This window comes from Spirosoma pollinicola, assembly GCF_002831565.1.
GTDB lineage: Bacteria > Bacteroidota > Bacteroidia > Cytophagales > Spirosomataceae > Spirosoma > Spirosoma pollinicola.
In genome coordinates, this window is the sequence record NZ_CP025096.1 from 7,696,799 (window position 1) to 8,619,544 (window position 922,746).

Here is a 922,746-nt window from a genome sequence, read left to right on the forward strand (position 1 = left end):
AGCCGATTGAACATCCGCGTTCATAAGGAAATAATGATTAGGGGATTTACATACTTAAGATGAGTGGCGAATCCTCGATCCGGCGGCTAAGTCGTTCCAGATAGGTATCCAGAGCGGCATCATCAACGGGTTGACTTTGCGTCAGATAGAGCCGGGCTAATTCGAGGCGATTCCGGGCCGTAAGGACCAAGGCTTCAAATTGCAATTCCTGGGCGAACCAGGCCGAGGATTTGTTCAATCGACAAGCTTGCTCGAAGAGCTGCTCAAAAATGATTTCGGTCTGACGACTATCCTGCGTGATTACCTGAACATGGTTGAGCACGTTCAAGCAATCCACGAAGGTAAGCTCTTCATTGGGCAGCTTACTTTGAATCCACTCCAAAGCCAGTTGACGAACGATGCGCTGCCCGATCAATTGGGCATACCCATCAATAGCAGTCGTTTGTTGATCCATTCTAAAGCGTTATATTCGAACAAATATAACACTTTAAAAAACGGTAGCCTACTTCTATTCCAATGGATGCTCGCGTGACTATCGAATGGTCGGCAGCGGCTCGCTTGACCTGGCGAAGAATACCTGAACTTGCTACATTTGACTGGAGACTTTTTTTAGGCAGATTTGAGGCCAAACTTCAATTTGACCATGGTTAAACGACGTGTGTTTGACGAAGCATTCAAGGAAATGGCTGTCGAGCTGTCTTATGTAAAAGGATCAATTCAAGAAGCCGCCCGCGAATTGGACATCGATCCAGGACGAATCAGCAAATGGAGACAACGCCACAAAAAAAACGATCAAACGTTGCCTGCCAATACCACACTTACTGACGAACAGCAACAGATCAGAAGGTTGCAACGAGAGCTTCGAGAAGCTCAGATGGAGCGCGATATTCTAAAAAAGGCGGTCAGCATCTTCTCCAAGGGAGACGGGAAATATTCCGATTTATAAAGGAAAACGCCAAGCTATTTCCCGTTGAGAAGATGTGTAAAGTGTTGAATGTGAGCAGCAGTGGTTATTATTATTGGCGTAAGCATCCCGTCGGGGCCAGACAACGAAACCAGGATCAGTTGGTGAACCACATCCCGTAACCGCATTGCCAGACTGATGAAGAAGGCAGGTCTTCGCAGTATAATGTATAAAAAGTATCGGATACAGACTACGGAGTCAAATCACGACTACCCCGTGGCTAAAAACGTGCTGAATAGAGAGTTCACGGCCGATAAGCCAGGGCAAAAGTGGGTCTCAGACCTCACCTATATCGCCACGGGTCAGGGTTGGCTTTACCTAACCGTGATTTTGGATCTGGCCGATCGAAAAGTGGTTGGCTGGGCCATGAGCGATAACATGAAAGCGTTGGAGACGAGTATAACCGCTTGGCGTATGGCCCTCAAGAACAGACCTATAGCGAACCAGCTTGTCTTTCATTCGGACCGGGGTATCCAATATGCCTGTACTGAGTTTAGGGATGAACTAAAGGACTTACCGGTGGCGCAAAGTATGAGCCGCAAGGGAAATTGCTGGGATAATGCGGTTGCTGAGAGTTTTTTTAAGACCCTCAAGTGCGAGATGGTCAATCATACTTATTTTGCCACGCGGGCAGCGGCTCGGTTGGCTACTTTCGAGTATATCGAGGGATGGTACAACCGCCGACGGAAGCATTCAGTATTGAATTACCGCACGCCCAGTCAACAGGAATCTTATTTTTACACTTCCTCAATGGCCGCCTAAAAAATCTCCACTATACTGTTGCAAGTCCATGATATTATTCTAAGATACAGTTATTCGAAGTTCTATCTTAGATAACTCAAAAATGTGAGCTATCGCACTGCCTCGGCAGGCCCCGTCGAGATGCCTTAACTCGTATGCCAGGTAAGATCGCTCCGATTTCTATGGTCTATGCAAAGGGAATAAACTTTGTCATATTTTTCACCCCCTATCACCAACGCCTTGACCAGTCACCAGCCAAATTGGCTCCCGGCTTTTGGCATGAATTCGGAGCGAAGCGTCGAAATGTTGCTGGGCTTCGGCCTTCTTACGGCCTAATCAGCTTGGCAAGCCTTCCGCCTAGGCGATAGCCCCTCTTACCATGTCCATAGGATAGGTTCCCAAATCGACTCGCCCCATAACGACCTAGACGGTAGCCAGCTTCACGTTCCCGATTTTTTGAGGGGTTAGCACCGGAGTTTAGGACAAAAACAATTCTCTATTTAACTTCCAGCGTACAATTATTCAGAAAATACGTAAATATACTTAAGCAGAATACGTACTCTTTATATGAATACCTGTATATTCGTTTCTATAATTACGTATCCTTAAGGAGATGACTAGCCAAATCAAACACAGCGTTTTCATTGCCGACGACGATGAAGATGATCGCTTATTGTTAAAACTCGCCTTTGCGCAACACAGTCCCGAATGTAATCTGATTTTTGCCGAAGACGGGTTGACCCTGCTGGAGGCCCTGGCTCAGGAATCGACAGCGCCCTGTTTGATTATCCTGGATTTGAATATGCCCCGCCTGAACGGATTTGAGGCCCTTCAGCAGGTACGTCACTCACTCGCACACGCTTCGGTTCCCGTGGTCATTCTGACTACCTCAAACGAGGCGTCTGATCGGAAACGGGCGTATGCGTTAGGGGCCAATGAGTTTTTGACCAAGCCTTTAAACCTGATCTCACTGGGCCAGTTGGTTAGCCATCTTCGGCAACAATGGCATCTGGAGCTCTGTATATATACGATCAGCGGCTAAGGGGCACGGGGCTGTGCTAGCCGTTACCCAGCCGACGGGGATGCTGTATGACTAGCAGGCAATCAAAATAATAATCATCATTAGTAGGGGTCACCCTCTTATCGTAACAGGAGCCTGCCATTCGTGGCATCGGCTAAACCCAGTACGGGCTAAACTGATGAGATTAACGGACAAATGACCGATAAAGGACCATTTCCATGGCTACCCAGGACGGATCGGGATGATTTGCCGCCTAGGTTGATCCCGCTTGGTAGGCTACCGCTTAACGTGTATAGTAAACCTTCACGCCTTTTCAGCTTATGTTCTCCTCTTTAGTAATTCCTACCCTTGACCTGCTGCAGGCCTTATGGGAAAAGTCACCCAGCGGGCTAATCCTTTACCAGGTCGTCCGCAATGCCTTCCAGGAGCCCATCGATTTTCAGTATGTACTGGTGAATCAAACAGCCGCTACCTTACTGGGGGCCAGGCCCGAAGCCATCGTCGGTCAAAGTTGTCAGCTGGTCTTTCCTCAGGGAGAGGTCTTGCGGGCTCACTACCGGCAAGTTGCCCGGACGGGCCAGCCCTGTCAGGTAGATTATGAACTGGCCGCGGAGGGCCGATGGTTCGAGGTGCTGATCACCTACCCCCAGCCCGACAGCCTGCTTTGTTTCTTCTCCGACATTACAGCCCGTCATCGCGTCCAAACTGATCTACTGGAGGAAAATCGTCGGCTCAAGGAAGCCCAGACCATTGGCCAGATGGGCAGCTTTGAGTGGAATCTGGGCGACACGGGTGTCAACTGGTCGGACGAGATGTACCGGATCCATGGCCTTTCGCCCCAGGCCATGTCCATTACCATCGACATGACCAGCCAGTTTTTTCACCCCGATGATCGGCTCGCGCTGGAGGACCTCCAGCAGCAGTGCTTTCGTTGTCCTGGCTCGTATGGCTTGATTCACCGCAGTCAGCGCATGGATGGGGGGATCGTCTGGGTGAATCACCAGTTTGAAAGCCTGGCCGACCCGGCCGGGCGGGTGGTTCGTGTTCATGGTACGGTTCAGGACATCACCGCGTATCGACAGACCCAACAGCAACTCCAGGAAAGTGAACGACGGTTTCGGGACATTGCCGAAACCGTCGATGAAATCTTCTGGATTCGGGATTTGCAGTAACCAGCATTTCTGTACATGAATCCGGCCTATCAAACCTATAGCGGCCGCAGTCCACAGGCCTTATATGAGGATCCACTTTCGTTTTTAGACTGTATCCAGGAGGAAGACCGACCCCTGGTCCGGGAAGCCTTTATGAGTCCCCAGCCCCACCGGAGCTTTCGCTTCAGGATCCGCCATCTGGATGGACGTCTATTCTGGCTGCACGCCCGGATCGTTTTGGCCCTCGATCAGGCAGGCACGCCAGTCCGCCGAATCGGCGTCGCCACCGATATCACCGCTGCCATTGAAAAAGAGCATATTCTGGAAGAGTCACTGGCCATCGAGCGCAGACTCAACCGGCTGAAGTCCCAGTTTATTGAGACGGCCTCCCATGAGTTTCTAACGCCTCTGACGGTCATCCAGTCCAGTGTTGAGTTGATCCAACAGTATGTGGATCGGGAGGCCGCTACGCCTTCGTCGGCTCACATTGCCCGGCACCTGGCGGTTATTTTTGAGCGCCTATCGGCCCTCAATAGCTTGCTGGGGGATACGCTGGCGCTGAGCCAAATCGAAGCGGGCCGCCTCCAGCTGCAGCTGGAATGGACAAATGTCGTCTCGTTGAGTGAAGCCCTGATGGCGTCTACTTTCGGCGGCGAACTGGCGGCTCAGCGACCGGTGCACCTGGTGGTGAAGGGGCCCGTAGCTGAGGTGCCAGTGGACAGAAAGCTACTGAGTCACGTCATAGCCAATCTACTGAGCAATGCGCTAAAATTTTCCACCCAACCTCCGCGGTTGACCATTCTGTTTCAGCCAGGCGTGGTCAGTATGGCGGTCAGCGATACGGGGATTGGCATACCCGCCAGCGAACAAGCTCATTTATTTGATAAATTTTATCGGGCCAGCAACGCCAGACATATTCAGGGGACAGGCCTTGGTCTGGCCATCTGTCAGGACTATGTGAGGTTACTGCAGGGCCGAATAGAGGTGGGCAGTATTGAAGGGGAGGGCACCACCTTCACCGTTTTTCTTCCCCTGCGTGAGCGGATGTCATCCGGCCAGCCGGCTCCATAAATTTTTTTGACCTGTCCAGGATCAGTTCAGCCCTTACCGGTGGGAACCAATACGTCAGGCAATGATGAGCGGTTGCCACCCGGGCATCCCACCTGACGGCTGGGAAACCGCAGGGTGATCACTTGTTGGCTTAAAACCAGACAAATCTACCGGCTTGTTGGTAAAGTATATACTCGCCTCCTTTGTCGATTCTGTTTCGTTTAACCCTGGCCTTCCGCAAAATTGGCGTTTAGTTTCGTCAAAAAACGCCGATGGCGAACGTCTTTTTATCACCGGATTGACAGCGTGGCTTCTGCGCAGGCTAGCCCCTCTGCCGTAACATGTACGAAGAAGGCAGCAAATAATAAATTGTGATGACTAAAGATATCCAGCATCATCTTAATATCCAGCGTAGCGGTCGCGGTTGACACCTGAAACGTATGGCGATGGTCGTCCCTGATGATATTACGAACATTGGTATAATAAGTCGTTAGATCAGTGAATGCCTTCATGTAAGTATCCATGATAAATAAGCCCTTAAAAGCGACAACAGGTTGAGAAACAAGGAAAATACTTAATCGGTAGTGTAATTCTGTGGTTAACTACCTGTTTTAGTTGATTGTTTAGCTTATGTAGAGACTTATTTTGACAGCTAGTATACCATATTGGCTAAAACATATGAGCCGTATTTATACTTACTAATAGGGAGGTAGGCTGGGTAAGGTGATGTTGGCTAATTTATGTATACACTACTGGGTCAGCTTGGCAAGTAGTCAACTAGGGTTGCAGCTACCCGATCAGAACAAGTTTCGACTGATCATTCTTTAAAAGCTAAACATATACAAATTAATTAACAGATGATACCGCCCGTTTTATCCTTAAATCTAGTTGACGGTAGACTGACCAAAAGCAGGCAGGAAGAGAGGGGTTTACCAGTAAATAACTGTTCATGATAAAGCAAATTCTAAACTATAAAAAATTAAGAATCAGCTCATTTAGTCTGACAACCTACTACCTACTTGCCTAAGAGCCAATATTTATAAAAGCAGGGTTGATTCCTAGTGTTTCTTAAAGGTTAGTTTGGCGGCTTTCAGTACTTTTGATGCTTTAACTCATCTTCCCATTATTAAGCATAGACTGACGCTGACGGCCAACGAACGGCCCAAGTTGCTGACCGAAATCGACAGTGGTGGATTTACCAGCATAAGCCTTGGTTGGGTCCTTCGGCATAAATCTTAATTGATGGTTACCCCGAGACTTTAGCCGGTAGGTTATACTACTTGTTGCCTGATTATGATTTATTTAAGCTAGGACAGCTATAGCCAACTGGAACGGTTTAAACGAGATTTGACCGTGACCAGTGGTCATGTCAAGCCGTAACGAACGCGCATAGCATTGCTCGCTAAAACCGATGAACGCATTTTTTATCCCTGTAAAGGCCCGCTCTTGCAATCGATTCCGTTTACTGACTTTCCAACGCAACCAAAAAGCCAATGGCTCTGCTGCCTTAATAGACGATTAAATGCCAACCATCAACTAAACGGTATCCCTATAATTAACCTTACCAATTGACACGTCTATGAACTATGGCATGTGCTTCGACGGCAGCGTCGTGCGGGGATGGGGGAATGACGGGCGCTGGCTCCATTTTTCCAACACGTGGGCCACCGGCCATAAAGACCAGATGGAGGACAACTACCGGCGGGCCCGGCAGATGGGTCTTACCCTTTTCCGCGATACGGTGCTCTGGGACGATACAAAACGCTGTCCGGATTATGCCTGGCTAGACCGCCTGCAAACCATCAGCCACGGTCAGATTGAAGTAGCCCTGAATCACTACGGCTTACCTGAATGGATCGATGCGGCCATGTTCTGGAATGGGCAAGCCGCTGAGGCCATGTTCGAGCTGGCTTACCAGATTGCTCACCACTATCGGGGCGCTTTTCGCAGTTACAACATCGGCGTGGAACTGGGTATCTGGACCGATTGGATCGCGGCGCCCAACAACCGGCAATGGCCATTCGGCGGACGGCCCTGGTGGGAGGTCTACCAGCAGACCAGTGCCATTACTATTGCGATTGCGAAAGGGCTCAAAGCTGCAGATCCCGCTTGTCTGACGTCCATGAGCGAACCCTGGGGCTGGGGCGCTATGCCATACCCCGATCAGGCCCGGCCCTTTGCGACGGTCTTAGGGCAAGCCGATGAAGTTGCTCGGCAAAACAACTGTTTAACCTTCCAGCAAGGCCAGACGCAGCTTCTTGACGTTATTGGGCTAAACATCTATTTTGATAACGATATTGCCCACATGTTGCGAGCGGCTCGGGATTTGTTTCCCGGGAAGAAAGTCGTTGTCGCAGAAACGGCCAACATTTACCGCCCCGACTGCCACCCGCCCACCCTGTGGTGGGCTAAGTTCGAAGCGCTCCGGGAAGCTACACTAGACGTGAGCTGGAATCCAGGGTTCCCCATGCTGACTCATGAACTGGGGGAAGCCATGGCCGGAAATTTGTTGGATGCCGATGGTACCCGGCACTGGCAGAAGACAGAATCCGTCGTTATCAATCAAGACTTTTAACTTACCAAGGAAGTCCATCGGTATGCGAGTGGACTTATAGAAGAAGGAGTTCAAGCCAATTGTATGTGACTAAGTTAGTTGGACCGATATAACAGTAAGCATCCCCTTACAGAAAGCTTTTAGGATTGGAATTAAATTGACTTAGCTGGTCAGTAAGCTGGAATTGTCGTTCTCTAATCGAAGCCTTTTCTTGGACGAATATAGATGAACGGCTATTTGCATTAAAGCAATAAACAAAGCTGAATTAATTATCAAGATTTTTTCAAACAAAATAATAAATTACTAAGAATGGACTTACCACCCTTTAATGGACTCTACAAAGAACGATCTTAATGTAATGTCTAGTAAAGGTAGCCAGTCCACTCTCAGACTTAGGTCATTCCGCTGAGCCATTGTATCCTTACCCCCTTTGGTGAGCCAGTTTTAACTGGAGTCTAAGCCACTTGCCGGTATTCGGCTGGTGTCCAAAACGCCAATGCTTGATGAGGTCGCTCGGTATTATATTCGCCTAACCACACATCCACCGTTCGGCGCACCTGCGCCAGACTCCTAAATACATTGGCATTCAGTACTTCCCGGCGAAAGGTGCCATTGAATCGCTCAATATAAGCATTCTGCGTCGGCTTACCCGGCTCAATCCAATGCAAGATAACTTTCTGATCTGCACACCACTCCTGCAACGCCTGGCTAATAAACTCAGGCCCGTTATCGCTTCGTAATCGCTCGGGTTTACCCTGTTGTTCCATCAACCGATCCAGTAGCCGAATCACCCGTTGACTAGGTAAGGAGTAATCGATTTCGATACCCAATGCTTCCCGCCGGGTGGCCGGTGCCATTGTAATCATCCAGTACATTCAACGTCCGAAACTTACGACCATCCGCTAGGCTATCTGACGTAAAATCCAGGGACCAGCAGTTATTACAAGCCGTTGCTTTGGGCAGGGGCTGGCGAACCGCTTCGGGCAATCGCTTCTTCACCTTACGAGGTAGTGTCAGACCAGCTAGCCTATACAAGCGCCTGATACGCTTATGATTAGCTGTTTCTCCTTGCTTGCGCAGTTTATAATGAATTTTCAAAAGGCCCCAATGTTTGTAGCGTTTAGCTACCTGCCTGATACGCTCCTGTAAGCCCTTATCTTTATCTTTAACGGCTACTGGGGCAGTCATGGCATTACGGCTAAGACCTGTCCAACGGCAGGCTTTGCGCTGACTTAGCTTCTTTTCTGAAATCATCCACTTGGTCAACGCTCTGCGCTCGACAGGCCCTACCGCTGGTACTGTCGTGAAAACCAAATTTTTGATTAGGATTTTTTTAATATATTTGACTCATCCAAAGGACAACTCCGCTACGGTGGATTGATCCCGTGTAGTCCCGCTAGTCGGGACTATTTTTTTGTCACTCTGATCTGGCTGGCTAGTTAACGGAGCTTCCATTTCCGCCGGAGTCGACTGTTTTGGGACATACTTAGTCTGATGACGCCATAATGCGTAAGCTAGTAGGAGTAACTTTTTCTGAACAGCTACATAGGCTTTCATTTTGGTATTAGTCTTTTGATAGACTCGTTCGTAAAGTGCTTGACAAGTTGGCTCCCCAAAGCGAACCGCATTGAAGGCGGGTAAATGCAGAATACGGCGAATACGACCGCTCGGGCGGCCCCGTGTTCCCTTTTTTAGAGATCCGAGTTTTACCAGAACGATTACCCGATTGATTCTCAATCACATCATAGCCCGCATAACTCACTAATTGTCGTTGGTTAGCGAAGCCCTCAAATCCGTTGGTTTCAGCAATCAAAACTGCTACCGATAGAAGGGCTAACCCCTTGATGGCGGTCAAGCGTTCGACCTGTTCTTTCAGAGTAGCATCCTGCTCAATGAGTTGGTGAATGGCTGTCTCTAAAGAGTCTAGCTGTTGATCATAGACGGCTAATAATTTGGCGTTCTGTTTTGTGATAAAATCATCGCCTATTGCGCTGTAATCCAGGGCATGTTGCTGGTTACGACACTGGGTTTTCCATTCCTGAAGCCGCTGATGCTGTCGGGTTAGCAAGCGTAAATTGTAGATGTTCTTGGATAAGGGTTTCCACAGAGTAAGTTGTTGTTCCAGACCCATTCGAGCCAACCCCTGGGCATCAATTTTATCATTCTTGGACTTGTAGCCTAAGCTTTTCAGGTAATGCTTTGCCTTGTTAGGCAATAGAATACAGACCGACTGATCCGTTTGATAGAGGTGCCAGGCTACAGCCTCATGGTAGACGCCTGTCGACTCCATCACATAGCGGAGTGGCAAGCCGTCCGTTTTTTTACAATGCTTACTAACTCAGTGCTCTAACTGAGCAAAAGCAGGCGGTTTGTTGGCCACTTTAGTCGACCCTTTGACGACGACTCGGCCATCAGTGTCGATCACTGACAGACAGACTTGAAGCGACTCTTTACTAATGTCCAATCCGACACAATAGCGTAGCAGTGGCATAGAAAAGGGGATAAAGAATGAATACGTTGGTTGACCGACGGCCTTCTCCCGCTGTTGCACACGGATGCCAGATCATAACCAGAGGTTACGACTATGGGTACTGTTGGAGCTACAGGGAAAAGACAAGCTAGCCAGAGCAACCAGCGGTGCAGTATCGTTGTGACGTACTATCGGCGGAACTCAGGGTGCTGGCTAGCTTTGTCAGACCTTACTCAAAAATTGTACTTTTTCTGATAAGATCAACTGAAAACAAAGATATGAACGGCGGACCGTCACTTTTTTGTGAGGGCTTCTTTGAAAATGTCGTTTTGTAAACTTAGCTCGGCGTACATCTTTTTCAACCGCCGATTTTCTTCTTCTAACTCTTTCAACCGTTTTACCTCGGCTAGTTGCATACCACCATATTTTGCCTTCCAGTTGTAAAATGTGGCTTCGCTGACACCGTGTTCGCGGGTAATTTGGGCGACGGTTTGGCCGCTATCCTGTTGTTTGAGAATCGCTACGATTTGCGATTCGGTGAATCGTGTTGCCTTCATTTCCCTTTCCAATTGCTAGTGAAATTTAAGTTTTTTTACTCTACTTTTCACTGGCTCATTTTTAAGGGCTCAGGACAGTTCAATGTCGATACGAATCGTATTTTCCTGAACAGGGCTATTTTGAAACGTTCGTCTGATGACTGAGTTATAGCCCGAAGTAGGATTACCAGAAATGAATGACTTCGCCTTTTGATAAGCTGACTTCTCTCCTCTTTTTGTCTAGTAGTTAGACTATTATATAAAACGTATGCTAGGGGTAGTACCGCGGTGGCGGGCCACTTGACAGTTATTAAAACAGGCCATTTCACAAATCGCCCCATTTACAAAGCAGATCTATGACAGTTCCTTCGTCTCACGAATGAGCGTATAAAGAGACGGTTATTTTTTATTATCTGTCTAACGCAATCAGTTGCATACGTTCAGATCTAAACTTGTTGCACTTCTAGCAATATCACAAGTATCAAAGCCGCACCAAACTCACTAATCGGCTGTTTTGGTTAAGTTTGTATATCAGTTTATCTATTCTCGCTATCGTTATGGTTGTCTCGCCACGATTAACCAATGCTCAATTGGCCTTACTAGAAATGTTCAGCTTCGAGATGAGCGAAGCCGAAGTGTTGGCCATGCGACAAACGCTTATGCAGCATTTCCGTACACGGCTCGAAGAAGAGGTCCAAAAGGCCACTCAGCTAAAAGGACTGACCACTGCTCAACTCGAAGAGCAAATGAACTTTGAGAACCGTACGGAACGGCTTGACCAAATTCGAGCTGCTCAGTGAAAGTAGTTATCGATACCAATGGTCTACTCCGGTCGATTCCCCGGGACGGATCGTACCGCTGGCTTTATGATGCGTTTGCGGCCAATCAGTTCACGTGGGTTGTCAGTACTGAAATCTTGCTCGACTAGCTAGCTAGTTCAAAACCGATTGTCATTGTATTGGATAATGGTCCAATTCATCGCTGTCAGGCTGTTTACGACCAACAGGCCAACTGGGAAGAGCAGGACATGTACCTATTCTTTTTGCCGACTTACAGTCCGCACCTGAATCCGATCGAAATTCTGTGGCGGTTCCTAAAGTATCGGTGGTTGCAGAAGCTCCATTACAGTTCATGGAGTCGTCTGAAAAAGGCCGTTTTTGCTATCATTCGTTTATTTGGTCAAGAATATCGGATCTGTTTTGACGGGTTAGTGAATCGAAATAAAGTGAAGTTTAATTCTGCGTGATTACTTAAGTATATACTTATTATTTAAACGCCATGTCATCAACCCGACGCCGTTTTTTAACGTCTGCCACGGCGCTTGCCGGAGCTGCATTTCTTCAGGATGATCAACCTGTTCAGGCGAAACCCGCGCTCAAATCGTTCCCGATTGCCTGTAATTCCTATTCTTGGTTAACCTTTTATGCCCGTCAGGGAAAAACCTGGATGGCCGACCCCGATGCGTCGCTGGCAGAACTGGTACAGTCAGGTATGACGGCATACGAACCGGGCCTTAGCTCGGTAGATGAAGTGACTAAATTGCTACCTCTACTGACAAAGCACAAACTGGCTATGCACTCGTTGTACGTAAACAGTACGCTGCATAAAGCCGATGAAGCGCAGAAATCTATTGATTCGGTATTGGCAATTGCCGAGGCTTCCCGTCCTGCCGGAACATCTATTTTCGTAACCAATCCCAGCCCCATCAGTTGGGGAACCAACGACGACAAAACCGATGCTGAACTCGCGGAGCAAGCCCGCAACCTCGACCGACTGGGTGGTGAGCTACGCAAACGTGGCATTACCCTCGCCTACCACACCCACACCCCTGAGCACCGACAGGCAGCCCGCGAGTTTCACCATATGCTACTCGCCACCGATCCCAAAAATGTGTCCCTTTGCCTGGATGCTCATTGGGTGTACCGGGGCTCTGGAAATTCACAAATTGCCCTGTTCGACGTCGTAAAATTATACGGTAAGCGAATCGTTGAGGTGCATATCCGACAATCAAAAAATAAGATCTGGCAGGAAACGTTCGGCGAAGGGGATATTGATTATCAACATCTTTCCAGCGAATTAAGCACACTAGGTATCCGTCCAAATCTGGTACTGGAACAGTGTCTGGAAAAGGAAACACCCAATACGATGGGACCGATAGAAGCTCATAAACAGGATTTGGCAAGTGTTAAACGTATGTTTGCCGGGTTGATAGGTTCATAAAACAAACACCATGCTTGTGGGTTATTATCTGTGATTGGCGCAGTGCTTTTCACAACCTTATAAACTCACGTTAGTATCATGCAACCCAACATTGGCCTCGAGAAAGACGTCCTCAAACAGGACAACATACTTTTAAACGATTTCCTGTCCGACCTTCATGTACTCTATATTAAAACCCGTAAATACCATTGGAACGTAGCGGGTCCAAACTTCATGGAGTACCATAAATTCTTCGAGAAGCAGTACAATGCCATTGAGGAAGAAATTGATGCCGTTGCTGAGCGCATTCGGCAATTAGGTGGCAAACCCCTGGCTACAATGGGTGAGTTCTTGCATAACACCAGCCTGAAAGAAGATACCGGCACCCCAAAAGATACGGCCGAAATGTTCAAAAATCTCCTGTCAGATCACGAACAGATCGTTCGTGAACTACGCGAAGACGTAGAAAAGTGTGACGATGAACTGAAAGATGCCGGCACCGCCGATTTTCTTACCGGCCTGATGGAAGCTCACGAAGCCATGGCCTGGATGCTCCGCAAATACTTATCCTAAACGATAATGGTGTCTGGTGAGTTGTAAATGATGAATTGTGCTAGTTTTCGCCTACATTCATCATTTACAACTCACCATTTACTTTTGTGCCCAAATCGCTTTCTATTCGCTCTGGTCTTGGCAGTGTACTATTCTGGTCGGTTATTTCGGCTGCGTTTATTGGTCCCGGTTCAGTTACTGCCTGCGCTATTGCCGGCTCAAAATACGGATTACATCTTCTTTGGGTATTAACCTTTGCTACACTTGGCACCGTCTGGTTGCAGGAAGCAGCCGCCCGAATCACCATTGCGACCGGCAACGACTTAGGCCAGATTATCACCCAAACGTATACAGGGACCCGTGGCCGTCGCATAGCCTGGGCTCTGTTTCTGGCTATTTTTCTGGGTTGTGCCGCCTATCAGGCAGGTAATATTCTCGGCGCTGTAGCCGGGCTTGCTTTACTAACTGGCTTACCCGTACCTCTCTTGACAATTTGTGTTGGTGCCGTCTGTACTCTATTGTTATGGATTGGTTCTACGCAGGGATTGGCCAATATGCTGGGTCTGGTTGTATTCGCGATGGGCGGTGCCTTTTTATATGTCGCTTTTGGTACACCCGTTACCCCCGCGAGTTTGGCCGAAGCACTTGTTGTGCCTTCTATCCCTTCTGGTTCATTGTTACTTATAAATGGACTCATCGGCACAACAATCGTTCCCTATAACCTCTTTTTTGGGTCTAGTATTGTGCCTGCAGGTAACTCGGAAACCGGAGAATCAGTTGGGCAGTCGCTAGGGGAGATGAAATTGGGCATCTGGGTAGCGGTGATTCTGGGAGGTATAATTTCGGTCGTTTTACTGTTGGTGGGTCTACTCATTCCCGGCGATTTCTCATACGCGCACATGGCGCAGGTAATGACCGACCGGCTAGGCCCATGGGCAGGTTCACTCTTTGCTTTTGGTTTGTTTGCCGCTGGGTTTGCCTCCTCGCTGACGGCACCCTTAGCCGCTGCAGTAACTGCCCAAAGCCTACTAGGCATCCGCAAAAACTCCCCTGCTTACCGGGGCATCTGGCTCGTTGTTATTGCAACGGGCTTAACGTTTGGCTTGTTGAACGTAACGCCTATTCCGGTTATCGTAGCTGTGCAGGCAATCAATGGCATCCTTCTACCCTTCGTTACAGTCTTTTTGTTCCTCGCCATTAATAACCGGGCTTTGCTGGGGGATCAATACTGCAACTCATTCTGGCAAAATATAGCTATGGGTTCAGTCGTGCTTGTAACAGCCGTATTGGGCCTTTGGAACGTTTGGTTAGCTATCCAGCCTGGAAAACCCTGACTATCTTAAAATTCTACTTACTCAACTTTATCAATACCTAATAGTCTACTATTCTATATAATTTATATTCTATCTATTAAAATCATAATTATTATTCAATTGGATTCTACAAAAAAATAAAAATAGCCTAGTAAACGATTTGGCATGAATCATGCATTAATATATATCTATTGACGACATCAAACATACAAATCAATACACTCTATTCTTTTTCATTTCAAAGTAAGTAGAACCTCAACAAAAGTTAAAGCTAATCTCTTTTAATTCAACCCATTAACTGTATTAAATTACCAAGATCTAAAACGAAAAGTTTACTAATTTTTATACATTAGATATCTTTTCCGTTACTAAATGGTCTAAACATCGTCTCGAATTGATTAATACATATAAGAAAATCGGCTATGATCTTTATGTTAAAATACCTGGCATAGTAGAAAACAGGCTTCTACATAATGCAGATAATTACCTACCTATTTCACTGTATAAGGCGGGTAATTCTGGGCTATTGCTTACTAATCCGGTCAGCCTGTTTGCCAGTAAAAACACTATTGATCAAGCACTTAGTCTACATTCCTCTTTTATCCAACTATGAATCATATCTCTTACGATTGTACCAGTTTGTCACGTCACCCATACTGGCGAAGCTTCCGTTGCAAAAGCCCCCTTATTACCCTGCTCTTGCTGAGCGTTCTACTCTCGGGGAATGGTTGCGTTTCGCCTAAAAGTATCGTGTATTTCCAGGGGGAGGCAGAAACCGGTAGCGCTGTCCGTATGCCCGAAGCGTATACACCTCTCATCAAAACAGGCGACGTATTATCTATTCAGGTAAGCAGCCTTAATGCCGAAGCCGCTACGTTCTTCAATCCATATACGCCTATGCTTGTGGCAAATGGCCGTACCGTACAACCTTCCAATACCAGTGGCCTGCCCGAAATGTCAGGGTATCTGGTCTCCCCTGATGGCGAAATAGAACTTCCGCTTATTGGCTCAATCAAAGTGAGTGGGTTAACGATCTCACAAACAAAAGAACAGGTTCGGGACAAACTAAAGACCTATCTGAAAGAGCCGACCGTGAACATCCGAAATCTAAATTTTCGTATTTCGGTACTTGGCGAGGTAGTCAGACCCTCGCTTTTCACCGTTCCCAATGACCAGATCACGCTCATTGAAGCCATAAGCTTAGCCGGTGACGCCACTATCTACGGACGTAGAGATAACATACTGGTTGTCAGAGAAGAGAATGGGCAAAAAACGTTTTCACGGTTAGATATTACGAAGCGTAATTTGTTTCGCTCGCCTTATTATTATCTCCACCCAAACGATATAGTTTACGTAGAACCAGGTAAAGTTCGTGTTTCCACAGCCAACCAGTTCTATCAGGTTATTCCCGCGATTTTGAGCGCCTTATCACTTGTAGCCATCATTGTAACCCGTCGCTAGTAAATTGACTATGGCAACAAACTCCTCAAATTATACCTACGCACCTTACCAGGTTATGGACGTTGGTACAACGAACATACGTGCCATTCTGCTGCGCTATCTGCAGCATTGGTATTGGTTTGTTTTATCGGTTGGATTACTACTCGCGGTTGCATTCATCTATTTACGTTACCAGCAGCCCATTTATAAAAGCCAGGCAAGCTTATTAGTGAAAGATGAAAAAAAGGGGCTGGACTCAGAGAGCATGCTTAAAGAACTGGAAATTTTTGCACCAAAAAAAGTCGTTGAAAATGAAATTGAGGTCTTAAAATCATTTACCCTGATGGATCGGGTTGTGAAGCAGCTTCACCTCGATGTAGTCTATTTTCAGGATACCCCTTTTGGCAAGCGGGAAGTGTATACCCAGTCGCCCATTCGCCTGATTGTCGAACAGGCTAAGCCCACTCTTTATTCAACCGAAGAGCCCTTAAAGATCTCCTTCGTCAACGCGACCACCATTCTTCTGAACGAGCAGCAATATCCGATAAACAGCAGCGTTGACACGCCCTATGGCCGGTTAAGGATTTTCCCGCTTCAGGTCATTTCGGCATCTACCGAACCCATTTTTATACGGATTTTCAAGGAGTCAAAAATCGTTAACGAGTATTTGAAAGTACTAAAGGCTGAGCCAACCAGTAAAGCCTCAACAGTCATTATGCTTACGCTCGAAACAGCCTCATCCGATAAAGGGGAAGCTATTCTGAATCGGCTGATTGACGTTTATAACGAAGCCGCTGTGTTGGATAAAAACCGGGTAGCCTCCAACACACTGAACTTTATCGAAGAACGCCTGCAACTGGTGTCCGGCGAACTTCAAACCGTTGAGAAAGGGGTTGAACAGTATAAATCGGCGCAAGGCATTACAGATCTGACCACACAAGCACAAGGCTTTCTGGAGACCGTGCAACGTAACGACGCCGAAATGAGTCAGGTTTCGGTTCAGTTGGGTGCTCTGCATGAAATAGAGGATTATATACGCCAGCAGCCGGGCAACAGGAATGGTGCCCCGGCCACCTTGGGGTTAAGCGACCCCAGGCTGGTTAATTTAATTCAATCGGCGACCAAGTTAGAGGCCCAACGCAATGAATTAGCTCAGACTGTTCCGGATAAAAACCCGATATTGCGAACTGTCGATGCGCAGATCCGAGCGGTAAAATCAGAGATATCCGAGAACGTAGCGACGATGCGGGCTATGCTTACTACGGCGCAGCGTCAGTTTTCACAAACAAACCAAAAGATGGAAGGTACTATTCGGACCATTCCAGCCAAGGAGCGGGCTCTGCTAAATATTACCCGGCAACAGGCGATCAAAAACGACTTGTATACGTATCTACTGCGCAAACGGGAAGAAACCGCCGTGTCTTTTGCCGCAACAATTTCCGACTCGCGCGTAGTCGATGTTGCGCGTAGTGAAGAGAAGCCTACAAAACCAAACCAGTCACTTACCTATTTGCTGTTTACGCTGGTTGGCCTGATAATTCCTGTTGCTGCCATGGCGACTCGGGATGTCGTTAATAACCGGGTCATTCGGCGAGCCGACGTAGAAGAGCAAACAAATACACCAATATTAGGCGAGATTGTTCGCAAAAGAACGCCAGAGGCTATGGTTGTATCCTCAAGAGCGCATTCGGTCATTGCCGAGCAGATTCGGGCGCTTCGTACCAACCTCAGTTTCTTACGCGAAAACCGCACCGGTAGCCAGGTATTGTTATTCACATCCAGTATCAATGGTGAAGGAAAATCCTTCCTTTCCCTAAATCTGGGCGCCAGTCTTGCGCTGGTTGGATCACGAACTGTAATTCTGGAAATGGATCTACGCAAACCTCAGCTCCGTAACTCATTGAATCTGGATGATGGCCCCGGATTGAGTAACTACCTGATCGGCGAAACGAATGTCGACGAAATAATTCATCCGGTCCTTGATAACGAAAATTATTACATCATCCGCAGTGGCCCATTACCACCCAATCCCTCTGAGTTATTAAGCAGTACGCGACTGGAGAAACTAATTCTTGAATTGAGAGATCGATTTAACTATGTAATTATCGACGCACCGCCGATTGGACTAGTTACTGATGCTCAACTAATTGCGCCTTATGTGGATGCAACCCTGTACATTGTTCGTCATGATGTAACACCGAGAAATTACCTTAAAATGATCGATATGCTGCATCGTGAAAAGCGATTCAATAAACTTAACATTGTACTCAACGGGGTTGGCGACGGGGAACCGAATTATTATAGCTATGGACAGAAAGGTAATGCATACGGCTATAATAATATCAAGAAAAAAACGCTGTTGAGCCGCTTAACATCCAACAATTAACGTGTCTTCCTTATGGTCTCCAATGTCCTGGACCCCCATCATGTCAAGGCTCGCGTCAAGCCACCTTTTCTTGTTGGGCCAATACATTATAGCGGCAAACGTATATTCGATTTGGTAATCGCCGGTTTGGTTACGGTGTTTATCTTAAGCTGGCTTATCCCGCTGGTGGGCCTCGTGATCATGCTTACCTCCCGGGGTCCTGCTATTTTTATACAGACTCGATCCGGCCTTCATGGACGGCATTTTGCGTGTTATAAATTCAGAACAATGCACTGGTCATCCAGCCAGGGGCCATTCCATCAGGCATCGAAAAACGATACGCGGGTAACGCCGGTAGGTCGGTTTCTGCGTCGTACAAATCTCGATGAAATGCCTCAGTTCCTAAATGTTCTACTGGGTCAGATGAGCATCGTTGGCCCACGCCCGCATCCTATTCAGCTTGATGCCCAATTCTGGCATAGTATGCCCGGTTATTCACACCGCTATCAGGTAAGGCCCGGCATTACAGGGCTGGCACAGGCGCAGGGGTGCAGGGGCGAAACAAGCAGCACGCTTAAAATGAAACACCGGTTGATGTACGACCAGTTTTATATTCGCAAAGCCACGCTGGGCCTGGATACCTCAATTTGTTTGCATACGCTGCTGTCGATGCTCAAAGGAAATACGGATGCTTTCTGATGCTAACGAACCTCCGTTTATTCCTCGCTAAACTCAGCTCGCCAGACGGTATTGATGCCCGCAGCCTGATTATTTACCGAAACGTTTTTCAGTCCGTTTTTGTGAAGGGATTTGGTATATTGATTGGATTCCTGACGATCCCGCTTACCCTCACTTACATCAGCGTAAGCGATTTTGGCATCTGGATGACGATCACATTCCTGACCTCCTGGTTCAGTTTGGTTGATGTTAGTTTCGGGAATGGACTGCGAAATAGCTTAGTGTCGTTTTTCACTACCGGCGATACCCAAACCGCACGCCGGTATGTCAGTACCTTATATTTCTTATCGGGTGGGCTGGCACTGCTCCTGGCCATCACCTTCATGGCCGTTGGGCACTATGTAAGCTGGACAGCCCTGTTAAATATTCGCAGTGATAATCCCGAACAGGTAAATGGTATCATTACTTACACACTTGTTGGTTTCAGCGTTCAACTCCTGTTAAAACCAATAAATTCGATTTTACTAGCCGATCAAAAAGCGGCTCTGGTCGGGTGGATTCTGTTACTGATCAATGCCCTTATTATTGGGATCATCTATTTCGGCGCTCCTTACTTCGACAAGTCCCTGCTGCTTATCGCTCATATTTACAATCTGGTGCCTATTGTCATACTAGGTCTGGTTTCACTTTATTTCTTTGCCCGAATCTATGCCAATATAGCGCCCGGTTTTGCCCATATTGATCTATCATTGAGTCAGGAACTGTTTAGTATAGGCGGGCAGTTTTTTGTGCTTCAACTCGTTAGTGTACTTGTGTTTACATCGGGAGGATTATTCATTTCTTACTTCCTTGGCTCCGACAGTGTGGCGCCTTATAGTATTGCCAATAAATATTTCAGCGTAATAACCGTACTCTATGGCATTGTTATTACGCCCTATTGGTCGGCCTTCACGGATGCGTATGTGAAACAGGACAAAGCCTGGATACAACACACCATGCGCCAGTTAAACCGAATCAGTGCAGGTATGGCATTGCTGGCGGTGCTGATGCTTGTAGCTGCAAACACCATCTTTAAAATATGGATCGGCTCGAAAGTTACTGTTTCGTTCGACCTGTCGGTTTCATTACTCCTCTACGTGATCAGCTTTATGTTTTTGAGTAACTACAATTCCTTTATCAACGGAACCGGCAAAATCCGCATACTGGTATACGCATCGCTGCTTGGTGTCATCTTGTACTTACTCCTGACAACCGTACTCTTTCGCTGGGCCGAAGCAGGTCCGGCCAGTGTTGCCATCGCTGGCACCATATGGAACCTGGCGCTGCTGGGAATATGTATGCGGGAATACAAAATGATTCTGCGTCGAATGCCTTCAACGATCCCTGAACATCAAGAGACCTATTGAAAATAGTACTTATAATTTCCACTATTCACCCGTAAACGTATGGCCTTCCCCTTTATTCGACTCAGTTTTAGAGCCATCCGCTTTGGGTGGCGACGTAGTCGTCGGGTTGCGGGGTCTGTGGTTACCCGGCTTGTGTTTTACCTTAATAATGTCAGCTACGGGTCGGATATGAAAAGCTGTGGAATTCCGGTAGTCGATATTAATGACGGTTGCACACTGCGTATAGGTTCATCGTTCAGCTTCAATAGTGGCCGAAATCATAACCGTATTGGCCGTCAACAGCCCTGCTTTTTCATTGCTGACCTTGGTGGTAACATCCAGATTGGTGACCGCGTAGGCATGAGCTGCACCGCGCTGGTTTGTCACAATGCCATTACCATCGGCAACGACGTTACTATTGGCGGCAATACAGTCATCTATGATACAGATTTTCACACGTTAAACACCGACCAACGGGCTAATTTTCAGGATAATAGTCTGGCCAAAACAGCCCCTGTCAATATTCAGAACAGGGTATTTATTGGCTCCCACGTAACGATTCTTAAAGGCGTGACCATTGGCGAAAACGCCGTGATTGCGGCCGGTTCGGTCGTTACGAAAAATGTACCCCCCAATCAGATATGGGGCGGTAACCCCGCTCAGTTTATCCGGCACCTTCAGATGCAATCTGTTTATGAGTAAGAACATTCTTCTGCTTGTCTGTTGTGCATTGGCACAGGTAACCCCATTGATCTACCAGGCGATATTTGGATACGGCGAATACTATATATACCCATCGCTAATGAGCCACTCGCTGCTCATTATCCCGATTGTAATCATATTTCTGCTAAAAAACCGGTATTCAAAAGTTTTCCTACTCGTCTGGATTGCCTGGCTGTATGTGGGTGAGTTGAAAATCCTGACCTATTTCGCCATCAATCCCTACTTTATTTCTATGGATGAAGGGTGTATCGTTTATAACATCTACCTGATATTTTTAAGCATAGGTATGTTACTGCACGATGCCAACACCCAAATGCCAATGGTATCTGAGGAGGATCAGATCGCAGGTCGATTGATCTATAATGACCTTGGAGCTTTCGAGTATGTCTTGCTGGCCTTTCCGCTCATCTGGATACTCGATTTTGTCAGAAATGTGGGTTTTATTCCAATCCTGTCCGGCCATGATGTTACCGACACGATGTATGGATTAAGCTATGGGTATGTCTATAATTTCGGGTTTTTCAACTGCCTGTCGGCGGTCCTACTGTATGATCGTTTTTTGAAAAGCCCCGACAAACGACGCAAAACGTTCTGGCTGGCTATGCTGATTGTGTCCATAGTAATTATGTCAGCCGATAGCAAGCGATTGTATTTACTGGTCTCGTTACTGGCGATTTTCGTTTACGATAAGCTCATGTCAGGATCAATGACTATTAATTCCAAAACAGCCGTGATGGTTGTCAGTGGTATATTTCTGTACGTGATTCTGCAAAACATCCGGCTTGGCAGTACAACCGAATCTCCATTTGCGCGTGACGGACTGCCGCTGGGTGCCGAATTTAGAGAGTACATCCGAGCCGTAAACGAATTTAAACCGGGCGAAATCCCAGGCTATGATCTGGCAGCGAGTACGGTAGGTGCTTTTGTCAATTCGTTTCTTCTAAAAATTGCTGGATTCGATAAATCAGAATTAGTCCATAAAGACAGCGCTTATTCGTTCATGAAGCTATTTGACTCCGAAAATACACTTGGTATTCGTACCGGCCTCACCTCGGAGGTGTATTTTGCCTACGGTTTCTACGGGTTGATCATCATCACTTTCTTCGGGTGGCTTATTAGCCATATTTCCTACCGGCTCGTTTGTGTGACGCAAAAATCCAGCCTGATTTTCCTCAGTACCATCTATGGATTACTCGTACTGACGGCCTTTGGACAAAGCTCGGTAACGGTGGGTTGCCTGTCTGTTTTATCCTATCTGTATCTGTTGATGGCTCTGGTAAAACGCCTGAGCCGTCAACAGGATACGCTCCCTCCCCATTTAGTATGATCTACATTGTTATTCCGGTACACAACCGGAAAGCCTATACGTTGGGCTGTCTGGCCGACCTGAAAAAGCAAACCCTGACAGAAAAACGCGTGATCGTAGTGGATGATGGCTCTACCGATGGCACTACCGAACTGGTTGCCCGGCAATTTCCCGACGTGATTATATTAACCGGTGATGGGTCTTTGTGGTGGGCAGGTGCAATGAACTTCGGTATCCGCTACGTGCTCGACAAATTGACGCCCGACGTTAATGATTTCATCTTGGCGCTGAACGATGATATCCAGGTCAGGCCAGACTATCTTGCCAGTTTGCTTACAGCCTATCAGGCGAATCACCCCTGTATAGTTGGCTCAGTATCAGTCGATGTAAAGCCTCCCCACACATTATTGTATGCCGGTACAGGCATGAATCTGGTATTTCCAAAGATTGACAATTGGGCTATCAGTCGTTTCAAAAACAGCCATGCTTTCTTGATAAAGACGAGCCCGTATCTTCTATCAGACAGTTTGCCGGGCCGGGGAATGTTAATTCCAATGCCTGTTTTTAAAGCCATTGGCCTTTTCGATGAGCAGCGGTTCCAGCACCATATGGCCGATCTTGACTTTTCGATCAGTGCCCGAAAAGCTGGTTTCCCATTGGTGGTTTCGTCAGCAAGTGTAGTTTACGAATATACGGATGCAACGGGTGTAAACATCACGAAGCCCATGTCTGTTCAGGCGTTCTGGGCAGCATTATCGGCCATAAAATCACCTGTCAACAGGCATGTCCGGTATAATTTTGCACTTAAGCACTCGCCTTTGTCTTATCTGTATTTTGGCCTGGATATGCTTCGAATTATAGGGGGATACCTAATCCGGCGAATTAAAGTGATTGCTCCAGTGGCTTACTAATCTTCTGTTTGTCGATCAACGCGTCATATAGGTCCAGGGTTGCCTGTAGAGCTACGTTTTTGGCGTAACGGGTCTGGTACTCGATATAGGCATTTTGTGATAGTATGGATTGCCCACTTTTGTCTAGTCGAAACCTACTGATGGTTTGCCCTAAATCAACACTATCCCCAGTTCGAAATAAAAGTCCGGTCTGGCCATCTTTTACAATTTGATTTAAGTTTTGCTGATCGGAACAAATTACGGGTGTTCCGGATGCAAACGCTTCCAGAATGACGGTAGGCAGGCCCTCATACCAGCGTGAAGGCACAAGTAAGGCCCGACAATGGTTAATTGCCTCCAGCACGGCCTCGCGCGGTTGTTTACCCCGGTATCGGATTGTCGGTACTTGTTCAGACATCTGTTGTACAGCGACCGCCAGCGGGCCATCACCAATAATTTCGAGCGGGAAACCGCATTTTTCAGCCGCCTGAAGCAATACGTCAACGCCTTTCTCAACCGTCAATCGACCAGCGTACAGAAAGAAATCTCCTCTTCCTTCAGGTCCTGTGTACCCGGCATCGGCCACAAAATTGGGTTTAACACACACTTGCTCAGGTTGTAATTTCAGCGAGGAACTAAGGATTTTTTGGTGGGTAAAGTCGGTAAGCACCACAAACCGATCTACCTGTTTCCAAATACCGGTTAACTTATGTAGTAACGTGATGGCCGAAAGGTGCGCTGATTTTGCTTTAGAGTTTTGAAAGCAGGCGTTCCGAATGCCAGCCAGCGGTATCGTCTTTGTCAGGCACACTTCGCACGGTGTTTCTCCGCCACGCATCAACAGGCCATTCACGCACACCAAGCGATAATTATGTAAGGTCATCACAACTGGAATCTGGCGCTTTTTAGCCGTCCGAATCACAGCTGCCGAAGCCGTATAAAACAGATTGTGAATGTGGACGATGTCGGGCAGAAACTGACTTATGACATGATCCAACCGCCTTCCCGACTGGAAATTATATAGCGCCTGAACTGCCGACTGTACATTCCCTACTAGTGTGCCATCAAAACTTTCGTTGTCAAAAGTCAGCGTTTCGACTACAATTCCATACTCCCGCAGTAAATCAACCTCCTGTTTAAAGATGGTGTCTTCGCCCCCACCCTGCTGATAATAATTGTGAATCAGTAATACGCGCATAGTTGGGAGTGGATAAAATGAAAAGGAGCGTGACTCCGTCAGGAGTGACAGGCATGATTGGTGGCGCTTCAGGCAAGACGTTTAATCGGCAAAATTTGCGTGCCGTAGGTCAGCAATTTGTTCCAGATACGAACTGGAACACTAAATTTTCGGAGGAACCACCGGTTATAAGCAGCATGCGTCTGTACTGATTTCGGCAGGGCAAATTGCCGTTGTTGTCCATTGTCCAACAGGGGTTTATAGCGATCATAGATGACTTCGGTAGTCGAATCGGGCGAATCGACACCGATATTGACCGTTTTAGAGACGGCTGGATAAAGCGTGTAACCGCCTACTTTAAATTCGTGGTAACAAAGCCGAATATCCCAGGCATCGATTTCGCGGCTTTTCGCCCGTTGCAACATCCTCAGCCGATCGCTGCCGCCCGCCTTAAACTGCTGCCGGGCCATTGAGTCGTTCATGAAGTCATCGAAATCCGTCAGTGCCCAATCCACCCCTTGCCAACGGTCGGCCCAGATGGCCCATCCCCAGGCACAGGTTCGCGGAAAGAAATAGCCATCATCCGTGTAGCCATTTGGACGTTTAAACGGAAAGGTGTACCCTCCTACCGAAAACACCGTTGGTATATCGGCGTATTGGTCGAGAGACTGATTCATGAAATCCAGAAAATTGGGCGTCGTTACGACATCATCTTCGACCACAATAACTGTCGAATGCCGTTTCAAAACCTGCGAAACACCAGCAATAATGGAGTTGGCACAACCAATATTCAGCTCGCTGTAGGTGCGATGAATCTGTTTGAAACCGCTAATAGCATCAACCAAAGTCTGGACAGCCTCTACTTTCTTAATTTCGTCATCGCGACGCGGGCCGTCGACAAACACATATAATTCGGTATCCTGGGCCAGGTAATTAGCTTGCAGTGCTGTAATGGTTTTCTGCAATTCATCAGTACGTTTAAAGGCAAAGAGGATAACGGGAGCAGTCATGAGTGGTTCTTTAGGCAGGTGAGAGCATAAATAGGTGGATCAGGAGCGGGGTAGAATTCCCTGCCTGATCAGCTGCCGAAAAAAATAATAGATGAACCAAAGGTTGGTGGACACATACCGACCAAGCAGACGGCGAGGCTCCTGAGCAAAGCGAAAAAGCCATTCCAGTCCGTGTTTCTGCATCCAGCGGGGTGCTCGTTTTTGCTCGCCAACCAGCACCGGAAGGGCGCCACCAATGCCAAGCAAAACGGCCGGAATCCGGTCTGAGAGTGCGGCCATCCACTTTTCTTGTTTCGGGCAACCCAAGGCGACGAATACCAGCGCGGCTCCCGAAGAGGTGATATCATTGATGACGTGTGTTTCTTCCTGATCACTGAGCGGCCGAAAAGGGGGCGAATGCATGCCAACCAGACGTAGACCTGGGTAATTCTCGGCACAGAAGGCCTTGCATCGTCTCAATACCTCCGTTGTAGACCCGTATATGTAAACCGGCAGTTGAGTTTGAGCCGCTTCCTGAAGAAGTGTGGGTAACACATCAAGGCCCGTTATGCGCTCCTGCCGCATGCCATGAAAAGCCCGCAATGCCCAAAGTAACGGAACTCCATCGGGCGTTACCCAAGTCGCTTTATTAACCAGGCTGGCAAACGTTTTGTCATGAGCAGCCTCCACCAGCATGTGTACATTAGCGAAGCAAGCATAAGCTGGTTTACGTTGCTGCGCCACCCGAAGCACGTCCTGAATAAACTCCCGATAGGAAAGACCAGTTACTTGTAAACCAATGACTACTTTACCTGTCGAAGCTGGTATTTCCTCGTAAGCTATATCTCTTTGCTGACGATCTTTTAAAGATTGGTGCGTATCGACGTGCATAAAACGACATTGCGAAACGAATAGGCAGCTCGATAAGCAAATCAAATCCCTTGACTTGCTTAAGTGTCTATTCTCCGGTTTGCCGTGTTAGACGAAAGGAAACCAATAAGTAACTAATTATAAAATCTTGTATGTTTACACTACAACGTATTCATGAAACTGAATACGTTATTTATTGACTATAGTTATTTTATTCCTGTAAATTGTATACTAATGTCCGTATTCAATAAGATAATTTAATACTGAGAGACAGTTTAAGTAGGCGTACAAGTGGACTTAAACGCAGAAGCGGCATCAGATAACAAAATCTGATGCCGCTTCTGAAAGCAAGTAATACTATAACTTAATCGGCCGTTACTTTCTTTTCAATCGTTGATTCTGCTGTTCTAATCGCTCAATACGCTTTTGCTGTTCGATAAGATGAAGTGTTAATTCTTCGTTCTTTTTGACCAGTGTGGCTAGTAATGCTGTCAGATCAACACCTTGTTTAACCATTTCGCCTGCGCTTGGCACATCGGGTAAATGTTTGTTTTGTTGTATGTATTTTTCGACTTCCGATAAGGATTGAAGTTTATAGGTAGACGAAAATACATAATCAGCCCACTGGCGTTCTGATGTTGGCTGAACCGTCATTGCCAGCGCCGACAATCGGTCAGATAACAGTACATCGCCTTTGTCACTAACGGTCAGAAATTTAGCAACCGTCGCATCAGCCGTAGGTGAGTTAGCCGTTAAATTAGTCAAGCGTAAACCGCTTCGACCATCCGTACCGGCAGTCAGTTCGAGTCGATTTTGTGGAGTCGATGTGCCAATACCAACGTTGACATTATTACCTAATACCATGGCATTGCTGCTTAACACACGAGCATTGGCACCAATGGCAGTCGCGTTGGATAAACCTACCCCTATTCCGGCTGTATTGAATCCCAGGAGTGTATTGTCCTGACCATCTGTACCATCAAACCCGGCATTAGGCCCTATGATCAAATTACGATGCCCCCGCTGATTGCGCTGCCCGGCATTGTAGCCGATAAAAACATTGTCGCTGCCATCGGTATTTAGTTTGCCCGCTTCATAGCCAATGAAAGTATTATGGTTACCCACCGTATTAGGAGAGCCTGCCTTATACCCAAAATAAGTATTGTAGGAGCCAGTAGTATTAGCTTGTCCTGCCTGACTACCCATAAAGGTGTTGTACGTTCCTCCTATCACGGCACTCGTGCTTTGCCCAATAAACAAATTACTCGTCCCATTAGGCGACTGAAAGCTAACCACCTGATTATCAGGGGTTATTATTTGACTTTGGGCCAATAGATCGGCAGTAAGACAAATGGATATTAAAACGAAACCTAGTGTAAATGTTTTCATGCTTGGAACGGTTATGGATCAACGTTTTAAATTTAGCAATATTCGTTCCTAACTTACTTAATATGACTAAATTTTATTCATAAGATTTTAGCCACCAGCCGTTTATAGCTGGGAGGTTACTTACAATCATAAAAAAAAGTCGTTGTCATCAACTTATTTTATTACCAATCCTCAATAACTTACCTATAATTTCAATACCAATATTTTACACACACTTCCGTCAAATAAACTAAAAGGCTTTTAACACAAGCAAACCAGACACTTACGTATCTTTACACATATCAATAGCGAAACATCCACTACTAATTAGCTACGCATGAAGCCTCTTTCCGTTCTGATCCATACACTTGCCATCGGATTTGCGGCAACGGTCCTATCTAGCTGCGCACCAACGCTAACTACTGCTTATCAACTCGAACCGGTTTCTGGTGATCTAGCAACGATTGATGGTCGGGCAGTCACCAAGGCTGAGCAAAACGGAGTTGGCGTAGTTGCCTCCTTCGAGCGCGAAGACATGGAGTTTATTACGCTCGACATTGAAGTGAAAAATCGCACCGATCATTCTATTGACGTCAACCCGGCCGATTTCCATTTTACAGCGCTTGACGGAGCCCATAACACACTCACAGATCCAAATAACCCAAGTCTGGAACTCACACGCCCGGCCGCCGACCCCACCTACGAAGCGGGCCGCATGAACATGAAGCGGAAGCAGGAAGAGAAACGGCTAAAAACAGCTAAAGTTCTTAATACAGTTCTGATGGTAGCACTCGTTGCCAGCGATATATCATCGTCGTCCAACAGTCACTCCTATCGTGAATACACCACTAATCGTGTAACACATGGACTGGGCTATCAGGGCCTTGCCGTCAAACGAGCTATCGACTACAGCAACTTTGCAAACCGGATGCAGCGCTACGACTATGAGGAGTATCGCTGGCGCGAACTGGCTCTTAAAGCAAATACGCTCGCACCCGGAGAGTCTGTGAGGGGGTTTGTTTATTTCCCCAAAGCATCGGCTGCTCGCTATCTGGCCATTAATTATACCGTGCCCGAGCTAGCAACAGTACCCTTATTGTTTAAACAGGATCTGGTACAGGAGAAAAAAAATCGTCGGCGTCGGTAACTCTTATTGTTTTGGTTTACGAGGGGGCCGATCCCAAAACTCACCACTCGTCATCATCCTCTTCCAACGCCTTGAGGGCACGCTCTAACTCCTGAAGTGTTTTTTGCTTATTCTGAGCCTTAGCCAGTGCTATGCCCTTATTATATAATTCAGTTGCCCGCTCCCGCTCAGCCAGGTCTGCGTAAAGAGCAGCGGCATGGTAATATGCAGGTAAGTAATCCGGGTGTTCAACCAACAGTCGATCAAGGTAAAGCCGCGCCTGCGTAGGCTGGTCATTTATATATTCCATAGCCAGCGCATAAATATTGAATGGCTCGCCGGGTTCCTCCTCTACAAAGCGAGTTAATTGTTGGATGCGTTCATCATTCATACGTGTAATAAAATTAGTATGCATGCATACTTTTATTTAAGACTATTTGTACTTTTGAGTCATAAAAGTAGTGAATAGTCGCAAGTGGCCGATTCATACGTTAGACAATCAGCCATTAGCTGCCATTCACAAACAACAACCACAAAACCTTGATAAGCATGAAAATTTTAGTGTGTGTGACGAGTGTGCCGGACACCACCACCAAAATTGCCTTTACGGACAATAACACCAAACTGAATAAAGCAGGTGTAACATTCATTACCGGGCCTTACGACGACTATGCATTGGCCAGAGCCGTTGAGTTAAAGGAAAAAACGGGGGCTACCATCACCGTATTAAACGTAGGGGAAGCAGATACCGAACCTGTAATCCGCAAATGCCTTGCCATTGGTGCCGACGATGCCATCCGTGTAAACGCGGAGCCAACCGACGCCTATTTCGTAGCAGAGCAGATAGCTGCTATTGCCAAAGCAAATAGCTACGATCTAATCTTAATGGGTCGTGAATCCATCGACTATAACGGTGGACAAGTTCATGGTATCGTTGCTGAAATGCTGGGTATTCCATCAATTTCGCCCGTAATGCTTCTTGACATTGACGGCGACACGGCCAAAATTACACGCGAGATAGAAGGTGGCAAAGAAAGCCTGGAAGCCAAATTACCACTGGTACTGGGCTGTCAGGAGCCAATTGCCGAATGGAAAATCCCGAACATGCGGGGTATTATGACCGCTCGTACCAAGCCACTCAACGTTGTTGAGCCAACCGGCACGGATAAGCTGACAACAGTTGCCAGCTATGAGCTTCCAGCTCCGCGTGGTGCCGTTAAGATGATTCCGGCCGATGCCGCCGAAACACTCATTCAGCTCCTTCATACCGAAGCTAAAGTAATTTAAGTGTATACGGTTTCCGGCAAAAGCCCGCGAACCAAAAGCTGAAAACCATAAACCGAAAATTCATCTATGTCAGTTCTCATATTCGCCGAATTAGACGAAGGTAAAATCAAGAAATCTTCGCAGGAGGCTATTTTTTACGGGTCAAAAGTGGCCGAAATGACGGGCACCTCAGCCACCACAATTATTGTTGGCCCTGCTGACGATACCGAACTGGCTTCGGCCGGTAAGTTTGGCGCGACTAAAGTCCTTCATGCGACTGATGCCAAATTGAGCGAACCTAATGGCATGGCCTATGCAACGGTTGTTGCCGCTGCGGCTCAACAGGAAGGCAGTAATGTCATCGTGCTGGCCAAATCATCGCTGGCTGATGCAATGACTGCCCGTTTGGCGGGAAAATTAAAAGCGGGTCTGGCAGCAAACGTTATCGACTTACCCAATATAAGTAATGGATTCCAGGTTAAAAGCAGTATTTATACAGGCAAAGCCTTCGCTTTTAACGATTTGAAAGCCGACGTGAAGATTCTGGCTATCAAGAAAAACACCATTACGCCCGAAGAGAAAGACGCTAAAGCCTCCGTAGAAGCTTTCACACCCACCCTTAATGACGCCGACTTTGCGATTTCGGTAAAAAGTACGGAGAAATCGTCGGGCGATATTTTATTACCCGAAGCTGATTTTGTTGTATCTGCTGGTAGAGGGCTGAAAGGGCCGGAGAATTGGGGCATTGTCGAAGATTTGGCCAAAGCGCTCCATGCCGCAACAGCCTGTTCGAAACCCGTTTCTGACCTTGACTGGCGACCACACTCCGAGCACGTTGGTCAGACGGGTCTTAAGATCAGTCCAAATCTATATATCGCCTGTGGCATTTCCGGTGCTATTCAACATTTGGCGGGTGTAAACTCATCGAAGGTTATTGTTGTTATTAACAAAGACGCCGATGCACCGTTTTTCAAGTCGGCAGATTATGGAATTGTCGGTGATGTATTCGACGTACTTCCCCGTCTGACAAAAGCAGTGCAGGCATTATAAAAATTGTCGTATAGCGTGTCGGCCTGACGGTAGGTAATTACGAATTACCTGAAAATTGTGGTGCGTATAATTTATTAACCGTCGGGTTGTCTCTTATTACTTACGACTTTTTGTTAATTTCGCATCGTGGATAAGATTAAGCTTGAAATATTAGGACTATCGCCTAGCCAGTCGCAATCAGGTTCGTTTGCTTTGGTGTTGGGGGAAGAATATGGCAACCGACGATTGCCAATCATAATTGGCATGTTTGAGGCACAGGCCATTGCTATCGAGATCGAAAAGATTGTGCCTAATAGGCCAATGACACATGATTTGTTCAAGCAGTTTGCCGAGCAATTCAAATTCACCGTTCGTGAAATAATGATTTCCGATCTGCGCGAAGGTATTTTCTTCGCCAAAATCGTGTGCTTCGATGGTGTCCGTGAATCGGTTATTGATGCTCGACCTTCCGATGCAATCGCCATTGGTATTCGATTCGATGTTCCCATTTATACGAATGAATCTATCCTGTCAGAAGCAGGGATTACGGCTAGTGGTAATGAAGAGGAAGAAGAACAGGAAGAATTGGTTCGTTCCTCCAACCGACCATCGACCCGATCTTTTGGTGATCAGCTGAAAAATGCCAGTTCCGAAGAATTGCAGAAAATGCTTGAAGAGGCTCTCGGTAATGAAGAATATGAGCGGGCAGCCAAGATTCGTGATGAAATGAGCAAACGCAATTAATATTCGTCAACCATATACGAAAAAAGCCATCCTTCGCAGGATGGCTTTTTTCGTTACTTCTTTTTCCGTTTGCGTATGACCAGCTCATGGTAACCAAACGTTGGATCTGGCTCTCTTGAATACGTAAGTTCAGGCATTACACCAACAAGTATTTCAGCCGTTGTGTAAATAATGCAGCCCTGCAATAAATGTCCACCAATAGTTCGGCCGGTTGAATCTGACACGGACAAGTGAATATGGCTCCCACTTGTCGAAAGCGTCCCGACGAGCGAAACAATCTCAAAGTGCCCCCGCCACACACTAGGCCCCTCCTGGTTAGCCAATCGTAGTGTCACATCGGTCAAGCTACCCACACAGGTTATCAATGCGCCTGCCCCTATCCGTTCCTGCTGAACAAGTAAATCCAGCGATTTCTTCAAATCCTGCCCTGGTTTCAATCGGACAGAATACGTTTGCATAATGGACGAAATAGCTGAAGATTGTCCATCAGCAGATTGTGCTTGCGCGTCGAATATGCCCATGATACTTTGGATTAAGATAAACAACAAAAACGTACGCATTATATATACCTATTTTTGAACCGTCTGGACACTGCATGTTTAGAGAAAACTTGCACTCAACCCAACAAAAAAACCGGAAGCGTCGGCTCCCGGTTTTTTTATTTTTTAAGCTGTTCGATTATTCAACACCGAAGATTCCATCCGACCGACGGCCGCTGTTACCAGCACGACCTTTTTTCTTAGCGGGAGCTGGAGGTGCCAATAACTTTGCTTTTTGAGCGTCTGTCAGAGGCTTCAGGTCAGTGATCGAGTAACTATCGTCGCTGATCGTTGTGTTGAAGCTACCCACTGCTTGCTCAGGCTGACCGTTGCATGGCAGTTTAGTAACGGTGAACACAGCGCGGAAGTATTGAACCTGCGGACGTACACGGCGACCTTTGTAACGAATGGCGTTGCCGCTTTCGATTTTAGCTTTCTCAGCCTGCAGTTGCTGTGCTAATCCACCTGGCAGCTCGCGAAGGTTCAGGATAACCGTGTTTGTATCGAACTCAACAGTGCTGTTTGCAAGACTGCGGTTCAGGCCACGGTAGCGAAGACGTGTAACTGTGTCACCAACCGAGGTAACAGTACCGTTACAGTAACAAACGTTAGCCACTTCACGTGTGTATGGCGTGCGGTAGTACACTTCCAAACGTTCCAGTTTATGACGGTACTCACAATCAGGAGGTGGTGGTGGAGTCTGGCGGATGCTGGCGAAACTTGTCGTAGCCACTTCGCTCATGCATGTACCACATTTAGCCACCTGCTTGTTGTGAACTGTTACGTAATAGAAACCACGGTTTATCTGACCATTCGAGAAGTAGGCTGTTGGGAACGTCAGCGTAGTATCGGTCGTGTTTTCCAGTTGAGCGATTACCTGATCCGTTGAACCAGCAACTACAGTGTCTGAACGGTAGTACAGACGAGCCGTAAAGGTTTCGTTTCTTGGATTAGGTGTTGTACTGCGCCAGCTGATAACAGGTGCCGTAGCCGCTGTATTAACAGGAGGAGCTTGTTGAGCATTCGTGCTGTCAACAAAAGCCAGCGATGCACCTTTCAGTGATGCGCCATTGAAACGTACGTTCAACTCAGGAATCTGTTCGCAAGTTGGGCAGGAGACAGGAGCTTTGGGGATAAGTTTCTTTTGAACAAACCCTTTGCGAAGCGCTATACCTGCACTGAAACCACCGTGTTTACGTTTGAATTCGTAAATCTGGTCATCAACCCCGTTGATAATCAAGTAATTCAACTGGGTAATAAAACCCTGTCCCTGAATACCAATGTTCCAGTTGTTGCGTAATGGAAAGAATATTGCCAGATTACCTAATGCCCCTAAGTGATACAGATTGGAACTAGGGTTCACCGAGCGAATCAAGCCACCACCATTAACGAACGAAGGGACACCCGATGGAAGCGTGATCGTTGATGGTGTGAAGGCTGCAATCGTTGCAGCTTCGGTACGGAAAATACCTCCGCGCGCTCCTAATTCGATAAAGGTTGTGGCATCAGGATTGCGACGGCTACGAGCCAGAGTAATGGTCATCACTGGGCCAACTGTCAGGAACATATCTTCTGATGGCCGTTGATTGAATGTTACCTGATCGTTTGTGAAACCGCGTGCGTTAGCTAGGCCGTACACATAATCACGGTAAATGCTACGCGTAATGTAGTTCTGATAACCAAATGCTGCCCCTACACCAAAACGTAGACGCCGGGTAGCCGGTGTCAGGAAATAATCAACGTTGGCTGTAATGTTAAAACCAGCTCCATTGTAAAGGGTCTTATCCCGCTTGTTAGGACCGAAGGTGTTCTCCCAGGTACCGCAATAAGCGAAGTTAGGACCAGCAAAAAGGCCAACTCGCCAAGGAGACAGCCGCCGGACTAAAATAAAGGTTTGAAAAGTAGTATCACAATCGTCCAATTCGGCGACATCACTCGCCTGCGCTTTGAAATCAGTTCGACGCAGGGTATCGGTATAAATACCTTTACCCAGGCGATAGATTTTCTCGCGCTCGTAAGTGCCGCTTGGAGCAGTTGTTGATGGGCTTACTGTAGCCCGGACTGTATCAGCCTGTTGAGCAAGACTGATAGAAGGTATTGCAAAACTTAGCAACACGAGTCCAGCCAGCATCCTCATGGGGTGTTGTTGGATAAATGTTCGCATATTTATTGAGTTAATTTGACGCAATGTTTGTAACTAAACTTATATTCTCCCAAATGTGGCTAAGGAAATTTAGGGAACGGCCTATCATGTGTACAAAATGTTTTCTTACAAACTCATTATGTATTTTATGCCCGGCTTTTTCAGACAAAAATTTTAGTGCTTCACAAGGTTTAATGATTAGCCAACTAAAAAACGTCTTATCCTTAAATATGATCAAACGAATTTGACCAGCCCCATAGGTTACTCACTAATTAATACCAGCGAATAACCCCCTAGATTCACTATTTTCCTGCAATGTTAAGACTGAATTGCAAAAATCACTTCATCTATTTACTTTTTTTTACTCCTCTGTCACAAAAAAAGGCTGAATAAGTGGTTCATATACTATTTTGGCTATTCATAAAGCCATTATATAAGCATTTAAGCGTCCATATAGCTACTACTACTATTCTAAACGGAATGTGTTCAAAACTGCCAGATTTTTTATCGATTGTCAATAATAGAAAGAATATGGTGATAAAAAAATAATTCTCTCTTTCAGTCACAAACAAACGTCAACTTCTCTACTTTTTTTTACTTTTTCCTCAATTAATTCAATTTCTGACTTATTAAGATGCCTCAAGTTAAGGTATTGACTTAATTTTATATATAGATAGAAAATAAAAAAGTGATAACTATACCTGTAAATTCAGACCGATAGAGGTACTATTTGCACGCTTAGGAGACTAAAATTTCTTAGACGATGAAAGACCTTAATTGTAACAAAATAATCGTCAATATTTAATTCACTTATCGTTCAAAGGTGCTCAAAGCGCTAATTTGACTGATGTCTGGATAAGGTTAGTAGCACATTTGGTAATGATTTTACCATTAGCGGCTACGATTCGACCTTCGCAGTGAACGATATTTTTACCCTCACGAATAACTTCTGCTGTTGCTGTTACAACCTCTCCCAAACGGGCCGCATGTAAAAAATCTAGTGTCAGGTTAACGGATGTATAGGCGTACTCGCGACCCAGCGTGAAAACCATGGCCCCAACCAGGTCATCCAGAATGGCGGCTCCAGCTCCACCGTGTAACACGCCTGCCGGGTTAGTCATCTCCTCCCTAATCATGAAATCAGCCACTAGGCGGCCATAATCTGCTACGCGTATGGTTCCGTTAAGCCATCGTCCAAAGGGTGATATACTGCCACTCATAGTTTGACCTACTTGAGAGCGAAAGAAGTCAAGACGTGGGTTTGTGATGTTATTCATAGCGAGCAAAAATAGTATTTAACTAAGTTAAAAGCGCATAACATGCTATTATTTATGTACTTTCTTGGGAGTTTTTCAAGACTTATACTACTTTTGGGCGTTTATAATACGCATACGTAATTTCTCCTCATGAATTATACGCTTACGCAGATACCTGATCGTGCCGAAAAACCTCGCCAAAGCGGGATAACGATGGTAATGGATAAAGGGTTAAGCCTCCGGGAAGTAGAGGATTTTCTATCTGTCTCCGCTGATCACACGGACATTGTTAAACTAGGTTGGGCCACATCGTTTGTTACCCCACGGTTAAAAGAAAAACTAGCCATCTATCGCGAAGCAGGTATTCCTGTTTATTTCGGCGGCACTTTGTTCGAAGCTTTCGTTGTAAGAAAGCAATTCGATGAATACCGTAAGCTGTTGGATCGGTATGAAATGAAGTATGCGGAGGTATCGGATGGGTCAATTGATATGAATCAGGACGACAAATGCGAATACATCCGTAAACTCGCTATGCAGGTCACGGTACTTTCTGAAGTGGGCTCCAAAGATGAGGCAAAGATTATTCCACCTTACAAATGGATTCAATTAATGAAAGCCGAATTAGAGGCCGGTGCCTGGAAAGTTATCGGTGAGGCTCGTGAGGGTGGAACGGTTGGTCTTTTCAGATCAAGTGGTGAAGTTCGGCAAGGGCTAGTTGAGGAAATTTTAACGCAGGTTCCTTTTGAGAAAATTCTGTGGGAAGCCCCTCAAAAAGAACAGCAAGTCTGGTTTGTTAAACTTCTCGGCGCCAACGTTAATCTTGGCAATATTGCACCCCACGAAGTTATTCCTTTGGAAACTATTCGCTTGGGCTTACGGGGCGATACATTTTCGCACTTTTTAGATAAGATGTAAAAAGTAATCCCCTCTTATGGATATTATCAAATCGTTACTCGATTTTTTGCTTCATCTTGATCGTTATCTTGATCTATGGGCAAATGAATATGGTATTTTACTATATGCCATCCTGTTTCTGATCATTTTCACCGAAACAGGATTGATTTTTATGCCTCTGCTGCCCGGCGATTCGCTCCTGTTTGCTGCCGGAGCATTAGCGGCCCGACCTACCAACGACCTAAGTGTATGGGCCATTATTCCGTTGCTCATTGTGGCGGCACTTCTTGGCGATAATGTTAACTACTTTGTTGGCAAGTTCTTAGGCACAAAGATTAAGTCAAGGGAGAGAATCCTGTTCTTTAAGCGAGAATATATTGCAGAGACAGAGAAATTCTATGAAAAATATGGTGGGCGCACAGTAATCATTGCGCGTTTCATTCCAATTGTGCGTACTATCGCGCCCTTTGTGGCAGGAGCTGGCAGCATGAGCTATGGCACTTATATTAAGTTTTGCATATTGGGAGCCCTTTTATGGGTAACCAGTATTTCGCTGTTGGGCTATTTTTTCGGAAATTTCCCAATCGTTCAGAAAAATTTCGAACTAGTTGTATTCGGCATTGTCGGCTTATCTGTACTGCCTATCGTTTTTGAATTTTTCAAGAAGCGGGCCAAATAAGATCTTTACCCACTCTATCCTTTTACAACCTATGCCATTGCACTTAGCAATGGCATAGTGTTTTTAAAACCAATCACTATGAACCGTTACGGCCTTATCGGCTTCCCTCTCACACATTCGTTTTCGCAACGGTACTTTACCGAAAAATTTGCTCGTGAAGGCATTATTGACAGTCGGTATGATTTGTTTGAGATGCCCGATAGTAAAGCCTTACCCGATTTGCTGGCCTTGCCCGACTTACGTGGTTTAAACGTTACGATACCCCACAAACAGGCCGTTATACCCTATTTGGATCGAACTGACCCTGCGGCAGAAAAAATTGGAGCGGTAAATGTGATTAAAGTAGAAGGTGATGGCTCCCGAACAGGCTACAATTCTGACTATTACGGCTTCCGGCAGTCGCTGGTTGACTGGCTGGCCGTGCTTAACCGCACCTCTACAACCATTCGGGCGCTGTTGCTGGGCACGGGTGGTGCTTCGAAAGCCGTTGCCGTTGCCCTGACCGATTTAGGTATCGATTATACGTATGTATCGCGCACAAAAACAACCACGACACTTACGTATGATGAACTGGCTTCTCGCCTAAATGAGTATGAGCTAATCATCAACTGCTCGCCGGTAGGTACCTATCCACGAGTTGACGAAGCCCCTTCTATTCCTTATCAGTTACTTACAGAGCATCATTTACTCTACGACCTGGTTTATAACCCCGCTGAAACAAAGTTTATGCAACTCGGTCTCCAATACGGTGCGGCTGTGCATAATGGTTTGCGGATGCTTGAATTACAAGCCGAAAAAGCGTGGGAAATCTGGCAACGGTAAATTTCGGGGTGTATCGCTTTTACCTGTATAAACGAAAAAACAGATGCCCCTTTTAGTATTTGCCTCGATAACCGCCCGACCCGGTGCCGAAACTAACCTTAAGAATGCTCTCCGCGAATTGGTACAGGATGTGCGAACCGAAGCCGCCTGCCAACTCTATGAATTATATGAGAGCACAGAGCACCCGGAACGCTTTATTATGCATGAACGCTGGGACGATGAAGCAGGGCTGCTTGCCCACAGCCAGATGCCGCACATGAAAACGTTTGGCGCAACGGCAAAAGACTGGTTGGCGGGACCAGCAGAACTAACTAAAGTGACGATATAAGATTATATAAATGAAGGGGTGAATATGCGCTATCCACCCCTTCATTTATATAATCTTATATCGTCAGTCCTATATATTCTTGGCACCTGTATCCTTCCAGCTTTTTGAGTTGGCAGAGTCGATTACGGCTTCGCAAACTTTCTGGGTTTCCAGTGCATCCTGAAACGTTGGTGCACAGGGTTCGCCGGTTTCCAGGCTTTGGAAGAAATCGGCGGCCTGATGAACGAATGTATGCTCATAGCCGATGATGGTTCCGGGTATCCACCATCGTTTCATGTAGGGTTGATCACTGTCTGTTACCAGAATAGAACGCCAGCCCCGAACAACCGACTCATCATTATGATCAAAATATTCCAGCCGGTTCATGTCGTGTAAGTCCCACCGGATAGACGCGTGTTCGCCATTAATTTCGAGCGTGTACAACGCCTTATGGCCCCGCGCATACCGGGTTGCCTCGAACAGCCCCAAAGAACCATTTTCGAAATGGCAGTGGAATATACAGGCGTCGTCGATACCAACTGACTGTACTTTGCCCGTTACCTGGTGCATCCGCTCTTTGATAAACGTCTCCGTAACAGCCGACACATCAGTAATAGCACCATTTATCCACATTGCGGTATCGATACAGTGAGCAAGCAGATCGCCGGTGACGCCCGATCCGGCGGCATCGACATCCATACGCCATGTACCTGTTCCTCCCTGAGGCACATCGGCACTAATGGTCCAGTCCTGCAAGAAGTTGGCCCGGTAGTGAAAAATCTTGCCCAGTTTTCCGGAATCAACAATCTGTTTAGCCAGCGTAACCGCCGGAACCCGCCGATAATTGTACCAAACCGTATTCTTCACCCTTGCTTTCTCAACAGCATCCACCATCTTCTGAGCCTCAGCAACGGTTCGAGCCAATGGTTTTTCGCACAAAATCATTTTTCCGGCTTCAGCAGCGGCAATGGCAATTTCAGCATGCGAATCGTTTGGAGTACAGATGTCGATGGCATCAACGTCATCACGGGCAATAACGGCTCTCCAGTCGGTTTCTACGGATTCGTACCCCCACTGGTCGGCGAATTTTTGCACATTTTCTGCATTGCGCGAACAGACTACTTTTAACACAGGGCGATATTCCAGTTCAGGAAAGAAGTCGCCGATGCGCTTGTAGCCGTTTGTGTGAGTCCGGCCCATCAGACCAGTTCCTATCAAGCCTATTCTTATTTCTTTTTTGGGAGTCATGTGTTTAGGGTTATTTATGCCTCGTACCAGCCGTGTGCATTCCGTACCTTGATCATAGTACCAAGAATGTCGTTCCAGGTCTGCTGATTATTCATCACTGCGTTGGGGAACATGCAGCCATCCCAGCAGATGTGCCGGAATGCCTTGGTAAGTACCCCATTTTCGTCGCGCAGCCAGTAACCTGCATCATGTACAACATCAAGTTTACCATTGGGGTCCAACGCCTGGCAGTGGCGGCCTGTCTTATCATGCGAACCTGATCCAAAGACAGTTCCGTCATTTTGGGCAACGTGGAAGTCGATTGTCCAAGGACGTAACGCTTTGGTTACTGTTTTGAGGGCTTCTTCCAGGGTGGCCCGGTCGCTCCAGTCAAAGTCGGGGGGTAGAATTCGATCCTGCTCGCGGTTGTAACCCATTGTATAGAGCAAGGTGTGGGCCATATCTGCCTGAAAGCCCATATTTGGTCGATCAACAGCTTCCAGCGTTTCGAGCATGGTTTTCCAGCTGTGCATACCGCCCCAGCATATTTCCCCTTCAGCCGCCAGTTTCTCTCCGAAATCGGCGGCAACATCGCAGGCTTCGCGGAAGGTTTGGGCAATGAGTTTAGTATTCCCCGTCGGATCGGCATCCCAGTCGTGGGGCGAACTGGCGGAGTCGATGCGCACCACGCCACTTGGACGAATACCCAGTTCGGTTAGCTTCTGTCCGATATGGCACGATTTACGAACCATCTCCACAAAATTGGCACGGTCTTCTTTACTACCCATAGCCGGTCCACCCCAGATAGGTGCCACCAGCGAGCCAATTTTCAGGTTGTAGCCGCCTACTTTATCGGCCAGTTTCTTTATCTCATCATCCGATATATTGACGTCGATATGCTCGAAGAGGGCCAGATCGACACCGTCAAATTTCACACCGTCTACTTCAGCCCCGGCTGTTAGTTCGAGCATGGTATCGAACGCAATAACGGGTTCAGAATCGGGACCTTTTCCTACAACACCCGGCCACATGGCGTTGTGGAGCTTTGGATAATTATTTTCGTTCATGAGGTTAAAAGTTTCGACACAGAGATACGCGGAGAAAACACAGAGATACACAGAGATAGGTTAAGATAAAAAGATAACTCTGTGCATCTCCTTTAATCTCTGTGTATCTCTGTGTCATAAATTTTTAAAGTATCAAATCAGGATTGCTTGGCCCAAAGTGCTTTAGCATGACGATTGGGTCTGTTGAAGACGCGTTGATAATTTTAACACCTTCCAAAGCCGCCTTTTCACTCACAAAGAACTCGTCGTTTGTCAGTTGACCATACCGGATCATAGTGGGTGTTTCAATGTCCCAATCATTTAATTTGCCATGTCCTTGCATCATGATCAGGCCATAGGCGGCACTGTCCTTAATGGTTACGGTTTGGCCGGGAAATACGGTTAACTCCTTGGCACTAAACGCATCGGATTTATAGCAAACCCATACTTCGCTGTAGCCTTCGGCTTTCATTTCCTCCGTATCCCGAACGGGCATCGGAACCATATACCGATTTGCCATCATCTGCGGGTCAGTATTTAGCTCCCAATCAATGGCTTCCATAAGTTGATCGTAATCGCCGATGCGGTCTTTGGGTGTACCATTCCAGAGCAACTCTTCCGGAATAATAGCTTCGTTCACCAGCGACTGATACATTGCGAATACGTCGGAGGCTTTTTGGGGCTCATACGTACATAGGCTGCCCGGTGCGTGAAGTAATCCCGGCGGTACATCCCAACCTGTTCCGGGTTCGAGTCGGTAGGCTGATGAATAGTTTGTGATCTTATTGTCGCCTTTGGTAAAGTTCTGTAAGCACTCTTTTATCTGTTCTTTCGATGTGCCGGGCGCGATACCAATAAAGGTATACGGGAAATCGCCACCGTGGTTGTTTACCTGGGGTGGGAAGTAGTACGCTTCTGGTTTCCCTAACTGACCAATCAGAGCCGCCTGTTCGTCGTTGTGATGCAGGTGATGCGGTAATGGCCCCATGTTGTCGAAAAACTTGGAGTACATAGGCCATGCACCGTATTCATCCCACAAGCGATCACCGATCAATTCGCCTTTCAACTCGCTCACGGCATCTTTCAGCAAAAATTGTACTTCCTGCCCGTTATCAGTAAAGACAACATGACTCAATCCTTCGTTTTCGCCGGTTAATGGGCCATTTTTTGCGGGTGTTGTAGAGGAAAACCAACGTTCGTCGATACCGCCCCGCTCACCGCCCAACACGTAGTAGTCGTCCGGGTGAAGTTTGATTCGGCGGCCTGGCACGCAAAATGACCGGGGTACCCAGGTTGGCGTCAGTCGCAAAACGCCTTTTCCCTGTTCTAATGCTTTCTCTATTACACTGAGTGTTGAGGTTGTTTCCATAAAGGGTTTGTAGTATTCAGCTTAATAATATTTTTTCAGAAAGTCATTGATCGTGTCTTTCTCATGTAAAATTTCAATTTCCAGATCATAAGACTTTATTTCGCCCGGTGCCAGAAACAAAAGTTCGTTCTGTTCGCGAGCTTTGGCTTGTCCAATCAGCGGATTGGTGGTTGGTTCCAGACCTGTTACATACTCACCTTTGCCCCAGTGTTGCCAGTTTATCAACCACGGCAGTTGCGACTTCTGGAACCGCAAAGCCATAACTATACCCAGTTTGGCATTATGCAAGCCAGCCGTGCATTGCCCGGCACTATCGGGCGTTGCATCAATAGACGCTACGGCTTCGCCAGTGCCACTGTGCGTTGCCAAGGGAGCCGGACAGGTTCGAAAATCATTGCCTTCATGAAAAACATCGGCATTCATACCGCCCTCACGCGCCTGCCAATCGCCCTGCCAGATAATATCGGTTCCTTCATCGACCAGCGGCCAACCGAAATTGAAGTGATAAAGCAGCATATGCGGTGTTGGCGTGTTGGCCCGATTGATCACTTCATCATGAATCCGGAGAAACGATTGCCCAAGGGTGCCCGATATTGTTCGGCGCAGTTCCAGGCTGGGGCCGAATATTTTGGTTTCCTTAATCCGGCCGGTGATGCTCATATCCAGTCGGCCGGTCAACGGGTCAGGCTGGATGATAGACTCGATTTCGGCGGGGCAATTGCTAATCTGGCCATGCAGTCCGCGTTCGCCATACTCGTCTTGCTCGGGGCCGCCCACGTGCGAAAGCCCGCAGGTAGTGAGCAAGCCTCCACCAAATGTTCGAAGCCAGTCGGCGCCCCGATCAGAAAAAGGCTGAGGTGGTGTAATGCCCGTGTAGCTGAGCCAAGCCAGGCTATGTTGATTATAAAAAGCATCGGCAATGTCCATTGCCCGGTCAATGACCACTTTATAGCGAAGACCCGTGCCGGTGTTGATCCAGGCAATGCGAACACCCCGACCGGTTCCATTGTCGAGTATGGATGTTTCGATGCCGCCGATCTGAGCCGGATTTGAGACTTTATCTGTCCAGGATTGTGGAGTCAAGATTGGTAAGGTGTAAAATGGATAATGGGTAATAGATGATGGGTAATGAAAATGATCATAATCGGCGTGGAACGTGCCAGCTTTTCATTAAACATTGTTCATTATACATTAACCATTACTCATTCCCCTAAACTACAATTGCTTTAACATCAAATTACGATACTGCACTTTCATGGGTGGGCCAACGTGTACCTGAACGCCCAGAAGACCTTTTGCTTTACCGTTGACGGTATCTTCGTCCGTTACATCGCTCATTAGTACATCATTGATGTAATGCTGTAACCGGTTTCCTTTAATGACCAGTCGGAATGTGTTCCAGTCCTCACTCTTGATGAATGTTTTAAGCGAATCGGAGCTGCCGAGCGAGCCGGTCACGGTTAAACCGCCCCATGCGTTGTTCTTGACATTGGCCCGCACGGCTTCGGGTGTTGCTGCGCCGGTATAAGGTGGTATTGTGGTTTTTTGCCCTCTATAAGCCAGTGTTGTCCGTTTCCGCTCTTCATAGTTCTGACCCGTGTACCGAATCTTCCCGTCAATATCGGCCTGATAGCCACGCAAAGCAAATGGCACATCAGGTAATTGATCACTCCGGTAGTTGATGCCGGAATTACCCGCTTCTGTAATGTTGAACTCGCCTTTAAACTCAAAGTCACCGGGTTCTCCACCCCGCCAGATAACGAAGTTGTTGGTTTTGAGTAAGGTGGCCGGTGTTATTTCGCCAACCAGATTCCCATTTTCTACCCGCCAGTAAGTTGGATCGCCATCCCAACCTTTGAGCGTTTTGCCATCAAATATCTGAATGAAGCCGTCTTTTTTCTTTTGTGCAACACAGGCAGTGTTGATAGTGGCAGTTGTCATGACCGCCAGTACCAGCCCTAGCTGGATAAAGTTGAGGTTTCTTTTTTTAAGCATGTCTGTTTTACTATTAGTGTAGCGCGGGCATCTTGTCCGCATAGCCGTAGGCTGAGTTGTAGCTCATTTTTTGCCTATGGCTATGCGGACAAGATGCCCGCGCTACTCGTTATTTACCTTTCGAGCTTGCCTTATACACATCATTTCCCTGATTTCCACCCGACTTCAAATAAGCGATCAAGTCTTTCAGCTCATTAGGATTCAAGCTGTTGATCAGGCCGGGAAGCATAATTGAAACGGTTGAGTTTTTCTTTGACACAACGTCCTTCTTAGCCACTTTCCGAAGATCGTCCGGCGCAAACGGGTTTTGAGAAATCGAGTAGTTAGCCTTGTCTTCATTGACTAAGCGACCTAGCACAGACTGTCCATTTTTCAGCGTAAAAATGGACGACACATATTGATCAGAAATGGCTTTATCAGGATTAATGATCGCTTCCAGAATATCCTTGTTGGAGAATCGAGTACCCAACTGTGTCAGATCAGGACCAATATCGCCCCCTGTTCCACCCATTGAATGGCAACGACTGCATAGAATAGCCGAGTAGATTTTTTTGCCGGTCTCAAAATCGCGGCCCGCTAATCCACTATCAACCACCGCTACGGCTTTATCCAGCTCCCATCGGCGACCGGGGCCTTTAGGGGAAAAATCACTGACAAAATCGTTACCGGATTTAGACAATAGCTCAGCTCCCGACATTTTATCGTAGCGATCAAATTGATCTTTTGGAACGTGCGCCAACGCTAGTTTACGAGCCCGATCAATGAAGCCGACATAGCTACGACCACCCTGAAATTTGAACGCATTAGCAAACCAGCTAAAGTATTTATTCCGAAGCTCAGGTGTCCAGCCAGCATCTTCACGACTAAGCATTACAGCATAGAACGTTTGTTGTAATGGCGGTACTTTGGCCAGCATACTGGCGATATCCAGACCGTATTGCGGGTTGCGCAGGATAAGATCCGACGAAGCGGTCGAGGTTTCGAGACCCAGATTTTTGCTACCGGGCTCATCTTTTATATCCATCAGAGCCAGCGTTTTATTCACTACGCCCGGCGCTTCGAGTGAGATAAGCACCCGGCTGAGGCCACGGTTCATCAGGGCTGTTTTTGCCGGATAGTGCGGGTTGAGATACGCCACTACTTTATCCCGATCAGCGCCTTCCGGCATGCCCATCCGCAGGAACGTCAGCTCAAAAGCGCGGCAAAGATCAAACTGCTGCGACTCGGAAAGCTGATCATAATTTATTTTTAGCAACGAGCTGATCAGCTTGCTTTTTTGCGCAGCATCTCCCTGCCGGGCCAGTGCAATACCACCCTGTGTAATGCGTTGCGGATCGGTTTCGGTAAAGACACGATCCTGCCATTGGGCAACGGGCTGGTGTTCGACCGCGATCCGGGCGGCATATCGCACAAACCGATCGGGGTGGCTCAGGTTGGGCCAGGCTGTTGCAACCGCAGCAGGATTAGGTCCCTTATGAAACTCTTCCAACTGAGTTCTTAACTGATGTTCCTTCGTAATAACAGGGGCCTTGGCAACCGGCGTTACCGATTCGGTGCCAGTATAAGTTATCCGGTATAAGTCAGACTCCAGCCGACGACCACCCGTCAGGAAGTAAAGAGCACCATCAGGCCCAATCATGCCATCCGTCAACGGAAGTGGAGACCCGGAGATAAACTCTTCCCGTTCAGCTTCATACGATGCGCCTTTAGGTTTCAGATGAACCGCGTAAATAATACCGAAACTCCAGTCGAATGCCAATAAAGACTGGCGATATCGCTCGGGGAATCTTGCGTTGCCAACATATAAAAGGTTCGTTGGCGATCCCTGACCAATGTTCAAAATTGGCGGCAAATTGTCTGGACTGGCCGGAAGCCACTTGCCATTGCCGGTACGCCAGCCAAACTCAGCACCACTTGGCACGTGGCAAATACGAGTTGGACGGTACCAGGGTAGGCCAAAGTCCCATTCCATGTCTGAGTCATAGGCAAATATATCGCCCGCTTCGTTGAAGGCAATATCAAATGCATTCCGGAAGCCAGCACCCATCAATTCCCAATGCTTTCCTTCGGGATCAATATTGGCTATCCAGCCACCGGGAGCCATCCGGTCATTGGCGTGACCACGCGGATCTTTAATTTGCGGAAACAGATTATCTTCTTTCCAGTTCGATGGCAAGCGATACGCATCCATTTGCGGCACATCGGTATGATTTCCAGCTACAACGTAGATTGACTTGCCGTCGGGAGACAGCTTCATACTGTGCGGTCCATGTTCGCCCTCCTGCCCTTTCAGCTCTTTCAGCAGGGTTATTGTCTCAAATTGATCGTCACCGTCCTTATCCTGAAGGCGATATAATCCCGTTGGTTTATTAAAATTCTTGTTCACTCGGTTGTTCACCATCACGTAGAGGCTATTGAAGGCGTATAATAAGCCCTGCGCGTAGCCTATACCTACCGTAGTGTCGCCCGGTTGAACAATACCAACTTTCAGCTTTTCGATTTTAGGTTGCTGTGCTCCTGATCCAACTGGCGGTATCTCCAGCCGATACAAAAAACCGTATTGATCAGACGTAATCATCCGGCCTTTATCGTCAAAAGCCATCGATACCCAGGAACCCTGTTTATTATCGGAAGGGCTATACAAATGTTCCGCTTTAAAGCCAGGCAACAGTTTTAGCTTGTCAAGTTTCGGGTTGTCTGCTTTGGCCGTTTCGGATGGGACTCCGCGCATGTTGACCCAGGATGTTCCGGCCAGAGCAATGGCCGAAACAATTAGCAGCAACTTGGCTGGTTTGTAGGTGAATAACATAATTGTATTGAGTAGGTATGTAAAAAACAATGCCTTTGTGTCGGCTTATCGACGGGCAATCAGGTTGTATAGTATTGAGTATAAAGCAGGTGAACCTGTCAATATACCGACCTTCAAGAAGTTGATTATAGAAAGAAAAGAAGCAGAGCCGAAACGATTCTGCTTCTATTTATCCATTATTACCAACCTAGATTTAACATAAAATCGATACTGAGGCAAATTTCTGTTCTTGACAGACAGTTGCTCATTGGTCTATAATTTCTATCATCAGGCTAACTGCCTTACAGAAGTCAGCCTGATGCGTAATGCGCTAAAAATTAGGCGTTAATGCTGCCTCAACTGCTGGAAGTCCATAATAATCATCCAGAACAGTGAAGGCATTTGGTGGCGGAACAGCTCCGGCCGGGAAATAATACGCTGCCGGATTGGCTTTCACCTTGGCACCATATGCACCAATAATCTCTTTTACACGACCCGTTCTGGTTAGATCGAACCAGCGTTTATTTTCAAAGGCCAGTTCAACGCGACGTTCTTTGAAGACAGCCTCCCGCATATCGGCCTGCGCCGATGCCGTTGTAGCAGCTAACCCGGCGCGGGCGCGTACCTGATTGATATAGGGAGCCGCTTCACCCGTTTTGCCCTGTTCGTTTAACGACTCCGCCAAAAATAGCAGCACCTCGGCGTAGCGATAAACGGGCCAGTTCTGACCTGTATTTTGATTCAGCGAATGGGGACGGGCGTATTTTTTGATATATGGATACGTTTTGTTTGCCCGCAGACTTCCGCTCAGTGTTATCGTACCAATGGAAATATCTTTCCGCTTATCACCAGCTTCATAAGCAGCAATCAGATCCGGCGTGGGAATATTGTTACTTTCCTGAGACGTAGGCTGCGGGTTCGATGTACCAACAATGGGTGCTATTTCGGTAGCGGAAATCGGCGAGGGTAGAAAGCGGTAAATCTGGTTACCGTTATACCCGGCTGAGCCCTCCATGTACTGAATCTCAAAAATGGATTCCTTATTATTCTTATTGGTGCTCGTGAACGAAAACGCGTCGTTATAATCAGGCATCAATGCATAGCCATCATTGGCTACTACTGCTTTCAGTATTGTTTCTGCCTGTGCCCATTTTTTCTGCGTAATGTACAGATTCGCCAGAAGGGTTTTGGCCGCTCCTGACGTGGCCCGACCCGCTTCCTGAGTAGCTTTATTTGGCAAAGCAGTGCTGGCTGCTAACGCATCTTTCTCGATCTGGGCATAGATAGCATCCGTTGTTGCCAGGGGTAAGGCCGCATCTTCCCGACCCGTAATGGGTACTAAGTGCAGAGGCACTTTACCAAATAACCGCACCAAATCGAAGTAACAAAAGGCTCTAAGAAACAAAGCCTGTCCTTTCAGATTATTTTTTGAAGCCTCTGAAGCGAACGCTATTCCGGCACCGTCTATAAGCGACAAAATCTGGTTGGCCCGGGAAATAATCACATAATTTAAGCGATACTGTACCAGTACGTTATCATTTGCGGTTACACCATTAGCCGTTGGAACGGCAAAATCAGCTACGTTTTCTGTTGGGTCAACAGCTCCGTAGAGCGTGTTTCGGGCATAGTACGTGTTGTCGGAGTGCATTTCCTCCAAAACCCAGGCACGCTCGTTGAATATCTGCCGAAGGGGTTGGTAAGCCCCGTTTACAGCTTGCTGAAAGTCAGCTTCGGTCTTAAAAAACGTTGCTGAGCTCAGCGCGGTTTCGGGAACTACAGTCAGGAAATCTTTGCTGCAACCGGTCAGGGCAATTGCTAAAAGCCAGGTCGCTATATGTTTACGTTTCATATATTCAGTATGAGTTTATTGATTGTTCACTGGTTGTTGAGTTGTTATACGATAGTCATTACCACGAATGAAACTCAAAAACCAGTGAACAACGATGGATTAAAAGTTTAGGTTAACGCCGAGGGTGTACGTACGTGGAACCGGGTAGTTCGAAAAATCAACACCCTGACTCAGGTTATCACCAGGGCCATCGCCCGCACCGTTACCGCTGGTTTCGGGATTCGGTCCACCCCAGTATTTCGTGAATATATAGACCTGTTGAGCCGACGCATATACCCGAGCCGACTTGAAGAGCTTATTAACCGCCCCAATGTTATAGCCCAGCGTTATGTTTTTGATCGTAAAAAATGACGCATCAGCCAGGAACTGCGAACTATGCCAGTCGCGCTCAATACCCGTGTAGTTACCCCCGTTGTTCGTTGCCCCGAATTGGCCTGCTCCCTGGGTAATTACATTGGTTGCGACACCAACACCGTTGATCAAGGTATTTTGAACCCGGAACCGGTCTTTTACACCTTCAACCATGTTGAACACAGCGTCAAGGTTAGCCGTACTATATAAATGGCGTACCCAGAGTTGGTTACCGTAAGAACCAGAACCCGTAATTGAGAAATCGAAGTTGCCGTATTTCAGGTCATTTGTAATCCCGTAGGTGAATTTTGGGAACGGGCTGCCAAGAATGGTTCTGTCGTCGGCATCGCCACCGTTCGTAATAATGCCATCGCCGTTGATATCCTTAAACTTGATTGTGCCAATGGCCGAACGACCCGGAATGATAGGTGACGTTCTGAGTTCTTCAGCACTCGTATAATACCCTTCTTTAACCAATCCATAGAACTGGCCGAAGGGCTTGCCGACCTGTGTAATGTGGAAGCCTGTACCACCATATACCCGGTCGATACCTGGCGCTAACGAGACAACCAGATTACGGTTGAATGAAATATTGGCGTTGGTTGTCCATTTTAGTTTGCCCACTGAGTTCTTGGTTGTCAGCGAGAATTCATGCCCCCAGAACTTGATTTCGCCAATATTGTCGGAGAAGAACCCAAATCCAGACTCCTGTGGAATCTGTACATTGTAGAGCAAGTTCGTCGTACGTTTCGTATAAAAATCGTAGATAAACTGGATACGGTCGTTCAGTAAGCCCAGATCAAGCCCTATATCAAATTGCTTGGTCGTTTCCCATCCTAAATTAGGGTTAGCCAGCGACGTAACGACAGCCCCCGTAGCGACCGTGCTCCCAAATACGGCATTTGTTGTGTTATTAACCAGCGCGTAGGATGTATAGTTACCGATGTTGTTGTTACCAATTACACCATAGCTTGCCCGGACTTTAGCAAACGAAACGGGCAACACTGTTTTCATGAAGTTCTCATCCGAAAGCACCCAACCTACCGAAGCCGATGGGAACGTACCAAACTGGTTATTCGCACCAAATCGAGAGGATCCATCTGTCCGAACAGCCGCTGTAAACAGGTATTTCCCTTTGTAGTTATAGGTCAACCGAGACAGGTAAGATGTTAATGTCCATTGGTTAATGCCATTATTGGTACCGCCCCGGTTTATATTGAGCGCTCCCTGAATGGTAGGAAGCCGATCATCGGCATAGGTATCGGCCTGGATACGATTGAACTCCTGCCGATAGTACTGATTTGTAAAACCAGCCAGCAACTCAAAGTTATGATCATTAAAGCTACGGGTATAGGTAGCCAGGTTTTCGTTTAACCACGATGTATTCTCCAGACCTTGACGAATCGAAACTGCCGTGGTAGGTATCGGCACATTGATAGCATTAGTAGCCGTCGATGGATTAAAGAAGAAGAACTTAGAATTCTGATATTCGATATTCATCGTCGACCGGAGGGTTAACCCAGTGATTGGCCGGTATTGTATGTAGGCATTCGCTAGCAGGTTTGTATTCTTGGTTTCGTTGATCAGTTCGTTAGCAGCTCGCACCCAGTTTGGGTACTGAAAAATATTACCGGTACTGGCAGGAAACTGGTTGAATTTGGTCAGATCTCCATTGGCATCGTAAATGGGCATAACTGGCCAGGTGTGCAGCGCGTTAAACAGAATACCGGTTCCCCGGTCACCATCTGTGCGGGGTGTATTGTCGTACACGTATGAAGGCGCTACGTTGAAGCCAATCGTTACCCGATCTGATATATTGTAATTTGAGTTAAGGCGCAGCGAGTACCGTTTATATTTGTTGTTCAGTACTACTCCTTCCTGATTGAAAATACCGGCTACCAACGATGTATTGGCTTTTCCTGTATTATTGGAAATACTCAGATTATAACTTTGCAGAGGAGCCTGACGCAGTAGCGCATCATACCAGTCGTTGTTTTTCCCTTCATACTGCGAAGGATTCTGGAATTCAGCGGGTACCGCCTGGCCCTGATCTTCGTAATATTCTTTCTTGAACTGCGCGAACTCAACGGCGTTCAGCATTTTCACACGCCCCCGCACAGGTACTTTTTGTACGCCGGCAAATGCGCTGAAGCTGATGTTTGTCTGACCAGGTTTCCCTTTTTTAGTAGTAATCAGCACGACACCGTTAGCCGCCCGCGAACCGTACAGCGATGTAGAAGCAGCATCTTTTAACACCGAAATATCTTCGATCTCATCGGGGTTAAGCTGGGCAATGTTCCCTGTTATCGGGAACCCGTCAATTACATAAAGCGGGTCACTACCAGCCGAAACCGACACCTGACCCCGAATCCGGATGCTAATACCTTGACCAGGCTTACCGGTGGCCTGGTTAATTTGCACACCCGCCAAACGACCCTGCAATTTCTGTCCGATCTGCGATACAGGAATATCTTTAATTTCTGCTGCGCTTACTGTCTGAACAGCACCGGTTATTTCCTTTTTCAGCTGGCTACCATAACCAACCACAACAACTTCGTTCAGGGTTTGATCGTCGGGAGAAAGGGCAACGGTTATAGCTGTTTGATTACCTACTGTAACTTCTTTTTTAGCATAGCCTACAAAACTAAACACCAGTATTGAGTTGGCGTTGGGTACAGCAATCCGAAAACTGCCAACACCATCTGTAGTAGCCCCTTGTGTAGACCCTTTCACTACTACGCTTACTCCCGGGAGTCCATCGCCTTTTTCGTCGGTCACTTTACCCGATACAGTAATATCTGCTGATACTTCCTTTACTCGCAATGGAGTATTCAGGGCTATCAACTCCGGCAATCGTCCATTTTGTTGAATTTCTTTGGGCTGTTGGGCAAAGCTTGTGAGCGAGCCCGCTACCATACTGAGTGTGACTAATTGATAAAGTCTTTTCATGGAAGTAGTTAGATTGGAGATAGGATTTTGATCTAGTTTGGCTTCAGGAAAAAGTCAATTGAATGGCCAAATATTACTAGATGTGCTCCGTCAACTTTCCTATACCTACCCACAATTATCATTATTTGGATAATATTCTTGTTATTTTTAATATCTGTTATACCTATACTGTTTTTTGCCCACTCGTTTACTTAAACTTGGCAACCACAGCAGCCTTACTAGTACTGATTATATAAATGCTCTCTTCTCTCAAAATTCGTAGTGCTTACTAATTGGCAGGTTTGGTAAGTAGCTATAGGGTTTAATTACTTTTTACTGTGTGCTTGCTTTGTTCGGTTCTAAGTCAACCATCAATCCGTTATGCTTTACCACATTAAAATCAACGATTATTCAAACACACCTAAGTACCAACAGATTTACAATTCTATTGTGGAAGGTATTGAGAACCGGGATATTCTGCCGGGTGCCAAGCTTCCTTCCATCCACGAACTTTGTGCAGAATTTGATGTATCCAAAGGCACGATCGAGCGAGCCTACGAACTCCTGAAAGAGAAAGAGATTATTGGGGGCGTTAAGGGAAAAGGATTTTATATCAACTACACGCCCACAGGAAACAACTTAAAAATACTCCTGCTATTCAACAAGTTAAGCGCCCACAAGAAAATCATCTACGACTCTTTTGTTGAACTCCTGGGGCCAGGTGTCGCCATTGATTTTTTTATTTATAACAATGACTTCCGGCTCTTCCGGGACCTAATTCACCGCCAGGCCAGCAACCATACGCATTATGTTATTATCGGTCATTTTTTTGAGGGTGGGGAAAAAGCTGACGAATTGATCAACAACCTGCCCAAGCACAAGCTGGTAATTCTGGATAAGCTGCTGGAAGGAATTACGGGCAAATACGGAGCCGTTTTTCAAAATTTTGAACGAGACCTTTATCAGGCACTGACCGATGCGCTCCCACTGCTTAGAAAATATTCTACCTTGTGTATGTTATTCCCGTCATATAGCTACCACCCGAAAGCCATTCTGAACGGATTCTACAATTTCTGCTACGAGCATGGGTTCAAAACGCGGGTTATCAATACCGTTGAAGATGAAGTCATTCAACCACAACATGCCTACATCAATCTGATGGAAGAGGACTTGGTGGAGTTAATCAAGCGCATAAAAAAGACGCCTTATATTGTTGGTCAGGAGGTAGGTATTCTTTCCTACAATGACACGCCCCTGAAAGAGTTTTTACTGGACGGTATTACGGTAATTTCGACCGATTTCGCCCAGATGGGCCGCACGGCAGCCCGCCTTGTTCTGAACGCCAGTGTAGAACATATAGAAAACCCATTCAACCTTATCGTAAGAAAGTCGCTTTAACGGTTGACATTCCCGATTTACATTAGAGTCAGTTACCTGCTGCGCTTTGCTGGGTAGCTTACCTGTGTTTTATCATGCCTCTAACCATTTCCCTCCTTGGCATTCTGGCCCTGATTGCGCTTATCTCGCTGGTTCGGATTCACGCTTTTCTCGCTTTTCTAGCGGTTTCGCTGGGTGTTGGGCTGGCTTTGGGATTAAAACCACTGGCTCTTCTGGATGCCATTCAGAAAGGCATAGGCGGTACGCTCGGCTCCATCACGGCTATAATAGCCCTAGGAGCGATGTTGGGCAAACTGGTGGCACAAAGTGGTGCTGCCCAACGAATTGCCGTCAGTATCATGTCGCTAGTAGGCACAAAACACGCTCGCTGGGCCTTTCTGGTGACGGGCTTTATTGTGGGTTTACCGCTCTTTTATTCCGTTGGGTTTATGCTGCTGGCTCCACTGGTTATTACAGTTGCCTATCGGTATAAGTTGCCCGCTTTATACATTGGCCTGCCCATGCTGGCGTCCTTGTCCGTCACGCAGGGCTACCTCCCGCCCCACCCGGCTCCGCTGGCAATTCTCAAACAATTCAACGCCGACATGGGCCTGACGCTCTTTTATGGCATCATCGTTTCAATTCCTGCCATTCTCGTCTCGGGTGCTTTGTTTGGTTCTACCGTAAAACGTTACACTACCTTACCAAACCCCGCCTTCATCGCCCCCGACCTGCCCAACGACCAGATGCCCTCTACGCTCGTGAGTTTCCTGACTGTTTTGCTTCCTATTTTATTGATTGGTTTTAGTACGCTGGCCAGCCCATTGTTGCCAGCCGGTTCGGTTAGTCAGCAAGTACTGCTCTTTGTGGGTGAACCCGTGGTGAGTATGTTCTTTGCGGTATTGGTGGCGTCGGTAACGCTGGGCATCTGGCGGGGTAAGTCCATGTCGACTGTAACCGCTATGCTCGGCGAATCCATCAAAGATGTAGCCCTGCTTTTTCTGATTTTTGGCGGGGCGGGGGCCTTGAAACAAGTACTGACAGATGGTGGGGTGAACCAAGCCGTTGCCGATCTGATGCGCGACTCCACATTGCATCCTTACATACTCGCCTGGGGCATGGCGGCCCTCATTCGCGTCTGTGTAGGCTCCTCGACCGTATCAGGAATAACCACCGCCGGATTTGTTAGTCCTCTGCTCGCTTCGTCGGGGGTAGAGCCGAATCTGATGGTGCTCAGTATCGGAGCCGGTAGTATGATGTTCTCGCACGTTAACGACACAGGTTTCTGGCTGTTTCGGGAGTATTTCCAACTTTCGATGGTCGATACGTTAAAGACGTGGTCCATTATGGAAACGCTGGTTTCGGTAAGTGGCCTCGCCGGTGTGATGGCGTTGAACTGGCTATTGGGCTAGTAATCAAACATTACTTTTTGCCGATTACTTATTACTATTTCCTTGAACGGTCGTAAATTTAAGCTTCCAATAACTCAATATATCATTGGAAAGCTCAACGACACCTTATTTGTATACGACAGATGCTGCCCTTTGGGATGATTTCCTAAGCGGCAGTAAACAGGCGTATGCTTATTTGTACCGTACCTACTCCCCTACGCTCTATAACTACGGCTACAAAATTGCCCAGAATCGGGAGCTGACCGAAGATTGCCTGCAAGACCTGTTCCTGACCATTCTGGAAACCCGCGAGCGACTGGGCCGTACCGATTCCATCAAGTTTTATCTCATGCGCTCGCTCCGGCGGGAAATTGTTCGGAAGCTTACCAGCGAGCAGCGATTCGATCATGATGCCGATCACCTCGACTTCGCCATTGAGTTTTATTACGAACCTACCTGGCTCGACCGGCAGATTTCGCTGGAGCAATCGACGCTCTTGCTGTATGAGTTGAACAACCTCCCTGCCCGCCAGAAAGAAGCCCTGTTCCTGAAGTATTTCGACAACCTTAGTTACGAAGAAATAGCCGGCATTATGGGTATCGAGCAGACATCCGTTTACAAAATCGTTTACAAAGCCATCGCGTCCCTTCAAAAACGCATACCCACCAACACCGTTTTTCTCCTTTTGGCATTCATCCGATAAATAGTAGTAAAAAAGTAGGGATAGCGAGGGATAATCTGACGAATAAAGCTCTTTGTTGAGTATACGACAGCCGGTTTCCGTACATGAATACGCCTTTACCCGATTATAGTCAATACTTCCTCAATGAGTTTGTGCTTGATGACTCGTTCCGCCAGTGGGTGCTTCAACCCGATGAGAAGAGTATGACCTTCTGGCACGGCTTTATGCTTCGGCACCCTGAAAAACAGGCTGTTGTCGATGAAGCCGCTTCGTTATTGCTTCACCTGAACGTCCGCTTTAACGACTTGACCAGTGCCAGTCAGGAACGTATCTGGCAGGTGCTTGACCAAGCCTTTGACGAGCAACTAGCCGAAAAAACAAGCGTTCGGCCACTGGCTGGCTGGCAGCATTTTATGGGACAACGGTCCGGTTTTGGCTGGCAGTTAGCAGCTTCCATAACGGGCTTTCTGCTGATAGTCGGTGGCCTGATGTACTATAAGTTGCTTCCTAAAGAACAGCGGATTCATACGGCTTTCGGCGAAAACAAGACGGTTACTCTGCCCGATGGGTCGACGGTGCTCCTGAATGGCAATACTACCCTCACCTACACCGATGGCTGGACCGACGACAAATCGCGCGAGGTCTGGCTTGATGGCGAAGGCTTTTTTACCGTCACCAAAAAGAAGCATTTGGGTAGCCGCATCAAATTCGTGACGCATACGTCCGGGCTGGATATTACGGTGCTGGGCACACAGTTTAATGTGAACACACGCCGGGGCAGCACGGCGGTAACACTGGTAGAAGGCAAGGTCCAGTTGTCCAAACCCGACGAACCAGAAGGCCGGATAATTGAGATGAAGCCCGGTCAGTTTGCCGCTACGAAACCAACCGTCGAAGCGGTCGAGATTCGGGATGAGAAACCAGACGTACACACGTCGTGGGTCGAGCATCAATTTATTTTCGACAATACAGCCCTAAGCGATATTGCGCAGCAACTTCAGGACACCTACGGGCTGAAACTTGTCTTTGAAGACGCCGACCTAGCCAACCGACGCTTTACCGGCAACCTCTCGAACCAGAGCATCGAAACGCTACTGGCTACCCTTTCGCTCACATTCGACCTGACGGCCTACCGTACTGGTGACCGTATCAGTTTACGACATAATCCCTGATTTAGTCAACAACAACTCCCTAGTTCTCCTCGTATGAAAAACCAGTATATTCTCCTTTCTATGCTTCTGGGCGGGGTCTACACTATGCCGCAACCCAGCGTTGCGCAGGTATTGACCCGCGCTCAACCAGCCTACGAAAGCACTGCCAGTAGGCAGCAATCCTCCGCCAACGCATTGGATGGTCAGCGCAATCGCCGGAGTCGTTCGCTCAAAAAAGCCCTGTCAGAACTCGAACGACGATTCAACATCAATTTTGCCTATGATGAACAGCTCGTTACCGGCCGGCAGACCGACGCCGAGCTGGACGGTCTCTCGCTCGAACAGGCGCTAAACCAGCTGATCGAATCGCAGGGGCTGCGCTACCGAAAAGTGAACGACAAGCTATTTGCCATTCAGTCGGCACCCGCAAAAAAGGTTGGGCTGGCCTTCCCTACCGAAGGCACCGCTCCCGCTCTGGCAACGGTCAGCAACGCACTGCCCGATCTGACTGAAGCACCACAGGTCAAACGCATCACGGGGCAGGTCACGGACGAAACCAACCAGGGTCTTCCCGGTGCCAACATCATCGAGAAAGGCACCACAACCGGCGCAACGACCGATGCCAACGGTAACTTTGTCCTGAATGTAAGCGATGCCGCCACTACGCTTACCGTGTCCAGTGTAGGGTATGCCAGTCAGGACGTAACGATTGGCAATAACTCCGTCGTGAATGTGAAGCTTGTGCCCGACGACCGAACGCTCAACGAGGTTGTTGTTATTGGTTATCAGACTGTTCGGAAGCGGGACGTAACCGGGGCCAATGATGTGATCAGCTCTACGCAGGCCAATAAAGTAACGGCCAACTCACTGGCGGAGTCCATTCAGGGCTTGTCGCCGGGGGTTACGGTACGCAACACGGGCGTGCCGGGGCAACAGGCATCGATCCAGATTCGCGGAGTCGCCAGCTTCCTCAATACGGACCCGCTCTACATTATCGACGGCATGATTGCCGATGCCAACCCAACCATCAACAACGACGATATTGAGTCCATTCAGGTACTGAAAGATGCATCGGCAGCCGCAATTTACGGGTCGCGGGCGGCCAACGGCGTGGTTATTATCACCACAAAACAGGGCAAAGAAGGTCCTATTCGGGTGTCGTTTTCGGGCAAATACGGTATTCAGCAAGTGTATAAACGATGGGATGTGATGGACGCCACAAACTTTGCGGCTACCCAGCGCACCCAGTACCAGAACGCCGGGCAAACACCCCCATCCAGCGTAGCAACAGGCACCTTCAACCCAAACATCAACACCAACTGGCAGGATCAGGTGCTGCAAACGGGCAATCTACAAGACTACAACCTGACGCTGTCGGGCGGAACGAAAACGGGTACGTACCTGATCTCGGGTAGCTATTTCAGCAACAAAGGGTATGTCATCGGTAGTGGCTTCGACCGGGCCAGTTTGCGTATTAACACGAAGAGCCAGCTAGGTCGGTTCACCTTCGGCGAAAATGCGCTGCTGACCAACTCGAATATCCAGAATTTTCCGGCAGGAAACCCTATCTACGACATGGCCGGTATGCTCCCCGTTATTCCCGTTCAGGACCCCAGCTATATCGACGCGGGCAATCCGGGCGGCTACGGTATTGGCCGAAATCCTGACGCAGTCACGTATGCCTTCAACCCCGTGGCGGTTCGTAATCTGGCCAGCAACAAGAGCAATTTCGCCAAGTTAGTGGGCAACGCCTATCTCGACGTGAAACTGACGGACTGGTTAACCTACCGCGCCAACGCGGGGCTGGAAGTGAGTTTCGACTACACCCAAAATCTGCGCCGGATTGGTACCTACCAATATAGTGCTTCGCCAGTTGCCAGTTCGGTTGGCGAAGACCGGTCGCGTTACCTGAGTATGTTGTTCGAGCACACATTAAACTTCAACAAAGCGTTCGGGCTACACAGCATCAACGGCGTAGTGGGCATCAGCCAGCAGACGACCCGGCGCGATATTACATCGGGCTCGCGCACTAATCTTGGCTTTGCCGGTGGTCAGTATTTCAACACGATAAATGCTGCCACGGGCATTTCCAACTCGGCGGGGGGCACACCCGACGATTACCGGATTCTGGGGTACATTGGCCGGGTCAACTACACCTATAACGACAAATACCTGCTAACGCTAACGGGCCGGGTCGATCAGGATTCCCGATTTGGGGCCAACTACCGGACGGGTTTCTTTCCATCCATAGCCGGAGCCTGGCGCATCAGTCAGGAGAAGTTTTTCCATGTCGACTGGATTTCTGATCTAAAGCTGAATGCCTCGTATGGTAAGCTGGGTATTGTGGTACCTACGCTGGGCTCATTTCCCTATACAGCATTCATCAACAACAATCCGAGAGCCATTTTCGGGATCGACCAAACAGCGAACGTAGGCGCCTATCAGGCCCAGTTAGCCAACCCGGATTTACGTTGGGAAGAGCGGATTCAACAGAACTACGGCGTATCGGCCTCGTTCCTGAGAAACCGTATTACGACGGAAATCAACGTTTATAACTCCCTCTCGAACGACGCCATCCTAAACCTGGCTGTGCCGGGCTATCTGGGTAACCTGCGGGGAAACCCCTACGTGAATACGGCCTCCATTCGCAACCGGGGCGTTGAGTTTTCGGCGACGTATCGCAACAATGAACATGCCGTCAAGTGGGATGTTTCGGGGAACTTTACGACCATCAAGAATCGGGTCGAAAACGTAGGTAATCAGGGCCAGAACATCAACTATATCCAGAGTGGCAACACGCGCTCGCAGGTTGGGCAGGCTGTCGGTCAGTGGTATGTGCTGAAAACGGCAGGTCTTTTCCAGAACCAAGAAGAGATCAACAATTACAAAGGAACCAACGGGAACCTCATTCAGCCGAATGCCAAACCGGGCGATATCAAATACGTAGACACCAACGGCGACGGGCAGATCACGCAGAATGACGACCGCCAGTTTGTGGGTTCGCCCTGGCCTAAATTGCAGGCAGGTGCTCAGGCCAATGCATCGTACGGACAGTTCTCGCTCAACGTGCAGTTGACAGGTGTATTTGGCTATACGGTGTACAACGATGTACGGCGCGGACTGGACAGCTACCAGCTCACTAACTTCCGCAACGACATCAGTCCGTGGACAACAACAAACACGAACACGAGCGACCCTCGCTTAGGATTAGAAGCTGGCGATCAGGGTATTATCTCGAATAATTTCGCCTACACCGACCGCTGGCTTGAGAATGCCTCTTACGTTCGTGTGCGCAACGTAGAGATTGGCTACACGCTGCCTAAGACGCTACTTAGTACCCTTAAAATTCGTAATGCCCGCGTATATGTGAGTGGACAAAATCTGTTTACGATCACGCAATACACCGGACTCGACCCCGACGTTACGGGCGCGAATATTCAGGAACGTGGCGTCGATAACGGCCACTGGCCTTCCCCACGCGTCGTATCCGTAGGCGTCAACTGTGATTTCTAATTACAAATTATTCTGGAAAGACTTGTTATGAAGCATACTAATGGAGTAACCACTCTTTCGTTCTTTCACTCTTTCGCTCTTTCATAAAGATGAAAAATAGATTCATTTCGCTAACCATTGCCGCAGCGATGTCCCTCGCTGGCTGTGAGCGTAGCCTTGATATTGTGAACCCCAACCAGGTAACGACGGAGTCGTTCTGGAAAACGTCCGACGATGCGCTGGCGGGGGTCAACGCCGTATACAGCACCATGCACCGGGGCGGCATCTCGCGCTGGATGCCGTTCTACTACATCATCCGGTCGGATGAAGGACGTAGTCAAAGCCCGGCGACCGATATTGTCAATAACATGGATCAGTTCCTGGTAACGGATTACAATTATGGCAATGCTTATGCCGTTTGGAACGACAATTACATCGGCATCAACCGGGCGAATCAGGTTGTCGCAAACGTTCCAAACATTCAGATGGATGCTACGCTGAAAGGGCGGTATCTGGGCGAAGCCAAGTTCCTGCGGGCCATGTACTATTTCCATCTGGTTACGCTCTGGGGCAACGTGCCGCTCGTTCTACAACCATCCGTCGTGGGCGATAAACCAAATTCAGCAACCACGGCGCAGGTATGGGCGCAGATCGAGAAAGACCTGACCGAGGCTGCAACGACCCTGCCAACCACCTACGGCAACACCGATCTGGGCCGGGCGACCAAAGGAGCCGCATACGCTTTGCTGGCGAGGGCTCAAATGCAGCAACAGAAATATACTGAAGCCCTCACGCCCCTGCAATGGCTGGCGGATGGCGAGGGTAAAGGCGTCTACTCGCTGATGCCCAACTACCGCGACAACTTTCTGATTACGACTGAAAATAACAAAGAATCCGTCTTTGAGTGGCAATTCCAGATAAACACCGCCGAAAACACCGACGATGATACCGAAACACCGAACCAGAACTACGGCACTTCGCTGGCACAGTTTTTCGGCCCTCCGGGTATTGGCTGGTCGGATGGCGAAGCACAACACTGGCCCACCCGTGAGTTCACAGAGAAAACAACGGCTGGCGCCCGCGACCCGCGTCTGGAAGCATCATACCTCTTTGATTCAACCGACATGCGCGGCCCCGATTTTACCCAGATTTACGGCCAGACGTTCACCCAGCGATACGGCAAGGATAATAAACGGGTGTGGTTCCGGAAGTTCCAGAATGATCACTGGAAAAATGAAGAAGGTTACCGGTCGCCCAACAACTGGCGGTATATACGCTACGCCGATGTGCTGCTGATGTACGCCGAAGCGCTCAATGCAACCGGCAAAACAACACAGGCTTATGCCTATGTCGATCAGGTGCGCCGACGGGCCGGATTACCTACGCTGACGGTTGCCAAACCGGGACTTACGCAGGCGCAGTTTCTGACTCAGTTGAAACACGAGCGATTGCTGGAACTATCGGGCGAAGGCCACCGCTGGAATGACCTCGCCCGTTGGGGTGACCTCGGCCCGCAACTGGCAACGCGTGATGCGGCTTTCTCTACCTTTGTAAAAGGCAAAAGTGAGTTATTGCCCATTCCTCAACTGGATCGAGACTTGAACCCGAACCTGACACAAAACCCGAATTATTGATTTTTTAGTCACAGAGATGCACCAAGACACACGGAGATACACAGAGATTTAAATGATTTTTTCTCTGTGTATCTCCGTGTGTCTTGGTGCATCTCTGTGGCGAAAGTGGCAAAAAACCATCTCAACGATGAAGCATTACCTCTTTATACTCCTGGCGATTGTTATAGCCTGCAAATCGTCGGACAAACCAACCCCCGCCCCTACGCCCCCCGTCACGACGGTAGACACGGTTGGAAAATTTCAAAACCCATTGCTGACAGCCGCCCCCGACCCCTGGGTGACGTATAAAGATGGATTTTACTACGTGATGCACACTACGGGAAATAACCTGCGCATCTACAAAACATCAGCCATGAGCCGCCTGAATTCAGCTCGGCCTGTAACGGTCTGGACACCGCCCGCAACAGGGCCGAACTCCCGCGACATCTGGGCACCCGAACTCCACTTTGTTAACAGCAAGTGGTACATCTACTACGCAGCCGACAACAACGGGAACGATGCTACCCACCGCATGTTCGTCCTCGAAAACGAATCGGCCGACCCAACGCAGGGCACATGGGTCGACCGGGGCCAGCTTGGCCTACCCGAAAACAAATGGGCCATTGACGGCACATTACTTCAGCAGAATGGACAGTTGTATTTTGCCTGGTCGGGATGGGAAACGGATCTGGGCGGGTCGCAGTACATCTACATTTGTCAACTAACAAACCCCTATACAGTTAGCAGCACAACCCGTGTTAAGGTATCCTCGCCCGATTATGCCTGGGAGAAAAACGGCTTTGGGGTTAATGAAGGCCCGGAGTTTCTGGTGCATAACAACAAAGTCTTTCTGATCTATTCGGCCAGTTTCTGCGGCACCGACTTGTATGCGCTAGGTCAACTCACTACCGATGCCAGCGCGGATCTGCTTAACCCGGCATCCTGGACGAAATCAGCCACGCCCGTTTTTGGCCCTAATGCCGGAAACGGTACATTTGGCATTGGGCACAACAGCTTTTTCACCACCCCCGACGGTAAAGAAAACTGGCTCGTCTACCACGCCAATGCCGCGTCGGGACAGGGTTGTGGCGATAATCGCTCCATCCGCATGCAGCCTTTTACGTGGAAAGCCGACGGCTCTCCCGATTTTGGGATTCCAGCACCAATAACGCAGTGGATTAAGCGGCCAAGTGGCGAGTAAACCGGAACGACTACCCCACCCCAACCCCTGCCCCTTGAAAAAAGGGGAGGGGCTAAAAAAAGAGCAACCCATTACCGAGCCCCTCCCCTTTTTTCAAGGGGCAGGGGTTGGGGTGGGGTAGCAGCGACCGTGGGGCGAAATGCCGAAAAATTTACAATGATCGACGTTAGGCTACACGTTCCGCCACATGAACGGCAACTTCAGCCGTATATCTCCGCTGGAAATAAATGAACGACCCGATCACCAGCACGCCATATACCACCGACAAAATATAGGCGCCATCCATGAAGAACTCCCGGTAGCTGATGTTTGCATGGCCAAAATTCTTGTACAGCAACACCCCAACGCTACCCAGATAGCCATACCAGTCAGCCAGCGTGACCATGAACCCAACGGTGCTTACGTATTGGAAAGAGGCAATCAGCCGCTCGAAATAGAGTCCATTGCAGGGTACATAGGCCATATATAGACCCAGACCTGTCAATAGAAACCAGTTGCCTGCGGATAGTGCGCCTGTCGAGTACGCATAGGTGCTCAGACCGACCAGCGCCCCACCCGCCAGCATGAGCCCGTTGAGTAAGGCAAACGCCCGAAAGTTCTGGGTGACCCGCTGAAGCAACGCCATCACAACCAGAATACCAAGCGCAACCAGCGTTTCGGTTTTGGCGAAAATCCCGGGGTTTTCAACGCCCGCATCTTTCAGGATTTCGGGGCCGAAGTTATCGCGAAAATCCCGGAAGGCAGATAGAAATACGTACGATGCAATGAGCAGAACAAGACCCGGTCGGAAGTTGCGCACAAACGCCCGACGTTCAGCACCATCCATAGGTTTGCGCTCGGTACGCAGGGCGCGGTCTTCAGCGGTGGGGGGCGGCAAAAGCGTTAAGGCATACACCGAAATTAACATTGGTACGACAAACAGCATACCTGTCACAAACGGAAGCCAGAATTCCGATACGCCCCAATCGGCCCGAATGGTCAGCGCTACCGTTTTCACAAAACCCGAGGCAAAAATAAAGGAAGCGGTCAGGCCAGCGACCAGCCCATCGGTTTGCTTACGTCCTTCCAAAAAGCCAATCATCGTGCCGTAGACCATGCCCAATGGCAGGCCATTCAGAAACAGAAAGATAATATTATAAGGTGCCGGAACCAGCGCAAAACCAAGCAGTGCCAGCAGGGCAAAGCCAACAAAAAACAGCAAACTTACGGCCCGTCGTCCCGGCGACATTTCCGAAACAACTTTCACGCCAATCCCTTTCGACACGGCATAGCCGAACACCTGAGCCGTCACGAGCCATATTTTGTAGCTAATCCCGGCGAACGCCATCCCCTCGAAGGTTACCGCCGTGATACCTTTGCGAAAGGCATACATGCAGGCGTAGGTGCAAAAGGCGGCTGTGGCCCCAAAGAGCATGAACGCCGTTGGATTACGTAGAAAAGCGGGAGATTTCACGAATAGCTTGCGTTTAGGTTGCTGATGAAGGAATTTTTGCTGGTATCACATAGGATTCACAAGAACGCAAGATAAAACAAAATCGGCCTTGCTGGCCAAAAGAATGACTGGCCAGCAAGTAGTGCCGACCGTCCCGGTCGGGTGTATATGACGTTACTGGTGTCACACCCGACCGGGACGGTCGGCACTACAATTAATACTCGCCATTCTGCTGGCGGTAATGTTCGGCACGTTGGTCGGCGCGGTCGTCCATTTCGGGGCCTTTCTGAATTTTCCGCCAGTCGAAGACTTTTTTGTAGGGTTTCATAGCCGCTTTCGGATCAAATACCCGAACATCGGGAAGTACCGCATTGTAGGGTTTGAAATCGGGTTTATCAGTAAAGAAATCCTGTAAAAGAGAGGCCGTCTGGTCGTACTGGTTGACGTACGGAACACCGAGGATGTTGTACATCGTTTTCAGGATAGAACCGAAGTTGGCGTGGGTATGCGACACATAACCACGCTTGACATACGGCCCGGCCATCAGCAATACCGATCGGTGCGCATCGATGTGGTCGACGCCCCCCTGCGGGTCATCTTCGGTAATAATGACGAGCATGTCTTTCCAGTATTTGGTACGCGACAGAAAATGCAGTACCCGGCCAACCGCCAGATCGTTATCGGCCATGTACGAGTGCAGATACGGATAAGCGAAATCCGGACGAGGACCAGCACCGTGGTCGTTGGGAATCTGCATCGTCACAAATTGCGGCATTTTCTCTTTTCCCTTTATCCATTTGGCGGTAAATTCCCGCTCAAACTGCTCCATCCGGTACTGGTCGGGCACATTGGTATTGTAACCCGCGAAGTCGCGGGAGGTGTGCGGATACACAGCTTTCGGCATGGGAAATACCACCGATTGGGCCGCCCCAAACTGAGTCGTTGTCCACTCTTCTACATTCCCGGCAAACTCATTGACCTGCCCGAAATTGTAGAGCGAAACCTTGTTCCGCTCGAAGGCTTCCCAGAGCCCGCCAAATTCATTATAATCTTCGGGGTCAATGGCGCCCGACGCCTTGGGAAACCGACGCCCCGGTGCTTTTGAATCCATATCGAAGCGGCCCGCCGAGGCTGCATTGGCCTCAACCCACTCATTGGGAATCGTGCCCAGCATCCAGTGGTGACCGTGAATACTAGCGTCAGAATCGCAGTAGAAATTATCGGAAAAAGCGAACTGCCGGGCCACCCGTAAGTGGTTGGGCATAACGTCGGCATTAATAACGCGCACGCTATCTATCGCCTTATCCGTTGTTCGGCCACTGGTCCCACGACTGGTCGAAATCCGGGTTTTAATGGTCACTCCCTCGCCAAACCGCGCTAGTGTCGAATCGCCATTGGCATTCCCGAGTTGACCCAGTACTTCATCGTAGGTCCGGTTTTCTTTGGTAATGTAGACAATGTGTTTTATGGGTGATTGGCGGGTTTTGGGCAATACCGGCAGTGGGTTCCGACCATCGTCGGTGAGGATAACGGTTTCGTAGGTGTTCGCCAAAACCTGCTTTGTGTAGGTTGCCAACTGAGCCGCATCCGGGACGGGAACAGCCTGAAACGTGCCAAGCTGAATATCTCCGATATACGTTCCCTGCGGTGGTTTTACGAACGTAGCTCCCCCGTTTGGTCCCGCCCCGTGTCCCCGCGCTGATACAACGTAAACGGTCTTTTCATCGGGCGACAATGCCACACGAGTCGGCCCCCAGCCTGTTGGAATGAGTCCGGTAACTTTACGTGTTTGAACATTTACAACAGCCACCGCATTGAGCGCCAGCAAGGCAACATACAGCGTTTTCTGATCTTTGGTAAGCGCCATTCCAAAAGGCATCAGGCCCCGGTAGCGGTCCAGTTTCGGGTCAACTTTGAGCGAAATAGTGCCCACCAGTCGTTTGGCCGACCGGCTGGCGGGTTTATAATCCAGAATGGAAATGTTGTCGTTTGTGGCATTCGACACATAAGCGTACCGGCTTCCCACAACTACCGAGTTGGGCGATGAACCACCCACCACTTCGGCTTCTTCGATCATTTCGCCGATTTGCACCCCCGTCTTGGCCTTGTAAACAACTTTGTTTGTCCCTAAATCCACCGTCCAGACGCTCATGGCTTCGTCGGCCAACGGGCTGCCCAGTCCCGGAATCCGTCGCCCTTCCACCTCAACCCCTTCGGCAGACTCTTTGGTATGCGCGGCATAAGGTGGAAATTTTAGTGCCATTGTATCGCCGTTGGTTTTGGTTACGCCCGGCACCTTAGGGTAGGCATACAAACCGACATTGGCCACAAAAGCCAGTTTGCGGTCGGGGCTGATGGCGAGGCCGAAAGGCTGACGGCCGGTAGGAATCGAAGCCGTGATGCGCTTTGTCGCCAGGTCGATGCGTACCATCCGAAAATTGGCTCGATCGAGCGCAAGGAGTTCGTTGCCGTTCAGCAATAAGTCCGACGTAAAGCTGTCGGTGTAGCCATTGCCATCGAGGTTAATGCTGTCGATGGTTCGAAGTTTTCCCGTATCGAAAATAAGTACCCGTCCTTTGTCGCCATTGCTCAGGTAAGCGGTGTGATTATCAGTGGCGAATGCCACACCCAGAAACGAACCGGCTTTCAACGCAGGCGGAATTTCACCGGCATAATCAGGAATGCGGGTAGCCTTTAAGTCAGCTAAATTAAAGACCGTTAGTATGCCATCGTGCAGGGCAACTGCTCGTTGTCCATTGGGCGAGATCGCCAGTCCAAAGGGGTCATTGGCAATCCGAATCGTTTGACCTGCCGGTGTTACGTATCGGCCACTTGGCAGCACAGACTTTCCGTTAACGTCTATTTTGCAAAACTCAGTCCTTCCCGGCACCTGTACCGTTGTGTATGTTTTTGCCTTGGCGAGTACCGCAGGGGTTCGGACGGATTGAGCCGAGACATAAACAGATACCAGAAGAAGTGTAAAAACGGAAAGGTACTTCATATCAAGATTGATGAACAAAATGAAAGGTGATTGGCGATTTTGTACAACGGAGTACCACTCCGTTGTACAAAATCGTAGCCACACGGGGCCGTACAGCACACAACCCTAATCAACCCGATTGGCAGTGCGTTCGACGATGGACATGTAATAATTTATATCCGGCGTTGGCAAGCCGGGGATTTTTGCCTGTTCATCCCAGGTCCGCATTAACAAAATACCCTTGAAATAGGGATTCGTTTCAAATGATAATGCCTCTGCCGCTGTCATCGGCCCACCCTGAAATTCCAGCGTTTTTAAGCTCGCTTCCGACAATCGGGCGAAATAAGCAGGGTTCTTAAAGACCAGATACCGCTTGGCATTCACGTGATTTTCAATCAATTGTGCTACCTTCTCCGAGAACCCCCGCTCCCGTAGGTAATCGGCCGCCAGGCGTTCGTGGTCGACGGTACCGTAGCCATCCATATAGCCCATTGTGGAGCCGCCAACTACCATATCGGGCGGCATCAGGTGGCCAATGTCATGCAGGAAAGCGGCCACGATGGTGTCGTCATCGGCACCCGCTTCTTCGGCTAGTTGGGCGCATTGGAGGGCGTGTTCGAGTTGTGTAATCGGCTCACCGAAATAGGCGTCGTCACCGCCCTGAGCAAAGAGATTGGCAATAGCTTGCATCTGTAGTACCGGGCGTCCCGCCCGGGAGGATATTTGGTAGTGAAAGAATGATCCACTTCTGTCGCCAGTAAGTGCCAGGCAAACAGGCTTAACGGCCGGACGGGACGTCCGGCACTACATGTAGGATAAATACGTTCGTTCCAGACTTCCGTCGTCGTACAAGTCGATGAGGGCATACCCGGCTTTCGTTTGCTGGTAAACATCACTCTTCCACCAGTTACCGCTAACGGCTCCATTGCAAAGGTAGGTAACGCCGTTATAATCAACCCGGTCGAGCAAATGCATGTGACCGCTCAGCGCTGCTTTTACGTTAGGGTACTGATAGAACAACTTCAGTAGGTCGGGGGTGTTGGCAAGTACCAGGCCAGCCGATATGTTCCACATACCTTCTTTTACGTTCGTCTCACTGAAAAAACCCGTCGGGCTGAAGATCGGTATGTGCGACAGAACCAGAATGGGTGTTTTCGGATTGGTTTTGGCCAGATCAGCTTTCAGCCAATCCATTTGCCCGGTATCAATGTAACCCGTATACCACTTGCCATCGGGTTTGGGCTGCACACTATCGAGGATGATAAAGTGCCAGCCATTTTTATCGAAGCTCCGGTAACGGCCACTTATCTGCATCTGGTCAATGGCCCATTTTTTCCCATACTGCAAATCGCTCTTGGCGTTTTCGAATCCCCAGATGTCGTGGTTACCAATGCAATACTCGATGGGCAGAGAATTGTCGGCTTTAACGAGTTTATTCCAGGCGTCCCATTGCTGCTGTACTTTCTGGCGGTCTGCTGCCAGCGCGTCCATGATCACATCCCCACCATGCAGGATAAACGATGGTTTGTCGGCCTGATTCTGCGCATGATGAAAGCATTTGGCGATACTATCGATGGGCTTGACTTCGGGTGTAATGTGTGTATCGCCGAGGTAAGCGAAACGGACGGAACGTTTGCGGGCCAGATTGGGCGCAATCGCTGTTTCAGTAGCGATTGCGGGCAATAAAGCCGCTGATTTGAGGAGGGTTCTGCGGTTCATACGTTCAGGAAAAAGACCTATAAGGTTTTTTATACCCTTATAGGTCTGATTAATCGTTCAACAGCCAGACGGAACGCCCGGTACTACGAATTTACTGTAAAACCCACATGGTGGCGTTTATATCATCATTGCCACCATACTGGCTGGTGAGGGCGGCTTTCAGGTTCACTTCGTTGGTTGTCCGCTCGCTTTGTGGGTATAACCAGCGTTTCGGAATCCGCGCACTATTGCTTGTTCCTACGCCCGTCAGGAAAGTTGGAACACCTGTCCGGCGTTGGTTATAAAATGCTTCCATGCCCGAATTCTGGAAGAACGCGATGTATTTCTGTGTTAAAATCTGACTCAGCCCCGTAGCATTATTTCCCGCATACTTTACCGATGCCTGCGCTAAATAATCAGCAAAGCTCACGTTAACAGTGTAGTTATCGAAGTTAAAAATACCCCCATCCCGCGAGAACGTTACGGTATTAGCTCCATCTTTCAGGCCGTAAAATTCCATTGATGCGGCAATACCTTTCTGGTAATAAGAAGCTGCGTCGCCCGTAGCCCAACCCCGGTTGATTCCCTCAGCAATGTTGAACATCAGTTCAGGATAGCCGATGATAAACACAGGTTCGCCCACGTAGGATGTGTAATAATGCTTCCGGTTCTGGAAAGAATACTCCCCTTTCAGCACTTTGGTGGCCATATCCTGCAAATCTTCTCCCGACGAAGCACCGACGAAAGCAGCAAAATCAGTTGGTTTCAGACCTGCGGCAATCTTCGCTGAAGCAGGTTCGGCAACGACGAAAAGGCGCGGATCCTTACGCTCTACCAATAAATCCACGTACGTTTTGGCCATATTTTCACGAGTAGCATTCTGACCAAAATTATCCTGATTGCGCGGGTATTTACTCTGGGTACTGTTGTGAATAAACTGCAGGTTATCACTCATACCCGTTGGCAGTGGGTACTTGGTCGAATTGCCAACCATCTCGGCAAATTTCTGCTTAATGGCAAGATCGGTATCCCCTTCTTTCTTACTCAGGCTGATCAGCACACGAATCCGGTAGGCATTCACTGTTTTCTGCCACTGCCGCAGATTGTTATTAAAGTAAAAATCGCCCGCCAGTGTGTTGTCACCTTTCGTGATGATAGCCGCCAGATCAGTGTTGGCATCGTCCAGCCATTTCAGTGTCTGGGCATAAACGGCCTTCTGCGAATCGTATTTCGGCGTTAGGTTAGCCAAATCTTTCAGCGCATCGGTGAGCGGAATATCGCCCACGCGCCGGGTCATGTTTTCGTAGAAATACGCCCGAAAGAACTTGCCCAACGCGGAGTATGGGTTTACATCGGCAGCACCAGCCCGCTTGGCTTCCTGCTCCATTTTCACCACATCTTTCAGTGTGAAAAAATTCAGGCTCGTGGTTGTCCAGTTATACTCGTTGGTTGCGTAATAATCATAATTACTGGCATAAAACTGGTTGTACCGCTGTTCTGCGCCCCAGGGAGTATTGGTAACGCCCGAAAAACCGGATGGGCTGTTACCACTATTGTACATATCGTTCAGAATGCCCTTCAGCACGAGTGAAGCTGGCGCATTCACTGGCCTGTTGGGGTCTTTTTCGAGTTCATCGAATGACTTTTCGCAACTGGTTAACAGTAACGTAATTGTCAGTATAGGGAGAATAAATTTGTTCAGTTTCATGATGTAAAGAATGTATAATACAGAATGGACAATGAATAATGATTCGTCATCACATTATCCATTTTGCATTGTTCATTAGTTAAAAAGTCAGATTCAGGTTAAAACCATACCGCCGTGTCGTTGGTGTTTGCAGATCCGAACGACCACCGCTTGTAAACTGGTCGATGTCGATGTCTTTCTTCTCGGCAAAGTAGAGCAGATTCCGGGCAACGAATGAAACCGACGCCTGTTTGACACCCAACCGACTAATGAATGTTTGTGGCAGAGAATAGCCCAGCACAACTTCGCGGAGTTTGACAAACGAACGGCTAATCATATTTCCGCCATCAAATCCGTAGCGCCGGGCAATGTAATCCTGTAAAAAAGCCTTCGTTGTATTTGGCTGAAATTGCAGCTCAGCGTAGTTTGTCACGAACCCATCTGAATTGTAGTTGATGCTGGCGCCGTTACTCACCTGAACACCTTCGCCCAGGTACGATTTAATGCCTTTCGTGTCATTAATACGGGCCACGCCCATATCGCCCTGAACGGTGTTGATGATCCGGCCACCAGCATATGATTTTTGCTGGATGTAGTCAGAAATAACCCCTCCAACACGACCATCGACCTGGAAACTGAACGTCAGGTTTTTGTAGCTAAAGCGGTTGTTCAGGCCAAATACCCAATCTGGATTGATATTGCCTACATATTGGGCAACGGTTGTCCGGATGGGTCTTCCACCCGCATCATTGATAATCTGCCCATCGGGGGCGCGCACAAACGTCGACGTGTAGTACTTATCCGTACGGTCGCCTACTTTAAAGAAGGTGTTCAGCGCCGTTACGCCCGGATAGAAATCTTTGTATACCTCTTTATAGGTCGACCAGTTCGCCAGAACATCCCAGTTGAGACCGTTGGTGCTACGCAGCACCTTACCTGTCAGGGACAGTTCAATCCCTTTTTTCTGGGTTTTGATACCGTTTACCAGCGCCGATGAGTAGCCGGTCGTTTCAGAAATTGGGAGGTTGAAAATACGTGGACCATCGTCGCTGATGTAATAAGCCGCATCGAAAGCAAGGCGGTTATTCAGGAAACGCACATCCAGACCAACCTCTGTTTGGGAGGTGCTGTTCGGTTTGATGTTCGGGTTATTGAGGGCGTTGGTGAAATAAGCCGTTGGGGTGTTGCCAACCGTGTAGGGCGTAGCATACACGGCCGCGTTCTGATACGTTGGCCCATCATACGACGACGCATACTGCTGTCCATAACCCACCGGGAACGACGGCACACCAATGGTCGATTGGGTAAGACCGTCTTTCACATTGGCATACGACGCCCGGAATTTCAGGAACGAGATAGCCTGGGGCAACCGCAGGTAGTCAGACAATACCGTACTGAGCGCTACCGAAGGATAGAAGAACGTATTGTTTCCTTTTGGCAGAGTCGAGAGCTTATCCATCCGGCCCGTTGTCGATACTGTCAGGAAGTCTTTCAGCGTAAAGTCAGCCGAGTAATAGGCCGACAACACGCGCATATCCGAGTTGAAGTTCGACGCAATAACCGGGTTGAGCGAGTTAGCGAAGTTGTATACGCCCGGCACGTTCAGGTAGTTGGTCGACGTGTAGTTTGAGTTGTAGTTATATACGCGAAGGTTACCCCCGGCAATAGCGTTTATATTCAGGAGCGGGCTTACCCGTTTATCATACTTTAACAACAAATCAGTGTTGTTGTCGAGCAGGTTCCGGCGGTCTTCGCGGTAGTCGCCTTTTGTTTCTTCACGTCCGTAGGAGGTGGCAGAATACGGAAACTTCTCCGTCCGAAGCAGGTTCCAGGTCGATACCTGCGTACGCAGTGAAAGATCGAGCCCGGTGGCAATGTTGTATTTAAGCGATGTCTGCCCAACAATATCAGTTTTATAATGCCCCCGCAACCACTCTTTCGCCACAAACCAGGGGTTGTTATAGCGTTGGTACTCAGCGTAAATCTGCTGCGTACCTTCTTTACCCGGCTGCCAGTAATTTTTGAGCTGATCGACGTCCCAGTCGGCACCACCCCAGATTACTATGTTATAAATCATAGAGTTCGGGCCGTAATCGACGTCGGGAATATTGGGCGTATACTGCCGGTTTACCTGCACATCGCCTTCAAAGCGAAGCCGGTTCGAGAAATTATAACCCGTCGATACTTTAAAGGTCGTGCTGTTCAGCTTGGTGTTGGGCACCAGACCGCGCTGGTAGTTGTGCGATACCGAAAAACGAAGGTCATATTTTTCGCCCGACGACGATACCGATATGTTGTTGGTAGAGAGAAGGCCCGGCTGCAGAAACCGCTTGAGGTTGTCTTTACCACGCGCCACCCAGGGCGTACCGGTCCGTTTGCCCGTTACGGGATCAACAGGACTGTCGTATTGCGGAATCAGCTGGCCTTCGAAGCGTGGGCCCCAGATGTCATAGTCACCATCGTTTTTGCCGCCCCCTTTGCCATCCACGAATTCATACACACCGTGGTCGCCGGGGCCATACTCGTCCTGTACTTTAGGAATGGCGAGAAAGCCGTTATCGACCATCTGGCTTGTGTTCACATCAACAGCGAATCCGCGTTTGTCTTTCGTACCGCGCTTGGTGGTGATCAGGATAGCCCCGTTCTTGCCCCGGAAACCATATAACGCCGACGCCGACGCGCCTTTCAGGACGGAGTAGGTTTCGATGTCATCGGCGCTGATATTCCAGGTATCGGAGTTGATAGGCACCCCATCGACCACAAACAGAACATCGGTATTACCACGCAGAACAATATTTGGCCGACGCAGAAGCTCAGACGATGCACCAATAGTCAAACCGGATACTTTACCAACCAGCGAGTTTATCGCATTTGGTTCGCGGGCTTTAAGTAGTTGAGCACCGTCGACAGACTGAATCGAAACGCCCGTTTGCCGAATATCTTTTTTAATACCGAGCGCCGTTACCACCACTTCGGTCAGTGTCCGGTCACCGGCCACCATCGTTACATCCAGTTTAGTACGGTTTGCTACGGCAATTTCTTGGGTGGCATAGCCGATAAACGAGAATGTCAGGGTGCTGGACGATTGTACATTGATCGAGTATGTACCATCAGCGCGCGACGTGGTACCGGCATTGGTTCCTTTCACAACGATCGAAACGCCGGGTAGTGGCTGGTTATCATCACCCGATGTTATCCGTCCGCTGATGGTTTGTGCCAGGGCGGACAGGCTAGTCAGCAGACAAAATAAAAACGCCATGCTCAATCGGTGATAGTCGCGAATTGCGTTCTTCCGTTGGCATAGCGTTGAAGTTAGTAAACAGAGCTTCATACGTGTGACAGGTTAGTTTTCTTAAGTAATTTTCCGCAAAAGTATTGTTTTGATATTGGCTTAATATTAAGTATATATTACCAGTATATAAACAAAAAAGCAGAATATATATTCTGCTTTAATATTGAAATGCCAAATATTTTCATCTGGAAAAATGTTCAGAGCTTCATGCCAGTCGTTGTTGAATGCTGTTTTCAGCGTAGCCAGCCCCAGAACTCATTCCTTTACCACCTATACCTGTCACAATATGAATGTTATCGTCTATTGAGTATTCGAAGATTTCGTCTTTCGTCTGGCTGTAAAAACCCGCCCATGTTTTTTTGATGGTTAACGGAAAGTTAACAATACGCCGAGCTTCGGCCAGCATAAGGTCGTTGATGTAATCCTGTGTATGGTAGCCCAGATCTTCGGCCTGCGTAGCCTCGGCGTATTCATGTGAATCGCCAACGATAATGGACCCATCGGTAGCTTGTTTGAAGAGGATATGAATACCCCATTTTTTGAGTTCGGCCAGATGTTCAGGCGTGTTGGCGGTTATTCGTTCGTAAGAAGGACATTCCTGAAACGATTCGTACCGCCGAATGGTCAATCCTGTCAGGATATTGCCGGGCAAGTCAAGGCCCGCGACCGGCTCGGCCAGCAACATTTGCAATTTACTAACCACCAGACCCGCCTTAGCCAGTACATCAGGGAACAGCAACCGCACCTCGTGGCCACTGCAAATGATCACCTTCTCTGCCCGAAACTGCTGCCGATTACTCAGCGTTACCGTAGCCCCGCCAGCGTTTGACTCGGCGTCGATCACTACCGAACCGGGCCGATAATCAACGGTGTACTTCTGTTGCACGAAGGCAATGAGCTGATGAATCATCTGCTCCGGCTCAACACTCATTTCCTGCGGAAAGAAAATACCTCCCACTACATAATCAGGCTTCAGGGTTGGGTATTTGGCCAGACACTGCGCCTTGGACAATAGCTCGCTGGTGTAGGCTATTTGCTGATAACGATCATGAAGCTCATTGGCCAGCGCCCATTCATCGGCATCGGACGCAATATATATAGTCCCGTTTTGCCGTACGCTTATGTCCGTTTCCTGCTGAATGTCGCGGTATATTTCCAGACTCCGCCGACCATATTCGAACCAGCGCCCCGCCAGACCCGAGGGCACGGCCTGCCCAAAATTACGAACAGTTGCCCCAATGGGATAACGGTCTTTTTCGAGGAGTAGTACTCGTTTTCCGGCTTTGGCGGCATGGTAGGCATGGAACGTGCCAAGCGCCCCGGCACCAATGATAATCAGATCGTAAGAAAGCATAGTCAAGAATGGAAAATGAATAATGTATAACGAATAATTAGTTCACAGACGATTTCGGGAATCGCACTATTCATTTTCCATTATACATTAATCACTGATACCTGCCGGGCGTCTAACAGGGCGGGCAACTCCCGAAGTGAGCCCAGCAACAAATCATGTGGGTGTGAATCTAACTGCTCGCGCGAGTGCGTCCCATTTGTCAGGCCCAGGTTTAATGCCACACCAGCCGCCCGACCCGACAGCAAATCGGAGGGGGTATCGCCAATGTTGACAACGGCTTTGGGATTGGTAATGCCCAGCAACCGCATAGCCCGCTCAATCATTTGGGGGTATGGGCGGCCGCGCTCCACTTCATCACTGGCAATTGACGCTTGTATAAGACTGTTGGCTGTACCTACCCGCTGTCCATTAAGGCCATCAAGCCAGCCGAGTTTTCCCAGAATAATATCGGTAACAACGCGGTAGAAACCTGTTGTCAGGGCAATCGCTATACCCCGCTCATGCAGGTACGCAAACGTTTCTAAACAACCCTCAGTGGGTGTGGCCCCCTTCGTGAGGTAATGCTCTTCCAGAATACGCCGAAAAGCGTCGTAGGAAATATCGACTTTCGACTGAATCTCGGGGCTGTCGTCGCCCAATTGTTCCTTCCAGAGCGTTTCAAAAACGTAGCGCTTGGAAAGACCCTGCATGGCCAGAATCCGCTCATCGGTAACAGACAAACCTGTCTCGACGGCGGCCTCGGCAAAACACCGTTCTACTTCGTGATGATCGGTAACGGTTGTACCGGCCATGTCAAAAACTACAAGTTGAATTGGTTGCATAGATCGGGAATTGAGAGGAAACGCAGGCAAATCAACAGAAAAATTCAGGACAGCCAACTTTTCAGGGATTAAGAAATAAATAAATTGAGTTAATGTATTTATAAGTTCTATTGATCATATCAATTTTATAGCGCTCAAGCCAAAGTGCAGTACCCTATCCTGTTGATTCAATTGAAGAGCCCTCCCAACAGGCTTAGCCAGTTTTTTTAAAGTCCTCTACAGCTTCTATCAAGCTAAATATAAATTTAAAGTGATATGGTTTTTAGTCACTAAAGGCTCAATGAACTTGTCCAGTCGCTTGTATAAAAACTCTTTAATGGAAATTTAACGTTTTAAAGATTAGATTCTTTGTCAACAAAACTATTGCAAACGTTTGCGGTAACGCTTGCAAACAAAAAAGGACTCATATCGCTTACGCACACAATATAAATTGTATTAACCCCATACATTTGTGTGAAATACTGAGTACTTTTTAAAAAAGTATAATTAATGATTTATGGTGGATAGTCATTATTGAATCAGCATCAATTGTACTTTTCAACGATTTCCACCCTTTATGTATCTAGTAAAAACACTCAAATTTTGATTGTTATCCAGCAATCATACACACATGCAAACCGAACAAATTCATCAGACAAATACCCCTACCGCAAGTCAAACAACCTTCGAAAGCCGCTACGCTTCTTCGCCGGGCGAAGTAAAAGGAATGGATACGGCGCAGCTTCGGCAAAATTTCCTCATTGAGACGCTGTTCGTCCCGAACCAATTTCGCTGGGTGTTATCTTTTTTCGATCGTTACCTCACAGGTGGAATTATGCCAGTTGATGGTCCCGTTGCGCTCGACACGCCCGATCAACTCAAAGCCAATTATTTTCTGGAACGGCGTGAGCTGGGTATCATTAATGTAGGCGGTGCTGGTTCTGTAGTGGCCGATGGGGTTACTTATGACCTGAACTACAAAGAAGCACTCTACATTGGACAGGGTACACAGTCTATCCAGTTTATATCCAACGAAGCCAGTTCACCCGCGAAATTTTACCTGAACTCGACTCCAGCCCATACCAATTACCCGACTCGTAAAATAGCACGGGCAGATGCCGAAGTAGTTACACTAGGCAGTATGGAAACAGCTAACCACCGCACAATCAATAAGTTGCTCGTTAACAGTGTACTCCCAACCTGCCAGCTGCAGATGGGTATGACCGAACTGAAAGCGGGTAGCGTTTGGAACACAATGCCCGCCCATACGCACGACCGGCGCATGGAAGTTTATTTTTATTTCGAAGTTCCTGAAGGACAAAGTGTCTGCCATTTTATGGGGCAACCGCAGGAAACGCGCCACATTTTTATGCAGAATGAACAGGCCGTTATTTCGCCCAACTGGTCAATTCATGCCGGGGCTGGCACATCAAATTATACGTTCATCTGGGGTATGGCCGGGGAGAACCTCGACTATAGCGACATGGATTTCTGTGCAATAACCGATCTAAGATAAAGGTATTGCGACACAAAGAAGGTGGCCCAAAAGGAGCAATTTTTTAGTGAGTATAGAGTGATTTTGTCATCCCGACGCAGGAGGGATTTTAAGTTAAGTCAACCTTCAAGATCCCTCCTGCGTCGGGATGACAAAAAATACAATACATGAACACCGTTCTCAATTCATTTTCATTAGCGGGTAAACTGGCTCTGGTAACCGGCTGTAAGCGCGGCATTGGTAAAGCGATGGCCGAAGCACTGGCCGAAGCCGGAGCCGACATTATTGGCGTTTCGGCCAACCTAGAGCTGGAAGGCAGCGCCGTAGCCGTGACTGTTGAGTCGTTGGGCCGGAAGTTTTATGCCTATCAGGCCGACTTTAGCAACCGGGAGTCGCTCTACGCGTTTATTGAACAGGTAAAAAAAGACCATTCAACTATTGATATTCTGATCAATAATGCCGGTACGATCATGCGCAAACCAGCCGCCGAACACCCGGATTCTTATTGGGACGAAGTGATTGCGGTCAATCAGACGGCTCAGTTTATTCTTACCCGCGAAATCGGGAAAGAAATGGTCGCGCGGGGCAGCGGGAAAATAGTTTTCACAGCTTCGCTACTGACTTTTCAGGGGGGTGTTAATGTGCCGGGATATGCCGCCAGCAAAGGGGCTATCGGGAGTTTAGTGAAAGCCTTCGCCAACGAATGGGCCTCGAAAGGTGTGAACGTAAACGCCATTGCTCCCGGCTATATTTCGACGGATAATACAGAAGCGTTGCGCAACGACCCGGTTCGTAGTCAATCCATTCTGGAGCGGATTCCTGCTGCTCGCTGGGGTGAAGCCGAGGATTTTAAAGGCCCTGTCGTCTTTCTCGCATCGGCTGCCGCCAGTTATGTACACGGAACCATATTGACCGTTGACGGTGGATGGATGGGTCGATAATGTACCAAACAGCTTCTAGCTGTTTGAGTCGAAGACTAAGTTTTGTTAACTTAACGTGAATAATGGGTTGTGCACCGCTTTTAGCAGCCTACTTTTTGTCATCCCGACGCAGGACCGGGCCGATTTCTATGGTTCAAACAAGGGTTGGCGTATAATTTTTGTTATATTTTTTACCCCGCTTGACGACTGCATAGACCCGATGGATGAGTTTGTTTCTTAGTGCGTTGATAACTAACATCTTATTCTTGCCTTCTTTAACTTTTCGCTGGTAATACTCCTGTAATTCACCGGGCATTTGAAGAGCCGACATAGCCGCCATATGCAGTAAGGTTTTCAGTGATTTTCGGGCATGATGATTCACGCGAGTCTTACCCCGTACACTACTGCCCGAGGAGTGCTCAAAGGGAGCTACGCCCGCATGGCAAGCTAGTCACGTGTTTTGAACGAGAACATACCCACCGCATCAAGACATTCGTCAGCAATCTGTTTATCTTGGCTAGTCGGGTCTAGCTAGCTAGGGGCCGAGGGACTCACCGGTACGACCTTTGTCCCCATCGCCACCATCAACACCGTCCTGGCCCCCAATGCCGCCGACACGGTCTACATCGACCGGGGATCCTCCACCTCGGCCCTCAACACCACCGCCAACGCCTACCGCTACCGCCTGGAGTTCTACTACACCGATGCCACCTCGGGCCAGCTCACCCGGCTCGATGTGACCGATGCGGCCTCCTCGGTGCGGCTGGCCGTGGCCCCCGCCAACCGGCGGGTCACCCTGAGCTGGCAGGCCAACGTGCCCTGGTCCAACGATGGAAAAGTCCACGATGTGTATCGCAGCCGATCGGGTCCCAACGGCCCCTTCAACAAGATCCGTGAGGTCAGCGTGCAGGCCGCCCCCTACAGCTTCACCGATGACGGGTCCGACACCTTCACCGCCGATGGCAACACCAGCCGGGTGCTCTCGGCCGATTCCAGCTACTGCTACCGGGTGATGACCCGGGGCCAGTACACCGATGCCCAGCTAACCAAACTGGGCATCCTGACCAACTACAGCCAGATCATCTGTGCCACCCCTACCGACACCACCCGCCCCTGCCCGCCGGTGCTGAGTCTGGATAGCCTGGACTGTGCCAGCCTGACACCCGAGAGTCTGTGCGACGTGAGCAGTTTCACCAACCAGCTCAGTTGGACGCCCACCAGCGGGCCAACCTGTGATGCCAACATTGCCTCCTACAAGCTCTATTATGGCCGCTACCGCTCCGACACGCTGGGCCTGTTGACCAGTGTGGCCGTGCCCACCACCCGCTTCGACCATACGAGTCTGACCACCGTGGCGGGCTGTTACTACGTGACGGCCGTCAGCCAGCGGGGGCTGGAGAGTGCGCCCTCCAACACGGTCTGCAACGAGGCCTGCCCCTCGCTGGTGCTGCCTAACGTGTTCACCCCCAACGGGGATGGCAAGAACGATGTGTTTGCGCCCTTGAAGTGTCCGCGGTTTGTGGAGCGAATCGAGTTTGTGGTCTACAACCGGTGGGGGGCCAAGCTCTATGAGGGCAGCGGTCCGACGCTGGCCTGGGACGGGCGGAGTAGTGACGGGGCGGAGCTGCCCACGGGCTTGTACTACTATCAGGCCACGGTGCATTATGCCCTGCTGGACAAAAACGCTCCCCCCCAGATCATTAAAAGCTGGGTGCAAATTCTTAGAGAAGGAATGTCTTTACGCTAAGAATTAATAAAGAATCAGGAAAGAAAAAGGAGAATGGATTGGCGAAACGCTAATTATCTTTCTCCTTTTTTCTTTTTACCCTATCTTACGACCAGATATCAATACATTTTTTACCCAAGGAAGCGTTTTATCAGAAACGCGATAATTCTATGCGGTTCTTTTATATATCTGGGCTCTTGAGCCTTTTTTTGATTGCTGCCCTGTTACCTAACGTTAGTCAGGCGACTCACGTGCGGGCAGGCGAAATAACGACCAAGCTTATTTCCAAAACGTCACTCACGTATAAGATTACATTTACGGCCTACTTTGATGAACAAAAAGGTAAAGCTGCGGCCGATCAGGCAGAAAACTATACGTTCTGTTTTGGTGATGGGTCAACGGCAGATGTTCGGCGAAGTAGCCGGGTGTATATCAACGGGCGCACGTCATCGGTCAATAGCTATACAGTTATTCATACCTATCCTGGTCCAGGCACCTATACAATTGGGGTGACAGTGCCGAATCGGAACGCCGATACAAAAAATCTTCCTCCGGCCGCCAATTCAGACCAGATTCGATTCTTTGTTTCAACGACGATTTACGTTAATGCGGCTCTGCTGACCAACTCCACCCCGGTGATGCTTAACCCGCCCCTGGACTCGGGCCGCGTGGGTCAGAAGTTCTGCCATAACCCAGCCGCCTTCGATGCCGATGGCGATAGTCTGGCTTACCGATTGAGTGTACCCAAGACAAGTTTAACGGATAATGGCTGTGTGGGCCGAGATATACCGGCCTATCAGGACCCTACTCGTTTTGGGAGCGCCAGTGAAACAGGGGGGGCATCGACCTTCTCGATCAACCCCATTACCGGCGATCTTTGCTGGGATGCCCCTGGCGAAGTGGGTCAGTTCAACTTTGCCTTCATCATCGAGGAGTGGCGTAATGGCGTGCTTATCGGCGAGATTACCCGTGACATGCAGATTATTGTCGTCGATAATAAGAACCAGCGGCCACTCATTCAGCCCATCCCCGATTTGTGCGTGGAAGCCGGCACCCTGATCAACCAGCCCGTCACGGCCACCGACCCCGATGGCAACCGGGTCATCATCTCCGGCTTCGGGGGCGTTTTCAATGTAGGTCAGGATGGTGTGGCACTGCCAGCGGGCGAGTTGATTCAGCCCGCTTATGCACGACTGGTGAATGGGGGTATTACCCAGAATCAACCGGCCACGGCGACCTTCACCTGGCAAACCGGCTGCAACCAGATCCGCGTCTCGCCCTACGAGGTCGTCTTCAAGGCCACCGATGTGCCCCCCAAACCCACCCCCGCCCTGGTCTCCTTCCAGTCCTTCCGCATCCAGATCGTGGGGCCATCCGTCAAGGGACTCACCGCCCGACCCACCGCCACCGCCAACGGGCGAGCCATCCTCCTCTCCTGGACACCCTACACCTGCGGAACGGCGGGCACCACCCTGGCCATCTACCGAAAGGAAGGTTGTGATGTGGTTCCCCCAAGACCCTGCGTGACGGGCATCCCGGCGGGCTACACCCTCATCGCCCGCGTGCCCCTCAACACCACCACCTACACCGACACCTCCGCCCTCAAACGGGGCGTTAGCTACTCCTACCGGCTCGTCGCTGTCTACCCCGACGTCAATGGGGGCGCCAACGGGGGCGTCTCCCTGGCCTCCGACCAGGCCTGCCTGGTGCTGCCCCTGCTGGCCCCGGTCATCACCCAGGTCACCGTCGACTCCACCCAAACCACCACCGGACAAATCACCGTCCGATGGACCCGGCCCCTGGGCCTCACCCCCGGCGACCTGGGCGGGCCCTACCAGTACCGGCTCCAGCGGGCCGAGGGACTCACCGGTACGACCTTTGTCCCCATCGCCACCATCAACACCGTCCTGGCCCCCAATGCCGCCGACACGGTCTACATCGACCGGGGATCCTCCACCTCGGCCCTCAACACCACCGCCAACGCCTACCGCTACCGCCTGGAGTTCTACTACACCGATGCCACCTCGGGCCAGCTCACCCGGCTCGATGTGACCGATGCGGCCTCCTCGGTGCGGCTGGCCGTGGCCCCCGCCAACCGGCGGGTCACCCTGAGCTGGCAGGCCAATGTGCCCTGGTCCAACGATGGAAAAGTTCATGATGTCTACCGCAGCCGGAGTGGCCCCAACGGCCCCTTCAACAAGATCTGCGAGGTGAGCGTACAGGCCGCCCCCTACAGCTTCACCGACGATGGGTCCGACACCTTCACCGCCGATGGCAACACCAGCCGGGTGCTCTCGGCCGATTCCAGCTACTGCTACCGGGTGATGACCCGGGGCCAGTACACCGATGCCCAGCTAACCAAACTGGGCATCCTGACCAACTACAGCCAGATCATCTGTGCCACCCCTACCGACACCACCCGCCCCTGCCCGCCGGTGCTGAGTCTGGACAGCCTGGACTGTGCCAGCCTGACGCCCGAGAGCCTGTGCGATGTGAGCAGCTTCACCAACCAGCTCAGCTGGACGCCGACCACTAGCCCCAGCTGCGATGCCAACATTGCCTCCTACAAGCTCTATTATGGCCGCTACCGCTCCGACACGCTGGGCCTGTTGACCAGTGTGGCCGTGCCCACCACCCGGTTTGATCATACGAGTCTGACCACCGTGGCAGGCTGTTACTACGTGACGGCCGTCAGCCAGCGGGGGCTGGAGAGTGCGCCTTCCAACACGGTCTGCAACGAGGCCTGCCCCTCGCTGGTGTTGCCCAACGTGTTCACCCCCAACGGAGACGGCAAGAACGATGTGTTTGCGCCCTTGAAGTGTCCTCGGTTTGTGGAGCGGATCGAGTTTGTGGTCTACAACCGGTGGGGGGCCAAGCTCTATGAGGGCAGCGGTCCGACGCTGGCCTGGGATGGTCGGAGTAGTGACGGGGCGGAGCTGCCCACGGGCTTGTACTACTATCAGGCCACGGTGCATTATGCCCTACTGGACAGAAACGCCCCCCCGCAGATCATCAAAAGCTGGGTCCAGATATTCAGAGAAAATACAGGTTCACGCTAAAAACAAGAAAGGCCGGTTTATCCGGCCTTTCTTGTTTTTAGCGTGATGTGATGGTGTGGTGCCGGATTTCTCCGTGGTGTCGGGTCCTCAGACCCGACACTGATTGCTGACGCGAGTGTGTCGGGTCTGAGGACCCGACACCACAGATTCGTTTGCCTATTTCATATTATGATACACCATTTGAACGTCGTCGTCCTCTTCGATTCGCTCAATGAGCTTTTCAACATCGGCAACTTCGTCGTCGGTTAACTCTTTAAAGTCATTCGGGATACGCTCAAATTCAGCCTGTTTGATTTCGTAGGCTTTTTCTTCAAGAAATTTCTGAATGCTTCCGAAAGCGGTGAACTCACCGTAAATGACGTACTGATTCGTTTCGTCGTCAAGCTCGATGTCATCTCCCCCAACGTCGATCAATTCGAGTTCGAGTTCTTCCTGGTCGATGCCATCAGCCGGAATCCGAAATACTGACTTCCGGTCGAACATAAAGTCGAGCATTCCCTGCGTTCCCAAGCTACCGCCGAGTTTGTTGAGGTAACTGCGAACATTGGCCACCGTGCGGTTGTGGTTATCCGTAGCGGTTTCAATGACCAGGGCAATACCGTGGGGCGCATAGGCTTCGTACACGATTTCTTTGTAATCCTCCTGATCTTTTGACGAGGCTTTTTTGATAGCCCGGTCTACGTTCTCTTTCGGCATATTGGCCGCTTTGGCGTTCTGAATGATAGCCCGCAGACGTCCGTTTACGTCAGGATCGGGACCACCGCTTTTCACAGCCATCACAATGTCTTTACCAATACGGGTGAAGGTCTTGGCCATTTGCCCCCACCGTTTCATTTTCCGGGCTTTCCGGTATTCAAATGCGCGTCCCATTGTAACAGATTGATTAAAACACAGAGAACACAGAGTTTTTACACAGAGGTAACGAAGTTTTTCTGTGTTCTTCGTGTACTCCTCCGTTACCTCTGTGTTTATCTATATTATTTTTTCACTAGTTCTTCTTCAAATTCAATTATCTCCTGCCCGCGCAACAAATCCTCAAAGGTTTCGCGCTGGCGGATCAGGTAGGGTTTGCCTTCATAGACCAGCACTTCGGCTGGCCGAAAGCGGGCGTTGTAGTTCGACGCCATGCTGAAGCCATACGCTCCTGCATTTTCAAAAGACAATACATCGCCGGGTCTAACCTCGGGCAATGAACGATCTGTAGCGAAGGTGTCCGTTTCGCAAATGTAACCGACTACGGTATAGGTCTTTTCGACAGAAGATTCGTCGTCTGCCGGATTCGAGATGTTTTTAATGTCGTGATACGCATCGTACATCATTGGGCGAATCAGGTGATTCAGGCCAGAATCGACAGCCACAAACGTGCGGGTCGGGTTGTCTTTAACAATGTTGGTCTTCACCAGCAAATGCCCGCTTTCGCTCACCAGAAATTTTCCCGGCTCGAACCAGAGCTCAAGGTCACGTCCGTACTGCTGGCAAAAGTTTTGAAACGCGTCGGACACCTGCCGACCCAATTCGGCCACGTTGGTGATATGGTCGCCTTTTTTATAAGCAACTTTAAACCCGCTCCCGAAGTCGATAAACGTCAGATTTGGGTAGTCGGTGGCAAGGTCGAACAGGACGTCGGCTCCCTTTAAAAAGGCGTCGGCATTCTTGAAATCAGAGCCGGTATGAATGTGTAATCCGGCAACTTGAATCTGATATTTGTTTGCCAGTGCCAGAATATCGGCGCGTTGCAGAATCGAAATACCAAACTTGGAATCGGCGTGACCTGTCGAAATCTTTATATTACCCCCCTCACTAATGTGCGGATTGATCCGAATACTAACGGGCACCTGGCTTCCGTAGGTTTGTCCAACCCACTCTAAAAGCGGCAGGCTATCCACATTCAGTTGCAGACCCAGCGCAACAGCTTCGCGAATTTCCTCGAACGACACACCGCTCGGGGTGAACATGATCTGGCCCGGCTCAAAACCAGCCAGGATACCCATACGGGCTTCGTTGACCGATACCGAATCCATCTCAACACCCTGCTGGCGCATTAATTTCAGAATCGATATGTTGGTGAGTGCCTTGGCCGCGTATTTTATTTTTAGATTGACTCCGCTAAATGAGGACCGGAGCAAGCCGATTTTTTCGATAATTTTGTCGGCGTCATAGACGTATAAAGGCAGGCCGAATTCGTCGGCTATATCCAATACCTTGACACCCTGAATCTGGTAAGTACGGTTATTTAGTTGCATGACTTCCTTGAACGAACCGCAAAATTACGCCATCTTTCCCCCATGTACAAAATTCAGTTTCTCTTAGTCCTCATACTAACAGCTCCATTTGCCTTATTCGGTCAATCGATTACGAAACAAAAGGCAATTGGTTCTCGGAACGGGCACAAAACCAGTACGCAAACCAAGGCACTCCAGTCAGGGCCGATGGTTGGGTATTCGGAAATGCGCGAGGTGATGCTTTGGGCGCAAACCAAACAGCCCGCCCGCGTTCAGATTCGGTATCACGAAACGGGCAAATCAACACCCGCCCACCTTACCAATGAAGTACTGACTAACCGGCAAACGGCTTTTACAGCCCACCTGCTCGCCGACCAGGTGGACCCCGGAAAAACGTACGAATACGACGTGTTAATCGAGGGCCAGAAGGTGAGCCTGCCCTACCCGACTCAGTTCCAAACCCAAAACCTGTGGCAATGGCGGACCGACCCTCCGACCTTTCACTTCGGCGTCGGAAGCTGCACCTACGTCAACGAACCTGAGGTAGACCGGCCTGGTACGCCTTACGGTGGGGGCTATGAGATTTTTACAGCCCTGGCTGCTCAAAAACCCGATTTTATGCTTTGGACGGGCGATAACACGTACACCCGCGAGGTGGACTGGAACAGTCGGGCGGGTGTTCTGCGCCGTTATACCCATACCCGTTCCTTGCCCGAAATGCAGCCCCTTCTGGCGTCTACGCACAATTACGCGATCTGGGATGACCACGATTACGGTCCCGACGATTCCGACCGCTCCTACTGGCTTAAGGAAGTGACGCTCGATGCGTTCAAACTGTTCTGGGCCAACCCGAACTTTATCTTCCCCGAAAGTTGCGCCGGTACGTTCGTTTGGAACGACTGTCAGTTTTTTATGCTCGATGACCGGACATTCCGCGCACCCGATCATATGACCGACGGGCCCGGTAAGGCGTATTTCGCGGATAAACAAATTCAATGGCTGCTGGATGCACTGACCTTTAGTAAAGCCACGTTTAAGTTTATCGTGACGGGCGGGCAGATCGTAAACCCAACGAAATCGTTTGAGAACTACGCCATCTACGGCACCGAACGCGACCGGCTCTTTAAAGCCATTGCCGACGCAAAAATTCCCGGTGTACTGTTCATTACGGGCGACCGGCATCACTCTATACTGCATAAGCTTGATCGCGCCGGCACGTATCCACTTTACGACCTGACCATTTCGCCCCTAACCTCCAGTCCGGCAAAACCGCTGGCCGAAGAGCTAAAACTCCCGACTTACGTTGACGGCACGGTAGTAACTGACCGTAATTTTGGCATTCTGACCGTGAGCGGTCCCTTGAAAGATCGAGTACTGACCATCAAAGTATACGACCAAAAAGGTACCGAACGCTGGACAAAAGATATGCGGGCGAATGAGTTGAAGTAGCCTGGACGTCCACGTCCGGAAATAAAATGATAAACACCCGGACGTGGACGTCCAGGCTACACACAACATGACCATCAACGAATTTCCCGACTACGCCACCTTATCGCAGTGTACAGCAGATCATCTGGCTTCGATCATTAATCATAAACCCAACGCAACGCTTTGTCTGGCCTCGGGTGATACGCCTATCGAAACCTACCATCGGTTTGTGGAACTAGCCAAAGACGAACGTGTAGATGTAAGCCAATGCACCTTTGTTGGCCTGGACGAGTGGGTTGGCTTTGGCCCGGATGACTTCGGCAGTTGTTCGTATTACGTATTCCGCGACTTGTTCAGGCCACTGAACTTGCGCCCCGACCAGGTTCACGTTTTCGATGCCAAAGCCACTGATCTCGCGGCCGAATGCGCTCGTATAGATGCCGTTATTCAGGATCGTGGTGGACTGGACGTACTTCTGGTGGGCATGGGCATGAACGGGCATATCGCCCTCAACGAGCCGGGAACACCATTTACATTGGGTTGCCACGTAGTTGAACTGGCCGAAAGCACCAAGACGGTGGGTCAAAAATATTTCAAGACAGAAACAACACTGACACAGGGAATCACGGTTGGCCTGCGCCACCTGACGGAAGCGAAAGAGGTTATTCTTATGGTCAGCGGAGACAGGAAAGCCCCTGTTCTGCGGGATGCGCTGCGGGGGCCTGTTACGGAGCAAGTTCCGGCCAGCATTATGCAAACCCACCCCAACGCCCAAATCTGGATCGATGAAGCCGCTGGAAGTTTACTAACCAATTCTTGAGATTTTGGCTGCGGGATTGTAGTTTGTGATTTCTTACCTGCTTCACGATAAACGACAAGCTCATTGCCAACTACATTTACGTCCCGTCGAACCGAAGTTCTTGCCGGCATTTCTACGTTTCTGGCAACGATGTACATTATTGTTGTCAACCCGGCCATTTTGAGTCAGGCCGGGTTGCCGTTTAGCGGTGTGTTGACGGCTACAATTTTACTCTCATTTTTTTGTAGCCTGATGATGGGTCTTTACGCCCGCAACCCAATTGTCGTGGCGCCGGGAATGGGCATGAACGCCTTCTTTACCTTCACGGCGGTAAAAGGCATGGGCATTCGGCCAGAGGTGGCCCTGGGTGCGGTGTTCTGGGCGGGCGTATTGTTCCTGTTATTATCCATATTCAATGTCCGGTCGGCCATTGTACGGGCCATTCCGCAACCCCTTCGTTATGCGGTTTCGGCAGGAATTGGCCTGTTTATCACGCTCATTGGTTTCGAAAACGCCAAATTCATTGTGGCAAATCCCGCCACGTTGGTGAGCATTGCTCACTTTAACGACCCTGTTGTATTGACATTTATCTTCGGTCTGCTGCTGATGAGTGTGCTGGTTGTACGCGACGTACCGGGAGGCATTATTATTGGTATCATTTTGACAACGCTCGCGGCCTGGCCCATCGGACGATACTGGGGCGATGCATCGGCCGTTAATTTCGGGCAAAAGACGCTGGTCAATTTCCAGGGCATCTGGGCCGCACCCGACTTTTCGCTACTGGGTAAATTAGACCTGATGGGTTCACTGTCTTGGTCGCTCTGGCCCGTCATTTTCGCTTTCGCCTTCACCGATCTTTTTGATAGCCTATCCACCTTTGTTGGCGTTGCCGAAGCGGGTGGTTTACAGGACCAGAGCGCCGGGCCGAACCACGGGCAACCGCGCAACCTGAACCGCTCCCTCCTGACCGATGCCGTTGCCACCACGCTGGCCGGGGTGTTTGGCACGAGTCCGGGAACAGCCTATATTGAGTCGGCGGTGGGAATTGCGCAGGGAGGTCGAACCGGGCTGACAGCTATTGTAGCGGGCTGTTGCTTTCTTCCTTTCCTGTTTCTTTCTCCCTTATTATCGGTCATTCCGGCCATTGCCACGGCTCCGGCACTGGTGCTGGTGGGAGCGTTTATGATGAAGCCCATTACCCGCATTGAGTGGAGCCAGCTAGACGACGCGCTACCCGCTTTCCTGGCACTCGTACTCATTCCGTTCAGCTATTCCATTACGCAGGGGCTGATCTGGGGATTTTTATCCTGGACGGTCATCAAAGTAGCCGTCGGCAAAAACCGGGAGGTCCCGCTGGGTCTTTGGATTGTCGATGCGTTTTGTGTACTTGCCCTGGCGAGTGGACATTGACGATTCGCCCGGCATGGTGGCAGGTATGAGGACCAGCCACCATTGACAGATTTATAACTTAACCTTCGGCTGCGCGGAGTACCACTACACGCTACATAAAATTCAAATGAAAAAACTATACATCCTGACTGCATTCTTTTTCGCTCTTTCATTCTTTCGCTCTTTCGCCGTTGCCCAACGTTACAAACCCCGGCCAGTCACAGGTTTGCTGGGTGCTTTCGGGGCCGAAGTGGCGCTGGTCAACCAATCCCTTAAACACCCGAAAACGGTTATCGTCGATGGCATTTCGTTCACGACGGGGCGGCTTGGCAAACACCGGGTTGTGGTTGCCGAAACGGGGATTGGCAAAGTGAATGCCGCCATGACTACAGCCCTGATGCTGGATCATTTTCGGCCCCAGCGCATTTTATTTACGGGTATAGCGGGCGGCACAAACCCCGACCTTCAACCCGGCGACATTGTCATTGCCGGTCGGACGGCCCACCACGATTATGGCTCCATCACCGAGAAGAACACGCCTACCCGTCAGACCCGTAACGCTATCACAAAACAGTTCAACCCGGTTTATTTCCCCGCCGATTCGACCCTGATGCATCTGGCTGAAACCGTTGTGAAAGGGGTTCAGCTTGAGGGTATTCCACTGGCATCGGGGGGCGTTTCTGACCGATCCGTGAAGGTGATAACAGGCACGGTTGTTACTGGCGATGTGTTTGTGGCCTCGCCCGCCAAGGTAAGCAGCCTGCGGGCCGATTTCGGGGCCGACGCTACCGAAATGGAAGGGGCGGCCATTGCTCAGGTCTGTTACCAACTTCAGGTTCCGCATTTGATCATACGTAGTCTGAGCGACCGGGCCGACGCCGAAGCGCATGTTGCCTACGATAAATTTTACCCTACAGCCGCCCGAAACTCCGCCAAACTGGTTATTGCTATTGTGAAAGCATTGTAGGTGGCGCGGGCGCGGGTACTTCTGGCGCGGGTATTTACCCGTGCCTATTAATAAAGTCAGTATTTACTGACGCAAGCGAACCGGGACGCCGGACCGGCTTGCTATATGAACAGGCACGGGTAAATACCCGCGCCAGAGGGCTAAATACCGTAAAACCTTTTACTCGGAAAAGTCATTATTACTTGATGACAGTCTGCTTTATAGCCATTTTTGGGGGCATCAACTTTTCTTCTCTTGCTAGTTAACTCAACAACTTCTACGCATATAAACCCTTTTCAATCCTTCTGGTGGGCGGGTTATGAATGCACCGATCAGTTAAACTGCTTCGGCAATCGCGTCGATTTACTTCGGGTATCGGGCCATCTTCAGTTACTTAACGAAGATTATGCCCACCTGCATTCCTTTGCTATCCGTACCGTTCGGGAGGGTATTCAGTGGAGTCAGGTAGAAAAAAGGGCTTACCAGTACGACTGGAGCGTGGTGAGCGACATAATGGCCGAAGGTCATCGGCAGGGAATCCAGCAGGTTTGGGATTTGTGCCATTTCGGTTACCCGGATGATCTGACACCCCTTCACCCGATGTTTGCCCGGCGTTTTGCGGCTCTTTGCCGGGCGTTTGTCCACTTCTACCGCGCTCAGTATCCCGACGATACGCTAATTGTAACGCCCATCAATGAGGTCAGTTTCATGTCGTGGCTTGGTGGTGATGCCTGCGGAACATCGCCCTATTGTACAAAGCAGGGGTGGGAGGTAAAAGTCGGACTGATGCGTGCCTACATTGAAGGCGTTGCGGCCATGCGCGAAATCGACCCAACGATTCGTATCCTGACGACCGAGCCGCTGGTACAGATTGTGCCGCCCATGAATGCAACCCGGCAGCAAATTATCAATGCGGCTATTGCCGATGAAAACCAATTTCAGTCGGTTGATATGCTGGCGGGTCGAATCGCACCTGAGCTGGGCGGGTCACCTGAGTACCTGGACATTCTGGGTTTCAATTACTATTACAACAACCAGTGGATTGACGGTACCAGTATATTCCTGGGCTGGAACGACGACACGCCCGATCCTCGTTGGTTGCCGCTTCGTCACTTGTTAATGAAAGCGTACCGACGCTATGGACGACCTATTGCCCTCACCGAAACCAGCCACCCCGGTATCGACCGTCCATTCTGGATAGACATGATTGGCCGCGAGTGTGCCGCTGTTCTACAGGCTGGAGTGCCTCTTTTTGGCGCATGTATCTATCCAATTGTCGACCGCCCCGATTGGGACCACCTTGATCACTGGCATCACTCCGGCCTTTGGGATGCTGATTTATCGCTCGACCCGCCTGGCCGGGTATTGGTAGAGCCGTATGCCAACGCATTTCGGCAAGCACAGGAAGTAGTCGTGGAAGCAGGCTTGCAGATAAGTTAACCTTTTAACGTACAATTAGTTAAGAGGGGAGTTTTTCCATTCACGTCTTTAACCAGTCCTACACATGAAATCAACCCTCACGATTTTTGTACTATTGGTATGTCCATACCTACTCGTTGGTCAAAAACTCAAGCCGGGTTTCGATAAAGCCGAATACATTGAAATGCTCAAAATATCAGCACAGTTTGGCGACTCTACATACGTCAATTCATTTCCGACCCCGCAACAGTTTAAACTGGCCTATCGCTCACCCACTGTCGGTTTGGAAAACAAGTGGGATTTATGGACGAGTCCACAGTCGGTAGCGGTATTGAGCCTTCGCGGAACTACGGCAAACAGTGTAAGCTGGCTGAGTAATTTTTATGCAGCTATGGTACCCGCTAAAGGGTCTATCCAAATTAGCGACAAGGAGAATTTTACGTATGAACTAGCGGCCGATCCGAAAGCCGCTGTGCATGTTGGCTGGCTGGTCAGCATGGCTTTTCTGGCAAAGGATATAGTACCCAAAATTGACTCCTGCTATCGGGCGGGTATCAAAGACATACTGATTATGGGCCATAGCCAGGGAGGAGCAATTGCTTTTCTGTTGACATCACACCTGAAAAACCTGCAAAAACAAGCCAAAATCCCCGCTGATATCCGTTTCAAAACATACTGTAGTGCAGGCCCTAAACCGGGCAATTTGTATTACGCCTATGAGTACGAAGCCGCTACGCAAAATGGCTGGGGTTACAACGTGGTCAATTCTGCCGATTGGGTGCCGGAAGTGCCGTTTTCTATTCAGACGATCAACGACGTGAATACGACCAATCCGTTCAAAGGCGCACCAGCCATGATCAAGAAACAAAAGCTGCCGCAACGGATTGTACTGAAATACATATACAACCAGCTTAGTAAACCCGCCCTGAAAGCGCAGCAGAATTATCAGAAGTACATGGGCAAGCTGGCGGCAAAAACCGTACAGAAAAACCTGAATGGCTATGTAGCACCTGCTTATTACAACAGCAGCGATTATGTCAGAACAGGCACGACTATTGTGCTATTGGCCGATGATGACTATTTCAAAAAATACCCGAATAGTGAGGAGAAGATTTTCGTTCACCACTTTCACCCTCCCTATTTATACCTGACAGAAAAACTCCCCTGATACGGTTGACCGACAGGCATTTTGAGTACGCACTCACCTTGGCGCTATTGCCGTGATATGTCTTCATCTTGTATCAGACAGCAGGATGCTGTCTGGCCGCTAGGCAAAGAGAGATGAGTTATCAATTAAACTTTATCACTTAAAGCTATTCATTGCCTGACGGCCAGACAGCAGGATGCTGTCTGATACTTCACAAATACAACTGCGCCATTTTTTGCCAGTCGCTGGCCTGGTGCGCCCGGCCTTCCCAAAGATGCATTTCGTGAGGAATCTGTTTGGCCTGCAAGGCCGAGTTAAGGGTGATATTGCTATCCAGAAAGGGATCTTCAGTACCAATTGTTAGTATGATCTGGAGCCGACGAAGCGATTCAAGCACACAACAATCGTCCAGATTTGGCAGGAAATGATTGGGACTATGGAAATAAATTTCCTCATCGTAATAATCATCGAACAAGCCGCGAAACTCCCCGGCCGGTTCCGACAAATTGTATCGACCGCTGAAAGCAACCACCTTCCCAAACCACTGCGGATGCCGGAAGGCAATATTTAGGGCGTGATAAGCTCCCAGGCTGCAACCGTGCGAAATCATAAACGGCTGTGGGTTTTTCAGGCGGGAAAGCGGCAGGACTTCATTTATGATATACTGCTCATACTGGTTATGCCTCCGAATACGATCGGCCGGGTGAGCGGAGAAATTGTATACGCTTTCACAATCGATACTGTCAACACAGTATAGTTGCAACCAGCCATTGTCAATTTTTTCGGCTACTGCATCGACCAGACCCAGCGTTTCATACTCATAAAAACGACCACGCCGGGTTGGAAATACCAACATCCGTGCGCCAGCATGGCCATAAATGAGCAACTCCATATCCCGGTTTAGATTCGGACTAAACCATTTATGATATTCCCGGTGCATAACGTTGCATTAAGTACCCGTGAATTTGCGACGTTTGTGGAGAACGACAACGCCACTCGAATAAACAAATCGTTAAGAAATCCGGGCTTGCTGCTGTAATGCCTCTTTCCACACCCGATAACCAGCCGGACTCAGGTGAAGACCGTCGTTTTCGAAGAACTCCCGGCGGGGTCTACCATCGGCGGCTAGCAAAGGGGTTGTCATATCGACATACAAACTGCCCGGCATCTTCTCCAACTCGGCACGAATTAATTTGTTTGTGGCCTGTATCTCCTTGGCGATATTCCAGCGTGAAAGGCTAATCTTGATGGATAAATATGTTAGCGGAACGCCGGGCAACAGTTTACTCAGTTTTTCGGCGAAGGCGCAAAAAAACAGGTAGACTTCTTCAGGATGTCGGCCATCGCCGAGATCATTGTCGCCCGCGTAAAAAATGAGGGACTGGGGCGCTACAGGAACAATTAAGCGCTCAAAAAACCAGGCACATGCCGCCAGCGTTGAGCCGCCAAAGCCTAAATTGAGGGGATTACTTTGCGGGAAATCCTGCGCCAGTGTTGACCATAAACGAATGGACGAACTACCATAAAAAACAACTCTGTTTGCTACCGGGGTCGTGGCGGCTAGTTTACGTTCTACTTCTTGAATGTCGGCTTCGTACCAAACCATACTTAATTATTTAACCGGCTGGCTGCTAGTTCTTAACGAGTTGGTAGCCGATACCACGTCAGCCGAAGCTGCACTCGCCATCCACTTACGGATAATACCCGTCAATGGTCGAAATTCAATTAAAAAACCATCATGTCCATACAGCGAATCAATCTCTTCGTAGATGGCATTAGGAATGTGTCGGGCCAGGAACTGCTGCTCAGAAGGGGGAAACAGCAAATCCGAGCGAATTCCAACTACTAACGTCCGGGCTTTAACTTGGTTCAGTGCGTTCAGAATACTGCCCCGGTTTCGGCCCACGTTATGCGAATCCATCACCTTCGATAGCACCCAGTAGGTAAATGCATTGAAGCGCTCGGCAAGTTTTTCGCCCTGATATCGCTGATAGCCCGCCGATTTATAGCCATCCAGTTGCTCGTTGTTGTCAAGCGCCTGCGTAAACCCATACGTATCGTAGTTCCGGTACGAAATCATGGCCATCGCTCTGGCAGCTTTCATCCCGGCAAGGCCCGCATCATCGCGCTGTTCGGCCCAGGTTGGGTCGGCTTCAATGGCCATACGCTGTGCTTCGTTGAACGCGATGCACCAGGGCGACGCAATGGCGCTGGTCGCAATGATAACCATATTTTCGATCAAACCGGGTTGGAAAATGGCCCATTCAAGCGCCTGCTCCCCCCCTACCGACCCACCGATACAGGTATTGATTCTGTCGATATTTAACTCCTGCCGAAGTAAATCCAGAGCCGCTACCATATCCCGAATAGTAATCATCGGGAAGTCGTGATGAAACGGTTTGCCTGTTGATGGATTTACCGATAGTGGCCCTGTAGAGCCATAACAAGACCCGATCACGTTGGCGCAGATCACGAATCTGTTTTCCGGATCATAGTATTTACCCGGCCCAACCATACCACCCCACCAGTCGCCGGCATCGGCATTTCCGGTCAGGGCATGACATACCCAAACAACGTTTGATTGGTCGCTGTTAAGTGTACCGCGTGTGGTATAGGCCAGCCTGAAACCGGGCAGGCTTTCCCCCGATTCGAGCGGAAACGAATATTTGTAATCGAAGTAGTTAAGATCCAATCGGAAAAAGTTTACGGTTCACGGTTTACGGTTTGTGGTATGCCATCATCGGCAAAACCCATAAACCGTAAACCGTAAACCAAACCTAAAACTATGCTACTACCGGCTCGGCAATACTGGCAAACGCCTGCTCGAAGTCAGCTTTAATATCGTCGATGTGTTCGGTACCCGCCGAAATACGCAGGACGCCTACCGCAACACCGGCACTGGCCTGTTCCAGTTCACTCAGTTGCTGGTGGGTAGTGGCCGCCGGGTGGATAATTAATGTTTTAGAATCACCCACGTTAGCCAGATGGCTTACCAGTTTCAGGCTGTTCATGAACTTGTCGGCAGCAGCTTCGTCACCTCTTACTTTAAATGAAAATACGCCACCGAAACCCCGTTTGAGGTATTTTTTAGCCAGATCATGATACGAACTGCTTTCCAGACCCGGGTAGTTCACGGATTCTACCTGATCGTGCTGTTCGAGCCACTGGGCCAATGCCAGCGCATTCTGCACCGTGCGATCCAACCGCAGCGAAAGCGTTTCCAGTCCTTGCAACAATAGAAACGAGTTGAACGGACTGATGGCCGGCCCCCAGTCACGCAACCCCTCGACACGGGCGCGGATAATAAACTGAATATTGCCGAACGGACCGCCTACACCAAACACATCGCTGAATACCAGTCCATGATAGCCTTCTGATGGTTCGCTGAACTGCGGGTATTTTCCATTTCCCCAGTTGTAATTGCCGCTGTCGATAATGACTCCGCCAATGCTGGTGCCATGCCCGCCAATCCACTTGGTAGCCGATTCGACCACCACGGCGGCCCCATGTTCGATGGGGCGGAAAAGATACCCACCGGCGCCAAATGTATTATCGACAATAAGCGGCAAATCGTGTTCTTTGGCCAGAGCCGCAAACGCATCGAAGTCAGGAATATTGAAACCCGGATTCCCGATTGTTTCCAGATAAATGGCTTTGGTGTTTTCGTCAATCAGTTTGGCAAACGATTCGGGTTTGTCGCCATCGGCGAATCGGGCTTCGATACCCAGCCGTTTAAACGACACTTTGAACTGGTTGTACGTTCCGCCGTACAAAAACGACGTTGTTATAAAGTTATCGCCCGCGCTCAGAATATTGCTCAGCGCAATGAACTGAGCCGCCTGCCCCGACGCCACCGCCAGAGCCGCCACGCCCCCTTCGAGAGCGGCCATGCGCTTCTCAAATACATCGGAGGTAGGGTTCATAATCCGGGTATAGATATTCCCGAATGCTTTCAGTGCGAACAGGTCGGCGCCGTGGGCCGAGTCGTTAAAAACAAAAGACGTAGTTTGGTAAATAGGCACCGCCCGGGCATTTGTCGTTGGATCGACCTCCTGACCCGCGTGTAGTTGAAGGGTATCGAAATGAAGTTCAGACATGGCTTAAAGAATAGTTTGGGGTTTGTAGACTATAGTTTTGTGTTCGCCGTACTACAGTTTGTTTATAGTTGCCTCCCGACAACGTCAAACCATACACATTAAACTAAAATTGACGCACGACAAACCCTCCCGGTTTTCGTGGTGGTAGGAGAAGACTGCTTAGTAAGCCCCCTGGGGCCATTCAGCCCGGGGCATACATTGCTTGTGGTAGAGCATGTGAGTTAACGATTTATAGTCCCTAAATAATTTTAGGCAGGAGTTAGCACCTTGCCATGTGGTAGGTTGCCAGCGGTTTACAGAGCCTGATCTCTCCCCGCTTCTTTATAAATCAATGCGCGTCGAAAGACATAGAGTTGACGCGTCGCAATTGACTTGATAGCGCAAGTATAACAGCCAAACGGCGCGATTCCAAACACCAGCCCGTTTTTCTATGCGATTGGCTCCTTCATTCAACGTCCTGCTGCCAGTTCGATGCTTCTGGCCGAAACGCGCAGAAACGACCTATAGATAATCTTTTTTAATGTGGCTTGACAATCTCCGCCTAATAACTCAATTCATTGTTTACTTTTGCACGCAAGACTCCTGCCGCATGAATCAGCCGAACCAGACGTATCGTTACAACCGTGAAAATGCCACCCGAGTGGCTGGCGTCACGTCCTTGAAAGATGCCATTGGGCAGTTATTAAAAGCCTATCAACTTCAAACCCGTTTCAACGAAACTTACCTCGAAGCCTTTTGGGGCCGCATGATGGGGCCATCCATTGCTTCCCGCACCAACCGGCTCTACGTACGCGACAAGAAGTTGTACATTGAAATTGCCTCGGCACCGCTCCGCAGCGAGCTTGTCAACGCCAAACAGAAGCTCATTCAGTTGGTCAACAAAGACATGGGAACCGACGTAATTGAAGACGTCGTATTCATCTGAGCAACTCACGTATTTATATAGTAAAAAAGGGCACTGCGTCGACGCAGTGCCCTTTTTCTTTGTATGGATGGCCAAAGTAGATCGGATAGTAACCGGGTGCTAGCCATGAAAGTGATGCGGAACCGCTAGTTTCTTTATCGAAACCAAAGTTTATGGGTGAATTGCTGAGTGGTGGTGAGCCGTTCCAGATTGAGCAGCACATACCCGTCAACAGAACTGTTCACCTCGATGACCCGGTCAACCAGACTTTCTACCTTCTCCTCAAACGTGGAGAGTACTCGCCCGGTCAAATTCACTAGCCGTACCCGCACCACCTCGCTGGGGGTAAAGCCCGGAAGGTAAAGCCTGAATTTACCACTCACGCTTGGATTCGGATAGGCCACGACCTGCATAGCTGCATCCTCCACGGCAACTTCCCGAACAGCCAGAATAACCCGTTGGCTATCGATCTGCAAATAGTCGTGCCCCTGATGATCCGACATATAACTCCGGAAATCACCCCCCTGCATACCCTTCTGCTCAGAGCCGGGATCCACCCCAGGGTTGAATAACCGTACATCCGGCACATAGCCCCCCTTCAGCACAAAGTCGAACAGTAAAAACTCGGTACCCGCCTGAAAATCCAGCTTACTTCCCGATGTGGTTATCCCATGAAAGTCGGCCGTGGCAGCCAGGACAGGCCCATACACCACCGAGTTATCACTCCAGGAACCTACGCTCGTACTTCGAATCGAGAGCCGCTCGTTCGCTACGGCTTCCGGCAGAACGACCGAGACCTGCGAGGGACCCCAGATGAAATTTTTGGCCGTAAAGTTAGGGGTGGCAAACACCTCATAGCGACTCTGTTCAGGATTAAACGAAATCCTCAGCGTGACCTGAGGCTGGGCCTCCAGCCGGGACACGCCCCCCAGCAGGCAACAGATACTCCAGAATAGACTATATAGTATTTTCATCTTTATAACAGGAAAGTAGACTACCGTAAACGAGAAATCAAAATGGGTACACAACTGGTTTTGCAACCCCCACACAGGGTTAGGGACAAGCCTGTCGAAACGATGAGACAACTGGCCGTTACCTGACTCAGCGTAGCAGTGCCGTTGGCAACCAGGTTAACAATACTGGCATCGTCGGTGTAGGTCAGACCATAGGCAGAATACGCTCCTGCTACCAGACCCATTGTCGAAAACGATGGCGTTGCGCTTACGCTGATCAGTTTACCCGTGGCATCCGTGAGCACATAGCTGGTTTTAACACCCGCTCCCGTACTGCCCCCGGCCGAGGTCAGCACAATGGTAGCCCCTACCTGATAATCGCAGGTAGGCACGGGGGCGATACAGGCTTTGAAGACCAGCGCATCCGATAAATCCAGGCACGATGCTGATACAGCACTTAACGTACTGCCCACTGATAAATTCGTGACCACCCCATCATACGTAATGGCAACGGCCATATAGGTAGCCGTACCGGTCAAGCCAGTAAAACTCGCCGTTGGGCTAATCTGCAGAATCGTCCCCACATTATTGGCAAGCACATATCGGGTCGTTACCGTACTGCCCGCGCTTCCTCCCGCACTCAGCAGCGTTACCGTCGAGGTGGTGTAATCGCAACTCGACTGTGACAGCGGGCAGCCGTAGGCATTCACGGCCATGCCGACAGGTGTTCCCGGACATAAATCGCTGCCATCGGAGACACCATCTGCGTCAGCATCGGCCAGCCGGGTGGCGGTGAGTATTCCGGTGTCTTTTTGCCCTCGTGGAGCCGCCTGAACACTACCAGACAGGAGCCACAAACAACATCCCAGACAAAATACCCAGCCACAAACAGGTTTCGTATACATCGTCATTGGCCTATTTGCTTAAAGTAGGAGCGGTCAGATTACAGGTGGTACAGACGGTACCCGTATTGGCATAATTCTGCAGGTATAAATTCGTCCCCCCCAGAATATCATTGGCTGAGTACATCGTATTGGCAAAGTCTCCCCCCTGCATACCCGCAGCACTCGAGTTGGGATCACTGCCATTGACAAACAGCCGTAGACCCGGCGTACATACTCCGCCCGGCAGTACGAACGTGAACAACAACGTTTCTTGACCCGACACCAGGTCGACCTTCAGACCATTGGAGCCGACCGCATGAAAGTCCAGGTTCTGTACCCCGTAAATTTGCGAATTATCGACCCAGCCCCCGGCCGCTACACTATTGATAGTGAAGGCCGAGTTGGCCACGGAGGTGGGCGTCACTACCGATACCTGAGCACTGCCCCAGTTATACTGGCTCTGGGTAAAGTTGGGCCTGCCATACGCTTCGTACCGGCTCAGGGCAATATTGTACCGCAGTGTATACTCGACCGTTTGGGCCAAACCGGTTAGGGCCAAACTCAGCAAACTGAAAATAAGCAGAATTTTTTTCATGAGGATAATTGACAACATACGGATAAATGTGATGGGGCACAGGCGTTGCCTGCGCCCCGATTTGACTTACGGAATTTGTTCCAGCATAAAGTCGAAGTTGTACAACTGACCGCTGTTGAGGGTACTGTAGTTGGTGATCACATTGGTAAAGATCAGAGAGGTGTCATTGGCTGTACCCTGATATTTTACTTTACCATCCATGTTTACATCCCCGAAAAAGTACCCCAGTGCGTTATCGTAGTTATATAATGGATTCGTGTTGGTACTCTGGGCCGCAATCACTTCGGAGAAGATCGTAATCAAATCGTTGGCCGATCCCTGGTACTTAACTTTGCCATTGTGGTTGGCATCACCTGCCCACAGCGCCTGCCTGCCACTCACCGTGGTTTGCTCCCAGCCTTCATAATCGAAGGCGCCAACGACCGTATTCCAGCGTTGCGCACTGGTCATGGTGGTGAAATCAACCACTGTGCCGGTAGTCGACAGGGGAATGGCGGTGGCTGTCATAGCACCCAGGTGATTACGGTGTTTGACGCTCACAAAGAAGCTGCTGCCGGTTAGCCCGCTAAAGCTGAGCGGTGACACGCCATCGCTGGCCAGTACCACATCGCCATCGCGCTGCACCATAGCTGAACGGGTAGCCACTACCAGGGATAGATTGCTCGGGTTGCGCAGTTCAACGAATACCCAGTCCACGACCGCATCGCCGGTACCCACATTGAGGGCCGTTACGCTGGCGGGCATGGTTTCTCCTCCACCACCCAGATGGGTGAAGCGGGAACCGCCGATAGCCGTGTAGGGTTCGGTCAGCGGCAGGAATCCTTTACTGCGCAGATCGTCGCGCATCAGATTATTCGTACTGCCAACGAGCGCTCCCTGTAACATGACTTTCAATTGTAACACCACCACCGGTGCCAGAGGAGCCGCTATCGTAAAGCTATTTACGACCGGTGTGCCCGTTACTCCACTTAAACTAGCTACGGCCGTCACCGATGCGGGACCATTCACGAAAGTTAAACTCGTACAGCTCCAACTGCCGTCCGGGGTGGCCGCTACAACTACGCAGCTCTGACCATTGGGGCCGGTAACGGTTACACTGCTGCCCGGCGTGGCCGTACCCGAGATGGCCGGGTTCAAATTCGCCACCGTCGTGCCCGCTGCGGGCCCTGTGATGGCCACCGTAATCGGCGCAGACTGGCAACTGGCCGCAGATCCACTGCTGTTGATAAATTGTTCCAGCGGATCCTGATTACCTCCTACTGGCTGACCCGAGCTGGAATAAAAACTATTGGGCACATTGTAAGAGAACGCCACATAGGAGGCCTCAATAAACGGATCGCCAGGAGGCATGATCTGAATAGGTCCAGAGCAGCCGTTCCCCTTAAAGGTGAACAGGGCCACCGGCGTACCAATCACGAAGGGTCCCAGGTTCGACTCCGAAGGCGCTTTGCCAATCACATAGTAGGCGTAAGCAGGGTCCAGCACCGCCGGACTATAATCCTGGGTAAAAACTGTACCGCTTGTGGATGTCAGGCTCAGGCCGGGGCCCAGCTTGACCGGGTTCTTATCCCAGTTTTGCGTCCCGCTGGCATCGGTGATGTTCTGAATCACAAAGCCCATCGGCACTTTCAGCGTGACCTGGGCTGTAGAGACCAGTTCGTTGGCACCCCCGTTGTTGCTGTTGGGAGTTGCATAATCAGGCACCACCCAGACTGTATAGAGCTGGGTCGATGCATCAAAGGTCACCCGGTATTTGATCGTATTGGTCGATTGCTGGGCGTTCACAGCACTGCTGTTCAACAGCAGCCAGCTTAAACTCAGCAACCAGACCAGGGCTCGATTCAGGAGGTAGTGGTTTTTCATATTCATAACTAATTAACTTAGCTTGGCTCCAGATGAAATAATAAATCAATAGGGGGGAGCCGGTTTGCACCGACTCCCCTGCTATCATCTATCTTAAGGTAACTGTTCGCGGATGACAAAGAAGTTTTGCCCGGCCGCATTACCCGGATGGTTCTTGGTGACGTTCAGGTAGATGTAGTTCACATCGTTGCCCGTCCCCTGGTAGATGGTACGCCCATCCAGATTCACATCCCCCGTATAGTAGCCACTGAGAATATAGCTTGGGTTACCCGCAATGTTCAACGGTCCTTTCACTTGGTTGGCAATGGCCGACACATCGTTGGTCGTGCCCTGATAAATCACCGACTTATCATATACCACATTCCCCCCCCACAAGGCCACCCCCTGGGCCACCGTCACCTGAGACTGATTGATCGCACTCGTGGTGACCCGATACGTCCCCGTGGCAGACGTGCGGAAATCCACACTCGTCCCCGTTACACTCAACGGAACCGCACTGGCCGTCATCACCCCCAGGTGGTTGCGGTGTTTTACACTCACGTAGTAGCTCCCCTGCACCGCACTGAAAGCCACCGCCGACGTACCGTCGATCTCCACAATGTCGCCGTCCCGCTGAACCAGCGCCGGACGTGAATCCACCACCAGTGAAAAATTAGACGGGCTGCGCAGCTCCACAAACACCCAGTCCACAATCGCATCGTTGCCCGTCACCCCGAACACCGTAGCCGTGTTGCTAACCGGACCCACCGTGGTGATGGATGTCCAGCTGCTGTAAGGACTGCTGGCGGGCAGGTATTTCTTCACCCGCAGATCGTCCCGCATCAGCCCCGTTGGCGAAGTGACCCCGAAGAGCGCACCCTGCAGCCAGACGTGAGGCAGCAGCAACGCCTTTGGCGCGGGCAGCACCGTGATGGGCAGAATCACCGTGGTGCACAGACCACCCTGATCACACACCTGTATACACACCGTGGTGTTCAGCGGAGCCGTGCTACCCGGCGTGTAGGTCACACACAAAGCATGGGTCACATTGTTAACCCCTACCTGGGCCACCCCACTGGCGGGCTGACCGCAAAGGGTGGCCGTGTGGGTGTCCCCCACGTTATCGGTAATAGCGGTACAGACCGTAATGGCCTGCCCCGCCGTCACCACAATGGGCGTTGGGGTTACCACCGGAGCCACCGGCGTGGTACCCGGCGGGGTTGGGTCAACAATGGTTACGGGCACGGTCACCTGGGTACACAGACCACTCTGGTCGCACACCAGCAGACACACCGCATCGGGTCCTACGCTGCCCGGTGTGGGTTTGTAGAGCACACACACCTGGTTCGTCGTGTTATTAACTGTAGCTGTAACCGAGCCTTTGGTTGGGCTGCTGCACAGGGTGACACTCTGCACATCACCCATGTTGGGATCGACGATGGTCATACAGACCTGGGCCGTCGAATCTTTGGGCGTCACGATGGGCACCACCACCACCACCGGTGGCTGGGGCAGGGCTATCGTCTGACTCGTTGGTATCACAGTAATCGGAATGATGGTCTGAACGCAATTGCCCTGACTATCACAAACTTGTATGCAGACTGTTGTCGCACCTGTAAACGTGGTTGCCGGTGTGTAGGTCACACAAGCCGTGTTGGCGGTATTATTGACCACCACCGTAGCCGTACCACTGCCGGGCTGGGCACAAATCGAAGCCGTGTGGCTGTCGAGATGATCGGCATCAATGATAGGCAGACATACCGTTATGGGGTTCCCCTGATCTGTAACGATTGGCTGACCAATAATTACGGGAGGATTCGTCACCGTTGAAGGCTGCACGCTCACCGATACCGTCGCCACATCACACTTGCCCGCCGTGTTGCAGGCCGTGTAGGTGAAGCTATCAGGACCGGTGTATCCCGTTGCGGGGATGTAGGCATAGGTTCCATTCGGGCCCATTACTACCGTACCATGGGCAGGCTGACCCGACGTAAAGGTTAGCGGCAACGCCGGACTGTTGGGATCGCTGTCGTTAGCGGCTACTGTGCCGGTGGCCGACGTATTCTTCGTCGTCAGCAGCGCATCGTCCACGGCCACCGGCGACAGTGTCGTACCTACCGGTGGGGTGGGTTGCACATTCACCGTCACCACCGCTGTGGCACAGAGCGCCGGGGTAGCTTTATCACAAATCGAATACGGGAAACTCACTACACCTGTGAAATTAGCCGGTGGCGTGTAGACCACTTTCCCGTTCACCACACTGGCCACTCCCACACTGGGCTGCGACACAATCGTTGGTGCACTCAACTGCCCGTTCAGCGTAGTGGCCGAATCCGGGTCGGTATCGTTGGCCGCCACATTGATGGTCACCGACGTACCTGCCGTAGTCTGGGTGTTATCGTTGTTGGCAATGGGTGCATTGTCCACCGCCGGGTTAGGCGAGGGAACCGGGTTGACGTTCACCGTTACACAGGCGCTGCTGCTCAGCCCCGCCGTGTTGCTCACGCTGTAACAGAAACTCGCTACACCCGTGAAGCCCGAGGGTGGCGTATAGGTGTAAGTCCCGTTGGGATTGAGTACCACCGTACCTGATGTGGGCTGACTCAGCAAGGTAGCTACCAGCGGTTGATTCTGCGGATCACTGTCATTGGTCAGCACGTTGCCCGATACAGGGGTATCGGGATTGGTGTTGGCAATGTCGGGTGTAGCCACGGGAGGCAGCGCCACAGGCACCAATACATCCACATTAACGGTGGCAGCCGCACATTTTCCAGCCGAATTACACACATTATACGTAAAACTCGCTGGCCCTACAAAACCCGGGGCGGGCGTGTAGGTGTACGAACCTGTGGGCGTCATAATCACTGTGCCGGAAGCTGGCTGGCCGGTCGTATAGGTTAGCGGCAACGCCGGACTGTTGGGATCGCTGTCGTTGGCCGCTACCGTACCCGTTTTCGGCGTATTGATAGTGGTGATCAGCGCGTCGTCGCCCGCAATTGGGGATAGAGTCGTACCCACCGGTGGCGTTGGCTGAACGTTGATCGTTATTATGGCCGATGAACAAAGCGGTGGGGTGCCTTTGTCGCATATAGTATATGGGAGCGTGACCACACCTGTGAAGTTGGCCGGAGCTGTGTACTTGACGGTACCATCGGGGTTCAGGCTGGCCGTTCCAACACTGGGTGACCCCAACGTTGGCGTATTCAGTTGTCCGTTCAGGCTGGTGGCACTGTCAGGATCGGTATCGTTGGCGGCTACGTTGATCGTAACCGACTGACCCGATGTCACCTGGCTATTGTCGTTGTTGGCAATAGGCGCGTTATTGTAGATGAGCGACGGACCGGGAACCACCGTAATAGCCGCACAGGCCGAACTACTCAACCCTGCCGTATTCGTTACCGAGTAACAGAAACTCGCCACACCCGTAAAGCCCGTGGGCGGAGTATAGGTGTAACTGCCATTCGGATTCATCGTTACGGTGCCGCTGGTCGGTTGACCAAGCAGACTGGCCGTTAGCGAACCGCCCGCGTTCGGATCGGTGTCGTTGGTCAGCACATTACCCGACACGGGCGTATTGATGTTCGTCGTTGCAATATCCGGCTTGACTACGGGTGGCAGACTAGCCGGACAGACCTTCACGGCTAACTGGTTGGACAACGCCACGCAGGCACCGCCAATAGCCGACAGATTGATACCGGTGCTAATGGTTGGCAGGGGAGTTACCGTGTTGTCGTAGGTAATCTGATACACGAAATAATCGCCCGCAGCGACGCCCGTTAACGAGGGGCTGCCTGGTGCCGAGATGTATTGAATCAGGCCCGACGCATTGATCAGCACCATCATATTCGTATAGTTGCTGCCCGATACGGCTGGTGTAGCACCGAAGACAATAGTACCCGCTGTTTTATCGCAGGTGGGCGATGTACAGGCTCCGGCACTTGTCGTGATCGTTGCCGGATTCGAGTACGCATCCGGGCAACCGGCTCCACCGGTATTCAGTACGGCTCGGTATTGCTGGTTGTTGACGGCATTATAGAAGGTATAGTATTTGTTGGTGGCGCTATTGGGCAGATCGACCCAGGTCGTGCCGCCATCGGTAGAGGTTTGCCACTTGACAACCCCGCCGGTCTGGCCCGTGAGTGTAATGGTACCAGCGTTATTGGTTGGGCAGATGGCCCCGCCGGCATAAGTTGCTGTGCCACCCACTGCCGGGAAAGCGCAACCCACGACCGTAAAGCTGGCTGCTGCTGTATTGCTCACCCCTGCGGTGTTACTTGCAACGGCCGTTACCGTTTGCGAACCCACTGTGAAGGTCAGGCTACTACAGGTCCAGGCTCCGGTAATTGCATCGGCAGTCGTTACGCATTTCTGTCCGTTTTGCCCGTTCACTGTAACAGAAGCGCCCGGTGTGGCGGTGCCGCTAACCGGTGGATTGGTGTTGGTAGTGGTCAAGTTGGCTGGGCCAGTAATCATGAGTGTTGGTGGCACAGTACAATCAATGTCTTTCACCGCTGCGTTCTGGCTGCTGCCAATGGTTTGCCCTGCTCCGGCCTGAGTAGGTACGCCGTAGGTAGCCGTGGCCGACGAGACCGTACCCGTCAGGGCACCGACAGGGGTGATGTTGCCTATTTTAAAAGCCGCTCCGCCTTCAATGGCATCCGGGCAACCATCGCCATCAGAGTCGAGGTCGAGGCTATTGAAAATACCGTCGCCATCGGTGTCTGCTGTACAGACTGATTTAGGATGCAAACTGGGGATATAGCTGGCATCCAGTACAGACGTGATTTCGCCGATGGTATTGCCGGTAGTCAAATTCCCGCCTATCGTGTTACGAATGCGATAATACTGGTACTCACCAATATTACTATTCGCAGTAAATACAACAGGCGAAGTCGATAAGTTAACATCCGCACTGGTCAATTCCAGCCAGGTAACACCATCCTTTGAACCGTCGAGCCGGGCGCGAGTCGCTGTAATGGTTGTGATATTATCCGATACCGAAATCGATGTCAGTTTTACAGCGGTGGGGTATACAATCGTAAAAATCGCATCGCCAACCACCATTGTAGACCCTGTAAAATTGAAAAGTTTAGTGGCCAGGCCATCATACAGCTCCTGAAAAGGTTCGGGAGCCGGGTAAATGGAGCTAATAGCCTGAATGGTGTTGGCTTCAGTAGCCGTGTAATAACAGTCGGGTGCCTCTACGGCATCGAGGATACCATCGTTATCATCGTCCAGATCAGCCAGATCACTTATACCGTCGCCATCCGAATCGGCGCAGGCATTCAGGAACGACGCCAAGGCCAATTGTGTGTAGGTCGGCGTGTAGTTGAGGATGCCATTGTCGGCAACGGTTTCCTTTAAATTAGTCAGGCCATTGGTGCCCACCGATGCTGCCGGAAACTGAAAGTTAGCGATTTTACTGGTCGTTGCACCCGCTTCGTAGGCATCGGAACAGCCATCGTTGTCGCTGTCCGTATCGAGCGAATTAACAATCCCATCGCCATCCGAATCCAGGCTTGCGCAACCGGCAATTAAGCCCGTCGAGGTTGAACTAAAGGCCGATGCAGGCACATTGACCCAGCCGGTGCCATCGACATTCCATTGAATGATGGCCCCGTAATAATCGGCACCATCGGATATGGCGTCGCCAAAACGCACCCACTGTCCGCTTGAGGTAGTGTTAGCGAAGGTGTATTCTGTACTGTTGACGATGTTGCCGTTGAAGTCGACTTTTTGATACGAGACTTCTTTTAAATCTGTGGTATTGAATGTCGGATTTCCCGAGGCATCCAACGCCAGATGCAGGGTGGTGAATGTTTCCCGCACGGTACCGACAGAAGCAGGCGAACCACTGGCCAGCGTTCTTATTTTCAGCGACGTACTATAGCAGGGCAAGCTAATGAACCCTTCGATCTGGGTAAAGTTGCCATCATTGGGATCAGCCCCGCCATTGGGTACATCAACCCATGGCGTTTGCCCGAATACAACAGGAATCGTACCGCTGGTTGTAGCAGCAGAGGCTGTAAAATCCGGAAAATCGCCATATTTAAGCGTACCTGTCGGGCTGTTTCGGTGCAGCGTCGTGCTCGTAAAAAACGCATTACCCGATGCCAGTTCAGCCAGTGTCCAGCTTTTGTAATTCACATTCCCATCACCGCCCACACAGGCAATTCCTGATTCTATCGTGTCGGGAATACCGTCGTTATCGTCGTCGAGGTCATCTACATCAGGAATACCGTCATTATCACTGTCAAGACAGTTCTTAAGCGTAGCTGTTACGGCCGTAGTAGGGCTATAACATTTGCTGACCGAATCGTAGAAAGCCGCATAATAGGTACCTGCTGCTACTGAAGCCGGGTTGCTCACAGCATTGGCACTGGTAGCCGTTGGTGCAGTAAACCATGCCAGCGCGGTGTTAGCCGGTGTGTTGCTGGCCGTAAGGGTTGACAAATCGACCGTGGTAGCCGGGCAGGTATTGGCTTTTGTGCTGGCTGAGAGTATAGGCGCAGTTGTACCGGCGGTACAGGTTATACAGACGCCCGTAACGGAAACAGCAACGGAAGCGGGCGTATAACAGCCACTGGTATTATAAAATCCATAATACGTACCGGCCACAGCTGCCGTTGGGGTGGCATAGGCCGTACCGGTATGGGCATTGTTTGTATACCATAAAATGCCGGTTGCCGTGCTGGTTAACAGGCTGTTGATATTGGCGGTTGCAGCCGGGCAACTAATCGCAATTGATCCCGAACTTAGCGTTGGGGCGCTGGCGGCATTGCCAGTACTCCCAACGTTTTCCAGGCCAAAATCGTCTCCTCCCTGACCATTACCAGTGCCACTGGCCACAGTACCACCAGAACTATTGGAGTAGGGCGAGTTAAACCGGAACGTTAAGGCAGCATTATTCGGGCTGCCGGCAGGCCAGGGAATAACAATGGCTATGCCGGCATCGGTTACGGAGTTACCTGTAGTTCCACCGGGGAACTGAAGGTTATCGAAACCGGAGATACTGGCCCCATTGGCCATGGTTACCGTCACCTTTCCGGTAGCGGCTCCCGTTGCCGTTGGATTATTAAATGTGGCATAGACCACGCCGTTTAACAACACCTGTAAGCTAGCCTGGGTAATAGCCGTTGCATCTTGACCGGCCTGCTGCAAGATCAGGTCGAACGACACAGTTACCTGATGCGCAACAGGGCCTCCATTCAGGCCAGTCAGCGTCTGCGACAGGTCCTGATTGACAGCCCCATCCGTGTTGTTAAACGCACGAACAGCGGGCGACGTTTGAAACTGCCAACCGCCCGATGATGTCCAGCCCGTGCTGGTCCCACCGGCAAACGTTCCATTTGTAACAATGTTACAGGTTTGAGCATAGCTCATTTGCCCCAGTGCCAACAGCCCCATAAACAACATGGCGATTGACTTAAATGCAAGCGAAGACCCGTTGAACCGAACGTAATCCAGCCAACGCCCCGGCCGTGTAGAAAGTAATTTCATAAAGCGTCTGTTTGCCTTGTTACCCTGTAAAAATTCTTCATTATCCAGCCAGATTGGTACAGGCCGCTGGTTCGCCAATTCCAGGCTGGATAGCCCCTGAATTGGGTTTTTTCGTGTATGGTAGTAGTAGTAGTCTTGCTTCATACAGTTAATCCCCCACCCCAACTGCCGATATAATCGGATTGAAGTTTTTCCAGTCCGACAGGGGGCCATCGAACTCGTTTGTTATGGTTTCGCCAGTAGTTCGCAAGCTCCTAACGGTATATTATATACGTTATACCGATTAGGGAATGATGGATTATCGTAACAGCCCGGATCTTCATTTATCTTCTCATTTCACAATCACACTCGGCAGCACATTACAGTCGACCGTACAGGCCACCGAACTGGTCGTAGTCGTAATGGTTGTTGAGTTGGCATCTACGCAGGTGTCTCCCCCGGCTGGATTGCCGCTGTTGACCACCGCCCGGAACTGCTGATTGTTGGCTGCGTTCACGAATCCGTAACTGGTTAGCCCTGCCGTACCGGCAATATCAGTCCAGCTAATACCGCCATTGGTTGACGTTTGCCATTTCACCACCGTACCCGTTTGGCCCGAGAGCGTTACTGCCCCGGCATTGCTTACACTACAGAGGGGGTTGCCGGTAAAGCTGGTTACACCACCAATTGATGGCGTAGTGCAGGGCACAATAGCCGTGAAGGTAATGGGTTGCGAAATGCTCCCACCAGGCCCCGAAGCAGTAACGGTCAGCGTGTTGGGGCCACCAGGCAAGGGGATCGTCAGCGCACAGGCGAATGTGCCCGAGGGACTGGCCGTGGTAGTACAAAGCGTTGTCCCCGACGGATCGGTGATGGCAACGGTGCTGCCCGGTGTAGCCGTACCCGAAATGGTCGGCGTGGTAGTGGTCGTCACATTCACCGGACCCGTTACGGTCAAGCTTGGCGGTGATGCTACAGTGAAGTTGCTCACAGCCGTAGTGATACCATCCGTTGCCGTTACGCTGGTTGGACCAGCCGGGAAGGTGATGCCCGAACAGGTCCAGGTGCCACCCGGCGTGGAGGCTGTAGTAACGCAGGATTGACCATTGGGTGCCGTTACCGTCACGCTGCTGCCCGGCGTGGCCGTACCCGAAATAACCGGGTTCAGTGTTGCCATTGTTGTACCATCCAGCGGGCCAGTGATGGCAACAGGGCTGTTACAAACCTTTATATACAGCGTATTTGAGACACTAAGACAGTTGGCTTGTTGAGTAGTGACATCATACAGCGAATTCCCTACCGATAAAGCCGTGAGCGACCCGGACGCGGGACCGCCCGTGTAATGAACCGACGTGATGGCATAATCGCCCAATGGCACGGCAGCAAACGAAGCCGTATTGCTGACCTGAGCAATCAAATTGGTGGCGGTATTCACCAGCACATAGCTGGTGTTTACGCCCACGGGTACGCTCTGTGCCGTAAAGGTCACGCTGGCCGGAGCTGCCGCATAATCGCAGGTGGGGCTGCAGACTTTAAGCGCAAGCGAGGAGCCATAGGTCAGGCATTGGTCGGTCGAATAGACATCGGAGATCAGCTTGCCTGCCGATGCGTTGTTCAGTGAGCCTGAATAATGAGCAGGTACGGCATAATATAGCCCCCGCGACACGCCGTTGAAAACCGGAGCGGTCTGGTTGGTTTGTACGATCAGACCCGAGGTCATGTTGACCAGCAGATAGATCGTTGAAAAGCCCGCCGGTATGTTTTGCGCCGTGAGCGAGATATTGGCCGGTTCGCTTGTGTAATCACAAGTTGCAGGCAAGGCAGGGAGTGTTGGCTGTTGCGCCTGAGCCGTTGCTGCGAACAGCAACAGACTCAGACACATGAAGGCCAATAGACTAAGACCTGCCCGGAACGATTGGTTTAGATAACTCATCATCTGTTTACGATTGAGTCCGCTGAAGCGGTGGTCCGAACAAGTTATTTAACAAGCGTTGCAGCCGTGACAGGCGTACAGGCCGGGCCAAGGTTCAGCACGGAGGTACTCACTGTTTTAGGCGTTACCAGACTCATATCAGGCGAACAGACACCAGCTCCTGTCACCGTGATAGTCGTTGGCCCAAAGGCGGCCCCGCTGTAGGTGAGCGGTACATAGAACGTCTGTAGTCCCGTACTGGCCGTGTTGATGGTGTAGGGCGACGGACTGGCCGACATACCTGAGCCACTTACCGTTACCGGGAAGGCTCCCGCAACGGTCACGTTAATTGTCAGTTTCAGAACACCGTTGCCCGCCGTACCGGCTACCAGACCTGTAATCTGTGCAGTGGAGCAGTCGAGCGTACCCACGGCTGCCGGCGCTGTTACCGTCAGGGTGTAGGTTTTCGTTACACACGAAGGCGTGGGTGTACTGCTGTCGCATACTTTGATACAGAAGTAATATACACCGGGTGTAGCTGGTGCGATATAGCTGTAGCTGCCCGTACCGCTGGCAACGGTCAGGTTGGCAGGTGGCAACTGCGTGGCGCCCGCTACTGCCGAACAGGATGGGTTACCTGTATCATTGCTGTATACGTACGGTGCTGTACCACCACTCGGCAATATCTCGGTGGCTGCATTTCCGGAATTCGTCGAGCCGGGGGTTGCTGTCAACGCGGGTGGGTTACTGGCCGTGAGGGGTGCAATCGTATTGATAGCTGTAATCTGCGTAGTAGCAGGCGACGACGTACCATTACTATTGCTGGCTACCGCGCTTAGCGTTTGCGGACCTGCGCTCAGCGTAACGGGACAACTCCATGTGCCGCCTGCCGTAGCCGTTGTCGAGCAGAGCGTAGTTCCCGTCGAGCTGGTCAGTACAACCGTACTTCCTGGTGTGGCTGTACCCGAAACCGTTGGGTTCAGAGCCGTAGTGGTACTATTGGCCGGGCTCACAATCGACACCGTTGGTGGCGCTACGATTGTTGTGCTGGCCGCGTTCGAGTTAACCGTTTTAATACGGAAGCCCGAGAGTACATCCGGCGTTACCTGCGCGATGTTGTTGGCAACGGCATTTACTGTATAGCTGTTTGTGCTGGCCTGTACGGTGAATATAAGCGAGCTACCACCCGCTACATTCAGATTCCGGATAGCCAGTACGGCCGAACCACTATAGGGGGAAGCTGTGGCACTGCCAACGCCTGTTAGCGTACCACCAATGTAGGTCAGTTCGCCCGGCAGCACATCCAGAAAGGTCGTCAGAATGGCCGACCCGGCATTGGGATTCGTAATCGTATAGGTATAGGTCAGCGTACTGTTCTGCGGAGCCGTTGCCTTGTTTACCGTTTTCTGAACGGTCAGGTTGGCATCCGGATCGTTGGCAATCAGCGTTAGTGGTGTTGGCTGAGCCGTTGTACCAGCTACCGTCGGATCATCAGAAAGATACGTTGTTCCGGTACCGTTTGTGACCACATAACTGGCCTGGTTGTTATAGACCCCGGCATTCGAGCCCGTCACCGATGCGTACATATAGTGCGTTCCCGGCGGAACTGTAATGTTCGATGCTGTCAGGGTGTTGGTATTGCCATAATTGTTGACCGAGCCAACCGTCAGTGAGGTTGAATACACAAACGTGCTATCCATCCAGCTCAGGCCACCCGGCAGTACGTCGCTCAGGTTGACCGTTTTGGTGGCGCAGTTGGTATTCTGAATCGTGAACTTGTAGGTAGTCCGTTCGTTAGCTTTTTGCGGATTCGGCGATACCTCTTTGTAGATATATACATTGTCGACCAGCGGAGCTTTCGGCGTGGGCGGGCGGCAGGTTACCGTTACGGGTGAAATCCGAATATCGTTGTAGACGTTGAATCCGTAGGTATTGTCTTTGCGGTATTCAACAAACACTTCCTCGACGGGCTGATCAAAGCTGACATAAATGTTGCCCCAAGCACCCAGATCCCACGGAATATTGGAGCCAATAGCCTGCTGAGCGTCACCCTGGTAGTTCAGTTGCAGCGCATCGAAGGGTGTTGGTTTATACTGGCTCAGCTGGGGCGTAATAGTGTTGCTGCCCTGCTTGCCATAAATCTTCACAATGTCGCGTCCACCAATGTAGCCGTCTACATCATAGACCATGAAGTCAACAGTTTGGGCAGCTACGACCGAGGTCGACGTACCCTGCCGGAACTGCATGCGGGTCGTAATCAGATTGTTTTCGGTACTACTGTTGTCGTTCCGGGGAATAAACAGACCGGAGCCGTCGAATACCGGCCACCAATCGACCGATGGGCGATACAACAGCATATTGCTGCCATCGGTAACGCTGACGCTCATGGTCATGGCCGACGTAGCTGACTGCGACGATGGAATGTAGTTGGGCAGCAACACTTTCTGCTTGGTGCCATAGTCCCATCCGTTCCAGTGGAAGGTCTGCTTGGTTGGCGCTACACACATATTGGCCGGAGCCGTGGTGTTGCCCACAAAGCGGATGTAGCTGGTGGCGTTAGCCGGGAAGTCATACAGCGCCGTCGATACACCATTGGTATAGCTCATGGGCACCGAAGCCAGTAAGCTGGTGAAAGCCGCATCGCTGAACACCTGCATATAAATCGGGAAGGTGGTGTTGAAACCGAAGCCCGACACATCTTCCTGAAGTACTACGGCTGATACGCTACCCGTTTCGGTAACTTTATAAGCCAGGTTCGTGTATTTATCAACCAGAGGTGGGGCCGGGCAACCTGTGGCAGCGGCTGCCGAAAGCGCCGAGGTACCCGTGAGGCCGTTATCACCCAAAACAAGAAACGACTTGTCGGCGGTGAAGCTACCGGGGTTGGTTGCGTTGCTGGCTGCTACTGTACCCGATACACTGATCGTCATTTTAGCTCCGCCGTTACCCGATTTCGATTGCAGCTGGTTCAACTGATCGCAATCGTCACGGCCCACACCAGTTACGTTGGCCGAGTAACTCGACACATCATAAATCGTTGTACCAGAACCAGATAAGTAATTATGTTTGAGCGTTGTGCCGTACTTGATAGCCAGATATGATTCAATCTGGTTAATCTGCGTGGTCGTCATGGAGCCGGTACCGTTGTTGTACCAGATCACCTCCTGAATGTCGCCATCAAAGGCACCAGCCGATGACCAGGTACCGTAGCCGATGAGTAATTTCTCACCAACGGTACCCATGTTTGTCAGCGCAAACGTCTGTGGCGAACCATTCAGCGACATGGTCAGGCCATCATAGCCCGAACTTGTACCGGCCTGCCAGCTCAGCACCGAGCTTTGCCCAGCCGTTACGGCTCCTGTATAGAAGTATTCCTGTGCCCCTGCACTGAACTTATACAGATCCATTCGGCCTGCATTCAGCGAGAAAGCGGGTTCACCCCCAAACAGATCGTCGTTATCAATACCGATCACGTGGCCCGTACCGCTGTTGGTGCTGGGTTTCACGGCAGCGAAAACGGAGATGTTCATCGGTATTTGCGAAGCTGCTGCCTGCGATGCCGCTGTGCCGAGCACCGAGTGCTGGTCGTTGAAATAGTTGGTTGATGAGAACCCGGAGAAATACGGCTGGAAGTTGTGAGCCGCATCCGGTGTCTGCACCGTCATGGTGCCTACTGCCGGTACGTTCCTGCCATTTGGCGACAGGTCGGGCCAGGCGGTGGTAGCAGACCCTATGGTAGCTCCGGCCGCATCGGCTTTCACCCACAATGCCAGATTCGGCACGACGCAACCAGGTGCAAACGATGCCCGTCCAAACGTGAAATATTGTCCATTCGTCAGGTCGACCGTAGTTACCAGGTTGCCATTGCCGTCAGAGGTCATGGCGTATTCGGTGGCCGTACCGCCCGAAAGGGAAGCAGGTGAGCTACCAACCAGCAGATAGGTACCCGTTGTGCTACCCGGTACACTCACCATTACGGTACCGACCGTACCGGTTTCCTGCACTTTCCAAATACGGTTCATCAGGTAAACCGGTGCTGCTACCGTAAAGCTGTGTGGCGTATAGTTGGTTGCGTAGCTATCTGATTGGCCATTGTTGCCCCAGATCATGTATGATTTATCAACCTGAAATACGTTGGCGTTGGCCTCGTTTGTCGTAGCAACCGTACTCAGCCCAATTGCAGGCTGGAAGGTAGCATTGACAGATTGAGATTGCTTCTGATTCAGTCCTTCGAAGTTGTCGAGACCGATACCGGCGATGTCGAAGTTATAGCCTGCATTCGTCGAGGTGTTCCAAACAGTCGATCCATCGGTAGCGAGGTAATTGTAACTATTGGCATTACTGCCGACCAATGCCGTACTTGACCCGCCCTGTCCTATAGTGACACCATATTTGATAGCCAGATAGGTGTTCACCTTCTGCATTTCAGCAGCACTCAGTTCACGGGTGTACTGTATAATTTCGTTGATCGAGCCATTCCAGTATTCAGCCCCACCACTCTGACCAACACTAAAGTATGGGGTGCTGGTCCAGGTGGCATAGTTATTATATACTTTAAGGTTGGTTGCTTCTTTCCATCCGTCCACATACGAGTTGATAACCGCCGTTGATTGAGTTCCCGAAGGAGGAGTCAACGTGGCTGACCCCCAGGTAAAGCCAAGTCCAAATATTTGAGACTGTTGATTCTGTATCCTCGTAAGGGCGGAAAGTGGCTGCAGTCCTGTGTTGGTTGCGGCCCCAATGCCACCACTATTATACATTGTAGCCTGCCCGCCAAACCATTCGCCGGTTCCATCCGTCCAGGGGTTCCAGCCGTTGGGAGCGGCCCCATCTTTCTGCAAATCCATAGCCGGGTTATTACCACTAAGGCCATTACCCAAAATACCTCTCAGGTTAGCACTGCCATAATAAGGGGCGCCCAGATTAGTGGGGTCGTTATCCTGCCCTACGGCTATAAACTGGAACGAAGGTGTATCACCTGACAACAGCGCTGATGTATTGTTCACCATGGTCTGGCCGGCAGACCGCTTAAAGTTGAGCGACTGGTTAAAGTTTACCAGTGCCGTTGTGCTGGTTGCCAGTGTGGGCTGCTGACTGGCGGTAGTCTGCGAAACCGAGTACGGGATAGCCAATACACTGCTCTGCCAGTTTGATACATTATCACCGTCATTCCCGGATAGCACGTCAGCTTTTAACCACATATTCAAGCCTGACGCAACTCCTCCCGGAGCTTTTTGAGCGGCACCAAACGTAAAATATTGACCATTGGCAAAGTCAAATGTTGCCGCCATATAGCCGCTTCCATCGGATGCGAGCAGGATTTCCTGTGTGCTGCCCGAAGGGAAACTGGCTGAACTACTAACCAGCATGCGCTCGGCAAATGACGACACCGGTACCCGAACCGTTACAATTCCCACAGTGCCTGTTTCCTGCACCGTCCAGGTTGCGGCCATACGGTAAAAACCTACACCACCCGCCGGCGTAAAGCTGGTGGGCAAGTATACGGCGGAATAGCTTCGCGGCTGGCCGTTGTCGCCCCAGATTTCGTAGCTCTTGTCGGCAGCGAATGTACCGGCGTTGGCGGCATTGGTAGCAGCCACTGTGCCGAGGCCCATCGTAACCAGATCACCGTTGCTGTAATTATGCACACTCCGGGCCTGTTTCTGATTCAGTCCTTCGGCCACGTCTTTACCGATACCGGCAATGTTGTAACTATAGCCTGAGTTGGTCGTAGCGTTCCAGATCACCGTACCGTCGGTGGCCAGATAGTTAACGTTGTTGGCATTTCGCATCACAGCGCCGTTGCCCTGCCCCAGAGTTACGCCCCACTTCAGGGCCATATACGTATTGATCTTCTGCATTTCCACATCGGAAAGCGTCCGGCTATACGCATAAAACTCGTTGATCTGCCCAATAAAATCCTCGGCTTCACCTGCTCCGTTTGGTCCGAAATAATCTGAGCCAACCGCTAATCGCTGGAAAAAGTGCGTACTGGGCCCAAGTTCGCTGGCCGGGCTCCAGGCGGGTGTGTCTTTATAGCCGTCTGTCCAGGTATAGAACGGGTCCGTTTTAGCCCCGTTCGATGCCATCCCGAAAATCTGGGCCTGTGCCCGCTTGGTACGGGGGTCCTGCGTAGTAAAGTTGGACCCGCTGCTGTAGATGGCGTTGTCGAGAGGTCCGTAAATAGTTCCTTTTCCGCTGTAGCCCGCGTCAGGTACGCCATTAATACTATAGGGTATCCAGCCATTGTAATTCAAGGCGCCCAACAGATAGTCCGACTTGTATACGGAGAAGAAATCCCATGCATCCTCAGAGCTGAACATTGTTCGCCAGCCACCGTTGGGATTGGTATCCTGCGCCAGCCAGCCAAATGTATAGGCCGAGTTATAGGGCATCAACGGATTATCATTGCGGATATATTTCGTTCCGCTGAAATCAACGGAAGGGTTAAAGTTGACCAGCTTGTTCGATGCCCGGTAAACGGGTTGATTAGCGGCTGTTGGCTGAATCAGATCGTAGCTGCTGAGTGACTGGTCGGCCCAGGTGGTAACGTTACCGCCATCGGCAGCGGCAATCCCCGCATCCGCTTTTACCCATACTTCCAGATTAGCGACTACCCCACCCGGAGCAAAGGCGGTTGCGCCAAAAGAAAAATAATCGCCGTTGTTAAAGTTGACCGTGGCCGTCAGGTTGCCGTTGCCATCGGCCGTCAGCGCAATTTCCTGCGTGCTTCCCGGCGTAAATGTCCCGTCGCCACTAACCAAAAGGCGTTCGGCTTTGGTGCTGGCTGGTACGCTGATAGTAACGGTGCCTACGATACCGGTTTCCTGTACTTTCCAGGTGCGCCCCATGCGGTAGAATGAACCGGCCACTACGGGCGAAAATGTGGATGGTGCGTAGCTGGTCGAGTAGCTGGCCGGGGCACCATTGTCGCCCACAAGTTCGTAGCTCAGGTTAGCCGGGAAATTAGTAGTGTTGGCCGCATTGGTAGCCGCGATACCCGTGCCGTTACCAATAGTAACGATAGCGCCGGGCTGCTGCGATTTCGACTGTTTTTGGTTCAGCCCCTCCGTATCGTCACGGCCAATGCCGAAGATACTAAAGTTATAGCCTGTGTTGGTGGATGTATTCCAGAGAACCGTTCCGTCGGTAGCTAAATAAGTGTATCCAGCCGAGTTCAGGCCATCTGCAGTACTGCTGGTTTGCCCTAATGTGGATCCGTATTTCACAGCCAGATACGTCTGTACCTTCTGCATATCGGTATCGCTCAACTGCTGGTCATAAACAATGACTTCCGGTATCAACCCGTTATAGTTTTCGCCACCCGATGAACCGACAAACGTCCAGTTACCAATTTCTGATTGCTGGAAAGCATCGAGTGTAGTCGCTTCTTTATGGCCGTTGAGGTAACTAATGATGTTGTTGGCCGAGTAGTTGATCGTAGCCGACGCGTTGTTAGCCGTTACCCCAACAATATTGGCCTGGGTTGTCGACGAGCCGTTAATACCCGCGACACGGCCACTCCCCCCTGACCATTCGGCTGGAGAGCTGCCCGACATCCAGAGATTCCAGCCATTTGCGCTAATACCATCGGTCTGAAAATCCATGGCAGGATAGTTACCATCGACCCCAAGGCCCATAATACCTCGTACCTCGCCGGCACTAGCCTTCCGGTCAACGCCAACACTGATCAGCGAAAAGGGGGACGTACTGGCAAAAAGCCGGGTGGTATTCCGGAGGTTCATTGCCCCGTTGTACGACACCGCCGGGTTGAAGTTAACCAGGTTACTAGCGGTGCTGTTATAAAACACAGGCGGTGTGTAGCCCGTTGAAGACAGGGCATAAGTCCCGACTGCTGAGTTACTCCAGGCCGTTACATTCCCTCCGTTGCTCACGCCGGTTATAGCATCTGCTTTCAGCCATAATTTCAAATTAGTTGACACGCCCCCCGGACTCTGCGCCTGCAGTTGTGTAGCCCCCAGCCAGCCAGCCATGAGCATGAGCGCGGTATTGATCCGAAGCGCAGAAAGTCTGACGGGAATCAGCCGGTTTGGTTTTCCGGAGCGTGCACAGGCTTCAGCGAAATCTTTAGATACTGATAGCCCAGCCAGCCGTGCAGCTATAAGGCTGAAGCGCAACAAACAAACCCCCAATTGGCGGAAGTTGCTAGCTGACTTATTCTGAAGAACGTAAATTTCACTCATACTATATTGGAGGTTTGCAGACTAGTAGGAATAGTGTGAAGATGGACGGTTGGGTATCGCACTGGTAATGAGGATAGTACCAGCCTGGCATGATAAGCCGGGAGGACTCTTATAAACCGGGTAAATCAATTCGAACAGACGGTTTATCAGCAGCTGTATGCCCAGAGAATGAGTAGTGGTAGCAGACCCGGTGGAGCCTGAATTTGACAGGAAATCAATATAGGCACGACTATTGCAGGGGACGGTAGATAGTACTTTATTTTGGATGAATACTCCTAACTGCATAGCCAGCCCCGGCCTATTGGCCACGCCATTTTCCATAAACAGACCGTGGAAAATCCTATTAAACGTATATACTAGTCGTTCCATACCTTTGGATGTTACTACCTGATTGCCACTCTTACCTACAGGAGCTGATAAACAGCTTTGTATAAGAGTGGCATCACGCTTGTAACTTATTTGCTATTTTAATTTACACGAAATGGTTACTTATCAGCCAAAAATCAGATTTGATAAAGAAGTTGTGCCCATAGGAAGCAACCAAGGTTCAGTAACATTAAATAGACATTTTGGATGCCAAGATTAACTCTTTACTATGTAAAATCTGACGTAATAACTATTTACGCTTATCTATCAACACTATATCTATATATATTTATAGTCTATCCCTACGAATGAATTGGTAATAAATAATTTTTTACACACAATTTATTTATATACATAAAATAGCCGTTTATTTACACCAACAGTCGTATTATTAAATAAAATGTCTATTTAGTTAATCCTTTTTTCACCGTTTGTAAGTCACTCTATATAAACTGGTATGAACTTCGCTCTATAGTTTTTCAGTGAAAAACTCACTTTAGATGATTTTATTTACATGCTTGGTTGCTGTTGATTGATTTACCCCGGAAGTGTATCATGCTTAAGAACTACAAAGTCCTCATTGTAGAAGAGGATATGTCAATTGTTGACCAGCTGAATGACTTTCTGCAGGAAACAAAGTTGAATTGGACTGTTTACCACGCGAAGAATTGTTTACAGGCAATGTTAATCCTGCAGCAGGAGTTTATTGATCTATTGCTTCTGGATCTTGTGCTGCCGGGTATGTCTGGGTTCGAACTGCTGGGTATGTTTCCGCTCCATCCGCCAACAATTGTTTTAGCTGAGCACGCAGAGTATGGGGCCGAAAGCTATAACTATGATGTTAAAGATTATCTGCTAAAACCCCTTACCTATACACGTTTCGTTTACGCATTACGTAGAGCGTTAAATCAAACCAGTTCTTTTTTTGCTTCCACCATGGCCCTGCCAACGCCCGTAGCGGTTGTGCAGCCTCAGGCAACTCCTGTATCTAAAACAGGTGCCCCACAGCCTCAAAAACACATCTTCCTTAGAAAAGGGCGTAAAATTGAGCGTTTTACGATTGACGACATTTTCTACATTGAAGCCAATGCATTCCATTCCCATATCGAAACGAAAGATGGAGCAGCCATTGTCAATGAAAAGATTTCGATCCTGGAACAGCAGTTAACGGGCTCCAATTTTCTTCGTGTACACAAATCATTCATGGTTAACATTGAACAAGTCAATAGTTATAACGCATCAAGTTTGTGGTGTGGCCCGCATAAAATTCCCATTGGGGTAACCTTCAGAAAGCGGGTATATGCCCGATTACAATCCCTCAACTATGTGTCAAAAAGCTGATCGGCCACGAAGTAGACTTGCAGATACTGAAAAAAATTAACAGTTGGCCAACCCACCAGCTATCGCAAGCTCAGTTTCTCAGCAAACTCGCCCATTGTACTAAACTCGCCGAGCGGCTTGAGGTAACGCAGTAGATTTTCGACCCGATCCAGCAATTCATCTTTTGAGTGCCGGCGTACATAAGCCGGAATTTTCTCATAGCCCGACAGGTCCGTAAACTCCCAGGGGTGAACGTAGAGGTTCAGGAAACCATCGGCCCGCAGCGTTTGGCGGCAGAGATGTTTGTAATAGGCAAAGGGGAAGTTTTTCAGGCTTAACCAGAACAGCGGCAGGCGAAGCGTGGGCGTTACCGAAGCGGGAATCTGCCAGACACCCAACTCGCGGAATGGGTGACGGGGTTCGCCCCAGTGGTTATAGCGACCGGGGAGCCAGGTCGGATGAAGGGATGAATTATACTGGTAGCCTGCCTGTTGCAGGTCATTTGGGTCGACATACCCCATACGCGCCCGGCGAAAACCCGTTACAGGCCGTTCCAGTAAGGTTTCCAGCGCGAGCCGGGATTTCAGTAAATCGGCGGGTTCGAAGGTGGTATGAAAATAGCCGTGCGACGCGATCTCATGCTTTTGAGCCAGATTCTTGATCAAATCCGGTTCATGAAGGGCGTAATTGGCCGTTGTGAACAGCGTGGTGCGGGCACCAACGGCGGCAAAACGATCGGCTAACCCTATTAATCCACGAGTTGAAACAGCCACTTGTTCGCTTAACGGAATATGGTGACCGAATTCAACGGCGGTATCAAACTCTTCTACGTCAACGGTGAATAAAATACTTCCTGGGTTGGGGCTTGCCATACAGTTACACTCTCCTCGATATCACTTGTGTCGCCGATAATATAAGCAGGGCGGCCTTTGACTTCCACGAACGTTTTGCCCAAATATACGCCGATGATGCCAATCATAATGAACTGCGCACCGCCAATAAGAACCATTAACAACACCAGTGTTGTCCAGCCCGATACAGTGGCATTCGTAAAATAATGTTCATACAAGGCTTCGGCACCAAACAGAGAGGCTAGGAAAAACATACCGAAACCAAGCAGTACCGACATATACAAGGGACGCGTAGAAAAGGACGTAATGCCCATTGCGGCCAGATGAAGCATTTTGCGGAACGAGTATTTTGACCGACCGGCATAGCGGGCGGCAGGTTCATATAGGATACGGCATTGCCGGAAACCTACCCACGAAATAGCTCCCCGCAAAAAGAGATCGTTTTCTTTAAACTGCTTAAGTGTGTTTACCACTTTCCGGTCAAGAAGCCGGAAATCGGCGGCACCATCTTCAATGTCCAGATTAGAAACATGGCGAAGCAGCTTATAAAAATATTTGGACGTTGTGCGTTTGAACAACGACAGTTTAGGATCTGGTTTCCGAACAGTGTACACGACTTCATAGCCTTCACGCCATTTGTCGATCAGGGCTGGAATCAGTTCAGGCGGATGCTGCAAATCGGCATCAAGGCAGATGACTGCGTCGCCAAGGGCATTATCATAACCAGCCCGTAAGGCCATTTGATGCCCAAAATTCCGGGAAAACGAAATAAACCGAACAACAGGATACATCCCGCTCAGTTGCCGAAGTACGTGGCGGGTCTGGTCGGAACTACCGTCGTCAACAATCAGAATTTCGTATGAATTATACTGATTCATAACGGCCATTAGCCGATGAACCAGTACAGACAAATTTTCTTCTTCGTTGAAAGCCGGTACGACTAAACTAATCATACCTGAATGAAATTGCATGTTATGGCTATAGTCAAGGTTCGTTACGGACGAATTCCTCCATTTTGGCCACTAAACTAAGTAGTAATACTTAATATATTGATACTAAATCAGTATATTTTAATTCTATTCTAATCGGAATTTCCTTTTTTTTACTACAAGTGTATATAGTATAAATTTATATATATTAAAACATATAACTAATTTCATTCGACAGGCTGAACCAATGATAGTCGGGCGGCTTCCAGATCCAGTTCCTGTTCAAGTTTGCGAAGTACGTCATCGTCCAGCAAACTATCCCGGCGTTGTTCGTTCAGTACCGTTCGTTCTATTGAAAGCAATTCTAACTGAAGTCGGATTGCCTGTTGATACAGTTCGGCGGGACGCTCGGCTGTTGTATTGGCCCGAATCATTCCATTGAGTTCATTGATCCGCAACTCATACGTATTTTTCACGTAGCTCAGCACATCGTCGTGAACTGTGCCCGCCGAATGATTCGCTTCCAGATGCGTAATGGCCTGTTGCGCCATTTTCCGGCGCAATCGGCGTTCCTCCTGTTTTCCATCAACCACCTCCCGTACCTTTAACTCATCAATTAATACGGGTAATGTCAGGCCTTGCAATACCAGTGTGCAAAAAATAACGCCGAATGTAATGAACAAAATTAAGTCGCGGCCCGGAAACGGCTCGCCGTTTGGTAGCGTGAGCGGCAGAGCAAGCGCACCCGCCAGCGATACCACGCCCCGCATGCCCGCCCAACTTATCACACTCACTTGTTGCCAGGTTGGTTTGGCTTCCCGTTTCCGAATCCCTTTACTTAGCCATCGAGGTACATAAGCGCCCGGAAAAACCCAGACGATCCGGCAAATAATGGCGACCGCACTAATCAACCCGGCATAGGTAACCGCCTGTGGAAGTGTATACCCATTCAATTCCGACACGATGGTTGGCAGTTGAAGGCCAATAAGGATAAATACCAGTCCGTTCAGCAAAAAGACGACGACAGCCCAAACGGAATTGGTTTGTAATCGACTTTGATAGGTAAACACGCTGTTGCTTAGTGCAGAGATATACAGGCCCGCTGTCACGACAACCAACACGCCCGAAATATCAAGCTCTTCGGCAATCAGATAAGACCCATACGGAATCAACAGGGTTAGGGCGGTGTTGGTAACCGTATCTTTACTGATGGCGCGATGTACCCGAAGCATGACCCAGCCAATAACCAATCCCAGGGCCACACTGGCCAGTGCAATACCAACAAACTCAAGACCGGCTTCCCATAACACAAACTGACTGGTTAAAATGGCCACCAGTCCATAGCGATAAATAATCAGGCTGGTGGCGTCGTTTACGAGACTTTCGCCTTCCAGCACAGTGGTTATCCGCTTCGGAATACTCAGCCCCCTGGTAACTGATGACGCAGCGACGGCGTCAGGGGGAGCAATAATAGCGCCCAGCAAATACCCTTGCGACCAGGAGAAGCCCGGAATCCACATATGGGCCACTACGGCCACGACCGTTGAGGTAAACAGCACCAGACCAACCGCCAGAAACGATACCGAACGACTATAGAGCTTTAACTCAACATTATCAATTTGCCAGGCAGAAGCGTATAGTAATGGGGGTAGAAAAATCAGGAAAACAACATCAGGCGACAGGATAACGGGCGGCAAACCGGGTATCCACCCAATCAACAGGCCGGTTATGACCAGTAAGATCGGGTATGAGATACGCAGTCTACGGGCAATGACTGCCAGTAAGGTTGTTACACCAAGCAAACCGGTTATGATTTCGATTGATTGCATAGGCTGAATAGAATTTCAAGTTGAGTAGTGACGTGCCGGTTTTTTTTGCAATAACTTTGTTAACGACCCTCTTCATTAATACTGCTGACTAACGAATCCACAATGAACACCAAAAACCGACGACTTTTCAATCAAACAGCGAAAGAGAGCCAATTAGTTGAGCAGGAAGTACGACGTGATGACATCGGTTTCGGCACCAAGTTAACGGATTCCCATTCCCGACTCATCAATCAGGACGGGAGTTTTAATATTGTTCGTGTTAACGGCACTTTATGGGATCGGCTGAATATTTACAACCGGCTTATTACCATGAGCTGGGTACAGTTTTTGAGCTGGCTCATGATTTTTTATGTGACAGCGAATACCTTATTCGCGGGCATTTACATGCTGGCCGATCCGGGAATGCTTAAAGCCGCCGATGAGAAGGAAATCTACGGCCCCTTCTGGAAATGCTTTTTCTTTAGCTCACAAACGCTCACCACGGTTGGCTATGGCCACATTTCGCCGGATAGCTTTCTCACCAGTTCCATTGCGGCTTTTGAATCCATGATGGGATTGCTGGCTTTTGCGCTGGCAACGGGCTTGCTCTACGGGCGGTTTTCGCGACCTATAGCTCATATCCGTTTTTCGAAACAAGCCGTATTCGCGCCCTATCTTGACGTAAACGCCTGGATGTTCCGCATCATCAACTGCCGCGCCAATCAGCTCATCAATCTGGAAGTCTCTGTATCAATGTCGCGGCTGGAACCCAAACCCGATGGCACATTGTCGCGCAAATATTACGGCCTTACACTCGAACGCAATAAAGTCTCCTTCTTTCCAACAAACTGGACACTAGTTCATCCAATTACCGACAAAAGCCCGCTGTATGGCTGTACACCCGAAGACCTTGAGCAATCGGACACAGAGTTCCTGGTTTCTGTTCAGGCCCTGGATGACACATTCGTGCAGAGTGTCCATAGTCGTTTCTCATACCGATACGACGAAGTGCTCTGGGGCCGGAAATTCCGACCTATGTTTGATGGAAAGCAACAAACACAAGTAGTAAAAATCGACCTGAATCAACTCGACGACACTGAAGATGCCGAGTTAAATTGAGGAACAGGATTCGGTTTACGGTTTTTGGTGTTCGGTTGGCTCAGCCGAGTGACGACGGCGAATACCAAGAACCGTAATCCAAAAACCGTAAACCCGTATAAACCATAAACCAACTACCGTAACGTGATTTTACCCCCTTTTTTATCCCCCGGCGATACGGTCGGTGTGGTGGCTCCGGCCAGTTGGTTTCCGTATGATGAACTGGCCGAAGGGCTGCATATTCTGCGCGACCGCTGGCAGCTTAACGTAATCGAAGGCGATAGTTTACATGCGATCGACGGCCCGTTTGCCGGTTCCGATGATCTTCGTCGGGCCGATATTCAACGCCTTTTGGACGACCCCACTGTACGGGCGATCTTCGCGGCACGGGGCGGCTATGGCTGCTACCGCATTGCCGATGGTCTGGACGTATCAGGCTTGCAGGCCAACCCAAAATGGTTCGTCGGCTTTAGCGATGTTACAGTGTTACTGAGCTTGATGACCAATCATGGACTTGTGAGTCTGCATGGTCTCATGCCAAGACAATTTGGTGATCCCGACCGGGCCGAATCGCTCGAATCGGTACGGCAATGGCTATTTGGCGAGTTGCCCACCGACTATACCGTTCCGGCGCATTACCTTAACCGACAGGGGCAAGCCTTGGGTCAACTGATAGGCGGCAATTTAACCTTACTGATCAACTCCCTCGGCACCCCCACCGACCTTGACTTCAACGGCAAAATCCTGTTCATTGAAGATATTGACGAAACGCTTTTCTCCCTCGACCGGATGATGACGCAACTTCACCGGGCCGGACGGCTGGCCAGCCTGGCGGGTCTGGTGGTGGGGCAGTTTACGGATATGCGAGCCAACCTGTCGCTGCCCTTCGGCAAAGATTCGTACGAGATTATTGCCGATGCTGTTTCTGACTATGATTATCCTGTTTTGTTCAATTTCCCCGCCGGGCATGTCGACTATAACTTAGCCCTGCCTATTGGCAAAGTGGTTAAATTGGTGGTACAAACAGAAGAAGCAAGAATTGACTTTTAATCCCAACTGATCATGTCTGTCCTTTTTTCTGATGCGGTGATTTGGATTACCGGTGCTTCGTCGGGCATTGGCGAAGCCGTTGCGATGGAATTGGCCCAGCATACAGGCGTTCGACTGGTGTTATCGGCCCGACGGGTCGATGAACTGGAGCGAGTGGCCCAACAAACACAACTTCCTGCCGCTCATGTGCTGGTGCTGCCAATGGACATGAGCAATATAGAAAGCCTGCCCGATTGTGTTGAAGCTGTGCGCCAGCGATTTGGGCGTATTGATTACGTATTCCAAAACGCGGGCATCACGCAGCGAAGCGCCGTTGTCGACACCGACTTTTCGGTTTACAAGCGCATCATGGATGTCAATTTCTTTGGTGTTGTTGCCCTCACGAAAGCCATTTTACCCATTATGCTGGCACAACAGAAGGGATATTTTATAGTAACAAGCAGCGTTGCGGGGAAATTAGCTACCAAACAGCGGTCGGGTTATTGTGCCAGCAAGCATGCGCTACACGGCTTTTTCGATTCTCTCCGGGCCGAAACCCACGCTGCCGGTTTGCGGGTGACGCTCGTTTGTCCGGGCTACATTCGCACCGCTATTTCTGTAAATGCTATGGGAGCCGATGGTCAGCCTCATGGCAAAATGGATGCGAATCAGGAAGAAGGCATGACGGCCCGGGCGTTTGCCAAACGGCTTCTGCGGTCCGTGGTTCAGGAAAAAGAGGAAGTGTACATAGGAGGCAAAGAGACCTATGCCATTTACCTCAAGCGATTTTTACCCGGCTTGCTGTCCCGCATTTTGCGAAACCGGGAAGGGGTTTAGTTAATGGGATAAAGCAGCGCGGGTGGAAACCCGCGATCGGTATAGCTTACTATTGCTACCAATCGCGGGTTTCCACCCGCCTTACTGCGCCTAAAGATTACTTCCCGCTAGCCGTAAGCTCTTTAATGGCAACGCCTTTGCTGGCAAACTCCATATAATCGGTTGTCAAGCGGCAAAGTGATTTCATACCCAATACAAAACAGCTTTCGTCGATCTGGAAATCGGGGGTGTGGTGCGGAGCGGCTTCCTCTACTTTTTTACCCTTCGTCATACCACCCAGGAAATAGAAAAAGCCCGGTACTTTTTGCTGGTAGAACGAGAAATCTTCGGCCCCTGTCTGAGCGGGCGTCAGCTTTACATTACCCTTACCGGCTACTGCTTCGAGCGAAGCTTCCATCTGGTCGGTTAGCTTTGGATCGTTGTAGGTAACCGGGTACATAATATTGATCTTCACATCGGCTTTAGCGCCTGCGCTTTCGGCAATGTTCGTCGCGACTTCGTTAATACGCCGATGAATCAGTTGCTGTGTTTCGGGGCTGAACGTACGGATGGTGCCAATCATGTTCGCTTCTTCCGGGATAATATTCTGCCGAATACCACTGTGAAAAGCGCCTACCGTGACAACGGCGGCATTGTCGGTAAGAACGACATTCCGGCTCACGATAGTTTGCAGCCCCATAATTACCTGCGCGGAGGTCACAATTGGATCAACGCCCGACCAGGGAGCTGCGCCGTGTGTTTGCTTCCCTTTAATTTTTATAGCATACTCATCCACGGCGGCCATAGTGGCGCCGGGCCGGTATTTAATTGTCCCTACTTCGGTTTGGGAGTTGATGTGCAAGCCGAAAATGGCATCTACTTTAGGATTTTCGAGAACTCCTTCTTTCACCATTAATTTAGCTCCACCTTCTTCACCAGCCGGTGCGCCTTCTTCGGCAGGCTGAAAGATGAACTTAACGGTGCCGCGCAGGTCACTTTTAACCGACGCCAGTATCTCGGCGGCTCCCATAAGCATAGCTACATGCGTATCGTGTCCGCAGGCATGCATGATACCTGTTTGCTGGCCGTTGTATTCGGTGTGTGCTTCGGATTTAAAGGGCAGGTCAGCACGCTCGGTAACGGGCAGCCCATCCATATCGGCACGAAGGGCAACGACCGGACCCGGTTTTCCGCCTTTCAAAAGGCCAACGACGCCCGTTTTGCCAACGCCTGTTTTAACTTCCATGCCCAGTGACTGCAGATGAGCCGCAATCTTGGCGGCTGTCTGAAACTCGCGGTTACCCAGTTCAGGATGCTGGTGAAAATCCCGGCGCCAGGCAACGACCTTTTTTTCGAGACTTTCGGCGGTTTTGTCCATTCGGGCATTAAGCGTCGATGATTGAGCGAAAATGGCCTGGGAGGCTATTAACCCCATTGCCAACGTGCTGGCGCAGTTAAATAATTTATTCATCAAGGTGGCTACTTTTTGTTCAAAGTGTATTTAGAAGGCAATTTACGAGTTAATCCGTAGAGAATATTGCATCGTCCCACTTCTTAGCCATTTTCAGTAGACCGATTGCCATTTTTACAAAATAATCATAACATTTCCTTGGTTAAGCTTATTGAGTTAAGAAAAGCATACTGACGAAAAATAATGGACAGGTAACTAAGCTGCCACAGGTTATAAGATTCAAAAACCATACGACTGGCCTTACAATATATTATTTGGTTTGAGGAGAAAACATGAAAATGAATTAATTGTGGAATAGACTTAATTAAGTGAGCAAGAAAAAGTTGAATAACGATTTTCGTCTATACGATTAACTAACATAGCTTTTTATCTATAAATTATTTTGATTTCATAAAATCGCTCATCAAAATTCAAAATTTTGTTTTGATATAACTTATTATACATAATAAATATATTTTTAATTATGTATAAATGACAATCAACATAGTAAGCCTCTCAATATTACAAAATACATACTGCTATTTATTTTCCTTTTATATGAACAATTATCATAAACATATAGTTACGAAATTTTCATTAGTAACTAATTGATTTTCAAATACCTAACCTATAGTAAATTATTTTAATAAAATTGAGTATATAAGAAATTCCATCTGAATATGCATTTTATTTTTCAGAACAATATATTGTTTACACAGAATTTCAATTATTCCCTGCAGCACGAAATCAATCAGCCAATTCTTACTTTTTTATAAGTACTGATTAATCATTATGTGTCCTTTATTAAACTAACAGCGAAACCACTTTTTTTTATTTATCCTTGACTTAACTTTGTAGTCCCATTTCAGGGATTTAACAACATCTTCTAACTTCTTCAAACTAATGCGGAAAATTTTATTGGGAAGTTGGTTACTTTCACTGCTATTCTGTTTGCCCCTACTGGCGCAGGATGTAGCTGTTAGCGGCCGCATTACTTCATCAGACGACGGCTCTACCCTACCGGGTGTGAGCGTGCAGGTAAAGGGAACTACCCGTGGGGCAATTACCGATGCCGACGGGAACTATAAAATCAGTGTGCCAGCCGATGCAAGACTAGTTTTTAGTTTCATTGGCTATACAGGACAGGAAGTGGCTGTTGGCAACAAGACCACGATCAATGTATCGCTGGTAGCTGGCTCGCAGAGCCTAGACGAAATTGTGGTTACAGCCCAGGGTATCGAGCGCGACAAGCGGTCGCTGGGGTATGCAACGCAGGAAATTGGTGGTAACATTCTGGCGCAACGCTCAGAACCCAACTTGTTGAACGCCCTTCAGGGGAAACTGGCTGGCGTAAGCATTACGGGTTCCAGCGGAGCACCCGGTGCCTCAACCAACATCAACATTCGGGGTATTACGTCGTTCAACGGCAGTAACCAACCGTTAATCGTTGTGGATGGTATAATTTTCAGCAACGACGTTAATACCACGCAGAACACCCTATTCGGCTCGCAGCCATCCAACCGCCTGGCAGATATCAACCCCGAAAGTATTGAGTCGGTAAACGTGCTGAAAGGACCTGCGGCTGCTGTACTTTACGGTTCACGGGCTTCGGCGGGTGCTATTGTCATCACAACAAAGTCGGGTCGTAATCAGAATAACAAAACGGAAGTAACGGTCAACTCGTCCTACAACGTTCAAAACGTATATGGCATACCCAAATTCCAGAATGATTACGGCCAGGGAGCCAACAACCTGCTTACGCCAACATCGAACAACTCATGGGGGCCTCCGTTTGTGGGTGGTCCAACGTCGGTAACGAACGCGCAAGGGTTGGTTGTACCGTATCAGGCTTACCCAAACAACGTTCGCGATTTCTACAGGCAGGGCAGTATTCTTCAAAACTCGGTCAATATTGCTTCCGGCGATGCGACGCGCAATTATATTATTGCTATTGGTAATACGCTACAGAATGGCGTTGTTCAAAACTCAAAGTTCAACCGGACAAACGTGCAACTCGGCGGTGAATCGAGATTGCAGAATGGCCTGAAAATAAGTGGTACAGGCACCTATGTACAAACCGTATCGCGGGGTATTCCCGGCGGTAACGGAGCCAGTACCTTTGGCCAGATTACCCGTATTCCGCGCAGTTATGACCTTGCTAATGAGGTCTACCAGGATATTAACGGCAAGAGTGTGTATTTTACACCAGCGACCAATAACCCGCAGTGGAGTGTCAATAACGAACGTCTGGATAGCCAGGTTGACCGCTTCTTTGGGAATTTCCAGTTAAGCTATGATGTGGGCAAATGGTTGACTATCGCTTACCGTGTTACAGGCGATACGTATACCGACCGTCGTAAGTTGACGTTACCCATTGGTTCAGGTCGTGCGCCCCTGGGCGAAGTTCAACAGGACAATTTCTTCCGAAATGAATTGAACGGTGACCTGTTGATCACGGCAAAAAAAGACAATATCTTTCTGGATGGTCTGAATGCCAACCTGTTGCTGGGTAATAACATTAACCAACGGAAAACACAGGAGTCTGCTGCCGATGCCGCTTCATTGACGCTGCCCGGTTTCTATAATATCAACAGTGGTACGGTGTTCACGGGTACGTTTGAAAACTCAAGTGTACGTCGTCTGGTGGGTTATTATGGCCAGTTATCGTTGAATTACAACAACTATCTGTTCCTTGAATTATCGGGACGTGCCGACCAATCCTCTACGCTGCCCAAAGCGAACAACACCTATTTCTATCCGGCAGCCTCGGTTAGTTTTGTGCCTACCGACGCGTTTAAAATTAACTCCGACGTACTTTCGTATGCGAAAATACGGGCTAGTATAGCCAAAGTCGGCCGTGATGCCGATCCGTATCTGTTGAGCACTATCTATACAACTACGGCTTATGGCAACAACGTAGCCAGCATTACTTACCCATTAGCACCCAACAATACCCCGGGTTTCAGCATTGGCACCCGGATTGGCAGCAACACGCTCAAGCCTGAGTTTGTCACGTCTTATGAAGCAGGCATTAACCTCGGATTTTTCAAGAATCGTCTGAGCATTGATGCTACTTACTTCGACTCAAAAAGCACGCAGCAAATCTTCAACGTAGCCGTATCGAACTCATCGGGCTTCGATACCCGCACAACGAACGTTGGTGAACTGCAAAACCGGGGCGTCGAACTGGTGTTAAATGCAACGCCAATACGCGTTGGTGGCTTCAAATGGGACGCTACGTTGAATTACACCTTCATTAGAAACAAAGTCGTGTCTATTGCGCCGGGTGTTGTTTCGTCTAACATTGCCGGTAACTCGTTTATTGGTATAGCCCCATCTATTTATGAAGGCTACCCATATGGTGTCATTGTTAGTACAGCCAATAGCCGGGTACAAAACACGAACCCCACTGGTTTGTATTATGATGCAACGGGTCAGTATGCAGGGCAGTATGTTGTGAACGGGTCAACCGGGCAGTTTGCTCCGGGTGTTGCGAACTCGGTTATCTCAAATCCACAGCCTAATTACACCGCCGGTTTGACGAACACGTTCTCCTACAAAGGCCTTGCCTTGTCAGTGTTGGTGGATACCCGTCAGGGTGGACAGCTTTTTTCCTTCAACGCTGTTGATGCCCGCTCCAATGGCTCACTGTATGCAACAACTATCGACCGCGATCAGCCTCGTATTCTACCCGGTGTTATTCAGAATGCCGATGGTTCGTTCCGGCCGAATAACATTCAGTTACCCGCCCAGACGTACTGGGGCGCGTTGGGTGGCTTAGCGTCTGAAGGTGCCGTTTATGATGCAACCGTTTATCGTTTGCGCGAAGTAGCCCTGAACTATACGTTACCGAAGAGCCTGCTGGGCAAAACGCCATTCGGCACTATTTCGGTGGGTGTGAGCGGTCGTAACCTGTTTTTTTACGCACCTAACTTCCCGGCCGATCCTGAAACAAACACCCAGGGTGCCGGCAACATTCAGGGCCTTGACCTGAACGGACCACCAAACACCCGGAACTTCGGTGGAAATATTCGGCTCACGTTCTAATCACTCTCTTCATTCGACTGACTCATGAAATTTATACTTCCAAAAGGCTATCTGCTGATTCCTTTCTTCCTGGGAATGGGGGCATGCAGCAATTATCTAGATGTTAACGTAAGCCCAAATAACCCGATAAGTGTTACCCCTGCGGTACTACTGGCGGGAGCAGAAGGGGGCAGTGCATTTGCAAATGCCAACGAACTGAATCGGTTTGCATCGGTGCTGGTGAACCAACTGGCGGGCGCGGCCAATAGTCCCGCTACCTACGACATTTTCCAGACGAACAGTGCCGATTTTGGCAACCAGTGGACAGGTGAACTTTATAACGGGCCGTTGATCAACTACCAAAAACTGATCGAGTTGGGCGATGCAACGAACTCTAAGGCGTATTCGGGTATTGCCAAGATTATGAAGGCTTATACCTTCAGCATTGCTACCGACGTTTGGGGCGATGTGCCATACTCGCAGGCTTTGCTTGGCGAAGCAAACACAACGCCACGGCTGGATGCACAGGCAGATATCTACAAAGGAAATGCCACGGCAGGCATTCAAAGTCTGTTTGACCTTGTTCGCGAAGGCATCAAAGACCTCGACGCTGCGTCGACACTAAAGCCCGCTGGCGATGACATTATCTATGCGGGTAACCTGACCAAATGGAAACAGGCGGGCAATACGCTGCTGCTGAAATTTGCAGCGACGATCAGCCGGAAGGAACCCGCTCTGGCAACCACTGTCATCAATGAAGTTCTTACTGGTGCGAACTACATCACATCCAACAGTGGTGATATGAATTTCGCTTTCGGTTCGAGTGTAGGCAGCCAGGACCCCCGGTATACCTATACTTTCGTTAGCTCGTTTCAAAACGACCAATTGTTAAGCACTCGGTATCTGAACCTGCTTACGTCATTGAATGACCCGCGCCTGCCTATTTTCTTTACGAAACCAGGCGCTAACTATGTCACAATTGATAATGGTTTCCGGGGTACATTGCCGACACCCGTGGCAAACTGGTCGCGGTATAACAAGTACGTTACGGGTAATTCGGGCGAGGGGCCCGTTCGGTTAGTGACCAATTTCCAGCGGGCATTTATTCTGGCCGAAGCAGCTCTCCGCCTGGGAACACCCGGCGACCCACAGGCCCTGTATACGGAAGGTATTACGGCTTCTATGACGCTAGCGGGTTTAACACCGGCTCAGATAACGGCTTACCTGACGGCAAATCCAGCGGTGGCAACACTAAGCGGAACGAACGAAGAGAAGATCGCGCAGATCATCACGCAGAAATATATTGCCTTCACGGGCAACGGTCTGGAAGCCTGGAATGACTATCGGCGGACAGGTTATCCGGTTTTGCAGCCTTCGCAGAACGCAGCCGGTATCGACGGTACACGGCCGGTTCGGGCGGTTTACGTTAGCAATGAAGTTCAGCGGAACCCAAATTTCCTCAATCCATCTCCTCAATCGAACGTTCGCGTCTGGTGGGATATCGACTAATTTTTAACGGCCTCAAACACGCAATTGCATGAAAAATATACTCATAAATATCCTGTTACTTACCCTGCTTGCCGGGAGTAACTTCTCCTGCAAAGACGATCTGGTTTATAGCGATCTCGTTCGGGATAACCGTCCGGCGGTTCCGGTAACATTTACTGGCGCAACGACTTACGGCTTCAATCCATTTATTGTTACGTCACTGGCAGCGGGGGCACCAATTCAGTTTACGCTGTCGATTCCTGCTTCCAGTGGTCGTACTATCAAGGAGATCACTAAAATTGTTGGGGGCGCTACGGGCATTAACGTGGCTACGCTGAATACGGCTACGGCTGCCACGGCTTTTAATCCGGCTCCCATTGCCGGCAGTGGCACCACCGCTGTTTTCACCACAACGCTGGCCGCGTTCAAAGCAAAGTACCCAAATGTAGCAACGGCACCTGTTGCGCTGCCTAACTACACGGAGATTCAGTTTTTGTTTCTGGTGACGCTCGATGATGGTACGCAAATCGTGCCTACACCTGTTCGGGTACGAATCGTGGCGTAAACGCTGGTATATTTATTAGGTTGACAATAGAAAGCCTCCCGAGCAATTGGGGGGCTTCCTGTTTTTATAGATATAACAAAGTATGTGCTGTAACCTGATCTATCTACCAACCCTTTATAAATTCCAGGCTACCTATTGAGATCCATGCAAAGTGCTTATAGTGAGGTTGACTAAGTTTGCTTCGACGTCAGCAGAACAAACTCATTCAGGATGAGAAAACAAGCAACCATTCAGCCTTTGGCAGTCGCGGTATTTATCCGAATAGCTACTAAGTATTTCCAGGAATTTTACAAATAATGGGTTAAAAATATATTTTGCAGAATATAAAAATAGCCATATAAACTACGGAAAACCTATACAAGAAATTAATTAAATTTTAATAAAAATATAATCTCCCGTATGTACCTATTGATACTATAACGGACACATTTTATTGTCTCTGAGTATTTATTACTAGGTATAAGTTTCCTTCTTTTGTGGTACTAAAATACATTTTATTACAGAATTAAAAGAATAAATCCAACAATATATACTATTTATCCTGCTTTATATGGAGTGAATTGGAAACAGGAATTAACATGAACATACTAAACTAATTACATCTAAATCAATCTCTAGCCATGTATTTCCTCCCTCCAACTCATCTGGAATCGATATTGTTATCATATTTCCCTACTACAGCCTTCATTCGGTTAATGACTAATGCTTAAAAAATAATATTTCATAATGAAAGCAAAATTTTGTGTCCTATTAGAATATTACAAAATTCCTTGCAAAATTATAGTGTCAGTTAATAATCTATAAATTAACTTTGTATCCCTGTTTTCAGGATTTACAATATGTTTTAACTCATTCATTCTTATGCGGAAAATTTTATTGGGAAGCTGGTTGCTTTCACTGCTATTCTGTTTGCCCCTACTGGCGCAGGATATAGCTGTTAGTGGCCGCGTCACTTCATCAGACGACGGGTCGGGTCTTCCAGGCGTGACTGTACAGGTAAAAGGCACTAACCGTGGTACAACCACAGATGCCAACGGTAACTATCGTGTTAGCGCATCAGGCAATAACACACTAGTTTTTAGCTTCATCGGCTATTTAACACAAGAAGCGGCTGTCAATAACCGCACATCAATCAATGTTTCTCTGGCTGGCGACTCTCAGCAATTAAGCGAAGTAGTCGTTATTGGATATGGCACCCAGACCCGTCAGGATGCTACCGGAAGCATTTCATCGGTGAAAGGAGCTGCTATTGCTCAGATGCCTATCCAGAGCTTTGAATCAGGTCTGGCCGGTCGGTCGCCGGGGGTTCAGATCACGGTGCCAAACGGCGTTTTAAACAACCCGCCGGTTTTCCGGATTCGGGGCACAAACTCCATCTCGCTTAGCTCTTATCCATTGATCATTGTGGACGGTGTTCCTACGTTCACTGGTGATCAGGGATCGACGAATGCACCGAGCAACCCACTGGCCAGTATCAATCCAAGTGATATTGAAAGCATGGATGTGGCTAAAGATGCTGCCGCAACAGCCATCTACGGTAGCCGTGCCGCCAATGGTGTCGTTTTCATTACGACCAAACGGGGTAAGTCGGGTAAAGTACGGGTTAATTATGATGGCTGGGTTGGTGTGTCAAGCACCTATCGGTTGCCAGAAATGATGAACGCCAGCCAGTATATTAACTACAAGACGTCGGCCGTTGCTAATAACCCGACAGCGTCTGCGGTGAAGTTTACGCAAACCAACGATGCCAATGGAAACCCTATCGATACCAAATGGTATGACTACATCTACCGTCAGGGGGTTTCGCAGAACCACAACCTGAACGTTTCGGGTGGTAGCGAAAATACGAACTATTACTTCTCGGTTGGCTACACAGGCCAGCAGGGTGTTATCCGCAAGAATGATTTTAACCGGATCAATGCCCTGTTCAATGTTGACAGCAAACTTAGCAAGCTGTTCACCATTGGCGGTAAAATTGCCATCTCGAATGAGCGGAACCTTGCTGCCGGTACATCCGGCTCATTAAACGGCGAAGCTTTCAATACGAGTGGTTTAGGCCGGGTTGGTCTTGTTTTGCCTCCTATCCTGTCGCCCTACAACAACGATGGTACATATAATGTGAACGGTTCGGCTATTGGTGTAGCCAACAACATTGTAGGAACTTCCGTTTCGTATCCTAACCCGGTCCCTACGTTAGACCTGAACAGGTCGAATACGGAGAACAACCATATTCAGTCGAACGCTTATTTACAGTTCAAGCCCCTCGATTGGATTACATTGAAAAGCACCTACGGTATTGATTACCTGCTGATCGACAACGATGTATTCCAGGCGCCAATCACCAGTGATGGCTACAGCTTCAACGGTAACGCCACGAGTAACTTCCGTAAGCTGAAAACCTGGTTGTGGACCAATACAGCCCAGTTTGACCGTTCGTTTGGCGGTGCGCACAATTTCAGCTTACTGGTAGGTCAGGAACAACAGCGGTCAACGACGCTGGGTTATGGCTTAAACCGCCAGACTCTGTCTGATCCAAACTACACGGTGATTCAGGCGGGTTTTGTGACCAGCAACGCATCGACCCTGGCCTATGGTGAAAACTATTTACTGTCGGGTTTCGGTCGGTTGAACTACAACTACAAAGAGAAATATTTCCTGAGCGGCAACTTACGGCAGGATGAATACTCGGCCCTGGGTCAGAAAAAAGGTACATTCTATGGTGTATCGGCTGGTTGGGAAATCACGCAGGAAGGTTTCTGGAAAGCAGCTTCGCTCGACAATATCTTCAGCAGCTTCAAACTCCGTGGTAGCTATGGTAAAGTAGGGAACATTGGCAGCATCAACGATTACTCGCCCTACTCGCTTTATGCTTCCGGCTTATACGGTGGTGCGTCAACGCTGGCGTTCAACGTGGTAGGCAACCCGGCCCTTAAGTGGGAAACCAGTACAAAAACCGATATCGGCTTTAACTTCGGTTTGTTGAACAACCGGATTACGGGCGAGGTAGCGTACTACAGAAACAACATCGACAACCTGATCCTGAACGTAGCCCAATCGCCGTCTACGGGTATTCCGGGTACATTATCGAGTGTTGCTTACCCACCTCAGAACGTGGGAACGATGTACAACAAAGGACTTGAGATTGCGCTTAACGCCCGGGTTGTTAACACGAAGAATTTCCAGTGGAGCTCTAACTTCAACATCACCTTCAATAAGAACGAAGTAACGTCGCTGGCTCCCGGTTTGAATGTACTCCAGACAGGTACGTCAGGCCTGGAAACGGTGAACCAGACACAGCCGGGTTATTCGCTGGGTCAGCTATGGGTTGTTCGGACAAACGGGGTTGATCCGGCAACGGGCAAACGGATTTTCCTAAATTCGGCTGGTCAGAACGTGTATTACCAGTTTTATGCGCCTGCCGGTGAGTTTAACTACTCGACCACAGCCGATGGTAAAACCAGGTACGTAAGCCCAACAGGTGGCACGTCGATCACACAGGCCAATGACGCCGTTATGTATGCCAATGTAAACCCTAAAATTTACGGCGGCTGGGATAACAACATCAAATACAAAAACTTCGACCTGGGCTTACTGCTGACCTATCAATTGGGTTTCTCGGTATACTATGGTACGAATGCCGGTTTGCATGACCAACGTTTCTGGAACAATGCAACCGACGTGCTGACCGATGCGTGGCAGAAAGAAGGCGATGCAGGTAAAAAATATGCAAGACCTGTATTCGGCGATAACACCTCAAATGGCTCGGCCTTCCCGATGGATATCAACGTCTTTAAAGGTGATTTCCTGAAAGTTCGGTCACTTACACTCGGTTACACACTCCCAGCTGCATTGCTCTCGAAAGCTAAAATCAACAGCCTGCGTGTGTACGTAAGCGGTCAGAATTTGGCAGTATTGACGAAATACCCTGGTCCAGATCCGGAAGTATCGTCAAATGGTGCTACCAGTAATGGTGGACAAGGCGTTGACAGAAACACAGTCGGAAACGCCCGGACCTTTACGTTTGGTGTAAGAGCTGGATTTTAATTAAGACACGAAGAAACTCATGAAAAATAAAGTAAACTATTCAGCAGCATTATGCCTGTCGCTGCTGTTAGGAGCCAGTTCCTGTAATAGAGATTTGCTCACCCCGATTCCACAGACATCCGTGTCTGATGCATCGGCCTTCAGCACAACGACCCGTGTGCAAACACAGCTTCTTTCGCTGTACGGAGCCCTGAAAGATGGCAATTTTTACGGCGGACGCTATGTAATCTATGGCGACATCCGGGGCGAGGATTTCATCAACGAAACCTCTAACCTGGTTACCGGGTCGGATGTTTGGGGACTGAACGCTACCAACAGTGCTACGGCAGTTGTGAACCTGTGGTACTTTGCATACCTGACTATCAACCGGTGTAATATCTTTATCGATGGCATGGAAGCTGGTGGTACCACGGTTGTTGGCGCCGAGACTGCGGCTAAATACATTGCAGAAGCCAAGTTGATCCGGGCGTTAAGCTATTACAGCCTGCTGCAATATTATGCCCGGCCTTATGCCGATGGGAACGGTAGCAAACCCGGTCTGCCTTTGCGCCTGAACGGCATTAAAGGTGTTGGCCAATCGAATCTGGCCAGAAGCACAGTTGCCGAAGTATATACACAGGTTCTGAAGGATTTGAACGAAGCCGAAACGGGTTTACCTTCCACATACACGGTTGTTGCTGACAATACGACCCGGGCGCATAAGAACACGGCCATTGCCTTAAAAACGCGCGTGTATTTAAGTATGCAGAATTATGCCAGTGTTATTACGGAGGCTAACAAAATCGTAAGTGCAACGGCTCCGTTCAGTGCACCCACGGGCGTAGCCCACAAGCTGCAACCCGATATCACGACGGTATTCACAACCTATGCCAATGCGGAGTCGATCTTCTCGATGCCGATGACTACGACAACAGGCGATTTTCCAGGTACGCAGAACCAGTTGGCCTATTATTTTTCGCCGAATAAAGCGAATGGTGGTGTTGGTAACGGCGAGTACTCGCTGAACCCAAGAGGTATTATTGCTGAACCGACCTGGTCAGCTACCGATAAACGACGGTCGTTCGTTAAGCAGTCGGGTACAACTACCGTTAAAAACTGGCTGGTGAAATATAAAGCAGATAGTCCTTATACAGACTGGGTACCGGTCATTCGCTACTCGGAAGTATTGCTGAATCTGGCAGAAGCCAAGGTTCGCAGCACAAACACGGTCGATGCTCAGGCCGTTGCCTTGCTTAGCGCGGTTCGTAACCGGTCTGATGCCGCCACAACGTATACGGCAGCCAGCTTCGCTACATCGGCCGACCTGACTAACGCCATTCTGTTGGAACGGCGAATCGAATTTCTGGGTGAAGGCTTACGGAATAACGACCTGATGCGGTTACTCCAAACCATTCCGGCCAAAGGAACGGTGCCAGCAAAAGCACCTACAGAACCGAATTACGTATGGCCAATTTCGGCTTCGGAACTGGCGCTGAATAACCTGGCTACAGACAACTAGTCAACAACAAGTTTCTCGTTTAAAGAAGGCCCTCTAAGCAATTGGGGGCCTTCTTTTATTTGACATAACGTGAATTATGGATAGACTTTTAAATAAGTACCTAAAATTCAATAGGTTGTCTTTGTCATCCCGACGATAGGAGGGATCTTCGGTAGAGAAGGAACTCTTCAGCTCACCGAAGATCCCTCCTATCGTCGGGATGACAAAAGCGCATAGTTTACTTCTTTAAGCATCCATAATTCACGTTAACATAGAGACTGTTTAAATAAAGAATTTTTCAACCACAGAGCCGGTCCGCCGTTGCGGCACAAAGGGCACAGAGGTTTAAAGGGTTACTTTTTACCCCCTTAAACCTCTGTGCCCTTTGTGCCGCAACGGCGGACCGGCTCTGTGGTTGAAAAATTCTTTATAATCATCTGGTTGGCCAAATAATAAATCCGTATAAACTACAATTTAGTCCTTATTTACGTTATTTAAGCGTTAGTTGTGTTCAATATCAGCCATGCATCTACTCAAATCCTACCCGCTTTTCCCACTCTTCATCCTTAGGCTTTTTGCTACGGCACAGGCACAGCAGCCACCCAGCAACTGGCCTTACCTCGACCCTGCTGTCGACTCGGTGGCGGGCATTAGCCTGTATCGGGCTTATGAGTTGTTAAAAGGTAAACCATCAGTGCCGGTCATCGTTGGTGTGCTGGATTCGGGCGTCGACGTCGACCACGAAGACCTGCGCGATGTAATCTGGCAAAACCCAAAGGAGATTCCCGACAATCAAACCGACGATGATAAAAATGGCTATGCCGATGATGTACACGGCTGGAATTTCATGGGCGCGAAAGACGGAACAACCTACGAGTATGACCAGCCGGAGATTACGCAGACGTATGTTGTCCTGAGAAAAAAATACGACCAGATTGAGCCTGACAAGGTTAAACCTGCCGACAAACGACAGTACGATACCTACCAACGAGCGAAAAAACAGTTTCTGACTCGCTATCAAGCCACTCAACCTAAACGCATCGCGTTGAGCGATACTATAAAATTCTGGCAGATAGCCAGCCAGATCGAAGTAAAACTACCCGACACGATTTTATCTCAAGCCATAATTCGGCAGGTCAACCTCGGCACCGACTCGGTGTCCAGGGCTGTTCAAACCATTTTAGCAGATGCTTATTTCCCGCAATACGGCTCCTTTTCGGCCTACTCAACGCTCATTCGTCGGAACTGGACGCGGTTTCAGCAAATTATGGGCAGTGAAGCTATGATTGGTTTTAACCCCGACTATAATCCCCGAACATCGGTTGGCGACGATCCCGGCAACTTAACCGAGCGCTATTATGGAAGTCCGCGAATGTTGATTGGCCGCTCGCAGCAGCTGGCCATGCACGGGAGCCATGTGGCGGGTATCATTGGTGCCAAACGCGGCAATAACCTGGGTATCGACGGCGTTGCCGATAACGTTCGGATTATGCCCGTTTCAGTCGTGCCGGCTAACGGCGACGAGCGCGATAAAGATATAGCCAATGGCATTCGTTATGCGGTCGAAAACGGGGCGAAGGTTATCAATATGAGCTTCGGCAAACGACTGTCGCCGTTCAAGGAGCAAGTCGATGCGGCCATCCGGTTTGCCGAAGAACACGATGTGCTGATTGTTCACGCGGCAGGCAATAACGGCGAAAACTACGATTCCTTACCGGCCTATCCATCGGCTAAGTACGAAAATGGCCAAACAGCTCAGAATGTGTTGGTCGTTGGCAACAGCACCTGGCGCGTTGGCAAAGACCTTCCCAGCCGATCGTCTAATTATGGGGTGCAAACGGTCGATATTTTCGCTCCCGGCACCGATATACTGTCGACGCTCCCTAATAACCAATATGCCAGCTTTTCGGGGACCAGCATGTCAGCCCCCATGACGGCTGGTGTAGCCGCTCTACTCCGCTCCTATTTCCCAAAACTTACCGCCGTTCAGGTTAAAAATATACTACTGAAAAGCAGCTATAAACCCGACGTTCAAGTCCGGAAGCCGGGGCATTCAGGCCAGCAGGTGCCCTTCAAAAACCTGAGTCGTTCGGGCGGATTGTTGAATGCGTATGAAGCCGTGAAGATTCTATCCGAACCGCCGGGCGGCCCCGCGGGATTTTCAGGATTTAAATGATTTTCAGGATTATCCAAAGCACTTAAATATCCTGTAGGATTTGTTTAGTTTCCTTGGTAGTAAGTGTTTCGGATAATCTCGAAAATCATTTAAATCTTGTAAAAATCCCGGTCACCAAACTGTTTCCTGCTTATCGTGCCAGAATTTCCCGGTTTCGGACTGGGGGGCATCGGTAGCCAGCCATACGATTGTTTCGGCGCCTTTTTCAACGGGTCTACTGGCATTGGGGCCGCCCATATCGGTACGAACCCAGCCCGGATCAACGCAGTTTACAGCAATGGCCTGACTTTTCAGGGCCGCTGCAAATTGCTTCGTCACAGCGTTGAGGGCTGTTTTTGAGATACTATAGGCAGGCGCGTAGGTTTGCATATTCGTCAGCGATCCGGCTCCACTCGAGACATTGATAATCCGACCGCCAATATGGCTTTTTTGCAGATGCTCCAGAAAATCCTGAATCACCAGGATTGGCCCGGTCACGTTCGCTTTCAGCGTCCGGTCAAGCATTTCGGCATTTAGGTCGAGGATATCCGCGCCGTGATCTTCGAGAACGCCAGCATTATTGATCAAAACATCCAGATGATCGGCCTTTTGTGAAAGCGTTCCACAAGCCGTTCGGATACTTACCGGATTAGTTACGTCGATTTGAATAAACGTGGCTTCATAACCCGCATGGCAAAGCTCTTCGGCAGCTTCCCGGCCTTTGGCTATGTCGCGGGAACCAATAAATACAGCGAACCCGCGCTGGGCCAGCTGCCGGGCAATTTCTTTACCAATTCCTTTATTTGCCCCTGTAATGAAGGCAGTGCGTTGGTGTTCCGTTTTCATACTTACTTATTTACTACACTCTACTTACTCCGCTTTTGGACAAAATGTTTGCGAAAGTTAACCGTACCCTCAAACGGACCGACCGTTTCCTAAATGCTGTTGTATAAATTAGTAGATTAGCGACTAATCTTACATAATCAATTTGCCAACTCAGTATCCAATGAAATCTTTGTCTTTTCTTCTGACGCTTACTCTCCTGCCGATTGGTCTTTCTGTAGCCCAAACGACACCAGCCAGTACCACAGTAACGTCGACCAGCACAAACCGCCAGCAAGAGCTCTACGATGAGCATCACGGCATTACAAAGAAACCAAAAACAACGCCAGCAGCAACGAAACCAACGACGTCGGCCACCTCGTCAACAGATCGCACGCCAACGACGCCTAGAATCGACGAACCTGCCTCTACTCAACCCACAATAGCTACCGACAAGCCGCAGCAAGTATCCGGCACCAGCAGTACATCCAATGTGAGAATCGGCATTCGGGGGGGCGTTACATCCTCTGTTTTTACGCAGGCAGAGACCGGTGTTAAGCCCGCTCTTGGCTTCGTGGGCGGTATATCCTTCACCTTTGGATCGGGCACCGTTTCGTTTCAGCCAGAGATCAACTACAGCCGGTATGCGCAGAAAGTAACGGACTTTGGTTTTACCGACACTCAGGCTGTTGATGTGCTTGAAGTGCCTTTATTCCTAAAGTTTTCAACGGGAACCTATGCCGGCAGTCGCTTCTTCCTGAACGTAGGTCCCTATGCAGGCTATAGAATGAACATAAGCCAAAACGGCAAGACAATATCACTTGACGGCACCAAAGGGCGTTTTGGCTTCGGTGCGGGAGCGGGTATCGGGACAGCGATAAAAGCCGGACCGGGTCATGTTACCCTTGAAATCCGCGGTCTTTATCCGTTAGGGGATGTAGATAATGGGTTCAATACAGATTCACAGAGAATCTTTGCTCAGGGAACAATTGGCTACATAGTCCAGTTAGGAGGCCGATAATCGAAAATATTTCTCATAGAGTGGGTTTTAAAATGGCGACGACCGGTTGGGCGTCGCCATTTTTGTTTCCATCTTAAGTAATCACGCAAATTTAACTTTCATTTATTAACTTGCAGTATGAGCCGACCAAAACGCTGCATCTCCTTGTCTGACACCGAGAAACTTACTTTACAGGAAGCCATCAAAAACCACCCTAAGTACGAGTTTAGACGGGCTTGTCAAGCATTACTTTGGAGTCATAAAGGCTTCTCGGCCAAAGAGGTAGCAGGCCACACCGAAGTCTCCCAGCATTCGGTTGGCAAGTGGCTTTCTGCCTGGCAAGAACTGGGTTTGGTCGGGCTCATGCGCCAAAAAGGGCAAGGCAGAAAACCCTAGCTAGCTAGTAGGGATGAACTAAAGGACTTACCGGTGGCGCAAAGTATGAGCCGCAAGGGAAATTGCTGGGATAATGCGGTTGCTGAGAGTTTTTTTAAGACCCTCAAGTGCGAGATGGTCAATCATACTTATTTTGCCACGCGGGCAGCGGCTCGGTTGGCTACTTTCGAGTATATCGAGGGATGGTACAACCGCCGACGGAAGCATTCAGTATTGAATTACCGCACGCCCAGTCAACAGGAATCTTATTTTTACACTTCCTCAATGGCCGCCTAAAAAATCTCCACTATACTGTTGCAAGTCCACACTGGAAAATGAACAGATACCGATTGGCTGCCCTGTTGCCGGATCATAACAGACTTCCGCAAAGAAGTTGCTTAGTTTATAGAGCTGGCGGATGCGGTAGACATCTGCTTGCCTGGTTAGGGGCACGCCCCACAAGAGTAAGGCGCCCTGTCGGATGAGGAAAGGTTTAAGGTCGAAGGCCTGACGTGAAATATCCATCTTAGCAACGGGTTAGTTGATGATCAAGTAACGAGTAACCCATTCGTGCTGACCCGCTTACCCCGGATTTCGTGAGGAAAAGGTCTCATCCGTCCCTTTCCACAAGCGGACCATTGGCTTATTCCACTGCTGGCTACCTGAACCATCAACCTACCCTCCCGTTTATCTGACCGGGTAGATCGCTAACCAATCGGGTTTGCCTCTACTTTTCGCCTGATCGCCCTATCGGGACTCACCACTTCTGGAACGAACCGTACAACCGGATGTTGGTCAGTAATTAGCCCTCCATGGCAACCCATACCTCTGATTCTCCTCAGCCCCTGGCTGAGCTGGTTGCTTACTTATTTGCCCGGCGGGAAGCCATTCTCAATCAATGGCGTGCCGCCTGCGAACAGGATTCCGCCCTGGGTAAAGTTCCGGCTCTAAGCCGCGAAGAGTTCAACAACCTGCTGCCCATTATCCTGGATATCCTGGAACAACGCTTACTTAATGAACTCCTGGTAGCGGATCCTGCTACCACCGCTCAGGCGCACGGGCTCCACCGCTGGCATAAAGCCCATGGCCTGATGGATACCTTGCAGGAGTTGCATTTGTTGACTCAGACCCTGTTCGAGGAACTTGCCCTGTTTGGCCAGCTCTTTCCTCACATCGATCGGGACTTACTTTTGAAAGTACCCTGGCAGATAACCCGGCTTATGCAGGAGACTGTCATGGGCAGCGTCCAGAAGTACCATGAGTTGCAGCACTTACAGGTCACCCAACGGGCCAATACACTGCAACAAGCCCTCGATCAGATGACAAAGCTATCCCAACAGCGGGGTGATATTCTACGCACCTCGACCCACGACCTGCGGGGCAGCTTCGGCATTCTTAACTCGGCGGCTTATCTGCTCAAAACCGAAGACTTGAGTGAGGAAGAGCGGGCTCAGTTTATGGACATGTTAAGCCACAATCTGACCAGTGTGCAGGGTATGCTCACCAGTTTGATGGATCTGGCCCGGCTGGAAGCGGGTCAGGAGCCCCTTCAGCTCGAATCGCTGGATGCGGCTAAGCTGCTTCATGAACTGGTGGCTAGTGCCCAGCCCCTGGCGGCTGAACGGGGCATTGTCCTGCGGGCGGATGGCCCTGCTACACTACTGGTCGAAACGGACCGGGTCAAGCTCCACCGGATTGGACAGAATCTGCTACTCAACGCCCTCAAGTACACCCCCTCCAGCCCGGGTCATCCGGGTATCGTCTCGGTTTCCTGGTCGGTTGAAGGCGACTATCGCTGGTCGTTTAGTGTGCAGGATTCGGGCCCGGGCCTGCCTGCTGGCACCGTTGGGCAACTGGGTCAGCAGCTTCGGCCGACGGTCGAACCAACCAGTGTGCTGGGGCCTGATCAGAGCGAACCGGTAGCCGTTTTACCCGAGGGCATACCCGCTGGGGTGACCCCGGCTGAACAGGCCTCCTCCGCTAATTCATCTACCAGGGGAGAAGGCGTTGGTTTACAGATTGTCAAGCGGCTGTGCGAACTGCTGGATGCCAACCTGGATGTGGAAACCAAGGCCGGTCGGGGTACCCTGTTCCGCGTTCGGTTGCCGGTTCATCAGGGCCGTTAAAAGGATCGAACGGGTTATCGGAAGGGTGGGGCCACCGTATATAGCCAGTACTGGCTAAGGGATTCAAAGTAGGTCATCCACTGGGGATAATCAAGGGGTTTAACGATGTAGGAGTTGGCTCCCAGGTGATAGCTGGTCTGGATGTCATCGGAGCTTCCCGAGTGACTCAGCAATGTTACGGGAATTAGTCGAAGGGGTGAGGTAGTTGCTTTCAGGTGTTGTAGGAGTGTCCACCCATCGTCTTTACGGGGCAGGTATAAGTCCAGTAAAATCAGGCGGGGCAGGCGTTCGTGCTGGCTTATCAGCTCGTTGAGCTTGTCTTTGGCTTGTTCACCGGTCGTTGCGATCAACAACTCCACGTTGGGCATACATACCTTCATTACCTTCTGGATGAGGATACAATGCTGCGGGGTATCATCGATCAACAGAATCTTAGTACCCCGGAGACTAGATTGGGATGGGTATGAATCGTTCATGATAAGTGGCACTGGCCTGGATACATCTGGTTAAGCGTTCGATTTTGATAACTGGATCAAAATGAACGGGGCTCAAACGGTGCCTTTTCGTAAGGCAACGGCCAGATAGGGATTGGCTTATGTTGATGTGAAGAGGATGTATCAGCGCTTTTTCTGCACCCGTTAATTTGCGTATATACACGTAATAGCTACGCTTGCGAGCTACTTAAAGTTTAGCTTGAAAAGGGAAGGAAAAATACAACTCGGGCGTAGGTGGTATATGGCTACTGGTTAGCCAGTTTTGAGTCCACCATGTCAACCGTGAAAAAGGGTAATTTTTTAGATAGCAAGATGTGTTTTTGTCACGACAAAAACCTTTTCTTTGCGAGAGCAAAGGAACCTAAATACGGAGCCTCCGAAGTCGGCCCGCAATAAGAGTCATGAAGGAAAAAGACAAATGGTACAAAGGGGGCAGACCTGAGATGAAGCCGGAAGAACGGGCTACCAGAGTGGTTCAGGTTCGCTTCACCCAAGCGGAGTATGATCAGCTTTTAGCTCGAAAGGCTACCGTCAGGACGCTCACCGTATCCACCTACGTACGGGCAGTCTGTCTTAACAAGCCGCTTCGGTTAAAGCCCGAGCGCTCGACTTATCAGAATATTCTTCTATCGCTGATTCAGGAGACCAGGAGCGATGTCTTGCGGATTGGCGTCAACATAAACCAGGCCGCCAGGCGTATCAATAGCACCACCGACTACCAGGACCTGCAACGGGAAGTCAATAAGATGGCCAGTGATATGGCCCGCTTTGACGCTCAATTAAGGGAGGTGATGGGTACCATTTTAAAGGATGGCGGTGAAGTATAGGACTTTTATAAGTGGCTTATTTCTTAGTCTGGCTGCTACTAGAAAGAGCTGTATCAATGGTGGCTATGGACTATGTAATTGACGCGATTTCATTAGGGGCCTCCGTTTGATCTGGTTTAAGCGGCTTTTATTTAGCTCTTAAAGAAACAAAGATTGGCTTATCCAGTTAGTACCCCATGACCACTATTGATACGACGGATTGGCTGCTAGTCGTCAAAGATGAGGAAGTCCAGTATGCTTTTCTGCGCGTAGCCCTGAAAAGCATACTCCCTGAAGTGCACACAGTCCATGCCACTAATGTGATCACAGCCTTGAGCTATCTGCAAGCTTGTTTGATTGAGCAACGACCGCTGCCCCGGTTGATTTTGTCTGATTTGTATTTATCCCTTCAGCCGGAAGGATTTCATCTAGTGGGCACCATCGACAGTACCTCTGCGGGCATGACTCACTTATATCAGCTCTTGACGAGTTCTTTGAGCAATTCGGTTGATCAACCCGCGATCCCTCAAGCCGAGCCCGCTTATATGGATAAGCCGTCTGTATTTACGGAGTGGGAGGAGTTTCTGGTTCACATCCAGACGTATTGGCAACGGGGGGCGACGTCATCTCTAAACAGACATTTTGTTTCTTCGCCCAACTGACCAGCTAGTTGTGACGAACCACTAAGAATTTTTTGGCCCTACGTTATCGAATAAGGACAAGCAATGTTATGCGCTTAACCTGACTATCTCCTAGGGCTCAAGTAACAAATAGCCACACACAGCTAGGAACACGATCGCTAGTAGTAAGGCGATTCCCATCATGACGTCAAGCGTCCGACCGATACTTAGAAATGGCTTTTTCTTCTCCATCTTGCGAGTTACGTGGAAAGCCAGAGACTGACAATACTAATCCGTAAATTCAATACGTACTCCTTGAGCAAAAGCAGGTAGACTGTCAGGCGCTTATCCCTACGGCCAGATCACGGGGAGAGGTTTACTAAAAAAGCCTAACTGGGCTGCAGTCAGGCTTTCCCATTATGACGTTTTATTCACTAAGTCAAAAAGATACGCCCGAAGAATTACCGGGGCAAGCACTCGATACTCTGGCTAACCGTCTGCTTTAGGCGCCGCAGGGCTTTCTGATTACCCTTCTGCGAGTCGAGCAAATTCAATTGGCCTTGGCAGGCAATCAAGTTCCAGCTATGCCCATAAGGTACCGGATCGGGGGCTGATTCAAGCACATCGACCAGCGACTCCTGGATGCTTAAATAAGTGTCCAATACCTCATCAGAAGATGATAAATGAAGAAACGCTTCAGCCGCCCGGCTAAGAGCGGATAGCGAGCTTTCGGAAGGGGCTGTAGACAAGTGGGTCATAGTATATCAAAAAGGCTCTTTAGGCTGTCAACACGAAGATAAATCTAAAGCTGGAATTACTTCGTGTAGGAAGTGCCGGCATAAAACATATTTTTATTTTTGCGCCTGCACGTTTGACCCAACATCCGGTTTAGAGTCATTCAGTTTCCTCCAATAAAACAGCGAAGAGATGCCCCTTAGACTATAAAACGGCAACGTAACGAGTCCGGGGTTATACACTACAGCGTTACGTTGCGTTTCACAAAACGAATGGCAAGGTAGGTATATAAACCAATCGCCGATGTCGCCTCAACAGCTTCCAGATAGTTTTTCTCGTAGATTCCCGTTTTGATGTCTTGCACCCAGTCTACCAGGGCGTAACAATAACCGGTGAAGCCCACAAAGGCGCTTATCAGCAGAAGAATCACGAAGAACGTTTGGCGCATGCTAATGTAGTCGTTCAGGTCAGGCAGGGTACGGAGTAGGTTTGATCAACTTAGATAAAAATAATCAAAGGCCGAAGCAGAGCCCCAGCCTGATTTCCCACTTTTAACCTACATCACCCCTTATTTTTAGATTGGTATCGGGAAATACTCCCTGCATATAGAACCTATGTAGCTATGTATATTGCTATAAGCTAGTTTCACCGTATAATATTCTCTTTCGCTGAAACAAAGAAATACTAATTGAATGTAAACTACAAGTTTACTTTTAGTTTTATATGTAAATTTATTAATAGGACGGATACGTAGTTATTACTAGTATCAAGTTGGCGTTACTGGCACTTTATTTAGGGCTTAGTTTGCAGGGTTGGTTCTGCCGAGCGTGCCATTTTTACTTGCTGCTTTTATAAGCTTATATTTGAACTGGCCGCCCCTGTAAAAGCTTGATGATGGCGGATAAACGCGACTAACAATTTACAAACCTACCGGTTAGAGTAATGTAAATAAACTGAAAGGAATAAAACCCAGGTGCCATGCGTCCGGGGCTTTATTTTAAGGCGTCAGCATCGTAATCACCCCATCAACACGTAGCAGAAAGATGAACACTGCATTTTGGTATTGCGTATCAGCGCCTAAGGCGTAATGCTGAACCATCTTTTGAAAAGCACGCCTGGCGTACTCATCCAGCATGTACCAGGCCTGTACATAGGCAGGATCACGGTTATTGTCTTGTAGCAGCTCAGCGAACAGGGATCGAATTTTGTAAAATGGAGTCGAATGGCTTCTGGGCCGGCATTATGAGGAGAACGGCTTCTTTTGCCCGTTTTGGCTCCAATGGCTTTAACTAAACAAAGCCAAAAAAGGGCAGCCATAGCCACCCCTTTTTACTAGTTTCCCTGATGAAGTTTCTTGCCCGGCCAGTACAAATAGAAGGATCAGGCATGGGATCATTTGATTGATCAATAGTCCAGTCAGAGTAATGGCATCGTTTATGCATTCCCCGACATTGCTTTGCGGGCCTACCACGCACTCGCCATTTCATCGACCGACTTAAGGTCAACCTGAACGGTAGAAGAATCAATGGCCGTTTGAGCGAGGGCTTGATAAATCAGTTTCACGGCCTTCTCGATGCGAAGCCAATTCTCATCCCTACGCAGGTCCAATCCAATGACAGGCCGGTCATAGTGAGACTGTAGCGTCAGATACGACAGGGCTCCCAGCATCACGGCCGAAACAGCCTCATGATCACTTCCCTTAACAAAACTCAACTGGTTAACCAACTGAGTGAGCTCTCCGTCAAGCGTCATGCTTACCGAATCAGATAAGGCACTGTTCTCCTGCACAGTAGCCTTGAGGATCTCCCGGGATGAACGGGAGGCTCGTAGTTGACGAAATACCTGAAGCGCATTCCCCGACCAAATCGACGCTAAGTTTTCAGGATGAGCAGGCTGAATTTGCGCCACCCAGTCTGGACTGTAATGCGGAACCAGACGGCCTATCCGCACGTAATACTCAATCAATCCCGGTAAGTTGCCAAAATACCGGTAAAGAAGGACCTTGCTGATACTAGCCTTTTGTGTAATTAAATTTATGCTGACGCCTTCAATGCCGTGTTCAGCTAATACCTCTTCCAGGGCATTCACCATACGCTTTATGGTGGATGCCCGATTGCGTTTAATTTTCTCCAAGATTAGTTGTATCCAAAGTGTAAGTAGCCACTCCAATGCAGGTCGTTAGTTGCCCCTGAGTGCAATGGGGGCAAATCGAACGAATTAGCCCTTAGTAACTAGATTAAGTAGATTAGAAAGAAAAAAGTTTGTCTCAGCCGATAAAAGCTCATAAAAGAGAGTTGACAAAATGCGCCAGAAATTTAGGCGTGCGTTTGCCTGGCGATATGATTGCTGACGGTTGACACAACTAGCTGTAATTCATCCAGACGTATAGGTTTCTGTAAACGATCACTAGCCCCCAGTCGCAAAAAATCTGCCCGTTGCGGCTCGGCTACTTCCGCTGATAACATAATCAGACAGGCCTGCCGACAGCTGGGATGGAGCAGCAGCGTACTGAGCCACTTCATCTCTTCTCCATCCGGTACTACTCCATCCATTACCAAAGCCACCGGCTTGTCTTTGCCCAGTGAAGTCGCTGACAGAAACTCAGTGACCGAGCTAAACCAATACAGGTCTAAATGCTGCGCCCATTGACGAAAGCCATGCTGCCAGAATATATAGTCATCTTCGTCCTCATCCAGTAAGGCAACCCAGGGTTTCAGTGTGTCCATCGTAAGTGGCGTGTATCCAGTTGTGGAGGATAGTTGTTTACCTTAATTCCATTTATCCCCAATTTGTTAGATACAGGTAAATAATAATCGATGAAAGCAACTTCACTAAAAATGATGTAGTATTGAGTTATTAACAGGATTTTACCTGTTTTTGCAGCCGTAACAACTTGACCATGAATCAAAACACGTACCCTTGCGTCTTCATCGCCGACGATGATGAGGATGACCGTTTCCTGCTAAACCTGGCTTTTGCCCGGCACAGCCCCCAGTGCCGACTGGTCTTTGCCCATGATGGGTTGGCCCTGCTTGACGCCCTGTCCAGTAGTAAAACAACCCCGGAGTTGATCATTCTGGATCTGAACATGCCCCGGCTCAATGGCCTTGAGGCGCTCAAAGTGCTGCGGCATCAACCACTTTATCAAACGACGCCCATTGTTATGCTGACCACCTCGGAAGCGGATCATGACCGGCAGCAGGCTGAGCAGCTGAGGGCTAATGAGTTTATCACCAAGCCCATGAACTCCGAGTTGCTAGGACAAATTGTCACCCAGCTGCGCGTCAACTGGCTGGAAGGCAACTGTTGCTGAGTAGCCGCCTATCCACCATCCGGTGGACCAAACGAAAAGCCCAACTACTTGAGTAGCCGGGCTTGAAAAGTTGATCGTTGAGTAAGTCAGTAAACCATAAACGGCTGGAGGTGCTCGTTGTTTAGAAAGCCCAACGTGTTGACTAATCTGGTTAATGAAATCACAATGTTTTTTTGATTTGCCTTAAATCCATTTAGCGGTGAATTACGTAAAAGCGTATGCTTACTGTTTAGTGCCATACCGTTAGCATGCCTTACTGTTTCTATCCTAGTACTAGTTAAGAACAAATAAGCCCGGTCGCAATGCTGCCGGGCTTACTGCTTCTATCCACACCATAGGCGTACACTCAGGGGTATACCTCCTATTGAGACAAGATAACGACCGCTTAATCAGGATTGTTTCAACGTAAATGTAGGGGAGCTCCATGACACTTCGTTGACAGGAACAGGTTGTAGCAGGTGCCTGCTTCTTAAGCTTGAAGAGATAGCCTAGTCGTATTAAGGGTCGATTGGTTCCCTTATGCTAGGGTGCAATAAGCAGATAAACGCATATAGCCATAAACACGACCGTTAAGAGAAGAGCGATCCCCATCATAATGTCAAGGGCTCGACCAATCTCCAAGAAGGGCTTTTTGTTCTCCATGCTGCGAGTTACGATGAATGGTTAATAAAGCCAATACCGATTAGTAAATCCGCTGATTACTTGTCATTTATAGACAGCCAACGTAAAATAATTAATCATATAAGAGAGTAAATGATTAAATTGAATCTACATAGAAACACTTAGCTCAGTACCATCTTTCGGTGTGCTTGTTTGTCAATTAAGCTTTTTGACGTGAGTGCGTCGAGGTGAGGAATCCTGGCCTTCGTCGTCTCTCACCCTGACTCTCGGTTGGGGAGAAAGCTGAATTACCGTTGCCAGGTAACGGCCGTTAAAAAAGCCGCCTCGCTTGGTCCGGGTGACTTCGACCCGGTCGCCTGGCTTTATGTCAGTATTCATCAGTAGATGGGTGTGATTAAAAAAGGGTACATAAATCGTCACGCCTCAAAAATTCGAGTCTCAAACAAACGAACGTGACTGTTGCACAACTCTTTTAGGAATAAATAGGCGGTTGAAGTAATGCCTTCAATAAAGGCAAAAAAAGAGCCCCCTAGGTGCAAAGCCAACACCTGAGTAACTACTTTAGGCCAGCGCTTGGCCAATAGCCACTTCTTGAGATTGTAAGCCGTTGCCGCCATCACCATCCGCTTATGAGCACCCGTTTTACCTTTGCCTGGAGTCCGACGCAACCCAAAGTAGTTCAGTAAACTACCAAAGACCGGCTCAACCACCGCACTACGTCGCCTTTTGAGTCGCTTCCCTTTCGCACTCGTCAAGCGTGCTTGCATCCGCTCATACTCCCGGTAATACATGGTCACACTGAGTGATTTACGATCCCGTTTACCACAACAACTTTCCTTGATGGGACAGTTTTGACAGGCGCTATAGTTAGCAATGTAGTGGTAGCTACCATACTCACCGGCCATTTTAAGGCCATGATTGCGTAAAATGGCCCCGTGAGTGCAACGGTATTGATCCTTCTCTGGCTCATACGTGAAGGGATCACGGACTGGGATGTAACGCCCAAACAACGGGATGTACGCTTCGATTTGACGATGCTCTAAAGCCGCATAGTTTTCTCCTGAGCTAAACCGCGCCGGCGGACCGGCCTGCATCGGCTAGCACACACCGAAGTGATAGGTTTAACCTTGACAAACGAGTGTGGGTTTGGTCGACTATGTGTAACAAATGGCGTGAATCTTTCTGGCCAGCCGAGTCGGCCTGAATGTGCGTAATCACATGGTGCGCACAATCCACGGCCATACTAGACAAGTAGTAGAGCCGAAAAGCCTTGTTGGGTTTAGTAGCTAAACAGGCCTGCGGATCGTTAGGGCTATAATAGACCCGATTATTGCGAGTCACCTTCTTGGGATTAATATATTGTTTCGTCTTATCAAAAGATACCCGATCCGAAGCCTCAACCTGTAGCTGCTCATTTTTCTCCAATGTCCACTTGGCCAGCGGCTTAGCTTCTAACTTATCTAAGGAAGCATTGGCCTCGACAAAAGCAGCATCAATGGCTTGGGTGTGACCATCAACTAGTCCAAGGTCAATACACTGCGTCAATACATACTCAAAACAAGATTCAAACACGTTTTCGGGCAGGCGCTGCCGGGTGCGTGATAGGGTACTGTGCCAGGGTAAGGCTTGGCCAAACTCGTAGTCTAAGAAGTACAGGATGTCTAATCGGAGTTGGCAACAGCGAATGATCGCTCGATCGGAGGTTAGGTTTTCCAAATGCCCCACCAGCATGAGTTTAACGAATACAATCGGATCAATCGATTGTTGACCGCATTTGCCATAATACGGTTTGACCGTTTCGTACAAAAACGTCAGATCAATGGCCTGTTTTAAGCCCGGGCCGCCGATGCGGTCGATATAGATTCTGCTGAGGAACACACTGGTCAAGTAGCAGACTATGACCTTGTTGGGGAGTGGTATGTTTTTTGCCTACCATACGTCAAGATACGCATCTATCTCAATAGTAGGCTATTAGCGTTGTGCAACAGTCACGTCCCTTAAGAAAAGATATAGTTCTATTTAACAGAAAAAAAATACCATAACTATTGGATTTCTCTTAACAACTCTTATATCTTTGCAAATGTTAACTTAGTGCGTTAAGTAGCATGAAAAAGCGTGTACACTGGTTGGTTATCTTTTTACTTTTTATTGCCACAGGACTCAGCTTTCTAGACCGACAAGTCTTGTCCCTTGCAATCATTAAAATTCAGGAAGAGTTTAAAATTACCGACGTCCAGTACGGTATGATCAACACAAGTTTCTTGATTAGCTACGCCATCATGTTTACGTTGGGCGGCTGGCTAATCGACCGGGTTGGTGGTAAACTGGGGTTGGCAATTTCGGTGGGCATATGGTCTGTGGCTAACAGTCTGCACGCGGTGATGACTAGCTTTTCGCAATTGTTAGCTTTCCGGTTTTTTCTAGGTATGGGCGAAGGCGGTTGCTTTCCAGGTGCGGCCTGGACGGTGTATCGCTGGTTCGATAAAGAAGAGCGAGCCTTAGCAAACGGAATTGCTATTGGCGGCTCGGCCATTGGCGCAGTCGTAGCACCACCGCTAACCATCTGGTTGTCTGCTCATTACGGATGGCGTGGTGGTTTCTTAATTCCAGGCTTAATCGGGATTATCTGGGTGATAGTGTGGTTATTTATTCCCTGGAAGAACGAGAATACGGCCCTTGAAACACCCATCAAATCTGACCCTAAAGCAAGCGTTTCCTTTCTGACATTGCTCAAACTACGGGTTACCTGGGTATTCATTGTCATTCGCTTTTTGCTCGATCCAGTCTTTTATTTTATGATGTTTTGGATACCTAAATACCTCAGCTCAGTTCGGAATGTCTCATTCGAGCAGATTGGCCAGTTGTTCTGGATACCTTTCTTAGCCTTGGGAATTGCTAATGTAATTGGCGGCTGGTTCTCGGGGCAACTTATTGCGCAGAACTACTCGGTCAATAGAGCCCGTAAAACCGTTATGGGGATTGCCGCTTTTCTAACCTTAGCTGCACCGGCTATCGAGTGGGTGTCGTCAGTCAACATAGCGGTTGCACTAATGGCGGTGTTTATGTTTGCGCACGGTTTCTGGATTACTAACTACATCACATCTATCTCCGATATGTTTGGCCAGAAGGCTACTTCCACGGTAGTCGGTCTATCAGGAACGGCGGGAGCTGTGTCAGGCTTATTACTCAATCCATTGATGGGCGTAATTATTCAGCAGTATTCATATCGCCCTCTGTGGATTGCATCGGGCCTTTTATATCCACTGGCCTTTGTCTTACTTATTGTACTGATTCCCAATATTAAAGCGCTAGTATTAACTGATAATCAAGAATTTACCACACCAAGAACTAAAAAGGTACTGACTCGAAGTTAAATCAATAGAAGTGCCAATTGAATTATCAGTCCACGGCTTTAGCTGTGGTATTACGTAAAAACAACGTACCAACACCTACCCGTTTTAACGGTTTCACGCACTACTCATCCATCAAGTACCCACAGCCGAAGCAATGGGCTAATAAAAATAGATCATTGTCATTAAATCAACTTAGTGCACTAACTATATTGAATAAAAGCATAAACTAGATCGTATGGAAAATCAATCAATGAATGGCCTGGCTGTCAAGCAGGCCGAGTTTGCAAAACGAAAGAAAACTCGGCCTCGAATCGGTGTGTTTGGCGTCGGCTATTTTAAGTACTGGGATCAGTTTGAAGGCTTGCTGGATGACATGATGCAGAAACAGGCAGTCTTTATTCAGAAAATTGAAGCGCTCGATTCGGCAGAAATCGTTGATTTTGGGCTAGTTGACGATGTAGCGAAAGCCTATGAGATGGTCCCCAAACTGAACGCGGCCAACCTCGACCTGATTTTCTGCGATATGCTTACCTACGCTACTTCCAGCACGTTCGGCGTCATTATCAAAAGCATGAATGTTCCAATTGTGCTGGTTGCGTTACAGCCCAACAAGGCGATGAACTATGGTCGGGCGTCAACCTACATGCAGTTGTACAACGACGACATTTGCTCCCTACCCGAATTTGCTGGCGTTGCCGTTCGGATGGGCAAGAAGGTACCGCAAATGATTATCGGCACGCTCCACGAAGATCCGGCTGCCGATGCGGAAATCGAGGAGTATTGCCGAATAGCCGCCGTCCTGCACGATCTTAAGTCATCCCGCATCGGTCATATCGGTCATCCCATCGAAGCCATGCTCGATATGCACTCGGATTCAACCATGCTGACGTCGCATTTTGGTGTACACATTGTTCAGTGCGAAGCGCACGAGATTGTCACCCACTACCAGCAGGCAACGGAAGAAGAAGTTGATTCCGTTAAGGAGCGGATTTTGGACTTTTTTGATACGCCTGATCCAGTTTCTGATCCCATTTCGGAGAAGCTCCGCGACTCCGACTTACACATTGCCGCTCAGACCGCTGTTGCGCTGGAGAAGTTCATCAAAGCGAAAAAACTGGACGGCCTTGCTTACTACTACGATGGTCCAGATGGTAGCGATACCCGCGTGGTTATGTCAAACCTGATCGTGGGTAACTCGTTGCTTCAGGGGGCAGGATTCCCAATGTGTGGCGAGTCGGATCTGAAGACCTGTATAGCCATGCTTATCATGGAGCGTTTGGGTATTGGCGGTAGTTTCGCGGAGTTTCATCCCGTTGATTTTGAAGAAGACTTTGTACTCGTAGGGCACGATGGCCCGCATAACATTGCCATTGCTGAAGGCCAGCCCGTTTTGCGTAGCCTGAAAAAATACCACGGCAAACCGGGTTTCGGCGCGGGTGTCGAATTCAAAATCAAAGAAGGCCCGATTACGATGCTGAGCATCAGCTCGACGTTCGAGGGTAAAATGAAATTTGTCATTGCCGAAGGCGAATCCATTGCGGGACCAATTCCACCAACGGGCAACACGAACACGCGCGGTTTCTTCAAGCCCGATGTACGAACATTCCTTAAACGCTGGATCAGTGCTGGACCTACGCACCATTTTGCTTTAGGTGTGGGCCATCATGCCGCTACCATCCAGAAAATAGCTGACTACCTCAAAATCGAATCAGTCATCATTCCAAATGGATAATTGATCATAAATATCTTAAACCTTAATTCGTTAATCATGGATCATTTTTTATTTCATCGACTGCGACTCCTGGTGATTGGCAGTATGTTGAGTATACTAACTACCGTAAACATTGGTTTTGCCCAGTCGAATAAAGTGACGGTCGGCGGAAAGATAACGGCATCGGAAGATGGCGAATCGCTGGTGGGAGCCACCGTGACCGAGAAAGGCACTACTAATGGTACGACGTCGGATGTAAATGGTGCTTTCAAATTAAATGTCAGTCCGAAGGCTACGCTGGTTGTCAGTTTTATTGGCTACGTGCCCCAGGAAATCTCGGTCGGTACCCGCTCGACGATTAACATTTCGCTGAAAACAGATCAGCAGCAATTGCAGGATGTAGTGGTCGTAGGCTACGGTACCCAGCGCAAAAAGGACCTGACGGGCTCCATCGTTAACTTAACAACTAAAGACCTCGTTCCAGTGCCGTCGGCCACCAGTGTCGATCAGATGATGCAGGGCAAAGTAGCCGGGGTGCAGATTACGCAGAACTCCGGTGCACCCGGCGGAAATGTCAACGTCATTGTGCGGGGCATCAGCTCCATTACAGGCGGAAACTCTCCCTTGTACGTCGTAGACGGCTACGCTATCGGTACGGGTGGGGGCGGCTCTGATCTGAGCAATTTTGCCTCCAATTCGTACTCGGCTAGTGGTATTGCGACCAGCAGTTCGACGAATCGGATTAACCCATTGAGCGTGATCAACCCGGCAGATATTGAGTCGATTCAAGTCTTAAAAGATGCCTCAGCTACGGCTATTTACGGATCACGCGGGGCCAATGGCGTGATCATTATTACTACCAAACGCGGTAAGTTAGGTAAGCCGACTATAAACTTTGAATATTCGGTCGGGATGCAGGAGCTGGCTAAAAAATTGAAATTGCTGACCCCGCGTCAGTACGCCGAATTCGTAGCTGAAGGACGCGACAATGCCTGGGTCTACGCGGGCGGAAAAGCTTCCGATCCCAATAGCGTTCGGAGTACGGCTACGCAGGTGAAGCCCGAATTTCGTAACCCTAGTCAATTTGCGGATGAGGGCTACGGCACCGACTGGCAGGATGTTATCTTTCGAAAGGGCATGGTGCAGAATTACCAGCTATCAACCAGCGGAACGGCTAAGGACGTCAGCTACTACGTATCAGGCGGCTTTTTTACCAATAAGGGCATTATCATTGGCTCGGACTTCAACAAGTTTACCCTGCGCACTAACATTGACGCGCACTTAACCGATAAACTCAAAATAGGTGCGTCGTTTTCGGGAGCGCATTCTTATGGCAACTTCGCCCGGGCCGAAGGTCACCTGCAATACCGGGGCCTGATTTCAGCCGCATTAGCCAGCGACCCAACCATACCGGTGTACAATCCGGATGGAACGCCCTACTCCGAATTCTCGAGTCCAACGGGAATTCCGGTCGAAAATCCGGTGGTCATTGCGGCTGAGTTTTCGGATAAGCGGAATAACACCAACGTATTCACAAACAACTATTTACAATATGAATTGATACCGGGTTTAGTACTAAAAACGTCGGTTGGAGTCAACTACTCCAACAATGTTACCCGCCTATGGAAATCCTCAAAAGTGGGGCTGGCTACCAGCCGAACGGGGGCGGCAACAGCAGGGGCTACTGAAATCAAAAGTCTGAACTGGTTGAACGAGAACACGATCAATTATCGGCATAAATTCGGTCAGCACGATGTGGATGCCCTGGTGGGGTACACTATCCAAAAAAATTCGGACGAAGTTTTACAGGCTGGTGCTACGGGTTTTTCGACTGATTATGTCCCTTTTTTAGCCGCCGGTACGGTATCGACGGGCACGAATTACATCAGCGAATGGGCGATCATGTCGTGGCTAGCGCGGGTAAATTATGCGTTTGCCAACAAATACCTGCTCACGGCAACTATTCGGCAGGATGGCAGCACTCGGTTTGGTGCTAAGAACCGCTGGGGCACGTTTCCATCGGTTTCGCTGGCCTACCGGCTGTCGGACGAGCCGTTTATGAAATCCATTACCGCCATCAGCGACCTGAAAATTCGGGCTAGTTATGGTATTGCCGGAAATAACCTGATTCCGAACTATGCCACGCAAGGGTTGCTGGGCGTATCGCGTACGGTGTCGAACGGGCAGATCGTATCGGGCATTGTACCAACTAGCTTGGCGAATGACGAACTGACCTGGGAGCAGTCACAACAAACTAATCTGGGTCTGGACCTTTCGCTGTTTCAGAACCGATTGTCGTTTACGGTTGATGCGTATCAGGCCTATAAAAAGAACCTGCTCCTAAACGTGACACTGCCCTCGGCGTCGGGCTTCGGTAGCTCGGTCCAGAACATCGGCGAAATCGAAAATAAAGGGCTGGAGTTAACTATAAACTCACAAAATATAGTCAAAGGGCCTTTCCAGTGGAATACGGATTTCAATATTAGCTGGAACCGTAATAAAGTATTGGCATTAAATTCCGAATCTGCCCGCATTGTCACGTCCGATTACCAGGTTGCACAAGTCGGTTACCCCATTTCCAGTTTTCGGCTGATGAACATTCTGGGTATTTTTCAGACGCAGGAAGAGATTAGTAAAAGTCCGCTGCAAAACCCAAGAGTACAACCCGGCGATTACAAGTATCAGGATGTGGATGGTAGTGGCGTCATCAACACCTCCGACAAAACCATTGTTGGCAATCCCTGGCCCAAAAACACCTGGGGATTTGGTAATCGGCTCAGCTACCGGAATCTTAGTTTAAGTGTGAGCATTAATGGCACGTATGGCAACCAGATTTATTTTGAGGGGGGCAGTATTTCGCTCAATGATGCCGGCGTGCAAAATCAGCTTTCGGCCATTGCTGATCGCTGGCGTTCAGTTGATAATCCAGGAGCTGGGGTGTACACCCGCGCCATCCGGAACGACTATGCCTTTGGCTTCAGCTCGGGAACGACTAAGTATTTGTTCGATGGATCGTTCACGCGCATTCGGGACGTGAATCTTTCGTATACGTTCCCGGCCGCCGTGCTGAGCAAGATCAAACTTCAGGCACTTTCGGTGTATGCCGACGTAACGAACCTGTACACCTTCACTAAGTATCCGGGTTACGACCCCGAAGGCGGTACGGGTGGCGACAACCTGGCCCGGAGCGGGATTGACTTTTTTGCTTATCCGAATCCACGCACGTATACACTCGGCATACGGATCACCCTTTAGTTAATCAGCTGATTATGAAACTTTTAATTACCATGAAAAACCGACTCCTGGCCTTACTATTCCTGACGGCCAGCTTATCTTCCTGCCACGATTTCCTGAATCTGAAGCCGGAATACCAGATCAGCGACCAGAGTTTTTACCAAAATCAGAACGATTTTGAGACGGCGTTGGTGGGTGTGTACAGCACGACTCGGGGCTTGTACACTACCAGCAATCTACTCTACATGAGCGAATTAACGACTGACAATGCAGAAATCCAATGGTCGTCACCCTCAGCCGATGAGATGCAACTGGATCAGAACGCCGTAACGCCGACCAATGCATACGTGTTAGCTGTCTGGAGAACCTGCCTGTATACCATCTCGCAGAGTAACAATATTCTGAATCGTATCGATGCGGTAAACTTTGACCAGACGACGAAGAACCGAATCAAAGGCGAAGCGCAGTTCTTGCGGGCTTCCAGTTATTTCTACCTGGTGCGGTTGTTCGGCAACGTGCCGATCACCAACCAGACCTTTAGCAGTCCGGCTCAGGTTTCGTCAGCTGATCTGACGTTAAAGCCGCAGGCAGAGGTGTACACACAAATCGTTGCCGATCTGACCAGCGCCGAGAGTTTGCTACCCGCCACATTGAATACCGACAAAACGCGCACTTCCCAAATGACCGTCAAGACATTGTTGGGCAAAGTGTACCTGACTCAGAAGAGTTACGACCTGGCGGCTACGAAGCTGAAAGAAGTCATCGACGCCAAACAGTACTCGCTGATGGCCGACTATAAAACGCTGTCAACGAATGGTAACACGAACCTGGCTGAAACGATTTTAGAAGTTGACTTTCTATCCGGGCAATCGCTGGGCAATAACTATTCGGCGGTGTTTACTCCATCGATCACCAGCATGGCTATTTTCCCCGGTAATGCACAGGGATCAGGACGTATTGTTCCGACCCTGGACTTAATCCGTTCGTACGAAGCGGGTGATGCGCGCAAAGTCATCTCGGTGAATGATTCGATAACGCTGATTGGGGGTAAAAAATCATACAGCCGGTACGGGCTGAAATTCGTAGATTTTAAAGCGGTTGACCCTGGTGACGGTAGTGTTTCGTTCACAATCCTTCGCTATGCCGATGTGCTATTAATGTACGCTGAAGCCCTGAATGAAGGGGGGAAAACGACTGACGCACTACTTTATCTTAATCAGGTGCGGCAACGGGCAAAACTGGCAGCTTTGTCTGGATTGTCGCAGGCCGACCTGCGCCTGGCACTTGAACGCGAACGCCGGGTAGAGTTCCTGTACGAAGGTCAACGCTGGTTTGACTTAGTGCGAACCGGACGGGCGCAAACCGTGCTTAACGCCCACTACGCCAGCCAAAAATTGTCTTTCTCCGTACAGGATTTTGAGTTGTTTTTTCCCATTCCGCAAACGGAAATCGACCTAAATCCAGCCCTGAAGCAGAATATTGGCTATTAATAGTTATAGAGAATAGATTATGAACACTCCGTTGATTCGCTGTCTTTTCATACTAGTTTTGAGCGGATTGTCGAGCTACGCTCCAGCCCAGAATAAGTGGGAAATGGCGGTACAAGCGTTTGAGGAAAACGATCAGCAAACGCCACCGCCCGCTCAACCGATTGTGTTTGTCGGCAGTTCATCCTTTACTATCTGGAACAGCCTGCAAGCTACATTTCCCGATAAAGCGATCATTAACCGGGCATTTGGGGGATCGCAACTGAGCGATGCCCTTCTGTACGCCGACCGAATCATTCTGGCCTATCATCCTAAACAAGTGGTAATTTATGCAGGCGATAATGACTTGGCTGGTGGCAGATCGTCCCGAACGGTGTACAGGCTTTTCGTAACCTTATTTCGCAAACTCCGTCGGGCGCAACCCCAACTAGCGGTGGCCTTCGTTGCGATTAAGCCGAGTCCGGTACGCTGGAAGTTTCAGGCGAACATGACCGTGACGAACCGGCTCATCAGGCGCTACCTTCGGCGGCAGCAAAACACAAATTTTGTCGACGTGGTACCGGCAATGCTTGATTCGAATACTCATCGCCCAATAGGCAAACTCTTTAAGCCTGACAGTCTACACATGAATGCCGAGGGCTATGAACGTTGGGCGACTTTGCTCCGACCGGTACTGCGTTAATTTAAGTCTGAAAATGCTGCAACTTCCAAACGATGTATAATCTCATCAAAACCCTCGTCTTATTCGGCTTGGCGTGCCTGCTAACTAGCGGCTTTGTACCATCTAATGTGCTACGAATCAACGATCCTGATTTCATACGGCTGCGTGGAAAATCATTCAACAACATCACGCTGGAACTGTCTCTCAAGCCGTTTAAGAAGAATGACAAGGCATACCGGCAGCAGGTGGCAACAGAACTGTTCACGCAGTGGTCGGCGCTGCTGCGGCATGCGGATACGGTATCGGTGATGCTCTGGACTTCAGACGGTTCCGAGATTCTGGATTATACCGGTAATATGAATCAGCCTCTCGAATGGGCAAAGTACATGGGTAATCCGAATACGGACCACGAAGTAGGATCGGGACCCAAAGACTTGTCGCTGCACGAACGCGCGTACCTATACATGGATAATCCACCTGCCTACACGTATGGGGATTTAAAAGCGATCATTGATGCCTTAAAAGAAGCGGGGAAGCGGGTTACTGGCAAACCGATTCGCATTGGCGCGACGTTCGATCCGGGTCCCGAGTTTGCCAAGTCGGAATTCAAATATAAAAAGCATCCCGAAATCCTGGGTGGCAATGCCATGGGGCACAAAACCATGGTTAGCTGTTATTCAACGCTCAACGCGGATAATCAGGCGTACGCGGGTTTTCCAAAAGGGATTCCCGCCAGCACGCCGTTCGGCACTTTCCTGGGTCGACAGAGCCAGCATTTTCTGACCGATTTAGGCTATGATTACATCTGGTTCAGCAATGGATTCGGTTTTGGGGTCGAAGGGTGGTCATCGACCGGAGCTATTTTCAATGGCAAAGCGTTTACCCCCGAAAAGCTGGCATATACTCGGGAGTTGATCGCTGATTTTTGGAATCTATTCCGTAAAGAATGTCCTCATTTTCAGATTCAAACCCGGGGAACAAATTTGTCAACGGGTGCCGATTTAGCGCGGGATGGGGTTGATCTGAAGCAAATTTATGGGGGTCACTACAATATACTACCCCCGCCTAATTCGCCCTGGGCTGCCCTTGATGGCGATTTTGGGTTAGAAATGGTTGGCTATATGTCGCGCATGGCTGAGTTACCCGATGAGCGATATTTATTCCGCTATTACACGCATGACCCCTGGTGGGTAAATAGTCCCTGGCTGGATCGTTACGGGCAGGAGCCACACGACATATATTTGCCAATGGCGGTTGCGCGCATTAACGCTAAAGGCGAAATAAAACTGCCTACCCACTTAAATTTACTCACCGCTGACAACACGTACGGTGAAATGCCGGCGCAGGTGCCCAACGAGGTGACGCCCCATATTTTAAAAGCGCGCTATGATTCACCCACGGAACCTGGCCCGCTGGTATGGGTCTATCCGTTCGACGAATACCACAATTGGGCCTACAAACAACCAGCACGAGTGCCGGAGATTTATTATGGTGACTGGCTCATTCGGCAAGCCATTAACAACGGTTTTCCACTGAATACCATTGTGTCGACCAATTCATTTCAGAAAGTGGTAACCGCTAAACCAACCTTCTTCAATGAATCCGTACTCGTCAGTATCGTACCGGAAGCGAATTCATCGCTCGAAAAATCACTGATTGCTTTCGTGCAGAGTGGGGGCAAGCTGCTTATTTATGGGCCAGCCGATCACGCAGGGAAGGCGTTTTTGAGTCTGTTGAATCTTGAAAATACAACCGCCCTGGAAGGAGACTTCGTAGTAAACTCAAAGATCAACCTGGATAAACTTGATAAACCTTATCCCACTAAAATTATACACCGGGCGCTATTTTCGGGTGGTGGTTTATCTACTCATATAAAGACCAGAACGGATGACACCAGAGTACTAGCAACAATGACTCAGGGTAGTAAGTCGCGCGATGTGGTTTGGGTACGCGAACTGCCTGGCTGGAAAGGGGGTAAAGTTGCTTATGTGCGGGGTACGAATTCGAGCAAGTTTACGGGCGGCAAACTTCTGACGCCTGACGATCCTGAACAACTCTTTACCGGTCCGCTGCTGATGCGTTACGTGTTGAAAGAGTTTGGCGTAGACTACCGGATTGACAAACGAAACCCATCGGTGAAAAACCCTGTGCTGACGATTGCTAAAGGTAGCAACGGTTATTTCTTCTCGGGTTATTGTCCTAACACGACCGTTACACACCGATTTAAATTATCTCAGGGCGCCCCAATTTTAACGGGTTACGAAACCGAGTTAGTTGACGGTTATTCAGTTTATAATCTGCCCAAAGCCTGGCACCGGGAAAGTCGATTCTTCATTGATCAGTTGGACGGTATTGTCTCCTGCCAGGAAATGACATCGGGTATGCCACACATGAACCGGTGTGTTCGGTTGACGGGTCTTAAAAATGCAACAGTTCACATTTACCCGGATGAGGGTGTTTCTGATCAGGAACTGCATGTGTATACCAACTCAAGTTATCCGTGGCGAAAAGGAAAGGCCACTGTTAAACCAGGAGATATAAAGTATGGTAATCATTACGTAGTTGAAAACGTAACTGGTGATTTGGTGGCCTTTTGGTGATAACCAATTCTTTTCCTCTCAGGCAATTTGTCGCTTAGCCAGAACAGAAATGCTTAAACTAGTTACTTTTGTTATCACTATTGTGAGCTTGACGATCAATGCGATGGGTCAACCGGCGGACTCCGGTACGTATCTATCCGACGTTAAGAAAGGACTAAACGCCATCTGGCCACAGAACCGAACAATCAATCTTGTCTTTCACGGTCATTCGGTACCCGCGGGTTACTGGCATGATCACGAAGTACACACGCTGGAATCGTACCCGAATCTACTTCTGGAAAGGCTAAAAAAACAGTATCCATACGCTGTAGTCAACGTGATCGTGACGGCAATTGGGGGTGAAAATTCAATTCAAGGGCAAACTCGACTTGAATCGGACGTGCTTGTGCACAAACCGGATGTACTGTTTATCGACTACGCGTTGAATGATCGCCTCGCTGATCTTGCCAATGTTCGCCAAGCGTGGGAAAAAATGATTCAATCGGCGCTATGCCGAAACATCAACGTGATTCTAGTAACCCCATCCCCCGATCAACGACTGGATATTTTAAACGCCAACAACCTGTTAAATCCCTATGTGCAGCAGATTCGACAATTAGCCCAACAATACCACGTTGGCTTAGCCGATCCCTATGTAAAATTTCAACAGATTGCCAGAAAAGGGGAATTGCCCGCGTATATGTCTCATATTAATCACCCCAATAAAGCGGGCCATGAGATTATTGCCAATGAGTTAGTTAAGTGGCTCAAAAAGTAAGCATTTATTTAATTTATTGGGCTTGAACAGGATTGGCGATGACGGCAAATTTGTACTTGTCGCCGTGGTAATAGGATCGCTCTATTTCGACTACTTTGTTATTTGTGCAGATTATGGCACTATCAAGCACAAAAACGGGTGTAGGTTTACCCAGGTCGAAGTTGGTTGTGTTAGGCTCCAGAATCTTCACACTCAGTGTTTGCTGCACTTCCGTGATTTTCAAGTGATAATTGTTTTCGTACACTTTAAAATACGAGACTTCCGTTGGTATCCGATCAATCTTTGGACACATGTTAAGGGAGATGTACTTAACTTCATCCTTGATCAATAACTCGTCTGCATACCGGAGTTGATGAAGTTTTAGCGTTGGACCCTCGATAATGAAATGGCGTCCGTTGATTTCGGTTGAAATACCATCTGGCAAAATGGTCTTTTCCAGGACAATATTTTTAGGTGTAAAGCCCTCCGCAATCAGACTGTCGTGAAACCCACGTCGAGTAGCATAGATTGACCCTAGCGTACGTAAAAAGTGGTGGTCTTCCGTCCGATTTAATACATAGGTCCCTTTACCTTTAACACGCCTTGCCCATCCTTTCGATTCAATTTCTAATAAGACTTTGCGAGCCGTTGTGTTGCTTATAGTAAAGGTTTTTATGAGTTCATTCTCCGACGGTATCTGGTCGCCAGGCTGTAATTCTCCCTGTCTTATCTGGTCAATGATATGTTCGCTTAACGCGATAAATTTCGCCTTCCCTGCCGTAGCTGCTCGGTTTTCCCTGACTGCTTCACGCCCAATTTTCGGCAAGTCACTCATGCGATATCGGTAGAAATTTGCTCCTTTACAAAGTTAAAAGTAGACCGTACAAGGCCTGTAAATATACGATTTTCTCTTTAGAGACCTGCACAACTAGGCGAATTCAGGGCATGTTATTACTAAGTTGTAGCGTTTTAGCCTGAACCCACTCCCGTAGGCTACGGAATATAATTAGGGTGGTCCGGTTTAGCCGGACCACCCTAATTATATTCCGTAATTTACCGATGATTAGGCTGCTATCTTACTAGATAGATAATGGCCGCCCTTAGGCAAAATGACCACAGCCAGAAGCACACTCTCAGAATGAATGTGTAGACATGTCTGAAATGCTATCCTATTTTGCCAAGAATTAGGAGCTTATGAAAGTACAAACAAAAATAATCGTTAAAGCTAATGTCAGAAGTCCAGCTATGAATAAACTGGACTTGCTATACAATTTGGTGCGACAATAACCAGTCTACCAATCGGCTTTAAGATGTATCTTATGTTGGTTGATTTGTATAGATTAGTTCATTTGTTATCGTTCACGAAAAGGTCAATTGTCATCATTAATTGAACGAGTATGGATTAGCTATTAAAACCGTTCAGTTAAACGTCCAATTCATTTTCAGGCTAAGACACTAAGTCGGGGTCACTACCGTCTTTTCCTCTACCTGACCAATTTTTTTTGTTCGTCGGGGTAACTGTTCCGCTAACTGCTTTAGGCTTTTGATGGGCGGCCGCGGTTTTTCAGCTTCACCGATCAGAAAACCGTAGGGTTTTAATGATTCCACCGCATCAAAAATAACCTTGAGAATCGCCGTCAGCGGTAAGGCCAGAATCAATCCCGGCAGCCCCCAAATATTTTCCCATAACAGTAAAACGACAATGGCAGCCAGTGGGTTGATACTGACTTTAGAACCTACTACGTAAGGCGTGATAAAATTTCCTTCCACCATCTGAACCCCCAGGTAAAGCCCTACAACCGCTACTGCTTTCAACGGATTATCCTGCGTCACCAGCGTATAGGCTGCCGGTAGCAGTGAACCCAGCGAAATACCAAAATACGGAATCAGCACCAGACAGGCCCCAAAAAAGCCAAAGAACACCGCGTAGTCAACGCCTAAAAAAAACAGGCCCGCCGTCATGAGTGACCCAATAATCAGAATGACTAGTACCAGTCCGGCCAGGTAATCCTTGACGACGGTATAAATGCCCTGAAAAACCACATCAATGGCTGAGCGTTTTTCATCGGCAAAGGCTTTGTAGAAAAAGGAACGAAAGAAATCCCGGTAGAGCAGAAAGAAAAACGTGAATAACAGGACCAGAAACACATTGGTCAGTGCACTGGTGGTGGCTTCCAGGGTCGACCGTAGAATCGTTCCTCCTTCCGCCAAAAGCTGTTTGGCGTATTTCTGAGCCTGAACGGCCTGTTGTTGCCGGTTGATGTGGAAATACTCTTTAGTCATGCCCTGCAGTTTGTCCACGTATTGACCGGCCCGTTCGGTCAGTTGGGGTAGAACTTCCGAAAAGCTGCTGATTTGTAAAGAAACCGCATAAAACAAACCCACGATGAAAGCCAGTAGAAACACCAAGCAGACAATACTGGCCAGAATTCGGGGCATACGCCACTGCTCGAAGCGGTGGGCCAGGGGAAACAGCAACACCGAAAACAGGATGGCAAACACCAGCGGAATAAGCAGTCCCGATAGGGTGTGTAGTCCATAAATAATAATGACTAGTGAGAGTAATACGCAAACCAGTCGGGCCGGATAAGGCAGGTTAATAGGCGATTGTCGAAGCATCCGTTAAAACGAGAAAATGTGAATTAGTAAACAAGACGTCAGATTGTCGAACGTAAGAGCGGTCCAAATGGCTTATTCAACGAATAAACAATCCGTGTTTTTGGCTAGCCGCAGGAGTCTGAAAAAGCGAGCCCCTAATCGGCTCGATTAGGGGCTCTTTCCTATCGTTGGGCAAATCAGAAAGTAGGGAAGACCAGTAAGTTTAGTTTGGCTGATAAACCAGTTAGCCACCAGCTCTCTCACCAGAATGATGCCAGACGAATTAATCCTTACTAATTCTCTGATTATAAGTAAATTAGACAAAAGTATAGTTGTGGAATTAGGCTAAAAAGCTGATTTGTGAAGAGATTATTCCCCATAACTGCAGGTAATTATACCTAATTTATTTTATTCGCTATTCGCCTAATTTTGAGATATCCGCATCAATTCGATTGGCCTTATCATTCAGTAGTGACATCAATGATTACTGCTTAAATACGTCTTATTCCCATTTTTTGTTGATGTAGAATTTGCCGCCCCGCTCTCCCGTATGCACTACTTCTCCATGTGGGCCTTTCTGCCTTTTATCCACGGGTGTCTGGTAATCGGCCGGGGTCGCCTCCTGCGGCTGAGCTGCTTTTTGGGTCAGCGATGGCATTGGGCTGGCCGATTTTTTTTCTGCTTTGACCGCTCGGGCCTTGGCCAGGCGGTCATTTACAGACATTTTCTGCGCCGGTGGTGTCAACTGCGCCAGCCCGTCAACGGACAGCCATAGACTCGTCAGAACCAGGAGCCAGTATGCGTTTTTTTCATCGGTCATTACAGTTGATGGTTAATTCTATCATTTGGTAGATAAACCGCTACGTCAACCGATGGCCTATCGGCGTCTGCTTAACGTACATTGTCTTCCTTTCCAGGACGATCAGCCTTCTTTGATTACTACTAGACCAAGGCAATTGTTTTCGAGCCGAGTTCTGACCGACTCAAAGGGAACTGCCACTCTTAACCAACGTATTCAAACAGAGCTAACAAGCTGCCCAAACTGGTGATAATGAGTACTTACAGTTTCCTTAACTCATTCATTATCTGCGGATTTAACCGGCTACTAATTCCCCATACTGGGGTCTTATAACCCCGTCCTATCCCAATGCTAACCTGGTCCTGTTGCGGCAATCAATAGACCATTGGCTGCATGGCCCGTTTTTCCTTGATGGCACAGTTTTATCAGTAACCCTCGTATCGTATCAATAACCTCATAAACCCATGAAACGCTTTTTAACGGGACTGATCGCTGGATTAGCCATTAGCTACCTGACCGCTCCACGACCGGGTGTTCAAACCCGCAGCCAGTTGAGTCAGGCGGTTACCGAGCGAGTCAATGGCATCAAAGCCATCAAACAGCAGTGGGACGTAACGAGAGATCAGGTCATCAAGTTAGTGGATATGCTGAAAAGTCAGATGGCTTATTTTCAGTCAGAAACAACCGGGCTGATCGATTAGTCAGGCCCCTATCTATTCCGTACCAGTACGTCCTTTATTGGTTGACTATCAATCGTTTCTAGGCTGTTTCCATGAACAATCCTTTTCCATCCGATGACGTGTCAGCCAGCAATATGCCCTTAAAAAAGGATAAGGTGGTTGAAGAAAGTGTAGTCATTCCGCTTCTGGAAGAACAGCTTCATGTAGAAAAGCAACTCGTCGAAACGGGCCGGGTCCGCATTACTAAAACAGTCCTGGAGGAGCCTCAAACGGTTCAGATCCCCCTGACCAGCGAAACCGTCGAGATCGAACGGGTTAGCCTGAATCAGTACGTCGATGAGCCACCCCTAACGCGTCAGGAAGGGGAGACGACGATCTACCCAGTCCTAAAAGAAGTACTGGTGGTGGAAAAGCGGCTGATGCTGATCGAAGAAATCCGGGTTACCCGACGACAGAGCCAAACCCGGCAAACTCTTTCGGTGCCACTCCGCCGGGAAGACGTCCGCATCGAACGTATCGATGCTACTTCGGAACGACCGGCTCCCCCGGAGTCTTCGTTATAGATATAGTTACATTTTCACCCTTTATCTCGTACCATCATGGCCCAACAAACAGTAGTCGGCATGTTCGCCAATGCCTCCGACGCGCAGAAAGCTGTTGATCAATTAATGAATAGTGGTTTTAGCCGTAGTCAGGTAGACCTGTCGGCTGCCACCCAAACGAGTATGGGCGATTCCGAGGCAATCATCCCGGATCGCCACGTGAACACCTCCGGCACCCGAACCGAAGAGATCGTCGATGATACGAAAGATGTCGGCAGCAGCATTGGTAATTTCTTCAGTAATCTGTTTGGGGACGATGATGCGGACGAAAGGCAGAAATACGCCCGGGTGGCCAGCCAGCATTCGGTCGTAACCGTACACACCGAGACGGACGATGAAGCCGAGCGGGCGGCCGATATTCTGGACGATGTCGGTGCGATCGACGTGAACGAAAAAGCGGCTACCTATGATAGTTTGACTAAAGCCCCGAGCGCATCGATGGGAGCCGCGATTCTTACGCCGGAAGAGATGACCCGTGCCGATAATCGCACCATGCCAACGGATGGCGATCAAACTATCAAGGTGATCGAAGAAAACCTGGAAGTTGGCAAGCGTACGGTTGAAACGGGTGGTGTGCGGTTACGCAGCCGTATCGTGGCCAAGCCCGTTGAAGAAACGGTTCGTCTGCGGGAAGAACGGGTAACGGTCAACCGGACGCCGGTCAGTCGGCCAGCAACGGCCGCTGATCTGAATGCTTTTCAGGATGGCCAGATCGAGATGACCGAACACGCCGAAGTGCCGGTGGTATCGAAAACGGCGAACGTGGTCGAAGAAATCTCAGTGGGCAAAGCCGTCACCGAACGGGATGAAGTCATTCGCGACACGGTACGGAAAACGGAAGTAGATGTCGAGGATATAGGTAGAACGGATCAGCCGGATAACGTAACGTATTCTACTAAGTAAGCTATGGATCGTCAGCCGACATGGGCCACTGTGTCGGTTGACGTTTCTTTTGATGTAGGCAAACTGAATCGGCTCGGTTTCAGAACTGAGTACCCTCCATTCACGACAACACATTCCAGACGCATGAGTACTTTTTTTACCCCCCTCTACAAAAAGCTTTTCGCGGACTCTATTCCAATGCCCGTAAAGTCAGCTAAGGCGCCAACCGGTTTTTGGGCCAATGCCTGGATTATTTTGCGCGAGGCCTTCACGGCGTTTGGGGACGATCACTGCCTCAAGTTAAGTGCCTCACTGGCCTACTATACAGTTTTTTCGCTGGCCCCGCTGCTGGTGCTGGTGATGGCCCTGCTGAGTATTTTTCTTGGCCAGGACGCTATTCAGGGTCAGGTCTTTTCCCAAATCAATGGGCTGATCGGGAACGATGCTGCCCGGCAGGTGCAGGACATGATCAAACACACGACCATCTCTCACCAAACGAATACGGCCCTAGTCATCAGTATTGTTACGTTACTGCTGGGTGCCACCAGCATTTTCGCCGACATTCAGGATTCGATCAACCAGATATGGGGTGTCAAGGCTAAACCAAAAAAAGGCTGGCTCAAGCTGATTAAGGATCGGTTGTTATCCTCCTCGCTGGTTGTCAGTTTGGGCTTTTTGCTGTTGGTGACTTTTATCATCAATGGACTGCTGCTGACGCTGAGCGACGGGTTGACGCGCTACTTTCCGTCGGTGAGTGTGGGGCTCATCAGCGCGCTCAATTTCGGGGTCAGTACGGTGGTCGTGACGCTGCTGTTCAGTGTGATCTTTAAAGTGTTGCCCGATGTCAATATTGCCTGGAAGGATGTCCGCTGGGGCGGCTTTCTGACGGCGATGCTGTTCATGCTGGGTCGGTATCTGATTGGGCTGTACATCGAAACGACCGGTACGGGTTCTGCCTACGGCGCTGCGGGGTCGCTGATCGTGATCCTGACCTGGATTTACTACATGGCGGCTATTCTTTATTTCGGCGCCGAGTTGACCCAGGCCTACGCCAATCAGGTTGGGGTAAAAATCGAACCCTCCGATCAGGCCGTGTACGTAGAGAAGACGGAACGGGAAGTCAGTCATCTGGCTGATGCGCACTGAACGGACGCTTAGTCAGGCAGTACCGGAACAATTCATTCGTTGAGGGGTTACTATTACAGGATTATTGGTTAGCTTTTCCAGTCAACGGGTACCGTATCATTCGCTATAGTCGATCATTCTTTCCTAGCCATACCAGGTAAATAGGCTCGTTAGTATCTGTGTTTTTTCGTTCGCTGACTATCCCCTCGTTAGACCTGCGCTCTTTCTGGATGTGGGTTGTTGGTATGACTTTATGTACGCCAGCGGCTGTTGCTCAGTCGGATACCAGCACTAACCGGCGCCTTCGACTCGATTCAACCCACCTAAAAGTACGAACGCTACGGCAAAAAGCTGTCCAAAACGGTCACATCGATTCGCTATTGGCGCTGAAAATCAATGCCCTGGCTCCATTACGTAGTGAGCGTGACAGTGTATTCTATACCCGCCTGAAAACCCGGATGTACAAACAACGACTAACGCGCCAGTTGTATGATGCTGTTTTTTTAAGACGTTTATATGTACGTCGTCAACCAAAAGTGGACAGATGCGGGTGAAAAAAGAAGAGACGGTTTTACCCACTTTGGACGCGCTGAAAAATATGACTTTTCCGTCGTTTCAACATTGACAACCGCTTGATTTTTTGCCGTTCGACTAAGATCTGATCTTGACGGCCCCAGTAGGCATCGGCTGGGCGGACGTTTTCTAGTGATTCATGATAGCGCTGATGATTATAGTAGTCTACCCATTCCGTCAGGCGACTGATCAGTTCATCGGGGCTGTAATAGTGTTCGAGTAATAACACGTTTTTCATCGACCGATGATACCGCTCAATTTTGCCTTGGGTCATGGGGTGAAACGGAGCACAGCGAATATGCTCCATGCTTTCCCCTTTCAAATACTCCTTCAGATACCGTGACACATAGACCGACCCATTGTCGGACAAAATACGAGGTCGTTGGCCAGTCTTCAAACTACTGGCATGCAAAGCGGCTTGTACCGTCCGCTCCACATCGACCGCTTGCATGCCTGAACACAGTTCCCACGCCAAAATGTAACGCGAGTAGTCATCCAACACTGTCGAGAGATAATACCAACCCCAGTGCTTGATCTTGAAGTACGTAAAATCGGTCTGCCAGAGTTGATTCGGTGCTGTAGTCGGATTATAAAAGTGGTCGGCCGCTTCCATCAATCGATAGGCAGGGGTAGTAATCAACCCTCGGCTCTTTAGAATCCGGTAGACCGTGGACTCCGAGACAAACCACTGTTCATTATCAACAATATGGCAGGCTAGCTCTCGACAGGAAAGATCAGGCCTTTGTAAGGCTAACTCAACAATCCGATCTTTTTCGGCGGCTGGGAGTTGATTCCAGCCACTGGTCCGTCGGTAAGGTTGGTCCATCAAGCCATCATAGCCATTGGTTAAATAGCGTTTGTACCAACCGTAAAAAGTGGATCGGTTAATACCCAGCTCCCGCAAGGTGGCCTTAACACCAAGTGGCGACTGTTCGACTAGCGTTATAATCTCCATCTTTTCTGACTGAGTCATGTGATGATCGGGATTAATCGTCGGCTTTAAGGCTTTTTTTTAATACCCGATTCTCCAGACTCAATTCAGCCACCAGTTGTTTAAGGGCTTCATTTTCGGACTTGATAGATTGTACCTCCGGAGCAGTGGCTTCCCGGGTTGTATCACCGGCTAATCGCTTTTTACCCGCTTCCAGGAACTCTTTACTCCAGCGATAATAAATATTGGTATTTAGACCTTCTCGCCGACAGATCTCGGCTACTGACTGTTCGCCCTGCAAACCTTCCAGGACAATGCGGATTTTTTCTTCAGCGGTGTACTGCCGTCTGGTCTGTCGCTGGATGTCTTTGATAATCGATAAAGCAGGCTTACGCTCGGCAGATGTGGAAGGTGAAAAAGCTGCCGGTTATCCTTTGGATGTTTTGGCTGAATTGGACATTACTAAGGTGATTTAGATGAAACAACCGGGTCGCCGGTGCGATTAATGAATTGTCTCTTCCCATTTTCACCCCATTTGTCCACTTTTACTTGACGACGTACAGTTTAACTCAGATAATCCGCTGCCCGTTGGTGAAGAGGGTACAATCTGGCCAAGTCGGTTTTATGCTGAGTTGTATTTACAGAAAGACCTCCAAGAGTTTCAAGTCTGGCAAAAGGAGCAGAGTCGGTTGAAAGAGCAACAGCAGACACAGCTCCGAATCCAAAAGGGGCAGGCCCGTTAGGAAGCTTCGGACGAGTTTTATCGTAGGCATCCTATTCCGTTCGCTTTCTCGATCGAAATAAAAGAGGCCTTGAGCGGATTAAGTGCCAGCAGTTGGGGCGATGGCCAGAAACGCAATACAGTTTATCACATCTATACCCAGGAAGAAGTAAGATTAGGTCGTTTGTACCGGCCAAAAGGCGAATTTTTGTGTAGTCCTGTTAAAAGCCGTTCAGGAGCCAATTGGAGTGATTCACTGGGTAAAGACAGCCACCGCCTAGACGCTGACGGCATTAAACAAGTACCAACCTGTAAACGCTGTCTGGATATTCTTAAGCGCTTCTCAAAAACTAGTGAGTAATTCATACTACTTTATGAATTCAGATACAGACCAACCAGACCCCAGCATGGAGCCTATACATGTTGCCTGCGAAAAAATGATTTACGACCTATACCTACAAAATCAGCCTGGTTTGGTTGCATCCATTGATCAGTTAATCCGGATGGGACACAGTCCAACCCATATTGCTAATCGTGTTAAATCGATAATTCCGGTAATTAGCCAGGTGGATAATCACGTATTTTTAATAGCTATGTATTTACTCAGACGTCAACTTTCCAGAAACTAAACCTTGGCTGGTGTCAAAAATTTTTGATACCAGCCAAGCGGATTCGTCAGCCAGGTAAGGAGCGAGATTTATTCACTACACAAAACACTACACACCACTAAATGTATACTAAACACAAGGGATTAAGGGGAAAAGAGTGTTTTAGAAGATTTATTTAACCCCTAAAATCGCTTGCAATGGCTATATGATCGTCGTAAATTAGCTAATAATCAAACAGTTAGCAAATTTATGAACGCCTACTTAATTGATCCCACAACCCGTACCATTTCACCAGTCGAAACGGACTTTTCGCTACCAAGCATTTATAATTTGCTCGGTTGCAGCCTGATTAGCAGTGCGGCAGGACAAACGAATGGTGATGTGCTGTTCGTCGATGATAATGTGTCAGATGATGAGCATGAAGCGTTCCGGTTTGGTACCTGGGAAATATACTCGAAAGCTCTGGTGGTTGGTACTGACCGCTCCGGCGAAACGGTCAGCCCAAAAAATCCGATTGAGTTGTATGAAACTCAGATCGATTGGTTAGGAGCAAAAATGTTTGAACCCAACGTTGCGTTCTTATCTTTTCCGGAAAGTGCACGCCTAGAACGTGATGCAGAAGACCGCATGGCTACCAGTTTACAGGAGAATCTTGATTGGTGGGATGCTTTCCTGAAACGAAATAAAATTGATTAAAAATAGCCCCTAACCTCTATGGTTAGGGGTCACCTAAAAAGTAGCTAAACCCATTCAAAAAGTGTCATGCAAACAACAGGAAAACCTTTAGATTTAACAGCCCTGTTAACTGGGAACACAGTTCAGGCGCAGTAGCGACGATCAGCCAGGACACAGCATCAACGTTCGAGTTTTTTACAAAAGAGGGTACTATCCCATCTACGGGCTATGGTCAGATCGAGTGGACCTTCACGGACGATTCACAGCAGCCCCGCATTGAACACATCGGTATCTGGTGGACCAACGATAATCTTGATGATTACGACGGGGTATTTGAGTTGCCTAAACAGGCTATCGAATTTATCCAGAGTTTTGGCCTGCAAGTTGGACCGGATTTTACCCGTTAATTCTTATTTTTGATTGTATTATGAACTCGGTACAGGAAGCCAGGCGCTATATGGACAATGCCCGCGAACTCTAACGGGAGAAAGCCGGGAGACAAAATGGTCAATATCACGATCGTAAATACGTCCGTATGGCGGGTAACACGGCTTACAATGGTATTCTTGTCGCACTGGATAGCCTTTTAGAAGAAAAGAAAAAAGGCCGTAAAGATCCGGGCCCGCAGCGGCGTACCGTGCCGGGCGGTGACGTGGTATAAATCGCAGTTGGCTAAACTGGATAAACGGCTGTTAGATATTTTTGTACTGGCTTATGATACGCTTCATTTAGCGTTAGGGTACGATGGTAATTTAGACGCAGATGTAGCGCAGGCGGGCTTAAAAAGGGCTGACACGATTATCAATTGGGTCGAACAGCGAACGACTACCGTTTAAGTAGAAATCCATTCAGCTTCTACTAAAGACTGAATGGATCTGGATCACTACACGAATGCTACTTAGACACTAAACTTCACTACTTCAGTATGCCAGGAGATTCACGGGCAAAAATGAATTGACCGATCTGGCGTATATCATTAATCGTAATTCCCGAAACATCGTTGATATAAGGTATGTATCGATCAGCGTAGGGTGAAGCCGTTCCATACACGTAACCAATATTAATTCGAAACCGAAAATCCGTTTTCGTTGGATACGCCAACCGTTCAACCATCACACGTACGTTGCCAGGAGCCGAAAATTTGTCCTGAAGGTACCAGACGCCATAGATATACCCAGCCGCATTGTTGCTGTTACCCGAAAAATTGGCGTATGAGAAACTTCCTAAAGGAGTCTTCTGAAACGTAGGTCCGGTACCACTCCCATCAATGTATAATTTAAGCGAATCAGTACCGCTTGGCTCAATAAGGAGTTTATAATTACCCGTAATTGCTTTAGGGTCGGGCGTGAATGCATAATCCTGGCCCTCAATGGTTGGTACATGATTACCTGCCCATTTAATGTAAACAGCCGGAAATTCACCAGACAAATAAACTTTAGGATCGGATGAATTGACTAATACAGTCTCCGAGGTTACGGGATCCTCCCCTCCCCCTTTTTTACAACTTAAGTTAACTGCAATCAGAGTCAGGAAAAGAATAAGTCGGTACGATTTCATGATGCATTTTTCCAGTTGAATGTACAACAGCCCTAAAATTGATATCCAAATGCTTTAGTTACTATAACCTCTGACAAAACACTTATCAAACGGAGCAGTCAGAAGCCCTGTTTAGCGGCTTGACTTGACAAAAACCAAGTCGGTCCCACTCAAATCAGGCTACAAACATACCCAGTCCACCCAGATGAATTTTTGGTGGATAAAAAAAGATGAAGGGGAAGAAGCCGTTTTCTTATATATGATTTCAATTTTTAACTTGCGAAAATTATTCGTATATTAGAGTCACAAACAGGGATGAACGCAAAAGCGTTTTTCGGGCAATTGCTGTACATAAAACATCAGAAAGTAGCTGCCTTGAGCCATCAACATGTGTAATTAAGCAACATCGGACATGAAAGCTACCAGTATCACCCATGAGCAGCTCGAAGCAACCCGGCAGGCGGGTGATTTTAAATTAGTGGCGGTTGCCGGCTCGGGCAAAACTACCACCCTCATCGAGTACGCTGCCTCCAGGCCTGTGCTGAGTTCGGGTCGTTCACCCCGAATCCTCTACCTGGCTTTTAACCGTACCGTACGCCTGGAAGCACAAGCTCGTTTCGCCCGGCGTGGTCTAACAAACGTTACAGTACATACGGCTCACTCATTGGCCTATAGCTATGTGATCGTCCGGCAGAGGTATGTGCTGAGCGCCGGGGGCGACTACTCGATTCAGGACATTGCAGTTCAGCTTGGCTTCACGCAACGAACTATGCTGGCTGGCTGTATGATGGCCAGCCACGTCAAAAAGCTGTTCAGTTACTTCTGCAACTCAAAAGCAGTAACCGTCGAGCAGCTGGACTACCTGGCTATTATTGACCCGGCTGATGCGAAAAGTCGCCGGTTTGCCCGGCAAAACAAGGAAAAGATCTACCGGTATGCGCAGCAGCTCTACACGCAGATGGATACCAACAAATTGCCTTGTACGCATGACTTTTATCTGAAGAAGTTTCAGTTTGTAGCTCCTCCTTTGCCCTACGACTATATCCTCTTTGATGAGGGGCAGGATGCTTCGGAAACGATGCTGGAAGTGTTTATGCAGCAACCGGCAACGAAACTGATTGTCGGCGATCCTCACCAGCAAATCTACGGGTTTCGACATGCTGTAAACTCCCTGGACAAGTTCGATGCGCCAACGCTGTACCTGAGTCAGAGTTTTCGTTTTGGAGACGAGGTTGCTCAACTGGCGAACTACGTACTGGGCTGGAAAAGCAGTTTCGATACGGGCCAGCTCACTACGATTAAAGGAGTAGGAAAGCATCAGCCACCAGTTGCGCCCATACACGCGACGATCGGCCGTACGAACGTAGCGGTTCTGGCCAAGGCCATTGATATGCTATGTATTGAAGAGCAGATTGGGTCCTTATACTTCGAAGGGCGGTTCGAAACCTACACCTACATGGACAGTGGCGGATCGCTTATGGATATCTATTACCTGTATCAGGATAGACTGGATCGGGTCCGCAGTCCATTAATTAAAACCATGGGCCATGTTGGTGAACTGAAGCATTACGTTGATCAGACCGGCGAGGCCTCTATGCGCCTGGCGCTCGAAATTGTTGAGACGTACCAGGACGCCTTACCTGAATATATTGAGCAGATCCGGCAGGCCCATGTCGACGATTCCATGCGACACGTGGCCGACCAGATTTTTTCGACCGTTCACCGATGCAAGGGGATGGAATACGACGGAGTGACGTTGTGCGATGACTTTATTGAAAAGAAGGGAGTGTCCGAAAAACTGGCGGATAAACAGAATCCGGCCAATCTGCAGGCGTTGCACGAAGAAATAAACATGCTATATGTAGCCTTAACCCGCAGTCGTCAGCAAGTAAGAATCCCGGATACGTTACGGGCCAGTTTTAGTTTCGATCGAGCGGCGCTGGCGCCTATTCCAGCTGAGAACCGCACTCAGCAGCGCAGTGAATCCGCACTTACAGGCCAAGGTGAAACGGCAAGTGGACAAGTTACCAAACTCCGGGCTACAGTCTGAATGGATTAATCCGTTGTGTTATGACAGAATCTTCGAAGAAAAAAAACGCCGGTCGCCCTGAGAAACCCGTTGAGCAGCGGCTTATCCACAAAGTTACTGTAGCCTTCACCCAGCAGGAATTTGCCGATTTGAAGTGGACAGCAGAAAATCAGCCGGCACGGGGCTCCAAACCTTCTCCAAAAACCGACAAAGCGACAGCGCATTACATACGCACGTTGGTTCTGCCCGAAGTTGAAACATTTGTTCGGACACACCGGCCTGTACTTCCCGGCGACGACTCAGACGTTCTATAAGGACCAGTCCGGTACTGATAGGGGACTTTGAGAAGAGCATCCGTACCGGTGCCCGCGTTTAGGGCTCAAAAAACGCTTTTTTTCAAAATATCTTATTTGATATTAGATTTACGAAAATAGAAGCTCGGTCTTGTTGATTTAAATAACCTTAGGGCATTCAATTAGGACAATCCAGTTGGGAATTTTTACTTTTAAGGTACAAACGGTTTAAGATATGAAAAAGCAAATCGTGGTTGCGGTAGCCAACAACAAAGGTGGCACGGGAAAGACAACAATAACGCTTAACCTGGCAGCTGGTCTACAACGACTGGGGAATAAGGTATTGATGGTTGATCTGGATGCCCAGGCTAACTTGACGAGCGCGGTGGGTTTTAAAAACCTCAAACGTCACGTGGGTCAGTTGTTGATCGATGAGATGGAATGGGATGAAGTTATCCTCAAGGGAAAGGTAGAGTCTACGGATGAGGCCGAAAGCTGGACGCAGTTAGATTTATTACCGGCCGCCCGGACAATGGTTTCTCATGAATCAGCCCTCAACGCGAGTGGTGCCATGCTGGAGCTCCGTTCTCATCTGGAGGGAAAAGACTACGATTACGTATTGATCGACTGTCCGCCTAGCCTGGCTGCTTTTACAACCAACGCTCTGGCGGCGGCCGATTACTACCTGGTGCCTATGCAGGGTGAGAATTTTGCGTATATCGGCCTGGATGAAATGCTGAAGTATGTAACCAAGCTGAAGCGCAATATGCGGCTCGATATCAAACTGGCTGGTATTGTCAAAAATAAATTTAATTTGACGACCACCTTCGCCCGCCAGATCGAGGAAGCGCTGGCTAATCAGAATGTGCCCGTTTTTAAAACGGCGATCCGCCAGTTCGTTGGACTCATGGAATGTACCGTTGTTCACAAGAGTATATTCGATTATGCGCCTAAGTCGAACGGTGCCGCTGATTTCAGCGCATTAGTCAACGAATTGATTCAGGCCACTCAACTGCAGCAGGAAGGTACTGCTGTCAAACCTCTGTAAACGGTAGTCGACCATGGAAGCCAAAAAAGACAGAAAGAAAAATTTCGCCAACTTCATCACCAATCTGCATGAAGAGGATACGACTGAGGTCGAAACGTTAGAACCGGGCACGCAGGTACTTTCACTTCGATCGGAGCTGGAGGATACGGTACCGGAGCTTTCACCGCTTGAGGAACACGAACAGACGACCAGGCAGGAATTAGAGGCCATCATCCAGGAGGGGTTAGATACGTATCTTACCGTCGGCACCGCGCTGTACCAGATTCGAGACGCAAAATTATACAGGAGCACTCACCTTTCCTTAAAAGCGTACCTGGCTGAACGCTTCGAAATAGGCCGGCAACGGGCCTACCAACTGATGGAAGCGGCACAGGTTGTCAATGCGTTAATGGCAGAGGTGCAAAACACTGATGATGACACGAATGTGGCCATTGTCATGCCTAAAAAAGAATCGCACGCCAGCGCACTGGCTGATGTACCTAAAGAACAACGGAAGCGGGTTTGGGACGAGGTTAAAAAGGACGAGGAGCGTACTGGGAAGGCAATTACAGCGAAAAAAATAAGTGAGAAGGCTGAGGCCATAACCGGTGTCCCACGTAACAGTAAACCGCCCAAAGATCAGAAACCACGCGGGGAGAAGGAAGCCGCCGAGGAGTTTCTGACCGATCAGGCCAGCTTAACAGCGGCCGCTATGGGGCAACCCCGGGAGAAGAATAAGGTACCTGATGCTACCTGGCTACCCTCAGAGAAGCCAACAGAAGAAGTCAATGAGTTGAAAATCGTTGACTTTTCCGGGGGAGAATTGGATGAGACTTCAGTAGATTCAAATACGACGGTAGGAGAGAAGTCATCAGAAACGAATGACCATTTGGAGAGGCTACGTAAAGCTTTCCTGAATGCACAGCCGGCAGATCTGGTAATAAAAATAAGTGCTCGTCTTCTGCAAGACGAACAGGTTGTTGAAGATTGGCAAGTATTGCGGCAGGATAAACAAATCACTGACGAAAATGGCTTCGCTTCATTAACGCTGCAGGAAGCTTTAAGACTTGGTATCCTGAATGATTACCTGTCTCAATTGTCCTAAAATGAATTGGCTATTATCACATCAGGCAGCACGAGCTTCGTGCTGCCTTTTTTTATACTTACGATCAACAGATCAAATCTGCCAAATCACTTCACACTTTCCAGACACAACACTATTTTATTAAAAGGAAGTAGCCATTAGTGAGGTGCTTAACGCACCGGGAAGAAGGGGAAGGGGGGTGGATTATAGTAGTTATAGTGCTGGTTTTCAGCTTGTTATATGTTTATTTATGTGCTATTTTTAGGTAGATAAACAAACAAAAATAGCCAATGAAAACCATCTCAACATTTGCATCTGCCCTGCTGATGCTCACCCTGTCAACCTCGTTTGGGCAAACTCCCAAGCCCACGTCCACCACGCCAAAAGCCGTTACCGCCCTTACTGGTAAACCGGCATCGAGCCCGAAAGCGGTGTCCACTACCGCCCCCGTCGTCACCAAAACCAGTTCGACGACCGCAGCATCCAGTACGCCCAAAGCCAGCACCACCCCTACGACGTTTACCCCGGTTCAATCGACAGGCCCCAACCTTTCATTGAAAAATCTGATCACCCAGGCGTTACAAGACGACAGCACTCGAACGGCAAAAAAAGCGGGTACTATTGGGGTTGGTCTTACGTATTATCTGAACGGGAGTTTACTGGCCGGTGCTATGGTTCGACGGCGTGCGGCCTACTTCACAGCGGGAGTTGGCTTATACGCCAATAAAACCAGCAGCTTTACACCTGTTAACGACGTACTGTTCTATGGGGGTGGTGGCTTGATTACAAGCCGTCAGGTAAGTATTGGCGGCTATTTGTCCATGACGATGGTATCAAGTCCAGCTTATACATCGACGCCGACCGGCTACGAAGCGGTAACGCATAAAACGCCCACCTTTGGTTTAGGAGTATCCGCTGGGTATCAACTCAATCATGTGCTGATTTCTGCCAACATCCATAACCAGTTTGGGCTGGGTCTGGGCGCTACCTATTTCTTCTAATTAACCGGGTCAGGATATACCCTGACCCGATTCTCACCTATAAACGCAATACAATGATTGAGACAATGCTTGCTGTGTACGTTCTGATAATGCACGTATTTACAAAAATTGGAAAGTACATACTTTCACCCCTGGCGCATATAATCGCCTTTACAACGGCTCTCATGATGATTTTAACAGCTATCGGATTCTGGTACGGATTTCGGTTGTTAGTCTGGTTCGCCAAACAGGTTTACAAAGCGTTCAGCAGAAAGCCATCTGTACCATCACCCGAATTAAGGGCCAGTACAGAATAGGCAAATGGGACTATGTTCTATCTGGATCATAGTCCCATTTCAAGCGTCTGCTTCACTACACGGGCCGAGCCACGGTTCAGCTTCCTGCGGTCGCCAACCGCCACTCGACCTTATAATAGCCCACTCTCAAACCCTTCCACTCATCATGACTGGCCTGGTTACACCATTCCGATCATGATTCGATTCAGGATTAGAGAGCCGTCTCTACCAAACCTGACGACAATACACAGGACTACACCTATTCGCGTTTAAGCCGCTTGCGCGGGAGATAAAGGGGAAAGTGGTGGGTTAATTCATTGTATTACAGTTGGTTATGTTTGAAAGTAGCCTATTTTGGACGTATCTTTAGACTATAATTAACCGGCAAAAAGGCATGTGGCAGGCTGATACAGTACTCCAGGTTTTAAAAGGAAAAACGCATTCCCGTTTCTTTCTGGCAACGGACGACTGTAGCGGCTGGCAACTGCCTAATAGAGTTAGAAACAGTAAGGTTGAGGACGAAATCAAGAAAATTCAGGCTGAATATGGATATGGCTACATCATCCATAAAACCTTGCCTTCCAAGCCGAAATCACGACGACAAAGATCATGAAGAATCTATCGGACCACCGAGCGGCTGAATTTAAACGGGCCATCGGGCAAGCCAAACGTCAGGGTATTCTTATCAAGACATCGGTTTTTAGTGATAATCATCCGGGCCCGCAGCGGCGGACCGTGCCGGGCGGTTGCGCTACGGTATGGTGCTTACGCACCCATTCACCGAATTCAAACCAATGCGTTTTCACTGATGCGGGAGTCTGAAAGCTGGGTTCAATTTGGCAGAGCAGATCAGTGGACGTTTTGCTCTGCACAGGAAGTGCAACGGCTTTTGCCAGGTGGTTACATTAAAATAGAATTTTCCCGACCGGTTGAAATGGGTAATCAATCAGAAATGGGAAAACGAATGGCTATTCTGCTTTGTACAAATGTTCCAGTAATGAATAGATTGCTCTAATTCTTTATCTTCACTAACCCTAAATCGTATGAAAAAGATACCTGATTCTCGTTGGCTATTTTACGGATTGAGACTCATGTTAGCCGTCATCTTTCCCCCTTTTTATTTTTTACTGCGCAGACGTTGGAAGGTAGCTATTATTCTTACTATTCTAATGATTGCGCTGGCTAATTGGCATCGATACATCATTGTATTTGCGGTTATACTAGCTTTTGTCGGCGAGATCGTTCAAATTATAACCGACTTAAAGTATGGGGTAGGGCAGGAGGATACTCAACCCACCACCGCCTTGCCCCGTAAACCACTTAAATGACCCTGTGTCTTACTCAAACGACTTTTCACAGCGTGGCGTCACCAGTTGAGTAGAAACTATAGGAACTGGATGGTGTCAAAAATTTTTGACACGTTTAGGCTTCGTTCTACATTTGAGTCAGCGTCAATAACTACTGCAAAAATTGTGCTCTTATGACCGGCACGGAAGTTAAACGGCATGAATACTACCGCAACGTTACTTACTATCGCTCTAACGGGCTTATTGCTGATGTATCTGATTCAAAGCCGAGGTCACTACTCTCGATTTACACGGACCCTGATGGATGTACTCGCAGCGATTACGCTGAGCAGTGGTCTAGTGGTCTTGTTACGTCTGCTGTTCGGAGACTAATTATTTATTAGGTTTATCTCAATCCTATAATCATCACCTTCTTGGAGTCCTGTATGCTATGATTTCAACTCAGAATGGCGAAGCTTTTGGCTCGACCGAACATGGTGTATGGTATGAACGTATTTGTTTGCTGGACGGTAAAACCTACCGGCATGAATTGCCCCTTACGCTGGAATCCTTTCAGCAAAGTTATGAACGTATGCGTAGTGGAGTTGTCATTCAGGATGCTTTTCCAACACTGGCACCACAGGATCGGGACGGGGTCGCCCGAGCGATTTATTCTGTCCGGTATTACACCTCAGCGGTGGGATAAAATGTTTCCACCATTACCGGCCCTGGACGAAACCGTAATTAGCCAGATCCTGCAAGAGCTGAAGCCGGTAATCGTGGATTTATTTGGCAATGACTCCAGCAAGCCGTTTAATCTGGAAGGGTTGACCATCGAAGCCTTACTTGATTACCCGAGAATTGATGATTCACTACGAAGCCAGGCACTGGGTTGGGTAAGAGCCTGGGTTGAAAGAGAAGGATTTCTTAATCCGTCAATGAATTCTGCTTCATAAGCAGGAAACTGCTTTCTACGTTGGCTGGCAATCCTGACGTCAGGATTGTCAGCCATTCGAGTTGATGACCCGCACCGGCTGACTTATATGGATGCGTTTTGGCTACTACACTACACGATTACAACACTTATTTTATTCTGGGAAAAAGGGGAAAGGCGTTTAGTTAACTTCCTGTCTTTCAGCTAGTTGACTTCAAAAAGGGGGCCGTTTTGCGTATCTTTATATAGTTGATACGAGGGCGGCACCGACCTGTAATTTCGGGTAATACAATGAACAAGACGACCAAATTTCCCCAGCAACCGAAAACCGACATTTATCAGGTAATCACGAATCAGATTATTGCCGAACTTGAAAAAGGCAAACTACCATGGCGGAAGCGGTGGGGGGTACTGCCAAACGGGAAAGCCGAAGTAGCCCGTAACTACCTGACCAAACAACCATATACTGGTATCAACAGCGTGCTTCTAGGTTGCCGCTCGGTGGAACGTCCTTACTTTCTAACCTTCAAGCAGGCAGCTCAACTAGGGGGTAGCATCCGCAAAGGGGCCAAAGGCATACCTATCGTTTATTGAAATGTAATCGAAAAAGAAAAGGAGACAACGAACCGGAAGGGGGAAACGAAGACCAAAGCTGTCGGTATACCGTTGTTAAAGCCTTATTATGTTTTCCACGTATCAGACGTTGAAGGCATCGCCATCGAGCTACCAACGTTGTTACCAGTTCAGGAACCAGCGAAGGAGCTCGTTATAGACCAGTGTGAAGCCGTTCTTGCCAGTTACAAAAACGGGCCAGTCCTTGTGCATAATAACCCCAAACGGGCCTGTTACAGTCCGTTATATGATCGGGTGAACATGCCAACTCTACCAGCTTTCGACTGCCCCGAAGCCTATTATTGGACCTTATTTCACGAACTCGTTCATTCTACGGGTCATCGTGATCGGCTGAACCGCGATGAACTGGTTCATTCGGATCGATTCGGGGGAGAAAAATATGCAAAGGAAGAATTAACGGCTGAAATGGGCGCTTGTTTTCTGGCGCTCAGTAGTGGGATTGACATTACTGATAACCGATTGATTACAAATGCTGTTTCGTATCTGCAAAGCTGGTTAGGGGCTTTGAAAAATGACAAGACGCTGATCGTACGTGCAGCTGGTCAGGCTCAGAAAGCGGTTAATTTTATAACAGGCCACTCTATTACCGAGCCAGAACCATTAGCGGCATACGCAGCCTAAAACGATTCCAGAATAACAATGATACATAAAGTAGTTTCCAAGCTACTTTATGTATCAACTACACTTAACTCAACCCATGACCAGAACGGTTTATATTCAGGCGTTAGATCAATTTCCCATTGACAAGCCAGGCGTTGACGCACTATTAGGCTTCAAACAGATGGGCGTAGCAACAAAATTTTACGAAACTATTGACCAGGTACCTCTGCATCCGAGTGTGTTGGTAGTCGGGTTTGCCGATGATGTAAGATATTGGCTTATGGCAATGGGTATACCTATGCCTGGTTCAATAACCTTACCTAAGCAACTTCATTACTATGCAGGAAGAGCAATCCAGCAGACAACACTGGAGCAGGCGTTGATCCAGACGGAATACCCCTATTTTATAAAACCAACGCTGCATAAACTATTTGAAGCCCGTATAATTGAACAGACTTCCGATTTGATAGACATCGTTAATACAGTCCCGTTAAGCATCGAAGCTTTGACATCCATACCGGTGACGTTTACGTCTGAATACCGGGGGTTTATCATTGAAGGAAAATTGGTGGGTCTAAAGCACTATAAAGGCAATTTATGCCTTTTCCCGAGCTGCGAGATTATTAACCGGGCGATCCGCGATTTTACCGAACAACCATTGGCGTTCAGTATTGATTTTGGTCTGGATTCACTAGGTAGAACCTTACTCGTCGAGTGCAATGATTTCTGGAGCCTTGATAGTTTTGGGCTTGATCCCAAGCTGTACGCTGAAGGATTATTACTTCGGTGGAATGAAATCCTTAAGGGGGCCGCATAGCTCTTAAACAGGCACCAATCTGCCTGACTCGCAAACAACACTATACATCACATTAACGAGAAAGGGGAAGATAGGATTTGTTAACTTCTTAAATAACAGATAGTTATAGTAGGGAAGCGGATAAAAAAACGCTATCTTCAATTAGAATCTAACGCTAAGACGGGATGACAAATCAACTGAACAGGTCAGTGTAAGGCAAAGAAAATACTTGCTGCCAGGCAACTCAGTTTGCCCAGCAGGTTGCCGGCATGACGAATGAACAAATTACTGCTTATTTAAGGGGGAAGCCAGTGAACTACGTAGATAATACCGTACTGGACCACAGTGGAGAGTACTTTGACCCCGTAAAATTTTTCTTTACAGATGGGTCTATACTTTTCATTTTTGATTGGAATGAAGAAACGCCGGTTATGAGGGTTTACGAACAACTCCTGACCAATACGCAGTTAATCAGCGCATATAGTGATGAAACCGGTGACTTCGACCATTTCAGTGCTCAACTAATCGACTCCCTACATGATTTAGCCATCAGTGATTTTCCCGGCCAGACGCTACAGGTTGAGGTAAACCTTACGGTCGAAGGCTTACTGCTTCAATTGTCGACCGATACATTTGTATATAATTATACGCTTGTTGCCGGAGAAGATCGATTTAATCCCGGTCAATTAATCGCAGAGGTCAGCGCTGCTTACCAGTTTAAGAAGCTGTCTAATTCACCACCAAACTTGGTCTGATTACAACTGAATTCTTATCTCAATATGCAACGTATATAGATATGCGTTAGTTGAGTTCAAAAGTACCTGAATCGTTCAGGCGAAGAGCCGCAGTCCGTAAACTTTATCCTATAATGACCCCTGCATCAAAGATACTTCGCAATACAGGCAATTATAATCCTGCTTATCGGGGTGAATTGCGTCAGATAGATGAGCATAGGGCTAATCGGGAAGAAATCATTGGTTTAGCCCTATGCAGTTATGGCCATCTAATTCAAATAATGACCACATTTAGATTAGACTATTTGGGTATGCTTATTTACCAGGCGTACGATCAGCAGAATCCCCGTAACTCGTTAGTAGCAAATATCTGTCTATTGAATGGTGATACTTATTGCCCGTTTCAGCGGCTAGCCAATGGTACATTCCAGCAGCTATTAGTTGAAGGGAGTCAATAATAAGCCTCTTATCCATGTCTCCACGACACTAAACACTCCACGATTTCACTAGTAGGAATGCGTATAAACACGGGATGAAGGGGAAAAGGGTGGGCCAATCAGATTAACATAAGGGGCACAAAGGTTGAGGGTTAAATGAATATTTCGTATATTTATAATGTAGATAATCAGTGAGTTAACTATATTTTTTACATGGCAGAGCTAAAAGAATTAAGCGGAGTTTTACACCCAAATACCCGCAAGAACAAGCCCAATAGCCCAGATTTTATAGGTCAGATTCTGATTGACGGACAAAAATATGAACTAGCTGGCTGGAACACGAAGAAAGTCAACCTAGAGGGTAAGTCATTTGTAAACATACGGGCCAACCGTATTATTTCTACGCATCCCGCCCGTGACCCGTTTCAGGAATAAACGTGTTCGTAATGGTAGCCATCGTCTTTTACTTTCAATTGGTAATCTTATGGATTTTTTTCAACGCCTTGCGGCTCTGAATCTTACAGGTGATTTAAAGCTAGTTATCACCAATACGCCAAACGGACAGCGCGTAACCTTACTTTTAGTCAATGACCTATGCGGGGATGAGGCCCGTAAACAGATTGCTCCACTTAATATAACAGGCACCCCTACTGAACTGGATGCTGGATTCTTCAATATTATTGAAAAGCCGATGCAACAGGCATCGGGATTAATGGTCAATCTGGAAGCCTTTCAAAAGAGTCTGGAAAAAACGCAACAGCAATCGGCAAAGGAAAAGCTCGAAGAATCAACTAAGAAAAAAGCAAAAGAGGAGTTGAATAAAGCCTACGACGCGGCCATGAAGAAAGTAGAGGAACTGGAAAAAGAAAAAAGATACCGGGAAGCCTACGCCAAAACGCCTGACCCTGAACAGCACCCCGATCAGGCCGAATCCATTCGTAAAAAACGTGCCGAATTACTGGCAAATTTCTCACAGCCAGGATTGTTCGATGCAATACCTGTCCAGTCAGCCAGTCAGCCCTCTACTGAGGAGAATACGTCAGGCGTAGAAACGTCAACAAACGCAACAATTGAATCTGTGACCGCTTAAATTATTTGCTTATGTTACTTGCAACCCAACTCAAACGTGTCTTTCTGATGGAAGAAAAAGGGCAAACCGTTGAATTATCTGACCCCGACCCCACGCTTAGTCCACAGGCAGTTTTAAACCATTATTCCAACCTATACGCAATTCTGACAACCGCTAAAATCAGTCCCGCTGACATCAGGGATGATGCGGTTCAGTACAGATTTGAATCAGTCATGGGAACTAAAGGTTAGAAAAATGATGGGTAAATCCGCTCGAAAGATACCGTCCATTAAACTCAATGAACCAAAATGGTTGCTCGCCCGAAATCTAATCGACTACATGAACACGCTCGATCAGATGCCCGACGCAAGACAGGCCATAACGGGGCAACAACGGTGTGCGCCCCTCAGCCTACTGCCGATGGTTTTTTAAACCATTGCTTTGCCCCCGTTTATCCTCTAACCGAAGAGCTTTTCGACCAGCAGGGAGTAGAAACCGATTTTTTTAAATCGGTTTCTTACCTGTCTGACCTCTACAATCTGGGCCTTGACGTGCATCAGTTGGAATGGGGGCATAATTACCCGTTTAATATTCAGCACAGTTATCAACTCGTTGTCGAGAAGCTGAAAGCTATTCGGGAGGACGTAGACGTGTTGATACTATCCAACGAGACAACCAAAGGGACTTTAGCGACCGTCCAGCAGTACGATACCGATTACTATTCGTATTTCGTTCCGGTTAAACCCCTTTGGCAGCTTCAAAAATCGGGTAATAATAAACCATTGACGCACCTGCTTGAATCTATTTACGCGTACCTGATGCACATTAGCGGATTGCCATTTCTATCGGACCAGAGTTCTTATGTGTTTTATCAATGCGACATGATGCTGGAAAGTCGTGCTGAGTGGACTGGCCGGGAGGAGCGTAAAGAATACACCGCCTTTAAAAAAATAGTGAAGCAGTCTCGTCGGGGGAGCCGGATAATTCGCAACCGAATCAACCAGACTACCCACTTGAAAAACTTCCACAGGCGTTTTTCTGGGTTCCAGCCTGAGTCAGAAGCCGAAGCTGAATTAAAAGCCGTTGCCAGTACATTTCTCAATTTGTACACCCGGTTTCCAAACCGTTCCATCTGGGATAGTTACCACATTGGTCTGATGACTCCTGACGAGGAATACCGGATTCATCCCGATCAGTTTATTTCGTTCATCTGGGATTTTGACGATGGGATTTACGATGATCTTGTGCAGTCGCTAGATGCTGATTTTAATGGGGGGGGCTATGTTGAATTACCCCAAACAGTACAGATGTTCGACCAGCCACAACCCGTTCAGACGCTAAATCTGGAATTCGAAGAAACCTTCTTTACGACAGTGGGTAATTTGATTTCAGTTCAACATAAACTAAGCTCGGATGCAAAATATAACTGAACAGTTTGAACAGGGCTATTATCCCGTTAAAGCCTTATTGCTGTACCGCTCGAAGTTGGAAACACGTTCGTTTTATTTGGAAGCTTTCGACATCGAGAAGAAAACGGGTAAGCCCATAAATGCCCATCCGTTGGCCGAGAACAAGCTTACTATGTTGTCGAAAGCACTACTCACTAAAGAGAAAAAGCAACAGGATTATCTGATGCCCAAAGGATTATTACCGGCTAATTTACTTAGCTTGAATACGCAGTCCGGTGTTGTATTATGGTACACACCCGCGCAGGAGCAATCTTTGTTTTTTAAAGACTCTCTGACCATTCCATGCGGCAAAGCCCAGGTACCGGCCCTGGTCTGGAAAGCCTCAAAGTGCGAACTACAGCTTTTCGCCTTATCAGACGACGGAAAACCTGACATAAAAACCCCGCTTTATTACGCTCCTTTTTTTAATACGGCTAAATCAGGAAATGTATGTATGGGTACTGTACAGGTAGGAATAACCGAATCAAGTTCGTTGGAGGAATTTATAGGGGCTTGGGAAACGGCTTTTTTTAACAGTTATTTTTCTCACTTGAATGACCAGCATCAACCCGTAAAAGGCAATATTATCCAGCTTTGGCAGTCACTGATGGATTCAGGAAAACCGTTTCCAATAGGGTTATTAACCACAAGTTCATTAACCATCCAGCAGCTATTGTAGTATGGAAACTAAAAAACCACTAATGCATTTTACCGCCGGATATTTAATTAATCCGACCAATCCGGTAACCGTAAATCTGCTGGGCGCGGGCGGGACAGGTTCCCAAATGCTGATGGCACTCGCTAAGATGAATTATGCCCTTAAGCAGTTAGAGCATCCCGGTTTTCAGGTAAATCTTTGGGATGGTGATACGGTGAGTAAAGCAAATTTAGGTCGTCAGCTATTTGCGGAGGTAGAACTAGGTTTTAACAAAGCGGTAGCCTTAGTGAATCGTACTAACCGATTTTTCGGAACGAACTGGAAAGCCGTACCGGAACCCTACTGCATCAACAGTCTGAGAAAAGAATATAATGCACTGGCATCAGCTAACGTATTTATCAGTTGCGTAGACACGGTATCATCGAGAATGGAGTTAGCCAATATTTTACGTCAAATTATTGAAAAACGGGAACACCATCAGGATAGACCCTACTACTGGATGGATTTTGGCAACGGCAGACATACCGGACAAGTAATTCTCTCAACAGTGGGTAAATTGCCACAACCTACCTCAAAAAAGTATCGTACCGTTGAACAGCTACCCTTTGTAACGGATGAGTTTAAAACCTTGCTGGAACAGGCAGATACCTCGGATGATACGCCATCCTGTTCGCTGGCGGAAGCCTTATCCAAACAGGAGTTATTCATTAATCCGACATTAGCCAATATTGGTAGTTCCCTGCTGTGGTCGCTGTTACGAAATGGCATGACTGAACACAGGGGGGTGTTTCTGAACCTGCACGAGTTTCGCACCCAGCCACTAAAACTGAACTAACGTTTAACGAGCTTTTGGACTGGCTGTTTAGCCAGTCGCTAACTACCTCACAACACTGAACTGGACTACACTAATTCTACCTGGGAATAAGGGGAAAGATGCTTTTGTAATTCCTTGTAAATTAGCGAGTTGCCTTGTTTTCTGGTTTCAGAATGCCGATCTTTAAGTTAGTAAAGGAAGGCCAAAAGGCTGAGTGACAACCCCAGAATATTTCCCCATGAAACCCGCTGATGCCTACCGAAGACTGATCGAATCTGGACCTTTCGATGATCCCCTGGTGTCCTGGTGCGCCACGCGCTGGCACTGGGTCGCGCGGGAGGGAAAGCAGGTACTTTGCTGCACACCCTGGCGCTCGGTTAGTAAAGACTACCCTGAATTCATAAAGCCGGTTGTTTAAACCCCGTTCTTACCAACCTCAAAATTCTATGACGATGGATGCGCTCGATCCTTTCACGGAAACTATAATTCAGCGCCTGGCTGAAACACTGGTAGCTGCTAGGGAGGCCAGTCAAACACAGCCCTTAACCGATATGTGTTCGGAAGTCTGGTTTATGTATGACCTAATTGGCAATATAGGGTTTAGCATGATGGGTGCCCATCATGTTCAGTTTGATAATGACCAGTTCAACCTCACCTGGAAAATGGGATCGGGTGCTTTAATAGATACCGTTGAGTTCAGCTATAATCCAGGCAAGGACTTATTTAATCTGCGGTTCAGACGGTACGTTATGGGACAGTCGATCATTATCGAGAAAGAAACCGAATTTCTTGGTATCTACGATGACATGGTTATCCCGCTGATTGAAAAACAGACCGGGTCACGCCAGACCGGGTTTTATCTACGTCTGTAAGAAGAAATTTTTGTTTGTATGGGTAGTATTCAACGCCTGTACTATAGGCGTTGAATCTGAGTAAAAGAATCATTGATGTAAGGATATGTCATCAGATTACTGGCTAATAACTTTAGCCAAGTCCTGGATAACTATAGTTTTATATTTTCAAGTATTAAAATTTAAATAGTTATATTTGAAAATATAAAACTAACTTTAATTCATATTTCCATGGAAACAAACCCCGTCGCTACGCTACAGGAGGTAGAAACATTAAAACAAAAATGGCTTACTGAGCCGACGTTTGACTTAAGTGAGCTCTCCAGCCAGGAAGTAGTGCAAAAATTTGCCCCGTTTCGGGAGGAATTGCGGACATTTCAGGAAAAGATGGAAGTAGCTTGGGCCCAGGCGGCGGCCGTTAACGTGCATAGTCTAAAGGACGGCCTGAAGGAGGAGTCCTCAAGTCAACTACTGAACACTACCAACCAGCACGTGTTGGCCGAAAAAGCCCTTCAGCGGTATCTGCACATCGTTCTTTCACCGGTGCCTGAAGACGTTCGTGATGATCTTGGCGAGTTAATCAAAATCTTCGTTGAAACGTCTGTACGGTTTTACTCTAGTTGAACACGGGAAAACTGCCGTTCCGCCTGTGCCTTACCCGCTTAGTAGTGAATGTGAATCAATGTAAACTTCAGCCCGCTATGAATGGAAGCTGGATAGCCGGAAGCGCTCCCCATGAATTCCAGAGTGAACCCTAAGCTCATTTCATTTTCACCCAAATCGACCAAAATTTATGAATCTTCAACCCCATTCAATTAGTCCGGTTACTCAACAACAAACGAGTAGGTCAGATCAACTAAAACCCGTAACGGCCAAACCAAAATTTATAGTGTCTCTAAGTAATCGGGGTAATCCGGATCTGGGCCAGTCACCGTCTAAACCGCTGCCGTCGAGCCGGTGTTACAAAAAAGCTTGTCGTTCCGTACTGGAGGCCCGCCGGGTCTGTCTGGAATATATCAGTAAGCATCAATTAGGAGGTGGCCACTGGTGCGGAGGCCAGGTAACGAACGCGCTGGGACGACCTGTTGCCCACATCTCTTATAATGGACGGTTGTGGCAGCCCCAGTCAAACGATACCTTCCCTAAAAAACCGTACTTTCCCCTGATTACGTATGACCGCAAGCACTGCCGTCTAGTAGTTTGTTATAGTCATATTTATAAGGAAATAACGATTCGGGCGAAGGAATTATCCGGTGAGTTTCGGTTCATGGATCCTTTTGACGACAACCGGGGGTTTGTGCTTGTCTTTATGCCGGCGACGGTGGAGAATCTGATTATTGTGCAAATATATCCCACGCAGTACCAGGGTCGTCAAGGTTGGATTGCCACTACATCTGAGCCACTTGAGGAGTGCCTGGTTGAATTCCAGGCAGCCTAACTAGTGTGCACGTGTCAAAAATTTTTGACACCACCCGTACTTACCCGAGAATTAGCTCATAGCTGCTTTCCCCAATCAATCAGCGGTCATGACAGTTTTTGACCAGGCAACCGAAGCGTTATGCGCTTTCCTGCCCACCTTATTTAAGTTACAGGCAGTTGTTTTACCATCAACAGATGAGGTTTACTGGCGGTCCCGGTGGAACGAATGGGTTAATCCGCATAGTGGTGATTCTAAAGAGGAGTACGAACAAAAACGCATCCTTCAGCTACGATGGAATGAAGTATGGTATTATTATCAGTACCTGTTTACCCAGTCCTACAAGATTCCCGATAGAGCAAAACTAAAGACTCATTTAATGACCTGCCAACAAACGGCTGAATGGTTTCTGGAATATATTCAGCAACAGAATCAAGTGATTCAGGAACCGCAAAATGAGAAGTTATGGTACGTACGCTATTCGATGTGGAATGAGACGGTACAGTACGGCGGTTTGGCAACGCTCAGCCTTTGGCCAGCCAATTGGCCACTTATTCAGGAAGGATTACAACAACGGTTTGCTGCTCCATTGCCGCCAGTAACGCCTGTTGACAGATACGTTGATACAAGGCAGATGAGTTTGTTTGATGAGCAGACCCATAGGAACCTAAGGGGCCTAAACAAGGCCTAAAGTCTACCATATTTATACAGCTGATGTTACGCCACCTTTTGAGCGGCAGGTTTAACTTTGAATATGCAGACAACTCTTGACCTTTATACCGACTACTTACTCAGTAGCTTTGGCCAGACTACCGCTACTGGTCTGTCACGGCTGACGGATGGAGCTGTAGGCCACGATGCAGTGACCGATCTGCTCAACCGACTGCAAGGTGATAATCGAATGCTGGGGCAACACGTTAAACCCCTGATTCGCCAAATTCAGGAACCCGATGGGGTACTGCTCACCGATGACAGCATCGCTCATAAACCCCACAGTGACGAAAATGGGGTGGTCACCACCCACTATGACCACACTCGTGGTGAATATGTACGGGGCATCAATTTTGTTAGTTTACTCTACCAAACCAGCCAAGGTCAATGTCCTCTCAGTTTTGAGCCGGTTATTAAAGTCCAGCAGTGCGAATTAAAAACCCGCAAAGTGGTTTGGCGTTCGGAGCGTACCAAGCACCAGATGTTTCAGGACATGGTGCGGCAGGCGCATCAGAATGCGGTTCCCTTCCGGTATGTGCTGGCCGATTCTTGGTACACCAATTCGGACAACATTAACTTGATTTTAGGTTTGAAGCATCACTACCTGGGTGCGGTCAAATCCAACCTTGAAGTGGCTCTCTCCAAGCAGGAGCGAGCAAATGGTAAGTTTGTTAAAATCAGTACGCTAAAGCTTCAGCCAGGCACCGTCTTGACGGCTTACATTCGCTCGGTGCCTACACCGGTCGCGATTTGTGGCGACGTTCTTCCCAACAAGGACGGTTCAGTCGGCGAACACAACTCCTAACAACCTACCAAAAACGGTGGGGCATCGAGGAGTACCACAAATCGCTCAAACAGAATGCGTCGTTGGAAAAGTCACCTACGCGCACTCACCGCACTCAAATCAACCATTTGTTTGCCAGCATTTGCGCCTACGTCAAATTAGAGCGTTTGCGGCTGACCGCTCATGTGAACCATTTTGCTTTGAAAGGCCGGTTATACCTCAAAGCTATGCAAGCGGCCTTTGCCGAGCTAAATGTCTTAAAAAATCAACTTAGCCAACAGACAGCGATGGAATTGGCGTAACATCAGCTATTAAGTGAGAGTGTAGAAAGTGGTATTTTAAAGAAAACGATAGTATAAGAATAGAAAGTAGCCAAAGTACAAAATGCCGGTAGTAACGTAGTTGCTACCGGCATTTTTTCAGGATCTGTTTTATATCTAACCTTATGTTGTGAAATCTAAAATAGAAAAGACAACTTTCTATTTTAGATAATTGAACTAAAATAAGACTACTTTGAGATGCACAACAACCCTGTTAGGGCACTAATATTTGATTTAGACGGCACTTTAGCGAACACGCTTCCTTTATGTATCCAAGCCTTCCGCCAAGCGGTTGAGCCGTTGGCTAATCGAGTGCTCACCGACCAAGAAATCATTTCCACTTTTGGTCCTTCCGAGGAGGGAACCATTCAAGCTCTGATTCCAACTCACTACCAAGAAGGAGTTGCTAATTATATTACTCATTACGAGCAGCTACAAGATATGTGTTCGACACCTTTTAATGGAATCGCTGAACTTCTTAATGACCTCAAAAACGAAAGGATTCGCTTAGGCTTAGTGACGGGCAAAGGACCTCAAAGCACGGCTATTTCATTAAATTACTTTAAGCTCAGTCACTATTTTGAGTTTATCGAAACGGGTTGGATTCATGGTCCTAGAAAAGTGGATGGTATAAGATCTATCCTTTCTCAGTGGCCTGATTTAAGCAGAGAACAGGTTTGGTATGTAGGTGATGCGCCTAGTGTTGTTCTCGCTTCAAGACAAGCCGGTATTCCCGTTGTGGGAGCTGCCTGGGCTGAGACGACAAATGTTGAAGAATTAGAAGCTTTACACCCTGACCAACTGTTTATCTCGATTGATAAGTTTGATAAATGGGTACGTAGTGCTGTTGTGTAAGTACGATTATGTTGAGCGTTGCTGCCAATGCTTCATCTCTTCGTCAATAAAGTGAGTAACTAAGGTTCGATAGAGTCCTTCAACTATATCTGGATTCAATCCCTTCTCTTGAGCCCATTCTCGACGCTGGGTCAACATAGCCGCAAAGCGTTCAGGTGCTCGAACTGAGGTTTGGTTGATTTTAAATTTGGCCGCTGCTTTAACATACTCAAATCGCTGAGCCCATAAGTCAATCACTTCTTGATCGAGCGAGTCAATAGCTTGCCTAATGTCGTTCATATCTTGACAATCTTCTGGCGGTTTAAGGTGTTGATTCATGTATATCTTGTTATATGTTAAACTCAGCGAGACCGTCCCCGGCCCCGCTGGTCTTCAAAACCGTGCGAGCCACTTTAGCGGCACACGGCTCCTCAGTGAGTTGGTAGTTGTCACCTACGTCCGGTTTGATACCCTAAGTTCATAGTATTTTGCCAGACTTTGACTATGTGCGTTTGCCGCTCAAAGATCTTTCATTCTTACAGTCCATCATCAGGATTACCCCTGTGGTTTTAGCCGTATACACGGGTGCTGTCTAATTAAAAGCCCCGCTTAAGAAGCAGACATATGAAAAATTCTTCGTCTCAAGTGAGAGCGTATAAAGAGACGGTTATTTTTTATTATCTGTCTAACGCAATCAGTTGCATACGTTCAGATCTAAACTTGTTGCACTTCTAGCAATATCACAAGTATCAAAGCCGCACCAAACTCACTAATCGGCTGTTTTGGTTAAGTTTGTATATCAGTTTATCTATTCTCGCTATCGTTATGGTTGTCTCGCCACGATTAACCAATGCTCAATTGGCCTTACTAGAAATGTTCAGCTTCGAGATGAGCGAAGCCGAAGTGTTGGCCATGCGCCAAACGCTTATGCAGCATTTCCGTACACGGCTCGAAGAAGAGGTCCAAAAGGCCACTCAGCTAAAAGGACTGACCACTGCTCAACTCGAAGAGCAAATGAACTTTGAGAACCGTACGGAACGGCTTGACCAAATTCGAGCTGCTCAGTGAAAGTAGTTATCGATACCAATGGTCTACTCCGGTCGATTCCCCGGGACGGATCGTACCGCTGGCTTTATGATGCGTTTGCGGCCAATCAGTTCACGTGGGTTGTCAGTACTGAAATCTTGCTCGAATATGCTGAAATGACGGGCTACTATTATAGCCCTGTGGCGGCTGAGCTGGTCACCTCACTTTTACTAGCTGCTCCCAATCATGTACGACAGGAACCTTACTTTCGGTTTGGACAGGTTCTTACCGATCCGGACGACAACAAATTTGTAGATTGTGCCATTGCAGCCGGTGTCGATTGGTTGGTATCCGACGATATCCATATTCTGAACCTGCTTCGAGAAACGAATCGGTTTCCTCCTGTACCCATCTGTTCTTTTGCGGATTTCAAGCAAATTCTGAATCGATAGCTGTTCAAGTAGAAACCAGGTTGCGAATTAACTGTCCTTAATCAGAAACGGGTATTTGAGTTAAGAGGCAGTCTGGCTTACATACTTGTTGTTAGTATGCTTTCTAACTTATTCTTCGTCAGGCCAACTAGAGAAAGTAACGTTGCAGGCCTTGATTACCAGAGTTGTTTAAATGAAAATGGGAATTAAAAGGCCATACTCATGGGTGGCCTTTCAATTTAGGGGAGTGGTCAACATTCGTACGAAATGTTCCATGAAGTACTATTCATGAGTTAATAGCTTAACAATGTGAGGCTTACAAAAGCAGTAAAGAAAACGTTCGTTTGTTTTACTATTTATCGGCTCGGTAAATGTTGAATTTACAAGCCATTATCGTGGTAATAAACCCAGTAAAAGAATCAAAGTAAATTATCCATTGTATGTATTCGGGTTGTTTAACTCTTCGGAAGTAGCCAGATGGAACATTTCGTACGAATGTTGGCTCCCCCCTATTAGCGCTAAATTGGCGGAGTCTAACCGCAACCTAACGGGCCAACCCGCTAGGTTTGCAACGAAATAACCCGCTACGAAATGATAACCGACGTTATTGCTTACAAATTTGATCGATCTCATATCCAGGTGGGCATAGTCCATATAGGCGTGGGTAACTTCCACCGCGCCCACCAGGCCTTCTACACGAACCTGCTTCTTGAGGACCCCGATCAACAGCAATGGGGAGTTTGCGGGATTGCTCTGCTACCGGCTGACGAGTCACTCGTACAAAAATTACGGCGGCAAAACAGGGAGTATACGTTAACCGTCTGCGGACGCAGTGGCCAGGATAAGGTCTACCGCATAGGTGCCCTCACCGAACTGATCTGGGGTGTTGAAAACCCGGCTGCCGTAACCGATAAGATCGCCGACCAGGCGGTTAAGGTTATAACCCTAACCATTACCGAAGGCGGTTATAATATAGACAAGGCTTCGGGCACCTTTATGCTGGAGGATAAGCCCGTGCAGCATGATCTGACCCATCCGGACGGGCCTACCACTGTTTTCGGGTTTGTGGCAGAAGGCCTGCGCAAACGCAAAGCCGCTGGCCATGGCGGGTTAACCCTACTGTCCTGCGATAATTTGCAGCACAATGGCAACACGGCCAGGTATGCCTTTATGAGTTTCATCGAGGCTCAGGACCCCGAGTTAGCCGGGTGGGTAGCGACCCACGTAACGTTTCCCAACAGCATGGTCGACCGGATCACCCCGGTAACCAGGCCCCAGGATGTAACATGGCTCAATCAAAAAAGTGGTGTTGACGATCAGGCACCGGTATACTGTGAGGATTTTATCCAGTGGGTCATCGAAGACAACTTCGTAGCTGGCAGGCCCCAGTGGGAACGGGTGGGCGTCGAATTTACCGACGACGTGACTGGCTACGAGAACATGAAACTGAGCCTGTTGAACGCGTCACATACGCTACTAGCTTATCCGGCGACCCTGCTGGGATACCGTAAGGTGGACGAGGCCCTGCAGGATAAGAGTCTGGTACGCTTGTTGCGTAATTTTATGGATCTAGATATAACCCCCTATGTACCGGCACCAGGCGATACGGATCTGGACGTTTACAAGCAGACGCTGATCGAGCGGTTTGCCAACCGATCGGTCAGTGACCAGCTCAGCCGGCTCTGCTCGGACGGCATATCCAAGTTTCCCGTCTATATCCTACCCAACCTTGCCAAAATGATCCGGGACAGAAAAGACCTTACCCGGATGACCTTTCTGATGGCGGCTTACCGGCATTATCTACGGAGTAGAATCGACGATAATGGAACTAGCTATGCTATTACCGAACCTTGGATAACGCCAAAAGACAATGAACTCATTGCGAGTGATAATCCGATTGATTTTTTGGGTATGTCGGCCTTTCAAGGCATTTCTCTGGCGACTGACAAGACGTTTACCGAGTTACTCACCGATTTCGCTAGCTGGATTACCGACAACGGAATGAGATTTGTATTAACATCCATTCTGCAATAAATCTATCCATTCACAGCCTCAACCGGTGAACCTATGACCGCTCAGCTTCGCAATCGTTTACTGCCTTTTGCCACCATTACCTTTATCTATTTTATTGTCGGCTTCTTGACGACGGTGAATGAGCAATTACAAGCCCCCCTGCGGTTTACGTTTCTGGCCCACGCGGGAAATTTGAAGAACACCTTTACGACGTTACTTTCTTTTTTCTTCTTTTTAGGGTATTTGCTTAACGGAACGGTAGGCAGTCGGTGGGTCAATATGTATGGGTACAAAAACACCATATTACGGGGCCTGGCGTTCATTATTGCTGGCCTGTCCACCTACTGGTGTTCGGCCTGGATTGGCTATCAATACCCGGCATTAACGTTTCCCGTAGGCAATGAAGCGACGATCCCTTTTGGGTTTGTAATCTTTGTGCTGGGGTCTTATTTGATGGGCACATCTGCGGCTATCATTCAGGTCGTGGTCAACCCCTATGTAGCGTCGTACGAACTGAGGGGTACGCAGCCGGTACAACGGTTAAACATTACCACGGCGATCAATTCCATTGGGACGACCTCTGCTCCGTTTTTCGTTACCGTAGTGATGTTTAGTGGCATTCCTATCCTAAATATCAAGATTGAACAGCTATTGTTCCCCTTTGCTTTTCTCATCATAGGCGTGGTAGCCGTCACGTTTCTAACCAGCAAACTGCATATTCCGGATATCGCCCATACCAGAGCTTCGATCGGTGAAAAACTGGAACGAAGTATCTGGTCGTTCCGGCATTTTACGCTAGGGGTCATCGCCATCTTTTTCTACGTCGGTACCGAAGTGGCCATTGGGGCTAATATCAACCTGTATGCGTTTGAACGGATGGGATCGGGTCATCCCATCACATTTTTGGGCAAAACAGATATCGTTCTGGGTGGACTCGATCTGGGCATTCATGCCCTGTTGTCGACGCTATACTGGGGCGGCTTTCTGGTAGGGAGAGCCATTTCCAGCTTTTTAGGGAGGATTTCGGCCCGGACGCAGTTGATTACCACAACCACGCTAGCTACGGCGTTTGCGGTTACCGCCATGCTTACCCAGAATTTGTGGTTGTTAGTGGCGATCGGCTTACTGCATTCTTCGATGTGGAGCTGCATTTACTCACTAACGATAAAAGGGCTGAACCAATACACCTCAAAAGCATCCGGCATCTTTATTTCGGCCGTGTTCGGGGGAGCCGTTTTTACGCTGATACAGGGAGGGCTAGCCGATTTATTGGGTTCCTGGCGGTGGACCTGGCTGCTTACCGTTTTTTGTGAAGTGGTGATGTTAACCTTCGCCTTGTACGGATCTCATATTCGAGAGAAAGATTTGATTCATTAGTAGCGATCAACTCTAATTGGGCAAGATTGTAGTGGCATACAGATCAATACAAAAGAGGATTAACAACTATAACGGCCAACGCTTTTCCAGACAGGTCAGGTAGGATAGCGTCTCTTTGAACGCCCCATTATTGAAGCAAATACATGACGGTTCCATCGTATCGGGTAGAAGTGTTATTTAAGAATTCGAAATTTTCCTAACTTAACAACTAGTTCTTGAAAAGATTAACTCATTTGTCATTGTATAGCCAAGAAGAGGAGATTCTCTGCATATTCTTTTGACAAATTAATTGCTTTGAAAATTGTAGTTTTCTCAGTCAGGTTGCATATGAATTCTTATGTTAAGGGAATATTCTCAGAAGCAAGGCTCAGAAAGAAGAAGTAAAACTGCATCAAAGGTACCTTATCGAAGCCGACGATTTTCTCACCAGAACAACAGCAGCGCGTACCCCATCAATGAGATTGACAAACACACTTTGAGCATAACTTATACCTTTGTCTGCTCCAGACTATTGGCCTACGTTTCAGCAGCTTCTTATCGGAACAACATGGAAAAAGTAACAACATTGCTTTTCTGCGCCCTTAGTCCTCAGCGCCGATACGTTGAGTTCAGTTATGTCAATCCGGATTTTGAAATCTGTCTGGATCAAGTCACCTTTCTGGTTAGTTACGGCTGGCAAGTGATCTCCATCAAGTGCCAGTATCAACAGGGGAATTATGTGCCACTTCCTGTTGAGGCCTTTGACGGGGTGCCTTTAGGATCAAGTATAAAGCAACTTCAACACCAATGGGAAGACTTACTACATACACCTATGTAAGTAATCCACTCTGTTCCTATCTAGCTTCACCTCCTATAAACTGGCCCAAGACATAATTTATGGATCGAAAATATGATCTCTCGTATATTGTAGTAGATGATGAAGATGACCGTTACTTTTTGCGTTTGGCCTTGGAACAAGCCCACCGGCCTTTACCGGTTTATGAGTTTACCAATGGACAAGAGTTACTAGACTATTTAACCTACAACGCTAGTATACGACAGGATCTAGATAATCATTGGTTAGTGGTACTTGATGTCAATATGCCTATATTAAATGGCCTAGAGACCTTAAAATGTATCCGGCAAAATCCAGCCTGGCAAATGTTGCCCGTTCTAATACTTTCGACCTCGGATAACCCATCCATGAGGCAACAGGCTCTTGAGGAGGGAGCGAATGGGTATCTGGTAAAACCTACTTCCTTAACAAGTTATGCCAGCCTGTTTGATGATTTTTTTGCGCCCTGGCTGCAAAAAACACGACTGTAGCCCGACTAGGCTTTTCACTATATACAACTAGCTGAATTTCAAGGAATATTGAAAATCTTCCGCCGCTCCGGTAGAGTCTTTAAGTTGATACTTTGAAACCCCCCGAATCCGGTAGGCCTCTGCATTCATAGAATCTAGATTTAGCGCTTCCTGACAATGACCTAAAGCCTGTTGATAATCGCCGTTTTTAAAACTTTGCCTAGCTTCCAATAAGTGCATACTCACTAGTGGATTGGAGACCGTTTCGGCTGACTGACTTATATTTTTCTTGCCTCCAAAAATATTACTAATTAGGTTCATAGTCATCACAGGATTATTTTGTTACTAATATATATTAAGTATAAATATTTAGTATATAAATATATTGGATGGTACGTTTAACTAAAGCATACTTGTAGTAGCAACCTGTCGAAGAATAGTTTCATTTTGACTGACAACTCTGGTTGCGTTTAGAGGCTCAAGACGGCTTGTGGGCATGCTTATATGAAACGCAAACGAATGGGGAATTGGAGCAGCTCTTACGCCAGTTCAAACGGGCCGCTTATGGTCTTTCTCAATCTTGGCATCAAACACATGGTCTGAATTGATTTATCTATTATTTTCTCTACTATGGAGAGTTCTATTCTTGTAGTTGGAAACATTGGTAAACTGTTAACAAAAAAAGGTGTTTGAAAAATACGCATACTATTTTTCGAATAACCCATCAATTAGCCAAATTTTTTATAAAATGGAGCCGTGATTGACATAACATGCCTTATACAACAGGCTTTACAGATTGATAACCCATTTTTTTGCTTTCACTTGGTCCAGTGTCAACGAGTAGACTTTGTCCCACTTCTGGCCTATTCGTATCCCGTCCCAGTCATTAGTTAAAACGGTTTCAGGCTTAAACACGTATACCCATAACTTACCATTACCAATGTGACTCTCCCATTTTCCTGGGCCTAAGTGAGCAGATACAGTATCGCCTGGTAATATATAATTTGGATTGTCTTTTATCAATCCTATTTGATAACCACGAGTGCTATCTGCCTGCTGGATTTCATGAAATGGATTGTAGTCTCCTGACAATCCATTGACATCATGGTTCTTACCTTCTGTGTTGTAAATGATGAGTACAGGTTTGTTCGATGCATTGATGAGTTTCAGCTTTGTATCAGTGGGGGGAGCACAGGCTAATACACCAAATGAAATACAGAGCAACAATAGAAGGAGCTTCATGGTGTTATACCAAGGGGTATTGTGTTTCGGTTACTTATAATAAACCCTGTTACGTGCCTTATGTAGACCAAGCAGAAGAGTCGTAAAGGTGAAAAATCCACCTATTGGTAAGAAGATAATGGCTCCGGTTACACATTTTGGGCCGCTACCATGCATCCCATCAGATAACGCATTCGCACATAGCAAAACGGCCAGTCCAGAACTCAGGAAGCCAATCATCAAGCTCCCTAAGATGGCTAAGCCCAGCAAAGGAGTTGATGCTCGAATGATCCGTAGCCCGCATATACCAAAAAGAACTAGAAGTGGTAGGGAGGCTACTACTAATGGCACAAGTAGTGTTAAAATAATATGCATACAGCTTCTAGTACATTCCTGTAGAATTACCTATTCATTAACTATAGTTAATACTAGCTTTGCTAAGATGTAACCCATTTGCCGGTGTTATATCCACTATCAGTGATGATCCGTCTCAGTAATTGCCCTATTTAAGGAGCATATGAATGAAGATTCTGTCGTTTCAGGAAGTAGCGTTTAATAAGACAACCCTCTTGGTCACTCCTCATTACCCAAAATAGTCTATGATCCTGCCAAATTAATAATGGACTTGCAACAGTATAGTGGAGATTTTCAGGCGGCCATCGAGGAAGTGTAAAAATAAGATTCCTGTTGACTGGGCGTTCGGTAATTCAACACCGAGTGTTTCCGTCGGCGGTTGTACCAACCTTCGATATACTCAAAGGTGGCCAATCGAGCCGCAGACCGCGTCGTAAAGTAAGTATGGTTGACCATCTCGCACTTAAGGGTCTTGAAAAAACTCTCCGCAACCGCATTATCCCAACAATTACCTTTGCGACTCATACTTTGCACCACTGGTAAGTCCTTTAATTCATCTCTGACTAGCTAGCTAGGCAAGGTGTGAATGTAGTACTTGGGTAGCAAGGTGTGAATGTAGTACTTGGGTACGCTGCCAAAGTTAGCCGGGCTGAGCACGGCGGGGTTAGTGAAGGGAATGGCGGGTTCGGCCCGGTAATTATCGACGACCAACTTCTTGGCCGCATCCGAACCATCCTGGATGAATATGGGAGACAGGTTTTCGGGTTTGATATCCAGCAAAGTTTTGTCCGCCGATGGAATCAGAGCAGGTCCGAGCAGGGCATCGGCATCGGTGTTGGCCAGGTCCAGCAGGCTTTGACCGTTGGCGGGCAGGTAGGCCCCGATATAAATAACTTTCTCGATGCGAATGGGCACCTTCTCGGCCGTGACGCTGACGACCATACCCGCCATGCTGTGGCCCACCAGGATGACCTTGCCGGGCAGGGCGTTGATCGCACTGACGACTTTGTCACGGTAGGTATCTAGGGTAAGGGTATGGGGGGGTGTGTTATCCGAGCCGTGGCCGGGCAGTTCAACAATTGTTACTTTGTACCCTTTTTTCTCTAACAATCCTTTGACCGTTTGCCAGGCATAGGGCCCCTGCCAGGAGCCATGAACGAGCACAAACGTCCTTGATGAGGGAGGCTTATTCCCTGCGAAAGTGGCTGCTGTTGTCAGCATCACTGATATGACAGCGATAAAACAGAAATGAATGAATTGTTTCATAGGTAAAACCGAATTAGTGCTAGGTGAACGATTTGAAAAAGGCAGGTCATGTCAATAAAATCAATTTATAACTCTTGTTTTCTGGTTTATCCAAGTTCGTGCCAATGGAGCTTCGGACATTTCTTAACTAGGAAATATTGGTTAATAACTTGATATAAAGGGATTTATATTACAGTCATATTTTTTTTTTAATTGCCTGCAGATTTAATTGCCTTTGCTTTATTTAGGAGATTCTTGTAGTTTTTTTGAGAAGCTTGGAGAATTTTTCAGGCCCTTATTGGGTCATTCGGCAAAAATGATCAGGAGCCTGCACCCGACTAAACCTGGGCAGCCTTAGCCCGCAGGTCAGTAGAGTTCAGTTAATAACAGGATTTACAAACCGTTCAGATGAAATTAAAGCTTCTCCTATAAGCAATTGTCGATTGGCCGTATTTTAAGTAAGGGGTGGCAACTGCTACTCTTAAAGGGTTTCTGTATGTTACAAAAGTGGTTCTAGTTTACCTATCCAGGTTGGATGAGGTGTATATTATTTTAGACTATGTCCGGGCCAGATCCTTTTCGGATATATGATCAGCGTCAACACCAAAATGGACCACTCAGTTAAACACAGCTTTCTTTTTCAATAGCCAGGTATACATATTCATCCAACCGTTAATGCTAGTGGCTCAACTAGTAGTTTGGCTATGAATGCAGAAATTCAGTTATAGAATAAATCGGTGGCTATAAGCTGTTTCGCAAAAAGTTACTTTGATGTTAGGCAAAGACTGGAATTCAGGACGATATTTCAATTGAAGAATAAACCTAGCGAGTTGACTTATTTAGTCGATGCAGGATTGTAAGCAAATGATATATTCCTACCAGATTACTTTTCTGTTGCCAAGTAAAAGCGCTAATGGGTTCTTCCTCGATCCATTCCGTTATCTCTAAATTTGGTCGTGTCTTAACTATGGACATTTAACTTAAAGAACAGATGGTTAATCAATAACCCAATTACCGTATCATGCATCAAAATCGACTTTGAAAAGCAGATCGTGCGACGGGCTAATCGTTTGACTCGAGTTCGTAAATCCAGATGTTTTCGTTCAATACTTTGCGTCTGATCTTTGCCCACCTGATGAATGGCTGAAGGAAGCTCATCGTAGTAAGCCCACCAGTAATCGGTAAACCAACGGCTGACGACAATGCCAGCTTGCTCCAGCAAAGACTGTAAGCGTCGAAAAGTCGCGTTCGTTCGTCGGCCAAACACAAAAGCAACGACCTGTCCAGTGTCGTGGTCTTGTGCCCACCAAAGCCAGCGACGGTTGCGCTTTTTTTGCACATAAGACCACTGTTCATCAGCCTCTACACGAATCACAAGCGTTGTTTGGCTACTGATATACGCTGGATTTACAGAGACGATTGCCTGGGCTTTTTTTTAAGTGTACTCATAACTGTATTCATATTAATCTTCAACACTCTGGCTGTATCTCGGATGCCACTGCCATTTAAAGCCATTTCGATGACTTCCTCTTTGATACCAGGTTCATGCGCCCGATGGGTATAGGCTAATTGAAAACTGCGTTTACAGGCTTCACATTTGTAACGTTGATGTCCGTTGGTGGCTAGCCCTTTACGCCGAACTTGATCTGGATTGCCACAATAGCGGCATGAAACAGTTATAGTTACCATGTATTCCAGACGAAAAGTCCACAATTAAGTCACAACCCTAAATTTCAGTATACAGCTTCGTTCATTTACCCCGCTAGAGGCCAAGACGGAAGTTAAACTATAGTTCTTCAATTTATTCCTTTCACTAAAAACCGATCCACTTACTGAATGCATTTGTTGAGCCTGCATTCAGTAATAAATTATCAAAAAAAATCTAAAAATCTCCAAAATTACCCAAAACGGTATTGTCCATAAACAGCCTTTCAGCCAAAGGGATCTTCATTTTAAAACTAATTAACCCCCTCATTTTTAGTCTACTATCCTATCCGCTGATAAACCGGGACGAAGTTGTCGCAGGATGGCACGACCCTTGTAAGTAAAGTCATACGTAGGAAATTCCTAGCAACTAGATTCCAGTATGAACTCGTTCCCCCAGACCATCCAGTCAATCTACCAGGCCCTTGAGCAAGGTAAACTAGTTAAGGTACTGGTGCTGCTTAATGCGGACATTGTGGTTCATCAGGCCTCTTCGTTACCATATGGTGGTACTTTTTATGGGCGAGAAGGCTTTATCACTTCCTTATCCGGGATTTTGGCAACTTGGGAGATTTATCGGAAAGCGCCAAAAATATTTTTAACCGATGAAACAAATATTGCCGTCCTGGGAGAAGTACAGCTTAAAGGTAAACTTGCTGACGATTTAGTGCTAATGCCCTTTGTCGATCATTGGACCTTTCACGATGAAAAGGTTTCCCAAATAAGGATGTTCGATTGGGATACGGCCCTATTGCGAAAACACCTAAATCTCTACGAGTTATAAATAGTTAAGGGCAAGAATAGGCCCAATACTACTATATAAACCAAGTAAGTCGTGTATCAGAAACACTACCGACTAATAAGAGAGGCGTATTTACTTTATATGGATAGATCTCTTGCTCAAGGCAGGCACGGTCAACCCTAGGCGTTTAGCCATTGTAAAAGGTTCGATGGGAGGCTCTTAACCTATAGGACTAAGCTCAACGGAGTATCCTCGATCATAATGAGTAGGTATATAAATCGACTCCACGGGCAAAGAATCAATTCGTGAATTTTTTATTTATCGCTGTTCATCTATCAATGATTAACTATTTATCTCCCTTATGAAAAACTCAATTCATTTAACCGTCACGCTCATTTTGTGCCTGATTGTTGCGCTCTCTTCGTGCAGCGATCACATCGCACCCACCGCGCCAAAAACATTTGTGCTCGTTCATGGCTCCTGGCAGGGGCCCTATGCCTGGCAATTTGTGAAGACTCAATTGGAACAACAAGGTCAAACGGTAGTGGTGGTGGAACTGCCCGGCCACGGCTCGGATAACACACCCCCCCATACCCTTACCCTAGATACCTACCGTGACAAAGTCGTCAGTGCGATCAACGCCCTGCCCGGCAAGGTCATCCTGGTGGGCCACAGCATGGCGGGTATGGTCGTCAGCGTCACGGCCGAGAAGGTACCCACTCGCATTGAGAAAGTTATTTATATCGGGGCCTACCTGCCCGCCAACGGTCAAAGCCTGCTGGACCTGGCCAACACCGATGCCGATGCCCTGCTCGGACCTGCTCTGATTCCATCGGCGGACAAAACTTTGCTGGATATCAAACCCGAAAACCTGTCTCCCATATTCATCCAGGATGGTTCGGATGCGGCCAAGAAGTTGGTCGTCGATAATTACCGGGCCGAACCCGCCATTCCCTTCACTAACCCCGCCGTGCTCAGCCCGGCTAACTTTGGCAGCGTACCCAAGTACTACATTCACACCTTGCTGGATCATGTGGTTAGCCTGCCTCTGCAAAAGCGAATGGTCAAAGGGGCGGGCATCCTCAAGGAGTATGACATCAACAGCAGTCATCTATCTCACCTGGCCATGCCCGCCGAAGTGACCCGACTTTTCCTGGAAATTAGTCAACTATAAATGAAACCCCAATGACGTATATACATAAAGGGTAGTAATGCATAACCGTTCCAAAGATTATTTTTTGGCAATCGAAGTTAAGCGCGTTTTGTGTCGAAAAATAGGTAGAACGTGCCCTCCTATTGATCTGCTGAAGCTGTACTAAAATTGAAGCGTTTTTAAACCTGTATTTACACTCAAAATTAATAGCCAAACCAATGAGCAAGATCACAGTAAGTGACGGGACCCAGCTTTATTACAAAGATTGGGGAACCGGACAACCCATCGTTTTTCATCACGGCTGGCCATTATCCAGCGATGATTGGGATAGACAAATGATGTTTTTTTTACAGAAAGGATTTCGCGTCATTGCGCATGATCGCCGGGGACATGGTCGATCGTCCCAACCCGAAAGTGGACATGATATGGACACCTATGCCGCGGACGTGTCGGAACTTACAGCATTTCTCGACTTAAAAGATGCGATCCATATTGGCCATTCAACGGGCGGGGGTGAAGTTATTCGCTATGTAGCTAAGTATGGACAGGGACGGGTGGCCAAGGCGGTACTAATCAGTTCGGTTACCCCAACCATGGTCCAAACCGAAACGAATCCGGATGGGGTTCCTATGTCGGTATTCGATGGCATACGGGAAGGTACGTCTTCGCAACGCCCCCAATATTTTGAGGACTTTACCTTTCCATTTTTTGGTTACAATCGGGAAGGAGCCAACATCTCGCAAGGCATCCGGGATAATTGGTGGCGTCAGGGCATGATGGGCAGTATCAAGGCACATTTTGATTGCGTTAAAGCCTTTTCAGAAACCGATTTTACAGAAGATTTAAAGGCAGTAGATGTGCCTGTACTCGTTCTGCATGGCGAAGATGACCAGATCGTTCCGTTCCCTCTTACTGCCCCGAAGGCTGTCAAATTGCTAAAGAATGGGAAGCTTATCTCTTATCCAGGATTTCCTCATGGCATGCCCACCACTGAAGCGGCCACCATTAATGCAGACCTGTTAGCGTTTATTCAATCGTAATGTAGGACAGCTTACCGTAAATAAATCGATATAAATATTAAGCTGAAGGCAATTTATAGCCTTTGTACGCTGTTTCGGGGTCCGTGTTGCCAGATAGATCACTTGCGCTACTGGCAGTACTGACCCCAAGACAGCGTACAAAGGATTTTCTATTGACAATGGCTAATTAAAAATAAATAGAACGAATTGCAGAATACCGATTCGAGAAAATAGACACGACACTCCATAAGAAAGGATTATAGTGGATAGTTGATAGCGAGCTACCAAACTGGCAAAGGTTGCTTAAGAATTAGATTGTTGAGCCAATGAATAGTTAATAGATAACCAAACCAAGCCATGCAGCGATTCATACATAGTTTACTTTTAAGATCTATTCTTTTAGTGTTGGTTACTGCTCTTTCTGGACTAAGTCAGGATCTTAAACAACGGGATGAGCTATTCGCCAGGCTCAAACAAAGTAGGACTGATACAAATCGGGTGAATATATGGCTGAGTTTAGGTAGATATTATCTGGATAAACCGGGAGATTTGCAGGCCGATACCGATAGCGCAACGAACTACGTAAAACAAGCTGAAAAGCTAAGTAATACACTTGTCCATAAAGTAGGCAAGCCAACCTCAAATCACATTAATGTACTGCTGAAATTAAGCGAATTTTACATTTTTAAGCCTTTAGAGTTGGCGAGTGACACCGATTCTGCCATCTACTATGCCAACCAGGCCGGGCAACTAAGTCAATTACTCCACGGTCCATTAGGTATTAAAGCATTACAGTTAGTGGGCAACGCATTTTTTGAAAAACATGATTCTCTTCGTGCACAGAACTATTTTAGTCAAGCCATAAGGCAGTACGAGCAGCGCAACGATACGCTCCAGCTTGCTTTGGCTTGGGAACAATTCGGTGAGCGCACCGTCCATTCACGGAAGAATTTACTTCAAAAAACCGACTGTTACAAAAAGGCTTTGTGGTATTATCACCAATTAAAAAATCAGGAGAGTGAGATGAGAATGGTGGGCTACATGTACTACACGTTCTCTTTGCAACAACGGCTAGACTTGGCATTAGCTGAGTTAAAGACAATTCTTCGAGTTTATAAAACTGAAAAGTGTGCCTTGACGGATATAATTTATTTCGAAATGGCCGAGGCTGAAATAGCACAGGGTAATTTTCAAACAGCTGTGGGCTATGACCTCCAGGCCCTTCAACTAATTCCACACGCTGATCTGGATTCCAGGGCCGGAAGGGTCTATTACCAGCTTGGCAAAATCTATTTTTATATGAATGATGATGATAAACGGCTCGGCTATTATAAGAAAAGTCTTTATTATTATAAAAAAGCAAAGGATCAAGACATGGTGCATATGGTTGCGGGGAGAGTCTGTCAATTACTTATTAAAAAAAGGAAAGGGACCGAAGCGTTTTCATTCTATAAACACATTTTGAAAGAATATCCACCATCTTCAGTGGTATTAAAAATATTATCCTACCAAAATTTGGCGTCGGTTTATGAAGCCATACAGGATTATGACCAAGCTGAATCATATTACCGGGAATTATTTGCTTTATTAGATAAATACGATGATCAAGACCCATTGAAAAGAACTACTTATAATGCGGCTGGAAAATTTTATTTATCTCAAAAGCAATATACCAAAGCAAGATATTATTTTACCCGCTTATTTTCCATAAGTGAACGAACCAGGAACGCTGTAGACAGGCAGGCAAGCCATTATAATTTTTTTTTATTAGATTCTACGCAGGGAAATCTCCAGTCTGCTCTGGCTCACCTTCAGCAGTATATTGCACTAAAAGATTCAACCCTTTCTGCTACCAAAGCGAAACAAATTGAAGAACTTCAGATTCGGTATGATACCCAAAACAAGGTACATCGCATTGACTTATTAACTAGTCAAGCTCGTGAGCAGCAAGCTCGCGTCCAGCAGGCCAATCTCACCCGTAATGTTACCTTTGGGGGGGCAACCATGTTGCTTTTACTGCTGGGACTGGTTTATAACCGCTACCGACTCAAGCAGACCCAGCAAGCAGAGATTCAGGTGAAGAATCAAGCTCTGGAAGAGTTAGTGGGTCAGAAAGAGTGGCTGCTGAAAGAACTCCACCACCGGGTCAAAAATAACCTGCAACTCATCATTAGCCTGTTGCAATCCCAGGGTAAGTATCTGTTGGACAAATCCGCCATTAGCGCCATTGAGCAAAGTGAACACCGGGTACGAGCCATGGCCCTGATTCACCAGAAGCTCTACCGAGACGAAAACATCTCCCAGATCGATATGCGTGCCTATATTCAGGAGGTTGCCGAGCAGCTTAGTCACTCCTTTGATCCCGAACAGCGGATCACATTTCATTATGATCTTGCTCCTCTGGAACTGGACGTATCACAGGCTATACCTTTGGGGCTCATCATTAATGAGGCTATCACGAACGCCTTCAAATACGCGTTCCCCCATAAACAAGCAGGCAGTATTTGGCTGTTCCTCTGCCCGCTAGCAACCGACCAGTATCGGTTGCAGGTAAAAGATGATGGGGTCGGCTTACCAACAGGGGTTGATTTTCAACAGAGTAATTCAATGGGGGCCTATATTATGCGAGGCCTGAGTCAGCAATTAGGTAGTTCGTTAAAGGTCACCAGTGGGCAGGGTCTTGACGTTTCAGTGCTTTTTGAGATATTCAACCCCCAAGCTATTCCTACCCATGCTGTCTACTAAGTCAATGGAGGAGAGTATAGATCAATCAGCTATTCACATTCTGATTGTCAATAATAAATTTTGTTATTCTACTAGTTTACGTAATATCTCTAGCGATGTAAACAAGGCCCCTTTAGATCAATGGGTGGTTCTGGTAAGTAGTGACTACTAAAAAAGTAAAATTTGTACCTTAACTTAAAGCGTTAATACATAGATAGTTATTTGCACATGGATTTGCTGTAGTAGATTGCCCCTATGGAAAGGGAAAACTGATAGCGATGAAGCAATATATACTTATGGCAACTGCGTTTTTTTACAGCTTACCAGCTTTTGGCCAGACATTTATTCATCAGGTCGATAGCCTCCAAAATTTACTGAAAATAAGTAGGCCAGATAGCAGTCGGGTCAACGCCTGTTTAGCCTTAGCCAAATGGTATCAAAAGAATCCTACAAACAGATCGCAGGCGTATCTAGACTCAACGCTGCTCTATGCCAGACAGGCCGAAGTACTGAGTCGCTCATTAGGAAGTCGGTCTTTACTTGGCCAAGCCCTTTTAAGCAAAAGCAAGGCATTAATAGATCCAAGGGCTCGCACAGATAAACAAATTGACGAAGCCAGAAGGGCTCTCAAAGAGGCTTTAACTATATACAGCGCCACCCGCGATAAATTACAGTGGGCAGATGCTACTTATTTGTTTGCGGATAGTTTCTCAAGTCAAGATACTTCTCGGTTACCCTACCTTCAGTTAGCGTTGGGAATGTATAAAAAGATTGGTGCGCGACAGCTAGCGGCCGAAACACTGAGCGAAATAGCGTTGACCTATCAGTTACGGGGAAGAATAGCTGAATCGTTACGAATATACTTAAGAGTACTGGCCATTCAGGTGCCATTTCGAGATAAATCTCCTGTGTTAACCCTTTATCATCTAGCTGCCCTTTACAAGCTTTTGGGAAACTACCCCAAAGCGCTACAGTATGCCTATTGGATGAACCGCGTCTCGTTAAGAATGCGCGATACACCTTATTTAAGTAGCTCTTACGATATTCTGTCCACTTTATATGAAGAATTAGGTAACCATAGAGCTGCCCTTCAATTCAGATATGAGACACTTCGGATTTCCGAACAAGAGAATAATTTACAGGCTATACTAACCACCCGTATTGATATTTCCCGGACACTACTCGCCTTAAATCGAAGTCAGGAAGCACTTAGCCAGGCCAAAGCTACCTTGAAACTAATTGAAGTAAGCCTACCAAAATTCAGACTAATAGCTTCTTTGATCGTAGGTGAATGTTACATGGCAGTAAGAGATTACAAAAGTGCCGAAGTTTATTATAAGTGGACAGAATCGAATGTGCAGCCTATTAATTCTCCCATCCTGACTAATATAAATCAGAATTTAGGAATTTTAAATTTAAAAACGAACCGCTTAGACAAAGCAGCTTTGTACCTGGCCAAAGCTTACGAGAACGAACAGCATTTTAAGCATCCAATACATAAACGGCAAATACTTTTAGCCCTTTATCAACTCGACTCAACAAGGGGAAATACGGCACTAGCACTCAACCATTTCAGGCAATATACTGTACTGAATGATTCATTGGTAAATGAAGCAAAAAACAAACAGATTACGCTTCTACAAATTCAGTTTGATACGGAAAAGAAGGTGAAGGATATAAAGTCGCTCCAGCAACAAAATCAACTCCAGAAAGCCAGTATTAATCAGGAACGATTAGTCCGTAATCTAACGCTGATCGGCATCTTATTGCTGACTTTCTTGTTATGGCTAAGTTACAATCGCTACCGAATTAAGCAACGGACGAACCAGCTCCTTGAGTCTAAACAAATGGAGATCAATCAAAAGAACGAGTCGTTGAGCCACCTGATCGTAGAAAAAGATTGGCTTTTGAAAGAACTCCACCATCGAGTCAAAAATAACCTGCAACTCATCATTAGCCTGTTGCAATCCCAGGGTAAGTATCTGTTGGACAAATCCGCCATTAGCGCCATTGAGCAAAGTGAACACCGGGTACGAGCCATGGCCCTGATTCACCAGAAGCTCTACCGAGACGAAAACATCTCCCAGATCGATATGCGTGCCTATATTCAGGAGGTTGCCGAGCAGCTTAGTGACTCCTTTGATCTTGAGCACCGTATTGCCATTCACTATAATCTTATACCTATGGAGCTGGACGTTTCGCAGGCCATACCCTTAGGGTTGATTATTAATGAGGCTATCACAAACGCCTTTAAATATGCTTTCCCCCATGAGCAATCTGGGAATATATATGCGTCTCTTGCCAAGGCTGAGACTGGTCGCTATTTGTTACAGGTAAAAGATGATGGGGTTGGCTTACCTTCGGGAGTTGATCTTAAACAAAGTAATTCAATGGGGGCCAATATTATGCGAGGCTTAAGCCAACAACTAGGCAGCTCGTTAGAGGTCACTAGCGGGCAGGGGCTGGAAGTTTCAGTACTTTTTGAGGTGTTTAACCCACGAATTATTCCAACCCATGCTGTCTACTAAGTCAACGAAAGAGAGTCAGGACCCATCAGCCGTAAAGGTGCTGATCGTCGAGGACGAATTCCTGATTGCCGACAACCTGCGGGATATTTTACAAGAAGCTGGTTATCAAGTTCTAGACATCGCTTATACCGTCGCCAATGCGCTGGCAATATGTGAACAAGATCTCCCTGATATCGTATTGTTAGATATTTACCTGAAGGGCACTGAAACAAGCCTGGCCTTGGCCCGTTCGTTTCAAGCCCAGCATATTCCGTTTATCTACATATCATCTAATGCCAATGATGGCATTCAGCAGGAAGTGAAAGCCACTCAGCCCTATGGGTATATTGGCAAGCCGTTCGGTAAAAAAGATGTTCTTTATAGCCTGGAAATTGCCCTGCACCGTCATGCCCACAGTTTAGAAAAAAAGTTGTGGAAGGAGAAAGATCTTCAATTATCCCTAACCAATATCCTGTCGAATACTACTCCCTGGGAGGTAAAGCTACGAGCCGTGGTTACGCATCTCCAACCCTTTATACCCTTTGACCTAATCACTTTTAGCTTGGAAAATGGCCAGTCGTCACGTTCCTGTAGCTTTTTTCGCATGGGCGCGGATGAGTATCAGACGATACAACCTGCCGACTTACTGCGCATGAGTGGATTGAGTCAGGAAAAATACGACCAGTTGCGGACTCAGATCCCCCTTGCTGAAGGGCTGTTTTCCTTTAGTGGGGATGAGTTTATTGCCCATAGTCAGCAGTTTCGTTTAATCCAGCTTATAGCCAAAACCTTTTCTTTACAATCTAACCTACGGTTCACCTTAAACAGCAGTCAACGAGGCCTCTTCTCAGTTTCGTTTTACAGTCGTCAGCCTACGATCTACCAGCCCGATCATCTCTCCCTGCTGGCTCGGATGCAGCCATCGATCCTACTGATGTTGGAGCGTTTATTGGCTTATGAAGAAATTACCCGGTTGAGTGAACAACTCGGTCGGGAGAACCGCTACTTGCAGGAAGAAGTCAAAACAACAGCTAATATCGAGGAAGTCATTGGTAAAAGCCCACTGCTGCTAACGGTCTTCAATCAGGTTTCCCAAGTCGCTCCAACCGATGCTACGGTCCTGTTGACGGGCGAGAGTGGCACGGGGAAGGAATTATTTGCCCGTACCGTGCATAAGCTCTCGACCCGAAAAGAAAAAGTACTCATTAAAGTGAACTGTGCAACGCTACCGCCCGGGCTGATCGAATCGGAATTGTTCGGCCACGAAAAAGGGGCGTTTACGGGCGCTTCGGAAAAACGGATTGGCAAATTTGAACTCGCTCATCAAGGGACTATTTTCCTGGATGAAATTGGCGAGATGCCCTTGGAGTTGCAGGCTAAGCTCCTACGGGTGCTACAAGAAAAGGAAATTGAACGATTAGGTGGGAAGGGTCCCATTAAAACGGATGTGCGAGTAATTGCCGCAACGAACCGGCACTTAGAAAAAGAGGTCGCCCAGGGGCGATTCCGACTGGATTTGTATTACCGATTAAGTGTATTTCCTATTTTGTTGCCGGCTTTGCGTGAACGAGTCGAAGATATTCCGATGCTGGCTTATTTTTTTTGTTCAAAAGTTCAGCCGTAAAATGGGAAAAATATGTAAGGAAATAAGTCCGTCAGTGATAGCGGAATTGGTGAGCTATAGCTGGCCGGGGAACATAAGGGAACTAGAAAATGTGATTGAACAAGCCGTTATTGTGTACGATGGCAATGGTGCCCTTACGTTAGGCCGTCCACTAATCAATACCTGGATAAGCCAAAATCTGAATGTGGATGAACCCCATTTGGCCCCTACTCAATTTAATCCACCAGCCGATTCCGATCCCCAAACTCAATCAGCGGTGAAGCATCACCATGATGAAAAGGAACGGGATACCATTTTAGCCGTACTAAAAAAAACCAATGGAAAAATTCGGGAGAAAGGCGGGGCCGCTGAACTCTTAAATATCAAGCCCAATACGCTTGAGTACCGAATGGGTAAGCTGGGCATTAAAAAATAAGGAGCCCTTGACTAGTCAGCGGCTGCGGAATTAACCGCCCACCCGGCTGGTGTCTAGGCCCCTACTAGACGGGACGAGTGACACGAGGAATGAACCAGAGCAGCTTCTATTTTCTCCAATCTATTTTAGATTTTTTTTGAATTAGTTGGAGTTTCATGGAGTGATTAAATCCATTTTTACGGATTTGGTGGGGAAATGTCACCAAGATTTCCCATTATAAATTAACCTAAATCCTTTTTCTGGAAGAAGTGGTCCATCGAGCTATGTTGGCATAGCAATTGAAGAGTGCATGGGTGATCAACCGCCTACCTCCTTTTTAATGCACTTAACTTAAGTTGCCATGAAGTACCTAGCTGTTTTCCTTCGCCTGATCTATGGAAGATCAATTTCCTCTTTAGTTGATGATCTTCATGCCCGATTTATTGGCGATTGGTTAGAGAAGCCTGAATCTAAATATGTGCATCCCCACTGTAGCTGGACGCTGGCAGACGGTCATCCTAGTGCCAACTCGTTTTTTGAAACAGGTTTTTATGCTTGGTACCACGGCCAGTTCGGAAATGAACAAGGAAAGTGGAAACTAGTGGTTTCGGAAGTGATTGGATCACCCATTGGAGCTATTGTTGTAGGACAACTCCATTATCAAGACCCATCTGGAGGTGGTACTGCCTCATTCACCCATTTCTACCGAATTCGACAGGGAAAAATCGTAAACGCTCACTATTTTATTGGTGAAGTGGCAAAATCGTTGAAGCCTTTTCCACAACTGCTCAACCAGTTTCCAACGAACTGTTTACCCTCTCTGAATTAAAATCTCTACTAACAGGCTATGTATTCGTTTAGTGGATTGGTAAATCAGGAAGTATCTGTCAAGTCGGATTAAATGAAGGAAAACTCGGTTAATAGCAAGCGGATGTTGAATGAACAAACCATTATTTTGGTAACAGACGACGATGATGATGATCGCTATTTTCTTCGCCAAGCGATAGAACGTACCGTTAGTGGCGTAACAGTACTAGAAGCCAAAAATGGGGAAGAAGCGCTGAACTTATTGGCGGGACGACTCATCCATTTAGTCATACTGGATATGAACATGCCGGGCCTCAACGGCCTGGAGATCCTCTCCTTTATCCGATTGCATGCTGATTTGTATCTTACCCCAGCCGTCATGTTATCAACGAGTGATCAAGCGTCTTTAGTCGCTGATGCCTATAAAAAGGGAATAAATTGTTACATCAAAAAGCCTGCTGTCATTTGGGAATATGATCAAATCGCGGCTGCCTTGAAAACCTGTTTTCTGACCATTTCACCCTGATTTTTTGTGAGTTTGATTCGTACAGTTTTGCTGTTATCCCTGTGAAGGACCTTAATTGGTGATAAGTCAGATTTACCTAACATTGAGCTTTGATCGTTTTTGTTATCGGGCCTTTCAAGTCTGGATTTGAGACTAGCTTGTAAAAAGTATACTCCCTGTTAAGTGTCTGAATATAAAGGTCACCTTCCCGTTATGGCTACTTTGAGTACTATTCAGGATGTATACTTCATAATTCTGGAAGAAGATGGATGGGAATACATGTGTTGTCTCCATGCCTTCATCTCTCGCAAACGGTCCACTACTGGACATTATCTAGCGCACGTTTTAGAATCCGAAAGTAAGGAAATCATTTTTTTTGACTGCGCCGAAAACTTGGATGTACTCAAGACACAACTCGACTACACAATAAGTAAAGCAGGCGAACTTCTATTTTGCTACCGTGGTGAATCTGTTCCTCTATTCGAGTGGTATCATTCGTGTTAACAACTTTTCCGTCCAATAAATGGCAAGGCAAAAAATTTAATGGATTTTTTATTGGCTATTAATCAGCCATTTGTCTTTAAATATGCCATTTTGGAAATCGTTCACGAAAACCTCCGAATAAAATCAGGACAAGACACGCCTGCGTTCGAGATGATCGAAATTATGACGAAAATTATACGCCCACGCTCTTTTAGATCATGAACTGTGTTCAAATGCAAGCAGTAGAGCGAAATTTTGGTTGATAATTCTTGGACTTGCCTACCCCTTTAGGACGACCCAATTGGACCCCAGACGCTTTCTTGACAGCTAAAGCCTGACGGGTGCGTTTGGCAATCAAGTCCCGCTCAATCTCCGCTGCCATCGCGAAAACCATCGCCATCACTTTACTTTGGATCGTATCGTCCAACTGCCAGGCTCCCTTGACGGTATAAATCCGAATACCCTTCTGCACGGCGACCGAGATAATCTCCATGCACTCCAGAATGCTTCGGCCTAGCCGCGAGAATTCACTCAGTAAAATCGTACCCCCACTACTCAACTCGTCTAGTATGCCCGCGATCTTGCGTTGTCGCCAAGGGACTTTGCCCGACACTTTTTCTTCCACAAAACGCACCTGTCCCAGGTTGCGGTCATTGGCCAGGTGCAAGATTTCCGATTTGTTCTTTTCTAGGTCCTGGTCCAGCGTTGAGACCCGTAAATAGGCGACATTTTGAGCCATAATCAGACGGTCAAATGAAAACCCCTCGAATTGATTTATTTTTTACCTTTTGATCGTCAAATATACCCCTGTTTCGTTTTACTTTTCCGGCTCCTAAAAACCCTCCTTTTTACTTGCCCTTGTGAGCCGATTAAAACTCCTCGATACTGCCGAGATCCGGCGCTTTGACCTGCCGCCTTCATTGACTCCCCAGCAGCAGGCCCACTATTTTACCCTGCCAAGTGACGAATTATGTCCGTTTCGGCAGAACTACCAAAAGATCAAGCCCCTGATCCGTTATATTGGTGAGTTGGAAAGCTACATTCGGCAAAACACACATCTGATCGTTGACTATAGTGAACGCTATCGGTACGGGGAAGCGATCTCGACGGGCTTTGTCGAGTCAACGGTCAATTATGTGGTGGCCAAGCGGTTCACCAAAAAGCCGCGAGACGGTGGCAGCAAATGCAATGGAGTAAAGCGAGGGCCCATCTGCTGTTGGTGGTGCGGACCAAAGTCTTAAATGATGACGGGGAAGATGAGTTTAAAAAGCAGTAACCCTGTTTCGGTCGCAATCAGGTAGGGGAATGCCCATGACCGCTTAACCGGATTAACCCCAGGCTTTTTTCTGCTTTCTAAGCTCACCCATTATCAGTGGTAGAATACCAACACCGACTGCAACAAATCCGTATTGTGATGATTCCGGCACTCGCTTCCCGGTTTCCACCGGCGTTACCGGGGCAGATAGACCACAAACCTCGCTCCCTGATCGGGCTGGCTGTGGGCGGTGATCATTCCGTGATGATTATCCATAACGCGTTTGCAAATGGCCAGCCCCATGCCGGTGCCTTCGTACTGGGTTTTGCCGTGCAACCGCTGAAACATCTGAAACAGCCGGTCGAGGTATTTCTCATCAAAGCCGATGCCGTTGTCAGCAACGGTGATCTCCCAGAACTCAGCGGCCGGTTGCCGACCCACTGCCGTTGCCAGTAAGACGGTCTCCGGGATGGCGGCTCCGCCAATCAGGCGGCTGGTAAGGGTAACCACCGGTGATTGCCCGCTGTGCACGTACTTCAGGGCGTTACCGATCAGATGGCTGAAAAGCTGCTGCATCTGAACGGCGTCGGCCATGACCGTGGGCAGCGCATCGAGGTTGATTCGGGCGTTGCGTTGCTGAATCACCCGTTCCTGATCGTCCAGTACCCCGGCGACGACGTCGCTCAATGAAACGGAGGTGAAGGGCTGCTGGTGCGTGGTTAGGCGCGAGAAGGCGAGGATACTGCGTATCAGGGCGGACATGCGGACGGCGGCATTCTGCATCCGACGCAGCAGGTCGCCGGCCGTGTCCGGGAGTTCGGTGGTATACTGGTTGAGCAGCAGATCGCCGAATGACTGAATCTTGCGCAACGGCTCCTGGAGGTCGTGGCTGGCCACGTAGGCAAACTGCTGGAGGTGTTCGTTCGCAGCTTTCAGGCCCGCAAAGGCCTGTTCGAGTTGCCGCTGGTTGATCCGCAGTTTTTCTTCGGCTTCTTTCTCGGCCGTTTTGTCCTGGATCGTTAGCACCATGCCGTTGTTGCGCTTCACCGCCGACACGTTATACCAGCCCGACCCGTGGCCGTAGTCAAACGGGATGTCCTGGCGGAAGGGCCGACCCGTCTTTAGCACCTCGACGTATTCGTCGAACAGCCCGTTTACCTTGACAATGGGAAAAATCTCCAGCATGGTATGACCCACCACCTGCTCATCGGAGCGACCCGTACGCTGGCGTTTGGCCTGGTTCTGAAGAATATAACGAAAGTCGACCACCCGGTTGTCGGCGTCCTGTACGGCATCGAAAGCGAGAATGTCGTTCGGCGAACTGTCGAGTACCGAACTCAGTAACTCGGCCTGGTGGTAGTGCGTCAGTTGCGCCCGTTTAAGCTCGGTGATGTCCGTAAAGGCCAGAATGAGCTGGTCTCCATCCGCCGACACCGATACGCGGTACCAGCCTGCGGACTGGTCGGCCATAAAATGAGACATCTCGAATTCCTGTGGCTCGTTCAGTTGAAAACTGAGTATACACCGACTAAACAGGCCCGACTCGCGGGCGTTGGTCATGACGGCAGTCAGTGCCTGCCCGGCGGCTGCGGGCCCGAATACCGTCTCGAAGAGCGAATTGACCCGGACGATGCTGAAATCGGCAATACGGTGATCGTCGGTGGCCGTTCGCCGGGCGTTGACGACGGCAATGCCTACCGGTACCCCTTTCAGGATGCCGTGCAGCAACTGAGCCTGCTGGTGGGCAGCTTCCTGCGCTTTATGGTACGCCGTCGTATCGCTGTAGGTGACCAGTACGCCCCCCGGCACGGCTACCACCATCATGTCCCGCCAGATGTCATATTCCGGGTAGTATTTCTCGCCCGAAAAAGGCTGGCCGGTCTCGCAAACCCGCACGTACTCCCCGAACATGCCGTTGATGCCAGTGGCCGGGTAGATCTGCCACAGCGTTTGGCCCAGCAGTTGCTCGCGGGTGTAGCCGCTCATGCGCAGGCCGGCGTCGTTGATCAGCCTGAAGCGAAAATCCTCGATCTGGCCATCCTCGTCGTAAACGGCTTCATAGACCGTGCTGCCATTGACCGACGCGTCGAAAGCCTGCTGGAACAAGCTGGACAGTCGGGCCGCTTCGGCTATGGCCCGGAACTGCGTAATGTTGGTGTACGACACCACCAATCCGTCCTCGAAGCGCATCACGGATGCTTCGAACCAGCTCGGAAGTGACTGGCCGGGCCGGGTGTACCGGAACGCGAAGCGGTCAGACCGGCCCGTTTCGATGACCTGTCGGCAGCGGTCCAGCAGCCCATCCTCGCTCAGGTGCGGAAACAACCGGTCAATGGGCTGACCCAGCAAGTCCACGGCCGGACGGCCCAGATCGCGCTCGGCCAGTGGGTTGAGCATCGTCAGCCGCAAATCGGTCGGCGTTGCGCCGGTGTCGTGGATGGCCTGCCAGACGAGTACTCCGTTCGGCAAGGTGGTCAGGAAACGTTGTAACAGGGCAGGCCCCGACGGATTTGACGTTTGCATAGGATGAGGGAAAGAAAGGTTTTTGGCCGAACGACGGCAAAAGCGGGTACGTCAGTTTTGTTAAACAGGTCGCGCGGGGACGGTGGGTGGTCCAGCCAACTCGCTAAAATAATCAAAAGCCCGACCGGCCGCATCGACCACCTCGTCGTGGTGTTCCCTGGCTCGCTCGGTCAGGTACGTACCAAACGCCTGCCAGTGTGGCCTGGTCTGGTCGCCGTAGCCGCCGAAAAACCGCGACGGGACGGCGGCTTCTTCTAAATCGGGTATCCGGCGCAGGGCCTGGTCAACGACCTGCCCGCCCAGGGTGGCCCCTTCGGCCACGTACAAAGCGCCCAAGAGTTGGTACCCGTTCCAGTCGGCAAACAGGCCGGGACGGGGCGAGGGAAGCGGCAAGCCGAGCCGTTCCAGATCGGTCACTAACCAGGGGGTTTTCCGGCGGGTCTCGCGGTCATATCCGGCAAAGAAACCCGACTGCGTGGCCACGGCCGTTTCCAGGGCCTGGTGAAACCGGTAGTGAATGCCGATCAGGTGACCGTACTCGGTTCGGGTAAGTGTACCGGCCATCAGCTTCCGGGCGTACAGCCGGGTCTCCGTCTGCTGGTGGTGTGGGCGGGTTTCGATTTTAAGCCGGGCCAGAATAGAGCGGTCGTTCACGAGATGTACTGGGTCTGAGTCAGCCAGAAATCAATGGCCCGGCGCATCATGTCGCTGACTTCGTGGTAGCTACTGGGCTTGATGAGGTAGGCATTGGCCCCCAGATCATAGGCCCGGCGGATGTCTTTCGGGTTATCGGAGGTGCTGTAAACAACCATGGGCATATACCGCGTCTGGTTATTGGCCCTCGCCTGCTGAATAACCTCAAACCCACTGGCTCCCGGTAGGCTGAGATCAATGATCAGCAGCCGGGGCAGGGCTGGACTTTGGCCTTTATAGGCCCCCTGCCGGAGCAGGTAGTCGATGGCTTCGGAGCCGCTGTTGAGGATCAGCGACGTTGGCAAACTGTCCAGTCGACCCATGACCCGGGTAAAGATCTCGGCCTCATCGGCGTTGTCTTCAATGTATAAAATGTCGAGCATAGGTACTAAATTATTACTGTAGGGAATGAGACAAAGAAGGTAGTGGCTTGCTGGGGTGTACTTTCGAACCAGACTTTGCCCCCGTGGCGACTCATGATGCGCTTCACAATGGCCAGCCCCACCCCGTAGCCCTCATGACTGACGGTGGAATCGAGCCGCTGAAACACTTCAAATACTTTACCGGCCTGTTTCATATCGATACCAATGCCATTGTCCTGCACCGAATAGGTAACCTCCTGACCGTTTTCGCGGCCCTCAACCCGGATGCGGGCATTGGGAACCTGGCGTGTGTATTTGACGGCGTTGGACAGCAGGTTGCTGAACACCTGCGTAATCATGGTCTGGTCGCCGTACAGGTCGGGCGTGGGGCCAATATCAAGTTGTATTATGCGACTGGCTTCCGTGGCCAGCAGCTCCTCCCGTAACTGAAACAGCAGCGGCTGCATGGCCATCTTCTCCATGCGCACCTCGTTACGGCTCATGAGCGAATACTGCATCACGTTCCGGATCATCATCCGCATCCGGTCGCTGGCGTTTATCACTTTGGTAAAGAGGCTCTTTGCCTGTTCATCCATCTGTCCACCGTAATCTTCGAGGTAGATTTCGGTGTAGCTTTTGATGGACTTAAGGGGCGTGCGCAGATCGTGGGAGACGGTGTAGCTGAAGGCTTCCAGTTCTTCGTAGGCCAGCCGGAGCCGCTCGTTCAGCACCCGGATTATGTTGGCTTTCCGGGCCACCAGTTGCAGGATATCTTCGCGCAGGCGCAGGGCTGCCCCCAGTTCTTCCTGCTGCCAGTTCTGCGCTTTGTTGTGGACCAGTTGCGTCCAGCTTTCGAAGCTTTTGCGCGGACTGAGCCGCCCTTCTCCGCTTTCGTCGGCTACCATTGGTTTTTCGGGATTGCCGCCCCACGAAACCGACTTAATCTGTTCGGGCTTGAACCAGAGCAGGAACTCGTTCATCTCGCGGGACAACGTAATCATCAGCACCCCGGCCGCTTTGTCCCGAAACGGTTCGGCCAGCGGGTAGAGGTTGGGCAGTTGGGCGGTCTGGAAAATGGTTTCAGTCGTGCTGCCCCGGAGCCACTCAATCAGGGTCAACGTATCATCCGGAGAAGGGGTCTCGCCGAGCGTGTATAATTGACCGTCGAAGAGCAGGGCGGCTCCCGTGGCGGTGTTCAGGTCCAGCACCGAAACGGGGTGTTTTATCAGCCCCTGCACCACGTCCCAGTCGGCCAGCATCTGCTCGTTGAGCGCTTGCCCGTTCGTCCGCAGCTGACGGACAAACTCGGCATCGTCATCGTCCTGGTAATTCGTCAGGGCCGTCGCCACCATCTGACTGACTACTTTAGCCGTTTGCCGAGTGGGATAATCGACCAGCCAGGGAGCACCGTAGTGATGGCAGGCGATCAGGCCCCAAAGTTCGCCCCGGTATAACAGCGAAATACTCATGCTGGACCGAACGCCCATGTTTTGGAGGTACTCCATGTGGAGGGGCGAAACGGCCCGCAGGTTCGCGTGGGTCAGGTCGAGCGGACGGTCGTGGTCTCCATAATTGGCTGGGCAGACGCGGACCCTGGGCTGCTGCACGTCGACAATGCCGCGAACCAGATTGATTTTATACAGTTCCCGTGCCTGCCGTGGAATGTCCGACGCGGGGTAATGAAGCCCCAGAAAAGGCTCCAGGTGTTCCTCGCGGGCTTCGGCAATCACTTCGCCGTGCCAGTCTTCGTCGAAGCGGTAGATCATGACCCGGTCGAAGCCGGTCAACGCTTTAAGCTGCCGGGCAGTTCGTTCCAGCAGGTCGTTCAGGGTTCGGCTGCGCTGAATGTCGCTCAGTGTCTGGGTCAGCAAAGTCGGCACCGACGGAGCCAGGTGACGCGCCGGTTCAGGAGCGGGCTCCAGTTCCACAATCAGGGCACCGTCCTGCTGGTGCAGCAGGATGTACCAGTCGCGGTTGTTGAACCGGGTGCGGTAGGGATTAAAGGCTTCGGGCGTACCCCCGCGCATGGCCACTGTGAGCAGTTCCTGCAAAATGATTCCCGGCAGGTCGCCCAGTTGTAGATTGCCCACTGACTGGCCAATCACCTCCTCCACCGGCTGGCCCGTCAGGTCGGTCAGGTTTTCACTGGCCTGCTCGATGGCGAACGTAGTGGGGTCGAGCGCCAGCAGATAGCCATGGGACTGGATGTAACCCGGCCACTGAATCGGCTCGGTATCGCAGTTGGTTAGGCTAAGGGCGGGTTGCATGGTTGGCAGTGAGAAGGAAGGAACCTTATAATTTAAAAAGGTATTTTTTTACGAAATGAGTGCCAATATCCGTATTTTTACTCAGTATATCCAGTAAGACTACGTAATGTGGGTATTTTCTTCAAATTTTGTTGATAGTGACCATCCACAAGCATCAGGCTGCACTGGTATCAAGTGGAGTAAAAACCAGGAATTGGTTGGTCAGGGGTAACAACGGTCAATGGGTTAACTGACACAGATCATGGTAAATTACCCGGTTGATGGCGAGCGTTGAGCTGGCATACAGATCTTATATCTCTTCTGTAGGTCTCTAGTGTTGCTTAAATAGTAGTATGGCAGGTGGCATTGTTTTTTAGCAACACTAATGCGTTGTGGGTAGATTTCTTATTTTAATGAGCGATTGTCCAAATCGCTTTTATAGCGTCCTTTAGTTACACTCTGTCTAACTCACGACCATGCCTGCTACTCAGAATCAATCGGCTCCGGCCCTGTTGCAACGTGTTCTGTCTGCGTCGCAGAACGGGGTGTTAGTATACCACGCGGTGCGCGACGATGAGGGAATAATTGTCGACCTGCGGGTAGCCATGCTCAACGCCGTGGCGGAGCGTGATTCGGGTAAACCTGCTATCGACATGCTGGGCCAATTGTACAGCCGCCTGTTCCCGAGTGTAGCCCAGGCGGAATTGTTCGACCGCTATCGGCGGGTCATGGAAACGGGGGAAGCGGCCCGATTTGAACTTTATTACAAACTCTCCACGAAAACGACCGCCGACTGGTTCGACATTTCAGTGATGCCGTTGCAGGACAGCATTGTGGTTTCTTACAACAATAGTACCAAGGCCAAAATGGATGACGATGCCGCCCGGCAGGCCAGCGCACTCCAGCAGGCCTTTAATTCATCCCTCAGTGGGTTCACCGTGTATGAGGCTCTGTATGATGCGGACGGCCGGATCGATGATTTTCGCTTTGTGATGATCAACGACGCCGGGCTGCGTATGAGCGGCTTCACGCATGAGCAGCTAATCGGTAAAACCGTCTGGGAAATTTATCCGGCTACGGGCATCAACGGGTTATTTGACCAATATGTGCAGGTATGCCAGACCGGCGAACCCCTGTTGGGCGAGACGTATTACCCGGAATATGACCTCTGGCGGGCCTACACCTTAGTACGGGTAGCCGGAGGGGTAATGATTAACTATACCGATATTACGCCCCAAAAAAAGCAGGAAGAAATCATTAGCCGACAGGCTCAAATGCTGCATGGCATTCTGGAATCGGTGTCGGCGGGCATTATTGTCCTGAAACCCGTTTGGAGTTCATTACGGTCTGACAGTCAAATTATTAATTTCAGCTTTGTGCTGGTTAATTCGGCATTTCAGGCTGCTTTTTCCCTGGGTACTACCGATGTCGCCGGGCAGCTGCTGACCCACCTGCTGCCCCGGTCTCAGGAGTCGGGCCTGCTGAGTCGCTGCATGATGGCGGCTGAGATGAACCACGCCCACCAGTTTGAGATGCCCAACCGAACGGATGGATCCACCCGCTGGTATCTGGTGACCATTACCACGCAAGGCGACCAGCTTATCCTATTGCTGACCGACGTTACGGACTCCCGCCAGCTTCAGGTGACTCATCACTTTCAGTCCGAACTGGCCTTGCGCCAGAGTGAGCAGCGATACCGGTCGATGGTCGAAAACATCAATGAAGTCGTTTATCAAACTGACTGCGAACGCAAACTGATCTACCTAAATCCCTACTGGACGACCCTGACCGGCTACACCATCGAGGAGTCGATTGGCCAAATAGGGGATAATTTTTACGGCCCCCAGACAGACCAGCTTCAAACCCGTCAAACCTTTGAGGACCTCATGGCGCAACGCATCACTTCGGCAAGGCTGGAGGTGAGAATTCAGCATAAAGACGGTAGCCACCGCTGGGCCGATCTCTACATGCAGGTACAGGTTGACGCGGCTGGCCAGCCCACAGGCCTAGCGGGTCTGATTGCCGATATCACCGACCGCAAAAACCGCGAGCTGATGCTCCAGCAATCGCTAGAGAAGGAAAAGGCGCTTAACCAGCTCAAATCGCAGTTTGTGACTACAGCCTCCCACGAGTTTCGCACCCCGCTGACTACTATCCAGTCCAGCGTCGAGTTGATCAAACTCTACATGGATATTCCCGGCGAAAAGGTCCTGCCTACCATTCATCGGCACCTGAATGTGATCGAAAAGGAGATCAGTCACTTCAGCAGTTTGCTTTCGGATGTGCTTACCTACGGCAGGATCGAAGCGGGTAAAATGCCTTTTAATCCCGAGCCAACCGATCTGCCCACCCTGATCGATGAACTGCTGACGACCCATTTCAGCCACCGGTCGGATGGGCGAAGCGTGAAGGTGTTACTCACTGGCAAATCCCATCTGCTCCAGGTCGACCCCAAACTGCTGGGCCATGTACTGATCAATCTGCTCACTAACGCCTTCAAGTTCTCGAAAACCAACCCCATGCTCAACGTGGTGTTTGCGCCTGACCGGGTGCAGGTGATGGTGATCGACAAGGGCATCGGTATTCCAGCCGACGAGCAGGCCAACCTGTTCAGCACGTTTTTCCGGGCACGCAACGCCAGTAACATTCAGGGGACGGGGATGGGGCTGGTAATTGCCCGCGAGTTCGTGCGTCAACACGAAGGCGATATTACGGTACAGAGTGAGGAAAATGCAGGGACTACCTTCACCATCGCCCTGCCCGCTACTCGGCCTGGGGCAGTGTAGCGGGCAGGGTTTTATTAGTAACTGGAACGCCCGGCGGCCCGGAAAGAATTATGCAAAGTAGATTGCCGCCCGGCATTTTGGGTCTATGGAAAGCATAAAAAAGCCTGGGGTGAATTAGGTTAAGCGGCCGTTCCAATGGCCGCTTAACCTAATTCACTCTACCGTCTGGACACAATCAGTCATACTGTTATCTTTGACTAAAAAGTGCAGGCCAGCCGTCTAACTGTATTGAAGGACAAGCAATTGCAGGCCAGTCCATCCGCCAACTCGCTACCAAATCAGCAAGCTAAATCCTGTTATCGGTTTATAGCCAATGAGAATGTGCCAGAGGAGGCAATCATCCGCAACATGGCCGCTAACTGTCAGACGTGTGCCGCCGATAGGCCTCTGCTCTGTATTCGGGATACTAGTGTTTTCGTCGACACAGTACTTCTTAGCGATATTTAGACAAGAAGTAGCTTGAAATCCCTTTTAAAGGCTTATAGTGTAGGTTGAGTAGCGTTACCCTGACGTGACGTGTATGTTTATTTCCGTATAGCCCTCCCCTACTCAACTGGCAGTTTTCGTCCAATAATAAGGTAGCGAATGCTATTTAATGAACTCGTTATTTTGCTATCAATGAATGAGTTGTGTAACTATCAACTGCCGCTGGAAATCGTTCACTTATACCTCCAATTAAATATAGTAAGTTCAGACGTTTAATATACTCAGCTTACATTTCAGATGCCGTATTTTCCATATACTCCTCGATAGTTCCTAGAGATAAAGGAGTGGTAGTTGTCTCATTTACTAAACTCATTATGATTAATGTTTTGAACGTTACACGGCTTAATTCGTGCTGTATGATAAAACTTAAGAGGAGAGTATTATTTCGTTGCCATGATTGGCAAATAGCTAGACGAGTTTTTGGATGAAACATTCTAGTTAAGTCGCAGGACGGGCTTTTCGTCAAAACACTTTCAACGACTTTCCCACTGCACCAAAGCGGTTTTTTTCAGTTGTAGCTATTCCTTTTTCAACACGAATGATGACATCTACTTCATGCCCCCACGAGCCATCACCTCTGTATTGTTGGCCATCTTTGTGAGCATGAGTAATAAAAACATGCGAAATTGATTTCTCAAACTCCGGTATGTGATAATCATTAGCGGCTGCGCTCACGTAAAAAGGCGTAATTCCCAATTTAGTGACACTGTCATAAAATACCGCTTTGAAGGGAGCTATCTGAAATACATTATTGTTCACTAATACCTGTTTCCATTCTGTTTCACTATTGGGTAATCGATTTAGGAAAAGGCACCGGTTCGTATTCTGTCCCGTAAGAGTCCGCCGTTGTTTATCCAGAAGAGTTGGGCTATTCAATGCTTCCTCGCCAGAAATGTAAGCTAGTTGACAATTATTTGATATTTCATTAGCCAACGCCATACTAAATGTAGATTTACCACTGCCTGGAAGTCCCCAAATCAGGATCTTGAATGGGTAAGCCAATTCCACTAGAAAATCGGCATATTTTTGTGAAAGCGCTACCTTATCAACCCTTAATTTTTTTGACTCTGCTAAGGATTCTCCTGCCTTTAGAATTTGCAGAGAACCTCCAACTCCTGTATTGGCAATGGTAGAGGAGGTTGCTTTAGGAGGCCCATTGAGGGACGTTTCTGCCATTTTAAAGAGCAGATCAATCCCCTTCTTCGCTGTATACTGACCCAGGTTCGTACTACCTGTACGGGGCGTTGTCCGGTCTTGTCCGGCTTTGTCCGCGTTTATTGCCCCATTTACTCCTGCCATGGATATTTCCCCATGTCGTTTATAGTACTTTCGGCAAGCATCGGAGCAGAAACGCATATTGATTTTACCGCTGCACGTTTTACCGCAGTTTTGACATTTTTTGTCGTGTGACATTTGAGTATGGAGTTAAGAGAGAAAGGTTAACAGCTTCGCAATACCCAGGGATAGGTATATCCTGGCACTGGCTTCGGCACAAGTAAAGGGGACATGTAGGGGTGGGTTGGTGTTGCTACTTTCCTTAGATGCGGCCCCTAGCTTATGGGTATCAGCTTTATTAATGGGGCTGCTCATTTTCTGATGGATTTATTAGCGGCCATCACTTCACTTTTAAGGTAGCGTACCTGATTGCCAATCCGACGCGGATTAAGAATCCCCTTTTTATCCCAAGACCAGATCGTGACTGTCGATACTTTTAAAAAGTCAGCGGTTTCGCAGCGGGTCCAAAGTATATCAGCATCAGGAACGGGTGCAACCGATTTTTCTTTTAATAGTTGTTTTAACTCACCGATTTCCTGGCGGAGCTGGTAAACAGCCTCTGGTAACTGGTCGAATGTAAGCGGTATTTTATACATGAGTTGGCTCTATTTTTCACCAAAACTATGCGGTTATCGTAGTAAAGAATTAAGCCCTTTACAAGCGCAACCCCCAGGGTTGCGCTTGTAAAGGGCTTATAGTCAGTATTATGAAATTTTGAAATGTTTTTTACAACCCCACTTACAACCTGGTTGTATTTTTAATCAATTTACCCAATTGCTTTAATATAGCTTAAGTCGGCTTGTGCGTATTCAATGGCAGTTCCCCAATCGTCAAGTAAACATATTGCTTTTTCTATGTGGGGGATAACCGACTTTTGACGACGATTCGTCTCAACCTTGTAGTGTCTAAAATCGTTATATAAACTATCCGCACTTACACCATATTTAACAGCTTCCTCTTCACGGATCATCTTTCGAGACTTTCCGCCCTCAAAGTAGCCTATCTTATCTAAGTACACCAACATTAGAGCGATTGCGGGCACTGTTAACTTTTCATCTGAATTAGAAAAGGAAGGCTTTATATCATTAGTAGGCGTATTGGAATGGTTTAGATTTATTTTGGCTACTAACCACTTAATGAACTCCCCTAAAGCATAAGCCTTTTCAATGGACTTTTGGTCGTCGCTTACGCTATCAATAAAGGTTATCCAAGTTCCAATTTTTAAAGGTTCTTCAGGTGCTGGCTTAGGCTTTACTATCTTTTCAAGCTGAATAACTATTGATCTTTGACTGGCGATCTTGATTAATTTATCAGTAAAGAAATCGATGGATTCAGTTTGGTAGGCGGGCCAATCCGCATAGGTCTCTAATTGAGTGATAGCGTTTTTAAGCGATTCCTGAAGCATTGATGTATAAGTCTTTTCAGGCTCAATCAGTCTTACCTCCTCTACTTGAAATTCTCTTTTTAGGCCATTTAACTCCTTGTGTATTCGATCAGTTAATGGTCCTCCAATGGCTAGGCGTTGATTTTCAAGCGTAAAGGGTACTTCTTCGTCTAAAAATTTCCCTAGTGATTCCACCATATTTTTGCCAATGGCTGAAGGATCATTAACAGATTCGGATTTCATATTTAATATTTTTAAATTCTCATAATGCCTATTGGGCTTTTGTTCGTTGCAACTGTTTAAAATAAGAGTTGGCTTTTTCAACTGGCAATCGTAAACGGTGTTCCCTGTAATTGTTTCTGCCAGTGTAAGGCCATCACTTTAGCGTGTTGCTCTCGGTCAAGTTTAATGTATTGCATAAAGGCTTTTTCAGTCCGGTGCCCGGTTATCTGCATAATAGTTAGTGCTGGTATACCTAGCAGGTACATATTTGTCGCAAATGACCTACGCGCAGTGTGTGTGCTAACCATCTGCCATTTTTCGAACGCTTTTGTTATACGTTTACCCCCCTTAGTCTGTGCTTTGCTCTCTATGCTGTTTATTCCTGCTAACTGACATACCTCCTTTAGATAGTCATTCATTTTCTGGTTGGAAATACTGCGTGGTAAGGCGCCATTATATTTTTTCAGCATGACCTTTACTATCTCATGGCAGGGTATAACCACTTTGTCAGCAGTTTTCTGTTGCTCAATACGTATAAGTCCGTCTTTGATGTATTCTGGTCGTAGATTAGTTAAATCAGAGAAACGAAGGCCAGTGTAACAACCGACTAAAAACAGGTCTCTGACTCGCTCTAACCGCTCAATTTTAGAAAGGTCTAATTCTTGTAAGCGTTCTAATTCCAGTTCGCTTAGATAAACGTTGTCAGCGTCCTCTTTAACCACCTTAAACTTTCGGCTTCTATAATCTTGCTTTACATTAATACCCCTTGCCGATGCATCGTTAAGAAACACTTTTAAGGTTTGTAAATATTTGCCCACGTTGTTAGTTGCAAAGCCTTTTGTTGAGGTTAGATGGGATGTGAAGGCATCATAAAAATCTAAATCAATTGTATCGAAGTCAATCTTACGTCGATAAGTGATTGCAAACTCCCTCAGGACTTTCAGTACGGTTTGATATTTTTGAATAGTTCGGCGTTCTAGGTGTTTACCCGTTTCAATGTTCACCCGGTTAGGCGCAGATTCAATAAAGTCAGCTATAAATGTAAATAAGGCAGGTTCAGTTGGCTCGATTGGTGCTACTTCAACAATGGGATTCAGGTAAGAATCTATTTGAGCCTTTACAGTCTCTTTAGTCAAACTGCGGGTAGAACGTAAGTCTATAATGATACTGTCAATACTTTTTTGTGTATTATCTAAATATGTGTTGATTTTGTCTTTATCTGTGGCATCGAGTACATTTTTTACTCGTTGCTTGCTTTCGTTCCAATGAGCAGGAACGACTTTGAAGCCAGTGCCAATATTAATGCGCTGGTTCTCGAACCTAACAACGCAGTTTATAGGTGTAGATGTCTTTGCATTAGGGTCTCTTAATAAGTAGTTGACGTGTGAATCTGATTTCCGGGCCATATACAGAGTTAATTAATTCCGTACACCAAATGTACGGCTGTGTACGGTTATGTGTACGGAATAGCTTAATTTATTTTAATTCACCCTTATCTCAATTTACTTGTAAAAAGATGAAAATCCCCATTTAAAGTTAAATAGGGCCATTTTTAGTCGTTTTTGACACTATGGTTAAAAGTTAAAATTAAGTAGGGGATAGTCCAGCTCCCGCTACTAAGCTAAAAGTCAATCACTTGTTCATCAAGAGGTTGACTTTTTTCGTTTTTAAATAGGGTCGGATTCGGGGATGAACTTGATTATTCTGCCAATGAGCACAGGGAATAATGAATTGGTAGTGGCTTAACTGCGTTGGTCGGCGAAAAAAGCGGATTTATATGTAGGCTGATTATCGTATCATGGACCGTGACTTTTTTGAGAAGCAAATGGTTCGGCAAGCCAGTCTTTTTAGCGTGTTCGAAGAGCAAGATGTTTTTGGCTCAGAGTTAGGCGGATGGGTCCGGCGAAAAAAATGATAAATAATCTAACTCTATTTCGAGGAGCACAATAAAATTAGTTAAGCATCGTTTTAGGTCTATTAGATAACTTTGAAAGCCCTGTCGGTCCAACCGATGGGGCTTTTTCATGTCTCCCCAACCCTTATCTTTATGGCTATGGAAGATGCTTCAACTCCATTACCCACCCCGCCCGATTCGCTAGCCACTCAGAGACAACAGGTGGAGGCAGCCTCTGATTTCCTGTCCATCTGTGATCGGTTATCCACGGGCTATGATAGTGGTTATTATTGGGAAGATGTGCAACGCGCACTTCGGATTGCCGCTGGCCTGGAGAAGTGGCCCGAGTAAATCCGACTCTTGCAGACATGATATTGTAGATAATTGACTGGTCAACGACTCCAAAATCCCCAGTTACTCCATAAAACAGGCCGTATAAAAGATAATAGGTCCATTAGGTCGGAAATGCCTCGTTCCAGCAACTACACCATTAGGTTAGTTGGTTATTTTTGTATTATTGTGTGAAATAAAAGTAGTATTTGTTGATAGAGTGCTACCTATGATCTAGAGTAAATTTTAGGTTAACTCAACGTAATCTTTATGAATCACATCTTTACATTCCTACATAGTAGGGAGTATTGTTGTTACGCTCTATTATTCCTGAGCCTTATTAGTTTTAATACCCCGTTGCTGGCCAACAAACGGGATATTAACAACGGATTAGCCGCTGACCGATCTGTTACAGGTATAGTAGTCGATGCTAAGAACCAGGCACTGCCCGGTGTGAACATAGTAATAAAAGGCAATTCAAAGGGCACTACAACCGATGCCAATGGCCGCTTTCAACTGAGTATTCCCGACCAGGGAACCATTCTTCAATTTTCGTATATAGGCTACGTTACGCAGGAAGTTACAATCGGCAATCAAACCGACGTAAACGTAACGTTACTTGAGGATACCAAAACACTCGATGAAGTAGTTTTCGTTGGCTATGGAACACAAAAGAAAGCCGACTTGACTGGTGCTGTTTCGACGGTTACGTCGAAAGATATTGGCCGATTGCCGGTGGGTGGTATTGATCAGGCGTTGCAGGGAAAAGCCGCCGGGGTGCGGGTAACGCAGTCCTCGGGTCAGCCGGGAGAAGCGGTGTCGATTCGTATCCGGGGCGTTGGGACGATCAATGATAATAGTCCGCTTTTTGTCATCGACGGCGTACCGACCAAAGATCCGGGCAGTCTGCTGAATCCGAACGATGTCGAAAGTATGTCGGTATTAAAAGACGCATCGTCAGCCGCGATCTACGGAGCCCGGTCGGCAAACGGTGTCGTTGTTGTGACGACCAAGCGTGGCAAATCCGGGGCTCCGCGAATTTCCTTTAACAGCTATACAGGGGTTCAGCAACATGGGCGATTGATTCCAATGGCCAACACCGCCGACTATGTGAGGCTATATAACGAAGCGGCAAACACCGACAACGCGGCCATCGGCGATCCTACCCTGTTTCGAAAACTCATCACGGCGGACCCAAATTCACTACCGAATACCGACTGGCAGCGCGCTATTTTTCGCACCGCTCCCATTCAGAATTACCAGTTGTCAATCAGTGGGGGCACCGATCGGTCGCACTACCTGATTTCGGGAAACTACTTCGATCAGCAGGGTATTATCCTGAACTCAGGCTACAAACGCTACGCACTACGGACGAGTTTAGATACGGATATTAAGGGTAAACTGAAGATTGGGACGAATATAAACATGACTTATTCGAACCGCAGCATTGTGGGTAGCTCAGGCGACGGCTATGGGGGTAATGGGGGGAGTATTGTTCGATATGCACTGTTTCATACGCCTGCCGTTTCTGTTTACGACTCGACAGGAAATTTCACTGATTTACCCGCACGCCCTGACCTATACGGCGATGGGTATAACCCGGTTGGGCTGGCCAGTAAGCAGGATAATAAGCAGAATCAATATCGAGTCTTTGGAAACCTGTTTGCCGAGTGGCAGATTACGAAAGAGCTGCGTTTTCGTTCAGATGGGGGCCTGGATATCAGTGTTGTCAATCAGAAAATTTACAACGAAAACTGGGGGACAAATGGACGCATCAACAGTCCTGCTACGCTGAGCGATCACATAAGCACCAGCACGAATCTGAACTGGAATAATACGCTGAACTACACCCATACCTTTGGCCTGAAACACGACCTGTCAGCCCTGTTGGGGATGGAAGCCATTCAAAATATTGGTCGCGATCTGACCGGCTCCGACCGGAATTTTATTGACCAGGACCCCAACCTGCGCTATCTCGGTCGGGGTAACGATCCGCTGGGCCGTTCAGCTTCGGAAGGCGATCAGCGCTGGAAACTGCTTTCGCAATTTTTCAGACTCAACTACGCCTATCAGAATAAATATCTGGTAACGGTCAACGTTCGGCGGGATGGCTCCTCGCGCTTTTCGCCCCAGAATCGTTACGCTACGTTCCTTTCGGGCTCCGTTGGCTGGAACATTGATCAGGAAGCCTTTTTTCAGCCACTCACTAATGTCGTGTCGGCGTTGAAAGTGCGGGCCAGTATTGGGCAGTTGGGGAATCAGGACATTGGCAATTATCCCTACGCGTCCATTGTCGGGAGTGGCTACAACTACCCGCTGGGAAGTCCGCAGCAGACCAATAACGGCTACGCGATCACAAGTCGGGGCAATTCGACTGTGAAATGGGAAGCCTCGACCCAAACAGATGTTGGTATTGATGCCGGGTTCTTTCAGAATAAATTACAATTGAATATCGACTATTTCATCAAGACGACCTCGGATATGCTGGTGCCGATTCCAGTGCCGCGTTCGGGTGGTACGTCGGGGGTGCCGTATGTTAATGCAGGTCGCGTCGAAAACAAAGGGCTCGAAATCGATCTGACGTATCGGAACCGGGTTGGAGCGGTGAGTTTCGACATAACAGCCAATGGATCGTTTATACGCAATAAAGTAACCTCGCTCAGCGATGGTCGACCCATTCCGGGTGGCCGAATTGACAATGGCATATTCGGTACGTTAACGGAGCCGGGTTACCCGATTGGCTCCTTTTATCTGCTAAAGCAAACAGGCATTTTTCAGACCAAAGAGGAACTGTTCACCAGTGCCTTTCAGGGAAATAACATTCAGCCGGGCGACGTAAAGTTCGCCGATATGAATGGGGATGGAATTATTGATCAGAATGACCGGTCGCACGTGGGTAGCCCGATTCCAACGCTGCTATACGGCTTTACGGCTAATGTGCAATGGAAAGGGTTCGATCTGTCGGCGTTTTTTCAGGGCGTATCGGGCAATAAAATTTACTATCAGGTGGCTACCGATATTGAAGGCTTTTATCGGGCATTCAATGTCACTCAGCGTGTGGTCGATCAGCATTGGACCGGCGAAGGTACCAGCAGTACCCAGCCGCGTGTGTCGTGGCGGGGAGCTGCCAATAATAAGCAGCCATCAACGCGCTTTCTGGAAGATGGGGCCTATACACGGCTGAAAAACCTGCAGGTCGGTTATACGTTGCCTGCCAAGATCAGTCAGAAAATCGGCTCATCTATGGTGCGTATCTACGTAGCGGGGCAAAACCTGCTGACGTTCACAAAGTATCCGGGCCTTGATCCTGAGCAGCAAACGAGCGATAACGTCAATAACGAACAGTTTCGGGGCGACGTAGCGGTTGGCATCGACTGGGGAACCTACCCGAGTGCGAAGACGTACACCGTGGGATTAAATGTTAGTTTTTGAACGTAACGTTATGAAGAGAATTTATCCATTCCTGCTTAGTGCTGGCCTGCTGGCACTAACACTGGACGGCTGTAAAAATTATCTGGACGAACAATTGCTCGGTAATTATTCTGACGGTGCCTTTTACAAGACACAGGCGCAGGCAATTCTGGCAATCAATGCGGCTTACACACCCCTGACATTTTCGAGTGATCGCAATCGGTTATGGGTCTTTGGCGACGTAGCGTCTGATGATGCGGCTAAAGGTGGTGATCCTGGCGATCAGGCAGATATCGGTTTAATCGACGATTTTCAGATTTATCCCAGCAACGGGCCCGTTGAGTCGCAGTGGGGCGAAATGTACGAAGGCATTTATCGGTGCAACCAGATTCTGGCACGGGTTCCCGCCATCAACATGAGTGCAACTGTGCAGAATCGTATTTTGGGTGAAGCCCGATTTCTGCGGGCGCTGTATTATTTCTATTTAGTGAATATTTATGGCCCAATACCCCTTTTGCTGGAGCCAAAAAACGCCGACCAACTCCAGATTACCCAATCGCCGGTAGCCACGATTTATGAACAGGCTATTGAGCCGGATTTGCAGGAAGCCATCAAAAATCTACCTGCTGCCTATACCGGAGCGGATGTAGGCCGGGCAACCAGGGGCGCTGCTACCGCCCTATTAGCGAAAGCGTATCTGTACGAGAAAAAATGGCAGCTGGCGGCTACGACTGCCGCTCAGGTGCAAGCCATTGGGAATTACTCGCTGTTGCCCGTGTTCTCGCAGAATTTCGATCAGACTCATAAGAACAGTGTCGAAACTGTTTTCGCCGTCCAGCATTTAACAGGTCAGGTGCCCTTTACCGGCAATCGGCTGAATCAATGGTTTGCGCCCCGTCCAAACGAAAACGGCTATTTTTTCAATGCGCCAACAGCCGGTTTCGTCAATGAGTTTGAGAAAACGAGTGCGGGCGTTGTTGATCCCCGGCTCGATTATACGGTTGGCCGTGCGGGAAAAAATTGGGTGAATGGCCAACCGTTTGATCCGGCCTGGTCGCCAACGGGTTATCTGACTAAAAAACACGAGCAGCCGTTGGCCGAAATTCCGCCTAGCACGAAAGGCGATGGCAATTTGAACTACGTAGCGATTCGCTTCGCAGACGTTTTGTTGTGGCAGGCCGAAGCGCTCAATGAGTTAGGGCGCCCGGCTGAAGCGCTGCCACTGCTCAATCAGGTCAGGAAGCGGGCGCGGGAAAGCTACCTCAATGACCCAACCTTGAGTACTTCCGTATCAGGAACGCCGGGTTCTGGAACAGCCGTGGCAACTATTCCGGCAGGTTTGCTGCCCGACGTAACAAACACGAGCCAATCGAGCCTTCGCGATGCGATCTACCACGAACGGCGGGTTGAGCTTGGTCAGGAGTTTCACCGGTTCTTCGATCTGATGCGCTGGGGCAAAGACTATGCTCAAAATGCACTACGTGACAAGACATCATTCACCTACGATGTCAACCGCTATTTCCCGATTCCTCAGAGTGAACGGGATACCAACAAAGCTTTAAATTTTTGAATGGATAATGTACAATGGAGAGTGAAAATCTACTGATAGTCAAAAAGTTGTACATTATTCATTATCAATTAATTAAACCTTTTTACCAATTACTTTAACTCACAAACCAATGAAAAACAATTCATTTTCTGTTCGCTCGTTACTGAGCGTAATTATGGCTTTTATGCTACTGTTGGTCTTATTTGACGCTTGTAAAAAAACGGATGACCCCGTTGTTGTAGTTGTAGATAAGACAAAGCTCAAAGCCCGCTTAGACAGCGCCAATGCAGGGTATGCGCTAGCTGTTGAAGGAACACAAGTTGGTCAATTTGAAGCCGGTTCCAAAGCCGTATTCAAGACGGCTATCGACGCGGCTACAACGGTAAATAACAGCACAAGTGCCTCGCAGTCAGATGTTAATAATGCGTATACAAACCTGGGGCAGGCCGGACTTCTCTTTCTAAGCAAGCAGGTTCAGCAAATTGCGCCCCAGAATCTGGTGCTTTACCTGAAGATGGATGGTGACACGAAAGATGCGTCGGGTAAAGGATTGGATGGATCACTAAAAGCCGGTGGTGCGCAATGGGGAGCGGGTACGCCGACGTTGACAAAAGATCGATATGGCGTTGATAATAAAGCCTATCACTTCTTCAAGGGCGGTAATATCGAAGTGCCTTACAACACGGTTATAAATCCAGCTAAAGAAATTACGGTTAGCGTGTGGGCACGTATGGATTCCAATTCGGTCGCGGGCAATAATTACATATTGGGCCTGAATCGCTGGAATGGCTATAAATTAAACATTCAGCAGGCCAATTATGCCTTCTTTACACTCAAGACGACGACCGGCATCATTGACCATGACAACGCCGATCCAAAATTGGACCTGAATAAATGGTATCATATTACGGTGACCTATAAAGCAGGTAACATGAACTTCTACCTCAATGGGACATTAACGAAAAACTGGCCTAATTTAACGGGTGATCCAGTGGCGGTGAAGAGCACGATTAATTTAGCGATTGGCCAGGATTTGCCAACGAGTCTGTATCAGAATAACGAGGCAAATGATGCAGATGGAAATAACTTCAATGGCCCCTGGGGTGGGTACTTCCGTGGCGACTTAGATGAAGTTCGCATCTACAATGTTGCGCTGAGCGACACGCAGGTAAAATCTCTCTATACTGCTGAGAAGCCGTAATGATTTCTTTGCATGATTAAAACCTCCCCGGCTCCCTTTAGGGGGCGGGGGAGGTTTTAAATGACTTCTTTGGTTCCTTCCAATGCCCAAACTATCCATTCTGCTTTGTTTACTCGGGCTGACTGCCTGCAACCACGAACAGGCGACAAACCGTTCGCTTACGTTCTGGTGCTCCAACAATGCAGGAGAAATTGCGTTTGCAAAAAACTTCACGGATCAATGGCAGAAGCAGCGTCCTGATAAGCCGTTACATTACCAGCCTATTCCAGAAGGACAGTCGAGTGAAGAGATCATTCTGGCATCGGTGGTGGGCAAAACTACCCCCGATATTTACGCCAATATGTGGCAGGGTAGTGTGGAGATGTACGCCAAAGCGAATGTTTTAATCCCGTTAGACACACTAACCGGTTTTCGGGAGTTCATCATGGCTCGCTGTGATAGTGCCGTCATTCGGGAAATAACATCGTCGGATGGGCATATTTATCAGGTGCCCTGGAAAGTGAACCCGATTATGCTGGTCTCGAATACCCTCGCTATGAATGACCTGAATAACGCACAGCCGCCCTATACCTATACAAAGTACCTCAATGCCGGGCGTCAGTTTACTCAGGATAAGAATGGCGATGGCTATGTTGATCAATGGCTGGGTTATACGGAAGTGAAAGCTATCTGGTATGAACGGCTCTTCAATTTCTATCCGCTTTATCTGGCAGCTTCTAACGGCGCTCCACTTATTGTCAACAATCGGGGACGTCCATCCCGGGCCGCCTTCAATAACCAATACGCTGTGGAGGTATTTCGGTTTTTACAGACGTTGTACAAAGACGGTTATTTCGCGAAAGAGAGGCTTTCGGCCACCCGTGACCCGTTTTTGGCAAAGCGTATTGCCTCGCAGTTTACCGGTCCCTGGACGGTCGGTTTCCTGGAGAAATTTAAAGATCCTGGTTTCGAGTATGGCACGTATGCCATGCCTGTTCCAGACAATCATCGGGGGCCTGCCTATACGTATGGTGATCCCAAAAACATTGTTATTTTCAACACCTGCCGTGATCCGCAGGCCGCCTGGGAATTTGTAAAAACACTCGTCGACAAGCCCGGCGATTTGCAACTAATGGAATTAACGGGTCAGTTTCCACGTCGGAAAAACGTCGATACGGACCCGTATTTTGCCTCCTTCCTAACAAAAAATCCCCGTCTGCTTCCCTTTGCCAAACAGGCCCGCTATATCAAAGGCGTGGATAACTCGGAGGTAATTGTGGAAGTCTTTGATATTATCTCGCAGGAATACGAAGCCTGCGTAATTTTCAATAAAAAAACACCCGAAGCCGCCATTGCCGACGCAGCTAAAGCGGTGGATGTATTATTAATGAGTGAAAGAGTGAAAGAGTGAAAGTGCGCAAAAAGACCAGATGGTTTTCGCACTTTCACTCCGCTCCGGCGGCCCGGTTTCGCACTTTCACTCTTTACATTCTATGAAAAAGTGGACGCCCTATCTTCTTGTTTCGCCTTACATCCTGCATTTCGCGGTGTTTGTGGCATTCCCTGTCGTATTCTCAGTAGTGCTGACGTTTCATAGCTGGAACATCATTTCACCCATGCAGTACATTGGGCTGGCCAACTACGAACACCTTTTCAAAGACCGGTTGTTCTGGCAGGCGGTCTGGAATACGGTACGTTTCCTGCTGGTACATATTCCGTTGCAAATTTTTGTAGCACTGATATTGGCCGAGTTGCTGAACCGAACAGTACGTGGTGCATCGTTTTTTCGGGCGGCTTTTTTCCTGCCGGTAATCGTGTCGGGTGTGGTCGTTACGATTTTGTGGCAGCAACTATTAAGCTACAATTCGGGAATTTTGAATCGATTGCTGACGGCCATGAGTGTGCCCCGTGTCGCCTGGCTCGACGATCCGGCGGTGGCGATGTATTCCATTGCTGTGATGGCGACCTGGAAAAACGTTGGGCTGTACGTTATTCTGTTTCTGGTTGGATTGCAATCTGTGCCGATGCAGTATTACGAAGCTGCCGATCTCGAAGGAGCTACCAACTGGCAGAAGTTTCGGTTCATAACGTTGCCGATGATCAACCCAACAATTTTTACCGTCGTCGTCCTCTCGACAATCAGTGGATTTTCGCTCTTTGTCGAGCCATACATCATGACACAGGGCGGGCCGATGAACACGACACTCTCGGCAGTGATGTACATTTACCGGCAAGCGTTTCAATTTTATCACATGGGCTATTCCGCTACACTAGGCTTCTGCTTTGCGCTGATCATTCTGTTTGTCGTCGTCATTCAACGGCGATATGTTGAGCAGGAAGTGTAACGTGGACGGTCGGCTCTACAACCGTCAACGCTACTAAAAAAACATAAAATGGCTCAAACAGCTCTAAAATACGTTCTCCTTATCCTCGCGGCTGTGTCGTTCATCTATCCGTTTATCTGGATGGTAAGCGCGTCCCTGTCGTCGGAGAGTGGGCTGTCGAGCCTGACGTTGTTGCCGGTGGGTTTTACCTGGAGTAATTACGTAACGGTGTTCACTAAAATCCCGCTCGACAGGGCATTTCTGAATAGCTCTTTTGTTGCCATATTAACAACAGGACTGGTTCTGATATCGGGGGCAATGGTCGGTTATGCACTGGCGAAGCTTGATTTTGTCGGGCGTGACTGGATTTTTTACCTCATCATTTTCACGATGACGCTACCGTTTCAGATAACGCTGATTCCGAACTACATCACAATGGTGCGGTTAGGCTGGGTTGATACGTATCTGGCGTTGATAGTCCCCTTTGCACTAAGTTCTTTGTCGATCCTGCTATTCCGGCAGGCATTCCAGAGCTTACCACAGGCCTTGATCGACGCAGCCCGATTGGACGGAGCAAACGAGATGCGGATAATTTTTCAGATACTGATACCAAATATTCTGCCAACGGTCCTGACCATTACAATTCTGACATTCATGGGATTATGGAATGAAGCGCTGTGGCCATTGATTGTTATTCGGGATGAGTCAAGAATGACGATGCCGCAACTGGTAACACTGTTTTCCGTTGGTGGTCGGGCCGAAGGACAGCTGGGTGTTAAGATTGCGGCTGCCGTTATGCTGGCTATTCCAATTGTGATTTTGTACCTGTTTTTCCAGAAACACTTCATCCGTAGCATGGCGTCTTCGGGCTTGAAAGATTGATTTTTTACCCTGTCATTGCAACGTCAGGAAATAGTAGACCAGAAACGTTATGATTCGTCCCGTTTTTTTGAAACTTCTTACGCTTCAACTTTTACTCTTCACGTTTTCGTGTAAGAAAGAGCAGCCTGTGGCCCAGACCACGACGCCCACCACGCGCTATGTTAATTTGTCGCATCTGGATCGACTGTATCAGACGGTTAAGTTGGCCTCAAACGGAACCGAAGTTGGGACGGTAGCCATCTATAGCGAAGCGCCTGATTATCATCTCGTAACGGATACCGACGAAGGATTCACCTGCATCGACGATGTAGCGCGGGCAGCCCTGCTGATGCTGCGTGAACCTGATCTGGCAACCAATAAAGACACGCAAACCAAACTGCGGACAATGACCGAGTTCGTTCTGCAACTACAAGCTGACAACGGGGACGCCGGCGCGGGGTATTTTTATAATTTCCTCTGGCCCGATCGAACCATTAACAAGACATTTAAGACCAGCGTGGCCCAGGCAAATTTCTGGTCGTGGCGAGCCTTATGGCTTCTGACCGAAGCGTATCCGTACTACCTGAAAGCCGATGCAACACTGGCGGGACGTATGCAGACAGCTATCCAGAAACTAACGGCGAATATGCTTCGAGACTTTGGCAACAAGCCAAAGGAGTACAACTTCGTCCAGGGCATACAGGTGCCTAAATGGCTTCCTTTCGGTTCGGGCACCGATCAGGCAGCCATTATGCTGATTTCTCTGAATAATATCTATCAGCAAACTCCAAATGCTGATGTTTTGAGCCTGATTGAATTGCTGGGCGATGGTATTCTGGCGATGCAATACGGCGACGTGGGTAAGTTTCCATATGGAGCTATTTTGAGTTTTGATAATGGCTGGCATGCCTACGGTAGCGACCAATCGTATGCACTGTTGCGGGTTGGGAAAGCGCTGAACAAACCGACCTGGATTGCAGCCGCCAGGCGGGAAATTGATAATTTTTACCCGTATCTGATTCAACTGGGTTTTCTGGAATCGTTTACGGTCCAACAACCCGGTACGGAAGTCAAGCCGATCAAATCGAGTCAGGTTTCGCAGATTGCCTATGGCATTCGACCAATGGTCTGGGCTGCGCTGGAAGCTTTTGATCAAACGAAAGAGGCTAAATATGCTGATTTAGCCGGACAACTGGCAAGCTGGTTTCTGGGAAAAAACGTAGCCAATACATCTATGTACGACCCGGCAACAGGTCGGGGGTATGATGGAATTACCTCAAGTAGTCAGATTAATCGCAATTCGGGAGCCGAATCGACAATCGAATCGCTCTGGGCGTTTCAACGTCTCGAACAATACCCCGACGCAGTGAACGCATTAGAAAAATATAAGTAGCGAATGGCTGAAGTAATACTACGTCACATTGCCAAGGCTTACGCAGGTGGGCCAAGGGTGATCAACGATGTCAATATTGACGTCAAGGACCGCGAATTTGTTGTGCTTGTTGGGCCGTCGGGTTGTGGCAAGTCTACCCTGTTGCGGATGATTGCCGGGCTGGAAGATATCACCGATGGCGACCTGCTGATCGATGGACAACGTATCAACGAGCGTGCTCCAAAAGACCGCGACATTGCTATGGTATTCCAGAATTACGCGCTTTACCCGCACATGACCGTTTACGACAACATGGCGTTCGGGCTGAAGCTACGGAATATGGCCAGCGATGAAATCCGGCAGCGCGTGACCAACGCGGCCAGCATATTGGAAATTGAGAATCTTCTGGACCGAAAGCCTAAAGATATGTCGGGTGGGCAACGGCAACGCGTAGCGATCGGACGGGCTATCGTACGAAATCCGAAAGTGTTCCTGTTCGATGAGCCACTGAGTAATCTGGATGCCAAACTCCGGGGTCAGACACGTATCGAATTGCAGAAACTTCACCGCGATTTGCAGGCAACTATGATCTACGTTACGCACGACCAGATCGAGGCCATGACCCTCGGCGACCGGATTGTCGTACTACGGAATGGCGACGTGCTTCAATACGATACACCCTTAGCCCTTTATAATCAGCCCGCTAATTTGTTTGTTGCCGGTTTTATCGGTTCGCCCCCAATGAATTTCCTGCCCGGTCGGATTGTCAGTTCAGATAAAGAAATAAGTTTTGAAAGTTCGGATAGCACGGTTCGAATTGACTTGTCAATGTCGGCTCATCAGGCGGCACTGGCGCCTTACGAAGGTCGCGACGTAATGCTCGGTATCCGGGCGGAGCACATTCGCGAGCAGCCGATCGGTTTGTCACAACGTAATTACTCCGCAGAGACGGCTACGTTAATTGACGCCGTAGAACATATGGGTAGCGAAATCCTGGCCTATTTTACAATTGAAGACCGTCGGTTTGTTGCCAAACTGCCAGGCGATGCGTCCGTCACGTTCGGTCAGCCGATTTCGTTGTTTTGGGAACTTGATAAACTTCACTTCTTCGATACACAAACCGAACAGGCAATTCGATAAGTGTCAACGCTATAGGGCTTAGATTAAATGGTTGGTAGTCTGTTTCATTTGCAGCAGCAGGAGTCCTCAAATGCGAAACTTTAATGTCCGTTGAGTTTTGTAAGCGGCTTTCTCTGGATAAAACTATATAAAATCGGTTGTTCTAATCCGGAACCGTTTGGGTCGGGAAAATTTGGTCGGTTGAACCGGGATTACCATTACCTTACATACTTCCTGAACGCGCTGATTGTCTGAAATAAAAATACACCTTCCAGTAGTTTACTGAATATACCAATAATCTTTGCCAATTAAGCTAGTCTCCCTTCGTCACGGTGCCATTATTTAGTGCGTAGCGAACCGAACGATGCACCTAGTTTTACTCCACCCCAACGATGAGACAAACCACTGCTGAATTCCCGGCTGAGCATTGACTCCGCATATTCCAGATACAGTGATTTATAGCGAAATACGATGCCAACGTTTCCCTGAAATGTAATCCGCGCCAGTTGGTGAACTGAAAGCACATACGGACTGCTTGAATTGAAAAGACCTCCTTGCAGGCTTGCATCGTAGCCTATTACACTAACCAGGGGTTGTGCATATATGTACAGTTGCAGAGGTAATCGACACGGGGCGAACATTGGGCCAAAGGGGGAGTTGAACCGGCCCGCCATTACCACAATCCCCGTTTGTAACCGATCTATATAGGTACCCACTTGGGCCTGAGCTGTCGTACTTATTGATAGCGCCTGGCGATAGGCATAGAGCTGTTTTTCATAATGAAGGGTATATGTCAGGATCACATCATTGTGTATCTGATACTGCCAGCCTTTGGGCTCAACCCCGTTGAAGAGCCGATGAAGAGCAGTTTGTATTTGGTTCCCTAACGCCACCGGACCCATCATCCCCATACTTAGCCCCGCTGACACCCGAAGCCGGCGTAGTGTATCAGTTGATAGGCTGAACGTTTTTAGCGATAGGCCAGCCGCAAACGGGCGGTCGCCGATTAAAGTGGTCTGGCTGCGAATCGAAGTCGGTGTAAAGCCTAAATGCTCGAAGGCCAGACCGTACTGAATCTGATTGCCCTTGGCTTTAATAAGTAGTTTGGTCAGGGGATTTTTTTGAAGGGATGGCTTGACGAGTTCCAGCATGTAGCCCTGGGTATAGTAATAATCCGTTCCGGTGAAAAAGTCGTTGTCGTAGTGTAGTCGGCTGAAGGAAGGCTGGTCTATCTGTCGAAAAGAAACCATATTGTCGATGCGTTGAGCTAAACCTAGGACGGGGAGTAGCCAGCATAGAAGAGCCGTATAGGTTTTTGTAGTCTGCATGCTAAGCTATCTACGCCTGATCTGCGGTCTGGGATTGATGGAGGCCTTAACTGGTTGGTCAATCAGAAGAACGGCATGTACAGCTGAAACAAAAGGCTTTCTCCACCGCTTCTGGATCGCTTATGCCCGGCTTTGGCGACTTCTTTCTGGGATAGATTAACCAGGGTTAACAAGAGAAGTATTCCACAAATCAAATTTGTTACCTTTGGTGAGGAAATATCAATAGTAAATGTATTGAGACAATCATTAAGTGTATAAGAATGGAATTATTTGTACGTTATGACCTTGAACGGTTAACCAAATACGCTTCCCTAGCTCACAATTCAGCCCGCATACGAACCAACATTACGACTACTCATGCCAGCTTACATTTCGCGGATGTTAATTATTTCAACTACACTATTTGTTTAGCCGCCAGTCAGATTCAACAAGTCGTTGAGGAAACCAAAGCGTTTTACCAGCATACTCCTCATCGGTTATTAATTGAAGATGCGGCCGAGTCAACTCACCTTCACTCCTTTTTGAACAAGGAAGGCTACTTGTGTAAAGGCAGACAGATATTGTTGCAGGCACCCAATCAGATCAACGAACTGGCTGAATCCGAAGCGGCTACCGAACTCGAGCCGGTATCGCCGACAACGCTTTACTCGTTTACACAGGATTACCTGGCTAGCTTCGAATCTGACCGAACCGATGCCGCGCCCGTGTCGATCAATTTTAGCCAGTTGTTATCGTCCTCTACTATCCAACTCTATCGGGTCATGGCGCATCGGCAAGCCGTGGGTATTGCTGCGCTCTATCAGGAAAATGAGCATTTCCTGTTGGCAGGGGGAGCGATTCTGCCGTCTTACAGAAATCACGGCTACCATACCAGCACATTGATCAGCCGTCTTCGGTATTGCTTTCAAAACCGGCCAAAAAGCATTTCAGCCTGGGCTTACGAAAATAGTACCAGCTATCAGAATATGCGTCGGCTAGGCCTGACTCCTCTCAAAGGCTACTGGATTTATGAACACAGGGTTTAGGGAGCGTTGGTTTCAATTGGCTGAACGATTCGCCAATCAGGTGGCTATTTCCCATGCCGGTCGTCAGGTAACGTATGGGCAGCTGGCTCAACAGGCCAATGCGGTGGCGCGTCGGCTGACAGAATTGACGTTTCGCGATTCGTGCATTCCAATACTGCTCACCTGTCCTGTTGACCACATTGCAACCCTGTTGGGCATAGTCCAATCCGGCAACTATTATTATTCGATTAATCCGGAACGGGCGTCGGCGATCAACCCGATACTCAACAGTGTTGGTGCTGTAGCGCTCATTAGCACGGCGGATTTAGTGCAGGCCGCCCAGCTACCCGAATCAGTAGTGCTTATTCAACCACACATGCTGCAACCCCAGCCATCCGGGGCTGACAAGGTTGTCATTGAGCCGACGACGCCGTTCTGTTTGTTCACCACCTCAGGAACCACGGGCCAACCCAAACAGGTGATTCATTCACACCAGAGCGTGTTAACGGATACGGATCGACAGATTCTGGATAATCAGATCGGCCCTGCTGATCGTATTGATCTATTGTTCTCTCTCGAATTTAGTGCCTCACTAGCTTGCCTTTTCCCGGCTATGCTAACAGGCGCTACGCTGGCTATTCACAACCTCAAAAAAGAAGGCGTATTATCCGTACCTTCCTTTTGGCAACGGGAACAGATCAGTTTCAGCACCCTGTCAGTCAGTTCGTTTCGGTTGCTGCTAAAAAGTCCATTCGATTTTAAAACCCTCGACAAGCTTCGTTTTCTGTCGATTGGGGCCGAACCCGTAAATCAACAGGATATTGAGGAATTTCAGGTGAAATTTGGTCCCCAAACCATTCTTCAGGTCGCCTACGCCACCACCGAGACCCGCACCATCACCGAACATAAAATACGGACGGATACCAACTGGCGTTCTACACTACATTCTGTCGGCAAGTCCGTTACCGGGCGCACTGTTCGCATCCGCAATGAAACGGGCGATTGGCTTGAGCCTGGACAAGTGGGCGAAATCGTTGTCCAGGCAATGGGCATTCCTGATGCTTACGCCAATAACCCAATGGCCAGCCAGCGGGCCTACCAACGACAGGCTAATGGGTTGGTTAGCTACGCGACAGGTGACCTGGGTTATCTCGACAACGCGGGTCACTTATTCTGGTGTGGGCGTACCGACTTTATGATCAAGAAAAACGGGCAGAAAATTAATTTGCTTGAGTTGGAAGATGTGCTTCGCCAGGCACCTGGCATTGGCGAAGCGGCCGTAGTGAGTGATATGAACTCAGCTGCTCAGCCACTTATTCGGGCCTTTTTCCGTCCAGACTCGCCTGTTGATCTAGCAACAGTGAAACGTTGGATGGCGGAGCGGTTGCCCACGTTTATGCTTCCTGATACCTATCAGTCTATCGTGGAATTACCGCGCACCCGTACTGGTAAACTTGACCGGTCCAGTCTGCTTGATCAGTATCCAATTCTCCTCCATCGCGATGGCTTAGCTCTACCAAACTCCTTCGATAACTCGCTGGTAGATCATATCAAGATGATTTGGGCCCAAAAGTTAAACTACGTGGATACGATAGCCGATTATGATGATTTTTTTCGAGACCTAGGGGGCGACTCTCTCACGGCTGAGGCCTGTCTGGCTACCCTTGAAGCGCATGTAGGTAAGCCTTTGCCCATGCAATTGGCCTTTTCCTACCCTACACCCCAGGCCCTGGCTTCATTTATTACGACGCCCGCTGAAACAGGCGTTCAGTGTATTTCGCTAAACCAACCGGTTGCAGATCGACCCAATATCTATTTTATACCACCCCTTTCGGGTGACAAACGGATTTACCAATGGCTGGAAGAGGCTCTAAGCGATGAGGCCAACTTATACTGTCTTTACTTCTCTTCTTTCACCGACAGTGGGCTTCTGAGGAGATTACCTGAGCTATGTGATTCAATGGCCCGGTTGATCGATACCTCCGCCCCAAATATATTAATCGGGTATTCCTTTGGCGGCATCCTGGCCTATGAAGTCGCGTTAAGGCTGGATAAGCAGTCACCCAGGCATCCCCTAAGTCGCCTGGTACTGGTCGACACGCCTTTATACAAACGGTATCCTTTTGCTCAGGTTGTTGTGCAGGATTTTAAACGCGGTTGGCATAAGCTTCAGCGGGTCTTTGAAGCCCGCGAATCGTTCAATTGGTCAGAGAATTTACGTCAGCTATTTTTTCGATACTCCGGTCGATTGAAAGCTTCGGCTCCCCTACAGCCAACATCCGATTGGCAACAGAAAGCCGAATTTGCAGCCCAGACATACAGCCAACAGATAGTTATAGATACCCCTGTTCAACGGTCCATTGTACTGTTCAGGGCTGCCGACACGTCTTTTTACGAGCGGGATATCAAGCCCGACTATACATGGCAGACTTACACAAGCGTTGGGGTAGAGGAGCATTTGTTGGCAGGCGATCACTACCAGGTGCTGAATCAAGTCAACAGTGAGCTTGTTGTCCATGTCCTTTTGCAAGTTTTAGCTAAGACGTATACGGTCTCAAGCTAAAGCCCACAAATTTGGCCCGGTTATTTCAGCTGTGCTTTCTCATTTATACCATCCGATCAGCTTCGGTTGAACGCATCCGGATTATAATCACGAAAAAGGAATGACTTTTTCTGACAGTATTTAACAAAGAGAAGCAATTTGACCGTCTTTCCATAACTGGGACCCTTAATAGAAAACAGCCTGTAAGTAGTTAAGTACTTACAGGCTTCTAATGACTGTGCAAAAGACGAGACTCGAAGTATCAGTTTTAATGGTGTTTCGGAGGACCAGCACCGCTTATGTCGAGTAGGTGGTGTTGTCCCCCGTGCTGGTGTTTGTAATGACATCGGCAGATTCTCCGGTGCACAGTGGGTAATTTGAGCAGCGGGTCAGGCAGCACCTCCTTTTTGGGTTTATAGATAAAGCAAAGATGCCCGATCATTTGGCCAAGCTTCTTTGCTTTATTCACACCAAAAAATAATGTTTGGCAAAAAGCTCATTACGTTCGGTTGATCTATTTCGTTTTCACAATACTGATAATGCTGACACATCTAGCAGGCAAGGTGCATTCTATTAGTTTAACAATCCAGTAATCATTATTTCCCTGAGAGGGCTGGGTTTTATCAACGCCTATATTAGAAGCCGATGTGCCACCTAATAGATATCCCTTATCGGAGGTTGTTACAAGCGTAAATAAGTACTCATTGCTGAGGCCTCCATACATTTTATCCCATTGTTTAGCTCCATTCGCATTGACCTTGACAAGCCAGAAATCAGAAATGCGTGGTACAGATTTTCCCGGATCAGTTAAATCACCTCCCGAATAGCTATTAGAGTAGCCTCCAATTAAATAGCCACCATCTGGCGTAGAGACAACTGCACCAAGGCTTTCGACGTATTTGCCGCCAAATGTTTTATCCCATTGCTTGGTCCCGTCTTTCCCTATCTTGACAATCCAATAATCTGAAGCTCCCCTGGAAGGTTGCGTTTTATCACCCGTAGAGTGGGAGGATGATGTCCCTCCCAGCAGATACCCACCATCTGGTGTCGTTATGAGGGCAGATAACTCGTCTGTACTAACACCTCCGTATGTTTTATCCCATTGTTTAGTCCCATTCGCGTCAATCTTAACTATCCAGTAATCAAACGTTGTACTGCCATCTCTAGATGGTTCAGTTTTATCCCCATTTATGCCTGACACAGATTTGCCGCCTAGTAAATATCCCCCATCCACACTTGCCACCAATTTAATGAGCTGATCCGACTGGTTGCCCCCGAATGCTTTGTCCCATTGTTTGATGCCATTGGCATCAATCTTAATAATCCAGTAATCGTATCCTCCTCTACTGGGTTGTGTCTTATCCCCGCCAATTCCTGATGCTGTAGTACCTCCTAGTAGATAACCCCCATCAGCGGTGGATATCATGTCACTAAAACCTGAGTTTCCTCCATAAGCTTTATCCCAAAGCTTATTACCATTGGCATCGATCTTAAGTAACCACATATTTCCAAACTTGGTCTTATCCCCATTTAAGAACGCATAGGCTGTTCCGCCGAGTAGGTAACCTCCGTCAGGGGTAGCTATCACAGATTTAAATACGTCATTGTCAGTAGTACCAAATGTTTTATCCCATTGCTTGATCCCGTCTTTCCCTATCTTGACAATCCAATAATCTCCCTCTCCCCAGTTGGGTTGCGTTTTATCACCCCCTGCACTTGAGTAGGATACTCCGCACAATAGGTAGCCTCCATCAGCCGTAGGCAGAGTAATAGAGAGAACATCATTACCAGAGCCACCAAATGTTTTGTCCCATTGCTTAGTGGGTTGTGCCGATAAATGTGCAGATGATATTACGAATAACCAGATTATGCACCATCGGATTATACTATAAGGAGTAATGCTGGGCAATAAACAAGAATCCATAAAGTAGTTATTTTAGTTAAGTTTTATGGAGATTATTTAAATATGTAGTGTACAATATATACTAAAAGTATATTACAATTTTGCACAAACATTGTGCCAGCTTGTAGGATAAGTGAATCAGAGAATTAAAATGTGGAGCTTTTTAGGTGTCCAACAAGACGGTTGATCTGCATTACGACCTGCACTGACTCAGTGATGCGTTTGCGGCCATGAATGAACAGGAAGCTTTCTTGTTAGTACTGAATTAAGTTACGGTTTCACTCGGAAAACAATTTTACGAGAATGAGATGGTCCATTAACTGTGGTTAACATAAAATCAGTGGTAAATACTTTAACGTCAGAAGGAGATGCGAACCTTAATTCATACACAACATCTTGGTGTGATAAAGAAAACCGATTTATACCGTCATTAGCAAAGGTCGGAGAAATCATATAATGAGGTCTCTCTTGGTCTATGGTATTTAGACGCTCATGAACAAGAACTGTCTTTGGATCTGCGACCACGATGAACATTGGCCTGTATGCTATAGTATCTCCAATATTTCTTACCGCAACGTTTAATATACAAAAACCATCAAGTTTTTTGGAGAGCACAAGGGTGTCAGTTGGCCCAATGCGATTCTCCTCAATACCTCCAAAATTGAAAATAAACTGCGGCTTTTTATTGGTCTGTTTGACAATAAAGTCTAAGTGTTTTCCCGATACAGCTAATTGACTATTGATTGAACCAGACATGCCTTTTAAAGCAACACCACTTTTAGCCAATAGCTTCCGTTGGTCTTGAGCCAAATGCACCATTTCCTGTAAAGCCTTGCGACTCTGATTTAAGGCATTCTGCTGTTTACCCAAAACTCTTCCTTGGTCTATACCCGATTGCCTCGTTTCATTCAAAGCGACTAGCGCATAATAGAAAGAGAGTAATGTAACAAAAGCAGTTAAGTGCGCTACCAGTCTTTGTAAAAAGCCTTTCTCTCCAAAAATTTTAACTGGTGATACTTTCTTGAAATACGGAAAAATGGACTTTCTTTTAATATATGGAAATGCCAGATCTACTACCATTAAAAAGCTAAGTACCCAAAGCGCCAATTCGAAGTTTTTCATCTCAAACCATAATTACATGCAGATTAAAGTTCGCCATAAATAACTCATAAATAAAGGATATTATGTGTTAATGGTCATTTCACAGAGCCGATTGACTATGGGTTTACACAAATGGTAGAAGTAGCGAGTATTCTTATTTTGAAAGCTTAAAATTCAGGAAAGCCCTGAATCTGCGTGTGCCTGAAATAATACCAAGATCCCGCAGATAATCCTCTGTCGGTGCAACTGTCGAATGTCGACAATGCTGTTGAATGAGCCAAATATTCTCGGTAACTAGCCACAGCGCAATCACACCCGTATGTTTCCAGGAGTACATATCGTACTGACCAACCCAGCCCAGTTTAGACAGTATTCAAATGTGATGCTGATAGAAGTAATCCGGCCCCACTTTATCGGGTCCCGATACACCCTTGTGGGTGAACGCGTAAAGTTGTGGTGGATACATTCGTAGACCCTTTTGCTGGATCAGGCTCTCTAGAGGTGGAGCAATCTCCACGTTCGCCCCTTCATTGTCTTTGGCATCCTCCCCGTTTATATAGATCGTATCCGCCCGAATGTCCCCGATCCGTAATAACCTTAATTCCTAACGTGGCCGAAAAAACGTATAGAGCGTGAACTGCACAAACAGCAGTAGATTTGTTTCTTCTTCGGCCAGAAAGACTTTCTTAAACTCCTCCCTTTGTGCATCGGTGAAGGCGGTGTGACGGTGAGTGTTCTTCTCGTCAAGGAAATCTGACATTTCCTTTCCTAAATTGGGACCCTTAACACAAAACAGCCTGTAAGTAGTTAACTACTTACAGGCTGTTGATTATGTGCCGAAGGCGAGACTCGAACTCGCATGTCCGTAAAGACACACGCCCCTGAAACGTGCGTGTCTACCAATTTCACCACTTCGGCAGTACGCTTCCCTGTTGGGATTGCAAAGATAAGGCTCTGTAGGCCGATTGCACAATGTTTTTTACTAATTTTTTTTCGCCCCTACCGCGAAAAGAGTAGCCGTACGCCCGGCTGATCAGTCGCAAATTGGCCGTTTTCATAGGCGAGCTTACCCGAAATAATTGTGTGTGTTACGGTAGAACCAAATGTATGGCCCTCCAACGGCGACCAACCACACTGATACTGAATGTTTTCCTTAGAAACTGTCATCGACAGCGCTGGGTCGACCAGAACAAGGTCAGCCCAGTAGCCTTCGCGCACATAACCCCGTCGATCTATCTGAAAACAGTCGGCAGGCGCATGGCACATTTTACGCACAAGTGTTTCTATTGAGAGTTTTCCCTGCTTCACAAAATCGAGCATCAGCAAAAGCGGATGTTGTACCAGCGGTAAACCCGATGGAGCCTGCCAATAGTGCTGTTGCTTTTCGGCCCAGGTGTGTGGGGCGTGGTCGGTAGCAATAATATCGAGCTTATCGTCCAATAATCCTGCCAGTAGAGCCTCTTTATGATAAGGCGCTTTAATGGCCGGGTTGCACTTGATTAGGTTGCCCAGGCGGGCATAGTCCTCGCTATCGAACCAGAGGTGATGCACGCAAACTTCAGCCGTAATGCGTTTTTCAGTAAGGGGCAGTTTATTGTCGAACAACGCCAGTTCGTCGGCGGTCGAAATGTGCAGGATGTGTAGCCGGGTATTGTGCCGCCGGGCCAGCTCAACCGCCATCGAGGATGATATCAGACATGCCTGTTCATTGCGGATCAACGGGTGAAGACCCGCTGTTGCATAGTCGCCATATTCTGCTTTATAATGTTCCGTATTGGCACGGATGGTGGCTTCATCTTCGCAGTGGGTAGCAATGAGCATCGGGCTTTCCCGGAACAGTCGATCCAGTACCTGCTCATTATCTACCAGCATATTTCCCGTCGATGAGCCCATGAACACCTTGATACCGCAAACGTCGGCTGTATTCGTTCGGAGAACTTCGTCGAGATTATTGTTCGATGCCCCCATAAAAAATGAGTAGTTAGCCAGCGAGCTATTGGCGGCAATGTCGTATTTCTGAGCCAGTAATTCCTGCGTCAGGGCGTTGGGAACGGTGTTGGGCATTTCCATAAAGCTGGTCACACCCCCTGCCACAGCGGCTCGTGCTTCGGAACCAATAGTGGCTTTATGCGTCAGGCCGGGCTCCCGAAAATGCACCTGGTCGTCAATAACACCCGGTAACAGATACGTCCCCTTTGCGTCGATAATCCGGGTAACACCTGAGTCAGAAAGGCCCGACTTGATTTGAGAAATAAAACCGTTTTCGATCAGGACATCGGTCTCAACAACCTGCCCTTCGTTTACAAGCCGGGCGTTACGAATCAGGAGTTTACTCATCAGGTTTAAGTATTACGGCGAATTTTTAAGCCAATTTGAAAAGTCAAAGCACTAAAATTATATAATGAAGCTGGTTAAACTTATATAATCAGATCTGAAGTGAGTGGTTTTTTGTCATTCCGACGATAGGAGGAATCTTGAAGTCATCCAACAATCAAGTTTAAAATTCCTCCTATCGTCGGAATGACAAAAAACGTTATAATGTTTACCTGAAGACCAAGTTTAAACAACGTCAACGAATAGTTGCCCGCCAAACCAGAGAGCTGGTGAGAAGGTACAAAAGAACTAGCTAGTCAATAATCTGGCTGCTTCTTTCGCGAAGTATGTCAAAATAACATTGGCTCCGGCTCGCTTAATGGCCATCAGCGATTCCATCATAGCGCGTTCGCCATCGAGCCAGCCGTTTTGGGCAGCCGCCTTAATCATAGCGTACTCACCACTGACATTGTAGGCCGCAATAGGCAGATGAAAATTATCGTCCAGCAGCTTTATAATATCCAGATAAGCCAATGCGGGTTTTACCATCAGAAAATCAGCTCCTTCTTCGTAATCGAGCTGAGCTTCGATTAGCGCTTCCCGGCTGTTGGCAGGGTTCATCTGATAGGTTTTTTTATCACCAAATTTCGGTGCCGAATCGAGGGCGTCCCGAAAAGGGCCATAGAAAGCACTGGCATACTTTGCGGCATACGACATAATGGCTACGTCATGGAAACCGCCTTCGTCCAACATTTGCCGAAGGTAGCCAACGCGCCCGTCCATCATATCAGACGGCCCAACGATATTGGCCCCGGCCTGCGCCTGCGCCAGTGCCATTTTACCCAGCACGTCCAGCGTTGGGTCGTTTAGAATCCTGCCATTTTCCACAATGCCATCATGACCATCTGAACTATAAGGATCCATAGCTACATCGGTCATGATCATCACCTCGGGGAAACGGTCTTTAATAGCCCGGATGGCCTGCATATACAGACCGTCGGGATTATAACTTTCGGTAGCGTATTTGTCCTTTTTCGCTTCAGAAATATTAGGGAATAGATCGAACGTTTTAACCCCAAGGTCAACGCATTCCTGAATTTCATGTAGCAGTAAATCAAGCGAATACCGATAAATGCCCGGCATAGACGAGACTTCAGACCGAATGTTCTGGCCTTCCATGATGAAAACCGGAAAAATAAAATCAGTAACCGACAGGCGGGTTTCCTGCACCATATCACGGATAACCGCCGATTGGCGATTCCGACGCGGGCGACGTATTATGTTCATTGTATTTTGTGAAGTAGGTGTATTGAGTGCAGTTAGTGAGGTGGATAAATAAGTGGTGTAGATGGCATGTATTTACCCTACATCACTAATTTATCTACTTGACTAACTGCACTCACTACACTATCAGTTTAAATCCTTCGCCGTGCACATTAACAAGCTGAACAGCGGGATCTTCCCGCAGGTATTTGCGCAGTTTTGTTACATACACGTCCATGCTTCGGGCGTTGAAATAAGAATCATCACCCCAAACCATTTTCAAGGCAAAACTACGGCTAACCGGTTGATTCAGGTTCTGTGCCAGCAATTTTAATAACTCCGATTCCTTACTGGTTAGTTTCTGTGGCGCCAATTCTGTGGCATCGGCCAACGGTTCATTGGCAGTTCGGGAAAGAAGTTGATGCGGATAATCGAAGGAGAACGAGCCAATTTTATAGGTAGTGGCCTCTACCGATTCGGTTGAGCGCTGATAGCGACGAAGAATGGCCTGAATCCTGAGCAATAGTTCTTCCATGCTGAAAGGCTTGGTCATGTAATCGTCAGCACCAGCCTTAAAGCCCTGAATGGTATCTTCCTGCATGGACTTGGCGGTCAGGAAAATAATGGGTACGTCCCGATGATCCATCCGAACTTCTTTCGCCAAAGTGAAGCCGTCTTTCTTGGGCATCATCACATCAAAAATACAGAGATCATACTGACCCGCCATAAATAGCTGTAGCCCCTGATTTCCGTCGGTAGCCCGGTCGGTGGTATACCCTTTCATGTTCAGGTATTCCTGTACTAATTGCCCCAGATTAGGGTCGTCTTCAACAAGTAGAATGGCTGGCATAAGTATGAAAGAGGGAATGAGTAAAAGAGCGAAACTGATTTAGTGAATTCATTCTTTTACTCATTCCCTCGTTTGTGTATAAGGTATAATGACGTCAAAGGAGCTGCCTTTGCCGAGATGGCTTTCGACCATTATTTGGCCGTGATGTTCGTCGACCATTTTCTTTACGTAACTAAGGCCCAGGCCAAAACCTTTCACATCGTGCCGATTGCCGGTTGGTACCCGGTAAAATTTCTCAAAAATTCGACTCGTTTGCTCCTTGCTCATGCCCAACCCCTGATCGGTTACAGTAATGCCAACACCCCCGGATGCGGTGATGCCCGAGGAAGCTGACCCCTCCGGAATACTACGCGTACTTATTGTAATATGTGGCTTATCGGGCGAATATTTTAGCGCGTTGTCCAACAGATTATAGACAATGTTAGTCAGGTGAAGTTCATCAGCTTCAACAACTTCGCGGTCGGCATCGAACGTAAGATCGACCTCGCCACCACGTTGTTCTATTTGCAAACTCAGGTTGTTGAGCACTTTTTCGATAACATCGTGTATGTTGACCGACGTTATATTAAGCTTGATTTCGCCCCGATCCAGCAACGCCATTTGCAGAACCTTTTCGACATGTGAACCTAATCGCCGGGTTTCATCCCGAATAATGCTCATGTATCGAGTTAAGCGGGAATCAGACAGGCTCGGTTCCGGCAGTCCGGGGTCTTGCATATCGTGGTCCGGCAATCCGTAGTCCGGCATTCCGTGGTCCGGCATTCCGGGAAAGCCAGATTGAGACCCACCTCCACCAGACGACACGTTCGCCAAACCAGCTGAACGGCGAACCGAACTTTCTGAACGCAATTGTTCCTGCGCCATTTCAACAGCGAGCGAAATCGTTGAAATCGGCGTTTTGAACTCATGGGTCATGTTATTGATAAAGTCATTCTTGATATCCGCCAGTTTTTTCTGCCTGACGATCGTACTGATCGCGATATAAAAACACGCCAGAATAACCAGAATCAACACCACCGACGCACCGAATGTAAAGCCTAACCGGCTCAGAATAAATTCCTGCTGGGTTGGGAAATAGACATAGACATAGTTGCCGGTTTCGAGCAGATTGTTTGGAAAAAGGGCCGCTTTATAGCCATTGGCGTCAAACTGCTGAGCCTCTATACCCATAGATGTAAACAAGAATCGAGGTCGTTGACGAGTCCGAACGGCGTAGGCAAAGGGGATATTGATGCCCCGTTCCACCAGCGACTGCCGAAGTAATGTATCGAGTGCCAGTCTGTTCACCCGATCTTCAATAGGCCTATCGGACAGTAGCAAGCCCTTAAGCACATCTTTTATCATATGCGACTGCTCTTCGGCGCGGTGCTGGCTCATACTGGCCGGCCCTGTCAGTAAACCCGGTTTAGTTGACGGCAGCAGATTATCAAGCTGATTTTTCCGGCGTTGAGCTACACGGCGGAGCCTGTTTTTAGCCGCCTGAGCTGCAGAGTCCTGCCTTACCTGGCTGTTGATACGGCTCAGTTCTGTATTCAGTACGTTCTCAACCCAGTGATCGAACTGCTGCTGTTGCGCCAGTTGCGTTTGCCAGTCGCCAACTGCCATTAATTCATCCTGCTGACGAAAAAACTCTTCAACAACGGCCATTTGTTCGGCCGAAAGGGGGCGTACAATGGGGTGTAACACATCAGACTGAACGACGACCGTACCAACAGGAGCCAGGCCAGACGGTATTGGTTGCCGATGAGCCAGTTGGTTGGGTGTTGAGAAGCGGGGCACTTTCTGTTGAACGGGTTGTAATGATTGCGTACCAACAAGTGGCGCTTCGCCAGTAGCCTTCGCCCCCGATTTGCCTTCCTTCTTGGCGATAGCCATTAACCGATTTTGCTGTTCCCGGGCCTGAACGCGCTGTTTTGTCAGATAAACAATTTCCTGCCGCTCCAGTGTTCGAACAACCTCTTGCAGGGCATCTGTCACTTTGTAGGCAAACTGTTCTTCCTGTAAGTGCAACGCACTGCTGATCCCATAGAGTTGGAGCCCTACCAGTCCCAGAAGCCCAATGGCCATTAGTGCGACAATCCAGCGTATGCGTTGTTTTGACATTTTTTTTACTCGCTCATGCAACCTTTGCCTTACTTATTCATCTATAGTAAAAGGATGGCAAGGGTTAGTAAAAGTACGAACCTGGTTGGCTACACATTGGCTCGTTAACAAACTTTAACAACCCCTGTATCAACCCATTTAACAAAGTATCGCTCCTTCATTTGCAACTGCAAACTACTATGAAAAAAACAGTTTTTGCCGGATACCAGTTCGCATCGACCCTGCTGCTGGTGGCTGCCTTCAGTGGAGCTGCCGTAGCGCAGAAACAGACCAGTCCAACTCCCAAAGCCGATAAAGGCGAGGTAAACGTTCGGATAATTGAACGAAATGGGGATGACGTTCGGGAAATCGAACGTACCTATCATATGGATGGTATGAATGATCCTCAACGCGACCAGATGGTCATGAAGTTAGTGGATTCGCTTAAAGCCGCTCGTAAGGATGGCGGTAAACGCCAGATGACAATTATCATTGATGATAACAATGGCGACAGAACCGTAAAAAGGGAACGCATAACCCCTAACAAACGACGTGCCCCGGCAGACGCATATGCACAGCGCAACAAACTTCCCAGAGGCAATAACGACCAGGATTTCTGGAACAATCAATCATGGCGGTATGAGTTTCGGCGCGGAGCCGACTCACTGACCGATCAACTTAATCGGCTTAAATTTCAGGTACCGAGAGATTTCGACCGGCAATTGGTTCGGCCGTTTGAAGACTGGGCACGAAATTTCAACGGAAAAGCATCAACCATTCGCGGCCTGGACGCGTACCCGAACAACCCCGACCGTGACCAGTTGAACGTTCGTTTTACAGCCCCCACCAAAGGCGATGTGAGTATTGTGGTAACAAACACTAAAGGAAAAGAAGTCGCCAAACGTGATATCAAAGACTTCTCGGGCGAGTTTGTCGGTCAAATCGATCTGGGCAAAAAGGCGCAGGGCACCTATTTTATTACTGTTACCCAGAACGAAGACGGTGCGGTAAAACGGATTGTTGTAGAATAGGAAATCGGGTGCAATGAGTGGAGTGGGTGAAGTGAGTGACCTTGGAACTGGAACTGACTAACTCCACTTACTCCACTCATTTCACCCACTCTACCACACTCAAAAATATTTTTTAAAAATTTAGTACTATGTATTGCAAGATACCAAACTAAACCCATATCTTTGTATTGTTCTTAGATAGCAGCGCTCATGAAAACTCTCCTTATAGTCGGCATTTTATTTTTAGGCATTAGCGGACAGGCATTTAGCATGGGCCATCCGCATAATATGTTTGCCGCCCGCAAACAGAACGGGCCCTACCTGAATCAATGTCTTCACACAACGTCGGTAAAACTCCCGGCTGCGGATTTGCGTTTCACGGCGTTCCTGACGCGCCTTAATAACAACTTCGTATGGTGGAAATCACTCCATGAAGCCGTGACCACGCTGACGGGAAAAGTCAATAAACTCGAACAAAAGGTAGATGCCCGGGCGGCTAAGGATTCCATTGCGGCTAAGCGGTCCATTCGCAATCGTGCGCATAGGCGTGGTGCTGCCCCACGGTACGTTGTTTCGGGGTGGTGCGGAAGGAAGCATTCGCGAGAAACTGCTGGAAGGAAGCATTCGCGAGAAACTGCTGGAAGATGACCTCGTGGCTAGCTAGCTAGGGGTTTTCTGGGGTTTTCTGCCTTGCCCTTTTTGGCGCATGAGCCCGACCAAACCCAGTTCTTGCCAGGCAGAAAGCCACTTGCCAACCGAATGCTGGGAGACTTCGGTGTGGCCTGCTACCTCTTTGGCCGAGAAGCCTTTATGACTCCAAAGTAATGCTTGACAAGCCCGTCTAAACTCGTACTTAGGGTGGTTTTTGATGGCTTCCTGTAAAGTAAGTTTCTCGGTGTCAGACAAGGAGATGCAGCGTTTTGGTCGGCTCATACTGCAAGTTAATAAATGAAAGTTAAATTTGCGTGATTACTTACCCTTCACTATGCTGAGATGTCTTAGGGTAGAGTCTTTGGGATCTTTCTGTAAAAACAGCACAACTCTCATTTTAGCTTCAAAGCCTTGACTTCCAATTAAACTGTCTTTTGAGGGAGCTAGACTTTCTGTTCTTTTTCCTATGTGATGTAGTATAAGAAATAGGCATTGATGCTTCAAGGCCAGTTCGTTAAACTTATTTATGAAGCTTCTTACTTTACTTACTTGATTTATATCATTGTCTCCAAATACATCTGCAAAAGCATCTATAATGACGCAATCCGCCTTTTGTCTTAGAAGTTCTTTGTCCAAATCATCAATCAAATTTTCATACTCGAAAATAAAACGTAAACTGACTAACTGATCAGCTTCATAGTTACCCTCACTCTGTTTGATTAATCTCGCTCCTACGGCAGCAGGGTCATCCTCCGTAGATAGATAAATTACATTGTTGTGTGTAGCATTTAACTGAAATCCAAGAAAGTTATTTTCCCCAACAACAATGGCTGATGCAAGTTGTTGAAGCATTGTACTTTTGCCAGTATCTGAGCTACCTGCTAAACTGGCTACACCAACCTTAGGGAGAAGGGGGTCAACTAATTTTGGAATATCAACTGAGCTACCCTTAATTAGTTGTTCTCCTGTTAATACTTTTAGCATACTACAAAATAAATGGGATAGGTTAACTATAGTGTTGATATACGGGGACTCTGTCCATCCACATCACAATATATAGTTTTTTGGATGGATGGATTTAATACCTTTTTAAAAATTTAAAATTTTATAAATAATCCAATAAAATATTTGCTTTTTTCGATAATTGTTTGTAACTTTATATAAGTAAAAAATATATCATAGTTAATGTTAAGTTTAAGGGAATGTGAAAATGTACTCAACAAGAGAGAATGTAAGTATAGTCTTGAAGAGATAGAGTTTATTAAAGGAGTATTAGATCAGTTAGCAGAAATAGAATATCAACAGTACAAAAATCAATTAAATGAAAGCAGTTATATATACGAGAGTATCCACGGAAGATCAGAAGGAGAATGGGTTCAGCTTACAAGATCAGGAAGCGCGGTTGCGTAAGCATTGTGATCAGAATAATATAGAAATTATTGAACATTATCAGGACGACCATTCCGCAAAGAACTTTAATAGACCTGCTTTTAAGCGTTTTTTAGATGATTTAAAGACTAAGAAAATAAGGCCAAATTTATTCCTTTGTGTGCGTCCAGATCGTTTCTCTCGGAACTTGTTTGCGAGTTTAGAAATGATCAATCAATTAAATACTTACGGTGTAAAGCTCCAGACTCTTGAAAATAATACTGAGGTCAACACCCCCGAGGATAGGTTTATGCAGGTGATTCACTTGCTTATGCCACAAGTAGACAATGAACGACGTGGATTGAATGTAAAACGTGGACTGCGTCAAGCATCTCGTGAAGGTCGTTGTACAGGCCGCGCCCCAAAAGGTTATAAAAATGATCCCTTTACTCGATCAGTTATAATTGATGAAAAGACAGCACCTTTGGTAAAAGAAGCTTTCGAAATCTATAGCAAAGGCATATACACAGCGGAAGAAGTAAGATTAATTATGCGCAAGAAAGGTTTTAAATGTAGTAAAAACCATTTCTTGAGTATTTTGGAAAATCCCTTTTATATGGGGATAATAAAGATAAAAGCTTGGAAGGATGAGAGAGAGGAATTAGTTGTGGGTATTCATAAGCCATTAATTACCAAAGATTTGTTTGAAACTGTTCAAGAATATCGGTTTGGTAAAAAACGTAAGCAAGTATCAACGAGCTCTACTCGTTGTAAAGAATTAGAATTACGTGGTTTTCTACAATGTAAACAATGTGGAAGTAAATTGACAGGCAGTGGTTCTCTTAGCCGTAATAGAACTCGACATTTCTATTATCATTGTCAGCCTGGTTCTGGTTGTAAAGAGCGATTTAGAGCAGACGATGCAAAGAGGGATTTTGTTAAATTCCTTAATGAATTGACGCCACCTGAAGAGGTACTTAATTTATATCACCTTATTTTAAAAGATACTTTTGGTACAGATATAGCTAAAAAAGAAACTGAAATTAAAAGGTTAAACAGCGAAATAGAACAAATTAAAAATCGTCTATCATCTCTAACTGACAAATTTGCTGACGATCTTATTGATAATGATACATATATTCAGCGAAGAGCAGCTTACAAAGCAGAGATAGCTGTATTGAATGATGGATTAAAGATGGCTGAGATTCAGGAAGATGGATTTAATAAATACCTGTCATTTGGCTGTACCTTACTGGGCAACTTGGGTAAATATTACAGCAATTCCTCTCTAGAAGTACAACAGAAGATAGTTGGTTCGATATTCCCCGGAAAGTTAATTTATGACAGTGGAAAATATCGAACCACTGAAATGAATTATTTTGTAGAGCTAATGTGCTCACATTCAGTTGATAACGTTGTAATAAGCGAAGGGCTGACCACGAGAATTCGTAATCAGCCCTCTTGGGTAGGAAGTAGCGGGCTCGAACCGCTGACCTCTGCTCTGTCAAAGCAGCGCTCTGAACCAACTGAGCTAACCTCCTTTGAACCGGCAGACTATGTCCTGCCGGGCTACAAAACTACAAAACTTCTGCGTTCTCCAAACGAGTGTGATAAACTTTTTGTGATGGAATGCGCCACAACAGCACGAATCCTACGATAAACAGCACTAACAGAGCGAGTATCGAATTTCGCATACTCCCCGTTAACTGTTCGATCAGGCCATAAATCAGGGTGCCGAAAACGATGGATGTTTTCTCGGTTACGTCGTAGAAGCTAAAATAAGAGGCCGTATCGGTGGTGGCCGGAATGAGTTTGGAATAGGTCGACCGCGATAGTGATTGAATCCCGCCCATCACCAAGCCCACCACACCCGCCAGTACAAAAAACTGCGATTGGGTTTGGACATAGTAAGCGCCTGCACACACGAAAATCCAGATCAGCACGGCTGTCATGAGCGCATACGTGTTTCCAATCCGCTCTGACAAACGGGAGAAGCCGTAAGCGCCCGGTATGGCCACCAATTGAATCAGCAGAATGGTTATGATGAGACTTTGGCCCGGTAGCCTTAATTCATCACTCCCAAAAATCGTTGCGACATACATCACCGTCTGAACGGCCATGTTGTAAACAAAAAACGAAACCAGGAACCGTTTGGCTAATGGCTGTTTCTGTAAGTCTGCCCAAACCTGCTGTAATTCTTTGAATCCGTTCAGCAGGTAATTTCCCTCGCGGTCAGCGTTTGACCCTTTTCGGACGCCGTTCGGTAAGCGGCTAAACGGAATTTGTGCAAACCCGATCCACCAAAGACCCACCGTCAGGAAGGCAATACGGGAGGCCAGGGCTTCGGAAATATTGCCGAACCACTCGCGTTTCAGGATGACCATTAAATTGACAATCATCAGCAACACACTCCCAAGATAGCCCATCGAAAACCCCCGTGCACTAACTCGGTCGTATTGATCTTCGGTGGCAATATCGGGGAGGTAGGAATTATAAAACACAATACTGCCACTCCAGCCTATCAGACTCAGCCAGAAGCAGATAATGGCGAAAGTGGTTGTTTCTTTTGTGAAAAAGTAGAGCAAACTGCAACTGATAGCCCCTGTGTAGCAAAAGGCTTTCATGAATGTTTTTTTGCGGCCACTATAGTCGGCTATAGCCGAGCAGATGGGCGAGAGGAGAGCCGTAAATAAAAACGCTGCCGAAATAGTGTAGGAAAACAGCACCGAATTCTTGACCAACATCCCCAGGAAATTAATGATAGGGCCGCCGGAGGCATTCAGCGCTGTTGCCGAAAAATAGACCGGGAAAATACTCGATACGATGACCAGCGAGTGAACCGAGTTGGCCCAGTCATAAAACGTCCAGGCAGTGAGGATGCGGGGGGAGTTTTTCAATGTTGACTGATGGAATGAGTGAATGATAGACTAAATATATCAGGGAATAGATAAGGCTCGAAGATACTTCCGCTTAGTCTATCAATCACTCATTCACTCATTAAAAAATTTATGACGGCTTTCGTAAAGGCATGATTTGAGTCGCCCGCGACCATGTGGCCCGCGTCGGCAACGCTGATGCTTTTGACGTGCGGAACGGCGTCGAGGAACTCGGCCATCACTTTTTCGCTCACCACATCACTAATGCCCCCACGCACAATGAGGGTTGGCACGTTGAGGGCATGGGCGGCCTGGTAAAGGCGTTCTTCACTACTGGTTTGTTGAGAAGGACCCGTGTGTTGCCGCCATAGTGCCAGCATTTTGGGGTCCCAGTGCCAGTAGTAGCGGGCTTCTCCGGTAGGGTGGGCCGGGGTCACGTTCGACCGAAGCCGCAGGTTTTTCTCCAGTCGACTATTGTCTGAAGGCCGTGGTCGATGGGGCAGGTAAGCCGCCACTGCTTCGGCGGCTTCTTCCAGGGTGGCAAACCCTTCCTGATTGCCGCTCATGAACGCAAAAATTCGTTCTATTCCTTTTTGTTCAGTCCGAGGGGCAATATCTACCAGTACAATTGCCGAACAGATTGGTTCGGCTGTCGTGCGTTCCCCTTCGGCGATGAGGGCGGTCATGCCACCCATCGACGCTCCAACCAGAGCCGGTTTTTGGGGAAGCTGCGCACAAATGGCCCGTAGATCGCTCGCCAGATAATCCAGATCATAATGACCTTCTGCCGACCAGTCGCTATCGCCATGACCACGGGCATCGAGTGCCAGCGCATACCAGCCTGCTTCGGCCAGTTGTTTAGCCGTGTCGCCCCACGAATGACGGGTTTGGCCGCCACCATGTAATAGTATAACCGGCGGGTGTGTAGGATCGCCAAAGGCGTCGGCAGCAATAAAAAAGCCCGGTTCGGTTTCGAATTGCACAGGTAGTTAATTAGTGGAGTGGTTGATTTGTGAAATGAGTAACTAGTCTAAAACTTCGCTAACCTACAATGACGGCTCAAATTCCAGGTTGATAGGGGCATTGGTGCCATCGACAGGAGCCATTTGGCGCAGAATCAACTTGCTCTTTGTGAGTTGTACAATTGGGAAGTTGCCTTTAAAGCCGGACACATCCACGTCGATGGACTGGTTGTCGGTAGCTAATTTCCAGGTGCCCCCATTTATAACCGAGTTGGATTGGCCGGGGTCTAATGCCCGCACAGTTCCATTATTTCGGAATTGCATATTCAGATCATACAATACCTGAGTCGCTAGATTTAAACGGCTTTTGTTGATTTCCTGTCCATCAGATGTGGTTACCCGCTTCGTCCGCCAGTTGTTTGCCACTAGCAAATCTGTTTGTGAACTTGCTGTGGGCGTCGGAGTTGTGCCATCATCCTTTTTACAACCGGTAAGGGCACAAGCAAAAAGCGTAAGGATAAGCAGAAAGCGAAGGGTATTCATAACGGGTTTGGATTGTTTTATGCGTTTCATAGTTGGGTTAGTAACGAGTGGCGTTCGGGTATTCGTTTATCAGGTGGACCGATTTGCGCCCTTAAAATTCTGTAGTTTTGCCGAAACTTCAAGCAATGCGTGCTCCATTTAGCTTATTCTTATCCTGGATAGTTGGTTTTCTGCTTTGTAACGATCCGCTCGCTACGGCTCAGGAACTGTGTGCCGAGCGGCTTACTTTCACACCAGTCAGTCAGCCTAACCAGATTGAGTGGAGCAAGTTCCCAACCTTTACCCTGCCATTTTCAATCATATACGGCGGCCCTCGTTTTGGCGATACGCAGGCAAGTCCCCTGCGACATGGGTTCAGCCAGCTCGTCGATATTAAAGATAGTGAATACGGTAGTTTAGTGCAGCCCCGACAGCGAGCCGTTGTTTATTACGGAATTGCAACGGGTTTAAATCAGCCCTGGGAAACCATTGAAAGTCCGTGGGCAAACGACCTAACTGCTTATCGGGCCAAATGGGATAATTTTCTGTCGGGTGTGGCTGGTGGACAAAAAAACTCGGCGGGTTTATATGTGCTTCCCATTAGTCGATTGGCTCTCGATTATGAGCGTTTTCTGGAAACAGACAGTAGAATTTTAAAACTGAAACAGGATAATCGCGTACCGGTACAATACCGAAATCTGTCTGACACCGATTTTATATCGGCTTATAAAAAAGCAATTCGAAACCTGTATTCCGAAGCCGCTCGCTACATCCGTCAGCATGCCGACCTTACTGGAATAAGCCTGACCAGTTACGCCGATACGCCTGTATTGAATACGTACCTGAACGTACCAACGTTTACCTGGGCCGATTGGACGACGAACCTCAGCCGCACGAATTACATGGTTCAGGATTCACTTGGGCGCGGCATTGGCGGGCCGTATTATGACCAGTTGAATGCCCTGTCGCCTTCGGCCTATTATTACTACGATTACCCGAACCCATTGGCACAGGATTATCTGGCCTATCTGCTTTTTCAGGTCGAGGTAAATCGTGCCTGGAGCAACAAACCTGTTGTGCCGTGGGTCTGGTTGCGCTACCACGACAGTTCGAGCAGCTACCCGAATTTCATTCAGCCGTTTATGGCCGAAGCCACAGCAATATTTCCGTTCTTTTCGGGAGCTGCCGGACTTTGGCTCTGGGAAAATTCAACTCTGACGCCAACACGCACCGATACGTATGCCGTCTACGAACATTTTACACATGGGTTGTACCGGCTCTCTCGCTTTGCCGATATGTTTCAGGGGAGTTACGAGTTAGTTATCGAAACGCCTGCCCGCGACCTGATGGAAAAACAAGTACCCGTTTGGCGGGGTGTGGTGAAAGCCAACAAAATTCTCGTTGCGGCTCAAAATCCATATGCGAATGATGGCCAGAAAACCAGCCTTACGGTACGCTATAAAAGCTGGCAGCAGCTCATCGAATTGACAGGACGCGAAGTCTATTTATGTCGCTTTGATATGGGGACTGTTACGGCTACAGAACCAGCTTTGGCCGACGTGATAGTCTCCCCAAATCCAGCTCAAACGACGCTCACGGTTTCTTTCAGTCGCTTGCCATCGACGTCAACAGAGCTAATTTTATTAAACACAACCGGCCATTCCGTCGTTAGGAAGGTGGTTAACAGTGTTAAGGAGACTATTGATGTGGCCCAACTGCCGACCGGCCTCTATATTCTCCGAATCCAAAACGAAACCGGCACCCAGACAAAGAAAATCGTTATCAACCATTGATAATTTAACCGTTTTAACACAGAGATACACAGAGCAAAAAGAGATTCGCAGAGAAAACAAAAACTCTGTGAATCTATTTTTTGCTCTGTGTATCTCTGTGAAATAAAAATAATAAATCATGCCCAATCAACTGCAGTACGAAACCAGCCCATACTTACTTCAACACGCCGAAAACCCAGTGGACTGGTATCCGTGGGGAGAAGAGGCATTAACAAAAGCACTGGAAGAAGACAAGCCAATTCTGGTCAGTATTGGGTACTCGGCTTGCCATTGGTGCCATGTTATGGAGCGCGAATCGTTCGAGATAGAGTCCGTAGCGCAGGTGATGAACGACCATTTCGTGTGCATTAAAGTCGACCGCGAAGAACGGCCGGATGTGGACGCAATTTATATGGATTCGGTACAGGCTATGGGGGTTCAGGGTGGGTGGCCGCTCAACGTGTTTCTGATGCCCGATGCCAAACCCTTTTACGGCCTCACCTATATGCCGCAAAAAAACTGGGTAAATCTATTATACAGCATCCAGGCGGCCTTTGCCGAACACCGGGCCGATCTGGCTCAATCTGCAGAGGGATTTGCCCGTGAATTGAATCTGACAGATGCCGAACGGTACGGATTGTCGCAAAACGAACCGCTTTTTTCTGCCGAAACACTGGATGTATTGTATCGGAAAGTAGCGGTAAAAGCTGATGACGAAAAAGGCGGTATGCGTCGGGCACCCAAGTTTCCAATGCCTAGTGTCTGGCGATTTCTGTTACGCTATTATGACGTAACTGTCGCTTCGGGTGTTGAGAATGAAGCAGCACTTCACCAGGTTAAAATAACCCTTGATCGTATGGCCCTTGGGGGAATTTATGATCAACTAGGGGGGGGCTTTGCCCGCTACTCGACCGATGCCGACTGGTTTGCGCCCCACTTCGAGAAAATGCTTTACGACAATGGTCAACTGCTTACCCTCTATGCAGAAGCTTATAGTTTAACTCGAAGTCCTTTGTATAAACATGTTATCTATCAAACGATTAACTTTTGTCAACGGGAGCTGCTCAGTCCGGAAGGCGGTTTCTACTCGGCACTCGATGCCGATAGCGAAGGGGTAGAAGGGAAGTTTTATACATTCACAACGCCTGAACTAAAGGAAATCTTGGGCATTGATTTTGACTGGTTTGCCGAGCTCTATAGTATAACTGAAGCCGGAAACTGGGAGCCGGACCACGAAGGGCATGGACTTAATATCCTGCACCGCACCGAATCTGACGACTCCTTTGCCGAACGAATGGGCTGGTCGCCCGCCGATCTTAATGTGCGCCTGGATGCCACCCACACCCGGCTGTTACGCGTGCGGAATGAGCGCATAAGACCGGGCCTGGACGATAAAATACTTTGTTCCTGGAATGGGCTGATGTTGAAAGGGCTGGCTACTGCTTATCGCGTTTTTGGTGAGCCGGAGTTCCTGACGCTGGCGCTGAGACTGGCGTTTTTTCTAATGAAGAAAATGCGCGACAACCGGAACGGTCGATTGTGGCACAGCTATAAACTGGGCCGTGCCCGTCAAACGGGTTTCCTGGACGACTATGCCGCCGTTATTGATGGGTTGCTGGCCCTGTATCAGGCCACGTTTACTGAAAGCTGGCTAACCGAAGCCGACCAACTGATGCAGTATGTACTGACCAACTTTACTGATGATCATGTGGATGAGTTAACCGGAGCCGATCCGATGTTCTTTTTCACCGATAAAAATGGCGAAGAACTCATTGCACGGCGGAAAGAGTTGTTCGATAATGTTATTCCATCGTCAAACTCGATGATGGCCGAGAACCTCCACGCACTGAGTTTACTGCTAGATCGGCCTGACTATGCCGAACGCGCCGACCAGATGCTCGGACGCGTGCAGCCAATGGTGCAGCAAAATGCCGATTACCTGACCAATTGGGCGTCGCAATTTGCCCTACGTGCCCGACCCACTGCCGAAATCGCCATCGTTGGGCCTGATGCTGAGCAGTTCCGGGCAGAAATAGATGCTGAATTTTATCCCAACAAAGTGCTGTGCGGGACAACTGATAAAAGTGAATTACCCTTGTTACAACAACGTGGGCCAGTGGAAGGGCAAACCGCTATTTATGTATGTTACAACCGTGCCTGCCAACTGCCGGTCACAAGCGTAGCAGACGTGTGGCGCCTGGTCCGGTGATAGGGTTACCGATTAGTAAAAATATAAAAATATTCTCATTTATTATTGTAATAATATAGGAATAGGATAGGGGTAACAGTACATTTATGGTGAAATTATCAGATTTAGGTAACTTTTGTGTAACGGTTACTTCGCCTGACTCTGGTGATTTAGTTTCTATGTAAAGTAATTCTTGACACACTTAACAACTAGAAAGCCATGAATGTAACTCGTTTGTTTTCCTGTATTGTTTGCTTAATTATTGCAATCGTGGTGGGGGGGTGTGGTGACCACCGCATTCCAGATGTAACGCCGGGATCTGGTTCAAGTAAGTTGCGCGTCAAAACGATAACTCAGGATCAGCCGAATAACACGGCAAAGGCGAGTTCGTTTCTATATGATGCCCAAGGGCGTCTGGGTAAGATTATTACCTACCAGACACCCGATAGCACCCAGGCACAGGTAGAAAACAGCGTTTATCAGTATGATGGGCAAAACCGGCTCACTGAGCTTAAACGGGATGTTGTCCGGCGGGGTGAGCCATTTGGCACCAATACCGAACGATACACTTATAGTTACAACCTTGTTGGGCAGATAGCTGCACTGGGGTACACCAACAACAATTCAAGTGGCGGAAGCTGGTCGGTAACTCCTCAATATGATGGGAATAATCGGGTTATCGGTACTGCCAAATCATTTAATACAGGAGGCCTTTCTACCAGCGAACATAGTACGTTTACCTACACGGGCAACAACATAACGTTTGCCACAACAACAGGGGCAATTTTTCGGAACATAACCTTCCCATCAGAAACCGTAAATACGACTTATACGTACGACACAGGCTTGAATCCCTTTTATGGGGTGTTTGTCATTCCGGCGCCAACTGCATTTGCGCGTATCCCTGGTTCCATTATGACCTATTACACCTATTTTGGTGGATTTGCCAATTTGCTCAATCTAAATCAGAATAATGTTTTAACAGACGGAACCAACACCTATACCTACACATACAACAGTGCCAATCTGCCAACAAGTCGCATAACAACCATGGGCGGTTCTGTAACAGAAACGTTGCATTATGAATATGAATCGTATTGATGGTTGATATAGGGTGTATGATGTATTATGCAAAACGTAATAATATATCCTGTAGAATACATCATACATCATTTACTCTCCCCATGCTGTCAGTACCAGCGTCCGCGTGCCGCCATTGTTGCGGTGTTCTCCCAGGTAAATCCCCTGCCATATGCCAAGATTCAGTCGGCCATTGGTAATGGGAATAGTAACCGAATGGCCAAGTAAAGCTACTTTCAGGTGAGCAGGCAAATCATCAGAACCTTCGTAATCATGTTGGTAATAGGGCTCGTTTTAGCGAACCGTCCTGTTGAAAAACCGCTCGAAATCACCCCGGACGGTGGGGTCAGCATTTTCGTTGATCGTTAAGCTGGCCGATGTGTGTTGAATAAAAACATGCAGCATACCAACCTGAATTTGACGAAGATCAACGAAAGCTCGTTCAACTGACTTCGTGATCAGGTGAAAACCTCGTGGATAGGCAGGAAGTTCAAGTATGTGTTGAAAAATGGCCATTGCCAATAAATTGAAATAGGGTTAAATGATGTTTAAAGAATTAACTATATTACTAATAATACAGTTACCAGTCCTATAATTTCAGCGCATTTACTGAGTCATGTTTTTATGAATGCCCTTTATGTGGTCCTAATAACCCTGTTCGTCAGTATGCCCGCTGTAGCCCAGACCGATTCGGCTAAAGTCAACTATACAACGCGCCGTTCATTTGCCGACCACGACGAAGAAATCCTGCTATTTGGCAAACGAAATGACTATTTCACCGTTCGGACGTTGCTTAAAAATGGATCTTTATTTCGGCAAGACTCCTATACACTTCTGCCGAAAACGCTGGCTAATGGATTTCAATTAGACAGCATTAGTCGAATTATCCGGCATGGGCCTACTAAAATTATGTATGCGAGTGGGCAAGTGTATATAAGCTGCGAATACAAAAACAACGCGCTAAATGGACCCTTTATGGTGTTTTATGAAGATGGCACCAAGAAGCGTCGAGAATATTACAAACTTGGCCGCCTAAGCAGGAGTGAGTGCTACACGCCGGATGGTACAAAACAAGCGTGTGCTCCTTTTTACCAGCCAGCTGCTTTTCAGGGACAGGCTGGCGAACTAGCCGCGTATTTAAAGCAAAAGTTAGGGACTGTTATTGATGGTGAGCGCATTCGGGGTGTTCGGGCAACGCTGACGATAAACGAAATAGGGCAGATTATTAGTGTCAAAGCAACTGTTATGGGCGATCAGTCAACTAACAGGCAGTTACCTGATGCGGGGAGTTTCGTCCAGCAGGTGATTCGTACTATGCCCGAATGGTCGCCGGATAAATTAAACTGGAAGCCAGCATTAAGTGATGGTGTTGCTATAAGGTCAACTTGTGTGATGTCGATATATCGGGCATACGGCGCACTTGAATACCGATTGTTTTTTCAATTGTGAAGTGCCAGGGCAATTACATCACCCGATTCGCATTCTCGCTGACAAAAGCACCCCAGGCACCTTTTTTGTTTTTCTTGCCGGGAGCAACGGGCAAGGCATTTTCATGGAAATGATGGCAGATGGCAATGGCCAGCGCATCGGTAGCGTCGAAGAATTTAGCGTCTAATGTCTCCTTAAGTAAATGCCCTACCATTTGAGATACCTGATCTTTCGACGCATTCCCATTCCCCGTAACCGATTGCTTGATACGCCGGGGGGCATACTCCACAATGGGAATATTACGCGACAGACCAGCCGCCATAACCACACCCTGCGCCCGACCTAACTTCAACATGGATTGAACGTTTTTACCGAAAAACGGGTCCTCAATCGCCATCTCGTCGGGGTGGTATTCGTCAATTAGCCGAAGCATCGTTTCGTGGAGTTTCTGGAGCTTCAGTTGGTAGGTTGTATATTTGCTCAGTTGAACGACGCCATACTGAATCATGGTCATTACACCGCCCTTCACCGAAATGATGCCGTACCCCGCAACCTGCGTGCCGGGATCTACCCCTAAAATAATTTTCTCGGAAAGCTGGCTGTTCGGGGTAATAATGGATGCAGTAGGATTAATGATCATGATTAAGCGTTGGGTCTATTGCAAAGTAACGTGTTCTCCTCTATTTTGTCGCTGAAACCAACCAAAAAAATCTTCTTTTGGGCTAAAATAGCCATTTTTGCCATCCTCCTTGGCTATATCGCTCACGTGTTGCGGCAACAGCCATTCGATTGGGTGACGCTGCAAACACAGCTCCGCGCAACCAAATACCCGGAGCGTTGGGCAACGGCTTTGCTCGTACTCACACCCATAAACTGGGGGTTCGAAGCGTTGAAATGGCAAATTCTTCTCCGACGGGTCGAAGCAACCAGTTTTTGGGGTGCTTATCGGGGTGTTCTGGCTGGTGTTACGCTGGGGTTTGCCTTACCCGCGCAGCTGGGCGATACGGCCGGGCGCATATTGTCCCTGCGTACTAATCGGGCAGAAGCTGTGGGGGCATCGCTGGTCTCAGGAGGCATGCAGTTCTACGTCGCCATTGTCTTTGGAACAGTAGCATGGGCCTATCATCTTATCATAGTTCCTGAGCGTAATAACCTCACGGGTAATTGGTTGCTTGGTTTGCTGGTCAGTTTATCGGCGGGTGGCGTCGTGTTTGGTTTACTGCGCCAACGGCTCATTCGCTACCTGTCGGAGAGGCCTAAACTGCGACGGTTTGCCAATTTCTGGCAGGTGGCAGGCTTGTATTCCGACGCTGAAATTGGACTTGCCCTGAGCACAGCCACTCTGCGATACCTTATTTTTTCCGGCCAGTTCTATCTGGCGATGCGTGTCGTGGGCCTGATCTTACCCCCCGATGTTGCCGCATCGGGCATCGGGCTGGTCTTTCTGGCAAAAACCATTACGCCTGCGTTTAATTTACTGAGTGATCTGGGCGTTCGGGAAGCGGCTTCACTCTGGGTTTTTTCGCCCTTCGGTATTCCCGTCCCTATTTTGCTGACAGCAACATTAACGCTTTGGGTGGCTAACGTCCTGATGCCGGTGCTGGTTGGGTTGATCTGGGTTTGGAAATTAAAATTAACCGCTTCATGATAATAACCTTACTTGTGATTAGCGGTTTGTACGCGCTTTTTACCCTGTCCCTTTGGCTTTCCTGGCTGCGAATGCCGACGTTTTTGGTCGATAGAGCGATGCAATCTGAGCCACTTATTACAGTTATCATACCCGTTCGAAACGAAGCGGAGACTATTGAAAACCTGTTGGACGACCTCAGAAACCAAACTTATTCCCGTTTTGAGGTGATCGTTGCCGATGATTCATCGACTGACGACACGCTGTCCATTGTTCAGGCATACGCCAGCACGTCGCCTTTTGCCCTTCATCCGCTTCCCTTGTCTGATGAGCGAACGGCTTCACCCAAAAAGCGGGCAATTACGCAGAGTATAGCCCGCGCTACAGGCGACTTAATTGTTACGACCGATGGCGATTGCCGGGTTGGACCCGACTGGCTGATAACCATTGCTGCTTTTTATGAACGAACCAGCGCGAAACTGATTTCGGGGCCGGTAACCTTTACGGAGGAGAAAACCCTATTTGACTCGTTGCAAACCGTCGAGTTTGCCAGTTTGATCGGTACCGGTGCTTGCACAATGGCCCTCGGTATGCCAACAATGTGCAACGGAGCCAACCTTTGCTACGAAAAACGGGTCTTTGATGACGTTGGCGGATTTTCGGGGGTTGACCATCTGGCCTCAGGCGATGATGAGTTGCTCATGCATAAAATTGCGTCAGCCTATCCCGATAATGTTCATTTTTTGAAGAACCCGGCAGCCATTGTCAAAACGAATACCCATAAGTCGTGGCGTGGATTCTATAATCAGCGGAAACGCTGGGCGAGTAAATGGCGTGCCTATACAAGCTATTTGCCAACGTTATTGGCGGTATTTGTTTTCCTGAGTAATGCTGCACCAGTCGTAGCTGTTGTGGGCTGGCTGCTCGGATTTTTAAACGGAAATGGTACACTTCTCGTTATTGGGCTGAAGCTTGTGCCAGAGTTTTTGTTTTTACGTCAGATTCTTGTTTTTTTACAAAAAAAATCATCTGTCAGCGTAATTCCGCTGACACAGTTAGTATACCCACTTTATGTAATTTTCTTCGGGTTAGCCGCTCAGGGGAAAGGATATAGTTGGAAGGGAAGGAACCTTAACTGATTTACGATGGACGAATGCCAGGGTATGATCGTTACCGGCGGAAAAATTCGAAAGTCGTAATTCGTAAATCGTATATCAATTTGTCTTTTTTTCTGCATAAGTCTAATTTTTTGCTTCGAACGGTCTACCCGGAGTTCTGGTGGAGGATTGTGGAGGCTGCCGAACCGACGATTTACCTGACGTTCGATGATGGGCCAATTCCCGATGTGACGGAGTTCGTCTTGGAACAGTTGGATAAATTTGCCGCTCAGGCTACCTTTTTCTGTATTGGCGATAATGTTCGAAAGCACAAAGATGTACTGTATAAAGTACTGGAAGCCGGGCACATGGTCGGTAATCATACCTTCAATCACCTGAACGGCTGGAAAACAGATGATACTACCTATCTGGAAAATATCCAAAAATGCCAGGACCTGTTGGGCATCGAAACATCGCTGTTCAGACCCCCTTACGGCCGGATAAAAAAGACACAGGTTGCCGAAGTGCTAGAAAATTATTCTATCGTTATGTGGGAGGTTCTAACCGGCGATTTCGACCGTAGTCTGCCCGCTGATGTGTGCCTTCGGAAAACCATTCAATACACCCGGCCCGGTTCCATTGTGGTCTTTCATGATAGTTTGAAAGCCTGGCCAACGATGCGGTATGTGTTGCCCCGCACACTGGCTTATTTTGCCGCTCGCGGGTACTCATTTCGTGCAGTTCCGCAACCTGTTTATGCCGGTTACTGATGCGTCTGCCGTGCCACTGCCCGGTTCAGATCATCCGCTGATCAGCATTTTAATTGCCGCCCGCAACGAAGAAAATTCGATTCTGGATTGCCTGAAAGCCATAACTCAACTCAATTATCCTCCCGAACGCATCGAAGTACTTGTTGGAAATGACCACTCAACCGACCAGACCATGATAGTGGTGGCCGGGTTCATTGCTGACAAAGCTGACTATCAGTTGATTGATATTAACACCGCATTCGAAGGAGTAAAGGGCAAAGCCAAAGTGTTGGCACAGTTGGCCCAACAGGCGCGGGGTTCGCTATTTTTTTTTACCGATGCCGATACTCAGGTACCTGCTGATTGGCTGGTTAACATGAGTCGACAATTTACAAAAGGCGTTGGCATTGTCACGGGCGTTACGCTTCCCGAAGGACTGGGCTTTTTTTCTAGACTTCAAACCATTGACTGGCTTTATAACCTGACGCTGACCCATTTGGTCAGTATACTGGGTGTGCCGGTAACGGCTATGGGCAATAATATGGCTGTAAGTCGTGTGGGGTATGAAGCGGTTGGTGGCTATGAATCGTTGCCGTTTTCGGTGGTGGAAGATTATACCCTTTTTCGAACTATTGTAGAACAGGGTTACGGTTTTCGTAATCTTCTGAATGAAGAGGTACTGGCTAAAACGAAGCCGGTTGATACCGTTCTGGCATTCTTTCAGCAACGTAAACGCTGGATGCGGGGTGCCACCGCCTTGCCAGCCTGGATGGTTGTTTCGCTCTATGGACAATACCTCGCAGGACCACTTTTGTTATTGCTGGCGTGGTTTTCGCCCGTTCTGGCCATAGGCTTGTATATGATTAAGTTACTCATCCAAACAATGATACTTTCGTTTGGATTAAGCCGCCTGAAGCAAACCAAGTTGTGGCCTTATGCGTTGATTTTTGAACTCTACCAGCTCATTATTGGTCCGTTGTCAGTTGTTTTTTACCTGCTGCCAATCAAGATTGAGTGGAAAGGTAGGGAATATAATTAGTCACTTTTTTGAAAATGATTCTCATAGATACCCACGCCCATATTTACGACTCCCAGTTTGACGGCGACCGGGACAATATGCTCCATGAAGCAGAAAAACAGCAGATCAGTCAGATATGGATGCCTAATTGTGCCCGCGAAACGATACCGGGTATGATGGCCCTCGCCAACCAATACCCCGACCGATGTTTGCCGATGATGGGGCTTCATCCCGCCTATGTAAACGGCACTGTAGATGATGAACTGGCGGCTGTCGAAGACCACCTCAACCGCAACGCGTTCATGGCCGTTGGCGAAATCGGGCTGGATTTTTATTGGGACATGACCTACGTCGATGAGCAATTTGCCGCTTTCGAGACGCAGTTACGCTGGGCGGCTGAACAAAAATTGCCTGTTTCGATGCACACCCGTTCGGGGCACGACCGAAATGCGTTTGTCGAAGCGGCCGATTTAATTGAAAAGTTAGCACTTCCGGGTTTAACGGGTATATTTCATTGTTTTGTCGGCACACTCGATGAAGCCAACAGAGCGATTGATATGGGCTTTAAGTTGGGCATAGGGGGTGTGTCTACCTTTAAAAATGGGGGAATCGACAAGGTTTTGCCTCATGTTAGTTTGGAGCATCTGGTGCTGGAAACAGATAGCCCGTACCTCGCCCCTGTACCGTACCGCGGCAAACGAAATGAACCGGCCTATATTCGACTTATCGCTCAACGCCTTGCTGATCTCAAGCAAGTTAGCCTGGACGATGTGGCGCGTCATACTACTGCCAACGCCCTGTCGATGCTCCCTGTTTTATATGCGAACTTCTTGCCGCAATAGGGGAGGTATGTGCTAAAAAGAATACCATACTAATGACTTATAAAACCGTTCATATCAGTCCCGTTTCACCCCGGCAACCGCGCATGTCTGTATTTGTTATTTACACCGGTGGCACGTTTGGCATGGTATATGACCCCAAAGCAAGCCAGCTTATTCCATTTGACTTCGATCGCGTATTTGAGCGCTTACCCGAACTCAGTCGGCTGGATTTTGACATCACGCTTATCACGCTGCACGAAATCATTGACTCCTCGAACATGAAACCCGCTATCTGGGTCGAACTGGCCCGGATGATTCAAACGAATTACGATAAGTACGACAGTTTCGTGATCCTTCACGGCACAGATACAATGTCCTATACGGCATCGGCCCTGAGTTTTATGCTGATTGGACTGAACAAACCGGTTATCCTGACCGGTGCCCAACTGCCTATTGGGGTAGCCCGCAGTGATGCCCGCGAAAACTTTATCACCGCCCTCGAAATTGCGGCCGCCGTGGACAGGGCCGCCGTGGATTCGGCCGCCGTGGATTCGGCCCGCTCCGGCGTTCCGGCCGTGGACACGGACACGGAGCATATACGCACACCTGTTGTACCGGAAGTGTGTGTGTATTTCAACTCGTTGTTGCTTCGGGGCAACCGGTCAACAAAGCAGGAGAGTGTACAATTCAATGCGTTTGCATCGGAGAATTACCCGCATCTGGCTACGGCAGGGGTTAGTATTGATTACAATCGGCCTTATATCCGTCCTCATCAACCCGGCCAGACACTTAGTCTACGCACAGTTTTTGATACGAATGTAACGATTCTGAAGCTCTTTCCGGGCATTACACAGCCGGTTGTCGAGTCCATTGTTAATATCCGAAACCTTCGCGGGTTAGTGCTCGAAACCTTTGGTGCTGGCAACGCCCCAACCGACGGCTGGTTTCTAGATACCCTTAAAGATGCCATAGACCGGGGCGTCGTAATTGTCAATGTATCGCAATGCGAGGGTGGACGTGTAACGCAGGGGCAATACCAGACTAGTAAACAACTTTTGCAAATCGGGGTCGTGAGTGGCGCAGATATCACAACCGAATCGGCCATTACCAAACTGATGATTTTACTCGGTCAGGAGAGTGACCCCGCTAACGTGCGGACGCTTATGAGTCAGTCAATTAGCGGTGAAATGACGGAATAAGGTAAATTACGTGATGTGTTTTTTTGTCGATTAGTTGCGTTTTCAGCGTCAATCGTGCATATTTGCACTCCCAAAGAAAAAGGGGACACAGAGAGCTGCCAGAGTGGTCGAATGGGTCTGATTCGAAATCAGAAGTACTCGCAAGGGTACCGGGGGTTCGAATCCCTCGCTCTCTGCCGGGAGTCAGCAAGTTAATTTGCTGACTTCGTTTTTAGAGAGGTGTCCGAGTGGTTGAAGGAGCACGCCTGGAAAGTGTGTATGCGGGTAACTGTATCGAGAGTTCGAATCTCTTCCTCTCTGCATTGAAGTCTACAAGTTTACTTGTAGACTTCATTCATTTTAGGGGTGTCCGAATGGATGAATCGGAACGCCGACCGGGGCACGCCTGGAAATTGTGTATGTGGGTAACTGAATCGAGCCGGGGTCGCGCCCGACTTCGAATGGCTGACTCTCTGCATTGAAGTCAGCAAGTTTACTTGTTGACCTCTTTCTTTTAAGGGGCTCCTTTCTACGTATCTATTCTATAAAAACACAAATGCCAGAGCATGTTCGCCCGGCAAATGTGTAAATCATCCATAAAACTATACTTCTATATACATACGAATAATTCATAGTCTTGGTTTTAAGTTAAGTAATAGGCAGGGAGAACTAATTTAGGCAACTGATTTTCAGGAAATCAGCAGTTAGAAAATCATAAAAAGCATAAGAATCAGTGTTCTATCAGGCATCGGGTAAACTCTTTCCATAGAGTGCTGTTAAGCAGATATACCACCAAACACCTATTCGCATGTGGAAAGAACAAGATAATCAACTTACCCGCGACTTTCAATTCGCCGATTTTAGTGAAGCCTTCGCGTTTATGACACGTGTAGCATTAGTCGCCGAAAAAATGGACCATCATCCCTGGTGGTCAAACGTGTATAATCAGGTAACCATCAAGTTGTCAACGCACGATGCCGGGAATATAATAACCGATAAGGATCACAGGCTGGCCGGTGCTATTGATAAATTGGTGGGTAATGCCTGGTGATAATAGGGTAGAGGCCGGTAGAATCTACGGATGAAACGCGTTCTACTACCGACTAACTACTAACTTGCGGCATGAAATTGTACCTCGTGCCGACGCCCATCGGTAATCTTGACGATATCACGCTTCGGGCCATTAAAATCCTGCAAAGTGTCGACTCCATTCTGGCCGAAGATACCCGAACTTCGGGCGTCTTGCTGCGCCATCTGCAAATCAGTAAGCCGCTCCACAGCTACCATATTTTCAATGAGCATCAAACTGTACAACGGTTGGTGAATCAGATGAAAGAAGGGAAAACACTGGCGCTGATTTCTGACGCGGGCACGCCGGGTATTTCTGATCCAGGCTTTCTGTTAGTGCGCGAATGCATCAAAAATGATATTATTGTCGAGTGCCTGCCCGGACCAACGGCTTTTGTTCCAGCACTGGTAAACTCAGGACTACCTAATGACCGTTTCACCTTTGAGGGATTTCTGCCCCACAAAAAAGGCCGTCAAACCCGGCTGGGCGAACTGGGTGCAGAGGAGCGGACAATGATTTTTTACGAATCGCCACACCGATTAATTAAAACACTTCAGCAATTTGCCGAAGTATTTGGTGCAGAGCGCCAGGCAAGTGTTTCGCGTGAGTTAACCAAGATTTTTGAAGAAAATCAACGCGGGCCATTGTCTGAGCTAATTGCTTATTTTGCTCAAAAAACGATAAAAGGTGAAATCGTTATCTGCGTACAGGGTAGAGAACCAGTTAAGGGCAAGGCCAAACGAGTTTATGATAATGAGGTTGATGACAATGAAGACGCTAATGATAATGACGATGAATAACAGACGTATGGTAAATCGGCTGTTCAGTTTTTTGCTTGTTTTTTGTTCATTATCGACCATCCACTATTCATCGTTTGCGCAAACGTTGTCGCCAGCGGCACGCGTTAGCCTGATTACGTATGGGGCAGGTGCCGACGACATTTCGTCGGTGTTCGGGCATACCGAAATACGAATTGTTGATCCTGTTATGGGTCTCGACCGGGATTATAGTTACGGTGGCTTCGATTATAGTGCCGACTATTTTATCCTTAAATTTTTGCGGGGCACACTTCCTTACTATTTGTCTGCTCATAATATAAACCAGGTCATTTACTATTACCAGCAACGAAACAGTGGCATACGGGAGCAGCCATTAAATCTTTCACCTGCCCAGCGGCAACGAATTCTTGCCATACTGGAAAAGAACTACTTACCTGAAAATAGAGAGTACCGGTACAAGTTTTTCTACGATAACTGCGCCACCCGTCCCCGCGATATAGTTGTTGAGGCTTGTGGCGACAGTCTCACTATTCCGTCGCGTTCCCGTAAGACCGGCAAATCGTACCGGGACTGGATGAATGATTATCTGAATGAAAAACCCTGGTATCAATTAGGAATGAATCTGGCCATTGGCTGGCCCGCTAATGAGCAGACGGATGGCTGGCATGCCATGTATCTGCCCGATCAGGTTCACGACCAGTTTTCTCATGCTACATTACGCCAGGCGAATGGGCAGGTTATTCCACTAACCGGAGAGGAACGGATCATTTTTAGTCCACAGAAAACATTCCGCCAGCAGGTCCCATTTCTTTTCGACCCAGACGTAGCATTTACCATTTTTGGCGTTTTAATTGTCCTTTTTACAATCAGACGATATGTGTTAGGCAAGGTAGATCGCTGGCTCGACCGGTTTTTGTTTGGCGTTTGTGGCTTCTTGGGGTGGTTTCTATTGGTGCTCTGGCTCATACGTGACGACGGCGTCACGGGTTGGAATCCAACGTTGCTCTATCTGATGCCACTTCATCTGCCCCTGATTTTTTGGGCGACTGGTGCAACGGCGACCGCTCGCAGAAGAACGCGTTACTTTGCATTTACTGCCGTTCTACTCATTTTTGGCATGATTCTGTCCAGGGTGCCGGGGGGTGTCGACGTGGTTTTCCCGCTGACGTTGCTGGTGCGATGCATCGTGAATATACAGCCTGTTCGGCAGGGGCGGCAAACACCGGCGCGGGTTGTCTAAATCCGCTCCGGTTATAATTTCGCGTTTGGTTGCTTTGTCTGGATGATAGAACAAACCATTGCTCTAAACTCCATGAAAAAACTCCTGTTACCCGGCCTGCTGCTGATTTGGGTTACGAATGTGCTGGCTCAACCTGTTGAGCGGCTCGTTAAAGTTATTGTAACACCCGATCATGCCGACTGGCTGTATAAACCCGGCGAACCCGTTAAATTCAACATCTCGGTCTTTCGTAGCAATGTGTTGTTGAAAGGCGCCAAACTCCGCTACGAAATTGGGCCGGAGAAAATGGAGCCCACAAAAAAGGAAACCGTTACTTTGAAAGAGGGCACCCTGGCGCTGGATGCCGGTACCATGCGTACAGCAGGTTTTCTGCGCTGTATCGCTACGGCAGAGGTTGACGGTAAAGAATATCGGGGCCTGACAACGGCAGGTTTCGACCCACAGACTATTAAGCCAACCGTTTCCAACCCTGCCGACTTCAAAACCTTCTGGGATAATGCGAAGGCTGATCTGGCAAAAGTGCCTATGGACGCCCGTATGACCTTGTTGCCGGAGCGTTGCACCGAACTTACCAACGTGTATCAGCTTAATCTGCAAAATATCAACAACTCCCGCTTCTACGGGATTTTGTGTGTACCTAAAAAAGAAGGAAAATATCCGGCTATTTTACGTGTTCCCGGTGCGGGAGTACGTCCATATTATGGTATGATTGCCGAAGCCGAGAAGGGGTTTATTACCCTCGAAGTGGGAATTCATGGCGTGCCGGTCACGATGGACCCTTCTGTATATGACAACCTTAGTCGGGGAGCCTTAAATGGGTATCAGGCCGCTAACCTCGACGACCGGGACCGCTATTATTACAAACGGGTTTATTTGGGTTGCGTTCGGGCAGTGGATTATCTGGCGAGTATGCCGCAGTTTGATGGACAAAATATGGCCGTAACGGGTGGTAGTCAGGGGGGCGCATTAAGTATTGTTACAGCAGGGCTCGATTCCCGAATCAAATGGCTTGGCGCTTATTACCCGGCACTGGCCGATGTAACGGGCTACCTAAGTGGTCGTGCCGGCGGTTGGCCGCATTTGTTCACAGGCGATAATCTGGCGTATAATAATAAACCTGATCGCATCAAAACAACGGGCTATTATGACGTAGTTAACTTTGCCCGGATGGTTAATGTACCAGGCTATTACTCATGGGGCTTCAACGATGAAACCTGCCCGCCAACGTCGATGTATGCCGCCTATAACGTAATTCCCGGCCCCAAAATGCTGGAACTCTATCTTGACACAGGCCATTGGACATACCCCGAACAGACGGAGAAAATGACCACCTGGTTACTTGGACAGTTAAAAGGAACGAAGTAATAACGTAGGGCGGCTGGAAAGCCGCTAGCCAAAGGAAAATTAGTCATCCTTAAGCTCGCGGCTTTCCAGCCGCCCTATAACGCAACCAATCAGGTCGAAATTTCGTAAATAACATATGCAACTCTTCGTCAATCCTGCGCTCAACGATACGCTCAAAGCTCAACTTGAGCAACAACTTCCAGCCGATGTAATGGCCGTTTTTCGGCACGATTTGCCTGAGACAGCGCAACAAGCGGCCTTTCAGTCGGCCGATTTCGTATTGGGTAACCCTCCGGTTACCTGGTTTTCGGACGATATGCCAAATATGAAATTCTGGCAGTTGGACTCGGCCGGGTTCGATGGCTACAAACAGGTTCAGGTAAAGGCGTCGATTGCTAACATGGGCGATTACTTTGCTCGTCCCTGCGCCGAAACGATGATGGCGGGTATATTGGCTGTTTATCGTTGTATTCCCGAATTGACACAGTTGCAACACCGGTCTGAGTGGATTGGCGCCCCCATTCGTGACCGGACAAACTCATTGTGGCAAAAACGTGTGGTAATATTGGGTACGGGTACCATTGGGCAGGCTGTTCGGCAAATGCTGACCGGGTTTGCCTGTGAAACCAGGATGCTTGCCCGCACCGACCCCCATGCCGATTTACATTCTGTAGAAGAACTCATCGAAGCGGTACCCCAAACCGATATTTTGATAAACTGCCTGCCCGGTACCGCAACGGGATTCGTGTCGGCCGAGGTGATTGCGGCTATGAAGCCGGGGAGCCTCTATGCCAACGTTGGACGTGGCACCACGACAGACGAACCGGCGTTGATCAGTGCGTTGCAATCCGGACATTTGGGTGGTGCTGTTCTTGACGTTACGGCGAAGGAGCCCTTGCCTGCCGACAGCCCACTTTGGACACTTCCAACCGTATTGTTGACGCAACACACGGGCGGGGGGCAACCCAATGAAGACGCTGGTAAAGTGGCGCAATTCCTTCGGAACCTGTCCCGTTTTCGGGCGGGGCAACCTTTGGAAAATACGGTAGAATTAGAACGGGGTTATTAGAATTATTAAACTAATTTGCTTTTTCAAATTGCCTTTTCGGGTTCAATTTGCCCGTTTTTCAACTTTTCTTTGTATATTTAAGGGACCGAAGAAGATCGTTATTGTTCGGTAAAACTGCGTACTTATCCACTGGAATAGTTCCTGAATCAAGTCAATGATAAACGAAGAAAATGAACAGCCGCTAGAGGACGATAATCAACAGCCGGAAGCAGGGTTGCCTGCCGATGATAGTGAGTTGAACAGCGCCTTTGAACCGGACGAACAACCAATCAACACCATCAAAGAAGTCCTGCACGAACAGACAGTCGTGTCGGGCTTATACGAAAATTACTTTCTCGATTACGCTTCTTACGTAATACTTGAGCGGGCCGTACCCGCCGTAGAAGATGGCTTGAAACCGGTTCAGCGCCGAATATTGCACGCGCTGAAAGAAATGGATGATGGGCGCTTTAACAAAGTGGCCAACGTGATCGGGCAAACCATGCAGTTTCACCCGCACGGCGATGCATCCATTGGGGAAGCTTTGGTCAACATTGGTCAGAAAGAACTTCTGTTCGATACGCAGGGAAGCTGGGGCGATGTCCGCACGGGCGATGGAGCCGCTGCCCCGCGTTACATAGAAGTACGGCTTTCCAGGTTTGCGCAGGATGCCATCTATAATGACAAAACCACCGAATGGCAACTATCCTATGATGGCCGCAAGCGGGAACCCATTACTCTTCCGGTAAAATTTCCACTGCTGCTGGCGCAGGGAGTAGAGGGTATTGCTGTTGGTCTTTCGACCAAAATTTTACCCCATAATTTTAATGAACTCATTGAGGCTTCCATCAATATTTTGAAGGATAAGCCTGTGTCGCTATTTCCCGATTTTCAGACGGGCGGTCACATCGATGTGAGTAACTATAACGACGGCCACCGGGGCGGCAAAGTCCGGGTACGGGCCAAAATAGAAGAGGTTGATAAGAAGACCCTCGCCATTCGCGATGTTCCTTTCGGTGTAACAACTCCGCAGCTGATCGACTCCATCGTGAAGGCGGCAGAGGTGGGTAAAATTCGAATTAAAGCGCCAAACCGAACAACAGCGGCTGTGGTCGACAACACGGCCAGAGATGTCGAAATTCTCGTGCATTTACAACCGGGTGTCTCTCCCGATGTTTCGATTGACGCCCTTTATGCGTTTACAGACTGCGAGGTCTCGATTTCACCCAATGCCTGCGTCATTATTGGCGACAAACCGCATTTCGTGAGTGTAACGGATATTCTGCGCGTGAACACGCACCAAACCGTTCACCTGCTGCAACGCGAGCTGGAGATTCGGCGTAGTGAGTTGATGGAGCGATTGCTGTATAGCTCGCTGGAAAAGATTTTTATCGAAAACAGGATATACAGGAAAATCGAAGAGTGCGAAACCTTCGAGGCTGTTATCGAAACGATCGATAAAGCGCTCAAGCCTCATCGGAAACTGTTTTACCGTGCCATTACCGAAGACGACATCATTCGCCTGACGGAAATAAAAATCAAGCGTATCTCGAAGTACGATGGATTTAAGGCGGAGGAACTGATGCGCCGACTGGAACAGGAACTCGCCGAAACCGAGGATAACCTGGCCAACATTACGCGTTTTGCCATTGCCTATTACAAAGATCTTCAAAAGAAATACGGCAAAGGCCGCGAACGTAAAACCGAGATCAGGGCGTTCAATACCATTGCCGCGAGTGTGGTGGCTGCTGCCAACCAGAAGCTGTATGTCGACCGCGAAGGCGGATTTATTGGGTACGGGCTCAAAAAAGATGAATTTGTAAGCGACTGCTCCGACATCGACGATGTTATTGTGTTCCGGCGCGACGGTAAATGCATGGTCGTGAAAATTGCGGAAAAAGTATTTGTCGGCAAGGATATCGTGCATGTTTCTGTATTCAAGAAAAACGACGAACGTAAGATTTATAACCTAGTTTATTTGGACGGGAAATCGGGTATCTCGATGGCGAAACGGTTCCCGGTAACGGGCGTTACACGTGATCGGGAGTATGATCTGACAATGGGGAATCCGAAATCGAAGTTGACCTATTTCAGCGCCAACGATAACGGCGAGGCTGAGGTCATCACGATTAACCTGACGGCCCAGTGTACGGCTAAAATAAAACAGTTCGATTATGACTTTGCTTCGGTAGGCATTAAAAACCGGTCGGCGCAGGGTAATATTCTGACCAAGTATCCTGTTCGGAAACTCACCCAGAAATCGGGGGGAGTGTCAACCCTGGGTGGAGTCGATATTTGGTACGATGAGCACCTGGGGCGTCTCAACCGGGATGAACGTGGTCGCTTTCTGGGTAACTTCGACGCAAAAGACAGTATATTAGTTGTTTATAAAGATGGTCAGTACGAACTCACGAGTTTTGACCTGACAAATCGGTACGAACCAAACGATATGGCTTTGCTTCAAAAGTTTGACCCTGAAATGGTGCTGTCGGCCGTCTATTACGAAGCGAACCAGAAAGCCTGGTACGTGAAACGGTTTAAGGTTGAGACGACTTCCCTGGATAAGAAATTTAGCTATATCGGCGATGCAAAAGGGTCGAAGAGCCTGGCGATCACCAACGACCGCTATCCACGAATCGAAATCCAGCACCAGGTAAAAGACAGGGGACCGCTTGAGATTATGGTTCTTGAACCGGAAGGATTTATTGATGTGCGGGGCTGGAAGGCATTAGGCAATAAACTACCTTTTGCGAAAGTCAAAGACGTTAAACTCCTGGAGCCCAAGATTGTCAAAGAAACAGCAAAAGCTGTTACTGTGGCTGAACCGATTACACTTGTTCCAACTGAAGTGGATGAGAAAGAATCTGTTCAGTTAGGTTTGTTTTCCTGATAAGATGGCAGAAACGAAACTTTTAGGCTTGCGTTCAGTAATCTATGCCGCCCCTGATCTGAATCGAGCCAAATCGTGGTATGCACAGGCCCTAGGCATTGAACCATACTTTGACCAGCCGTTCTATGTTGGTTTCAACGTTGGTGGCTATGAACTGGGACTTGACCCCAATTTGCCACTTGCAGAAGGAAGCACGATAACCTACTGGGGTATTGAAGATATAGAGGTTTCGGTACAGCATTTTCTGGATTTGGGCGCGAGCATTCACGCCCAAATCCAGCATGTAGGCGATGATATTCACATTGCCGCCCTGAAAGACCCGTTTGGTAATGTGGTTGGACTAATTGAAAATCCACATTTCAGCCTTTGATTAAATGAACACGACCTTGGCTAAAGACTACAGCAACGATCCTCACCGCGAAGCGGCTGGAGTACGTGTGGTCAAGCGGGTTATCAAACTGACCATTTTTATTGTATTCATAGGGTCAACAGCTATCTTGTTTTGTAACTATTGGGTTGTTTACAACACGCGAAATCAGATTTATTTTAATATTCACGAACTTCCCGCCAATGACGTTGGGCTGGTGCTCGGAACGAGCAAGTTTGTCCGGACCGGAAAAGAAAATCTGTTTTTCCGGTATCGGATGGAAGCTACCGCCCGGCTATGGAAAGAAGGTAAAGTGAAGTACCTTATTCTGAGTGGGAATAATGACTCAGAATATTACAATGAACCAGTTGACATGCAGCGGGCTTTAGTAAAACTCGGCATCCCGGCTTCGGTCATGACGCTCGATTATGCTGGCTACCGAACATTCGATTCGGTTGTGCGGTGTAAAGACGTTTTCAACCAGGAAAAAATTACGATCATCTCTCAAAATTTTCACAACGTCCGCGCCCTTTATATTGGTAACCATGAAGGTATGGAGGCTATAGCATTTGCCGCTCAGGACGTGCCCGACGGATACTCCCTGCGTACATTAATTCGCGAGTATCTTGCTCGTCCCTACGCGCTACTCGATGTATATTTTATTCGACCTCAGCCCAAAAAAGATAACTGGGAGCATAAACGTAATTCCTGATTACCCTAACTTTCGGGCTAAAACCAACAGCCTCCTGTGCAGCAAATACTGCGCAGGAGGCTGTTGGTTTTTAACAAATTATGAGACAAGGAAGGACTTAATTATGTTGTCTAATTTTATTTTTTGTTAATAAAATGGCTTGCGTATTGGCAATAAGGCAAGATTACCTACCGTTTAATCAACAAAACAAACCAAACGCAACAATGAAATTTACGTACTTTGCAGTGGGAATAGCGCTGTTTTGGGCAACAGCTGCGTGTCAATCAGACACGGAAAATGCTCAGACACCTGCACCGGTTATGTCTTCAATATATAAAGATGGAGGCACCGGAACCACCTCCCTAACACCAGACCTTGCAGGGGCTCGGGCTGCCCTGGCTACAACGACCCAGCAACAGGAAGTCCTGACTTACATCAATCAGGCCCGTTCCAAATCGTGTCAGTGTGGTACAACTGTATATCCGGCAGTACCCGCCCTAACACTGGATGCCCAACTTAATACGGCATCCGATAAATTTGCTGTCGATTTAGCTACCTATAATTATTTTAATCATACCGGTCGGGATGGGTCACAACCCTGGGATCGCATGACCCGCGAAGGGTATGCATGGCGTGCTGCCGGTGAAAACATTGCAGCTGGGTATACAACAACGCGCGCGGTTGTCGATGGCTGGCTCAAATCACCCGGTCATTGTGCCAATATAATGAGCGCCAATTTTAAAAATGTTGGCGTAGGATACGGATATAGTAGCACAAGCACCTACAAAAACTATTGGGTAACTGATTTCGGAACTCGTCGGTAGATCTTAGTTTGTCACCAATAAAATCAGATTTTATTGATGACAAACTAAGATCTAATCTGGAGGCTTGGAAAAAAGATGCAATCAGAAAACGTTTGATCTTAAGCAGTCACATATACCTCTTTCTTTAAATCGGCAGCCAAAAGAGTGTTGTTGAGCCCGTTATATAAAACATGCTATTCTATTTTCTGTTACAGATGAATTATCTCAGTTGATGCCATATTGTCTACGGGTAAAAGTGTTTCCGGATTTTTCGGAAGCCCTAAAATATTACCTTACCTTTGTCGATTATTTCAGCATTAGAATCTCTAAACGGGTTAATAAAGCTGTTTTTAAATAAAATATCCAACTTCTGGCTAACGTAAACTGAAATACTACGCCGGTTTTTAACCAGAAAAGATACGTCGCTGACTTGTACTGGCTGTAATGATTTACGCCCCAAGCTAATCAGGTAACGCTATTATCAGAATTGATTATGATCCCAAACGATGAACTAATCCGCATCATTGATTTATTAAATACGACCTATGAAGGAGAAGAGGCTTGGCATGGTCCATCGGTCGTAGATGCATTGAGAGGAGTAACGCCCGATTTGGCTGGCCGACGGATTGCGCCCAATACGCACAGTATTGCCGAACTGGTTTTTCACATGACCAGCTGGCGTATATTCTGCGTAAAAAAAATGCAGGGTGACGAGTTGTTCGATATTACAACCCCTAATAAAGATTTTGGCGCCTTACCCGACAAGATCGATGCATTTGAGTGGGAAGCCCTGGAAATGGAGCTAAGCTTGAGCCAGGAAGAACTTGTCAATGAACTCGATAAACGCGACGACGATGAGTTTTTAGAAGATATTGTGCCTGGCCGTACATATACGTACTACGATATGCTTCATGGTATTATCAATCATGATCTATATCACACAGGTCAGATTATGATTATCCAAAAAGCATTAGCTGTTAAAGCCACTGGTTCTCGTTTCGATGATAATGACGCAGATGAATACGGTTCACCTTTCGGCAGTAGCAGCGAACACGACGATTATTATTAATAAGTATATATCTCATTCACTCATTGAATTACTGGATCGTTAAATCAGAACCTGAAACCTACGGGTGGCACCATTTTATTGAACAAGGCCGTGCCGTCTGGGACGGCGTTCGCAATTATCAGGCCCGTAATAACCTGAAAGCCATGCAACTGGGCGATCAGGTTCTGTTTTACCACAGTGTTACCAAGCCCGGTGTCGTTGGCCTGGCACGTGTTGTGCGCGAGTGTTACCCGGACCCAACCATACCTGAAGACACCCGTTGGGTGGCCATCGAACTGGAACCAGTAATGGCCCTGGATAAAGCTGTCACACTGGCGCATATCAAAGCCGAACCCCTGCTGGCAACGATTAGTCTCATCAAACAATCTCGCTTGTCGGTCATGCCCGTTCGGGTCGATGAGTTTGAACTAATTTTGAAAATGGGACAGAATAATAGTGAAGAGTGAATAGTGAAGAATAAGGTGAAACTATTTTTCACTATTCACTCTTCATTCTTCACTGACAATAAACATGGCTGATATACAACTGATTACCCCTGAGAAATGGGCAGATTATGAGTTAATAGATTCAGGTAATTTCCAGAAACTCGAACGCTTCGGCGAGTATATCCTGTCTAGGCCTGAGCCTCAGGCAATTTGGGATAAATCGCTTTCTGATGCTGAATGGGAAGATCAGGCACAGGCGACTTTTAGGCGGGATAAGCAATCACCCGAGCGGGGCGATTGGAAAATATCGTCCGATATGCGTGACCCTTGGTACGTTACATTTAAACAAGGGGGCTTGAATCTGAAGTTTAAGCTCGCCCTGACAACATTCAAGCACGTGGGAATTTTTCCCGAACAGGCGAACAACTGGCAATATATACACGACAAAATAAAGGCTATTTCTGCTGAAGTTCCCCGGCCCAAAGTCCTGAACCTGTTTGCCTATACGGGTGGTGCGTCGCTGGCCGCTCGTCAGGCAGGCGCTGATGTTACGCACGTCGACGCCGTAAAGCCGGTTATTAGTTGGGCACGAGAAAACATGGACCATAGTGAGTTGGATAATATTCGCTGGGTAGTTGAAGATGCAGTAAAGTTTGTTCGGCGCGAAGTTCGCCGGGGCAACCATTATAACGGCATCATTCTTGACCCACCTGCCTATGGTCGCGGGCCGGATGGAGAAAAATGGGTGTTAGAAGAGCAGATCAACGACTTACTCAAGTCTTGTGCTGATTTGCTCGACCGCAGCGATTTCTTTTTTATTATCAATTTGTACTCGCTGGGCTTCTCGTCGCTTATTCTGGAAAACCTGATGGGCCAAATATTCGGCAACGTCCCAAATCCCGAATGGGGTGAGTTATGCATGGAAGATAGCCATCAAAAGCGGCTACCTTTAGGTGTATTTTATCGATTCGCATCATGAACAGTATAAAAGAGCGAAAGAGCGAAAGAGTAAAAGAGCGAGAGAATAAAGGTGAGAACAGGTGTAAATCGCGCTTTCACTCTTTTACTCTTTCGCTCTTTCACTTTTTCGCTCTTTCACTTTTTCTTTTCGCCTGCGGTAACAACGATCGGCAGACGGCCCATATACCGGATTTCCCTAAACCTGGCGATAGTAGTCGGGTTGAGGGTGCATTACGGGCGCTCACACTGGCCATCAACCAATCATCGCCTGCATCGGCTTATGCTAAACGGGCGGCTATTTTGCTGGCAATGGGCCGGATGAGTGATGCCCTCGAAGATATTGACGAAGCCATCAGCCGGAATGATAATGCAGGTGCCTATTATTTAACCCGCGCTCAGATTCTGCGGGCTTTGCAGCAACCGGCTAAAGCCCTTCAAAACGCCCAGCGAGCAGAAATACTGGGTATCGACACCCCCGAACTATACACCTTGCAGGGGGATTTATTACAACAGCAGAATCAATTCGATAAGGCTAAACTATACGTAGCCAAAGCACTGCAAATGGCTCCTTATGATGGGGAAGCCTACTTTTTTAATGGACTTATGGCCGCCCGGCAAGGCGATACCGCACAGGCATTAGCCCTTTATCAGCAGTCACTTCGGCTGAAACCCCGTTATCTGGAAACGTATAATCAATTAGCGTCTATCTATAGGATACTTGGTGATTTAAATTCGGCTCTCGCCTATAACCAGCAGGCATTACGGTATTTTCCTAATAATGCCCGTCTTTACTACGGCCGGGGGTTGATTTACCACACAGTTGGGCAACTTGATAGTGCCATGACGTATTATCGACAGACCATGAAAGTGCAGCCGAATTACTACCAAGCTTATTTTCAGGTGGGGCTGATCGATCAGAAATACCGGAATTATTATGCCGCACTGGGTAATTATCAGCGTGTTCAGCAACTTCGGCCTCAGTTTCCGCGTATTGATACGTACATAGGGTATTGCCATGAGCAGATGGGCCAGTATGATCTCGCCATTGCAGCGTACACGAAAGCAAGCCAGCAAAACGCCACCGACCAACAGGCTGCTGCCGGTTTATGGCGTTCACAACGAAGACAATACGCACAAAACTCGTATAACTCCTTATTTTTGCCGGATACGGTAGCTAAACCGATGGCGCAGGTGCGAAGCCGGACAGTGATCGACACAACCCGGGTTCGTATTTCTACCATTCAGCCAAAGCCTCGCGTAACAACGAGTGCCGGCGATTCGCTACAGCGAACCATAAAACCGATTAATTGATTTATGATATTTGAATTAAGATGCACGATTGATGGTATGTCAGCCTAAATCGTACATCGTAAATACTATAAGTGGCTTGCAGTTGTAGGTAAGCCGCGGGTGCCCACAATTTAATTAGTAAAAGTATGATTGCGCAGGACGAACAAATCCGCGTAACGCTGCCAGATGGCAGCGTTCGGGAGTATCCCAAAGGAAGCACCGGGTTGGATATTGCCATGAAAATTAGTGAAGGACTGGCGCGTAATGTGCTGGCCGCCAAAGTGAATGGGGTGGTGCAGGATGCCACACGACCTATTGAGGAAGATGCCAATGTCCAACTGCTGACCTGGAACGATACCGAAGGGAAATCCACGTTCTGGCACTCATCAGCTCACTTACTGGCCGAAGCACTGGAAGCCTTGTATCCGGGCGTGAAGTTCGGTATTGGGCCACCAAATGAAACCGGTTTTTATTATGATGTCGACCTCGGTGGACAGCCTTTTTCGCAGGAAGACTTCAAGAAAGTAGAGGATAAAATGCTCGAACTGGCCCGCCAGAAACAGCAGTATATCCGCACCCCAATGGGCAAGGCCGATGCCATTGCTTATTTTGAGGAAAAAGGCGATCCATATAAACTTGACCTGCTCGAAGGGCTGGTCGATGGAACCATCACGTTCTATACGCAGGGTGCTTTTACGGATCTTTGTCGGGGGCCACACATCCCGAATACAAGTTTTATTAAAGCGGCAAAGATCATGAACGTGGCCGGAGCCTATTGGCGCGGCAACGAAAAAAATAAACAGCTAACCCGTATTTATGCGGTTACGTACCCCAAGCAGAAGGAACTCGACGATTACCTGTTCCTGCTCGAAGAAGCCAAAAAGCGGGATCACCGGAAACTGGGCAAAGAGTTGGAACTCTTCGCGTTTTCAGAGAAAGTAGGAGCGGGGCTACCCTTGTGGTTACCCAAAGGAACTGTACTGCGCGAACGGTTGGAGAATTTCCTTCGGAAAGCGCAGGTTCGGGCAGGTTACTCGCCCGTTGTGACGCCCCACATCGGCAGCAAGCAGTTATATGTAACGTCGGGACACTGGGAAAAATACGGCGAAGATTCGTTTCAGCCCATCAAAACGCCCAACCCAGACGAGGAGTTTATGCTTAAACCCATGAACTGCCCGCACCACTGTGAAATTTACAAAACCAAGCCCCGCTCGTATCGCGACCTGCCATTACGACTGGCCGAGTTTGGCACTGTATATCGGTATGAGCAGTCGGGCGAGTTGCATGGACTAACACGGGTACGTGGTTTTACGCAGGATGATGCGCACATCTTCTGCCGTCCCGACCAGGTGAAGGAGGAATTCATGAAAGTGATCGACCTGGTACTTTATGTATTCAAAACGCTCGGATTTTCAGACTATAGCGCCCAGATTTCCCTGCGTGATCCTGAAAATAAGACAAAGTATATCGGTTCCGATGACCTTTGGGAAAAAGCCGAATCGGCCATTATTGAAGCTGCCGCCGAAAAAGGATTGCCAACGGTTACCGAGCTGGGGGAAGCGGCTTTCTATGGCCCTAAGCTGGACTTTATGGTGCGTGACGCCATTGGTCGGAAATGGCAGTTGGGAACGATTCAGGTTGACTATAACCTGCCGAATCGCTTTGAACTGGAGTACATTGGTGCCGACAATCAGAAGCACCGGCCTGTCATGATTCACCGGGCACCGTTTGGTTCGATGGAACGGTTCATTGCCATTTTGATCGAGAATTCGGGGGGTAACTTTCCACTCTGGCTTTCGCCGGATCAGATTGCCATTCTACCTATTTCCGAAAAGTATGAGGACTATGCCAACAATTTATTCTTCACTTTACAGGAGAATGATATTCGCGGCTTTGTCGATTTGCGCGACGAAAAAATAGGCCGTAAAATCAGGGATGCTGAGATCAACAAAGTGCCTTACATGCTCATTGTGGGCGATAAAGAATCGGCCGAGGGTACTGTATCCGTTCGGCGCAAAGGCCAGGGTGACCTGGGTAGCATGAGCATCGAAGACTTTGTTAAAACCTTTCAGGCAGAGGTAAAAGTATAATGATACGTTGTCGGTAGTAAGTTCATATGTGATAAGGATCAGGTAAAGTTTGCCTCTGGGGCTTAGTACATATGAACTTACTACGTACAACTTCTTGCTCAAACTTGCACCGAATGAGTATTTTCGATAGATTCCCGAACTTTTTAAGCCACAGTACGTTTTCAAAACGAATTAAAATAGCACACTAAACACAATTTATGGCATTACCCCAGCGGAGACCACCCCGTCGTGTGGTTGAAGAACCCTACAAAGTTAATGAGCGTATCCTGGCTCGCGAAGTGCGTGTTGTGGGCGAAAATGTAGAACAGGGCATCTATGAGACAAATAAAGCGCAGGCAATGGCCAAAGCGCAAAACCTTGACCTCGTTGAGGTGTCTCCTAATGCCGTGCCGCCCGTTTGTCGTATTGTAGACTACTCCAAGTTCAAATACGAGCAGAAGAAAAAGCAAAAAGAGATCAAAGCGAACGCTACAAAAGTCGTTATCAAAGAAATACGCTTCGGCCCGAATACCGATGATCACGACTTCGAATTCAAACTTAAGCACGCTATTAATTTCCTGAAAGAAGGGGCAAAGGTGAAAGCCTATGTTCAGTTTGTTGGTCGGGCCATCGTTTTCAAAGATCGAGGCTTCCAATTGCTGGAGCGCTTTTCCAAAGGATTGGAAGAATATGGCAAGATTGAGTCTGAGCCCAAACTGGAAGGCAAGCGGATGAGTATGTTCCTGTCGCCTAAAGTAGTCGTCGCTAAAAAATAATAAGGTATTGAGTGGAGGCAAATCCTTCACTACATAGCACTAAACTGAAACCCCAATAGGAAATAAGCCATCGGCTTGGGTTCTATTGGGGTTTTTAGTGATGAGAGTTACCCAGTAATGCTTTTTTGCGTATCTTTGCGGCCTGTTTACTTAATTTTCCATTACATAGCGGTTTACTATAATGCCAAAAGTAAAAACCAATTCAGCTGCCAAGAAGCGTTTCAAGCTGACAGGCACTGGAAAAATCAAGCGGAAGCACGCCTTCCATAGTCACATTCTGACTAAAAAATCGACCAAGCAGAAGCGCAATCTTGTGCATGACACCACGGTTGATCGTACAGACGAACGTCGCATCAAAGCGTTGTTGAACGTCTAGTACAAAAAAAGACGCAGTTGCGTCTGGTTTTAAGTTTCACCCGGTGCCCGGCCCGTAAAGAGGAATGAATAATGAATAATGGAAAATGAATAATTAAATCGGTTGTATCCGTAATACTTTATTCATTATACATTACACATTAAACTCCCGCCGATCATCAAAAAACAGTTTACACACAATGCCACGTTCCGTCAATCACGTAGCCTCGCGGGCACGTAGAAAGAAAGTAATGAAATTGGCCAAAGGGTACTTTGGTCGTCGTAAAAATGTTTGGACAGTAGCTAAAAACGCTGTCGAAAAAGGGTTAGGGTATTCGTACCGCGACCGTCGTGCCAAGAAACGCGATTTCCGGGGTCTCTGGATTCAGCGTATCAATGCTGGTGCGCGTCTGCACGGTATGTCATATTCTGCCTTCATGGGTGCTCTTAACAAATCGGGCATCGAACTCAACCGTAAAGTATTGGCCGATCTGGCCATGAACCACCCGGAAGCATTTGCTGCCGTTGTTGGACAAGTGAAGTAAACAGAAATTAAGTAATAGGAGCGAGGAGTGAGTAGTAGGAGTGGCTAACGCAAGTTTGTCTCCTGCTACTCACTCCTCGCTCCATTTTTATTACGTCTGTACGATCTTCGTTTTAATACCCGTTCGCGCACTATCTGCCTGTAGGCCCAGCAGGTACACATCTATTTCTGAATCACCTACCCGAAATACTTGCCTGACTGTTAGTTCGGTTTCCAGTAACGTTTTCAGTTGCTGAAATCTGGAGGTACGCGCTTTCTCCTCGTCGCCAAACCAATCATCTTCTATGGTAACGGGTTCCCAGAAGTCAGCTTCGGGAGTTTCTTCAACATAAATGGACGGGGGCAGCATGAGCCAATCCTTAATTTGACTAACCGTAAGGGGATCAGCCTGTTTCAGGTAGCAGGTTACCGTTTCAATAGGTTCATCTGATTCGCTTGGATAAAGTAAATCGGTAAGTAATGGACTTATCTGTTCGCTTAAGGGTCCATTTTTTAAAACCTCATCGCTACTTTTCGGGTTTTCGTTCGTCATAGGGAAGAAATAGATTCACGCTAAAATTAACCGATTCCTGCTGAAGTATGCAGCTAAATCCAGCTAATTTTAAGACTTGGTCTCCATTAAACCTATTTCCGTTAACTTTTTTAAACAAAAGAAATCATGTTAGAAACCTTAATGAATCTGGTTCAGCAGCAGTCCGGCCAGGCGGTCATCAATAATCCGGCTATTCCGAATAGTCAAAACGATAGCGTCATGCAGACAGTTGCGGGCAGTATCATGAGTGGTCTGGGCCAACAGGCGCAGGGTGGCGGTTTAGGCAATCTGCTCGGCATGGTTGTGAATGGTGGCGGAAACGTTCAGGGAAGCCCTGTAACACAAGGTGTTCAGCAGCATGTTGAGCAAAGCCTAATGGAGAAATTAGGTATATCGCCCGCAGTAGCCATGTCGGTGGCGAGTGCAGTAGTCCCTATGGTACTTGGCAAACTAATGAATAAAGCGTCTGATCCAAACGATTCCAGCGTAGATGGCAATTCGATTCTGGGTGCCGCTACCGGCCAGCATGGCGTTGACTGGATGGGTATGGCTGGGTCAGCTATGGCCGACGGAAAACTGGACATGAACGACCTGATGCGGGTTGCTGGTCAGCAGACCGGTAGTGGTGGCGGTGGTTTACTTGGCGGCCTGGGTGGTATGCTTGGCGGCATGTTCGGCGGTAAGTAAACCTATATAAACTTTAGAGTAAAAGGCAGGCCATAGCGGTCTGCCTTTTTGCATTAGTAGGTAAGTTATTTGACGCTTAATGTTTAACGATGGGAGTATTGTAAGACTGGAATGGCTAGTCGAAAACCAGTTCAAGCAAAACACTTACTACCGCTATGCAGGCAAATGCGACGGCTAATCTGGTATGGCCAAGTCGATAGAGCAGAAAGGCTGCCAGCCCGAAAGCCATAGCACTAAATAAGAGTCGAAAGGGTAAATCCAGCCTATTTGCTGATTTTGGCGCTGCCAGAATACCCCATAAAGTAGCTGCTAAAAGGGGTAAGCCCAGCCCAAGCAGGTATTTTTCAACTATTGATTTCTCGCCCTGAAATCCCCACATACCAAGTATAATAAGCATTCCAATTTCTAACAGAAAGGCAACAAGCTGATGTAGTAGTTTAATGAGTTGCATCGTCTGTGAATTATTTAATTGATATATCGTTTGTACATGCCTTCTTCAGTGTAAGCGCTGACTTGCGATTCGTCCAATTCTGTTGACAGACTCTGCCATCTTTGGATTTTAGAACGTGATCGAACGCCAATATGGCCCATTTAATTGTATTATTCTGCCAATCTGACAGCAATACGAACATTTTTTCGGGCTGGCATTTGTATTGATAGAGTAGTGTTGTCTGTCAGTTTACAACCACAGCAAACAAAGAAACTAAATCCAGTCATGGGAAAAATTATTGGTATTGACTTAGGCACCACGAATTCGTGTGTGGCCGTGATGGAAGGCAACGAGCCGGTCGTAATCCCCAATTCCGAAGGAGCACGGACGACGCCATCGGTAGTCGCATTTATGGACAATGGCAACGGCGAACGCAAAGTAGGCGCACCCGCTAAACGCCAGGCCATCACCAACCCGAAACATACGATTTCTTCGGTTAAGCGTTTCATGGGTAAACGCTATAGCGAAGTAACGAACGAAATTAAAAACGTCGCTTACGACGTTGAAAACGGCCCGAACAGTACGCCACGCGTACGGATCGGTGATCGTCAATATACACCACAGGAGCTTTCGGCCCTGATTCTGCAAAAAATGAAGCAGACAGCCGAAGATTATCTTGGCCAAACGGTAACAGAAGCCGTTATCACGGTTCCTGCTTATTTTAACGACGCCGAGCGTCAGGCAACTAAAGAAGCTGGTGCGATTGCCGGTCTGGATGTAAAACGGATCATCAACGAGCCAACCGCAGCCGCTTTGGCCTACGGTCTGGATAAAACCAACCATGATCAGAAAATCGCCGTATTTGACCTTGGCGGTGGTACGTTCGATATTTCGATTCTGGAATTGGGCGATGGCGTGTTTGAAGTTAAATCGACCGATGGTGATACACACCTGGGTGGCGATGACTTCGATCAGGTAATTATCGACTGGCTCGCCGATGAATTTAAGAAAGATGAAGCTATCGACCTGCGTCAGGACCCAATGGCCCTGCAACGGTTAAAAGAAGCGGCTGAAAAAGCAAAAGTTGAACTGTCGAGTTCGAACTCAACAGAAATCAACCTGCCTTATATTATGCCGGTAAATGGTATTCCCAAGCACTTGGTGCGTACGTTGAGCCGGGCGAAATTCGAGCAGTTATCCGATTCGCTGATTCAGCGCAGTCTGGAGCCTTGCCGTCGTGCCCTGAAAAACTCAGGTCTGTCGGCTAGTCAGATTGACGAAGTCATTCTGGTGGGTGGTTCGACCCGGATTCCAAAAGTGCAGGAAGAAGTAGAAAAACTGTTTGGCCGTAAGCCGTCTAAAGCCGTTAACCCCGATGAAGCTGTAGCCATTGGTGCTGCCATTCAGGGTGGTGTGTTAACGGGTGAGGTAAAAGATGTTCTCCTGCTCGACGTTATCCCGCTCTCATTGGGTATTGAAACGATGGGTGGTGTGTTTACCAAAATGGTTGACGCCAACACAACGATTCCAAGCAAGAAAGTTGAAACCTATTCGACGGCATCGGACAACCAGCCTAGCGTAGAAATTAACATTCTGCAAGGCGAACGCCCAATGGCCGCTCAGAACCGCCAGTTAGGCCGCTTTATCCTGTCCGATATTCCACCAGCACCCCGTGGTGTTCCTCAAATCGAAGTAACATTCGACGTTGACGCCAACGGTATCCTGCACGTAACGGCTAAGGATAAAGGCACGGGCAAAGAACAGAAAATCCGGATTGAAGCATCAAGCGGTTTGACCGACGCTGAAATCAACCGGATGCGTGAGGAAGCTAAAGCCAACGAAGCCGCCGATAAAGCGGAGCGTGAAGCAGTTGAAAAAGTCAACGCAGCCGACTCGATGATCTTCCAAACCGAAAAGCAATTGAAAGAATATGGCGACAAACTGTCGGAAGGCAACAAGTCGGCTATTGAAACGGCTCTGGCTACGCTTCGTACGGCCCACGGTGCTCGTGATGCAGCCGCCATCGACAGCGCGTTAGAAGGGCTGAATGCAGCCTGGGCAACGGCTTCGACCGAAATGTACAGCGCTACCGGTGGTGGAGCTGAAGGTAACCCAATGGACGGTGCCGGTTTCGGTGGAAAGGCTGACGGTGCCGACAACGGTCAGGGCCAGCCAGCCGGTGACAACGTTTCAGATGTGCCTTACGAAGAAGTGAAGTAATCTGAACCCGGATTTATTTGATTATCCTGATTATATTGATTTTCATAAAAGCCCCTTCCGGAAACGGTGGGGGCTTTTTTTGTCTTTAGCTTATCTACTTTTCTGTACAAGTATAGGGATGCAGGGAGCGACAAGAAAAGAGAAAAACTCAAAAGCTCCCATATCCACCCGGCCACCTTGAATACGTGGTTACCCGGCTAAGTCAGGGGTAAGGTTGATAATTTCGGTTTCCGGTATTGGTGGCCTCAATGAGGCAAGAGACAACTCGTAACCTGCCCAACCTGTTGCACTCGTGTGCAGAATTTTACAAAAACAATCAATTTTAAGGTATCTTGCTTCATGGAAAGTAAGGATGTCAGATGGGTACAGCGCTTCTCGAACTACAAAAAAGCGTTGGCTAAACTTGCGGAAGTTGCTCAGAACAGTACTATAGAAAACTTGTCCGAATTGGAGCGTGAAGGACTAATTCAGCGGTTTGAATATACAGTTGAGCTATCCTGGAAAACACTTCAGGACTTGCTTATAAATAAAGGATACCTGGATGTTATTAGGCCAACTCCTGTTTTGTCTCAAGCATTTAAAGATGGCTATATCCTGGATGCTGAAGGCTGGAAAAAAATGAAAAAAGCTCGTGAATTAACGTCGCATACGTACAATAATGAAACGGCATATGAAATTTCCGAAGCAATAATAGCCACCTATTTTGGTTTACTTGATGCACTTAAGCAACGGCTTGATGTTGAACAGAGAGGGACACAATCAACATTATTTGACTGATGAAATACGGTTTGACCGCAGAAAATCTAACACAAATTACCCAGGTTTTTAAACGAAATCCTGCGGTACTGAAAGTATATTTATATGGTTCGAGAGCGATGGGAACCAATCGCCCAGGTTCAGATATTGACTTAGCCGTTTCGGGTAATCAGCTAACGTTCAATGATTTTCTGAACTTAACTATTCAACTAGAAGAACTTGATCTTTTATATGTATTTGATGTACAGCATCTTGATAAAATTAAAAACCCCGATATGCTTAACCACATAAATCGAGTTGGTATCCCAATTTATGTGGCAATGATAACTTCGGATGTCTACTGACGTACAGTGTATCGATGGACGAACCTGGCTGAGTTACGGGTTACATCTACCATTTGCTTGATTCAAGCCGTATCTTTACCAAATGTTACGTACCACCGATACCCCTCTCGCTCATACAAAACCGCGTTTTGATGATATCTACATGGATTTGGCCGTTAATCTGGCTAAGCGTTCGCACTGTATCAAAGCGCAGGTGGGGGCGGTGCTGACCCGCGAAACCCGCATCATCTCCATTGGTTATAATGGCCCGCCCGCCGGAACCCATAACTGCGACGAGGAGTACCCGGAAGTGGGTTGTCCCCGCGATTCGAAAGGCTCCTGCTCACTGGCGTTGCATGCCGAGCAAAACGCGATTTTATATGCCGCCAAAAACGGCTCCGAAATAGACGGGTCAACCATATATGTGACGCTGTCGCCCTGTATTGCCTGTGCTCGTATTATTTACAGTATGAAAATCGCGCGGGTGGTTTTCTTGCATTCGTATGCGGAGTATAAAGGTATAGGCTCCGATGAGGGCGTAGATTTTCTGCGGACGTTTGGAGTAGCCGTCGAAAAGTATGTGCCTGGAGAGGGGGTTACACTAGTATCTGAGCCGCCCATAGCCAAAAAGAAGGCATGAACATACTGGCGCACGGTTATCTTTCCGGGCCACGTTTGGTCGGGCCGCGTTCGGTCGGGCCACGCTTGGTCGGGTCACGCCTGGAAAATCATTACACAGGCTTGTTAATCGGTAATTTCATCGGTGATTTTATTAAGGGAGATCCGGCAAATCCGCGTCATAACTTACTAGCCGATGAAATTATGGGTGTTCGCGTACACCGCGCCATTGACTCGTTTACCGATGCGCACCCCGACGTTGCCGCCGTTCGCGAGTTACTGCATCCACGATGTCACAAGTATGCCGGGGCCGCTGTGGACATATTCTTTGACCATTTTCTGGCCGCAAATTTTATGCAGCTCACCGGCGAATCCCTGACCGAGTTTGTTCAGAATTTTTACCGTACATTGCAGGAAAATCAGAACCGATTACCGCCAGGAGCCGCCCGTATGACCGACTATATGATTCGGCAGGACTGGCTTACCAATTATCAATTTACCGAAGGCGTTGACCGATCTTTAAAAGGGGTAGCCCGTCGAACGGCTTTCCCATCGGGGTTAGATACCGCCATACTGGATTTAGAGCGCTATTACGACGAGATTGGTATGCATTTTACTGAATTTTGGCCTACATTAGTCGAACATATTCAGCAAACGCGCTATGCGTTTGCTTCACGATCATGAACAGGAAAAGAACAATCTCCTCACTTATTGGCCTAGCCATAATTCTCTGTATCGTTTTTGCCCAGGTTGGCTGGAAAAACGCCGAACCTTGGCGTCCCGATCAGCTATTGGAACCCGCTGATTTAGCCGAAACGATCAACTCAACAGCTAAACTCAAGCCACTCATTATCAGTATTGGACCAGCAGCCTCGATCAAAACATCCATTGGTGTTGGACCTGGTAGCGAAGCCGAAAATCTCGCGAAGCTGGAAAAGCTACTCAGCAAAGAGCCCAAAAACCGGGAAATTGTTATTTACTGTGGTTGCTGCCCCTTCAAAAACTGCCCCAATGTTCGTCCGGCCTTTACGAAGCTTAACGAGCTTGGCTTTAAGAACCACAAGTTGCTGAATCTGACTAAAAACCTTAAAACCGATTGGCTCGATAAAGGGTATCCGGCAATTGATTAGAGAAATAGAATAGAGAATTTTACAACTTAAGAGAGATATTGAATCCCATGGGCCGTGACAACACGGCCCATTTTTGTATCAGGAATCTATTTTGCTCGTTTCTGAAACTGGTGTCTTCTTGTTCCAGTACCAGTAAAATGGAAAGCCAGTAGCAATCAATCCAAGACCCGTTAAGGCTTCGCGAGGTTGATTTATCAGCGTCATAATGACCAATAAGATGCAGCAACTCAGAAAAAATAAGGGGACAAATGGGTAGCCGATAACCCGGTAAGGACGAGCTAGATGAGGTTGTTTCCGGCGCAGAATAAGTACGCCAAGCGCCGTAGCGCCGTAGAAAATGAAGGAAGCAAAGACCAACATATCGGTCAGTTGGTCGAAGCTCCCGGACCAAACCAGCACAATAGCCCAGGTAGCCTGAAGCAAAATGGCAACCGATGGAGTTTTGTATTTTGGGTGTATCACCGCAACGGATTTGAAAAACAGTCCATCCCGTGCCATCGCAAAGAAAATCCGGGCGGGCATTAGGATAGATGCGTTGGTTGAATTGGATGTCGTTACCAAAATTAATGCCGAAATAAACAGCGCTCCTGCCCATCCTGCCGCCTGCCGTACTACTTCCACAGCCGCAATCTTGTCTGGCGCACTCGCCAGTTGAGCCAGTGCATCAATGGGTAATACATAGAGGTACACAGTATTTAGCAACACATAGATACCTACCACAATGGTGGTGCCCACCCCAAGAGCGATGGGTAGATTCCGCTGTGGATCTTTGATCTCTTCGCCTATATAACCAATCTGATTCCAGCCTTCATATCCCCAAAAGGCCCCCAGCGATGCAATAACTAACGAACCCAGCAGCCCCCTGGGCGCACTTGACACCTGTTCCTGAACGGATTGCGTCAGATGGCTCAGACTACCTAGCTGAGACTGAAAGCCAACAACTGCTATAATCAGGACGGCAACAAACGTAAGGTAGATGAGAAACCGGCTAAGGCCTTCGGCAAACGATACGCCCCGATAATTGACTAAACTCAAAAAAATGATCAGTGAACAGGCAATCAACTTAACGACCAACTCGGCCGATGCGCCCTGTGAACCCGTGATGTTGACCAGCGATTGTCCAAAAATGTACGCCAAAGCCGCAATGGTGGCTGTTCGCATGACCGTAAAGGCCCCCCATCCATACAGAAAGGCGAATAAGCGGCCATACACTTTCTTAAAATAAACGTATTCGCCCCCCGATTGCGGAAACATGCCCGCCATTTCGGCATAGGTCAAGGCCCCGGCCAGACTGACAAATCCAGCGACAATCCAGCAGGCCAGCACGAGTAGTGGAGACCCTAACTCAGCGGCCATTGGAGCAACTTTCTTGAAAACGCCAGACCCTACAATACCACTGACCACCAGCAAGATAGATGAACTAAGGCCAAGGGAACGGGAAAGTTTGATCATGCTGATTGTTAGTTGAAATTAGAGAAGTCTATTGATTATGCAGATAAGTAAGTAATGCGGGGAGAAAGTCTGTCATGCTTTTGTAATCGAGCATAGCCGGGGGCGTTGTGCTGAATACATTTGCCATATGGGCTGCACCGCCTGGGCGCGAATTGACCTCGTTGGCGAGTCGATTCTGGTACGTATGAATCCCAAAGAGAATCGCGCCGGAACGAGGCAATCGGGTGAGCGTTTGTCGCTCGACACGAATGAAAAGCTGGTTGCCAATGGTGTTGGGAGTCAGGTAAGGCAATTGTTCGGCAAGGGCTTGTTTCAAGGCGGGCAGGTGGCGGCTTGTCATATCCAGCTGGTCTGTAACTTTCACGCTCCAGTTAAGCCGCCAGACAGGACGCCCAACCGGCAGGCGTTCCAGAGATTTCTGAGCCGCCCGCATCATCGGTTCTACAATCGGAATAATGGGTGCGTGAATTTGCCAGAAGGGTAGTCCGAGTTTCTCATCCAGACACCAGTCATTGGCAAAACAAAGATGCCCGGCAACTAATGAGGCATCTTCGCCAGCTAATAAAAGCAGGTCTTCCTGCACTTGCAGCCCCGCCCAATTCAGTGGGTCGGTGGGTAGTGTAGACGAATCACCCGGGATAAAATCTGTTTTTTCGTTAAGCAAATGATTGTTCCAGTGCCAGGTAGTTTGTTCTTTATGGAGAGTAAACTGGTCTGGTTTTGTTTGCGCCAGCGTTGTTAGAATCAACTCCAGAGCTTCCCATTGGGCGGTTTCGCAGCCGGGAAGCGTCTGATAATAATAGTCTGGCCGTTCACTTAGTAAGGCCCTTTTTAGTAAAAGCTCAGCCGGATAGTTATCGTCAACGTCAATGAGTGGGTCATTTTCGCCGAACGGGTATGTGCCCATTTTGTCGTTAAACTGTTGGCCGAAGGGGAAATAAGGAAGCATGAATGGACTTGCAATGGTTGGTTTACGACGTACGACTTACCCGCTACCGAGTGTGTGTCAGGCCCAGGCCTGCTCCGCCGGTTGGGCGCATATAGCCATCTTCGACGATGAAACCGCCAGAAACAACATCTTCGGCTAGGTCAAAACTGCCATCGAGATCAAGGTAGCGCGTATTTGGACAGGCGAAAGCGGTATGCAAAGCCGCTGTAATGCTGATCCGGCTTTCGTCATTACACCCCCAGAACAAGGAGATATTGGATGGCTGGGCAATATTTGCAATGTGAATAGCCGACCGGATGCCTCCGCACTTCATCAGTTTAATGTTATAAATACCAAAAGGTTGTGGTTCATTGGAGTATTTAATGGCGGCTTCGGGGCCTTTCAGCGACTCGTCGGCAGCTAACCGGCGTCGTGTTTCAAGAGGCAAAGCCAGCAACTCATACTCTTTGCCAACGGGTAGGGGCTGCTCGATCAGTTCTATATCTGCGGCCTGGGTAGCGCTCAGAAAACGCTGTAAATCAACGATACTATAGCCCTGGTTTGCATCGACGCGTATAATTAAACCGTGTCCGTACGTTTCTCTCAATTTTAAAATTCGCTCAATATCTTCGGTAACATTCAGCCCTGTTTTGATCTTTAACACCCTAAACCCCTGCTTGATGTAGTCGGAGGCTTCGGCCAGGGTGCTGGCTACGTTCATGATGCCGATGGTTACGGAGGTGGGCAAGGTGCGAATATTACGACCGTAAAACTGCACAATCGGAATTCCCAGGTATTGGCCAAACGCATCATGAATGGCAATATCCATAGCGGCCAGTGTGCCGGGGGCGTTTGGGAATTGGTTGCGGACATCGTCAATCAATTCATGTATGCCACGAATGTCGCGGCCAACCAGACTTGTTGTCCACTCATTTTGTAAATTTTGGTGGGTCTGCTCCGGCGATTCACCCACAACCTCCGGGTCGGGGTTGGCCGCGCCCATACCCACCATGCCGTTTTCCAGTTCGATCTCCACGAAAACGTTTTCTACCTCTGAGGTTGTCTGGTAGGCAATGGTGTAGGGCTTGGTGAGAGCCAGGTTTCGGCGGTAAGCGCGGATGGCGTTAATGCGCATGGGCCGTAGGGATCAAGGCGTGAATAATGGGTAAAATAGGTTCTACACCCTCTTCGAGTGGGAGTAAAACGGGGATACCAAACTGTTCTGCGTACTGTTTTTGGTAGGCAAAGGCTTCTTCGCGGGTGCAGCCTTCAGTGTTAAGGGCCAGCGCAATAACCGTTGAGCCATAACACTGAATCAAGGCAATTTCCGACTCAACGGATGGAATACGTCCCCAGGCTTCAATATGATCGTAATACGTCCGTTTGGGTGCATGAACCAGCACCACATGCCGGGCATTGCCTGATACTAAAAACTCGGAACCACAGGGGCCGCTGGGGTTTCGAAGCGAAGCCTGCCCTTCGATGAGCAATACATCCGCCCCGGTTTCGCGCCAGCAGGAGACCAGCGCGTGCTCCAGTTCGCCCGAGACGAAATCATTAAGCGTTGAGTCGAAGACAAAGCCATATTTACCCCCTTGCAGCCAGCCCGTTTGCCCGGTATAAATCATCTGGGCATTCAGGTCGTGCCGACCACAGGCTTCCCGAATCAGGCGGGTCGTGGTGCGTTTGCCGAGGGCACAGTCGGTGCCCATAATCGCAATGATGGGTGCAGTAATATCATTGATCTCACCTGTCCAGAAATGAAGTTCATGGCGCGGTTTAGGTCGCCGGACATCAAATAATTGCCCGCCATGCTTCTTTGCCAGAGCGACTAATTCGGGTTTGTCATTCAGGAATTCATGCAGCCCGTTCACGACGGAAAGGCCGTTTTTAAGACACAATTCAATATCGGAAAGCATATTGGCAGGTAAAACACCCCCGCTGGTGGCCACCGCAACAATGGCACAGTCAACAACATCAAGCTGCGAAAGAGCTTCATTGACGGATGCAAAAATGGGTATGTTTCTAACGTTACCATCGAGTATTGTGCCCGCGTCCTGTCCTGCCGTGGGCACGTCTACAACACCAACAACCGAGTACCGCTCTGTGCCCCGAATAAGGCCGTGAGCGGTTTTTGCATCAGTGGTGGTTAATAAGCCATCAGTAAGCAGAATAGCATTTGTAGTCATCTTGTCAAAAAGCCTGTTTTAAGGTTAAAAGTATATTTTTATTCTTATAATTGAATGATTTTCCAAACTTTATAAGACTTTTCTTGAAATGAAAGAATATTATTCTTTATATATTGATGTACTCTACTGTCGGAAAAGGGGGACCACTCGCTGATTATAAAATTGATACGAGTCATGTTATTTTGCTTCGCGCATACAAAATAACCTTTGTCAAGCCCCTTTAGCGTAAATCAAATTCTGAATCCACCTGAAACAAACTACGAACAACCTTATGATTCACCGGTTTCGATATTTCATAGTTTGCCTGCTGTTGGGACAACTCACGGTTCAGGCTCAATCAATCAATAAGCCCTTACCCGTTCGTTTAAAAACGCTTGATTCCGCTCTGACACGACTTCATGAGCAAACTATGTTTAACGGGGTCGTGCTGGTTGCAGAAAAAGGAACTACCCGCTATAAAAAAGTATTTGGCACGGCGAACTATGCCACAAATGAACCCCTTACAACGAATTCGGCCTTTAATCTGGCGTCTGTTTCGAAACAGTTTATTGCCATGATGATCATGCAGTTGCAGGAGCAGGGTAAGCTTCGGTACAATGAGCTGGTGCGAACTTACCTGCCTGGTTTTCCATATGATACCATTACCGTTCGGCATCTGCTGACGCACACATCGGGTCTGCCCGAGTATTTTGATTTGGCGCAGCAGTACACCGGGCCACTCGATACACTCACCAACGCGGGTGTGATCCAGTTGCTTAAAGAACATAAACCACCGCTTGATTTTCGCCCTGGAGCAGGCTGGCGGTATTGCAACACAGGTTACGTTTTGCTGGGGTCAATTATCTCGACCTTGTCTGGTATGCCCGTTGAGCGATTCTTCGATCAGCAGATTGTGAAGCCGCTGAAGCTCAAAAACACTTATGTCTATTACCTCAATAGCAGCACCACCCCCCGAAACCGGGTGTATGGTTTTAAACGGGAAGACGGAAAAAACTGGCCAAACGATCTGATTCGGCTGGATGGCGTTATTGGTGATGGAAATGTGTATTCGTCTGTTGAGGATTTGTTGGTTTGGGAACAAGCGCTAAGCACGGAAAAACTAGTAAAAGCCAGCACCTTTCGCGAGGCAATTACGCCGGTTAAACTCAATGACCAGAGTAGTTTCCCGTATGGTTTTGGCTGGTTTATTGAAGCTGATGGTAAGATATTGGCGCATACCGGCAGTTGGGTGGGCTTTTTGAACGTACTTGTTCGCTATACCGATAAAAAAGAAACACTAATCGTATTGAGCAACGGGAGTGATGGATCGGCCCGGCGCATTGCCCGCGAGATTATGGAGGGTAAATCCGCCGAATTACTCCAAACGAAACTGATTACCAACATTCAACTCATCGACGGCTCTGGTATCGCGGCTCGCAAGGCATCGGTACGGCTCCAAAATGACCGGGTTTGGGAGATAGGCGACCTGACACCTTTTCCAAAGGAGCCTGTTACCGACGGTCGTGGTCTGGTGCTTGCCCCCGGTTTTATTGACAGCCATAGTCACCATGTGTCAGGCTTAAGTGAGCAGCCCGATGCACCAGCCGTTGTTAATCAGGGTATTACAACGATTGTGTCGGGGCAGGATGGCGGTAGTTATTCGATGGACACCTTACAGGCGATGCTGAAACGGCAACCCGTAGCGATCAACATTGCGACCTACACAGGTCAGGCAACGTTACGACAGCAGGCGATGGGCGCGAATGGACTTTACAGAACGTCGAAACCGGCCGAATTAAGCCGAATGAAAGCCTTGCTTCGGGCCGAATTGAGCAAAGGTTCGCTGGGTTTGTCGACCGGACTTGAATATGAAGCCGCCTTTTTCTCCAGCCGCGACGAGGTTATCCAACTGGCGCAGGTAGCCGCCGATTCGGGTGGGCGGTACATGAGCCACATCCGTAGTGAAGATATTTCGCTCGACGATGCGGTGGACGAGATTATCCAGATTGGCCGGATCACGAAGATGCCGGTGCAGATTTCACACCTTAAAATCGCCCTTCGCGACAAATGGGGTCAGTCGGCTCATCTGCTGGCCCAACTGGAGCAAGCCCGCATGGAAGGCATAAACATCACTGCCGATTGCTACCCTTACGACTACTGGAATTCGACCTTGCGGGTGCTATTTCCCAAACGGGATTACACGAATCTTGCCAGTGCAGAATTCGCTACCAATCACCTTTTCGACCCCTTGAAATCGGTGCTGGTGCGCTTTGCCGCCAACCCGGTCTATGCTGGCAAAACAGTAGGCGAAGTCGCAACGCTCCGCCATGAAAAACCCGCCCAAACGCTGATGGGACTAGTTGCTGAAGCCGCTGAGTTTTCAACGAAGAACCCTGATATCAGCGGTGTCGAAGCCATCATGGGTAAGGCGATGGATGAACCTGACGTGGCTAATTTCCTGAACTGGTCTCACACAAACATATGCTCAGACGGAGCTAATGATGGTCACCCACGCGGTTATGGAGCGTTTACGCGGGTTTTAGGTCGATATGTTCACGATCAGAAAATCATGACGCTCGAAACCGCCATTCAAAAGATGACCAGCCTGACCGCCGAGCATCTTGGTCTCAAAAACCGGGGATTGATTGCACCTGGTTACTACGCTGATCTGGTATTACTAAACCCGGACACCGTGAAGGATAACGCCCGTATAGGCAATAACAAAGCGCTCTCTACGGGTATCGAAGCGGTTTGGGTTGCTGGTCAACTGGTTTATCAAGGGCAGAAATCGACGGGTGTTCATCCGGGGGTATTGATTAGGCGGTAAGCTTTAAGACAGGCACAGTAACCAGTCAACCAGAGAGTGGTCGATGTCAAGCTGTTAATTGACGATGAGTAAAGTCGCTGGATTTATTGTTACAAAAAGATATTTTATGGATATATAAGATAGATTAATATTAATTGTATTGTCCAAGTAACCATTTTTTATTAATAAATTTATAGATAAGTATTAATTTAGTTTTATATATTTACTTCGAAAAAGCCACCGCAACTTCTTATAAACTATTATTTATGGTATTATTTTTATTTTTAGGTAACAATGAAAATGGACGCCCTCAGAATTGTACGTATGGAGGCCCTGATTTGGAATCGGGTCTTGAGATGCTAACAGGGTTGGTTAACGGGGGCTGGCAATTAAGTAATGTCCGCGTATTAGATGGAAATAGACAAACGTTAGTCCTACCAATCGAGATTTTTGATGGTATATCGTTTAAAGAACCCATCAAAAAGCTTCAGACCCAGTGGGAAGATCTATTGCTACTGCCTTCCTAGTACTCTTCCAAATTAATTCTTACATCAATTCGACTTATTAACCGGATTGACTTGCTCGTACCACCGATTGAGTTTGTCTTCAGCCGTAGCCACCGTAAAACTCCAGTGTACTCTAACCGCCCGCTTGTTGCGTTCATCCGTCCACAATTCGACTTGGCGAGTTAATTCTTCCAAACTACCAATCCGCCGGTTCAGGCATTGGCGGGCTAAAGCCGAAAACTCAATCTCGGCCATATTGAGCCAAGAGCCATGTTTGGGCGTAAAGTGAAACACTAGTTTGCCGCCTAGCTAGCTAGCCATTTTCATCACTATGTGGCTTGTGAGCGATGCTGTCATCGGTCAACAAAAGCCCGTCAGGTTCCTGAATTTGGCGGATTAGGGGTTTGACATGTTGCCATAGGGTCCGATTATCGCCTTGAAGTCGATTGAGCAAATCCGTGACCGCATCGTGGCCAACTGCCCCGTCGGTTAAGCGGGAAAGTCCGGTAGCGGTGGTTTGTCCAAAGCTACTGAGTAGATAGTCGGTATAGAGATCAAGTGTAGTCTGCATACTCAAATTTAAACCAACCGCCCAGAAGGTGGCGTAACATCAGTACTTAATACAAGGCTACTAAATTGATAGATAAAAAGCAAAATAATTATCCGGTTTTCAATTAGTTATTGAAAAGACTTAATAAATTGAACAATAGAATCAGATATGGAATTTTGTGAAAAATAAGTAATTTGTTTTTTACTAAAAATCAATATATGGTAGTTTTTGAAAATTTTTGTTAAAATATATTGAAAATTTTAAATATTTTATATGTCAAATGAAATTATAATATATAATAAAATTGCTTTTGGTGATCGTCTGTAATGGTTTATAGAGATTACTATAAATGGCTTAACATTCTGACAGTCAGAGCTAGATTCCGTCCAGTAAAAAAGTGGACAAGCCGGGATTAAAAACTGATAGACCACTTAAGGTGTGTTGATAATATTCATTTATCTACGGTATAACTTTGTCGGAACAAGAGTTGTTTCGTTTACCTTCTTGTAAGACAAAAACGACTTGCTAAACATGGACTTGCAACACAATACTGGACGCGGTCCCCGGGACAAAAATTTAAGCAACATGTTGAGGTTGCCTTTTACTGTATTCAACGGGTGACAGATAGCCCAATGTTGAATCTCTTCGTTGACGTAGGATGGCCAGTGCCATTATACAGTTGAGCGGCCCCGTGCACCTCAATGTACTCAAACAGAGCCTGCGTAGCCATTTCAGCCCTGCTATTACTTGCCGATCAAACTAGCCCATGGTGTCGTTAAATAAGCCAACCTTCCCGGGTAGGGATATAACGGGGTCGCCCGTGCGGTCTTACTGCCTTCCAGTTTTCATGCAGGGCCGCCTGAGCGGTACACTAAGTTAGATCATGCTTAGCTCAATGTCTAGTTAAATGTAGCAAGTCCACATCAATAAAATGGCATCCATGTAGCCACCAGCCTATGTGAACATTCATATACTGAATGTGCTATAGTGCACTAGTTTACATGTTATTAAACCACATGGACCTTCCGTCAGACGATGATAAGCGGCCTTATCAATAGGCAGACAGTGGTTTAATTTTGCCTTTTGTCTACAATTCAAGAATATTTTACTGAGCGGATTTAAAAATTGATAATCAGTAATTTAAGCTAGATTTTTGGCATTTTCTACGCCAATTCTATGCATTTATTGATTACTTAGAAAGTATGTATTAAAATAAATCTATTGTTCACTAAGGAGAGTCTTTTAGTATTTTTCGTAATGTTTTTATATATAAAATAGAACTACTGTAAATAAATACTAAGATTCTATTTAATACATTTTCAGAAAGTCTTTCTATTATCTAATAGAAGTTTATTTATAACGAATATAAGTAACCAGCTTAGAAGTCAGTATGTCCATTTGCTTGATGTACATCTATTGAGTAGTCTTGCACTAAGTCTTTTTATTCATCAGACTACGCTTCTCCAAAAGTCTATCAGTTATTATGAGGGAAGTTATATTGAATCCTACTGATTATGAAACATATTTCTGTTATCAAATATCTTTTCAATTTGGTTCTCATACAAGCTAAGCGCTTAAGCAAACTAAGTTCCCCAATGCTCTCATTGATGTTCAGAGGCCTTCCGCAGAATGCTGCAGCTGACAATAGACAACTCTTGAAAAACTTTACTCAACGGTTAGTTAATTACAAATGGACTGTTTGTTTGTCTGCTTCCAGTTTTAGTTTCAAGTTCGTATTAAACACAGAGAAAGAATTGGCTTACGATGAGTTAGTAGGATTTAATGCTTTGTAAAACAATTACTCCGATTAGCATGGTGGTCGATCTTGTTCGCCTTAAAGAAAGTTAGAAATATTGAGTTTTTTCTGCCTGGAGAATTGCTTCAGCGACCCGGTACAACTAGTGCTTCCTGAACAAATAAATCTCTTTTCAACAGGTCCCAAACTAAGACAAACATTCTTCTATAAAATGGGGAAATTTACTATTGACTAATTTGGGAAATTATTGAAGAGTTTGCTGTGTAAAAAAGAGAAGTGTTTAAAAATAAATAGCACTAGAATTATAAATATCATAAGACGCATGTTAATAAAATATTAGTTCAGCTAAAAAGTAACGTTAGTGTTGATATAATAAACAATCCTTTTAGTTAAATGTATGGGAGTAATCATCAACAAATATGAATACCAGTACGATTTAGCGTCATGTAAAAATATTTACTATTGTATCATACGTTCATAATAATGGGCTCTTATAGTTTCGAGCTTTATTAGTCTTTGTCTAGAAGTAGTAGAAAAGTATTCTTATTTCTAGCTAAAAGAAAAATTATAATACAAACGCCATAAACTGTTTTAACTTCTTTATTCTTATTGATCATGAATATTATTTCTACTCTCTTTAAGCAAAATGATTCAGAATTTATTTCAGATAAATTTGGAATAGATTATACTCCTATTGATGTTGATTTGCATAAAGATAGCAATACATTATTAAATATTTTCCTGCAATGGACGCCTGAACAGGAAGTTGTTACTCTGCCGCAGAGAACTTTTTATATCAACTTTGGAAAGCGCCTTATCGACATAGTTATATCAGGATTAGTCCTTATTTTTATCTTGTCATGGTTAATTCCTATTCTGGGTGTGTTAATTTTAATTGAATCAAAAGGGCCTGTTCTTTTTATTCAAACTCGTTCTGGCCGGAAGGGAAAGCCTTTTCACTGCCTGAAAATCCGTACGATGTTGCATGTTAATGAAACGAAAAAAACATTTAAACAGACTGATTTTGACGATAAGCGAGTAACATCTATAGGGAAATTTCTTCGTAGAACCAATATAGATGAAATGCCACAGTTTATTAATGTGCTGCTTGGTCACATGAGCCTTGTTGGGCCCCGCCCTCATGCTGTACCCCATGATGCTTTACATTGGGCATCGCCGGCCTACCGTGAGCGTTATTGGGTACGGCCGGGTATTACGGGTTTAGCTCAGATTAGAGGTTCACGTGGCGCAACGAATTTGACACAACAGATGGAACATAGAATTCGTTACGATCATCTTTATATTACTCGTCAAACGTTTTTGCTGGATATGAAAATTATATTTAAGACGATAAACTTAACACTAAAAGGAGATTCAAATGCTTGGTAGGTAGCGATTATACACATTATTAAAGCATTTGCCCGCTATCCCATCAATTGCCGAAGTCGTGAAACAGGGCGTCGATATAACGTATCTGAATACCAAACTTCTAGAAAAAATCGGAGAACTCACGCTATACATGATTGAGTTCAAAAAAGCATATCAGCAGAAAGGTAAACGCATCGAAAAATTGGAAGAACAGGCTTTGCAATCAAGCACATTCCATCCTTAATTTCAACAGAGTGATATACAATTAATAGATCCCGTTGGGGCAGGTTTAGTACCTGCCCCAACGGGATCTATTAATTGTATACGGTATATCGGGTTTTTGGCTTAACAATTATCCAAAACCCGTTGCAGAGTTCGCGCCAGCGCGTTGTCATTCGGGGGCGAAAACAGGTTAAAATGGTCGCCGGGAACCTCATGGATATTTATTCCTTTCAACGCAAACTGCTTCCAGCCATAAAATTCGCAATCTTCTAGGTAATGGTTGCGCTTCTGAGCCCGAAACAGTTCGATTCTCACCTCCTGAGGGGCCAGCCGGTATTTATGAAAAGCTATTTCATTGGCCGTATGGACTTTATAATAGTTGCCATAAAATACTTCGAGGTGATCTTCATTATAACGAACGCGTCGATACAGCTGATTGATCTTGCGTTTTGCCGATTCCCGCTTCGATTTCACCGTTTCCAGCGGGTTCCTTTTCAGCATGGTGAATAGATACATGCGCTCTTTCACGAACGACATGGAGTTGTTCCATACTTTGCTGATCCAGGGATCGAAGTAGTTTGACTGGTGGGCGTAAGTGTCGAACATAATCAACAACTTCACTTCCTTGCCCATCTGCATCAACTGTCGGCTCATTTCATAAGCGATCCGCCCGCCAAACGAGTAGCCGGCCAACGCGTAGGGACCATCGGCATTTTTTACCATGATGGCATCGATGTAGTAGGCTGCTATTTCCTCGATGCTTTCAAAAGGCTCGTCTTCGCTGTTGATGCCTTTCGCCTGCAACCCGTAAATGGGCTGATCTGCGTCCATGTTCATGGCTAACGTGTTGAATAACAGCACGTGAAGGCCCGATCCGTGAACGATGTAGAGCGGCATTTTGGTGCCATGCGGTTTTATGGGAACCAGCGAATCCCAGCTAATGGATCGGCCGTCCATCTGCAACATCAACGACAGCTTTTCAACGGTTGGGTACTCGAATAAGGTTGACAGGGGAATAGCTTTCCCCGTTTTCTTCTCCAGCCGGTTCATAACCTGTATGGCAATCAGCGAATGCCCGCCCAACTCGAAAAAATTATCAAATATATTTATTTTATCGAGCTTCAGGCATTCAAGCCATATATCGGCGACCAGTTTCTCGACGTCCGTGCGAGGGCCCACATAATCAACGTACTCTTTCGACTCATCGACAACGGGTTCAGGCAGCGCTATTTTGTTTACTTTACCGTTCGGGGTTAGCGGTATCTCGTCCAGTTCCACCAACGTCCGTGGAACCATGTAACCGGGCAACTTCGCCTTCATGAAATCGCGGATTGCCTTTCGGTTCAGTTTACCTTCGGGCACAATATACCCGACCAGTTGTTTGTCCTGCACGATGTTGTCGTCTACAGCCACAACTGCGCAATTCTTCACTCCTGAATGCTGCCGGAGTACATTCTCGATTTCATTCAATTCGACCCGATAGCCTCGAATTTTGACCTGCTCATCAATCCGTCCCAGGTACTCTACGTTGCCATCGGGCAGCCATTTTCCTAAATCACCGGTTTTGTACATTCGTTCGTCGGGTAGTTGGCCGAACGGATTGGCAACGAATTTTTCGGCGGTAAGGGCGGGCTTGTTGTGATACCCCCGTGCCAATCCGGCTCCGCCAATGTATAACTCACCGGCCACACCAATCGGCAGCGGTTTGCCCTCCTCATTGCAGATGTAGATGTACGTATTGGCAATGGGCTTACCAATGGGAATTGATTTCAGCGGAAGACTACCGGGCGTGTACAGGTACTGAAGAGAACTGATCGTTGTTTCGGTAGGGCCGTATTTATTGTAAAACTGAACCCACTGACTCCAATTTCGGGCTAGATCGGGCGGGCATACTTCACCGCCGGAAATCACCCGTTTCAGTGTACTGTACTGGCCGGGAATCAATTGTTTAAGCAGACTTGGTGTAGCATGAAGGTGGGTTATTCCCTGTTCATTTATCGTTCGGGTGAGTTCGCTGGGGTCGATTAACGTTTCTCTGTTTATCAACACCAGCCGGGCACCGGTAGTCAGAGCCAGAAAGATCTGTTCGATCGAAGGGTCGAACGTGTAGGTACTGGTTTGTAGAATACAATCAAATTGGTCTATGGAAAATTCGTTCGACTGGTTGGTGATAAAATTAACCAGGCTTTTGTGCTCAATAAGTACTCCTTTGGGCTGTCCCGTGGATCCCGATGTGTAGATCGCGTAGGCCAGGTGGTGAGCCTTCAAAGCAGGCTGTGGCGCCTGTTCGGATTCAGCGTCGATAATTTCCCGGTCACTATCGATCCGTATCAGTTCGGCTAAGGGCTGCGACCCCGTCCATACGGTGCTAACCTGCGAGTGGGTCAGCATGAGCTTGCTGCCTGAATCGGCCAGCATGAAGTCAATACGCTCCTGCGGATAGTCCGGGTCGATGGGCAGGTAAGCCCCGCCCGCTTTCAATACGCCCAGTATCGCAATGATCATGTCCGGAGAACGCTGAAAACACAGCGGAACAAGCGTGTCCGGCCGGATGCCGCGCCCAATCAGGTAATGAGCCAGCCGATTGGCCTTCTCATCCAGTTGCCGGTAGGTAAGTGTCGTATTCCCGAACAAGAGCGCTACGTTATCGGGGGTCTTCTGCACCTGCTGAGCGAACAGATCGACAATTGTTTCATCTGTACCCTGCGAAACCTCTGGCTTTTCGGGGTGGGGGGAAAGGTGCTGGAAGAAACTACTGTCGGAACCAGTATGACCACTATAGGGATTCTTGTTGATGATCATTGACGGATTGGCCACCAACGCCTTCAACAGGCGTTCAAACGTGTACATTATTCCATCAATAGTCTCGCTTTTGAACAGTTGGGTATTGTAGAACCATTCGAAGGTCAGCGCTTTCTCCGATCCGCTGGCATTCAGAAACAGTTCGAAACCTCCGTATTCCTTGGGATTGCTGCTTAGATGATGCTCGAGACCCCAGAAGGAAGCTCCATCATCCATGTTCAGATCTATATTGAAGATAACGGGCACCAGTGGCACCCGCGACACGTCTCTGGTGACGTTCAGTTGCTTCAGCAGGCTGCCAAACGTCAACTGCTGATGATCATAGGCATCCAGCGTTCTTTTCTTGCATAATTTCAGAAAGTTCAGAAAACTCAGCTCTTCCGAAAGTGTACTCCGTATCGGCAATAAATTCACACAATGCCCCACCAACCGGTGGTTTTGTGCCAGCGACTGTCCGGCCGTGGGAATGCCTACCGTGATGACCTCCTGACCCGTTAATTGATGGATCAATACGTCGAACGCAGCCAACAAGGTTGTCACGAAACTACAGCCGGCCTGGGTCCCCATCTTTTTCACCTTGCTGACCAGTTCACTATCGACCGGGTAATCCAGCCGGCTTCCCTTATACGTTCGTAAGGTAGGACGGGGAAAATCGATGGGCAGTTCTACTACCGGCACATGCTCGTTGTACTGGCTGACCCAGTAGTCAACAATCTGCTCGTGCTCTACGGATTTGTTAAACGCGATTTGTTCATCGGCATACTGGCTGAATGGCATCGCTTCGGGCAATTCAGGGCGTTTATTCTGCGCTAGTGCCGAATACAAAGCACTGATATCCTGGATGAGGATACCCATCGACCAGCCGTCACAAACAATATGGTGAGCGGTTAAGATAAAGCAATGCTCCTGTTCCGACAGCTTCAGCAAGCTGGGTTTGAACAGGGGGCCATTAATCAAATCGAATACATACAGCGCATCCTGCTTGCAATACGTATCGACCAGTTGATCCAGACTGGAAGGCGGTTCCGCTGAGAAATCCTCGTAGTGAAGAACATTGGCTATCTGCTCCTGAACACAGATGTGCTGGCCGTCGGCGCTGAATACGGATCGTAGCGCATCATGCCGAAGGGTAAGCTCCTGCACCGCCTGCTCGAATGCTGCTTTATGAAAAGAGCCCTTGAGTCGAAGGGAGATCGACTCATTGTATGCCCGGTTTGCATCATCGCTCCCTAACAGGCAGGCGGTCCATATTTCTAACTGGGATTCGGTGGTTGGCGCTATATGAGTTATCTGTGGCCCGGAAAAGGGGTCATATTCAACGACATCAACGTGTGGAATAGTAAAATTTGCAGTCATTTCAATTCTTAGAATTTAAACTGTAAATATTTCCCCGGCTGCTCCGGATCGACAACAAACCAGGCAGGATTCCCCTCCCTGTCTCTACCGAGTTTAGCTCCAGAAACGGGTGGCTCGTTAAACGAATAAGTAGTGTTAACTTTTTCCTTGTGTACAGTATGTTGTGGCAGATGACTTTGGAAAAATCCCGCGTTAATCATCTCACCTATACTATTGATAAAGTGGTTTATGATCAAATTTATTTCGTTATCGGTATGTGCTTCGGTTGTGAAGCAGGGAAACCCGTCCCAGATATGAACACCCTTCTCCCGCATGAGTGTAAATAGTAATTCGGAATAGGGTATTTCCTCTTTGGGTTTGATTTTCCAAAGCGAACCAAACTGAGCCGCAAACAGGGGTATCTGGTGGCGCTCGAACTCGGCATTTAACGCCTTAGCGATTCGCTCGGCCTTGTGAGTCAGGGAGTTTTGCAAGTCCGCCCCCATCGTTTTCAGGTGAGACAGCGAAGCTTTGGCTGCTGCCAGGGCCAATGGATGACGAACGAACGTACCTGCAAAATAAGTGACGCCTTTCTCGGGGAAGGAAACGTCGCCATACTGCCACGTGCCGCCATCAAGGGCATCCATAAAGTCACGCTTGCCCGCAATTACGCCGATGGGGAGCCCGCCCCCAATTACTTTACCGTAAGAAGCCAGATCTGCTTTAACACCAAACAGCGCCTGAGCACCGCCGGGGTGCATCCTGAAACCGGTGATCACTTCATCGAAGATCAAGGCCGTTCCCGACTCTTCTGTAATGGCACGAACCTGTTTCAAAAACTCGACAGGCCTGAATTCGGGTCGGCGGCTCTGAACAGGCTCCACCAGCACGGCGGCAAATTCATGCGCTCTTTCCCGAATAATTTTCAAGCTTTCCTCCGTACCGTAATCCAGAATCAACATGTTCTGTACAGATTCCGGCATGATACCCGGCGCGGCCGGAAATGACTTTAATTTTTTGGTGCCCCGAACGATCACCTCATCGACAATGCCGTGATACGATCCTGAGAACGCAACGATGAGCGACCGCCCCGTGACGGTGCGGGCAATCCGCATGGCGCCCAACACAGCCTCAGAGCCCGTGCTACACAAAGCGGCCCGGTCGAAGCCCGTGAAGTCACAGATCATACGGCTCACCTCGCCCGCCAGTTCATGCTGGGGGCCCACTTCAAACCCGCTTTCAATCTGCGTGTGGAGCGCATCTTTAATGAAATCGGGTTGATAACCGAACATGCTGGAGCCAAATCCATTGAGCATGTCGATGTACTCATTGCCGTCGATGTCCCACAAGCGGCTGCCTTTCGATTTATTGACGACAATGGGGTAAACGAGTTCCTTGGTTAGCGGTTTGAAGCCTGAAACAACCCGGGGATCGGCCATATAATCGCGGTGCTCCTGCGTATAAGCTTTGCTGGCACCGGTCTTTTTATTGTACCGGTCAATGAGTTGCTGCAAAAACGCGTTTTGCGAAGGAGTCAACTCAGTTGCCTGCCGCTCAATGCGGGCACTGGCCCCAAACGGCTTCTTAATTTCAATCTCTTCTTCCGGCGACAGGTCCGGCGTTTTAACGGGTATGGTTTTCGCACTCGCCGGGGCGGGTGCTGCCGGCATAGGCTGGTTGCCGCCCTGCATGAGCGCCACCTGTTTCGTGAGGATCTGCAACTGCTGAGCCATCAGGTCCAGTACCGAGTTCGAACTAATTTCAGTCTGCTGGATACTCGGCGCCACTAATGATGTTACCGGCGCCGGGCTGGCCACGGCAGGAACGGCCTGTGCCTTTGGTTCATAAGCACCCGCAGGCAGGTTGGTATCGAGGTAAGTGACCAGCTGGTCGAGGGTGGCGTACTCATCATTCAGTTGCCGGAATGTGATGGGCAGATTAAACTCCCGCTTAAGAAGTATCGATACCTGGGTAAGCAACAACGAGTCGAGTCCGATTTCTAAAAAGTTCATATCCGGCGTTGCGCCTTCCATTTCGAGGCCCGATGCCTCTTCCAGCATTTCTTTTACTTTAAGGTGCAGAACATCTTTGCGCATGTTGATCGCGTATGGGTGAATTTCGGTTGATTGGCCATCGTGTGGTTCTTGTACGATTGGCGTAGTGACTGGAATGGAGATTACTGGTGTCGTTGAGGCAACAGGACCGACCCAGTAGCGTTTTTTGTCGAACGCGTAGGCCGGTAGGTTAACCCTGTTCCTGTCCTGATCGCGATAGAACGCCTTCCAGTTTGGTTCCAGACCACTCTGCCAAAGCTGGCCTAGGGTTCTTATGGTAGACTGGTAATCTGTTTGTTTGTCTTTACCGTCTAGGCTCGTTACAATGCTGAACGGTCTGGAACCCGCCTGCTGACGGGCAAATGTTGCCGTCACATTACCAGGACCCACTTCGAGGAACAGCGGTCGCTGGAGTTTAAAAATAGACTCCAGCGCATCGGCAAAGCATACGGTCAACCGCAGGTGCTTCGCCCAGTAGTGCGGATCTGTCGCTTCGGCATCCGTCAGCCAGTCTCCGCTCACAGTCGACATGATTGGTTTTTGGGGACGATTGAGTACTATACCCTCGACCACTTTCTGCAAATCCGGCACGACCGAATCCATCATGGCCGAATGAAACGCGTGGCTCGTATGCAGCACCCGGTTTGGTATGCCTTTCTCGTCCAGAACGCTGGCAAAAGCGGCAATATCTTCGTCATGTCCAGCTACCACGCATAATTTGTCGCTGTTTATGGCGGAGATAGACAGCGGCTCGGGCATCAGTACCCCTACTTTTTCGGCCTCCATTCTGACCGACAGCATACTGCCACGGGGCAGTTCACTGACCAGACGGCCCCGCATGGCAATTACGGTTAACACGTCGGCCAGTGAAAACACGCCGGCCAAATGAGCGCCCACGAACTCACCAACACTATGCCCACAAAATACGGATGGTTCAATACCCCAGCTCATCCACAATCGGGCCAATGCATACTCGGTAACAAACAGAGCCGACTGCGTATACTTGGTATTTTTCAGACGTTCTTCAGCAACCCTGCTCAGTTCGTCGGAGTACATGATCTGGCGAATATCGGTGTCCAGATGCGCACTGAGTAGTTCTGCACATTCGTCGACGGCCTGCTTATAAACGTGTTCGTTTTCGTACAGTTCGCGACCCATATTGAGGTATTGTGAACCCTGACCCGGAAACAGAAAAACAATTTCTCCGGGCGTTTCTTTAACTGTTTTTGCTGGCGATGAAGCCGAATCTGCATTGAGTAACGTGTTGACCAGTTGATCGCCCGTAGCCGCCACCACGAATTGCCGATGATTAAAGTCAACGCGGGTGGTGTGCATCGTAAACGCGACATCGCCCAGCTTTACCTGACTGTTTTTTTGCAGGTGAACGGCCAGCCGATTGGCATAAGCGCCACAACTTGCGGTCGACTTTGCCGACCAACTGATGAGGTGTACCGGACGCTGTTTCTTCGACAGTTGTACGGTCGACGGGGACGGTACTTCATGCGCATATTCTTCCAGCACCACGTGTACATTGGTACCACCAACCCCAAACGAACTCACCCCTGCTCTTCGCAGCATAGTATCGCCCTGTTTCGCCAACTTCCAGTCGGTAAGACGGGTATTGACAAAAAATGGGCTGTTGGCAAAGTCGATGTTCGGATTGGGTGTCGAAAAACCCAGCGAAGCCGGTAGCTGTTTGTGATATAGAGCCAGTGTGGTTTTAATGAATCCGGCAACGCCGGCGGCTGCGGTCAAATGCCCCATATTGCTTTTTATAGAGCCAATGGCACAATACTGAAGCAAAGGCTGATAACCAAACGCCATTTTCAACCCGTCGATCTCTATTGGGTCGCCAATGGGCGTTGCCGTTCCGTGGGCTTCCACGTAGCTGATCGTCGATGGATCGAAGCGGGCATCGTTCAGGGCCATTTTGATAGCGCCGGCCTGTCCTTCGGCACTTGGCGCCGTAAAACTTCCTTTGCCACCCCCATCATTGTTGATGCCTACTCCTTTAATAACGGCATAGACCGTATCGCCATCCCGTTGGGCAGCGTCCAGGCTTTTTAAAAGCACCACTCCTACACCATCGCTGAAAACAGTTCCATTTCCACTGGCGTCGAACGACCGGCAATGGCCATCGCTGCTCAGCATGGACCCTTCCTGGTAGAGGTGACCACTGTTGATGGGCGCCGTTATGCTGGCACCACCCGCCAACGCGACCTCACACTGGCCGTTGCGCAGACTTTGAACGGCCTGCGTAATGGCTAACAGCGACGTTGAACAAGCTGAGTGTACGCTCACGGCTGGCCCTTTAAGGTTCAGCTGGTAGGCAGTGCGCGAGGCTATGTAGTCTTTTTCATTGATGGTCATTACCTGAAAAGGGCCAACCTGATCCATCAGGTCTTTATGGCAGAGCACATTGTTCAGGAAATAGGTATTGTTGCCACAACCGGCAAACACACCCACCCGACCGGCGTAGTGCTGCGGCAGATAGCCCGTTTGTTCCAGTGTTTCCCAGGCCACTTCCAGAAAAATACGCTGCTGCGGGTCCATAAGCTGGACAGTAGTAGGCGGCAGGCCAAAAAACGAAGCATCGAATTGATCGGCCTGCTCCAGAACGCCCCGCGCCCTCACATATAAAGGATCGTTTTTGAGGTGGGCCGGTATACTCCCGTCCAGTTCATCATACGAAAAGAACTGCGTCGTTTCTCGGCCTTCTCTTAATACATCCCATAGTTCATCAATAGTATTAGCGCCCGGAAAACGGCCCGACATGCCAATAACTGCAACGTCGGCGGCGCGCGTGGAGTCGCCGGAATTATCAAACTCAAGGCCGGCCGATGGTACTGTCTTCTTTACAGGCTGTAAATACTGAGCAATGCCTGCTGGCGTTGGGTACTGATATAGCTTTGTAACTGGTAGTACATATTGCTTCTGCTTCAAAGTAACAACGGTTCGTTGAGCCAGTAATGAGTTGCCACCCAGTTCAAAAAAATTATCGTCTGCCCCCACTTTGTCGATCTGCAACAACGCGGCCCATAGATCGGCAACGGTCTGTTCCAGTTCAGTTGTGGGTTGTTTGTATAGTTCGGCCCAGTCGGACCGATTGCGCTCCGGGCTGGGCAATTTTTTCCTGTCGATCTTGCCGCTGCTGGTTCGGGGAAGATCATTCATCCAGACGAAAGCCGATGGCATCATGTATTCGGGCAATCGCTGCCTGAGCTCTTTCCGAATGGCCGAACTGTCGGTTAGTCCGGTTGACGAAATCAGGTAAGCAACCAACTGCTTCTGGCCGTCGGCGCTTTCGCGGGCCACAACAACAGCTTGTTGAACGGCGGGCATCTGGCTAATAACGACCTCAATTTCGCCTAACTCGACCCGATGACCGCGAATTTTCACCTGATCGTCCCGGCGACCCAGAAATTCGATAGTGCCGTCGGGCAGGAACCGCGCCAGATCATCTGTGCGGTAGCAGCGTACGAGGCCGAACTGTGGCGTTTCCAGATCGATAAACTTTTTGTCGGTTAGTGCGGGCTGGTTCAGGTATCCCTGGGCAAGGCAGCGGCCACTAATGCAGAGTTCGCCCGGTTCCTGGTTATCAACGACCTGCATTTGCTCGTTGATAATGAACAGATCGACGTTGTCGATAGCTTTACCAATGGATGGCAGCTGGGGCCAGTTAGCCGGATTGCCGTCCAGTTTCAGCTCGCTAACTACGTGGCACTCAGTTGGTCCGTACTGATTGTATAAGACGCAGTTAGGAAGTGCCGAGAAAAACGCGGCTACTTGTGGGGTAATTTTCAATTGTTCGCCAGCCGTCATCACTTCGTGCAGACAGGTGGGAAAGAGATGGGTACTGACGGCGGTTTCGGCCAGATATTGCAGCGCGACGAAGGGCAAAAAAAGCCGGTTCACAGCCTGCTTGTCAATAAACGCCAAGAGATTGCTCATGTCAAGCCGCAATTCCTCGTTAATCAGCATCAGCGTCCCCCCCGTTGTTAGCGTCGCCATAATCTCCTGAAACGACACATCGAAACTCAGCGGTGCCAGTTGCAGGGTGCGCGTGTAACGCCCGGCGCGTGAATGGTGGGCCTGCCACAGCAACAAATTCACAAGCGGCCCGTGGCCCATGCAAACCCCTTTCGGTTTACCCGTTGATCCGGAGGTAAAGAGAATATAAGCCAGGTTGTGAGGAGCCATCGAAACAGGCATGATCTGCTTCGGTTCGTTCGAGATGGTCTTCCAGTCACGATCTACACAAATCAGGTCAAAGTCCACCTCCCGGCCCGTCAATACCCGACTGGAGCGGCTATCGGTCACCACGACTTCCCCCCCCACATCAGACAGAATGTACTGTATTCGCTCCTGCGGATAGTCCGGTTCAATGGGTACATATACGCCCCCGGCCTTGAGTATGGCTAGCACGCCAATAATCATCTCCAGGGAACGACTGATACAGATGGGAACGAGGGTTCCTTGTTTTACACCATGTTTTTTCAGGTAATTCGCTAATTGATTCGACTGCTCATCCAGTTGTCGATATGTAACTGAGTTGCCTTCATGAATCAGCGCTACACTATCAGGCGTCGCGCTAACCTGATCAGCAAATAAATCGGTGACTAACTTAGTATCAATATCTGAAAAAGACGGAATTAAATTCTGCGCATTAGGTTTAGGCAGAGCTTCATCAGCAATTCCACCAGTAGTTTTTCTAGGAAACTCTTTCATCCAGATAAAATAAGAAGGTGTTATAAAAGTAGGGAGTTGCTGCTTAATTGCTTTATCAATATATAGTATGTCTATTTCTTCTTTTTTTGCAATCAAATAAGCGGCCAGTTGCTGTTGGCCCAATGTATTTTCCAGGGGCACAACAATGGCTTCCTGAATGACTTCCAATTGTAACAAAGCAGTCTCGTTTGCTTTAATGTCATATATGTTCATGATTATTTCTAAATTTATTTCTAGTATATAATTATGCAACTGGAGACTTATAGACTTATTTTCAAGAGAAAAAAAGCGGAATCTATATAGTTTTACGGTTCAGCTCAAACTATAGAGCCAATGTAAAAATTTGAGAATTGAAATTATCTAACGTTGAATAGCGTACACCTGCGGTGCGTTTCTGATAAATGCAAAAAATACGTATAGACTATAAAAGGACTGTTTACAGTATGATAAAATATGTTCAGGCTTGATACTAATAGCAGCGAGATATTTCATTGTTATTAACATATAGCCAAACTAACAACTTGTAAATGTAATAGGCTACAAGAGTGAATTTGTACGCTTATAACTAGTATCTAATTGAATCAACTAAATAATTTTACCATCACAGCTTGCTACGTTCACTTTCTGAAAACTGTGGGCAACCTTTAACTTTATAGATCAGGGCATTAGTCCGTAAAGTAAATTCGTTACCAATTTGCAACTGGGCTCGACAAAAATACAAGTCATCTCGTTTGACTTTACAGACTTACTCACAAGTAAATAAGAACAAATTGATTTCAGTACATATAAATTATTCTTACAGCGATTGAAATAAAAAATTGCTAAAATGCCTGAACAATTAGTTGAAATTATAAGAAATATATGGGAAATAGAAATAGCTTTTCAAGCAAAAGGAAAAAAACAAAAAATTTTAATTAAACAACATGTACTTTATTTTATATATATTGTTAACATTTTGTATGCTTTAGTTGAGTATTAGGCTATTTTATTATTGTATTTTAACAATAAAATATCAATTTTTCTCACAGTAAAATATTAATATTTATCAAAAGGTGGTTTTAATTAACTCAAATATTAGTCTATATTATAAAAATAATTATAATTTATATTTTTTTAATTATAAAAATATTTTTTATTTGGGGTCCTGTAAGACTTTGTTGCATAGCCTCTGCCGGGTAACACCCAACACGTTCTCAATGATATACAGCTTGTAAGAAATTTAAATAGAAATGAAAAGTTATTAATTATTATACTCCAGATCAACAGTAAATTTATACATCGACAGGCTTATTCGCTGTAATGAATTAATCATATGATACCAATTTATATTAATGGCTGCTAAGACTGTTGAACTGGCTCGACTAGGTGATATTGTTGTAGAGAAAAAGTATGGTATGACTTACGAGGAATTTAGCGAAAAACATCTTTTTGGTAATTATCCCGTCGTAATTGGTGACGCTTGTAAGGATTGGTCAGCAAAGAATAAATTCACTCCGGAGTACTTCAAAACGGTCTACGGGGATCGAAAGATAGTTGTACAGGGCAACAACTATACGCTGAGTGAATACATCGACTTGATGATGGTTGCCACGGAAGATAATCCGGCTCCTTACCCCTGCAAATTACAGATTGACCGGGATTATCCTGAACTTTTACCGGATGTAACACCCCGGTTTATGTATGCATTACCCGACCGTATTACCAGTAAACTTCTGCCTAATAACTTCCTGGGAGGAGCTGATACACTTGAGATTTTCTTTGGTAGTCCGGGCGGTCAATTTCCTTATATTCATTATGACTATATGTGTTTGCACGCTTATATTACTCAGATATATGGACAAAAGGAATTTACAGTAATCCCTCCTGAGCAGACTCCCTATGTCTACCCAAAAGCAAATAATGTATGGGTATCCGAAGTCAATGATGTAAGAAATCCTGATTTAGAAAAGTACCCTTTATTTGCTAAAGCAACTCCTGTTTCTTTTGTTGTCGGACCCGGAGAAACTCTGTTTATTCCTTGTGGCTGGTGGCACACAGCGCGTTCATTGACAGCTACCATTTCGGTGGCACTCGACTGCCTGAATGCATCTAACTGGAAAAATTTTATGAACGAAGTAGATATCAAATTGAACCAACGACGTCCCTTAATTGCCAAGGCCGCCCACGCCTACCTTTCTGCACTTGGTGGCGTGTTGAACACTTCCGAAAAAATCGGGATAAGTGTTTAGTGGATGTCGACAGCCTTTAAAAAACGCAGGCCTTAATTTACATAAGCAGATGTTATAACGTACCAAAGCGTTACGCATACCAGCAATGTCCTGTCGTGCTTCTCCCGGAGAAGTGATCGATCATCATAAATTCTTTATTAAAACGGTTGTGCTAGCAAATCAGGCCCTTGATAGACCTACCTGCGTGCCCTGTGATGGACCAAAAATGTCTTCAACTAGGCACGCAGGTGGACATCGCTCCACCGGCATGGTCATCCCTTTCTGAAGCTAAAGGCTGCTAAAGAACCCATTGGTTTTGGCTTCGAAATGGTGCCTTTGCGCAACGTCAACAAGTCCGAATCGGGTTTGACAACCGTTTTGTTTGTGGGTTGACCGGAGGTTTGTCCACACTGGCCTGCAACACGTGTTGACCCCATGTTGTCCAAACGTGCGTTAATTGTCTTTGAAAGGATAAAAAAGCAGGCCGTTGCTGGATGACATCCAACTTATTATAGTGGGCATCAACCAGCGCCTGAAGTTCTTGACGGGTTATGAGAGCACGAAAAAGGAATGTAGAGCCAATGTAACCCTCTTTTAGTAGTTTTGAAATGCACCCTTTCCGATTGGTGATGTAACCGGAACAGACTCATTTAACCGATTAAACAACCTTCTTAAGACCAGATTTCTATCAAACTGATTTACAAAGTTAAACGCGTTCGATTCGTAGAATTTGAACTGCTCTTTATTCTGCAAATAGTTGTCTATCAAAAGCTCCATATTATCAAGATCGTCAATATTAGCCGAAATGCCTAACTTGTTGTTAGCTACCACTTTGTATATTTCAGAATCTTTACCGGCAGCAACAAAAATCAACTTTTCCTTAGCCATTATACCCAGCAGTTTTGATGGGAAATAGGCATCGCCCGAGTCATTTTTCTGCGACAGAAAAACTATATCCACGTCAGACAGGAAGTTGTAGTAATCTTCCTGCGAAAGGAAATCGATAAAGTCGATGTTGCTTGTTTTCTTGGTAGCAGCGTATGCTTTTAAATTAATCAAATCGCCCCCTTGACCGATAATTAAGAAGACAAGATCTGCATAATCTTTAAATTTTTCGCTTAAGTCTATTAATACAGACAAACTTTGTTTTACGCCTACATTGCCGGCATAGCCTACTATTATTTTATCCTTATACTTAGGGAATTTATCCCGGAATATGCCTTCAGTTCCCTTCTTATTTGCCTCATTGACACTAATCCAGTTGGGCCACAAATAAATTTTATCGTCATCCAGCGCTACCTTCTGTCTAATTAGATTGATCATACCATCGGAGATGGACGTTACAATATCGGCTTCTCGATAGCTGTAGCTTTCTGCAACATTCATCGCGTCGATGATGGGTAGTTTCCCGAGCATTCCCAGTGACTGAGCCGCATCCAATTGTAAGTCTTGAACATTGATAATTAGTTTAGCTTTCCAGATCTTTTGAAACAGAACTCCTAGCAAGCCCAGGCTTATTGGCGTAGTAAACACAACGATTACGTCTTGCCTACCGGCACGGAAGAAATTAAAGAAAGCAAAAAGTATAAAGGTAATTTCCTGAATTATTCGGGTCAGCGAAGTGACTTTTTTAGGAACGTATAAGTAACCTCTCAGTACTTTAATAGATTTAAAATAATCTGTTCTAAATAATTTCCCTTTGTCTTCAGGTCTTTTTTCCCATTTCGGGTACCACGAAAAGCCCGTAACTACAGTAACGTCATGCCCCTGTTCTGATGCGTATGTAGCAAAATCAGTGGAATATAATGATATGCCACTATGGTCTGGGGCAAAAGTCATACTACTAACTAATATTTTCATTTATAAATAGTTTTAAATAAAGTATACATAATTTACATTTTCAAAATCGCTACTTTCTATATCGCTTCTATCAAGCCGAATTCCTTACGGAAGAGTATTGTGTGCAGATATTGTATGTCAATGAATTTCCTGGGAAATATAGAGAAGCATTTTATAAAGATGAAAAACAGATACATGGTAAGGTTTTGACAGACAATAAATAAAGCTTGATAAGTAGTATACATTTATCTCTATATACTTAATTTTTTTTTACGTTAATTGAAAATTACAAACATGTGAGTTAGCTTTATACAATAGCAATTATAAATATTTGAGTAAACAACCGTTCAATAAGTAAGCAAAAATTGTTATCTATTAAGTTTTGAAGCGGGTTGTATACATTATTCGATTTTGCTTAATCTTGAACTGAAGGTACCCGCCGATACCAACTTAACAACAGTATGTTCGCAAGCGGTTTTTGTGCATCACTTAGGTAGCACCAGTGCTAACTATCAGGTAAGTATTTTTAAATGTCTATTTCCTGGCTTCTACCGCAACATTACTACTGGCTGATCAGGATTTCTGCTTTATAAAATGCTGGCTCGTTTGGTTTCCCTCTTTAAATTGAACTAACAAGAGATAAGAGCCTACAGGTAGGAACTGTATGTCAATGTCAGCTTCAGATTCAGCGGTGCTTGACTCTAACAATAAGATACCTAGTACAGAATATATTTTAAAACTTGCTCCCGCTTTCGACATTTCTATGTGCAGTTCGGTAGTAGCCGGATTTGGATATACTTTCGCAACGGCGGGTAATTCAGGACTGATGTCCGTCAAGCATGAAGCTGTTCGGATCGAAGCATGGCTAACCCTATCCAGACGGTCATCTTTTAATAGTATAGTAGAATTTTTAAGTTTCAGATTGCACACCAGTGTGTTATAAGATCCTGAATTAAGGTAGAGTGCATGATCACAGTTGATCGCGGTATTGTTTTGAAATATGCTGCCCAATATCGCTGGAATTTGTTCTTCAACGTAACGGGCAGCCCCTGGCTGATACTGTAAGTAGTTCAGATAACCTTCGGGGAAATTGGCATCCACAATAGCGGGTATATTGGGCTGCCCGGCCGTAAGTGTGTTGTTGCGTACTTCCAGACCAATTACCGACGTACCAAAGGTTTTTTCCTGAACGAACTGTACCGAGTGCACACCAATAAAAACTCCGTTTTCTCCATTCGTATTCGATACTAAATTGCCAATTATCTGATTATTATACATAGGAATAAACTGCTGCGACAGGCTGGTTTCACCGCGTTCCTGCTGTATAGGTGCCAGATCGATTGATCCGCTGTTGATCAGCGTATTGTTAATGATAGCAACCTCATTGGTTGCATTGTGGTACAGGGTGATGCCCCGGCGGTTACCCTCCATTATATTTCCCTGCAACAACCAATTGCGTGCTCCCCAATTGAAGATGGCATAATGACTGCCAGCGGCAGGAACCACATCCCAGGGCCGATCTATTGTTAGTATATTAGCGGTACGGCTGGTGATCGTACGCCACTGGCCCACTCCCTTTCCGTTAACGATAGCAACCACCGGCCTTCGACGGACTTTGGCCCAGTTTTTAGTATTATCTGTTATGGTAATGGATGTTGCGTCGCTCATGATACCAGCGTCTTCGTCGATCCGATCCGGGCCACCGCCTTCGGCAATGATCGTTTCCCCATCATTACTATTTTGAGCGGGACCGTTAATGACCCTGAATTCGTTCGCCAACACCGCGACGTTTTCGGCGAAATTGAGAATGAGCACGTGATTAATGACACTAGCGGGATAACGGGCGGCTCCATCCCGGTAGACGCGGTTGTTTTCAAAAACCCCATTATGTGCATCATTAAAATTCAATCCATCTACGGCATATGTAAAAGAGTTTCCGCTAACAACGAAATTGGCACATCCATTCAGTTGAAGTGGTCCACGATAGCCAGTGTTACTGGTCAAGCCCTGCGTAATGATGGAGTTGGCTATCACCAACTTATTACTGTTAGCCCACATCAGCCATTCGCCCCGGTTCAGGTCTATGAAGACACGCTGTAAAAAGACCTCCGTACACTGGCCTGTCATGTTACTCGTCCACTGCGCCGTATTGTCTACATTAAACAATGATAAATCGGCCAGGCCGGATTGGTTCGTAATGGGCGGCCAAACAACGCCGGTACGTGGATTACTGGTATCGTAACCGAATTTGATAAATGTCTGGTCTTTGTCGACTCCCTGTATAACCACCCGATTACGCATTGTCAGGGCCGCAGAGCCACTGGCCAGAAGTTTGTAAGTGCCGGCGGGTAAATAAACGATACCGCCCCCGTCGGCGTTAGCCCGGTTAATGGCCCTTTGAATAGCAGGCTGATCGTTGGTTTGGCCATCGCCAACAGCTTTTAAACTCAACCGCGGGTCAGTCTTAACGTTATATATATTTTTATAGAAGTCGAATTTGGTCGCCCAGGGTACGCCTAACTGAAAGTAGTCGATCCCTGTTTTGATAGCCAACACGGTCTGTTCCATCCTGGTCTCCCCAGCGTCACCGCTAAACCCATTGCTGACAAAGAGATTATAATTTGTGCCGGGCTGGAGTGCGTCCGGTACTTTCACATTTAAAGTATATGGATCACTCTCCTCCGTGTTGACCACACCTACCTGCACGTCTGTGCCGTTCTGGCTCACAAAGCGCACGTTGGGTGAGACGCCACTAAGTTGCAAATTACGGCCAAAGATGCGTAGGTTTCCGCCAGGCGTCACCTCTGGCGAATCCAGGTGCATAGAGCAGGGTTTGTTGACATAGACGCCCGGACTGCGCTGACCCTGCTCATCGACCCAGATCTGATACAGATCCAGCTTCAACCGGGCCGGTATCTGTACGGTTGCCTGTCCTGTGCTTTGCACCAGCACATGAAGCGGTATTGGGGTAGTGGATGTACCTTGTGTCAGGTATACTTTCGCATCGCTCGCAAAGTTTCCCTGAAGGCTAATTGCCTCGCCTGGTTTAGCCGATTGATTTATATTAAAAATTACTGTTTGCGCTATAACCGCTGATGTACGAATACAGCAGCCAAGTAGTAGAGTTAATGCAACAGACCGTAAGATGTGATTCATGAGTTACGTTTTATAATATTTCGTTAACCGGATATAATACATTGTATCCTTTATTGACTTCCAATAATTAGACTGTTTGTTAATTTAATATAATTTCAGGTAAAAAAAAGTTTATGTTTTTTGAATAAAGGGAAGATATGTAGTGTAGGTTATAATAGCATTTGTCTAAATCAAATCAAAATTTTACATTTTTTTGTTTGATGCTTGTGCTTAGAAATAAACCAAAACTTACCAAACTAGTCAACGACTGAACTAACTACCATTGTAGCAACAGCTTTTTATTATTGATTCAACAACGGATGCGATTCAATTCAAAAGATATTTCCAATGCTTTTATAATTTAGTTTTCAGGAAATAATTTAATCTATGACAAAGGCTTCCTGAAGGCATTAGAATGCCTTTTGACAGGCAAACGAATAAAATATCGATTAAAGTTATTCAAAAAATACAAGTTCTCTCAAAGAGTAATTAAGCGGTAGGCTGGCTATGTAAAACTATCGACCCCATTCACAGTAGTTAATGAATTAAGATATATAGTACTATTGTGTCTTGTTTTGCTTCCGATAGGGATTGTCTTCGTACCCATTTATTACCCTGAGGCCCCTAATTCAAAACTTTTTGAGCATAAATTAATTTTTTTTGCAAAACGCCCTTCTAAAACCTCACTAAGCTTTATAGACCTAAGTTTTTTTTTGGTTACAAAAAAACATTGCCGATGAGTAAATTTGTATAATTATTTATCAGACGGACTTTAATGAGTATAATTATATTGTTCATCAAATTATTTCAAATAACATATTTACGTACTTCAGAAAATATTAACCTAAATAGACGTTAGTTTACAGTTTGTCAATAAAGTTAATAAGCTATTTTTCTACATACGTACTGTTTTGCATATATAGATTGTATATTCTCAAAATGCTTCGCACCTTTCTAAAATAAATGCAGTCTATTATATTATTATGACAGGTACGATAGCCGATTTTTATCATCAATATACAGTAAAATCTCAGTATTGATTTTGGATAAAAAACAATTATGATAATTTTATGACGAGTTTGTTATAATTTCTATTCACAGCAATAAATAAACATAATAGTAATTTTCGACATACAGACAGTACTGATAATGTTGTTGGCCTAAAGACATGTAAATTGATCCTATTTACCCGTGTGCATTCATTGATCATAGTCAATCTGGGCAGAATGAGTGGATGAAATTCACTCCTGCCGAGTGCTATGATTATACAATCGATCAGTTTAATTAAAGAGCATAACCTATTTATTTACAATTCCATTTTACGGTCAAAAATTTTATAGTAAACACTTTATATTGTATTGATATTTCAAATTGAACATTATTTGACATGACTAATGAATCAAATTACTCCTATACTACACATCAGGTAGTTGAATCGGAGGGATTAAATCTTCGTAACTTAATCTCTAGGTATATAAAGAGATGGCCCTGGTTTGTGGTTTCTATAGGCCTCATGCTGGCAGGTGCCTATATTTATTTACTTGATAAACAGCCTGTTTATAAAATTCAGGCCAGTTTGCTGGTTCAGGATCAACAGAAAGGAAGTGAACAGAATAATACACTTAAAGAATTAGGGGTATTCACGCCTAAACAAGTTGTTGAAAATGAGATAGAAGTTTTACGGTCGTTCACCCTGATGAACCGCGTAGTTGAAAAGCTCCATTTGAATGTGCGCTATTACGAAGCTACTACCTTCAGCAAACGGGAGCTTTACGAGGATTCTCCAATTGAACTGATTATTGAGCAGCCCATATCAGCCCTATACAAAAGCCCATTAGATATTACTTTACCCGGCGATAATACCGTTACCATTAATGAACACGTTTATCCGCTCAATAAAAGCATAGAAACTCCCTACGGACGCCTTAAAATCGTAAGCCGCAAAGCAACTGCCCGCATCAAAAAAATGATAGTGCAGGTGTCAAAACAGACCTCTGCTGCTAAAAGCTATTTGAGCAATTTGCATGTGATCCCCACCGGTAAAGGGTCAACAGTTATTCTTATCTCGCTCGAAGATGGCGTTCCCTCAAAAGGTGAAGCCGTTATAAATCAACTTATCACAGAGTATGATCAGGCAGCCATCATGGACAAAAACAAAGTTGCTGCTAACACACTCAAATTTATTGAAGATCGGCTTAACATTGTTTCAGGTGAACTGTCGTCGGTGGAAAAGAATGTTCAGTCATACAAATCTCACCAGGGCATTACAGATCTAAGCGTTCAGGCACAGTCGTTTTTAGAAACAGTGCAACAAAACGATGCATCGCTGATTCAGGTGAATGTTCAACTGGCCGCGCTCAATGATCTACAGAAATACGTTGAAACCAAATCGGAAAACCGGGGTAACACACCACCGGCTGTTGTTGGCTTAAACGATCCTGTTCTTCTCGGTCTTATCACCAACCTGACCACGCTGGAGCAGCAACGAGATCAAATGGCCCGAACCACCTCGGAGCAACACCCAATGCTGGAGACTATCAACAGTCAGATCAGAACGGCTGAAAACAATATGGCGGGTAATATTCTGACAATGAAGAATATGCTGCTCAGTACCCGGCAACAATATCTTGCCAAGAACGGCGAAGTAGAGGGAGCCATTCGTACGATACCCTTGAAAGAACGGATGCTGATGGATATCACCCGGCAGCAGGCGATCAAAAATAGTTTGTACACGTATCTGCTTCAAAAACGTGAAGAAACGGCAGTGGCTTTTGCTTCAGCCATTGGCGATACCAGAACAATTGATTTTGCCCTGAGTGATGATAAACCAATCAGACCGGCAAAAACTATTATTTACGCACTATTCGGTCTGCTGGGATTGGTATTGCCTATTGCTGCAATAGCTGGCAGCGATGCCTTGAATAATCGGGTAATGCGCCGGGGTGATGTAGAAGATGTTACGCACGTACCAATCCTGGGCGAACTGGTAAAAAAACGGCATCCCGGACCACTCGTCATATCGCCCAATAACCAATCTGTCATTGCGGAACAAATCCGGACACTGCGGGCCAGTCTGCCATTCCTACATAGCGAAGGAACAGAAAGCCAGGTCATCTTATTTACCTCCAGTATCAGTGGAGAAGGTAAATCATTTGTATCGACTAATTTGGGTATGAGCCTGGCTTATGTGGATAAACCAACGGTTATTCTGGACATGGATTTGCGGATGCCCAAGCTGCACAAAATATTCAACCTCGACAATACAAACGGAGTCAGTGAATATTTGCTGGGAGAGGCTACTGTCGATGAGGTATTGACACCCATTCCGGGCGCTACCAACTATTACGTAATACCAAGTGGATCGTTACCAAAAAATCCATCTGAGCTATTGAGCAGCCCCAAATTAAAGCAATTGATCGAGGAGCTCCGTGAGCGGTTCGATTATATCATTATCGATACCCCTCCGGTTGGACTTGTATCAGACGCCCGGTTGATTGCACCCTTAACGGACGCTACTTTTTTCATGGTTCGTCATGATATGACGCCCAAGAATCACATCAAAATGATCGATAAGCTTTACCGGGAACAGCGTTTTCCCCAGTTGAATATTATACTGAATGCCGTTGACGGTACTGACTCCTATCACTATAGCGGATACAACAAAGATTACGCTTATGGCGGTCAGCCAAGCAGAAAAATCTGGCAGTTCAGCCGCCGGTAATCTATGCTAATCTTTAGTTTTCGATAGCGTTGCAAACTGGGCAAAACTGGCGTTAAACGGGCTGCTTTAGTTTTTTTATATACGTGTTACTGCCTGTAATACGACCGCTAAGCAGCCTGTTCATAGCGATACGTTTTTGCCAGTTGGCAATGCATTTTCGAGAAAAATCAATTTGGGCGAAAGTCAATGCTAAACGCCTGATACTTGTGACTACTACTCACATAAATAGAATTATGAAAGTTTCGGTTTGTATTCCTACTTATAATCAGGCCAATTATATAGAACAGGCCATTCGAAGTGCTGTTCAACAAACTGTCCAACCCTGGGAAATAATTGTTTTTGACGATTGCAGCACGGATGCAACACCTCAGGTTCTGGAACGCCTTGTGGCTGAAATACCATTTCTTAGTGTCGTTTACCAAAAAAAGAATCTGGGCATAACCGCAAATGCAGATGCCAGCCTTCGGGCGTGTACCGGTGACTTTATTGTCAAGCTTGATTCAGACGATTATTTGTCGCCTGAATACGTAGAAAAAGTAGGTCAGCTTTTCGCTGAATATCCTGATGCCGGATACATACATACGGCTGTCGACGAAGTTGATCAGCATGGGAAATTACTTCAGGAAAAACGGCTGTTTAGAAAATCAGGCTTCCAGTCAAGTACCGATGCGCTGAAGTCAACGTTGAAAGGATACCGGGTAACGGCGAACATAATCATGTACAGACGTACGGCGCTTGAAAAGCTGAACTATCTGGCGGGGCGTTCACAACATTGTTTTGATTATCACCTTGCCGCGTCGATGTGCGCTGCCGGTTACGGTAATGTTTATCTGGACGAGATCTTGTCTTCTTACCGGGTCTGGACCGACAAATTCAGAAGCAAGCGTAAATACGATGAGATTACGGGCATCAGGCAGGTATTCGAAGAGGTGATTGAGCCCGCCTTTTCAAAACAGAACTGGAAATCGAGCGCCGTAAAAAATAGTCGAACAGATTTTGCCTGCCAGTATGCAAACTGCCTGAGCTGGACTGTTTATAACAACGACGAAAAGAAAGCGCTCGTGTCCGAATTACACAAACTTTCATCTGCACCTAAAGCCAGGATGTTTAGTTGGTTATACCTGAACGGGTTCGGGAATGCGATGTCTATCTTATCAGATATACAATCAATTCCAAGGTCAATTTTTAAAACGGTTTTACTTCGTTTTAAAATGGTGGGTGCGCTGAGAAATTAATTTTTAATCTAAATAAGTAGTATGTCAACAGCGTCGCGATTAATTTCCGGTAGTGCGGCTTCCTGGGTGCGCATCGGAGTGAATATAGTCTCTCAGGTTGTTTTGGTGCCCTTATATCTTACTCACTGGTCTATCGAAACCTATGGATTGTGGATAGCTATTCAGGCTTTGGTGGGCGTTCTGTTTACGTTGGATACCGGGCATCAGGAGTTTCTGGGCTACGAATTCATGCGCATTGGAAAAGATAATCGCCCGAAACTAAGTAAGTATCTCTGGTCCGGCGTCAGTATCGGTATTGGGATCAGCCTGATTCAGATTTCGCTGATCATTGTATTTATAGTAACAAATGCGTTGCCATTCGTTCTTGGCAAAACCGATTCGCTGGATTCAAACTCGATCAATGCCGTGAGCATTGTTTTGCTGTTGCAGGGCGTTGCCTGGCTTATCTGCACCAGCGTGTCTGGCTTGCTATTCCGGGTGCTGGCACCATTTGGCTATTTCCCGCGAATGGCCTGGTGGAACTGCGGATATGCAGTTGCCAACGCGTTAGTTCCGGCCGTAGCGGTTGTTTGCGGAGCTGACCTGTTGACCACCGGCGTTATATCGTCGGTCGTTGCCATTATTCTGTATATTCCGCTGTACATCGATCTGTTTCGCATACTCCGCCGGGAGGACATTGCATTCAGCGCTCCATCGTGGGAAGTGGGCAGCAAGAATTTTATTCATTCGTTGGCTGTTTTTGGTAAAATCATCCTGGAAAATCTGCGGCAACAGGGCGTACGGCTGGTATTGGCTCCGCTTACGGGTGCGGCCGGGCTGGTTGCTTTCGCCACCATGCGAACCGGAGCCAATGTTGCGTTGCAGGGCTTAAATACGGTTACCAATCCACTGATTCCAGATTTGATGCGGTTCTTACACGAGCGGGATCAGGATCGCAGCGAGTTGGCCTTTGGAACAGTGTGGATCATAATCGTTGCGATACTGGCTCCGGCAGTCGTCATTTTACAGGCATTTGTCGAGCCATTCTATATAGCCTGGACACGCGGTAAGGTTCCATTCGATCCTTGGCTTTTCGCCACGCTTTCGCTGAGCGTGCTTGTCTTCGCGGTGGTTCAACCTGCAACGACAGTTGTGATCGGCAACAACTTACTGAAGCCTCAACTATTTATTTCTCTGACGGCGGCTATTACGGTGGTCGTCTTCATTTACATTCTAGTGCCACTGGTTGGTATTCTGGGGGGGGGTATTGCCTTACTGATTGCTGAAATTCTCACCACCGTAGGCTACGCGACAGTTGCCAGACGCTGGCTACAGCAGAACGGCTTATCCTGGCCCATGCGCTCCTTTTTAATCGTACTTACGTCGGTTGTGATTTCAGCTGTCACAATGGCTGTTATGATCCTTTTTCCACATCTTCGGTGGATAGTACTGGGGGTATCCATGATATTATTTCTTGGGAATACCTGGCGTTACTGGCATGTTTTGCCCTCGCTGGCCACTCAACAGGCCAGGAAAATATTGAGCCATGTACCTGGAGTAGACAAATTATTTCCGGTTTAAACAGAGCAGTTTAGATGTTCTACATATTTTATGACCGTCACTCAAATTTCCATTGGTCGATTTCATCACTTTCACCTGGCTCGACAAATGGAAAGGCACAACTTGCTGGATTGCATATGGACTGGCTATCTGCGCTACAAACTGCGCGATGAGCAGGGCATTCCAGCCAGCAAGATATGCACCTTCCCATGGTTGCATTCGCCTTACATGGCTCGTGGACGCTACGGAATGGCCCACTGGATGTGGCTTAGCCGGGAATGGCACTGGTGGGCCCAGGAAACACTGGACCGTCATGTAGCCAGCCGGCTTAAACACCCAACTACGCTGGTAGCCCTCTCGGGAACCGGTCTGTACGCGGGCGCATCGGCGCAACGCAATGGTGGCCGGCACGTGTGTGATCGAGGCTCGTCGCATATTCGATTTCAGGATCAGCTACTCCGCGAGGAATACGCCCGCTGGGGCCTCGTTTTCGACGGTGTAGACCCTCGTATCATTGCCAAAGAAGAAGCCGAGTATGAACAGGCCGACTGTATTACGGTTCCTTCCGAATTTGTAAGGCAGTCATTCCTCGATATGGGCATACCCGCCCGTAAACTGTCGAAAGTAGTTTACGGGGCTCGTCTGGATCGTTTTTGTAAAATAGCTGATCCGCCAAAGGATACATTCCGGGTCCTTTGGGTAGGATCGGTAGGCATACGGAAAGGATTTCTCGATTTGTGTAATGCCTTTCAGGCATTCAAACATCCTGCGAAAGAATTGATTGTGATTGGTGACGTGGAGCTGGAGATGAAAGCGTTACTCGCAACGCAGGATTTGACTGGAATCACTTTTATGGGGACTGTACCAAATCAGGACCTGCCCCGACTATATAGCACGGCTCATGTGTTTGTCCTGCCAAGTATTGAAGAGGGGCTGGCTATGGTGCAGGGCGAAGCACTCGCTTGTGGCTGTCCGGTTATTGCAACGGCTAACTCGGGAAGTGAAGATTTATTTACGGACGGAGTTGAGGGCTTTATTGTGCCGATCCGGTCGCCGGGTCGTATCGCCGAGCACCTTCAACAACTAGCCGATGACCCCGGCCTGCAAGCTCGGCTGTCCGAAGCGGCCATCAGCAGAGTATCTGCAATGAAAGGGTGGGATACGTACGGAAATACATTTGCGAACCTCCTGACATCGCTGCATTGATCTACTTGCCAGTTCTATATCTATCAAAAATATATAGCTTAATAAATATCAATAGAAGCCATTCTATTTCTTACTAAAATGACTCTACAGGCAACAGCGTCTCAATTCAAAACGACGGTACTTAATCAACGACCAAAGGCAGGCTTCCTTTCGCAGTTTGTCTTCTGGTCCTGGGTTATACTTTTGTTTGCTTCGGTCTTACAAATTATTCTATTCTATACACCCGACAATCTAATTGCCATTGGCTGCGTTCTGGGCGCATGGGTACTGACAACAACCATTTTTCTGCGTCCGTTGCTATTAAAAAACTTTCCCTTTTCCGCTTTTTTAATCATTGGCTTTGTTTTTACCCAGTTTTATTTCCCGCTCGTTTTTACCCTGCTAGAAGGCAAACCGCTTATCTACAATCTGCAATTGCCCGAAGAAGTTTTCCTTCATTCAATGTTGGCTTTAATTGTCCTCATCATTAGCCACACTATATACTGGATGTTTGCGAATCAGGTTCAGTTATCGACAAAAGCGCCTAAACTTTTGACTGGCCTTGGCATTTTCAGCGTACCAACCGATTTGCAGGTATGGCTTATCGGTTTTACCGGCCTAACGGCTATGTTCTATGTACATTTCTACTCGCCCTCGGTGGGTCATCAGGTTTCGGGCGGAGCCGACAAACTGGTTGAAGCGCTCATTCCATTTACCTATGCTCCTTTCTTTATTCCGTTTGGAAAGTTGTATGGTAAAAAGGAACCGCCCAAAACCAGATTAACTTTCCAGCTTATAGCCTTTACCCTTCTTCTTTTCGTGGTGAGTATGGGCACAAACAGCCGGGGTGCCTTTATGCTGGGGTTTACTTCGGTAGGATTTACGTTCGGTCTGGGACTTTTGCTGGAAATAGTAAAGACTCGCTTATTTACACTCAAGAATCTGGCGATCGGCCTTTTTGCTCTTTGGCTATTTACAGGCCCAATCGCCGACATTGGCACGGCCATGGTCATGGTCCGCAGCTTACGTGCCGATACGCCCCGGATGGAGTTGATCGCACTCACGCTGGACGCCTATACTCAGAAGGATGCACTAAAAGCCTTCCAGCAGGAGAATACCAGTAAAGGCGAAGATTGGGACGAGGAATACATGGATAATATTTTTCTGGCCCGGTTCTGTAATTTAAAGTATAACGACGCGAGCCTTATTCTGGCCTCAAAAACGGGAAAACAGAACCCGGCTATTTATGAATTTACAATTGACCATTTCCTGTCTACTCTGCCCGTTCCCGTTCTCGATTTTCTGAATCTGGATGTAGAAAAAGATGTCGTCAATACCGTATCGTTCGGCGACTATCTTTATTACAGGGTCAGTGGTGATGCATGGTCGCTCGGTGTTTTCCGGACCGGTCATTTTGCCGGTACGGGCATGGCTGCTTTCGGCTGGTGGTACCTGCTCATATTGGGTATCGGCATGCTGCCTATTTATATGTTATACGATATTTTATTTGTAAAAAAGCCGACTCTTGATAAAAACGGGAATAGTGATTTGATACTACAATTTAGTTTCTGCGGACTTCTTGGCCTCACGTCCATATTTCAATTTTTTCCTATGGAAAGTGTAGAAGGAATAGCGGCCTTTTTACTGCGGGGCTGGGTTCAGAAAATTTTCCTCTATGCGCTTATTTATCACCTTACCCGGTCAATAAGTGCTGTCGTAACCATGATGACCTCGGTGAGATTACAAAAAGCTTCGCTCACCCGCCTGGATCAGGCCAAGTAAGTTTTACTACTAAATCAATCACCCCAATGGTTAATATACTCTATTTCGGTGACAACAGTCCAGGCTCTACCTCTACCCACCGTGCAAACGCGCTCGTTCGACTTGGCCACGCTGTCTCCATTCATAATCCTTCGCAGGCAGCCGCCGGGCAGTTAGAATCCAGGTGGTTTCAGGCGCTCCACTACCGGTCGGGCTATCGGCTGTTGCAAAATAAGGTGGTGCGCTGGGTGAAAAAAATTAGTACCAACCAGCTTAAGCCAGACCTCGTTTGGGTAGATAGTGGCGAGTTATTTGGGCCCGAGTGCTTAAAATACCTGAAAAGCCTGGGCTGCCCGGTATTGTTATATAACGTCGACGACCCAACCGGCAAAAGAGACGGACGTCGGTTCGATTCACTGGTCAATGCCATTTCCCTCTACGATCTGGTGGTTGTGGTCAGAAGAGAAACAGAAGAAGAGTGTATAAAGCTGGGGGCTAAACAAGTTATGCGGGTATTCCGTAGCTACGACGAAGTAGCACACAACCCGTTCGAAACCGAAGCCGCTATTCCTGCCTCGTTCAAGTCCGATGTGGCATTCATTGGCACCTGGATGCGTCACGAACGCCGGGACGAGTTTATGCTGGAGCTGATCAATCAGGGGGTGCCGGTCAGTATCTGGGGCGACCGCTGGACAAAATCCCCGCACTGGAAAAGTTTGCAGCCGGTCTATCGGGGGGGGGCTTTAGGAGGGCGTGACTATGTAGCCGCTATCCAGGGTGCTAAGGTTTGTCTCGGGTTTTTGTCGAAAGGAAATCGGGATTTGCACACCCAGCGGTCGCTCGAAGTCCCTTTTGCCGGGGGCCTGCTTTGTGCCGAACGTACATCCGAGCATCAGGAACTCTATGCAGAAGGCGTTGAAGCCGTTTTCTGGTCGAATGTGCAGGAATGCGCCGAAGTCTGCAAAACGTTGCTGTCCAACGACTCATTCCGCGAGGGTATTCGCTTGGCCGGTAAACAAAAGGTAGAGTCTCTGCGCGTGGGCAATGAGGATATATGCCGCAAAATTCTTGACGAAGTGCTGAAAAACAGCGTCGTGATCGACTACTAATCACCAGCGTATGAACATTGTATTTTTCGCTCATCCAACCTTTCTGAACCAGCAAAGCATGCAACGCTTTGCGCGAATGCTAACCGAGGGGATGAAGCAGCGCGGACATACAGTGGAACTCTGGTCTCCGCAGGCCCGGGTGCTGCAACTTCCTGCTCTGCCGGTGATGCGGAAATGGCTGGCCTACATCGATCAATACATCGTGTTTCCTCGCGAGGTGCGGGCCCGGTTAAAAAATTGCTCGCCGGATACCCTTTTTGTGCTTACAGACAATGCCCTGGGCCCATATCTGCCCATTGTAGCCAACCGGCCGCACGTTATCCACTGCCACGATTTTCTGGCGCAACGCTCGGCACTGGGCGAAATTCCAGAGAACCCAACCAGCTGGACGGGCCGAAACTACCAGGCTTATATTCGCCGTGGTTATTCGATGGGGAAGCGATTTATCCCTATCTCCCAGAAAACGAAAGACGATCTTTCCCGAATGCTTTCCGCTCCTCCGCTCACGTCGGAAGTTGTGTATAATGGTCTGAACCAGCCGTTTACCCCGTCCGATCCCGGTGCGGCCCGAACGCTACTGAGCGAGAAGTTTGGCATTGACCTGTCGGCGGGCTATCTGCTGCATGTGGGGGGTAATATATGGTATAAAAATCGGCTGGGTGTGCTGGAAATATATGACGCCTGGCGCTCAACCGCTCAACAGAATCTACCCCTTTTAATGATTGGTGAAGCACCGGATGCACCATTACTGACGAAACAGGCGGCTTCAGCTTTCAAAACAAACATTCACTTTTTAAGCCGTGTCGACGATGAGTATGTTCGTTTGGCCTACGTTGGCGCTTCGGTCTTTCTGTTCCCATCACTTGCCGAAGGTTTTGGCTGGCCCATTGCCGAAGCGATGGCGTCTGGCTGCCCGGTTATTACAACGAACGAAGCACCCATGACCGAAGTGGCCGGCAAGGCGGGCTTCCTGATTCCGCGCCGGCCCAATAACCCCGCCAGCGTTAACGACTGGGCCAACGAAGCCGCACGGGTTGTTGAAACAATACTCGACCTCTCTCCGGAAGAACACAAAACGGTCGTTGCGTTGGGGCTTAAAAATTCCGAACGATTCAACCCCGAAAAGGCGCTGGATCACTTTGAACAATTGTACCAGAAAATCGCAGAAGAAGATGGCCTTAATACCGCTTAGCAGCTATCGAGATGCACCAACAAACGCTGCCTTCTTAATCGCAGAGGAGAAGGTTTCAACTATTGGTAAAAGAAATATCACAGTAGACTTAGCCCGGCTTTTGGCTGCTTATGGTGTTATTGCTTTACATGTTCCTTTCAGCACTTCTGCGGCTGAGGGTTTTAATATTTTGTTTTGGCCGCTGTGTGTGCCCTTCTTTTATGCAATATCATTAACCTATTTTGTTTCCGGCCTTAAGCAAGCATCAATACCTGATATTATTACAAAAACATGGCGAAGAATTTTACTGCCATACCTTTCCTGGACTACAGTTTATGTAAGCCTTCTTTTAGCTAAAAGACTACTATTGGGAGGAGACTCTGGAATTATATTTTGGAGAGTTCTATTTTACGGTGAAAGTGCAGTACAATTATATTTCTTACCAACTTTAGTTCTGTTGCAATCAGTAACCCTCGCTATTTATCTGATTGTTACTCCCAATTCTACGAAACGGACATTGGGCACAACAATCCTTCTCATAGCGCTGGCATATTTGGCCTGGGGCGATTACAATGACTGCTTTGGCGTTGCAGCCACGGGTCAAGTTATTGGAATGACCGCTTTTATTGGTTCAGCCTTTTGGCTTTCACCAAGAATACATACACTTACATTTCGACCAGGATATATAATCACGGCGATCGTGCTGATTGTGTCAGCAGTTTATCTTAATTATCGTGGATACAATCTTTCCGTATTAAATTACCCGTTAATCCTACCTATTGGTGGCCTCGGACTACTGCTTTTAACGCTTTGCATTCCTACCTATACGTTACCAAACTGGTTATCAATTCTTGCATCAACTTCTTTTGGAATCTATTTGAGCCATATACTTTTTTTAGAAGCCTTTGAATTTATCCTAAAAGTAACTCATCATGCTAATCTCGAATACAATTTTGTGGTGAAACTACTGGAAGTCACGTTGATTTTTTTATTGGCAGCAGCGTTAACTTTACTTATCAGAAAGATTCCAATATGTAAGCAACTATTTCTAGGAGAATAAAAAAGAAATCTATGCGAATTCTACACGTAGCCGCCGAAATTGACCCTGAAACGGGTGGTGTATCTCAGGCGGTACGAACAATGATTAATGGCTTGAATAACGTAGGGGTTCACAACGAGGTGGTCAGTGTAGACGCGCCCGATGCGCCCTTCATCCAGACAGATCCGTTTACCATTCATGCCCTCGGACCAAGAAATGGCCAGTGGGGCTATAACAGCAAACTCATTTCGTGGCTCGTTAACAATGCCGCTCATTTCGACGTCATCATTCTTCACGGACTGTGGCTGTATCCGGGCTACGCCCTTCGCCGGGCAATGAAAATTGTCAGAAACAAACAACGAAAAGGAACAGGGCCAACGTTCTTCGTGATGCCCCACGGCATGCTCGATCCGTGGTTTCAGAAGGCGTCGACCCGGAAAATAAAAGCACTGCGCAACTGGGCCTACTGGAAGCTGATCGAACGTGATATCATTGCCGATGCCGATGGATTGCTGTTCACCTGTGAGGCCGAATTACTGCTCGCCCGCGAACCGTTCCGGCCATATAAACCGAAAAAAGAGGCCGTAGTTGGACTCGGTGTCGATGAACCTCCGGTTTATACGCCTGCTATGCGGGAATCGTTCCTGAGAAAGTGCCCTGACGTGGCCGATACGCCATATTTGCTGTTTCTGAGCCGCATCCACGAGAAAAAGGGCATCGATCTGCTGATCGACGCTTATAGCCAGTTGGTCAAAAGGTATTCAGCGCTGGAGGCTGAAGTCTGTGCCGGAGGAAGTACCGCAGCAGGCTTTGAGAAAATGAGCCTGCCCAAACTGGTCATTGCGGGCCCCGGTCTGGAAACACCCTATGGCCAGAAAGTGCAGCAGCAGGTTGCGCAGCAGCAGGCTCTGGCATCACTTGTCTCGTTCCCCGGCATGCTCACCGACGATGCGAAGTGGGGGGCGTTTTACGGATGTGAGGCCTTCGTATTGCCGAGCCACCAAGAGAATTTTGGCATTGCGGTAGTAGAAGCGCTGTCCTGCGGCAGACCCGTGCTGATTTCGGATCAGGTCAATATCTGGCGGGAGATTGAAATGGCGGGTGGTGGCCTGGTTGCGGCCGACACACGGGAAGGAACGGAGCAGATGCTGGACGGCTGGTTGCGACTGTCTGATGATCAGAAGCGGGCGATCGAACAGCAAACCCGAAAATCCTACCAAATGTATTTTGCCGTTGAGCCGGCGGCAAAGAATCTGCTGACGGCAATTGTCTGAACAACTATACTACAACACTTCTTTGCCAAACGAAAAAAAAGAATCAGTGAAAATCTCAATCATACAGGGCGCCTTTTTGCCGGTTCCTCCGGTTCTGGGTGGAGCAGTCGAAAAAATCTGGTATAAACTGGGGCAGGAGTTTGCCGCTCTGGGGCACGAGGTCGTGCATATTGGGCGCTCTCACCCCGATCTACCGAACAAAAATAAATCACATGGTGTCACCTATGTGCGGATTACCGGCTACGATACTCCATCTTCCATTGTCAGATTGAAATGGCGAGATCTGCTTTATTCGGTTCGGGCGGTAAAAGAGATACCGGAAGATACGGACATTGTGATTACTAACACCTTCTGGTCGCCACTTTTGGTGAGTGGACCGCTTCGCAAAAAAGTATGTGTGAGTGTGGAGAGGCTCCCCAAGGGCCAGATGTGGCTGTATAAACAGGCACCACTTCTGCGCGTAAACTCTGGCCCGGTTGCCGATGCGATCCGGCGGGAACTGCCCGTTCAGCAGCACCGGCGAATGGTCATTATTCCCAACCCGCTCCCGTTTCAGGGGTTGCCCCCGGTTCATGTCGATGAGAAAAAGCATGTGTTGCTTTATGTTGGCCGACTTCATCCCGAAAAAGGCCTGGAACTGTTGATAAAAGCGTTCAAAACCCTGAATTCGGGCTGGAAACTCCGCATCGTTGGGCCATCGGACGTAAGCACCGGCGGGGGAGGCCAGCCTTATCTGGAATCGCTCAAACAACTGGCCGGCGACGCCAATGTAGAGTTTACTGGTCCGGTCTTTGACATGAACCTATTGAATGAGTATTATGCTGAAGCGTCCATATTTGTCTATCCCTCCGTGGCCGAAAAAGGCGAAACCTTTGGACTCGCTCCGCTGGAAGCCATGGCTTGGGGATGCGTACCAGTGGTGTCCGACCTGGCCTGTTTCCGCGATTTCATCCATCATGGAGCCAACGGATTAGTGTTCGATCACCGCAGTAACGATGCTGTTGCGCTGCTCAACAAAGCAATCGACGGACTACAAACAGACGCTGAACGGCGGCACAAACTGGCCGAACAGGCGCTTAACGTTCGTCAAAGTCACTCTGTCTCGTACATCGCATCGCAGTTCATCGATGCGTTTGAAGGTATTACGGGAAAACGAAACGTAGATAAACCTATCGCTTTATGAATGTAAATGTCCATGCCCAGGTCAGCCCCTATGAAAGCCCCTGGACAGTTGATCAGCGTATAAAAATGGTTCTGTGGGAGTACGTATGGCTCATATTCTGCTCATGGACTCCTAAACCGGCTAATGCCTGGCGGGTGGCCTGGCTGCGGTTGTTCGGTGCCAAAATATATGGAAATCCTTTTGTTCACCAACGCGCCCGTATTCAGATTCCCTGGAATTTAACCCTGCATGACCGCGCCTGTCTCGGCGACCGGGCCAATGCCTATTCACTAGGGAAAATCGAAATTCATGCGCACGCTACTGTTGCGCAGGAGGCTTATATCTGCACGGGAACCCATGCCTTCGACCGACCTGAAATGAATTTACTTACCGCGCCCATTTCTATTGGTGCCCATGTGTTCGTTGGTGCCCGAGCATTCATTATGCCGGGCGTAACCATTGGCGATTATGCGGTTATTGGCTCCTGTAGTATTGTAACGAAAGATGTTCCACCCTATAAAGTTGCCGTAGGCAACCCGGCCCGCGTGATTAGTACACGCCAAGTTTCAGCATTTGTATAAGCAAGGTGCCGTGCTACTGGTTACTCAGGCAATTGAAATAACTGGTGCAACGCAGCAGGCATACCGGATAAAAAATTAATCGCTTACCTGCTAAATATGATTTAAATTAGCTTGAAATAAGTGATTAGTCAGACTTAAAAAACGGCATCGATAGTTGCTAATAAAATCGGGCTACTTAAAATAATTATACTATTCTAATATAAAATAATTCAACTCTACACTTTTTGAATTATCTAAACTAATCATTTTGCAAACAAACATTAGAATGACGCTAGACTTAACGATTGCCATTCCCGTTCGAAACGAAGAAAAAAACTTACTGAATTGTCTTACGGCAATCGGTCTAGATCTGGCTCAATATATTGTTGTCATAGACTCCGGTAGTACGGACAGAACCCGTGAAATTGCAACTAATTGGGGCGCTGATGTTGTAAATTTTGACTGGAACGGTCAATTTCCAAAAAAGCGGAACTGGTTTCTAAGAAACCACCGACCCAAAACCAAATGGGTCTTGTTTCTTGACGCAGACGAATCGCTGACGGAAGACTTTAAAGCTGAATTGCGAAATACACTTAACGCGAACGAAGACAAAGTAGGTTACTGGCTTCGGTATAGTATTTATTTTATGGGAAAAGAGCTACGAGGTGGTTATTTCCTTCACAAGCTGGCACTTTTTCAGGTTACGGCTGGTGAGTATGAACGAATAGATGAAGACCGCTGGAGTAATTGTGATATGGAAGTTCATGAGCACCCTGTGCTTGATGGTAAAGTCGGAACTATAAAAAGCAAAATCGACCATCAGGACATGCGGGGTATTTCCTATTACGTCAGTAAACATAACGAGTATTCGAGTTGGGAAGCGGCTCGTTTTCTGAAAGCATCTCACAATACAAAAAGCTCCTGGACGTGGATGCAGCGTATAAAGTATGGCCTGATGGGAACACCTTTTATTGGCGTAGCTTACTTTTTTGGTAGCTTCTTTCTGATGGGTGGTTTTCGGGACGGCACACGTGGATTTACGTTCGCTATTCTTAAGATGGGCTATCTAACCCAGATGTATCTTAAAATTCAGGAAATGAAAAATGAGGAGAAAGTAGCCGCAAAGCCAATAGCCAGACAATCGGAAGTGGTATCCTAATGGAATAGTTACCAGTCTCAATACATATCCTTACTTACAAAATTTATATCGATCAGAAAACGAATTAGTTTATGCGTAATCTGTGCGGATTATGTATAAGCCTACTGTTATATAAGATAGATACGATTGAATTAGCCGTAAATGCGTTTTTTATCTCTTACTTACGACCATACTTTTCCCGAGCGCTAAATACCATTGTAGGATCTGTTAGTCAAAAGATACCTGATTGCTCTGCCTGCGACTCAACATCATTGACAGGGCTTCTCTATAAAAACTAGATTCACATGCTAATGACTAAAAATGGCTCCGCACAGGTGGCCCGTGCGGAGCCATTTTTTTTGTAAAAGCCCTGATATAATTGATTAACCTTTCTGCCGCTCAAAACGCCGGTACTGTCATTGAGCTGTCTCCTCAAAACGTTTGTGAGCAGAGACACCAGCCCAATGGTATAGTAGGGTAAGCGGACTTGACTTCTGCTTAATCAGTAGATTATCAGCACAGTAACGATCTTAACTGTAACGATCAAAATGAAAAAATTAAAATTTATAAGTCTATCCGTTCTGTGTATTCTGGTTCTTGCTGAACTTGTTGCACGATATCTTGGCCTTGATCAGTTTCCATTATTTATGGAGAGTAAAGAATTTGAATATATACACAGGCCTAACCAGACAACGAGAATATACGGCAACAATTTCAAAACGAACGAGTACTCTATGCGTAGTGAGCCAATCAACAAAAGTGATACATGCGTTGTATTACTCATTGGTGATTCTGTTTTAAATGGAGGTAATTCTATTGATCAGGATGAACTGGCGTCAACACTCTTGGAAAATAGCCTGAACAAAAAATTAGGTAAAAAAGTTCGGGTTCTGAATATATCTTCTTTCTCGTGGGGACCGGATAATATATACGCCTATTTAAAAAAATACGGGACATTCAATGCTGATTTGATGATTTATGTTTGTGGCAGTGGTGATGCCTACGATAACATGACCTTTGAAAAAATTGTAGGCGTAAGTAGTGTGCATCCTGATAAAAACTACATATTCGGAATCAAAAAACTAGTAGACAAAGGCTATGGTGTAATTAATAATACCTTTAAAAAAATATTTCCCGAAGAAAAATCACCTGAAGTAAAGGAAAAAAATCAAAAATTTAACAGCGGCTTTTCTGATTTAGACAGCCTTGCCCGACGCTTAAATATTCCTTTCCTAATTTATCTTCATCCCGATCTTGACGAAATTAGTAAAAAGCAATATTCTAAAGATGGAAAACTAATAATTGATTTTTATACGACCAGACACCGGAAAGTCATTCGGGAGCTGAACCTGGGAGCGAAGAAAGAGTATTACCTAGATGGAATCCATATCAACGCAGAGGGCCAGTTATTCATTAGTAAAAATTTATACGAACCCATTCTCAACTACATTAAGTGATATAATTTCTCTACCGTCAATTACCGCTTTAGCAGCAAACCACTGATAGATTGTTACGCTACCTACTAATAAATAGTATACATTGTGAAGAAGATAATGGTGTAAATTTACTAGTCTTCGATTGAGATAAATATATCAGTAAAATAATTTTGTATACTTATAGGTCTAGTTATCGTTCAGCCCACTACTGGCGAATTTTTTATTTACGAGCTTATTCGCCATTCGTGTACGATCTCCTGTACCATTAATTGAATATGGATATCAGTCGAATCAGTAAATACTCATGTCATTACTCATTTTACTCATACGGTCAAATTCAAACTATTGGTGCATTGAGCAGAGGAAAAAGAGTGTAGAACGTTTATAATGGCTTTTTAATGGAGGCTAGCTAGCAGTATCCCGATATTAGTGAATCGCTTAAAAGCTTATCGTACTTCAGTACAAAAAAAGATACTTTCATTTGTATCTTGTGAGCGCTTTATCGGTCAACAATTTACATTTGAATTTATGAAACACTTTTCCCTTCTTTTCGGCCTGCTCAAAACAAATCAGCGAGCCGTCGACTCACCCAAAAATTATTTACTAAACTGGTTAGCCTGGTCCTGTGCATTTATCAGTTTTTTACTTCCAAAGCCACTCACGGCTGCTACATTGCCCAATGGTTTTTCAGAAACCAGGCTGGCAACGGGCCTCGATCCAACGAGTATGGATTTCGCCCCCGATGGACGCCTGTTCGTTACTGAAAAACCGGGTCGGGTGCGCATTATTAAAAATGGCAGTCTTTTGCCAACGCCTTTCCTGACTATCTCGGTAAATAATTTCGATGAGCGGGGATTACAAAGCATAGCGTTTGACCCGAATTTCGCCAGTAACCAATTCGTGTACGTATACTACGCAGTTGCAACGGCACCCCTTCATAACCGGGTCAGCCGGTTCAAGGCTGTTGGCGATGTGGCAGACCCGAGCAGTGAAACGATTATTCTCGAGTTAGACAACGTGCAGGCCAGTATCCACAATGGAGGGGCTATGTTTTTCAAAGACGGAAAGCTGTTCATCACAACGGGAGAAGATGCTATCTATGAAAATGCCCAGAACATGAACAATCTTCTGGGGAAAGTGCTGCGGATAAACCCCGACGGAAGCATACCTACCGACAACCCTTTTTACAGCACCAACACCGGCAAAAATCGCGCTATTTGGGCATACGGCCTCCGTCACCCATTCAAAGCGACAGTGCAACCAGGCACGGGCCGTATCTTTATCGGCGATGTTGGGTCGGGCAATTATGAAGAAATCAACGAGGCATTTGCCGGAAAGAATTACGGGTGGCCCGCTGTTGAAGGATACCGGACGAACCAAGTTGTTCCTGCTAATTATCAGGACCCTGTTTACGCCTACGACCACAGTGCGGGCTGTGCAACAACGGGGGGAGCCTTCTACAATCCGTCCACCAATCAGTTTCCCAGTAGTTTTATCGGCAAGTTTTTCTTCGCCGATTACTGCGGTGGGTATATTAAAACGCTGGATTATGCCAACGGAGCAGCAGTCGCGAATTTTATTACGAATATAAATCGCCCTATTTCTGTCAAAGTTGGTCCCGATGGCAGTCTATACTACATAGCCCGTGGTGGTTTGGGTGGTGGTTCCGCTGAAGACAACACGACCAGCAGCGAGGGTGAAGTGTGGCGAGTGCAGTATGTTGGCAATAACGTACCTACGATTTCGGCTCAGCCTAACAACCAGATATCGCCGGTTGGCGGAGCTGTCACCTTTACCGTGGGCGCTTCGGGTACAGGCCTTGCTTACCAGTGGCAACGAAATGGGGTCGATATCAGTGGCGCAACCTCGTCCAGTTACACCCGCTCACCGGTTGCTCAATCTGACAACGGGGTTGTGTTTCGGGTGGTCGTCACTAATTCGTCGGGCAGCGTAACCAGCAATGGAGCCACGCTCACCGTAACGACCAATCAGAATCCCACGACTCAGATTATCACACCTGCCGCCGGCAGCATATACCGAGCGGGGAATACTATATCGTTCAGCGGTTCGGCCACCGACCCCGAAGATGGTAACAATCTGCCCGCCAGTGCCTTCCAATGGCGTATTGAATTTCACCACGACACCCATGATCACCCCGGTCCAACGCCCAACGTATCGGGCGATGGCAAAAGTGGTACTTTCTCCATTCCAACCATAGGCGAAACGTCGTCGAATGTCTGGTATCGACTTTTTCTGACTGTCACCGACTCGCAGGGAGGGTCTGCCACAAAGTTCGTGGATATCAATCCAAAAGTAGTGAACCTGACGATTACGACAAATCCTTCCGGGCTGCAACTCACTGTCGACGGTCAGCCTCATACCGCTCCCTACAGCCAGCCTTACGTAACGGGCGTATCCATTAATCTGTCGGCACCAGCAACACAAACGCTTAATGGCGTAACCTATACGTTTGCAAACTGGGCACCTGCCATTAGTCCTGATGGACAGATTTCCGTCCCTGAAGACAACACAACGTATACCGCTACCTTCACCTCAGCGGGAGGGGGTAACCTGCGTGATCCGGAGAACCCGGCCAACGCCCTGGCGGGGCTCAACTACCAGTATTACCAAGGAGGCTGGGTCAACCTGCCCGACTTCTCGGCGCTCATTCCCAACAAGACCGGTACGGCCAGCACCATCGACCTCTCGCCCCGCAGCCGCGACGAGAACTACGCGCTGCGCTTCGAGGGCTACATCAACGTACCCACCGACGGGCAGTACACCTTCTACACCAGCTCCGACGATGGCAGCAAGCTCTACATCGGCTCCACCCAGGTGGTCGACAACGATGGCTCCCACGGGGACCAGGAACGCTCGGGCACGATCGGACTGAAGGCGGNTCGACCTCTCGCCCCGCAGCCGCGACGAGAACTACGCGCTGCGCTTCGAGGGCTACATCAACGTACCCACCGACGGGCAGTACACCTTCTACACCAGCTCCGACGATGGCAGCAAGCTCTACATCGGCTCCACCCAGGTGGTCGACAACGATGGCTCCCACGGGGACCAGGAACGCTCGGGCACGATCGGACTGAAGGCGGGCAAGCACGCCCTGAGTGTGGTGTTCTTCCAGGGCAGTGGCGGGCAGTCGCTGAGTGCCAGCTATGCCGGTCCGGGCGTGGGCAAGCAGACCATTCCCGCTTCGGCGCTGTTCCGGCTGACGGCCACCCCGCCCCCCCCACCCCCCACCGCCGATGGGGGTACGGGCACGGGTCTGACGGCGGAGTACTTCAACAACCAGACGCTGAGCGCCCCGGTGGTGGTGAGTCGGGTGGATGCGACCATCGACGTGGACTGGGGGGAGGGCTCCCCGGCCAGCGCCGTCAGCGTCGACAACTTCTCGGCCCGCTGGACGGGTCAGGTGGAGGCCCCCGTTACGGGCAACTACACCTTCAGTCTGATTTCGGATGACGGGGTTCGGCTGTGGGTCAACAATGTGCTGCTGATCAACAACTGGACCAACCACGGCCCCACCACCGACACCAGCCCGGGCATTGTTCTGACGGCGGGTCAGAAGTACGACATCAAACTGGAGTACTACGAATTCAACAGCGGAGCGGTGCTCCGCCTGCAGTGGTCGATTCCGGGGCTGGGGCCTCAAATTATTCCCAAGGGCCGGCTCTATCCGACCACCGTCACCCCGCCACCCCCACCGCCCAGCGGCCTGCGCGATCCGGAGAATCCGGCCAACGCTCTGGCGGGGCTCAACTACCAGTATTACCAAGGAGGCTGGGTCAACCTGCCCGACTTCTCGGCGCTCATTCCCAACAAGACCGGTACGGCCAGCACCATCGACCTCTCGCCCCGCAGCCGCGACGAGAACTACGCGCTGCGCTTCGAGGGCTACATCAACGTACCCACCGACGGGCAGTACACCTTCTACACCAGCTCCGACGATGGCAGCAAGCTCTACATCGGCTCCACCCAGGTGGTCGACAACGATGGCTCCCACGGGGACCAGGAACGCTCGGGCACGATCGGACTGAAGGCGGGTCGACCTCTCGCCCCGCAGCCGCGACGAGAACTACGCGCTGCGCTTCGAGGGCTACATCAACGTACCCACCGACGGGCAGTACACCTTCTACACCAGCTCCGACGATGGCAGCAAGCTCTACATCGGCTCCACCCAGGTGGTCGACAACGATGGCTCCCACGGGGACCAGGAACGCTCGGGCACGATCGGACTGAAGGCGGGCAAGCACGCCCTGAGTGTGGTGTTCTTCCAGGGCAGTGGCGGGCAGTCGCTGAGTGCCAGCTATGCCGGTCCGGGCGTGGGCAAGCAGACCATTCCTTCGTCGGCGCTGTTCCGCCTGACGGCCAGCCCCCCGCCCCCCCCGCCCACTGCCGATGGGGGTACGGGCACGGGTCTGACGGCGGAGTACTTCAACAACCAGACGCTGAGCGCCCCGGTGGTGGTGAGTCGGGTGGATGCGACCATCGACGTGGACTGGGGGGAGGGCTCCCCGGCCAGCGCCGTCAGCGTCGACAACTTCTCGGCCCGCTGGACGGGTCAGGTGGAGGCCCCCGTTACGGGCAACTACACTTTCAGTCTGATTTCGGATGACGGGGTTCGGCTGTGGGTCAACAATGTGCTGCTGATCAACAACTGGACCAACCACGGCCCCACCACCGACACCAGCCCGGGCATTGTTCTGACGGCGGGTCAGAAGTACGACATCAAACTGGAGTACTACGAATTCAACAGCGGAGCGGTGCTCCGCCTGCAGTGGTCGATTCCGGGGCTGGGGCCTCAAATTATTCCCAAGGGCCGGCTCTATCCGGCTACCGCTGCCAGCGCGCGACTGGGGTCAGATCAGGCCGAAAGCTACAATGCCGAACCATCTGTTCACGTTTATCCGATACCCGCTATTGACGAACTCCGAATAGATTATGTATCTAAAGCGGCTGGTGATCTATCTCTCCGGTTAGTCAACACAGTTGGGCAATCGGTTTTGCAATTACACAACAAGGTTACGGAAGGTCAGAATTCAATCCGGGTTCCGGTGCGAAACCTAAATCGGGGCATATACATCCTGTATATGAATCAGGGTGACCGCCAGCTTAGACGAAAGATTCTACTTTCCGAATAAATCAATCTTTATAGAACGAAAGAAGCCACTCTGTCAATGGAGTGGCTTCTTTCGTTCTATAAAGATTGTGTTGCTTTTTAAGAAATTCGCTTCGTATCTCTGAGAAAGCTAAACTGTTCTAGTGGTTGATGATAAGTTTACGGCTGATGAGTTGCTCATCTTTGTGAAGCTGCACCAGATATACCCCCGGCGCCAACGCCGAGATGTCCAACTCCGCCCCGTCCCCAACGCTCTGCGCCCGGGTCTGCAACCGGCCCAGCACGTCTACCACCCGAACTTCGCCACCCCCCGTGCCTGACACCCGCACCAGATCAGCGGCCGGGTTGGGATACACCACCACCGACACCTCAACGCCACTCTCCTGGCTGGCCCCCGACCGGCCCCCGCTCAGCCGACTGAAGCGGAACTTCTGATTGTCGCCCCCCAAGTTTGACCACTGTTGCAGTGGGGCTCCGTCGGCCTGCGAATTGCCATCGATATCGAGCACTTTGTTGCTGTGGCGGGCCACGATGTTGAAGTAGCCGCCCCCCACGTCGACCAGTTTGAACTGCTGGTTATTCTGGTTGCTGGCCGTCCACTGGAGCACTTGAGCCCCGTCGTTACTCGAGACCCCGTACACATCGAGGGCTTTACCGGTGCTGAAGGTTTTGATTGAGTAATAGCCGTTGTTAAGGTTAGTGAATAACCATTTCTGGTTATCACCCCCGTTAACCGACCACTGAACGATCCGGCCGCCATCGTCTCGGGAACCGTTATAGAGTTCTAGTGCTTTACCACTGTGTTTGGCAATGATCGTGTAGAGGGCCCCCGACACGACCGGGGAGGTTGACTGACTGCCGCTGGCGGTGAAGTTGGCCGTGTAGGTAGCACTGGCCGAAGGCACCGTCAGGCTCGCCCCCAGGCCCGAACTCCAGCCCGTGAACTCGTAGGCCACCCCGTTGCTGGTCTGGGGGGTGGGCACACTCAGGTTCACCGTGCTGCCGACAAGGAATGTCTGGGAGTAGGGCGTGGTGCGCGTCTGCCCGTTGAGGCTCACCTGCAAGCCCGCCGGACTCGTCACCCAGCTCAGACTCACCGTCTGGACCGGCGCGCTCACCGGCTGGATGGTCGGATTGCAGCTCCCCGTCCCCACTGCCCCGTGGCTGATGTTGTCCAGCGGACTGTCCTTGAGGCCCCCCGAGCTCACCAGTTGCAGGTCGCACACCACCGTGTTGTAGGAGCCCGTGTTGAGGTACAGCCCGTTGGCACAGTTGTTGGCCCGGTTGCTCTCGAAGATGGTCCCCAGCACCGCCGGGATCCGCTCGTCCTGATACACACTCATCTGGTGATACTCCAGGTAGTTGAGGTAGCCCTCGGGGTAGTTGGCATCCACCACGGCCGGCACGTTGGGCTGGCCCGCCGTCAGGCTGTTGCCCCGCATCTCCATACCGATCACGGAGGTGCCGAAGGTGCGCGTCTGCACGTGCTGCACCGCATGCACCCCAATGAATACCCCATTCGTTCGGTCTAAGTTAGCTACCGTATTATTTAGAATTTGGTTATTATACATAGGAATGAACTGCTGACGGCCCGTGTTCTGCTGGAGGGGGGTGAAGTCGATCGAGCCGCTGTTGGTCAGCGTGTTACCCACCACGGCCACTTCGCTCGTGGCGTTGTGGTAGAGGGTGATGCCCCGGCGGTTGCCCTCCAGGGTGTTGCCCTGCAGGAGCCACCGGCGGGCTCCCCAGTTGAAGATCGCATAATTGCTGCCCGCCCCCGGCACCACATCCCACCCCCGGTCCAGGTTCAGCGTGGTCCCGCTGCGGCTGGTGATGCTGCGCCACTGGCCCATGCCCGTCCCGCTGACGATGGCCACGATTGGCTTGCGCTGGAAGCTGCCCCAGTTCTTGCCGTTGTCGGTCAGGCTCGTCGCCCCCGCTGCACTCACCGTCCCCGTCTCCTCATCGACGCGGTCGGTGCCGCCCCCCTCGGCAATGATCGTCTCGCCGTCGTTGGCGTTCTGGGCCGGTCCGTTGATGACCCTGAAGAGGTTGCCCAGCACGGCGATGTTCTCGGTGAAGTTCAGAATCAGCACGTGTTGAAGCAGGTTGGCGGGGTAGCGGGCCGAGCCGTCGCGGTACACCCGGTTCTGCTCGAAGACCCCCTCGTGGGTGTAGTCGAAGTTCAGTCCGTTCACCGCGAAGGTGATGTTGTTGCGGGTCAGGACGAAGTTGGTGCTGGCATTCATGTTGATGGGCCCCCGGTAGCTGCTGTTGTTGTTGACCCCCTGGGTGAAGTCCGAGTTGGCCAGCACCAGCTGGTCGGTGTTGCTGAGCTCCATCCAGTCCCCCCGGTTGAGGTCCAGCCGGACGCGCTGCATGAACACCTGACTGACCTGATTGGCCCGCAGGTTGCCCATGGCGGAGCTGCCGCTGTTGTCGATGTTGAGCAGCGAGAGATCGGCCAGACCCGACAGGCTGGTGCCCGGGGCAAACAGCACGGCCATGTGCGAGCTCTCCAGCTGGTAGCCGTAGCGGAGCACGGTCTGGTCCTTGCCCGCCCCCTGGACCACCACCCGGTTGCGCATGCGCAGGTACTCGAAGTAGTAGTGGCTCAGCTTGTAGTTGCCCGCCGGCAGGTAGACAATGCCGCCCCCGTCGGCGGCCGCCCGGTCGATGGCGGCCTGGATGGCGGGCTGGTCGTTGGCGTTGCCGTCGCCCACCGCCTTGAGGCTGAGCCGGCCGTCGGTCTTCACGTTGTAGACGTTGCCGGTGAAGTTGAGCCGGGCCGCCCAGCCCACGCCGAGCCCGAAATAGTCGCCCCCGGCGGGCACCGCCGTCAGGGACTGGCTGAGCCGGGTCTGTCCGTTGGTTCCGCCCGTGCCGTTGCTCACCAGCAGGGAGTAGGTGGTTCCGGGCTGGAGCCCGGCGGGCATCACCAGGGAGAGTTTGTAGGGGTCGCTCTGGCTGAGGTTGACGGAGGCCTCCAGGGTGACGCCGTTGGCCGTCAGTCGGACCTGTGGGGTGGCGTTTCCCAGCCGCAGGTTCCGGCCGAAGATGCGCAGGGGCCCGCCCGGGCTGATGATGAGTCCGTCGGCGTGGTGAGCCTGGGCCTGGTTGATCCAGACCGCGGGGCTTCGTTGTCCCTGGTCCTCGACCCAGACCTGGTAGAGGTCGGCGGGGGTCTGGGCGGGAATCTGGGCGGCCAGGTGGTTGGCACTCTGGGTCAGGATGGGCAGGGGGGTGGGTGTGTTGGCGTTACCCACGAGCATGAAGGCTTTGGCGGTGGGGGAGAAGTTTCCCTGCAGGCTGATGGCCTGACCGGGCAGGGCGGTGGCGGTGGTGTTAAAGAGCGCCAGCTGTGCCCACACGGGCTGAATACCTAAAAGTAGTAGAAAATTAATGTTGTTACACAGATTATTGACAGAGTATAGCGCTCTTAGATAAAGCCTATTTCGGGCTTTATCATAATAAGTAACGATCTTTGGGTGTGAGTTTACTAATAGATGACTAAAAGTCGAGAAACTACCGGAAGTAGACTCAATAAGAGGTATATATATTGAGTTTCTCGCATTTGGTACTATCTGGTGTTGTCAAAAAATCAATTAACAAGCACACTAGATTTAAAAAAACTGAAAAATAACAACTACTTGCTTTAGTAAGTACTTTTTCATGCAGTTTTGGTGGTTTAATTGAATTTTGTGCAAGTATAAGAAAAACTACCGTTTAATAAAGAAATCAATTTTAAATATCACAGAAAAATACAATTTAAAATCTTTAGAAGCGTATAATTAAGGTAACTTGTAGTCTAAATTATTCAGATGAATGACTATAAATATGAATCTAAACGGACAATTATGCGGACTGTCGCACTAACGCATCACCTTGACATTCAATCGACTTCTGTTGATTACAGGCGTGGTCATCCGCTGGTTTTTAATGCCTATTTATAATTAATCCAACCAACACAAGCATACGGGCCACAGTAGAATAGCCGGTATTCATGTATTAGTTGGATTATACTGCTCCTGAACGAATCGATTCAGGAGATGCAGCGATAGTCTCGTATAGTGTATTTTTACCTATATGTAATTTTGGTCACTTTTAAGGTAAAGCCCATTGGAAAGTCAATTAAGTCAAGTTGATTTACTAATCCGTTTGGAGCGGCATATTTCTATTTGAAAGCTAAACTGTTCTAGTGGTTGATGATAAGTTTACGGCTGATGAGTTGCTCATCTTTGTGAAGCTGCACCAGATATACCCCCGGCGCCAACGCCGAGATGTCCAACTCCGCCCCGTCCCCAACGCTCTGCGCCCGGGTCTGCAACCGGCCCAGCACGTCTACCACCCGAACTTCGCCACCTCCCGTGCCTGACACCCGCACCAGATCAGCGGCCGGGTTGGGATACACCACCACCGACACCTCAACGCCACTCTCCTGGCTGGCCCCCGACCGGCCCCCGCTCAGCCGACTGAAGCGGAACTTCTGATTGTCGCCCCCCGAGTTCGACCACTGTTGCAGCCGGGGGCCGTCGGCCTGCGAGATGCCGGCAATATCGAATACTTTGTTGCTGTGGCGGGCCACGATGTTGAAGTAGCCGCCCCCCACGTCGACCAGTTTGAACTGCTGGTTATACTGCCCGTTAGATGACCATTGAAGAACTGAGGCACCATTATCCATTGATACACCGTAGACATCCAATAATTTGCCGCTTGAAACTGACTTAATCGAGTAATAGCCGTTGTTAAGGTTGGTGAATAACCATTTCTGGTTATCACCCCCGTTAACCGACCACTGAACGATCCGGCCGCCATCGTCTCGGGAACCGTTATAGAGTTCTAGTGCTTTACCACTGTGTTTGGCAATGATCGTGTAGAGGGCCCCCGACACGACCGGGGAGGTTGACTGACTGCCGCTGGCGGTGAAGTTGGCCGTGTAGGTAGCACTGGCCGAAGGCACCGTCAGGCTCGCCCCCAGGCCCGAACTCCAGCCCGTGAACTCGTAGGCCACCCCGTTGCTGGTCTGGGGGGTGGGCACACTCAGGTTCACCGCTAGCTAGCTAGCCCATTTTCGTCACTGTGGGGTTTATGAGCGATGCTGTCATCGGTGAGCAGTACCCCATCGGGTTCCTGAATTTGGCGAATCAGGGGTTTAACGTGTTGCCCCAGCATTCGATTATCACCTTGCAGTCGGTTGAGCAGATCGGTCACTGCATCGTGGCCTACAGCTCCATCCGTCAGCCGTGACAGACCAGTAGCGGTAGTCTGGCCAAAGCTACTGAGTAAGTAGTCGGTATAAAGGTCAAGAGTTGTCTGCATATTCAAAGTTAAACCTGCCGCTCAAAAGGTGGCGTAACATCAGTTAATAGCTGTTGGGCATATGCCCAGATGGACTCAAAACCATGTTGAATAACCTGCTTTTTTTGATAAACTTGATCAAAGCCAACCTCAAATTCTTGCCAGGTACCCCCCTTATTGGATACGTTGGTAGTGGCTCAACTGTGTTGATCAGCAAAAGTAGCCATTGTATAGATAAGCTCTAAAGTATTGATTTTGTCATACTTACGCCATAAGGTTATCCATGCTTTCGCCTGGGATTGACAACTATCAACACAGTTCAGCCACTACCAATGATTCAATAAACGGGTTATCGGTCGGTTTACCAGGCCTGGAAAAATCCAGCGTTACTCCGTTATCATACGCCCACAAGTCCAGCGCCTTCGAAATAAATTCACTCCCGTTATCGACTTGAATCCGTTGGGGTACAGTCAAATCTACAATTTTTAAGTGATTCATCACTGCTACTACGTCTTCTGCTTTTAATGACTGTCCGACGTTAATGGCTATGCACTGACGACTATAATTATCCACTATAGTTAACGCCCGGATTTTTCGCCCATCAAAAAGCTGATCGGCCACAAAATCCATACTCCAGCACTGATGGATACTGGAGAGTTGAGGGCGTTCCATCCGGTGGGCAGCGGCTCGGTTACGACGGGGACGCTTGCTTCTGAGATGCAATCCTTCTTCACAATACACCCTATACACCCTTTTGTGGTTGTCACGCCAGCCTTCCCGGCGCAACAGCACATAAATCCGCTGATAACCGTACCGAACCCTTACTTGGGCAATTTCTTTGATTCGTTTCCGGATCACGGAGTCATCTCGACGACGAGACTTAAACGGCAAGGAAGATCGACGGAACTGAATAACAGAGCAGGCACGACGGGCTGAAACACGATAATTTTCGATTAAACTTGAGGCCAGTTTTCGTTGCTGAACTGGCCTCAAAGCTTTTTTTTGAGCACATCCTGAAGCATTTGTTTGTCTAGGCTAAAGTCGGCCACTAGCTGTTTCAGTTGACGGTTTTCTTCCTCCAACTGGCGTAATCGGTGCAGTTCGGCAACACCCAATCCGCCATACTTCTTCTTCCAATTGTAAAAGGTGGCCTCGCTAATGCCCATTTTGCGGCATACTTCAGCTACGGCTACTCCCGTCTCAGATTGTTTGAGAGCAAAAACGATTTGCGCTTCGGTGAACTTCGTTTTCTTCATGACGATTTGTTTGATTTAAGTTAATCCAAATCGCCCGATTTTCTCTACTTTATACTGGAACGCTTTTCTGGGGGGAGGTCACAGTACAACCCGCCCCCCTTTGCGTTGAATTGTCCGGCATTTTGCCATTGCCTGGAATGCATCTTGTGACCCCTCCGAATCGATCCCTTTAATATTTCGGCGGTGCGTGTGGAAGCCGTAGCGCTTATATTTGTGGGCCTCGTCTAAGAATAAACCATCTACACCTAACTGCGCAAAATGTAAAATATCGTCCTGCTTGCGGTCGGCCTGCGCTTTGCGCCTGACCTCAACGCTCAGTTTTAATTTGTTCAGCGCCTTAATGTGTTTTTTACTGGCGCGTTGGTCTTCTCTGGATGAACTGCCCTGCGCTTCAATTCGGGCAATTTCTTCACTGATCAATTCTTCCTCGGCGGTCGGGTCGGAAGGTATAAATTTCAAGAATGATTGCGGTAAAACAATTCCATCAAATTTATTGGTGGCAATGCGTTGTAGAAACCGTTTTCGATTGGTGGTTTCCAGATCGGATTTCTCCGGTACATAAATTAACGCGGCCGGATACAGCGTTTGCCACGCTCTAGCAAAATCCCTTACCGTTGAATTTTGCACGGCAATAATGACCTTCGACAATCGCCCTAGCCGTATCATTTCCATTGCCGCTGAAATCATGGTAAAGGTCTTACCCGTACCTACTTCATGGGCCAACATGGTATCCTCATCTTTTATCCGTTCAACGCCTTTAAACTGGTGGTTCCGCAAAAAAATGAACGGACTGGCACCGGGATAATGGGCAACCTGTGGCCGGTGGTACGTTTTAAATACGTGGCCGTTAAAACGGTCATTAAACGCTTTTTCTATGCGTTCCACGTAGTTTGTCCGGCAGTAGTCAATAAACAGCTCCTGTAGGACTTCCTGCGCTTGTACGGCCTGTGAAGTGGCTTCAATGTCTTTAACCTCCCGCTTATTACCTTCTGCGTCAAGAATGGTTTTTGTAACCACGACGCTACGTCCATTAAGCGCGGATTCGATCAAATCAGATGCTTTACGCTCTGCCGTTCCCATAGATCGGTTTTTCACCGCGTACGGATTGTTGACTGTAAGATCATATGCACAGGACTGATCGTTATACCGTAAGCGTATATCCAGTTCAAGTTCGTGCTTTATCCACTCCGTAATTAGTTCGGCTGGTAGCCAGACGGAACCTAACTGGAAAGTGATTAATGAGAGCGGAACCGTTGGGGGCATGACAGCTTCCAGGGCAAGAATGTTGGCCTGTAATGCCGGTTTCTGATCCAGCCATAATCTTGCCTGTACTATCTTCTCCCGAATATCCCCTGACAAATACGTGTCACGATCAATCAACTTATCAGTCGCCGGGTGTCGAAAAACCAATCGTTTTGTGATTAATTCATGCTCTACTTCGGAAATTGTTTTGGTTAATTTTGCCGCTATAAAGGCGCTGTCTATGCGTCCGCACTCATAAAGAGAAACCCGTAATGCATCCTCGGCGGTTTCGACCACTGACAAGGGACGGAGCGGATAAACCCGCTCGGTCAGAATAGCCGATTTACTAATGATATCTTTTCCGTCCTTTCCTTTTTCAATCAGTTCAAGGGCCTGAACCATCAAAAATTTAGGGTCGTACCCTTCCAGAAAAGCAATTGAGCGGTTTTTATTAAGCTTACCGAAACAACCCGTAAAGCGGTAATATTCGTTGTTTAATGCCTGCCGCAATGGGTCGGTAACTACGTCGGCTTCTGCGTTCAGTTCCGCACGTAGCAACGCAGAGAAGGCGGCTTTTAAGGTCTCGTACTCGCGGATAATCAGGGATTGAGTAAAACTGCGCCCTTTGATGTTTACGCGTCCTGCATAGCCATTCACCGCCATACGGCCCAATTCACCAAATGGGTTCCGGTTAAGAGGTTTAAAAATGGCTGCTGGCAAAAAGGTTAATGCGCCGTCAAGACGAGTGGTCAATTCGTTGGGATTAGCCAGAAATAACGTTTGGGAATCTCCCCGGTATAAACTTCCTTTTCCTACTTCTTCGGCCAGAAACATTTCACCCAGCATCATTGCAGGCCGCTCGGCAAAATACTCATTTATGATAATCGATTTCGCAATTTCGGTTTCTTCATCGACCGGGGCTATCGTGCGTACGGTCGTTGTTCCGACATATGAAAATTGACTAAACCGGCGTACACTAGCTACGCACTTTTGCATAAATAAAATATCGGTCGTTACTTCTGTACCTGCGTTTTGCTCAAACGCACAACTTGGCAACCGGATAGCCCCTACCAGTTCCATTCCTTCCCGATGCAAGCGTTGGCGAAACTTACGGCTTCCACTATCCAGCGTTCCCGCTGAGGTTATCAGAGCCAGTAATCCCCCTTCCCGAATTAACCGGGCTGAACGGCCAATAAAGTAATTATGAATTGGTAGATCGGATAAATCCCGATTGTGACGGTCGTACACCTTGTAGTTGCCAAAGGGTACATTTCCAATGACTAAATCAATACTTTCAAGCTGAATCTGTACGTCCTCAAACCCGCTCGCGTGGGTTTCAAGTTCAGGATACAGCAACCCTAGAATCTGCGCCGTCAGTGTATCCTTTTCGATAGCCGTTACGCGGCTTTGCTGACGTAAATTGTCCGGCATGGCACCAATAAAATGACCACTACCCGCCGCGGGCTCTACCATGCGCCCTCCGGTAAATCCCATTGAAACAACGGCTTGCCAGATGGCTTTGATAACGGTATGACTGGTGTAATACGCATTTAGCGTTGATTGGGAAGCACGTTCTATTTCTTCATCAGATAACAGTTCCCCTAGTTCCAAACGTGCTTTATAATAGCGTTTACCCCAACGTTCCACCTCGGCGCTCATGGGCGAGAGCTGGGCGGTAGCTTCTCCGTACTCGGCAAAGGCTTCCAGATTCCACACGTTTGCCAGTTCCCCCCAGCCTGAAAACTGAACTAACAGCTTTTTTTCGTCGTCGGTAGCCAGTCGATCTTCCCGCAATAATTGTTTGGCTAACCGGATAGCCGTGACGTTGGCAATTAATTTGGCTTTTTCTCCAAAAGGGGTTAATACAGTATTCTGATTAATTCGGAAATAGGAATGCAGGGGGGGATTGCGTCAAGCAGTCCAGAAGCCGCAAGCGCGGTTGGCTGGGTAAGCTGGCTAACGACCTCTTTAGTCAGGACATCAAACCCAATGGAATCAAAGATGCTCAACTGCTGGTACAAAGATTGTCCAGCCGTCGTTTTTTCTTTACGGAGCGGTTCATTAAAAGGGCGTATTTGTTGCGATTATCTATTAATAAAATACACCTTTATTTTCAAATAATCAATTATAAAATCAAATATGCGAAATCAATTAAACGCTTTTCCCCTTATTCCCTGTTGTGGTGGGAGTGTCTGTCACTAACGGTAATATCTATACGTTTGATAAGATGGTATTGTGTAACCAGGTGTGGTGCAGTAGTTCTTTGCTTAATCCCTGTCGCCTGGCACGTACTATTGTCAGTAGATTCGGTAGCGTTTGAATAAAGCAGCAATGAGCCTGCTACCAGGCTCATTGCTATGATGGGATTCAGGTAATTTCTTACAAGGAATCAACAACGAGTACTTTACCGTTCGAAAGTTTTCCGATGATGTGTAGCAAATTTCGATCAATAAGCCAGGCTTGGGGAAACGCAGTGTAAATATCCGCTTCCCCTACGCAGAAAAAGCCACCCGTAGCTTTCTGGACAACATCAACTTACTCATTGAAGGCCAAATAATAATTACCCTCACCGATCAGTACGGTTGGCATAACCAGTTTATTGTTGTTGTATTGAATACCGTGTTGGTTGGCATCCCTAAGTAGGGAGGCTTGTTGAGTAGTCATAGCGGTCACGATTATTGATTTACTAAAGATAGTAAATTATTAGCGTCAACCGAAGCTAAATCATTAACAGTCAGAGTAATAGAAAAGACTTATCCCCTCTATCCCGTTACTTATACCGGGAAATTGACTTAGTGCCAAATTAATTCATCTGTTTTAAAGTCCGGATGATAGACCGTCCCATTTAGGTCTTGAACGGTGAGCACGATACGGGTTGCACCCTGTTGGATGACTGATGAAACCAGTTGCTGAATTTGTTTTTCCCGCTGTTGAGGCTGGTCCGATGGTTGCTGAAGTGGTGCAACGGCGGTTCTTGTCCTGCCTTTATAGTATTCGTACAAATCCAGTATTTGAGCCTGTGGGTACAAATCGTTAACTGCGTCAAAGTGAACCGTCATGAGTTTAGCCCTGTAAGGTTTATCCTTTTTATACTAGTCTGGGAGTGCATCCTGCATCCTATCAAATATACTACCTATTGGCTTTCACTCAGGATAACTGCTCTATTAATGTTTCGGGGTTTGCCTTGGCTTTGTAGTAGTCCCTTTCTGGTGAAATGTTATTAGCTGTGCTGGCTTTGAGTTGCTTACCGTTGGAATACCCTGTTGATGCGGATTAGCGGCCAGGGGTGGTTTGGGCGGGGGTAGCAGTTGAATATGTCGTGGGTTGGCGACGCTCTGCCGGATGATCTGTTTAGTCGTTTCCCATCGACGTCCATTTAGCATATCAATGGCAGTAGTGGTACGTTCAGCGTCATCAAAAAATGTAATTGCCCGGCGCGTATGCTCAAGTGCTTGTGGGGAAGGGTTAAACTGATTTTGATAGTTAATTAATATTCTCTCAAATGGCATTTTCTGGAGCAACTCGGCTAAATCAACGTAATCCCGACGGGCTCCCCGGTTAGCGGCCGCATGAAGTTTCATGGCCGATGCATCATCGAGACCTATTACTCTCAACCCATTGACCTCAAGCGGGCTGTGCTTCATTGGGTAAGGAAACTTGATCATATCCAGTTTAACACCGTCCAAAAAGCTCCTGATCCCCAGGTCACCCATAGACGTTATATCCAACCGGTCCCCGAAGGTTTTCTCCATAAAGGATTTCATCTTGGGCGCTGTTACATTAAGGGGACTGAAGAGGTCAATGTCAGTGCTCATGCGGTGACCCAGTTGAAGCGTTAGTGCCGTTCCTCCGCACAGGACAAATCCAGCCTCCTTAAGGGTTGGGTTCGCCATTAATTCATGAAGTACGTTGAACGTACTGGTATCCAGGCTCTGATAATGCAGCATCATTTTCTACGCGGGTTAAACACTCCGCATTGTCATTATAAAATGAATTTTCAATAGACAATATAGAAAATATTTATCGTTAAAAATAGCTTATTGCCTAGTAATGAGCTAATTATCTTAGCTCATTACTAGGCTTTCGAATGCTTTCACTACGAGTACGTTCTTAAAAACTGACGAATTGGATAGGTTCTGCGGCTTTTTTGCGGCTGCTCAGGAAAGCAGTTGGCTCAACACTCCACCACAAACTGCAGAAAGAAATGGTAGTCGACTGGAGTTCGGGGGCGTTAAATAATGCCTGTTTAATTCGGTCAATACCAAAATAACGGACTGCCATGGCTCGGTCCTCATGCGTACCATTGTCCATTACCCTTGCTATAATCGTATCCGCATCGACTGGGTTATTGATATCCATCTTTTGAGTATCTAAACCCCAAAAACTACGTTTATTGAATTGCAGAGAAACGGGTTTGGATTCAGTGGAGACATTCATCGTTTTTGTCGTTTAAATCTGATTTGTTGACCGGCAGAGTCCTGTTGTTAAGAAAACCATTAATACCTAAAAATAAGCGAGATAGGTGTCGTAGTCAAGTATTTTAGGCCTGTTTCGACTTAAGGCGTTAACAGGCAGTAATTTAGAATTATGGGTGTGAGGCAGCGGATTGTTGACGTATTCTTCCCATACGTGGCAGGATCGCAGCAGGCGAATCATCTGGACCTCCACGCCAGTCTGATGAATCATTAGGATCTGAATAACCATTATTGCCTAGTATTGGCACCAAAATCGTCAAGGAGCGTTTTATTAGAAACAGACCAACTACTGTCAGGCTAATGTAAAACATGGTTGAATAGATTTCATTTAAGTTTGATGGCTTCAACATCCAGCCGCTGCCCCAAAAAAGCATAAGCCCGATCAAACTGAGAGTGATTCCTTTTCTTAATTTAGTTTTGGCAACGGGTTTACTACTATACTTTAGGTAGACAAAATCTTGTAATAAGATCAGAAACAGAATGAGCAGTTTTATTCGCCAAGTGACGATAAAAAGACTGCTGGCTTCTTCGGTTTCCTCCAGTCTAACAACGATTCTGTCCATAAACTGATGTGGTAAGTTCATCGTCTGTAAGATTCGGTTACCGATCACGTAGTAGTGAAAAATCAACAGGGCATATGGTAACCATTCATAATCACAAAAAGCACTCTCTTTGTCTTGTTCAATGTCCTTTCTCATAAGTGGTCGACTATTTGATGTAAGTTGAGATACCGTTAGATTGAGATCAAATTCATGATAGGTTATTCTGATTGTCGGCGTTTCGAATTAATTCACCGATTTGATTTTGTACTAAATCCATATTTTCCTGAAAACGCAGTTCAATCTGCTCGTCGGTAAGTCCTTCCAATTCTGGATGAGCTGGTAAGATTGTCGATCGACGATTTGCCAGCCAGGGGGTCGATTCTAGAGGGATTTTGGCAATAAACTTTGCTTGTCCTTCTGAACCGGCGAATGAAGGTGATACTCTCCCGGCGAAATACCCGTAAGGCATCGTCCGTAGCATGTCTTCAGTAATCATCCTGGCCTTTTTTGTTCTGGATGCAGACTCATCAGTGCTCCATTCATCTACTTCATTCAGCCGACTGGCCACGCGCGCCGCTGAGGGTCCGAAACAGGCCCCCGTGATAAGGGTGTTAGGTAGATCGAAAATTGCTTTTGCTTCGTGTTTACCATAGTTACGTTCCAGCTGAACTACGTCCTGCATTGTAAAACAGGTAGCTACTTTATTCGAGCGGCCGGTTGCTAACAAATTATCAAGTCCATCGATATAGATCGTAGGCAATTCATCGACGATAAATGCCTTTTTGCCGTCATCCCGCCTGTTAACCTGATGACCAACCTGTCTGGCCAGCAACGCTAAGGAAACACCATAGGCTGAGCTATGCTCCGGATGATTAATTAGGCTTAGAATTTTTGGGGCCTTCGAATCATTAATATCCACCAAGGGCTCCTCGCCAGTCATAATCCAGTACATCTCCGGATTAGCCAGACGAGATAGCCCTACTCGGGTAACAGCCAGTATGCCTTCAATATGGTCAAATGAATCCGTTGAGATACCTTCTTCAAAGCAGTTTCGCAAAGGCTGAATCAAGGGATCTAATTCCGGGAGCGTGTCCAATAAGGCAAATACGGTTTGATAATCCTGAAGCGCAAATTCAATCAGATGGGGTAAACTACAGTAAGAAGTCGATATATTTTTACTTGCCATTTGCGCATCAGTATATCGTTTCAGAAACCACAAACAGGAGGCCAGGTAAGTAATGCTTGACTCGACGAAAAAATCACCTCGTTGCTGTATCCAAACTTTATTCAGATTGCAAAGAATGGAAGCAGCGGCCAGTTGAGCATCTATAATACTCAGTAGCTGATTGCCTGCAAAGGGGTTGCAGCGTACCGAATGGGTAGGTGACATAAAATTAACTGCATGAAACGTAGCGTCTACCCCATATTGTTTTTTGAAGACATGCTGGTTTGTCTGCAGGGTGTGAAAGGCGACTTGACTTAAATAATCGTCCTTATATTCGTAAAGCGAAGTAACAAATCCCTTCTCAATAAACTGCTTGACATAGTTGTGAACAATCGTCTTGGTCTTACCGGATCCGGGGGAACCCAGAACCAGATTTCCCCGGAAAGGATTGAGAACGTTTAACCATTCCTTATATTTGCCAGCATAAAAATCATTGGTTACCAAGGGAATGTTTATGGAATACTCGTTACCCTGAAAGCTGGTAAACTGGGAAAATGCGTGGCCTAAGTGGTCGGAATCATTGAAAATGTTTTCCATAGGTTAGTCTGTTTTTAGTTGAAGTCCTTTGCTTTTTTATGCTTGTTTAGTTGCCACGTAGCGGGTTAAATTAAAGTGGCAGATTAATTGCCGTCTCATCAACAGCTATAGGTTGCCGGGTAGGATTTTGAGCCAGCACCTGCTGAAACTGCGGCGTTTTTTCCATCTTTTCCCGAACTGTCTTACTGAGTGAATTATACAAGGCCCAGTCAAAATTGGTATAAGTCAGGGATTGGAATGAGAGATCGGTTTCAGGGTAAAACTCATCTTCTGGAAAAGCCTCGAGGCTGATAACGATAGGTTGTTTTCCCGTTTCCTGTTTGGTTGTGACTAAACACGGCATACCCAGGATCGATAACACGTCAAATGGGGTGTTATCGTATTCATCCCCAAATTCACGTCCTCTCATGGCGACGATATCTTTGTAGAGGTGAGCATTTTGTTGCAGTGATAAAAGATACTCTTTATGCACCAGAGCGGGCCGGGGTTGATCGCCAATTATTAGCGTTATTGACGGAATTACCCAGGTTAATAAGAGACGAGGCCGGATGGTAGTGACGTTGTTCCAAACGGTTGGTAAACTACCAAGCTCAATAATTCGACGTAGTAAAGCGGGGTGAGCCGCATCAGGTAGTTGCTCCCGAAGTTGGTTCTTTTTGATGATCGTAGTTAAGCTCATGATTGAAACAGATTTACGTAAACCAGGTGGGGTAAATTAATTGGCAAAGGCTTCCAGGTAGTGGTAAAGCCGGCGTCTTGACCAGGGCAGGCGGTCGCCACTGTGGAGGAGCATCATGCCTTTACTGGCCCTGCTTGCACTGATTTTTCTGCCGGCCGGTGGCGATGAATCATGAAACCGTTTAATGTAAATTGGATTAATTAGATGGCCTTTGTTGATGCGCAAAAAATGAGGAAGTATCGCTTCGATTCGCTTCAGCGTACTAGCCAGTATATGCTTTTCTCCATTGGCCAGGTATAACCACGTATAATTACGTTCGCCCTGCAAACGAATGATCTGGTCCGCCTCAATCAGTTCGCGACCATGGTATCCTGCAATCAACAAGTAGGATCCCGTAGAAGTGGATTTACCCTTTTTCATCGTAGTGTAATCATTACTTAACCAATGTCTTTTTATACGCAAAGATATTCTTATAAAATAATTTTCAAATTAATGAGATGAAGTTCAAATCAAATTATAAAAAAAGTCGACGAATTTTTTCATTTATCGACTTTTCAGGCATGTGGGCATGATGACCGGGTCGATAAGAGCAAGTAAGGCAATCGCTGCCGGCCTTTTTCCATAGGCAGTCGGGTTTTAGAGTAAATAGAGATTAGTTTACAAACCGAGTGGCTAGACCTAGCGATCAACCTTTTTTGGCAACTTGTTTTGGTTGGCTCTTGCCTCCTGCCTGCGATTTTTTCCAGGTTTGATAGCTATTTAGTATTGCCTGGCAGTTTTCGCTTGTCAGTTGCTTGATCTGCTCGGTGGTGGTAATTTGATGAGGTAAACGGGCATTGGTCTTACCATCAGTCACGTACTGGCCATGTGGACCCTGACGGACTTCATACTTTCCTACTTTGTGAATCAAATTTTCATGACGTTGCGGGAGCTGCTGGTTTTTCTTTTCCAGTAATTGTACGACCAGGTCCAGCGTAATTTGATCTGGTTCATACTGGCGTGCATCCAGGAATTCCCCTTTATACAGGACGTAAGTACCGTACTTCCCCTTGCCGGTTTTTACGGGTTCTCCATTAAGTTCTCCAACTTCAAGCATCGATGGAGTTCGGACGACGTCGTGCTGAGATGCATCCGCTAACTGCAGCAAATGCTGATGATCCGTATCAAACTCACTCACTACTTGTTTATAAGTAGCTTTTCCACCGGCAACTTCATCCAGACGCTTTTCCATGGAAGCCGTGAACGCGTAATCGACCAGTTTGCTGAAATTAGCTTCCAGATATTCAGTTACCTGATGGCCCACTGAACTCGGGACTAATTTGCTTTGATCACCGCCAACGGTTTGTTGCTCTACTTTTTTTTCCAGTTTATTATTTTCCAGGGTAAAAATAACTGATGGCAACTTTGAGGCTGGGATAGAATCAGTACGCACGTAATCACGAGCCTGAATTGTACCAACAATGCTGGCGTACGTAGATGGGCGCCCAATGTCCCGTTTTTCCAGCTCACGAACCAGACTGGCCTCATCATACCGTTTGGCGGGTTGGCTGTAGGTTTGTCGGCCAATGAGTTTCTGACAGCGTAGTTTATCTCCTTTGGCAATTTTTTTCAGGGATGTTGTTTCTTCTTCCCCTTCTTCATCGGTTTCTTCGTCATAAACGGCTAGGTATCCATTGAACTTTTCCACTTTGGCTACGGCCGTAAATAAATCCTGTGGATCAGCTGAGGTGATGAATATCGTAGTCTGTTCAAACAAGGCCGGTTTCATCTGGGAAGCCATAGCCCGACGATATATCAGTTCGTAAAGCGCCTGTTCATCCGGCGTATCACCAGCTTGTTGATGGTCAAAGTGAGTTGGTCGAATGGCTTCGTGAGCCTCTTGTGCAGCTTGCTTGGCCTTGAAGGTTCTTGCCTCAAAATAGGATGCGCCTAAACGGGTATTCACCTGTTCTTTAATGGCCTCGACGGCTTCCTGCGATAAATTAGGAGAATCCGTACGCATATACGTGATATGCCCTTTGGCAAATAACTCCTGAGCAACCTCCATTACTTTTTTGGCTGACCAGCGTCCCGCTTTCTTACTGAGCTTCCGGATTGCATCCTGTTGCAGGGTGGAGGTGGTAAAAGGTGGACTGGGTTGACGCACCAATGGTTTTACGTCAATGCTGGCCACGGAATACGTTTTCTGTACGGAGGCTTTTAAGTACGAAACAATAGCTTCTTCCGTCAGAAACGGTTGATGGTAGGTTGCCTTGATCCCTTCACCATTTGGTGTCAGGAATTCCCCCTTAAGTCTGAAATCCGATTTTGATTTAAAAGCTTCGATGGTTCGCTCGCGTTCCACAACTAAACGCAGGGCTACCGATTGGACCCGGCCAGCACTTAGCCGGTTGCCTAGCTTGCGGCTCATGAGTGGTGAAATCTCGTAGCCTGTCAACCGATCTATTGCCCGGCGCCCCTCCTGGGCACTTACCAGTTTCATATCCAGTACCCGCGGGTTTGAAACAGCTGCTGCAATCGCTTTTTCGGTGACTTCGTCGAAGGTCACCCGCTTGGTCTGGGAAATCGGAATACCGAGGATTTGAGCTAAGTGGAATGATATAGACTCTCCTTCCCGGTCCAAATCCGTTGCCAGATAACAGTTGGCAATCCCGACCTGCTGAGCCAGGCCTTTGATGTCCTTAACGATCTTCAGTTTATCAGGATGCAGCTCATAGCTCAGGCCATATCCCTGGTCCCGATGGACGCCCAATGATTTGAGGGGCAGATCCCGAAAGTGACCCACCGAAGCGACGACTTTCCAAACGCCAGCTCCGTAGAGTTTGTCGAGAATGGAACTGATCTTTTTACATTTATTCGGCGATTCAACAATTAGCAGTTTTTTCACGGGCACGGTTAGTTACAGGTTCGAAAAAGCAATGTGTACATCAGTAAAGATGTTGATGGCCGGTCGGCCAGCCGGATTGTAGCCATCGGCTTGATCCCCCCGCCAAGTTGAACGAGCTGGTCGGCGTTTATCAACGCTCGGGGTAAGTGTAGCAGCTGCTGCTGATCATAAACGGGTGGGGGCGTACCCCCCTGTCCCAAGCGGTAAAAGGACAGCGGCATGGGCGCCAGCAAATCCGAGCTGTTTTTTTGTTTATGCATGACTAAACGATAGTAGTGATTGCCTGCTGATTAGTCAGCGGGCAAAAAAACGCGTGAGAAACTGGGTAAGAAAAAGGGTTAGTCCGATAAAAGCCCCCCGTCCGTAGAGACCCCATTCATAGCGCTGGCCCGTGGGCGAAGTACCCAGCCAGAAATTGACCAACAGGAAAGCCAGTAGTAAAGCAGCCGACAAACATTTTAACAGATCACTCATTCGGCTACCAGTCCATTGTACTGCAGACAGTCGGCCGGCAATTTGAGAAAACCAAAATCTACCAACGAGAAGCAAAACACCAATGAGCATAAATTGCGCCCATAGTGGAAGATTCATCAGTTCATGTCCCGTTTGATATAATGTTCTTAGCATAGTATTTAATGAGTTACGGTTAAGTAGTCCTGGGGAAATCGCCATGACAGTTGTTCCCATTCTTCGACATGCTGGCCAGCTTTAGCGGAAAGCTTAAATTCGTGAGCCAGATGTGAGCCAAGTTGCTTGACAAATATTGGTATGCCAGCCGCTTCCAACTGATCACGTAGTGAAATCAACCATTCAAGTTGACACCTTCGATAGCGAAAATCTTTTTTTCCTGGCTGTCTGGTTTTATAGCCTGACTCGCCCCCCAGTATGGCCCAGTCGAAGGGTAACCGTTTGGAAGAAGCGGAGGTTGAGGGCTGAAGGAACGGGTTCAGATCGATCGGACCTAAAAGCGGTTCAAACGAAATGACTTTGTATTTAGCCCGAATATTTATCAACTCTGGGATTCGCAAGTCGGCGGCTTTCTGATCCTCCACTGAGGTTCCTATAATCACGTGGGAATAGCCGTTTGGATGATCCTTTGTACTCCAGTTTTGGGGTAAACGATTCATCACGCGCTCAGGATATTTGGTTAGAATCAAGTATAATAGCTTAGAGGTTTGCTCCAGTATGGGATATACCTCCTCACGCCAGGCATCCGCATAAGGAATGAAGAAGTCACTCATCGAATTCATGAATACGATTCGATCTTTTACCGGTTCATTGCCTTGTAATTGCCGGTTCCAGCGGTAGGGCGACTTCCAGACATCTTCACTGCTTCGACTGACAAGTGTAGGATCCTGTCCCCAGCGGTTGGCATGCCGGAACATATAGCACCGGGCGCAACCCCGGCTTTTCATCTCGCAACCTTTCCAGGGATTAAACGAATGTTTGGCCCAACCGATTAATGTGTTTGCACCCATTAGATTAAATAAAATTTATATTAAAAAACTATAATTTAAATCAATATAGCCCAAAAAAAAGTCCGCCCACTCGTTGAACGGGTTTTCCGGCCTGGACATACTAAGCAGGAGCAGTCAACCTAAACCTGAACCGTCGAAGAGGGAGGGTACACCAGTGAAAATGCTTTTCTGAATGTTTCCTGCTTGTAATGCCGCATTAGTTCATCCGGCGTTGTAAATTGATAGGTGGTGGGTATCTGAAGTAGTTTTTCAGCCAGATAATCCAAATCACAACTCATTACCAGACCAATATCCATCCCATTTTCGAGTATGACCCCGCAGTAGTCGATCCCGTTCTCCTGAACCGATTCATAAACAAGCCCTTCCGTACCTGGTGAAATGTGGTAGATTGGTTCTGTAAATCGAAGTAATGCACCCAGTCTGAATGTACCCGACTTGGTAAAGGGTACATATGGTTTGATGACGAGTTCCATATAATGTTTAACGTAATATCGATCTACAGTCTGCAAAAAAAACTAATTTACTTTTCATTGTAAATAAGTCTTATAAACTAACACTCAGCTTATCATTCATTGCCAAACCCACCTATAATCAGAACTCAATATCGGGAGATTGTTCGTCTCCACATTCCGAATCATCCAGCAGGTTTTCACCAAGGGGTAAGAAATCAGTACACGCTTCTATAAAGCCTAAAAACTCAATCTCATCCTCCAACTGATCAATTCGTCGAAGCGGAACTCGCAGCTCTCCGGTCTCTGAAATGTTAAGCCAGAGGGCTGGTCCAAAGTAGACTTCACCAGTAGGTACGTAACGCCAGGCCGCTGGCAGTAAATCGGTTTCCAAGGCTTCCGCGTTCATCATGGCGGCATCCAAAAATGGCTGCTTGGCATATATGCCCACGTGCCGACACCCCAGTTGATGAGCCAGGTAAGCGTAACTATCCGAACGTTTTATTTGATCGATCGTTTCGGAATAGGGGTCGATCTTAATGAAGTATTCTTCCATAAGTTCAGAGGACTTTTCAGCCAGTTATCAGTTAATAGTCATGTCTAGTTGTTAATGGTTAAATATACACGTCTATTTTCAATAAATTAATATTTAAATCGAATACAAGATAATAATCATAGGTCTTTTCCCCCTTAGTCCGCGCTAGCTAGGTTGCAACCACTTCTTGGTAGCTTAATGAGACTTGGTATTCCGGCAAGAGCGATAGTTCAACCTGTAACAGTAACAGGGCCTGTTGTAAGAAAACAACTTCATAGTTATTAAGATGGCCACTCTGGTTCAGTGCCTTTAACCGGTCAGGCAGGTCGGTCAATGTTTTTTGAACAAACAAACTGGTTAAGCCGGAAAGGCTCGGAATAGCTGCCGGAATTGTCAATGAATACGATATGGCTGCCGCTTGAAGTGGATTTGCGTTCGATTGTACGATCGGGTTCATACGGGTATATGCGTTAAAGCCGTAAAATTTTTGAACTACAGTGTGCGCTAGGGTTTAAGTTTAGTTTTCCGTCGGCTACCCTCACCAGCTGAGCGATCGGGCATTGGCTGCGTTATCGATTTGGGTATTGCAGGTTTAACCGGAGTGGGTAAACTGGGTACACCTGGCTGGTTTCGTTGCGGCTGAACTAGGACGGGTTGATGATTTAGTGTGGGGGCGGATTGTTTCTGGCTCAGTAAACGGGCTTGTTTTTCTTTTAAATCATCGTTCCAGTCTTTATTCATTGAGCGTTTTATTTCGATTGACGCTCCGGACTGACGTAATTCTTTCGTCAGGTTTTCAGCGCGGATAAGCAGTGGCCGTTGATTGGGGAAATCAGCACGTATTTGTGTAATGTCATCCCGGCTGGTAATAGTGGACAAAGTGGCCTGGTCACCTTCATTATGTAAACGACGGTTCAGTACGTCCCCGATGCGCAGTTTGATTTGCTCAACTGGTGGCGTTGGGCTTGTTGGCAATTCGGGTTTCACTTCAACGTAGAGCGTATTTCGAAATTTACTGCTCCCGATTGCCACAGAGATTCCCGTTACCGGTTGCTGCGGCATATGAAGCTTACTCATCATATTAATGTTATGACGAATGCCCGCCGGGTCATTATCATTACTAAGAATAAGCTTTTCCGGCTGGAGTTTATTAATTAACTTTTGAATCGTAAGCGGTTGGGTTGCGGATGCATTTCCACACGTGGCAATATAAACGCGGTCAAACTCATTTTTGGGCGGATGCAACTGATGATAGGAAAGCGCATTGATCGGGCTTTCCAGAATAACTATCTCTTTTGGTTTTACAGCCGGATTGATGTTAGATACCCAGATACCATCCTGTTTCTCGCCGACCATACTATTCCAGTCGGTGTTCCGGGTGCTGATGGCAATGATTCCCTTCTCGTTTTCTAGGGGAAATACCGTATTGGTTCCTGATATACCCGCTTTGGTATCATTGAATGGTTTGTTTAAAATTTTGCCCGCAAACTCGGGTGCCTCAATGGTCGCTCTATCGATTTTACGCTCATTTTCCAGATAGGACGTGTCCGTCAAAGGCTTTAGATTGAAATATTTTACGAGCGACTCGCTGCCCTGTTCAAGTTGTTTGAACCGGTGGGGTTGAATGACTTCATGTTTGGTAAAATACACATTTCCCAGCCGGTCACTTAATTTTTTATGCAGCTCGTCCCAGCCGGATCGAGTACTCAAATCAAGATTATAGTGCCGGCTAGCCAGGTTTATGATATTTCCCTTATCATAATTATCCTTAGGATTGGTGTAAAAGTACTCGCCCGATGCTGAGTTTCTTCGAACGATGATGGTTTGCCCAGTGGCTGGATTATCCAGTACTGGAACATTGCGGGTTGAGTGTTTTTTATCATAGGCATAACCAAGATCCTCCGCAAACGTGGCCAGGTTTATATCGGATTTATAGCGCCGAATTAATTCATCATCAGCCGCTTTTTTCTGTTCTACCTGTTCGCGATTTAGGGGTCTAGATGAGATGCTAGTTGAATCAGCCATACGTATTTACAATAAGAAAAGGGTGGTACAATTTCCCCTAGCACGTTTTAGGTTAGCGACGAAGTTTGACTTTTGACTTTTTGACGTCTGGCTTTGGTTTGTCACCAGTATCCGTTTGGGTATTGGCAGTAACGTTCGAATGGCGAGTTGATGAGGATGACTCTTTAGATTGGGAAGCTGGCGTCAGCTTCTGGTTCGAGGGCTGGGGGGCTGGTGAGCTTACCGACTGGACTTGAGATGGCAGGCTAGCCAGTGGTAGATTATTTTGCTGGGTCTGAATCTTATTGTATTTGAACCCACTTTTGGCCGCCGATAGGCGGGTATACGCTGAGAATTTTGTTCCCTTATAGTCCATGTTATCTAACCGTAAAGCTTTCCCCTCCAGTAGCATCAATTTCTGAATTGGGGTTAATTTTTTACCCAGGATTTCATCCGGCATTCTAAACGTATCGATGTTAAGGAGCCTCAACCGCTTGGTTTCCTGATCGACACCAATCAAAGCCTTCAAGGGTTGCCCCCCATTCGGATCAATGAGTTGAGCGGTACGGCCCATATCACCGTACTTATGTAAATACTGTTTATCCTGTTCGGTGAAGGTATGCCCCAGGTATGTCTTACCCAGGATTAGTTCCGCTCGTACATCCATCTGATGGATTCTAGGACCTTTATCCGGCGTATTGAGTATTACCAGTTTAGCGGTTGATCCATCGTTAAGTATCACTACATCGGTTTGCTTTCCAGCCAGCAGTTTTTCCAGTTGTTGGGCCGTTTGCGGGTCAACTGAATTATTAATTACCTGAAACTTATCGCAGATCATATTTTTAAATAAATCCATCTGATAGCGTTTGCCAACGATGGAATTCAGATTTACCCGATCGACGGCGTAGTCGACCAATGGGCCCGGTGTACGAGTGGCGCTCATGTGGCTGTTATGGATTGGTATACACGAAGGGAGTGGTTATGGAATCGACTATAATTTTGGACCTTTTTTCTTTTTAGGTGTGTCCTGCTTTTGAACAGCCGTGCCATTGACCATCGTCTGGGTTTCTTTTTTTCCAGCCTGCTGCCCTTTCGTGGGATTAGTTATCGTAAGCGAAGGACTATTGGTTGATTTATCCACTGTAATGCGCTGTTGACCATTTTTAGCCGCTACACTAACAGCTTGCTTGGTATCGGCATCTTTGCCTGCTCCCGCCGGCTGGACTTGCTTTTTTGATTGCTTGGCTGGAGTCGCCTGCTCAGGCTTAAGGTTGGGATCTACCTTCTTTCTGGTTTTAGGGCTGGCCTGCTTTACGTCTTTTTGATTTGCCGCTTTAATTTTTTCGTCCTGTTCATTGACGCGTTTAAAGGCAAAGCTTCGTTTATTGACGTTAATCTGCACATCGGCCGTAAAGGGCTTTTGATCATCGCCAACCATATTGCGGACGCGTACCACCTGGTGATTACGCAGGGCCTCGCGTTGATCTGGGCTGAGTTCTACTCCCAGCAGCTTGGTTGGGGGCGTAAACCGTTCCTGTCTCATCACCGTCAGGGATTTGTTGGCCGGGTCCACACCAATAAACGCCTGATAGGGTTCCTGGGTAATCTTGTCTTTCAGTGTGACGACACGTCCCATTTCGCCATTCTTCAACAAATTCTCCTGATCCTGTTTGGAGAATACATGGCCCTGATAGCTGACTGGCAGTTTCAGCTCCTGCCGTTCCGGTGAGAGGTATACGACTGGCCCTTTACCGGGGACTTCAGCAATGTAGAGTCGACCTGAAACCGGCGTTTCAGCGCCTTGTTCATCACGCCGACTCAGTTGCAGCGTTTCAGTCCGCCGTCCATTCAACAGGTTATCAAGATTACCCGATTTTTCCAGGCTTTCCCGAGTAACTCCGTTCCTCTCCATCTGATCTTTAATCTGATTCCAGTCATACCTTGTAGCGGTTGGAATTTCCATACTTGTTTGTGATTGAGATTGATTATGTACACCTAAAAGTTTTTCAATGATTTCCTGCATCATCTGGTGGTTGTGGAGCATATTAGCTACCATCCCTCCATCGAACGTTTTCAGTGAGAGCAGTTTAGACACAATACCGTCTTCCCGTTGCGTTTCACGACGCGTAAGTTCATCAGCACTCTGGACAAGCTGTTCCTGCTCGCGGAGGCCATCCGGATTATGAATAATGGCAACCAGCTCATATTTACCATCCGGGGCTAAATGCTCGCGCAAGGGGCTGTCCATCACGGACTCGTGGACGTCCCACAGGTAATTGGTGATTTTGGCGATGATATCCGGGTTTTTTGATGAATCCAGCGCTTCTACCGTATGCTGCAGTTCCTCCCGTTTCAAACCGGCATCGTACAACGCCTTGAAAATTTCCTCATTGGACAAATACCCGTCATTGCGTAAAAACTGCCGTATCTCTTCGGCTTCAGGAGGTAGCAACAACTCGTACAGGGTCGCTTCAATCTGTTCGTATACCTTCAAAGCCTCGGTATCCGATCCGCCTGGTTGATTTAAGGGAGTCTCGTGAGATACCGGATTAAAGCGAAATTCAACAGTCTGTCCATACTTTGAGTCCGCATCCGACAACTGGTCAGCACGCTCGGTAGCACCAACAGTAAACCCAATGGGTTGATAACTGGGTTGGACAACTTCTTCCCTTTGAGGAGCCTGCGAACTAATAACTTCAGAAGTTGGCTGGGCTTTAGTCCCTGAATCGATCTCATTTTTTACGGGTTGGCCAGGTTGTCCAAGGTCGGTACTTACTGGAGGGACGGAGTTTTGGGCATTCTTATATTGGCTTTCAACAAGGCGCTTCGTGTCAAGATCATTTATTAGAATATCGGCAAATTCGGGCGTAGAGAAACTTGTATTTCCTTTTAAATATCTAGAAACTATTTCATTAACTAAGGGCGTCCTATGCTCGGGCAACAGCTTCCTACCGTTTTCTTTGTACGCTTTATACACTGGTGCCGGGACGATACCCTTCGCAGCAAATTGCTTCAAATCATGACTGTTTAACTGATAGTGCCTATTTTGGGTATCAGGATTATTAGTTGAAGTAGATTCCATACGGGTTTTTTTAAGTTTTCCCTTGACCTGACAATATTATTATGTAATATTAAAATTAATATTATTTATACTGTATTTGAAATGAAAAATATTTTTCGATTTATTATTTCAATAGCATTGACCGGCGCTTTCCACTCAGCCGCTGGTCAGGTCATGTTCAGTAGACCCGTGCGCCAATCTATCCAGCTTGGGGACTCAGATAGTCTAATGACTGGTCGAGCGACTAAGCCTACTCAATCCGATAAAGCCTCTTTTGTGGTGACCTTTATGGGCCAATCGATATACCCAGTCACGGAAAAAGCAGCCATGCCACCAGTGACGGCACCATCTCATTTTAAAGCCGTCAACATCAAAAGTCTGAGCCAATCAGACTCTTTGGTAGTCCTGTTACTGGAGGATTCACTAAGTAAAATCCGGACTCAATTGCGAAACTTCACAACCCCTAAATCACTGTCGCCCGACAACTTATTACGGACCATCCCATCGATCTTACCCATTCGTATTCGCTCCTGGTCAGATTATAGAGTTAGTAGTGGTTTTGGGCTTCGGTACCATCCCGTGCGGGGCACTGTTCATAATCACGCCGGGATAGATTTACCCCAAGCAAAGTATTCACCGGTTTATGCTACTGCGGATGGTATTGTCGACAGGGTGGTTTGGCAACCGGATGGCATGGGTTTAGCCATCTATATTAAACATGCCTCTGGCTACTTAACGGGCTATGGCCATTTAGAAGACCATTCGGTTCTTGTGGGTGAGTCGATCACTCGGGGGCAGGTTATTGGCCATATCGGAGAAACAGGCATGACGACAGGGCCCCACTTACATTACAGTGTACTTTGGGGAAATGAACCGGTTGATCCAACTGAATATTGTTTTCTCTTAATGAAGAGGTTACAGGCAGCTACGCTGACAACAACTCCCCTCACTCAGCAACGGAAATATGTAGGGAAAGTACGCCTGGCTAGTACGGGCTTCAAACCCAAAAACGCTCCCAGAAGCCTAATTAAGGCCGAGTTTATCGAACCTCTAAAACCAGTAACCATGCCGCGCTCTTCCAGCTTAATGGCCTTGGGTTTGGGCAAACGAATCCTAACCGTTGGACGGTAATAACCAGATATTAAAACGTAGCCCCCAATATGGATTTAGTCTATTTGGGGGCTTTATCTTCTTACTAGGATAAGTTTACTCCTGAGTCGTATTGGATTCAGCTTGTGGCATAAGGCCATCACGTTGCAACATGTTGAACATGTCCAGAATGATTTTGTTCCGCCTGCGCTCGACGGCTGAGGACACTCGTTTTGTTTTTCTTGATTCCATCTCATAAGGAGTAAACCCGGAATTGTCTTCGGCAAAGAACCATTCCGGGTTCATCTTATAATTTTTCATGTAATGGACGAACAGGAGCAAAAATGAATTCAACGAAATGTCACAATCTTTCTCAGAGCGATAAACTAGATTTTGACTCATGCCAATCGTATCGGCCATCTCAACCTGACTCATTCCGGATGCTTCCCGAATCAGTTCAAATCGCTTAGCAAATTGGGATTTCCATTTCACAACTTCCGAATCTTTTTTCTTTTTCATGTAAGTAATGGTTCGTGTTAAGTATGATTTTGGTCAACCAGCGAGAAGCTCGTCAATCATTTAAATTAATGGGACAGCGTCTGGCCATAGCACAGATATTTCAGGTTTTTGTAGCTGCCGGTTCAGCATCGTATTGATACCCATCAGGCATTCACCGGCTCCTGAATACTGTCCATAAGATAGTTGGGATTGGCCGTTACCAAACCCCGTAATAAATGACTATCAGGTCCAGTTCGTATAACCCCTAGTTGCTCGGCTATGATGTTTCGAACATCTTGCTTCACCTGCTTATACTGGTTGTCCACCATGAGGCGTATTTGCTGATCTGAAAACTGTTGGTAATGTGGCAACGGAGGTATTTGGGGCAGCTGCTTCAGTTCTTTTTCCATTGTTTTACTAATGACAATCTTAGCGTGGAACATTTTCTGTTTTACTTCCTGATCTACATTGTCAGCTATGGCACCAGCAAAACGGCCTTGTGATAGATTGCTGAGTTTGGATTCAGGTATCACTGAATCCATTTGCGTCGATAAATTGGTTGTTGTTTCTTTATCAGTGATATTAAAACTTTGACGCTGTTGCACATTTTTCCCAAAACTGCTGCTTAGGTTTTTAGCGGTTTCTCCTTTTACCTGACCGGTAAAAATATTACCAATCGTTGTGAATATGGCATTGGCAACCTCTCTTCCATAGTCACGGATCAATTGACTCAAATCCTGAAGACCTAGCACAACAGCTACCTTGTTACTCCGACCGGTCGCTATCAAATTATCAAGCCCACGTAATAAGACTGTAGGCAATTCATCAATGATGAAGCCGCATTTGATACGGTCTTTTTTGTTAATAAGCTTAATAAGTCTAGACGCATATAGGCCTAATGCTGCGCCATATACCGATTGTCGGTCAGGGTTATTGCCAACGCATAAAATTTTTGGATCGTTTGGGTCATTGATATCCAGTGAAAAATCGTTCCCAGTCATTACCCAGTATAAGGTCGGTGATGCCATTCGGGAAAGGGGGATACGAGCCGAAGCAATCTGCCCTTCCAGCTGTTCTTTGGCATCGTTCTTTAAGGCACTGAAAAAAGGTTCGATGACCAGATCAAGTTCTGGCTCTGCCTTCATGATAGGAAAAATTTCATCATATTGATTGCAGGCAAATTCAATTACATGCGGCAGCGTACAGTAATTGATATGATCGGTTACTCTTGGCTCATTTCGCTGTTCTTCGGATAGTGTGTCCAGGTATTCTTCAACCTTGCGATCATTGTACCGTTTTAGATACCAGATACACGCTGTCAGAAAGCTAATGGGGGATTCTACAAAAAATTCACCCGATTTTTGTATCCAGACTTTATTGAGATTTAACAGGATGGCAGAACTGGCTTCCTGGGCATCGATGATATCAGTCATCAATTCAGGCAGTAACGGATTACAGCGGTGAGACCGTCGGGGATCGTCAAAATTAATAATGTAGAACTGTGGTATTTTACCGTACAGTTTTTGGTATACGTCTTTATTCTTCTGAAGATAGAAATAAGCTATTCTGGATAAGTCTGGAAACTTGAAGTCATAGATAAATAAACAGAATCCTTTCTCGATCATCTGGCGAATGTAATTATTGACCACCGCATAGCTTTTCCCGGACCCTGGCGTGCCAAGCACCATTGTCGCCCGAAAAGCATTAACGACGTTAATCCACCCCTGATGAACCTTCTGTTTATAGGTAAATAAGGTAGGAATATTGATTGAATATTCATTCTCAATCAACTCCGTTTCCTGCATGAAACTTTCATTAACTTCATTGAATGCATCATTGCCAATGGTAATAGGTATGATGCTTGTTGCTTTGGAACCTGCTTTCATAAGTAACAGATACCCCCCAAACGTAGTCACCGTATAAAGAATATTGACGGTGTCGACGTTTAGTTGTCGCATGTCCAGTAAGAGGGAATTGCCAAAGTAAAAAAACAACCCAGCTAAGGCCAGGTAATAGACTTCACTCCAGGTAGCTCCAATGTCTTTCTTAGACTTATTACCGAAACAGTAGAGAATCAGTATAGCCAGTGCAGCGAGTTTACTGGCCCAGGTATTGTTAAATAAATGCGTTAGATCATTAAGTGAGCGGATAAAATTGGTTAAAATCGATAACGGAATTCCCAGCTTAGTAAAGACATTGTGGCAGAATACGTAGAGATGAAATAAAAGAATAGCAAACCCAATGTAGAGGATCGTGTTTAAGATCCCCCGGTAGTCTTTGTCATGTTCTGTTTGGCTCATAGCAGTTATAAATTTAGAATGTCCATGAGTACGGAACCTGATGCCCTTTAGTTACACAGAATAAGCTAATTTTTAAATTTTTACCGATGAAAACGCTAAAATACATTTTTGCATGGCAAAAATTAGCTTCCATAACGGTAAATTTTTAACTCTTCATCCGGCTATGGAAGCTTGGCCCTGGAATGAAGGTGAAAAATTCGACCGTATTTAGAAAAAGTCATCAAGCACCGTAATCGGCAAACAATTTATAATTCATTTTTTCAAACGGATAAAAGTGTTATCAAATGGTTAAGTTGATCACCAGTCAGGCACGTATATTTCGTTGATTTTTAAGCTTACCGCCTTGGTCTGAGCTTACGAAGGGGTTGTCCTACCCGCTGTTTCTTCCGCATTTGTGACGTATCCGTACCCTCTGCCAGTGCCTCAAGCAGGCCTCCCGGCTGATCTTGAGCTGGAACCGGCATCACTGGTTGATTCGGCACCGCATCAGTTTTATTCACTTTATTCTCCTGGAAGGGACCGTAGGAGTTGGATAGATAATCCAGGACTTTTTCGGGCTGCGAAACCAACGGCGCTAATGAGGGTACTTTATGAACTAATTGATATAGTATATAGTCAACCCGTTTGTTATTTTTTTGATCCAGCGCCTGAGCCAGATTAATCATCGCTTTTCCCCGCTCAGTGGTCAGGCCCGTAAGTCGACGATCGGTTTGCAACAGGGCTTCCATACGGTGGTCTGCATGGGCTCCGGCGGACCGGTGTGATTCCAGGAGCTTCACCAGACTTTCCGGCACTGGATGGTAGAACTCAGGATCCGTTAAGTAGTGACCCATTCTGTAGCCTTCCTTGGTTAACGCAATGACCATTCCGCGCTGATAAAGCCAGTCCACTTTTCTTTCCACTGCCAGGGGAGCATCTTTAAGCAAACTCTCGGCTGTATGCTCATTTAATAATCGACTGGCCCGCTCCCACTGTTCATCAGACAACAAAATTTTCGCTCGCTCACCCATTATATTTCGGAAGCTGGGTTTCTCAACTCGTTTCTCTTTATCAACTTTTGATTTTGTTAGGTTTTTACCCAAGACAATTTGTTCATACAGAGCCCGTTCATGACGCGGAAATTCCTGAGTTGGCAAAGCGATGGATCTGATCTGATCGGGTGGAGCCCCTTTTATAAGCGACTGGGTATCCGTTTCGGAAAGAGGAGTTCGAAACGTTTTGTGTTGATGGTGAACCAATTCCAGTTCACCCCTGGCATTCCGGTGGATATCCAGATAGAACGCTTTCAGGGCTTTTTGTCGATCCGGACCACTCAGCGGAGCCTGATTAATCATCGTCAGAAACCCTTGACTTGTCAGGGCAAAATGGTCCTGATCTCGTTTGATGATCGAGTCGAGTCGGTTCAGTCGATTTTGCTGGAAGGCTTGTACCAGATGAATAGCGTCCATGGGCTCTATCTGGTGGGGAGGGCTAGTCAGCAATTGGACCAATCGAGTGATGGGAAATTCCGCTGGCTTTTGTAACAGGGCACTCTCATAGAAATAACCGTTGCGACCTCGAAACTGAAAATAATCTTTCCATAACGCATCCTGTAAGGCTTTGGCTGTGGAATCAGATTCCGATCGATTAATTCCCTGGTTCGTTTGTTGCGGAGAACGCATGGAGGTTGGTGCCGCTGGTTTAAGTAACTGCTCGCGTAGTTTGGCAATGACCTCCGCATTCGGTAGGGAGTTTCCTCCTACCGACTCGGGCAACTGGCGTCGGAGGCGCTCCAGACGGGATTGATTGCCGGTGTCTGCGCTCTGAGCCGCCTGAACTAATAACCGTCCATTTACGGTATGAAGACCTGCTGCCAATTGAGCGTACTCGTTGGGCAGACCTTCGACTTCCAGTTGATGCCCGTAAATAGATGGTAGTTGCGTAAACGTTGCTGGATTTGTTTGGCTGAACCCTGCCCGGAAACCCTGCTCATTCTTTTCCACGATGATGCCACGATCCAGGAGCTGCTCGGCTAAGCTTCGATCCGAATGCTGGCAATGGCCCATGACCTGCTGCAGGTAATTCTTGTTGAGGACCGTGCTGATCGACTCATAGAGTGGACGAGGTAAACAGCCTTTGAGCAAGGATCCGTTAACCTCGTAAAACGAAGCTGATTCCGGGAGTTGGCCACTGGCCGCTGCCAAAAATACCTCCCGATCGGCTTTGCCCAGCGTGGCGGGGAAAGCCACGGCTCGGCTGCCTCCTGTTAGAAGCGCCTGCGTTTGGTCGGCCGTTATACTTAATTTCAACGCGGAGTTATGCCGATGAACCAGCTGCGTCTGCCCTTCCTCGTTGCTTTCTGTTCGCAGGTTTACCGATTCCAGAAAGTTTATCCGGCTTTGGGCAGTAATGGGCATCTGGGTGGCCAGTTTTAAGTAAATCCCACCTGTTTGCAAAAAGTAACTCTCCTCCTTACTTTTTATCTCCGCAAGTTGACTTTGTTTGTACTGCTCGAATAAACGCACGGCGGTTTGGGCGTGGCCCCGCTCGGTGCCTTCCTGCTGGAGCTTTTCGACCAGCACTTCGAAAGGAAACCGCTCGATGGTTTGACTCTCGAAATACTGGCCAGCCTCTTTGCGATAGGTCTGATAATGACGTCCGACCTGTTTACGAAGATTAATTGCCTCTTTTTCGGAAAGGGTCTTTGCCGCATGGCTTTTTTGGGCAACTGGTTTCGGTTCGTTCACCGTATGCTTAACCGATTGAGGGGGTAATGGCTGAGCTAATTTTATTTGGCTCGTTTCAACAAAGGCTCCCAGCAAATGCTTCCTGCTCAGGCGCGAGTCTAGTTCAGATTCGCCATAGACTGTTCGCCGGTGGTGGTCGACATACATAAATTCTTTTCCCGTATCCAGTACTTGAATGCCGGCTGAACGCAACTGATTTTTATAATCGACTTCACTCACTTTCTGGTACCCTTTTAGTGCTTTTTGTACGTTCTGAAGTAGGTACGGTATGGCCTGTTCGATTCGCTTTTGGCCGTGTTTGAACCGGTTGTTCAATCGCTCCTGGGTGGGGGCAAAACTGTAGCTCGATGCTTTGATCGCGGGACTGATGGCATCGTCCCCATTGGTCAATTGAAAACTGATTCCCTGATAAGGTTTTCCTGATTTGGATTCCCCCTTAAGTTGATTGAGTTGAATATTATAGGTAGACAAAAATTGAGTGAACGTATCGGTGCAAGAAAAGCTGTAATCCGTAAAAGCAGTACAAACAATAGAACCGATCGCTTTTTTGGTTTCCCCTTCTCCATATGAAAGCATCTGTTCGGGTAATGACGTCGTCATCAGTTGCTGTTTTCCCTGTTCTTCGGCTTTGACTAACTGATACTTTATTTCCATCTCTTTTCGGATGGCATTGGAGCGGGGCCGGTTATTAGAATCCGATATTTTCTTACCATCTATATCGACTGAAACCGACACGATATGGATGTGCGGATGATGAGTGTCTTCATGGCGGTAAATTAACATGGGTTGATTACCATACCCCATTTTTTGCATATACTCCTCCCCCATCCTTTTTAGCTGTTCATCATCCAATTTCTCCGACGGATGAAAGGCAACTGATATATGCAATGTTGGACTTGACACGCGTTGATTAAAACCGGCGTATGTTTCTAGCATGGCTATTTTTGATCGCATGCTTAATTCATCCGGATTATCTTTTGGATAGTTACTAACCCCAATTAAATGAGCCTGTCCGTTGGACACTTTTTCTTCATTATATCGAACGGCACCAGCCGGCTTTTTGCCCGTATTAATTCTGACTATCATTCGCTTTCAAACCGTTTATTTTATCTATTTAGCCGTTCCACTTTGCTCTCTGGTTAACTCATCCAACAAGCTGGTTAACCGTTGCATCAAGGGAGCCAACTGTTTGATTATATCGTTGGTCTCCTGCACTTCCTTTTTTAACTCAGCGGCCACAAACAAGCTATTAATTCGTTTGACTACCTGGTTATGCAAGGTGTTTACTGATCGTATGTCCTGCCGGATTTGCGTTAGTTGAATGATGATCGTGTTGATATAGGTAGGGTCTTTACTAGGCGTACTCGGTAGGGTAGCAGAGGTTTCCAAGGCAAAAATTACCTCCTTGGCGAAGACACTAAACGACTTTGTTTGACCCGCAGTGTAGATTTTGTGAATCCGGTTTAACCGGATTTGTTCGGCTTCGGTGGTTGCGATGCACTTTATTTTATCAATCTTTTCATCAGCCACCTTGCTGGGTCTACCGCCTTTATTTCGTTTTTTTTGCTGATCAGCGTTTGAAGTTTCTGATTTGGTGACCATATTTTTTCCTGCTTTGTCGCCTTTACCTGCTTTTTCTCGAATGAATTCTTCCTACAGCGATGTGTTAACTCGCTGAATTGACTCGAAAAAGCCCGGATGCGTTAGCGTAGGGCTTTTTTCGCTGGAGACCCCGTAGGGCAAGACCGTTTTCTTAGGAGCAAAACGAAGGCGATAGCCGGAGTTTTGTTAATAAGAAAACATATCTTGCTCTCTTCTCACGAAGAGGATTTCTGGCGAAGATAGGCGACTTTTGAAATAAAATATAGTTTATATAAATAAAATATACATTTAGCCTTTTGAGCTTATTTAGTTAACCCGGTTAGTAATAGCTATAAGTACTAGCACCATTATAATTCAGTCTTATCAAGTGGCCGACTGGTGACTGGCAAGTATACATCGAGTATGTAATGTCAACACAAAATACCCTATCTTTCACTTCAATAACTCATTAATAAACAGATATTTATAATAATAATCAATAGTACCTGCGGTATCACGGGTAAGCGGGTATACTGGACAACGGTACTTAGGGTTTACAGGACTACGGGTAGACGGGTATACAGGACCGCAGGTTTACAGGACTACGGGTAGACGGGTAGACGGGATATAAGGTTAACGGGTGAGCGGGTTATAAGTATGAAAGGTAGACGGGTAAACGGTACTGCGGGTATACAGGACTGCAGTACTGCGGGTAAGCAGGTAGTTAACTGATTGATTATATGACTTTTATACTATCAGCTAATTTTATAAGAATAAATAGATGAAATTTTATATCAGTTTAATTAGGTTTTGTTTTTCACAATTTCAATATATTTGTCAAATCACTATTTAAATTTCATTTAACTATGAAACAAACAAAAGTAATTGCCTTCTCCTCTCAGAAGGGAGGAGCTGGCAAAACAACCCTAACTCAATTAGTGGCAACCTATCTCTTCTCTCAACAGGTCAAGGTGCTCGTCATTGATGCTGACTTTCCCCAGCACAGTTTTTCACGAAGTCGGCAACGTGATTTATTGCCCTCAATAACCAGTGCGGATTTACTAGCATCTATGGCCGAACTAGGGATTGTTCCTTATCCAATTGAAATCATGACGATGGATGATTTAATTCGCGTGTTGCCGCATATTAGAACCTCAACTAATCTCGATGTAATTTTTCTGGATTTACCAGGCACGCTCAACGTCGATAATTTTGCGTTACTGGCCAAGCAAATTGATCAGGTTGTTATTCCATTTGAACTGGAGTTTAAATCGTTTGTGGCCGGCATGGATACTATAGATTTTTATCAACTCCATAATTCAGCGATGCCAATTAGTGCTATCTGGACTAAGCTTAAAACGCCCCACAAAATTAAAGTTAAAGAGAAGCTCGAAGCTGCTATAAAGGAAAAAGGGATATACGTTTTTGAGTCGGTCTTAAGAGAAGCGGGAAGTTCAATTGCCGAGCAAATATCCACCATCTTTCCTCTAAAAAACGTTGCCCAACCTATTGTGGATGAACTGATGAATAAAGCCCCTAACCATGCGGTAATTAATTCAATCCATACGGCAACCCAACCCGTTCCCTAAGGCCATTTAATCACAACAACTTATGGCAGGTAATCGAAAAAACGCCTTAGATGACTTGGCTGCAGGATTCATGTCGACTCGCCCGCCGGCTTTTGACAAATTTCTCCAGCAGCCTACTATCACCTTGCCTACTGAGACAATTTCCGATGGCCAGCAACGGGAAAGCAGTATGGATGAAACGCCCGATAGGTTTGAGCAGGTTCAGGAAGAGACTCGAGTTGAATCCGAGAAGCCAGGGAATGATCACTCAATTATTCATCCTGTTCTTGCAAAACCAGTAGAATCGGTCAAATCAATTAGTGGTAAGCAGACGGAAGGGATTGCCATCTCGAAAAAGCCTGCTTCCACAACCGCTAAACCAAAAAAGCTGGCTGGACCTTATGAAGAAGGCTTTTTAGCCAAAACTGATCAGCATCCATTCAATCCAGGGGATCAACGAATCTATCTTAAAAAAGCGCATGCCAAAATACTGAGTCGATTGGTCCTGTACTGTGAACATACAGATCGTCGGATTAACCTTCAGGCAATAGTCGATAATATTTTGCATCATCATTTTGAGCAGTATGCCTCGGACATCAAGCAAATTGACCAGCAGCTATTGAGCCTGTTAACCCAACAAATCAACGATTAACGCCCTACTGCTATGTTAATAGCCTACCTGTTATTTATAATTGGCGTGATTTGGTTAGCCCAGATTTTGCTAAAAAATCGTCTGGAATTTACTCTGCCTAAAGTACGGTGGCAGTCCGGTCCCACTTCTGGTGATCCGGCTAAAGCAGACCAGCTAATACCTGTCGCCCAGCCAGTCGAGGAAGTATCATTATTGGGTAAGTCAAGAACGGTGTTTGATGTGTCTCAACCTGTCAAAAGTATTGCCCCTCCCCCAGTGGAAAGCCAAGGTATTCAGGAACATGAACTTCTGGAAAATCCCGACGCCTCAACTAAAAACTCCTCGACAACCGAATTCACCCAGTTCGGGGATGAGCCGGGTGAGCGAGCGGGCGATCAGCCAGATTATTCTTTTAATCCTGATGCTACAGAATCGGACCCTGACTCAACCGAACCAGAAGATGGAGACCAGGATGTTGATGATAAATTGATAAACGGGTCAGAAGGAGTCGTACTCAACACGTTTAGTGATCAACTCAATTCGTATCCTGAAGGGGAGTCATTAACGCAACCCAATGAATTTGTGATTCCGCTTGATTTACCGACAGAGGGAGATAACGGAATAGAGCAAGTTTCGCTGGACGAGTTAATAGACGAAGAAACGGCCGCAACCGACGTGCCGCTTGATAAGTACTTTTCTCAGCTCCAAACCGTGGAATCGATACTAGATGATATCCGAAGACAAGTAAGACGAAAACAGTCTAGACAATCAGTTGAAGAATTATGTACTCAATTCACTGCCGTTCTTGGATACTATGGCATGATCAACGATAAAAACGTAGTTACCCGGTTAAACAACGTCCTGAAACCCGAGCAGCCCAGTGATTACGCCCATTTATTCATGCAGGTGCAGCGTGAGAGTATGGGCCTGGAGGAGGAGGAAGGCGAAGTGACCGATATGGTCGATGAAGCTGCGTACGTTTAGTGTACTAGATTGACCTACTTGTTTTCGAAAGTTTAAAAAAGTTTTTTTGTGTGTTCATTTTAATTTGTAATTTAGTTCGTCAAAATAAATTTTCAACAACAATCAATTTCTATTTTCATGAAAAAATCAGTTTTCCTTAGCAAAAACGGTCGTGTTTTAGCGGCTACTTTGGCACTCGTGTTGGTGACTGTTTTGCAAACGTATGCCTCTGGAACCGTGAGTTCTGCTTTAACTGGAGCGGATACGGAGATCCGGGCCTCTTTTGCGCCTGTTTCCAAGATTATGCTCGCTGTTATGGCTATTGTAGCTGTTGTTGGCGCCATTGCCGTGTACGGTAAATGGTCGAATGGTGATCCAGATACCCGTAAATCTGCGGCTAGCTGGTTTGGCGCGCTCATCTTTGCTGGCCTAGTCCTGTTAGTTATCAAAGCAGTTTTCGGCGTAGCTTAATTTTTTGAGCGGTCGAAATGAATTTTAAATTAATTAATCAAAATTCATTTTCAGCACATGCATACCAACTGGCACCGCTACACTCCGTCGCTTTTGCTACTAGCCTTACTACTGATCATCGCCCTACCCGCTGTGGCGGGTGGGGCTGATGTTTCAAGCGCCACGTTACAAGTTTCGGACGTCTATAAAAAATTCAAGCCTATAGGCATGTGGGTAGCGGGGATTTGTGCCGTCATCGGCGCAACTGAGGTATTCTCGAAGTTCTCGCATGGAGATCATGATGCAAAACGCTCATTGATCATTTGGTCAAGCGCCGTTTTTATTACTGCACTTTTTCCTTCGGTACTTGATGTTATTTACCGTCCTCATTCATCGTCTGAACTGGCTTTTGAATTAGGCACTTCGAATACAGCAATCCGAAACGGGTGGTCCCATATGACCAAAATCATGTTTACCTTTTTTGGCATTTACGCCTGTTTGGGAGCAATCGCCGTCTATTCACGGTGGCAGGCCGGCGATCCTGATACACAACGGTTAGCGCTTTACTGGATTGGTTCTCTGTTTTTTGGGGGCCTTGTTTTAGGAATTTTAGAATCAGGAATTTTTGGTACCCTCTGAGTAGATCATGTACAAAGTTAACAAGGGCGTTGATCGTCCTCCGGAAGTGATGGGCATCCGGGGTATGCAGTATTTAACAATCCTCGGGGCGGGGGCCGTCATCATGATTATTTTGACGGCCATTATCTGCGGTATTTCGGGCCTTACTCCTATGTACGGTTTTGGTATTTATTTGACCCTGGTCATGGTTTTGTACACGAAACTGGTTGGCTTATCGAAAAAGCACGGTGAACGAGGATACAAAAAAAATCAGGCTCACAAACGGATGCCGACACTAATTACTGCGCGCGATTCGTCGGTTTACAAGGCTTTACGCCAATCGACGAAGAAATAAGGATGTCCTCGGTTTGACATCGCTTCAATGAAATCTCAAATGCAATATGGTGTTTAAAGCAACAGACTTACTAAAAGTCTTTCCAATTAAATCCGTTTACCACGATTGTTTAATATCTGGGTACGGCGATATCACTGTCGTATATAAGGTATCGTTACCGGAAATTTATACGTTGACTGGCAATGTACAAATGCACGGCCGGGACCGGTTGGAAAGCGGGGAGTTTAAGGATCTGATTCAGAGTTGGGAAAAGGCGATTAGCGTCTTACCGGATAATGTGATTATTCACAAACAAGATTGGTATACGGAGGAAAAGTATAAGCCAGATTATTCGGTTGATAATTATCTTGATCAGGCGGGACAGCTACATTTTAACGAGCGCCCTTTTTTGTACCACAATTGCTTCGTCAATATTACCAAAACACATCCAAACCGAAAGGATATCTCCTCCCTCCAGACTACGCTTGCCACGGGAAAGATTCTCCCCAGAACAATTACGGATCGAAAGGTTCTAAACGAGTTTTTTTCTAGTCTGGAGCAGTTTGTTTCCATTTTAGAGTCAACTCGCAAGATCAAGCTAACCCGGCTGCGTGACGACGACCTCTGCGGTGAAACGGGCAAACCCGGATTGCTGGAACGCTACATGGGTTTAGAAATGCGCGATCCGGTTGTTCCTCTCTGCGATCTTATGCGCGATCCGGAATTGTCATTAGGCAATAAGTCTATTCAGTTTTATGGACTAACTGACGTGGATGATATGCCCGAACAAGTGTATACATTCTCTAAAGTTGATGCACTTTCTACCGAAAATTCAGCGGTTTCCGTATGTTTTGCTTATCCGGTAAATCTAATGCTGAAAGTTAATCATGTGTATAATCAGTACATCTTCAAAGAGAACAAGCATGATATACTGCCGAAACTAGAGCAGCGGATGACCCAGATGACGGCATTGTCATCCTTCTCAAAAAACAATGAATCGAATGCTCGTCAGATTACCCAGTATTTGGAATACCAAGCTGATACGGGCTACCCACCCGTTCGAACGCATTTTAATGTAATGGTCTGGACCAATGACCGGTCGTCGATGCACGCGATCCGGAATTTAACAACCTCTGCAATCGCTAAAATGGGTATTCGTCCCCGTGAGAGTTCGGCGGTTGAAGGAATGAGTTTATTCTGGGCAGCCATTCCTGGCAATGCTGCGGACCTGCCATCGGAGGAGAAATTTCAAACGTTTATTCCCCAGGCTTGCTGCATGCTGAATCAGGAGTCGTTGAACACTGATTCTCTTTCGGAGAAAGGAATACGCCTATGTGAACGGGTGTATGGCAAACCAATTATTGTAGATCTTTCAGATTTACCAATGGATAAGGGGATCATCACCAACAGGAATAAATTCGTGATTGGCCCTAGTGGCTCCGGCAAATCATTCCTGACAAACCATTTGGTTCGTTCTTATTTAATGATGGACTCCCATGTTGTCATTGTCGACGTAGGAAATAGTTACCTGGGATTATGCCAGATGATGAAGGGGAAGTACTTGACTTACTCACGGGAAAAACCCATTCATTTTAATCCTTTTTACATTGATGGACGACGGTACCCTGAGGAGGAGAAAATTGAAGCCATAAAGGGGCTCATCACTACGCTGTGGAAAAAAGAGAACGACCCCATATCTATGGCGGAACAGACACTAATCGGGGAATGTGTCTTCAGTTATTTCCGACTGCTCGACGCAGATCATAACATAGAGCCTTGTTTCAATACTTTCTTCGAACACATCAATACCGGTTTCAAAAAAATTCTGGATGATAAGAAGGTCAACTTACGAAATTTTGATTTTGACTCTTTTCGGTTATGTCTGGAACCGTATTACATGGGTGGGGAATATTATTATCTGCTCAACTCGAAAACAAATCTTGATCTGACTAACGATCGGTTTGTGGTCTTCGAATTGGATAATATCAAAGATAACAAGGTCCTTATGCCCATAATCACGATTATCATTATGGATACCTACATCACCAAGCTTCGTACACTGGAGGGTATTCGTAAAATAATGCTAATCGAAGAGGCATGGAAAGCGATTATGCGGCCCAACATGGCTGAGTATATTCTGTACCTCTATAAAACGGTACGGAAACATTTTGGCGAAGCCTGGCTCGTGACCCAGGAGGTCGATGATCTAACCTCATCGCCCATCATCAAGGATACCATTATTAATAATGCGCCCACCAAGATACTGATGGACATGCGGGAATATGCCAATAAGTTCGATAAGGTGCAGGAATTTTTATCGCTGACGCCTAAGCAAAAGAACCTGGCACTTTCCATTAATCGGGATAATCGGCCCGGTCCTATATATAAGGAATTTGCGGTTTTTCAGGGTGATCATTGTGCAGTCTATGGACTAGAAGCTTCTGCAGCCGAAAAGTACGCCTTCACCACCGAACAAACGCAAAAAAAGAAAATCACCGATCGCGTGCTTGTTAACGGTGGAGACTGGGATTCAGCTATTCGTCAGCAAGTGGCTATGGACAAAGATTCACTTTAGTAATCTTAATCAGCTTATATCATGAACGTAATTAGTAAACGCTTCTTTTCGCTGGCAGCGGGATTGGCTATTCTTCTGGCTCCCGGAACAATACTGGCCCAATCCTTGCCGAATCAGTTGACCCCAACTGGTGGAGGCTCTTCCCTGCAGTCCGAAATTGAATCCATTTTAGGGGAGTCAGAACAGGATATCATGCAGGGCATTAAAGATGCTATTATCAATATGGCTATCGGTGCAGTGGCTGATGCCTTAGGCGTATCGCCCGTCAAATCAGTAGAAAAGCTGAAGGACATGCTAAAGGATGCTCACTCAAAACTGCAGAAAATAAATTATCAGCAGTACAAGGTTGGTTACGAAGAGAAACGGGCGGCTACTACGCTGTCAAACGGGTTTGTTGATTACTACAATAATTTAAACCTGAAAGGGGATCTCGACAAGCTGGTTAAGGTGAAGCAGGGTGTCAATAAAGTCGTGCAAAGTCGACTCTTTACCGCTAGTGAACAGTCCGTAATGAGTCAAACGCTGAGTGAACTGGCAAAGACGGATGACATCGTTGATGACGTAAAGACAGCCTGTAACTTATCGAATTCGGGGGAAGTGTGGATGTCCGATGCCGAGCGTGCGAATGTGCTCGACGGCGCTAAGGAAGAAATTTCGGACCGCTTAAAAACGCTCATGGCCGTCAGATCTCAGATCGTGAATGCGTATGCCTACCGGGTGCGGCAATTAGCCCATAATACCACCCTGGGCAATCTATACGATAAGAATACAACGCTCAACCGTACGATCGGTATTGCACCTAAAAGCTATTAATACTACTTCGTCGTAACCTAACATTCGTATGAAAGCGAACATAAAGACAACACTGGTCTGCCTATTGGTAACAGGGTTAAGTGGACCACCCCTCTGCCGGGCGCAAAATACTAACATTCCCGCTCCCAATACACTCTACAATACGTCGACGGGTACAGGCTGGGTCACCCGTGAAATTGACAATCTGTTAAAAGCCGGTCCTGGAGAAATGATGGCTGGCATTAGCGGGTACGATCTAAACGTAGGCGATTTAATCAGTGAATACGTAGAGAAAGAAATCCGTAAAGCCATTGCCGAAGCGGTGGGTGAAGCGCTGGTTTATGCCCCGGTGGGGGTACCGGTGACGATGGAATTGTACGATGCCTTTATCTCCGAGAAAAACAACGAATTGGCGGAAGAGATTGACAAGGTCAAGCGCTTGATGAAGGACGCGATGTCACGTAACATCAAGTCCAAGTATCAGGAGTACGCAGTGCAGTACGAAAAATTCGCTTCCAAAGCTCGTCAGGGTGAGGCCATTAAAAACAGCATTCGAAATGCGGGTCTGAAACAGGATATTACCACCCTGTTCGGCGACTTCGCCAAGGTGACAGGTGTATACTACTACCCTTCCTCGAATCAGAAAATTTTTGAACAGGGTGTCGATCCTTCCCTAACGTTTGCGATGACGGCGGCTGCTATCGACTTGAACAATGGGGATGCGCTGAGGTCAAAACAAGCCTTGTCGTCAGCGGAGTTTGACCCCTCCGACCGGACGTCGACCGAACTGGTAGCGATGACTCCCTACGAACGGATGAAGTTACGTCAACAGGTGTCAAAAGAAGTGATGAAGCGCAAGCGGGCCTTGATGGCCATCGTCGCGAGCTCTAACGCAAACATGAAGTACAAGTTCAGAAAGCTGAATCAGAAAAGCTATTCCCAGCAGATCTCCCTACCCTCCACTAAACTTTAACCAGAGCCTATTACTCGTATGGATTCAATGGAGAAAGCGTTAGCTGCCGTACTCGAATCAATGGCCGATGATTACTCAACGTTTATTGATTTAGGGCAGGCTATTGGCGGTCTTGGATCGCTTTTATACATTTTCTACCGGGTGTGGGCGCATTTGGCCCGGAACGAAAAGGTCGACATATATGGTCTGATGCGGCCATTTGCCATGGGGCTTTGCCTGCTATTCTACGGTAATATTGCCGGCTCCATCGTTACCCTGTCGGGTTACCTTAATGAAGGAACCAAGCCCCTGGTTACCTCCAAATCTGCCCTGGTCCAACAACTTAACGATCAAAAAGACCAGGCCTTGGAACAAAAGAAAAAGGATATCATCAATGTCAACCCGGATCTGAATGGTGATGGTGAGTTGACTATGTACGAGAAGTTGATGGATTATTTACCGGCGGGTTCGATAAGTGTGTATGCTTCAAATGCAATATCCTATGCTATCCAGAAATACTTTGATGAGTTTCTCTTAACGCTGGGAGAACTGGCTTATAACGTGGCGTCATTAACGATTAAATTTCTGATGACGTTTTTTTTACTGGTTCTCCTCATCATGGGACCTATTACGTTTGGCTTAGCCTGCTTCGAATGGTTTTACGGGGGGCTGGCGGCCTGGATTAGTCGGGTGATCCACTTACTGCTTTGGATACCAATTATCAACGTACTGGGCGGCATTCTGGAAGAAATTCACATTGTCATGCTTAAAGCGGACATCGTTCAGATTGTCAACACCCCTAAGGATTCATTCTCGTCTTCCGACTTCGGCCTGATCGTTTTCTACATCATCGGTACTGTAGCCTACTTTATGGTACCCAAAGTAGCTTCCTGGGTGATTGAATCGGCGGGGGCTGATTCAGCCGTGAAAAGTCTGGCAGGCGGTGGTCAGGCAATGGGTGCAGGTACTGGCGCCGTAGTTGGCGCGGCCACCGGTGGCGTGTCCGGCGTCGCCAGAGTGGGTTCATCCATACCATCTCCGGTTAGTTCCATTTAACTTTTTTAACGCTTTAATCAATCATTTTCATTATGGAAGCACCAAACTTTAAGTCCCTCAAGGATATAGACACCAGCTTTAGCCTGATGCGTTTATTTATGCTTGTGGTTATTATCGGTTGTCTGGGATTTTCCTCAGCTATCAGTTTCTGGGCGTTTGATGCCGTTGAGAAATCCCGGCAAAAGGTTTACGTGATGGATGGGGGCAAAAGCATTATGCTGGCCATGGCTCAGGAACACAATATGAACCGTCCCGCTGAAGCTCGTGATCACATCCGCGTGTTTATGAAAGCTTTCTTTGAACTGGAGCCCGACGAAAACCAAATCAAAAATAGCATTAAAGAGGCTTCTTACTTGGGGGACGAATCCGTCGGGCGGCTGTATAAAGACTTGTCCGAGAAGGGCTATTACCAAAACCTGATTCAGGGTAATGTGCATCAGAAAGTCGAAATTGACAAGAACAACATTATAGTAGACTTCACGCAGAGCCCATATAAGTTTCGGGCTAAAGGCCGGGAAATTCTAATTCGGGAAACGACAATAACCGTTCGAAATCTGGTCGTTGAAGGCTACCTGATTGATGTTGCGCGGACCGATAACAATCCCCACGGATTTCAGATCGAACGGTTTCTGCCGGTTGATAACACGGACATCGAAACGGTTAACCGAAATAACCAGAGCACTTACTAATGAAATTACACCTGCGCAATCCGGTTCATCAATTGGCTCTCATTCGGCGGTACAGCCTGATTCAATTCACGCGCTGGATAAGAGTGTGGGAAAAACGACCGCTGACCCAGCGCAAACGAGAGGTCTTGCTGCTCTTTGGCAGTTTGTTTTTGGTCTTGTTGGCGAATTTAAGTCAACAGTTAAAGCCTTCTCCAGCGTCAGCTAAAGAGTACTCCCCAGCCCGGCCAGCGGACTCTACCGCGCACCACCAGCTTTATATGAACGAATTACATACTCACAAATTAACGCCTACCCGCTAAGTCCCTATGGATACGCAAGAAAAAAAATCAATCAAGGATTTGTTCCAGGACAAGAAATTCCTGATGAGCCTTCCGGTGCTTTTGATTGTTACCAGTCTGTTTCTGTGGTACGTACTGAAAGATGATACCTCGTCGGCCGTTACTAACCAGCCCGTTTCAGCTATAAATAGTACCGTCCCTCTGGCTCGAACCGATACCTCCCATGCTAATAATCGGCTGGATCTACAGCAACAAGCGTTGGACCGCAATCCAAGCTCGGAAACCGCCATTGCTGCTGCGGGTAAGGCCATGAACCCAACCGTACCAGGTGAATTAGATGGGTATATGTATGGGCAGAAATATCGACCTGTTCATGATCCAAAAGCCCTACGGCGTATTGATTCCACGTACAACCCCGCGACTAGTCCCAACGAAGTATCGGCCGGCTATGGTCGGGGGAATCCGTCATTGCCACAGTCACTCCGACCAGGTGGATCTCGGTCGTCTGTTAATAGACCTCCTCTTTCGGAAAAGGATGTAATGCTCGCTGACGAACCATCCGAACGTCGGAGTACGGTGTCAGCTGGTGAGGAGGAGCGTAAGAAGGCGGAGTACAAAGAAGCCCTTCGCAAGCAGGAGCGGTTAACGGGCTTACTGGAGCAATACAACCGGGATAAAGCGAATCAAAAAACTGCGGAGGGAGAAAAAAGAACTGTTTACAAAGTTGATCAGTCAGAAGTAATCAGTTCACTGAACGGCCGCTCAGAGGGGGGCAATACCTTTTATGGATTATATTCTGAAGATCAGAAAAAAAACGAACGCCGACTACTGGAAGCTGAAGTCGGTACCATTCGGGCAATGGTGTACGGAAATCAGGATATAATGAGCGGTAGCCGAATCAAATTACGGCTGCTACAGTCCATTAAAGTAAGGGGAGTTGTTATTCCCGAAAATACACTTCTGTTTGGAATAGGCAGTTTCTCTACGCAGCGAGTCCAGATAAAAATTACGGATGTGGTTTATGAAGATCATATCTTTCCCGTTAACATGACGGCACTCGACATCGACGGGATCGCCGGCGTGTATGTACCCGAAATTCAAGGGTTGCCCGAAGCCCGTCAAGCCCTGGGTCAGAGTGTAGGCAATATCAACATGAACACCTATGGCGCAACAACTGGTAATGTAGCGGCAATGGCCGGTGCATCCGCAGCTCAGGCCGGCATTCAGGGCGTTCGAGCCATTGCAACGAAAAAGACAACGCTTCAGCGGGCTCATCTGAAAAACAACCACATTATTTATCTGCGTCAGACGGAAACTCCGACCACTACCAATTCAAATTATCAGCAGGCTCCCCAAAATTATCCGGTGAATCGCCCGCCAAATGGCTATCCAGCGTCTATCAATACGCCCGGCGGTCGATACGATTATTCATCTAACCAGTGATTTTTTTGATCTAATCAAAATAAAATTTCAATAAAAAAACTAAAATTTATTTCGGACTATGAAGATTTTCATCATTAATGTATTCCTTTTCGCAGGTTTGAACACCGCGCCGGTGTTTGCCCAAACAGTTTTCCATAAAACGGTAGCTGATACGAGCCAATCAGTGCCAGCCAAGGCAGTCGGGGAAATGCCGTCAGTACCCTCCCCTATTTCGACCATCATTACTCCGTCTGCCCCAGCGATACCCATTCAGGAAAATAATGTTGTACGCTCGTATTACGTGGAGCTGCCCTTCAACAAGACGGTATCGGTCATTTTCCCTACCACGATTCGTTCTGTCGATTTAGGCAGTCGGGACATTATCGCTGACAAAGCAAGTGAGGTTGAGAATGTTCTGAAGGTCAAGGCTACCCGCAACGGTTTTAATGAAACCAACTTCTCAGTTATCACGACGGATGGAAAATTCTGGTCATTCGTGGCCAACTACAACGAGCAACCCACGGTGCTGGCGCTAAACCTGGCGGCTAACACGCTGACGGGTGAAACCATCAGTAAATCGGCCAGTAACGTATTGATCAACGGATCGGATCCCAAAGGCGGTATCATTCAATTTTCGGGTGTCAACGCTACGCAGTCTGAGGTGGTCTATAACTGCACGACGATTCTTAAAAAGAGCCGTGATATCCGGCATCTGGGCATGGAGGCCAACCGCATGGAAGCAACCTTGAGGGGTGTGTACGTCAAGGACAATGTCATTTATTATAAAATGAACATTCAAAATAAGTCTAACATCAATTATGACGTAGACTACATCCGATTTTTTGTCGTCGACAAGACGGTTGCTAAACGCTCATCGCTTCAGGAAGTAGAAGTTTTGCCTTTCTACGTCTACAACGATGCAATCAAGACAATTAAGGGGCATATGGCCGTCGAGCGCGTATTTGCTTTTCAAAAATTTACTATTCCCGACGAGAAACGGATTTTGGTCATGGCTGGGGAGATAAACGGGGGACGTACCCTCTCGTTTGTCATCAATAACGAAGACATCATGAACGCTGATAAGCTATAATTATGAACCTGCGACTCATTCTATTCAGTTTCCTGCTGGTGATTTCCTTTCACAAGGCCTTTCCTCAGCGTCATATCAAAGGACAGCTGGCCCTCACGCCTTACGTAGGCATCGTTGATAAATTTCCGGCAAAACCCCTCAACGGCGATGGCCAGGGTTATGCTGGCGGTATCGACCTGGTTCGTTACACCAAAACCGAAACGTATTGGAAGGTTACCTATCAGTATGACCGGAAATTTTACCAGTTTTTTGATGACCGGCTGATGACAGAGCGGCATCTGCTTTCCTTCGACTGGGCTCCTATCACGTTTCATGACCTGCGCCGAAACTACTACATCATGCCTTTGATTGGGGCTAATGTAGGCGTTGAGATGGTCAATCGTAATAACCTGGAATTGGCCCAAGGTACAATCCTGAATAGGTCGACGGGCACGATGGGGCTGCAGACGGGTCTGGAGGGAGAACTATACTTTCTGGAACGAACCGCGTTGTTTCTAGCCGTTTCGGAGCGGTGGTTACCTTATTCAGAAGTTGGCAGCTTTCGTACGTATGGTACGATCGGAGTACGATTCAGTTTTTTCAAACATTAAGCCCTTACGCCAATGCGACCACTCTTATTGTCCCTGCTAGTAAGTCTACTCATGCTGAGCTGTAATACGGATTCTATTACTATTCAGACTCAGTTTCCCTTTACCATCACTAATGAACCGTTGCCAACGGCCGTTAAAGTTGGTGCACCCGCGACGTTTGGCATCACCATTACGCCCGAGCGACTGACGAGCTTAAGCCAGTATTCGCTACGTTGGCGTAATCAAACGGATACGCCCGGTACGCTGTATATTGATTATACCAGTGTCGTCGAAAATAAAGCAACCGCGCTAAAAACGCTAACACCCACCTTGCGCTTTACCTCGTCGGTGGCCGGCTCCAACAACTTTGAGTTGATCATTACGGATCAGAATAATGTGAGCCAAACGCTCAATTTAACCGTGACGACCAACGCCCAGTAACCATCTGATCGTATAAGTTTGACCTGGTTGGTTGTCTTCCTTTTCATATATAACCCATAGCGCCATGCCCGAAAATCGCCTGTATCTATTTGATGAGTTACTGTTTTACGCTTTTGACCTGCAGCGTGATCTCGACCGTTTGAATACGGAAATTGAGCAGTTGTTCCTGAATGACCTATTGATTAGAGCCAGAGGCTTCGGGTATGAAGCACAAAGCGTGCAAGACGAAATTGATTTAACAAATCAGGTGTTAACTAAAGCCAACAAGCCTCTTTCCCCATGGACATTTTTGTTCAATCCATCGACCTATTATAAAGAGCAAAGTCGCCTTGAAGGGTTAGCTTCTTGCGAAGCACGACTGAGTCAATTGTACGGCCTCTCGATGAAGCACATTAACGAGTCAGGCGAATTTTTAAGTAAATCTTCCCGCATCAAAGTGCTTATTAATGATGAATTGATTCAGCTTAAGTATCAGCGTTTTCAAAGTCTTTATAGTGCCTTAATCAACGATTCACAACCCAACGCGTTGACCTTCGTTTCCCAAGGCGGACTTACATATTATAGTAGATGTATTTTTACCTGCCTAAAGGCCATCACCTTACAACCAGAGCGATTTGCCTTGTTAACTGCGCTTCCCCTTACGGCACTGATTCGGGAAGATAGGCAATTAGATGAAGAATTATGGGAAATCAATCATCAGGTATGGGAAGGAAGTAACGATAAATTTGCGCGAATGACAAACCAGGCTTTACTCCTGTACCAACAATTGTTTACTGCCAGATATGAAGCTGAAAACTGGTACACTGGTTTGCTTACAACCACCCATTTTTATACATCGGGTATAGCACAAACCTTTTTAAGGCCAGCGCTCAAGCAGCTGCAGGAAATTTTAGAAATACTGCTCTCGAACCAGGTTGGAAAAACAGTCGCAGAAAACGTACTTATTGAATCTTTTGGTTTTCCAACGGCAGATATTTTACAAATGGAGGTTGACAATTTTTAAACCTGGATCCATTATCTGCGCTTGTAGGTTCGAATCAGCGCGAAATGAATTATAAAGTCAGCGTGCGTCCGTTGACTTTTTTTTGTTTTTTCCCTTTCCATACCGGGCGCGATTACTTTCCTGAACCAAGGGATCCGGTTCAGCAATAAAGTGGTCGGCGGGGTTGGCCAGTCTGATCAGGGCCTGGCCATATTCTTCTAACCGAGTGACAACGGCGCTTATTTCACCGGGAGTCCAAAGGGCATAATCAAGTACCCGGAGAATAAATTGATTATAAGAGATTACGGCGGGACCCTTCCAGGTTGTAACAATTGCTGGCTGTTTGGGAGTTTTATCGAACAGAAGCTTGAGTTGAATTTGAGTTGCTAGTATATCATCGGCTAGCCGGCGCCGAAGTTTGTCATATTTAATAACAACTGGTAAGCGATCTTCCAGCGCTGGAGTTGCTTTCACAATGGCAGCTACTTCTTCCATCGTAAACCGTGTGTGTCCATTTCGTTTATTCTGGTAAGCGGCCATCGATGCCCATTTGTAGGCTTCAAATTCGTAGTAGGATGAGTTAACCAGCAGCGACCTTAGATCTTCCTCTAGTTGAAGAAATGACTGAGCAACCTCCAGGTAATAATTCGTAGACAATCGATTCATTGAAACCGTATGGGTAAAACAAATTGACCCGAGCACGAGGGCCTGGGTCAATAAATGGGAATTAGCTGTCAACACCTTCCAGTCACGTTCGTGTACACCAACGCCTGAGCAGCGAGCGCCAGCCAAATATAAGTCGTTAACCCTGACTAACGACGCGACTTACGAGGTACATCCGGTTTGATAGCATTTACAACCAAGCTGATAAAGCCTGTTACAGCTAAAAATCCACCGACGGCAAATAATCCAAAGATAAACATAACGGTACGAGATAAAATACTATTGAACTTAATCGAAAGATACACAAGCCTACATCAACTGTCAAGCTTTAACGCTCATGCAACGCATTTAAGCCCTCCATTTACTTCCCCTCACTCCTACTCCTTTTTTTGAATTCCTTCCCCCTGAGGCGCTAATAAAGAATAAGAAAAGGTAATAAAAAACCCAGCCTTTCGGAGCTGGGTAAGCTTTGTAACGTCTAGCAGAAGCACTTTTCTTATGGGGCATCATTATAATGCTTCCTAAAGTCAGTTTTTTGCATTGGAGACGCCCAAGGATCGATCACCCATGTGAAGTTTTATGGTAGTAAGCTGGTCGGTGGATGGCCACATAGCCGTAGCCGACACAAACGTATCGATCAACATAATGTAATTTTTCTTACTTGCTCATAGGTGTAACGACTTTAGTAGAACTACAGTTTCAAATAATTAAATAATAATTCAATTATTTGAAAATAATATTTTTTAGTTATCCATCAAAAAAAGCCCTCGACAAAGGGCTCTCTTTTTAATGAAATTACTTGCGAAAGTAATGGATGGTATTAGTAAGGGGTAAACTTCAGAAATTAGTTTGAAGTGAGATTCATCCATGTCAACACGCCCGTTAGTTTCTTTGACGAAATATTGAGGTCCTTCACCATACTATTTTCAGATGTTATTTGATAATGCCATTTTCAAGATTACTGATAACTGCAAATCTGCACTGGCGTCAACCGTTATTATCATTAGGACTATACCTAGTCCTAGCCACTTCCAACACAGTTTGCGAAAGGCTATTTTCTCCAGTTCATCCAGTGGAATATTCATGTAGATGTATACCAAGGCAACAGGAACAAACATCAGAGCTACCAATAAAATGAGCATAGCTATTCCTTGCATTAGCACAACGACTTGGTTCGCCTGGGCCATAAAGCCGAGTACCAATGCTAAACTAAGTAAGCCCACGAACGGTGCTAAATAGGTAAAAAATGATTGTATTAATTTCATAAAAAGTAATTCCCGCACTTGGTTATTGGTCATGGCCTACGCATAGGTCATTTTCCGTTAAAGAATTATCAAAATCGTACGATGAACTGGTTTTAAAGTCAAATATTCCTAATTCTGGGTGATTCGCTCAAAAAACATGGGTGCGTACTGACTGACCAGATGGGAAAAACATTGTTTGGTTTTATGACCTTTAGTAACGGTTACGTACATGAAGTCTTTTTCAACAGTCCCTCCATCATTGGCAAAACCAATCAGGCTGGCTACCAGCTGTGCATTGGCAATATCATCCTGGCTTTGCAGGTAGTTGCTCTTGTCCAGTACACCTGCCTGGGCCAGCGTTTTTAAACAATCCAGACCAATCACATACTGATCTCCCGTAGTAGTCCGAACTGTCGCTTTGTTGGCTATCTGTCGATTACAGTTATCGCAGCAGTACCAGTCCGAATTAATACCTGTAATAGAAATTGACGTGACTGCGTACCGGTTACTGAATTTCAGATTACGTTCGATGAGCCTTTTCATGCGTATGGATTGATTACGTATTGTACTGGTAAAACTCCAGGTTTGGTCAGGATAAGCCGTTGGGTTCATCCCGACCAGTCTCTAACAACTACGCTTCCTGAAGCTCCGGCTTCTTGTCGAGATACGTAACCGCTGCGCTTTTAACAATGAGTTTTGCCGTTGCTTTCCCTTCACCATCCAGGTAAGCATCAGCTACTGGTCGGCCCTCGACAAGCACATGGCGGCCTTTGGTTAGATATGGTAGTTGTTCCGTGCCCTTCAGCTGCACCTCTACCCATTTGACACGCTCTACCTTTTCCTGATTTGTAGGATTGGTATACGACTCATCTACTGCCACTGAAACAGACGTGAATGGGTTTTCGGACTCTACGGATTTAGCATTGCCGATGTAGCCCGTAAATGAATAGCGATTTAAATTATACATAATCTTAGCTATTTAGTGATTAATTATTATTGCTTTACTAGATTAAAGATACAGGTTATTGGACTGACGAACAAGCGATTAATTGAATAACACATACGTTATATTTGCTCTCCTTCCCCTTAATCCCAGTGATTGAAAAGAGATGTTCTAACTATTTTTTAAATTCCGAAATAAAATAGTGTAGTAAAAAAGCACAGGTTACACTCAGTATAGGTCACAAAACAACCACCCTGCTTTTTAATCAAGGCGGCTTATTGTTAACCTGTATAACTGATGTTACGCCAATTCCATCGCTGTCTGTTGGCTAAGTTGATTTTTTAAGACATTTAGCTCGGCAAAGGCCGCTTGCATAGCTTTGAGGTATAACCGGCCTTTCAAAGCAAAATGGTTCACATGAGCGGTCAGCCGCAAACGCTCTAATTTGACGTAGGCGCAAATGCTGGCAAACAAATGGTTGATTTGAGTGCGGTGAGTGCGCGTAGGTGACTTTTCCAACGACGCATTCTGTTTGAGCGATTTGTGGTACTCCTCGATGCCCCACCGTTTTTGGTAGGTTGTTAGGAGTTGTCTAGCTAGCTAGACATAAGACAGCTCGACAGCCATTTCCTTGAATGCTTCGTCAAACACACGTCGTTTAACCATGGTCAAATTGAAGTTTGGCCTCAAATCTGCCTAAAAAAAGTCTCCAGTCAAATGTAGCAAGTTCATTATTTAGAAACGTCTTTTTAATTGATAAACAGAGCATAAGTCCAGACTAATTGAGGAAAACCTAAAAAAAATCATTTATGAGTAAGTCCCCTAGGCCACTACGAGCCTTTTTAATCATCGGAGCCATTATTTTAGTGATTTTACTGGTTAGTTCGCTACTTAAGTACGAGTCATTAGCGGCTTCCATTTTACGCTGGATTGATCAGCTTAAGGCGGGAAAATAAGGCGTAGCCGGGTGGCCCCTCTCTAACCAGGTACTTTTCCCACTAGGCATTAACCGGCTAGTGGGATCATCACAGGATTAATTGATAATTTACTGGATCATTAACAAGCGTATCGTATGTCTCAGCGTCAAGATAAGAATCGCTTAATCGCCCTGGCTCTACTCCTTCTTGGACTGCTGGCCTTGGGAGTCTACTGGTGGTCGTAGCCGATCCTTTGAAGAGAGTAGACTCGCTAGGTTTACTAGCTATCGAGTTAAGCATAGTCTGGCAGTGGAGGGGCACAATGAAAACAAGCCGGTAGTACAACCGCGGGAGAGGCCCCGGATAGCTTTAGAAAATGGGGTAAACTAATCCGTCGCCAAAGTCTCCCGGAACGTTACCGCTCCAACCCTATGCGTTTACTCAGTCATAGATTTTGGTAGTTCCTTTGTGATTCGTGGCAAGACGATAAGCATCGTTGGTCGGACGGGTATTGATTCAGTTTCAAACCGCAACTGTCCGTTTATCATTTGTAACAAATTAATAAATTGGCGAACCCAAGCTGCCAGTTCGTCAGTGACCTCGCTTACTTTCTCCGGTAAGCTCCATTTACTTCTCTTTAGTATGTTTACTCCATGAATCGACGCATACGTCTCGACGACCTTGACAATACTCCCTATAAAGAGTTAATTCAGGCGCTGACCTTACAGTGGGTTCGTGCCGAGTTACCAGCTCAAGCACTTACCTATGCTGACTATCAAACCGACATTGGTGTCCTGCTACTAACCACCCAGAACACAGATCGGACAACGGCAATTTTTCAGGCGGTTCTAGCTCAAGCCATCACCCTTCAAAAAACAGCGGGCTGGGTAAAGGAAGAACTCAAATTTGAGGGAATGATCGAAGGGGCTGACCGAGCCGATTTTTTGCGATTCGAACTTCAGCATGCGGCTACGATTAATGATCAGCTCTTAGATAGTTATAACGAGCGGATGAATCGATTTGCCACCCATAATGGATAGGTCACCTAGATCGGCTGCCACTAATTACAGACCCGAATAAAGAGGAATAGCAGGGTTTTCGTGAACGAAAGCTCAAAAAACCATTTTTGCACTTTTTATAGATAATGGAAATACATATTCGAGCTGTTTAGGATAATATCTAATTGTATGATTCCTATTAGCCTAGAATAAACTTGGCTAGCCTGGTACATGAATCATTTCCCTCAACATTTGCTTGGCTATGACCCCTTACCAATTGTTTTACAAACTCATCTCATAAAACAAAATAAGGCGTTGATTAATGAGATGGCAATATAAGACAGCAACCATTTTCTAAGAACATCCTTATTATCCTAATAAGGGTTATCTCAGAAAAACGGGCGTTTAAAGTGACAATATATTTTTCTAACTTAGTACAATGGCTGGTGAGCTGTTTAAGTAGCCTACAAGTCGATATAAAGAAGGCCACCAGAGTCGCTCACCATACTTTGATCCTTGAGAAATCGCTGCGGTAGAGTTGGTTGCCAGACTCAACGGGAAAACTTTCATAAAAGGCAGGGAAATTGCTCAAAGTACCATTCACCCGAATGTATTCCGGTGGATGAACGTCGCTTTGAACGTTTTCCTTCAAGGCTTTATCAGAATAGCTAGCCCGCCATTGCTGAGCAAACGCTAAGATAAATCGTTGACTAGGGGTTAGCCCCTCCAGTGGCTTACCCGCCTGGTATTGATCCGTTTGCTGAAAGGCTTCATAGCTAGCCAGAATACCCGTCAAGTCAGCCATAGTCTCCCCCACGGTGTTAGCGCCGTTGAGTGGGATATTATCCAACACCTTGTAGCTATTGTACTGAGTGATGAGGGGGCTAATTTTCTGAGTAAATTTAATCGAGTCCGCTACCGTCCACCACGTTCGTTTAACACCATACACATCGTAGTTTTTGCCTAAGTTGTCCAAGGCGTGGGACAGTTCGTGGCCAATGAGCGTACCAATGGCCCCGTAATTAAGGGCATCGTCTCCCTCCGGGAAATAAAAAGGAGGTTTCAAACTGCCGGCCGCAATGATAAACCCATTATAGGCTGGCTCGTAGGAACTGGCGATGCTCCAGGGGGGACGGCGCCAAGCGGTTCGGTCTTTCGCTTTACCAATCGCCTGCAAGTACTTCCGCCTTTTCAACCCAAAGAGTTGATGATAATTGGCTAGATAGTTATCCGTCGTGAAAGCCAGACGCATGGATGCCACCGTGTCAGGGTAGCCAATCTTAATCGAGAGGCTACGCATCTTCTCGATGGCCATTTGTTTGGTCTGGGGAGCCAGCCAATCCACGGCCTTCAATCGAGCCGTGAAGACATCTCTGATCCGATTAGCCATTCGATAGAGCCTGGCTTTATCGGTTTGACTCACCGAATGGCGGGCATATAAATCACCGAGTATATCGGCTAAACTATAAGGGTCGTAATAATCCGTCAACAGATCCATCACTTGGCGCTGGGGATTATACGGCATCTGACTTCCCCATAACGCTTTCTGAACATAATTGTAGTGGGTTCGGGCCATCTGAGGGCCTAGATAAGGCATGTTATAAAGCACAAAATCGGCCTCTACCTTAAGTTTCCAATCCGGCAAGGGTATAACCGCTAGCAGCTTGTTTAAACCAGCGTAGTAGCGGGGGTGCTCCACCGAGATGGGTAGCTCCGGCGGGATAGTAAACCGTCTATAAATTCGTCGCCAGGGCAGATTAGGAAATAAGGCTACTAACTGATCGTAGCGGAGCCGACGAGTCGATGTAGTCGAATCACTGTAGGCCGCCAGCTGTTTTTCAACGGCTAGTACACGGGCTGCGTTCTGTTGTGCGGTGGTCGGGTTGTATCCTAAGTAAGTCCAAAGGGTCGCCAAAAAATGCAAATACTCCTCTTGTACTGCTGGCTGACTCATCGAAGAGGGCTGATAGTATTTTAGGGGTCTAATCAGCCCGGCCCGGCCCAACACCGCTTGCACGATTCGAGTGGTGTCCACATCATCAACGGCGTAGAGACCCATCAATCGATTGGTTGGCAGTTCGAGTTGGTCGGCCAGGTAGTGTTGTAAGTCGGTTTTGGTACGCAATCGCTGAATGAGCTTTAAGTGCTGTTGTAACGAGCTTCTGCTTTTTTGGGGACTGAGCAAGGAATCTACACCGCTGGTATAAAAAGCATAGAGCAATCGACCCGCTTGCGTGTGGTTGTACTGACCAACGATCACCTTGCTGAGCAAGTCGTTCAACAAGGCGTCATTCTGGGTAATCAATTCGGTCAGCGCTGAGATGTAGCCCTCGGGTGGAATCGCCGTACGCTTACCCCATCGTCCATTGGCGTACTGATAAAAATTATCTCCAGGCGCATACGCAGAATCGACGGCCAAGGGCCCCACGAAATGAGGCCCTGTCGAAGGAGCCTGTGCCCTAGCCCAATGCGGGGCAAAGGCAAAAAATAAAGCGGTTAATACGCTGCAAAGCGCCCATCGATGAGGAAGCATAGAACGAACATAAGGGGACCGTCAAGGAAACCCAAGTCAAATTGCCTGCCCTTTTAAAGCGTAGTGTAGTCTATTTCTATTGTTTTACTTTTTTAGGTTTGGTTTGTGGAAAGAGTTACCAGGAAAGGATGTCTCGTTTAAATTGGCAAGCAAAAAAGTGATCGTCCCATAAAATGCTCTAAACGCAATATACTTTTATCCTCATGTTTTACTGGTAGAATTGGCTACTCAGATAGTTGTAGCTCAAAGCGCAGTGTTCTACAACATGACCCGCTTGATCCAACACTATTAATACCGTTTCCCCTTTTCCACCACCTTGGCTCAAGTGAATCCGAACATATTTCTTCTCACCTAAACTGATATGATGCGCAATCGTCAACCGCCGGGCATTGCGCCTGACAAAGGGCCATTGCATCCTGGCCCGAATAGCCCCAGGAAGATGGACGTAGAAACGATGCTTGACATTCCTCTGATAGAAACTGGAATCCGCTTCCCCTTCGGCTTGGATACGCTGCTGAACCCGATCTAGGTTAGCTACACCCTGAAGCGAATAACATTTACGGGCAAAAGGGGCCAGCAAGGTAGCGTCTTCCTCAACCAAGCCTGTCGAATAGGCCGTTACATCACCATACGCTTTTGACACCAGCAAACTGTCGGCATAAAAATCTAACGCCAATTGCTCATAACACCGGGTTTGCTGGGCTAACTCGGTTTGGTGAGTTTGTAGAAACGTAAAGGCTGTCTCCAAGCCGGGATCAGTGCCTTGCTGCATATCGCTGCGGTGGTGAGTAACGGCTAGATCAACGGGTACGCCTTTAGCTTCATAACTCACCCGCTTGGCGCTCACGGTCTGGCCATTGGATAAGGCTACTTGCCAGCCGTTAGGTAGCCGATGGCCGAACATAGGAGAAAAGATACCATTGCTGTTTTCTCCGATCAGTTTCACGTAGGGCAGTTCTTTCAAATATAGCGCACAGTGATCACCGGCGCTGATAGTGGCACCGCTGGTCAAGAGCACCGTCGGTTTGAGGAGTTGTTTTTCTCCTTTGGGCGCTACGTAGTAGGCGGTCCAGGGGGTATATTCCTGCTTGGATTTACTAATCCGGGTGCGGCCAAAGCCCACCAATTGCTTTACCTGGATCAATCGACCTACCAGGGCCTCCAGATAAGCAGGCGATCCGCCCCCGTTGATACGAACATCCAGAATCAATCCTTTAACGTCCACAAAGGAGTCAACCATCTGGTCTAGTTGTTGGCTGAAGGTGGCCAAAGGCATGCCCCCAAAGCCATTGAGCTGAAGATAGCCATAGTCCTTCGAGCGGCAGTAGCCGCCGATCTGATAGGGTGCGCTCCGGAAGGGAATCAATGGTCCAAATCCCCGCTCCCGTAGTTGGTCCAAAGTGACTTGGTGAAACTGGGCTTGTAGAGCCTTGGTAGGGAACTGCTGATAGAAGGGAGAGTATTGCGCACTGGCGGGTAAATCCCCAGTGGGTGAAATGGCCACGTGCCCGTCTTGAAGGGGAGCGACCATCGCCTGAAAGATAGCCAGTAGTTGGGCATCCGTGGTGGCCGGGGTAACCTGTCCTCGAAAGCGTTGATATTGTTGCTGCCAATCGAGGTGCCGGGTTTCAAAGTGGGCGTAGTGCTGCTGGAAGAGTTGCCAGAAAGCCTCGAAGTTCCGTTCGGGGCTAGTCTTGGGTAAGGGGTTAGCGAGGGAGAGCGCTTGCCCTATGTAACACAGGATGAGCAGGAGAACTACCTTCATAAACGTATTTGGCTGTAGTTTGATAAGAAGCGGAGCCGCGAATTGATTTAAAAGTAAGTAATTGCTGAGTAAGAACCCATACCCCTCACGTTGTAACTGAGCGTTACGAATTCTCCTGGAACGCTCCTAAGTGAGACGATGTATCTTTCATGTATATTCTTCCAACATGACCACGCCCGCAAGTCGTACGCGACTCCGAAGTAAATCGTGATGCTTCGGATGTATAAAGCGGCCCAATCCGATCTTCAAATAGTATTTTACCGTTATTTGAAATAAAGGGAAGCTAATCTCACGCTTTTTGAGAATTTGTACATTTCATAGTAACCGTTCAGAAAACGAAACCTTTTCGTGAACGCTTTTAGGTAGTAGTAGCAGGAGTCAGACTATTTCTTTTGCCAACAGAAAGCGTTCATTTGGCCAAGGGTTTTCCTGAACGATTTCAGAAAGAGCCTTTAAACGTTTATAATTTATTAGTTTACAACCGTTTATGTAGTTCAATTATTAATAGCGTAAGGCCTTTAAATGAACGATTTCAAGACGAATTAATCACGAATATGGTCTTGCAGCGTTATCAATTTTTTTGGGAAATTTGAAAACCTGCTTTAGTGTAAGATATCATTGTGATATGATGAATTTATCTACAATTGGTGACGAATTGGTAGCAGGCTAAACTAGCATGTTCGAAAAATTACCCCAAAAGTAAACGCTGAGCGCTTGACACTATGGATTCAAAAATGGTACTAGATCCTTCTGAACGAACTGGTTCGGTTTCCAGCCATTAAATTGGCTAAAGGCTACATCTGCAAAACTGTCCATCGCCGTGCCAACTGCAAGGTTAACAACCGCATTGCCTATTTCAGGCTGCTTCGGCAAAACAATAGGTGTTATTGCTACAGGTGCTGTAACAGATAGAAACTTTAAAACTTTGTAAAAAACGCCATCTGTGAAGACTTTTGCGTTATTTTCCTTCATATACTCGTTGACAATAGAGCGATAGTCTTCATCATCAGGTATGGAATGGATCCAGTGCCTAAATTTTCTGGATTCTTTAAATAAGGGTATGAATTCGTCGAATGAACGCATACCCTGATCGATGGCATCTGCAACTGATGGGCAGTCCGTAATTACGTGTTCATTAAATTGGGTAATAGCTTCTTGATTATTGGGCTTATACTGATCCAGATCGAGAATAGCTTTCTGGACAATTGGGCTGTTTGAGTCGTCAGCAGAGAGTTCAGATTTAAATCTTGATGATACATCAACATCCTCGATGGCATCCGACGCCCTCATTAAAAAGGTGACACCAAAGTCGGAATGCCCTGTGATGCCCTGACTCAGCAGGTCTGTTTTAAATTGTTGGAGATTAAAGTTTGTCTCCGATTCAAAGGTAAACTTAGTCCCTAATTCTTCAGGAGCATTTCCTTTAGGTACTTCATGTAATCGAAAAAACAGATTAAGCGGAATGGGGTAATTTGGAATCACTTGGGACACAATTTCACGGAATGCTTTCGTAGTGAATTCGGGCATCTGTAAAAAGCCATCGATCAGACTATATTCATGCTCAAATAGATCTAGGAAGGGCATCAATTGCTTCACATAAACATTGCATTTATAGGAGTTATGGTAAATCTTATATAGCGTCTGATAAATAATTGATTCCAACGTCAAGCCCACCTGAGTATATACAGCGTAATTTAATCGTAATGTTCCAGGTGTTTGATTAGACCCGAATGAGGCTAATCGAATGTGAAGCTTTAATGCTTCTGAGGCAAGTAAATACCTCAGATTATCGATACTACACTTTCGAACCAGCTCTTCGAATTCGGAGGGAGATATTACTGCGTTCACCTGTCCATAAAACAATAGACATTCAGCTAAGTGACCGGTAGTAAAGGGCTGTTTAAGGTTAGGATGAACACGACGGTTGATAGCAATGGACTCAAGCATAGTACATGGAAAACTCAGAATGGAAAATAATTATTTCGTTTACTCGATCAGATTGGACCTAATTTGGTATGTAGCAACAACCATAGCGCTCATATATTAATAATATTAAAATCATTAACATTGCAGGTAGTGGCTGAGCTGTGTTGATGACATTTATTCATGGATGAAAGCATAGAGAATTGTAAGGCGTAAGCGTACCGTATTCAATACTTTATGTATTATCCAGTCAATAGTTACGTTTATTAATCAACACTGTTCAGCCACCACCAATAACTTTACTAATTAACCGTTTTGCAATTTTTCGTTTATTTAGCTTTACTTTTCTTTGCCGTCTTGACGCGATCCATCCGCTTTGTTAAGTCAATACCAATAACCTTAATTTCGTCAATCTTAGGATAGTTAGCAGCTATCTTCTTCCAATGATTTTGTAATGATTCAACAAGTTCGAAAAAAGTAATTTTAAGATTACTATCAGGTATTTGCCAACTCTTCCTGTCACCGCGATACACTAATACGAATATTCCTCTGTTTGATTTGCTGTCACGCAGATAGTCGCCACATAATTGATTTTCTAGCCTTTCAAATAGAAGTGCCCCTCCCCAATTGTCAGCGAGTTTAAGTTCTAATGGTACAGGAGCGTCGAAGTTTGAACCTCTAAAACGACAATCTGGTCGCTTTGCATCGGGAAGTTCTTCCTCTTGCGTCACCACGTATCTTTCCTTCGATCTATCATTACACCACTTAGCAATTACTTTTCGAATACCGGTTTCTTGATCTTCCTTGGCTAATGTAGACGCAATGCTTCCGTCGCTTTCTTCAAGATCGTGCTTCATATCCTTGAGACGTTGTACAGCTAGATCAAAAAGCTCTCGGTGATTGGTTGGCGTACTTTCCAAAGCTTTAGCGAATTCATTGAATTGGCTAATTGTCCAAGAGGGACCATCGGCATCCATTTCCGCTCGCTCTTTAGCATCGCGGAGCATCCAGTTGCGATACCCTTCAGCGGGATGTGTTTGAGACAACTCAATCATAGCCAGGTACGACTCTTTACCAGGTATACTCTTAAGAATGGAGTACAGCCTATCACGCGCATCTTGCGCGTCATCACGCAGGCCTGGTGAATAGACCCCTTTGTTAGCTCGGTCAAGATCATCCTCAACCCTGATATAGCGATGCATAAGAAAGTAAAGTTCTTTTAGGTATTGTGAATCTTTAAAAGCTTCTCTCACGTGTGGTCCACCACGTCTGCCACCTACTAACTCGACAACCGTCCTCATCGCTAGCGTTGCCGCTTTATCCTGATCGTAGTTATTTAATGTATCAAGATATAAGGAGAAAGATCGTATGGCCAGTTGTGGCTCTATTCCTATCCAGGTAGCATACCAACAGGCAAGATTATGCTTCGAATTGACAGTGCCACATTTACTTTGTGCGAGTTCAGCAAGGTCTTGATCTGGAACCACTGAACTTCCTTCGATGATTTTTAGCGCTTCACCCAGATCTGTTGCGTCGACTGGCTCTTCGCTTAGTACTTGCACAAGTTGTGTGGCAATACCATTCCACAGCCATTCACAACCCCAACTTACTTTGCTGAGCACGTAATGCCGCGTTTCATTGGGTTTTTGAAATTGGGTTTCCAATTCCCAAGTGATTTCATTTAAGATAAGCTTCTGCAAAAGTTCAGGAAATTTCTCATACAGCTTTGGAAACCAATTGGGGAACCCATTGAGCTCGTGAAAGGCATACCGGCAGGCAAGCCCGGCTTCTTCCACCGTTATATCGTCGAACCAACCCGGCCTTTCTCTTGACTCTACTTCAATACCAGATAGGCCAAATAAAACACCCAGTTTAGTCTCATTCTCTTTATAACCCTCCGATCGAAGTAAAGGAACATATGACCTCCAGAAGCTAATCATGCCGTCACGGAAAGCGGCTGCCACCCCCTCGCCATAGTCCTTGATCAAACCTCGCCAATTACCAGCGGTCCACTTTGTTGAATTATCATCAAGGCTACGCATACGATCATACATGTAGTATTGATTGTGTGAGATTTGGCCTTTTTCTAGACCACTAGCACGAAGAGTTTGATAGTTTTTCTTCAGCCATTTTATGGCCGCATCATCTTCTACTTGGCGTTTCTTATTGCGCTCCTTGTCTAGGCGTTGCCACCTGGCCTCCTCTTGTTTCCACTTTCTTATCTCATCACTCTGAGTAGGTGGTTGCAATAGCTCCGTAAGTTTTTGATTTAGATTGTCGTCATTTCTCGCTATTCTCTTTAGAGCCGTAAGCCATGCCTTAGGGCGATCGTTTTTCTTATAAAGCACAAAAGCTAAAGTCAATGCGATAAACTTGTCATCTACAAGCGGACGGCTAATAATCGCATCAAGTACACGCTCAAAATCTACTTTGCTGAAGTCCCAATATTTCTCCGAGACGTATACGTGCCAAAAACTATCTACGGTATCTTCTCCTTTCTTGTCTAGATGTCTTCGTGCTTCTTTGACCGCATTCCAAAACAAGGCATGATTCAACTCGCTCCAATCAGCGATGAGCGTTGACATATTGTGCGTAGAGTCTGAGCTGCTAAAATCATCATATTCTTTGAAGACAGGTGCTTGTGTTAAGACAAACAGACTCTCCAAACTGAATACACCTGAATGCTTGACAAGTATCAATTTTTCAATGGCCAACTTACATACTGGTAGCAACCAACTATATTGTTTCGAAACCTCGCAATACCTGCGTTCAAGAACAGGTTCACGATGCAAAAACTGACCAATTTCTTGGATGAAGTAGGTCACAGTATCGACATCAGAGCGTCTAATAAAACCCGCAAGTGCATATCCTAATGAATCGTGTCCATGTCGGCTTTCATCTTTCACGTTCTCTAGGCTCTTCTTTATTTGCTTAACTGAGTTCTTCGTGGGCTCCAAACCAGTAAATAGCTCTGCAAGGAAAGATCGACTAGGCGGTTTTTCGCTCGAAAGTAGGGTTTGTATGACCGAGTTTAAATCATCTCTTGATCCTAGTTCTTTCAGAATTTTCAGTGCTGTAAACTGCCCATACTGTTCAGTATCAGCCTCTAGGATAAATTTAGTCGTTACTGGCAACGCTTTCTTTATTCGTCCCTGCCAAATGAGATTCAATAAGTAATCAGTGATACAGCTACTACTTTTATGTTGCTCTAGTAAACTAATGATATCATCAGCCATGTCAGGTGATGCAAATCGTTGAACAGCGGCATATCTCTCAACAGACTTATCATAATTGCCTGAAGCCATTCTTTGGCAAATAGAGATAAGGATTGCCCTTCTTTCTTCAAGAGGCAACTTGCCTGGGTCTCCACCTAATAAAATAATTTCAGGCTCAAGCTTATAGACCCTGAGCATTATTTTAGCGTCAAATAAAACCATCCATGACAGAACAGGCTTCATGGATGGTTTTACGACTACTTGCTCATACTGAGTACGAAAAAATAAACTTTCAATCTTTTCCCTTGAACCTTCGTTCTTCAATTCTTCGGACAACCACTGTGCGGTTAAAAACTCTCGTACGGATCTATGATGGTAACGAACAGTGCCATAAATCGCTTCATCGAATATAGGGCGGCTCAACAAAATCTGACATGCTGTAGTATCCCAATCGGTTAATACGGATTCTACTTCAATTCCTTGAGCGTATTGACTTCCATCTGGTACCCTTATTGACGATTCGTTTGTAAAAACACAGGCGGCTGCAAGAATACGCGCTCCTTTTATAGCTCTTTCAGGCGTAAAAGGTTTTGAGTCGGCTCTATCCTGATCTCGCTCTTTAAGCCTGCTCTTTACGCTATAATTCATCATATCAAAACGTGTTCCAATCCGTCCCTTAACTTTCCAGAAGCTAATGAGCTCTTCCAAATCTTGCGGACGCGTCATAAATGCCCATCCATCTTGCCTTTCAACATCGCTTAGAAACTTATCGCTATCATCTATTCCTCTTGCTGTTATGAAAGTAATGACCTGATCTTTGGTCAAGTTGACCAAAGAGTATACCTTAAATTTTGTATCAGCATGGTCTGAGCTACTATTAGTATGTGTTTTTGCAGGTTCGGGGTGAGGCTCTGACGCAACAATGTCGTCTAGGGTAGCTTCATCGGTTTCATATTGCGTCTCTCTATCGTCTACGGGGGGGAACTTCGCACTACATAAATTTAGGTCTGTTTCACCCCTCCAGGCAGAAGTGCGTGAAGTAATAATAATATGTGTTCGCGGGATGGCGACTGCTATTATATCGGATAGCTGTCGAATCGCTCTTTCAAAATCTTTTGGATCTCTAAGTCGCGCTTCGTCAACAGAGTCAAGAAGCAACCAGCCCTCTTCAGTAGAGTCTAACCATCGTTGAAACTCTTGCTTGGTGCCCACTTCGAATGATCCCCCCAGTCCGCCCGTGATGTTCTCTAAACGCAGAAAGAAGGCAGGCTTCCCCTGCGATCTGAGAATTTTTGCTGCCTGATGGATCTCCTGCGTTTTTCCAGCTCCAGCTTCAGCTAGAATGATAACTCGGAACTCAGCTGATAATTTGTCCCAGTGGAGCATACCTTCAGTTGGAAAGCCGAGATCTTCTAAGGTATTTATATCCCTATCCTTGGCCGCGTGGCTGTAATTAGCAGGTAATGGGTAAAACGTACGATTGAGGTTGATGAACTGTTCCAAGTTTTCACTTAGTATTTAACAAATGATGGTTTTCCATATGTAAGCATCATTCAGTACCACTTATATCTTGATTGCTCTGATTGGCTGAAGTTAGTCTCAATCTACAAATGATTGTGTCTTGCTCTCTCGATAACTTTCAATCTTTCGAGGCGTGTCCCGCTCATGGAAACAGTATTTGACAAAATAAGAGTATTCGGAGAAAGGCAAATAGTACCACCTTTCCAATGGACAAATTCTTGTGGTGGGGATGGTAACTATTTGAAACGAATATAGTTCAAAACATCGAGTATAGGCGCTTAACACGAATCTGTACATGCCTATCTCCGAGCTGCTGTACGAGTCTTCGCTAACACTTTAGCTCCTGCCCGGTTATTGCCGCTCGGCGGCTTCTCGCCCTTAGGTAAATCGAATAGACGCATCATCATTGGCCCAGACTTACAGTGGATCTAGCCTTGATAACAGAGACCTTATTGATTGACAATACTTCGGCTTTCTCTTTCAATAAATGCTTGGAGCTCTTCTTTTGCTGGCAAGTTGGTCAGGTATTGCGATACAAAAACCTCGTGTGCCAGACCACTAGTTGCGTATTTAGCCATGGCGTTGTTCTTGCTGGCACAGAGAATTATACCTATAGGTGGATTGTCGCCTTTAGTGGCTTCCTGGTCAGCATAGTAGTTTAGGTACATGTTCATCTGGCCAGCATCAGCGTGGTCGAACTCCCCAATTTTAAGGTCAATTAGGACGTGACACTTTAGGACCCGATGATAGAAAACTAAATCAATACGGTAGTGACGGTTGTCAAAGCTGATGCGCTTTTGCCGAGCCTCGAAACAAAACCCATGGCCTAATTCCAACAGGAAGTCTTGCAAGTGGTTGATAATGGCTGTTTCGAGGTCGTTCTCCGAAAACTCGGCTTTTTCCTTAATGTTGAGGAACTCCAACAGGTATGGATTTCGGATATAGTCGGTTAGCCCGGCTGGGGCGTTGTCCTTAACTCGGGCAATTACGGCCGCTTTGTCCGTTGAAAGTCCTGTTCGTTCAGCCAGCGACGTCGTGATAGCCCGATTCAGCTCCTCTACTGTCCAGGCATTTTTGAGTGCCTCAACTTCATAGAACCGTCGGCGAAGTGGATCTTCCACTTTCATAAGTTCGACAAAGTGCGTGAACGTTAATCGCTCAAATAACAGACCGTAATTTATTAGCGGTATGTCATCCGGGGGCGTGTACTTACTCAGTGCTTTTTTGTCAATTGCCTCGAAGTCAGTTAATTGGAATTTTGCAGTCAAAAACTGCAAAATGTTTGGATAAGTCAGGTAGAAATTTTTGAACAGGTACAGGTTGCGGTCTGAGAAGCCCCGAACGCCCTGTTGCTTCATAGCTTGTGCAATGCGGGGGATAGGATTTTGGCCGTAAGTGGCCCGGTCGTCACCAAGTTGTTCGTATTCGACAATGTAGAAGCCGATCAGCCAGTTGCGTAGAGCCATTAACTGATCGGCTTGACGGACGGCCTGACGATTAAGTTGCTGTTGTAAATCTTCCAGCGTAGTAATTAACTCCGAAAATTTCATAATGAACGGTAAAGAAACCTCACCTAAAATAGCCAAAAATAGCCGTTTGAATCCAGGTAGAAAGTAATTGACACTTTCACAAAACCGTACAGATAATTCCAGAACAACTAAAAAACTGTGAACTACTAAATTGAACGGATTTATTGAACGCAAAAAGGACCGTTTCCAGCCCCTTCACTCCTACTAGATCTCTGTTCAGTAAAACCTCCGAATAAAATCAGGATAAGACACTATTTTTTTTAATACCTGTCAACCACAATAAGTTACATAAGATTCCTGAATTTTTCGGAAGCTAGGCCAAGTAGCTCCGAGCTGTTGGGCCAAAGGCGCTTCAAGAAAACCAGTAGCTGAACGATCGTTCAGCTACTGGTTTTCTTGAAGGTGGGCAACGAGTCGTCTAGCCCTCTCCTGGAGCCCTTCCAAGGCATACTGTTTTCGATCAATCGGCTGAGGATTCGTCGTATTCACATTTAGAAAGTAAGCATAGTCGGCCCTATTTTGTGGGTCAAGACCTGATTCGTCCCGATCAAAGTCAGGTTTGTCTGAAGGACCCAACTGAGCAACCAAACCACTCATAAGCGTGTATTGAGCCATGATGGTATCGTTGTCCGTATCGGCCGTGTAGGCCAGGAATTCCTTGATTTGATGGATTAAGGTAGACTTACTATCGTCGGTTTGCATAGAAATAGCCAGAAATTACGTTCACCTCTTAACTCAATGCGCTGGGTAAGGTTTATAGACGGTTAACCAACTCGTACCGCCATGCACATTCAGGCTCGTTTTGGCGTATTGGACCCAACCTTTATCAAAGCGTACCGCACCAAGGAGTAAACGGGTAGATTCTAGCTCCAATGGAAGAACCCCAGCGCCTCTCAAGGTTTGAAAAAGGCCGGGAGTTCATCCAACGTCAGGACGTTGGGCGCTTGGTAAAGAGCCTGGATCGCTTGGGTTGAATTGTGGCTAAGAACCAGTTCCGACCAACCCATAAAAAACGTCCATTTGGGTTGCGCCTTTAATTGGCTGGCGGTTGGTAGCACCTGACATTCGCCAATGGCTACCGGCTTGCCCTTGGCGACGGCGACCATTGTTTCATACTTGGCCATCGTGTACCCACTCCCATCGTAGACATCCAGGGCGGCCACATCCCAATACGCGTTGCCGGGGTTATAGACCTGCACATCGGTGACTAAGGTGCCAAAGTCCTGCACATCCCAGACCCAGATCAGGTTGGTTAGTCTTTTTTGGTTCACCAGGTAGTCATGCGTCAATCGGTAGAGTTGCGCCGTGCCGGTGGGTCCTGGTCGGCCGCCCCACCAGAAGCGGCCTTGGTTCATTTCATGCAGCGGCCGAAAAAAAACCTCTACTCTCTCTTGTTGCAGTTCCTGCAGAAAAATGGCTACCTCATCCATCCTGGCTTTCCAAGTTCGGTTCAGCCCACTCCCATCAGTCAACAGTTCTTGCCACTGCCCGTCGGTCAGGTGACTCAGCACGCCCAGCGAATCCCATCCGCAGGGTTGCGCCAGGGCCGGATTGCAGGCATGCCACATCAGATTGATCAGGGCCCCCTGTTTCCACTGGGTTTTGGCTTCCTGTATCATTGTCGCTCGATGGTCAATGTTATCGGCCTGAAATAAGAAATCGCCACTCCATAGGGCGGGATAGTGTCCCGTCAGGGCTTGCATTTGGGTGGTCCAGCGAGCGGGTTGAGCATTCGGCTCTCGGTTGTGCTGTCCAGCTAAGGTTCGGGTACCTGAAATCTGGTAGAGCCAATTGAGCGTCTTGAAGGGGGTTTGTGCCCGGACGATGGTCCAGCCTGATGTAAGCATGATGAGCAGCAGTAAGGCTTTATCGGAGCGCATAGGTGGTACTGGTTAGCTTATATTCTGTCAAATCAGTCTAACTAGCGGGTAGCTAATTAGACTATAACCACAGGCAAGGGCTAATTTTGCCCGTTCGTAAACTTAGCCCTTGCTCCATTAGATGCTTTCCCAACTGAAAAGTCGTTCAATTAACGATCCTTTTACGGATGAATAAGAGTCATAGATCTGTAAGGGTCGTTCCTGGTTTGTAACCCCTACCCATTACGACCAGATTCAGTCATCAGTGGATCGGTTAACAACTGTTTTAGATTCGCATACTCCTCCCTATCTAAAAGGTCAATCGATCCGTTGGTGGCTAAACGGATTCGAGCCCGGCATTTGCTGATCCGAGACAACAACGGCTGAATGATGGTATTGCTATGATTGATAAAATCGTAGAGATCTCCCTCACACGACGGGATTTTGTAGCCTTTGGTACTACTGGCAATAATGACACCCGCATCCCGTAGTGGGGCAATCACTCGCGTTTGAAAATAGTGCAAGGTGGGTTGACTATTTCGCCGTTCGTCAATGTGAGCCATCAGTTCCCGACTCGAAATGTAACGCGTGGGATCAACATGACGGAAATGAAACAATAAATAGTTTAAGCAGGTAACCTGGTCGATTTCCTGAGGTGATCGACTGGCTAGCTTGCGATGCAAGAAGTCTTGACCTAAACCAACACACAGTTCAGCTAAGCCAGCATTGTAGTTAGCTTGATCGGGCACACTTTGAGCTACTACGGGGGCAAATACGTCCGGCCAGTATTTTAAGGTAAGTAGCTTGGGTTTCAACAGTTGAACGAAGCTCGCTCGTTCGGGTGATAGAACCGTTTCATCATAACACCGGGCTAGGGTGCCTGCTACAAAATCAGCCGCCTGGAGAAGCAAACTGGCTTGGCTGTTCACAAAGCGAAAACTGGCTTGGTTGAATAGCGTAGGCACATGCCGATTATAGATGTATTGGGTAAACCCTTGCATAAAATTTTCGTCACCGTGCCGATCCGCCACTAATTCCAGATTGGGGAAGCTCCGGTACAGCTCTCGGTCGGCTAGTCCATGCAGAAATTTGTAGAAGGACCCTTTATAGTAAAAGCCCTCCCCACGCAGTTCTCGTTTATCGACGACGAGCGCAAATAGTTGAAAGGGAACGGTTAACAGTTGGTTGAGGATCAAGATCCGGCGTTTATCATCGCTGCCTACTTTGGCCGATTTAATTGGTCCGGTTTGAAAGAAGCGTTTACGCACCGCTTCTAATTGAGTTTCAGCCTCACTAAGCTGTTCTTTGCGTAGGGTGATGGCGGTGACGATAAAGTGAGTGGAGACGCCTTGCTTGGTAAAGTCAAGGCCATTGTTTCCCCATTCATCCAGGAAGGCGATGTGATCATTCATTGGGCATTCGGTGAAGTAGCCAGCAAGTTAACCAGACCCGTTGATAGTGGGTCTCTTTGCAGAATCGTACATAAATACTCATCGTATCACTGACTCAGTAACATTGCCGACGTTTCAGTGGTAGTAAGGCCCAGGCAGAAGGGCAAAAACGGTGGTTTGTCTAGCTCATCGGTAGGTCCAAAAAGCCTTACCTTTTTGAGCCACAGTCTTATAGCCGCTAAGAATATAGAAGTACCCAAAGGGAGGGTTCAAAAAATAGGTCCAAAAAGAAATAGCCATTTCACTTTATGATACCGACTTTATGAACTCATTGAATTCCATTTTATATCGAAGGGACAGATTTGCCGGACGGCCGGTGCCATACGATTCGGTAGAATTGCCCTATTTCGAGCGTAAAACGCTATTTGTCTCAGATTGAGCAGACATTAATTATAGGATGAGTATTTATGTACGATTCTGCAAAGAGACCCGATAGTCTTTATTTCCTTCCTAACCTGCTCAACCAGTTTTTTATTAGTCTGGCCGTAAACGGTGATTGGTTAAAAGACCGTTGCTAGATATGATTAACTTACTTCTGGTAGCCTTTTTACCTCAACTACATTGACTATGAATGATGACGCTAAAAGCATGATTGCTGCCTACCAGCGGGTCTTTCAACGTGTACCCTGGCAAGCGTTTCCCTTTGATGATAACATGATGTACGCCGACGACGACGGCATCATTCGAGACGTTCTCTTACGGCTACGCCAGCTTGACTCCTCCACCCCCTTACCTGGGGTCATCGAAAGCGCCGATACAGACCTGCATTATGTCATAGTAGGGTACGAAAAGGAGTTGGTCTTATACTGGTTTACCCATTTCATTCAGGAAGGAGATCGGGGCTACATGCTCTACCGCATCAGCCACTTCATCGATCCCTCCTTCAATTTTATGGATTATGGTTACCGGTTTGATTTGCCCGAAGCCTCCATGGCTCAGGTGTATATGGAGGTGTTTAGCCGACTCAATGACTGGGCTAGGCTGCTGGAATTACCCTACCGATATGAAGTGGAATTACGGGATGAGTATATGGGGTATCAGAGAAACAACGATCTATCCTCGATTCTGACCACAGAAGATGTCCCCGTAGTTAGCAACGTTTCGTTTTGGCGTAAGCTCTGGACTCGCTGGCGTCTCTAATCGATGATTTGCCAAGGATAGATTTGCTAGAGCAGCTAACCCATTCGTGAGACGGGTTGACCATTTTCATCCCCCTTTCCAACTCCAATAACTGACCTTTGTCCATATGTAAAGGGTCGTTTATATGTTAACAAAACATATTAGGTTATTCAGTCAAGGAAGCGAATTAGTTGCATTATACCGTAGTGTATCACTGCTATTAATCAGCTGAGTTGCTTCAAATAATCTAATTACATAATGATAATTATATAACAAAATAGGAAAAGTGCAATGTTTGGTCCTTTTCGTGAAAAGGACCAAACATTGCACTTTTCCTATTTCTACTCTACTTTAACTTTTACTTAAAAAATGCTTTTTAGCGAAGATTGTTATAGAACTTTCTTTGTAGACCACCGCTCAAAGTATCGCTAATGCTGGCGCGAACACAGGGATAAAGGGGAAAGCCCTAAAATCTATACCCCAAAGTTGCCCCTAAGTTTACAGGAGTGTTTATATAATAGTTTCCGCTATCTGTTCCCCAATAAGACAAACTGGTCATTTTCGAAGCGTTAATTTTGAGACTGTAACGCTTTACATCATATTGAAAAGCAGTGTACATACTGAAAAACGGCTTTACTTTAGCTTGCCAATCCGCTACATACATGGGGTCATTAGAAAATGATTTTATGCGCGTTCGTAGTGTTACATGAACAAAAGGTATCTGTACAGATGGACCAAGTAACCAGCTGAAAGCACCAAACTTCACTATTGCGGGAAAATTAAGCTGAACAGAGGCCCCTGAAAAACTTAATTGCTCAAAGTTTTCACCTGGCATTGATCCTGCTGGTTGCAAGGTTGGTGGAGTAATACATGTTGCGGATTCTCCTTTAATTACAAGCTCCGGCTCTCTTAAAAACATACCTAACGGAGTCCGAATTGATAAAGAGATTTGAGGCATTATCAAACTATTATTAATCCCAACGTTCTGATTTACACCTACTCTGACCATAAGATTAGACTTCCCTAGATTGTTGCTGTAGTACTCGCTTCTTTGGCCTATACAGTGTGCAGACACCAAAAGAAAGAGAAATGTATATATTTTCATTTCGCGTCTTGATCTAGGGAGTTAAAATTCGTCTTTGGGTTTGCTATTAGGCCCAGAAGGGTTTGAAGGCTTCGGAACTGGGCCGGCCAACAGATTCCTAATATCCTCAGCGACCTTCTTATAATTCGCTTTTACGTCGGCCTCGGTAACTTCTTTAAAAGCCGGGATTGGTTGACGGTCTATAGGATCTGGCTTTAACTGCGTACGAAAATAGCTAACATCGCTTTCCACGAGTTGACCAAAAAATTCACCCTGTTTCAGGTTCATAACATCCTGTACTTCGACTCGATCACGATGGACTAAACTGTATGAGTCTGATTTAGAAGCTGAGACTTCCCCTAAACGTACCTGACTGATCGATTGACTTCGTTGCTCAACGTACTCTTTACCCCAAGTTTTAACCACGTACTCCGCACTCGGCTCGTGTGGCATCCGACCATAAAAACGGTTAGACAATGTGTTTAAAATAGAGTCCTTCTCTTGAGGACCATACATTGTGTCAATCTGAGAAAAGTTTTGTGCACCAAATAAAGTGACAATTTTATTCTCTCGACCAGTAGCAGGTAGGTTTGAAAACTCAGGGATAAACAAGGTAGGTGCTTCATCAAGGCACACTATAGAAGGAAGTTTCCCTTTCTTATTTAATTTTCTAATCGTGTTTGCTACGATTAGGGAAATTACTGGCCCGTATACTGGCTTTAATTCGTCATTGTTGCCAATAACCATAATCTTAGGATCATCAGGATTATTCAAATCAAGTGTGAAGTCATTCCCGCTCAACACATAGCATATAGAACGGGTATTAATCTTGCCTAATGCATCTTGTAAAGTCGAGACAACACCGGTTAGTTGTTTACTTGAATTCTCATCGATTGCAGTTTTCAAACTAGCAACCGATATTCTAACTTCCTCATTTTTACTAATTAAGGGTACTACTTGCTTTACTGATTCAGCGGCCAAGTTAAGTACATGAGGTAACGTGCAGTATTCTGGATATTCTTCTCGTAGAAACCAAATAATGCCTCCTAAATAGGCTGTTGCGCTACTAACGAAGAAGTTGGTTTCTCCTTTTATTAGGTTCTTTATAATTACATCAGCTGCGCTTTCTGCGTGGCTTTTTGTAATTATAAGATCAGGATGGATTGGATTGACTCGATGACTACGAGTCAAGTCATCAAAATTGACATAATACGCTTTAGCCTTAGTGTCTTTAGCTGCGGCCTGAACTACTTGAGCGAATGAGGGAAATTTATAATCATAAACCAATCCCGTAAATCCTTTCTTAATCGCTTGTGTAATTATAGGTTCAATCACTCCATAACTTTTACCGGCTCCTGGCCCGGCCACTACAAACAGACCAGCAAATGGATTGACTATTTTTATTATTCCCTTTGTGGTTCGGATACCAAAAACATAGTCTTTGACTTTGATACCCGTCTTGGTAACCTGTGAAGCACTCTGTATTTCTGTTCGACCATTACCTTTCATGCGTCGATAAACTATGTATCCAGCCGGTAAAAATCCACCTATTCCACCAACTACATCGCCGACTATTCGTGGAAAACCAACCGAAATAATTAAAAATTTTATTATTACACTAGCTGCAATATATATTAGTATCGGAATGGCTACAAGACCAAAAATGTATCCTGCAATTGAACCTAACTTGAACATGATTTTAAATATTTATAGTTAAAACTTAATAACCAATTTCGTGATCTTGTTCATTACTTATTCCTTTTTCAAATATCTTTTCTTTTCCCCTTTGTCTTATCTTTTCATAATCTTGTTGTTTTCCGTTTTTTAGTGAATTACAATAATCATACGATTCCTCATGACTTCGATTATAAGCAAACCTTTTATCAAAATCCTGTTCATTTTGCCTTATAAACTCATCTCTATTAAATATTTTTTGATTATTAACAGAAGGACACAAATGTATAGTTTGTTCCTGCTTTTGTTTTTCAAGCTCTAAAACATGCCTATTTTCGCGAGCCTCACACCGAGAAACTATAATATGCACATGCCGTTGATCACCTACTTTTAACTGTCCATTCTTGGCTAACCCTTCCTTTACTTCTGCATCTAAAGTACTATATTTTCTCTCATTTTCAATTTTTGCATACCATACCAAATCTTTGCTTTCCAATCCTCTATTTTCACCTTTATTATTACAAAAGCCAGCCGCATAATTTTCCATAGTCTGGCGGGTATACTCTTTTAGTTTATCAGGGTCGTTTCCTATGTGTGCAAGTTCTGTTTGACTAGGAGCGATAACAATAGAAAAAAATCTATCCTGTTCTTTCTCTATCTTTTGCCCTTTTGCATTATTATCAATCTGCTGAATTACTTCCCATTTGTTACATTTATCCCTATCAGACGAGAAGAAATACTCTTTATTTACTGATAAGTTTTTATCGTTCTCTTTCTCCAAATAATTTACCAATTTTGAGCAACTACCTTTGTTATTAGCTTTAATCGGACTGGTGAATTTAGTCTGCATTTATTCTTCTATTTTTAGTCCTGTTATTATCCTCTTAACATTAGAATTTACTATCCTCAAATCAGAACGTCGGGCTACTCCTTCTGTACCTGCCATATCAAAAACAGCCTCTTTTATTGGAATTAATATTTTCTTTTCCTGCTCCTTTATAAAACTTACGATCCGCTTATCAAGTGCTTTTATAGCATCTGTTGGGTTATCCGCTCGGGGGTCCCTAGGGTCTGCCTTTGTGACCTTAAAATGATTGACCATTGCTTCTAACAGACCTTTATTAGTAAGTCCGTAACTATTTGCCAGACGTTCAAAATCTGTGAATGTAGCCGCACTTGCTGTAATGTGATGTATCTTCTCTTTTTCCATGAAGTTAACAATATTTTTAACAATTTATAATTGACAATCAAGCACTTATATAAGAAAATTAATATATAATTAATAATGTATATTAGTTTTCTTACATAAGTGCTTGATTGTCAGTAATAAAACCCGAAGGGCAAGAGAAGAAGGGTGTCGAAGACCCCTTCCCTCTTGCTGATTTCTGAAAAGAAATCACTTTCCCGCCGAATCCGTAGGAGAAGGCGATTTTAGCAGAGTAATGAAACCTTCTAATTTTCATCTGAATTTGACATGGTAAAGCTCATTATAATCTAATGGGCTTTACCGTTTGAGATGCTACTAATTACTAAGCCCAAGTGATAACGCTACCTGTAGATGCTCCATTAGCTGACTTAGGATTGTCACACTTCTTAATTTTGGTTTGCCGGTTGCTTACTACGCGTTTAGAAAGAAGGGATCCTGAATTGCTTAACTTTTTCATAATCGTATATGATTTAAGTGAGCTTAAAAATAGTTAGATTTGTGATACAAACAAATTACTTAAATCGCTTTTTTATGAAAATCGTTGTCTCAATTTTTGTGACAATTTTTGTCAATAGCTATGGTTATGCGCAATCACCTAACAAAAAAACAGTTTATACGGGTACAAAGGTAGGGGGTACTAGAGAGGGAAATGGTGTATCTGCTTGGTCTGATATAATGACTACAAGCTATATACAGTTCAGAAAGGACTCTATAACATTTGTTCAAGATAGCTTGCAACGTACATTAAAAAAGACAAATGGGGAAAGGAAAAACAAATAAAAGCTTTACCAGAATATTTTAAGAAGTGTTTGTAAATAAGCTTTTGGTACTTCAAAAGTGAAATTGTTTATATTATATAAATTAGCCTTTATATACTTATCATTTAGTTTAGTACTTTCAGAGTATTGGAAGTCTTTTCCGTTACTAGATTTTAACCTTATCATAAGAGTTTCTTTTGTACCTCGATAGTATTCGGATGAATCTTTCTCTACATCGTCTATAGTACCGGATACCATACTATCCATACTTATCTTTTTTAACTTATTAAATTTTCTATGTTCGATATATAAAAAAGATTTCTCTGATATTGATAATAAGGTTTCTTTAATGTATTCTTTGGTCTTTATAGTATCGGTGTATGTAATTGCTTCTCTTACTTGTGCTATTGCGGAGTATGAAAAGAAAGACAGCGATACAAGTAAGAATTTTTTCATAACAGTATTTCAGACGTACATCAGGGGTGGGATATGCCTAAGAGAAATCCTCAGAATCTGAGGATAAAACTAGTTTAATATCTTGCTGAGCTGTCGTAAATATGTATTAAGAAAAGCTGGTCTTTTAATTGCCTTCTTAACTTCGTTAATGCATTCTAGAATAGACTTTCCGTGAGAATCTTCTTCTAATACTTGCACGATTATTTTTTGATCTGAATCCAAAATTGTAAATCTGTAAATATCCCAGCCTTCTTTAGTTAATTTTTCTATTAGTTGAAAGCACTCTTTTATACTATTCATTTTGAAGTCAACCATAGGGCTATGTCTAGATTTTGGTTCTTCAAGATAACTTTTTACAAATATACTGTCCTTAGGGCAGTAGCCACTGAATATTAAATTATACATATATCTGGTGTTTTTTTGATCGATAAATTCCCGATCTGGCTTAGAGCTATCAAGATCGGGGGGTCTAGTTGGAGGCTTCTAGCTATCAATCCAACTAACTAATGTACTTCAGTACGTGGTTTGGCCTATCCCTGACGGGTTGCATCCCTGCATTGCCCAGTTCCGCCAAAAAGCGCATAATTGCCTTTTAAGCCACTTTTCTGAACAAATCGACCTGTAACTGTCATTGACTCATGTTTGTGGCTTACTGAGCCTGTTTTGCCTTCTCAGGCAACTTGTTGACTAATGCAATATAGCTAGAATATCTAATTACAAAAGCTTGGGACAATGTCAACTTACTAACTAAAAATCTAGTTGCGGGCTTTTTCATTTTTTTAGCAAACGCGCGGTCCTTTTTGTTTTTTGTTTTTCCGCTCGTTTTAGTGGGGTATTTTTTAGTCTTTTTAACCTTATCCACATTTTTTTTAGCAACGCGCGCTGCAAAACTATTCTAGTAGGAAATTTTACTTTATAGTTAATATATATACTGAGTAAATTAGTAAAAAACGAGATATGTACCGGATTCTTTCCTCAATAAGACGAGATGTGTACCGGAAAAACAGCCAATAAAACGAGATATATACCGTATAAGCAAGAGTTGTATTTTATAACTCTTTTTATTAGTTTGCCATCGAAATAGTTATTTGTATGATTGGACAGGACAAACGCAATACTCAGTTAGTGATTCCCTTGGAGCTAACGTACGAGCCTCAACATAACGAAATCATTAAGCAGCATTGGAATGTAACGTTTGCTCGACAGGGCAAAATGAGTGTGGCTGCCAAACGTATAATGGCCCGAGTTATGGATCAAATACGGGATGATGAATATGCGCTTAGACCTTACTATCAGTTTAGGATTGGAGATATTATCGCTGATGCAGATATTACCCAAGATACAGCCTATAAGCCTATTAAAGCAGCGTTACGTGAATTAACGGACGTAAAGTGGGAATTTGAAAGCCTGGATGGTAAAGAATGGTATGTACGGCATTTACTTGACACAACTAATTATGAAATGCCAGTGGGTTACAAGAACGGAATTATCACGGTTCTGTTAAACCCAGCCTTACAGCCCTATTTCATTAAAGTTGCTCATTATACTAAATATCAGCTCAGTAATTACATGAGCTTAAGAAGTTGGTATTCAATGCGTTTCTTCGAAATTCTATCAGCTTTTCGAGATACAGGTGTTTGGTCTCCTAATATCGAACAGTATCGACAGTTAATGGATTGCTGGTATGAAAAGGACAAAAGAGGAAATAACAAAAAAAATAAGGACGGTACTCTTAAACTTAAATATCCGCAAACCGCTGACCTCATTAAGTATACTATGAGTGAAGCTATACAAGAACTGGCTAATACAAATTTGGCTTTTACTTACGAGGCAATATACGAATCTGAACGCATCACTAAAGGGCGTAAGAAAGTAACTGGATTCAAATTCACAATTCAACGCAAGTTAGATGGCAGAATTCCAGATTTTTGGCTTAACAATGCCATCGTGTTACGGGTGATCAATAACCTTCGATCTTGGAAAGTGACCGATAAGAATATAGCTACTTATTTAGAAGACATTGGAACTGAAGCTGCTAACAAGCTAGTGTATGAATGGCAGATAAAATCCAACTCTAATGAGCTGATTCAAGACCGCCTAAAATACTGCAATGCTGTATTTGTCAAAGTCGGTAAGGCAGCTCAGGAACGCCTGAAGAAGGAGGTTCAGTCTGCTTTAGAGCGGAACTATGATACACCTAACCAAAAGAATCCAGTATAAAACGAGTTATATACCGGATTCTTTTCATAAGTACTTTCAACTTATAGGTTGATATAATTCAACAGAAAAGTCTATTTAGGCGTGATTAGGGTTGATTTTTACACAAAAAGTCAGTTGCAAAATCGGGCCTAAACTAATAAAGCTTGAATAAAACGAGTTTTGTACCGGAGTTTTTCGATCTTGCTTAAGATGGCTTTTCCATTGCTATAATCCTTATAAATGCCTTCCTATAAGTGACAAATGACGATTTCCCTCGGAAAAACACGGGTTTTAGCGCAGAAAACAACTTAATAAAACGAGTTTTAGAACGGTTTTGCTAGGTTCAGATAGCACGACTGTATCGCTAACTAGGATTTTTACAACTGATTCTACAACTAATATTTGTTCTAGAAAGAGTTGTAATTTGTCTATTTTTTAAGATGCTTACTGATTTTATCTTTGACAGCCGCAACTACAAAATCATGGATAGAAATACGATCACGCTTAGGCAGTCGAGCCTGTATATCTCTGATCTGGGCTAATTCACTCTCATAAATTTTAAACGTGAAGGACTTCAACGGGTCCTCGTCAGCTGCCTGTTGCTTCGCATTTGTAACCTTCTGTTCTTTGACTGTGCCACCCTTATCAATAACTTCAAGCATAGCAGGGCTATTGAGAGCTGTAGGTGGTAAAGCTATTTTACTTTTATTTTTTGTTGAGTTCATGCTCGATTTCTAGTTTAGTATTCACAACTCACATTAGAACTAGTAAAAGTTGTAAATCAAGTTGTAATTTTATTCTCTTAGCCTTTATTAGTCAGAGCTTTATGAATACCTTCATATAATTCCTTCATTTCATTTACTGCCTTCTCATCTGTGGGTTTGTTTTCAACCACACCTAAACCAGATGATGCAGCGTTAGCGAATGAGATACGATTCCCAATTGGTGTATCTAAGAATTGAAGGACTGTAGATTCTCGTAAAAGATCTGAAGTGTCCTCCTTATAATTTCCTCGAGCATCAGCTTTATTAATAAAAGTTAAGCACACGAGACGCGGGTTAAAAGGCATTATCTCAGCTATCAGGTTTTCTACTTTTCGTAAAGTCCATATATCTAATGAGCGGGGAGCAAATGGGACTAAATATACATCTGACACAGTTATAGCTGAACGTTGACTAACCGTGTCCCGGCCTCCTGTATCAATGACAACATCATCGCATTTTGTCGCCAGCCTGATCACATGTGCATTCAACTCTCGACCTGTTATTTTAACTGCCGTGTACCCTATTTCACCAGCTAATGTTTGGTGCCGGAAAGAAGTAAAATCTGTTGCCGACTCTTGATCATCGGCATCTACTAAGATTACGTCACGTCCTTGCTGTATTAAATAAACTGCCAAGTTAGTAGCTAGCGTGGTCTTGCCGCTTCCACCTTTGATTCCACCCACGGTATAAATCATATTGCGAATATAGAATAGAAAAGGGTTGTAGTTTTAGTTGTAAAAGTAGTTGTAAAACCGATTCTAATCAAGCTTGAAGAAAAGTATGCTTACACCCGAGTATTAAATGTTTTATCGAAAGGCTATAGTCATCTAGAAAATTTACTGAAGGCCGGTTTGAGCCCAGTAAAATGATGTCATACACAATGTATGACAGATCCTATTTTTGTCTTACATTGTGTAGTACTTAACATATTGTAGATTATACAACAGAAATGGCACTCGAAGTATATTGGCAGGAGGGTTCGAGTAAGAAACAAATTGGTATTCTTAAAGTAGATAGAGGTTTATCTAACCTGATCGATAAGTTTAACCAAACGTTGGGTTTGAGTATAGACCTATATGGGACGAGTAGAATATATATTTCTCAATTGGATTGGCTAATTGTACTAGCCGAAAGCGTTGGTTACCCTACTATTGAACTTGTACGCATAAGGTCGATACTGCCTGAGGTTGGGACAAAAGGAGGGCTAATATTGATTGGTGATTAACATAATCTCACTTATACAACATCAAAATTCAACTCAACACTATGAAAACTCTTTATTTTCAAACTCTTGTTTTGTTAGTCCTGATGACTAATGTAACACGTGCTCAGGTTCCAACTCGACCAAATTATTTTGGTATTCGAGCCGGATATCTGAAAGCATCAACCGATTTAACTAGCTCACGTAATGATATAAGATTAGGCGGTATAGCGCCGCTTAATAGCTTCTATGCAGGAGTTTTTTATCACCATAACTTATCGCGTTGGTTTGCCTATCGGGTTGACCTTACTTATCAGCAGAAGGGCATCGAGCTGCAAGACCAAACTGGCAGTATAGTCGGTCATCAAAGACTTCACTACGCCGGTTTGACTCCTCTAATTGGTATTACCCCTCTAAAGGGTCTGAGTCTTTTTGTGGGCCCAGAGGCTAATGTTTATCTGGGACAAAGTGTAGAAAGAGCCAATTATGGTCCTACTGTGACACCAATTGAATTTGGCCTCTCTGGTCGGCTATCTTATCGCTACAAATGGATTGGTTTAGAGGTAAGTTATTTCGAAGCTCTAAACGAATACAAATCGGTGGATTTAGGCGCTCGATTTGGCTTCAAGAGTCGTACTTGGCAGGCTGGTCTATTATTTGTGCCTGGCCTGCTGAAAAAAAGGGCTGAATAGAATTTTAGCAACAATGCACCTTTCTAATTTTACTCGATCCGTCTGTTTTAATTCACATAACATAAGATTAGTTATACAACGCATATTGAAAAAATGCCAATGGTAACCTATTAGACCACCATTAGTATTTTGTATTTATTAAAGAAATTTAGAAAGAGTACTCTCGTTGTTGACCAGCCGTTACTTGTACGGCGTGTTGACTATGATTAATATTATTACTAAGGCCTAACACATAGTCACCCGGATTCAAGTCATCAATCACAAATGAGGTAGCACCACTTATATTTCCATCTCGTAGCGTCAGATGACTTCCCCCAGCGGCAGCTTCGGTCATCAGATAATAACTAGCATCGGCATTACTGGTGGTATTAATTTTTAGACTACCTGTTGGAGCTAGTTCTGTTTTTTTACAACCATTAGCCCCAATGAGCAAGGCCATCAAGAAAAATAGATGAAAAGTGTTCATCTTAAAATAGTCTAATAACTGGTTCACTTTCATGAACTTGACAATTTAGATTTTGTTGAGAAGCGTTGTATAACTAGGGTGGCTGTTGCAAAAGTCTAGAATCTCCTTGGAGAGTTCAGTATACAGGCCATATACTCCTCGATGTTGCCCCGAAAATGAGAGATTGGAAAGGGAGTTTTTCCCTGCGCCGACTTTTGCAACAGCCACTAGAATTATGTTAATCTATTTTCCTTATAAAATAGAGAAGCGGTTAATAAGCACTATTCTTAAAATCTTTATATGCCAATAAGTTATTCCATTCGCTTAAATTCAAAACCGGGAAAGTCATTTGCCATGCCTTTATCAATGAACAGCCGATTCCGAGAAATTCGTAACCCCGAATTACCTAAATACCCGTTTTGATATTGAGAATTGGTTTTGAGTTGGAAGTCATAAGGTGTTTGTATAATCTCAAAGCTGACTTGATCCGTTTGTTTACCATCTTGAATAAGAGTAATCTGATTCTTGTTAACGATAAGCTGGACATCTGGTACAGTTGGGCTGGGGATCATGGCTGAAACAGTTGTTAACTTCCATTTGCCCTCGAACCACTTTCTTCCTTGATTCAAGTCAGTCGTATAGTTCTGATCGACTGTGTCACTTGATTCAGGAGATACGGTGTGCTGGCAATTGGTAGACACAATTACCAAGAGAAAAAGCAGAGTAGCTAGTATCGTTTTCATATGTCAATAGATAAGCATTTTAAAGATGACACTTAAGGCAATGAAATGGTTGGAAGTAACTCTGTTATATAAGTGGAGTGGCTGTTGCAAAAGTCTAGAATCAGGCCTAGGAGCTTGGTGGGTCGGCTGATTGTTGGTTACTGAATGACTAAAAATGGCCACCTTAGGAATCCCTGCTAAGCGGGTAGCGACTTTGGCAACAGCCACCTCCATTATGTAAAGAGACTAAAGATAGAATAAGCATTGCTTCACTTATTCTCTACAGTCGATTAGTACCACAGGTGGTACGTCCCGATAACCCATACGACCACCTGCTGAGCTTTCTACGTGAATAGGAAGGTAGGTGGGATAATTTATGATCGTTCGCATAACCGCTACCTGATCTTGGGTCAAACCAGAACGGCGATTGTAATAATCCATCACATTGGTCGCTAAGAAATACACACCCCCGCAACTTTGTTTCTGATTCGTCCCGTCCGGATGGGCTTCCTGTTGTCTGGGGGTATCTTTGACATGGTCATCAGTATACCAAAAGCAGTCACCGAATGTGTGTCCCAAGCCTAACGCATGCCCCAGTTCATGCGCCACTACAGAAAATGTAAATGCATTTTCATCAGCGATCATGATGGCTGCTCTTGCTTTAGATAAACTCGCACAAGTCGCATCCCCTGGGTAAGGGTCAACTGAATATAGGGGCATATAACTAAATGAAGACCCAACCGGGTGCGCTCCTTTTTCCCAATTTATTTTGACAAAGATATTCACATACTGTTTGATGCACCAATGAGCTAGAATACTGTCCACCTTAGCGCCAGAAGCTTGATTAGTAGCTGGGTCATCAAAATCTAACTGATTTAGCCCGGCCTGTAGCAAGGGGTAACCGTCTGGATTAGTAGCGGCCAGATAAAATTCAATGAATGAATCAGCATGATTCGGATCAGAATTAGCCATTGCATCTCGATATAATTGATTGACTCCAGCAATAACTTGCTTCAGAACAATGCCTTTTTTGGGTAGATCAAGACTTTGAGGTATGTGGAAAATAACAGGAAGCCTGATAATTGGATAGGTTTTTTTGGGTCGTGCTGTAAGGATAAGTGGTTGGCTAATGAGTGGTCCCCAGCGTGCCTGCAAACTAATTTGACCTGGCTGTTTAGACCTGTAATAAGCATGGGGCGAATAGGGGTTATTACGCACCTGTATGTCCGGTTGCCATACTCCATTGGCATAGATTTGAATTGCTGAGTCAGGGTAGTTAAGCGCATTGCCTGCTTTGTCAATGACACTAATCGCGAGAGGCAATCGGCTACTGGTATCCGCATTTAAAAAGCTTACAGAAGCCTTTAGACTTATCTTCTGGACCTCCCCAAACGGATCGAGATTCTTTTGACAAGCAAATAAGGTGAAGACCAGCCAGCCAAGATAGATAAGTTGAAAAAGAGGTTTTGTTCGCATTAGCATAATACAAAGACGAAGCTAATTGACTGATATCATTTGTTGTATAAGTGATGTGGCTGTTGCAAAAGTCTAAAATGGGTGTGGTGGCCTATGACAAGTTGCCGATTCCATGCCGTTTATCAGGCAAAAATCGTTTACTAGACAGCGGGTTTTATGGCCCTGTTGACTTTTGCAACAGCCACTAATGTTGTGTTAACTACTCTTACGTTTTTTCTTGTCTTCAACGACTGCGTAAAGAGATAACGCTACTGAAATAGTCAATAACGGATACTTTACGAAGGGATTATCGACGATAATCCCTGTAACTGAAAGAGCAGACGCAAAGACGATTATGTTCCTAAGCTTATCCATTAGTTAGTAATAGAGTCTATGACGATAAAGTACTCCAGAAAGTAATATACTGTTACATAATCTTGATTATGTTATGTGATAAATAACAGAATTTGGATAAGTCAATACAAAAGAGTTATAGCGGAATTATTTTATACCCAGTGTATTAAACAGGCAGTAATTTCTGATAGCTACCATCCGCATTAAAAACAATAATCAAGCTTCCTCCATTGCCACCCTGGATTCGTCGTGCTCCACTCTTCATCTTGTGATTCGTGAAAGGCATCACATTGTTAGTCCAACGGCTTTTTATACTAGGGCGAATGTAAACGCGGTCACCAATAATCTGCGCTAAACATTGGTTTAAAGCGTCCTTATCGCCGGTCGATTCTTTGCTCATTCCCCTTGAGTCAGCATCGAAAACCAAGATAATATCCCCGTTGAAAGAGGCAAATCGATTGGGTGGGTTATCCTTATAGGTATCGTCAATACTGGGTGAGAGCAACCAGCATACTTTACCCTCTTCATTTTGGTATTCTCTCAGCAGAACGATTCCTTTATCATTTTTCCAGGAGCTGTTAGACACGCATCTACTAACGAATTCGGCTAGAATTTGTCGCTTTGTTTGGTCTGTATCTAATTTAACTTGTTTCACCTCAGTGCAGGGAGGGGGATAACCCGTCTGTGCATTGATAAAGGGAATTAGCAGCCCAATGATTAGGAGGATACTGCACCATGTTATGACCCGTTTCATACCAGTGAAGTTGTTGTATAAGTGCCTTTATGTTAACCTATTTCTTCGTCAAGATAATATCACCATATTTCTGTGAAGGATTCTTCACCTCAATTCGCTTACAGTTATTGCTTACTTCTTTGAAATACCACCCTTGAGCAAATCGAACACCCAACGATTGAGTCCTTACAGACTGGCGAATCCATAACATAGGGCCATATTGCTTTAGCTCAGGATAGGCATAACCGAGTTCAGGAAAAATTGTGCTGTCCATTATGTCAACACCGTACTTTTTTGAAACCACTACGCCTATATCTAGCCGGTTCTCAAATAAGGAGTCTGGATCAATGATACTTCCGTCTGGCGAAAAGGTAATCACTCCTTCTCTCATTGGCATAGAGATACCTTGTACACCTATGTTTGTTTGAAAGCTCCATTGCCCAACGATGTTTTGTTTGAGTAATGGGGCTTTGCAGGTTGACCCACTGACTGACTGGTTAATAGGGGGAGCTAAAGGATGAAACTCTTCCCGACAAGCTGGTGCAAGTGTCATTATTACAATAAAGCTTATCAGAGGTGCTTTCATAAACAACTTCTTTTTTCAGCGTAACGCACAAGCTCACTCTATGTTATATAATCAGAAATATGTTAACTAACCCTTAAATATACAATTAAAAATAGATAATTTACTATAAAGCTTTCATTAGCTTTTTAATAGAATTCATACCTAAACGGCATATGGTTAACGGGAGAGTGAACTTCTAATTACTCTCTCAGCCCCTAATTAATGGTCTTCTTGAACGCCCTACTAATGATGCTGGTAAATGAAGCTTCTATTGTCTCATCTAGGAGCGTTTTGAAAGACGTAGTTAGAAATGGGTTGAAAAGTAGGAACCCGCTGGCTATCGAATGAAAGGTCATTATTTTTTTTTGCCTGGCGCACCCAACGCCCCAGGGGGTTGATGGCCTCGGCTTAACGGCCTGCCTCCTGTCACCCGGCAGCTACCACACGCGGAGCGGACCACCAACGCATAATTTAATAAGCGTAGCTGCCGTCTGGTTTGGTGAAAGCCTTTGCGACACTATCAGCTTCAGCTTGCTGTCCCTGTGCGACTAACCAGTCATAAGTGGTACTGATGAAACCATACGTACCTCGACCGCCTTCGTAGTCAGCCCCTGAGTCGGTTTTGAAATGGTTGCGTTTTAGATGATCGGCCAGTTCGGTAATGGACATCGTTGTTCCATTCTGATGTAAAAAAACGCCTAAGCGTTTGACATACTCTCGTTTCTCAACCATGACGGATACTGATAGAATTTGAATGTGGAATCTAAGAACGTTATTTTGTAAGGCGTTTGGCTTGTCGACCGAAACTCGTCTTATAAACTCAAACTTTCCTGACACGGCGTTCACCCTGTCAGCCGGAACCCAGAAATGGAAGCCCAGACTGGCCCACGCGGGGCGGTTAACTTGTCAACGGGAAGCCCGAAAATGGAAACCCGGCATAGTCGAACACCCAACGACCATGAGGGTTGATGGATGATAGTACTACGTCCTTGAACAACAAGACTCCCAACCTTTACACCCTCATTGGGTTGGGCTGCAAACCCGCCATCGGGACGTGCTGCCTGTCGACGGAGAGCCACCCTATGCGAAGCGAAAATGCTACTTTCTGACTACTGTTACTACCAAACCGATTGCTACAACCGCATCTACGATGTTCCACAACTCCCGACCAAGTGATATTTTTAGTAATGGCTGGAAAAGCACTACTAATGCCACATAAACGATAGTTTCAGTTTGCTTTTCCTGTTCGTTAGCTTGAAAAGCCAATATTCCAAAGCCAATCATAGCTAAAAATCTAACCAATTGATAGAATCCATAAGGCATATCAAAAAGACATAGGCCCAAAAGCAAAGCTAATACAACTTTTATATATGTGTTCATAGTGGGGATGTGCTTTGAAAATTCATTGGTTAAACTCAGTCTCTGAAATATTTTGAGAATTGAACGTATTCATGGTGGCACTTTGAATAACATCAAGTTGTAACTGAAAACTTGGAATGCTATATCCGCCGTAAGTATGTTTAATATTAAAATCCATTGTTTCATCCCCTTTCTCGTACATAGGATTTCGGATGAACCTACCAATGCACTGGTTATTGTCAGCTTTTGAAAACCAATCTTTTCCGTAAGCAATCTTTAAGTAGTATTGTCCCTCGGGTATGTTACGAATTTTGTAAGTCGAACCACTATTAATAAATACATAACGGATGCATCTACCTGTCTGGGCATTCATAACCTTGATGGCTACATCTGTCCCTCCGCCTACATGGACTTCAAGATAATTGTTAACCTTACTTTTCTTGGGACTGAAATTGTAACATGCTGGTAGTTGACCATTACGAATTTCTGTTCCCCGCCAACCCTCAGCAATTAGTCTATCTTTTTCTTGCTGTAGCTTTTCTTCTGGTGACAATACGGGGGCTGCTGGCTGAGTGGGGTTTCCATCAACAAATGTATTGTTTAAATCACCATCTTTGGGTTTATTGACAGAAACGTTATTCTCGTTCTTGGAGACAAATACAAAAAAAGATATCAGACCTATTACAAATAGGATGGCTCTATACTCTACTATGAAATTTAAGGTTTTCATAGCATTAGTAAAGTACTTTTTCTTGGTAAGATAGGAGGAGATTTTTCTTTGAGTGTTTACATCAGAATTTGCAAGTTTAGTAAGCTGAACACATACTTTTTCTGCGTAAGGATATGCAAGAAATTTGCAACACCACAAAGTCTCCTCAATTATTAATCTGTTTATCTCTATGTCATTGTATATTAGTAAAAACTCGATATTATTATCTATGAGCAAACCTTTTAATGAATTGAAAAGGGCAGACTGATTTATAGAGTTTTTACCTATACCAATTGCCTTCTTTCTAATGTCTTGAAATACGAGGAGAAGGGTTTGAGGGGTTACTGTCTCTTTTTTCTTACTGTTTTCTTCTTGTTGGCTATTCTTTGTATTCGCGCTGAATTTAGATTTATTAAGCTCATAATCATAGATTTTTCTTTCATCCGAATTAGAAAGAACCTGATAGGCTTCTGCTATTTGTCTAAAAGTTATTTCTGCATATTTGTTGTTCTGGTTCCTGTCAGGATGATATTTTAATGCAAGCTGTCGGTATGCCTTTTTAATTTCTTCGTTTGTCGCGGTAGGCAACAACCCTAAAATTTTATAATAGTCAATCATGAACGTTATACACTTTTAGAATCTGCTTGTTAAAGCGTTTGACTTGTCGGACGAAACCAGCTTAAATAACCAAAGCCTGATATGCAGGGCGTTTACCCTGTCGCTCGATGGCTGCCCCACAAACCTAAACCTGCTTAACCGGGGCGTTTGCCCTGTCAGCCAGAAGCCGGACTTTGAAGCCCAAACCTGCCCATCCGGGCATTTAACCTGTCGCCCGCGACCCGGAAATGGAAGCCACTTTTTGGACTTCACCCAACGACCCAGGGGGTTGATGGCCCCGCAAGCTAGATGAAATGGGTGAACAACTCACCTGCCTTTACACCCCCTGCCGGTTGGGCTGCTGTGCTTGCCCAACCGGCCTGCCTCCTGTCACCCGACAGCGACCCCGCGCGGAGCGATTATGCTATTGTTGATAAACATTTCACTGGCCCAGAGCATAATATGATGGATGTTCAAAACTTCCTAAATCGTTTATTATGCTGCTGCTGAACAAATAGTCTAAAGACTCTAACAAATCAGAAAGCAAACTTATTATGTAGCTATCTTGCAAAAAGTTAGGACCTTTTCCATACTCAAACTTGAAGTCTTGACCTTTGTATGATAAGGTATGTCCTGCTGTTTTGGCAAAATAAATTCCACCTGTATGAATCGTATTTCTTAATGTCCACAGGAGAATCACAAGTTTCGCTTCTTCTTTTGTCCAATTATTTTCGGTGTCTTCGAAAATAGTTGCCGTGATCTTATGTAGACTACGCTCTTCCCCTGGCGTCTTTCCTGTAATTTTTGAATAGTAAAATCTAAAGATCAACTCAGATTGAAAAAGGGCAGCATCAATTATACTCTCACTTATATTTTGTATAAAATGATGTATGTAGTTGTCTATTTGCTCTTGATCATTATTTAAAATGTATTCGAACTCTTCTCTATTTAATTCGTAAAATCTAGTATTAATTTTAAGATTTACAAGACATACGGCGATTTGGGTTGACAATATTTCCAAATGTTTCTTTCGAATATCTTTCTCTGGTAGATGTTCGTATTTGTGAACTAACTCCATTGATTTAGCATGTAGTTCATTTAATTTATCTAACCCGTTTTCCATAAACTTTAGATGTAATGGATTAACTGTTTTGTCCAGTAATATGAATGGATCAAACATAGACAATAACACCGTGGATATGTCTATGATTTGACTAGAAAATTAACCTATTCTACCAAACGGTGTCCAGCCTACAAACGTAAAAGGCCGCCTGTCACCCAAGTGCGGCTTGTCGCACCAAACCCGCCTGAGTTGTCCAAGCCTGACTGTTGGGGCAGTTGGCCTGTCAACGGGAGCCGCCGAACGAGCCTAAGAGCCTACCTGTCGAGCCGTGCGGCCTGTCGCCCAGCGATCAGACGTTGAAGCACATCTTGGACATTCCACCTAACGACCACAGGGGCTGATGGATGAGCGAACCACTTCAGACAACAACCAGAGTGTCAACATTTACACCCCTGTTTGGTTGGGCTGCAAACCCTCCACCGGGACGTGCTCCCTGTCACCAGGAAGCTACCCCACGCGGAGCGAATCAACGACGTGTTTTCAAATTGTAATGTAATTTTGTACTAATTCAGGAAGTTTAGAAAATTGTTTGTGTAATGTAATTCCATCTTCAAGTCCATCTTGGATTACTATCAGATGATTGTATATCCTTTCGCATTCTATTATCATCTCGTCATTTTCAACCTTTCGTCGAAACTCTTTATAAGCGTTGTAGGCTATCTCTTCAAGCTGGAAGATATTTATAGTCGCGATTTTATTTGCAGTATCATCCGTGTTCAATAAGTCAATTTCTATCCACAATAATTTGGGATTAGATGCATCCCAAATAATTCTACTCTTTTTGGGCGTAAGTTGATGGACTAAGCCCGAACGAAAAACAGAATATAAGAATTCTCCCAAAGCATTTTCTGGTGTGGGAAAGAAGTCTGTTACAAACTCTATGAAAGACTGTTTATGGGCAAATTTGAGGTTTTGTCCATTTGGGGGCTTTCTATCGTAGGTTTCTTTTCTGTTATTTTTGCCGATGTAATAAACTCCCCCATAAAAATCAATGACAGAAAACCAAAATGTTAATAGTGCGGTGTCAAGTTGCCTATGGTAATGCTTTCCAACTTCTTTGGCTATTTCAATTCTTTCGTGGTAGAAAGTTTGAAAAAAGTTCGATATAATATGTTGAGAAAATGAGTTCATATTTAGCTTTCATATTATGATTATGGTCAGTGAATTAGAAGCTCACTGACGCGAAAAAAAACATCTGTCAAGAAGGCTTGATATATCAGCTTTATTCCAACTATGGCTTTCCAAAAATTGTGTTGATTATATAAGTTATGAACGCTGCAACTAAACAAATCGGTATCATATGAAAAAGCCATGAGAACTTAAATGTACTCGATTAGGGCGCTTGTAATAATTAGGAAAGAAATAACCTATAAGAATTGTCAAAACGAACACTGTTAACACCCAAATTCCAATTAATTAATCGGCTTCCATCTTTGCTTTTGTTTTTGCTCAATTAAAAAACCTAAATAACTGTTTCAAACCGAAGCATAAAGCCCAAAACTGGCCTAGCGGGGCAGTTAGTATGTCGACCGCTACTTGGCAAACCCACTTTTTATTTTGCCCGACCGGGGCGTTTCTCGTGTCAACCGAAACCGACTAACGAGCTAAACCGCCTGCCCGTCGGGACGTTCAACTTGTCGACCGGAAGCCGACCACTACGTTGTTTTTCAGGCTGTTCTGTTCACCCAACGCCCGCGAGGGATGATGGTGGGCGAACTAGCTCACTGCACGACGTTACTTGAACCTTTACTCCCTCGTTTGGTTGGGCTGCCCAGCATCCCAACCGGCGAGCGTCCTGTCACAGGAAAGCTACCCTACGCGGAGCGGCTAACTGGTGCACCATCAGCCTAATGATTATTGATACCTATTCTTTTTTGATTTAATCACTTTAATGACATTATCATGTTGTTGCCCTTCAATAATATCTTTCAAGATTAAATAACCACTGTCTTTCTCATATTGAACATGAATTCTCCAGCCTGATATTTTATCAATATCAGCCCTATATATTGCTTGCTCAACTCCTGTTATCTTGTGTAATCTTGTCTTAAGAAATGTTCTCGTTCTATGACATTCATTGTCTTCAAGCTCTGCTAAAGCTTCTAGAAATTGAATTTTAAATTCGTCAGGCAAAATCTTATTTGCTTCATGAATGATTCCAAATTCATCTAGTAACTTCTTAATTTCAGCCATCTTGCTTATTTTCCTTGTTGAAAGAAGATTGATAAAGAGATTCTGCAAGACTACTATATGTCTTATCTAAATCCTGATGACGTACCACTCTAAATAAAGTTAGGATGTGTTCACCAAATAAAGGATCTTTCTCAGACGTCAAAATGATTCTTATATCTCTATTTATTCTCAAAACATAAAGTGAACTGTCAAGATTATTGGGGAAATGAATTTTATGAAGTTTAAAAATATGATTTGAAGTGTTTTGTCCGCTTCTGATAAGTTCAATAATGAAATCAATTTTTTTGCCAACAACTACTCTGTCTTTTAGAGAAAGCTTGTTAAAGTCCTTTTCGAACTTTTCCTCTTCATTTATTACAACGTCCATTTGTTAATACGCTACGTAACAAATATTAATATTATTTGCCTGTCGTGGCAATTCTCGTGTCAACCGGAGCCGACCAACAAACCTAAAGTTACCCTGTTACTACGTTTCTCGTGTCGACCGAAGCCGCCTAAAGAGCCGAAAAGCCCGCCTTCGGGACGTGCAGCTTGTCGCACACGAGCCTACCACTACGTTGTTTTCGCTGTTGTGTCCACCCAACATACTATTGTACGCAATAACGCTTAATGTTAACTTGCTGAAAATCAATACGTAGATATTAAGCGCACTATTTTTGTGCTTTTGTTCCCTGTACACAACAATAAGTACTGACTCATCTATAAGCAATGTATGCTAACAAAACTTATTCGGGTAACTGCCGAATTTATTATTCGGTCATGGGTTGTTAATCAGAGTCAAGTAGGGTATTTCAATAAAGGTACAGACTTCTATGGGCAGCACCGAAAATCACTGTTATCTGGTCGAAATTTAGTGTCTCTTTAATCGCCCATTTTACTAGGACAGCTGATTGATATCATCGAAGGCAACCTATAAGCTTATCTAGCATTCTCAAATTGTTATCTCAAAAATCAACGTCTAATTTTCAATAGTATCTTGAGTTTGTGATACATCCACAGGTTGGCGGAAAGCATGTTTTAAGTTTATGGCCTTTTACAAACGACCGTTAAAATAATGCCCTAGAAAGATTTTACATTTATTAAACGTTCCTATGGTACGCGTAAGCGGTAGGAACCTAGAGCATTTCCCATTTGACGGGTTGCCCGAACGCTTACTACAGACTAACAACAGAGTTGATTCCCAAACTAAGCCATTTACCTTAAACTGACTGGCTTTAGAACATAGCCTAGGGTGGAGAGGTTACTACTACTACATCCCTACGTCCCCTACCAACCGATGAAACTAGTACGAGTAATAACGCTGATTGGTGTTTACCTCAGCTTGACAGTGGCTCAAGCACAGACGAAGAAAACGTCTTCAGGTCTACCCCCTAAGTCGGTCAGTGTAGCCCAAGGCCAGGTCGCTCGTTGGGCGGGCAACTGTCTACGCTGTAGTTTGGAAAAACGGGCTTGGGCCGCCGTTAACGGCACCTGTTACTATCCCGTGGATATGGATATGAAGCCAGGCCATTATACCATCTCCCGGCGTACAACGGGCGGAAAGTTAGAAACGGCTACTCTCAAGGTAGCGGCCAAAGAGTGCATCCAGGAAGATCTTGCTAACTTTCCCAAGAAGGAATATGTTACTATATCGACGACAAATCAGGCTCGTGCCACCAAGGAAGCATCGCTAGTCAATCCCCTCATCCGCTTTCAAGCCAAGGAGCGCCCAGCGGTTTTCGACCTGCCCGTTGGCAAGCCTGCCCATAACCTGCCCCAGGGAGAGGGCAACTTTGGGGCTTGCCGGACATTAAACGGTCAGCCTCGCGATCGGCATACGGGTCAGGACTACCCCGTGGGGGTGGGTAAGCCTGTCTTAAGCGTGGGGAATGGTCGGGTATTGCTGGCAGCCAATCAGTTTTATAGTGGCAATGCAGTCTATATTGACCATGGCAATGGGTTGATATCAGAGTATTTTCATTTAAAGAGCTTTTCGGTAAAGCCCAATCAAACCGTTACCAAAGGACAATCGATTGGGTTGGTTGGCGAGACGGGCCGAGTAACGGGTCCTCACTTGCATGTTGGGGTGCGCTGGCATGGGGCTTGCATCAATCCGGGTTTCTTACTGATTGATCCTTCTGACATGCCTGGGGTGAACTAAAGGGCGCTTTAGAAAATAATCTGGGCTAGGAAGTGACCGCCCCTATTTCTTGGTTCGTAGTTCAGGTAACTTACATGTTTGCTCTGACTATAGCGCCTTGATTTTACTGGCCTAAAAAGCACACCGACGTATACAGTCAAGGTTTATGGCCTGCTAGAAACAATGGCTGAACCAATACCGCCAGCTGATTTGACACCCAGTAAACGTTTCTCTACTTCATATTTTAAGTAATCAACCAACTCGCTGGCTAGTTTTTAGTCGATGGTTGTCGCCCCGTGTCGTTTAATTAAGCGCATGACCTGAGTGGCCTGGAAGGTGCCACCCCTGACGGTTTGAAAACCCGTACGGTTGAGATGTTCGGCAATTTGAGCATAGGTCTTTCCGGCCTTATGCATCATCTCGGCAACCGATGACGCCCGTCGGTTATCCGGGTTGGCCAGCGCGTTGCGCCGGGTCGTTTCGCCGCCTTTCTGCTGGCCCTGGGCCGTGAGATTCTCGGGCTTACCAAGCCTGGCCCCTTGAGCAATTTTAGCGGCTAAAGCCGACTTGGTGCGCGAGCTGATCAATTCCCGTTCGTGCTGAGCCAGTGTCGCAAAAATACCAATAGTTAGGGTGTTGGCATCGGGTATATCGACACACTGAAAGTTTACGTCCGAATCCCGCAGGGTAAATATGAACGATGCGTTACGACTCAGACGGTCAAGTTTGGCAATGACCAGAACAGCACGCTCTTTCTTTGCCCGATCAATAGCCGCTGCTAGTTGAAGGCGTTGATTATTCTTTCCCGACTCTACTTCCGTAAACTCGGCGAGTACCCTCCCTTTTACGAATCCGGCGACCGCCGCCCGTTGCGCCTCTAATCCTAAACCAGATTCACCCTGCGCCTTGGTGGATACCCGGTAGTAGGCGACATACCGGGTCAATTCCGCCCTTGCCACCGGTAAGGTTGATTTCTTAGCCATTCGTTTACAGAACTACTTTATTAAGTTGGAAGGTAAGGAATGAGTACTTCTTAGTGAAAAGCAGTAGACGTGTCTGGGCTTGCTCCAAGCTCAATTCCTCGGCCGAGTCGAATAGGGGCAGGAGGGCACCGGTGGAGTCATCGAAATCGTTAACGGTGATCCAGTCTCCTTCTACCATCCTAAGAAACTGCACTTCGTAATAGACCATAACTTATTTGCTTTAGCGGCTCAAAAGTATAGTTTTTCTGGTGTATTACAAGGCTTGAACGACCGTTTAAGCCTTGTAATACAATACATAGAGACATTTTGCAGCAACATTACTATCCTTTTGGACAGGTAAATGGACGTGGCCTCTACGCTACAGTGATCACCTATAACTTGTTTTGAACTGTCCCTTAAATCAGTTTCGATAGCTAGCCAACCTATACCCCTTCATCAGCAAGTGCAATTGGTGAAAAGCTGACTATCTTTGAGCTAGGCTAACGATTGAAACGGCTCTACTTCCATTCACCAGCGTAGCAATTAACTTCTAGCAGTTAACCTAATGCCTACTCGTTTATGGAGTTTTACCAGTTAGTCAAACTTGTCTTCCAATCCGTTGACCAATGCTGGCCCCATTGGCTCAAACTCATGGCCATTGCCTGGCTGATTCAGGGACCAGTTCATCTCTATGCCCAGGCTCAATCCCCCCGGTCCTTCATCTACCAACTGGTGCCCATCGATGGCGAGTCGGGTGATATCGTTTACACGGCTGTTGTGTTAGTAAGGGGAGCGTCTAGAACGCAATTGTATAATCGAGCCCAACACTTTATGGCCCATACGCTACATACAGGCTCGCTTTCGCCTATGGATCATGGCGCAAAACACCACATTAACCGATGCGGCATCATTACCTTACAGCATGCCCTAGTAGGCTCCAGTACACCTCAAGACTACCGGGTCACCATTGAGGTAAGGGTCAAAGCAGGCCGGTATCGCTATCGATTAAGTCAGTTCCGAGCCCAGCCTGATTCAGTTGGATTAGGCCTGCCGATTCGTGAATTGTATCAGTGTGACCAAAAGACGTATGACTATGGTACATCGACAGCTCAACTATTGCGAGCGTGGAATCGCAGTGTAAAGGCTTACTTAAGCCAACTTCATAAATATATGAGTGATAGCCAGGAGGCTGAATACTATAAACCTTTGTAAACTAATTATTCCTTCTTCCTGCTAATAGTAAACGTCACACTGACAAGGATTAGACTAGGCCCGCCTGGTTGTGGGGTAATTAAGATGAACGAACGTGATTAGCTCAAGGGTATTTTGATCCGAGCACTCGATGAGCCCGGAACCAGGTATTGCTTTTTGGCGTAAACAAGAGCCACAAGGCGATCAGCGAAAAGAGCGTCGAGATCAAATCGATCACCGTCGATCCAGGATGTAGCCTATAGGCCGTTGCAAAAGAGAGTAGCGAGCTAAGTAGACCTAAACCGATCACGCCCGCCAGAATGAATCTAGCCCAGTTGACCCCCTGGTGAACCAGACGCAGGAGTCCATAAACCAGTACCGCTCCCAGGAGCACCCCCACCACGCTGCCCACCGAATAACTACCCGAGAAAGCATACCCCAGTAATTCGATGCCAACACAAAACACGACTAGGCGTAGGGCATTTAACAGGTCGGTCGGACGGCGCTCAAGGACAGGCATAGTATTGCACGGTGGAGTAGTCCGTGGTAAGGATAACCAGCAATGATCGTTTAAGTTACGTTCTATTGATTAATCCGTAGACCAACCCCATCTACTGATAACGTATACAGAACTGGACCGAGGCGTTCAGATTGCCGGGCTTTCTCAATAGGTATTAGATACAGTGGTTAACCACTGCTTAATGTTATGAAACGCGACGAGCGAATTGCCCACCAGATAGCATGTACAACCCTTGACCCCGTCTTGGTGAAAAGATTCTTTCAACCATCCCCCCATTATTATCAGTGGGGCCTGGCTCACCGGATCGACCAATGCTCATTAGAGCAGCTTAACACCACCGACCTGTTTGAATTTTACTTGCGGTTTTACCTAACAAGTCGCCATAAAATCCTGCAAGCTGTTTTTACGAAAGGTTCGTGTATTCACCAAGGACGATGTTCATACGGCTCATCATTTGCTTGTCTATTCACTGGAAGATACTCACCAGTACTTACTTACTCTGGATGATATGAATTGCGGCCCCGACTCAAGCGGTCCAGGGAGCAGATTTTGGCGTTGATGCCAGACGTAGCGGTCAAGCCCCCGGGTTGTTCGTTATGGACTTGCAACAGTATAGTGGAGATTTTTTAGGCGGCCATTGAGGAAGTGTAAAAATAAGATTCCTGTTGACTGGGCGTGCGGTAATTCAATACTGAATGCTTCCGTCGGCGGTTGTACCATCCCTCTAGCTAGCTAGATAATGGTCCAATTCATCGCTGTCAGGCTGTTTACGACCAACAGGCCAACTGGGAAGAGCAGGACATGTACCTATTCTTTTTGCCGACTTACAGTCCGCACCTGAATCCGATCGAAATTCTGTGGCGGTTCCTAAAGTATCGGTGGTTGCAGAAGCTCCATTACAGTTCATGGAGTCGTCTGAAAAAGGCCGTTTTTGCTATCATTCGTTTATTTGGTCAAGAATATCGGATCTGTTTTGACGGGTTAGTGAATCGAAATAAAGTGAAGTTTAATTCTGCGTGATTACTTAAGTAATTACGCAAATTTATTAACCACAGAGGCACAGAGAATGCAGATGTGTAATTGACCTACTATCAGACCATTGCACCTCTGTATTCTCTGTGCCTCTGTGGTTAATAAATCTTTCTCAGGTACTTGTTACAGCACGGAGCATTTAGCCTTGCTTCCGGATTTTTGATAAACCATTGGCTTCCTGCGATTTCACCGTTGGATTACCCGTATAATTAACCGTGCTGACGCCATCTGCCGATGCTTCAAGTGTTTCTGTCACATGAATATCGGCGCGGCTGGCCCCATTGAGTTGTACGTCGGCACGGGCAATCGTTAGCTTTTCGGCACTTAGCCTACCGGCTCCCGACAGTCGAATATCGGCGTCCGTGGCTGTTCCCTGCAAATTGGCCTGCGAGCCATCTTTCACCGTCAGTTTTAGATTTTTAGTCGAGATTGGCGCAGTTAGACGACTGCCGGTTTCGATAGTAGCGGTTAAATTCGTTGCTGTAATGGGCAGGTCTGATTCAACGGAACAACCCGTACTAACCATCACCTGATCGAGTTTGGCAACGTGAATGGTTACCGTGACGCCTTTCGTTTGATTATAACTTTTGTTCTGCGACAGCATGACGGTTAGTTCGCCATTTTTGACTTCTGTCACAACATGTTCGAGGATGTTGCTTTCGCCCTCCAGTTCGGCCGATCCCGCATTTCCAGCCGCAATATGAACGCGCATACCTACCCGAACAGACAGTTTAGTAAAGCTACCGATAGTACGCTGCTGCTTTACAATCTCACCATTTCCAACAATAGAATTCTGGGCAAATGCACACTGGAATAGTATGGTTGCGAAGGCAATGGTCAACACGTTTGTGATCGTTTTCATGGTAAAGAGGTTTAGTTTTATCGTTGCGTAGTTGTAGAAAAGAGGTTCTTAATTTATGAACGTTGCTTCCTTTATGAAAGATAGTGAAAGTTTAATAGGTGGCATACCAGTTCTCGGTATCCTTTTTGAACGAGGCTGTTCATAAAAAAAGGGATCGCCATCGATCCCTTCTCACATAAAAAAACAGGTAAACCCAACTACACATAGGCCAGACTTTTAGTCCACAAATCGTCGGCCTGCCTGTTTGTTAAATCGGTATGACGGAGTTGTTTTGGGGCCGAATCAGCAAAATACCCTCCCGATCCGCCTGCTTTCCCATCCAGCTTTGTTAGTGTCGCTATGGGTGCCGTGGCCAGGTAAATGGACGTTTCGGCACCGCGCTCCGGCGACCGCATAAAGGGACGCGCCAGGCCCATCATGAATCCGAAAGCACCCGTAAAGTTGCTGCCGAAACCCGAGTTGACCACGCCGGGGTGAACAGCATAGGCCGTAATCCCCGAATCGGCATAGCGTTTAGCTAATTCTTTGGTAAACAACACATTGGCCAGTTTCCCATCACCATAGGCCGACATGATCGACATTGTTGGGTTTCGCTGGAAAAAGCGTGAGGCTTTGCCCAATGCATAGGCCGCCGACGATAGGTTAATGATGCGTGCTTCTCCAGCCGCTTTGAGTAAATCAAGCAGATGATAGGTCAGCACAAAATGGCCAATATGATTGGCATAAAATGACTTTTCGACGTTATCAACGAACTCGATTCTATCGGGCGAATACCCGGCATTATTAATTAATATGTCCAGTTTCTGGTGCTTCAGTTTGACTTCCTGAACGGCCCTGCGTATTGAATCAAGATCGCTCAGATCGGCAATCAACAGTTCGACGGTTACAGCCGGATTGATGCGTTGTATAGTTGCCAGAGCCTCCTGCCCTTTTTCTTTGTTCCGGCAAAGCAAAATCAGGTTAATTCCTTTGCGAGCCAGCGCCCTGGCTGTTGCCAGCCCAATACCAACGTTTGCCCCCGTAATCAATGCCGTTTTCATGTATAAAAGAGTTGGTTTATAGACTAGTCATCCGCTGCAACCAGCGACAAACGTTAAGCGATTCCGTTCATTCTGCTGAATGTATTACGCAGGTCGTCGGGCGTTGCTTTTGCCATAGCCTCGCTAAAGCCAAAAGTCAATTCGGTTTTGCCTTGTTTCAACTGGTCAAAAACAGCATTAATAAAATCACTAACCGGTGGTGCCTGATCATGCAATCCTTTACCGCCGAGGTCGGTATTGAGTGCGGGCGGAATCATCTCGATTACCTCAATTCCTTTGTTGCTCAGCAACGCGCGCAGCGACAACGTAAAGGAATGAAAGAAAGCTTTGGTAGCCGAATAGACCGGCACTTTGGCCAGCGGAGTAAAAGCTAATCCCGACGTAACATTAATGACGGATGTCAGCGATGGCAGGTTGATGAAAAGGGACGTAAGATGAAGCGGGGCTTCGATATTTACCACAAGTTCTTCTTTGGCACGCTGGAAAAAATCCTCATCCGAAACAGCCATCCATTGTTGAATACCCGCATTGTTTACCAGCACCGATAAATCACTATGCTCTTCCGAAATCCACTGATACAAGGCTTGCCGCTCGTCGGCATTAGACAGATCGCAGACTCTTGTCATTACGGACGGGAATTTTTCGGCCACCTCCTGCAATACTGACTCCCTCCTTCCACAGATGATCACAGTATTATTTTCCTGAATGAACCGCTCGGTAAGTCCCAGGCCAATGCCCGATGCACCACCAGTGATTAGTATTTTATTGTTTGAAATGTTCATGCGTCTGATTAATTGGGTTGTTATTATAAGGATTCCTGATCCACAAACATAACAAAACGCTTACCCGGAATAGTGTCCCCATTCCAAATAAGCGTTTCATGCGTAAGTCGATTAGTATGAACCGATCTGTGTGTAATCGGCCCCGATTACTTATTAAAATAGTAGTTTCCAACCATTAAAAAACAGGTCTTTGCCGGGTTGTCCCGACCAGTGGTGATGGTCTGCAGGCTCTTCTACCTCATGCTGAGCAGTATCTTTTTGCACAACAATCGTTGAGATGCCTTTCTTAGCCAGTGAGCGGCAAATGTCTTTAGTGGTTTCAGAAGCATTGCTGCTTACTAATCCGATGGTTTCTTCGTTCGTTTTCATGGCTACTTATTTGTTGTATGTGCAAACAATCTTTATGACAAATTTTTTAAAGCGCCCTAGCCCAAAGCCTGAGCTGCTTTAAATACTTGTTGGGTTAAGCGGCAAATATCTTTTTCGCCAATTAACTCGGAGTAGTGCTTCCCTACCCGATCCCAGGCTTCTGCAATTTCAGGTTGAAGGTCAATGCCCTCAGCCGTTGGATATATCAGGGTTTTCTTGCCCTCCGACTCGCGCCGTACCAAGTGTTTCTGTTCCAGTTTTTCGACCAGTCGCGTAATTGTCGATGGTGTCAAATACAATGTTTCGCTCAATTCAGAGGGTGTTATGCCCGGCTGACCTACCACCTCACACAGCATATAGGCGTGCGAGTAACACATGCCAAACCGACCAAACTCCTCATCGCCAATTGCGGTGATCGCTCTTGACAACGCATTTGCTGAAAACAGCAGACAAGCACTAAACCGCGTTACTGATTTATCTTCTTCGATTACTGTTTTTTCTTCGGTCATTACGTCCGTTCTGAAAGTATGATACAAAGATACAACATGATATTTGTATGTGCAAACAACATGGAAAAATAATTTGTAATTGGTGGAGTGGTGAATAGTTGAATAGTGAAGTGGTGGAGTGGTAAGTGGTGAAGTAGTAAGTGGTGAAGTAGTAAATAGTATAGTAGTGACACATGTATTTCCAGTATGCCAGTTACTTCACTATTTACCACTCCACCACTTCACCAATCACCAACTACTTCTTAGGCAAATGAACCTCGGCTATCATGCAGCGGGCGGAACCGCCACCGTTGCCTTCAATCATTGACAGATCGAAGTGAAAAATAGTGGTATAGTCGTCTAATAAGTCGATTTGTTTGTCCGTGAGCGACTCGTGGGCTTGCGTAGACATGATCAGCAGCTTCTGCCCTTTTTGGGTCTGAACCATGAGCATATTCCCGGCAAAGCTGGCCATTTGCTCCAGCGAAATGTCGATAATACGCTTATTCAGTTTTTCAAGTTCCTGACGTACCATGAGCCGCTCGTCGGGGTCGCTGATGGCCGATAGACATATAACCGCAAATGTATCGGCAATGCACATCAGCACATTGGTATGATAGATAGCCTTGCCAGCTGCATCGGCTGCGTGGAACGATACAACACGGTAGTTGGTCTGTTGGCTGAACTCGGCCAGCACGTCGGGGTGCGTTCGGGGCGACATGCATGCAAAGGCTACGTGATTCATCCGGTCGAGCACTAGGCTGCCGGTGCCTTCCAGAAACTTGCCTTCCTGCTCAAAGCGCGTTAGATCAACGACTTTGGCAACGTGGTACTTTTTGGCCAGATCATCAATTATATCCTGACGGCGTTCGAGCCGACGGTTTTCGGCCTGCATCGGGTAGAGTACTACCGTTCCACTAGCGTGAAAGGATACCCAGTTGTTCGGAAAAATTGAATCGGGTGTATACGGCTCAACAGTATCTTCGTAAACCATCACATCTACGCCGAGGGTCTGAAGCTGGCGTGCCATTTCATCGAACTCCCGCTGGGCCTCCTGCTGAACTGTATCTTTTGTTTGTTCAGCCAGTTTAATATCCTGAAACGCGTTCGAGTCGGCGGTTTCGGTATTAAATCCGAAATTAACCGGACGAATCATTAAGATTCGGGAAGTAGCCTGTGATTGCATAAAGTGATTTGTAAGTGTTTTTATAAGTTGATAAGGTAAGTAAGTCGGTAAGTGGCTGGCGCATGAACAAGACTGATGCCAGTCACTTACCGACTTACCTGACTCACTGACTCATTTTCTTCAGCAAGTTAGTACGATCAGCCTATTTGTTCAATGTCCTGCTGAAAGCGTTTACCATTTTTGACAACTCTTCAGTTAACAAAACGATTTTACGTTGTTGCTGTTCGTCAATATACCCAAGCCGATAAGTCAGATAGATCATTGATATGACTTACCAACCCCTATACTTCTTCCCGAAAAAGGGGTAAACTCATGCAGTGAGAACCGCCACGTGCACGGCTTAACTCGGCTGATGGCAACATGATAAACGTATTTTCAATGGTTTCGGGAGACGACTCCCCCCGTTCGAAACGTGCCAGTAACTTAGCGGCACCGATCACCTCAAAGCCAGCCGCCCGAAAGGCATCTGCGGTTTTTTCGTTTCGGTCGTATCCAACCACCACGCCGTCTTTCAGTGCCAACAGGTTGCAGGAGTCCGTCCACTGCTCACGGGCACCAAACGGAAACTCATTATTACCCGAATAAATAAACTGTACGGGATCGGTGGCGCCGAGATCGTTTGTACTAATATCGATCAGCAGATCTTCCAGGTTTTCAAATTCGAATGGCTTCTGTTCCTGTCCTTTCCTGAACTGCATTATTTTCAAGTCTTCCGACACATCTTTCGGGGCAAAAAAATGGATTACATCGCGTTTCTTTGCTTCATCGCCCGTGCGGGCCAACGACCCCAACAGCACCCAGATATTACGTTTTACCTGCGTAAAAACCGTGTCGATGTGCATGTAGTCGCGTTTTTTCGGAATTTGAAGAACCGTAACCTTATCGACCACATTTTTGGCAAATACCAACCGCATCACCTGCTGAGCCGCGTATAAGGTAGTCCGTTCACTTACGCCAACGATCAGGTGTCGTTTGCCAATCATCATCACGTCGCCCCCTTCGAGGGTTGTGCGTGTAACATCCCGGTTCATATCGGCTTCGGGCAGTAAAAAGGCGTGTTCGTTATCTGGTATCTCAAGTATTTTATCCTGATAATCAACAAACAATGGATGATTAAAGAAAATATACTGCGCCAGTAGAGCTTCACGCGTGCGGGCCAGTTTTGCTGGTTTGTTGAGCAGAATGTGATCGTTAATAACAATCCCGATATCCCTCGTAAAAATAAAATTCGGGAGGGGAGAAAAGAGCATTGTCAAATCGGGCAGCGATCCGGAAATCATGATTTTAGCCAGTTCGTTGGGCTCGTACTGCCTCAACTGCTGCTGGGTCTGGTACGATGTCCGCTCTATTCCACAAATAGCGGCAATCAACTGAGTGCGGATAGTCTCATTGCCCAGAATGTCGGAGAGCAGACATTGAATATCGATTACCTTATCGGATTTGAAGTAATCAGCATGATCGGGCTTAAAAAACGACCGGTCAGAGTCAGGCCCGATGTCGGCTATTTTACCCCTCACTTTATCAGGGTCCAGGAAATACAACAGGATCTTAACATAGTAATCGTACTCGTCCCGACGCATCATATCCAGGTGCACGATATCTTCAAAAAGCCAATCCTGCGCTTTTGAGGGCACCACTTTTCCTAGCCCCCGGTCGGGGCTGTGGATGAGTAATCTACGCAGCGTACCAATTTCAGAGGATACGTTTATGCGGGAAAATGGCAGGGTTTCAGGATCGTTATCTGTCCGTATCAAGTCAACAAAAGTGGTGTTATCTGTATTCTTCATATAAAATTCAAGCTAAAATCCGGCAATAGGCCAGGTACGCAAGGTACAGGTTTGGCCAATATTACCCCATTTTATTAGTGTCATTAAGCTCTTTTTCTACATGCTTTCAGACTGCCTGGCCTGAAAACATATAGAAACAACCAGCGATTTTTTTTCCTTCTCTCATCGCAATTCAAGTTGTCTATCAGATAGAAACGGGATTAATAAGAAATAAATAAACATAATTAATAATATTACCTATCAACAAATAGTCAAAATAAACTATAATTTACCGTAAATGATATATAGTAAATATTGGCACACTGTTTGACACGTTGAGACATGTATCGATGATATTACCCTACATACGATTTATGAAATTACGTATCAGTAACATAAATGAGATTAGTCGATTATTTTTTCTCATCTCTATCCTGACAGGTATGGTCAGTCAGGTTAAGGCACAAGTTCCAGCGACTAATTCCATTCAACTCACGAATCTTATCAATAAAGCGAAAGCCAATCAGGGCGACGTGCTTATACACACACTTGTTGTGTCCAATACGGGCACAACCACCGCAACGGATATTCTTGTCCGGGATTCGAGTTCGGTTGGTGTACGCTATATAGCCAATTCGGCGATTATACCCGGCGGCACTACGTTCGCAACAGCCTTTCCTGTCACTAAATGGCTGATACCTACCTTAAGCGCCGGCCAAAGCCTAAGTCTGACCTATCAGGTTGCTGCCGATAGTTCGGGAATTATGTACAATACGGCAACCATCCCCGGCGATACAGCTACTGCCTGCGTGTCAATTCCAGTACGGGTTTGTAAAGGCGATACGTACCTGTTTCAATTAGCGGGGCCCGTTGGACGAAGCAGCTACCGTTGGTTTAAAGACGGTATTGAAATCGCCAGTCAGACAACCCGCCTTCTTGACGTAACTGCTCCGGGGAGTTACAGTTTGGCCGTTGATAGCGTCGCAGGCAAGTGTCCCGACTTATCGTACTGTCCTTTTATTATCGAAGAATACGCTGTACCTGCTTTTCAGGCGAGTACTGTACCGGCGAGTTGTTCGGGAGTTGCCCAGGCAAATGGCCAACTAATAGTAACTGGTTTCAGCGCTACAGATACCTATCAATATACGGAAGGAACCACGTTTACGGCAACGGCCTTGATATCGGGAGAACCGAAAACGATTCCTCCCAATGGGATTATAGCGGGCACTCTGCCAAATCCGGCAACCAGCAAATCCTATACGATAAGAGTCTATAATGCGACCGGTTGTTTTAGCGATCAAACAGTAACCCTGCTGTCAACCGCCTGTGTTCCACCTGCCCCGGTAACGCTGGATCTGCAACAATTTGTCAATAAATCGAAAGCAAAAATTGGCGAACTTGTGAGTTATACCGTCGTGCTGACCAACACAGGAACGACGTCGGCGGCAATGACGGCTGTCCAGATTTCAAGGCTGGCGGGCCTGCATTACATAACCAGCTCAATAGTACCCCCTCCGGGTACGACCGTTAATCCGAGCGCTCCGATCAGTACCTGGACGGTGGCCTCGCTGAGTGGTGGGCAAAGCCTCTCGCTCACCTTTCAGGCCATTGCCGACAGTTCCGGTATCCTCTACAACAAGGCCACCATCCCCGGCGATACGGCTACGGTTTGCACCTCGGTGCCCGTTAAGGTGTGCGTGGGAGAAAAATACACGTTCCGTCTTACAGCTGTGCCCGGCCGCAGCGCCTACCAGTGGTTCCGTACTTTCCAGGGCGTCACCACCGAGTTGACCAGTTTCACCACCAATGTGCTGGATATAACTCAGCCTGGTGAATATAAACTGGCGGTCGATAATCAGGCCGGTAAATGTCCCGACTTCAGTTGCTGCCCATTCATCGTTGACGAAGATAGTTTGCCAACGTTCAAGGCCAAAGCCTTGCCTGTAAGCTGTATAGGCAACATGGCCCAGAGCAATGGCCAACTGGTAGTAACGAACGTTCAGTCCACCAACACCTATCAGTATTCGCTGGGAGCGACCTTCAATGAATCGGCTTCCTTATCGGGTTCGGCTAAAGTGATACCGACGGACGGTGTCCTGGCTCATAACCTGGTGAATCCCAGCGAAGCCCAGGCTTACACGGTACGGGTTTATACTAATTCGGGTTGTTACTCGGATGTGACAGTGCTGCTGGTACCCACCAAGTGCAGTTGTCCGGCAGAAGTGTGTGTACCCTTTGTGATTAGTCAATCCAAACGGGTCAGGCGCATTGGCGATGCGCGTTAGTATTTCGATAAACGATTGATTTATTTTCTGTCTGGCCCGCCTTCGTTGCGGGCCAGCTTTGTTTATAGCCGCGCTAAAGTGACGTCAATTTTGCCCTAAGCCCAGCCTGTAGAAGGTGACAATAAGTAATTAACCCAGATGTTAGAATTCACTTAAACTATCAGCTTTATTAGCCTAAAGGTATACAAATTTCAATAAATAGACTACTTATTTATTGTTTATATAAAGAAGTAAAGGAAAAGGACATTTACATCAATCGACAAAGTGTTGATTATCAGAACAATAATTTGTCATGTATATGCAATACTAACTTATTGGCACAATAATTGGGATGTAACGAATATACAACTATATGTACCTTAAAGGTTACGCCTTAAGCTTTAGTGAACGATCATGTCCAGACTCAATATAGGGTTCATTTTCATCATTGTCATACAACTACTTACTACGGGTAGTCAAAGCCTGGCTCAGGCTGTTTGTGGTAATCCACAACTAACTGATGATCAAGTAGCCTTACAGGAAAAGCGGCTCGTTCAACGAAAAAATAAACCGTCGGCTCGCCTGGCAGCACAAATTCAGTATATACCCATCCGATTTCATGTAGTTCGGCAAAGCGATGGCACTGGTGGTGTTGATATGACTAGCCTGAATCGGGCATTGGTGTTACTCAACCAGGTGTATCAGCCCATAAATATTGCCTTTTATTTATGTAGTACACAACCGCATTATATTGATAACACAGTGCTTTTTGATTATGACAGTACTGAAGAGAGCACCCTGGCTGATGAAAATGATGTACCCAATGCGATCAACATATACTTACCCAATACGGTAAGCTATGGCGGTGGTCAGGTAGCAGGCTATTCTTATTTCCCCTCATCAATAGCTATGACAAATCGATTATTTGTTAAGGCCAGTCAGGTAGCAACCAATACGCTTAGTCATGAGCTTGGTCATTATTTTAATTTATACCATACATTCCAAAGTAACAGAAGCAGCAATGTAGCCAGCCGGGAATTAGTCATTCGACCAGGTGAACTACAGCAGGGTCGTCCTTTTCCAGCCAACTGCACAAGCGCAGGCGACTTCGTATACGATACCCCCGCCGACCCCTATGGCATTCCAGGAGCCACCACATCGGGATGTACGTATTCAGGCACTATTACTGACGCAAATGGTGATTCATTCCAGCCAATGATGTCGAATATAATGTCCTATTATTTAACCTGCGACAAGGCTAGTACGTTTACCCCTGGCCAATATACCCGCCTGGTAGCAGGGCTTGATTTCCGGCTTGACCCCTCGAATGAGTATACCCTGAATTGCGCAGGTACTTTACAAGAACCACCAACGAATTTAACCGTTAGCAGCACGAAAACCGGGGTTCAGTTGCAATTTCTCTATGCCGGAAATGATGCAGCCGGTTTCTTTATAGAACGCTCGCTGGAGCCTACGGCTAATTTTACAGTCGTTGGAAGCCTGCCACCAGATTCGTACGTGTATGTGGATGGCTCAGTGGTCGCCAATACCACCTACTACTATCGAATAAAGGCGTCAAATGCATCTACTCACTATAGTGCCGTACAAATGATCACGACGGGCCTGATTCATTGTATCCCAACCTACACATGGCCTGTCGAAAATTTTACGCCCAAAATAGATGACTTTATTCTAACAGGAAGTCAATCGACGTTGCGTTCCATAGCAACTGGAGCGGGGAAAGTCGGTTACTCCGATTTTACGACAATAGAGCATAACGTCGTATCTGGCAGAACATATTCGTTCACGGCAAGTGCGGTGACGGGAAATTCGGGAAGTTTCATTAACCAGCACCTAACGATCTGGCTCGACAGTAATCGCGATGGTCTTTTCAGCAGTACAGAAGTCCTTTTTCAATCGTCGGCCAGCCAATTATTAAATCCTTCACTAACGAGTACCATCAGTATACCTGCATCTATGCCTATTGGCCCGGCCCAGCTTCGCCTGCGAAGTCGATACGCGCCAGATGGTTTGGCAGAAAGCCCCTGCGACCCCTATTTGTTTGGCGAAGCCGAAGATTATACACTGATTATCAGCAATCCAACTCCACCAGCCTGTTTCAGCCTGATGGCCTCGGCGACACCTGTGCATTGCACTGGCAATAGCGATGGAACTGTCAGTCTTTCTGTGCTAGGTGGTACGGCGCCCTTCTCCTACTCAGTAGCGAACCTGTCAAATTCAACCGGCACATTTATCAACTTACCAGCCGGTAATTATAGGGCTACAGTAACTGATGCCAATGCCTGTAAACTCGGTTTAGATGTCACAATCATTGAGCCCGCCATGCTTTCGGCCAGCCTGACGGGAACAACGGTCGTTTGTGGCACCCGCGCGGTCGCGTTAAACGTGTCGGTATCCGGTGAAAATGGCCCATATACGCTACAATTGAGCGATGGGCTGACTGTACGCACGATTACGAATTATGCAAGCAACACCCCTATTTCAGTTTTGCCCGACAATACTACCCAGTATCAACTACTAACGATAACCGATGCAAAAAACTGTTCGGTCAGTCTGGTAAAAGCGTCGGCAACCGTTACAGTAAACCCAATAAATCAGGCCGTTATTTTGCCCGGTAGTGCATCGGTGTGCAGTGGTCTAGCACTTAAACTAACTGCCAGCCAGGGCAGTCAGTATAAATGGAGCACCGGTCAAACCAGCGCACAGCTAGTTGTGATGAATTCCGGCACTTATTCGGTCACGATCACCAGTGCAGCGGGTTGTACCAGTACGGCAGCGGCTTCAGTTCTGGCGACTCCCTGCATAAAGTCAGTGTTATTCAGGAGCAAGGTACTTCTTGAGGGGTTTATCGACGCGAACACGGCCTTAATGCATAGCCTGTTGGCTTTGAGAAACCTACTACCAAAGCAACAACCGTTTTCGGCCCAACCCTGGCTCTATACAGGACCAGAGCAGGTTACAAACTTTCCAGCCAACGTAACCGATTGGGTGCTGGTGATGGCCAGAAATGCGTCGAATGTAATTATTGCTCGAAAAGCGGCCTTCATTCGAAACGACGGGATACTCATTGACCTCGACGGCACCGAAGGCATCCTGTTCACAGCGATCCCGGAACCAGTTTATATGTCGATACATCATCGCAGTCATCTGGCCATTCTATCGGCCAACGAGGCCGTCGACAATCAACTGGTCGATTTCACGACCGATGCCACAGCGGCACGAGGCACGCAGCCTTTTATCCAAATAGGCAGCAAACTGGCCATGTACTCCGGCGACTATGATGCTAATGGTGTCATTAACAGCACAGATTACAACAAATGGAAAGTAAATGCGTCGGCCGTTGGGCGCTATCTGTCTATTGACGGAGATGGCAACGGAATCGTTAACAATCAAGACTTTAACAAGTGGACACTCAACCGGTCAAAAATTGGAATCCCCGGCTTATAATTTCTTCCATTCATTTGCAAAACAGCTACATGAACAATTTTTTGAATTTCTTAGCCAGTGCTGTTTTAAGCCTGCTGGTCATTTGCTTAGCCACGCATGATGCGCAGGCACAAACAGCCAACCTTAGCGTATCGACCCAACTCGATTGCGCAAGTGGCCACTATCTCGCTACCATGCAAATTCGGGCTAGCGATGCAACCTCTTTTTCTATTGGCACGTCGTCTGTATTTTTAACCTATGACCCCAACTCCCTGACCTTTGTCAGTTATCAATCGCTCAATTTCGACCAAAACTCACTGTGTGGTGATCAGGCACTTTGGGATATGCATAGTTCCGACGGGACCAGCCCTGGTTTGTTTAACCTGACAATGTCACTGAACAGTACATCCGTAAGTTGTCCATTAATTAACAATACAGACTGGGTCAGTATTGGCACGATCACGTTTAACGTAAAAAACCCGGATGGTAATCCAGCATTGAATTTTGTCCCCAATTTTAGCAGCTTCAACGCCGTACCGGCCAACAATGGCGTGGTTCGAATTCAAACCGGTCAATTCACAGGCGTAAATCAGGCGGGCGTTCTTCGTTGCGCTCCAGTCTGTTCGCTGAGTCTGACAACGCCCAGCCTTCCCGTTGGTCAGGCAGGTTCGGCTTACAACCAGGCCCTGGCGGTCAGTGGTGGCACAGCTCCCCTGGCCTACACCGTAGTGGGAGGTAGTTTGCCGGCAGGGTTGAGTTTATCCCCAACAACAGGGGTGATTTCGGGTACGCCTACCTTAGCCACCACGACTTCATTCACTGTGCTTGTTACTGACAGCCAGTCCTGTTCGGCACAGAGTGCATTGTCCATTACGACTTCGGCGGCTCCGGTCTGCTCGCTGTCGGCCGTTGTTACGCCTGGCCTCTGTAGCACCGCCAACAACCAATATACACTAACAGGCACCCTGAGTTTAACGAATGCTACGGCTGGCAGCCTGCTTATTGCTGATGGCAACCTGTCGGCTATTGTATCCATAACAGCCAATCAAACAACTGCCAGTTTCTCACTGGCAGGCCTTACTTCAGATGGGGCAGCGCATACAGTGTCAACAAGTCTGACAGGTTGTAACAATACAAGCTCTACCTATATCTCACCACAAAGTTGTGCATTGCCCCCCTGTCTATCGACAGACTGTATCCCTATAACAGTTAGTCGACTGTGATGAGTAGATGGATATAAGTCAGGTTTCACACGCCCGAACGACATAAGGCAGGCGTCGTATTTCTGCTCCTGCTTTGCCACGACCAAAACTATTTTGGTTCTGGCAAAGCAGGAGTTTTTTGTTCAAGAGCGAATAAGCTAAAAATGGGTCAACTTTTAAACGTCCTATTTTGTTATCCCAGAACGCAGATGCCATTTCATCTGTTAACTTTGCGGCTTTATTTAGCGCTGTCACGATAAATCTATTATGTTATCCATCAGTAATTTACATGCCTCGATTGGCGAAAAAGAAATTTTAAGAGGACTCAACCTGGAAGTCAACGCCGGTGAGGTTCACGCTATTATGGGTCCCAATGGTGCTGGCAAAAGCACGCTGGCATCGGTACTGGCAGGTCGTGAGGACTATGACGTAACGAGCGGCAGTGTCATTTTCGATGGCAAAGATTTATTAGATATGGCGCCGGAAGATCGGGCTGCCGAAGGTATTTTTCTGGCGTTTCAATACCCTATTGAAATTCCGGGTGTGAGCACAACAAACTTCCTGAAAACAGCGCTCAACGAAATTCGCAAGTATCGCGGTCAGGAATCGCTCGATGCCGTGCAGTTTCTGAAGTTGATGAAAGAAAAAATGAAGCTCGTCAATATTGACCAGTCTTTATTAAGCCGTTCATTGAACGAGGGTTTCTCGGGAGGAGAGAAAAAACGGAACGAAATTTTCCAAATGGCCATGCTCGAACCGAAACTGGCGATTCTAGACGAAACCGATTCGGGTCTTGACATTGATGCCCTGCGTATTGTGGCCGACGGTGTCAACAAGCTTCGGTCGCCGGAGCGGGCTACCATCGTGGTAACCCACTATCAACGCTTACTGGATTATATCGTGCCCGACTACGTGCACGTATTATATAAAGGTCGTATTGTGAAGTCCGGCCCGAAAGAGCTGGCCCTCGAACTGGAAGAAAAAGGGTACGACTGGATAAAGGCAGAAGCCGAAGTAAATCAGTGAAGGATGTAGAATGAAACGTGCCTACTAATCGCTTTGTACGTTTCATTCTACATTCTACATTCTTCACTAACTATAAAATGACTCCCTCTTACGCATCATATAACGATTTTAAAGAGCAGTTGCTGACGTCTTTTCGGGACAACGAAGAGCGTATGAACGGCGAACGGAAATCTCCGTTACACCAGCTTCGACGGGCGGCTCTGAAACAGTTTGAGCAGCTTGGATTTCCTACGATTCGTCATGAAGAATGGAAATACTCCAACGTCAACGCGCTTATTAAAGAAGATTTCGGTCTCGACGCAACGTCTACGCTAACGGCTGAAGACCTGAGTCCGCTCGAAATCCCGAATCTGGAAGGCAACATCCTGTACTTTATTAATGGTATTTATCATCCCGAACTATCGCGGATTGTTAGTCCGGCCAATGAGGTACAAATTACAAGTTTTGCCGAAGCGATTAAAGCTGATGCCGACTTTATCGGCTCTCATTTTGCTCAATACGCTGATTATCAGGAGAACGCTTTTACGGCGCTGAATACAGCTATGTTCAGCGATGGCGTTGTGATTCGGGTACCGGCAAATACCACCGTTGAGCAACCTATTATTCTGCGTTTCATTACCGATGCCCGGGAGAAAAACGTTGCTTCACAACCTCGTAACCTGGTCGTTATCGGTAAAAATGCCGAAGTAATGATGGCCGAAGCTTACCGGACACTTGGCGAAAAATCCAGTTTCGTGAATGTTGTAACGGAAATCGTTCTCGACCGCGATGCCCGGATGCAGTATTACAAAGTACTTAACGAAACAGAACAGGCGTATCACATTGGCACTACGCAGGTAAGCCAGTCAGATAACAGTCATTTCTATTCGGCGGCTATAACGCTCAACGGAAACTTCGTTCGCAACAACTTGAACATCAGACTAAACGGCCAACATGCCGAAGCCTTTATGTACGGTTTATATATGCCGAACGGCCGCCAGCACGTAGACAACCACACGCTGGTAGATCATGCCCTGCCGAACTCATACAGCAATGAACTCTACAAGGGTATTCTGGACGACAACAGCACGGGCGTATTCAACGGTAAAATCTTCGTTCGGCCCGACGCGCAAAAAACCAACGCCTATCAGTCATGTAAGAACGTGGTGCTATCGTCAGGCGCTTCAATGAACACGAAGCCGCAGCTGGAAATCTATGCCGACGATGTGAAGTGTTCGCACGGAACGACAACGGGCCAGTTGAATGATGAGGCTCTGTTTTACATGCGCTCACGGGGTATTCCTAAAGATGAAGCCCGGACGCTTTTGCTGTATGCCTTCTCGCAGGACGTACTGAGTCAGATAAAAATACAGTCCATCCGCGAATACCTCGAAGGGGTTGTTCGGGAGAAGCTGACGAAGTAAAAAATGAATAATTGATAATGGACAATGGATAGTGATTACCTGATGAGCCATTGTACATTATCCAAACTTTTCGTGGTGTCGGGTTTTCAAACCCGGCACCTTTTTTATGCCATATGACTTGAGTTCTCAAGTTATTTACCTGCCTTATCAAATCCTCATAACCCTTTACTTCTTAACTACTTATGGGCCGTCTTTACGTACTGGTCTGCTTGCTGCTCACGCTATGCCCCACCTATGGCCAAAGCGTTCAGTTCATTTTCGAAGGCGATTCAACAACGATACCATTCGTTCAGGACAGCTTGCGGGGTATTTCGGGTCTGGAGATCGTACCGGCCACCGGCGAGTGGCATCTGGTGAGTGACCGAGGCTGGCATTTTACGTTCGCCAACATTCGCAGCATCCGCGATCTGGGCGATAGTTCACGCTTAAAAAGTGCACAAAAAACACCCTACTGGTTTGAAGGCGTTCGTTTTGATGCGAAAACCAAGACTTATTTCTGGGCCGATGAACACGAGTATGTTACCTCCATCCAATACGGCAAAACCATCCGCGATAGTGCCGCTCAGGTATTGTTAAAAATGACCCTCCCCGCCCCCAACAAAGGTCTCGAAGGACTGGCGTTCACGTCTACCGGTTCCCTCTGGATTGCCCCCGAAGCGGGTTGGGAAGGTGAAACCCGCATGAGCCAGGACACTATCACATTTTTTCGCTACCCAAATCCAACGGCTAACGATCCAGTTGTAGAGCGATTTGCCTACCCCATAAATCGATGCCCGTTTGCGCAGGGTGAAGAACGCATTGGCGGCATTTCGGAAATAGTGGCTGTAGATGATACCCGACTACTGGTACTGGAACGATGTTACGACGCCAGCCAGAAACGGGTTACGGCCAACCTGTTTCTGGCAACGCCCAACGAAAAAACGTACACCCTGCAAAAGGAACTGGCATTCGATTTCAACAAGCAATTTCCGGGCACAATCTGCAATCTGGAAGCAATGGCCTGGGCCGATGAACAGCATACCAGCCTTGTACTCGTGGCGGATGATAATTTCCGCGTCAATAAAACACTCCGCAACCAGGTCATCGTTTTGAAAAGACGGTAGCGTTTATACGAACCTAACCACCCTTATTTTACGTTTTACAGACGACCCTCTGGTCAACGTTACAGTCAGTTGCCCCTTTTTGGTACGAACACGATATGGAATCAGCGATAGAAACTACCCTCGATATTCAGCAAATCCGTCGGGATTTCCCCATCCTCGATCAACAGGTAAACGGTCGCCCGCTGGTTTATCTCGATAACGCAGCCACGAACCAGAAGCCGATTTCGGTCATAAACGCCCTTACCGGCTATTATGAAGGGTATAACGCGAATATTCACCGGGGTATCCACCACCTGGCAGAAAAGGCTACGGCGGCCTTCGAAGCATCACGGCGGGCCATGCAGGAATTTCTGAATGCCAAACACTGGCAGGAAATTATCTTTACCTACGGCACTACCGATGGCATTAACTTGGTGGCGCAGAGTTACGGACGCCATTTTCTGAAAGATGGCGACGAGATTATTATCTCGACGATGGAGCACCATTCCAACATTGTGCCCTGGCAGATGCTTTGCGAAGAGAAAGGGTGTATTTTAAAAGTGATTCCCATCAACGACGAGGGTGAATTGCTCATTGACGAGTACGAAAAACTGCTGACGGAACGAACCAAAATCGTTTCCTGCGTACACGTCTCGAACTCACTGGGTACGATCAATCCGGTCAAAACCATCATCGACAAAGCCCACGAAGTTGGCGCGGTTGTTTTAATTGATGGCGCTCAGGCCAGCTCGCACCTTGAGCTTGACGTTCAGGCGCTCGACGCTGATTTTTACGTCCTCTCGGCGCATAAGTTATATGGCCCAACGGGCATGGGGGTTTTGTATGGCAAAAAAGAAATTCTTGACTCGATGCCTCCCTACCGGGGCGGTGGCGAAATGATCAAAGAAGTGACGTTTGCCAAAACAACCTACAGCGATCTTCCCTATAAATTCGAAGCGGGTACACCTAATATTGCCGATGTCGTAGCGGTCAAAACCGCCCTTGAGTACATGGCGGGGCTAGGAAAAGAAAACATTGCGGCCCACGAAAACGACCTGCTTCAGTATGCCACCGAACAACTGAGCGAGCTGGACGGACTGCGTATTATTGGGCGGGCTAAACATAAAATTGGTGTTGTCTCCTTCGTACTGGACGGCATTCACCACCAAGATACAGGCGTCATTCTGGATCAGCAGGGCATTGCCGTGCGCACGGGTCATCACTGCACCCAACCACTCATGCAACGCTTTGGTATTGCCGGAACTACGCGGGCGTCATTTGCGGTTTATAACACCAGAGATGAGATTGACCGGCTTGTACAGGGTATTCGCCGGGTTCAGAAAATGATGTTGTGATTTTTAAAGCTTACTACTATGTTTCCTGACGAGATTTTATTGGACAAGAATCAGGTACTTGCCAGTCTCAGCGAATTGCCCGATAAAGTATCTTCTGAAGACTTAATCGAGCGTATTCTGTTTATAAAATTGATTGAAAGCAGATTACGGGAAACAACTGAAGTACCTCATGAGCAAGTCATGAAGGAACTGAAGGAAATAAAACAGCAGAAGCTGGCTGAATTAAACAAAAAAGTATGATTGCCTGGAAAGAATCGGCAAGAGAGGAAGTCCGGGAGATTTACAAATATTTATTTGATCAGTCAATTGCTGTAGCCGACGAATGGTCAGACGAGTTAGAAAAGAAATTAGGTCTACTAATTCAATTTCCAGAAATGGGACGAATGGTGCCAGACTTTTACATTTCATTCATTCGAGAAGTCTTTGTCGGTATAGATTAGTGTATAGCATACAGGAAAAAACGCTGAAAATACTTGCCATTCGCCCAATGGGTCGACCCCTAGGTAAGTTGTAATTATGACAATTAACGAAAAGCAAGACGAAATCATTGAAGAATTTGACTTGTTCGACGACCAACTCGACAAGACGCAATACATTATTGACCTCGGCAAAAAGCTCCCTCCAATGCCCGAAGCCCAAAAAACCGACGATAACCGGATTATGGGCTGCCAGTCGAAAGTGTGGGTCGATGCCGAATTGAAAGGAGATGGGCTTTATTTTTATGGAGATAGCGAACCAACGGCTCAAATTTCGAAAGGACTGGTTGGCTTGCTGATTCGGGTGCTTTCGGGTGAGAAACCCGAAGACATCGCCAACGCTGATTTGTATTTTATTCCGCGCGTTGGCATGGGTAATTTGATCACCTCTTTGCGTGCCGGTGGACTTGCGTCGATGATTGAGCGCATGAAAGCTTTTGGCCGCGCCTATACCGAAAAAACTGTTTAATACGTGTCATGACAGAAGAAGAACTAAAAGAACAAGTTGTACTGGCCCTCAAAGGCGTTTATGACCCCGAGATTCCGGTGGACGTTTATGAACTGGGACTCATTTATGATATCAAGATATTTCCGGTCAACAATGTATATATCCTGATGACACTGACCTCCCCTTCCTGCCCATCGGCGGGGGAGATTCCGGCTGAAATCGAAGAGAAAGTGCGTGCTATTCCGGGTGTGAGCGACGTGAGTGTCGAACTTACATTCGAACCGCCTTACTCAACCGAATTAATGTCGGAAGTAGCCAAGCTTGAACTTGGATTCATGTAACATTTAGCCAGTAAGTTATTAACTAATAAACTATTATGTATCCTCCTCATTTGCTTACCCCAATGCGGGAAGACCTGACCAGCGTCGGGTTTGAAGAATTGACCACTGCCGACGACGTAGTGAACACAATGGAAAACGCCGAAGGTACCATGCTCGTTGTGGTCAATTCGGTGTGTGGTTGTGCGGCTGGTGCGGCTCGTCCGGGCGTGAAAGCGGCTTTGGCAGCTAGTCCAGTAAAACCAGACAAAATGGTATCTGTATTTGCGGGTGGTGACCTGGAAGCAACCGCCAAAATGCGGGAATATTTCCTTCCGTATCCGCCATCATCGCCAGCAATCGGCATTTTCAAAGATGGTGACCTCGTGCATTTCATTGAGCGGCACCACATTGAAGGCCGTTCGGCGCAGATGATCGCCCAGCACCTCGAAATGGCACTGGAAGAGTTCTGTACGCCAGCAAACGCATAGGTAACGCGGACATTCTGTCCGCATGGTAACTACTTAATGTAGGGCTATGCGGACAGGATATCCGCGTTACGTTTACGTCACCGCGAAAATCTTCGCCAAGAATCTTGACAACGGCAGCAGGCAAAAGACAAGAAAGGCCATTGGAAAATTGGCGAAAGCTGCTACCCAGGCCGCATTCATGACGATAAGCGATAGTACACCTGCTTTTACGGCCATACCAATATTTTGACCAACGGGGTCTTTCACGGCCCGCCAGAGCGGAGGGAAGATGTAGTAGCCAAACAAAGCCAGAAAAGGTAAAGCCGTACCAAGTTGTTGCTGACGTTGAGCCAGGGCAGCGACACACCCAATAACAAGCGCATAGAGTATTCCTGCAGCGCGCAGTATAGTCGGGCTTCCGCCATGAACTTCGCCCCGGCTAATCATGGTAATCGCTGCGATATAGGCAATTGGCACCAGACCAACCCAGGCCCAGGGCATTATCTGTTCGGGCAGTATGCTGATACCCAGCAACAGATTCAGCCCCCGGCAAAGACCCATATTAACAGGTCCCAACCAGTTGTGGTGCTTGCCAAACCGATCGTAAACAAGCGACGCGATGGTAATGGCAATAGCTAATAATCCAGCCGTTGGATTGACCAGGAATGATGCAGCAATCCCGATCACGAATAATGCCGTTCCGAGCAAAGTCGCCGTCGATTTACTGACGATTCCGCTTGGAATAGGGCGCTCCGGCCGCTCGATTGCATCCAGTTCGGCATCGAACACATCGTTAAAAACAACTCCCCCCCCATACAACCCAACCGTTGCCAGCGAAAGCCAAGCCGCCGGAGCGGCAGAAGAATCGGGAATTAGAAAATAACCTGCAATGGCCATCCCGGCCAATACATCGGCAACAGCCGTAACTAGGTTTGCGGGACGCGTTAAGGAAAGAAGTGCTTTTAGCATAGAGTGTGAAAGAGCGAAAGAATGAAAGAGCGAAAGAGTGAAAATGACTGATGTCAACTTTTCACTCTTTCGCTCTTTCATTCTTTCGCTCTTTATTTAATGATCGTTGATTCTTTATCTACTCTGGGTGCCTGTCCGCCACGCAGAATCGAGCTGCCGTTGTAGCGTTGAGTTTGGTCAATACCTATGGGTTGGGTAAGGTCTTCCAGACTTACCTGCCCGCTTTGAGCAAAGGCCGTTAAGGCATTAGTAAAGGTAACAAGTTTGATAGCCTCATCCGAAATACCATGCTGTTTCATCAACGCGGCCGTTTTGGGAACGGCGAGTGGATCGCTGATGCCCCAGTCGGCGGCCGAGTTGATCATGATGCGCTCCGGCCCATATTGCTTCACTACTTCCACCATTCGTTCATTACCCATTTTAGTAAACGGATAAATCGTGAACCCTGCCCAGAATCCCCGGTCCAGTACCTCACGTACTGTTTCTTCATTATTATGGTCAACGATCACCATACCGGGCGCAATACCGTGTTCGATGGCAACATCCATACTCCGGCTGGTTCCCTGTTTTTTATCGCGGTGGGGCGTGTGAATCTGCACAGGCAGGTTTGCTTCGCGAGCCAATTCCAGTTGCGCCCGATAGTATTTATCCTCGGCAGGTGTCTGATCGTCATAGCCAATTTCGCCAATACCCACCACCCCTTCTTTATAGATGAATAAAGGAAGGATTTCCATAACCTGTTCGGCTAGTGCTTCCTGATTTGCCTCTTTGGAGTTCAACCCGATGGTGCAATAATGCCGAATACCAAATTGCGAAGCCCGGAAACGTTCCCAGCCAACCAGACTGGCAAAGTAATCCCGAAAAGAATCGATACCGGTACGAGGCTGACCCAACCAAAAAGCCGGTTCAATGACAGCCACTACGCCTGCATCGGCCATCGCCTGATAGTCATCTGTTGTACGGGCACTCATGTGGACGTGCATATCGAAAAATGACATACCGCCAATTGACTTCATAAAATCCATAATCTCTTTATGTTAAAGGCATTCATCAAGCATCAATCAGTCAACAAAGTTCTGCAAAAATCGCCCCCTTTCTACCTGATTTTTATCAACATTTAATTCAACTTAATCAAACTTCGCCTTAGTCTATTCGTTTTATAGATAACAATACAACAAATGCAACCATGAAAATGTACCATCAACGTGTTAGAATAAAGTGGAGTCTATGGGTAACTCTACTGTTGTTGGCAGGTGGCGGATTAACAGCCTGCCGGGAGAATGCTATCAATGACCTTAGCCCAGCCGACAGTCCGGTATATATCACAAACTACGACCGCTCGGTTAATTTTAGTCAGTACAAAACCTTTAGCTTACCCGATTCGGTGATAATTGAGTCGAACGATGCGTATAGCGCAGATCAGACTCCAATTTCGAGCCGGTTTGTAACGAACGTAGCTAATGCCATGACCGCCAGAGGGTTTCAGCGAGTTAGCAAAGGTGATAGCGCCGATCTGGGCGTGGCGATTATCCGGGTTAATAATCAATATACGGGCGTGGCGTCGAATCCGTATTCCTACTATTCGAGCTATTGGGGTTATGGTGGTCTGGGAGGTTATGGCTATTCACCCTATTACCCCAGTTACTACACCTACCAGGTTACCGACCAGTATTGGGAAGTTCAGATTGTCGATCTAAAAAACCGTCCGGCAACGGGCACAGGCACAGAACAGCCCCAATTAAATGTTATTTACGACGCAACCATTCGGGGTACCGACATCACCGATCAGCAAGCCGTCGACACCGCGATTAGCGCAATTTTCAATCAATCGCCTTATTTAAAGGCTACTGAATAAGCACTCATGAAACCGATCATAGCATTCATTGCCCTGATGGCGTTAACAACAACGACCTGGGCGCAGTATCAGAACGACAATAAGGGAAACTCCGCGTTTCCATCACCCTATCAGGAATACGTAACGTTTAATATTTCGGCCCGGTATGGCGTTGCTTTTCCTATGGGCGGCACACAGGGGTATATTGATAAACTATCGCCTACCAACCTGGCACTGGATGGCGAGTGGCTGTTTCCTCAACGGTTTTCAATCGGAATAAAAACGGGCTATCAATACAACAAACAGCGATTGGCCCGGCAAGTATATGATTATGGCGACCAGTCCATCTCGGCCGTGCAAACGCGAACGCTGTCGGTTATTCCGGCAATGGTTTCCCTCTCCTACTACTTCGCCGACAATGCAGCGGCTATTCGTCCGTATGTGCAGTTTGCGGGTGGGGGTGCCTATGTTGACTATACCAATTACTTCGGCACGCTGGCCGATCAGTCGCATGGTTTCAAAGGAGCAATTGCCCCCGCTATTGGGCTTAAGTATTACGGCAAACGCGAGCAGGGATTGGGTGCCGAGATTCAGGCGCAATACCAGAACGTGTTCTTCAACTACGATATGCTGAAGAACAGTGCCCCGTCGCTGATGCTGTCGGCCGGGATTTCGTACCGGTTCTATTGATTGCAACAGGCTTAGGTAAATGAATAATGTAACGTGAATAAGGCATAACCATTACGTATTATTCATTATCCATTAGCCATCTACTTTATACATCACATCAACTCCTCCATGTGGGCAGGCAAACTGCGCCCGGCAGCACGGCGTTCGGCAGCAAAATCGGCCAGCGTTTGAGCGAGCCGGGCGTTGTTGCGTTCAGTCAGTCCGGTAACCTGCGTAATGTCTTTATCAGTAAAGAACGCTTTCATAATCAGTTGATTCCAGGCTGCTTCGCTGAAGTAATCGGCAGGGTAAGGGTTATGGAGCATGATGGCCGATTGAACATCGCCAATGTTATTGCGAATACCTTCTGTTGCCTGAAATACCCATGCTTTGGGGTGCGCCAACACCGGCAAGGCCGAATAAAGCGCAACCAGTTCATTCATTTCGCCTGCTTTAAACAGTTCGGTAATAGTTTTTACATAAACGGCTTCGTCATCGGCAGGCAGTTGAAGTAGCCACCACACCCGCGAAAGCCGGTCTAGTGTCCAACCATCCACCGAGAAGCCGGGGCGCACCCGTTGCAGAGCAAATTGAATATCGGCTGGCACTTCAATAAGTTGTTTACCCACAAAGCGCGGCATCGCTGTAAAAACACGGTAGAATAGGGCTACTGGCTGATTGTCCGCAAATGCATCGGCCTGCTGACGAAGGTAATTTACCGCCTTTTCGGAATCAGGTTGCTGCTCAATCAGGTAGAACAGCGTTTGGCTCATTGTAAGGATATTCATAACGTAAAAGTAGTCGTTCGTTGGATTTAGTACCATGATAAAACACACCTTCGTTCATGATCGCGCATAGCTAACACATTTAGAGGAAATCCGCAACGAACAACCTGGACATATTTGCCTGTCAGATAGTATTCCAGACTCAACTGCCCGTTTCTTCGGCAATCTATTATACAGCATGACATAATACAAGTAGGTACAATTAGCGACCTATACGCTATATTTTACCATCCCATATTATTGCCAAATAGAGAACCGTGTATCCTTATTTTACGACGTCAATTTTCAGGAGTGTACTCTTATTTTATATCCAAAAATCCTATATCTCTAATATATTTATTTTGTAATAACTTGACTAAGATAGCGGGATTTGTTGATCATTTGGCAGGGCCGCCTGTGTGGACTGCGCTTCGATTCATAGGGGTGAAGCGGTCAAAACGTTCTTGAAAGAGCGACCTGGTCGAGTTCACTTAGAACGTTTACCGGCCTACAGTCCTGAATTGAACCCCACTGAATTAGTCTGGAATCAGTTAAAAAAAAGCCTTAAAGAATCAAGTGTTTGTTTCGCTGGAGGCCTTAACGGAAGCGGTACTTGAGCCGATCAGCTTGTTGCGGAAAGACGTTAAAATGGGGCAGGCCTTTTTCCAGAAAGAGGAAGTCGCCTTCTTTACGGACTAATTCATGGATCAATAACGTATAGATCACTTCGTTGTTTCCTAAACCGTTAACGTAATGAAAGTTCTGTTAAGCACGTTCCTTCTTATTGTCTTGTCTGCCTTTATGTGGACCCGTCCAGACGATTTACCGATCAATCAAATACAGGTTATCGGTTCCCATAATAGCTATAAGCAAGCCATTGATCCGGCATTGTTTAAGGCGTTTCAACAAAAAGATTCAGTATCGGCTAGTAAAATTGATTATGAGCATATACCCCTTACCGATCAGTTGACCATGGGGCTTCGGAATCTGGAAATTGATGTGTACGCCGATGAAAAGGGAGGCCGGTATGCTCATCCTAAAGGACTGAATTTGGCTAAAGATCAGGCCCCATACGATCCTGACCATAAAATGGACCAACCCGGCTTTAAGGTTTTTCATATTGTTGATCTTGATTTTCGCAGCCATAGCCTAACACTAATCGACTGCCTGCAGCAATTGCGAACCTGGTCAGAAGCGAATCCTGATCACACTCCGGTTTTTATTACCCTCGAAGGCAAAGACCAGCCGCTTCCTACGCCAGGTTATACGGTACCCGAAAAATTCACGGAGAAGCTGTTTGATGAACTGGATAAAACCCTGCTGGATTATTTAGGATCGAAGCATCTTATTATTCCCGATAATGTGCGGAGCAACTACAGTACGCTGGAGGAAGCCGTACTAAGAGGCAACTGGCCAACAGTGAACAGTGCAAAGGGGAAATTTATGTTTATCCTGGATGACAAATCGGCCAAACGAGCTATGTATATGGCCGGTCATCCATCGCTCAAAGGAAGGGTGTTATTTACAAATGCCGACCCGAATACGCCTGAAGCTGCCACCATGATCCGCAATAATCCAACCGATCCAGCCATAAAAGGACTGGTCAAAAAAGGATATATCATTCGGACGCGTGCGGACTCAGATACGCAGCAGGCCAGAGCAAATGACACTGGCAATTTTGTAGCTGCCTGTAATTCGGGAGCACAAATCATAACTACCGACTATTATCTAAAAAGTACTCATTTTAAATCAGACTATTCGGTAAGTTTTGACAAACACACCTATTTCCGCATCAATCCCTTATTTATAACTCAGGCTGCTAAGTGACTGACCCAAAGTGACTTAAAGGAAAAGGGGCGATACTTCGGCAGGTTTCGGTCGCGTCCGGCCTAAAGCCTACCGTTTTGCCTTCGGATGGGCCTGATCGTAGGTCTTTTTTAGCTGTTCCAGGCTGGTATGCGTATAAATCTGGGTAGCGGCTAAACTACTGTGTCCGAGCAAATCTTTAATGGCATTTAAGTCGGCACCCCGGTTGAGCAGGTGCGTGGCAAATGAGTGGCGCAATATGTGCGGGCTCTTCTTTTCCAGCGTTGTTACCAGCGCAAGATGCTGTTTCACAATGCGTTGAATAAGCATCGGGTAGGCCGCAATACCTTTATCGCTCACAATAAAATAAACGGGATCGGCCTTACCCAAAAATTCGGTTTCTTTCAGTTGGCTGTATTGTTGAATAAGCGCAAACAAGGGGTCCGTCAACGGTATAATGCGGTGTTTGTTTCGCTTTCCGAGTACCGTTATCGTTTTCTCATAGAGGTTCACATCAACGGTTTTCAGCCCCGTAAGCTCACTTAAGCGTATGCCTGTTCCGTAGAGTAATTCGAGGACCAGTTTGTCGCGAAGCCCCTCAAATGTATCGGCAAACTCAACGTCGCTGAGCAGCATTTCCATCGGCTTCTCTTCAACATACTGCGGCAGTTTCTTACTGGTTTTCAATGCCATTATCTTCGACATTGGATCGAAATCGATGGCTTTCCGACGCAGCAGAAACCCAAAAAAAGCCCGTAGCGTGGCAATCTTCCGGTTCACCGACGACTTATCAATATCGCTCTCAACCAAACTTACAATCCACGAGCGCACATGCCGAAAGTCGGCGAGTTCGGGCTTGGCGATATTGCATTCGGTACTGAGGAAGGTGCAGAATTGTTCCAGGTCTTTCGCGTAGGCCGTCAGGGTGTGATGGCTCAGCCGTTTTTCGTACCGGATGTGCTGGAGGAAGTCCTGACCGGGATTCGTGGAGTTTGACGTATTCACAGGATATTGCTTTACCAAAGCTAATCATATCGATCATCTTTATCTACCTGACTTTACAATTCATAACAGTCGAATTATAAAAAATTAGCAATCATGTACATGTTTAAAGCATAAAAATTCTGTTGGGTCGCCAGTGCAGTTAAGACCTATTAATGGACACTCTTTTTTGTCATCGACAATCTTAAAAATCCTTCAAATCCCAAGAATCCCGGTTCAGACAAAAAAAGCAGCAAACATCTCTGTTTGCTGCTTTTGTGTCGTGTCTTATCTGGCGATTTATTCTCGTTGACTGCGCATTCAACGATCCATTCACAACCATCTTCATACCACTGAGCCGGATCGAATCCTATTGCTCGGTGTGATTGCCGTACATACGCTCTTTGTAGGTGGCTTTGATAATTTCTGTGCGACGCTTGATGGATGGTTTCTGGAAAGCCGTCCGCGACCGCAACTGCCGCAACACACCCGTCTTCTCAAATTTCTTTTTGAAGCGTTTCAGGGCTTTGTCAATCGACTCGTTGTCTTTTACGTTAATGATAAGCATGTTCTAAATTTTCTGTTTTAGCTAAAAACCGGACGGCAAAGGTAATAGATTTGCAACTATGAAACAAGCCATTATCGACTTAGGTACCAATACATTTCACCTGCTGATCGTTGAAAAAACCGACTCGACTTACACAACGCTGTTTCGTGAAAGTCGTCCCGCCAGGATCGGCCAGGCCGGTATCAATCAGGGCCTCATCACCGAAGAAGGCATTGACCGGGCGTTGGTCGTGCTGACTTATTTTCGGGAAGTGCTCGACCAGCACCAGGTCGATCCCGGACAGGTTATTGCCACCGGCACCAGCGCTATACGTGTGGCCCGCAATCAGGCGGAGTTTATTGAGCGGGTTAGAGCCGTTACGGGCATTCCGATTACCGTCATTTCGGGCGAACAGGAGGCTGATTATATTTATCAGGGTGTTCGTGCAGCCGGTGCCCTGGATGAATCCACATCGCTGGTGATGGATATTGGGGGTGGTAGTGTTGAGTTTATTCTGGGTAATCAGTCGCGAATATTCTGGAAACAGAGTTTTGAAATAGGTGGTCAACGGCTTCGGGAGCGGTTTATGCCGGGAACGCAGGGTCGTGACGAGCCAATCAATCCGGGTAGTATTCGTCGACTTCACGATTATTTCCAGGAACAGTTGTTGCCGCTGGCGAATGCCATTCACCAGTACCAGCCAACTGTTCTGGTCGGTTCGTCGGGTTCGTTCGATACTCTGGTCGATATGTGGTTCATGCACGAACATGACCACCTGCCCGATCCCAATAAGGCTACGTTTTCCTTGCCCGTATCAGAGTTTTACCGCGCTTACAAACTGCTGATTACGCGTAATCATGCCGACCGGATGCGGATTCCCGGCATGATCGAACTGCGCGTCGATATGATTGTGGTAGCCGTTTGCCTGATTGATTACGTACTAAAAACATACAATATTTCGCAGATCAGAACCTCGACCTACTCCTTAAAAGAAGGTGTGATGGCTTCTATTAACGGTTGACTGGTAATTGGTAATGTAAAATGGATAATGCACAATGGGTAATGGAAAGTGGATTGTTGACAAGTACTTCAGAATAGGTATGTTTTGAATCAAATGAGCTTTTCATTATTCATTGTCTATTCTACATTATTCATTCTACATTATCCATATTCACTACCCTTTACCTCCAGTAGATGAAAGCCGAAACCAATGACCGCTCGTCTTATAGCAATTTGATTTATACGGCCCTAATCATCATAGCGGCAGTTTTGGCAATGGTGTTTCCCGCCCCCTTTACCAGGCTGGGCGACTTCCCCATGAAAAAGCTGATTTTACCCTTAATTCAGATTATTATGCTGGGGATGGGTACCACCATGTCGGTCAAAGATTTCGAGGGGGTCATTAAACAGCCAAAAGCGGTATTCGTTGGTGTAGCGTGCCACTTTCTTATCATGCCATTACTGGGTTTTACGCTGGCGAACGTGTTTAACTTTCCGCCCGAAATTGCCGCTGGTGTTGTATTGATAGGGTGTTCGCCCAGCGGGTTGGCCTCCAACGTCATGTGCTTTATTGCCAAAGCGAACGTGCCCTTATCCATCACCGTCACAACGATATCTACACTGCTGGCTCCATTCCTGATGCCCGCCCTAATGACCTTACTGGCGGGACAGTTCATCGAAATTTCGTTCTGGAAGATGATGGTCGAAATTATACAGATCGTTATTTTTCCTGTTCTGATCGGGCTGGCACTGAACCGTATTTTCCACAAGTCGACCGTTGTCCTGAACCGGATCATGCCCGTTATTTCGATGGCGGGCATTGTGCTGATTGTGGCCATTATTACGGCTACCGGCCGCGATAGCCTGCTCACGGTGGGCTGGACACTGGCCTTGTGTGTATTGATCCACAACCTGACGGGTTTTACGCTGGGCTACTGGAGTGCCCGTATATTCGGTATGGACGAACAAAGCTGCCGAACAGTAGCACTTGAAGTTGGATTGCAAAACGGCGGACTGGCGTCTGGCATCGCTGTTCAAATGGGTAAAGTGGCTACGGTTGGGCTGGCCCCTGTTCTCTTCAGTTCTGTCATGAACACGACGGGTTCGCTATTGGCGACCTACTGGAGTCAGAACCCACCCAAAGAAATTAGGCTGAGTGAAACAGTTATTGCTCAGGGAGTATCGTCGCGAGACGTTTGAGTTAACTAATTCAAAATAATAGCTCATCGAATTCGATGAGCTATTATTTTGACGCGCAAAGTTGCATATACAACTCCGGTAAGTATATTTACGGGCATGAACACCGGGCATGATCAACAAGGAGCTAACTCAATCGAAACCTATTGTATTGCTGGCAGACTCCGGATGCTGGCACGAGTTGTAACGGGTCGCTACAACGAAGCCTTCGTATCGGAAAACGTCACGTTTGCACAGGCGGGATTGCTTATGCACATCTTCGCACAACCGGGCGTGAGGCAGGCCGAATTGTCGAAACGGTTTCAGATCGAAAAATCGGCTATGAGCCGGGATGTACAACTGCTGCAAAAGAAAGGCTGGTTGACGGATAACCTGCGTAACGGCTTATTTCTGACTGAAGAGGGACGGCTATTGGCCAAACGATGCCACAAAATATGGAAGGTGCTCAATGAGCAGATTCACCAAGACCTTGGTATGGATGCGGTGAACGGCCTGACTACCTTTTCAGATACTGTATTGACTAAGCTTTTACCAAACAAATAGAACCGCACGTTTATGATCAACAGTGGTTTTATTGCTTTCTAAGATCATCGTTGATCATAAAAATCATAACAATCTGCGTTCCATCCCTTACGACCATGACAACAGAACTTTTAACCCAACTCTGGCAGTTCAATCAGGCTTCCGCATCCGGCCCTGTCAACAAGTTAACACCCGATAATTACCGGAATCGCCTGACACTCGAAACCGCTTCGGCAGGCTTCATTGCGTTGCATACTGCCGAGGTTATGCACCGGTTTGCGTTAATGCTGTTTGGCCGGGAAGTCGCCATTCCTCTACAGGCAGTTGGGGGCGTTTCGGACGATGGTAAGCCGCTCGATCTGGCGTTGGTAAGGCAATTGTTCGACGATAGTTTCGCCATGATTACCGCCCACATTCAGCAAACGACAGATGAGCAATGGGCCGGGATCGTTCCATCACCTTTTGGCGACGTATCGCGTATGCAGTTGCTTACCTTCCTCATGCACCACAACTCTTATCATGCCGGGCAATTAGCTCAGGCCATCAAAAAAGGGACAACGTTTGCTGTACCGGAACAGGTCTGAGTAATCAGCAAACGCCGGTCAATTTGATCACTTACCTCCTCCGTTATGAAACCAGCTTTTCTGCAAACCAATCGTACAGAATCGGTCAAATCCTGGCGATTTCGCCAGCTTATGAATTGGTATCCCATGTATTTTGGAACAGGTGGCAAAATCCTGTTCTGGTCGGGCGACTGGCGCGAGGTACACCTTCGCTTGCGTCGAAACGTGTGGACATACAACTACGTGGGCACCATTTTTGGCGGCAGCATGTTCGCAGCCGCCGATCCGTTCTACATGCTCATGTTATTGCGAAATCTGGGCACTGATTACGTAGTGTGGGATAAAACGGGCAGTATCCGGTTTCGGAAACCCGGACGCCAAACGCTTTATGCCCGCTTTGAAATTACGGACGAACAGCTTGATACCATTCGACGGGAGGTGGCAAATAATGGGCAAACCGAGCAAACGTTTAAAATCGACTGGGTAGATAGCAACGGCGTTGTTCATGCCCAAATTGAACGACTCTGCTACATTGCTGACAAGCAACACTATCAGGAACGGAAAAATGACAACCAGAAATCCCGATTTCAGCGCTAAGCATCCATGACGACCGAACATCACCTCACCGTTCAGCGAACGGCCCGTTATTACACAATAGGCAAGCTAAGCGATAAGACAAAAAATGTCTGGTTTTGCCTGCATGGCTTCGGCCAACTGGCGCAGTATTTCAGTCGAAAATTTACGAATCTGGATGACGGAGAAACGCTGATTGTTGTGCCGGAGGGGTTATCCCGTTCTTACCTTGACGGTACGTATAACCGAATCGGGGCATCGTGGCTAACGCGCGAAGATCGGGAACACGAAATCAGCGATTTTCTGGCTTATCTGGACGCGCTCTATGTTACTGTCCTGGATGGTCGCGACACCTCGCAACTTCATATTACCTTATTGGGCTTCTCACAGGGAGCAGCCACCGTCTGCCGGTGGTTCGGTCATAGCGGTGGATCTGGCGGTCCTATTCGTGCTGACCGGCTGATTTTATGGGCAGGCTATTTCCCACATGGTTTTCATGACCTGATTGATCCGGTCAAATTAACGGCCGTTGAAACACATTATGTGTATGGCCAACAGGACGAATACATTGCCCTGCTAGCCGATGCACAAGAGTTCATAAACCGATTACAAACGGAAGTACCGACCTTAAAAATAACTGCGTTTGAGGGCGGGCATCGGGTAGAGCCAGCCGTATTAAAAACCTTACTGACGGGTTTTGAAGCGACGACGTAACTTTTGAATGAATGTTGGCTTTTTCTGGACCGTCGCATAGCCTATGTAGACTACTTCGTCCAGCATTGCTGAATCTTCGGCAAGAGCAATAGTCAGTTGCCTCTTACTTGTTGCAGTCATCGTTATTTCCTGGGCAATAAACCCGACACTACTAATAGTCAGAACGAGTTTGTCAGGCTGATAATCAGAAAGAGTAAGTTTAAATAGGCCAGCGGCATCAGTTGAGGTTCCTTTAGCTATATCTTTTACAAACACATTGACACCGGGCAAGGGTTGGTCGCCGTTTTTTTCTGCAACCCGACCTTCAATAACCCAAACAGAATCAATAGTCTCATTAACCAAAGTCGGTGGAGTAACTGTCTTGACGGTTGATTCTTGCCTGATGCTCTCAGAAACTGGTTCATTTGGCTCCGGCAAACGACCAGACTGCCCATGCGCTGTGCTCCAGCTTATTAATCCAGTAGCTATGAGCCCCAACCATCGCTGCGTTATTGAGTTGGTTGGTGAGGTCGGTGTACTTACCAGATTTCGATTTAACTGATTAGCTGTAAATCGACCACATACATGCTGTTCCGCAGTTGCAAAATAAGCGACGATCTGTTGATCGCTCATGCTGGTAAAGTCGATTACCGTTTTTTGACACCTATCACAAAAACGACCTGCTTCTTCGCTTTTCATGATTTGCCAGGATTCATGGCAAGGTGTATTAATAGTGAGATGTCGCGTTGTCAAAATCCGAACACTTTAAGGACGATTGCCTATTATTAAACTAGTCAATTAGCAACTCTGGCTAAATCGTAACCTTCCGGCCCTTTAACTGAATTCATTGCAGCGGTTAAAATAAACTCTCGCTCTGACTTTTCAGTAATTACCGGACGAGAACCATAGCTTGCCTGAACAACAAAATAATATTGCTTATTGGGCTCAAAATGAACAAAGTAAGGTTTACCGTCAATAACGAATCCCAAGCTATCACCCACTACCTGAACGACAACCCACTTACGCGACTTGAGTTGTATCGGTTTTTTCTTGTCGATAGTGGTCGTTATTTCAGCATTGATACCCACCATCACGTTTAAAAAATGAATCCTGGCAGGAGGCAATGACTGCCCCTTACTTACTACGTTTGCCAGGAAAACGAGGATCATTATACCAATTAGGGTCTTCATAATTTTTCCAGTATGTAAGTACCACAATGTTCATCTGTACCGTTTCCTGATTCATGATACCACCATAGCCTTACTACAGTTTACGGAGCAAAAGGGTCACTCCTTAAAGTAAGCTATTACCGATCAAAACAGACAAAAATCCCGATTTTCACCAATTTACGCTTAACGATACGTCATCAAAATAAACAGTACCAGTGGTTTTTAGCAGATAAAATAGGAGGATATACATACTGATAGCTTTGGCTGGGAATGCATCAAAGGGTAGGGTATATTCTCTAAAATCATTCGTACCCGTATAACGATGGTTTAGCTAAGTGATTGAAAGCAATGTATATATGAAAAACTGTTGAGTCCACACAAATATCATTAAAATCATATTAACTTATACTATATCGATTAACCGGCGGTTCTTTACTGTATTTACCACAGGAAAAGATGAGTATCTGGTTCTTGAAACAAAAATCGGGGAGGGAGTATAACGCTTAAGCGTACGCTCCCTCCCCGATTCTTATTCAATGTAGTTGACTTACTCACTTAACCCGAATCGCTGGTTGATCATCGAAAAGAAGTCTTCATTACTCATGCCCTTCCAGGCGTTATAGGTACCCTGTGCATCTTGTCCGGCCACATAACGAATTTGGTCGGTGTCGTCGGTGGCGGCCTGATAAATTACCTCGGCAATTTGTTCGGCGGTTGAGTAGCCAGACGAGTTCTTGCCAAAAGCTGCGAATACCTTTTCGAGACTCGCGTCATACACACTCGGGCCGTCCACTGTTCGTTTCAGCGAACGGGTAGCAAAATCAGTAATCACACCACCCGGAGCCACAATTTTAACCCGGATACCAAAGGGACGTAACTCATAGTTCAGCGACTCAGACATACCATCCAGCCCGAATTTGGTAGCATGATAAATTGAATTGAACGGCAACCCAACCAATCCTCCAATAGACGTAATATTGATGATCGTACCACCGCCCGCTTGCCGGAAAGCAGGCAATAGCGCCTTGATGGTGCGCATGACACCAAACACATTGGTGTTGAACTGATCCATGATCTTCTCTTCAGAAGCCGTTTCCAGTGGTCCGGCCAACCCGTAGCCCGCATTATTGAGCAGCACATCAATCTGTTGAAAATCGGCTAATGCCTGCGCAACCGCCTGATTAACGCTATCTGTCTGCGTTACATCCAGTGCGTAGACCTTGATGGCTGGATATTGTTGCAGTTCCGTTTCGTTTTGCGGATTGCGCATGGTAGCCGCCACATTCCAGCCGTGGCTGGCAAATAGTATGACCGCTGCCTTTCCGATGCCTGACGACGCGCCCGTTATAAAAATAGTCTTTGCCATGTAGTTGAGTTTTCAGAATGATACGTAGTCAATATAGATAAAGCAACTGCGTGGTTTACCACCCCCAACCCCCTCCTAAAACAGGAGGGGGCTAAAAAAAGATGACCTTTTGGCATAGCCCCCTCCTGTTTTAGGAGGGGGTTGGGGGTGGTAAACCACCAATCACTTCCGGTTTATCGTTGTAGCTGCCGACTGGGCCGAAGCGAGAATGGTCATATCGGCAATGGTGACATTGGCGGGAGCGGTTACGGCATATACAATTGAATCCGCGATATCGTCGGCGGTGAGGGGAGCAAACCCCTCGTAGACTTTGGCGGCCCGTTCGGTATCGCCTTTAAAGCGCACGACCGAAAACTCCGTTTCAACGGCACCCGGTGCAATGTTGGTCACTTTGATACCATGCTGAGTCAGGTCAAGCCGCATGCCTGTACTGAGGGCTTCGACAGCGGCTTTGCTGGCGCAATAGACGGCGCCATTGGCATAGGTTTGCTTACCTGCCACCGAACTCAAGTTGACAATATGCCCCCGCTGGCGGGATACCATACCCGGCATAACCGCCTTCGACACATAAAGCAATCCCTGCACATTGCCGTCGATCATCTGATCCCAATCCGCAGGTTCGCCATCCTGAATAGCCGACATACCATGCGCATTGCCTGCACTATTGACCAGAATATCAATGGCTTTCCACTCATCGGGTAGTGTGCTGATGGCGTCATTAACGTCTGCCCAGTCGCGTACATCGAAGTTGAGCGTAGTCACGGTGGTTTGCCCACCAAGTTCATCGGTCAGCTCACTTAGACGATCCTGCCGACGACCGCAAAGAATAAGCCGATAACTGAGGTCGGCAAAGGCCTTAGCCGTAGCGCGGCCTATGCCAGAGGTGGCACCGGTAATGAGAGCAATACGAGACATATTAATTTTATAGATAGATGATTCCACAAAGATAAACGGGCAGAAATAGGTTTTCAGACCACTTCTTACAAGTAAATATTATTTATCGTATTCTGTATACTTATAATAATTCAAACTATCCATATCTATTTACTTATTAAATATTATTGATATACAAAAAAGAGATAGAGTAATTCTGGTCGGGTTTTTGTATCAAGTTGATTGTGCTTTGATTCAGAAAACAGTGCGTTGTGTAGCCCGGGTATCGGGCACATAAATACCTTTCAGAATCAGTATCGACCTCTTTTTATCATAAAAAATTTAATCACTACTGGTGCTATGTTACCTGCATTTTCAGTTGTTATCCCAACGTATAAGCAGCCCGCTTTACTGCTAAAATGCCTTGACGCCCTGGGTCGTCAACGGCTTGCCCATGATCAATTTGAGATTATTGTCGTTGATGAAGGCAACTCACCCGAAACCGAAGCGGCTGTTTTACTCTTCGCCAAACAAATAGCCCGCGACAGTGCCCGAATTGAGGTTCGCTACCTGGGCCAACCCGAACGACGTGGATCGGCAGCGGCCCGAAATAGGGGCTGGCGGGCAGCCCGTGGGCACCTTATCGCCTTTACCGACGATGATTGTCTGCCGGAGCCAACATGGCTTTCATCAGCTCTAACCTGTTTTCAGCGAGGAGCCCAGGTTCTGAGTGGACAATTACGCGTTTTATTACCCAACCAGCCCACACCGCTCGACCGTACGGCCACATTTCTTAAACGTGCCGAATTTATAGCCTCGAACTGCTTTTGCCGAAAAGCAACACTGGAGCGTGTCGGTGGATTCGAAGAAGCCTTTGATATTGACTGGCGGGAAGATAGTGACCTGCAATTCAAGTTTATTCAGGCCGGAATTCCCATCGGGAAATGTCCCGAAGCGATTGTCGTTTATCCTATTCGCCCATATCCCTGGTATGGTCTTCTTCAGGACGAGCGAAATAACAGTTACGACGCGTTATTGTACAAACGCCATCCGGGGCTGTTTCGGGAGCGGATTCCGAGCTATCGGCGGCAAATACTCCGCTATTATGCCTCGGTGATAAGCATAGTCATTGCCCTGATTGGTGGGTTCACCGGTCAGGTAAACATAGCGATTACAGGGTTACTCATTTGGGCCATTCTATCGGCAGATCTGGTTGTACATCGTTTACCAAACTCGCCTTTAACCTGGCTCACGCTTAAGCACGCCGTATTGATGGCTCTCGCAACACCGTTCTTATCGGTTTACTGGCGACTCTATGGAGCCATAAAATACCGGGTGCTGTACCTGTAGAAACTGCCAGAGCAACTTTATATGTTATAAATTTCCTATTTAACTGTGTGTAAATAACACAATAAGGAACCATTAGCGATTTGATTGTATTTTTGAGGGATAAGGATAATATTACTCAATTGTCCTTATCCTTTCATGGATCACCTGCATCAAACTTTTAGCGTTCGGTTTACATACAGCGTTTATTTCACCGAGCAGCTTTTCGATAGTACGAATTCCTTACTCGCCGATTTTTTCAGCCAACAAGCTACTGCCGAGACGCGAAAAAAACTTCTGGTTGTCATTGATTCGGGCGTTGTATCAACGCACCCGAACTTACCGGCTACCATTACATCATACTTTTCTCAACACGCTGACTCCGTTGAGCTTGTAACTGACTTTCTCATTCTACCGGGGGGCGAAATAGCCAAAAATGACCCTGATTCTGTTGAGAAAATTGTCGACGCCGTTGATCGACATGGTATTGATCGGCACTCGTATGTTGCGGCTATTGGGGGCGGTTCGGTGCTTGACCTGGTTGGTTATGCAGCGGCCATCTCGCACCGTGGTATTCGACACATCCGCATTCCAACAACCGTACTTTCGCAGAACGACTCGGGAGTTGGCGTTAAAAATGGCGTCAATTATAAGGGAAAGAAAAACTTTCTGGGAACATTTGTTCCTCCCGTGGCCGTCTTCAACGATAGTCAGTTTTTAACAACACTCGATGAACGTGACTGGCGGGCGGGTGTATCGGAAGCCGTGAAAGTGGCACTCATCAAAGACAAGGCTTTTTTCGAGTGGATCGAGCAAAACGCCGAAGCACTTGCTGCCCGCGATATGACAGCGATGCAATACCTTGTTCATCGGTGCGCCGACATGCACCTCCAGCATATTGCGGGTGGCGATCCGTTTGAAATGGGATCGTCGAGACCATTGGATTTTGGCCATTGGAGCGCCCACAAACTGGAACAACTCACCAACTTCGAGATTCGTCACGGCGAGGCAGTTGCCATTGGTATTGCCATGGACAGTCTCTACTCGCAGCAACTCGGCTGGCTCTCCGAAACCGATACAAACCGTATTCTGACTACCCTCCGAACGCTTGGCTTTGTCCTTTACCAGCCTATGCTCGACGCCGACAATAGTGCGGGTGTCCTGAAAGGACTTTCTGAATTCAGGGAACATCTGGGCGGGCAATTGACAATCATGCTGCTCAAAGATCTGGGTCGGGGTGTCGAAGTCCACGAGATGGATGCCGACCGCATTCGGCAGGCAATTGCCACCTTGCGAGAACAGGAGTCCTTAACGCTTCAACCAGCTTTATCAGGCCAGTAAGTCGGACCGATGTCGCGGCTTGCCAGTCTCTGATTATGAAAACTCTCATCGGCCACCTGGGTTACTGTACCAATATTCATCCGGGCGAAACCTGGACAGATCACTTTGCGGCCCTTCAACAGGCTGTTCCCGAATTAAAACAGCGACTGTCGCCGAATCAGGCTTTTGGGCTGGGCCTGCGTCTGTCAAATATAGCCAGTGAAGAACTGGAAATTCCCGAAAACCTGATAGCCTTTCAGCACTGGCTGGCTCAAAACGACTGTTACGTATTCACAATGAACGGTTTCCCGTTTGGCGGATTTCACGATACGGTTGTAAAAGATCAGGTTCACACACCCGACTGGACAACCGAAGCACGGGTTGAATATACCAAACGGCTGTTTCGAATTTTATCCGTTTTGTTACCGGTCGATGAACTCGGCAATCCCATTCAGGGTGGTGTTTCGACTTCGCCCCTCTCCTACCGTCATTGGTTTGAGTGGGAGCAACCAGCCGCCCGCGACTATATATTGTCGCAGACGACGCAAAACATTCTCGAAGTGGTGGCCGATCTAATTCGGCTACACCATCAAACCGATCGTCTGATGCACCTCGATCTGGAACCCGAACCAGACGGCGTAATCGAAACCGCCGACGAGTTTATCAGCTGGTTTACAGACTACCTGCTGCCGATGGGCATTGAGCAACTAACCGAAGAGTTCAGGCTGACCGATGAAGAAGCCGAAGCCGCTATTTGCGAACACGTTCGGTTATGCTACGATGTTTGTCATTTTGCGGTGGATTACGAACGCCCGGCGGAGGTACTTGATAAACTGAAAAATTACGGCTTGCGTGTCGGTAAAATTCAGATCAGTGCCGCTTTAAAAGCTGAGTTTCCAACGGATCCCGAAGAGCGGGAGACTGTTCGACAGGCATTTGAGGAGTTCAACGAACCAACCTATTTGCACCAGGTGGTGGCTAGAACCAACTATGGCGAATTGCTTCGTTTTCCGGATTTACCGGAAGCGCTGGCCGCCCTGAACGACACGCATGCCGAGTGGCGGGCTCATTTTCATGTGCCCCTTTTCGTGTCCGATTATGGCGTACTCAAGTCTACACAGGATGACATTCGGGAAGTTCTCCGGTTGCAGTCCGATCGTATGTTCACGAATCAACTGGAAGTCGAAACCTATACCTGGGGCGTGCTGCCCAATGAGTTGAAAAAAGAGTTAGTTGACTCGATAGAACGAGAAATGAAGTGGGTTCAACAATTTTCGTCAAACACAACAAGCGAAACGGATTCGTAAAAGCTGCGAATCCGTCGCGCCTTTGCGTTAGTCATGGCGCTCGTTGCGTTTAACTTTCTATTATGAAAAAGACCGTAGTACTCGACGTTGTAGGCTTATCGTATTCGCTCATTGGCGAACACACGCCTTTCCTGAAACAGTGGTTTGCCAGCAAGCACCAGGCCACTATCGACCCCATGCTCCCGGCCCTGACAACGTCGGTACAATCTACTTACGTAACCGGCAAATGGCCCAGCGAAACGGGCATTGTTGGCAACGGCTGGTATGACCGTACCGACTCGGAAGTGAAGTTCTGGAAACAGTCCAACAAGCTGGTGGCGGGCGAGAAAATCTGGGAACGGGCCAAACAGATCGATCCTGCGTTTACGGTGTCAAAAATGTTCTGGTGGTACAACATGTACTCCTCTGCCGATTATTCGGCTACACCTCGGCCGCAGTATCCGTCAGACGGGATGAAGATAGCCGATTGCTACACCCAACCTGCCGATCTACGCGACCGGCTTCAGCAGGAACTGGGCACCTTTCCGTTGTTTCAATTCTGGGGACCCGCTACCACCATCAAAAGCAGTCGCTGGATTGCCGATGCCTCGATGCTGGTCGACAAGTGGCACAACCCAACCCTCACGCTGATCTACCTGCCTCACCTGGATTATTGTCTCCAGAAGTCAGGACAGGATTTTTCGAAAATCGCCAATGACCTGCGCGAAATCGACGACGTTTGCCGCGACCTGATTCAGTACTACGAAAAGCAGGGTGCCGAAGTCATTGTACTGTCGGAATACGGCATTACAAGCGTGAGTAAACCCATTCACATAAACAGGATCCTGCGCGAAGCCGGGATGATTCGCTACCGCGAAGAACGCGGCCTGGAGGTATTCGACGCCGGTGCTTCGCCCGCTTTCGCCACCCCCGACCATCAGATTGCCCATGTGTACATCAATGATGCTTCGGTTTTTGATAAGGTGCGTGCCCTGCTCGAAAAAACACCCGGCATTGAGCTGGTACTGGATAAAGAACAACAGAAGAAATACCACATCGACCACGAACGCTCCGGCGATCTGGTTGTGGTTGCCGATGCCGATAGCTGGTTTACCTATTACTATTGGCTCGATGATGCCCGTGCCCCCGACTACGCCCGTTTGGTGGCCATCCACCAGAAGCCCGGCTACGACCCAGCCGAAATGTTCATGGATCAGACGAATCCGCTTATCAAGCTAAAAGCGGGCTATAAATTAGGCCGTAAACTTCTTGGCTTCCGCTACCTGATGAACGTGATTTCGCTGGATGCTACGCTGGTAAAAGGATCGCATGGCCGCCTGGGTGCAGCTCCCGAGTATCACCCTGTTTTTGTGAGCAGCCAGAACGTGGGCAAAACCCTGTCGGCTATTGATGTGTACGATAAAATCTGGGAAACGCTATCTATAGAAATTCCGGCAAAACAGACGAGTTAAGTTATTGGTTATTTGGGTGAAAGGACGTAATTTAACTTTATGAAAGCCCTCGTCGCCCTCTTCCTATTGGCCTCAGCCTGTGCAACGCACCGAACCCCGGTGGGAAACGCTCCCGCCGATGGTGCCGAATACTACCTGCCCAACCAGCCCGTAACGGCTGTTTTACCCCGGCTCTATCCAGACCCGCAGGGTGGTCTTGGTCATTCGCAGGACCCCGATATTCGTGTAACCGACATTCGCCTGACGGCCAGTTATACGGTTTTGTACATAACATTCGGCAAAGACAAGAACGCTCGGGACAACAATTATTTTGGCACCAGCAACATATCGTTCAACCCCAAAGCAATACTGACCTCCTCGGACGGAAAACGCACCTATGCGTTGTTAAAAACGGAAGGCATCCCTATGTCGCCCGACACCCGCGAGATTAAGAACGAGGAAAAAGTGCCTTTCATCCTCTATTTTGAGCGATTAGAGAAGGGTGTCGAATCATTTGACCTATTCGAATGTAAGAGCGACAATCAGAACTCCTGTTTTAACGTGGCGGGTATGACCGTCCAGAATCCCCAGAATTCAGAAGCCAAGCAACCTTAGGTAGTCATTAGCTACTAATCAGGTAAATAGTTGGTCGTAAGTCAGCTTCCCCATAGAATAACTTATCTTTTTCTATTCATACATACACCGAATCCTGCCATCTGACGTTAGCAAAGTAGAGTTATCCTTTAGTTGTTATCCAGTTATGCCTCTTTTTGCTTTGTTAAAACGTTATTATCGCACTCCTCTTTTTATAGCTATTGGCCTGTTTTTCAGCTTACTCGCCCTGGCTCAAACCAACCTGAAATATCGTCTGCTCAACGGCTATTTGCTACATGCCGACGCTCCCGTAAACAAAGGAAAGCCTACGCTTTTTGTGTTCGAGCAAGCCGCTACCTTTAGTCAAATATTCGACCCGGCAACAAACGGCTCCTTCCGCAAGCGCGACGCCCCTAATTTTGACAAGGAAATGGCAATTGGTATTGTCTTATCATCGACAAAAACACCTCCGAAACTTTCGGTCAGCAGAGTATTCGTTCAGGACTCAACGCTTACGGTGCGCTACATTCGCTTAGCCGACACGACAGTCACGAAATCTCCCTTACCTGAAGCCACACAGCCAATGTTAGTATTCACAATACCCAAACAAACCGTTCTGAAAACCCGGCTCGTGGAAAACGGCAAAGTCGTACAAACGCTAAAAAAACGAGACGACTAAGCGTTTAAATAGCGCCCACCTTTAATCAGCCACTTACAGCAACAACCATGTGAGTGGCTTTTTTATGTCCGTTTCGACCAGAGTAAATATCTCCTATTTTGTAGTGTTGTAAACCTATCCATCTGTACTTCTTTATTCAGAAAACTTCCAGGTATTATGTTCAGTTGCGACACACTAAATCTCCCAATCAAAAATCCAAAAGTCTACTCACATCGTAGGTTATAGATAATCATCCGATATTCGAGCTATGAGACACTCAGCGTTAGGTAATCAGGCGGGACGAATAACTCATCTTATCGGCGAAGGGAACTATACCCGGATCTATTTCACGGATGCCCCTACGCTATTGATCAGCCGAACCTTATCATATTGTACGGCACAACTTCCTCATTTTGTTCGTCTGCACAGAATGTGTGCAGCCAATCCCGATTACATCAACGAAATTCGTCCGATACCAAACAAGCGTGGTGAAGCTTTAATTGCGGGAGCCTGGCTACCCGTTAGTAACCGACGTCTACCGGACGCCATCCGACAATTGAAGGCCATAAAGAGCAAGGCTGTTTAAAAATAACTCTTCTCTCACTGTATAACACAAGCCTGAGCATACATATGCTCAGGCTTGTGTGCTTATGCGTGTTTGTCGACCGATCCTCCAATACAGATCGCTAGTGCTTTTACAGAGGCAAGATTTCCCGTTCCTTTCGAAAAGAGCCAAACGTACGATAGAGGTAGACGATATTTACCTCTCAACTCTGCATGTTCTGCCTTAACAAAATAGTTGGTAAAGTCCTTTGACCACCATACAAAAGGTAAGTACAGCTCAAAAAAGATAGCCAATAGTTTGGCTTATAGAGCCGTGCATTAGCCTGTAATAAAGCCTATCTCTTTTTTACGGAAAAAGGCTTTAACCAGTTTTGGGTCTTGCTCTAAAAGCCGTACCTGTTCCAAAACGGCTACTGCGAGTCCTTTTAAACTGCTAAATACTTGATTTTTTAAACTTCGTTTTAGTTGACTCCAGACCAACTCGACTGGATTAAGTTCAGGGCTGTAGGCCGGTAAACGCTCCAAATGAATCCGACCTGGCCGCTCTTTTAGAAAGGTTTTTACCACCTCACTGCGGTGGATCGATGCGCCGTCCCAAATCACTAGCTAGCTAGGGGTTACGCCCTTGGCCTAGTTTTCGATTTAGGCCAACAATGCCTGCTGTTTCCCAGGTGTTTATCCATGTTCCGACCGTATTATGATTGACATCTAGATGAGTGGCAATTTGTTTGATGGTCACACCAGCTTGGTTCAACAAAAGAGCTCGACATTTTTCTCTAAATTCAGGTTTAGGATGATATTTTGCCCCTTCCCGTAAAGTTATTTGTTCTGATTCGTTTAGATCGATATGCTTTTCTTTGCGGCTCATGAACCTAAGGTAGTTAATCTAAGATAAATTTGCTCAATTACTTATATCACAGCAAGGTTCGCCTATCATTACCATGGTGACAGGCCGAAATCCAGTCTGTGACAAGACGAATGGAGCATTAACCATTGTAGCCAGATCGAATAGTGAACCGCTCGCTTATTCAATTGATGGAATACATTTTCGCTCAACTCCTGATTTTGAAGAGTTACAAGCTGGAGATTATTTAGTACAGGTTAGAGATGTTAATAACTGTCTGGTTACCAGCAAGGTAACATTGGTTCAATTGTCCTCTCCTGTCATTCAGAATGTGGAGGTTCTGGCCACTACCTGTGGCCAAGCCAATGGGAGTTTGACGATTACCGCATTAGGGACAACCAATCCCCTGTTATATAGCATCGATAGTTTGACTTTCCAAGAGAATCCTGCTTTCACTAATCTCAAGGCCTCTACTTACCGAATTTATATAAAAGATGGCAATGGTTGTACCGTCGACAGAAATGCTCAGGTTCTGGCAAGTTCTGCACCCCGAATTGACCAATTACTAAGTGAGTCGGCGGCCTGTGGAGCGAATACAGGTCGATTAACAGTTGTGGCTGATGGCCAAGGTACATTAACCTATTCGTTGAATGGAGGTGTATTCCAGGAGCAACCTTTATTCTACGATCTATCCAAAGGAGAGTACGAAGTTGAGGTCAGGGATGGGCAACAGTGTTTGCAGAGACAAGCGGTTACTATTTCTGAGGAATGCGAATCAGAGGTTTACGTTCCTGATGCTTTTAGCCCAAACTATGACGGAGTAAACGATACTTGGGAGATTAAAAGCAGGGTTTTAGAGGACATTATTATTAATATTTATAATAAGTGGGGTGAAAAAATATTTTATTCTAAACAAGGACAGCGCCAATATTGGGACGGCACTTACAAAGGCGATTTAGTGAGTCCTGGTGTTTATACTTATCAGATGGAGTGGCATGCTCAAAACGGCATAAGAAATATTAAGAAGGGAATATTAGTATTGATTCGATAATGGATCTTTAGACCTTGTCGAGTATCTGTTTTTAGCCTATTGTTGAGTGGTAGTAGTTATTTTTCTGATTTCCGGGAAGGTATCCTATATCAAGCTATATAAGTGCTACTGTAAGCTTTTCTTATATGAATGACAGTTTACCACCAATCAACTGAATAATCCCCTAGAGCGTCTTTATGCGATTCAGAGTATGTACTCACGGGTGAACGGATAGTTGACCAATTTTTTTCGGTAATGTGAGAGAAGATTGTGTGAGTTGACTTATTCAGAAGTTGCCTTGAAAACCGTACAAAAACCTCGTATTAGCAGGTTTATTCCAGTCTTTGTAATTGTTGATTTTCAGTTATTGACTACTAAATCAGGTAAACAAAATTATAATTAATTGATTATCATATATTTAGCCGAAAACCGTACAAAAACCTCGCACAAAATAGAAAACTGGTGTTCGTGTTCGTTTTCTTTTTCTTTTATTGCAAGACATGGATGTATTACTAGATCTATGTCTTGTGGCTGTTTAACCGTATTAAACGTAAAATAACTTGTTGATTATCAATATACTAATGTCTAAAACCGTACAAAAACCTCGTTATTTTTGTAAATAAACTTATAAATAAATGGCCAACTAACTGTTTAATAGATAGTTAACTCTAAAACCGTACAAAAACCTCGTGAATGTATTATTCAATAGTCTGTAATTGATGATTTTTTTTCCTCGCTTCCTGATTTCTTGTCTTTTTCTTATATCGAATTTACTTTTTCTTTGGTTTACACTAGACGCTTCTTTTTCAAATTATTTGTGAATCAATTTTATTTTAATCTATTTTGATACTTTAACTCTCTTCTAATATCTTGTCAATCAATAGTTTACAAGGGGTATCCCCGTACAAAAACCTCGTCACTCCCGTACAAAAACCTCGCTATCTCCGTACAAAAACCTCGTAACATTTTGTCTCAAGTCCGTACACTAACCTAGTAGCCAATTTTTTATCCCGTACAAAAACCTCGTCAATTCCGTACATGTTATTTTATTTGTTAGGTTTCGGCATTAAATGTGGATAACACACCTATGCGGACACCCTCAAACCAACTTTCCCTGCTCACTCCCAAGCGGATGAGTGAGATCTTATTTCAGAGCAATGCCTTAACGACGGCTCAGTATGAGATGACGGCTCTCCAGAAAAATATATTTTATACTGTTCAATCACAGTTGGGAGCCGATGACCTGCCGGGGAAAGAATATCTTGTTCGGGTTCGTGATATTATGAGTGTTACCAATACTAAGAACCCGTATGAAGATTTGCGGAAGGCCACTGAAAACATGATGCAGAAGATCATGACGATTGCTGTTCCAAACGGGTTCATCCAGGTAGCCCCTTTTTCCTCTGTACAATATAATACAAATGAAGGAACAATAGCGATTTGCATAGACAGTAAGTTGCGTCCCTATTTGTTTAATCTGGAAAATCGTATAACTATTTTTGGTTATAACGAGGCCATGAATATTCCAGGTAAATACTCCAAGCGGTTATATGAAATGTTATCGCAATGGAAAAGTATGGGACTTATGAAGGGTACTATTGTCAATCTGCGCGCTGCACTAAAATTAGAGGATAAATATCCAGACTGGGATAATCTCAAGCGCCGGGTTCTTGAGCCAGCAGTAGCAGAAGTGAATAAGCATTCAGATTTGTTCGTTAAATTTTATCCAGAGCGCGAGAATCGTCGAATTGTCTTGCTCAAGTGGACCATAAAGCAAAAGGAAACGCATATTATCACGCCCACTCCATCAGAGTTGGAACAGAAGTTAATCAGTGAATTTAAACTTCGTCCCGATCAGGCGAAGTTTGTGATTGAAAATTATGAGATTGTCTTTATTCACAGAAAGCTTCATGAGATTGTCGTCAAGAATGCTTCCAGAAGAATTCAGTCCATGGGCGCTTATACGGCAAAGGTGTTTAATGTGATATAGCATTTAGATGGTATGAGAGTATTCAAGTAAAGTGTAACAGTGGTATACTACTTTCACTTGTGATTATAAATAACTGTATTTGAACTATTTACAGTCAAAAAGGCAGGGCTATCCTACCTGAACTACTTAAAACGTATAATTCATTTCAGGAAACTCATTAGATGGGAAGGTTTCGTGAAATTTGATTAGGCGAACGGCAAGTGTTCCGCCACCGTGAATGAAACATTTGAAAGGGTCGTTTTCTATCCGTTTCATTCAATCGACCGTTAAAATGAATTCATGGCTCTAACTAATTGAATTGTATGTCATTTTGCTTCATAAAATATAGTATTGTATCAGTTATACTGGATACCCAATACATGTGTTTTTGTCACACAATAACCTCCTATTCGGGCTTTTTCAAGGTAAAAAAGAAGGGATTTGCCCATAAGAATCTTGACCTACCAAACCTCTTTTATAGACTTACTGAACCTCCGTTTTATGCTTATAAAGAACTGATATTTAGTAGTTTATAAGTCCCCTAAATCAATCAAATAAATTATTGATAAGAGATTAAGAGATCAATGCAAAAAATTTCGGAAAGGGAAATGAAAACCGCTAGTATTTAAAGAATTATTTATTTACTTTTATAGTAAATAAATAATTCTAAATGACTATGGCTAAAAAACCCACGAAACGAGAGGATGAGGCCCCGTTGGCAGCCCTTCGTACCGTCCTCAAAACCCAAGCTATTCAACTTTCACCGGGAATAAACCAGATCAGTAACCCGCCACCGCCGGATCAACACTTGGAATACTACTTTATTCCCATGCAGTTTATGACCCAGTATCAGGCTTACAACCGACCCGGCAAGCCCCTGAAAAACCTAAAATTGGTTAATTATGACAAGCCCGCCATATCGCTTTCCTTTTTTTACAAGCACAAATATTCCATTGAACGTCAAGTAATTCATGGAGACGTGCTACAGCATATCAAGAATTATCGGGATGACTTGCTAAACCGATCCCTGATGGAGCAGCTTAGCGTGGGCCAGCTCAAAGAACTTCGAGAAACGGACGAACTCCTGCGCAGGGTGAGGCAAGAGCCGGATGCCTACCAGGCCTGTTTTTCCAATTATCACCATAAATACTACTACTGGTATTGTACCTACCGTTATTTTGATGATCTGGCCAGTATGAAAACGACCACCAGTAGTGAACACTTACTCAAGCACACCGAGCGAGTTGGCCATCAGGTACATGAGCGGCTCAACATCATCTTCATTGATCCCGAGTACATTAATGAATCGGTGCCCCATGATCACAAATTAATTGACCGGGAGTTGAAAAACTACCCGATTCACCTCCGACAAGGCATTACAACCCTGTATCTTCGAGAGCGTTGAGAACAAAGGTCTGCACTGCAAAACGGGGCCAAAATGAAAATAGAGAGTTAGAAAACTCAGTACTCGACGCAGCTAAGCTTACTTTAATAGGTTTACCGGGTTTATTGCCTTTAAATGGGCCAAAATAGGCTGTATTCTGCTTGGTAACCAGCCAGTAAAGAAAACGACCGTTTTCTTTACTGATCCTCAAAATCAGGGTTTGGTGAGACAGGAGCAAACAAGTGCTGAAAAGCAGGAACGATCGTTGTCACTTAGTTACTCAGTACAATACTAAACGCCTCAACAACCTTCCCACGACACAGAGGAATAATGTCGCCATTATCGCCTACAAACTCGGCTCCTGAGTCCCCAGGCAGAATCTGTACGGCACGTTCCCACGGATAACCCTCATGCATGTTTTGCAATGTAAGTTGGGCAGTTCTTGTTCAAGGTTGATAACCGATGTAGCCATAGTCTAACACCAGCAGACCAGCCATGCGGTCGCTAATAGCACTAATCATCGAGTGCGTGCCGAGTATGGACTACTATTTTGCCATAATTAAGTTGTAAGCTCTGTTTAACTTGCATTGTATTTTCTTTGATTAGTTATGACCGGCGATCAACGGCCACTTGATAGAAGCAAACAACTCACCGAGCGACTGGATATTAATTTGGCCCTGCAAGCGGCGGATCTGGGCGTTTGGGAAATTGACCTCCCCACGAACCAAGTCTTGTTGGACCAGCGGTGCTGTCAACTCTTCGGCATTACCAGCCATCAGCTTTCCTTTTCCGATACACTGCACCACATTCATCCGGACGATGTCGAGGGGGTCAATCAGGCCATGCAATGGGCTTTGAATCCCCAATCAGATGGAAACTATCAGGTATCCTACCGCAGCATTGGCCAGGACGGCCGTACCCACTGGATTCGCTCAACGGGTCGGCGTTACCTCGATCAGCGGGGTCAGCCTATCCGCTTGGCGGGGGTATCCCAGGAACTAACGCAGCAGGTAGAGGCTCAGCAACAGGAGGCAGCGGCTCTCCAGCAGAGTGAAGACCGCTTTCGTGTCTTGATTGAAGAAGCACCCGTAGCCACCTGTTTGTTTGTGGGGCGGCAGCTGGTCATTGAGGTGGCCAACCAAGCCATGATCCAGGTGTGGGGGAAAGGACCCGACGTGATTGGCTTGCCGCTGGCCGAAGCCCTACCCGAACTGAAAGATCAACACTTTCTAACCACCCTGGATGAGTTGTTCACCACGGGTAAAACCTACCAGGCGAAGGGGGGTCGGGCCGACTTAGTGATCGAGGGTCAATTACAAACCTTTTACTTTAATTACGATTTCAAGCCCCTGCGCACTCCCGGGGGAGAGGTCTATGCCATTCTGGAAACGGCTCAGGATGTCACCGAGCAAGTGTTGGCTCAGCAACGCGTTGAACAGAGCCAACAGCAACTGCTGACTTTGTTTGAGCAGTCACCGGTGGGCCTGGCTACCATCAGTGCCAGTGATGAACTGGTGTTCCAGTGGGCTAATTCGTTTTACGGGGAATTAGTGGCTCGCCCACCCCAGGACATTGTGGGTAAACCCTTGCTGGACGCCCTGCCCGAGCTAACCGGCCAGGGCTTCGATGAGATCCTCAAAAACGTTATTGCGACGGGAAACCCGTTTGTTGCCCCTGAGGTGGCGGTCGGTATCCTGCGGGATGGCCAGTTGACAACCATCTACGTGGACCTGACTTACCAACCTCAGAAGGGAGCGCTGGGTGCTGTAGAGGCGATCCTGGTGGTCGCTACGGATGTGACTCAGCAGGTAGTGACGCGTAAACAAATTGAAGAAAGCGAAAGTAAGCTGCGGGCCATTGTGGCGACAGCTCCGGCGGGTATCGGCGTGTTTGTAGGGCGGGATCTGGTGATTGAAAATCCCAATCAAACCTTTATCGACATCGTGGGCAAGGGACCCCACATCGCCGGGTTACCTTTACGGGAGGTCATGCCCGAACTGCTCACCGAAGTCCAGCCGTTCCTGCAGATTCTGGACGATGTCTTTACCACGGGTAACTCCTTTATCTCACCGAGTTCGCTGGTGAAGATTGTGCAGAACGGGGTGCTGACGGATAACTATTACAATATTTCCTACAGTCCCATCCGGAATGCGGCTGGGGAGGTGTATGCCATTCTGGATATCGCCATTGACGTGACCGAAGCGGTCATAGCCCAGCAGCAACTAAAAGTCAGTGAAGCCTTCGCCCAAAACCTGTTGTATAATTCACCCGTCGCCAATGTGGTCCTGCTGGGGGAAGATATGCTCATTCACAGCATCAATGAAGGCATGCTGGCGATGCTGGGTCGGGATAACTCCATCATCGGAATGCCATTTATAGCCGCCATGCCCGAGCTTGAGCCGACTCCTCTGCTGGGTCGTCTCCGGCAGGTGCTCACCACGGGCGAGGCCTTTCAGCAGCCCGAAGAACGATTTGAGCTGGTGCGCTACGGCCAGCCCCATACGGGCTATTACCAGTACATCTACACGGCCCTTCGGGATGCGTTGGATCAACCCACGGGGGTGGTCATTACGGCGATTGAAGTGACCACCCAGGTGCTGGCCCGCCAGCAGGTGGAGGCTAGCGAAGCCCGATACCGAACCTTGTCCGAAGATTTGGAGCAACAGGTACTGCAACGTACGCAGGAGCTGGCGGCCACCAACGAAGAACTGGCGGCTAATAACGAAGAACTGGAAGCCAGTAATGAAGAATATGCGGCCCTGAATGAAGAGTTGGAGGAGGCCAACTCGCTGCTGATTCGTTCCAACGACAACTTGCAAACCTTTGCTTACGTGGCTTCGCATGACTTGCAGGAGCCCCTGCGCAAGATTCAGCAGTTTGGCGATCTTCTGCGTCAGCGGTCGGGTTCTACCCTGGGAGATGGCCTGCCGTATCTGGAACGGATGCAGGCCGCGGCATCGCGCATGTCGGCCCTCATTCGCGATTTGCTCACCTTCTCGCGCATCTCAACGCAACGAGACACGAGCGGACCCGTGGCGTTGCCCGCCGTTATACAAGTCGTACTGACCGATCTGGAGCTGGTCATTGATGAGACGGGCGCGCGGATCGAGGTGGACGATTTACCAACCCTGGAAGGTGACCGCAGCCAGTTAGAACAACTGTTCCAGAATCTGATCAGTAATGCCCTTAAGTTTCGTAAGCCTGGCGTGGTCCCCCTGGTTCAGATCCGGAGCCGTTGGCTCGCTGCGGAACACCTCCCGCCAACGATCAAACCAGCCCGGCGCGCGGTAGCTTATCACCAGCTTGAGGTCATCGACAATGGGATCGGTTTCGATGAGAAGTACCTGGACCGTATCTTCCAGGTGTTTCAGCGGTTGCACGGGAAGAGCGAGTATGCCGGAACGGGGATTGGGCTGGCTATCTGTGCGAAGGTAGTCACCAATCATGGGGGTGCTATTTCGGCCCGGAGTCAACCCGGGCAAGGGGCTGCCTTTACCATTTATTTGCCTGTTTAGCTTAAAGCACTTGTCGTCTATTTGAGACGCTACGAGTACTTCACTCCAGTATCAGGATTTATCCAGGTCCACAAAGGCGGTAGTGCGTCCGGGCCACGCTTGGCATCTCGACCGTGCTGGGCGTCGGTCGGCTACTGCCCCGCGCCGGAATGCCGGACCACGGCGGACCGGTACGATTCTGCTCGGAGACCTACTCTGATCATAGTTTTGTAAAACGCCCCAATTAAGCAGCAGATGCATCTAAGCCTTGGCGTCTCGCATCGGAGCATTTCATAAGATGATTCTAGATTCATCGTTAATAACTTGATGCCCCGTTCTTTAGCCGTCGATGATTGGTTCGTCTGATGGATGAGTGGCTTCAAGAAATGAGATAAGTTATCGAGTTGGTTTCCCTTTGACCTACTTTTGGCCGCCTAATCACTTGGCATTGCGTAATGCCTGAGCGAATGAATAATAACCCGTTTGGCACTAAGCCGCATTATCAACTCTTAGATGGACTGCGGGGGGTAGCTGCTATGATCGTAGTCTGCTTTCACCTGACCGAGCCGCTGGCCAGCAGCCACCTGGACAATATAGTAAATCATGGCTACCTGGCCGTTGATTTCTTCTTTCTTCTGTCTGGCTTTGTCATTGGGTATGCCTACGACGACCGATGGGGTCAGTTAACCATCGGCGGCTTTCTACGGCGACGCTTCGAGCGACTCCAACCACTGGTTGTCCTGGGCATGACGCTGGGTGCCCTAGGCTTTTACTTTACCGACTCAACGATATGGCCTCTTATTCATACCGTTCCCGTGTGGAAGCTGATCGTCGTTTGGCTTATCGGCTGTACGCTTGTACCCATTCCCCTGTCAATGGATATACGCGGCTGGCAAGAAATGCATCCACTCAATAGTGTGGGCTGGTCCTTATTTTTCGAGTATATCGCCAACATACTCTACGGGCTGGGGCTGAGAAAATTGTCAACGAAAGCATTGACTTGTTTCGTGGTTCTAACCGGTGCCGTGCTGTTGCATTTTGCGGTTACGAATCTCAACGGAGATGTTACCGGTGGCTGGACACTGAATGGTGAGCATATGCGGGTTGGCTTGACACGTACACTATTCCCATTTTTTGCCGGTTTGCTCCTTTCTCGGGTAGCCCGGCCAGTTTATATCAACCACGCGTTCGTATGGTGCAGCGGGCTGGTTATGGCTGTTTTGCTAATGCCCAGATTAGGTGGAGCCGACCATCTTTGGGTGAATGGGCTATACGAAGCGTTTTGCATCATCCTGGTCTTTCCCCTCATTGTCTATATCGGTGCCAGTGGTGTCGTGCATAATCAAAGGGAAGCGAAAATTTGTCAGTTTTTGGGCAATCTATCCTATCCCTTATACATGACCCATTATGTGCTAGTTTATTTTTACGTAGCCTGGGTAAGCAATCACAAAGGCATCACCTTGTGGCAGGTTTGGCCTTATGCCCTGCTGACATTTTCAGGCGCTATTGTATTAGCTTATGCCAGCTTGAAGTGGTACGATGAACCGGTACGAGCATGGTTACGCACCAAGCTGAAGTAGTAAAAGGAAGGAATACATCTCTGAATGAGTAAACTCTCACGTTATAGTCGCTAAAGTGGGAAACGCCAGACTCAGTACCCGTTGATGATTCGTTTCATTAACTACCCCATTTTATAGCATAAACTTAAAGGTGTTTTTATCTCATGCTGGAGCATTTTGTGAGATCCGCTTTCAACTCATTCAATTATTAACGACCGTTTGCTTGTGAATAAAACAGGGCTGCAAAGCCCAATTAGAGGCTTCTACCGAACAATCATTCCTTTGTGCAAATATCCTTCGTAGGGGCCGCATCGCACCAGGCAGTAAGTGGGGCCATGCTTTAGAACCGTGACTTTCTCATTGGTGACGATATGCACCAGCTTAGAGCGGTGATCTTGGCGACGGAAAAGCAGCGCATAGGGCAGCACGGCGGCTTGCTGGCCTTCATCCGGTTTTATAGCGTCGGGGGCTAGTAGATGCGAATCGCGCTGCCTGTTCTCGACCAGGATTTCTTTAATCGACTCCTCGAACTGCATCAGGCGTAGTAAAACGGCATGGTATACCTCTACGCGTCCATAATCGGGGGAATCGTTTTCGAGCCGCTGCAAGTAGCCGTGCAATTCGCCCTGGAGCTGCGAATAGGCCGGGGCATCGACTACCGACAAATGATTGAGCTTCTTTCCCAGCGTGGTTAACTGGTGCTGAATTACGCGCCCGTTGCTCTGGTAGGGTGTTTCCCTGACGCTGGTATAGCGCCACGCGCCCTCCCGTGTGTTGTCGATCAGAAAATGACTGCTCGACTGAGCAAGGCCGGGAGCTGCCATAAAATACAGCATCCCGGCAATGGCGAACCAACAGAGGATCTTTCTCATACGCTGGGAGATTTAGGAGCGGTCGAGTAAGTCGATCAACGGGCGATGCGCAAGGCTTCCGCGTAGGCATCCGGCAATTCGCTTTGCTCAACCGCTTGGGCTGCTTTTTCTACATCGTAGGCAACGCGCACGAATTCCACGGCAACCCCTTCGCGCGAACCTGGCCGCGCTGTTTCGTCTATGGTCAGCAGCACATAACCGGCCCTCGGATCACCATCCTTAGGTTTTCCCACAGAACCAATATTGATGGCATGACGCCAATAGGTTTCCTGGCCTTCTGCTTCGGCACTCACCACTTTGTGAAAGGGTTTGTGCGTATGGCCGAAGCACATCACATCGGCTCCCGCGCCCTCGATCACGCGGCCCAAACTGCGGTCGCCCCGATCCTCAAACAGATATTCGTTTACGCGCCGGGGGCTGCCATGCACCAGCAGCAGCGTGAATGGGGTTTGTTGCTGCCAAAGGTGTTCGGGGTCATTGCCTAGCTCAAATTCAACCCGACTATGAGTTGGGAGCGTGCGCAGATACTGCCGCTCATCATTACCTACCTGAGCATTAGTATAGGCAATGGACACTTTGCCATTGGCCTTTTCCTGCTCCTCTTTATAGGCGCATCCGCAATCGTCGGAGCCGCGACCGATGCCATAATCATAATTCCCGGCGATGGTGGGAATGCCTCGTTTGCGAATGGTGCGGATCACTTCGTTCGGCCAGATGTTGTAACCGACCAGATCCCCCAAACAATACACCGCGTCAGGCTGGCGGCTGTCGATGTCGGCCAATACTGCATCGAGTGCGGGCAGATTGGCGTGGATGTCCGAAAACAGGGCAATTTTCATGCGTGTTTTTGAAAGGCTTTTGTGTAGTGGGGGGCAAACTTCTTTTCTTGTTTCAGCGCAAAATTGACCATCAGAATCAGCACCGGCACTTCGATCAGGGGGCCAACCACGGCGGCAAAGGCCGCGCCGGAATTGATGCCGAAAACGGCGATGGCTACCGCAATGCCCAGCTCGAAATTATTGCCCGCTGCGGTGAAGGCCAGCGACGTGGATTTGCCGTAATCGGCCCCAGCTCGTTTCGAGAGGTAGAAGGCCGAAAAAAACATGATGGCAAAATAGATCGTCAGCGGAATGGCGATACGCACCACATCAAGAGGGATAGACACGATCAACTGCCCTTTGAGGCTGAACATGACGACGATGGTAAACAGCAGCGCAATGAGCGTTATCGGGCTGATGGCGGGTAAAAAGCGTTCTTCATACCACTGGCGGCTGAACAGCCTGGTAAGAATGATCCGCGAGAACAATCCAAGCAGGAACGGCACACCCAGATAGATGAAAACGCTCTTAGCTACTTCGCCAATTGTGATGTTGACGGTGTAGCCTTTCAGCCCGAATAAGGGCGGCAGCACGGTAATAAAAACGTAGGCATAAACCGAATAGAACAGCACCTGAAAAATGCTGTTGAAGGCCACCAGGCCAGCGGCATAAAGCCGGTCGCCTTTGGCGAGGTCATTCCAGACGATCACCATGGCAATGCAGCGGGCAATGCCGATCATGATTAAGCCGGTCATGTATTCGGGTTTATCGGGCAGAAACACCACGGCTAGGCCGAACATGAGCAAAGGGCCGACGATCCAGTTTTGAAACAGCGACAGGCCCAGTATCTTGGTGTTGGCAAACACCTTCGGCAACTCGCTATAACGAACTTTTGCCAGCGGTGGGTACATCATCAGCACCAGGCCAATGGCCAGCGGTATATTGGTCGAGCCGGAATTAAACTGATTGATGAAGCCCTGCGACTGCGGGAAGAAATACCCGATGCCCACGCCGATCAGCATGGCTAGGAAGATCCAAAGGGTTAAATAGCGGTCGAGGAACGAAAGACGGGGGACACTCATGATTGATCCTGAGTTAGCGCGCGTTTCATGACGATGGCCGATGATGGGCATAGTTCGCTGAATTGCTGCGTCTGTTGAATGGCCGCAGGCACTTCCTGACGGTTAACGATTTGAAAGCCATACCGCTCAAAATAACGGTCAGCCGTATTGGTGATTAGATATACGTTTTCCAGGCTTGATGCCTGAGCGGTTTCCATCAATCGGCTGACCAGTTGGGCGGCAATCTGCTGGCCCTGGTACTGTGGATCGACGGCCACCGAACGTAGTAGACCGACCAGGCCGAAGCGTTCCAGACCAGCTACCCCGATCGGGCGGCCTTCCTCTTTGGCGATGACAAAATCAGCAAGTCTGGTTGGTAAATCCTCAGTCAATAGGTGCCCTTGTTCTAGCAGGGCAATGATTGCCGCTTTATCAGCCAGTTGCGCAGGTTCGATGTAGAGGGCCATAGGTTATTGCGGAACGGGTTCGCCTAACCGGCTTTTGATGAATTCCTGACTGTAAGTTTTGATCAGGTCACGCACCCGGCGGAAGGAAGTCAATTTATCCTCGCCTGGGCGGTCCCGCTCCGGCGTACCGGCCGATGCGGTGTGGCCAGGATCGGGAAAACTGTGATGGATCATTTCGCCCGCCGTGGGAAAATACGGACATTGTTCGCGGGCATTATCGCAAACCGTGATGACGTAATCGAAGGGTATTTGCACATACTCGTCGGCATGGTTCGAGGTATGGTGTGAAATGTCGATACCGTCTTCGGCCATCACTTGAATGGCCAATGGATTGACGCAGTGGGGCGCAACACCTGCACTATAGACTTGGGCACGGTCGCCCGAGAAATGCTGCAAATAGCCCTCGGCCATCTGGGAACGGGCGGAATTGCCTGTACAAAGCACTAGGATTTTTTTCATGATGATTCGTCGTTTTCGGATTTAGTTGCAGCAATCGGGGCCACAGCAAGAAGCCGTTGCCGTTGGGGCATCAGCGGGCTTTTGAGCAAAAACGGTGACGCTGTAAATGCCCTTATCTTGCTGGCGATAATCGGCGATTTCTTCGACTGACAGATAGTTTTTCAGCACATCATCTGGCAAAGAAATTTCGCGCTCTTTTCGCACGGTGATGTTGGTAAAGCCGCTCTCCTGCACGAGCTGCAAATAGTCGGCTTTCTGGATGGCACCCGAGACGCAACCCACATAGAGTTCGGCGTCCTGTTGCAAGCCTGCGGGCAATTCACCTTTCAACACAATATCGGAGATGCTGAAATGACCACCGGGCTTTAAAATGCGAAAGGTTTCGGCCACAGCTTTTTGCTTGTCGGGAACCAGATTCATCACACAATTGCTTACTACCACGTCAGCCAAGTTGCTTGGCAACGGCATGTCCTCGATGTCACCATAGACGAACTCGACGTTGGTAAAGCCGAGCGTCTTGGTGTTTTTGCGGGCGCGGTCAATCATGGCCGGGGTCATATCCAGGCCAATCACGCGGCCAGTTTCGCCAGTTTCGGCACGGGCTACAAAACAGTCATTGCCTGCACCTGATCCAAGATCCACCACCGTATCACCAGGTTTGATCTGAGCGAATTGTGTGGGTAGGCCGCAACCCAATCCTAAATCGGCTTCGGCGACGTAGCCTTTCAACTCGTCATAGCCCACGGTCATATCAATGGGTACATTAGCGACGGTTTCAGGCCCACAGCAGGAGGTGGGGCCGCAGCAGCTATTCTCTTCTGGCTGTTCGGCAATCGCGCCGTATTTCTGGCGCACGACTTCTTTGATTTGCTCGGCAGTTTCCATTTGTTTTTCTATTGGTATAATGTAATATTACGATTGATTCGGTCAAAAAAATACGCGCTACTTATTAGCAGCACGTAGCGGGCACAAACGTATCAAAGATGGCTCCGAAGGCGCGTTGGGCCTCCTCCCATACGGGGGGATTAATACAGTAGCACACGCGGGGCGGGTTGATTTCGCCCTGAATGATACCGATGCGTTTTAGCTCCTTCAGATGCTGGGAAACGGTCGCCTGGGCCAAATCCAGTTCTTCTACTAAGTCACCGCAGACACATGCTTTCCGGGCCACCAGCAATTGCAGGATAGCCACCCGTGCCGGATGAGCAAATGCCTTTGCCAGATCCGCGATGCGGTTTTGTTCCTCGGTGAATATTTCGGTTTTGGTCAGTCCCATATCCCAAAGGTAGCCCGTTTTTTATTCATTGCAATATTGCGATGAATAAAATCTTTGAGCCGGTTAAATGGCCACCTTTACTTTTGAGAAAACGTAAAAAGTTTCCGTGGCAATTTGCTTGCACCGCTCGTCATATTTAACGGTTTCCTGGGGTGTGCCATCGAAGGCTTTCGGATCGTCATAAGGCGTCGCTACCCGTAGAGCTGCGCCTTTCACAATGGGACAGGCTTTGTCGGCTTGTGAGCAAGTCATGATCGCCAGGAAATTGCTTTGGGGATTGCTGGCATCATCGTATTTCTTGGAGAACGCTTTGATGGGTTCTAGCCTAGAAGCGTAAGTGACGGCATACATGGGGTTCGGTCCTTCTGATACTTTAGCAATATCAAATCCCGCTTTTTTACAGGCCGCTATCGCCCGCTCGTTAAAAGCACTCACTTCGGTGCCCCCGGAAAAAGTTTTCACGTTGGGGATGCCGTAGTATGTCGCTGCGGTGGCGGCCCAGATCTGGCCAAAGTGGCTCCGTCGGGAGTTATGCGTGCAGATATAGGTCAATTGAACGGGTTGACCCGCTTTTACTTTGGTTTGGATGAACCCGGCAATTTTGTCCAGTTCAGCTTTGCGATCAACCGGTATGGCGGCAAACTCTTTTTTGATCGTGTTGATATACGGGACCAGAGCCTCGTTCACAATCGTCTTTTTACCTGGGTCGCTGGCCAGTACGATGGTCGTTGCCAGTAGGAAGAGCACGGTTAATCGGTTCACTACAGTCATAGCAGACATGAAGAAAATGGGGTAAAGATTTATTTTCTATCGTAAAGATACGATATAAATACCTGCTAGCGATATCTTCGGCTAGAGCTATTGGGAGGTCCTATCGTGATTATTCTACCAGTGACCTTGCGTACGAACGCTTTCCTAATCCGTGTTGTGGTAATGGGTTCCGGCAATAAGTCCAACTGATTCTGGCTCAAAACCGGTTTCTGCTGATCAGAAACAGGTACCGGGTTAAGGAAAATCAGTCATTGGACGGGCTTATCCACCTACTTTTATCTATTTATCCGGTGCCCGTATACCAACCGGCACTACCCGCTACGATCAGTAACATGGAGACAACCTACACTAAATTCCTTTTCTTCACCGGAAAAGGGGGCGTCGGAAAAACGTCGCTGGCCTGTGCCACGGCGGTAAGCCTGGCCGATCAGGGTAAAAAAGTCTTGCTCATCAGTACGGACCCTGCCTCTAATTTGGCCGATGTTCTGGATACGGAAGTCGGCAATCAGATCAGCCCGCACAAAGCCCTGAAAAATCTGTTTACCATCAACATCAATCCGGAGGTGTCGGCGGAAGACTATCGAAGTCGGGTGCTGGAGCCGCTAAGGGAAATGCACTCACCAGATGAACTGAAAAAAATTAACGAAGGCTTATCGGGGGCTTGTACCACCGAAATAGCCTCGTTTGACGAATTTTCCCGCTTTATCACGGGTGAAGAAAGACCCGATTCGTATGAGATTGTCATTTTTGATACCGCCCCCACGGGCCATACCCTGCGGCTGTTAGAACTACCGGCCGCCTGGGATACCTTTCTGGAGCATAATCCCGGCGGTGCCTCCTGCATTGGGCCTTCCTCGGCCCTGAAAAGCAGCAAAGATCGCTACAGGCACGTGATAACCAGTTTACGGGATAGCACTCTGACCACCTTCTACCTGGTCAGTCGGGCCGAAACCGCGTCGCTGAAGGAAGCTGCCAGAACTAGTCTAGAGCTCATTGACTTAGGGATGAACAACCAACGGTTGTTGATCAACGGGGTTTTCAAGACGATTGACAAAACCGATCCGGTCGCCCGAAAAATGGAAACAATGGCGGCAACCCAACTGGCCGCGCTGCCTTCGGATTTGAGCCGGTTAGCCGTAACGACCTTTCCCTTATTACCCTATAACCTGCTGGGGCTGGAAAAACTGCGGTCTTTGTTTGATCAGGGTTTACAAACGCAATTCAGTACGGAAGCCCATTCGCTGTCTATGGAAAGCCAGCCTACCTTTCCTGATTTGACGGTGCTGGTTGACGAACTGGAAAAAGACCGTACCAGCGGATTAATTATGACGATGGGTAAGGGCGGGGTTGGCAAGACGATACTAGCGGCTACAATCGCGACGATGCTAGCCAACCGGGGGCATGAAGTCCTGCTCACCACCACCGATCCGGCGGCCCATATTCAGGATTTTATCAATCAACTGACCGAATTACCCGCCACCTTGACTGTCGAGCGAATAGATCCCAAGTGGGAAACCCAGCGCTATATCGATAAGGTCGTTGCCCAAAAAGGAGTCAACCTCAGCCTGGAGGGAAAAGCGTTGTTACTGGAAGACTTACAGTCGCCCTGTACCGAAGAGGTGGCGGTGTTTCATGCGTTCTCATCGGCCATTCACCGGGCCAAACGCCAGTTTGTGGTGATGGACACGGCTCCCACGGGCCATACGCTGTTGCTGCTGGATACAACGGGGAGTTACCATCGGGAAGTGATGAAAAATACCGGGCGCAGTTCGGGCAAAATAACTACGCCCTACATGTCGCTACAGGATAGCCACTTTGCGCGGATTCTCTTGATTTCGTTGCCCGAAACGACCCCCATGATCGAAGCCGAAGCTCTACAAACCGATTTGAAACGAGCGGGTATTACGCCCTTTGCCTGGGTGATCAACCAATGTCTGTCAGCTCTATCGGGCCTGAAGGACCCGCTACTAAAAAAACGGGCGTTAGCGGAGGGAACCATTATAAAAACCATTGCTGAAACCCTGGCCACCCAAACGTTTGCCGTTCCGTACCTAGCCGAATCCAGTCTATTGCCCGCCATGCTTTCATTCTATGCGCACCGAGCGCAGTCTACTCAAGCCGTCTAACCTAGATAAGGTACACGGACGGGTAGCCCAGAATAATTTTCAGGAAAGCGTTTCTTTAAACGCCCGGTTATCCGAGACGATACTTGAAAAGTTTCTTTGTCTCAGGAAGGAGCGTTTTTATGAGAATTAGTAATTCATGATTTTACACTGAATGCCGTTTATCTATTTTGATGTTCAGCGATAAACTCCTAGTATGGCTTAAACCGACGATCCGTTAAAAATGTGTTATCCGTCAGGGTGTACAAGAAACTGATGATATCTTTCTGATCTTGTTTGCTTAAGGGAAGACCAGTCTGAACCCCTTTTTTAAGCAAAGCGTCCAATGACGTATTATCCTGAACACCCGTAGCATAGTGATTCAGCACACGTTCCAGACTGGCCAGCCGACCGTCATGCATGTAAGGTAATGTACGGTCAATATTGCGTAGGCTGGGCACTCGGAATTTGTACTTATCGGTTTCATTCAGCGTAATAGTATAACGCCCTAAATCTGGGTTTTTCGCATTCGGATTAGGTAGTAGACCATTGTTGCGAAAGCTCTGATCGGTGAACAACTCACCCGTATGACAGCCACTACAGTGCTGGGTAAATAAGGTTAGGCCCCGAAGCTCCTGCTCCGTGAACTGGCCCCCGTCTTCGCCCCGTCGATATTTGTCATACTTCGAATTAGCCGACACCAGCGTCAGCATGTATTGGGAGAGGGCCTTTAAAAAGCGTTCCGAGGTAATGGTGTCGCTACCATAAGCGGCTTTGAATAAGGCCGGGTATTTGGCGCTATGGCGAACTTTGTCGAGTACGTGCGTTAAGGTGTCGCCCATTTCGACCGGATTCTGAATGGGCGAGATAGCCACCAGATCCAGATCATGAACGCCACCGTCCCAGAAGAACGCCTTGTTCCAGGCCATATTCTGAAGGCCCAGACCATTGCGGGGGCCTCGCTGATCCCGGATGCCGTGGCTCAGCACGTGATCGGTATGGGCAAATCCGGTTTCGGGTATGTGACAGAACGCGCAGGTAATGGTTCCGTCCTGGGAAAGCATGCCGTCAAAAAATAACGTTTTCCCCAAGGCCACCCCCTCATACGTAAGCGGGTTTTTGTTCAGATCATAGACCGGATCAGGAAAATTAGCCGGTCTACTCCAGGGGTAGGGCGTCGTCTGATAATCGACCACCGGCGACGGATCGGGTTTAATTGATTCTACGCCTTTTGTCTGCTGACAAGCCGCCACCAGCCCGAAAATACCCGCACTCAGCAATAGACTGACAAATGCCCAACGATTCATAGCTACTGAGCGGAATGATGGGTGACGCGAAACATACCGGCATAATTCGAAGCGATGGTGGACGAGAAGGTCGAAACCATGACCGTCGGGTTAGCGGCCAGACTGATTCGGGCTGAACCCTCGAAGACCTTCAGCACATCTGCCTGAATGACTACCCCAGCCGTTTGACCAACGCCCAGCTGAAGGCCGCCCCCCGACAGGGGGAGGCTGACGGTGCGCAGGTTATTGATAGTTTTGGAATCGTAGCCACCAAACAAACCGACGTGATACTGAAATCGACTTTCGCCCGTCGGATCGGGAGCCACCGCCGGTGAGCTTCCTTCAAGCTTAAAAAAGATATAGCCCGAGTTCCAATCCCAGTACATACCGCCGTTATGACCGCCCCCCGGTTCGAGCACGCCTTTGCGACGGCTCACGTCCATTGTACTGCGCAGGCTATCCACGCCAACCAGGTACGTAACGCCCGTGTAGGCTCCAGTTGGCACCCCGTGCAGGGTAATTGTCTGGGAAGCCGGATCGGATTCGCGAACCAGAAAATAACTGCTGTCCTGGGGTACGGTGTAGGTGCTACCGTCAGACCGTTGAAGCCGGATATTACTGACAAAATAATTGAGCAGACTCACCCCGAACGGCTCGCCCGAGGAGTTGGTATAGCTACCCGTAGCCAACTGTAGATCCTGATTACCGACGACATTGTTAAAGGTAAGTTGCAGGGTTCCTGTATCGGGGTCTGGCTGTTGATTGGTGCAGCCCATCAGCCAGCTACTCAGGACAACGCCCAGCGAAAGACTCCAGAGAATAAATGGTTTCATAGCCGTAGAGGGTTTGGAATGAAGTCAATGTAGTAGCCAGCTAATCACTCGTTTAGTAACGAAATAATCGGGCAGGCATTACGTTTATGGGCTCAGAATAAAAACGTAACGTGCGTGGTTAGCTGGTCGTTAGCCAGCAGCTCACCCTCTGATAGATACTGCGATAGGGGATGCCGGTAACTGACGCCGAAGGAAAGTTTGTTCAGATACACTTCGGTCCCCAAATTTAAATAAGTGGCATACCCGCCCGTCTGCTTGTTCATCACGCCTTCCCGGATGTCGTGGCCAGCCTGCTCGACAAACACCCCCGCATTGGGCATGATGGATCGGCTGCCTAAACTGGTCAGATAAAACACGGAAGCCGACGTGTTGAGTCGGTTCCCAAAGCGGTACCCATTGGGATTCGTGGTGGTTACCCGGTAGGAAACGTCGGTGTTAAGGCCCCAATTTTTGTAGCGGGCGGTGTAGATCAGATTCCCGATCCAATCGGTGCTTCCCGTGCCTAACTGGAAATTGGCGTTCGCTACATCCAACAGGCTATTTTCGTCATAACGGAAACGCCCGGTTGCTAATTTAACACCACCACCGACCAGTAAATTATGATTGACGGCATGGACGATTGAATCATCCATAAACGTGTTGATCAGGTTATAGTGCGCTACTATCGTTATATCACCCAAACCGCTCAAAGGCGTTACAGCTCCGGTTTTAAGCAGGGTTTGCTGACTGAACTGGTAAGGGACAAAGGCCATAACCTGCACCCGCTTGGCGGGATAAAATCGCCCCCAGAGTTCAGCCGTGCGAAACTGTTCCCGGCTGCTTAAATTCAAGCTGGTCAAATGCGAGTTAAAGCTGTTGTACCGGTAACGTACCCCCAGAAATCCCCGGTGGCCCTGGGGTAGGATGCCAAAAAATGATCCGCCGTTACTGCACCCGCATAAATCGCAGGCCTGCCCGGAAAAGGTCGATAGCGCCATCAGGCCAACCAGAATAAAGTTTTTCATATAATTCATGTTAAGGTTCGACAAAGCGCGGATCACGCAGAAACGCTTCGTCGGTCAGTGTTTTCAAGAAAGCGATAATCTGCTGCTGCTCATGCGTGGTGAGAGCAATGCCCAGACGTCCATTTTGTTGCAGCAGTGGGTCAAGATTCTGTGTCTTCTGTACGTTTTCGGTATAATGGGTCAATACCGCGTCGAGTGAATAAAAGCGGCCATCATGCATATAGGGTAACGTCTTCTCCACGTTTCGCAGACTGGGCACTTTAAACCGGTAGGTATCTTCCTCTAGTTCGGTTACGTGGGCCCGGCCTATATCGTTACTACCCTGAATGAAGAGCCCATTATTCCGAAAGCTATTGTCGGTGAATAGCTCCCCCGCATGGCAGCTACTGCATTTGGCCCGGAACACGGTTAAACCGGCCTGTTCCTCATCGGTCAGCGTTCCGCCTGGCTCCTTACGGACCCATTTGTCATACCGGGAATTACCCGATACCAGCGTCAGCATGAATTGGGAAAGCGCCTGTAAAAAGCGGGGGCCGTTGATCTCCTCACTGCCAAAAGCAGCGTTGAACAGGGGCGGATACCGGCTACTTTTACGCAACTTAGCGATCACATTACTCGATTTGTCGTCCATTTCGACGGGGTTTTCAATAGGCGCAATGGGAGCCAGATCGAGATTGTGAACCCCACCGTCCCAGAAGAAATTCGTCGCCCAGGCCAGATTTTGAATCGGCATGGAGTTGCGTGTACCTACTTGGTTATCAATGCCGTGGCTCACCTCATGCTGATGGTGGGTAAACGCGTAGGCTTGATTATGACACTCGGCGCAGGAGATTGATCCGTCCCGTGATAGCATACCGTCATAGAATAAGGCCCGCCCCAATACGAACCCGGCTTTCGTCGGGGCGTTCTGATCAAGCGCGTAAACGGGCTGGGGAAAGTTCGCGGGCTGCGTGAAAAGGACTTCTGGCTGCGCCTGGGGGTCCGTGGTCTGACAACTCACTAACCACCCACTTGAAACCAGGAGCCAAGTCAGCCGCTGTATACCGGTGCTGTTTTTCATACGTAGCTAGTTGGCCCGGCCAAATGACCGGGCCAGGTGAATCACTGCTTGTCGTTATGAACGTGATCGATTTGAAACATGGTCTTGCCGTTGTCAGCCAGGGGGATAGCCGCTGCGGGCATATGTACGCTATTGGTGGCGGCCAGGCTGATTTTATTGGGGCCATCCAATAGTTTCAGTCCATCAACAAACAGATGAATCACGGGGGCTACGTTGCCCCGCACGGTTGCCTGGTTGGTGATCGGCAGCGTCACGGTGCGCAGATTATTGACCGTTTTAGCCGATCCATTCCAGCCGCCCCCGTAGCCGCCCACGTGTAGCCAGAATTTATGGTCGATGTTGGCCGTGGCCGGTACAGAGCCTGACGTACCTTCCATCTTCATAAACAGGTAACCTGAATTCCACGACCAATACATGCCATCCTCGCCATAACTGGTTGGGTCCAGTACACCGGTACGGTCGCCAGCCCCACCAACGCTTTTGAGACTATCCACCCCGATCATAAAGGACAATTCTCCGTAATTGCCTGCTGGTACGTCCGTCAACTGGATCGTTTGCGTCCTGGCATCGGCTTGGCGCACCAGAAAATACTGATTCGGAAATTTGACCACGGTTCCATCCTCTTTTTTGAGGGCAATGTTACTCACGAAGTAATTGAATGTCGTCAGCGAAAAGGTTTCCCCGGAACCGTTTTTATAGGGAGTCGTACCTAAGACCATTTTTTGATCGCCAACTCGGTTGTCGAACTCAATAGAGACCGAGTTTTTGGCGTTGGGGTCGATGCTATCCAGCGCCTCTTTGTGGCAGGAAACGAACGTAAAGCTGATCAGTAGAATCGAAAGTATACGGGCGAAATAATTGCGCATGATTGGATTGATAACGGCCATACCGAATCCAGATGAAACGACTAGTGACTAGCCGTTTGTCCATCTCGATTGATCGACCAATGAAGAATAAGTAGAAAAAAAGACGATAAGTACCTCCACCAACTACCGGTTGGGAAAGGCACTAAAGCCAAAGCGGGCTTACCCGAAAAGACTAGCAGTCGATTGTCGGGGGCTGAAAAATGGGAGAAAGCGGGGCTGAATAGGCCGTGAACTGGTAGACAAACGCGGTGCGTTCGCGATGAATTAGGTAGGCCGGTAAGCAACTAAAGTCAGTAGCGTCCGTACAGAAAAGCTGGATAGACGGCGTCTTCTGCACCCGCTCGGTCGTTTCCTTATCCTGCTTGTCCTGCTGGGCTTTCAGCCGTTTGGCGAGGTAGCATTTACCATCACAATGCAGTTCAGGGCGGTCTCGGTTTTCGCAGAGGATACGAGCAATATAGTCCTTATCCAGCTGATACTGAGCAATAATGCCCCACGAACTCACCGTCGGTAGCAACGTAGCCATCAGCAATAGATAAAGAATACAGGTTCGCATGGACAAGTCGAAAGCGCTTACAAAAATAAACAAAAAAAAGGGCTACTTCGCCAAAAGAAAGGGTAAACCTCGTTGGCGATAGCGATTAAAGGTGGCCCAACGGTCAAAAAAATCAGTATTTACCGGTCACCGTTACGCCCAGCATCCGGGGAAGGCCCATCATATAACTGCCGTACCCAAACGCCATATAGCGCACATCACCCAGGTTGCGAACCCACAGGGCTACATCGAGATGGTTACTGGTCACTCCGGCCCGGGCGTTGACCATGCCATACGCGGGCTGCTGGTAGGCATTGACGAAATCCAACTGGTATTCGCCGATGTACCTGAATTCCCCCCGGACAAAGGCTCTGACGTGTTGAGCCGAGTGCGAAAAAGGCACGCCATACTGAATCGCCAGCATCGACTGCAAGGCTGGATTGTTAATGGCCTTGTTGCCTTTGTAATCCCTGACCACATTGGTGGCCGCATCAAAAAGCACCAGTTTTTTGTACGCGCTGTGCGATGTGCTGGCCGTCCAGTCGATCTGCAAATTTTTGACCGGCAGGGCCGATACTTCCACTTCCAATCCGTAATTGTTCATATCGCCCACATTCAGCGTGGCGTAGTTTATCCCGTCGCGGGAGGTGGATACCTGCTGGTCTTTCTGTTGAAAATAAAACGCCGTCAGATTCAGTTTGAGCCGGTTATTCAGGAGCGTGTTTTTGATGCCTACTTCGTAGTTATCCGACTTTTCGGGGTTGTAGATGGGGGATGTTGGGTTACCGAAATTAAATCCACCCACCCGGAACCCTTTGGCATACGACCCGTAGACCATCGAATTGCCCGTCAATTTATAACTCAGAATAACCTTGGGCGTAACCGCACTGAAGGTCTTTTTTGAGGTACTATCGGGTGAAAGAAGCGTAACCACCTTCTCTTTTTCAAGCGAAGAACTTTGCGTCAGTTCCCGGCGCTCTACGTCATACCTGGCCCCAACCGTCACATCAAACGCTGGCGTGATGGAATAGGCCGCCTGCCCAAAGAAGGCGATACCATACCCCTTTCGGCTGCCAGTACCGATGGACGCGTAGGGCGCATTCGGATCGAGGGTGGCATAATCGGTATCATAATACGTCGTGCTGCCATTCTTTATTTTTTCGCCGAACAAATACGAGCCGACGGTCCATTTCCATTTTCCGGCACCCGCCGGCGAGGAAAAGCGGAGCTCCTGGGTCAATTCGTTTTGTTTCGTCCAGGTCGTGAAGCTGATTAACTGGGCGGGGCTAAAATCAAAATCAAATCGTCCCGGCAGCCAAATATGATAATCGACGAAAGCGGTGATGGCCGTGAAGTTGACATGACGGCCGAAGTATTTTACGGCTACTGCCGTGTTGAGATTAGTTCGGCGTTCGGTATTGTCCCAGTTTCCATAAACCGTATAGGGAGTAGCGCGGGCCGCACTGTCAGTAGCCGCCCAGGGATAAGCGCCTTTATCAGTGTTGTTTTCGTAGCGGGTGTTCCAGTCGATTGTCCATTTGGCCGATGCCAGATATTTCAGGTTCACATTACCGCTAAAGGCGTGGTGGCGGTCAAGATAGCGGGTCTGCGGCGTCGGATTTGAATAAATAGCCCCCCGATTGTTCGACTGAAACCCGGCATTGACAAATAATTTATCCTTGATAAGGGGGGCATTGAGTCCCACGCTGTACCGCTGCTGACCGTAGTTACCCAGATCCATTTCGGCGAAGGCGCTGGGTTGGTTGGTCGGTCGTTTGGTAATCACGTTCAGCACGCCGCTGTAGGCGTTCCGGCCGTAGAGCGTCCCCTGGGGGCCCCGCAGGATTTCGATTCGTTCGATGTTGCTGAAATTGAAGGGGGCCGAAAAATAATCAAACTGATAGACCCCGTCCACGTACGTAGCGACGGATTGGTCATTGGAAAACCCCATAGCGCCCCTGATATTCAAGAAATTGGACCCGGTGCTGTTGCCGTGTTCCACGATGAAGGTGCTGGGAGCCAAGGCGGTGAGGTCGCTGATTGTCCACACCCGGTATTCTTCTAACTGCCTGGCATTGAGCGAGGTAACCGCCAAGGGCGTGTTTTGCAGTCTTTCTTCGGTTTTATCGGCCGTAACGACCACTTCACTCAAGGCATTGGTATTATCGAATAACGTAATGACCACCGTCTGCGGTTGGTTGGCTACGGTCACGGGTTGGATTTTGGTGGCATAGCCAATCGCACTGACCTGTAATTGGTATTTTCCGTTGCTCAACTCCAGTGAAAAATTTCCGGCTTTGTCGGCCTTAGTCCCGTCAGCACCGTTTAAGACCGAAATGTTGGCAAAGCCGACCGCTTGGCCTGAGCTGGCGTTAATTTTTCCGGTTATTATTTGGGCAAAACTGCTGCTTGTCAACAGGCAAAGCAGGATGGATAACGTATTTTTAAGATTCATAGTCGGGTTGATGTACTGTCCAGTAGGTCAGCTTCACAGAAGATAAACCTGACCTACTGGACCGAATGAGACGTTAGTGTTTGAGGTAGGCCGTGGGCTCTTTGCGGAATCGTTCTTTACAGATTTTCGAACAGAAACCATAGGTCTTACCCATATAGCGAGCCGTATCCGCCACGAGTCCGTCTACTGACATCTGGCAGACCGGATCAATCGTTGAGGTTAGTGTCAATGGAGCCTGTTTTAGGGCTACCGTTTTTTTGACTACCGTTGGCCTGGTGATGGTGGTGTTGGCTTTCTTCTTTGATTGGACCCGTGTATGGCTGATGACCAATCCGTCTTGCGGTTTCCACTGGTCATATTCCATGATGCGGGCGATTTGCCGGGCAGCCTCGATGCCTTTAAGCCGGGATACCACATGGAGCGCCCCGTCGATACCCGCCGATACGCCCGCCGTCGTGATCAGCGGCCCCTGATCGACGAACCGGGTATGCTCCATCACGGTAGCGTTGGGGGTCATTTGCTGGAGCATTTGGGTGGCCGCCCAGTGGGTGGTAATCGTCTTACCGTCCAAAAGCCCCGCTTTCCCCAGCAGAAACGTGCCGGTACACACCGACATCGTCAGTTTGCGATGGGCAGTCGTCCGCCTAATCCAGTTGACAAGGCTGCTATCCTGCATGACCTCTTCCATTCGCCCACCGGGTACCACCAAAATATCGGCTTGGGGAGCCGTTGACAGGGTATAGTCCGGGACAACCGTAAGCATCCGCTGCATGATGGTCATGGGGCCCGACTGAGCCGCTACGGTATACACGGTAGCGCCTTCCATGTGATTAAACACTTCGAGGGGCCCGGCGAAGTCGAGCAGTTCGACACCGGGAAAGAGCAGAATAGCGACGCGGGTTGTATCGCTCTTCGTGCTGGATTGGGCCTGCATGGAGAGGCCTGTTAACAGCATCAGCAACAGGCTGAGACTCAATTGGCTGATCTTTTTCATGGGATTTAATTTTTTAATGCGTGAGTGGCCAGAGACGAACAAGCAGACCGCCTATCCCCAGCAACAGCGTAAAATGAATAAGTGCCAGCGCTGTCCAGATGAGAGTATCCCGTTCTAGAGTTGGCTTCGGTTCGGACCATGTAATGCCCGTGTTGGTCAGCAGTTGAGATAAATCCTGACGGGTCGGTAAGGTGTTCATTGGCGTCCAATTAGTTTCTGTTCGTTACTCCTGTTCGTGTTGAAGCACGTCAATATCCCGGATCAGCTTCTGGGTGCCTTCGAGCGTGGTGCCATCGTACATTCCCCGGATGTGCTTTTGCCTGTCGATCAAGACGAATGCCCCACTATGGATGTAGCCGCCCGGTGCTGTGGCGTCTTTACCCGCCGTCACTAGATAGTGATTCTCGCCGATAGCATAGATTTTCTCCCGGTCGCCCGTTACGAATTGCCACATAGTACCCGTAATTCCCAGTTCCTGAGCATATTGCTTCAGTACCGCTGGAGTATCATGGTCAGGATCAATACTATGCGACAAAATCCGGACGTCGGGGCTTTCTTTATAGGCTTTGTAGACGTTCAGCATGTTCTTTCGCTTCGGCGATCCGATTCATGATGGGGCAGATGGTCGGGCAGGTCGTAAATCGGACCGCCGAAGCGGAAAAAATCCGTCACGTAGATTTTGCCGTTAAAATCCCGCTGGCTGATCGTTTTTCCGTACTGATTGGTGAACGAGAAAGCGGGAATGGCTGGGTACTCTCGCTGAGTAACCTCTTTTTCATCTACGATTTTAGTCGTGGTTTCTGGCTCACCAATGTAGGGCAGCTTTTCATCCGTTAAGCCACAAGTGCTCAGACTAACAAGAAGACCCAGACTTAATACTTGAATTAGTCGTTTCATGTCATTTTAGATAGGCTTGTGCATCATTGATGCTTTTTCGCATCAACTGGCTCATGGCATCGACCCGTTGTTGTTCTGCTTTGAGGTAGTCCAGCGCCTGCTGCTCCTTGAGTTTGGCCAGCGTATCGCCGTTGTAGTGGTGCATCCAGTCCATCATCGACTGATCGGCCTGATCCAGTGCTGCTTTGATTGCCTTTCCCTGCGCTTGACGCAGGCGAATGTCAGCGGAAACAGGTTGTTTATCCAATTCACTGAGCTGCTGAGTTACTTCTTTTTTCAGTTTCATCAGGTCGCTCATGGCGGGCATCACACTATCGTGAACGGCCAGTACTTGCTTTTCCAAATCGGCTACAGACGTCGGTTTTGACGCGGTTTGAGCCATTGAATCGGTCGGGGGCGTAGTGGCTTCAGAAGTCGGTTTGGATTGACAAGCCACCACACTCATCCCGATTAGGATGGTTATAAAAAGTCTTATTGGATTCATGGGGTATGAAAACGGTCGTTCTATGGCCTACAGACAGCCACGGGTAATTCAAAGAAGAAGAGATGATTTAACACTAGGTAGGCTGGCCATTACGAATGACCGCACGCGAAAAATGACCGCATACGCATTGGAGTCTATGCGCAGGCATAGTGGCCACTCGTGAAAAATCGAGACAATAAAAATAGCGCAGCTACCTTTAGGCGCAGGGCGGACGCAGCAACCCAGTAACCGGCGCTTTGTAGGACGCGATCAGATAAGCGAAGACTTGACGATGGGGCAGAACAAGAGTGGGTGTACACTTAAACGAAAAATGCGTATCGCAGAACAGTTGGACGGGCGCGGTTTGCTGCACACGCTCCGTGGTTTCTTTGTCCTGTTTATCCTGCTGGGCTTTTAAGCGCTTGGCCAGGTAGCATTTGCCATCACAGTGCAGTTGCGGTTTGTCGCGATTTTCGCAAAGCACGCGGGCGATGTAATCCTGGTTAAGCTGGTAATAGGCAATCGTTCCCCACGGGCTAATGCTAGGCAAGAGCACGGCTATCAACAAGATATAAGTCAATAAGGAACGCATGATGGCGCAAAAGTAAGTCGAATCAAACAATAATAACTCTTCACAGCGACTTATATTAATTTGATCGTGGTCTGTTGAGAACCATTTTCACCAGGGGTTGCGGTCTCGCCATAGGTAAGAATTTGCCCGTACTGGGTGAACAGAAAGTTGGCCGTTACTCCGCTTGTACTACGGATATGTGTTGACAGTTATTAAAAAAAGCTGTTTCTCGAAATACCCAACTAGTAAAGCAGTGCTATACCTAAGCTTCTTCGTCTCAGGAAAAAGGATTTACGAAGATCAAGTACATAGGTGGAAACAAATACGCTTTTCACCCCAATCGTTTAGGCGTTAGCCACAACTACCAAGTGACCCACAACTGACATGTTTGACATGACGTACTTCGTTTTAGCTATTGATCGATCAGATAGAGTTTTTACCATAAATTTTAACGAGTAGTTTTGAGGAATGAAACGAATCTACCTGCTACTTGCCTTCATGGGTGGTTGCGCCTTGTGGGCACAAGCTCACGAGTTCTGGCTACAACCCGATACGTTTTTTGCCCAACCTGGCCAAGTGGTGACTATTGAGGTTTTAGTGGGCGAACACTTTAACGGCGAGCGATCAGAAGGCAAAAAAAATCGCCTGATACAATATGCCCACTGGACTGAAGGGGCCAAAAAAGACTTATCCTCTTCCCTGACAGAAGACCACTATGGGACAGTACCCCTCAATGTAACCAAGCCTGGTACTCATTTGGTCGCGTTTGCCAATACGAACAAATACCTGTCCATGCGAGCCGATAGTTTCCTGCTCTACCTGCGGGAAGATGGACTAGATCCTATTATTAAGGCGCGTCAGGAACGCCGTGAAACGCAAATCCGCAGCCGGGAGTTTTACCGACGTTGTGTGAAGACATTGATTCAGGTAGGGCCCGTAAAACCAACTGATAAGACGTTTTCGCTGGATACGGGTATGCCTTTAGAAATTATACCACTACAGAACCCCTATACTATAAAGCCGGGCGATTGGGCTCAATTCCAAATCGTATTCGATCATAAACCCTTAGCGAATGCTTTAGTGCGCTATTGGACTCGACCTTTCACGAAAGGACAGGAATTGCCAGATAGCAAACCACAGGGATTAACTGAAGAACAACAACGGTCGGATACGCAGGGACGGATTCGTTTTCGGTTGAAAACCGGTCAAAATATGATCAGCTTAGTTCAAATGGTTCCAGTTACGGATGATAAACTAGCTGACTGGCAAAGCTACTGGGGTAGTCTAACGTTTGGCTGCCGATAGGCGAATTACGCTTTTTAGGCAAAAAATATTTACTGTCTAGTTTGGCTACTCAGTAGCCGTAACTACTATAGTAGTAGACGCTTCTGATCATGATCCATTCTAGACGCTCAATGAATTGTCAACTGATTTTTTCTTTTAGTAACCTATGAGTTTAGTACTACCCAAGCGCCTACAGGCACAGCTGTTAGGGCTGAGTTTTCTAATCGCCAGTCACATTGGCCTGGCTCAACAACCGCTTTCTATTGCCATTCAGCACGCCGTTGGCGATCAAAATTTAACGACCTCAACCGCTTTTTATTCAACCGCAACTGGGGAAACCTTTCGAGTAACCCTCCTGCAATATTATATCAGCAATTTTCAACTCGTCCGATCCGACGGATCAACCTGGACCGTGCCGCAGGACAGCAGTTATTTTTTAATTAAATCAGCGGTACCGGCCTCTCAGCGTATCCGGCTACCCAACGTACCGATCGGTGAATACACCGGAATCCGTTTCATGATCGGCGTCGATAGCCTACGCAACACCAAGCACCCCAGTCAACGAAAGGGCTGTTTAGACATTGGCCGAGAAGCCAATGGCATGTACTGGTCTTGGAATGCCGGGTATATATTTTTTAAATTAGAAGGGATTTCGCCCCAGGCGCCGATAGACCGAACCTCGGGTGAACGGGAATTTGCGTTTCATGTTGGTCAGTTTGGGGGGATGAGCACAGCAACGCCCAATAATACCCGTCTGGTCTCCATTTCGTTTCCTGAAGAGCCCTTAACGATTCGAGCCAATGGTCAGGCCCAGCTACAGCTTAGGGCCGACTTGCGGAAGCTATTTGACGGGCAGCACGCCCTGCGCATCGCTGACCACTCCCATGTGATGATGCAACCTGCTGCGATCAGAATTGCGGATAACTATAGTACGATGTTCTCTCGCCAATAAACCCCTTAACCAGCGCTGTTCTACCATGTCAACCAGGATAATCGTTCTGTTCCTCTCAACGGTACTGCTTTTAGCGAGCGCCTACATATCGGTAGAAAATCCCTATTTGCCAATGCCTTTTCCTAAGCCAGCTCATTTTCCTGAGCCGGTCTATGACTTCACCAAATTTCCCTTAACCAAGGTTAAGATTGCCTTAGGACGCCGACTTTTCTATGATTCTTTCCTGTCAAAAGACGGCACCGTCAGTTGCGCCAGTTGCCATCAGCAAGCCTCAGCCTTTACGCAACATGGTCACCGCTTAAGCCATGGTATTAACGATTCGCTTACCGAGCACAATTCCATGCCACTCATGAATCTGGCCTGGCACAATAAATTTGGCTGGGATGGTGGCATTCATGCCCTGGATCTATTTCCTGTTTCCCCCTTACAACATCCCCACGAAATGGGGGAGAATTTAGTTACTGTGCTGGACAAGCTCCATGCGAACAAGTCCTACCGGTTACAATTTTTGGATGCGTTTGCCAATGATGAGGTGAGGAGCGACCAACTCTTACAGGCATTAAGTCAGTTTATGCTCACGCTGATTTCGGCTAACTCCCGATACGATAAATTTCTTCGTCAAGAAAATCCTAACCTTACGGAAGCAGAAAATCAAGGCCGCCTGCTATTCGAGCAAAAGTGTGCTTCGTGTCATTCCGGAGTCCTGCTAACCGACTTATCCTTGCGTAACAATGGCTTAAAAATCATTGATCCAGTTGACATCGGCCTGGCCAAGATTACCCTAAAAGACACCGATCGGTACAAATTCAAGGTGCCCAGCCTGCGCAATGCGGCCGTTACAGCTCCCTACATGCATGATGGTCGGTTCAACACACTCGAACAAGTACTGGACCATTACGGAAATAATATCGCCCAATCCCCTACCCTCGATCCGTTACTTAGCGCACCCAGCAATCGAGGCATCCCGCTGACAAAAGGGGAAAAGCAACGGATCATTCAATTTTTGCATACCTTAACGGATGATCAATTTTTAACCAACGATCAGTTCGCTGAGCCTGAAACGGAGGCGATGTATTTACAGCGAATCGACTTTGCCCCAGCGACTATTCACTCAGAGTTGCCCCGGCAGCTAGCGCCCGTTGAGCAAACGCTGAGGCGCCTACAAACTGCCGTCCAATCGGCCAATACCAGTTTAGCCAGCGATATGGCGCAGCAGTTAAAACAAATTCTGGGGCAGGTGGACACTGGGTTAATGAACGAAGCCCAACGCGCTTTTTTTGCCGAGCAGTTGATGACCATGAATGCCGATGCTGATCACATCATTCGTATCAAAGAAGTTGAGCATCAAAAGCAACACCTGGACATGCTCCTTAAACATGAAAAACTGATACGGTTTGCCTTTAAATTAACTAAGTAGTCCTAGCGAATTCACGTTCTGAACATTGTAGCCATGTCCTGAAAATATTCGGACGTTTAACTAAACGATAGGCTAGCTTTAAGGGTACGCTACATTATAAGATCTTAACATTTGTTCAGTAAAAGGTAGCAAGTCCAGTAAGCGTTTTATTGTAGATCACAATCATTCTTAACTTTACTGGCTATGCAAAAAAGCGATATTCTGTTCGTAATCTTTTTCATCGCTTTGATCGACGGTAAGGCACAGGTTGTAGGCACGGATAAGTTGATTGTCGACAGGAAGTTAAGCTGGCAGGATTTTACCGGTCCCGTCGATCCAGAGTCAAAATACGCAGCTACGACCCACTGGCGGGTTAATTATAAGTACAAGGTGATTCTCGTTCGTGGTGATACGGTTCAACTTGATTTACAGGTTACTACGTTATTAAAAAGCAATTCATGGGCAGTGCCATCTAAACAAACCGATGAACTGCTGGAACATGAACAAGGGCATTTCAATATTGCTCAGCTATGCGCTTTACGATTTAAAAAAGCAGTTAAGAATATGATCCTTTTTAAGCACAATTATGCACAAACCATAGATTCCCTGTTCAAGGGTGCTATAGCTGAAGCCAATCAGCTAGATGTACAGTACGATGAGGAAACGAATCATCATTTAAATAAAGGGCAACAAAAAAAATGGAATACTAAAATCAACGAAATGCTCTTAAATCCGTGAGGGCATCCGTCCGCTTTCGGTTGACAATGTACAGTGAATAGACGCACTGGCTACAAATAGTCATTGACAGTTCTTAAAAATAAGTCCTCGCTTGAGATACCCGATTCCTGGACACTCTCCTTCGTCTCAAGTTGGAGCGATTATTGAGACGAATAATCCATGCGTAGTTAGTTTAACGTTTTTCGTACTTTAGCTAAACTTTCGCTGGTTTGACAACACGGCTATGAATAGCGCTAACTTACTATAAAATAGACGGTTGTACTTAAATCATGGCGCCCTTACAAGTGGTCTTGCGTCTTTTAGGAATTGGCTTGCCCCCTTTTACCCCATCAATCATCCTCGTCCCTGAACTCAATGAAAAAATGGTTTCTACTTACCCTATCTGTTCTCTTACCCCTACTAACACGATCTCAATCGACTACGCAAATTGTCATCGGTCAGATTGACAGCCTAGCCTCAAAAATTCTCCAGGAGAAGCGTAAAATATGGGTGCATGTCCCAGACAGTTATAGACAGGAAGGGTCCGCCAAACGACGGTATCCGGTCGTCTATCTGCTGGATGGCGATAGCCACTTTCCGTCGGTGGTGGGCATGATCCACCAACTAAGCACCGTCAATGGCAATACGATTTGCCCGGAGATGATCGTGGTGGGGATTCCCAATACCAACCGGCTGCGGGATCTGACATCCACATCGGGGGGCGGAATGATTCCATCGGCTGCCGACACGACCAGACTGAAGAACTCGGGCGGAGGGGAGAAATTCACCGCCTTCATCGAACGCGAACTGATTCCCCGAATTGACTCCCTATATCCCACGGAGCCCTACAAAGTATTCATCGGCCATTCGCTGGGTGGGCTGTTGGTCATCAACACGCTCATTCATCACCCAAACCTGTTCAACGCCTACGTGGCCATCGACCCGAGTATGTGGTGGGCTAACCAAAAGCTGCTCAATACCGCTCAGCAGGTCATCGCCAGCCAGCAGTATGCGGGCAAAGCCCTGTTTGTCGGCATCGCCAATACGATGGCGTCGGCGATGGATACCTTACGGGTACAGGCGGATACGAGTGGCGCTACCAGACACATTCGCTCCATCTTAGCCTTGAATCGCTTACTGAAAGCCAATGGACAAACCGGCCTACGCTACAGGGGGAAATACTACAACCTCGATGACCATAGTTCGGTGCCACTCATCACCGAATATGACGCGCTCCATTTCATATTTGATTCTTACCGATTGAAGCTGACCGACCAGGACTATGAGGACGACAATACCGGGTTAGCGGATAAAATGACAACCCATTTTAGGGCCGCCACTAGGCAATTGGGCTATAAGGTGAAGCCCCCGGAAAGTCTGGTCAATGAACTGGGCTCTTACATGGTATCCCAGAAGAAGCTTAAAAAAGCCGAAAGCCTGTTCAAACTCAATGTGGCGAATTACCCAGCCAGTTTCAACGCCTATGACTCGTATGGCGATTACTTTGTGGCCAAAAAAGACACCGTCAGTGCCATCGCCAATTTCCAGAAAGCGCTTTCGCTGAAAGAGGCATCGGCAACGCGAAAAAAATTAGTGGCTTTACAAGCCCCGAGTAGTACTGGTCCATCCCCCGCCGATAAGCCGAAAAAATAACCGTCTACTGAGCGATCTAATCCGTTATTTCAACGCGGTCAACGCGGTACTATAAGTGGGGCGGCCGTCAGAGCCGTTTACAAGTGTTTAAATAGACGCCCCATTTTATAAGTAGATACGTGGCTCCTCCTTTATTTCACTTTTAGGAGCATTTTATGGGACGCTTGTTTGTTACTAATTGTCAACTCCAGTTAGCAGCATACGGTTACTTACTACCAAACCCTTATTCCCAACGATTTCCTAATCTCATTGTGAAAATGTTCATGATTGGTAGCATTTGTGTTACTCAGGCTTACAATTGTGAGATCTTCTTCTTGTAGATGTGACAATAGGGCGTTCGCGCCGGCTATGCGTCCGGGGCGTTCGGCCACGGTATAAGTCTTGCCCTCGACGGTATACTTTCTAATCCACAATCCATACCCATAGCTATCTAGCTTCGGTGAGGCAGTCAAGAGCAAGGCCAAAGTTGCTGGCTTTAACAGCTTATTGGCAAGCAAGGCATTGGCAAAGGTCAATACGTCGTCAACCGTGGAGTACATTGCTCCGGCAGTGAAAAAATTCTCGATATAATAAGGTATATCATTATAGAGCTGGTTGGTTTTAGGGTTCAGGGAATAAGTGCTGGCTAACTGTTTAATGACTCGTTGATCAATCAAAATCCCGGTTTCTTTCAAATGAAGTGGAGTTAAAATTCGCTCCGTTAATACCTCAGGATAAGGTCGATGACAGACATTCTCTATAATCTTACCTAGCATTAGGAAGTCTCCATTGTTGTATTCAAAGTGAGTACCTGGACTATACTTTAATGGATTGTTGTAATACTTTGAAAGCAGCTCATCGACAGTATATGGATTTTGTATGTTCTCAATCCCCCGATTCTCAATGTTGTCAATTCCGTAGGTGTGATTAAGCAAATGATGGATCTTAATCTGAAATGACTTTTCATCCGTCAAGTTAGGTAAATAGGTATGTATTGACTGATCTAGGTCTATTTTGCCCTCTTGATAGAGTTGCATGACGATAACGGAAGTGAACAACTTAGTTATGGAAGCGATCCTAAAGGCAGTATGTTGGTGAATAGGAATATCAAATGAGCGATTAGCTAATCCAAACGAGTTTTGATAGATAAGCTTCCCCTTAAGTTGAACCATCAAGGTGCCACTGAATTGGTGTTCTTTCACATAAGCCTGAACTAAGCTATCTACGGAGTTAACTTGGGCAAACAGATCGGGATGGCCTATCAAAGTGAAAAGAATTATAATTAGATACTTTCGGAAGACATTCATGATTATAAAGATAAATATTCGAACGAATGTATGTATAGCATGGTAGTGTGCTATACATATTAGTAAGAATGGTATTTTTTCCCTGTTAAAAGGTGATAGAGCATAAGAATCTACAATATGATATTACAGGATGTATTAGATGCTTTATTTGACTGGGGCGCTAACCACCAGGATGAAGGAAAGAAGTAGCGAGGTTATTGATCTCTTTAAACGCCCATTTTAAGCGATGGGTGCAATGATTGTCACGGCAAAGTATTCTATATGAGCTTCAGTCTCAAATTGTCATCTCAATAATCAAACTCAAAATCTCATAGTTTAGCTGAGTTTGTGAGACTGATTTTTCTCTCAAGTGACGAATTTGGTCCCTTTTTTTAGATCTACCCTAGGTTAGTAAACGAGCGGGTAGAAATAAAGTGCTAAATAAGGTCTCTTCTGTTTCTGGATACACAATAAAAAGTTTACACAGACGTTTTAAATCTGTTACGTTACTTCAGCCCCATTGGTCCGACCCGTGGGGCTTTTTCGTATTCTTTACTACTTATTATTTCTGGCATGGAAGGCGTGTCTGATCAACTCCCGGCTCAACCCGAGCAACCAGCTACTGAGAAACTGCGACCGTCCGCGGCGCGATTTGATGCCGCGAATGATTTTCTGACTATCTGCGATCGTCTGTCGACGGGTTATGACAGCGGCTATTATTGGGAAGATGTGCAACGAGCCTTACGGATTGCCGCTGGCTTAGAAAAGTGGCGGCAACGGCCGACCGTCCGATTAATCCCTTCTTTATTCCGATTTCTGATCTTGTCGTTTCAACATTCGCCGAACCGTTTCAGATTGAAACAGCTTTCCATAGCGGGTGCGGAACCCATGCTCATTTAATCGCTCAGCTATGGCCCGTAACGTCAACGCGTCTCGTTGGTAGAGTCGAATCAGCTCACTGGCCTGCCGGTTGGCCGGGTGAGACACCGCATTCGCCTTGATGGCTATGACGCCCTGGGCTCGATGCGAATCGGTCAAGTTCTCGGGTTTACCCAAGGTAAAACCACGCACCTTCTTTTGGGCTAATGCAGCCCGAGTCCGCTTGGAAATCTGCTCGGCTTCATGCTGGGCAAAGCTGGCCATGATGCCGATGGTTAACGTATTGGCATCGGGTAGATCGCAGGCCACAAAATCCACTTCCGAGTCCCGAAGGACCATTACAAAGGAGGCATTCCGACTAAGCCGATCGAGCTTGGCAATCAGGAGTCGGGCGCTGTGTTGTTTGGCGGTCTGGATGGCGGCTTGTAACTGGGGGCGGTCTTTCTTGCGTCCGGATTCGACTTCGGTAAATTCCTGCACGAGCTGATCTTCCGGGCGAAGAAATCGCTGGACCATCTGCCGTTGATCATCGAGGCCTAAGCCGGAGCGGCCTTGTTTCTGGGTAGACACCCGGTAGTAAGCGATATAGCGCATAATGGCCACAAGATAGGTAATTTAATTGATTTGACACGAATCATAAACGCACGTTTATGATTCGTGTCAAAGCTAATTGACAATTAATTAATCCCAACCTTAACGCTGAAAACCTGCCAACCTGACAGCTTTACCGGTAAGTGTCTTGTTAATAGAGAAAAGCTACAATGAGTTATTCAATCAGATGAGCTTACTCAGGCTTAGATTGAACGGCGGGGAAATAATAAGGATATACCAAGTCGACGCTAAAAACAGTAGGCATAAAAAAGCCCTGTCGAGTCAGGGCTTAATAAACTTATTCGGCACCCTGGTCCTGCTTGGGCTTTCGGCCACGGGGCTTACCTGTGTAAGGCACTTTAGCTTCGGCGGCTTCAGGAGCTAGTTGTAAGGCAAAGGCGGTCGTACCTTCATACTCGAAAAGACGAATGGTAAAGTCGTATTTTGTTTTGACGAAATCCACTCCGCTCTCCGTCAATATAAAGGGCAGGGCCAACGTATAGCTTTTGGCGGCTTGCTCGAAGACGAAGGTTTCCGCATTGCTACTGCTTGGTACTAGATAGAGCGATTTGGCTTTACGTTTTCCCTCGTCCATGCCTACTTTAAAAGATGTTTTATTTAGATCGACACCTAAATGAGCCACGGTTTTGGCTGGTAAAACGAGTTTCCCCGTAGTAGAAATGTGACCGGTTAAAAGTAGCTTAGCTGGTTTGGCGGCTTTTTCGGCCTTGGCCTTAGGCTGCTGGTTTTCAGTGGGTGAAAAAAAATGGATGTTAATGGCTTTCATTCACTTGGTTTTAAGACTTTTACAAAAAAACAAAGGTAGGAAATTAAGGATTGAATGAAGAAAAATCACGAATTCAAGGTGAACGATCTAGTCACGCTCATTAACCCAAAAGCTGCTCAAGAGTTAGAAGCGGCTAATGGGGCTATTGACTGGCCAGTGCCAGTAATCAGTCAATATGGTCAACGAGTACACTGCTGGAACAGCCAACGGCGCGAATTTACGATCACCCTCAGTGCGACCGAGATTAAGAAAGTTGATTGATCAGACAGGTTAGCAGACAGGTGGGCTAAACTGGGACAGCAGGTAAAATGCATTCTCTACTGTTACATCCCCTATCCAATAAAGGGGAGTGGCCAACATTCGTACAAATGTTGGCCACTCCCCAATAAAAGAATTAATTCATAAACGCTTGCTGACTTTTAAACAAAGGTCTGACTGTCTCCCTGAGTTATGACAGGCGTTCATCTGGCCAAGGGTTTTCGTGAACGGATATAGTTGGACTGATATTTGCACTAAAGCAATAATTACAGCTGAATTAAGTAATCACGCAAATTTAACTTTCATTTATTAACTTGCAGTATGAGCCGACCAAAACGCTGCATCTCCTTGTCTGACACCGAGAAACTTACTTTACAGGAAGCCATCAAAAACCACCCTAAGTACGAGTTTAGACGGGCTTGTCAAGCATTACTTTGGAGTCATAAAGGCTTCTCGGCCAAAGAGGTAGCAGGCCACACCGAAGTCTCCCAGCATTCGGTTGGCAAGTGGCTTTCTGCCTGGCAAGAACTGGGTTTGGTCGGGCTCATGCGCCAAAAAGGGCAAGGCAGAAAACCCTAGCTAGCTAGATAATCAACTGCGTCTAGAGGAGCTACTGGCCGATTCTGGCTATTCCAATGGGAGTAACTACGCCTTGCTGGAGGGGTGGAACATCACGGGATGGATACCTGTCTTCGGTCAATACAAACCCCAAATCGAAGGCTTTCCCTATGCCCCTGAAGGCGATTACTTTACCTGTTCGCAAGGTAAGCGTTTAGTGTTTAAGACGTTTGACAAGAATGTCGATGGCGGCTGGATGAAAGTCTACCGGGCGGATTACCAAGACTGCCGACAGTGCCCCCTCAAACCCGCGTGTGTGCCCAAGAGATTATTCGGACGGCCTATGATCCCTTCTACCGGCGAGCCGTGGAACGCCAGCAAAGTCGGCGGGGAAAGCGTATGAAGCGGCTTCGCCACCAAACAGTAGAACCGGTTTTAGGCAGTCTGGTAGAGTACTGTGGCCTGCGAAAAGTGAATGTACGGGGAAAATCAGGGGCTCACAAGGTGATGCTGATGGCAGCCGTTGCCTTCAACTTGAAGAAGTATATGAAGTTCACCACTAAGTCCACCATCAGCCAGGCCATAGCGCTGAAAGTGGAGTGGTCTTTGGCATCCCAAGATACTTTTCGAGGTTTTGAGCTGCTTTTTCTTAACTGAGATAGGGAACCGAAGGTAGAAAATCTGATCAGGCTGGTTAAACAATCAAAAGTCAAGTTAGAAAGCGGAGTTGTGCAACAGCCACGAGCGTTTGTTGAGATGCTGATTTTTAATCTCTTTTCAATTCAATCAATCGCATACGCCTATTAATAAATGAAGTTACCTGAACTACTAATCAATAACTAAATGTTACTTTTGTCATGCGTCATGTACATACTTTAAGAAGTTGTTTGAGTTAGGTTGTGTTTGAAACGAGAAAGCCGTCCATCGGGGTTAAGTTGTGTGAAGCAACCTTATTCCTCCGACCTGACGGCCTCTCAATGGCAAGGTATCAAAAAACTCATTTGCGTCAAACGCAAAAGTATTTGGCCGCTTCAACGCATTGTCGAAGCCATCTTTTATTTGACAAAAAACGGCATCATCTGGCGAGATTTGCCCGAAGGATTCCCGCCTTGGCAAACCGTTTATTGGTACTTTAGAAAATGGAGCAAAAACGACACCTGGATACTGATTGCCAATGAGTTGACGATGAATCACAGGCGTAAAGTCGACAAGAACTCCTTGCCCACAGTGGCCATTATTGATTCGCAAAGCGTCAAAAACAGTGCCACCGCTACCCAGCAGATTGGGTTTGATGGCGGCAAACTGATCAAGGGCCGTAAACGATTTCTGATGGTAGACACGCTGGGACACTTATTGTGGACCGATGTGCGGCCTGCTAATGTCGCGGACGGCAAAGCAGGTGTATTGTTTTGGGAACAGGCCGAACATCTTAATCCGTTGTTGGATGATTTGGTATTGATGTATGCTGACAGTACGTTTGGCGGTCATTTTAAAGAACAGCTAGAAACCATTTATGATATGCGAGTAGTGATTTCAAAGACGCCAATCGAAGATCAAGCTACTGATAGCAAGCTAGTTATTCATAAGTGGCGGTGGATTGTCGAACGCACGATCAGCTGGCTGGGCAATAATCGCCGATTGGCTAAAGACTACGAACGGACGATCCTATCGGCCCAAAGTTTCATCTGGATTGCTCACATCAGGCGTACTATCAAGTATGCAATTGGCTAACTCAAACAGCTTCTAATATCATTAACGTAAGGGCATCCAGCCTAATTTGTTTTAAAATACTAATGAAAGGCATTGTCTTCACGAAGTTTCTTGAGATGGTCGAGCAAACCAACGGGTATGATCAGGTCGATTCCTTACTGTTAACGACAGATCTGCCTTCCGGTGGTACATACACAGCTGCCGGTACCTATGACCACCAGGAGATGGTCGGCTTAGTGGCTAACCTTAGCCAAGCCACCCACCGAAGCGCGTCAGATATCTTGCGAGAATATGGACGCTATCTCTTTCAAACGTTCGTTAACACCTATCACCCTTTTCTTGAGGTGGCTCCCGACGCCTTTACATTTTTGAGCTCGGTCGATGCCTACATTCACGTCGAGGTCAAAAAACTCTATCCCGAGGCCGAGCTACCCAACTTTACGATTACTCGGCTTGATGGGTCCACCCTACAAATGATTTACCAATCTAGCCGCAAGATGGCCGACTTGGCTTATGGGTTAATTGAAGGTACACTGGCTTATTACGGGGAGATAGCCAAGATTGAGCAACAAGCCCTCAGCCCGGATGGTAGTCGAGTAAAATTCCTGATCATCAAAGCAAACCACTTGTAAACCTGAGCGTGAAGGCAAGTTAAAAGCAGCTTATTTATTGGAGAAAATGGGTTAAAAAAGCAAAACAGTAAACTGTATGCTAGGGATTGCAATTGAAAAGTTGTCAAACAAGTTGTGCCCTATTTATGGAGCAGATACCTAGCTATTCCTTTGTCTCAGGATGGAGCGTTTTTGTGAGACTCTTGGGCTTAACCAAATAAAAAGGTGGTTGGCCTCTTTTGACTAATTTCCGACCGCTTCGGCGACCGGCCCCGGCTGCAGCCTAGCCCAGCCGGGGCCGGTCACCACGGCCGATATCGTACCGGCGAACCTGCGGACGGTGCCGAAGCCGAAGCGGAGTGGGCCTATCTGTATCCGAAAAGGTAACAAAGTATCTAGAGGAGCAAGCTGTACTGAACTAAAAAGCCGCGTCCGTTGAATCGGAAGGCGGCCTCAACTCGCGGAAAAGTGGGCTGCTGTAATCACCACTCTTTATCAGCCTATTTTATTCCCTGAACCACGTAGGTTCGGTTTTGACGACGAACGCTTTTAATTGGATACCAATCTGTTCGCCGTAAAGCGTCGCAGACCGTGACGGTTTTAACCCATTTTTTTAGGTACATCCGACGGTCTCAGGCTACGTCAATCCTTATTTGACTACCGTCGCTTCCAGTTCAACTTTTAAGGTTTCAGTTAAACTCTTTACTTCCAGTAACGTAGTGGCTTGCTTTATACCGTGCTGGGCTATCCAATGCTGAAAAATAGGAAAGTTGGGCCAAAACTCTTCATGAGACGTGGTGTAAATCGTTAACCGCACAATATTCCGGCATTCGTACCCAGCCTCGCTGACAACTTGTTCCAAATTTTGGATCGCTAGAAGTAATTGGGCTTTCATGTCGTCGGTACTGGATTGCCCGTCCGCGTGTACAGCGGCTTGCCCCGAAACATAGAGCGTGCCGACTGGCTGTTTTACTTCTACCGCTTGGACATAACTGAGCTGATCTTGCCATTGCCAGGGATTGATGATTCGTTTTTCCATTTGCTTTGCTTGTTTAGTTGGTCCCCATGCAGGCATCGTAGTTATGAGCGCTTTGGCTAAAATCGTTGCCATGCGTTTCATGCCTGCCGGGTAAAGTTTACTGGGCAAAGTTGGGAAGTATACCAGGGTTTGACCGTGACCTATAGCACAATTATCGAGTGATATTTATCACACTAATCAGAAAGCCGACTCAAGGTTTCACGCGATACCCCCAAGTAGGAAGCCAGTAAAGTCTTAGGCACCCGCTGAATTAAGGTAGGATATTGGTTGAATAGCTGCTCATACCGCTCTTTGGCTTGGGTAGTGAGCAATGACAAGATGCGTCGCTGGGCCGCAATTGAACCAGCAATGGTTAATTGCAGGAAGAAGCGTTCAAACCTTTGCAGACCGGCGCATAACTTATGATAGTTTTCCAGCGACAGGCAGAACACCACTGTATCTTCCAGGCAGTCTAACGACATAGTCGCTCTGGTCTGGGCGAAATAGGCCTGAAAATCGGTTTCCCACCAATCTTCCATGGCAAACGAAACGATGTGCTGCTTGCCCAATTCATCGGTATAGACCAGCTTTAAAAGCCCCGAGACCACAAAATAGGAGTAGCTTACCGGTTCGCCTTCCTGAATCAGGAACTGATGCTTTTTATACTTTTTGAGCGTAAAATGAGCGAGTACGAACGCAAACTCGTCATCGGTTAGCGGTACTCGTTTTTGGATGTGTTCTCTTAACTTTTCCTCCATTCTTAGACACAAAAATAAGCCCGGCCTTCATGTAAAATCGGGGGCATGGCTTGACTAAAGGTTCGCATCAACGCAAGTTATAACAAGTCGACTGTTCATTTTACTGCTTGTGAATTCGGGATTAGGCTTTAACCGGTTTGACCTATAGACGGAGCTTAGTATCCTAGAAAAGATAGGCTATTAAACCTGCCATCGTGTGAACCAGCGTGTCGGTAGTGGCTTAATTGCGTTTATCGGCAAAGAAAAACTGATTGATAAACAGACCTATTGTTGTATCGTGAACTGCCACTGATCGCTCCAGCCTTTAGGTTTGAGGGCTGATAAGAAACCAAGATTTAGCTAGCTTACTAGACAGACAACCGATCGGGCTTCCCTACCGTCTCCGGCCAAGTTTATGCCCTATGCGGGGTCGATTTCTATGATATATGCAAGCGCATATTTATATTTTTCGTCATAATTTCGATCCTCCGGGTTTATGCAGTGGTCAAGCGGGGTAAAAAATATGACAAAGCTTATGCGTTTACCCTTGCTTAATCCATAGAAATCGGCCCGGCATTTATTGACCGAAAACGGCCGGTTGAGTAGGCAGTGAGCCAGTACGGATATAAACAGGTAAGTTGCGTAAATAAAACGCGACGCAACCTACACCAGAAGTCTGAAAAGGGGTTATAAAGCTATTTTTGGCCTGGAGGAAATTGAGTACCACTGTAGGCCAACGACCACTAAATAACGTCCGGAACGCAAAATCGGATGTCATTGGTTGGGCCCCCCAAATAGCTATCGTGGTAACGGCGGGTTTAATTGACTACCTTACGAGTCATAGTAGAAAAAACTTTACTTTCGCACGCCTGTTTGAAAGTTCCGAACCTTTTGTGGAGCCTGATTGAACAAGGCTTCCTAACCGGGCGGCTACAGGAACACGTCAATAAATGGAAAAAGATACGACAAGGATAGAGGCGTTCAGCGATGGTATTTTTGCCGTAGCCATCACCCTATTGGCGATTGACCTCAGCCTGGATATCAGTGATATTGAAGCGCATCATAGCCTGAAGACAACGACGGCTGATGAGCTAGAGCAACGGCTTATGGCGCTGTGGCCAAAAGTATTTGCCTATGTCAATTCCTTTGCCTCGGTGCTGCTCATCTGGATGTCGCACCACCGGATGTTTAAACTACTGCGCACCACCAGCAACCGGCTCATCCTGGCCAATGGCTTGCTGCTGCTGGTAGTGGCCTCGCTCCCGTTTCCTACCAAAACGATGGGCGAGTTTTTAGGTACCGACGCTCAAAAAACGGCCATCTTATTGTATGTCGGCTACACGGTGGTCATTGCCATGCTGTTTTTGCTCCTAATGCGGGTAATCACCAGCAGCAAGAGGGATTTGCTGCTACCGGGTATTTCCTCAAAAACGATAACAGGTATTCGCCAGGGCTTACGCATTGGTCTTTTACTGTGTTCCGTCATATTTATCATCACCCTCTTTGTTCCCCTGATGGGGCTGGCTCTGAGCTTTTGCATGTGGGTGTTCTGGGCGTTCTCATCAACAGAAAAAGCCGTGTAGGCACGATGCCATTTTTGCCGGCCCTGGGATACCGCACATCACGTTTGACTATCCCCTTCAGTTAAATGATTGCCGGAATTCCACCGGCGAAAGACCCGTCTTCGCCTTGAACAGCCGGCTGAAGGATTGGGGATGTTCAACGCCTAATCCATAGGAAATTTCGCTGACTGTCAGTCGGGTACCCGCTATTTTTTCCTTGGCCTTCTCAATCATCTTATCCTGGATGTGTTGTTGCGTAGTACGGCCTGTCAACAGCTTCAGCAAGGTGCTCAGGTAGTTCGGTGAAATGTTTAGCTGGCTGGCTACGAGCTGTACGCTTGGCGGCCCGTGTTCCATCAGGTCGTTGCTGTTGAAGTAGCCGGTTAAGCAGGCTTCCAGTCGGTCAAGTAGTTGATGATTTTCAATTTTGCGGGTGAGGAACTGGCGGCTATAAAATCGGTCGGCGTAGTTCAGCAATACGTCAGTCAACGCGATGATGATGTCCTGGCTAAACGTATCGGTATTAGCAAAATACTCCGTTTGAATACTTTGCAGGATGCCAATGATGGTCGCTTCTTCTCGTTCCGTCAGATATAAAGCTTCATGGACAGAATAGTCGAAATAGTCATACTTTTTGATGGATTTGGCAAGCGCTGTATGCCAAAGAAAATCCGGATGGACGTAAAGGGCCCAGCCCGACATGGGCGGCACGTTTGTCTCTTCATTTTTTAGCGGTGGGCTAAAAACCTGCCCGGGTGCCATGAAGTACATCACGCCGTCCTGCCCATCATAGGCCTGCTGGCCATAGTTAAAACGGCCGTATCCGTAGCGCTTCAGCGAGATGGTATAAAAATCAAACGTCCGGCTACCCGACAGTTCTTTCGGCAGGCTTTGTATCCCCTCCAGATTAATCACGCTGATCAACGGATGCTCCGGTCTGGGCAGACCCAGTAATTGATGAAACTCGCTAATGGTTTTGATCCGGTATGGTTGTGCTACAGGCATCTTATCGTGTATTTATTAACCGCCGTAAGCAGCCCCAAACTCGTTGGCGAATTCGTTCAGTTTCACTTTTCCGGGCGCTGGCCGGTGGCGGTTATAATCTTCATAGAATCTTCCGGTATGGATGCTGGTATTCATGGCGACAAACTCGCTGGTCAGGCTTTCATTTATTCCAAAAGCTTGGTAGTGTTCCAGCTCCTGCTCGTCAGGGATGGTCACCCATTTTAAATCAGGCTTGCCGATCGCATCGCCTAAGATATGGGCCGCTTCAGTACAGGTCAGCACCTCGCTGACCACATAACGGACTTTTCTGCCGACCTGCCTGGTTTCAAGCTCGTCCACAATGGCATCCGCAATGTCTAAGTTAGACACCCAGGCTACCCGGTCATCCGCACCATAGCTTGCCGCGATGACACCCTGACGTTTAATAGACCCTATACAGGCGAACATGTTTTTGTAAAAACCGGCCGGGCGAATGAACGATATACGGACATCAGCCGGCAGCTTACTCAACGTCTTTTCTGCGTTGCGATGAATAATAATGAGACCACTGCCGCTGTCCATAGCTGCGCCCATGCTGCTGAGGTAAACCACACGCTTTACCCCAGACTGCCGGATAGCCTGCCCATAATTATTGACAACTGCATCCGCCCTTTTGATAACTGCATCTGCCGTGTTGGCCGGGTCGGCGAAATTACCGTACGGCGCCAGCATGCAATAAAGGGTGTCGGCACCCGTGAAAGCATCGGTCAGGAAATCAACGTCTTCCATGACACCAATGGCAGCCATTGCACCCAGCGCTTCAATATCCGTCTGTTTATCGGCATTGCTGCTGATAAGGGTAACGGAATGGCCTTTTTTTACCAGTTTCTCTACCAGTGGCGTGCTAATGTAGCCAAGGGAACCCGTTACAGTGATCTTCATGATAGGGCTTTTTTTGCCCTACAAAGATCCTGCACTGCAAAAAGCCCGGCCCAACAGAATCTACGAAACCTTAAACCAAATCTAAGAATTATCGTCCTTGTATTTCAGCATTAAGGATAAGCTTTAGCCAACGTAAGCTGGCGAAGTGGTATACGCCAAAAAGGACGCGGGCCTAACCCGTAGCATTGTCGCTGCTTTGTTTTTCTCAGTTGAATGTCTGTCGAAATTCCAGGGGCGAAAAGCTTGTTTTTGCCTTAAACAGTTTGCTGAATGACTGCAGGTGCTCAAAGCCTAAGCCGTAAGCAATCTCGCTCACGGTAAGGCTTGTCGTCGACAATCGTTCCTTCGCTTTTTCAATCAGCTTTTCGTGGATGTGCTGCTGGGCGTTTTGGCCGGTTAGGGTCTTTAGTAAGCTGCTCAGATACTTCGGGGAAAGATGCAGCTGCGCTGCAATGTGCTGGACGGTCAGCAGGCCTTCCTTGTTTAGACCGGCATTACTAAAATACGCATCCAGCAGCGTTTCAAAACGGCTAAGCACCTGGTGGGCAGATTTTTCCCGCGTGATGAACTGGCGGTTATAGAACCGCTCTGAATAGCGCAGCAACGTCTCAATTTGCGAGGTGATGATGTGCTTACTGAACGTATCAATGGTTGACTGGCACTCCTGCTGAATATTCCTGATGATATCAACCAGTACGGTTTCTTCCTTTTCCGATAAAAACAAGGCCTCATTGACCGCATAATGCCAAAAGTCGTAGTGCTTAATGGTGATGGCCAGCGGTGTGTTCCACAGAAAATCAGGATGGATCAACAACATCCATCCTGATTGTTTGAGCTGTACGGTGTTTTTGTCAACGGAAAGGGCCAGTACCTGGTTAGGCGCTACAAATGACAGGATGCCCTCATCATGATCAAACAGTTGCTGCCCGTACTTCAGTTTGACTTCGTTCGCATTGGCCACCCGTTTCAGGCCAATGCAATAGAAATCATAACACCAGGAAGCAGGCTCGCTCAGCTGTAAGCTTGCAACGTTCTCAACCTTAAACACCGCAATCAACGGATGATCCGGTTTGGGCAGCTGCCTGAACTGCAAAAATTCGCTGATGGTTTTGAATCGCTTCACGGGGTTAGTCCTCCTTTCTTATCTCCAGTACAATCTTACCGCGGACGTGTCTGGTTTCACTGTCGCGGTGTGCATCTGCCACCTGGCTCAAAGGGTATACCTTGCTCACCACCGCTTTTACTTTACCCTCATTAATGAGCCGGGTGGTACCGCTCAGCGATGACGTATACGTGGTTACACTACCACCGCCTACCAGGGTTCCGGTGGCGTTCTTTTGGGCAAGGGCCGTCAAAAAATCATCCGTAAGGGGCTGGTCAAGATGTGTACACACAAAGATGCCCCCTTCTTTGAGGACGTCAACCGACTTCATCCGGACGCTTTCATCGCGGACAGGTGAGGCATTGAATACCACATCTATATCACGCAGCAGCTCTTCAAAGTGCTGGGTATTATAATCGATTACCTCATCGGCACCCAGTTCTTTCAGAAAATCAACGTTGTGAGCCGATGCCGTGCCGATCACGTAGCCGCCCATAGCCTTGGCAAACTGCACCGCCAGGTTGCCTACGCCACCTGCCGCGCCATGAATCAGCACCCGCTGGCCCGGCTGTACCTTGCCCAAATCCACAATGCCATTCCAGGCGATCAGGGCGCAGGAAGGCAGGGCACCGGCTTCGTTAAAAGCGATATGCTGTGGCATCACAGAGAACTGGCTTGCCTTTACCGCAATATATTCGGCATAGCTGCCATCGCCCGGAAAATTAGGCACGCCATACACCTTATCGCCATTTTTAAGGCCAGTCACCTCGCTGCCGGTTTCTTCTACAATGCCTGCTGCATCCAAACCCAGGCCCAGGGGTAATTTCAAAAATGAGCGTAACACCTCATTGCCGCCCTCGCGGATAATGTAATCGGCCGGGTTCACGCTGCTCGCATACACTTTCACCAAGATTTCGTCGGCGGCAGGAACCGGGCGTTCCACCTCTTCTAACTTCATCACATCCGGTCCGCCAAATTCATGAACTCTGATTGCTTTCATAATAAGCTGATTTTTGTTTTTGATGCTACAAAGGTCATCGCTTACGCGGTAGCTTATTTAGTGAAAACGCTCTTTGTCTTAGCCAAAATGCCGGTTGTACAGCTGATTGCCTGCATTACACCACCAGAAGGTTATTTGAACTGTCGCAGTAATTTTTAAAAATCTCTGCGACATTAATTCACCGACTGCTTAAAAGCAGAAGGCGACTGCCCGGCCTTATCCCTGAAAAATTTGCTGAAGGACTGCGCATGGCCGAAGCCCAGCTCGTAAGCAATCTCGCTGATGCTGAGATTCGTCAGGGACAAGCGCTCCTTGGCAAGCTCTACTATCTTCTCATTCAGAAAATCCTTCGTGCTACGCCCCGTCAGCGTGTGCAGCAGCCGGCTCAGGTAGTTAGGCGACAGGTGAAGCGCATCGGATAGGTACGCGATGCCCGGGATGCCTTGTGTGGCCAGATGCTTCTGGAAATAGGTGTTCAGCAGGGCTTCAAACTGTTCCAGAATCCGGTGGTTCGCTGCCTTGCGGGTAACGAATTGCCGCTGATAAAACCGGTCTGCATAGCTCAGTAATGATTCAACCTGACCGACCACGATGGCCTGGCTAAAGGTGTCAACAGCCGCTTCTACTTCTAAATTGATGATGCCAATAATCTGCTGCAAAGTCTGCTCTTCGCGGGTCGAGAGATGCAGGGCTTCACGCACGGCATAGCCGAAAAAATCGTAAGCGCTAATCTTTTTAGCGAGGCTGCTTCCCCATAGAAAGTCGGGATGAATAAGGATGGCCCAGCCCATTGGCGGACCCGCGACCTTTTCGTCGGCACGAAACCCGAACACCTGGCCCGGCGCCATGAAGAACAGCGTACCCTCACTAAAATCGTAATCCCGTTGCCCGTACGGGTAAGACAGCCCTGCGACTTTCTTTAGCACGATGCAATAGAAATCGAACACAAAACTGCCCGCACCGGTGTCCGGCAGCTGCGTAACGTTTGAAAGATCAATGACGCTGATTAAGGGGTGCAACGGACGGTCATGCCCGAAAAGCCGGTGGTACTCCTCAATGGTTTTGACGCGGAATGGCAGCGATCGTTTCATAGCTTGCTGATTCCTGTGAGCTGTTCGCTAAGCGTCCAGAGCTGCTTTCCTATGGCAGCGTCAAAGCTTTCGTGAAAGGGCACAATCCGTTTTTTATCGTTGTAGAAAACACCAGTTATTCCTTCTACAGACGGGTCCAACGCCAGCCATCCCCCGACCTCGCAAACGTCCTTTTCAAAAGGTCTGTACAGCCCAGCAATCGCTTTCATGAAGAGGGGCGCGCCCGCTGTCAGGTTTGATTTTATAACGCCGGGATTAAAGGTAACCGATGTCACCCCGGTGCCCTGCAACCTGCGGGCCAGCTCAAAGGCGAAGAAACCCTTGCGAACATCGCCTGCGCTGCCGCCCTCATGCCTGAGTATTTGGCCGTTCCCTGCAAAACAGCGAAATCAAGCTTGGCGCGTTTTATAAATGCCGGGTTGCCGCTTACGGTGACTACCCGAGACGGTGTGCTGGCTTGTAGAATGTCCAAGAGCTCCTGCGTGAGCAGGAAATGGCTTAAGTAATTTATGGCAAAAGACGGGTCTACGCCTTCCTGGGTGAGTTGCTTTTTGACGTTAATGCCACCGGCCAGATTCATCAGCCCGTCAAGCCGGGCGTAGCGCTGTTTGACGGCTGCGGCCAGCGCGCGAACGGACGACTGCAAGGACAGATCAGCTGTTATCAATTCACCAGCGTTATTGCCAGTTTTGAGGGCGATTTCCGCTAACGCTACCTGCCCTCTTGCCTCACTGCGGCTTACAATCACCACTTTTGCGCCCCGCTGCGCAATAGCGATGGCGGTTGCTTTTCCTACGCCGGAACTGCCGCCGGTGATCAGAACTATTTTCCCATTCAAAATATTGTTCGGCCCTGTCATACAATTGGAATTTTAGTGCAAAAATCGGCCTAAATAAGCGACCGGTTACCCTCAAATCTATCCGATATCTAATCAATTCTGACTTCGGCGCGCGACAACGCTTACTTTTTAAGGATGCCTTTTTCTACATTTTCCTGAAGCAGCTTATTATGACTCAATTAGTCAATGGCCCCTATTGGTCATAACCGAACACTGATTCGCCGTTTTCATGACCTTAGTCACCGCTGATTCTTTGCGCTCAGGCATCATAGTCCCCATCAACCGCAACACTAAATGGCCTTCTTTATCATGAAACTAAGAATGGCGCGCAGGTAGTTTTCAGTGAAATCAAAAGGCTTGTATGGGTTTTTATGTATGCCAATGGGCTTGCTCTCTGTAGTGGACTCCGTTTTCCTTCCGCACCTGATTTATGGATGATTTGCACCTGTCAGCCGCTCCCAGTTGGCAAAGGCAAATTTTTCTTTGTCCTCTTTGCTTAATGCGGCCCCTTCCAGAAAATTGCGGGCATCCCTGCCGGGCCGGTATTGGTACGGATAATCTGAAGAAAACAGGATCCGGTCGGTGCCGATAATTTCAACGGTGCGTTGCAGGTAAGCGGAGCTGTACATGCCGCTTGCCGTCACATACAGGTTTTGGCGGACGTACTCGATAAACGGTTTGCTGAGGCCGGCGGCTTTGCTTAAGGATGCCAGCCGTTCGGTATAAAATAAAATAACCTCGCCCCAGTGCCCGAGAATGATTTGCAGCGTAGGGAAGTGATCAAATACGTTGGCCAGTACCAGCCGCACAAACTGGATGCCGGCCTCGTAGTGCCAGCCCAGCCCGTAGGTGGAAAAAGCCAGATTGGTAGCCTCATCAAAGCCTGAATAATACACGTCGCGGACGGCTTTTTGTGGAATCTGCGGGTGAATGAAGAGGGGAACACCGAGCGCTTCCGCCCGCTCGTACAGCGGCCAGAAATCTTGATGGTCCAGGTTTTTTTCGCGGGTGCGTCCGCAGAGCATGGCGCCTTTTAAGCCGAGGACATTTACGGCTCGTTCCAGCTCGGCGGCTGTCTCCCCTGGTACAGGCATCGGCAGCGCGGCAAAGCCCTGAAACCGGTCCGGTGTTTTGCTTACGATGTCGGCGATCAGGTTGTTGGTTTGCTGGGCGAGGCCAACGCTTTCGGGGCCCAGGTTGTGCAGGCTCGGGCTGGTTAAGGGAATCACCTGCACGTCTATGCCAGTTTCATCCATCAGTTGAAGGCGAGTGCTGCCGAAGTCTGCTAAGCGGTGTTCGACTTGGCCCAGGTTCAGGGTCTGGCTAGGGTCGGCATCCGGGTCTTTTTCCCAGGCTTCGCTGACTGCTCTCGTCAGAAAATGTTCTTCTACGGCGATTAATTTCATGGTTGGCGCTTAGCGGTTTGTTTGGTTCTATAATTAGCGCCAACATTGCATGGGTTGGCGGTGAATGAGCATTCTATCCGTTATGGAACCGAAACTCGATGAAAAACCGAAGCTGAAGAGAATGACAAAAGCAAAACGGAAGCACAATTGTTGTCTACATTTCCGTCTGCTTCCACTACTACGATCGCCTACTGGTTGAAACCCTACTTCTACAGGCTACCACTTAGCCAAAACTCTAATTGATTGCTTCATCCAATATCTTTCTTGTCGGCCAAAACCACTTCATTCAATTGAAAGACTGCCTGAATGCTACAGGGGACTGGTTGGTTTTTGACTTGAACAATTTGCTGAACGACTGCGAGTGCTCAAAGCCTAACGCGTACGCTACTTCGCCCACCGATAAACCGGTGGTAGACAGTTGTTCTTTGGCGATTGTGATCAGTTTGTCATGAATATACTGCTGGGCATTTTGTCCGACCAAGGCCCGGAGCATATCACTTAAATAACTAGGGGACAGGTGTACCTGCTGGGCCAGATAGCCCACGGTGGGTAGTCCCTGGCTGACCGACGTTTGGTCGGTAAAATAACGGTCCAGTACTTCTTCCAGCTGTTGCAGCAAATCGTGGTTTACGGCTTTGCGGGTAAGGAACTGACGTTTGTAGAACCGATTGGCATAGCTTAGGAGCAGCTCTGATTGAGCGACAATAACGTCCTGGCTGAAATCGTCGATTCGACTGTTTAATTCCGTTTCGATCAGTTTAAATATGGCCAGGATCGTCCCTTTTTCATCGTCCGAAAGATGCAGGGTTTCATTAGTTGCATACGAGAAGAAGCCATAGCGTTTAATAGTTTTTGCTAAGGGATACCCTAAAAAGAAATCCGGATGAATCAGCAACGTATACTCCGAACACACGCTGGCATCATTATCTTGGCTGCCGATGAGCTGGCCCGGCGAAGCGAACAACAACCCCCCTTCATCAAAATCATAATAACGCTGGCCGTACTTTAAGCGGCCGCCAAGTTTTGGTTTATACGATACTTTGTAAAAGCCCAATACATGGTTTTGGGGAAGCCTGTCCCCGTCAACCGGCGTAGTGAAGCCGTTGATCAGACTGACCAGCGGATGCCGGGGGGTGGGCAAACCACATTCCCGGTGCGCATCGGTTATCGAGTCAATTTTATGCGGGTTGTTGGCTACTTTGTTCATCGCTGAGTACCTGAAAAATGATAACCGATACCCGTTCAAGGATCGGTTATCATGGCTGCATTATTAAGTCATTTTCCTGGTTTCGGGTTCCTTGCCCGGACTAGCCCTGCGCGGAGTTGGAAACGTCTGCCCAAGCTTCCCAAGTCGCCAGACGCTCCGTATAGGCGGCACGCACCGAAGGTAAATTATGGCTACCCAGAAAGAACCGTAAAGGGGGGGTTGGGGCATCAACTACCTGGAAAAGCGCTTTCGGGGTTGCATTGGGATCACCCCGTTCCTGGGTTTTTAAACTATCGACAAACCCGGCCTTAAAGTCAGTGTAAATGTCGAGGCCAGGCGAGAACTTCAGCGATTCGGGACTTCCAAACTCGGTAGCATAGGCACCCGGTTCAATGATGGTTACATGAATACCAAATAGTTTAACCTCGGCGGCTAAGCTTTCGTGGATGGCCTCGAAGGCCCATTTTGACGAACAGTAGTAGCCGATCACGGGTAAGGTGACATGGCCCAGGTTGCTCGATGTACCCAGGATGTGACCGCTCCCCTGCTTTCTGAGTAAGGGTAAGGCCGCCTGAATAACCGAGACTGAGCCAATGACATTGGTTTCGTACAGGGCACGGATATCATCCGTGCTGGCTTCCTCAATGGTGCCAACCAGTGAATAGCCGGCGTTGTTAAACACAATATCAAGCCTACCGAAGTGAGCGTGTGCCTGTTCTACGGCCGTTTTTACCTGTTCGGGCCGGGTCACATCAAGCGCCAGGGTGAGCACATTTTCGCCATATTTTTCGTTGAGGTCGGCAATGCTTTCTAGGGTACGTGCGGTCGCTGCCACCTGGTCACCTCGCTTCAGGGCAGCCTCGGTCCAAACGCGACCAAATCCACGGGAAGTGCCCGTGATGAACCAGACCTTAGGAGTAGTTACCGAACCTGGCGCAGCCTGAACGCCTGCATTTTCTTTCTGTTGTATCATGATAGCCTGATAGTTAATGGTAAGTCAAAGGTCAGGCTATACGATTTGCTATCGGTAGTCTAACTGAGGGAATTTGTAGTCGAAATGAGAAAAAGTTGGCAACGTCAAAAGAAAGCGCAGCCATTGCAGTCCAGTAGTTGTTTGGCGATGTCGAACCAATTCTATTTGAACAACCAATTTCATGGTTTTCTCGGCCCCACAGCCATTGGTCTAAGCCCTGACCAACGGCTGCGGGCTGTTCCTGTCGGCAAAACCACTTCTCTCTGCGGCACCGAACTACTTTAGCTGTTTGAAAAAAGTGACTCTATTTCTGCCCGGGTTGCCAATCGCACTCGTTGTCGTTCCTAAGCACGGTGGCCAGCACCCATACATCGCCTGTTGCACGAATTCGCGCAGTACCTCGACTGGGTTTTGCGCGTCTGCCGGGTCGATGGGTTCGATCAGCACGTCGATAATACCGTTACAGCCTAAGCCCACGCCGAAACTGTTGGCGTCATCGTCCATCGTGTCATATGTAACGACAACCGGCGAACCGTCGCGCATGACCTGCCGGGCCCGGCGCAGGGCGTCGCCTTCCAGACAACCGCTACTGATGGCACCTTCCCGGCGGCCATCGTCGGTGATGAGCATCCGGTCACCAGGTCGGCGGTAGGAGGAGCCTTCGGCCCGAACTACGGTAGCTAAGGCGGCTTAGCGCTGAGTGAAGTCGACTTAGTTAGCCTGTCCAGAATACACGTGATTTCTTTCTTGGTGGATAAAACCCCACGTGTGAAAGGATTTTATATTACTACTATTCTTGTGGTCATTGAGCCTGAGCCAATACGCCTACTTGTAAATGCTCAAAGCATGTGGTCTTCACGATCCAGCTCGACAGGTTGTAAAAACCGGTAGAGTAGCCTGAAAGGTTAACAAGTAAAAGAACAATCCTGAGCTTTGTTAATCAAGACCTTGTATAAACAATCATTGTTACAAAAGCTTATCCAGCGTCATCGGTAAGCTACGTACCCGTTTGCCAACGGCATTGAATGCTGCATTGGCAATGGCGGACGCCACACCCACGCCACCAATTTCTCCAACACCCCTTGCGCCGATTGGGGAAACATGCAGGTCGGGTTTATTGATGAAATGCACGTCGATGTCTGGGATATCCAATTGGACAGGAACATGATAGTCCGCCAGACTCCTCGTGACAGGATTGCCAAACCGATTGTCAAAGAGCGTTTCTTCCATCAGCGCCTGACCAATGTGGTAGATTACGCTGCCCATTACCTGCGAACGTGCGGTTTTCTCATTCATGATGCGGCCTACATCCTGTACGCTGGTAAAGCGCTTTACTTTTATCGTACCAAAATCCTCGTCGATCCATACTTCGGCAAATTGTGCTCCGAACGAATAGAAAGAATACTTTTTATCATCATCGTTGGCATCTGCTGAAAAATTGGTAATCATACAGGGCGGAGATTTTGGTCCGAGTCCCATATCACCAATCGGTTTGGTTCCTACGCATGCTTCGATGGCATCCCGGTTGGCGCGACGTAAAATGGTTGTGAAGCTATCCGCCACTCCTGGATCATCTTTCAAAAAAAACGTTCCACCGCCGAATCCAATGGCCTCCACACTTTTCCCGTGTAAAGCCGATTTGCTATCGTTGATCGCCAATTGCATCAGTTCATTTCGCACTTGTTCTGCCGCAGCCATCACCGCTGGCATCACGCTTGCCACCGTTTGCGAACCCGCAGCAGGCGGGCAGGGGGGCAAATTAGAGTCGCCTATTTCAACATTGATCGATTCGACGGGTATTCTAAGTGTATCAGCAGCGGTCTGCGCAATAATGGTATAGGTACCTGTGCCTATGTCCTGAGTGGCGCTCATGACCTTTAATTTCCCATCCTGGGTTAGTCGTACTTTTGCCGTAGCGACACTCCGGTGGGCTGGATATATAGCGGAGGCCATACCGTAGCCTACAAAATAGTTGCCCTGACGATTCTGGCGAGGCTGCAACTTTCGCCGGTTCCAGCCAAAGGCCTCTGCGCCAATGCGATAACAGTCCAGCAAGTATTTCGCTGAAAACGGAAGCTTTTCCACTTGATCCGTTGCCGTGTAGTTAAGAATTCGAAATTGAATCGGATCCATACCGAGTTTGTAAGCCATTTCGTCCATGGCTGATTCGATCGCAAAACTTCCTGATGAGAAGCCTGGTCCCCGCATCTGGGTCGGTGCACCGATATTAAGTTTAGTAATCGCATTGGTTGCCTCTATTGCCGGTGCTTTGTATAAAACTTTACTGGGAGAAGCGCTTGCCTCAAATACCTGCGTAAGGTTATTGAAGGTAGTAACCTGATGACGAATGACGGTCAGCCTGCCTCCAGTATCCGTTCCAAGAGCCACCTTCTGGATCGTTGACGCCCGACGGCCTACGGTGGTCTGCATCATCTGACGAGTAGTAACAAATTTTACCGGACGCTGCACGGCCCTGGCACTCATCACGGCAAATAAAAGCTCAGGCCAACCCAGTTTACAGCCAAATCCGCCACCCAGGTAGGGCGACAGCACGCGAACGTTTTCAGGCTTAAGATCAAATATAAAAGACAAGGTTTTTTGTGTGAACAAGATGCCCTGCGTGCCGTGATAAACTGTTAAACGATCACTCCCTTCCCATACCGCAATGGTCGCGTGGGTTTCCATGGGATGATGGTTCTCGATAGAGGTGGTGTAAGTAGCCTCTATACGGTGGGGCGAACTGGCTAGTGGTGCAGCCGCTTTCCCTTCATTAAGTTGCGCCGGCCCGCCTTCGCCCGTCATTTTGGGTAATACGGCGGTTGCTGCGGCTTTCTTCAGATCTGTAACGGGAGTCTGCCTGGAGTAGCGTATCTGAACCAACCTGGCAGCGCTGCGGGCTTGCTCATAGGTTTCAGCGACCACCATTCCTATTATTTGCCCATAGTACTCAATTTTATTATCCTGGAGTGGTAATAAAAACTCGGATAGGCTTCCACCGGATTTGAAAAGATCCATTGGCTCAAACTTCTTAAGGCGCGCCATATTCTGGTGGGTGAGCACGGTAATAACACCGGCGCTTTTTAGCGCTGCTGTAGTATCTATCTTCGTGATCGTGCCTTTGGCAATGGTGGCTTGTACCGCAAAAGCATAGGCCATATTCGGTTGATTGAACTCGGCGGCATATTGTGCCATACCCGATATTTTCAGCTTGCCCTCAATTCGGCTAAGCGGTTTGCCAATTTCGGTCATATCAATGTGTTGATAAGGGTTTTACGTACGGGTTAGCTATTCTCGCTGAGGGCACTACTCAAGGCCCGATAAATTGCATTCGACCCTAACTTGACTTTAAACGCATTGTGCAATAGGGGCTTGGCCGCGGCCATCTCACGAGTGGCCGCCTGTTTGAAATTGGCCTCGGTGGGGGCTTTTCCAACCAGAAAATTTTCTGCCGTAGTAGCCCGCCAGGACTTGTGTGCTACACCGCCCATGGCAATACGCACAGACTTGATAGAAGCGTTGTTTATCTCCAGGGCAGCAGCAACGGACACCAGCGCGAACGCATAACTACTACGATCACGAAGCTTAAGATAGGAGCAATGGGCCGCGAAGTTGTTGGTCGGAATGTCAATAGCTGTGATCAGTTCACCTGGCATCAGAGTGTTGTCCTTTTCCGGATGGGTACCGGGCAGCCGATGGTACTCCAAAAACGGAATAGAACGTTCTCCGGTCGTTCCCAACACCTTTACCCGAGCATCCAGTGCCGCCAGGGCGATGCACATATCGGAAGGATGAACGGCCACACAGCTATTGCTCCAGCCGAAAATGGCGTGCATCCGGTTGATGCCCTCCAAAGCTCCGCAGCCACTGCCCTGTTCACGTTTGTTGCACGGCATAGCCGTATCATAAAAGTAGGAACAGCGCGTCCGTTGATTCAGATTGCCACCATTGGTAGCCATGTTACGGATTTGAGCGGAAGCTCCGGCCAGAATCGCCTGCGTGAGCAGAGGAAAACGTTGACGTATCAGGGGATGATTGGCGGTATCCGAATTGTAAGCCATGGCCCCGATGGTCACGCCACCGGCTGTCTCTTCAATATTTGTATAGGGTAATCCGACGACACTCATTACTTTGGTTGGCCGTTCGACATCTTCCTTCATTAAGTCAACAAGATTGGTGCCTCCGGCCAGGAACTTTGTGCCAGCATCCGATGCGGCTGCCTGCGAAGCACCAACCGCATCGGATGCGGTAGAAAAAATAAAAGGTCTCATCGATTTTTGATGGTTTATGGTTTAGGATGGTAAGTTCTTCGGGCCGTTGACAAGTAGTCACTAAGCCTTTACCATCATTGATAATCTATTTCTAAAACTCAAGCCGCAGGTGTACTAAAAATGTACTGATTTTCTTACTGTAGCCGCCAATTCTGGGAAACGTCATGACCGGTGTGGACCTCCGTTATGGCAGCTAATATGTTCGGATAAGCACTGCAGCGACAGATGTTTCCTGACATGCGTTCACGGATTTCATCATCGGAAAGCTGAAGGTTTTTGCTGATCGTGCGTACATCAGCCGTCAGGTAGCTTGCTTCGCCGGCCTTGGCTTCATTCATAAGGGCCACGGCGGAACAAATTTGTCCGGGTGTGCAGTAGCCACACTGAAAGCCGTCGTGTTTAAGAAAGGAGGCCTGCATGGGATGTAAATCGTCCCCTTTAGCAAGCCCTTCAATTGTAGTTACTTCTTTGCCTTCACAGGTGGCGGCAAGCGTAAGGCAACTTAACACCCTCCGGTCGTTTACTAGTACCGTGCAGGTACCGCACTGACCATGGTCGCACCCTTTTTTGGAGCCAGTAAGCCCAAGACGTTCACGCAACGAATCTAATAATGTCATTCGGCTGTCTACATCCAGGCTCTTCCTGACACCGTTGATCCTCATCGAAACCTTCACGGCATTTTCCAGGCTGGCAGGGCTAACAGGTACCTGGTCAACCAGCGGTTGGGCGAGCAAGTTGTGTGCATCAACCAGTTGCAGCGTCAGAAATCCACCCCCTGTAATAGCGAGCAGTTTCAGAAAGTGCCGACGCTTAATACCGGTTGATTGGATCTCGGGTAACTCTTCGGGCATGTGTTTTGAAAAAAGCTCCCTTTCTTCGTCGGTAAGTTCCGACTTGCTTGTTTCTTCGTGCAGGCTATCCATTCGTGTCGGTCAAATAAGTAATTAAAAGGACTACCTCAGTTTCTTGTTTTGCGTTTTATTTACCGATACAAGATAGGAGACAACCGAATGAATAGGTTTATGTAAATCAAACAATAGATTATCCAAATCAAACCATATCACCTTTCCTGAAATTCATGGGGGTTATGCCAAAATACTTTTTAAAGAGTTTATTAAAGTGCGTTACTTGTGAATAGCCTAACGTATAAGCGACTTCGGAAACAGTCCAGGAGGTTTCAATCAGCAGGATTTTTGCTTCCTGCAATGTTCGTTCAATGATTTGCTGTGATGTTGTTTTATTCGAAGTTTTCTTCAGTGCCCTGTTTAAATGATTAATATGAATATTCAACTGACTGGCATAATCAGAGGCTAAGCGAAGCGGGAAAGATCTCGATATATAATCGATTGGAAACTGACGTTCTAAAAGCTGTACGTCGTCAAGTAAAAGTGGACAAAGGGGGTGAAAATGAGAAGAGACAATTCAGTAATCGCACCGGCGACCCGGTTGTTTCACTCAAATCACCTTGGTTATGTCTAATTCAACCAAAAAATCGCCTAGCCAATCCAAAACGGCTCAATCGACCTCATCTTCCCCAGAGCGCAAACCAGCGCTATCTATTATTAAAGACATTCAGCGTCAAACTCGTCGGCAGTATACCGCTGAAGAAAAAATTCGTATTGTCCTGGAAGGCCTGCAAGGCGAGCAGTCAGTAGCCGAGATCTGTCGGCGAGAAGGCCTCAATGCCAACATTTATTACCGCTGGAGTAAGGAGTTCTTAGAAGCGGGTAAAAAGCGATTAGCGGGTGATACCACCCGGGAAGCCACCGCTCCCGAAGTACAATCCATCAAGTCAGAAAATGAAGCCCTTAAACAACTAGTGGCCGAATTGAGCCTAGAGAATCGGGTATTAAAAAAAAGCCTTAAGGCCGACGACTAATCGCTACCATCACATGACCCAATCGGAGAAAATGGAGATCATCACCCTGGTGGAGCAGTCACCATTGAGTGTGAAGGCTACGTTGGGCGAGTTAGGTATACATCGCTCGACGTTTTATCAGTGGTATAAACGGTACCTGACAGATGGTTACGATGGATTGGCCGATTACCCCTGTCGACGAACCAGTGCCTGGAATCAGCTGCCATTGGCTGAAAAGGGTCGTATTGTGGAGTTAGCTTTGGAACGGCCAGATCTTTCCAGTCGGGAATTAGCCTGCTATATTGTTGATAATGAGAGTTGGTTTGTCTCGGAATCAACGGTTTACCGTATTCTAAAAAGTCGGGGCTTAATTACAACTCCCGCTTACCGACTCATGGAAGCAGCCGACCAGTTCTATAATCCGACTACAGCCCCTAACCAGCTCTGGCAGACCGATTTCACGTACTTTAAGATCAAGAACTGGGGTTGGTATTACCTCTCGACGGTGCTGGATGACTACTCGCGCTACATCCTAGCTTGGGAACTATGCCCGGGTATGCAGGCTACGGATGTGGAGAGAACAGTGCAGGCAGCTTTGCAAGCCAGTAGTTTGAAGGCTGGCCAGCGACCTCGCATGCTGTCGGACAATGGGTCGGCTTATGTGTCTGGGCATCTGAAGCAGTACCTGAAAGGAGAAAGCATTGAGCATACTCGTAGTGCGCCGTATCATCCCATGACGCAAGGCAAAATCGAGCGCTATCACCGGTCGATGAAAAATGTGCTGTTATTGGAGCACTACTATAGTCCCGATGAGTTGAGAGAACGCTTAACGGAGTGGGTAGACTATTACAATCATCAACGCTACCATGAATCACTCGAGAATGTACGTCCCGCAGATGCGTACTGGGGTCGCCAAGATCAAATATTAGCTGAACGAAAAAAAATTAAGCAACGAACAATGGCCCAACGGCGGAAAAATCATATTTTCCAGCGTTTAGAAAGTACTTAAAAGTATCTCTTCTCTTTTCACCCGCAGCTGTCCACTTTTGGTTGACGACGTACACAAGTTGTACGCCACCGCGGTACTATCCGTAGCATACGACAGAAGAGGCATTACAACGGATCATTGCCTAATTGGGTCATTTAAAAAAGCCTCAGTGTTATGAAATCAATAGCTGTTCTATTCTTTCTGGTTAGCCTCCTAAGCTGTCATAAAAATCCAGTTGAACCTCAAGAAGTAGAAGCGATCATTCTGAAACATGAACCGGATGGCTATGTTTGTACGGGAGGATATTTGATTCAAACCCAAACCAAGGAGACCTATTTAACTACTGACTTTGTGCTCTCTGCTCCATACGATGATTACACTACCCTTCATTATCCAGTCGCAGTAAGGCTTCGGTTTGAGCCTTATACGGCCAACAAATGCGGGGGCGCTCCTAGGATCAAAGTAGTTTCTATTCGAGCACAGTAAATATTGACTTATTTTAAGTAGGCCAAATTACGGAGAAACAACTTTTCTAATTTTATTCCCTTTTCATAATCCGATTTCTATAGTAGACCTAAAAAAATGCCATTGGTGACATTCCATGCTATCAGTAGCATTTTGTAATTCAATTAGATACTTTCCAACTCTAAACTCAAGTTTAAGGTCTATTTTAGAAAAAGGAATTCTATGAAATGGCTTGTGTTGATAGTGCTCCTTACTTCTTGCGATCATGCAGAATTTATCCCCAATAATTGTGGGGTAAATAATCCTCTACAAGACCTACCTTGGTTAAAGAAACTGGATAGAGATAACGGCACTGGCTCCAGTATTATTCAAGGGACTTACCAAGGGCAAACCGTCTATGCTGTTAGCAACTGTGGGCGTTGTTTTAACGGCTCTTATATAGCGCTTTATCATTGCGATGGTTCTACAATCTGTAGCGGTTCCGGATTAGATGTATCACCCAGCGGTTGTAATCAAATTATTTCTGTCCTCACTGATAGAAGAACCTTGATCGAGCATAAACCTTAATAATACAATTTTTCCTAAGTGAATGAATTCACGAATAATTGCATTAAGATTTGACCTGTTGTATACCTAACGTGGCTGTTGCAAAATTCCATTAGCTGTTGAGTTTGTCAAGAAGCCAGCCAGACTGGGGACGATTTTGAGCTGGAAAACGCTGGCTGAAAACCAAAAAATAAGTCCTTATCTACTTTTGCAACAGCCACATAACTTATACAACAATTAGCGGGAAAGCACCTGTTCAGCACTCCGGTTTCAATTCTAATATATCATGCCAATTTTCAAGAAAGCTGTTGTATTAATAAAGTATCCGTTAGCACTGCTGACTAGTATAATTCTATCTACTTGCTTTCCTAAACTACCGGGGCCCTGTTATGACTGCCAAATTGTAGAAACCAGTCAACTCACCAACCAATCATTAAGTAACAGAAGTACTGCTTACAAAGAAGTATGCGATTCGTTAGAGGTGGTGAAGTTTATTAAGAATAACACCTTCGCCAAAACGACGTCAATAGGCATAATCGATCAACAAGAGGTGTATAGTATTCGCATTCGTTTTGCAAGCTGTACTAAAAAGTAGAGCTTTAATGTGATGATCCTAGCTTTACATGAAACACCGAAAATACGGTTAATTCATAGAAACACTAGCCTTAGCAACTAGAAGAAAACTCCTTGCTGGGTGACCACGCAAGGGGAAGTCGTTATATCGCCACTGGTTGGTGAAGACCATCTAATCTGCCCAGTGGTCCCATCCAGGGCATAAAGCGTATGATCCCGCCCCGCCACATACACCAACCCATTGGCCGCGATTGCTCGGCTAGCCCGACCATTAAAGCCCCCAGGCCAAGTCCACGTATCCCATTTCTTGTTGCCCGTTGCGGCATCTAAGGCGTAGAGCTGAGCCTCGGGGGAATCGAGGAGGGAATAGGACCCGTAAACAATTCCATTCGCAATCGAGCGAGCGCCAGTGTTCCCACTGATGGCGGGCTTAAAGCGCCAGTGTTGAGCGCCTGTTCGGACATCCAGGGCGAACACCTCCTGCCAGCTGTTGACGTATAGGGTTCGGCCCACCAAGTTGACATAGATTAACCACCCCCCTAAGCTAGATTCCCATTTGGCCTGACCTGTTAGCGCATCCAGGGCATAGAGCTTTCCATCATAGCAGCCCACAAAGAGTGTCCCCTCAGCAACCAGGGGAGCACCGTATATGCCGCCCCCAAAGAGCAATTCTTGTTGAGCAAGCCCCGTTTGGGCATCCAGTACATACACCGTATTGCCACTACCGATATACACCTTCTGGTTGGCAGCGGTCGGTAATCCATACACACGGGGATAGCCAGATGGATCAAACCCGGGTGCCGATACCGCCCATTTTTTGGTTCCTGTTAAAGCGTCCAGCGCATATAATTTACGGCCATTGTTGCCCACAAAGTACACCTTGTCGCCACTACTAATCAGCGTCGAGCGCGTATTGGTCCCCGTGTCTTCCGACGTATAAGTCCACTTTTTCTGTCCTGTCTGGCTGTCGAGGGCGTAGACCTGATGGTCACTCAGGGCATAAACGATGCGCTGGCTAACAGTGGGTGGGGAGCTAATGAGCTCTTGTGTGCTGACTTGCCATTGCTGGCTTCCTGTCAAGGCGTTCAGCGCATACAGAGTCCGGTTCTCATCCCCCACAAAAACCGTGGTATTCTGAATGGCAGGGGCGGGCGGGGCCAGCGGTGTAAGTTGGGAACAGGCACCAGCCACCAAGCTGATGGCTGTTAGCACGAGAATGCGGAAAGCAGTAAGGTTGACCAGATGAAGCATGGAGATCAGCGTTAGGGAAGCAAAATTACAGGGCAACTTAGTGCTTAAATAACTGACGTTAAAAACGGTTTATTTTATGGCCTAATCAACCCCTAAGTCAAGCCTCCGGTAAGTCATCAGAAAGCCAATAGTAGGGGATTGGATGGGGGATAAAATAGTACAAACGCCCGGTAGAACATTTAAGCCCTGTTTAATTTCATGGGTCAATAAAAGAAGGTTCTTTGACTGACTCCTTCGTTTATTGACCCATGAAATTACTTGGTATTTCCCTTGGCTTCCTGATGGTGACTACGATGACATTTGGACAAGGGCTCATCTGTATTCGGCCTGATAGCACCAGTCAGGATACGTTGCGAGTAGGCCATTCGATCCGAATCAGTTTAACTAGCCCCCCCGACACGTACAGAGGTCGACTTATTGACCTGAAGGCCGATTCTATTCGCGTCAAACTCGATGACGGTTTCTGGGGCTCAACCCGCCCTTGGGTAGCGCTCAATCAAGTGACAGGCTTGCAGAAAACGACGATCTTCAGTAGCTCGACCGCTCGATTTATGTATAATTACGCCTTCACGCTGGGAGGTATTGTTTTGCCCCGTTATCTCTTCACCCATTACCCAACTTGGTCAAAGACGGGTCAATTGGGGGTCAATGTAGTATCAGGTGTACTTGTCGGCAGTGCCTTCTACTTTTTATCGACTAAACTCATCTGGCCCAAGCGTATGGGTCAACGAACACAGCGTGGCTGGCGGTTTAAGTTTGTCTCCAATTAGCTGTATATTGAAAATTTCGGCGGGTTTGCCCCAGTAATTCTTGGCGCCTATCTTTCCGACTTAGTGAATGAGAAGAAATAAGGAAGGGGAAGTCTGGCTGCGCAGCGTCTTTTTTGCCTCTCATCGCTCTTTTATGAACAAACTAGGCCGGTTAAACGAATCCGGCTATTGGATGATAAAGCACACTTCTGGGAGGCTACTGGGTACGGGCCGGACCTTAGCTAGCAAAAAGCCCCACCATTTCAGGCAGGGCCATTTGTTAATCCGTAAAGTAAATGGACTAGGCTCTCAAGACGAAGCGAAGTACTTAAGGTCACGCTTGTCACGGCAATTTCCTACTTGCCCCCTTAATTTGCCCATTGACCTTAAGCGCGTATAACCTCAAGAGCCAATAGGGACATCTACCTTGTATTTAGCCTACAACGTATCCATAATCTGATAAGCCACCTTTAAATGGGTCTTCACCAGCGGATGAGCCGCTTTTCCTACTCCTTTCAAGCTGGCATCGGCTGAACTTGCTTCAACGGTAGTCATCACTTTGTCCAGCTTTTCATGCCCTTTTACCCCGCTTTCCAGCACGTACATCTTATCAAAAGCCTTGCCCGAGATGGCTTGCAGTTCCGTCACCAAAGCCTTTGTTTTGGCATCGGGCGTTGCGGGCAGCGTGATGCCTTTAGCGGTCGCCATTTCTTTCAATTTAGCTGACAGGCCCGTTTGCTCCGTTACTTCGGCCTGAGCCAGTTGCCGTACCGCTGGATTCGTCGCTTTCTGAGCCGCTACTTTACTCACTTCTAGTTGCATCAGGCCACCCTTGGCCACCTCCATCAGTAGTTTCTGGTCAGCTGCCGAGAGTTTGGCGGGCGTCGCCTTTACCGCCCCTACGGCCGCAGCTCCTTTTTGATTCTGGGCGTCAAATTCCGCTTTGCTTTCTTTGCCTACCATGGTTGAGGACCCACCCGCCATCCTCGCCTGCTGGGCAGAAGCGGCCGGAACTCTACTTAAGCCCGCCAGGATCGTCAAGGTAATCAAGCTGTGTTTCAACGTAGTATCCATCTTCTTGACTATAGTTTATGGTTTCTATTAGTACTCGTATTTAATGCCCATCTTTTTGGCCATATCGGCAAACACCTGGGGATCGAAGTCCTCATCACCCGGCGCACTTAACTGAGGCTCTTCCTCCAGGTCAGGTGCGGGATACCCTGGCATACCCCCTTCCACTACGTAGCACTCCTGCCCATCGTCGGGGTGGGGACCATTCCAGATCAGCCCCGCCTGTTTGTAGTCGTCCGGGCTGAAAGTATACAACGACAAGTGCAGCTTCTGCTCCATGAACTTTTTAGCTTCCGGAAAGGCATTATTGCTCAGATTGGGAATGGGTAATAGTTTTGTCACCTCAACGCCCGTTAGCTTTTCCAACGCTTTGGCGTAGGCAACAACGTGCAACCCACCCCGGACCAGCAGGTAGCCTACCATCGTACGGGCGGTTGGATCGGATACCATTTCGTAGGCTTTTATTTTATTGGCCCGGGCGCCACATTCCAAAAAGAAGTTATGCAGCAATTCTAGTTTCAGGTTGCCGCTGCTGAACACATTCTGACCCGTCCAGAAATTGCCCATTGAATCGACAGGCAGCGATCCTTGTCCGCTGGCCATCGTATGATACGTGTTGCGAAAATTAGTGGCATCGGCCAGCGGTGCCGTAACGGGATCATGTCCCCGTTTGGTGACGCCCGTCAGTAGCAGATTAATGGCGTAGGAAACCACCTCGATATGGCCGTATTCTTCACCGGCGATGCTGGCAATGACGTCGTAGAAGGGTCTGATTTTCTTGCGTCCCCGAAAGTTGAACGACTGGAAGGTGTAATTCATCAGGGTAGACATTTCCCCAAATTTGCCCCCCAGCAGTTCTTGCAGGGCGGCGGCATCGTTGGCGGAGGGGTTATTAGGCTTGGGCAACTCGATGGGAAGCCGGTCCATTTTTAAAATCATAACCGTAGGGTTTACTAGTTCGTGGCCGAGCACTTGCACAAATCATCACATCCGCTAACCCTGCGACTAAGCCTAAGTTAAAAATGGCGTAAAAATGAGTTTAAAAGAGAGGTAATGGTTATCTCTGACGTTTGAACAGACCCTCAAATACTTTTCCGTAGCACCCTCAACACCTAACCGGTGGCTGCAAAAAAAGAAGGTGGCGAAAAGTCACTAAAAATTCCATAATATCTATAAGGCCATTTTCAGAGATTACCCTTACCTTTAGGTGATGAATCAAGATGAATACAGCAGGCTGGTAATTAATTGTAAAGACGAGCACAAATGTTTACTCTTTCAGGATGATTCTATTGCTTCAGATCAAGTAGCTATGTTTGTCCCCAGCCGGGCTTTTACGCTGTCGCAATTGAAAGCCTACCTGATCGGGTTTGGTCTTACTGAGGCAGAGGTTAGGGTGGTGCCACTTCAGCAACGCCCTAAGAATGCGCCCTTCGGCGGTTATGTGGTAACTATTCCCCTACCTGAGTTATAATCCACTGCCTAAGCTCAAATTAACCCCTCTTAGCCACAAACGGACCAATCTGTAATGATTAGAGCGTTTCTGTGAAGTCTCTGATTTAGAAACGGTTAATTATTTTCCTATAATTGGCTATAAGTATATGATTGGCTATAAGTAACAGGTAATCAGTGAACTCACTAATCGGTATTAGCTTTACCTTCATTTTCTTGTAAATCGCAATATGGAGAAGAAAAAGCCCTTTTTGGAGATTGGTCAAGGCCTCAGCATTATGATGGGTATCGCCTTACTGTTAACGGCCGTGTTCCTGGCCATATGCGTTTATCTGCTTATTGTGCCCTAGTATAAGGGAACCAAGCGGCCCTTAATACGACTAGGCTATCTCTTCAAGCTTAAGACGCAGGCACCTGCTACAACCTGTTCCTGTCAACGAAGTACCTCGCAGCTCCCCTACGGTCAATGTAAAACAAAGTTGATTAAACGGTAGTTAGCCCTTGTGAACGGGACATGCACCTACGGGTACATTCCCATGGTGTGGATAGAAGCAGTAAGCCCGGCAGCATTGCGACCGGGCTTATTTGTTCTTAGGATAGAAACAGTAAGGCACGCAAACAGTATAAACTAAACAGTAAGCATACTGTTCTTACGCAACCCACCGCAAAATAGATTTGAGTCAAGTCAAAAAAAATAGACGTATTCAGCCCACACTGCCCGTTGAACAATACGTACTCCTGGCCGTTTATGGCTTACTGACTTACTAAACCACAGACTTTTTAAGCCCGGCTACTCAACTAGTTGGGCTTTTGTTTTGGCACGTGGTGGGCAACCATCTTATGGATTCGTGGCTATTCAGCAGCAGTTTCCCTCCAGCCAGTCGACTCGCAGCCGGGTGACAATTTGTCCTAGCAACTCGGAGTTTATTGGCTTGGTGATAAACTCATTGGCCCCTAGTTGCTGCGCCCGCTGCCGGTCAGTCTCCGCGTCCGACGTGGTTAATATGACAACGGGTGTTGTAAGATAAAAAGGGTGATCCCGAAGCGCCTCAAGGGCTTCAAAGCCGTTGAGCCGGGGCATATTCATATCCAGGATAATCAACTCCGGGACCATCTCATAATGAGCCAACGCATCAAGCAGGGCTAGCCCATCATGAGCAAAGACCAGTCGGCACTGGGGGCTGTGCCGGGCAAAGGCCAGGTTTAGCAGGTAACGGTCGTCCTCATCATCATCGGCGATGAAGACGCAAGGGTACGTATTTTGATTCATGGTTAAGTTGTTACGAATAAAAAACAGCCAATATGCTGTTAACGCTGTAATAATACGCAATTCTGTCCAAAGTTACTTGGCTTGTCAGGCTTAGCTAAAATCGAATTAAACAAATGTCCTTTATTTGAGATTAAGTTAAATAACTATCCTCACAACTAACACACATCACTTCGTATGGACACGCTAAAACCCTGGGTTGCCCTTCTGGACGAGGATGAAGATGAAGATGATTATATATACTGGTAGCACGGCTTTCGCAATTGGGCACAGCATTTGGATCTGTACTGGTTTAGCTCAGTGACTGAATTTCTGTCGGCGACCTCACTAGGCAAAGACAAACCGGTAGCGTTAGTGATTGATGGGGTTATGCCTAATGGGGAAGAAACGAAGTGGCTCAGCACCCTGCTGCTTCATCCCAGTTGTCAGCAGGCCTGTCTGATCATGTTATCCGCAGAGGTGGCCGAGACGCAGCGGGCAGCCTATCTGCAGCTGGGGGCTATGGACCATTTGCAAAAACCCATGCACCTAGCGGAATTACAGAAAGTTGTTTCAACCGTGAGTGGGCACATAGCCCGCAAAGCAAGTTCACAACTAAACCCCTTTATTCAGCATTGCTCACAAACCAAAATTGGGAAGCGTCAAGCACTTGTTTTAACCTACCCGTGTGGGGATGACAACTTCTCAGTACCTAGGCTGTTCGGGGGACTTTACCCCTCAAATTGCGCCACCAACGATTCATTCCCTCCTACGCACACTTGGACCACAAATAATGCGCAAATTGCCTACTCGCTACCCACTTTTGTCAACCGGTGCCGCAACCCCACAGAACCGATTTAGCGTACTGGTCAAACCCCATGCAACTACTCGCCTACATTGTCTTTGTCATTACCGCCCTTTTCTTCATGGGGCTGGCCATCCTGACGGTTTCTGAACCCAGTAGGGGGGTAGATAGCAGCATGGGCTACGGGTGGGGGGCGATCATTTTATCGCTGGGGTTTACCCTCAGCAGTTTGATTTTACTGCTTGTTGTTCGGTCAACAGGTGGACTTGACTGGGTTGCTCAGCAAGCGGGCACGCGCACAACACTTCTGATTGTATTCTGGCTAGCCATGTCGATAACCACCTTTTTGGGGGCCATCCTCAAACTCGAATCGTTTAAGGAGGCTACCTCTCCCCCGTTTTTACAGGCGCTGGCGGTTGGCCAACCTCAGCTGTGGGTCCCCTTCCTGTGGCTGATGGTGTGTTTGCTTTCCCTGAATCCAGGCTGGTTATCGACCCTATCGCTTGGCTGGTTTAACATTCCATTTTGGCTTGGATTTAGTATCAGTACCCTGTTTACCGCCGGGTTCGTCGTGGTTTATATCCACGATTCGATCCAGCAAAGGACGGCCCAAGTGGCGACCCGAATCGACGACCAAACGCGCTGGCATCAACAGCGTTTAGCGCAAGTGGCTGGCCATAAACCCGACGACTCCATTTTTGGTTTATTAGGCTTTACGAATCAGTATCAGGACGATGATGTTCGGCAGGCGGCCCTGGCCAAAATTAAATCCCATCCTGATTGGGAAACCCAACTGCTGGACCTGTTGGCCAATCAATCTTCCTATACGTACGTCTATTCATTCCTGGGCAGTAACCCGGTCGCACATCCGGATGACTTTATTCAGCCGCTGAATCAGAGCATTGCGTTCCTGTCGGACGATATAGTAGCGGATGTAAACGGCCGCGAAACGAATCTTCAGCACTGGACCTTTGGGTCCTACAACATCGAGCATCTACTGCGGGCCCTGGATACCCAGTTTGGGGGGCAGCTTGTTACGTTTTACCCCAACGTGCTGAAGGTGCAGCAGGCCTTGAACACCCCAGGGCCCTACCCCGAAGGCGACAAACGGGTTCGATTTGATGTAACCGACGTCGTGGATGGCTGGTTGAAGGCTCATAAAAAGTAACCGTCCGCTCCCCGATACCAACGCTTAAGGCTTGTCCCATGAAATAAGACGAACCCGTGTTCATGTAACTGTTTCTTAATTGGGGCGTTTCAAGAAACACTTTCTAATTGTATTGAAATGATGGTTTAGTTGTCCGATTAACCGGTTTCCGGATAGTCAATGCGCCTGATAAAGCCTTTATTTATCAGGCGTCTTCTAGTTAGGTACTCGCCAACAAGAAATGGTTGCTTTTTTAGGAGCAACCATTTCTTGTTAATTCTCTATTGAAATTAAATAATTTTACTATCATGGAAATAGGAATAGACAGTTTTGCTTCGGCAATGTATGGTACCCATAACACATTAAACAGTGTGGATGCTATGGAGCAATTGCTCCATAGGATTGAGCTGGCCGATCAGGTCGGACTTGCTGTTTTTGGTATAGGTGAACACCACAAAAAAGAGTTTTTAGATTCATCGACCGCTATTATCCTGAGCGCTGCTGCTGCCAGAACCAAACGCATACGCTTAACAAGTGCGGTAACCGTTTTAAGCGCTGCTGATCCTGTCAGGGTTTATCAAAATTTCGCCACCCTTGATTTAATATCTAAAGGACGGGCCGAGATTGTCGTTGGCCGTGGATCATCCATTGAAGCCTACCCCCTATTCGGATTTGATCTTAAGGACTATGACCAATTATTTAAGGAAAAATTGGGCTTATTGCTGAAAATTCGGGACAATGAATTTGTTACATGGTCCGGCAGGTTCCGGCCTGCCTTGAATAACCTTCCGGTTTATCCGAGGTCCTTGCAGGAAAAGTTACCGGTTTGGCTGGGTGTCGGCGGTACGCCAGAATCTTTTGCCAGGGCCGGAACGCTTGGTTTGCCGTTAATGGTGGCTGTAATTGGCGGTGAAACACACCGGTTTCGTCCGCTGATTGACCTGTATCGGGAGGCCGGCACAGCGGGCGGCTTCAAACCCGAGGCACTAAAAGTGGGTTTGCATTCGCCCGGATATGTTGGGGCAACCAATGAGACAGCAATCGCTGACTACTTTCCCGGCTATGCGGAACTGTGGACCAGATTGGGAAAGGAACGCGGATGGCCACCGGTCACCAGACCACAGTTCAACTCGCTTATTGCGCCAAAAGGGGTCCTGGCAGTTGGCGGGCCCGAACAGGTTGCTGAAAAAATACTGAGACACAGCGAGGCATTGGGTGGGATTTCAAGGTTTACTTTCCAAATGGATAACGCAGGGCTGACCCATACCCAGTTAATGAATTCGATAGAATTAATCGGGACGAAGGTTATCCCCCTGATTAACAAGGATAGCTTATAATCTAGATTTAGCCAATAGTAAATCAACGACTCATGGTAGATATTGTCATTCAGGCACGTGATGCCGCTATCATCGAGGCCATTAAGGTGAAACGCATCCTTCCATTCAGGTTGCACCGGATGGTAGGCCCATTTATTTTCATGGATCATGCCGGGCCAGTTTTGAATACGCCCCCGATCGTATCATCGCTGGATGTATTACCGCATCCACACATAGGGCTTTCCACCGTAAGCTACCTGTTTGGCGGGCAGGTCGTACATCGCGACAGTACGGGTGTTGAACAGATTATCCGTCCGGGTGAAGTAAACTGGATGACCGCTGGCAGCGGCATCTCCCATTCTGAAAGATTTGAAGATCCTGCCGCATTGGCAGAAGGGAAATTGGAAATGATACAAACATGGGTCGCACTACCCGAAAAAGACGAAGAATCAGCGCCTACTTTTAACAACTATACGCCGGACCAGTTGCCAATATTTACTGACAAAGGTGTCTGGATGCGGCTTATTGCTGGGAATGCCTACGGGCTGGGCAACCATGTAAAGACAAACTCTCCGCTGTTTTACCTGCATGTGGTACTCGAACAGGGCGCACGGTTTGGTCTTCCAATAGAACATACTGAACGGAGTTTTTATATTGTAAAAGGCAGTGTCGAATTGTCGGGTGTCACCTACCCTGCAGGACAGATGCTGGTGTTTACCAAAGGCGTCGATCCGGTAATCCTGGCCAGGGAAAACAGCACTCTAATGATGCTGGGGGGCGAACCGTTGGGGGAAAGATTTATCTGGTGGAATTTCGTTTCTTCTCGCAAGGAACGCATTGAGCAGGCCAAAGAAGACTGGAAGCAAGGCCGTATTGTCTTGCCGCCAACTGACAACAAGGAATTCACTCCGCTACCGGATGACAGATATGGTGCACCACCAAAACCGGAACCGCTTTCATAAGGTGGGTAGTTCCGTATGTTACTGATGGCGTTGGACAAATATTAAAAAAATCACTGTCTCACAATTCGCTCCTCCAAGTGAGAAGGAGGCGGGTTGGTCGGGCAGCTACTTCAATTGAAACCCTTTACAAAACAGAAGATGAGTTGACTCGCCATTGACAAGCCACACAGTTTGCCCCTGGTCACTACAACTTAACGAGCAGTCTTCTCCGGGGTAAACAGGTTTAGATTCCACTCCGCATACCAGTGAAGTTCCATCTTACCAGCTGGGGTAATGGTAATGGGCAGAAAGACATACTGCGAGTCAGCATGACCGCCCCCGTTCCACCGGTCGCCCATGTAGAGGTAAGCGTTTTTGTAGCCCGGAATCTTAAAAATATAACAGGGCTGAGAATTAAACGAGTTGTTACCCACATCCCCAATAAACGGGTTGCCCTGGCTGGTGTATGGTCCCATAAGGCTGGAAGCCGTGTAATAGGTGGCCGGATTAGGGGTCCAGCCGCTGCACCCGCTGGTGAGCAGGTAATAGACGCCATTTTGCTTGAGAATACCCGGTCCTTCGCAATGGGCTTCAATATCGGTGTCCTGGGCCGTGGTGCTCAGGTAATCGCCCGACAATTCGACCATCCGAATCGTGCGGTTAACATGATCAGCTGCGTAGCCAATGTAAGCTTTTTGGGTTTCGGGGTCCATAAATAACCCAATATCCCGTGATTCATGGCCATTGGGCCGGGAATGGTGCTGAACCACAAAGGGGCCGGTGGGTTTATCGCTGATGGCCACGCCCAGTTCAGCCACCGTATAGCGGTTACCATCGTAATGAAACCACATCACATACCGATGGCGGGTAGCATCATAGATGACTTTGGGTCGTTCAAAGACGTCAATCGCTCCTTTCTTGAGGACGACACCTTCATTTTTCCAGTTATACAGATCTTTCGATGAATAACAAGCGGCTCCCCGTGGCTCTCCCCGGTGTTCACCGTACCAATAAAACGTTTTGAGCGAATCAATATAAATAATATTGCCCCCGTGACAGTCAATGGGCAACCCATCATCGGCCAGCCACACGGCACCGGGCTTAAAGGAGGCATACGCCGTGGGCTTTTGAGCCAGAGATGGTACTTGGATCGCGCCAATCCCTACGCCCATCAGCAAAACGGCGATTCTTAGCCGCTCAACAAAACCAAGACTTCGTGTATTCATTTCATAGGGGGTTATTGCGGTTTTCCACCGATAACGCTAACAAGCTGGTGGCGCGATCTGATCTCCTGCGGTAAAGGTAGTCGCTCCAGGTAGAAAAGGAAAAAAGACAACGGCGGACCTGTTGATGGTCTCCCCCGATGGCGACCACGGGTTAAGCGGCAGACCTTCTGCCAGAAGCATAAGCAACGGAATTCGCTTTTTCAATCAGCACGGCTTGCTAGTCGGAAATATCTTCGAGGAGGGTTGTGGTTGGGATGCAGCCATTACTAATGAATCAATGACACGTGCCCGGTTAGGATCGCGAGTGATCATCTCGAGCCGTTGTGGTTCTCTTCTGGCTACCATTTATTGCCTGCCAAGTTAATGGACCAATAAACGGGCGATTAAAAAGACGGACGAGGCACTTAAGAATTAAAGTATATATTCCGGCAATCGAAGACCACGTATTCCGGCAAATCAGGCCACTGTGGATAAGTGTAAGAAGAAGGACATAAAGGTAAGCGCTATACTGATTTTTCTTCCCCTTTTCCCTGTTTTCGTTGAGACTCTCCTTTCAACTCAATACGGTGAGCCTGATGTAATAACCGGTCTAGGAAGGCATCGGCAATCGTTGGTTCTGCCAGATAATCATACCATTGAGCAACCGGTAGCTGGGAGGTTATGATCGTTGAGTGGCGACCATACCGGTCTTCCATAATCTGTAACAGGGCCAGTTCTAGCTAGCTAGTAGGGATGAACTAAAGGACTTACCGGTGGCGCAAAGTATGAGCCGCAAGGGAAATTGCTGGGATAATGCGGTTGCTGAGAGTTTTTTTAAGACCCTCAAGTGCGAGATGGTCAATCATACTTATTTTGCCACGCGGGCAGCGGCTCGGTTGGCTACTTTCGAGTATATCGAGGGATGGTACAACCGCCGACGGAAGCATTCAGTATTGAATTACCGCACGCCCAGTCAACAGGAATCTTATTTTTACACTTCCTCAATGGCCGCCTAAAAAATCTCCACTATACTGTTGCAAGTCCAAAGCGTTTATTAATTAAGATTTAGGCCGAACGTCACGCCCAACCAGGGTTTATGCTGGTAGATCCACAAATGTCGGTTGCGGTCAGCTAGTTGTTCAAGGCCTAGAGCCAAGCCTGCCGAAAAGCCGCCAACACTTAGCGTGGTGGCCAACCCGTAATTAAGGCCCAACCCGTAGTACTCATCCTGTAGTCTCCCTAAAGTACTAAAGGGATCCACTCTGGCGGGACCCACGCAGAAAAAACCGCCTAGCCCCAAACTGAAGGTCGATATCTCGGATCGGTGGTTACGCCGGAAATAGACGGTTCGATACCGCCCTAGATCGTAGCGTCCTCCAAAATGGATACCCACGTTTAATTTGTCCTCCAATTGACCCGGTTGATCGGCCGTTTTAAAGCGATATTTAAAGGGCAGGGTGAACAGATCAACGTCGAGGCCTGTGGTTTGGTAGCGAAACCAGGGGCTTTTTTCTTCAATTTTCTTTAGAGTGGGGTTGTAGTGCAGAAAGAAGATGGCGAGCGAATCGGCCTGATCAAGGGTGTTTGGATCAGCGTCAGTTGGTTGTAGTGTCTCGGCCAGAAACTCGACGTAGAGGGTATCGTGCTTTTGGTAGAGGGCAGCCTTAGCCGGATGGAGCAGGGTTTTGGTTTTGACCCCTCCTTTTTTAGCATAGGCGAATAGGTCCTGATGCTTGGGAATCTGAAAGACCTGGTTAAGCTGGGTGGTGTCGTCTCGCTGACGCAGGCTCGCGCAGGATGCGGTCAATAACAATATTGGAAGTGCTAGTAAGTAAATCGTCTTGTTCATACGTTAGGGGATTGAGTTAGTACTGAAGCCACTTGGTGGGACTGTTCTCTTGGCAGGATAGTACTAAAGTAGAGATTGTTCTGTTGAGCCAACATAGTAGTCCAGCCAATCTCGTACTTAGAAGACTTTTTTGATATTGATCTAAATTTGGAAAAAGACATGGGGTGGTTTAATTGGCTAATTAGGTCTCGTTACGAATGGTAACCGGTCGTCGTTTGAGAGTCGTACAGATGATCTCTCCGATTGTTAATCGCTTCATTGGGCTCAACTCGGATTACGAATGAGGTATAAAGGCGTCTGCGCCGTGATACCTGTTTTAAGGGCTGTGTATGAATCACTTGATAACTATAGTTCTCCCTAAAGCCGTTTGGTTTGTATGTGCTTTTAACGATTCTTCAGGAGCTAGGACTAAACTGGTGGGGAGAAGGGGTGGCGCAGCCCGGAGGGCAAACGTTCTAAATCCAAGCGCTTGATCGGGCTCAGCATGAGTGGAACCGCTTCAGTCACAACGTTGCTCGTGTCTAAGCCATAGAATTCCTTCGTCGATAAGGCAATTCGCTTCAATAACAAATAGCCCTGCATAATCACCTGTTGATACGTGCTCAACTCATTGTCATTGGAGAGAAACCGCTTAAAAATAACAAACCGGAAATCCCCCGCAATTCGGTGGACATTCAAGGAGCGATACGGCGTCTCAATCGTCACTTCCTGATCGGCGACCATGTCCAAAACCACTTGCCGGAACAAAAAATTCAGTTGGGCTCGACGCGGAAGCCCAAGTAAAACGTGACAAAATACACTTCTTCGGCCGCTAGGGTGTCCACCTTATAGCGCATACCGTAGGGCTCATCCTGTACACACAGATGGATAAACCAGTAAATGTCAGCTCGCTTGGGGGCTCGGTTCAAAATCGAAAACAGCGTTTCAGCTTCAATCTGTTGATAGTCTTCGGCCGATGTCAAGTAGACTAGGTGTGTGGCAAACTTAGGTATACTTGAGTCATTACTAAGGGTTTTGAGTACAGCCAAATTACCGGGTAAGGTATCGTATTGAATGAATTCATGCGTAATGGTTTCACCTTGATACAAGAAGACCATCATGCCCATCAGTAGGAGTCCCAGGGTAATCGAAATCCAGCCCCCCTCCTCGACCTTGACCATATTGGCAAGTAAAAAGTTGGTCTCCACGATCAAAAACAAGGCGGTAATGAGCGTGCTCAATACGGCATTGGTCTTTTTCATACGCAGATAGGCATTAATCAGCACCGTGGGCATGAGCATTGTCAGGGTGACCGCGAGTCCATAAGCAGCTTCCATATTTTTGGATTCCTTGAAATGCAACACGATCAGAATGCAGCCGATAGTAGGCCCCAGTTGACGAAGGGCACGTAGAGCTGTCCCCGCTGATCGGAGGGGTAGGTCACTCGCTGACGGGGCCAGAAGTTGAGCCGCATGGCTTCGCCCACTAAGGTAAAGGCCCCACTGATGAGCGCTTGGGAGGCAGTCATTTATAAATGTCTAGCGGGGTTCCTACCCTTGGGATAACTTACTACCTGTACCGACTAATAAATTTATATATTTACTATATCTATATATGGTAAACATATAATATATTTATCTTATCTATATGAAAATCAAATTTCCAAATTAAGCGAGTCAGTCCAGTGTTTAAGCAGTCCTTTCCTACGGATAGAAAAGCTAGTGCCCCAACTAATTACATAATCTCTCCACTTACTCAGTCTGCTTTCAGTCCTGACTATGCATTCGCCAAACGATTCCGCTCCTTCCCTCCGTAAAACGTCTCCGGCCCCCTTCCTTTCGATTCATAGTCGCCAGGATTTTAGCCGCTTTTATGATCATTACGCCCCTTTGCTGTACGGGCATCTGCTCCGCCAGACCACCGACTCTGCTTTAGCGGCGTTTGTACTGGGGGAAGTTTTTCAGACGCTGTGGGTCGAGCGAAATACAGTCAATGAACCTCAGGCCTGTTTCCTCAACCAGCATCCGATCAGTTGGCTGCTGAGTGTTGCTCATCGCCACCAGCGGTCAATTCAAGTGATAGCGGCCACTGAACCGACAGTAGTTGTCCCGCCGGAATTTGGTCAACCAGCAAGCGATTCTAGTACGGCTGACAGGCTAAAGATCGCCTCAGCTCATCGGCAGTAAAAATCGGAGACAATCTCTGACAAGCACTTACTCCTTTAATTTACCCTTCTTAATTATGGCTATAATAGCTCCTGTTCATTGTCTGCAAGAACTAGTCTATCACAGCAACAGCGCGTGTCTTCACGCCCGCCATATTCCCCAGGCTAGTCAACGAATGGGAATGGGGGGTAAAGTAGAGTGTCTATGCTGCCGCCAGTTGAATAAAGCCTGGCTCCGCAGGCTTCGTAAGCAGCCCGCCCTAGTCTGATTGCCGGTGCAGTCGGATAAATCTTCATCAGCTAACCTGGTAAAGTATACCTATCTGACCAGTATGCTTACGGGGGTGATTTACCGGTGGAAATTTACTGGTCAACTTAGTGGAGAACGAAGGTAGTCAGCGACGCATCCGATAGCCGCACGAATAAGTCAACGATGATCAGATCGGACTACTGTCAACGTTGCATTTTGAGTAGGCGTTAATGGGATCTATTTAAACAGAACGAATAGGCTTAGCCTAGCCTGATGGCATCTTGCCGTTGAATGACAAAAGAGCTGGTTTGATCATGTCGTTTCTCGTGTTAGCCTTTCCGATGTATGGGCATTTTGGTTAAACTACATGTTTTAATTTCGGTATGCCATTCCAACCACCATCCCGACTCGCTTGGCTCTCGAGCTGCTGGGCAGCCGTACGCTTCATCATTCTAATTGCACAACTGCGCCTAAGATAGGCTCATTGACCGTAGTTTACTACGGATGGAGAAGCGTGATTCGCATTAAATAACCGGCTTTAAACCCCTTATTTTTCTCAACTTATGTTATGGTTAGCTTGGTGGCAAGAGAAACTGGCTAGTTGCCGTTTTTGCCGATCTATACAGCAAGAATGGTATAGATATTAGTATACGTCGGGTCATAGGCCATCAGTGGGTGAAGACATCCCAAACAAGACTCAATTATTGGAGTTTGCTACCTAACCAATCTACTGTCAGCAGCAACCAGGTCAAACCAAATAGCCGCTTATTTACCGAGTCCGAGCCCAGTTATCCTTATTGTCTATCGACAAGAGCCCTACCCCTATGTGGCCGTTTCTTGAATCAAACCCGCCAGCAGGCCGAAAACCTCTTTAAGCAAGAGTATACTCTTCAGCCAAAGCAAACCTATGAAGTCAACGAATATAAACTGGTGAAAAGCTACTCGGTAACGGAGGACGGCAATTTATTAGTGAATGGCAGCTACCAGTAAAAAAGCCTACGTGCGTTGTACCGATGATAGGCTGACGCCTTGTGCGGCTAAAGGTTCTTTCATTGACTTTCTTGTTTTCAGCACGAGGCATTCCCCCTTGTCACGGTTTACCATCGAGTCGTTTTACACTCATGGCGAAGAATTCCTGCCCGCGTCGGGTCCGATACCCCATCTGATTCAACCGCTCGGCAATGGACCGGTATGTCAACCCGTCTTTGCGGTACAACCGGATTAATTCAGCGGCTTGGCGATTGGCTAGATTTGTCTGAGCATTCTGCTGACGGACCGCTAACCCCCGCCGGGTAACCTCGGAGGTGATGTTGGGCATGCCCAGTTTATGGCCCTGCGCTTTTTTGGCGGCCAGGGCGGCACGTGTTCGGTCCCCAATGAGTTCTCGCTCGTGCTGGGCCAACACAGCCATGATGCCTACAGTAAGCGTATTGGCGTCAGGGATGTCACAAGCCACAAAGTCAACCTCGGCGTTACGAAGGGAGAAAATAAACGAGACATTACGGCTGAGTCGGTCGAGTTTGGCAATCAGTAAGCGCGCTTTGTGTCGTTTGGCCAGAGCAATGGCGGCGGCCAGTTGAGGCCGGTCGGCTCGTTTACCCGACTCAACTTCAATAAACTCGTCGAGCACACTATCGCCCTGTTTGAGGAAGCGTCGGACAATATCCTGCTGAGCGGAGAGTCCCAGCCCGCTCTTGCCTTGACCAGCGGTCGAGACCCGATAATAGGGTACGTACTTCATTCGATTCTTTACTGTATGCAGAGTGCGTTGAACAGGGAGAAAAAATGAAATCTTCTTCCCCTTTTCTATAAAATTATCTATTGAATAGGTGTTCCAGTGGCAAAAATAGGGAAAGTGATTATTTGTAACATGTTCACAACGGTCATTTAACATCTGTAACAAACCCCAAAATCCCCTTATATTGGCTTGATAATTCACTTCTTAATGGAAAGTCAGCCAATACCTCATGTTGCTTACTACCGAGTCTCGACTAAACAGCAAGGCCAAAGTGGGCTAGGCCTTCAGGCCCAGCGTACCCAGGTCATGGGTTTCATTGGTGGCCAGGCTCAGTTGGTGCGAGAATTTATCGAAGTCGAGAGCGGGAAACGGAATAGCCGCCCTCAACTTTTGGAAGCCTTGGCTTATGCTAAACAACACAAAGCCCGGTTGGTCATTGCTAAGTTGGATCGGCTCAGCCGGAACGCTGGCTTTATCTTCGCGCTAAAAGATAGTGGGGTTGACTTTGTCTGTGCCGATATGCCCGATGCCAATACGCTGACCATTGGCATCTTTACTACCTTGGCCCAGCATGAGCGAGAACTGATTGGCGAACGAACTAAGAAGGCATTGGCCGCTAAAAAGCAACAAGGGTTTCTCTTAGGCTCCCCTCAGAATTTGACGCCGCAAGCCCAGCAAAAAGGGGTCGCAGCCATCAAGCTCAAAGCAGCTACCAATGAAAATAACCGGCGGGCTTTGTTGACCATCAAGGGATACTTGAATCAAGAGAAGACCCTGCAACAGATTGCCGATGAATTAAATGCGTCCGGCTTTCGAACGGCTAAGGGGCATTTCTTTCAGCGAGTGCAGGTCCAACAACTCATGGCCAAGCTCGCTCCCTCAAGAAGCTAATTATGGTTCAATAGGGAGAGTGGGATGGGTGAGCAAGCCCAATTACGGTCTTGGGGTATCCTGTTTCAGCCCAGACTAGTGAATAAGCCAAGCAAAAAGGGTGTATCTTGAGCCAACCGCTTGGAATCCGGGGCAAAACCCGTTTGTATATGAAGCTTCACTCGCCTGGAGAGGAAAAACCTAAAACCCGCCTGGAAGCACTGGCGGATGGGACGTTTGCCATTGTCTTTACCATCCTGGTACTCGAGTTATTTATCCGCAATCAGCATTTTGTGGATGCCGAAGGGTTATGTCAGTACTTGCTCGGGCTAGCGCCCAAGTTTCTGAGCTACCTGTTATCCTTTGCCATTTTGGCTACCTACTGGCTGGGTCATGCCGAACAGCTTTACTTTGTGCGCCGGATCAACCGGCCCTTTGTGCTGACAAACTTGTTATTTTTGTTCTTCATTGCCCTGATTCCCTTCTCGACGAGCCTGATTAGTGAGTACTCCGAGTTTTCACTTTCGACCCGACTCTATGGACTTAACTTAGTGTGCTGTCAGCTGGCCTTTTACTGGAACTGGCAGCTGGCCTGCTCGCCCCGCTTACAGCGCTTAGGGCTTAACTCAGGAGTCATTAAAGGTCATCAGCGCTACATTGTACTGGGTTTGGTGTTCCAGCTCATCGGCATTGGCATTTCTTATCTACAGGCTTGGTTAGGGTTACTCATCTTAGCGCTGATTCCCCTGACGTACCTGGTGGTGTTGGCTCGGGACAAACGCAGTTTTGACGAGTTATACTTGGAATGAGGGGTAGCCGATAAGGCCCGTCACATCCATGCAGGGCGTTATTTCAACGGTCGTTCGTAAAATGCCATAAGCTCAAATAACATAGACATGTATAGCCTAAAATCAAATTAACCCAAGCCCCTCTGCCCTTAAATCAAAAGAACAGACTTTGGCAGTCTGTTCTTTACTCAATGCGGACCAATCTGATACGGGATGGCCTTATGTCCGTTTGACGTTGACCGCATTCAAGCCCTTCTTGCCCTGCTCGACGTTGTACGATACGTTGTCGTTCTCTCGGAGTTCTTCGCTGGTGGCTGAAATATGCACAAACACATCGTCGCTGCCATCGTCGGGTTTAATAAAGCCGAAGCCTTTACTCTCATTGAAAAATTTGACGCTACCTGTAGGCATTTGTCCTTGCCCCCTTTGGTGAGCCAGTTTTACCTGGAGTTTAAGCCACTTGCCGGTATTCGGCTGGTGGCCAAAACGCCAATGCTTGATGAGGTCGCTCTGTATTGTATTCGACTAACCAGGCATCCACCGTTCGGCGCACCTGCGCCAGACTCTTAAACACATTGGCATTTAAGACTTCCCGGCGAAATGTCCCATTGAATCGTTCAATGTAGGCATTCTGCGTGGGCTTACCCGGCTCAATCCAATGCAAGATAAGTTGCTTAGCCGCACACCAGTCTTGCAACGCCTGACTAATAAACTCGGGACTATTGTCACTTCGTAATCGCTCGGGTTTACCCTGTTGTTCTACCAACCGATCCAGTAGCCGAATCACCCGTTGGCTAGGTAAGGAGTAGTCGATTTCGATACCCAATGCTTCCCGACTGTAATCATCCAGTACATTTAAGGTCCGAAACTTACGACCATCCGTTAAACTATCCATCGTAAAATCCAGAGACCAGCAGCTATTACAAGCTGTCGCTTTGGGCAACGGCTGGCGAACTGCTTCCGGCAATCGTTTTTTTAACTTACGAGGCAGTGTCAGGCCAGCTAATTTATATAACCGCCTGACACGCTTATGGTTGGCAGTTTCGCCCTGCTTACGCAGTTTATGATGAATTTTCAACAGACCCCAATGTTTGTAGCGTTTAGCTACCTGCCTGATGCGCTCCTGAAGTCCCTTATCTTTTTCTTTAACGGCTACGGGCTCCGTCATGGCATTCCGACCGCACGGGCGGCCCCGTAAGACCTGTCCAACGGCAGGCTTTGCGCTGACTCAGCTTCTTTTCTGAAATCATCCACTTGGTCAACGCTCTGCGCTCGACAGGCCCTACCACTTTTTTGTGAGGGCCTCTTTGAAAATGTCATTTTGTAAACTTAGCTCAGCATACATCTTTTTCAACCGCCGATTTTCTTCTTCCAAGTCCTTTAAGCGTTTTACCTCGGCCACCTGCATACCACCGTACTTAGCTTTCCAGTTATAAAATGTGGCTTCGCTGACGCCGTGTTCACGGGTAATTTGAGCGACGGTTTGGCCGCTGTCCTGTTGTTTGAGAATCCCCACGATCTGCGATTCGATGAATCGTTCGGACCGCCGATGCGGTTGCTTTCATTTCCCTTTCCAATTACCTGTGAAATTTAAGTTTTTTACTCTACTTTTCACTGGCTCACTTTTATGGGTTCAGGACACATTGTAACGGGATTAAAGTTTGACTCAAGGACGACAGAAATGACCAACTTACCAAAACAAGGTTATTGATTGGTAGAATTCTGAGGGACGTATTGACGGATTAGTCAAATTCTTCATTGACTGGTAGTGGTAGGCTAATTGTAAATAAAAAAGCTGTTTAAGTAGGTTTTACAACGGAATCTTTACAGAATCATAAATTGTACAATTCCCAGTCAAGTGGTATAAGAGTTTTTATGTTTAGGGAATATTCTAAGTTCAAACCCCCAATATGAGCAACACAAAAAGGTCGGATTGCACCTTAGAAAGGAAAAGAAAAAATGCGTAACATGTTAAGAAACTATTTATAGATTACGCCCTCTGTATAGCTTCAGACAATACCAATCGGATACCCTTTAATTGATAAGTTGACTAATAGTAGGATGCTTATCCGTTAGTTACCATTGCCATTTTGGTACTTCACGTAGGGGGTGTAACTCCGCATCGGTTCTAGCATGGGAGTTTTGAGTGGCAACGTGAGATCCGAAGTCAACATGAGATTTAAGCGCATTTCGAAAAGGTTCATCAGCTGATAGCTGGGCTTGATCAGCTGCTTGCAAATACAACTCGACAAAACGTTGCCGTTGTTCTTCCGTGATGTTAAAGCCTCGATGCGCTTCAATTAGATGCCTAAACCCACCCATCTCTTTGCTAAATCGATCAGGGCCTCCGAACGTCTCAGCCGTGAAAGCGGTAAATTTTTCAACATGTCCTGGCTGTTCATGGCCAAAAAGGGGTTGCAAGAGTGGGTCCTGTAAACACAGGTGATAGAATACATCACTTAACCGATATAAAGCGTCCCATCCGCCAGCGTGTTGGTATATAGTGTTTGGCTCCATTTTTTAAGGCTTAACCCATTGCTGTTGTCGTCTATTATTTTACTAAATTACTTCTCGAAAGAGATTGCTGCACATAAACTCACTTATATAACTGCTTTTTTAGCTGGTCACCTATTATTTTGGTTCGGCCTACAGGGCTTCGCTCCGCCCTATACACTAACGGCTTAGAATGCCCATGAAAAAACAAGGTGTTATCAACGCACAAATTGCCAACCCTGCCCTAAACCAATTCAATGCATTGGTGGGCGAATGGAAAACGGCCAGCACCCATCCCGCTGTCCCCCATAAAGTGTTAGCCGGTCGATCCGCCTTCGAATGGATCGAAGGCGGTGCCTTCCTGAAGTGGTATTTAGAGGTAGACGAAGAAGGTTTCCCGGCTGGCATGGGCATCTTTGGTAGTGACGATGCGACGGGCGAATTAGTGATGCTCTTCTTTGACGAACGAAAGGTGTCGAGAAAGTATGAGGTTTCGGTGGAAGATAATGTGGTGAAATGGTGGCGGAATGTCCCTGGTTTTTCGCAACGCTACAACTGGACCATTACAGATAATGGCAATACGATCATCGGAAAAGGCGAATTATGTGAGGACGGTAAAACGTGGGGAAAAGATTTAGACCAGACCTTTACTCGGGTTAAGTAAATGGACATCGACCTTCTTTTGAACGGTTCTTAGCTCGCTTGTCTGTTGTGAGAGTAGAGCTATTACAAAGTAGCTATTTTCAATAAGCAAGCAACGCACACTACTAGGCTCTTTTACTGTCTTAATATCTTAGTATAAATTTGGTTATAGAATGACTCTCGAAAATGTACAGTGTTCATTCTCAGACCAAATAGTATAAATGATGCTCTTACCACCACTTTTGTGTCAGCACTACGGTGATGTGATCAAGGTTTACACTCAACGAGCACCCGCTGATAATTTTTGACAAATGCAGTATCGTCTGCCTGTTGGGCTAGCTTTAGCCCCGCTTCAGCATCAGCCCGGGCGGTTAGGCAGTCACCCTGCCGAATGGCAATCTTAGCGCGCGTGTAGTAAGTCCAATAATGCTTATCAACCGCGATTACTTGGTCAGCCCAAGCCCGGGCCTGTTTTAGGTCACGGTTTGTCTGATAGTAATATTCAGCTGCCTCTAAGTAAATAGCTGATGACACGTTTGGGTTAGTTAAGGCAGCCTGCAATTGTACCATGATCTGAGCATCAGCATCGTGCTTCAAGGGTAACTTAACCTCTGTAGTCTCCCAGCGTAATGATAAATTAGCGGTTGTAGGCGTAAAATCAGTGAATTCAATCGTGAAATACTCGGTCGGAGCGGTCTTTTGTGCGTTCACACGAACGCGTATTAGGTCGTTTTCGGGCTTATAGTTGAAGGCTCCACTGCCGATAGCATCTTTGTTGAGAATAATAACCCATTCTGTCGGGCCGGGTATAGTAAATAAACCATAACTACCAGCTGGCAAGCTATTCCCATTGATCAGAATTTGATCGGAGACTGTGAGCTTGGTCGAACGGTCCGCCCCGGTCCGCCACACTTTACCATACGGGAGTTGATCGCCGAACATGGTACGCCCTTTCAGTGCTGGACGACTGTACTCGACTGAAACGGTTGCTAAGCCTACTGCTTGGGCGACAGTGGCGGCTGGACTAGCGGCTGGCAGCTGAATCTGGGCGAGCCTCTGAATACTAAGTAACAACACCCCTACTAACAGTGATTTTGACATGGGTTAGTGATAAAGTACAACATTGGTGCAACTTGGTCCGGGAATGAACACGGTACATGTTCGAGAGTCGTTCTATACCTACGAATTATGTTATGAGAATATTCAAGGAAATTCAATGAATGAGTCGCAGCTATCACTCCAGACTTATTCATTCCCCTTTTTTAATGTCCATATACCTTCTTGTTGGTATTGAACGGACCAAGATTTTTCTAAAGTCAATGTCCATTCTGGCGTTTTGATAAGTTGAGTGGATGAATTAACGCCTTTAGGGAAACTAACCGTTACTTGACTCCAATCGGTCGATATTAATGCTTCATTCGTAACATCAAGAACCCCCCATTCATCTACTAGTCGCATAGTTGGGTAAATAGTACCTTGGTTAGGTAAGCTTTTCAAGGTGCCTGGATTAAACGAAATATTCATTTTATGTAGGGCAATCAATAAGCGATTGTTACTCAGAAACTTCCCCTTCAAATGCCTTAATTCAACTTGTCGAGTCTCTTCAAACTGAGCCTCTTGTTTGTCTATGGTTATCCCATCGTATTCTTTCTTCGCTTTGCGATAAGCTAAAACTAGGTCATTAGGCATTCGCCACGAATACGCACTAACTAATCGTTCGGTAATAAAGCCTGTTTTTCGTAGTTTACGGTTCCAGTCGGGCTGTATCTCGGTAAGGGTGAAGCCGTATGCTGGACCAGTTAGGTAAGCAAAAGATCGGGCAAAGTTTTTTGTTTGTTGACTTTGAGCAAGTAGATGCGTGAGATGGTTCTGCATTTGGGCCGGTGTCTGCCCGCTCAGCAATAGGCCTGTCCATTCAGCTAATCCTTCGTTCCGTTCCAAATTGTCTTCTGTTGAGTCAGCCCCAGCGAAGAGCAGACGTCGATAATGCCGGAATAACAAAGCGTTACGAATATGATGGACACGAACTTTCCCCGTGCCGCTAACGGCGTGCTGTAGTGCTCTTAATTCAAGGCGCAACAATACGCGCCCCATTCTCTCATCAAGATGTGGGTTAATTTCTTTACCATTCGTGAAATCAAGTTGGGGTTGAATTCGATGAAATAATTCGTGCATCATCAGGTTGAGTCTATCGGGCTTCAAATCTGGTAGAGGCCACATGATCATCGTCCAGCGTTTACCAGCCCACTGAACAGCCGTATTTGCCACATTTAGGGAGTCAGGAAGTTGGCCTACAAAAACCGAATCCTGATGAACGAAAAGGCCTGTACTATCAGGCACGTTAGCCATTACTGATCGGGTCTGAGCATTTATAAACAACATGGGGCCATAGAGCGGGATGCCCCATAGCATCCCTGCATCTTGGCGTGATGCTTGGGCTGCTTCAGCAAAATAGTGCTTAGCTAGTATTCGCTCTTGCTGACTAAATTGGGCTGAGACGGTAAGACTCAGTAGCGTAAAAACAATCCCTAAAAACGTACGTACATGCATATACAAAAGATGGATTTTTACGGACAGCGTTGCAAATACTCTGTTGTATAAGTGACGCTATGTAAAGCTAAAATCAGTCATTAGACCATTTTAACGCTATCTCCGCTGTATCAGGGGGAATTTACTATTTCCCTATAGTGTGGATAGAAGCGGAAAGCAGACTGACATTGTTGGTCTGCTTTTTTTGTATAATCATCTATATGTTAAGCCAGGCGAAAAGTTAAACATAATTCCAGTGGCTGTTGCAAAAGTCAAAAAGGGATTCTTCTGGCTCAATAAAGGAGTCGATTTTGCCTAAAATTCGCCCCAGAATTAGGCGGCTTAAATGGAAATCAAGACCTCTATCGACTTTTGCAACAGCCACGTATCTTATGTTAAGAAACTATTCCAAGATCAACTGCCGAATAGAAGCAGTGAAAATAGGCCGAATTGCAGTTTGGAAAGGGAGAAGAAAGGCCGCTATTATGTTAAGAGAATATTCGTAGATCGAGCCAATCAACTGCGAGTAAAGTACCCCTGAAGATGGCTTTGGAGTTACCATAAGATTGATGATGCCACAAAAAAGCAGACTAACAGGGCCAGTCTGCTTTCGCTTTTATCTACACCAAAAAGGGGCATCTCACTCTATCATTGTATAAGGGTAAGCAACTGGGCTACTATATTGTTTGATAGGCTTAATCAATTAGCGTAATTGCTAGTAAACAACAGGTAATGAGCGCATTTCGAGTAGCTAGCATACTTCGTTATACAGCGGCCCTTTCGCTATTCGTGCTTTCTGGAGCTGATTAGACCCAACTCTATTTCCTAGTTGGGTCTTCACGAATGCTTTAGGGGTGAATTTCTGTCTCCTTGTGGTTAGCCTTATTTTTCATGTACCCGGTCCTAAACGTTAGAAAAGGGTCGTATATACTATTCTCTAGTCTATGCTTACTGAAACTAAATTCTACATCGTAGCCATTGGCGTATCAGCGGGTGGATTGGACCCCTTACATAGTTTCTTTTCACAGATACCACCCGACTCAGGCATTGCTTTTGTGGTCATTGCCCACTTAAACCGGGATTATACTAGCCTGGCTGACATTCTGTTAGCCAGGCATACAACCATGCCCGTTTGTTGGGCAACCCAAGGGCAGGAAGTTAGACCCAATTGTGTCTACATACTACCCATTAACAAGATGATGAGTATTGAGGATGGCCTCTTGCACTTAGAGAACCGGCTCGTTGACCAACGAGCGAACTGGTCAGTTGACCTTTTCTTTAAGTCATTAGCCAAAGGGGAAAAGGCGCAGGCAATCGGTATTATTCTGTCGGGTGCTGGCTCAGACGGTACGTTAGGGGCCATCGCCATTCACAACGAGCAGGGGTTAGTAATGGTACAAGGTCCCCAGACGGCTGAATTTACCAGTATGCCCCAGTCAGCTATCCTAAGAGATCATCCGACTCACATTTTGTCGCCAGAACGTTTAGCTCATGCGTTAATGGCGTTTGTTTCTTCAAACATCATTAAGGCATGAGCTAAACAAAGGAGTTAATGTTCCTCCCCTTCTTAAACTAACATGAACTGTGTTAAAAGTCAAGCCATCGAGCGTAAAATTGGTTGATAATTCGGATCATAGTCTTCATTGAATTTAACCACTGCATAAGCTTGGCGAAGCAGTTTGTTGACGACCGCCATTAAGGCCACATTCGTTACTTTACCTGCAGCTTTTAAGCGTTGATAGCACTCGCGGCAAGATTTATTATAGCGAATGGCCGACAAGCTGGCCATATATAATTGGCTTCTTAAATGGGCATCACCCGAACGGTTAATTCCCTTTGTAATCCCTACTTTTCCTGACTGATAAATCACTGGAGCCACGCCAATAAACTTAGCCAGGGCCTTGGCCGAAGCAAAATCACGAAAGCCATTCGTGGTCTCAATTAAGGCGGTGGCGACCGCATAAGAAATACCCTTTATAGACCGTAATCGCTTGTACTGCTCGGCGAAATCAGCTTGACAAACCTGATTAATTTCCGCCATTAGTTGAGCAATAGCCGCTACAAAATGAGCGATCATCTGCTGTAAGCTCTGCTGAACAGTAGAGTCTTTTAAGGGTAGAGGCTGGAGTGAAGCAAACAAATTGAGTAAGGACACCCGTTGTTTTTGATACTGACGCAGGAGCGTTCGTTTCTGTCTAAGCAATAATAAGCTGTCACTACTCATTTGATAGACAGGCGGTTGAATAGCTTTGCCGTACTCTGCCAGTAAGACTGCGTCGCGTGGGTCAGTCTTGGTAATCGACAAATGCATTTTTGCAAAGTGGTGACTCTGCTTGGGGTTAATAACCGAGATAGTCACACCCGAGTGAGTCAACATGTAAGTGGCCAGGACCGAATAAGAGCCAGTAGCTTCCAGCACGCAATGAGCCTGGTCAGGCAATTGACCTATAAGTGTACGAATACCATCTGGAGAGTTGGTGTATTCGTTTACTTTCCAGCCAGAGTTGGGTTTTGGAACCGCTACAGAAAGACTATCTTTGGACACATCAATACCAATGTAAGTGGTCATACAGAAGGGTGTTTACAAAGGGGAAAGAAAAAGGAATAACAGGGAGTGAAGCCTTGAATTTTTTGACCCTAGCATAGCATACACGGTTTTTCACCAATTGAACTGTTCAGGCTTTAAAATTCACTAGCAGGAGTCAACACATGTTAAACAGGTTTCGCTAATAATGCCTCGGACTTGCCCTGCTAGTGGCTCAATTCATAGCGGAAGGACTGCTTTTTTGAGTATTTTTCCAACCAGTTCAAACGTACTATAATGCCACTTATATAACAGGTCGTATGCTACTGGAAAATCTAGTCAAAATCCAGTATGAATACCTATCTTAATGATTTATTAGGCTATAAGAAAAAGAAAACTCGACACCTATTCCGATGGAAGGTTGTCGAAGCTTATCGGGCCGAACGAGTCCAGGCTTCCGAACTGGAAGAAACCCTGGGTATCCCGATGAGGGAGCTGCGCCGTCTTAACCGCAATTACTTCAGACTCCGCTTACTTCCCCTTTTACAACCCAAAAACCGCCGAAAAACCATGAAACGAGACGCGGACTATGTCAAAACGCTAGAGCGAAAACTAGCTGACATGGAGAAGGAGAATCAATTTCTCCGCTTACAGGCTGAGGCTTACCAAACGGTGATCCAGATCGCCGAAGAGCAGTTTAACATTCCAATCGTAAAAAAGCCTGGCGCCAGGCGGCCGAAAAATTAACTCGTCGCTACCCCTTAGTGGGCATGGAGGTAATTTGTAAGTTGTTTGGCCGAGTAAGACAAGCCTGGTATGCGGCTACCCGGCAACAAGAAAAAGTGGGTTTCCAGACGGATGCTATCTTGCAGGAGGTCAGGCGAATACGTCGTGACATTCCGGGCATGGGTACCCACAAACTGCATCATGAAATGCGGGTATTTTTAACCCGACACCGCATCAAACTGGGCCGCGATCGCTTACATGCTTTGCTCAAAGAGAACGGGATGTTAGCTAAACGAAAAGCCAATAAGGTTACCACGACTCAGTCCAACCATACCCATTTCAAATACCCGAACAAGGTCAAAAATTTAATACCTTCTCGGGCTAATGAACTGTGGGTGAGTGATTTGACTTATATCTCGGTTGGGCCAACTTATGCGTATCTCTACATCATTATGGATGCTTTTTCGCGTAAGATCGTCGGCTGGTCATTTGAGAAGACCATGCATGCAAAAGGGGCATTAAGGTCGTTAAATATGGCTTTGTTAGCTCGAAAAGATATCAGCCAGTCCTTAATCCATCATTCGGATCGGGGCGTCCAATACTGCTCCTACGCTTATGTTCAACGATTGCGCCAGGTGAATGCCACGATCAGTATGACCGAGTCGGGTGATCCGAATGAGAACTCCCTAGCGGAGCGGGTGCTTCAGTCCCTGAAAGACGACTGCAAGCTAAGCCGTACGTTTACCTCTTTTACCGCAGCCGCCGAGGGTGTTGAACGAGCAATTACGGCTTATAACACAGTTCGCCCACACGCTTCGCTGAATTATTTAACACCGCACCAAATGCACCAGCGAAAGCGTAAAGTTAAGTTACGCTGATACCCTTATAAAAAGGTGAGGTACGGAAATGTGCAATACGAGGGCCTGTTACGGTGATTTTAATATCTGTCCAATTCAATCAGTAGCATACGCACCTATTCTCTAGCCAATTGAGACATTCTTCATTGAAAAAACTATATAAAACGTATCATTCCTCAGGCTTGGAAGTGCTAACGGTTTCCCAGGAGTTTAATAAAGAATCAGGCAAAGTCGACTTAGAAAAGGAATCACTTCCTTGGCTGGTAACACTAGATACAAAAGAAAATGGTGTATTAGCCACCTATCATGTAGATCGCTTGCCTGACAACGTATTGTTGGACGCTAAAAGAACGGTCATTGGTCGTGACTTGTCAATTCAAGAACTTAAAACAAGTTTAGACCAACTTTTAAAGAGATAGCTTTTGTATTTTTCAAAGTACAGTTACAATAATGGTATATAAATACTTCTAAGATTTTTCTTTTTACATAATCGGAGTTATAAAACAGATCCTGAAAGAATGCCATCTGTAGCAACGTATGTTACTACCGGCATTTTGTACTTTATTACTCTCGTAGGAGATTATCAGGTAGTCAGATAGTTACCGGTTAAGACAAAACTCTCAAAACTTCCGAAGTATTTATTCCCCTGTCTCTTTGCTTATCTTTGAGCTAGTCAGAATAACCATCAGCCAAATGCAAGCCAGTCAACTAATAAAGCAAATTGAGTTTATCAAGGAGATTGATAAACTTAAATATATCCAGCGTAAAACGAGACTCTTCAACAGCGACAGAAACGAAAATGACGCTGAACATAGCTGGCATTTGGCTATGATGACCATCGTGTTATCTGAACATGCTAATGTTCCTATTGATGTGTTAAAAGTCGTAAAAATGTTGCTTATCCATGATATCGTTGAGATTGATGCCGGCGATACTTTTATTTACGATACGCAAAAAAGCCATGATAACACGGTCGAAGAACGAGTAGCGGCAGAACGCATTTTTGGTTTACTGCCCTCTTCCCAAGCCAGCGAGCTACTCTCCATTTGGGAAGAGTTCGAAGAGCAAAAAACGGCTGAAGCGAAATTTGCCAGAGCGATGGACCGGTTAGAGCCCTTACTGCAAAACGTGTCAAACAATGGGGGTACGTGGCGAGAATTCGAGATTGGATTTGATCAAGTTTATCAAAAAAAGCAAGCTATTCAGTATGGTTCTGAGTCCATTTGGGCCTATGCCGAACAGCTATTAAGTGAGAGTGTAGAAAGCGGTATTTTAAAGAAAACGACTCTACAGGAATAGACAAAGTACAAAATGCCGTCAATAACATACAATGCCACAAATGGTATCTTTTTAGGATCTGTTGTATAACTAACGTGGCTGTTGCAAAAGTCGAAAAGTGGTTCGGTTGGTTCAATAGATGAGCACTGCTTAGCCAAATTTTACCTTGAAAACTAGACGTTGAGCCGAATAATCCAGATGAGTACCGACTTTTGCAACAGCCACTACTGATATGTTAAGCTTAAAACAAAAATTTAGGGATGTTGACACGGGTGCTCAGTGCTTAATCGGATAGAAACCGAATTCGGATCAAAGTCCCCTTACCCAGTGTGCTTTCAATGTCCATACTGGCTCTAAGCAACTCACAGAGCCTCTTGACAATAAACAAACCTAAACCCTCACTTTCTTTCTGGTGACGGGCAAAAGGCTCCTTTAGTACTTCTGTTGTAGGCGGTTCTTGTAAAGGGTACTCAGCCGGACCACCCGCTTGGTGGGTGCTACTGGGTTGACTGAGCGGTTTTAGCTGCTCGGCCAACAAACCCGTTGGGCTATTGGGAGCAAAACCGGGTCCTGAATCCTGCACACTCAGGATCCAACGCGTTTCGTTTTCCTGAGTCCAGGACACATATACCGAACCCGATTGGGTGTACTTCAGGGCGTTATAGAGGAGGTTTTGTAAGATGCGCTGGACCTTGACCGCATCCCCTCGCACAGGCAGTTTGTCCGGTCCCTCTGCTTGCAAGACTAGCTCCCGGTCTTGGACTAAGGGTTGAGCTAGGGTAACGTATTCCCGAATTAACGTAGCGGCATCAAAGTCTTCACTATCTACTTTTTCCTGACCCGCTTCAATGCGGGCGTAGTCGGTTAGTTGAAGTAGCATAGCCCGAATAGAGACCAAATTGCGATTGAGCATGGCCACGTATTGCTCTCGCTCGGCTGCCGTGTTGGGCAGTTCCAGGAGGGAGGCTGCACCCATCAGCACCCCAAAGCTGGAGCGCAGGTCATGGGAACTATCGCGCAGGTGTTTACCCTGTTGTTGGTTCAACTGCTGAAGCGTGTTCAGGGATTCCTGCAGGGTGTTGGCTTGTTCGGCGGCATTGGTCTGACGAAGTTGGTCATAATAGAGCACGCTGCCTCGGCTGGTTTCAACAGAGATCTTAAACACCTGTCGATGGGCTTCGCCCAGACTATCCATCGAAAACTGACTATGCACTTGCTGAAAAGTGCGCACTTCGTCGAGTACTATCCAGTACAAATGTTCTAACTCGGCGAGCAGTTCGGGTAGCGAGTAGCCGCGTTGCCAGCGGTGGAGTCCGTGTTCACCAGCGAGGTCAAAGGGGCTTGACTCTTCCTTCTCCTGCCGTAAGCGCTGATTGAGGATGTTAAGCATGGCCGGTGCCTGATCGTTAAATTCCTCGCGGGAGAAGCTGGTTTTGGTGTTGAGTGTTTGGTCTTCTAAGCAGCGGGTACGCCATTTGTTAAGGATCGTTTCCCGACGCATCTCTAGATAGTCAACCAGTAAATGGTTTGGTTTCTGGAGCGTTAATTTAGCTTTGGCCATCAAAAAGGGTCAGTTAATGGAGCTATGATTCAGAAGAAACGACTCTCCTGTTGCATAATCAAACGTTATGATAACTCAGAAGCCGCTTTTAGGAGTCTTTTACTCGCAGTTGGAAGACTCATCTAGGGATATTCACTTAACATGCTAGTGGACTTTTGTCTCCCCTTTCCAGCGTACAATCCGGCCTGTTTTCGCGGCTCATATAGTGCGATCAATCTTAGAATATTCTCTTAAAATAAGATAATTTATGCCACTTAACTAAATAAAATACAATTTTTTACCAAGTGATCTTCCCTTTATTATTTACATACTTTGGCTTATTCCATTACGGACGAGCCCATTTCATGCATATTGCAACAAATTGTATTTTACCGTTAAACTAGCTATAATATAGTTTTTGTAGGCTATTAAATTAAGTTGTACTTATCATAGTAAGCGTTAAGCAAAGGCGAACTTTTCGTGAACGATTCTAGACACCGTTGGCAACTATTCTAGCTGTTAACTACTTTTTTCAGTAAAACGCTTCAATAAATGAATGACAGGAGTATTAGTTATCCCCTGACTCTTGTTTGCGACGCGTCCATTTCAAGGGGTTCACCAATGGAAACGGGTAAGTGACGCCCAACTCGACGCCCCAACTGGCCAGCTCCTGGGTACTATTGAGCGATAACAGATGAAGCTTATCCGCGGGTACCTGCTCCAGTTCAGGACACCAGCGCTTGACATACGCCCCTTGGGGATCATAGCGTGTGGCCTGGGTGTAAATGTTGAAATAGCGGTCCCCGTGTGCATCCGCCCCTACCTCGGCAACTTGGTTCCAGTTCCCCCAGTTGCTGGCCGGATCATAATCGATCAACTGGCTCTCCAGATACGCTGCTCCCCAAGGCCACCACACGCTCAGATCGGGCTTTTCAAGCCGGTGCAGCAGAAAACTGGCCACGTTCTGACGCCCCCGGTTGGACATAAAACCTGTCGCATTAAGCTACCGCATATTCGCGTCGACAAAGGGGATACCGGTCTGACCAGCGGCCCATTTGGTAAACAAAATATAGTCTTTTTCCCAACCCTTGGTTGGCACGTTGCGGGGGCCACTGGCCCGAAAAATACGGTACCCCTGCCGGGCGGCCTGAAATCGGAAATAATCCCGCCAGATCAGCTCAAACACCAGCCAGTAGGTCGATATGTTCTTTTTGCGTTCCTGCTCGTAGCGTTTGACTTCCCAATAGATCCGCCGGGGCGACAAACATCCGTTGGCCAACCAGGCCGAAAACTTGCTGGAATAGTCCTCGCCCAGTAACTGGTTGCGGGTGTGTTTGTACTGACGAAGCCCGTCGCGTTCCCAGAAGTAGGTGTCCAGCCGGTGCAGCGCGGTAGTTTCACCCCCTACAAAGTGGATGACAGCCCGCGCCTCAGTCGCTGGGGGCTTTACACCCAGGCTTTTCAGGCTAGGCAACCGACCTATGGCAACATCGGGTAAAGTGGGCAAATGCGGCACGGGCACCTCATCACGTACGGTGGTCTGTTTCTCACAACCCTTGCGGAAATCCCGGTAGGCATCGGGTAATTCCGACAGATCGAAGGGTAAATCGTCCAGGTGGTAGAGCGAGAGCATCCAGAATAGGTTCAGTTGGGCGCCATGGGGTTTGAGAGCCTGCCGCACCTGCTCTTCCAGCCGGATTTCTTCGGGGGTGGCTTCCTGGCCAGCATAAATGGCGCTGACCTGATGCTGACGGGTCAATTCGGCCAGCACCTGAGCCGGGTTGCCCACCCGAATCAACAGGTCGGAGCCTTGCTTCCGAAGATTCCGGCGTAGATCAGCCAGGCTTTCCAGTAGAAAGCGTAGACGGTGCCCCCCGGCCCGGGGCACCTGAATATCGGGTAAAACGGCCAGCGAATCGGGGTCCAGAATGAAGACGGGCAATACCCGTTTAGCGTCCTGACAGGCCTGGTATAGTGCGGCATTATCGTGCAGCCGCAGGTCATTGCGAAACCAGTGAATGATGGTTGTATTCATGGGCTGGTTGGATCTCTACCGGGTGTAGCGGCAGTGGTATGGGTAACCAGGTTCTGGAAATGGCCTGCTCATGGCTGACCAACTGGGTTTAGTTGAGGTATGAGCACGTTAATCGACTGGCGCGTTGAGTTTATGCTTTTTTACGGGCCGCTTTCGCCTTTTCGGTGTTGGCGACAAACTGCTCCCCATTTTTAGAACCTGCCTGTTTTTCAGCAGTGGTTGCTTTTTTCTCGGCGGGGGATAGTTCCTCCCAGGCTTCTTTGGGTAAATACCGCGTGGTGCCGCCTGCCCGCTGAGCGGGTTCACCATCAGCGGTCTGCCAGTCCTGCTCGGTCCACTGGGTTAGGTGCTGCTGCTGGCCGGTCCGCTGATCGCTCAGGTAACCGCCCCCCGCTTTCTCATACTCGTGGGTCAACAGTTGCGCTTTACGGGCGCTCCACTGACCGGGTTTGCCCCCCTTATCACCCGCTTTGATGTCTTCCCTGATCCTGTGGCGTAATTCAGGTTTGTCGTACGTATCGGGTTGCTTCTTAGACCCAGGGGCTTTCGATTTGTTGATCGAAAAATCAGTTTTGGTTGCCATAGATACGACCATTTTAGCGCTGGCATCCTAACGTTTTGTTTGGTTAAAGGTTCTCGCCGGCCATGGAAGCAATATTAATAAATAATGTATGGCGCTGAGTGCCGCGACCGCTGGCGATCGTTGAACGATCAGGTCAATTAATCAGGCCAAAACGAAGCTTCACGGCCAACAAAGACCTTACCTGATTCGTCGCTATGTTCGGGTCACCGTACGTTAAACCTATAAAAAATTAATACTACAACTAGACAATTAGTTGCTCGTGATAACGCTTAATTCGTTTAACAGAAGGCTTCTTTACTCCTCTATTGATAAACGGTTGTTACCTGGACATCGAGTCTAGGGTAAAGCTTTAGCGACAGGGATGAAGCATAGGATAACAATCTACCTGGTTATACTGAACAACGGCGAAGAACAGCGGGTTGTCTGGCTTACCATCTTATCGATTGCTTCAGCTATGCAAAATCAAATCGCTTCTTACCTACCTACGCCAAGCCCGGTTATCTTAATTGTCTACCGGAAAGATTCCTATCAATATTGCGCCGTATTTGTCGATCAAACTCGCCAACAAGCTGAAGAGTTGTTTAAAGAAAAGTATCCGCTTGACTCAGCCGAAAGCTATGAGGTAAAAGAATTCCGGGATGTCGAAAGTTATTCGGTCACAGAAGATGGCAATCTCCTGGTGAATGGCAGCTACAAGTAAAAAAGCTCATTCTGTAGAGGCTTTAGGCTTGTTAAGTCCAAAGCCTCTACCGGGCGCTTCTGAATATTTACCCTTTCCAGGTCATCCTGTCAGTCTGAACGGATCCATATTTTCCTTTGGTAACAAAGCCATGACGTCCGTCGTGCACTTGATTTATCTGTACATTTTACCCTATTCAACACATAGTCTGAAATTAATTAGCACTTTTTTCCTTAAAAAATACAATTGAAAAATTTGATGATATTGTTCATGAAAACGCTTGCCCAACTGAACGCTTGTTATGACCTGTAGGGATAGTATAATGCTCAGCTCCGATGCCTGAAAACGTTCAGAAAATGGTCCAATTAAATAAAAAATAAGTTATCAATAGCTGCAGCTATCCTTATTTTCTCCACCATCAGAATAGATCACCACTCCTGGGTTGTTTGTAAGACCAGTTGCATAAGCGCTAATTCAGCCTTTAGCATACGAACGTATTGTCGAATCAAACCGGAAACATCGCCGTCGGGTTGTGGTGCCGCCAGCTGCTGCTCCACAGCCCGGCCCAGCTGAACTACCTCAAGTAAGCCAAATACCTCAAAGGACGCTTTTTGCGAATGGATGATGCGACGAAGGGCGCCCAGGTCATTTTCGGTCAAAGCCTGCTCCAGGGCCAACATCTCGCCCGGTGTCTGAGCGAGCACTAACGCCAGTAACTCAAGGGCTAACGCCTGCTCATGGTCCACCGCTTGTAAGAATACCGCCCATTGAAAACATGGGCCTGGCTCGACCGAATCAATTACCCCCAAACCGCCCGGTGCTGACAAGGTGGCGTACTCGGCTGTACCCATTGGGCTGTTTGGGGGTTGTGTCGGCGGAAGATGTTTAGGGCAATTGGTGACGTTCATTAGACTACGTAGTTTTAATAGTAAGCTTAGAGTCAGGATGCGCTCACGCGCTCCCCAGCAGCTAGCAGCGATCGATTACGGGATAGACTTACCTGTTGGAAGGATTGCTTCAACAGTTCCAATTTTGGGGGTTTACTCACGTATTCATTCATACCCGCTTCCAGACAAAGGCCCCGGTCTTCCTGCATCGCATTCGCCGTCAGGGCGATGATCCAGGGCTGAGCGATGGGTAGCCGACGGATCTGGCGGGTGGCTTCCAGCCCATCCATCTCCGGCATTTGCACATCCATCAAAATTAAATCAAAGCCACTCCCTACACAGGTAAGCGCTTCCTGACCGTTGTGGGCCACCACGGGTTCATACCCCAACTTAGTAAGCACCCGTTCCAGAAGCTTGATATTGATTACGTTATCTTCAGCGATCAGGATACGTAAGGGGTATTGCCGGGCGAAGTCCACGCTGTAGGTCGATTCCGGGCGAGCGGCAACCGCCGGCAGGGGCGTTCGGTGCGATTTTAGCGCCTGTTCAACTACCTGGGCGAGTTGCTGTTGACGAACGGGCTTGGTTAAGATGGCCGTAAATAAATCAATATACAGTTTTCGGCTTTCATCCCCCATCGAACTCAGCAGGATAATGGGCAAATCCGGCTGAATCGCTTTTAGCGCTCTGGCCAGTTCAATGCCATCCATGTGGGGCATCTGTCGATCGGTGATCACCAAATCAAGGCGGGTGCCCTGAGCCAAAATCGCCAGGGCCTCCTGACCCGAGCTGGCAACTAGAGGCAGCAAAGACCAGTGTTCAAGCTGTGCTTTCAGAATTAGCCGGTTGGTGGCATTGTCATCCACCAACAGGACTAGTTTCCCTTCGGCGACACTCCCGTGTTCGTAGACATACTGCCGGGTTGCCTGCTGGCTAACCTGACTCAGGAGGGTAAACTGGAACCGCGTTCCTTGCCCCACCTCACTCATGACCTCAATGTGGCCACCCATCAACTCAATCAGACGCTTACTGATGACCAGGCCCAGACCCGTACCCCCATATTGACGGGTATGGGAGGAGTCCACCTGGGAGAATGCCTTAAACAGGCGATCGAGTTTGTCCCCCGCAATACCGATACCTGTATCACGCACCTCAAACCCTAACTCGATGCCCTGACCGGGCCGGTGAGCCACTAGGCGGACACTCACCACAATTTCGCCCCGCTCGGTAAATTTAATGGCGTTTCCTACCAGGTTGACCAGGATCTGACGTAACCGAAGGCCGTCCGTTATAACTTGAGTGGGTACCTGATGATCGATCTGATAAATCAGGTCCAGTCCGATCTGGGCGGCTTTGCGGGCAAACAGATCCAACACGTCTTCGATGCAATCCCGCAGGTTAATCGCCTGCTCTTCAAACTCCAGATGGCCGGATTCAATCTTGGAAAAATCAAGAATGTCATTAATAATCCCTAATAACCCTTCGCCACAACTGCGAATGGTTTCGGTGTACTCCCGCTGTTCATCCGATAAGGGGGTATCCTCTAACAGGGACGTCATGCCGATCACCCCGTTCATGGGCGTACGAATCTCATGACTCATGGTCGCCAGAAAGATACTTTTGGCAGTATTGGCTTTTTCCGCTTCCAGTCGAGCCAGTTGTTCCTGCTCCGATTGCTGGGCCAGTTCCCGGTACTGTCCTTCGAGGGTCTGGTGGAGCCGCTGTAACTGCGTGGACTGCTCCTGGAGTTCGTGCTGTTGCTGGGTTACCTCCCGGGTCCGCTCCTGCACCTGCTGTTGCAGGGTGAGTTTCTGAAGCTTAATGTGCCTGACCCGCAGGCGATAAACCGAATAGAGACTACTCAAAAAGAACAGGACTGCCAGGATTTCAAACCAGTCCGTTTGCCAAAAAGGGGGGATGATGTGCAGGTTAACAAAGGTGCCGCTTTGATTCCAGACCCCATCATTGTTGCTCCCTTTGACCCGGAATACGTAGTCCCCCGGATCCAGATTCGTATAACTTGCCGTTCGCCGGGTACCCGTCTGAATCCAGTTGGTATCAAAGCCATCCAGTTTATAGGCGTACTGGTTGGCATTGGACAGGGTATAATTCAAGGCCGCAAAACCAAACGTAAGAACCGATTGCTGGTAGGACAGGGTAATGTCCCGGGTTTCGCTAATCGTTTTGCTCAGGGGTGATTGGGCATCCTGCACCTGAACCGATCGGTTGAAGAGCTGGAAATCCGTAATATATACCGGAGGGATAACCGGGTTGTTTCGCAGGCTGTCCGGGTAAAAACTATTGAGCCCACTCAGACCCCCAAAAAAGAGTTGGCCGTCCGGACTTTTATAGCAGGCCATCCGGTTAAACGAGCTGCCCTGTAGGCCATCACTCAGATCAAAATTGCGAAAGATGGCCCTTTGGGGATTGAAAGCACTCAATCCCTTATTGGTACTAAGCCACAGCGTTCCATGCGTATCTTCCAGAATACCCTGAATCACCTCGTTGGGCAGCCCATCCGACTGCCGGTAAGCCCTGAACGTTTGGTTTTTGGCATCAAACCGGTTTAAGCCACTGTTGGTCCCAATCCAGAGTTGCCCGGCGGCGCTTTCGAAAAGGATCGTTACCAGATTGTTACTCAGGCTTCCCGGACTCTGGTCGGCGTGGACGTAGTGGGTAAAACGGCCCTGATCAGGATGAAATACGTTGATGCCCCCGCCTTCGGTGCCCATCCAGATATTGCCCGCTCTGTCTTCCCAAAGGGTGGTAATCGTCGGATAATTGAGGGCGCTCTCCCGGGCCGGATTCGCCCGGTAGTGGGTTAGGGCTCCGGTACGGTCATCATAGCGAATAAGGCCATCTTCGAACGTACCCAGCCAGAAGACGCCATTGCGGGCCTCCAGAATGACACTAATACTGAGTGGCCGTAAGTTCCCTTTCTGCGCAAAGCTCCCGCTGGCCCGATCAAATACGGTTAGCCCGCCCTTATAATTACCCGTCCAGATACGCTGCCGGGCATCCTGGTGAATGGCCAGTACGTAGTTACTGCCGATACTTCGGGGCAAGCCTTCTGCATGCAGGAAGGCCGTGAAGGCCGTCTTGCCTTTTTTGAGCACGTTGATTCCTCCCCCATCGGTACCCACCCATAAATCGCCCCGCTGATCCTGGTGAATTGAGAGGATATTGTTGTTGGTTAGCTTGTTGATATTGGTCCGGGTCCGTTGATAAAGCTTGAACTTTGGGGGTGCCGCATCCAGCTTGTTGACCCCTCCAGAATAGGTGCCGATCCACATCGTGCCCGTTCGATCCCGGTATATCGCGTAAATTGAGCCATTGTTAAGGCCGTGGCTATCGGCTTCATTATACGTATAATACGAAAAGGACCCATCCGGGTGCCGGATGTTAATGCCGCCATTGCGGGTACCGATCCAGAGGTTCTTGTGCTGGTCTTCGGCCAGGGTAACGATATCCGAATGGGTGATCGAGGGTTTGGGCCCCGTTGACGGCTGATACCGGGTAAACGTACTCGACTCCGGCATCAATTGATTCAAACCACCCCCTTCGGTCCCCACCCAAAGTTGCCCCCCGGCATCTTCGAAACAGGTATTTACCTGGTTGTGACTTAACGAGTGGGGATCGGCCGGATGATGGAGGTAATGCCGGAAGGTATTGGTTTGGGGGAGTAGTCGATTCAACCCACCCCCCCGGGTGCCAACCCAAATAGCGCCACTGCGCGCGATGCAAATTGAACTCACCAGATCCTGGCTTAGACTATGGGGATTTTGGGGTTGATGGCGAAAGTGGGTAAACGTCTTTTTTTGGGGATCAAACCGATCCAGGCCACCCCCTTCAGTCCCCACCCAAAGTTGCCCCTGGCCATCCTGGGCAATGGCCATCACCTTATTGTGAGCCAGGCTGGTGGCCAGGCTTGGGATATGCCGATAATTGGTAAAGGTTTCCGTGCTGGCATCGAACAAACTAAGCCCCCCCCCATCCGTACCCACCCAAAGTCGTCCCTGCCGGTCCTCAAACAGGGCATGAATATAACTATGGCTCAGGCTGGCGGGTTTCCGAGGATTATTTCGATACAACGTATAGGAATAGCCATCAAATTTATTAAGCCCGTCCTGGGTACCAAACCACATAAAGCCTTTGTGGTCCTGCAAAATGCAGGTCACGTTGTTTTGAGAAAGGCCCTGGTTGGTGGTCAAATACGTGAAGCGAACATTCTGGTGCTGCGCCTGAGCCGTCAGGCCAATGACTACCCCGGCCAGCCCAAAAAGCAGAAAACGCGCGGGCAACACCTTCGCTGACCGCCGGCCTACGGAATCTAAATAAAGACGCATTCTATAGTAGTGAAACGCATTATATATATCTATTTTTCAAACGGTAGCGTATTGGCCAGTAACCAACGGGGTCGTTTCTTTTTTGAGCCCTTATCCATAAACCTGCGGTGGGTTGGCCAGTGGCAGGTCCACTGAATGAAACTGGCCCCCATTGCATGTTTAGGGAATAACCGAGTCGGCCAGCCGATAATCCGTTGGCGTTATTGCCTTGACATCCGTAGCGTATCGTTGATAAATAGCCTGTAACTGACGCGCACTGGCAGTCCAGGAAAATTGGTTGATTTGCTGTTTACCCCGTTGAATCAGCGTTTGTCGCAGGACCGTATCCTGCACCAGCTGCTGCATCGCCCCCGCCAGCTCAGCCGGCCGATGGGGACTAATCAGCAAGGCTGCCTGGCCGGCTACTTCGGGCATGGCCGTTAAGGTACTGGTAATAACCGGCGTCCCGCAGGCCATCGCCTCCAGAATGGGTAACCCGAATCCTTCATTGAGGGAAGGGAACAGAAAGACGGTCGCGGCCGCATACACGGCGGGCAGGTCTTCGGCCCGTATATAGCCAACAAACTGGCAGCGCCGGCTTAGCTGAAGGCATTCCTCGGCGGTGAACCAGGTTGACAGGGCGGCCGGCCACTGGCCGCTACAGACCAGTCGGGTCGTTTCATCGATTGTCCCGTACAGCAGAAAAGCCCGTAACACATTCTTAACATTCTTTCTCGGATCGGCACTTCCCAGAAACAGGAAATAGCGGGCAGGCAATTGATAGCGGGTTTGAGCCCGGCAACGCTGGGCCAGGGAGAGAGGTGTCGAAAACCGGGGGCTTACGCCATTATGAAGCACCTCCATGGCGAGTTGAGGCTGATTCAGGTCGGATCGAATCTGTTGACGGGAGAAGCTGGACACCGTCAAAATTGTCTGGCAGCGGGCGATCAACCGCCGAACCAACAGGGCGCGGTACTGATTGCCGAACCGCTGGTAAGCCGTCGCGGTGGAGCCCGCCGCGGGGGGCGTCAGAAACATCGTATCGTGTAGGGTCAATATCAGCGGAACGTTCCCCAACAGGGGACCGGTATTGGCCGTACAATGCAGTACATCTAGCTTATACCGGCGGATGGCCAGCGGAAGAGCCACCTGCTCCCAGTGAATATAATTGAAGGCCGTCACCCGCACCAGGGTAAAATTATCCCGTAGGTTCAGGCAGGCTTCGTCCTGATCGGGCCGAACGAAGATAAAATAGCTATTTTCCTGATCAATTGACTGTAGGGCTCTGATCAACTCCAGTGCTACAACATCCATGCCGTGCTTTTGGGGTCTCAGCAGGCGCTGGGCTTCAATACCAATTCTCATCCAGTAGGTACAGTTTAGTACGGTTTACGTATTGTTTATAGTCGATCCTGCCAGATTACTTTTGGCCAGTTGGGTAAGCGTTGGCTCCAACCCACTGGCAGAGGCAGTCAGATCAAATTCGAGGTCTGGATTTCATAAAATGATCGTACTTATAACTGGCTATGATCTACATAAAGGCTATTATAAGAAATTCATATATGTAATCATATATCATTTTAATTAATATTATACAATAATAGTAAATATTAAGTATATACTATTATTTTTATATAAATAATTATTAAGCAAAATAGGATAACAATAAATTTAAAGGGCTGCACTTCCATCCTGACAATTGAGTTCTTGGAAAGACGTCATTTTCTGACTTAATGGACTGTACTTCTGGCACGGTACCTTAGCGAGTGGTATCGCCTGCCAATCACTTTTTACCAGCTTCTAAACAATCTTTACTGCTTCGGCAGTCCGATGCATCGATAATAAATGTTGATGTTGAGTCCTTCCCGCCGACAAATCTTGGCCACTGACTGTTCGTTCTGTAGGCCTTCTAGAACAATGCGCCGGCTGGTCGGTGCCAATCTTTTCTTCAGCAGTATACTGACGTCGGGTTTGTCCCGCGCCGGCGTCCGGCTGGATGTCTTTAATGAGGGATAGGGCTTATTTACGTTCCGCAGCAGTCGAGGGGTTGGTAGCGGCACGCTTAGGCTGGGATGATTTGGCCGATATAGACATAACTAAGGTGATTTAGGTGAAACAATTTTGGAAATTATCTCTAACCATTTTCACCCCTTTTGTCCACTTTTGGCTGACGACATACATCAATAGCACCACGGACTAACAGGACCTGCAGCGGGAGGTTAACAAGATGGCTAGCGTTATGACCCGCTTTGATGCTCAGCTACGAGAGGTGATGGCTGCCATTTTAAAGGGAGGCGGAGAGATGTAATTATTTATCAAGGGCTAATAGCCCCCTCTTTGTAGATCAAAGAAAAAGGGTAGCCATAGCCACCCGATTTACTGTACTCACTATATGAAACAATAGAATTGGCCTTTGTTGTACATGTTGGTTATTGAAGCTGCTCGACCTTTAACCTTCTCTCAGAAGAAGGCGCAATAAAAATCTTACACCCTCCCTTATAAACCACTCAATTCAGACTTACGGGCAATATGGCTACTTACGGTTGACACAATTACCTATAATTCTTGCTGGTGCACCGGCTTCTCTAAATGATCACTAGCGCCCAGCCGTAGATACGCTTCCCGCTGCGGCTGGGTCTCTTAATTCAAGGCCGAGAGCGTGCGTTCGTGTTGCTTTCGGAGTTCGCTTAGCTTGTCGCTCACCTGTTGCTGACGGATGACCAGCTTTGCCTTGTCCTCCACCAATTGAGCAATTAACTGATTTTGCTTAGTAATGCTGGCCTGCTGCTCCTCCAGCTGCTGTTTGTACAACTCACCTACTTTATCTTCTCGCTTAGCCCCTAGTTGAACCTCTAAACTGGCCAGAACCATGCACAATAAATAGCCGAGAAGAAAACCAATCAATCCCCCACAGATCGCTTCCATTAGTCGTTAGAGTAGAGTTTGTGTTACTATAATCACCGTTCGATAAAAAATTAACCAATACTCTATCCTATGTCCATTTGAGTTACTTTTCCACTTAACTATCGCCAGTAAAAGTAAACACCGCTTGAATGGATACGCCCCTCTCAGACACTTATATTGACTATGATGATGAACTCGACCCCAGTCGGGTACTAACCAGCTGGTGTGAAGCCATCACGGGCTTATTCATGTATTACAACGCCTTACATTCTCATATGACTACTCATTCAACGAGTGATGCCTACATTGGTCAGTGTCCCTTTTACCAACTGGTGCAACTAGCTAAAACCATGCATGAAGAGTTAGCCAAACTAGAGCAGGACTTGGGCCAATTTCCGGGAGACAATCAGTCAACCAGTCAGCAGGCCTTCAAAAGATTGGCGGCTCATACCAATATCTTAAATCAACTCAACCAACAGGCTAGAATCAAACTTAGACTAGCCGAAATGCCTGCTTGTTAGCTAGTCTAATCCGGCCCGAGCAAGCTTTACCCCTATTCGGCAACGGAATATATAATTCTATCGGGCTACCGACTGTTCAGCCAATGTCAGCCCTAATGAGCCTATGGTCTAGCTAAGTCGGTTCTACTTATAGCTTCATGTGATAATTTTCATACCGTAGAGTCACATCAAATACGAGAAGGATGATCTGCTCACTAAAATTCGAGTTTTACGGCCTGGCATTGCCACAGATTTATAAAAAAACAGCCGAACCCCACAAGGCACGACTGTTTAGATGAATGAAATGACACGCTCTTTTTTACCACTTAATGGATACCAACGTGTTATGTTAATTATCCCAACTACTAACGGCAGCAAAAGCCGGTCTGAGGGCCACCTTAGTGGTCGTCGATTCGTTGGCTGAATGAGCCATTGCTTTGTAAATGCCTCGAATTGACTCTTCGATTCGCTGCCAAACGGCTTCACTCCGCAGGTCAAGACCAATCATCGGCCGGTCGTTTTGGGCCTGTATAGTAAGATAGGACAAGGCCCCTAACAGTATTGCCGACATGGCCTGATGATCGCCCCCCTTAACGAAGGATAACTGATCGACCAGATGAGTCAATTCCTCATCCAGCGTTCGGCTAACTGTTTCCGATAAAGGGCTGCTTTCCTGTACAGTAGCCTTGAGTAGTTCACGGGATGATTGGGAAGCCCGAAGACGGCGAAACAGTTGTAGCGTCTGGCTTGACCAAACGGGGGCCAGGTCCTCAGCATGAACGGGCTGGATCTGCTCCAGCCAGTCTGGACTGTAGTGGGGGACCAAATGGCCCATCCGCACATAATATTCGATTAAGCCCGGTAAGCCGCCAAAATAGCGGTAAATGAGTACTTTACTGACGGCTGCTTTTTCGGCTATTGTGGTTATACATACCCCGTCAATACCCTGTTCGGCCAGCACCTCTTCCAGGGCGGTGACAATGCGCTGGGTGGTAGCGGCCCGGTTGCGTTTAAGTTGTTCCAAGGTTAGTTTGTCAAAACGTTGTAAATTATTCCGCTAATTAATGAAGCTTATAATAGCTGCTGTACTTTCCCAATTGGTTGTTTACCTAGTTGAGCGTTTTGCAACAATATCAGATCATGTATTAATGCGTTGCTATTATCATTAACAAGATTGACGCGGAATGTTTTTATTTTTAAGAATAAATTAACAGGGTTATCTAGATTACGACATTATGGGCTAGGATAAGGGTTTGCTGAGAAGTTAATTCCTCGCTACCCGCTACGGGTTGCCTAATCAAAAAGCTGAACATTAGTTTGCTGACTGGGAGGGGGCGTACCTTCTTGATGCGAGGTCTTTTTAATTTTGGCTCGACTGGCCTGGTTGGCTCCTGTTACGTTGTTGTCGTGTTGTCCATGTAGCGGAGGTTAGCTCCGTACCTACAGCCACCTTTCCAATGGAGTGACAGTATAAGAGGTGTAGGTGTCATTTTTTAGTTAGCTCCTAAAGAAACAAGGAGTTGGCATACCTAGTTAGTACCTCATGACGACTATCAATACAACGGATTGGCTGCTAGTCGTTAAAGATGAGGAAGTCCAGTGGGCTTTTCTTCGTACTGCCCTAAGAGGCATACTCCCTGAAGTGTACACGGTTCATGCCCCTAACGTGGTCACGGCCCTAAGCTATTTGCAAGCCTGTCTGCTTGAGCAGCGAACCCTGCCCCGGTTGATTTTGTCTGATTTGTATTTGTCCCTTCAGCCGGAAGGATTTCATCTAGTAGGCACTATTGAACTTGCTACATTTGACTGGAGACTTTTTTTAGGCAGATTTGAGGCCAAACTTCAATTTGACCATGGTTAAACGACGTGTGTTTGACGAAGCATTCAAGGAAATGGCTGTCGAGCTGTCTTATGTAAAAGGATCAATTCAAGAAGCCGCCCGCGAATTGGACATCGATCCAGGACGAATCAGCAAATGGAGACAACGCCACAAAAAAAACGATCAAACGTTGCCTGCCAATACCACACTTACTGACGAACAGCAACAGATCAGAAGGTTGCAACGAGAGCTTCGAGAAGCTCAGACTAGCTAGCTAGCTCCCTGGCGGAGCGGGTGCTTCAGTCTCTGAAAGACGACTGCAAACTTAGCCGTACGTTTACCTCTTTTACCGCAGCCGCCGAGGGTGTTGAACGAGCGATTACGGCTTATAACACGGTTCGTCCGCACGCTTCGCTGAATTATTTAACTCCGCACCAGATGCACCAGCGAAAGCGTAAAGTCAAGTTACGATGGTACCCTTATAAAAAGGTGAGGTACGGAAATGTGCAATACGAGGGCCTGTTACGGTGATTTTAATATCTGTCCAATCTAATCAGTAGCATACGGGTTCGCAGTAACCAAGCCAATCGTCAATTTTCCACCAACTACTTGCGAGAAGAAACCCTTAAACGGGCCACCGTCCGCTTGGTCAATTATCAGCACAAACAGTGGCTGGCTCCGTATTGGGGAGTGGGTTGTTATCATCTTCTGACGATCAGCGCTTCCCGGTTAGTGGCAAGATCCGGAACGCGCAGGCAATTCCACGTTACTACGGATACGGTAAGGGCTATACGTTGTTAATCCATTCCTCCGATCAATACGCGCAGTATGGCAGTAAAACTGTTCCCTCCGCGATCAGAGATGCTGCCTATGTGCTGGACGAGATTTTGGGCAACAAGACGGATTTAGAGATTGTTGAGCATACAACTGATACGGGTGGTTACAGAGACATCATATTTGCGCTGTTTGATTTGCTTGGTCTTCAGTTCTCTCCCCGATTTAGTGACTTGGCGAATCAACGCTTATGTCGTATCAGAGGTTGGGACTTACTGTATCCTTCGCTGAAGTTCACCAGCTATTTTCGGCCCGACTACATCCCGGCGCAATGGAGTGAGTTATTGAGAATGGATTATGACCACTAAGGTCATAATTGCTTAGCGTAATTCTTTGTCCCACTGCTAAAAGAACGCCATAGCGGATTAATTCTGATCCATCAATTGATGGGTTTTCGGGCGATTCAGGCCTTAAACGAAACAATCAATCCGCTTGCCGGTTAGTTGATTCATATAGTAAGGCGGCTCGGCCGATACTCTAAATACAAACGATCATGTTCGAAACGATTATGAATCTCGTCAAGCAGCACGCTGGTCAGTCAGTGGTAAACAATCCGGCCATCGCCAATGACCAAAACGATAACGTGCTTCAAACGGTCACGGGTAGCATTATGAACGGGCTGGGCCAACAGGCCCAGGGTGGTGGGTTAGGCAGTTTACTGGGCATGGCGACCGGCCAGGGTGATAGCAGTACGCTGTCGGATCATCCCGCCACGCAGGGCGTTCAACAAACGGTTCAGCAGGATTTGATGAGTAAGCTGGGGATCTCTCCCCAGGTAGCGATGTCGGTGGCGAGCTCCCTGGTGCCAATGGTCCTGAGCAAACTGATGCACAAAGCGAATGACCCTAATGACTCGAGTGTTGACGCTGGAAGCCTGATGAGCTCGCTGGGCGGTCAGGGCGGAGGCCTGGGTAGCATGCTGGGGGGCCTGTTTGGTAAGTAAGTTGACGGGCTATTGAAGCATCTTTTTAGAGTAGTTTAGTGTGGGTAAGCAGTCACCGAAACGGGGTCAGGTAATGCTATCGACTAGCTAGTTGCTCCTGCCTCCGTTAGGGACTTCCTCAAGGATGAAAAAAATCTACGCCAGAATGGCTTATCTCTTTTGTTTTTGGTTACAACTACCGAAGCGGGCCAAATGTCAAATAGAAGTTTAAGGTACTGATTGTCAACCGTAAACGTTCCTTTTTCCTTTCTCTAAAGTCAAATGAAAACGTATAATTTTATTGACCAAAACGACCTTAAAATGGTCGTTTTGGTCAATAAAATTATGCGTTTTCATTTGACATGAATCGGGCTATTTGAAATCTGGCCCACTTTGGTAGTTGCAACTAATGCGATAATAAATTGGGTTTACCCAGTTTATTATCGCATTAGTTCGAAATGATCAACCGCTGGCTGGCTTTTAGAATACCGTCACCAAGTAAACGGTAAATGTATATTCCATCCCCCAAGCGGTCCCGGCTTAGTTCATAACGTCCTTCTTGATTAGTTGATACATCAATGCTACGGACTAGTTCACCCTGTAAGGTATAAATCTGAATCAGTGACTGGCGGGCTGAGGAAGATATCGGGAAAGTAACCGTTGTTGTCTGGTCGAACGGATTTGGGTAATTCGCTAGCCCCGTTCCAACTGGTTTATCTCCCGGTATACGCTCCTCGGCTAGACGGGCCGACGACCTACTGATCAATTTCCATCGCTGATTAGCCCCACCAGTGGACGTCCAGGTGATTAGTTTAGTCCCGTCTGATGTAGACACACCAGAAACATCGAGTCGTTTGTCGAGGGCGCACTCAGGAGCGAATTCGTAGATGTTGTTTCCCTTATCGATCACTTTCCAGCGCTGAGCCTGGGTTGTGTTACTCGTCCAGATCTGAACTTTAGTGCCATTTTCCCTACCCGCATTATTCACATCAAGCCGTTTGGAGAGGATGTACTGCGGACTAAGATCATAAAAACCACCGCCTACATCAGTCAGTTTCCACCCCTGCGACACACTACCATTCGCGGTTCCAATCTGGACCTCAGTACCGTCGGCCGTACCCGCTCCACTGACCAGTAATCGTTTCCCAATGGCGTGTTGGGGCTCCAGTTCATAGATTCCATCGGCAAGCCCACCCGAACCTGGTGTACCAACCGGGGCGTAAAACAGGACAGAAGAGGGAATCGTTTTTTTGCCTATTCCTGGTCCTTCATAAAGCACATTTAATATCTGATCGCCATCACGTTCAAAAAAAGTGACGTCAATAGCGTGCTTTCCCGCTTTCAAATAGATAGATCCCGACTTCTCCAAAAATCCATGCAACCCGTCGTTATCGACTACTACAGCCCCGCCAATCGACAGCCGACTGCCGTCATCTGATTGAGTATAAAATGTATACTTTCCATCGGTGGGCAAGTCGACATAACCCTTAAAGAGAAATGCAAAATTATCTTCCCGATTTCTGGGCGCTAAAGTAAAGTCCGTGGTTGTACCTGTTTTCACAGGTGTCAGGGTTGAAAAAGCAGGCAAACTGGCATACTCTCCTTCTACGTAAGTATAACTTACACCATTTGTTACACCCGACACAACATCAGCTGAGCGAATATAAGTAGCCGTGATTGTTGCAGCCGTAGAGGGTGTGTTTAACGTATGAGCGGCAGCTCCCCCATCAGACCAGGAATAAAATGTATAGTTTGATCCATTTTTAGTCTGATCTACCACATCCAGACTGCGGCTAATACCACTAACACCCGTAAACGTGAAGGGGGTTGTTACAACGGTGCCATCAAATTTTACCGTCAGTCCCGCGGGTTGACTAACCAGCGTAATAACTGACTGAATCGGATTGACATCGACCGTGCTAGTCGTAGTGGCTCCTTTAGAATCGGTTACGGTCAAATAGATACGGTAAAGTACATGCGGGGATGTTTCACCGGATACGGGTATGGTAAAACTGCCGGAACTGATTCCACTGGTGGACTCCAGAACCGGATGAAAATGAGTCGGTATATCATAATGGTAAAGATCTACCCGCCAGCTAAGCGCACTGGCAGGTAGATTGCCATCTTCGGGGTCAACACCCCTACCGGAAAAATCAATTACATCCCCTCCCGAATACGTTTTGCCGGCTGTCGGTGTAATAATGGTAGCTGTAGGTTTTTGATTCGTCAAAACTGTTAGGGTTGCTTCGCCACTGGTAACGCTACCCGCCGAATTACTAACCACCACCTTAAAAACCGCTCCGTTATCATTCAGCGTAACACTGGGAAGAACATAACTGGCGGCAGTTGCACCCGAAATAGCTACTCCGTTCCGTTGCCACTGATAAGTCGGAGTTGGTGTACCAGAGGCTGATACTGAAAATGTAACGGATTCACCAACGGATACCGTTTTGTTGACAGGCTGTACCGCCACAACCGGCATTCCATTTCCGGTGTACGTTACTTTCCACAAAACACCACCGTTACTCGATGTATTGTCGGCATCTGAACCGCCCCCGATACCCCCCCTGGCGATGAAGTACAGACTGCCATCCAGCCCTACTTTAATAACCAAAGGTCGATTCAGACCTGTAGAAAATGAAGTAATGGATTTTGTAGCCGGATCCATAGTTTTGATCCATCCTCCACAATAATCAGCGAAAAAATACTTCCCCATGTATGAAGAGGGAAACTGGGCAGTCGAAGGGTTATAAAATTCGCCGGCTGTAATAGAGCAGCCCGAATCGTGATTGTAGGCATAAACCGGATCCTGATAATTCGTTGGGGGCGTCTGATTGGTTCTGTTGCCTTCAATGCCGGGCCAGCCATAATTTTTACCGGCTACGACCTGATTAATTTCTTCATAGGCGCTTTGGCCTACATCGTTGACAAAGACCGTTCCCGTTCCGGGCTGCACGACAATTCGAAATGGATTTCGTAAGCCCAGAGCCCAGATCGCCCGGTTATTTCCCACTGTTGAATTGTAGAACGGATTGTCTGTTGGGATACTGCCGTCTGGATTCAGACGCAGGATTTTCCCTTTTAGAGTGGTGAATGATTGCGCGTTGTCACCATTTGCATTTTCTCCAACGCTGATCAACAATTTTCCGTCTTTAAAAGCAAGCGAGCCGCCGTTGTGGTTACCCGCCGAGGACAGCGGGTCAATATCGAGCAGTACTCGTTCACTCCCACTAAGGGCTATGTCGCCGTTGGCGGTAAACCGACTGACCCGATTGTTACTAACCGACCCTCCGGGTGCTTTATAAGTATAATAAACATACACGAAATTATTGGTGCTAAAATCGGGGTCGAGCACAATCCCCTGCACCCCCCGCTCATTATAATTATCCACATTGGGGATCGTAAGGAAGGGCGTTGGCAACAAGGTGCCATTTGATACGATCCGAATGTTGCCACTCTTTTCGGTCAGAAAAATGCGTCCATTGGGAGCGATATCCATACCCACCGGATCAAGGCCTGTGGCTAATTGAATCCCCGCAAAATTAGGCGGAAACGTTTGGGCCCTGGTTGGGTGTGCTATGAGCAGCCCCATGGCAATCAACGTTACTATGTAAAAGTTGAACCAATGTAAGTGAGTAGACGATTGAATTAGGCAGGCTAATTCCCTAAGATTGGAGAAATTTTTTTTCATAAGAATTCATCGTTGGATAAGAAATAGATTAAACGAACACTACACGCTTATTACACAAATTATTACTCAGGGTGTGGATTCAGTTGACAGGCCTATAAAGCTCACCAAAACGAAGTAGCCTTGCCATATTGTTTAACTAGTTAACTTATTAATAGTTCTTGCTACTGAACATGATCTTATTTACTCAGACAAGCATGCTGACCCGTCCTGAATTTTGTTGACCGTTTGTTAGTAATCCGTTTTTTTTATTGACCAGTAAATTAAACTCTATTTTCATTATTTAAAAACATCAACCGATTGCTTCTGAGGATAGTAGTTCTTCCACCTTCGCTTTAGTTTTCCCTCCCCTTTGTGAACCTGTTCAGGCACCAGCATGTCACAACCGCCACGGCGGACCGTTTAGGTGAGGGCGTTTGTAGTTGTAAAGAAAAACAGCCCATCCAAGGACCAACTCGGTTTGAGCTAACGAGTGTACAGCCCGATGAGCTAGATACTCTTCCTTAAGTATACTGCACGGGCGGCCACTCATTCACTCGTTCCGCCACAGGGTTATCATTCAGCGGGTCGCCCGTTTGGGTCATGCTGATTTGTACATCAGAAGCATCCAGCAAGGCAATATAACTCTTGCTGCAATATTGGATGCCTCGATCTGACGGGGCCGCCCGAGCGGTGCTCATAAGTCTAGCACCTTTTACGCGGTCTTCGAGGCCGAAAAAGCAAAAGCGTATCTGGATCGGCTAGAGTTTGTTTACACTCCCAAGCATGGTTCTTGGTTAGACATGGCCGAAATCGAACTGTCAGTTTTACAATGAGATTGTCTAAACCGACACATCGCGACTAAAGACGAGTTGGTTAGGGAGGTCAGAGCCTGGCAAACCAAACGCAATCAAAGACAAGTCAAAGCCAACTGGCAGTTCACTAATCAAGAAGCAAGAATCAAACTACACAAACTTTACCCGACCACTTAACTTTTAAGAACCACTAGTTTGACATGGCCAAAACGCCGACCCGTCCTAGATTCATCCAGATAACTTTGAGAACAACTAACCTCTTGGTGTCTCTTTACGGTGCTGATTAGTCACCGGCTTCATACCCCATGGTCAATGACCTTATTCTATGCCTGATCAAACTTAGTGAAGATTCGACTTTAAAATAGGCCCCTTTTGGGGCCATCAGCAGTTTGCTTACGCCATATCGGTACAGGCAGTCTGGTAGCGTGATACCGACCGCTTGACTTGGCACAAGCGCCGGCGGGACACCGGCAAAACAGCTCCTGAGTGCAGGTACACCAGCCCACTTTTAGAAGCCTCGGCAATTTCCAACCGCTCCACGTACATAAGGTTAACGACACAATTTCGATGAAGACGGATAAAATAGGCCTTAGGCAGTTGAGCCTGGTAATACGTTAAGGTGCGGGCCATGAGTGTCTTTTTTCCGTTTTTCCAGTGAAGCCAGCTGTAATTGCTGGTTGCCTGCAAATACATTAACTCTTCCAGGGGCAATCCGAACAGTCGGCCATTATCGGTATAACCCGTTGAGGAAGTGGTTGTTGAGGTAACAATGGGTAAAAATTCCATTATTGTGTAGGAAGCAAATAGAGTGAGTTAACGGATTTCAGGTTGATGTTCAGCGACAGGTATAGTAATTTTTCGTCTTGCGGTTGAGCGTCCATTCTGGCTGGCAGCGTTGCTTTGCGAGTTGATTTACCAGCCGTGGTGCCCGTTGGATACTACAAATTTTAGCCCTGACAAAACACCAATGACCTTTGGTCTTTGATACAAAAAGGCGTGGCCGTACGGGCAAAAATGAAAAGGATCCGATACAGCTGTCCCCGATCGTGGATAGAGAGGTGATTTTTTCTGGGCGGGTTTGCTTACCGGATGCCCAATGCGACTGATTAAGTTAACCGTGGTTAACACTAACACAAGAGATTATTGCCATAAACTAATGAATGGTTGCCTATCGCTAACAACCACTTTGATAGTGATGTATACAGCTTCAATTGGGTTTAATCGCTTTCTACTGACAGGCTATTGATGCTCATTTTCGTAAAAGGGTCCCTTTTAATTTGACTTCCTGTATTTATTCAGTAGAATGGTAACTAATTGTACTAGCCAAAAAACTAAATCGCTGTTAGTAATCGATTTGTGCTAACGATGACCGGTTGTCTTTTAGTTAACTACTCTTTTATTTGGCGCCATGACAAATCCCAAGCAATTGTTGATACTCTTTTGTCAGATTTCGCAGACAATTGACAATTGGTAAGCCGTCAAATGCTCCGACAGGTAAATCAATGCGAATGCCTTCATCATCTATCAGATAGGCCGCTACGAGAACGTTACCAAGAGCCACGAAACTGTTTAGTACTTCCAGTTGTATCTCAAGTTCCGCACAGCAAACACATGGACTATGTAGGGAACCATCGGAAGCCCTCAGGTTAAAGTAAAGGGTCATAGCCTTAAATTAATAGGGTAGACGGTTGAGTATGCATAAGCTAGCCAGGGTTAATCAGTTGCCCTGATTAATCCTGGCTAGAGAAACTCTAAAACGTAATCTTCGATAAGGTCCCGTCGCCCATGCTGGTAAGATAGGCAGTGTGAGCATCCACTATTTTTAGGTCTGTCGGCATGTTCAGCTTATCCAGCAGTGTATCACTGCTGGTACCCTTTGCCCGTAGCAACCGACCCGTGTTCGGCGTCCAACCCATTGCGCCAAAGGTGGCAAATTCAAGGGCCAGATAGTTGCCATTTCCATCGTTCTCGATGTCGACCAGGCTGTTGAAAGTCTGCTGAAAAACGCTGATTTTCCCAGTTAAGTCCATCCGATAAATGAGCGCTTTACCGGCCGGGAACGGAAAGCCCAGCAACGTACTAATGGCGAACTGTTTGCCATCATAAATAATATTCGTAGGAACCGCCTGAATAAATGGTGGTCCTGGAGGAGGTCCAGCCGGATTTGGGTTAGCAATACCCGGCACTTCCGCTACGATGCTCAGTTGGCCGCTCGGCGAGCGTCGGACAATGGCATTAGCGGCTGCATCTGCAAAATACAGGGCTCCGTCAGGCCCGAGTGTCATATTATAGAGGTGAGATTCGCCGGTATCGCTGGTAAGCGACTGGCCTATAACAAACTGCTGAATATTCTCAGGCGTTAAGCTGGACGCTACGATCGGCGCATCACCTGTTTTATATGTATCCAGACTCAGTGTATACAAGCCCTTGGCATTCAGCACGTAAAGGGTGGTGCCGATAATAAGTAGGTGATCGGTAGCATCCAGTTCGTTATCAGGCCGTGTGAAGGAATATAAGCCTGTAATAACCGGGTGCACCTTTCCATCCAGTGTGATTTCTGATACGCGGCCATCGTTGTTACCGGTTCCTTGTTCAGTTACGAAGACTCGTCCGCTGGCGTCGGTTTCTACGCCAATGAGTCCCACTAAGCCGGTAGCTAACGTAGTTGTAGTGACCTGAACGGGGTCAGGTATCCGGTGATCCTGGCATCCTGTAAGTAGGCTACCTGCCAGAAAAAAACTTATAATGGATCGTTTGTAGGACATAACATGAGTTGATTAGTAAATAGATAGAGTGAAAAGCGTTGGTATATTCCTACCGAAGCAGATTGATCAGTTCAAATAATATAGTTGGTTAGAACAGGATTACTGTCAATACGATCGTTGGTCAGGCTGAAGCTATTATCCGGGGCATAACCGCTCATAAAAACAGCAGTACCATTCTGGCCACTCTCCACGGCTTCCAGATAGGTCCTGGCTACTGTAGCGGCCGTCGGAAATTGGGTTTCGTCCAAGCCAAATGAACTAGCCGTTTCGGCAACCAGAGGAGGATGAACAATCACCAGCCGACGGTCCTGAGTCATATCCAGGGCAGCCGCTCTGACAAAACCTTCCAGGCCGGCATTGACCATGGCAACCATTGATGTTCCGGGTCAGGGAGTATACGCTAACATACCCCCCGTCATCACAAACACACCATTGGGCCGGAGCTTGGCTATGCCCCTGCGGGCCATGTTAATCTGGCCCATCAGTTTATTCGATAACGTTAACTCAATCTGGGAATCGGTCAGTTGATCCAGGCTACCAAAGGCCGCATCACCGCCAATGATCAGAATAGCGTCCAGTTCGCCGATTAGCTCGTAAAAGGCATCAATACTGGCCAGATCGGTAAAATCAACGCCGGGTTGTGTGGAACGGGATGCGCCGATGAGCGTAAACGCCTGCTCGTTGAAGAGGTGATCGACTGCTTTGCCAATGGTGCCAGAGGCTCCGATAAGTAATACATCCATACTATAGAGGTCAAGAGAATAAATGTTAAAACACACCCGGCCGGTCAGCTAATAAGCGGCTGATCGGGCGATAATCCGTAAACTCGACGTTAGGGGCAATATAAGTTGGCCTAACAGGTTCTATCCGAACTAGGTCGGTACTCAGGTATTTTTTATTGCAATCGCACAGAATAGTTACCACGCGGGCAATGGGACCCATTTCCTGTTGTAGCTTAATAGCACCGACCAGGTTTGCTCCCGACGAAATTCCCACCGCGACACCCAGTTGCCGGGCCAGTTTCTGGGCCATTAGTATGGCGTCGCCATCGCTGGCCTGCACGACATGATCCAGTTCGTTTAACTGTAGAATTTCTGGAACGAACTCATCAAATAAGCCCTGAATCCGGTGGGTTCCGGTTTTGTAACCTACTGATAACGTTGGTGATTCGGCGGGTTCGAGCGGATGGATACGAATGTTAACGTCTCGGGATTTGAGATAACGTCCTACACCCATGACCGTACCGCCGGTACCGACACCGGCCACAAAGGCATCCGGTCTAACATCAACGCTCTGAAGCTGGAGCCAGATTTCTTTGCCAGTTGTCAGGCGGTGGGCTTCCGTATTGTCCCTGTTAGCGAACTGGCGGGGCAAAAAAACGCACGGGTCGCAAGCCGCCATCTCTTCTGATCGTTGAATACCGCCCATAAAACCGCCTTCTTCTTTCGTAAATAGGACAATGTCGGCCCCCAGACTCCGAATGATATCAATACGCTCCTGGCTAACACCGGCGGGCATGATAATCGTCACGGGGTGCCCCAGCGCCTGCCCGATTGCCGAAAAAGCTATTCCCGTACTGCCGCTGGTGGTTTCAACAATACGGTCGCCCGGTCTAATCTTCCCTTCCCGATACGCCTGATGCAACACATGAAGCGCCATTCGGTCTTTCATACTGCCGGTCAGATTGTATTGCTCACATTTTACGTAGAGCGAACAGGGCTGTCCGCCATAAGTGTAGAATAACTCCAGCATGGGCGTGTTTCCGACCAGGTGCCAAAGCCGTTCAAACTTTTTCTGAATAGTGGGCGTCAGCGCCGTTGCTGGTGATGAAAAACTGCCTTCTGAATACGTAAAGCGATGCGGATATACCAGAAATAGATTCATAGGTCGGGCTTTGTTTAGGGCTGGCGGTAACATATCATTTGTACGCCTGGATGGCATAGCGGGTTGGCTGTTATCGCCTTCAGTTCACTTTATGCAGGAATAAGTAGATAGCTTTTAGTTCATCGTCAGAATACGTAAATAATTTAACCGGCATGTATTTGCTTAATACACGTCCCTCAGGGGTTTTGCCAGTACGAAACAATTGGACAAATTCCTGAGGGGTCCATTTGCCCAGTCGGCCAGTTGATGAAATATCGGGGATAGGCGGCTGTTCAGGTGAACGGGAAGGAGCCCCTTTGAAATTGGCAGAGTGGCAACCCGTACACGTGATAGCCAGGTATTTTCCATAATCGGCATTAACTTTCAGCTTTACGTCATCTACATACATGGCGTTATGGTCGATTTCTTCGGCGGCTAATAACGGGAACTCGCCTATGAAGGTCAGAATCCGGCCCAGTGGCTTGATCGATTTTTGCGGAGTCGTTTTATCCACCGGCGGCTGCCTCTTAACGTAGCTGATCAGGGCGGTCATATCCTGATTCGACAAGCCACAGATCTCGTGCGACGGCATAAACCAAAGCGGTTTGTTGTCTTTTCCCAGTCCATGCCGCAACGCCCGAACCCAGTCCTGATCGCTATATTGAATGCCACCCTTGCCACTGGTAATATTCGATGCTTGTATGAACCCGATTGGCGAATTTTTATCGGCAAATACTTCACCCGTAGCCAAATCAGCGCCATGACAACCCACACAACCTCTAATCTCGGCAACATGTCGGCCAGCGATATAAGAAGCCGAGTCATCGGGAATGTGTAGCTGCTGAAGCTTTACATGGTACACTTTATTTATACCCGCTTCGGTTTGGGTATAAACAATGCTATAAAAGAGGAGGAGCAGAAGAACCAGGCTACCTAATACTATGCCAGTCCATTTGAAAACTTTTTTGAACATGGTGATCAGAAATGAATAAGTGAAAATCCATTAGTCGCCTTCGATCTAAGACCAGATTAAAAGGTTAGGAAGGCACGGTGAGAGATTAAACCCGAATAGCTTCACTAATGCATCTAAAATTGGATGGTAATCTTTTGTCTCGCCCGGAAAGGGAAATAAACGACAAAATCCGGCATACAAACGACCGGATTTTGGTAATAAATAAAAAAAGCAACATATAAATATTCTAAAAGATCGGACCAAAACAGGCTCGGGCAGAAGCGTTACACCGGGGTTGGAATCCACAGCCGAAAGTAGGTGCCGTGCTGGGTCGTCAGGCTCATCTCGCCCCCTAATTGGCCGGTCAATTCACGAATCAGTCGTTGGCCAAAGGAGCCTTTTCGCTGGGTAACAGTCGGGGTTGAGCGCTCCAGCCGAGCGTCGGCCCGACCGGGACCCTCCAGTCCGGGACCATTATCCTGGACCTCGATGAGTAATCCAGTCGCCGGGCTATCCGTTACTGGCTTGAGCCGGACGGTCAACTTAGGGTTGGCTACGTTGGTATATGCGTACTTGAAGGCATTGGTCAGCACTTCGTTCAGAATTAGACCCAGTGGCACAGCCACATCCACATCCAGATGGATATCAGCTACCTCGACTTGACAGTCGAACGTGTTGGGATCAAACCCGTAGCCCAGCAACAGGTTCTCGGTGAGTTCGGTCACGTAGGTTTTGATGGGCACATCGGCCAGATTCTCGGTCTGGTAAAACTGTTGGTGAATCAGCGAGATGGCTTCTACCCGCCGTTGCCCGTCCTGTACGGCCTGTACCGCCCGGGGGTCATCGAGTCGTTTAGATTGCATCCGCATCAGGCTCGACACGATGGCCAGATTATTTTTGACCCGGTGGTGCAACTCCTGCATCAGTACGCCCAACCGGTCGGACTGCTGGCTAATCTGCCGGTTGTTTTCGAAAACCAGTTGGCTGGAGGTTCTCAACCGGGCATTCACCTGCCGAATAACGCGATACTGCCACAGGGCTAGGGCCAGAAGGGCAATCAGGGCAATGAGTCCAACCGCCTGCCAACTGATTTGGGTTAATTGACGCTGGTTATCAATACTTAACTGGTTGATGCGGGCCTGTTTCTGAGCAGTCTGGTATCGGGCTTCTACTTCGGCAATCTGCCTGTTTTTCTCCACACTCAGCATGGCATTCCGGTACTGATTACTCAGTCGTTCGTAGACCAGTGCCTGCTTGTACTGGCCCCTGGCTTCGGCAATGTGCGTTAGGGACTCATAGACCTGCGTTCTGTGTTCATCCTGGCGTTCAGGGTCGTGTACAATGCGGCTCAGGGCCAGTTTTGCGTAGTGTGCGGCTTCGTCCAGTCGGCCCAGGTGTAGCAACGGTTCGGGCAGGTGGATGTATGCGTAGAGTTCCCGTCGCGGATCTCCCTGCTGGAGACTGTAGGCCAGGCACTGACGAAAGGTTTTTTCGGCTTCGTGGTACTGCCCCCCATCCGTCAACAGAACGCCGTAGCCATCCAGGTGACTATAAAATTGTTGCCATTTCCGGGTCACCCATAAAACGGTCATGGCTTTTCGACCATAGGCCAGCGCAGAATCCAGTTTTCCGACATTTACGAAATCATCAGCCTTATCTGCATATGTAAACGGCAGCATGGACAACTGATGATACTCGCGTTGTAACGTAGCTGCCTGCCGATTGTATTGCTGTCTTTTGGCTAAATTCTGCAGGCTACTATAGACTCCGATAATATGAACACATAGTTTTTGTTGCTGTTCAAAAGCATAGGTGGCCTGGTAGATAGCCAGTGCCTGGAGGAAAAAATCAATTGACCGGACAAGATTTCCGTTGGTCATTTCAATATACCCGGACAACTCATAGAATCGGGCCGTCCAGGCGGTCAAATGAGCCTGTTGAGCTACTTTCAGCGAAGCCTGTAATAAGGTTCTGGCGTCAGCAAATCGGGAATGTTCATTCAGGTAACTGACATACTTATCGGCCCATACCAATCGCTGCACAGGCGACAGGCCTGCCATCCGCCGTTGATAGAGACTATCGTAATCAATGGGCTGCAGGGGTTGTGCCCAACTGCTGATACCCAGCGACAGCAAAAAAAGGAGCAGACCGGTACGCATAGAATTACCGAATATTAAAGTGGCGTAAAAAGTCGGTCTTGTAGAGCCGCCCCAGCGGCAGGCACAGCGTGGAGAGGCACACTTCCCGCTCATTGAATGTACTCACCCGGTTCAGGTTTACCGCATAGGAGCGGTGAATGCGAACCAGACGGGGGAAGCTAAGCCGATCGATTACGTGGCTAATGGTCAGCCGCAGGGCGTAGCGGTGCTTGGGGGTCACTAACGTCGTATAAGAACCATCGGCTTCGATATAGTCAATGTCATCGAGACTGATTTTGACGAACTGATATTTATGTTTGATGAATACCGCGTCATCAATCCGCAGAATGGGCTCGGTTCGGGCTTCCTCTTTGCGCGCAGGCAGACTGGTCAGGGAAGGCCGCGGTTCGGGCGCAGTCGTCACCGATTGGGTAAAGTTTCGTAGGGCCAGCTCAATGGCAGCCCGCAGGCCGGGTACAGTGACAGGTTTGATCAGGTAAGCCGATGGATAGAGCCGCATGGCGCGGTCGAGCGTGACTTTATCAGTCAGGGCGGTCAGGAAGATGATGGGAATGGGCCGTTCGGTCAGCAGACGTTCCGCCGTTTCGATGCCGTCCCAATCGCCTTTAATATGAATATCGCACAGGGCCAGATCAAGCCGATTTTGCTGGTGCAAACTCAGGGCTTTGGGGCCGTTGTTGGCCGTCCCAATCACGAAATAGCCTTCTTCTTCCAGCAGATCGCTCAGGTCCATAGAGAGCACCGCTTCATCTTCAATAATCAGGATATTGATCGGGTCACTCATGGGTCAGGGGTAGTTAAGGTAGTCGATTAAAACGGTATCTCGGATGCCCGTCAGTGCATCGGTGCTGAACTGCCCGGTTACGTAGCCCAACGTGTCAGTTCGCCAAGTAAGCGATATGTCTGACCGTTTGATTAATTTGTTGGGCATTTCGGGGCGCGCGTACCGGTAAATTTCTACGTGCCGGGCTATTTCGCGGCTGATGGGAAACACCTCTCCCCAAGTAATCCAAGGGTGTATGTTCAGATCATACGGCACACCCCGTATTAACTGATAAGGACTGGATGCCAAGGAGTTGAAGTCCCGCCGAATGACACGGTAGTAAAGAATGTTCCGGTCGTTTCGCACGTCGAGTTGCACGTACCGCCCCTGTTTATCCAGCTCATATTGGGTCGAGTAAGCCATCAGGCCACTGTTGTTTAGTGGCATTCCCTGTAGCCTTATAATCTGGCCCATCGCATTGGTGCTGACCTGATAACGGTAGATAGGCTGACCATCCTGAAAAAAGTCGATTCCCACCAATTGTCCGTTCCTGTAATTGTATTTACTGAAGCCCCGCTCATCCCGTACCCGGTCCAGTACACCTGCTTTCGTATAGAGTAGTTGCTGTTTGAGGGGATAATCCTTCAGATTAAACGTGTGTTCAACAGCTGAACACGCGCTTAACCACCCGCTTGAATTAAATGTGTAGGTGTAGTAGTTGGTGTTATAGGCATGCCATACCACATGTTGACACCGACGTTTGGGGCGGTCAGGGGTCGCACGAACGGATAAGGTATCGACTCTAGTCGTACTGTTTTGATAATCGGTGGTTGTGCAGGAAAACACGGCTATCAACAGCAGGTAAATGAACAGGGGGATTTTTATCAGGGCTATCGTACGCAGCATGGGTAGACTGGAAAGGCTACTCAAAGTACGTCAATTTGTCAAAACACTAGGTATAGCGGTGAGTCAACAGTATGGCGCTTATTCCTTAAAAGTAGATAGTTGGATTTATCGATACCGATAAATGATCATAAACGACGGATTTGTGTATATGAATGACTTGATTAATGTAGTGGACTGTCCCCGATAAGTCCTGTTTCTAAATAAAAAAGCCAGATCCCAAGCCTGAACGAATTGAGTATGTTCTATCTTGTTAAAAATGCCTTACCTGCTGATCCGATGGATTACAACCTAATCAGTCAGTTCACTTGTAAGCTAATTCCGCCCGGAGCCCATCACTAATTTACAGGGTATAAGGACTGGATGAGCGGTGGCAGAGGGCAACAGAGTTAAAGTAGCATCGTTTATTGAAGGTGTAAAGGCCCACTCACTATTGCTTAGAAGCTATATTTTTGTGGTTTAATATCCCTAAGTAGATACGTGTCGAATGGAACGCTAACAGTTAGTACCGTTCCATTCAAGCGATTTCCCGACAGGTCAGCGCTGAAATCGCCTAGTAGAAGGGCTTGGTCATATGGATGCTCTTCGTTGAGCACAAAAATAGCCTAACTTTTGCTATCAGTGTCTAAAAGCGTTCACGAAAAAGTTACCTTTTCTGAACGCTTACTATGATAAGTACAATTTAATTTAAATGCATACGAAAACTACACTATAGTTGGTTTGAAGGTGAAAACGATTTATTTTGATTTGCATGGAATGGATTTGTCTATAGTGGAATAAGCCAAAGCCTGTAAATAATAAAGGGAAGATCACTTGGTAAAAATTGTATTTTATTTAGTCAATTTGTATAAGTTATCCTATTTTAAGAGATTTAATCAAAACTGACCCCTTTATACAAGCCATAGGAACAGGCCGGATTGTCCTTTGGAAAGTGGAGAAGAAACCTATTTATTGTGTTAAGGAAATATCCGTAGATTGACCTTATAAATTGCGAGTAAAGTACTGCCTAAAACCGCTTATGGGCTATCATAACGCTTGATTATAAAATAACAAGTCCATCAGTTTTGCCATTACGTTCGCATTAAATATCAACGAATATTCATAGCCAAATGCCTATGATTTTACCACGTTGGCTCAAAAGCAAATTTATATTGTTGCTCCTTTCAACAGCTTTTGGCCCTCTGCTTAGTCAGGCTCAATCAGAGTATACCAGTAAGATAATTGCGAATGGAAAATTGAAATGGGAGGATTTTAGCGGTCCTGTCGATCCCACGTCAAACTATGCTGCTATGACCCATTACCAGATTGTTTACACCTATAAAGTAATTTCCATAGGAGGAAGCCAGGTTAGTCTTAATTTGCAGGTGTCTACTCGGTTAAGAGGGAACTCTTGGGTAAAACCGACTCAACGAAGTGATGAACTCTTAGCTCATGAACAGGGCCATTTTGATATTGCTCGGATACATGCGTTAACGTTCAAAAAGGCTATCCTATCAACAGTCTTATTGAAAGACACCTACAAGGAGAAGATAAATTTAGTATTCCAGCTCCATCTAACTAACGCAAAGCTCATGGGTCTACAGTATGATGAAGAAACCAATCATTCTCTTAATAAATCGGAACAGAAAAAGTGGAATCAAAAACTTAATGGTTTGCTCCTAGAGCTATAAATTTGTTTACAGGAGTGTTTGAATTCTAGGTCTAGCTTAACATGGTGCCAATGGCTGTTGCCAAAGTCGGTACACGTCTGGACTACCCGGCTCAACGTATAGTTTTCGAAGTAAAGTTTGGCTACGTAGTACTCATATATTGAACCAACCGAACCGCTTTTCGACTTTTGCAACAGTCACGCCACTTATACAACACGGAATAGTTTTAGCTACTTAGTGTTTTCACTCCATTTCTCGTATACCTTCTTAAAGTCAGCCATGTAGAATTCCGTATACCCGCAATTGTCCCAAACAGCAGTTGAAGGGAAAAAGGGTAGGTAGATTGAGTCCTAGTATTGAGCGTTCAGGGTCCACTAGACAAATATGTTTATCTTTCCGGCATAGGCCAATACGTCAAACCGTTTGTGCTGCCGGAAGCCGATCTCGCAACGCTTAATCAGCTCCTTCGGAAAGGCAAAGAATCAGCTTGTAAGATGCCTCGCGCCAAAGTCTTGCAGCTTTTACATCAAGGACAACACTCACAGCAAAAGATTTAAACCCTGTTTTATATGTTTGCCCAGACCCATAAAACCACGACTACTTATGAATTAACGGCAATATTATGGATCCCTATTACCTGGGCGGCTACTTTCTGATCAAGAACAAATTGTTTGGGTGGAGTCCTGAAACTAATGGAATTGTGCAAACATGCAGTGGTTGCATAAATACCCATGTTTTTGAGTACTGGTGCTGGAGTCCGGCTAACGATCGACTTACAGAAACCGAGAAAACTGCCCTTGGACTTGACGCCAGAATAATACGAGAAATACAAGCCTGGACCGTCAAAAAATACAACGAAGGTAAGATAAGATGGGGCGATGCATTCTCGGATTTGGAAACCATTCAGGAATTCAAAAATCTATTCTTCGCCAATCGGGATGACTTGTACACTCAGGCTATCTATTTAAGCGAGTTAGATGCCCAATCACTAATTGCCGATTTCGACCACGAAGAAGTAAAGGGAGGAAGATTCGGTATCTGGAAGAATCTAAGTGAGAAAATCCGGGAGGTTCCCAATTCGGCGGAGGAATTACTCGGGTACGATCTGGTTGGTGTGGACACCGGCGGCAGTTTTCACTCGTTTCACTGCCACGGCATAGGCAAGCAACTCGCCGGTCGATTCGGGCTGACGCTGAATCAACACGGACTGTTCAATCATATTCCCGATCCGCAGGCGATCAGAGCATATTTGAACTGCGGAACCGCTCCGGTTGAACCCGTTCCCTGGTATGTTGCCAAAACCAAGCGATTAAAAACGGCTGGTATTCTTCCAATTTAGTGGTTAGAACAAACTGGTTAGCCCATGTGGCATGGGTATAATTGCTACTCCGTTCGTCTTGTCGGTAGCCGGTCAGACAACACTCGACGAATTAGTCAGTAAAGGTAAAGATTCAGTTAGCAAGCTTAACCGGGCCAGAGTCTTGCCGTTTTCGTATCAAGGGCAGCATCCCGAACAGAACAGTAACTTATTAGGCATCAGTTTGACACAGTTCATAACTTGCGAAAACGCTATCGAGAGAACGGATTGCAATGAGTTATCAGCGAAAAATCCCGGCCCAGCCAGCCTCGCAATGTGACTCAGCAAGTCGAAGCCCAGATAACCCAACTAGTTTGTAGTCAGGCACCTAATGAGCGGACACGTTGGACAGTGGCCCTGATTAACGAACGGTTGGTCAAACTTGACATTCACATTGATGACGAGTCGGTTCAGTTGGCTTAAAAAAAGCAAGCTCAAGCCTTGGCTCAAGAAACAATGGTGCATCGGGCAGGTAGATGGGGAATATCTGGCCAAAATGGAGAATGTTTTGGCTCTTTATAACCAGCCACCCACAGTGGGGTAGTTAACACAGTTGGGGGTATATCCGACACGCATAGCCTGTAAAATCTTGTCAATCAATTAGTTATGTATATTTCACTGCCCAGTAAGAGCGCTACTTGCCAAAGTAGCGTATAGTACACGGAATAAGTGTGAATTTAGGTTGCTGATCGCTGTATATCGGGCCAAGATGGTCTTAACGTCGATTAAAGTATTAAGAGTATCAAAATTGGCCCGCTCTGGCGTACCGGCTTTTTACACGCACCTAAACAGCAACATTTATTCCTTACTAAAACGAACATTTATACTTGTCAATCAGCATTTTACAATCCTATTTTATATTTGAATGCACCAGGGTGGTCCCAATTGATAGTTGCAATCAACTAGTTAAACGAAGCCCTGAATTCCAGCGGTGACTGGTCCGTTTTGCTCTTAAATAGTTTATTAAATGACTGCGGATATTCAAAGCCGAGCCGGTAAGCAATTTCAGCAACCGATAAATCCGTAACGGACAGGTATTCTTTCGCTTTATCGATGAGCTTCTGGTGTATGTGCTGCTGTGCACTTTGCCCGGTCAGCGAGCGAAGCATATCACTGAAATAATGGGGTGACAAATGCAGTTCGTTTGCCAGGTAGTCAACAGTGGGCAAGCCTTGCCGTAGGCTTTCTTCTTTATCAAAATAAGCGTTCAGCAACTGCTCAGTTCTGCTGAGCAAATCATTACTGCCCGTTTTGCGGGTAATGAACTGTCTTTCGTAAAAACGCCTACAATACCTGAGCAACACATCAACTTGGGCAAGAACTATATCCTGGGTGTAGGGGTCGATATGCTGGTATTCTTCCTCTATTTTCAGAAATAGGTCTATGATATTCCTCTCTTCTTTTTCGGACAGATGCAATGCTTCATGTACAGCATAATCAAAGAAACCATACGTTTTGATGGCTACCGCGAGCGGATGTTTACCTAATAAACCAGGGTGCAGCAATAGCACATACCCCGTACCAAGATCCTTGTTTATCTCAGAGCTGTCAACCTTTTCATGAGATTGCAGTTGTTTGGGGGCGGTGAAGCTCATCAAACCTTTGTCGAAATCATACGATTGCTGACCGTATTTGGCTTTTGCCTGTACATTTCGCTTTAACGAAATCGTATAGAAATCCAGGTAAAAGCGTTCCCACAACGCATCCTTTGCCAAGCGAATATCTTCCACATGAATAATGCTCACCAGTGGGTGCAGGGGATCCGGTAGCGAAGCCAACCTATGAAACTGTATAATGGATTTGATGGCGTTCATGCTCGTCTTGCAGATTTAAAGAGAAAGCACGTTTTGGGGTGCTTTCTCTCTAATGGATAGTGTTGTTCCGGCTGTATAAGCCATGCGCTACGACTTCGCCCTAGGCAAGATGCTCCCGGAAGAACGGAATCAGTTGATTAAGTGCTTCGCCAGTGGCTTCTGGCTGGTCGTACAAATCGTAATGGCTGGCCCCTTTTACGATATGCATCTTTTTAGTTTTGGAAGCCGCTTTGTTATACAATTCAAAGCCATCTCGGTATGAGCCAAAAGCCCCTACTCTATCACCAAAGATAACCAGTAAGGGTTGTGTCAGAAAAAATTCGGCCAAATGAAAAGCATCGAACATAATCAGGGCCGACATACTGTTAAAGCGTAGTTTGTTGCACGAGGTTGGGTATTCACCCCTTGGTGTTCTGTAATAATCAATGGCTTCTAACATATCAAACTCGTCCATTCCCGACTGTCTGGCTTCTTCAACCGAACTAGGTGTCCAATTGGTAATGAGTTCTTCAGCGCCATTGGCTTCTGCAGTACGTTGTAGACCAACGGCTTCTAATGTCTCTAACGGATTGGATTCCCTGAATGCTCGACTTGCATTTGTCGCCACAACGGTTGACACTGCTTTAATCCGTCGTTCGGTCATGGCGGCATTAGCGGCATACCCTCCACCCGCGCATACTCCCAGCAGACCAATCCTGCTGCTATCTACAAATGGCTGCCTGGTCAGATAATCGACGGCACAGCGTATGTCTTCTATACGGGTAGCCGGATCTTCAAGATACCGGGGTTCTCCACCACTTTCTCCCTGATACGACGCATCAAAAACAAGCGTGATAAAACCACCCTGCGATGCCAGCTTTGCCGCATATAAACCGGCTGTTTGTTCTTTTACGCTACTGCCGGGGTGCACACAGACGATGGAGGCATATTTCTTCTTTTCATCAAACGATTCCGGGAAGAACAGGTTGGCGGCTACCTCCCAGGTCCGGTTTTTAAATCTTACGGATTGCGGCATTGCTTTCGTTGAACTAGTTCAATGCAAATGTCAGCATCCGTAGCCGACCAGGAGTTTCCAAACTGCTTTTCGTTGTAGCTAAACCGCAGGTTACGATCTAAAAGCCCTTGATACTGACCAACTCATTTGGTCCTAAATATCCGGACACGAAACTTAGTATGTGACGATTTGTAGTTGACAGGTATCAAAACAAACCATCCAATTAAATGCCCATTTTTTAAAGCAGATGTATGAAAAGTCCTGCACTGCATTGCGAAACGTTTTGGTTGGGTTTTCCTTACAAAACTTCATCAGGCCTACGGTGAAATGAAAATGAGTGCCGATCACTGATTTAAAGAAACACCGAATGGGAGTAATAGTCTAAAAAATCAGTTACGGGTGTTGCTCGCGTCAGCAGGGGTCTCTTTTCGGTGTTCATCCGGAAAACAGGTTATGTTCATCGACTAGGTTATGCATACGCCTTGCCGTTCAATTGGCTTATCCGGGCTTCATTCGGATTATACCTGGAGACGATCCCAGAAAGCGGGCGGCTCTACACCCAGCGTGCGTAGGTAGACATAAGCCTGAGCCCGGTGATGAATTTCATTATCGATCAGGTAGAAAAGAAACCAGTAGATAGGTCCTTCATACAGCCCAAAAGCCTTATCGACTTCCTGGAAACGCGAGGATGGAATCTGCGGCCAGTGGGCATTAATCTTCTGGGTCACCCGATCCCACTGGTCCAGCACCTGCTCTTTCGTCGTTACTTTAGGCTGTACCTCCACCCCCTCGCTAAAGGAAGGCCACTCACCTGAAATAACGCCTTGCATGCTTTGGTCGGCCATCTGCAAAACTTCATCAATTAATGCCGAACAAGGTCGCATGCCACCCAGCGTATACGAAAAGAAGTGCTCCTCGGGGTAAGCCTCGATCAACCGGCGGGTGAGTCCCCGGTGTCCCTGCCAATGGGCAAGAAGTTGCTCGGGTGAGATAACGATCTGATCCGTCGTTTGGCTAAGCTGCGCTGTATTTTCCATGACTTGCTCTTGTTGAAGTTGTCGATTGATTTACAAGACAAAGAAAAGCTAGGGGAGTGACAGCCGTATGTCAGTAGTGAACCCAGTCGTATGCCTCTTTTGCATTTTAGTCAACAATTTACCGCCTTACAAATCATCATCAGGCCAAGGAGAAACGACTTATATTCCATAAGTAAATCTCACTTGTCTCAAGGAGGAGCGAATTGTGAGACATTGATTTATCATTTCTGTCAAACACCATAAGTAGTATACGCCACTTCAAGACCCATTAACAGCACGTTGAAGATAACAATAGCTGCCAGCGCCGTTTTGCAGAGTTTGAAGAAGAACGTAACGCGCACGTCGGGTAAGGCAGTGGTATGGGGATCGCTCATTATGGTATCGAAGCAACGGTTCCTTTACTGCAAGAGGGGCAAACCCGCACAAAGCAAGTGGGTGGGATCGTGCCGTTGCTTCATGTCTTTTAGAAGGCGCTGGTGTGAGTGGAAGTGTTCTATCCAGTCACAGACCTGCATCGGTACGGCGCTGATGGTTTAGAAATACCCCCCAAGTACCCGCTTTTGATCGTAGAAACGCCGTTCTTGGGGCAGTATACCTTCGATGACGGCCGGGTCGGACGGTACCGTACGCAGGATGTCGAATAGAAAAAAACGCTCTTCATCGGGAACGCGAAATAGAGGACGTTTCAGCCGCGACCGCACGAAGGGGTAGAATAACAGCAGCGAGCCGGGCAGTAACTGGGCCGGATTTAACTCGGCGATGGTCTGCGTTACACAGTCGTCGATTACCGAATCGGCCACGAATAGGTCGAGCCAGGGGTGCGGTAGATGACCTAGCCCGGCGGCTTCCAGTTGCGCGATCAACTGCACCACGATGCCGGTGAATTCAACGTATGTCTGGTCTTCCTGCTGCTCCATGCCTGGAATGAACCGGAGCCCGGAGGTGAGGTTCAGCGTTAGCTCGTCGGGCATGGAGTAAAACGAGGTGGCTTCAATGAAAAAGGCGAGTCCGGTGGGCGGAAAGTTGCGGTCGGCGGGCACAGACGCGCCGTTGCCCCGGATGTAATCGAAACGCCCGTCGTCCATCAATACCCGCATGTTAGCCAGCATCGTCGGTACGTCGAGGTAAAACAAGCGGAGCGTTCGGGCGCGTTCGCAGGCCGGAATCAGCAGGATGGTGGCCCGCACGATCAGGGCGCACTACCCCAGCATCGACCACCGTCCGATCGGCCGTTACCGCATGAATTTGACGGAGGCTGCCTAGGTCAATCACCAGCCCGCCTTCGACCTGCGCCTGTCCAAAAGCCGTGTGGCCGTTGCCCCGGCCCACAATCCGCAGCCGGAACCGCCGGGCAAAGTGCATCATCGTAACGACATCATCGACCGACCCCGGGTAGAGAATAGCCAGGGGTGATCGGGAAATCAGGTGGCCATAATCATCGGCTGCCGCCGACGAATGTAAAAGGATTACGAAAGCTGAACTTAGAATAATATCACAGCATAAACCTGAAGGGATTCGTAGCACAACATAGGGAAGCTGGCCAGACAATTAAGGGACAGTCATTACATTACCTGGCGAGCGAAAATCGACGAATTTCGTAGACGAGCTGATTTTTACCCGAAAACAAAGGTTTATTCATTTTACGAAGAACCAGCTTGCCGGGTTCGAAATGCAAAATACGGTAACTACTTAACACAGTGCCAGTCTTGCCGACATACTGCATAGAATCTCCATTAATAATTTGGTAGCGAACGGGTCGCGCTTCGGCTTCCTTCCGCATAGTCATCGTTCCAAATCCGTCGTACTCGTAGATGATCTCGTCAGAATTTTTGGGTACAGTTTTCGTCTCAACGAACCCGTTGGTATACGAGTAAATGGAATCCGTTTTCCATGCTCCTTTCAGGTCAACTTCGGTCACCCGGAATTTTGGTTGACAACCCACCATGAGTAAGACAAGCAAAGCGATCTGATAAAGTTTTGTACCAATGTATTTTGTCATGAGTGCTAGTATACTTGTGCTTTTTCTAGTGGTACCAGGTCGGACAACTGACACCACTAGAAAAATAAGCTCAGTCGCTTTTGTTAATTTACGTAGTACTGATTCTGCTTTAACACCCCATCGCTCAAGTCGATTTCGCGCTGCGGCAGGGGGAAATAATAGTGCTTCGGTTTGCTAAACGTACGGCCAGGTTTGTAAGGGCCTCGATCCTTTTTGTAATGCGCGACAATGTCAATCAGGCCGGCTTTATCCCAGCGCATCAGATCCTGATGGCGTTCGTTTTCGCCTGCCAGCTCGACCCGGCGCTCATGCATGATGTCGGTCATAGTAGCGCCCGTCTTCGCGTTCAGACCTACTCGTTTCCGTACGGTATTAAGTTCCGTATCCCCGCTTTGTGCCGAGCGGATTTTGGCCTCAGCAACCAGCAGGTAGACATCCGATGTCCGAAGCCATGGCGCATTGAGCCCCTGATCCATGTCACCTGCATCGGTGAAACCAGTATATTTGCGGAATGCATGCCCTGTTACACGGGTCAGGTCGGGTGTAAATGTGCTAATCCCGTTCGCTTTCCGGTCGACCTTGTCGCCATCGACCAGCACGGTGTAGGCTCGACGCGGATCGCCCGTTTCAAACTCACTGACGAGGTCAGCGATGGGCTCGTGAAAGCCCCATCCGCCCCACGAGCCCACCGTATGGTAGTAGGCCGGTGAGTCGTCGGTCGTCCAGCCCGACTTGTATTGCAGCGAAAAGAGAATTTCGGAATTATTTTCTGTACCAAGCTGAAAGTTCTGGTCGAAGCTGGGAGCTAGTTGATAGGCTGGGTTGCCAATTACTTTTGTCCCGGTGGCAATGGCTTTGGCCCACTGCGATTGGTAGACATACAACTTGGTCAAAAAACCATTGGCGGCTCCCTGCGTGGCCCGGCCCACATCATTGCCACTGTAAGATACCGGCAGCAGACTGGCAGCTTTTAGGAAGTCTGACTCAGCTTGTGCCTGAACCTCGGCCAGTGACGATTTGGCTTTGTTAAAATTGCCGGTTAGGACGTCGGCTTCGAGCAGGATAGGCACTTCACCGTAGATCACCGCTAACCGCCAGTACACGAAGCCGCGCAAGAAATAGGCTTCGCCCAGACTACGGTTTCGGATACTCTCGTCCATAGTCACTTTAGGCGCATTGATCAGCACGGCGTTGGCACGGGAAATCACTTCATATTTGCTCGACCACGTATTCAGGATGTGGGTGTTAGTTGGGTCGAAGGTGAACAACTCAAGCGATGTTTCGTCGGGGTGATCACCCGCACGGTTCATGTCGTCGGAGCAGTTGTCAAAGGTGTACTCGGTATGGGCGAAGCCGTCTTCATCGAGTAGCGGGGCGTAAATCGCGTTGGTGGCCGACACGACGTCGTCGCCATTACGCCAGAACTTGTTCGACGCTGTCAGACCGTAGGGAGTCGATTCGAGCAGGTCTTTCTGGCAGCCCGTTAGGCTCAGTATGAGTAGTAGACTGGCAAATGTGGGTATATGTTTCATTAGAAGGAATGACGTTTTAACATGTCGTTTCAGACAGGACGGGTGAATTTAAAAAGCCAGTGTAGCGCCCAACGTGAAGGTACGAGCCTGCGGGTACTGAGCGTAGTCGACATTTTGCTGCGCGTACTGTCCCTGCGACCGGTCGCCATCGGCAAAGCCCAGTTCGGGATTCAGCCCCGTATATTTTGTGATCGTAAGCACGTTCTGCCCCGTCACGTAAATACGTGCCTGCGACAGGCCTAGCCGGTTCATCAGCGGTTTGGGCAAGGTATAACCGAGCGTCAGGTTTTTCAGCCGCAGAAAGTCGCCCCGCTCAATGAACAGGTCAGAGGTGCGGAAGTTACGGTTTGAGTTGGTGATGCTTACACGTGAAATGCTGTTACTGCTGTTCGGGCCAGTCCAGCGGTTCGTTTCGTCGGCGTAGAGATTAAACGAATAACTGGCGTCGAGCCCCTGCATCCGGTCGGCGTTGTAGATATCGACGCCACCCTGACCAAGGAAAAACAGCGTCATGTCAAAGCCCTTGTAGGTAAGACCCGTATTTAGACCGTAGGTGACTTTGGGCTGCGGGCTGCCCAGAATCGTGCGGTCATTGTTGTCGATAACTCCATCGCCGTTTAAATCCTGAAAACGTACATCGCCGGCGTGGATCAAGCCTTGAGCCCGACGTGGGTCGTTAACCAGTGCCGGGTCGGCGTCGATCTCGCCCTGCGTCTGATAGAGCCCGTTGGTACGCCAGCCATAAAATGTTCCATAAGCATATCCCTCATAGCTGCGGGTAATCTCCTGATCGGTGCGGCCGTAGGTCTGCGATCCCAGGAAACTGCCGGGCGTCAGTAGTTTGGTAATCCGGTTCTTTATGAACGTCGCGTTCCCGCTGACCGACAGCGACAGGTCGCCGATTTTTTTCTGATAACTCAATTCCAGTTCCAGCCCCTGGTTACGTAGCTGCCCCACGTTCTGGTCGGGAATGGTAGCCCGCCCCAGCGTACCCAGCGAGGGGGGCGATAGCAGCATATTCTTAGTGTCCTTGATGAAATAGTTGACGGATGCCTGTAAGCGGTTTTGCAGGAAGCCCGCATCGAGCCCGAAATTGCTCATCTCAGCTGTTTCCCAGCCAATGTTGGCATTGGCGAGCCGTCCCTGTGCAGAACCCGACGTATTCTGGTCGCCGAACGAATAGCGATAGTTCGAGTTGATAAGCGCCAGGTATTGCAGCGAGCTGACGTTCTGATTCCCCAACTGACCCCAACCGCCGGTTACTTTCAGATTACTGACAGTTGACAGGGCGTTCTTGAAAAAGGGTTCGTCGGACACGCGCCAGCCGAGCGAGAAAGCCGGAAAGTAGCCCCACTTGTTGCCCGGTGCAAACTTCGAAGAGCCGTCGGCGCGAAAGGTGGCCGTCAGCAGATAGCGATCTTTGTAGGCGTAGGTGCCCCGGCCGAATACCGATTGCAGGGCATCGTAGCTACGACCACCGTCCAGGCCGTTACCAATAGCGACAATCGAACCGGCGTAGCGCATATACCTTAAGTCTGTGTCTTCGCTGGCGAAGTCGCGCCCACGCGTGGCCGAATACAGATCGTTGAAAGTCTGCGAGGTATAGCCACCCACTAGCCCGAGCGTGTGCTGACCAAACTGCTTGTCGTATGACAGAAAGTATTCCTGCAGGAAGGCCCAGTACTTATCATTACTAAGCGTCAGTTGGTTATACGATGATGTGCGGTACTGATCGGTAACCTTGACGGCAAATTCACGTGTGTTTGAGAAGGTTGCGTCGAGAGCGAGGTTAGCGCGGGCTTTAAGTCCTTTTATAATCTCGAACTCACCCGTCACGCTACCCAGCAGCCGGTTGCGGGCGTTATCTTTATCCTGCGTATCGATGGTGTATTGCGGGTTGTTAATATCACCAAATGCACCTTTCCCCTGCGTGGTACTGTAAGTGCCATCGGCGTTCATCACAGGCAAACCGGGGTGAAACCGGATTGCACTCCAGAGCAGCCCGTCCTGCGCCGAAAGGGTATTCGGCGCATTGTCGTGGGTGTTTGTAAACTGGAGGTTCTGACCTATTTTGAGCCGTTTACTGATTTTGTGGTCCGAGTTGATGCGGAATGTATACCGTTTGTAGTACGAATTGCCGATGATCCCCGTTTCGTTGTAATAGCCGCCAGAAATGGCAAACGACGAGTATTTACCACCTCCACGAAGCGCCACATCGAAGTTTTGCGTAACACCTTGCCGCAGAATTTGATCCTGCCAATTGGTTTGCTGGGTCTGGTATTGTGAATCCTGCCAGATTGCCGGAACCGTCAGGGCATCGTTGGTGTAGGCTTCTCGCTTGATAGAGGCCAACGTAGGTGCGTCGAGTACCGCTAATGTTTTGATACGGTTTGAGACGCCCGCGTAACCGTTAACGCTTAGCCGTAGGTTGTCGTCGAACCGCCCCCGTTTTGTCGTTATTAGCACAACGCCGTTGGCGGCCCGCGTTCCGTAAATCGCTGAAGCCGATGCATCTTTCAGGACGTCAATGCTTTCGATGTCGTTTGGGTTGACGTCATTCATGCTACCGGCCGGAACTCCATCAATGACGATAAGCGGATCGGCGTTGTTGACCGTGCCTAGTCCCCGAATACGAATGGAGCCCGCATTGCCCGGTGCGCCACCGTTTCGCACGACGTTAACACCTGCCGCCCGTCCTTGCAGGGCTTGCTGCGCGCCACCCGACGGCAGGTTCTGAATGTCGGCCCCTTTCACGGCCGAGATAGCCCCGGTCACGTCTTTCTTTTCCTGCGTACCATACCCGACAACCACTACTTCGCCAAGTTGCTGAACATCGTTCTTCAGCGTTACGTTGATCGTCGCACGATTGCTGACGGGTACTTCCTGCGTGGTATAGCCGATAAACGAGAAGACCAGCGTACCGTTTGCGTCCGGAACGGTCAGCGAATAGTCGCCGTTGGTATCAGTAACGGTACCGGTACTAGTACCTTGCAGCACGATACTGACACCTGGAATACCCTGTCCGTCCTCGCCTGTCACCTGGCCCCGTACCGCCACGGCCTGCTTAACGCTGATGACCAGTGACTGAATGCCAACCGATGGCGGCATCAGCTCCACGGAAGGTTTTTCAGTAGCAGTCTTATCGGCCGTTTTGACGATGAATACGGATTTTTTGACCTGTTTGACGGTAAGGTTTTGTGGCGACAGCAGGCGATCCAGGGCGGTTATCAGGTCTTTGGCCTGCATCCATTCTTCCGATGGCACTGGTCGGTTATCAAGCGTAGTTGCTGCATAGCCAATCGTTACACCGTAGCGTCGTTCCAGTTCGGACAGGGCATCTTGAGTTGAACGAAAGGCCTTGGGGCGGTGAACGGACTGACTATGCCGAGTCGTTGCTAGTTGTTGAGAGGCACTAGGTTGCGCGTTTAGCAACTGACAACCGGAGAAGGTCAGCAACAGTACGGCTGCAATGGGCCGTTAATGGGTAGATCGTTCATCATGTACTGGTTGGTCATTAGAGATACAATGTTCAGTTTTCGGTTTACAATTTTCTGATCTCTCGTTCTCGGTCAATTACATGCTTCCTATCGAAGACTAGTGTAAACCGCAAACTGAATACCGCAAACTGTCTACAGTTTCGGTTTGATACGGATGTGTTTGGGGGTTACGATAGATACGGTGAGGTCGTTGGCTTCGGCGATGGCAGCAAGCAGTATATCGGGGTCACGAGTTGGCAGATGGATGGTCATCCGGCGATTACGCAGCGTAGAGTCGGAAAACTCGATCCGGTAGTCGAGGTCCTGCTTCAGTAAATCGGCTATTTCACCCAGTGTGGTATTGTCGAAAATAAACTGCTGCGTCGCCCAGGCGCTATACACAGCAGGTTGGACCCGCCGACGAACGATAGCCTGTTTTTTATACGCCGGTACGTCGATCAGTTCGCCCGGTACCATGCTGATAGGTGTCGACTGACTGGCCACGTGCAGGCGAACACGTCCGCTGTTGAGTATGATGCGTGTTTGTTGGGTCTGTTCATCGACGGTAAAGACAGTCCCTAAAACTTCGACCTGTAGCTGATCGGGCGTCTGTACGATGAACCGCTGGTTATTCGACTGATGGGTAACGGAAAACTGCGCCTTGCCCGTTAACCATACCGTCCGGGGTTCGTCGGCCGGCCAGTGCCGTGCTAACCGTATCGTAGCGCCGGTATTTAATACAACTGTCGACCCGTCGGGCAGCGTTACCGTACGGGGAGAGTCTGCAGTACCGTTGTATTCGGTCATGCCTATATTTATCCGATAAAGGATCATGCCCAATGCCAGCAGTAACAGGCTACTCAACGCGACTGCAATACCAAGCCGGCGCCTTCGGGCGGGAGCGGGAGGCTGCTGGCGAACTTGGTAAGCCGGGGCTGGGCCATCTTTCTGTGCCTGAATAGCCACCCAGACAGCTGCCTGCGCGCCAGCCGGTGGGTCGACGGGAGAAAGCTTCCACATTGTTACCAACTGTCGGGCAAGCCGAACATCGGCGGCTTTATGGGGGTGCTGATTCAGCCAGACTCTCCAAACGGACGAATTTGCCGAGTCGGTATGTTTTACCCATTTAATAAAATCGGGGTCGTTCGCCAGTTCTTCCGCCGAAAAATGATCGTACTGCTGCATGTTTGCTCGCTGAAATCAGCTGATTACAACCTAACGTTCCTGTTTTCAGAGAAGCAATGGCAGCTTTGCGTCGGTTTTACCGGTTTTTAAAAGATTTTTTGAAATTATTTATAGCCCAACACTTGGATAACTATTGACATGATCAAATAGGATAAACAAGACGACCATTGGCCATGTGAAGTTTAAGGGGGTTAATTGCCTACGTAAATTCCCCATAGCTTCGTGGATCAGATTGTAAACACTTCGGGTCTTAAGTGTCATGATCTCGGCTATCTCAGCATGAGTCAGCTCGTTTATGTACAGCAACGTAATGGCCTCTTTCTGTCGGTTGGTCAGTTGATTGATCGCTCGCTGCAATTGCGCTTGTCGCTGCTGAGCCGTTTCCTGAACGATAAGTTCGAATTCGTATGAGACAGATTGTGTAACCTGGTTAGTTTCATCAAAGGCCGTAGCGGATACGAAAGGGGCTTGCCTGCGAATAGATAGGTATACCTGACGACGCATCGCTTTGAGCAGGTAGAATTTAATAGCTACATCGGTCGCCAGATTCCGGCGGCTTCGCCAAATTTCAATAAACAAGGTTTGGATGCAATCTTTTACCAACTCCTCATCTTGAACAATATGATAGCCATATTGATACAGGATCGAGAAATAAGTTGAATAGATAGTCGAAAAGGCTTTTTCATCACCAGCCTGAAACTGCTGCCATAACTCATGTTCATTCGAAGTATCCATTCGTTTGTCAGTTCAGAACTCTGAATTGCAGGAACGGTTTGATGCTCATCGGAAGAATAGTTTGCAGAAGGCCGTTTCCACTGATAATGACGAAGATACTAAATACTTAAACTTGGTGTACGTTGTCAAATGTTGGTAGAACACCCATGTACAGAACAGCTTTACAAACGCTCGGCTCCGTCGTCTAAAGTGAGAGCCTTATTCCTAACGAATCTCCTACCGATAAATTGGTAGAAGATTCGTTAGGAATTAATCGACTTTAATACGTTGGCAAACGAACTCGCTGGACGGTTTTGTGACAATTGTACAACCAGACCTTCAGCTGTACGCTCAAAAGAGAGGGCTTGTGGTTAGCTTACCGATTTTTCAGTATTTACTACTTTAGGTTGGTTTAAACTATTTTGAGCCAGCGATTTGATGGTCACCTTACAGTCATTTGGCCAGTCCATCAAGGCAGCATACAATACATCGCCCTTTGTCGTAAAACGGATATCGGCAGAGGTGAATTTTGTCTTCCCCTCGTTGAAACCCTGCCCGGTCAGCTTTGCCTGTTTTTCCGTAGATGGTCCTTCGCCATACACCTTCCAGAAACGGGTGTCATATATACTTACACTGTTGCCGTTCATCCAGCGACTGAACTTGCTACATTTGACTGGAGACTTTTTTTAGGCAGATTTGGGACCAAATTTTAATTTGACCATGGTTAAGTGACCGCAACGGCGGACCTTCTATATTTGACCGAACCGGCGGACCGGAAGCATTTAAGGAAATGGCCCGCCCCGGCGGACCGGTCGAGTTATCGTATGCAAAAGGATCAATTCAAGAGGCTGCCCGCGAATTGGACATTGATCCAGGACGAATCAGTAAATAGCGGCAACGACACATAAAGAACGACCAAACGTTACCTGCCAATCAATGGATGTCAATTCGAAATTTTCCAGAATAAACTCAGGCAACAGGAACTGGATGATAGGCAAGAAACTCTCCAAAGCAAGTAGGTTTGATTAAGAGCACAAACCAAGAAAAATACAACGGATCAATTCCAAAAGTTGTGGAGCATCAAGGATTAAGCATATAACTGAGTTAGGCGGTACAGAAAGAATTCGATGTTTCGCACCCCGCGGAATTGACTTCGAAATGCTTTGATCTTCGCATTGAACGACTCGGCTGAAGCGTTGGTACTGCGGTTGTCAAAGTAGTTGAGAATCGTTTCATAATGATTTTGGATAGAACGGGCCACGGTGTTGAAAGTTTTGAATCCCGCTTGGCGTACTTTTTCATGCCATTTGGCCAAGCGGGCTAAGCCATAACTAGCTAGCTAGACGGGCCTTCTTACACTTATCCACAGGTGGCCTGATTTAGCCGGAATGTATGGCCTGTCATGGCCGTATTGAATGGCCTACTTTAGGCCGAAATATACAGGGAGCATACGTGATAAATTACTCGATCTAGATTATGGGCTTAATTTAAGCAGAAGGGTTAGTAGTTCACAATTCACAAAGTCTTAAAAAAACGCTCTTAATGAGAGGCAGGAACATTAAAGTATCTACGTCCCATTGGGAGCGCTTTTTGGGACGCCTTGTTTTAAGTACGATCAACGAGTATCCGTCGCACACGTCACACCAAAAATGGGAAGAAGTTCAACAAGTCTATGACTCAACCATGCAGCGGCCACACCATGATGGCCGCATTTTTATAAAATCTGTCCAGTTTATTGGAGGCTACGACAAGCCCCTAATGAACTCGGACAAGCTCTTTTTTACTGATTAGGGAAATAAATACGAAACGTAGCCCCTTGACCCAGTTGACTCTGGGCCCAGATAACCCCACCATGATTAGCCACCACTTTTTCACAAATGGCCAGACCAATTCCCGTGCCCGCAAACTTATGTTTACCATGCAACCGCTGAAAGACCTGGAAAATGCGTTGGGTGTACTTCTCATCAAAGCCAATCCCATTATCAGCTACCTCAATCAGGTAATATGCCGGGGTTTGACGGGTGGGTTGAAGCAGGGTTGGAAGGCTACTCGCCGGTACGACTTGACAACGGATTTGAACATGGGGAGCCCGATTGGCTTGCCGAAATTTTAAGGCATTACTGAGCAGATTTTGAAACAGTTGGCCTAGCTGGGAGGCATCCCCGATGATGGTGGGTAACGCGTCAATCTGTAAGGTGGCCCCGGTTTCCTCTATCAGTAAGTCCAGATCCGCTACCGCTGTCTGAACGACACGAGTAAGAGATACCGGTAGGGTGGTATCCTGTTGAGTCGAAATGCGGGAATATGCCAGCAGGTCTCGAATCAGAATCGACATGCGACTGGCGGCCAGCTGCATGCGGTGCAGGTGATCAGCCCCCTCGCCTAGTTGCCCTCCATATTGAGTGCTTAGTAGATCGCCAAATTGTTGAATCTTGCGCAAGGGCTCCTGTAAATCATGGGAGGCAATGAAGGCGAACTGTTGGAGATTCTCGTTGGAGCGGGTGAGATCCCGATTAGCCTCAGCTAACCCTTGATTAGCCCGTTCCGTGGCTTGCTGACTGGCCCATAACTCGTCGGTCCTTTGCTGGACCTGGCGTTCGAGTTCCTGTTGCAACTCCCGTTGGGCGGTAATATCCAGCACCGTGCCGTCAATGCGAACGGGCTGCTTAAAGGCATCCCACTTGACCTGCCCGTTGGTGCGTAGAATACGCTGACGACCCGTTGTGGCATGAGTGACGGTGTATTCAACCTGGTAAAAGCCATTCGAGTCCGGCTTGAGGGCGTCGTTAAGTACCTGACTAATCCACTTTCGTTCGCTTTCCTGGATCGCATTCATCGAGGTGGCTACGTCCGTCAACTCGGGCAGGCCATACAACTCGGCTACCCGGGGTGATTTAGTGATGCGCTGGGTAGCCACATCAATGCGATACGAACCGAGTTCGGCTAAGTCGATGATGGATTGTAAACGGCTCTCACTTTCTTTTAATGCCCGCCGGGCTACCTCTTGTTGGGTCACGTCAACAGCTGTTTCCAAGACCGCATACACCTCACCGGCTGCGTTCCGTAAGGGCTTTAGACTGAGATCGAAATAATAGGTACCGGGTGTGCCGTTGATGGTCAAGCTGGCCGGGACACCCGTAGCCACATAGGCTTCTGCGGTAGCAAAAACGCGATCCAGTAGGGAAATAGCCGCTACATCAGCGTCCGTATTGATCAACACATCCCGAATCGGCTGGTTCAGAATGGATCGACCCTGCCCAAAAAAGGTAATCATCGCTTCATTGGCGATCTCAATGACCAGGTTACGGCCCACAAACAGGCAGGTGGCTACCGGAGCCTGTTCAATGAGGGTACGAAAGCGGAGTTCGCTTTCGACAACAGCCCGACGATTCAGTACTTGTTGGGTTACATCCTGACAAAGGACCATGACGCCGGTAATGGACCCATCCAACTCGGTGAAGGGTTGATAAACCAGATTTAGAAAGCCTTCCTTTTTTCCCCCGTCAACATGTACCCAATAGGGTTGATCATACAAAAAAACCGGCTCACCGGTCTGTCGAACCTCCTTGAGGATGGTCCGGAAAGGTTCCTCGGCTTCTGGAATGATATCAAATAAACACTGGCCCTGCAACGCCTCCACGGGGCGATCAATCAAGCGGGCGTAAGCCTGGTTGACAATGGTCACCCGCATCTCCTCTCCGGTCAGGACAATGATGGCGATCGATGCCTGGCGTACTAAGGTTTGAAACCGTTGCTCAGACCACTGGAGTTGATGAACGAGATCAACCTGGGGTGTTGTTTCGAAACAGGTGACCAAAACCCCTTGCACCTGGCCCGTTTGATCGAAGGCCGGGCTGTAACTAAATGTCCAGTATACCTCTTCCAGCCGCCCGTTGCGATAGATGGGTACTACCTGATTCTCATACCAAACCGATTGAGCCGTCGTCATGACCTGCTCAATCAAGGGGCCTATAAAGTCCCAAATCTCTGGCCACACCGCTTTGGCTGGTTTACCCAACATATGCGGGTGCTTGCCATTGTTGCCTAAGCTAGGTCGGTAGGCGTCATTGTAGAAGCAGATGAGTTGGGGTCCCCACCAGAGAAACATGGGGAAAGCTGAGTGCAATAGATTCCGGACGGTGATTTGTAAGCTCGCTGGCCACTCGTCCATAGGGCCTAAGGAAGTATGTGCCCAATTATACTGGCGAGTCAGTTCACCCATTTCCCCACCGTCGGCCAGGAACACAAGAGGAGTAGCCGTCGTGTTTGTTTTCAAGGGAATTAGTATTGAGAACTTGCTAAGTTATTTACGCTAATCGGATTACACAAAACCCATTCGTAATAAACGTTTCGTTCATGGGGTTTGTTAAACCGGCGCTAAACACTTTATTAGTTATAGGCTGGTTCAGGTCAAGTCTTTTGCCAGTACCCATCATTTGAACGATTTATTGGGGGCGCGGCGTCCGACGAACGAAATAAATCGTTGATAGTCGAACCATTCGCCAAATCAACTGCTTGGCTTGGCAGTTGGTTGTAATCTGAATAGACATAAACAATTCTCAAATAAGGCTCCTTTATTAGCCAAATGAGACCTTGTTTACCCAGTATTATTGGAAGGGCTTACTGGCTGATATTCTGCGGCCACCAAGTAGCAACGAGTAATCAATTGGCGGGTTCGCGATGATTAGCCTGACTTACTAGATCTTATCCCTACTTGGCATCCTTCTTACCTATTTGGTAGTCACCTCAAGTAAGGAAATCTGGTGGGACGATAAGAATCCAGCAAAGCTTCCTCCTGATCGCTAAGTAACTCGCTGGCTATCAGTCGGCCAACCACGGCTGCCAACGTTACACCGGCATGCATCACGGCCACATAGAGTCCGTCGATACTGCTTATTCGACCGATGATCGGGAGTCCGTCCGCAGGAATGGGCCGGTTCCCTACCCTAACAGTCGTTAGGGTCAGTGGACCTACATGATGCCACTGGCCTTTTATGTTGTCCAGGCTTCGGCGGGCTATCGCCTGGGGGTTATTCTCGATGGAATCATCCAGGAACTCTTCAGCACACAGCGTCAGCGTAGGAGAAGCCGCTCGTAGTTCCAGTGAGGGAGAAGAAACGATCCGGTTTACAAACGGATGGGCAGTCCGAAACGCCACCAGTATAGCGGGCGAGTTAGCCAGGGGCAAGTGGACTGCCAGTGGCTGGCATAAGGTGGTTGCCTCCACTCCGGTGGCTAAGACAACCAAGTCAGCACGTATCACACCATGAGCCGTAAGCACCCCCGTAAGGCGGGAACCGCTCACCAGCAAGGAGACGACCTCATTCCCCAATTGACAGCTGACACCCGCTTGGCGAGCGGCAGTGATCAAGCCCGGTAGGGTTAAGTTAGGATCTATTGCCCCTTCCTTTGCAGCCCATATGGCCCGGGAAGGCACCTTTTTTAGATTGGGCTCCAGCCGTTGTATATGTAGCTGATCGATTACGCGCACCGTATAACCAGCCTCCATGAGTCTGCCCGCCAGTCGCTCAGTTTGATTGGGATCATCCCGCCAAGTCAACGCACCCGACCAATTCAGCTTGAGTTGTCCCTTCAATTCCTCATCCAGTCGGTGCCAGTCCGCTATGGCTTGTTGCCTCAGGGCGATGTAAGTCTGCGGTGACTCGGGGTTAACCGTAATCCAGCCGAATGAGTTAACCGTTGCCCCATCCGCTGGATTGGGCGCTTTATCCAGCAAAGTAACTTGTGCCTGACCTCGTTGTAACTGGTAAGCCAGGCTGGCCCCCACAATACCCGCCCCTACCACCACAATATGAAGCTGTTTGCTGATCATCTAGTTTTGCCTGTTTAGTGGTCAGTACCCGTCCCGTGTTATCAGAGTCGTGCTGGTCGAAGGAGCCAGCCAAACCAGTCAAGGCTGCTACAAACTTGGCGGCTTACCAGGACCAATTTATCAGTTTCATATCGAACAGAGGCTATTTATTTGTATAGCTTTACCGGAGTGTCTTACCATGGCGCTGTAGAGGAGAGGCAATTTTTATTCTTGCCAAATTTTACGTGTTACCACCATCACTTGGCAAGGGCTATATAGAGGCGACATGCTAAGCAACTCCTGCCTACAACCATTCTGAGCTTGAAAAATGCTTGCAGCAGCCTTTTGTTAATGATTACCGGACTAAGAAGCCCCTATTACTTAATCTCAGATAATGCTCTCAATTAGCGATAAAAAACAGACCAATCATCCCCGCTGCGTACACCACTAACACCACAATCGAGTCCAGGCCCATCCGAGCTAGCTGATAGGTCGGCCGAAATACAAAGCCCATCAAATAGACGACCGTCAGTAACATGGCTAAGCCCGTCAAGTAAATATCCGCTTTATGCGCCGTGGGTAAAACAGCCTTGCCCGAAATGAGCACCGCTAAGGGAAACAGCACTGGCAGAAAAGCATTTCCCCCAAAGATATCGCTTACCGCCAGTGAATAGGCTTTTAGTTTGACCGACGCCAGACCCGTGGCCACTTCAGGCAGCGAAGTAGCCGCTGCCAGCACCGTAGCTCCGAAGACGACCCCACTCATGCCGATCCTGCCGGCAATGGCTTGCCCACTCTCTTCCAGGGCAAAACCACCCGCCAGTGTGGCCAGCGAGGCTAAGGTAAAAATTACCAGGCTACGGGCCGTCGTTGGGAGCGAAGCACCCGCCGACAGGCTTTGTTGATTGGGTTTAGCTGGCTGGGTACCTTTCAGTTGCCAGGGTAAGCCCGTGCGCGCTTTGCCAATCAGGTAAACGCCACTAATCCAGACCAGTAGCAGCAGACATCCTGCTGGCGTCACTCGGGCCAGGATCAGTTGCGGAGGTAGCTGATGGCCCATAATCACGATGGTAAGCATCGCCATCACCAGTAGCCCTTCGAGTACGGGTGTCAATGAGGTCTGCCGGGAGGTCAGGGTATGTTCTTTACCCACTCCGATCGCATCCAGAATCACGAGTACAACCGTCTGCAGGGCGACACCGCCCAGAATATTGCCAATAGCCAGTTCCAACTGGTTACTCATGGCTGCGCTGATGGTAATAGCAATCTCGGGCAGGTTGGTCACCACTGCCAGCACGATGATACCCCCCAGTGCTTGGCCCAGGTTAAATCGTCGGGATAACGTATCCGTTGTGTCAGAGAGTCGGATACCGGCGAACCAGACAATAGCCGCGGCAACCACGAAGATGATCGATAGTGTTAAGGAGGAGAGGGAGTCAAGCATGTGGTGTAAACACATTTGGGGGCTAACCGGACGCCATCATCGTTAATTTATACAGGGTCTATAGCATCGCTCCAATGCCGCCGTTAATAAGGACAGTGCTATAGTGTCAATGATTGCTTCCTGCATTAGGGCATGGGGACACTAACTAGCTGGAGGAAAAGGCTGCGTTGTTGATTCGTTTACCTGCCCAGGAGAGCAAACGCCTTCTCATGAATTGCTCTTTTTTCTTTCAGCTATTCGGCCAATATTAGCGGGTAGAAGCGGATGGCTGTTCTGATTAACAGCAGAGGGCAAGTCAACAGGAGCCCAACAGGTTAATTAATCCATCGATCATGGGATATCGTAACAAAACAAAATCGGTTGGGTTGGGCCTGGTGGCCGGGCTGTTTGCCTATGCGCTAGTTGGTAAACTGGGGTTATATCTCCTCCTCATTAGCTGGAGGGACTACGCGACTCACAGTATCGATAAATCGTATACACTGCCGATGCTCTTTGCCAGGTTACTGGTTGGTCTACTAGCGGCTACGGCGGCCAGCATTTCAGCGACCAAACTGGCCAGCGATTCCGGGAAAAGTGCCTGGGTGGTTAGTCCCCTGGTCTTTATAGTTGCAAGTTACGTTCACTTGCTGACAGCGGTTTGGAGAGAGTACCCAGGTTGGTATCATTGGGCCTATTTACTACCCATCCTACCGGTTATTGGGCTAAGTCACTCCCTCTTGTGTAAGCGGTAGCCTTTAATCCAGGCCGTCAGTCAGCCTTCGGGCTTTGCCATCTCAAAATACGCTCCCACCTGAGACGAAGCAACCTTCATGTATCTGCTCCTCATACCGAGCTTTTTAAGCCAGTTTACTGGCCAGACTTAAGCCAAGAATAGTATCCTGTGAAGGCTGTCCTGCAAAAAAAGAAAAAAGCCTATGCAACGAGTTGGTCTTCCAGCGCATCCTGAAGGAAAACCGAACTAATTTAATGAAATACGTCTGTCAATTTTTAAGAAAGAATCATGGTGTATTTATCGCTATCTTAGGGCTCCTGGCTCAACGAGTACTCGCTCAGCCACCTGACTATGCTAGTAGGGCAATTCAATCATCGAAATCGTGGGTGGATCTCGATTATGTAGGTGATGGCATCATCGGCCATAAATTGGATATCCATTTACCCCTGAGCGGCAAAGCGCCTTTCCCCGTCATTATTTGCATTTATGGCAGTGCCTGGCTCGCCAATAATGCCAAAGGTGCTATCTTTACGGATGGATTAGGACAACGATTATTGAAAGAAGGGTTTGCCGTGGTCGCCATTAACCACCGGTCGAGTGGCGATACGCTGTTTCCCGCCCAGCTTCACGATGTAAAAGCAGCTATCCGATTTGTTCGCGCCAATGCCGCTACGTTTTCGGTAACCGACCAGTTTATCGGACTGACGGGCTATTCCTCCGGCGGTCATCTGGCTTCGCTGGCGGGCACAACCAATCATGTCAAAACAAAAACCATCGACGGTATTGAGGTCGATTTGGAAGGTCATTTAGGTCCGTTTACCCCTGTCAGCAGTCATGTAAATGCGGTCGTGGATTGGTTTGGTCCGACTAATTTTTTACTAATGGATTCCTGCGACCCCCGGATGCATCATAATGACCCCCGATCGCCCGAATCATTACTCATCGGGGGAGGCATAACCCAGCATACATCAAGGGTTGAACTGGCCAATCCCATCACTTATGTTAGCAAAGCGAGCCCGCCCTTTTTACTAATTCATGGGGATAAGGACCCTCTAGTTCCCTTTTGCCAAAGTGAGGAGTTGGCCAACAAGTTGAAGCAGGAAGGGGTGAAAAGCGACTTGATCCAGGTGTCGGGGGGTAGGCATGGCCCAGGCGTACTGAGTGAGTCTTACTACACGAAGATGGTTTCATTCTTCACTACTGAATGGAAGCAGGTAAAGAACTAAACTGAATGTCTAAACGGTGAGCAGCACTCAGCCTGACAACGTGTAATCTCAGAAAATGCTCCTCAAAGTGAGACGAAATAGTGTTTGTGTGCCTACTACCCCAAACGGGGCAATTAAAGAGATGATCATTATGGCAATTAAATTCATCGAATAAATACGAGCCAAGAAGGAATAATCCTTATCTGCTTACCATGTAAGCTGATGGAGGTTAGCTTTGTGATCGAAATACGATGGCTCCCAAAAACAACCATATCCCGGTTATCAAGCTACCTACTGGCATGGGCCAAGGAATTATCATTGCCAGAGGGGTATTCAATGGGGCACCCGATTCTAAGGAAGTAGGGCGAGCGCACCGGGATAGTGGACATTCCTTTTTCTTACAGGAAAAAGGCCTTACTCAGATCGAAGTTGACTTTCAACTCTATCAGGTAGTAGCACCCGCTCTTCTGTACATGCATCCTAATCAAGTGCATCGGTTGGTCGAGTTTAAAGAAGCTACCATCAGCAGTTGGATCATCACCAACGAAAATCTCCTACCAGACTATCTGAAACTATTAGAAGAACTCACCCCAGTCGATCCGCTGCCGCTGCAAACAGACGCACTCACCCTTCTTTCACAAACCGCTTCGCTTTGCCTCCAACTAGCTGAACGAAAGCAGGAGAAACTGCATTACCAGCTCCTGAAAGAAAGCTGCAATCTATTAGTCGCCTTAGTGGCTTCGCAGTATCTGGCCCAGGCTAAACCAACCCACAACTTCACCCGGTTTGACGGGATTACCAAAGCGTTCAAATCCGAACTGGAACGTGAATTTACCACCATTAAAAGTCCAGCCAGCTACGCCGAACGCCTAAACTTATCGACGCCGTATTTGAATGAATGTGTCAAAACAGCGACGGGTCAGTCGGTTTCGTATCACATCCAGCAACGGATCGTCTTAGAAGCCAAGCGCCTGCTTCATCATTCAGATCAATCGGTCAAGGAGATAGCTGCCGCTCTGGGCTATGAGGATTACTCGTATTTTGTCCGGCTGTTTCGTAAAGTGGCGGGTATGAGCCCCCTGGCGTTTCGGAGCAAAAACCTCGATTAGTCCTATACTTACCACGTATCGATATTGCCTGCGCGTTCACTAGCCTGTTCCTTTGTAGCCAATAAACAGCTCGACTAATGAACACACAGGAAGGCGTAAATTTATTAGAAAACAAACGGATAGCTATCGTTGGAGGTGGCCCTGGTGGCCTAACTCTGGCCCGTCTATTACAACTCAAAGGAGCGGATGTGACCGTCTATGAGCGGGATTATAGCCCAAGCACACGGGTGCAAGGGGCCACCCTTGACCTGCATTATGAATCGGGCCTAAAAGCCCTGGACAATGCGGGATTGCTGGACGCTTTTAAGCACGCCTACCGGCCAGGGGCCGACAAAGGGCGGGTGGTCGATACGCAGGCGAACATCCTCTATGACGATCACGGCAAGGACGAGTGCAACGATTTTGACAACGAATCGTTTCGGCCCGAAATCGACCGTGGCGATTTGCGGAGTCTATTATTAGCGTCTCTTCAGGCTGACACCGTCGTTTGGGACAGTCAGCTCGTCCAGATCTCACCAAGGCTTGATGCCTGGCAACTAACGTTTAAAAATGGTACCACCGTTGTCGCCGATCTTGTCGTTGGCGCCGATGGTGCTCATTCCAAAGTCCGTCCGTTACTGACGTCGATCCAGCCTTTTTATGCGGGTACGACCATTGTGCAGGGAAATATAGCCGATGCGGCCACGGCAGCACCAACCATTCATCAACTACTCCAAGGCGGCAAACTCTATACACATACGACGGGGAAATTTTTACATGTATCCGCTAAAGGGGATGGTAGTATTGATTTTTACGTGAGTTGTCGAGTCGATGAAGACTGGCTACAAACCAATGGGATTGATTTTGCTGATCAGCAGCAGTTGCGGGCCTGGTTAAAGCAAGAATTTAGCGGATGGGCCCCAGTTTGGTTTGAGCTGTTTGAGTCAGTAAGCCTGCCCCTTTTGATTCGCCCGCAATATTGCGTGCCCTTCGACCAAAGCTGGGCCTCTCAGCCAAGCATTACTCTATTAGGTGATGCGGCTCATCTAATGCCGCCTTCTGGTGAAGGCGTTAATTTGGCCATGCTGGATGCATTGGAGCTAAGCGAGTGTCTGACGAGTGAGCAGTTTGCCACTACCCAATTGGCCCTAGCCGCTTATGAGAAACCGATGCTAGAACGAGGAACTGAAGAAGCCAAAGTTTCGATGGAGGGGGTGGAGTGGATGCATACCGAATCGGCCAATGATAAGCTGGTAGCGTTGTTTAACGAATAATTTGGGGAAAGCACAAATCAGGGCTTATCTCATAAATGGCTCATTTAAGAGACGAAGGACCATGCATGTATAGGTTTATCAAATGATTGGGGTTGGGTCAGACGCCAACGCGGCCATTTGTGAGATCTTAAAGTAAAACGATTCAGCGAAAAGTCATCAAGAAGACTAGCCAACAGAAGGTAGGCGTCCCAAACCCGGACACTTACTCAATGGAGGTTAACTCCGCACTAAACTGAGTTATTAATTCCTGATCGATGCCGTTCTGCAAGAGTCGAATAAAGGCGGAACCAATAATAGCACCCTGACTGTAGCGATGAACCAATTCGACGTCTGCTCGCTGGCTGATATTGATCCCAACGGCAGTGGGCGTTTGGAGGCCTAGCTCCGCTAACCGCGCCAGATACGATTCGCTCTCAGCCAAACGCTTAGTGCCGCCAGTGGTCGAATTGGATGACATCACATACAGAAAGCCACAGCCTTCCTTATCAATTTCCCACAACCGCTTCTGACTCGTACCCGGGCCAATCATAAAAACAGGGGCTAGATTATACTGTTCATAATAAGGTTTATAGTGCTGCTGGTAATCTGATAAGGGCAGCTCCGGCAATAAAACACCCGCAATGCCCACCTGCTCACAGCGTTGACAGAACCGCTCAAAGCCATATTGGTACACCGGATTCAACGCCCCAAAAAACACCAAAGGCAAGCAGACCGAGGGACCCATTGAGGCTAATTGGTCGAATAACACATCCAGGCTCATGCCATTGGCTAAGGCTACCTGATGGCTACGTTGAACGATAGGCCCATCCAAGAGCGAGTCCGAAAAGGGCAGGCCGATCTCCACAAAATCGATGCCGCTGGCTTGCAGGTGAGTCAATAAGGGAACCGTATCGTCCAGCTGGGGATACCCGGCCGTGATATAGAGGCTCACTAAGGGGCGGGGTTGCGTAAAGAGTTGGACTAAGCGATTGGTTGACAAAAGCGGGTTCATGGCTTTGATTGAGAAGCTTGATAGTTAAAATACGTGGTTAAGTCTTTATCCCCTCGACCCGACAGGCAGACCACCACCAGTTGTTCGGGCTGCAACGAAAGTTGCTCTAAGGCGGCCAGGGCATGCGCCGATTCTAAGGCGGGAATAAGGCCTTCTAAGCGGGTTACCGATAAAGCGGCTTCCAAAGCCTGCTGGTCGGTAACGGCTTTAAACTCGACGCGGCCCTGCTGGTGTAAATGAGCCAGTTGAGGACCGATACCCGGATAATCTAAGCCGGCCGAAACCGAATGGGCTTCCACCACCTGGCCCTGAGTCGTTTGCATGAACAAGGTTTTGGTCCCGTGCAAGATGCCCGGCCGACCCAGAAACGTAGCCGCCGCCGACTGACCCGAGTCAAGGCCCTGCCCGGCGGCTTCGGCCGCAATTAACTGCACCAAGGGTTGATCCAGAAAGTGATAAAAGCTGCCGATGGCATTACTGCCCCCGCCCACGCAAGCGACCACATAATCGGGGAAGGTTTGGTGGGTTAACGCCGGAAGCTGCCAACTGATTTCCTGGCTAATCACCGACTGGAACTGGGCCACCATATCCGGATAGGGATGGGGACCGAACACCGATCCCAGCACATAGTAAGTCTCCTCAGGGTCATTAATCCAGGCTCGAAAGGCCTCATTGACGGCCTCTTTTAAGGTCCGGCTCCCCGATTGAGCGGCCCGCACGGTGGCCCCCAGTAAGCGCATCCGCTCTACGTTGGTCGACTGTCGGAGCATATCTACTTCGCCCATGTAAATGACGCAGGGCAAATCGAGTAAGGCACAAATGGTGGCCGTGGCGACCCCATGGGAGCCCGCCCCGGTTTCGGCAATGATTCGTTTTTTGCCCAGCTGTTTGGCCAGTAGAATTTGGCCCAGCGTGTTATTGATTTTGTGCGAGCCGGTATGGCATAGGTCCTCGCGTTTGAGAAAGATTCGGGCGTTATAGCGTTTGGATAATCGGTGGGCTTCGTACAAGGGGGTGGGTCGGCCCACGTACTGCTCCAAGAGGGTCTGAAAGGTTTGTTTAAAGCCAGCCGAACTTAAGATGGCTCGATAGTGGGCTTGAAGTTCCTCGATATTGGGGTAGAGGACTTCGGGAACATACGTGCCGCCAAAGGGGCCATAAAAGCCATCGGCGTTAACCTGATACGTCATAAAAGGAGATTGATTAGAGTTTGGGGCAATAAAAAAGGCTCCCTGTGAACAGAGAGCCCAATGCCGTGGAAATGATCCGGGATTAGAAGGCACGCCAAGCTGGTTCACAGTATCGGGTTGTGAAAGAGCGCCACCAGCTAGCCGTAAAGCGGATCAAGGAATTCATGAGGCAAAGATAAATGATTTTGCGTTAAAAATTCAAATGTGGTCTTTTTAAGTGCGGCTAAGAGGGGAGTGCCGCTAAACTATCTAAATCGTCACGTCATAAGCCCTGTAGCTTGTATCAAAAAAGATGTTGTAGTCATTCGCTATAAAGTCGCAGAAAACGCTTGTCTCATAATTCACTTTAGCAATTTCCGCACATTTCCGCTTTCACCTTTCCCCTACTTTTAAACAAACTATCAACGCGTTCAATTTATGAAATCCATCTCGCCAAACATCTTCGTCAATGACTTACAAGCAACCATCACCTTTTACACCAAACTTGGCTTTACAATAACGGATGAAGTGACTGCTGCCGAAGGCGAAAAGGTATTTGCCATGATGACGAACGGAAGTGTCACGTTCATGTTTCAGAGCTTTGCCAGCATTGAAGGCCAGCACCCGATGGTGAATCGTGCCGACGGAGGGTCGCTTTTGTTGTACATCACTGTGGATAACATCCGTCAGTATTATGCCTATATCAACGAACGCGTAACCGTGCTCACCGGTCTGGAGAAAACGTTTTACGGGGCTACTGAATTTTCGCTCTGCGACAACAATAATTACCGGCTAACTTTTGCCGAACATGACTAAAGAGGAGCTCAATCCACTGAAAGTAACACCCGCAGAAGTGAAAAAGCTGCGCGCGCTGAAAATCAAAAAGAGTGAAATGCACCTGCACAACATAGAGGTATTGCAGACGTTGCTTGTTACCTCAAAAATCAGGGCGATGGAGCTGTTTGCGTTATCTGAGTTTCAAAGTCTTCCCTCAGTCGGCATACGCTTCGCGCATGACCTGATCTGGATGGGCTATTATTCCCTACACGAGCTGAAAGGAAAGGACCCCGCAAAGCTCACTGATCAATACGAATTGGAAAAAGGGGTATGGACCGATCCCTGTGTTGAAGATCAGTTTCGGCTGGTCGTACATTTTGCCAACCACCCAAACAGTAAACTCAATTGGTGGGACTTCACCCCCGAGCGCAAAGCCTTCCGCGAAAAAAACGGCTATCCTTCCACGCGGCCAAAGAAGCCTTGGTTTGAGTTAGCTCAATACCAAACGGGCAACCAAATAGCGGCCACGCAGGAGGCCACCCAAAAAGACCTGCATAAAAAACTGAAACTCGCCTTGGCCTACATGACCAAATATCCACAAGAAAAAATCACCATCGCTCAACTGGCTGATTTAGCCCACCTCTCCCCCTATCATTTCATCCGCCTCTTCCGCAGTGCCTATGAACTGACACCCCTGCAATACCTCACGCGACTACGACTAAAGAAAGCATCTTTACTACTAAAAAAATCAGATGCCACCGTAGCCAACATCGTTCCCCAATGTGGCTTTGAGAACGAGAGCGCTTTTATTCGCTTATTCAGAAAAGAATTCAGACTGACACCAATAGCGTACCGTAAGCAGTTTGGGCAGAAGAAGTAATCTTGCATTCAACTCTGCGCACTTTTGTTCTCCTTTGAAGATTCTTTCTGATCAAATTGCATATAATATCGCAAAAAAGACTTTTTTCAAGATAGGGGCTAAGACGATTTATTTCTCAGAAAAACGCTCCAATGCGAGACGAAAACTTTGTAGTTTAAGCAGAAGCGGCCCGATGCATTAATCGCTACATCAATGAAAGATTTATCGGCAGCCGGTACGCCGGAGCGGGCCGTACATATGCTTGTTTGGTTATGCCCTTCTAAATGCTTCTCGCTCATCTCAGGGATGAATGATCAGTAAGCCTTACCCCTACCGTTTCCAAAGTCGGCGTTCGAGCCGTAGGTTCACCTGGCCAATGATCTGTATATCCCCAAACTGAGCGTGATTAGGGTGTAGCAGGTAATTGTAGGAGATTGGCAACACGGCCGAGGGAACGGCCAACCCTAACTCAGTGGGCTTTTCCAGCCACTCGGCAAAAAACGTTTGTGTGACGGCTAACGCCTGGGGTTGGTCCCAGCCCGGTGGCAGGGCTTGGGGGTTGATCCAGCGCAAGGCATTCTCGGGTAGGCGCAGTGTAAACAGGCGCAGGGCGGGTAGGGCCTCATAGGCTACCTCGGGTAGGTGGACCATAATTTCCAGCAGGGTTAAAGCGGGTGAGGAGCCCGTATACAGGATTCCCTGCTCTCTGGGGTTCCAACGGCCGGGGGCTTTCTCCGCTCCCACTACTGTCAGGGGGTCATGCCAATGCGGTTCTTTCAGAATTCTGTAGACATCCATCAGCTAAATACTCCGTATTCGATGCGGGTAAAAACATCATCCACCAGCCCAATACCCGTCGCCGTATTGAGCAACGACAGGGGCGTAGGATACGCTACGGACTCGGAGCTGGTCCGCTCGGCGGTAAACTCCGCTTCCCGTTGGTTAGCGGCCGCAATCAGGTCGTAGGGGCCGGTAGTCTGACTGATTTCGTTCAGTGGCCTGGCCGCTATTGATTGAAGGAGGGGATCAAAGCCTGTTTCTGGGGTGGCCAGTTCCGCCAGTGGGGTCTTCAGCCATCTGGTTAAGGTTTTTTTATGCTGGTCAAACACTGCTAATCCGTGTTCAAACAAGGCTTTGAGCCGGAATAAATGTTCTGAAATCAGTACCGAGAAATCGCCAGTTGTTGTTTTGTACAAGGCCCGTTCGGTTAACCCGATCAGGGTCGCCATTTCTTTTTTGGTGAGTCCGCTCAGGTCGGCTACCTCATCAACTAACGCCCGAGAGGCTTTGCGCTGGGCCTGAGGAATGATAGCCTGTCCCTGGCGGGACCTGGCCGACTGGATTCGAGTATGTACCATGGGGGTGATATTAAACTGAACATTTTCCCTAATATATAACATTAGTTCAGTTATAACGCACAGGAACGAACAAGAGTTTGACTACGGCATCAAATCATGCAGTAAAAATGCAAGAGATCGAGTCACGTGATTGTGGTTTTCGAACCAGCCCAACTAAACATAAGTCGACTTCTGCTACAAGCCGTATGCGACTAACAGGATTGGGAGGGCTGGCTACTGTATATGCTGGGTGGGGTAGTACAAACGGCCCGACAAACCATTGTGCTGGTAGAGGCTATTCGAGAGCGGATGCTGCACTACAAGCACACGCTGCGGCAGCGGTTGCCCAAACTCTACAGTCAGGACTTGCTCAACAACTTGTTTCAGCATCCTTACACCAAGATTGATTTTCTGATGGCAGACTTGCACGTGACGCGCCTGACGGCCACTCGCTATCTGGACTTACTGAGCGAGCAGGGCTTTTTGCATAAACAGAAGATTGGGCTTAGTAATTACTACATCAATCAAGCGTTGATGAAACTATTGGTGGATGTAGGCTATAGCCTACCGGTTGGGCCTATTCCCTTGATTCAGACAACGTCTCAAAGCTAGCAAGGGTATAATGATACGTAGCCTGGCAGAAGGAAACTGAAGGCTGCCCAATCCATATGCTTCAGAAATGGGGCATTCAGAGAGACGGATAATTAAGGTCAGAGAAGGGAATTATAACAGCAGACCCGCATTCCTAGACACAAACATATATCTTGCAACTATGAGCGCTACCTTCCCCGCTACTTATTCGACTCTCAGTTCCACCGCCCTAGCTACTTTATTAGCCAAAACCTATGAACTAGAAAATGTGCGATGTGCCTTCCTAGTTCGGGGAGTGGGCGACACCTATTTGGTTGAATCAGCACAGGATCAATTCATCCTACGGATTTACCGATCTTCCCATCGAAGTCTAGCACACATCCAAGCCGAAGTGGCGTTGCTGCTCGCACTCAAGCAGGCTGGCGTATCGGTGTCTTATCCTATCGTTGATCGTACAGGAGGGACCATTCAGACCATTACCGCCATCGAGGGACAACGACAGGCCGTCCTTTTTAGCTATGCTCCTGGCCAGCCAGCCAGTATATTGACACCCGATCAGCTCCGCTCATTGGGCCGGGAAATGGCGCGCTTTCACCGGGTTTCATCGACGCTCACACTGCCCGGAGAGCGGTGGGTTTTTGATCTGGACACGACCCTTTTTCAACCTCTTGAACGCTTGCAAGCCACCTTTAGCGCTGACCAGGAAAGCTACGCCTGGTTGCAAAACCAAGCCAACTACCTAAGTGAAAAGTTGTCACACATCAATACTACTGGTTTCCTGACCGGCTATTGCCATTTTGACTTCTTACCCAAGAACGTTCATTTTGACGGAGACTCAGTGACCTTATTTGACTTTGATTTTATGGGCTACGGTTGGTTGGTCAATGATATTATGTCGTTTTGGCAACATCTGGCCTTGGGGGTATACGCCGGTCGGATGAGCCAGCAAGCTTGTAATGAGGCCTATGCTATTTTTCTGGAGGGTTACGGTGAATTCAGTTCGATTAGTGACCAGGAACTGGCCCTAGTCCCTTATTTATCGCTGGGCTTTTGGCTGTTTTATATGAGCTTCCATAGGACTCATGACCAATTTTACGGCTTTAGCCAGCCCTCACACCGAAACGTGTATATTAGCTTTTTGCGGCATCTAGTAGCCACGCATTGGGACAAATTAATTGATTAAGCAGGAGTTGTTTGTAGCGGGCTAAGTCAGGCTCGACTTGACATAGCCTGTCTCCTTTAAACTGATTTTTTAGCCACTTATTCTCATTAAATGCTCCTCAGCCTGAGACAACAATCTAATTAGTGCAACTAAAAATTTCACGATCCGCCGTTGCGCCAGGCCGCTGGAGCGGTTTGAATCGGAGCGCCGAAGCGACCGCCCCCGCGGCCCGGCATAATTCCTCCCATTAGGAAGTCCCCCCTGATTGATAGGCAGACTCGGTATTGAGGGTAAGTTGCGCCGGACGCCATGACAGCGGTAGTAGTTCATGCTAGTCTCAATTGTGATGTTTGAAAGCTTATTTTTGCTAGTCCCAATGATCAACCCCTAATGCGATACGTCTATCTTTTCCTGCTGGCTAGCCTCCTTTTTTGCGCCTGCAAAAAAAAACAGCTGCCTCAAAACCTAGTCTCTCAGATCAAAGACGTAGCGATCTATAAACCAAGTCCGGATTCACTTTTGATCTATCTGGTGTTAGCCGACACCGCGAATAAGCCTGTTGCGGCCACGGGCTCGTATCTGTTCATGTTGGCTGATTCTACCCGTGTTCCACCTCCTGTTTATTCCGACAGAGGGTACGTCAAACGACTGATTTCGTCCCCTCGTACCCAGGAATGCCCAAAAATGGAGAAAAGACACTGGCGGCCCAAATTGGCCGTTTCTCGGCCCAAGATTTACGAACCTGGGCGGCTGACCACGGTCTACAGGAACGATCATTAAGGGGAAAACTTGACCTTAGAGTCTCATTTTTACCAGCATTGGGTAATCCCACAATTGACACGGTGTTTCTCTATAAGCGGGTAAAGGTTGATCTCAAGTAAAGGAATTACCTCTAAACCGAAAACCAACAAGCCAACCCTAAATGAGTTGGCTTGTTGGTTTATTTTAGGAACGTAACTCATCTCAGCTAGTCTGCCCAAATGTGACTGACTCTACTTTCCATTAGAGAGTAAGCCCAACGGTGAGTTGAGCACTCCGACCATCCGATGGCCAAACCCCAGGACCTGGATAGAATGTAGGGCGCTTAGTGAAATACTGCTGATTGAACAGATTATTGATGCTACCACGAAGGGTGAGCAGCCGTTTGATGCGCCAGGTGCCATTCAGATCCACCAGGCTATAGGCAGGTACCGGACCGACCGCCCCATTGGCTGAAGGAACAGCGGTATTCAATGCATCGGAAAACGTTTGGGCTACATAGCTGTACTGGAGGGTCAAACTAGCCCCTCCGTAACGAGCTGTCAGACCATTACGAGACGTCCAACGTGGAGCCGACTCCACCTGATTACCCGTCACGTTCCGGTTTTCCGTTCCGGCCGAAACGCGACCAGCGATATAACGAGCGTTGTTAAAGGCTGTTGAGGTAAACCCACTGATTAGCAGTTTTTCGGAACGAAATAGCTGGGTTTCCAGCAACGCTTCAACCCCCGTGCTCCGGCTATCGCCGATATTGGTCCGAAGAACGTAATTCACCCCATCGCCATCCGGGTTGGTCAGTAGTACTGTGCCCAATCGATTGCGATACAGCAGATCAAAGAGGGTCACATTTACATGGATGCCCTGCCAGCGCCCTTCCAGGCCAATCTCAGCATTGTAGCCATAGGCATCTTTCAAATTGTTGTCGACCCGTTCATACACCGAGGCTGGAATAATATCTTTAAACACAACAGGACGATACGCTTGCGCCCAGCCGCCGTAGAGTTTCACCTCATTCGATAGTTTGTACTGGCCATTGATACCCAACAACGCAAAATGGTGGCTGATATCCCGAGGCAGGTTGGCATTATCATAATAGGAGATCGTACCCCGCATCTCGGTCGTACCACGTTCAACCCGAATACCCGGCGACACCGTCAGACGATCGGTTAGATAGAAGTGATTTTCGGCAAAAGCTGCGAAGTTCTTTGTCCGATAATGCAGGTCCCGTTTGAAGGGAGCCGTCAGGCTCAAATCGAACTCACTACCCGTTGTGCCCACGCCAAGTTGCCGACGGTGCAGATCAGTGCTCATGAGTTGAACACCAGCCGCTAAAGCACCATTAATACCACCCAGCTTGTATTGATGCAACAATCTAGCTTCCGTCGTATAGCTGTTGAAGTTGTCAATATCGACTTGACGATTTCGGTACTGACCCGTTACCCGGCTGATCGTATCAGGAACGGTCGCAAACGCATCCAACTGAACACTGTTGCGAGCACCCAACACGGCTGAATTTGTCCACAGTACACTAGTCCGATCAGAGATTTTCCAGTTCAATTTTACCGATGGGATATAAATGTCCGGGTTGAAATAGTTTCGGCTACGGGTCGATTGGCGCGAATCTTGGGCAAACATCGCATCGGTGAGTGGACCAGGAATGTGATAAGTGTACGTCGAACGACCCAGTTCTGCCGTTAGGCTCACCCATTTCGAGGCCTGAAACTGCAACGAACCAAACTGAGCCTGTGAATCTGAGTTACTATTCTGGCGATAGCCATCCGAATGCCGCCGGTAATAGTAAGCGTAGTAGGTCCATTTGCCAATCCGTCCACCAATCGCATTGTAGGTGCTCCGCAGCCCATATGACCCCACCGAGTTAATTGTCTCAAAGGCGAAACGGCGTGTTGTATCCGCTTTTTTGGTGATATAATTTAGCATTCCTCCAAATTGTGCACCATACTGAAGCGAGCCCATACCCCGCACAAATTCAATACGCTCCATGCTTTCCATGGGGGGCGAATAGTGACTGGCCGGGTATCCATACATATCGGAGTTGGTGATGACCCCGTTCAGGCGAATGTTATTTTCCCAGGATCGGTGCGGATCTAGTCCACGGGTAGACACATTGATCTGATTACCTGTTCCGTCCATGTCGTAGACAAATACGCCGGGAATGCGGGCAAAAATCTGCCGGGGATTTTTCTCGGCAATGTTTGCATCAATTTCGGAGAGCCGAATGACTTCACTGCGCTTGCCCCCCATCAGGTAGGTCCCATGTATTTCGGGCAACGTTTCAACGACAATAGCGCGAGCCCCTTTCACCGTAACAGGACTGAGGGTATGGGAGCGTAAGGAGTCGTCAGTGGCTTTGGTTTGACCGATAGCGTCGGATACGGGTTGAAGGAGAGCAATAGCGCCCAATAGTCCCACGACGAGCCGTCTGGGGATGTTCGTATATAGGTGTAAACTGTGTTTTTTCATGAATGTAAGAAATGCTTGATATTGGTTGATTTGGCCAAAGCTGGTTTCCCGTTAGGGCGAATAGCAGCACAGATGGCCTCTTTACCAACGGATTACCTTGGTCAGAATGATTCCTACTGGAAAAGAAAGAGGCATGCGGTATCGAAGGTAGCGGTGAGCTACGCCAATGGATACGACAAGGCAATACGCTTGGGCCCCGGTCTGAGCTAATTTGTTACCAGAAAAATGGCTTAGGCTTCGGGCGGTGGCGAATGAACCGGATAGGGCCGCGAAGATAGACTGGGCTGTCCGGTTGGTAAGTGGCTGGTTTCGTGTTGTCCCAGTGTCAGAAAACAAAAATTAGCTCGTGGAGTCAGCGAGTATTCCGTCAAAAGAAGTTTGAGGAACTTATTGGCTTTCCTTTGAGAGTCAGCCATTCCCTCAATATGGTGGTTGAGAAAGGCCAGCAAATCAGCCTGACCAAACGTCTTTTGCTTGCGCTTAATCTCTAATCCAGCGATGAAAAGCGTATCGTTACGAATTTCCAGGCTTACGACATCGTAGAAATGGCCTTGATGACTAAATCCTTCTTCTGTATTTCGAGCGATGGCATAGGCCTCATCAGACTTATTCTTGAGTGGGACCTGAAATTCAATCAGACTATCCGTTGCCCGATACACGATCAGCCGCTCCGATAAATCCTGTTCTGCCTGCCACCAACTAGTAACACACGCCAGCATATACGCCAGCGTATGATAAAATAGTAGGGCAAATAGACTAAAAGGAACCGCTTTTTTCATGTAATACGAGCACTAGTGCTAATCGCAGCCCAAAAATAATACCAGAAGATCTGTTTTTGATAGATCTAAATAAAATAGCTTTCCAAGCCTGGGCCAGAACAAAAATGTGTAGTGGTTTACCAGCTTGATTATAAAATTCTTCGGGTGAGCTGTGGAAGCTACGAATAGATCGAGTTGGTCGGTACACCAGGGCGGAACCTGTGGATTATTAGATTGCTATCATGAAATTGAACATTCTCACAAAATGCTCATTTGACGAAGATACTCTGTGAATACTTGACCATCGGTGACTAGAGCCGGTGAGCAACAGACAAGGCCACCAGCCGGTTTTTGTAGCTACCCGCGTAAAAAGGAATGTAAGCGAGGGGGCTAGGGCCAATGTCGCGCAGACCCGCTTCATAGCTCAAGCCCAGCGTCGCTCGACCCAGCTCAAGACCCACCCCAGCCCCCAGCCCCACGTCCAGCCGCTGTAACCCCCGCTCCCCGAAGGTGGGCTCTTGCCAGGTGCTATACTCAATCATGTCCCCGTAGATAATGTCGCCGGTTAGCTGGGTTTTGCCCCCTAAACCGTACGCTACGTAAGGCCCCGCGTGGAGCACTAGTTTGGTCGTCGATCCCAGCGGCAGCGTATAGCCCAAATACAGGGGCAGCTGAGCATACCACTGCTGACTAACCAGACGGGTCTGCCGACCGGGTAGCACAAAATTATCGCCAAAGCCCAGCGACGAAGTGCCGCTCATCGTCATGCCCTTGCTGGTCAGACTGAGGCCCGATTGCAGAAACAGATTGGCTTTCAGAAAGTAGCTTAGGGTGGCCCCCAGATGAAGCCCGAACTTGGCGCGACCAGGAGGAATGGCTGGGTCAGCCAGCTGGAGAGCGGACAGATTAAGCCCGACCTGGAGGCCGATCTGCCAGGATTTGGTCTGGGCGAATAGGCTTAGGTGGCTCACCAAGAGCAAACTAGTCAACAATAAGCGGTAGGGGTTTCTCATAACGATTGTAGGGGCTTTACCTTAATTCATGGGGATGACCGCAAAGTAAGGCCAAGGGTTGGCAAGAGAGGTTATTTTTGTTTTTTTTCCTGGGTATGGGGCCGCCTTCTAGCTGGGAGCGTCCTATATGATGGCTGGCGAGAGTTCAGCACGAAACGGTATATAATTGTTAGTGTAATTAATCTCAAAATATGCTGATATAATACCACGTATACACGACCAAACCGTTCTAAGTAGCTAACTACTACGTTTCTCTTTTAAGTAGTGAAAGACGGCTAACTTTGCCTGGGTAGTCCTCCTTATCTTATTCCGAACGATGCAGAAAGCCGTACTCTTAGATATGTTAGCCCAAAACCGAACAACTTGTTCGTTTGCGTTCGATCAAATTACCGTCGAGAACCTCCCTCTTCGACTCAATGACGAAACGGCTTCGATCGGGTTCATTTATCGGCATGTGGGCGAGATGATGAATTTGTTTGGCTTGTTCTTTGGTCTGCCCGTTGAGATTCAAAATACGACCATGGGCGAACTCGATAAGGGCCAAGGGCAGGATATCAAACCTAGTCAAGAGTTAATAGCCGCTGGCTATGCGATGTTTGAGGCTTATGTCGAGACGACCCCTGATGAAGCCTGGCATGATACCATCGAGACGCCTTTCTTCGGTACGGTTTCCCGAGCGCGTTTATTTAGTCATGTGCTGTTTCACACCGCGCATCATGCTGGCCAGCTTTCGTTAACCTTGAGCCGAGCAAAGAAGGGGTTATAGTCATCAACTAGTAGGGCTGGGGGGCTGGGCAGCAAATAAAAATCAGTGTTTCCTAAAATCCTCATTTTAGATTACTCATCTCAATGAACTGATTATTACCAATGTTCTTCTGCAATCTCTCTGGCGAGCCGACTAGTAATATTCACTTTCGCATCCTGAAACACAAAAACGGTGGTTCCCCGCTCCCGGGCATATGGACTTCTGATCGAATCCTCGATATAGCCAGCCCTAAATAAAGCACCTGTCTCTTCAAGCTCATCCCCAATTGCCTGAGCTTCTTTAACCCGGATGAGATGCCTATACGTTTTGGTGAGATCAAACCAGTCTAAATAATCCGCGTTAAAAGCAACAGCGTTGATGTTCTGACTGGTGTAATAATTAATCGCGCCAGCCTGCCCGTAATTATCACAAAGGACCAACGTATGCGCCGGATCGGCAAGATGGCAATACGCGGTATCCACTTTTGCGGCTAATTCCTGCCAGCCTAGCATATCCGCAAAATCCTGGGGTACTGGATGGTCTTGGCCATCTTCCCAGCGCAAGAGGCCCCACGGCTTATACCGCTCGGGATGATCGGCAATTTCCTGAGGGGATCTGTTGGGAAACGCTACCTGATACACAGGAATAAAACAAAGCATGGGAAGAGCTAGTAACGCAGCCCGCCCCCACGTTGATTGGATGTTAACCGTCAAGTAAACGGCGCCAAAGGCTATGTAAACAGGGTAAATACCAATGGCGTAGTAATCTTTGGCTCTCAGCAAGATGAATGTCGCTAGCGTAAAAACGAAGGCATAACCGAAAGCGCGGTAGTCTTTGAAAGGCGTATAAACGAGAAGACTGTATAATCCGGCCGCTATGATCAGTAGGGAACCCATAAAGAACAAGAGCTGCTGCTTCAGAAAATGGAGCCGACTCACATGAATCAGCTGAGTTTGAGCGAGTAATTTCATATGATGAAACACCGGAAACCCATGTACGCATTGCCAGATCAAGTTGGGTAAAATCAGCAGCAAGCCAAGCAGTAACACCAGATAAAGCTGGCGATTCAGCAACAAAGCCCGTTGTGGCGTAAGGAGGATGGCGGGTAGCAAGCCAACGAGCAGAAAAACAATATTGTATTTATTGAGAAATCCGATGGCAACGGCAACCCAAAACCAGTACATCCACTTTTTGTCGTTGGACTGGATGTACTTAATCCAGACAAAATACAAGCTTGTCCAGCATAACACATCCAACGAATTGGGTTGAAGAAGCTGGTTCAATCGTAATAACCCGGAAAACAAAACCCCCGTGGCTGCCAGCACACAGGCAAACAAGTTACCTTTCAGGGCTTCGACTGTTTTCCATACCACCAGCAGGGTCAAGGCGCCAAAGAAGGCGGGGAAAAAGCGAATAATCAACGGTGCATTGCCAAGCCACTTACTGATTAAGGCAATCCAGGCGGTAACTGGCGGCACCGATACGTATCCCCAGTCCAGATGGTTAGCTTGGTCCAGATGCAAATATTCATCCCGCTGTAAATCATACTCAGGGCTCAAGAGAAGATATTGCAAAACGAACTTGGCCAGGATAAAGCCAATTAGGCAAAACACGTTCTTTGACATTGGGTGTAGTACAGGTTGAAATCGACGATTGGGGCCGACGTGAGATGACCACTAGGTTGATGCCCTATTACAGTAGATGGTTGCGTCCGATCAAAAAGAATCTTATCTGTTAGTTAAGGTTTACGGCTACGGCGTTTCGTAAAAAGCTCTTTTGGAGAACGCTGATTCTGGGGTTCGTAAATAGGGCGATTCGTAAAACGAATGCAATAGTCATCTAATGCCTAAGCCAGTAACAAAAGTAGATTCTTGATAACCCATCAAGTTAGAGTTAGTCGTTCCAGCGTCACAATAGTAACCGACTCAGGGCGCTTTTCGTAGCGCACTAACTCCAGCGAGATGGGATTGACCTGACCGTAGTCTGTGGAACGATGCTGCTCGATATAATCCACTAAGGCTTCGGGTTTAGCTAGTCGGGAAGTGCCATAGACGATCAGGCTGGCGTGAGCGTTGATCCGGGGCTGGTTCTGCTCAGGTCCCTGTAAAAGCTCATGATGAGCTAAAAGCTCGTGAAACTGCTCACGCAACGCCTGAAGTTGATCAGTGGCCGGAAAGCCTTGCAGGATAACGCCTACCCGGTTGGCCGATAAGCCAGCAAAGCGGATCGACAAGTCCAGCGCATTCGGTGTAAGCTGTCTCATCAGTTGACGGTAGATGTTGACCCACCGATCATCCGGGGTAATCGGTTCTCGAAAATACTCGATGGATCGAAGCGTAATGTGGAACGTCATCGGGTTATAGAACGTATGTCCCTCACCCGTATAGGCCCGTAACTGGGTCAGTAGGCCGTCTAAGGATTCCCCAAATGGGGCCGGTAAGCGCAAAATAGCACTCACCCCCCAACGTTTGCTGGTTGCATCGGGAACAGGATCACCATCAATATCATTGCGCAGCAAATCCGGCTTACCTATCGACCACATGTGGTCATAACCGCTTCGAATCGGGCTGTCTGGTCTCATAGCTAATGGTGGAAGAAAAAAATACCAATTGGGAAACTAATAGACCCCTTAGTTAGGGGCGTAAATAAGCAAGCGGTTGGCGGTTATTCAAGAAGAATAGATAGGGCTCTTAACATGGATTCAGTCGATTCGCCATCAACTTCATCTGCGCTAACGACTGCTCCGCTTCGGCTTTGGTGAGTTCCTCTAACTCGTAAATAAATAGAATAGGACCTAGCTCATCTTCCTGGTACTGCGCCTTCAAACCAATCCAGATCATCCACTCCGGCGCATGGATAATTGGGCAGACGCTCAAGGCCTGGCTCTGATCAATCAACGGATAGTAGTGGGCATATTGGGCCAATCGTCGCTGTAATACCGTATGGATTCCGGCCTGGACATCAGCGGGTTGGACTTGCAACAGTATAGTGGAGATTTTTTAGGCGGCCATTGAGGAAGTGTAAAAATAAGATTCCTGTTGACTGGGCGTGCGGTAATTCAATACTGAATGCTTCCGTCGGCGGTTGTACCATCCCTCGATATACTCGAAAGTAGCCAACCGAGCCGCTGCCCGCGTGGCAAAATAAGTATGATTGACCATCTCGCACTTGAGGGTCTTAAAAAAACTCTCAGCAACCGCATTATCCCAGCAATTTCCCTTGCGGCTCATACTTTGCGCCACCGGTAAGTCCTTTAGTTCATCCCTACTAGCTAGCTAGAAGAAGAGGAGCTTACGGGATTCAGTTTGTTCTTATCTGGAGTCCAATCGCGACCGGATGGACTATGCGGGTTATCAAAAGCGGGGTCTGTTAATCGGTTCGGGAGCCATTGAATCAGCCCACCGGACGGTGGTCCAAAAAAGGCTGAAGCGATCGGGCCAACGCTGGAGTGTGGCCGGTGCTCAACATGTGCTAAATCTACGCACTTGCTTTATGAGCGAACGCTGGGAGTTGGTTAGAAAACATATCGAACCCTTCAATTACGCAATGGCCGCGTAGCGACAATTTGAAATGCACCCTTTGCAACGGTATCTTGTCGCCAGCGTTTTGGGCGAACGAATGACGGGCAATATGCATGGTTAGCGTCTTTTCGATTCCGGCGGCAGGTGCTACATACTTCTTCAAACATTTATCGATAGCACTGGTCTTGAAGGCAATCGTACGTTCCGTAATGAACTTGTCGTCAAGGTTGACATCTTTAAGTTCAGGAAAGACCAAGTCATCCTTATTGCGCTGAAATGCCTTGTATTGCGCCGTGATCTGAAGTGCCTTGTCCGGCACCTTGAGCGAGCCGCCTTTATTGTTCTTGCCCATCTCGTAATGCAGCCGGTCGTTTTGGAAGTCGCTCCATCGCAGACGCAACACATCGCTGATCCGCACCCCGGCCAAGTAGTAAGAGAATAGCCAAAGGTTCCGTACATGGTGCGGCTGGCCTTCGAGAGAAACTGTTTCAAGACGTTCTAACTCATCTTGATTCAGGCCGACCTTGGACGAGTCAGGAAACTTGATCTTCATTTTTCCTTTGCCAAATGGATAAAACTTCTCGTCAACCGCACCTTCTTTAATAGCGTGACTAAAGACCGAGCGCATCATGACGATGTGGTTGATAGCCGATCGTTCTGAAAGATTGAGTTTCGTACGGATATGACCTTTGAACCGTTCCAGCACCGCAACGGTGATTTCCGGTAAGGCAATATCCTGTTTTATAAATTCTTTAAAGTGCTTGACGCGCGGCTTGTCAGCCGTGTACTGATTGTATTTGCCAGCCTCTTTCAGACGTTGCAGATACAGATCAGCCTGGGCAAAGAAAGTTGATCCTGTGGATGGTTTGATCCTTTGCCGAACGGCATGGGATGAGACATGTGATTTCTGCGTTTCGAGTTCTATGGCCTGTTTTTCTGCTTCCAGCTTTTTGGTTGACAAAAAGTTGTTAAGCCAGGTGCTGTTCGGATATGATTTTTTGACGCGCTGTTTATCGGCGTCCCAATCATCAGACTTTATACTGTAATCGAAATAGATATAAGAAGATTTACGATCTTTGGTAATGCGAATGGCAAGGGGAAAGGTACCATCCTTTTTCTTTTCCTTGCGAAGTACAATATTGATAGTTGCCATTTTGCCTACAACAATCCTACAACAAGAGGTGGTTTAGCCCGGAATCTTGTGTATTAATGTGAGCGCTAAGCTACTCAAAATCAGCAATATCGAATCATATCAGACCATATAAAATCATTTTACGAAGGACTGAAAATCCTTGTGTCGGCGGTTCGATTCCGTCCATCACCACCACCCTAACGCGAGCCTTCCCAATCGGGAAGGCTTTTTTATGGCCCATTGTCTCAAGTATTTCCTTTTTGCAATCATCAGACTAGAAAACTAATTTGCTGTCATAATAATAGTATGCAAGCATACTATTATTATGACAGCAAATATACTGCTTTCACTAAATCTAACAAGAGTTAAACAGGGTTGTTTTGGATTTAAACCAGACGGGCCCTTAAGTACCAAACAGCATCTTGCTGTTTATAGCGTTTATAATACTTCCCACAAACAGCAAGATGCTGTTTGGTACCTACATTATTTCTTTACGGCATCCATTTCTATACCAATGGCCCGCATGAGCTGGCTGGCATTGAAACTCTTGCAAATGCCGTCGCGAAGTTTGTAATCAAACACGAGTTCGCCGTTGTTAAGATCGGATTGGAAGTGATAATTGCGAACGAAGCCGTCGGCATCCGTTAACTGGCCTAACTCAAGATCGTGAGTTGAAACAAAGCCCGAAGCCGTTGTGTGGTGTAGCTGCCTAATAAGTGCCTCTGCGCCCCGATGACGGTCGGCGGAGTTAGTACCCTTCAGAATTTCATCCAGAAAATAAAGAACAGGCAAACCCTTCGGTGATTTATCAGCTTTTGTCAGGCCAATAAGGGTTTGAAGCCGCTTGAGTTCGGCATAAAACGACGAGGTACTTTCCTCAAGTGAGTCCTGTGTACGCATGCTTGTAAACACCTGCACGGGCGAACACCAGAACCGCTCGGCTCGCACAACAGCTCCTGCCAGCGCCAGCACGACATTTGTACCCACCGTGCGCAGAAACGTACTTTTCCCCGACATATTGGAGCCGGTAATCAAGATGGTTTTACCAGAACCTCTTACGATGAGCGAGTTGGCAACACTATTATTCTGAGCCAACAATGGATGTGCTGCCGATGTAATTTCCAGGACAAACTCATCATCGACGATGTCAGGCGTAGCATACGACGGGTGCGCAAACGAGAAACCGGCCAGGCTATTCAGGGCTTCCAGTTCGCCAAGAGCGTCGAGCCAGTAATTAAGCACGGGCCCATAGGTTTGCCGCCAGCGTTCGAGTCGAAGCAGGTAGTGAATGTCCCAAAGCGTTGCTACACCAAACAATAAAAAGAAATAGGGGTTTCGCCGAAAATTCAAGCCTTCGGTCAATCGGCCCAGTTGCCCGATCGCTTCTGAAGCCGATTGTTTGTCGGCTGTTAGTTCCTGATGAATAGCCCGCAACCGAACCGTTTTGCCGTTGAGTTGTTCGGCTTGCTGTAAAAGAGCCCGAAATGCCTTTAGTGCAGTTGAGATCTCGAAAGTCTGTTCGCTCACTTCTTTGGCCTTCGCCGATGTTTGCGTAAGTACTAACGCATGTCCGGCCAATGCCAGTAGTACAGCGGCACCCTGTACATAACCCAGTAGCCAGGCAACAAACAAACTTAGCGTAATGACAGGGAAGACAAAGCGAACAATCGTTAGGTAACCTGGCACCGGCGATGTTTCGGCAGTTGCCCATTCCATAAGCGCTTCGGGCGATTGGCTGATTGTCGGTTCAACATACGCTAAAGCTTCAAACTGCTGACGCCAGTCAATTTGCGGATTAAGCTCTGCTGCGGCCTCCTGGCGTAATCGGATGGAATCGGGTAACGAAGGTGCTTTGAGCCAGGCAGACAGCCGTTTCTGGCCATCGTAGGTATGAGTGCGGTTTAAGAGACGAAAAAGAGAGTGCTTTCCAAACACGTCGAGATCACCGGCATAGTAATGGGTGGGGCTAGCAAATTGCTCGCCAGTTTCGGGACGCAGATACTGGCGTTTCAGACGGGCTGCTTCGTCCTGATTAACAAACACCAGTTGATGGTTCAAATCGCGTTCGTATTTAACGCGCTGGTGCATTTTGAGTAATACCAGAAAGCCGATGAGGCCGACCAATAAGGCACCAACGGCGGCCAGTTGTTGATCAAGCCGGGCAAGTCCCCAAACGGCGGCTATGCTTCCCACAAACCAGATAAGCCGCCAGAACGCTAATTGATTGTGTTTTCGTTGAGCAGCCTGTTCTTTCTGACTGAATTGCTGTTGGCGTTCGAGAAAAGTTGTTTCCGGGGGCATTCGGGAGTTTTGTCATGCTGACGAAGGAAGCATCTTCGGTAGCTAGAAGTTTAGTGTCGCTGCCGAAGATGCTTCCTTCGTCAGCATGACAAAAACAATCAATTACTTATTACACTCCTGACATACACCCTGTATGAGCAGGTTCATTTCCTTACGATTATAGCCCTCTGGCAAGGCGATAGACGGAATACTGACTTTATCCAAACACGTCGTTTGACCGCAGGTTTCGCACTTGAAGTGTACATGGTCGTGGTGGTGATGACCAGCCGAACAGTTGTCGCGGCAAAGGGCATATTTAGTGCCGCCTTCATCATCCAGCACCTTGTGCAAAAGACCTTTGTCTAAAAACGTGCGGAGCGTCCGATAAATCGTTACGCGGTCGTGATCAGAACCAAGGCCGTTTTCGACATCGTTATGCGCCAGTGCGTGACCTGCGTTCAGAAACAAATCGAGCACCTCCTCCCGGCCATTGGTATGACGGAGGTTGAAGTCTTTCAAGGTTTTATAGGCAGGGGTCATGATTTATGAATGGAAAATGTATAATGAAAAATGTATAACCAATAATGGAAGTTGACCAATTTTTCTGTAGCCCTCATTATACATTATACATTATGCATTGTCAATTACTCATTATTCTGTTGTCTCAAACTGCAATTTAACCAGATTTGCGTAGATGCCGTCCTCCTGGGTTGCCAGTTCATCGTGCGTACCCGATTCGGCAATCTGGCCTTCGCGCATCACGTAAATCATATCTACTTTGCGGATGGTAGCCAGTCGGTGAGCAATGATGATCGTTGTCCGGTTTTGCATCAGAATATCTAGGGCTTCCTGAACCAGCCGCTCCGACTCGGCATCAAGCGAACTTGTTGCTTCGTCCAGAATCAGAATGGCGGGATCTTTCAAAATGGCACGCGCAATAGCAATTCGTTGTCGCTGACCACCCGATAGTTTAACGCCCCGTTCGCCAACAATGGTCTGTAAACCTTCGGGGAACGAGTCAATAAATTGTAACGCATTGGCTTTCCGAGCTGCTTCGCGTACTTCCGTTTCCGATGCGCCGGGTTTACCATATTGAATATTTTCCAGAATTGTACCGCCAAATAGCATTACCTCCTGCGGTACGACAGCAATGTTTTTACGTAGTTCCGTTACGTTGAAGCCCGACAGGTCGCGATCATCGACGGTGATTTTGCCGCTGGCAATTTGATAATAGCGCATCAGCAACTGGACAATTGTCGATTTCCCAGCTCCACTTTGTCCAACCAGAGCAATTTTCCGTCCGGCAGCCACATCGAGCGAGATGCCTTTCAACACGGCGATATCCGGGCGGGATGGGTATGAGAACCGAACATCGTTAAACTGAACATGACCCAGTACCGGAACAAACAAGGGCGTTTCCTCAGCGGCATCAACTTCGGATGGTTCTTCCAGAATTTCCAGAATCCGTTCCGATGAGCCAATTGTTTTTTGCAACTGAGCGTATAGATCGCCCATGCCCGCTACGGAGCCGCCGATAAAGGTTGTGTAAACAATAAATGTCAGTAGGTCGGCAAAGGGCATTTCGTTTGACATAACCAGCGAACCGCCATACCAGACCACGCCAATGATACCCCCGAAGAGTGCAAAGATCACGAAGGAAACGAATATACCCCGGTAGCGGGCTGCGTGCAAAGCCGTATTGACAACCAGTTGTAAGGCACTGCCGTATCGGTTTATTTCCAGTTTTTCATTCGTAAACGCCTTCACTACGTTCACTGACTGAAGCGTTTCCTCAACGATTATATTGGCTTGGGCCAGCAAATCCTGCGCCTTCTTCGACAGTTTGCGAATGAACCGCCCGAAGAACATGGCGGCTACGATGATGACCGGGAAAGTTGCGAGCATAAACAGCGTCAGCTTCCAGGAAACGTAAAAAATGATTGCGGTACCAATGGTCAGCGTACCCACCTGCCGAAACAGTTCAGCAACGGTCAATGTCAGCACATCCTGTAACTGCGAAATATCGGCAGAGATCCGGCTCGTTAATTCGCCCACACGCCGTTTCTCGAAGAACGGAATGGGTAGGGTAATAATTTTGCTGTAAGCCGCCCGACGTACATCGGCCATTGCCCGCTCGCTCACCTGCGAGAAAAAATAAATCCGAAAGAACGAGAAAATAGCCTGTGCAACCAGAACCCCCACAAAAAACAGGGTGACCTGATTCAGCGTAAAGGCCGATTTCCCCTGAATAACGCTCGTAATCTGCCCGATGAGCAACCCGAAACTCATGGTTGTACCCGTCGACAGGATCAGGAACACAAACCCGATTATGTATTGAACCCGATAGGGTTTTACGAAGCGGAATATGCTCAGGGCTTTTTTGAACCCATCGCGACTAAACTTCTTTTTATCTTCCTCGTTGGCTTCTTCGCCAAAACTTCCTCCCCTTTTTGCCATTATTTTTGGTGGAATGGTGTAGTTGTGAAGTGAGTGCAGTAGTTTTTCCAGGACAATTGACTACCACACTTAATTTACTACTATCACTAATTCACTATTCTTTCTGTCCTTTATAACCTGACTGTTCAAAAATTTGTCGGGCGTCGGCGTTCCGCATCAAGTCCGGAACAGATACGCCACTGTGTTCTTCATGATACCGCCCTACAATTCGCCAGCCTACCCAACGACCAATGGCACCGGGACACGCTTGTCCGATTTCGGCAGTAAAGGGCCGCTCGTTCAAATATCGCTGTTTTATTGCAGGACTTGTTTGGTATAACAATTGATTATCAATAAAATGAGCCCAGACAACATCTTGTGCATTAAACGTTTCGGTCAATTGTTTGTCTGAATAACCGATAACCAGACTGTCGGCGACTTCAGGTAGCATTGCTTTTGTAAATACATACCCTTTGCCATAATACACCATATCGGCCAGCATCGTTTGGTCGGCCCGATTGGTTGCATTGTATTTGTCGGAGATGGCGAAGACAATAGCCGGAACGATGTATTCTTTCTGATATCGGCGAAGGATGTATTGCGGAAACTCTTGTCCTGGTGGGCGGTATTTGGCTTTTGGTCCGGCAAAATAGTCGATTCCGATAACAACAAGGCTGTCGGTAACGACCAGATCAGGGCCAAGAAAACCCGTTACGATGGTAGCTACTTTGGGTGCTTTGAAGTCGGGAAAATCTTTTTTGATGTTCGTAAAGGCTTCGGCCAGTTGTTTTTTCAGATCGGCCATGTCGCCGTACTCGGCCTGAATCTGGTTATTGAGTTCATTAAGGGCCGGGTTATTGACCCGGTTGGTCAAATCATGAATGAGTGCCGTATCATTTCCGGCTCCATTCGCGTTAAAGTACAATTGAGAGACAGCCTGATTCCGATTGAGCAAGGCCCGAACGCTATCGGGCGATTTAGCGGAAAAGAGTTGTTGATCAAGCCGGATAAGGGCAACGTCTTCATTTTTAGTACAGGAAGACACCAAAAAGAGACAAAAAAGGCCTACAATGGCCAATCGTATTTGCATGAAAATCACGTGTTTTCAATATAGAAAACGTGCAAAATTATGAAAAAAGTTGCAGGGTTTGGATTGATTTTGGTCATAATGGTGGCTGGCAGCGCCTGGTCGCAGTCTACATCGCCCGCTTTATACCAGATGAGAACAAAGGAATCGAGCGTTACGGAGAAGCGATTCCGTAAAATATTGGGTGATAATTATGACGGTCAGGACAAGAATCGTAAAGAATATGACGACGACCGCAAACGCCGTCGGAAGAAACAACAGACAACAACAGACAACCAGGCAGAAAATAACGGCTATGGCTCCGGCCCCGATTATCAGTGGCCCAGTCACCTGATCGAAATGGGTATTCGCTTTGCCCCATCGCTCGACATTAACACAGCCGAAGGAAACGGCACGTATGCAGGGTTTCGCAACAACGGCGCAGGCGTTCGGATGAGTGTTGGCCCAACGCTCGATTACTTTTTCTTCAAGGACCGCTACGCATTTAGTACGGGTCTTTTTTACACCATAAAGCGGTCAGGTTTTCAGATGCCCGGTTCGTTTGGTCAAACCGTCTGGAATCCCGGCGCACCCGAAAAAGAGTCTATTTACAATTTGCAGTACCTGCAAATTCCGGCAACGGTGAAGTTGTTTGCCAATAACATTGGTCCCAACATGCGTCTGTACATTCAAACAGGTGGCTTATTAAGCATCAAATTAGCTGAGCATGCTGTAGAGCCAGCCCGAAACGGCCTTTATATGGCTGAAAGTGGCGGTACCCGACGGCAGTATGGCTTCGGAGATATAGAGTTGCTGCTAGGTGCGGGCGTACAATACAAAATCAACCAGAACAACGCGTTTAACATTGGGATGAGTTATCAGCGCGGCTTAGTTAACGTGGCGCGGGGGAGTGACCTGACGTCAAAAAACCGGGTTGTCTCGCTGGATTTAGGGTTTAAGTTTTAAGGTACCAAACAGCTAGAAGCTGTTTGGTACATTTAACTCGTAATCCGCATTTCAATACCTTTCTCCCGCAAATACCCTTTCAGATCGGGAATACCAATCTCTTTAAAGTGGAAGATACTGGCGGCTAGTCCAGCGTCGGCTTTACCGGTGGTGAATACATCGACAAAGTGATCCATCGTACCCGCCCCACCCGATGCGATGACCGGAATATTAGCGGCTCCCGAAATCTGAGCGGTCAGTTCAAGAGCAAATCCCGCTTTGGTGCCATCGGTATCCATTGAGGTCAACAGAATTTCGCCCGCTCCCCTATTTTCCAGTTCCCTGGCCCAGGCAATTGTGCGTAACTCGGTTGGCTTGCGTCCGCCATGCGTGTGAACGATGTGCTCGCCATTTACAAAGCGCGTATCAATGGCGACCACCACACACTGACTCCCAAACTCCAGCGCCAGTTGGTTTATCAAATCCGGGTTACGAACGGCTGATGAGTTGATCGAAATTTTATCGGCACCTGCGTTGAGCAAAGCCGACACATCGGCAACCGATGAGATTCCTCCGCCAACTGTAAAGGGTATATTGATGGTATGCGCCACGTTACGCACGAGTTCAATAAGCGTTTTACGCTCATCGACAGTGGCCGTAATGTCCAGAAAGACAAGCTCGTCGGCACCTTCTTCGGCATAAATGGCGGCAAGAGCAACTGGGTCGCCAGCATCGCGGAGGTTAACGAAGTTGGTTCCTTTTACGGTGCGACCGTCTTTAATATCGAGGCAGGGAATGATTCGTTTTGTCAGCATTAGTACTCGGTAAAAGCTTTAATAGACATCGTATTTTCGGGCGTATCAATTGGTTTGAAACCAAATTGCTCGTATAAGCCGTGAGCATCAAATGTAACCAGCATAAGTCGGCGCAGGCCCTGTAAGGGTGGATACGCCATAATGTGAGTCATCAATTGTTTCGATAATCCCTTACCTCGGTGCTCTGGCAAAATGAACACATCAGCCAGATAGCCGAATGTAGCCGAATCAGTAATGACCCTGGCAAACCCAACCTGCTCATCGCCCTGATAAACACCGAAACAAAGCGAGTTCTCAATGGACCGCTGGACAATCTCAACCGGAATGTTCTTGCACCAATACGCTTCCTGACTCAAAAAGCGGTGAATCACCTCAAGATTGAGTTTCGATTTGTCATCGCTAATGGTGTAATCGGAATTCATTTTAATCTTTATTAATAGCCTTGGCCTGTTCTTTTCCCAATTTATCAGAACGAAACAGCAGATTCAAATCATTCAAAATACCAACTACATTCTGTAACTCTTCACACTTAGGTTCATCTCTAAGATAAGCATCAGGATTGCTGTAACTATAAACACGATAATTATTTGGCCCAAATAACTCAAATGAATAACTGTCTCCATCTGTAAAAAGGCTTCGCCTTCTTTCCGTCCTGTATCCCTTAACCGTAAAACTTCCATCTGCCTGCATTCCAGTTTGAACTGTATCTACAGGTGGCGATGGCCTTGATTTAGGATATAATCGGTCGAATACAGTAGATTCATTCGGCAAAGTGAGGATATTTTGTTTCAAAAGTCTTTGCCACAAAGCCAGCGTAGTGGTAACGGTCGGTTTCCATCGTTTAGCAGATTGAAAGCCTCGTTGATTTGAATCAATAATATATTTTACTACTGTGAACAGTTTCTCTGTTTTATGCAAAACGTACACTGCTTGAGCATCACCAAATCGCAGGCCCTGCCGGTACCAGATTAGCACTTCATATTCATCGGCCTCTAGGTTAGGTTCCTTCAAGCCTATCTGTTTAGTCAGTTTTGGAAATATTCTCTTCACCGTCGAATCAGACGAAACATGTGCAAATACTTCGGGGATTAGTAGCAGCGAAAACCACAATAAAAGTAACAGCCGTCCCATGGTTTTTATATCCCGCTAATCTTCTGCAACTCTTTCAACGTCACCCGTCCCTCATAAATCGCCTTGCCAACAATGACGCCATAAACACCCATATCGGCAAGTGTTTCAATGTCGGCCATATTGCTGACGCCCCCACTGGCAATAATATTCAGGTTCGGAAACTGGTCCTGCATGTTTCGGTAGAGATCGAACGAAGGACCCTGCAACAGGCCATCTTTTGCTACATCGGTACTGATGACGTACTTAATCTCCTTTTCAACCCATTTCTGAAGGAAGTCGTAAATCCAGACATCGGTGCCTTCTTCCCAACCGCTGACAGCTATTTTTTCGTTTTTAGCATCAGCGCCCAGAATGAGCTTTTCAGAACCGAGCCGCGAAAGCCAGCGCTCCATCTGGTCCGGGTCTTTTACGGCAATGCTGCCACCCGTTACTTGTTTGGCACCGCACTCAAAAACAATCCGCAAATCTTCGTCAGACTGAACGCCACCGCCGAAATCGACGTGCAGACTGGTTTTTGACGTAATCAATTCCAGCACCTTCCAGTTTATCACTTTCTTTTCTTTGGCTCCATCAAGATCAACCAAATGCAGGCGGGTCAGGCCAGCGCCTTCAAATTCCTGAGCAACATCAAGCGGTCGGGCGTTGTATTCTTTCTTCTGATTGTAGTCGCCCTGGGTCAGTCGAACGGCTTTGCCTCCAATCAGGTCAATAGCGGGAATAATATGCATTTCTTAAACACAGAGTAAACGGAGGATTCACGGAGAATACAGAGAACCCTGTGTTCTCCGTGCAAAAACTCTATGCCCTCCGTGGTTATTTATAATGTCAAAAAGTTCTCTAAAATCTGTTGTCCAACGTTTCCACTGATTTCAGCGTGGAACTGGGCTGCATAGAAATTATCCCGGTGCAGCATGGCGCTGAATGGCCGAACATAATCGCAAATGGCGGTTGTTTCGGGGCACACATCGGCGGCATAACTGTGTACGAAATAAACATAGGCATTATCCGGCAAGCCTTCCGTTAGTGGCCCACGCAACGTATGAATGTTATTCCAACCCGTATGCGGTACCTTAAATTCAGGCTGACCGTCTCCACGGCGGGTCGGAAATCGCCGAACGTCAATATCAAATATGCCCATGCAGGTTGTATCGTTCTCTTCCGAATGGCGGCACATAAGCTGCATACCCACGCAGGTACCCAACACTGGCTGCTTGAGGGATGGAATCAGTCTGTCCAATCCCCGTTCACGCAGGTAGGCCATAGCGGTACTGGCTTCGCCCACGCCGGGAAAGATAACCTTATCGGCCGAGCGAATTTCGGCTTCATCGTCGGTAAGCAGATAACTGGCTCCCAGCCGTTCCAGCGCGTACATCACCGACTGAACGTTGCCCGCGTTGTATTTGATAATGACAGTTTTCATAGTAAAAAAGCCCAGTTCCTTAGCAGAACCGGGCTTTGTATATTGTGGTAATCAGGGATATCTCACCGAATTCACAAACACGAGCATCTTGTTCTGCTGCGTTACCGCTCAGAATGGTGATGCAGATGGTTTGTTGCTTGCGAAATCATACAGCAAAGGTAAAAGCTGGGGCCTGTAAATCAAAACAAACTTCCCTGCACCACTTTCGGTTGCAAAACAGGTTCATGCAGGTTGAGGTTACAATGCTTGTTAAGTTCTCGAATCCAGTACAAAATAAGTTCGGGCGCAGTATCATTGTCGCCACCGCCGTGAACAAATAAATAGGCTTTTTGAAGCCCCTTGTCGAACCAGGTTTTCAGCCGCTGCACCCAGGCATCAGTGCGACTATAATCCGTCGGGTGGCCTTCATTGGCAATGAACCGCAGTGTTAGAACGGGGCTACTTAGACCCATGTGCAACACATCCCGCCGACCGGCAACATCTGTAATAACTACGTGCCGATGCAGGCCATAGAGTCGTTCGAGCGTTTGTTGCCAGACGGCTGCTTTACTGAACCAGTCAGGATGGCGAAATTCAACGGCTACATCGAGTTCGTCAGGCAGGCTTCTGAGATAGGCTTCCAGAACAGGCCATTTATCGGGGCCAAACGTGGGTGGCAGTTGCAAAAATGTCATGCCCAGAAATTCTTCCAGACTCAGCGCGGCATTGACAAATTCTTCGGTCAATCCCTCGGTAGCAATTAAATGACGCTCGTGACTAATGGCCTGCGGAAACTTAGGGCAATACGTAAATCCATCCGTAGCTTCGGCTTTCCATTTCTCAATCATTCCTAAGGTGGGAATCTGATAATGCGTCAGGTTTAGCTCAATTGTGTTGAACTGCCGGGTATAATAATGCAGGAAATCCCGGTCTTTGGCGTGGCTTGGATATACTTTTCCTACATAATCTTTGTTAGCCCAAATAGGTCCGCCAATAAAAACCGACGGCTTAGTCCGGTCGCTGACGGGCAGCGGTTCGACGGCGGCCCAGATACGTCCGTTAAAAGCGGCTCCGGGTGGTAGCTTAAAATTAACGGTGTCCAGGTTATGTATTTTTCCGAATTCCATATTCGCCTATTCATGAAGTGTAAACGTAAAACTGCCAAACATAGGCTTTCGTTTTTTCGCCCTACCCAATTTAGTTAATTTTGCTTTTTATCTGTGTTCCTCACCATCGGTTTTTACCATTTGGGCTTTCTGCCCGGTAGTAGGAGACAGCATTTCAACTGATTTATGATTTCAAAGACATACGCCCCCCAAGAGATTGAAGCCAAGTGGTATCAATATTGGCTTGACAATCAATTTTTTAAGTCTACGCCGGATGAGCGTGAGCCTTATACCGTTGTTATTCCGCCACCAAACGTGACGGGTGTGTTGCACATGGGCCACATGCTCAACAATACCATTCAGGACGTGCTGGTTCGGAAGGCACGTATGGAAGGTAAAAACGCCTGTTGGGTGCCTGGAACCGACCATGCGAGCATTGCGACCGAAGCCAAAGTGGTGGCTATGCTGAAAGAACGGGGCATTAGTAAGAAAGATTTGACCCGCGAAGAGTTTCTGGAATACGCCTGGGAATGGACGCATAAATACGGCGGCATCATTCTGTCGCAACTTCGTAAACTCGGTGCTTCCTGCGATTGGGACCGCACCCGTTTCACGATGGAGCCGCCTTTGTACGATTCCGTTATCGACGTGTTTGTTGACCTCTACGAAAAAGGGCAGATTTATCGGGGCGTGCGCATGGTTAACTGGGACCCACAAGGTCGCACGGCCGTATCGGACGAAGAAGTTATCACTAAAGAAATTCAACAAAAACTGGTTTACATTCGGTACGAGATTGCTGGAAGCAACGGGCAGGATTTTATTACGATTGCCACCGTTCGGCCCGAGACAATCATGGCCGATGCCGCTATTGCCGTCAACCCCAACGACGAGCGGTACAAGCACTTGCATGGTCGGAAAGCCATAATCCCGCTGATCAATCGTGAAATTCCCATTATTACAGATGAGTATGTAACGATGGACTTCGGAACGGGTGGCCTGAAAGTTACGCCCGCCCATGATCCAAATGACTACGCGCTGGGTATTACGCATAACTTGCCTGTGCTGGACACACTGAATGATGATGGAACATTGAATGAGAAGGCTCAGATTTTGGTGGGAATGGATCGCTTTGCGGCCCGGAAAGCCATTATCAAATTGCTGGAAGAGTCAGGTAATCTGGAAAAAACCGAAGAGTACAAATCGAACGTTGGCACGTCAGAAAGGACGGGAGCGGTTATTGAGCCGAAACTATCCTTGCAGTGGTTCCTGAAAATGGACGAGCTGTCGAAGCCTGCGCTCAAGAACGTTATGGACGATACCATCCAACTCGTCCCACCGAAGTTCAAAAATATGTATCGTTCCTGGATGGAGAACGTACACGACTGGTGCATAAGCCGCCAACTATGGTGGGGCCAGCGGATTCCGGCCTTTTACATGCAGGACGGTACGGTTATCGTGGCCAAAAACAAGCATGAGGCTCTGGAGAAAGTGCAGCATGAAAAATTGCTGTTTGCCATGACCGAAGCCGACCTGACGCAGGACGAAGACGTACTGGACACCTGGTTCTCGTCGTGGTTATGGCCTATGTCGGTTTTCGATGGCTTAAAAGACCCGAACAACGCCGACATCAATTACTATTACCCGACGAATGACCTGGTTACGGCTCCTGAAATCCTGTTTTTCTGGGTGGCCCGGATGATCATTGCCGGGTATGAATACCGGGGAGAAGCGCCGTTTAAGAACGTTTACCTCACTGGTATCGTCCGCGATAAGCTGGGTCGTAAAATGTCGAAGTCACTGGGAAACTCCCCCGATCCGCTCGATCTCATCGATCAATATGGAGCCGATGGTGTTCGTACAGGTATGTTATTCAGTTCGGCAGCGGGTAATGACCTGATGTTCGACGAGAAACTGGTGGAGCAGGGACGGAATTTCAGCAACAAAATCTGGAATGCGTTTCGGCTTGTGAAAGGGTGGACGGTTGCTGAAACGTCGGTATCGACTCATCAATCATTACCCATTCAATGGTTTGAATCGAAATTGAATGCGACGCTGATTCAGATTGAAGACGATTTCAGCAAATTCCGTATTTCGGATGCGTTGCAGGCCGTTTACAAGCTCATCTGGGATGATTTTTGTTCGCAGTACCTCGAACTCATCAAGCCGCCATTTGACACTGAAGCTGGCACTTCGCAACCTATCGACCGGGAAACGTATGAGGCTACGATCAATTTCTTTGAGCGGCTCATGGCGTTGGCGCACCCATTCATGCCGTTTATTACAGAAGAAATCTGGCAAGATATTCGTGAACGGAAAGAAGGTGATAGTATTTGTATCGCTCCCTTCCCAAAAACTGGAAATGTTGACGAGCAAACGCTAACCGATTTTGAGACCCTGTTCGAGATGATCTCGAACGTTCGCAACATTCGGAATGCCAAGCAGATTTCACCCAAAACCGAACTTCCCCTGGCGATCAAAACAACTACGCTCGATCGCTTTAGTAAGCTCGAAACGCTGGTGAAGAAAATGGCCAATGTTTCGGCAATCAGCTATGTCAGCGGTAAAGCGAAGAGCGAGTCCAGTGCAAATTCCTCTCTGGCACTTTCGTTCCTGATTAAAGGCGATGAGTTTTTTGTCAATATTGCCGGAGAAGTTGACGTTGAACAGGAAATTGCCAATACCCGAAAGGAACTGGACTACAACATTGGTTTCCGGGAGTCGACGCTCAAAAAGCTATCGAACGAAAAATTTGTAGCCAATGCCAAGCCTGAACTCGTTGAGCGCGAACGCCAAAAATTGGCCGATGCCGATGCTAAAATTCAGGCACTAGAGCAACGATTAAAGGATATGGGCGTATAGTTAATAGATCACTCATATTGTATCAGGTATTGAAATGCTCGTATTGAGGACGATTAACTAATTTAACAATAATTTTTTAAAGCAATAATACAATTATTTGATCAAATAATTGTATTATTGCTTTTTCTATAACCATTCATGTCATCAATGAACAAGTGTATTTTTCTAGACCGCGACGGCGTACTTAATGAAGATCGCACGGACTATGTATACCGGGTAGAGGATTTTATTATTCCCGATGGTGTTCCCGAAGCACTTCGTCTATTGAAAGACGCCGGGTATTTGCTCATTGTTATTACCAATCAGGCAGGCATTGCCCGAGGTCTTTATACGCGTGATGATGTGATGGCCTGTTACAATTACTTGCAGAATCAATGTGGTCAGTTAATTGATGATATTTATTATTGTCCACACCACCCCAAATACGATACCGAGTCGCTCACCCGTAAACCTGGCTCGCTGATGCTCGAAAAGGCAATGGCGAAATACAATATTCAACCCGACAATTCCTGGATGATTGGCGATGCTCTACGCGATATGCAGGCAGGTAAACGCGTTGGTGTACGCACAGTCCGAATCTCGCACGAACCGCAAATCTTTACCGAATGTGATGGCAGTGCCACCAGTTTGCTGGAAGCATCCCGGTTTGTACTGGAATATGACAAAAAACCAGTCTAATAAGAAAAAAGACCTCTAGCCTAGAAAGCGAGAGGTCTTTTTTCTTAACGTCTTTTTCTATGCCCGAACCTGTCCTGACACAGGTTTCTGCACACTTCCGTATGCAGGGCAGTTTGCCTTTCGCGAACAGGATCCAAGCGATAACGTCGCCAGTACCGCACCAAGTATCAGTAATTTTTTCATGAATATATAGTTCTGTTTATCCCTAACCCTCAGATTGATAAACGAATATAGTGCCAAAAACTGTACGAGTAACTGATTTTTTGTTAGGCTGGCTTATCTGTGCCAGCCTGACAAAAAACTAATTCTCCTCTTTTATTAATTCGGCTTCTTCTTCGCGCTCTTCAGCCGCTTCGGTTGCTTCGAGTTCAGTCATGCCGGGTTCTGCGTCACCGTAGCCCAAAATCTTGAGCATCACTTCACTATTTTGCTCTGGCGCAAATAAGCGGGTCCGCAGGTTACCTTCTTCGTCTTTATCAACAATAACGTGCTGTGGCGCGGGTATGAGGCAGTGTTGAATACCACCATAACCACCCAGCGACTCCTGATAAGCACCCGTATGGAACAGACCAATATACTGATCTTCGGTATCCTGATCAAAAATGGGCAGGTACAAATCGGCGCTGTGGGCTTCCGTATTATAAAAATCGTGCGAATCGCAGGTTAATCCACCCAGGTTGACTTTTTGGTATGGATTCTCCCAGTTGTTAACCGATAGCATGATGTATTTCTGACCAAGGCCCCACGAGTCAGGCAATTGCGTAATGAACGATCCGTCGATCATGTACCACAATTCCTTGTCGTTTTGCAACTTCTGATCAATTACTTTGTAAATAACTGCTCCGCTTTCGCCAACCGTATATGAGCCAAATTCCGTAAAAATATGCGGAACCGGTACGTTACTTTTATTACAGATCCATTGGATACTTTCCACGATCTGATCGATCATGGCCTGGTAATCGTAAGTAAACTGGAACGACGTTTGAATGGGCATACCGCCACCAATATCGATAGAGTCGAGGTCAGGACAAATTTTCCGCAGTTCGCAGTATTTGTACATGAACCGGCTTAATTCGCTCCAGTAGTAGGCGCTGTCTTTTATACCCGTATTGATAAAGAAGTGCAGCATTTTCAGCTTAAACTTCTCATTCGGCTGGATTTTACTGCGGTATAACTCATTAACATCACTATACCGAACCCCTAAACGTGACGTATAGAACGCAAAATTAGGTTCTTCATCCGTAGCGATACGAATGCCAAAATTAACTGTATCAGCAGTTATGGAATTTTCGTATGCTTCAATTTCTTTCAGGTTATCAAGAACCGGAATGCAATTGGTAAATCCCTCGTTAATTAACTCGCTAATGTATTGGGTGTAGAGTGGCCGTTTATAGCCATTGCAGATAATATATGTACTCTTGTTGACCTTATCTGCTTTGTACAATTCCCTGATAATCTGGATATCATAGGCCGATGACGTTTCGAGATGTACATTGTTCTTAAGAACTTCATCGAGCACAAACCGAAAGTGCGACGACTTGGTACAATAGCAATACGTGTAGTTTCCCTTGTAGTTGTACCGTTTCATGGCATTCTTGAACAGCAATTTAGCGTGGTCAATATGCTCCGTGATTTTCGGTAAATACGTCAGTTTCAAGGGCGTGCCGTACTCCTTGACAATGTCCATCAGGGGGACATTATTGAACATCAGTTCATTGTTCTCGACATTAAACTCCCGTGTCGGGAATTCAAACGTCTGGTCAATCAGGTCATAGTATGTCTTCATCCCTACGTTCGACGCATAAAATGGGGGTAGTCCGCAGATGCGGTTGTGTTAAAAAAAACAGGTGCGAATTTCATCCGGAAAAATGGTGGTCCGGCATTCCGGCTTTCCAAGCGAAGTTTATTCGTACGATAGTCAACGAAAAAGTAGGGGGTTTGATTCGAAAATGACCTAAAATTAATATTACAGAAACATGCTTCTTGAGCCGATGAATTATCTTCTTTCATCAAACCAAAAAGAACGTCTACTTTTGTCCTTCGTCACTGATTGATTTTTACCGAATGTCTCAGGTTATCCATTTTATTTCTATTGGCGGCAGTGCCATGCATAATCTCGCCCTGACGCTTCACCAACAAGGCTATACCATTTCGGGCTCTGATGATGAAATCTATGATCCATCGCGAACCCGTTTGCTGCAACACGGCTTATTACCCCCCAAAACGGGCTGGTTTCCCGAAAAAATAACTACAGATCTGAATGCTGTTATCGTTGGAATGCATGCTAGTAAAGACAACCCTGAACTCGTTAAAGCGCAGGAGCTGGGTTTACCCATTTATTCGTACCCTGAGTTTATGTACCTGCAAAGCCAGCATAAACAGCGGGTAGTTATTGCCGGTAGTCATGGCAAAACGACCATCACGGCCATGATTCTGCACGTCCTGAAGTATCATAACCGCAAATTCGATTTTCTTGCTGGCGAGCAAATTGATGGGTTCGAGACGATGGCCCAGCTCACACCCGATGCGCCGGTCATTATTCTTGAGGGCGATGAATACCCATCGTCACCTATCGACTCCCGTCCAAAATTTCTGCATTATCAACCCCACATTGCCCTCATCAGCGGCATTGCCTGGGACCATGTTAATATTTATCCAACCTGGGACGAATATGTCGACGCCTTTGAGTCACTGGCCGAAGCAATGCCTAAAGCGGGTATTTTGATTTTCGATGAGTCTGACGATATGCTTGATATTATTGGTCAGAAAGATCGCACCGATATAACCAAGATTCCTTATTTGCCGCATCCTGCTACTACGGTTGAAGGAAAGACGATTTTACTGACCAAGAAAGGAGCGAAGGTTCCTGTACAGGTATTTGGCCAATATAACCTGAAGAATATTTCTGGTGCCATGACCGTTTGCGACCGGATTGGCATTACTGAAGAACAGTTTTACGAAGCCATTCCAACGTTTAGAAACGTGTCCATGCGGCTGGAAAAAGTCGCCGAAAGCAGTCAACGCATTTTATTCCGTGACTTTGCCCATTCACCAGTTAAAGTAGAAGCCACTACTGAAGCAGTAAAACACCAGTATCCGAATTGGAAATTAGTAGCCGTTGTTGAGCTATCTACATTCAGCAGCCTTAATAAAGCGTTTTTAGAGCAGTATAGAGGTACATTAGATATGGCTGATCAAGGTATCGTCTATATCAGCAAAAATGCCTCAGATGTAAATTCAGAGGCTATCACGGCCGACTATGTGCTTGCTGCTTTTGGAAAGCCGGGACTACTTGTGTTCAATAAGGCCGACGATTTACTGGCTCACCTCATTCAACAACGTGATGTAGCCAGCGTTTTTCTGTTAATGAGTTCCGGCAATTTTGATGGGTTGGATTTGAACATGCTGGCAGACCAACTTATTTAATACGAGCTTTATCCTCCTACTCAGAATCACACCTATGCAAAGTATTGTCGTTTACTGTGCGTCGAGTCTCGGCGTAAACCCATTATATAACGAGGTTGCCACTGAACTCGGCGAGAAAATGGCGGCCAATAGTATCCGCCTGATTTATGGCGGGGGCGGTTTTGGTCTTATGGGCAATGTCGCCAACGCTGTTTTACAAAACGGTGGTGAAGTGACGGGCGTAATTCCCAATTTTCTTGCTGAGCTGGAAGTGGCTCACCAAACCCTCACCGAACTACACTTTGTTGAAACCATGCACGAGCGGAAGTTCAAAATGGTACAACTATCAAAAGGAGTAATTGCCTTACCGGGCGGCTATGGAACCATGGACGAATTGTTCGAGATTTTAGCCTGGCGACAACTCAAACTGTATGATGGGCCTGTTGCGATTGTCAACACAAACGGCTTTTACGATCTGATGCTTAAGCAGCTTGACCGCATGGTTGCCGATGGCTTTCTGAGAGCTGAGAACCGGTCTATTCTGCTTGTAGCAGACACTGTTGACGAAGTGCTGGAGATGATAAGTGAGTTCTGGGATAACATATAGTATCCCGGAACTCGCCCTAACTACTACTTAGCTGACGAAAACGAGAACGGGAAATCAGCTGTATTTGTCCCGCGCTGGGTATTTGGTTTATCTGTCATCTGAAAGTTAAGCGTAGCACCCTGCATTAACTCTTTATGGCTCACCCAGTTTGGACTATACGTTTTGCCATTTACTGTAAGTCCTTTGATGTATCGGCTTTTCTCGCTGTTTGTAGGCGCGTTTATCGTTAGTGTCTTTCCATTTTCCAGCTTGAGCGCTATTTTTTTAAACAGTGGTGCGCCTAATATATATTGGTCTGTACCGGGACAAACTGGATAGAAACCCATAGCTGAGAACACATACCAAGCCGATGTTTGCCCATTATCTTCATCGCCACAATAGCCATCGGGCGTAGGTTGATACATCCGATTCATCACCTCACGCGCCCAATACTGCGTTTTCCAGGGTTGTCCCGCATAATTGTACAGGTAAATCATATGCTGAATCGGCTGGTTGCCGTGAGCGTAATTACCCATATTCATAATCTGCATCTCGCGGATTTCATGAATGACAAAGCCGTAGTACGAATCATCAAAAACGGGCGGTACTACAAAAACGGAGTCGAGCATTTTCACAAATTCTTTTCGACCACCCATCAAATCGGCAAGTCCCTGAATATCATGAAAAACGGACCAGGTATAATGCCAGCTGTTTCCTTCCGTAAAAGCATCTCCCCATTTGAACGGGTTGAACAAGGACTGAAATGTACCGTTCTCATTTTTGCCCCGCATCAGTTTTGTCGAAGGATCAAACAGGTTTCTGTAGTTTTGAGAACGTCTGGCAAAACGGTCTAATTCGGCCTGTGGCCGCTTTAATTCCTTCGCCAATTGATAAATTGTGAAGTCGTCGTAAGCATATTCCAACGTTCGGGCCGCATTTTCATTAATCTTGACATCATAGGGCACATAGCCTAGCTTGTTGTAATAACTCGCGCCTTTTCGGCCAACCGAGCTGAAAGGGCCCTCCGTTTCTGTATTTTTTAGAATAGCCTCGTAGAGTGTATTTATATCATAACCTTCCCTAATACCTTTTAAGTAAGCATCGGCGATGATTGACGCAGAATTTGACCCAATCATACAGTCTCGGTGCCCCGGACTAGCCCATTCGGGCAAAAATCCACTCTCTTTATACGCATTCACCAGTCCTTCCATGATGTGGGCGTTCATAGTTGGCTGCGTTAAATTAAATAGCGGAAATGCAGCCCGAAACGTATCCCAAAAGCCATTATCAGTGAACATATAGCCGGGTAATACTTCACCATTATAAGGGCTGTAATGCACTACCTTTTTAGTATTATCCAATTCATAAAACTTCCTAGGAAAGAGCATTGTCCGGTATAGACACGAATAAAAAGTGCGAAGCTGCTCGTCAGTACCTCCTTCGGCCGTTATCCGGCTTAGTTCCTTGCTCCATACCGCTTTTGCTTTAGCCTTAACGGCGTCAAATGAATCACTGCCAATCTCGTTCAGATTACGCTCGGCCTGTCCCGCACTGATGAATGAAGAAGCCACACGAGCATAAACCTGCTCGCCTTTTTTAGTTTTAAAACCGACTACAGCTCCAACGTGGTCTGCTTTCTGTTCAAGTTCTTTTAGTTCTAACTGCTTACCATGCCATACAGCAGTGTTAGCAAACGGTGTATTAAACTGGATAACAAAGTAGTTCTTAAAATTAGCCGGTACGCCACCGCTGTTTTTAGTTGTATAGCCAATGATTTTATTTTCGGCAGGAATAACTTTTACATACGAACCCTTATCTAATGCATCAATGACTACGTATGCGTCCTCTGTTTCCGGAAAGGTAAACCGTAAAGCAGCTGCCCGCTCTGTCGGGCTGATTTCTGTCGTAACGTTGTGGTCAGCCAGATAAACTTTGTAATAGTAGGGCTTAGCTATTTCTGATTTATGTGAGAACCAGCTAGCGCGTTCATCTTCATTAAAACGCAGTTTGCCTGTAATGGGCATAATAGCAAACTGGCCATAGTCATTTATCCAGGGGCTGGGTTGGTGCGTTTGTTTGAACCCACGAAGCTTATCAGCATCATAGGTATAGGCCCAGCCATCACCCATTTTTCCCGTTTGGGGCATCCAGCAATTCATTCCCCAAGGCAAGGTAATGGCTGGATATGTATTCCCGGTTGATAAGATTGGTTTAGAAGCCGTTCCCATAAGTGGGTTAATCAAATCGACGGGATCAATTTTCTGTTGATTTGATTGAGAAAAGGAAGAAATCATGGCACAACATACAAATGCCAGTGTGAGTAAAGAAGATCGCATTGAGTTATATAGAAGATCCTTATTTTGAATTCAAAAAGAAATTAAGCCATAAAAATAAGTGATCTACTAATGCATCAATGCTGTTGACCATCTATTTGCGAAGAATGGCTTAAAACGCAAAAAGCCTGTCCGGATGGACAGGCTTTCGCTGTTTCAATAGGTGGCATCTTCCTACTCTCCCGCTTATGACAGCAGTACCATCGGCAGTACGGGGCTTAACGACTCTGTTCGAAATGGAAGAGGTGAACACCCGCCTAAATTACACCAACCTAATTGACTCTTCTGACTATTTACAGTCAATGTCTTTGTCTTTTTTCCCACAGAGAGAGACTCTGATTCTATCTTACTAACTGATTTATGTTTGCGAATAGGTATCGCTTGTTGCAAAGCTATGTATAAACACGCGACCGGGGCCATTAGTACGGCTCGGCTAAACGGCTCTCACCGCTGACACCTGCCGCCTATCAACGTCGTCGTCTCCAACACCCCTTTATACCGGAACACTCATCTTCAGGCCAGTTTCGCACTTAGATGCTTTCAGCGCTTATCTGATCCCCACGTAGCTACTCAGCCATACCACCGGCATGATAACTGATCCGCCAGCGGTGAGTCCATCCCGGTCCTCTCGTACTAAGGACAGATCCCGTCAGTATTCCCACGCCCACCACAGATAGGGACCGAACTGTCTCACGACGTTCTGAACCCCGAGGTGCCAAACCTCCCCGTCGATGTGAGCTCTTGGGGGAGATCAGCCTGTTATCCCCGGCGTACCTTTTATCCTTTGAGCGATGGCCCTTCCATGCGGAACCACCGGATCACTATACCCGACTTTCGTCCCAGATCGGCTTGTAGGCCTCACTGTCAAGCTGGCTTCTGCTATTGCACTCCCCTACCGATTACCGTCCGGTATGAGCCAACCTTGGGAAACCTCCGTTACCCTTTCGGAGGTGACCACCCCAGTCAAACTACCCACCAAACACCGTCCTGTTCCCAGTTAGAACGCCAGTAAGCCAAGGGCGGTATTTCAAGGTTGGATCCACGACGCCTGGCGACGCCACTTCAACTCCTCCCGCCTATCCTACACATGACTGACCGGCATTCAATGTTAAGCTGTAGTAAAGGTGCACGGGGTCTTTCCGTCCCGTGGCGGGTAAGCGGCATCTTCACCGCTACTACAATTTCACCGAACTCATGGTTGAGACAGTGCCCAGATCGTTACACCATTCGTGCAGGTCGGAACTTACCCGACAAGGAATTTCGCTACCTTAGGACCGTTATAGTTACGGCCGCCGTTTACTGGGGCTTCAGTTCAAACCTTCGCCTTGCGACTAAGCTCCCCCCTTAACCTTCCAGCACCGGGCAGGTGTCAGACCCTATGCGTCAACTTTCATTTTGGCAGAGTCCTGTGTTTTTGGTAAACAGTCGCCTGGGCGTCTTCTCTGCAGCCTCCCCTCGCGGAGTAGGCCCCCCTTATCCCGAAGTTACAGGGTAATTTTGCCGAGTTCCTTAACCATGATTCTTTCGCGCACCTTAGAATATTCTTCCCAGCTACCTGTGTCGGTTTACGGTACGGGTATCCAGACTCAGCCGAAGCCTCATCTCAACGCCCTATTCCGTCAGGACGTAACACCTTCGGCACTCCGTCATGGATATTGCCTGCGTAGATAGTAGTGGAATATTAACCACTTCCCCCTCAAAGCCCGGCCTTCGCCTGCTCCTTAGACCCCGACTAACCCTCCGATGACTGCCATCGCGGAGGAAACCTTAGCTTTTCGGTGTGAGGAGTTCTCATCCTCATTCTCGTTACTTATGCCTACATTTGCTTTTCCATGCGGTCCACCAGGGCTCACGCCCCAACTTCACCCCCCATGGAATGCTCTCCTACCACACTATACTCAAAGTATAGGTCCATAGCTTCGGTGATGTGCTTGATGCCCGTTTATTATCGACGCCCGCCCCCAGCCGGACCGCCTTTGTTCAACTTAGCACACACTTAGGGACCTTAGCTGATGGTCTGGGTTGTTCCCCTCTCGGACTTGGACCTTAGCACCCAAGCCCTCACTGCCACGCACCTCTCTGCGCATTCGGAGTTCATCAGAAGTTGGTAGGATGTGACTCCCCCGCATCCTGTTGGTCGCTCTACCTCACAGACAGTAACACGTAACGCTGTTCCTAAAAACATTTCGGAGAGTACGAGCTATTTCTCAGTTTGATTGGCCTTTCACCCCTATCCCCAGCTCATCCGGAAGCTTTTCAACGCTTATCGGTTCGGCCCTCCACGGTGTGTTACCACCCCTTCAGCCTGGCCAGGGATAGATCACCAAGTTTCGCGTCAACCCCCACTGACTAGACGCCCTGTTCAGACTCGCTTTCGCTTCGGCTTCTCTTTTCAAAAAGATTAACCTCGCCAGTGACGGTTACTCGTAGGCTCATTATGCAAAAGGCACGCTGTCACGCCACACTGGACGCTCCAACCGCTTGTAAGCGCCTGGTTTCAGGATCTATTTCACCCGGGTACTCCCCGTACTTTTCACCTTTCCCTCACGGTACTCTGCGCTATCGGTCTTCTGATTGTATTTAGCCTTACCGGATGGTGCCGGCCGATTCAGAGGGAATTTCTCCGGTTCCCCCCTACTCAGGATCCCCAACCCATCAACGCCCTGACCACTACGGGACTCTCACCCCCTGTGGTTGACTTTCCCAAGTCATTCGTGTTCGGTTGTTGATTTGATGTCGGGTCCTACTACCCCGCCTACGCCGTAACGTAGATGGTTTGGGCTCTTCCCCGTTCGCTCGCCACTACTCAGGGAATCACAATTGTTTTCTCTTCCTGCGGGTACTTAGATGTTTCAGTTCTCCGCGTTTGCCCTCTTTACAGAGTGATGGTTCTTCAAACCACCGGGTTGCCCCATTCGGACACCTGCGGATCAGCCCCTGCCAGCGGGTCCCCGCAATGTTTCGTCGCTTGCCACGTCCTTCATCGCCATCAGAAGCCTTAGGCATCCCCCAGACGCCCTTTTGCTGCGTGTCTACACGCGTATTCTACTTGTTGATGTCACGTCTCATACTCCATTAACCCGAAGGTTAATGTCGCTTTATCCGTACAGCGGTCTTACCCGGCTGTACGTCTCTCCCTGTAGGTCAAAGAACAGCTTGTCCACTCCCGAAGAAGCGGACAATGTCCTTAACAAACGTCAGCACTCAACCCGACTCCTCGATGCACGCCTGGGCGATACATCAATCGGCTCCAAAAAGGAGGTGTTCCAGCCGCACCTTCCGGTACGGCTACCTTGTTACGACTTAGCCCTAGTCACCGAGTTTACCCTTGCCCGGCTATTATACCGACCTTCAGGTCCCCCCAATTCCCATGGCTTGACGGGCGGTGTGTACAAGGTCCGGGAACGTATTCACCGCGCCATGGCTGATGCGCGATTACTAGCGATTCCAGCTTCATGGGGTCGGGTTGCAGACCCCAATCCGAACTGTGACCGGCTTTACAAGATTGGCTCCCCGTTACCGGATCGCTACCCGCTGTACCCTAGCTAGCTAGAAGAGGAGCTTACGGGATTCAGTTTGTTCTTATCTGGAGTCCAATCGCGACCGGATGGACTATGCGGGTTATCAAAAGCGGGGTCTGTTAATCGGTTCGGGAGCCATTGAATCAGCCCACCGGACGGTGGTCCAAAAAAGGCTGAAGCGATCGGGCCAACGCTGGAGTGTGGCCGGTGCTCAACATGTGCTAAATCTACGCACTTGCTTTATGAGCGAACGCTGGGAGTTGGTTAGAAAACATATCGAACCCTTCAATTACGCAATGGCCGCGTAGCGACAATTTGAAATGCACCCGATCCCAATCTGTCCTGGTATTTGCCGTATTGAAACTAACTAATCCATCAATATTTGCATATTGAGCACTTATAGCCGAATATTCAAAGTTATGCTGATTATCGAAGAAAGTGCTTATATCTATAAACGTTCCTCCGCTAAATATAACTTGTTTCGTAACTTTAGTGTTATCTATACTTAGTTGACCTAAGGAGATGAAACCTTCTGAAAAGTACATATTTCCTCCCACATTAGATCCAGACAAATTTAAAGATTTGTATAAATCAAAGATGTTATTAGAGTTTTCTGTTTGCCACTCACTCACAATAAAGGTATCTTGAAAATAGACGTCATTTCTTACTGATATTTTAATCAAATTACAAGAATTCCATATTATTGTATTTTGTAGAAAAAGAAAATCACATGTTAGTGCATTCCCATTAACACTACCTATAATATTATTGTATCTGAGACTCAATCTCTTGTTTATTTGCGCCAGTAAACAATTTACATCACCAAGTATAACATTATTATCGATACTGATCACATCTGACATTATATACTTTATATCTAAATCACCGTTTATGACGGCATTGAACAATATAAAATTTGATAATATTTTTGCATTTTCTAAACTTACAACACCATTTAATCTTATTGGCCTATTTGCTGATGATTTTATTATTAGATCCTCACCAAGATGAGCTTCATTTAATACGATATCGCCGTATATATCAACAATTGGTCTGTCTGTAATATTTGATATATCATTGTCTAAATTAGAAAATAATGAGTTATTCTCTAATTCTATACGAAAGTCACCATTTATGTACGTGTTTTTACCATTTATGCTTATGTGCCCTCCGTTTGTTTCTGTATAACCAATTTTACAGTCTTTAAACACAATAGTTTCTATATTACTATTTTTTAATGATATACCACTATTGAAATCACATTTTTCGAACCAAAGGTCTACTTTTATTGTAGTATCGCTTAAATCTAGGGAGTATTCTCTTTTTACTGTTTTAGGTCTATTCAAATTACTCTTTACATTTGACTTTTTTTTATTTTGTTCAGAGTACCATATATCTTCTGCTGTATTGCATATACGAGCATCTATTATTCTTAGTCTGTTTGTTTTGAGAATTTTGTTGTTTAATTCTGGCGTGTATGCTATAAAAGAGAAAAGTAATTGTAAGATTTCTGTTCTTATTACTCTTTCAGATTCAACAAGGTAGTTATTTTGATAATGGTTAACTGTAATCGATGTACAGTCTACTATTCCCGTCAAAGCCCCTTCATACAATAAAATTTTCTCCGCTGAACGGAGCTGTTTGTTTAGTTGATTCCTGGGAATAACTTTTTCTAATTCCTCCTGTTCATAGCCTAACTCTTTCAAGGCATCTTCTAGTGTTACTACCATGTCTGTGTTTTTTACAAAATTCCTATGATGCACGTATTTTACCTGCTATGCCAAGCTACTGATAAACTTAGTTTAGTTGCAAATACCAAATATTTTATTCGCTTTTTATTTTAGCTGCGTTAGTAGGCCCCGTAGAACAAGTAAGCTGAATCAAGCCAGCAACTTTAAAGTTGCTGGCTTGATTCAGCTTACTTGTTCTACGGGGCCTACTAACGCAGCTAAGGGGTCGCCGAAGGCAATTAGATTAAAAATCTAAGTTTTCCCCTGGTTGCATGACCTGACCATTGTTATTAGCTCGTCCGTTACTTCGGCCCAAACTAATTGTCGAAGGGTCAATTGGTTTGGGCCGAAGGGGTTCAAAAATTCCACTCTGACTAGGTCCTTGATGTTTGAATAAACTTTCTACTTCATCCTGGATTCGTAGAAAGTTTTGCTTTAAGTCATAAGTCGTTACCTGAGTGACGGGTACGATTTCCGGCAATGGGGTGGCTTCTCGTTCTTTAATCTGAGCCTTAAAACTGCTAAAATCCGACTCGACGAGTTGGCCGTAAAATTCTCCCGGATTCAGCTCTAACTCGTCTTGAACTCGTACCCGGCTGCGCTGGGCATAGCTACGATTAATCATCTGACTTTGCGTTTGAACCGAATCCCGACTGGTTTCACCTTGGCCCTGGGTGCGGTACTCTACATCTTCCATGCCCCACAGATCACTAATGTATTGTGCCGTTTCCCGGTGGTCGACTCGCCCGTAAAATTGATTGTTTAGGTTGGCTAGTAAGGCATCTTTCTTGCTGCGCCCGTACATGTCCTCGATCTGGCTTAGATCCTGCGCAGCATAAACTGTAGCGATCTTGTTCTCTTGACCCGTGGTTGATAATCGCTCAATTCCTAGAATATACTGTTCTGGGACATTATTTAAAACTACAGCAAAGCGTCCTAAATTTGGTTGGATTCATGCGGCCATTTCAATTATAGATTTTGCCCAAACCCAATTTATCTTCTACACAATGCAAAGTTATACAGTATTGAACTGTTCCAAAATACTTAATTTTGCGAGATTAGCATTGCCCTGATAGTTGATTGTTACGGTAACAATGGAAGATATAAAACAGCGGGTTGGCCAAAAAATTCGAGAGGCTCGAAAAGCGAAGGGGTTAACCCAAAAAGAATTGGCTGACAAGATTAGCTTATCAGTTGGCACTGTAAATCAATACGAAGTAGGTAAACAGAATCTTACAATAGAGACAATCCAAAAAGTTGCTAATGCTTTAGGGGTTTCTTTTGACATTATTTTAAGTTAATTTTTTTGTCTAAGAATTATGGATATATCCATAATTAAACTTATATTTATAGTGTCAAACGACAACAAAAAAGCCCCAACGCTGACAACTTGGCGGAAGCTAGCGAAGGGGCGAATGTTACACTTAACTTCATAGTCAAATGCAAACGGTGCAAAATAACGCTGTTTCGAACAGCCATGCAAACGCCTTTGTGCAAGTGATCAGCTTGCCCCTCGTCTCTACCGGCAGTTTCTATGCCCAAATAGAGACTCTTCGCAATGTTTACCTGTTGACCAAAAACCAATACATGGTTGCCCAACATGGCCGCTTACTAGCGGATGAAGTGCGCACTCTATCGCACCAACTTGAAATCCTAATTGATGGATTAGACCCTATGATTAGAGAGGCTATCTCGTCCCATTCAATTGAGTCTGAATCCGAATAAAGTCCATGAATAGTAAACCACTGGACAAGGTTGTTTCAGTAAGCAACCTTGTCCGACTTATTCGCCGGATGAATGAGTATGAAAACTGGAAGAGGGCGGTTTTTTTGCGTGATCGGTTCACTTGTCAGCACTGCGGGGCCAGAAACGGGCGCAAGCGGGTTATTGAAGCCGATCACATTATCAGTATTACCTTATTGGTCAAGGAAAACAAGGTAGATAGTGTAGAGTCGGCGAGTAGTTGTAATGCTCTTTGGGACGTAAACAATGGGCGAACACTTTGCCATTCATGCCACGAAAAAACGGAATCGTATCCGGGTCGCTTTGTTTCGAATACAAAAAGGTGAATGATAGTTGGGTTAAGGCTCATGGATAGGCGTTTTAACGCCTATCCATGAGCCTTAACCTCTAAATCCAGTTAACCATAATGTTCCCAATCATCAGACGGTTGGGGACTATCAGGCCGTTGGGGGCCGTCGGGTTGATCCGGTTTAGGGGGTTCTGTGGGAGAATCAGGCTTAGACGGTTTCGTATTATCTCGCACTAGTTGGCGAACATCCTCCTTGATTTGCCGAAAGTTGGCCCGTTTTTCCTCGTCGCTGACCGTCGTAAAGGGCTTAATAGGCACTGCTTTAGAAGGTTGAGCCATAAACTGAGTAACAAACTCATTGGTGCTCCCTTCCGCAATGAAGCCCGCGAACTGGCCCGTTTGCAAATCCCGAATTGTCTGCATGGGCAGACGGTCCCGCTGCTGAATGGATGTGCTGGCATTCTGACTACTGGATGAGCTGCCTGATGAGCTACTCTGTCCCGATGAGTAGCTTAGATACTCCACATCCTGTTTGCCAAATAAAGTCGTCACCCGTTGCAGGGTTTTAGGGTTAGTCGAACGGCCATAAAACTGATTGGACAGGTTACCCAGTAACATCTCTGATTGCTGAGGCCCCAATTGGCCTTCCATTTGTGAGATGTCTTGTACGGCGTAAACCGTTGCCACTTTACTAGAACGAGCCGTAGCAGGTAATTCATGAAAGTTTGGAATGAATAGGGTAGGGGCTTCATCCAAAATAATGATGCTTGGTAGCCTGCCCGGTTTATTCATTCGCTTGGTGGCCGTCGCAATGATGAGCGAAATTAACGGGGAATACGTAGTAGGTAAGTCAGCATCGTTGCCGACCACTAGAAAGCTAGGCTTTTCGGGGTTGTTTAAATCGAAAGGTACTTCATCCCCGCTCATGACCCAAAAGATTTCGGGCGTGTTTAGTACGGCCAAATAGCTTTGAACGGTCGTGAATATACTAGCTAGCGTCTTTTCGGAGTCCTGACTAGAAGTAATAGCTGCCACTGATCCACGGACTTCTTCATCCGTACTCAACAATTCGAGCAAAGCTTTAGGCTGCGTTTCAATGATGAGGCTGCTGGCATGAGGCAACGTACAAAACTGAGGGTAGTTATTGCGTAAAAACCAAAGACTGCCGGTTAATAAGGCTTCGGCGGTTTGTAGCCAAATGTCCCGTTTCAAACTGGATTTGTAATCCAGATTACTAAACGTGGTCATGGCTGCCTCCCGGGCGTAACTGGCGTTGGTAATAAGCCTAGGACTAACGGGATTGATTCGGTGACTACGGGTCAAGTCTGTAAAGTTCACATAGAAGGTCGTTACGCTACTAGACCCATAAGCCCCCGCTACTTCCTCGGCCAACGTAGGAAATTTCCGATCATACAAAATACCCGTAAAGTTGGCGGCTGCGGACTGCTGGATAATGGGTTCAATGAGACTTTTGCTTTTGCCCGTGCCCGGACCACCGCAAATAAAAATACCCCGAAAGATATTATAAAGCTCAAGTACACCATCTACCGTCATAAATGAAAAGCGGGGCTGATCATCGGGTAACGGCTCGGGTTCGGCCTGCCAGCGAAACAGGGGCTTGCCGGTATGAATCCAGTACCCATAAACACCCGTCAGTAGGATAGTCGTGTAAAACCAAACCGATGAGTGATATCCCCTGGGAGTAATAGGATTTAGTATAAAGGAAATCACTAGCCCACAAAATATCAAGACAATAGCTAGCACCCCAAAGCGTAGCCAAAGTTTATTCCAAAGAACGTGATTATTGAAATGGGTTTTCCGCGTGTAAAAAATCATTCGCAAGGCCAAATCAGGAATAAAATTAATACCCAATTGGCGCAAAAAGCCCAATGAAATCGCAATTAAATAGCCTAAAAGAATACAAGTGCCAATGATAAAAAATAGCGTAAACATGACTAAGAAAATATGTTTCGTTTGATAGTAGGAGTCAGTAAACGAGTAGTTATTATAGGGTGAAATTTTCCTTAGACCGGTCTTGATCTTTTTCCCTTTCCACCTCGCTTGACTTCACTTTTGATTGCTCCCAATTAAGATGATTTGGTTGCTGTTTAAGGGCCTCTAATCGCAACGCTAGGCGCTCTTCCTGACTGCCTTTCTGCAAGGTGTTGGCATAGTTGAACGTTTCGGTTAAGGGCCTCTGATAACCAAACTGCCGGTCAAACTGGGCTTCGACTGCTTGCTTAAATTCGGTTCGATCAAACCCCCCTTGCACGGCTCCTTGACTAGTCGCCCGGTGGTTGGTAGCGGGGCTTAGTTTAAGTGGGTGCTTTCGATCAATTTCACCAGCCTGTTTTTTTTGTTGATACCGGGTTAAATCCTCCGTTCGGCTCACGATAATATGCACGTGCGTTTGGGGTCCTTCCTTGGATTCCCCCTCGACGCGCTGCTGTTGTTGCACGGCTTTATCGGTATGAGAGAAGGTTCGTGCTTGCTCGATCTTGGCGAACCAAACGAGGTCAGTGCTTTTTATCCCCTTTCCAAACTGCGAAGCGTATTGGTCCATGGCTCCTCTGGTAAAAGCCTCCATTTGGTGACGGTTATTACCCAGGTGATTTAGCTCGGATTGGCTCGGACTCAAGATGACTTGGTAATACTTATCGTCCTGTTGTCCTAAGTGCTTCCGGTTCGCGTCAATGCTGCTCGTTACCTGTGAAGCATCTATATTCCCTTTGTCATGAGTGAACCAATTGCCCTCGCCTTCCTTCTCCAGGTATTGTACTAATCCAATACAGCTCCCCTTACCTCCGTTTGAAATCTTGGCTATCATCTCAGGAAAACATTAGTAGATTAGTTCGTCTTTTTCATTAACTCCTCATAGACGGCCCGAAATCGTTCTGTTTGAAATTCGGGCTTGAACGCCCCGCCAATGGTCTTTATCTGCGACTGACGCAACGTTTTGGGTAAGTCCTGGCTAACGAGTTGAAGGAGTAATTTTATATCGTCGCTCATGGGGCGAAGCAGTTCATTCTCCTGCTGGCGAATAAAGGATACTAATCGTTTATCAAGTGCTTTTATGGCGTCCGTTGGGTTATCCGCTTGGGGATCTCGGGGGTCAGCATGGGTCGCTTTGAAGTAGAAAATCATGGCTTCTAACAGCCCTTTTTTAGACAGATCGTAACTATCGGCCATGCGCTCAAACTCGGCAAACAGATCCGCCGAAATCAATATTTGCTTGTCTTTCTCTTTACTTTTTTCCATAACATCAGTTAAGAATCAGTTTTTGATATTTGATAATCAACACGTTAAACTATAAACTCAGTGATAACCTGAGTTTTTCCGTCTATTAAATACATTCACCTGAGTTTATTATTAAGGTTAAAGAATTGAAAATCACATTTTTAGTTATAAAGCTGCCAGTGAAAACTGAGCGTGGTACTGTTCCCGCTCGCTCCTTAAATGAGGGAAAATTAGAAGAGGCATGCATCTGATCTAGCTGTACTCTAGTGCCCTAACAAGCCCATACGTTTGTTGTAGCTGAGCAAAGGCATTCAAAGTTTGGGTGATGTCTTTCTCCTCGTGTAAGGCCGTTACAATAAGCCGAAGAATCAGGGTTCCTTTTGGCACGACTGGATACACAACCGGACTACAAAATACCCCGTAGGTATAGCGAAGCTCCTTAAGCAAGTGGGCCGCTTTCTCTTCCGAACAGGTCAAGTAAATAGGGGTAATGGGACTGCACGTATTACCAATATCGTACCCAATCGTTTTTAACCCTTCCTGAAGTAACCGGGTATTTTGCCAGAGCTTGTTTCGTCGTTCGGTTCCTTCTTGAGTTAATAGCTTTAATTTGAAAAGCACACTGGCTACGGTCAGTAAGGGCAGGGTCCGACCAAATGTCTGCGAGCGTAAATTGTACTTAAAGTAGTCGATGAATTCCTTTCGAGCCGCCACAAATCCCCCCGTAGTGGCAAGTGCTTTAGCAAACGTGCTGATATAAATATCAACTTGGGGCATTAAATTTCCCACAGATCCGTGTTCCCCAAAGCTCATAAACCCGTGAGCATCGTCTACCAGCAGGGTAAAATCATAGGTCTCTTTTAGCTTAAGAATGTCCGCTACATTGGCCGTATCCCCTCGCATACTGAACACGCCATCGACTAACACCAGCACTTCGCTACCGGGCCGAACTTTAGACAATAGCTTGCCCAATTGATGAATGTTATTGTGCTTATAAGAGAACTTTGGGCCTTGATGAAGCCTGACCCCATCGATCAAACTAGCATGTACTTGTTGATCATAAATGATAGTATCATGCCGATCCACCAAGCTATCCACGACGGATAGGATACCTTGGTAGCCGAAGTTGAGTAGTAGAACATCCTTGCCGATAAGTTGGCTAATTTCGGCTTCTAACTGTTCGTGGTAGATGGTATTCCCCGTTAAGAGCCTTGATCCAGCGGGATAGCCAGCCCCGTATTTTTTAACAATCTCGGTCTCTGCCTGAATAACGGTCTCGTCCGATTGTAATCCGAGATAATCATTAAAACTCCAGACAATAACCTCCCGGCCTTTGAAGCTCATACGGCTCCTTAGAGGCCCTTCGAGCTTGGGGTAAATGTATTCACTTTGGTACTGGCCATACGCACTAAGGCCACGGTTTTTACCGCTAATCTTTTCAAGTAAACTCATAAAAACGTTGAGATAAAGAAGTAAACAGTAGTCCATTTTCTTCGCCTAAATCGGGCGATTCGAGCTAACTGCCTTAAGGTCAGCTTTGAATATTTCTTGTTAAAAATCCTAAGCTTTTCACATACCCTAAGTTACTAAAAATTGATTAAACGGTAGCTTAAATTTTTTTAAAACTATTTTTATAGTTGTATTTATTTTGATTAGAGCATACCTGAGTTAATACTAATTTTTTTGTTGCTGTTTTAGGATAGGGGAGAGGCTAGAATCTGTACACCTGAAATCAATGGATGAATTTCAAACCTGGATGTATAAATATTTTCACAAGAATGTATTGAATAGCATTAAGTCATGCCATTTGGAGCCGTTGAAGAGCAGATTATTGATGCTGCCAAGAACTATAGTACCGTCCTGCACAAAGCCACTGAACTAGTCAGCCAGGCTACAGATGATTTGTTTTCTGGCACACCGGCAACCATATACCTGAAAAAGATGGGCCATAGGCAGCTTACTTCTGAGGAACTTAAGAACATCATTACTGCCTTGGGAAGTGCGGAAGATAAGCAGATCGTGCAAGACTTTCAACAGGCTCAGTTGGAGCTATCCCAGCGACTACAGAATACAAAAAATATCGGGTTACTGCTGAAGCAGGCCAAAATTCCTTATCAACAGGCGTATGCACGCTTTAGCCGGAGTGATCTCTGGAAACCTGAGCAGATGATTCAAATTATGGAGGTACTTCGACGCTTGCAACTCTAATAACCAATGTCAAAATCAATTGCAGGTTTAATTAGACTATACTTGGGTAGGAGCGAGGAAAGCAGTTGTAGAATGGTCAACATTTTTCCATAACATACAGTTGACCTGACACCCAAAATAAATCGGACGTTTCTCTGAACGGTAGTCGAGTAGTAAGGAAGGGGCTGTAACAGGCCCTTTTTGCGTTCAATAAATCCGTTCAATTTAGTGGTTCACTATTTTTAGCCAAGTTCTGGTTTTCTTGAACGTATGCCATCTATCTGAGTAGCTTGCTTATGAAGATTCATCGCCGATCCTTCAGCCTTTATTGAGTAACTTCGCCGATGGAAAGTCGTGTTAGTTACGATCCCATTTTACTCAAAAAGACTTCTTTGCATTCCCTCTAAATGGATCAATTAGTTTCTGACATTCGACAGATTATTAGCCAATCGAGAGAAAGTGCGGCTCGCTCTATCAATCATGCATTAGCACTTATGTACTGGCATATTGGCCGGGTTATTGTCGAGGATGAGCAGCAAGGTCAACAACGAGCCACGTACGGTAAAGCACTGATTAAGAATCTATCAGCTCAGTTAGTGGCTGAATTTGGTGAAAATTTCTCGAGTCGAAACCTTCAGTTAAGTCGACAGTTCTTCCTCACCTATCCAATTGTGAACTCACTGAGTTCACAATTAACCTGGACGCATTATAAAATCTTGGTGCGCCTAGAAGAGACTAGTAAGCGAGCGTTCTACATGGCTGAGGCGGAGAAAAATGCCTGGACGGTGAGACAGCTGGAACGGCAGATCAATAGCCTACTTTATGAACGATTATTGATGAGTCAGGATAAAGAAAGCGTCTTGGCCATTGCTCAATCACAGGCTAAACCAACTAAGCCCCATCAGGTCATCAAAGATCCCATTGTGTTAGAGTTTTTAGGCTTGAAACCACAGGCTAGTTACTACGAGCAGGATATTGAGCATGCGATTATTACCCATATTCAGGAGTTTCTTCTGGAATTAGGCAATGGTTTTTCCTTCGTCGCTCGGGAAAAACGGATCATTATTGATAGTGACGAATTCAAAATCGATTTGGTCTTTTACAATCGGTTGTTACAATGTTTTGTGTTACTGGATCTGAAAATGGATAAGATTACTCACCAAGATGTGGGTCAGCTACAGATGTATGTTAACTACTATGACCGTGACATAAAGGAATCTTATGAAAATCCCACCATCGGTGTTTTGTTGTGTGCGGATAAAAATGACGCCGTGGTCCGGTATACGCTGCCGGAGAACAATACCCAGTTATTTGCCAGTAAGTATCAATTGCATTTGCCTACCGAGCAACAACTAGTTGAGGAAATCCGAAAGGAATTAACCGATGATACAAAGCAACTTTAACGTATTTTTCAGGAGTAGGGAAATGGAGGAAGTGGATTATTGTGCTTTCACTAAAGCCAAATTGGTTAGAAAAGTATGTTGAAAGAGTAGTTTGTAAACCGGCCTGTCACATTGACTTAATAAGTAACAAATAAAAATAAAATTAAATAATAACATACTTTAATTAAACTTCTTTCCCTATGTTGGCGGACAATTCATACCATGTCCATCCCTTATGAACGATTCCGCAAAACTGCGCCGTCAATTACATTTAATTCGTTGCTTAGATAAGCCCTACACCTATCCGTCTTTAATACAACTCCACAAATACCTGCTGGATCATGACATCGAGCAGACGTCGCTAGCCACTGTCGAGCGAGATATAAATGACATCCGAACCGACTACGACATATCCATAACCTACGACCGTCGACAGCATGGCTACTTCTTGGACTTACCAACCGATGATGAGGATATTAGTAATTTTCGTGAGTTTGTTCGATTGCTCGAACGGCGCGAACGGTTGGAATTATTAACGCAGTCGGGTCGGTCGGTGGCTCAATACATTCAGCTTGAGCAACATAATGGCTTTAGAGGTCTCGACCTGATGGCTCCATTGTGGAATGCGCTTCAACGAAGGTTAGTCGTAACATTCAACTATCAGGCATACAAAGATCAGCCCGCTGAAAAACGCTGGGTTGAGCCTGGCTTGTTATTCGAATACCGAAACCGGTGGTATCTGGACGGTTTCGACCTGGATCGAAACGGTGAGCGCACGTTCGGCCTCGACCGGATCGTTGATTTGACAATGACTCCCCAATCTATTCTACCCAGCCGCCAGACCGACTACCGGGCTGCCCGTCGACACGTTATTGGTGTGACGGCTCCGCCCGGTAGCCCCATTGAGCGGGTATGTTTACGTTTTCGCCGACCAGAGGCTGAATATGTGCTGTCGCTACCCCTGCACAACAGCCAGCAAACCGTTGCCGAAACGCCGACCCATGTTGATATTGAACTTCATGTCGTGTTAAATCATGAGCTGGAACGGGAAATCATGGCCTACGGTGAGGAAGTCGAGGTATTGGAGCCGGTTACTCTACGGTATATTATTATAAATCGAATAAAATCATTGAGCAAGATCTATATCTGAGTACTTCCATGATTATTATCCGACCTAAATAAAATCCATAAACTATTTCCGTGAATATTAATTTTATATGATATTTTTCTATGTTTGTGTCGGTTATCGATGATCGCATAAAAAAATGCGACTGCCGCCAAGCAGTCGCATGAGAAAAGTTGGGGCCGGACGCAAGGCGCGTGCAAATTCTTGGCAGATTCTGTGTTAGGGGTTCGACTCCCCCGGCCCCATAACTAGTGTCACAAACATAGAAATTATCCACGATAGTTTCTTAAAGTAGAACTCTGTTCTCAAATCGCACCTTCGGGTATTGAAACTGAATATTAATGTTAGCGGCAATTTGCCACACATTATTTTTTAATCGCACCTCCGGGTATTTATATGGCACTCCCTCAACTTTTGGGGGGAGTGCCTGTTTTCCTTTGTTTTGTTCAATAGACAGTTACCCTATTTCACTGACCTTTTCGCACAATCTCCTATACATAAGCATTAACGACTACTTAAACCACATGCGTCTTCAACTAAACCTCACATCTAATACCCAGCCGGTACCATTTACTTACCTCTACAATCTAGTTGGCTCACTACACAAATGGATTGGTGAAAATAACTTATTGCATGATGGGATGAGTTTGTACAGCTTTGGCCGTCTGACGGGTGCTGAAAAAATTGGCAAACATCTTTATTTCCCAAACGGCTCAACTTTGTCAATCAGTTTTCAAAACAGCGACCATGCATGGGCTATGGCCAAAGGAATTTTGAAAGATGACAGTTTGGCCTTCGGAATGCGAGTTATTGAAGCAAATGAAATGCCAATACCTTCATTTGAAAATCGCGTCCGATTAGCCACCGATGGCGAAATAGTTGTGCGTACTAAGCGGCCAGATGGTAGTCGTCAATACTTGCTTTGGTCGGATGAAGCCGCCAACGAGAAAATGACGCAACTCATGCGGAAGAAGTTACAGGCGGCTGGCTATAATGAATCTCATCAAACCATCAACATCCGATTCGACCGGGATTACCCGAAAGCGCGTACCCGGCTTATGGACGTGAAAGGTATAAAGCACCGGGGAAGCATTTGCCCAGTCATTATCGAGGGAACCCCGGAAGCCATTGAGTTTGCCTGGCTAGTCGGGGTAGGCGAATTAACAGGAAGTGGTTTTGGGGCATTGGTATAGATTACAACCTTTTCTGAATATGGAACAAATTGACTTAAGTTTTTTCATTGAACCGCCTGAGTTGACTGTTACGGCGATGTTACAAATTGACGCGCTGGCTCCACTATCGATGGTAGCGGCCCAGCCGGGGGCTTACTATCGAAGTCAACCCGCCCCGACGGAATTTATGCTATATGGCCTTTTGGAAAATGCGCTGGGCTGGCATTTATCCGCTACTCCCCGTAAACAGGTGATGGACGATCTGAAAAAATCAGCTAAAAAATCAGCTAAAAAAAATGTGGCCTGGGCTAAATCACCTTGGATAACTGGTAAACCAACTGGCTCCCCCGAAATCGGATTTGTGAGCTTATTGCAGTACCATGTTGCTTTTGAGGGTTTAGAAAAGCCTGTTCAAGTTGATACTTTCGATGATTTATGGTCTCAGCAACTACGCGATACGGGACGCTCATTTTTTGGCGGAAGCCGCCACTATGATGCTTCGTTGTCTGATTTGATGACACGCGAACGTCGAGGTGACGTTGAATTTGGCGACCGGGCGGAACACGAAGTACTTCGTGATGAATCCCTGTTACTAGCGGCCGATGGAGCTAAGATTCAGTATAAGTCGGTACGAAGCAAGTTCCCACATTATTACGTCAGTCCAACGGTTCGGGAATACGTCATTCCGCGAAGCCCTTATTTGTTTCGGCTTCTAACGACACCATCAGTTTCAGCCTTGTTGAAAGATGCGTTTAACGACCCATCAGCGCCCTTATATATAGGCTCTAACGATGGTTGGGTAGACGTTAGCTATGAAGAATTATGATCGACTTAGATTTTTTACACCCATACCCTCGTTACGGGGTGGCTGCTGCACTAGTTGAGCAAAACGCTTTTTTAGACGGGTTGACCACATGGCAACACGTAGCCGAATTAGCTTGGAAAGCAATTGACCGAGCGCTATTGCGCTACACGTTATTTACATCGGATGATCCACTTCTGGAAACGACCGAGGTTCTTCGGTTTGACTACTTAGATGAAAAAGTATTGGACCCCGGCAAGAAAAGCGGTCAAATAGCCGCCAAGGGATATTATCTGCCGCCGTATGTAATCACTACAGATGGCTCGTCGGCGGCAACGGTAGCCGAAGCCCGGACCATTCGAGATTTATTAAAAAAGGCAACCGAAGAGGATCTGATTAAGACACAAAAACTGAAACGATCATTTGCTCCGTTGACCAGCAAAGTAAATAACGGGCGTTCATCAATGGCTGAACCAAAGTCAACACTGCTTGAAGCGGCTTTTACCGTTGTAGCGACACTGACCGAGTTTAAACCAGCCGCACAGGTATCGGTAGGCAAGGGAATGGCCAACACGACCATTATTCCAGATTTGCCCTTAGTGGATGGAGAATTTGAACCTTTGATTGATTTTGTGCAGGTCTTCGCCGATTTACGGGTACGTAAGCAGAATTACCAAGTCAAAAACGACGATATGTTGCTGGCTAAAGTTGATCCGAAAGATCGCAAATACCGGCGACCACAACTGTTTCGGGGGAACTACCCGAATGCTCCCCGTGACGGGTCACTAGGAGCCATTTCGCTGGTGGCCGCTATCGGTGCTTGGGCTCGTGAAGGAGGGCGGTTTAGTCATAAGCAAAAAGACGGTACGAGTCGTGAAGAGCCGAGAGCCGAATTTGCCGAACGTGTGTTAGATCAGTTAGCTGAAAAGCCACTTTACATTCTTTCGTACGAAGGGGTGGGGCAGGAAAAATACGGGCACCATCTAGTCGATATGGCTCTCCACTATGACCTGCCCGCTATTGTCAGGGCGGCTCATCGAGCCATGCCATTTGGCGTCGAAAAACTTGATGATCCCAAATTCAAACTTTACAAACGGTTTTTCGACCGATTTCTACAACAACTTGACCGGCCCACCTTCCGGGATTTCATGGCCGCGCGAAACGAATATCCTTTTGAGTTAGCTCCAATCTTCATAAAATATATGGAAACAGAACACCACCTATCCCCCGAATTAATTGCGTCGGCTCGCGCATACGGACAGTCTTTAAATTATGCGGCCTATGTTACGGCCGAATCTGAACGGCAGGATGATATCAAGAACAAACGTCGTGAACGTCCGCTAAGCGAATACAAAAACCGTATTCTGGTTCAATTTGAGAGTACCATTTTGAGTGCAAAAACGCCGACCGCCTTACTTTCACAAATGGGCATCATTGTAGGACGATTAACAGGACGTGAAATGGATAGTAAAGCTGGATTTTTTATGGAAACCGCGGCAGGCTGGCCCGACAGCCAGTTATCACTAGCCCAAGAACTCATTACAGCATTCATGCGCCTGAGTTCATATCGGCCTAAAGAAGTGACAGGCGATAATGCTATCCCCCCAGAAGAAACCATTATAGACAATCCGGCTAACGATCCAATGCCTGCCTGAATACCATTCTTGAACTTCTTAAAAACAGACAACCAATGAAAATCAAATCAATTACGGTTACGTTACTTGCCCCCATGTCCGACCATGCCGCTAACCGGGGCGAGAAATTGCTCGGTAACGCATCATCCATTAAACGCCGACCCGATGGGCGGGTATATATTTCTGGTCAGATGCAACGCCACGCCTTGTTTAGTGCTATTGATCGACTTAACGAAGACCATCCGCAGCGTAACGGTACGTATGTTGCTAACGGCGATGGTCCATCAACGAATGTGGCAAAGGACCTTCGTAGTGATCTGGGCGGCTACCTCGATACAAATAAAGACGACTATTCGGGTCGCCGAACTGCTCCAGCTACGGCAACTCCCGGTGTGGCGCAGGCAACGAGTCAAATTGGACGGGATTTATTAGTGCGGCTTCGGATGGATGAGAGTAAAGATTCAGGTCGTAAACAGGCGTTGGCCACCAACGAGTATAGTCAAAATGATCTCATGCAGATGAGTTTTCACCTCGACGTTGGAGCCGTAGGCGTAACCAAAGAGTATAAGTACGAAACAGAAGCGCACGTCGCAACCACCTACAAAAATCATTTAGAGGGCCAAGACGGTGAACATGCCCGCCGGGTGCGGTTGTTTCTGGATGCTACTCGTTCCATAACAGACTATGCCAATCAGGCCCGTAACGCTACTACCGCAGAGCCACAAAAAGTGCTTATCGTACTGGACACTAAGATGAGTAGGAAAGCCGTTCGCTATTTTGCCCCTGGCACGAACGCCACTGAAAAGACGCGTATCTTGGCCGAACTGGATAATCGGGATGCCATTTACTTTCTTGGCGACGATACGAACCCAGACACGCTTAGTGTCGATGAGGCTTATCAACAGGCATTAGCGGCATTGGATACTAATGACTTGTATACACCTGTAGCCTGATTAGTTATGGAGCCGTTAGCCAAACCCTCAGGTATCACGCTCAGAGACCATCGGCAACACGTCTATGATGAAGCATTGGCTTTACTGGACGCACATCCTTTCTGGGAAAAAAAGTATAAAGAACTGACCGGAGACGATTTGCGCTACCGGCTCAAGCGCGTGGCCTGGTGGCACGATGCAGGAAAAGCCCATCCAACATGGCGCGATGCCTGTCGTTCTGACTATAACTTGTACAGATCGTGGCGGCAGAAAAACGGTATGATTATTGAAGAGCCAGACCCATCACAAAACGCGGTTGACTTCAAAAAGTATGAAGCGGCCATGCGTAAGGCGAAGAAAAATAGCAGCCCAAATCTGCAGAATGCAGGCTTGCGCCATGAATTCGACTCACTGGCGCAAGCTCTGAATCAACTCAGAGGGGATGACACTATTACATTGACTGAACAAGTTGCGATTGCCGCCCATCATGGTAAATTGAATCACCGCCACATCAACCGATGGCAACAGGATGGGAAGTCGCAAAAGGATGATACAAAGGGGCCATATTGGTCTTTATGGGCTAAGTTGAACAATGAATCTGATTTGATTGGCAGAACAGGTAAAAGTTCACGTAGCCGAGACGATTGGCAACTACGAGTACTTGAGCGGTACCGCATTGCCGCCGTGCGTTCTCTCCTGCAACTGGCCGATACCCGGGCCAGTCGGAGAGAAAGCGGAGGTATAACCCCTGACCTAGAACCGTTTCATTATCATTTTCCTGACAACTGGACGAAGCGAGATGTGCAGGAAGCTGTACTAACCGGGGCTGACCAACCTATTTGTATCCTGCGGGCCAAAACTGGATCAGGCAAAACCGATGCGTCTTTACTGTGGGCAAAGCATCAGATTGTTGGAAATCAAAAACCAGTCGTTGATGAAGAAAAACCGGAATGGGCTCAAAAAGCAGACCGCCTAACTATTGCCATGCCAACGCGTTTTACATCCAACGCGTTAGCAATTAGTGTCGACAAGAATGTAAGCTCAACAGGCTTGTACCATTCCAGTGCCTGGTATACCCGCTACGGCAATGTATCAGACAAAGAGCGTGATGATGCTAAAGAACTGCATAAACTGGCGCGTGGTTTGGCTACTCCGGTAACCGTGTGTACGATAGATCACTTACTTCTTTGCCTGACAGGAACCAAGGAAGACCAGCATACAAGTTTCTTTTTTCTGGCTAACAGTGCCGTAGTATTCGATGAAGCGGACTTTTATGATCCATTCGTTCAAGCCAATTTGATTGTTTTACTCGATACACTACGGCTATTGAAGGTGCCTGTATTGATTATGAGTGCCACTGTGCCAGATTCACTTCGGGTACGGTATAACATACCTGATGCCATTGTGGACGTAAAGGCTGGTGCGCAAACAGCCAAATGCCCTATTGTATGGCGTGGGGCTGTTGAAGGGCCTAAAGACGTAGAAGGTATTTTGAAAGGTATGGTTCGTCGGGGCACGGGTATTGTATATGCGAATACCGTAGATCGAGCATATGCCTATTATCAATGGTTTGCGGAACAATTCAAAAAAGGAGGCCCAAAGCCTATATTATATCACAGCCGTTACACGGAACCCGATAAGAAGGCAATCGAAGATGAGTTGATTGCAATGCTGGGGAAAGATGCCTGGACAGAACATAAAAATGCGGAAGGAATTGCCATTTTAACTCAAATAGGGGAAATGTCAATCAATATCAGCGCGCCGATTATGTTGTCAGATGCCTGTCCCTGGGATAGATTGGCGCAGCGAGCCGGACGATTGGACCGTTTCGGCCTTGACCCAATGGGTGGAATCTTATATGTAGTTGAGCCATTGCGAGATGGGACTTCTTACCCAGCTCCGTATGGTGAATTACCCAAAGGCGGAAAAGGCTGGATTCCGGCTGAAGCATTTACGCAAACCGTTCAGGAATTAGCCAGCGAATTTGACGAAATTCCCACGCCGGTTTCATCAGCCAGCTTTGTAGAACGAGTCAATAATCTTTACAGGGAACAGCCTACTTTTACCTCAAAAATTGAGCAAAATCGAGATCGACTCAAAGACTTAATGAAACTTAACTGGATGATTGTCTCAAATCAACATGCTGATGAGGAGCAGATTACTGTTTCGGGAGAATGGAAAAGTAGAGACATTCCTCCTCAACAAACGGTCTTTATCAGCTTGCCTGAATTCGATGCAACAGAAGACGAAGAGGGTGTATATGTATTTAAAAATTGGGATACGTATCGTGGTTACGAATTAGAGGCTGGTATTAGTTGTCCTGATTATCTAGTTCGAATGGGAAATGAGCGGAAGCAGTTATATCCTTTTGTATTTAGAGTAGGAGAAGACAAAGATCCTCATACAGTTCTAATTCTTGTCGATGGTATCTACACATCTGAAACAGGATTGGCTCTTTTGGGTAAAGGAGAAAAGACAGATCGAGCAAAAGGAGTTATTGAAAGCAACTCATGAATATCACCTCCAAACTCCGAATCGGCGGGATGCTCGTGGGGTACTACCGGCTGTGCCCTCGTAAGGCCTGGCTATCCATGCGGGGTATCTGGATGGAGCAGGAGTCGGATACGGTGGCGCTGGGACGGTTGCTGGATGAGTACAGTTACGACCGATCCGACAAGCATATTGAGATCAATGCCGAAGCCCCCGACGGTACGCCCTTGGTGGGCAAAATCGACCGGGCCACCCTGAAGAATGGGGTGCTGCACGAAACCAAGAAAAGTCGATCCTGCGAAGATGCCCATCTTTGGCAGGTTCGGTTTTATCTCTGGTTGCTTACCCGAAACGGCGTAACCCGATCCGACGGGTCGCCGTTTCGGGGACAGTTAGATTACCCTCTGCTACGACGTACCGAATGGGTCACGTTGGAACCAGAACATATTGATGAGCTTGTAGCTACCGTTTCGGCGATTCGCGAATTAGCTACGCAGGACGTCCCTCCGACCCGGCTCCTTAAACGAACCTTTTGTACCAAATGCGCTTTCGATGAGCTGTGTTATGGATAATCGACTGACGGCCATCTCGTTTACCGTGAGAAATCACTAAAATATGAAAAAGCCCCATTATTTGTTTTCGAGTGGCCGACTGCGCCGACAGCATAACACACTAGCCCTGGAACGAGCGACTGGCGAGCGAACTCCCGACGATGATCCCACCGATGAAGGCTTACCATCGGTGACACCCGATGGCAAAAATCATCCCTTTCCCGTCGAGACAGTCGATAGTCTGTACATCTTTGGGGAGGTCGATATTAATACCAAACTCATTACGTTTTTGGGCCAGCAGGGCATTCCGACGTTTTTTTACGACTACTACGGCTATTATACGGCCACGCTTTATCCACGGGAAAGCCAACTGTCGGGGCGGTTGCGGGTCGATCAGGCTCGGCATTACCTAAGCCCCAAACGACGGCTGGTATTGGCGCGGGCCTTCGTCGAATCGGCGTTGTTTAACATTGAGCGAGTAATCAAATACTATCAGCCCCGGCTTAGTGGCGACGAACAGCTAGCCGTTCAAAAAACGTTGCTCGACCTGAAACGGGACCGGGATGCCTTACCGCTGACAGTGGATATTCCTACATTAATGGCCGTAGAAGGACGTATTCGGGATCGGTATTATCGATTATGGCCTTATTTCCTTGGGCCTGAAGTAGCGGCTCGTTTTCCCTTCAATAAGCGTGAACGTCGGCCACCGTCCAACGAACTGAACGCCCTGATTTCCTTTGGCAACTCGCTTTGTTACACCACCGTGCTGCGTCAGATTTACCGGACGGCTCTTGACCCGACTGTTGCATTTCTGCACGAGCCTGGTGATCGGCGCTTTTCATTGGCCCTCGATCTGGCCGAAGTGTTTAAGCCACTGCTGGTTGATCGAATGATTTTTCGGTTGATCAAAACCGCCGAATTGACACCTAAACATTTTTAGAAGCATCTGGGGGGCTGTTATTTATCCGAGGCTGGTCGAAAAATTGTTGTGGGCCACTGGGACGAGCGGCTTAGCCAAACGGTGCAACACCGAACCATGAATAAGAAGGTGTCTTATGAGCGGCTAATCCGGCTGGAATGCTACAAACTAGTACGTCACCTCTGCGATCCCGTGGGTGAGCCTTACCAGGGTTTTCATATGTGGTGGTAATGACGTTTATACCTAACCGTTTCTACTGATGCCTTTTTGTATTGCGGTATATGATGTGAACCAGAAACGGACGGGCAAGATGCTCAAGCTCTTTCGGCGGTATCTAACTTGGGTACAAAACTCCGTTTTCGAGGGTGACTTAACTCCTGCTCAACTGAAGCAATTGCAACAGGAAGCCGATATGCTTTTACAAGATAATGATGGGATCGTCTTTTATCAGCTTCGCGACGAGCGTTACGTGGAGCGAATTGCTTTAGGCGTTGATATTACGAACCGAAGTCGGTTTTTATAAGTCGTCGGACAGGTCCAAAAGCAAAGATGATTAGCTAGTTAAGTGTATTTTTCGCATGACTCACCAGTAAACTATTGATAAAGAGTTAGTTGGTTAAGTCGTCAGCCTGCCGGTATATTTACAGTACTGGACGCTGACGACTTTGGTTTGTTCTTTGACCTACTAAAAAGTGTTTCCAGGCCGTAAAAAGGCCTATTTTTGTGTAAATTTCGCTTGGTCTCAATCGCACCTTCGGGTATTGAAATTTTGTGAGATACACTGCCCACGTTGCGTAACACATGTCTCAATCGCACCTTCGGGTATTGAAATCCGATGGCGTCTATCTGCTCCTGATAGTACATTACCGTCTCAATCGCACCTTCGGGTATTGAAATGCAAATAGGTGATATGGGCTATCCCATGGTGGATATGTCTCAATCGCACCTTCGGGTATTGAAATTTATCCTGCGCCACGCCTGGCACACTGGCCACCAGTGTCTCAATCGCACCTTCGGGTATTGAAATATTGTTTATGCCCATCAAAAGGAAGCGGAGTGGTCGGTCTCAATCGCACCTTCGGGTATTGAAATTTACTCTCCACACTCGTTACAGCCCAAATCGTTGCCGTCTCAATCGCACCTTCGGGTATTGAAATCCGGTCGTGTCCATTATGTTTTGCTGAGTTTATCGAACGTCTCAATCGCACCTTCGGGTATTGAAATTTAATGGTGATCAGGGCTTGCTTGCGATCCTGACCAGGTCTCAATCGCACCTTCGGGTATTGAAATTTGGCGACGTAATAGTCACCATCCGGCAGATACACGGGTCTCAATCGCACCTTCGGGTATTGAAATGTTCTGACATTCCATACACTACGGCTAACGGCACGGTCTCAATCGCACCTTCGGGTATTGAAATTTCCCATCGGTCCACCCAGCAGCGTGCCGCCAATCGGTCTCAATCGCACCTTCGGGTATTGAAATATGGGCTGGATTTGCATCTCCTGCGACGTGTACGACTGTCTCAATCGCACCTTCGGGTATTGAAATTTCTTATTGACAAAAAAAGATGAAATGTACCCACTACGTCTCAATCGCACCTTCGGGTATTGAAATTTCCGGATTCTGGAGGGGTCGACTGTGGCCGCTGTGTCTCAATCGCACCTTCGGGTATTGAAATCAAGTGTTCAGCTTTGTATTGATCGTACCAATACACGTCTCAATCGCACCTTCGGGTATTGAAATTTGCATCACACGCTCATTGGTCGAGTTATAGCGGTCAGGTCTCAATCGCACCTTCGGGTATTGAAATTTATACCTGCCAGCGTCCAGGCGTGATCGAAGCGCGAGTCTCAATCGCACCTTCGGGTATTGAAATTTGACACCATCAAGGATAAAACGCAGCTCACGGCCAAGTCTCAATCGCACCTTCGGGTATTGAAATTCTTATGTCTGCGCGAACTTCATCGGGCAAATAGACAGTCTCAATCGCACCTTCGGGTATTGAAATGTGATCTTGTCCTGCAGGCGGTTGGCCTGTACACTGAAGTCTCAATCGCACCTTCGGGTATTGAAATCATGAGCTTCAAGGATGATGCTGATTTCGAGGGCTGTCTCAATCGCACCTTCGGGTATTGAAATGAACTGGTGGTGTAGTCGGTAATGGTCGGCGGTGTGTCTCAATCGCACCTTCGGGTATTGAAATTTCGTAGATGGCCACCGGGTAGTCGGTAGGGAAGGGCGTCTCAATCGCACCTTCGGGTATTGAAATAAAGTGTCTTCGGATGGGGTATGATGCTGACCATATGTCTCAATCGCACCTTCGGGTATTGAAATAAAGTGTCTTCGGATGGGGTATGATGCTGACCATATGTCTCAATCGCACCTTCGGGTATTGAAATAAGTCTCCCCATTGCCTATACCCTCGACGCTGATTGGTCTCAATCGCACCTTCGGGTATTGAAATCAGGCTATATCCCCTTTGATGAACGCACTCGTTACGTCTCAATCGCACCTTCGGGTATTGAAATATGATTGATACAACGCTTGAGAGAACCGGCAAATACTGTCTCAATCGCACCTTCGGGTATTGAAATTTGGGCGTTTTTCTGATACGAAAACAATTATGCTTGCGTCTCAATCGCACCTTCGGGTATTGAAATTAATATGGACATTACCGGCAAGCACATTGACTCGGGTCTCAATCGCACCTTCGGGTATTGAAATGCTTTGGGATATGGTCTGGCGGGACGTGTACAAAACGTCTCAATCGCACCTTCGGGTATTGAAATTAACGGCAGATCAATACAAAACCTCTACTCCTCCGCGTCTCAATCGCACCTTCGGGTATTGAAATGAGAATGGCGGTATGGCCTTGATTGCTCCTACAGCCGTCTCAATCGCACCTTCGGGTATTGAAATCAAGGTTGAGCAGATTGACGCGGCTACGCTTCTCAGTCTCAATCGCACCTTCGGGTATTGAAATTTTCTGACGGGCGCTACACTGGAACTGCTGCAACAGTCTCAATCGCACCTTCGGGTATTGAAATTTCTTCATTCGCCTTTCTAATAGTCCGTCTCCTTTGGTCTCAATCGCACCTTCGGGTATTGAAATCTATTCAAAACTCAAGCAATCGGGCTATTGATGATAGTCTCAATCGCACCTTCGGGTATTGAAATAAACAGAATAATATATGGCTTTTGTCTTGATCTCAGAGTCTCAATCGCACCTTCGGGTATTGAAATGCGATCGAGTTACTAAACTCAGTTTTCAATCGAGTCTCAATCGCACCTTCGGGTATTGAAATTATCGGGCATGATACGCCAATTAAGGGAATTCTCAAGTCTCAATCGCACCTTCGGGTATTGAAATGTATTTCGGTCGGTAAATACGGAATCATTTTTGTGGAAGTGACTTGTCCGGCTAAATGTTGACCATAAATAGCCAATTTATGGACAGACTTGTTAAACTCCGCATGAAGCAGCCCAAACGAATCATGCGCGAAATGGTGGCCGCCGTTCTCCTCGATCAGCTCAACATTGACCAGGCCGCTGAGCGCTATAAGGTCAATCGCTTAACGGTACTTCGATGGATGAGGAAAGTCGAAGAGGAAGCCAAGGCCAGTAAACAAACCACCCCGATTGCCTCTGATCAGCCCTCCCCGCCGACCAGAAAATCAACTCGGCGCTCTGCCCCGGAGGACGAAGTTAAGCAACTACGGACTAAGCTGCAGTCGATGGAAAAAGAACTGGAGACGGCTAATTTTAAAGCCCTTTACTATTCGACCCTGGTCCGGGTGGCTAAACACGAGCTGGGGGTCGACGTCGAAAAAAAGTCCGTTACCAAGCCATCCGGTTTATGCTGACGAATCATCCCAACATTTCGATTCGGCAACTAGAGGGTGTACTTGGTTTTAGTCGACAGGGGTACTATCAATACTGGCAACGGCAAGCGGACCAGGTGAACCATGACGACGACATTCTGAAGTTGGTCAAGAAGGTACGCCAGGATCATCCGCGCATTGGAGGACGGAAGCTTTATTGGCTGTTACAGAATGCTTTTTTAGAAAGGGCGGGGCCGCCCTTTAGGTTTGTGGCGTGGTAAGATTCTAAGATTTGGTAGCTTGCCAACAAGTGAACAGGGTGGGCTACCCTAGGGGGCCGCAGAGTTCCAGCTCTATGCGCGGATTCAGGACCCACCCTGTTTTACTTGCTTAAAGGCTCGAATGGAAATTCGGGGATACTGCCCCATTAGCAAGGGTTTGAGCATTGAAGCAAGGACTTGTTGAACACGGCACCGGCCGGCCTAAATTACTATCTCTTATGGACATTTGCTATTTCATCGGTGTTGACGTTTCGAAAGCCACACTCTAGCTAGCTAGATGTGGTGGTTCACCAACTGATCCTGGTTTCGTTGTCTGGCCCCGACGGGATGCTTACGCCAATAATAATAACCACTGCTGCTCACATTCAACACTTTACACATCTTCTCAACGGGAAATAGCTTGGCGTTTTCCTTTATAAATCGGAATATTTCCCGTCTCCCTTGGAGAAGATGCTGACCGCCTTTTTTAGAATATCGCGCTCCATCTGAGCTTCTCGAAGCTCTCGTTGCAACCTTCTGATCTGTTGCTGTTCGTCAGTAAGTGTGGTATTGGCAGGCAACGTTTGATCGTTTTTTTTTGTGGCGTTGTCTCCATTTGCTGATTCGTCCTGGATCGATGTCCAATTCGCGGGCGGCTTCTTGAATTGATCCTTTTACATAAGACAGCTCGACAGCCATTTCCTTGAATGCTTCGTCAAACACACGTCGTTTAACCATGGTCAAATTGAAGTTTGGCCTCAAATCTGCCTAAAAAAAGTCTCCAGTCAAATGTAGCAAGTTCACTTGGGCATGCCCTGCGGCGTAGACTGACTATCTTTTTTTGGCTACCTGTTGCTTAACTTTTTAGCCAAAAAAAAGTAGCCAGCCCAAAGATGATCAAAGCGGTCAATCAGGCTGCATCCAGGATCACAGCATCGATGAATAGGGCTTAGGCAGAACACAGCCCGCGCGGAAGTTCGTGATGGATCAGAAAGCTACGCCAGCAGAGCATGCTGCTCCGTTTGTCAAGCTCCTGAAGGGCCCCAATGGGCAAGTCGTTCATGCGGAGCAGGGAAAAGTAGGCCATTACCAAAAACGGAAACATGACCTATTAGCGTAGTACCCAATAACCGCCGGTAGACTACCGGCTAGACGGCTGATTATTTCTAATCCATCAATTGATGGGTTTCCGGGCGCGTCAGGCCCTAATCGAAACAATCAATCCGCGGGCCGGTTAGTTGATTCATATAGTAAGGCGGCTCGCCCGCTATTCTAAATACAAATGATCATGTTCGAAACGATTATGAATCTCGTCCAGCAGCACGCTGGTCAGTCGGTAGTAAATAATCCGGCCATCCCCAATGACCAAAACGATAACGTGCTCCAAACGGTCACGGGCAGCATTATGAATGGGCTGGGCCAACAGGCCCAGGGTGGAGGGCTAGGCAGTTTAAAGGGTATGGCGACCGGCCAGGGTGATAGCAGTACGCTGGCGGATCATCCCGCTACGCAGGGCGTTCAACAAACGGTTCAGCAGGATTTGATGAGTAAACTGGGGATCTCTCCCCAGGTAGCGATGTCGGTGGCGGGCTCCCTGGTGCCGATGGTCCTGAGCAAACTGATGCACAAAGCGGATGACCCCAATGACTCGAGTGTTGACGCCGGAAGCCTGATGAGCTCGCTAGGCGGTCAGGGCGGAGGGCTGGGGGGTCTATTTGGTAAGTAAGTTGACGAGCTATTGAAGCATCTTTTTACAGTGGTTTAGTGTGAGTGAGCTGTCACCGAAAACGGGTCAGGTATTGCTATCGACTAGTTGGTTGCTGCTGCTCCCGTTAGGGACTTCCTTTAGGATGAAAAAAAATCTCGCCAGAATGGCTTGACATTTTATTTTCGGCGATCACCCACTCACCCTGGGAGCCAGCTTGTGGTGGACTGGTACGAATTCAATGACGAGTTGAGTGAGTATGGCCGGGCTCCGCTGGCCTTTGGCGCCTACCTGACCAGCGGTCACTGCATTGAAGCGGTCTTTGAAAACGGGGAAAGTGAGTTTTTACAAATGGGGCTGTATGTGCTGCTGACGGTCTGGCTCGTCCAGAAAGGCTCCTCCGAATCCAAGAGCCTTTCTGAGCTGGAAGAGGTGGATCAGTCCCCCTCGCCAACCCAAAAGGGGCCCATGTCCCGTTCGGCGCAGGGGTTGGGTGCTGACACTCTACCAGAATTCGCTGAGCATCGCTTCCTTTATGCTATTTAGCCTATCCTTCTAGTTGCATGCACTTGGGGGCATGAAGCAGTACAATACGGAAAAAGAGCTGATAGGAAAAACCGAGTTGCTGACCATAGGTGGAGATTTCAGAAGCATCGACCAACGGCCCGCCGCCGCGGCGGATTTCGTAAGATTTTGACCGCGCCACGGTGGCCACTGGTATCTCCTGTTGGGTTTGGAGATAAGTGCTTATTGGAAAAGGAATTAAGCGGGGGCCGCCCGGAGGTGGTCAATTCTTAGCGAAATGATTGGTCGACCAATTTCAAAACTGGCTGGCCACCGTGGCACGGTCAGTTTCACCGAAATACCCAATCTATGAAGCAGATAAATGAATTCCCTTTGCCGAGGTGGTTGAATTGATTGGCACGATAAACCGCAACCCGGATAACGTGGACCTGATCCGAAACCGAAACTTTGGCGTGGTTGGCGTTTGGGAATTTCGGGAAGCCCTTTACAAAGCAGCCAAGGAGGTAGCAACCTATCGGCAACATCAGATCAACCACAAGCCTGATGAAGTGCTAGCTCAGGCCGTAAAAACAAAGGGGATCGACCTAGAAAACAACCGAAAATAGTCTAGTGCCGATAGAGTGGGTCAACATCTTGTTGACCCACCTAAATTTAATTAAAGAGTATAATGAAAAGAGCCAATTCAAACCAACCTAATCAACAGCGGCTAGATAAGTTATTTGCACGCGTGAAGTCTGGCCAGTCTTTGGACTATGCCCTCACGGATTGGTTTTACAATGTACTCAGTAAAGCAGATCAAGCAAAGGTAATAGCCCTAAGAGCTTGAGCAAGTTCAACTCCAGCAAACTCAAAAGAAAGCCACAGGTAATACTTGATGCAAGTACCGGTGTTTAATCATTTATATAAATAAATAATTTATTAAAATTAGAAAGCCTGATACTTTGATCAGGTTAGCGTAGCTCTAAGGAAATATGGACCCTTATTTAGTTGATTGTTATGTAGATTGCTGTTGCCCGGCATGAGCTAATGTTTCGCCAATGTCATGCGAAGTCCTTTGTTCTCAACCCAACGATTACCAATTGCCTGCTGTTCAACGGGTGAATGAGTTAATGGATACAGTGGCCAGGGGAATAAAACAGCTTAATGATAACTCGACTTGTGGACTGGGGCCGCCGCTTTAAAAGTTGCTTTTTAGCCTCTGGTCTACCTCAACTTTATAATTTATGCTGTCCACAAAAGATTGGGCCTTAGTGGCCTTGACCATGTTAAGGCCCTGCTTACTCAGTTCCCGAAAGGTTTTTCCCTCATTGGAAACGCTGTTTTCATCGTTTGCCTTTTTTGCCAGCATAATCCACCCGAGTTCGGTCTTGCCAATGGGCGGCATGACCTCCAGTAAGGGACCTAAACCAATAGCTTCGCTGTATCGTTGGTCCAGGGGGGCAGAAGAACAGGCTGTCAAGCAGATTAGGATAAACGTATTGAGTAGGTTAACCTTCATCGTGTGTGCTTTTGCCTCGAAGAAGACTAACCCATTGAATTCCTACTAGTTGAATTTGTTAACGGCATCACTGGGCACAAAAAAACAGCAACTACTCAATAAGTGGCTGCTGTTCGCAATTCTCTATTTCAATGGGAAAACTATGTTCAACTTAAAAACAGGGTTTCAATCAGGGCCGCTTATTTAGTGAGTTAGTGGTAAGTTAAACTTCAGATGTTTAGCCGTACGTTGTGGCATAAACAAAAAACAGCAAATGCCCATTAAGCATTTGCTGTATGAGATATTATCTACTATTGCTAATAAAATATGACCATCCTTATAACCGGGTTATGATCAAAGTCTATATTTTAGTGAGGTAACGGCAGGATAAAAGCCAAGTACCTAAGCGTATTTGTGATATAGAACAAAAACAGCAGCCACCCATAGAGTGGCTGCTGTATAAACCCTAATATATTTATTCAATACACAATGCTATCTAAACGGTATTACAGTTGATCCGTATAGTTTAATGAGGTAGTGGTAAAGCAAAATGCCCATCTTGACTTAGCCTACTTAAAGTTTAGCTTGAAAAGGGAAAGAAAAATACAACTTGGATAGTCGCTATACAGGCATGCTGGCTAGCCAGTTTTGAGCCAAAAAGGCACACCGTAAAAAGGGGTAATTTTTTAGGTAGCAAGATGTGTTTTTGTCGTAACAAAAACCTTTTCTTTGCTCTTGCAAAACCACAGAAACGCGGAGCCTCCGAAGTCGGCCCGCAGCAAGAGCAATGAAGGAAAAAGACAAATGGTATAAAGGGGGCAGACCCGAAATGAAACCCGAAGAGCGGGCCGAAAAAGTAGTTCAGGTTCGCTTTACCCAAGCGGAGTATAATCAGCTTCTAGCTAGAAAGGCTACCGTCAAGACACAGACTGTATCCTCTTACGTTCGGGCCATTTGCCTCAATAAGCCACTTCGCCTGAAGCCTGAGCGTTCGACTTATCAGGATATTCTGTTATCGTTGATACAAGAAACCAGGAGCGACGTTCTGCGGATCCGTGTCAACATCAACCAGGCTGCTAGGCGTATCAACAGCACTACAGACTATCAGGATTTGCAGCAAGAAGTTACCCGGATGGCTAGCGATATGGTTCGCTTTGACGCTCAGCTACGAGAAGTGATAGCTGCCGTTTTAAAGGGAGGCGGAGAGATGTAATTACTTAGCACGGGCTAATAGCCCCTCATCGTAGATCAAAGAAAAAGGGTAGCCATAGCCACCCGATTTACTGTACTCACTCTATGAAGCAATACCTACTCTATGAAGTAATAGAATTGGACTTTGTTGTACTTATTAATTATTGAAGCTGCTCGACCTTTACCCTTCTCTCAGAAGAAGGCGCAATAAAAATTTTACACCCTCTCTTACAAACCACTCAATTCAGACTTACGGGCAATATGGGTGCTTACAGTTGATACAATTTCCTGTAATTCTTGCAGGCGCACCGGTTTCTGTAGGTGATCACTAGCGCCCAACCTCAGATATGCTTCCCGCTGCGGCTGGGTCACCTCTGCGGATAACATGATCAGACAAGCTTGCTGACAGCTGGGATGAAGCAGCAGCGTGCTGAGCCACTTCATCTCTTCGCCGTCTGGTACCACCCCATCCATCACTAACGCCACCGGTTTGTCATGCCCCAGTGAAGTAGCCGACAGAAATTCAGTGACGGAGCTAAACCAATACAGGTCTAAATGCTGAGCCCAGCGGCGAAAGCCATGCTGCCAGAAGATGTAGTCATCTACGTCCTCGTCCAGCAAGGCAACCCAGGGTTTTAAAGTGTCCATGGTAAGTGGTGTGTATCCAGTAGTGGCGGATAGTTGTTTACCTTAAGTGCATTTAGCCCCAATTTGTTAGATATCAGGAACGCAATAGTCGATCAAGGCAACTTTCCTAAAAATGATGTAGTATTGTATCATTAACAGGATGTTATCTGTTTGTGCACCCGTAACAACTTAACCATGGACCAACATACTTACCCCTGCGTCTTCATCGCCGATGATGATGAGGATGACCGTTACCTGCTAAACTTGGCCTTTGCCCGGCACAGCCCTCAGTGCCGACTAGTCTTTGCTCATGATGGGCTGGATCTATTGGATGCGCTGGCTCGTTATGAGACGAGCCCGGAGTTGATCATCCTGGATATGAACATGCCCCGGCTCAACGGCTTTGAAGCCCTCCAGGCGCTTCGGCAACATTCATCCTATCAACGAACGCCCATTGTCATACTAACGACTTCGGCAGCAGAGACTGACCGTCAGCGGGCTGAGCAGCTGGGGGCCAACGAGTTCATCACCAAGCCCCTGAAGGCCGAGTTACTGGGTCAGATTGTTACCCGGCTGCGGGTCGAGTGGCTGGAGGGCAACTGCTGCTGAATAGGCGAGTAACCACAGGTTGACTAGTGAGCTACGGCCTAAAAAAAGCCCGGCTATTCTACTAGCCGGGCTTGAAAAGTCGATCGTTGAGTAAGTCAGTAAGCCATTAACGGCCAGGAGTACTTATTGTTCAGCGAGCAGTGAGTTTCTGCTACATCTGGCTGATTAAACAGGCCTGTTTTTTGATTTGTCTTGAATCTATTTTGCTATGAGCTGCGTAAGAATAGTACGCTTACTGTTTAGTACATACTGTTAGCATGCCTTACTGTTTCTATCCTAATTCGTTATTACCAACAAATAAGCCCGGTCGCAGCGCAGCCGGGCTTATTGTTTCTATCCACACCTAAGACGGTACCCGGGGGTACACGCCTCATTGTAGGGGGTTGAACGACCGGTTAATCAAGATTGTTTAAGCATACCTCGTCACTCTTCTCATTGATGTGGTAGCTGGTCAGGGGTGACAGTTAATTTCTTGACGTTGTGGATAAAAGGGGAGTGCTCCCGGCCTGAGTCGTCTTTGACGTTAACTCGGCCGCTGGGTAACCATCCCATCAGCGTAGCCGCATAACGGTATTTGTAAAAGCCGCCCTTCGTTGTTTTGGTGACTTCCACTTGGTTTCCAAGAGTTAGAGTAATAGTTTTCATGTCATAAGTACCTGAGTGCCTCCTTGATAACAACAACACAACACAACACAACAGTAATGCCCACTACGGATCAAAACCCAAGCTACATTTTTACTCTGGAGATTCACGCCGATTCCCGGCAGGCAATCAGTACTTGCTTAACTGACCTGCTGATCAAGGGTCAATTCGAAGAAGTTCCCAATGGAGCAACCCCCACGACAGGGCCAGCTTATGAAGCCTTCAGTCAGCTGATAGTGCTTGACTAATCACCCGGCGGGCCTGAGGCTTATAAATGAGGTACAAGGCGTTAATTCACCAAAACGGATACCTTATAAGCGTTAACAAATCGCTACTTTTAGGGGCTGATTTGAGCTTGGAATCGCTATATAGAGCAAAAGCAAAGCGCCCATGCTTTCATGTAGGCGCTTTACCGTTTTCAGAGGAAGATTAGATTGGTCTTGATTTTAAAGTTAGTCTGGCACTTTATCTAGCGCTGACGCGTGACTACATGTATTGGTCAGACGTTTATGACTTAGCGGGTTTTTCAGTCGCAGTTACCTGATCAGATCAGGTAAGTTTCTTGACCTGGGCGGGGTAAGGGGAGTACTCCCTGCCTTGGTCATCTCTTACCTTGATGCGCCTTCCATTGCTTCGGCAAATTACGGTTGCCAGGTAGCGACCAGTGTAAAATCCACCTTTTACAATCCGGGTAACCTCCACCCGGTCGCCGAAGCTAATAGCGTTATTCATGGATACGTCGAGGGGTATGAGGAAAGAATTAGCAGTCAATTTATTTCTTTTACGCAGATCTTTCATAGGCCTAAATGCCTTTTTTAGCGAGGATTATCCATCCCATATCTTGACCTTAAGCCAAAGCGTCTGAGGGGGCTATGAGGCTTTTATAAGGGCTTAAATAAATACGTGTAAATTTTACCCTGCTTATCCTGACTGATATAAAAATTGAACGACATCAATTTGAATACTGCTTTGTAGTGACTAACACCATCCTTAACGGCTTGCGATTCTAAACTTATCCATTCCCCCGCTGCTTGGTTGATTTCCCCCAGAACTTGTTTCACCTTATCTATTGAGATTGCTTTTTTGAAGTCATCTCCCATTAGGGCGTAAAGCGAATCTGGCTGGTTATTGTTGGTAAAACGTTGAGCCAGCTTGGCTAAGGAATCTAGTTTGGAATTGGTAGGGGAGGCCCTAAAGGTTTGAGCCTGGGCTACATGAGCCAATAGCCCAGCAATCAGAAAAAGAGTCGTATGCTTCATGGAGAGGTGTTTTCAATAAATGTAAGCAATGCGGTCAACGTGTCAACCTTCTGGGAATAAATCCTTTTTATCCGGTATAGTTTGCTTATTATTAAATAGCTCGGTCGTTATTTGAAGCAACAAGTGCACACCTACTTCCTACCTTTCACGTATGCGTATAAAAATGGCCTTCACTACTTTAGAGATTATCCGGCTTGGTAAAAGCAACCTGTCAAGGATAAGCTAATCCACGTGCTACCGCGCCCTATCGCCCCAATGCTGACAACTTGAAGTCAGGCCGGGAATTTTTGAACCTTAAAACTCAACTACTGAACTCATTATGTACACTATTTATTGGATACTGGGAAATAAGGAGGTACCGGTTAAAGCTATCAGTTTCACTCCTGACCTAGTCATTATTCCCCCAGATGGAGAAAAATTAACGTTAGAAGAGGCGGAAATACGACTTAAAGATTTATCCGATAGAAATTTAAGTCAACGGTTTGTGATGCGAAAAGATTAAAAATGGCCTTATAATGTGGTCACTAACACCACTGGTATAAAGCCAGAACGCTCGACTTCTCAAGATCAATGTCGCCCAACTCGCATTTATTCCCGACCGACTGGAAGCGTAACTTACAGGCTACATGGGCATGGTCTTTAGCTTGGTTTACTTAGTTGCTCTTCCACATAAGCCACCCGCCTGCGGGCAACCTCAAGGGACTTGATGAATGTACTCATAGTTACGCCAACGGCCATTGTCCTGGCATCGTGGCGAATCCATCCGTACACATAGGCCCGGTTGACCGATATCCGATTGTGAATCCTGAGCAGGTTAAGCTTGGTGGTTACCCAGGATACGGTGTAAGCTACCAGTAGTGTGCTGCCGTCGGGGTAATGCAGGGTTGTGTAGTTCTCGTCCCCACTTACGTAGGCTACGGGGCGCTTCCAGTCAATGCGTAGTTTAATCATTATACTATTATCGGGTTTCAGGCCGCAACTGTTAAAGAATTCCCGTATGCTTTTTTACGCGTAGCCCTAAAAAGCATACTCCCTGAAGTGTACATAGTTCATGCCACTAATGTGGTCACAGCCTTGAGCTACCTGCAAGCCTGTCTGCTTGAGCAGCGAGCACTGCCCCGGTATCTGATTTGTATTTATCCTTTCAGCCGGAAGGATTTCACCTAGTGGGCACCATCGACAGTCCCTCCATGGGCATGACTCACTTATGTCAGCTCGTGAGGAGTTCCTTGAGCAATTCGGTTGATCAACCTGCGATCCCTCAGGTCAACCCGCTTATGTGGGTAAGCCCGCTGTATACACGGAGTGGGAGGCGTTTCTGGCTCACATCCAGACCTGTTGGCAACAGGGGGTGAGTTGTCATGGAGATCATCTTTAAACAGAGACTTTGCTTCTTTCGCCCGGCTGATTAGCCATTCGTAGTAAACCACCAGGACTTTTTTGGCACCCTGTTATCGAACGGATAAGCACTGTTCTGCGCTTTACCTGGTTATCTTCTAGGGCGCTAGTAACAAATAGCCACATATAGCCATGAACGCGACCGCTAGCAGTAAGGCGATTCCCATCATGATGTCCAAGGTTCGACCAATGCTTAAAAATGTCTTTTTCTTCTCCATGTTGCTAGTTACGAGAAAAGCTAAGGAAAGCCAGTGCCGACTAATAAATTCACTGATTGCTTGTCATTTACAGCCACTCATAGCAAAATAATTAATCATTTCTCAGGCAGGAACTTCGTAGAAACGCTCTAACCATTATAGATTAGTCTATTTAACTAGATGTGAAGTTAATAAATGCGATTTACGGGCCTTACTACTTCAAATGCACAGTGTAAACTTTGAATATATAGGGGCAAGAGTAGCTATTTTTGAGCTCCACACTAACGGCTAGGGTTTTAGTAATAGCTGACCTATTTGATTAGCTTTCATTTTGAGGTCTTTCAAGGCATCTAACTTACCTTTCTGAATGGCAGCTAAGTCCTTGAACGCATCGTCCTTAAGCAAGCTCCAAGCCCGGTTGTGTCCGTCGGGGTTTTCGCTACTGAGCATGATTTGTTGCACTGTAGCCAAGAGAGCCTTGTAAGCGTCGGTAATTGGCTGCACCAGGCTACCTGAATCAAGTTGATCAAGTGCCTTGAGCTGAGTCCGTTGTTCTTCGTTCATTCTTGTTGTACTCATAAACGAATCTATTGTTTGCGTTAGCACAGCTCACCTCTATCAAAATCTTATGGAGGGTGTATAAAGATCTTATAGAGGGGCCCTATAATCTATTATTTATTATCCATAAATCGGCAACTTAGCCACATTCTTTTTTTGCAGTCGCCGATTAGGTGTTGAGGGTGTAATTAAAAAAAGGTATACAAACCGTCACGGCTAGAAAATAGCATCTCGCGTTTAGAGCGTGTTTGTGAGACAGTTCCTTTAAGGTCTTTTAGATTTGTAGCTGGTTAGTTTTATCGCTGTCCAACTCAATCCGTAGCATACGGCGAGACGATACTAACAGCTTCTGGTCACGGCTCACGGCTTGTCGCCGTTGTTTTGGCATTGGGGTTCGGCGTCTTGCCGCCCTCCAGATTATAGAGCGCCACATTCATGTCGAAACCCAAAATCAGCAGCAACGAAATCAGATTGATCCAGATCATCAGCGCAATCAGCGTTCCAATCGAACCATAGAGTTTGTTGTACGAACCAAAATTAGAAACGTAGTAGGAAAAACCCAGCGTCGTCAGCACAATCAGCCCCGAAGCTAGCACGGCACCTGGTGAAACAAGTTTCCAGTTCATAGCCACGCCGGGGCCGTAGCGGTAGATGACCGAAACGGCCCCCACGAAAACCCCAAACACAACTCCGTACCGAGCCAAAGACAACAGCGTCACGAAGAGGGGATTATTGAGGATGCCAATTCGCAGCAGGTAACTACTAACCACCCCGCCAATCAGTAAGACCACGATTGCCAGCAGTAAAGCCAAAGCCAGCGTGAACGTTAGGCCAACGGCCACGGCTCTGATTGTCAAGAACCCACGTTTATCTTCGGATTCATGGGAAGTCGCGAAGGCATTCATCAGGGCGACTAACCCACTGGTGGCCGAATACAGGGCCAATAAAAAACCCAGCGATAAAATGCCGCTTCGGGGTCGGCTAATAATGTCGAGCATCGTTGTCTCGACCGAGCGAAAAGTATCACCTGGCAACACACGACCTAAAAAGCTCATGATGCGTGCCTGCAAATTAGCCAGGGGCACATAAGGAATGAGCGTAAAAAGGAAAATTATAGTGGGAAACACCGCCAGGATGAGACTAAACGAAACGGCAGCGGCCCGTTCGCTGGTGTCATTATCCGTAATTTTGGTGGTCATCTTCGTTAAAAAGGTGTACCAATCCGTTTTTGAGTGGAAGGGATGATGATCATAGAGCCAGATGCGTGTGCTGCTGAGGGCCTGGAGGCTCATTAGTTTTTCAAACATGAGTTGGAGAAGGGTTGGGTTCGTACCGGTAGTTAGTAAGCGGATGATCAGTGGTTGTTTGAAGAAAAGTCTGCATGGAAACGTGCGCCAGGGGAGATGAGGCGGCTGGGATGGCTGGGATGAATTAATCTATTCGGGTTCATAGGATTCCGCCAAAAACGGGATAAAGCTCGGTCTTAGCTGATCGATTAATTCGGGAGCCAACCCGACAAGTCGCTCCCGGGCAGCCTCTAATCGGGGTAGTAATTCATACCACTCCAGCATTAGTAGTTGCTGGCGAGTACCTTGCAGGGAGTAGCGAATCAAAAAATGAGCGGCATTGGCATCTTGGTCAACAAAGGCTCGAGTTTCGCGTAAAACGGCCTGCAGTGTTTTAAGGCGGCCTATCAGGTACTGACGCAGGTAAAACTCAAACAGGTCAGTCGCATTCAGATGATCCAGAGATCGTTGGCTTACCTGATGGCTGAGACCCCATTGACGGTAGTGGGGAGCCGTTTGCAAAAACCGTTTCACCAAAGTGGGGTTAAGGGAAGTAGTGCCAACGTGAATACGGATTCGTTCGTTAAGTGTCATCAACTTATTTTCTCGTCAACGGGTAGAGATGGCCGGATTCTGTACTTACTTGCCGATAATAAGGGATCGATTGGACAACTCTTCCGCGCTAACGCATGTTTTCACTTCGCCCTCCGAGCTCGCCGCTGAATGCCCGGCGCCTGAGCGTGCTTTGCGTTGGGATTGAGTGACAGGGTTTCCGCCTACCCCGGTGGGTACTCACGGGAACCCTGTCGATCGACGGGGTCTCGCGCCTGATTCACTAGGGTACCAATTGTGCCAGGATAGGCCTGGCGGGCGTTATCGGCCTGGGTGTGATCAGCTCGCTTCTTTCCTTTACCACCGCCTACCGCTTACCGCTTACCTCCTGGAGCCACCGTGATTGATTTGATCTCAACGCTCATCTCACTTGTTGCCCTTGGGCTCTTGTTTACCCGGGAGAGCAATACATGGTTTCGGGCCACACAAGCAAATTCACTGGATTAATCCCCCCTCCAGAAGAAGTATAATCTTTATCGGAAAGGGGGATTTTAAGCCAGCAGATCCGGTTAGAGTTTGGTAATAATTACATCGATTCGGCGGTTCTTCTGACGACCCGTTGCGGTCTGGTTACTGGCCACGGGTTTGGTATCTCCCCGCTCCCGGGTACTCACCCGGCTGGCTGCAATGCCGCCCTGGATCAACGCCTGCTTGACCCTATCGGCCCGTTCCCCCGATAAAGGATCATTGATGGCCTCGTCACCCGTACTATCAGTGTTGCCCTCGATGCGTATTTGCAGCGTCGGGTAAGCCTGCATGATCTGGATCAGATCGGCCACGTGGGGCCGGGCCTGGGCCGTAATGCGGGCCGAATCGGTCTCAAAGGTTAAATTATCGAACGTGAACACGCGCGGCGTCTGGCTACCTTTCGTCGCCAGATAGCGCGCTAAGCTATCGTTGAAGGAATGTTCGACAACGCTTAATTTTCGACCACCGGGCAGATCTACCCCCACCCGCACCTCAGGACCATTGCCGTCCAGATCACTAGCGATGGTGTCAGTGGCGGATGCCGCGCTTGCGCCAACAGTCTGCTGGGTCTTATCCCTATTACACCCACGCAGTAATAAAAACAGCAGCGCCAGTAAAGCCAGCGCCCCGAGCAGCCAGCGCCACCACACTACGCCAGCGGGCCGATCCTCGTTCGCAGCAGGGGGGATCGGCTCGGTTCGCAGGGGCATGGCGCTGGCTGGCCGGGGTGTACCCAAGAGCCAGCCTAGTAAAGCCGCCAACTCCGTTGGAATCGCCAGCCGGGCCGAATCGGTTTCGCCCAAAAGAAGCGCCGTGAGTTGGGCCTGCGTCAGCGACCGGCTGGTGAGTTGCTGATGCAGAAAGCCCATCAGGACTGACATGACCAGCCCCGTCAGGGTAGTGGCCGATCCCGGGCTAACCCCACTGTACTGCGCCGTCGCGTCTGCCAATCGGTTCGGTTGGTCCGGATAAAGTTGCTTAAACAGGCCATTGCCGGATTCCGCCGCTTTCTGGCGATGATCCCCCGTGTCGACCAGCTGGCTTAGGGTGGGATCACGCGCAAAGGGCGTATCACGCAGTAACTGATACAATTGGATGGCCCCCTGCTGCCCGGAGACCCGGTTGATAACCCCCGCTGTCACGGCGGGCAGCAGGCCATCGAGTGCTTTTTGGGTAGGGGCCGGGGCTTCGCCCAAGACGCGGGACAGTTCGCTAACGGCCGTTGGGGCAAACGTAGAGCGCAGGTGGTCGAGTAGGCTATTACTCATAAAATGAAGGGTAAGAAAATGACTAGTAGGGTTTAGAATGGCGCGGGTAGGCCAGCCTCTATCCCAAAAGATTAGGGATTTAGCGAATCAAAATGGTGGGGTTGCACAAAGCAGAGCCGAAGATCGGCTAGTCGAGCGGCTTGCCAGCCTGGCCCACTGCCAAACCGTTCCGCCTGCAACAAGATGGTGTCTCCTTTCCGAATGGGACCGGTTTGATCGGCCAGTGGATTGGCCGGATCAGTTGCCCAGGTGGTATCCTGATTGGCCTGGCAGGGGAAGCTGAACGGTTCGTCCAGCCTGGCAGACAACGGTTTTTTGCCCATCTCGGTAGCGATTATTTAACCTAATGAGGCAGAATGAAATGGGCTGTTCGTTAAAATAGCCGCCTCAGTCTGCCTCATTATAGGGGTTTATTTAGTTGAATAGGTCACCTCATCCGAGTCCGTCCCGGCCGGACGAATCGATGGATCCGTTGTGCCCAGATTCTCTACGTCGACTTCGGTTTTGCGAACCGTATCCCGGATCACTTCTTCGCGTTCGGTGACCGCTTTGTCCACCGAGATTTCTTCCACGACACTCGCCGTTTTCGATACCACTGGCACTTCGGCGTGTTCAGTCAGCTCGATCTGACCCTCCTGAAAGGCGTTCAGATCGGCTGCTGTCGCAGGCCGGTTCACCGGGGTGCGGTTCACCGTAACCCGCTCTTCCCGCAGGCGGATGCTTTCTTCGACGGGCTTGGAGACAATCCGGCTGCGTAGACGTACCCCGCCTGTTTCGACCGTCCGCTTGCCCACTTCCAGATTTTCCTCGATCACTTTGATGGTTTGGTCGCCGTCCGCGTTCACCGGGGTCGTTGGTAGTGTGCTGCTATACCCATACTCGGCCGCCCGTTCGTTGACATCCACCGCCCCGGCTTCATCCAGAATGTCGGCGGCCTGCTCGGCCTGCTGATCCGTGTCCGTATGCACCGTTACGATCGAGCCGCGATCACCGACGGTCGAATACTTTTTAGTATCGTCGTCATCGTCACTACCAAACAGCGAACTAAAAAAACCGCCCACGCTGCTGCCAACGTCTTTGGTATCGTCGACAAGCTCTTCGGTGCGGGTACCGGACGTATTGACGTGTCGATCCGGGATGAGGGCGTCGGAGCCCGTGGCCGCGCTGCCCGTGCCGGCCGACAGATCGATGTTACTGCGGCTGAAGCCGTTACTCACTAACTGGTCAACGGCCGTTTGGGCCTCGGAAGCATTATCGAAAATGCCGATTACTGTGTGTGCCATGCGTTGTTTTGGGGTTTACTCCGGTTTGCGATAAGATTAAACAATTGATCTATTAACGAAGGCCTATTTCTCAGGCCGGACGTTCGGCAGTTAGGGGAGTTCGCGCAACGGTGATTTCTTCCCGGCGAAGGGGAACCGTCTGGGTCGCCTCAGTTTGGCTATGCTGGCGGGTTACCCGGATTTCTTCGACGAGCATCAACCGTTTCTGGACTACCAGCACTTCTTTCACCACGGGATAAATAGTGGTATTGCCTTCCTGACGAGTGGCGGGCAGTTCGTCCACGTACTGATTGAGCGCCATCCGTTCGACGGTGTAGGTTTCATGCTGTAGCGGGATGGTTAGGGTCTGCTCTTGCTCGTGTACCGTTTTGGTGAGCGTCACCCGGCCCGTTTCTACCAGCTGAGTCGTTACCTGAAGCAGCTCTTGGATCACAGGAATGCGCACGGTCCCGGCCGATGCTGGGTCGACTGCCAGAAAAAACGGGCCGTCGGTTAGCGGTGGAGTAGTTTCTAGGGGGATCATAAAGGCAGCGAAAAAATCAAGTAGTTTTTTGTCCTAAGTACAAGGGTAGTCAATGCATCGAGTTGGCTGTATCCGCTTTGGAACTAGTAGACGCCTGACGCAACGCCGTTGACAACCCCTCCAGCAGCGCCGGCATTTCCCCCTCCCCGCCCATCTGGGTCGAGAAGAAAGTGAGCTGCTCGGCCAGCGGGCCGACCATTTCGCGCACCGTCGATTCATCTACCGGGTTGGCCGCTAAGAGGGTTTTAAGGGTTACGAGCTGATCCGCCAGGGGCCGGGTATTTTCCCCGGCCTGCAGGGGCGCCAGCCACGCCTCAATCAGGGCTATCCCGGCCTGGGGCGTCAAGGCATCTGACTCGCCCATCAATTGGGTGGTGGTCTGATCGAGTAACTCGGTGGTATCCGCTAAAGAGAGCATGCGTTAGGAGTTAAAGGACAAAAAATGCGTAGGTAAGCCTCACTCAACCAGGCCCCTACCGAGCCGGCTAGTGTTGGCCAGCGGATCAACTAACTCCCCGCTGGCCAACGGAACATGTCATTCGTTACGCCGGTTACCCACCGGGCGGTCGTATGGATTGACATCGTCCTTGGAGTCGGTGCCCAACTTGGCCCCGTAGCCCGAGGCTGCCACGCCGATGAGCAGTCCCAAAAAGCCGAAAATAGCCGCTTTTGAGGCCGCCGAGGCCGTCGCATCGGCTACCTGCCGCGCTTTCACCTCAGCGTCTTTCTTGGCCTGCTCAACTTTGGCGCTCGCCTGCTGATAGGTTTTGATCCAGCTATCGACCGTTTGCTCGGCTTCGGCCTGGCTTTTACCCGTACGCTTCATGACCACATTAACCGCATCATCTTTATCCACGCTATTGACCGTGGCCTGACCCTGTTTGAACAGGCGGCTGAACAGGCCACTGGCGACATCATCCGCCGCCTGGGGATCGGAGGCCGCCCGGCTAGCCGCTGCTTTGGTCTGATCGCCCGCCCGGTCGGCTTTGGCTTCCAGGGTGTTGGGATTTAGTTTGGGATCGCCCGTTTGGCGCAAGAGTTGATTGACTTCATCTTTCAAATCACCCAGGTCCAGGTTGTCCGTATTGATGCCGTTGGCTTTAAGCTGGTCCTGGACCGCGTTGCCGATGCTGGGAGCTGCGGAGGCAACCGCTGATCCGGCTGTACTGACTAAACTGCCCACCAGTTTACCGGCTCCACCAATAATGCTGCCTAGGGTGGTGGTTAGAAAATAGATCGTCAGTAGCGTCACCAGACACCAGGTTAATACCCCGTGGATAATGCCGTCGAAGAGTCGGGGGGCGCTGGCCAGCCGCCCGGCGATCCAGCCCCCAACAAACAGCGAGAGCAAGCTACTGATAATGTACCAGATGGCACTGCCGATGCCCAGGCCTGCGGCGGGGTTGCGCTCCTCGAGGGGATCAACGGTGCCCAGGCCGATGCCCAGGCCCAGCAGGGTCAACAGCATCTGGGTGACGATGGCCACCAGCACCCCGGCAAAAATGGCGCTCCAGGAAATGCGTTTCATCAAATTTAATCCGCCCGTCAGGGGCTGGTTGGTATACAAAGGTTCAGCTTCCATAGTAAATAAATAGACTTTAACTGGTGGTCAGGAGATTGAAGGGCTCCTCCTGCCTGGCCCGGCTGATGTCCCGCTATAGTTTCGCTGGGGCGAATGTCTACGCAGAACAATTAAAAGATGAGCCCCTAACCACCCCTGGCCGGGAGCTCTTTCCATCACGTTGAGTAATCAGACTAGTTATTCTGGGCAATCTGATAATGGTCTCCTGGAGACCAGTGTTGCGTTAGTTTTTTAGGAACGGCTTCTGGCACTACCGAATCGATCTATTCGTGTCTTAGTTAACAGGTTTGGCAAGGAGAGACCCGTGTTCACCTGGACCACCCGGAGTAGCGTCTTCACCTGGGCAATGGTTATATCCCATTGATTTTTGATCTGTTTACCTTTTTCTACGGTTTGCCTGGTCGAGTCGACCAGGGTGTGGCGCAGCTGCTTACCAGACCGGGGAGCCGTCAGGTAGGCGATAGCGATGCCCGACGCGAGGCCAGTGAAAAAACGGATCATAACAGTCTAGTTAACTGGATGAATAAAGAGATTTATCCAACTGGTCTGACAAAAGCATGCCATCAAGGAAAAAGGGTCAATGCGCTTCCTGGTCTATTTAATGCCTGAAGCGGCGCTATAGTCTTGTGCCCCACAATGGGGTAAGAATACCCCAAAACGTGGTAATGTTAACACCTCGTAACGCGCACAAATACAGCGAATTATGGGCTAAAATTGGCTCTATATGATCCAGTCATTAACCGGCCAGAGTTTCGTAAATGATATAACTCTGGGCTACTCGGTTATTACAATTAGCTGACTCTACGGTTTTTCGCAACGCTTGACTAATCAACATGGGTTGATTAGTTTTGGCAAAAGTGCTCGCTGTCGCTAGTATCCAGTTGCTTTGCCGAATCGATTTAGCCAATTGCTCCTGGTTTTCATCTCCTTCATGACAACTTATACATATTCCCTATGAAAACGATTCTTTACGTCTTAGCGATTTTATTAAGCTTAGGGCAGTCGGTTGGGGGGCTAGCTCAATCTACCCCACCTGCCCAGAAAATGTCGGTTAACGACCGCCTGACCAAGGCCCGGGCCGCGAAAGCTGAAAAAAGCGCCAACAAAGCAATGCCCGCGGGGGCCAGCGAGTCGAAAGCGAGCCCAGCTGACTATAAAGCACCCGTCGATAAGACCCAGAAAGGTCCCCACGGGGAGGTTGTTCACACCGGCGAACAAGGCGGCAAGTTCTACATCAATGCCAACGGCAATAAGACGTATTTGAGTAGTAATCAATGAACCGACGTTGGGAGTTAGTCGAGCGAAGTGACTAGCCGGTGCTTGTCCACGCCCCTCACTCATCCTGTTTTCAATCTATTGGGTAGACCGCTTTCCCGATGGCGAAAACAAATACACTAGCTACAGAATGTTTACGAAGCATCTATGCCGCCAAGCCAATTCATGCTCGATTAGCAGATTGTACTGACCAATGGGTTATAGCGCATGCTATGCGGCATAATGCCTGCTGAGCGACTTTTGATGAAATCTTACCGGCCTTGTGCATCATTTCAGCAATTGACAAAGCCCAACGGTTATTGTCATTATCCGCAGCCATTTCCTTGTTGACCCGAACGCCCAGCACTGACGCGGCCGCTTTCTTTTTGTTAGGTCCGCCGATTCTCCACTCACCTAGCCGGTTGCGCCTGGCCTCTAAAGCCTGCCGGGTCCGTATGCTGATCAATTCCCGCTCCCTGCGGCAATGGCCATGAATAGCGTTAGGGTAAATTTGTCGAGGTTATGGACTTGCTACATTTGACTGGAGACAGATTTTAAGCACATTTGGGGAAAACCGAAAGTACCCATGAAGAAAAGACGTGTTTTTGACGAGGCCTTCAAGCGGATGGCCGTCGAGTTGTCCCACGCCAAAGGTTCCGTACAGGAAGCTGCCCGTGAGCTCGGCATTGATGCCAGCCGAGTCACCAAATGGCGACAAAGCCACAAAAGCCCTAGTCAGTTTGCAACTGCGACCATCGGGCTAAGTGAGGAGCAGAAACTGATCCGACGATTACAGAAAGAACTTAAAGACGCTCAGATAAAACGCGATATATTAAAAAAGGCAGTCGGCATCTTCTCCAGGGGCGACCGCGCGGCGGACCGTGGGAAATATTCCGATTTATAACGGAACATGCCAATCAGTTTCCCACGGTCCGCCGCGCGGTTGAGAAGATGTGTAAGGTGCTCAAGGTCAGTAGTAGTGGGTACTATTATTGGCGAAAGCATCCGGTTGGCGTCAGGCAACTAAAACAAGCTCAGTTGCTGGACCATATTCGAGAGGTACATGCCCAGAGCGAGTCCCGGTACGGTAGTCCTGGGATCGCTGATGAATTGCGGGAGCGGGGCGTGAAGACATCACGTAATCGGGTGGCCCGCCTGATGCATAAAGCGGCTATTCGTAGTATCATGTATAAGAAGTACCGAGTTCAGACTACCGACTCATCTCACAATTATCCGATAGCTAAAAATCTGTTAAACAGAGAGTTCACAGCAGATAAGCCAGGTCAGAAGTGGGTGTCCGATATTACCTACATTCCGACCCGCGAGGGTTGGTTATACCTGACAACCGTGCTGGATTTGGCCGACCGAAAAGTAATCGGATGGGCCTTGAGCGATGGTCTGAAAGCTGCGGATACGAGCGTAGCAGCTTGGCGTATGGCACTCAAAAACAGGAATATAGCGGGTGAACTTCTCTTTCATTCAGATCGTGGCGTCCAGTATGCCTGCACTGAAGGAGCATCTAAAGGGCTTGCCCGTCGTACAGAGCATGAGCCGTAAAGGCAACTGCGGCGTCGGCCTTTAGATTTGAGCCGTTGTATGATTCCAAGATGAGTCGTGTAACTTGATGCCACTCACAAAGCGTGAGCGACCAACCCCAGCAGAGGTACCTTAACGCGTCGGCAAGGCTAACGACCTATGGACCGATTAAAGACTCTGCTGGGATATCTTAGACGTTGTCTTCAGATAGAAATGCGGGTTCGTGGCCCATGAGCAAGGTATTGAAGGTGTCTAAGCGTTGGCCAACTCGTTTATTTATATTCTGTAAAGTTATGCAATTTGATTATTTCATTGGCGTGGATGTGTCCAAAGTTACTCTCGACTTTGCGGTTGCGAAAACCAATCAAGTCCTGTTTCATCAGCAGGTCAGCAATGATCAAAAAGGCATTACTGATTTTCTTAAGGCGTTACGTCAGCAAACCAAAGCAAGTATTGAACAGTGTCTATTTTGCCTGGAATTTACAGGCATCTACAACAACCCACTTCTAAAAAAACTTCACCAGCTTTCAGCTTCCATTTGGATCGAGCGAGCAGTTCACATCCAGGAAAGCATAGGACTTACGCGGGGCAAAAACGCTAGCTAGCTAGCGGGTAAGTCCAGCGCGATTACATCCCGCTGGGTGGCCAACTCATCCAGAATGAGATCCCAAGTCTTCAGGGAACTGCCAATGCCGTGAAGCAGCAAAAGTGGTTTACCGGACCCACGCCGGCTATAAGTCAGAGTCATACGTAGTAGGCAGTCAGATAGTCTGTTTAGGTTAGTCAGTTTTTCGCTAGACAACCTAGCATGAACCACGGATGGGGTCTTTAGTTTAGAACTGGACTTGCTACCTTTTTTTAGGCAGCTGTTTCTTACTGTAGTGTCCAGTTTAAAGTAGCAGATTCATACTTATTCACCTGAATTCTTGGGTGAAGACTCAGCCTACCATACCCGCCTACATCGTCTATTCAATAATTCCTGAATAAGATGGACCTCAGGCAGCAGACTATACTCAGATAAAACGGTCGTGACTCGCTGGCGGGTTTGCTTATCATGGCTGTTAATCCGACTTAGCCGGGGTGATTAGAATGGGCTCCGCAATCCGCAAGTGAGGATACTTTTGCTGGCATAGCTCTCGAAATAAAGCTTCTTTTTGATCAACCGAATCGACCCCAAAAAGTATCCTGGCTACTTCGGCCGAAACGATACCCTGACCATCGACGAGTTGGGCTTTAAACAGAAGCGTAACCATAAATGAGGTATCCGGTACGAGTAAGCAGCCTATTGCATTAAGGTTTCATTTTGATTTTCTCTATCGTGACAGGCTTTAGCCCAAACCTGTTTAGGAATAAAAACCTGTTTAGGAATAACAGGAGCCCGGATCCGGTAAACTAAAAAACAGGCAGAAGTAGCCTGTTTTTGTCCCGTCAATGAACGCCTGATTTGGTCTAAGCCAGTTCAACGTTGACCGCGTTTAAGCCTTTTTTGCCCCGCTCAACGGTGAATTTGACTTTGTCGTTCTCCCGCAGTTGATCGATCAGTCCTGAAGCGTGGACAAAAATGTCTTCGCCCCCATCATCGGGTTTAATGAAGCCAAAGCCCTTACTGTCATTGAAAAATTTTACCGTTCCTGTTGCCATTACTGAATAAACGTTAGTTTCAGGAGCAAGAACGGAAGAAGACATTAAACCGCCAAATCGAGCTAGGGGCTTGAAAACCAATTGGTCAAATCGTATTTAATGAATAGGCATAGGTCAAGACTAATCATACTACCCGTCGTAACTAAATGTGTAGCTTCCAGGAAATTGGGCAATCTATGCTTTCTGTACTTACGTAGATACTGACTCCATGGAGAATCGCTTCAGGATAATCTGACCCTATTAAGATGACTAACGCCTATTCCTTGCGTATGCCAGCTCTCCTGCTGTCAGGCCTGATGGTTGTAGCAACAGCTGGCTGCCAGAGTGAAAGCTCAACCAAGACTACCGCCCAAACCACTACCGACTCGGTGGGTGCTGGCCGCATTGAAGCGGGCCGGGAGATATACCGCAATGAAACATTTGGCGACGAGGGCTTCTGGACCGATGCGGTGCGCATGCCCCAGGGCATGAAGGCCGCCAAGCTTACGGTGCTCGACGCGCTGAAAGCCGGTGTCAGTTTCGATGTAGACGCCCTGCCCACCGACCTGAAAGCGGCCTTCATGAGTGAGCTTAAGACCGACCACTCGCCCGCCAAAGCGCCCAAGCTCAATGACCCCGCCACGCTCGACGCGTTGCTACAAAACAACGCCGTTATCGGTATGGTACCCAAAGGGGGCAAAGTGGGCGTGACTTGTGCGCTCTGCCATGCCATCACCGACAAGTCGATGTTTGAGCTACCGGGCAAGGGCAGCATTGGCAAGCGGATCGACGGCCCCACCCCGCACGGGCTCAACGTAGGCAAGCTGCTGGCCACCGCTGCCAACTCCCGCGCGCTCTTTCCTACCCTACAGTTGCAGCAGCCCGATGGAACGACCATTGGCCGTGCGCCGAAGGGCCTAACGGCTAACTCCTCCGAAGCGGACGTTGACGCCTACTTGAGCAACCCGAAGTACTACCCAATTGGTACATTTGATGATTCGCCTGACGGCAATGGCAACTCCATTCACATCACGCCCTTTTTTCGGCAGGATTTGGCCGCACCCTTCGGCTCATCGGGCCAGAATGACAAGCTAAATGATTTTAACAACACGGTCTACACCGCCTTATTTGACCAGAGTAACCTGCTCTCGCCCGGCGGCAAAGAGTTCATTCACCTGTTAGGTGCAGCCAGCGGTGACTCAATGGTGGCCGGTTATGCTAGGGTATTGACCGCTACTGGCGTTACGGGCTACCCCTATGTAACGGCTCCCGAGAAGGGCAAGCCCGGCGACCCGCCTACCCCCACCGGTAAGCGCGTGGACGAGCAGAAGCTGCGCGATCTGGAAGCCTACGTCCGCAGTCTGCAAGCGCCCAAGGGGGTTGTCACCAATGCCACCCAAGTGGCGAGTGGCCGCGCGCTGTTTGTGGCTCAAAATTGCACGTCTTGCCACAATACCAATCAGGGTGTGCCGGTCTCCACCAAGCTCATTCCCATGAAAACCATCTGGCCCGGCTACGCGCCTAAAGTGCTGGCCCAGCGACAGGCTCCCCTCTCGCCCATTCAGAACGCCCCTGGTACGTTCGACGATAAGATGGTGGTAGTGGACGCTAGTCCGGGTGGTGGCATTCGTGGCAACGCCCTTCCTTTGCTATTGGATCTGGCTCGTAAGCCCGTGTTTCTGCACGATGATTCGGTGAGTAGCCTGGATGAGTTGTTCAATCCGAAGCGGGGCAAAATGGCTCCTCACCCCTTCTATGTCGTTAGACCTGCTCAGCGAAGCGAGTTGGTGGCTTACCTAAAGAGTTTGGACACGGACAGTAAATAGATAGGTTGGGGTTTCATGGCCATTTTGCTCCAGTTCACCCCTAGAATGCCTTGACTTGATGGCTGTATGCGGTTTTTTGTTTTACGTGGCTGAGCGCATTCCTGTAAACGCACGTAGTGGCTCGGTTAAGCGTTAAAAAGTACACTGCCTGGCTACGCTGATCGATAGCCAGGCAGTGTACTTTTTAGCGAGTTGTTGTAGAACTCAGATGATGTAGGGGAGTGGCCGACTGGCGGCTCGTTGGTCACGGCGGTCAACTGAAAGCCGACAGGGCCAGCTATAGTACGGCAATCAGTCAAGATACGACCCATGAAAACTAGTTTCTTCTCTATTTTCGTTCTGGTAGCCATTTTTGGGGTCGTTAAGCCTCGGCTACCCGTTCGATCCCCTACGGCTTATTCATCCCAACAAGCCTCTCAGCCAGCCTATTTCGTGATTAAAAATGTGAATGTCATTCCCATGACCTCGCCGGGTGCGGTTATCATTCAGGCTAGCGTCGTCATCCGAAACGGCTACATTGAATCCCTGAACGGAGCGGTCACGCCAGAAGCGGTGCTCATTGATGGAAACGGAAAATGGCTCATTCCCGGACTCATCGATATGCACGTTCATACCCCGACCGATTTTTCTCTTGGGCCGCTAGTGCCCACCCAGCCGCCGGACGTAACCTTTAACACCCAGGATATCATGACGCCTTTCATCGCCAACGGGGTGACCACGATCGTAAATCTGAATGCCAACATGGACTCCTTTTCGCAACGAAAGGAAATACAAAAGGGCCAGGTGACCGGCCCTCGCATCGCGTTGGCCGCCCTGATTAATGGTGGCCAGGGCGCTGGCCGACGAGCCAATACCGCCCAGGCAGGTCGTCAGGCAGTTCGGGATGCCAAAGCGGAAGGCTACGAATTGATAAAGCTCTATTCACAACTCAATATCGAAACGTATGTAGCCATTATTGATGAAGCCAATAAACTCGGCTTAAAGACCGTCGGCCATATTCCGGATGCGTTTGGGGGAAAATTGAGGCAAGCCTTTGTCCCCCATTTCGGGATGGTCGCCCATGCGGAGGAATTTTCTAAACAGGCTAACGAGTTCAGTGATCAGGAAGCGAGGCGTTTTGCCCGGCTGGCCAAAGAAAACGGCACCTGGTTATCGCCTACCTTGACGGCCATGGTTCGGATCGCTGAGCAGGCCCGTTCGCTGGACAATCTCAAACGCTTACCCGAGCTGGCCTATATACATCCGCTGCTACAGAGTAAATGGCTGACGGCCAATAACTACAACCAGAACACGAGCCCGGAACGGGTGGCTTATTTTGACAAACTGGTTCGATTTCATGGTCAATTAGTACGGGCCTTTAAACAGGCCGGTGTGCCGATGGTGGCCGGAACGGACACCGGGGTTTCGGGCGTTGTGGGTGGCTTTTCTTTACAGGATGAATTGGCCCTTTTGCAACAAGCCGGATTAACTCCTGAAGAAGTGCTGCTATCCGCCACCCGGTTGCCCGCCACTTGGCTGGGGATCAACGCCCAAGTGGGCACCATCGAAGCCGGGAAATGGGCAGACCTGGTTTTGTTGGAGGCCAATCCGCTTGACGATATAAAAAATACCCGAACCATTACGGGTGTTTTTGTCAACGGCCACTGGCTAGCGAAGGCTCAATTAAGGGCTATGCTGGCTGAGCTGGCTAACCGGAATAGGGCCTCAACCGATCAATTTGATTGGAGGAAAATAATGGGCAATATAAAATGAGCCGCCTTGGTGCGGCCCCTAACCGAGGCTTAGACGAACTGAACAGCGTCGGTTGTTCATCCATAGAGCCACACTGGGTAAGTTGTTACCCAATTTCAGACCTTCAAATAGTATTTTGCCGGTATACCGGCTAGTAGCAAGGCCTTACTCTCCCTTTTCAATACATTGTACTTTTCAACGAAAGCGTTCACGAAATCTAACTATTTCGTGAACGCTATTGGGTAATGACCAGGGTCCTTTAGTAAGCTAAGGATCGTTCATTTGGCCAAGTAATAAATTGGACGAAATGAGTCTTATCCAAGGTGAGCTGATTGACTATTCATACTTGCCCAGTGTTTATCACAATCTCTACTTCATGTTTGCTGAAGGTAATTCCTAGCCTTCGGGTCACTCACGGCAGCGACCGACTAATAAATTTTTATGTTACTATATACTAATAACGTAAATAAAAACTATCTTTATATTATCAATATATTAAAAACGTATCCTATTTAGTCTAACTAGCCCGGTATCTTATATTTCTTTTCTAGGGCTAATAATTGCTATTTATCAAATCAATACCTGTTCAACTTACTCAGTCTGCTCTCAATCCTGACCATGCACTCGGCTACTGATCCCTCTTCTTTTCTGAGTGAAACTTCCCCCACCGCCCTCCTGCCCATCCACAGTCAAGAGGATTTTGGTCGTTTCTATGATCACTACGCCCCCCCGATTTATGGGCACTTGCTCCGCCAAACTACCGACGCTTCCTTAGCCGCCTCTATTCTGGCGGAGGTTTTTCGGACTATATGGGTCGAGCGAAACACCTTTAACGAGCATCAGGCCCGCTCCATCAAACAACATCCGATAAGTTGGTTACTAAGCATTGCTCATCAAAACGAAAGCCTAATCCAAACCCTAGAGGCCAATGGGCACAGACTAGTTGGACAACTAAAATCAAGTAAGCTAGAAAGCCTTGCTAGTACAGCTGACTGGCAACGTATCAAGTCAGCTCATCGGTAATAAATATTGAAGCCAGTTTCCTACAAGTTCTAACCCATCCAGTATAATCCTTAGTAAGTATGGCTATTGTAGCGCCTGTTTATTGCCTGCAGGAACTAGTTTATCACAGCAACAGCGAGTGTCATCACGCCCGCCATATCCCCCCAGTTAGTCAACGAATGGGAACGGGGGGCAAAGTGGAATGTTTATGCTGTCGCCAGTTAAACAAAGCTTTGCTTCGAGGGGCTCGTAAGAAGCACTTTGTTTTATACGTGCCCGCTTAACGGTAAGCTAGGATGATGTTCATCCTTAAAGTATAGCCGAATGACAAGCACGCTCATAGGGGCGGTCCAAAAAGAGTGGGCTGTATGGGAAGCGATTAATAATCGACTTAGTGGGAATCTAAATTAGTAAAAGAAACATCAGCTTTATCAACCCTACCCAGCCAAGAATTCCAGTCGATAGCCAGCTTTAAGCGAAACAACTATCGATCCTATCGAATGTGTCAGCAAGTATACATCATCCCTTTACAAGATGAGTCAACACCTTGATTGTTCAGTCAAACCGCTTCAGGATTTGAGTGCCGCTGCTCCTATTTCTACTGCTTTAGTCAGTCGACTACGGGTAATCCGTACTAGGTTGACTATGCTGTTGTGAAGGCGCTACTGTGATCCAATGAACGAATGGGCTTTGGCTGTTGATGTCTCGCCGTTGGATGAAAGCTGACTCGGTTAGATCGCTTCTGGGGTAAATTTTTAGTAGGTATGAACTTGACGGTTAAACGCTTTACTTTATTGTCAATATGCCATTCCAACAACCATCCAAACTCGCTTGGCTCTTGTCCTGCTGGGCAGCCTTGCGCTTTCTCATTCTGATTGCTCTCCTGCGAGTAAGAGAGGACCATTGACAGTACGCCGAGACGGATGAAACAGCGCAGCCAGTAGCGTGGAGATGGTAGGGCCTTTGACCAGCGGTCCTGCTCCGGCCCAGTCCGACCTACGTCAGCATTCCGATGGCGGAACCGGCCGCCGTTAATTTCGTAGTAAACTGGTGCTGAGCCACTTTTGGTGAAACCAAGTTCCAGCCCCTTTTGCTTCAGCTCGTTTTCTTTTCAGGCTTTCTTTGATAAGGTTGAAACTTCACTCAGAATTCTGATTTACTCATCCTATTGTGGAACCGGCCTCGCATGAACATTCCATTATCATCAGAAATGGTTCAGAATCAATGCCGCCGATATTTTGTGGTTACTGGTGCCAAAACTGCCAAACTGAGTACCATAAGTTCTTACCAATGATTCGTTCATCCTCCTGGTCTCAAGATTCACTCGGGTAGTGATTCCATCAGGGCAACCTGTTTGTTTCTGTCCGCAAACGTTCGTGTAAGATTTGTAACAAGAAAAAAAAGTCAAATGGGTTCTTCTTGTTGGCTGACTTATTCAAAGACAAGGTCAACCATTGATGACCTAGTTGATGGCCGCTTTGTCAGGCTTCGGACGGCGCTGACAATACCGGGCCAACCACTAATTCCTAAGCCGTGAGGCCCTACCTACATAAGTTTAGCCGTTACGTGTTTGTGTCCAACTCTTTATATGTCTTACAGGCATCCGTATCAAATTTTATCAGCGGGTACCTTTATGTACTAGTACCGGATGGGATGCTCCCAAGGACAAATGTCAAAATCGCAGCCAAATACGGGGTCATTACCTCCCGTTATACTTTCTAACCAGTGCATAGCGCTGAAAATTGCCTGTTAACATTTGAATACTACCGGGGCTGATGCGGTCTAAAACAAGCAGTACCAAGAAAAGTAACAATACCGATAAAAAGGGCCCAAGCCAACAAGCTATTTTGTCATCCTTTGGCCATAATTGGCTTGTTAAGTAATTTACTGCCGGATGATACAGATAAAAAGCCAACGAATACCGCTGACCATAATAACTTAGCGGACTGGTAGGGATTAGGGGGAGCTGCAAAGCGACTAAAAACAGGCCGGCCGCAAACAACACGGTGCCGTCAACAAAATTGTAAGGCAAGCTGGCTGGCTCATTTCTGGATAAGAGCCAGGCTTCTCCTAGCTGTAGCCCGGCTCCCAGCGCGACCATCCCGTAAGCCGTCCACCTTGACAGGCGCGTCTCTAGGCCCAACTTAGCAATTAAAAAGCCGATGCATAGAAAAGGAATGGACAAAAGAGAGCGGGCATAAATAGGATGAGGCGATAGACCAACCAGATAACTGTAGGGGTTTAGACCCAAGGTGAGCAGCAGGGCCCCTACCGCTAGAAGAGGTAAAAACCTCTCGCAGTCATTGACTAAAAAGAGCCAAAGTAGGCCATAGCCCATCAACAGAGAGGTCAGAAACCAAAGATGGAAGTAGGTGCCCACAAACAGGGTAAAATACGTGTTGAGCGAGTGGAGTGACCCATCGGTAATGCCTACAAAGAGGAGGTAAAAGAAATTAGCTACTAGGAGCAGGGTAACTAACGCTTTTAGGGTTTTGGCAAAAGCCTTCATCGATTGCTTATGAAAAGCTTGCTGAAAGTAGTAGCCGCTAACCATAAAGAAGAATAGGACTGTCCATCTTCCCAATAGCGTTAGGTAGGGCCCTTCATCGGTAAATCGACTGTGATTGACCACCACCATTAAGGCGGCCAGGAGTCGAAACACGTCAATACCGGCATTGCGATCAGAACGAATTGGCACGATCGTATCTTTATCATTTTTACAAATAAAATAAATATATTATTTGTAAAAATACAAATACGAATACTAAAGGAGTATTACCCTAAAAAGGTCTTTCTAAGAACGGGCTTCTACTGGCTAAACTGAAGCGTCCACTAAAGCAGACTTTATTGACCAATGGTTTTTCGATTTGACCAATGGGAGTACTACCCCAGGGTTGAACAGACCGACTGTCTATTTCAAAAAAACACCAGGATGGATGGATAGACTAACCGGTTGCCCTAAAACCACTCACGAATGACCCAAAAGCTTGACGCTGTATGCTACCAATCAAGTACTTTAGCTAAAAAAATGTGTACCTAACTTTTATGACCCTAACTTTCCCGATCAATAGGTTACCCGCCCTAAAAGCGATTATCGACTTATTCGACCATTCGAGCTATCATCCTACGAGAAAGAACGGGGATAGGGATCGATTGAAACAAATGCATGACCGGGCCAACTTGCTGGTGACGGCTTAGGAACACACGAAGCTGGTGGGTATAGCTCGCTCCTTAACGGACTTTTGTTATTGTTGCTACTTGTCAGATCTGGTCGTCCGAGATGATTACAAAGAGCAAGGTATTGGAAGAGAATTAGTCAGACTAACCAAATATCATGCGGGTGAGGGGTGCAAGCTAATTCTGCCCTCTTCCCCGGAAGCCGTTGGTTTTTATACCAAAACAGGCATGGAGCCAATTACCACGGCCTTCATCATTCGTCGATCTAAATAAGGTTACTACTTGTGCATCAAGAAAGACAAGCCAGGCCACTAGAACATCGATCCCGACGGCGGCGTACACGGTTAACTAAATTTGTACCTCTTTTACCTAATAAGTGGCCATTAAAAGAACCTTTTCGTAAACGCTTTTGAGCAGCAAAGGAACGTGACAAACTGTATCACCTTGCTACAAATGACGTTCATTTGTCCAAGGGTTATTCTGGACGATTTTGTGGACATATACGAGATGTAAGTAAATGGCTAGTTTATAATCATTTACGCGTCCAATAAATTCGAAGAACTGACCATTTAACTGGACGAAAACTCTATGACTCGTTCTAAATTGTGTTGACCATCTGTTAGTTACCCAGCTTTTTATCGCTGCTGGAATACCTGTCATCATACAATTAATTCTGCCTTAGTACTCGAAGAGAAAAATCGATGGCTGCAATGTATATCGCCAATCCCATTATGTTTATTACATGCTGGAAATATAAGGCTGAAATACTTAAAATCAGGAGCAGAATCCAGTACGGCTGTTTACTAAAGAAAGCTTCCTCCATAATAAGCTTACTCACATGATTGATCCGTTGTTTAAGCCCTACCATTACCGCGATGGTATTGGGAAACGAATTGGTAGAACTCACGTTTTTGGTATCTGAAGTATCGGCATATAACTTCGATTCATACCTTTTATTCAGGAGTTTTTCTTTCCATTCACGCAACATTAACCTTAATCCATCGTCCTGACAGTTAATTTTTTTTCGTAACATCTGATGGCTTACCCAGCTGAACATGGTGATCAGAAAAACAAGATAGGACAGCGAAATGATATGGGAACCATTCACCAAATTAAGATAAATATTCATTAGTAGAAGTGGTCCATGTATTGACCCGTAGGCCGTCTGATGAACATCGCGTTGCGGATCTTTAAATGAACCGATCAGTACAATTGTCTTTTCTACCTGATGCAGACTGAGGTGCTTTCTAAGCAAGTCCGGCTTATTTAGCAGTTCCCCTAATTCATAGACAGGGGTTTCAGTCTGCAGGACCATTTCTTCCGCCGATGGAGTGAATCCAAGTAAAGATAAAAATTCATCCAGCCAAGAAGTTTCTCTGGGGTTAACAAGGTCCTGAATTGGTGCATCGGCTATTCGTAGTTCTGGAATAAACGTATTCAAAGCCCAGTAAACTCGTCGGTCAGTCGAATCGCTGACATTGTGTTCCTCTATTAGTCTGCCCAATAGAGGTACTGGTCGGCTGATGATTCGTTTGTTGCTGATCAGTTGGTATAGCTTGTAGGGCAGGCTGGAACGTCCGGCACTATCAATTAGACTATAATTAAAAAACAGACCATCATGGAGGGAAAAGTCTACGGGTGCCTGCTGCAGGGAAATTGGGGCTGATCCAGTTTTTTCACTAAAACGTTCCGGACTGTCAGCTACCAATAATTTTTGCTGCTGGTTTAGGGCTGTTAAGCTCTTTTGTAACGACATATCAACGCGTGCGTTTATAGACGGATAATCCAGCAGTAAATCACAAACAATTAGTTCAGTTGACATACCTATTACACTATCTTGTAGAAATAGGTTTAAGAACGTTGTCAGGCGGGCTCTATCAACACCTGAGGTCACAGCACCATATTTTTCAAATAACCGCTCTTTAGGTTTAGTCAGTAACTGAGTATCCATCGATACGTCAACTAACAAAAAATTGTCAGTCGAATTTAATTGATCATTGTTCTTTTCGCTGACAAATAATTGCCTAAAGTAAGTTACAATACTTAGCGCTTCGGCCTCTTCAGCCAGAAATAAGGGTTGGGTATTGCTACAGCTTAAGGTCAGAACCGTCAGCCACAAGCCATGAAGTATAGTGAACAGCCAACGGTAGGCCGTAAAGGACAGTGTCCTGACGAGCAAAGCCAGTGGCACCAGAACGATCAGGTAAATCAGAATAATCAGCAGCATATTAATCTACAATCTCCTACTGACAGAACGGGGTGTGGCTGCGGATAAATCTGCGGATGCTCAACTGCAGCGCGGCATCATAATTACTGGTTTGGGAGCATGTTTTTCCGCCCCGGGTCATCTTGACAAGTGTGACAAGTTCCTGCACGATATCCTTGCATGAATCGGTGTTCTTTGTATAGATCCCTTTTGTCAAATCAATCAGAGCCTTTCTTTCCATATCCGTTAATACGTAGAGCCAGCATGTCCAATTTCCTTTGACCACATCTCCGGAAAGCCTTTCAACCGTGCTAGGGATATAATGACCTGCAAGCAACTCCTTACTAGTAACCAAAAGTTCCTGTTGTGCATTTCGCTTCAGTGTATACACCGCCGGGCCAGTCCGGATTCGGAATTGATCACTACTTAAAACACCCGAAGGCGTAATTCGTAGCGTATCTAGCAGAATCAATGTATCACTGAAAGCACAGGCCAGATCGGCCAGTTGCGAATTTTCATCAGTTCGGGTAACCGCTTTATTATTTAGGCTGCTTCCCAACTGACTATGCTGGATATAAGTCATTTTCTTACCATCAGGCCCCACCATGGTTACGCGAAATACAGGGTTAGGATTTTGGTGGTACCAGCTCTTCAACATACTCTCCAACTCGATGGCTGAACGAGCTTGTTTCAGCACTTTCCTCTCAAAGTCAAGCGCAGTTACCTTATCAATGTCACCAGAATAGGAAACAGCCATAAACAATGGCTGTTGGGCCTGACTGATAGCTGGAAACCAGAAGCCAATAAATAACAGACAGAAATAGTGAAATCTCATTACGATGACAAAGTTTATCAGGTCAAACAGGAAGTTTTACGAGGGCAGAGAGCAGAAAATTAACATCGCTTGGTTAATGGACGAGCACAAAGCCTCCCCAGGGACTTACCGCTTTTCCAGCCGCCAACCTTCTTGTTCGTTGCGCTCCTTCAAAAGCCGATTCGATTGTAGCGGTCGACATGGCCAGCTGGCGATAGAACTCTTCCATAAATTTCTGCGCTGAATCATCATCTATATTCCAGAGCGAGGCAATTATATAATTTGAACCTACCGATTTAAATGCCCGGCATAAACCAAGCAGGTTTTCACTACCCTCCGTATCGCCTAACGCAGATTGACAGGCCGAAAGAACCACTAACTGGCAAGCGGCAGTTACAGTAGACTGTATTTCTCGAGCTGTCAGGATGCCATCCTGTTCTCCCAGTAAAGATGGGTTTACCCAGCCACAGTCCGAACTGGCCATCAGTAAGGCGCTATGAAAACCCTGATCTGTTTGCTGCAAAAAGGCGTTGGTGGTATCAACATCTGCTTCTTCCCGCTTAAGGTATTCTCCGTGAGTGGCTAAATGAATTAAATCCAATGGCTTACCCGTCTCCGTTAGAAAAGCTTCTTCTGTAGCTGATCGTTCGTTTAACACTTTGAGTGTTCCTTTGTGTTGTTCGATCAGTTTGCTGATAAACGAAATTTCCTCTTTTGTCCGCTCAAGCGGCGCTGCTTTGGGCTTAGCCTCATCACAGCTATAATCCACATCTCCGACCAGTAAGGCCTTTATGGGTTGTCTAGCCAAATTAAATGCACTCTTATTACTGATCTGACTGGTACTTAACAGCATCCTGATGGTCTGAGTAGCGGCAATCGGCGTATTATTAGGCCTTGATAAAGCCGAAAAGGATAAACCCTGGGAATAGCCAGCCACCGACGACAGATAGATCACCCTACTTTTGCTGAGCCGCTGCTCCAGGGGCTGCCAGGCCAATTGATACAATTGTTTATTCTGGTAAAAGGCATTGATTGAATCGGGATGCAGACTGGATTGTTTGGACAGAATTGCCTGCCACTGTTGCTCCGAGCTTAAGGAAACAAAACGTGGTACTCGATCTTGCTGAGTGATCACCAGCGCTCCATAACGAATTCGGTTATTAGACTGGTCCTCATATCGAAGAAGTTCGACGGCGGCAGCGGTTTCAGTTTTAGATCCTTTCGTCGATGCATCTAACATCTGAAGAATAGTTTTCCAGGTATAAGCTCTGTTCACCTCACTTTTCGATAGTAAACCGGATGCCAACCGACGTTCCAGTTGAATAATGTCTCCATTGAGGGTATCGAGTCTTGAACGCCAGATCAATTCATTGTCGGTTGGGTTCAGTAGCAGTTTATTCCGGCGTTTTCGTATATCGACTAATGTTTTAACCTCCTTGGGCTGCTGCTTACTAAGTTGTTGCAAAAAGCCTGAATAACTTCGAAGTGCCAGACTTTTCTGTAGTAATACAATTTCATATAGCCGGGCTGATGATGCCGTATCCCGGTTAGCAGATTCCGAATAAAAGTTGATCTGATACGAAACAAATCGGTCTAGTTCGCGCTTTGTCACCACAAATTCGTCCTCAACGAGAAGATTAGCCTGAAGGCTGACCCGCTGTTTAAGTAAGGCCCATCCTTCGGAAAAGAGCTGCCTTGCCTGCTTCTGATCATTAGTTTGACTATATGCTTTTGCTAATTCATGCAGTGCGTACAGGTACGATTGATGAAATGTTCCCATCACCGTTTTACTTTCTTCACAGGCTTCCTGCAAATACTTAATTCTAGCTTTTTGATCGCCAGTTGCCTGACTGACGCTAGCCAGTAAAGTTAATATATGAATGCGCAGCAGGTCATAGGGCTCGTCAGCCTCCAAGATTGTCTGATAGGCGGTCCGCAACAATTCACCGGCTTTCGCATACTCTCTGGTTTCATAGGCAAGCTGACTCTGGTTTGTCCACTCAAGCAGTTGAGTGTATACTGACAATTCTACAGTATGGGGACTAATGCTATAGGCACTATACTTCTCTCGGATGCGCTCCCGTCCATAGATATGGTTGAAGTTATTATACCAATGGGAAAACATCTCTCGAACTGGGTCTTTCACTACATGAAGGTTTGTAGCTTCTGCGTCGGCTAGTGCAGTAGTTATGGCCTGAGATTCAAAAAAAGTGGCTTCCGTGTATCGGTTTGACTGTGAATACAACTGGGATAAATCATCCAGTAACCTGAAGAAATAAGGGTGAGCTGGATTATATGCGGTACGACAGCGAGAAAGACCATCCTTAAATGCTTTTTCTGCGAGTAGCAGATTACCATTTCGCAAATAATATAATCCCAACCAGTGCTGGGTGTTCGCGACAGCCTCAGAACTTTTGGCAAATTTAGTGAGGATTGTTCGGGTAGTGGGACGTATCAGTGTATCATTGGTATAGTAATAGGCCGAAGCCAAGTACTGGAGGTTTTCGGCCCGTAGATCACTATATTCATCCTTTGTTTTTTGCCAGCAGGAATCCGCTTTTAAAAGGACTCGTCTAGCCTTTAAGGCTAATTGCCGTTTCTCCTGGGTTGATATTGTATTGTTGCGAATTTCAATTTGATTTAAATAAAATTTCCCCAGTTCCCATAACGTTAAGGCATATACGTGGGGCTGGTCTTTTGCTTTAAAGTGGTCGATAACAACTTGGCCAGCTTTTTTCAGGGTAGACTCTGCCTCTGGGTAGCGTTTGAGTCCTTTCTGATTAAAAGCCAGCATCCGAAGCACATACACTAATTCTACCCAGTCCTGCTTTTGTTCCAGGCAGGCGGCATAAGCTAAATTATATTCACTGGCCAATCGATGTAATGAATAAGCCGTCAGATCTTCTGCATCCTTTCTAGCGCTCTGGATACCCCGACACCCTCCTTTTGTGGCCTTTTCAACCCGTTGAAGAAGTGGCCTGACTTCTTTCTGCAACTCCTCATCGAACTCGCTCAGTTCAAATGATAATTCACGAAAACTAGGTAAGGGTTTACTCAACAAGCGTTGTTCCCTCGCTAGGGAAGCCTCCACGTAATACCGATTGGCCCGATTCCTGTCGCCTGTCCGATCATAGAGTGTACCCATTTGTTCATATGCATCAGCCAAGAACGCTGGTGTGTTAATCATTTTACTGATTTGCCTTACCTCTGCATCGAGTCCATGTTGATTAAGTGTGGCAACAACCTTTTTGGTCTGGGCAGTTCTGCCTGCTTTTAAGAGATTTAACATATCGTTGCGTTTGGCTAGAGTAGCCAAACTTAGGGCAGTTTGTCCGTCCGTCGTTTTCTGAGTGGCAGATAAACCAGCATTAAGCGCTGTTTGCACAAGCTTTATGTTACCTGACTGAACCGCATAATGCAGTACAGTCCAACCTTTCTCATCCACCAGCGTAATATCGGCAGCCTGCTCCAGAAGTTGATCTACTAATTTATCCTCTCCGGCCTGGGCCGCATATAATAAGGGGGTCATTTTCCGATCAGCTAGACATCGGTGATTGATATTGGAGGCAGTATTAGTTGCTGATAATTCATCGGGATTCAATGTTTCTTGCCGGTTTAGGGCGTCGACAACCCAGGGATCAACACCATAGGATGCAACATGCAAGGCGCTCCATGAGATCTCTTTCCCTTGTGGAGTAATGCCCGGCTCATCCAGTCTCATCCCGCATTTTCTAAGTAATATGGGAGCTGTGTGATGGGCCTTATTACTGATAGCCGCTACCAACGCATTGCCAAAGTAGGGGAATCGGGCATTAGGAAGAGGATTATAGATAATTCCCTTGAGTCGGGCTTTCGCACCTTTGGCAATTAATAGCTTAAGAATATCCTGATTATCAAGATAGGCAGCCCACATGAGTGGTGTCGCCCCGTTCTCATCCCGGCTATTTACATCCTCTCCTGATTCAATAAGGCTTTTGATAGTCTCACTAGATTCTTTAGCTTTGATAGCAACAATGAGTTTATTAGCAGACTGTTGCACTGGGACTACGTTTGTAGAACCAACTTGTGCTCCTGCTTTGGTAAGCACAGATACAATATCCTGAAATCCCCGTTCAATTGCGATCTTAAGGGGTGTTTTACCCCCATCAGCCTCGGAAGGTATATTAGGATTGGCTGTGGCAAATCCCTGTTCTTTTACCCGGTAGAGTAAATGCACCACCATGTCATAATTCCCAATGTAACAGGCGGTGTGAAGTGCTGTATAGCCACGTTTACCACCCGGAGCCCGGCCCGCTTCATTAATGGGAAATCCGGCCTTTAGTAAAAGGCCGATTGAACCATAATCCCCACTTCCAACGGCCGCCGACAACGCATGTCCATAATAAAAGGTTGAATCTCCTTCAGGATCTGGAATAATTGTGCCTTTCAAACGTGGATCAGCCCCTCGATTGAGCAAGTATTCTACCATGGGGAAATTTCGGTGATAGGCATACCACATTAGGGCGGTTACCCCAAATTGGTCCTGAGCATTTACAGTAGCCCCTTTACTGAAAACATAGTTCAGCTCCGTTGAAGTCGCGTTTTTCCGAGCGTAGCTAACCACCAGTTTATTCCAGGAATTATCCTGACTACGTCCTGATAGCTGTACACAAAGTATAAAAAAAAAGGCTATGGTGACTCTGTGAGGCATATGTAAATGTATTGATAGTGTGAATAGGAAAAAACGTCATAATATATTTAACTAAATGAAGAAATGCAACTCGTTAATTGCTTTTTTATCAATGCTTTGCAAGTTGCGGATTGACTTAATCATGGTAAACTAAAATCTATAACGAATGCTATCCGGAGTGCCTATACCAAAAGTTAACTGGTTCTTTTTGTGGACATTCTCAGGTGATGTGCATACTGAAAATCTAGCTAGTATGGATGTGCCTTTGGGTCTTTCGCATCTTTTCCAGTTTAGCTTAATTTGAGCGGAAGGAGATTGAGAGTGAACCTTAGTGGGGCTTACTTCCGCCCAACGACGGGGTCAGCGATTCGGTCGTTCCAAAGGATTAGCCAAAGCGGTCAACCAAATAAAGAATTACCGAAAGCCTGTAAAAAGAAGGCAACTACTCAGTGGAACAAATCACCCGAGAGGTACGCATTTCTTAAAACAACTTTGTACTAGTACCTCCGCAAATAAGGGGTTGAAATTGGATTTGTAATTCAGAGCCCAATCGTTGCAACTTAGAAAAGTGTTAAGTGTATTTAACATTTAATAAATAAACGTTTGCTAAATGATACTTAAGAGCTGTTTAACATTTATTAAACGTCTCTTCAAATAAGGTTTGAGACATCTACAATAGTATGGTCGAGCCGCCCCAATATTCTTCACTGTTTGGCTGCGTTCCCGCGACGGCGTTCGTATCCTCACTGTACGATTTGAAATGAATTAAACTCATGCCGCTCCAGGGTGGACACCCTCAGGCGGTCCCCCTGGAGCGGTTAGTATCATTTAAATCTCCAACTTTACATGAGACTGCCAAAGCTATTCCATGGTCAATGATCTGGCCTTTTACTACCCCAGTTTAAATTTGCGGCTTACCCTAAGAAAAAACTGTTAACTAAATAAAGAGTAGTAGGCAACGATCATCAACACAGGTTTCAGCTTGCAGGAGAACCCCAAGAGCTGTGACCATTTTTAAGTTTTATTTAAGGGTCGATTAGGAATTAAGATAAGTTGCTATATTTCTGTAATTTATCATCTATCTACACTTTCAGTATTATGCGCCAGAAGTCTCCTCAGAAAGACCTCACTATTTTTGCTGTTGCCGGCACTCATGTGGTTATTTTAGGTCTTGATATCAGCGAAAATAAACGGGTTGGCTGTTTGGGATTTGCGGTTAAACGGGAAGATCACGCCAGCCAAGAGATTGTATGGCTGAAGGGAATGAAAACTTTTCAGGAAACTTTTCCCTTTCCTGAACCTGGGGTTCTTGTGTCGAGTCGAGAACACCCATTGCAATCCTTTCAATGGAGTGATTACAGTGTCAAGCCTGACAACCCCTATACCTACACTGTGGTAGCACTCTATGGAACGCCAACTCAATTAAGGGAAGGAGAAACCAACGCTGTCAAAATAAAAACGGAGTCTACTACTAGCAATGTTCACTCTATTTTCTTTAACAATGGGGCAGCTGCCTCGCAAGAATACGCACGTAGATTTCAAAACCGAAAGCCATCCGATGTAGGGCCATTGGCTTACGAGTGGCTTTCACGCGGCCTCTTTGAGGGGCTGATTGCCTTCATTCGACGAGCCTCTGACTCAGACTTTGCTTTGCAGGGAGCCATTTACGAATTTCAGTGGCCTGACGTATTAAGAGCTCTCAAAGCCGCTTCTATTCGAGGGGCCAACGTCGACGTATTATACGATGCCATAGATGGCGACAACGGTCCTCGAAAAAAGAATATAAAGGCTATTCATGAGGCAGACATGGATAAGTTAACCACCCAGCGGTTGAACGGAAAGTTAATGCACAATAAATTTTTAGTACTTACATATAAGACAAAAGCAATAGCGGTTTGGACTGGTTCGACCAACTTAACTGAAAATGGAATATTTGGTCATTCGAATGTCGGGCATATTGTAGAGGACGAAGTAGTAGCAGCTACCTACCTAACTTATTTAACACAACTACGAAATGACCCGAATACCAGCACATCAACGGATTGGTTGGGCACTAACAATCCAGCTCCCCCTAGTCCGTGGAACAAGGATATAACTGTTATTTTCTCACCCCATAAGGGTAGAACCGTACTGGACTGGTATGCAATAGTGGCCAACATGGCTAATAAAGGACTATTCATGACCTTTGCTTTTGGAATGCATAAAAACTTTCAGCAAGTATATGAACAGAATGATGGCGTATTGCGATTTGCGTTAATGGAAAATGAAGGCGTAGGAAGAGGACTGACTCAAGGCAAAATTGATCTGGCTCGCATTAGAAAATTGCCAAATGTGGTATTAGCCCTTGGTAATCGTGTAACTACTAACGTCTTCGACCGATGGCTAAAAGAAATTGACCGTCCATTCCCAGGAGCGCATATATTATGGATACACACAAAATACATGCTCGTTGATCCACTGGGAGATAACCCGATAGTCATTACAGGAACAGCTAATTTTAGCGGAGCTAGTACGGATACAAATGATGAGAACATGCTTGTTATTCGGGACGATAAACGCGTAGCTGATATATATCTCGGTGAATTTATGCGGCTACATAGCCACTATGCCTTTCGAGAGGCCATAAAAATCGTTATTCAGAAGGGAATAAAAGAGGCGGATTGGCAACCGAATTATCTGATTTCGAACGATACCTGGCAACGAGACTATTTTAAATCGACCCATCCCCGTTGTTTACGGCGTTTATATTTTTCGGGCAAATAGTATGTTGAATACCCAACTCTTTTATAAATCGATTTTAGCTCGCTGAGCTAAATGTATATTTCGGCCTAAAGTAGGCCATTCAATACGGCCATGACAGGCCATACATTCCGGCTAAATCAGGCCACCTGTGGATAAGTGTAAGAAGGCCCGTAGTTTGGTTGAGTGACAGATTTCCCCTGACTCTCAGCAGCGACTATGGCTAACCAACGCTTACCCATGTATCAGATCCGACGCATTCTTCAACTTCGTCAGCAAGGCTACAGCAAACGGGCCATTGCTGCCACATTAGCCGTAGCCCGATCTACTGTAGATCAGTATCTGGCCACTATCGAAGGCCATTTTGCCACACTGGACCAAGCCCTCAGCTGGCAGGACGACCAGCTCCATCGTTTATTGGCTCAGCCACTAATCCCCAAAGTGGATCGTATCGGCGATCTCTACGAACGCTTTACCGGCTTTGACGTTCAGCTCAGCAAGCCGGGAGTAACCCGGTTCCTTCTGTGGTCTCTTTACAAGCAGCACAACCCCGACGGGCTTCAGTACACGCAGTTTTGTCTACGCTATAAGCAGTGGTTACAAACGCAGCGGACAGTTATGCATATCGAGCATAAAGCCGGTGATAAACTGTTTGTCGACTATGCCGGCAAGCGCTTGACCGTGATGGATGCTACGACTAATCAGCCCGTTATCTATGAGTTCTTTCTAGCTAGCTAGTATCTCGCCATATATCGGTTACGAGCGGATCATCATACCAGTGACCAACCCGGGCTAGTTTTTTCACTTCATGAAGCATTCTCTCCGAGAGCAAAAATTTAATTTTCCAGTCTTTAAGTACCCAATCTGGATGGTCAATAGCTTCTATGATGGTTCTCATAAGTGGGCTGGATAAAGGAGTAATAAGTTTGTTAGCCAATGTAGTTGCTAATTGGGTACTTGGTTAAAAGTTTCTCTTTTATGGTGTCTTTCTAGTAGCCTAAAATCATTTCATAGATTCCTGTTTGCGAAAAAGCTGGCGCGTGCGTACTTTGCTGGTCTGATTGAGTAGCCAGCCATGTTTAACCCCTAAAAAACCTCCTTTCAGTCGTCTTTTCAGGGGTTAAACGGCTGTCCCCCCTCCGACTGTCGGGGGTACAAAAACCGCTCACTCTGTTCGCTATGATACCCACTGAACCTGTCAAAAAGAAAGGCGGCCGCCCGCCCAACGCCACCAAACGCGACCAGCAAATGACGGTTTTGCTGAGCAAGCTGGAGAAGCTGGCCATCCAAAAACGAGCCGAAAAAGCGGGTCTGAATCTGTCGGATTATGGGCGGCAAATGGTGCTTACGGGCAAAGCCCAGGTACGGCTAACTCCCCAGGAAAATGAGACATTGAACCAGGTCGCCCGGCTGGGGAATAACCTCAATCAGATCGCTCATAAAGCGAACGCCGACGGTATCCGCAGCATCGCCCTAGAAGCCCACCGGCTCTTGCAACAGTTAAGCCAACTTTTAGATAAACCCGCTGATCTATGATTGCCAAGACCAGTATTGGCCGCAGCTTCAAAGGGTGCTGCGCCTACAACATGCAGAAAGTGGAGCTGGGCAAAGGCCAGGTGCTGATGAGTCAGGGCGTGCGGGATTATGCGCTAAACCCGATGGTGGCCGACTTTGTCAGACAGGCCCAGATGAATCCTGAGCTAACGCGCAGCGTCTGGCACACGGCCATCAGCTTTGATCCTAAAGACGAAGCCCGGTTACAGCTGCAACCGCAGTTGATGAAAGACGTGGCCAGCGAGTACCTGACAGGCATGGGTTTGGATCAATCGCAATACGTGGTGATCCAGCACCAGGATACGACCCACAGCCATTTTCATATCATTGCCAACCGGGTGGCCAGCAACGGCCAAACCATCAGCGACAGTCTCAATTACAACCGCTCGGAGAAGCTGCTACGGGAGATCGAGCAGAAGCACAGCCTAACCCTGATGAAGGAGCAAGGCTACCGGCTCAGTCTGGAGCATGTACCGGAGCGGGATCGTTACCGGCTGGAAATGCGCGACGAGGTGCGCCATAGTCTGGCGCGTTCGACCACCAGCGCCGAATTGAAAGCCGACTTAGCCCAGCGTGGTATTGAGATGATCGTGAACCGGGATCAGGCCGGTAAAGCCCGTGGATTGAGCTTCGAGCGAGTGAGCCAGACCGATAACGGGGAGGAAGTTAAGATCGCTTTTAAGGGGTCCAAACTGCACCAGAATCTGAGTTTGGGCCATATTCAAGAGCAGCTCCTAGAAAATAGCCTAAAACGGGCTTTAGGGCTTTCCAGAGAGCAGGAGATAGAAAAGTCTATTGGTCTGGAGAAAGGGTCGCAAATCGAAGATAAACAACTAAAACAGGGCCGTGGCCTGGGTATGTGAGATGGACCAGAATGAATTAATGGGCGAATTGCTGCAATCGCTGATCGAGGAGGTAAAAGGGCTGCAAACTAAACTCGGCCAACTGCCGACTGAGACCCCGCCCGATTACCGGGCCAGTGTCGATGAACTAACCAAAGCGGTGCAGAGCTTACAAAATCAAGCCAAGCCAGCCGCGCCCGGTATTGATCTGAGTCCGCTTACCAGCCGACTCGACCGGCTTGAACAGGCTCATCGTCAATCCCCTGAACGTAAGATGAGTCAATACCTACAGGTGGGGGCTTATGGGTTTGGGTTAATGACGGTCTTGCTGATGGCCGTTACCTGGTTTGCCTTGAGTTGGCGGAGTGAGCGGGATGAGTATGAGCAGGCTTTCGCAGCGGATAATTGGCGAATCCGTTACACCAAGCAGGCCAATCCGGACTACTACAGCTTTATGGAAGCTAAGTTCAAGGACACGGCCATTTATAAGTGGATCGGCGAACAGGAGGAAGCCGATCAAAAGCGAGAATTGGCCCGTGAAGCGGCTGAGCAAGCCAAAGCCCTATCCAGACAGGCGAATGAGTTAGAAGGAAAAGAGATGACAAAGGGGAAGAAAAAAGGATGATGGCTGATTACAAAGCCTTTAGCCACTTTTTTATAGGTCTTTTTCTTTCCCCTTCGTCGGACCGCCGAGCGGTTGTTTTAGACCCAGGCGAGTCAGTAGGTAGCCCGCCACATTCTTTTCGACTTTGACTTTTCCCGTCTGCAACTCGTAGGCAAACTTGTTGACCTCCTGAATTAATTCGGCAGAGTTCATGATCTGATTCACTACATCAGCCCGTTTGATATTCCATTTCTCCAACAGCAGCCGCGTATTCTGGTACTGATTGTCAGATATACCCGTCGGAGTAGATCCCGTTTTGGCCGGTTGATCTTTCAAAGGAAGGACTATGGCTAAGGGTTGGGGTTTTACCGTGAAGGTAACGCTATTGAAGCTTCGGCCCCGCTTCTGAAGTATGTAACCTATCTCTAAGTCAGTACGTTGATTAATTTGCTTAACCGATTCATCAAGCACAAATTTTTTAAACATTGAGAAGGGTTTATATTGTTCATTGCCCTTGTCATCCAGTAAGTGCAACATCTTTTTCAACTCATCCAAACCAAAGGTTGGAGTTTGTCCTTTATCCTTCCATTGGCTACATAGCGCATAAATTCGCTTAGCGTACTTGCTGCCTAGTCGTAAAGCTGCATAGAGTTGAAATGAAGTGAAATTGTCTTTCAGGTCAAATAAATAGGGTTTAATGGGGTTAGCGAATTCAACTTCAATTCGACCTTCACCGAGTACGTAAGCGACTCGTTGGAACATCCAGAGCTGTTCAAGTCGTTTTGGTGTCGATATCTCAAACATGCGACTACCCATCTCTTCAGTAGCTTTCCGCAGGTAGCCATATCTGTATTCCTTGCCTGTTATAGCAGAAAGGTCCTTTACTACAATCTCATAAATCCCATTTTGATTGTCCTTTTTAAGGATTGAGAGCAGATATAAAAATATGTCTAATTGCAACTCTGAGTATTCATATCGAGCTGTTGTAATTGCATTATGTTGACGTACTTCTAAAGCACTATCCATTGACTATCAAAGGTTTATAATAGATAAAACGTTTTGTTCAGTAAATATATAATATTAAAAGAAATACTTTATTAATATTCTTTCTTTTGACAGACTAAACCTTTCTTTTTGACAGACTAAACCTTTCTTTTCACGGACCAAACCTTTCTTTTGACGGACTAAACCTCTTTTTTCACGGACCAAACCTTTCTTTTCGCCTATATATATAGGATAACAAATAGAACAAAGATTACAAATAACACAAAGATTGTGTTGTCAAAAAAAACGGCATTTAGGGAGCTGACGCGAAAAAATATTAAAGGGGAAAGAAAAAGCAGAAAAAAACAAAAACACCAAAAAAGGAAAAATAGCAAGAGGGGCAAACTATAAATTTAGTTAATGGAGGTCTGACTACTAATTTATTTAGCAAAATAACAACGCATAACTAATTGATAATTAGTAAAATAACCATAATTTAGCCCACACTTGAAGTAAATAATTCAAGCCATAAAACAATTGTTTATAGAGTCGTGATTAAACGGATAATGGCTAGTGTTTTTTATTTTTTTCATCTCAATCGTCTCGAAATAAATTAGCTAAGTATGACAAAACAAGATGTAATAAAGCAGGTCAGTGAGGAAACTGGCCTTGATCCGTTTACCAGCCGGTCAGTGATCGAATCCTTTTTCGAAGTAGTGAAAGATGCGCTAATCGATGGCGAACCCATTTATATCCGCACGTTCGGGAGCTTTATCCTCAAACAACGGGCTCAAAAAGTAGGACGCAATATCAGTCAGAATACGGCCGTCACGATTCCGGCCCAGATACTCCCTTCCTTCAAGCCTGGTGCGGAGTTTACCGACCAAGTAAAGGCGCAGCCAATGCTGACCAAAACAAAAAAATAATGTACAAACCGGTCCAAAAAGGGGATGGTGACATGCGGTGTCACCATCCCCTTTTTGGACCTACGAAAATTGTACTATTTTGAGGGTTGTTGTATAAGCTATCTTATGTTAAGAAACTATTCCTAGAATCAACTCCTTTATCTAAGACCCTGTGCATCTCAAAGAAAGGGTCTATTATGCACTCTTTTACTAGCAAGTAACGAATGCCATTACTTGAGCTTCTGAATTTATCTGACCCGATTGTCATCAACTCTATCGTTTGTGCGAAAGGGTATGACAACTATACTTGGTTACATTGTACAAATCAGTCTAAGCTCCTCTTGGCTACTACCCTGAAAAAATTCGAAACTCAGCTGCCAAGCTTCATCCGGGTCCATAAGTCGAGTTTAATTAATCCGACGCACATTGTTCAAATCAAGACTGATCGTCCTCGGCATCTAGTTATTCTCATGAGCAATGGCATGGTGATACCTGTTGCTCGTCGGCGAGCAGAGCACGTGCGTCAACTGCTGGACTAATTAACCTATTGTCTGATGTGAAAACCAGATAACACGATATTCATTAATTCAATGCATGACCGAAGTAAGGGCTCAATCGATAGCTGATATCAACAAAACCCTCCGATCCAATAGTAGCCAAACAGGAATTGCTGTTAAATTATATTTTTTATCAAGCTTTACCATTGAGCTATCCCCATCCACTAAAAACTGCCGCCAAGGCATCTTCTCTTGTTGGAGCGCTCTTAGCCAAGAGTCGGGTATCCAGTACAAGTGGTACAATACTTTCGTACAGGGCAGTCAATTAACTAACTATTAACTAATTACAACGAAGATTTCATTCAAACGGTTTGAGTCTACAACTAGCCAGAGCAAAGAGATAAGATACAACCTATTCCTTACCTACCTAATCTGATCAAAGCAGAAAACTCAGTCTCTTAAAAAGGGATCGGGTTTTCTGCTTTATGACATGCCAAAAATGCTTAGCGTAATTCTTATCGGCAAGCGTATTGTCCTGTTACTAAGTTCAGGCAAACGAGTCTCACCGAAACGGTAAAGAGATCAAAAATTACCATTCAATATATTTATAAACTAAGTATTTATACTATTATTATTTTAGTAACAAAATAAGCCTATTGTGACTATGAACTTAATTAGCAAAATTTTTGGAGGTAAGAGGAACATAAGCCAATCAACGGAAACGGTCTCGAATCCACTTATGAGTAGGCGCTTATCGGAAGCCAGGCAAAGTTTCAAAAACGGCGATTATCAACAGGCTTTATTGCATTGTGAGGAAGTACTAAATCTAGAGCCTATGAATGCTGAGGCCTACCGCATTCGAGGAGTTGCAAGGTATCAACTTAAAGACGCTTTCGGAGCGGCGGAAGATTTGCAGTATTCACTGAAATTCAGCTAATTGGATATAGTGAAAAAGCCCAGATGGGCTAGAGTTGATTTTTTTGCAGCCAGGGCGCAAAAAAATCATCAAATAAGCTGGCATAACTTGTTAAGGAAGTCGGTTTGACTAAATACCCATTCGCTCCCTGGTCAAGAGCTTGTTGCCTTATGGATGGGTTGTCTGAAGTAGAAAGCATTAGAACGGGCAAGGTTTGCCAGGCTGGATTTTGCCGGATACATTTTAAGGTCTCCAGGCCGTTTAAAATAGGCATATTGACATCAAGTACCACTAGCCAATGAGTATTTATATCCTGTCGGATCTGGGCGTTGTAAATCAAATAGTCCAATAATTCTTGTCCATTGGTAAACTCATAAACCGGTAAAGGCCGATGAGCTTGCTCCAACGCTAAACGCAAAAAGTAACGATCATCTTCATCATCATCCACCACAATATAGGAGAGATCATATTTTCGATCCATAGCTATAGCCCCAAAGTCAGTCAGTAAGAAGTCAGCCTAGGTAAAAGGAGGGTAAATTACTTACGTAGCGGTGTATAGTAAGTCTTCCCATTCGTGTTGAAGTTGCTTTATAGGTGGTCCTAAAGGTTTTCCATCAAAGGCCTCCAGGGGAAGTTGACTATAATTTCCCTGTTGATATCGACACTTGATGGAGACCACTTGCCAGCCGTAGCTCACTAAAAAAGTGACTTGATCGAGACAAACTTCAAAATCTGGATTAACATAACTAAACTCAACGTATCGTCGCTGGGGACTAATAGCACCAAAAAGCAGCGTTGTTACCTTTTCCATGGTGTTCCGATGAGAAGCTACTGAACCGTACGACAATAGGCTAGTTACAACAAAGGTATAAGTTCTGCTCAAATCCGGTCTATTCATCCTACCGATAGAGTTCGCTCTGTTGGTATTCTGGTTGGAAAACCGCCGGTTCCCACACGGCATTGTTAATTGCCTTTCTCCACCTTATTTCCTGGAAAAGTTGATTAACATAGGGCTTGTTGTTATTACAGCACAGGATCTTTTATAAGACAAAATGTCTACTGACATAGGGCTGTCAGTAGACGTGTCTTTCTTTGTCCTCCAAAACAAATTTACATACTCCATGACATTGTCCTCAGTCCGAGTCATTACCTCGGATATTAAACGCCTTGTTCGGTTCTATGAGCAGGTCACTGATATGCCAGTGACACAGTATACAGATGACTTTGCTGAGTTGCAGACCCCTTCGGCCACTTTGGCTATCGGTAGCACACGCACCGTACAACTCTTCGGAGGAGATAACGTGGCTAAGGCAGCCGAAAACCACTCGGCTATCATTGAGTTCCGCGTTAATAATGTTGACGCTGAATATGAAAAGCTAGCCAATATCCTTGGTGACAGTGTTGTTCAAAAACCGACTACCATGCCTTGGGGTAATCGCTCGCTACTATTTCGGGACCCGGATGGCAATCTGGTTAACTTCTTCACACCTGTCACGCCAGAGGCCCTTAGAAAGTTTGACGGATAGCACCCCAAACTCTAAATACGTCGTAGATTCTTGTCAAAAGAGAAAAAGTACAAATCTTGGCTACTCTACTCGGTGACTAAGCTTAGTACTTTCTGAAGGCTTCTTGTGTAACTATGCTTATGTTGAGTGAAGAAAATGAGGATATTATCGTGTTGACATCAGCAGTTAATCTCAGCATTATAGTAAATCTATATACCTACTTGAATCAATAATAATCTCTTTCTGTTTCAACTCTAATAAACACTTCACCAACCAATTCCTTCGCCTACATATGCTTCCCGACTACCTAAGTAGCCGCCGAAACAAATCCGTTCCTGTATTAGTCATTGAGGACAATACAGACCATCAATTACTGATTGGCTATAGCTTAAAAGCCAAAGTGCCTCGGGCTAACCCTATTTTTGCCCAAACTGCCCAAGAGGCATTACGTCATTTGCAGTCTACTTGTACAGACCTTGGGACTTTTCCTCAATTGGTCTTACTCGATTTATTTTTACCTGATCTGGCCAAGGGTTGGGCATTACTGACTGACTTAAAAAAGGGTTATCCACTATTGCCCATTGTTGTCTTTAGCAGTTCAAAAGACATCGGTATAGTTAGGCAAGCCTATGAATTGGGCGCTCATTCATTTTTGAGTAAGCCATCCAGTTTAGACGACTGGGAATCTACTTTTCAAACCCTGAATGAATACTGGTTTAATATAGCTTCTTTGCCTTCACGGAGCTACTAGTTTGGGTAGCCATATTGTGTTGTATAACTAAAGCCAAAGTCCACGTCCCGTAAGAGAAGCTGGTAGAAGTGGTAGGCTATCATCCAGCGAGGTATTCGATGGATGATAGCCTAGCATATGCCAACAACTTATCTATTCCTCAATGAGTTACTGTTGCAACAGCCACTGTCGCTATGTTAATTAAATGGCAGGAACGCCTCTTCTGGAGCTGCTGTCTAAGCCATCTTACCAGCCGTAAGGAGCTAAAGCTGATGGTTAATTTTGTAGAACCCTCTAAGCGTTTTTACTATAGCAGACTCATTTTCTGTCTCGCTGACTGGCTTTGGCTTATCCAAATCAATAATCGTCCTAATTTCATCAAATTGTTGAGTAGTCAGCGTCTCGTAGCCCATGCTCCATTGAGAGAAAAGATGGGCCTTAATCGATTGATTCAGCACACAAATAACCTGTTTATGCCGTGTATCCTTTTTGATCCGCTCAAATAAATCGTCGACCGCTGGTTTATCCCCTTCTAATACTTGAATGATATGACCATGCATGTAGAGCAACACACCGGTAATACCGACTTGGGCATTCCGAGAACGACTCTGTTGGAGGATATCCTGAATGTCTTCCGAGGTAAATGACCAAGAAGACGTACTGAAATAGATAATACAGTGGGTCACTGGTAAAATAGGTCTGGTGAAGAGTTTGTCGTTGAAGAACTAAGCTTGTGAACGGGTAACGCTATTGAGGCGATTCGGTCAAAAGCTGTTGCCAGTCTTTTTCTAACTCTTTAATGATGGGCAAGACAGGCATCTCATCAAATGCTTCGTGCGGAAGGTAACTCCAACTACTTTCCTCCAATAAGCGCACTTTCACCAAGGTATGTCCCAGCGATGCTATAGTGGTCAAGAGAGCAAACCCGCTGTCTATATCAGGAAGCTGGCAAGCGAACTCTCTGAATTCACCTGCTGAATCAATAGCAGTAAGTAATAAAATCACCATACATCCGATTTTTCTTACTTAATTCGAACGACCTGTAAATGTTAACAAAACGGCTTGATCATGTGCTAACGGTACTACTAGTCATGTTGTATAATCAATCTTATATTAGTCTAAGGAGCTTGTAAGACAAATTTCTCATATTGTCTTACAAGCTTAAATACGTGTCTTACATTTTTTGAATTTTGTCTTACATGATTCTGTTTTGTCAAATTTTAGCTAAATATGTGTCTTACACGTGTAAGACATTCTAATGGAAGCTGAAAATCCCGTACCTACCTCAGACACTAAGATAGATTCACCCTCTAAAACTAATGGGCCTGTAACTTGGTCTATTCGGGGTGTTGAACGCGACACTCGATCTGTAATCGAGAAGGCTGCTGAACGAGCCGGTAAGACGATGGGTCAGTACGTCAATGAGGATATCCGCAGTTTAGTACAAGGCCAGCTCTCTCAATCTCAATTACCAGCTGCCCCGGTTGATCTACAAAACCAGATGGACCACCTGACAAAAATGGTCGAAGCTCTTACTAATCGAATGCCTGAACAAGGAAAGAAAAGTTTCTGGCAACGCCTATTTAGCTAAATACTAATGGTAAAGGTAATTGTCTTAAGACGACCATCTATCGATCGATTTTGAATAATTACACCTGAATCTTCATCGAATAGCCGGTCGCCAATTTGTGGTGGAATGCCAAAGGTTTCATAGAAGCCATAAATGCTATCATAGCAAATTGTCAGTCTATCTCGCCATATATCGGTTACGAGCGGATCATCATACCAGTGACCAACCCGGGCTAGTTTTTTCACTTCATGAAGCATTCTCTCCGAGAGCAAAAATTTAATTTTCCAGTCTTTAAGTACCCAATCTGGATGGTCAATAGCTTCTATGATGGTTCTCATAAGTGGGCTGGATAAAGGAGTAATAAGTTTGTTAGCCAATGTAGTTGCTAATTGGGTACTTGGTTAAAAGTTTCTCTTTTATGGTGTCTTTCTAGTAGCCTAAAATCATTTCATAGATTCCTGTTTGCGAAAAAGCTGGGGTACAAAAACCACGTAATCCAGTGAGCTATGGTCGAGAATGAACCGGTTAAAAAGAAGGGTGGCCGACCGCCCAGCGTCAAAAAACGCGATAAGAAAATTAACCTCTATGTGACGGGTCTGGAGGAGTTGGCCATCAAGAAACGGGCCGAGCGGGCGGGGTTAAACCTGTCGGATTATTGCCGTCAGATCGTGCTGACGGGTCAGGCCCAGGTACGTCTAACACCGGAGGAGAACGCGACCTTAAACGAGGTGGCCAAGGTGGGGAATAATCTTAACCAGATCGCCCACAAAGCCAACGCCGACGGTATCCGCTCCATTGCTTTTGAGGCCAGTCGATTACTTCAGCAGTTAAGCCAGCTCTTAAACAAGCCCTCGGACTTATGATCGGCAAAACCAGCATCGGCCGCAGCTTCAAGGGCTGCTGCGGCTACAACATGGAAAAGGTGGAAAAGGGGAAAGGGGAAGTGATCCTGTCGCAGGGTGTGCGCGACTACGAACAGAAGGCGATGGTAGCCGACTTTGTGCGGCAAGCCCGGCTGAACCCCGATCTAAGCCGGAGTGTGTGGCATACGGCCATTAGTTTCGACCCCCAGGACGAGGCCCGCTTACGGGCTAACCCCCAGCTGATGCAGTCGGTGGCCAGCGACTATCTGAAGGGCATGGGCCTGGATCAAAGTCAGTACGCAGTGATTGAGCACCGGGACACCGGCCACAGCCATTTTCACATCATTGCCAACCGGGTGGCCAACGATGGGCAGACCGTCAGCGACAGCCACAATTTTAGCCGTTCTGAGACACTTTTACGCCAAATCGAGCAGAAGTATGGTTTAACGCCGATGAACGAACAGGCGCAACGGAAAAGCCTGGAGAACCTACCTGAGCGCGACCGCAGCCGGATTGAGATCCGCGACCAGGTGCGGGAGAGTCTGAGCCATTCAACCAGTGACCAAGAATTGCGCGAGGAATTAGCCCGACACAACATTTCCATGATCGTTAACCGAGATAAAGCAGGCCAGCCGCGCGGCATTAGTTTCGAGCAGGTCAAAGTCGACCAAAACGGGGAAGAAATCCGGGTTGCTTTCAAAGGCTCCAAGCTCCATCAGAATTTAGGCATGGGCCAAATTCAGGAGCAGCTTGGGTTAAATGCGCAGCTACGCCAGAAACAGGCCCTAGAGATCGAGCAGGCGAAAGAGCGGGCCAAGGCCCAGGAAGCAGAGAAGTCCCCGCAAATCGACGATAAATCACCTAAACGCGGCTATGGCCGCAGTATGTAAGATGGACGAAAGTCAATTAATTACTGAACTCTTAAAGGGGTTAACCAAAGACATCGAAGAGCTTAAAACCCGCGTCGGGAAGTTACCCACCCAAACCTCCGCCGACTACGGAGCCAGCCTGGATGGCTTAACCAAAGCGGTACAGGCTCTGCAACAGCAGGTTAAACAGGCTCCCGCAGCAGTAGACCTAAGCGCGATCACAAGCCGACTCGACCGGATTGAGCAACTAAGTCGTCAGCACCCTGACCGTAAAGCGAGCCAGTACGTGCAGGTAGGTGCTTTAGCATCTGGCTTAATGGCGGTATTACTGGGTATTGTAACGTGGTTGGCCCTGAGTTGGCGGAGTGAACGCAGTGCGTTTGAGGTATCGGACTGGAAGTGGCGTAATCTGCGTCAGGTTGATCCGGTCTATGTGCGCAAGATTGACAGTACGTATGCGGTGGCGAGTCAGGTCAAAGACGGGAAAGATCTGGCCGATTTTCACCAATGGATCATCCAGCAGGAACAGGCCGATGCGACGCGGGAAGCCGCTCACCAAGCCGCTGAGCAGGCTAAGGCGATGAATACTCAAGCTGATGAGCTAGAACAGAAAGCGTCGACAAAGAGAAGAAAAAAGGCTAACTAGGCTTGCTTGGCTTTTTCGATAGCTAACACCTGTGCCAAGGTCAGGTAAGGGCCTTGGTGAGTTGCCCAACGCTCCTCCATTTCGTCCATTTCAGCCTCCGTATGGCCATTTTTAATGACCGCTATCATCTTGGGAGCCGTCTTCTCAGTCGGTTTTTTCTTGGTCTTGAGCATAACTATCTCTTGCTTTACGGCCAGCAGGCCGGCAACTGATGGGCCGAATTTGGCCATTTCTGACTGAAAAAGCAACGAAGAGTAGCCGATTTTGGTTGCTTCGGCCCACCCCACTGTATTGTTGTTCGCCCCGACTATCCACCCGATCAGGTAGGGGATTGAATTTAGGGTCATCGAACAAGCTTTCTACTTCCTCAGTGGTGTTTGCTCGTTCTGGATAGTCCTGGATAACGTGTTTAATATTTGCGCTATCCCACTGAAATTCAGCCATTTTTCACCCCCTTTGGCTGTTTGAGTCCCAACCGGGTAAGTAGGTAACCTGCCACGTTCTTTTCCACTTTAACCTTTCCCGTTTGCAACTCGTAAGCAAACTTATTGACTTCTTTGATTAATTCGGCTGAGTTCATAATCTGACTGATCACGTCAGCGCGTTTGATGTTCCAATTCTCCAGTAAAAGCCGCACGTTTTGGTATTGAGCATCAGAAACACCCCCTAGAGTTGTTTGGGTTTTAGCAGCTTCCTCCTTCGTAGGTAGAACGACGGCTAAGGGCTGTGCTTTGACATCAAATGTGACGCTATCGAAGCTACGTCCTCGTTTTCCAAGGGTATAACTAATCTCTAAATCAGTACGTTGATTTATCTGTTTGACTGATGCATCTAATACATAACGCTTGAAATCTGATAGTCGCTCAAACTGCTCATTACCTTTGTCATCGAGTAAGAATAGCATCTTTTTAAACTCATTCAGACTGAACGTTTGAGTCTGCCTTTTATCTTTCCATTGGCTACATATAGCGTAAATTCGTTTAGCATATTTGCTGCCTAACCGTAGGGCTGCGTATAGTTCGAAGGAGGTGAAATTGTCCTTTAAATCAAACAGGTAAGGTTTTATGTCATCAGAGAACCTCACTTCAATACGTCCCTCGCCAATAACATACTTTACTCGCTGAAACATCCATATTTGTTCGTAACTCTTTGATGTTGAGATCTCGAACATTCGGCTCCCCATTTCTTCAGTAGCTTTCCGCAGGTAACCATATTTGTATTCCTTTCCCGTCATTGTTGACAGGTCTTTTACAACAATCTCGTAGATCTCATCCTTTTTATCTCTTTTGAGCATTGATAAAAGGTATAGAAAGATGTCTAATTGCAATTCGGAATACTCGTAACGAGCTGTAGTGATAGCATTATGTTGACGGATTTCTACTGCCTGATTCATTCTAAATGAAGATTTTGAGGATGATTCTGCTAATAACGATAAAAAAAATCTATTATCGTTATATAGGCTCGTTTTTGGGGGATCAAAACTCGTTTTTCGAGGGATCAAAACTCGTTTTTGGGGGATCAAAACTCGTTTTTGGGGGATCAAAACTCGTTTTTGGGGGATCAAAACTCGTTTTTCGCCTATATATAGGATAACAAATAGAACAAAGATTACAAATAACACAAAGATTGTGTTGTCGAAAAAAACGGCTTCTAGGGAGCTGACGCGAAATCCAGAAAGGAGCTGACGCCTAAGAAGGTGACAAAGGGGGGAGAAAAAGCAAAAAAAACAAAAACACCAAAACAGGGAAAGGTGCAGAGGGCGGCGAACTATAAATTTAGTTAGTAATTTTTGGGCACCCTGAGAAGTTAGCAAAAGGGGGTCATTTTGCTAAGTGATAGCCCCCGTTTTTCTCCCCTTTTCCACACTTTTTCTGCTCCTTGGTTAATTGTACTTTTCGTAGGGTTGTTGTATAAGCAACGTTATGTTAAGGGAATATTCTAAGATCAACTACCGCATACAAGCCGTGAAAACAGATCCAATTGTCCTTTGGAAAGGGGAGAAGAAGGGCCAACATTATGTTAATAAAATATCTCTAGATTAACCCTATCAATTGCGAGTAAAGTACCCCCGAGAATGGCTTCTAGGTTATCATATCGTTTAATTATACAATACGACAAAATGTAAATTAGATGACTCTCGTCAGATGGATACCTAGCTTATTTTTGATTTGCATGAGTTGCGCCAAGCCCTATACACTGACCGCTTCCCGAGATAATTCTCCTTGGTTTGGCACTGGAGAGATTACTGAAATTCACACACCTGAAAATCAAACCTGCTCCATTGACCGATTTAGTGTAACCATTCGAACGGATCTCCCTTTCGATCAAAAGACCGCTAACTCCACTCAGAAAGTAACAGGCTGTATTGTCTGCCAACCAAAGTTGCTAAGTCGTCTCAATCGTTCACTGTGGGTAGAGCTTCCTTGCAATTAATGGACTCTGGAACAGGGAACCCTCAAATGAGCTATCAGTTCTCCGATAAGGATCAGGGTCAGGTAAGGGTAACCAAATTGAATCGAGCTACTGGCCAAGTAAAGGGTCGATTCGAGTTAACATTGACTAGTACAAACGGCCAAAGCACTCGTTTTACAAGAGGAAGGTTTAAAGGTAAACTGATGCGCCAATAGTGTTCTAGCTTTACATAATGCCACTTATACAACAGATTTATGAAGTCTTTCCTGCTTATTTTTTTGCTCCTAATTCCAACGTTGCTTTGGGGTCAAAGCAACGTTTACAAGATTGAAGGCAACATAGCAAAGGTTAAACCCGGAACTATAGCCTATGTACGCTATGCCGTGGAAGTGGAAAAAAAAGTTTACTCGGATTCCGCCCAGATCCACAATGGAAAATTTTCTATCACTGGGACGGTCGATCAACCCCATTTGGCCCGGCTATTTATTGATCAAAATTCGATCCGCTTCTATCTCGAACCTGGTGCCATTTCAATAATCAGTCTTGATTCCGTCCAAGACGCAGTTGTGAGTAGGTCACCGATGAATATTGATAATCAGAAGCTCAAAAAAATACTCAAACCCACGGATGAGCAAATGACTATGCTACAGAGGGAGTACAAAGCAGCTACGCCCGAACAGAAAAAAGAGAAAGGATTCGACGAGCGTTTCGAGAAGCGGAGCGACGCTATTTCTGCTCAGCAGGGTAAACTAAAAGCGCAGTTTATTCAAGCAAACCCGACGTCTATGCTGAGTCTGTATGTGTTGAAAGACTATACTGATTGGTTTACCCCAGAATTTTCGGAAGTGGAACTCATGTTCAGCCAATTTTCAGAGGCTATCAAAACTAGCAAACCTGGTAAAGCGTATGCCCAAACACTGGCTGTTCTTCAAACCACTTCGGTTGGGGCAACGGCTCCTGAGTTTGCTCAACCGGACACCTCGGGCAAAACCATATCCTTGAGCAGCTTCAGGGGGAAATATGTTTTAGTTGACTTTTGGGCGAGCTGGTGCGTTCCTTGCCGAGCTGAAAATCCGAATCTAGTCAAGAACTTTCAGCAGTACAAAGACAAAAACTTTACGGTCTTGGGCGTTTCGCTAGATCGGCCTAATGCGAAAGAGGCTTGGCTGAAAGCAATTCGCAAAGACGGCCTCGACTGGACGCATGTATCGGATCTCAAACATTGGGATAGCGAAGTAGTGAAGCAGTATGCTATTCGATTGATTCCGCAAAACTTTTTGATTGGTCCTGATGGAAAAATTCTGGCGAAGAATATTCGAGGTGAAGCGTTAGGAGTAAAATTAGCCGAACTGTTTAGGAACAAGCCTTAGTAATTAAAAAGTTGAGTTTGAATTGTGAAAAGATTGCAACTTTCATTGCCTATATAACTTTTCTCACTCGGCCTGATAAAGACAAGTTTAAGTTTTTCTTCTAATATTTTCATAACATAATTCGTAGTTATAGAACAAGTCTGGGAAATGTACAAATGTCTGACCCTCAGTTAGTTTGTACATTTCCCAGACTCGTTCTATAACTAACTTTATGTAAAGAGATTAAAGTAATAAACTACGAATTTGACTTATCCTGAATTTATAGAAATAAGTCAAATTTGCATTGATTAATAGTTGGCTAGCTTACGACTGTCATAAGCGGTAATAAGTGCAATTAATTTAGCTTGTGTCAGGTCTGTCGTTGTTTCAGAAGTGAGTAAGTCAGATGGGGCATCGGGTAACGCTTTTCGAAGTGATTCCTGAGTGAGTTGAATCAGTTTTGGAGAGTTACTAACTCGCTTTACATAGAACTCTTCCGAGATGATGTACCGTCCATCGAATTTCTCATCACTTGGCATTCGCATCGGATACACGGAACGAGAAATGGGCTGAAGCCTTTCTTGGTATCGACGTAGAAGTTTAGTTTGCCCATCATACACCACCTGATAATAGGCCATTTGCCATATGCCTAAATCATTGTGAGAAATACCAATAAACTTGCGCCCTTCTAAGATGAATTCATCGGGAACTACAGGATAGGTTTCTAATGAATCGCTAGTCTGAAAAAAGATAGTTCCTGTGATGAGATTGTAGGATAGTTTACCTGCTAGTTGATGCCCATTTCGAAATTGTAGACTGCCTTGGTGCCAAACATTGGTTCCTAAAAAGGGAGAGCCTAAGTATCGGATTGTCGATATAGCTTTACCTGTATAAGTTGTAGAGACCAAAAAAGTAGTGAATACATTCCCTTTTTGGTCTTGAGACACCACTCCACCCGTGCCTAATTGTCCATAACTGGGGCTCAGTAAGGCTATAGCTAGGCTACTCAATACGACTCGACTCAACCATCTTTCCATCTGTTATTAGATTATCTAGATTTAACAACTATGGTCTTTACTGCAAAACGGGGCCAAAATGAAAATAGCCCCGTAAAGTACTGACTTTGAGGTATGGTAAAGAAAACGGTCCTTTACTTTACTACTGGATTAACAGGCTATTGCAGCTTATTTTGTCCTGTTTTGAGGCAAATAACTTGGTTAAACAATCAAAGTAAGCTTAGCTATACCGAGTATTGAGTTTTCTGCCACTCTATTTTCATTTTGGCCCCGTTTTGCAGTGTAGACCAACTATTGCCGTCAAAACTGGCTGCTAACTAGGTAAATAATAGGTAAGCAAGTAAATTCTTTACTAAGAGCATTTGTTAAAAAATAGTTAAAGATATAGTTGAAAATATTATATTAATTCGGGCTTAAACCTGTTATATAAGTGGCATTATGATAAGCTATCTTGATCGCATAGACGTAACCACTATCAGATTATTCATAATTCGTCCACATTCACTGGTATCGTCTTTATAGCGAATCCAGACCTTTAAGCTGTCGACATCTATGTTAGCGGGCATATTATCAGCGGCAAAAGGCTCAGGTAGATTTCTTGTCTGATACCTACTTGACCCTATTTGAACTCCTAAATTATCGCAACATACGCACGCTGGTACGTATCGGTATCTATAAACAGTAGCCGCTGTTTCTTTAGGTTCAATCAATTGACAGCCCCCTATCAGGCAAGAAGTAGCTAATGAAAGCAAGTAGCGCATAACTATTCTGGTTATGCAAAAAGGACTCTGATCTATATCCAAGGGTTGGAAATGAAAAGACTCTGTTGTTGTATAATCAATCTTATTTTAGTCTAAGGAGCTTGTAAGACAAATTTCTTATATTGTCTTACAAGCTTAAATACGTGTCTTACATTTTTTGAATTTTGTCTTACATGATTCTGTTTTGTCAAATTTTAGCTAAATATGTGTCTTACACGTGTAAGACATTCTAATGGAAGCTGAAAATCCCGCACCTACCTCAGACACTAAGATAGATTCACCCTCTAAAACTAATGGGCCTGTAACTTGGTCTATTCGGGGTGTTGAACGCGACACTCGATCTGTAATCGAGAAGGCTGCTGAACGAGCCGGTAAGACGATGGGTCAGTACGTCAATGAGGATATCCGCAGTTTAGTACAAGGCCAGCTCTCTCAATCTCAATTACCAGCTGCCCCGGTTGATCTACAAAACCAGATGGACCACCTGACAAAAATGGTCGAAGCTCTTACTAATCGAATGCCTGAACAAGGAAAGAAAAGTTTCTGGCAACTAGCTAGCTAGAGCTTCTCGAAGCTCTCGCGAAGCTCTCGTTGCAACCTTCTGATCTGTTGCTGTTCGTCAGTAAGTGTGGTATTGGCAGGCAACGTTTGATCGTTTTTTTTGTGGCGTTGTCTCCATTTGCTGATTCGTCCTGGATCGATGTCCAATTCGCGGGCGGCTTCTTGAATTGATCCTTTTACATAAGACAGCTCGACAGCCATTTCCTTGAATGCTTCGTCAAACACACGTCGTTTAACCATGGTCAAATTGAAGTTTGGCCTCAAATCTGCCTAAAAAAAGTCTCCAGTCAAATGTAGCAAGTTCAGAGTGGAATTGAAATTCACTAACCCACACCCGGTACTGATCGAATTTAAGTCCTTCTAATCGTACCAGAGTGGAATTGAAATACCAAACTCGTCATTGATGTCTCCCAGGTCAATGAGCTTCTAATCGTACCAGAGTGGAATTGAAAGGTAGTAAACTTGGGGTCATTGCGGCCAATAGTGTTGACTTCTAATCGTACCAGAGTGGAATTGAAATATTAAAAGTTCCCATGACCATGCGTGATATGCTGCTCTTCTAATCGTACCAGAGTGGAATTGAAATCTGCTTAACGAAATGGTATAGGTGGGCTTACCGTGTCTTCTAATCGTACCAGAGTGGAATTGAAATTCCGGATATCGCGCTCGGTGTAGGACTGTACCGTGCTTCTAATCGTACCAGAGTGGAATTGAAATTAATAATGCCGGATAGGATACCCGCGCCGGTATTAACTTCTAATCGTACCAGAGTGGCATTAAAACTTAATTTATTGGTCAATATAAAACTGGATTATCAACAAACGGTCAACATTTTTACGGACGAGTCATTAACAAATCGTTCAAATAAAGGTAAGCGTACACAGTTTATTGAACTTACAATGCTATGTATAACAATTAGTTACACCAATATTTCATTGTCGTAAAATCGTTCAGGAAAACCCTTGGCCAAATGAACGCGTTTACAAATAGGTTCTTTTATGGGAAAGGCGATGTAACAGGATCGAATGCACTTTACCCGCTATCCTATGCTAAGCCGCGTGTCAGGTAACCTGTCTGATCAATCCACTTTCTTAATCTCGGTCGCACTGAGGGTGATGGTAAATTCGCGCCGTTGACTGTTCCAGCAGTGTACCCGCTGACCATATTGACTGATCACCGGGACAGGCCAGTCAATGGCCCCATTAGCCGCTTCTAACGCTTGAGCTGCCTTTGGGTTAATGAGCGTGACTAAGTCATTCAACTTGAACTCGTGGTTTTTCTTCATTCAATACTTAATTTTCTACCTTTGTTTTCTGGTAAAAGTCTTAAAACCAAGTGAATGAAAGCCATTAACATCCATTTTTTTTCGCCTACTGAAAACCAACAGCCTACGGCCAAGGCCGAAAAAGCCGCCAAACCAGCTAAGCTACTTTTAACCGGTTACATTTCTAGTGTCGGCAAACTTGTTTTGCCCGCCAAGACGGTGGCTCATTTAGGGGTCGATCTAAGCAAGACAGGCTTTAAAGTAGGGATGGACGAAGGAAAGCGCAAAGCCAAATCGCTCTACCTGGTTCCAAGCAGTAGTGATGCGGAAACCTTTACCTTCGAGAAAGCGGCTAAAAGTTATACGTTGGCATTACCCTTTATCTTGACCAAGAGTGGAGTTGATTTCGCCAAAACGAAATACGACTTTACCATTCGCCTTTTCGAGTTTGAAGGCACGACCGCCTTTGCGCTGCAATTAGCTCCTGAAGCTGCGGCTGTCAAAGTACCTTACACCGGTAAGCCAAGAGGTCGAAAGCCCAGGCAAGCCTCCGATGCCGAGTAACCTTAATGAGCCCTGTTCAGACAGGGTTTTTTTGTGTTTTGTCTCTGGTGATGTAATGTAGTCTTCAACCGATCTTTTCAAGAACTGGCCATCTTTTTTTAAGTGACTCCCCCAATTTTTCTTTCGCTGCCATCCTGGCAGCTTTTAAGTAGTAGATTCTATCCCCTTTTCCACTATTTTTGTTTTGTCACGAGTCAAGAACGGTCGTTCTAGCTTTGTGACAAACACATTTTTTGTCTACAAATAGTCTATTTATGGTAAAATACGTAGCCTACTACCGGGTATCGACCCAAAAGCAGGGGAGAAGCGGACTAGGACTCGATGCCCAGAAAGCAGGTATCCACGCCTTTTGTGGTGAGCAGTTGATCGGCGACTTTATCGAAATTGAATCCGGTGGAAAAACCAGCCGGAAGGAGCTGGCCAAAGCCATTGAACTCTGTCAGAAAGAAAATGCAAAGTTGATTGCCTACCGGCTAGACCGGGTGTTGCGGAATCTGGAAATTCTGGTTGCCTTGCGGCTGAATAAAGTCATGTTCACGGCCCTCGATTGTCTGAACGACTCTGACATGATTATTAACATCAAAGCCGCCTTAGCCGAGGATGAGTTACGCAAGATCTCCGAACGAACAAGGGCCGCTTTACACCAAAAGAAAGCCCGTGGTTTCACCTTGGGTAAGCCTGACAATTTCTGTGCTGAAGGTCGCCAAAAAGGAACGGGTGTTGGCAAACATGCGGCCCGAAATCACCCCGCTAACCAACAAGCCGCCGAGCTAATCCGCCTCTACCAGCGCGATAAAATGACGCTCAGGGCGATTGCCCAACAACTCAACAACACGGGCTTTCGGACCCGAACCGGTAAATTATTCCAAGCCGAATCCGTACGACGATTGATGAGTAAAGCACTTGTGCGCCAGCAATAGCATAATCAGCGAGAATGGAACTGATAATCTCAGCAGTATGAATTGATGAGGGTGGGGTCCGGACTCTATCTTGCTGAGCCGCTTTGGATATAACTCCCTACCACTGAGCTAGCGCCCTAAAGAAGACTCTGGCCTAGTGTTTGGGCCACTCATGCTCAGTAATCTTTAATTTTGATTCTCGACAGACTCCTTGTACGAGGAGTCTGTCGAGAATTATTCTAGTTCGATGGGGGTATCAGTGTGCCTTTGGCTTGGCTTCGGCCATAAACCACGTTGGTGTACAACCCCTTTACGGGGACACTCACTTGATTCCCACTGTTGAAACTGATGGTTAATTGACCCGAGTAGGGCAAATCTAATTGGCCTTGACTGACCGTAGCTAAGGCATTAACAAGGTACTCCGCTGGTAACACGCCGCCTGTATCCCAGCTCAAGCTTATTTCGGTCGTTACCTCTGTCGAGGACTCACTGCCTGTCGTTCGCTCCCAACCAGCGGTCGCTTCGCCACCAATGCCGAAAATATCCGCCTTTACTGTCACCAAGGCGTAATACTTCACGGTGGATGACTTGGTCCATGATTGTGAACTCGTCCGGGTTACGGCGTTGGCAAAGCGCCAGTTAGTCTCCGTATTAAAAGGACCGAATGAGGCCTGCTGTAAGGCCACCACGTTGATGCCCGCCGCGCTGCCTTTTTCAGGAGCTCCGCTATAGTGTACATCCCCTAATTGAACCGAGGAAACGTTATCAAAAAAGATGAAGCCAAGCATGTCAATTTCCTGGCCGCCGCGGCCCGTATAGCCCACTAGAATCCCCGAGCCGGTGGGTGCCACATAAGTATTTTGTCCCGATACATCTTTTCCGGCGGCCAACGTTTTACCCGTGTTAGTTGTCATCTCGACGCGGCCCGTTCGGGTTCCCACTCCATTTCCCCAGAGCTTCAACGAGGTAATGATTTCGCCTGGATTGATATCAAGTTTGGCGTACTCATTTTTTTGTTGACCCGCTTGAGTGGACGAGTCATCGGTATACGTAAGTCGAACGCCTTTCAACGCTTTTGAATCATACCATACTTCAACTCGTTTGACAAGTAGACCGTTGAGAGCCTCACTCGATAGAAATTTGCTACCCCCAAATCCCCCCACTACATATTCAGGTGTATAATAGGGCCCCGAGGGGTAATCAGGCCAGTCATTAGTTTCGCCGGGGTTAGCCCTAGTGAAGAGTTCCGCGGGAATCGGTTGTGAGATAGTTTCCATAGTCGATGTGCTTACTTATTTTGGTTGAAGACAAAAGTAGCCTGCACCGGAAGGGACTTATGGTATAAATGAGTCAAATAGTATAAATTTTGTTTCAGCATATTTTATACTGTTAATTTACAATTTTTATATAAGATTTTTTATAAATAAAAGAAGCACATTAACCGACGGTTGGGGTTAGCTTGATGAGCTTGAAAACTCCTAGCACTCGTTAGCCTGTAGGCTTATGAGCGCCTAGTTTTAATTATTTGGTATAGTCTTTATGTGTCTGCCTCTAAAAGGCAATTAGTTCGGCTGACTAAAGTAGATAGGCTCTCAATTTTGAGGTTACTTCTGGCTAGGCACGGTTCCAGACCGCCGGGCAATGGTAGTGCTATCTAGAGCCTTAAAGCGCCGTGCTCTCAATAACGTGCCTGGCAGGTTACTTATCGACTACTTTAGAGAGGTGATGATTTATCTCACAAACTCAGCTAAAATGTGAGATTCTGCTTTTGATTGGTGAGATGGCAATTTGAGACTAAAGCGAGAACAGAATGAGTTTGCTTGCACTATTACTGTACCCATTTCACGAATCGGGCGTGGCTGTTGCACAACTCCGCTTAGGGATATAAGGGGCCTTTTCTGTATCTTAAGGTATGCAAGGCAGAAAAGAATATACCGAAAAGCAAATCACTTGTTTTCAGCTGTCTAACCGCGTCCCTAAGCACAACCTCTACCGCCGGTTAAAGGAGACGCTCAACCTGACATTCATCTATGAGGCTACGGAACAGCTCTATGGATCAACAGGTAATCCGTCGATTGACCCGGTAGTGTTTTTTAAGTTCATGCTCATCGGTTGCCTGGAGAACATTTCTTCGGACAGAAAACTGATCCAGCACTGCTCTATGCGGATGGACATACTGTATTTCCTGGGCTACAATATCGATGAGCCGCTTCCCTGGCACTCTACCCTGAGCCGTACCCGCAAACTTTACCCGGAAGTACTTTTTGAGGCTGTGTTCGATAAAGTATTCAGCTTGTGTGTAGCTAGTAATATGGTAGCCGGTCGTAGAGCAGCCATCGACTCTGCTCCCGTCAAAGCCAATGCCTCGATGGAAAGGCTGTTGGAAAAACAGCCTCAAAGACCAGGACCCAAGCTGCTACTACAGACTGAAGATCACAATGGATCAGTAGACTTGGTGCCCAAACCCAGCAAGCGTCAAGCTGCCTCGGTGATTACCGCTGCTGATCATCAGTTAAGACAGTTGAAAAAGCGCCAGCAGAACTTGCAATGTGCGCCAACTACCCTGGGAGCCAGTAATGAAAAGGCCCAATTGTTGAGTAACAAGACTCATTACAGCCCCACCGATCCAGATGCTCGTATCTCGATCAAGCCGGGTAAGGCCCGCAAACTCAACTACAATTGTAGCTTAGCGGTCGATACGGCCGAAGGGGTCATCAGTCATGTGCAAGCCGATTTCGCCGATGGTCGGGACAGCCAGACTCTTCCCGATATTACCCTGAAACTTCAGCAGCGGTTGTCACATAATGAGTTGCGTTTAGAGGAGCTATTGGCCGATACAGGCTATTCCAACGGGAGTAACTACGCCTTACTGGAGCAGTGGAAAATCACCGGCTGGATACCCGTTTTCGGTCAATATAAGCCCCAGATCGAAGGCTTTCCTTATGATCCTGAGGAAGATCACTTCACTTGTTCAGAGGGTAAGCGTTTACCCTTTAAGACGTTTGACAAGAACGCGGATGGCGGCTGGCTGAAAGTCTACCGAGCGGATTACCAAGACTGCAAACAGTGTCCGCTCAAGCCCACCTGTGTTCCCAAGAGGTGGTCCGCCACCGCGGCAATGCCGACAAATTATCAGAACGGCCTATGATCCCTTCTATCGCCGAGCCCTGGAGCGCCAGCAAAGTCGACGGGGCAAACGCTTGAAGCGGCTTCGTCAACGGACGGTGGAACCCGTCTTAGGTAGTCTAGTGGAGTACAATGGGTTGCGAAAGATTAATGTACGGGGTAAAGCTGGGGCCCACAAGGTGATGCTGATGGCGGCTACTGCCTTCAACCTCAAGAAGTATATGAAGTTCACCACCAAGTCCACTCTCAGCCAGGCCATAGCCCTAAGAGTGGAATGGTCATTGTCTTCTCAGGACACTTTTTTGTGCTTTGGCATGCCTTTTCTCAACTAAGAAGGGCAGACCAGGGTAGAAAATCTCATTCGCCAATTCAGCCACTGAAAAATCGACGTTGGAAGCGGAGTTGTGCAACAGCCACGCTCCCAAATGAGACGAATGGAAATTACTAATCAATAAATAGGGGGTTCCGCCTCTACGTCTGTTAATAATTTTCAAGGCGGTAAATTTCGTTGATTGGGATACAAAAGAAGAGGCACGTCGTCTGTGTAGTGACTGCGTTTTTGGCCTGGAATCGCTTCGACTAGCTAGCATCCTACCTAGTGTTGCTGAGATTAATTATTGACACTCGACTGGGTTCACTACTGACATACGGCTGTCACTCCCCTGGTGTTTCTTTGTGTAGTCATTCAATTGACAACCTCAACCAATTACAGACCATGGAAAACACAGTGCAGCTTAGCCAAACGATGGTTCCGATCGTTCTCTCCCCCCAGCAACTTCTTGCCCATTGGCAGGGACACCGCGGACTCACCCGCCGGTTGATCGAAGCCTACCCCGAGGAACACTTCTTTTCGTATTCCCTGGGCGGCATGCGACCTTGCTCGGCCCTGATTGATGAAGTCCTGCAAATGGCCGACCAGAGTATGCAGGGCGTTGTTTCGGGCATTTGGCCTTCGTTTGGCCAGGGTTCGGAGGCACCTCCAAAAGCAACTACAAAGGAGCAGGTACTGGCGCAGTGGGATCGGGTGACCGAGACGATTAATGCCCATTGGCCGCAGATTCCATCCACTCGCTTCCAGGAAGTCGACAAGGCGTTTGGACTGTATGAAGGTCCTATCTACTGGTTTCTTTTCTACCTGATCGATAATGAAATTCATCACCGGGGTCAGGCTTATGTCTACCTGCGCACGCTGGGCGTAGAGCCGCCCGCTTTCTGGGATCGTCCCCAGGTATAGTCCGCTGGAAGCCCGGATAAGCCGATTAAAGGAGAAGGCGAATGGATTACCTATTCTACGAACGTAAACTGTTTTCGGATGAACGCCGATAAAAGACCCCTGTTGACGCGAGCAATACCGGTAACTGATTTTTCAGACTATTACTGGCTAAAAAAAGAGTTGGTTGATTTTTGTACACGACAGGGCCTCAAAACAAGTGGTAGCAAACTAGAAATTACGGAACGTATTGCGCATTTTCTGCAAACAGGTCGGCCACCAACCGACCTGGCACGTCCGAGCAAATCCTCCAATTCCGCTGACGGCCCGCCCCTAGTGGTTATGATGGATGCGCCCATCACGAAAAACTACACCAGTGGAGAACACATTCGGGGATTCTTTAAATCAGTGATTGGCCCACATTTTCATTTCACCGTAGGCCTGATGAAGTTTTGTAAGGAAAACCCAACCAAAACGTTTGGCGATGCCGTGCAGTACTGGCAGGAGGAATACCATCGAAAAAGCGACAAGTCGTATCAGCCCGAGATTGGGCCTCAGTTTGAGTACAATCAATACATCCGGGATTTTATGGCCGCTAATGCCGGCGCGTCGCTAAAAGAGGCCATCAGGCACTGGAAGCAAAAACGCAGCGCGCGGGGTGACAATAAATACTCCCGCGATGACCTGGCTTACGAATCATCAGAGACGAACGAGTAACTTTTTAAGTGAATCAAGGGACCGTATGCGACTTATTGAGTTAGACAAATATTAGGAATCTCAACAAACCCTCCTACTCGATACAACAGAGATCGTATAAGTCTGCTTCGAGAAACGGGCGTTTGAAGAGATACCATTAATGAATGGGCTTATATCGGATTTACCCTCAAAAATCACCTTGTCCGTTGCACCTTGCAACCACGTGTTCCGCACCGCACCAGGACCATTGAACCGAACCTGCACCCCGATGATCTCAGCCGGTCGGTTCTTGATTCGAGCCTGGTAAACCGCTCGCTGATTCAAAAAGAAGGTCACCAGCCCTGACCGGCAACTTACCCGTAGCTGATTCCACTGGGTGGGATGGCAGCCAAAGCCGCTTAAATCCGCTTTTCGGCTGGAGGCATAATACCCATAAGCGGCCACATAAATATCGCCGACGCAGCCCGGCTCGACGAGCGGTACTACTAACAGATCATTTTTGGCGTGCAACACTACCTCAACCCGCTGGCAGGCATCAGTCCCTGCCTCATTCAGACTTTTCACCTCGGTTTCAAACTCAAATGCATCGGTTCTAATGCCCTTGATAGTCTGCTGGTTGACCAGAATAATCTTTGGTGAGGAAGAATTCCGTTTTACGCCATGCTTCTCCAGCAGTTCGCCCGTAATGTGAACCGTTTGCGCACTGATTATATCGGACGGATTTAAATACAGAGGCTCCTGGCCCCAATCCGCTTCCACCAAACCTAGCCAGCCGTCTGTGTTGATCTGGAGATCATGCTCCCGCAGCACTTGCCCACCAACCATCAGTTTAGCCCGGTAAAAGCCGGGATAGTAATATATAGCGGAATAATGGTGGTCGTTTTTATGGACCAACACCTTGCGCCGGGTATCCCAACTCTGGCTAATGAAAACCGAATCGTCGTCCCGCGCCTTGGTGGCATCATAGCTAAAGACGACTGAATTAGGTAAGCCCCGGGTTCGTATGGTGCTGGAGGAAAACCGAAAGTCAGTGGGACTGTAGGGGGGCTCTCTACGGAGCAGAAAACTCACTAACCCCAGTAGAAAGATGCCGAGAAGAGCCAGCACCAACCAAGGTATGATCCATTGGGGCTTTTTGACCAACGATACAGGCACCGGCTGCTCAACCGGTATTGCCGCCGTCTCCGCCGTTTTGAGTTGGAAATCGCGCCAATCCGTGTAGCCTAGAAATTGAGCTAATGTATTAAGCGTCGTTAAGGAGGGGGTGCTCTTAGAGTCTACTTTACCCAGAACCCGCTTTAAGGTGGACACACTTAAGGATACACCCGTTTGCTGGCCGATGTGTTCGCTTAAGCGCTCCACATCATAGTTACTCCAGGTCTCACTGGAGCCCCAGCCCAATTGAGTTTCCAGCTGAACTTTCAACTTAGCGATGGCAATAGGGATCGGAGGGGAAGACATAGCCCACAAAAGTAGAAGGAATAGGCCTTGAACCCAACTTGAACCGAAGTTGACTCCCTTTTGATCGCCGTTACTAGATCACTTAGCATCACCTTTGGCCAAACGTATCTGACCAATCCAGAATGAAAAAGGTATTCTTAATGATGTTCGTGTTGCTGGCTACGCAAGGTCTGGCGCAAAAAAACAACCTCTCCCTCGCGTCAAAACGCCTGGATTATGCCGTTCCCCTGACAGCGAGCCAATGGAGCTTCCAGGCCGGCAAAGTTGACTTTGTCGACTACAAAGGCCAAAAGGCTATGCGGCTAGCCCAGAATGCCGGACCCGTCGTTCTCAACGAAGTTATTTTCCAGGATGGAACGATTGAATTTGACCTCGAACCCATTCGGCCCGAGTCAGCTCAGTCGATTTATTTCCACCGCCATGATTCAAACGACCAGGAGATTGTCTATCTGCGCACCAACAGTACCCTGAATCCGTTAGCTAACGACGGTATCCAGTACAGCCCCTATGTCAGGGGTGTTAATCTCTGGGATTTGTACCCCGAATACCAGGCCCCGGCGCTGCTCAAGCCCGGCGAGTGGAATCACCTCAAGCTGATTGTTTCCGGCAACCGGCTACAGGTCTTTCTCAATCAGGCTCCGCAAGCAGTACTCGACATTCCTCAACTAGAATCCAACTCCCGTCAGGGTAGTATTGCCTTTGAAGGGGCTTCACACATTGCCAACTTGCACGTAAAGCCTACTATAGTCGAGGGGGTGAGTCCGCTGGCTTCCCCTGATTTGACCAACCATGATGCCAATTATCTTCGGACCTGGGCGGTATCCACTCCGCAGGAATTGCCCGATGGGCATGAATTATCCGTTCGTCAGCTACCTACCCCTGAGCAGTTTAACGATAGCATCGGGGCGGAACGGCGGGGGTTGCTGAATCTAACCCGTAAATATGGTGCCAGTAAGACGCGACGAGTGGTCTGGCTACAAACCACCCTGGTCGCTCAGGAAGCGGTCAGTACGAACTTGCAATTGGGATTCAGTGATGAAGTGTGGGTCTTCTTGAACCATCAGATGGTGCTGGTTGACAAGAACGTATATCAATATAATATGCGTAAATACCCGGATGGACGGATTTCGACTCAGAATGCAACGGCTCCGCTTACCCTCAAGACGGGCCAGAACGATTTGTTGATTGGGGTCGCCAATGATTTTTATGGCTGGGGCCTGATGGCCCGCTTAGAAAGCACAACCCATATTCAGGCAACCGGGCAGGTGGCCCGAATTCTTTCGTTAGCCAACGAATTGTCCTCGCTGGATGTGTCGGTTTATGAAGGCACCTACCGCAATGCAGACGTCCAATTTACGCTTCGCTTTTTTAAAAAGGGTAAACGTCTTCAGCTTCAGCTATCAGGTCCGGACCCGATAGACTTGCAAGCGTTAGGCCATCACAGTTTTCTTTATACTGCGTCGAGTGCTACGTTTGACTTTGATTTAGGCCATAAAAAAGTGATTTTACGACAAGGAAGTGACACCCGAGCATTTGTCAAAGAGTGAGCATGTAGTTGGTGGACATGACTCCTTTTCAGCTTGGCTCGAATAAGACAGATTACCTGGACTGGTTAATCTGTCTGTATGCATTATGAATTTACCTGTTGGTCATCCTCCTTTGATCAAGATGCCTAGGCTAATTCTTAACCGAGTGACAAACCATCCATGGTCATTCCTAATTTGTAACTCTATTTTATACATTCTCAAATAATGCTCATTCGCGAGACATCTGAAAGTGCGCTGAAGGGGCACTTAATTAGCCAAGCAATTGGTTGATCCCTCAACTCAGCCGCTTTGCAGGCCAATTTCAACCAACTTTTTAAGGTGCGCTAACTGATCGGCACTCTCGGCAGCAACGGCTTGAGGCAACTGGCTCGACAGATGCTTCAGGAGCGCGGTCCAGTTTGGGGCCGTAGCATTCGCTTGTTTGCTGAGGACGGGTGCTGCCTGCAGGAACTGGTCCATTAATCCGGTGGCTTGGCTCAGGTTACTCCTTAAGATGGCCTGATAGGCCGCTTGTTCATGGGGACTTAAATCCAGTTTGTCATTGAGAAAGTACTGAGCAAAACCAATGGCGCTGATGCAGTTACGCAGATCATGGATAAGCAAATCCAATCGGTGGTGCTCGGGTTCCTTTTCGGATAGGGACGGCTGCGTTTTGGGGGAGTCAGGACGGCGTCGCTTCATCGATCGTACGTAATTGTCTTCTTGGTTAAAATGAGGACAGCACAGTGATGGAAAGGGGATAAATTACCTACTAAGGTCAGCATCCTGAACGGCATTGGCTTGTGGGTTCAACTTGTTCCTTCCGCCCTGCATTGAACCCGTACATGTGAAGAGATGAACCAACTCACCCTCAATTAGTTTTATCTACCCCTCATCCGTAATATACGGATAGAATCAGACAGACATAAAAAAATCGTTGTCGCTTCAAACGCTCCCCCGTGAGACGAATAAGCTTTGATGGGTCTGATCGTTTAATGGGGCGTTACAGGCTACTAGAGGAATCAACCGTAAATTCATCACCATCTCATCCTAGGCCGTAATCAATACAAGCTAAGGTAAAAATCACTTAGCGCTTAGTCAACTCGTAGATAGCATCCACATCATGAATCATAAGCTGTTGCCCACCGTTGGCGAAGCGAAAGAAAAAACCGTAAGCTTTGTTCCAGAACTCATTGGTCGCAATCGGCGTCAGCTCGAAGTCCTGGCCTTTTAAAGAGAGCAGCAGTTTCCCAGAGTCTAAACGATTGCTTACCTCCATACCTGAACTGGCCCCATACCTACCCGTAAAGGGTTCCAGTTGCGGGCTGGTTAGTGCAATCGGCTTAAACGTGGGAAGCGTATCGGCCATCCCGAAGCAGGCCTTAAAAACGTGTTGTAAAATCTGGGCTTTGGGGTAGACCTCCCCGTTGGTGCAATAAGCAATGGCTAGGTGGCTTTGGGGATAATATTGGAGCGAAGCGGCAAAACCCTCCGTCTTGCCATTGTGGCCATAGCCTGGGTGCAAAGCGTCGCCATATGGAAATAGACCTTTGCCATAGCCATCCTGCATTTGCTTCATGGTGTCCAGACTCTGTTGACTGATCAGCCGCCCACTAAACAAGCTCGTAATGAATTGGCATAGATCGCCCGGTGTCGATAGGATAGCACCGGCACCGCTAAAGTTATCTAAGTAAGCCGCCCGATCTGCTTTCCAGGCCTGGTTAACATATTTGTAGGAAACGGCTTCCTGGGCCTGGAAGCCAGCGTGATCCCCGTAATACGTATGCTTTAGAGCCAGTGGCTGGATGATCTTTTCGGTGACGATGGCCTTATAGGGCTTTCGGTAAAGTTGCTCCAGGATGTAGCTCAGTAGTAAATAATTAGAGTTGTTATAGTCGGCTCTCGCATCGGGTTCAAAATCGGGTTTTTGGGTCTTGATCATCGTCAGCAACTCAGCGTGTGTCTTAGGCTGGTCCTTCCAGGTATCATAATCGGTATTATTGGTAAAACTGGCTAGTCCACTGCGGTGCCCTACTAACTGGGCAATGGTAATGGTATGAGCATTGGCTAGGTCGGGGAAAAACCGACTAAGCTTGTCGGTGAGCCTCAGTTGATGGGCTTCGATGAGTTGATAGACCAGTACGGCCGTAAAGATTTTGGTGATCGAGCCGACGCGGAATTGGGTCTGGGCAAGTTGATCCGAGCCGACCGATCGTTGGTAGCGTAGTTCTCCGTTCTGGGTAATGGCGATACTGCCCTTGGCGAGCTGATTGGCCGCCAACCGATTGAAGAGGCTATCTAAGCCCGAGGTAGTCAGCTGAGCACTGGTAAACAAAGGGGGAAGCCACAGCGAGAAGAAAATCACAACACGTATCATGGGAGCGATTGGTCTGTAGAAGTATCGAAGCGGTTATGTGCTACAAGGTATGCATTTCGGATCGATCACACCTTGGGCTGACCTATTTTTATCTACAACCCAGCACTCATTGGTATAAGGTTAAGATAGCTGATCTTACTAAACCCTCCTAAATAAGACAGACAAAAACAGACATTTGTTGTGACGCTGGCTTAATAATGTCAAGTGCTAGTAGATACTTTTGTAGGGGTATGCAACCAACTGATTGCTGGCTGCATCTCTCCTTAAAAAGCAATCACGAAGACCATGACTAGCCAATCAAATCTATCCTTATCATTTCTCTTTTGCATTACATTATTGGCCACTATGGACTTGCAACAGTATAGTGGAGATTTTCAGGCGGCCATCGAGGAAGTGTAAAAATAAGATTCCTGTTGACTGGGCGTTCGGTAATTCAACACCGAGTGTTTCCGTCGGCGGTTGTACCAACCTTCGATATACTCAAAGGTGGCCAATCGAGCCGCAGACCGCGTCGTAAAGTAAGTATGGTTGACCATCTCGCACTTAAGGGTCTTGAAAAAACTCTCCGCAACCGCATTATCCCAACAATTACCTTTGCGACTCATACTTTGCACCACTGGTAAGTCCTTTAATTCATCTCTGAATTCAGGGCAAGCATATTGGATGCCCCGGTCCGAATGAAATACAAGTTGGCCATCTATAGTTCTGTTTATGAGGGCCATACGCCAAGCTTCTACACTCGTCTCCACCGCTTTCATACTATCGCTCATGGCCCAGCCAACCACTTTCCGGTCGGCCAGATCCAAAATCACAGTTAGGTAAAGCCACCCCTGACCAGTTGCGATATAGGTAATGTCTGACACCCACTTTTGCCCTGGTTTATCGGCAGTAAATTCTCTATTCAACACGTTTTTAGCTACTGAGTAGTCATGAGTTGATTCCGTAGTCTGCACCCGATACTTTTTATACATGATGCTACGAATCCCGACCTTCTTCATGAGTCTGGCAATACGGTTACGGGATGCCTTCACCCCCTGCTCGCGGAGTTCATCAGCAATCCGGGGACTGCCATAGCGAGACTGGCTTTTATTATGCACTTGTCGGATCCGGTTGATCAACTTATCTTGATTCAGTTGCCTCTTCCCAATCGGATGTTTACGCCAATAGTAATAACCACTACTGCTCACGTTCAGTACGTTACACATCTTCTCAACGGGAAATTCGCTGGCATGTTCCTCTATAAATCGGAATACCTCCCGTCGCCCCTGGAGAAGATGCTGACCGCCTTTTTTAATATATCGCGTTCCATCTGGGCCTCTTTGAGCTCGCGTTGCAACCTTCTGATCTGTTGCTGTTCGTCAGTGAGTGTGGTATTGGCAGGCAACATTTGATCGTTCTTTTTATGCCGCTGTCTCCATTTGCGAATTCGTCCTGGATCAATATCCAATTCGCGGGCGGCATCTTGAATTGATCCTTTTGCATACGATAATTCGATGGCCATTTCCTTGAAGGCTTCGTCAAATACACGTCGTTTAACCATAGTCAAATTGAAGTTTGTCCTCAAATCTGCCTAAAAAAAGTCTCCAGTCAAATGTAGCAAGTTCATTACCGGCAATTAAAACACAGTTTCCGCCTTCGTTTCCAGGTGGAGAAAACAAGCTAAATACATTTGTTCTGGATCAAATTGAGGAAGCGGAAACGCCGATTAAACTAGGTTTAAAGACTTGGTTGACAGCTACTCTCGATGGAACTGGTAAAGTCATTGAATTAGTCCCAACGTATGATGCTGATCCAACATTGAAAAAAGAAATGGCACGGGTGGGCACCTCGATGCCACGCTGGAACCCAGGCACGATTAATGGGCACGGGGTAGAAACGAAGTTTCAATTTCTACTTCGGCGATAACTTGAACTAGTTCCTTCAATTGCACATTCTCAAATAATGCTCCCACATGAGACGAGTAAGAATTACGTGTCGATAAATAGGGCGTTTTAATAGACTATACCTTTTTCACTGCTACAACACCTTGTAAGGCAGTATGAAGTAAGCTGAGTAGGGCGCCAACTTAAATCTTGTTTTTAACCGTCGTTTTGATCTGTGTGTAAGGGGCTAGGTCAATCCCCTTGCGACTTCTAAGGGTAGCCGATGTTTTCCAAGGGTAATTGAACAGCAGCCGGTTAAGAGTCTCGTTTACTAACGTGAGCGTAAAACGTACGGCTCTGCCGTTCGCTGACCAGACTAAGCCATTAGCCTGAGGGGTGAGCACCAACCGCTCCTGTCTTGTTTTCCCTTGCTCTTCAACCGCCCGCACTACGTCCAGGGTAGAATGCTGAAACATGGGTTCTGAAAACTCAATGACGAAAGTAGCTGTGGTGTCATGAATCGTTTGATCGGCCAGATTACACCCTTTAATGAACGGCTTGCTCAAGGACGCTTGTCGTAAACCAAGCCGTTTAACGAAGGCTGGATAGATATCTTTGAGCATTTGCCCTGGCTTCCGCCGATGGTAGAGCGTAGCCAGCTCCTGATTAAATAAAGTGCTGGCATAAAAGCCACGGGTTTCGTTTTGCAGCGCCCAATCTTGACTCACTTTCGCGGCTACGGTTGGGAAATAACGCAGCACGTAAAGATTATATACGGCCCAGGTCATGTATTCATTAAACGTCGCCAGGCTGTCTTTCTGGTAGCCACTGCCCGAATCCCATTGGCTATTGGCAAAGTTGGCCCGCACTAATAAACGGTACTGATCCGTAAGCGGGTTGACGAAGGCATGATCTAATTCGGTAAACAGCATATGCGTGCCCGAAGCCACCTCTTCCTCACTAACCAACTGAAGGGTTTTGCCCGTTAGTAGAAAGCCCGGCAACGTAATAAAATCAGTTCCTACCCCCGCTACCATTCGGTGGCAGTTCATTCGGCCCACCAGCGGAGACAGGACAATGGCATACCCCGAGATGTCAGAATGTTTACCAAATTCGGTTTCTAAAAAATGGAGCATCTCAGGATATCGCTGCGAGCTTAGGTAAGCACTGGCCAGCCCCTGATAATAGGACAAATGATCCCGATAAAAGCGTCGAAACTCCGTGACCTTGACGAAGTCTTCAACTAACTTCAGGTTCTCCTCGAAGGGGTTAAATCCTTGGTTTGCCGTAAAGTCAACCCGTCTGACTAACTGATTCGAGGAGTCAAAGGCGAATGCATAGGCATCGGTCCGGAAACTGAGATAGCTCTCCCATTGTTGCCGGGAATAATTCACCTTGGCCAGCAAGGGATGGTTGCTGTACCGATCAAAGTAGTCTCTCACTTCCCGATAGTAACTCGATTGCTGGGATACCTCCCAAGAATCGGTTTTACCGTAGTCCGTCAGCGCCAGAATAATATTTGCCAGTTCATAGGTTTCCGAAAGTCGGACAGGTGAATCCTGGCCAGGGGCAGGCTGATGCATCCGGGAGGAATCGCTTAAAAAGAGCATAACCAAGAGGGCTGATAAGTTGATCATCAGAGAAAGACGGTAGCCTATAGGGTTGAAAGAAATTGTTCAGGGACAGAACCTCGGCTCAGACTAGGGATGGAGTGACTTTTTGACGGCTTCTTTTTTGCCTCTGGATATGGGTATCTGGCTGCCATCGGCTAATAGCAAGAAGTCACCGTAGTCTTTCCGCCAGCTTTTGATAAAGGCTTTGTTTACCAAATGGGTCTGATGACACCGTAAAAAGCCGTAGCCACTCAGCAATTCGTCGTATTCATAGATGGGTTTACTGACCACTAAGCTTGTACCATCGCTTAAAAAAAACGTAGTATAGTTGTTAGCAGACTCACACCGGACAATCTCACCCGTCCTGACAAATCGGGTTTCCTGCGTCGTTGACAGGGCGATCCGTTGGTCTTCGTTACGGGATTGCGCCTGGAGCCACTGCATCAGGTAACCTACCTGTTGATTCTGGTCTTTTTATTGACGTTGTTTACTGGCTCTGGCTACGGCTGCCTGTAGCTCACTAATGTCGACGGGTTTGAGTAAATAATCCACCGCAGCAAACCGCATTGCCTGGATAGCATACTGATCATAGGCCGTCACAAAGATGACCTCAAAATCGTACTTGGCCAGACTCCGTAGCAATGCAAAGCCATCCTGGTCCGGCATCTGAATATCCAAAAAGAGCAGATCTGAACTTGCTACATTTGACTGGAGACTTTTTTTAGGCAGATTTGAGGCCAAACTTCAATTTGACCATGGTTAAACGACGTGTGTTTGACGAAGCATTCAAGGAAATGGCTGTCGAGCTGTCTTATGTAAAAGGATCAATTCAAGAAGCCGCCCGCGAATTGGACATCGATCCAGGACGAATCAGCAAATGGAGACAACGCCACAAAAAAAACGATCAAACGTTGCCTGCCAATACCACACTTACTGACGAACAGCAACAGATCAGAAGCTAGCTAGCTAGTTGCAACTTGCAACCTTCTGATCTGTTGCTGTTCGTCAGTAAGTGTGGTATTGGCAGGCAACGTTTGATCGTTTTTTTTGTGGCGTTGTCTCCATTTGCTGATTCGTCCTGGATCGATGTCCAATTCGCGGGCGGCTTCTTGAATTGATCCTTTTACATAAGACAGCTCGACAGCCATTTCCTTGAATGCTTCGTCAAACACACGTCGTTTAACCATGGTCAAATTGAAGTTTGGCCTCAAATCTGCCTAAAAAAAGTCTCCAGTCAAATGTAGCAAGTTCAAGGGGGGAATTAAATCGGTAGTCTTTGTATTCGACCGGAACAGACCCGCCCAGGCCTACCTGTTTAACTCCAGTAGCATATACCGTATCCTCAATGGATATAGTTAACAATGGAGCACCTTTAAGACTCTGAAATTCGTATAGTTGGATTGGTTCTTCAGCAATGTAGTAGTATCGATTAACGGTACAGCCTGACAATGATAGTACGACGAGGCAGAGTAGAATTAATTTCAAGTCGGAAAGATTTAGGCGAGTCATATGCAAAGAATATTATTTTCAATGACTCCCCATTTTCACTTTACTTAGCGGTAGGGATTAGCGCAAAAAGCCTCGATCTGACGAGGCCTAAGGGACTGTACCTTTTTGATCTTTGGTTGGCCTAGGTTAGCCTAAACAGCGTACCAATGAACGTGACTCAGTGGATCGACGGTTAAAGCAGCTTAATGATAGTTCAGGGCGGGGGCTAGGCCAGCCGTTGTAATTACTTTTTCTGCCGCTGATCTGCCTGAGCTTTATAATTTATGCTGTCCACAAAAGACTGGGCCTTAGCAGCCGCGGCAATGTCATTGCCCTGCTTACTTAATTCTCGGAAGGTTCTTCCTTCATTAGAAACGCCCTTTTCATCGTTTGCCTTTTTCGCCATCATAATCCACCCTAATTCTGTTTTACTAATTGGTGGCATAACCTCCAGTAACGGGCCTAAGCCTATAGCTTCGGTGTATTTCTGGTCCAGGGGGTCAGAAGAGCATGCTGTTAAACAAAACAGGATAAACGTATTGAGTAGGACAATCTTCATCGTGTGTGCTTTTAACATGAAGAAGGCTAACTCGTTGAATTCCTACTAGTTGGATTAGGTAACGGTATCAGTGGGCATAAAAAACAGCAGCTACTCAATAAGTAGCTGCTGTTTGCAATAAACTTATTCTACTTATTAAACAATCTAATCTTAGAACAGAGTTTGTAGTCAAAGCCGGTTTTATAGTGAGGTAGTGGTAAACTAGACTTCAGGTATTTAGCTGCATGCTCTAGCTTGAACAAAAAACAGCAAATGCCCAGTAAGCATTTGCTGTTTGAGAACAATCTACACAATACTAGAATAATTCGTTTAACCCTATAACTGCGATCCCGGGAGAATGCACATATATAGTGAGGTTATGGCATATAAAAAAACAGCAGCTACCCAGAAGGTGGCTGCTGTATACCTCTAAATTCCACAATATTCATTAACCTAACCCTGAAACAGGGTTTCAATCAAAGTTAGTGGATTAAGTAAAGAGAAGTATAAACAAAAATACAGCAGCCACCCATTGGATAGCTGCTGTATAACTCAGGTTCCTTTAATTTACTAACCTATGTTTTGTATAAACGCCTGCTGCTTGTCAAAACGTGTGCTTGGTGAGGTAGTGTTGAGAAAAAAGCCCAACTGTGATTCGTGTTACGCGCTTGATGATTGAAACGCAGCCCACTTAAAGTTTAAGTTGAAAAGGGAAGGAAAAATCTAACTTGGGTGAAGGCTGTACAGGACTTTTAGTACGCTGATTCTACGGCCAAACGCCGACATTAAGAAGGGGTAGTTTTTTAGGTAGCAAGATGTGTTTTTGTCGCGACAAAAATCGTTTCTTGCTTCTGCAAAACACCCAAAACGAGGAGCCTCCGAAGTCGCCCGCAACAACAGTCATGAAGGAAAAAGACAAATGGTACAAAGGGGGCAGGCCTGAGATGAAGCCGGAAGAACGGGCCACCAGAGTAGTTCAGGTTCGCTTCACCCAAGCGGAGTATGATCAGCTTTTAATCCGAAAGGCTACCGTTAAGACGCCGACTGTATCGACCTACGTCCGGGCCGTTTGTCTTAACAAACCGCTTCGTTTGAAGCCTGAGCGCTCGACTTATCAAGATATCCTCTTGTCATTATTGCAAGAAACCAGGAGTGATGTTCTGCGAATTGGCGTCAACATCAACCAGGCTGCCAGGCGAATCAACAGCACCACGGACTATCAAGACCTGCAGCAAGAAATTAATAAGATGGCTAATGATATGGCGCGCTTTGAGGCCAGCTGCGGGAGGTGATGGCTACCATTTTAACGGAAGGCGGCGAAGTGTAGGTATCTTTTACAAGTTAAAATCTCCTCACGTAGAGTAAAGAAAAAGGGTAGCTAGAGCTACCCGATTTACCCTTATTTACTCTATGAAGCAATAATACTGACCTGTGTTATAAACCAACCTATTTAATCAATCATGCATTTGTAACAATGAGTAAACTGATCTGGCTGTGAATTTCTGTCAGTAGAGTTCTCAATGGAAGGCCTGAAGCGCCTTCACAACTCACTCGGCGGCAAACTCACTTTACGAGCGATATGGCTGCTGACGGTTGACACAACTAGCTGTAATTCATCCAGATGCATAGGCTTCTGTAAATGATCACTAGCCCCCAGTCGCAAATAAGCGGCTCGCTCCGCCTCAGTCACCTCCGCAGATAGCATAATCAGACAAGCCTGCTGACAGCTGGGATGAAGCAGCAGCGTGCTGAGCCATTTCATCTCTTCCCCATTTGGTATTACCCCATCCATCACCAACGCTACTGGTTTGTCATTGCCCAGTGAAGTCGCTGACAGAAACTCAGTGACCGAGCTAAACCAATGTAGGTCTAAATGCTGCGCCCAGCTACGAAATCCATGCTGCCAGAATATATAATCATCTTCGTCCTCGTCCAGCAAGGCAACCCAAGGTTTTAATGTGTTCATCGTAAGCCCATGTATCCAGTTGTAGAGGACAGTTGTTTTAATTAATTCCAAACAAGGTCAATTTGTTTAATTCGATTCAAACCAAGCTTGTTTAGCCAAGTAACTTCGGGAAGATTTACGTATTATTGCATTGTTAACAACATGTTACCTTTTTTGTCGCCGTACTAACTTAACCATGAACCAACATACGTACCCTGCGTCTTCATCGCCGACGATGATGAGGATAATCGGTTCCTGCTGAAGCTGGCTTTCGCTCAGCACAGCCCCCGGTGCCGACTGGTCTTTGCTCAGGATGGGCTGGATCTGCTGGATGCGCTGGCTCGGTATGAGACGATCCCGGAACTAATCATCCTGGATCTAAACATGCCTTTACTCAACGGCTTTGAAGCCCTTAAGACGCTTCGGGATCATCCCCTGTATCGACCAACGCCCATTGTCATACTAACAACGTCGGAAGCAGAACATGACCGCCAGCGGGCTGAGCAACTGGGGGCCACTGAATTCATCACCCAGCCCCTGAATGCCGGGCTACTGGGTCAGATTGTCACCCGGCTGCGGGTCGAGTGGCTGGAGGGCAACTGTTGCTAAGTAACCGCCTATCTACAGACTGGCCAACACGCTACGGACTAAAAAAAAGCCCGGCTAGTGGAGGAGCTGGGCTCGAAAAGTCTATGGTTGAGTAAGTCAGTAAGCCATAAACGGTCAGGAGTACTTATTGGTCAACGAGAACTGCGCGCTGAATAGTTATATTTTTTTGAACTGACTTAAATCTATTTCGCTGTGGGCTGCGTAAGATTAGCAAGCTTATGTTTAATACATACTGTTTGCATGCCTTACTGCTTCTATCCTAATGTGTAATTACCAACAGATAAGCCCGGTTGCAGCGCAGCCGGGCTTAATCATTCTATCCACACCTAAGACTATACCCGGGGGTATACGTCTCATTGTAGGGGGTGAACGGCCGTTTAATCGATATTGTTCAGAGCGTTTTGTCATCTCTTTCAGTAGCTCAGTGGCTGGTCAGATGTGACCGTTAATTTCTTGACGTTGTTGATAAAAGGGAATGCTCCCGGCCTGAGATACGTTTATAAACGTAAAGTGTTTACTCTTAACCCCCATGATTCGTTCAGGCATTGGCCCCTGCTAACGATAACAGAGAAGTATTTAGTTGTTATGTACTCAGTTCAGCAAGTTGCTATAATACTCGATTTAAAAGAAAGCAAAATTCGGTCTTTTATTCGCCAGGGTAAATTAAAAGCAGGCTTGTCTGGCAGTCAGCACCTGATTAATAAGATTGATCTATATCATTTTATAAAACGGTATATAGACGTTTCAGACTCCGATTGCACAGCGTTAATAAGCGCTTATTAATGGTAGATAACCAGGGGCAATTATGTAGCCTGGTCAACTTACCCTTTCGACTCCCTCAACGGCGGAAAAGGAAGTCAGCTGAAACGCATTAGTCATACCAACTTATGTGACTGTTGCACAACTCTTTTGGGACGAGATAAACCTTGAAGTAACCCGTATCATAAAGGCAAAAAAAGAACCCTCTGGTTGCAAAGCCAACACCTGAGTAATTACTTTAGGCCAGCGCTTGGCCAATAGCCACTTCTTGAGATTGTAGGCTGTTGCCGCCATCACCATCCGCTTGTGAGCACTATCTTTTCCTTTGCCTGGAGATCGACGCATCCCAAAGTAATTCAGTAAGCTACCAAAGACTGGCTCAACCACCGCACTACGACGCCGTTTCAGCCGCTTCCCTTTCGCACTCCTCAAGCGAGCTTCCATCCGCTCATACTCCCGGTAATACATGGTCACACTGAGTGATTTACAATCTCGGTTTGTTGTTCTTTACTTACGATAAAGGACGTAGAGTGAAGTTACAGTCTTTTGTCGTAAGTAAGTGTACTATCATGCAACATCATTGCTTACCCTCTTTTGGAGAAAGTAGCGATGGTGTTTCTGTAAGTCAAACACCTTTGAATCACGTTGTAAGGTTTCTTTTTATTGAAGGCGGCAAAGTATTTGAAGATATCATTTGAAACGGACTTGGCCTTAGGCCAAAGCGTCTAAGTGGGCTATGAGGCCTTCATAAGGGCTTAAATAAATACGTGTAAATTTTACCCTGCTTATCCTGACTGATATAAAAATTGAACGACATTAATTTGAACACAGCTTTGTAATGAGCAACACCACCCGTAACGGCTTGCGATTCTAAACTTATCCATTCCCCTGCTTCTTTGTTGATCCCCCTCAGAACTTGTTTCACCCTATTCATTGAGATTGCCTTTTTAAAGTCATCTCCCATTAGGGCGTAGAGCGAATCTGGCTGGTTATTATTGGTAAAACGTTGAGCCAGCTTGGCTAAGGAGTCTAGTTTGGAATTGGTAGCAGAGGCCCTAAAGGTTTGAGCCTGGGCCACATGAGCCAACAGCCCGGCAATCAGAAAAAGAGTTGTATGATTCATGGAGAGGTGTTTTCAATAAATATAAGGAATGCGGTCAGCGGGTCAACCTTCAGGGAATAAATACTTTTTACCCGATATAGTTTACTTATCATTAAATAACTCGGTCGTTGTTTGAAGCAGTAAGTGCACGCCTACTTCCTACCTTTCACTTATGCGTATAAAAATGGCCTTCACTACTTTAGAGATTATCCGGCTCGGTAAGACAGCCTGTCAAGGATAAGCTAATCCACGTATTACCGCGCCCTATCGCCCTAATGTTGACAACTTGAAGTCAGGCCGGGATTTTTTGACCCTTAAAACTCAACTACTGAGCTCATTATGTACACTATTTATTGGATACTGGGAGATAAGGAGGTACCGGTTAAAGCTATCAGTTTCACTCCTGATCTAGTCATTATTCCCCCAGATGGCGAAAAATTAACTTTAGAAGAGGCGGAAATACGACTTAAAGATTTATCCGATAGAAATTTAAGTCAACGGTTTGTGATGCGAAAAGATTAAGAATGGCCTTATCATGTGGTCACTAACATCTCTGGTATGAACATTGAAAGCGACCCCAATCGACCCGAAGATGATTGTCTTGACTTTTTACTTTCACAATTCAAAAACCTAACATTGACTTATGTATAATCCATTCCTATTTCTAGCTTTAATTTTATCCTCGTTTATCATAGAGTCCTGCCAATCAAATAATACTACCAAGAATCAAGAGGCGGAGAAGGTTGAGGCTAGGCCCTCAAAATGGACTGAAAGCAAAATAAACGAGGTGTCCCGTAAGTACAAAGGATCAGATTTTCAAAAATCCCAGGTTAAGCGGCTGGTAGAGTCATTACAGTATGATAAAACGTTAAAAGATTTTGAGGGTGAAATAAAGTCAGGAAAAGTAAAAGAAACAATTGCCACTCCAAAATTACTGGTGAAAGATGCCATGAAATATGAGTTTAATATGGATCAAATAGCCGGCAAAAGCCCGAAAGCAATAGAAAAGATTTTTGGAAAGCCCGGTAATTTAACAACAGTACATCCATCGGGAACGCCATGCCCATGCCCGAAAAAGGTATACCTTAATGGGCTTATCGAGATTGTCTATATGAGAGGAAAGGCTGACTGGATTACTATCAATTTGGGAAAATATGCTAAAGTAAATTCTAATGGCGTATCAACTCAAACATTTGATGATTATACCTACACCAAGGCTTATACAAAGTAATAAATGAATACACAACATGAAATAGTTGGTAGTGGGTGAACTGTGTTGATCAGCAAACGTAAGTACTGAATAGATAAGCCGTCAAGCATTGATTGGGGCATACTTACGCTTTAAAGTTATTCATGCTTTTTTCTGGGAGCAATAGTCATCAACATAATTCAGCCACTACCTCAGAGATTAATTAGCCCTTGCCGCTTAGCAAAAAACAAGAGCGTCTGCCGACAAACCATAAAAGCCGGGTAGTAACTGCTAGTTAGTTGCTACGGAAATTTTGCTATTTCGCACGGCGACGGCCGACCGTAAAATCCCCTGTCCGGGCTACGGTCACTTCGCTTATACGTTGTAAAAATCTCCAAGTCGACGAGTGCAATGGTACCAACTATTGGATCAATTCAAATAACTGACTCGCTTAATAAATTTTTTGCAACCAGATGCGTAGCCTTCAGTTACACTAAGAACATACATCAAGATCCATGTTCAACATCTCCAAAAAACCGAGTCTGCGTCAAACCCTACTCGCTTACCTGTTTATCCTAACCCTGTTGGCCTGCCAGGATCACCGCCTCCCCCAGCCCGGTCAGATCATTCAACCCACCGGACCCAAACCCGACTGGGGTCCCACCATTGGCCCCCAGATGCAGGCGGTGATCGAAGAGCTGGGTCGGCTTAGTCCTACCCCTCTTAACGAGTTAACACCCCAGCAGGCCCGAATGAAACCCTCCTTCAAGGATGCGGTTAACTCGCTACTCGATAAAAACAACATTCCCCGCCCTACGGCCAATGTTACCGTGAGCCAGCAAATGATTCCGGGAGCGGGTGGGACCCCCATTCGGATCGTGGTTTACAAACCCAATAATGTGTCGGGAATCCGGCCCGTCATTGTGTACTACCACGGAGGCGGCTGGGTAATTGCTAGTCCCGAAGTGTATGAATACTCAACACTGGCCTTAGCTGAAGAGACCGGAGCCATCGTGGTTTCGGTCGATTATCGACTCGCTCCGGAGAATAAATTTCCGACAGCTCATGAAGATGCCTTTGCCGCCTATAAATGGGTTAAGCAGAATGCCGCCAGCCTGAAGGGCAATCCGGATAAAGTAGCGGTGGCGGGTGAAAGTGCCGGAGGCAATATGGCCATTACAGTAAGTATGATGGCGCGTGACCAGAACATTGGGTTGCCGATCCATATCTTATCGGTGTTCCCGGTGGCGAACAACGACCTTAATACGCCTTCTTATAATCATTACGCCAATGCCAAGCCATTGAATCGTCCGTTGGTCCAGTATTTCACTAGCAATTACTTCAATTCACCCGCTGATGGGGACAGCCCCCTGATTTCCCTGGTGGATGTGGCCAACCTGACCGGCTTGCCACCCACCACCATTATCGGAGCTGAGATTGACCCGCTGCAAAGTGAAGGCATGCAACTGCGGGATAAACTTCAGTCGGTGGGGGTCCAGGTGACTTATCAGCTGTTTACGGGGGCCACTCATGAGTTTTTCGGTATGTATGCCATCGTGCCCCAGGCTCAGCAGGCCCAGGAACTGGCCGCTACCCAGCTACGCAATGCCTTCAAGTAGATAAAACGTCTTCTGGTCTGTCCGCTCCCGTATAGCCATGAAGGGAGCGGATTTGCCTAGCCCCCTGGACTGAACCTCACTTGGTAGAGTCCCAGCCCTTGATGGCTAACTGATTTGGTTCAATACCATTTTCACCCAGTCAATATGACCGTTACTTCGTCTACGGAAGAAAAACTTGTTGAGGCGCTACAAAATCAGCAGTCAGCTGATTTCTCCCGACTCTATACGGCTTATGCGCCGGCACTGTACGGCGTGCTGCTGCGGCTGATTAAGGATCCAGCACGGGCCGAAGATTTACTCCAGGATGCCTTTATCAAGATCTGGTTGAACCGCCAGCACTATGACCCCGCCCAGGGTCGGTTGTTCACCTGGCTGCTGACCATCACCCGGAACGTGGCGCTGGATGAATTACGGAGCCGCAAAGTACACTCAAAAGCGGGCGCCTACCAGTCTGATCGGTCCGAACCCACAGTTCTGCCTGATCTGATCGAGGGGCCGCTGAAGGGCTCTCTGACAAGCTCCCTGAAGCCTGATTATCGGGCCGTGATTCAGTTGATGTACTATAAGGGACTCACCAGTCAGGAGGCGGCAGCCATACTAAAACTTCCGGTGGGTACGGTGAAGACCCGGGTAAGGGCCGCTTTAAAGCAGCTGAAAGCTCAGTTCTGTCAGGATATCCAGCACTATCAGGTAGGTACGACTTTGACATGCTAATACTCATGTATTGATATTCGATAGCGCGTTAACCGGATTGAATTTTATGGCTTATGGTTTACTGTAGTTCCTTCCCAGGAGGAACACACCCGGTAAGTGAATCGAGCATCGGACCTACGAACCACCCGTCGCATTTGGTTAGTTACGCGGGAAGATACACACTGAAGACTGCACCTTCGCCCGGTTGACTATTGCTAAGATCTCGTACTTAACCAGGGAACCAATCAACAAGACCAATAATAGACCGGCTCCCAGGAGCCATACGGCTCGTACTGTTTTGGGCGACTTGCGCATAAATGACTTGTTTACACTTACCTACTTACTACGAACTTACGCCTTATTAATTCATTAATAGGACGCTTCTAAACAGCCAATGATCCGTGGGCGTAGCTGATCCGCCACGTCAGGCGCCAAGGCTAAAGCGTGCTCCTTAGCCAGTTCTAGGCGCGGGAGTAGTTCATACCATTCCAGGCTGAGTAGATGTTGGCGAGTATCCTCCAGGGAATACACAATCAGATGGTGAGCTGCGTTGGCATCTTTCTGAGCAAAAACACGAACTTCTCGTAAAACGGCTTGTAGGGTCTTATGGCGACTCGTTAGGTAAAACCGTAGGTAAAATTCAAACAGGTCGGTGGCGTTGAGCTGGTCTAATGAGCGTTGGTCGATCTGGTGAGACAGACCCCACTGATAGTAATGGGGAGGTGTTTGAAAAAATCCTTTGACTAAAACGGGGTTAAGGGTTGTACCCACTACGTGACGGTCAATTCGTTCGTTGAGTTTCATCGCATTCGGTTGTTGTTAACAACTGGATCGAGCACCTGCTAAGCACTGCTGCCTGAGAGCGGTAATCAATTCGGTATAATTTGCTCCAGTCAATGGAAGTGGCTAATTAAAAAAACGTAACTAAATCGGTCGTAGGGGGTTATCTCTACAACGGACTATTCCACCGTGCTTCACAATGCAACCTCTCAAGCGCCGTCCGACCAATCTGTTAAATGCCCTGCGTCTGGTGGTGCTTTGTGTAGGCATCGAATTGTTGGGCTTTGCTTTTTCAGGCAGTTATTCGGTTGGCAGCGTGGTGGGCGTGCTCCTGGGAGCGGTGCTGGTCTATGGCCTGCTGCGCCTGGTTCATCGGGGTGTTAACGGGGCTCGGTATGGTCTGGCAGGGGTTATCATATTGGGGTTGCTTAGCTCCCTGACGGCCTTTCCGACGGCTTATCGGCTGCATCCCGGAGCGACCGTAATCGATTTCATCTCGACGCTCATGTCGCTAATTGCTTTACTACTCTTATTCACTACCCAATGCAATACTTGGTTCCGGGCTCATCGGGCATCCAGACTAAAACAGTCCTGATCGAATCATGTCTCTTCTAGCCTAATTGGTATGATTGGGCTTAAAAGGCTTCACCAACCGGACACTCGTTGTAGCCTGGCTGCTACCCAGTAGGGGCCACAGAAGCAACAGGACGATTAGTTTGTTCATAGGGGCAGGGGTATAGGTTTACCATTCTGACTAGAGCAGTCCAGCCGACCTTGATTCAGTAGCCCTTGCCATTGGCAAGGGCTACTGAAAAAATAAACCTGGGTCGTGTTGGTGGTCACCTTTCTCAACTAAATAGTAGTCGTTTGGGAGTTGTAGCCACTGTCTGATCCGTTAGAGCTTCGTAATGACCACATCGATTCGACGGTTCTTCTGACGACCGGCTGCGGTCTGGTTACTGGCCACGGGTTTGGTGTCCCCCCGCTCCCGGGTTCTCACCCGGCCAGCCGCAATGCCGCCCTGAATCAGTGCCTGCTTGACCATGTCGGCCCGTTCCCCCGATAAGGGATCATTGATGGCCTCACCGCCCGTACTATCGGTATTACCCTCGATACGGATTTGAAGATTAGGATAGGCCTGCATGATCTGGATCAGATCGTCCACGTGGGAACGAGCCTGGGCCGTAATACGGGCCGAATCGGTCTCAAAGGTCAAATTATCAAAGTTAAACACGCGAGGGGCCTGACGACCGGTAGCCGCTAGATAGCGGGCTAAGCTATCGGTAAACGAATGCTCAACAACGCTCAGTTTTCGACCACCGGGCAAATCAATGGCCACTCGGACCTCGGGTCCATTGCCGTCCAGATCACTGGCAACGGTGTCAGAGGCTACTGAAGAACTTGATTCGCTCATCGGTTGGGTTTTGTCGCCCTTATAACCGCGTAGTAACAGAAACAACAGCGCCAGTAACGCCAGGGCTCCCAGCAGCCACCGCCACCAAACCGTACCAGCGGGGTGATCGTCGCGGGAAGCGGGGGGGATTGTTTCCGTTCGCAGGGGAATAGTGCTTACGGGCCGGGGTGCACCCAAGAGCCAGCCCAAAAGAGCCGCGAACCCCGTTGGAATCGCCAACCGAGCCGAATCGGTTTCACCCAGGAGCAGCGCCGTGAGTTGGGCCTGCATCAGCGATCGGCTGGTGAATTGCTGGTGTAAGAAGCCCATTAAGACCGACATGACCAGCCCCGACAGCGTACCGGCCGATCCCAGGCTAACCCCACTGTACTGCGCTGTTGCTTCGGCCAATCGGTTGGGCTGGTCCGGATAAAGTTGCTTGAAAAGGCCATTGCCGGATTCCGCCGCTTTCTGGCGATGATCCCCAACGTTAACCAGCTGGCTCAGAGTGGGATCTTGCGCAAAGGGCGTATCACGCAGTAACTGATACAACTGGGTAGCCCCCTGCTGACCGGTGGTCCGGTTGATGACCCCAGCCGTCACAGCGGGCAGCAGGCCATCGAGCGCTTTTTGGGTGGGGCCCGGGGCTTCGCCCAGGGCGCGGGACAGCTCGCTAACTGCCGTCGGAGTAAACGTAGATCGCAGGTGGTCGAGTATGCTATTGCTCATAGAAGTAAGGGTAAGAAAATGAGTACTGGGGTTTAAAATAGCGGGTAGGTCTGCCTCCACCCATCCCAAAAGATCAGGGATTTAGCGAATCGAAATGAGGGGGCTGTACAAAGCAAACCCGATGATCGGCTAGTCGGGCAACTTGCCAGCCTGGCCCGCTGCCAAACCGTTCCGTCTGCAACCAGATGGTGTCTCCTTTTTGAATAGAGCCGGTTTGACTAGCCAAGGGATTGGCCGGATCAGTTGCCCAGGTAGTATCCTGATTGGCCTGGCAAGGGAAATTGATTTTTTTGTCCAGCCCGTCAGACAACGGTTTTTTACCCATCTCGGTAGCAATTGATTAACTTGGCCGGGCAGACTGAAACGGGCTGTTTGCTAAAACAGCCCGTTTCAGTCTGCCCGAGCAGGGGGGTTACTTGGTCGAATAGGTCACCTCATCCGAATCCGTGCCGGCTGGACGAATCGATTGGTCCGTTGTGCCCAGATTCTCCACATCGACTTCGGTTTTGCGAACTGTATCCCGGATTACTTCCTGGCGTTCGGTAACGGCTTTGTCCACCGAGATTTCCTCTACGACATTCGCCGTTTTGGATACCACCGGTACTTCGGCGTGTTCAGTCAGGCTAATTTCGCCTTCCTGGAAAGCGTTCAGATCGGCCGCCGTGGCGGGCCGGTTCACCGTGGTGCGGTTCACCGTAACCCGCTCTTCCCGCAGGCGGATGCTTTCTTCGACGGGCTTGGCCACAATCCGACTGCGCAGACGCACCCCACCCGTTTCAACCGTCCGCTTGCCCACTTCTAGATTCTCCTCGATTACTTTGATGGTTTGATCGCCATCAGTACCCAACGCTGCGGTTGGCGTTGGGCTGCTATACCCATACTCGGTAGCCCGTTCGTTGACGTCCACGGCCCCGGCTTCATCTAGAATATCAGCGGCTTGTTCGGCCTGTTCATCCGTGTCCGCATGCACGGTCACAATCGAGCCGCGACCACCAACGGTCGAATACTTTTTAGTATCCTCGTCGTCATCGCTGCCAAACAGTGAACTAAAGAAACCACCTACGCTGCTGCCCACGTCTTTGGTATCATCGACGAGTTCTTCGCTCCGGGTACCGGACGTGTTCACATGCCGATCCGGGATAAGCGCATCGGAGCCCGTAGCCGCGCTGCCCGTGCCGGCTGACAGATCGATGTTACTGCGGCTGAAGCCGTTACTAACTAACTGGTCAACGGCCGTTTGGGCTTCGGAAGCATTATCAAAAATGCCAATTACTGTGTGTGCCATGTGTTGTTTTGGGGTTTACTACGGTTTGCGGTAAGATTAAAATTGATTTATTAACGAAGGCCTCTTGACTAGGCCGGACGTTCGGAGGTAGCAGGCGTCCGCTCGACGGTCATCTCTTCCCGGCGTAGCCGAACGGTCTGGGTGTCCTGAATTTGAGTTTGCTGGCTGGTTACCCAAATTTCTTCGATGAGCAGAAGCCGTTTCTGCACGACCAGCACTTCTTTCACCACGGGATAAATAGTCGTCTGCCCTTCCTGGCGAGTAGCGGGCAGCTCGTCCACATAGGCATTAATGGCCGTTCGCTCGACGATGTAGCCCTCACTAAGCAGCGGGATGGTGACCGTTTCATCGGTTTGGTGAACGGTTTTACGCAGCCTTACCCGGCCCGTTTCGACTAGTTGGGTCGTAACCTGGAGCCGTTCTTCGAGTAGCGGGATTCGTCGTGTTTCCGAGAAAGCACCATCCGTTGTTGACGGCGTGAAACCGCCAGTTGATGAAGTACGCTCGTTGGGTGAATTCATGGGGGTAAAAAAGATATAACGGTTAGAATTATACGTCCTTAAGGAAACAGACCAAATTGCTTGGCACGTATCGGTACTATTTTAAGTCGGACTTCGACGTATCCGCTTTTGAGCTATTGGCGGCTTGCCGCATGGCCGATGAGAGTCCTTCCAGCAGGGCCGGCATTTCCCCTTCCCCGCCCATGTCGGTAGCGAGTAGAGAAAGCTCGTCAGCTACTGGACTCATGGCCGTTTGCACCGCTTCGGGTTGAAGCGGACTCGCTTCCAGTAAGGCCTTCAAGGCTGTTAACTGGTCGGCGAGTGGCCGGGTGTTCTCACCCGCCTGAAGGGGCTCCAGCCATGAATCAATCAGGGCGACACCCGCCTGAGGCGTGAGTGGTCCAGACTCGCCCATCAAGTGGCGGGTGGTCTGATCGAGTAAGTCGGTCGTATCAGCGAGGGATAACATTAGGCTAAACGGTAGAAAAAATAAACACGAACTTTTGTTAAAAAACAGGACTTGGTTGGTAGGGCGCTTACCGAACCGGGAGGCCCGGTCCGATAAGCGCCATCGCTTCACCAGTTCAGTAAGTGGCTTACCGAATCGACCCCACCGGGCGATCATAGGTAGAATAATCATCCTTCGAGTCGGTGCCCATTTTGGCTCCGTAACCCGCAGCCACCACCCCAATCAATAACCCGATAAATCCAAAGATGGCCCCTTTCGAAGCAGCCGAAGCCGCCTCATCGGCTACCTGACGAGCTTTCACTTCGGCTTCTTTCTTGGCCTGCTCAAATTTGACGCTGGCCTGCTGATAGGTCTTGATCCAGCTATCGACCGTTTGCTCGGCTTCAGTCCGGGATTTACCCGTGCGTTTCATCACGACATTGACCGCATCTTCTTTGTCTACGCTGTTAACCGTGGCCTGACCCTGCTTAAACAGGCGGCTAAACAAGCCACTGGCAACATCATCAGCCGCCTGGGGATTTGAAGCCGCCCGACCAGCCGCGGCTTTGGTCTGATCAGTGGCCCGGTCCGCTTTGGCTTCCAGCGTATTGGGATTCAGATTCGGATCGCCCGTCTGGCGCAGTAGCTGGTTGACCTGTTCTTTCAAGTCACCCAGGTCCATATTTTCCGTGTCAATGCCATTGGCTTTAAGCTGTCCCTGGACCGCGTTACCAATGCCAGGCGCGGCCGAAGCCACCGCCGTTCCAGCGGTACTCACCAGCCCACCGACCAGCTTGCCCGCTCCGCCGATAATACTGCCGATGGTTGTGGTCAGAAAATAAATGGTCAGTAGCGTCACCAGACACCAAGTCAGCACCCCGTGAATGATACCATCGAACAAACGGGGGGCGCTGGCTAGCCGACCGGCGATCCAGCCGCCCACAAACAGCGAGAGTAAACTACTGATAATATACCAGATGGCACTGCCCATGCCCAGACCCGCCGTGGGGTTGCGCTCCTGGAGGGGGTCGATGGTTCCCAGACCGATGCCCAGACCCAGCAGGGTAAGCAGCATTTGGGTGACAATGGCGACCAGCACTCCGGCAAAGACCGCACTCCAAGAGATGCGTTTGAGTAAATCTAGGCCACCCGTACGGGGATGCTCGGTATATACGATTTCTTTTTCCATGATAATTAATTTGTTTAAATCACTTTGGTAAGGCCATTTGGGCTCCTCAACTTCAGCCCTGAACACGACCAGTTACGGGCTTTCTTAGCTCGGTGGTTATTCATTACAAGCCCTTGGCCATCTCTTGTTTAAGGGCTCTTTTCACTATATTGAGACAATCAGAACATGTACTTATTTCTTAGTCGGCTGTCTATACCTGATTTTGCCGCATTCACCAACGCATCGATCGGCTGATCGGTCTTAAACGAAGCGTTTCGCGAACGCGCGTTGTTCAACGGGCAGCTTCTTTGTTAGTAAACAGGCTTGGCAGGGAAAAACCCGTCTGAGATTTCACCACTTCGGCAAGGTGCTTTACCTGAGCAACGGTTTTGTCTAACTGCCCTTTAATTTGCTTGTACCGTTCCACCTTGTCCTTCGCAAAACTCACCAAGGAATCACGGGTTGTTTTACCCGAACTAGGGGCAGTCAGGTAGGCGATGGCAAGTCCTGTAGCAATGCCAGTTACGAAACGGATCATACTTGTCTGGTTTAAACAACGATACCAATGCAAGCTGACAAAATCATGCCGTCAAGGAAAAAGGGGTAATGCAGCCACTGGTCAATCTATGGTCCTCAGCTAAGGTTTCTTTCCCCGCCCCACATTGGGGCATTTAAGCCCCAATGTGGGGCGGGGAAAGAAAGTGTAATTCTCAGAATATGAGTCATTTATGCGTATTTGTTTATTATCTTACGGCGCTTCAATTGGCAATAACGAGGTGTTTGATCAGAATTAATCGAAGAGTCAGCTTCCAGCAAACTCTACCGGCCGGGGTTGATGAATCAATATGAGTTTAGTAATTTTGGTCGCGGCTTTAGGCCTTTTTAAGCAGGGCAAGAAGTGATAGGTCCGTATATATTATTTCCACGTTAAACTTTGGATGCATCATGAAACAGATGGGTTACTTACTAATGATCCTGTGGAGTCTATGGCTCTCCATTGACGGGCTGGCTCAATCGACACCTCCCGCTCAAAAGATGTCGGTCAACGACCGAATGGCCAAGGCACGGGCGGCCAAAGCGGAAAAAAATATCCTCAAACCAATGCCCGCTTTGGCACCCGGGCAAAAGGCGACATCCGCTGATTATGAAGCCCCTGTCGTTAAGACGCAGAAAGGTCCGCACGGGGAGGTCGTGCATACGGGTGACAAAGGCGGGAAATTTTATATTAATAAGAATGGGAACAAAACCTATTTGAGCAGTAATCAATAGGGGTCGGAGCACTGCTCAAGAAGCCACTGTTGAGCGGATTATGCCCCGCATTCATACGGAGCTGCTTTCCTGCTATTTAATAATAGAGACTTATAGCGGGAAAGTGCAAGTTAATACAAATCATGAGCGGTCATTTGATAGTAGAACAAACTGGCTGGCCTGCTCTGATCTCTGTCAGCGTGAAGTTTATTACCAGCAGGATGAAGAAAAGATGGCTTACAAGGGTTTATAATACTCCGTCTCCTGATGGTCACTCATTTGCTCCTGAAGCTGGCTCAAGTATGCCTTCACACTGCGATTCCATGCCTGCAGCTGTTGAGCCTTCGATTCACTATAGTCATACGTTTGCTGGTCACATCGGTATAACTCCCGGATCGGCAAGCCATGGCCAACCGAATCAGGATGAGCTCGGAACTGACTCAAGCGATACCGATACCGGCCCGCCTTGACCCTTAGCTCGATGGTCACCCGGTAGTCTTGAGGCGGGCTCGAGCCTACTTGGGCATGCGGCAAGGTGATGATGCCGCACCGGTTAATGTGGTGTTTTGCGCCATGAGCCATAGGCACCAGCGAACCGGTATGGAGCGTATGGGCCAGAAAGCGTTGGGCTCGATTATACAATTGCGTCCTGGACGCCCCGGTTACCGGTACGACAGCTGTGTAAACGATATCCCCTGACTCGCCATCAACGGGTACCAGTTGGTAGATCAATACCTGAGGGGCTTGGGCCTGGGTGCGGAGACTGACCGGCCCCTGTATCAGCCAAGCGATGACGATGAGTTTGAGCCAATAGGGCCCGCGTCGGCCAACCGATGGCGAAACAACGTTGACTGACTGGTAGAGCTCCATAGGCGAGTAAGCGTTAGATTAACAAGAAGCGATTGATAACTACGCTAGTGAAGGGAGGTAGAGTCGGCCTAGTCGATAACTCAAAGATAGTCAGGAACTTTTGCCAATTGTAGTAGATAGCAAAGAATTGCTAGCTAGCTAGAGGGATGAACTAAAGGACTTACCGGTGGCGCAAAGTATGAGCCGCAAGGGAAATTGCTGGGATAATGCGGTTGCTGAGAGTTTTTTTAAGACCCTCAAGTGCGAGATGGTCAATCATACTTATTTTGCCACGCGGGCAGCGGCTCGGTTGGCTACTTTCGAGTATATCGAGGGATGGTACAACCGCCGACGGAAGCATTCAGTATTGAATTACCGCACGCCCAGTCAACAGGAATCTTATTTTTACACTTCCTCAATGGCCGCCTAAAAAATCTCCACTATACTGTTGCAAGTCCACTTTGCCCTTGCCTAATCAGGCTAGTTGATTCCTGACTATTCTTTTTTAGACCAAGCCTTCACCCTTGATGAGCCTTATCTAAAAAACGTTGCAGTATCCGGCTTTAATTACACACATACTTGGTGCCAATAACTACAGTTGGGTCCATTTCCAGAGCGGCGAAAAAAAACTCCTATCCAAGTCCATCAGCTACTTCGGCCAACAGCTGCCTGACTTCGTCCGGATCCATAAAAGCGTTTTAGTAAATCCGGTCCATGTTCAATCCCTATACCCCCCACCCACATCGAAGAAGGGCGGGGCAATTCAACTAAGCACGGGTGAGCAGCTTCCCATTGGCCGTCGACAATGGTTGGCGGCTCAGGCGTTTCTGCTCAACTGCCCGGTGGTAGATTCCGCTCAGCCAAGCAGGGGTCGTGGTCCATCCGTGACCGACAGCGCAGCGCTACCCGCGCCTTTAGGCGCTCAGTTTATTGAGTCACAACCTCCGATTATATTCATGACGGATGAGCTGGATGCAGCGTCCTTGCTGGAGGAGCTGATTGACTCTTGCCCATTAGGTCAACGTATTTAACTGGTGACTCAGAGCCAGGACATGCCCGCTAGTTGGCCCGATGCCGCTAATCTACCGGCTTTGCTATTGCTAGATGCGCGGACCAACACCCAGGATCGGTTCTTGACGCTGCAGCGGATCAAACAGGCTCCTTCCCTACGCCATTTGCCTATCATCATTTTTGTCTTACCGATCGATTCATTGATTAGTCAGTGCTATGGGTGGCAAGCCAACTCTGTTATTGGTTTGTCAGCCACCGCTTCGCTGGTTCCGTTTCTGGCAGGCATCTGTCGGTACTGGCTTCAAGTAAACATATCGCCAACAGGCTGATGGCCGCAACATTGATGAGTTGCCTGATTGAAGGAGTAGCGCTGGTTAAGGTAAGTAGTGATTAACCTGCTTACTTTACCAGATTGCCACGCCCTACCCGGTGTGGCTTTTCATTTAAGGCCCGTAAATGCGATTTGCGGGCCTTATTATTTTACAAGTTGATCAAACGCCTTAAGTTCGGCCGTGAGCCGAGTCCGTTGTTCTTCGTTCATTCTTGTTGTACTCATAAACGAATCTATTGTTTGCGCCAGCGCAGCTCACCCTCTACCAAAATCTTATGGAGGGGCACTATAGCCAGTTATTCATTATTAAAAAATTGGCAACTTCGCCACACTTCTTTTTTTTACAGCCACCAGTTAATTGCTGGGGTGTAGCGATGTAGCGCCTTTTGCTAATACTGAAAAAGCGAAGCGAAAAATGGCGGTCTTCGCCCCTCCCCAGAGGGCGATACAGCCCTCTTTTTTAACTTTTAAATGAATAGACTATTTATTAAGTTAACAATTATAATCGGCGGTTATCCACTTATCCATTTTTGGTTATATCACCGGTAGATAGATGTGTAAATTGAGTTTCTTAACGTGAGTAAGCAAAGGCATATACTGCTTGCCTTCGTCGTCTCTCACCTTGACTCTGGCTTTGGTGGTCAGCTGAATCCCGGTAGCTAAGTAGCGCCCCTTGTAAAAACCGCCTCTGTTGGTCTGCGTAACTTCGACCCGATCGCCTGGCTTTATATCAGTGTCCATTGGTAGCTTAACAAATGCAGTGATCAATATACGTTTTTTCGTAAAATTTACCTATAGCCCATTGCTTGAGTAGAAATTTCGGAAGCATTAACCAGCGGTCCCGGTACGGTACGAAACGGCAATACGTCCGGCCTGAGATGCATTTATAAACTTGAAGGAAGTGAACGACTTTAAAACCAGTACCATTAGCTTACTTGGTTTATAATCAATTAATTGGCAACTTAGGATTATGAACCGACTCTCTTTCCTCAAAAACCTCCTGGGCACCGGCCTGCTACCTGCGGCGGCCCTTGCCCGCCCCGTCCCCATCGACCTCGAATCCGAAGCCCAGCGCGTGCGCCGGGAGTTACTCGAGGCTTGGGCTAGGTCTGAAATGCTCACCCTGATCACGGCCACACAGATGCCGGCCGAGTCATACGACTTCAAATACACGCCCGAAGCCATGACCTTTGCCGAGCAGTGGCGGCATTGCTGCCAGTTCACAACAACGCTCCTGGCAGATCGGCTGGGCATTGCCGATCCCTATAAAAACGGCCGCGACCTGTCAAAGGCAGTGACTAAGCAACAGGTACTGGATGAGGTGAAAGCGCTCTACGCCTTTATGCGGCAAACCATCACGACAATACCGGATGCAAAGCTTTTTGAGCAGGCTGATTTTGTGGGGGGTATGGTTCCGAACTGGCGGTACCTCTACGCGATGGAGAATCACATTATCCACCATCGCGGGCAGTGCATGGTCTATCTTCGGATGAACGGCGTTACGCCCGAAGGCTACCTGGGCTGGTAGTCAAGCTAAAAGCCACACATGCAGCACAGCCATCTGCACTGCCACACCGTTTTAGTTTGATAAGTATGTCGATGGCCCATTTCTACTACCACGCCCGGTCTCATACAATTACGCTTATTGAACAGTCGCGTCACTCATTCATGAGTGGTTGTTTGACTTAGGTAGGTCGCCAAACTTCAATCCGGTTTGAGTTATTATAAAGCCACGCCCCGCCCGGTGTGGCTTTTTTTTTGGGTTAATTTTTATCTGAAAATGTCGTAAGAACGGTGGCAATTGATGAAGCGATTGAAGCGATTTTATTAAATGCGTCTAGCTGATCCGGCTTAAGCTGCTTTTGAAGGCTTTCCAAATCATATAGTATCCTCTTAATGTTCGCTTCATTGAGCGCATCCTCAACCGCAAAGCCTCCACGCAGAAAAAAAGTGTGAGCCTTAGACTGGAGCCTTATTTGTGTACCAGCCCTCATTGGGTTTAACTGGCTGATCAATCCTAATTCCCTAAAATCTTCCAAGACTATATACATGGTATCACTATCAACGCCTACTATCTCCTGCAAGGGTTGAAATTCAAAATCGACCAATCGACCAAGACGAACATTGGCACAAAGCCATTATAGCGTGTCATCCTTAATTTTAGTTGTAATAAGTGGTAGCATAGAGTAGCTTTTTGCTTAGACGTTATAGGTCTTAAACAACTCATAAAATTAACCATTATAAGCATCCAAGTTATGGTATGCATATAAACCTGTTCTGTAGGCGCCAAAAGTACACCCTGAGCCACTCTGTACCTAAATATGCTGTCAATACATAGTTCATATTTAATAATGGCTTAAAAGAGCTAAAAACTGCGGATATGTGATATTATATATTAACAGACTAAATGGTGACTTCGCGCCACACCTCTTTTTTTGCAGTCAGCGGTTAGGTAGGGTGTAGCGAGAGTATAGAGGTTTTTTGCGGCTAGCCCGCAATATGATTCTGAGTGCCCCACCGGGCGGGCTGCCAAAAAATCATTAGGGCTTAGCATAAGTAATTGACAGGCAGTGCTGCGATTTGTAGCACTGTTTTTTTATGTCCGATGGAATCGGATAGCGACGTGTAACAAGTGTTATACAAAAGATAGTGTGCAGTGCTATTGCATATTTGCAATAGCGGCGGGTTTATACACTGGAAAGTATACAACAAGTAATGGACCTAAATTTTAGTACGGGTTCATGATCAGGATGCCTGGTAACACAAAGGGGTTCGACCTTAAGTCGAGTTGATTTTGTACGGCATTTGTACGCAAGGTTGAGTACAAATGCCCTACCCGACTATTCACCAGGGCCGTAAGCCTTGTAAGCCCGTTGCTTGTATAGTCTGAACTCGTAGTAGGGTCCCCATTCTTCGTTTTGACTAAAATGAGTCAATTGAGCCTGCCCTTGGTTGACCATAAACTCACAAACGACTCTAACAAGAACAATACGACCAATAAACTTTTCAGCTGGTTTTCCCGCTAAAAATTATACTGTGTGTCAAATTAGTCATGTATGAAAAGTCACAGTATTGCTTTATAAACTATAGTTTGCTACTAGTTTATTGAAAACGGTAACTGTCCGTGACATCAAGTAAAAAGACTCAGCCTAACTAGAAAACAATGGGAGCGGCTTTGTAACCCAGGCCGTAGTTAACTGAGCATCCCTGCTTCGTCGGTTCTCGTCGGCCTTCCCCCTTAGAGTCACTCAGGATCATCGATGAGGGCAACTGGACGCTATGTAGCACCCAGTCATGCCAAAATTTGCGAATAGTCTCAGTATAAATTGTACCTATGGAACAAATTGCCGCCGTTGTCGTAACCTTTAATCGACTTCAGGATTTAACCAAGTGTCTTGCCAGCTTGCAGGACCAAACCAGACGACCAGACTCAATTTATGTGATCAATAACGGCAGTACGGACGGGACCGCCGAATGGCTTGGTGATCAGTCGGGCCTAAGCGTACTCACCCAGCCAAACCTGGGCGGAGCGGGTGGATTTGCCACCGGCATTCAGCAGGCTTACCAGGATGGCTATGACTGGATCTGGTGCATGGATGATGACTGCCTGGCAGCACCCGATGCGCTGGAACAGCTACTGCTTTCCCCAAACCTGGGGCCCTGTATTAAGAATTGTTTGTCGATTAATGCCCGCAATAAAGACGAACTGGCCTTCTTTGTCTACAAGCCTAATCAAACATTTCGCCACGTCACCGATATGACATCCCGGGATATGGTTTATGGAGTAGCCGCTTTCTTTAATGGGACCCTGATTAGCTCGCAGGTTATCAAAGCCATTGGCATACCCGATAAAAAGTTATTCATCTGGGGCGATGAAGTGGAGTATATGACCCGGGCCCAGAAGATGGGCTTTCCCGTGGTCACCATACCCAAATCCGTATTTTACCATCCCCCCAGCGTCGACCGTGATGGCATCCCCTGGCCGGGTGCCTGGAAAAACTATTACCGGGTTCGCAATGAACGGCGCGTGTTTCAAAATGATCACGGCAATAAATACGGCTTCGTCATGTTTTTGTTCTGGTCCATGCGGGCAACGTTCGAGCAACTGGCTTCTTCCAGAAAAAATAGGGTTTACGACTTTCTGTTATATGGGGAGGCCGCCCTGGATAGTCTGTTGAATAATTTCCGCAAGCGGCCCGAGACGATTTTGACGCTGCGACTTTACCGGTTTATGCATAAATAACGATTCGCGGCGGATGAGGATTGGCGACTTTGCGAGCTACTAGTTTTACCTTATCGATCAGGCTTCTGCTTTTACTCCGTTTGCTACTGCGATCCGGTCTAACCTCGCTAATTGGCTTTGAACTGTTTCAGCCAGGCCGTCAGGAGTCAAAGAGTCTGAGGGATATCAAAAGCGTATGTACGATTGAGACATGTAGAATAATCATTCTACAGCCGATCCGTAGCCATAGGTATAAATTATGGGACTTGTATACCAGTTAGGACAAGCCAATAAATGTAAAAAGCACCATGTTTCAGTCAACCTAAAAACAGATCATTATACATTTCAATGGCGTTGTTTATTGTATTGTCATCAAGGTTATAATGCCTCCCAACGATTACAACGGTTTTTTCCCAGTAGGCTTCACTGCACGGGTTTTGGTTACATGGTGATTGGTCTTTCAATTCAAGAGCATACTTTGCTTTTGATACAATGCAGGGTGCTAGTTCTTTGCCTTCGTGTGTAATTTTCATTCTAGGCTTTCTTATGAATTATATTTTCGTTTCACAAAATAATATTCCGCTACCCTATTTTTGTCCTAACCGGCATATAAGCCCCTAAATTCCATACTGGAAAATATAAAAGGCATCAAAAGGAGCTACTCTATAGGTTCGCAAGCCGGAATAATTTGTGTATATACACGAATTGACGCAAAGAGCGCAACTCCAATTACCCCAAATTCGAGGGAATTAATATGCCGTCAGAAACGGTATTTAGGGCTAACAAACCATAGGTTTTTAATACGGTTTGAAACCATATTAAAAAGGTAGGTGGCTAATAAAAATCATAACCTTATGAAAAATCCATTAATCGACTAATCTAGGCAGTAGGGGCGCATTTTGAATGTTTTCAAGCGAACGTCATTAGACACATTGGACACGTATAAAAAAAGGGCAATTTAGAGATCACAGTGATAGAACAGTGATAATTTATCTAATTATCATCATTGATGTTGCGGGGGTTTAGCTTCTGTCTTAGTCGCACAATGTCCCATGTCAAAAGCATATTTCCAACAAGCCGAATCATCAATAACCGACGGTTCCCCCATTTGCTCACTTTGCCAGTGACTGTAGTGCGCACTGGCTCGTCCGGCAGTTAAGCGATTAACCAACTTACCAAATGGATGGAACCTGACAATAATGCGGTGGTCGCTGAACACAATTTCGCGCAAGCTACCTTACTCGTTGTCGAAGACAACCCGGACATCTGGCTTATTGTCAGTTTGATGCTCAGAAGGCATCTACCCGAAGTGAGTGTAAAGCACGTTGTTAATGCTCACCAAGCGCTCGACTATCTGGACCAAAATATTTCTGACCAGGGCTTATTGCCAAAGCTTATCCTGCATAACCTGTACTTACCCTTATTAATTGACGGCCTCGATTCATTGGAAGCCATCCGGACTAAGCTCCTGGGGTGTCATTGCCAGCAAATACCCATTCTGGTCATGAGTTCATCGACCGACCCCGAAGACATCCGCCGGGCTTATAGTAGCGGGGCCAGCGGCTTTTATCTCAAGCCATTGACTGCCGCTGAGTGGAGCACTTATTTTGAGCGACTACGCACCTTCTGGTGGGAAACGATTATGCTCCCTTTGGCGTAAAGTAGGCTGTGGAAATAATGTAGCACAATTGTTCTACTCCTGATCCATAGCCATCAGGATGCATTTTTACCTTGCTTAGAGGCGTACTCCCCCTAACTATCCAGTGTAAAGGTAATGGTCATTAGATCCCCATCAATCGAGCGGTCTTTAATCTGCCAGCCCGTATCTTCATTGAATAACCGATCTCCCACCATGGGTAAAATAGCGAAGCTCTTGTGATACGCTTGAACACTACGAAAACAGGTAGCGATCACGCCACCCCAGGTCGCGGCTATCAGCGGATCTTCGTACCAGTTGGGCGTATCTGATTGCTTGCGGGCATGGGTCAATAGCCTTTCAGATAACATGAATTTAATAGACCAGTCTTCAATCATCCACTCGGGGGATGTAAAGGGGTCGATAATGGTGTGAACGAGCATACTAATAGGTGTTTTAGGCTGGAAGAAGTATTTCTCTTGACTTTGGCGCCAGATTTGGTGCCCTTCGAAACCAGCTCGTTTATAGCGGGCAAGAAGGCGCTTAAATTCAAAGAGTGATACTGGTACCGGGGTAAAAGGTACAGCCGGGGATGCGGGTTGGGCAAACGGAGCGGTAAATCGGACTGGCTCCAACCGCCGGGGTGTGCTCCTGTCGAAACGCAAAGGCCAGTTCAACTTCATAGTTAATAGTCGAGCAACTCGACCGCCAAAAGAGGGCTAATCGCCTTAGTGAAAGCAGAGCGATGATGGCCCAACAACACTTACTTTATAAGTAGTGTTTAATAACCAGGCCGTTGGGATGCTAAGTAGTTGATTTATGTTTGAGCAAGACCATTCCCTTATAGTCACAACCTCGTCTACCTACACGTAGTGAATACCTCCCCAGCTGACTCACATAAGCTTAGCTCGACAGCGGCACGATCCAGTCGTCAGACATAAGCAGATAATGGATCCAGCTATGATAAAAAAATAAGTTATAATTGGAGGGTTATTGCTCAGGTTAACTATTACCACTCATGATGCCTGGTACCTTCCCCATTTTATTAGTCGATGATGATCCCCACATCGCTGACCTGTTGAGCCGGTCGGCCCGGGACCATTTCCCCGAAGCGGAATTTATTCATGTAACCAGCTTCGAGGATGCCTCCTGCTATTTAAGTGATCTAACCGGTCGGGGCCCGGTATTAGTGCTACTAGATATCAATCTAAATATTGGCCCCAGCGGCCTGGAGTTTCTGCATTTGATTCGAACTCATCCCCAGGGTACGTTATTGCCCGTCATTATTCTGTCCTCCAGCCAGGAAGACGCCGATAAGAAGGCCGCCTGGTTAGCTGGAGCAACTGCCTTCACCCAGAAACCAGACACCTACAGCGGCTGGAAAGAATACGTCAGTCAGCTACGAAGCTACTGGTATCAGACGGCTACGGTGCCTAGAGTCTGGTTCGAAAAAGAAAAGTGGACGGAACAGGATTAAGGGCGGCTAAACCGGTTCGGTTAGGCCATAAGGACCAGTCTGTTGGCTTATGCAGAGGTAGATTCAGCCCCATTGGCTCCTTGAAAAAAGGCGGTTACTGGACTTGGATCGTTCATCCGTTGATGGACGCTAATGCACCAGCCAATAAATCAATTCAGATAACTGGCTCGCTCAGTAAATTTTTCGTAACCAGATGTGTCGCCGTCAGTTACACTAAAAACTAACGGACGAGTCATGTCGAACATTTCCCCAACCGCACGCCTGCTTCAAGGCCTATTCGCTTGCCTGTTTACCCTGACCCTATTGGCCTGTCAGGATCACCGCATCCCCCAACCCGGTCAGATTATTCAACCCACCGGACCCAAGCCCGACTGGGGTCCCACTATTGGCCCTCAGATGCAGGCGGTCATCGAAGAGCTGGGACGGCTTAGCCCCACCCCCCTCAACGAGTTAACGCCCCAACAGGCCCGATTGCAACCATCCTTCAAGGATGCGGTCAACTCACTGCTCGATAAAAACCATATTCCCCGGCCGAGCGCCAATGTTACCGTGAGCCAGCAGATGATTCCGGGGGCGGGTGGCACACCCATTCGGATCGTGGTCTATACGCCCAATAATGTATCGGGGGTATTACCCCTCATCGTGTACTATCACGGCGGCGGCTGGGTCGTTGCCAGTCCCGAAGTGTATGAGTACTCAACACTGGCATTAGCCGAAGAGACCGGTGCCGTCGTTGTTTCGGTCGATTATCGACTAGCGCCGGAGAACAAATTTCCAACGGCGCATGAAGATGCCTTTGCGGCCTATACCTGGGTTAAGCAGCATGCCGCCAGCTTGAATGGCAATCCCGACAAAGTAGCCGTAGCCGGTGAGAGTGCGGGTGGAAATATGGCTATTACGGTCAGCATGATGGCCCGTGACCAAAACATCAGCTTGCCGGTGCATATCCTGTCGGTATTTCCGGTAGCCAACAATGACCTCAATACGCCCTCTTATAATCAGTATGCGAACGCCAAGCCATTGAATCGTCCGTTGGTCCAGTACTTCACCAGTAATTATTTTAACTCCCCCGCCGATGGGGATAGCCCCCTGATCTCCCTGGTTGATGTGGCTAACCTAAACGGACTGCCTCCTACCACCATTATCGGAGCGGAGATTGACCCCCTGCAAAGTGAGGGCATGCAGCTGCGCGATAAGCTTCAGTCAGCGGGGGTCCAGGTGACTTATCAGCTGTTTACGGGGGCTACCCATGAGTTTTTTGGCATGTACGCCATCGTGCCCCAGGCACAACAGGCCCAGGAGCTAGCCGCTACCCAGCTGCGCAATGCCTTCAAGTAGGTAAACCATTTTGTGTTCTATCCGCTCCCTTATGGCTATATAGGGAGCGGATTCGTCTGATCCCTCAAGCTAAACGGTACGTTTTAGAGGCCAAACCCTTGATGGCCAACTGATTTCGTTCACTACCATTTTTACCCATTCACGATGAGCAGTACCTCCTCTACCGAAGAAGCACTGGTTGACAACCTACGAACTCACCAGTCAGCCGATTTCTCCCGGCTTTATGCGGCTTATGCGCCCGCTTTGTACGGCGTGCTGCTGCGACTGGTTAAGGATCCAGCACGGGCCGAAGATTTACTCCAGGATGCCTTTATCAAGATCTGGCTCAACCGCCAGCACTATGATCCCGCCCAGGGTCGATTGTTCACCTGGCTGCTGACCATCACCCGGAACGTGGCGCTGGATGAATTACGGACCAAAAAAAAACAGCTCAAAGCGAGCGGGTATGGGTATCATCAATCCGATTCGGTCGTTTTGCCCACCCTAATCGAGGGGCCGCTGAAGGGCTCGCTGGTCAGTTCACTGGCGCCTATTTACCGGGCCGTGGTCGAGTTGATGTATTATAAGGGTCTCACCAGTCAGGAAGCGGCGACCCACCTGAAGCTACCCCTGGGTACGGTCAAGACCCGGGCACGCACGGCCTTACAGCAGCTGAAAGCACAGTTCCGCCAGGACATCCAGCACTATCAGGTAGGTACGACTTCCAGGTCTATACAGGTATGCATACCTAAATAGTCACTAGCCCGCTAACCGGATTGACTTTTATGGCTTATGTCGGCTTAGTGCCTGGACCCGTTCCTTCCCAGACGTAACACGCCCGGTAAGTGAGCGAAAGCGGACCTTCGAACCGCCTGTCACCTTTGGTTCGCTACAGGGGTAGATAAACGCAGAAGGTAGCGCCTTTTCCCGGCTGACTGCTGGCCGTGATAGTACCTCCATGATTGGTGACTACTTTCTGCACCACAGCCAAACCAATGCCCGTACCAGCAAACTCATTCTTGCCGTGCAGCCGCTGGAACACCTGGAAGATCCGGTCCGCATACTTCTCATCGAAACCAATGCCATTATCGGCCACTTCAATACGGTGATACGCCTCGGCATACCGTGGAACCTGAAGTAAAGCGGGCAGCTCATGCCTGAGTACAACACTGGACCGCACACTGATCCGGGGCGTCACCACCTGCCCGGCCGTAGCCCGATGGCGAAACTTGACTGCATTCGATAATAGATTTTGAAAGAGTTGACTTAATTGGGAACGGTCCCCCTGCACAGTCGGTAAGGTATCCACCTGAATCTGTGCGCCACTCTCCTCGATGGCCACCGATAAATCATCGACTACTTGACTAATCACTTCGCTCAGAAGTACTGGCCGGGTCATGACCTGACTTGTTGAGATACGGGAGAACGTTAACAGGTCTTTGATCAGCAGGGACATGCGACTGGCAGCACCCTGCATCCGCTCCAGGTAAAGCAGTTCGTCCCCGGCTGAGCCAACATAGCGAGTCTTGAGCAAATCGCCAAACTGTTGAATTTTACGCAGGGGCTCCTGCAGATCATGGGAGGCAATGTAGGCGAACTGTTCGAGGTTCTCATTCGAGCGGGTCAGATGCAGGTTGGACTCCTCAAGATGCAGATTGATAGCGATGACCTCTTCGGAGGAGGCCGTCAATTCTTCATTATTGGCCGCTAATTCTTCGTTGGTTGCCTCTAACTCTTCGTTGGTCGTCTCTAACTCCTCGGTACGCGCCTGAACCTGCAAGTCCAACTCTTCGGATAAGCGGCGGTATCGGGCTTCGCTTTCTTCTACCGCCTGGCGGGCCAGTACCTGAGTAGTGACTTCAATGGCCGTGACAACCACGCCGGTGGGCTTGCCCAATTTATCCCGCAGTGCCGTGTAGATGTAATGGTAAAAGCCGGTATAGGGCTCGCCTTGGCGAATCAAGTCAATCCGCTCTTCAGGCTGATGAAACGTCTCACCGGTTGTCAACACGTGATGCAGCCGATCCATCAGGGGTGTATCGATCAGTTCAGGCATGGCTTTCATAAACGGTTGACCTATGATGGATTTATCCCGTCCCAGCATGGCCAGCATGCCTTCATTAATCGTGTTGATAACCATCTCGGGGCCCACAAAGACCAGGTTGGCCACCGGGGAACTGTAAAGCAGATCGCGGGCGAAGGCCTCGCTGGCTTCCAGCGCCTGCCGGGTCACTACCTGCGCCGTAACATCCGTTGCCATTTCCATGATGGCATAGACCTGATCATCGGCGTTCCGCAAGGCTTTAAAATCGTAGTCGAAATAGAAGGTCTGGAGCTGACCCTCAATGACCAGATCCGCCCGCCCCGCTTTGGTCGAGAAGGGCTCTCCGGTGGTGAACACCTCATCGATCGTCGTTAGAAAATGCTGGTCCCGGAGTTCGGGCAGCGCATCGGCCAGGGGTACACCCAACACGCCGGCGCCTTTGCCCCACACCTGAATCATCCGCTCGTTGGCCACCTCAATGCGCAGCTCCCGGCCCACAAATAAACAGGTAGCGATGGGAGCCTCCTCGATCAGGAAGCGGAAGCGGGCTTCACTTTCTTCTAGTTGCTGGCGGGCCAGTACCTGTAGGGTGACATCAGTGGCGATCATTAAGACATCAGACGAATGACTATCATTAGGCCGTTGGAGCTGGTAGGTGAAGTTGACGTATGCCGTTTCCAATCGCCCGTGTCGATTCAGTTGAGCGGGCACTTCCTGAGCTGTTAAGGATTGGCCTGTGGCTATTACTTGGCGCAGTCGCTCATCAAATCCCTGCCCCTGGACTTCAGGGATCGCGTCAAATAGGGTCTTTCCGATGAGTTGCTGAGGCGAACGGCCTATGATGTCACCATAGTAGGGGTTGGCTGAGCGAAACCTCAGATCGTCTCCGCTGATGGAGGCAATGCCCACGGGGGCTTCCTCAAACAGGCGTACTAGCTGTTGTTGAGTTTGTTCAAGCTGCTGTTGGGCCAGTATCTGCGGAGTAATATCCTGAGCCACCCCCGCAAAGCGAATCAACTCGCCCGATTTGGCGAACGTGGCCTGTCCATACGAGCGTATCCAGCGCAGGCGACCATCCTGAATAGTATTGACGCGGTAGGTCACGTCATAACGACCATTGGAGCCCAAAGCCGCCAAGCGTTGAAGTTCTTCCCCCAGCAGAATTATATCATCAGGATGCACACACTCAATAAATTTCTCGTAAGCGATCTGAGTATCCTGCGTGAAGCCATAGAGTGCCCGGCACCGTTCATCCCAGTTGATCCCACCCGTTACTAAGTCAAATTCCCAGATGCCCAGACCAGCTGCTTCGAGGGCCAAGTCAACGTTGAGTCGCTGAGTAAGATTGGTAGAAAAATTAAAGGGCTGCTGATCGCCAGTCATATGAGTTGAGTACAGGGTGATGCAATGATTTACGGAATAAACGGCTAGTTGGGATTGAGTGTTTGGCGCATAATAAGCCTCATTACCTGAGTAGCCTGGAACTGACAGTTAATCGACCATAACTCGATCTAAAAGGCGCTTCACCTGCATGGGGTAAAATGCGCAGTCCTGGGCCGTTTTAAACCCAAACTGATTAAGTTTCTCTGCGATCTCGGTATAGGTCTTCTTGCCTCTTCGTAGTTCTTTGGCTAGCCCCTCCGCTTTACGGGATTCAAAGTTGTCAATAGCCCGCTGCCGGTTGGCTGCTGCGCCCTTAGCCTGCGCCTGAGGCGTCATGTTCTCGGGCTTACCCAGAACAGCACCCTGCGCAATCTTAGCCTGTAGAGCTGCCCTAGTACGACTGCTTATTAATTCCCGTTCGTGCTGTGCCAGCGTCGCAAAGATACCAATGGTCAGGGTGTTGGCGTTTGGCATATCCACACACTGAAAGTTTACGCCCGAATCCCGCAGCGTGAAGATGAACGACGCGTTACGACTCAAACGGTCGAGCTTGGCAATCACTAAAATCGCGTTCTCTTTCTTAGCCCGGTCGATGGCCGCTGCTAATTCCGCACGTTGGTTGCTCTTGCCTGATTCGACCTCAGTGTACTCAGCCAGTATAACCGCTCGACGGTCCGACCCTTTCACGTAGCCAGCTACGGCCGCGCGTTGACCTTCAAGCCCTAAGCATGAATCACCCTGCGCCCGGGTGGATACCCGGTAGTACGCTACGTATCTAAGTTGGCCAGTGTCGGCCGTCGAGGTAGTTGGTTTCTTCGCCATTTGCCGTTAATTGAGTAGTTGGTTGAGCCGAAATTTTAACACCGGGTGCTGTTTAGCGAGCGAGTCGACCAACGCCTTCGCTAAGCCCAGGTGTTGGTTATCAGTGATGATGGCATCCTGTCGAAAAGCTTTAATCAGGTACCAATGCTGTTTATACCAGTCCCACACCTCCACTAGCTAATCATTCATTGTTAAGTCAGTTAATTTGTTGACCTAAATCGTCTTTTGCGGGCATTGTATAAATCCAGCGTCTGGTCATCAAGGATAGGGGCGTATTTCAGCTCAAGCGCTAATAACTCTTCCCGGCCGATCGAGTGCGCCAGTATCTCAAACTTAACTTCCCGCTCAACCCAAAGCGAGCTCTTGTCCAGTTCAGCGGCTTGATTCAGGATTGCCGTAAAGGTCTGCCTGGTGCGCTGTTGATCCTGAATTGTTGTGAGTAGTCCACCGATAATCTTGATACAGTCGGCATATGCAAAGTCCACACCGGCTAGTTCTACACTTACCCATTAATCAGCTAATTGCTGGATGAGCTCTTTTTGTGCTTCTGACTCCATGTCTATGGGGCTTCTATTTTTAGCTCATCAAGCTTTGCCTGTAACTGGTCTAACCGATCTTGCAGGACTGGCACTCTGTTTAGGTTAGTTTGTTGCTTTTGCCAAGCGCGGTTAAAGGCCTCAGCGGCTTGCTCAACCGACCGGGTCAAGGCGAGTCGTCTGGTCAAAATCGCTGCTGGTTGGGTACGATTAATCGGCAACGATTGATTTTGATCCATTGCTTTATCCATGACGAATGCATGTTTGTTATCTCTTAAATATACCTGTTTTATGGCCTATTCAACAACTCTTGAACGATCGTTTATCATGTGTAACAGGTCGCCAGAGCTAGTTATATTGCGGTATCCTCAGAAAGATTAATGACCAAAAGCGCCCAACTTCACTACCCAATAAAGAATAACCTGAGCGCAGCCCTAGCCACGAGCAGCAACTGACTTATTTAACCGGCATCGACGCTTTCAAGTCCGCAAAGGGAATCACCGTCTTGACCCCGTAGTCCGAAACGGGCCACGACTGAATGATAGTCCCAACGGCTAAGCCTAAGTGCTCTATGGCTTCGTACAAGCCTACCTGACGCGCACTGGCCCTGGCAGGCATACCGGTCTTGGCTAACCACACCGAGTCATCCTCAAAGAGGAGCTGCTCCCCCGGAAAATAATAAATAAGATAATCATTGGTGTGAGCGGACTGAGAGCCGATTAAATAGATATCCAATCGCAACTGACCATCGGTGATCGTTTTATGGGTACCCACCTCTTCCAGCTTGAGCGCTTTGGGAGCCCGCGCCAAACTGTCGGGTTGCAACTGGTGAGGCGCTGACGTCAGGTACTGCACATAAGCCTCGTTACCCGGGCTGCACAGAATGGTCGCCCCTTTGTGGACAAAGGGGCGCACACCCCCCAGGTAGTGGGGATGATGATGGCCAAAGACGAAATACCGGATGGGCTTGGTGGGGGCCAGTCGACGAACTTCGCGGATAATCAGCTCACCATTCTGGCTCGACAGCGGGGCTTCAGCCACCAGCATAAAGTCTTTAAACTCCACTACCATCACTTTGTCGTCGGTGTGGGGTAAGTTGATAAAATACAGGTGGTCATTGTAATGTTCTACCTGGGCCGCAGGTTTAGGCGCTTGCGGGGTTTGCCACTGAAAGTCGGCGGGCATCGCCATCAGTTGGGGGGCCTCACTCAACAGGGTACCCGGACTTAGTTGAACCTGATCATAGAGTTTGCCATTGATCTTATCGATCGTCATTCGGGTTGGCTGCTGGCTGGCTCCCACCCAGGTATAGTCATGGTAGGTGATGGTGCTGAGTACATCGCCCAACATATCATCCGCCTGCACGGTAACTAGCTGAGTCAGCAGACCATCCGATTGACGAATGAATAGCCGGACTAGTGTTTTGTTCATGGTGGTGCTGTAACAAGCCTGATCCGCCGTACTTCGTTTACGATCCTGAGGAATATGATGGCGATAGAAGTACTCAATGAGGCCAATGGGGGAATAGCGAGCCGCCTGGATGGTCTGTTGCAGCAGTCTTTCGGGGGTAACGGGGGCTAGTTTATCCTCACCGGGCTCGATGAGCAGCAATGCCTGGGCTGAGGCCTGGGTTTTGGCAACGTAGGTTTTCTGGCGGGTGAGATTGCGTACGGTATCGATTTGGCGAAAGTTGGCGGCATTGATCCAGATAATACCCCTGGCTTGATAGGGCGTCTGTTGCCAGGGCTGGGCACTATGTTCGAGTTCATTTCGCTGTTCAATGTAGGTAAAGCGTAGATAGTGCTCTTGAATGGGTTTCACTTGTCTGGTCCAGCAGGCCAGCAGTGGTTCCTGCCGGCGTGGTGGTGTGGATGGGGCAGGCAGGATTGAGCCAGTCAGGAGGAGCCACAGAATAGGGTACATTGGGTGTCAGGGAGTCAGGGAAACGAAGATAAGAGGTACCTTTGATCAAGCCTTACGGAGTGGACACATTTTACATTTTACTCAACTGGGCCACCTCTCTCAACTTAGGGGCAACCTATGTTTTTATTTAGCCGAAGCGGAAACGTTACCTAGCTAGAGCGGTACTCCATTTCATGCAAATCTGAATGGGTTTATAGGATGAATTGGCTTTTTAAGCTGTAGCAGCGGCTAAACGTCCAATTATAAAAGGGTTTTCGTGAACGATTTTCATGAGTGCCTAAATTCAACATAGCCTTCTGATTTATAGCTACTTATATTGTTCATTTAATGAAATTCTTATGCCTTTAATTGTACGAAATGATAGTGACCCGTCCTGAAAAGTGTTGACCGTTTGTTGATAATCCGTTTTTTTATTGACCAGTAAATTAAGCCCTGTTTTCATTCTTTTCAACAGCTACCGTTCGCTTTTGGGGATAATAATTCTTCCACCTTCGCTTCAGTTTTCCTTCACCTTTGTGGGCCTGTTCTGGCACCAGCATGTCACAACCGCCACGGCGGACCGTTCAAATGAGGACGCTTGTAGTTGGAGAAGAAAACAGCCTGCTCAAGAACTAACTCAGCCTGGGCTAACGCATAAACCGCTCGATGAGCTAGATACTCTTCCTTAAGTATACCGCACGGATTTCCATGGTTTATGCAAGCGCGGGCGTATAGTTTTTGTCATATTTCTGCTGGCGGTTAACCACTGAGCAAACACGGTGGATGAGTTTATTGCGAACTGCATTCAGAACCAGCATCTTGTTTTTGCCTTCACCAATTTTTCGTTGGTAGTAATCTTGTAACTGCCCTTTCATCCGAATTGCTGACATGGCACCCAAATGAAAAAGAGATTTCAATCGAAGTCGGGCGTGCCGACTTACCCGCGTTTTACCACGGACACTACTACCTGATCGGTATTCAAAAGGAGCCCTAGCTAGCTAGATCTGAGCTTCTCGAAGCTCTCGTTGCAACCTTCTGATCTGTTGCTGTTCGTCAGTAAGTGTGGTATTGGCAGGCAACGTTTGATCGTTTTTTTTGTGGCGTTGTCTCCATTTGCTGATTCGTCCTGGATCGATGTCCAATTCGCGGGCGGCTTCTTGAATTGATCCTTTTACATAAGACAGCTCGACAGCCATTTCCTTGAATGCTTCGTCAAACACACGTCGTTTAACCATGGTCAAATTGAAGTTTGGCCTCAAATCTGCCTAAAAAAAGTCTCCAGTCAAATGTAGCAAGTTCAGTGTCAACCAGCTATACCCTTCCTGGAAACACGCATCTCTGGAAAGGCTCAGGGCCTCTCAAGAGGCCCTGAGCCCAATGATCTAATGAGCCTTAGACTATTAACTGAATGCGCTTGAGCGGACGATCGTATCCAGTAGCCCCTACGTATCGGATGATCTTCTTATTACTGACCACCGTTGATACCCAGCATCAACTCCGGGAGTTTAGATGCCAAATCGATCAGCTTGAGGTAGGCTTTGATCTGCTGAGTGGTATCGTCGCCCAGGGGGAGAAGCTCTTGAGTGCGCGCATCATCGATGAGGGGCAGTCCCTAAAGCTGCCCCTGGAGGCCTTTGATGGAACGCCCTTTTTAAAGGCTATTCAGGAGCTGGAAAGCGAGTGGCAGGCCATCTTGAGTGAATTTCCCCCAGCCACTTTAAGCAATCGCTCCGAACGGAAGCAGTGGATCAGTCAGCAAGTCAGGCGCTATGAAGTCAAGATGATCACCTTGCAACTAACTCTGGATCGGCTGAAAGAAATACGGCAACGCGCCCGGGATATGGCTCCGGCCGCATCAGGGTCCTCTTCGGTTATTACGCATTACAGTGCCTTGATTGATCGGTATGAAGGGCAGCTTATCAAAGCGCAGTTGCTTTATGAGCTAGCCCTTAAGCGCATGAATACCAGGTAAGACGCTTTAATTGTTTAATCAATTATATAAATGATTAACTTGTCAAGGTGGCTAACATAGTCCTTCATAGAGTGGGTGCGGGTAAAGAGGACGGCTGGTTTCGCCCTTTTTCTTTTTCCATCTGTAATCGCGCCTATGATTGTACATCTGTAAGAGATAATGCCTTAAAAACGCGTTTATTCGTCTCACCGTAAAGATATACTACTATAAATACGTATATTAGTGACAGAGACACCCCCAATACCACAATGGCCAGCAAGTCAGACAAAACCCTGCTTCTCGATACCAGCCAGCCCGAAACCCGCAAGCAGGTCTTTGAAGCCATACGGGCTTTAGAGGGCTTATACACTACTGATTTAACCCGTAAGCGGTGGCGGGTTGGTAATGGCCAGCGCGGCTACTACTGGGGGTATATGGTGACTGAGGTAAGTAAGCTCATCGACAAATACCGTGAGCAAACCGATAAGGCGCTTAATGCTATGTTTCTGTCTGAGCCCTGGGAGATTGCCGGGCAAACCATTACGGTCGTGCGCTCACTGTCCGATCTGGCTCCTGGAGCTAAGCCCGCCTTAGGGCTTTCGGGTGCTATCAATTCAAACGTCACTATTAACCCCTAATCCCTTGTCGATTATCATGGATAATCAACCCTAAGTCAGTAGCTATAATCAGGTTGCCGACAATTCTTTGCTATCTACTACAATTGGCAAAAGTTCCTGACTATCTTTGAGTTATCGACTAGGCCGACTCTACCTCCCTTCACTAGCGTAGTTATCAATCGCTTCTTGTTAATCTAACGCTTACTCGCCTATGGAGCTCTACCAGTCAGTCAACGTTGTTTCGCCATCGGTTGGCCGACGCGGGCCCTATTGGCTCAAACTCATCGTCATCGCTTGGCTGATACAGGGGCCGGTCAGTCTCCGCACCCAGGCCCAAGCCCCTCAGGTCTTGATCTACCAACTGGTACCCGTTGATGGTGAGTCAGGGGATATCGTTTACACAGCTGTCGTACCGGTAACCGGGGCGTCCAGGACGCAATTGTATAATCGAGCCCAACGCTTTCTGGCCCATACGCTCCATGCCGGTTCGCTGGTACCCATGGCTCATGGCGCAAAACACCACATTAACCGGTGCGGCATCATCACCTTGCCGCATGCCCAAGTAGGCTCCAACCCGCCTCAAGACTACCGGGTGACCATCGAGCTAAGGGTCAAGGCGGGCCGGTATCGGTATCGCTTGAGTCAGTTCCGAGCTCATCCTGATTCGGTTGGCCATGGCTTGCCGATCCGGGAGTTATACCGATGTGACCAGCAAACGTATGACTATAGTGAATTGATGGCTCAACAGCTGCGGGCATGGAATCGCAGTGTGAAGGCATACTTAGGCCAACTTCATAAGTATATGACTGATCGCCAAGAGGCTGATTACTACAGGCCTTTACAAACCAATCATTCCCCTAAACGTCATGCTAACAAGGACTAGATTAGGCAACCCTGCTTGTTTACACTCTCAAACGATTGTTTAAGCCTTGTAAAGCAGTGCTACTTTACGTCATCCTTAGCTATGTAATGAACATTGAAACTATTTGGCCGTACTAGCATGAGCTAGTTCCAAATCTCAAATGACCGTTTAAGCCTTGTAATAAACCAGAAAAATCAATTTCTCACCCTGAATTAAGGAATCTTCCCCAGGGGAAAGCCTGTGGCGAGAGGTCATCCCGGTATAAAGCTATCCGCTACCAGGCTTCGAACAAACCGAATCAACAGCCTGTTTACTGCTCATCAAGAAGACGCTAGCCTTCGGGTTAGGTCTTTATGGTGTGGATAGAAGCAATAAGTCCGGCCGCCATGCAACCGGGTTTATTTTTTTCACGTCAAAAAACAGGATAGAAACAATAAGCGGTAGAAGTAGAGGTATACGCAGGAAGCAGCCCATTAGATTTAACTCAATTACAGGATTCATTCCTGTATCGACTCATACGGCTCACGGGGACCTAACCAATTCTAGGCTAGATGGAACGTTCTTTCTGTCTTCAGCAAGGGAAAGTCAAACGACGGCAATTTAATTACTTGCCCCAAAGCGATAGCCAACTAGGCACATAGCTGCTTGATTCGAGTCAACCTTAAAAAGAGATTGACCAAACAGCGGCCAAATCGGTTTCGGCAGCGTTAAGCGTCTGAAAAGTCAGCGTACTATCCTCACCCAAGAAGGGCAAGCGTCATTCATGGGTGAGGATAGTACGGTTTAGCAATGCCCGCTAAGGCGACCGGTGGTCAAGACAGGGCGCTCGTGTAGGCTACTAACGCCTAAATCTTGCGCAACAGACTTGATGGGCGTAACTTGGCTGTATGATGCGACTTTTAGGCCTATTGATTGTGCGTATTGGACTGTTAGCGGCGGTCAACCAAGCCACCGCTCAAGCTATCGTTTTTAAGGCAACAGTGGATCGCAAGGTAGCTTTGGCGGACAAATGGCGGTTTCGAGCCGGTGACAGTATCGAGTGGGCTAGTCCGATCTACAAGGATCAACACTGGATCGCCGTAGCACCCAGTGTTGATCTGGATGAAAACCCCCAACTCTGGCAAGCTAAGCGAGGCTGGTTCCGCCAAACATTTCGGCTCCGACGATTGACTCACCAAGACTTGATGCTGACCATTCGTCAATTTGGCCGCTCAGAGGTCTTCCTCGATGGTCAACGGCTGGCCATCCTTAAGCCGGTCCACTACGATTCAGGCGGATCGCAACGGGTCGTGGCGTTGTTACCCATTCGAATTGCCGATACCAATCAACATACCCTGGCTGTGCGCTACGCCTTCCGGCCAGACCTTCTAATCGGCACTGTAATTGACAAAGACCCCTTTCGACTCGATATTGACCCCTGGGATCAAGCCGGGCTTAAGTTGCTTGATCAAGAGCAGATCGCTGCGGGTCTATCGGGCTTGTTGGTCGGTGTTTTTGGGTTGCTCAGTTTGCTGCATTGGCTGTTCTACCGGGCTAACCCTGCTCAAGCGGTCCATCGCGTGTTGAGCGCTACGATGCTGGCGTTTACTTTGACATTTCTGACCGATTACGCCGAACATTACATCGGTACGCTTACCCTGGACTCGCTGCGTGGGGCTCTGAGCCAACTGGGGATCAACGCGGCATTCGCGTTACTGCTTCTGGCGGTCTATACCTATCTGGATCGGCGTCCCGGCTGGGTATTCTGGAGCCTGGTGGTGGTGCAAATGGGGTCTGCTGGCTACGCGGTTGTGGTGGCTCGACTGCCCGATAACTTAGTCTGGGTTCCGTTTGTAGGGGTGTTAATTGACTACATCCGGGTGAGCTGGCTGGCCAAGCGCCATGTCCCGGACCCGGACGCCCGTCTGCCCTGGAATTCACTCAGAGTGACACTACTAGCCCTAGTAGCGGTAGTGCCAATGGCCATTCTGATGAGTCTTTTGGTACGCCAATTTAAGTTGGGGGCTGGTCAGGACTGGGTCATAATTCCAGTCTTGATGCTGTTCTTGCTGGCCTTGTTCAGCATTCCAATCGGGTTGTCGCTCTCGCTGGTACGCGATTACGCCCGTACCTATCGAACGCTTCAGGACAAATTGTGTCAAGTTGATCAGTTGTCGACCCAAGCCCTAATCCAGGAGCAGGAAAAACAGCTGCTGCTGACTCGCCAGAACGACGAGCTGGAACGACAAGTCACTGAGCGAACCGCCGAACTAACTCATTCCCTGACTACCCTGCGCACTACCCAGCAACAACTCATCCAAAAGGAGAAAATGGCGAGTTTAGGCGAGCTGACAGCGGGCATTGCCCATGAGATTCAGAACCCGCTTAACTTTGTCAATAATTTCTCCGAGGTGTCGGATGAGTTGGTCGATGAACTGCAGGCACAGCAGCACCGGTTGGTCCCTGATAGGGCGCTGGAAACGGAGTTGCTAGACGACCTCAAACAAAACCTCCAAAAGATTACCCAGCACGGCAAGCGGGCTTCGGCCATTGTCAAGGGCATGCTCGAACACAGTCGCTCAAGCCAAGGTAATCGTGAATGGGTTGATATAAACGTCTTGGCGAAGGAGTATTTCCAGATTGCTTACCAGGGCCAGCGGGCCAAAGATAAGGATTTCACTGCCGAGTTGACCACGAATTTTGGAGCGGCCTTACCTCGTCTGGAAGTGATCCCCCAGGAGATTGGTCGCGTGCTGTTGAACCTCTACACGAACGCCTTTTACGCGGTGCGCCAAAAGCAGAAAACTGCCGTCACGGACTATACGCCCAGAATCACTCTTGAGACCTGTTTAATGGATGGGCATACGCAAATACGGGTAGGTGACAATGGGACAGGGATGGCCGAGTCAGTAAAAGCAAAGATCTTTCAACCCTTTTTCACCACCAAGCCAACGGGGGAGGGCACAGGTCTGGGCTTGTCGCTCTCCTATGACATTGTCACCCAAGGGCACGGGGGATTACTGCTGGTTGAAAGTCAGGTAGGGAATGGCAGTAAGTTCATTATTGAGTTGCCTAATGCGAGTATGAGCATATCTTAACCAAAAGTAAAAATGTCAATCAAGACAGCATTTTCGTGAACGAAAGTGAAAGATTTTAAAAATTGTACTTTATTAATATAGCATAAAGTTAAAATGTTTGAAATCTTTTCAGCTTTAAATAGACCATTTTTAAGTTATTCTACTGTATAAAATTTTGATAAAAGCGCCGATTATAGATGCCGTATTATTAATTAATATTTGCACTGCAAAATTATAAATGAATGATACGTATGCTACTGGTTAAGCTAAACAGAAATTAAAATCAAAGATATAAGCCCGTGCTACAATGGTTTCATTGAGCACATTTCTGTACCACACCTTTTTATACGGGTACCATCTCAAGGCGTGATAGTCGCTCTTCTGATGCGCTGGGTTGTCTGTCTGGCAAGCTAGCATAATCCTGATTTACTACCCGCTCTCAAACCTAAAGGCCAGAGCGGTCAGGTGTAATCAACAATACAATAATCAGCTTATTTATCAATCAGTTTTCTTCGCCGATAAACCAATTAAGCCGCTACCCGGTGTTGAATTACCCAACGCCCAGTTAACAATAATCTCATTTTTACACCTCCTCAATGGCGGCTTAAAAATCTCTACTATACTATTATAAGTCCAACAAGTTTATTTATTGCATACTGTATGACAGTTTTGTTTACATATATATTAATATGTAAACTATATTAGCACACCAATTGAATGAATACTTACCGATTAGACGATATGTCTGTTACCCCTCACGAGCTAAACCGACTAGAAGCCTTGCGACGCTATCAAATTCTGGACACGGTGCCGGATGAGGCATTTGATCGACTTACTCAACTAGCGTCGCTAATTTGCCAGACTCCCATTTCACTGGTTTCCCTAGTTGACGAGCATCAGCTTTGGTGTAAATCAACCCTGGGTATTGAGCTGGACCAAATCAGTCGGGACATTGCCTTCTGTCAGCATACTATTCTGGATAGCACGCTATTCGAAGTGGAGGATACCACCCAGGACAGCCGCTTTAAGTTAAATCCACTGGTCACTTCAGCACCCCATGTCCGCTTCTACGCAGGCTATCCCTTAACCGATCCGGACGGGTACGCGCTGGGCACACTCTGTGTATTAGACCACACCCCCAGAAAGCTTACCCAAAGCCAGCAAAAAGCCTTACAACTACTGGGTGAAATAGCCACCTCGCTTATTGTTGACCATCGGCAAAAGCAAGAGCTTACTTACTTTGAGAATCTGTTTACCCTGTCGAATGATTTGATCTTTGTGGCCGGGGTAGATGGGTATTTGAAAAAATTGAATCCCGCCTTTAGCCAGTTACTGGGTTGGGACGAAGATTATTTATTAACCACCCCCTTTCTCCACTTGGTCCACCCCGATGACCGATTGGGGGCGGAGGAAGCCATCAATCAATTGGCTACGGGTAATCTAGCCACTCAGTTTAGCTACCGCTTTCGGACTAAAGAGGGCCATTACCGGTGTCTCCAGTGGGTGGCTACGCCCGAATCCGCTACCGGTTATCTGTTTGCTATTGCCCGGGACGTCACCGTCCAAAAACAACGGGAACGGCAGCTGTACCAGTCCGAGAATAAATTCCGCTCTTTCTTCGAAAACTCCCAGGGGCTTATGTGTATTCATGATCTGGAGGGTAAATTACTGACGGTTAATACTGCTGGCGCTCAGGCCCTAGGCTACCAACCCGACGAACTAATTGGTCAGCCGTTGAAGTCGATTATCCCCCCGTCCCAGCACACCGCCTTTGACGGATATTTGCAAGTCATACAACAAAAGGGCAAAGCCAACGGCCTACTTCATACCTACCATAAAGACGGCTCCCTTCAAATCTGGTTATTTGCCAACGTGCTCGAAAGAGAGCTCAACGGGGATGCCTACGTTATCGGCAATGCGATCGACATTACCCGGCGGCATCAGCTGGAAGTGGATCTAACCTGGACCAAGAAAATGTTGGAACAAACCAACGAGGTGGCCCGAATTGGCACCTGGGAGGTGGATGTTAATCAGCAGACGGTATACTGGTCGGCCGTTACCAAAGCCATCCACGAAGTACCCGCTGAGTTTGATCCCACCTTTGATGAGGCTATCTCCTTTTTTAAAGGGGAAAATCAGCAACGGATTCTCCAGGCCGTTGACCAGGCACTTCACCAGGGTGAGTCGTACGATTTAGAGCTTCCCATTACAACCGCTAAAGGAAATGAAATATGGATTCGGGTGGTGGGAACGGCTGAATTTGACTCGGGAATCTGCCAACGCCTGTATGGCATCTTCCAGGACATTGATGATAAGAAACGGGCCGGTCAGGCTTTACTCAATGAAAAACTCCGATTAACGGCCTTCGTTGAACATGCCCCGGCGGCGGTGGCGATGGTTGACCGATCGGCCACCTATCTAGCCGTCAGTAATCGCTGGATGGAAGATTATGGCTTATCGGGCAGTGTCATTGGCTTATCGCATTATGAGGTGTTCCCGAACCAATCGGAGAACTGGCGGGCCATCTTCGAGCGTTGTAGCAATGGGGCCGTCGAAAAGCGGGAAGAGCAGACCTGGCGACCCCAGGGCTGGCATCAGGATCAATACCTTTCCTGGGAGGTAAGACCCTGGTACCAGTTTGACGGCTCCATGGGGGGCATCATGATGTTTACCCAGGATATTACCCAAGCCTGCCAGCAACGGGACGAACTTCAGAAAGCCAAGCAACTAGCGGAGCAGGCCAGTCGGGTCAAATCTGAATTCCTGGCTAACATGAGCCACGAGATCCGCACCCCGTTGAACGGGGTTATCGGGTTTACCGATTTGTTGCTGAAGACATCTCTGAATGAGACCCAGCATCAATACCTGTCTATCGTTGACCAATCGGCGAATGCGTTGTTAAGTATAATTAACGATATTCTGGACTTTTCGAAAATTGAAGCGGGTAAGCTGGAACTCGCTATTGACCGAGTGGATGTGTACGATATCGCTAGTCAGGCGGCCGATATCATAACCTACCAGGCGCAGAATAAGGGGCTTGAAATGTTACTAAATCTGTCGGCCGATTTACCCCGCTTTATCTACATCGACTCGGTGCGCCTGAAACAGATCCTGGTGAATCTGCTGGGCAATGCCGTCAAATTCACCCAGCAAGGGGAAATTGAATTAGCCATCAAGCCCTTAACCGATCCTACTCAAGATTATGTTAGCTTCCGGTTTGAGGTCCGCGATACGGGCATTGGCATTAAGGCCCAGATGCAAGATCGCATTTTTGACGCCTTCGCCCAGGAAGATGCCTCGACTACCAAAAAATACGGCGGCACGGGTCTGGGCCTAACCATTTCCAACAAACTGTTGGGCTTGATGGGTAGCCGCCTTGAGCTAGTTAGTAAACCGGAGGAGGGAAGTTGTTTTTTCTTTGACGTGCGGCTAAAAACGGAAATTGGCGATCCCATCAACTGGCAGGCTATGAGCCTGATCAAGAAGGTACTGCTGGTGGATGATAACGAGAACAATCGACTGATCTTACGGCAAATGTTTCTGTTAAAACAAATTAGCGTCGACGAAGCCAGTAACGGCTTTGAGGCCCTCCAACTACTAGGCCAGCAAAAGCAGTACGACGTGATTCTGATGGATTATCATATGCCTTACATGGATGGGATAGAAACTATTGAAAAAATACGGGCTAATTTCCCCGCCGCCATGGAGAAGCCCGTCATCATTCTGCTCCACAGTTCATCGGACGATGAGCGGCTCATCAAGGCCAGTGAACGGTTAGCCATTCATCAACGCATAGTCAAGCCGGTTAAGATGACGGAGTTATTTCAGGCCCTGTCGCGCTTAGGTCGCCAGGAAGAAATATCAGCGCCAATCCCGATTCGTCAACCCAGGCCAATTGATACGGCACGGGTTAAGATCTTATTAGTAGAAGACAACCCCGTAAACCAATTATTGGCTAAGACCATTGTCTCCCGGCTGGTGCCCAACGCGCAAATCGGGGAAGCCATCAACGGACAGGAAGCTCTGGCGATGTATCAGCAAGACAAGCCTGATCTAATCCTAATGGATATTCAGATGCCGGTGATGAACGGGTACGAGGCCGCCCACCGAATTCGGGAAATGGAAACGGGGAGCCATACCCCGATCATTGCCCTGACGGCGGGTACCGTCAAAGGGGAACGCGAGAAATGTCTGGCCGCGGGCATGGATGATTTTATTACCAAACCCATTGTCGAAGCCTCTTTGGTTCCCCTGTTTCAAAAGTGGCTGGCGAGTTTGCCCATTCCCCCCCGGGATGAGCAAACCCTGGCCTTGGGTGATCACGTCAACTTTGACGTCCTGAAAACGATGGCCGGGCAAGATGTAGACTTGGTGAACCAGTTAATGGAAGTGGCGGCAAGCGAGTTAAAATCGTCCCTATCCGGGCTGTTGCAGCAGGCCGAAGCGATGAATACAGACGGTTTGAAAGCGACGGGTCATAAGCTGCGGGGGACTGCTCTGAGTGCCGGTATGCCCAGTCTAGCCCAACTGGCAGCTACTTTAGAACAGCTGGAGATGACTGAGGCAGAATCATTAGGTGACCTAGTCAACGCCATTCAATCTGAGATTGTTATCATCCTGTCCTTCCTGAGCGAAGCCTTAAAAACGAATCTTAGGGCGTGAATCTTCACTAGTTGGTCCGCTCAAATCAGGTTGGTTCATCCCCCTATCATTTAACTAAAGAAGGAGTTTCTTGGATACCCCTTTTTCGATACCTATTCACTACTATCCGTAGCGTACGGGTTATTTCCAATGGCTACCCTAGGTACATAGAACTCAATCTCTAATCAAAATACTCCAACGAAGCCATTACTCACTTACTAGTACAATTGACATACTACTTGTAATAACCGGAATGACCATCAATGAGAAAACGGACCGCTATCACGACTTGCAGTGTTTTAGTCGCCACCTACAATCGCCCCGATGCCTTGACGCATTGTCTGAACAGCTTGTTTCGACAAAGCCGGTTACCGAACGAGATTATTGTGTGCGACGATGGCTCCCGGGATGAAACCCGGCAGGTGATTTTGGCGCTACAGGTCCGAAGTCCAGTCCCCTTGCTTCATATCTGGCAAGCGGATCAGGGGTTCAAACTCGCTCAGATACGTAACAAAGGCATCGCCATGGCTACAGGTAGTTATCTTATTCAGATTGACGGGGACGTGATTTTGCACCCGCAGTTCGTCGCCGATCAGTTGCGGGTCGCCAAAGCGGGCAGCTTTTATTCGGGCAATCAGTTTCTCTTGACTCAACAACAAACCAACCAACTATTAGCCAACCCCCGGACTCATTCTCCCACTTCCCTTAAACAAATCCGGCTAACTTGGCATCGCATGTGGGTACCCTTCTTACAAAAGCCATTTGCCCGGTTCTACCATTGGAACGAACACTACCGATACGTCATCGGGTGCAATATGGCCTTCTGGCGGGCGGATTTACTGGCCGTTAACGGCTATGACGAGCGTTTTACGGGGTGGGGGTGGGAGGACACGGATCTGGCCATTCGGCTAATTCAGTTAGGTCGTCGCTTACGGTTCATTCGATTCGGGGCCATTCAGTATCACTTATACCATTCCCCCTCATCCCGAAGTGATGAGGAGCCTAATCGCTTACAGGCGTTGGCCAACCGAGACGCCCATGTAGTCTACTGCCAAACTGGGTTAGCTCAGTATCTATCTGTAGTTAGCCTGGGAAACGATTATTCAACGCTGCCACCCTGATTCTTTACCGACTGGTTTGATTCAGCGAAGCCAGCAACTGGTCGAAAATTCTCTGGTCACTTCGTACGGCTATGGTTTGGCGTTTGGCCAGTATCATGGCATTTCTTACCGATTTCGCGAGGGGGCAACCGGGACCTGGAAGGCCACGCTGATCCGGTTTGCCACGGATGGCCTTTCGGTGATAACAGTACCAACAGTGGAAAAACGCTTCCCGCTACCCAGACCCGACAGATGGCGGATGTACTTTTGGGACCAACGTTGCCAAAGACGACTAATCCAGTACAACCCAGACAAGTTAGTGCTTACAAATCCATTCCCGGTGTGTTAGGCATCCATCTGGACTCGAATGATTTTGGCTTTCAGTTTGTCCTGCAAGACATCAGTTTATACCTAATCCGTTTTGACCGTAATGACCTTCGATTGGTGCGGGAGTCGGCCAACCGCTTTCACCAGTTGAACGATCCAAGCCTTAAGCTCGAATTTACAGGGAATCCGGTGGGCCATCTTCAAGTGACGGCTTATCATCCCACCCATCCGTCTTACACATTAGTTCGCCGGAATCAGGACTGGAGTGGATTTGCTTTTAAGCGCATCAAAGGAACCTATTGAAACGAGGAAACCAATTAATTACTGTCAATCAACCATTTTTCCGGTCAGCAATTTAGGGTTAAGTTAGGCGAGCATGAATCGGCGGGGGGGTAACAAGTCCGACGAAACTGTTATGGGATGGGTTTCAAGTTGCCCTGACTAGCCGCGGTAGACCAGTGACTGTTTTTTTAGATTTAAATTGGTTAAGAAAGTCCAATTCAAGCGTATAAACCCGTAATCTCTTTTTCCGTCAATGACCGCATAACCTAGCTTTGGAAAACATATAGGTAAGGGTCATTCTAACGTATTTATCCTGGTAAATTTTCACAAATTCCTCTAAACGCAAGACGGTTTATTGACCCTTATATTAATGTCCGTCAACTGATAAATAGAGTTGCTAACGACGAGCCAATAATCATTTTAAATCTGTCCCGAAAATAGTACTTTACCGACAAAGCATAAATAAACTTAGTCTCTTATTTCCTTTTCAAGATTTGTATTTTTCTTAGTAGACGTTCGTGAAAGGCGACCTTTCCTTGGACGTTTTCTGCCTTTAAAGATAAGGGTCAGACTATTTTCGTGAGTTAGAATAAGCGTTTATTTGGCCAGGGGTTTTCGTGAACGCAATTAGTAAATTCAGTATTTTTACTTTGATAATTATTAACTAAAAAGTTCCCAGATCAATTTTACTGTTCACAAATAGTACTTTTATGCGTTGCAGAAAACCACTTAACTTACTGGTATAATAAATTGGAACTGCTTAGAGCCGTTAAAATCGAATCGTTACTGTAATTAATTGCCACTCCTTAACGAAGGTCCCAAACAGGGACGAAATCTGATCCAGGATAGGGGGTTTGGTCAGAAAACCATCGGCACCTAATTGTAGGGCCCGCTGCCGATCCTGCTCCGTAGAAGAGGTGCTGAGCACCACCACCGGTAACTCCTTTAGATGGACTTCAGACCGAACTTGCGCCAAGGCATCAAACCCATTTACCTGGGGCATATGCAGATCCAACAGGATTAGATTAGGGACTGTTTCGCATTGTTCCAGGGCGGCTAGCAACTCCTCTCCGTCATACAGAGCGCGGATGGTCATCGAAGGAACCAGCGTTTTTAGGGCTTGCTCAAAAAAATACTGATCATCACGGTCCGCCGTGGCGGGTATCATCACCGACGATCCAAACGTGGGGAGAACCCAGAGCCATAGCATAGAGTGGATAGGGTAAGCCGGTGCTCGTTACGAAATTCATCCCATACGGCATGTCCCTTCCTAAAGCTTAATCTGATAGCGGCCAGTTAACCACCGGCCGCAGCCTAGGCTGGAAAGTATACTTGAAAGGTAGCCCCCTGGCCCGGCTGACTACGGGCCGTAATGGCACCACCATGATTGGCTACGACCCGTTCGCTGATGGCCAGGCCGATACCGGTACCCGCAAACTGATTCTTGCCATGCAGCCGCTGAAATACCTCAAAAATGCGATCCAGATACTTCTCCTCAAAGCCAATGCCGTTATCGGCGACCTCAATCCGGTGATACTGCTCGGCCAGACGGACCGGTTTTACCGAACGGGGCAACTCCCTGGCCTCAATGAGCGCGTACCGAATAGCAATCTGGGGAACGACCGGTACGCCCCCAGCATCGACCCGACTAAATTTCAAGGCGTTGCTAATTAAGTTCTGAAACAGTTGACCCAGTTGGGAAGCGTCACCCATCAGGTGGGGCAAGGGATCCACCGCAATTTGAGCATGCGTTTCCGCAACGACTAGTTCCAGATCAGTCAATACATTACCGACTACCTCCTGGAGAGACAGGCTTTTCTGCTCATCACGCCGGGTTGTCAGCCGGGAATAATTCAGCAGGTCTTTAATCAGCATCGACATGCGAGAGGCCGCTGATTGCATCCGCTGGAGGTAATCCAGGGGTTGATTACCGGTCGATACCCCATACTCTTTTTGCAACAGATCCCCAAACTGTTGAATTTTGCGCAGGGGCTCCTGTAAGTCGTGAGACGCCACGTAGGCAAAGGTTTGCAGGTTATCGTTGGAGCGCACTAACAAGCGATTGGCTTCTTCCATTGCTTTATTCAGGGCAGCATATTCCTCGTTACTGGAGGCCAGCGCCTGGTTGTTAGCGGCCAGGCGCTGGTTAGCGGCCGCTAGCTCCTGGGTTCGTTGCTGCACCTGTTGCTCCAACGCTTCAGCTAACGTTCGGTACCGCACTTCGCTGGCTTCCACGCGTTGGCGGGCCAGTACCTGGAGGGTAACCTCGGTGGCCAGCACCATCACGCCCGTGATCTGCTCGTCATTGTCCCGCAGGGGCGTATAGACAAAGTCAAAGTAGACATCTTCGAGTTGGCCATGGCGCACCAGGTTGGCCAGCACCCCATGGCCCAAGTAGGGCTCGCCCGTATCATAAACCCCTTCCAGTAGGGCGGTAAATACTTGCCCCTGTAGTTCAGGTAGGGCCTCGCTAATGGGCAAACCCTTAATGGACTCGTCCTTCCCCCACATGTCAAAAATTTTCGCATTGCCCACCTCAATGACCATCTCCCGGCCACTCAGTAGACCAATGGCCATGGGGGCCTGCTCAACGATACTACGAAACCGGTTTTCGCTGGCGATCAATTGCTGCTGGGTCTTTACTTGCTTGGTGACATCAATGGCCGTTTCCAGAATGGCGTAGACCGCACCGGCCTGGTTGCGCAGGGGCTTAAAGGTGTAGTCGAAATAGTACGTACTGAGCACGCCCTTAACTACTAAATCAGCGCGTCCCCCTTTTATGTCGTAGATCTCGCCGCTCCTAAACAAGTGATCCAGGGTCGTCAGAAAATGTTGCTCTTTGAGTTCGGGTAACGCCTGCGCCAGGGGCTGGCCCAGGACGGAGGGGCCCTTCCCCCACACACCGATCATGGCTTCATTAGCCATTTCGATCACCATGTGTGGCCCCACAAACAAACACGTGGCCACGGGTGCTTCTTCAATCAGCGAGCGGAAACGGGCTTCGCTTTCTTCCACCTTTCGCCGGGCCAGTACTTGCTCGGTAATCTCGGTACAGATCACTAAGACGCCGGTAACGGTTTCATCGAGTTGGCGAACCGGTTCGTAGACAAAATCAATATAGGTCGGTGCCAATCGCCCGTTGCGCTCCAGGGTAACCGTCAGTTCTTTGGCGATGAAGCGTTCGCCGGTGGTATACACCTTGGTCAGACGTTCTTCAAAGCCCTGGCCAGCCGCTTCGGGTAAAGCGGCAAACAAGGGTCTATGAATGACCTGCTCCCGACTACGGCCCCAGTATTCCAACACCAGCTCATTGGCCTGCTCGATGACAAATTGAGGGCCATCAAAGAGGGCAATGGCCACGGGAGCCGAGGTAAACAGGTTATCGAATAGCTGCTGACTGCGTCCTAAGGCTTGCCGGGTGTGTACGGCCTGGGTGGTTTCCAGGCCGTTGACCAATACGCCCCCGTGGTGGCCTGCCTCGTCCCGAATCAAACTATAGGAAAATGTCCAGTACATGGTCTGGGTCTGTCCATTTCGAAAAAAGGTGACGGGTGCCTCCTGAACCCTAACCGGCTCACCCGTTTTAAGCACACCGGCCAGCAAGGGACCCATAAAATCCCAGCCTTCCGCCCAGATGTCCCGGGCAGGCTGGCCAATGGCGGGGTGCATCTGGGGACCCAGACTGGGCATGACGGCGTCATTATAGAAACAAATATGCTCCTGGCCCCACAACACGAGCATGGGCTGACTGGCCAGCAATAGATTGCTCACCGATTGGCGTAAACTGGAAGGCCACTGGTCAGGCGTACCTAGTGAGGCGGTTGACCAGTCGAATTGACGAATGAGTTCACCGGCTTGACCGCCCCCGGCTAGGAAAGGATATGGATTGGTAGTCGAAGAAGCGTTCAAGGCAAGGGAATATAAGTACTCTTAGAAGCTTAACGAGTGGAACCAGCCAAAGGTTATGCCGCCCAAAAATCAGTTCCTACGTCTAGAATCAGCCCGGTAACACAAGCGAAAAAAGACAGCCTAGCAGGCCACTGGTTGGTACCCATTTACCGACGCTAAACCAGTTCTCCTGTCAACCTGACCAACCTGCCGGCTAATTTACAAACCCCTGATATTGAACATTGCTATGTAAAAACACCGACGGTTCACGCTATTTATTCTATGAGCAAGCTGCACCAGGTCGGTTATTTTGAAGGGGAAGCGCAAGCCAGCTTCCAGCCTTGGCGGGGAATCGATATTGAAGACGAGGCCCGCGATTTTGTGCAACATCATTGGTAGGAGGGACAGAACGAAGAACAGCCCCAAAATGTGGTCATTCTCTGCCAGGGCCGGATTACTTTCGACGGCCGGTTTATTCAGCTCAACGAAGAGCCACAATGATTCGCACCAAATGTCTTCAGGGGATAGCTTGTACAATTATGGCATGCTGGATGAGGGCTGCCAGCCGTGGAACGCATCAATTTTCTAAATCCCACCCCACCCATCAGCGACACGCAATAAGACCGCAGCCAACCCGGCGACCGCATCGAGATCGATTCTACTGTCCATCATTATCCGTGCACTTTGGAAGCAGCGTACAGAGAAGTCTATCGATTGGTTACGACCAACGATTTTGGCCTTCACCTTTCCAACTGAGTTGCTTTTGGCCTTCCCTAATCGTACATAAACGTTCGCTCGTGAACAGAATGGTTAGCCGCCTGCCAATACCGATTATGAATTTATCCTAAAAATGGCATTATACCGTTAAAGTGAGAACAAGGTCAAGCTCTCTTATGCGTTTCGATGTTTTGTACTTTTCATAGTGATCGTTCAAGAAAGGCACCCTTTTCGTGAACGGTTTCTGCCACTAACAAACTATGGACTTACGCGGTTGCCAAATGTTGATATGCCGCTCAGTGATTGAGTAGTTTTTATGGAACGATTATTTTTCACTAATTGTCAACGCAAGTTTGTAGCCTACAGGACAAAGAGACGGACATTTAATTGACTGATTTTGCTCAGCAGAGCGCTACCATTGCAAAGGATCGTTTATCTAAGAACAATCACTACTTACCTTTAAGTAATTAGGCAGAATTAAGCTTGATACTAACTTGGGTATTTTTTACAATAAGGTTTGTAAAGCTGATGGTATATATCGACCCATACTCCTTAAAAATATAAAGAATAGCTTTCTTTAAGGTTGACCAGCTTTTATAATGCGTTTTGTTAAGCCACTTATATTTGCAGAAGCGCCACAGAATTTCAATGGGATTCAGATGAGGACTGTAGGTAGGTAAATAAAAAATGGATAGACCTTGGCTTTCCCAAGTATCAAATTCGGTTTTAACCACTTTTGCATGATGAATAGGGCCATCTAGCTAGCTAGCGGGTAAGTCCAGCGCGATTACATCCCGCTGGGTGGCCAACTCATCCAGAATGAGATCCCAAGTCTTCAGGGAACTGCCAATGCCGTGAAGCAGCAAAAGTGGTTTACCGGACCCACGCCGGCTATAAGTCAGAGTCATACGTAGTAGGCAGTCAGATAGTCTGTTTAGGTTAGTCAGTTTTTCGCTAGACAACCTAGCATGAACCACGGATGGGGTCTTTAGTTTAGAACTGGACTTGCTACCTTTTTTTAGGCAGCTGTTTCTTACTGTAGTGTCCAGTTTAAAGTAGCAGATTCACATGAGCGGGAAAGGCAATTGCTGGGACAATGCTGTGGCAGAAAGCTTTTTCAAAAGCCTAAAGTCGGAATTGGTATATCAACAGGATTTCCAAACTCGAGCTACGGCTAGACAGGCTGTCTTTGAATATATAGAGGTCTGGTATAATCGCCAGCGAAGGCATTCGGCGCTGGGTTATCTTTCCCCTTTTTACTACTATAGTGGGCAATTTTTAAATGTTGCTTAAAGATTTGTCCAGTGTTTTGTTGCAAGTCCAGGGATAGGGATCGATTGAAACAAATGCATGACCGGGCCAACTTGCTGGTGACGGATTAAGAACACACGAAGCTGGTGGGTATAGCTCCCTCCTTAACGGACTTTTGTTATTGTTGCTACTTGTCAGATCTTGTCGTCCGAGATGATTACAAAGAGCAAGGTATTGGAAGAGAATTAGTCAGACTAACCAAATATCATGCGGGTGAGGGGTGCAAATCTAATTCTGCCCTCTTCCCCGGAAGCCGTTGGTTTTTATACCAAAACAGGCATGGAGCCAATTACCACGGCCTTCATCATTCGTCGATCTAAATAAGGTTACTACTTGTGCATCAAGAAAGACAAGCCAGGCCACTAGAACATCGATCCCGACGGCGGCGTACGCGGTTAACTAAATTTGTACCTCTTTTACCTAATAAGTGGCCATTAAAAGAACCTTTTCGTAAACGCTTTTGAGCAGCAAAGGAACGTGACAAGCTGTATCACCTTGCTACAAATGACGTTCATTTGTCCAAGGGGTTTCCTGAACGATTTTTTCAAGCTGCCTAAGTGATTGTAAAGTTTTGATTTCCAAGATAATACGTAGCTCATTAAATTCAATGGCTTGCCTTTTACTGAACGATTTAGTAGTGACTCAGCTGAGTTAATTAGTCAACCTAAGCAATGAAAAGATAATACCTAACCTGTTAATTGTCGTATACTTCCGCATCAAAGCTATCCACAATTTGGTCTGGGATTAATAATTAGCAATACCGTTTATCTACAACCGAAGTCTGCAAAACTACTAGAGTCAGCTTTGAGGACTAGATAAATTGGGGAGTTGAGGTTTATTTTCGATAAAGGCTACTAGTTAACTCTTTTCTATAGTAATCGCAAGCCCTGTCAACGTGCTTAGTGTCGTAAAGGACCGAATACCAAAATACCCTTATTGATACCAATTACCTCTTACTTTTGGTACGACCTACAACAATAATTAACCACTGGCCCCTACAGACCCTTTTATCGGCTGGTCCCGCATGATCCCGCTCCACTATTAGCGTACCGACGGTTGTGAATAATCACCATAAGCGGGACGGTTCTGCCCATACCCTCATCCCTTCAGTTGTCGACTGAAGCAAGCTATTGTCAACTCCATTTTTATTTAATTAATAAGAAAAGGTGGACTTGCTACGGTTTACTGGGGTTTCAGTTTAACCCTTCGAATTACCCCTAAGCTCCCCTATCAGACTCAAGGTTTTTATTCATACCGTGCCGAATAGTGCTGAGCACATTTCACTTTTTCTAAAAAAAATTTCATTAAGTGAGTATGTAAGCATCCTCGTTTGGATAATAGCATTGAAGAGTTTAATCATGACAAGATTAGCATGCAACAAAGAGAAAAACTCTATGAGCAGTTTTTAGAAAATCCTCGATTTGTTCAATGGGCTATTGGCCAGGCTCCAGAAGATGACAGTTACTGGGAGAGTTTGGTTAAGAATTATCCCATTGATCAGGAAGTTTTGGAGCAGGCTCGCTTAACGATACTGGCGATTCAGGGCCGACCGGAAACTTCATCAAAGCAAGATATCAAGGATCGGGTACAGCAAGTGCTGAATAAAGCTAAGCATCAGGAAGCATTAACAAGGCCCAAAATAATCCAGGTTCATTATCCGGTCTTCTACCGCTGGGTAGCCGCAGCGTCAATTGTGCTCTTGTTGGGTCTGTGCTGGTTTACCTATACGCAGTATACCAAGCAATATAGTACCTATCTGGTCGGGAAAACCAATCCACAAAGTGATCTGTCAGTCCAATCAGACCAGTTGATATCAATTGCCAATACTGACAGACCTGCCATGCATGTGTTACTACCAGACGGAAGTTCAGTGGTGCTGCGAAAAAACAGCCGGGTTCGTTACGCTCGAGTATTTGTGGGTGTCAAGCGTGAAGTGTATATGTCGGGAGAAGCTTTCTTTGAAGTGACTAAAGAGCCTAGAAAGCCCTTCTTCGTGTATGCCAACGGCCTGGTCACGAAAGTTCTAGGAACCAGTTTTACTGTAAAAGCTCATCAGAAAGCCGAGCAAGTAATTGTAACGGTCAGAACCGGAAAAGTTGCTGTTTTCGCGCAAGCAGATCCAAAAGCTAATGTACTACAAAATAACCTCGATCTGACAGGGATGGTGCTGATGCCCAATCAACAAGCAACATACGAGCGAACAGATGCCCGCCTGACCCGGACGGCAGTAAGAACACCAAACGTTCATCCCTCCTTTGACTTTAAAGCAACACCCATTGCAACTGTATTTTCTTCACTAGAAAAAGCATATGGTGTATCTATCGACTTTGACCGGGAAGTCATGGCGAATTGCAGTCTGTCGGCTACCCTAGGCGATGAACCACTCCAGAAAAAACTACTATGGATCTGTACCATTCTAGAGGCTACCTACCAGGTAAACGGCCAACAAATCACCATTAACGGAAAACCCTGTCAATAATCTGTATTACTCAATATATTCTTAACATACCCTCAACATGAAGAAATCAATACCCTTGAAAAACGTGCTATTCTATATAATGCGCCTTAGTCTTGTTCAGCTTGTCTTAATAGCCCTATTTACCAGCTTCGCATTGGCTCGTAATGGCTATGGACAAGATTTACTTAACCGCCGGATAACGCTTCAGGTGACTAATCAGAAAGTAGAAACCATTCTCGATAAACTAGCTAAAGCCTCAGGAATTCGCTTCATGTACAGTCCGGAGTTGATTCAGGCTGGACGAGCCACTTCGCTTAAAGTAAAAGATGTAAAACTAGCAATTGTGCTGAATGAGTTGCTGACACCTTTAAAGATTACGTATGAAGTGTCTGGTGATCAGGTACTTTTAAAGCGCATGCCTTTATTCGGTCAGCAACAGGTGATCGAAACTACGCCTAGATTTCTTACGGAGAAGAATGCTGACGTCGTTGTTGCCGGACAGGTAATCGATAATACCGGGGGTACCGTTCCTGGAGCAACAATCGTACTTAAGGGGAGTGGTTCTATTGGTACAACGACCGATGCCAATGGTCAATTCAAGTTGAATCTGCCCGAAAGTGGTGCACATACGCTGGTCGTTTCGTCGATTGGCTATGTCACACAGGAAGTGCTGGTAAACAACCGTACGCGGCTGGAAATCGTACTTGTAACCGATGTCAAGTCGTTGAATGAAGTTGTTGTAGTGGGGTACGGAACGCAACGCAAAGGCGATGTAACAGGAGCCTTAACATCAATCTCAGCCGAAAACTTTAAAGATCAGCCGGTTACCCGTTTGGATCAAGCGTTGCAGGGCCGGGCGGCCGGCGTTCAGGTTACTAGTTCAGCTGGTGCACCAGGGGGCGATGTTCGTATCCGTATTCGAGGCTCCAACTCCATTAACGGAGATAACAGTCCGCTGTACGTGGTCGATGGCTTCGTTGGGGCAGATTTCAACAACATCAACGCGCAGGATATTGCCTCGATGGAAGTTCTAAAAGATGCGTCAGCCACGGCTATTTACGGGAGCCGGGGTGCTAATGGCGTGATTATCATTACCACCAAAGGGGGCAGTAAAAAAGGCATGCAGGTTAATTTTAACACCCGCATCTCGACATCTGAAGTACTCAAAAAAATTAATACGCTGAATGCAGCTGACTTTGCCCAGGTGGTTAATGAGCGGCAGGCGGCAACCGGTGGTAATCCGATCTATACACCGGCTCAAATCGCGGGCTATCAGCAAAACAGTGGCACTAACTGGCAGGATCAGATACTCCGCAAAGCCGTTGGTCAAGAGTATCAATTGGGTGTATCGGGCGGAAACGAAAAAACTACGTACCTAATTTCGACTAACTACCTGAATCAAAATGGTATTATCAATAACTCTGATTACAAGCGTTACGCGATTCGCTCCAACATCGCTTCGCAGATTTCAGATAAGTTTTCGGTACGGTTGAACTTCACCGGAACCCGGCGCGAGAATCATAACACCGGCGGTACCGCTGCCCGGTCGGGTGCACTTGCCCAAGCATTTGCATGGGCACCTACCACGCCAGTTCAGGATGCTGATGGTAACTATACCTATCGCGACCCGGTTGGGTCGATTTTCGAAAACCCGGTTGCCCTAACTACCGATGCCGACAATCGCACCAATAGCACAACGGCTAACCTGATTGGGGGCGTACGCTACGAGTTTGTTCCCGGCCTGGCCCTGGATGTGCAGTATGGGGTCAATTATAATAACCAGCAGGGTAAATATTATTCCGGCCCAGTGATTGCAAACCGTTTACCGCGCGCTAGCCGGACATCAGGTGAGCAGATCACGCTGCAAAATACCAATACGCTGACGTTTAAACGGGTATTCAATACCATCCATCGGCTGGATATAACTGGCGTTTTTGAAACCCAGCAGCAAACCGGCGAATCGTTTTACGCCAATGCAGCTAATTTAACCTATCCGGCTCAGTCCTTTAACAACTTGGCACTGGCCGAGTCCAATCAGATTGGTTCGGGATACGGAAAATGGAGTTTGTTATCGTACTTAGGGCGGGTCAACTACGCCTTGAAAGACCGTTATTTGGTGTCAGCGACGGTTCGTCGGGATGGTTCGTCCAAGTTTCAGGGAAAGAACAGATATAGTGTTTTCCCATCCATGGCGCTGGGCTGGAAACTGTCGGAAGAGAAGTTTATGCAGTCACAGCACCTGTTCAGCAACCTGAAAATAAGGGGTAGCTGGGGTTTAACGGGTAATCAGGGCATAAATCCCTATGGAACTCTGTCTACCTATATTACCAATGTGGATGATGCAGCCGTCGCGTTTCGATCGGGCTATTTCACCAATGGCGTGACCAATGGTATCATCCTCGGTAACCCGGGCAATCCGGATTTGAAATGGGAAACGACGGAGCAAATAAACGGGGGGGCAGATATGTCTTTTCTGAACGGGAAAGTAACCCTTTCAGTCGACTACTTTGTAAAAAACACCCGTGATCTGTTGTTAAACCAACCCTTGCCGGACTATGTTGGTGGCAACAGCATTCTTCGCAACGTAGGTCGGGTGCAGAATAAGGGTTGGGAATTCTCGCTTGAAGCAACGCCGATCGACAAGAATAACTTCAGCTGGAATACTTCATTAAACGTTTCTCTACTCCAAAACAAGGTAGTGAGTTTAAGTTCGACAAGTGATACTATTTATGCGTCGAACGAGTTCGTCCTGATTCCGGGACAGTCTCTGACATCCTTCTGGGGATTACGCTACATGGGTACCTGGAAACCAAACGAGGCCGATAAGGCGACTAGTTATGGCGAAAAACCTGGTGATGCTCACTATCAGGATTTAAATGGCGACGGGGTGATTAACGTAGCAGACTATCAAGTAATTGGCAACGGGCAGCCAAGAACATCGTTGGGCTGGAACAACACGTTTACCTATAAACGCCTGTCACTGAACATCTTCTTTCAAGGTTTATTTGATTTTAGTAAACTTAATTACACGTATGCCAATGGGATAGTTGGTAGTACGGATGCACGGCAGCCAACATTTGCCGATATCAAGAACCGGTATATACCCGGCGTTAACGAAACGTCGGATATTCCGGCGTTCAGCAACGTAAAGGAAAATTTTTACGTGCAGTCAACCCGTTTTTTGGAGAAAGGTGATTTTGTACGCTTGAAAAATATCAGTCTGTCGTACAATCTGCCCAAATCGACGCTGAAAAACATTGGTACCGTAAGCGTTTTCGTGAGCGCAACCAACCTGCTGACCTTCACTCAATACAAAGGCATCGACCCGGAATCAACCTCCAATGGCTCCGGTGATATCGGGCAAAATATCGATTATGGATCGTATCCCAATTCAAAGACGATTACCGGTGGTTTGAGCCTTACTTTTTAACATCCTATACTCAGTAATGTCATGAAAAAATTAATCATACTCTTTCTTTTTCTACCCCTGGCTGGCTGCAACGATTATCTTAACGAAGTACCCGAAGGACAGGTTGTCGGGACTAACGCCATTCAGGATGTTGCTGGGCTGGAAGCGGCTTTAACCGGTACGTATAAAGGTATGCTGCGCACTTGGGCGCGTGGTTTTCTAACCTCCGCCCTAGAAGCCTATGTAATGGGGGGCGATGACGTTACCTCCCTCAGTGGTGGAAACAAAGCCGAATTCAGACAAACCGATCAATTTGATGTAGTGTCATCGAACTCAAGGCTTTCTCAGATCTGGAGCGGTTGCTATAAGACCATTCAAGGTGCTAACAACATTATCAACAATTATAAGACCGTGGCCGGGGACCAAAATACCATTAATGCTATTGTAGGTGAAGCCTACTTTCTACGAGCATTGGGATACTATTGGCTGGTTCGTGGCTACGGTAACGTTCCGCTAATTACGAGCGCCGACTTTACGAATGATTTGCTGTCAATTCAAAAAAGCGCACCTGCTGATATCTACAAACTAATTGAAAGCGATCTATTACAGGCTGAAACGCTCGTGCCAACGACCAAACGCGATGCGGGACGGCCCAACAAAGGTTCGGTTAAAGCTCTGTTGGCAGATGTATACTTGACCGAAGGCGGTTGGCCAATAAAAGATGCGTCCAAGTATGCGCTGGCTGCTGCTAAAGCAAAAGAGGTAATTGACAACAAAGCTAGTTATGGCTTTGATCTGGTTCCCGATCTGGCAACGCTCTGGTCGGGAACGCCTGCTTCGGTTGGCACATCGGAAGAAGTATTTTCGTTCCAGACGTCGGTCAACTACGGGGGTTCAGCCAATGCATTCTATGGCAGTTCGGCCACACCGGGCGACGAAAATGGATGGGATGACTTTTTTGCGGAAGTAGGATTCTTTAATCGATTTCCAGCTGGCAAACGCAAAGACATTACATTTTACACCGAATTTACAAAGCCGGATGGTACCAAAATTTCGTGGCAGGATAGTCAGTCAAAGCACCCCTACTACCGCAAATTTAGACTGGCCGACAACACGAATTATCAGTCATCGATGCCAGTACACATGATTCGTTACGCCCACGTCCTGCTGGTTTATGCTGAAGCACAGGCCCGGTCGGGTGGTGGTGTCAGCGCGGATGCTTACACCTCGCTGAATGCCGTACGGAAGCGGGCTGGGCTAGCCGATGTAACAAATTTATCGGTTTCCAACTTCACCAATGTGGTGGTTGACGAACGAGCCTGGGAGTTTGCCGGTGAGTGGACCCGATGGTTTGATTTACAACGGCTTGAACTGGTTGAAACCGCCAATACACCCGCTAACAAAGCGGCTGATGATTTGAAACCTATTGGGCCGATTACAAAATCGAGCTACTGGTATCCGGTACCCATTGGCGATGCAAACATCAATACCAATTTGTGAGCGTAGCTTATACAAACTCTTGTATAGCATCAAAAAGGACTAGTGTCTTCATAAATAGTCTTTTTTGTGAAGTGATTTATCTAAACCGGCGGGCTTATTAGCCCGCCGGTTTCCTATTAAAGCAAAATAAGGCAATGCCAACAGGGATGCCCAAAACAAATGGATATTCGTAAACGAGTTCATGAGAACATTAATCCTCATTGTTTGCTTACTCAGTACGCTTGAAACAAGTGCTCAACCGGGAAAACACCCAGGTAAGTCACTACCTACTACACTGGCCGTCCGAACCCAGCTCTTCGATCAGGAATGGGTATTTTTAAAGGATAGCGTGTCTGGGGCAGAGCAGCCTGAGTATGACGATTCTGGTTGGCGACGATTACGCTTACCCCACGACTGGAGCATCGAGGATCTACCGGGCCAGGGGTCGGAAGCCATTGTGGGGCCATTTTCAAAAACTAGCGTGGGTGCTACCTCAACGGGCTATGCGGTTGGCGGTACGGGGTGGTATCGAAAGACCTTTACGCTTAAGTCTGCTTATCAAGCAAAGAATATTTCCATTCAGTTTGACGGTGTTTACCGGAATGTGGATGTGTGGCTAAATGGCCATCATTTGGGCTATCATGCGTATGGATACACACCATTCGTATTTGACCTTACCCCCTATCTTCGTCCAGCAGATCAACCAAATGTTCTGGCCGTTCGGGTACGAAATGAGGGGCAAAATACGCGCTGGTATACAGGTTCCGGCATCTATCGGCACGTCTGGCTAACAATAGCTGAACCCGTTCATCTTGCCCCCTGGGGGATTGTCATAACGACTCCACAGGTTTCCAGTAAAGCTGCGCAGGTGCAGATCAGTACAAACGTAAAAAATGACCAGGCGAGCGCAGCACAAGTCACCGTACAAGTGTCTCTACAAACCTCGGATGGGCAGTTTGTAAAAGATATTAAAAAGACAGTAACCCTGACCGATCAAGCCATAGTCACCCAAACGCTGTCAATACCACAGCCAACGTTGTGGTCAGTTGATACACCCTACCTGTACAGAGCTACGATAACGATTTGGCAGAACAACCGAAAAGTGGACAGTTTATCGTCTCAATTTGGGATACGGACTATTCACTTCGACGCCCAGACTGGATTCACCCTGAACGGCAGACGCATTTTACTTAAGGGGGGCTGTGTCCACCACGATAATGGACCATTGGGGGCCGTAGCCATCGACCGGGCAGAGGAACGAAAGGTCGAACTACTGAAAGCAAACGGATTCAACGCCGTTCGAAGTAGCCACAACCCACCATCGCCCGCCTTTCTGGATGCCTGCGACCGATTAGGGATGCTGGTTATTGATGAAGCATTCGATATGTGGGAACGACTGAAAAAACCGCACGATTATCACCTTGACTTCGATACCTGGTGGGAACGCGATCTAACCGCCATGATTCAGCGAGACCGAAACCATCCATCCATTATTCTGTGGAGCATCGGCAATGAAATTAGCGAACGTGCTGACTCATCTGGACTGGTCATAACTAAAAAAATGGTCAGTTTGGTCCATAAACTTGATTTGACCCGCCCGACGACGGAGGCCATTTGTAGTTTCTGGGAACACCCCGGTATGCAATGGGACGCGTCCGCTAAAGCATTTGCGCTATTAGATGTTGGTGGGTACAACTACGAATGGAAACACTACGAATCAGATCATCAGCAGTTTCCAAATCGCATTATGGTCGGTACCGAAACGTTTGCTAAAGAAGCTTTCGAGAACTGGCAACAGGTAGAGAAACATCCATATGTTATCGGCGACTTCGTCTGGACCGCGATGGATTACATGGGTGAGACGGCCATTGGTCACTCACTTATGCAACCTAAAAGTGAGAAAGATAGCACCACTGCGGTATTGCCCTGGCCCTGGTTCAACGCCTACTGTGGCGATTTAGATCTGATTGGCACGAAAAAGCCCCAATCCTATTACCGCGATGTGGTCTGGCGCAATAGTCCCATCCAAATGGCCGTTCACGCGCCTATACCCAATGGCATGAAAGAGTCTGTCACCAACTGGGGATGGCCCGATGAACACCAAAGCTGGACTTGGCCAGGGGCTGAGGGAAAGCCCTTGCAGGTTCGCGTTTTCACCCGAAGCTCACGAGTTCAACTTCTGCTGAATGGTCACCAAATTGGAGATCAGACGTTGCCGGACAGCAGTATCGTCGCTATTTTTAGCGTCCCTTATCAGCCCGGAACATTGGAAGCTGTTAGTTTACACAATGGACAGGAGACTGGCCGCGTAAGGCTGACGACAACTTCAGCAGCCCACCATATCCGGCTCACGGCTGATCGGCCGACATTGAAAGCAGGTCCCGATGAACTGGCTTATATATCCGCAGAAGTGGTAGACGCTCAGGAAAACACAGTTCCTACTACGGAAACCTCACTTTCGTTTCAGGTAAGTGGAGAGGGTTATCTGGCGGCTGTTGGTAATGGTAACCCAACAGACATGGCTAGTTTTCAGCAACCGGAAAGAAAAACGTATCGGGGTCGGTGTCTCGCTATTATTCGGCCCGGTGAAACGAAGGGGATCATTAAGGTGAAGGCGTCAGCTAATGGCTTGCAATCCGCCGAGATTACGCTTGTCATCCATTGATAGCTTTGCTTACTACTTCATTTCTAAAACCGCTTACGGTGAAAAAGCACGCTTCCTTCACGCTTATTTTATTGATTTTTCTGGGTCTAAAAGTCCATGCTCAATCGATTCATCCATCACTGCTGACGAAGAACTGGACGGCCTTCTGGATCGCTTCGTCCAAAGAAACACTTCGCTCGTATGGCATTTATGTTTTCCGAAAAACCCTTGATTTACCGCAAAAACCGTCGTCCTTTATTGTTCACGTATCAGCGGACAATCGCTATAAATTATACGTTAATGAAAAACTGGTTTCACTGGGCCCGGCACGAGGTGATTTACTTTACTGGAATTTCGAAACTATTGACATTGCTCCGTATCTGCGGTCTGGTAAAAACATAGTAGCCGCTAAGGTCTGGAATGAAGGCGATCTTCGACCTGAAGCTCAACTCTCCGTCCGAACAGCGTTTATTCTCCAGGGAAATACGGTTGCGGAAGAAATCATCAACACAAATACCAGCTGGCTATGTCAACAGGACAGTAGTTATCGCCCGTTAGCTGTCAAAAATACTTTCGGGTATTACGTGGCCGGACCTGGGGAGTCTATTAGGATGAAGACCCATATTAAAGACTGGGAGAAAGCCTTATTTGATGATAAAAACTGGAAACCAGCCCATGTGCTTTTTGAAGGAACGCCTAAAGGAGTTGGAGCCTCGCCTTATGGATGGGCACTGGTACCCTCTCGGATTCCACCAATGGAACTCACTCCTCAACGCCTATCAAGAGTCCGAAAGGTTACCGGACTAAGCATTCCATCCCCATTTCCATCACTCCCATCCACCATTACAGTTCCGGCCAATACAAAAGCCTGCCTCCTACTTGATCAATCGGTTTTAACCAATGCCTATCCAACGTTAATCATGAGTCGGGGCCTAAACGCCAGGGTGACACTTACGTACGCTGAAGCCTTAAATCAGGGCGGGGATAAAGGCAACCGGAATGAAGTAGAGGGTAAAGTGATGGTTGGGCGCGAAGATCTTATCATCGCCGACGGCAGCAACCAGCAAACCTTTACATCACTGCTTTGGCGAACGTATCGCTACATTCAACTGACTATCGAAACAAAGAACGAGCCCTTGATTATTGATGATGTGTTCAGCACCTTCACGGGGTATCCGTTTAAGAATCAGGCTATGCTGAACAGCGAAGACCCGGAATTAAATAAGATGCTGGACATTGGCTGGCGAACGGCCCGATTGTGTGCCTTTGAAACCTATATGGACTGTCCCTACTATGAGCAGCTTCAATACATTGGGGATGCCCGAATTCAGGCCTTAGTTTCGTTTTATAACGCTGGTGATGATCGCTTGGTGCGGAACGCGCTGGATCTGATGGATCATTCGCGCCTGGCGGAAGGCGTTACGCAGAGTCGCCATCCATCTGCAACACCCCAGATGATTCCATCTTTTTCGTTGTGGTGGATTGGCATGTTGCATGATTACTGGAAATACCGCCCAGATCAGACTTTCGTAAAAAACAAGCTACCTGGCATGCGGCAGGTTCTTTCATTTTTTAGCCATTACCAGCAACCCAATGGCTCGTTGAAAGACGTTCCCTATTGGTTATTCTCAGACTGGGCTGTCGACGGTAAGGGTTGGAATTTTGGAGCCCCTCCTATTGACAAGAGTGGCCATTCGGCACTTTTGGATTTACACCTGCTGTGGACTTACCAGTTGGCCGCGGAATTGGAAGCTGGTCTGGGTGAACCGTCTCATGCGGGTGCTTACAAAAAACAGGTCGAATTGTTAAAAAAAACGATTCAGAAGAAGTACTGGGATAAATCCCGCATGCTCTACGCCGATACAGAAGAAAAAGACTTCTTCTCTCAGCACACCAACACGCTGGCTATTTTGACAGGCTTGATTACGGGTCAACCGGCCACAAATCTTGCCCGTAAAATAATTGCCGAATCTGGACTGGCACAGGCGTCTATTTACTATAAATTTTACCTGCACCAAGCTTTAGTGAGAGCAGGGTTAGGTAATGAGTATTTAAACTGGTTGACTATATGGCGGGAAAATATAACGTTAGGCCTAACGACCTGGGGGGAAACATCAGACGTAAAAACCACTCGTTCTGATTGCCATGCCTGGGGTGCTAGTCCTAATATTGAGTTTTTTCGGACCGTCCTGGGAATTGACAGCGAAAGCCCTGGATTCAGGACGATAAAGATTGAACCGCATTTAGGAGCCCTGAAAAAAAAAGCCGGTCAAATGCCACACCCCAACGGAAGAATAGATGTGCGTTACAAACTAGTTAATAAGCAGTGGATGGTTCAGATTGATTTGCCAACAAATACGTCAGGGCACCTACTCTGGAAAGGAAAACGCCATCCATTGCTGAGCGGTAAAAACTCTTTCGTCCTGTAACGCGTATGTCAGGAAGGCTGACAAACTGAACATACGGTAGTGTCTTTGACCTACTCTACCAGTCGAAGATCGAAATTTTTAACAGGTTTATTCCTCGACGTTTTTTCTTGGCTCAATTTAGCAAAAACACGGACGACTCAGAGCTTTGGCGCCTTTTTCGAGAGGGCGACGAGGACGCTTACACGACGATGGCCAACCGTTATTATGCCAAGCTCATTCACTATGGACAGAAATTTACGTCTGATAGACAAATAGTTGAAGATGCCCTTCAAGATGTGTTAGTTCGGTTGTGGGTAAGCCGACGTACGCTTAATGATACGCCCTCTGTAAAATTTTACCTTTTAAAAGCCTTTCGACATCAGCTTTTTAAAGCGATGCAGAATTTTCCACGTAACCCAACTATTCAGGTCGACACTCAGGAATATAACATGGAATTCTCTGTTGAAGATCACTACATCCAGCAGGAAACCGAAGTGAATGTCAGAAATGAGGTAGACGAACGTCTGGCTCATCTCCCCTTGCGGCAGCGGGAGGTAATTTATTTACGTTATTTCCAGAGTCTTACTATTGAAGAAATTGCGGACATACTGACAATTCGACCTCAATCCGTTAGTAATTTAGTTCAGCGGGCTTTGGCCAAACTACGGGAGAGCTGGCCTATAATCCTTATTCTTATCCTTGACTTTTTGTCTAAATAAGGAAACAAGCGTAAAAAGACCTGCTAAATTTGACAGAGCAAGACCTTTTGAAATTTTGATAAGGACTGAACGGTGTTGATAATAGGTATTGACGAACGGAAGTATATATTATCTTAAGGTGTAATCCATTAGTAATAAATAACTTGTATTTATTCAGTTATAACAAATTTTGTTGATTAGCGCAGTTCAGTTACTACCGAAAAACGTATCTATTAGCCACACCTAGCGTTCGGTTTATTGGAACTATGGGCTATCTTATTAACGCAACGCAAGCCTGCCTATGCACATTTAACACGGGTGAATCACCCATTAAACCCGTTTCCTCAGTACTCCAGCAATTTGAAATCCACTTTGATGGTTAAGCGGGTTAAACAAATGGTGACAATAAAACCATAATTAAAACCAACGTATGAAAACGATAGTAATGACGGTTGCGCTGCTAATTGCGGTAGCTTCTGCAAGAGGGCTGGCACAGGCAGGGGGTAATACATCTGGTCAGCAAGCAACGACCCAGGGCGCTTCAATGCAAAGCGGTAAAGGACCTGCTCAGAAAAAGGGGCCGACAATGAGCGCTGGGTCCAGCAGTGCCAGTAGCCAATCGGGTGGTAATAAGGCGGGTGGCAAACGTGTCAATCAACAGGCCGCCGGTATCCCTGATCGAAGTGGAGCAACCGGCAGTACAGCTAGAATTGGAACGACCGGCAATACGTCAGGAAGTGGAGCGACTGGTAGTACGGCTGGTAAAGGAGCGACCAGCAATACATCGACTAAATCAGCTAAAAAACAGTAAAGATCTTCCTACCTGTCGCCAAAAACGTCAGGTTGGATAAGTACGAGCGGCCATAATAGGTCCCGGCAGATCGTTTCCTTGCCAAGTCTATAGCTTAAGTACGTGTTACAAGCTGCAATGGGTTAATGGAAGCTTTGTATGTAAATGCGTGGATGCCAAACATTCAGCCCTTTCGTCCGGCCGTTGCCTTTAAGGGCCTTTCCGAAGAATCGTATTCACTGGAAACGTCGTTAATGCGGATGGGCAAGGATTATGCGCAAATTGAACCTCTCCGTAAACGATTTCAAAAGTGAATGATGACTGATATAATTGATAAGTCATTTATAGGAGGCCCCTGCTTTCTAAAGAGCTTAGGGATATCCTTCTTTTTGTTAGCCTAACAACCTGAAAATTCTTTACCTTCAATACCAACAACCTGCTTCCTGGATCGACAATAGATTTCTCACACTCACGTCCTTGACGTGAGTTAGATACTACTATATCATGAAATTAGGTTACGCCCGTGTCTCTACACAAGATCAAAATCTGGCGCTTCAGCTAGATGCCCTTAATGCAGCAGGTTGCGCAAAAATCTATCAGAAAAAAGCCAGTGGGTCTAAAACCGAACGCCCTGAATTAAACAGGTTACTCGAAATCATCCGGGAGGGAGACACCTTGATGATTTGGAAGCTAGATCGACTGGGCCGTTCCCTGAATCACTTGATCGAGATTGTTACTCAGCTCGAAGGGCAACACGTTGGGTTAGTCAGTTTAAATGACCCGATTGACACCACGACGGCGCAAGGTCGGCTCGTTTTTCACATTTTTGCCAGTCTAGCCGAGTTTGAAAGGGAAGTAATTCGGGAGCGTACTTTGGCGGGTTTGGCCTCCGCCCGTCGACGAGGTCAGCTTTTAGGTCGTCGAAAAGGGCTATCCAAAGCTGGTGAGCAGAAAGCCCGCCTTGGTGAAAGTCTCTACAAAGAAGCCAAGTACCCAGTTGAACAAATTGCCCGCGAGTTACACATCTCTAAAACTACCCTGTATAAATATCTCCGTTTACGCGGGGTCGAAATTGGCGCTTCGATTTAAATCCAGACTACCACAACATAGAAAATTGTAGTTGTGGCCTATTTAACATTTATTAAACGAACGTGGCTGTTGCACAACTCTGGTTCCCACATCGATTTTTCAGCGTCTGAATAGGAAAATAAGATTTTCTACCATCGTCTGTCCTTCTTAGTTGAGAAAAAGCACACCAAAGCCCAGACAAGTGTCTTGAGAAGACAATGACCATTCCACCTTTAGGGCTATGGCCTGGCCCAGAGTGGACTGGGTGGTGAACTTCATATACTTCTTCAGGTTGAAGGCAATAGCCGCCATCAGCATCACTTTGTGAGCCCCAGCCTTACCCCGTACATTCACCTTCCGTAACCCATTGTACTCTACCAGACTACCTAAGACGGGTTCCACCGTTCGTTGGCGAAGCCGTTTCATGCGTTTGCCCCGCCGACTTTGCTGGCGCTCCAGGGCTCGACGGTAGAAGGGATCATAGGCCGTTCGGATAATTTGTCGGCATTGCCGCGGTGGCGGACCACCTCTTGGGAACACAGGTGGCTTTGAGCGGACACTGTTGGCAGGCTTGGTAATCTGCCCGATAGATCTTCAACAAACTGGTGTCGGCATAGGTGGCAAAGGTCTTGAAAGGCAATCGCTTGCCGGCTGAACACGTAAAGTGATCCTCCTCAGAATCATAGGAAAAGCCTTCGATCTGGGGCTTATAGTGGCCGAAGACAGGTATCCAGCCTGTGATTTTCCACCCTTCCAACAAGGCGTAGTTACTACCGTTTGAATAACCGCCCCGGCCTTTAGGTTTGAGGGCTGGTAAGAAACCAAGATTTAGGTAGCTTGCCAGACAGACAACCGAGCGGGCTTCCCTAGCGTCTCCGGCCAGGCTCGCAACCTATGGGCCGAACGGTCCGCCGTCGCGGTCAGGTCCCGCTCGGTCTTTCTTACTTAACCGCATCGGCGGTCCGACTCGAATAGAAATTAGGGTGTTGTGACCCATTAGCAAGCGGGGCGCCCCGTGGCGTAACGAGTGATGAGTAAGCTGTCTGATTGTTGAACCCTAAAAGTAAACACTTCAATGGACATTCGCCATTTCATTGGTATTGATCGGGGCCGCCCGTGCGGTTTCTAAGAACACTCTTGACTGGGCTGTTTATGCCAATAAAGGCATCATCTGGCAAACCCAATCGGAAAATTCACCCGTGGCCATTCGGGCAATTATCAAACAACTCCTGGCTTTGCCCAACTTCCAGATCGCAAACTGTGTGGTCTGCATGGAACATACTGGACTTTACAACGCACATGCCCTGGAGGTGCTTTTTCAGGCTCAATTACCAATTTGGCTGGAAGCTTCCCTGCATATTAAACAAGCTGGCGGACTGCAACGAGGAAAGTCAGACAACGTTGATGCTCAGCGCATTGCTGAGTACGCTTATCGCTTTCAAGACCGGACTCGGCTCTGGAAGCCTGCTCGACCCGTCATGAAAAAACTGGCTGAATTTACTCGACTTCGTCAGCGTCTGCAAGGTATGATCAGCCAGTTGAAAGTGCCTCTGAATGAGCAAAAACGATTTGGCGACAGAGCCCTGACTACCCAACTCTAGCTAGCTAGCGTAGTCCAAAAAGTACAAGATGTCTAATCGGAGTTGACAGCAGCGAATAATAGCCCGATCCGACGTAAGGTTTTCCAAATGCCCCACCAGCATTAATTTGAAGAAAACAACCGGATCAATCGATTGTCGCCCGCATTTGCCGTAGAAGGGCTGGACAACTTGATATAGAAAGGATAAATCAATGGCGTGTTTTAAGCGTCGATATAGATTCTGCTGGGGTACACATTGGTCGAGTAGCAGAGGATGGCCTTGTTTTGGAGCGGGGTGTTTTGTTCCTACCATACGTCAAGATAGGCATCTTCCTCAACATAAGGCTATTAGCGTTGTGCAACAGTCACGGAGGTTTTTCTGAACGGCGGTCAGGTAAGAAGAGAGTGGTCAAAAACAATCGTTTTTACGTTCAGTAAAACAGCTCAGTTTATTAGTTCACAGTTTCGGCTCGCTCGAACCTTTTTGTGAACGATTTCAGGATTAAAGACAGTTGGACAATCATTTCAATTATTTATTGCCGACATACCCTTCTAAAGCGTTTAGTAGTATCTCGGTTAGAAGAGCACCACGTTGGGTTAGTTAGTCTGAACGACCCCATCGACCCGTGAGTGGCACATCTCTAAAAACACCCTATACAAATACCTTCGCCTACGCGGGGTCGAAATTGGTGCTTCAGTTGAAATCCCAGTTGCCACAACTTAGAAAAATGCAGGTGTACGGAATTTAACATTTATTAAATGAACATCCTAGATATGTAAAAGCTATCAACGTATCAAGTAGATGGCTTGGCAGACCCTGATTGACAGTAAGTGAGCACCACCCGTACCTTGGCTCTAGGGACTAGTTCAGCTCGAGCAATAGATCAAACAAAGCCTACTCGCGAAGGTTATAGCCCATGAACGCGCTACTTGGTGCTTACCCCACTCTGACTGATTCTATGTCTTCCTCTTCGATTAATAAAGTAAGCCCTCAAGGCCTATTAATTGCCATCGGCATTGTCTTTGGTGATATTGGTACCTCGCCATTATACGTCCTGGCGGCCGTCGTGCGCGGGCACCAACTTACCGAAACGCTCGTCCTAGGTACGCTGTCCTGCATCTTCTGGACCCTCACCATACAGACCACCATCAAGTACGTCCTGATCACCCTTCAAGCCGATAACAAAGGCGAAGGGGGCATCTTTTCCCTCTACGCGTTGGTCCACCGATTCTCGGGTCGATGGCTGCTGATTCCCGCTATCGTCGGGGGAGCCTTTCTCCTGGCGGATGGCCTTATTACACCTCCCATCTCCGTCTCCTCCGCCATCGAAGGCCTACTGATCTTCGATCCAAAACTAGAAACCGAGCCCATTGTCATTGGCATTCTGATTGGCTTATTTGTCATCCAGCAGTTCGGTACGCAACTGTTAGGCAAACTCTTCGGGCCGGTTATGCTGGTTTGGTTTACATTCATCGGCTTCATTGGCTTTTTAGCCCTGTTGGCCCACCCCTCGGTACTACTTGCCCTCAACCCCCTTTACGCCTTCCGGTTACTAACTCAGTATCCGGGTGGATTCTGGTTACTGGGTGGGGTGTTCCTCTGTACCACCGGGGCCGAAGCCCTCTACTCGGACATGGGCCACTGCGGTCGAGACAACATCCGGGTGAGTTGGATTTACGTTAAACTAACCCTATTACTCTCTTACGCGGGTCAGACTGCTTATCTGATGAATCACTTGGGGAAACAAGTAGGGGAGACCAGCCCATTTTACAGCATTGTGCCCGCTCCACTGACGATTTTCAGCATTATTTTAGCGACCCTGGCCACCATCATCGCTTCTCAAGCCCTCATTAGCGGTGCCTTTACCCTGGTGGGCGAAGCGATGCGGCTTAACTTCTGGCCCCGTCAGCGCGTAGCTTACCCTTCCGACGAGAGGGGGCAGCTCTACGTCCCCTTTGTCAACTGGGGGTTGATGATTGGCTGCATTCTGATCGTCTTGCATTTTAAGGAATCCAAAAATATGGAAGCGGCTTATGGCTTAGCGGTCACGCTGACGATGCTCATGTCTACGGTGCTGATTAATGCCTATCTGCGCATGAAACAGACTAATCCCATACTGAGTACGCTGATTACGGCCCTATTTTTGGTTGTAGAAACTACTTTTTTGATAGCTAATATGGTTAAGGTTGAAGAAGGAGGCTGGATTTCGATTACCCTAGGGCTCCTACTAATGGGCATGATGGTCTTCTGGTATCAAGGCGAAACCATTACCCATGAGTTCATTCATTATGACACCCTGCCAGGTAACCTCCCCGTACTCAAAACCCTCAGTAATGACCTGAGCGTTCCTAAGTTTGCCACGCATTTGGTCTACTTGACTTCAGCGGATGACTACCAAAAGATTGAAGCTGAAACCTTGTTCTCGATTCTAAACCGAGCCCCCAAACGGGCCGACATCTATTGGTTCATCCATCTGTGTGTGCAGGATGAGCCCTATGGTATGCGCTACAAGGTAGATACCCTCGCGGCCGAAGATGTATATTTTGTTACCTTTTACTTGGGCTTCCGCGTCGAGCCCCGGCTGAATTTTCTATTTCGGCAAGTAGTGCTGGACATGGTCGCTGATAAAGAAGTAACCATTGACACCCCCTATCGCTCGTTGAATGTCCACCGAATTGCGGGGGATTTTCGATTTGTGCTCTTCAAGCGCTTTTTGTCCTATGATAATGAGCTAAGTACTTACCAAAAGCTGATCATGCGGGGTTACTTGTTGTTGAAGCGGATTGCCTTATCCACCAAGGAATCGTACGGTTTAGACACGAGCAACGTCGTGACCGAGGCGGTGCCGCTAGTATTGAGCCCCATCAAACGGTTGGATTTAGAGCGTCTCCCATCCGAGCTGAGCCATCCCTTCTCCCCACCAGCTTAAAGTTAGAATCATCCAAATGGTTCAAATACTATATGTATTCATTAATTCAAATACAGAGTTCAAATAGCTAGTACTTCGAGAGTCTCTTTGTCCATCATTCACGACTCGGGTTTAGCTATTTAGATCGTCTCTACAACTCTTAAACGACCGTTTAAGCCGTGTCATTCAGCAGAATGAACCCATTTTTACGGGTAATCGTGTTCAGGCAACATAAAACAATGAATTCAGAAGAGACTATATTAGCAATTCAGCAACTAGCCTATGACGCGGCTAACAGGCCCAGGTGAAAGGCGTAGCGGGCAATGTTCGACGAGCGGCCTAAATCGAGCACAACCCACGGGCCACGTCCATGATCGCTAGGCCGGACGAAACGCGGTGGCCAAAGACCGGTATGCTTCGGCCAAACAAGGTCCGTCTCAACTCAAGGCGCTCCGGCGAGAAGTCAGGCGACTCAGGGACCAGCTAGCTGCACAGACCGATCGGTTTGCCGCCCAGACCGTAGTGATCAAGGTGGTCAAGGAAACCAGGGATTTCCTCCTGTATGGGGGGCGTCGGTATAAACGGGGTTCCCTGGTGAGCCAGATGGGGCTGGGCGTTCACCTGGATCCCGGCGTTGGCCTGTTTATGACTGACAACCGGATCCTGAGTCCAGAAGACGTCTCCAGGAATAGTTATTTTGAATACCTACTCCAAACGTAGCGGCCGACAACGCCCGGGTTCATTTTTCGGATGCCTACAGCGCATGAAGTGTCGATTGACCCATGGCTTTCGGAGCGCACCTGGCCGTTAATCGAGCAGCGGAACCCATTTGGGGAGTGAGGAGAAACAGTGCCCGTTTTGTGGGCTTGCTGGCTACAAAACGGGGCCTCCTCGGAAAGACCTAGGGCTGTGCCGTTATGGCGCTGGCCCACCCGCCTAGGCCTGGCCATTTCCGGTGGGCCAGCGCCAAAAACCCGGTCAACGGGCTAATTGGCCCCAAAACGCCCGTACCAATTCGTCTTTTGACGCGTAGGCCAGGGGTAGATGGTACCCAAAGCGCCAAGCCAGCCCCTGTCGGTTCGTCCCCTCGCCCCGTGTTTTACGGGCTAGACCGCCCCTGGCCCCTTTTTGGGTATATTTCCCTGTCGTCTGGGGGTGGTTTACCCGTTGTTGAAGATAGCCGATACGATTTGTCGATATATGGGGTAATACCGGGGGGGGTATTACCTCTCCACAGCGTTTAAAACAGGTATTAATTTTTAGTAGCGTATATCTATTGCGGTATTACCGTACGGTAACGTTTCTGACACCAACGGCCAAGGCTGGAGTGCTCAAGGGGACAGCTCGCTCGACAGGTCTGTCTGAATGAGCCGATCAACTTGCTGGCCAGCCAACGCAGCGAGTAGATTAGACGAGCAAAAAACACGGCAAAAACTGCCCCCGTTATTGGCAGACCGCCAATCGGCTCCCACCCGTCCTGTAGGGTGGTGATCATCAACGGCCCGCCCCCTGGAAAATGGTGAAGACGGCTGGCCCGTTTGCGGGATTACAAGCCGGCAGCCAGTTTTTTGGGTAGTTGTTGGCCCCCCTGCCAACGACCTGGTGTGGGGTTGCCGGTAGGGCCACCCCACACCAGGTCGCGGTCCCGTTGGGTATAGAATGTTGACGCCAGGCTTTAGATAATCATCAGGGAGATGATGCCACAAAAAAGTAGATTAGCATGGCCAGTCTGCCTGTGCTCATCTGCGACAGATCGTCGTTGACAGGTGGTAAAACAGACCCGCTAATCAAGCGTCCCGTTTACCCAGCCGCTAGCTGACTATTACCTCGTCTCCTGCAGGAGCGTTTTTAATAGCTGTCAAATTCTATACGTAGCAGACGCAGAATAGTCGTAGCTACTTAGTGTTTTCACGCCATTTCTCGTATACCTTCTTAAAGTCAGCCACGTAGAACTCTGTATACCCGCAATTGCCGCAAACAGCCGTTTGAAGGGGAAAAAGGGTAGGTAAATTAAGCCCTAGTATTGAGCGTTCAGGGTCCACCGCCACTTTGATCGAATCGCCAGGGTATCCTCTGGTTTCGAGGGGATAGGCTACCTGATCTGAGTTGCACTTAGGGCATGCTTTTGACTCTTTCGTAGAAATTAATTTTGTCGCTCTAAAGAGAAGTTCTTGGATTAATTTATTTACATAAAGATAGTAGCTGTTGCAAAAGTCTCGAAGACTATCGGTAAGCCCCGAAAAGGGATAGTTTATCGGGCTCCCCAAATGTTGGACAGTTTTTTGGCTAATTAAGCGGTTACTAGTCGGCTGATAAATTATATTTTTCTACCTTTCTACTCAATATACCATTGCGCTGGCGTTTAGTAATCCAATGACTGGTGATTGCATTGATAAGTATACAATTGAAAGTACTTGGTTAAACCTCGATGTAGCGTTAATCCATCTGGATAGGCATATAAATATACGTGCTCATATTTAACCGTCCGCCACAACCGCTCGGCAAAAATATTGTCCAAAGTTCGGCCTTCAGAATCCATACTGATTTGGATTTGAGCGGCTTTCAAGGGCGCCAGAAAGCGTGGACTAGTAAACTGGCTCCCTTGATCAGTATTAAAAATTCGGGGGCTTCCCCACCGATCAAGTACTTCTTGTAAAACATCAAGACAGAAATCAACTAATAGAGTATTCGATAGCTGCCAACTCAACACAAACCGACTGTGCCACCGGGACACCGGAGCGTTCAATAACTGCACATAAATAGAGAAATCCGGTCGCCATCGGAATATAGGTGATGTCGGTGGACCAAACATGATTTCAGGCTTAAATAGGTCCCCCTCGCAATAGATAGGGGTAGATTTGATGGCCTTCGGCTAGTTTCGATAAATTGGGTTTGGGATAGACCGCTTCCAGCCCCATTAAGCGTATCAAACGACGTATCCGCTTAATGTTGAGAGGTTCCTCAGGCTTGGTTAACTCTTGATGCATGCGCCGAACGCCCAGCTCAGGCCGGTCGGTAAAGAGTTTATCGATCCGTTCCATTAATGCCAGATTTTCAGCCGATTCACCAACGGGCTGATAGTAATAGATGGACCGGGCCAAATCCAATAACTTGCATTGTTGACGAATACTCAATTCAGGATGAGCGTGGTCAATTAACCGGCGTCAATCTCCAACTAATTCGCCCGTAAATTTTTTTGAGGAAATCGTTTTCCACCGCTCCGGCGGCCCACCTTGAGCTGGCCAATCTGTTGAAATAAAGGCGCTTCGAGCTCTTTTCGATCTTGAACGGACAAGCCTGAACTCGTCTGACCATTGAACAGATTGGGCAAACCCTCTAAAGCCTGCTGTTTCCAGGTCGTAATCTGCGTGGCATGCCAGATTATAGAACAAAATTAACCACTCACTAAAATCTTGGTAGTTTGATCTTTGAATGTCGCTACCTTTTATTGATTGGTCAAATTTTAACGGCTGAAACATGAAAACGACCTCCACGACTCTATGTTACCTTTCATTGGTGGCTGGCTTGGTCATCGAGGCCGGTTCGGTCAGTGCCCAGTCAAAAGAACCCTTCCCAGCCCCCATTGCCTTTACATTTCAGATAGGTGGATACAGTAGTGGCCCTACCAGCGCAATTCGAGAACTTATGGAGGCCAACGGGTTGGGCGGTCCAGCCTTTTTATTTGGAACGTATCCCATCGCACAGATCCTACCTAACTTGGCGCTGCATACCGAATTTTTCTGGTCCCGTTCTAGTCTGGCCGGTAAGATGAGTCTTGCCAGGGGACGCATTGCGGGAACACACGATGCCTTAGTGCGGTGGCGCGCCATTTCGTTTGCTCCGCTTTACAGCTATTACTCCCGGCAACGCACCACACGTATCAGCCTTGGCCCCTCTATTCAATGGATTCAGACTGAAGCAGGAACAGACCCCTCCACTACAACTGCCCAATTCATCAAAGTGACCCGTGTAGTGCCAGGTTTGGTAGTAGAGGCAGGGGTGCGGTTTCCAGCTCAAAAACCGTTTTTTGTTGAGTTAAGCGGACAGTATGAAGCCGCCTTTGACCAGCTACACAACGAATTACGTTTTCCCTTCAATGGAGTAAGTCGGGTGGTGCCCTACGACCTTGCTTTCAATCGGTTCATATTTACTATAGGATTGGGGTTTCGATTGACTACCGGTAAGTAATCTAAGCTTAATGAAGTTTATACCGTTAGATTTCATTTATCTGCTCTACACCATTATAACCAAGGTTTTATTACGAAGTCGTAGTGGTGGATTGTCGGCGTTCGCCAGGTCGAAGATGAGTTGAGCGGCTTTGGCCGGGTCACCTTCCTGCTTGCCGTCAACGCTTTTGATTTGCTCCCGAAACTCACCGGCGGTCGGCCAGTAATCGTCGATGATCGTGCTGGCTACCCCTAGTCCAGTTCCGGCAAAGTTCGTTCGGAAAGGACCCGGCTCCACAATCGTTACCCGGACCCCAAGGGGAGCCACTTCCTGCGCCAGGGCTTCGCTGAAGCCTTCCAGCGCAAACCTACTGGCACTATAAATACCGAAACCGGCGAACGCTTTTAGTCCGCTATGCGATGAAATCTGAATAATGTGTCCACTGCGCTGCTGTCTCAGAACGGGCAAAAAGGCCTGGGTCAGTTTTAAGGGCCCAAAGAAATTGGTGTCAAAAACGGTTTTCACTTCGGCCATGCTGGTTTCCTCAATGCCCCCGCAAAACCAATCCCGGCGTTATTCACCAGAACATCGATCCGGTTAAAGCGGGCAATGGCTTTTTTGACAACCTCGTCAATTTGCCCGGGTTGCGTTAAATCCAGGGCATAAGCAAACGCGTTGCCGGGGTGGTGGCGTTAAATGCATCGGCCTGGTGCTGATACCGGAACGTTCCTAGAACATACACATCTTTTCCAGAATGGCCTGCGCTAAAGCCTGACCTAAACCACTGGAAATACCCGTAATAAACCATATCTTCTGCTGCATATCATTTCATTGATTTGACTAAACAGCCAATTGCCCTTACTTGGCGACAGTTGACTGGCAGAGTACTTACGCAAAATACCGTTCACGGATAATCTGACCATCCTGCCAGTCCTGGATGGTCACTTCCACCACATTTAACGGCCCTTGCATGGTGTCAAGATCAATAGACCAGACAATAAAGCTGCGGTTACTCTTGATTACCGTTGCTAGGGCGCTAAAATCCCGCACTTGCCGAATATTCGCGAGTTGTTCGTGACCGAGCTTTTCGATCAGTACTTTACCCTGATGGGTTATCCCATCTAAATCAGTTTTTTCAATGTCGTTATGGTAAAACTTTTCAAAGGCATCCATGGGCTTCCCTTTGGCAACCAGCGCCACGAGTTCATCTACGGCGGCTGTGATTTGTGCTTCCGTCATCATACGAGTTGTGTATTTAAAGTACGATGCAAAGGTGCACCCGCTATAAGCCGGGCTGGTAGTACGAAAAGGACCTTATTCGGTATTATTCGGAGATTACTCCCTGATAACCAGTACAAGGTGAATTAACTCAAAACACCCTGACTGTGTGTTCACACAGTCTGAGTAGTTTTGACGAGTGTCCTAATTATATGCCAACGCTAACCAAAAGTGAGTGGTAAATAAATTTTGTATTACTGCGTATGCAACCTATCTTCCCCACCTATTCCATCGGTCACTTCATTAACCAGCCCGGCAACCACACCGAGTTTGAAATAACTCAGTTTGGCCAGATGGATGTCCCGGACGTTGAGGATCCGCACAAACATACGTTCTATGAAATTATCTGGATCGACTCGGGGGAAAGTAAACAGACCATTGACTACACCGAGTATGCGTTGACGCCACAGTCGTTGTTTTTTATTTCGCCCGGACAGCTTCACTTTTTCGAAGAGTGGGAGCACCTAGCCGGTGGCAGCATCCTGTTTACCGAGGACTTTTTTCTGCTCAACTATCAGAACAAAGACAGGTTATTTGAGCTCATCTTTTTAGACAACGTTCATACCAACGCCTGTATTCGTCCAGACGAGGAAAGCTACGCGGCTATAAGACACACAATCAACTTGATTTTAGTCGAACGCCATCATACAGATTCCTCGTTGGCCATTTGCCAATCACTCCTGCATATCCTGCTGCAACAAATTCAGCGCTCTATTAATAATCAGAGTGGACAACGAATATCAAAAAGATACCTGATCGTCTACAAAAAGTTCAAGTGTTTACTGGATAGGCATTTCGCCAGAAATATCACGGCTAACGCCTACGCGGCTATGCTACATATAACGCAGCACCAACTAAATTTTATTACCAAACACGTAACCGGCAAAACGGCCACCGCAGTCATTCGGGCGCGTAGTATACTGGAAGCTAAACGTTTGTTGACGTTTACCGATCTAACCATTCTGGAAGTTGCTTCCCAGCTTAACTACTTCGATAGCTCCTACTTCGCCAAAATTTTTAGGGCGGAACTAGGCCTCTCACCTAACGAATTCAGAGCCGCCAGTCAGAAAAGGTAATATATACTGGTAGATCTACTCCGGCGCGTCTTACAGCACAATCTCCGAATTAGGCAGCATAAGGTCATTTTCATAATCTGTTTTAACTGTCAAGTAGGGGCAAAATCGTATGTGACGGCTTGTGGTTGACAGAAATTAAAAAGTTAGTGTCTCATAAAAATGCTCCTATGCGAGACACGTGAGCTTGCATGCGTCTGCTTCTTTTTTGCTTACCTACTCGCAGCCAATTGCCATGACCGGCATCAAAAGCTGGTCACCTACCGCTTTAAAGGCCTCAAACGCCTTTTTCACGGCAACCTACTTGGATTAACAAACCTGCCCGCACCAAATCGTTTACACCTGAAGTACCCAAAATAAAAAATGAGCCAGGAGTTTACCAAACAACTGTTCGATTTTAAGGGCAAACTCAACCTCTTTCACAGGGTGTTGCATCACTTTAGGGGCAGTGACAAGGGTGGGCAGCATGGTCACCCCTTCCGGTTCACCACTAATAGCTTAAAAGGCGGCTGACCGTCCGTTAGAAGAAGGTCTAAAAAAGGGACGCCCACTCTAACCATAGAATGGGCGTATAAAGAAATACACGCACTGACAAACTCATTTCAGACCGTCATCCGCGGCATAACGGTTTATGATTTGATCGAGTTACGGATACGCTTAGCCAAAAAGCTAGACGGTGATTCCCTGCGTAAAGAACAACAGGACGTTGTCGTGGCTGTAGTTTTGGTGCACGGGCTTGTTTGCATCAGCGTCGCCAGCCACAAAATTGTAGGTGCCTGGATAGTTGGCATCTTGGGAATCCTCTACGCTTCCGGCCAACGTACTGCCAGCCATCAGGCCATAACCAGTCAGGCTAAATGTAAAGGCATTCGTCGTCTCATCAACAACAGTTACCTCCGAAACTAAATACCCCCCTTCTTCCGTCTCCATTAGGGGTTGCTGGGATGTCAATTGTGCTTGTAAAAACTCGTAGGGCGTTTGCATATTGTTTTTTCTATAACAACTCAGGCGACACGCTCACTGTTCATGAACTTTGTAGGGGGCCACTGTTAAGGCCAAAAGACGATCGGTTTTTGGTGAGTAACGCTTTAGATAAGCCGGGTTGTTATGGCAAAAGCAACAGGTGTTTTTGAAGCGACAAAGCCGCCTTCGCAAGGCGACGAATAGCGTGCTGGAGTTGGGCTACCGAGTATACTGCACCAAGTAGTTTTTACGATCAACCTGACCACAGGTCGGGCTGCCCCGCCGATTCCGTCAACTCCAGAGCGTATACTACGGATAGTGTTGGACAGATATTAAAAAGTTAGTATCTCGCAAAAAGGCTCCATTCGTATTACACGGAATTAAAGGCAAGTGACGGATTTTGTACAAAATGGCAAAACTACCCCACATTCAGAAACGAAAAGATAGTCAATTGTCACTCCTTGAACGTGTCATCACGCGTACCAGTGCTACTGATTATACTAAGTATGTACATTTATAAAATAGAAGAAATACGTGTATTGACGATGTATATACGTTATATTCATTGTCAACACATAACTATTTTTATTTACATAAGAGTTTCTGCCACAGCACATTATAAACAAATTAAATAATATATACGTCTGTTATTAAAACGAGATTAATGCGTAATATGCTTGGGTATGCAACCTGCCTTAGTATGATACAGCCCTACTCGTTCTTCATTCTTCGCCGACCAACATATTCTATTCAATTCTTACACCAGTTATATAACCAGTTAGATACCCAGCCACTGGAAGCTGTGCTGAGAGTCTGGTATTCCGACCCATTTGCCCAGCAGGCCATTTACGTAGCGTCGCAACCGCTGTATGAACGCTGTCAGCGATGGCTGGCGAACGAGCCTGTATCGGAACAAAAAAAGCTGATGGCCACCCTGTACAAATATCTGATTCGGATGTGTACCCGTTGCACGCCCTATGGGTTGTTTGCCGGGTGTGCGGTAGGTACCATCGGCGATAAAACCATTCTCCGGCCGGTCAGTCAGGTGCAGCATCCATACGCGCGGCCTAGCATGGAATCGCTGATTCTCCTTAAAGAGCATCTGGTAGACCGGGTATCGGTGCGTAATGCCATACGGGTCTATCCGAATTCTACCCTGTACCCGGTCGGCGATACGCTGCGGTATGTCGAGCAACAGCGGGAAGACCAGCAGCGCCAGTACTTTGTTAGTTCCGTTACCGTCGACGATTACCTGACGGCGTTGCTGGCCGAAGCCCAAAACGGGGTTACAATTCAGGAACTGGCCGACCTGCTGGTTCGTTACGGGGCCGAGGCCGATGACGCGCAGGAGTACCTGCAGCAGTTGCTCGACAGTCAATTGCTGATTCACGAAATAGAACCAACGGGAACCGGAATCTCCTACCTGAGCAATTTGCTCAGCCAGCTGTCGGAGTTGCCCAGTATGAACGAGTTCGTGACGTCGATGCGTCAACTACAGCCAGCCCCTCATCTGTCCCCGGACCCGATTACCCTGTATACGGCTACGCGTGAGTTCTTTCAAAAGCAGGACATCCCGCTTGCCGGAACCGATCCGGTTCAGGTCGATACGTTTTATCCGGACGATACGTATCAGGTTAGCAAACAGGTTATTCGAACACTTCAGAAGCAGTTTGAAGCGCTGCTGGTATTGAACCAATCCTATCAATCGCCCGATTTTGCCGAATTCAAACGTCGTTTCTACGATCGGTATGAACACGAAGAAATCTCACTGGCCTACGCCCTGGATCAGGAGTGCGGGGTCGGCTATGGTGGTCAGTCGACGCTGGGCGTTGGGTATGCTCCACTGATTGACAGTTTATCGCTCCCCGGCGCAGAAACCGACCAGACCCCGCCGGACTGGAACTGGTGGCAAACGTTTGTGCTGAGTAAATTTGCCAACGCATTACGCGAAAACCGACCAGAAATAGAACTGACGGATGCCGACCTGAACCACATCCGGCAGCACGCACAGCCCAACCCGCTACCCAGCAGTTTTTACCTGTTCGGTACGCTGCTGGCTACTGATGAAGCTGCCCTCGACCGGGGTGATTTTCGGTTTAATTTACTGTCCAGTCAGGGGCCTTCTGCCATAAATCTGATGACCCGCTTTTGCGACGGTAACCCGATACTATCTGAACAGGTGCGTGAGTGCGCGTTCGACGAAGAAGAGTATCATCCAGACGTTATTCTGGCCGAAATTGTCCATTTTCCTGAGTCGAGAACGGGTAATATTCTCACCCGGCCGTCATTGTATTCCTACGAAATTCCGTATATGGGTCGGTCGTCGGTGCCTGCGTCGCATCAGATTCCCCTGACGGATTTGTTTATTTCCATTCACGACGAGAAATTGGTTCTCCGGTCGAAACGGCTCAACAAACGGGTGATTCCCCGGCTGTCAAATGCACACAATTTTCAACATGGATTACCCATTTACCGGTTTCTGTGTGACCTTCAATACCAAGATTCATACCTGAATGTCCGCTGGAACTGGGGGCAGCTCAATCAGCAGACGTATCTGCCCAGGGTGCGCTACCGCAATATGATTCTTAGCCGGGCTACCTGGCTCCTCAAGCGGGACGAACTGCCCATGAACCGCACCGCAGACTGGCCTGCCCTACTGGCGGCCAAGGGCATTCCAACGCAGTTTGTTATTACGGTTGCCGATAATGAATTACTGATTAACACTCAGGTGACTGAATCGCTGCACTTACTTGAGCAGGATCTACGCAAGAATCTGACGATCCGGATCACCGAGTTTCTTTCGGTGGCCGAACAGTGTCCGCTTCAGCAGGACGAACACCGGTTCACGCATGAGTTGATTCTTCCATTTCGGAACATGAGTGCACCGGTTATGAAGCCGCTGGTTAGTCAGGAACGTGAGCGTCCGCAGCGCCGATTCTCTGTCGGCAGTGAGTGGCTGTACCTCAAAATTTACACTGGCGAAAAAGTAGCCGATACCCTGCTCGTTCACGACATTTATCCGATCGTTCAACAGTTACTCAGTACCCAGATCATCAACCAGTTTCACTTCGTTCGGTATAAGGACATCGACCCGCACCTACGGCTGCGTTTCCGGGGCAATCCACATGTCGAGTTCTACCATTACGTAATTCGGGCAATTGAGCGATCCTTACACGTACACATCCAGCGGGGCGAGGTGCACAAGATTCAGACCGACACCTACCAGCGCGAACTCGAACGGTATGGCCTGGAACAGATTGACCTGTGCGAGAATCTATTTTACCACGATAGTGTATCGACGCTTCAGTTTCTGGCCCAGACAGGAGACATTTTCGACGAGAATCTGCGCTTCGGCTTTGCCATTCATAAAATCGACGCCATTCTGAATAGCATGACGCGCACATCCGAACAGCGGCTTAAGCTGATGAACGAGATGAAAGAACGTTTTTTCGACGAATTTAAAGGTGATTCAATCCTTCGTCAGCAGTTGAACGAGCAGTACCGCTCGTACCGAACCCTGCTGGAACACGCCCTGAACCGACCTTTTCCGCTACTAAACGGGCAGGAAAACTGGACCGACCAGCAGGCGGCTCTGCTTCGGCAACTAAGCGACCAAACCCCGGACGATGTTCAGCTTTATTCCATTGCGGGCAGCCTTATCCACATGGTGGTGAACCGGTTATTCCCCTCGAAGCAGCGGGCATACGAATTGGTCCTTTACCATTGCTTAGCCAAGTATTACGACTCCGTCCGGGCCCGTCAGCAGACAAGTAACGAGAAAAGTACTGCCTAACGAATGCCGTATGCCCAAACGTTATAATGTATACGTTAAAAGGCTAAAGTAGTTGTATGGATTATTGAAGGACGATGATTTAGTACGCAAATTTGATACAGACAACAGCCGGAAGGATTCTTCTAAAAGGCGTTCAATCAAACTAGCTAACACGTTCTACAACTATGAAAACACGTCCTCTTCACCCACTTGCCAATGAGATCAGAGCCATTGGGCGCACGATTAATACCGACGACCTGCTCGATCAGGACGACTTGTACGATAATAACTGGAGCATATCAGCCAATGACCTGTTTGGCGACTTTAACTTTTCGGATTTAGATTCCTATACCGATCAGGATTTGGCTGCCTGATCAAACCATCTGAATCTCTTCGGACCCCGAAAGAGTCAATTCTCTTGTTATTCACCCTGCTAAACGTCCGCAAAAAATGGTTTACGATCCCTTCCGGTCGCGCACTGCGCGACCGGAATTCGTTTGAGGTAACATGACACCATTTTAATTATTCGTGGGCCACTTTTTGCCATTAATGGGTGAATCTAGTTTTTCTAAAAAAGCCCTACCCTGTTAAACCAATGTTACGGGTAGATAGCTATTTATCTTATTCCCGCCCAATTTATTCCTGTACACTATACTTAAAACCCAAACAAGTAAAAGAAATGACAATACACCGATTTTATATACATTCGAATCAGAGAAAAAATTATTAAGCGAGTGAATAGCCGAAACCGCGAGTAGACAATTTGTTTTTTCTGCTATAAAACCCAACGCCCAGCTTCCAGCAAATAATATCAGAAAAAAAGTCAGATTCGACAGACTCATCTCAAAATTTAAATGCCAGGCAAACCATAAAACAGTTATTAATGTAATCCGGACAAATTTTGGCAGAGAAACCAATGCCTGCTGTAAAAATCCACGCCAGCCAATCTCTTCAAATAACCCATACACCAGAATTGTAATAACGGCAACTCTCGGCAACGTACTCGTTGAAAAATAGGCAGTTGTCTCAATCAGAATAACAGGCAATAACCAATAAATGGCTAATGGCACAAAGAAATTTTTGAAGTCGCCCTTAAGGGTCATTACGGGTTTAATCTGAAAAAACCTGAACGCCACCAGTGCGCCAATGGTTGGTCCGATAGCTTGTAAAATTACTTTTATAAAGGTGTTATCAATGCCTGACAGGAGTTGAGTTTTGTTTGTCAAATACCTGATTAGAACGGCAATCACGTAGAAAACGGAGACTGCCAGGAATATTTTTCGGTCGTTAACCTTTCCGGGAATTTCATTTTGTGAAGTCATGACGCGTCTATTCATTAAGTTTTTGAGAATTAGTTGAGTAAGTAAGCTAATTTATTAAACACAGAGGCCCAGAGAACACAGAGACATAAAATATTGAAAATGAATTAATTAAAACTTTGTGTTTTCTATGTCTCTGTGTTTAATAATGCATTTTAATTCTGCTCAATTACTTAAGTAATCACGCAGAATTAAACTTCACTTTATTTCGATTCACTAACCCGTCAAAACAGATCCGATATTCTTGACCAAATAAACGAATGATAGCAAAAACGGCCTTTTTCAGACGACTCCATGAACTGTAATGGAGCTTCTGCAACCACCGATACTTTAGGAACCGCCACAGAATTTCGATCGGATTCAGGTGCGGACTGTAAGTCGGCAAAAAGAATAGGTACATGTCCTGCTCTTCCCAGTTGGCCTGTTGGTCGTAAACAGCCTGACAGCGATGAATTGGACCCTAGCTAGCTAGAAGAGGAGCTTACGGGATTCAGTTTGTTCTTATCTGGAGTCCAATCGCGACCGGATGGACTATGCGGGTTATCAAAAGCGGGGTCTGTTAATCGGTTCGGGAGCCATTGAATCAGCCCACCGGACGGTGGTCCAAAAAAGGCTGAAGCGATCGGGCCAACGCTGGAGTGTGGCCGGTGCTCAACATGTGCTAAATCTACGCACTTGCTTTATGAGCGAACGCTGGGAGTTGGTTAGAAAACATATCGAACCCTTCAATTACGCAATGGCCGCGTAGCGACAATTTGAAATGCACCCGACTGATGAAAACGTCGGCAATTGTAAAACTCGAAATAGGTCGCTAAGCCCACTTCTAATTCCCAGCCATCTGCATACGCTTTTAAGTGAATATCCTCGTATTTGACTTTACGCCAAAGACGCTCCACAAAAATATTGTCGATAGCACGGCCCTTGCCATCCATTGAGATTTGGACATTAGCTTTTAGAAGTAAGTCCGTGAAGACATCAGCCGTAAACTGACTCCCCTGATCAGTGTTAAAAATAGTAGGAGCCGGATACATCGCCAAGGCCTGCTTAAGTACCTGACTACACCAATCAGCCGTCATTGTATTGCAAACTGCCCACGTCAACACGTACCGACTATACAAATCAATGATAGCAATCAGGTACATATAACCCGCTTTCATGGAGATATATGTGATGTCGGTAGCCCAGACCTGATGCACTTGGAAGATGTTCAAGCCCCGTAGTAGATAAGGGTATATTCGATGCCCAGGCGCTGGCTTTGACGTATTTGGCTTAGGGTAAATAGTCTCGATACCAATCACTTGCATCAATCGACGGACACGTTTATGATTCACTTGGTAACCTGACTGAGCCAAAACCAGTTGCATCTTGCGATAGCCATAGAATGGTGTAAGCAAGTACTGCTCGTCTAACAAACGCATCAGCGACAAGTCTTCTGCATCAGCTGCCACAGGTTGGTAGTAGTAGACTGAGCAGTGCAATCCCACCCACTGGCATTGTTGACGCAAACTACCCGCTGCGCTCGGGTCGATTAGCGCACGACGTTGGGTCAGACTTATAGGGGCAACTTTTTTTTAAAGAACATCAACTCCATTTGTAGCCTGCCGATCTGTTCATATAGCAGGGCTACATCCGGCTCAGTCAAACTCGGCGTAGCTTTTCCCGTGGCGTCAAAAAAGGTCGTCGCTGATTCTAAAAACTGTTTCTTCCAGTCGCTGATCTGGTTTGGGTGCAGCTCATGTCGCTTGCTGATAGTAGCCAGTGTGTCCTTTTCTTTCAGGACTTCAAGAACGACTTTCAGCTTGAAGTCGGCGGTAAACTTGCGTTTTGTTTTGCCTTTCATACGGGTCTAAAGTTAGCCCGTTATCCAATTTAGCAAGTGGTCCTAAATATGGGGCGCATCATAAGTGGTGTGCAGATGCCGAAAAAGTGGCTGCTTATACAGGATTTGTCCGAGGCTTGCGTCAGGACTATGCGGCTGTCGGACAGGCATTCAAATCGCAATGGAGTAATGGGCAGACGGAGGGTCAAGTAAACCGGTTGAAAATGCTTAAACGACAAGGGTATGGTCGGGCAGGTTTTGACTTGTTGCGCCGACGGGTGCTATTTCGAAATTGTACTCATCACCGAGATTGAATCAGAACCAGCATCTCCGAAATACACAGCTGGGTAAGTTGGGCCTGGACTGTTGGATCACAGGCTTTATGTGTGTAGAAGGCCACAAACGTTCGGTGGCAATCGCCACAGCGATACCGCTGAGTGCCATTACGGGTCTTGCCGAAACGCTGAACCTGCTGAGTATGGCCACAATGCTTACAAACAACTGCTTCTAAAACCATGCTCAAAGATACCTATTTCAACACAGTTGGGCCACCACCGATGATTACAAGCTAGGGCAAATGTAATTCGCCATCCTGTTAACAAGCATATGAACGTTTATAGGATCTCAAGGTCATCGACAAAAGGAGGTTTAGTTTGGATTGCTTATTGTCGTCTTCTTAGCGAATCAAAAAGTCTGTCTCCACATCAATCAATATCGTTACCTCGTCGGACAGAATCAAGCTGGTACTGCCAAGGCCGAAATCCTGGCGATTCACCCTGAACTGGCTCCTCAGATGTCCCTTCGGGCCTGTAGGGACTTAACAATAAGGAATTTATATCGGCCTCGTTACAGACCGGATCGTGAGATTAAACAGGCCTACGTAACGCGTATTTGCCTGTTTTTGAATACGTTTAGCGACCATTTTGATGCGCGGAAAGTGTTCAGTATCAAAATAGCCTCGTTTCTGCAAATGAGCATCCCATAAGGCAATACCGGTGTGGATGGTAGCCGCCCCCAAGCTTGCCGCTAATAAACTCGCTTCCGGGTGAGCCGGATCGAAGTGGATGGCCGTTTGCAGATACGAAAAAGAACCCGTGACGATGATGCCTGCATTCCGAATCTGAAACTTGACACTGGATGCGGGTTTTATTGCTTCCGGATTGTTCGGCAACTGAAAGAGTAAACCAAGTACGAAGAAACTAAGCATTCGAATCATATAGTACAACGTTTTCAGGTAAGCAATAAAGGCCTGTCAATCGGTCCCATTCAGATCTAACCCAAATTCATGGCCTTTGACGGCCTGGGTTCTGACGTCCACTCGTTTGAATCCGGTGGGGATATAGTCATCCCGTAAGCGAGGGACATCCAGGACATCCTCCAGGCTGGCCAGCGAACCATCATGCAGGAAAGGGCCCCGATTCCAGACCCCTTTCCGGGTATTCAGCATAACTTGTACAATACTATATTTTAGAGCAGTTAAAATATTAAAAATCAATTCGTTATAAGCATATTTTTCATTTAAACGGTCGATTGAGCGAAACGGATAGAGAATGAACTAATTTCACATTTTCAACCCTTATAAACGTTTTATATTGCCGTTCGCGGAATCAAATTTCACGAAACCTGCTCATTTATTGAGTTTTCTGAAAGGAAGTATACGTTTTGAGTAATTCAAGTTTGATAGTCCCAAAATTATGGCTGTAAATGGCTTAAATACAGTAATTGATGATTTCAAGTGAAAGTATTGTACTACTCTTACACTTTACCCGATTCTACCACGACCCGGAAAACAAAAAATAGTAAAAAAATAGCCCTAACAGCGGACATTGTCGGAGGAAGGAGGCCAGCCGAAACAGTGTCATTACAAGTTTCCCTTTTTAATTACCCTGGTTAGTGGCCCAGTCTTGCACGACGGTTGAAGTCATTAGCGTATATCAAATTGAGCAGCGATCAAGTCGCTGCGGCTTTACGCTTGAGATGATCGGACTGCGTAGCATATCCATAAAGTTTTAGCACCCACTGATACAGCGTGGGTGATACCCTGAATAGCAGATAACCATATCGACGCTTAGCCTTAATTCCTTTAGCGGTTAAATAGTAGCTGGCATACGCCTTCAAATTGTTAGCGATTGAGCAATACTGCGAATAGTGCTTTGTTTTGGATTCCATAAGAATAATGTTTAACACCATTAAGTTAGTGTTAAAATCAAATACCTTTGCCTGGTCCGTCAGTGAAGGTAATTCCTGGCAAGTGATGTCTAGCATTTTCTTTGATAATACGGTAGTATTCATGTACTTGGCATTGAAAGAAGCCATACTATGGGAGTTGCCCCTGAGGATATAGTTGTATTTGATGGCGGGGTCATAGACGATCCGTTCAGCATTTTTAAGAGCCTCGAAATTGTAAAACGTGTCTTCAAAAAGCGGTGGCTCATACATAATGTTTTTAACCGTAGAGGCCTTGAATATTTTTTCATACGTACTCAGTAACAGTTCGCCATTGAGCAAAGCGCTTACAGCTTCATCTTTCTGGTAAATTTTGATACCCGTCTGTCCACCCAAATGCTGCACTTTACCAGGTGTTATGCGTCTTACCCCACAAATTGAAACCTCGGCATTGTACGTTTGAGCGTTGCTGATAAGGGTTTCATACATATCCATTTCCAGTACGTCATCACTGTCTACGAATCCAATGTAAGTCCCTGATGCGACAGCAAGACCCGCGTTTCGGGCTTTGGAAACCCCGCCGTTAGACTGGTGAATCACTTTCACACGGGCGTCCTTCTTCTCATAATAATCACATATTTCACCACTAGCATCGGTAGATCCATCATTGATTAGAATGAGCTCAAAAGTGGTAAACGACTGGTTGAGCACGGATTCCAGGCAATTATCCAGATAATCGGCCTTGTTGTAAATGGGCACAATGATTGAAAGCTGTATCATTTTTATGAAGTTTATAGACTTATCGACTCGCAAGGGTTACGATCAGGTTCAAAAGTGCTTGGTCGTAATGCTCCTTTGAGAAAAGGTGTAACACCCGTTGGAACCCCTTAGCCCCATTTGGGAACGTAAGACAGGATCGGTAATGAGGTGATCGAAACCCGCTACTGCCGTTTGGGAATCAGCACTCCTGCAATATCATCTTCGACCATCTCTAGGGCCCCGCGTTGGCGGTAGCCATCACAGGCTGCTTCTAAGACGACGGTAAGCAGAGGGTCTGGAACGGAAGGCAGCACAAAGATATCCAAGCAGCAAGCACTTTTGTAACGTCTGAGCGAAAACCTAGATTATATACCCGATCGGCCAAATGCTTATCTTCAATCATCTGTTTAATAGACCTTAAAAATTCACTTTCTCGGCTGGTGTTAATGTTCTGACGGGCTACGCCCACCGTTTCTTACACCACCCTTGTGTTATGGGCTGCCCCTCTAAATTTACTATTTCGTCCTCACCCAGACTGGTAGAGGCATTAAAACAGGAACAATTGGTTTTCGTTGAACCCGAGAAGGCTTTGCTCGATATTTAAGCCACCTTCTGAGAAGGTGGTTACTCACTATCTAATAAGTAGAAGTAGGGTTTTCATCTGATTGTCGGCCATAGGCGACACGCGCGTTCTACCACGAACGCTACTACCCGATTGATAAGGGAATGGAGCTGTGCGCGCATAACAAGAATGTAATTTCCAAACATCTTCTTAGATCCGAGAGGAATCGTTAATTGTAATCAGCTGTCTAACAATTCTAAATACAAGGATTTTATTTTAAGCAAGATAACGATTATGTTAAAAATAGTCGAAGCCAGTTTATAAAAGAATCGGATAGAGAGTGTCTAAAATGAGAATCGTTCATGCAACGTTCAAGGCACTTAGAAAGAGCACCAACATCCCCCGCTTCAAAAATTAATGCATTTACTGAATTAGTTAACATATCTGGAATACCACCGACTGGAGTGGTAATAACAGGTAAGCCAAATGAGAAGGAGTCTAGCACCGCCATCGATAAACCTTGTGCATAACTGGGGATAGTTAAACATTCTTAATCGCTCTAAAGAAGATGTTCAGTTTCTTAAGATTACTATTTACTTGCTAATTAGTATCTATTTTAATGTAAAAAACATAGTCTTATTCTTCTTAGGTATTATAATAAAATACCCCAAAATTATTAGCCAATATAAAAAAAAGCAAAGCAAGGGGTTGATTAGTTTTGACGAAAATATGTAGAAAATCACGGTTAATAGACTTAGGCCATAAAATTCTATTATATTTTTTAATTCTGAAATTTTTTTTCTAAACAAGCTAACGTCTTGAAGGATATGAAAAACTAAAAATGATATAAAAATGGCAAAATTAATTACTGTTAATGATTTTACATAATGCAAACCTAAAATACAAAAGATAACATTAATTAGCAAAGTAATAACATTAATCCACATGTCAAGTTTTTCTAGTTTCATAGCAATAAGCATATTGGCCTGTAAAAATACAGTTGGGAACAATAGCATTGTAAGAAACATTTGTTGCGAATATATCGTTGCATTAATATACATTTGGCCAAATGCAATGTGTAAAATGTAATTAGCGAATGAATACACAAAAGAATAAGATAACAAGCCAAATAGAAAATATCCTATTTGAACTGTCCTATAAAAAGATTTAAAATTATTAATTTCTCCTTGATTAAATAATTTTATCAAAATCGGAAAGATAGATGATGAAACTATTATCGGTAATATTTGGGCTATAGCAAATAATTTATAGGAAATTTCGTAATTAGCTATATCTATGGGTGATAAAAATTTAGAAATTATGATTGTAGAGATCCGCCAATTTAATACAGAAGACGCACCGACAATAATAAAAGGCCAATTTGCAAATATTAATATTTTCAAGTCATTAATATTTATTTTATATTTATATATTTTTCTTATATTTAAAATATTAGATGAACCAAAAGTTAAAAACAAATTAAGTGAAATAAATCTCACTATAATCATAGCGATTGTCAAAATAAGTATTGAAAAAGGATAAATAAATAATAAACATGCAATAATAAATTTTAAGATGGATTCTATAGTTAAAATAATAAATGTTCTTTTTTGATCAAACATTGCTATGTTTAAGCCCTTTATGGCATTAATCATATTGTCAAAAATAATATTTAACCCAAATATTATAGCCAAAATATGAATTTCTCTGTTGTCATATAGAGCATAGATAATTATAATATTTACAAAGTAAAATACTACACCAAGAACTAATTGTATTTTAAAAAATTTACTCATTAAATCTTCTTTATCTATTGTAGTAGATATTTCTCTAATAAACCAATGTCCTAATCCAAGCTGTGAAAAAGCAATAATTAATTGACACATTACAGTAACTATTATATAATTTGAAAAGTCATAAGTTGAGTATTTCTTAGCGGTAATCACGAAAAAAATACTGAGTAAAATACTTTGCGAAACCTGAGCAAAGATTCCCCAGAAACTATTTTTGACAATTAAGTTTCTAGATATACTAGATATGGGTAATTCTATTTTTGTGAACATATTTGTTATTTGCCAGTTTTTCGGCTAATATTAATAAACAAAGCATTGTAGATAACAATACTACTATTCTTTTATCGTCTAAAGTGTTTGAAGTTATAAATGCAATCATCCAAGCAATAATTCCTGCTATTAAAAACATGATATTATAATTCACTTTCTTTCTTATATAAAATTTTACAGATTTAATAATCGGTAATAATATAATTATGAAAATAATTATAAATCCTAAAATACCACATTCAGCCAATATCTTTAAATAACCGCTTTCAGTACCGTAATAAACAAATTTATCATTTACTATATTATAAAGATAGTTATAATTTAGTAAATTGTAATTTTCGTACTGGCCCACACCAACACCCCAAATAGGATTGAGTTCAAAAGTTTGATACGCTTCGCTCCAGATCCTAGAGCGAATATTAAAAGAATCATCAATTGCTTCGCTACGATTAAAAATTACGAAAGCCTGTGGGAAATTATTTATAACTAAATAACTAAATACACATACTGTAAAAATAAAAATACGAAATTTAGCTTTACTCGAAATAGTTAAAAGAAATATACCTCCACATAATCCTAAAAACCCTGCCCTTCCTCCAGTCATAAATATCACAGTTACAACAATTAAAAATATAACTGTCTTGTAAATTATTTTTCTCGTTTCATCTTTTCCTATTCTAAATAAAAATAAGAAACCACACATAGAAAGAAATTGTGAATACATCTGAGAATCGTAAAAGAAACTTGGATATCGTATCATACCACTTTCGATCGTATTTGGGTTTAGCTCCGGATAAAATGAAAATTTTAAACCAACAGACAATTGAATTACAAAGAATATTATTGAAAGCAAACAACTTATTTTCAAATACTTTACTATATGTTCAATAAACTTATGATCATTTTTACAAACATCAATTACTATTTGTGCATATAAAAAAATGGAGAGATATTTTATGGTATTCAATAATGAGGGAAGAAAAAATTCAGATAATATACAACTGACACATAGAACTACGGTTAAAATACAGAATAAAATAAAATAGATTTGTTTAAAATTCAAGTTAAGTACAAAGTCTTTAATGAGAATAATAAGAATATAATATGAGAATCCATCAAATACTGTAAATGTTCCGTATTTTTCATTAGTAATATGTAAATCTATTAATGGAAAAAAAACCAATACCAAGGTTACATAAGATTTTTTTTTGTTGTTAGCTGTATGAAAACATATTATAAATAATAGAAGTGTAGATAGAGCAAGTATGTGTTTTAGTGACATCTATAGAATATGATTTTAAATATCGTTAAATTAGTATTTAAATGAGACTCAGTGATCATCCATCTTAAGAGGTGGTGATGAACTATTTTGCTATAACACCAGTGAACCGACCTGCTAGGTAGATGTACTCTTTAGCAAGTACAAAAAGCAATCTCATGTCGTCTTGAATGGATCGTCGGAGCGATTTGATCATCACATCGTTTGGTCACCGAAATGCTGATTTTTTGTTCTTTCAGTTCTTGTAAAAGATTTAAGGGAGTATGATATTCTGCTTTTGAGTAAGTGGAAAGGTTGTGAAGTAATCGAACTGGATATATACCTTGATCCTATTTATTTGGTAATCAGTGATTATCTTTTATCGTTATATTATGGCTTCGTCTTTTCAGTCCCAATTAGAACTTACCTATTACAACAAACAAATAAAAAAACTGTAATTACAAAATGATCCTAAATCGAGGCCAGTGTTTTTGCTAGGTCGACCTTCACTACTATTTGCAAAGAATTAACTTGTAAGCTTAGTTCTTTTTCCTGTTGATGAATCACTTTTCCTTCGATATCTGTGAAGCTGCCTGACGTAATTCTCACCCGCTGCAATGGAAAGAAAGTTTCTACCCGAATTAAAGAATAATCTATGTCATTGAGCATATACTTGAATGCTTCTATTTCAACATCTCATACCACAGCTGGTTTATTTTACCAAAACAGCTACCGAACGATACCTGTAATTCCAAATACCTGGTCGCGCTGGTGCTTTTCTAAATTAATAAAGCAATAGGAACTGAAAAGGAGCTCTTCGATTATTCTGATCCGATCCGACCATTGGCGTTTCTTTTTAACTAAAGGATAATAGACCTCTATATTTCGTTCTCGCAGCTTTTGGGCTTCTTTTTTTTCATTACGAGACTTTATAAAAAGTACGTACCAAGGCATAACTCGCTGCTCGTTTTCTTTACTTAAACAAATTCTTTAACTTTAACTCAGTAGTTCACTATTAAATTCACAGATCTAAGTTAGGAAATTATTATCGATTGTAAAAGCAATTGTATTTTACTTATGCTGGTAGTGGCTTAACTGCGTTTATCGGCAAAGAAAAACTGATTCATAAATAGGCCGATTGTTGTGTCATGTACCGCAACAGACTTCGAAAAGCAAATGGTTCGGCGAGTCAGTCGTTTCAGGCGTGTTCGAAGAGTAAGATGCTTCCGCTAAGGACTCTGTAAAGAGGCTTTACGGACTAAGCGTAATCGTTGATCCAGGCAATCAAAGTAGGCCTACCAAGAGTCCGTTATCCACCTGATTACCTCAATTTTAGCCCGCTCCAATAGACTTAGCAAATATCGAAAGGTTTGGTGAGTACGGCGGCCAAAAACGAAGGCAATAATCTCTCCTGTTCCTGCATCCTCCACCCACCACAGCCAGCGGGGTCGCTTTTTATTACCCACGTAGAACCACATCTCGTCAACTTTGAGACTCATCTTCAAGCCTCTATCGACGTACAAGGGGTTGACATGGACGACTTCACTGCCGCACGGGCGGCCCCGTTTTTTTTAAACTGAGCGCTAACGGTGTTCCGGTTGACGCCTAAAACACGGGCGGTATCACGTATCCCTGCTCCGTTGAGTACCATCTGAGTGATTTGCTCTTTGACCAAGGGGTCACGAGCCTTATGCGTGTAGGTTTGGACAAAGGTTCGACCGCAGTCATAGCATCGGTAGCGTTGGGTACCAGCGCGAGTGGTACCATACCGTTTGACGTGTTTGGTTTGCCCACAATGCTTACAGGAAACTGCTTCTAAGACCATTCACAAAGATACCCTATTCAACGCAGTTAAGCCATTACCCAAAAAAGTGTAATTGCATTATATATACAATTGGAAGTTGTTAGCATAGTTGTGGTTTAGTAACAGGTAATGTTAGGAACTGTTGCTTAATTTACTTTTTTTTTAGCTCCCGATAATCGCCATAGTTATGACTGTAATAATGCGACTCACCTTCTTTTACGCCGTTTAAGATAATTCTCAGGTTTGGTAAGCGTTGTTCTTTATACAAGGCATCTATCATTTTAATGTATTTCTTGGATGTGTGGTCATGCCGTACTAAGAACATAGTCGCATCGGCGAAAGGTGCAATTAACTGTGAGTCGGTTACTAAACCAACGGGTGGTGAATCAACAAGTATGTACTCGAAACGCTCCTTTAACTTGGTAAACAACTCGGCTAAGTGAGTGGAGCTTAACAATTCAGATGGATTTAGTGGTAACGAGCCCGCTGTAATGATGTAGTAATTCTCGTGACCAATAACGGGATGAAGTAAGTTGTCAATGTCGGCTTCGCCCGTCAGGTAATTGCTTAAACCTAACTTGTTTTCAAGATGCAGACTCTTATGGAGCTTAGGCTTGCGCATATCCATATCCACAATAACCGTTTTGCGATTGACAAGGGCTAAACTTGCGCCGAGGTTCAATGATATGAATGATTTCCCTTCGCCACTGATGCTGGAAGTAAACAGGATCACCTGATTCTTTTGGGCGTCGCCATTCAGGAAGAGCAGGTTGGTGCGCAAGGCCCGTATCTGCTCGCCAATGACTGAATGCATTCGCGATTTAAATACGAAGCTTTCAGTACCTACCTGCCGCTCTTTTATTACTTCGCCAATAATAGGAATCTGAGTAACCTCTTCTACATCTGCCCGACGCAGGACATGATCATTCACCATATCCTTAGCTGTGATAATGCCAATGGGTATAACCAAACCTACGAGAGAAAAGAGAGCGAAAATCATCATCCTAACAGGCTTCACCGGTTGACTGGTCGTATGTGCCGGGTCGACTATCCGGCTGTCGGAAACTCTGGACGCAGCCGAAAGGGCAGTCTCTTCCCGCTTTTGCAGCAGATAAGTATATAAGTTGTTCTTGATGCCCTGTTGCCGGGTAATGTTCAATAGGGCCCGTTCTTTACCAGGCACAGTACGAATCATACCCTCCATTCGCTGGTTGTTGGCAACGAGCTGATTTCGGTTACTGATTAACTGCTGTCGGATAGTCTCAATATTTTCACTTATAGCGGCATTCGTATTCTTCAATTGGCTGTCGAGCGATTCAATCAACGGACTACCTGAAGATGTCGTCTTTAACAAATCTTCTCGTTTTAATTCAAGTTCAGCCGCTTTTGTCAGCAAACTTGTTAAGATAGGCTCGCTTAATCCCAAGGTTGCAGGGGCGACACCTTTCCGTCCTGAATGACTCTGAACATATCTTTCAACATCCGCTAAAGCTCCCAGACGCATATTGACGTCATTGAGTTGCAAATCATTGTCCTTAACTGTCGTCAAGAATTTTTCGGCCTGTACGCTCAAATCTGTGATGCCGTGCGTTGACTTATATGATTCAACCTCTTTTTCGACGTTAGACAACTCGCCAGAAATCAGCGCCAGTCGATCCTCAATAAAATTAAGGGTACTGCTTGCCTGATTATTTTTATCGACAACAGCTTCTTTATTGTACTCGCTGATGAGTTGGTTTAAAATGGCTTCACCTCTACTAGGAACGGCTTCCTGTAAATTCATCACTAATACTGTGGAAAGCATCGTAGTTGATCCAATTTTTAGATTTCCCAAATAACCTTCAACCGCATCATTATGCAATGATACGGTAGCAAAAATGGGTTTAAGTTTGCTACTGAGGGGTTTACGTACAAATATCCGTAATTGACCGTAAGGTGTCTTGATACTTTGGTTCACAGGGTACATGTGTCCATTCAACTTCACCATTTTTGAATCGACAAACAAGAATTTAAGTTCTTCCATATACAGTTGCGAAGTTGGTTTCTCCACAATCAATCGGATTGGCGATTCTTGGTAAATATGTTTTTTTAGAGTGCGAGTCGGTCGGTAATACTGGACATCGAGCCCTAGGTTAGTCACGACTCGGTCCATTAGTGAATATGACCTGAGAATTTCGATCTCATTCTCCACTAATTTAGTTTGCGTGAAGATATTTGTTTCTTTCATTGCACTCTGTTCCGAAATGCCTTTTCTCTCGTCTTTAATTAAGACACTGGCTTGAACATTATAGACAAGTGGTTGATAAAGCAGATATATGTAGGCGGCTGCTTGCGCTAAGAGTATTGAAAGCATAAACCAAGGCCAGTTGCGCACATACCGGATCAGTAGAGTACCTAGATTATATTTTGATTCTACATCAGCGGTTTGATAGGGCGTATATACGTTGGGATTCATGTTCATTTGCTTTAAAAGCTACCGACAATAATGGCGATGAAGAATAACGCACTAATAGTGATCGGTAAAAGCTGGCAAGTACAATCCGTATCAGCAATGCGAACCTTACCGGGTTCAACATAGACAACACCGTTTGTACGTATGTAACAGTGGAAATAATTATAAGTAATTACGGAAATAGCGGTGAGAAAATCACGTGAACGTTTTCTATAATATATATAGAAGGAGTTCTCTTTTGATAAAAATCTTTTTATGATAATAGTCCCTACTAAATATAATCTAAACTTATTGAAACCTATATAGTACCATTTTTGATAAATCAGGTTTGATGACGATTGAGAAGTTTTTAAAGTATATCTACTACTCAATTTATATAAATTGATGTCTGAGTTAACAGGCTTACAAAAGATAAAGTTTTTATCCATAGGTTTGGAAGAGGTATATATAATTCATGTACTGCTATTGTAGATTTGTCTCTATAATTGCATTCATAGAATAAACTTTGTTATAATTCTTAGGTCACTAATATCTATGTCTGATGCTCAATTTACAATTATAACACAAATTTATTTTGTAATAGAGATAATAAAAATTATCTACTAGACGGTAACTCTCTACTAATTTTATTATTTTAGGCTACATAAAAATTATATTGTTGTGTGAGCTAAAATAATACACGAGTGTTCTTTTGGAGAAAAAATGGCCAAAATACTGCAATAATATTAATTAAAAACTTGTTTAAGTAACAAGATGTTTGAGTAAATGTTATTTCGATGAATGGGTAGTGGCTTAACTGCGTTTATCGGCAAAGAAAAACTGATTCATAAATAGGCCGATTGTTGTGTCATGTACCGCAACAGACTTCGAAAAGCAAATGGTTCGGCGAGTCAGTCGTTTCAGGCGTGTTCGAAGAGTAAGATGCTTCCGCTAAGGACTCTGTAAAGAGGCTTTACGGACTAAGCGTAATCGTTGATCCAGGCAATCAAACTAGCTAGCTAGTGAATACCGTGAATACCGATCAGGTAGTAGTGTCCGTGGTAAAACGCGGGTAAGTCGGCACGCCCGACTTCGATTGAAATCTCTTTTTCATTTGGGTGCCATGTCAGCAATTCGGATGAAAGGGCAGTTACAAGATTACTACCAACGAAAAATTGGTGAAGGCAAAAACAAGATGCTGGTTCTGAATGCAGTTCGCAATAAACTCATCCACCGTGTTTGCTCAGTGGTTAACCGCCAGCAGAAATATGACAAAAACTATACGCCCGCGCTTGCATAAACCATGGAAATCCGTGCGGTAAATACTCGCGCCAGCCTCCTTTCTACAGTCATGCGTCCGCTTCCATTAATAACCCTGTTGATTTTAGTTGGACTTACCGGCTGTCATTCAGATCCGCAACCCGAGCCAACGCAGTATAGCGTACCTGCAGAGGTTGAACCCTTTGTTAAATCATTTCGGGAGGAAGCCCTGAAACGAAACAAGGCCGTTTCGACAGCGAACCTGATTGTTACATTTGGGACAGCCGTAAGCGAAGATGTTTGCGGTCAGTGTCAGATAGAAAGTGGCAGGACACCGCGTATTACACTCAACAATGATTCATTTTGCTGGCAACAGGCCAATCAATATGAGCGCGAATGTCTGGTTTTTCATGAACTGGGCCACTGCCTGTTAAGCCGGGCGCACAAAACCGATAAATTTCCAAATGGCGCTTTTGTCAGCATTATGAATCTAAGTGACGTGACCGTCTATGCTACCTGTCGGTATCCGATCGGGAATGATGAATGCGATAAACGCGCTCGTCGGGATTATTACATCGACGAACTTTTTGATGCCAGCACTCCCGCGCCAGCCTGGAGCAAGTGACCTTGTTACTGCACACGAATTAGCTCGATACCCACCACAGGCCGACCATCGGCAGAGACTCCTTGTATCACTACCCGTAGTGTTCTGACAACATCCGACAACGGAAATATCAGTTGGCTATGCCCCTGGCTATCGGTTTGTATAAGGGGTTTCCAGTATAAAACATCCCGCCGATCAACACGATCCGTAAGGGCTTCGCCAACTTGCCGATCTGTAGTTTCATAGCGGGGTACATAAAATTCCCGCATCACCGATGGGTAGCCAATTACCTGTAGCGGTCTCATACCGGCTTTTTCACTGGTGGCCTGAGACTGTCCCGGCCGAAAGCGTTTAGAGTAAAAGGCAATGACGCCATTGCCGCCCCGAACGCCATAAATTCCCGCAGTGCCGGCATTTTTCAATACTTCTATCCGCTCAATATCGCCCGGATTAAAGTTCAACAACGCGGTCCCATCGGTGTCCTGAATAGACATACCATCAACCAGAAACAGCGGTTGTGGACTACTCACCAAGCTACCAATTCCACGAATGACGACCTGGTAACTCCCGGTCATTGACTGGCTCACGCTCACGCCCGAAAGCTTTCCCCGTATCATTTCGTAGAGATTCGGAAACCGGGGAGACTTATCGTCGAATACCAGCGTGGCATCAGCGTTGCTATGCAAACTCGACCGCCGAACATCGTCCGGGCGTTCATCTGGTTTTCTGGCCTTAACAGTCACTTCTTTTAACAATTTTGCCGTTTTATCCCGGTACAAATCCGCATCGCCCTCCTGACGGGTTCGGGCCGCTTCTAACTGCGCTCGCAGTGCCACCCAATTTGGAAGCATGTTTGTTGTATCAGGCTCCCAGGTGGCTTCCGGTCCCTCCAGCACCAGGTGAGCATCTTTCGTCGGAATATCTTTCAACTGGCGATCCGCGATCTGAGTCATCACGTTGAGTGTATCGGCAATGGTAAAGCCTGCTAACCTGAAACGACCCCGTTCGTCGGTCCCCGCCGACCGAACAAACGACTTTTCTGCCGCAGTAGACGCGACGATGACCTGTGCACCCACCATTGGCTGATTTTGGGCAGTCAATACCCGGCCCATCAGCGACACGCCCCCCAGTAATTCTGTTGCTAGTGTGCCCCTCACGCGTCGCCAGCCCTGCGTTAACAACAGATCATCCAAAGCCCGGCGAGTTGTAGACGATTTGGTCTGGGTATAGAAATTCGGTTGTTCGACCCGCCCCCGCAGTTCGCCCGTTAACAGTAAATGGGTATGAATAGTAGCGGCTGTCGAGTCGTCCGGTACCTGACCAATGTCGGTGATGGAGGCCGACAAAGCGGCCAACACAGGCAACCCATCGTCGTTGAGATTAATGCTCAAAATAGCTTTTTCGCGAGGTTGGTAACGGGTTTTATTGACCCCCAGTATCACCCGTATGGACGGCACGCGCTCCGGCAAAAACACCAGCCGTTCGGCTTGCGGGCGGGCAGTTGCATCATAGAGTGTTAGTTGCACAAGTCCCGCTGGCAACGAAGCCATCGGCAGGCTTACGTGCGCCACACCATTTTCCAGCAATATTTTTCGCTGATCGACCAATCGTCCCTGCTGCTGAACCAGCACATAGACCGAATCTATGGCGGGTCGGCTGGCACCGATGATATTGATTGCCAGTCGGTTGGTATCGCTAACCGCATCAACAGACAGCGTGAGCCCTTCCGGTTCGGCGGGGAGAATTGGCACTAACTGCTGCTGATTCATATGGAGCACTTCGGCATAGTACTTTCTGCCTTTTTGTGGCGTCATAACAACACTGCCCATCCCCAGCTTATTTGTAGAAAACCGGACTATTTCCGTTCCCTCTTCATTGACAATCCGGCCCGGCATTAGCAGTCCATGCCCATCTGGCTGAACAATTTTAATGCCCAGCCGGGCAGATAATCCCACCAGCCAGCGCCCCCCTTCGGGCAGTATCTGAACATCAACTAACTTCCGGGCGGTATCGACTGATTTCGACACTGGCCCCTGAAGTATGTTATACACGGCAATAGATCGTTCAAAGGCGGGTCGATGCTGGCCGTCGTCTTCGTCGGTGTAAGCCCGTAGTCGATAAGTACCCGACGTCAGCGTATCAGACAGGCGGAAATTGCCCACAGCACGACCATCCATGATCCGTAGCCACTGGTGCTGCACAAGTTTTCCCGATGCCGTTAATAAATCGGTATGAATAGCCGTTTCACCCAGCGGCAGGCGGTTCGTAGCCGCATCGAGCAGATACGTACTCAACCAGACCCGGTCGCCGGTGGCGTATAACGGCTTATCGGTGTGCATAAACAGAACCGGTGCCAACGCCTGAAACCGGTCGTTGAAGGCCGTTGCAATGCGATTCATCCGGGCATCGGGAGGCATCAATTTCCCCTGCGTAACAACCGGCGCACTCGTTGTGGTAGGCTCCGCATCGGCAGGGTTAGGGGTCCAGTCGGCGGGTAACATCGTCGATAGTCGGTCGTCGGCGAGGGAACCCTGAATTTCGGCGCCAAAGGGCAGCGTGATCGTTCCATCGGCGGTCATTTCCAGTTGCCCGGCGGGGAGCGCAATCTGCGAGTAAGCAAAACGTGCATCGAAATAAGGCGAGTAAGCCGACATGGCATTGGTATAAAAAACCACCAATGGTCGAGTCGAAACCAGCCGCCGTTCTGTTGGCAATCGCCCCGGCTGAATCAGTTCCTTTATTTTCAATGGCTTCAATCGCCCGTTAACAGAGCCGTAGAGGGTTGTTCGGCCTTCTCTGGTTTTGGCAATGGGCACTACCAGATCTTCCTGATACGCCAGAAAGCCCTCTTTTTCGTAGGTACTGTCTACCAGGCTGGCCATCAAATGGCGGGTCGACCCCTTGTAGGCTCTCATCCGGTTACGCCGGAACCGATTAGCCTGCCGTTCATCCGTTGGTTTTATTTCTTCAAAACGGCTCGCACCAGCATAGTACACCTTCTGCGACGTTCCATCGAAATACAGTAAATCGTACCAGATTTTATATCCTAAGGCCTGATTCTCAATAGCGAGTGGTTCGCTGGCGGTTGCTTTCAAATGGCTGTCTTCTTCATGAAAACTCAGCGCATCAGGATTTATAAGCAGGCACTGTCCGCCAAAGGGCTCGCCCAGTAGTTGCCGTTTGAACTGCTTAAGGTGTTGCTGCCATTTTTTGAGATTGCCCCGAACCGTAACGGTAGCCAGCGTTTGATCGCTTGGTTTCAGACGGAAATTAGCCTTGTTATCCTGGCTATTATCCAACCGAAAGATGCGCCGATGTGACTGGTAGCCAATAAATGAAGCTACCACTTCAACCGTTCCGAGCGGCACGCCCGACAGCGAATAATGGCCCTGCTCATTGGTGAGTGTGCCGCGTGTGCTGCCGTTCAGGTAAACGTTGGCAAACGGCATGGGCTTACCGGTTGTCGCATCGGTTACATAGCCCGTGAGTACGGTAGTTTGTGCAAACGTAATCGTGGCCAGCCAGAGTAGCAGACAAGTAGTCAACCAAACGATAGAAAGCTGACGATTCATGTATGGTTTGCCGTTTATTTACTTGCCCGAAAAAGCCGAAATGTAAGTGATTTTACTCACACTATCAGCCCATTACTTCTTCCAGTTTTTCGGCAGAAAACGCTACAGGCCGTTCGGCAAATAACACTTTTGTGGCGGCCCAGGTTGTTCGAAACAACTCACTCTGGCGGTAGGCTTCCAGGGCATCGGCCGACTCCCACAAACTATATGTCATGCGAATATTGGCCTGATTCGGATCGCGCAGGAGTTCGAGATGGTGATTGCCGGGAAAGGCGCGAATGTGAACTTTGGAACGATCAAAAATGGCATGGAAATCAGAAAGTTTATCTTCCTGGAAAGTCATACGAACAATACGAACGAGCATACGTAAGAGGGTTACTGGGTATGGCAGGTTATCAATGCGATTAATTGGCTGATATTTGTACAAATGTTTACTTTTAAAACCACAAACGCCAGCCCTACCTCTTTGTAATAGCACATGATAGAGACTCGACTCTGTTTTACGAAGGCTACCTTATGACAAAATATCTACTCCTGCCGTTACTCAGCCTTACTTGGTTGAGCGCATTTGCCCAGCAACCAATTTCACTAAGCTCACCCAATCGGTTCATTATTTTAACCGTTCGAAATACGCCAACGGGTGAAATTTCGTATCAGGTTCGCTATAAAAACAAACCGGTTGTCGAGCCCTCCAGCCTAGGTTTTACCCTTAGCAAACCAAAGGTATCGCTCACCCGGTTCAGCATTTCGGCAGTCGACTCCTCAAAGAAAGACGAAACCTGGAAGCCAGTCTGGGGCGAAGTGAGTCAAGTTCGCAATCACTACAACGAACTTACGCTCAACTTACAGGACAAATCCGGCTCCAACATTGGTGTACGGGTACGCTTTCGGCTGTTCGACGATGGGGTTGGTTTTCGGTATGAGTTTCCGCAGCAAACGGCACTCACGCATTTTGTCGTAGCCGATGAACTGACCCAGTTTAAATTAGCCGCCGACCATCAAACGTTCTGGATGCCGGGTGATTATGACTCGAATGAATACCTCTATAATAAAACGAAACTCACCGAAGTTGACGCCATCACAGCCGCCGATAAGGAGAAAGATACGGCCCTGAAATCGGTCATTGGTCCCAATGCCGTTCAAACGCCGTTGCTGTTTAAAACCGCCGATGGGTTGTATATCAGCCTATACGAAGCGGCCTTGCTCAATTACCCGGTGATGCACCTGCAACTGGACAAGAAAAGCCTGACGCTCACGTCTCAGTTGGTGCCGGATGCGGTGGGCAACAAAGCCTATCTGCAAACCCCGGCGCAGACACCCTGGCGGACATTGATTATCAGCGACAAAGCCACCGATTTGCTGGCCTCTAAACTAATTCTGAACCTGAACGAGCCGTCTACCATTGCCGACCCCTCCTGGATTAAACCACAGAAATTTGTGGGTATGTGGTGGGAGATGCACATCGGGAAAGCCACCTGGGAAAAGGCGGGCGGCAAACACGGTGCCAATACCCAGAACGTAAAAAAATACATCGACTTTGCCGCCAAATATGGGTTCGACGGTGTGCTGGTCGAAGGCTGGAACGTGGGTTGGGAAGACTGGTTCGGGAATTGGAAAGAGGAGGTTTTTGATTTCGTTACGCCTTATCCAGACTACAATCTGGACTCATTAACGGCCTATGCGCAACGGAAAGGTGTGCGTATTATCATGCACCATGAAACATCGGGTTCTGTCACGAACTACGAGCGCCGGATGGATGCCGCCTTTCAATTCATGAATAAAGAGGGTATTACTACCGTAAAGACCGGCTATGTGGGCCGAATTATCCCACGGGGCGAACATCATGATGGGCAGTGGATGGTGAATCATTACCAGCGGGTAACCCAAAAAGCGGCTCAGTATAAGATCATGATCGACTCGCATGAATCAGCGCACCCAACGGGTCTGCATCGCACTTATCCGAACTGGATGGCGAGTGAAGCCGCTCGGGGCAGCGAATTTAATAATGCACCAACGCTGGGGATTACCCCCGAACATACCACCATCCTACCCTTTACCCGGATGCTGGGCGGCCCTATGGATTTCACACCGGGACTGTTTCGATTTAAGTTAAACCAGTTCGACAGTACCCGTACACAACGGGTTCGCACGACGCTGGCCAAGCAGTTAGCCCTGTACATCACGCTCTACAGCCCCTTACAAATGGCCGCCGATTTGCCCGAAAATTATGAGAAGCACCTGGATGCGTTTCAGTTTATCCGGGATGTGCCGGTAGACTGGGACGACACCAAAATACTGGCTGCCGAACCCGGTGATTATGTGGTTGTGGCCCGCAAAACGAAAGGCGCCGACAGTTGGTTTTTGGGTGCCATCACCGATGAAAACAGCCGTGATCTTCCCCTTGACCTTAGCTTCCTTGAAGCAGGCAAAAGCTACGAAGCGGTAATTTACCGCGATGCACCCAACGCCGACTGGGAAACCAAACCCGAAGCGTATGTCATTGAAAAGAAAATAGTTACAAGCAAAACGAAGCTACCAATCCATCTGGCTAAAGGGGGCGGCTGCGCCATTCAGTTCGTTAAGAAGTAGTTATCCAAAAAAACCTGTTCGATTAGCTATTGCTTAGTAGATCTTCACTAAAACAATAGGATTTGCTTCCGTGAGCGTTTCTCTGTGCTCTTTGTGCCTCTGTGGTTAACATTTTTTGTCAATGTTTTTTTTCAACCACAGAGGCACAAAGAGCACAGAGAAACGCTCATTGATTAACGCATGCTGTTTATACTTACAATTACATTAGTAAACAATTATACATATTTCGGTTCTTTATCTTAAAAAAGGTTCATATTTGTTTGATTATTACTAGCAGCTATGAATGAGTATACGTACAACGAACTGAGTCGAAAAATTATAGGTGCTTGCATAGAAGTACACAAAGAACTGGGACCGGGATTAATTGAAAGTGTGTACGAAGAGTGTCTTGCCTTCGAACTAATAACCCTGGGGTTTTATGTCGAACGGCAAGTTGAACTTCCAGTCATATACAAAGGCCACCTATTAGACAAAACGTTTGTCATGGATATTGTTGTTGACGAACTGATTGTGTTTGAACTAAAAGCAGTACAGGACTTAATTCCACTTCATCATGTTCAGACAATGACCTACCTTCGAATGGTACAAATGAAGCTTGGCCTGCTTGTCAATTTCAACGTTGACTTCCTGCGCAACGGCATCCATCGAAAAGTTAATGGCAACTTAAATTCATAAAACGGGTTGACAATAGCGGTAAAAGAACGGTCAAAGCGCCTTGTTCTTTGTATCGCTACGGCGAAATGCTTTGTGTTCATTAAACAAAACCCTATTCCATGAATTACCGCACATTTGGCCGCACCGGCTGGAAAATCTCTGAAATTGGCTACGGCATGTGGGGCCTTGCCGGTTGGACCGGCTCCGACAAACAGGAAGTTTTACGAGCCCTCCAACGCTCGGTTGAACTGGGCTGCAACTTTTTCGATACGGCCTGGGCCTATGCCGATGGCGTTAGCGAAGAAATCCTGAACCAACTGCTCAAAAACAACCCGAATAAACAACTGTACGGAGCCACCAAGATTCCACCTAAAAATCGCCAGTGGCCATCGAAAGCAGGCTCCAAGCTGGAAGACGTTTTTCCTGCCGATTACATCGTTGAATACACCGAAAAAAGCCTGAAAAACCTCGGCGTCGACACCATCGACTTGCAGCAGTTTCACGTTTGGGAAGACAGTTGGGCCGATCAGGACGAATGGAAAGAAGCTGTAACGAAGCTAACCCAGCAAGGTAAGGTTCGGGCGTGGGGGCTTTCGGTAAACCGGTGGGAACCAGATAATAGCCTGAACACCATTCGTACAGGGCTTATTGACGCGGTGCAGGTAATTTACAACATCTTCGACCAGAATCCCGAAGACAACCTCTTCCCGCTTTGCCGCGAGATGAACATCGGGGTCATTGCCCGCGTCCCCTTCGATGAAGGTACGCTAACAGGCACATTTACAAAAGAAACGACGTTCCCGGCCAACGACTGGCGGTCGACCTATTTTGTTCCCGAAAACCTCAACAGCAGCGTCGATCATGCCGATGCTCTAAAGCCGTTGCTTTCGGAAGGGATGACCATGCCCGAAATGGCCCTGCGTTTTATTCTAAGCAATCCCGACGTACATACGACTATTCCGGGTATGCGCCAGATTCGCAATGTAGAAGCCAACACAGCCGTTAGTGATAAAGGCGATCTATCGCCCGAGTTGCTGCACGAACTGAAAGGCCATCGCTGGGACCGCACGCCAACTGAGTGGAGTCAATAAATTTGTACCAGACAGCCTCTGGCTGTCTGTAGGCAAAATACAGACAGCCAGATGCTGTCTGGTACAACCCTATGAAAATCCTCTTAATCGAAGACGAACCTGCACTTCAAGCGGCTGTTCAGCAGTATCTGGAAGGAGAAGGCTATACAGTCACAACCGCCAACACCTATCGGCAGGGAGCCGAAAAAGCGCACGATTACGATTACGACTGTTTGGTAATCGACCTGATGCTGCCCGATGGCAACGGTCTCGATCTGGTTCGCGAATTGAAAAGTCGACAGTCGATGGCCGGTGTTATTGTCATAACCGCCAAAGACGCGCTGGCCGACAAACTGACCGGCCTTGATGCCGGGGCCGATGATTATTTAACCAAGCCCTTTCACTTACCCGAACTTAATGCCCGTCTGCGGTCGGTGTTGCGCCGACGGCTGTTTGGCGGACAGGCAAAGCTCAGCGCGGGCGCTCTTACTCTTTGGCCCGACCAACAGCGTGTAAGCGTTCTCGACACTGATATTAAACTGACGGGGAAAGAATATGAACTACTCCTGTTTTTAGTTACGAATGCGGACCGATTGCTCTCCAAATCAGCCATTGCCGAGCACGTTTGGGGCGATGCAATGGACACAGCCGACTCGCATGAGTTTCTATACACCCATGTCAAAAATCTGCGTCGCAAGCTCATAACGGCTGGTTGTCCCGATTACATACAGACCCGCTACGGCGCAGGCTATATTTTCTCAACCCGACTGCCATGAGTTTGCTTGGTCAAACAGCCCGTTACCTACTTATGACGGCGTTCCTGATTACCCTGATAGGCTCGGTGGGTTTCTATACGCTCATTCACTGGAAAATTCGGTATGAAGTTGATGAGATTTTATCCGCTCAGGTAAAACAAACAGCATTACGGCTCCAGAAAAAGCCAACTAGTCTATTTTTCGATTGGGACAACAACCCACAAATCAAACGGGTCCGAACCTCCATAAGGCCTAAGTTCAGCGATATAATCGTACTGGATTCATTGGATACAAACAAACCTATTCCCGTTCGGCAGTTACGGCAAACCGTGTCTGTTAACGGGCAAATTTATTTAATCACGATTCAGCAACCGTATTTTGAATTCGACGAATTATCCCGCCAAATGTCGGTGGGGGTCATTTTTGGTTTCCTGATCCTTATGGGGCTTTCTGTGGCAATTGGCGTGAGTTTATCCCGTCGATTATGGAGCCCTTTTTACGCAACGATCAACCGGCTAGGTGGCGTCCGGCTTGATGGTGGCCCGGAGCCCACATTCCCCCAAAGCGGCATTCGGGAGTTTGGTTTGCTCAATCGTTCCCTAAGCGAATTGACCCAGAACCTGCGACGTCAATTTTTATTGCAAAAACAGTTCACCGAAAATGCGTCTCATGAACTGCAAACGCCATTGGCCGTTGCTTCGGCAGAGCTGGATTTTCTTCTACAATCCAATCACCTCACCGAAAACGACTATGCCCATTTGCAACGCGCGACCGATGCCCTTGAGCGATTGAGCCAGTTAAACCGATCACTTCTATTGCTTATACAAGTCGAAAACAACCAGTTCGCCAACGACGATGCCGTGGAAATAAGCGAGTTGCTGAACCAATATTCCGATGAATATGAGCCGTTTTTTCAACACAAAAACATGGCTCTCAATCGCGCTATTACGCCGAATATTGACCTGCGCATGAATCATCAACTGGCTGGCGTCCTGATTGCTAATTTATTAAAGAACGCCATAAGGCACGGGAAAACAGGCGGTTGTGTAGGCATCGAACTAACTCCCGAAAAGCTAACTATCTGCAACACAGGGGACCCACTTCCCTTTGCAGCAAACCAACTCTTCAATCGCTTCGTGAAGAACCCGGCCCGTCCTGATTCTATTGGTTTGGGACTGGCATTGGTCAGGCAAATCTGCGATCGATATGGCTTACCGATAACGTATCAATACAATATCGAGAAAGGGATTCACGAATTTCGGGTTGGATTAGGCCGCTAATCGGTCGGTCTTCAAATTCTCTCCATAATTCCTGCCGAAGTTTGAGGGCAAATATCACTTTGATGAAAAACATCTTTTTTGTTGGCTTGTGCCTGTTGACTATCGTATCAGCTTTCGGACAAACGAATCTCGTTATTCGGGTTGAAGACAGCCTAACGCATGAACCGGTTATTGCGGCAACCATTCGTACTGTTACAAAACCGGTCATTGGTGCCGTTACCGATGTAAATGGCATTGCCCGAATTACGAATTTATCCGCCGATGTTAAAACACTAACGGTTAGTGCCGTGGGTTACACTACGGGACAATTTCCGATAACAACTGGCAGGGACACACTGGTTTTTCGTCTAAAACCTGAAGTAGAAGCGATTAACGAAGTAACCGTAACCGCTACCCGAACCAACTCCCGTATCGAAGATTTGCCCATTAAAGTTGAGGTACTGGGGCAAGAAGATATGGACGAAGAAAGTGCCGTAGTGCCGGGAAATGTGAGCAGCATCCTGGGCGACATTTCCATCATACACATTCAGCGAACATCGGCCGTAAACGGCAATCAGGCTATCCGTATGCAGGGGCTTGACCCAAAATACACACAAATTCTACGCGATGGTCTGCCTCTGTACGAAGGATTTTCGGGCAACCTCGGCGTGTTGCAGATTCCACCGCTGGACTTGAAACAGGTAGAGATTATCAAAGGCTCGGTGTCTACCCTCTATGGCGGTGGCGCTATTGGCGGTATGATCAACATCGTATCCAAATCGCCCACCTCCGAAAAACCCACCTTCACCGCACTTATCAACCATTCTGGCCTTAAAGAAAATAACCTGAACGCCTATTACTCCCAACGATACGGCAAAACCGGCCTGACGCTGTTTAGTGGGTATACCAACCAGGCCGCAGTGGATGTAACGGGCGATGGCTACACAGACAGTCCACAGATCAAGCAATTCAATTTTCACCCCAAATTCTTCTACAACCCTACCGATCATACGCGGGTAAACATTGGCTACGCGTTCACGCAGGAACACCGCGAAGGAGGTTACCTGCCTGCGCTCGAAGGCACCGAACCGAATGCCTATCGCAACATCACCGACCTGCAACGGCATACCGTCGATTTCGATGCCAGCCACAATACATCCGAGAATAATTCTCTTACCCTGAAAGGCGCCGTTAGTACGTTCCACCGCCAGAATACCGATTACCGGAAGCTCTCCGACGGGCGACAGTCGTCTATTTACCTGGAAGGCAACGATCTGGTACGTTTTGGCAAACACCAGCTCATTGCGGGGGCGAACCTAACCATTGAGGCTTTCCGCAAAAACCCGGATAGCACCCGGCTTGTCGACTACACCTACCAGACCATCGGCGGGTTTGTGCAGGACGATTGGCAAGTGGGCGAAAAAGTCGCGTTGCAGGCAGGATTACGTTTCGATCACCACAATACGTTCGGTAATTTTCTATTGCCCCGCCTGTCGGTAAAACTAAAACCCGCCGACCCCTGGACAGTGCGCCTGAGCGTTGGAACGGGCTACAAAACCCCGAACCTCTTTGTGAACCAAACGCCCGGCGCGCTGAATGTCAGTCTGATATTCCCCCGCCTGCTGCCCATCGACGTAGCTACCGTGAAGGCGGAAAAATCGGTTGGGGCTAACATGGATATTGCCTACACAAAAACATTCGAGAGCGGCTTATCCGTACAGGTCGATCAGGCGTTTTATTATACGTATGTCAACTCGCCGGTGGTATCGGCCTTTGCCAGTACGTCCAGTAACTTGGGAGCTTATACGCAACTGATCAATGCACCCTACAACCTGTTCAGCGTAGGAACGGATACCTACGTTCGACTCGAATACAAGGATTACGAACTGTATCTGGGCTATAATCATACGCTCTCCCGGCGCGACGGACCGTCCAGTCCGGACCCAACGGACAACAGTTATCTCCCGCTGGCTCCGCAAGACAAATTTTCGACCACACTGGCCTGGGAAAACGAGCACTTCCGGTTTGGTATTGAAACGGCGTATGTGGGTACGCAATACCTCTACAACAATCAGAAAGTAGCGAATTACTGGTTTTTTGCCGGAGCCGCCGAATATCACTATAACGACCACTGGCGCCTGGTCCTGAATGCCGAAAATCTGTTCAACGTCCGACAGGCCAACTACGAAACCGTCGTTAGCGGCCCCATTACCCAACCCACTTTCCGCCCCATCTGGGCACCCCTCGAAGGCCGGATTGTGAATCTGGCCCTGAAGTTCACGTTGTGATGCATCTGGTGCGAGTATTTACCGCACGGATTTCCATGGTTTATGCAAGCGCGGGCGTATAGTTTTTGTCATATTTCTGCTGGCGGTTAACCACTGAGCAAACACGGTGGATGAGTTTATTGCGAACTGCATTCAGAACCAGCATCTTGTTTTTGCCTTCACCAATTTTTCGTTGGTAGTAATCTTGTAACTGCCCTTTCATCCGAATTGCTGACATGGCACCCAAATGAAAAAGAGATTTCAATCGAAGTCGGGCGTGCCGACTTACCCGCGTTTTACCACGGACACTACTACCTGATCTAGCTAGCTAGCGTTGTAAAGTCCAGTATGTTCCATGCAGACCACACAGTTTGCGATCTGGAAGTTGGGCAAAGCCAGGAGTTGTTTGATAATTGCCCGAATGGCCACGGGTGAATTTTCCGATTGGGTTTGCCAGATGATGCCTTTATTGGCATAAACAGCCCAGTCAAGAGTGTTCTTAGAAACATCAATACCAATGAAATGGCGAATGTCCATTGAAGTGTTTACTTTTAGGGTTCAACAATCAGACAGCTTACTCATCACTCGTTACCTTGCTAATGGGTCACAACACCCTAATTTCTATTCGAGTCGGACCGCCGATGCGGTTAAGTAAGAAAGACCGAGCGGGACCTGAATCGGCCCATAGGTTGCGAGCCTGGCCGGAGACGCTAGGGAAGCCCGCTCGGTTGTCTGTCTGGCAAGCTACCTAAATCTTGGTTTCTTACCAGCCCTCAAACCTAAAGGCCGGGGCGGTGGCGTCAGTGCTGGTTACCGAAACAAGGATTGATACGGTAATGATGGGACAAAGAGGAACATTCGGCGATGCCTTCGGATGGTGAGCACCCTAGTCCCCGCCATAAAGGAGGCACCCCACCCGGTCGCATCTCAAACGTGTGGAACGTGGTAACCCCAATGAAGTCTGTGCATAGTGTACAGTAGGCCTGACCGCGAGGAAAAGCACAACTCTTCAGTGGGAACAGGAAGACCCAAGAAGCGAAAGTCGGCAAGCCGAAAGGCAACGGGAAGTCATAACCGGCCGGATAGGGCAATACCCACCTTGAAAGAGGGCTGACATGGGTCTGGTGGATGACCCCAAAGACGGAAGAACAGATTTTGAACAAGGAGCTTAGTTCGATGCACCCTAAACCGGAAGCAAACCGACTCATTGGAACAACCGACTGGCATGCCATTGATTGGCAGAAGGCATTTCGGTTGCTCAAAAATCTACGCTCCCGCATCTTTCGGGCGGCTCAGGAAGGCGACTATAAAAAGAAGCGTTCCTTACAAAAGTTAATGTTGCGAAGTTATGCGAATCAAGTAACCAGCGTCCGTCGAATTACCCAACTCAATGCGGGTAAGAACACGCCGGGCGTGGACCAGGTGGTGGTCAGAATGGCTGTGGAACGCCAAAAGCTGGTGGAGGAACTGAGCCAATACCAACCTTGGAAAGCCAAACCCGCCCGACGGGTTTACATCCCCAAAGCCAACGGCAAACGAAGGCCTTTAGGGATTCCCGTTATCAGAGACCGATGCCTACAGACTATGGTCGTGCAGGCTTTAGAACCAGAATGGGAAGCCAAGTTTGAAGCCAGCAACTACGGATTTCGACCCGGCAGAAACGGTCATGATGCCATTGAACGCATCTTTCGGTACGCTCGTCCTGATGGTCGGCGAAAATGGGTGGTCGATGCGGACATCAAAGGCGCCTTTGATCACATTGATCATTCGTTTCTACTCGAACGCATCGGTCGTTTTCCTGCCAAAAGACTGCTTGAGCAATGGCTAAAAGCAGGTTATCTGGAAGCGAATGTCTTCTACCCGACTGACTCAGGCACTCCCCAGGGAGGAAGTTGTTCACCGCTATTAGCAAACATTGCCCTGCATGGCTTAGAGCAGGCAATGGGTATGAACTACTACCATGGGGGTGGTCGTGTACAAACCTGTGGACCGCGCCGGGTAGTGAGGTATGCCGACGATTTTCTGATCTTTTGCTCGACGCAGGAAGATGCCCAACAAGCCGTATTGTTGCTTAAAGACTGGTTGAAGGAAAGGGGATTAGCCCTATCAGAGGAGAAAACACGTATTGTTCATCTGACAGATGGGGTCGACTTCTTAGGTTTCCATGTGCGTCAATATCCGAGCCGAAACACGGCAACAGGCTGCAAAACGCTCACCAAACCCAGCAAAGCATCGGTTCAGAAAATCCGGGACCGTCTGCGAGCGGAGTGGTTAGGGTTGAAAACCCAGCGTGTGGAAGTGATTGTCAAACGGCTGAATCCGATCATTCGGGGTTGGTCGAACTACTTTCGGATTGGGGTCGCCTATGAGACCTTCACTAAGTTAGACCGCTGGATGTTCGACCGTCAGGTACGCTATGTTCGTCGGATGCATCCCCGTAAAAACTACGCCTGGAAACAGGCCAAGTATTGGGGACGGCTCAATCTGGATCGCCAGGATAAGTGGGTGTTTGGGGATAAGCAGACGGGCATGGTACTCCAGAAGTTTGTCTGGACACCCATCCAACGGCATATCCTGATTCAGCATACTGCCTCTCCGGACGATCCTCGTTTGCGGGCGTACTGGCAGAAACGTACCCAACGAAAGTCGGCTGATTTAGTACCCAGCAAGCAACGGATTGCCCGACGGCAGAACTACCAATGTCCGGTCTGCAAAACGAGTCTGTTTACGGATGAAGCCTTGCACGTTCATCATGTCAAACCAAAGCAAGAAGGGGGCAGTGATGCCTATTCCAATCTGCGGTTAGTTCATGTGACGTGTCATCAACAGGCACACTCGAAAGCATTCGCAGCAACAAAAACAAAGCAAGGAACCCTGAGCCGGTTGTCATCTGCTTGAGCCGGATGTGTTGGAAGGCACAAGTCCGGTTCTGAGGAGGGAAGGGAGCCGCAAGGCTCCTGACCTATCCGACTATAGTGCTCATGTTTTATCTTCCCTTTACAAATTAAAACTACCGATTTGGCTGGAAAGTAGTGGCATCGGCCATCCGACTTCAAATTAAGAAGGCGGGTGGTCTTCAGCGAGGTAAGAACGACGCCATTGACGCTCGACGCATCGCCGAGTATGCCTTCCGTTTTCAAGATCAGATGTGCCTGTGGCAACCGCCACGGCTAGTTTTGCAAAAACTAGCGACTCTCAGTACCCTTCGTCAACGGCTTCTTCGAGTTCGCCAGCAACTTCAACAACCCGTTAACGAACATCAGGGCTTCGTGGAGAAGTCGTTGCAAAAACAACTGGCTAAAAATTGTCAGGCTTCGTTAAAAGCCATTAATGCTGACCTGAAAAATGCAGAGAAACAAATCAATGTGCTCATTCAGGGCGACGATCGGTTAAGAGAGCTTTTTGGCTGGATCACCTCCGTTCCCGGCGTAGGTGATGCCATTGCGGCTGAAGTGCTAGTAGCTACCAACGAATTTAAGGCCATCAACGATCCAAAAAAATTGGCCTGTCACGCTGGCGTAGCTCCCTTTGAATACCGATCGGGTAGTAGTGTGCGTGGAAAAACGCGCGTGAGCCAACATGCTCGTTTACGTCTAAAATCGCTCTTTCACTTAGGGGCCATGTCAGCGATCCGCATGAAAGGCGAGTTGCAGAATTACTATCAACGTAAGATTACTGAGGGCAAAAACAAAATGTTAGTTCTGAACGCAGTCCGTAACAAGTGTCTTAGCCCCCTGAATGACTGGACAAAATTGCAAAAACAGTTTAGTCCTTTTACATTCAGAAATCATGAGCAAAATAAGGCGGAGTTTTACTCCCGAAGATCGTTATTCCATCGTCCAGGAAGCTATCCGTGACGGCCATGCCGAGACTTCTCGTAAGTACAGCCTATCCCCTTCGCTGCTGCGCAGGTGGCGATTGAAATATTTGAGCAAAGGCAAAGAAGGCCTGAAAGATTCCTATGCACGTCTCGATCCCCAACTGCGGGCTCTCGAAGAGGAAAATGAACGCTTGAAGCGGAAAAAAACGCCTATTCAACCCAGGAGAAGCTAATAATCATGGAGCAGTTCAAAAATCAGGTAAGTCGTACCCTATTATGCCAGTGGCTCGACCTACCACGGAGCGTGTCTTACTACCAACCTCAATCAGGTAGGCCTGGGGCACAACCCAGCCAGACGACTATGAAACTGGATGGATCGCGGGTCGACAATCAACTGGTAGTGAGTAGTATACGGCAATTACTGAATGTTGAATTCAATGCCCTTGGCTATGAATACATTACGTATGAGTTGAAAAAAGAATACGTGATCAACAAGAAAAAGGTGTATCGGCTAATGAAGCAACATAATTTGCTCTTAGGTAAAGTGATCCGACCGACGGGCAAACGGGAGTTCGTTAAATTCTGACGAATTGAAGCGACCAAGCCTTTGGAATACCTGTGCTGGGACATCAAATATGTCTGGGTACAGGGGGAACGAAGGAATTACTATCTTCTGAGTATCATTGATGTGTACAGCCGTAAAATTCTGGACTGGTTGTTTCAACGCAGCATTTGTCAAGTCGACTTAATCAGTCTTTTTCGACGCATAAACCGGAGCCATGAACTGAAAGGGGTTATTTTGCGCAATGACAATGGCAGTCAATTCATCGCTCATTCGGTGCGTAACTTTTTGAAAAGCTCAGAGATCAAGCAGGAATTCACGCACGTGGCCACTCCTGAAGAGAACTCGTATATTGAAGCGTTTCACAGTATTCTGGAACATGATGTCATCGAACGAAATGAGTTTGCCAGCTATTATGAAGCCAAAGCAATGCTAGGCCGTTATTTTTCCCATTACAACCAGCATCGGCTATACCGTTCGATTGGCTTCGTAACACCCCATCAAAAATGGGAAGAAGCACAGGTAGTTGACGACACAACCTTTTCAGAAAATCTGTCCAGTTAATAGGGGGCTAACACAAAAAGCCGTTTCATAATCGCCTTGTTGAAAACTGTGGCTAGTCCGCTCTAGATACGGCTTTACCCTTGGGTCCTGATTTAAAGCAGGGTTCTGTTTTCCTTTAGTAGACTTTATATATTCTAAAATTTGGTCGATAAGTTTCATATAGTAGGAATTCTTGTTACTAATTTAAGCTAAGTTCAAATAATTAGTTTTCATATTTGCTAATAGGTATGTCATTTAATCACAGATAGTTAGAAAAATATCTTCTTTTGAATATTGTTGATTGATTAAGTAAATATACTTACCTTCGAGACTTGAATTCTGATTCACTCAGATCAACTTTTCTTCTATAGCCTCGATCTGACGAATTGAGGCTATTTTTATGAGGCTTCTGTCCACTAAGAACAGGTAGGAGCAATGACAACTTTTTCCATAAAGGGTAAAATTCGGATTCTTGTAGTGCCGAGCGGCCTCTTCTAGTTTTGTCTCTTTATCGTATGAAGGTTACTAAGTGGAGCTACGAGCTTAATCGATTTAAGAAGACCCTCCGCGAGTTGCAGGCTGCTCTGGCGTTAGCCGAACAGTCAGTTGCCCGTTGGGAGCAGGCTGGTGAGTTGTTACTAGTCATTGAGTTTAAACCGCAAATCGAGCAGTTAACCCTGCATATAAACGAGCTTTCCGATTTAATTTCGGGTACTGAAGCACTTCATCAGGCTGCCATTCTAATCGGTAACTACACCGATATAGACCTTGGTGATCGTGCAGAATAGCTACTTTGCAAATGAGGGGGGTAGCTTTTCATACTAGTGAGTTTAATCTATCAATACCTTTTCAATTTTGTATTTACTACCCACAGTATTTGTTACAGCAACTATTTATTAGGTAGCTGCTGTTTTTTAGTCTATAACATATTGCCACTTATAGCCGCTTTGTGAGATTTAATACCCCGATGCTATTGGAGCTTTCTTCATTACCATTCCCTCATTAAAGACCCACCCAGAAAGCGTTTGCAGGTGGGCCATGTAGTAGTACTGGTTAGTGTATAATTAAGAGTTTAAAATGTTTGAGAAAGAAACATCCGTCACCTATTAGGTGTCGGCTGTTTTGTTTTATTCTGTTAAATGCTGCTATTCATAGCCTTCGTATGAGGTCTGAAGCCCCGAACTGTTGGAGCTATTTGCTTTACCATTGCCTCTCGAACAACTAACCCATAAAGCGTTTACTGCTAGGATAAGTAATAGAATTTGTGAATATAATTAGTGCCTTATTAGGTTTCTTTACATCAGCCACCCACTAGGGGGCTGCTGTTTTATTAGTAGACGGAAAAACTTAAACCCACCTGAAATTATCACACGATTCGGCTATTAATAAAGGTTTTTATGCAGCCTATCCAGGTAGGTTCAGTCAACGAATAGAACACTTTTCTTAATTCTCTACGAGATTTTACTAATCCATTAGTCCTCATACCAGTCAAGTCATGGGAAATAGACGAATGGTTCTTACCGAGATGCTTTGTAAGTGCTGAAACGGATAATTCATTATGTTCATTCAGCAATAACATAATTCTCAGTCTTGTCGGATGGGCGACCGTTCCTAGGAGGATAGTCGTTTTCGTTAGTTTCTGTGCCACAGCCATATAATTTGACTAATGGAAATAAACGATTAGTATTCAGCTGCATAAATATAGACAGGATACGTACGAAAGTTACCAGAAACTTACTCAGCCAAGCTAGTACATCGGACCAGTTAAAAACAGTAATTCTCCCTTTCTTGAATATGCCGCACCTAATTGAGCCATAGGCGCCATTTTTTACTAGTTCAGCGTCACTTTGGGGAAGCAGTCCAAATTCGGGCCAACACCCGGATACCTAACAAGTCGAAACTGGCTCGACCGTACATCTGCCGTTTAAGCGTTTTGAGCCGGTTTACTTGCCCCTCCGTCTGACCATTACTCCAAACGGAGCCAAACGCTTGCTGAACCGCTGCATAATCTTAACGAAGACCCTTTTTTAAGGTATTCAACCCGGCTGAGGTACTTGCATCCTGACACCACTGTGCCAACTCATCGGACTTTTTATCCTTCATCATCACCTTGAAATGCAGACATAAGTCGTGTACCTAACGAATAGGCTCGTTTTGGCTTATCAGATAACTTAGAAAAGCCCGCTCCTTCTCCGGCCAATCGCATTCAGGCAGCCCCAGCAACCGACTTACTTGCCGACTCGAGTTACGAACCCCTTTCTAAGCGGGCGGTAGGGCGGGCTCTTGCACTAAACGCGGATAATCCGCTTAGAAGGTGGTCAAGATGATATATTCTTCGTTGTAGCCTTGGGCTTTAATCTCCTCCAGGAGCACCTTGACATTAGTTTCGCCTTCTACCCATCGCTTTCGCAGGTAAGCTTCATAGATCAGCAGATTCGATCGTTTTGGCTTGGGGCGGGGTACAAACTGGTCTTGTCGAAAATACTGCCTGATGGTATTGCGAGCCGCCCCCACATGGCGGGCGACGGCTCGGATGCCATGACCATCTCGCTGCAACACTTTCGTGCGTTGATAAATGGCATACCGTTTTTCGGTAGGTATCGGCTGGTCTTGGGTTGGTGAAATGACTGGTTGCTCCGTAGTGGATCGGGGTAAATCCGTTTCTGTTAAGGTTAAGGCAGTTATAGTCTCCTGATTATTTGCTGGCTGATTACTTGCTAAAGCCGCTTCCTGGATGGCAGGCCGTTGGGTATCTAAAAACCGCTCAGCCGCTTCGGATAGGTTCTTGAGCAAATGCCACCGATCAGCCGCTTGAACAGCATCAGGACAAGCGGAGGAGATTGCACGGGCATACACACTCGACCGCTCACGGGTCGCCAACTCAATGCCTGGATGGTTCTGGAGCCAAGTTTCCAGCGTTCAACCCTCTCGATCAGGCAACAGATCAATAGGTGTATGCCCGTCCATATCAATCAGAATCGTACCTTAGTTCCGTCCTTTCTTAAATGCACGTCCAGATCATGGGAAGAGGACAAATAAAAAGTCTGACCGCAGCCCAGGCAGGCTTTCCCTTTATAATGTTTCATTCACTAAGTCGGAAAGATTCGCCCGAAGAATTACCGGGGCAAACACTCGACACTCTGGCTGACCGTCTGCTTTAGCCGCAGTAGGGCTTCCTGATTACCATTCTGCGAGTCGAGTAAATCCAGTTGGCCTTGGCAGGAAATCAAGTTCCAGGCATGGCTATAGGCCATTGGATCGGGGGCTGCTTCAAGCACATCGACCATCGATTCCTGAATGCTTAAATAAGCGTCCAATACCTCATCAGAAGACGATAAATGAAGTAACGCTTCGGCCGCCCGGATAAGAGCGGATAGCGAGCTTTCCGAAGGGGCTATTGACAAGTGGGTCATAGTATATCAAGAAGGCTCTTTGAGCTGCCAACACGAAGATAAATCCAAAGCTGGCAATAATTCGTGTAGGAAGTGCAGATATAAGCCATCGTTTTTCTGTCCATTTGTAAACTAACTCATTGTCAAGATAATCAGCTTATAAAGGTAGGCTTTTATCCATGGGGGCTTAAGGAAAGATACCACTCAGCTAGAGAGGAAATGTGGCAACTGATGATCGTTAAAAAATCAGCCAGAATTGACCTAATTGTGGTCAGCTTGGATCGTCTTTTGCAAGTTTTATCCATAGGGTAGTCCACTCAACTGGGAATAGGGCGTGAAAAGGATGAATAGGATGACAGAAAAGCCTACTGCTGGTCAGTGGCAAACTTGATAAATCACTCACTTAAGTTGGACTATGCTCTTATTATTTATTACCTTAACCGGATACGTAGGGGTCTTACAGTATTTTAGTATAGACTATTAAAATGCCCTACCTTGAATCACTACCCGTATGAACCCAATAGTAACCGTTTACACCGCTATACCCGATACCTCTGACCTGACTTATTGGGAGGTAAAGATCACTCAGGATAACCATCATAGTCGGACGTTTGTCCCCAGGGACAAAGAACTTCACCACCGGCTCAAGGTCCAGCAGCGCGCCGAGATTGACGCCCGCCTGGCTAAAACAAAACAACAGGAGCGCAAGCGGTATGGGAGTACGTTTTAAGAAGGCCTTTGGCCTGGCTAACTTTTCAGCCAGTTCGCTAAGAACGATCGTTCCCCTACCAGTACCCCCTGTACTATGAGCTTTGCCGTACTGATTATTACACCTCATAATAACGCCGTACGCAGGCGTAGTACCTGATGAACCAGGCTACTCGTAGTTGCCGGTTAGAATGGCAGCCTGATGAAGCGCTTCGGTACTGGCAATCAAATCGGAAAGTTCGCTTACGTACAGGGTTAACTGCTCGATCTGCGGGCTGAACTCAATGACCAATAAAAAATCACCAGCTTGGTCCCAACGGGCTACTGACTGTTTGGCTAACGCCAAGGCAATTTGCAATTCGCTACGGGTCTGATAAAGTCGATTAAGCTCGTAGCTCCACTTGGTGATCTTCATACGTTAACCTTACCTTAAATGAGATAAGCAACCTTTGGTCAGACATAGTTGGAATTTAACCAATAAGGTAATAGTTGTCACCAATTCTATAGTCTCTCAATTGGCAGACGGCCTTATAAAAATAGCCTCAATTCGTCAGATCAAGGCTTTAAAAGAAAAGTTGTTCACGGAGTGAATCAGAATGCACGCATCGAAGGTAAGTATATTTACTTAATTAATCCAAGTTGTATGAAAGAGGGTTGATTCGATCAGCTCCGTACAAAAACAGTCATAGCCCCGTGGAGATTACCTTTGAAGTGCGAAAACAGAGGTAAACCAACACCAGCTATGTCTGAGAAAGTAGTGGCAAGTTATTGCTTTTCGGATGATTTTTTTCCAGGAAACTCGCCAGCAGGGGTCGATCAAACCCCAGGCAACTCCTAAAGTAAGCGATAGTATCGTGTTGACAACCGCGGTTATATCCGCTCGCTTCTTTGGGGGCACTCAGGCCTCCGCTATGCTTTATACGGCGGATAAACAGGGCATTACAATGCTGGAGAAATCCTCCTTTAATCGGCGTTTGCATCGATTGGCCATGACATTATAGATCTGTGAATTAGCTTGTAATAAAGCCTATTTCTTTCTTACGGAAGAATGCTTTCACAAGTTTTGGGTCCTGCTCTAAAAGCCTGATCTTTTCCAGAACGGCTACAGCCAGTTCCTCTAAGCTGGTGAATACCTGATTCTTTAAACTTCGCTTTAGTTGACTCCATAATAACTCGACTGGATTGAGTTCGGGACTGTAGGCGGGTAAACGCTCTAAATGAATTCGACCAGGCTTGGCACCCAGTAAGGCTTTAACTACTTCGCTACGATGAATCGATGCGCCGTCCCAAATCACCAACAAGTCTCGTTTTCGATAGCGACTACACAGTTTGGTCAGAAACCACACAATATCTTCGCTTGTGAAAGGCTGATCTTGCCCAGCTACATACAGGCGCCCATTAGGAGCTATAGTAGCGATCAAGCTTAAGTGTGATCGACCAGCTCGCTCGATGACCACTGGTGTTTGGCCACACGGTGCCCAAGTATGAGCCAACAGTGGCAGTAAATAGCAAGCGGATTCATCAACGTAGAGAATTACCCGCCCTTCGGCTTTAACTTTTTTTGAGCTCGGGTAGCCGCTCCTGACGCCATTGAGCCACCGCTCCTGCATCCTGCTGCCGGGCCTTAGCCTGTGGTTTTTGTCGGCTCCAACCTACTTTCTTCAACAAACGCCCAACTTGGGAAGGATCATAACTGACATTGAAGAGCTTCTTGATGACCTCATTGACGCGGGGCCTTGTCCAAACGGCACCGGCAAAACCATGGTGCTCAGCTCCTTTATTGAGTGCTTCAACGAGTTGACAAAGCTGATCAGCCGTCAACCGAGTGGGTGCTCCGGGGGGCTTGCGCCACTGCAAGCCCAGGGCCCCTTGTTGACGATACTTCTTTAGCGTCTGACTAACCCAGCCTTGAGTCAAGCCAAGCGCTTGGGCAATAGGACCTTGCTTCCAACCCGCCTGATCGAGATCGACACAGCGTCGTCGTAATACTTCGTAATCCGCTGGTTTGTATTTTGGCATACTGACAATAAGCCATCAATATTATAAACCTACTCACGGAGCTATAAGCGCTTTATTTTACTATTTGGCAGACTTTTTTAAAGCACTTAATCTGAGAAGTGAGTATCTGATAAATTCGTTTCCAGTGAACGTTTGTGACAACATCCGCATCAGCCGGTCGCGGCTGGTAAGAGGAGAAGACTACCGGGGAAAGATCGTGTCCAAAAGGCGCTACTTCTTTGGCTTTCGAGTTCAAATGGTGACTCCCCTCGAGAAGCAACCTGTGCAGTTTTTCATTCCGCCCGGCTCGTATGTTGATGTAAGTGCCCTTCAGATGATGCATTTGACTTTACCCGCTGGTAGCGAAGTTTACGGAGATTCAGGCTATACGGACTACGAACAGGAAGAATTGTATGCGGATTGTGAGCAGATTTACTTGACGATCCAACGCAAGGCGAATAGCCAGCGGCCTGATCAAGCCTGGGAAGGGGCTTACAAGAAAATGCTTCGTCAAGACATCGAGAAGGCTTTCAGCCAGGTTACGTTGCGGTTTCCCAAGAAAATTCATGCGGTTACCGAAGTGGGTTTTCTGATCAAAATCGTTTTGTTTCTATTGGCTTATGCTCTCGAAACAAACTTGCAACATACAACTTAGAATAATTAGTAGCCTGGATGGGCTAACACGGTTTTGGGTATTGGTTAGAAAAGGATAGCACCAAGTGCTAATTATCAGTAAAAATAGCTTCATTGGTGTTATATAAGTAAACGTTCTGGTAAATTAGCTATGATTGATCCACTTACGATCCGTATTCGTCCTGAGCAAAGTGCCGACCAGCCAGCCACTGAAGCGCTGGCGCTGGCCGCTTTTGATCCTGATCCCAGAGTCGCCGAATTGGTTCGGCGCTTACGAGCCTCTGACTCCCTAATTCCCGAGTTAAACTTAGTCGCTCAGCTAGAGGATACCCTTGTCGGACACCTCATGTTCAGTCGAACCTCTATCACGTCGGGTCATCAAGTAGCTCCGCTCTCTCCCTTGGGGGTGTTGCCTACTTACCAACGGCAGCATATTGGTTCTGCCTTGATGAAGCATGCCTTAAACTGGTTAGCCGCTAGCCCCTATCCGGTCGTGGTCTTAGAAGGCGTTCCTTCCTATTACCCCCGGTTTGGTTTTGTACCAGCTCACGACTTAGGGATTGATCCTCCTTTTAATCTACCTCCAGCTGTCTGGCAGGCTTACTGCTTACCGGCTTATAGTAGTCAGGTAAAGGGAACGGTTCACTATCCAGAACCCTTCGATTTGAACTTGCTACATTTGACTGGAGACTTTTTTTAGGCAGATTTGAGGCCAAACTTCAATTTGACCATGGTTAAACGACGTGTGTTTGACGAAGCATTCAAGGAAATGGCTGTCGAGCTGTCTTATGTAAAAGGATCAATTCAAGAAGCCGCCCGCGAATTGGACATCGATCCAGGACGAATCAGCAAATGGAGACAACGCCACAAAAAAAACGATCAAACGTTGCCTGCCAATACCACACTTACTGACGAACAGCAACAGATCAGAAGGTTGCCTAGCTAGCTAGTGGCCCTATTCATCATGCAAAAGTGGTTAAAACCGAATTTGATACTTGGGAAAGCCAAGGTCTATCCATTTTTTATTTACCTACCTACAGTCCTCATCTGAATCCCATTGAAATTCTGTGGCGCTTCTGCAAATATAAGTGGCTTAACAAAACGCATTATAAAAGCTGGTCAACCTTAAAGAAAGCTATTCTTTATATTTTTAAGGAGTATGGGTCGATATATACCATCAGCTTTACAAACCTTATTGTAAAAAATACCCAAGTTAGTATCAAGCTTAATTCTGCCTAATTACTTAATAAAACTGGTGTCAATAGAACAACCATTCTGGTCACGGACAACCACTTTGTATGTTCCTGCTGCCAGTTTATCAATGTTTGCCAAGGAAGGAACAACAACCCCATTCAATTCATAAGTAAGATTTGGAATACCGGTAGTTTGCGCCGATAATTTGGCGTTCAGTTGATCACAGGTAGCTGGCTCAATCGTTACTTGAGTAATCTTAGGTCCTACACTGCCTGCTACCGTAACACTTTTTATATCGGTACAGCCAGCTTCATCTTCTACTGAAACGGTATATACGCCCGCTTTTAGATGATCGAAAATGCCACTTGCTTGATTGGTCGCACCATCCAGCGAAAACTGTATTCTTCCATTTCCCTCATTCGTACTTAATGAAATGAGTCCATTTGATTGGCCACACGTTGTAGAATTAACCGATACATCCTTTAGTTGAAGCTTACGCGTCTGTTTGAGACTAATGGACTGTGATGCTGAACATTGATTTTGATCTTTCACCGTGACGGTAAAGTTTCCTCCTGTCAACTTCTCGAACTGACTATCGGTTTTAAAGTCTTTTCCATTTAGCGAATAACTTAACAGACCTGTTCCGCCTGATGCTTCTATAGTTAGCGAACCTTTATCATCTCCACACTGTGGGTTTATAGCAAACACTGCGTTAATTTTAGGAACTTCCTGCCTGGCAATCGTTATCTCTTTAGTGGTCAAGCAACCGGCCGTATTTTTCGCTTGGAGTGTGTAGTTACTAGGCTTAAGGTTGTCGAACACGGAGGTGTTCTGAAAGGCCCCGTTATTAAGACTGTATTGGACCTGGTTGGTACTGGTTACCGTTATGGACCCATTTGCCTGTCCACATGTTTCGGCAGTAAGGGTGGTGGTAATTAGAGGTGGATCAATAATTTCTATTTTAATTGGTACAACCAGGCTTTCCATATTGTATTGCGATTGGCTCACATAGAAAGTAGTTGTCGACGTTATACCGGGCTTAAATGTATTGCCCTCATGAACCAGTTGTTTTTTATCGGCATCAGCGTACCATTTGACATTCTGCCCCGTAATACTTAATTCTACGGGCTGATCAACACAATACCGGCTTGGAGACTTTAATTTAAGTCGATATATAGTCGAGGTGCTCTGGGCGGGGCATCCGGGGTGGGTAGCACTGTTTTTCTTGGTTATGGATTCAATTTTTTCTTCATCCGGAAAGTACGTGAATGTTGACGTACCAAGGCACCAGTTGGATTTAGGCGGCAGTTTTTCCCGTATGACGGTTCCAGCTTCCATTGACCCATGATTATTCTCAAAAGTACCGTTGGTTATTTTAAAAAGACCAAAATATTGTTGATTCGTGGCCGCAACTTGCAAAACCTCTCCCCCGATGGCTGTTCCACTTTGAGTAATCGTAGTGGTAATGGCCCAGTATTGAGTAATGGATGATCCTGGCGTACTGAGAAACCCATGCCAGTACCCTGATATATCCTGAGCTGAGAGTAAGGTAATTGAGTATAAGTGTAGTAGACACAGTATGAAGAGTTTTCTTCTCATAGTAAGACAACAAGTAAAGGATAGCTGACACCGTTGAACCGGTTCGCCAGCTAGGTGTCTAAAACTGGATCAAAAAGCGCCTATCTATTCAGTTGAGAAAGGGTGACTTTGCTATCGAAAAGGAAATCCTACTTAGTAATAGTTACTGATTATATAGTAACAAAGGCGTTATCAGCATCTGCAGGTTACCGTATAAAGCCGCCCTATCGTGCAACAAGAACCTTTATACAGACCTTATCTCTTCGGGGTTATGCGACTTCTCTAAAATCATAGAAGTACAGTAGTCTATTTATTATATAAAAATACTTTAGTAAGGGGACGCTAACACTGGGAAAAATACCCTTTTAATTGATTACAACTTTCTAAGAGCACAGATATGAGGTAGTCCTCTCTGAACTAGGCAGTACTGGAAAGTGTATAAAATGGCGGTCTCAAGAATTTAATGCAACTGACTTTCTGAGACAGTCATCAATTTTCACCCCAATTGTTTCAGAGATCTTCAATTTGTCTGCACGCTCCTAGAGCCGACTTTTTAGATATCTATCGAGCTGGATTTCGCAAAGCGAATTCGTAACGAATCGTGTACGATTCTGAAGATTTTCACCAAGCTTACGCGCAGCAGGCTGAACGTATTAAATCGAAAAAGGTCTGCACTAACTACGGTGTTGGTACTGGTATAATTCCAGCCTTATATATTTCACTTTCCGCAGGTATGTAAATCGACATAAACTGCGTATTAAAGTGTACGAAAAGGAGAATAAGCCCGGTCTCTCAACCTGGCTTACTCGTTAAAAAAGTACTACATAATTAATTGTTAGGTCTATCTAACACTGACGAATTTATTTCAAATAAATGGTTTATAACGAGCTGTATGTTAGTATAATACAGATTATTATGATGTTAAATTTAACGCTAAATTTAACGTCTATAACAACGTCAAACCATACTTTTTCTGGTCTCGCTCAATCTTCTCCAAAATCGCTTCAATTACCCAGTCATGCACTGAAATTGGAATCTTCCGGCTCCGGCTGGGGCGCTTGTCCCGTAACACTTTAATGGCGCTCATTTCAGCGTCTTTTACGATAAGCTTGATACTCTTTGTTCCACCTGTTTCAGCCGCTTCTTCTCCCCTACTCGTCGGTTTACCACCCCGGTTGATGAACTCCTGGATCTTCTTTTCCGGTATCTTCTTTTCGGCAACAACAGCTGCTGGCTTCGGTAAATCTATAGGTGCTTTATTAATAGCCATATAACGTCAAATTTGATGTCTTATTTAGTGTCTTTTTGAATGCTGGAAATAATGTTAAAATTAACGTCAAAATCAACGTCAATTTTCTGCATAATGCCATTAAATAACTGATTAATCTCGACTACTGCTTTTTCGTCGACCGGACTTCCCTCAATGACGCCGAGACCAGCTGAAGCGGTATTGGCAAAACTCTTTCGGCTTACAATCGCGGGGCCAATGTGTTCGATAACGGTGC

The 922,746-nt window shown here is 47.4% G+C and carries 830 protein-coding genes, 5 tRNA genes, 2 rRNA genes, 46 pseudogenes, 2 CRISPR repeat arrays, 1 riboswitch and 1 other annotated feature (2 of these 887 only partly in view); of the genes and pseudogenes, 442 read left to right on the forward strand and 441 right to left on the reverse strand.

The genetic code is table 11. From position 1 onward, the window contains the following. Nucleotides 1-24 carry the 5' end (the start) of a YeiH family protein gene (locus CWM47_RS32550; RefSeq protein WP_100992712.1) on the reverse strand. The gene continues 1,254 nt to the left of window position 1, outside the view, so the window shows 24 of its 1,278 coding nt (coding positions 1-24); its start codon is at nt 22-24; its stop codon lies beyond the left edge, outside the window. A 22-nt stretch (nt 25-46) separates the two neighbouring features. Then, nucleotides 47-454: a hypothetical protein gene (locus CWM47_RS32555; RefSeq protein ID WP_100992713.1), complete on the reverse strand. Its 408-nt coding sequence runs from the start codon at nt 452-454 to the stop codon at nt 47-49. Between the two features lie 189 nt (nt 455-643). Here CWM47_RS32555 and CWM47_RS40435 point away from each other — a divergent pair, with 189 nt between their 5' ends. From CWM47_RS40435 to CWM47_RS32580, 5 genes and pseudogenes are all read left to right on the forward strand, one after another. Further along, nucleotides 644-946, forward strand: coding sequence for a transposase (locus tag CWM47_RS40435; RefSeq protein ID WP_394341962.1), 303 nt, complete (start codon nt 644-646; stop codon nt 944-946). A 141-nt stretch (nt 947-1,087) separates the two neighbouring features. Beyond that, nucleotides 1,088-1,726: pseudogene (locus CWM47_RS40440) on the forward strand (IS3 family transposase); the annotation flags it as partial. A gap of 592 nt (nt 1,727-2,318) precedes the next feature. After that, on the forward strand, nt 2,319-2,747 hold the full coding sequence (locus CWM47_RS32570; protein ID WP_100992715.1) for a response regulator: 429 nt from the start codon (nt 2,319-2,321) through the stop codon (nt 2,745-2,747). Between the two features lie 299 nt (nt 2,748-3,046). Next, the gene (locus tag CWM47_RS32575) at nt 3,047-3,898 is read left to right on the forward strand and encodes a PAS domain-containing protein (RefSeq protein ID WP_100992716.1); all 852 of its coding nucleotides are present in this window, start codon (nt 3,047-3,049) and stop codon (nt 3,896-3,898) included. Nucleotides 3,899-3,913: 15 nt separating this feature from the next. Beyond that, entirely contained in the window at nt 3,914-4,948 is a 1,035-nt protein-coding gene (locus tag CWM47_RS32580; protein ID WP_100992717.1) for a PAS domain-containing sensor histidine kinase, read from the forward strand. Nucleotides 4,949-5,217: 269 nt separating this feature from the next. Here CWM47_RS32580 and CWM47_RS32585 read toward each other — a convergent pair whose 3' ends face one another. Next, a complete protein-coding gene (locus CWM47_RS32585; protein ID WP_157816123.1) occupies nt 5,218-5,439 on the reverse strand; it encodes a hypothetical protein in 222 nt (73 codons plus the stop codon). A 595-nt stretch (nt 5,440-6,034) separates the two neighbouring features. Beyond that, nucleotides 6,035-6,157, reverse strand: coding sequence for a hypothetical protein (locus CWM47_RS39885; RefSeq protein ID WP_262511991.1), 123 nt, complete (start codon nt 6,155-6,157; stop codon nt 6,035-6,037). 349 nt (nt 6,158-6,506) lie between these two features. On the opposite strand from CWM47_RS39885, the gene CWM47_RS32590 reads away from it, so the two are divergent. Continuing rightward, complete coding sequence (locus tag CWM47_RS32590) at nt 6,507-7,502, forward strand: hypothetical protein (RefSeq protein WP_100992719.1); 996 nt, start codon at nt 6,507-6,509, stop codon at nt 7,500-7,502. 434 nt (nt 7,503-7,936) lie between these two features. Here the strand turns inward: CWM47_RS32590 and CWM47_RS32595 are convergent, their stop codons facing one another. The 5 genes and pseudogenes from CWM47_RS32595 to CWM47_RS32610 form a co-directional block, all read right to left on the reverse strand. Beyond that, complete coding sequence (locus CWM47_RS32595) at nt 7,937-8,338, reverse strand: integrase core domain-containing protein (RefSeq protein WP_157816124.1); 402 nt, start codon at nt 8,336-8,338, stop codon at nt 7,937-7,939. Further along, nucleotides 8,280-8,669 carry an IS3 family transposase gene (locus CWM47_RS32600; RefSeq protein ID WP_170069468.1) on the reverse strand — a complete coding sequence of 130 codons (390 nt, stop codon included), beginning with the start codon at nt 8,667-8,669 and terminating at the stop codon, nt 8,280-8,282. Before CWM47_RS32600 ends, CWM47_RS32595 begins: the two co-directional genes overlap by 59 nt. A gap of 376 nt (nt 8,670-9,045) precedes the next feature. Then, nucleotides 9,046-9,789, reverse strand: a complete 744-nt coding sequence (locus tag CWM47_RS32605; protein ID WP_240625565.1) for an IS110 family transposase — start codon at nt 9,787-9,789, stop codon at nt 9,046-9,048. A gap of 30 nt (nt 9,790-9,819) precedes the next feature. Then, nucleotides 9,820-9,972: an IS110 family transposase gene (locus CWM47_RS39495; protein ID WP_240625567.1), complete on the reverse strand. Its 153-nt coding sequence runs from the start codon at nt 9,970-9,972 to the stop codon at nt 9,820-9,822. Between the two features lie 275 nt (nt 9,973-10,247). Beyond that, nucleotides 10,248-10,508 (reverse strand): annotated as a pseudogene (locus tag CWM47_RS32610) (transposase); the annotation flags it as partial. A 536-nt stretch (nt 10,509-11,044) separates the two neighbouring features. On the opposite strand from CWM47_RS32610, the gene CWM47_RS32615 reads away from it, so the two are divergent. The 13 genes from CWM47_RS32615 to CWM47_RS32680 all read left to right on the forward strand — a co-directional run bounded on the left by CWM47_RS32615 (nt 11,045) and on the right by CWM47_RS32680 (nt 23,359). After that, a complete protein-coding gene (locus CWM47_RS32615) occupies nt 11,045-11,287 on the forward strand; it encodes a hypothetical protein (protein WP_100994151.1) in 243 nt (80 codons plus the stop codon). Further along, nucleotides 11,284-11,415: a PIN domain-containing protein gene (locus CWM47_RS32620; RefSeq protein ID WP_240625568.1), complete on the forward strand. Its 132-nt coding sequence runs from the start codon at nt 11,284-11,286 to the stop codon at nt 11,413-11,415. Before CWM47_RS32615 ends, CWM47_RS32620 begins: the two co-directional genes overlap by 4 nt. 18 nt (nt 11,416-11,433) lie before the next feature. Then, the gene (locus CWM47_RS40445) at nt 11,434-11,733 is read left to right on the forward strand and encodes a transposase (protein ID WP_100992723.1); all 300 of its coding nucleotides are present in this window, start codon (nt 11,434-11,436) and stop codon (nt 11,731-11,733) included. 32 nt (nt 11,734-11,765) lie between these two features. Beyond that, nucleotides 11,766-12,707 carry a sugar phosphate isomerase/epimerase family protein gene (locus CWM47_RS32630; RefSeq protein ID WP_100992724.1) on the forward strand — a complete coding sequence of 314 codons (942 nt, stop codon included), beginning with the start codon at nt 11,766-11,768 and terminating at the stop codon, nt 12,705-12,707. Between the two features lie 78 nt (nt 12,708-12,785). Continuing rightward, entirely contained in the window at nt 12,786-13,259 is a 474-nt protein-coding gene (locus tag CWM47_RS32635) for a Dps family protein (RefSeq protein ID WP_100992725.1), read from the forward strand. A gap of 86 nt (nt 13,260-13,345) precedes the next feature. After that, nucleotides 13,346-14,572, forward strand: a complete 1,227-nt coding sequence (locus CWM47_RS32640; RefSeq protein WP_100992726.1) for an NRAMP family divalent metal transporter — start codon at nt 13,346-13,348, stop codon at nt 14,570-14,572. Between the two features lie 588 nt (nt 14,573-15,160). After that, nucleotides 15,161-16,012 (forward strand): polysaccharide biosynthesis/export family protein, encoded by an 852-nt coding sequence (locus tag CWM47_RS32650; protein WP_100992728.1) that lies wholly within the window; start codon nt 15,161-15,163, stop codon nt 16,010-16,012. Between the two features lie 10 nt (nt 16,013-16,022). Then, on the forward strand, nt 16,023-18,377 hold the full coding sequence (locus CWM47_RS32655) for a GumC family protein (RefSeq protein ID WP_100992729.1): 2,355 nt from the start codon (nt 16,023-16,025) through the stop codon (nt 18,375-18,377). A gap of 12 nt (nt 18,378-18,389) precedes the next feature. Next, complete coding sequence (locus CWM47_RS32660; protein ID WP_100992730.1) at nt 18,390-19,055, forward strand: sugar transferase; 666 nt, start codon at nt 18,390-18,392, stop codon at nt 19,053-19,055. Next, the gene (locus CWM47_RS32665; RefSeq protein WP_100992731.1) at nt 19,055-20,440 is read left to right on the forward strand and encodes a lipopolysaccharide biosynthesis protein; all 1,386 of its coding nucleotides are present in this window, start codon (nt 19,055-19,057) and stop codon (nt 20,438-20,440) included. The genes CWM47_RS32660 and CWM47_RS32665 overlap by 1 nt, the downstream gene beginning before the upstream one ends. A gap of 39 nt (nt 20,441-20,479) precedes the next feature. After that, on the forward strand, nt 20,480-21,121 hold the full coding sequence (locus CWM47_RS32670; RefSeq protein ID WP_100992732.1) for an acyltransferase: 642 nt from the start codon (nt 20,480-20,482) through the stop codon (nt 21,119-21,121). Continuing rightward, the gene (locus CWM47_RS32675) at nt 21,114-22,469 is read left to right on the forward strand and encodes a hypothetical protein (RefSeq protein ID WP_157816126.1); all 1,356 of its coding nucleotides are present in this window, start codon (nt 21,114-21,116) and stop codon (nt 22,467-22,469) included. Before CWM47_RS32670 ends, CWM47_RS32675 begins: the two co-directional genes overlap by 8 nt. Next, nucleotides 22,466-23,359: a glycosyltransferase family 2 protein gene (locus CWM47_RS32680; RefSeq protein WP_100992734.1), complete on the forward strand. Its 894-nt coding sequence runs from the start codon at nt 22,466-22,468 to the stop codon at nt 23,357-23,359. The genes CWM47_RS32675 and CWM47_RS32680 overlap by 4 nt, the downstream gene beginning before the upstream one ends. Here CWM47_RS32680 and CWM47_RS32685 read toward each other — a convergent pair. The 4 genes from CWM47_RS32685 to CWM47_RS32700 form a co-directional block, all read right to left on the reverse strand. Further along, nucleotides 23,331-24,536, reverse strand: coding sequence for a glycosyltransferase family 4 protein (locus CWM47_RS32685; RefSeq protein ID WP_100992735.1), 1,206 nt, complete (start codon nt 24,534-24,536; stop codon nt 23,331-23,333). The two genes, CWM47_RS32680 and CWM47_RS32685, sit on opposite strands and share 29 nt — an antisense overlap. 68 nt (nt 24,537-24,604) lie before the next feature. Beyond that, the gene (locus CWM47_RS32690) at nt 24,605-25,525 is read right to left on the reverse strand and encodes a glycosyltransferase family protein (RefSeq protein WP_100992736.1); all 921 of its coding nucleotides are present in this window, start codon (nt 25,523-25,525) and stop codon (nt 24,605-24,607) included. 39 nt (nt 25,526-25,564) lie between these two features. Then, entirely contained in the window at nt 25,565-26,395 is an 831-nt protein-coding gene (locus CWM47_RS32695; RefSeq protein WP_100992737.1) for a WecB/TagA/CpsF family glycosyltransferase, read from the reverse strand. Nucleotides 26,396-26,749: 354 nt separating this feature from the next. Next, the gene (locus CWM47_RS32700) at nt 26,750-27,763 is read right to left on the reverse strand and encodes a hypothetical protein (RefSeq protein WP_100992738.1); all 1,014 of its coding nucleotides are present in this window, start codon (nt 27,761-27,763) and stop codon (nt 26,750-26,752) included. A 316-nt stretch (nt 27,764-28,079) separates the two neighbouring features. Here CWM47_RS32700 and CWM47_RS32705 point away from each other — a divergent pair, with 316 nt between their 5' ends. Continuing rightward, a complete protein-coding gene (locus CWM47_RS32705) occupies nt 28,080-28,889 on the forward strand; it encodes a hypothetical protein (protein WP_100992739.1) in 810 nt (269 codons plus the stop codon). Between the two features lie 40 nt (nt 28,890-28,929). On the opposite strand, the gene CWM47_RS32710 is transcribed toward CWM47_RS32705, so the two are convergent. Further along, nucleotides 28,930-29,259 carry an enzyme of heme biosynthesis gene (locus CWM47_RS32710; protein ID WP_100992740.1) on the reverse strand — a complete coding sequence of 110 codons (330 nt, stop codon included), beginning with the start codon at nt 29,257-29,259 and terminating at the stop codon, nt 28,930-28,932. Between the two features lie 158 nt (nt 29,260-29,417). Here CWM47_RS32710 and CWM47_RS32715 point away from each other — a divergent pair, with 158 nt between their 5' ends. The 3 genes from CWM47_RS32715 to CWM47_RS32725 all read left to right on the forward strand — a co-directional run bounded on the left by CWM47_RS32715 (nt 29,418) and on the right by CWM47_RS32725 (nt 31,907). Further along, a complete protein-coding gene (locus CWM47_RS32715; RefSeq protein WP_100992741.1) occupies nt 29,418-30,155 on the forward strand; it encodes an electron transfer flavoprotein subunit beta/FixA family protein in 738 nt (245 codons plus the stop codon). Nucleotides 30,156-30,221: 66 nt separating this feature from the next. After that, nucleotides 30,222-31,184, forward strand: coding sequence for an electron transfer flavoprotein subunit alpha/FixB family protein (locus tag CWM47_RS32720; RefSeq protein ID WP_100992742.1), 963 nt, complete (start codon nt 30,222-30,224; stop codon nt 31,182-31,184). A gap of 126 nt (nt 31,185-31,310) precedes the next feature. After that, complete coding sequence (locus CWM47_RS32725; RefSeq protein ID WP_100992743.1) at nt 31,311-31,907, forward strand: bifunctional nuclease family protein; 597 nt, start codon at nt 31,311-31,313, stop codon at nt 31,905-31,907. Between the two features lie 53 nt (nt 31,908-31,960). Here the strand turns inward: CWM47_RS32725 and CWM47_RS32730 are convergent, their stop codons facing one another. The 3 genes from CWM47_RS32730 to CWM47_RS32740 all read right to left on the reverse strand — a co-directional run bounded on the left by CWM47_RS32730 (nt 31,961) and on the right by CWM47_RS32740 (nt 35,809). Beyond that, nucleotides 31,961-32,428, reverse strand: a complete 468-nt coding sequence (locus CWM47_RS32730; RefSeq protein WP_240625571.1) for a PPC domain-containing DNA-binding protein — start codon at nt 32,426-32,428, stop codon at nt 31,961-31,963. A gap of 157 nt (nt 32,429-32,585) precedes the next feature. After that, nucleotides 32,586-34,577 (reverse strand): hypothetical protein, encoded by a 1,992-nt coding sequence (locus tag CWM47_RS32735; RefSeq protein ID WP_100992744.1) that lies wholly within the window; start codon nt 34,575-34,577, stop codon nt 32,586-32,588. An 839-nt stretch (nt 34,578-35,416) separates the two neighbouring features. Next, nucleotides 35,417-35,809, reverse strand: a complete 393-nt coding sequence (locus CWM47_RS32740; protein WP_240625573.1) for a PaaI family thioesterase — start codon at nt 35,807-35,809, stop codon at nt 35,417-35,419. A gap of 186 nt (nt 35,810-35,995) precedes the next feature. Between CWM47_RS32740 and CWM47_RS32745 the strand changes: the two genes are divergently transcribed. From CWM47_RS32745 to CWM47_RS32760, 4 genes are all read left to right on the forward strand, one after another. Beyond that, nucleotides 35,996-36,760, forward strand: a complete 765-nt coding sequence (locus CWM47_RS32745) for a phosphosulfolactate synthase (protein ID WP_100992746.1) — start codon at nt 35,996-35,998, stop codon at nt 36,758-36,760. A gap of 16 nt (nt 36,761-36,776) precedes the next feature. Beyond that, a complete protein-coding gene (locus CWM47_RS32750) occupies nt 36,777-37,418 on the forward strand; it encodes a DedA family protein (RefSeq protein WP_100992747.1) in 642 nt (213 codons plus the stop codon). A 78-nt stretch (nt 37,419-37,496) separates the two neighbouring features. Next, nucleotides 37,497-38,240 carry a shikimate dehydrogenase family protein gene (locus CWM47_RS32755; protein ID WP_100992748.1) on the forward strand — a complete coding sequence of 248 codons (744 nt, stop codon included), beginning with the start codon at nt 37,497-37,499 and terminating at the stop codon, nt 38,238-38,240. 43 nt (nt 38,241-38,283) lie between these two features. Continuing rightward, nucleotides 38,284-38,568, forward strand: a complete 285-nt coding sequence (locus tag CWM47_RS32760; protein WP_100992749.1) for a putative quinol monooxygenase — start codon at nt 38,284-38,286, stop codon at nt 38,566-38,568. Between the two features lie 69 nt (nt 38,569-38,637). Here the strand turns inward: CWM47_RS32760 and CWM47_RS32765 are convergent, their stop codons facing one another. The 8 genes from CWM47_RS32765 to CWM47_RS32800 form a co-directional block, all read right to left on the reverse strand. Then, complete coding sequence (locus CWM47_RS32765) at nt 38,638-39,795, reverse strand: Gfo/Idh/MocA family protein (protein WP_100992750.1); 1,158 nt, start codon at nt 39,793-39,795, stop codon at nt 38,638-38,640. 14 nt (nt 39,796-39,809) lie between these two features. Beyond that, complete coding sequence (locus CWM47_RS32770; RefSeq protein WP_100992751.1) at nt 39,810-40,841, reverse strand: sugar phosphate isomerase/epimerase family protein; 1,032 nt, start codon at nt 40,839-40,841, stop codon at nt 39,810-39,812. A gap of 124 nt (nt 40,842-40,965) precedes the next feature. After that, entirely contained in the window at nt 40,966-42,189 is a 1,224-nt protein-coding gene (locus tag CWM47_RS32775) for a class I mannose-6-phosphate isomerase (protein WP_100992752.1), read from the reverse strand. A gap of 21 nt (nt 42,190-42,210) precedes the next feature. After that, nucleotides 42,211-43,272, reverse strand: coding sequence for an aldose 1-epimerase family protein (locus tag CWM47_RS32780; protein WP_100992753.1), 1,062 nt, complete (start codon nt 43,270-43,272; stop codon nt 42,211-42,213). Between the two features lie 132 nt (nt 43,273-43,404). Next, nucleotides 43,405-44,184: a 3-keto-disaccharide hydrolase gene (locus CWM47_RS32785; RefSeq protein ID WP_100992754.1), complete on the reverse strand. Its 780-nt coding sequence runs from the start codon at nt 44,182-44,184 to the stop codon at nt 43,405-43,407. Between the two features lie 109 nt (nt 44,185-44,293). Continuing rightward, entirely contained in the window at nt 44,294-46,993 is a 2,700-nt protein-coding gene (locus CWM47_RS32790; RefSeq protein WP_100992755.1) for a c-type cytochrome, read from the reverse strand. 310 nt (nt 46,994-47,303) lie between these two features. Then, entirely contained in the window at nt 47,304-48,821 is a 1,518-nt protein-coding gene (locus tag CWM47_RS32795; protein WP_100992756.1) for a RagB/SusD family nutrient uptake outer membrane protein, read from the reverse strand. 99 nt (nt 48,822-48,920) lie between these two features. After that, the gene (locus CWM47_RS32800; protein ID WP_100992757.1) at nt 48,921-52,121 is read right to left on the reverse strand and encodes a SusC/RagA family TonB-linked outer membrane protein; all 3,201 of its coding nucleotides are present in this window, start codon (nt 52,119-52,121) and stop codon (nt 48,921-48,923) included. A 360-nt stretch (nt 52,122-52,481) separates the two neighbouring features. On the opposite strand from CWM47_RS32800, the gene CWM47_RS32805 reads away from it, so the two are divergent. The 7 genes from CWM47_RS32805 (at nt 52,482) to CWM47_RS32835 (ending at nt 63,007) form a co-directional block, all read left to right on the forward strand. Beyond that, complete coding sequence (locus tag CWM47_RS32805) at nt 52,482-53,498, forward strand: GntR family transcriptional regulator (protein ID WP_100992758.1); 1,017 nt, start codon at nt 52,482-52,484, stop codon at nt 53,496-53,498. Nucleotides 53,499-53,572: 74 nt separating this feature from the next. Beyond that, entirely contained in the window at nt 53,573-54,889 is a 1,317-nt protein-coding gene (locus CWM47_RS32810; protein WP_100992759.1) for a gluconate:H+ symporter, read from the forward strand. Nucleotides 54,890-54,974: 85 nt separating this feature from the next. Then, nucleotides 54,975-55,571: an RNA polymerase sigma factor gene (locus CWM47_RS32815; protein ID WP_100992760.1), complete on the forward strand. Its 597-nt coding sequence runs from the start codon at nt 54,975-54,977 to the stop codon at nt 55,569-55,571. Between the two features lie 83 nt (nt 55,572-55,654). Continuing rightward, nucleotides 55,655-56,722 (forward strand): FecR family protein, encoded by a 1,068-nt coding sequence (locus tag CWM47_RS32820; protein WP_100992761.1) that lies wholly within the window; start codon nt 55,655-55,657, stop codon nt 56,720-56,722. A 33-nt stretch (nt 56,723-56,755) separates the two neighbouring features. Next, nucleotides 56,756-60,214: a SusC/RagA family TonB-linked outer membrane protein gene (locus CWM47_RS32825; RefSeq protein ID WP_100992762.1), complete on the forward strand. Its 3,459-nt coding sequence runs from the start codon at nt 56,756-56,758 to the stop codon at nt 60,212-60,214. An 89-nt stretch (nt 60,215-60,303) separates the two neighbouring features. Beyond that, nucleotides 60,304-61,827, forward strand: coding sequence for a RagB/SusD family nutrient uptake outer membrane protein (locus CWM47_RS32830; RefSeq protein ID WP_100992763.1), 1,524 nt, complete (start codon nt 60,304-60,306; stop codon nt 61,825-61,827). A gap of 127 nt (nt 61,828-61,954) precedes the next feature. Further along, on the forward strand, nt 61,955-63,007 hold the full coding sequence (locus CWM47_RS32835) for a glycoside hydrolase family 43 protein (RefSeq protein ID WP_100992764.1): 1,053 nt from the start codon (nt 61,955-61,957) through the stop codon (nt 63,005-63,007). A 166-nt stretch (nt 63,008-63,173) separates the two neighbouring features. Here the strand turns inward: CWM47_RS32835 and CWM47_RS32840 are convergent, their stop codons facing one another. From CWM47_RS32840 to CWM47_RS32875, 8 genes are all read right to left on the reverse strand, one after another. Further along, nucleotides 63,174-64,460 (reverse strand): DUF5690 family protein, encoded by a 1,287-nt coding sequence (locus CWM47_RS32840; RefSeq protein WP_100992765.1) that lies wholly within the window; start codon nt 64,458-64,460, stop codon nt 63,174-63,176. Between the two features lie 193 nt (nt 64,461-64,653). Then, nucleotides 64,654-67,440 (reverse strand): bifunctional YncE family protein/alkaline phosphatase family protein, encoded by a 2,787-nt coding sequence (locus CWM47_RS32845; protein WP_100992766.1) that lies wholly within the window; start codon nt 67,438-67,440, stop codon nt 64,654-64,656. 105 nt (nt 67,441-67,545) lie between these two features. Beyond that, on the reverse strand, nt 67,546-68,109 hold the full coding sequence (locus CWM47_RS32850) for an HD domain-containing protein (protein WP_100992767.1): 564 nt from the start codon (nt 68,107-68,109) through the stop codon (nt 67,546-67,548). A 114-nt stretch (nt 68,110-68,223) separates the two neighbouring features. Next, on the reverse strand, nt 68,224-69,138 hold the full coding sequence (locus CWM47_RS32855; RefSeq protein ID WP_100992768.1) for a metallophosphoesterase family protein: 915 nt from the start codon (nt 69,136-69,138) through the stop codon (nt 68,224-68,226). 91 nt (nt 69,139-69,229) lie between these two features. Then, on the reverse strand, nt 69,230-70,825 hold the full coding sequence (locus CWM47_RS32860) for a SusD/RagB family nutrient-binding outer membrane lipoprotein (RefSeq protein ID WP_100992769.1): 1,596 nt from the start codon (nt 70,823-70,825) through the stop codon (nt 69,230-69,232). A gap of 79 nt (nt 70,826-70,904) precedes the next feature. After that, nucleotides 70,905-74,063, reverse strand: coding sequence for a SusC/RagA family TonB-linked outer membrane protein (locus CWM47_RS32865; protein ID WP_100994153.1), 3,159 nt, complete (start codon nt 74,061-74,063; stop codon nt 70,905-70,907). Nucleotides 74,064-74,301: 238 nt separating this feature from the next. After that, nucleotides 74,302-75,450, reverse strand: a complete 1,149-nt coding sequence (locus tag CWM47_RS32870; RefSeq protein ID WP_100992770.1) for a TIGR03364 family FAD-dependent oxidoreductase — start codon at nt 75,448-75,450, stop codon at nt 74,302-74,304. Between the two features lie 80 nt (nt 75,451-75,530). Further along, on the reverse strand, nt 75,531-76,271 hold the full coding sequence (locus tag CWM47_RS32875) for an HAD family hydrolase (protein WP_100994154.1): 741 nt from the start codon (nt 76,269-76,271) through the stop codon (nt 75,531-75,533). A gap of 610 nt (nt 76,272-76,881) precedes the next feature. Between CWM47_RS32875 and kduI the strand changes: the two genes are divergently transcribed. After that, complete coding sequence (kduI, locus tag CWM47_RS32880; protein WP_100992771.1) at nt 76,882-77,766, forward strand: 5-dehydro-4-deoxy-D-glucuronate isomerase; 885 nt, start codon at nt 76,882-76,884, stop codon at nt 77,764-77,766. A gap of 146 nt (nt 77,767-77,912) precedes the next feature. Further along, a complete protein-coding gene (locus CWM47_RS32885) occupies nt 77,913-78,686 on the forward strand; it encodes an SDR family NAD(P)-dependent oxidoreductase (protein WP_100992772.1) in 774 nt (257 codons plus the stop codon). Nucleotides 78,687-78,819: 133 nt separating this feature from the next. Here CWM47_RS32885 and CWM47_RS32890 read toward each other — a convergent pair. Together CWM47_RS32890 and CWM47_RS39500 are read right to left on the reverse strand one after the other, a co-directional pair. Further along, a pseudogene (locus tag CWM47_RS32890) lies at nt 78,820-79,116 on the reverse strand (transposase); the annotation flags it as partial. An 84-nt stretch (nt 79,117-79,200) separates the two neighbouring features. Next, nucleotides 79,201-79,509 carry a hypothetical protein gene (locus tag CWM47_RS39500; protein WP_240625575.1) on the reverse strand — a complete coding sequence of 103 codons (309 nt, stop codon included), beginning with the start codon at nt 79,507-79,509 and terminating at the stop codon, nt 79,201-79,203. A gap of 3 nt (nt 79,510-79,512) precedes the next feature. On the opposite strand from CWM47_RS39500, the gene CWM47_RS32900 reads away from it, so the two are divergent. Together CWM47_RS32900 and CWM47_RS40450 are read left to right on the forward strand one after the other, a co-directional pair. After that, entirely contained in the window at nt 79,513-80,412 is a 900-nt protein-coding gene (locus tag CWM47_RS32900; RefSeq protein ID WP_240625577.1) for a T9SS type B sorting domain-containing protein, read from the forward strand. Between the two features lie 149 nt (nt 80,413-80,561). Then, nucleotides 80,562-80,906 (forward strand): annotated as a pseudogene (locus CWM47_RS40450) (PKD domain-containing protein); the annotation flags it as partial. 240 nt (nt 80,907-81,146) lie between these two features. Here the strand turns inward: CWM47_RS40450 and CWM47_RS40090 are convergent. Then, a complete protein-coding gene (locus CWM47_RS40090) occupies nt 81,147-82,547 on the reverse strand; it encodes a hypothetical protein (RefSeq protein WP_317046675.1) in 1,401 nt (466 codons plus the stop codon). Between the two features lie 54 nt (nt 82,548-82,601). Here CWM47_RS40090 and CWM47_RS40095 point away from each other — a divergent pair, with 54 nt between their 5' ends. Beyond that, entirely contained in the window at nt 82,602-83,450 is an 849-nt protein-coding gene (locus tag CWM47_RS40095; protein WP_317046676.1) for a gliding motility-associated C-terminal domain-containing protein, read from the forward strand. A 156-nt stretch (nt 83,451-83,606) separates the two neighbouring features. Here CWM47_RS40095 and CWM47_RS32910 read toward each other — a convergent pair whose 3' ends face one another. Further along, on the reverse strand, nt 83,607-84,320 hold the full coding sequence (locus CWM47_RS32910; protein ID WP_100992774.1) for a YebC/PmpR family DNA-binding transcriptional regulator: 714 nt from the start codon (nt 84,318-84,320) through the stop codon (nt 83,607-83,609). A 107-nt stretch (nt 84,321-84,427) separates the two neighbouring features. After that, nucleotides 84,428-85,693 carry a diaminopimelate decarboxylase gene (gene lysA, locus CWM47_RS32915; RefSeq protein WP_100992775.1) on the reverse strand — a complete coding sequence of 422 codons (1,266 nt, stop codon included), beginning with the start codon at nt 85,691-85,693 and terminating at the stop codon, nt 84,428-84,430. A gap of 42 nt (nt 85,694-85,735) precedes the next feature. On the opposite strand from lysA, the gene CWM47_RS32920 reads away from it, so the two are divergent. The 6 genes from CWM47_RS32920 (at nt 85,736) to CWM47_RS32945 (ending at nt 92,821) form a co-directional block, all read left to right on the forward strand. After that, nucleotides 85,736-87,121 carry an alkaline phosphatase D family protein gene (locus CWM47_RS32920; RefSeq protein ID WP_100992776.1) on the forward strand — a complete coding sequence of 462 codons (1,386 nt, stop codon included), beginning with the start codon at nt 85,736-85,738 and terminating at the stop codon, nt 87,119-87,121. Between the two features lie 67 nt (nt 87,122-87,188). Continuing rightward, complete coding sequence (locus CWM47_RS32925) at nt 87,189-87,920, forward strand: glucosamine-6-phosphate deaminase (protein WP_100992777.1); 732 nt, start codon at nt 87,189-87,191, stop codon at nt 87,918-87,920. A 63-nt stretch (nt 87,921-87,983) separates the two neighbouring features. Beyond that, nucleotides 87,984-89,309 carry an NCS2 family permease gene (locus CWM47_RS32930; RefSeq protein WP_100992778.1) on the forward strand — a complete coding sequence of 442 codons (1,326 nt, stop codon included), beginning with the start codon at nt 87,984-87,986 and terminating at the stop codon, nt 89,307-89,309. A gap of 106 nt (nt 89,310-89,415) precedes the next feature. Next, on the forward strand, nt 89,416-90,255 hold the full coding sequence (locus tag CWM47_RS32935) for a 5'-methylthioadenosine/adenosylhomocysteine nucleosidase (RefSeq protein WP_100992779.1): 840 nt from the start codon (nt 89,416-89,418) through the stop codon (nt 90,253-90,255). A gap of 234 nt (nt 90,256-90,489) precedes the next feature. Beyond that, nucleotides 90,490-91,674, forward strand: a complete 1,185-nt coding sequence (locus CWM47_RS32940; protein WP_240625579.1) for an amine oxidase — start codon at nt 90,490-90,492, stop codon at nt 91,672-91,674. A 64-nt stretch (nt 91,675-91,738) separates the two neighbouring features. After that, nucleotides 91,739-92,821 (forward strand): lipase family protein, encoded by a 1,083-nt coding sequence (locus CWM47_RS32945; protein ID WP_100992781.1) that lies wholly within the window; start codon nt 91,739-91,741, stop codon nt 92,819-92,821. A 190-nt stretch (nt 92,822-93,011) separates the two neighbouring features. On the opposite strand, the gene CWM47_RS32950 is transcribed toward CWM47_RS32945, so the two are convergent. From CWM47_RS32950 to CWM47_RS32965, 4 genes are all read right to left on the reverse strand, one after another. Next, nucleotides 93,012-93,740, reverse strand: a complete 729-nt coding sequence (locus CWM47_RS32950) for an esterase family protein (protein ID WP_100992782.1) — start codon at nt 93,738-93,740, stop codon at nt 93,012-93,014. 72 nt (nt 93,741-93,812) lie between these two features. After that, nucleotides 93,813-94,406 (reverse strand): GDSL-type esterase/lipase family protein, encoded by a 594-nt coding sequence (locus tag CWM47_RS32955; RefSeq protein WP_100992783.1) that lies wholly within the window; start codon nt 94,404-94,406, stop codon nt 93,813-93,815. A 6-nt stretch (nt 94,407-94,412) separates the two neighbouring features. Further along, nucleotides 94,413-95,492, reverse strand: coding sequence for a homoserine O-acetyltransferase family protein (locus tag CWM47_RS32960; protein ID WP_100992784.1), 1,080 nt, complete (start codon nt 95,490-95,492; stop codon nt 94,413-94,415). Between the two features lie 91 nt (nt 95,493-95,583). After that, nucleotides 95,584-96,897, reverse strand: coding sequence for an O-acetylhomoserine aminocarboxypropyltransferase/cysteine synthase family protein (locus CWM47_RS32965; protein ID WP_100992785.1), 1,314 nt, complete (start codon nt 96,895-96,897; stop codon nt 95,584-95,586). Nucleotides 96,898-97,123: 226 nt separating this feature from the next. After that, nucleotides 97,124-97,227: riboswitch (SAM riboswitch) on the reverse strand. Between the two features lie 259 nt (nt 97,228-97,486). On the opposite strand from CWM47_RS32965, the gene CWM47_RS32970 reads away from it, so the two are divergent. Beyond that, a complete protein-coding gene (locus tag CWM47_RS32970) occupies nt 97,487-97,822 on the forward strand; it encodes a DUF721 domain-containing protein (RefSeq protein ID WP_100992786.1) in 336 nt (111 codons plus the stop codon). Nucleotides 97,823-97,956: 134 nt separating this feature from the next. On the opposite strand, the gene CWM47_RS32975 is transcribed toward CWM47_RS32970, so the two are convergent. From CWM47_RS32975 to CWM47_RS38460, 8 genes are all read right to left on the reverse strand, one after another. Further along, nucleotides 97,957-98,775, reverse strand: coding sequence for a T9SS type A sorting domain-containing protein (locus CWM47_RS32975; protein WP_100992787.1), 819 nt, complete (start codon nt 98,773-98,775; stop codon nt 97,957-97,959). 20 nt (nt 98,776-98,795) lie between these two features. Continuing rightward, entirely contained in the window at nt 98,796-99,659 is an 864-nt protein-coding gene (locus CWM47_RS32980) for a hypothetical protein (protein WP_100992788.1), read from the reverse strand. Between the two features lie 10 nt (nt 99,660-99,669). Further along, nucleotides 99,670-100,233 (reverse strand): hypothetical protein, encoded by a 564-nt coding sequence (locus CWM47_RS32985; RefSeq protein WP_170069471.1) that lies wholly within the window; start codon nt 100,231-100,233, stop codon nt 99,670-99,672. Nucleotides 100,234-100,299: 66 nt separating this feature from the next. Continuing rightward, nucleotides 100,300-102,096 carry a hypothetical protein gene (locus CWM47_RS32990; RefSeq protein WP_100992789.1) on the reverse strand — a complete coding sequence of 599 codons (1,797 nt, stop codon included), beginning with the start codon at nt 102,094-102,096 and terminating at the stop codon, nt 100,300-100,302. 93 nt (nt 102,097-102,189) lie between these two features. Next, entirely contained in the window at nt 102,190-109,719 is a 7,530-nt protein-coding gene (locus tag CWM47_RS32995) for an Ig-like domain-containing protein (protein ID WP_170069472.1), read from the reverse strand. 187 nt (nt 109,720-109,906) lie between these two features. Then, a complete protein-coding gene (locus CWM47_RS33000; protein WP_100992791.1) occupies nt 109,907-111,490 on the reverse strand; it encodes an Ig-like domain-containing protein in 1,584 nt (527 codons plus the stop codon). 41 nt (nt 111,491-111,531) lie between these two features. Next, nucleotides 111,532-119,670 carry an Ig-like domain-containing protein gene (locus CWM47_RS33005; protein ID WP_100992792.1) on the reverse strand — a complete coding sequence of 2,713 codons (8,139 nt, stop codon included), beginning with the start codon at nt 119,668-119,670 and terminating at the stop codon, nt 111,532-111,534. 21 nt (nt 119,671-119,691) lie between these two features. After that, nucleotides 119,692-120,039 carry a hypothetical protein gene (locus CWM47_RS38460; RefSeq protein ID WP_157816127.1) on the reverse strand — a complete coding sequence of 116 codons (348 nt, stop codon included), beginning with the start codon at nt 120,037-120,039 and terminating at the stop codon, nt 119,692-119,694. A gap of 552 nt (nt 120,040-120,591) precedes the next feature. Here CWM47_RS38460 and CWM47_RS33010 point away from each other — a divergent pair. Continuing rightward, nucleotides 120,592-121,377, forward strand: a complete 786-nt coding sequence (locus CWM47_RS33010) for a LytR/AlgR family response regulator transcription factor (RefSeq protein ID WP_100992793.1) — start codon at nt 120,592-120,594, stop codon at nt 121,375-121,377. 59 nt (nt 121,378-121,436) lie between these two features. Here CWM47_RS33010 and CWM47_RS33015 read toward each other — a convergent pair whose 3' ends face one another. From CWM47_RS33015 to CWM47_RS33025, 3 genes are all read right to left on the reverse strand, one after another. Then, nucleotides 121,437-122,228, reverse strand: coding sequence for a polysaccharide deacetylase family protein (locus tag CWM47_RS33015; protein ID WP_100992794.1), 792 nt, complete (start codon nt 122,226-122,228; stop codon nt 121,437-121,439). Beyond that, on the reverse strand, nt 122,183-123,178 hold the full coding sequence (locus CWM47_RS33020) for a glycosyltransferase family 2 protein (protein WP_100992795.1): 996 nt from the start codon (nt 123,176-123,178) through the stop codon (nt 122,183-122,185). The genes CWM47_RS33015 and CWM47_RS33020 overlap by 46 nt, the downstream gene beginning before the upstream one ends. A 185-nt stretch (nt 123,179-123,363) precedes the next feature. Next, the gene (locus CWM47_RS33025) at nt 123,364-124,965 is read right to left on the reverse strand and encodes a Na+/H+ antiporter (protein WP_100992796.1); all 1,602 of its coding nucleotides are present in this window, start codon (nt 124,963-124,965) and stop codon (nt 123,364-123,366) included. A 102-nt stretch (nt 124,966-125,067) separates the two neighbouring features. Here CWM47_RS33025 and CWM47_RS33030 point away from each other — a divergent pair, with 102 nt between their 5' ends. The 3 genes from CWM47_RS33030 (at nt 125,068) to CWM47_RS33040 (ending at nt 127,908) form a co-directional block, all read left to right on the forward strand. Continuing rightward, on the forward strand, nt 125,068-126,063 hold the full coding sequence (locus CWM47_RS33030; protein WP_100992797.1) for an ion channel: 996 nt from the start codon (nt 125,068-125,070) through the stop codon (nt 126,061-126,063). A gap of 123 nt (nt 126,064-126,186) precedes the next feature. Beyond that, nucleotides 126,187-127,092: a S66 peptidase family protein gene (locus tag CWM47_RS33035; protein WP_100992798.1), complete on the forward strand. Its 906-nt coding sequence runs from the start codon at nt 126,187-126,189 to the stop codon at nt 127,090-127,092. 12 nt (nt 127,093-127,104) lie between these two features. Beyond that, the gene (locus CWM47_RS33040) at nt 127,105-127,908 is read left to right on the forward strand and encodes an SDR family oxidoreductase (RefSeq protein ID WP_100992799.1); all 804 of its coding nucleotides are present in this window, start codon (nt 127,105-127,107) and stop codon (nt 127,906-127,908) included. 97 nt (nt 127,909-128,005) lie between these two features. Here the strand turns inward: CWM47_RS33040 and CWM47_RS33045 are convergent, their stop codons facing one another. Next, complete coding sequence (locus tag CWM47_RS33045; RefSeq protein WP_100992800.1) at nt 128,006-129,358, reverse strand: amidohydrolase; 1,353 nt, start codon at nt 129,356-129,358, stop codon at nt 128,006-128,008. Between the two features lie 882 nt (nt 129,359-130,240). On the opposite strand from CWM47_RS33045, the gene CWM47_RS33050 reads away from it, so the two are divergent. From CWM47_RS33050 to CWM47_RS33075, 6 genes are all read left to right on the forward strand, one after another. Beyond that, on the forward strand, nt 130,241-133,384 hold the full coding sequence (locus tag CWM47_RS33050; protein WP_100992801.1) for a SusC/RagA family TonB-linked outer membrane protein: 3,144 nt from the start codon (nt 130,241-130,243) through the stop codon (nt 133,382-133,384). 24 nt (nt 133,385-133,408) lie between these two features. Continuing rightward, nucleotides 133,409-134,872 (forward strand): SusD/RagB family nutrient-binding outer membrane lipoprotein, encoded by a 1,464-nt coding sequence (locus CWM47_RS33055; protein WP_100992802.1) that lies wholly within the window; start codon nt 133,409-133,411, stop codon nt 134,870-134,872. A 28-nt stretch (nt 134,873-134,900) separates the two neighbouring features. Next, complete coding sequence (locus tag CWM47_RS33060; protein ID WP_100992803.1) at nt 134,901-135,416, forward strand: hypothetical protein; 516 nt, start codon at nt 134,901-134,903, stop codon at nt 135,414-135,416. An 861-nt stretch (nt 135,417-136,277) separates the two neighbouring features. Beyond that, a complete protein-coding gene (locus tag CWM47_RS33065; protein WP_100992804.1) occupies nt 136,278-139,460 on the forward strand; it encodes a SusC/RagA family TonB-linked outer membrane protein in 3,183 nt (1,060 codons plus the stop codon). A gap of 19 nt (nt 139,461-139,479) precedes the next feature. After that, nucleotides 139,480-140,958, forward strand: a complete 1,479-nt coding sequence (locus tag CWM47_RS33070; protein ID WP_100992805.1) for a RagB/SusD family nutrient uptake outer membrane protein — start codon at nt 139,480-139,482, stop codon at nt 140,956-140,958. A 502-nt stretch (nt 140,959-141,460) separates the two neighbouring features. After that, a complete protein-coding gene (locus CWM47_RS33075; RefSeq protein WP_100992806.1) occupies nt 141,461-143,113 on the forward strand; it encodes a S8 family peptidase in 1,653 nt (550 codons plus the stop codon). A 111-nt stretch (nt 143,114-143,224) separates the two neighbouring features. On the opposite strand, the gene CWM47_RS33080 is transcribed toward CWM47_RS33075, so the two are convergent. After that, the gene (locus tag CWM47_RS33080) at nt 143,225-143,938 is read right to left on the reverse strand and encodes an SDR family oxidoreductase (RefSeq protein ID WP_100992807.1); all 714 of its coding nucleotides are present in this window, start codon (nt 143,936-143,938) and stop codon (nt 143,225-143,227) included. Nucleotides 143,939-144,098: 160 nt separating this feature from the next. Between CWM47_RS33080 and CWM47_RS33085 the strand changes: the two genes are divergently transcribed. From CWM47_RS33085 to CWM47_RS33095, 3 genes and pseudogenes are all read left to right on the forward strand, one after another. Further along, nucleotides 144,099-144,935, forward strand: a complete 837-nt coding sequence (locus CWM47_RS33085) for a porin family protein (protein WP_100992808.1) — start codon at nt 144,099-144,101, stop codon at nt 144,933-144,935. A gap of 117 nt (nt 144,936-145,052) precedes the next feature. Next, on the forward strand, nt 145,053-145,310 hold the full coding sequence (locus CWM47_RS33090) for a helix-turn-helix domain-containing protein (protein WP_100992809.1): 258 nt from the start codon (nt 145,053-145,055) through the stop codon (nt 145,308-145,310). Nucleotides 145,311-145,349: 39 nt separating this feature from the next. Further along, nucleotides 145,350-145,586, forward strand: a pseudogene (locus tag CWM47_RS33095) (integrase core domain-containing protein); the annotation flags it as partial. Here the strand turns inward: CWM47_RS33095 and CWM47_RS33100 are convergent. Continuing rightward, complete coding sequence (locus CWM47_RS33100) at nt 145,572-145,814, reverse strand: hypothetical protein (RefSeq protein WP_100992810.1); 243 nt, start codon at nt 145,812-145,814, stop codon at nt 145,572-145,574. The pseudogene CWM47_RS33095 and the gene CWM47_RS33100 overlap by 15 nt on opposite strands. 287 nt (nt 145,815-146,101) lie before the next feature. Between CWM47_RS33100 and CWM47_RS33105 the strand changes: the two genes are divergently transcribed. Continuing rightward, nucleotides 146,102-147,415 (forward strand): sensor histidine kinase, encoded by a 1,314-nt coding sequence (locus CWM47_RS33105; RefSeq protein ID WP_100992811.1) that lies wholly within the window; start codon nt 146,102-146,104, stop codon nt 147,413-147,415. Between the two features lie 14 nt (nt 147,416-147,429). On the opposite strand, the gene CWM47_RS33110 is transcribed toward CWM47_RS33105, so the two are convergent. Further along, on the reverse strand, nt 147,430-147,891 hold the full coding sequence (locus tag CWM47_RS33110) for a response regulator (RefSeq protein WP_100992812.1): 462 nt from the start codon (nt 147,889-147,891) through the stop codon (nt 147,430-147,432). A 419-nt stretch (nt 147,892-148,310) separates the two neighbouring features. On the opposite strand from CWM47_RS33110, the gene CWM47_RS33115 reads away from it, so the two are divergent. Together CWM47_RS33115 and CWM47_RS33120 are read left to right on the forward strand one after the other, a co-directional pair. Further along, complete coding sequence (locus tag CWM47_RS33115) at nt 148,311-148,736, forward strand: plasmid mobilization protein (protein WP_100992813.1); 426 nt, start codon at nt 148,311-148,313, stop codon at nt 148,734-148,736. A 176-nt stretch (nt 148,737-148,912) separates the two neighbouring features. Next, nucleotides 148,913-149,377 carry a hypothetical protein gene (locus tag CWM47_RS33120; protein WP_100992814.1) on the forward strand — a complete coding sequence of 155 codons (465 nt, stop codon included), beginning with the start codon at nt 148,913-148,915 and terminating at the stop codon, nt 149,375-149,377. A gap of 419 nt (nt 149,378-149,796) precedes the next feature. Here the strand turns inward: CWM47_RS33120 and CWM47_RS33125 are convergent, their stop codons facing one another. From CWM47_RS33125 to CWM47_RS33140, 4 genes are all read right to left on the reverse strand, one after another. Next, on the reverse strand, nt 149,797-150,093 hold the full coding sequence (locus CWM47_RS33125; protein WP_100992815.1) for a hypothetical protein: 297 nt from the start codon (nt 150,091-150,093) through the stop codon (nt 149,797-149,799). A gap of 218 nt (nt 150,094-150,311) precedes the next feature. Next, on the reverse strand, nt 150,312-150,518 hold the full coding sequence (locus CWM47_RS33130) for a hypothetical protein (RefSeq protein ID WP_100992816.1): 207 nt from the start codon (nt 150,516-150,518) through the stop codon (nt 150,312-150,314). 1,016 nt (nt 150,519-151,534) lie between these two features. Next, nucleotides 151,535-152,203 (reverse strand): TetR/AcrR family transcriptional regulator, encoded by a 669-nt coding sequence (locus CWM47_RS33135; protein WP_240625581.1) that lies wholly within the window; start codon nt 152,201-152,203, stop codon nt 151,535-151,537. Between the two features lie 182 nt (nt 152,204-152,385). Continuing rightward, nucleotides 152,386-152,796, reverse strand: a complete 411-nt coding sequence (locus CWM47_RS33140) for a DNA-binding transcriptional response regulator (protein WP_100992817.1) — start codon at nt 152,794-152,796, stop codon at nt 152,386-152,388. A gap of 173 nt (nt 152,797-152,969) precedes the next feature. On the opposite strand from CWM47_RS33140, the gene CWM47_RS33145 reads away from it, so the two are divergent. Next, the gene (locus CWM47_RS33145) at nt 152,970-153,383 is read left to right on the forward strand and encodes a response regulator (protein ID WP_100992818.1); all 414 of its coding nucleotides are present in this window, start codon (nt 152,970-152,972) and stop codon (nt 153,381-153,383) included. Between the two features lie 1,037 nt (nt 153,384-154,420). On the opposite strand, the gene CWM47_RS33150 is transcribed toward CWM47_RS33145, so the two are convergent. Beyond that, nucleotides 154,421-155,098, reverse strand: coding sequence for a transposase (locus CWM47_RS33150; protein WP_100992819.1), 678 nt, complete (start codon nt 155,096-155,098; stop codon nt 154,421-154,423). Further along, entirely contained in the window at nt 155,070-155,882 is an 813-nt protein-coding gene (locus CWM47_RS33155; RefSeq protein WP_157816128.1) for a transposase, read from the reverse strand. The genes CWM47_RS33150 and CWM47_RS33155 overlap by 29 nt, the downstream gene beginning before the upstream one ends. A 227-nt stretch (nt 155,883-156,109) precedes the next feature. On the opposite strand from CWM47_RS33155, the gene CWM47_RS33160 reads away from it, so the two are divergent. From CWM47_RS33160 to CWM47_RS33190, 7 genes are all read left to right on the forward strand, one after another. Further along, on the forward strand, nt 156,110-157,378 hold the full coding sequence (locus tag CWM47_RS33160; RefSeq protein WP_100992821.1) for an MFS transporter: 1,269 nt from the start codon (nt 156,110-156,112) through the stop codon (nt 157,376-157,378). A gap of 214 nt (nt 157,379-157,592) precedes the next feature. Beyond that, entirely contained in the window at nt 157,593-159,089 is a 1,497-nt protein-coding gene (locus tag CWM47_RS33165; RefSeq protein WP_100992822.1) for an L-fucose/L-arabinose isomerase family protein, read from the forward strand. 36 nt (nt 159,090-159,125) lie between these two features. Continuing rightward, a complete protein-coding gene (locus CWM47_RS33170) occupies nt 159,126-162,323 on the forward strand; it encodes a SusC/RagA family TonB-linked outer membrane protein (protein ID WP_100992823.1) in 3,198 nt (1,065 codons plus the stop codon). Between the two features lie 32 nt (nt 162,324-162,355). Continuing rightward, entirely contained in the window at nt 162,356-163,792 is a 1,437-nt protein-coding gene (locus CWM47_RS33175) for a RagB/SusD family nutrient uptake outer membrane protein (protein WP_100994157.1), read from the forward strand. Between the two features lie 19 nt (nt 163,793-163,811). Further along, nucleotides 163,812-164,471, forward strand: a complete 660-nt coding sequence (locus CWM47_RS33180; protein ID WP_100992824.1) for a GDSL-type esterase/lipase family protein — start codon at nt 163,812-163,814, stop codon at nt 164,469-164,471. 32 nt (nt 164,472-164,503) lie between these two features. Next, a complete protein-coding gene (locus CWM47_RS33185; RefSeq protein ID WP_240625583.1) occupies nt 164,504-167,050 on the forward strand; it encodes a carbohydrate porin in 2,547 nt (848 codons plus the stop codon). A 49-nt stretch (nt 167,051-167,099) separates the two neighbouring features. Further along, a complete protein-coding gene (locus tag CWM47_RS33190; RefSeq protein WP_100992825.1) occupies nt 167,100-167,807 on the forward strand; it encodes an SGNH/GDSL hydrolase family protein in 708 nt (235 codons plus the stop codon). 13 nt (nt 167,808-167,820) lie between these two features. Here the strand turns inward: CWM47_RS33190 and CWM47_RS33195 are convergent, their stop codons facing one another. The 3 genes from CWM47_RS33195 to CWM47_RS33205 form a co-directional block, all read right to left on the reverse strand. Next, nucleotides 167,821-168,621: a GntR family transcriptional regulator gene (locus tag CWM47_RS33195; protein WP_100992826.1), complete on the reverse strand. Its 801-nt coding sequence runs from the start codon at nt 168,619-168,621 to the stop codon at nt 167,821-167,823. Between the two features lie 620 nt (nt 168,622-169,241). After that, the gene (locus CWM47_RS33200) at nt 169,242-170,405 is read right to left on the reverse strand and encodes an AI-2E family transporter (RefSeq protein ID WP_100992827.1); all 1,164 of its coding nucleotides are present in this window, start codon (nt 170,403-170,405) and stop codon (nt 169,242-169,244) included. Nucleotides 170,406-170,886: 481 nt separating this feature from the next. Then, complete coding sequence (locus CWM47_RS33205) at nt 170,887-171,204, reverse strand: hypothetical protein (RefSeq protein WP_240625585.1); 318 nt, start codon at nt 171,202-171,204, stop codon at nt 170,887-170,889. Between the two features lie 443 nt (nt 171,205-171,647). On the opposite strand from CWM47_RS33205, the gene CWM47_RS33210 reads away from it, so the two are divergent. The 5 genes from CWM47_RS33210 (at nt 171,648) to CWM47_RS33230 (ending at nt 175,026) form a co-directional block, all read left to right on the forward strand. Continuing rightward, complete coding sequence (locus tag CWM47_RS33210) at nt 171,648-171,884, forward strand: YtxH domain-containing protein (protein WP_100992828.1); 237 nt, start codon at nt 171,648-171,650, stop codon at nt 171,882-171,884. A 71-nt stretch (nt 171,885-171,955) separates the two neighbouring features. Then, complete coding sequence (locus CWM47_RS33215) at nt 171,956-172,426, forward strand: YsnF/AvaK domain-containing protein (protein ID WP_240625587.1); 471 nt, start codon at nt 171,956-171,958, stop codon at nt 172,424-172,426. Between the two features lie 36 nt (nt 172,427-172,462). Continuing rightward, nucleotides 172,463-173,368 carry a YsnF/AvaK domain-containing protein gene (locus tag CWM47_RS33220; protein WP_100992829.1) on the forward strand — a complete coding sequence of 302 codons (906 nt, stop codon included), beginning with the start codon at nt 172,463-172,465 and terminating at the stop codon, nt 173,366-173,368. 123 nt (nt 173,369-173,491) lie between these two features. After that, nucleotides 173,492-174,493, forward strand: a complete 1,002-nt coding sequence (locus tag CWM47_RS33225) for a YihY/virulence factor BrkB family protein (protein WP_206170567.1) — start codon at nt 173,492-173,494, stop codon at nt 174,491-174,493. 158 nt (nt 174,494-174,651) lie between these two features. Continuing rightward, the gene (locus CWM47_RS33230; RefSeq protein ID WP_157816129.1) at nt 174,652-175,026 is read left to right on the forward strand and encodes a hypothetical protein; all 375 of its coding nucleotides are present in this window, start codon (nt 174,652-174,654) and stop codon (nt 175,024-175,026) included. A gap of 17 nt (nt 175,027-175,043) precedes the next feature. Here the strand turns inward: CWM47_RS33230 and CWM47_RS33235 are convergent. Continuing rightward, nucleotides 175,044-176,352 (reverse strand): IS3 family transposase gene (locus CWM47_RS33235; RefSeq protein WP_394342031.1). Its coding sequence is split into 2 segments (ribosomal slippage): nt 175,044-176,037 and nt 176,036-176,352, totalling 1,311 coding nucleotides; the frame shifts between segments, so codons are not numbered across the junction. Here CWM47_RS33235 and CWM47_RS38465 point away from each other — a divergent pair. The 3 genes from CWM47_RS38465 to CWM47_RS33245 all read left to right on the forward strand — a co-directional run bounded on the left by CWM47_RS38465 (nt 176,291) and on the right by CWM47_RS33245 (nt 178,001). Then, the gene (locus CWM47_RS38465; protein WP_157816130.1) at nt 176,291-176,452 is read left to right on the forward strand and encodes a hypothetical protein; all 162 of its coding nucleotides are present in this window, start codon (nt 176,291-176,293) and stop codon (nt 176,450-176,452) included. The genes CWM47_RS33235 and CWM47_RS38465 overlap by 62 nt on opposite strands. 336 nt (nt 176,453-176,788) lie before the next feature. Then, nucleotides 176,789-177,058: a hypothetical protein gene (locus tag CWM47_RS38470; RefSeq protein WP_157816131.1), complete on the forward strand. Its 270-nt coding sequence runs from the start codon at nt 176,789-176,791 to the stop codon at nt 177,056-177,058. Between the two features lie 496 nt (nt 177,059-177,554). Continuing rightward, the gene (locus tag CWM47_RS33245; RefSeq protein WP_100992832.1) at nt 177,555-178,001 is read left to right on the forward strand and encodes a hypothetical protein; all 447 of its coding nucleotides are present in this window, start codon (nt 177,555-177,557) and stop codon (nt 177,999-178,001) included. A 239-nt stretch (nt 178,002-178,240) separates the two neighbouring features. Here CWM47_RS33245 and CWM47_RS39890 read toward each other — a convergent pair whose 3' ends face one another. Continuing rightward, nucleotides 178,241-178,363: a hypothetical protein gene (locus CWM47_RS39890; RefSeq protein WP_262511992.1), complete on the reverse strand. Its 123-nt coding sequence runs from the start codon at nt 178,361-178,363 to the stop codon at nt 178,241-178,243. Nucleotides 178,364-178,515: 152 nt separating this feature from the next. Between CWM47_RS39890 and CWM47_RS40100 the strand changes: the two genes are divergently transcribed. Continuing rightward, nucleotides 178,516-178,641 carry a hypothetical protein gene (locus CWM47_RS40100; RefSeq protein ID WP_317046678.1) on the forward strand — a complete coding sequence of 42 codons (126 nt, stop codon included), beginning with the start codon at nt 178,516-178,518 and terminating at the stop codon, nt 178,639-178,641. Then, complete coding sequence (locus tag CWM47_RS40105) at nt 178,628-178,816, forward strand: DUF5618 family protein (protein WP_317046679.1); 189 nt, start codon at nt 178,628-178,630, stop codon at nt 178,814-178,816. The genes CWM47_RS40100 and CWM47_RS40105 overlap by 14 nt, the downstream gene beginning before the upstream one ends. Before the next feature lie 79 nt (nt 178,817-178,895). Here the strand turns inward: CWM47_RS40105 and CWM47_RS33255 are convergent, their stop codons facing one another. Continuing rightward, nucleotides 178,896-179,537, reverse strand: a complete 642-nt coding sequence (locus tag CWM47_RS33255) for a hypothetical protein (protein ID WP_100992833.1) — start codon at nt 179,535-179,537, stop codon at nt 178,896-178,898. 391 nt (nt 179,538-179,928) lie between these two features. On the opposite strand from CWM47_RS33255, the gene CWM47_RS33260 reads away from it, so the two are divergent. The 27 genes and pseudogenes from CWM47_RS33260 to CWM47_RS33385 all read left to right on the forward strand — a co-directional run bounded on the left by CWM47_RS33260 (nt 179,929) and on the right by CWM47_RS33385 (nt 199,572). Continuing rightward, complete coding sequence (locus CWM47_RS33260) at nt 179,929-181,566, forward strand: UvrD-helicase domain-containing protein (RefSeq protein ID WP_100992834.1); 1,638 nt, start codon at nt 179,929-179,931, stop codon at nt 181,564-181,566. 20 nt (nt 181,567-181,586) lie between these two features. Next, complete coding sequence (locus CWM47_RS33265; protein ID WP_100992835.1) at nt 181,587-181,859, forward strand: hypothetical protein; 273 nt, start codon at nt 181,587-181,589, stop codon at nt 181,857-181,859. A gap of 214 nt (nt 181,860-182,073) precedes the next feature. After that, nucleotides 182,074-182,886, forward strand: a complete 813-nt coding sequence (locus CWM47_RS33270; RefSeq protein ID WP_100992836.1) for a ParA family protein — start codon at nt 182,074-182,076, stop codon at nt 182,884-182,886. Between the two features lie 13 nt (nt 182,887-182,899). After that, entirely contained in the window at nt 182,900-183,970 is a 1,071-nt protein-coding gene (locus tag CWM47_RS33275) for a hypothetical protein (RefSeq protein WP_100992837.1), read from the forward strand. Nucleotides 183,971-184,239: 269 nt separating this feature from the next. Beyond that, nucleotides 184,240-184,950 (forward strand): hypothetical protein, encoded by a 711-nt coding sequence (locus CWM47_RS33280; protein ID WP_100992838.1) that lies wholly within the window; start codon nt 184,240-184,242, stop codon nt 184,948-184,950. Between the two features lie 53 nt (nt 184,951-185,003). Continuing rightward, nucleotides 185,004-185,246: a hypothetical protein gene (locus tag CWM47_RS33285; RefSeq protein ID WP_018622869.1), complete on the forward strand. Its 243-nt coding sequence runs from the start codon at nt 185,004-185,006 to the stop codon at nt 185,244-185,246. Nucleotides 185,247-186,268: 1,022 nt separating this feature from the next. Next, complete coding sequence (locus CWM47_RS33295; RefSeq protein WP_100992840.1) at nt 186,269-186,553, forward strand: hypothetical protein; 285 nt, start codon at nt 186,269-186,271, stop codon at nt 186,551-186,553. A gap of 409 nt (nt 186,554-186,962) precedes the next feature. Further along, nucleotides 186,963-187,217: a hypothetical protein gene (locus CWM47_RS33300; protein ID WP_100992841.1), complete on the forward strand. Its 255-nt coding sequence runs from the start codon at nt 186,963-186,965 to the stop codon at nt 187,215-187,217. A gap of 1 nt (nt 187,218) precedes the next feature. Further along, a complete protein-coding gene (locus CWM47_RS33305; RefSeq protein ID WP_100992842.1) occupies nt 187,219-187,467 on the forward strand; it encodes a hypothetical protein in 249 nt (82 codons plus the stop codon). A gap of 269 nt (nt 187,468-187,736) precedes the next feature. Further along, on the forward strand, nt 187,737-188,039 hold the full coding sequence (locus CWM47_RS39505) for an ArdC-like ssDNA-binding domain-containing protein (protein WP_240625589.1): 303 nt from the start codon (nt 187,737-187,739) through the stop codon (nt 188,037-188,039). 72 nt (nt 188,040-188,111) lie between these two features. Continuing rightward, the gene (locus CWM47_RS39510) at nt 188,112-188,699 is read left to right on the forward strand and encodes a zincin-like metallopeptidase domain-containing protein (RefSeq protein WP_240625590.1); all 588 of its coding nucleotides are present in this window, start codon (nt 188,112-188,114) and stop codon (nt 188,697-188,699) included. 76 nt (nt 188,700-188,775) lie between these two features. After that, entirely contained in the window at nt 188,776-189,495 is a 720-nt protein-coding gene (locus CWM47_RS33315; RefSeq protein WP_157816132.1) for an ATP-grasp domain-containing protein, read from the forward strand. Nucleotides 189,496-189,743: 248 nt separating this feature from the next. Beyond that, nucleotides 189,744-190,229 (forward strand): hypothetical protein, encoded by a 486-nt coding sequence (locus CWM47_RS33320; RefSeq protein WP_100992844.1) that lies wholly within the window; start codon nt 189,744-189,746, stop codon nt 190,227-190,229. A 113-nt stretch (nt 190,230-190,342) separates the two neighbouring features. After that, nucleotides 190,343-190,666, forward strand: a complete 324-nt coding sequence (locus CWM47_RS33325; RefSeq protein ID WP_100992845.1) for a hypothetical protein — start codon at nt 190,343-190,345, stop codon at nt 190,664-190,666. Between the two features lie 192 nt (nt 190,667-190,858). Continuing rightward, nucleotides 190,859-191,080 (forward strand): hypothetical protein, encoded by a 222-nt coding sequence (locus CWM47_RS33330; protein ID WP_018622878.1) that lies wholly within the window; start codon nt 190,859-190,861, stop codon nt 191,078-191,080. A gap of 49 nt (nt 191,081-191,129) precedes the next feature. Continuing rightward, complete coding sequence (locus tag CWM47_RS33335; RefSeq protein ID WP_100992846.1) at nt 191,130-191,735, forward strand: PRTRC system protein E; 606 nt, start codon at nt 191,130-191,132, stop codon at nt 191,733-191,735. 11 nt (nt 191,736-191,746) lie between these two features. Then, the gene (locus CWM47_RS33340) at nt 191,747-191,965 is read left to right on the forward strand and encodes a PRTRC system protein C (protein ID WP_018622880.1); all 219 of its coding nucleotides are present in this window, start codon (nt 191,747-191,749) and stop codon (nt 191,963-191,965) included. Between the two features lie 57 nt (nt 191,966-192,022). Further along, nucleotides 192,023-193,144, forward strand: a complete 1,122-nt coding sequence (locus tag CWM47_RS33345) for a hypothetical protein (RefSeq protein ID WP_100992847.1) — start codon at nt 192,023-192,025, stop codon at nt 193,142-193,144. Next, complete coding sequence (locus CWM47_RS33350; protein ID WP_100992848.1) at nt 193,128-193,841, forward strand: PRTRC system protein B; 714 nt, start codon at nt 193,128-193,130, stop codon at nt 193,839-193,841. Before CWM47_RS33345 ends, CWM47_RS33350 begins: the two co-directional genes overlap by 17 nt. Nucleotide 193,842: 1 nt before the next feature. Further along, nucleotides 193,843-194,655: a PRTRC system ThiF family protein gene (locus tag CWM47_RS33355; protein ID WP_018622883.1), complete on the forward strand. Its 813-nt coding sequence runs from the start codon at nt 193,843-193,845 to the stop codon at nt 194,653-194,655. Nucleotides 194,656-194,872: 217 nt separating this feature from the next. After that, complete coding sequence (locus tag CWM47_RS38475) at nt 194,873-195,052, forward strand: hypothetical protein (RefSeq protein WP_157816133.1); 180 nt, start codon at nt 194,873-194,875, stop codon at nt 195,050-195,052. A gap of 34 nt (nt 195,053-195,086) precedes the next feature. After that, nucleotides 195,087-195,506 carry a hypothetical protein gene (locus CWM47_RS33360; RefSeq protein WP_157816134.1) on the forward strand — a complete coding sequence of 140 codons (420 nt, stop codon included), beginning with the start codon at nt 195,087-195,089 and terminating at the stop codon, nt 195,504-195,506. Between the two features lie 210 nt (nt 195,507-195,716). After that, nucleotides 195,717-196,109 (forward strand): hypothetical protein, encoded by a 393-nt coding sequence (locus tag CWM47_RS33365; RefSeq protein WP_100992850.1) that lies wholly within the window; start codon nt 195,717-195,719, stop codon nt 196,107-196,109. A 169-nt stretch (nt 196,110-196,278) separates the two neighbouring features. After that, nucleotides 196,279-196,923: a hypothetical protein gene (locus CWM47_RS33370; RefSeq protein WP_100992851.1), complete on the forward strand. Its 645-nt coding sequence runs from the start codon at nt 196,279-196,281 to the stop codon at nt 196,921-196,923. An 88-nt stretch (nt 196,924-197,011) separates the two neighbouring features. Beyond that, nucleotides 197,012-197,593 (forward strand): hypothetical protein, encoded by a 582-nt coding sequence (locus CWM47_RS33375; protein ID WP_100992852.1) that lies wholly within the window; start codon nt 197,012-197,014, stop codon nt 197,591-197,593. Between the two features lie 63 nt (nt 197,594-197,656). Continuing rightward, nucleotides 197,657-198,699 (forward strand): annotated as a pseudogene (locus CWM47_RS33380) (IS701 family transposase). Nucleotides 198,700-198,915: 216 nt separating this feature from the next. Next, nucleotides 198,916-199,572, forward strand: coding sequence for an HAD family hydrolase (locus CWM47_RS33385; RefSeq protein WP_100992854.1), 657 nt, complete (start codon nt 198,916-198,918; stop codon nt 199,570-199,572). Nucleotides 199,573-199,578: 6 nt separating this feature from the next. On the opposite strand, the gene CWM47_RS33390 is transcribed toward CWM47_RS33385, so the two are convergent. Beyond that, nucleotides 199,579-199,890, reverse strand: a complete 312-nt coding sequence (locus tag CWM47_RS33390) for an isochorismate lyase (RefSeq protein WP_100992855.1) — start codon at nt 199,888-199,890, stop codon at nt 199,579-199,581. Between the two features lie 486 nt (nt 199,891-200,376). Between CWM47_RS33390 and CWM47_RS33395 the strand changes: the two genes are divergently transcribed. From CWM47_RS33395 to CWM47_RS33420, 6 genes are all read left to right on the forward strand, one after another. Continuing rightward, entirely contained in the window at nt 200,377-200,619 is a 243-nt protein-coding gene (locus tag CWM47_RS33395; protein WP_100994151.1) for a hypothetical protein, read from the forward strand. Then, nucleotides 200,616-201,029, forward strand: a complete 414-nt coding sequence (locus CWM47_RS33400; RefSeq protein ID WP_100992856.1) for a putative toxin-antitoxin system toxin component, PIN family — start codon at nt 200,616-200,618, stop codon at nt 201,027-201,029. Before CWM47_RS33395 ends, CWM47_RS33400 begins: the two co-directional genes overlap by 4 nt. A gap of 570 nt (nt 201,030-201,599) precedes the next feature. Further along, a complete protein-coding gene (locus tag CWM47_RS33405; RefSeq protein WP_100992857.1) occupies nt 201,600-203,042 on the forward strand; it encodes a mannitol dehydrogenase family protein in 1,443 nt (480 codons plus the stop codon). A 33-nt stretch (nt 203,043-203,075) separates the two neighbouring features. Continuing rightward, on the forward strand, nt 203,076-204,398 hold the full coding sequence (locus tag CWM47_RS33410; RefSeq protein WP_100992858.1) for an MFS transporter: 1,323 nt from the start codon (nt 203,076-203,078) through the stop codon (nt 204,396-204,398). A gap of 547 nt (nt 204,399-204,945) precedes the next feature. Then, nucleotides 204,946-205,215 (forward strand): hypothetical protein, encoded by a 270-nt coding sequence (locus CWM47_RS33415; RefSeq protein ID WP_100992859.1) that lies wholly within the window; start codon nt 204,946-204,948, stop codon nt 205,213-205,215. A 59-nt stretch (nt 205,216-205,274) separates the two neighbouring features. Continuing rightward, nucleotides 205,275-205,703: a response regulator gene (locus tag CWM47_RS33420; RefSeq protein WP_100992860.1), complete on the forward strand. Its 429-nt coding sequence runs from the start codon at nt 205,275-205,277 to the stop codon at nt 205,701-205,703. A 27-nt stretch (nt 205,704-205,730) separates the two neighbouring features. Here CWM47_RS33420 and CWM47_RS33425 read toward each other — a convergent pair whose 3' ends face one another. The 6 genes and pseudogenes from CWM47_RS33425 to CWM47_RS40455 form a co-directional block, all read right to left on the reverse strand. Then, nucleotides 205,731-206,003 (reverse strand): tetratricopeptide repeat protein, encoded by a 273-nt coding sequence (locus CWM47_RS33425; RefSeq protein ID WP_157816136.1) that lies wholly within the window; start codon nt 206,001-206,003, stop codon nt 205,731-205,733. A gap of 468 nt (nt 206,004-206,471) precedes the next feature. Then, the gene (locus CWM47_RS33430; protein ID WP_100992862.1) at nt 206,472-206,924 is read right to left on the reverse strand and encodes a hypothetical protein; all 453 of its coding nucleotides are present in this window, start codon (nt 206,922-206,924) and stop codon (nt 206,472-206,474) included. Nucleotides 206,925-207,551: 627 nt separating this feature from the next. Then, nucleotides 207,552-207,785 (reverse strand): annotated as a pseudogene (locus CWM47_RS33435) (integrase core domain-containing protein); the annotation flags it as partial. A 39-nt stretch (nt 207,786-207,824) separates the two neighbouring features. Further along, nucleotides 207,825-208,523 carry an alpha/beta fold hydrolase gene (locus CWM47_RS33440; RefSeq protein WP_240625591.1) on the reverse strand — a complete coding sequence of 233 codons (699 nt, stop codon included), beginning with the start codon at nt 208,521-208,523 and terminating at the stop codon, nt 207,825-207,827. A 940-nt stretch (nt 208,524-209,463) separates the two neighbouring features. Then, nucleotides 209,464-209,922: an IS1 family transposase gene (locus tag CWM47_RS33445; protein WP_100992864.1), complete on the reverse strand. Its 459-nt coding sequence runs from the start codon at nt 209,920-209,922 to the stop codon at nt 209,464-209,466. Then, the gene (locus CWM47_RS40455) at nt 209,910-210,191 is read right to left on the reverse strand and encodes an IS1-like element transposase (protein WP_100992865.1); all 282 of its coding nucleotides are present in this window, start codon (nt 210,189-210,191) and stop codon (nt 209,910-209,912) included. Before CWM47_RS40455 ends, CWM47_RS33445 begins: the two co-directional genes overlap by 13 nt. Before the next feature lie 397 nt (nt 210,192-210,588). Here CWM47_RS40455 and CWM47_RS33455 point away from each other — a divergent pair, with 397 nt between their 5' ends. The 10 genes and pseudogenes from CWM47_RS33455 to CWM47_RS33490 all read left to right on the forward strand — a co-directional run bounded on the left by CWM47_RS33455 (nt 210,589) and on the right by CWM47_RS33490 (nt 221,702). Continuing rightward, nucleotides 210,589-210,990 carry a nuclear transport factor 2 family protein gene (locus CWM47_RS33455; protein WP_100992866.1) on the forward strand — a complete coding sequence of 134 codons (402 nt, stop codon included), beginning with the start codon at nt 210,589-210,591 and terminating at the stop codon, nt 210,988-210,990. A gap of 319 nt (nt 210,991-211,309) precedes the next feature. Further along, nucleotides 211,310-212,122: an alpha/beta fold hydrolase gene (locus CWM47_RS33460; RefSeq protein WP_100992867.1), complete on the forward strand. Its 813-nt coding sequence runs from the start codon at nt 211,310-211,312 to the stop codon at nt 212,120-212,122. Nucleotides 212,123-212,319: 197 nt separating this feature from the next. Next, nucleotides 212,320-213,141: an alpha/beta fold hydrolase gene (locus CWM47_RS33465; RefSeq protein ID WP_100992868.1), complete on the forward strand. Its 822-nt coding sequence runs from the start codon at nt 212,320-212,322 to the stop codon at nt 213,139-213,141. Between the two features lie 336 nt (nt 213,142-213,477). Beyond that, on the forward strand, nt 213,478-215,865 hold the full coding sequence (locus CWM47_RS33470; protein ID WP_100992869.1) for a histidine kinase dimerization/phosphoacceptor domain -containing protein: 2,388 nt from the start codon (nt 213,478-213,480) through the stop codon (nt 215,863-215,865). 275 nt (nt 215,866-216,140) lie between these two features. Next, nucleotides 216,141-218,372, forward strand: coding sequence for a tetratricopeptide repeat-containing sensor histidine kinase (locus CWM47_RS33475; RefSeq protein ID WP_170069473.1), 2,232 nt, complete (start codon nt 216,141-216,143; stop codon nt 218,370-218,372). Further along, nucleotides 218,359-219,975, forward strand: coding sequence for a sigma 54-interacting transcriptional regulator (locus CWM47_RS33480; RefSeq protein WP_240625592.1), 1,617 nt, complete (start codon nt 218,359-218,361; stop codon nt 219,973-219,975). The genes CWM47_RS33475 and CWM47_RS33480 overlap by 14 nt, the downstream gene beginning before the upstream one ends. Nucleotide 219,976: 1 nt before the next feature. Then, nucleotides 219,977-220,042: pseudogene (locus CWM47_RS40695) on the forward strand (hypothetical protein); the annotation flags it as partial. Nucleotides 220,043-220,066: 24 nt separating this feature from the next. Further along, on the forward strand, nt 220,067-220,390 hold the full coding sequence (locus CWM47_RS39515) for a helix-turn-helix domain-containing protein (RefSeq protein WP_240625593.1): 324 nt from the start codon (nt 220,067-220,069) through the stop codon (nt 220,388-220,390). Nucleotides 220,391-220,730: 340 nt separating this feature from the next. Further along, nucleotides 220,731-221,198, forward strand: coding sequence for a nuclear transport factor 2-like protein (locus CWM47_RS33485; RefSeq protein ID WP_100992871.1), 468 nt, complete (start codon nt 220,731-220,733; stop codon nt 221,196-221,198). Between the two features lie 72 nt (nt 221,199-221,270). After that, nucleotides 221,271-221,702: a response regulator gene (locus tag CWM47_RS33490; protein WP_100992872.1), complete on the forward strand. Its 432-nt coding sequence runs from the start codon at nt 221,271-221,273 to the stop codon at nt 221,700-221,702. Nucleotides 221,703-222,393: 691 nt separating this feature from the next. Here the strand turns inward: CWM47_RS33490 and CWM47_RS33495 are convergent. Then, nucleotides 222,394-222,903, reverse strand: a complete 510-nt coding sequence (locus tag CWM47_RS33495; RefSeq protein WP_100992873.1) for a recombinase family protein — start codon at nt 222,901-222,903, stop codon at nt 222,394-222,396. Between the two features lie 247 nt (nt 222,904-223,150). On the opposite strand from CWM47_RS33495, the pseudogene CWM47_RS39520 reads away from it, so the two are divergent. Continuing rightward, nucleotides 223,151-223,440, forward strand: a pseudogene (locus tag CWM47_RS39520) (ISKra4 family transposase); the annotation flags it as partial. 174 nt (nt 223,441-223,614) lie between these two features. On the opposite strand, the gene CWM47_RS33505 reads toward CWM47_RS39520, so the two are convergent. Together CWM47_RS33505 and CWM47_RS40460 are read right to left on the reverse strand one after the other, a co-directional pair. Further along, a complete protein-coding gene (locus CWM47_RS33505; protein WP_240625594.1) occupies nt 223,615-225,315 on the reverse strand; it encodes a sensor histidine kinase in 1,701 nt (566 codons plus the stop codon). 15 nt (nt 225,316-225,330) lie between these two features. Further along, nucleotides 225,331-225,816, reverse strand: a pseudogene (locus CWM47_RS40460) (PAS domain-containing protein); the annotation flags it as partial. Between CWM47_RS40460 and CWM47_RS39530 the strand changes: the two are divergent. Next, a complete protein-coding gene (locus CWM47_RS39530) occupies nt 225,733-225,909 on the forward strand; it encodes a hypothetical protein (protein WP_240625596.1) in 177 nt (58 codons plus the stop codon). The pseudogene CWM47_RS40460 and the gene CWM47_RS39530 overlap by 84 nt on opposite strands. A gap of 93 nt (nt 225,910-226,002) precedes the next feature. Here CWM47_RS39530 and CWM47_RS33510 read toward each other — a convergent pair whose 3' ends face one another. From CWM47_RS33510 to CWM47_RS33520, 3 genes are read right to left on the reverse strand one after another with little or no spacing between them, the layout of a single operon-like run. Then, nucleotides 226,003-226,596: a biliverdin-producing heme oxygenase gene (locus CWM47_RS33510; protein WP_157816138.1), complete on the reverse strand. Its 594-nt coding sequence runs from the start codon at nt 226,594-226,596 to the stop codon at nt 226,003-226,005. Then, a complete protein-coding gene (locus CWM47_RS33515; RefSeq protein ID WP_100992877.1) occupies nt 226,593-227,018 on the reverse strand; it encodes a response regulator in 426 nt (141 codons plus the stop codon). Before CWM47_RS33515 ends, CWM47_RS33510 begins: the two co-directional genes overlap by 4 nt. Before the next feature lie 5 nt (nt 227,019-227,023). Continuing rightward, nucleotides 227,024-229,264 carry an ATP-binding protein gene (locus tag CWM47_RS33520; RefSeq protein WP_100992878.1) on the reverse strand — a complete coding sequence of 747 codons (2,241 nt, stop codon included), beginning with the start codon at nt 229,262-229,264 and terminating at the stop codon, nt 227,024-227,026. A 455-nt stretch (nt 229,265-229,719) separates the two neighbouring features. Here CWM47_RS33520 and CWM47_RS33525 point away from each other — a divergent pair, with 455 nt between their 5' ends. Next, nucleotides 229,720-232,029 carry a PAS domain-containing sensor histidine kinase gene (locus CWM47_RS33525; RefSeq protein WP_100992879.1) on the forward strand — a complete coding sequence of 770 codons (2,310 nt, stop codon included), beginning with the start codon at nt 229,720-229,722 and terminating at the stop codon, nt 232,027-232,029. A 948-nt stretch (nt 232,030-232,977) separates the two neighbouring features. Here CWM47_RS33525 and CWM47_RS33530 read toward each other — a convergent pair. From CWM47_RS33530 to CWM47_RS33545, 4 genes are all read right to left on the reverse strand, one after another. After that, nucleotides 232,978-233,928: an ATP-binding protein gene (locus CWM47_RS33530; RefSeq protein ID WP_157816139.1), complete on the reverse strand. Its 951-nt coding sequence runs from the start codon at nt 233,926-233,928 to the stop codon at nt 232,978-232,980. A gap of 173 nt (nt 233,929-234,101) precedes the next feature. Continuing rightward, nucleotides 234,102-234,386, reverse strand: coding sequence for a helix-turn-helix domain-containing protein (locus CWM47_RS38855; RefSeq protein ID WP_170069474.1), 285 nt, complete (start codon nt 234,384-234,386; stop codon nt 234,102-234,104). A 170-nt stretch (nt 234,387-234,556) separates the two neighbouring features. Beyond that, nucleotides 234,557-235,498, reverse strand: a complete 942-nt coding sequence (locus CWM47_RS33540) for a hypothetical protein (RefSeq protein WP_170069475.1) — start codon at nt 235,496-235,498, stop codon at nt 234,557-234,559. Next, on the reverse strand, nt 235,495-236,802 hold the full coding sequence (locus CWM47_RS33545) for a site-specific integrase (RefSeq protein ID WP_100992882.1): 1,308 nt from the start codon (nt 236,800-236,802) through the stop codon (nt 235,495-235,497). The genes CWM47_RS33540 and CWM47_RS33545 overlap by 4 nt, the downstream gene beginning before the upstream one ends. A 581-nt stretch (nt 236,803-237,383) precedes the next feature. Here CWM47_RS33545 and CWM47_RS33550 point away from each other — a divergent pair. The 9 genes from CWM47_RS33550 to CWM47_RS33590 all read left to right on the forward strand — a co-directional run bounded on the left by CWM47_RS33550 (nt 237,384) and on the right by CWM47_RS33590 (nt 249,457). Next, complete coding sequence (locus CWM47_RS33550; RefSeq protein WP_240625597.1) at nt 237,384-237,641, forward strand: hypothetical protein; 258 nt, start codon at nt 237,384-237,386, stop codon at nt 237,639-237,641. A 249-nt stretch (nt 237,642-237,890) separates the two neighbouring features. Then, nucleotides 237,891-241,052, forward strand: a complete 3,162-nt coding sequence (locus tag CWM47_RS33555; RefSeq protein ID WP_100992883.1) for a SusC/RagA family TonB-linked outer membrane protein — start codon at nt 237,891-237,893, stop codon at nt 241,050-241,052. Nucleotides 241,053-241,062: 10 nt separating this feature from the next. Beyond that, nucleotides 241,063-242,601 carry a RagB/SusD family nutrient uptake outer membrane protein gene (locus CWM47_RS33560; protein WP_100994162.1) on the forward strand — a complete coding sequence of 513 codons (1,539 nt, stop codon included), beginning with the start codon at nt 241,063-241,065 and terminating at the stop codon, nt 242,599-242,601. Between the two features lie 109 nt (nt 242,602-242,710). Further along, nucleotides 242,711-243,781, forward strand: coding sequence for a LamG domain-containing protein (locus CWM47_RS33565; protein ID WP_100992884.1), 1,071 nt, complete (start codon nt 242,711-242,713; stop codon nt 243,779-243,781). A gap of 82 nt (nt 243,782-243,863) precedes the next feature. Further along, a complete protein-coding gene (locus CWM47_RS33570; protein ID WP_100992885.1) occupies nt 243,864-245,171 on the forward strand; it encodes an extracellular solute-binding protein in 1,308 nt (435 codons plus the stop codon). An 82-nt stretch (nt 245,172-245,253) separates the two neighbouring features. Next, nucleotides 245,254-246,105, forward strand: a complete 852-nt coding sequence (locus CWM47_RS33575) for a carbohydrate ABC transporter permease (protein WP_100992886.1) — start codon at nt 245,254-245,256, stop codon at nt 246,103-246,105. A 48-nt stretch (nt 246,106-246,153) separates the two neighbouring features. Continuing rightward, nucleotides 246,154-246,966 carry a carbohydrate ABC transporter permease gene (locus CWM47_RS33580; RefSeq protein WP_100992887.1) on the forward strand — a complete coding sequence of 271 codons (813 nt, stop codon included), beginning with the start codon at nt 246,154-246,156 and terminating at the stop codon, nt 246,964-246,966. Nucleotides 246,967-247,015: 49 nt separating this feature from the next. Next, nucleotides 247,016-248,338, forward strand: coding sequence for a hypothetical protein (locus CWM47_RS33585; RefSeq protein WP_100992888.1), 1,323 nt, complete (start codon nt 247,016-247,018; stop codon nt 248,336-248,338). Between the two features lie 3 nt (nt 248,339-248,341). Continuing rightward, nucleotides 248,342-249,457 carry an ABC transporter ATP-binding protein gene (locus tag CWM47_RS33590; protein WP_100992889.1) on the forward strand — a complete coding sequence of 372 codons (1,116 nt, stop codon included), beginning with the start codon at nt 248,342-248,344 and terminating at the stop codon, nt 249,455-249,457. Between the two features lie 317 nt (nt 249,458-249,774). Here the strand turns inward: CWM47_RS33590 and CWM47_RS33595 are convergent, their stop codons facing one another. Then, nucleotides 249,775-250,764 carry a lipid A deacylase LpxR family protein gene (locus CWM47_RS33595; protein ID WP_100992890.1) on the reverse strand — a complete coding sequence of 330 codons (990 nt, stop codon included), beginning with the start codon at nt 250,762-250,764 and terminating at the stop codon, nt 249,775-249,777. Nucleotides 250,765-251,024: 260 nt separating this feature from the next. Here CWM47_RS33595 and CWM47_RS33600 point away from each other — a divergent pair, with 260 nt between their 5' ends. Both CWM47_RS33600 and CWM47_RS33605 read left to right on the forward strand, forming a co-directional pair. Further along, nucleotides 251,025-251,789: a hypothetical protein gene (locus CWM47_RS33600; protein WP_100992891.1), complete on the forward strand. Its 765-nt coding sequence runs from the start codon at nt 251,025-251,027 to the stop codon at nt 251,787-251,789. Beyond that, complete coding sequence (locus tag CWM47_RS33605; RefSeq protein ID WP_100992892.1) at nt 251,773-254,331, forward strand: AMP-binding protein; 2,559 nt, start codon at nt 251,773-251,775, stop codon at nt 254,329-254,331. Before CWM47_RS33600 ends, CWM47_RS33605 begins: the two co-directional genes overlap by 17 nt. Nucleotides 254,332-254,824: 493 nt before the next feature. Here the strand turns inward: CWM47_RS33605 and CWM47_RS33610 are convergent, their stop codons facing one another. From CWM47_RS33610 to CWM47_RS33640, 8 genes are all read right to left on the reverse strand, one after another. Continuing rightward, nucleotides 254,825-256,234, reverse strand: coding sequence for a hypothetical protein (locus tag CWM47_RS33610; protein WP_100992893.1), 1,410 nt, complete (start codon nt 256,232-256,234; stop codon nt 254,825-254,827). A 249-nt stretch (nt 256,235-256,483) separates the two neighbouring features. Beyond that, complete coding sequence (locus CWM47_RS33615; protein WP_100992894.1) at nt 256,484-257,335, reverse strand: hypothetical protein; 852 nt, start codon at nt 257,333-257,335, stop codon at nt 256,484-256,486. A gap of 583 nt (nt 257,336-257,918) precedes the next feature. Beyond that, nucleotides 257,919-258,074, reverse strand: a complete 156-nt coding sequence (locus CWM47_RS38485) for a hypothetical protein (RefSeq protein WP_157816140.1) — start codon at nt 258,072-258,074, stop codon at nt 257,919-257,921. 74 nt (nt 258,075-258,148) lie between these two features. After that, nucleotides 258,149-258,232, reverse strand: a tRNA-Leu gene (locus CWM47_RS33620). 81 nt (nt 258,233-258,313) lie between these two features. Continuing rightward, entirely contained in the window at nt 258,314-259,651 is a 1,338-nt protein-coding gene (locus CWM47_RS33625) for a dihydroorotase (protein ID WP_100992895.1), read from the reverse strand. 285 nt (nt 259,652-259,936) lie between these two features. After that, nucleotides 259,937-260,914, reverse strand: coding sequence for a porphobilinogen synthase (hemB, locus tag CWM47_RS33630; protein WP_100992896.1), 978 nt, complete (start codon nt 260,912-260,914; stop codon nt 259,937-259,939). 115 nt (nt 260,915-261,029) lie between these two features. Further along, nucleotides 261,030-261,740 (reverse strand): response regulator transcription factor, encoded by a 711-nt coding sequence (locus CWM47_RS33635; RefSeq protein WP_100992897.1) that lies wholly within the window; start codon nt 261,738-261,740, stop codon nt 261,030-261,032. A gap of 60 nt (nt 261,741-261,800) precedes the next feature. Continuing rightward, entirely contained in the window at nt 261,801-263,843 is a 2,043-nt protein-coding gene (locus CWM47_RS33640; protein ID WP_100992898.1) for a sensor histidine kinase, read from the reverse strand. Nucleotides 263,844-264,022: 179 nt separating this feature from the next. Between CWM47_RS33640 and CWM47_RS33645 the strand changes: the two genes are divergently transcribed. Together CWM47_RS33645 and CWM47_RS40110 are read left to right on the forward strand one after the other, a co-directional pair. Further along, complete coding sequence (locus CWM47_RS33645; protein WP_100992899.1) at nt 264,023-264,853, forward strand: T9SS type A sorting domain-containing protein; 831 nt, start codon at nt 264,023-264,025, stop codon at nt 264,851-264,853. Between the two features lie 463 nt (nt 264,854-265,316). Next, nucleotides 265,317-265,496 (forward strand): N-6 DNA methylase, encoded by a 180-nt coding sequence (locus CWM47_RS40110; protein ID WP_317046680.1) that lies wholly within the window; start codon nt 265,317-265,319, stop codon nt 265,494-265,496. Here the strand turns inward: CWM47_RS40110 and CWM47_RS33655 are convergent. Both CWM47_RS33655 and CWM47_RS33660 read right to left on the reverse strand, forming a co-directional pair. Continuing rightward, entirely contained in the window at nt 265,493-265,765 is a 273-nt protein-coding gene (locus CWM47_RS33655; RefSeq protein ID WP_100992901.1) for a helix-turn-helix domain-containing protein, read from the reverse strand. The genes CWM47_RS40110 and CWM47_RS33655 overlap by 4 nt on opposite strands. Nucleotides 265,766-265,801: 36 nt before the next feature. Further along, entirely contained in the window at nt 265,802-266,467 is a 666-nt protein-coding gene (locus tag CWM47_RS33660) for an AAA family ATPase (RefSeq protein WP_100992902.1), read from the reverse strand. A gap of 337 nt (nt 266,468-266,804) precedes the next feature. Here CWM47_RS33660 and CWM47_RS40465 point away from each other — a divergent pair. Continuing rightward, nucleotides 266,805-267,560: pseudogene (locus CWM47_RS40465) on the forward strand (recombinase family protein); the annotation flags it as partial. 757 nt (nt 267,561-268,317) lie between these two features. On the opposite strand, the gene CWM47_RS33675 reads toward CWM47_RS40465, so the two are convergent. The 4 genes from CWM47_RS33675 to CWM47_RS33690 form a co-directional block, all read right to left on the reverse strand. Further along, nucleotides 268,318-268,392: transfer RNA gene (locus CWM47_RS33675), tRNA-Val, on the reverse strand. Between the two features lie 36 nt (nt 268,393-268,428). Continuing rightward, nucleotides 268,429-269,748 (reverse strand): MFS transporter, encoded by a 1,320-nt coding sequence (locus CWM47_RS33680; RefSeq protein ID WP_100992904.1) that lies wholly within the window; start codon nt 269,746-269,748, stop codon nt 268,429-268,431. Nucleotides 269,749-269,837: 89 nt separating this feature from the next. Then, nucleotides 269,838-270,710 carry an alpha/beta fold hydrolase gene (locus CWM47_RS33685; protein WP_100992905.1) on the reverse strand — a complete coding sequence of 291 codons (873 nt, stop codon included), beginning with the start codon at nt 270,708-270,710 and terminating at the stop codon, nt 269,838-269,840. Nucleotides 270,711-270,773: 63 nt separating this feature from the next. After that, the gene (locus CWM47_RS33690) at nt 270,774-271,262 is read right to left on the reverse strand and encodes a hypothetical protein (RefSeq protein WP_240625598.1); all 489 of its coding nucleotides are present in this window, start codon (nt 271,260-271,262) and stop codon (nt 270,774-270,776) included. A gap of 95 nt (nt 271,263-271,357) precedes the next feature. On the opposite strand from CWM47_RS33690, the gene CWM47_RS33695 reads away from it, so the two are divergent. From CWM47_RS33695 to CWM47_RS33705, 3 genes are all read left to right on the forward strand, one after another. Continuing rightward, a complete protein-coding gene (locus tag CWM47_RS33695) occupies nt 271,358-273,004 on the forward strand; it encodes a T9SS type A sorting domain-containing protein (RefSeq protein WP_100992906.1) in 1,647 nt (548 codons plus the stop codon). A 118-nt stretch (nt 273,005-273,122) separates the two neighbouring features. Beyond that, entirely contained in the window at nt 273,123-275,192 is a 2,070-nt protein-coding gene (locus tag CWM47_RS33700; RefSeq protein WP_100992907.1) for a thioredoxin domain-containing protein, read from the forward strand. Between the two features lie 198 nt (nt 275,193-275,390). Then, a complete protein-coding gene (locus CWM47_RS33705; protein ID WP_100992908.1) occupies nt 275,391-276,272 on the forward strand; it encodes a hypothetical protein in 882 nt (293 codons plus the stop codon). Between the two features lie 72 nt (nt 276,273-276,344). Here the strand turns inward: CWM47_RS33705 and CWM47_RS33710 are convergent. Beyond that, a pseudogene (locus tag CWM47_RS33710) lies at nt 276,345-276,767 on the reverse strand (secondary thiamine-phosphate synthase enzyme YjbQ). Between the two features lie 108 nt (nt 276,768-276,875). On the opposite strand from CWM47_RS33710, the gene CWM47_RS33715 reads away from it, so the two are divergent. Then, nucleotides 276,876-277,700 carry a toxin-antitoxin system YwqK family antitoxin gene (locus tag CWM47_RS33715; RefSeq protein WP_100992909.1) on the forward strand — a complete coding sequence of 275 codons (825 nt, stop codon included), beginning with the start codon at nt 276,876-276,878 and terminating at the stop codon, nt 277,698-277,700. Nucleotides 277,701-277,713: 13 nt separating this feature from the next. Here CWM47_RS33715 and ruvC read toward each other — a convergent pair whose 3' ends face one another. Then, entirely contained in the window at nt 277,714-278,319 is a 606-nt protein-coding gene (ruvC, locus tag CWM47_RS33720; protein WP_100992910.1) for a crossover junction endodeoxyribonuclease RuvC, read from the reverse strand. Between the two features lie 45 nt (nt 278,320-278,364). Here ruvC and CWM47_RS33725 point away from each other — a divergent pair, with 45 nt between their 5' ends. From CWM47_RS33725 to rplT, 25 genes are all read left to right on the forward strand, one after another. Then, a complete protein-coding gene (locus CWM47_RS33725) occupies nt 278,365-279,327 on the forward strand; it encodes a lysylphosphatidylglycerol synthase transmembrane domain-containing protein (protein WP_100992911.1) in 963 nt (320 codons plus the stop codon). Beyond that, the gene (locus CWM47_RS33730) at nt 279,324-280,445 is read left to right on the forward strand and encodes a glycosyltransferase family 2 protein (protein WP_100992912.1); all 1,122 of its coding nucleotides are present in this window, start codon (nt 279,324-279,326) and stop codon (nt 280,443-280,445) included. The genes CWM47_RS33725 and CWM47_RS33730 overlap by 4 nt, the downstream gene beginning before the upstream one ends. A gap of 80 nt (nt 280,446-280,525) precedes the next feature. After that, nucleotides 280,526-281,173 carry a polysaccharide deacetylase family protein gene (locus tag CWM47_RS33735; protein ID WP_100994164.1) on the forward strand — a complete coding sequence of 216 codons (648 nt, stop codon included), beginning with the start codon at nt 280,526-280,528 and terminating at the stop codon, nt 281,171-281,173. Next, on the forward strand, nt 281,160-282,191 hold the full coding sequence (locus CWM47_RS33740; protein ID WP_100992913.1) for a glycosyltransferase family 2 protein: 1,032 nt from the start codon (nt 281,160-281,162) through the stop codon (nt 282,189-282,191). The genes CWM47_RS33735 and CWM47_RS33740 overlap by 14 nt, the downstream gene beginning before the upstream one ends. A gap of 14 nt (nt 282,192-282,205) precedes the next feature. Further along, nucleotides 282,206-283,012 carry a TatD family hydrolase gene (locus CWM47_RS33745; RefSeq protein ID WP_100992914.1) on the forward strand — a complete coding sequence of 269 codons (807 nt, stop codon included), beginning with the start codon at nt 282,206-282,208 and terminating at the stop codon, nt 283,010-283,012. Nucleotides 283,013-283,044: 32 nt separating this feature from the next. Next, entirely contained in the window at nt 283,045-284,190 is a 1,146-nt protein-coding gene (locus tag CWM47_RS33750; RefSeq protein ID WP_100992915.1) for an asparaginase, read from the forward strand. Between the two features lie 89 nt (nt 284,191-284,279). Then, a tRNA-Ser gene (locus tag CWM47_RS33755) sits at nt 284,280-284,366 on the forward strand. A 37-nt stretch (nt 284,367-284,403) separates the two neighbouring features. Continuing rightward, nucleotides 284,404-284,490, forward strand: a tRNA-Ser gene (locus CWM47_RS33760). A 487-nt stretch (nt 284,491-284,977) separates the two neighbouring features. Further along, nucleotides 284,978-285,220, forward strand: a complete 243-nt coding sequence (locus tag CWM47_RS33765) for a 4a-hydroxytetrahydrobiopterin dehydratase (protein WP_100992916.1) — start codon at nt 284,978-284,980, stop codon at nt 285,218-285,220. 71 nt (nt 285,221-285,291) lie between these two features. Then, a complete protein-coding gene (gene rsmI / locus CWM47_RS33770; protein WP_100992917.1) occupies nt 285,292-286,038 on the forward strand; it encodes a 16S rRNA (cytidine(1402)-2'-O)-methyltransferase in 747 nt (248 codons plus the stop codon). Next, complete coding sequence (locus CWM47_RS33775; protein ID WP_240625600.1) at nt 286,031-287,257, forward strand: lipoprotein N-acyltransferase Lnb domain-containing protein; 1,227 nt, start codon at nt 286,031-286,033, stop codon at nt 287,255-287,257. Before rsmI ends, CWM47_RS33775 begins: the two co-directional genes overlap by 8 nt. Nucleotides 287,258-287,329: 72 nt before the next feature. Further along, the gene (locus CWM47_RS33780) at nt 287,330-288,622 is read left to right on the forward strand and encodes an acetylxylan esterase (protein ID WP_100992919.1); all 1,293 of its coding nucleotides are present in this window, start codon (nt 287,330-287,332) and stop codon (nt 288,620-288,622) included. Nucleotides 288,623-288,737: 115 nt separating this feature from the next. After that, a complete protein-coding gene (locus tag CWM47_RS33785; RefSeq protein WP_100992920.1) occupies nt 288,738-289,670 on the forward strand; it encodes a D-2-hydroxyacid dehydrogenase in 933 nt (310 codons plus the stop codon). A gap of 154 nt (nt 289,671-289,824) precedes the next feature. Further along, nucleotides 289,825-292,539 (forward strand): DNA gyrase/topoisomerase IV subunit A, encoded by a 2,715-nt coding sequence (locus CWM47_RS33790; RefSeq protein WP_100992921.1) that lies wholly within the window; start codon nt 289,825-289,827, stop codon nt 292,537-292,539. A gap of 4 nt (nt 292,540-292,543) precedes the next feature. Then, entirely contained in the window at nt 292,544-292,909 is a 366-nt protein-coding gene (locus CWM47_RS33795) for a VOC family protein (RefSeq protein ID WP_100992922.1), read from the forward strand. 4 nt (nt 292,910-292,913) lie between these two features. Further along, nucleotides 292,914-293,618 carry a SanA/YdcF family protein gene (locus CWM47_RS33800; protein ID WP_206170568.1) on the forward strand — a complete coding sequence of 235 codons (705 nt, stop codon included), beginning with the start codon at nt 292,914-292,916 and terminating at the stop codon, nt 293,616-293,618. A 299-nt stretch (nt 293,619-293,917) separates the two neighbouring features. Then, a complete protein-coding gene (locus CWM47_RS33805; RefSeq protein WP_240625601.1) occupies nt 293,918-294,421 on the forward strand; it encodes a CAP domain-containing protein in 504 nt (167 codons plus the stop codon). 472 nt (nt 294,422-294,893) lie between these two features. Then, nucleotides 294,894-295,469 (forward strand): DinB family protein, encoded by a 576-nt coding sequence (locus tag CWM47_RS33810; protein WP_100992924.1) that lies wholly within the window; start codon nt 294,894-294,896, stop codon nt 295,467-295,469. Nucleotides 295,470-295,492: 23 nt separating this feature from the next. Beyond that, the gene (locus CWM47_RS33815) at nt 295,493-295,915 is read left to right on the forward strand and encodes an EVE domain-containing protein (RefSeq protein ID WP_100992925.1); all 423 of its coding nucleotides are present in this window, start codon (nt 295,493-295,495) and stop codon (nt 295,913-295,915) included. Nucleotides 295,916-295,979: 64 nt separating this feature from the next. Then, nucleotides 295,980-296,873, forward strand: coding sequence for a class I SAM-dependent methyltransferase (locus tag CWM47_RS33820; RefSeq protein ID WP_100992926.1), 894 nt, complete (start codon nt 295,980-295,982; stop codon nt 296,871-296,873). Beyond that, complete coding sequence (locus CWM47_RS33825) at nt 296,870-298,165, forward strand: tetratricopeptide repeat protein (RefSeq protein WP_100992927.1); 1,296 nt, start codon at nt 296,870-296,872, stop codon at nt 298,163-298,165. Before CWM47_RS33820 ends, CWM47_RS33825 begins: the two co-directional genes overlap by 4 nt. A 125-nt stretch (nt 298,166-298,290) precedes the next feature. Continuing rightward, nucleotides 298,291-300,234, forward strand: a complete 1,944-nt coding sequence (thrS, locus tag CWM47_RS33830) for a threonine--tRNA ligase (RefSeq protein WP_100992928.1) — start codon at nt 298,291-298,293, stop codon at nt 300,232-300,234. A 197-nt stretch (nt 300,235-300,431) separates the two neighbouring features. Further along, nucleotides 300,432-300,989 (forward strand): translation initiation factor IF-3, encoded by a 558-nt coding sequence (gene infC / locus CWM47_RS33835; protein ID WP_100992929.1) that lies wholly within the window; start codon nt 300,432-300,434, stop codon nt 300,987-300,989. 181 nt (nt 300,990-301,170) lie between these two features. Then, nucleotides 301,171-301,365 (forward strand): 50S ribosomal protein L35, encoded by a 195-nt coding sequence (gene rpmI / locus CWM47_RS33840; RefSeq protein WP_100992930.1) that lies wholly within the window; start codon nt 301,171-301,173, stop codon nt 301,363-301,365. A 178-nt stretch (nt 301,366-301,543) separates the two neighbouring features. Beyond that, on the forward strand, nt 301,544-301,888 hold the full coding sequence (gene rplT, locus CWM47_RS33845; protein WP_100992931.1) for a 50S ribosomal protein L20: 345 nt from the start codon (nt 301,544-301,546) through the stop codon (nt 301,886-301,888). A 90-nt stretch (nt 301,889-301,978) separates the two neighbouring features. Here rplT and CWM47_RS33850 read toward each other — a convergent pair whose 3' ends face one another. Beyond that, complete coding sequence (locus CWM47_RS33850) at nt 301,979-302,419, reverse strand: nuclease A inhibitor family protein (protein WP_100992932.1); 441 nt, start codon at nt 302,417-302,419, stop codon at nt 301,979-301,981. A gap of 126 nt (nt 302,420-302,545) precedes the next feature. Between CWM47_RS33850 and CWM47_RS33855 the strand changes: the two genes are divergently transcribed. Continuing rightward, nucleotides 302,546-303,106, forward strand: a complete 561-nt coding sequence (locus CWM47_RS33855) for a DUF937 domain-containing protein (RefSeq protein WP_100992933.1) — start codon at nt 302,546-302,548, stop codon at nt 303,104-303,106. A 115-nt stretch (nt 303,107-303,221) separates the two neighbouring features. On the opposite strand, the gene CWM47_RS33860 is transcribed toward CWM47_RS33855, so the two are convergent. After that, nucleotides 303,222-303,557 carry a YrdB family protein gene (locus tag CWM47_RS33860; protein WP_100992934.1) on the reverse strand — a complete coding sequence of 112 codons (336 nt, stop codon included), beginning with the start codon at nt 303,555-303,557 and terminating at the stop codon, nt 303,222-303,224. A gap of 264 nt (nt 303,558-303,821) precedes the next feature. Here CWM47_RS33860 and dnaK point away from each other — a divergent pair, with 264 nt between their 5' ends. The 6 genes from dnaK (at nt 303,822) to CWM47_RS33890 (ending at nt 308,583) form a co-directional block, all read left to right on the forward strand. Then, on the forward strand, nt 303,822-305,756 hold the full coding sequence (dnaK, locus tag CWM47_RS33865) for a molecular chaperone DnaK (RefSeq protein ID WP_100992935.1): 1,935 nt from the start codon (nt 303,822-303,824) through the stop codon (nt 305,754-305,756). A gap of 339 nt (nt 305,757-306,095) precedes the next feature. Next, nucleotides 306,096-306,533, forward strand: a complete 438-nt coding sequence (locus CWM47_RS33870; protein ID WP_100992936.1) for a nucleotidyltransferase substrate binding protein — start codon at nt 306,096-306,098, stop codon at nt 306,531-306,533. After that, the gene (locus CWM47_RS33875) at nt 306,533-306,856 is read left to right on the forward strand and encodes a nucleotidyltransferase domain-containing protein (protein WP_100992937.1); all 324 of its coding nucleotides are present in this window, start codon (nt 306,533-306,535) and stop codon (nt 306,854-306,856) included. The genes CWM47_RS33870 and CWM47_RS33875 overlap by 1 nt, the downstream gene beginning before the upstream one ends. A gap of 82 nt (nt 306,857-306,938) precedes the next feature. Then, nucleotides 306,939-307,475 carry a deoxycytidylate deaminase gene (locus CWM47_RS33880; protein ID WP_100992938.1) on the forward strand — a complete coding sequence of 179 codons (537 nt, stop codon included), beginning with the start codon at nt 306,939-306,941 and terminating at the stop codon, nt 307,473-307,475. Beyond that, nucleotides 307,472-308,137, forward strand: coding sequence for an acyl carrier protein phosphodiesterase (locus CWM47_RS33885; RefSeq protein ID WP_100992939.1), 666 nt, complete (start codon nt 307,472-307,474; stop codon nt 308,135-308,137). Before CWM47_RS33880 ends, CWM47_RS33885 begins: the two co-directional genes overlap by 4 nt. Further along, nucleotides 308,134-308,583, forward strand: a complete 450-nt coding sequence (locus CWM47_RS33890; protein WP_100992940.1) for a hypothetical protein — start codon at nt 308,134-308,136, stop codon at nt 308,581-308,583. The genes CWM47_RS33885 and CWM47_RS33890 overlap by 4 nt, the downstream gene beginning before the upstream one ends. Before the next feature lie 78 nt (nt 308,584-308,661). Here CWM47_RS33890 and CWM47_RS33895 read toward each other — a convergent pair whose 3' ends face one another. The 4 genes from CWM47_RS33895 to CWM47_RS33910 are packed head-to-tail and all read right to left on the reverse strand — an operon-like array spanning nt 308,662 to nt 313,152. Next, nucleotides 308,662-310,035, reverse strand: a complete 1,374-nt coding sequence (locus CWM47_RS33895) for an APC family permease (protein WP_100992941.1) — start codon at nt 310,033-310,035, stop codon at nt 308,662-308,664. A gap of 28 nt (nt 310,036-310,063) precedes the next feature. Next, nucleotides 310,064-310,984 (reverse strand): heme-dependent oxidative N-demethylase family protein, encoded by a 921-nt coding sequence (locus CWM47_RS33900; protein WP_100992942.1) that lies wholly within the window; start codon nt 310,982-310,984, stop codon nt 310,064-310,066. 43 nt (nt 310,985-311,027) lie between these two features. Further along, the gene (locus CWM47_RS33905) at nt 311,028-312,098 is read right to left on the reverse strand and encodes a dipeptide epimerase (RefSeq protein ID WP_100992943.1); all 1,071 of its coding nucleotides are present in this window, start codon (nt 312,096-312,098) and stop codon (nt 311,028-311,030) included. After that, nucleotides 312,088-313,152, reverse strand: coding sequence for a DUF1611 domain-containing protein (locus tag CWM47_RS33910; RefSeq protein ID WP_100992944.1), 1,065 nt, complete (start codon nt 313,150-313,152; stop codon nt 312,088-312,090). Before CWM47_RS33910 ends, CWM47_RS33905 begins: the two co-directional genes overlap by 11 nt. Before the next feature lie 271 nt (nt 313,153-313,423). Between CWM47_RS33910 and CWM47_RS33915 the strand changes: the two genes are divergently transcribed. After that, complete coding sequence (locus CWM47_RS33915) at nt 313,424-315,958, forward strand: serine hydrolase (protein ID WP_100992945.1); 2,535 nt, start codon at nt 313,424-313,426, stop codon at nt 315,956-315,958. Between the two features lie 530 nt (nt 315,959-316,488). Here CWM47_RS33915 and CWM47_RS39895 read toward each other — a convergent pair. Continuing rightward, nucleotides 316,489-316,737 carry a hypothetical protein gene (locus CWM47_RS39895; protein WP_394341964.1) on the reverse strand — a complete coding sequence of 83 codons (249 nt, stop codon included), beginning with the start codon at nt 316,735-316,737 and terminating at the stop codon, nt 316,489-316,491. Between the two features lie 22 nt (nt 316,738-316,759). Further along, nucleotides 316,760-317,014: pseudogene (locus CWM47_RS33930) on the reverse strand (IS701 family transposase); the annotation flags it as partial. A gap of 1,493 nt (nt 317,015-318,507) precedes the next feature. On the opposite strand from CWM47_RS33930, the gene CWM47_RS33935 reads away from it, so the two are divergent. From CWM47_RS33935 to CWM47_RS33945, 3 genes are all read left to right on the forward strand, one after another. Next, nucleotides 318,508-318,786, forward strand: coding sequence for a hypothetical protein (locus tag CWM47_RS33935; RefSeq protein ID WP_100992948.1), 279 nt, complete (start codon nt 318,508-318,510; stop codon nt 318,784-318,786). Nucleotides 318,787-319,364: 578 nt separating this feature from the next. Further along, entirely contained in the window at nt 319,365-320,138 is a 774-nt protein-coding gene (locus tag CWM47_RS33940; RefSeq protein ID WP_100992949.1) for a sugar transferase, read from the forward strand. A gap of 28 nt (nt 320,139-320,166) precedes the next feature. Then, nucleotides 320,167-320,361: a hypothetical protein gene (locus tag CWM47_RS33945; protein WP_100992950.1), complete on the forward strand. Its 195-nt coding sequence runs from the start codon at nt 320,167-320,169 to the stop codon at nt 320,359-320,361. Nucleotides 320,362-320,462: 101 nt separating this feature from the next. On the opposite strand, the gene CWM47_RS33950 is transcribed toward CWM47_RS33945, so the two are convergent. Both CWM47_RS33950 and CWM47_RS33955 read right to left on the reverse strand, forming a co-directional pair. Beyond that, nucleotides 320,463-324,497 carry a non-ribosomal peptide synthetase gene (locus CWM47_RS33950; protein WP_100992951.1) on the reverse strand — a complete coding sequence of 1,345 codons (4,035 nt, stop codon included), beginning with the start codon at nt 324,495-324,497 and terminating at the stop codon, nt 320,463-320,465. An 8-nt stretch (nt 324,498-324,505) separates the two neighbouring features. Then, the gene (locus tag CWM47_RS33955; protein WP_240625602.1) at nt 324,506-331,471 is read right to left on the reverse strand and encodes a polyketide synthase; all 6,966 of its coding nucleotides are present in this window, start codon (nt 331,469-331,471) and stop codon (nt 324,506-324,508) included. 1,118 nt (nt 331,472-332,589) lie between these two features. Between CWM47_RS33955 and CWM47_RS33960 the strand changes: the two genes are divergently transcribed. Further along, nucleotides 332,590-333,486 carry a cupin-like domain-containing protein gene (locus CWM47_RS33960; RefSeq protein ID WP_100992952.1) on the forward strand — a complete coding sequence of 299 codons (897 nt, stop codon included), beginning with the start codon at nt 332,590-332,592 and terminating at the stop codon, nt 333,484-333,486. Between the two features lie 573 nt (nt 333,487-334,059). Here CWM47_RS33960 and CWM47_RS33970 read toward each other — a convergent pair. Next, nucleotides 334,060-335,325 carry a glycosyltransferase family 4 protein gene (locus CWM47_RS33970; protein WP_100992954.1) on the reverse strand — a complete coding sequence of 422 codons (1,266 nt, stop codon included), beginning with the start codon at nt 335,323-335,325 and terminating at the stop codon, nt 334,060-334,062. Between the two features lie 552 nt (nt 335,326-335,877). Continuing rightward, complete coding sequence (locus CWM47_RS33975; RefSeq protein WP_100992955.1) at nt 335,878-338,460, reverse strand: T9SS type A sorting domain-containing protein; 2,583 nt, start codon at nt 338,458-338,460, stop codon at nt 335,878-335,880. A gap of 1,366 nt (nt 338,461-339,826) precedes the next feature. On the opposite strand from CWM47_RS33975, the gene CWM47_RS33980 reads away from it, so the two are divergent. The 17 genes and pseudogenes from CWM47_RS33980 (at nt 339,827) to CWM47_RS40480 (ending at nt 361,919) form a co-directional block, all read left to right on the forward strand. Further along, complete coding sequence (locus CWM47_RS33980; protein WP_100992956.1) at nt 339,827-342,160, forward strand: GumC family protein; 2,334 nt, start codon at nt 339,827-339,829, stop codon at nt 342,158-342,160. 233 nt (nt 342,161-342,393) lie between these two features. Beyond that, nucleotides 342,394-343,395 (forward strand): glycosyltransferase family 2 protein, encoded by a 1,002-nt coding sequence (locus tag CWM47_RS33985; RefSeq protein WP_157816142.1) that lies wholly within the window; start codon nt 342,394-342,396, stop codon nt 343,393-343,395. A 21-nt stretch (nt 343,396-343,416) separates the two neighbouring features. Beyond that, a complete protein-coding gene (locus tag CWM47_RS33990) occupies nt 343,417-344,955 on the forward strand; it encodes a lipopolysaccharide biosynthesis protein (protein WP_100992958.1) in 1,539 nt (512 codons plus the stop codon). Nucleotides 344,956-344,985: 30 nt separating this feature from the next. Beyond that, the gene (locus CWM47_RS33995) at nt 344,986-346,140 is read left to right on the forward strand and encodes a glycosyltransferase family 4 protein (RefSeq protein ID WP_100992959.1); all 1,155 of its coding nucleotides are present in this window, start codon (nt 344,986-344,988) and stop codon (nt 346,138-346,140) included. 78 nt (nt 346,141-346,218) lie between these two features. Beyond that, a complete protein-coding gene (locus CWM47_RS34000) occupies nt 346,219-347,901 on the forward strand; it encodes a hypothetical protein (RefSeq protein ID WP_100992960.1) in 1,683 nt (560 codons plus the stop codon). A 26-nt stretch (nt 347,902-347,927) separates the two neighbouring features. Next, nucleotides 347,928-348,989 carry a CgeB family protein gene (locus tag CWM47_RS34005; protein ID WP_100992961.1) on the forward strand — a complete coding sequence of 354 codons (1,062 nt, stop codon included), beginning with the start codon at nt 347,928-347,930 and terminating at the stop codon, nt 348,987-348,989. Nucleotides 348,990-348,999: 10 nt separating this feature from the next. After that, nucleotides 349,000-350,181: a glycosyltransferase family 4 protein gene (locus CWM47_RS34010; RefSeq protein WP_100992962.1), complete on the forward strand. Its 1,182-nt coding sequence runs from the start codon at nt 349,000-349,002 to the stop codon at nt 350,179-350,181. Continuing rightward, nucleotides 350,162-351,220 carry an acyltransferase family protein gene (locus tag CWM47_RS34015; protein ID WP_100992963.1) on the forward strand — a complete coding sequence of 353 codons (1,059 nt, stop codon included), beginning with the start codon at nt 350,162-350,164 and terminating at the stop codon, nt 351,218-351,220. The genes CWM47_RS34010 and CWM47_RS34015 overlap by 20 nt, the downstream gene beginning before the upstream one ends. A gap of 11 nt (nt 351,221-351,231) precedes the next feature. Continuing rightward, nucleotides 351,232-352,473 (forward strand): glycosyltransferase, encoded by a 1,242-nt coding sequence (locus CWM47_RS34020; RefSeq protein WP_100992964.1) that lies wholly within the window; start codon nt 351,232-351,234, stop codon nt 352,471-352,473. Nucleotides 352,474-352,519: 46 nt separating this feature from the next. Then, entirely contained in the window at nt 352,520-353,656 is a 1,137-nt protein-coding gene (locus CWM47_RS34025; RefSeq protein WP_157816143.1) for a glycosyltransferase family 4 protein, read from the forward strand. Next, nucleotides 353,653-354,216, forward strand: coding sequence for a DapH/DapD/GlmU-related protein (locus tag CWM47_RS40115; RefSeq protein ID WP_100992966.1), 564 nt, complete (start codon nt 353,653-353,655; stop codon nt 354,214-354,216). Before CWM47_RS34025 ends, CWM47_RS40115 begins: the two co-directional genes overlap by 4 nt. A 265-nt stretch (nt 354,217-354,481) precedes the next feature. After that, entirely contained in the window at nt 354,482-355,354 is an 873-nt protein-coding gene (locus CWM47_RS34035) for a glycosyltransferase family 2 protein (RefSeq protein WP_100992967.1), read from the forward strand. A gap of 527 nt (nt 355,355-355,881) precedes the next feature. Then, entirely contained in the window at nt 355,882-356,790 is a 909-nt protein-coding gene (locus CWM47_RS34040; protein ID WP_100992968.1) for a hypothetical protein, read from the forward strand. Between the two features lie 705 nt (nt 356,791-357,495). After that, nucleotides 357,496-359,610 (forward strand): annotated as a pseudogene (locus tag CWM47_RS39540) (PQQ-dependent sugar dehydrogenase); the annotation flags it as partial. Between the two features lie 115 nt (nt 359,611-359,725). Next, nucleotides 359,726-360,766 (forward strand): annotated as a pseudogene (locus tag CWM47_RS40470) (PA14 domain-containing protein); the annotation flags it as partial. 91 nt (nt 360,767-360,857) lie between these two features. Continuing rightward, nucleotides 360,858-361,577: pseudogene (locus tag CWM47_RS40475) on the forward strand (PA14 domain-containing protein); the annotation flags it as partial. A gap of 111 nt (nt 361,578-361,688) precedes the next feature. Continuing rightward, nucleotides 361,689-361,919 (forward strand): T9SS type A sorting domain-containing protein, encoded by a 231-nt coding sequence (locus tag CWM47_RS40480; RefSeq protein ID WP_394342032.1) that lies wholly within the window; start codon nt 361,689-361,691, stop codon nt 361,917-361,919. Nucleotides 361,920-362,037: 118 nt separating this feature from the next. Here the strand turns inward: CWM47_RS40480 and CWM47_RS39550 are convergent, their stop codons facing one another. After that, nucleotides 362,038-363,207, reverse strand: a complete 1,170-nt coding sequence (locus CWM47_RS39550; RefSeq protein WP_240625994.1) for an RICIN domain-containing protein — start codon at nt 363,205-363,207, stop codon at nt 362,038-362,040. Nucleotides 363,208-363,243: 36 nt separating this feature from the next. Here CWM47_RS39550 and CWM47_RS39555 point away from each other — a divergent pair, with 36 nt between their 5' ends. Then, a complete protein-coding gene (locus tag CWM47_RS39555; protein ID WP_240626013.1) occupies nt 363,244-363,429 on the forward strand; it encodes a hypothetical protein in 186 nt (61 codons plus the stop codon). A 1,029-nt stretch (nt 363,430-364,458) separates the two neighbouring features. Here CWM47_RS39555 and CWM47_RS40485 read toward each other — a convergent pair. The 23 genes and pseudogenes from CWM47_RS40485 to CWM47_RS34175 form a co-directional block, all read right to left on the reverse strand. Next, nucleotides 364,459-365,169: pseudogene (locus CWM47_RS40485) on the reverse strand (glycosyl hydrolase family 28-related protein); the annotation flags it as partial. Between the two features lie 923 nt (nt 365,170-366,092). Further along, nucleotides 366,093-366,935: an RICIN domain-containing protein gene (locus tag CWM47_RS34065; RefSeq protein WP_170069476.1), complete on the reverse strand. Its 843-nt coding sequence runs from the start codon at nt 366,933-366,935 to the stop codon at nt 366,093-366,095. A 17-nt stretch (nt 366,936-366,952) separates the two neighbouring features. Beyond that, nucleotides 366,953-367,216, reverse strand: a pseudogene (locus CWM47_RS34070) (IS701 family transposase); the annotation flags it as partial. A 312-nt stretch (nt 367,217-367,528) separates the two neighbouring features. Then, nucleotides 367,529-368,451: pseudogene (locus tag CWM47_RS34075) on the reverse strand (IS3 family transposase); the annotation flags it as partial. 78 nt (nt 368,452-368,529) lie between these two features. Next, the gene (locus tag CWM47_RS34085) at nt 368,530-371,487 is read right to left on the reverse strand and encodes a DEAD/DEAH box helicase family protein (RefSeq protein ID WP_100992975.1); all 2,958 of its coding nucleotides are present in this window, start codon (nt 371,485-371,487) and stop codon (nt 368,530-368,532) included. 741 nt (nt 371,488-372,228) lie between these two features. Next, on the reverse strand, nt 372,229-372,357 hold the full coding sequence (locus CWM47_RS39910) for a hypothetical protein (protein WP_262511994.1): 129 nt from the start codon (nt 372,355-372,357) through the stop codon (nt 372,229-372,231). 128 nt (nt 372,358-372,485) lie between these two features. After that, the gene (locus CWM47_RS34095) at nt 372,486-372,752 is read right to left on the reverse strand and encodes a hypothetical protein (protein ID WP_100992977.1); all 267 of its coding nucleotides are present in this window, start codon (nt 372,750-372,752) and stop codon (nt 372,486-372,488) included. A gap of 105 nt (nt 372,753-372,857) precedes the next feature. Further along, nucleotides 372,858-373,643, reverse strand: coding sequence for a nucleotidyl transferase AbiEii/AbiGii toxin family protein (locus tag CWM47_RS34100; RefSeq protein WP_100992978.1), 786 nt, complete (start codon nt 373,641-373,643; stop codon nt 372,858-372,860). Between the two features lie 160 nt (nt 373,644-373,803). Continuing rightward, nucleotides 373,804-374,130 carry a DUF6922 domain-containing protein gene (locus CWM47_RS34105; RefSeq protein WP_100992979.1) on the reverse strand — a complete coding sequence of 109 codons (327 nt, stop codon included), beginning with the start codon at nt 374,128-374,130 and terminating at the stop codon, nt 373,804-373,806. Nucleotides 374,131-374,278: 148 nt separating this feature from the next. Next, the gene (locus CWM47_RS34110) at nt 374,279-374,866 is read right to left on the reverse strand and encodes a YWFCY domain-containing protein (RefSeq protein WP_100992980.1); all 588 of its coding nucleotides are present in this window, start codon (nt 374,864-374,866) and stop codon (nt 374,279-374,281) included. A gap of 52 nt (nt 374,867-374,918) precedes the next feature. Next, the gene (locus tag CWM47_RS34115) at nt 374,919-376,472 is read right to left on the reverse strand and encodes a type IV secretory system conjugative DNA transfer family protein (protein WP_100992981.1); all 1,554 of its coding nucleotides are present in this window, start codon (nt 376,470-376,472) and stop codon (nt 374,919-374,921) included. A gap of 70 nt (nt 376,473-376,542) precedes the next feature. Further along, nucleotides 376,543-377,151, reverse strand: coding sequence for a phage replication initiation protein, NGO0469 family (locus CWM47_RS34120; protein WP_100992982.1), 609 nt, complete (start codon nt 377,149-377,151; stop codon nt 376,543-376,545). 36 nt (nt 377,152-377,187) lie between these two features. Further along, complete coding sequence (locus tag CWM47_RS34125) at nt 377,188-377,532, reverse strand: LytTR family DNA-binding domain-containing protein (RefSeq protein WP_157816145.1); 345 nt, start codon at nt 377,530-377,532, stop codon at nt 377,188-377,190. Nucleotides 377,533-377,836: 304 nt separating this feature from the next. Beyond that, nucleotides 377,837-380,038, reverse strand: a complete 2,202-nt coding sequence (gene topA / locus CWM47_RS34130; RefSeq protein WP_170069477.1) for a type I DNA topoisomerase — start codon at nt 380,036-380,038, stop codon at nt 377,837-377,839. Nucleotides 380,039-380,046: 8 nt separating this feature from the next. Then, nucleotides 380,047-380,298: a hypothetical protein gene (locus CWM47_RS34135; protein WP_100992985.1), complete on the reverse strand. Its 252-nt coding sequence runs from the start codon at nt 380,296-380,298 to the stop codon at nt 380,047-380,049. Nucleotides 380,299-380,332: 34 nt separating this feature from the next. After that, a complete protein-coding gene (locus CWM47_RS34140; RefSeq protein ID WP_100992986.1) occupies nt 380,333-380,665 on the reverse strand; it encodes a hypothetical protein in 333 nt (110 codons plus the stop codon). Between the two features lie 5 nt (nt 380,666-380,670). Further along, nucleotides 380,671-381,516, reverse strand: coding sequence for a DUF5131 family protein (locus CWM47_RS34145; RefSeq protein ID WP_100992987.1), 846 nt, complete (start codon nt 381,514-381,516; stop codon nt 380,671-380,673). 119 nt (nt 381,517-381,635) lie between these two features. After that, nucleotides 381,636-381,989 (reverse strand): hypothetical protein, encoded by a 354-nt coding sequence (locus CWM47_RS34150; RefSeq protein ID WP_100992988.1) that lies wholly within the window; start codon nt 381,987-381,989, stop codon nt 381,636-381,638. A gap of 118 nt (nt 381,990-382,107) precedes the next feature. Further along, entirely contained in the window at nt 382,108-382,521 is a 414-nt protein-coding gene (locus CWM47_RS34155) for a hypothetical protein (protein WP_100992989.1), read from the reverse strand. A gap of 148 nt (nt 382,522-382,669) precedes the next feature. Beyond that, nucleotides 382,670-382,957 carry a hypothetical protein gene (locus CWM47_RS34160; protein WP_100992990.1) on the reverse strand — a complete coding sequence of 96 codons (288 nt, stop codon included), beginning with the start codon at nt 382,955-382,957 and terminating at the stop codon, nt 382,670-382,672. A gap of 47 nt (nt 382,958-383,004) precedes the next feature. Further along, complete coding sequence (locus CWM47_RS34165; RefSeq protein WP_100992991.1) at nt 383,005-384,525, reverse strand: toprim domain-containing protein; 1,521 nt, start codon at nt 384,523-384,525, stop codon at nt 383,005-383,007. Between the two features lie 52 nt (nt 384,526-384,577). Further along, a complete protein-coding gene (locus tag CWM47_RS34170; protein ID WP_100992992.1) occupies nt 384,578-385,447 on the reverse strand; it encodes a DUF3945 domain-containing protein in 870 nt (289 codons plus the stop codon). A gap of 48 nt (nt 385,448-385,495) precedes the next feature. Further along, the gene (locus CWM47_RS34175; RefSeq protein WP_100992993.1) at nt 385,496-387,586 is read right to left on the reverse strand and encodes a DUF4099 domain-containing protein; all 2,091 of its coding nucleotides are present in this window, start codon (nt 387,584-387,586) and stop codon (nt 385,496-385,498) included. An 81-nt stretch (nt 387,587-387,667) separates the two neighbouring features. On the opposite strand from CWM47_RS34175, the gene CWM47_RS34180 reads away from it, so the two are divergent. Next, the gene (locus CWM47_RS34180) at nt 387,668-388,696 is read left to right on the forward strand and encodes a M23 family metallopeptidase (protein WP_100992994.1); all 1,029 of its coding nucleotides are present in this window, start codon (nt 387,668-387,670) and stop codon (nt 388,694-388,696) included. Between the two features lie 75 nt (nt 388,697-388,771). Here the strand turns inward: CWM47_RS34180 and CWM47_RS34185 are convergent, their stop codons facing one another. The 4 genes from CWM47_RS34185 to CWM47_RS34200 form a co-directional block, all read right to left on the reverse strand. Then, nucleotides 388,772-389,173, reverse strand: coding sequence for a helix-turn-helix domain-containing protein (locus CWM47_RS34185; RefSeq protein WP_100992995.1), 402 nt, complete (start codon nt 389,171-389,173; stop codon nt 388,772-388,774). Nucleotides 389,174-389,316: 143 nt separating this feature from the next. Continuing rightward, on the reverse strand, nt 389,317-391,452 hold the full coding sequence (locus CWM47_RS34190; RefSeq protein ID WP_100992996.1) for a YWFCY domain-containing protein: 2,136 nt from the start codon (nt 391,450-391,452) through the stop codon (nt 389,317-389,319). Between the two features lie 335 nt (nt 391,453-391,787). Continuing rightward, nucleotides 391,788-395,264, reverse strand: a complete 3,477-nt coding sequence (locus CWM47_RS34195) for a relaxase/mobilization nuclease domain-containing protein (RefSeq protein WP_100992997.1) — start codon at nt 395,262-395,264, stop codon at nt 391,788-391,790. A gap of 24 nt (nt 395,265-395,288) precedes the next feature. Continuing rightward, entirely contained in the window at nt 395,289-395,780 is a 492-nt protein-coding gene (locus CWM47_RS34200) for a plasmid mobilization protein (protein ID WP_100992998.1), read from the reverse strand. An 845-nt stretch (nt 395,781-396,625) separates the two neighbouring features. Between CWM47_RS34200 and CWM47_RS34205 the strand changes: the two genes are divergently transcribed. The 17 genes from CWM47_RS34205 (at nt 396,626) to CWM47_RS34285 (ending at nt 411,190) form a co-directional block, all read left to right on the forward strand. Next, nucleotides 396,626-397,348: a ParA family protein gene (locus CWM47_RS34205; protein ID WP_100992999.1), complete on the forward strand. Its 723-nt coding sequence runs from the start codon at nt 396,626-396,628 to the stop codon at nt 397,346-397,348. A 22-nt stretch (nt 397,349-397,370) separates the two neighbouring features. Further along, entirely contained in the window at nt 397,371-397,979 is a 609-nt protein-coding gene (locus tag CWM47_RS34210; RefSeq protein ID WP_100993000.1) for a DUF3408 domain-containing protein, read from the forward strand. A gap of 12 nt (nt 397,980-397,991) precedes the next feature. Beyond that, nucleotides 397,992-398,942 carry a hypothetical protein gene (locus CWM47_RS34215; RefSeq protein WP_100993001.1) on the forward strand — a complete coding sequence of 317 codons (951 nt, stop codon included), beginning with the start codon at nt 397,992-397,994 and terminating at the stop codon, nt 398,940-398,942. A 117-nt stretch (nt 398,943-399,059) separates the two neighbouring features. Further along, a complete protein-coding gene (locus CWM47_RS34220; protein ID WP_100993002.1) occupies nt 399,060-399,392 on the forward strand; it encodes a DUF4134 family protein in 333 nt (110 codons plus the stop codon). 57 nt (nt 399,393-399,449) lie between these two features. Continuing rightward, nucleotides 399,450-400,010, forward strand: coding sequence for a DUF4134 family protein (locus CWM47_RS34225; protein ID WP_100993003.1), 561 nt, complete (start codon nt 399,450-399,452; stop codon nt 400,008-400,010). 7 nt (nt 400,011-400,017) lie between these two features. Continuing rightward, on the forward strand, nt 400,018-400,344 hold the full coding sequence (locus CWM47_RS34230; protein WP_018622902.1) for a DUF4133 domain-containing protein: 327 nt from the start codon (nt 400,018-400,020) through the stop codon (nt 400,342-400,344). Nucleotides 400,345-400,390: 46 nt separating this feature from the next. Next, nucleotides 400,391-402,898, forward strand: a complete 2,508-nt coding sequence (locus tag CWM47_RS34235) for a TraG family conjugative transposon ATPase (RefSeq protein ID WP_100993004.1) — start codon at nt 400,391-400,393, stop codon at nt 402,896-402,898. 21 nt (nt 402,899-402,919) lie between these two features. Further along, the gene (locus CWM47_RS34240) at nt 402,920-403,711 is read left to right on the forward strand and encodes a hypothetical protein (RefSeq protein WP_018622900.1); all 792 of its coding nucleotides are present in this window, start codon (nt 402,920-402,922) and stop codon (nt 403,709-403,711) included. Nucleotides 403,712-403,739: 28 nt separating this feature from the next. Continuing rightward, nucleotides 403,740-404,663 carry a hypothetical protein gene (locus CWM47_RS34245; protein WP_100993005.1) on the forward strand — a complete coding sequence of 308 codons (924 nt, stop codon included), beginning with the start codon at nt 403,740-403,742 and terminating at the stop codon, nt 404,661-404,663. 18 nt (nt 404,664-404,681) lie between these two features. Continuing rightward, on the forward strand, nt 404,682-405,698 hold the full coding sequence (locus CWM47_RS34250) for a hypothetical protein (RefSeq protein ID WP_157816146.1): 1,017 nt from the start codon (nt 404,682-404,684) through the stop codon (nt 405,696-405,698). A 32-nt stretch (nt 405,699-405,730) separates the two neighbouring features. After that, nucleotides 405,731-406,387: a conjugative transposon protein TraK gene (gene traK / locus CWM47_RS34255; protein WP_093831988.1), complete on the forward strand. Its 657-nt coding sequence runs from the start codon at nt 405,731-405,733 to the stop codon at nt 406,385-406,387. Next, complete coding sequence (locus CWM47_RS34260; protein ID WP_100993007.1) at nt 406,387-406,686, forward strand: hypothetical protein; 300 nt, start codon at nt 406,387-406,389, stop codon at nt 406,684-406,686. Before traK ends, CWM47_RS34260 begins: the two co-directional genes overlap by 1 nt. A 6-nt stretch (nt 406,687-406,692) precedes the next feature. Continuing rightward, nucleotides 406,693-408,108: a conjugative transposon protein TraM gene (gene traM, locus CWM47_RS34265; protein WP_100993008.1), complete on the forward strand. Its 1,416-nt coding sequence runs from the start codon at nt 406,693-406,695 to the stop codon at nt 408,106-408,108. A 58-nt stretch (nt 408,109-408,166) separates the two neighbouring features. Then, on the forward strand, nt 408,167-409,177 hold the full coding sequence (gene traN / locus CWM47_RS34270; RefSeq protein WP_018622894.1) for a conjugative transposon protein TraN: 1,011 nt from the start codon (nt 408,167-408,169) through the stop codon (nt 409,175-409,177). 2 nt (nt 409,178-409,179) lie between these two features. Next, nucleotides 409,180-409,767, forward strand: a complete 588-nt coding sequence (locus CWM47_RS34275; protein ID WP_100993009.1) for a conjugal transfer protein TraO — start codon at nt 409,180-409,182, stop codon at nt 409,765-409,767. Between the two features lie 12 nt (nt 409,768-409,779). Next, nucleotides 409,780-410,187: a TraQ conjugal transfer family protein gene (locus tag CWM47_RS34280; protein WP_100993010.1), complete on the forward strand. Its 408-nt coding sequence runs from the start codon at nt 409,780-409,782 to the stop codon at nt 410,185-410,187. A gap of 64 nt (nt 410,188-410,251) precedes the next feature. Further along, on the forward strand, nt 410,252-411,190 hold the full coding sequence (locus CWM47_RS34285) for a hypothetical protein (protein WP_100993011.1): 939 nt from the start codon (nt 410,252-410,254) through the stop codon (nt 411,188-411,190). A 57-nt stretch (nt 411,191-411,247) separates the two neighbouring features. On the opposite strand, the gene CWM47_RS34290 is transcribed toward CWM47_RS34285, so the two are convergent. The 5 genes and pseudogenes from CWM47_RS34290 to CWM47_RS38500 all read right to left on the reverse strand — a co-directional run. After that, nucleotides 411,248-411,835: a hypothetical protein gene (locus tag CWM47_RS34290; RefSeq protein ID WP_100993012.1), complete on the reverse strand. Its 588-nt coding sequence runs from the start codon at nt 411,833-411,835 to the stop codon at nt 411,248-411,250. Nucleotides 411,836-412,758: 923 nt separating this feature from the next. Further along, nucleotides 412,759-413,130, reverse strand: coding sequence for a hypothetical protein (locus tag CWM47_RS34295; protein ID WP_100993013.1), 372 nt, complete (start codon nt 413,128-413,130; stop codon nt 412,759-412,761). 75 nt (nt 413,131-413,205) lie between these two features. Continuing rightward, a complete protein-coding gene (locus tag CWM47_RS34300) occupies nt 413,206-413,619 on the reverse strand; it encodes a hypothetical protein (RefSeq protein WP_157816147.1) in 414 nt (137 codons plus the stop codon). Between the two features lie 88 nt (nt 413,620-413,707). Further along, nucleotides 413,708-414,043, reverse strand: a complete 336-nt coding sequence (locus CWM47_RS34305; protein WP_100993015.1) for a single-stranded DNA-binding protein — start codon at nt 414,041-414,043, stop codon at nt 413,708-413,710. Between the two features lie 276 nt (nt 414,044-414,319). After that, nucleotides 414,320-414,613 (reverse strand): annotated as a pseudogene (locus CWM47_RS38500) (transposase); the annotation flags it as partial. Nucleotides 414,614-414,828: 215 nt separating this feature from the next. Here CWM47_RS38500 and CWM47_RS38505 point away from each other — a divergent pair. Together CWM47_RS38505 and CWM47_RS34310 are read left to right on the forward strand one after the other, a co-directional pair. Further along, complete coding sequence (locus CWM47_RS38505; RefSeq protein WP_157816148.1) at nt 414,829-414,975, forward strand: hypothetical protein; 147 nt, start codon at nt 414,829-414,831, stop codon at nt 414,973-414,975. A gap of 614 nt (nt 414,976-415,589) precedes the next feature. Then, entirely contained in the window at nt 415,590-415,976 is a 387-nt protein-coding gene (locus tag CWM47_RS34310; RefSeq protein WP_100993016.1) for a hypothetical protein, read from the forward strand. Nucleotides 415,977-416,433: 457 nt separating this feature from the next. On the opposite strand, the gene CWM47_RS34315 is transcribed toward CWM47_RS34310, so the two are convergent. The 8 genes from CWM47_RS34315 to CWM47_RS34350 all read right to left on the reverse strand — a co-directional run bounded on the left by CWM47_RS34315 (nt 416,434) and on the right by CWM47_RS34350 (nt 431,691). Then, entirely contained in the window at nt 416,434-418,467 is a 2,034-nt protein-coding gene (locus tag CWM47_RS34315) for a M13-type metalloendopeptidase (RefSeq protein ID WP_100993017.1), read from the reverse strand. 208 nt (nt 418,468-418,675) lie between these two features. Further along, nucleotides 418,676-420,232 (reverse strand): S41 family peptidase, encoded by a 1,557-nt coding sequence (locus tag CWM47_RS34320; RefSeq protein ID WP_100993018.1) that lies wholly within the window; start codon nt 420,230-420,232, stop codon nt 418,676-418,678. Nucleotides 420,233-420,952: 720 nt separating this feature from the next. After that, a complete protein-coding gene (locus tag CWM47_RS34325) occupies nt 420,953-422,179 on the reverse strand; it encodes a hypothetical protein (RefSeq protein WP_100993019.1) in 1,227 nt (408 codons plus the stop codon). Between the two features lie 305 nt (nt 422,180-422,484). Further along, the gene (locus CWM47_RS34330) at nt 422,485-426,873 is read right to left on the reverse strand and encodes an NACHT domain-containing protein (RefSeq protein ID WP_100993020.1); all 4,389 of its coding nucleotides are present in this window, start codon (nt 426,871-426,873) and stop codon (nt 422,485-422,487) included. Between the two features lie 467 nt (nt 426,874-427,340). Then, entirely contained in the window at nt 427,341-428,441 is a 1,101-nt protein-coding gene (locus tag CWM47_RS34335; protein ID WP_100993021.1) for a PDDEXK nuclease domain-containing protein, read from the reverse strand. Nucleotides 428,442-428,804: 363 nt separating this feature from the next. Next, nucleotides 428,805-429,122 (reverse strand): hypothetical protein, encoded by a 318-nt coding sequence (locus CWM47_RS34340; RefSeq protein ID WP_100993022.1) that lies wholly within the window; start codon nt 429,120-429,122, stop codon nt 428,805-428,807. A gap of 191 nt (nt 429,123-429,313) precedes the next feature. Further along, complete coding sequence (locus CWM47_RS34345) at nt 429,314-430,300, reverse strand: glycosyl hydrolase (RefSeq protein WP_100993023.1); 987 nt, start codon at nt 430,298-430,300, stop codon at nt 429,314-429,316. Between the two features lie 215 nt (nt 430,301-430,515). Continuing rightward, on the reverse strand, nt 430,516-431,691 hold the full coding sequence (locus tag CWM47_RS34350) for a DUF3800 domain-containing protein (RefSeq protein WP_100993024.1): 1,176 nt from the start codon (nt 431,689-431,691) through the stop codon (nt 430,516-430,518). 606 nt (nt 431,692-432,297) lie between these two features. Between CWM47_RS34350 and CWM47_RS34355 the strand changes: the two genes are divergently transcribed. Next, entirely contained in the window at nt 432,298-432,870 is a 573-nt protein-coding gene (locus tag CWM47_RS34355) for a hypothetical protein (protein WP_100993025.1), read from the forward strand. Nucleotides 432,871-433,315: 445 nt separating this feature from the next. Here the strand turns inward: CWM47_RS34355 and CWM47_RS34360 are convergent, their stop codons facing one another. From CWM47_RS34360 to CWM47_RS34375, 4 genes are all read right to left on the reverse strand, one after another. Further along, nucleotides 433,316-433,807: a hypothetical protein gene (locus CWM47_RS34360; RefSeq protein WP_157816149.1), complete on the reverse strand. Its 492-nt coding sequence runs from the start codon at nt 433,805-433,807 to the stop codon at nt 433,316-433,318. A gap of 168 nt (nt 433,808-433,975) precedes the next feature. Continuing rightward, nucleotides 433,976-435,628: a type IV secretory system conjugative DNA transfer family protein gene (locus CWM47_RS34365; RefSeq protein WP_100993027.1), complete on the reverse strand. Its 1,653-nt coding sequence runs from the start codon at nt 435,626-435,628 to the stop codon at nt 433,976-433,978. 25 nt (nt 435,629-435,653) lie between these two features. Then, complete coding sequence (locus CWM47_RS34370) at nt 435,654-436,457, reverse strand: DUF5712 family protein (protein WP_100993028.1); 804 nt, start codon at nt 436,455-436,457, stop codon at nt 435,654-435,656. Beyond that, nucleotides 436,458-436,817: a BfmA/BtgA family mobilization protein gene (locus CWM47_RS34375; RefSeq protein WP_100993029.1), complete on the reverse strand. Its 360-nt coding sequence runs from the start codon at nt 436,815-436,817 to the stop codon at nt 436,458-436,460. Between the two features lie 528 nt (nt 436,818-437,345). Between CWM47_RS34375 and CWM47_RS34380 the strand changes: the two genes are divergently transcribed. Further along, nucleotides 437,346-437,594 carry a hypothetical protein gene (locus CWM47_RS34380; RefSeq protein WP_100993030.1) on the forward strand — a complete coding sequence of 83 codons (249 nt, stop codon included), beginning with the start codon at nt 437,346-437,348 and terminating at the stop codon, nt 437,592-437,594. A 5-nt stretch (nt 437,595-437,599) separates the two neighbouring features. Here CWM47_RS34380 and CWM47_RS34385 read toward each other — a convergent pair whose 3' ends face one another. After that, on the reverse strand, nt 437,600-438,028 hold the full coding sequence (locus tag CWM47_RS34385; protein ID WP_100993031.1) for a hypothetical protein: 429 nt from the start codon (nt 438,026-438,028) through the stop codon (nt 437,600-437,602). 69 nt (nt 438,029-438,097) lie between these two features. After that, a complete protein-coding gene (locus tag CWM47_RS34390; protein ID WP_100993032.1) occupies nt 438,098-438,433 on the reverse strand; it encodes a hypothetical protein in 336 nt (111 codons plus the stop codon). 687 nt (nt 438,434-439,120) lie between these two features. Here CWM47_RS34390 and CWM47_RS34400 point away from each other — a divergent pair. Further along, nucleotides 439,121-440,248, forward strand: a complete 1,128-nt coding sequence (locus CWM47_RS34400) for a replication initiation protein (protein WP_100993034.1) — start codon at nt 439,121-439,123, stop codon at nt 440,246-440,248. Between the two features lie 407 nt (nt 440,249-440,655). On the opposite strand, the gene CWM47_RS34405 is transcribed toward CWM47_RS34400, so the two are convergent. Together CWM47_RS34405 and CWM47_RS34410 are read right to left on the reverse strand one after the other, a co-directional pair. Further along, entirely contained in the window at nt 440,656-440,952 is a 297-nt protein-coding gene (locus CWM47_RS34405) for a hypothetical protein (protein ID WP_100993035.1), read from the reverse strand. Nucleotides 440,953-441,029: 77 nt separating this feature from the next. Next, complete coding sequence (locus CWM47_RS34410) at nt 441,030-441,686, reverse strand: nucleotide-binding protein (RefSeq protein ID WP_100993036.1); 657 nt, start codon at nt 441,684-441,686, stop codon at nt 441,030-441,032. A 571-nt stretch (nt 441,687-442,257) separates the two neighbouring features. On the opposite strand from CWM47_RS34410, the gene CWM47_RS34420 reads away from it, so the two are divergent. Next, nucleotides 442,258-442,884 (forward strand): outer membrane beta-barrel protein, encoded by a 627-nt coding sequence (locus CWM47_RS34420; protein ID WP_100993038.1) that lies wholly within the window; start codon nt 442,258-442,260, stop codon nt 442,882-442,884. 148 nt (nt 442,885-443,032) lie between these two features. Here CWM47_RS34420 and CWM47_RS34425 read toward each other — a convergent pair whose 3' ends face one another. The 13 genes from CWM47_RS34425 to CWM47_RS34480 form a co-directional block, all read right to left on the reverse strand. Next, a complete protein-coding gene (locus CWM47_RS34425) occupies nt 443,033-443,383 on the reverse strand; it encodes a hypothetical protein (RefSeq protein ID WP_100993039.1) in 351 nt (116 codons plus the stop codon). Between the two features lie 257 nt (nt 443,384-443,640). Next, nucleotides 443,641-444,072, reverse strand: coding sequence for a hypothetical protein (locus CWM47_RS38510; protein ID WP_157816150.1), 432 nt, complete (start codon nt 444,070-444,072; stop codon nt 443,641-443,643). 252 nt (nt 444,073-444,324) lie between these two features. Next, a complete protein-coding gene (locus tag CWM47_RS34435) occupies nt 444,325-445,527 on the reverse strand; it encodes a M43 family zinc metalloprotease (protein ID WP_157816151.1) in 1,203 nt (400 codons plus the stop codon). Nucleotides 445,528-446,026: 499 nt separating this feature from the next. Beyond that, nucleotides 446,027-446,614, reverse strand: a complete 588-nt coding sequence (locus CWM47_RS34440; RefSeq protein ID WP_100993042.1) for a hypothetical protein — start codon at nt 446,612-446,614, stop codon at nt 446,027-446,029. 37 nt (nt 446,615-446,651) lie between these two features. Further along, nucleotides 446,652-447,179, reverse strand: coding sequence for a hypothetical protein (locus tag CWM47_RS34445; protein WP_100993043.1), 528 nt, complete (start codon nt 447,177-447,179; stop codon nt 446,652-446,654). 450 nt (nt 447,180-447,629) lie between these two features. Further along, nucleotides 447,630-447,890 (reverse strand): hypothetical protein, encoded by a 261-nt coding sequence (locus CWM47_RS34450; RefSeq protein ID WP_100993044.1) that lies wholly within the window; start codon nt 447,888-447,890, stop codon nt 447,630-447,632. 110 nt (nt 447,891-448,000) lie between these two features. After that, nucleotides 448,001-448,237 (reverse strand): hypothetical protein, encoded by a 237-nt coding sequence (locus CWM47_RS38515; RefSeq protein ID WP_157816152.1) that lies wholly within the window; start codon nt 448,235-448,237, stop codon nt 448,001-448,003. A 19-nt stretch (nt 448,238-448,256) separates the two neighbouring features. Beyond that, on the reverse strand, nt 448,257-448,538 hold the full coding sequence (locus CWM47_RS34455) for a DUF6804 family protein (protein ID WP_100993045.1): 282 nt from the start codon (nt 448,536-448,538) through the stop codon (nt 448,257-448,259). 22 nt (nt 448,539-448,560) lie between these two features. Then, nucleotides 448,561-449,844 carry a J domain-containing protein gene (locus CWM47_RS34460; RefSeq protein ID WP_100993046.1) on the reverse strand — a complete coding sequence of 428 codons (1,284 nt, stop codon included), beginning with the start codon at nt 449,842-449,844 and terminating at the stop codon, nt 448,561-448,563. A 421-nt stretch (nt 449,845-450,265) separates the two neighbouring features. Then, a complete protein-coding gene (locus CWM47_RS34465; RefSeq protein WP_157816153.1) occupies nt 450,266-450,946 on the reverse strand; it encodes a hypothetical protein in 681 nt (226 codons plus the stop codon). Nucleotides 450,947-451,426: 480 nt separating this feature from the next. After that, entirely contained in the window at nt 451,427-452,077 is a 651-nt protein-coding gene (locus CWM47_RS34470) for a hypothetical protein (protein ID WP_100993048.1), read from the reverse strand. Nucleotides 452,078-452,800: 723 nt separating this feature from the next. Next, nucleotides 452,801-453,139: a hypothetical protein gene (locus tag CWM47_RS34475; protein ID WP_100993049.1), complete on the reverse strand. Its 339-nt coding sequence runs from the start codon at nt 453,137-453,139 to the stop codon at nt 452,801-452,803. Next, nucleotides 453,132-453,506: a hypothetical protein gene (locus CWM47_RS34480; RefSeq protein ID WP_100993050.1), complete on the reverse strand. Its 375-nt coding sequence runs from the start codon at nt 453,504-453,506 to the stop codon at nt 453,132-453,134. The genes CWM47_RS34475 and CWM47_RS34480 overlap by 8 nt, the downstream gene beginning before the upstream one ends. 909 nt (nt 453,507-454,415) lie before the next feature. On the opposite strand from CWM47_RS34480, the gene CWM47_RS34485 reads away from it, so the two are divergent. Next, entirely contained in the window at nt 454,416-455,279 is an 864-nt protein-coding gene (locus tag CWM47_RS34485; RefSeq protein WP_100993051.1) for a M23 family metallopeptidase, read from the forward strand. Nucleotides 455,280-455,533: 254 nt separating this feature from the next. Here CWM47_RS34485 and CWM47_RS34490 read toward each other — a convergent pair whose 3' ends face one another. Together CWM47_RS34490 and CWM47_RS34495 are read right to left on the reverse strand one after the other, a co-directional pair. Then, nucleotides 455,534-456,241, reverse strand: coding sequence for a recombinase family protein (locus tag CWM47_RS34490; protein ID WP_100993052.1), 708 nt, complete (start codon nt 456,239-456,241; stop codon nt 455,534-455,536). 4 nt (nt 456,242-456,245) lie between these two features. Continuing rightward, the gene (locus CWM47_RS34495; RefSeq protein ID WP_100993053.1) at nt 456,246-456,449 is read right to left on the reverse strand and encodes a hypothetical protein; all 204 of its coding nucleotides are present in this window, start codon (nt 456,447-456,449) and stop codon (nt 456,246-456,248) included. Between the two features lie 350 nt (nt 456,450-456,799). On the opposite strand from CWM47_RS34495, the gene CWM47_RS34500 reads away from it, so the two are divergent. Then, the gene (locus CWM47_RS34500; protein ID WP_100993054.1) at nt 456,800-457,432 is read left to right on the forward strand and encodes a DUF4468 domain-containing protein; all 633 of its coding nucleotides are present in this window, start codon (nt 456,800-456,802) and stop codon (nt 457,430-457,432) included. Between the two features lie 103 nt (nt 457,433-457,535). Here the strand turns inward: CWM47_RS34500 and CWM47_RS34505 are convergent, their stop codons facing one another. Further along, the gene (locus CWM47_RS34505) at nt 457,536-457,931 is read right to left on the reverse strand and encodes a hypothetical protein (protein WP_100993055.1); all 396 of its coding nucleotides are present in this window, start codon (nt 457,929-457,931) and stop codon (nt 457,536-457,538) included. Between the two features lie 747 nt (nt 457,932-458,678). Here CWM47_RS34505 and CWM47_RS40490 point away from each other — a divergent pair. Then, nucleotides 458,679-458,814: pseudogene (locus CWM47_RS40490) on the forward strand (transposase); the annotation flags it as partial. Between the two features lie 288 nt (nt 458,815-459,102). Here CWM47_RS40490 and CWM47_RS34515 read toward each other — a convergent pair. The 7 genes from CWM47_RS34515 to CWM47_RS34545 form a co-directional block, all read right to left on the reverse strand. Next, nucleotides 459,103-459,825 (reverse strand): head GIN domain-containing protein, encoded by a 723-nt coding sequence (locus CWM47_RS34515; protein WP_100993057.1) that lies wholly within the window; start codon nt 459,823-459,825, stop codon nt 459,103-459,105. A gap of 197 nt (nt 459,826-460,022) precedes the next feature. After that, the gene (locus tag CWM47_RS34520; RefSeq protein WP_100993058.1) at nt 460,023-460,865 is read right to left on the reverse strand and encodes an SDR family oxidoreductase; all 843 of its coding nucleotides are present in this window, start codon (nt 460,863-460,865) and stop codon (nt 460,023-460,025) included. A 53-nt stretch (nt 460,866-460,918) separates the two neighbouring features. Next, nucleotides 460,919-461,647: an SDR family oxidoreductase gene (locus tag CWM47_RS34525; protein ID WP_100993059.1), complete on the reverse strand. Its 729-nt coding sequence runs from the start codon at nt 461,645-461,647 to the stop codon at nt 460,919-460,921. 153 nt (nt 461,648-461,800) lie between these two features. Continuing rightward, a complete protein-coding gene (locus tag CWM47_RS34530) occupies nt 461,801-462,016 on the reverse strand; it encodes a hypothetical protein (protein WP_100993060.1) in 216 nt (71 codons plus the stop codon). A gap of 56 nt (nt 462,017-462,072) precedes the next feature. Continuing rightward, nucleotides 462,073-462,525 (reverse strand): MarR family winged helix-turn-helix transcriptional regulator, encoded by a 453-nt coding sequence (locus tag CWM47_RS34535; protein WP_100993061.1) that lies wholly within the window; start codon nt 462,523-462,525, stop codon nt 462,073-462,075. Between the two features lie 235 nt (nt 462,526-462,760). Further along, nucleotides 462,761-463,690: a citrulline utilization hydrolase CtlX gene (gene ctlX, locus CWM47_RS34540; protein WP_100993062.1), complete on the reverse strand. Its 930-nt coding sequence runs from the start codon at nt 463,688-463,690 to the stop codon at nt 462,761-462,763. A 281-nt stretch (nt 463,691-463,971) separates the two neighbouring features. Further along, complete coding sequence (locus CWM47_RS34545; protein ID WP_100993063.1) at nt 463,972-465,477, reverse strand: arginine deiminase family protein; 1,506 nt, start codon at nt 465,475-465,477, stop codon at nt 463,972-463,974. A gap of 353 nt (nt 465,478-465,830) precedes the next feature. On the opposite strand from CWM47_RS34545, the gene CWM47_RS34550 reads away from it, so the two are divergent. The 3 genes from CWM47_RS34550 to CWM47_RS34560 all read left to right on the forward strand — a co-directional run bounded on the left by CWM47_RS34550 (nt 465,831) and on the right by CWM47_RS34560 (nt 472,390). Then, a complete protein-coding gene (locus CWM47_RS34550) occupies nt 465,831-467,741 on the forward strand; it encodes a DUF11 domain-containing protein (protein ID WP_170069478.1) in 1,911 nt (636 codons plus the stop codon). Between the two features lie 393 nt (nt 467,742-468,134). After that, nucleotides 468,135-471,188, forward strand: coding sequence for a GEVED domain-containing protein (locus CWM47_RS34555; RefSeq protein ID WP_100993065.1), 3,054 nt, complete (start codon nt 468,135-468,137; stop codon nt 471,186-471,188). A gap of 29 nt (nt 471,189-471,217) precedes the next feature. Then, on the forward strand, nt 471,218-472,390 hold the full coding sequence (locus CWM47_RS34560; RefSeq protein WP_100993066.1) for an Ig domain-containing protein: 1,173 nt from the start codon (nt 471,218-471,220) through the stop codon (nt 472,388-472,390). An 18-nt stretch (nt 472,391-472,408) separates the two neighbouring features. Here CWM47_RS34560 and CWM47_RS38520 read toward each other — a convergent pair whose 3' ends face one another. Then, the gene (locus CWM47_RS38520) at nt 472,409-472,624 is read right to left on the reverse strand and encodes a hypothetical protein (RefSeq protein ID WP_157816154.1); all 216 of its coding nucleotides are present in this window, start codon (nt 472,622-472,624) and stop codon (nt 472,409-472,411) included. 12 nt (nt 472,625-472,636) lie between these two features. Between CWM47_RS38520 and sufC the strand changes: the two genes are divergently transcribed. The 9 genes from sufC to CWM47_RS34605 all read left to right on the forward strand — a co-directional run bounded on the left by sufC (nt 472,637) and on the right by CWM47_RS34605 (nt 478,967). After that, a complete protein-coding gene (sufC, locus tag CWM47_RS34565) occupies nt 472,637-473,395 on the forward strand; it encodes a Fe-S cluster assembly ATPase SufC (RefSeq protein ID WP_100993067.1) in 759 nt (252 codons plus the stop codon). A 77-nt stretch (nt 473,396-473,472) separates the two neighbouring features. Beyond that, complete coding sequence (gene sufD / locus CWM47_RS34570; RefSeq protein ID WP_100993068.1) at nt 473,473-474,798, forward strand: Fe-S cluster assembly protein SufD; 1,326 nt, start codon at nt 473,473-473,475, stop codon at nt 474,796-474,798. Between the two features lie 182 nt (nt 474,799-474,980). After that, nucleotides 474,981-475,901: an esterase-like activity of phytase family protein gene (locus tag CWM47_RS34575; RefSeq protein WP_100993069.1), complete on the forward strand. Its 921-nt coding sequence runs from the start codon at nt 474,981-474,983 to the stop codon at nt 475,899-475,901. A 95-nt stretch (nt 475,902-475,996) separates the two neighbouring features. Further along, nucleotides 475,997-477,235: a cysteine desulfurase gene (locus CWM47_RS34580; protein WP_100993070.1), complete on the forward strand. Its 1,239-nt coding sequence runs from the start codon at nt 475,997-475,999 to the stop codon at nt 477,233-477,235. Nucleotides 477,236-477,253: 18 nt separating this feature from the next. Further along, on the forward strand, nt 477,254-477,475 hold the full coding sequence (locus tag CWM47_RS34585; protein ID WP_100993071.1) for a hypothetical protein: 222 nt from the start codon (nt 477,254-477,256) through the stop codon (nt 477,473-477,475). Then, on the forward strand, nt 477,472-477,675 hold the full coding sequence (locus CWM47_RS34590) for a type II toxin-antitoxin system RelE/ParE family toxin (protein ID WP_240625604.1): 204 nt from the start codon (nt 477,472-477,474) through the stop codon (nt 477,673-477,675). The genes CWM47_RS34585 and CWM47_RS34590 overlap by 4 nt, the downstream gene beginning before the upstream one ends. A 76-nt stretch (nt 477,676-477,751) precedes the next feature. Further along, nucleotides 477,752-478,180 (forward strand): SufE family protein, encoded by a 429-nt coding sequence (locus CWM47_RS34595; protein WP_100993072.1) that lies wholly within the window; start codon nt 477,752-477,754, stop codon nt 478,178-478,180. An 8-nt stretch (nt 478,181-478,188) separates the two neighbouring features. Further along, nucleotides 478,189-478,500, forward strand: coding sequence for a DUF59 domain-containing protein (locus CWM47_RS34600; RefSeq protein ID WP_100993073.1), 312 nt, complete (start codon nt 478,189-478,191; stop codon nt 478,498-478,500). A gap of 35 nt (nt 478,501-478,535) precedes the next feature. After that, nucleotides 478,536-478,967, forward strand: coding sequence for a BrxA/BrxB family bacilliredoxin (locus CWM47_RS34605; protein WP_100993074.1), 432 nt, complete (start codon nt 478,536-478,538; stop codon nt 478,965-478,967). A 72-nt stretch (nt 478,968-479,039) separates the two neighbouring features. On the opposite strand, the gene eboC is transcribed toward CWM47_RS34605, so the two are convergent. Together eboC and CWM47_RS34615 are read right to left on the reverse strand one after the other, a co-directional pair. Further along, on the reverse strand, nt 479,040-479,915 hold the full coding sequence (gene eboC, locus CWM47_RS34610; RefSeq protein ID WP_100993075.1) for a UbiA-like protein EboC: 876 nt from the start codon (nt 479,913-479,915) through the stop codon (nt 479,040-479,042). 92 nt (nt 479,916-480,007) lie between these two features. Next, nucleotides 480,008-480,940: a TatD family hydrolase gene (locus CWM47_RS34615; RefSeq protein WP_100993076.1), complete on the reverse strand. Its 933-nt coding sequence runs from the start codon at nt 480,938-480,940 to the stop codon at nt 480,008-480,010. Nucleotides 480,941-481,101: 161 nt separating this feature from the next. Here CWM47_RS34615 and CWM47_RS34620 point away from each other — a divergent pair, with 161 nt between their 5' ends. Together CWM47_RS34620 and CWM47_RS34625 are read left to right on the forward strand one after the other, a co-directional pair. Continuing rightward, complete coding sequence (locus CWM47_RS34620) at nt 481,102-481,770, forward strand: DUF4136 domain-containing protein (protein WP_100993077.1); 669 nt, start codon at nt 481,102-481,104, stop codon at nt 481,768-481,770. Between the two features lie 6 nt (nt 481,771-481,776). After that, complete coding sequence (locus CWM47_RS34625) at nt 481,777-482,439, forward strand: porin family protein (protein ID WP_100993078.1); 663 nt, start codon at nt 481,777-481,779, stop codon at nt 482,437-482,439. 92 nt (nt 482,440-482,531) lie between these two features. Here CWM47_RS34625 and CWM47_RS34630 read toward each other — a convergent pair whose 3' ends face one another. Next, nucleotides 482,532-483,206 carry an EboA domain-containing protein gene (locus tag CWM47_RS34630; protein ID WP_100994167.1) on the reverse strand — a complete coding sequence of 225 codons (675 nt, stop codon included), beginning with the start codon at nt 483,204-483,206 and terminating at the stop codon, nt 482,532-482,534. A gap of 395 nt (nt 483,207-483,601) precedes the next feature. Between CWM47_RS34630 and CWM47_RS40495 the strand changes: the two genes are divergently transcribed. Further along, the gene (locus CWM47_RS40495; RefSeq protein WP_100993079.1) at nt 483,602-483,799 is read left to right on the forward strand and encodes a transposase; all 198 of its coding nucleotides are present in this window, start codon (nt 483,602-483,604) and stop codon (nt 483,797-483,799) included. On the opposite strand, the gene CWM47_RS39920 is transcribed toward CWM47_RS40495, so the two are convergent. Beyond that, nucleotides 483,780-483,908 carry a hypothetical protein gene (locus tag CWM47_RS39920; RefSeq protein WP_262511995.1) on the reverse strand — a complete coding sequence of 43 codons (129 nt, stop codon included), beginning with the start codon at nt 483,906-483,908 and terminating at the stop codon, nt 483,780-483,782. The two genes, CWM47_RS40495 and CWM47_RS39920, sit on opposite strands and share 20 nt — an antisense overlap. A 27-nt stretch (nt 483,909-483,935) precedes the next feature. Here CWM47_RS39920 and CWM47_RS34640 point away from each other — a divergent pair, with 27 nt between their 5' ends. Next, a complete protein-coding gene (locus CWM47_RS34640; RefSeq protein ID WP_100993080.1) occupies nt 483,936-485,009 on the forward strand; it encodes a phosphatidylinositol-specific phospholipase C1-like protein in 1,074 nt (357 codons plus the stop codon). A gap of 69 nt (nt 485,010-485,078) precedes the next feature. Here the strand turns inward: CWM47_RS34640 and CWM47_RS34645 are convergent, their stop codons facing one another. Both CWM47_RS34645 and rpsU read right to left on the reverse strand, forming a co-directional pair. Next, a complete protein-coding gene (locus CWM47_RS34645; protein WP_100993081.1) occupies nt 485,079-485,993 on the reverse strand; it encodes a tyrosine-type recombinase/integrase in 915 nt (304 codons plus the stop codon). 346 nt (nt 485,994-486,339) lie between these two features. Beyond that, on the reverse strand, nt 486,340-486,537 hold the full coding sequence (gene rpsU / locus CWM47_RS34650; protein ID WP_046576296.1) for a 30S ribosomal protein S21: 198 nt from the start codon (nt 486,535-486,537) through the stop codon (nt 486,340-486,342). 58 nt (nt 486,538-486,595) lie between these two features. Between rpsU and CWM47_RS34655 the strand changes: the two genes are divergently transcribed. The 6 genes from CWM47_RS34655 to CWM47_RS34680 all read left to right on the forward strand — a co-directional run bounded on the left by CWM47_RS34655 (nt 486,596) and on the right by CWM47_RS34680 (nt 491,084). Further along, on the forward strand, nt 486,596-487,537 hold the full coding sequence (locus CWM47_RS34655; protein WP_100993082.1) for a Ppx/GppA phosphatase family protein: 942 nt from the start codon (nt 486,596-486,598) through the stop codon (nt 487,535-487,537). A gap of 173 nt (nt 487,538-487,710) precedes the next feature. After that, nucleotides 487,711-488,715: a bile acid:sodium symporter family protein gene (locus tag CWM47_RS34660; RefSeq protein WP_100993083.1), complete on the forward strand. Its 1,005-nt coding sequence runs from the start codon at nt 487,711-487,713 to the stop codon at nt 488,713-488,715. A gap of 96 nt (nt 488,716-488,811) precedes the next feature. Then, entirely contained in the window at nt 488,812-489,255 is a 444-nt protein-coding gene (locus CWM47_RS34665; RefSeq protein WP_240625605.1) for a MarR family winged helix-turn-helix transcriptional regulator, read from the forward strand. A gap of 95 nt (nt 489,256-489,350) precedes the next feature. Next, nucleotides 489,351-489,818, forward strand: coding sequence for a DinB family protein (locus tag CWM47_RS34670; protein ID WP_100993084.1), 468 nt, complete (start codon nt 489,351-489,353; stop codon nt 489,816-489,818). A 45-nt stretch (nt 489,819-489,863) separates the two neighbouring features. Beyond that, nucleotides 489,864-490,394, forward strand: a complete 531-nt coding sequence (locus CWM47_RS34675) for a DUF4442 domain-containing protein (protein ID WP_100993085.1) — start codon at nt 489,864-489,866, stop codon at nt 490,392-490,394. Nucleotides 490,395-490,400: 6 nt separating this feature from the next. Beyond that, nucleotides 490,401-491,084 carry an alpha/beta hydrolase gene (locus tag CWM47_RS34680; protein WP_100993086.1) on the forward strand — a complete coding sequence of 228 codons (684 nt, stop codon included), beginning with the start codon at nt 490,401-490,403 and terminating at the stop codon, nt 491,082-491,084. Here the strand turns inward: CWM47_RS34680 and CWM47_RS34685 are convergent. The 4 genes from CWM47_RS34685 to CWM47_RS34700 all read right to left on the reverse strand — a co-directional run bounded on the left by CWM47_RS34685 (nt 491,055) and on the right by CWM47_RS34700 (nt 494,513). After that, entirely contained in the window at nt 491,055-491,762 is a 708-nt protein-coding gene (locus CWM47_RS34685) for a carboxypeptidase-like regulatory domain-containing protein (RefSeq protein WP_100993087.1), read from the reverse strand. The genes CWM47_RS34680 and CWM47_RS34685 overlap by 30 nt on opposite strands. A 95-nt stretch (nt 491,763-491,857) precedes the next feature. Continuing rightward, nucleotides 491,858-492,253 carry a hypothetical protein gene (locus tag CWM47_RS34690; RefSeq protein WP_100993088.1) on the reverse strand — a complete coding sequence of 132 codons (396 nt, stop codon included), beginning with the start codon at nt 492,251-492,253 and terminating at the stop codon, nt 491,858-491,860. Nucleotides 492,254-492,779: 526 nt separating this feature from the next. Further along, entirely contained in the window at nt 492,780-493,598 is an 819-nt protein-coding gene (locus CWM47_RS34695; RefSeq protein WP_100993089.1) for an SDR family oxidoreductase, read from the reverse strand. A gap of 162 nt (nt 493,599-493,760) precedes the next feature. Beyond that, nucleotides 493,761-494,513 carry an SDR family NAD(P)-dependent oxidoreductase gene (locus CWM47_RS34700; RefSeq protein ID WP_100993090.1) on the reverse strand — a complete coding sequence of 251 codons (753 nt, stop codon included), beginning with the start codon at nt 494,511-494,513 and terminating at the stop codon, nt 493,761-493,763. A gap of 318 nt (nt 494,514-494,831) precedes the next feature. Here CWM47_RS34700 and CWM47_RS34705 point away from each other — a divergent pair, with 318 nt between their 5' ends. From CWM47_RS34705 to CWM47_RS34735, 7 genes are all read left to right on the forward strand, one after another. Continuing rightward, complete coding sequence (locus CWM47_RS34705; protein ID WP_100993091.1) at nt 494,832-495,821, forward strand: glycosyltransferase family 2 protein; 990 nt, start codon at nt 494,832-494,834, stop codon at nt 495,819-495,821. Between the two features lie 135 nt (nt 495,822-495,956). After that, a complete protein-coding gene (locus tag CWM47_RS34710) occupies nt 495,957-497,138 on the forward strand; it encodes a 3-dehydroquinate synthase (protein ID WP_100993092.1) in 1,182 nt (393 codons plus the stop codon). 35 nt (nt 497,139-497,173) lie between these two features. Beyond that, nucleotides 497,174-498,424 (forward strand): metabolite traffic protein EboE, encoded by a 1,251-nt coding sequence (eboE, locus tag CWM47_RS34715; protein WP_100993093.1) that lies wholly within the window; start codon nt 497,174-497,176, stop codon nt 498,422-498,424. Nucleotides 498,425-498,486: 62 nt separating this feature from the next. After that, on the forward strand, nt 498,487-499,875 hold the full coding sequence (locus CWM47_RS34720) for an alkaline phosphatase family protein (protein ID WP_100993094.1): 1,389 nt from the start codon (nt 498,487-498,489) through the stop codon (nt 499,873-499,875). 39 nt (nt 499,876-499,914) lie between these two features. After that, nucleotides 499,915-500,469, forward strand: coding sequence for a hypothetical protein (locus CWM47_RS34725; protein ID WP_100993095.1), 555 nt, complete (start codon nt 499,915-499,917; stop codon nt 500,467-500,469). A gap of 145 nt (nt 500,470-500,614) precedes the next feature. Further along, nucleotides 500,615-501,127, forward strand: a complete 513-nt coding sequence (locus CWM47_RS34730) for a hypothetical protein (protein ID WP_100993096.1) — start codon at nt 500,615-500,617, stop codon at nt 501,125-501,127. A gap of 247 nt (nt 501,128-501,374) precedes the next feature. Further along, nucleotides 501,375-501,692 carry a LytTR family DNA-binding domain-containing protein gene (locus tag CWM47_RS34735; protein ID WP_100993097.1) on the forward strand — a complete coding sequence of 106 codons (318 nt, stop codon included), beginning with the start codon at nt 501,375-501,377 and terminating at the stop codon, nt 501,690-501,692. A gap of 296 nt (nt 501,693-501,988) precedes the next feature. Here CWM47_RS34735 and CWM47_RS34740 read toward each other — a convergent pair whose 3' ends face one another. Together CWM47_RS34740 and CWM47_RS34745 are read right to left on the reverse strand one after the other, a co-directional pair. Then, entirely contained in the window at nt 501,989-502,273 is a 285-nt protein-coding gene (locus tag CWM47_RS34740) for a transposase (RefSeq protein WP_262511996.1), read from the reverse strand. Nucleotides 502,274-502,280: 7 nt separating this feature from the next. Next, on the reverse strand, nt 502,281-502,538 hold the full coding sequence (locus CWM47_RS34745; protein ID WP_100993098.1) for a helix-turn-helix domain-containing protein: 258 nt from the start codon (nt 502,536-502,538) through the stop codon (nt 502,281-502,283). 73 nt (nt 502,539-502,611) lie between these two features. Between CWM47_RS34745 and CWM47_RS34750 the strand changes: the two genes are divergently transcribed. The 5 genes from CWM47_RS34750 to CWM47_RS34770 all read left to right on the forward strand — a co-directional run bounded on the left by CWM47_RS34750 (nt 502,612) and on the right by CWM47_RS34770 (nt 511,971). After that, complete coding sequence (locus tag CWM47_RS34750; RefSeq protein ID WP_100993099.1) at nt 502,612-503,565, forward strand: gliding motility-associated C-terminal domain-containing protein; 954 nt, start codon at nt 502,612-502,614, stop codon at nt 503,563-503,565. A 1,111-nt stretch (nt 503,566-504,676) separates the two neighbouring features. Beyond that, entirely contained in the window at nt 504,677-505,534 is an 858-nt protein-coding gene (locus tag CWM47_RS34755; RefSeq protein WP_157816155.1) for a replication initiation protein, read from the forward strand. A 655-nt stretch (nt 505,535-506,189) separates the two neighbouring features. Next, a complete protein-coding gene (locus tag CWM47_RS34760) occupies nt 506,190-506,918 on the forward strand; it encodes a hypothetical protein (RefSeq protein ID WP_100993101.1) in 729 nt (242 codons plus the stop codon). 587 nt (nt 506,919-507,505) lie between these two features. Further along, entirely contained in the window at nt 507,506-510,412 is a 2,907-nt protein-coding gene (locus CWM47_RS34765) for a PAS domain-containing sensor histidine kinase (protein ID WP_100993102.1), read from the forward strand. A 434-nt stretch (nt 510,413-510,846) separates the two neighbouring features. Continuing rightward, nucleotides 510,847-511,971, forward strand: a complete 1,125-nt coding sequence (locus tag CWM47_RS34770; RefSeq protein ID WP_240625607.1) for an acyltransferase family protein — start codon at nt 510,847-510,849, stop codon at nt 511,969-511,971. Between the two features lie 242 nt (nt 511,972-512,213). On the opposite strand, the gene CWM47_RS34775 is transcribed toward CWM47_RS34770, so the two are convergent. The 8 genes from CWM47_RS34775 to CWM47_RS34810 all read right to left on the reverse strand — a co-directional run bounded on the left by CWM47_RS34775 (nt 512,214) and on the right by CWM47_RS34810 (nt 517,674). Beyond that, nucleotides 512,214-512,822: a hypothetical protein gene (locus tag CWM47_RS34775; RefSeq protein WP_100993104.1), complete on the reverse strand. Its 609-nt coding sequence runs from the start codon at nt 512,820-512,822 to the stop codon at nt 512,214-512,216. Nucleotides 512,823-512,857: 35 nt separating this feature from the next. Next, entirely contained in the window at nt 512,858-513,661 is an 804-nt protein-coding gene (locus tag CWM47_RS34780; RefSeq protein ID WP_100993105.1) for a metallophosphoesterase family protein, read from the reverse strand. After that, nucleotides 513,658-514,722 (reverse strand): ACR3 family arsenite efflux transporter, encoded by a 1,065-nt coding sequence (arsB, locus tag CWM47_RS34785; protein ID WP_100993106.1) that lies wholly within the window; start codon nt 514,720-514,722, stop codon nt 513,658-513,660. The genes CWM47_RS34780 and arsB overlap by 4 nt, the downstream gene beginning before the upstream one ends. Next, complete coding sequence (gene arsN2 / locus CWM47_RS34790; protein ID WP_100993107.1) at nt 514,719-515,168, reverse strand: arsenic resistance N-acetyltransferase ArsN2; 450 nt, start codon at nt 515,166-515,168, stop codon at nt 514,719-514,721. The genes arsB and arsN2 overlap by 4 nt, the downstream gene beginning before the upstream one ends. Nucleotides 515,169-515,171: 3 nt before the next feature. Further along, entirely contained in the window at nt 515,172-515,627 is a 456-nt protein-coding gene (locus CWM47_RS34795) for an arsenate reductase ArsC (RefSeq protein ID WP_100993108.1), read from the reverse strand. Between the two features lie 21 nt (nt 515,628-515,648). Next, nucleotides 515,649-516,512, reverse strand: coding sequence for an arsenite methyltransferase (locus CWM47_RS34800; RefSeq protein ID WP_100993109.1), 864 nt, complete (start codon nt 516,510-516,512; stop codon nt 515,649-515,651). Nucleotides 516,513-516,576: 64 nt separating this feature from the next. Next, nucleotides 516,577-516,903: an ArsR/SmtB family transcription factor gene (locus CWM47_RS34805; protein ID WP_100993110.1), complete on the reverse strand. Its 327-nt coding sequence runs from the start codon at nt 516,901-516,903 to the stop codon at nt 516,577-516,579. A gap of 63 nt (nt 516,904-516,966) precedes the next feature. Continuing rightward, on the reverse strand, nt 516,967-517,674 hold the full coding sequence (locus CWM47_RS34810; RefSeq protein ID WP_100993111.1) for a low molecular weight phosphatase family protein: 708 nt from the start codon (nt 517,672-517,674) through the stop codon (nt 516,967-516,969). 290 nt (nt 517,675-517,964) lie between these two features. Between CWM47_RS34810 and arsA the strand changes: the two genes are divergently transcribed. Beyond that, nucleotides 517,965-519,800, forward strand: a complete 1,836-nt coding sequence (arsA, locus tag CWM47_RS34815) for an arsenical pump-driving ATPase (RefSeq protein WP_206170569.1) — start codon at nt 517,965-517,967, stop codon at nt 519,798-519,800. A 188-nt stretch (nt 519,801-519,988) separates the two neighbouring features. Here the strand turns inward: arsA and CWM47_RS34820 are convergent, their stop codons facing one another. The 13 genes from CWM47_RS34820 to CWM47_RS34875 all read right to left on the reverse strand — a co-directional run bounded on the left by CWM47_RS34820 (nt 519,989) and on the right by CWM47_RS34875 (nt 530,761). Further along, on the reverse strand, nt 519,989-521,083 hold the full coding sequence (locus CWM47_RS34820) for a cytochrome-c peroxidase (RefSeq protein ID WP_100993113.1): 1,095 nt from the start codon (nt 521,081-521,083) through the stop codon (nt 519,989-519,991). Between the two features lie 2 nt (nt 521,084-521,085). Beyond that, nucleotides 521,086-521,895 carry an MbnP family protein gene (locus CWM47_RS34825; protein WP_100993114.1) on the reverse strand — a complete coding sequence of 270 codons (810 nt, stop codon included), beginning with the start codon at nt 521,893-521,895 and terminating at the stop codon, nt 521,086-521,088. 92 nt (nt 521,896-521,987) lie between these two features. Further along, on the reverse strand, nt 521,988-522,899 hold the full coding sequence (locus tag CWM47_RS34830; protein WP_100994169.1) for a hypothetical protein: 912 nt from the start codon (nt 522,897-522,899) through the stop codon (nt 521,988-521,990). 10 nt (nt 522,900-522,909) lie between these two features. Then, nucleotides 522,910-523,959 (reverse strand): cytochrome-c peroxidase, encoded by a 1,050-nt coding sequence (locus CWM47_RS34835; RefSeq protein WP_100993115.1) that lies wholly within the window; start codon nt 523,957-523,959, stop codon nt 522,910-522,912. A 41-nt stretch (nt 523,960-524,000) separates the two neighbouring features. Further along, complete coding sequence (locus tag CWM47_RS34840) at nt 524,001-524,825, reverse strand: MbnP family protein (protein ID WP_100994170.1); 825 nt, start codon at nt 524,823-524,825, stop codon at nt 524,001-524,003. Nucleotides 524,826-524,997: 172 nt separating this feature from the next. Next, the gene (locus CWM47_RS34845) at nt 524,998-525,381 is read right to left on the reverse strand and encodes a hypothetical protein (RefSeq protein WP_100993116.1); all 384 of its coding nucleotides are present in this window, start codon (nt 525,379-525,381) and stop codon (nt 524,998-525,000) included. Nucleotides 525,382-525,493: 112 nt separating this feature from the next. Further along, on the reverse strand, nt 525,494-527,815 hold the full coding sequence (locus CWM47_RS34850; RefSeq protein WP_100993117.1) for a TonB-dependent receptor: 2,322 nt from the start codon (nt 527,813-527,815) through the stop codon (nt 525,494-525,496). A 73-nt stretch (nt 527,816-527,888) separates the two neighbouring features. After that, nucleotides 527,889-528,809 (reverse strand): DJ-1/PfpI family protein, encoded by a 921-nt coding sequence (locus CWM47_RS34855; protein WP_100993118.1) that lies wholly within the window; start codon nt 528,807-528,809, stop codon nt 527,889-527,891. A 13-nt stretch (nt 528,810-528,822) separates the two neighbouring features. Then, a complete protein-coding gene (locus CWM47_RS34860; protein ID WP_100993119.1) occupies nt 528,823-529,008 on the reverse strand; it encodes a hypothetical protein in 186 nt (61 codons plus the stop codon). 24 nt (nt 529,009-529,032) lie between these two features. Further along, nucleotides 529,033-529,392 (reverse strand): SCO family protein, encoded by a 360-nt coding sequence (locus CWM47_RS40120; protein WP_317046686.1) that lies wholly within the window; start codon nt 529,390-529,392, stop codon nt 529,033-529,035. Next, on the reverse strand, nt 529,386-529,706 hold the full coding sequence (locus tag CWM47_RS40125) for a hypothetical protein (RefSeq protein WP_317046687.1): 321 nt from the start codon (nt 529,704-529,706) through the stop codon (nt 529,386-529,388). The genes CWM47_RS40120 and CWM47_RS40125 overlap by 7 nt, the downstream gene beginning before the upstream one ends. 1 nt (nt 529,707) lies before the next feature. Further along, entirely contained in the window at nt 529,708-530,190 is a 483-nt protein-coding gene (locus CWM47_RS38865; RefSeq protein WP_170069479.1) for a viral A-type inclusion protein, read from the reverse strand. Nucleotides 530,191-530,386: 196 nt separating this feature from the next. Next, nucleotides 530,387-530,761 (reverse strand): hypothetical protein, encoded by a 375-nt coding sequence (locus CWM47_RS34875; RefSeq protein ID WP_100993121.1) that lies wholly within the window; start codon nt 530,759-530,761, stop codon nt 530,387-530,389. A 447-nt stretch (nt 530,762-531,208) separates the two neighbouring features. Between CWM47_RS34875 and CWM47_RS34880 the strand changes: the two genes are divergently transcribed. The 5 genes from CWM47_RS34880 to CWM47_RS34900 all read left to right on the forward strand — a co-directional run bounded on the left by CWM47_RS34880 (nt 531,209) and on the right by CWM47_RS34900 (nt 536,742). After that, a complete protein-coding gene (locus CWM47_RS34880; RefSeq protein WP_100993122.1) occupies nt 531,209-532,045 on the forward strand; it encodes a DUF4198 domain-containing protein in 837 nt (278 codons plus the stop codon). Between the two features lie 145 nt (nt 532,046-532,190). After that, complete coding sequence (locus tag CWM47_RS34885; protein WP_100993123.1) at nt 532,191-532,976, forward strand: MbnP family protein; 786 nt, start codon at nt 532,191-532,193, stop codon at nt 532,974-532,976. 25 nt (nt 532,977-533,001) lie between these two features. Further along, nucleotides 533,002-534,393: a cytochrome c peroxidase gene (locus tag CWM47_RS34890; RefSeq protein ID WP_100993124.1), complete on the forward strand. Its 1,392-nt coding sequence runs from the start codon at nt 533,002-533,004 to the stop codon at nt 534,391-534,393. Nucleotides 534,394-534,576: 183 nt separating this feature from the next. Next, entirely contained in the window at nt 534,577-535,110 is a 534-nt protein-coding gene (locus tag CWM47_RS34895) for a DUF922 domain-containing protein (protein WP_100993125.1), read from the forward strand. A gap of 354 nt (nt 535,111-535,464) precedes the next feature. Then, entirely contained in the window at nt 535,465-536,742 is a 1,278-nt protein-coding gene (locus CWM47_RS34900; protein WP_100993126.1) for an alpha/beta hydrolase, read from the forward strand. A 212-nt stretch (nt 536,743-536,954) separates the two neighbouring features. Here the strand turns inward: CWM47_RS34900 and CWM47_RS34905 are convergent, their stop codons facing one another. The 3 genes from CWM47_RS34905 to CWM47_RS34920 form a co-directional block, all read right to left on the reverse strand. Next, complete coding sequence (locus CWM47_RS34905) at nt 536,955-538,028, reverse strand: serine hydrolase domain-containing protein (protein WP_100993127.1); 1,074 nt, start codon at nt 538,026-538,028, stop codon at nt 536,955-536,957. 783 nt (nt 538,029-538,811) lie between these two features. Next, nucleotides 538,812-539,480: a recombinase family protein gene (locus tag CWM47_RS34915; RefSeq protein ID WP_100993129.1), complete on the reverse strand. Its 669-nt coding sequence runs from the start codon at nt 539,478-539,480 to the stop codon at nt 538,812-538,814. 295 nt (nt 539,481-539,775) lie between these two features. After that, entirely contained in the window at nt 539,776-540,264 is a 489-nt protein-coding gene (locus CWM47_RS34920) for a hypothetical protein (protein WP_100993130.1), read from the reverse strand. Nucleotides 540,265-540,318: 54 nt separating this feature from the next. On the opposite strand from CWM47_RS34920, the gene CWM47_RS34925 reads away from it, so the two are divergent. The 5 genes from CWM47_RS34925 to CWM47_RS34945 all read left to right on the forward strand — a co-directional run bounded on the left by CWM47_RS34925 (nt 540,319) and on the right by CWM47_RS34945 (nt 543,422). Next, a complete protein-coding gene (locus CWM47_RS34925) occupies nt 540,319-540,525 on the forward strand; it encodes a hypothetical protein (protein ID WP_100993131.1) in 207 nt (68 codons plus the stop codon). A 318-nt stretch (nt 540,526-540,843) separates the two neighbouring features. Then, a complete protein-coding gene (locus CWM47_RS34930) occupies nt 540,844-541,101 on the forward strand; it encodes a helix-turn-helix domain-containing protein (RefSeq protein WP_100992809.1) in 258 nt (85 codons plus the stop codon). A 273-nt stretch (nt 541,102-541,374) separates the two neighbouring features. Next, complete coding sequence (locus CWM47_RS39570) at nt 541,375-541,737, forward strand: transposase (protein ID WP_240625608.1); 363 nt, start codon at nt 541,375-541,377, stop codon at nt 541,735-541,737. Between the two features lie 282 nt (nt 541,738-542,019). Beyond that, nucleotides 542,020-542,811, forward strand: a complete 792-nt coding sequence (locus CWM47_RS34940) for an IS5 family transposase (RefSeq protein ID WP_394342033.1) — start codon at nt 542,020-542,022, stop codon at nt 542,809-542,811. A 62-nt stretch (nt 542,812-542,873) separates the two neighbouring features. Further along, the gene (locus CWM47_RS34945; protein ID WP_100993133.1) at nt 542,874-543,422 is read left to right on the forward strand and encodes a heme NO-binding domain-containing protein; all 549 of its coding nucleotides are present in this window, start codon (nt 542,874-542,876) and stop codon (nt 543,420-543,422) included. Nucleotides 543,423-544,050: 628 nt separating this feature from the next. On the opposite strand, the gene CWM47_RS34950 is transcribed toward CWM47_RS34945, so the two are convergent. Both CWM47_RS34950 and CWM47_RS34955 read right to left on the reverse strand, forming a co-directional pair. Beyond that, nucleotides 544,051-544,548, reverse strand: a complete 498-nt coding sequence (locus tag CWM47_RS34950; protein WP_240625609.1) for a RidA family protein — start codon at nt 544,546-544,548, stop codon at nt 544,051-544,053. Between the two features lie 65 nt (nt 544,549-544,613). Then, entirely contained in the window at nt 544,614-545,177 is a 564-nt protein-coding gene (locus tag CWM47_RS34955; RefSeq protein WP_100993134.1) for a Crp/Fnr family transcriptional regulator, read from the reverse strand. Nucleotides 545,178-546,106: 929 nt separating this feature from the next. On the opposite strand from CWM47_RS34955, the gene CWM47_RS34960 reads away from it, so the two are divergent. Continuing rightward, nucleotides 546,107-546,739: a TMEM175 family protein gene (locus CWM47_RS34960; protein ID WP_100993135.1), complete on the forward strand. Its 633-nt coding sequence runs from the start codon at nt 546,107-546,109 to the stop codon at nt 546,737-546,739. Between the two features lie 57 nt (nt 546,740-546,796). Here the strand turns inward: CWM47_RS34960 and CWM47_RS34965 are convergent, their stop codons facing one another. From CWM47_RS34965 to CWM47_RS39575, 15 genes and pseudogenes are all read right to left on the reverse strand, one after another. Continuing rightward, nucleotides 546,797-547,723, reverse strand: a complete 927-nt coding sequence (locus tag CWM47_RS34965; RefSeq protein ID WP_100993136.1) for a helix-turn-helix domain-containing protein — start codon at nt 547,721-547,723, stop codon at nt 546,797-546,799. A gap of 15 nt (nt 547,724-547,738) precedes the next feature. Further along, the gene (locus CWM47_RS34970) at nt 547,739-548,644 is read right to left on the reverse strand and encodes an SDR family oxidoreductase (RefSeq protein ID WP_100993137.1); all 906 of its coding nucleotides are present in this window, start codon (nt 548,642-548,644) and stop codon (nt 547,739-547,741) included. Nucleotides 548,645-548,849: 205 nt separating this feature from the next. Beyond that, nucleotides 548,850-549,767 (reverse strand): helix-turn-helix domain-containing protein, encoded by a 918-nt coding sequence (locus CWM47_RS34975; RefSeq protein WP_100993138.1) that lies wholly within the window; start codon nt 549,765-549,767, stop codon nt 548,850-548,852. A gap of 4 nt (nt 549,768-549,771) precedes the next feature. Continuing rightward, nucleotides 549,772-550,746 (reverse strand): NADP-dependent oxidoreductase, encoded by a 975-nt coding sequence (locus tag CWM47_RS34980; RefSeq protein ID WP_100993139.1) that lies wholly within the window; start codon nt 550,744-550,746, stop codon nt 549,772-549,774. Nucleotides 550,747-550,919: 173 nt separating this feature from the next. Then, complete coding sequence (locus CWM47_RS34990) at nt 550,920-551,837, reverse strand: helix-turn-helix domain-containing protein (RefSeq protein WP_100993141.1); 918 nt, start codon at nt 551,835-551,837, stop codon at nt 550,920-550,922. Continuing rightward, the gene (locus CWM47_RS39010; protein WP_206170570.1) at nt 551,834-552,046 is read right to left on the reverse strand and encodes a Rossmann-fold NAD(P)-binding domain-containing protein; all 213 of its coding nucleotides are present in this window, start codon (nt 552,044-552,046) and stop codon (nt 551,834-551,836) included. The genes CWM47_RS34990 and CWM47_RS39010 overlap by 4 nt, the downstream gene beginning before the upstream one ends. A 62-nt stretch (nt 552,047-552,108) precedes the next feature. Continuing rightward, a complete protein-coding gene (locus tag CWM47_RS34995) occupies nt 552,109-552,675 on the reverse strand; it encodes an SDR family NAD(P)-dependent oxidoreductase (RefSeq protein WP_206170571.1) in 567 nt (188 codons plus the stop codon). Nucleotides 552,676-553,103: 428 nt separating this feature from the next. Continuing rightward, a complete protein-coding gene (locus tag CWM47_RS35000) occupies nt 553,104-554,081 on the reverse strand; it encodes an amidohydrolase family protein (protein ID WP_100993142.1) in 978 nt (325 codons plus the stop codon). A gap of 286 nt (nt 554,082-554,367) precedes the next feature. Beyond that, nucleotides 554,368-555,288 carry a helix-turn-helix domain-containing protein gene (locus CWM47_RS35005; RefSeq protein ID WP_100993143.1) on the reverse strand — a complete coding sequence of 307 codons (921 nt, stop codon included), beginning with the start codon at nt 555,286-555,288 and terminating at the stop codon, nt 554,368-554,370. A gap of 100 nt (nt 555,289-555,388) precedes the next feature. After that, the gene (locus tag CWM47_RS35010) at nt 555,389-556,261 is read right to left on the reverse strand and encodes an SDR family NAD(P)-dependent oxidoreductase (protein WP_100993144.1); all 873 of its coding nucleotides are present in this window, start codon (nt 556,259-556,261) and stop codon (nt 555,389-555,391) included. Between the two features lie 381 nt (nt 556,262-556,642). Next, nucleotides 556,643-556,951 (reverse strand): annotated as a pseudogene (locus CWM47_RS35015) (XdhC family protein); the annotation flags it as partial. A 276-nt stretch (nt 556,952-557,227) separates the two neighbouring features. Next, on the reverse strand, nt 557,228-559,510 hold the full coding sequence (locus tag CWM47_RS35020; RefSeq protein ID WP_100993145.1) for a xanthine dehydrogenase family protein molybdopterin-binding subunit: 2,283 nt from the start codon (nt 559,508-559,510) through the stop codon (nt 557,228-557,230). A 32-nt stretch (nt 559,511-559,542) separates the two neighbouring features. Beyond that, nucleotides 559,543-560,529 (reverse strand): FAD binding domain-containing protein, encoded by a 987-nt coding sequence (locus CWM47_RS35025; protein WP_100993146.1) that lies wholly within the window; start codon nt 560,527-560,529, stop codon nt 559,543-559,545. Between the two features lie 134 nt (nt 560,530-560,663). Continuing rightward, nucleotides 560,664-561,452 (reverse strand): 2Fe-2S iron-sulfur cluster-binding protein, encoded by a 789-nt coding sequence (locus tag CWM47_RS35030; protein WP_100993147.1) that lies wholly within the window; start codon nt 561,450-561,452, stop codon nt 560,664-560,666. Between the two features lie 127 nt (nt 561,453-561,579). Next, entirely contained in the window at nt 561,580-561,819 is a 240-nt protein-coding gene (locus tag CWM47_RS39575) for a helix-turn-helix domain-containing protein (protein ID WP_240625610.1), read from the reverse strand. 181 nt (nt 561,820-562,000) lie between these two features. Between CWM47_RS39575 and CWM47_RS35040 the strand changes: the two genes are divergently transcribed. Together CWM47_RS35040 and CWM47_RS35045 are read left to right on the forward strand one after the other, a co-directional pair. Next, nucleotides 562,001-563,396 (forward strand): IS3 family transposase gene (locus tag CWM47_RS35040; RefSeq protein WP_449448540.1). Its coding sequence is split into 2 segments (ribosomal slippage): nt 562,001-562,404 and nt 562,403-563,396, totalling 1,398 coding nucleotides; the frame shifts between segments, so codons are not numbered across the junction. Between the two features lie 153 nt (nt 563,397-563,549). Next, a complete protein-coding gene (locus CWM47_RS35045; protein WP_100993149.1) occupies nt 563,550-563,861 on the forward strand; it encodes a hypothetical protein in 312 nt (103 codons plus the stop codon). A 1,197-nt stretch (nt 563,862-565,058) separates the two neighbouring features. On the opposite strand, the gene CWM47_RS35050 is transcribed toward CWM47_RS35045, so the two are convergent. Continuing rightward, nucleotides 565,059-566,210 (reverse strand): outer membrane protein assembly factor BamB family protein, encoded by a 1,152-nt coding sequence (locus CWM47_RS35050; protein WP_100993150.1) that lies wholly within the window; start codon nt 566,208-566,210, stop codon nt 565,059-565,061. Between the two features lie 248 nt (nt 566,211-566,458). On the opposite strand from CWM47_RS35050, the gene CWM47_RS35055 reads away from it, so the two are divergent. Then, nucleotides 566,459-566,980: a hypothetical protein gene (locus CWM47_RS35055; protein ID WP_100993151.1), complete on the forward strand. Its 522-nt coding sequence runs from the start codon at nt 566,459-566,461 to the stop codon at nt 566,978-566,980. 417 nt (nt 566,981-567,397) lie between these two features. Here the strand turns inward: CWM47_RS35055 and CWM47_RS35060 are convergent, their stop codons facing one another. Together CWM47_RS35060 and CWM47_RS35065 are read right to left on the reverse strand one after the other, a co-directional pair. Continuing rightward, nucleotides 567,398-568,033 carry a DUF4142 domain-containing protein gene (locus CWM47_RS35060; protein WP_100993152.1) on the reverse strand — a complete coding sequence of 212 codons (636 nt, stop codon included), beginning with the start codon at nt 568,031-568,033 and terminating at the stop codon, nt 567,398-567,400. A gap of 27 nt (nt 568,034-568,060) precedes the next feature. Further along, a complete protein-coding gene (locus CWM47_RS35065; protein ID WP_100993153.1) occupies nt 568,061-568,969 on the reverse strand; it encodes a manganese catalase family protein in 909 nt (302 codons plus the stop codon). Between the two features lie 271 nt (nt 568,970-569,240). Between CWM47_RS35065 and CWM47_RS35070 the strand changes: the two genes are divergently transcribed. Further along, nucleotides 569,241-569,501, forward strand: coding sequence for a hypothetical protein (locus tag CWM47_RS35070; protein WP_100993154.1), 261 nt, complete (start codon nt 569,241-569,243; stop codon nt 569,499-569,501). Nucleotides 569,502-570,335: 834 nt separating this feature from the next. On the opposite strand, the gene CWM47_RS35075 is transcribed toward CWM47_RS35070, so the two are convergent. Beyond that, on the reverse strand, nt 570,336-570,749 hold the full coding sequence (locus CWM47_RS35075; protein ID WP_157816157.1) for a response regulator: 414 nt from the start codon (nt 570,747-570,749) through the stop codon (nt 570,336-570,338). A gap of 297 nt (nt 570,750-571,046) precedes the next feature. Here CWM47_RS35075 and CWM47_RS35080 point away from each other — a divergent pair, with 297 nt between their 5' ends. From CWM47_RS35080 to CWM47_RS35095, 4 genes are all read left to right on the forward strand, one after another. Next, entirely contained in the window at nt 571,047-571,586 is a 540-nt protein-coding gene (locus tag CWM47_RS35080) for a response regulator (protein WP_157816158.1), read from the forward strand. A 17-nt stretch (nt 571,587-571,603) separates the two neighbouring features. Further along, nucleotides 571,604-572,698 carry a hypothetical protein gene (locus CWM47_RS35085; protein WP_100993157.1) on the forward strand — a complete coding sequence of 365 codons (1,095 nt, stop codon included), beginning with the start codon at nt 571,604-571,606 and terminating at the stop codon, nt 572,696-572,698. Nucleotides 572,699-572,985: 287 nt separating this feature from the next. Further along, entirely contained in the window at nt 572,986-574,014 is a 1,029-nt protein-coding gene (locus CWM47_RS35090; RefSeq protein ID WP_100993158.1) for an LLM class flavin-dependent oxidoreductase, read from the forward strand. A gap of 32 nt (nt 574,015-574,046) precedes the next feature. Then, nucleotides 574,047-574,955 (forward strand): pirin family protein, encoded by a 909-nt coding sequence (locus CWM47_RS35095; RefSeq protein ID WP_100993159.1) that lies wholly within the window; start codon nt 574,047-574,049, stop codon nt 574,953-574,955. Between the two features lie 191 nt (nt 574,956-575,146). Here the strand turns inward: CWM47_RS35095 and CWM47_RS35100 are convergent, their stop codons facing one another. Together CWM47_RS35100 and CWM47_RS35105 are read right to left on the reverse strand one after the other, a co-directional pair. Further along, nucleotides 575,147-576,160 carry a glycoside hydrolase family 43 protein gene (locus tag CWM47_RS35100; RefSeq protein ID WP_100993160.1) on the reverse strand — a complete coding sequence of 338 codons (1,014 nt, stop codon included), beginning with the start codon at nt 576,158-576,160 and terminating at the stop codon, nt 575,147-575,149. Between the two features lie 503 nt (nt 576,161-576,663). After that, nucleotides 576,664-576,873, reverse strand: a complete 210-nt coding sequence (locus CWM47_RS35105) for an ATP-binding protein (RefSeq protein WP_317046743.1) — start codon at nt 576,871-576,873, stop codon at nt 576,664-576,666. A gap of 45 nt (nt 576,874-576,918) precedes the next feature. Between CWM47_RS35105 and CWM47_RS35110 the strand changes: the two are divergent. Then, a pseudogene (locus CWM47_RS35110) lies at nt 576,919-577,155 on the forward strand (integrase core domain-containing protein); the annotation flags it as partial. A gap of 38 nt (nt 577,156-577,193) precedes the next feature. Here the strand turns inward: CWM47_RS35110 and CWM47_RS35115 are convergent. Both CWM47_RS35115 and CWM47_RS40500 read right to left on the reverse strand, forming a co-directional pair. Further along, the gene (locus CWM47_RS35115) at nt 577,194-577,988 is read right to left on the reverse strand and encodes a hypothetical protein (protein ID WP_100993162.1); all 795 of its coding nucleotides are present in this window, start codon (nt 577,986-577,988) and stop codon (nt 577,194-577,196) included. Nucleotides 577,989-578,396: 408 nt separating this feature from the next. Next, a pseudogene (locus CWM47_RS40500) lies at nt 578,397-579,495 on the reverse strand (KUP/HAK/KT family potassium transporter). 250 nt (nt 579,496-579,745) lie between these two features. Here CWM47_RS40500 and CWM47_RS35125 point away from each other — a divergent pair. Next, nucleotides 579,746-580,153 (forward strand): RNA polymerase sigma factor, encoded by a 408-nt coding sequence (locus CWM47_RS35125; protein WP_100993163.1) that lies wholly within the window; start codon nt 579,746-579,748, stop codon nt 580,151-580,153. A gap of 1,065 nt (nt 580,154-581,218) precedes the next feature. After that, nucleotides 581,219-581,371, forward strand: a complete 153-nt coding sequence (locus CWM47_RS38525) for a hypothetical protein (RefSeq protein WP_157816159.1) — start codon at nt 581,219-581,221, stop codon at nt 581,369-581,371. 100 nt (nt 581,372-581,471) lie between these two features. Here the strand turns inward: CWM47_RS38525 and CWM47_RS35130 are convergent, their stop codons facing one another. Continuing rightward, entirely contained in the window at nt 581,472-582,122 is a 651-nt protein-coding gene (locus CWM47_RS35130; RefSeq protein ID WP_100993164.1) for a recombinase family protein, read from the reverse strand. A gap of 204 nt (nt 582,123-582,326) precedes the next feature. Between CWM47_RS35130 and CWM47_RS35135 the strand changes: the two genes are divergently transcribed. Then, complete coding sequence (locus tag CWM47_RS35135; RefSeq protein WP_100993165.1) at nt 582,327-583,010, forward strand: recombinase family protein; 684 nt, start codon at nt 582,327-582,329, stop codon at nt 583,008-583,010. Between the two features lie 149 nt (nt 583,011-583,159). Beyond that, a complete protein-coding gene (locus CWM47_RS35140) occupies nt 583,160-583,798 on the forward strand; it encodes a TMEM175 family protein (protein ID WP_100993166.1) in 639 nt (212 codons plus the stop codon). A 198-nt stretch (nt 583,799-583,996) separates the two neighbouring features. Here the strand turns inward: CWM47_RS35140 and CWM47_RS35145 are convergent, their stop codons facing one another. The 4 genes and pseudogenes from CWM47_RS35145 to CWM47_RS35155 form a co-directional block, all read right to left on the reverse strand. Continuing rightward, complete coding sequence (locus tag CWM47_RS35145) at nt 583,997-584,188, reverse strand: cold-shock protein (protein ID WP_100993167.1); 192 nt, start codon at nt 584,186-584,188, stop codon at nt 583,997-583,999. A gap of 40 nt (nt 584,189-584,228) precedes the next feature. Continuing rightward, on the reverse strand, nt 584,229-584,945 hold the full coding sequence (locus tag CWM47_RS35150; protein ID WP_394341966.1) for an IS3 family transposase: 717 nt from the start codon (nt 584,943-584,945) through the stop codon (nt 584,229-584,231). A 114-nt stretch (nt 584,946-585,059) separates the two neighbouring features. Continuing rightward, nucleotides 585,060-585,314 (reverse strand): annotated as a pseudogene (locus tag CWM47_RS40505) (transposase); the annotation flags it as partial. A 539-nt stretch (nt 585,315-585,853) separates the two neighbouring features. Beyond that, a complete protein-coding gene (locus CWM47_RS35155; protein WP_100993168.1) occupies nt 585,854-586,294 on the reverse strand; it encodes a group II truncated hemoglobin in 441 nt (146 codons plus the stop codon). A 175-nt stretch (nt 586,295-586,469) separates the two neighbouring features. Between CWM47_RS35155 and CWM47_RS35160 the strand changes: the two genes are divergently transcribed. Beyond that, entirely contained in the window at nt 586,470-586,934 is a 465-nt protein-coding gene (locus CWM47_RS35160; protein ID WP_157816160.1) for a hypothetical protein, read from the forward strand. Nucleotides 586,935-587,179: 245 nt separating this feature from the next. Here CWM47_RS35160 and CWM47_RS35165 read toward each other — a convergent pair whose 3' ends face one another. Both CWM47_RS35165 and CWM47_RS35170 read right to left on the reverse strand, forming a co-directional pair. Continuing rightward, nucleotides 587,180-588,013 carry a DUF2911 domain-containing protein gene (locus tag CWM47_RS35165; RefSeq protein WP_100993170.1) on the reverse strand — a complete coding sequence of 278 codons (834 nt, stop codon included), beginning with the start codon at nt 588,011-588,013 and terminating at the stop codon, nt 587,180-587,182. Nucleotides 588,014-588,157: 144 nt separating this feature from the next. Then, nucleotides 588,158-589,462, reverse strand: coding sequence for a hypothetical protein (locus CWM47_RS35170; RefSeq protein WP_100993171.1), 1,305 nt, complete (start codon nt 589,460-589,462; stop codon nt 588,158-588,160). 923 nt (nt 589,463-590,385) lie between these two features. On the opposite strand from CWM47_RS35170, the gene CWM47_RS35175 reads away from it, so the two are divergent. Further along, a complete protein-coding gene (locus tag CWM47_RS35175; protein ID WP_100993172.1) occupies nt 590,386-590,976 on the forward strand; it encodes a chemotaxis protein CheB in 591 nt (196 codons plus the stop codon). Between the two features lie 59 nt (nt 590,977-591,035). On the opposite strand, the gene CWM47_RS35180 is transcribed toward CWM47_RS35175, so the two are convergent. Next, nucleotides 591,036-592,010 carry an IS110 family RNA-guided transposase gene (locus tag CWM47_RS35180; RefSeq protein ID WP_100993173.1) on the reverse strand — a complete coding sequence of 325 codons (975 nt, stop codon included), beginning with the start codon at nt 592,008-592,010 and terminating at the stop codon, nt 591,036-591,038. A 306-nt stretch (nt 592,011-592,316) separates the two neighbouring features. Here CWM47_RS35180 and CWM47_RS35185 point away from each other — a divergent pair, with 306 nt between their 5' ends. From CWM47_RS35185 to CWM47_RS35200, 4 genes are all read left to right on the forward strand, one after another. After that, nucleotides 592,317-592,712 carry a hypothetical protein gene (locus tag CWM47_RS35185; protein ID WP_100987177.1) on the forward strand — a complete coding sequence of 132 codons (396 nt, stop codon included), beginning with the start codon at nt 592,317-592,319 and terminating at the stop codon, nt 592,710-592,712. A 23-nt stretch (nt 592,713-592,735) separates the two neighbouring features. Continuing rightward, the gene (locus CWM47_RS35190) at nt 592,736-593,569 is read left to right on the forward strand and encodes an IS3 family transposase (RefSeq protein WP_100993174.1); all 834 of its coding nucleotides are present in this window, start codon (nt 592,736-592,738) and stop codon (nt 593,567-593,569) included. A gap of 125 nt (nt 593,570-593,694) precedes the next feature. Further along, on the forward strand, nt 593,695-593,967 hold the full coding sequence (locus CWM47_RS35195) for a peroxiredoxin family protein (RefSeq protein ID WP_157816161.1): 273 nt from the start codon (nt 593,695-593,697) through the stop codon (nt 593,965-593,967). 274 nt (nt 593,968-594,241) lie between these two features. Then, entirely contained in the window at nt 594,242-594,847 is a 606-nt protein-coding gene (locus tag CWM47_RS35200) for an HD domain-containing protein (protein WP_100993176.1), read from the forward strand. 262 nt (nt 594,848-595,109) lie between these two features. Here CWM47_RS35200 and CWM47_RS35205 read toward each other — a convergent pair whose 3' ends face one another. The 3 genes and pseudogenes from CWM47_RS35205 to CWM47_RS35215 form a co-directional block, all read right to left on the reverse strand. Continuing rightward, nucleotides 595,110-596,387 (reverse strand): sensor histidine kinase, encoded by a 1,278-nt coding sequence (locus CWM47_RS35205; RefSeq protein WP_100993177.1) that lies wholly within the window; start codon nt 596,385-596,387, stop codon nt 595,110-595,112. A 547-nt stretch (nt 596,388-596,934) separates the two neighbouring features. Beyond that, a pseudogene (locus CWM47_RS35210) lies at nt 596,935-598,401 on the reverse strand (DASH family cryptochrome). Nucleotides 598,402-598,531: 130 nt separating this feature from the next. Further along, nucleotides 598,532-598,984, reverse strand: coding sequence for a hypothetical protein (locus CWM47_RS35215; protein ID WP_206170572.1), 453 nt, complete (start codon nt 598,982-598,984; stop codon nt 598,532-598,534). Nucleotides 598,985-599,345: 361 nt separating this feature from the next. Here CWM47_RS35215 and CWM47_RS35220 point away from each other — a divergent pair, with 361 nt between their 5' ends. Next, nucleotides 599,346-599,684: a hypothetical protein gene (locus CWM47_RS35220; RefSeq protein WP_100993178.1), complete on the forward strand. Its 339-nt coding sequence runs from the start codon at nt 599,346-599,348 to the stop codon at nt 599,682-599,684. A 407-nt stretch (nt 599,685-600,091) separates the two neighbouring features. Here the strand turns inward: CWM47_RS35220 and CWM47_RS35225 are convergent, their stop codons facing one another. The 5 genes and pseudogenes from CWM47_RS35225 to CWM47_RS35240 form a co-directional block, all read right to left on the reverse strand. After that, entirely contained in the window at nt 600,092-600,571 is a 480-nt protein-coding gene (locus CWM47_RS35225; RefSeq protein WP_100993179.1) for an Hpt domain-containing protein, read from the reverse strand. A 32-nt stretch (nt 600,572-600,603) separates the two neighbouring features. Continuing rightward, nucleotides 600,604-604,896, reverse strand: a complete 4,293-nt coding sequence (locus CWM47_RS35230) for a hybrid sensor histidine kinase/response regulator (RefSeq protein WP_240625615.1) — start codon at nt 604,894-604,896, stop codon at nt 600,604-600,606. A gap of 159 nt (nt 604,897-605,055) precedes the next feature. Continuing rightward, nucleotides 605,056-606,240, reverse strand: coding sequence for a glycosyltransferase family 4 protein (locus CWM47_RS35235; RefSeq protein ID WP_100993180.1), 1,185 nt, complete (start codon nt 606,238-606,240; stop codon nt 605,056-605,058). 421 nt (nt 606,241-606,661) lie between these two features. Next, a pseudogene (locus tag CWM47_RS40510) lies at nt 606,662-606,882 on the reverse strand (hypothetical protein); the annotation flags it as partial. 633 nt (nt 606,883-607,515) lie between these two features. Then, nucleotides 607,516-607,800: a hypothetical protein gene (locus CWM47_RS35240; protein ID WP_100993181.1), complete on the reverse strand. Its 285-nt coding sequence runs from the start codon at nt 607,798-607,800 to the stop codon at nt 607,516-607,518. Between the two features lie 128 nt (nt 607,801-607,928). Between CWM47_RS35240 and CWM47_RS35245 the strand changes: the two genes are divergently transcribed. Then, complete coding sequence (locus CWM47_RS35245; protein WP_100993182.1) at nt 607,929-608,300, forward strand: hypothetical protein; 372 nt, start codon at nt 607,929-607,931, stop codon at nt 608,298-608,300. Nucleotides 608,301-608,628: 328 nt separating this feature from the next. Here CWM47_RS35245 and CWM47_RS35250 read toward each other — a convergent pair whose 3' ends face one another. Further along, the gene (locus tag CWM47_RS35250; RefSeq protein WP_100993183.1) at nt 608,629-609,303 is read right to left on the reverse strand and encodes a TetR/AcrR family transcriptional regulator; all 675 of its coding nucleotides are present in this window, start codon (nt 609,301-609,303) and stop codon (nt 608,629-608,631) included. Nucleotides 609,304-609,822: 519 nt separating this feature from the next. On the opposite strand from CWM47_RS35250, the gene CWM47_RS35255 reads away from it, so the two are divergent. The 5 genes from CWM47_RS35255 (at nt 609,823) to CWM47_RS35275 (ending at nt 611,875) form a co-directional block, all read left to right on the forward strand. Beyond that, nucleotides 609,823-610,140 carry a hypothetical protein gene (locus tag CWM47_RS35255; protein ID WP_100993184.1) on the forward strand — a complete coding sequence of 106 codons (318 nt, stop codon included), beginning with the start codon at nt 609,823-609,825 and terminating at the stop codon, nt 610,138-610,140. Next, nucleotides 610,133-610,372: a transposase gene (locus tag CWM47_RS35260; protein WP_100993185.1), complete on the forward strand. Its 240-nt coding sequence runs from the start codon at nt 610,133-610,135 to the stop codon at nt 610,370-610,372. Before CWM47_RS35255 ends, CWM47_RS35260 begins: the two co-directional genes overlap by 8 nt. Nucleotides 610,373-610,392: 20 nt before the next feature. Continuing rightward, nucleotides 610,393-610,629 carry a transposase gene (locus CWM47_RS35265; RefSeq protein ID WP_240625616.1) on the forward strand — a complete coding sequence of 79 codons (237 nt, stop codon included), beginning with the start codon at nt 610,393-610,395 and terminating at the stop codon, nt 610,627-610,629. 137 nt (nt 610,630-610,766) lie between these two features. Next, nucleotides 610,767-611,240 carry a Tn3 family transposase gene (locus CWM47_RS35270; protein WP_100993186.1) on the forward strand — a complete coding sequence of 158 codons (474 nt, stop codon included), beginning with the start codon at nt 610,767-610,769 and terminating at the stop codon, nt 611,238-611,240. Nucleotides 611,241-611,425: 185 nt separating this feature from the next. Next, the gene (locus CWM47_RS35275) at nt 611,426-611,875 is read left to right on the forward strand and encodes a DUF937 domain-containing protein (protein WP_100993187.1); all 450 of its coding nucleotides are present in this window, start codon (nt 611,426-611,428) and stop codon (nt 611,873-611,875) included. A gap of 427 nt (nt 611,876-612,302) precedes the next feature. Here CWM47_RS35275 and CWM47_RS35280 read toward each other — a convergent pair whose 3' ends face one another. Both CWM47_RS35280 and CWM47_RS38535 read right to left on the reverse strand, forming a co-directional pair. Next, on the reverse strand, nt 612,303-615,446 hold the full coding sequence (locus CWM47_RS35280) for a PQQ-dependent sugar dehydrogenase (protein WP_170069480.1): 3,144 nt from the start codon (nt 615,444-615,446) through the stop codon (nt 612,303-612,305). Between the two features lie 599 nt (nt 615,447-616,045). Beyond that, on the reverse strand, nt 616,046-616,222 hold the full coding sequence (locus CWM47_RS38535) for a hypothetical protein (protein ID WP_157816162.1): 177 nt from the start codon (nt 616,220-616,222) through the stop codon (nt 616,046-616,048). Between CWM47_RS38535 and CWM47_RS39595 the strand changes: the two are divergent. Further along, nucleotides 616,220-616,513: pseudogene (locus tag CWM47_RS39595) on the forward strand (transposase); the annotation flags it as partial. The gene CWM47_RS38535 and the pseudogene CWM47_RS39595 sit on opposite strands and share 3 nt — an antisense overlap. 216 nt (nt 616,514-616,729) lie before the next feature. Here the strand turns inward: CWM47_RS39595 and CWM47_RS35285 are convergent. The 10 genes from CWM47_RS35285 to CWM47_RS35330 all read right to left on the reverse strand — a co-directional run bounded on the left by CWM47_RS35285 (nt 616,730) and on the right by CWM47_RS35330 (nt 625,744). After that, nucleotides 616,730-617,122, reverse strand: a complete 393-nt coding sequence (locus CWM47_RS35285; RefSeq protein WP_100993189.1) for a LytR/AlgR family response regulator transcription factor — start codon at nt 617,120-617,122, stop codon at nt 616,730-616,732. A 610-nt stretch (nt 617,123-617,732) separates the two neighbouring features. Further along, nucleotides 617,733-617,999, reverse strand: a complete 267-nt coding sequence (locus tag CWM47_RS35290) for a hypothetical protein (RefSeq protein WP_100993190.1) — start codon at nt 617,997-617,999, stop codon at nt 617,733-617,735. Nucleotides 618,000-618,087: 88 nt separating this feature from the next. After that, nucleotides 618,088-619,101, reverse strand: coding sequence for a ScyD/ScyE family protein (locus CWM47_RS35295; RefSeq protein ID WP_100993191.1), 1,014 nt, complete (start codon nt 619,099-619,101; stop codon nt 618,088-618,090). Nucleotides 619,102-619,172: 71 nt separating this feature from the next. Next, a complete protein-coding gene (locus CWM47_RS35300) occupies nt 619,173-619,475 on the reverse strand; it encodes a Rossmann-fold NAD(P)-binding domain-containing protein (RefSeq protein ID WP_100993192.1) in 303 nt (100 codons plus the stop codon). A gap of 12 nt (nt 619,476-619,487) precedes the next feature. Next, nucleotides 619,488-619,844 carry a Rossmann-fold NAD(P)-binding domain-containing protein gene (locus tag CWM47_RS35305; protein ID WP_100993193.1) on the reverse strand — a complete coding sequence of 119 codons (357 nt, stop codon included), beginning with the start codon at nt 619,842-619,844 and terminating at the stop codon, nt 619,488-619,490. 25 nt (nt 619,845-619,869) lie between these two features. Beyond that, a complete protein-coding gene (locus CWM47_RS35310; RefSeq protein WP_100994174.1) occupies nt 619,870-620,985 on the reverse strand; it encodes a PLP-dependent cysteine synthase family protein in 1,116 nt (371 codons plus the stop codon). A 79-nt stretch (nt 620,986-621,064) separates the two neighbouring features. Then, nucleotides 621,065-621,937 carry a cytochrome c family protein gene (locus CWM47_RS35315; RefSeq protein WP_100993194.1) on the reverse strand — a complete coding sequence of 291 codons (873 nt, stop codon included), beginning with the start codon at nt 621,935-621,937 and terminating at the stop codon, nt 621,065-621,067. 263 nt (nt 621,938-622,200) lie between these two features. Then, nucleotides 622,201-624,075 carry a histidine kinase dimerization/phosphoacceptor domain -containing protein gene (locus CWM47_RS35320; protein ID WP_170069481.1) on the reverse strand — a complete coding sequence of 625 codons (1,875 nt, stop codon included), beginning with the start codon at nt 624,073-624,075 and terminating at the stop codon, nt 622,201-622,203. Nucleotides 624,076-624,079: 4 nt separating this feature from the next. Further along, a complete protein-coding gene (locus CWM47_RS35325; RefSeq protein ID WP_100993196.1) occupies nt 624,080-624,859 on the reverse strand; it encodes a LytR/AlgR family response regulator transcription factor in 780 nt (259 codons plus the stop codon). A 3-nt stretch (nt 624,860-624,862) separates the two neighbouring features. After that, nucleotides 624,863-625,744, reverse strand: a complete 882-nt coding sequence (locus CWM47_RS35330) for a hypothetical protein (RefSeq protein ID WP_100993197.1) — start codon at nt 625,742-625,744, stop codon at nt 624,863-624,865. A gap of 1,106 nt (nt 625,745-626,850) precedes the next feature. Here CWM47_RS35330 and CWM47_RS35335 point away from each other — a divergent pair. The 3 genes from CWM47_RS35335 to CWM47_RS38545 all read left to right on the forward strand — a co-directional run bounded on the left by CWM47_RS35335 (nt 626,851) and on the right by CWM47_RS38545 (nt 629,170). Continuing rightward, nucleotides 626,851-627,411 (forward strand): DUF922 domain-containing protein, encoded by a 561-nt coding sequence (locus CWM47_RS35335; protein ID WP_100993198.1) that lies wholly within the window; start codon nt 626,851-626,853, stop codon nt 627,409-627,411. 601 nt (nt 627,412-628,012) lie between these two features. Then, nucleotides 628,013-628,729, forward strand: coding sequence for a hypothetical protein (locus CWM47_RS35340; protein WP_100993199.1), 717 nt, complete (start codon nt 628,013-628,015; stop codon nt 628,727-628,729). A 294-nt stretch (nt 628,730-629,023) separates the two neighbouring features. Further along, nucleotides 629,024-629,170 (forward strand): hypothetical protein, encoded by a 147-nt coding sequence (locus tag CWM47_RS38545; RefSeq protein ID WP_157816164.1) that lies wholly within the window; start codon nt 629,024-629,026, stop codon nt 629,168-629,170. A gap of 479 nt (nt 629,171-629,649) precedes the next feature. Here CWM47_RS38545 and CWM47_RS35350 read toward each other — a convergent pair whose 3' ends face one another. The 18 genes from CWM47_RS35350 to CWM47_RS35430 form a co-directional block, all read right to left on the reverse strand. Further along, complete coding sequence (locus tag CWM47_RS35350) at nt 629,650-630,561, reverse strand: helix-turn-helix domain-containing protein (RefSeq protein WP_100993201.1); 912 nt, start codon at nt 630,559-630,561, stop codon at nt 629,650-629,652. 100 nt (nt 630,562-630,661) lie between these two features. Continuing rightward, a complete protein-coding gene (locus tag CWM47_RS35355; RefSeq protein WP_100993202.1) occupies nt 630,662-631,576 on the reverse strand; it encodes an alpha/beta hydrolase in 915 nt (304 codons plus the stop codon). 153 nt (nt 631,577-631,729) lie between these two features. Beyond that, nucleotides 631,730-631,933 (reverse strand): DUF6434 domain-containing protein, encoded by a 204-nt coding sequence (locus tag CWM47_RS40515; protein ID WP_394342034.1) that lies wholly within the window; start codon nt 631,931-631,933, stop codon nt 631,730-631,732. A 140-nt stretch (nt 631,934-632,073) separates the two neighbouring features. Continuing rightward, the gene (locus CWM47_RS35360) at nt 632,074-632,592 is read right to left on the reverse strand and encodes a DinB family protein (protein ID WP_100993203.1); all 519 of its coding nucleotides are present in this window, start codon (nt 632,590-632,592) and stop codon (nt 632,074-632,076) included. Between the two features lie 230 nt (nt 632,593-632,822). Further along, nucleotides 632,823-632,966: a hypothetical protein gene (locus tag CWM47_RS38550; protein WP_157816165.1), complete on the reverse strand. Its 144-nt coding sequence runs from the start codon at nt 632,964-632,966 to the stop codon at nt 632,823-632,825. Between the two features lie 159 nt (nt 632,967-633,125). After that, a complete protein-coding gene (locus CWM47_RS35365) occupies nt 633,126-633,779 on the reverse strand; it encodes a hypothetical protein (protein ID WP_170069482.1) in 654 nt (217 codons plus the stop codon). Next, nucleotides 633,691-634,116: an FAD-binding protein gene (locus CWM47_RS35370; RefSeq protein ID WP_157816166.1), complete on the reverse strand. Its 426-nt coding sequence runs from the start codon at nt 634,114-634,116 to the stop codon at nt 633,691-633,693. The genes CWM47_RS35365 and CWM47_RS35370 overlap by 89 nt, the downstream gene beginning before the upstream one ends. A 43-nt stretch (nt 634,117-634,159) precedes the next feature. Beyond that, the gene (locus CWM47_RS35375; RefSeq protein ID WP_100993206.1) at nt 634,160-634,591 is read right to left on the reverse strand and encodes a hypothetical protein; all 432 of its coding nucleotides are present in this window, start codon (nt 634,589-634,591) and stop codon (nt 634,160-634,162) included. Nucleotides 634,592-634,674: 83 nt separating this feature from the next. Continuing rightward, a complete protein-coding gene (locus CWM47_RS35380; protein ID WP_100993207.1) occupies nt 634,675-636,123 on the reverse strand; it encodes a RagB/SusD family nutrient uptake outer membrane protein in 1,449 nt (482 codons plus the stop codon). A 48-nt stretch (nt 636,124-636,171) separates the two neighbouring features. After that, nucleotides 636,172-639,579 (reverse strand): SusC/RagA family TonB-linked outer membrane protein, encoded by a 3,408-nt coding sequence (locus CWM47_RS35385; protein ID WP_240625617.1) that lies wholly within the window; start codon nt 639,577-639,579, stop codon nt 636,172-636,174. Between the two features lie 173 nt (nt 639,580-639,752). After that, nucleotides 639,753-640,784 (reverse strand): FecR family protein, encoded by a 1,032-nt coding sequence (locus tag CWM47_RS35390; RefSeq protein ID WP_100993208.1) that lies wholly within the window; start codon nt 640,782-640,784, stop codon nt 639,753-639,755. 108 nt (nt 640,785-640,892) lie between these two features. Beyond that, a complete protein-coding gene (locus CWM47_RS35395; RefSeq protein ID WP_100993209.1) occupies nt 640,893-641,519 on the reverse strand; it encodes an RNA polymerase sigma factor in 627 nt (208 codons plus the stop codon). A 350-nt stretch (nt 641,520-641,869) separates the two neighbouring features. Continuing rightward, nucleotides 641,870-642,145, reverse strand: a complete 276-nt coding sequence (locus CWM47_RS35400; protein WP_100993210.1) for a hypothetical protein — start codon at nt 642,143-642,145, stop codon at nt 641,870-641,872. Nucleotides 642,146-642,379: 234 nt separating this feature from the next. Further along, nucleotides 642,380-642,508, reverse strand: a complete 129-nt coding sequence (locus CWM47_RS40700; protein ID WP_262511997.1) for a hypothetical protein — start codon at nt 642,506-642,508, stop codon at nt 642,380-642,382. 77 nt (nt 642,509-642,585) lie between these two features. Next, nucleotides 642,586-642,813 (reverse strand): transposase, encoded by a 228-nt coding sequence (locus CWM47_RS35410; RefSeq protein WP_100990054.1) that lies wholly within the window; start codon nt 642,811-642,813, stop codon nt 642,586-642,588. Nucleotides 642,814-643,278: 465 nt separating this feature from the next. After that, nucleotides 643,279-645,774, reverse strand: a complete 2,496-nt coding sequence (locus CWM47_RS35420) for a PAS domain-containing sensor histidine kinase (protein ID WP_240625618.1) — start codon at nt 645,772-645,774, stop codon at nt 643,279-643,281. A 465-nt stretch (nt 645,775-646,239) separates the two neighbouring features. Beyond that, on the reverse strand, nt 646,240-647,331 hold the full coding sequence (locus CWM47_RS35425; protein WP_100993212.1) for an NAD(P)/FAD-dependent oxidoreductase: 1,092 nt from the start codon (nt 647,329-647,331) through the stop codon (nt 646,240-646,242). 379 nt (nt 647,332-647,710) lie between these two features. Next, on the reverse strand, nt 647,711-648,754 hold the full coding sequence (locus CWM47_RS35430) for a sodium:calcium antiporter (protein ID WP_100993213.1): 1,044 nt from the start codon (nt 648,752-648,754) through the stop codon (nt 647,711-647,713). A 332-nt stretch (nt 648,755-649,086) separates the two neighbouring features. On the opposite strand from CWM47_RS35430, the gene CWM47_RS35435 reads away from it, so the two are divergent. The 4 genes from CWM47_RS35435 (at nt 649,087) to CWM47_RS35450 (ending at nt 653,033) form a co-directional block, all read left to right on the forward strand. Then, a complete protein-coding gene (locus CWM47_RS35435) occupies nt 649,087-649,485 on the forward strand; it encodes a hypothetical protein (RefSeq protein ID WP_100993214.1) in 399 nt (132 codons plus the stop codon). A gap of 235 nt (nt 649,486-649,720) precedes the next feature. Then, entirely contained in the window at nt 649,721-650,692 is a 972-nt protein-coding gene (locus CWM47_RS35440; protein WP_100993215.1) for an alpha/beta hydrolase, read from the forward strand. A gap of 278 nt (nt 650,693-650,970) precedes the next feature. Next, nucleotides 650,971-651,780 (forward strand): helix-turn-helix domain-containing protein, encoded by an 810-nt coding sequence (locus CWM47_RS35445; RefSeq protein ID WP_206170573.1) that lies wholly within the window; start codon nt 650,971-650,973, stop codon nt 651,778-651,780. 77 nt (nt 651,781-651,857) lie between these two features. Then, nucleotides 651,858-653,033 (forward strand): FAD-dependent oxidoreductase, encoded by a 1,176-nt coding sequence (locus CWM47_RS35450; RefSeq protein ID WP_100993217.1) that lies wholly within the window; start codon nt 651,858-651,860, stop codon nt 653,031-653,033. 202 nt (nt 653,034-653,235) lie between these two features. On the opposite strand, the gene trpA is transcribed toward CWM47_RS35450, so the two are convergent. Continuing rightward, nucleotides 653,236-654,024: a tryptophan synthase subunit alpha gene (trpA, locus tag CWM47_RS35455; RefSeq protein WP_100993218.1), complete on the reverse strand. Its 789-nt coding sequence runs from the start codon at nt 654,022-654,024 to the stop codon at nt 653,236-653,238. Continuing rightward, nucleotides 654,021-655,214 (reverse strand): tryptophan synthase subunit beta, encoded by a 1,194-nt coding sequence (trpB, locus tag CWM47_RS35460; RefSeq protein WP_100993219.1) that lies wholly within the window; start codon nt 655,212-655,214, stop codon nt 654,021-654,023. The genes trpA and trpB overlap by 4 nt, the downstream gene beginning before the upstream one ends. 417 nt (nt 655,215-655,631) lie before the next feature. On the opposite strand from trpB, the gene CWM47_RS35465 reads away from it, so the two are divergent. Together CWM47_RS35465 and CWM47_RS35470 are read left to right on the forward strand one after the other, a co-directional pair. Beyond that, nucleotides 655,632-656,009, forward strand: a complete 378-nt coding sequence (locus CWM47_RS35465; RefSeq protein WP_100993220.1) for a VOC family protein — start codon at nt 655,632-655,634, stop codon at nt 656,007-656,009. Then, the gene (locus CWM47_RS35470) at nt 656,002-656,850 is read left to right on the forward strand and encodes a helix-hairpin-helix domain-containing protein (protein ID WP_100993221.1); all 849 of its coding nucleotides are present in this window, start codon (nt 656,002-656,004) and stop codon (nt 656,848-656,850) included. The genes CWM47_RS35465 and CWM47_RS35470 overlap by 8 nt, the downstream gene beginning before the upstream one ends. A gap of 309 nt (nt 656,851-657,159) precedes the next feature. On the opposite strand, the gene CWM47_RS35475 is transcribed toward CWM47_RS35470, so the two are convergent. Beyond that, nucleotides 657,160-657,627 carry an RES family NAD+ phosphorylase gene (locus CWM47_RS35475; RefSeq protein ID WP_100993222.1) on the reverse strand — a complete coding sequence of 156 codons (468 nt, stop codon included), beginning with the start codon at nt 657,625-657,627 and terminating at the stop codon, nt 657,160-657,162. Next, nucleotides 657,627-658,187, reverse strand: coding sequence for an antitoxin Xre-like helix-turn-helix domain-containing protein (locus tag CWM47_RS35480; protein WP_100994177.1), 561 nt, complete (start codon nt 658,185-658,187; stop codon nt 657,627-657,629). The genes CWM47_RS35475 and CWM47_RS35480 overlap by 1 nt, the downstream gene beginning before the upstream one ends. Nucleotides 658,188-658,409: 222 nt before the next feature. On the opposite strand from CWM47_RS35480, the gene CWM47_RS35485 reads away from it, so the two are divergent. The 3 genes from CWM47_RS35485 to CWM47_RS35495 all read left to right on the forward strand — a co-directional run bounded on the left by CWM47_RS35485 (nt 658,410) and on the right by CWM47_RS35495 (nt 660,699). Next, entirely contained in the window at nt 658,410-658,778 is a 369-nt protein-coding gene (locus CWM47_RS35485; RefSeq protein WP_206170574.1) for a Fic family protein, read from the forward strand. A 160-nt stretch (nt 658,779-658,938) separates the two neighbouring features. After that, nucleotides 658,939-659,940, forward strand: coding sequence for a phosphotransferase enzyme family protein (locus CWM47_RS35490; RefSeq protein WP_157816167.1), 1,002 nt, complete (start codon nt 658,939-658,941; stop codon nt 659,938-659,940). A gap of 369 nt (nt 659,941-660,309) precedes the next feature. Then, nucleotides 660,310-660,699, forward strand: coding sequence for a hypothetical protein (locus CWM47_RS35495; RefSeq protein ID WP_100993224.1), 390 nt, complete (start codon nt 660,310-660,312; stop codon nt 660,697-660,699). A gap of 222 nt (nt 660,700-660,921) precedes the next feature. On the opposite strand, the gene CWM47_RS35500 is transcribed toward CWM47_RS35495, so the two are convergent. The 3 genes from CWM47_RS35500 to CWM47_RS35515 form a co-directional block, all read right to left on the reverse strand. Next, on the reverse strand, nt 660,922-663,159 hold the full coding sequence (locus CWM47_RS35500) for a TonB-dependent receptor family protein (protein WP_100993225.1): 2,238 nt from the start codon (nt 663,157-663,159) through the stop codon (nt 660,922-660,924). 230 nt (nt 663,160-663,389) lie between these two features. After that, complete coding sequence (locus CWM47_RS35510) at nt 663,390-663,938, reverse strand: hypothetical protein (RefSeq protein WP_100993227.1); 549 nt, start codon at nt 663,936-663,938, stop codon at nt 663,390-663,392. Between the two features lie 290 nt (nt 663,939-664,228). Next, nucleotides 664,229-664,930, reverse strand: coding sequence for a porin family protein (locus CWM47_RS35515; RefSeq protein WP_100993228.1), 702 nt, complete (start codon nt 664,928-664,930; stop codon nt 664,229-664,231). 316 nt (nt 664,931-665,246) lie between these two features. On the opposite strand from CWM47_RS35515, the gene CWM47_RS35520 reads away from it, so the two are divergent. Next, nucleotides 665,247-665,696 carry a DinB family protein gene (locus CWM47_RS35520; RefSeq protein WP_100993229.1) on the forward strand — a complete coding sequence of 150 codons (450 nt, stop codon included), beginning with the start codon at nt 665,247-665,249 and terminating at the stop codon, nt 665,694-665,696. A gap of 95 nt (nt 665,697-665,791) precedes the next feature. Here the strand turns inward: CWM47_RS35520 and CWM47_RS35525 are convergent, their stop codons facing one another. The 4 genes and pseudogenes from CWM47_RS35525 to CWM47_RS35540 form a co-directional block, all read right to left on the reverse strand. Next, nucleotides 665,792-667,300, reverse strand: coding sequence for an ArnT family glycosyltransferase (locus CWM47_RS35525; RefSeq protein WP_100993230.1), 1,509 nt, complete (start codon nt 667,298-667,300; stop codon nt 665,792-665,794). A gap of 257 nt (nt 667,301-667,557) precedes the next feature. Further along, nucleotides 667,558-668,256: a hypothetical protein gene (locus CWM47_RS35530; protein ID WP_157816168.1), complete on the reverse strand. Its 699-nt coding sequence runs from the start codon at nt 668,254-668,256 to the stop codon at nt 667,558-667,560. Nucleotides 668,257-668,365: 109 nt separating this feature from the next. After that, nucleotides 668,366-668,656: a hypothetical protein gene (locus tag CWM47_RS35535; RefSeq protein WP_100993232.1), complete on the reverse strand. Its 291-nt coding sequence runs from the start codon at nt 668,654-668,656 to the stop codon at nt 668,366-668,368. 18 nt (nt 668,657-668,674) lie between these two features. Next, nucleotides 668,675-668,911: pseudogene (locus CWM47_RS35540) on the reverse strand (integrase core domain-containing protein); the annotation flags it as partial. A gap of 52 nt (nt 668,912-668,963) precedes the next feature. Here CWM47_RS35540 and CWM47_RS35545 point away from each other — a divergent pair. Beyond that, a pseudogene (locus CWM47_RS35545) lies at nt 668,964-669,233 on the forward strand (ISLre2-like element ISRsl1 family transposase); the annotation flags it as partial. On the opposite strand, the gene CWM47_RS35550 reads toward CWM47_RS35545, so the two are convergent. Then, complete coding sequence (locus tag CWM47_RS35550; protein WP_100993233.1) at nt 669,153-670,349, reverse strand: site-specific integrase; 1,197 nt, start codon at nt 670,347-670,349, stop codon at nt 669,153-669,155. The pseudogene CWM47_RS35545 and the gene CWM47_RS35550 sit on opposite strands and share 81 nt — an antisense overlap. A gap of 28 nt (nt 670,350-670,377) precedes the next feature. Here CWM47_RS35550 and CWM47_RS38555 point away from each other — a divergent pair. Then, a tRNA-Phe gene (locus CWM47_RS38555) sits at nt 670,378-670,523 on the forward strand. Between the two features lie 288 nt (nt 670,524-670,811). Here the strand turns inward: CWM47_RS38555 and CWM47_RS35555 are convergent. From CWM47_RS35555 to gldB, 4 genes are all read right to left on the reverse strand, one after another. After that, nucleotides 670,812-672,629 (reverse strand): MutS-related protein, encoded by a 1,818-nt coding sequence (locus CWM47_RS35555; protein WP_100993234.1) that lies wholly within the window; start codon nt 672,627-672,629, stop codon nt 670,812-670,814. 102 nt (nt 672,630-672,731) lie between these two features. Further along, complete coding sequence (locus CWM47_RS35560; protein WP_100993235.1) at nt 672,732-673,148, reverse strand: Fur family transcriptional regulator; 417 nt, start codon at nt 673,146-673,148, stop codon at nt 672,732-672,734. A 111-nt stretch (nt 673,149-673,259) separates the two neighbouring features. After that, a complete protein-coding gene (locus CWM47_RS35565; protein WP_100993236.1) occupies nt 673,260-675,065 on the reverse strand; it encodes an ABC transporter ATP-binding protein in 1,806 nt (601 codons plus the stop codon). Nucleotides 675,066-675,159: 94 nt separating this feature from the next. Continuing rightward, nucleotides 675,160-676,134, reverse strand: coding sequence for a gliding motility lipoprotein GldB (gene gldB / locus CWM47_RS35570; RefSeq protein ID WP_100993237.1), 975 nt, complete (start codon nt 676,132-676,134; stop codon nt 675,160-675,162). Between the two features lie 39 nt (nt 676,135-676,173). Here gldB and CWM47_RS35575 point away from each other — a divergent pair, with 39 nt between their 5' ends. Then, nucleotides 676,174-677,076 carry a porin family protein gene (locus CWM47_RS35575; protein ID WP_100993238.1) on the forward strand — a complete coding sequence of 301 codons (903 nt, stop codon included), beginning with the start codon at nt 676,174-676,176 and terminating at the stop codon, nt 677,074-677,076. Nucleotides 677,077-677,108: 32 nt separating this feature from the next. Here CWM47_RS35575 and hisF read toward each other — a convergent pair whose 3' ends face one another. The 6 genes from hisF to CWM47_RS35605 form a co-directional block, all read right to left on the reverse strand. Further along, entirely contained in the window at nt 677,109-677,870 is a 762-nt protein-coding gene (hisF, locus tag CWM47_RS35580; protein WP_100993239.1) for an imidazole glycerol phosphate synthase subunit HisF, read from the reverse strand. After that, nucleotides 677,870-678,292, reverse strand: a complete 423-nt coding sequence (locus CWM47_RS35585; RefSeq protein ID WP_100993240.1) for a GNAT family N-acetyltransferase — start codon at nt 678,290-678,292, stop codon at nt 677,870-677,872. Before CWM47_RS35585 ends, hisF begins: the two co-directional genes overlap by 1 nt. 1 nt (nt 678,293) lies before the next feature. After that, complete coding sequence (locus tag CWM47_RS35590; protein WP_206170575.1) at nt 678,294-678,920, reverse strand: hypothetical protein; 627 nt, start codon at nt 678,918-678,920, stop codon at nt 678,294-678,296. Between the two features lie 86 nt (nt 678,921-679,006). Further along, nucleotides 679,007-679,729 (reverse strand): 1-(5-phosphoribosyl)-5-[(5-phosphoribosylamino)methylideneamino]imidazole-4-carboxamide isomerase, encoded by a 723-nt coding sequence (hisA, locus tag CWM47_RS35595; RefSeq protein WP_100993242.1) that lies wholly within the window; start codon nt 679,727-679,729, stop codon nt 679,007-679,009. Between the two features lie 89 nt (nt 679,730-679,818). After that, nucleotides 679,819-680,421 carry an imidazole glycerol phosphate synthase subunit HisH gene (gene hisH / locus CWM47_RS35600; protein WP_100993243.1) on the reverse strand — a complete coding sequence of 201 codons (603 nt, stop codon included), beginning with the start codon at nt 680,419-680,421 and terminating at the stop codon, nt 679,819-679,821. 179 nt (nt 680,422-680,600) lie between these two features. After that, nucleotides 680,601-681,527, reverse strand: a complete 927-nt coding sequence (locus CWM47_RS35605; RefSeq protein ID WP_100993244.1) for a DUF72 domain-containing protein — start codon at nt 681,525-681,527, stop codon at nt 680,601-680,603. 165 nt (nt 681,528-681,692) lie between these two features. On the opposite strand from CWM47_RS35605, the gene CWM47_RS35610 reads away from it, so the two are divergent. Beyond that, nucleotides 681,693-684,365 carry a valine--tRNA ligase gene (locus tag CWM47_RS35610; RefSeq protein ID WP_100993245.1) on the forward strand — a complete coding sequence of 891 codons (2,673 nt, stop codon included), beginning with the start codon at nt 681,693-681,695 and terminating at the stop codon, nt 684,363-684,365. A gap of 147 nt (nt 684,366-684,512) precedes the next feature. Continuing rightward, the gene (locus tag CWM47_RS35615; RefSeq protein ID WP_100994178.1) at nt 684,513-685,043 is read left to right on the forward strand and encodes a D-glycero-alpha-D-manno-heptose-1,7-bisphosphate 7-phosphatase; all 531 of its coding nucleotides are present in this window, start codon (nt 684,513-684,515) and stop codon (nt 685,041-685,043) included. Between the two features lie 301 nt (nt 685,044-685,344). Here the strand turns inward: CWM47_RS35615 and CWM47_RS35620 are convergent, their stop codons facing one another. Beyond that, nucleotides 685,345-686,829 carry a type III PLP-dependent enzyme domain-containing protein gene (locus CWM47_RS35620; protein WP_100993246.1) on the reverse strand — a complete coding sequence of 495 codons (1,485 nt, stop codon included), beginning with the start codon at nt 686,827-686,829 and terminating at the stop codon, nt 685,345-685,347. Nucleotides 686,830-687,107: 278 nt separating this feature from the next. Between CWM47_RS35620 and CWM47_RS35630 the strand changes: the two genes are divergently transcribed. Beyond that, nucleotides 687,108-688,469 carry a UDP-N-acetylmuramate--L-alanine ligase gene (locus CWM47_RS35630; RefSeq protein WP_100993248.1) on the forward strand — a complete coding sequence of 454 codons (1,362 nt, stop codon included), beginning with the start codon at nt 687,108-687,110 and terminating at the stop codon, nt 688,467-688,469. A gap of 34 nt (nt 688,470-688,503) precedes the next feature. Next, nucleotides 688,504-689,055, forward strand: coding sequence for an LOG family protein (locus CWM47_RS35635; protein ID WP_100993249.1), 552 nt, complete (start codon nt 688,504-688,506; stop codon nt 689,053-689,055). A 23-nt stretch (nt 689,056-689,078) separates the two neighbouring features. Here the strand turns inward: CWM47_RS35635 and CWM47_RS35640 are convergent, their stop codons facing one another. The 5 genes from CWM47_RS35640 to CWM47_RS35660 form a co-directional block, all read right to left on the reverse strand. Then, complete coding sequence (locus CWM47_RS35640) at nt 689,079-691,370, reverse strand: GH92 family glycosyl hydrolase (RefSeq protein WP_100993250.1); 2,292 nt, start codon at nt 691,368-691,370, stop codon at nt 689,079-689,081. Nucleotides 691,371-691,528: 158 nt separating this feature from the next. Then, a 5S ribosomal RNA gene (gene rrf / locus CWM47_RS35645) occupies nt 691,529-691,639 on the reverse strand. Nucleotides 691,640-691,765: 126 nt separating this feature from the next. Continuing rightward, a 23S ribosomal RNA gene (locus tag CWM47_RS35650) occupies nt 691,766-694,401 on the reverse strand. A gap of 233 nt (nt 694,402-694,634) precedes the next feature. Next, nucleotides 694,635-694,982, reverse strand: a sequence feature (16S ribosomal RNA rRNA prediction is too short). A gap of 133 nt (nt 694,983-695,115) precedes the next feature. Beyond that, the gene (locus CWM47_RS38560; protein ID WP_157816169.1) at nt 695,116-696,618 is read right to left on the reverse strand and encodes a hypothetical protein; all 1,503 of its coding nucleotides are present in this window, start codon (nt 696,616-696,618) and stop codon (nt 695,116-695,118) included. A 244-nt stretch (nt 696,619-696,862) separates the two neighbouring features. Next, complete coding sequence (locus CWM47_RS35660) at nt 696,863-697,570, reverse strand: TraM recognition domain-containing protein (protein ID WP_100993251.1); 708 nt, start codon at nt 697,568-697,570, stop codon at nt 696,863-696,865. 142 nt (nt 697,571-697,712) lie between these two features. Here CWM47_RS35660 and CWM47_RS35665 point away from each other — a divergent pair, with 142 nt between their 5' ends. From CWM47_RS35665 to CWM47_RS38565, 3 genes are all read left to right on the forward strand, one after another. Then, complete coding sequence (locus tag CWM47_RS35665) at nt 697,713-697,919, forward strand: helix-turn-helix domain-containing protein (RefSeq protein ID WP_100993252.1); 207 nt, start codon at nt 697,713-697,715, stop codon at nt 697,917-697,919. Between the two features lie 139 nt (nt 697,920-698,058). After that, on the forward strand, nt 698,059-698,343 hold the full coding sequence (locus CWM47_RS35670; protein ID WP_100993253.1) for a hypothetical protein: 285 nt from the start codon (nt 698,059-698,061) through the stop codon (nt 698,341-698,343). A gap of 5 nt (nt 698,344-698,348) precedes the next feature. Next, on the forward strand, nt 698,349-698,687 hold the full coding sequence (locus CWM47_RS38565) for an HNH endonuclease (protein WP_157816170.1): 339 nt from the start codon (nt 698,349-698,351) through the stop codon (nt 698,685-698,687). A gap of 71 nt (nt 698,688-698,758) precedes the next feature. On the opposite strand, the gene CWM47_RS35675 is transcribed toward CWM47_RS38565, so the two are convergent. The 4 genes from CWM47_RS35675 to CWM47_RS35690 all read right to left on the reverse strand — a co-directional run bounded on the left by CWM47_RS35675 (nt 698,759) and on the right by CWM47_RS35690 (nt 703,339). Next, nucleotides 698,759-700,603 (reverse strand): type IV secretory system conjugative DNA transfer family protein, encoded by a 1,845-nt coding sequence (locus CWM47_RS35675; RefSeq protein WP_100993254.1) that lies wholly within the window; start codon nt 700,601-700,603, stop codon nt 698,759-698,761. Nucleotides 700,604-700,655: 52 nt separating this feature from the next. Next, on the reverse strand, nt 700,656-701,477 hold the full coding sequence (locus tag CWM47_RS35680; RefSeq protein WP_100993255.1) for a DUF5712 family protein: 822 nt from the start codon (nt 701,475-701,477) through the stop codon (nt 700,656-700,658). A 20-nt stretch (nt 701,478-701,497) separates the two neighbouring features. Next, nucleotides 701,498-701,908, reverse strand: coding sequence for a BfmA/BtgA family mobilization protein (locus CWM47_RS35685; RefSeq protein WP_100993256.1), 411 nt, complete (start codon nt 701,906-701,908; stop codon nt 701,498-701,500). 231 nt (nt 701,909-702,139) lie between these two features. Next, a complete protein-coding gene (locus CWM47_RS35690; protein WP_100993257.1) occupies nt 702,140-703,339 on the reverse strand; it encodes an aminotransferase class I/II-fold pyridoxal phosphate-dependent enzyme in 1,200 nt (399 codons plus the stop codon). Between the two features lie 348 nt (nt 703,340-703,687). Between CWM47_RS35690 and CWM47_RS35695 the strand changes: the two genes are divergently transcribed. The 13 genes from CWM47_RS35695 to CWM47_RS35755 all read left to right on the forward strand — a co-directional run bounded on the left by CWM47_RS35695 (nt 703,688) and on the right by CWM47_RS35755 (nt 719,187). Beyond that, nucleotides 703,688-704,095 carry a hypothetical protein gene (locus tag CWM47_RS35695; protein WP_100993258.1) on the forward strand — a complete coding sequence of 136 codons (408 nt, stop codon included), beginning with the start codon at nt 703,688-703,690 and terminating at the stop codon, nt 704,093-704,095. 386 nt (nt 704,096-704,481) lie between these two features. Then, complete coding sequence (locus CWM47_RS35700; RefSeq protein ID WP_100993259.1) at nt 704,482-705,477, forward strand: PDDEXK nuclease domain-containing protein; 996 nt, start codon at nt 704,482-704,484, stop codon at nt 705,475-705,477. A gap of 214 nt (nt 705,478-705,691) precedes the next feature. Continuing rightward, on the forward strand, nt 705,692-706,606 hold the full coding sequence (locus tag CWM47_RS35705; protein WP_100993260.1) for a helix-turn-helix transcriptional regulator: 915 nt from the start codon (nt 705,692-705,694) through the stop codon (nt 706,604-706,606). Between the two features lie 500 nt (nt 706,607-707,106). Beyond that, nucleotides 707,107-707,775 (forward strand): CRISPR-associated endoribonuclease Cas6, encoded by a 669-nt coding sequence (gene cas6, locus CWM47_RS35710; RefSeq protein WP_100993261.1) that lies wholly within the window; start codon nt 707,107-707,109, stop codon nt 707,773-707,775. Between the two features lie 19 nt (nt 707,776-707,794). Next, nucleotides 707,795-708,580 carry a hypothetical protein gene (locus CWM47_RS35715; RefSeq protein ID WP_100993262.1) on the forward strand — a complete coding sequence of 262 codons (786 nt, stop codon included), beginning with the start codon at nt 707,795-707,797 and terminating at the stop codon, nt 708,578-708,580. Further along, entirely contained in the window at nt 708,577-710,211 is a 1,635-nt protein-coding gene (locus CWM47_RS35720; protein WP_100993263.1) for a hypothetical protein, read from the forward strand. The genes CWM47_RS35715 and CWM47_RS35720 overlap by 4 nt, the downstream gene beginning before the upstream one ends. A gap of 35 nt (nt 710,212-710,246) precedes the next feature. Next, on the forward strand, nt 710,247-711,143 hold the full coding sequence (gene cas7p / locus CWM47_RS35725; RefSeq protein ID WP_100993264.1) for a type I-PGING CRISPR-associated protein Cas7/Csp1: 897 nt from the start codon (nt 710,247-710,249) through the stop codon (nt 711,141-711,143). A gap of 6 nt (nt 711,144-711,149) precedes the next feature. Further along, complete coding sequence (gene cas3, locus CWM47_RS35730; protein WP_100993265.1) at nt 711,150-713,636, forward strand: CRISPR-associated helicase Cas3'; 2,487 nt, start codon at nt 711,150-711,152, stop codon at nt 713,634-713,636. Continuing rightward, nucleotides 713,633-714,184: a CRISPR-associated protein Cas4 gene (gene cas4, locus CWM47_RS35735; protein WP_100993266.1), complete on the forward strand. Its 552-nt coding sequence runs from the start codon at nt 713,633-713,635 to the stop codon at nt 714,182-714,184. The genes cas3 and cas4 overlap by 4 nt, the downstream gene beginning before the upstream one ends. A 43-nt stretch (nt 714,185-714,227) precedes the next feature. Next, a complete protein-coding gene (gene cas1, locus CWM47_RS35740) occupies nt 714,228-715,103 on the forward strand; it encodes a CRISPR-associated endonuclease Cas1 (RefSeq protein WP_240625619.1) in 876 nt (291 codons plus the stop codon). Between the two features lie 238 nt (nt 715,104-715,341). Next, nucleotides 715,342-715,605, forward strand: a complete 264-nt coding sequence (gene cas2 / locus CWM47_RS35745) for a CRISPR-associated endonuclease Cas2 (RefSeq protein ID WP_100993267.1) — start codon at nt 715,342-715,344, stop codon at nt 715,603-715,605. 216 nt (nt 715,606-715,821) lie between these two features. Beyond that, a CRISPR array of direct repeats spans nt 715,822-718,455; the repeat unit is 29 nt; unit sequence GTCTCAATCGCACCTTCGGGTATTGAAAT. A gap of 79 nt (nt 718,456-718,534) precedes the next feature. Further along, nucleotides 718,535-718,948, forward strand: a complete 414-nt coding sequence (locus CWM47_RS35750) for a hypothetical protein (protein WP_240625620.1) — start codon at nt 718,535-718,537, stop codon at nt 718,946-718,948. Next, entirely contained in the window at nt 718,942-719,187 is a 246-nt protein-coding gene (locus CWM47_RS35755; RefSeq protein WP_100993269.1) for a hypothetical protein, read from the forward strand. The genes CWM47_RS35750 and CWM47_RS35755 overlap by 7 nt, the downstream gene beginning before the upstream one ends. 534 nt (nt 719,188-719,721) lie before the next feature. Here CWM47_RS35755 and CWM47_RS35760 read toward each other — a convergent pair. Both CWM47_RS35760 and CWM47_RS38570 read right to left on the reverse strand, forming a co-directional pair. Next, on the reverse strand, nt 719,722-719,904 hold the full coding sequence (locus tag CWM47_RS35760; protein WP_100993270.1) for a transposase: 183 nt from the start codon (nt 719,902-719,904) through the stop codon (nt 719,722-719,724). Between the two features lie 211 nt (nt 719,905-720,115). Further along, nucleotides 720,116-720,271 carry a hypothetical protein gene (locus CWM47_RS38570; protein WP_157816171.1) on the reverse strand — a complete coding sequence of 52 codons (156 nt, stop codon included), beginning with the start codon at nt 720,269-720,271 and terminating at the stop codon, nt 720,116-720,118. 198 nt (nt 720,272-720,469) lie between these two features. Here CWM47_RS38570 and CWM47_RS35765 point away from each other — a divergent pair, with 198 nt between their 5' ends. From CWM47_RS35765 to CWM47_RS35775, 3 genes and pseudogenes are all read left to right on the forward strand, one after another. After that, nucleotides 720,470-720,892, forward strand: coding sequence for a hypothetical protein (locus CWM47_RS35765; RefSeq protein ID WP_240625621.1), 423 nt, complete (start codon nt 720,470-720,472; stop codon nt 720,890-720,892). Nucleotides 720,893-721,093: 201 nt separating this feature from the next. Further along, nucleotides 721,094-721,430, forward strand: a pseudogene (locus CWM47_RS35770) (DUF6766 family protein). Between the two features lie 346 nt (nt 721,431-721,776). Then, nucleotides 721,777-722,001 carry a hypothetical protein gene (locus CWM47_RS35775; protein ID WP_100993271.1) on the forward strand — a complete coding sequence of 75 codons (225 nt, stop codon included), beginning with the start codon at nt 721,777-721,779 and terminating at the stop codon, nt 721,999-722,001. 572 nt (nt 722,002-722,573) lie between these two features. Here the strand turns inward: CWM47_RS35775 and CWM47_RS35780 are convergent. Continuing rightward, nucleotides 722,574-722,894 carry a hypothetical protein gene (locus CWM47_RS35780; protein ID WP_100993272.1) on the reverse strand — a complete coding sequence of 107 codons (321 nt, stop codon included), beginning with the start codon at nt 722,892-722,894 and terminating at the stop codon, nt 722,574-722,576. A gap of 766 nt (nt 722,895-723,660) precedes the next feature. Between CWM47_RS35780 and CWM47_RS35785 the strand changes: the two genes are divergently transcribed. Further along, entirely contained in the window at nt 723,661-724,086 is a 426-nt protein-coding gene (locus CWM47_RS35785) for a plasmid mobilization protein (protein ID WP_100993273.1), read from the forward strand. Nucleotides 724,087-724,292: 206 nt separating this feature from the next. Here the strand turns inward: CWM47_RS35785 and CWM47_RS35790 are convergent, their stop codons facing one another. Then, on the reverse strand, nt 724,293-724,712 hold the full coding sequence (locus CWM47_RS35790; RefSeq protein WP_100993274.1) for a response regulator: 420 nt from the start codon (nt 724,710-724,712) through the stop codon (nt 724,293-724,295). A gap of 174 nt (nt 724,713-724,886) precedes the next feature. On the opposite strand from CWM47_RS35790, the gene CWM47_RS35795 reads away from it, so the two are divergent. Together CWM47_RS35795 and CWM47_RS35800 are read left to right on the forward strand one after the other, a co-directional pair. Continuing rightward, nucleotides 724,887-725,300, forward strand: coding sequence for a response regulator (locus CWM47_RS35795; RefSeq protein ID WP_100993275.1), 414 nt, complete (start codon nt 724,887-724,889; stop codon nt 725,298-725,300). A gap of 701 nt (nt 725,301-726,001) precedes the next feature. Then, nucleotides 726,002-726,190 (forward strand): hypothetical protein, encoded by a 189-nt coding sequence (locus tag CWM47_RS35800; RefSeq protein ID WP_100993276.1) that lies wholly within the window; start codon nt 726,002-726,004, stop codon nt 726,188-726,190. A gap of 301 nt (nt 726,191-726,491) precedes the next feature. Here CWM47_RS35800 and CWM47_RS35805 read toward each other — a convergent pair whose 3' ends face one another. From CWM47_RS35805 to CWM47_RS35870, 13 genes are all read right to left on the reverse strand, one after another. Then, complete coding sequence (locus tag CWM47_RS35805) at nt 726,492-726,674, reverse strand: hypothetical protein (RefSeq protein ID WP_157816172.1); 183 nt, start codon at nt 726,672-726,674, stop codon at nt 726,492-726,494. Nucleotides 726,675-726,823: 149 nt separating this feature from the next. After that, a complete protein-coding gene (locus CWM47_RS35810; protein WP_100993278.1) occupies nt 726,824-727,201 on the reverse strand; it encodes a hypothetical protein in 378 nt (125 codons plus the stop codon). 639 nt (nt 727,202-727,840) lie between these two features. Continuing rightward, on the reverse strand, nt 727,841-728,152 hold the full coding sequence (locus CWM47_RS35820; RefSeq protein WP_100993280.1) for a LytTR family transcriptional regulator DNA-binding domain-containing protein: 312 nt from the start codon (nt 728,150-728,152) through the stop codon (nt 727,841-727,843). Between the two features lie 932 nt (nt 728,153-729,084). After that, nucleotides 729,085-729,375, reverse strand: a complete 291-nt coding sequence (locus CWM47_RS35825) for a hypothetical protein (protein WP_157816173.1) — start codon at nt 729,373-729,375, stop codon at nt 729,085-729,087. A gap of 332 nt (nt 729,376-729,707) precedes the next feature. After that, nucleotides 729,708-730,661 (reverse strand): YihY/virulence factor BrkB family protein, encoded by a 954-nt coding sequence (locus CWM47_RS35830; RefSeq protein WP_100993282.1) that lies wholly within the window; start codon nt 730,659-730,661, stop codon nt 729,708-729,710. A 129-nt stretch (nt 730,662-730,790) separates the two neighbouring features. Next, the gene (locus CWM47_RS35835; protein ID WP_100993283.1) at nt 730,791-731,234 is read right to left on the reverse strand and encodes a hypothetical protein; all 444 of its coding nucleotides are present in this window, start codon (nt 731,232-731,234) and stop codon (nt 730,791-730,793) included. Nucleotides 731,235-731,761: 527 nt separating this feature from the next. Then, nucleotides 731,762-732,988 (reverse strand): OmpA family protein, encoded by a 1,227-nt coding sequence (locus CWM47_RS35840; RefSeq protein ID WP_100993284.1) that lies wholly within the window; start codon nt 732,986-732,988, stop codon nt 731,762-731,764. 71 nt (nt 732,989-733,059) lie between these two features. After that, nucleotides 733,060-733,311 (reverse strand): hypothetical protein, encoded by a 252-nt coding sequence (locus CWM47_RS35845; RefSeq protein WP_100993285.1) that lies wholly within the window; start codon nt 733,309-733,311, stop codon nt 733,060-733,062. Nucleotides 733,312-733,398: 87 nt separating this feature from the next. Continuing rightward, on the reverse strand, nt 733,399-734,271 hold the full coding sequence (locus CWM47_RS35850; RefSeq protein WP_100993286.1) for a YsnF/AvaK domain-containing protein: 873 nt from the start codon (nt 734,269-734,271) through the stop codon (nt 733,399-733,401). A gap of 70 nt (nt 734,272-734,341) precedes the next feature. Then, nucleotides 734,342-734,794, reverse strand: coding sequence for a YsnF/AvaK domain-containing protein (locus CWM47_RS35855; protein WP_100993287.1), 453 nt, complete (start codon nt 734,792-734,794; stop codon nt 734,342-734,344). A 49-nt stretch (nt 734,795-734,843) separates the two neighbouring features. Further along, nucleotides 734,844-735,212 (reverse strand): hypothetical protein, encoded by a 369-nt coding sequence (locus CWM47_RS35860; protein WP_100993288.1) that lies wholly within the window; start codon nt 735,210-735,212, stop codon nt 734,844-734,846. A gap of 117 nt (nt 735,213-735,329) precedes the next feature. Next, nucleotides 735,330-736,376: a YrzE family protein gene (locus CWM47_RS35865; RefSeq protein WP_100993289.1), complete on the reverse strand. Its 1,047-nt coding sequence runs from the start codon at nt 736,374-736,376 to the stop codon at nt 735,330-735,332. A 231-nt stretch (nt 736,377-736,607) separates the two neighbouring features. Beyond that, complete coding sequence (locus CWM47_RS35870) at nt 736,608-736,877, reverse strand: YtxH domain-containing protein (RefSeq protein ID WP_100993290.1); 270 nt, start codon at nt 736,875-736,877, stop codon at nt 736,608-736,610. A gap of 453 nt (nt 736,878-737,330) precedes the next feature. On the opposite strand from CWM47_RS35870, the gene CWM47_RS35875 reads away from it, so the two are divergent. The 4 genes and pseudogenes from CWM47_RS35875 to CWM47_RS35895 all read left to right on the forward strand — a co-directional run. Beyond that, entirely contained in the window at nt 737,331-737,654 is a 324-nt protein-coding gene (locus tag CWM47_RS35875; protein ID WP_100993291.1) for a hypothetical protein, read from the forward strand. A 562-nt stretch (nt 737,655-738,216) separates the two neighbouring features. Continuing rightward, nucleotides 738,217-738,534, forward strand: a complete 318-nt coding sequence (locus CWM47_RS35885) for a transposase (RefSeq protein WP_100993293.1) — start codon at nt 738,217-738,219, stop codon at nt 738,532-738,534. Then, nucleotides 738,462-739,187, forward strand: a complete 726-nt coding sequence (locus tag CWM47_RS35890) for an IS3 family transposase (protein WP_157816245.1) — start codon at nt 738,462-738,464, stop codon at nt 739,185-739,187. Before CWM47_RS35885 ends, CWM47_RS35890 begins: the two co-directional genes overlap by 73 nt. 272 nt (nt 739,188-739,459) lie before the next feature. Then, a pseudogene (locus tag CWM47_RS35895) lies at nt 739,460-739,759 on the forward strand (IS110 family transposase); the annotation flags it as partial. A gap of 8 nt (nt 739,760-739,767) precedes the next feature. Here CWM47_RS35895 and CWM47_RS35900 read toward each other — a convergent pair. From CWM47_RS35900 to CWM47_RS35910, 3 genes are all read right to left on the reverse strand, one after another. Further along, nucleotides 739,768-739,914 (reverse strand): alpha/beta fold hydrolase, encoded by a 147-nt coding sequence (locus CWM47_RS35900; RefSeq protein ID WP_240625624.1) that lies wholly within the window; start codon nt 739,912-739,914, stop codon nt 739,768-739,770. Between the two features lie 313 nt (nt 739,915-740,227). Next, nucleotides 740,228-740,419: a hypothetical protein gene (locus tag CWM47_RS35905; protein ID WP_100993295.1), complete on the reverse strand. Its 192-nt coding sequence runs from the start codon at nt 740,417-740,419 to the stop codon at nt 740,228-740,230. A gap of 196 nt (nt 740,420-740,615) precedes the next feature. Then, the gene (locus CWM47_RS35910; protein ID WP_100993296.1) at nt 740,616-740,807 is read right to left on the reverse strand and encodes a cold-shock protein; all 192 of its coding nucleotides are present in this window, start codon (nt 740,805-740,807) and stop codon (nt 740,616-740,618) included. A gap of 269 nt (nt 740,808-741,076) precedes the next feature. On the opposite strand from CWM47_RS35910, the gene CWM47_RS35915 reads away from it, so the two are divergent. From CWM47_RS35915 to CWM47_RS35925, 3 genes are all read left to right on the forward strand, one after another. Further along, nucleotides 741,077-742,612: a hypothetical protein gene (locus tag CWM47_RS35915; protein ID WP_100993297.1), complete on the forward strand. Its 1,536-nt coding sequence runs from the start codon at nt 741,077-741,079 to the stop codon at nt 742,610-742,612. Between the two features lie 309 nt (nt 742,613-742,921). After that, nucleotides 742,922-744,364, forward strand: coding sequence for an amidohydrolase family protein (locus tag CWM47_RS35920; RefSeq protein ID WP_100993298.1), 1,443 nt, complete (start codon nt 742,922-742,924; stop codon nt 744,362-744,364). Between the two features lie 597 nt (nt 744,365-744,961). Then, nucleotides 744,962-745,366, forward strand: coding sequence for an RNA polymerase sigma factor (locus tag CWM47_RS35925; RefSeq protein WP_100993299.1), 405 nt, complete (start codon nt 744,962-744,964; stop codon nt 745,364-745,366). 1,678 nt (nt 745,367-747,044) lie between these two features. Here CWM47_RS35925 and CWM47_RS35930 read toward each other — a convergent pair. After that, on the reverse strand, nt 747,045-748,043 hold the full coding sequence (locus CWM47_RS35930; protein WP_100993300.1) for an acyltransferase family protein: 999 nt from the start codon (nt 748,041-748,043) through the stop codon (nt 747,045-747,047). A 347-nt stretch (nt 748,044-748,390) separates the two neighbouring features. On the opposite strand from CWM47_RS35930, the gene CWM47_RS38575 reads away from it, so the two are divergent. Further along, on the forward strand, nt 748,391-748,543 hold the full coding sequence (locus CWM47_RS38575) for a hypothetical protein (protein WP_157816174.1): 153 nt from the start codon (nt 748,391-748,393) through the stop codon (nt 748,541-748,543). A gap of 15 nt (nt 748,544-748,558) precedes the next feature. After that, the gene (locus CWM47_RS40525; RefSeq protein ID WP_157816175.1) at nt 748,559-748,795 is read left to right on the forward strand and encodes a GNAT family N-acetyltransferase; all 237 of its coding nucleotides are present in this window, start codon (nt 748,559-748,561) and stop codon (nt 748,793-748,795) included. 394 nt (nt 748,796-749,189) lie between these two features. On the opposite strand, the gene CWM47_RS35940 is transcribed toward CWM47_RS40525, so the two are convergent. The 3 genes from CWM47_RS35940 to CWM47_RS35950 form a co-directional block, all read right to left on the reverse strand. Then, on the reverse strand, nt 749,190-750,749 hold the full coding sequence (locus CWM47_RS35940; protein WP_100993302.1) for a hypothetical protein: 1,560 nt from the start codon (nt 750,747-750,749) through the stop codon (nt 749,190-749,192). 16 nt (nt 750,750-750,765) lie between these two features. After that, on the reverse strand, nt 750,766-751,563 hold the full coding sequence (locus CWM47_RS35945; RefSeq protein WP_100993303.1) for a hypothetical protein: 798 nt from the start codon (nt 751,561-751,563) through the stop codon (nt 750,766-750,768). 73 nt (nt 751,564-751,636) lie between these two features. Beyond that, nucleotides 751,637-756,232 carry an ankyrin repeat domain-containing protein gene (locus CWM47_RS35950; RefSeq protein WP_100993304.1) on the reverse strand — a complete coding sequence of 1,532 codons (4,596 nt, stop codon included), beginning with the start codon at nt 756,230-756,232 and terminating at the stop codon, nt 751,637-751,639. A 1,077-nt stretch (nt 756,233-757,309) separates the two neighbouring features. On the opposite strand from CWM47_RS35950, the gene CWM47_RS35955 reads away from it, so the two are divergent. Both CWM47_RS35955 and CWM47_RS35960 read left to right on the forward strand, forming a co-directional pair. Further along, a complete protein-coding gene (locus tag CWM47_RS35955; protein WP_100993305.1) occupies nt 757,310-758,974 on the forward strand; it encodes a phospholipase D-like domain-containing protein in 1,665 nt (554 codons plus the stop codon). A gap of 195 nt (nt 758,975-759,169) precedes the next feature. After that, nucleotides 759,170-759,688, forward strand: a complete 519-nt coding sequence (locus tag CWM47_RS35960) for a helix-turn-helix domain-containing protein (protein ID WP_157816176.1) — start codon at nt 759,170-759,172, stop codon at nt 759,686-759,688. On the opposite strand, the gene CWM47_RS38580 is transcribed toward CWM47_RS35960, so the two are convergent. Beyond that, nucleotides 759,681-759,848 (reverse strand): hypothetical protein, encoded by a 168-nt coding sequence (locus CWM47_RS38580; RefSeq protein WP_157816177.1) that lies wholly within the window; start codon nt 759,846-759,848, stop codon nt 759,681-759,683. The genes CWM47_RS35960 and CWM47_RS38580 overlap by 8 nt on opposite strands. Nucleotides 759,849-760,129: 281 nt before the next feature. Between CWM47_RS38580 and CWM47_RS35965 the strand changes: the two genes are divergently transcribed. From CWM47_RS35965 to CWM47_RS35975, 3 genes are read left to right on the forward strand one after another with little or no spacing between them, the layout of a single operon-like run. After that, nucleotides 760,130-760,486 carry a plasmid mobilization protein gene (locus tag CWM47_RS35965; protein ID WP_100993307.1) on the forward strand — a complete coding sequence of 119 codons (357 nt, stop codon included), beginning with the start codon at nt 760,130-760,132 and terminating at the stop codon, nt 760,484-760,486. Next, complete coding sequence (locus tag CWM47_RS35970) at nt 760,483-761,367, forward strand: relaxase/mobilization nuclease domain-containing protein (RefSeq protein WP_100993308.1); 885 nt, start codon at nt 760,483-760,485, stop codon at nt 761,365-761,367. Before CWM47_RS35965 ends, CWM47_RS35970 begins: the two co-directional genes overlap by 4 nt. Next, nucleotides 761,351-761,971 (forward strand): hypothetical protein, encoded by a 621-nt coding sequence (locus tag CWM47_RS35975; protein ID WP_157816178.1) that lies wholly within the window; start codon nt 761,351-761,353, stop codon nt 761,969-761,971. The genes CWM47_RS35970 and CWM47_RS35975 overlap by 17 nt, the downstream gene beginning before the upstream one ends. Nucleotides 761,972-762,001: 30 nt before the next feature. On the opposite strand, the gene CWM47_RS35980 is transcribed toward CWM47_RS35975, so the two are convergent. After that, complete coding sequence (locus CWM47_RS35980) at nt 762,002-762,976, reverse strand: replication initiation protein (RefSeq protein WP_100993310.1); 975 nt, start codon at nt 762,974-762,976, stop codon at nt 762,002-762,004. A 581-nt stretch (nt 762,977-763,557) separates the two neighbouring features. Between CWM47_RS35980 and CWM47_RS35985 the strand changes: the two genes are divergently transcribed. The 3 genes from CWM47_RS35985 (at nt 763,558) to CWM47_RS35995 (ending at nt 765,273) form a co-directional block, all read left to right on the forward strand. Further along, nucleotides 763,558-763,860, forward strand: coding sequence for an HU family DNA-binding protein (locus CWM47_RS35985; protein WP_100993311.1), 303 nt, complete (start codon nt 763,558-763,560; stop codon nt 763,858-763,860). A gap of 203 nt (nt 763,861-764,063) precedes the next feature. Next, nucleotides 764,064-764,378: a LytR/AlgR family response regulator transcription factor gene (locus CWM47_RS40530; protein ID WP_100993312.1), complete on the forward strand. Its 315-nt coding sequence runs from the start codon at nt 764,064-764,066 to the stop codon at nt 764,376-764,378. Between the two features lie 622 nt (nt 764,379-765,000). Continuing rightward, entirely contained in the window at nt 765,001-765,273 is a 273-nt protein-coding gene (locus CWM47_RS35995) for a tetratricopeptide repeat protein (protein WP_100993313.1), read from the forward strand. Nucleotides 765,274-765,301: 28 nt separating this feature from the next. On the opposite strand, the gene CWM47_RS36000 is transcribed toward CWM47_RS35995, so the two are convergent. Together CWM47_RS36000 and CWM47_RS38585 are read right to left on the reverse strand one after the other, a co-directional pair. Then, nucleotides 765,302-765,733, reverse strand: a complete 432-nt coding sequence (locus tag CWM47_RS36000) for a response regulator (RefSeq protein WP_100993314.1) — start codon at nt 765,731-765,733, stop codon at nt 765,302-765,304. 60 nt (nt 765,734-765,793) lie between these two features. Then, nucleotides 765,794-766,063, reverse strand: a complete 270-nt coding sequence (locus tag CWM47_RS38585) for a hypothetical protein (protein WP_157816179.1) — start codon at nt 766,061-766,063, stop codon at nt 765,794-765,796. 310 nt (nt 766,064-766,373) lie between these two features. Here CWM47_RS38585 and CWM47_RS36010 point away from each other — a divergent pair, with 310 nt between their 5' ends. Then, nucleotides 766,374-766,778 (forward strand): VOC family protein, encoded by a 405-nt coding sequence (locus CWM47_RS36010; protein WP_100993316.1) that lies wholly within the window; start codon nt 766,374-766,376, stop codon nt 766,776-766,778. A 271-nt stretch (nt 766,779-767,049) separates the two neighbouring features. After that, nucleotides 767,050-767,508 (forward strand): response regulator, encoded by a 459-nt coding sequence (locus tag CWM47_RS36015; RefSeq protein WP_100993317.1) that lies wholly within the window; start codon nt 767,050-767,052, stop codon nt 767,506-767,508. A gap of 242 nt (nt 767,509-767,750) precedes the next feature. On the opposite strand, the gene CWM47_RS36020 is transcribed toward CWM47_RS36015, so the two are convergent. Both CWM47_RS36020 and CWM47_RS36025 read right to left on the reverse strand, forming a co-directional pair. After that, the gene (locus tag CWM47_RS36020; RefSeq protein ID WP_157816180.1) at nt 767,751-768,173 is read right to left on the reverse strand and encodes a BLUF domain-containing protein; all 423 of its coding nucleotides are present in this window, start codon (nt 768,171-768,173) and stop codon (nt 767,751-767,753) included. 61 nt (nt 768,174-768,234) lie between these two features. Next, nucleotides 768,235-768,495, reverse strand: coding sequence for a hypothetical protein (locus CWM47_RS36025; RefSeq protein ID WP_100993319.1), 261 nt, complete (start codon nt 768,493-768,495; stop codon nt 768,235-768,237). A 250-nt stretch (nt 768,496-768,745) separates the two neighbouring features. Between CWM47_RS36025 and CWM47_RS36030 the strand changes: the two genes are divergently transcribed. Further along, nucleotides 768,746-769,078 (forward strand): hypothetical protein, encoded by a 333-nt coding sequence (locus tag CWM47_RS36030; protein WP_100993320.1) that lies wholly within the window; start codon nt 768,746-768,748, stop codon nt 769,076-769,078. Here the strand turns inward: CWM47_RS36030 and CWM47_RS36035 are convergent. Next, nucleotides 769,075-769,395 (reverse strand): hypothetical protein, encoded by a 321-nt coding sequence (locus tag CWM47_RS36035; protein WP_100993321.1) that lies wholly within the window; start codon nt 769,393-769,395, stop codon nt 769,075-769,077. The genes CWM47_RS36030 and CWM47_RS36035 overlap by 4 nt on opposite strands. Before the next feature lie 168 nt (nt 769,396-769,563). Here CWM47_RS36035 and CWM47_RS36040 point away from each other — a divergent pair, with 168 nt between their 5' ends. From CWM47_RS36040 to CWM47_RS36050, 3 genes are read left to right on the forward strand one after another with little or no spacing between them, the layout of a single operon-like run. Further along, entirely contained in the window at nt 769,564-769,920 is a 357-nt protein-coding gene (locus tag CWM47_RS36040; protein WP_100993322.1) for a plasmid mobilization protein, read from the forward strand. A 50-nt stretch (nt 769,921-769,970) separates the two neighbouring features. Next, on the forward strand, nt 769,971-770,810 hold the full coding sequence (locus CWM47_RS36045) for a relaxase/mobilization nuclease domain-containing protein (protein ID WP_240625625.1): 840 nt from the start codon (nt 769,971-769,973) through the stop codon (nt 770,808-770,810). Then, the gene (locus CWM47_RS36050; protein WP_157816181.1) at nt 770,794-771,435 is read left to right on the forward strand and encodes a hypothetical protein; all 642 of its coding nucleotides are present in this window, start codon (nt 770,794-770,796) and stop codon (nt 771,433-771,435) included. The genes CWM47_RS36045 and CWM47_RS36050 overlap by 17 nt, the downstream gene beginning before the upstream one ends. Here the strand turns inward: CWM47_RS36050 and CWM47_RS39930 are convergent. Genes CWM47_RS39930 through CWM47_RS36060 form a run of 3 tightly spaced genes read right to left on the reverse strand, consistent with a single transcriptional unit; the run spans nt 771,432 to nt 772,828 of the window. Next, on the reverse strand, nt 771,432-771,563 hold the full coding sequence (locus CWM47_RS39930) for a hypothetical protein (RefSeq protein ID WP_262511998.1): 132 nt from the start codon (nt 771,561-771,563) through the stop codon (nt 771,432-771,434). The two genes, CWM47_RS36050 and CWM47_RS39930, sit on opposite strands and share 4 nt — an antisense overlap. Before the next feature lie 16 nt (nt 771,564-771,579). Beyond that, a complete protein-coding gene (locus CWM47_RS36055; RefSeq protein WP_100993325.1) occupies nt 771,580-771,879 on the reverse strand; it encodes a BrnT family toxin in 300 nt (99 codons plus the stop codon). Continuing rightward, complete coding sequence (locus CWM47_RS36060) at nt 771,872-772,828, reverse strand: replication initiation protein (protein ID WP_100993326.1); 957 nt, start codon at nt 772,826-772,828, stop codon at nt 771,872-771,874. The genes CWM47_RS36055 and CWM47_RS36060 overlap by 8 nt, the downstream gene beginning before the upstream one ends. Nucleotides 772,829-774,101: 1,273 nt before the next feature. Here CWM47_RS36060 and CWM47_RS39600 point away from each other — a divergent pair. Continuing rightward, a pseudogene (locus CWM47_RS39600) lies at nt 774,102-774,422 on the forward strand (DUF4369 domain-containing protein); the annotation flags it as partial. A 60-nt stretch (nt 774,423-774,482) separates the two neighbouring features. Next, nucleotides 774,483-775,217 carry a TlpA disulfide reductase family protein gene (locus tag CWM47_RS36070; protein ID WP_240625997.1) on the forward strand — a complete coding sequence of 245 codons (735 nt, stop codon included), beginning with the start codon at nt 774,483-774,485 and terminating at the stop codon, nt 775,215-775,217. A gap of 287 nt (nt 775,218-775,504) precedes the next feature. Here the strand turns inward: CWM47_RS36070 and CWM47_RS36075 are convergent, their stop codons facing one another. Further along, nucleotides 775,505-776,233, reverse strand: coding sequence for a hypothetical protein (locus tag CWM47_RS36075; protein ID WP_100993329.1), 729 nt, complete (start codon nt 776,231-776,233; stop codon nt 775,505-775,507). Between the two features lie 972 nt (nt 776,234-777,205). Between CWM47_RS36075 and CWM47_RS36080 the strand changes: the two genes are divergently transcribed. Beyond that, on the forward strand, nt 777,206-777,535 hold the full coding sequence (locus CWM47_RS36080) for a hypothetical protein (protein WP_100993330.1): 330 nt from the start codon (nt 777,206-777,208) through the stop codon (nt 777,533-777,535). Here CWM47_RS36080 and CWM47_RS36085 read toward each other — a convergent pair. Beyond that, a complete protein-coding gene (locus tag CWM47_RS36085; protein WP_100993331.1) occupies nt 777,532-777,774 on the reverse strand; it encodes a transposase in 243 nt (80 codons plus the stop codon). The genes CWM47_RS36080 and CWM47_RS36085 overlap by 4 nt on opposite strands. 117 nt (nt 777,775-777,891) lie before the next feature. Then, a CRISPR array of direct repeats spans nt 777,892-778,317; the repeat unit is 30 nt; unit sequence CTTCTAATCGTACCAGAGTGGAATTGAAAT. Between the two features lie 295 nt (nt 778,318-778,612). Then, nucleotides 778,613-778,819 (reverse strand): hypothetical protein, encoded by a 207-nt coding sequence (locus tag CWM47_RS36090; RefSeq protein ID WP_100993332.1) that lies wholly within the window; start codon nt 778,817-778,819, stop codon nt 778,613-778,615. A gap of 54 nt (nt 778,820-778,873) precedes the next feature. On the opposite strand from CWM47_RS36090, the gene CWM47_RS36095 reads away from it, so the two are divergent. Together CWM47_RS36095 and CWM47_RS36100 are read left to right on the forward strand one after the other, a co-directional pair. Beyond that, nucleotides 778,874-779,362, forward strand: coding sequence for a hypothetical protein (locus CWM47_RS36095; protein ID WP_100993333.1), 489 nt, complete (start codon nt 778,874-778,876; stop codon nt 779,360-779,362). A gap of 254 nt (nt 779,363-779,616) precedes the next feature. Next, nucleotides 779,617-780,282 carry a recombinase family protein gene (locus CWM47_RS36100; RefSeq protein ID WP_100993334.1) on the forward strand — a complete coding sequence of 222 codons (666 nt, stop codon included), beginning with the start codon at nt 779,617-779,619 and terminating at the stop codon, nt 780,280-780,282. Between the two features lie 218 nt (nt 780,283-780,500). Here CWM47_RS36100 and CWM47_RS36105 read toward each other — a convergent pair whose 3' ends face one another. Beyond that, nucleotides 780,501-781,538, reverse strand: a complete 1,038-nt coding sequence (locus CWM47_RS36105) for a jacalin-like lectin (protein ID WP_100993335.1) — start codon at nt 781,536-781,538, stop codon at nt 780,501-780,503. Between the two features lie 635 nt (nt 781,539-782,173). Between CWM47_RS36105 and CWM47_RS36110 the strand changes: the two genes are divergently transcribed. From CWM47_RS36110 to CWM47_RS36120, 4 genes are all read left to right on the forward strand, one after another. Further along, nucleotides 782,174-783,409 (forward strand): transposase, encoded by a 1,236-nt coding sequence (locus CWM47_RS36110; protein ID WP_240625626.1) that lies wholly within the window; start codon nt 782,174-782,176, stop codon nt 783,407-783,409. Continuing rightward, nucleotides 783,348-783,719 (forward strand): transposase, encoded by a 372-nt coding sequence (locus CWM47_RS39605; RefSeq protein WP_240625627.1) that lies wholly within the window; start codon nt 783,348-783,350, stop codon nt 783,717-783,719. Before CWM47_RS36110 ends, CWM47_RS39605 begins: the two co-directional genes overlap by 62 nt. 383 nt (nt 783,720-784,102) lie before the next feature. Beyond that, nucleotides 784,103-784,621: a DinB family protein gene (locus tag CWM47_RS36115; RefSeq protein WP_100993336.1), complete on the forward strand. Its 519-nt coding sequence runs from the start codon at nt 784,103-784,105 to the stop codon at nt 784,619-784,621. Between the two features lie 78 nt (nt 784,622-784,699). Continuing rightward, nucleotides 784,700-785,314 carry a DUF6434 domain-containing protein gene (locus CWM47_RS36120; RefSeq protein ID WP_100993337.1) on the forward strand — a complete coding sequence of 205 codons (615 nt, stop codon included), beginning with the start codon at nt 784,700-784,702 and terminating at the stop codon, nt 785,312-785,314. A 60-nt stretch (nt 785,315-785,374) separates the two neighbouring features. Here CWM47_RS36120 and CWM47_RS36125 read toward each other — a convergent pair whose 3' ends face one another. Next, nucleotides 785,375-786,754 (reverse strand): hypothetical protein, encoded by a 1,380-nt coding sequence (locus CWM47_RS36125; protein ID WP_100993338.1) that lies wholly within the window; start codon nt 786,752-786,754, stop codon nt 785,375-785,377. 122 nt (nt 786,755-786,876) lie between these two features. On the opposite strand from CWM47_RS36125, the gene CWM47_RS36130 reads away from it, so the two are divergent. Then, entirely contained in the window at nt 786,877-788,301 is a 1,425-nt protein-coding gene (locus CWM47_RS36130) for a family 16 glycoside hydrolase (RefSeq protein WP_100993339.1), read from the forward strand. Nucleotides 788,302-788,580: 279 nt separating this feature from the next. On the opposite strand, the gene CWM47_RS36135 is transcribed toward CWM47_RS36130, so the two are convergent. The 4 genes from CWM47_RS36135 to CWM47_RS36150 form a co-directional block, all read right to left on the reverse strand. Then, nucleotides 788,581-788,982, reverse strand: a complete 402-nt coding sequence (locus CWM47_RS36135) for a hypothetical protein (protein WP_100993340.1) — start codon at nt 788,980-788,982, stop codon at nt 788,581-788,583. Between the two features lie 385 nt (nt 788,983-789,367). Further along, nucleotides 789,368-790,657, reverse strand: coding sequence for a serine hydrolase domain-containing protein (locus tag CWM47_RS36140; RefSeq protein WP_100993341.1), 1,290 nt, complete (start codon nt 790,655-790,657; stop codon nt 789,368-789,370). A gap of 374 nt (nt 790,658-791,031) precedes the next feature. Next, nucleotides 791,032-791,952 carry an IS3 family transposase gene (locus CWM47_RS36145; RefSeq protein ID WP_157816246.1) on the reverse strand — a complete coding sequence of 307 codons (921 nt, stop codon included), beginning with the start codon at nt 791,950-791,952 and terminating at the stop codon, nt 791,032-791,034. Beyond that, entirely contained in the window at nt 791,895-792,197 is a 303-nt protein-coding gene (locus CWM47_RS36150) for a transposase (protein ID WP_100993343.1), read from the reverse strand. Before CWM47_RS36150 ends, CWM47_RS36145 begins: the two co-directional genes overlap by 58 nt. Before the next feature lie 14 nt (nt 792,198-792,211). On the opposite strand from CWM47_RS36150, the gene CWM47_RS36155 reads away from it, so the two are divergent. Then, complete coding sequence (locus CWM47_RS36155; protein WP_100993344.1) at nt 792,212-792,562, forward strand: hypothetical protein; 351 nt, start codon at nt 792,212-792,214, stop codon at nt 792,560-792,562. A gap of 160 nt (nt 792,563-792,722) precedes the next feature. Here the strand turns inward: CWM47_RS36155 and CWM47_RS36160 are convergent, their stop codons facing one another. From CWM47_RS36160 to CWM47_RS39615, 3 genes are all read right to left on the reverse strand, one after another. Continuing rightward, entirely contained in the window at nt 792,723-794,156 is a 1,434-nt protein-coding gene (locus CWM47_RS36160) for a DUF4932 domain-containing protein (protein ID WP_100993345.1), read from the reverse strand. A gap of 63 nt (nt 794,157-794,219) precedes the next feature. Continuing rightward, on the reverse strand, nt 794,220-794,576 hold the full coding sequence (locus tag CWM47_RS39610; protein WP_240625628.1) for a LytR/AlgR family response regulator transcription factor: 357 nt from the start codon (nt 794,574-794,576) through the stop codon (nt 794,220-794,222). 30 nt (nt 794,577-794,606) lie between these two features. Further along, nucleotides 794,607-794,873 carry a LytR/AlgR family response regulator transcription factor gene (locus tag CWM47_RS39615; protein ID WP_262511999.1) on the reverse strand — a complete coding sequence of 89 codons (267 nt, stop codon included), beginning with the start codon at nt 794,871-794,873 and terminating at the stop codon, nt 794,607-794,609. A 14-nt stretch (nt 794,874-794,887) separates the two neighbouring features. Between CWM47_RS39615 and CWM47_RS36170 the strand changes: the two genes are divergently transcribed. After that, entirely contained in the window at nt 794,888-795,094 is a 207-nt protein-coding gene (locus tag CWM47_RS36170; RefSeq protein ID WP_100993346.1) for a transposase, read from the forward strand. On the opposite strand, the gene CWM47_RS36175 is transcribed toward CWM47_RS36170, so the two are convergent. Both CWM47_RS36175 and CWM47_RS36190 read right to left on the reverse strand, forming a co-directional pair. Then, a complete protein-coding gene (locus CWM47_RS36175; RefSeq protein ID WP_100993347.1) occupies nt 795,095-795,319 on the reverse strand; it encodes a transposase in 225 nt (74 codons plus the stop codon). Nucleotides 795,320-795,864: 545 nt separating this feature from the next. Continuing rightward, nucleotides 795,865-796,179 carry a hypothetical protein gene (locus CWM47_RS36190; protein ID WP_100993350.1) on the reverse strand — a complete coding sequence of 105 codons (315 nt, stop codon included), beginning with the start codon at nt 796,177-796,179 and terminating at the stop codon, nt 795,865-795,867. Nucleotides 796,180-797,060: 881 nt separating this feature from the next. On the opposite strand from CWM47_RS36190, the gene CWM47_RS36195 reads away from it, so the two are divergent. After that, entirely contained in the window at nt 797,061-797,450 is a 390-nt protein-coding gene (locus tag CWM47_RS36195) for a plasmid mobilization protein (protein WP_157816182.1), read from the forward strand. A 248-nt stretch (nt 797,451-797,698) separates the two neighbouring features. Here CWM47_RS36195 and CWM47_RS36200 read toward each other — a convergent pair whose 3' ends face one another. Then, nucleotides 797,699-798,124: a response regulator gene (locus CWM47_RS36200; RefSeq protein WP_157816183.1), complete on the reverse strand. Its 426-nt coding sequence runs from the start codon at nt 798,122-798,124 to the stop codon at nt 797,699-797,701. A 204-nt stretch (nt 798,125-798,328) separates the two neighbouring features. Between CWM47_RS36200 and CWM47_RS36205 the strand changes: the two genes are divergently transcribed. Beyond that, nucleotides 798,329-798,712, forward strand: a complete 384-nt coding sequence (locus tag CWM47_RS36205) for a response regulator (RefSeq protein ID WP_100993353.1) — start codon at nt 798,329-798,331, stop codon at nt 798,710-798,712. A 585-nt stretch (nt 798,713-799,297) separates the two neighbouring features. Beyond that, entirely contained in the window at nt 799,298-799,495 is a 198-nt protein-coding gene (locus CWM47_RS40535) for a helix-turn-helix domain-containing protein (RefSeq protein WP_100993354.1), read from the forward strand. Between the two features lie 102 nt (nt 799,496-799,597). Here the strand turns inward: CWM47_RS40535 and CWM47_RS36215 are convergent, their stop codons facing one another. Further along, nucleotides 799,598-799,945: a transposase gene (locus CWM47_RS36215; RefSeq protein ID WP_157816184.1), complete on the reverse strand. Its 348-nt coding sequence runs from the start codon at nt 799,943-799,945 to the stop codon at nt 799,598-799,600. A 271-nt stretch (nt 799,946-800,216) separates the two neighbouring features. Next, nucleotides 800,217-800,594, reverse strand: a complete 378-nt coding sequence (locus CWM47_RS36220) for a hypothetical protein (RefSeq protein ID WP_100993356.1) — start codon at nt 800,592-800,594, stop codon at nt 800,217-800,219. Nucleotides 800,595-800,912: 318 nt separating this feature from the next. On the opposite strand from CWM47_RS36220, the gene CWM47_RS39015 reads away from it, so the two are divergent. From CWM47_RS39015 to CWM47_RS36240, 4 genes are all read left to right on the forward strand, one after another. Continuing rightward, on the forward strand, nt 800,913-801,095 hold the full coding sequence (locus tag CWM47_RS39015) for a hypothetical protein (protein WP_100993357.1): 183 nt from the start codon (nt 800,913-800,915) through the stop codon (nt 801,093-801,095). A 121-nt stretch (nt 801,096-801,216) separates the two neighbouring features. Further along, on the forward strand, nt 801,217-801,804 hold the full coding sequence (locus CWM47_RS36230; RefSeq protein ID WP_100993358.1) for a hypothetical protein: 588 nt from the start codon (nt 801,217-801,219) through the stop codon (nt 801,802-801,804). Nucleotides 801,805-802,277: 473 nt separating this feature from the next. After that, a complete protein-coding gene (locus tag CWM47_RS36235; protein ID WP_100993359.1) occupies nt 802,278-803,381 on the forward strand; it encodes an alpha/beta hydrolase in 1,104 nt (367 codons plus the stop codon). Between the two features lie 114 nt (nt 803,382-803,495). Beyond that, nucleotides 803,496-804,095 carry an RNA polymerase sigma factor gene (locus CWM47_RS36240; RefSeq protein ID WP_240625630.1) on the forward strand — a complete coding sequence of 200 codons (600 nt, stop codon included), beginning with the start codon at nt 803,496-803,498 and terminating at the stop codon, nt 804,093-804,095. A 348-nt stretch (nt 804,096-804,443) separates the two neighbouring features. Here the strand turns inward: CWM47_RS36240 and CWM47_RS36245 are convergent, their stop codons facing one another. After that, nucleotides 804,444-804,878: a hypothetical protein gene (locus CWM47_RS36245; protein ID WP_100993361.1), complete on the reverse strand. Its 435-nt coding sequence runs from the start codon at nt 804,876-804,878 to the stop codon at nt 804,444-804,446. A gap of 175 nt (nt 804,879-805,053) precedes the next feature. Here CWM47_RS36245 and CWM47_RS36250 point away from each other — a divergent pair, with 175 nt between their 5' ends. Next, nucleotides 805,054-805,449 carry a hypothetical protein gene (locus CWM47_RS36250; protein WP_100993362.1) on the forward strand — a complete coding sequence of 132 codons (396 nt, stop codon included), beginning with the start codon at nt 805,054-805,056 and terminating at the stop codon, nt 805,447-805,449. Between the two features lie 300 nt (nt 805,450-805,749). Here CWM47_RS36250 and CWM47_RS36255 read toward each other — a convergent pair whose 3' ends face one another. The 7 genes from CWM47_RS36255 to CWM47_RS36285 all read right to left on the reverse strand — a co-directional run bounded on the left by CWM47_RS36255 (nt 805,750) and on the right by CWM47_RS36285 (nt 810,915). Then, nucleotides 805,750-806,976: an OmpA family protein gene (locus tag CWM47_RS36255; protein WP_100993363.1), complete on the reverse strand. Its 1,227-nt coding sequence runs from the start codon at nt 806,974-806,976 to the stop codon at nt 805,750-805,752. A gap of 73 nt (nt 806,977-807,049) precedes the next feature. Next, entirely contained in the window at nt 807,050-807,301 is a 252-nt protein-coding gene (locus CWM47_RS36260) for a hypothetical protein (protein ID WP_100993364.1), read from the reverse strand. Between the two features lie 87 nt (nt 807,302-807,388). Then, complete coding sequence (locus tag CWM47_RS36265) at nt 807,389-808,261, reverse strand: YsnF/AvaK domain-containing protein (protein ID WP_100993365.1); 873 nt, start codon at nt 808,259-808,261, stop codon at nt 807,389-807,391. Nucleotides 808,262-808,329: 68 nt separating this feature from the next. Next, complete coding sequence (locus tag CWM47_RS36270) at nt 808,330-808,782, reverse strand: YsnF/AvaK domain-containing protein (RefSeq protein WP_100993366.1); 453 nt, start codon at nt 808,780-808,782, stop codon at nt 808,330-808,332. Between the two features lie 76 nt (nt 808,783-808,858). Beyond that, entirely contained in the window at nt 808,859-809,230 is a 372-nt protein-coding gene (locus CWM47_RS36275) for a hypothetical protein (RefSeq protein ID WP_157816185.1), read from the reverse strand. A 127-nt stretch (nt 809,231-809,357) separates the two neighbouring features. Then, on the reverse strand, nt 809,358-810,398 hold the full coding sequence (locus CWM47_RS36280; protein ID WP_100993368.1) for a YrzE family protein: 1,041 nt from the start codon (nt 810,396-810,398) through the stop codon (nt 809,358-809,360). Nucleotides 810,399-810,669: 271 nt separating this feature from the next. Then, nucleotides 810,670-810,915 carry a YtxH domain-containing protein gene (locus CWM47_RS36285; protein WP_100993369.1) on the reverse strand — a complete coding sequence of 82 codons (246 nt, stop codon included), beginning with the start codon at nt 810,913-810,915 and terminating at the stop codon, nt 810,670-810,672. Between the two features lie 407 nt (nt 810,916-811,322). On the opposite strand from CWM47_RS36285, the gene CWM47_RS36290 reads away from it, so the two are divergent. Next, complete coding sequence (locus tag CWM47_RS36290) at nt 811,323-811,646, forward strand: hypothetical protein (protein ID WP_100993370.1); 324 nt, start codon at nt 811,323-811,325, stop codon at nt 811,644-811,646. Nucleotides 811,647-811,862: 216 nt separating this feature from the next. Here the strand turns inward: CWM47_RS36290 and CWM47_RS36295 are convergent, their stop codons facing one another. After that, nucleotides 811,863-812,495: a DUF4468 domain-containing protein gene (locus tag CWM47_RS36295; protein ID WP_100993371.1), complete on the reverse strand. Its 633-nt coding sequence runs from the start codon at nt 812,493-812,495 to the stop codon at nt 811,863-811,865. A gap of 172 nt (nt 812,496-812,667) precedes the next feature. Between CWM47_RS36295 and CWM47_RS36300 the strand changes: the two are divergent. The 4 genes and pseudogenes from CWM47_RS36300 to CWM47_RS36320 form a co-directional block, all read left to right on the forward strand. Continuing rightward, nucleotides 812,668-812,904 (forward strand): annotated as a pseudogene (locus tag CWM47_RS36300) (integrase core domain-containing protein); the annotation flags it as partial. A gap of 118 nt (nt 812,905-813,022) precedes the next feature. Next, on the forward strand, nt 813,023-813,505 hold the full coding sequence (locus CWM47_RS40540; RefSeq protein WP_100993372.1) for a LytTR family transcriptional regulator DNA-binding domain-containing protein: 483 nt from the start codon (nt 813,023-813,025) through the stop codon (nt 813,503-813,505). Nucleotides 813,506-813,526: 21 nt separating this feature from the next. Next, nucleotides 813,527-813,814, forward strand: a complete 288-nt coding sequence (locus tag CWM47_RS36310; protein WP_100993373.1) for a response regulator — start codon at nt 813,527-813,529, stop codon at nt 813,812-813,814. Nucleotides 813,815-814,786: 972 nt separating this feature from the next. Next, a complete protein-coding gene (locus CWM47_RS36320; RefSeq protein ID WP_100993375.1) occupies nt 814,787-815,344 on the forward strand; it encodes a DinB family protein in 558 nt (185 codons plus the stop codon). A 235-nt stretch (nt 815,345-815,579) separates the two neighbouring features. On the opposite strand, the gene CWM47_RS36325 is transcribed toward CWM47_RS36320, so the two are convergent. Beyond that, nucleotides 815,580-815,924, reverse strand: a complete 345-nt coding sequence (locus CWM47_RS36325; RefSeq protein WP_100993376.1) for a hypothetical protein — start codon at nt 815,922-815,924, stop codon at nt 815,580-815,582. Between the two features lie 1,226 nt (nt 815,925-817,150). Here CWM47_RS36325 and CWM47_RS36330 point away from each other — a divergent pair. Both CWM47_RS36330 and CWM47_RS36340 read left to right on the forward strand, forming a co-directional pair. Further along, nucleotides 817,151-818,059: a glycosyltransferase family 2 protein gene (locus tag CWM47_RS36330; protein ID WP_100993377.1), complete on the forward strand. Its 909-nt coding sequence runs from the start codon at nt 817,151-817,153 to the stop codon at nt 818,057-818,059. A 1,162-nt stretch (nt 818,060-819,221) separates the two neighbouring features. Next, nucleotides 819,222-819,698, forward strand: coding sequence for a response regulator (locus CWM47_RS36340; RefSeq protein ID WP_100993379.1), 477 nt, complete (start codon nt 819,222-819,224; stop codon nt 819,696-819,698). Nucleotides 819,699-819,790: 92 nt separating this feature from the next. On the opposite strand, the gene CWM47_RS36345 is transcribed toward CWM47_RS36340, so the two are convergent. Further along, nucleotides 819,791-820,357 (reverse strand): hypothetical protein, encoded by a 567-nt coding sequence (locus CWM47_RS36345; protein WP_100993380.1) that lies wholly within the window; start codon nt 820,355-820,357, stop codon nt 819,791-819,793. 335 nt (nt 820,358-820,692) lie between these two features. Here CWM47_RS36345 and CWM47_RS36350 point away from each other — a divergent pair, with 335 nt between their 5' ends. From CWM47_RS36350 to CWM47_RS36360, 3 genes are all read left to right on the forward strand, one after another. Next, nucleotides 820,693-821,151: a response regulator gene (locus CWM47_RS36350; protein ID WP_240625631.1), complete on the forward strand. Its 459-nt coding sequence runs from the start codon at nt 820,693-820,695 to the stop codon at nt 821,149-821,151. A 234-nt stretch (nt 821,152-821,385) separates the two neighbouring features. Further along, a complete protein-coding gene (locus CWM47_RS36355; RefSeq protein WP_100993381.1) occupies nt 821,386-822,489 on the forward strand; it encodes an alpha/beta hydrolase in 1,104 nt (367 codons plus the stop codon). 144 nt (nt 822,490-822,633) lie between these two features. Beyond that, nucleotides 822,634-823,224 carry an RNA polymerase sigma factor gene (locus CWM47_RS36360; RefSeq protein WP_100993382.1) on the forward strand — a complete coding sequence of 197 codons (591 nt, stop codon included), beginning with the start codon at nt 822,634-822,636 and terminating at the stop codon, nt 823,222-823,224. 133 nt (nt 823,225-823,357) lie between these two features. Here CWM47_RS36360 and CWM47_RS36365 read toward each other — a convergent pair whose 3' ends face one another. The 7 genes and pseudogenes from CWM47_RS36365 to CWM47_RS36395 all read right to left on the reverse strand — a co-directional run bounded on the left by CWM47_RS36365 (nt 823,358) and on the right by CWM47_RS36395 (nt 830,390). Further along, entirely contained in the window at nt 823,358-825,895 is a 2,538-nt protein-coding gene (locus CWM47_RS36365) for a PAS domain-containing sensor histidine kinase (protein ID WP_100993383.1), read from the reverse strand. 108 nt (nt 825,896-826,003) lie between these two features. After that, nucleotides 826,004-826,717, reverse strand: a complete 714-nt coding sequence (locus tag CWM47_RS36370) for a recombinase family protein (protein WP_100993384.1) — start codon at nt 826,715-826,717, stop codon at nt 826,004-826,006. A gap of 200 nt (nt 826,718-826,917) precedes the next feature. After that, a complete protein-coding gene (locus CWM47_RS36375; RefSeq protein WP_100993385.1) occupies nt 826,918-827,202 on the reverse strand; it encodes a hypothetical protein in 285 nt (94 codons plus the stop codon). A gap of 74 nt (nt 827,203-827,276) precedes the next feature. Next, nucleotides 827,277-827,504: a hypothetical protein gene (locus CWM47_RS36380; protein ID WP_100993386.1), complete on the reverse strand. Its 228-nt coding sequence runs from the start codon at nt 827,502-827,504 to the stop codon at nt 827,277-827,279. A 205-nt stretch (nt 827,505-827,709) separates the two neighbouring features. After that, entirely contained in the window at nt 827,710-829,176 is a 1,467-nt protein-coding gene (locus CWM47_RS36385; protein ID WP_100993387.1) for an MBL fold metallo-hydrolase, read from the reverse strand. A gap of 692 nt (nt 829,177-829,868) precedes the next feature. Further along, nucleotides 829,869-830,144: pseudogene (locus tag CWM47_RS39620) on the reverse strand (transposase); the annotation flags it as partial. Between the two features lie 9 nt (nt 830,145-830,153). Next, on the reverse strand, nt 830,154-830,390 hold the full coding sequence (locus tag CWM47_RS36395; RefSeq protein WP_100993388.1) for a transposase: 237 nt from the start codon (nt 830,388-830,390) through the stop codon (nt 830,154-830,156). A 218-nt stretch (nt 830,391-830,608) separates the two neighbouring features. Here CWM47_RS36395 and CWM47_RS36400 point away from each other — a divergent pair, with 218 nt between their 5' ends. From CWM47_RS36400 to CWM47_RS36430, 7 genes are all read left to right on the forward strand, one after another. Then, complete coding sequence (locus CWM47_RS36400; protein WP_157816186.1) at nt 830,609-831,127, forward strand: hypothetical protein; 519 nt, start codon at nt 830,609-830,611, stop codon at nt 831,125-831,127. A gap of 248 nt (nt 831,128-831,375) precedes the next feature. Beyond that, nucleotides 831,376-831,744: a hypothetical protein gene (locus tag CWM47_RS36405; protein ID WP_100993390.1), complete on the forward strand. Its 369-nt coding sequence runs from the start codon at nt 831,376-831,378 to the stop codon at nt 831,742-831,744. Nucleotides 831,745-831,934: 190 nt separating this feature from the next. After that, nucleotides 831,935-832,606: a DUF4468 domain-containing protein gene (locus CWM47_RS36410; RefSeq protein WP_100993391.1), complete on the forward strand. Its 672-nt coding sequence runs from the start codon at nt 831,935-831,937 to the stop codon at nt 832,604-832,606. Nucleotides 832,607-833,472: 866 nt separating this feature from the next. Next, nucleotides 833,473-835,662, forward strand: a complete 2,190-nt coding sequence (locus tag CWM47_RS36415; RefSeq protein WP_240625633.1) for a sensor histidine kinase — start codon at nt 833,473-833,475, stop codon at nt 835,660-835,662. 696 nt (nt 835,663-836,358) lie between these two features. Beyond that, on the forward strand, nt 836,359-840,303 hold the full coding sequence (locus CWM47_RS36420) for a PAS domain S-box protein (protein WP_240625634.1): 3,945 nt from the start codon (nt 836,359-836,361) through the stop codon (nt 840,301-840,303). Nucleotides 840,304-840,545: 242 nt separating this feature from the next. Beyond that, entirely contained in the window at nt 840,546-841,403 is an 858-nt protein-coding gene (locus tag CWM47_RS36425) for a glycosyltransferase family 2 protein (protein ID WP_100993392.1), read from the forward strand. A gap of 231 nt (nt 841,404-841,634) precedes the next feature. Next, complete coding sequence (locus CWM47_RS36430) at nt 841,635-842,012, forward strand: hypothetical protein (RefSeq protein ID WP_100993393.1); 378 nt, start codon at nt 841,635-841,637, stop codon at nt 842,010-842,012. 748 nt (nt 842,013-842,760) lie between these two features. Here the strand turns inward: CWM47_RS36430 and CWM47_RS36435 are convergent. From CWM47_RS36435 to CWM47_RS36450, 4 genes are all read right to left on the reverse strand, one after another. Then, nucleotides 842,761-843,201 (reverse strand): response regulator, encoded by a 441-nt coding sequence (locus tag CWM47_RS36435; protein ID WP_240625635.1) that lies wholly within the window; start codon nt 843,199-843,201, stop codon nt 842,761-842,763. Between the two features lie 104 nt (nt 843,202-843,305). Then, nucleotides 843,306-845,900, reverse strand: a complete 2,595-nt coding sequence (locus CWM47_RS36440; RefSeq protein WP_100993394.1) for a PAS domain-containing sensor histidine kinase — start codon at nt 845,898-845,900, stop codon at nt 843,306-843,308. Between the two features lie 1,163 nt (nt 845,901-847,063). Further along, the gene (locus CWM47_RS39935) at nt 847,064-847,345 is read right to left on the reverse strand and encodes a transposase (protein ID WP_100992318.1); all 282 of its coding nucleotides are present in this window, start codon (nt 847,343-847,345) and stop codon (nt 847,064-847,066) included. Between the two features lie 12 nt (nt 847,346-847,357). Further along, nucleotides 847,358-847,504: an alpha/beta fold hydrolase gene (locus tag CWM47_RS36450; protein ID WP_240625624.1), complete on the reverse strand. Its 147-nt coding sequence runs from the start codon at nt 847,502-847,504 to the stop codon at nt 847,358-847,360. Nucleotides 847,505-847,664: 160 nt separating this feature from the next. On the opposite strand from CWM47_RS36450, the pseudogene CWM47_RS36455 reads away from it, so the two are divergent. The 11 genes and pseudogenes from CWM47_RS36455 to CWM47_RS36495 form a co-directional block, all read left to right on the forward strand. Further along, nucleotides 847,665-847,889, forward strand: a pseudogene (locus tag CWM47_RS36455) (IS3 family transposase); the annotation flags it as partial. A gap of 104 nt (nt 847,890-847,993) precedes the next feature. Beyond that, the gene (locus tag CWM47_RS40545) at nt 847,994-848,227 is read left to right on the forward strand and encodes a hypothetical protein (RefSeq protein ID WP_394341971.1); all 234 of its coding nucleotides are present in this window, start codon (nt 847,994-847,996) and stop codon (nt 848,225-848,227) included. Between the two features lie 1,052 nt (nt 848,228-849,279). After that, complete coding sequence (locus tag CWM47_RS36460; RefSeq protein WP_100993395.1) at nt 849,280-850,386, forward strand: FecR family protein; 1,107 nt, start codon at nt 849,280-849,282, stop codon at nt 850,384-850,386. A 37-nt stretch (nt 850,387-850,423) separates the two neighbouring features. Further along, nucleotides 850,424-853,795, forward strand: a complete 3,372-nt coding sequence (locus tag CWM47_RS36465) for a TonB-dependent receptor (RefSeq protein ID WP_100993396.1) — start codon at nt 850,424-850,426, stop codon at nt 853,793-853,795. A 21-nt stretch (nt 853,796-853,816) separates the two neighbouring features. Continuing rightward, complete coding sequence (locus tag CWM47_RS36470) at nt 853,817-855,274, forward strand: RagB/SusD family nutrient uptake outer membrane protein (protein WP_100993397.1); 1,458 nt, start codon at nt 853,817-853,819, stop codon at nt 855,272-855,274. A gap of 181 nt (nt 855,275-855,455) precedes the next feature. After that, nucleotides 855,456-857,918 carry a glycoside hydrolase family 2 TIM barrel-domain containing protein gene (locus tag CWM47_RS36475; protein WP_100993398.1) on the forward strand — a complete coding sequence of 821 codons (2,463 nt, stop codon included), beginning with the start codon at nt 855,456-855,458 and terminating at the stop codon, nt 857,916-857,918. Between the two features lie 38 nt (nt 857,919-857,956). Continuing rightward, nucleotides 857,957-860,326 carry an alpha-L-rhamnosidase-related protein gene (locus CWM47_RS36480; RefSeq protein WP_100993399.1) on the forward strand — a complete coding sequence of 790 codons (2,370 nt, stop codon included), beginning with the start codon at nt 857,957-857,959 and terminating at the stop codon, nt 860,324-860,326. Between the two features lie 188 nt (nt 860,327-860,514). Further along, a complete protein-coding gene (locus CWM47_RS36485; protein ID WP_157816187.1) occupies nt 860,515-861,024 on the forward strand; it encodes an RNA polymerase sigma factor in 510 nt (169 codons plus the stop codon). Nucleotides 861,025-861,433: 409 nt separating this feature from the next. Further along, nucleotides 861,434-861,814 (forward strand): hypothetical protein, encoded by a 381-nt coding sequence (locus tag CWM47_RS36490; RefSeq protein ID WP_100993401.1) that lies wholly within the window; start codon nt 861,434-861,436, stop codon nt 861,812-861,814. A gap of 125 nt (nt 861,815-861,939) precedes the next feature. Then, entirely contained in the window at nt 861,940-862,107 is a 168-nt protein-coding gene (locus tag CWM47_RS38590) for a hypothetical protein (protein WP_157816188.1), read from the forward strand. A gap of 190 nt (nt 862,108-862,297) precedes the next feature. After that, nucleotides 862,298-862,882, forward strand: a complete 585-nt coding sequence (locus CWM47_RS36495) for a recombinase family protein (RefSeq protein WP_100993402.1) — start codon at nt 862,298-862,300, stop codon at nt 862,880-862,882. A gap of 147 nt (nt 862,883-863,029) precedes the next feature. Here CWM47_RS36495 and CWM47_RS40705 read toward each other — a convergent pair. Beyond that, nucleotides 863,030-863,648: pseudogene (locus CWM47_RS40705) on the reverse strand (transposase); the annotation flags it as partial. Nucleotides 863,649-863,961: 313 nt separating this feature from the next. On the opposite strand from CWM47_RS40705, the gene CWM47_RS36505 reads away from it, so the two are divergent. Beyond that, entirely contained in the window at nt 863,962-864,462 is a 501-nt protein-coding gene (locus tag CWM47_RS36505; RefSeq protein ID WP_240625637.1) for an IS110 family transposase, read from the forward strand. On the opposite strand, the gene CWM47_RS36510 is transcribed toward CWM47_RS36505, so the two are convergent. Continuing rightward, complete coding sequence (locus tag CWM47_RS36510; protein WP_100993403.1) at nt 864,463-864,753, reverse strand: transposase; 291 nt, start codon at nt 864,751-864,753, stop codon at nt 864,463-864,465. Nucleotides 864,754-865,357: 604 nt separating this feature from the next. Here CWM47_RS36510 and CWM47_RS36515 point away from each other — a divergent pair. The 3 genes from CWM47_RS36515 (at nt 865,358) to CWM47_RS38595 (ending at nt 868,593) form a co-directional block, all read left to right on the forward strand. Continuing rightward, entirely contained in the window at nt 865,358-867,370 is a 2,013-nt protein-coding gene (locus CWM47_RS36515) for a KUP/HAK/KT family potassium transporter (RefSeq protein ID WP_240625638.1), read from the forward strand. A gap of 375 nt (nt 867,371-867,745) precedes the next feature. Then, nucleotides 867,746-868,069, forward strand: coding sequence for a hypothetical protein (locus CWM47_RS36520; protein ID WP_100993404.1), 324 nt, complete (start codon nt 867,746-867,748; stop codon nt 868,067-868,069). Nucleotides 868,070-868,266: 197 nt separating this feature from the next. Next, nucleotides 868,267-868,593 (forward strand): hypothetical protein, encoded by a 327-nt coding sequence (locus CWM47_RS38595; protein ID WP_157816189.1) that lies wholly within the window; start codon nt 868,267-868,269, stop codon nt 868,591-868,593. Nucleotides 868,594-868,680: 87 nt separating this feature from the next. Here the strand turns inward: CWM47_RS38595 and CWM47_RS38600 are convergent, their stop codons facing one another. The 4 genes from CWM47_RS38600 to CWM47_RS36540 all read right to left on the reverse strand — a co-directional run bounded on the left by CWM47_RS38600 (nt 868,681) and on the right by CWM47_RS36540 (nt 870,828). Continuing rightward, complete coding sequence (locus tag CWM47_RS38600) at nt 868,681-869,055, reverse strand: hypothetical protein (protein WP_157816190.1); 375 nt, start codon at nt 869,053-869,055, stop codon at nt 868,681-868,683. Between the two features lie 656 nt (nt 869,056-869,711). Next, a complete protein-coding gene (locus CWM47_RS40550; RefSeq protein WP_100993406.1) occupies nt 869,712-870,161 on the reverse strand; it encodes a DDE-type integrase/transposase/recombinase in 450 nt (149 codons plus the stop codon). Nucleotides 870,162-870,171: 10 nt separating this feature from the next. Beyond that, entirely contained in the window at nt 870,172-870,483 is a 312-nt protein-coding gene (locus tag CWM47_RS36535; protein WP_157816191.1) for an IS3 family transposase, read from the reverse strand. A 30-nt stretch (nt 870,484-870,513) separates the two neighbouring features. Further along, on the reverse strand, nt 870,514-870,828 hold the full coding sequence (locus CWM47_RS36540) for a hypothetical protein (protein WP_100993408.1): 315 nt from the start codon (nt 870,826-870,828) through the stop codon (nt 870,514-870,516). Between CWM47_RS36540 and CWM47_RS36545 the strand changes: the two genes are divergently transcribed. Next, nucleotides 870,827-871,537, forward strand: a complete 711-nt coding sequence (locus tag CWM47_RS36545) for a hypothetical protein (RefSeq protein WP_100993409.1) — start codon at nt 870,827-870,829, stop codon at nt 871,535-871,537. The two genes, CWM47_RS36540 and CWM47_RS36545, sit on opposite strands and share 2 nt — an antisense overlap. A gap of 45 nt (nt 871,538-871,582) precedes the next feature. On the opposite strand, the pseudogene CWM47_RS36550 reads toward CWM47_RS36545, so the two are convergent. Further along, nucleotides 871,583-872,175: pseudogene (locus CWM47_RS36550) on the reverse strand (SDR family NAD(P)-dependent oxidoreductase). 229 nt (nt 872,176-872,404) lie between these two features. Next, nucleotides 872,405-872,758: a hypothetical protein gene (locus CWM47_RS36555; RefSeq protein ID WP_206170576.1), complete on the reverse strand. Its 354-nt coding sequence runs from the start codon at nt 872,756-872,758 to the stop codon at nt 872,405-872,407. A 239-nt stretch (nt 872,759-872,997) separates the two neighbouring features. Between CWM47_RS36555 and CWM47_RS36560 the strand changes: the two genes are divergently transcribed. After that, nucleotides 872,998-873,870 (forward strand): AraC family transcriptional regulator, encoded by an 873-nt coding sequence (locus CWM47_RS36560; protein ID WP_100993410.1) that lies wholly within the window; start codon nt 872,998-873,000, stop codon nt 873,868-873,870. A 333-nt stretch (nt 873,871-874,203) separates the two neighbouring features. Here CWM47_RS36560 and CWM47_RS39945 read toward each other — a convergent pair whose 3' ends face one another. Continuing rightward, entirely contained in the window at nt 874,204-874,335 is a 132-nt protein-coding gene (locus CWM47_RS39945; protein WP_262512000.1) for a hypothetical protein, read from the reverse strand. A gap of 201 nt (nt 874,336-874,536) precedes the next feature. Further along, on the reverse strand, nt 874,537-874,851 hold the full coding sequence (locus CWM47_RS36565; protein ID WP_100993411.1) for a hypothetical protein: 315 nt from the start codon (nt 874,849-874,851) through the stop codon (nt 874,537-874,539). Between the two features lie 679 nt (nt 874,852-875,530). On the opposite strand from CWM47_RS36565, the gene CWM47_RS36570 reads away from it, so the two are divergent. Further along, nucleotides 875,531-878,623 carry a lantibiotic dehydratase gene (locus tag CWM47_RS36570; RefSeq protein WP_100994186.1) on the forward strand — a complete coding sequence of 1,031 codons (3,093 nt, stop codon included), beginning with the start codon at nt 875,531-875,533 and terminating at the stop codon, nt 878,621-878,623. 164 nt (nt 878,624-878,787) lie between these two features. After that, complete coding sequence (locus tag CWM47_RS36575; RefSeq protein WP_100993412.1) at nt 878,788-878,976, forward strand: hypothetical protein; 189 nt, start codon at nt 878,788-878,790, stop codon at nt 878,974-878,976. 213 nt (nt 878,977-879,189) lie between these two features. Here CWM47_RS36575 and CWM47_RS36580 read toward each other — a convergent pair whose 3' ends face one another. After that, complete coding sequence (locus CWM47_RS36580; protein WP_206170577.1) at nt 879,190-879,705, reverse strand: CPBP family intramembrane glutamic endopeptidase; 516 nt, start codon at nt 879,703-879,705, stop codon at nt 879,190-879,192. Between the two features lie 534 nt (nt 879,706-880,239). Next, nucleotides 880,240-880,375 (reverse strand): annotated as a pseudogene (locus CWM47_RS39640) (transposase); the annotation flags it as partial. A 24-nt stretch (nt 880,376-880,399) separates the two neighbouring features. Here CWM47_RS39640 and CWM47_RS36590 point away from each other — a divergent pair. After that, nucleotides 880,400-880,669, forward strand: a pseudogene (locus CWM47_RS36590) (ISLre2-like element ISRsl1 family transposase); the annotation flags it as partial. On the opposite strand, the gene CWM47_RS36595 reads toward CWM47_RS36590, so the two are convergent. After that, nucleotides 880,647-881,477: an IS3 family transposase gene (locus CWM47_RS36595; RefSeq protein ID WP_317046744.1), complete on the reverse strand. Its 831-nt coding sequence runs from the start codon at nt 881,475-881,477 to the stop codon at nt 880,647-880,649. The pseudogene CWM47_RS36590 and the gene CWM47_RS36595 sit on opposite strands and share 23 nt — an antisense overlap. Then, complete coding sequence (locus CWM47_RS36600) at nt 881,474-881,761, reverse strand: transposase (RefSeq protein ID WP_100993415.1); 288 nt, start codon at nt 881,759-881,761, stop codon at nt 881,474-881,476. The genes CWM47_RS36595 and CWM47_RS36600 overlap by 4 nt, the downstream gene beginning before the upstream one ends. A 56-nt stretch (nt 881,762-881,817) precedes the next feature. On the opposite strand from CWM47_RS36600, the pseudogene CWM47_RS38870 reads away from it, so the two are divergent. Next, nucleotides 881,818-882,054 (forward strand): annotated as a pseudogene (locus CWM47_RS38870) (transposase); the annotation flags it as partial. Here the strand turns inward: CWM47_RS38870 and CWM47_RS40710 are convergent. The 13 genes and pseudogenes from CWM47_RS40710 to CWM47_RS36680 form a co-directional block, all read right to left on the reverse strand. Then, nucleotides 882,042-882,257 (reverse strand): IS1/IS1595 family N-terminal zinc-binding domain-containing protein, encoded by a 216-nt coding sequence (locus tag CWM47_RS40710; RefSeq protein WP_449448541.1) that lies wholly within the window; start codon nt 882,255-882,257, stop codon nt 882,042-882,044. The pseudogene CWM47_RS38870 and the gene CWM47_RS40710 overlap by 13 nt on opposite strands. A 315-nt stretch (nt 882,258-882,572) precedes the next feature. After that, on the reverse strand, nt 882,573-882,956 hold the full coding sequence (locus CWM47_RS36615; RefSeq protein WP_100993418.1) for a YceI family protein: 384 nt from the start codon (nt 882,954-882,956) through the stop codon (nt 882,573-882,575). Nucleotides 882,957-882,992: 36 nt separating this feature from the next. Beyond that, entirely contained in the window at nt 882,993-883,187 is a 195-nt protein-coding gene (locus CWM47_RS36620; protein ID WP_100993419.1) for a hypothetical protein, read from the reverse strand. A gap of 503 nt (nt 883,188-883,690) precedes the next feature. Continuing rightward, a complete protein-coding gene (locus CWM47_RS36625; protein ID WP_100993420.1) occupies nt 883,691-884,686 on the reverse strand; it encodes a glycosyltransferase in 996 nt (331 codons plus the stop codon). Between the two features lie 625 nt (nt 884,687-885,311). After that, a pseudogene (locus tag CWM47_RS36630) lies at nt 885,312-885,416 on the reverse strand (transposase); the annotation flags it as partial. 103 nt (nt 885,417-885,519) lie between these two features. Continuing rightward, nucleotides 885,520-885,765: a glycosyltransferase gene (locus tag CWM47_RS40555; RefSeq protein ID WP_394342035.1), complete on the reverse strand. Its 246-nt coding sequence runs from the start codon at nt 885,763-885,765 to the stop codon at nt 885,520-885,522. A gap of 73 nt (nt 885,766-885,838) precedes the next feature. After that, the gene (locus CWM47_RS36640) at nt 885,839-887,290 is read right to left on the reverse strand and encodes an oligosaccharide flippase family protein (protein WP_100993422.1); all 1,452 of its coding nucleotides are present in this window, start codon (nt 887,288-887,290) and stop codon (nt 885,839-885,841) included. Further along, complete coding sequence (locus CWM47_RS38605; protein ID WP_157816193.1) at nt 887,259-888,014, reverse strand: O-antigen ligase family protein; 756 nt, start codon at nt 888,012-888,014, stop codon at nt 887,259-887,261. The genes CWM47_RS36640 and CWM47_RS38605 overlap by 32 nt, the downstream gene beginning before the upstream one ends. 1,263 nt (nt 888,015-889,277) lie before the next feature. Further along, nucleotides 889,278-889,502: a UpxY family transcription antiterminator gene (locus CWM47_RS40560; protein ID WP_100993425.1), complete on the reverse strand. Its 225-nt coding sequence runs from the start codon at nt 889,500-889,502 to the stop codon at nt 889,278-889,280. 137 nt (nt 889,503-889,639) lie between these two features. Then, nucleotides 889,640-890,047: pseudogene (locus tag CWM47_RS39645) on the reverse strand (IS1 family transposase). A 2-nt stretch (nt 890,048-890,049) separates the two neighbouring features. Beyond that, a complete protein-coding gene (locus CWM47_RS36670; RefSeq protein WP_100993427.1) occupies nt 890,050-890,373 on the reverse strand; it encodes an IS1-like element transposase in 324 nt (107 codons plus the stop codon). A 130-nt stretch (nt 890,374-890,503) separates the two neighbouring features. Continuing rightward, a complete protein-coding gene (locus CWM47_RS36675) occupies nt 890,504-892,807 on the reverse strand; it encodes a GumC family protein (protein ID WP_317046691.1) in 2,304 nt (767 codons plus the stop codon). Nucleotides 892,808-893,596: 789 nt separating this feature from the next. Further along, a pseudogene (locus tag CWM47_RS36680) lies at nt 893,597-893,734 on the reverse strand (IS1 family transposase); the annotation flags it as partial. Nucleotides 893,735-893,816: 82 nt separating this feature from the next. On the opposite strand from CWM47_RS36680, the pseudogene CWM47_RS36685 reads away from it, so the two are divergent. Together CWM47_RS36685 and CWM47_RS36690 are read left to right on the forward strand one after the other, a co-directional pair. Next, nucleotides 893,817-894,083, forward strand: a pseudogene (locus CWM47_RS36685) (transposase); the annotation flags it as partial. A 51-nt stretch (nt 894,084-894,134) separates the two neighbouring features. After that, the gene (locus CWM47_RS36690) at nt 894,135-894,668 is read left to right on the forward strand and encodes a hypothetical protein (RefSeq protein ID WP_100994188.1); all 534 of its coding nucleotides are present in this window, start codon (nt 894,135-894,137) and stop codon (nt 894,666-894,668) included. A gap of 5 nt (nt 894,669-894,673) precedes the next feature. Here CWM47_RS36690 and CWM47_RS36695 read toward each other — a convergent pair whose 3' ends face one another. Together CWM47_RS36695 and CWM47_RS36700 are read right to left on the reverse strand one after the other, a co-directional pair. Further along, nucleotides 894,674-898,219, reverse strand: coding sequence for a carboxypeptidase regulatory-like domain-containing protein (locus CWM47_RS36695; RefSeq protein ID WP_100993429.1), 3,546 nt, complete (start codon nt 898,217-898,219; stop codon nt 894,674-894,676). A gap of 64 nt (nt 898,220-898,283) precedes the next feature. Then, nucleotides 898,284-898,583, reverse strand: coding sequence for a putative quinol monooxygenase (locus CWM47_RS36700; RefSeq protein ID WP_100993430.1), 300 nt, complete (start codon nt 898,581-898,583; stop codon nt 898,284-898,286). Between the two features lie 152 nt (nt 898,584-898,735). Between CWM47_RS36700 and CWM47_RS36705 the strand changes: the two genes are divergently transcribed. The 6 genes from CWM47_RS36705 to CWM47_RS36730 all read left to right on the forward strand — a co-directional run bounded on the left by CWM47_RS36705 (nt 898,736) and on the right by CWM47_RS36730 (nt 906,834). After that, nucleotides 898,736-900,808 carry a glycoside hydrolase family 97 protein gene (locus CWM47_RS36705; protein WP_100993431.1) on the forward strand — a complete coding sequence of 691 codons (2,073 nt, stop codon included), beginning with the start codon at nt 898,736-898,738 and terminating at the stop codon, nt 900,806-900,808. A 279-nt stretch (nt 900,809-901,087) separates the two neighbouring features. Next, complete coding sequence (locus CWM47_RS36710) at nt 901,088-901,483, forward strand: GxxExxY protein (protein WP_100993432.1); 396 nt, start codon at nt 901,088-901,090, stop codon at nt 901,481-901,483. Between the two features lie 98 nt (nt 901,484-901,581). Further along, nucleotides 901,582-902,553 (forward strand): aldo/keto reductase, encoded by a 972-nt coding sequence (locus tag CWM47_RS36715; protein ID WP_100993433.1) that lies wholly within the window; start codon nt 901,582-901,584, stop codon nt 902,551-902,553. A 71-nt stretch (nt 902,554-902,624) separates the two neighbouring features. Then, a complete protein-coding gene (locus CWM47_RS36720) occupies nt 902,625-903,308 on the forward strand; it encodes a response regulator transcription factor (RefSeq protein WP_100993434.1) in 684 nt (227 codons plus the stop codon). Then, nucleotides 903,305-904,567 carry a sensor histidine kinase gene (locus tag CWM47_RS36725; RefSeq protein WP_100993435.1) on the forward strand — a complete coding sequence of 421 codons (1,263 nt, stop codon included), beginning with the start codon at nt 903,305-903,307 and terminating at the stop codon, nt 904,565-904,567. The genes CWM47_RS36720 and CWM47_RS36725 overlap by 4 nt, the downstream gene beginning before the upstream one ends. Nucleotides 904,568-904,629: 62 nt before the next feature. Then, nucleotides 904,630-906,834 carry a TonB-dependent receptor gene (locus tag CWM47_RS36730; RefSeq protein WP_100993436.1) on the forward strand — a complete coding sequence of 735 codons (2,205 nt, stop codon included), beginning with the start codon at nt 904,630-904,632 and terminating at the stop codon, nt 906,832-906,834. Nucleotides 906,835-906,874: 40 nt separating this feature from the next. Here CWM47_RS36730 and CWM47_RS39655 read toward each other — a convergent pair. Both CWM47_RS39655 and CWM47_RS39665 read right to left on the reverse strand, forming a co-directional pair. Further along, nucleotides 906,875-907,135: pseudogene (locus CWM47_RS39655) on the reverse strand (transposase); the annotation flags it as partial. A gap of 2 nt (nt 907,136-907,137) precedes the next feature. After that, on the reverse strand, nt 907,138-907,350 hold the full coding sequence (locus CWM47_RS39665) for an IS110 family transposase (protein ID WP_240625639.1): 213 nt from the start codon (nt 907,348-907,350) through the stop codon (nt 907,138-907,140). 591 nt (nt 907,351-907,941) lie between these two features. Here CWM47_RS39665 and ltrA point away from each other — a divergent pair. The 6 genes from ltrA to CWM47_RS36765 all read left to right on the forward strand — a co-directional run bounded on the left by ltrA (nt 907,942) and on the right by CWM47_RS36765 (nt 912,526). Beyond that, nucleotides 907,942-909,711: a group II intron reverse transcriptase/maturase gene (gene ltrA / locus CWM47_RS36740; RefSeq protein WP_100993437.1), complete on the forward strand. Its 1,770-nt coding sequence runs from the start codon at nt 907,942-907,944 to the stop codon at nt 909,709-909,711. A 134-nt stretch (nt 909,712-909,845) separates the two neighbouring features. Further along, a complete protein-coding gene (locus CWM47_RS36745) occupies nt 909,846-910,670 on the forward strand; it encodes a transposase (RefSeq protein WP_100993438.1) in 825 nt (274 codons plus the stop codon). Next, complete coding sequence (locus CWM47_RS36750; RefSeq protein ID WP_100993439.1) at nt 910,603-910,866, forward strand: transposase; 264 nt, start codon at nt 910,603-910,605, stop codon at nt 910,864-910,866. Before CWM47_RS36745 ends, CWM47_RS36750 begins: the two co-directional genes overlap by 68 nt. Before the next feature lie 128 nt (nt 910,867-910,994). After that, nucleotides 910,995-911,219 carry an IS3 family transposase gene (locus CWM47_RS38610; protein WP_157816194.1) on the forward strand — a complete coding sequence of 75 codons (225 nt, stop codon included), beginning with the start codon at nt 910,995-910,997 and terminating at the stop codon, nt 911,217-911,219. Nucleotides 911,220-911,240: 21 nt separating this feature from the next. Beyond that, nucleotides 911,241-911,759 (forward strand): DDE-type integrase/transposase/recombinase, encoded by a 519-nt coding sequence (locus tag CWM47_RS38615; protein WP_157816195.1) that lies wholly within the window; start codon nt 911,241-911,243, stop codon nt 911,757-911,759. A gap of 494 nt (nt 911,760-912,253) precedes the next feature. Beyond that, complete coding sequence (locus tag CWM47_RS36765; protein ID WP_100993441.1) at nt 912,254-912,526, forward strand: hypothetical protein; 273 nt, start codon at nt 912,254-912,256, stop codon at nt 912,524-912,526. Nucleotides 912,527-913,104: 578 nt separating this feature from the next. Here CWM47_RS36765 and CWM47_RS40565 read toward each other — a convergent pair. The 3 genes from CWM47_RS40565 to CWM47_RS36780 all read right to left on the reverse strand — a co-directional run bounded on the left by CWM47_RS40565 (nt 913,105) and on the right by CWM47_RS36780 (nt 915,151). After that, nucleotides 913,105-913,392 (reverse strand): ArsR/SmtB family transcription factor, encoded by a 288-nt coding sequence (locus CWM47_RS40565; protein ID WP_100993442.1) that lies wholly within the window; start codon nt 913,390-913,392, stop codon nt 913,105-913,107. Nucleotides 913,393-914,045: 653 nt separating this feature from the next. Next, nucleotides 914,046-914,618 carry a hypothetical protein gene (locus CWM47_RS36775; protein WP_100993443.1) on the reverse strand — a complete coding sequence of 191 codons (573 nt, stop codon included), beginning with the start codon at nt 914,616-914,618 and terminating at the stop codon, nt 914,046-914,048. A 236-nt stretch (nt 914,619-914,854) separates the two neighbouring features. After that, nucleotides 914,855-915,151, reverse strand: a complete 297-nt coding sequence (locus CWM47_RS36780; RefSeq protein ID WP_100993444.1) for a hypothetical protein — start codon at nt 915,149-915,151, stop codon at nt 914,855-914,857. Between the two features lie 490 nt (nt 915,152-915,641). Between CWM47_RS36780 and CWM47_RS38625 the strand changes: the two genes are divergently transcribed. Next, nucleotides 915,642-915,860 carry a hypothetical protein gene (locus CWM47_RS38625; protein WP_157816197.1) on the forward strand — a complete coding sequence of 73 codons (219 nt, stop codon included), beginning with the start codon at nt 915,642-915,644 and terminating at the stop codon, nt 915,858-915,860. A 147-nt stretch (nt 915,861-916,007) separates the two neighbouring features. Here CWM47_RS38625 and CWM47_RS36790 read toward each other — a convergent pair whose 3' ends face one another. Continuing rightward, complete coding sequence (locus CWM47_RS36790) at nt 916,008-916,253, reverse strand: hypothetical protein (RefSeq protein ID WP_100993446.1); 246 nt, start codon at nt 916,251-916,253, stop codon at nt 916,008-916,010. Nucleotides 916,254-916,617: 364 nt separating this feature from the next. Between CWM47_RS36790 and CWM47_RS36795 the strand changes: the two genes are divergently transcribed. Continuing rightward, nucleotides 916,618-916,839 (forward strand): hypothetical protein, encoded by a 222-nt coding sequence (locus CWM47_RS36795; RefSeq protein WP_100993447.1) that lies wholly within the window; start codon nt 916,618-916,620, stop codon nt 916,837-916,839. Nucleotides 916,840-916,848: 9 nt separating this feature from the next. On the opposite strand, the gene CWM47_RS39670 is transcribed toward CWM47_RS36795, so the two are convergent. Both CWM47_RS39670 and CWM47_RS39675 read right to left on the reverse strand, forming a co-directional pair. Then, nucleotides 916,849-917,448 carry an IS630 family transposase gene (locus CWM47_RS39670; protein WP_240625640.1) on the reverse strand — a complete coding sequence of 200 codons (600 nt, stop codon included), beginning with the start codon at nt 917,446-917,448 and terminating at the stop codon, nt 916,849-916,851. Then, nucleotides 917,390-917,857: a helix-turn-helix domain-containing protein gene (locus CWM47_RS39675; protein ID WP_240625641.1), complete on the reverse strand. Its 468-nt coding sequence runs from the start codon at nt 917,855-917,857 to the stop codon at nt 917,390-917,392. Before CWM47_RS39675 ends, CWM47_RS39670 begins: the two co-directional genes overlap by 59 nt. Before the next feature lie 64 nt (nt 917,858-917,921). Between CWM47_RS39675 and CWM47_RS36805 the strand changes: the two genes are divergently transcribed. The 4 genes from CWM47_RS36805 to CWM47_RS39950 all read left to right on the forward strand — a co-directional run bounded on the left by CWM47_RS36805 (nt 917,922) and on the right by CWM47_RS39950 (nt 919,708). Then, nucleotides 917,922-918,491 (forward strand): transposase, encoded by a 570-nt coding sequence (locus CWM47_RS36805; RefSeq protein WP_262512001.1) that lies wholly within the window; start codon nt 917,922-917,924, stop codon nt 918,489-918,491. 129 nt (nt 918,492-918,620) lie between these two features. Beyond that, the gene (locus tag CWM47_RS36810) at nt 918,621-919,169 is read left to right on the forward strand and encodes a GNAT family N-acetyltransferase (RefSeq protein WP_100993449.1); all 549 of its coding nucleotides are present in this window, start codon (nt 918,621-918,623) and stop codon (nt 919,167-919,169) included. 30 nt (nt 919,170-919,199) lie between these two features. After that, a complete protein-coding gene (locus CWM47_RS36815; protein ID WP_100993450.1) occupies nt 919,200-919,415 on the forward strand; it encodes a transposase in 216 nt (71 codons plus the stop codon). Between the two features lie 11 nt (nt 919,416-919,426). Further along, the gene (locus CWM47_RS39950) at nt 919,427-919,708 is read left to right on the forward strand and encodes a transposase (RefSeq protein ID WP_100992318.1); all 282 of its coding nucleotides are present in this window, start codon (nt 919,427-919,429) and stop codon (nt 919,706-919,708) included. Here CWM47_RS39950 and CWM47_RS36825 read toward each other — a convergent pair whose 3' ends face one another. The 3 genes from CWM47_RS36825 to CWM47_RS36835 form a co-directional block, all read right to left on the reverse strand. Then, entirely contained in the window at nt 919,709-921,262 is a 1,554-nt protein-coding gene (locus CWM47_RS36825) for an immunoglobulin domain-containing protein (protein ID WP_157816199.1), read from the reverse strand. Between the two features lie 925 nt (nt 921,263-922,187). Continuing rightward, nucleotides 922,188-922,511 (reverse strand): hypothetical protein, encoded by a 324-nt coding sequence (locus CWM47_RS36830; protein ID WP_100993452.1) that lies wholly within the window; start codon nt 922,509-922,511, stop codon nt 922,188-922,190. 20 nt (nt 922,512-922,531) lie between these two features. Next, nucleotides 922,532-922,746: the 3' end of an AAA family ATPase gene (locus CWM47_RS36835; RefSeq protein WP_100993453.1), read on the reverse strand. The gene runs 490 nt beyond the window's last position; 215 of the gene's 705 nt are visible here — the last part of the coding sequence; its start codon lies beyond the right edge, outside the window; it ends in the stop codon at nt 922,532-922,534.

Excerpts from the sequence above, each read along its gene's own strand:
- CWM47_RS32555 (WP_100992713.1), bottom strand. The coding sequence starts at position 454 with ATGGATCAACAAACGACTGCTATTGATGGGTATGCCCAATTGATCGGG.
- CWM47_RS40435 (WP_394341962.1), top strand. The coding sequence starts at position 644 with ATGGTTAAACGACGTGTGTTTGACGAAGCATTCAAGGAAATGGCTGTC.
- CWM47_RS32570 (WP_100992715.1), top strand. The coding sequence starts at position 2,319 with ATGACTAGCCAAATCAAACACAGCGTTTTCATTGCCGACGACGATGAA.
- CWM47_RS32575 (WP_100992716.1), top strand. The coding sequence starts at position 3,047 with ATGTTCTCCTCTTTAGTAATTCCTACCCTTGACCTGCTGCAGGCCTTA.
- CWM47_RS32580 (WP_100992717.1), top strand. The coding sequence starts at position 3,914 with ATGAATCCGGCCTATCAAACCTATAGCGGCCGCAGTCCACAGGCCTTA.
- CWM47_RS32585 (WP_157816123.1), bottom strand. The coding sequence starts at position 5,439 with ATGAAGGCATTCACTGATCTAACGACTTATTATACCAATGTTCGTAAT.
- CWM47_RS39885 (WP_262511991.1), bottom strand. The coding sequence starts at position 6,157 with ATGCCGAAGGACCCAACCAAGGCTTATGCTGGTAAATCCACCACTGTC.
- CWM47_RS32590 (WP_100992719.1), top strand. The coding sequence starts at position 6,507 with ATGAACTATGGCATGTGCTTCGACGGCAGCGTCGTGCGGGGATGGGGG.
- CWM47_RS32595 (WP_157816124.1), bottom strand. The coding sequence starts at position 8,338 with ATGGCACCGGCCACCCGGCGGGAAGCATTGGGTATCGAAATCGATTAC.
- CWM47_RS32600 (WP_170069468.1), bottom strand. The coding sequence starts at position 8,669 with ATGACTGCCCCAGTAGCCGTTAAAGATAAAGATAAGGGCTTACAGGAG.
- CWM47_RS39495 (WP_240625567.1), bottom strand. The coding sequence starts at position 9,972 with ATGCCACTGCTACGCTATTGTGTCGGATTGGACATTAGTAAAGAGTCG.
- CWM47_RS32615 (WP_100994151.1), top strand. The coding sequence starts at position 11,045 with ATGGTTGTCTCGCCACGATTAACCAATGCTCAATTGGCCTTACTAGAA.
- CWM47_RS32630 (WP_100992724.1), top strand. The coding sequence starts at position 11,766 with ATGTCATCAACCCGACGCCGTTTTTTAACGTCTGCCACGGCGCTTGCC.
- CWM47_RS32635 (WP_100992725.1), top strand. The coding sequence starts at position 12,786 with ATGCAACCCAACATTGGCCTCGAGAAAGACGTCCTCAAACAGGACAAC.
- CWM47_RS32650 (WP_100992728.1), top strand. The coding sequence starts at position 15,161 with ATGAATCATATCTCTTACGATTGTACCAGTTTGTCACGTCACCCATAC.
- CWM47_RS32655 (WP_100992729.1), top strand. The coding sequence starts at position 16,023 with ATGGCAACAAACTCCTCAAATTATACCTACGCACCTTACCAGGTTATG.
- CWM47_RS32660 (WP_100992730.1), top strand. The coding sequence starts at position 18,390 with ATGGTCTCCAATGTCCTGGACCCCCATCATGTCAAGGCTCGCGTCAAG.
- CWM47_RS32665 (WP_100992731.1), top strand. The coding sequence starts at position 19,055 with ATGCTAACGAACCTCCGTTTATTCCTCGCTAAACTCAGCTCGCCAGAC.
- CWM47_RS32670 (WP_100992732.1), top strand. The coding sequence starts at position 20,480 with ATGGCCTTCCCCTTTATTCGACTCAGTTTTAGAGCCATCCGCTTTGGG.
- CWM47_RS32675 (WP_157816126.1), top strand. The coding sequence starts at position 21,114 with ATGAGTAAGAACATTCTTCTGCTTGTCTGTTGTGCATTGGCACAGGTA.
- CWM47_RS32680 (WP_100992734.1), top strand. The coding sequence starts at position 22,466 with ATGATCTACATTGTTATTCCGGTACACAACCGGAAAGCCTATACGTTG.
- CWM47_RS32685 (WP_100992735.1), bottom strand. The coding sequence starts at position 24,536 with ATGCGCGTATTACTGATTCACAATTATTATCAGCAGGGTGGGGGCGAA.
- CWM47_RS32690 (WP_100992736.1), bottom strand. The coding sequence starts at position 25,525 with ATGACTGCTCCCGTTATCCTCTTTGCCTTTAAACGTACTGATGAATTG.
- CWM47_RS32695 (WP_100992737.1), bottom strand. The coding sequence starts at position 26,395 with ATGCACGTCGATACGCACCAATCTTTAAAAGATCGTCAGCAAAGAGAT.
- CWM47_RS32700 (WP_100992738.1), bottom strand. The coding sequence starts at position 27,763 with ATGAAAACATTTACACTAGGTTTCGTTTTAATATCCATTTGTCTTACT.
- CWM47_RS32705 (WP_100992739.1), top strand. The coding sequence starts at position 28,080 with ATGAAGCCTCTTTCCGTTCTGATCCATACACTTGCCATCGGATTTGCG.
- CWM47_RS32710 (WP_100992740.1), bottom strand. The coding sequence starts at position 29,259 with ATGAATGATGAACGCATCCAACAATTAACTCGCTTTGTAGAGGAGGAA.
- CWM47_RS32715 (WP_100992741.1), top strand. The coding sequence starts at position 29,418 with ATGAAAATTTTAGTGTGTGTGACGAGTGTGCCGGACACCACCACCAAA.
- CWM47_RS32720 (WP_100992742.1), top strand. The coding sequence starts at position 30,222 with ATGTCAGTTCTCATATTCGCCGAATTAGACGAAGGTAAAATCAAGAAA.
- CWM47_RS32730 (WP_240625571.1), bottom strand. The coding sequence starts at position 32,428 with ATGGGCATATTCGACGCGCAAGCACAATCTGCTGATGGACAATCTTCA.
- CWM47_RS32735 (WP_100992744.1), bottom strand. The coding sequence starts at position 34,577 with ATGCTGGCTGGACTCGTGTTGCTAAGTTTTGCAATACCTTCTATCAGT.
- CWM47_RS32740 (WP_240625573.1), bottom strand. The coding sequence starts at position 35,809 with ATGAGTGGCAGTATATCACCCTTTGGACGATGGCTTAACGGAACCATA.
- CWM47_RS32745 (WP_100992746.1), top strand. The coding sequence starts at position 35,996 with ATGAATTATACGCTTACGCAGATACCTGATCGTGCCGAAAAACCTCGC.
- CWM47_RS32750 (WP_100992747.1), top strand. The coding sequence starts at position 36,777 with ATGGATATTATCAAATCGTTACTCGATTTTTTGCTTCATCTTGATCGT.
- CWM47_RS32755 (WP_100992748.1), top strand. The coding sequence starts at position 37,497 with ATGAACCGTTACGGCCTTATCGGCTTCCCTCTCACACATTCGTTTTCG.
- CWM47_RS32760 (WP_100992749.1), top strand. The coding sequence starts at position 38,284 with ATGCCCCTTTTAGTATTTGCCTCGATAACCGCCCGACCCGGTGCCGAA.
- CWM47_RS32765 (WP_100992750.1), bottom strand. The coding sequence starts at position 39,795 with ATGACTCCCAAAAAAGAAATAAGAATAGGCTTGATAGGAACTGGTCTG.
- CWM47_RS32770 (WP_100992751.1), bottom strand. The coding sequence starts at position 40,841 with ATGAACGAAAATAATTATCCAAAGCTCCACAACGCCATGTGGCCGGGT.
- CWM47_RS32775 (WP_100992752.1), bottom strand. The coding sequence starts at position 42,189 with ATGGAAACAACCTCAACACTCAGTGTAATAGAGAAAGCATTAGAACAG.
- CWM47_RS32785 (WP_100992754.1), bottom strand. The coding sequence starts at position 44,184 with ATGCTTAAAAAAAGAAACCTCAACTTTATCCAGCTAGGGCTGGTACTG.
- CWM47_RS32790 (WP_100992755.1), bottom strand. The coding sequence starts at position 46,993 with ATGTTATTCACCTACAAACCAGCCAAGTTGCTGCTAATTGTTTCGGCC.
- CWM47_RS32795 (WP_100992756.1), bottom strand. The coding sequence starts at position 48,821 with ATGAAACGTAAACATATAGCGACCTGGCTTTTAGCAATTGCCCTGACC.
- CWM47_RS32800 (WP_100992757.1), bottom strand. The coding sequence starts at position 52,121 with ATGAAAAGACTTTATCAATTAGTCACACTCAGTATGGTAGCGGGCTCG.
- CWM47_RS32805 (WP_100992758.1), top strand. The coding sequence starts at position 52,482 with ATGCTTTACCACATTAAAATCAACGATTATTCAAACACACCTAAGTAC.
- CWM47_RS32810 (WP_100992759.1), top strand. The coding sequence starts at position 53,573 with ATGCCTCTAACCATTTCCCTCCTTGGCATTCTGGCCCTGATTGCGCTT.
- CWM47_RS32820 (WP_100992761.1), top strand. The coding sequence starts at position 55,655 with ATGAATACGCCTTTACCCGATTATAGTCAATACTTCCTCAATGAGTTT.
- CWM47_RS32825 (WP_100992762.1), top strand. The coding sequence starts at position 56,756 with ATGAAAAACCAGTATATTCTCCTTTCTATGCTTCTGGGCGGGGTCTAC.
- CWM47_RS32830 (WP_100992763.1), top strand. The coding sequence starts at position 60,304 with ATGAAAAATAGATTCATTTCGCTAACCATTGCCGCAGCGATGTCCCTC.
- CWM47_RS32835 (WP_100992764.1), top strand. The coding sequence starts at position 61,955 with ATGAAGCATTACCTCTTTATACTCCTGGCGATTGTTATAGCCTGCAAA.
- CWM47_RS32845 (WP_100992766.1), bottom strand. The coding sequence starts at position 67,440 with ATGAAGTACCTTTCCGTTTTTACACTTCTTCTGGTATCTGTTTATGTC.
- CWM47_RS32850 (WP_100992767.1), bottom strand. The coding sequence starts at position 68,109 with ATGCAAGCTATTGCCAATCTCTTTGCTCAGGGCGGTGACGACGCCTAT.
- CWM47_RS32855 (WP_100992768.1), bottom strand. The coding sequence starts at position 69,138 with ATGAACCGCAGAACCCTCCTCAAATCAGCGGCTTTATTGCCCGCAATC.
- CWM47_RS32860 (WP_100992769.1), bottom strand. The coding sequence starts at position 70,825 with ATGAAACTGAACAAATTTATTCTCCCTATACTGACAATTACGTTACTG.
- CWM47_RS32865 (WP_100994153.1), bottom strand. The coding sequence starts at position 74,063 with ATGGCGTTTTTATTTTGTCTGCTGACTAGCCTGTCCGCCCTGGCACAA.
- CWM47_RS32870 (WP_100992770.1), bottom strand. The coding sequence starts at position 75,450 with ATGCTTTCTTACGATCTGATTATCATTGGTGCCGGGGCGCTTGGCACG.
- CWM47_RS32875 (WP_100994154.1), bottom strand. The coding sequence starts at position 76,271 with ATGCAACCAATTCAACTTGTAGTTTTTGACATGGCCGGTACAACCGTT.
- kduI (WP_100992771.1), top strand. The coding sequence starts at position 76,882 with ATGCAAACCGAACAAATTCATCAGACAAATACCCCTACCGCAAGTCAA.
- CWM47_RS32885 (WP_100992772.1), top strand. The coding sequence starts at position 77,913 with ATGAACACCGTTCTCAATTCATTTTCATTAGCGGGTAAACTGGCTCTG.
- CWM47_RS40090 (WP_317046675.1), bottom strand. The coding sequence starts at position 82,547 with ATGAACTTTTCCATCGTTGGACCAGGGCACATTGGCCTGCCAGCTCAG.
- CWM47_RS32910 (WP_100992774.1), bottom strand. The coding sequence starts at position 84,320 with ATGGGACGCGCATTTGAATACCGGAAAGCCCGGAAAATGAAACGGTGG.
- lysA (WP_100992775.1), bottom strand. The coding sequence starts at position 85,693 with ATGCAACTAAATAACCGTACTTACCAGATTCAGGGTGTCAAGGTATTG.
- CWM47_RS32920 (WP_100992776.1), top strand. The coding sequence starts at position 85,736 with ATGTACAAAATTCAGTTTCTCTTAGTCCTCATACTAACAGCTCCATTT.
- CWM47_RS32925 (WP_100992777.1), top strand. The coding sequence starts at position 87,189 with ATGACCATCAACGAATTTCCCGACTACGCCACCTTATCGCAGTGTACA.
- CWM47_RS32935 (WP_100992779.1), top strand. The coding sequence starts at position 89,416 with ATGAAAAAACTATACATCCTGACTGCATTCTTTTTCGCTCTTTCATTC.
- CWM47_RS32945 (WP_100992781.1), top strand. The coding sequence starts at position 91,739 with ATGAAATCAACCCTCACGATTTTTGTACTATTGGTATGTCCATACCTA.
- CWM47_RS32950 (WP_100992782.1), bottom strand. The coding sequence starts at position 93,740 with ATGCACCGGGAATATCATAAATGGTTTAGTCCGAATCTAAACCGGGAT.
- CWM47_RS32955 (WP_100992783.1), bottom strand. The coding sequence starts at position 94,406 with ATGGTTTGGTACGAAGCCGACATTCAAGAAGTAGAACGTAAACTAGCC.
- CWM47_RS32965 (WP_100992785.1), bottom strand. The coding sequence starts at position 96,897 with ATGTCTGAACTTCATTTCGATACCCTTCAACTACACGCGGGTCAGGAG.
- CWM47_RS32970 (WP_100992786.1), top strand. The coding sequence starts at position 97,487 with ATGAATCAGCCGAACCAGACGTATCGTTACAACCGTGAAAATGCCACC.
- CWM47_RS32975 (WP_100992787.1), bottom strand. The coding sequence starts at position 98,775 with ATGAAAATACTATATAGTCTATTCTGGAGTATCTGTTGCCTGCTGGGG.
- CWM47_RS32980 (WP_100992788.1), bottom strand. The coding sequence starts at position 99,659 with ATGTATACGAAACCTGTTTGTGGCTGGGTATTTTGTCTGGGATGTTGT.
- CWM47_RS32985 (WP_170069471.1), bottom strand. The coding sequence starts at position 100,233 with ATGAAAAAAATTCTGCTTATTTTCAGTTTGCTGAGTTTGGCCCTAACC.
- CWM47_RS32990 (WP_100992789.1), bottom strand. The coding sequence starts at position 102,096 with ATGAAAAACCACTACCTCCTGAATCGAGCCCTGGTCTGGTTGCTGAGT.
- CWM47_RS32995 (WP_170069472.1), bottom strand. The coding sequence starts at position 109,719 with ATGAAGCAAGACTACTACTACTACCATACACGAAAAAACCCAATTCAG.
- CWM47_RS33000 (WP_100992791.1), bottom strand. The coding sequence starts at position 111,490 with ATGATGAGTTATCTAAACCAATCGTTCCGGGCAGGTCTTAGTCTATTG.
- CWM47_RS33005 (WP_100992792.1), bottom strand. The coding sequence starts at position 119,670 with ATGAGTGAAATTTACGTTCTTCAGAATAAGTCAGCTAGCAACTTCCGC.
- CWM47_RS38460 (WP_157816127.1), bottom strand. The coding sequence starts at position 120,039 with ATGGAACGACTAGTATATACGTTTAATAGGATTTTCCACGGTCTGTTT.
- CWM47_RS33010 (WP_100992793.1), top strand. The coding sequence starts at position 120,592 with ATGCTTAAGAACTACAAAGTCCTCATTGTAGAAGAGGATATGTCAATT.
- CWM47_RS33015 (WP_100992794.1), bottom strand. The coding sequence starts at position 122,228 with ATGGCAAGCCCCAACCCAGGAAGTATTTTATTCACCGTTGACGTAGAA.
- CWM47_RS33020 (WP_100992795.1), bottom strand. The coding sequence starts at position 123,178 with ATGCAATTTCATTCAGGTATGATTAGTTTAGTCGTACCGGCTTTCAAC.
- CWM47_RS33025 (WP_100992796.1), bottom strand. The coding sequence starts at position 124,965 with ATGCAATCAATCGAAATCATAACCGGTTTGCTTGGTGTAACAACCTTA.
- CWM47_RS33030 (WP_100992797.1), top strand. The coding sequence starts at position 125,068 with ATGAACACCAAAAACCGACGACTTTTCAATCAAACAGCGAAAGAGAGC.
- CWM47_RS33040 (WP_100992799.1), top strand. The coding sequence starts at position 127,105 with ATGTCTGTCCTTTTTTCTGATGCGGTGATTTGGATTACCGGTGCTTCG.
- CWM47_RS33045 (WP_100992800.1), bottom strand. The coding sequence starts at position 129,358 with ATGAATAAATTATTTAACTGCGCCAGCACGTTGGCAATGGGGTTAATA.
- CWM47_RS33050 (WP_100992801.1), top strand. The coding sequence starts at position 130,241 with ATGCGGAAAATTTTATTGGGAAGTTGGTTACTTTCACTGCTATTCTGT.
- CWM47_RS33055 (WP_100992802.1), top strand. The coding sequence starts at position 133,409 with ATGAAATTTATACTTCCAAAAGGCTATCTGCTGATTCCTTTCTTCCTG.
- CWM47_RS33060 (WP_100992803.1), top strand. The coding sequence starts at position 134,901 with ATGAAAAATATACTCATAAATATCCTGTTACTTACCCTGCTTGCCGGG.
- CWM47_RS33065 (WP_100992804.1), top strand. The coding sequence starts at position 136,278 with ATGCGGAAAATTTTATTGGGAAGCTGGTTGCTTTCACTGCTATTCTGT.
- CWM47_RS33070 (WP_100992805.1), top strand. The coding sequence starts at position 139,480 with ATGAAAAATAAAGTAAACTATTCAGCAGCATTATGCCTGTCGCTGCTG.
- CWM47_RS33075 (WP_100992806.1), top strand. The coding sequence starts at position 141,461 with ATGCATCTACTCAAATCCTACCCGCTTTTCCCACTCTTCATCCTTAGG.
- CWM47_RS33080 (WP_100992807.1), bottom strand. The coding sequence starts at position 143,938 with ATGAAAACGGAACACCAACGCACTGCCTTCATTACAGGGGCAAATAAA.
- CWM47_RS33085 (WP_100992808.1), top strand. The coding sequence starts at position 144,099 with ATGAAATCTTTGTCTTTTCTTCTGACGCTTACTCTCCTGCCGATTGGT.
- CWM47_RS33090 (WP_100992809.1), top strand. The coding sequence starts at position 145,053 with ATGAGCCGACCAAAACGCTGCATCTCCTTGTCTGACACCGAGAAACTT.
- CWM47_RS33100 (WP_100992810.1), bottom strand. The coding sequence starts at position 145,814 with ATGGATATTTCACGTCAGGCCTTCGACCTTAAACCTTTCCTCATCCGA.
- CWM47_RS33105 (WP_100992811.1), top strand. The coding sequence starts at position 146,102 with ATGGCAACCCATACCTCTGATTCTCCTCAGCCCCTGGCTGAGCTGGTT.
- CWM47_RS33110 (WP_100992812.1), bottom strand. The coding sequence starts at position 147,891 with ATGAACGATTCATACCCATCCCAATCTAGTCTCCGGGGTACTAAGATT.
- CWM47_RS33115 (WP_100992813.1), top strand. The coding sequence starts at position 148,311 with ATGAAGGAAAAAGACAAATGGTACAAAGGGGGCAGACCTGAGATGAAG.
- CWM47_RS33120 (WP_100992814.1), top strand. The coding sequence starts at position 148,913 with ATGACCACTATTGATACGACGGATTGGCTGCTAGTCGTCAAAGATGAG.
- CWM47_RS33125 (WP_100992815.1), bottom strand. The coding sequence starts at position 150,093 with ATGACCCACTTGTCTACAGCCCCTTCCGAAAGCTCGCTATCCGCTCTT.
- CWM47_RS33130 (WP_100992816.1), bottom strand. The coding sequence starts at position 150,518 with ATGCGCCAAACGTTCTTCGTGATTCTTCTGCTGATAAGCGCCTTTGTG.
- CWM47_RS33140 (WP_100992817.1), bottom strand. The coding sequence starts at position 152,796 with ATGGACACACTGAAACCCTGGGTTGCCTTACTGGATGAGGACGAAGAT.
- CWM47_RS33145 (WP_100992818.1), top strand. The coding sequence starts at position 152,970 with ATGAATCAAAACACGTACCCTTGCGTCTTCATCGCCGACGATGATGAG.
- CWM47_RS33150 (WP_100992819.1), bottom strand. The coding sequence starts at position 155,098 with ATGCAGGCCGGTCCGCCGGCGCGGTTTAGCTCAGGAGAAAACTATGCG.
- CWM47_RS33160 (WP_100992821.1), top strand. The coding sequence starts at position 156,110 with ATGAAAAAGCGTGTACACTGGTTGGTTATCTTTTTACTTTTTATTGCC.
- CWM47_RS33165 (WP_100992822.1), top strand. The coding sequence starts at position 157,593 with ATGGAAAATCAATCAATGAATGGCCTGGCTGTCAAGCAGGCCGAGTTT.
- CWM47_RS33170 (WP_100992823.1), top strand. The coding sequence starts at position 159,126 with ATGGATCATTTTTTATTTCATCGACTGCGACTCCTGGTGATTGGCAGT.
- CWM47_RS33175 (WP_100994157.1), top strand. The coding sequence starts at position 162,356 with ATGAAAAACCGACTCCTGGCCTTACTATTCCTGACGGCCAGCTTATCT.
- CWM47_RS33180 (WP_100992824.1), top strand. The coding sequence starts at position 163,812 with ATGAACACTCCGTTGATTCGCTGTCTTTTCATACTAGTTTTGAGCGGA.
- CWM47_RS33185 (WP_240625583.1), top strand. The coding sequence starts at position 164,504 with ATGTATAATCTCATCAAAACCCTCGTCTTATTCGGCTTGGCGTGCCTG.
- CWM47_RS33190 (WP_100992825.1), top strand. The coding sequence starts at position 167,100 with ATGCTTAAACTAGTTACTTTTGTTATCACTATTGTGAGCTTGACGATC.
- CWM47_RS33195 (WP_100992826.1), bottom strand. The coding sequence starts at position 168,621 with ATGAGTGACTTGCCGAAAATTGGGCGTGAAGCAGTCAGGGAAAACCGA.
- CWM47_RS33200 (WP_100992827.1), bottom strand. The coding sequence starts at position 170,405 with ATGCTTCGACAATCGCCTATTAACCTGCCTTATCCGGCCCGACTGGTT.
- CWM47_RS33205 (WP_240625585.1), bottom strand. The coding sequence starts at position 171,204 with ATGACCGATGAAAAAAACGCATACTGGCTCCTGGTTCTGACGAGTCTA.
- CWM47_RS33210 (WP_100992828.1), top strand. The coding sequence starts at position 171,648 with ATGAAACGCTTTTTAACGGGACTGATCGCTGGATTAGCCATTAGCTAC.
- CWM47_RS33215 (WP_240625587.1), top strand. The coding sequence starts at position 171,956 with ATGAACAATCCTTTTCCATCCGATGACGTGTCAGCCAGCAATATGCCC.
- CWM47_RS33220 (WP_100992829.1), top strand. The coding sequence starts at position 172,463 with ATGGCCCAACAAACAGTAGTCGGCATGTTCGCCAATGCCTCCGACGCG.
- CWM47_RS33225 (WP_206170567.1), top strand. The coding sequence starts at position 173,492 with ATGAGTACTTTTTTTACCCCCCTCTACAAAAAGCTTTTCGCGGACTCT.
- CWM47_RS38465 (WP_157816130.1), top strand. The coding sequence starts at position 176,291 with ATGCGGATTTTTTCTTCAGCGGTGTACTGCCGTCTGGTCTGTCGCTGG.
- CWM47_RS33245 (WP_100992832.1), top strand. The coding sequence starts at position 177,555 with ATGAACGCCTACTTAATTGATCCCACAACCCGTACCATTTCACCAGTC.
- CWM47_RS40100 (WP_317046678.1), top strand. The coding sequence starts at position 178,516 with ATGGCGGGTAACACGGCTTACAATGGTATTCTTGTCGCACTGGATAGC.
- CWM47_RS33255 (WP_100992833.1), bottom strand. The coding sequence starts at position 179,537 with ATGAAATCGTACCGACTTATTCTTTTCCTGACTCTGATTGCAGTTAAC.
- CWM47_RS33260 (WP_100992834.1), top strand. The coding sequence starts at position 179,929 with ATGAAAGCTACCAGTATCACCCATGAGCAGCTCGAAGCAACCCGGCAG.
- CWM47_RS33265 (WP_100992835.1), top strand. The coding sequence starts at position 181,587 with ATGACAGAATCTTCGAAGAAAAAAAACGCCGGTCGCCCTGAGAAACCC.
- CWM47_RS33270 (WP_100992836.1), top strand. The coding sequence starts at position 182,074 with ATGAAAAAGCAAATCGTGGTTGCGGTAGCCAACAACAAAGGTGGCACG.
- CWM47_RS33275 (WP_100992837.1), top strand. The coding sequence starts at position 182,900 with ATGGAAGCCAAAAAAGACAGAAAGAAAAATTTCGCCAACTTCATCACC.
- CWM47_RS33280 (WP_100992838.1), top strand. The coding sequence starts at position 184,240 with ATGAAAACCATCTCAACATTTGCATCTGCCCTGCTGATGCTCACCCTG.
- CWM47_RS33285 (WP_018622869.1), top strand. The coding sequence starts at position 185,004 with ATGATTGAGACAATGCTTGCTGTGTACGTTCTGATAATGCACGTATTT.
- CWM47_RS33295 (WP_100992840.1), top strand. The coding sequence starts at position 186,269 with ATGAAAAAGATACCTGATTCTCGTTGGCTATTTTACGGATTGAGACTC.
- CWM47_RS33300 (WP_100992841.1), top strand. The coding sequence starts at position 186,963 with ATGATTTCAACTCAGAATGGCGAAGCTTTTGGCTCGACCGAACATGGT.
- CWM47_RS33305 (WP_100992842.1), top strand. The coding sequence starts at position 187,219 with ATGTTTCCACCATTACCGGCCCTGGACGAAACCGTAATTAGCCAGATC.
- CWM47_RS39505 (WP_240625589.1), top strand. The coding sequence starts at position 187,737 with ATGAACAAGACGACCAAATTTCCCCAGCAACCGAAAACCGACATTTAT.
- CWM47_RS33315 (WP_157816132.1), top strand. The coding sequence starts at position 188,776 with ATGACCAGAACGGTTTATATTCAGGCGTTAGATCAATTTCCCATTGAC.
- CWM47_RS33320 (WP_100992844.1), top strand. The coding sequence starts at position 189,744 with ATGACGAATGAACAAATTACTGCTTATTTAAGGGGGAAGCCAGTGAAC.
- CWM47_RS33325 (WP_100992845.1), top strand. The coding sequence starts at position 190,343 with ATGACCCCTGCATCAAAGATACTTCGCAATACAGGCAATTATAATCCT.
- CWM47_RS33330 (WP_018622878.1), top strand. The coding sequence starts at position 190,859 with ATGGCAGAGCTAAAAGAATTAAGCGGAGTTTTACACCCAAATACCCGC.
- CWM47_RS33335 (WP_100992846.1), top strand. The coding sequence starts at position 191,130 with ATGGATTTTTTTCAACGCCTTGCGGCTCTGAATCTTACAGGTGATTTA.
- CWM47_RS33340 (WP_018622880.1), top strand. The coding sequence starts at position 191,747 with ATGTTACTTGCAACCCAACTCAAACGTGTCTTTCTGATGGAAGAAAAA.
- CWM47_RS33345 (WP_100992847.1), top strand. The coding sequence starts at position 192,023 with ATGGTTGCTCGCCCGAAATCTAATCGACTACATGAACACGCTCGATCA.
- CWM47_RS33350 (WP_100992848.1), top strand. The coding sequence starts at position 193,128 with ATGCAAAATATAACTGAACAGTTTGAACAGGGCTATTATCCCGTTAAA.
- CWM47_RS33355 (WP_018622883.1), top strand. The coding sequence starts at position 193,843 with ATGGAAACTAAAAAACCACTAATGCATTTTACCGCCGGATATTTAATT.
- CWM47_RS38475 (WP_157816133.1), top strand. The coding sequence starts at position 194,873 with ATGAAACCCGCTGATGCCTACCGAAGACTGATCGAATCTGGACCTTTC.
- CWM47_RS33360 (WP_157816134.1), top strand. The coding sequence starts at position 195,087 with ATGGATGCGCTCGATCCTTTCACGGAAACTATAATTCAGCGCCTGGCT.
- CWM47_RS33365 (WP_100992850.1), top strand. The coding sequence starts at position 195,717 with ATGGAAACAAACCCCGTCGCTACGCTACAGGAGGTAGAAACATTAAAA.
- CWM47_RS33370 (WP_100992851.1), top strand. The coding sequence starts at position 196,279 with ATGAATCTTCAACCCCATTCAATTAGTCCGGTTACTCAACAACAAACG.
- CWM47_RS33375 (WP_100992852.1), top strand. The coding sequence starts at position 197,012 with ATGACAGTTTTTGACCAGGCAACCGAAGCGTTATGCGCTTTCCTGCCC.
- CWM47_RS33385 (WP_100992854.1), top strand. The coding sequence starts at position 198,916 with ATGCACAACAACCCTGTTAGGGCACTAATATTTGATTTAGACGGCACT.
- CWM47_RS33390 (WP_100992855.1), bottom strand. The coding sequence starts at position 199,890 with ATGAATCAACACCTTAAACCGCCAGAAGATTGTCAAGATATGAACGAC.
- CWM47_RS33395 (WP_100994151.1), top strand. The coding sequence starts at position 200,377 with ATGGTTGTCTCGCCACGATTAACCAATGCTCAATTGGCCTTACTAGAA.
- CWM47_RS33405 (WP_100992857.1), top strand. The coding sequence starts at position 201,600 with ATGATAACCGACGTTATTGCTTACAAATTTGATCGATCTCATATCCAG.
- CWM47_RS33410 (WP_100992858.1), top strand. The coding sequence starts at position 203,076 with ATGACCGCTCAGCTTCGCAATCGTTTACTGCCTTTTGCCACCATTACC.
- CWM47_RS33415 (WP_100992859.1), top strand. The coding sequence starts at position 204,946 with ATGGAAAAAGTAACAACATTGCTTTTCTGCGCCCTTAGTCCTCAGCGC.
- CWM47_RS33420 (WP_100992860.1), top strand. The coding sequence starts at position 205,275 with ATGGATCGAAAATATGATCTCTCGTATATTGTAGTAGATGATGAAGAT.
- CWM47_RS33425 (WP_157816136.1), bottom strand. The coding sequence starts at position 206,003 with ATGAACCTAATTAGTAATATTTTTGGAGGCAAGAAAAATATAAGTCAG.
- CWM47_RS33430 (WP_100992862.1), bottom strand. The coding sequence starts at position 206,924 with ATGAAGCTCCTTCTATTGTTGCTCTGTATTTCATTTGGTGTATTAGCC.
- CWM47_RS33440 (WP_240625591.1), bottom strand. The coding sequence starts at position 208,523 with ATGAAACAATTCATTCATTTCTGTTTTATCGCTGTCATATCAGTGATG.
- CWM47_RS40455 (WP_100992865.1), bottom strand. The coding sequence starts at position 210,191 with ATGGTAACTATAACTGTTTCATGCCGCTATTGTGGCAATCCAGATCAA.
- CWM47_RS33455 (WP_100992866.1), top strand. The coding sequence starts at position 210,589 with ATGAACTCGTTCCCCCAGACCATCCAGTCAATCTACCAGGCCCTTGAG.
- CWM47_RS33460 (WP_100992867.1), top strand. The coding sequence starts at position 211,310 with ATGAAAAACTCAATTCATTTAACCGTCACGCTCATTTTGTGCCTGATT.
- CWM47_RS33465 (WP_100992868.1), top strand. The coding sequence starts at position 212,320 with ATGAGCAAGATCACAGTAAGTGACGGGACCCAGCTTTATTACAAAGAT.
- CWM47_RS33470 (WP_100992869.1), top strand. The coding sequence starts at position 213,478 with ATGCAGCGATTCATACATAGTTTACTTTTAAGATCTATTCTTTTAGTG.
- CWM47_RS33475 (WP_170069473.1), top strand. The coding sequence starts at position 216,141 with ATGGCAACTGCGTTTTTTTACAGCTTACCAGCTTTTGGCCAGACATTT.
- CWM47_RS33480 (WP_240625592.1), top strand. The coding sequence starts at position 218,359 with ATGCTGTCTACTAAGTCAACGAAAGAGAGTCAGGACCCATCAGCCGTA.
- CWM47_RS33485 (WP_100992871.1), top strand. The coding sequence starts at position 220,731 with ATGAAGTACCTAGCTGTTTTCCTTCGCCTGATCTATGGAAGATCAATT.
- CWM47_RS33490 (WP_100992872.1), top strand. The coding sequence starts at position 221,271 with ATGAAGGAAAACTCGGTTAATAGCAAGCGGATGTTGAATGAACAAACC.
- CWM47_RS33495 (WP_100992873.1), bottom strand. The coding sequence starts at position 222,903 with ATGGCTCAAAATGTCGCCTATTTACGGGTCTCAACGCTGGACCAGGAC.
- CWM47_RS33515 (WP_100992877.1), bottom strand. The coding sequence starts at position 227,018 with ATGCTCGACATTTTATACATTGAAGACAACGCCGATGAGGCCGAGATC.
- CWM47_RS33520 (WP_100992878.1), bottom strand. The coding sequence starts at position 229,264 with ATGCAACCCGCCCTTAGCCTAACCAACTGCGATACCGAGCCGATTCAG.
- CWM47_RS33525 (WP_100992879.1), top strand. The coding sequence starts at position 229,720 with ATGCCTGCTACTCAGAATCAATCGGCTCCGGCCCTGTTGCAACGTGTT.
- CWM47_RS33530 (WP_157816139.1), bottom strand. The coding sequence starts at position 233,928 with ATGTCACACGACAAAAAATGTCAAAACTGCGGTAAAACGTGCAGCGGT.
- CWM47_RS38855 (WP_170069474.1), bottom strand. The coding sequence starts at position 234,386 with ATGTATAAAATACCGCTTACATTCGACCAGTTACCAGAGGCTGTTTAC.
- CWM47_RS33545 (WP_100992882.1), bottom strand. The coding sequence starts at position 236,802 with ATGGCCCGGAAATCAGATTCACACGTCAACTACTTATTAAGAGACCCT.
- CWM47_RS33555 (WP_100992883.1), top strand. The coding sequence starts at position 237,891 with ATGAATCACATCTTTACATTCCTACATAGTAGGGAGTATTGTTGTTAC.
- CWM47_RS33560 (WP_100994162.1), top strand. The coding sequence starts at position 241,063 with ATGAAGAGAATTTATCCATTCCTGCTTAGTGCTGGCCTGCTGGCACTA.
- CWM47_RS33565 (WP_100992884.1), top strand. The coding sequence starts at position 242,711 with ATGAAAAACAATTCATTTTCTGTTCGCTCGTTACTGAGCGTAATTATG.
- CWM47_RS33570 (WP_100992885.1), top strand. The coding sequence starts at position 243,864 with ATGCCCAAACTATCCATTCTGCTTTGTTTACTCGGGCTGACTGCCTGC.
- CWM47_RS33575 (WP_100992886.1), top strand. The coding sequence starts at position 245,254 with ATGAAAAAGTGGACGCCCTATCTTCTTGTTTCGCCTTACATCCTGCAT.
- CWM47_RS33580 (WP_100992887.1), top strand. The coding sequence starts at position 246,154 with ATGGCTCAAACAGCTCTAAAATACGTTCTCCTTATCCTCGCGGCTGTG.
- CWM47_RS33585 (WP_100992888.1), top strand. The coding sequence starts at position 247,016 with ATGATTCGTCCCGTTTTTTTGAAACTTCTTACGCTTCAACTTTTACTC.
- CWM47_RS33590 (WP_100992889.1), top strand. The coding sequence starts at position 248,342 with ATGGCTGAAGTAATACTACGTCACATTGCCAAGGCTTACGCAGGTGGG.
- CWM47_RS33595 (WP_100992890.1), bottom strand. The coding sequence starts at position 250,764 with ATGCAGACTACAAAAACCTATACGGCTCTTCTATGCTGGCTACTCCCC.
- CWM47_RS33600 (WP_100992891.1), top strand. The coding sequence starts at position 251,025 with ATGGAATTATTTGTACGTTATGACCTTGAACGGTTAACCAAATACGCT.
- CWM47_RS33605 (WP_100992892.1), top strand. The coding sequence starts at position 251,773 with ATGAACACAGGGTTTAGGGAGCGTTGGTTTCAATTGGCTGAACGATTC.
- CWM47_RS33610 (WP_100992893.1), bottom strand. The coding sequence starts at position 256,234 with ATGGATTCTTGTTTATTGCCCAGCATTACTCCTTATAGTATAATCCGA.
- CWM47_RS33615 (WP_100992894.1), bottom strand. The coding sequence starts at position 257,335 with ATGAAAAACTTCGAATTGGCGCTTTGGGTACTTAGCTTTTTAATGGTA.
- CWM47_RS38485 (WP_157816140.1), bottom strand. The coding sequence starts at position 258,074 with ATGTCAGATTTCCTTGACGAGAAGAACACTCACCGTCACACCGCCTTC.
- CWM47_RS33625 (WP_100992895.1), bottom strand. The coding sequence starts at position 259,651 with ATGAGTAAACTCCTGATTCGTAACGCCCGGCTTGTAAACGAAGGGCAG.
- hemB (WP_100992896.1), bottom strand. The coding sequence starts at position 260,914 with ATGAACATAATACGTCGCCCGCGTCGGAATCGCCAATCGGCGGTTATC.
- CWM47_RS33635 (WP_100992897.1), bottom strand. The coding sequence starts at position 261,740 with ATGCCAGCCATTCTACTTGTTGAAGACGACCCTAATCTGGGGCAATTA.
- CWM47_RS33640 (WP_100992898.1), bottom strand. The coding sequence starts at position 263,843 with ATGTCAAAACAACGCATACGCTGGATTGTCGCACTAATGGCCATTGGG.
- CWM47_RS33645 (WP_100992899.1), top strand. The coding sequence starts at position 264,023 with ATGAAAAAAACAGTTTTTGCCGGATACCAGTTCGCATCGACCCTGCTG.
- CWM47_RS40110 (WP_317046680.1), top strand. The coding sequence starts at position 265,317 with ATGCCCGGGCGGCTAAGGATTCCATTGCGGCTAAGCGGTCCATTCGCA.
- CWM47_RS33655 (WP_100992901.1), bottom strand. The coding sequence starts at position 265,765 with ATGAGCCGACCAAAACGCTGCATCTCCTTGTCTGACACCGAGAAACTT.
- CWM47_RS33660 (WP_100992902.1), bottom strand. The coding sequence starts at position 266,467 with ATGCTAAAAGTATTAACAGGAGAACAACTAATTAAGGGTAGCTCAGTT.
- CWM47_RS33690 (WP_240625598.1), bottom strand. The coding sequence starts at position 271,262 with ATGAAACGCATAAAACAATCCAAACCCGTTATGAATACCCTTCGCTTT.
- CWM47_RS33695 (WP_100992906.1), top strand. The coding sequence starts at position 271,358 with ATGCGTGCTCCATTTAGCTTATTCTTATCCTGGATAGTTGGTTTTCTG.
- CWM47_RS33700 (WP_100992907.1), top strand. The coding sequence starts at position 273,123 with ATGCCCAATCAACTGCAGTACGAAACCAGCCCATACTTACTTCAACAC.
- CWM47_RS33705 (WP_100992908.1), top strand. The coding sequence starts at position 275,391 with ATGAATGTAACTCGTTTGTTTTCCTGTATTGTTTGCTTAATTATTGCA.
- CWM47_RS33715 (WP_100992909.1), top strand. The coding sequence starts at position 276,876 with ATGAATGCCCTTTATGTGGTCCTAATAACCCTGTTCGTCAGTATGCCC.
- ruvC (WP_100992910.1), bottom strand. The coding sequence starts at position 278,319 with ATGATCATTAATCCTACTGCATCCATTATTACCCCGAACAGCCAGCTT.
- CWM47_RS33730 (WP_100992912.1), top strand. The coding sequence starts at position 279,324 with ATGATAATAACCTTACTTGTGATTAGCGGTTTGTACGCGCTTTTTACC.
- CWM47_RS33740 (WP_100992913.1), top strand. The coding sequence starts at position 281,160 with ATGCCGGTTACTGATGCGTCTGCCGTGCCACTGCCCGGTTCAGATCAT.
- CWM47_RS33745 (WP_100992914.1), top strand. The coding sequence starts at position 282,206 with ATGATTCTCATAGATACCCACGCCCATATTTACGACTCCCAGTTTGAC.
- CWM47_RS33750 (WP_100992915.1), top strand. The coding sequence starts at position 283,045 with ATGACTTATAAAACCGTTCATATCAGTCCCGTTTCACCCCGGCAACCG.
- CWM47_RS33765 (WP_100992916.1), top strand. The coding sequence starts at position 284,978 with ATGTGGAAAGAACAAGATAATCAACTTACCCGCGACTTTCAATTCGCC.
- rsmI (WP_100992917.1), top strand. The coding sequence starts at position 285,292 with ATGAAATTGTACCTCGTGCCGACGCCCATCGGTAATCTTGACGATATC.
- CWM47_RS33775 (WP_240625600.1), top strand. The coding sequence starts at position 286,031 with ATGAATAACAGACGTATGGTAAATCGGCTGTTCAGTTTTTTGCTTGTT.
- CWM47_RS33780 (WP_100992919.1), top strand. The coding sequence starts at position 287,330 with ATGAAAAAACTCCTGTTACCCGGCCTGCTGCTGATTTGGGTTACGAAT.
- CWM47_RS33785 (WP_100992920.1), top strand. The coding sequence starts at position 288,738 with ATGCAACTCTTCGTCAATCCTGCGCTCAACGATACGCTCAAAGCTCAA.
- CWM47_RS33790 (WP_100992921.1), top strand. The coding sequence starts at position 289,825 with ATGATAAACGAAGAAAATGAACAGCCGCTAGAGGACGATAATCAACAG.
- CWM47_RS33795 (WP_100992922.1), top strand. The coding sequence starts at position 292,544 with ATGGCAGAAACGAAACTTTTAGGCTTGCGTTCAGTAATCTATGCCGCC.
- CWM47_RS33800 (WP_206170568.1), top strand. The coding sequence starts at position 292,914 with ATGAACACGACCTTGGCTAAAGACTACAGCAACGATCCTCACCGCGAA.
- CWM47_RS33805 (WP_240625601.1), top strand. The coding sequence starts at position 293,918 with ATGTCTTCAATATATAAAGATGGAGGCACCGGAACCACCTCCCTAACA.
- CWM47_RS33810 (WP_100992924.1), top strand. The coding sequence starts at position 294,894 with ATGATCCCAAACGATGAACTAATCCGCATCATTGATTTATTAAATACG.
- CWM47_RS33820 (WP_100992926.1), top strand. The coding sequence starts at position 295,980 with ATGGCTGATATACAACTGATTACCCCTGAGAAATGGGCAGATTATGAG.
- CWM47_RS33825 (WP_100992927.1), top strand. The coding sequence starts at position 296,870 with ATGAACAGTATAAAAGAGCGAAAGAGCGAAAGAGTAAAAGAGCGAGAG.
- thrS (WP_100992928.1), top strand. The coding sequence starts at position 298,291 with ATGATTGCGCAGGACGAACAAATCCGCGTAACGCTGCCAGATGGCAGC.
- infC (WP_100992929.1), top strand. The coding sequence starts at position 300,432 with ATGGCATTACCCCAGCGGAGACCACCCCGTCGTGTGGTTGAAGAACCC.
- rpmI (WP_100992930.1), top strand. The coding sequence starts at position 301,171 with ATGCCAAAAGTAAAAACCAATTCAGCTGCCAAGAAGCGTTTCAAGCTG.
- rplT (WP_100992931.1), top strand. The coding sequence starts at position 301,544 with ATGCCACGTTCCGTCAATCACGTAGCCTCGCGGGCACGTAGAAAGAAA.
- CWM47_RS33850 (WP_100992932.1), bottom strand. The coding sequence starts at position 302,419 with ATGACGAACGAAAACCCGAAAAGTAGCGATGAGGTTTTAAAAAATGGA.
- CWM47_RS33855 (WP_100992933.1), top strand. The coding sequence starts at position 302,546 with ATGTTAGAAACCTTAATGAATCTGGTTCAGCAGCAGTCCGGCCAGGCG.
- CWM47_RS33860 (WP_100992934.1), bottom strand. The coding sequence starts at position 303,557 with ATGCAACTCATTAAACTACTACATCAGCTTGTTGCCTTTCTGTTAGAA.
- dnaK (WP_100992935.1), top strand. The coding sequence starts at position 303,822 with ATGGGAAAAATTATTGGTATTGACTTAGGCACCACGAATTCGTGTGTG.
- CWM47_RS33870 (WP_100992936.1), top strand. The coding sequence starts at position 306,096 with ATGGAAAGTAAGGATGTCAGATGGGTACAGCGCTTCTCGAACTACAAA.
- CWM47_RS33875 (WP_100992937.1), top strand. The coding sequence starts at position 306,533 with ATGAAATACGGTTTGACCGCAGAAAATCTAACACAAATTACCCAGGTT.
- CWM47_RS33880 (WP_100992938.1), top strand. The coding sequence starts at position 306,939 with ATGTTACGTACCACCGATACCCCTCTCGCTCATACAAAACCGCGTTTT.
- CWM47_RS33885 (WP_100992939.1), top strand. The coding sequence starts at position 307,472 with ATGAACATACTGGCGCACGGTTATCTTTCCGGGCCACGTTTGGTCGGG.
- CWM47_RS33890 (WP_100992940.1), top strand. The coding sequence starts at position 308,134 with ATGAACAGGAAAAGAACAATCTCCTCACTTATTGGCCTAGCCATAATT.
- CWM47_RS33895 (WP_100992941.1), bottom strand. The coding sequence starts at position 310,035 with ATGATCAAACTTTCCCGTTCCCTTGGCCTTAGTTCATCTATCTTGCTG.
- CWM47_RS33900 (WP_100992942.1), bottom strand. The coding sequence starts at position 310,984 with ATGCTTCCTTATTTCCCCTTCGGCCAACAGTTTAACGACAAAATGGGC.
- CWM47_RS33905 (WP_100992943.1), bottom strand. The coding sequence starts at position 312,098 with ATGCGCATTAACGCCATCCGCGCTTACCGCCGAAACCTGGCTCTCACC.
- CWM47_RS33910 (WP_100992944.1), bottom strand. The coding sequence starts at position 313,152 with ATGACTACAAATGCTATTCTGCTTACTGATGGCTTATTAACCACCACT.
- CWM47_RS33915 (WP_100992945.1), top strand. The coding sequence starts at position 313,424 with ATGATTCACCGGTTTCGATATTTCATAGTTTGCCTGCTGTTGGGACAA.
- CWM47_RS33935 (WP_100992948.1), top strand. The coding sequence starts at position 318,508 with ATGAAACATATTTCTGTTATCAAATATCTTTTCAATTTGGTTCTCATA.
- CWM47_RS33940 (WP_100992949.1), top strand. The coding sequence starts at position 319,365 with ATGAATATTATTTCTACTCTCTTTAAGCAAAATGATTCAGAATTTATT.
- CWM47_RS33950 (WP_100992951.1), bottom strand. The coding sequence starts at position 324,497 with ATGACTGCAAATTTTACTATTCCACACGTTGATGTCGTTGAATATGAC.
- CWM47_RS33955 (WP_240625602.1), bottom strand. The coding sequence starts at position 331,471 with ATGAACATATATGACATTAAAGCAAACGAGACTGCTTTGTTACAATTG.
- CWM47_RS33960 (WP_100992952.1), top strand. The coding sequence starts at position 332,590 with ATGGCTGCTAAGACTGTTGAACTGGCTCGACTAGGTGATATTGTTGTA.
- CWM47_RS33970 (WP_100992954.1), bottom strand. The coding sequence starts at position 335,325 with ATGAAAATATTAGTTAGTAGTATGACTTTTGCCCCAGACCATAGTGGC.
- CWM47_RS33975 (WP_100992955.1), bottom strand. The coding sequence starts at position 338,460 with ATGAATCACATCTTACGGTCTGTTGCATTAACTCTACTACTTGGCTGC.
- CWM47_RS33980 (WP_100992956.1), top strand. The coding sequence starts at position 339,827 with ATGACTAATGAATCAAATTACTCCTATACTACACATCAGGTAGTTGAA.
- CWM47_RS33985 (WP_157816142.1), top strand. The coding sequence starts at position 342,394 with ATGAAAGTTTCGGTTTGTATTCCTACTTATAATCAGGCCAATTATATA.
- CWM47_RS33990 (WP_100992958.1), top strand. The coding sequence starts at position 343,417 with ATGTCAACAGCGTCGCGATTAATTTCCGGTAGTGCGGCTTCCTGGGTG.
- CWM47_RS33995 (WP_100992959.1), top strand. The coding sequence starts at position 344,986 with ATGACCGTCACTCAAATTTCCATTGGTCGATTTCATCACTTTCACCTG.
- CWM47_RS34000 (WP_100992960.1), top strand. The coding sequence starts at position 346,219 with ATGACTCTACAGGCAACAGCGTCTCAATTCAAAACGACGGTACTTAAT.
- CWM47_RS34005 (WP_100992961.1), top strand. The coding sequence starts at position 347,928 with ATGGTTAATATACTCTATTTCGGTGACAACAGTCCAGGCTCTACCTCT.
- CWM47_RS34010 (WP_100992962.1), top strand. The coding sequence starts at position 349,000 with ATGAACATTGTATTTTTCGCTCATCCAACCTTTCTGAACCAGCAAAGC.
- CWM47_RS34015 (WP_100992963.1), top strand. The coding sequence starts at position 350,162 with ATGGCCTTAATACCGCTTAGCAGCTATCGAGATGCACCAACAAACGCT.
- CWM47_RS34020 (WP_100992964.1), top strand. The coding sequence starts at position 351,232 with ATGCGAATTCTACACGTAGCCGCCGAAATTGACCCTGAAACGGGTGGT.
- CWM47_RS40115 (WP_100992966.1), top strand. The coding sequence starts at position 353,653 with ATGAATGTAAATGTCCATGCCCAGGTCAGCCCCTATGAAAGCCCCTGG.
- CWM47_RS34035 (WP_100992967.1), top strand. The coding sequence starts at position 354,482 with ATGACGCTAGACTTAACGATTGCCATTCCCGTTCGAAACGAAGAAAAA.
- CWM47_RS34040 (WP_100992968.1), top strand. The coding sequence starts at position 355,882 with ATGAAAAAATTAAAATTTATAAGTCTATCCGTTCTGTGTATTCTGGTT.
- CWM47_RS39910 (WP_262511994.1), bottom strand. The coding sequence starts at position 372,357 with ATGACTACTCAACAAGCCTCCCTACTTAGGGATGCCAACCAACACGGT.
- CWM47_RS34095 (WP_100992977.1), bottom strand. The coding sequence starts at position 372,752 with ATGACGGTTCACTTTGACGCAGTTAACGATTTGTACCCACAGGCTCAA.
- CWM47_RS34100 (WP_100992978.1), bottom strand. The coding sequence starts at position 373,643 with ATGATGCTGCATTATCAGAGCCTGGATACCAGTACGTTCAACGTACTT.
- CWM47_RS34105 (WP_100992979.1), bottom strand. The coding sequence starts at position 374,130 with ATGAATGTCTCCACTGAATCCAAACCCGTTTCTCTGCAATTCAATAAA.
- CWM47_RS34110 (WP_100992980.1), bottom strand. The coding sequence starts at position 374,866 with ATGAGAAAGGACATTGAACAAGACAAAGAGAGTGCTTTTTGTGATTAT.
- CWM47_RS34115 (WP_100992981.1), bottom strand. The coding sequence starts at position 376,472 with ATGGAAAACATTTTCAATGATTCCGACCACTTAGGCCACGCATTTTCC.
- CWM47_RS34120 (WP_100992982.1), bottom strand. The coding sequence starts at position 377,151 with ATGAGCTTAACTACGATCATCAAAAAGAACCAACTTCGGGAGCAACTA.
- CWM47_RS34135 (WP_100992985.1), bottom strand. The coding sequence starts at position 380,298 with ATGCATAAACAAAAAAACAGCTCGGATTTGCTGGCGCCCATGCCGCTG.
- CWM47_RS34140 (WP_100992986.1), bottom strand. The coding sequence starts at position 380,665 with ATGCTAAGAACATTATATCAAACGGGACATGAACTGATGAATCTTCCA.
- CWM47_RS34145 (WP_100992987.1), bottom strand. The coding sequence starts at position 381,516 with ATGGGTGCAAACACATTAATCGGTTGGGCCAAACATTCGTTTAATCCC.
- CWM47_RS34150 (WP_100992988.1), bottom strand. The coding sequence starts at position 381,989 with ATGGAACTCGTCATCAAACCATATGTACCCTTTACCAAGTCGGGTACA.
- CWM47_RS34155 (WP_100992989.1), bottom strand. The coding sequence starts at position 382,521 with ATGGAAGAATACTTCATTAAGATCGACCCCTATTCCGAAACGATCGAT.
- CWM47_RS34160 (WP_100992990.1), bottom strand. The coding sequence starts at position 382,957 with ATGAACCCGATCGTACAATCGAACGCAAATCCACTTCAAGCGGCAGCC.
- CWM47_RS34165 (WP_100992991.1), bottom strand. The coding sequence starts at position 384,525 with ATGGCTGATTCAACTAGCATCTCATCTAGACCCCTAAATCGCGAACAG.
- CWM47_RS34170 (WP_100992992.1), bottom strand. The coding sequence starts at position 385,447 with ATGAGCGCCACTCGTACACCGGGCCCATTGGTCGACTACGCCGTCGAT.
- CWM47_RS34175 (WP_100992993.1), bottom strand. The coding sequence starts at position 387,586 with ATGGAATCTACTTCAACTAATAATCCTGATACCCAAAATAGGCACTAT.
- CWM47_RS34180 (WP_100992994.1), top strand. The coding sequence starts at position 387,668 with ATGAAAAATATTTTTCGATTTATTATTTCAATAGCATTGACCGGCGCT.
- CWM47_RS34185 (WP_100992995.1), bottom strand. The coding sequence starts at position 389,173 with ATGAAAAAGAAAAAAGATTCGGAAGTTGTGAAATGGAAATCCCAATTT.
- CWM47_RS34190 (WP_100992996.1), bottom strand. The coding sequence starts at position 391,452 with ATGAGCCAAACAGAACATGACAAAGACTACCGGGGGATCTTAAACACG.
- CWM47_RS34195 (WP_100992997.1), bottom strand. The coding sequence starts at position 395,264 with ATGATAGTCAGAATTAATACGGGCAAAAAGCCGGCTGGTGCCGTTCGA.
- CWM47_RS34200 (WP_100992998.1), bottom strand. The coding sequence starts at position 395,780 with ATGGTCACCAAATCAGAAACTTCAAACGCTGATCAGCAAAAAAAACGA.
- CWM47_RS34205 (WP_100992999.1), top strand. The coding sequence starts at position 396,626 with ATGAAACAAACAAAAGTAATTGCCTTCTCCTCTCAGAAGGGAGGAGCT.
- CWM47_RS34210 (WP_100993000.1), top strand. The coding sequence starts at position 397,371 with ATGGCAGGTAATCGAAAAAACGCCTTAGATGACTTGGCTGCAGGATTC.
- CWM47_RS34215 (WP_100993001.1), top strand. The coding sequence starts at position 397,992 with ATGTTAATAGCCTACCTGTTATTTATAATTGGCGTGATTTGGTTAGCC.
- CWM47_RS34220 (WP_100993002.1), top strand. The coding sequence starts at position 399,060 with ATGAAAAAATCAGTTTTCCTTAGCAAAAACGGTCGTGTTTTAGCGGCT.
- CWM47_RS34225 (WP_100993003.1), top strand. The coding sequence starts at position 399,450 with ATGCATACCAACTGGCACCGCTACACTCCGTCGCTTTTGCTACTAGCC.
- CWM47_RS34230 (WP_018622902.1), top strand. The coding sequence starts at position 400,018 with ATGTACAAAGTTAACAAGGGCGTTGATCGTCCTCCGGAAGTGATGGGC.
- CWM47_RS34235 (WP_100993004.1), top strand. The coding sequence starts at position 400,391 with ATGGTGTTTAAAGCAACAGACTTACTAAAAGTCTTTCCAATTAAATCC.
- CWM47_RS34240 (WP_018622900.1), top strand. The coding sequence starts at position 402,920 with ATGAACGTAATTAGTAAACGCTTCTTTTCGCTGGCAGCGGGATTGGCT.
- CWM47_RS34245 (WP_100993005.1), top strand. The coding sequence starts at position 403,740 with ATGAAAGCGAACATAAAGACAACACTGGTCTGCCTATTGGTAACAGGG.
- CWM47_RS34250 (WP_157816146.1), top strand. The coding sequence starts at position 404,682 with ATGGATTCAATGGAGAAAGCGTTAGCTGCCGTACTCGAATCAATGGCC.
- traK (WP_093831988.1), top strand. The coding sequence starts at position 405,731 with ATGGAAGCACCAAACTTTAAGTCCCTCAAGGATATAGACACCAGCTTT.
- CWM47_RS34260 (WP_100993007.1), top strand. The coding sequence starts at position 406,387 with ATGAAATTACACCTGCGCAATCCGGTTCATCAATTGGCTCTCATTCGG.
- traM (WP_100993008.1), top strand. The coding sequence starts at position 406,693 with ATGGATACGCAAGAAAAAAAATCAATCAAGGATTTGTTCCAGGACAAG.
- traN (WP_018622894.1), top strand. The coding sequence starts at position 408,167 with ATGAAGATTTTCATCATTAATGTATTCCTTTTCGCAGGTTTGAACACC.
- CWM47_RS34275 (WP_100993009.1), top strand. The coding sequence starts at position 409,180 with ATGAACCTGCGACTCATTCTATTCAGTTTCCTGCTGGTGATTTCCTTT.
- CWM47_RS34280 (WP_100993010.1), top strand. The coding sequence starts at position 409,780 with ATGCGACCACTCTTATTGTCCCTGCTAGTAAGTCTACTCATGCTGAGC.
- CWM47_RS34285 (WP_100993011.1), top strand. The coding sequence starts at position 410,252 with ATGCCCGAAAATCGCCTGTATCTATTTGATGAGTTACTGTTTTACGCT.
- CWM47_RS34290 (WP_100993012.1), bottom strand. The coding sequence starts at position 411,835 with ATGAATCGATTGTCTACGAATTATTACCTGGAGGTTGCTCAGTCATTT.
- CWM47_RS34295 (WP_100993013.1), bottom strand. The coding sequence starts at position 413,130 with ATGACCAATAACCAAGTGCGGGAATTACTTTTTATGAAATTAATACAA.
- CWM47_RS34300 (WP_157816147.1), bottom strand. The coding sequence starts at position 413,619 with ATGAAAAGGCTCATCGAACGTAATCTGAAATTCAGTAACCGGTACGCA.
- CWM47_RS34305 (WP_100993015.1), bottom strand. The coding sequence starts at position 414,043 with ATGTATAATTTAAATCGCTATTCATTTACGGGCTACATCGGCAATGCT.
- CWM47_RS38505 (WP_157816148.1), top strand. The coding sequence starts at position 414,829 with ATGAGTAAGTCCCCTAGGCCACTACGAGCCTTTTTAATCATCGGAGCC.
- CWM47_RS34310 (WP_100993016.1), top strand. The coding sequence starts at position 415,590 with ATGAATCGACGCATACGTCTCGACGACCTTGACAATACTCCCTATAAA.
- CWM47_RS34315 (WP_100993017.1), bottom strand. The coding sequence starts at position 418,467 with ATGCTTCCTCATCGATGGGCGCTTTGCAGCGTATTAACCGCTTTATTT.
- CWM47_RS34320 (WP_100993018.1), bottom strand. The coding sequence starts at position 420,232 with ATGAAGGTAGTTCTCCTGCTCATCCTGTGTTACATAGGGCAAGCGCTC.
- CWM47_RS34325 (WP_100993019.1), bottom strand. The coding sequence starts at position 422,179 with ATGCTTGAGTCCATTGCTATCAACCGTCGTGTTCATCCTAACCTTAAA.
- CWM47_RS34335 (WP_100993021.1), bottom strand. The coding sequence starts at position 428,441 with ATGAAATTTTCGGAGTTAATTACTACGCTGGAAGATTTACAACAGCAA.
- CWM47_RS34340 (WP_100993022.1), bottom strand. The coding sequence starts at position 429,122 with ATGCAAACCGACGATAGTAAGTCTACCTTAATCCATCAAATCAAGGAA.
- CWM47_RS34345 (WP_100993023.1), bottom strand. The coding sequence starts at position 430,300 with ATGCGCTCCGATAAAGCCTTACTGCTGCTCATCATGCTTACATCAGGC.
- CWM47_RS34350 (WP_100993024.1), bottom strand. The coding sequence starts at position 431,691 with ATGAATGATCACATCGCCTTCCTGGATGAATGGGGAAACAATGGCCTT.
- CWM47_RS34355 (WP_100993025.1), top strand. The coding sequence starts at position 432,298 with ATGAATGATGACGCTAAAAGCATGATTGCTGCCTACCAGCGGGTCTTT.
- CWM47_RS34360 (WP_157816149.1), bottom strand. The coding sequence starts at position 433,807 with ATGCCTCAAATCTCTTTATCAATTCGGACTCCGTTAGGTATGTTTTTA.
- CWM47_RS34365 (WP_100993027.1), bottom strand. The coding sequence starts at position 435,628 with ATGTTCAAGTTAGGTTCAATTGCAGGATACATTTTTGGTCTTGTAGCC.
- CWM47_RS34370 (WP_100993028.1), bottom strand. The coding sequence starts at position 436,457 with ATGCAGACTAAATTCACCAGTCCGATTAAAGCTAATAACAAAGGTAGT.
- CWM47_RS34375 (WP_100993029.1), bottom strand. The coding sequence starts at position 436,817 with ATGGAAAAAGAGAAGATACATCACATTACAGCAAGTGCGGCTACATTC.
- CWM47_RS34380 (WP_100993030.1), top strand. The coding sequence starts at position 437,346 with ATGAAAATCGTTGTCTCAATTTTTGTGACAATTTTTGTCAATAGCTAT.
- CWM47_RS34385 (WP_100993031.1), bottom strand. The coding sequence starts at position 438,028 with ATGAAAAAATTCTTACTTGTATCGCTGTCTTTCTTTTCATACTCCGCA.
- CWM47_RS34390 (WP_100993032.1), bottom strand. The coding sequence starts at position 438,433 with ATGTATAATTTAATATTCAGTGGCTACTGCCCTAAGGACAGTATATTT.
- CWM47_RS34400 (WP_100993034.1), top strand. The coding sequence starts at position 439,121 with ATGATTGGACAGGACAAACGCAATACTCAGTTAGTGATTCCCTTGGAG.
- CWM47_RS34405 (WP_100993035.1), bottom strand. The coding sequence starts at position 440,952 with ATGAACTCAACAAAAAATAAAAGTAAAATAGCTTTACCACCTACAGCT.
- CWM47_RS34410 (WP_100993036.1), bottom strand. The coding sequence starts at position 441,686 with ATGATTTATACCGTGGGTGGAATCAAAGGTGGAAGCGGCAAGACCACG.
- CWM47_RS34420 (WP_100993038.1), top strand. The coding sequence starts at position 442,258 with ATGAAAACTCTTTATTTTCAAACTCTTGTTTTGTTAGTCCTGATGACT.
- CWM47_RS34425 (WP_100993039.1), bottom strand. The coding sequence starts at position 443,383 with ATGAAAGTGAACCAGTTATTAGACTATTTTAAGATGAACACTTTTCAT.
- CWM47_RS38510 (WP_157816150.1), bottom strand. The coding sequence starts at position 444,072 with ATGAAAACGATACTAGCTACTCTGCTTTTTCTCTTGGTAATTGTGTCT.
- CWM47_RS34435 (WP_157816151.1), bottom strand. The coding sequence starts at position 445,527 with ATGCGAACAAAACCTCTTTTTCAACTTATCTATCTTGGCTGGCTGGTC.
- CWM47_RS34440 (WP_100993042.1), bottom strand. The coding sequence starts at position 446,614 with ATGAAACGGGTCATAACATGGTGCAGTATCCTCCTAATCATTGGGCTG.
- CWM47_RS34445 (WP_100993043.1), bottom strand. The coding sequence starts at position 447,179 with ATGAAAGCACCTCTGATAAGCTTTATTGTAATAATGACACTTGCACCA.
- CWM47_RS34450 (WP_100993044.1), bottom strand. The coding sequence starts at position 447,890 with ATGGTTGAGAAACGAGAGTATGTCAAACGCTTAGGCGTTTTTTTACAT.
- CWM47_RS34455 (WP_100993045.1), bottom strand. The coding sequence starts at position 448,538 with ATGAACACATATATAAAAGTTGTATTAGCTTTGCTTTTGGGCCTATGT.
- CWM47_RS34460 (WP_100993046.1), bottom strand. The coding sequence starts at position 449,844 with ATGATTGACTATTATAAAATTTTAGGGTTGTTGCCTACCGCGACAAAC.
- CWM47_RS34465 (WP_157816153.1), bottom strand. The coding sequence starts at position 450,946 with ATGGAAAACGGGTTAGATAAATTAAATGAACTACATGCTAAATCAATG.
- CWM47_RS34470 (WP_100993048.1), bottom strand. The coding sequence starts at position 452,077 with ATGAACTCATTTTCTCAACATATTATATCGAACTTTTTTCAAACTTTC.
- CWM47_RS34475 (WP_100993049.1), bottom strand. The coding sequence starts at position 453,139 with ATGGCTGAAATTAAGAAGTTACTAGATGAATTTGGAATCATTCATGAA.
- CWM47_RS34480 (WP_100993050.1), bottom strand. The coding sequence starts at position 453,506 with ATGGACGTTGTAATAAATGAAGAGGAAAAGTTCGAAAAGGACTTTAAC.
- CWM47_RS34485 (WP_100993051.1), top strand. The coding sequence starts at position 454,416 with ATGAAACTAGTACGAGTAATAACGCTGATTGGTGTTTACCTCAGCTTG.
- CWM47_RS34490 (WP_100993052.1), bottom strand. The coding sequence starts at position 456,241 with ATGGCTAAGAAATCAACCTTACCGGTGGCAAGGGCGGAATTGACCCGG.
- CWM47_RS34495 (WP_100993053.1), bottom strand. The coding sequence starts at position 456,449 with ATGGTCTATTACGAAGTGCAGTTTCTTAGGATGGTAGAAGGAGACTGG.
- CWM47_RS34500 (WP_100993054.1), top strand. The coding sequence starts at position 456,800 with ATGGAGTTTTACCAGTTAGTCAAACTTGTCTTCCAATCCGTTGACCAA.
- CWM47_RS34505 (WP_100993055.1), bottom strand. The coding sequence starts at position 457,931 with ATGCCTGTCCTTGAGCGCCGTCCGACCGACCTGTTAAATGCCCTACGC.
- CWM47_RS34515 (WP_100993057.1), bottom strand. The coding sequence starts at position 459,825 with ATGAAAACGATCACAAACGTGTTGACCATTGCCTTCGCAACCATACTA.
- CWM47_RS34520 (WP_100993058.1), bottom strand. The coding sequence starts at position 460,865 with ATGAAAACGGCATTGATTACGGGGGCAAACGTTGGTATTGGGCTGGCA.
- CWM47_RS34525 (WP_100993059.1), bottom strand. The coding sequence starts at position 461,647 with ATGAACATTTCAAACAATAAAATACTAATCACTGGTGGTGCATCGGGC.
- CWM47_RS34530 (WP_100993060.1), bottom strand. The coding sequence starts at position 462,016 with ATGAAAACGAACGAAGAAACCATCGGATTAGTAAGCAGCAATGCTTCT.
- CWM47_RS34535 (WP_100993061.1), bottom strand. The coding sequence starts at position 462,525 with ATGACCGAAGAAAAAACAGTAATCGAAGAAGATAAATCAGTAACGCGG.
- ctlX (WP_100993062.1), bottom strand. The coding sequence starts at position 463,690 with ATGCAATCACAGGCTACTTCCCGAATCTTAATGATTCGTCCGGTTAAT.
- CWM47_RS34545 (WP_100993063.1), bottom strand. The coding sequence starts at position 465,477 with ATGAAGAATACAGATAACACCACTTTTGTTGACTTGATACGGACAGAT.
- CWM47_RS34550 (WP_170069478.1), top strand. The coding sequence starts at position 465,831 with ATGAAATTACGTATCAGTAACATAAATGAGATTAGTCGATTATTTTTT.
- CWM47_RS34555 (WP_100993065.1), top strand. The coding sequence starts at position 468,135 with ATGTCCAGACTCAATATAGGGTTCATTTTCATCATTGTCATACAACTA.
- CWM47_RS34560 (WP_100993066.1), top strand. The coding sequence starts at position 471,218 with ATGAACAATTTTTTGAATTTCTTAGCCAGTGCTGTTTTAAGCCTGCTG.
- sufC (WP_100993067.1), top strand. The coding sequence starts at position 472,637 with ATGTTATCCATCAGTAATTTACATGCCTCGATTGGCGAAAAAGAAATT.
- sufD (WP_100993068.1), top strand. The coding sequence starts at position 473,473 with ATGACTCCCTCTTACGCATCATATAACGATTTTAAAGAGCAGTTGCTG.
- CWM47_RS34575 (WP_100993069.1), top strand. The coding sequence starts at position 474,981 with ATGGGCCGTCTTTACGTACTGGTCTGCTTGCTGCTCACGCTATGCCCC.
- CWM47_RS34580 (WP_100993070.1), top strand. The coding sequence starts at position 475,997 with ATGGAATCAGCGATAGAAACTACCCTCGATATTCAGCAAATCCGTCGG.
- CWM47_RS34585 (WP_100993071.1), top strand. The coding sequence starts at position 477,254 with ATGTTTCCTGACGAGATTTTATTGGACAAGAATCAGGTACTTGCCAGT.
- CWM47_RS34590 (WP_240625604.1), top strand. The coding sequence starts at position 477,472 with ATGATTGCCTGGAAAGAATCGGCAAGAGAGGAAGTCCGGGAGATTTAC.
- CWM47_RS34595 (WP_100993072.1), top strand. The coding sequence starts at position 477,752 with ATGACAATTAACGAAAAGCAAGACGAAATCATTGAAGAATTTGACTTG.
- CWM47_RS34600 (WP_100993073.1), top strand. The coding sequence starts at position 478,189 with ATGACAGAAGAAGAACTAAAAGAACAAGTTGTACTGGCCCTCAAAGGC.
- CWM47_RS34605 (WP_100993074.1), top strand. The coding sequence starts at position 478,536 with ATGTATCCTCCTCATTTGCTTACCCCAATGCGGGAAGACCTGACCAGC.
- eboC (WP_100993075.1), bottom strand. The coding sequence starts at position 479,915 with ATGCTAAAAGCACTTCTTTCCTTAACGCGTCCCGCAAACCTAGTTACG.
- CWM47_RS34615 (WP_100993076.1), bottom strand. The coding sequence starts at position 480,940 with ATGGATTTTATGAAGTCAATTGGCGGTATGTCATTTTTCGATATGCAC.
- CWM47_RS34620 (WP_100993077.1), top strand. The coding sequence starts at position 481,102 with ATGAAAATGTACCATCAACGTGTTAGAATAAAGTGGAGTCTATGGGTA.
- CWM47_RS34625 (WP_100993078.1), top strand. The coding sequence starts at position 481,777 with ATGAAACCGATCATAGCATTCATTGCCCTGATGGCGTTAACAACAACG.
- CWM47_RS34630 (WP_100994167.1), bottom strand. The coding sequence starts at position 483,206 with ATGAATATCCTTACAATGAGCCAAACGCTGTTCTACCTGATTGAGCAG.
- CWM47_RS34640 (WP_100993080.1), top strand. The coding sequence starts at position 483,936 with ATGAAAGTTCTGTTAAGCACGTTCCTTCTTATTGTCTTGTCTGCCTTT.
- rpsU (WP_046576296.1), bottom strand. The coding sequence starts at position 486,537 with ATGCTTATCATTAACGTAAAAGACAACGAGTCGATTGACAAAGCCCTG.
- CWM47_RS34655 (WP_100993082.1), top strand. The coding sequence starts at position 486,596 with ATGAAACAAGCCATTATCGACTTAGGTACCAATACATTTCACCTGCTG.
- CWM47_RS34660 (WP_100993083.1), top strand. The coding sequence starts at position 487,711 with ATGAAAGCCGAAACCAATGACCGCTCGTCTTATAGCAATTTGATTTAT.
- CWM47_RS34665 (WP_240625605.1), top strand. The coding sequence starts at position 488,812 with ATGAACACCGGGCATGATCAACAAGGAGCTAACTCAATCGAAACCTAT.
- CWM47_RS34670 (WP_100993084.1), top strand. The coding sequence starts at position 489,351 with ATGACAACAGAACTTTTAACCCAACTCTGGCAGTTCAATCAGGCTTCC.
- CWM47_RS34675 (WP_100993085.1), top strand. The coding sequence starts at position 489,864 with ATGAAACCAGCTTTTCTGCAAACCAATCGTACAGAATCGGTCAAATCC.
- CWM47_RS34680 (WP_100993086.1), top strand. The coding sequence starts at position 490,401 with ATGACGACCGAACATCACCTCACCGTTCAGCGAACGGCCCGTTATTAC.
- CWM47_RS34685 (WP_100993087.1), bottom strand. The coding sequence starts at position 491,762 with ATGAAAAGCGAAGAAGCAGGTCGTTTTTGTGATAGGTGTCAAAAAACG.
- CWM47_RS34690 (WP_100993088.1), bottom strand. The coding sequence starts at position 492,253 with ATGAAGACCCTAATTGGTATAATGATCCTCGTTTTCCTGGCAAACGTA.
- CWM47_RS34695 (WP_100993089.1), bottom strand. The coding sequence starts at position 493,598 with ATGGCAAAGACTATTTTTATAACGGGCGCGTCGTCAGGCATCGGAAAG.
- CWM47_RS34700 (WP_100993090.1), bottom strand. The coding sequence starts at position 494,513 with ATGTCTCGTATTGCTCTCATTACCGGTGCCACCTCTGGCATAGGCCGC.
- CWM47_RS34705 (WP_100993091.1), top strand. The coding sequence starts at position 494,832 with ATGTTACCTGCATTTTCAGTTGTTATCCCAACGTATAAGCAGCCCGCT.
- CWM47_RS34710 (WP_100993092.1), top strand. The coding sequence starts at position 495,957 with ATGGATCACCTGCATCAAACTTTTAGCGTTCGGTTTACATACAGCGTT.
- eboE (WP_100993093.1), top strand. The coding sequence starts at position 497,174 with ATGAAAACTCTCATCGGCCACCTGGGTTACTGTACCAATATTCATCCG.
- CWM47_RS34720 (WP_100993094.1), top strand. The coding sequence starts at position 498,487 with ATGAAAAAGACCGTAGTACTCGACGTTGTAGGCTTATCGTATTCGCTC.
- CWM47_RS34725 (WP_100993095.1), top strand. The coding sequence starts at position 499,915 with ATGAAAGCCCTCGTCGCCCTCTTCCTATTGGCCTCAGCCTGTGCAACG.
- CWM47_RS34730 (WP_100993096.1), top strand. The coding sequence starts at position 500,615 with ATGCCTCTTTTTGCTTTGTTAAAACGTTATTATCGCACTCCTCTTTTT.
- CWM47_RS34735 (WP_100993097.1), top strand. The coding sequence starts at position 501,375 with ATGAGACACTCAGCGTTAGGTAATCAGGCGGGACGAATAACTCATCTT.
- CWM47_RS34745 (WP_100993098.1), bottom strand. The coding sequence starts at position 502,538 with ATGAGCCGCAAAGAAAAGCATATCGATCTAAACGAATCAGAACAAATA.
- CWM47_RS34750 (WP_100993099.1), top strand. The coding sequence starts at position 502,612 with ATGGTGACAGGCCGAAATCCAGTCTGTGACAAGACGAATGGAGCATTA.
- CWM47_RS34755 (WP_157816155.1), top strand. The coding sequence starts at position 504,677 with ATGAGTGAGATCTTATTTCAGAGCAATGCCTTAACGACGGCTCAGTAT.
- CWM47_RS34760 (WP_100993101.1), top strand. The coding sequence starts at position 506,190 with ATGGCTAAAAAACCCACGAAACGAGAGGATGAGGCCCCGTTGGCAGCC.
- CWM47_RS34765 (WP_100993102.1), top strand. The coding sequence starts at position 507,506 with ATGACCGGCGATCAACGGCCACTTGATAGAAGCAAACAACTCACCGAG.
- CWM47_RS34770 (WP_240625607.1), top strand. The coding sequence starts at position 510,847 with ATGCCTGAGCGAATGAATAATAACCCGTTTGGCACTAAGCCGCATTAT.
- CWM47_RS34775 (WP_100993104.1), bottom strand. The coding sequence starts at position 512,822 with ATGAGAAAGATCCTCTGTTGGTTCGCCATTGCCGGGATGCTGTATTTT.
- CWM47_RS34780 (WP_100993105.1), bottom strand. The coding sequence starts at position 513,661 with ATGAAAATTGCCCTGTTTTCGGACATCCACGCCAATCTGCCCGCACTC.
- arsB (WP_100993106.1), bottom strand. The coding sequence starts at position 514,722 with ATGAGTGTCCCCCGTCTTTCGTTCCTCGACCGCTATTTAACCCTTTGG.
- arsN2 (WP_100993107.1), bottom strand. The coding sequence starts at position 515,168 with ATGGCCCTCTACATCGAACCTGCGCAACTGGCTGATAAAGCGGCAATC.
- CWM47_RS34795 (WP_100993108.1), bottom strand. The coding sequence starts at position 515,627 with ATGAAAAAAATCCTAGTGCTTTGTACAGGCAATTCCGCCCGTTCCCAG.
- CWM47_RS34800 (WP_100993109.1), bottom strand. The coding sequence starts at position 516,512 with ATGGAAACTGCCGAGCAAATCAAAGAAGTCGTGCGCCAGAAATACGGC.
- CWM47_RS34805 (WP_100993110.1), bottom strand. The coding sequence starts at position 516,903 with ATGGGACTGACCAAAACCGAAATATTCACCGAGGAACAAAACCGCATC.
- CWM47_RS34810 (WP_100993111.1), bottom strand. The coding sequence starts at position 517,674 with ATGACTGTAGTGAACCGATTAACCGTGCTCTTCCTACTGGCAACGACC.
- CWM47_RS34820 (WP_100993113.1), bottom strand. The coding sequence starts at position 521,083 with ATGAATCGTTGGGCATTTGTCAGTCTATTGCTGAGTGCGGGTATTTTC.
- CWM47_RS34825 (WP_100993114.1), bottom strand. The coding sequence starts at position 521,895 with ATGAAACCATTTATTCTCTGGAGTCTTTCGCTGGGCGTTGTCCTGAGT.
- CWM47_RS34830 (WP_100994169.1), bottom strand. The coding sequence starts at position 522,899 with ATGAAAAACTTTATTCTGGTTGGCCTGATGGCGCTATCGACCTTTTCC.
- CWM47_RS34835 (WP_100993115.1), bottom strand. The coding sequence starts at position 523,959 with ATGAAAAACAGCACCGGTATACAGCGGCTGACTTGGCTCCTGGTTTCA.
- CWM47_RS34840 (WP_100994170.1), bottom strand. The coding sequence starts at position 524,825 with ATGCGCAATTATTTCGCCCGTATACTTTCGATTCTACTGATCAGCTTT.
- CWM47_RS34845 (WP_100993116.1), bottom strand. The coding sequence starts at position 525,381 with ATGCGAACCTGTATTCTTTATCTATTGCTGATGGCTACGTTGCTACCG.
- CWM47_RS34850 (WP_100993117.1), bottom strand. The coding sequence starts at position 527,815 with ATGAATCTTAAAAATACGTTATCCATCCTGCTTTGCCTGTTGACAAGC.
- CWM47_RS34855 (WP_100993118.1), bottom strand. The coding sequence starts at position 528,809 with ATGAAAAAGATCAGCCAATTGAGTCTCAGCCTGTTGCTGATGCTGTTA.
- CWM47_RS34860 (WP_100993119.1), bottom strand. The coding sequence starts at position 529,008 with ATGAACACCTTACCGACCCGTCAGGATTTATCTCAACTGCTGACCAAC.
- CWM47_RS40120 (WP_317046686.1), bottom strand. The coding sequence starts at position 529,392 with ATGCTGAACGTCTACAAAGCCTATAAAGAAAGCCCCGACGTCCGGATT.
- CWM47_RS40125 (WP_317046687.1), bottom strand. The coding sequence starts at position 529,706 with ATGAAACGACTAATTCAAGTATTAAGTCTGGGTCTTCTTGTTAGTCTG.
- CWM47_RS38865 (WP_170069479.1), bottom strand. The coding sequence starts at position 530,190 with ATGAATCCAATAAGACTTTTTATAACCATCCTAATCGGGATGAGTGTG.
- CWM47_RS34875 (WP_100993121.1), bottom strand. The coding sequence starts at position 530,761 with ATGCGTTCCTTATTGACTTATATCTTGTTGATAGCCGTGCTCTTGCCT.
- CWM47_RS34880 (WP_100993122.1), top strand. The coding sequence starts at position 531,209 with ATGAAACGAATCTACCTGCTACTTGCCTTCATGGGTGGTTGCGCCTTG.
- CWM47_RS34885 (WP_100993123.1), top strand. The coding sequence starts at position 532,191 with ATGAGTTTAGTACTACCCAAGCGCCTACAGGCACAGCTGTTAGGGCTG.
- CWM47_RS34890 (WP_100993124.1), top strand. The coding sequence starts at position 533,002 with ATGTCAACCAGGATAATCGTTCTGTTCCTCTCAACGGTACTGCTTTTA.
- CWM47_RS34895 (WP_100993125.1), top strand. The coding sequence starts at position 534,577 with ATGCAAAAAAGCGATATTCTGTTCGTAATCTTTTTCATCGCTTTGATC.
- CWM47_RS34900 (WP_100993126.1), top strand. The coding sequence starts at position 535,465 with ATGAAAAAATGGTTTCTACTTACCCTATCTGTTCTCTTACCCCTACTA.
- CWM47_RS34905 (WP_100993127.1), bottom strand. The coding sequence starts at position 538,028 with ATGAATGTCTTCCGAAAGTATCTAATTATAATTCTTTTCACTTTGATA.
- CWM47_RS34915 (WP_100993129.1), bottom strand. The coding sequence starts at position 539,480 with ATGCGCTATATCGCTTACTACCGGGTGTCTACCCAGAAACAAGGCCGC.
- CWM47_RS34920 (WP_100993130.1), bottom strand. The coding sequence starts at position 540,264 with ATGAAAGCCATTAACATCCATTTTTTTTCACCCACTGAAAACCAGCAG.
- CWM47_RS34925 (WP_100993131.1), top strand. The coding sequence starts at position 540,319 with ATGAAGAAAAATCACGAATTCAAGGTGAACGATCTAGTCACGCTCATT.
- CWM47_RS34930 (WP_100992809.1), top strand. The coding sequence starts at position 540,844 with ATGAGCCGACCAAAACGCTGCATCTCCTTGTCTGACACCGAGAAACTT.
- CWM47_RS34945 (WP_100993133.1), top strand. The coding sequence starts at position 542,874 with ATGAAAGGCATTGTCTTCACGAAGTTTCTTGAGATGGTCGAGCAAACC.
- CWM47_RS34955 (WP_100993134.1), bottom strand. The coding sequence starts at position 545,177 with ATGGAGGAAAAGTTAAGAGAACACATCCAAAAACGAGTACCGCTAACC.
- CWM47_RS34960 (WP_100993135.1), top strand. The coding sequence starts at position 546,107 with ATGGAAAAAGATACGACAAGGATAGAGGCGTTCAGCGATGGTATTTTT.
- CWM47_RS34965 (WP_100993136.1), bottom strand. The coding sequence starts at position 547,723 with ATGCCTGTAGCACAACCATACCGGATCAAAACCATTAGCGAGTTTCAT.
- CWM47_RS34970 (WP_100993137.1), bottom strand. The coding sequence starts at position 548,644 with ATGAAGATCACTGTAACGGGTTCCCTTGGCTACATTAGCACGCCACTG.
- CWM47_RS34980 (WP_100993139.1), bottom strand. The coding sequence starts at position 550,746 with ATGAAAGCAATCAGAGTTCATGAATTTGGCGGACCGGATGTGATGAAG.
- CWM47_RS34990 (WP_100993141.1), bottom strand. The coding sequence starts at position 551,837 with ATGAAACGATCGCTGCCATTCCGCGTCAAAACCATTGAGGAGTACCAC.
- CWM47_RS39010 (WP_206170570.1), bottom strand. The coding sequence starts at position 552,046 with ATGAAAGCGATTGCTGGGCTGTACAGACCTTTTGAAAAGGACGTTTGC.
- CWM47_RS35000 (WP_100993142.1), bottom strand. The coding sequence starts at position 554,081 with ATGAAATTAATCGCCGTAGAAGAACATTTTCTGACGAGAGCAGTCAGC.
- CWM47_RS35005 (WP_100993143.1), bottom strand. The coding sequence starts at position 555,288 with ATGAACAAAGTAGCCAACAACCCGCATAAAATTGACTCGATAACCGAT.
- CWM47_RS35010 (WP_100993144.1), bottom strand. The coding sequence starts at position 556,261 with ATGATACAACAGAAAGAAAATGCAGGCGTTCAGGCTGCGCCAGGTTCG.
- CWM47_RS35020 (WP_100993145.1), bottom strand. The coding sequence starts at position 559,510 with ATGACCGAAATTGGCAAACCGCTTAGCCGAATTGAGGGCAAGCTGAAA.
- CWM47_RS35025 (WP_100993146.1), bottom strand. The coding sequence starts at position 560,529 with ATGAGACCTTTTATTTTTTCTACCGCATCCGATGCGGTTGGTGCTTCG.
- CWM47_RS35030 (WP_100993147.1), bottom strand. The coding sequence starts at position 561,452 with ATGGATAGCCTGCACGAAGAAACAAGCAAGTCGGAACTTACCGACGAA.
- CWM47_RS35045 (WP_100993149.1), top strand. The coding sequence starts at position 563,550 with ATGAAATCAATAGCTGTTCTATTCTTTCTGGTTAGCCTCCTAAGCTGT.
- CWM47_RS35050 (WP_100993150.1), bottom strand. The coding sequence starts at position 566,210 with ATGCTTCATCTGGTCAACCTTACTGCTTTCCGCATTCTCGTGCTAACA.
- CWM47_RS35055 (WP_100993151.1), top strand. The coding sequence starts at position 566,459 with ATGAAATTACTTGGTATTTCCCTTGGCTTCCTGATGGTGACTACGATG.
- CWM47_RS35060 (WP_100993152.1), bottom strand. The coding sequence starts at position 568,033 with ATGGATACTACGTTGAAACACAGCTTGATTACCTTGACGATCCTGGCG.
- CWM47_RS35065 (WP_100993153.1), bottom strand. The coding sequence starts at position 568,969 with ATGATTTTAAAAATGGACCGGCTTCCCATCGAGTTGCCCAAGCCTAAT.
- CWM47_RS35070 (WP_100993154.1), top strand. The coding sequence starts at position 569,241 with ATGAATCAAGATGAATACAGCAGGCTGGTAATTAATTGTAAAGACGAG.
- CWM47_RS35075 (WP_157816157.1), bottom strand. The coding sequence starts at position 570,749 with ATGAATCAAAATACGTACCCTTGCGTCTTCATCGCCGATGATGATGAG.
- CWM47_RS35085 (WP_100993157.1), top strand. The coding sequence starts at position 571,604 with ATGCAACTACTCGCCTACATTGTCTTTGTCATTACCGCCCTTTTCTTC.
- CWM47_RS35090 (WP_100993158.1), top strand. The coding sequence starts at position 572,986 with ATGGAAATAGGAATAGACAGTTTTGCTTCGGCAATGTATGGTACCCAT.
- CWM47_RS35095 (WP_100993159.1), top strand. The coding sequence starts at position 574,047 with ATGGTAGATATTGTCATTCAGGCACGTGATGCCGCTATCATCGAGGCC.
- CWM47_RS35100 (WP_100993160.1), bottom strand. The coding sequence starts at position 576,160 with ATGAATACACGAAGTCTTGGTTTTGTTGAGCGGCTAAGAATCGCCGTT.
- CWM47_RS35115 (WP_100993162.1), bottom strand. The coding sequence starts at position 577,988 with ATGAACAAGACGATTTACTTACTAGCACTTCCAATATTGTTATTGACC.
- CWM47_RS35125 (WP_100993163.1), top strand. The coding sequence starts at position 579,746 with ATGCATTCGCCAAACGATTCCGCTCCTTCCCTCCGTAAAACGTCTCCG.
- CWM47_RS35130 (WP_100993164.1), bottom strand. The coding sequence starts at position 582,122 with ATGAAGTACGTACCCTATTATCGGGTCTCGACCGCTGGTCAAGGCAAG.
- CWM47_RS35135 (WP_100993165.1), top strand. The coding sequence starts at position 582,327 with ATGGAAAGTCAGCCAATACCTCATGTTGCTTACTACCGAGTCTCGACT.
- CWM47_RS35140 (WP_100993166.1), top strand. The coding sequence starts at position 583,160 with ATGAAGCTTCACTCGCCTGGAGAGGAAAAACCTAAAACCCGCCTGGAA.
- CWM47_RS35145 (WP_100993167.1), bottom strand. The coding sequence starts at position 584,188 with ATGCCTACAGGTAGCGTCAAATTTTTCAATGAGAGTAAAGGCTTCGGC.
- CWM47_RS35150 (WP_394341966.1), bottom strand. The coding sequence starts at position 584,945 with ATGACGGAGCCCGTAGCCGTTAAAGAAAAAGATAAGGGACTTCAGGAG.
- CWM47_RS35155 (WP_100993168.1), bottom strand. The coding sequence starts at position 586,294 with ATGGAGCCAAACACTATATACCAACACGCTGGCGGATGGGACGCTTTA.
- CWM47_RS35160 (WP_157816160.1), top strand. The coding sequence starts at position 586,470 with ATGAAAAAACAAGGTGTTATCAACGCACAAATTGCCAACCCTGCCCTA.
- CWM47_RS35165 (WP_100993170.1), bottom strand. The coding sequence starts at position 588,013 with ATGTCAAAATCACTGTTAGTAGGGGTGTTGTTACTTAGTATTCAGAGG.
- CWM47_RS35170 (WP_100993171.1), bottom strand. The coding sequence starts at position 589,462 with ATGCATGTACGTACGTTTTTAGGGATTGTTTTTACGCTACTGAGTCTT.
- CWM47_RS35175 (WP_100993172.1), top strand. The coding sequence starts at position 590,386 with ATGCTTACTGAAACTAAATTCTACATCGTAGCCATTGGCGTATCAGCG.
- CWM47_RS35180 (WP_100993173.1), bottom strand. The coding sequence starts at position 592,010 with ATGACCACTTACATTGGTATTGATGTGTCCAAAGATAGTCTTTCTGTA.
- CWM47_RS35185 (WP_100987177.1), top strand. The coding sequence starts at position 592,317 with ATGAATACCTATCTTAATGATTTATTAGGCTATAAGAAAAAGAAAACT.
- CWM47_RS35190 (WP_100993174.1), top strand. The coding sequence starts at position 592,736 with ATGGAGGTAATTTGTAAGTTGTTTGGCCGAGTAAGACAAGCCTGGTAT.
- CWM47_RS35200 (WP_100993176.1), top strand. The coding sequence starts at position 594,242 with ATGCAAGCCAGTCAACTAATAAAGCAAATTGAGTTTATCAAGGAGATT.
- CWM47_RS35205 (WP_100993177.1), bottom strand. The coding sequence starts at position 596,387 with ATGGCCAAAGCTAAATTAACGCTCCAGAAACCAAACCATTTACTGGTT.
- CWM47_RS35215 (WP_206170572.1), bottom strand. The coding sequence starts at position 598,984 with ATGGCAACCAAAACTGATTTTTCGATCAACAAATCGAAAGCCCCTGGG.
- CWM47_RS35220 (WP_100993178.1), top strand. The coding sequence starts at position 599,346 with ATGAAGCATAGGATAACAATCTACCTGGTTATACTGAACAACGGCGAA.
- CWM47_RS35225 (WP_100993179.1), bottom strand. The coding sequence starts at position 600,571 with ATGAACGTCACCAATTGCCCTAAACATCTTCCGCCGACACAACCCCCA.
- CWM47_RS35230 (WP_240625615.1), bottom strand. The coding sequence starts at position 604,896 with ATGCGTCTTTATTTAGATTCCGTAGGCCGGCGGTCAGCGAAGGTGTTG.
- CWM47_RS35235 (WP_100993180.1), bottom strand. The coding sequence starts at position 606,240 with ATGAGAATTGGTATTGAAGCCCAGCGCCTGCTGAGACCCCAAAAGCAC.
- CWM47_RS35240 (WP_100993181.1), bottom strand. The coding sequence starts at position 607,800 with ATGGAAGCGATCTGTGGGGGATTGATTGGTTTTCTTCTCGGCTATTTA.
- CWM47_RS35245 (WP_100993182.1), top strand. The coding sequence starts at position 607,929 with ATGGATACGCCCCTCTCAGACACTTATATTGACTATGATGATGAACTC.
- CWM47_RS35255 (WP_100993184.1), top strand. The coding sequence starts at position 609,823 with ATGACGACTATCAATACAACGGATTGGCTGCTAGTCGTTAAAGATGAG.
- CWM47_RS35260 (WP_100993185.1), top strand. The coding sequence starts at position 610,133 with ATGGTTAAACGACGTGTGTTTGACGAAGCATTCAAGGAAATGGCTGTC.
- CWM47_RS35275 (WP_100993187.1), top strand. The coding sequence starts at position 611,426 with ATGTTCGAAACGATTATGAATCTCGTCAAGCAGCACGCTGGTCAGTCA.
- CWM47_RS35280 (WP_170069480.1), bottom strand. The coding sequence starts at position 615,446 with ATGGGGCTGCTCATAGCACACCCAACCAGGGCCCAAACGTTTCCGCCT.
- CWM47_RS38535 (WP_157816162.1), bottom strand. The coding sequence starts at position 616,222 with ATGAGCACCGCTCGGGCGGCCCCGTCAGATCGAGGCATCCAATATTGC.
- CWM47_RS35285 (WP_100993189.1), bottom strand. The coding sequence starts at position 617,122 with ATGGAATTTTTACCCATTGTTACCTCAACAACCACTTCCTCAACGGGT.
- CWM47_RS35290 (WP_100993190.1), bottom strand. The coding sequence starts at position 617,999 with ATGACCCTTTACTTTAACCTGAGGGCTTCCGATGGTTCCCTACATAGT.
- CWM47_RS35295 (WP_100993191.1), bottom strand. The coding sequence starts at position 619,101 with ATGTCCTACAAACGATCCATTATAAGTTTTTTTCTGGCAGGTAGCCTA.
- CWM47_RS35300 (WP_100993192.1), bottom strand. The coding sequence starts at position 619,475 with ATGGTTGCCATGGTCAATGCCGGCCTGGAAGGTTTTGTCAGAGCGGCT.
- CWM47_RS35305 (WP_100993193.1), bottom strand. The coding sequence starts at position 619,844 with ATGGATGTATTACTTATCGGAGCCTCTGGCACCATTGGCAAAGCAGTC.
- CWM47_RS35310 (WP_100994174.1), bottom strand. The coding sequence starts at position 620,985 with ATGAATCTATTTCTGGTATATCCGCATCGCTTTACGTATTCAGAAGGC.
- CWM47_RS35315 (WP_100993194.1), bottom strand. The coding sequence starts at position 621,937 with ATGTTCAAAAAAGTTTTCAAATGGACTGGCATAGTATTAGGTAGCCTG.
- CWM47_RS35320 (WP_170069481.1), bottom strand. The coding sequence starts at position 624,075 with ATGCGTACCGGTCTGCTCCTTTTTTTGCTGTCGCTGGGTATCAGCAGT.
- CWM47_RS35325 (WP_100993196.1), bottom strand. The coding sequence starts at position 624,859 with ATGAGTGACCCGATCAATATCCTGATTATTGAAGATGAAGCGGTGCTC.
- CWM47_RS35330 (WP_100993197.1), bottom strand. The coding sequence starts at position 625,744 with ATGCTGCGTACGATAGCCCTGATAAAAATCCCCCTGTTCATTTACCTG.
- CWM47_RS35335 (WP_100993198.1), top strand. The coding sequence starts at position 626,851 with ATGCCTATGATTTTACCACGTTGGCTCAAAAGCAAATTTATATTGTTG.
- CWM47_RS35340 (WP_100993199.1), top strand. The coding sequence starts at position 628,013 with ATGGATCCCTATTACCTGGGCGGCTACTTTCTGATCAAGAACAAATTG.
- CWM47_RS35350 (WP_100993201.1), bottom strand. The coding sequence starts at position 630,561 with ATGAACGCCATCAAATCCATTATACAGTTTCATAGGTTGGCTTCGCTA.
- CWM47_RS35355 (WP_100993202.1), bottom strand. The coding sequence starts at position 631,576 with ATGCCGCAATCCGTAAGATTTAAAAACCGGACCTGGGAGGTAGCCGCC.
- CWM47_RS35360 (WP_100993203.1), bottom strand. The coding sequence starts at position 632,592 with ATGGAAAATACAGCGCAGCTTAGCCAAACGACGGATCAGATCGTTATC.
- CWM47_RS38550 (WP_157816165.1), bottom strand. The coding sequence starts at position 632,966 with ATGAGCGATCCCCATACCACTGCCTTACCCGACGTGCGCGTTACGTTC.
- CWM47_RS35375 (WP_100993206.1), bottom strand. The coding sequence starts at position 634,591 with ATGACAAAATACATTGGTACAAAACTTTATCAGATCGCTTTGCTTGTC.
- CWM47_RS35380 (WP_100993207.1), bottom strand. The coding sequence starts at position 636,123 with ATGAAACATATACCCACATTTGCCAGTCTACTACTCATACTGAGCCTA.
- CWM47_RS35390 (WP_100993208.1), bottom strand. The coding sequence starts at position 640,784 with ATGCAGCAGTACGATCATTTTTCGGCGGAAGAACTGGCGAACGACCCC.
- CWM47_RS35395 (WP_100993209.1), bottom strand. The coding sequence starts at position 641,519 with ATGGATACTTCGAATGAACATGAGTTATGGCAGCAGTTTCAGGCTGGT.
- CWM47_RS35400 (WP_100993210.1), bottom strand. The coding sequence starts at position 642,145 with ATGAACGGCAACAGTGTAAGTATATATGACACCCGTTTCTGGAAGGTG.
- CWM47_RS35425 (WP_100993212.1), bottom strand. The coding sequence starts at position 647,331 with ATGATCAGCAAACAGCTTCATATTGTGGTGGTAGGGGCGGGTATTGTG.
- CWM47_RS35430 (WP_100993213.1), bottom strand. The coding sequence starts at position 648,754 with ATGCTTGACTCCCTCTCCTCCTTAACACTATCGATCATCTTCGTGGTT.
- CWM47_RS35435 (WP_100993214.1), top strand. The coding sequence starts at position 649,087 with ATGGGATATCGTAACAAAACAAAATCGGTTGGGTTGGGCCTGGTGGCC.
- CWM47_RS35440 (WP_100993215.1), top strand. The coding sequence starts at position 649,721 with ATGAAATACGTCTGTCAATTTTTAAGAAAGAATCATGGTGTATTTATC.
- CWM47_RS35445 (WP_206170573.1), top strand. The coding sequence starts at position 650,971 with ATGGGCCAAGGAATTATCATTGCCAGAGGGGTATTCAATGGGGCACCC.
- CWM47_RS35450 (WP_100993217.1), top strand. The coding sequence starts at position 651,858 with ATGAACACACAGGAAGGCGTAAATTTATTAGAAAACAAACGGATAGCT.
- trpA (WP_100993218.1), bottom strand. The coding sequence starts at position 654,024 with ATGAACCCGCTTTTGTCAACCAATCGCTTAGTCCAACTCTTTACGCAA.
- trpB (WP_100993219.1), bottom strand. The coding sequence starts at position 655,214 with ATGACGTATCAGGTTAACGCCGATGGCTTTTATGGCCCCTTTGGCGGC.
- CWM47_RS35465 (WP_100993220.1), top strand. The coding sequence starts at position 655,632 with ATGAAATCCATCTCGCCAAACATCTTCGTCAATGACTTACAAGCAACC.
- CWM47_RS35470 (WP_100993221.1), top strand. The coding sequence starts at position 656,002 with ATGACTAAAGAGGAGCTCAATCCACTGAAAGTAACACCCGCAGAAGTG.
- CWM47_RS35475 (WP_100993222.1), bottom strand. The coding sequence starts at position 657,627 with ATGGATGTCTACAGAATTCTGAAAGAACCGCATTGGCATGACCCCCTG.
- CWM47_RS35480 (WP_100994177.1), bottom strand. The coding sequence starts at position 658,187 with ATGGTACATACTCGAATCCAGTCGGCCAGGTCCCGCCAGGGACAGGCT.
- CWM47_RS35485 (WP_206170574.1), top strand. The coding sequence starts at position 658,410 with ATGCTGGGTGGGGTAGTACAAACGGCCCGACAAACCATTGTGCTGGTA.
- CWM47_RS35490 (WP_157816167.1), top strand. The coding sequence starts at position 658,939 with ATGAGCGCTACCTTCCCCGCTACTTATTCGACTCTCAGTTCCACCGCC.
- CWM47_RS35495 (WP_100993224.1), top strand. The coding sequence starts at position 660,310 with ATGCGATACGTCTATCTTTTCCTGCTGGCTAGCCTCCTTTTTTGCGCC.
- CWM47_RS35500 (WP_100993225.1), bottom strand. The coding sequence starts at position 663,159 with ATGAAAAAACACAGTTTACACCTATATACGAACATCCCCAGACGGCTC.
- CWM47_RS35510 (WP_100993227.1), bottom strand. The coding sequence starts at position 663,938 with ATGAAAAAAGCGGTTCCTTTTAGTCTATTTGCCCTACTATTTTATCAT.
- CWM47_RS35515 (WP_100993228.1), bottom strand. The coding sequence starts at position 664,930 with ATGAGAAACCCCTACCGCTTATTGTTGACTAGTTTGCTCTTGGTGAGC.
- CWM47_RS35520 (WP_100993229.1), top strand. The coding sequence starts at position 665,247 with ATGCAGAAAGCCGTACTCTTAGATATGTTAGCCCAAAACCGAACAACT.
- CWM47_RS35525 (WP_100993230.1), bottom strand. The coding sequence starts at position 667,300 with ATGTCAAAGAACGTGTTTTGCCTAATTGGCTTTATCCTGGCCAAGTTC.
- CWM47_RS35530 (WP_157816168.1), bottom strand. The coding sequence starts at position 668,256 with ATGAGACCAGACAGCCCGATTCGAAGCGGTTATGACCACATGTGGTCG.
- CWM47_RS35550 (WP_100993233.1), bottom strand. The coding sequence starts at position 670,349 with ATGGCAACTATCAATATTGTACTTCGCAAGGAAAAGAAAAAGGATGGT.
- CWM47_RS35555 (WP_100993234.1), bottom strand. The coding sequence starts at position 672,629 with ATGCCCCCGGAAACAACTTTTCTCGAACGCCAACAGCAATTCAGTCAG.
- CWM47_RS35560 (WP_100993235.1), bottom strand. The coding sequence starts at position 673,148 with ATGACCCCTGCCTATAAAACCTTGAAAGACTTCAACCTCCGTCATACC.
- CWM47_RS35565 (WP_100993236.1), bottom strand. The coding sequence starts at position 675,065 with ATGGCAAAAAGGGGAGGAAGTTTTGGCGAAGAAGCCAACGAGGAAGAT.
- gldB (WP_100993237.1), bottom strand. The coding sequence starts at position 676,134 with ATGCAAATACGATTGGCCATTGTAGGCCTTTTTTGTCTCTTTTTGGTG.
- CWM47_RS35575 (WP_100993238.1), top strand. The coding sequence starts at position 676,174 with ATGAAAAAAGTTGCAGGGTTTGGATTGATTTTGGTCATAATGGTGGCT.
- hisF (WP_100993239.1), bottom strand. The coding sequence starts at position 677,870 with ATGCTGACAAAACGAATCATTCCCTGCCTCGATATTAAAGACGGTCGC.
- CWM47_RS35585 (WP_100993240.1), bottom strand. The coding sequence starts at position 678,292 with ATGAATTCCGATTACACCATTAGCGATGACAAATCGAAACTCAATCTT.
- hisA (WP_100993242.1), bottom strand. The coding sequence starts at position 679,729 with ATGCATATTATTCCCGCTATTGACCTGATTGGAGGCAAAGCCGTTCGA.
- hisH (WP_100993243.1), bottom strand. The coding sequence starts at position 680,421 with ATGAAAACTGTCATTATCAAATACAACGCGGGCAACGTTCAGTCGGTG.
- CWM47_RS35605 (WP_100993244.1), bottom strand. The coding sequence starts at position 681,527 with ATGGAATTCGGAAAAATACATAACCTGGACACCGTTAATTTTAAGCTA.
- CWM47_RS35610 (WP_100993245.1), top strand. The coding sequence starts at position 681,693 with ATGATTTCAAAGACATACGCCCCCCAAGAGATTGAAGCCAAGTGGTAT.
- CWM47_RS35615 (WP_100994178.1), top strand. The coding sequence starts at position 684,513 with ATGAACAAGTGTATTTTTCTAGACCGCGACGGCGTACTTAATGAAGAT.
- CWM47_RS35620 (WP_100993246.1), bottom strand. The coding sequence starts at position 686,829 with ATGAAGACATACTATGACCTGATTGACCAGACGTTTGAATTCCCGACA.
- CWM47_RS35630 (WP_100993248.1), top strand. The coding sequence starts at position 687,108 with ATGTCTCAGGTTATCCATTTTATTTCTATTGGCGGCAGTGCCATGCAT.
- CWM47_RS35635 (WP_100993249.1), top strand. The coding sequence starts at position 688,504 with ATGCAAAGTATTGTCGTTTACTGTGCGTCGAGTCTCGGCGTAAACCCA.
- CWM47_RS35640 (WP_100993250.1), bottom strand. The coding sequence starts at position 691,370 with ATGCGATCTTCTTTACTCACACTGGCATTTGTATGTTGTGCCATGATT.
- CWM47_RS38560 (WP_157816169.1), bottom strand. The coding sequence starts at position 696,618 with ATGGTAGTAACACTAGAAGATGCCTTGAAAGAGTTAGGCTATGAACAG.
- CWM47_RS35665 (WP_100993252.1), top strand. The coding sequence starts at position 697,713 with ATGGAAGATATAAAACAGCGGGTTGGCCAAAAAATTCGAGAGGCTCGA.
- CWM47_RS35670 (WP_100993253.1), top strand. The coding sequence starts at position 698,059 with ATGCAAACGGTGCAAAATAACGCTGTTTCGAACAGCCATGCAAACGCC.
- CWM47_RS38565 (WP_157816170.1), top strand. The coding sequence starts at position 698,349 with ATGAATAGTAAACCACTGGACAAGGTTGTTTCAGTAAGCAACCTTGTC.
- CWM47_RS35675 (WP_100993254.1), bottom strand. The coding sequence starts at position 700,603 with ATGTTTACGCTATTTTTTATCATTGGCACTTGTATTCTTTTAGGCTAT.
- CWM47_RS35680 (WP_100993255.1), bottom strand. The coding sequence starts at position 701,477 with ATGATAGCCAAGATTTCAAACGGAGGTAAGGGGAGCTGTATTGGATTA.
- CWM47_RS35685 (WP_100993256.1), bottom strand. The coding sequence starts at position 701,908 with ATGGAAAAAAGTAAAGAGAAAGACAAGCAAATATTGATTTCGGCGGAT.
- CWM47_RS35690 (WP_100993257.1), bottom strand. The coding sequence starts at position 703,339 with ATGAGTTTACTTGAAAAGATTAGCGGTAAAAACCGTGGCCTTAGTGCG.
- CWM47_RS35695 (WP_100993258.1), top strand. The coding sequence starts at position 703,688 with ATGCCATTTGGAGCCGTTGAAGAGCAGATTATTGATGCTGCCAAGAAC.
- CWM47_RS35700 (WP_100993259.1), top strand. The coding sequence starts at position 704,482 with ATGGATCAATTAGTTTCTGACATTCGACAGATTATTAGCCAATCGAGA.
- CWM47_RS35705 (WP_100993260.1), top strand. The coding sequence starts at position 705,692 with ATGAACGATTCCGCAAAACTGCGCCGTCAATTACATTTAATTCGTTGC.
- cas6 (WP_100993261.1), top strand. The coding sequence starts at position 707,107 with ATGCGTCTTCAACTAAACCTCACATCTAATACCCAGCCGGTACCATTT.
- CWM47_RS35715 (WP_100993262.1), top strand. The coding sequence starts at position 707,795 with ATGGAACAAATTGACTTAAGTTTTTTCATTGAACCGCCTGAGTTGACT.
- CWM47_RS35720 (WP_100993263.1), top strand. The coding sequence starts at position 708,577 with ATGATCGACTTAGATTTTTTACACCCATACCCTCGTTACGGGGTGGCT.
- cas7p (WP_100993264.1), top strand. The coding sequence starts at position 710,247 with ATGAAAATCAAATCAATTACGGTTACGTTACTTGCCCCCATGTCCGAC.
- cas3 (WP_100993265.1), top strand. The coding sequence starts at position 711,150 with ATGGAGCCGTTAGCCAAACCCTCAGGTATCACGCTCAGAGACCATCGG.
- cas4 (WP_100993266.1), top strand. The coding sequence starts at position 713,633 with ATGAATATCACCTCCAAACTCCGAATCGGCGGGATGCTCGTGGGGTAC.
- cas1 (WP_240625619.1), top strand. The coding sequence starts at position 714,228 with ATGAAAAAGCCCCATTATTTGTTTTCGAGTGGCCGACTGCGCCGACAG.
- cas2 (WP_100993267.1), top strand. The coding sequence starts at position 715,342 with ATGCCTTTTTGTATTGCGGTATATGATGTGAACCAGAAACGGACGGGC.
- CWM47_RS35750 (WP_240625620.1), top strand. The coding sequence starts at position 718,535 with ATGGACAGACTTGTTAAACTCCGCATGAAGCAGCCCAAACGAATCATG.
- CWM47_RS35755 (WP_100993269.1), top strand. The coding sequence starts at position 718,942 with ATGCTGACGAATCATCCCAACATTTCGATTCGGCAACTAGAGGGTGTA.
- CWM47_RS35760 (WP_100993270.1), bottom strand. The coding sequence starts at position 719,904 with ATGGTTAAACGACGTGTGTTTGACGAAGCATTCAAGGAAATGGCTGTC.
- CWM47_RS38570 (WP_157816171.1), bottom strand. The coding sequence starts at position 720,271 with ATGTTTCCGTTTTTGGTAATGGCCTACTTTTCCCTGCTCCGCATGAAC.
- CWM47_RS35765 (WP_240625621.1), top strand. The coding sequence starts at position 720,470 with ATGAATCTCGTCCAGCAGCACGCTGGTCAGTCGGTAGTAAATAATCCG.
- CWM47_RS35780 (WP_100993272.1), bottom strand. The coding sequence starts at position 722,894 with ATGAAGGTTAACCTACTCAATACGTTTATCCTAATCTGCTTGACAGCC.
- CWM47_RS35785 (WP_100993273.1), top strand. The coding sequence starts at position 723,661 with ATGAAGGAAAAAGACAAATGGTATAAAGGGGGCAGACCCGAAATGAAA.
- CWM47_RS35790 (WP_100993274.1), bottom strand. The coding sequence starts at position 724,712 with ATGGACACTTTAAAACCCTGGGTTGCCTTGCTGGACGAGGACGTAGAT.
- CWM47_RS35795 (WP_100993275.1), top strand. The coding sequence starts at position 724,887 with ATGGACCAACATACTTACCCCTGCGTCTTCATCGCCGATGATGATGAG.
- CWM47_RS35800 (WP_100993276.1), top strand. The coding sequence starts at position 726,002 with ATGCCCACTACGGATCAAAACCCAAGCTACATTTTTACTCTGGAGATT.
- CWM47_RS35805 (WP_157816172.1), bottom strand. The coding sequence starts at position 726,674 with ATGAATAACGCTATTAGCTTCGGCGACCGGGTGGAGGTTACCCGGATT.
- CWM47_RS35810 (WP_100993278.1), bottom strand. The coding sequence starts at position 727,201 with ATGAAGCATACGACTCTTTTTCTGATTGCTGGGCTATTGGCTCATGTA.
- CWM47_RS35820 (WP_100993280.1), bottom strand. The coding sequence starts at position 728,152 with ATGATTAAACTACGCATTGACTGGAAGCGCCCCGTAGCCTACGTAAGT.
- CWM47_RS35825 (WP_157816173.1), bottom strand. The coding sequence starts at position 729,375 with ATGAGTACAACAAGAATGAACGAAGAACAACGGACTCAGCTCAAGGCA.
- CWM47_RS35830 (WP_100993282.1), bottom strand. The coding sequence starts at position 730,661 with ATGTTTGAAAAACTAATGAGCCTCCAGGCCCTCAGCAGCACACGCATC.
- CWM47_RS35835 (WP_100993283.1), bottom strand. The coding sequence starts at position 731,234 with ATGACACTTAACGAACGAATCCGTATTCACGTTGGCACTACTTCCCTT.
- CWM47_RS35840 (WP_100993284.1), bottom strand. The coding sequence starts at position 732,988 with ATGAGTAATAGCCTACTCGACCACCTGCGCTCTACGTTTGCCCCAACG.
- CWM47_RS35845 (WP_100993285.1), bottom strand. The coding sequence starts at position 733,311 with ATGGGCAAAAAACCGTTGTCTGCCAGGCTGGACGAACCGTTCAGCTTC.
- CWM47_RS35850 (WP_100993286.1), bottom strand. The coding sequence starts at position 734,271 with ATGGCACACACAGTAATCGGCATTTTCGATAATGCTTCCGAGGCCCAA.
- CWM47_RS35855 (WP_100993287.1), bottom strand. The coding sequence starts at position 734,794 with ATGATCCCCCTAGAAACTACTCCACCGCTAACCGACGGCCCGTTTTTT.
- CWM47_RS35860 (WP_100993288.1), bottom strand. The coding sequence starts at position 735,212 with ATGCTCTCTTTAGCGGATACCACCGAGTTACTCGATCAGACCACCACC.
- CWM47_RS35865 (WP_100993289.1), bottom strand. The coding sequence starts at position 736,376 with ATGGAAGCTGAACCTTTGTATACCAACCAGCCCCTGACGGGCGGATTA.
- CWM47_RS35870 (WP_100993290.1), bottom strand. The coding sequence starts at position 736,877 with ATGATCCGTTTTTTCACTGGCCTCGCGTCGGGCATCGCTATCGCCTAC.
- CWM47_RS35875 (WP_100993291.1), top strand. The coding sequence starts at position 737,331 with ATGAAAACGATTCTTTACGTCTTAGCGATTTTATTAAGCTTAGGGCAG.
- CWM47_RS35885 (WP_100993293.1), top strand. The coding sequence starts at position 738,217 with ATGAAGAAAAGACGTGTTTTTGACGAGGCCTTCAAGCGGATGGCCGTC.
- CWM47_RS35900 (WP_240625624.1), bottom strand. The coding sequence starts at position 739,914 with ATGACTCTGACTTATAGCCGGCGTGGGTCCGGTAAACCACTTTTGCTG.
- CWM47_RS35905 (WP_100993295.1), bottom strand. The coding sequence starts at position 740,419 with ATGGTTACGCTTCTGTTTAAAGCCCAACTCGTCGATGGTCAGGGTATC.
- CWM47_RS35910 (WP_100993296.1), bottom strand. The coding sequence starts at position 740,807 with ATGGCAACAGGAACGGTAAAATTTTTCAATGACAGTAAGGGCTTTGGC.
- CWM47_RS35915 (WP_100993297.1), top strand. The coding sequence starts at position 741,077 with ATGCCAGCTCTCCTGCTGTCAGGCCTGATGGTTGTAGCAACAGCTGGC.
- CWM47_RS35920 (WP_100993298.1), top strand. The coding sequence starts at position 742,922 with ATGAAAACTAGTTTCTTCTCTATTTTCGTTCTGGTAGCCATTTTTGGG.
- CWM47_RS35925 (WP_100993299.1), top strand. The coding sequence starts at position 744,962 with ATGCACTCGGCTACTGATCCCTCTTCTTTTCTGAGTGAAACTTCCCCC.
- CWM47_RS38575 (WP_157816174.1), top strand. The coding sequence starts at position 748,391 with ATGACCCTAACTTTCCCGATCAATAGGTTACCCGCCCTAAAAGCGATT.
- CWM47_RS35940 (WP_100993302.1), bottom strand. The coding sequence starts at position 750,749 with ATGCTGCTGATTATTCTGATTTACCTGATCGTTCTGGTGCCACTGGCT.
- CWM47_RS35945 (WP_100993303.1), bottom strand. The coding sequence starts at position 751,563 with ATGAGATTTCACTATTTCTGTCTGTTATTTATTGGCTTCTGGTTTCCA.
- CWM47_RS35950 (WP_100993304.1), bottom strand. The coding sequence starts at position 756,232 with ATGCCTCACAGAGTCACCATAGCCTTTTTTTTTATACTTTGTGTACAG.
- CWM47_RS35955 (WP_100993305.1), top strand. The coding sequence starts at position 757,310 with ATGCGCCAGAAGTCTCCTCAGAAAGACCTCACTATTTTTGCTGTTGCC.
- CWM47_RS35960 (WP_157816176.1), top strand. The coding sequence starts at position 759,170 with ATGGCTAACCAACGCTTACCCATGTATCAGATCCGACGCATTCTTCAA.
- CWM47_RS38580 (WP_157816177.1), bottom strand. The coding sequence starts at position 759,848 with ATGAGAACCATCATAGAAGCTATTGACCATCCAGATTGGGTACTTAAA.
- CWM47_RS35965 (WP_100993307.1), top strand. The coding sequence starts at position 760,130 with ATGATACCCACTGAACCTGTCAAAAAGAAAGGCGGCCGCCCGCCCAAC.
- CWM47_RS35970 (WP_100993308.1), top strand. The coding sequence starts at position 760,483 with ATGATTGCCAAGACCAGTATTGGCCGCAGCTTCAAAGGGTGCTGCGCC.
- CWM47_RS35980 (WP_100993310.1), bottom strand. The coding sequence starts at position 762,976 with ATGGATAGTGCTTTAGAAGTACGTCAACATAATGCAATTACAACAGCT.
- CWM47_RS35985 (WP_100993311.1), top strand. The coding sequence starts at position 763,558 with ATGACAAAACAAGATGTAATAAAGCAGGTCAGTGAGGAAACTGGCCTT.
- CWM47_RS40530 (WP_100993312.1), top strand. The coding sequence starts at position 764,064 with ATGCCATTACTTGAGCTTCTGAATTTATCTGACCCGATTGTCATCAAC.
- CWM47_RS35995 (WP_100993313.1), top strand. The coding sequence starts at position 765,001 with ATGAACTTAATTAGCAAAATTTTTGGAGGTAAGAGGAACATAAGCCAA.
- CWM47_RS36000 (WP_100993314.1), bottom strand. The coding sequence starts at position 765,733 with ATGGATCGAAAATATGATCTCTCCTATATTGTGGTGGATGATGATGAA.
- CWM47_RS38585 (WP_157816179.1), bottom strand. The coding sequence starts at position 766,063 with ATGGAAAAGGTAACAACGCTGCTTTTTGGTGCTATTAGTCCCCAGCGA.
- CWM47_RS36010 (WP_100993316.1), top strand. The coding sequence starts at position 766,374 with ATGACATTGTCCTCAGTCCGAGTCATTACCTCGGATATTAAACGCCTT.
- CWM47_RS36015 (WP_100993317.1), top strand. The coding sequence starts at position 767,050 with ATGCTTCCCGACTACCTAAGTAGCCGCCGAAACAAATCCGTTCCTGTA.
- CWM47_RS36025 (WP_100993319.1), bottom strand. The coding sequence starts at position 768,495 with ATGGTGATTTTATTACTTACTGCTATTGATTCAGCAGGTGAATTCAGA.
- CWM47_RS36030 (WP_100993320.1), top strand. The coding sequence starts at position 768,746 with ATGGAAGCTGAAAATCCCGTACCTACCTCAGACACTAAGATAGATTCA.
- CWM47_RS36035 (WP_100993321.1), bottom strand. The coding sequence starts at position 769,395 with ATGAGAACCATCATAGAAGCTATTGACCATCCAGATTGGGTACTTAAA.
- CWM47_RS36040 (WP_100993322.1), top strand. The coding sequence starts at position 769,564 with ATGGTCGAGAATGAACCGGTTAAAAAGAAGGGTGGCCGACCGCCCAGC.
- CWM47_RS36045 (WP_240625625.1), top strand. The coding sequence starts at position 769,971 with ATGGAAAAGGTGGAAAAGGGGAAAGGGGAAGTGATCCTGTCGCAGGGT.
- CWM47_RS36050 (WP_157816181.1), top strand. The coding sequence starts at position 770,794 with ATGGCCGCAGTATGTAAGATGGACGAAAGTCAATTAATTACTGAACTC.
- CWM47_RS39930 (WP_262511998.1), bottom strand. The coding sequence starts at position 771,563 with ATGATAGCGGTCATTAAAAATGGCCATACGGAGGCTGAAATGGACGAA.
- CWM47_RS36055 (WP_100993325.1), bottom strand. The coding sequence starts at position 771,879 with ATGGCTGAATTTCAGTGGGATAGCGCAAATATTAAACACGTTATCCAG.
- CWM47_RS36060 (WP_100993326.1), bottom strand. The coding sequence starts at position 772,828 with ATGAATCAGGCAGTAGAAATCCGTCAACATAATGCTATCACTACAGCT.
- CWM47_RS36070 (WP_240625997.1), top strand. The coding sequence starts at position 774,483 with ATGACTATGCTACAGAGGGAGTACAAAGCAGCTACGCCCGAACAGAAA.
- CWM47_RS36075 (WP_100993329.1), bottom strand. The coding sequence starts at position 776,233 with ATGGAAAGATGGTTGAGTCGAGTCGTATTGAGTAGCCTAGCTATAGCC.
- CWM47_RS36080 (WP_100993330.1), top strand. The coding sequence starts at position 777,206 with ATGGAAGCTGAAAATCCCGCACCTACCTCAGACACTAAGATAGATTCA.
- CWM47_RS36085 (WP_100993331.1), bottom strand. The coding sequence starts at position 777,774 with ATGGTTAAACGACGTGTGTTTGACGAAGCATTCAAGGAAATGGCTGTC.
- CWM47_RS36090 (WP_100993332.1), bottom strand. The coding sequence starts at position 778,819 with ATGAAGAAAAACCACGAGTTCAAGTTGAATGACTTAGTCACGCTCATT.
- CWM47_RS36095 (WP_100993333.1), top strand. The coding sequence starts at position 778,874 with ATGAAAGCCATTAACATCCATTTTTTTTCGCCTACTGAAAACCAACAG.
- CWM47_RS36100 (WP_100993334.1), top strand. The coding sequence starts at position 779,617 with ATGGTAAAATACGTAGCCTACTACCGGGTATCGACCCAAAAGCAGGGG.
- CWM47_RS36105 (WP_100993335.1), bottom strand. The coding sequence starts at position 781,538 with ATGGAAACTATCTCACAACCGATTCCCGCGGAACTCTTCACTAGGGCT.
- CWM47_RS36110 (WP_240625626.1), top strand. The coding sequence starts at position 782,174 with ATGCAAGGCAGAAAAGAATATACCGAAAAGCAAATCACTTGTTTTCAG.
- CWM47_RS36115 (WP_100993336.1), top strand. The coding sequence starts at position 784,103 with ATGGAAAACACAGTGCAGCTTAGCCAAACGATGGTTCCGATCGTTCTC.
- CWM47_RS36120 (WP_100993337.1), top strand. The coding sequence starts at position 784,700 with ATGAACGCCGATAAAAGACCCCTGTTGACGCGAGCAATACCGGTAACT.
- CWM47_RS36125 (WP_100993338.1), bottom strand. The coding sequence starts at position 786,754 with ATGTCTTCCCCTCCGATCCCTATTGCCATCGCTAAGTTGAAAGTTCAG.
- CWM47_RS36130 (WP_100993339.1), top strand. The coding sequence starts at position 786,877 with ATGAAAAAGGTATTCTTAATGATGTTCGTGTTGCTGGCTACGCAAGGT.
- CWM47_RS36135 (WP_100993340.1), bottom strand. The coding sequence starts at position 788,982 with ATGAAGCGACGCCGTCCTGACTCCCCCAAAACGCAGCCGTCCCTATCC.
- CWM47_RS36140 (WP_100993341.1), bottom strand. The coding sequence starts at position 790,657 with ATGATACGTGTTGTGATTTTCTTCTCGCTGTGGCTTCCCCCTTTGTTT.
- CWM47_RS36150 (WP_100993343.1), bottom strand. The coding sequence starts at position 792,197 with ATGGTTAAACGACGTGTATTTGACGAAGCCTTCAAGGAAATGGCCATC.
- CWM47_RS36160 (WP_100993345.1), bottom strand. The coding sequence starts at position 794,156 with ATGATCAACTTATCAGCCCTCTTGGTTATGCTCTTTTTAAGCGATTCC.
- CWM47_RS39610 (WP_240625628.1), bottom strand. The coding sequence starts at position 794,576 with ATGCAGTGGCTCCAGGCGCAATCCCGTAACGAAGACCAACGGATCGCC.
- CWM47_RS36170 (WP_100993346.1), top strand. The coding sequence starts at position 794,888 with ATGGTTAAACGACGTGTGTTTGACGAAGCATTCAAGGAAATGGCTGTC.
- CWM47_RS36175 (WP_100993347.1), bottom strand. The coding sequence starts at position 795,319 with ATGGTTAAACGACGTGTGTTTGACGAAGCATTCAAGGAAATGGCTGTC.
- CWM47_RS36190 (WP_100993350.1), bottom strand. The coding sequence starts at position 796,179 with ATGAAGATTGTCCTACTCAATACGTTTATCCTGTTTTGTTTAACAGCA.
- CWM47_RS36195 (WP_157816182.1), top strand. The coding sequence starts at position 797,061 with ATGAAGGAAAAAGACAAATGGTACAAAGGGGGCAGGCCTGAGATGAAG.
- CWM47_RS36200 (WP_157816183.1), bottom strand. The coding sequence starts at position 798,124 with ATGAACACATTAAAACCTTGGGTTGCCTTGCTGGACGAGGACGAAGAT.
- CWM47_RS40535 (WP_100993354.1), top strand. The coding sequence starts at position 799,298 with ATGTACTCAGTTCAGCAAGTTGCTATAATACTCGATTTAAAAGAAAGC.
- CWM47_RS36220 (WP_100993356.1), bottom strand. The coding sequence starts at position 800,594 with ATGAATCATACAACTCTTTTTCTGATTGCCGGGCTGTTGGCTCATGTG.
- CWM47_RS39015 (WP_100993357.1), top strand. The coding sequence starts at position 800,913 with ATGTACACTATTTATTGGATACTGGGAGATAAGGAGGTACCGGTTAAA.
- CWM47_RS36230 (WP_100993358.1), top strand. The coding sequence starts at position 801,217 with ATGTATAATCCATTCCTATTTCTAGCTTTAATTTTATCCTCGTTTATC.
- CWM47_RS36235 (WP_100993359.1), top strand. The coding sequence starts at position 802,278 with ATGTTCAACATCTCCAAAAAACCGAGTCTGCGTCAAACCCTACTCGCT.
- CWM47_RS36245 (WP_100993361.1), bottom strand. The coding sequence starts at position 804,878 with ATGAAACTCAACGAACGAATTGACCGTCACGTAGTGGGTACAACCCTT.
- CWM47_RS36250 (WP_100993362.1), top strand. The coding sequence starts at position 805,054 with ATGCAACCTCTCAAGCGCCGTCCGACCAATCTGTTAAATGCCCTGCGT.
- CWM47_RS36255 (WP_100993363.1), bottom strand. The coding sequence starts at position 806,976 with ATGAGCAATAGCATACTCGACCACCTGCGATCTACGTTTACTCCGACG.
- CWM47_RS36260 (WP_100993364.1), bottom strand. The coding sequence starts at position 807,301 with ATGGGTAAAAAACCGTTGTCTGACGGGCTGGACAAAAAAATCAATTTC.
- CWM47_RS36265 (WP_100993365.1), bottom strand. The coding sequence starts at position 808,261 with ATGGCACACACAGTAATTGGCATTTTTGATAATGCTTCCGAAGCCCAA.
- CWM47_RS36270 (WP_100993366.1), bottom strand. The coding sequence starts at position 808,782 with ATGAATTCACCCAACGAGCGTACTTCATCAACTGGCGGTTTCACGCCG.
- CWM47_RS36275 (WP_157816185.1), bottom strand. The coding sequence starts at position 809,230 with ATGTTATCCCTCGCTGATACGACCGACTTACTCGATCAGACCACCCGC.
- CWM47_RS36280 (WP_100993368.1), bottom strand. The coding sequence starts at position 810,398 with ATGGAAAAAGAAATCGTATATACCGAGCATCCCCGTACGGGTGGCCTA.
- CWM47_RS36285 (WP_100993369.1), bottom strand. The coding sequence starts at position 810,915 with ATGATCCGTTTCGTAACTGGCATTGCTACAGGACTTGCCATCGCCTAC.
- CWM47_RS36290 (WP_100993370.1), top strand. The coding sequence starts at position 811,323 with ATGAAACAGATGGGTTACTTACTAATGATCCTGTGGAGTCTATGGCTC.
- CWM47_RS36295 (WP_100993371.1), bottom strand. The coding sequence starts at position 812,495 with ATGGAGCTCTACCAGTCAGTCAACGTTGTTTCGCCATCGGTTGGCCGA.
- CWM47_RS36310 (WP_100993373.1), top strand. The coding sequence starts at position 813,527 with ATGCCCGCTAGTTGGCCCGATGCCGCTAATCTACCGGCTTTGCTATTG.
- CWM47_RS36320 (WP_100993375.1), top strand. The coding sequence starts at position 814,787 with ATGAACCGACTCTCTTTCCTCAAAAACCTCCTGGGCACCGGCCTGCTA.
- CWM47_RS36330 (WP_100993377.1), top strand. The coding sequence starts at position 817,151 with ATGGAACAAATTGCCGCCGTTGTCGTAACCTTTAATCGACTTCAGGAT.
- CWM47_RS36340 (WP_100993379.1), top strand. The coding sequence starts at position 819,222 with ATGGAACCTGACAATAATGCGGTGGTCGCTGAACACAATTTCGCGCAA.
- CWM47_RS36345 (WP_100993380.1), bottom strand. The coding sequence starts at position 820,357 with ATGAAGTTGAACTGGCCTTTGCGTTTCGACAGGAGCACACCCCGGCGG.
- CWM47_RS36350 (WP_240625631.1), top strand. The coding sequence starts at position 820,693 with ATGATGCCTGGTACCTTCCCCATTTTATTAGTCGATGATGATCCCCAC.
- CWM47_RS36355 (WP_100993381.1), top strand. The coding sequence starts at position 821,386 with ATGTCGAACATTTCCCCAACCGCACGCCTGCTTCAAGGCCTATTCGCT.
- CWM47_RS36360 (WP_100993382.1), top strand. The coding sequence starts at position 822,634 with ATGAGCAGTACCTCCTCTACCGAAGAAGCACTGGTTGACAACCTACGA.
- CWM47_RS36365 (WP_100993383.1), bottom strand. The coding sequence starts at position 825,895 with ATGACTGGCGATCAGCAGCCCTTTAATTTTTCTACCAATCTTACTCAG.
- CWM47_RS36370 (WP_100993384.1), bottom strand. The coding sequence starts at position 826,717 with ATGGCGAAGAAACCAACTACCTCGACGGCCGACACTGGCCAACTTAGA.
- CWM47_RS36380 (WP_100993386.1), bottom strand. The coding sequence starts at position 827,504 with ATGGATAAAGCAATGGATCAAAATCAATCGTTGCCGATTAATCGTACC.
- CWM47_RS36385 (WP_100993387.1), bottom strand. The coding sequence starts at position 829,176 with ATGTACCCTATTCTGTGGCTCCTCCTGACTGGCTCAATCCTGCCTGCC.
- CWM47_RS36395 (WP_100993388.1), bottom strand. The coding sequence starts at position 830,390 with ATGGTTAAACGACGTGTGTTTGACGAAGCATTCAAGGAAATGGCTGTC.
- CWM47_RS36400 (WP_157816186.1), top strand. The coding sequence starts at position 830,609 with ATGATCTTCTTATTACTGACCACCGTTGATACCCAGCATCAACTCCGG.
- CWM47_RS36405 (WP_100993390.1), top strand. The coding sequence starts at position 831,376 with ATGGCCAGCAAGTCAGACAAAACCCTGCTTCTCGATACCAGCCAGCCC.
- CWM47_RS36410 (WP_100993391.1), top strand. The coding sequence starts at position 831,935 with ATGGAGCTCTACCAGTCAGTCAACGTTGTTTCGCCATCGGTTGGCCGA.
- CWM47_RS36415 (WP_240625633.1), top strand. The coding sequence starts at position 833,473 with ATGATGCGACTTTTAGGCCTATTGATTGTGCGTATTGGACTGTTAGCG.
- CWM47_RS36420 (WP_240625634.1), top strand. The coding sequence starts at position 836,359 with ATGAATACTTACCGATTAGACGATATGTCTGTTACCCCTCACGAGCTA.
- CWM47_RS36425 (WP_100993392.1), top strand. The coding sequence starts at position 840,546 with ATGAGAAAACGGACCGCTATCACGACTTGCAGTGTTTTAGTCGCCACC.
- CWM47_RS36430 (WP_100993393.1), top strand. The coding sequence starts at position 841,635 with ATGGCGGATGTACTTTTGGGACCAACGTTGCCAAAGACGACTAATCCA.
- CWM47_RS36435 (WP_240625635.1), bottom strand. The coding sequence starts at position 843,201 with ATGCTATGGCTCTGGGTTCTCCCCACGTTTGGATCGTCGGTGATGATA.
- CWM47_RS36450 (WP_240625624.1), bottom strand. The coding sequence starts at position 847,504 with ATGACTCTGACTTATAGCCGGCGTGGGTCCGGTAAACCACTTTTGCTG.
- CWM47_RS36460 (WP_100993395.1), top strand. The coding sequence starts at position 849,280 with ATGCAACAAAGAGAAAAACTCTATGAGCAGTTTTTAGAAAATCCTCGA.
- CWM47_RS36465 (WP_100993396.1), top strand. The coding sequence starts at position 850,424 with ATGAAGAAATCAATACCCTTGAAAAACGTGCTATTCTATATAATGCGC.
- CWM47_RS36470 (WP_100993397.1), top strand. The coding sequence starts at position 853,817 with ATGAAAAAATTAATCATACTCTTTCTTTTTCTACCCCTGGCTGGCTGC.
- CWM47_RS36475 (WP_100993398.1), top strand. The coding sequence starts at position 855,456 with ATGAGAACATTAATCCTCATTGTTTGCTTACTCAGTACGCTTGAAACA.
- CWM47_RS36485 (WP_157816187.1), top strand. The coding sequence starts at position 860,515 with ATGGCCAACCGTTATTATGCCAAGCTCATTCACTATGGACAGAAATTT.
- CWM47_RS36490 (WP_100993401.1), top strand. The coding sequence starts at position 861,434 with ATGAAAACGATAGTAATGACGGTTGCGCTGCTAATTGCGGTAGCTTCT.
- CWM47_RS38590 (WP_157816188.1), top strand. The coding sequence starts at position 861,940 with ATGGAAGCTTTGTATGTAAATGCGTGGATGCCAAACATTCAGCCCTTT.
- CWM47_RS36495 (WP_100993402.1), top strand. The coding sequence starts at position 862,298 with ATGAAATTAGGTTACGCCCGTGTCTCTACACAAGATCAAAATCTGGCG.
- CWM47_RS36510 (WP_100993403.1), bottom strand. The coding sequence starts at position 864,753 with ATGGTAGGAACAAAACACCCCGCTCCAAAACAAGGCCATCCTCTGCTA.
- CWM47_RS36515 (WP_240625638.1), top strand. The coding sequence starts at position 865,358 with ATGAACGCGCTACTTGGTGCTTACCCCACTCTGACTGATTCTATGTCT.
- CWM47_RS38595 (WP_157816189.1), top strand. The coding sequence starts at position 868,267 with ATGGCGCTGGCCCACCCGCCTAGGCCTGGCCATTTCCGGTGGGCCAGC.
- CWM47_RS40550 (WP_100993406.1), bottom strand. The coding sequence starts at position 870,161 with ATGTTTGGTCCACCGACATCACCTATATTCCGATGGCGACCGGATTTC.
- CWM47_RS36545 (WP_100993409.1), top strand. The coding sequence starts at position 870,827 with ATGAAAACGACCTCCACGACTCTATGTTACCTTTCATTGGTGGCTGGC.
- CWM47_RS36540 (WP_100993408.1), bottom strand. The coding sequence starts at position 870,828 with ATGTTTCAGCCGTTAAAATTTGACCAATCAATAAAAGGTAGCGACATT.
- CWM47_RS36555 (WP_206170576.1), bottom strand. The coding sequence starts at position 872,758 with ATGATGACGGAAGCACAAATCACAGCCGCCGTAGATGAACTCGTGGCG.
- CWM47_RS36560 (WP_100993410.1), top strand. The coding sequence starts at position 872,998 with ATGCAACCTATCTTCCCCACCTATTCCATCGGTCACTTCATTAACCAG.
- CWM47_RS39945 (WP_262512000.1), bottom strand. The coding sequence starts at position 874,335 with ATGCTGCCCACCCTTGTCACTGCCCCTAAAGTGATGCAACACCCTGTG.
- CWM47_RS36565 (WP_100993411.1), bottom strand. The coding sequence starts at position 874,851 with ATGCAAACGCCCTACGAGTTTTTACAAGCACAATTGACATCCCAGCAA.
- CWM47_RS36570 (WP_100994186.1), top strand. The coding sequence starts at position 875,531 with ATGATACAGCCCTACTCGTTCTTCATTCTTCGCCGACCAACATATTCT.
- CWM47_RS36575 (WP_100993412.1), top strand. The coding sequence starts at position 878,788 with ATGAAAACACGTCCTCTTCACCCACTTGCCAATGAGATCAGAGCCATT.
- CWM47_RS36580 (WP_206170577.1), bottom strand. The coding sequence starts at position 879,705 with ATGACCCTTAAGGGCGACTTCAAAAATTTCTTTGTGCCATTAGCCATT.
- CWM47_RS36600 (WP_100993415.1), bottom strand. The coding sequence starts at position 881,761 with ATGAAAGGCAAAACAAAACGCAAGTTTACCGCCGACTTCAAGCTGAAA.
- CWM47_RS40710 (WP_449448541.1), bottom strand. The coding sequence starts at position 882,257 with ATGGTTTTAGAAGCAGTTGTTTGTAAGCATTGTGGCCATACTCAGCAG.
- CWM47_RS36615 (WP_100993418.1), bottom strand. The coding sequence starts at position 882,956 with ATGATTCGAATGCTTAGTTTCTTCGTACTTGGTTTACTCTTTCAGTTG.
- CWM47_RS36620 (WP_100993419.1), bottom strand. The coding sequence starts at position 883,187 with ATGCTGAATACCCGGAAAGGGGTCTGGAATCGGGGCCCTTTCCTGCAT.
- CWM47_RS36625 (WP_100993420.1), bottom strand. The coding sequence starts at position 884,686 with ATGATACAGCTTTCAATCATTGTGCCCATTTACAACAAGGCCGATTAT.
- CWM47_RS36640 (WP_100993422.1), bottom strand. The coding sequence starts at position 887,290 with ATGTTCACAAAAATAGAATTACCCATATCTAGTATATCTAGAAACTTA.
- CWM47_RS38605 (WP_157816193.1), bottom strand. The coding sequence starts at position 888,014 with ATGTATTCACAATTTCTTTCTATGTGTGGTTTCTTATTTTTATTTAGA.
- CWM47_RS40560 (WP_100993425.1), bottom strand. The coding sequence starts at position 889,502 with ATGCCTTGGTACGTACTTTTTATAAAGTCTCGTAATGAAAAAAAAGAA.
- CWM47_RS36670 (WP_100993427.1), bottom strand. The coding sequence starts at position 890,373 with ATGGTCTTAGAAGCAGTTTCCTGTAAGCATTGTGGGCAAACCAAACAC.
- CWM47_RS36675 (WP_317046691.1), bottom strand. The coding sequence starts at position 892,807 with ATGAATCCCAACGTATATACGCCCTATCAAACCGCTGATGTAGAATCA.
- CWM47_RS36690 (WP_100994188.1), top strand. The coding sequence starts at position 894,135 with ATGCGTCCGCTTCCATTAATAACCCTGTTGATTTTAGTTGGACTTACC.
- CWM47_RS36695 (WP_100993429.1), bottom strand. The coding sequence starts at position 898,219 with ATGAATCGTCAGCTTTCTATCGTTTGGTTGACTACTTGTCTGCTACTC.
- CWM47_RS36700 (WP_100993430.1), bottom strand. The coding sequence starts at position 898,583 with ATGCTCGTTCGTATTGTTCGTATGACTTTCCAGGAAGATAAACTTTCT.
- CWM47_RS36705 (WP_100993431.1), top strand. The coding sequence starts at position 898,736 with ATGACAAAATATCTACTCCTGCCGTTACTCAGCCTTACTTGGTTGAGC.
- CWM47_RS36710 (WP_100993432.1), top strand. The coding sequence starts at position 901,088 with ATGAATGAGTATACGTACAACGAACTGAGTCGAAAAATTATAGGTGCT.
- CWM47_RS36715 (WP_100993433.1), top strand. The coding sequence starts at position 901,582 with ATGAATTACCGCACATTTGGCCGCACCGGCTGGAAAATCTCTGAAATT.
- CWM47_RS36720 (WP_100993434.1), top strand. The coding sequence starts at position 902,625 with ATGAAAATCCTCTTAATCGAAGACGAACCTGCACTTCAAGCGGCTGTT.
- CWM47_RS36725 (WP_100993435.1), top strand. The coding sequence starts at position 903,305 with ATGAGTTTGCTTGGTCAAACAGCCCGTTACCTACTTATGACGGCGTTC.
- CWM47_RS36730 (WP_100993436.1), top strand. The coding sequence starts at position 904,630 with ATGAAAAACATCTTTTTTGTTGGCTTGTGCCTGTTGACTATCGTATCA.
- CWM47_RS39665 (WP_240625639.1), bottom strand. The coding sequence starts at position 907,350 with ATGGACATTCGCCATTTCATTGGTATTGATGTTTCTAAGAACACTCTT.
- ltrA (WP_100993437.1), top strand. The coding sequence starts at position 907,942 with ATGACCCCAAAGACGGAAGAACAGATTTTGAACAAGGAGCTTAGTTCG.
- CWM47_RS36750 (WP_100993439.1), top strand. The coding sequence starts at position 910,603 with ATGAGCAAAATAAGGCGGAGTTTTACTCCCGAAGATCGTTATTCCATC.
- CWM47_RS38610 (WP_157816194.1), top strand. The coding sequence starts at position 910,995 with ATGAAACTGGATGGATCGCGGGTCGACAATCAACTGGTAGTGAGTAGT.
- CWM47_RS36765 (WP_100993441.1), top strand. The coding sequence starts at position 912,254 with ATGAAGGTTACTAAGTGGAGCTACGAGCTTAATCGATTTAAGAAGACC.
- CWM47_RS40565 (WP_100993442.1), bottom strand. The coding sequence starts at position 913,392 with ATGGCTGTGGCACAGAAACTAACGAAAACGACTATCCTCCTAGGAACG.
- CWM47_RS36780 (WP_100993444.1), bottom strand. The coding sequence starts at position 915,151 with ATGACCCACTTGTCAATAGCCCCTTCGGAAAGCTCGCTATCCGCTCTT.
- CWM47_RS38625 (WP_157816197.1), top strand. The coding sequence starts at position 915,642 with ATGAACCCAATAGTAACCGTTTACACCGCTATACCCGATACCTCTGAC.
- CWM47_RS36790 (WP_100993446.1), bottom strand. The coding sequence starts at position 916,253 with ATGAAGATCACCAAGTGGAGCTACGAGCTTAATCGACTTTATCAGACC.
- CWM47_RS36795 (WP_100993447.1), top strand. The coding sequence starts at position 916,618 with ATGATTTTTTTCCAGGAAACTCGCCAGCAGGGGTCGATCAAACCCCAG.
- CWM47_RS39670 (WP_240625640.1), bottom strand. The coding sequence starts at position 917,448 with ATGCAGGAGCGGTGGCTCAATGGCGTCAGGAGCGGCTACCCGAGCTCA.
- CWM47_RS39675 (WP_240625641.1), bottom strand. The coding sequence starts at position 917,857 with ATGCCAAAATACAAACCAGCGGATTACGAAGTATTACGACGACGCTGT.
- CWM47_RS36810 (WP_100993449.1), top strand. The coding sequence starts at position 918,621 with ATGATTGATCCACTTACGATCCGTATTCGTCCTGAGCAAAGTGCCGAC.
- CWM47_RS36815 (WP_100993450.1), top strand. The coding sequence starts at position 919,200 with ATGGTTAAACGACGTGTGTTTGACGAAGCATTCAAGGAAATGGCTGTC.
- CWM47_RS36825 (WP_157816199.1), bottom strand. The coding sequence starts at position 921,262 with ATGAGAAGAAAACTCTTCATACTGTGTCTACTACACTTATACTCAATT.
- CWM47_RS36830 (WP_100993452.1), bottom strand. The coding sequence starts at position 922,511 with ATGGCTATTAATAAAGCACCTATAGATTTACCGAAGCCAGCAGCTGTT.